General features: G+C 73.7%; 505 protein-coding genes, 1 tRNA gene, 7 pseudogenes and 3 riboswitches (1 of these 516 only partly in view). Of the genes and pseudogenes, 270 read left to right on the forward strand and 243 right to left on the reverse strand.

The window, feature by feature from the left end; all coding sequences use genetic code 11:
- Window positions 1-344 carry the 5' portion of an FAD-dependent oxidoreductase gene (locus ACFPCY_RS07920; RefSeq protein WP_378252980.1) on the reverse strand. Its footprint begins 814 nt before the window's first position, so the window shows 344 of its 1,158 coding nt (coding positions 1-344); the start codon lies at window positions 342-344; its stop codon lies off the left edge, out of view.
- Between the two features lie 62 nt (window positions 345-406).
- Between ACFPCY_RS07920 and ACFPCY_RS07925 the strand changes: the two genes are divergently transcribed.
- Together ACFPCY_RS07925 and ACFPCY_RS07930 are read left to right on the forward strand one after the other, a co-directional pair.
- Window positions 407-859 carry a MarR family winged helix-turn-helix transcriptional regulator gene (locus ACFPCY_RS07925; protein ID WP_378252981.1) on the forward strand — a complete coding sequence of 151 codons (453 nt, stop codon included), beginning with the start codon at window positions 407-409 and terminating at the stop codon, window positions 857-859.
- 21 nt (window positions 860-880) lie between these two features.
- Window positions 881-1,906 (forward strand): WD40 repeat domain-containing protein, encoded by a 1,026-nt coding sequence (locus ACFPCY_RS07930; protein WP_378252982.1) that lies wholly within the window; start codon window positions 881-883, stop codon window positions 1,904-1,906.
- A gap of 16 nt (window positions 1,907-1,922) precedes the next feature.
- On the opposite strand, the gene ACFPCY_RS07935 is transcribed toward ACFPCY_RS07930, so the two are convergent.
- Entirely contained in the window at window positions 1,923-2,117 is a 195-nt protein-coding gene (locus ACFPCY_RS07935; protein ID WP_378252983.1) for a hypothetical protein, read from the reverse strand.
- A gap of 256 nt (window positions 2,118-2,373) precedes the next feature.
- Here ACFPCY_RS07935 and ACFPCY_RS07940 point away from each other — a divergent pair.
- Window positions 2,374-2,418, forward strand: a pseudogene (locus ACFPCY_RS07940) (hypothetical protein); the annotation flags it as partial.
- A gap of 85 nt (window positions 2,419-2,503) precedes the next feature.
- Entirely contained in the window at window positions 2,504-2,893 is a 390-nt protein-coding gene (locus ACFPCY_RS07945) for a nuclear transport factor 2 family protein (RefSeq protein WP_378252984.1), read from the forward strand.
- 52 nt (window positions 2,894-2,945) lie between these two features.
- Here the strand turns inward: ACFPCY_RS07945 and ACFPCY_RS07950 are convergent, their stop codons facing one another.
- The 3 genes from ACFPCY_RS07950 to ACFPCY_RS07960 form a co-directional block, all read right to left on the reverse strand.
- Window positions 2,946-4,277, reverse strand: coding sequence for an MFS transporter (locus ACFPCY_RS07950; protein ID WP_378252985.1), 1,332 nt, complete (start codon window positions 4,275-4,277; stop codon window positions 2,946-2,948).
- Between the two features lie 56 nt (window positions 4,278-4,333).
- Window positions 4,334-4,813: an RrF2 family transcriptional regulator gene (locus ACFPCY_RS07955; protein ID WP_378252986.1), complete on the reverse strand. Its 480-nt coding sequence runs from the start codon at window positions 4,811-4,813 to the stop codon at window positions 4,334-4,336.
- A gap of 63 nt (window positions 4,814-4,876) precedes the next feature.
- Window positions 4,877-5,485: a TetR/AcrR family transcriptional regulator gene (locus ACFPCY_RS07960; RefSeq protein ID WP_378252987.1), complete on the reverse strand. Its 609-nt coding sequence runs from the start codon at window positions 5,483-5,485 to the stop codon at window positions 4,877-4,879.
- Window positions 5,486-5,602: 117 nt separating this feature from the next.
- On the opposite strand from ACFPCY_RS07960, the gene ACFPCY_RS07965 reads away from it, so the two are divergent.
- Window positions 5,603-6,595, forward strand: a complete 993-nt coding sequence (locus ACFPCY_RS07965; RefSeq protein WP_378252988.1) for an aldo/keto reductase — start codon at window positions 5,603-5,605, stop codon at window positions 6,593-6,595.
- 55 nt (window positions 6,596-6,650) lie between these two features.
- Entirely contained in the window at window positions 6,651-7,709 is a 1,059-nt protein-coding gene (gene selD, locus ACFPCY_RS07970) for a selenide, water dikinase SelD (RefSeq protein ID WP_378252989.1), read from the forward strand.
- A gap of 11 nt (window positions 7,710-7,720) precedes the next feature.
- Here selD and ACFPCY_RS07975 read toward each other — a convergent pair whose 3' ends face one another.
- Together ACFPCY_RS07975 and ACFPCY_RS07980 are read right to left on the reverse strand one after the other, a co-directional pair.
- Window positions 7,721-8,347 (reverse strand): LuxR C-terminal-related transcriptional regulator, encoded by a 627-nt coding sequence (locus ACFPCY_RS07975; RefSeq protein ID WP_378253769.1) that lies wholly within the window; start codon window positions 8,345-8,347, stop codon window positions 7,721-7,723.
- 17 nt (window positions 8,348-8,364) lie between these two features.
- A complete protein-coding gene (locus tag ACFPCY_RS07980) occupies window positions 8,365-9,654 on the reverse strand; it encodes a sensor histidine kinase (protein WP_378252990.1) in 1,290 nt (429 codons plus the stop codon).
- Between the two features lie 127 nt (window positions 9,655-9,781).
- On the opposite strand from ACFPCY_RS07980, the gene ACFPCY_RS07985 reads away from it, so the two are divergent.
- Both ACFPCY_RS07985 and ACFPCY_RS07990 read left to right on the forward strand, forming a co-directional pair.
- Window positions 9,782-10,516, forward strand: a complete 735-nt coding sequence (locus ACFPCY_RS07985; protein WP_378252991.1) for an ABC transporter ATP-binding protein — start codon at window positions 9,782-9,784, stop codon at window positions 10,514-10,516.
- Window positions 10,510-13,011 (forward strand): ABC transporter permease, encoded by a 2,502-nt coding sequence (locus tag ACFPCY_RS07990; protein WP_378252992.1) that lies wholly within the window; start codon window positions 10,510-10,512, stop codon window positions 13,009-13,011. Before ACFPCY_RS07985 ends, ACFPCY_RS07990 begins: the two co-directional genes overlap by 7 nt.
- Here ACFPCY_RS07990 and ACFPCY_RS07995 read toward each other — a convergent pair.
- From ACFPCY_RS07995 to ACFPCY_RS08005, 3 genes are all read right to left on the reverse strand, one after another.
- Window positions 12,962-13,459, reverse strand: a complete 498-nt coding sequence (locus tag ACFPCY_RS07995) for a hypothetical protein (RefSeq protein ID WP_378252993.1) — start codon at window positions 13,457-13,459, stop codon at window positions 12,962-12,964. The two genes, ACFPCY_RS07990 and ACFPCY_RS07995, sit on opposite strands and share 50 nt — an antisense overlap.
- A 97-nt stretch (window positions 13,460-13,556) precedes the next feature.
- Entirely contained in the window at window positions 13,557-14,333 is a 777-nt protein-coding gene (locus ACFPCY_RS08000) for a hypothetical protein (protein ID WP_378252994.1), read from the reverse strand.
- Window positions 14,330-14,629 (reverse strand): PadR family transcriptional regulator, encoded by a 300-nt coding sequence (locus ACFPCY_RS08005; protein ID WP_378252995.1) that lies wholly within the window; start codon window positions 14,627-14,629, stop codon window positions 14,330-14,332. Before ACFPCY_RS08005 ends, ACFPCY_RS08000 begins: the two co-directional genes overlap by 4 nt.
- A gap of 105 nt (window positions 14,630-14,734) precedes the next feature.
- Between ACFPCY_RS08005 and ACFPCY_RS08010 the strand changes: the two genes are divergently transcribed.
- Entirely contained in the window at window positions 14,735-15,679 is a 945-nt protein-coding gene (locus ACFPCY_RS08010) for a hypothetical protein (protein ID WP_378252996.1), read from the forward strand.
- An 84-nt stretch (window positions 15,680-15,763) separates the two neighbouring features.
- Entirely contained in the window at window positions 15,764-16,273 is a 510-nt protein-coding gene (locus ACFPCY_RS08015; RefSeq protein WP_378252997.1) for a hypothetical protein, read from the forward strand.
- Between the two features lie 60 nt (window positions 16,274-16,333).
- Here the strand turns inward: ACFPCY_RS08015 and ACFPCY_RS08020 are convergent, their stop codons facing one another.
- From ACFPCY_RS08020 to ACFPCY_RS08030, 3 genes are all read right to left on the reverse strand, one after another.
- On the reverse strand, window positions 16,334-17,509 hold the full coding sequence (locus ACFPCY_RS08020) for a cytochrome P450 (protein WP_378252998.1): 1,176 nt from the start codon (window positions 17,507-17,509) through the stop codon (window positions 16,334-16,336).
- Window positions 17,510-17,595: 86 nt separating this feature from the next.
- Complete coding sequence (locus tag ACFPCY_RS08025) at window positions 17,596-18,165, reverse strand: NADPH-dependent FMN reductase (protein ID WP_378252999.1); 570 nt, start codon at window positions 18,163-18,165, stop codon at window positions 17,596-17,598.
- Between the two features lie 58 nt (window positions 18,166-18,223).
- The gene (locus ACFPCY_RS08030; protein ID WP_378253000.1) at window positions 18,224-19,498 is read right to left on the reverse strand and encodes a PucR family transcriptional regulator; all 1,275 of its coding nucleotides are present in this window, start codon (window positions 19,496-19,498) and stop codon (window positions 18,224-18,226) included.
- 87 nt (window positions 19,499-19,585) lie between these two features.
- On the opposite strand from ACFPCY_RS08030, the gene ACFPCY_RS08035 reads away from it, so the two are divergent.
- The 4 genes from ACFPCY_RS08035 to ACFPCY_RS08050 are packed head-to-tail and all read left to right on the forward strand — an operon-like array spanning window position 19,586 to window position 24,508.
- Window positions 19,586-20,500, forward strand: coding sequence for an SGNH/GDSL hydrolase family protein (locus ACFPCY_RS08035; protein WP_378253001.1), 915 nt, complete (start codon window positions 19,586-19,588; stop codon window positions 20,498-20,500).
- Window positions 20,497-22,530 carry a hypothetical protein gene (locus ACFPCY_RS08040; RefSeq protein ID WP_378253002.1) on the forward strand — a complete coding sequence of 678 codons (2,034 nt, stop codon included), beginning with the start codon at window positions 20,497-20,499 and terminating at the stop codon, window positions 22,528-22,530. Before ACFPCY_RS08035 ends, ACFPCY_RS08040 begins: the two co-directional genes overlap by 4 nt.
- Before the next feature lie 23 nt (window positions 22,531-22,553).
- Entirely contained in the window at window positions 22,554-23,675 is a 1,122-nt protein-coding gene (locus ACFPCY_RS08045) for a tyrosine-protein phosphatase (protein WP_378253003.1), read from the forward strand.
- Between the two features lie 38 nt (window positions 23,676-23,713).
- Entirely contained in the window at window positions 23,714-24,508 is a 795-nt protein-coding gene (locus ACFPCY_RS08050; protein ID WP_378253004.1) for a hypothetical protein, read from the forward strand.
- On the opposite strand, the gene ACFPCY_RS08055 is transcribed toward ACFPCY_RS08050, so the two are convergent.
- Together ACFPCY_RS08055 and ACFPCY_RS08060 are read right to left on the reverse strand one after the other, a co-directional pair.
- Complete coding sequence (locus tag ACFPCY_RS08055; RefSeq protein ID WP_378253005.1) at window positions 24,496-25,203, reverse strand: hypothetical protein; 708 nt, start codon at window positions 25,201-25,203, stop codon at window positions 24,496-24,498. The two genes, ACFPCY_RS08050 and ACFPCY_RS08055, sit on opposite strands and share 13 nt — an antisense overlap.
- Before the next feature lie 73 nt (window positions 25,204-25,276).
- A complete protein-coding gene (locus tag ACFPCY_RS08060) occupies window positions 25,277-26,713 on the reverse strand; it encodes an MFS transporter (protein WP_378253006.1) in 1,437 nt (478 codons plus the stop codon).
- 95 nt (window positions 26,714-26,808) lie between these two features.
- Between ACFPCY_RS08060 and ACFPCY_RS08065 the strand changes: the two genes are divergently transcribed.
- A complete protein-coding gene (locus ACFPCY_RS08065) occupies window positions 26,809-27,720 on the forward strand; it encodes a LysR family transcriptional regulator (RefSeq protein ID WP_378253007.1) in 912 nt (303 codons plus the stop codon).
- Window positions 27,721-27,766: 46 nt separating this feature from the next.
- Here the strand turns inward: ACFPCY_RS08065 and ACFPCY_RS08070 are convergent, their stop codons facing one another.
- Both ACFPCY_RS08070 and ACFPCY_RS08075 read right to left on the reverse strand, forming a co-directional pair.
- Complete coding sequence (locus ACFPCY_RS08070) at window positions 27,767-28,651, reverse strand: trypsin-like peptidase domain-containing protein (RefSeq protein WP_378253008.1); 885 nt, start codon at window positions 28,649-28,651, stop codon at window positions 27,767-27,769.
- A 172-nt stretch (window positions 28,652-28,823) separates the two neighbouring features.
- Entirely contained in the window at window positions 28,824-30,578 is a 1,755-nt protein-coding gene (locus ACFPCY_RS08075; protein ID WP_378253009.1) for a glycoside hydrolase family 3 protein, read from the reverse strand.
- 169 nt (window positions 30,579-30,747) lie between these two features.
- Between ACFPCY_RS08075 and ACFPCY_RS08080 the strand changes: the two genes are divergently transcribed.
- The 4 genes from ACFPCY_RS08080 (at window position 30,748) to ACFPCY_RS08095 (ending at window position 34,351) form a co-directional block, all read left to right on the forward strand.
- Window positions 30,748-31,569 carry an IclR family transcriptional regulator gene (locus ACFPCY_RS08080; protein ID WP_378253010.1) on the forward strand — a complete coding sequence of 274 codons (822 nt, stop codon included), beginning with the start codon at window positions 30,748-30,750 and terminating at the stop codon, window positions 31,567-31,569.
- 10 nt (window positions 31,570-31,579) lie between these two features.
- Entirely contained in the window at window positions 31,580-32,242 is a 663-nt protein-coding gene (gene lexA / locus ACFPCY_RS08085) for a transcriptional repressor LexA (protein ID WP_378253011.1), read from the forward strand.
- Between the two features lie 26 nt (window positions 32,243-32,268).
- Window positions 32,269-33,480, forward strand: a complete 1,212-nt coding sequence (locus ACFPCY_RS08090) for a hypothetical protein (RefSeq protein WP_378253012.1) — start codon at window positions 32,269-32,271, stop codon at window positions 33,478-33,480.
- A 91-nt stretch (window positions 33,481-33,571) separates the two neighbouring features.
- Window positions 33,572-34,351: an isocitrate lyase/PEP mutase family protein gene (locus ACFPCY_RS08095; RefSeq protein ID WP_378253013.1), complete on the forward strand. Its 780-nt coding sequence runs from the start codon at window positions 33,572-33,574 to the stop codon at window positions 34,349-34,351.
- A 57-nt stretch (window positions 34,352-34,408) separates the two neighbouring features.
- Here ACFPCY_RS08095 and ACFPCY_RS08100 read toward each other — a convergent pair whose 3' ends face one another.
- Together ACFPCY_RS08100 and ACFPCY_RS08105 are read right to left on the reverse strand one after the other, a co-directional pair.
- Entirely contained in the window at window positions 34,409-36,151 is a 1,743-nt protein-coding gene (locus ACFPCY_RS08100) for a M64 family metallopeptidase (protein WP_378253014.1), read from the reverse strand.
- Between the two features lie 107 nt (window positions 36,152-36,258).
- Window positions 36,259-37,188, reverse strand: a complete 930-nt coding sequence (locus ACFPCY_RS08105; protein ID WP_378253015.1) for a LysR family transcriptional regulator — start codon at window positions 37,186-37,188, stop codon at window positions 36,259-36,261.
- Window positions 37,189-37,313: 125 nt separating this feature from the next.
- Between ACFPCY_RS08105 and ACFPCY_RS08110 the strand changes: the two genes are divergently transcribed.
- Window positions 37,314-38,756, forward strand: coding sequence for a nitroreductase/quinone reductase family protein (locus ACFPCY_RS08110; protein ID WP_378253016.1), 1,443 nt, complete (start codon window positions 37,314-37,316; stop codon window positions 38,754-38,756).
- 126 nt (window positions 38,757-38,882) lie between these two features.
- Here the strand turns inward: ACFPCY_RS08110 and thiC are convergent, their stop codons facing one another.
- Complete coding sequence (thiC, locus tag ACFPCY_RS08115; protein ID WP_378253017.1) at window positions 38,883-40,634, reverse strand: phosphomethylpyrimidine synthase ThiC; 1,752 nt, start codon at window positions 40,632-40,634, stop codon at window positions 38,883-38,885.
- A riboswitch (TPP riboswitch) is annotated at window positions 40,630-40,743 on the reverse strand. Its footprint overlaps the gene before it by 5 nt.
- Before the next feature lie 233 nt (window positions 40,744-40,976).
- Between thiC and ACFPCY_RS08120 the strand changes: the two genes are divergently transcribed.
- Together ACFPCY_RS08120 and ACFPCY_RS08125 are read left to right on the forward strand one after the other, a co-directional pair.
- Window positions 40,977-41,705 carry a CDP-alcohol phosphatidyltransferase family protein gene (locus ACFPCY_RS08120; RefSeq protein ID WP_378253018.1) on the forward strand — a complete coding sequence of 243 codons (729 nt, stop codon included), beginning with the start codon at window positions 40,977-40,979 and terminating at the stop codon, window positions 41,703-41,705.
- 44 nt (window positions 41,706-41,749) lie between these two features.
- Window positions 41,750-44,248, forward strand: a complete 2,499-nt coding sequence (locus ACFPCY_RS08125) for a sugar phosphate nucleotidyltransferase (protein WP_378253019.1) — start codon at window positions 41,750-41,752, stop codon at window positions 44,246-44,248.
- Here the strand turns inward: ACFPCY_RS08125 and ACFPCY_RS08130 are convergent.
- Window positions 44,245-45,600 carry an aminotransferase-like domain-containing protein gene (locus tag ACFPCY_RS08130; RefSeq protein ID WP_378253020.1) on the reverse strand — a complete coding sequence of 452 codons (1,356 nt, stop codon included), beginning with the start codon at window positions 45,598-45,600 and terminating at the stop codon, window positions 44,245-44,247. The genes ACFPCY_RS08125 and ACFPCY_RS08130 overlap by 4 nt on opposite strands.
- A gap of 81 nt (window positions 45,601-45,681) precedes the next feature.
- Here ACFPCY_RS08130 and ACFPCY_RS08135 point away from each other — a divergent pair, with 81 nt between their 5' ends.
- The 8 genes from ACFPCY_RS08135 (at window position 45,682) to ACFPCY_RS08170 (ending at window position 52,173) form a co-directional block, all read left to right on the forward strand.
- The gene (locus ACFPCY_RS08135; protein ID WP_378253021.1) at window positions 45,682-46,326 is read left to right on the forward strand and encodes a LysE family translocator; all 645 of its coding nucleotides are present in this window, start codon (window positions 45,682-45,684) and stop codon (window positions 46,324-46,326) included.
- A gap of 36 nt (window positions 46,327-46,362) precedes the next feature.
- Window positions 46,363-47,256 (forward strand): DUF881 domain-containing protein, encoded by an 894-nt coding sequence (locus ACFPCY_RS08140; protein ID WP_378253022.1) that lies wholly within the window; start codon window positions 46,363-46,365, stop codon window positions 47,254-47,256.
- Between the two features lie 36 nt (window positions 47,257-47,292).
- A complete protein-coding gene (locus ACFPCY_RS08145; protein WP_378253023.1) occupies window positions 47,293-47,625 on the forward strand; it encodes a small basic family protein in 333 nt (110 codons plus the stop codon).
- The gene (locus ACFPCY_RS08150; protein ID WP_378253024.1) at window positions 47,622-48,449 is read left to right on the forward strand and encodes a DUF881 domain-containing protein; all 828 of its coding nucleotides are present in this window, start codon (window positions 47,622-47,624) and stop codon (window positions 48,447-48,449) included. Before ACFPCY_RS08145 ends, ACFPCY_RS08150 begins: the two co-directional genes overlap by 4 nt.
- A 393-nt stretch (window positions 48,450-48,842) precedes the next feature.
- Window positions 48,843-49,379, forward strand: coding sequence for an FHA domain-containing protein (locus tag ACFPCY_RS08155; protein WP_378253025.1), 537 nt, complete (start codon window positions 48,843-48,845; stop codon window positions 49,377-49,379).
- A 128-nt stretch (window positions 49,380-49,507) separates the two neighbouring features.
- Complete coding sequence (gene ftsR, locus ACFPCY_RS08160; RefSeq protein ID WP_378253026.1) at window positions 49,508-50,431, forward strand: transcriptional regulator FtsR; 924 nt, start codon at window positions 49,508-49,510, stop codon at window positions 50,429-50,431.
- 181 nt (window positions 50,432-50,612) lie between these two features.
- Window positions 50,613-51,083 (forward strand): bifunctional nuclease family protein, encoded by a 471-nt coding sequence (locus tag ACFPCY_RS08165; protein ID WP_026416580.1) that lies wholly within the window; start codon window positions 50,613-50,615, stop codon window positions 51,081-51,083.
- A gap of 487 nt (window positions 51,084-51,570) precedes the next feature.
- The gene (locus ACFPCY_RS08170) at window positions 51,571-52,173 is read left to right on the forward strand and encodes a MerR family transcriptional regulator (protein ID WP_378253027.1); all 603 of its coding nucleotides are present in this window, start codon (window positions 51,571-51,573) and stop codon (window positions 52,171-52,173) included.
- 176 nt (window positions 52,174-52,349) lie between these two features.
- On the opposite strand, the gene ACFPCY_RS08175 is transcribed toward ACFPCY_RS08170, so the two are convergent.
- Window positions 52,350-55,157, reverse strand: a complete 2,808-nt coding sequence (locus ACFPCY_RS08175; protein WP_378253028.1) for a flippase-like domain-containing protein — start codon at window positions 55,155-55,157, stop codon at window positions 52,350-52,352.
- Window positions 55,158-55,402: 245 nt separating this feature from the next.
- Window positions 55,403-55,498, forward strand: a riboswitch (glycine riboswitch).
- Window positions 55,499-55,617: riboswitch (glycine riboswitch) on the forward strand.
- A 67-nt stretch (window positions 55,618-55,684) separates the two neighbouring features.
- Here ACFPCY_RS08175 and gcvP point away from each other — a divergent pair.
- From gcvP to ACFPCY_RS08190, 3 genes are all read left to right on the forward strand, one after another.
- Window positions 55,685-58,561 carry an aminomethyl-transferring glycine dehydrogenase gene (gene gcvP, locus ACFPCY_RS08180; protein ID WP_378253029.1) on the forward strand — a complete coding sequence of 959 codons (2,877 nt, stop codon included), beginning with the start codon at window positions 55,685-55,687 and terminating at the stop codon, window positions 58,559-58,561.
- 194 nt (window positions 58,562-58,755) lie between these two features.
- Window positions 58,756-59,961, forward strand: coding sequence for a tetratricopeptide repeat protein (locus ACFPCY_RS08185; protein WP_378253030.1), 1,206 nt, complete (start codon window positions 58,756-58,758; stop codon window positions 59,959-59,961).
- A 493-nt stretch (window positions 59,962-60,454) separates the two neighbouring features.
- Entirely contained in the window at window positions 60,455-61,066 is a 612-nt protein-coding gene (locus ACFPCY_RS08190; protein ID WP_378253031.1) for an alpha/beta hydrolase family protein, read from the forward strand.
- A 272-nt stretch (window positions 61,067-61,338) separates the two neighbouring features.
- Here the strand turns inward: ACFPCY_RS08190 and ACFPCY_RS08195 are convergent, their stop codons facing one another.
- Window positions 61,339-61,542 carry a DUF5999 family protein gene (locus ACFPCY_RS08195; RefSeq protein WP_378253032.1) on the reverse strand — a complete coding sequence of 68 codons (204 nt, stop codon included), beginning with the start codon at window positions 61,540-61,542 and terminating at the stop codon, window positions 61,339-61,341.
- A 366-nt stretch (window positions 61,543-61,908) separates the two neighbouring features.
- On the opposite strand from ACFPCY_RS08195, the gene ACFPCY_RS08200 reads away from it, so the two are divergent.
- The 3 genes from ACFPCY_RS08200 to ACFPCY_RS08210 are packed head-to-tail and all read left to right on the forward strand — an operon-like array spanning window position 61,909 to window position 64,678.
- Window positions 61,909-62,640, forward strand: a complete 732-nt coding sequence (locus ACFPCY_RS08200; RefSeq protein WP_378253033.1) for a (Fe-S)-binding protein — start codon at window positions 61,909-61,911, stop codon at window positions 62,638-62,640.
- A complete protein-coding gene (locus ACFPCY_RS08205; RefSeq protein WP_378253034.1) occupies window positions 62,637-64,052 on the forward strand; it encodes an LUD domain-containing protein in 1,416 nt (471 codons plus the stop codon). Before ACFPCY_RS08200 ends, ACFPCY_RS08205 begins: the two co-directional genes overlap by 4 nt.
- A complete protein-coding gene (locus ACFPCY_RS08210) occupies window positions 64,049-64,678 on the forward strand; it encodes a LutC/YkgG family protein (RefSeq protein ID WP_378253035.1) in 630 nt (209 codons plus the stop codon). The genes ACFPCY_RS08205 and ACFPCY_RS08210 overlap by 4 nt, the downstream gene beginning before the upstream one ends.
- A gap of 355 nt (window positions 64,679-65,033) precedes the next feature.
- Here ACFPCY_RS08210 and ACFPCY_RS08215 read toward each other — a convergent pair whose 3' ends face one another.
- Entirely contained in the window at window positions 65,034-65,618 is a 585-nt protein-coding gene (locus ACFPCY_RS08215; protein WP_378253036.1) for a TetR/AcrR family transcriptional regulator, read from the reverse strand.
- A 194-nt stretch (window positions 65,619-65,812) separates the two neighbouring features.
- Here ACFPCY_RS08215 and ACFPCY_RS08220 point away from each other — a divergent pair, with 194 nt between their 5' ends.
- Together ACFPCY_RS08220 and ACFPCY_RS08225 are read left to right on the forward strand one after the other, a co-directional pair.
- Window positions 65,813-66,229, forward strand: a complete 417-nt coding sequence (locus ACFPCY_RS08220) for a plectin (RefSeq protein WP_378253037.1) — start codon at window positions 65,813-65,815, stop codon at window positions 66,227-66,229.
- A gap of 639 nt (window positions 66,230-66,868) precedes the next feature.
- Window positions 66,869-67,654, forward strand: coding sequence for a maleylpyruvate isomerase N-terminal domain-containing protein (locus tag ACFPCY_RS08225; protein ID WP_378253038.1), 786 nt, complete (start codon window positions 66,869-66,871; stop codon window positions 67,652-67,654).
- Here ACFPCY_RS08225 and ACFPCY_RS08230 read toward each other — a convergent pair.
- Window positions 67,588-68,538, reverse strand: a complete 951-nt coding sequence (locus ACFPCY_RS08230; protein ID WP_378253039.1) for a helix-turn-helix domain-containing protein — start codon at window positions 68,536-68,538, stop codon at window positions 67,588-67,590. The two genes, ACFPCY_RS08225 and ACFPCY_RS08230, sit on opposite strands and share 67 nt — an antisense overlap.
- Window positions 68,539-68,666: 128 nt before the next feature.
- Between ACFPCY_RS08230 and ACFPCY_RS08235 the strand changes: the two genes are divergently transcribed.
- Together ACFPCY_RS08235 and ACFPCY_RS08240 are read left to right on the forward strand one after the other, a co-directional pair.
- Window positions 68,667-69,476, forward strand: coding sequence for an aminotransferase class IV family protein (locus ACFPCY_RS08235; protein WP_378253040.1), 810 nt, complete (start codon window positions 68,667-68,669; stop codon window positions 69,474-69,476).
- A 251-nt stretch (window positions 69,477-69,727) separates the two neighbouring features.
- Window positions 69,728-71,089, forward strand: coding sequence for an MFS transporter (locus ACFPCY_RS08240; protein WP_378253041.1), 1,362 nt, complete (start codon window positions 69,728-69,730; stop codon window positions 71,087-71,089).
- 71 nt (window positions 71,090-71,160) lie between these two features.
- Here the strand turns inward: ACFPCY_RS08240 and ACFPCY_RS08245 are convergent, their stop codons facing one another.
- Window positions 71,161-71,520, reverse strand: coding sequence for an ArsR/SmtB family transcription factor (locus ACFPCY_RS08245; RefSeq protein ID WP_378253042.1), 360 nt, complete (start codon window positions 71,518-71,520; stop codon window positions 71,161-71,163).
- Between the two features lie 52 nt (window positions 71,521-71,572).
- Between ACFPCY_RS08245 and ACFPCY_RS08250 the strand changes: the two genes are divergently transcribed.
- Window positions 71,573-72,808 carry an MFS transporter gene (locus tag ACFPCY_RS08250; RefSeq protein ID WP_378253043.1) on the forward strand — a complete coding sequence of 412 codons (1,236 nt, stop codon included), beginning with the start codon at window positions 71,573-71,575 and terminating at the stop codon, window positions 72,806-72,808.
- A 73-nt stretch (window positions 72,809-72,881) separates the two neighbouring features.
- On the forward strand, window positions 72,882-73,142 hold the full coding sequence (locus tag ACFPCY_RS08255; protein WP_378253044.1) for a hypothetical protein: 261 nt from the start codon (window positions 72,882-72,884) through the stop codon (window positions 73,140-73,142).
- Window positions 73,143-73,254: 112 nt separating this feature from the next.
- Here ACFPCY_RS08255 and ACFPCY_RS08260 read toward each other — a convergent pair whose 3' ends face one another.
- Window positions 73,255-73,752, reverse strand: a complete 498-nt coding sequence (locus tag ACFPCY_RS08260; protein WP_378253045.1) for an NUDIX domain-containing protein — start codon at window positions 73,750-73,752, stop codon at window positions 73,255-73,257.
- A gap of 282 nt (window positions 73,753-74,034) precedes the next feature.
- Between ACFPCY_RS08260 and ACFPCY_RS08265 the strand changes: the two genes are divergently transcribed.
- The 7 genes from ACFPCY_RS08265 (at window position 74,035) to ACFPCY_RS08295 (ending at window position 84,427) form a co-directional block, all read left to right on the forward strand.
- The gene (locus ACFPCY_RS08265) at window positions 74,035-76,149 is read left to right on the forward strand and encodes a molybdopterin oxidoreductase family protein (RefSeq protein ID WP_378253046.1); all 2,115 of its coding nucleotides are present in this window, start codon (window positions 74,035-74,037) and stop codon (window positions 76,147-76,149) included.
- Window positions 76,146-77,603: an FAD-dependent oxidoreductase gene (locus ACFPCY_RS08270; RefSeq protein ID WP_378253047.1), complete on the forward strand. Its 1,458-nt coding sequence runs from the start codon at window positions 76,146-76,148 to the stop codon at window positions 77,601-77,603. The genes ACFPCY_RS08265 and ACFPCY_RS08270 overlap by 4 nt, the downstream gene beginning before the upstream one ends.
- A gap of 228 nt (window positions 77,604-77,831) precedes the next feature.
- Window positions 77,832-80,375: a nitrite reductase large subunit NirB gene (gene nirB / locus ACFPCY_RS08275; protein ID WP_378253048.1), complete on the forward strand. Its 2,544-nt coding sequence runs from the start codon at window positions 77,832-77,834 to the stop codon at window positions 80,373-80,375.
- Window positions 80,372-81,052, forward strand: coding sequence for a nitrite reductase small subunit NirD (gene nirD / locus ACFPCY_RS08280; RefSeq protein ID WP_378253049.1), 681 nt, complete (start codon window positions 80,372-80,374; stop codon window positions 81,050-81,052). Before nirB ends, nirD begins: the two co-directional genes overlap by 4 nt.
- A complete protein-coding gene (locus tag ACFPCY_RS08285) occupies window positions 81,015-82,220 on the forward strand; it encodes a uroporphyrinogen-III synthase (protein ID WP_378253050.1) in 1,206 nt (401 codons plus the stop codon). The genes nirD and ACFPCY_RS08285 overlap by 38 nt, the downstream gene beginning before the upstream one ends.
- Before the next feature lie 191 nt (window positions 82,221-82,411).
- The gene (locus ACFPCY_RS08290) at window positions 82,412-83,428 is read left to right on the forward strand and encodes an ATP-binding cassette domain-containing protein (RefSeq protein ID WP_378253051.1); all 1,017 of its coding nucleotides are present in this window, start codon (window positions 82,412-82,414) and stop codon (window positions 83,426-83,428) included.
- Window positions 83,429-83,530: 102 nt separating this feature from the next.
- Window positions 83,531-84,427, forward strand: a complete 897-nt coding sequence (locus ACFPCY_RS08295) for an ABC transporter permease (RefSeq protein ID WP_378253052.1) — start codon at window positions 83,531-83,533, stop codon at window positions 84,425-84,427.
- 143 nt (window positions 84,428-84,570) lie between these two features.
- Here ACFPCY_RS08295 and ACFPCY_RS08300 read toward each other — a convergent pair whose 3' ends face one another.
- From ACFPCY_RS08300 to ACFPCY_RS08310, 3 genes are all read right to left on the reverse strand, one after another.
- Window positions 84,571-86,094 carry an RNA polymerase sigma factor gene (locus ACFPCY_RS08300; protein ID WP_378253053.1) on the reverse strand — a complete coding sequence of 508 codons (1,524 nt, stop codon included), beginning with the start codon at window positions 86,092-86,094 and terminating at the stop codon, window positions 84,571-84,573.
- A gap of 255 nt (window positions 86,095-86,349) precedes the next feature.
- Window positions 86,350-87,537 (reverse strand): cation diffusion facilitator family transporter, encoded by a 1,188-nt coding sequence (locus ACFPCY_RS08305; protein WP_378253054.1) that lies wholly within the window; start codon window positions 87,535-87,537, stop codon window positions 86,350-86,352.
- A 155-nt stretch (window positions 87,538-87,692) separates the two neighbouring features.
- Window positions 87,693-88,850, reverse strand: a complete 1,158-nt coding sequence (locus tag ACFPCY_RS08310; RefSeq protein WP_378253055.1) for an AMP-binding protein — start codon at window positions 88,848-88,850, stop codon at window positions 87,693-87,695.
- A gap of 104 nt (window positions 88,851-88,954) precedes the next feature.
- Here ACFPCY_RS08310 and ACFPCY_RS08315 point away from each other — a divergent pair, with 104 nt between their 5' ends.
- From ACFPCY_RS08315 to menD, 3 genes are read left to right on the forward strand one after another with little or no spacing between them, the layout of a single operon-like run.
- A complete protein-coding gene (locus ACFPCY_RS08315) occupies window positions 88,955-89,854 on the forward strand; it encodes a 1,4-dihydroxy-2-naphthoyl-CoA synthase (RefSeq protein ID WP_378253056.1) in 900 nt (299 codons plus the stop codon).
- Window positions 89,855-89,884: 30 nt separating this feature from the next.
- Entirely contained in the window at window positions 89,885-90,961 is a 1,077-nt protein-coding gene (locus ACFPCY_RS08320) for an o-succinylbenzoate synthase (RefSeq protein ID WP_378253057.1), read from the forward strand.
- Window positions 90,958-92,625, forward strand: coding sequence for a 2-succinyl-5-enolpyruvyl-6-hydroxy-3-cyclohexene-1-carboxylic-acid synthase (menD, locus tag ACFPCY_RS08325; protein ID WP_378253058.1), 1,668 nt, complete (start codon window positions 90,958-90,960; stop codon window positions 92,623-92,625). Before ACFPCY_RS08320 ends, menD begins: the two co-directional genes overlap by 4 nt.
- 119 nt (window positions 92,626-92,744) lie before the next feature.
- On the opposite strand, the gene ACFPCY_RS08330 is transcribed toward menD, so the two are convergent.
- The gene (locus ACFPCY_RS08330) at window positions 92,745-93,641 is read right to left on the reverse strand and encodes a tyrosine-protein phosphatase (RefSeq protein WP_378253059.1); all 897 of its coding nucleotides are present in this window, start codon (window positions 93,639-93,641) and stop codon (window positions 92,745-92,747) included.
- A gap of 294 nt (window positions 93,642-93,935) precedes the next feature.
- Between ACFPCY_RS08330 and ACFPCY_RS08335 the strand changes: the two genes are divergently transcribed.
- Both ACFPCY_RS08335 and ACFPCY_RS08340 read left to right on the forward strand, forming a co-directional pair.
- The gene (locus ACFPCY_RS08335; RefSeq protein WP_378253060.1) at window positions 93,936-95,033 is read left to right on the forward strand and encodes an acyl-CoA desaturase; all 1,098 of its coding nucleotides are present in this window, start codon (window positions 93,936-93,938) and stop codon (window positions 95,031-95,033) included.
- Window positions 95,034-95,178: 145 nt separating this feature from the next.
- Entirely contained in the window at window positions 95,179-95,991 is an 813-nt protein-coding gene (locus tag ACFPCY_RS08340) for an Fpg/Nei family DNA glycosylase (RefSeq protein WP_378253061.1), read from the forward strand.
- Between the two features lie 45 nt (window positions 95,992-96,036).
- Here ACFPCY_RS08340 and ACFPCY_RS08345 read toward each other — a convergent pair whose 3' ends face one another.
- The 4 genes from ACFPCY_RS08345 to ACFPCY_RS08360 all read right to left on the reverse strand — a co-directional run bounded on the left by ACFPCY_RS08345 (window position 96,037) and on the right by ACFPCY_RS08360 (window position 100,273).
- Window positions 96,037-96,924: a hypothetical protein gene (locus tag ACFPCY_RS08345; RefSeq protein ID WP_378253062.1), complete on the reverse strand. Its 888-nt coding sequence runs from the start codon at window positions 96,922-96,924 to the stop codon at window positions 96,037-96,039.
- Between the two features lie 370 nt (window positions 96,925-97,294).
- Complete coding sequence (locus ACFPCY_RS08350; protein ID WP_378253063.1) at window positions 97,295-98,557, reverse strand: isochorismate synthase; 1,263 nt, start codon at window positions 98,555-98,557, stop codon at window positions 97,295-97,297.
- Window positions 98,558-98,815: 258 nt separating this feature from the next.
- Window positions 98,816-99,409, reverse strand: coding sequence for a biotin transporter BioY (locus tag ACFPCY_RS08355; protein WP_378253064.1), 594 nt, complete (start codon window positions 99,407-99,409; stop codon window positions 98,816-98,818).
- A gap of 192 nt (window positions 99,410-99,601) precedes the next feature.
- Window positions 99,602-100,273, reverse strand: coding sequence for a spermidine synthase family protein (locus ACFPCY_RS08360; RefSeq protein WP_378253065.1), 672 nt, complete (start codon window positions 100,271-100,273; stop codon window positions 99,602-99,604).
- Window positions 100,274-100,465: 192 nt separating this feature from the next.
- Between ACFPCY_RS08360 and ACFPCY_RS08365 the strand changes: the two genes are divergently transcribed.
- From ACFPCY_RS08365 to ACFPCY_RS08390, 6 genes are all read left to right on the forward strand, one after another.
- Window positions 100,466-102,169 (forward strand): NAD-dependent malic enzyme, encoded by a 1,704-nt coding sequence (locus ACFPCY_RS08365; protein ID WP_378253066.1) that lies wholly within the window; start codon window positions 100,466-100,468, stop codon window positions 102,167-102,169.
- A gap of 156 nt (window positions 102,170-102,325) precedes the next feature.
- The gene (locus tag ACFPCY_RS08370; RefSeq protein ID WP_378253067.1) at window positions 102,326-103,153 is read left to right on the forward strand and encodes an SDR family NAD(P)-dependent oxidoreductase; all 828 of its coding nucleotides are present in this window, start codon (window positions 102,326-102,328) and stop codon (window positions 103,151-103,153) included.
- Window positions 103,154-103,232: 79 nt separating this feature from the next.
- Complete coding sequence (locus ACFPCY_RS08375; protein WP_378253068.1) at window positions 103,233-104,264, forward strand: S1C family serine protease; 1,032 nt, start codon at window positions 103,233-103,235, stop codon at window positions 104,262-104,264.
- A 243-nt stretch (window positions 104,265-104,507) separates the two neighbouring features.
- Window positions 104,508-106,337, forward strand: a complete 1,830-nt coding sequence (locus ACFPCY_RS08380; protein WP_378253069.1) for a glycoside hydrolase family 10-like protein — start codon at window positions 104,508-104,510, stop codon at window positions 106,335-106,337.
- Window positions 106,338-106,395: 58 nt separating this feature from the next.
- A complete protein-coding gene (locus ACFPCY_RS08385; RefSeq protein WP_378253070.1) occupies window positions 106,396-106,596 on the forward strand; it encodes a DUF3040 domain-containing protein in 201 nt (66 codons plus the stop codon).
- Window positions 106,597-107,264: 668 nt separating this feature from the next.
- Entirely contained in the window at window positions 107,265-108,062 is a 798-nt protein-coding gene (locus ACFPCY_RS08390) for an ATP-binding protein (protein WP_378253071.1), read from the forward strand.
- 18 nt (window positions 108,063-108,080) lie between these two features.
- Here the strand turns inward: ACFPCY_RS08390 and ACFPCY_RS08395 are convergent, their stop codons facing one another.
- On the reverse strand, window positions 108,081-109,310 hold the full coding sequence (locus tag ACFPCY_RS08395) for a helix-turn-helix transcriptional regulator (protein WP_378253072.1): 1,230 nt from the start codon (window positions 109,308-109,310) through the stop codon (window positions 108,081-108,083).
- A 375-nt stretch (window positions 109,311-109,685) separates the two neighbouring features.
- Window positions 109,686-113,411 (reverse strand): hypothetical protein, encoded by a 3,726-nt coding sequence (locus tag ACFPCY_RS08400; RefSeq protein WP_378253073.1) that lies wholly within the window; start codon window positions 113,409-113,411, stop codon window positions 109,686-109,688.
- Window positions 113,412-113,520: 109 nt separating this feature from the next.
- Between ACFPCY_RS08400 and ACFPCY_RS08405 the strand changes: the two genes are divergently transcribed.
- Window positions 113,521-114,531, forward strand: coding sequence for an EamA family transporter (locus ACFPCY_RS08405; protein WP_378253074.1), 1,011 nt, complete (start codon window positions 113,521-113,523; stop codon window positions 114,529-114,531).
- 153 nt (window positions 114,532-114,684) lie between these two features.
- Here ACFPCY_RS08405 and ACFPCY_RS08410 read toward each other — a convergent pair whose 3' ends face one another.
- Both ACFPCY_RS08410 and ACFPCY_RS08415 read right to left on the reverse strand, forming a co-directional pair.
- Window positions 114,685-115,488, reverse strand: coding sequence for an ABC transporter permease (locus ACFPCY_RS08410; protein WP_378253075.1), 804 nt, complete (start codon window positions 115,486-115,488; stop codon window positions 114,685-114,687).
- 263 nt (window positions 115,489-115,751) lie between these two features.
- Window positions 115,752-116,720, reverse strand: coding sequence for an ATP-binding cassette domain-containing protein (locus tag ACFPCY_RS08415; RefSeq protein ID WP_378253076.1), 969 nt, complete (start codon window positions 116,718-116,720; stop codon window positions 115,752-115,754).
- A 121-nt stretch (window positions 116,721-116,841) separates the two neighbouring features.
- Between ACFPCY_RS08415 and ACFPCY_RS08420 the strand changes: the two genes are divergently transcribed.
- The 3 genes from ACFPCY_RS08420 (at window position 116,842) to ACFPCY_RS08430 (ending at window position 121,174) form a co-directional block, all read left to right on the forward strand.
- Window positions 116,842-117,669, forward strand: a complete 828-nt coding sequence (locus ACFPCY_RS08420; protein WP_378253077.1) for a TetR/AcrR family transcriptional regulator — start codon at window positions 116,842-116,844, stop codon at window positions 117,667-117,669.
- Between the two features lie 130 nt (window positions 117,670-117,799).
- The gene (locus ACFPCY_RS08425; RefSeq protein WP_378253078.1) at window positions 117,800-119,071 is read left to right on the forward strand and encodes an AI-2E family transporter; all 1,272 of its coding nucleotides are present in this window, start codon (window positions 117,800-117,802) and stop codon (window positions 119,069-119,071) included.
- Window positions 119,072-119,224: 153 nt separating this feature from the next.
- Window positions 119,225-121,174, forward strand: coding sequence for a glycoside hydrolase family 3 protein (locus ACFPCY_RS08430; RefSeq protein WP_378253079.1), 1,950 nt, complete (start codon window positions 119,225-119,227; stop codon window positions 121,172-121,174).
- Window positions 121,175-121,265: 91 nt separating this feature from the next.
- On the opposite strand, the gene ACFPCY_RS08435 is transcribed toward ACFPCY_RS08430, so the two are convergent.
- The gene (locus tag ACFPCY_RS08435) at window positions 121,266-122,354 is read right to left on the reverse strand and encodes an alpha/beta hydrolase (protein ID WP_378253080.1); all 1,089 of its coding nucleotides are present in this window, start codon (window positions 122,352-122,354) and stop codon (window positions 121,266-121,268) included.
- A 220-nt stretch (window positions 122,355-122,574) separates the two neighbouring features.
- On the opposite strand from ACFPCY_RS08435, the gene ACFPCY_RS08440 reads away from it, so the two are divergent.
- Window positions 122,575-123,273 (forward strand): phosphatase PAP2 family protein, encoded by a 699-nt coding sequence (locus tag ACFPCY_RS08440; protein ID WP_378253081.1) that lies wholly within the window; start codon window positions 122,575-122,577, stop codon window positions 123,271-123,273.
- Here ACFPCY_RS08440 and ACFPCY_RS08445 read toward each other — a convergent pair.
- From ACFPCY_RS08445 to ACFPCY_RS08470, 6 genes are all read right to left on the reverse strand, one after another.
- On the reverse strand, window positions 123,228-123,794 hold the full coding sequence (locus ACFPCY_RS08445; protein WP_378253082.1) for a GNAT family N-acetyltransferase: 567 nt from the start codon (window positions 123,792-123,794) through the stop codon (window positions 123,228-123,230). The genes ACFPCY_RS08440 and ACFPCY_RS08445 overlap by 46 nt on opposite strands.
- Before the next feature lie 107 nt (window positions 123,795-123,901).
- Complete coding sequence (locus ACFPCY_RS08450; RefSeq protein ID WP_378253083.1) at window positions 123,902-124,705, reverse strand: SDR family oxidoreductase; 804 nt, start codon at window positions 124,703-124,705, stop codon at window positions 123,902-123,904.
- 82 nt (window positions 124,706-124,787) lie between these two features.
- Window positions 124,788-125,912 (reverse strand): AAA family ATPase, encoded by a 1,125-nt coding sequence (locus ACFPCY_RS08455; protein WP_378253084.1) that lies wholly within the window; start codon window positions 125,910-125,912, stop codon window positions 124,788-124,790.
- The gene (locus tag ACFPCY_RS08460; RefSeq protein WP_378253085.1) at window positions 125,896-126,684 is read right to left on the reverse strand and encodes an RNA ligase family protein; all 789 of its coding nucleotides are present in this window, start codon (window positions 126,682-126,684) and stop codon (window positions 125,896-125,898) included. The genes ACFPCY_RS08455 and ACFPCY_RS08460 overlap by 17 nt, the downstream gene beginning before the upstream one ends.
- 110 nt (window positions 126,685-126,794) lie before the next feature.
- The gene (locus ACFPCY_RS08465) at window positions 126,795-128,189 is read right to left on the reverse strand and encodes an MFS transporter (RefSeq protein WP_378253086.1); all 1,395 of its coding nucleotides are present in this window, start codon (window positions 128,187-128,189) and stop codon (window positions 126,795-126,797) included.
- A 157-nt stretch (window positions 128,190-128,346) separates the two neighbouring features.
- A complete protein-coding gene (locus tag ACFPCY_RS08470; protein WP_378253087.1) occupies window positions 128,347-130,683 on the reverse strand; it encodes a cytochrome P450 in 2,337 nt (778 codons plus the stop codon).
- A 582-nt stretch (window positions 130,684-131,265) separates the two neighbouring features.
- On the opposite strand from ACFPCY_RS08470, the gene ACFPCY_RS08475 reads away from it, so the two are divergent.
- Window positions 131,266-132,411, forward strand: coding sequence for a sodium:calcium antiporter (locus ACFPCY_RS08475; protein ID WP_378253088.1), 1,146 nt, complete (start codon window positions 131,266-131,268; stop codon window positions 132,409-132,411).
- A gap of 98 nt (window positions 132,412-132,509) precedes the next feature.
- Entirely contained in the window at window positions 132,510-133,136 is a 627-nt protein-coding gene (locus ACFPCY_RS08480; RefSeq protein WP_378253089.1) for a hypothetical protein, read from the forward strand.
- A gap of 52 nt (window positions 133,137-133,188) precedes the next feature.
- On the opposite strand, the gene ACFPCY_RS08485 is transcribed toward ACFPCY_RS08480, so the two are convergent.
- The 4 genes from ACFPCY_RS08485 to ACFPCY_RS08500 form a co-directional block, all read right to left on the reverse strand.
- Window positions 133,189-133,797 (reverse strand): response regulator transcription factor, encoded by a 609-nt coding sequence (locus ACFPCY_RS08485; protein WP_378253090.1) that lies wholly within the window; start codon window positions 133,795-133,797, stop codon window positions 133,189-133,191.
- Window positions 133,794-134,966 (reverse strand): sensor histidine kinase, encoded by a 1,173-nt coding sequence (locus ACFPCY_RS08490; protein ID WP_378253091.1) that lies wholly within the window; start codon window positions 134,964-134,966, stop codon window positions 133,794-133,796. Before ACFPCY_RS08490 ends, ACFPCY_RS08485 begins: the two co-directional genes overlap by 4 nt.
- 48 nt (window positions 134,967-135,014) lie before the next feature.
- Window positions 135,015-135,440, reverse strand: coding sequence for a hypothetical protein (locus ACFPCY_RS08495; RefSeq protein WP_378253092.1), 426 nt, complete (start codon window positions 135,438-135,440; stop codon window positions 135,015-135,017).
- A 145-nt stretch (window positions 135,441-135,585) separates the two neighbouring features.
- Window positions 135,586-136,083, reverse strand: a complete 498-nt coding sequence (locus ACFPCY_RS08500; RefSeq protein WP_378253093.1) for a DUF6194 family protein — start codon at window positions 136,081-136,083, stop codon at window positions 135,586-135,588.
- 86 nt (window positions 136,084-136,169) lie between these two features.
- Here ACFPCY_RS08500 and ACFPCY_RS08505 point away from each other — a divergent pair, with 86 nt between their 5' ends.
- From ACFPCY_RS08505 to ACFPCY_RS08515, 3 genes are read left to right on the forward strand one after another with little or no spacing between them, the layout of a single operon-like run.
- On the forward strand, window positions 136,170-136,886 hold the full coding sequence (locus ACFPCY_RS08505; RefSeq protein ID WP_378253094.1) for a MerR family transcriptional regulator: 717 nt from the start codon (window positions 136,170-136,172) through the stop codon (window positions 136,884-136,886).
- Window positions 136,887-136,926: 40 nt separating this feature from the next.
- Window positions 136,927-137,415, forward strand: a complete 489-nt coding sequence (locus ACFPCY_RS08510) for a nuclear transport factor 2 family protein (protein ID WP_378253095.1) — start codon at window positions 136,927-136,929, stop codon at window positions 137,413-137,415.
- A complete protein-coding gene (locus tag ACFPCY_RS08515; protein ID WP_378253096.1) occupies window positions 137,412-138,263 on the forward strand; it encodes an NmrA family NAD(P)-binding protein in 852 nt (283 codons plus the stop codon). The genes ACFPCY_RS08510 and ACFPCY_RS08515 overlap by 4 nt, the downstream gene beginning before the upstream one ends.
- A 7-nt stretch (window positions 138,264-138,270) precedes the next feature.
- Here the strand turns inward: ACFPCY_RS08515 and ACFPCY_RS08520 are convergent, their stop codons facing one another.
- Window positions 138,271-139,506 carry a coiled-coil domain-containing protein gene (locus ACFPCY_RS08520; protein WP_378253097.1) on the reverse strand — a complete coding sequence of 412 codons (1,236 nt, stop codon included), beginning with the start codon at window positions 139,504-139,506 and terminating at the stop codon, window positions 138,271-138,273.
- 156 nt (window positions 139,507-139,662) lie between these two features.
- On the reverse strand, window positions 139,663-140,013 hold the full coding sequence (locus ACFPCY_RS08525) for a hypothetical protein (RefSeq protein WP_378253098.1): 351 nt from the start codon (window positions 140,011-140,013) through the stop codon (window positions 139,663-139,665).
- 325 nt (window positions 140,014-140,338) lie between these two features.
- Here ACFPCY_RS08525 and ACFPCY_RS08530 point away from each other — a divergent pair, with 325 nt between their 5' ends.
- Entirely contained in the window at window positions 140,339-140,980 is a 642-nt protein-coding gene (locus ACFPCY_RS08530) for a carbonic anhydrase (protein WP_378253099.1), read from the forward strand.
- Window positions 140,981-141,165: 185 nt separating this feature from the next.
- On the opposite strand, the gene ACFPCY_RS08535 is transcribed toward ACFPCY_RS08530, so the two are convergent.
- The 3 genes from ACFPCY_RS08535 to ACFPCY_RS08545 all read right to left on the reverse strand — a co-directional run bounded on the left by ACFPCY_RS08535 (window position 141,166) and on the right by ACFPCY_RS08545 (window position 143,510).
- On the reverse strand, window positions 141,166-141,720 hold the full coding sequence (locus ACFPCY_RS08535) for a hypothetical protein (protein ID WP_378253100.1): 555 nt from the start codon (window positions 141,718-141,720) through the stop codon (window positions 141,166-141,168).
- A gap of 114 nt (window positions 141,721-141,834) precedes the next feature.
- Window positions 141,835-142,908 carry a DMT family transporter gene (locus ACFPCY_RS08540; protein WP_378253101.1) on the reverse strand — a complete coding sequence of 358 codons (1,074 nt, stop codon included), beginning with the start codon at window positions 142,906-142,908 and terminating at the stop codon, window positions 141,835-141,837.
- Between the two features lie 131 nt (window positions 142,909-143,039).
- Window positions 143,040-143,510, reverse strand: a complete 471-nt coding sequence (locus ACFPCY_RS08545; RefSeq protein WP_378253102.1) for an Lrp/AsnC family transcriptional regulator — start codon at window positions 143,508-143,510, stop codon at window positions 143,040-143,042.
- Window positions 143,511-143,788: 278 nt separating this feature from the next.
- On the opposite strand from ACFPCY_RS08545, the gene ACFPCY_RS08550 reads away from it, so the two are divergent.
- Window positions 143,789-144,946 carry a serine hydrolase domain-containing protein gene (locus ACFPCY_RS08550; RefSeq protein WP_378253103.1) on the forward strand — a complete coding sequence of 386 codons (1,158 nt, stop codon included), beginning with the start codon at window positions 143,789-143,791 and terminating at the stop codon, window positions 144,944-144,946.
- A 108-nt stretch (window positions 144,947-145,054) separates the two neighbouring features.
- On the opposite strand, the gene ACFPCY_RS08555 is transcribed toward ACFPCY_RS08550, so the two are convergent.
- Complete coding sequence (locus tag ACFPCY_RS08555) at window positions 145,055-145,546, reverse strand: MarR family winged helix-turn-helix transcriptional regulator (RefSeq protein WP_378253104.1); 492 nt, start codon at window positions 145,544-145,546, stop codon at window positions 145,055-145,057.
- Window positions 145,547-145,669: 123 nt separating this feature from the next.
- Between ACFPCY_RS08555 and ACFPCY_RS08560 the strand changes: the two genes are divergently transcribed.
- Window positions 145,670-146,242, forward strand: coding sequence for an NADPH-dependent F420 reductase (locus tag ACFPCY_RS08560; protein WP_378253105.1), 573 nt, complete (start codon window positions 145,670-145,672; stop codon window positions 146,240-146,242).
- Window positions 146,243-146,433: 191 nt separating this feature from the next.
- On the opposite strand, the gene ACFPCY_RS08565 is transcribed toward ACFPCY_RS08560, so the two are convergent.
- Window positions 146,434-147,003 carry a TetR/AcrR family transcriptional regulator gene (locus ACFPCY_RS08565; protein ID WP_378253106.1) on the reverse strand — a complete coding sequence of 190 codons (570 nt, stop codon included), beginning with the start codon at window positions 147,001-147,003 and terminating at the stop codon, window positions 146,434-146,436.
- Between the two features lie 87 nt (window positions 147,004-147,090).
- On the opposite strand from ACFPCY_RS08565, the gene ACFPCY_RS08570 reads away from it, so the two are divergent.
- Together ACFPCY_RS08570 and ACFPCY_RS08575 are read left to right on the forward strand one after the other, a co-directional pair.
- Window positions 147,091-147,552 (forward strand): nuclear transport factor 2 family protein, encoded by a 462-nt coding sequence (locus tag ACFPCY_RS08570; protein ID WP_378253107.1) that lies wholly within the window; start codon window positions 147,091-147,093, stop codon window positions 147,550-147,552.
- A 65-nt stretch (window positions 147,553-147,617) separates the two neighbouring features.
- Window positions 147,618-148,496 carry an alpha/beta fold hydrolase gene (locus tag ACFPCY_RS08575; RefSeq protein WP_378253108.1) on the forward strand — a complete coding sequence of 293 codons (879 nt, stop codon included), beginning with the start codon at window positions 147,618-147,620 and terminating at the stop codon, window positions 148,494-148,496.
- Between the two features lie 106 nt (window positions 148,497-148,602).
- Here the strand turns inward: ACFPCY_RS08575 and ACFPCY_RS08580 are convergent, their stop codons facing one another.
- The 4 genes from ACFPCY_RS08580 to ACFPCY_RS08595 all read right to left on the reverse strand — a co-directional run bounded on the left by ACFPCY_RS08580 (window position 148,603) and on the right by ACFPCY_RS08595 (window position 153,494).
- Window positions 148,603-150,702 carry a M28 family peptidase gene (locus tag ACFPCY_RS08580; RefSeq protein WP_378253109.1) on the reverse strand — a complete coding sequence of 700 codons (2,100 nt, stop codon included), beginning with the start codon at window positions 150,700-150,702 and terminating at the stop codon, window positions 148,603-148,605.
- A 266-nt stretch (window positions 150,703-150,968) separates the two neighbouring features.
- Entirely contained in the window at window positions 150,969-151,373 is a 405-nt protein-coding gene (locus tag ACFPCY_RS08585; protein WP_378253110.1) for a RidA family protein, read from the reverse strand.
- A 690-nt stretch (window positions 151,374-152,063) separates the two neighbouring features.
- Window positions 152,064-152,477: a tyrosine-type recombinase/integrase gene (locus ACFPCY_RS08590; protein ID WP_378253111.1), complete on the reverse strand. Its 414-nt coding sequence runs from the start codon at window positions 152,475-152,477 to the stop codon at window positions 152,064-152,066.
- A gap of 426 nt (window positions 152,478-152,903) precedes the next feature.
- Entirely contained in the window at window positions 152,904-153,494 is a 591-nt protein-coding gene (locus tag ACFPCY_RS08595) for a TetR family transcriptional regulator (protein ID WP_378253112.1), read from the reverse strand.
- A gap of 121 nt (window positions 153,495-153,615) precedes the next feature.
- Here ACFPCY_RS08595 and ACFPCY_RS08600 point away from each other — a divergent pair, with 121 nt between their 5' ends.
- The 3 genes from ACFPCY_RS08600 (at window position 153,616) to ACFPCY_RS08610 (ending at window position 156,840) form a co-directional block, all read left to right on the forward strand.
- The gene (locus ACFPCY_RS08600) at window positions 153,616-154,569 is read left to right on the forward strand and encodes an SDR family oxidoreductase (RefSeq protein ID WP_378253113.1); all 954 of its coding nucleotides are present in this window, start codon (window positions 153,616-153,618) and stop codon (window positions 154,567-154,569) included.
- A gap of 603 nt (window positions 154,570-155,172) precedes the next feature.
- Complete coding sequence (locus ACFPCY_RS08605) at window positions 155,173-155,742, forward strand: HEAT repeat domain-containing protein (RefSeq protein ID WP_378253114.1); 570 nt, start codon at window positions 155,173-155,175, stop codon at window positions 155,740-155,742.
- A gap of 213 nt (window positions 155,743-155,955) precedes the next feature.
- The gene (locus tag ACFPCY_RS08610) at window positions 155,956-156,840 is read left to right on the forward strand and encodes a recombinase family protein (RefSeq protein WP_378253115.1); all 885 of its coding nucleotides are present in this window, start codon (window positions 155,956-155,958) and stop codon (window positions 156,838-156,840) included.
- Between the two features lie 143 nt (window positions 156,841-156,983).
- Here ACFPCY_RS08610 and ACFPCY_RS08615 read toward each other — a convergent pair whose 3' ends face one another.
- Genes ACFPCY_RS08615 through ACFPCY_RS08625 form a run of 3 tightly spaced genes read right to left on the reverse strand, consistent with a single transcriptional unit; the run spans window position 156,984 to window position 160,408 of the window.
- Window positions 156,984-158,129, reverse strand: coding sequence for a GDSL-type esterase/lipase family protein (locus ACFPCY_RS08615; RefSeq protein ID WP_378253116.1), 1,146 nt, complete (start codon window positions 158,127-158,129; stop codon window positions 156,984-156,986).
- A gap of 24 nt (window positions 158,130-158,153) precedes the next feature.
- Window positions 158,154-158,963, reverse strand: coding sequence for an SDR family NAD(P)-dependent oxidoreductase (locus tag ACFPCY_RS08620; RefSeq protein ID WP_378253117.1), 810 nt, complete (start codon window positions 158,961-158,963; stop codon window positions 158,154-158,156).
- Window positions 158,960-160,408 (reverse strand): DHA2 family efflux MFS transporter permease subunit, encoded by a 1,449-nt coding sequence (locus ACFPCY_RS08625; RefSeq protein ID WP_378253118.1) that lies wholly within the window; start codon window positions 160,406-160,408, stop codon window positions 158,960-158,962. Before ACFPCY_RS08625 ends, ACFPCY_RS08620 begins: the two co-directional genes overlap by 4 nt.
- A 78-nt stretch (window positions 160,409-160,486) precedes the next feature.
- Here ACFPCY_RS08625 and ACFPCY_RS08630 point away from each other — a divergent pair, with 78 nt between their 5' ends.
- From ACFPCY_RS08630 to ACFPCY_RS08640, 3 genes are all read left to right on the forward strand, one after another.
- On the forward strand, window positions 160,487-161,179 hold the full coding sequence (locus ACFPCY_RS08630; protein WP_371944114.1) for a TetR/AcrR family transcriptional regulator: 693 nt from the start codon (window positions 160,487-160,489) through the stop codon (window positions 161,177-161,179).
- 891 nt (window positions 161,180-162,070) lie between these two features.
- Window positions 162,071-162,430 carry a hypothetical protein gene (locus tag ACFPCY_RS08635; RefSeq protein ID WP_378253119.1) on the forward strand — a complete coding sequence of 120 codons (360 nt, stop codon included), beginning with the start codon at window positions 162,071-162,073 and terminating at the stop codon, window positions 162,428-162,430.
- 113 nt (window positions 162,431-162,543) lie between these two features.
- Window positions 162,544-163,665 carry an epoxide hydrolase family protein gene (locus ACFPCY_RS08640; protein WP_378253120.1) on the forward strand — a complete coding sequence of 374 codons (1,122 nt, stop codon included), beginning with the start codon at window positions 162,544-162,546 and terminating at the stop codon, window positions 163,663-163,665.
- Between the two features lie 205 nt (window positions 163,666-163,870).
- Here the strand turns inward: ACFPCY_RS08640 and ACFPCY_RS08645 are convergent, their stop codons facing one another.
- Complete coding sequence (locus ACFPCY_RS08645) at window positions 163,871-164,479, reverse strand: TetR family transcriptional regulator (RefSeq protein ID WP_378253121.1); 609 nt, start codon at window positions 164,477-164,479, stop codon at window positions 163,871-163,873.
- Window positions 164,480-164,572: 93 nt separating this feature from the next.
- Here ACFPCY_RS08645 and ACFPCY_RS08650 point away from each other — a divergent pair, with 93 nt between their 5' ends.
- Window positions 164,573-165,379 (forward strand): SDR family NAD(P)-dependent oxidoreductase, encoded by an 807-nt coding sequence (locus ACFPCY_RS08650; protein ID WP_378253122.1) that lies wholly within the window; start codon window positions 164,573-164,575, stop codon window positions 165,377-165,379.
- A gap of 67 nt (window positions 165,380-165,446) precedes the next feature.
- On the opposite strand, the gene ACFPCY_RS08655 is transcribed toward ACFPCY_RS08650, so the two are convergent.
- Entirely contained in the window at window positions 165,447-166,055 is a 609-nt protein-coding gene (locus tag ACFPCY_RS08655) for a TetR/AcrR family transcriptional regulator (RefSeq protein ID WP_378253123.1), read from the reverse strand.
- 47 nt (window positions 166,056-166,102) lie between these two features.
- On the opposite strand from ACFPCY_RS08655, the gene ACFPCY_RS08660 reads away from it, so the two are divergent.
- Together ACFPCY_RS08660 and ACFPCY_RS08665 are read left to right on the forward strand one after the other, a co-directional pair.
- Window positions 166,103-166,858, forward strand: a complete 756-nt coding sequence (locus ACFPCY_RS08660; RefSeq protein ID WP_378253124.1) for an SDR family NAD(P)-dependent oxidoreductase — start codon at window positions 166,103-166,105, stop codon at window positions 166,856-166,858.
- A complete protein-coding gene (locus ACFPCY_RS08665; protein WP_378253125.1) occupies window positions 166,846-167,574 on the forward strand; it encodes an SDR family NAD(P)-dependent oxidoreductase in 729 nt (242 codons plus the stop codon). The genes ACFPCY_RS08660 and ACFPCY_RS08665 overlap by 13 nt, the downstream gene beginning before the upstream one ends.
- 57 nt (window positions 167,575-167,631) lie before the next feature.
- Here ACFPCY_RS08665 and ACFPCY_RS08670 read toward each other — a convergent pair whose 3' ends face one another.
- Window positions 167,632-168,126 carry a hypothetical protein gene (locus ACFPCY_RS08670; protein ID WP_378253126.1) on the reverse strand — a complete coding sequence of 165 codons (495 nt, stop codon included), beginning with the start codon at window positions 168,124-168,126 and terminating at the stop codon, window positions 167,632-167,634.
- Between the two features lie 534 nt (window positions 168,127-168,660).
- Between ACFPCY_RS08670 and ACFPCY_RS08675 the strand changes: the two genes are divergently transcribed.
- Window positions 168,661-169,239 (forward strand): hypothetical protein, encoded by a 579-nt coding sequence (locus ACFPCY_RS08675; protein WP_378253127.1) that lies wholly within the window; start codon window positions 168,661-168,663, stop codon window positions 169,237-169,239.
- A gap of 544 nt (window positions 169,240-169,783) precedes the next feature.
- On the opposite strand, the gene ACFPCY_RS08680 is transcribed toward ACFPCY_RS08675, so the two are convergent.
- From ACFPCY_RS08680 to ACFPCY_RS08690, 3 genes are all read right to left on the reverse strand, one after another.
- A complete protein-coding gene (locus tag ACFPCY_RS08680) occupies window positions 169,784-170,608 on the reverse strand; it encodes an SDR family NAD(P)-dependent oxidoreductase (RefSeq protein ID WP_378253128.1) in 825 nt (274 codons plus the stop codon).
- A 56-nt stretch (window positions 170,609-170,664) separates the two neighbouring features.
- Entirely contained in the window at window positions 170,665-171,423 is a 759-nt protein-coding gene (locus ACFPCY_RS08685; protein ID WP_378253129.1) for an SDR family NAD(P)-dependent oxidoreductase, read from the reverse strand.
- A gap of 98 nt (window positions 171,424-171,521) precedes the next feature.
- On the reverse strand, window positions 171,522-171,782 hold the full coding sequence (locus ACFPCY_RS08690; RefSeq protein ID WP_378253130.1) for an Atu4866 domain-containing protein: 261 nt from the start codon (window positions 171,780-171,782) through the stop codon (window positions 171,522-171,524).
- Between the two features lie 143 nt (window positions 171,783-171,925).
- Between ACFPCY_RS08690 and ACFPCY_RS08695 the strand changes: the two genes are divergently transcribed.
- Window positions 171,926-172,768: a helix-turn-helix transcriptional regulator gene (locus ACFPCY_RS08695; protein ID WP_378253131.1), complete on the forward strand. Its 843-nt coding sequence runs from the start codon at window positions 171,926-171,928 to the stop codon at window positions 172,766-172,768.
- Window positions 172,769-173,064: 296 nt separating this feature from the next.
- Here the strand turns inward: ACFPCY_RS08695 and ACFPCY_RS08700 are convergent, their stop codons facing one another.
- The 3 genes from ACFPCY_RS08700 to ACFPCY_RS08710 all read right to left on the reverse strand — a co-directional run bounded on the left by ACFPCY_RS08700 (window position 173,065) and on the right by ACFPCY_RS08710 (window position 175,408).
- On the reverse strand, window positions 173,065-174,189 hold the full coding sequence (locus ACFPCY_RS08700) for an FAD-dependent oxidoreductase (RefSeq protein ID WP_378253132.1): 1,125 nt from the start codon (window positions 174,187-174,189) through the stop codon (window positions 173,065-173,067).
- A 94-nt stretch (window positions 174,190-174,283) separates the two neighbouring features.
- On the reverse strand, window positions 174,284-174,730 hold the full coding sequence (locus tag ACFPCY_RS08705) for a MarR family winged helix-turn-helix transcriptional regulator (protein ID WP_378253133.1): 447 nt from the start codon (window positions 174,728-174,730) through the stop codon (window positions 174,284-174,286).
- 288 nt (window positions 174,731-175,018) lie between these two features.
- Entirely contained in the window at window positions 175,019-175,408 is a 390-nt protein-coding gene (locus ACFPCY_RS08710) for a DUF1330 domain-containing protein (RefSeq protein ID WP_378253134.1), read from the reverse strand.
- 91 nt (window positions 175,409-175,499) lie between these two features.
- On the opposite strand from ACFPCY_RS08710, the gene ACFPCY_RS08715 reads away from it, so the two are divergent.
- On the forward strand, window positions 175,500-176,402 hold the full coding sequence (locus ACFPCY_RS08715; protein WP_378253135.1) for a LysR family transcriptional regulator: 903 nt from the start codon (window positions 175,500-175,502) through the stop codon (window positions 176,400-176,402).
- A gap of 128 nt (window positions 176,403-176,530) precedes the next feature.
- Here ACFPCY_RS08715 and ACFPCY_RS08720 read toward each other — a convergent pair whose 3' ends face one another.
- The 5 genes from ACFPCY_RS08720 to ACFPCY_RS08740 form a co-directional block, all read right to left on the reverse strand.
- The gene (locus ACFPCY_RS08720) at window positions 176,531-177,388 is read right to left on the reverse strand and encodes a sugar phosphate isomerase/epimerase family protein (protein ID WP_378253136.1); all 858 of its coding nucleotides are present in this window, start codon (window positions 177,386-177,388) and stop codon (window positions 176,531-176,533) included.
- On the reverse strand, window positions 177,385-178,209 hold the full coding sequence (locus tag ACFPCY_RS08725; protein WP_378253137.1) for an alpha/beta fold hydrolase: 825 nt from the start codon (window positions 178,207-178,209) through the stop codon (window positions 177,385-177,387). The genes ACFPCY_RS08720 and ACFPCY_RS08725 overlap by 4 nt, the downstream gene beginning before the upstream one ends.
- Before the next feature lie 29 nt (window positions 178,210-178,238).
- Entirely contained in the window at window positions 178,239-179,336 is a 1,098-nt protein-coding gene (locus ACFPCY_RS08730) for a class I mannose-6-phosphate isomerase (protein ID WP_378253138.1), read from the reverse strand.
- Complete coding sequence (locus ACFPCY_RS08735) at window positions 179,333-180,172, reverse strand: SDR family oxidoreductase (protein ID WP_378253139.1); 840 nt, start codon at window positions 180,170-180,172, stop codon at window positions 179,333-179,335. The genes ACFPCY_RS08730 and ACFPCY_RS08735 overlap by 4 nt, the downstream gene beginning before the upstream one ends.
- 165 nt (window positions 180,173-180,337) lie before the next feature.
- Window positions 180,338-180,931 carry a TetR/AcrR family transcriptional regulator gene (locus ACFPCY_RS08740; protein WP_378253140.1) on the reverse strand — a complete coding sequence of 198 codons (594 nt, stop codon included), beginning with the start codon at window positions 180,929-180,931 and terminating at the stop codon, window positions 180,338-180,340.
- Window positions 180,932-181,015: 84 nt separating this feature from the next.
- Here ACFPCY_RS08740 and ACFPCY_RS08745 point away from each other — a divergent pair, with 84 nt between their 5' ends.
- A complete protein-coding gene (locus ACFPCY_RS08745; protein ID WP_378253141.1) occupies window positions 181,016-181,897 on the forward strand; it encodes an SDR family oxidoreductase in 882 nt (293 codons plus the stop codon).
- A 39-nt stretch (window positions 181,898-181,936) separates the two neighbouring features.
- Here the strand turns inward: ACFPCY_RS08745 and ACFPCY_RS08750 are convergent, their stop codons facing one another.
- Window positions 181,937-182,530 carry a TetR/AcrR family transcriptional regulator gene (locus ACFPCY_RS08750; RefSeq protein ID WP_378253142.1) on the reverse strand — a complete coding sequence of 198 codons (594 nt, stop codon included), beginning with the start codon at window positions 182,528-182,530 and terminating at the stop codon, window positions 181,937-181,939.
- Between the two features lie 195 nt (window positions 182,531-182,725).
- Here ACFPCY_RS08750 and ACFPCY_RS08755 point away from each other — a divergent pair, with 195 nt between their 5' ends.
- Window positions 182,726-183,709, forward strand: coding sequence for an alpha/beta fold hydrolase (locus ACFPCY_RS08755; protein WP_378253143.1), 984 nt, complete (start codon window positions 182,726-182,728; stop codon window positions 183,707-183,709).
- 36 nt (window positions 183,710-183,745) lie between these two features.
- Here ACFPCY_RS08755 and ACFPCY_RS08760 read toward each other — a convergent pair whose 3' ends face one another.
- Window positions 183,746-184,495 (reverse strand): SDR family oxidoreductase, encoded by a 750-nt coding sequence (locus ACFPCY_RS08760; protein ID WP_378253144.1) that lies wholly within the window; start codon window positions 184,493-184,495, stop codon window positions 183,746-183,748.
- 158 nt (window positions 184,496-184,653) lie between these two features.
- Window positions 184,654-185,400 (reverse strand): SDR family NAD(P)-dependent oxidoreductase, encoded by a 747-nt coding sequence (locus tag ACFPCY_RS08765; protein ID WP_378253145.1) that lies wholly within the window; start codon window positions 185,398-185,400, stop codon window positions 184,654-184,656.
- 125 nt (window positions 185,401-185,525) lie between these two features.
- Here ACFPCY_RS08765 and ACFPCY_RS08770 point away from each other — a divergent pair, with 125 nt between their 5' ends.
- On the forward strand, window positions 185,526-186,128 hold the full coding sequence (locus ACFPCY_RS08770) for a TetR/AcrR family transcriptional regulator (protein ID WP_378253146.1): 603 nt from the start codon (window positions 185,526-185,528) through the stop codon (window positions 186,126-186,128).
- An 83-nt stretch (window positions 186,129-186,211) separates the two neighbouring features.
- A complete protein-coding gene (locus tag ACFPCY_RS08775) occupies window positions 186,212-186,460 on the forward strand; it encodes a hypothetical protein (protein ID WP_378253147.1) in 249 nt (82 codons plus the stop codon).
- Between the two features lie 4 nt (window positions 186,461-186,464).
- On the opposite strand, the gene ACFPCY_RS08780 is transcribed toward ACFPCY_RS08775, so the two are convergent.
- Window positions 186,465-187,073: a TetR/AcrR family transcriptional regulator gene (locus tag ACFPCY_RS08780; protein WP_378253148.1), complete on the reverse strand. Its 609-nt coding sequence runs from the start codon at window positions 187,071-187,073 to the stop codon at window positions 186,465-186,467.
- A 92-nt stretch (window positions 187,074-187,165) separates the two neighbouring features.
- Here ACFPCY_RS08780 and ACFPCY_RS08785 point away from each other — a divergent pair, with 92 nt between their 5' ends.
- Complete coding sequence (locus ACFPCY_RS08785) at window positions 187,166-188,827, forward strand: FAD-dependent monooxygenase (protein ID WP_378253149.1); 1,662 nt, start codon at window positions 187,166-187,168, stop codon at window positions 188,825-188,827.
- A 40-nt stretch (window positions 188,828-188,867) separates the two neighbouring features.
- Here ACFPCY_RS08785 and ACFPCY_RS08790 read toward each other — a convergent pair whose 3' ends face one another.
- A complete protein-coding gene (locus tag ACFPCY_RS08790; RefSeq protein WP_378253150.1) occupies window positions 188,868-189,536 on the reverse strand; it encodes a hypothetical protein in 669 nt (222 codons plus the stop codon).
- 105 nt (window positions 189,537-189,641) lie between these two features.
- Here ACFPCY_RS08790 and ACFPCY_RS08795 point away from each other — a divergent pair, with 105 nt between their 5' ends.
- Together ACFPCY_RS08795 and ACFPCY_RS08800 are read left to right on the forward strand one after the other, a co-directional pair.
- Window positions 189,642-190,673 carry an alcohol dehydrogenase catalytic domain-containing protein gene (locus tag ACFPCY_RS08795; protein ID WP_378253151.1) on the forward strand — a complete coding sequence of 344 codons (1,032 nt, stop codon included), beginning with the start codon at window positions 189,642-189,644 and terminating at the stop codon, window positions 190,671-190,673.
- 91 nt (window positions 190,674-190,764) lie between these two features.
- Window positions 190,765-191,361, forward strand: coding sequence for a cadmium resistance transporter (locus ACFPCY_RS08800; protein WP_378253152.1), 597 nt, complete (start codon window positions 190,765-190,767; stop codon window positions 191,359-191,361).
- A gap of 54 nt (window positions 191,362-191,415) precedes the next feature.
- Here the strand turns inward: ACFPCY_RS08800 and ACFPCY_RS08805 are convergent, their stop codons facing one another.
- Window positions 191,416-191,910 (reverse strand): MarR family winged helix-turn-helix transcriptional regulator, encoded by a 495-nt coding sequence (locus tag ACFPCY_RS08805; RefSeq protein ID WP_378253153.1) that lies wholly within the window; start codon window positions 191,908-191,910, stop codon window positions 191,416-191,418.
- A gap of 141 nt (window positions 191,911-192,051) precedes the next feature.
- On the opposite strand from ACFPCY_RS08805, the gene ACFPCY_RS08810 reads away from it, so the two are divergent.
- The 9 genes from ACFPCY_RS08810 to ACFPCY_RS08850 all read left to right on the forward strand — a co-directional run bounded on the left by ACFPCY_RS08810 (window position 192,052) and on the right by ACFPCY_RS08850 (window position 200,340).
- Window positions 192,052-193,257: an FAD-dependent monooxygenase gene (locus tag ACFPCY_RS08810; RefSeq protein ID WP_378253154.1), complete on the forward strand. Its 1,206-nt coding sequence runs from the start codon at window positions 192,052-192,054 to the stop codon at window positions 193,255-193,257.
- 275 nt (window positions 193,258-193,532) lie between these two features.
- The gene (locus tag ACFPCY_RS08815) at window positions 193,533-194,264 is read left to right on the forward strand and encodes a dienelactone hydrolase family protein (RefSeq protein ID WP_378253156.1); all 732 of its coding nucleotides are present in this window, start codon (window positions 193,533-193,535) and stop codon (window positions 194,262-194,264) included.
- Window positions 194,265-194,404: 140 nt separating this feature from the next.
- Window positions 194,405-194,905, forward strand: coding sequence for a pyridoxamine 5'-phosphate oxidase family protein (locus ACFPCY_RS08820; RefSeq protein ID WP_378253158.1), 501 nt, complete (start codon window positions 194,405-194,407; stop codon window positions 194,903-194,905).
- Window positions 194,906-194,937: 32 nt separating this feature from the next.
- Complete coding sequence (locus ACFPCY_RS08825; protein WP_378253160.1) at window positions 194,938-195,351, forward strand: YciI family protein; 414 nt, start codon at window positions 194,938-194,940, stop codon at window positions 195,349-195,351.
- Window positions 195,348-196,493 (forward strand): RNA polymerase sigma factor, encoded by a 1,146-nt coding sequence (locus ACFPCY_RS08830; protein ID WP_378253161.1) that lies wholly within the window; start codon window positions 195,348-195,350, stop codon window positions 196,491-196,493. The genes ACFPCY_RS08825 and ACFPCY_RS08830 overlap by 4 nt, the downstream gene beginning before the upstream one ends.
- Before the next feature lie 388 nt (window positions 196,494-196,881).
- On the forward strand, window positions 196,882-197,505 hold the full coding sequence (locus tag ACFPCY_RS08835; protein WP_378253163.1) for a hypothetical protein: 624 nt from the start codon (window positions 196,882-196,884) through the stop codon (window positions 197,503-197,505).
- 238 nt (window positions 197,506-197,743) lie between these two features.
- Window positions 197,744-197,941, forward strand: coding sequence for a hypothetical protein (locus ACFPCY_RS08840; protein WP_378253165.1), 198 nt, complete (start codon window positions 197,744-197,746; stop codon window positions 197,939-197,941).
- Window positions 197,942-198,125: 184 nt separating this feature from the next.
- Window positions 198,126-199,583 (forward strand): rifampin monooxygenase, encoded by a 1,458-nt coding sequence (gene rox / locus ACFPCY_RS08845; RefSeq protein WP_378253167.1) that lies wholly within the window; start codon window positions 198,126-198,128, stop codon window positions 199,581-199,583.
- 217 nt (window positions 199,584-199,800) lie between these two features.
- Window positions 199,801-200,340 carry a DUF1062 domain-containing protein gene (locus ACFPCY_RS08850; protein WP_378253169.1) on the forward strand — a complete coding sequence of 180 codons (540 nt, stop codon included), beginning with the start codon at window positions 199,801-199,803 and terminating at the stop codon, window positions 200,338-200,340.
- Between the two features lie 59 nt (window positions 200,341-200,399).
- On the opposite strand, the gene ACFPCY_RS08855 is transcribed toward ACFPCY_RS08850, so the two are convergent.
- Window positions 200,400-200,975 (reverse strand): TetR/AcrR family transcriptional regulator, encoded by a 576-nt coding sequence (locus ACFPCY_RS08855; RefSeq protein ID WP_378253171.1) that lies wholly within the window; start codon window positions 200,973-200,975, stop codon window positions 200,400-200,402.
- A gap of 155 nt (window positions 200,976-201,130) precedes the next feature.
- Between ACFPCY_RS08855 and ACFPCY_RS08860 the strand changes: the two genes are divergently transcribed.
- Window positions 201,131-202,030: an alpha/beta hydrolase family protein gene (locus ACFPCY_RS08860; RefSeq protein ID WP_378253173.1), complete on the forward strand. Its 900-nt coding sequence runs from the start codon at window positions 201,131-201,133 to the stop codon at window positions 202,028-202,030.
- Between the two features lie 11 nt (window positions 202,031-202,041).
- Here ACFPCY_RS08860 and ACFPCY_RS08865 read toward each other — a convergent pair whose 3' ends face one another.
- Window positions 202,042-202,902 (reverse strand): SDR family oxidoreductase, encoded by an 861-nt coding sequence (locus tag ACFPCY_RS08865; RefSeq protein ID WP_378253175.1) that lies wholly within the window; start codon window positions 202,900-202,902, stop codon window positions 202,042-202,044.
- Window positions 202,903-202,916: 14 nt separating this feature from the next.
- A complete protein-coding gene (locus ACFPCY_RS08870) occupies window positions 202,917-204,143 on the reverse strand; it encodes an MFS transporter (protein WP_378253177.1) in 1,227 nt (408 codons plus the stop codon).
- An 80-nt stretch (window positions 204,144-204,223) separates the two neighbouring features.
- Between ACFPCY_RS08870 and ACFPCY_RS08875 the strand changes: the two genes are divergently transcribed.
- A complete protein-coding gene (locus ACFPCY_RS08875) occupies window positions 204,224-205,144 on the forward strand; it encodes a LysR family transcriptional regulator (protein WP_378253179.1) in 921 nt (306 codons plus the stop codon).
- Here the strand turns inward: ACFPCY_RS08875 and ACFPCY_RS08880 are convergent.
- Window positions 205,141-205,899, reverse strand: a complete 759-nt coding sequence (locus ACFPCY_RS08880; RefSeq protein WP_378253181.1) for a TetR/AcrR family transcriptional regulator — start codon at window positions 205,897-205,899, stop codon at window positions 205,141-205,143. The two genes, ACFPCY_RS08875 and ACFPCY_RS08880, sit on opposite strands and share 4 nt — an antisense overlap.
- A gap of 143 nt (window positions 205,900-206,042) precedes the next feature.
- On the opposite strand from ACFPCY_RS08880, the gene ACFPCY_RS08885 reads away from it, so the two are divergent.
- Window positions 206,043-207,431: a serine hydrolase domain-containing protein gene (locus ACFPCY_RS08885; RefSeq protein WP_378253183.1), complete on the forward strand. Its 1,389-nt coding sequence runs from the start codon at window positions 206,043-206,045 to the stop codon at window positions 207,429-207,431.
- Window positions 207,432-207,443: 12 nt separating this feature from the next.
- On the opposite strand, the gene ACFPCY_RS08890 is transcribed toward ACFPCY_RS08885, so the two are convergent.
- Window positions 207,444-208,628, reverse strand: coding sequence for an erythromycin esterase family protein (locus ACFPCY_RS08890; protein ID WP_378253185.1), 1,185 nt, complete (start codon window positions 208,626-208,628; stop codon window positions 207,444-207,446).
- Window positions 208,629-208,705: 77 nt separating this feature from the next.
- On the opposite strand from ACFPCY_RS08890, the gene ACFPCY_RS08895 reads away from it, so the two are divergent.
- Window positions 208,706-209,410 carry a TioE family transcriptional regulator gene (locus tag ACFPCY_RS08895; protein WP_378253187.1) on the forward strand — a complete coding sequence of 235 codons (705 nt, stop codon included), beginning with the start codon at window positions 208,706-208,708 and terminating at the stop codon, window positions 209,408-209,410.
- Here the strand turns inward: ACFPCY_RS08895 and ACFPCY_RS08900 are convergent.
- Window positions 209,395-210,630 carry an ROK family transcriptional regulator gene (locus ACFPCY_RS08900; protein ID WP_378253189.1) on the reverse strand — a complete coding sequence of 412 codons (1,236 nt, stop codon included), beginning with the start codon at window positions 210,628-210,630 and terminating at the stop codon, window positions 209,395-209,397. The two genes, ACFPCY_RS08895 and ACFPCY_RS08900, sit on opposite strands and share 16 nt — an antisense overlap.
- A 487-nt stretch (window positions 210,631-211,117) precedes the next feature.
- Here ACFPCY_RS08900 and ACFPCY_RS08905 point away from each other — a divergent pair, with 487 nt between their 5' ends.
- The 5 genes from ACFPCY_RS08905 to ACFPCY_RS08925 all read left to right on the forward strand — a co-directional run bounded on the left by ACFPCY_RS08905 (window position 211,118) and on the right by ACFPCY_RS08925 (window position 215,949).
- Window positions 211,118-211,669 (forward strand): NUDIX domain-containing protein, encoded by a 552-nt coding sequence (locus ACFPCY_RS08905; RefSeq protein ID WP_378253191.1) that lies wholly within the window; start codon window positions 211,118-211,120, stop codon window positions 211,667-211,669.
- 26 nt (window positions 211,670-211,695) lie between these two features.
- Window positions 211,696-212,961, forward strand: a complete 1,266-nt coding sequence (locus tag ACFPCY_RS08910; RefSeq protein ID WP_378253194.1) for a class I SAM-dependent methyltransferase — start codon at window positions 211,696-211,698, stop codon at window positions 212,959-212,961.
- A 65-nt stretch (window positions 212,962-213,026) separates the two neighbouring features.
- A complete protein-coding gene (locus tag ACFPCY_RS08915; RefSeq protein ID WP_378253196.1) occupies window positions 213,027-214,064 on the forward strand; it encodes a GDP-mannose 4,6-dehydratase in 1,038 nt (345 codons plus the stop codon).
- On the forward strand, window positions 214,052-214,888 hold the full coding sequence (locus ACFPCY_RS08920) for an aldo/keto reductase (protein WP_378253198.1): 837 nt from the start codon (window positions 214,052-214,054) through the stop codon (window positions 214,886-214,888). Before ACFPCY_RS08915 ends, ACFPCY_RS08920 begins: the two co-directional genes overlap by 13 nt.
- Before the next feature lie 20 nt (window positions 214,889-214,908).
- On the forward strand, window positions 214,909-215,949 hold the full coding sequence (locus ACFPCY_RS08925; protein WP_378253200.1) for a tyrosine-type recombinase/integrase: 1,041 nt from the start codon (window positions 214,909-214,911) through the stop codon (window positions 215,947-215,949).
- Between the two features lie 6 nt (window positions 215,950-215,955).
- Here ACFPCY_RS08925 and ACFPCY_RS08930 read toward each other — a convergent pair whose 3' ends face one another.
- The 3 genes from ACFPCY_RS08930 to ACFPCY_RS08940 form a co-directional block, all read right to left on the reverse strand.
- Entirely contained in the window at window positions 215,956-216,141 is a 186-nt protein-coding gene (locus ACFPCY_RS08930; RefSeq protein ID WP_378253202.1) for a DUF397 domain-containing protein, read from the reverse strand.
- 120 nt (window positions 216,142-216,261) lie between these two features.
- Window positions 216,262-216,447 carry a DUF397 domain-containing protein gene (locus ACFPCY_RS08935; RefSeq protein ID WP_378253204.1) on the reverse strand — a complete coding sequence of 62 codons (186 nt, stop codon included), beginning with the start codon at window positions 216,445-216,447 and terminating at the stop codon, window positions 216,262-216,264.
- Window positions 216,444-217,262 carry a helix-turn-helix domain-containing protein gene (locus ACFPCY_RS08940; protein WP_378253206.1) on the reverse strand — a complete coding sequence of 273 codons (819 nt, stop codon included), beginning with the start codon at window positions 217,260-217,262 and terminating at the stop codon, window positions 216,444-216,446. The genes ACFPCY_RS08935 and ACFPCY_RS08940 overlap by 4 nt, the downstream gene beginning before the upstream one ends.
- A gap of 143 nt (window positions 217,263-217,405) precedes the next feature.
- Between ACFPCY_RS08940 and ACFPCY_RS08945 the strand changes: the two genes are divergently transcribed.
- Window positions 217,406-217,915 carry an ATP-binding protein gene (locus ACFPCY_RS08945; protein WP_378253208.1) on the forward strand — a complete coding sequence of 170 codons (510 nt, stop codon included), beginning with the start codon at window positions 217,406-217,408 and terminating at the stop codon, window positions 217,913-217,915.
- Between the two features lie 30 nt (window positions 217,916-217,945).
- Here ACFPCY_RS08945 and ACFPCY_RS08950 read toward each other — a convergent pair whose 3' ends face one another.
- The 3 genes from ACFPCY_RS08950 to ACFPCY_RS08960 all read right to left on the reverse strand — a co-directional run bounded on the left by ACFPCY_RS08950 (window position 217,946) and on the right by ACFPCY_RS08960 (window position 222,281).
- The gene (locus tag ACFPCY_RS08950; protein WP_378253210.1) at window positions 217,946-218,473 is read right to left on the reverse strand and encodes a hypothetical protein; all 528 of its coding nucleotides are present in this window, start codon (window positions 218,471-218,473) and stop codon (window positions 217,946-217,948) included.
- Between the two features lie 176 nt (window positions 218,474-218,649).
- Window positions 218,650-221,100, reverse strand: coding sequence for an ATP-binding cassette domain-containing protein (locus ACFPCY_RS08955; RefSeq protein WP_378253212.1), 2,451 nt, complete (start codon window positions 221,098-221,100; stop codon window positions 218,650-218,652).
- Between the two features lie 197 nt (window positions 221,101-221,297).
- Window positions 221,298-222,281, reverse strand: a complete 984-nt coding sequence (locus ACFPCY_RS08960) for an NAD(P)/FAD-dependent oxidoreductase (protein ID WP_378253214.1) — start codon at window positions 222,279-222,281, stop codon at window positions 221,298-221,300.
- 91 nt (window positions 222,282-222,372) lie between these two features.
- Here ACFPCY_RS08960 and ACFPCY_RS08965 point away from each other — a divergent pair, with 91 nt between their 5' ends.
- On the forward strand, window positions 222,373-222,999 hold the full coding sequence (locus tag ACFPCY_RS08965; RefSeq protein ID WP_378253216.1) for a helix-turn-helix domain-containing protein: 627 nt from the start codon (window positions 222,373-222,375) through the stop codon (window positions 222,997-222,999).
- An 85-nt stretch (window positions 223,000-223,084) separates the two neighbouring features.
- Here the strand turns inward: ACFPCY_RS08965 and ACFPCY_RS08970 are convergent, their stop codons facing one another.
- The 5 genes from ACFPCY_RS08970 to ACFPCY_RS08990 form a co-directional block, all read right to left on the reverse strand.
- Window positions 223,085-223,528, reverse strand: a complete 444-nt coding sequence (locus ACFPCY_RS08970; RefSeq protein ID WP_378253219.1) for a DUF6221 family protein — start codon at window positions 223,526-223,528, stop codon at window positions 223,085-223,087.
- A 46-nt stretch (window positions 223,529-223,574) separates the two neighbouring features.
- Window positions 223,575-225,140: a murein biosynthesis integral membrane protein MurJ gene (gene murJ, locus ACFPCY_RS08975; protein ID WP_378253771.1), complete on the reverse strand. Its 1,566-nt coding sequence runs from the start codon at window positions 225,138-225,140 to the stop codon at window positions 223,575-223,577.
- A 91-nt stretch (window positions 225,141-225,231) separates the two neighbouring features.
- Window positions 225,232-226,053, reverse strand: a complete 822-nt coding sequence (locus ACFPCY_RS08980) for an ABC transporter permease (protein ID WP_378253221.1) — start codon at window positions 226,051-226,053, stop codon at window positions 225,232-225,234.
- The gene (locus tag ACFPCY_RS08985; RefSeq protein WP_378253223.1) at window positions 226,050-227,171 is read right to left on the reverse strand and encodes an ABC transporter ATP-binding protein; all 1,122 of its coding nucleotides are present in this window, start codon (window positions 227,169-227,171) and stop codon (window positions 226,050-226,052) included. Before ACFPCY_RS08985 ends, ACFPCY_RS08980 begins: the two co-directional genes overlap by 4 nt.
- Window positions 227,172-227,346: 175 nt before the next feature.
- The gene (locus ACFPCY_RS08990; RefSeq protein ID WP_378253225.1) at window positions 227,347-228,018 is read right to left on the reverse strand and encodes a PadR family transcriptional regulator; all 672 of its coding nucleotides are present in this window, start codon (window positions 228,016-228,018) and stop codon (window positions 227,347-227,349) included.
- 430 nt (window positions 228,019-228,448) lie between these two features.
- Here ACFPCY_RS08990 and ACFPCY_RS08995 point away from each other — a divergent pair, with 430 nt between their 5' ends.
- From ACFPCY_RS08995 to ACFPCY_RS09045, 11 genes are all read left to right on the forward strand, one after another.
- Window positions 228,449-228,808, forward strand: a complete 360-nt coding sequence (locus ACFPCY_RS08995; protein WP_378253228.1) for a roadblock/LC7 domain-containing protein — start codon at window positions 228,449-228,451, stop codon at window positions 228,806-228,808.
- Entirely contained in the window at window positions 228,798-229,817 is a 1,020-nt protein-coding gene (locus tag ACFPCY_RS09000) for a hypothetical protein (RefSeq protein ID WP_378253230.1), read from the forward strand. Before ACFPCY_RS08995 ends, ACFPCY_RS09000 begins: the two co-directional genes overlap by 11 nt.
- The gene (locus ACFPCY_RS09005) at window positions 229,814-230,341 is read left to right on the forward strand and encodes a roadblock/LC7 domain-containing protein (protein ID WP_378253232.1); all 528 of its coding nucleotides are present in this window, start codon (window positions 229,814-229,816) and stop codon (window positions 230,339-230,341) included. The genes ACFPCY_RS09000 and ACFPCY_RS09005 overlap by 4 nt, the downstream gene beginning before the upstream one ends.
- Before the next feature lie 38 nt (window positions 230,342-230,379).
- Window positions 230,380-230,742 carry a hypothetical protein gene (locus ACFPCY_RS09010; RefSeq protein ID WP_378253773.1) on the forward strand — a complete coding sequence of 121 codons (363 nt, stop codon included), beginning with the start codon at window positions 230,380-230,382 and terminating at the stop codon, window positions 230,740-230,742.
- Window positions 230,743-230,939: 197 nt separating this feature from the next.
- A complete protein-coding gene (locus ACFPCY_RS09015; RefSeq protein ID WP_378253234.1) occupies window positions 230,940-232,775 on the forward strand; it encodes a hypothetical protein in 1,836 nt (611 codons plus the stop codon).
- A 79-nt stretch (window positions 232,776-232,854) separates the two neighbouring features.
- On the forward strand, window positions 232,855-233,568 hold the full coding sequence (locus ACFPCY_RS09020) for a response regulator transcription factor (protein WP_378253236.1): 714 nt from the start codon (window positions 232,855-232,857) through the stop codon (window positions 233,566-233,568).
- A gap of 166 nt (window positions 233,569-233,734) precedes the next feature.
- Window positions 233,735-235,210 (forward strand): sensor histidine kinase, encoded by a 1,476-nt coding sequence (locus tag ACFPCY_RS09025; RefSeq protein ID WP_378253238.1) that lies wholly within the window; start codon window positions 233,735-233,737, stop codon window positions 235,208-235,210.
- A gap of 77 nt (window positions 235,211-235,287) precedes the next feature.
- Window positions 235,288-236,763, forward strand: coding sequence for a bifunctional glycosyltransferase family 2/GtrA family protein (locus ACFPCY_RS09030; protein ID WP_378253240.1), 1,476 nt, complete (start codon window positions 235,288-235,290; stop codon window positions 236,761-236,763).
- On the forward strand, window positions 236,760-239,060 hold the full coding sequence (locus tag ACFPCY_RS09035; protein WP_378253242.1) for a glycosyltransferase family 39 protein: 2,301 nt from the start codon (window positions 236,760-236,762) through the stop codon (window positions 239,058-239,060). The genes ACFPCY_RS09030 and ACFPCY_RS09035 overlap by 4 nt, the downstream gene beginning before the upstream one ends.
- A gap of 136 nt (window positions 239,061-239,196) precedes the next feature.
- Window positions 239,197-241,383, forward strand: a complete 2,187-nt coding sequence (locus ACFPCY_RS09040; RefSeq protein WP_378253244.1) for an ArnT family glycosyltransferase — start codon at window positions 239,197-239,199, stop codon at window positions 241,381-241,383.
- Window positions 241,384-241,481: 98 nt separating this feature from the next.
- The gene (locus ACFPCY_RS09045; RefSeq protein WP_378253246.1) at window positions 241,482-241,787 is read left to right on the forward strand and encodes a 4a-hydroxytetrahydrobiopterin dehydratase; all 306 of its coding nucleotides are present in this window, start codon (window positions 241,482-241,484) and stop codon (window positions 241,785-241,787) included.
- Between the two features lie 33 nt (window positions 241,788-241,820).
- Here the strand turns inward: ACFPCY_RS09045 and ACFPCY_RS09050 are convergent, their stop codons facing one another.
- Genes ACFPCY_RS09050 through ACFPCY_RS09060 form a run of 3 tightly spaced genes read right to left on the reverse strand, consistent with a single transcriptional unit; the run spans window position 241,821 to window position 244,957 of the window.
- Window positions 241,821-242,618 carry an SDR family NAD(P)-dependent oxidoreductase gene (locus ACFPCY_RS09050; RefSeq protein WP_378253248.1) on the reverse strand — a complete coding sequence of 266 codons (798 nt, stop codon included), beginning with the start codon at window positions 242,616-242,618 and terminating at the stop codon, window positions 241,821-241,823.
- Window positions 242,619-242,630: 12 nt separating this feature from the next.
- Window positions 242,631-242,924: a hypothetical protein gene (locus ACFPCY_RS09055; RefSeq protein ID WP_378253250.1), complete on the reverse strand. Its 294-nt coding sequence runs from the start codon at window positions 242,922-242,924 to the stop codon at window positions 242,631-242,633.
- Complete coding sequence (locus ACFPCY_RS09060) at window positions 242,921-244,957, reverse strand: hypothetical protein (RefSeq protein WP_378253252.1); 2,037 nt, start codon at window positions 244,955-244,957, stop codon at window positions 242,921-242,923. Before ACFPCY_RS09060 ends, ACFPCY_RS09055 begins: the two co-directional genes overlap by 4 nt.
- Window positions 244,958-245,137: 180 nt before the next feature.
- Here ACFPCY_RS09060 and ACFPCY_RS09065 point away from each other — a divergent pair, with 180 nt between their 5' ends.
- Together ACFPCY_RS09065 and ACFPCY_RS09070 are read left to right on the forward strand one after the other, a co-directional pair.
- Window positions 245,138-245,596 (forward strand): cupredoxin domain-containing protein, encoded by a 459-nt coding sequence (locus tag ACFPCY_RS09065; RefSeq protein WP_378253254.1) that lies wholly within the window; start codon window positions 245,138-245,140, stop codon window positions 245,594-245,596.
- Between the two features lie 3 nt (window positions 245,597-245,599).
- Window positions 245,600-246,982, forward strand: a complete 1,383-nt coding sequence (locus tag ACFPCY_RS09070; RefSeq protein WP_378253256.1) for a hypothetical protein — start codon at window positions 245,600-245,602, stop codon at window positions 246,980-246,982.
- On the opposite strand, the gene ACFPCY_RS09075 is transcribed toward ACFPCY_RS09070, so the two are convergent.
- A complete protein-coding gene (locus ACFPCY_RS09075) occupies window positions 246,972-249,506 on the reverse strand; it encodes an ATP-binding cassette domain-containing protein (protein WP_378253258.1) in 2,535 nt (844 codons plus the stop codon). The two genes, ACFPCY_RS09070 and ACFPCY_RS09075, sit on opposite strands and share 11 nt — an antisense overlap.
- Window positions 249,507-249,568: 62 nt before the next feature.
- Between ACFPCY_RS09075 and ACFPCY_RS09080 the strand changes: the two are divergent.
- Together ACFPCY_RS09080 and ACFPCY_RS09085 are read left to right on the forward strand one after the other, a co-directional pair.
- A pseudogene (locus tag ACFPCY_RS09080) lies at window positions 249,569-250,255 on the forward strand (helix-turn-helix transcriptional regulator); the annotation flags it as partial.
- 354 nt (window positions 250,256-250,609) lie between these two features.
- Window positions 250,610-250,885: pseudogene (locus ACFPCY_RS09085) on the forward strand (WCX domain-containing protein); the annotation flags it as partial.
- A gap of 348 nt (window positions 250,886-251,233) precedes the next feature.
- On the opposite strand, the gene ACFPCY_RS09090 reads toward ACFPCY_RS09085, so the two are convergent.
- Complete coding sequence (locus ACFPCY_RS09090; protein WP_378253260.1) at window positions 251,234-252,259, reverse strand: 3-oxoacyl-ACP synthase III family protein; 1,026 nt, start codon at window positions 252,257-252,259, stop codon at window positions 251,234-251,236.
- Between the two features lie 280 nt (window positions 252,260-252,539).
- Here ACFPCY_RS09090 and ACFPCY_RS09095 point away from each other — a divergent pair, with 280 nt between their 5' ends.
- Together ACFPCY_RS09095 and ACFPCY_RS09100 are read left to right on the forward strand one after the other, a co-directional pair.
- Window positions 252,540-253,934: an ACP S-malonyltransferase gene (locus ACFPCY_RS09095; RefSeq protein ID WP_378253262.1), complete on the forward strand. Its 1,395-nt coding sequence runs from the start codon at window positions 252,540-252,542 to the stop codon at window positions 253,932-253,934.
- 163 nt (window positions 253,935-254,097) lie between these two features.
- Window positions 254,098-256,020: an acyl-CoA dehydrogenase family protein gene (locus ACFPCY_RS09100; RefSeq protein ID WP_378253264.1), complete on the forward strand. Its 1,923-nt coding sequence runs from the start codon at window positions 254,098-254,100 to the stop codon at window positions 256,018-256,020.
- Between the two features lie 91 nt (window positions 256,021-256,111).
- On the opposite strand, the gene ACFPCY_RS09105 is transcribed toward ACFPCY_RS09100, so the two are convergent.
- Window positions 256,112-256,540 (reverse strand): RidA family protein, encoded by a 429-nt coding sequence (locus ACFPCY_RS09105; protein ID WP_378253266.1) that lies wholly within the window; start codon window positions 256,538-256,540, stop codon window positions 256,112-256,114.
- A gap of 109 nt (window positions 256,541-256,649) precedes the next feature.
- On the opposite strand from ACFPCY_RS09105, the gene ACFPCY_RS09110 reads away from it, so the two are divergent.
- The gene (locus tag ACFPCY_RS09110) at window positions 256,650-257,486 is read left to right on the forward strand and encodes an HAD-IIA family hydrolase (protein WP_378253268.1); all 837 of its coding nucleotides are present in this window, start codon (window positions 256,650-256,652) and stop codon (window positions 257,484-257,486) included.
- Window positions 257,487-257,516: 30 nt separating this feature from the next.
- Complete coding sequence (locus ACFPCY_RS09115) at window positions 257,517-258,146, forward strand: IMPACT family protein (RefSeq protein ID WP_378253270.1); 630 nt, start codon at window positions 257,517-257,519, stop codon at window positions 258,144-258,146.
- Between the two features lie 33 nt (window positions 258,147-258,179).
- Here the strand turns inward: ACFPCY_RS09115 and ACFPCY_RS09120 are convergent, their stop codons facing one another.
- The gene (locus tag ACFPCY_RS09120) at window positions 258,180-259,064 is read right to left on the reverse strand and encodes a phosphatase PAP2 family protein (RefSeq protein ID WP_378253272.1); all 885 of its coding nucleotides are present in this window, start codon (window positions 259,062-259,064) and stop codon (window positions 258,180-258,182) included.
- Window positions 259,065-259,452: 388 nt separating this feature from the next.
- On the opposite strand from ACFPCY_RS09120, the gene ACFPCY_RS09125 reads away from it, so the two are divergent.
- From ACFPCY_RS09125 to ACFPCY_RS09150, 6 genes are all read left to right on the forward strand, one after another.
- The gene (locus ACFPCY_RS09125; protein WP_378253274.1) at window positions 259,453-260,481 is read left to right on the forward strand and encodes a MerR family transcriptional regulator; all 1,029 of its coding nucleotides are present in this window, start codon (window positions 259,453-259,455) and stop codon (window positions 260,479-260,481) included.
- 189 nt (window positions 260,482-260,670) lie between these two features.
- Entirely contained in the window at window positions 260,671-261,327 is a 657-nt protein-coding gene (locus ACFPCY_RS09130) for a TetR/AcrR family transcriptional regulator (protein ID WP_378253276.1), read from the forward strand.
- Window positions 261,328-261,329: 2 nt separating this feature from the next.
- Window positions 261,330-261,890 carry a carboxymuconolactone decarboxylase family protein gene (locus ACFPCY_RS09135; RefSeq protein WP_378253278.1) on the forward strand — a complete coding sequence of 187 codons (561 nt, stop codon included), beginning with the start codon at window positions 261,330-261,332 and terminating at the stop codon, window positions 261,888-261,890.
- A 210-nt stretch (window positions 261,891-262,100) separates the two neighbouring features.
- Window positions 262,101-262,550: a DUF1707 SHOCT-like domain-containing protein gene (locus ACFPCY_RS09140; protein WP_378253280.1), complete on the forward strand. Its 450-nt coding sequence runs from the start codon at window positions 262,101-262,103 to the stop codon at window positions 262,548-262,550.
- A gap of 169 nt (window positions 262,551-262,719) precedes the next feature.
- Window positions 262,720-263,376: an HAD family hydrolase gene (locus ACFPCY_RS09145; RefSeq protein WP_378253282.1), complete on the forward strand. Its 657-nt coding sequence runs from the start codon at window positions 262,720-262,722 to the stop codon at window positions 263,374-263,376.
- Window positions 263,377-263,534: 158 nt separating this feature from the next.
- Window positions 263,535-264,359: a pentapeptide repeat-containing protein gene (locus ACFPCY_RS09150; protein ID WP_378253284.1), complete on the forward strand. Its 825-nt coding sequence runs from the start codon at window positions 263,535-263,537 to the stop codon at window positions 264,357-264,359.
- 137 nt (window positions 264,360-264,496) lie between these two features.
- On the opposite strand, the gene ACFPCY_RS09155 is transcribed toward ACFPCY_RS09150, so the two are convergent.
- The 3 genes from ACFPCY_RS09155 to ACFPCY_RS09165 all read right to left on the reverse strand — a co-directional run bounded on the left by ACFPCY_RS09155 (window position 264,497) and on the right by ACFPCY_RS09165 (window position 267,387).
- Window positions 264,497-265,561, reverse strand: coding sequence for a tyrosine-type recombinase/integrase (locus ACFPCY_RS09155; RefSeq protein WP_378253286.1), 1,065 nt, complete (start codon window positions 265,559-265,561; stop codon window positions 264,497-264,499).
- 254 nt (window positions 265,562-265,815) lie between these two features.
- Entirely contained in the window at window positions 265,816-266,550 is a 735-nt protein-coding gene (locus ACFPCY_RS09160) for a tyrosine-protein phosphatase (RefSeq protein ID WP_378253287.1), read from the reverse strand.
- A 348-nt stretch (window positions 266,551-266,898) separates the two neighbouring features.
- Window positions 266,899-267,387 carry an NUDIX domain-containing protein gene (locus tag ACFPCY_RS09165; RefSeq protein WP_378253289.1) on the reverse strand — a complete coding sequence of 163 codons (489 nt, stop codon included), beginning with the start codon at window positions 267,385-267,387 and terminating at the stop codon, window positions 266,899-266,901.
- A 387-nt stretch (window positions 267,388-267,774) separates the two neighbouring features.
- On the opposite strand from ACFPCY_RS09165, the gene ACFPCY_RS09170 reads away from it, so the two are divergent.
- Window positions 267,775-268,449 (forward strand): alpha-ketoglutarate-dependent dioxygenase AlkB family protein, encoded by a 675-nt coding sequence (locus ACFPCY_RS09170; protein WP_378253291.1) that lies wholly within the window; start codon window positions 267,775-267,777, stop codon window positions 268,447-268,449.
- A gap of 77 nt (window positions 268,450-268,526) precedes the next feature.
- Here the strand turns inward: ACFPCY_RS09170 and ACFPCY_RS09175 are convergent, their stop codons facing one another.
- The 3 genes from ACFPCY_RS09175 to ACFPCY_RS09185 form a co-directional block, all read right to left on the reverse strand.
- Complete coding sequence (locus tag ACFPCY_RS09175; protein ID WP_378253293.1) at window positions 268,527-270,197, reverse strand: DUF885 domain-containing protein; 1,671 nt, start codon at window positions 270,195-270,197, stop codon at window positions 268,527-268,529.
- Between the two features lie 78 nt (window positions 270,198-270,275).
- Entirely contained in the window at window positions 270,276-270,965 is a 690-nt protein-coding gene (locus ACFPCY_RS09180) for a LysE family translocator (RefSeq protein ID WP_378253295.1), read from the reverse strand.
- Window positions 270,966-271,030: 65 nt separating this feature from the next.
- Window positions 271,031-271,960, reverse strand: a complete 930-nt coding sequence (locus ACFPCY_RS09185; RefSeq protein WP_378253296.1) for a hypothetical protein — start codon at window positions 271,958-271,960, stop codon at window positions 271,031-271,033.
- Between the two features lie 388 nt (window positions 271,961-272,348).
- On the opposite strand from ACFPCY_RS09185, the gene ACFPCY_RS09190 reads away from it, so the two are divergent.
- From ACFPCY_RS09190 to ACFPCY_RS09200, 3 genes are all read left to right on the forward strand, one after another.
- Window positions 272,349-273,368 carry an AAA family ATPase gene (locus ACFPCY_RS09190; protein WP_378253298.1) on the forward strand — a complete coding sequence of 340 codons (1,020 nt, stop codon included), beginning with the start codon at window positions 272,349-272,351 and terminating at the stop codon, window positions 273,366-273,368.
- 98 nt (window positions 273,369-273,466) lie between these two features.
- A complete protein-coding gene (locus tag ACFPCY_RS09195) occupies window positions 273,467-274,654 on the forward strand; it encodes a DUF58 domain-containing protein (protein ID WP_378253300.1) in 1,188 nt (395 codons plus the stop codon).
- Window positions 274,651-275,598 carry a VWA domain-containing protein gene (locus ACFPCY_RS09200; RefSeq protein WP_378253302.1) on the forward strand — a complete coding sequence of 316 codons (948 nt, stop codon included), beginning with the start codon at window positions 274,651-274,653 and terminating at the stop codon, window positions 275,596-275,598. Before ACFPCY_RS09195 ends, ACFPCY_RS09200 begins: the two co-directional genes overlap by 4 nt.
- 101 nt (window positions 275,599-275,699) lie before the next feature.
- Here the strand turns inward: ACFPCY_RS09200 and ACFPCY_RS09205 are convergent, their stop codons facing one another.
- Complete coding sequence (locus tag ACFPCY_RS09205; protein WP_378253303.1) at window positions 275,700-276,563, reverse strand: rhomboid-like protein; 864 nt, start codon at window positions 276,561-276,563, stop codon at window positions 275,700-275,702.
- Window positions 276,564-276,789: 226 nt separating this feature from the next.
- On the opposite strand from ACFPCY_RS09205, the gene ACFPCY_RS09210 reads away from it, so the two are divergent.
- Together ACFPCY_RS09210 and ACFPCY_RS09215 are read left to right on the forward strand one after the other, a co-directional pair.
- On the forward strand, window positions 276,790-277,407 hold the full coding sequence (locus ACFPCY_RS09210) for a class I SAM-dependent methyltransferase (protein WP_378253305.1): 618 nt from the start codon (window positions 276,790-276,792) through the stop codon (window positions 277,405-277,407).
- Window positions 277,404-277,985 (forward strand): TrmH family RNA methyltransferase, encoded by a 582-nt coding sequence (locus tag ACFPCY_RS09215; RefSeq protein ID WP_378253307.1) that lies wholly within the window; start codon window positions 277,404-277,406, stop codon window positions 277,983-277,985. The genes ACFPCY_RS09210 and ACFPCY_RS09215 overlap by 4 nt, the downstream gene beginning before the upstream one ends.
- An 18-nt stretch (window positions 277,986-278,003) precedes the next feature.
- Here ACFPCY_RS09215 and ACFPCY_RS09220 read toward each other — a convergent pair whose 3' ends face one another.
- Complete coding sequence (locus tag ACFPCY_RS09220) at window positions 278,004-278,222, reverse strand: EF-hand domain-containing protein (protein ID WP_378253309.1); 219 nt, start codon at window positions 278,220-278,222, stop codon at window positions 278,004-278,006.
- Window positions 278,223-278,350: 128 nt separating this feature from the next.
- On the opposite strand from ACFPCY_RS09220, the gene ACFPCY_RS09225 reads away from it, so the two are divergent.
- Window positions 278,351-279,355: a metallophosphoesterase family protein gene (locus tag ACFPCY_RS09225; RefSeq protein ID WP_378253312.1), complete on the forward strand. Its 1,005-nt coding sequence runs from the start codon at window positions 278,351-278,353 to the stop codon at window positions 279,353-279,355.
- A 126-nt stretch (window positions 279,356-279,481) separates the two neighbouring features.
- On the opposite strand, the gene ACFPCY_RS09230 is transcribed toward ACFPCY_RS09225, so the two are convergent.
- Window positions 279,482-280,435: an RNA polymerase sigma-70 factor gene (locus ACFPCY_RS09230; protein ID WP_378253314.1), complete on the reverse strand. Its 954-nt coding sequence runs from the start codon at window positions 280,433-280,435 to the stop codon at window positions 279,482-279,484.
- 214 nt (window positions 280,436-280,649) lie between these two features.
- On the opposite strand from ACFPCY_RS09230, the gene ACFPCY_RS09235 reads away from it, so the two are divergent.
- Window positions 280,650-281,480 carry a TrmH family RNA methyltransferase gene (locus ACFPCY_RS09235; RefSeq protein ID WP_378253316.1) on the forward strand — a complete coding sequence of 277 codons (831 nt, stop codon included), beginning with the start codon at window positions 280,650-280,652 and terminating at the stop codon, window positions 281,478-281,480.
- Between the two features lie 63 nt (window positions 281,481-281,543).
- On the opposite strand, the gene ACFPCY_RS09240 is transcribed toward ACFPCY_RS09235, so the two are convergent.
- Entirely contained in the window at window positions 281,544-282,500 is a 957-nt protein-coding gene (locus tag ACFPCY_RS09240) for a quinone oxidoreductase family protein (protein ID WP_378253317.1), read from the reverse strand.
- A 110-nt stretch (window positions 282,501-282,610) separates the two neighbouring features.
- On the opposite strand from ACFPCY_RS09240, the gene ACFPCY_RS09245 reads away from it, so the two are divergent.
- Entirely contained in the window at window positions 282,611-283,078 is a 468-nt protein-coding gene (locus ACFPCY_RS09245) for a MarR family winged helix-turn-helix transcriptional regulator (RefSeq protein ID WP_378253319.1), read from the forward strand.
- A gap of 7 nt (window positions 283,079-283,085) precedes the next feature.
- On the opposite strand, the gene ACFPCY_RS09250 is transcribed toward ACFPCY_RS09245, so the two are convergent.
- A complete protein-coding gene (locus ACFPCY_RS09250) occupies window positions 283,086-283,808 on the reverse strand; it encodes a TetR/AcrR family transcriptional regulator (protein ID WP_378253321.1) in 723 nt (240 codons plus the stop codon).
- A 53-nt stretch (window positions 283,809-283,861) separates the two neighbouring features.
- On the opposite strand from ACFPCY_RS09250, the gene ACFPCY_RS09255 reads away from it, so the two are divergent.
- From ACFPCY_RS09255 to ACFPCY_RS09265, 3 genes are all read left to right on the forward strand, one after another.
- Window positions 283,862-284,983, forward strand: coding sequence for an FAD-dependent oxidoreductase (locus ACFPCY_RS09255; RefSeq protein WP_378253322.1), 1,122 nt, complete (start codon window positions 283,862-283,864; stop codon window positions 284,981-284,983).
- A gap of 93 nt (window positions 284,984-285,076) precedes the next feature.
- Window positions 285,077-285,874 (forward strand): glycerophosphodiester phosphodiesterase, encoded by a 798-nt coding sequence (locus ACFPCY_RS09260; protein ID WP_378253323.1) that lies wholly within the window; start codon window positions 285,077-285,079, stop codon window positions 285,872-285,874.
- A gap of 258 nt (window positions 285,875-286,132) precedes the next feature.
- Window positions 286,133-286,915, forward strand: coding sequence for a type II toxin-antitoxin system prevent-host-death family antitoxin (locus ACFPCY_RS09265; protein ID WP_378253325.1), 783 nt, complete (start codon window positions 286,133-286,135; stop codon window positions 286,913-286,915).
- Window positions 286,916-286,943: 28 nt separating this feature from the next.
- Here the strand turns inward: ACFPCY_RS09265 and ACFPCY_RS09270 are convergent.
- A pseudogene (locus ACFPCY_RS09270) lies at window positions 286,944-287,093 on the reverse strand (type II toxin-antitoxin system Phd/YefM family antitoxin); the annotation flags it as partial.
- A 95-nt stretch (window positions 287,094-287,188) separates the two neighbouring features.
- Here ACFPCY_RS09270 and ACFPCY_RS09275 point away from each other — a divergent pair.
- The 3 genes from ACFPCY_RS09275 to ACFPCY_RS09285 all read left to right on the forward strand — a co-directional run bounded on the left by ACFPCY_RS09275 (window position 287,189) and on the right by ACFPCY_RS09285 (window position 288,916).
- Entirely contained in the window at window positions 287,189-287,830 is a 642-nt protein-coding gene (locus ACFPCY_RS09275; protein WP_378253327.1) for a ClpP family protease, read from the forward strand.
- Window positions 287,827-288,441 (forward strand): ATP-dependent Clp protease proteolytic subunit, encoded by a 615-nt coding sequence (locus ACFPCY_RS09280; RefSeq protein WP_465251216.1) that lies wholly within the window; start codon window positions 287,827-287,829, stop codon window positions 288,439-288,441. Before ACFPCY_RS09275 ends, ACFPCY_RS09280 begins: the two co-directional genes overlap by 4 nt.
- Before the next feature lie 130 nt (window positions 288,442-288,571).
- Window positions 288,572-288,916, forward strand: coding sequence for an RNA polymerase-binding protein RbpA (locus tag ACFPCY_RS09285; RefSeq protein WP_253883020.1), 345 nt, complete (start codon window positions 288,572-288,574; stop codon window positions 288,914-288,916).
- Between the two features lie 187 nt (window positions 288,917-289,103).
- Here ACFPCY_RS09285 and ACFPCY_RS09290 read toward each other — a convergent pair whose 3' ends face one another.
- The 6 genes from ACFPCY_RS09290 to kamD all read right to left on the reverse strand — a co-directional run bounded on the left by ACFPCY_RS09290 (window position 289,104) and on the right by kamD (window position 295,827).
- Window positions 289,104-289,646 carry an FxsA family protein gene (locus tag ACFPCY_RS09290; protein WP_378253329.1) on the reverse strand — a complete coding sequence of 181 codons (543 nt, stop codon included), beginning with the start codon at window positions 289,644-289,646 and terminating at the stop codon, window positions 289,104-289,106.
- A gap of 94 nt (window positions 289,647-289,740) precedes the next feature.
- Window positions 289,741-290,487 carry a polyprenol monophosphomannose synthase gene (locus ACFPCY_RS09295; protein ID WP_378253331.1) on the reverse strand — a complete coding sequence of 249 codons (747 nt, stop codon included), beginning with the start codon at window positions 290,485-290,487 and terminating at the stop codon, window positions 289,741-289,743.
- Window positions 290,488-290,492: 5 nt separating this feature from the next.
- Window positions 290,493-292,358, reverse strand: a complete 1,866-nt coding sequence (gene lnt / locus ACFPCY_RS09300; RefSeq protein WP_378253333.1) for an apolipoprotein N-acyltransferase — start codon at window positions 292,356-292,358, stop codon at window positions 290,493-290,495.
- A 594-nt stretch (window positions 292,359-292,952) separates the two neighbouring features.
- The gene (gene kal, locus ACFPCY_RS09305; protein WP_378253335.1) at window positions 292,953-293,393 is read right to left on the reverse strand and encodes a 3-aminobutyryl-CoA ammonia lyase; all 441 of its coding nucleotides are present in this window, start codon (window positions 293,391-293,393) and stop codon (window positions 292,953-292,955) included.
- On the reverse strand, window positions 293,390-294,223 hold the full coding sequence (gene kamE, locus ACFPCY_RS09310; protein ID WP_378253337.1) for a lysine 5,6-aminomutase subunit beta: 834 nt from the start codon (window positions 294,221-294,223) through the stop codon (window positions 293,390-293,392). The genes kal and kamE overlap by 4 nt, the downstream gene beginning before the upstream one ends.
- The gene (gene kamD / locus ACFPCY_RS09315; protein WP_378253338.1) at window positions 294,220-295,827 is read right to left on the reverse strand and encodes a lysine 5,6-aminomutase subunit alpha; all 1,608 of its coding nucleotides are present in this window, start codon (window positions 295,825-295,827) and stop codon (window positions 294,220-294,222) included. The genes kamE and kamD overlap by 4 nt, the downstream gene beginning before the upstream one ends.
- 378 nt (window positions 295,828-296,205) lie before the next feature.
- Here kamD and asnB point away from each other — a divergent pair, with 378 nt between their 5' ends.
- From asnB to ACFPCY_RS09330, 3 genes are all read left to right on the forward strand, one after another.
- Complete coding sequence (asnB, locus tag ACFPCY_RS09320; RefSeq protein WP_378253340.1) at window positions 296,206-298,146, forward strand: asparagine synthase (glutamine-hydrolyzing); 1,941 nt, start codon at window positions 296,206-296,208, stop codon at window positions 298,144-298,146.
- A 290-nt stretch (window positions 298,147-298,436) separates the two neighbouring features.
- Window positions 298,437-299,210, forward strand: a complete 774-nt coding sequence (locus ACFPCY_RS09325; protein ID WP_378253342.1) for a bestrophin-like domain — start codon at window positions 298,437-298,439, stop codon at window positions 299,208-299,210.
- Window positions 299,211-299,988: 778 nt separating this feature from the next.
- Entirely contained in the window at window positions 299,989-300,165 is a 177-nt protein-coding gene (locus tag ACFPCY_RS09330; protein WP_378253344.1) for a hypothetical protein, read from the forward strand.
- A gap of 69 nt (window positions 300,166-300,234) precedes the next feature.
- Here ACFPCY_RS09330 and ACFPCY_RS09335 read toward each other — a convergent pair whose 3' ends face one another.
- Both ACFPCY_RS09335 and kdd read right to left on the reverse strand, forming a co-directional pair.
- Window positions 300,235-300,765 (reverse strand): NUDIX hydrolase, encoded by a 531-nt coding sequence (locus tag ACFPCY_RS09335; RefSeq protein ID WP_378253346.1) that lies wholly within the window; start codon window positions 300,763-300,765, stop codon window positions 300,235-300,237.
- A gap of 72 nt (window positions 300,766-300,837) precedes the next feature.
- Entirely contained in the window at window positions 300,838-301,839 is a 1,002-nt protein-coding gene (kdd, locus tag ACFPCY_RS09340; RefSeq protein ID WP_378253348.1) for an L-erythro-3,5-diaminohexanoate dehydrogenase, read from the reverse strand.
- A 264-nt stretch (window positions 301,840-302,103) separates the two neighbouring features.
- Between kdd and ACFPCY_RS09345 the strand changes: the two genes are divergently transcribed.
- The gene (locus ACFPCY_RS09345) at window positions 302,104-303,513 is read left to right on the forward strand and encodes a KamA family radical SAM protein (protein ID WP_378253350.1); all 1,410 of its coding nucleotides are present in this window, start codon (window positions 302,104-302,106) and stop codon (window positions 303,511-303,513) included.
- Window positions 303,514-303,622: 109 nt separating this feature from the next.
- Here ACFPCY_RS09345 and ACFPCY_RS09350 read toward each other — a convergent pair whose 3' ends face one another.
- On the reverse strand, window positions 303,623-306,490 hold the full coding sequence (locus ACFPCY_RS09350) for a helix-turn-helix transcriptional regulator (protein ID WP_378253352.1): 2,868 nt from the start codon (window positions 306,488-306,490) through the stop codon (window positions 303,623-303,625).
- Between the two features lie 893 nt (window positions 306,491-307,383).
- Between ACFPCY_RS09350 and ACFPCY_RS09355 the strand changes: the two genes are divergently transcribed.
- Window positions 307,384-308,805, forward strand: a complete 1,422-nt coding sequence (locus ACFPCY_RS09355; protein ID WP_378253353.1) for an NAD(P)/FAD-dependent oxidoreductase — start codon at window positions 307,384-307,386, stop codon at window positions 308,803-308,805.
- A 101-nt stretch (window positions 308,806-308,906) separates the two neighbouring features.
- On the opposite strand, the gene ACFPCY_RS09360 is transcribed toward ACFPCY_RS09355, so the two are convergent.
- Genes ACFPCY_RS09360 through ACFPCY_RS09375 form a run of 4 tightly spaced genes read right to left on the reverse strand, consistent with a single transcriptional unit; the run spans window position 308,907 to window position 344,903 of the window.
- A complete protein-coding gene (locus tag ACFPCY_RS09360) occupies window positions 308,907-320,339 on the reverse strand; it encodes an SDR family NAD(P)-dependent oxidoreductase (RefSeq protein WP_378253355.1) in 11,433 nt (3,810 codons plus the stop codon).
- On the reverse strand, window positions 320,339-331,876 hold the full coding sequence (locus tag ACFPCY_RS09365) for an SDR family NAD(P)-dependent oxidoreductase (RefSeq protein WP_378253356.1): 11,538 nt from the start codon (window positions 331,874-331,876) through the stop codon (window positions 320,339-320,341). Before ACFPCY_RS09365 ends, ACFPCY_RS09360 begins: the two co-directional genes overlap by 1 nt.
- 6 nt (window positions 331,877-331,882) lie before the next feature.
- Window positions 331,883-338,221 carry an SDR family NAD(P)-dependent oxidoreductase gene (locus ACFPCY_RS09370; RefSeq protein ID WP_378253358.1) on the reverse strand — a complete coding sequence of 2,113 codons (6,339 nt, stop codon included), beginning with the start codon at window positions 338,219-338,221 and terminating at the stop codon, window positions 331,883-331,885.
- 13 nt (window positions 338,222-338,234) lie between these two features.
- Window positions 338,235-344,903 carry a type I polyketide synthase gene (locus tag ACFPCY_RS09375; protein WP_378253359.1) on the reverse strand — a complete coding sequence of 2,223 codons (6,669 nt, stop codon included), beginning with the start codon at window positions 344,901-344,903 and terminating at the stop codon, window positions 338,235-338,237.
- 338 nt (window positions 344,904-345,241) lie between these two features.
- Between ACFPCY_RS09375 and ACFPCY_RS09380 the strand changes: the two genes are divergently transcribed.
- Complete coding sequence (locus ACFPCY_RS09380) at window positions 345,242-346,282, forward strand: alpha/beta hydrolase (protein ID WP_378253361.1); 1,041 nt, start codon at window positions 345,242-345,244, stop codon at window positions 346,280-346,282.
- A gap of 98 nt (window positions 346,283-346,380) precedes the next feature.
- Here ACFPCY_RS09380 and ACFPCY_RS09385 read toward each other — a convergent pair whose 3' ends face one another.
- Window positions 346,381-347,130: a TetR/AcrR family transcriptional regulator gene (locus ACFPCY_RS09385; protein WP_378253363.1), complete on the reverse strand. Its 750-nt coding sequence runs from the start codon at window positions 347,128-347,130 to the stop codon at window positions 346,381-346,383.
- A 111-nt stretch (window positions 347,131-347,241) separates the two neighbouring features.
- Here ACFPCY_RS09385 and ACFPCY_RS09390 point away from each other — a divergent pair, with 111 nt between their 5' ends.
- From ACFPCY_RS09390 to ACFPCY_RS09405, 4 genes are all read left to right on the forward strand, one after another.
- Window positions 347,242-348,777 carry an MFS transporter gene (locus ACFPCY_RS09390; RefSeq protein WP_378253365.1) on the forward strand — a complete coding sequence of 512 codons (1,536 nt, stop codon included), beginning with the start codon at window positions 347,242-347,244 and terminating at the stop codon, window positions 348,775-348,777.
- A 173-nt stretch (window positions 348,778-348,950) separates the two neighbouring features.
- On the forward strand, window positions 348,951-349,187 hold the full coding sequence (locus ACFPCY_RS09395) for a DUF5988 family protein (RefSeq protein ID WP_378253367.1): 237 nt from the start codon (window positions 348,951-348,953) through the stop codon (window positions 349,185-349,187).
- Between the two features lie 3 nt (window positions 349,188-349,190).
- Window positions 349,191-350,102, forward strand: coding sequence for a glucose-1-phosphate thymidylyltransferase RfbA (rfbA, locus tag ACFPCY_RS09400; protein WP_378253369.1), 912 nt, complete (start codon window positions 349,191-349,193; stop codon window positions 350,100-350,102).
- The gene (locus ACFPCY_RS09405) at window positions 350,099-351,139 is read left to right on the forward strand and encodes a Gfo/Idh/MocA family protein (RefSeq protein ID WP_378253371.1); all 1,041 of its coding nucleotides are present in this window, start codon (window positions 350,099-350,101) and stop codon (window positions 351,137-351,139) included. The genes rfbA and ACFPCY_RS09405 overlap by 4 nt, the downstream gene beginning before the upstream one ends.
- A gap of 129 nt (window positions 351,140-351,268) precedes the next feature.
- On the opposite strand, the gene ACFPCY_RS09410 is transcribed toward ACFPCY_RS09405, so the two are convergent.
- The 4 genes from ACFPCY_RS09410 to ACFPCY_RS09425 are packed head-to-tail and all read right to left on the reverse strand — an operon-like array spanning window position 351,269 to window position 355,938.
- On the reverse strand, window positions 351,269-352,672 hold the full coding sequence (locus ACFPCY_RS09410) for an NDP-hexose 2,3-dehydratase family protein (protein WP_378253373.1): 1,404 nt from the start codon (window positions 352,670-352,672) through the stop codon (window positions 351,269-351,271).
- A complete protein-coding gene (gene rfbH / locus ACFPCY_RS09415) occupies window positions 352,669-353,997 on the reverse strand; it encodes a lipopolysaccharide biosynthesis protein RfbH (protein WP_378253375.1) in 1,329 nt (442 codons plus the stop codon). The genes ACFPCY_RS09410 and rfbH overlap by 4 nt, the downstream gene beginning before the upstream one ends.
- Window positions 353,994-355,025, reverse strand: a complete 1,032-nt coding sequence (locus ACFPCY_RS09420; RefSeq protein ID WP_378253377.1) for an NAD-dependent epimerase/dehydratase family protein — start codon at window positions 355,023-355,025, stop codon at window positions 353,994-353,996. The genes rfbH and ACFPCY_RS09420 overlap by 4 nt, the downstream gene beginning before the upstream one ends.
- Before the next feature lie 4 nt (window positions 355,026-355,029).
- On the reverse strand, window positions 355,030-355,938 hold the full coding sequence (locus tag ACFPCY_RS09425) for a putative sugar O-methyltransferase (protein WP_378253379.1): 909 nt from the start codon (window positions 355,936-355,938) through the stop codon (window positions 355,030-355,032).
- Between the two features lie 168 nt (window positions 355,939-356,106).
- Here ACFPCY_RS09425 and ACFPCY_RS09430 point away from each other — a divergent pair, with 168 nt between their 5' ends.
- On the forward strand, window positions 356,107-357,402 hold the full coding sequence (locus tag ACFPCY_RS09430) for an activator-dependent family glycosyltransferase (RefSeq protein WP_378253381.1): 1,296 nt from the start codon (window positions 356,107-356,109) through the stop codon (window positions 357,400-357,402).
- Between the two features lie 78 nt (window positions 357,403-357,480).
- On the opposite strand, the gene ACFPCY_RS09435 is transcribed toward ACFPCY_RS09430, so the two are convergent.
- Genes ACFPCY_RS09435 through ACFPCY_RS09445 form a run of 3 tightly spaced genes read right to left on the reverse strand, consistent with a single transcriptional unit; the run spans window position 357,481 to window position 361,777 of the window.
- Window positions 357,481-357,798: an acyl carrier protein gene (locus tag ACFPCY_RS09435; protein ID WP_378253383.1), complete on the reverse strand. Its 318-nt coding sequence runs from the start codon at window positions 357,796-357,798 to the stop codon at window positions 357,481-357,483.
- Between the two features lie 8 nt (window positions 357,799-357,806).
- Window positions 357,807-360,332, reverse strand: coding sequence for a type I polyketide synthase (locus tag ACFPCY_RS09440; RefSeq protein ID WP_378253384.1), 2,526 nt, complete (start codon window positions 360,330-360,332; stop codon window positions 357,807-357,809).
- 14 nt (window positions 360,333-360,346) lie between these two features.
- Entirely contained in the window at window positions 360,347-361,777 is a 1,431-nt protein-coding gene (locus ACFPCY_RS09445) for an NAD(P)/FAD-dependent oxidoreductase (protein ID WP_378253386.1), read from the reverse strand.
- A 189-nt stretch (window positions 361,778-361,966) separates the two neighbouring features.
- Here ACFPCY_RS09445 and ACFPCY_RS09450 point away from each other — a divergent pair, with 189 nt between their 5' ends.
- On the forward strand, window positions 361,967-362,833 hold the full coding sequence (locus tag ACFPCY_RS09450) for a methyltransferase domain-containing protein (protein ID WP_378253388.1): 867 nt from the start codon (window positions 361,967-361,969) through the stop codon (window positions 362,831-362,833).
- Between the two features lie 10 nt (window positions 362,834-362,843).
- Complete coding sequence (locus ACFPCY_RS09455) at window positions 362,844-363,719, forward strand: alpha/beta fold hydrolase (RefSeq protein ID WP_378253389.1); 876 nt, start codon at window positions 362,844-362,846, stop codon at window positions 363,717-363,719.
- Between the two features lie 65 nt (window positions 363,720-363,784).
- Here ACFPCY_RS09455 and ACFPCY_RS09460 read toward each other — a convergent pair whose 3' ends face one another.
- The gene (locus tag ACFPCY_RS09460; RefSeq protein ID WP_378253390.1) at window positions 363,785-365,503 is read right to left on the reverse strand and encodes a cytochrome P450; all 1,719 of its coding nucleotides are present in this window, start codon (window positions 365,501-365,503) and stop codon (window positions 363,785-363,787) included.
- 22 nt (window positions 365,504-365,525) lie between these two features.
- On the reverse strand, window positions 365,526-366,734 hold the full coding sequence (locus ACFPCY_RS09465; RefSeq protein WP_378253391.1) for a cytochrome P450: 1,209 nt from the start codon (window positions 366,732-366,734) through the stop codon (window positions 365,526-365,528).
- A 239-nt stretch (window positions 366,735-366,973) separates the two neighbouring features.
- Between ACFPCY_RS09465 and ACFPCY_RS09470 the strand changes: the two genes are divergently transcribed.
- The 4 genes from ACFPCY_RS09470 to ACFPCY_RS09485 all read left to right on the forward strand — a co-directional run bounded on the left by ACFPCY_RS09470 (window position 366,974) and on the right by ACFPCY_RS09485 (window position 383,263).
- A complete protein-coding gene (locus ACFPCY_RS09470) occupies window positions 366,974-371,818 on the forward strand; it encodes a type I polyketide synthase (RefSeq protein ID WP_378253392.1) in 4,845 nt (1,614 codons plus the stop codon).
- A gap of 83 nt (window positions 371,819-371,901) precedes the next feature.
- Window positions 371,902-382,377 carry a type I polyketide synthase gene (locus ACFPCY_RS09475; RefSeq protein WP_378253393.1) on the forward strand — a complete coding sequence of 3,492 codons (10,476 nt, stop codon included), beginning with the start codon at window positions 371,902-371,904 and terminating at the stop codon, window positions 382,375-382,377.
- Window positions 382,355-382,804, forward strand: coding sequence for a nuclear transport factor 2 family protein (locus ACFPCY_RS09480; protein WP_378253394.1), 450 nt, complete (start codon window positions 382,355-382,357; stop codon window positions 382,802-382,804). Before ACFPCY_RS09475 ends, ACFPCY_RS09480 begins: the two co-directional genes overlap by 23 nt.
- Before the next feature lie 45 nt (window positions 382,805-382,849).
- On the forward strand, window positions 382,850-383,263 hold the full coding sequence (locus ACFPCY_RS09485; protein WP_378253395.1) for a nuclear transport factor 2 family protein: 414 nt from the start codon (window positions 382,850-382,852) through the stop codon (window positions 383,261-383,263).
- Between the two features lie 100 nt (window positions 383,264-383,363).
- Here ACFPCY_RS09485 and ACFPCY_RS09490 read toward each other — a convergent pair whose 3' ends face one another.
- Both ACFPCY_RS09490 and ACFPCY_RS09495 read right to left on the reverse strand, forming a co-directional pair.
- Window positions 383,364-388,256: a type I polyketide synthase gene (locus ACFPCY_RS09490; protein ID WP_378253396.1), complete on the reverse strand. Its 4,893-nt coding sequence runs from the start codon at window positions 388,254-388,256 to the stop codon at window positions 383,364-383,366.
- Window positions 388,256-399,670 carry an SDR family NAD(P)-dependent oxidoreductase gene (locus tag ACFPCY_RS09495; protein WP_378253397.1) on the reverse strand — a complete coding sequence of 3,805 codons (11,415 nt, stop codon included), beginning with the start codon at window positions 399,668-399,670 and terminating at the stop codon, window positions 388,256-388,258. The genes ACFPCY_RS09490 and ACFPCY_RS09495 overlap by 1 nt, the downstream gene beginning before the upstream one ends.
- 565 nt (window positions 399,671-400,235) lie before the next feature.
- On the opposite strand from ACFPCY_RS09495, the gene ACFPCY_RS09500 reads away from it, so the two are divergent.
- The 6 genes from ACFPCY_RS09500 to ACFPCY_RS09525 all read left to right on the forward strand — a co-directional run bounded on the left by ACFPCY_RS09500 (window position 400,236) and on the right by ACFPCY_RS09525 (window position 406,157).
- The gene (locus ACFPCY_RS09500) at window positions 400,236-401,006 is read left to right on the forward strand and encodes an AfsR/SARP family transcriptional regulator (RefSeq protein WP_378253399.1); all 771 of its coding nucleotides are present in this window, start codon (window positions 400,236-400,238) and stop codon (window positions 401,004-401,006) included.
- Between the two features lie 112 nt (window positions 401,007-401,118).
- Window positions 401,119-401,194: transfer RNA gene (locus tag ACFPCY_RS09505), tRNA-Leu, on the forward strand.
- 216 nt (window positions 401,195-401,410) lie between these two features.
- Window positions 401,411-402,217: a class I SAM-dependent methyltransferase gene (locus ACFPCY_RS09510; RefSeq protein WP_378253401.1), complete on the forward strand. Its 807-nt coding sequence runs from the start codon at window positions 401,411-401,413 to the stop codon at window positions 402,215-402,217.
- A gap of 43 nt (window positions 402,218-402,260) precedes the next feature.
- Window positions 402,261-403,328: a DUF3616 domain-containing protein gene (locus tag ACFPCY_RS09515; protein WP_378253402.1), complete on the forward strand. Its 1,068-nt coding sequence runs from the start codon at window positions 402,261-402,263 to the stop codon at window positions 403,326-403,328.
- A gap of 134 nt (window positions 403,329-403,462) precedes the next feature.
- The gene (locus ACFPCY_RS09520) at window positions 403,463-404,776 is read left to right on the forward strand and encodes a glycosyl hydrolase family 8 (protein ID WP_378253403.1); all 1,314 of its coding nucleotides are present in this window, start codon (window positions 403,463-403,465) and stop codon (window positions 404,774-404,776) included.
- Between the two features lie 97 nt (window positions 404,777-404,873).
- Window positions 404,874-406,157 (forward strand): acyl-CoA dehydrogenase family protein, encoded by a 1,284-nt coding sequence (locus ACFPCY_RS09525; RefSeq protein WP_378253405.1) that lies wholly within the window; start codon window positions 404,874-404,876, stop codon window positions 406,155-406,157.
- 10 nt (window positions 406,158-406,167) lie between these two features.
- Here ACFPCY_RS09525 and ACFPCY_RS09530 read toward each other — a convergent pair whose 3' ends face one another.
- A complete protein-coding gene (locus tag ACFPCY_RS09530) occupies window positions 406,168-407,055 on the reverse strand; it encodes a LysR family transcriptional regulator (RefSeq protein WP_378253406.1) in 888 nt (295 codons plus the stop codon).
- A 115-nt stretch (window positions 407,056-407,170) separates the two neighbouring features.
- On the opposite strand from ACFPCY_RS09530, the gene ACFPCY_RS09535 reads away from it, so the two are divergent.
- A complete protein-coding gene (locus tag ACFPCY_RS09535) occupies window positions 407,171-408,229 on the forward strand; it encodes a nitrilase family protein (protein WP_378253407.1) in 1,059 nt (352 codons plus the stop codon).
- On the opposite strand, the gene ACFPCY_RS09540 is transcribed toward ACFPCY_RS09535, so the two are convergent.
- Together ACFPCY_RS09540 and ACFPCY_RS09545 are read right to left on the reverse strand one after the other, a co-directional pair.
- Window positions 408,226-408,675, reverse strand: a complete 450-nt coding sequence (locus tag ACFPCY_RS09540; protein ID WP_378253409.1) for a MarR family winged helix-turn-helix transcriptional regulator — start codon at window positions 408,673-408,675, stop codon at window positions 408,226-408,228. The two genes, ACFPCY_RS09535 and ACFPCY_RS09540, sit on opposite strands and share 4 nt — an antisense overlap.
- Entirely contained in the window at window positions 408,662-409,297 is a 636-nt protein-coding gene (locus ACFPCY_RS09545; RefSeq protein WP_378253411.1) for a DJ-1/PfpI family protein, read from the reverse strand. Before ACFPCY_RS09545 ends, ACFPCY_RS09540 begins: the two co-directional genes overlap by 14 nt.
- A 250-nt stretch (window positions 409,298-409,547) precedes the next feature.
- Here ACFPCY_RS09545 and ACFPCY_RS09550 point away from each other — a divergent pair, with 250 nt between their 5' ends.
- The 8 genes from ACFPCY_RS09550 to ACFPCY_RS09585 all read left to right on the forward strand — a co-directional run bounded on the left by ACFPCY_RS09550 (window position 409,548) and on the right by ACFPCY_RS09585 (window position 419,026).
- The gene (locus ACFPCY_RS09550; protein ID WP_378253413.1) at window positions 409,548-411,140 is read left to right on the forward strand and encodes a S8/S53 family peptidase; all 1,593 of its coding nucleotides are present in this window, start codon (window positions 409,548-409,550) and stop codon (window positions 411,138-411,140) included.
- Window positions 411,141-411,406: 266 nt separating this feature from the next.
- Window positions 411,407-412,642 carry an ROK family transcriptional regulator gene (locus ACFPCY_RS09555; RefSeq protein WP_378253415.1) on the forward strand — a complete coding sequence of 412 codons (1,236 nt, stop codon included), beginning with the start codon at window positions 411,407-411,409 and terminating at the stop codon, window positions 412,640-412,642.
- Window positions 412,643-412,741: 99 nt separating this feature from the next.
- Window positions 412,742-414,079, forward strand: coding sequence for an ABC transporter substrate-binding protein (locus tag ACFPCY_RS09560; protein WP_378253417.1), 1,338 nt, complete (start codon window positions 412,742-412,744; stop codon window positions 414,077-414,079).
- A 2-nt stretch (window positions 414,080-414,081) separates the two neighbouring features.
- A complete protein-coding gene (locus ACFPCY_RS09565) occupies window positions 414,082-415,044 on the forward strand; it encodes a carbohydrate ABC transporter permease (RefSeq protein WP_378253419.1) in 963 nt (320 codons plus the stop codon).
- The gene (locus ACFPCY_RS09570; protein WP_378253421.1) at window positions 415,041-415,931 is read left to right on the forward strand and encodes a carbohydrate ABC transporter permease; all 891 of its coding nucleotides are present in this window, start codon (window positions 415,041-415,043) and stop codon (window positions 415,929-415,931) included. The genes ACFPCY_RS09565 and ACFPCY_RS09570 overlap by 4 nt, the downstream gene beginning before the upstream one ends.
- Window positions 415,932-415,973: 42 nt before the next feature.
- A complete protein-coding gene (locus ACFPCY_RS09575; RefSeq protein WP_378253423.1) occupies window positions 415,974-417,269 on the forward strand; it encodes a family 4 glycosyl hydrolase in 1,296 nt (431 codons plus the stop codon).
- Complete coding sequence (locus ACFPCY_RS09580) at window positions 417,266-418,351, forward strand: N-acetylglucosamine kinase (RefSeq protein WP_378253424.1); 1,086 nt, start codon at window positions 417,266-417,268, stop codon at window positions 418,349-418,351. The genes ACFPCY_RS09575 and ACFPCY_RS09580 overlap by 4 nt, the downstream gene beginning before the upstream one ends.
- A 135-nt stretch (window positions 418,352-418,486) precedes the next feature.
- Window positions 418,487-419,026 carry a DUF1707 domain-containing protein gene (locus tag ACFPCY_RS09585; RefSeq protein WP_378253426.1) on the forward strand — a complete coding sequence of 180 codons (540 nt, stop codon included), beginning with the start codon at window positions 418,487-418,489 and terminating at the stop codon, window positions 419,024-419,026.
- Between the two features lie 57 nt (window positions 419,027-419,083).
- Here ACFPCY_RS09585 and trhA read toward each other — a convergent pair whose 3' ends face one another.
- Window positions 419,084-419,752, reverse strand: coding sequence for a PAQR family membrane homeostasis protein TrhA (gene trhA, locus ACFPCY_RS09590; protein WP_378253428.1), 669 nt, complete (start codon window positions 419,750-419,752; stop codon window positions 419,084-419,086).
- A 325-nt stretch (window positions 419,753-420,077) separates the two neighbouring features.
- Here trhA and ACFPCY_RS09595 point away from each other — a divergent pair, with 325 nt between their 5' ends.
- Window positions 420,078-420,992 carry a TIGR03619 family F420-dependent LLM class oxidoreductase gene (locus ACFPCY_RS09595; protein WP_378253429.1) on the forward strand — a complete coding sequence of 305 codons (915 nt, stop codon included), beginning with the start codon at window positions 420,078-420,080 and terminating at the stop codon, window positions 420,990-420,992.
- An 18-nt stretch (window positions 420,993-421,010) separates the two neighbouring features.
- Here the strand turns inward: ACFPCY_RS09595 and ACFPCY_RS09600 are convergent, their stop codons facing one another.
- The 4 genes from ACFPCY_RS09600 to ACFPCY_RS09615 all read right to left on the reverse strand — a co-directional run bounded on the left by ACFPCY_RS09600 (window position 421,011) and on the right by ACFPCY_RS09615 (window position 424,634).
- On the reverse strand, window positions 421,011-421,868 hold the full coding sequence (locus ACFPCY_RS09600) for an RNA polymerase sigma-70 factor (protein WP_378253431.1): 858 nt from the start codon (window positions 421,866-421,868) through the stop codon (window positions 421,011-421,013).
- A gap of 44 nt (window positions 421,869-421,912) precedes the next feature.
- Window positions 421,913-422,863, reverse strand: coding sequence for an NAD-dependent epimerase/dehydratase family protein (locus ACFPCY_RS09605; RefSeq protein WP_378253432.1), 951 nt, complete (start codon window positions 422,861-422,863; stop codon window positions 421,913-421,915).
- A 116-nt stretch (window positions 422,864-422,979) separates the two neighbouring features.
- Window positions 422,980-423,420, reverse strand: coding sequence for an Lrp/AsnC family transcriptional regulator (locus ACFPCY_RS09610; protein WP_378253434.1), 441 nt, complete (start codon window positions 423,418-423,420; stop codon window positions 422,980-422,982).
- 101 nt (window positions 423,421-423,521) lie between these two features.
- On the reverse strand, window positions 423,522-424,634 hold the full coding sequence (locus ACFPCY_RS09615; RefSeq protein ID WP_378253435.1) for a LacI family DNA-binding transcriptional regulator: 1,113 nt from the start codon (window positions 424,632-424,634) through the stop codon (window positions 423,522-423,524).
- Between the two features lie 154 nt (window positions 424,635-424,788).
- Here ACFPCY_RS09615 and ACFPCY_RS09620 point away from each other — a divergent pair, with 154 nt between their 5' ends.
- The gene (locus ACFPCY_RS09620) at window positions 424,789-426,039 is read left to right on the forward strand and encodes an ABC transporter ATP-binding protein (RefSeq protein ID WP_378253437.1); all 1,251 of its coding nucleotides are present in this window, start codon (window positions 424,789-424,791) and stop codon (window positions 426,037-426,039) included.
- Window positions 426,040-426,104: 65 nt separating this feature from the next.
- On the opposite strand, the gene ACFPCY_RS09625 is transcribed toward ACFPCY_RS09620, so the two are convergent.
- The gene (locus ACFPCY_RS09625) at window positions 426,105-429,446 is read right to left on the reverse strand and encodes a glucodextranase DOMON-like domain-containing protein (protein WP_378253438.1); all 3,342 of its coding nucleotides are present in this window, start codon (window positions 429,444-429,446) and stop codon (window positions 426,105-426,107) included.
- Between the two features lie 189 nt (window positions 429,447-429,635).
- On the opposite strand from ACFPCY_RS09625, the gene ACFPCY_RS09630 reads away from it, so the two are divergent.
- The 3 genes from ACFPCY_RS09630 to ACFPCY_RS09640 all read left to right on the forward strand — a co-directional run bounded on the left by ACFPCY_RS09630 (window position 429,636) and on the right by ACFPCY_RS09640 (window position 434,415).
- Window positions 429,636-430,469: a metallophosphoesterase family protein gene (locus ACFPCY_RS09630; RefSeq protein WP_378253440.1), complete on the forward strand. Its 834-nt coding sequence runs from the start codon at window positions 429,636-429,638 to the stop codon at window positions 430,467-430,469.
- Window positions 430,470-430,479: 10 nt separating this feature from the next.
- On the forward strand, window positions 430,480-431,136 hold the full coding sequence (locus ACFPCY_RS09635; RefSeq protein WP_378253442.1) for a 4'-phosphopantetheinyl transferase family protein: 657 nt from the start codon (window positions 430,480-430,482) through the stop codon (window positions 431,134-431,136).
- A 483-nt stretch (window positions 431,137-431,619) separates the two neighbouring features.
- Window positions 431,620-434,415 carry a helix-turn-helix transcriptional regulator gene (locus ACFPCY_RS09640; RefSeq protein ID WP_378253778.1) on the forward strand — a complete coding sequence of 932 codons (2,796 nt, stop codon included), beginning with the start codon at window positions 431,620-431,622 and terminating at the stop codon, window positions 434,413-434,415.
- A 79-nt stretch (window positions 434,416-434,494) separates the two neighbouring features.
- On the opposite strand, the gene ACFPCY_RS09645 is transcribed toward ACFPCY_RS09640, so the two are convergent.
- From ACFPCY_RS09645 to ACFPCY_RS09655, 3 genes are read right to left on the reverse strand one after another with little or no spacing between them, the layout of a single operon-like run.
- Window positions 434,495-435,340: a thioesterase II family protein gene (locus tag ACFPCY_RS09645; protein ID WP_378253443.1), complete on the reverse strand. Its 846-nt coding sequence runs from the start codon at window positions 435,338-435,340 to the stop codon at window positions 434,495-434,497.
- Window positions 435,341-435,354: 14 nt separating this feature from the next.
- Window positions 435,355-435,612, reverse strand: a complete 258-nt coding sequence (locus tag ACFPCY_RS09650) for an acyl-CoA carboxylase subunit epsilon (RefSeq protein WP_378253445.1) — start codon at window positions 435,610-435,612, stop codon at window positions 435,355-435,357.
- Window positions 435,609-437,153, reverse strand: a complete 1,545-nt coding sequence (locus ACFPCY_RS09655) for an acyl-CoA carboxylase subunit beta (protein WP_378253780.1) — start codon at window positions 437,151-437,153, stop codon at window positions 435,609-435,611. The genes ACFPCY_RS09650 and ACFPCY_RS09655 overlap by 4 nt, the downstream gene beginning before the upstream one ends.
- Window positions 437,154-437,692: 539 nt before the next feature.
- Here ACFPCY_RS09655 and ACFPCY_RS09660 point away from each other — a divergent pair.
- Complete coding sequence (locus ACFPCY_RS09660) at window positions 437,693-448,666, forward strand: SDR family NAD(P)-dependent oxidoreductase (protein WP_378253447.1); 10,974 nt, start codon at window positions 437,693-437,695, stop codon at window positions 448,664-448,666.
- 73 nt (window positions 448,667-448,739) lie between these two features.
- Here ACFPCY_RS09660 and ACFPCY_RS09665 read toward each other — a convergent pair whose 3' ends face one another.
- Window positions 448,740-449,888, reverse strand: a complete 1,149-nt coding sequence (locus ACFPCY_RS09665) for a methyltransferase domain-containing protein (protein ID WP_378253449.1) — start codon at window positions 449,886-449,888, stop codon at window positions 448,740-448,742.
- A 284-nt stretch (window positions 449,889-450,172) separates the two neighbouring features.
- Here ACFPCY_RS09665 and ACFPCY_RS09670 point away from each other — a divergent pair, with 284 nt between their 5' ends.
- A complete protein-coding gene (locus ACFPCY_RS09670; RefSeq protein WP_378253451.1) occupies window positions 450,173-451,600 on the forward strand; it encodes a protein kinase domain-containing protein in 1,428 nt (475 codons plus the stop codon).
- On the opposite strand, the gene ACFPCY_RS09675 is transcribed toward ACFPCY_RS09670, so the two are convergent.
- Complete coding sequence (locus ACFPCY_RS09675; protein WP_378253453.1) at window positions 451,558-452,994, reverse strand: FAD-dependent oxidoreductase; 1,437 nt, start codon at window positions 452,992-452,994, stop codon at window positions 451,558-451,560. The genes ACFPCY_RS09670 and ACFPCY_RS09675 overlap by 43 nt on opposite strands.
- A gap of 88 nt (window positions 452,995-453,082) precedes the next feature.
- Window positions 453,083-454,051, reverse strand: a complete 969-nt coding sequence (locus ACFPCY_RS09680; protein ID WP_378253455.1) for an AurF N-oxygenase family protein — start codon at window positions 454,049-454,051, stop codon at window positions 453,083-453,085.
- Between the two features lie 138 nt (window positions 454,052-454,189).
- Between ACFPCY_RS09680 and ACFPCY_RS09685 the strand changes: the two genes are divergently transcribed.
- The 3 genes from ACFPCY_RS09685 (at window position 454,190) to katG (ending at window position 457,552) form a co-directional block, all read left to right on the forward strand.
- Window positions 454,190-454,789, forward strand: coding sequence for a TetR/AcrR family transcriptional regulator (locus ACFPCY_RS09685; protein WP_378253457.1), 600 nt, complete (start codon window positions 454,190-454,192; stop codon window positions 454,787-454,789).
- Between the two features lie 96 nt (window positions 454,790-454,885).
- Window positions 454,886-455,332, forward strand: coding sequence for a Fur family transcriptional regulator (locus tag ACFPCY_RS09690; protein ID WP_378253459.1), 447 nt, complete (start codon window positions 454,886-454,888; stop codon window positions 455,330-455,332).
- A gap of 18 nt (window positions 455,333-455,350) precedes the next feature.
- Entirely contained in the window at window positions 455,351-457,552 is a 2,202-nt protein-coding gene (gene katG / locus ACFPCY_RS09695) for a catalase/peroxidase HPI (protein WP_378253461.1), read from the forward strand.
- Window positions 457,553-457,643: 91 nt separating this feature from the next.
- Here katG and thiO read toward each other — a convergent pair whose 3' ends face one another.
- Genes thiO through ACFPCY_RS09720 form a run of 5 tightly spaced genes read right to left on the reverse strand, consistent with a single transcriptional unit; the run spans window position 457,644 to window position 473,703 of the window.
- The gene (gene thiO / locus ACFPCY_RS09700; RefSeq protein WP_378253463.1) at window positions 457,644-458,738 is read right to left on the reverse strand and encodes a glycine oxidase ThiO; all 1,095 of its coding nucleotides are present in this window, start codon (window positions 458,736-458,738) and stop codon (window positions 457,644-457,646) included.
- 13 nt (window positions 458,739-458,751) lie between these two features.
- Window positions 458,752-460,845 (reverse strand): type I polyketide synthase, encoded by a 2,094-nt coding sequence (locus ACFPCY_RS09705; RefSeq protein ID WP_378253465.1) that lies wholly within the window; start codon window positions 460,843-460,845, stop codon window positions 458,752-458,754.
- A gap of 15 nt (window positions 460,846-460,860) precedes the next feature.
- Window positions 460,861-461,424 (reverse strand): FcoT family thioesterase, encoded by a 564-nt coding sequence (locus ACFPCY_RS09710; RefSeq protein ID WP_378253467.1) that lies wholly within the window; start codon window positions 461,422-461,424, stop codon window positions 460,861-460,863.
- Entirely contained in the window at window positions 461,421-472,052 is a 10,632-nt protein-coding gene (locus tag ACFPCY_RS09715; RefSeq protein WP_378253469.1) for an SDR family NAD(P)-dependent oxidoreductase, read from the reverse strand. The genes ACFPCY_RS09710 and ACFPCY_RS09715 overlap by 4 nt, the downstream gene beginning before the upstream one ends.
- Before the next feature lie 31 nt (window positions 472,053-472,083).
- The gene (locus ACFPCY_RS09720) at window positions 472,084-473,703 is read right to left on the reverse strand and encodes an AMP-binding protein (protein ID WP_378253471.1); all 1,620 of its coding nucleotides are present in this window, start codon (window positions 473,701-473,703) and stop codon (window positions 472,084-472,086) included.
- A gap of 197 nt (window positions 473,704-473,900) precedes the next feature.
- Between ACFPCY_RS09720 and ACFPCY_RS09725 the strand changes: the two genes are divergently transcribed.
- On the forward strand, window positions 473,901-474,842 hold the full coding sequence (locus ACFPCY_RS09725) for an ACP S-malonyltransferase (protein ID WP_378253472.1): 942 nt from the start codon (window positions 473,901-473,903) through the stop codon (window positions 474,840-474,842).
- Between the two features lie 22 nt (window positions 474,843-474,864).
- Here ACFPCY_RS09725 and ACFPCY_RS09730 read toward each other — a convergent pair whose 3' ends face one another.
- Window positions 474,865-475,101 (reverse strand): acyl carrier protein, encoded by a 237-nt coding sequence (locus ACFPCY_RS09730; RefSeq protein WP_378253474.1) that lies wholly within the window; start codon window positions 475,099-475,101, stop codon window positions 474,865-474,867.
- A 115-nt stretch (window positions 475,102-475,216) separates the two neighbouring features.
- On the opposite strand from ACFPCY_RS09730, the gene ACFPCY_RS09735 reads away from it, so the two are divergent.
- On the forward strand, window positions 475,217-476,755 hold the full coding sequence (locus ACFPCY_RS09735; protein WP_378253476.1) for an AMP-binding protein: 1,539 nt from the start codon (window positions 475,217-475,219) through the stop codon (window positions 476,753-476,755).
- A 10-nt stretch (window positions 476,756-476,765) separates the two neighbouring features.
- On the opposite strand, the gene ACFPCY_RS09740 is transcribed toward ACFPCY_RS09735, so the two are convergent.
- Window positions 476,766-477,443: a TetR/AcrR family transcriptional regulator gene (locus ACFPCY_RS09740; RefSeq protein WP_378253478.1), complete on the reverse strand. Its 678-nt coding sequence runs from the start codon at window positions 477,441-477,443 to the stop codon at window positions 476,766-476,768.
- A 100-nt stretch (window positions 477,444-477,543) separates the two neighbouring features.
- Here ACFPCY_RS09740 and ACFPCY_RS09745 point away from each other — a divergent pair, with 100 nt between their 5' ends.
- From ACFPCY_RS09745 to ACFPCY_RS09765, 5 genes are all read left to right on the forward strand, one after another.
- Window positions 477,544-479,112 (forward strand): MFS transporter, encoded by a 1,569-nt coding sequence (locus tag ACFPCY_RS09745; RefSeq protein WP_378253480.1) that lies wholly within the window; start codon window positions 477,544-477,546, stop codon window positions 479,110-479,112.
- 36 nt (window positions 479,113-479,148) lie between these two features.
- On the forward strand, window positions 479,149-479,523 hold the full coding sequence (locus tag ACFPCY_RS09750; RefSeq protein ID WP_378253482.1) for a VOC family protein: 375 nt from the start codon (window positions 479,149-479,151) through the stop codon (window positions 479,521-479,523).
- A 90-nt stretch (window positions 479,524-479,613) separates the two neighbouring features.
- Window positions 479,614-480,888 (forward strand): cytochrome P450, encoded by a 1,275-nt coding sequence (locus ACFPCY_RS09755; protein WP_378253484.1) that lies wholly within the window; start codon window positions 479,614-479,616, stop codon window positions 480,886-480,888.
- Window positions 480,889-481,155: 267 nt separating this feature from the next.
- On the forward strand, window positions 481,156-481,551 hold the full coding sequence (locus ACFPCY_RS09760; protein WP_378253486.1) for a hypothetical protein: 396 nt from the start codon (window positions 481,156-481,158) through the stop codon (window positions 481,549-481,551).
- 22 nt (window positions 481,552-481,573) lie between these two features.
- Entirely contained in the window at window positions 481,574-482,017 is a 444-nt protein-coding gene (locus ACFPCY_RS09765) for a hypothetical protein (protein WP_378253488.1), read from the forward strand.
- Window positions 482,018-482,098: 81 nt separating this feature from the next.
- On the opposite strand, the gene ACFPCY_RS09770 is transcribed toward ACFPCY_RS09765, so the two are convergent.
- The 7 genes from ACFPCY_RS09770 to ACFPCY_RS09800 all read right to left on the reverse strand — a co-directional run bounded on the left by ACFPCY_RS09770 (window position 482,099) and on the right by ACFPCY_RS09800 (window position 525,911).
- Window positions 482,099-482,758, reverse strand: a complete 660-nt coding sequence (locus ACFPCY_RS09770) for a YdcF family protein (protein ID WP_378253490.1) — start codon at window positions 482,756-482,758, stop codon at window positions 482,099-482,101.
- A gap of 103 nt (window positions 482,759-482,861) precedes the next feature.
- Window positions 482,862-484,094, reverse strand: a complete 1,233-nt coding sequence (locus tag ACFPCY_RS09775) for a cytochrome P450 (protein WP_378253781.1) — start codon at window positions 484,092-484,094, stop codon at window positions 482,862-482,864.
- Between the two features lie 73 nt (window positions 484,095-484,167).
- Complete coding sequence (locus ACFPCY_RS09780) at window positions 484,168-499,086, reverse strand: SDR family NAD(P)-dependent oxidoreductase (RefSeq protein ID WP_378253491.1); 14,919 nt, start codon at window positions 499,084-499,086, stop codon at window positions 484,168-484,170.
- Window positions 499,087-499,092: 6 nt separating this feature from the next.
- On the reverse strand, window positions 499,093-500,073 hold the full coding sequence (locus tag ACFPCY_RS09785) for a proline iminopeptidase-family hydrolase (protein WP_378253493.1): 981 nt from the start codon (window positions 500,071-500,073) through the stop codon (window positions 499,093-499,095).
- Window positions 500,074-500,273: 200 nt separating this feature from the next.
- Entirely contained in the window at window positions 500,274-506,204 is a 5,931-nt protein-coding gene (locus ACFPCY_RS09790) for a type I polyketide synthase (RefSeq protein ID WP_378253495.1), read from the reverse strand.
- Window positions 506,205-506,209: 5 nt separating this feature from the next.
- A complete protein-coding gene (locus tag ACFPCY_RS09795; protein WP_378253497.1) occupies window positions 506,210-520,996 on the reverse strand; it encodes an SDR family NAD(P)-dependent oxidoreductase in 14,787 nt (4,928 codons plus the stop codon).
- A 43-nt stretch (window positions 520,997-521,039) separates the two neighbouring features.
- A complete protein-coding gene (locus tag ACFPCY_RS09800) occupies window positions 521,040-525,911 on the reverse strand; it encodes a type I polyketide synthase (protein ID WP_378253500.1) in 4,872 nt (1,623 codons plus the stop codon).
- A gap of 597 nt (window positions 525,912-526,508) precedes the next feature.
- Between ACFPCY_RS09800 and ACFPCY_RS09805 the strand changes: the two genes are divergently transcribed.
- Window positions 526,509-527,528 (forward strand): trypsin-like serine peptidase, encoded by a 1,020-nt coding sequence (locus ACFPCY_RS09805; RefSeq protein WP_378253502.1) that lies wholly within the window; start codon window positions 526,509-526,511, stop codon window positions 527,526-527,528.
- Window positions 527,529-527,675: 147 nt separating this feature from the next.
- Complete coding sequence (locus tag ACFPCY_RS09810; RefSeq protein ID WP_378253504.1) at window positions 527,676-528,062, forward strand: hypothetical protein; 387 nt, start codon at window positions 527,676-527,678, stop codon at window positions 528,060-528,062.
- A gap of 45 nt (window positions 528,063-528,107) precedes the next feature.
- Here ACFPCY_RS09810 and ACFPCY_RS09815 read toward each other — a convergent pair whose 3' ends face one another.
- From ACFPCY_RS09815 to ACFPCY_RS09825, 3 genes are all read right to left on the reverse strand, one after another.
- Window positions 528,108-529,187, reverse strand: a complete 1,080-nt coding sequence (locus ACFPCY_RS09815) for a DUF6461 domain-containing protein (protein ID WP_378253506.1) — start codon at window positions 529,185-529,187, stop codon at window positions 528,108-528,110.
- Between the two features lie 432 nt (window positions 529,188-529,619).
- Window positions 529,620-529,967: a hypothetical protein gene (locus ACFPCY_RS09820; protein WP_378253508.1), complete on the reverse strand. Its 348-nt coding sequence runs from the start codon at window positions 529,965-529,967 to the stop codon at window positions 529,620-529,622.
- Window positions 529,964-530,407: an ATP-binding protein gene (locus ACFPCY_RS09825; RefSeq protein WP_378253510.1), complete on the reverse strand. Its 444-nt coding sequence runs from the start codon at window positions 530,405-530,407 to the stop codon at window positions 529,964-529,966. The genes ACFPCY_RS09820 and ACFPCY_RS09825 overlap by 4 nt, the downstream gene beginning before the upstream one ends.
- A gap of 331 nt (window positions 530,408-530,738) precedes the next feature.
- Between ACFPCY_RS09825 and ACFPCY_RS09830 the strand changes: the two genes are divergently transcribed.
- From ACFPCY_RS09830 to ACFPCY_RS09840, 3 genes are all read left to right on the forward strand, one after another.
- Window positions 530,739-531,620, forward strand: a complete 882-nt coding sequence (locus ACFPCY_RS09830; RefSeq protein WP_378253512.1) for a helix-turn-helix domain-containing protein — start codon at window positions 530,739-530,741, stop codon at window positions 531,618-531,620.
- Window positions 531,617-531,805 carry a DUF397 domain-containing protein gene (locus tag ACFPCY_RS09835; RefSeq protein ID WP_378253515.1) on the forward strand — a complete coding sequence of 63 codons (189 nt, stop codon included), beginning with the start codon at window positions 531,617-531,619 and terminating at the stop codon, window positions 531,803-531,805. The genes ACFPCY_RS09830 and ACFPCY_RS09835 overlap by 4 nt, the downstream gene beginning before the upstream one ends.
- A gap of 246 nt (window positions 531,806-532,051) precedes the next feature.
- Window positions 532,052-532,240: a DUF397 domain-containing protein gene (locus ACFPCY_RS09840; RefSeq protein WP_378253517.1), complete on the forward strand. Its 189-nt coding sequence runs from the start codon at window positions 532,052-532,054 to the stop codon at window positions 532,238-532,240.
- A 136-nt stretch (window positions 532,241-532,376) separates the two neighbouring features.
- On the opposite strand, the gene ACFPCY_RS09845 is transcribed toward ACFPCY_RS09840, so the two are convergent.
- Window positions 532,377-535,205 carry a helix-turn-helix transcriptional regulator gene (locus ACFPCY_RS09845; protein ID WP_378253518.1) on the reverse strand — a complete coding sequence of 943 codons (2,829 nt, stop codon included), beginning with the start codon at window positions 535,203-535,205 and terminating at the stop codon, window positions 532,377-532,379.
- A gap of 710 nt (window positions 535,206-535,915) precedes the next feature.
- Here ACFPCY_RS09845 and ACFPCY_RS09850 point away from each other — a divergent pair.
- Window positions 535,916-536,707, forward strand: a complete 792-nt coding sequence (locus ACFPCY_RS09850; protein ID WP_378253520.1) for a thioesterase II family protein — start codon at window positions 535,916-535,918, stop codon at window positions 536,705-536,707.
- Between the two features lie 274 nt (window positions 536,708-536,981).
- On the opposite strand, the gene ACFPCY_RS09855 is transcribed toward ACFPCY_RS09850, so the two are convergent.
- The 5 genes from ACFPCY_RS09855 to ACFPCY_RS09875 form a co-directional block, all read right to left on the reverse strand.
- Window positions 536,982-537,956 (reverse strand): carbohydrate ABC transporter permease, encoded by a 975-nt coding sequence (locus ACFPCY_RS09855; RefSeq protein WP_378253522.1) that lies wholly within the window; start codon window positions 537,954-537,956, stop codon window positions 536,982-536,984.
- A complete protein-coding gene (locus tag ACFPCY_RS09860; protein WP_378253782.1) occupies window positions 537,953-539,215 on the reverse strand; it encodes a carbohydrate ABC transporter permease in 1,263 nt (420 codons plus the stop codon). The genes ACFPCY_RS09855 and ACFPCY_RS09860 overlap by 4 nt, the downstream gene beginning before the upstream one ends.
- Before the next feature lie 468 nt (window positions 539,216-539,683).
- Window positions 539,684-541,006: an ABC transporter substrate-binding protein gene (locus tag ACFPCY_RS09865; RefSeq protein ID WP_378253525.1), complete on the reverse strand. Its 1,323-nt coding sequence runs from the start codon at window positions 541,004-541,006 to the stop codon at window positions 539,684-539,686.
- Window positions 541,003-542,229, reverse strand: a complete 1,227-nt coding sequence (locus ACFPCY_RS09870) for an ABC transporter ATP-binding protein (RefSeq protein ID WP_378253527.1) — start codon at window positions 542,227-542,229, stop codon at window positions 541,003-541,005. The genes ACFPCY_RS09865 and ACFPCY_RS09870 overlap by 4 nt, the downstream gene beginning before the upstream one ends.
- A 216-nt stretch (window positions 542,230-542,445) precedes the next feature.
- The gene (locus ACFPCY_RS09875; protein ID WP_378253529.1) at window positions 542,446-543,567 is read right to left on the reverse strand and encodes a M24 family metallopeptidase; all 1,122 of its coding nucleotides are present in this window, start codon (window positions 543,565-543,567) and stop codon (window positions 542,446-542,448) included.
- Between the two features lie 1,310 nt (window positions 543,568-544,877).
- Here ACFPCY_RS09875 and ACFPCY_RS09880 point away from each other — a divergent pair.
- The 7 genes and pseudogenes from ACFPCY_RS09880 to ACFPCY_RS09910 all read left to right on the forward strand — a co-directional run.
- Window positions 544,878-545,120, forward strand: a pseudogene (locus tag ACFPCY_RS09880) (ANTAR domain-containing protein); the annotation flags it as partial.
- A 1,149-nt stretch (window positions 545,121-546,269) separates the two neighbouring features.
- Window positions 546,270-548,282 carry a GAF domain-containing SpoIIE family protein phosphatase gene (locus ACFPCY_RS09885; protein ID WP_378253783.1) on the forward strand — a complete coding sequence of 671 codons (2,013 nt, stop codon included), beginning with the start codon at window positions 546,270-546,272 and terminating at the stop codon, window positions 548,280-548,282.
- A 31-nt stretch (window positions 548,283-548,313) separates the two neighbouring features.
- Window positions 548,314-549,237, forward strand: a complete 924-nt coding sequence (locus ACFPCY_RS09890; protein ID WP_378253531.1) for a 5'-3' exonuclease — start codon at window positions 548,314-548,316, stop codon at window positions 549,235-549,237.
- Between the two features lie 655 nt (window positions 549,238-549,892).
- Complete coding sequence (locus tag ACFPCY_RS09895) at window positions 549,893-550,414, forward strand: helix-turn-helix domain-containing protein (RefSeq protein ID WP_378253534.1); 522 nt, start codon at window positions 549,893-549,895, stop codon at window positions 550,412-550,414.
- 218 nt (window positions 550,415-550,632) lie between these two features.
- Window positions 550,633-551,406 (forward strand): ABC transporter ATP-binding protein, encoded by a 774-nt coding sequence (locus ACFPCY_RS09900; protein WP_378253536.1) that lies wholly within the window; start codon window positions 550,633-550,635, stop codon window positions 551,404-551,406.
- 292 nt (window positions 551,407-551,698) lie between these two features.
- A complete protein-coding gene (locus ACFPCY_RS09905) occupies window positions 551,699-552,463 on the forward strand; it encodes an ABC transporter permease (protein ID WP_378253538.1) in 765 nt (254 codons plus the stop codon).
- Window positions 552,464-552,499: 36 nt separating this feature from the next.
- Window positions 552,500-553,702 carry a hypothetical protein gene (locus tag ACFPCY_RS09910; RefSeq protein ID WP_378253540.1) on the forward strand — a complete coding sequence of 401 codons (1,203 nt, stop codon included), beginning with the start codon at window positions 552,500-552,502 and terminating at the stop codon, window positions 553,700-553,702.
- A 320-nt stretch (window positions 553,703-554,022) separates the two neighbouring features.
- On the opposite strand, the gene ACFPCY_RS09915 is transcribed toward ACFPCY_RS09910, so the two are convergent.
- On the reverse strand, window positions 554,023-554,547 hold the full coding sequence (locus ACFPCY_RS09915; RefSeq protein ID WP_378253542.1) for an acyl-CoA thioesterase: 525 nt from the start codon (window positions 554,545-554,547) through the stop codon (window positions 554,023-554,025).
- Between the two features lie 140 nt (window positions 554,548-554,687).
- Here ACFPCY_RS09915 and ACFPCY_RS09920 point away from each other — a divergent pair, with 140 nt between their 5' ends.
- A complete protein-coding gene (locus tag ACFPCY_RS09920) occupies window positions 554,688-555,398 on the forward strand; it encodes an RNA polymerase sigma factor (protein WP_378253544.1) in 711 nt (236 codons plus the stop codon).
- 96 nt (window positions 555,399-555,494) lie between these two features.
- Here the strand turns inward: ACFPCY_RS09920 and ACFPCY_RS09925 are convergent, their stop codons facing one another.
- Window positions 555,495-556,913: an MFS transporter gene (locus ACFPCY_RS09925; protein ID WP_378253546.1), complete on the reverse strand. Its 1,419-nt coding sequence runs from the start codon at window positions 556,911-556,913 to the stop codon at window positions 555,495-555,497.
- Window positions 556,910-557,530, reverse strand: a complete 621-nt coding sequence (locus ACFPCY_RS09930) for an HAD family hydrolase (RefSeq protein ID WP_378253548.1) — start codon at window positions 557,528-557,530, stop codon at window positions 556,910-556,912. Before ACFPCY_RS09930 ends, ACFPCY_RS09925 begins: the two co-directional genes overlap by 4 nt.
- A gap of 69 nt (window positions 557,531-557,599) precedes the next feature.
- On the opposite strand from ACFPCY_RS09930, the gene ACFPCY_RS09935 reads away from it, so the two are divergent.
- The gene (locus tag ACFPCY_RS09935; protein WP_378253550.1) at window positions 557,600-558,358 is read left to right on the forward strand and encodes a DeoR/GlpR family DNA-binding transcription regulator; all 759 of its coding nucleotides are present in this window, start codon (window positions 557,600-557,602) and stop codon (window positions 558,356-558,358) included.
- Between the two features lie 54 nt (window positions 558,359-558,412).
- Here ACFPCY_RS09935 and ACFPCY_RS09940 read toward each other — a convergent pair whose 3' ends face one another.
- A complete protein-coding gene (locus ACFPCY_RS09940) occupies window positions 558,413-559,060 on the reverse strand; it encodes a DUF6518 family protein (RefSeq protein WP_378253552.1) in 648 nt (215 codons plus the stop codon).
- Window positions 559,061-559,225: 165 nt separating this feature from the next.
- On the opposite strand from ACFPCY_RS09940, the gene ACFPCY_RS09945 reads away from it, so the two are divergent.
- Entirely contained in the window at window positions 559,226-559,504 is a 279-nt protein-coding gene (locus ACFPCY_RS09945) for a sulfurtransferase TusA family protein (RefSeq protein ID WP_378253554.1), read from the forward strand.
- A 77-nt stretch (window positions 559,505-559,581) separates the two neighbouring features.
- Window positions 559,582-559,917 carry a PASTA domain-containing protein gene (locus ACFPCY_RS09950; protein WP_378253555.1) on the forward strand — a complete coding sequence of 112 codons (336 nt, stop codon included), beginning with the start codon at window positions 559,582-559,584 and terminating at the stop codon, window positions 559,915-559,917.
- A gap of 87 nt (window positions 559,918-560,004) precedes the next feature.
- Here the strand turns inward: ACFPCY_RS09950 and ACFPCY_RS09955 are convergent, their stop codons facing one another.
- Window positions 560,005-560,736, reverse strand: a complete 732-nt coding sequence (locus ACFPCY_RS09955; protein WP_378253557.1) for an SDR family oxidoreductase — start codon at window positions 560,734-560,736, stop codon at window positions 560,005-560,007.
- Window positions 560,737-560,832: 96 nt separating this feature from the next.
- Between ACFPCY_RS09955 and ACFPCY_RS09960 the strand changes: the two genes are divergently transcribed.
- On the forward strand, window positions 560,833-561,702 hold the full coding sequence (locus ACFPCY_RS09960; protein ID WP_378253559.1) for a LysR family transcriptional regulator: 870 nt from the start codon (window positions 560,833-560,835) through the stop codon (window positions 561,700-561,702).
- Between the two features lie 45 nt (window positions 561,703-561,747).
- On the opposite strand, the gene ACFPCY_RS09965 is transcribed toward ACFPCY_RS09960, so the two are convergent.
- The 3 genes from ACFPCY_RS09965 to ACFPCY_RS09975 all read right to left on the reverse strand — a co-directional run bounded on the left by ACFPCY_RS09965 (window position 561,748) and on the right by ACFPCY_RS09975 (window position 565,218).
- A complete protein-coding gene (locus ACFPCY_RS09965) occupies window positions 561,748-562,230 on the reverse strand; it encodes a hypothetical protein (protein ID WP_378253561.1) in 483 nt (160 codons plus the stop codon).
- The gene (locus tag ACFPCY_RS09970) at window positions 562,227-564,689 is read right to left on the reverse strand and encodes a molybdopterin oxidoreductase family protein (RefSeq protein ID WP_378253563.1); all 2,463 of its coding nucleotides are present in this window, start codon (window positions 564,687-564,689) and stop codon (window positions 562,227-562,229) included. The genes ACFPCY_RS09965 and ACFPCY_RS09970 overlap by 4 nt, the downstream gene beginning before the upstream one ends.
- A gap of 112 nt (window positions 564,690-564,801) precedes the next feature.
- Window positions 564,802-565,218, reverse strand: a complete 417-nt coding sequence (locus ACFPCY_RS09975) for a CBS domain-containing protein (RefSeq protein ID WP_378253565.1) — start codon at window positions 565,216-565,218, stop codon at window positions 564,802-564,804.
- 217 nt (window positions 565,219-565,435) lie between these two features.
- Between ACFPCY_RS09975 and ACFPCY_RS09980 the strand changes: the two genes are divergently transcribed.
- Together ACFPCY_RS09980 and ACFPCY_RS09985 are read left to right on the forward strand one after the other, a co-directional pair.
- Window positions 565,436-566,026, forward strand: a complete 591-nt coding sequence (locus tag ACFPCY_RS09980) for a TetR/AcrR family transcriptional regulator (RefSeq protein ID WP_378253567.1) — start codon at window positions 565,436-565,438, stop codon at window positions 566,024-566,026.
- A 40-nt stretch (window positions 566,027-566,066) separates the two neighbouring features.
- A complete protein-coding gene (locus ACFPCY_RS09985) occupies window positions 566,067-566,864 on the forward strand; it encodes an endonuclease/exonuclease/phosphatase family protein (RefSeq protein WP_378253569.1) in 798 nt (265 codons plus the stop codon).
- 6 nt (window positions 566,865-566,870) lie between these two features.
- Here the strand turns inward: ACFPCY_RS09985 and ACFPCY_RS09990 are convergent, their stop codons facing one another.
- Complete coding sequence (locus ACFPCY_RS09990) at window positions 566,871-567,350, reverse strand: hypothetical protein (RefSeq protein ID WP_378253571.1); 480 nt, start codon at window positions 567,348-567,350, stop codon at window positions 566,871-566,873.
- 149 nt (window positions 567,351-567,499) lie between these two features.
- Here ACFPCY_RS09990 and ACFPCY_RS09995 point away from each other — a divergent pair, with 149 nt between their 5' ends.
- Complete coding sequence (locus ACFPCY_RS09995) at window positions 567,500-567,955, forward strand: SRPBCC family protein (protein ID WP_378253573.1); 456 nt, start codon at window positions 567,500-567,502, stop codon at window positions 567,953-567,955.
- Window positions 567,956-567,969: 14 nt separating this feature from the next.
- Here ACFPCY_RS09995 and ACFPCY_RS10000 read toward each other — a convergent pair whose 3' ends face one another.
- The 3 genes from ACFPCY_RS10000 to ACFPCY_RS10010 form a co-directional block, all read right to left on the reverse strand.
- The gene (locus ACFPCY_RS10000) at window positions 567,970-568,605 is read right to left on the reverse strand and encodes a hypothetical protein (protein WP_378253575.1); all 636 of its coding nucleotides are present in this window, start codon (window positions 568,603-568,605) and stop codon (window positions 567,970-567,972) included.
- A 123-nt stretch (window positions 568,606-568,728) separates the two neighbouring features.
- Window positions 568,729-569,652, reverse strand: a complete 924-nt coding sequence (locus ACFPCY_RS10005) for a hypothetical protein (RefSeq protein WP_378253576.1) — start codon at window positions 569,650-569,652, stop codon at window positions 568,729-568,731.
- Window positions 569,649-570,467 carry an RNA polymerase sigma factor gene (locus ACFPCY_RS10010; RefSeq protein WP_378253578.1) on the reverse strand — a complete coding sequence of 273 codons (819 nt, stop codon included), beginning with the start codon at window positions 570,465-570,467 and terminating at the stop codon, window positions 569,649-569,651. The genes ACFPCY_RS10005 and ACFPCY_RS10010 overlap by 4 nt, the downstream gene beginning before the upstream one ends.
- 344 nt (window positions 570,468-570,811) lie before the next feature.
- On the opposite strand from ACFPCY_RS10010, the gene ACFPCY_RS10015 reads away from it, so the two are divergent.
- Window positions 570,812-571,600, forward strand: coding sequence for an SAM-dependent methyltransferase (locus ACFPCY_RS10015; protein WP_378253580.1), 789 nt, complete (start codon window positions 570,812-570,814; stop codon window positions 571,598-571,600).
- 30 nt (window positions 571,601-571,630) lie between these two features.
- On the opposite strand, the gene ACFPCY_RS10020 is transcribed toward ACFPCY_RS10015, so the two are convergent.
- Complete coding sequence (locus ACFPCY_RS10020) at window positions 571,631-572,701, reverse strand: AI-2E family transporter (RefSeq protein ID WP_378253582.1); 1,071 nt, start codon at window positions 572,699-572,701, stop codon at window positions 571,631-571,633.
- Between the two features lie 270 nt (window positions 572,702-572,971).
- On the opposite strand from ACFPCY_RS10020, the gene ACFPCY_RS10025 reads away from it, so the two are divergent.
- Together ACFPCY_RS10025 and ACFPCY_RS10030 are read left to right on the forward strand one after the other, a co-directional pair.
- Entirely contained in the window at window positions 572,972-573,778 is an 807-nt protein-coding gene (locus ACFPCY_RS10025) for an alpha/beta fold hydrolase (RefSeq protein WP_378253584.1), read from the forward strand.
- Window positions 573,779-573,918: 140 nt separating this feature from the next.
- The gene (locus ACFPCY_RS10030) at window positions 573,919-574,890 is read left to right on the forward strand and encodes an esterase/lipase family protein (RefSeq protein WP_378253586.1); all 972 of its coding nucleotides are present in this window, start codon (window positions 573,919-573,921) and stop codon (window positions 574,888-574,890) included.
- A 6-nt stretch (window positions 574,891-574,896) separates the two neighbouring features.
- On the opposite strand, the gene ACFPCY_RS10035 is transcribed toward ACFPCY_RS10030, so the two are convergent.
- The 3 genes from ACFPCY_RS10035 to ACFPCY_RS10045 form a co-directional block, all read right to left on the reverse strand.
- Entirely contained in the window at window positions 574,897-575,181 is a 285-nt protein-coding gene (locus ACFPCY_RS10035) for a hypothetical protein (RefSeq protein ID WP_378253588.1), read from the reverse strand.
- 282 nt (window positions 575,182-575,463) lie between these two features.
- On the reverse strand, window positions 575,464-576,561 hold the full coding sequence (gene rsgA, locus ACFPCY_RS10040) for a ribosome small subunit-dependent GTPase A (protein WP_378253590.1): 1,098 nt from the start codon (window positions 576,559-576,561) through the stop codon (window positions 575,464-575,466).
- 205 nt (window positions 576,562-576,766) lie between these two features.
- The gene (locus tag ACFPCY_RS10045) at window positions 576,767-577,255 is read right to left on the reverse strand and encodes an RrF2 family transcriptional regulator (protein ID WP_378253592.1); all 489 of its coding nucleotides are present in this window, start codon (window positions 577,253-577,255) and stop codon (window positions 576,767-576,769) included.
- A 135-nt stretch (window positions 577,256-577,390) separates the two neighbouring features.
- Between ACFPCY_RS10045 and ACFPCY_RS10050 the strand changes: the two genes are divergently transcribed.
- Complete coding sequence (locus ACFPCY_RS10050; protein WP_378253594.1) at window positions 577,391-578,134, forward strand: SDR family oxidoreductase; 744 nt, start codon at window positions 577,391-577,393, stop codon at window positions 578,132-578,134.
- Between the two features lie 9 nt (window positions 578,135-578,143).
- Here ACFPCY_RS10050 and ACFPCY_RS10055 read toward each other — a convergent pair whose 3' ends face one another.
- Both ACFPCY_RS10055 and ACFPCY_RS10060 read right to left on the reverse strand, forming a co-directional pair.
- On the reverse strand, window positions 578,144-578,470 hold the full coding sequence (locus ACFPCY_RS10055; protein WP_378253596.1) for an alpha/beta hydrolase: 327 nt from the start codon (window positions 578,468-578,470) through the stop codon (window positions 578,144-578,146).
- On the reverse strand, window positions 578,449-578,667 hold the full coding sequence (locus ACFPCY_RS10060; protein WP_378253598.1) for a hypothetical protein: 219 nt from the start codon (window positions 578,665-578,667) through the stop codon (window positions 578,449-578,451). Before ACFPCY_RS10060 ends, ACFPCY_RS10055 begins: the two co-directional genes overlap by 22 nt.
- A 172-nt stretch (window positions 578,668-578,839) precedes the next feature.
- Here ACFPCY_RS10060 and ACFPCY_RS10065 point away from each other — a divergent pair, with 172 nt between their 5' ends.
- Complete coding sequence (locus ACFPCY_RS10065) at window positions 578,840-580,246, forward strand: MFS transporter (RefSeq protein ID WP_378253600.1); 1,407 nt, start codon at window positions 578,840-578,842, stop codon at window positions 580,244-580,246.
- 71 nt (window positions 580,247-580,317) lie between these two features.
- Here ACFPCY_RS10065 and ACFPCY_RS10070 read toward each other — a convergent pair whose 3' ends face one another.
- On the reverse strand, window positions 580,318-580,638 hold the full coding sequence (locus ACFPCY_RS10070) for a putative quinol monooxygenase (protein WP_378253602.1): 321 nt from the start codon (window positions 580,636-580,638) through the stop codon (window positions 580,318-580,320).
- A gap of 63 nt (window positions 580,639-580,701) precedes the next feature.
- Between ACFPCY_RS10070 and ACFPCY_RS10075 the strand changes: the two genes are divergently transcribed.
- From ACFPCY_RS10075 to ACFPCY_RS43105, 6 genes and pseudogenes are all read left to right on the forward strand, one after another.
- Window positions 580,702-581,061: a MerR family transcriptional regulator gene (locus ACFPCY_RS10075; RefSeq protein WP_378253605.1), complete on the forward strand. Its 360-nt coding sequence runs from the start codon at window positions 580,702-580,704 to the stop codon at window positions 581,059-581,061.
- Between the two features lie 42 nt (window positions 581,062-581,103).
- Window positions 581,104-581,574: an LLM class flavin-dependent oxidoreductase gene (locus tag ACFPCY_RS10080; RefSeq protein WP_378253607.1), complete on the forward strand. Its 471-nt coding sequence runs from the start codon at window positions 581,104-581,106 to the stop codon at window positions 581,572-581,574.
- 477 nt (window positions 581,575-582,051) lie between these two features.
- Window positions 582,052-583,488, forward strand: a complete 1,437-nt coding sequence (locus ACFPCY_RS10085; RefSeq protein WP_378253609.1) for a nitroreductase/quinone reductase family protein — start codon at window positions 582,052-582,054, stop codon at window positions 583,486-583,488.
- 349 nt (window positions 583,489-583,837) lie between these two features.
- Window positions 583,838-584,158, forward strand: coding sequence for an STAS domain-containing protein (locus ACFPCY_RS10090; RefSeq protein WP_378253611.1), 321 nt, complete (start codon window positions 583,838-583,840; stop codon window positions 584,156-584,158).
- Window positions 584,159-584,275: 117 nt separating this feature from the next.
- The gene (locus ACFPCY_RS10095) at window positions 584,276-585,199 is read left to right on the forward strand and encodes an NAD(P)/FAD-dependent oxidoreductase (RefSeq protein ID WP_378253613.1); all 924 of its coding nucleotides are present in this window, start codon (window positions 584,276-584,278) and stop codon (window positions 585,197-585,199) included.
- 40 nt (window positions 585,200-585,239) lie between these two features.
- Window positions 585,240-585,329, forward strand: a pseudogene (locus ACFPCY_RS43105) (zinc-binding dehydrogenase); the annotation flags it as partial.
- A 30-nt stretch (window positions 585,330-585,359) separates the two neighbouring features.
- Here ACFPCY_RS43105 and ACFPCY_RS10100 read toward each other — a convergent pair.
- A complete protein-coding gene (locus ACFPCY_RS10100) occupies window positions 585,360-586,811 on the reverse strand; it encodes a sialidase family protein (RefSeq protein WP_378253615.1) in 1,452 nt (483 codons plus the stop codon).
- Between the two features lie 189 nt (window positions 586,812-587,000).
- Between ACFPCY_RS10100 and ACFPCY_RS10105 the strand changes: the two genes are divergently transcribed.
- The 3 genes from ACFPCY_RS10105 to ACFPCY_RS10115 all read left to right on the forward strand — a co-directional run bounded on the left by ACFPCY_RS10105 (window position 587,001) and on the right by ACFPCY_RS10115 (window position 588,883).
- Window positions 587,001-587,417, forward strand: coding sequence for a BlaI/MecI/CopY family transcriptional regulator (locus tag ACFPCY_RS10105; protein WP_378253617.1), 417 nt, complete (start codon window positions 587,001-587,003; stop codon window positions 587,415-587,417).
- A complete protein-coding gene (locus tag ACFPCY_RS10110) occupies window positions 587,414-588,301 on the forward strand; it encodes a M56 family metallopeptidase (protein WP_378253619.1) in 888 nt (295 codons plus the stop codon). The genes ACFPCY_RS10105 and ACFPCY_RS10110 overlap by 4 nt, the downstream gene beginning before the upstream one ends.
- Window positions 588,302-588,388: 87 nt before the next feature.
- Window positions 588,389-588,883 carry a hypothetical protein gene (locus ACFPCY_RS10115; protein ID WP_378253621.1) on the forward strand — a complete coding sequence of 165 codons (495 nt, stop codon included), beginning with the start codon at window positions 588,389-588,391 and terminating at the stop codon, window positions 588,881-588,883.
- 79 nt (window positions 588,884-588,962) lie between these two features.
- Here ACFPCY_RS10115 and ACFPCY_RS10120 read toward each other — a convergent pair whose 3' ends face one another.
- Window positions 588,963-590,135: a glycine C-acetyltransferase gene (locus ACFPCY_RS10120; RefSeq protein ID WP_378253623.1), complete on the reverse strand. Its 1,173-nt coding sequence runs from the start codon at window positions 590,133-590,135 to the stop codon at window positions 588,963-588,965.
- Between the two features lie 8 nt (window positions 590,136-590,143).
- A complete protein-coding gene (tdh, locus tag ACFPCY_RS10125; protein WP_378253625.1) occupies window positions 590,144-591,181 on the reverse strand; it encodes an L-threonine 3-dehydrogenase in 1,038 nt (345 codons plus the stop codon).
- 91 nt (window positions 591,182-591,272) lie between these two features.
- Here tdh and ACFPCY_RS10130 point away from each other — a divergent pair, with 91 nt between their 5' ends.
- Complete coding sequence (locus ACFPCY_RS10130; protein ID WP_378253627.1) at window positions 591,273-592,187, forward strand: LysR family transcriptional regulator; 915 nt, start codon at window positions 591,273-591,275, stop codon at window positions 592,185-592,187.
- 56 nt (window positions 592,188-592,243) lie between these two features.
- On the opposite strand, the gene ACFPCY_RS10135 is transcribed toward ACFPCY_RS10130, so the two are convergent.
- Entirely contained in the window at window positions 592,244-592,630 is a 387-nt protein-coding gene (locus ACFPCY_RS10135) for a winged helix-turn-helix transcriptional regulator (RefSeq protein WP_378253629.1), read from the reverse strand.
- Window positions 592,631-592,731: 101 nt separating this feature from the next.
- Between ACFPCY_RS10135 and ACFPCY_RS10140 the strand changes: the two genes are divergently transcribed.
- Window positions 592,732-593,550: an alpha/beta fold hydrolase gene (locus ACFPCY_RS10140; protein WP_378253630.1), complete on the forward strand. Its 819-nt coding sequence runs from the start codon at window positions 592,732-592,734 to the stop codon at window positions 593,548-593,550.
- 103 nt (window positions 593,551-593,653) lie between these two features.
- Here the strand turns inward: ACFPCY_RS10140 and ACFPCY_RS10145 are convergent, their stop codons facing one another.
- Entirely contained in the window at window positions 593,654-593,890 is a 237-nt protein-coding gene (locus tag ACFPCY_RS10145; protein ID WP_378253632.1) for an EF-hand domain-containing protein, read from the reverse strand.
- 99 nt (window positions 593,891-593,989) lie between these two features.
- On the opposite strand from ACFPCY_RS10145, the gene ACFPCY_RS10150 reads away from it, so the two are divergent.
- Together ACFPCY_RS10150 and ACFPCY_RS10155 are read left to right on the forward strand one after the other, a co-directional pair.
- The gene (locus ACFPCY_RS10150; protein ID WP_378253634.1) at window positions 593,990-594,985 is read left to right on the forward strand and encodes a TY-Chap domain-containing protein; all 996 of its coding nucleotides are present in this window, start codon (window positions 593,990-593,992) and stop codon (window positions 594,983-594,985) included.
- Between the two features lie 73 nt (window positions 594,986-595,058).
- A complete protein-coding gene (locus ACFPCY_RS10155) occupies window positions 595,059-595,493 on the forward strand; it encodes a hypothetical protein (protein WP_378253636.1) in 435 nt (144 codons plus the stop codon).
- 38 nt (window positions 595,494-595,531) lie between these two features.
- On the opposite strand, the gene ACFPCY_RS10160 is transcribed toward ACFPCY_RS10155, so the two are convergent.
- The 7 genes from ACFPCY_RS10160 to ACFPCY_RS10190 form a co-directional block, all read right to left on the reverse strand.
- Window positions 595,532-596,026, reverse strand: coding sequence for a S26 family signal peptidase (locus ACFPCY_RS10160; RefSeq protein WP_378253638.1), 495 nt, complete (start codon window positions 596,024-596,026; stop codon window positions 595,532-595,534).
- Window positions 596,023-597,954 (reverse strand): ABC transporter ATP-binding protein, encoded by a 1,932-nt coding sequence (locus ACFPCY_RS10165; protein ID WP_378253640.1) that lies wholly within the window; start codon window positions 597,952-597,954, stop codon window positions 596,023-596,025. Before ACFPCY_RS10165 ends, ACFPCY_RS10160 begins: the two co-directional genes overlap by 4 nt.
- A complete protein-coding gene (locus ACFPCY_RS10170) occupies window positions 597,951-598,709 on the reverse strand; it encodes a peroxiredoxin family protein (protein ID WP_378253642.1) in 759 nt (252 codons plus the stop codon). The genes ACFPCY_RS10165 and ACFPCY_RS10170 overlap by 4 nt, the downstream gene beginning before the upstream one ends.
- Before the next feature lie 25 nt (window positions 598,710-598,734).
- Window positions 598,735-599,277 (reverse strand): MauE/DoxX family redox-associated membrane protein, encoded by a 543-nt coding sequence (locus ACFPCY_RS10175; RefSeq protein ID WP_378253645.1) that lies wholly within the window; start codon window positions 599,275-599,277, stop codon window positions 598,735-598,737.
- 117 nt (window positions 599,278-599,394) lie between these two features.
- Window positions 599,395-599,601: a hypothetical protein gene (locus ACFPCY_RS10180; RefSeq protein ID WP_378253647.1), complete on the reverse strand. Its 207-nt coding sequence runs from the start codon at window positions 599,599-599,601 to the stop codon at window positions 599,395-599,397.
- Between the two features lie 264 nt (window positions 599,602-599,865).
- Complete coding sequence (locus tag ACFPCY_RS10185) at window positions 599,866-600,405, reverse strand: TlpA disulfide reductase family protein (protein WP_378253649.1); 540 nt, start codon at window positions 600,403-600,405, stop codon at window positions 599,866-599,868.
- A gap of 290 nt (window positions 600,406-600,695) precedes the next feature.
- Complete coding sequence (locus tag ACFPCY_RS10190; RefSeq protein ID WP_378253651.1) at window positions 600,696-601,556, reverse strand: helix-turn-helix transcriptional regulator; 861 nt, start codon at window positions 601,554-601,556, stop codon at window positions 600,696-600,698.
- 119 nt (window positions 601,557-601,675) lie between these two features.
- Between ACFPCY_RS10190 and ACFPCY_RS10195 the strand changes: the two genes are divergently transcribed.
- From ACFPCY_RS10195 to ACFPCY_RS10210, 4 genes are all read left to right on the forward strand, one after another.
- On the forward strand, window positions 601,676-602,404 hold the full coding sequence (locus ACFPCY_RS10195) for a dienelactone hydrolase family protein (RefSeq protein WP_378253652.1): 729 nt from the start codon (window positions 601,676-601,678) through the stop codon (window positions 602,402-602,404).
- On the forward strand, window positions 602,401-602,829 hold the full coding sequence (locus tag ACFPCY_RS10200) for a carboxymuconolactone decarboxylase family protein (RefSeq protein ID WP_378253654.1): 429 nt from the start codon (window positions 602,401-602,403) through the stop codon (window positions 602,827-602,829). The genes ACFPCY_RS10195 and ACFPCY_RS10200 overlap by 4 nt, the downstream gene beginning before the upstream one ends.
- A gap of 84 nt (window positions 602,830-602,913) precedes the next feature.
- The gene (locus tag ACFPCY_RS10205; protein ID WP_378253656.1) at window positions 602,914-603,327 is read left to right on the forward strand and encodes an ArsR/SmtB family transcription factor; all 414 of its coding nucleotides are present in this window, start codon (window positions 602,914-602,916) and stop codon (window positions 603,325-603,327) included.
- A 49-nt stretch (window positions 603,328-603,376) separates the two neighbouring features.
- Window positions 603,377-604,429: a cation diffusion facilitator family transporter gene (locus ACFPCY_RS10210; RefSeq protein WP_378253658.1), complete on the forward strand. Its 1,053-nt coding sequence runs from the start codon at window positions 603,377-603,379 to the stop codon at window positions 604,427-604,429.
- 120 nt (window positions 604,430-604,549) lie between these two features.
- On the opposite strand, the gene ACFPCY_RS10215 is transcribed toward ACFPCY_RS10210, so the two are convergent.
- Both ACFPCY_RS10215 and ACFPCY_RS10220 read right to left on the reverse strand, forming a co-directional pair.
- Window positions 604,550-605,782, reverse strand: a complete 1,233-nt coding sequence (locus ACFPCY_RS10215) for a hypothetical protein (RefSeq protein WP_378253660.1) — start codon at window positions 605,780-605,782, stop codon at window positions 604,550-604,552.
- 158 nt (window positions 605,783-605,940) lie between these two features.
- On the reverse strand, window positions 605,941-606,522 hold the full coding sequence (locus ACFPCY_RS10220) for a hypothetical protein (RefSeq protein ID WP_378253662.1): 582 nt from the start codon (window positions 606,520-606,522) through the stop codon (window positions 605,941-605,943).
- A 134-nt stretch (window positions 606,523-606,656) separates the two neighbouring features.
- Here ACFPCY_RS10220 and ACFPCY_RS10225 point away from each other — a divergent pair, with 134 nt between their 5' ends.
- The 3 genes from ACFPCY_RS10225 (at window position 606,657) to ACFPCY_RS10235 (ending at window position 609,804) form a co-directional block, all read left to right on the forward strand.
- A complete protein-coding gene (locus tag ACFPCY_RS10225; RefSeq protein WP_378253664.1) occupies window positions 606,657-607,880 on the forward strand; it encodes a hypothetical protein in 1,224 nt (407 codons plus the stop codon).
- The gene (locus ACFPCY_RS10230) at window positions 607,864-608,628 is read left to right on the forward strand and encodes a hypothetical protein (protein ID WP_378253666.1); all 765 of its coding nucleotides are present in this window, start codon (window positions 607,864-607,866) and stop codon (window positions 608,626-608,628) included. Before ACFPCY_RS10225 ends, ACFPCY_RS10230 begins: the two co-directional genes overlap by 17 nt.
- Window positions 608,629-608,718: 90 nt before the next feature.
- Window positions 608,719-609,804: a barstar family protein gene (locus ACFPCY_RS10235; protein ID WP_378253668.1), complete on the forward strand. Its 1,086-nt coding sequence runs from the start codon at window positions 608,719-608,721 to the stop codon at window positions 609,802-609,804.
- A gap of 44 nt (window positions 609,805-609,848) precedes the next feature.
- Here ACFPCY_RS10235 and ACFPCY_RS10240 read toward each other — a convergent pair whose 3' ends face one another.
- Both ACFPCY_RS10240 and ACFPCY_RS10245 read right to left on the reverse strand, forming a co-directional pair.
- Window positions 609,849-610,265: a nuclear transport factor 2 family protein gene (locus tag ACFPCY_RS10240; protein ID WP_378253670.1), complete on the reverse strand. Its 417-nt coding sequence runs from the start codon at window positions 610,263-610,265 to the stop codon at window positions 609,849-609,851.
- Between the two features lie 127 nt (window positions 610,266-610,392).
- The gene (locus tag ACFPCY_RS10245) at window positions 610,393-610,824 is read right to left on the reverse strand and encodes an Rrf2 family transcriptional regulator (RefSeq protein WP_378253673.1); all 432 of its coding nucleotides are present in this window, start codon (window positions 610,822-610,824) and stop codon (window positions 610,393-610,395) included.
- Window positions 610,825-611,029: 205 nt separating this feature from the next.
- Here ACFPCY_RS10245 and ACFPCY_RS10250 point away from each other — a divergent pair, with 205 nt between their 5' ends.
- Together ACFPCY_RS10250 and ACFPCY_RS10255 are read left to right on the forward strand one after the other, a co-directional pair.
- The gene (locus ACFPCY_RS10250) at window positions 611,030-612,091 is read left to right on the forward strand and encodes a tetratricopeptide repeat protein (protein ID WP_378253675.1); all 1,062 of its coding nucleotides are present in this window, start codon (window positions 611,030-611,032) and stop codon (window positions 612,089-612,091) included.
- Window positions 612,092-612,157: 66 nt separating this feature from the next.
- Window positions 612,158-614,215, forward strand: coding sequence for a HEAT repeat domain-containing protein (locus ACFPCY_RS10255; protein ID WP_378253677.1), 2,058 nt, complete (start codon window positions 612,158-612,160; stop codon window positions 614,213-614,215).
- Between the two features lie 65 nt (window positions 614,216-614,280).
- Here the strand turns inward: ACFPCY_RS10255 and xylB are convergent, their stop codons facing one another.
- Window positions 614,281-615,714, reverse strand: coding sequence for a xylulokinase (gene xylB / locus ACFPCY_RS10260; protein ID WP_378253679.1), 1,434 nt, complete (start codon window positions 615,712-615,714; stop codon window positions 614,281-614,283).
- Window positions 615,711-616,895 carry a xylose isomerase gene (gene xylA / locus ACFPCY_RS10265; protein ID WP_378253681.1) on the reverse strand — a complete coding sequence of 395 codons (1,185 nt, stop codon included), beginning with the start codon at window positions 616,893-616,895 and terminating at the stop codon, window positions 615,711-615,713. Before xylA ends, xylB begins: the two co-directional genes overlap by 4 nt.
- A 64-nt stretch (window positions 616,896-616,959) precedes the next feature.
- Here xylA and ACFPCY_RS10270 point away from each other — a divergent pair, with 64 nt between their 5' ends.
- Window positions 616,960-618,213 (forward strand): ROK family protein, encoded by a 1,254-nt coding sequence (locus ACFPCY_RS10270; protein WP_378253683.1) that lies wholly within the window; start codon window positions 616,960-616,962, stop codon window positions 618,211-618,213.
- Between the two features lie 115 nt (window positions 618,214-618,328).
- Window positions 618,329-619,852, forward strand: coding sequence for a family 20 glycosylhydrolase (locus ACFPCY_RS10275; protein WP_378253685.1), 1,524 nt, complete (start codon window positions 618,329-618,331; stop codon window positions 619,850-619,852).
- Here ACFPCY_RS10275 and ACFPCY_RS10280 read toward each other — a convergent pair.
- From ACFPCY_RS10280 to ACFPCY_RS10295, 4 genes are all read right to left on the reverse strand, one after another.
- A complete protein-coding gene (locus tag ACFPCY_RS10280) occupies window positions 619,825-620,682 on the reverse strand; it encodes an ATP-binding cassette domain-containing protein (RefSeq protein WP_378253686.1) in 858 nt (285 codons plus the stop codon). The two genes, ACFPCY_RS10275 and ACFPCY_RS10280, sit on opposite strands and share 28 nt — an antisense overlap.
- On the reverse strand, window positions 620,679-622,562 hold the full coding sequence (locus ACFPCY_RS10285) for a dipeptide/oligopeptide/nickel ABC transporter permease/ATP-binding protein (RefSeq protein ID WP_378253687.1): 1,884 nt from the start codon (window positions 622,560-622,562) through the stop codon (window positions 620,679-620,681). The genes ACFPCY_RS10280 and ACFPCY_RS10285 overlap by 4 nt, the downstream gene beginning before the upstream one ends.
- Window positions 622,559-623,497, reverse strand: a complete 939-nt coding sequence (locus ACFPCY_RS10290; protein WP_378253689.1) for an ABC transporter permease — start codon at window positions 623,495-623,497, stop codon at window positions 622,559-622,561. The genes ACFPCY_RS10285 and ACFPCY_RS10290 overlap by 4 nt, the downstream gene beginning before the upstream one ends.
- A gap of 141 nt (window positions 623,498-623,638) precedes the next feature.
- Window positions 623,639-625,162: an ABC transporter substrate-binding protein gene (locus ACFPCY_RS10295; protein ID WP_378253691.1), complete on the reverse strand. Its 1,524-nt coding sequence runs from the start codon at window positions 625,160-625,162 to the stop codon at window positions 623,639-623,641.
- A gap of 211 nt (window positions 625,163-625,373) precedes the next feature.
- Between ACFPCY_RS10295 and ACFPCY_RS10300 the strand changes: the two genes are divergently transcribed.
- The 4 genes from ACFPCY_RS10300 (at window position 625,374) to ACFPCY_RS10315 (ending at window position 630,118) form a co-directional block, all read left to right on the forward strand.
- The gene (locus ACFPCY_RS10300) at window positions 625,374-626,078 is read left to right on the forward strand and encodes a TetR/AcrR family transcriptional regulator (protein ID WP_378253692.1); all 705 of its coding nucleotides are present in this window, start codon (window positions 625,374-625,376) and stop codon (window positions 626,076-626,078) included.
- Entirely contained in the window at window positions 626,078-628,396 is a 2,319-nt protein-coding gene (locus ACFPCY_RS10305; protein WP_378253694.1) for a glycoside hydrolase family 3 C-terminal domain-containing protein, read from the forward strand. The genes ACFPCY_RS10300 and ACFPCY_RS10305 overlap by 1 nt, the downstream gene beginning before the upstream one ends.
- A gap of 65 nt (window positions 628,397-628,461) precedes the next feature.
- Window positions 628,462-629,637: a glycoside hydrolase family 1 protein gene (locus ACFPCY_RS10310; RefSeq protein WP_378253696.1), complete on the forward strand. Its 1,176-nt coding sequence runs from the start codon at window positions 628,462-628,464 to the stop codon at window positions 629,635-629,637.
- A gap of 325 nt (window positions 629,638-629,962) precedes the next feature.
- On the forward strand, window positions 629,963-630,118 hold the full coding sequence (locus ACFPCY_RS10315; RefSeq protein WP_378253698.1) for a hypothetical protein: 156 nt from the start codon (window positions 629,963-629,965) through the stop codon (window positions 630,116-630,118).
- A gap of 83 nt (window positions 630,119-630,201) precedes the next feature.
- Here the strand turns inward: ACFPCY_RS10315 and ACFPCY_RS10320 are convergent, their stop codons facing one another.
- Window positions 630,202-631,329 carry a hypothetical protein gene (locus ACFPCY_RS10320; protein ID WP_378253700.1) on the reverse strand — a complete coding sequence of 376 codons (1,128 nt, stop codon included), beginning with the start codon at window positions 631,327-631,329 and terminating at the stop codon, window positions 630,202-630,204.
- A gap of 135 nt (window positions 631,330-631,464) precedes the next feature.
- On the opposite strand from ACFPCY_RS10320, the gene ACFPCY_RS10325 reads away from it, so the two are divergent.
- Complete coding sequence (locus ACFPCY_RS10325; protein ID WP_378253702.1) at window positions 631,465-632,151, forward strand: response regulator transcription factor; 687 nt, start codon at window positions 631,465-631,467, stop codon at window positions 632,149-632,151.
- A complete protein-coding gene (locus ACFPCY_RS10330; RefSeq protein WP_378253704.1) occupies window positions 632,148-633,587 on the forward strand; it encodes a sensor histidine kinase in 1,440 nt (479 codons plus the stop codon). The genes ACFPCY_RS10325 and ACFPCY_RS10330 overlap by 4 nt, the downstream gene beginning before the upstream one ends.
- Window positions 633,588-633,680: 93 nt before the next feature.
- Here ACFPCY_RS10330 and ACFPCY_RS10335 read toward each other — a convergent pair whose 3' ends face one another.
- A complete protein-coding gene (locus ACFPCY_RS10335) occupies window positions 633,681-635,642 on the reverse strand; it encodes a glycoside hydrolase (protein ID WP_378253706.1) in 1,962 nt (653 codons plus the stop codon).
- Between the two features lie 108 nt (window positions 635,643-635,750).
- On the reverse strand, window positions 635,751-637,370 hold the full coding sequence (locus tag ACFPCY_RS10340) for a hypothetical protein (RefSeq protein WP_378253708.1): 1,620 nt from the start codon (window positions 637,368-637,370) through the stop codon (window positions 635,751-635,753).
- A gap of 504 nt (window positions 637,371-637,874) precedes the next feature.
- Between ACFPCY_RS10340 and ACFPCY_RS10345 the strand changes: the two genes are divergently transcribed.
- Entirely contained in the window at window positions 637,875-638,372 is a 498-nt protein-coding gene (locus tag ACFPCY_RS10345) for a hypothetical protein (protein ID WP_378253710.1), read from the forward strand.
- A 252-nt stretch (window positions 638,373-638,624) separates the two neighbouring features.
- Here the strand turns inward: ACFPCY_RS10345 and ACFPCY_RS10350 are convergent, their stop codons facing one another.
- The 3 genes from ACFPCY_RS10350 to ACFPCY_RS10360 are packed head-to-tail and all read right to left on the reverse strand — an operon-like array spanning window position 638,625 to window position 639,734.
- On the reverse strand, window positions 638,625-639,179 hold the full coding sequence (locus ACFPCY_RS10350; protein ID WP_378253712.1) for a hypothetical protein: 555 nt from the start codon (window positions 639,177-639,179) through the stop codon (window positions 638,625-638,627).
- Window positions 639,176-639,577 carry an NUDIX hydrolase gene (locus ACFPCY_RS10355; protein ID WP_378253713.1) on the reverse strand — a complete coding sequence of 134 codons (402 nt, stop codon included), beginning with the start codon at window positions 639,575-639,577 and terminating at the stop codon, window positions 639,176-639,178. Before ACFPCY_RS10355 ends, ACFPCY_RS10350 begins: the two co-directional genes overlap by 4 nt.
- Window positions 639,570-639,734 (reverse strand): hypothetical protein, encoded by a 165-nt coding sequence (locus ACFPCY_RS10360; protein WP_378253789.1) that lies wholly within the window; start codon window positions 639,732-639,734, stop codon window positions 639,570-639,572. The genes ACFPCY_RS10355 and ACFPCY_RS10360 overlap by 8 nt, the downstream gene beginning before the upstream one ends.
- 18 nt (window positions 639,735-639,752) lie before the next feature.
- On the opposite strand from ACFPCY_RS10360, the pseudogene ACFPCY_RS10365 reads away from it, so the two are divergent.
- A pseudogene (locus tag ACFPCY_RS10365) lies at window positions 639,753-640,097 on the forward strand (TetR/AcrR family transcriptional regulator); the annotation flags it as partial.
- A 96-nt stretch (window positions 640,098-640,193) separates the two neighbouring features.
- Here the strand turns inward: ACFPCY_RS10365 and ACFPCY_RS10370 are convergent.
- Entirely contained in the window at window positions 640,194-641,228 is a 1,035-nt protein-coding gene (locus tag ACFPCY_RS10370) for an SDR family oxidoreductase (protein ID WP_378253714.1), read from the reverse strand.
- A 30-nt stretch (window positions 641,229-641,258) separates the two neighbouring features.
- On the reverse strand, window positions 641,259-641,792 hold the full coding sequence (locus tag ACFPCY_RS10375; RefSeq protein ID WP_378253715.1) for a TetR/AcrR family transcriptional regulator: 534 nt from the start codon (window positions 641,790-641,792) through the stop codon (window positions 641,259-641,261).
- A gap of 232 nt (window positions 641,793-642,024) precedes the next feature.
- Here ACFPCY_RS10375 and ACFPCY_RS10380 point away from each other — a divergent pair, with 232 nt between their 5' ends.
- Together ACFPCY_RS10380 and ACFPCY_RS10385 are read left to right on the forward strand one after the other, a co-directional pair.
- On the forward strand, window positions 642,025-644,061 hold the full coding sequence (locus ACFPCY_RS10380) for a WD40 repeat domain-containing serine/threonine protein kinase (RefSeq protein ID WP_378253717.1): 2,037 nt from the start codon (window positions 642,025-642,027) through the stop codon (window positions 644,059-644,061).
- Between the two features lie 5 nt (window positions 644,062-644,066).
- Window positions 644,067-646,031 carry a WD40 repeat domain-containing serine/threonine protein kinase gene (locus ACFPCY_RS10385; protein WP_378253718.1) on the forward strand — a complete coding sequence of 655 codons (1,965 nt, stop codon included), beginning with the start codon at window positions 644,067-644,069 and terminating at the stop codon, window positions 646,029-646,031.
- 454 nt (window positions 646,032-646,485) lie between these two features.
- Here ACFPCY_RS10385 and ACFPCY_RS10390 read toward each other — a convergent pair whose 3' ends face one another.
- Complete coding sequence (locus ACFPCY_RS10390; protein WP_378253720.1) at window positions 646,486-646,836, reverse strand: ArsR/SmtB family transcription factor; 351 nt, start codon at window positions 646,834-646,836, stop codon at window positions 646,486-646,488.
- 130 nt (window positions 646,837-646,966) lie between these two features.
- On the opposite strand from ACFPCY_RS10390, the gene ACFPCY_RS10395 reads away from it, so the two are divergent.
- Entirely contained in the window at window positions 646,967-648,157 is a 1,191-nt protein-coding gene (locus tag ACFPCY_RS10395; protein ID WP_378253722.1) for an MFS transporter, read from the forward strand.
- A gap of 102 nt (window positions 648,158-648,259) precedes the next feature.
- On the opposite strand, the gene ACFPCY_RS10400 is transcribed toward ACFPCY_RS10395, so the two are convergent.
- Window positions 648,260-649,246: a WD40 repeat domain-containing protein gene (locus tag ACFPCY_RS10400; RefSeq protein ID WP_378253724.1), complete on the reverse strand. Its 987-nt coding sequence runs from the start codon at window positions 649,244-649,246 to the stop codon at window positions 648,260-648,262.
- A 229-nt stretch (window positions 649,247-649,475) separates the two neighbouring features.
- A complete protein-coding gene (locus ACFPCY_RS10405) occupies window positions 649,476-650,258 on the reverse strand; it encodes a class I SAM-dependent methyltransferase (RefSeq protein ID WP_378253726.1) in 783 nt (260 codons plus the stop codon).
- 43 nt (window positions 650,259-650,301) lie between these two features.
- Between ACFPCY_RS10405 and ACFPCY_RS10410 the strand changes: the two genes are divergently transcribed.
- On the forward strand, window positions 650,302-650,706 hold the full coding sequence (locus ACFPCY_RS10410) for a hypothetical protein (protein ID WP_378253728.1): 405 nt from the start codon (window positions 650,302-650,304) through the stop codon (window positions 650,704-650,706).
- 14 nt (window positions 650,707-650,720) lie between these two features.
- Here the strand turns inward: ACFPCY_RS10410 and ACFPCY_RS10415 are convergent, their stop codons facing one another.
- Window positions 650,721-651,203 carry a hypothetical protein gene (locus ACFPCY_RS10415; RefSeq protein WP_378253729.1) on the reverse strand — a complete coding sequence of 161 codons (483 nt, stop codon included), beginning with the start codon at window positions 651,201-651,203 and terminating at the stop codon, window positions 650,721-650,723.
- A 699-nt stretch (window positions 651,204-651,902) separates the two neighbouring features.
- On the opposite strand from ACFPCY_RS10415, the gene ACFPCY_RS10420 reads away from it, so the two are divergent.
- Window positions 651,903-652,487, forward strand: coding sequence for a hypothetical protein (locus tag ACFPCY_RS10420; RefSeq protein ID WP_378253731.1), 585 nt, complete (start codon window positions 651,903-651,905; stop codon window positions 652,485-652,487).
- 846 nt (window positions 652,488-653,333) lie between these two features.
- Here the strand turns inward: ACFPCY_RS10420 and ACFPCY_RS10425 are convergent.
- Window positions 653,334-654,008: a hypothetical protein gene (locus ACFPCY_RS10425; RefSeq protein WP_378253732.1), complete on the reverse strand. Its 675-nt coding sequence runs from the start codon at window positions 654,006-654,008 to the stop codon at window positions 653,334-653,336.
- An 837-nt stretch (window positions 654,009-654,845) separates the two neighbouring features.
- Between ACFPCY_RS10425 and ACFPCY_RS10430 the strand changes: the two genes are divergently transcribed.
- A complete protein-coding gene (locus ACFPCY_RS10430; RefSeq protein WP_378253734.1) occupies window positions 654,846-655,772 on the forward strand; it encodes a LysR family transcriptional regulator in 927 nt (308 codons plus the stop codon).
- A gap of 368 nt (window positions 655,773-656,140) precedes the next feature.
- Here ACFPCY_RS10430 and ACFPCY_RS10435 read toward each other — a convergent pair whose 3' ends face one another.
- From ACFPCY_RS10435 to ACFPCY_RS10450, 4 genes are all read right to left on the reverse strand, one after another.
- Window positions 656,141-656,416, reverse strand: coding sequence for a hypothetical protein (locus ACFPCY_RS10435; protein ID WP_378253735.1), 276 nt, complete (start codon window positions 656,414-656,416; stop codon window positions 656,141-656,143).
- Window positions 656,417-656,501: 85 nt separating this feature from the next.
- Window positions 656,502-656,714 (reverse strand): hypothetical protein, encoded by a 213-nt coding sequence (locus ACFPCY_RS10440; RefSeq protein ID WP_378253737.1) that lies wholly within the window; start codon window positions 656,712-656,714, stop codon window positions 656,502-656,504.
- Window positions 656,715-656,910: 196 nt separating this feature from the next.
- Window positions 656,911-657,096 (reverse strand): superinfection immunity protein, encoded by a 186-nt coding sequence (locus ACFPCY_RS10445; RefSeq protein WP_378253785.1) that lies wholly within the window; start codon window positions 657,094-657,096, stop codon window positions 656,911-656,913.
- A 141-nt stretch (window positions 657,097-657,237) separates the two neighbouring features.
- Window positions 657,238-657,540: a hypothetical protein gene (locus ACFPCY_RS10450; protein ID WP_378253739.1), complete on the reverse strand. Its 303-nt coding sequence runs from the start codon at window positions 657,538-657,540 to the stop codon at window positions 657,238-657,240.
- A 466-nt stretch (window positions 657,541-658,006) separates the two neighbouring features.
- Here ACFPCY_RS10450 and ACFPCY_RS10455 point away from each other — a divergent pair, with 466 nt between their 5' ends.
- Complete coding sequence (locus tag ACFPCY_RS10455) at window positions 658,007-658,138, forward strand: hypothetical protein (protein ID WP_378253741.1); 132 nt, start codon at window positions 658,007-658,009, stop codon at window positions 658,136-658,138.
- Window positions 658,139-658,644: 506 nt separating this feature from the next.
- Here ACFPCY_RS10455 and ACFPCY_RS10460 read toward each other — a convergent pair.
- Both ACFPCY_RS10460 and ACFPCY_RS10465 read right to left on the reverse strand, forming a co-directional pair.
- Entirely contained in the window at window positions 658,645-659,244 is a 600-nt protein-coding gene (locus ACFPCY_RS10460; RefSeq protein WP_378253743.1) for a GNAT family N-acetyltransferase, read from the reverse strand.
- 385 nt (window positions 659,245-659,629) lie between these two features.
- The gene (locus tag ACFPCY_RS10465; RefSeq protein ID WP_378253745.1) at window positions 659,630-660,487 is read right to left on the reverse strand and encodes a helix-turn-helix transcriptional regulator; all 858 of its coding nucleotides are present in this window, start codon (window positions 660,485-660,487) and stop codon (window positions 659,630-659,632) included.
- A gap of 103 nt (window positions 660,488-660,590) precedes the next feature.
- Between ACFPCY_RS10465 and ACFPCY_RS10470 the strand changes: the two genes are divergently transcribed.
- Both ACFPCY_RS10470 and ACFPCY_RS10475 read left to right on the forward strand, forming a co-directional pair.
- Entirely contained in the window at window positions 660,591-661,478 is an 888-nt protein-coding gene (locus tag ACFPCY_RS10470; RefSeq protein WP_378253748.1) for an NmrA/HSCARG family protein, read from the forward strand.
- Between the two features lie 45 nt (window positions 661,479-661,523).
- A complete protein-coding gene (locus ACFPCY_RS10475) occupies window positions 661,524-662,048 on the forward strand; it encodes a cupin domain-containing protein (protein WP_378253750.1) in 525 nt (174 codons plus the stop codon).
- Window positions 662,049-662,569 lie beyond the last annotated feature (521 nt).

Genomic DNA, 662,569 nt, shown 5'->3' on the forward strand with positions numbered 1-662,569 from the left:
AGGCCGTCCGGGAGGCCGTCGGACAGCAGGTCCACGATCTGGCGGCGCGAGATCGAGCGGGTGGGGAAACCGTAGGTCTCGGCCGCGTGGGCGAGGTTCATGGTGGTGCGCGGCCGGCCGTCCGCGGTGCGCGCGTCGATCCGGTCGATGAGCCCGCCGACGCCGTCCAGGCTGATGCCGAGGTCGCTCAGCACGGCCGCGCCGTTGCCGAAGATGGTGAGCGCGGCGCCGCCCGTCCGGGGGACGGCGGCCCGCTCGAAGACCCGCACCCGGTGCCCGTCCGCCAGCAGCCGCCGGGCCGCGGCCAGCCCGCCCACGCCCGCGCCGATCACGATGACGTCCATAATCTTCTCCCATCGGAGTATCTCCACTTCGAAGATACATCGGAAAGCAGTAGAGTGGAACGGTGCCCGACAACAATCCGGCGGCGGACCTGTACCGCGAGTTCGTGATCTCGTTCATGCTGCACAACCAGGCGGTCGCCGACCGGCTCGGCCTCCAGACCGTGGACGTCGCCGCGCTGATCCTGATGGAGATGCGCGGGCCGCTCCCGGTCGGCGCGATCTCCGCCGGGCTCGACCTGCCGTCGGCGTCGGCGACCCGGCTCGTCGACCGGCTGGAGCGGGGCGGCTACGTCCGCCGGACGCGCAGCCCCCACGACCGGCGCGCGGTCATCGTCGAACCGGTCGAGGAGGGGATGGCGGGCTACTACGCCGCCGCCGCGACGTCCCAGCGCCACCTGGAGAAGGTGGCGGAGCGCTTCGGGTCCGAGCAGGCCGCGCTGATGCTGGAGATGTTCACCCACGTCGCCGCCGCCTACCGCGACGCGACGCAGGAACTGCGGGAGAAACCGGCCTGAGCCGGCGGCATACTGCTCGAAGTGACCTTCTCGGGTGAGGTGCTGCTCCGGCGCGACTGGCCGGTGCTCCAGGTGGCGTTCAACACGGCCGGCCGGGCGCTGGCGATCGTCCCCGCGCGGGGAAACGCGCAGTTGTGGGACGCGGCGAAGCGCGAACCCGTCGCCGGCGCCTCGCAACGGCATGTCAGCCGGCGGAAACGTCGCCAGAAGCGCCGCGGCCGGAGCCCGCTCGACGCCCGCCACGTCGAGATCGCCGAGTGCGCCGCCTTCAGCCCCGACGGCCGTACGCTCGCGGTCGGCGGCTACTACGCCAACAGCATCGGCGATCCGTTCCCGCCGGTCTGGGTCGTCAGCCTCCGCGACGCCCGAACCGGCGCGTTCGTCGGCGAGCCCTTCGTGGACGAGATCCCCATGCCCATGTCCGCGGGCCACACCGAGGAGCTCACCTGCATCGCGTTCTCGCCGGACGGAGAGGTCGTCGCCACCGCGAGCCTCGACGGAACCGTGCGGCTCTGGGACGTCGCGACCGGTCGTCCCGGCGGGCGGCTCCACGTCGGAGGCGAGGAGGCGTACGCGTGCGCGTTCAGCCCGGACGGACGGCTGCTCGCCACGGCGACCCGCGCCTACGCCGAAGGACGCGTCGAGTTCTGGACGCCGGACGCGCGCTCGGAGCGCGGCGAACCCCTCGAAGAGCTGAGCGAGGCCGTTTATGGCCTCGCCTTCAGCCCCGACGGCCGCGTGCTGGCCACCGCCGACGACGACGGCGTCCGGCTCTGGGACGTCGCCGCTCGCGAACCGCTCGGCGGCCCGCTGACCGGTTCGTCCGCCCGCGGCCTGGCGTTCAGCCCGGACGGCCGCACTCTTGCCGCCGCCGGCGCGGACGGCACGATCCGCCTCTGGGACGCGTCCGACCGTCGCCCGCTCGGCGACCCCCTGAGCGGGCACGTCGGCCCGGTCAACAGCGTCTCCTTCAGCGCGGACGGCCTCCTGCTCGCCTCCGCCGGCGACGACGGCACCGCGCGCCTCTGGGACGCGCCCGCCTTCTAGCCGGCCGCCCAGGGCCTCAGGCAAGGCGGACGGCGGTCACCTCGATCTCCAGGTCCACCGCCGAGCGGACGAAGAGCCTGGACAGGGCGTTCTGGTTCGCGCCCCACTCATGCCGGTCGATCGTCTTGCGGGCCTCGGCCGATCCGCGTGCACCCGGCGTCCGGGGGACGTAGTCGCCGGTCAGGTCGCCGAGCCTGGTCAGGGTGGTCATGCTGGGTCACTCCCGAGATCGTGGGGTCGTTCGCCGGTACGACGGCGCGGCCCGGCGGAACGTGAGGCGGCGCCTCGACGTGCTCGGCTCGGCGCGGGTGCGGCGCGAGAGCTATGTCGGCGAGTGGCTGCCCGAGCCGGTGCCGGGGCGCTCGGCGTGGCTGGACGACCGGCCGGGGGACGGCACCGCCGACCCGGCCGACCGCGTCACCCTGGACGAGTCGATCACCATGGCGTTCCTGGTCGTCCTGGAGGCGATGACCCCGGCCGAGCGGGTGGCGTTCGTCCTGCACGACGTCTTCCGCTACCCGTTCGCCGAGGTCGCGGACATCGTCGGCCGGAGCCCGGCGGCGTGCCGCCGGCTCGCGGGCCTCCGCGCGCCGCCGCGTGGACGCCTCGCGCGCCCCGGCGGTCCCGGCGGCGGCGAGCGCGGGGATCGTCCGCGAGTTCCGGCGGGCGTGGGAGGCCAAGGACATCGACGCGCTCCTGGCCGTCCTCGCCCCGGACGCGGTGGCGGTCGGCGACGGCGGCGGCGTCGTCACCGCCCTGCCGGAGCCCGTCGCGGGCGCCGGGCCGATCGCGCGCTTCCTGGTGGACCTGATCAGCCGGGCGCCCGGGATGGAACTGGTCGAGGAGACGGTCAACGCGCAGCCCGGCCTGGTCGTCCGGTACGAGGGCGGCATCGCCGCGGTGTTCGCGTTCGCCTTCGAGGACGGCCGCGTCAAGCGCTTCTGGGGCGTCCGGAATCCGGAGAAGCTCCGCCCCTGGACGGACTGACCGCCGCGGGGCCCTGCCCGGCTGCGGGGGCGTGCCCGGCCGCAGGGCCGTGTCAGGTCGCGCGGCCGTGCCGCCGGGTGGCGTGCAGGTACGGCAGGCACAGCAGGGCCAGGACGGCGCAGACCGCGAGCGCCGGGGCCGCGCCGATCGGCAGCAGCAGCCCGCCGAGCGCGGTGCCCAGGGCGATCCCGCCGTACAGGGCGGCGGCGTTCAGCCCGATGACGACGGCGGTCTCCTGCGGAGCGGCGTTGATCAGGCGGACCTGCTGGGCCGGGGTCTGGAACCAGGTGGCGGCGCCCCACGCGACCATCAGGACGGCCGTCAGCGGTGTCCAGTGGACGCCCGCGTAGGCGGCGAAGGCGAACGCGGCCATGGTGACGGTGAGCCCGGTGAAGCCGACGGCCTGGACGCGGACGGCCCCGTGCCGGTCGACCTTCGCGCCGGACAGCAGGTTCCCGGCCACCGCGCCGACGCCGTACAGGAACAGCAGCCACGCCTCCTCACCGGGGCCGGTGCCCAGCGCCCGCAGGACAGGCACCGCGAACGCGTAGAGCCCGTATCCGGCGGCGATGCCCGCGACGGTCAGCGGCAGGATCGCGAGGACTCCGGGCTCCCGCAGCGCGCCGACGCGCCGGCGCAGCGGGATGGGCGGGGCGCCGGGCAGGGCGGGCATGACCGCGAGGACGCCCACCGCCGCGACCGCGCACAGCGCGGCGACCGAGCCGAGCGTCGCGCGCCAGTCCAGGGCGCGTTCGGCGAGGTTGCCGAGCGGGACGCCGAGGGCCGTGGCCATCGTCAGGCCGCCGATCACCACGGCCAGCGCGCGGGCCCGCTGGGCGGCCGTGACCAGCGACGACGCGACCGCGCCCGCGTTCGGGGTGAACGCCGCGGCGCCGGCGGCGGCGAGCACGCGGGTGGCCATCAGCGTCGCGAAGTCCGGCGCGAGCGCCGAGCCCAGGTTGGCCACCGCGAGGACGCCGAGCGCGCCGACCAGCAGTGCCCGGCGCGGCACCCGCGCCAGCAGCGTGGCGAGGATCGGGGACAGCACCGCGTAGGTGATCGCGAAGACCGTCGCCGACTGGCCGGCGGCCGACTCCGAGACGTGGAGCGAGCGGGCCATCGCGGGCAGGAATCCGGCCACGACGTAGGCGTCCGTCCCGACCGCGAACGTGCCGAGCGCGAGGATCGCCGTCGCGCCGAGTCCGCGCGGCGCGACCTGGCCCGCGTCCGCCGAAGACGTGCCCTGCGGCGGGCCTCCCGGAGACGTGCTTTGCGCCGCGCCTGCCGAAGGCGGGCCCGACGCCGCGGCGGCCCGAGACGCGGCCTTTGCCGCGCCTGCCGCGTGCGTGGTCGCTCGGGGACGAGCTATCGGGATATTCGACATCCCTGTTCCTTCCGAAAGCGAGGGACCCGGCTCGCGGGTCCGGGGGACGGGGCGGGTCAGCCGGTCATGCGGAGGTAGTTGCGACGGGTGCGTTCGGCGCCCTGCGGGCTCCGCTCCATCAGGTCGGCGACGGTGTGGGAGGCGAGTTCGCGCCGCCAGGCGAGCTCGGCGCGCCGCATCACCGACGAGATGCCGCAGGGCTTCGCGAACTCCGACGGCGCGGCGCCCTCACCGCCCGCGCCCTTCTGCCGCACCTCGGTGCAGCAGAACAGGTCGAGGCCGTCCTCCAAGGCGGCGACGACCTCCATCACGGTGATCTTCTCAGGCGGCCGGGCCAGCGACCAGCCGCCGCGCACGCCGGGCGCGGAGGTGAGGATCCCCGCCCGGGCCAGCGCCTGGAGGCGCTTCTTCAGATACTCCTGCGGAAGGTCGAACCAGAGCGCCAGCCGCCTGATCGAGACCGGGGCCCGGTCGTCCAGCCAGCCCAGGGTCACGCAGCAGTGCAGGCCCCACTCGACGCCCTCGCTCATCCGCATAACCGGGACTATACACGTCCCGGTTCGCGCGGGGAAGCCGCGACGGGTGGGATCCGTCGCGGCTCAGAGGTGGTCGGGAGTGGGCGTGCCGGTGCCGCGGAGGAGCGTGTCGACGACGAGAGTGGCCATGGCGTCGGTGCCGTCGGCGTCCGTCCGGTGCAGGTCGGCCTGGTGGATGAGGGCGTAGTAGACGCGTCGGGCCCACGCGATGTCCACGTCGGCGCGGAGCACGCCCGCGTCCCGGGCGCGGCGGAGCATCCGCTCGCAGGTCTCGCGGATCTCGGCGTGCACGCGCGCCACCTCGGGATCGGACGAGGACGCCCGGCTCATCGCGAAGCCCCAGCCGATCTTCACGCCGAGCACGTTCACGGTGGTCTGGTAGAGCGCGACCAGCGGCGGCGCGGTGTCCGGACGCGCGGCCTCGACGGCGTCGGCGAAGCGCCGGGTCGCCCACAGCGCGAGCGCGTCGATGAGCGCCTCGCGGGTCGCGAACCGCCGGTGGACGGTGGTGCGGGCCACCCCGGCGGCCTCGGCGATCTGCTCCATCGTGGCGGACGGGTCGGCGCCGAGCGTGCGCTCGGCCGCCTCCAGGATCGCGGTCACCGTCCGCTCGGCGTCCGCGCGGAGCGGACGTCCGCCCGCGCCCTTGCTCGCCTGCCGCTGCGTCGTCATGGCCAAAGTATACGGATGAGTCGTGGTTCACGCTCTACTTGCAACACTCATGTTGCAAGTTGTAGCTTCATCGCGTCGCCGCTGATGCGGCTCATGACCTCTCGAAAGGTGGAAACGATGGAGTACACGCGTCTCGGCCGCAGCGGCCTCTCGGTGTCCCGGCTCGTCCTCGGCACCATGAACTTCGGCGCGGAGGCGTCCGAGGAGGACAGCCGGGCGATCATGGACGCCGCGCACGAGCACGGGATCAACTTCTTCGACACCGCGAACGTGTACGGCCGCGCGCTCGGCGAGGGCGTCACCGAGCAGATCATCGGACGCTGGTTCGCGCAGGGCGGCGGACGGCGCGAGAGGACCGTCCTCGCGACCAAGGTGTTCATGGAGATGGGGAAGGGCCCGAACGAGAGCGGCCTGTCGGCGCTGCACATCCGGCGCGCGGTCGAGGGCTCCCTGAAGCGGCTGCAGACCGACTACATCGACCTGTACCAGATGCACCACATCGACCGGACGACTCCGTGGGAGGAGATCTGGGAGGCGTTCTCCGTCCTGCGCCAGCAGGGCAAGGTGCTGTACTTCGGGTCGTCCAACTTCGCCGGCTGGAACATCGCGCAGGCGCAGGAGGCCGCCCGGACGCGGCACTTCCTCGGCCTGGTCAGCGAGCAGTCGATCTACAACCTGATGACGCGCTGGATCGAGCTGGAGGTGCTGCCCGCCGCGCGGCACTACGGGCTGGGCGTGATCCCGTGGTCGCCGCTGCACGGCGGCCTGCTCAGCGGCGTGCTGCGCAAGCAGCGCGAGGGCGTCGCCGCGCGCAGCGGCAAGGGCGTGTGGGCCGAGACGCTCGCCGACCACCGCGACACCATCGCCGCCTACGAGAAGCTGTGCGCCGGCCTCGGCGAGGACCCTGCGCACGTCGGCCTGGCGTGGCTCCTCGCGCAGGACGGCGTCACCGGCCCGATCATCGGCCCCCGGACGACCGCGCAGCTCGACGGCTCGCTGCGCGCCCTCGACCTCACCCTCGACGCCGGCACACTCGCCGAGCTCGACGGGCTGTTCCCGCCGCCCGCGCCGAACGGGGCCAAGCCCGCGCCCGAGGCGTACGCGTGGTAGCGAGGTAGCGTCGTGGGGCAGGGCTCCACCGGGCAAAAGTTGCGGAGGAAGACGCATGGGCGCACCCGCCGAGCAGACCGTCCGGCTCACCGCGCTGTCGCCGGGCGCGGGGTGCGCCTGCAAGCTCCCGGCCGCGAAGCTGGAGGGGCTGTTCGCGGCGCTCGGCCCGGCCGTCGCGCCGGCGTCCGGCGATCTGCTCGTGGGCGCGGCCGAGGGCGACGACGCGGCCGTGCTGCGGCTGGACGACGAGCGCGCGCTCGTCCTGACCACCGACTTCTTCACCCCGATCGTGGACGACCCGTACGACTGGGGACGCGTCGCCGCGACCAACGCGCTCTCCGACGTGTACGCGATGGGCGGCCGTCCGCTGATCGCGGTGAACCTCGCCGCCTGGCCGGGCGACGACCTTCCCGTGGAGCTGCTCGGGGAGGTGCTGCGCGGTGGCGCGGACGCGGCGGCGGCCGGGGGCTGCGTCGTCGTCGGCGGCCACACCATCAGCGACCCGGTGCCGAAGTACGGCATGGCGGTGGTCGGCATGGCCGATCCCGGCCGCCTGTTCGCGATCGACCGGGTGGCCGCCGGGGACCACCTCGTCCTCACCAAGGCGGTCGGGACGGGCGTGGTCTCGACGGCCGTCAAGCGCGGCGCGGCGTCGCCCGAGGTCGTCGCGGCGGCGGTGGCGTCGATGACCACGCTCAACGCGTCCGCCTCGGAGGCCGCGCTCGCCGCCGGGGTCCGCGCGGCGACCGACGTCACCGGCTTCGGGCTGCTCGGCCACCTGCACCGCATGGCCCGCGCGGGCGGCCTGGCCGCCGAGATCGACGCGTCCGCCGTGCCGCTGCTGCCCGGCGCCCTGGACCTGGCCGCCGCCGGTCTCGTCCCGGGCGGGACGCGCGCTAACACGAGCCATCTCGCCGGCGCCGTCACCGTCGCGGACACCGTTCCGCCCGAGCTGGCCGTCCTGCTGCACGACGCGCAGACTTCGGGCGGTCTGCTGCTCGCCGTCCCGGACGATCCCGCCGACCTCGTGAGCGCACTCCGGGCGCACGGCCTCCCCGCGGCCGTCGTCGGCCGGGCGATCGAGGGCGAACCCGGCCACATCGCCGTCCGCTGACGGACGGAGCCCTACGCGTGTCGCCCGGAGCGGAGATAGGCCAGGACGGCGTGGACGCGGCGGTGGACGTCCTCGTCCGGGGGCAGGTCCAGCTTGGCGAGGATGCCGCGGATGTGCTTGGCCACCGACGCGTCGCTGACGGTCAGGGCGCGGGCGATCGCGGCGTTCGAGCGGCCCTCGGCCATCAGGCCGAGGACCTCGCGCTCGCGGGCGGTCAGCGCGTTGAGCGGGTCGCGGCGGTGCAGCAGGAGGCGGCGGACGACCTCCGGGTCCACGGCGGTGCCGCCCGCCGCGACCCGCGCGACCGCCTCGGCGAACTCCTCGACGTCGCCGAGGCGGTCCTTGAGCAGGTAGCCGACGCCCGCGCCGCCGTGCGACGCCAGCAGCTCGGCGGCCGAGTCGCGCTCGACGTACTGGCTGAGCACGAGCACCGGCAGTTCGGGCCGCGACGCGCGCAGCTCCAGCGCCGCCTTCAGCCCCTCGTTCGAGAACCCCGGCGGCATCCGGACGTCGGTGACCACCAGGTCGGGGTCGTGCTCGGCGACGGCCCGGATCAGCGCGGGGGCGTCGTCCACCGCCGCGACCGTGCGGTGCCCGAAACGCCGGAACAGTCCGGGAAGGCCCTCGCGCAGGAGCATGCCGTCCTCGGCGAGGACTATCCGGAGTGGTCGGTCGGCGCACACGGAAGCTCCACGCGAAGCACGGTCGGTCCCCCTGGAGGGCTGGACAGCGACAGCCTCCCATCGACGGCGGCGACGCGCGCGGCGAGGCCCGCCAGGCCGGTCCCGTCCGCCGGATCGGCCCCGCCGACGCCGTCGTCGCGGATCTCCAGCTCCAGGACGTCCGCCACGACGCCGCCCCGGACGGTCGCCGCGCCGGCCTCGCTGTGCTTGGCGACGTTGGCGAGCGCCTCGCTGACCACGAAGTACGCGGTGCCCTCCACGGCGGGCGGGAGGCGTCCGGGCAGGTCCAAATCCACGCGGACGGGCACGGGCGAGCAGTCGGCCGCGTCCTCGACGGCGGCGAGCAGCCCGCGGTCGCTGAGCACGCCGGGATGGACGCCCCGGATCAGCCGCCGCAGCTCGTCCAGCACCAGCTTGGACTCCCGGTGCGCCTGTTCGACCAGCGCGGACGCCTCGTCGCCACCGCTGATCCGCGCCAGCCCGAGCGTCATGGTCAGCGCGACGAGCCGCTGCTGCGCGCCGTCGTGCAGGTCGCGCTCGATGCGCCGCCGCTCGACCTCGAAGGCGTCCACCAGGTCCGACCTCGACCGCGCGACGCGCGCGAGCTCCCGTCCCAGCTCGTTCTCGCGCGTCGCCAGCAGCGCCCGCGCGACCGTCCCGCGCGCGGCGGCCACCACCGTCAGGACGTATCCGGCGACCGGCAGCAGGAGCACGCCCACCGGCACCAGCGCCCACGCCTGCGCGGCCCCGGTCACCGGGACGAGCTTCAAGACCACGATCCGGTCGTCGCCGGGATCGGCGAACGACCACGCGTACGGCGCGGAGAGGCACGCGCACGGCATGAGCAGCGCCAGTCCCAGCACCGCCAGGTCGAACGGCCACAGGACGGTCGTCAGAAGCAACGCGTAAGCGAGTTCCCGCCACGTCGCCTGCTCCTGGTACCGGAACGTCACCCACGCGCGCACGCCCGGACGCGGCGGGCGCGCGTGCCCGCCCCGAGCCGGTCGCGGGTCCACGAGCCGCAGCCGCCTCCGTTCCAGCGCGGCCAGCGGAACGCCGCACAGGCCCAGCGCCACGAGAACTGGGATGCCCACGACGACGACCGAACCGACCGTCCCGAGCACGAACAGCGGCAGCAGGACGAGCAGCGCCGCGAACCCGAGGGCCGCGCCGCCGGCCAGGTACGCCGCCGACCGCCACGGCACGCCCGTCAGCAGGAGACGCCGCCCGGTCAGTGCCCGCCAGGCCGTCGCGCTCGCCATGCGGTCACCGTACGGCAGACCGGCGAACGGACCGAACGGACGCCCCGGAAGGTAGCGCCTGCGCTACCACGAAAGGTGGCACTGGCGGCGATGTGCCGCACCCCCGCCGCCCGGTTGACTCCAGCGCATGGATGAGGTGGTGCAACTCCGGTCGGTCCGCCGGGTCTTCGGATCCGGGTCCGGCGCCGTCACGGCTCTCGACGGCGTGACCGCGGCGTTCCCGGCGGGCTCCTTCACGGCGGTCATGGGGCCGTCCGGTTCGGGCAAGTCGACGTTCCTGCAATGCGCGGCGGGCCTGGACCGTCCGACCGAGGGCGAGGTGGTGGTCGCGGGCGTGGAGCTGGGCCGGCTGTCCGAGACCGCGCTGACCCGGCTGCGCCGCGACCGGATCGGGTTCGTGTTCCAGGCGTTCAACCTGGTGTCGTCGCTCACCGCCGAGCAGAACGTCGGGCTGCCGCTGCGGCTGGCGGGCCGCAGGCCGAAGGCGGACGAGGTCCGGGCCGTCCTGGCCGGGGTGGGGCTCGCCGACCGGGCGCGGCACCGGCCGGGGGAGCTGTCCGGGGGCCAGCAGCAGCGGGTGGCGATCGCCCGCGCGCTGGTCACCCGTCCCGCCGTCCTGTTCGCCGACGAGCCGACCGGCGCGCTCGACACGGCGACCTCGCGGGACGTGCTGCGGATGCTGCGGGGCCTCGCCGACGAGCGCCGCCAGACGATCATCATGGTCACGCACGACCCGGTTGCCGCGTCCTACGCGGACCGTGTCGTGTTCCTCGCGGACGGACGGCTCGCCGGAGAGCTCGCGGGCGCGACGCCCGAGCAGGTGTCGGCGCACGTCACCGGACTGGAGGCGCGCGCGTGCTGAGCATCGCGTTCTCCACGCTGCGCAGGCGCCGGCACGCGCTCGCCGGGACGTTCGTCGCACTCTCGCTCGGCGTGGCGATGACCGCCGCGATGGGCCTGGCGCTCGCCGCGACGCTCTCCCCGGCGCACCAGCCGGAGCCGCAACGGTTCGCGGACGCCCGGGCGGTGATCCTCCCCGAGCGGTTGCCGTCCGTGGGACCGCTTCGTCGTCCGCTCGAGGCGTCACGGGGGTTGCCGCCGGACGTGGCGGCGCGGGTGCGTGCGGCGGTGCCCGCCGTCGCGGACCGGACCTTCCCGGCGCACGTGGTCGGCGACGGACCGAGCAGCGTCGGACACCCGTGGTCGGTGGCGCGGTTCGGCGGCTACCGGCTCACCGCCGGGACCGCTCCGCGCGGCTCCGGCGAGATCGTTCTCGCGGGTGGGGGCGCCCGTCCCGGCGACCGCGTCCGCGTCGTGACCGCGACGGCCGAGCGGGCGTACACCGTCTCCGGGCTCACCGGACCGGTCGGCTACGAGCACGCGGTGTTCTTCGCGGACGCCGAGGCCGCCCGCCTGTCCCCGCGCGTGGACGCCCTCGCGGTCACGGGTTCTCCGGACGCGGCACGGCAGGCCGCCGGGACCTCCGCCCGGGTGCTGACCGGTGACGCGCGGCACGACGCCGACCCCGATCCGGACCGCGAGCGGCGCGCGCTCGACGACACCGGCGTGCTGCTCGGCGTCGCGGCGGGCATCACCGGATTCGTCGCGGTGTTCGTCGTGGCGTCCACGTTCGCGCTCGCGGTCGCGCAGCGGCGGCGCGAGCTGGCGCTCCTGCGCGTCATCGGCGCGACGCCGCGCCAGGTCCGCCGGATGCTGACGGCCGAGTCGCTGCTGCTCGGCGTCCTCGCCTCGGTCACCGGCTGCGCGCTCGCGCCGCTCTGCGCCCGGTTCCTCGGACGCCGGCTGGTGGACCACCGGCTCGCCCCGTCCGGGTTCACCGTGCCGCTGTCGGCCTGGCCCCTCGCGATCGCGTTCCTGACCGGACCGGCCGTGGCGCTGCTCGGAGTCGTCGCCGCGTCGCGGCGGGCCGGCCGGGTGCGTCCGGCGGAGGCGCTGCGCGAGTCGTCCGTCGAGAGCCGCGTCATGACGCCCGTCCGCTGGCTGCTGGGGGCGGCGGCGCTCGGGTCGGGCCTCGCCACGATGGCCGCGACGGCGATCGGCGATCCGGCTTCGGCCGCCAACCGCAAGGGCTACACGCCCGCGGTGATGCTGCTGATCACCGGGGCGGCACTCCTCGCGCCGGTGCTCGTGCCCTGGCTGGCGCGGCTGCTCACCTGGCCGCTCTCGCGCTCCGCCGGCGCGACCGGGATGCTCGTCAGGGAGAACGCCCTCGCCGCCGCCCGGCGGACGGCGTCGGTCGCCGCGCCCGTCCTGGTCACGGTCGGCCTGGCCGGTTCGCTGCTCGGCACCAGCTACAGCGTGGACGCCACGAAGGCCGCCGAGGCGCGGCAGAGCGTCCGATCCGACTTCGTGGTGCGGCCGACCGCCGGGGACGCCGTGAGCGACGTGGTGCTGGAGCGCGTCAGGGCCGTCCCCGGAGTGGACGCGGTTCCGTCGCAGCGGACGGCGCTGTACGCGATCGGCGACGGCGGACGGCTGCGGCGGTACGAGGCCGAGATCGTCCGGGGGAGCGACCTCGGCAGGGCCGCACGGCTGGACCTCCGCGCCGGTTCGATCGCCGGGCTCGGCGAGAACGCGCTGGTGGTGGACGAGGAATGGGGCAGGAGACCCGGTGACGTCGTGCACTTCCGGCTCGCCGACGGCACCCGCGCGGACGCCCGCGTCGCGGCGGTCATGAAGAGCGGCCTGGACGACGGCCGCGCCTACCTGACAAGCGGGTCCCTGACGGGCGGGTCCCTGACAGGCGGCTATCTGGCGGGCGGGACGTCGCGAGTCGGACGGATCGACGTGATCGTCCGGCCGGGAACAGATCGGGCGGTCGTGGCTCGGGATCTGCGCGCGACCACGCAGGGGCTCGGCGTCGAGATCGTTCCCGCCCGTGACGCCGCCGGCGGAGCGGACGGCACAGGCAGAACGGGCGGGACGGGGCGCAGCAGCTGGCTCGGCATTCTCGTGACGCTCGGCATCGCGCTCGCGTACTGCGGGATCTCGATCGCGAGCACGCTGGCGATGGCGGCGGCCGATCGTTCGCGTGACCAGGCCGTCCTGCGGTTGTCGGGTGCGACGCCTGTTCAGGTCGTGTGCGCGGCTCTGGGCGAAGCGGTCCTGGCGGTCTGCGTGGGCGTGGTGCCGGCGCTGGGCGTGTCCGCCGTGAGCCTCGCCGGGTTCTGGGTGGCGCTGAGCCGGGTGACCGGCGCGACGTCGCTCGTCGTGCCCTGGCTGCCGCTCGCCGCCGCGGCGGCCGCCTGCGCGCTGGTCGCCCTGCCGGCCACCCTCGTCCCGACCGTCAGCTCCCTGCGTTCCAGACCCGGAGCCGGCGCCGGCCTGCGCGGCTGACGTTCGCGACCCGCGAACCCGCCCGTTCGGACGGCGCGGCGACGACCACCCGCCGGGCACGGACGGCCGCCTCGGCGATCCAGAACCGGCCCCCGAGCACCCGCACCTCGGCGGGGAGGTCGACGCGCCGTCCGGTGAACGACACCTGGACCGGCCCTCCGTCCGGGGGGAGCTGTCCCCAGGCCAGCGCCCATCCCGGCCCCTGCACCGCACCGCGCAGCAGCGAGCGGGTGAAGCCGTCCGCCACCGTCACGTCGTAGAGCCCGCCGTCCACGTGGATCTCCAGCGCGGCGCGGCCACCGGTGCCGCGGGCGAGGCGCGCCCGGTAGCCGGCGGCGCGGACACCCTCCACCGCTGCCGTGTCCTCCGCCGCTGCCGTGTCCTCCGCCGCTGCCGCGTCCCGCGCCGCGGCCCTGTGCTCCACCGATCCCGATGCCATGACCGTCATCCCCGAACCTCGCTCACGTCCGACTGTGCTTCCAGCATCGGGCGAGCGGGGCGGGGATGTCGGTAGCGTCCGGTTCCGAGCGGGGGTGGTGCTGGCGTTACCTCGCCGGCCCGGCCGCGGACGGCGGCCGGCAGTCGCGCAGCACCGGGACGAACGCGGCGAGCAGCACGAGGATCGTCGCGGCGACGGCGAAGCCGGGCGGGTCGGGGCGCGAGCCGAGGAGCGCGGCGGCCTCGGTCGCCGCGCCCGCCATGAGCACGCGGGCGCCGAGCCCGAGCCGTCCGGGACGGGCCGGCACCAGGACCCGCGCGCCGAGCTCGGCGACGATCAGGCCGGCGCGCGCCGCGCCGAGCGCCACCGCCGTCCACCAGGCGGCCAGCAGGACGCCCCGCGCGAGCGGCGGCGGATGCGCGAGCGGCGCGAACCGGACGGTCGCGACGACCGCCGCCGCGAGCGCGGCCGGGAGGGCGAACCGCGCGACGGCCGTCCGGAGCAGCACGCGCAGCGCAGCGGCCTCCGGTCTCGGCAGCGGGGCGATGAGGGCGAGCCCGGCCAGCATGATCGCGACCCCGGCGGTCAGGAGCGGCGAGTGCCCGGCGCGGCGGGACAGCGCGTCGTCGGTCTCGACGCCGACGTGGGCGACGAACCAGCACAGCGCGGTGATCGAGGTGGCGAGCGCGGTCGTCCGCAGCCGCCGCTGCGCGCGCGAACGGGCGGGCCAGAGACCGGGGTGGAGCCACAGGTCGGCGGCGCCGAGCAGGGTGTTCCACCAGGACCGCCACCCCGCCGCCGCGATCTCGGCCTCCAGGTCGGGCCCCCACTGCTCGCGGACCGCCGCCGGGTACAGCCGCGCCAGGACGCGCGCGGCGGTCATGCCGGGGACGCCCCGAGGTTGCGCAGCCCCACGGCCGCGACGTGCGCCATGGTGCGCAGCTCCGCCTCCAGCGCCGCGCGCCCCTCGGCGGTGAGCCGCACCGGCCGCTGCCGCCCCTCGCCCGCCAGGTGCTCGACGAACCCCTTCGCCTCCAGCCGGGTCAGCGCCCCGTACAGGCTGCCCGGCCCGAGCCGCTCGCCGGTGAGCCGCTCGATCGCGCCGTTGATGGCGTAGCCGTGCTTCGGGCCGTCCGCGAGCACGCACAGGACGAGCGTCTGCGAGTCGTTGACCTGCACGGTCCTCCCTCGTCGGCCATTACTACGCGGCAAGTATCACGCATTCGGTGCGCGGATCGCCAGTTGATACGCGCCGTGTACTACGAGGCGCGTACTATCGAAGGCGTGACAGTCTCCGAGAAGAACGCGTCGACCTTCGCGATCCGGACGTCTCTCGGCGCGGCGGCCCTGTTCGAGGCGCTGACGGTGCTCGCCACGCAGGACAAGCCGGTCCGGGCCGTCAGCCCCTGGCAGGACGACCCGTACGACGCCGCGGTGTCGCTGGCGATGTTCGCCGTGCCGATGCTCGCGGCGGTCGTCCTCCTGCGGTTGCCCGTGTGGCGGGCGCCCGGCGGTCCCGACCGCGCGCAGCAGACCGCCCGCGCGGCGGGCGCGATGCTGGCCCTGGTCGCGCTCACCCTCGTCGCCGAGTGGGCCGCCGTCGTCGCCGGTGCCGGCCACCCGCGCTGGGACGCCAGGACGGCGGCACTCATCGGCGGCCTGATCGTGAACTCGCTGGTCACGGGCGGCGCGGCGGCGCTGCTCTGGCGAGGGCGGGCGCCGCGCGGATCGGCCGCGCGCTGGCGGCACGACTGGCTCGGCGATGTCCTCCTGCTCGCCGAACGGGTTCCGGTGCTGCGGCGCTGGGCCCGTCCGGAAGCCGCCGGATGGGTGCGGCGGCACGCGCTGACCGTGTTCAGCGCGGCGAGCGCGGTCGCCGCCCTCGCCATCACCGGATCGCAGGCCCTCGGCGAGCACTGGACGGACCCGCTGCTCATCGCGTTCATGCTCGCCGTGGAGTTCACCGCCTACCTGACGTTCTGCCTGCTCACCAACGCGGTCGCCGGGTTCGTCGCCCGCCCGCCGCGGTCCCGCCCGCGCCGCGCGGCCGAGACGTCCCTGATCGCCGGCGCCCTCGCCACCCACCTGGCGATCGCGTTCCGGAACGCCCTGTGGCCCGGGCCGGAACCGCTCACGTCCGTCCCGGCCGTCATGGCCTTCACCTTCGGAGCCGGCCTGGCCGCCGCCCTCGCCACCGTCCTGCTCCCCGGAGGCCGTCCGCGCCGATGACCTGGATCACCCCGGTAAACCGGACGGCGCCCTCAGGGGTCACAGAGAGCGTTCGTGATCGTTTTTTCGGGACGGGGAAGTCTCATGCTCAGAACTGGCCTGGTCGGCGGCGTCGTGCTGGCGGCGGGAATCGCGCTGGCCGCTCCGGCGGCGGCCGACGCCGGACGGCGCGTCGGGGGTCCGTCCTCCGACCGCGGGGACGCGGTCGCGGCCGCCGGGAACGGCGGCGTGCACCGGATCGGCAAGATTCACGAGTTCCGGGCGCAGAGCGTCCGGGGCGCCTCGGTGTGGGGCAGCTGGTACTGGGCGAAGGACGCCAAGGGCTCCTTCGTCTGGATGGTCATCAAGGTCAAGGACACGCGGGGCGACGGCAAGAGCGCCGGGTTCTGCTACGACCTGACCGGCCCCAAGGTGCACTACCGCAACCTGTGCAAGGTCAACACGCTCGGCGCGGGCAAGACCTACACGACGGGCTGGACGATGGGCTACTGGAACCAGGACCGGATGCGCATCCGCGCGGCGGTCGGCAGGCTCGACCGCAAGCACCACACGTTCTACACCAGCTCCGAGGGCGCCTGGCTGCGCCTGCGCTGACCCGGACTGCACGTGAAGGCTCTCCACCGGGGAACCGGGGGAGAGCCTTCTCCGCGGGCGCTACGCGGGACGCGGTGTGACGCGGATCGGCAGGTAGGTGAAGTCGCGGAACTGGGCGGCGCCCGCTCGTTGCGCCTGCGCTCCGTCGATCTCGTAGTCCGCGACGCGGCGGCTGAACTCCCGCAGCGCGACGCGGGCCTCCAGCCGGGCGAGCTGCGCTCCGACGCAGTGGTGGTGGCCGCTGCCGAAGGTGACCTTCGCGCTGGTGTCGCGGGTCGGATCGAACCGGTCCGGGTCGTCGAAGACCTCGCCGTCGCGGTTGGCGGACGCGAGCAGCAGCAGGACGCGTTCCCCTTCGGGGATCTCCACGCCGTGCAGGGTGAGATCGCGGGTGAGCGTGCGCCCGGCGAACTGGAACGGCGGCTCGAAGCGCAGCGTCTCCTCGACCCAGCCGTCGATGCCGGCGTAGGCGGCGTCCCTGGCCTCGGGGAAGCGCCACACGGCGTCCACCGCGTTGGCGATCAGGCCGGAGGTCGTCTCGCCGCCCGCCAGCACGAGGACGAGCAGGAGGGCCAGCACCTCCGACTCGGTGACCGTCCCGTCGGCGTCCGCCGCGGCGACCACCTCCGACGCCAGGTCGTCGCGGGGGTTCCGCCGCCGCTCCACGACCAGGTCGGCGAAGTACCGCGTGAGGACGGCCATCGACCGGGCGCGTTCGGCGGCGGCCGCGTCCGTCTCGTCCTCCCGGTCGACGAGCGTGCACTCCAGCCGCCAGATCTCGGCCCGGTCGGCCGCCGGGACGCCGATCAGCTCGCCGATCACGTCCACCGGCAGCCGCGAGGTGAACTCGGCGACCAGGTCGAACTCGCCGCCGTCCAGCGCGCGGTCCAGGTGCCCGTTCGCGATCTCGGCGATCCGCGGTTCCAGCCGCGCCAGCCGCGCCCGCGTGAACGCCCGGGAGACCAGTCCCCGGACGAGCGTGTGCCGGGGCGGGTCGATCGCCGAGATGGACGCGAACGCCGCCGCGTCCGGCCCCCACAGCAGCGGGTCGAGCATGTTGCCGTTCCGGCTGGAGAACGTCTCCGCGTCGCGGAAGGCGACGCTCACGTCCGCGTGCCGCGACAGCGCCCAGAAGTCGCACTCGTCGTCGCGGTACACCGGCGCCTTCTCGCGGAGGCGGGCGTACGCCCGGTAGGGGTCGGGCCGGAAGAGGGGGACGTCGAGCGCAGTAGCCATCACGGCCTCCGTTGTGGATGCCGCTCCATGCTCACCCCGCGCGCGCCGTCCCGCCCCCGGACTGCCGAAACCGGCCAACCAGCCCCTTACCGGACGTCAGTCCACTCGTCCCGGTGCTCATCAGCCGCAGCGGCGAGCGCCGCGAGCGAGCGCGCGATCGCCTCCCGCGCCGCCGGATCGCCGACCAGTCCGTCCTCGCCCACGTCCTGCCGGGAGAGCGGGATCCGCGCGCACGCGTCCTCGGCGATCGAGGTTCCGGCGTACCCGAGGACGGTCCGCAGCGAGTCGTGCGCCCCGGCGCCCCCGGTCGGCGCGGCGGCGGACGACACGTTGAGCCAGGCCACCGGCTTCCCGTACATCTCCCCGCCGCCGATCGTCCAGTCCAGCAGGTTCTTGAACGATCCGGGCAGCGCCCCGGCGTACTCGGGCGTGCAGAACAGCACCGCGTCCGCCGCGCCGATCGCCTCCCGCAGCGCGGCCACGGCCTCCGGCAGCGGCTCGCGATCGTCGTCCGGACTGAAGTGCGGCAGCGCCGCGAGCCCTCCGAACTCCCGCACCGTCACGCCCTCGGGCGCGACGGCCGCCGCCGTCCGCAACACGGCCGAATTGGTGGATCCGTCCCGGAGACTCCCGGACACGGCAAGCACACTCGTCATGATCGTCCCCAACCCCGCCCTCACTCCTCGCATTCCGCCCCGGGGCGCCCTTCGAGGGTCAGGTGGGGCGGGGCGGGGTGAAGTCGTGGGCGACGAGCGCGGCGCGCAGCTGCGGGAGATCGCCGGGGCACGTCGGGTCCAGGCCGGTGAGGACGGCGATGCGGCGCAGCCGGTAGTCGACGGTGTTCGGGTGGACGTGCAGGAGCGGCGCGGCCCGCCGGCGGTTGAACTCGCTGACGACGTAGGCGCGCAGCGTGTCCAGCAGCACCGGGTGGGCGTCCAGGACGGCCAGCAGCTCCGCCAGGTGCGTGCGCGCCGGACCGGGACGCGACAGCTGGTAGTCGAGCAGCACGTCGGTGATGCGGTAGGCGCCGGGCGGCCGTCCGGTGATCCGGACGATCTCCAGGATGTCGGCCGACTCGCGGGCGGCCTCGGCGACCGACGCGGCGTCGGTGGCGGCCACCCCGGCGTGGACGGCGGTGCCCGCGCGGTCGGCGATGCGGGCGACCAGCCCGGTCAGCCGGTCCCAGCTGCCGGCCAGCGCCGCGCCGGGGTCGTCCACCGGCAGCAGGGCCGTCCCGCCGTGCGCGTTGAGCGCGTGCAGCGCCTGGTCGCGGCCGTGGTGGTCGATCTCCGCCTGGATGCGGCGCAGCTTGCGGCGCGCCGCGACGCTGCTGGACACGCCCGAGTCGGTCTCGTCCGGATGGACGCCGAGGGCGAGGGTGAGCACCGCGTAGGCGGGGGCCGGGCGGACGCCCGCGCGCCGGGCGGCGTCCTTCGGGTCCTGGCCGTCCAGCAGCGCGGACAGCACCTCGTGCCGGGCCGCCTGGTCCTGGCCGCGCAGCGCCTGGTGCTCCTCGACGTAGGCGTCCGCGACGGCCGCCGACACGCGCTGCAGGACGTCGAGCAGGATCCGCTCGACCTCGATGACGGCGTCCAGGTCCGCCGGGCCGGCGCGGGCGACCAGCGCGTCCAGGCCCATCCGCCAGCCGAGGTGGTAGGCCGACAGCACCGCGCCCAGCGGGACGCCCTCCTCCGCGCGGCGGGCCGCGGACCGGGCCATCTCCAGGAGGTCGTCGGGGGAGGGCGGCCGTCCGGTGCGGAGGGTGCGGACGAACGCCCGCAGGTTGTGCTCGACGACGCGGGTGATGTCCCCGGCGAGCTCCTCGCGGGGCAGCGCCGAATACGTCGGGAACCTGTCGGCGAACGTCGCCACCATCCGCCGGGCGAGCGCGGGGACCTGCGCGCCGAGCAGGGAGTCCGCCGGGACACCGCCGATCGCCGGGGCCCGGCTGGACGGCGCGCGGTTACCGGACGGTTTGGTCTCGGTCACAGGATCCTCCGCCCATCTCTGGATATTTCCCTGACGGTCATCGGGTCCGGCGGGCTGAGTATTGCATCGCCACCCAAGGAGGACCCCGTGCCGCTCACCACCCACCCCCGGCTCCGCCGTCCCCTCACCGCCCGTCCCCTGCTCCGCCGCTCCGTCGCCGCCCTCGTCCCCGCCGCGCTGGCGGCGCTGGCCCTCGCGGCGCCGGCCCGCGCGGCCGCGCCCGCGTACGTCGCGCTCGGCGACTCGATGGCGTCCGGACCGCTCATCCCCGACATCACCGGGCCGGTGGCCTGCGGCCGGTCCACGCACAACTACGCGCACGAGCTCGCGTCCCGGCTCGGCGTGGCCGGGCTGACCGACGTGACGTGCAGCGGCGCGGCCACCAAGCACATGACCGAGCCGCAGAGCCTCAGCCTCGCCGGGCAGCCCGCCGGCACCGCGCCGCCGCAGTTCGACGCGCTCACCGCCGACACGAAGCTGGTCACGCTCACGATCGGCGGCAACGACACCGGCCTGGTCGGCGTCGCGCAGAACTGCGTCAACCTGCTGCCGACCGGGACGCCCTGCAAGACGAAGTACACCCAGGGCGGCGTCGACCAGGTCGCCCAGCGCATCGACGCGTTCGAGCCGAAGCTCTCGACCGTGCTGGACGGCATCAGGCAGCGGGCGCCGGAGGCGCGCGTCGTCGTCACCGGATACGGCCTCTACATCAAGCCGGGCGGCTGCTGGCCCGCCGTGCCCGTCCTGCCGGTGGACGCCGACTGGCTCCAGGGCAGCGTCAACCGGATGAACGCCGCGATCGCGCGCCAGGCCGCCGCGCACGGCATGACCTACATCGACCTGGTCACGCCGAGCGCGGGCCACGACGCGTGCCAGGCGCCGTCCGCCAAGTGGCTGGAGGGCTACGTCCCGACCTCGGCCGCCGCGCCGCTGCACCCGAACCGGACGGGCGAGGAGAACTACGCGCGCATCATCGCCGGGCAGCTCCAGGCGGTGCGATGAGGGTCCGCGCCGTCCTGGCCGCGCTGCTCACCGCGGCCGCCTCGGCCTCGGCGGTGGCGCCCGCCGGGGCCGAGGCCGCGGCGGGGACGACCGTGACGGGGACGACGGGGACGGGGACGGCGGCGGCGGGGACGGCGGCGGCGCACGTGTGCGATCCCGCCGACACGGCGGCGTGCATGCTGCCGTTCCCCAACGACTGGTTCACCGTGCCCGACCGCACCACCGCGACCGGACGGCGCGTGAACCTGTCGCCGCTCGCCACGCCGCGCGCCGGGGGAGTCGTCCCGGCCGATCCGGCGCAGTGGAACCGCGGCGACGGGTTCTCCCCGGGCTCGGCGATGCTGACCCGGATCCCGGGCCTGGACCTCGCCCGGACCGGCGCGGCCCCGATCACCGACATGGCCCGCTCGCTCGACCCGGACGCGCCGATCGTCCTGATGGACGCCCGCACCGGCGAGCGCCGGCCCTACTTCGCGGAACTCGACGTCAACGCGCCCGAGTCACGGCGGTTGCTCCTGGTGCGTCCGGCGCGCAACTTCCGCGAAGGGCACCGCTACCTGGTGCTGCTCCGCGACCTCAAGGACAAGGACGGGCACGCGCTCCAGCCGACGCCCGCCGTCCGGCGCATGCTGTCGGGCCGTCCGCTCGGCGGCACCGAGAGGGAGCGCGGCATCGCGCTCCGCCGGACGGTGCGCGAGCTGAACGCGCACCACGTGTCCACGTCGGGGCTCTACCTGGCGTGGGACTTCACCGTCGCGTCCACCCGGAACCTCACCGAACGGGCCGTCCACATGCGGGACGACGCGTTCCGCAAGCTCGGCTCGCGCGCCCCGGCGTTCACGGTCGGCAAGGTCACCGACTTCACCACCGGCCAGGACCCCTACCTCGCGCGGCGGGTCGAGGGCACCGTGGACGTCCCCAGCTACCTGGACCTGCCCGGCGGCCCGCCCGGATCGTCGCTGCACTTCGGACGCGACGGCCTGCCCGAGCAGATCCCCGGCAACGTCCAGAAGGCGAACTTCCGCTGCAACATCCCGCGAAGCGCGCTCGACGAGCCCGCCCAGCCGGTGCTCTACGGGCACGGGCTCATGGGCAGCGCGTCCGAGATCGACAGCGAGAAGCTGCGCCGCGCCTCGCAGCAGCACGACCTGATGCTCTGCGCGACCGACTGGATCGGGATGTCGCAGGGTGACATCGCGAACGTCGCCAGCGTCCTGCTGAACGTCTCGCGCTTCAACACCGTTCCGGACCGGCAGCAGCAGAGCTACCTGGACTTCCTCTTCCTCGGGCGCGACCTCGTCCAGCCGAAGGGCTTCACCGCCGACGCCGCGTTCCGCGCACCGGACGGCCGCCCGCTCATCGGCGGCGGGCTGGCTTACGCGGGCGCGAGCCAGGGCGGCATCCAGGGGACGGCCCTGACCGCGCTGGCCACCGACTTCCGGCGCGCCGCGCTGATCGTCCCCGGCATCAACTACAGCACGATGCTGAACCGCAGCGTCGACTTCGCCCAGTACGAGACGCTGCTCAACGTCAGCTATCCCGACAAGCTGGAGCAGCAGCTCGTCCTCAACCTGATCCAGATGCTCTGGGACCGCGGCGAAGGCGACGGCTACGCCGCGCACGTCACCCGCGACCCGCTGCCGGGCACGCCCGTCCACCGCGTCCTGGTCCACGAGGCGTTCGGCGACCACCAGGTGGCCAACATCGCCACCGAGGTCATGGCCCGGACGCTCGGGGACGTCCCGGTGCGGCAGCCCGCGCTCGCGCCCGGCCGCAAGCCCGACGTCACGCCGTTCTGGGCCCTACCCTCGCTCACCCGCTTCCCGCACGCGGGCTCCGGCCTGGTGATCTGGGACAGCGGGACGCCCGCGCCGCCGACCACCGACACGCCCAACACCGCCGGGCACGACCCGCACGGCGACACGCGCGGCTCGGCGGAGGCCATGGCCCAGCTCGCCGGGTTCCTGCGCACCGGCCTGATCGCCGACACCTGCGCCGGACGCCCCTGCACCATCCCCCCGCAAGGCTGAGACCGTCCCAAGGAGCGGCCCCCATGCGCACGACCATCGCCCTGACGACCGCGTTGACCCTCCTGGCCCCCGCGTCCCCTGCGCTCGCCTCCCCTGCACTCGCGTCTCCCGCGCTCGCGTCTCCCGCGCTCGCGTCTCCCGCGCTCGCGCTTCACAGGCAGGCGGCTCCCGCCCGCGCGGCGGTGACGGCCGGTTCGGTGTTCACCTCCGCCGCCGTCACCCAAGGCGCGGACGGCACGTACACGATCAGCTGGCAGGCCCCGGACGCCGGGAACGTCACGGTCACCGCGACCACCGACGCGTCCGGCGGCGGGACCCCGCGGCCCGTCGGATCCGGCGGCGCGACCGGCACGCTCACCGCGAGCGGCCTGCCGTCCGCCGCGCGCTGGTACTTCCGGCTCGTCCCGGCGAACGGCGTCCCGCTGGTCGTCGCGGACCGCTCGCTGCACCTGCCGCACGCCCGCAACCTCCGCGACGTCGGCGGCTACCGGACGGCCGACGGCCACTGGGTCCGCATGGGCGTCCTCTACCGCTCGAACAAGCTGAGCGACCTCGACCAGAACGACCTCACCACGCTCGCCGCCGACCGGATCAGGCTCGTGGTGGACCTGCGGAACGGCCAGGAGCGCAGGGACGCGCCGGACAAGCTGCCCGCCGGGGCGTCCTACCAGGTCGCGGACCTGATCGACCTCAGCAAGGGCCTGCCGACCGCGCCCGACCTCACGCTCGCCCTGCTGCTCGCGCTGCCGCGCCTGCTCTCCTCGTCCGAGGACGCCGAGCAGAACCTCGGCTACCGGCTCATGGTGAACGCCCCGAGCGCGCAGGCCGCCTACCACGACCTGCTCACCTCGCTCGCCGCCCAGCCCGACCCGGCCCTGTTCCACTGCACCGCGGGCAAGGACCGCACCGGCTGGGGCGCCGCCGTCCTGCTGACCCTCCTCGGCGTCGACCGGGCCACGGTCTACAGCGACTACCTGGCCAGCAACACCTACTACGGCGCCGACAGCGTCCGCGCCAACTGGCTGGACGCGGCGTTCGCCGAGGTGGACCGCTCGTTCGGGTCGTTCGACGACTACGTCCGCAAGGGCCTCGGCCTCTCGGACGCCACCATCGCCACCCTCAAGTCGCGCCTGCTGACGTCCTGACAGGAGAGCCCTTCGATGAAGCCCGACGGGAGCCCTCGATGAAGCGCCGCCTTCCGACCGTCCTGGCCGCCGCCGCGTCCCTGGCCCTGGCCCTCGCCGCCCCGGCGTCCGCCGCCACCTGGCAGCAGGTCTCCAGCGACACCTTCTACCTGACCGACGCCCTCCAGCGCTCCCAGGGCGTCACCACCGACGGCAGCGCCTGGTACTTCTCCTGGCAGTACGGCCTGAGCCGCGTCTCCCTGGACGGCAGGACCCAGGCGTCGAACACGCTGGCCATCCCGTCCGCGCTGGCGCTGCAAGGCGACAACCACATCGGCGGCATCGACTACTACAACGGCAAGATCTACGCGCCGATCGAGGACGGCAGCAAGTACCAGCATCCCTACATCGCCGTCTACGACGCCTCGTCGCTCTCCTACACCGGCACCGCGTTCTCGCTGCCCCAGGACATCCAGCGCGACGGCGTCCCCTGGACGGCGGTCGGCGGCGGCTACCTGCTGTCCTCGGAGTACGACGCCACGGCGATCAACTGCTACAGCCTGGCGGACGGCCACCTCGTGAAGCGCGTCCCGCTGAGCCAGCCCGTCCCGCACCTGCAAGGCGCGAAGTACTACGAGAACCGCCTGTACGCCTCGTCCGACGGCGCGACCAAGGCCGTCTACGAGATCGACCTCGACACCGGCGCGGTCGCCCGGGTGCTCACCCCGGACCTTCCGTCCGGCACCGAGGTCGAGGCCCTCACCTTCCTGCCCCGCCCGGACGGCTCGATGATGCACGTCCTGGACGTGGCGCCGAACCGCCTCTCAGTGAACTTCCGCCACTACCGCCCCTGACCGCCTGCGACCCGGACCCAGGCGTCCGGATATTCCAGGAAATCCAGCGAGTCCGGCCGGAGCCCGGCATACAGCAGGCAGTGGGCGATCGCGCTTCCGCCGGACGCGACCGCCGCCAGCACCTCCCGCCCGCCGACGTCGCCGTAAGAGCGGTGACCAGGGTGCAGGTCGCCCCGGACGATCTCACCGTCCTCGGCGATGCGGCCCTGGTCACCGCTCTTGGGGTTGGCGTACATCCCGTAGCCGAACGTCCCGGCCGTCACCGAGCGCAGAACGGAATCCGCCTCGTCACCCCACGGCTGCGCGATCACGCACCCGCCCGGCACGTCCGTGATGCCGAGGACGTCCTCGTCCCCGCCGAAGTCCAGCTCGTACCAGGGCGTCTGCTCGTCGGTGACGATGACCTCGGTCACCGTCCACAGGGACAGCACCTCCACGGCCCGCCGGTCCGCGACGCAGGCCAGCGAGAACCCGTCATGGGCGATGCCGGCGCACAGCTCGGCCAGCTCCGGCCCGTCCTCGATCATCGCCCGCTCGCCCGGTGCGAGCAGCCGCGCCTCGGGAACCCGCGACGGCTCGGCCGACGAACGCGACAGCGCGCCGAGATAGCGCCGGACGTTCTCCGGGAGGTCGAGGCCGTCCAGGTCGTCGAGGTCGGGGTCGGGGTCGGGGTCGATCCAGTCGATGCCGCTCATCACTGCCCTTCGTTCCAGGCGGGGTTCGGATCCCTCGCCTGGAACCTAGAGGCCGCCTCCGACAGTGCGGGCGTCAGCGGAGCCGGCCGAGGACGGCGGTGAGGACGGCGGTGAGCGCGGCCAGGCACAGGACGGCGGCGGTCGTGAGCGCGGTCGCGTGGACGTAGGCGGAGAACGGGACGCCGGGCCGGCCGGGAGCCGCGCCGAGGGTCCGGGCGAACAGGCCGCCGACGAGGGCCACACCGGCGGCGTTCGCGATCTGGGTGGCGGTGAGCAGGACGCCGCTGGCGGCCCCGGCGTCGGCCGGGTCCACTCCCTCCAGGACCTTCCCGATGAGGGGCGCGGCGACGAGGCCCTGGCCCGCGCCGCAGAGGGTCAGGGCGGGCAGGAGCCAGGCGACCTGGGAGTGCTGCGGGACGGTGAGGACGACCGCCGGCACGGCGGAGAGACCGGCGCCCGCCAGGACGGCCCCGCTCGTCAGGGCGGCGAAGCGGCGGCCCGCCAGGCTCGTCACGGCGAACCCGACGCCGAGGGGCGCGAAGATCAGCCCGCTCTGCAGGGGAGTGCGGCCCAGCCCGGCCTGGAGGTGGTAGGCGAGCAGGAGGAAGAAGCCCGCGTTGCCCGCGTAGAAGGCCAGGACGGTCAGCAGGCCGCGGACGATCCGGCGCTGGGCGAGCAGCCGCGGGGGCACCAGCGGGTCGGACTGCCGCCGCTCGATCCGGACGAAGACGGCGAGCAGGACCGCGCCGAGCGCGAGTCCGGCGGCGAGAACGGCCCGACTCGCCTCCAGGACGGGCGGCAGCAGCAGCGCGACGAGCGCGAGGGCGAGGACGGCCGCGCCGATCAGGTCGGTGCGGGCGCGGGCGCCGTGGCTCTCCCGGACGGTCCGGCCCGCGACGAGCAGGGCGACGGCGCCGAACGGGACGTTCACGAGGAAGGCCGAGCGCCAGCCGAGGTCGAGCGGGTTCCAGGCGAGCAGCGCGCCGCCGACGATCTGACCGGCGATGGACGCCAGCCCGATGGTCGCGCCGTAGGCGCCGAGGGCGGTCGCGCGGGCCGGGCCGGTGAAGGCGTCCTGGATGATCGAGAGGACCTGCGGGAGCATCACCGCCGCCGCGAGGCCCTGCACGACGCGCGCGGCGATGAGGAACAGCACGCTCGGCGCGGCGGCGCACGCCACCGAGGCGAGCACGAACAGCGCGACCCCGGTCAGGAACGTCCGGCGGCGGCCGTGCCGGTCGCCGAGCCGTCCGCCGGTGACGAGCTCGACCGCGTAGGCCAGGGTGTATCCGGCGGCGACGAACTGCACCTCGCCGAACGTGGCGTGCAGGTCGTGCTGGACGGACGGGATGGCGACGGTCACGATGTTGACGTCCAGCAGTCCCATGAAGGTGGCGAGCAGGATCCCGGCGAGCGCGATCCAGCGCCGCGCCGCGGCCGGCGCGTGAGAGGCCCGAGGGCCGTGCGGGGCATGAGGGGCATGAGGACGGATGGCTGTCGTTTCGGTCATGGCACCATTCGGCCACCGGCGGCGCGGTCGCGTCCAAGTCGGAGTCGTTGGCCTGTGATAAGCGCCGGTTATCACCGCCGGATAAGCTGCCGGGCATGGAACTGCGGCATCTGAGGTACTTCGTCGCGGTCGCCGAGGACCTGCACTACGGCCGCGCCGCGGCGCGGCTGCACCTGACCCAGCCCGCGCTGAGCCAGCAGATCAAGGTGTTCGAGCGGGAGCTGGGCGTCGAGCTGTTCGCCCGCGACCGGCGCGGCGTGGCGCTGACCGGCGCCGGGACGGCGCTGCTGCCCGCCGCGAAAGACGTCCTGGCCCGCGCCGACGCCGCGGTCGAGCTGGCCCGCCGGCACGGGACCGGCGAGGCGGGACGGCTGGTGGTCAGCCTGACCCGGTCCGCGCCGCGCGAGGTCGTCACCGAGTTCGTGGAGCCGTTCCGCGCCGTCCACCCGGCCGTGGACGTGCGGGTGACCAGCGGGTTCACCGCGCGCGACGAGGAGCGGCTGCGCGAGCGGTCCCTCGACGCCGCGTTCGTGCGGATGCTGGACGACCCGCGCGACGACCTGGACTCCCTCACCGTCGGCGACGAGCCCGTCGTGGCGGCGGTCCCCACCGGCGACCCGCTGGCCCGCAAGCGCCGCCTGAGGCGCGCCGACGTGACGGGCCGTCCGCTGGTGTGGTGGCCGCGCGAGCACGGCCCGCGCATGTGGGACCGGATGCTGGACGAGGTGTTCGGCGAGGGCGTGCGCCCGGAGATCGCCCACTCCGAGCCCGAGGAGGAGCACATGCTGTACGCCGTCGCGCAGGGGCGGGGCATCAGCTTCGTCACGGAGGGCAAGGCCGCGACGCTGCACGTCCCCGGCGTCGCCGTCCGGCGGTTCGCCGACCCGGTGCCGACCGTCCCGATCACGCTCGCCTGGTCGCGCGACAACCCGAACCCCGCGCTGCGCCGCTTCGTGGCGCACATCTCGGACCGGGTCGGGCTCCCCGCGGCGTCGTCTGGCGCATGACACGGCCCGGGCGCGGCGCGGGCGCCCGGGCCGTGGTGGTTCCGGGTCAGGGACGGGGGAGCCGGCAGTTCGGGTTGGTCAGGTCGATGTCGCTGTGCGTGGTGAGGCACTGGGTGAGCAGGTAGGTCTCCTGGCCGTACCCGATCCCCTGGCGGACGGTGACGTTGCCGTTCTGGTCCACCTCGCACGGGTTGTCGAGCGTGCACTGCTCGCCGTCCTCGTTGCCGGTGTTGTTCACGCCGACGACCAGGCCGGAGGTGTTGCTGATGACCGGCGAGCCGGACGTCCCGCCGATCGTGTTGCAGGACGCGGTGTAGCGCAGCGAGTCCTTCCACACCCAGTCGGCCTCGTGCAGCTGGTAGACGAACCCGTCGATACCGCAGTTGTAGGTCTTGCGCCAGTAGCCGGACACGACGCTGATCGGCGTCCCGGCCGTGGGGTGGTCGGGCGACAGTTGCAGCGCGGACGTGCCGTACTGCGCCTTGATCTGGCCGTAGGTCAGGCGGAGCTTGTACAGCGTGACGTCCGTGTCGGTCATCGTGCTGTACTCGATCTGCGAGGCGCGCAGCGTGCCGAGCGAGCCGGTCCCGCTGCTGTTGAGCAGGGTGAACGAGCGCGAGGACGAGTGGTCGGTGACGACCTCGCCCGGCCCCGGCATGCCGAGCTCGCTGCAGTGGCCGTTGGTGAGGACGAGCGCGGGGTCGCTGTCCACGGACTTCGGTCCGCGCACGACCGAGCCCGAGCAGTTGCTCAGCGCGACGATCGCGTGGTAGTCGGTGGCGCGGACCGGCGCGAGCGGCGCGGTCGGGGCCGGACGGGCGGGCAGCGGGGCGGTCGGGCCGGGGTCGGCGCTCGCGGCGACGGCGGGTCCGGCCAGCAGGGCGCCGGCGGTGAGGGCGGCGGCGGCCGCCTCGATGAGGCGTCGGGTCATGTCGATCGGGTCCTCTCGGGCGGGGGACGACGGTCTCCGCCGCGCGCGCGGCGGGATTGTCAGAACTCGGGACCAAGCGATGTCAGCGCGATGCTAGATCACCTGTACCACGCCCGGAAGATCCGAAATCTGCCAGTAAAGAACCCGCCGTTACGACAGATAACGCCAGCGTTCACCTTCCGTACCGTAGACCGTGGCCGAACGGGTAGAGACCGGTGATCGTCACCGGGAGCCGCCCGCCGGGCCGCGCGCCGAACAGGACGTCCGCCGTCGCGCGGTAGGCCGACATGTCGATCCGCTGCGCCCGCGCGGTGACCGCGTAGGACGCGACGTAGGCCCGCACCGACGGGTAGGACGCGATGTCGTACGGCAGTCCCGCCGCCACCGCGGCGACCGGCTTCCCGGTCTCCTGGAGCGCGCGCACGAGCCTCGCCTGCCCGGACGGCAGCGGCCCGGCCGAGTAGGTCGCGACGACCACCCGGTCCGCGCCGCGCGCGAGCCGCACCGCCTCGGCGATCTCGGCGTCGGACGGATCGGTCGTGGCGGGCTGCCACCGCGTCACCGGCCCGGCGCTCACCGCGTCCACGGCCTGCGCGAGCTGCTCGGACTGGACGGCCGCCGCGACCAGCGTCCGCTGCTTCGAGCGCGGGTCGAACGGCAGCACGTTCCCGTCGTTCCGGACGAGCGTGACCCCCGCCCGCGCGATGCGGCGGGCCTCCGCGAGGAACGCCGGATTGCCCGCCAGCCGCTCGGCGCGCGCCGGATCGGTGAACCGGTTCCGGAACACGCCGTAACCGCACTTGAGCGCGAGCACCCGCCGCACCGACTCGTCGATGCGCGTCCGGGGCAGCTCACCGGACCGGACGGCGTCCGACAGCGCCTCGACGGCGTCCACCTGCGTCCGGTACTCGCCGCTCGCCATCACGACGTCCGCGCCGGCCTTCACCGCCATCACCGTGGCCTGGCGCGCACCCCAGTGGCCGGCGATCGCGCCCATGTCCATCGCGTCGGTGACGATCAGCCCGCGGAACCCGAGCTCCCCGCGCAGCAGCCCGGTGAGGACCTTCGGCGAGAGCGTCGCGGGCAGGTCCGGGTCGACGGCCTTGAGCACGACGTGCGCCGTCATGATCGCCGGCGCGCCCGCCGCGATCGCCGCGCGGAACGGGGGCAGGTGGACGCGTTCCAGCGTCGCCCGGTCGTAGCCGACCGACGGCAGCCCGAGATGGCTGTCGGTCTTGGTGTCCCCGTGGCCGGGGAAGTGCTTGGGCGTGGCGATCACCCCGGCGGCGCGGTAGGCGCGCACCTGCGCGCCCGCCAGGCGCGACACCAGGTCGGTCCGCTCGCCGAACGACCGGACGCCGATGATCGGGTTGTCCGGATTGGTGTTCACGTCGGCGTCGGGCGCGAAGTTCCACTGGAAGCCCATCGCGCGCGCCTCGTCCGCCGTGATCCGCGCGGACTCGGCGGCCAGGCGCGGGTCGCGCGCCGCGCCGAGGCCCATCGCGTTCGGCAGCGGCGTCGTCCCCTCGCGGACGTTGTGCGTGGTGCCGAACTCGAAGTCGCCCGACTGGAGCAGCGGCAGCCCGAGCCGCGTGCCCTCGGCCCACTGCTGGAGCCGGTTGTTGTACCGCGCTGCGAGACCGGGCGTGCGCGGCTCCGAGGTGATGGTCGAGCCGATCTCCAGGTCCTGGACGGCCCGCCGGGTGTCGTCGTCGGGCATCCCGTCCGGGCCGTCGTGCGCCATGGCCATCACCATCTGCCCGACCTTCTCCCGGTCGGTCATCCGGGCGAGGTAGGCGTCCGGGTCGCACCGCGGCGGGGCCCCGGCGGTCCCGGCGGCTCCGGCGAAGGCGGCCGGTGCGGCGGGGGCCAGGACGGTTCCGGCGGCGGTGACGGCGGCCAGAGCGAAACGGGCGGATCTGAACATCGCGCAACACACCTCGCAGCTGAGAGTCGGCGGGTCGGAGGCCACCGTGCGCCGCCGCCCGCCCCGGCCGGAAGATCGCGGCGCGAACGTTGTGCACTGCACAACGCGGTGTTGCGAACGTGGCGCGGCGCGGAGACGGTTCCTAAGGTGCGGGGGCAGAGGGAGGGGAATGAGCGACGAACGGAACCGGTCGGCGTCCCTGCGCCGGGCGCTGGCCGTCCTGGACCACGTCCGGGCGCGCGCCGCGGACGGCCGCGGCGTGTCCCTGACCGAGGCCGCGGACGCGCTGGGGCTGAGCAAGAGCACCGTCCTGCGGCTCACCACGCCGCTGGTCGAGGCGGACCTGCTGACCCGCGACCGGGACACCGGGCGCTTCCGCCTCGGGCCCGGCACGCTGCGGCTCGGCCAGGCCTACCTCGCGTCGCTGGACCTGCGCACGGTCGCGTCCGAACCGCTCCGGCGGCTCCAGCGCGAGCTCGCCGAGACCTGCCACCTCGTCGTCCCGGACCTGCCGGACGTCGTCTACATCGACAAGGTCGAGGACGAGCACCACGTCCGGATGGCGTCCCGGGTCGGCAGCCGCATGCCCGCCTACCGCACCGCGGTCGGCAAGGCCGTGCTGGCCTGGCTGGACGAGGCGGCGCTGCGCCGCGTCGCCGCCGCCGGGATGCCCCGCGTCACCGCCCGGACGATCACCGACCCCGACCGGCTGCGCGCCGAGCTGGAACGCGTCCGGCTGCTCGGCTACGCCGTGGACGACCGCGAGAACGAGCCGCAGGTCCGCTGCGTCGCCGCGCCGATCTTCGACCACTCCGGCACGGTCGCGGGCGCGCTCAGCGTGTCCGGGCTGACCTCCCGCATGACGCCGTCCCGGGTGCGCCGGGTGGGGCCGCTCGTGGCCGCCGCCTGCGCCGACATCTCCCGCGTGCTCGGGTCCGGCCGGCGCCCCCCGCGTGTCCGCGACGCCGCGTCCGGGCCCTCGGACCTCTAGACTCGCGCGGGTGACCGGCTATGACGATCTCGACGGGTTCGGCGGACTCGACCCCTCGGCCCTGACCCAGCGCCAGCAGCGGATCCTCGCCGCCATCCGGGACTGGGTGGTCCGGCACGGCTACCCGCCGAGCGCCCGCGAGCTCGGCGACGCGGTCGGGCTGCGCTCCGCCTCGTCGGTCTCCCGGCACCTGCGGACGCTGGAGGAGCTCGGGTTCCTCACCCGGTCGGCGTCGGTGACGCGGCCGATCGACGTGCGGACGTTCCTGCGCGGGCAGGACGGCCCGGCCCCCGCCGAGGCGCCGGTGAGCGTGCCGGTCGTCGGGCGCATCGCCGCCGGGACGCCCATCTCCGCCGAGGAGCACCTCGACGACACGCTGGCGCTCCCGCGCGAGCTGACCGGTCGAGGCACGGTGTTCGCGCTGCGCGTGCGCGGCGACTCGATGGTCGACGCCGCGATCTGCGACGGCGACCTCGTGGTCGTCCGGCAGCAGCCCGAGGCGCACTCGGGCCAGATCGTCGCCGCGATGATCGACGACGAGGCGACGGTGAAGGTCTACCGCCGCCGGAACGGCCACGTGCTGCTGGAGCCCCGCAATCCCGCGTACGACGTGATCGACGGGGACCGGGCCGTCGTGCTCGGCGTGGTCGTCTCCGTCCTCCGCAACGTCTGAACGCCGTCCAGAGCCCGCCGGACGAAGTGCTCGCCGACATCATCCGCGCGGTCGCCGAGGGCGACCCCGCCAGGGCGCGCGACCTTGCCGCGCTCTACAGCCGCGCCCGCGGAGGCCCTCTGGACGGCGGCGCGGCCGTCCACGACCGGAACCCGGCCACCGACGCGATGGCGCGGCTGGGGATGCTCGGTCCCGAGCACGCGGTCGAGGCGCGCGCGCCGGGCACGCCGCCGGACGCGACCGAACCCGTTGACGAACCGGCGGCGCCCGGCCTGGCGGCGGGAGCCGCGCTGGATCGTGCCAGGCGGCTCGCGGCGACCGTCCGGGGCCCGGCCGCGCGCCGGGACGCGCTGGTCCGCCTCGCGCGGCACGCGCTCGCCGCGGGCCACGTCGAGGAGGCGCGGGCCGTCGCCGCGCTGATCGCCGACCCGGGGAGCGAGGCCGAGTTCCGGCACGAGATCATCGTCACCCTCGCGGCGCGCGGCGACCTCGGCCGCGCCCGCTCGATCGCCTCGGAGATCGGCTCGGTCCGGTACCGGGACCTGGCGTTCGCCGACATCGCCAGGATCGCCGACGCCGCGGGCGCGCTCGACGAGGCGGACGCCGACGCGGCGCGCATCGAGGACCCGAACGTCCGCTCGCTCGTCCAGAACGAGCTGCTGCGCGGAGCGGTGACCCGGCGGGACTTCGACCGCGCCGAGGCGGTCGCCCGCTCCGCCGCCGAGCCGCACGTCCGGACGGGCCTGCTCCTGACGGTGATCTGCGCCCTCGCCGACGCCGGACGCCGCGACGCCGCGCTCGCGCTGGCCGGGGAGCTGCGGGACGCCGCCGCCCGCCTCGGCGACCCGCTCGACCGGGACTGGGCGAACCTGGACGTCGTCACCGCGATCGTCGGCGCCGGCGACCCGGACGGGGCGCTTCGGACGGCCGAGGCGATCGGCGACCCGGTCGTCCGGGTCGGCGCGCTGGCCGAGATCGCGAAGGCCCCGGCCACCGGCCCGCCGCTCGTCGCGCGGCTGCTGGACCGGGCCGCCGCGCTCGCCGAGTCGCTGCCGGGACGCGCCGACCGCGAGGCCGCGCTCCAGAGCGTCATCCGCGCGCTGTTCGACATCGCCGCCGCGGCGATCAGAGCCGGGGACGTCCCGCGCGCCGAGGCCCACGTCCGCGCCGTCGCGGACCTGCGGGCGCGGGGCGGCGCGCTCCACCTGCCGGCCGAGACGACCGGGGAGCCTTCCTAAGCGAGCGTCCCGGCGCGCCGCTGGTCGTCGTTTCGACGGCTGTGGAAACGTTCCGGCCCTACGGTCGGGGCGTGGACAGGGAGGGCCCGCGATGAACTTCCGCGAACTGCACTACGCCGACCGGCCGTTGCTGCTGCCGAACGCCTGGGACGTCGCGTCCGGCGCGGCGCTCGCCGAGGCGGGCTTCGCCGCCGTCGGAACGACCAGCCTGGGTGTCGCCGCAGCCGCGGGCGAGGACGACGCCGCCGGCGCGACCCGCGAGCAGACCGTCGGGCTGGCGCGCCGCCTGGCCGCGCTGCCGGTCCCCGTCACGGTCGACATCGAGGCGGGGTTCTCCGACCGTCCCGACGACGTGGCCGCGCTGGTCGCCGAACTGGCGTCCTTCGGCGTCGCCGGGATCAACATCGAGGACGGCCGCCGGAACGAAGCGCCGGCTCCGGTGAAAGCCCAGGCCGAACTGATCGAAGCGATCAAGGCCGCCGCCCCCGACGTCTTCGTCAACGCCCGCACCGACTGCTACTGGCTGGCGGACCGGGACGGGCCGCGGCTCCAAGAGACCCTGACGCGCCTGCACGCCTACGCCGGAGCGGGCGCGGACGGCGTGTTCGTCCCGGGCATCGCCGCCGACGCCGACATCTCCGCCGTCGTCGCCGAGATCCCGCTGCCCCTGAACGTCCTGCACCTTCCGGGCCGGACCGCTCCCGCGCGGCTCGCCGACCTGGGCGTCCGCCGGATCAGCTGCGGGTCGCTCCTCTACCGCACGGCCCTGCACGCCGCCGTGTCCACCGCGCTGGAGCTGGCCGGACGCCCGGACGACCGCCCCGTCCCGTCGTACGCCGACGTCGTCCGCCTGACGCCCCCTACCGCCTGACGCGGCGGCGGGCCGCGGCGGTGCGTGCATCGCCGCGGCCCGTCTCGGTCCGGGAGGTCAGCGCAGTGTCATGGTGAAGCTGCGCGGCTTGCTGTAGTTCCCGGCGGCGTCGATGGCGCGGTACTCGATCGTGTGCCGGCCGGCGGACAGCTTGCCGTAGATCAGATCGTCGATGTCGGTCCCCGTCTTGGTGAACAGGAACGGGCTGTTCGAGTCGGTCGGCCAGCCGTAGTAGTTGTACCAACCGTCGCCGTCCACCCGGAACTCCGCGACGACGTATCCGGGCCGGTCGTCGGTGGGGGAGAGCTTGAGGCTGAGCCGGTCCCCGGCGGGCGGCTGCTGGGTCTGCGCGGTCACGGTCGGCGCGGTCGCGTCGACCGTCCACGTCCTGGTGGACGTCCCGACCGTCGCGGTCACCCGGTGCGTCCCCGGACGGAGCGGCGGCAGCCGAAGGTCACGGTCGGCATGGACGCGCCGTCCGTCCAGGCGCCACTCGATGCGCGGCGCGGACTTCGCCGGGTGCGTCGTCTCGGCCGCGATGACGCTGCGCGCCCCCACCGGACGGTCGGTCGGCGTCGTCGTGGTGAACGCGGGCGCCGTGGCGTCGGGCGGGGTGCGCAGGGACGTGTCGACCGTCCAAGCGCGGGTCTGCGCGAACGACGCGCGGATCGCGGGGTCGCGGATGAAGTCCGTCGGGTCGTCCACCCGGACGCCGACCTTGTGCGTGCCGCGCCGCAGGTGGAGCCTGCGCAGGTCCAGGTCGTGGCCGCCGCGCACGGGACGGCCGTCCACGGTCCAGGCCACGCGCAGGGCGTGGTCCACGGGGTGCAGCGTCTCCAGCGACAGCACCCGGTCCGCGCCGACGGTCCCCTCGGGCGTGCCGCCCTGGATGAGGTCGACCTTCTTGGAGATCGCCTGCGTCATGCGCTCGCGGCTGACCTGGTCGTAGTAGTAGCCGAGCGTCTTCATGATCGAGTGCCGGCTCGGCCGCCAGATGCCCTTGCTGTAGTACATGCCGCCCTCGTAGCGGCCGATCGTCCCGCCGGCCTCGCTGGGCTCGCCCAGCCAGCGCCACCACTTCTTGTGCTGCTGCCGCATCTGCGCCTCGGTGAGCAGCGTGTGGTGGATCGAGTCGGGCTCGCCGCCGGTGTAGGTGCCGCCGGGAACGCCCCGGTAGTAGTAGTCGTACTCGTCCTCCAGCCCGCCGACCGAGTGGCCGAGCTCGTGCGGGGAGATGAGCGCGGACATGGCGTTGCCGCCCGAGGCGGTCGCGTAGGTGCCGCCCGCGCCGCCGTAGGTGTCGCTGTTGGCCAGCGCGAGGATCTGCCGGTTCGCCGCCGGGACGTCCTTCACCAGCCCGGCGTACTGGTTCGCGGCGTCGTCGTTCATGACGAGCAGGCGCTGGATGCCGTCCGTGCGGCAGCCGCTCCAGAACGCCATCCCGAGCGGCGTGTCGCGCTTGGCGTCCGACACGCCGGGATCGCAGCTGACGCCGGAGACCTTGGACGGTATTTCCACCCGGTACACGTTGATGTAGCTGCGGTACGACTTGTACGGCTCGATGCTCCAAAGCACGTTCAGGTGCTTGTCGACGTTCGCCCGGAACTTCGGCATGTCGGCGGGCGTGTAGCCGTCGCCGAGCACCACGAGGTTGAACCGCTCGGCGGGGTCGCCGGTGACCTGGACGGGCACCACCGCGGCGGCCGGTTCGCCGGCGCGGGCGGGGACCGCGGCCAGGGCCGTGACCAGGGACAGGGGGGTGATGGCCGCCGTGACGACGGCGGCCGCGCGGATGAGCATGGCTGACCTCCTGCGCCGATCATGGTGGAGGCGGCCGGGCCCGGCCCATCCCAGAGGGCGATAACCGCCGGGTTATGGCGGCCGGCGCGGACGGACCGGCCGGGACGTCAGGAGCGGGCGAGCCAGGACGCCAGCACCGGATCGTCGGCGACCGCCGCCGCGTGCGCCTCGGCGGCGAGGGCGGCCAGCTCGCCCGCGCGGGCGGCGACGGGCGTGCCGTGCCGCCAGGCCAGCAGGTGCCGCAGCCACAGCGCGGGCCCGGTCAGCGGCCGGACGACCACGCCGGGCCCGGTCCGCAGCAGCGCCTGGCAGGGCGCGACGGCGCGGCCCTCGGCGACCAGCGCGCGGATCATGTCGTGCTCGGTCATCATGTGCCGGACGCGCGGGGTGAACCCGGCCTCCTGGCAGGCGGTGTAGAAGTACTCCGGCCAGCCGGCGCCGTCGGGCGGGGTGACCAGCCAGTCCTCCCCGGCGAGCTCGGCGAGCGGCACCTCGGCGAGCCCGGCGAGCCGGTGCCCGGCGGGCAGCGCGACCGACACCGGCTCGGTCGCGACCGTCCGCGTCCCGACCGCCGGGACGGGCGGCAGCTCGTGGCCGGGGTAGTCGACCAGGATCGCGACGTCCAGCCGGCGCGAGGCCAGCAGGTCGAGCAGCAGCCGCGGCGAGTACTCGGTGCGCACGGTGATGGACGCGCCGGGCGTCTCGAACAGCCGGTGGACGAGCCCGGCCAGCACCGGCGTGGCGTAGCCGCCGATCCGCAGCGTGGGGTCGACCGGCTCGCTGTCCGGACCGGTGAGCAGCTCGTCCACGGTGACCAGCGCCGACCGCGCCCGGGTGAGGACGAACAGCCCGAACGGCGTGGGGCTCACCCCGAGCCGTCCGCGCCGGAACACCTGCCCGCCGAGCGCGGCCTCGATCCGGTGCAGCTGCCCGGTCAGCGCGGGCTGCGAGACGCCGAGCGTCCCGGCCGCCCGGCTGAGGCTGCCGGCGTCGGCGATCGCGCACAGCGTCCGCAGATGGCGTAGCTCAAGCTGCACGATCGCCCCGCCTTCCTCTCATGCCCCCCGAAACTACCGGTAGCGGACGGGACGAACGCCCCTACCGGCGGCCCCGGCCGCGCGGGACCGTGGGCGCGGGACCAGGTCCGCAGAGGGAGCCGAACATGAGCACGCCACGACGCATGTCCTTGCAGAACCACGTCCTCAACCCGGTGGTGGGGCGGGTGCTCCGCTCGCCGCTGCACCGCCTGCTGAGCGGCGGCGTCGCCCTGATCACCGTCACCGGCCGACGGACCGGCCGGTCCTACACGCTGCCGGTCATGTACGCGCGGGGCGAGGACGGCCTTCACGTGCTCGTCGGGCGGCACGCCCGCAAGACGTGGTGGCACAACGTCCGCACGCCCGCGCCCGTCCGGCTGCTCATCGGCCGGCAGGAGGTGGAGGGAACGGCCGAGTTGCTGGACGGCCCGCAAGCGGTCGCCGCACGGCGGAACTACCTCGCCCGCTTCCCGCAGGCCGCGCGGGAGGTCGGTGAGGACACGCCCGTGATCCGGATCAGGCCGCGCCCCGAGCCGCGCTCCGACGCGCCGCCGTACCAGCACGTCGTCGTTTCCCGTTTCGGCGGGCCGGAGGTCCTGGAGCTCGCCGAGGCGCCGCGTCCGGAGCCGGGACCGGGCGAGGCGCGGATCAAGGTCGTCGCGGCCGGGGTGAGCTTCACCGACGTCCTGATGCGCGAGGGCGCCTACCCGGGCGGCCCCCGGCCGCCCTTCACCCCGGGATACGACGTCGTCGGGACCGTGGACGCGCTGGGTCCGGAGACCGGCGGCGCGGTGCCGGGCGACCTCGTCGCCGCGCTCACGGTGCACGGCGGCTACGCCGAGTACGTGTGCGTTCCCGTCAGCGGGCTCGTGCCGGTTCCGGCGGGGGTGGACCCGGCGGAGGCGGTCTGCCTGCCGCTGACCTACGTCACCGCCTACCAGCTGCTGCGCCGGGTCGCCCGCGTCCGGCCGGGAGAGCGGGTGCTGGTCCACGGCGCGGCCGGGGCGGTCGGCATCGCGCTGCTCCAGCTGGGCCGCGCCGCCGGGCTCGAGATGTACGGGACGGCGACCGCCGACCAGGCCGGCCTGGTCGCCGAGCTGGAGGCCACGCCGATCGACTACCGGGCCGGGGACGTCGTCGCGCGCGTCCGCAGCGCGACCGGAGGCGGCGTCGACGCCGTCCTGGACGGCATCGGCGGAGCGGTCGCCCTGCGCTCCTACCGCGCCCTGCGGCGCGGCGGACGCCTCGTCCTCTTCGGGCATTACGCCGCGCTCCGGGACGGACGCCGCGATTTGCGCCGCACCGCCGGGTTCTACGCGGCCGGGGCGGCCGTGCTCGCCGCCTCGCTGCTGCCCGGCGGCCGGCGCGTCCGGACCTACCGGATCGCGCGGCTGCGGGACCGCCGCCCCGACCTGTACCGGCACGACCTGGAGCACCTCTTCGCGCTGCTGGTCCAGGGCCGGATCTCCCCGCGCGTCGCCGCGCGCCTCCCGCTGAAGGAGGCGCGCGGCGCGCACGAGCGCATCGGCCGCGAGGCGGTGACCGGCCGGCAGGTCCTCATGCCGTGACCGGGCGGCCAGGTCCTCATGCCGTGACCGGGCGGGCAGGTCCTCGAGCCTTGACCTGGCCGCCCGGTCCGGGGAGCGTGACCCGTCCGCGCCGTCCGCGCCGTCCGGCTCAGGGCCGGTGCCCGGTCAGGAGTCGGACGGCGCGACCGGCAGGTAGATGCGGTTGCCGGATGCCTGGAACTCGGCGGCCTTCTCCTCCATCCCCGCCGCGAGCGCGCGCGAGGCGTCCAGCTCGCGGTCCTCGGCGTAGCGCCGCACGTCCTGGGTGATCTTCATCGAGCAGAAGTGCGGCCCGCACATCGAGCAGAAGTGCGCGGTCTTGGCGGGCGCGGCCGGGAGCGTCTCGTCGTGGAACGAGCGGGCCGTGTCCGGGTCCAGGGAGAGGTTGAACTGGTCCTCCCAGCGGAACTCGAACCGGGCGTCCGACAGGGCGTCGTCCCACGCCTGCGCGCCGGGGTGGCCCTTGGCGAGGTCGGCGGCGTGCGCGGCGATCTTGTAGGCGATCACGCCCGCCTTCACGTCGTCCCGGTCGGGCAGGCCGAGGTGCTCCTTCGGCGTGACGTAGCAGAGCATCGCGGTGCCGTACCAGCCGATCATCGCCGCGCCGATCGCGGAGGTGATGTGGTCGTAGCCGGGCGCGATGTCGGTGGTGAGCGGGCCGAGCGTGTAGAACGGGGCCTCGTCGCACCACTCCTGCTGGCGCTCGACGTTCTCCTTGATCTTGTGCATCGGGATGTGGCCCGGGCCCTCGTTCATGACCTGGTTGCCGAACTCGGCCGCGATCTTCGTCAGCTCGCCCTGCGTGCGCAGCTCGGCGAACTGGGCCTCGTCGTTGGCGTCGTGGATCGAGCCGGGGCGCAGGCCGTCGCCGAGCGACCAGGTGACGTCGTAGGCGGCGAAGATCTCGCACAGCTCCCGGAAGTGCGTGTAGAGGAAGTTCTCCTTGTGGTGGGCCAGGCACCACGCCGCCATGATCGACCCGCCGCGGGAGACGATCCCGGTCTTGCGGCGGGCCGTCAGCGGGACGTGGGACAGCAGCACGCCCGCGTGCACCGTCATGTAGTCCACGCCCTGCTCGGCCTGCTCGATCACGGTGTCCCGGAAGATCTCGAACGTGAGGTCCGCCGGGTTCCCGCCGACCTTCTCGACCGCCTGGTACAGCGGGACGGTCCCGACCGGCACCGGCGAGTTGCGCAGGATCCACTCGCGGGTGGTGTGGATGTCCCGCCCGGTGGACAGGTCCATGATCGTGTCGGCGCCCCAGCGGGTCGCCCAGGTCATCTTCTCCACCTCGTCCTCGATGGACGAGGCGACCGCCGAGTTCCCGATGTTGGCGTTCACCTTCACCAGGAAGTTCCTGCCGATCACCATCGGCTCGATCTCGGGATGGTTGACGTTGGCGGGCAGCACGGCCCGGCCCGCCGCCAGCTCCGCCCGGACGAACTCCGGCTCGACGCCCTCGCGCAGCGCCGCGAACTCCATCTCCGGCGTGATCTCCCCGCGCCGCGCGGAGGCGCGCTGCGTCACGCCGCCCCCCTTCCCGCCGGACCGGGCGCGGCGCGGCGGGCGGGACGGGAAGTCCGCCGCCTCCCGCAGCGGATCGCCGGACCGGCGGCCGTCGTCCTCCGGCCGGACGGTCCGTCCCTCGTACTCCTCGGTGTCGCCCCGCTCGGCGATCCAGGCGGCGCGCAGCGCGGGAAGCCCCCGCCGCACGTCGGTCTCGAACGCCGGGTCGGTGTACGGGCCGGAGGTGTCGTACAGCACCACCCGGTCCCCGGTGGTCAGGGCCACCTCCCGCATCGGCACCCGCAGGTCCGGACGGGATCCCTGCAGGTAGGTCTTGTGGGCGTGCGTGACTGCGGACGTGTTGTCGCTCATGACGACTCGATCTCTCCCTACGCCGGCATTACCCGGTCAGGTTCCAGCGGTCGGCGGCCGTCCCAGCCGCGATCTCAGCCCGGTTCGCCGGGCCCCCGCGATCTGTCTCGGGCCGACCGTAACCCGGCCCACCCCCGTTGCCGCAACCCCGGTCCACGGTGTACTGACGGAACAGTGACGTCGCCGATGGGATGATCTCCGTCACCCCGGCGGCGTCCGCGCAGGCCGCGCCGCCCGCCTGCGGCGTCCCCGCGGGCGCCCGGCGGCCGGACGCCCGCGGGGGCTTTCGCATCCTTACCGATAGGGTCAGGATCATTGGGGGACAGGGAGGCGAGCACGTCGGTGGATGCTGAGACCGGAACGGGACCGGTGACCGGCCGGATCTGGACGGTGCCGAACCTGCTGAGCTTCGCGCGGCTGCTGGGCGTGCCCCTGTTCCTGTGGCTGGTGCTGTCCGGCCGGGACTGGTGGGCGCTCGGCGTGCTGGTGTTCGCCGGCCTGTCGGACTGGCTCGACGGCAAGCTGGCCCGCGCCCTGAACCAGACGAGCCGGCTCGGCACGGTGCTCGACCCGGCCGCCGACCGGCTCTACATCCTCGCGACGCTCGTCGGGCTGACCGCCCGGGACGTGATCCCGCTGTGGCTGGTGATCGTGCTGGTCGCCCGCGAGGTCGCGATCACCCCGATCGTCCCGATCATGCGGCGCCTCGGGTACGGCGGCACCCTGCCCGTCCACTTCGTCGGCAAGGCGGGCACGATGTGCCTGCTGTACGCCTTCCCGCTGCTGCTCGTCGGCGACCACCACGGCTGGTGGGCCACCGGCGCCCGCGTCGCCGGCTGGGCCTTCGCGATCTGGGGCGTCGCCCTCTACTGGTGGGCCGCCGCCCTCTACTGGACCCAGACGGTCCAGCTCGTCCGGGCGGACCGCGCCACCCACCCCGCCACCCCGCCGGAGACCCCGTCCGTCCGGGCGCCGGCCCCGGACCGGGCCCCGGCCTCGGACCGGGCCCCGGACCCGGCCACCGACCACGACCCGGCCGGCGACCAGAAGGGAGCCGAGACCCACCGGTGACCTCGACCCCCGGATGCCGTCGGTTCTACCCCTGAGGAGAACAGATGAAGGCCGTCGTGATGGCGGGCGGCGAGGGGACGCGGCTGCGTCCGATGACCGCCAACCAGCCCAAGCCCCTGCTGCCGCTCGTGAACCGGCCGATCATGGAGCACGTGCTGCGGCTGCTGAAGCGGCACGGGTTCGACGAGACCGTGGTGACGGTGCAGTTCCTCGCCGCGCTGATCCGCAACTACTTCGGGGACGGCGAGGAGCTCGGGATGAGCCTCAGCTACGCCACCGAGGAGGTGCCGCTCGGCACCGCGGGCAGCGTGAAGAACGCCGCCGAGGCGCTGCGCGACGACCGGTTCCTGGTGATATCCGGGGACGCGCTGACCGACATCGACCTGACCGACATGGTGCGCTTCCACGAGGAGAACGGCGCGCTGGTCACCATCGGGCTCAAGCGGGTGCCGAACCCGCTGGAGTTCGGGATCATCATCGTGGACGAGCGGGGCCGCATCCAGCGCTTCCTGGAGAAGCCGACCTGGGGCCAGGTGTTCTCCGACACCGTCAACACCGGCATCTACGTGATGGAGCCCGAGGTCCTGGACCGCGTCGCGGCGGGCGAGTCGGTCGACTGGTCCAGTGACGTGTTCCCCAAGCTCCTCGCCGAGGGCGCGCCGCTGTTCGGCTACGTCGCCGACTGCTACTGGGAGGACGTCGGCACGCACGAGTCCTACCTGAAGGCGCAGGCCGACATGCTGTCGGGCCTGGTGGACATGCCCGTCGGCGGGTTCGAGGTGTCGCCGGGCGTGTGGGTCGCGGAGGGCGCCGAGGTGGACGCCGAGGCCGTCCTCAAGGGGCCGCTGTACATCGGCGACTACGCCAAGGTCGAGGCCGGGGTGGAGCTGCGCGAGTTCACCGTCCTCGGCAGCAACGTGGTCGTGAAGGAGGGCGCGTTCCTGCACCGGGCCGTCGTGCACGACAACGTGTTCGTCGGGCCGTCCACGAACCTGCGCGGCTGCGTGGTCGGGAAGAACACCGACATCATGGCGGGCGCGCGCGTCGAGGAGGGCGCGGTCGTCGGCGACGAGTGCGTCATCGAGGCCGAGGCGTACCTGTCCAGCGAGGTCAAGGTCTACCCGTTCAAGACCATCGAGGCCGGGGCGGTCGTCAACACCAGCGTGATCTGGGAGTCGCGCGGGCAGCGCAACCTGTTCGGGCCGCGCGGGGTGTCCGGCCTGGTCAACGTCGAGATCACGCCGGAGCTGGCGGTCCGGCTGGCCAGCGCGTACGCGACCACGCTGAAGAAGGGCACCACGGTCGTCACCGGCCGGGACGCCTCCCGCGCCGCCCGCACCCTGAAGCGCGCGGTGATCAGCGCGCTGACCGCGTCCGCGATCGACGTGCAGGACCTGGAGGCGTGCGCGCTGCCGATGGCGCGGTTCGAGACCGCCCGCGAGGACTGCGGCGGCGGCATCTACATCCGCACCACGGCGGGCGACCCGCAGGGCGTGGACATCCTGTTCCTGGACGAGGGCGGCGCGAACCTCTCCCAGGCCGCCCAGCGCAAGCTGGACCGCGTGTTCGGGCGGCAGGAGTTCCGGCGCGCGTTCCCCGGCGAGATCGCCGAGCTGAGCTATCCGGCGCGGGTCGTGGAGACCTACACCCGCGACCTGCTGCGCCGGGTGGACATGGGCGGCGTCCGCGAGGCCGGGCTGAAGCTCGTGCTGGACTGCGCGGGCGGCACCGCGTCGCTCGCGCTGCCGACCCTGCTCGGCAAGGTCGGCGTGGACGTGCTGACCCGCAACGCGAAGCTCGACGAGGCGAACCCGACCGAGACGGTCGCCGAGCGGATGCGCGACCTCCAGCGGCTGGGCGAGCTGGTGTCGTCCTCGCGGGCCGCGTTCGGCGCCCGGTTCGACCCGGTCGGCGAGCGCATCTCGCTGGTGGACGAGAACGGCGAGCTGATCAGCGACGACCGGGCGCTGCTGGTGATGCTCGACCTGGTCGCCGCCGAGCGCCGCACCGGCCGGGTCGCGCTGCCGGTCACCACGACGCGGGTCGCCGAGCAGGTCTGCCGGTACCACGGCGTCCAGGTGCAGTGGGTGTCCACCTCGCAGGACGAGCTGACCCGCGCCGCCGCCGAACCCGACGTCATCTTCGCCGCGGACGGCCGGGGCGGCTTCCTGATGCCCGAGTTCTCCACGACCGTGGACGGGATCGCGGCGTTCGTCCGGCTCGTGGGACTGGTCGCGCGGACCCGGCTGACGCTCTCGCAGATCGACCGCCGCATCCCCGAGGCGCACCTGCTGCGCCGCTCGGTGCCGACGCCGTGGGCGGCCAAGGGCAGTGTGATGCGGACGGTCGTGGAGGCGGCCGGCGGGCGCGCCCTCGACACCACCGACGGCGTCCGGGTGGTCGAGGACGACGGCCGCTGGGTGCTGGTGCTGCCCGACACGTCCGAGGCCGTCACCCACCTGTGGGCCGAGGGCCCGGACGCCGACGCCGCCCAGGAGCTTCTGGAGGAGTGGGCCGCCGTCGTCGAACGCGCCGGCTCCTAGCCCCCGCGGTCGTCGGGGGCGGCCGGATCGCCGGGGCCGCGGCGGGCCAGGCCGGCGAGGACGTCCAAGGCGCGGGCGAGTTCGGCGGGCGGCGGAGAGGCCAGCCCGAGCCGGACGGCCGCGGGCGTCGCGTCGGGCGCGGTGGCGAACGCCGCGCCCGGCGTGACCGTGATGCCGAGCCCGGCCGCCGCGCCCGCGAACGCCTCGGCGCGCCACGGCCCCGGCAGTTCCCACCAGCAGAAGAAGCTGCGCGGGGCGGCCGAGACGGTGAAGCCCCGGAGGCGGTCGAGGGCGAGGGCGCGGCGGTCGGCGGCGTCCCGGCGCTTGGCCTCGCTGAGGGCGGCGACGGTGCCGTCCGCGAGCCAGCCCGTCGCGGCCTCCAGCGCGTAGCCGGTGGGAAGCCACCCGCCTCCGCGCAGCGCCGTCGCCACGCGCTCCCTCAGCGGCGCCGGGACCGCCAGCAACCCGATCGTGAGGCCGGGGGAGAGGCGCTTGGACAGGCTGTCCACGACGATCGTCCGGTCCGGGAGGAGGTCGGCCAGCGGCGGCTCGTCGGCCAGGAACGCCCAGATCCGGTCCTCGACCACGGGAAGGCCCAGGGCCGTGACGGCCCCGGCGAGCGCTGAGCGCCGTTCTGGCGGGATGATCACCCCGGTCGGGTTGTGGAGGGCCGGCTGGAGGTACAGGGCGCTGAGAGGCGCACGGCGGTGCGCCTCGGCGAGCGCGTCCGGACGCGGGCCGTGCTCGTCGGCCGCGATCGGGACGGCCGCGACCCCGATCCGCGCGAGCAGCCCCTTGACGACGGGATAGGTGAACGGCTCGACGCCGAGCCGCCCGCCCGGAGGGACCAGCGCCGCGACCGCCCCCGCGATGGCCTGGCGGCCGTTCGCGGCGAACAGCACGCCTTCGGGGTCGCCGGTTGCGAGCAGCGCGGCGCCCTCCCGGCGCGCCGCGGCCGTCCCGCGCGGCCCGACCGGCCGCAGCGCGGCGGCCAGGACGTCCGGACGGCACAACCGTGCCAGCCCGGCCGCGAGCCGCTCGGTCTGGCCGTCCGCCTCCGGATACGTCAGCTCCAGGTCGACCGGCGCGCCGGACGGCTCCAGCAGCGCCGGACCCGCGCCGGACGGCGGCCCCGACCGCACGAACGTGCCCCGGCCGACCTCCCCGGCGACCAGGCCGCGCAGCGCCAGCTCCCGGTAGACGCGCGCGGCCGTGGACGCCGCGATGCCGTGCTCGCGGGCGAACCGGCGCTGCGGCGGCAGCCGGTCGCCGGGCCGCAGCCGCCCGGACGCGATCCGCGCCGCGACCGTGTCCGCCACCCGCCGGAAGTCGTCCACCGCGTTCCCCCACATTGCACCGAGTTCAATCCCGAGTATTGCACCGAGATCATCGCGTTTCCTAGGGTTGGCGCAGTCTTCCCGAAAAGAGGTGCGATGGTCTCCCTGACCGCCGTCGCGGGCATCGCCGTCGTGGCGTTCGGCATGGTCCTGCTGCCCGGCCCGAACATGATGTACCTGGTCTCCCGGACCATCACCCAGGGCCGCCGCGCCGGCTACGTCTCCCTCGGCGGCGTCGCCGCCGGGTTCGCCGTCTACGCGCTCGCCGCGACCGCCGGCCTCACCGCCGTCTTCGAGGTCGTCCCGGTGCTCTACACGGTGATCAAGCTCGCCGGGGTCGGCTACCTGCTCTGGCTCGCCTGGCAGGCCGTCCGGCCCGGCGGGACGACCCCGTTTGCGCCGCGCGAGCTGCCCGTCGACTCGCCGCGCAGGCTGTTCACCATGGGCCTGGTCACCAACCTGCTCAACCCCAAGATCGCGATCCTGTACGTGTCGATCCTTCCGCAGTTCGCCGACCCGGCGCGCGGCCACCTTTGGGCTCAGACGCTCGCGCTCGCCGCCGTCCAGATCGCCGTCGCGCTCGCCGTGAACGGGATCTGGGTGCTCTGCGCGGGCGCGGTGTCGTCGTTCCTGACCAGCAGGCCCGCCTGGCAGCGCGTCCAGCGCTACCTGATGGGCTCGGTGCTCGCCGGGGCGGCCGTCATGCTCGGCCTCGAACGCACCCGCAGCGCCGTCGCCTGACCGCGCCGATTTGGCGGGCCTTGCCATGATGGGGCCGTGAGCGGGCGGGACGAGCGCGACCAGCGGGGCACGGCCGGTCCACCGGGACGGTGGCGGCGCCCCGACGCGTCCATGTCCCTGCTCGCCGACCTCTTCGAGGGCAGGCTCGCCGACCCCGGCTACGCCGAGGCCGCAGCCCGCCGCCGCGCCGCCGGGAACGCTCCCGCGCCGCGCCGCCTCCGGGCGCTCGTCGCGCTGTCGCTGCTGCTGGTCGGCGTGCTGCTCGCCGTCGCGGGCGCGCAGGTGCGGCGCGGCGAGCCCGTCGCGGCCCGGCAGCGCGCCCGGCTGGTGGACGAGATCCACACCCGCACCGCCGAGACGGACGGCCTCGCCCGCCGCCTGGACCGGCTGCGCGGCGAGACCGCGCGGCTCCGCGCCGCCGCGCTCGCCCGCAGCGCCGCCGGACGCCGCGCCGACCGCGACCTCGCCGCCGCCGAGACCGCCGCGGCGGCCCGTCCCGCCGCCGGACCGGCCCTGGTCGTCACCCTGGACGACGCGCACCGCGCGGGCGGCGGCGGCGCGGGCGACGAGGACGGCCGGGTCTATGATCAGGATCTTCAGATCCTGGTCAACGGGCTCTGGGCGGCCGGCGCCACCGCCGTCGCGATCAACGGGCTGCGGCTGACCCCCACCAGCGCCATCCGGACGGCGGGCGAGGCCGTCCTGGTGGACTACCGTCCGCTGACCGGCCCGTACGCGGTCACCGCGCTCGGCGACCCCGGCCGCCTGCGCGCCGCGTTCACCGGCTCGGCGGCCGACCAGCGCCTCGCGGCCCTGCGGGACCGGTACGGCCTGCGGTACGGGGTGGCGGCCGCGGGCTCGGTCCGGCTGCCCGCCGCCGCGCCGTCCGCGCCGCGCTACGCCCGGCCGGCGGGGGAGAAGAGGAAATGACAGTGGTGAAGGTGACGCGGTGGTGAAGGTGGTGCGGTGGTCGCGCTGATCGGGCTGGTCGCCGGGGTCGCGCTCGGCCTGTTCTTCCAGCCGGACGTGCCGCTGTGGCTCCAGCCCTACCTTCCGATCGCCATCGTCGCGGCCCTGGACGCGATGTTCGGCGGTGTCCGCGCCCGGCTGGAGGGCGTGTTCGACGAGAAGACGTTCGTGGTCTCCTTCGTCGGCAACACGATCATCGCGGCGCTCATCGTCTTCCTCGGCGACCAGCTCGGCGTCGGCTCCCAGCTGTCCACCGGCGTGGTCGTCGTCCTCGGCGTCCGGATCTTCTCCAACGCCGCCGCCATCCGCCGGAAGCTCTTCGGCGCATGACCGGGCCGGAGAAGTCCCCCGAGACGCCCCCGTCCCCCGGCCCGGCCGCCGAGGAGGCGGTGGAGGCCGCGGGCGGCGGGAAGGCGGCGGAGTCCGCAGGCGGCGGGAAGGCGGGGGCGCCCGCGGGCGGCGGAGAGGCGGAGCGCGGGCCGTTGCGGCTGCTCGCCGACATGCTGCGGCCGCGGCTCACGCGCGGGCAGGTCGCGGGCGCGCTGCTCTGCCTGGTGCTCGGGTTCGCCGTCGTCACGCAGGTGCGGGCCAACGGCCGCGACACCAAGTTCGCCACCGCCCGCCAGGACGAGCTGGTCGGCATCCTGTCCGACCTCACGCAGCGTTCCGAGCGGCTGCGCGCCGACCTGCGCGACCTGGAGAACACCAAGGCGGGCCTGGAACGCGACGCGCGCGGCCAGACCGCCCTGGAGGAGGCGCGCCGCCGCGCCGAGGACTACGGGCTGCTCGCCGGGACCGTCCCCGCGGAGGGGCCCGGCGTGGAGATCACCGTGACCGACCCGCGCCGCGCCGTCCGGGCCGCCGACCTCCTGGACGCCCTGGAGGAGCTGCGCGACGCCGGGGCCGAGGTCGTCCAGGTCGGGGACGTGCGCGCCGGGGTGGACACCTACTTCGTCGACCGGCCCGAGGGCGTCCTCGCCGACGGCCGGTTCCTGCCCCCGCCCTACCGGATCCTGGCGATCGGCGACCCGCACACCATGGCGACCGCGCTCGGCATCCCGGGCGGCGTCGTGCGAACGCTCCGTGGTCTCGGAGCGGGGGTGACGGTCACCCCGCGTGCGCGAATGACCGTCAGCGCGGTACGGTCGGGGTAGGGGATCACGGGGGAACGGACCGCGAACGCGCGGCCGCGCCGCCCTGCGCGCACGTCCCCGCGGGGCGGAACCGGCCCGCCGCCGGTCACCGGAAGGTGACGGGAGGGTGTCCGGCAGCCGTCCGCGCGGCGGCGTAGACCTGCGATCATTGTCGAAGGTAGCGTGGAGGCGACCGGCTGACCGTTCCGGTTGACCCCTCGGGCCTCACCCGCGTAAGTTGCGGCGACCGTCGCGATGGCGGGTGGTCGGGCCGGTGCGCCGAGCACCGGGCGCGAGCACCCGGGGTCGGGACGGTCACCCGGGCGCGGGTTGGACGAAGGATGCGCGGGGCGCGGGCGGCAGCCGGACGGGGGCCGCGGGCGCCGCGCCGGAGGTAGGAGGCCGAGCCGATCGATGCCGAGCGTCTACTGCACGCAGTGCGGTCACGCCAACCCGGATGATGCCCGCTTCTGCTCGAACTGCGGCACTCCGCTGACCCGGAGCGGCCAGCAGCCCCCGCCTCCCCGGGAGTCCCCGGGCGAGTCGACCTCGACGATCTCCATCGGCGGGTTCGAGGCGCTCGACTCCGACGGCGCCGAACCGGGGCCGCCCGCCGCGTCCCAGGTCGCGGTGGAGGCGCTGCCTCCCGGCACCGCGCTGCTGGTCGTCGAGCGCGGACCCAACGCCGGCAGCCGCTTCCTGCTCGACAAGGACCGCACCTCCGCCGGTCGCCACCCGGAGAGCGACATCTTCCTCGACGACATCACCGTGTCCCGCCAGCACGCCGAGTTCGCCCGGCACGGCGGTGGTTTCTCGGTGCGCGACGTGGGCAGCCTGAACGGCACCTATGTCAACAGGCAGCGGATCGACCAGGCCGGCCTGTCCGGCGGCGACGAGGTGCAGATCGGCAAGTTCCGGCTGGTGTTCCTGACCAACCCGCAGCACGGCTGAGCGCTCCGGCGCGGACGGCGGTCCGCGCCGGGACGCCGGGGGAGCCGGCGCGTCCCGCCCGGACGGCGGGCGGCGCGCGGCGCGGGTACGGGCAACGGCAGGCGGGAGGCGGCGACGATGGGAGGGCGATGAGCGCGCAGGCCGCCCGGGCCCTGATGACGATCGGGGACGTTCTCGGGCTGCTCCGGGCCGAGTTCCCGGACATCACGATCTCCAAGATCCGCTTCCTGGAGGCGGAGGGGCTGGTCGAACCGCAGCGCAGCCCGTCGGGTTACCGCAAGTTCGGTGACGCCGACGTGGCGCGGCTGCGGTTCGTGCTGACCGCCCAGCGCGACCACTACCTCCCGCTGCGGGTCATCCGGCAGCACCTGGAGGCGCTGGACCGCGGCGAGTCGCCACCGCCCCTGGGCACCCGCCACCCGGCGGCCCCGGAGCCGCGCGCGGGCGACGCGTCCGACGGACGGCCCTCTCCGGACGGCCGCGCCGTCACCGGACGCCCCCAGGACGGCCGCTCCGCGGACGCCCGGCACGCGGACGCCCGCGCCAACGACGGCCGGTCCCTGGACGGACGATTCCTGGACGGGCGGTCGCCGGACGGGCGGTCCGCCGAAGGGCGCGCCGCGGACGGTGCGCGCCGTCCCCGCACGCTGGTCGCGGCCGACGCGGGCGCGGGGTCCGCCGCCGAGGTCCGGCTCACCCGCCGCCAGCTGATCGACGGGGCGTCGATCACCGAGGCGCTGCTGGCCCAGCTGGAGGAGTACGGGCTCGTCCGCCGGTCCGGGACGCACTACGACGGCGACGCGCTGGCCGTCGCGCGGGCCGCCGCCGCGCTCGGCGCGTTCGGGTTCGAGGCCCGCAACCTGCGCGCGGTCAAGGCCGCGGCCGACCGCCAGGTCGGGCTGATCGAGCAACTCGTCGCGCCGCAACTGCGCCGGCGCAGCCCCGGCGCGCACGAGGAGGCCGCCGCCACGGCGCGCCAGATCGCCGAGCTGTCGATCCGGCTGCACGCCGCCCTGGTGTCGGCCGGTGTGCGGGAGAGCCTGGATCCGTGACCACGGCCGCGCCCCGGGGGAACGCCGTCCGATACGGGCGGCGAGCCGGGTGTGGCGTGATTTGCCCGCCCGTCGCCCGGCCACGTCGGCGCGGGCCGGGTGTACGTTGGCTACAGGGGTCGGCGGGCAGCCGGTCCGGACGAGACCAGACCGAGGCCGCGAGGACCAGCAGGGAGCCGCAGTGAAGCAGATGGAGGTCGTCGGCGTCCGGGTCGAGATGCCCTCCAATCAGCCGATCGTCCTGTTGAAGGAGACCGAGGGCGATCGGTACCTGCCCATCTGGATCGGGGCGGTCGAAGCGACCGCGATCGCCTTCGCCCAGCAGGGGGTGCTGCCGGCGCGCCCGCTCACCCACGACCTGTTCCGGGACGTCCTGGACGCGCTGAGCGTGCAGCTGCGGACGGTGAACATCACCGCCCTGCGCGACGGGATCTTCTTCGCCGACCTCGTCTTCTCCAACGGGGTCGAGGTCAGCGCCCGCCCGTCGGACTCGATCGCGCTCGCGCTGCGCACCGGCGCGACGATCTTCGCCGCCGAGGACATCCTCGAGGAGGCGGGTGTCGCGATCCCGGACGAGCAGGAGGACGAGGTCGAGAAGTTCCGCGAGTTCCTCGACACGATCACCCCCGAGGACTTCGGCCGCGCCGGCTGACCGCCCCACGGCCCGCCGCCGCCCGCCCGTCGAGGCGCCCGCCCCCTGCGCCGTCCGGTCACTGCGCCGTCCGGTATTCGAGCTTTGCGGCGCGGGGCCGCGGGTTTTGACACGCCCGTCCGCTCGCGTTCTCCGGAGAAATCTTCGGCGTGGCGCGCGGCGGGCACGGAACGTGACGAAAGTGATCATCGGGGCGGGGACGAAACGGTCACGCCGGGTGACGTGCGAGGTCATGCGGCTGCCCGGATGTTCTCGCACCGGCCGGACCTGCCCGTTTCCGCACCGGGGGGACGTGGGTAGGAGTGCGGTGAGAGCGGAGGTGCGCAGTTTGCCCACGTGAAGCCGGTTCATCCGGGTAGGCGACGCGCCGACGACGAACGTTGACCACACCCTGACCGGCACCTACCGTGCTGGTGGAACACCCGTGGTGTCATTCGTCAAACCCCCTTGACGAAACCCCGCGGGCTGACAGAAGCCGGAGGTCCGCGTGGCGGTGAGCAGCGGCGAGGGCAAGGCGACCCCTGACAGGCGCGTGGCGTCCCAGCGCGCCGGAGAGCAGGGCCTGCTCTTCGAGACCAGGGTCTCGGCCCCGCCGGAGGACGTCGGCTACCGGGGCCCCACGGCGTGCGCCGCCGCGGGGATCACCTACCGTCAGCTCGACTACTGGGCGCGCACCGGCCTGGTCACTCCGAGCGTGCGCGCGGCGCAGGGCTCGGGCAGCCAGCGGCTGTACGGGTTCCGCGACATCCTGGTGCTGAAGGTCGTCAAACGCCTCCTCGACACCGGGGTCTCGCTCCAGCAGATCCGCACGGCGGTGACCCACCTGCGCGACCGCGGCGTCGAGGACCTCGCCCAGATCACCCTCATGAGCGACGGTGTGAGCGTCTACGAGTGCACCTCGGCCGACGAGGTCGTCGACCTGCTCCAGGGCGGGCAGGGCGTCTTCGGCATCGCGCTCGGCCGGGTGTGGCAGGAGGTGGAGGGCAGCCTGGCGGAGCTGCCCGCCGAACGCGCGGACACCGGCGAGGACGACGACGCGCACCCCCACGACGAACTCGCCCACCGCCGCCGCGCCCGCCGCACCGGCTGACCCCCGATCGTCCTTCCCGGGCCGCCCCGGCGCCCGACGTCCGACCCCCGAGCGGTCACCCCCGACCCCCTCTCGCAGACTTCGCAGGACCTCTCAGGGCCTCTCGCAGCCCTTGGTCGCAGTTGCCCTTCGCAGTTGCCCCTCGCAGGCTTCGCGGACGCCGTGAGGGGCGCCGCTCAGATCGCCTCCTTGCGCTGGAGGTAGGCGAAGGCCGCCCAGCCGGGCAGCACCGGCAGCCAGAACGTCAGCAGGCGGAACAGCAGCACCGCCGAGGTCGCGGTCTCGGCGGGCAGCCCGGAGATCGTAAGCGCCAGCGTCAGCGCCCCCTCGACCGCGCCCAGGCCGCCGGGCGTCGGCGCGGCCGAGCCGAGCGCGTTGCCGGTCAGGAACACCACGACCACGGCCGTCCAGGGCAGGTCGCCGCCGAACGCGCGGATGGAGGCGTCCAGGCAGACCACGAACCCGGCGGTCAGCAGCAGCGTGCCGCCGAGGCTCGTGGCGAGCTTGCGCGGCGACTGGAGGACGTCGACCAGCCGCGGCAGCACCCCCGAGAACATCGACCGCAGCCGCGCGGTCACGAACCGCCGCACGCGCGGGATGGCGAGGGCCACCGCGACCGGGATCGCGAGCATCAGCAGCACGATGACGATCGTCCGGGACGGCGCGAGGTCGCGGGTGGCGGTCTGCGTGGAGCCGGAGATGAACCCGAAGACCACCAGCATCAGGATGTGGACGACCATGCCCATCAGCTGGGACGCGCCGACGCTGGCCACCGCCGGGCCCGAGCGGATCCCGGCCTTCTGCAGGTAGCGCGTGTTGAGCGCGACGCCGGTGACGGCGGCGGGCGCGACGAGCTTCACGAAGGACGCGGCGACCTGCACCAGGATCGTCCGCCACAGCCGCAGCCGCTCCGGGACGAACCCGATGAGCATCAGCGCCGCCGCGACGTAGGTGACCGCGGAGGCGAGCGCGCCGAGCGCCGCCCACCAGACGTTCGCCCGCTCGCCGATCTGGTCCAGGTTCACGCTGGTGAGCTGCGGGATGACGATGTAGGCGGCGAACGTCAGCGCGACGATGCTGACGATGGTCCGGGGACGGAAGCGCTCCAGCCGGACGGGTTCGGTCTCGGCCTCGGGCTCCAGCTTCAGGATCTGCTCGCGGATGCGGGTGAGCAGGTGCTTGTCGTGCCGGAGCGCGGTGCGGGTGGCCCGGGTCAGCGCGACCCGCTGGAGGAGCGGGACGGCGGCGGCGAGCGCGCCCTCGCCCAGCACGGGCGCGGCGGTCGCGACGGCCCGCTCCGCGCCGACCCGCAGCGCGAGGGTCGTGAGGAGCTGGGCACGGTCCAGGCGCAGCGCCAGGTCGCCCGCGGCGATCTCGCCTACGCCCAAGTCCACGATGTGCGCGAGGCGCCCTTCGGGACCGTCCTGCCCGGCCTCGGGCGCGGTCTCAGGTCCGTGACCCGCCTCGCCGTCCGCGCCGCCGTCCCGGCCGCCGTCCCGGCCACCGTCCGCGCCGCCGTCCGCGCCGCCGTCCGCGCTGCCGTCCGCGTCGGCGCCGTTCGCGCCACCGCCGTTCGTGCCGCCGCCCGCCGTGAGGTCGGCGCTCACGCCCGAGCGACCGCCCGCCCCGGCCTCGGCGTCCGCGCCGCCGGCCGGTCCGGCCGGTCCGGCCGGTCCGGACGGTTCGGAGATGCTGACGAGGATCGCGTGGCCCTCCAGGAGGCGGTGCGCGAGCCGGGCGGCCTGGAGGCGGGCGAACTGGTGCCAGACGTCGGTGAGGAGCGCGTCGTCGATCTCCTCGTCGGTCAGCTCGTCGAGCCGCCGTCCGGGGACGTGCTCGTAGGCGAGCAGCGCCGCCTCGGTGCCGACCTCGCAGGCGCCGGTGAGGCGCGGGGTGCGGACGTCCGCCGCGGACGCCGCGTAGGCCATCAGCGACTCCTGCTCCAGGGCGCGGCGCAGGGAGCGCAGCGGGCGGCGGCCGCTGCCCGCGCGCAGCCGCACCAGCCGCCACAGCCGGTACACGAGCCCGGCCGTCTGCTGGTCGCGGTCGAGCACGTTCACCTGGAGCTGCCAGCGACCGCGGGGGAGCGGGCGGCCCGCGCCGTCGCGCGGCGCGCCGTCCGGGCCGGGGGCGATCTCCACCGCGTACCGGCGCGGCTCGTCGGCGGCCGTGACGAGCCGCCGGGCGCCGACCGGACGCAGCCCGAGCCGGGTGAGCGCCGCCACCACCGCCGTGCCGGGCGGGCGCGGGTTCGGCGTGCCGACCGCGTACAGCGTGCCGTGGCCGATCGCCTCGCCGAGGAAGTAGGTGGCCGCGAGCGCCGACACCGAGGCGTAGGACGCGGTGAGGCCGGTGAGCGCGGCCAGGACGATCATGGTCCAGGCGGTGAGCTGCCAGCGGGAGCGTCCGGCCATCCCGACCGCCGCGACGAACGCGATCACCGGCGCGATGTCGGTGTGCACCACGGCGGTGCCGGAGCTGCCCCAGATCAGCGCGTCCAGCAGGCCGCTCGGCGCGGCGGGGACGACCCAGTCGTCCACCGCCACGGTCAGCCCGAAGGTGATCATCGCGGCGAGCACCGCGATCGCCACCCGCGACCCGTCCCGGTGGAACAGCCGTTCGACCGCGAACGCGACCGGGACGGCCAGCACCCCGAAGCTGGACGCCAGCGTCGCCAGCGACAGCAGCCACCGCGGCGCGTGCGCGGTGCCCTCGACGATGTCGGTCTGGAGGCCGTGCGTGGTCTGCTGGGCGATGGTCACCAGCAGCATGACGGCGGCGAGGCCGGCGACCGAGGTGAGGAAGCGGATCGCGTCGCCGGACCGGCGGATCCGGCCGGGCCACGGCGGTTCCTCGACCGGGATCGCCGGTGCCGCGGCGGGCTCCGGGTCACCGGGGACGGCGGGACGCGGCGCGGTCGCGGCCGGGACGTGCCCGGCCTGGGCACGGCCGGTCCGCGCCGCGCCGTCCTGGGTCCGCGTCACGCCGCACCGCCGTTCCGTCGTCGCCCCGCGCCCCCGCGGTTTCCGGGTCCCCTGACCGTGAGCTGCGAATATCGTACTTTCTCCGGCGGCCGCGGCGGGGGAGGGGTCGCTTCCGCCACGCCGGGCGGCCCCGCGGGCCGGCCGGGCGGGCCGCCGCGCGCCGCCGGGGCTCCGGGCCGGTGACGGTGGGACCGCCGCGTTCGATCGTGCCCGGTGTTGGATAGAGTTCCCAAAGGAAACGCCGCTGACCCTGTGCGGGAGAGATTCCACGCCGCCAGCGTGGGACGCCGAAGGGGCAACCCTCCCCGGAACCTCTCAGGCAAAAGGACCGCTCAGACGAGGCACCTCTGGAAAGCAGGCGCGCGCGTCCCCGGAAACGGAGGCGGGCCGCCTCACCGAAGGGGAAATCCCGCGCGCCCGCGCGGGGGAAGCTCTCAGGTGCCACGACAGAGGGGGAGACCGTGTCACCGGCCGACGGCCGGGGACGCCCTGAGCGACCGCTTTCGCAGCCCAGGAGGCTCTCCCCAATGACCGCCCAGTACTTCGCTCCCGTGGCCTCGCCACAGACCCCGCGGTCGGCGTTCGCCGACCGGCACATCGGCCCGGCCGGCGACGAGCGGTCCCGGATGCTCGCGGCGATCGGCTACTCCGGCGCCGACGCCCTGATCGACGAGGCGGTCCCGGCGGGGATCCGCACGTCCCGCCCGCTGGCGCTGCCGCCCGCGCTGTCGGAGCCCGCGGCGCTGGCCCGGCTGCGCGAGCTGGCGGACAAGAACACCGTGCTGACGTCCATGATCGGGCTGGGCTACCACGGCACCCACACGCCGGGCGTGATCCTGCGCAACGTGCTGGAGAACCCGGGCTGGTACACCGCCTACACGCCGTACCAGCCGGAGATCTCGCAGGGCCGGCTCGAGGCGCTGCTCAACTTCCAGACCGTGGTCGGCGACCTGACCGGGCTGCCGGTCGCGAACGCCTCCATGCTGGACGAGGGCACCGCCGCCGCCGAGGCGATGGCGCTGGCGCACCGGGTGGGCCGGCGCAAGGAGCCGGGCGCGTTCCTCGTGGACGCCGACGCGCTGCCGCAGACGATCGAGGTGATCCGCACCCGGGCCGTCCCGCTGGGGATCGAGGTCGTCACCGCCGACCTGTCGGGCGGGCTGCCCGAGGGCGACTTCTTCGGCGTGCTGGTGCAGTACCCGGGCGCGTCCGGGGCCGTCCGCGACCTGACGCCGCTGGTGGACGCCGCGCACGCCCGCGACATGCAGGCCGTCGTCGCCGCCGACCTGCTCGCGCTGACCCTGCTGCGCCCGCCGGGGGAGAGCGGCGCGGACATCGTGGTCGGCTCGGCGCAGCGGTTCGGCGTCCCGTTCGGCTTCGGCGGCCCGCACGCGGGGTACATGGCCGTCCGCGAGGGCATCCAGCGGCAGCTTCCGGGCCGCCTGGTCGGCGTGTCGGTGGACGTCGACGGCAGGCCCGCCTACCGGCTGGCGCTCCAGACCCGCGAGCAGCACATCCGGCGCGAGAAGGCCACCAGCAACATCTGCACCGCGCAGGTGCTCCTCGCGGTGATGGCGAGCATGTACGCGGTCTACCACGGCCCGGAGGGGCTCGCCGCGATCGCGCAGCGCGCGCACGGGCACGCGGTGCGGCTGGCGGCCGGGCTGCGCGCGGGCGGCGTCGAGGTCGTCCACGAGCACTTCTTCGACACCGTGTTCGCGCGCGTGCCGGGCCGCGCCGCCGAGGTCGTCGCGGCCGCGCGGGCGCAGGGCGTGAACCTGCGGCTCGCCGACGCCGACCACGTCGGGATCGCCTGCGACGAGACCACCACCGGCGAGCACGTCGCGGCGGTGTGGCGCGCGTTCGGCGTCGAGGGCGTCGAGGGCGTTCCGGCCGGGGACGCGCTGGAGTTCGTCCGCCGCGAGAGCCCGTACCTGACGCACCCGGTGTTCCACGCGCACCGCTCCGAGACCGCGATGCTGCGCTACCTGCGCCGCCTCCAGGACAAGGACATCGCGCTCGACCGGTCCATGATCCCGCTCGGCTCCTGCACGATGAAGCTGAACGCGACGACCGAGATGGAGCCGATTACCTGGCCGGAGTTCGCGAACATCCACCCGTTCGCGCCGATCGACCAGGCCGCCGGATACGTGGAGCTGATCGGAGAGCTGGAGGGCTGGCTGGCCGAGATCACCGGGTACGCCCGGGTGTCGGTGCAGCCGAACGCCGGTTCGCAGGGCGAGCTGGCCGGGCTGCTGGCGATCCGCGGCTACCACGCCTCGCGCGGCGAGGCCCACCGGAACGTCTGCCTGATCCCGTCCTCGGCGCACGGCACCAACGCCGCGTCCGCGGTGATGGCCGGGATGAAGGTCGTGGTCGTCAAGTGCGACGACGGCGGCAACATCGACGTGGACGACCTGCACGCCAAGATCGACAAGCACGGCGACGCGCTCGCCGCGATCATGGTGACCTACCCGTCCACGCACGGCGTCTTCGAGGAGACGATCACCGATGTCTGCAAGGCCGTGCACGACGCGGGCGGCCAGGTCTACGTGGACGGCGCGAACCTGAACGCGCTGGTCGGCCTGGCCCGGCCCGGCGAGTTCGGCTCGGACGTGTCGCACCTGAACCTGCACAAGACCTTCTGCATCCCGCACGGCGGCGGCGGTCCGGGCGTCGGTCCGGTCGGCGTCCGCGAGCACCTGGCGCCGTTCTTGCCGTCCCACCCGCTGCGCGCCGAGGCCGGGCCGCAGGAGACGGGCGTCGGGCCGATCTCGGCGGCGCCGTGGGGTTCGGCGGGCATCCTGCCGATCTCCTGGGCCTACATCGCCATGATGGGCCCGGACGGCCTGCGCGCGGCGACCGAGGGCGCGATCATCGCCGCGAACTACCTGGCGGCCAAGCTCGCCCCGCACTTCCCGATCCTCTACACCGGCCGGGACGGCCTGGTCGCGCACGAGTGCATCGCCGACCTCCGCAAGATCACCAAGGAGACCGGGATCACCGCCGAGGACGTCGCCAAGCGGCTGATCGACTACGGCTTCCACGCGCCGACGCTGGCGTTCCCGGTCGCCGGGACGCTGATGATCGAGCCGACCGAGAGCGAGGACCTCGCCGAGCTCGACCGGTTCGTGGACGCGATGGTCGAGATCCGCCGCGAGATCCAGGCCGTCGCGGACGGCACGCTCGACGCGGAGGACAACCCGCTGAAGAACGCGCCGCACACCGCCGACTGCCTCGTCACCGAGGACTGGAAGCACGCCTACCCGCGCGAGCGGGCCGCCTACCCGCTGCCGTCGCTGCGCGAGGGCAAGTACTGGCCGCCCGTCCGCCGCATCGACCAGGCGTACGGCGACCGGAACCTGGTCTGCTCCTGCCCGCCGCCGGAGGCGTTCGAGGACTGACCCGCCCGGCACGCGAGGGGCCCGTCCCGGGACGCTCCGGGGCGGGCCCCTTCCCGTCTCCGTTGGTGATCTACAATGTAAAGGCGGTCGCCGCGGTACATGATCAGATTCGGGTGTGTCGGGGTGGGACGCCGGGCGGCCGGATCGCTAGGCTCGGCACGCCGAACCCCCATCCCCAGAGGGCATAGACGATCATGAGCGACACGCCCGGACAGCCGGTCGAGGCAGCGTCGGCCGGAGGGCCGGCCGGAGAGCCGGCCGCGGATCCCGCCGGGGCCGCGGCCGCGCGGGCGGCCGAGTTGTGCGAGCGGGCCCGGCGGCTCGCGGAGGACGGCGAGTCCGACCGCGCGGCGGCGCTGTTCGGGGAGGTGCTGGCGCTCGGCGACACCCCGCTGCGGGCCCGCGCCGCGCTCGGCCTCGCGGTCGTCCTGGACGACTCGGGCGACGTCGCGGGGGCGCGCGAGGCCGACCGCGCCGCGATCGCCACCGGCGACGCCGAGTACGGCGCGCGCGCCGCCTACCACCTCGCGCTCACGCACGAGCGCGCGGGCGAGCGCGACGAGGCCGAACCCGCCTGGCGGATCGTGGTCGACTTCGGGAACCCGGCCTACCTCCCGCCCGCGCACCTGGCGCTCGCCCGCCTCGCCGACGACGCGGGCGACTTCGACCGCGCCCGCGAGCACTGGGAGGAGACCGTCGCGACCGGCGACCGCGAGTACGGGCCGCTCGCCGCGCACGACCTCGCGCAGCGGCTGCTGGAGCGCGGCGAACCGGCCCGCGCGCAGCGGATCCTGACCGCCGGGCTGAAGCTCATCGACCGGGCGTCCGCGCCGCACGCGCACTCGCGGCTCGCCGTCGCGCTCGGCATCGCCTGCCTCGACCAGGCCATCGGCGCGTTCGGCGCGGCGCTGGGCGTCGCGGGGGAGCACGCCGACGCCGAGGTGGGCCCGCTCGCCACCGAGCTGCTCGCCCGGACGCTGCCGCTGCGCGGCCGGGACGGCGAGGCCCGCGACGCCTGGCGCCGCGGGCTCACGGACTCGGCGATCGCCCCGCAGGTGCGGGCGCGGCTGCGGCGCGAGTTCGCCTCCGACGAGGGCGACGACCCGGCCGAGCTGTGGTGGGAGCCGCTGCTGGAGCAGTCCGTCGCCGAGGGCACGCTCCCCGCGCTCGCGGGCGAGGCGTTCGGCGCGCTGGACCACATGTACGCGCTGCTGGCCGTCCGGTACGCCGCCGAGCCCGCCGACCGGCGGCCCGGCGAGTCGCACGAGGTGATCGGCCGCGCGGTGCGCGTCCCGTCGGACTACGCCTGGGGCCCGCTGCTGCACGAGAGCTTCGCCGAGCGCCTGCGCCTGGCGATGGGCCCCACCGCGGCCCTCCCACCCGGCTGGCCCGACGCATAGCCCCCGACGCCTGCACCTAAGGGGCCTCACGCCTGCGGCGCAACGCCTGAACGCCGAGGAGCCGACGCCTGCGCGCGACGCGTGAACGCCTGGGACGCGGCACCTGTACGCCGAGGAGCCGACGCCTGTACGCCGAGGGGCCGAAACGCCTGCGCGCGGCGCGTGGACGCCTGCGGCGCAACGCCTGAACGCCGAGGAGCCGACGCCTGCGCGCGACGCGTGAACGCCTGGGACGCGGCACCTGTACGCCGAGGAGCCGACGCCTGTACGCCGAGGGGCCGAAACGCCTGCGCGCGGCGCGTGGACGCCTGCGGCGCGGCGCCTGAACGCCGAGAGTCCGACGCCTGGGACGCGGCGCCTGAACGCTGCGGCGCGGCGCTGACCGCCTGGGTGTGGCGCCTGCGGCCGGTATCTCGACGGCTGGAGGCGGCCGGCAGGGTGGCGCCGGGACCCGGGGGCGCGCCGGCGTGGGCGTACCACTACGGTGAGCGACATGGAGATCGTGACGGCGCACGGACCCGCCGAGGTGACGGTGGACGAGCCGGACCCGGGGGAGGGGGCGGCGTTCCTGCTGGTGCTGACGCACGGCTCGAACGGCGGGGTGGACGCGCCGGACCTGCTGGCCGTCCGGGAGGCGGCGCTCGGGCTCGGCGGGGCGGTGGCGCGGGTGCTCCAGCCGTTCCGCAAGGCCGGACGGCGCGCGCCCGGCTCGGCGGTGAAGCAGGACGAGGCGTGGCTGGAGATCGTCAAGCTGCTGCGCGACCGGTTCGGGGACGTGCCGCTCGTCCAGGGCGGGCGCAGCAACGGCGCGCGGGTCGCCTGCCGGACGGCCCGGGACGCGGGGGCGGCCGGCGTGGTGGCGCTGGCGTTCCCGCTGCATCCGCCCGGCAAGCCGGAGAAGTCGCGGGTCGAGGAGCTGCGCGGCGCCGGGGTGCCGGTGCTGGTCGTGAACGGCGACCGCGATCCGTTCGGCGTCCCGGACGCCGAGGACGCCGCCGAGGTGGTCGTCCTGCCGGGGGAGCGGCACGACCTGAACCGGAATCCCGGCGCGGTGGGCGCGGCGGTCGGGCCGTGGCTGCGCCGCTGGGCGGACGTGCCGCGCTGACGCGTGTGGCCGGGCTGGGCGGACGCGCCGCGCTGACGCGTGCGGCCGGGCTGGGCGGACGCGCCGCACTGACTCGTGCGGCCAGGCGGGGCGGACGCGCCGCGTGACGCGGCGCGCTGACGCGTGCGGGCCCGGACATCAGGGAGCCCCGGCGGATCGGCCGGGGCTCGTGCTTCGTCGTGCGGGCTCCGGGCGGGGCCCGGAGCGTCCGGTGGGTCACCGACCCCCCGAGGAAGATCACCCGTTCGGACTAGTCCCCCGTGCGAGACCGGTCAGGCGACCGCGTCGAGACCGAGGTCGGTCGGGCGGTGCGGGGCGACGACCTCGCCGTCGGGGAGCAGTTCACCGGTGTCCTCGAAGACCACGACGCCGTTGCACAGCAGGCTCCACCCCTGTTCGGGGTGGGTGGCCACGGTCCGCGCGGCGTCGCGGTCGGGTCCGTCGGAGGTGGGACAGTGCGGCTGGTGTGGGCACATCGGCGTGCCTCCGGTCTCAGGTACTCGATGGGCGTGCTCGTTCATTACGACGCATCCGAGTGTGGAACGGTTCGACCCCGGGCTGCCATAGCCCGAAGGGACGATTGTCCGGTGGTACTTCCGTACCGTCCGGGTGTGATCGCCCTCACTCCCGGGTGCAGGTGATCAGCGTGCCCGCGCCGAGGTCACGGGGAAAGTACGACACGCCGTCCGATGCATAAAGTTCCTCCCGGTTCGTCCGAGCGCTGTCCGGGACCGGCCGCGGGCCCGTCTCCGCGATGCGATCGTTTCGCCCCGGCGCGCGGGGGCCGGAGCCCTACGATTGCCTCTTGTGGCAGGGACCGACCCCTGGGGAGGTGAGGCCCGATGCGCGTGGCGCTGTTCGTCGCCTGCGTCGACGACACGATGTTCCCGGGCACCGGCCGAGCGGTGACGTCCCTGCTGGAGCGGCTGGGCCACGAGGTGGTGTTCCCGCCGGGGCAGACGTGCTGCGGCCAGCTGCACTGGACGACCGGCTACCGGCGCGAGGCGGCGGGTCTCGCGCGGCGGTTCGCCGAGGTCTTCTCCGGAGCGGGGACGGTCGTGACGCCGTCGGCGTCCTGCGCGGCGGCGGTCCGCTCGTCCTACCGGAGCATCGCGCGCGCCGCGGGGGACGCCGGGCTGGAGCGCGCGGCAGCGGGGCTGGAGGTCCACGAGCTGACCGAGTTCCTGGTGGACGTCCTGGGCGTCACCGACGTCGGCGCGCGGTTCCCGCACCGGGTGACCTACCAGCCGACCTGCCACTCGGTCCGCGCGCTCGGCGTGGGGGACCGGCCGTTGCGCCTGCTGCGCGCGGTCAAGGACCTGGAGCTGGTCGAGCTCCCCGCCGCGGACGAGTGCTGCGGGTTCGGCGGCGCGTTCGCGGTCAAGAACGCCGACGTGTCGGTCGCGATGGTGGCCGACAAGGTCCGGCATGTGCGCGACACGGGCGCGGACGTCGTCTGCGCCCTGGACAACGCCTGCCTCGCCCACGTCGGAGGGGCCTTGTCGCGGCTGCGCGCGGGCGTGCGCGTGGCGCATCTGGCGGAGATCCTGGCGTCCACGGGGGAGGCCCGATGACATCCGGCGGGGACGGACCGGATCCCGGCCCGGGGCCGCGGGGCCCCGAAGGGTTCGGCCTCGGGACGCTGCTGGGGCTGGTCAACGGCCAGCAGCGAGGCGCGGCCAAGCGCCGGCGGACGGACGGGGCACCGGCCGTGCCGAGATTCGCGGACGCCGCGCGGGAGGCGCTGGCGGACGCGGGCGCGCGCCACGACCTCGCCGAGTCGGCCGCGGCCACGCGGAAGCGGACGGCGGCCGCGATCGCCGAGGCGTCCGACTGGGAGCGGCTGCGGGAGGCGGGCGCGGCGATCCGCGACCGGGCGCTCCTCGACCTCGGCGCCCATCTGGAGACGTTCGAGCGGGCCGTCGCGGACGCGGGCGGCACCGTGCACTGGGCGCGCGACGCGTCCGCCGCGCGCCGGATCGCCGCCTCGCTCGTCCGGGACGCGGGGGACGGCGAGGTCGCGGTCGCGGACGGGAGCGTCCTGCGCGAGATCGGGCTGGACCGCGCGCTCGCGGCGCGGGGCGTCGTCGCGCACGACGCGTCCGGGCCGGAGGGGCGCGACCGGGTGCGGGCGGCGCGCGTCGCCGTCGCGCCCGCCGACTTCCTGGTCGCCGAGACCGGGACCGTCCTGCTGCTGGAGTCGGGCGGCGCGGCCCGCGCGTGCCTGACGCTGCCGGAGACGCTCGTCTGCGTCGCGGGGCTGGACCGGCTCGTCCCGGCGTGGGAGGACATGGAGGTGCTCCTCCAGCTCCTGCCGCGCGCGTCCCGCGGCGACCGGCTCAGCCCGCAGGTGTCGGCGTGGACGGGCGCGGTCCCGGCGGACGGCCCGGGCGAGGTCCACGTGGTGCTGGTCGACAACGGCCGGACCCGCATCCTCGGCGACGAGGTCGGCCGCGAGGCGCTGCGCTGCATCGGCTGCGGCGCCTGCTCGGCGGTGTGCCCGGTGTACGAGCGGGTGGGGGACCGGCCGTTCGATCCCCGCGGGACGGGCGTGCCGGGGCCCATCGGCGCGATCTGGACGCCGCTGGCGCGCGGCGTGGAGCGGGCTCCCGAGGCGTCGCTGCCGTTCGCGTCCACGCTGTGCGGGGCCTGCGCGGACGTGTGCCCGGTGAAGATCGACCTGCCGGGGCTGCTGGTGCACCTGCGCGGCGAGGTCGTGGACGCGCGCCGCCACCGGCCGGTGCCGACGCCGGAGCTGGCCGTGATGCGCGGCGTCGCCTGGACGATGGCCGACGCGCGCCGGTTCGAGGCGGCGGCCGGCCGCGGGGCGCGGTGGGCGCGGCTCCTGTCGCGCGGCGGCCGGATCCGGCGGCTGCCCGGCCTGCTCGGCCGCTGGACCGAGGCGCGCGACCTGGCCGCGCCGCCCGCCGAGAGCTTCCGGGCATGGTGGCGGCGGCGGGAGGCGGCCCGGCGGAGGACCGGATGAGCGCGCGCGACGAGGTGCTGCGGCGGGTGCGCGGCGCGCTCGGCCCGCCCCGCCGGACGCCGGTGCCCGTGCCGCGCGGCTACCTCACCCGCCTGACCGGCCCGGAGGCTGCCTCGCGCGCGGACGTCGTCGCGCTGTTCACCGAGCGTGTCGCGGCGCTCGGCGTGGCCGTCCGGCACGTGGGCGGGGACGAGCTGGCGACGGCGGTGGCGGCGGTCCTGTGGGGCTGGGAGGCCAAGCGGATCGTCGTCCCGGCCGACCTGCCGTACGGCTGGCTCGCCGAGCTGGACGGGGTGCGGGCGCTGGCCGACTCGGCGGTCCTGGACGTCCCGGCGCTGGCGGGCGTGGACGGCGTGGTGACCGGCTGCGCGGTCGCGGTGGCCCGCACCGGGACGGTCGTCCTGGACGGCGGGCGCGCGCAGGGCCGCCGGGCGCTGACGCTCGTCCCGGACCGGCACCTGTGCGTCGTGCACGCCGACCAGATCGTGGGCGCGGTGCCGGAGGCGGTGCGGCGGCTCGACCCGGCGGTGCCGCAGACGTGGCTCAGCGGACCGCCCGTCGCGCCGTCCGAGGACGTCCCGCCGCACGGCCCGCGCACCCTGGAGATGCTGGTCGTAGAGGACTGACGCAACACCACCCTCAAGCAAGGACAACGCACCCGATCCCTGACACGAGCGAGCCGCGTGCCTGGCGCGAGCAGGAGCGCGCGCCCGGCCGGTGCGGTCGCGGGGACGCGTGCCCGGGCGCGCGCGGGGACGCGTGCGTGGGTGCGTGCGGGGGTGCGTGCGGGGGTGCGATGCGCGCGGGGGTGCGTGCGGGGGGCGGGTGCCTGGGCGCATGCGGGGCGCAAGCGCGTGCCCGGGCGCGAGCGCGGCGCGTGCCTGGGCGCGTGCGAGGGCCGCGTGCCCGGGCAGGTGCGGGGGCGGGGGTGTGTGCGCGGGTGGTCAGTGGCGGTGCGGGTGCGGTTGCGCGCGGGGCGGGTCAGCCGGGGTTGACCCCGGCGAGGACGAGGGTCAGGCCCGCGGCGAAGCGGGCGTCCCAGTCCACGGGCGGTTCGCCCGGTTCGGCGCGGACGTCCCCGCGGGTGTCGCGGACCTCCAGCGCGACGTGCCCGATGACGTAGGCGAGCAGGCTGTGCGCGGCGACCGCCGCGGTCTGCTCGGGGACGCCGCCGAGCCGCAGATGCTCGCGCAGCGAGGCGATCGTGCCCGCGAGCGCGGCCGGGTTGCGGTGGGTGACCAGCAGCGGCAGGACGCCCGCGTGGTCGAGCAGCCGGGCCCGGTAGCCGCGCGCCCAGGCGGTGAGGCTCTCCCGCCAGCCCGCGCCGCCGGGGTCGGGCGCGGGCATCGCCCCGACGTGCGCGACGAGGTGGTCGAGCAGCTGCTCCTTGCCGCGGGGGAGGTGGTGGTAGATCGCCATGGCCTCCACCTCCAGCGCGTCGCCGAGGCGGCGCATGGTGAGCCGGGCCAGGCCCTGGCCGTCCACGATGCGCAGCGCGGACTCGATGATCCGGTCGGTGGTGAGCGGCGGGCGGTTCTGCGCGTTGATGCTCGGCTGCCGGACCATGGACGGTCCCTCCTGATCACGGGGGCTGGACGGCGACGGGGCTCACCTTACTGCGTAAAGGCGGGAATCCGGGTGTCCGGGGTCACAACCGGCGTGTTCCGAGCGTACGCTGGCCCCGGACCGGTCACGAAGATCGCCGCAGGACCGGACGAGCACGACGCACACGCACGAGCACGAGGTTCGAGGAGCACCACATGCCGCTGGGTCGCCGGATCAGCAAGGACGTCGCCGCCCGGATGGAGGCCGACCGCGGCCTGGCCGGCTCCTACCGGGACCGGCTCGCCGCCGCGCGGGCCGCCGAGGCCGAACTGCGCGCCGCCCAGGGCGAGGGCCGTCCGGCGGACGAGGTGAAGGCGCTGGAGATCGCGTTCGACCGCGCCCTGACCGCCGCGATCGAGGCCGCGCAGGCCGCCGAGCGGGTCGAGATGGGCCCGAAGACCTACGCCCCCGAGGGGGACGGCGCCGCCCGCCGCGCCGCCGAGATCGCCGCCCGCAAGGCCCGCGCCCGGTGGAGCGTCCGCCCGTGGACCGACGAGATCGACCGCCTCCGCACCGCCCGCGAGGCGCACCGGCTGAGCTACCGCGCGGGCCGCGGCGTAGCCGTCTCCTAACGCCCGCGCCCACACGCGCCCAACGCTCCACCCGCCGCCTGACCAACGCGCCGCAACCACGTATCCCTGCCGCCACAACCACACGCGTCCGGCACGCTCGGCAACCACGCGCAGCCGGCACGCTCGGCAACGAGACGCGGGCGGCACGTCGCCAGGCGCGCGTACAGCGCTCCGCGATGATGCGCGGGCGCGGGCGGCGCTCTGCAACCACGCGTGAACAGCGCGACGCAACCACGCGCCGGCGGCGCGCTCGGCAACCACGCGCCGGCGGCGCTCGGCAACCACGCGCCGGCGGCGCGCCGCATCCGACGTGCGGACAGCGCGCCGGGACGGTGCGGGGGCGGCGCGCCGGGGAGGCGGGGTGGAAGGCGGGGGGCGCGTCCGGGACGTACGCTCGTTCTCGGCCGTTGGCTTTTCCCTGCCCGCTCGGTCGGGCGGGCAGGGACGCCGGCGGGGAGGTGAGCTTTTGACGCGCACTAAGCCGACGACACAGCGAAGCGGAGTGGCACCGGAGAGCGAACTTTGAAATCCTCCCCTCTCGGGGAGCGCCGGGTGGCTTCGCCGGGGGGCGGGCCCGTCCGGCCGGAACGGGCAGCCACCGGAGCACGGGGGGCTTTCGCGAACGCGGGGGGAATGCAGGTGGAGCGCACGCCGCCGGACCGGGAACGGGTCCTGGAGTGCTATCAGGACGGCGTCCGGGCGATCCGCGACCTGGCGGCGCGGGTGACCGACTGGTCGGCGCCGACCCCCTGCACCGAGTGGCAGGCGCTGGACCTGGCCGGCCATCTGCGCTGCGTGGCCGAGAGCTACCTGGAGTACCTGCAGGACGCGCCGGACAGCCGGCTGGCGAAGCTCTTCGCGCAGGACGCGGCGGCCGCGGTGCTGATCCGGCAGCAGGCGCGGCAGAACGCGGCCGAGCTGGCGGTGCTGCCTCCGGAGCCGGGGCCGGGACGGATCACGTCGTTCACGGTGTCGGCGGGCGCGTACGCCGACCTGATGCCCGACATGTGGGACCGAACGCACCTGGTGTACCGGGGTACCAAGTACACGGTCGGCGACCACGTGGGCGCGGCCTGCGTGGAGTGGCATCTGCACGCGTGGGATCTGGCCCGCGCGATGGGGGCGGACTACCGTCCGAAAGATCCCGGGCTGCTGGTGTCGGCGTGGCACTGGGGGGTGCCGCATCTGCCGCTGGCGGCCGTCCGGGATGGCGCGCGCGGAGAAGCCCGCGGGGACGCGGGCCGAGGGGACGCGGGGCGCGAGGACGCGTGGGAGGCGGTGCTGCGCTCGTCGGGGCGTTCGCCGGTGTGGCCGGAGCCCGACCCGTCGCCGCGTCCGCAGGCGAGGCGGCGGGTGCGTCAGCCGCGCCGGTCGCCCGAGGGGACGCCTTCGCCGGATCCGTCCCACGCGGCGTCGTCGCGCTGACCGTTCGCCGGCCGCGAGGCAGGGCCGGGGGCGAGCACTCGCAGGACGTCCGGGGCGTCCGGCGGGGTGTGGAAGGTGGTCAGGCACTGGTCGGAGTCGTCGGCGAGCCGGAACGACTCGAACGCGAGGACCAGGTCGCCCGCCACGGGGTGGCGCAGCCGACGGGTGCCGTGGCTCTGCTCCTTGACGTCGTGGCGGGCCCACAGGACGCGGAATTCCGGGCTTGCGGCGGAGAGGTCGGCGACGAGTCCGGTCAGGCGCGGATGGTCGGGGAAGCAGCCCGCGTCCAGGCGCAGCGCGCCGACGGTGTCGGCGGCGAGGGTGCCGAGGTCGGTGAAGAGCCGGCGGTGGCCGGGGCTGAGGAAGACCAGCCGCGCGATGTTCCGCTCGCGGGGCGGGAGCCGCGACCAGTCGCCGAAGACGGCGGTCGCCATCGGGTTCCAGGCCAGCAGGTCGAGGAAGGGGCCGGTGACGTAGGCGGGGACGGTCTCCATCGCGTCGAGCAGTTGCCGTAGCGCGTCGCGGACGCCCGTACCGAACGTGTCGGACGTGCCGTCAGCGCCGAGCCCCGCCGACACGCCCGCGCCGGCGTACGGGCGGTTGCGGGCCAGCCGCCGCAGGTGGGCGTGCTCGTTCGCGGTGAGCCGCAGCGCCCGGGCGATCGCGTCGAGGACCTCGGCGGACACGTTGGGGCCGCGGCCCTGCTCCAGCCGGGTGAGGTAGGCGACCGACACGCCGGCGAGCTGGGCGAGCTCCTCGCGGCGCAGGCCGGGGACGCGCCGGTGCCGTCCGGTGTCGGGGAGGCCGACGTCGCGGGGGGTGAGGCGGGCGCGGCGGCTGCGCAGGAACGCGCCGAGGGCGCTGCCGGTGCGTTCGTCCTCCATGGCGTCCATTATCCGAGGACGGGACGGTGATCCTGACACTGCCGGGCGTAGGCAGGGCAGGGGGCTGGGTGCGGGCCGCGGGGCGCGGCAGGCTGGTGGTCCTGCCGGAGAGACTGGGGGAGAGACCGATGAGTGCCGCCACCGCCGAATTCGTCGTGCACCGGGACGGGCGTCCCGCGACCGTCGCCGATCTGGGGCCGCTGGCCTTCGCCGGTTACGCGCATTTCACCGCCATGCAGGTGCGCGGGGGCGGGCTCCGGGGCCTGGACCTGCATCTGGCGCGGTTGCGGACCGCGTCGCTGGAGCTCTTCGGACGGACCCTGCCCGACGAGCGCGTCCGCGAGCTGCTGCGCGCGGGCATCGAGGCCGGGCCGGACGACCTGTCGTTGACGGCGACCGTGTACTCGCCGTCCGGTGAGTTCACCGACGCGTCGCACGGGCTGGCGGTGCTGGTGCGGACCGGTCCGCCGTCGGACGGCCCGGACGGCCCGCTCGCGTTCGGCACGGTCGAGCACGAGCGCGACCTGCCGGCGCTCAAGCACGTCGGCGAGGTCGGGAAGACGTACCACCGGCGGCGGGCGGTCGCGGACGGCTTCGACGACGCGGCGTTCGTGGACCGCCGGGGCCGCCTGTCCGAGGCGACGATCTGGAACCTGGCGTTCTGGGACGGCGAGACGGTGGTGTGGCCCGACGCGCCGATGCTGGTCGGGACGACGATGGGCGTCGTGCGGCGCCAGCTGGACCGGATGGGCGTCCCGCAGGCCGTCCGGGAGGTGACGCCCGGCAGCGTGCGGGACCTGTCCGGGGCGGTGGTGATGAACTCCTGGACGCCGGGTGTGGAGGTGCGCCGGCTCGGGGACGTCACGCTGCCGGACGCGCGCGAGTTCGTCGGCCTCCTGCACGAGGCGTTCCGCGCGGAGCCGCTCACCGCGCCGTAGGCCCCACGTAGGTCGCGCCGTAGGTCCCACCGTAGGCCGCGGCGTGGGGCTCACGGTAGGTCGCGGCGTGGGGCTCGCGGCGGTCGCGGCAGTCGCGGCGTAGGTCGCTCCGTTGGTCGGGGCGCGGGCTCACAACGGTGTGTGACGTGTGTGCGCACGTTGTAGCAACCGGGGTACACGGTGCGTGCCGTCGCGTAACGCGGCGCTCCTAGCTTCGCGGTGTCGCATCGAGGACACCGTGAGGAGACGTCATGACGGCGCTGATCGACGAGGCCCCGGCCGTGCGCCGCCGGGGCCGCTGGATCGAGGACTGGAACCCGGACGACCCGGCGTTCTGGGCGGCCACCGGACGGCGCGTGGCGGCCCGGAACCTGGCCGTGTCGATCGTCACCGAGCACCTCGGGTTCTGCGTGTGGCTGCTGTGGAGCATCGCCGTGCTGAACCTGAAGTCGGCCGGGTTCGCGCTGTCGGTCGGGCAGACGCTGTGGCTGACGACGCTGCCGAACCTGGTCGGCGCGGCGATGCGGGTGCCCTACACCTTCGCCCCGGCCCGGTTCGGCGGGCGGAACTGGACGGTGGCCAGCGCGCTGCTCCTGCTCGTCCCGTGCGGGCTGTTCGTGTACGCGGTGCACCATCCGGACCTGCCGTTCTGGGCGCTGCTGCTGGTCGCGGCGGCGACGGGCCTCGGCGGCGGGAACTTCGCCTCGTCGATGGCGAACATCACGCACTTCTACCCGGCGGACCGCCAGGGCCTGCCGCTCGGGCTGAACGCGGCGGGCGGCAACCTCGGGACGTCGGTGACGCAGCTGGCGATGCCGCCGCTGATCGTGGCGGCGGGGCTGGCGGCGGTCGGCTGGGTGTGGATGCCGCTGGTGCTGCTCGCGGCCGTGGCCGCCTACCTCCTGATGAACAACCTGGCGCACGCGACCTCGTCGTACACGCCGCGCGAGATGGCGGCGTCGGCGCGGGACCCGCAGACGGTCGTGATGTCGGTGCTGTACGTCGGGACGTTCGGGTCGTTCATCGGGTACAGCTTCACGTTCGGCGTGCTGATCAAGAGCCAGTTCCCGCACGTGAACGGCGCGCACGTGATCTGGCTCGGGGCGCTCGCGGGGTCGCTGGCGCGGCCGCTCGGCGGCTGGCTCGCCGACCGGTTCGGCGGCGCGCGCGTCACGGTGGTGACGTTCCTGCTGATGGGGGCGGGGGTCGCGGCGGTGGCGCAGGCGGCGAAGGCGGGGTCGTGGCCGCTGTTCCTGACCGCGTTCCTGTTCGTGTTCGTGGCGACGGGGCTCGGGAACGGCTCGACCTACAAGATGATCCCCGCGATCTTCCGCGCGCGCGAGCTGGCGGACGGCCCGCCGGACCGGGCCGCCGCGCTGGCCCGGGCCCGCCGGACGGCCGCCGCCGCGATCGGCATCATCTCGGCGGTGGGCGCGGCGGGCGGCGTCCTGATCCAGCAGGCGTTCCGGATCTCCATCGAGCGGACCGGCGGGATCACTCCCGCGCTGCTGATCCTGGCCGCGTTCTATGTCGCCTGCACCGTCCTGACGTGGGCGGTGTACCTGCGCCGTGCGGGAGAGTCGCGCCGCAGCCTCGCCGAGGCGGGAGTCTGACGCGCGAGATCTGATGCGCGAGATCTGACGCGCGAGATCTGAAGCGCCGGGTCTGGCGGGCGGGCCGCGGCTCAGGGGGTTCGGGCGAGTTCGGGTTCGAGGACGGCTTTCAGGAGGCCCGGGAACCGGGCCTCCATGTCGTCCCGGCGGACGCGAATGATGCGCTTGCGCCCCTCGGCGACGGTGCGGGTGAGCCCGGCCTCGCGCAGCACGCGGTAGTGGTGCGAGATGGTCGGGTTGCTGAGGCCGAGGTCCAGCCGCTCGTTGAGCAGGGCGCAGTCGATGGGCTCGGGGCCGTCGTAGAGCGCGGCCATCAGGGCGCGGCGGGCCGGGTCGGCGAGCGCGCTCAGGACGACGGTGAGGTCGATCGAGTCGACCGTCGGCTCGGGCAGCGTGCGCGGCATCGGTTCCCCCCATTCTTTGACGCTCATCGAATCGTAGTCTACGGTCCGTCATGTGATTATTCGACAAGCATCAAACGAATTGCCGGGCGCCCGGCTGTCCGTGCTGGCCCTCGGGACGTTCGTCCTCGGCGTGGACGGGTTCGTCCTGCCGGGGCTGCTCCACGACGTCGCCGGGGACCTGTCGGTGAGCGTCGCCACGGCCGGCCAGTTGACCACCGCGTTCTCCGTCGCCTACGCGGTCGGGTCGCCGATCATCGCCACCGTGACGGGACGGGCCGACCGGCGCGCCGTCATCGGCGCGGGCATGGCCGTCTTCCTGGTCGGCATGGTGCTCCAGGCGCTGGGACCGACCTATCCCGCCGTCCTCGCCGGACGCGTCGTCGCGGCGCTCGGCGCGGCGGCGTTCCAGGCCAACGCGTTCGCGGTCGCCGGAGTCCTGTCGCGGCCCGAGCGCCGCGCCCGGGCGTTCGCGGTGATCGGCGCCGGCTCCAGCCTCGCCACCGTCCTCGGCGTCCCGTTCGGGCTGCTGCTCGGGCAGTGGTGGGGGTGGCGCGGCGTGATGTGGGTGATCGCCGGGCTCGCCGCCGCGGCCATGGTGCTCACCACCGTCTCGCTGCCGTCGGTCACCCTTCCCCGGACGTCCCTGCGCGACCGGCTCAGGGTGCTGACGACGCCGCGCCTCCTCGTGCTGCTCGGCGTGAGCGCGCTCGTGCTCGCGCCGCTCAACCTGGTGACGGCGTACTCGGCGGCGCTCGTCGGGGTGAGCGCCTCGTCCGACGGGGCCGTCCTCGCCGCGCTGCTCGTGTTCGGCGCGGGCTTCTTCCTGGGGAACCGGGCGCTCGGACGGCTCGCCGACCGGTTCACCTCGCTCACGCTGCTGTCCGGCGCCCTGACCGGGCTGATCGCCGTCATGGCGGCGCTGGCCGGCGTCCAGCACCGGTTCGGGCCGACGCTGGTCGCGCTGTTCGTCCTCGGACTCCTCGGGACGTGCCTGTTCGTCCCGCAGCAGGACCGGGTCTTCGGCGCCGCCGGGGACGCCGCGCCGGTCGCGCTCGGGCTGAACGGCTCGATGATCTACGTCGGGACCGCGCTGGGCGCGGCCCTCGGCGGGACGGTCCTGTCCGGCGCGGGCGCCGTCTGGCTGGCTCCGTCGTCCGCCGTCCTGGGCGCCGCCGTGCTCGCCCTCGTCCGCCTGACCGCCCGAGACCGCCGCACCCCGGCCCCCTCCCCGACTGCCGCTCCCGCGCCGGCCCCCACCGCCGCGCCCGCGCCGGCCGCGGAGGGCGCGCCGGCTTGCGCGGGGCAGTGCGGCTGAGCCGGGCTTGGGTCGTCGCCGACCTGGGTAGGTCCAGGTCGGCGACGGGGGGACAACGGGGGAGAGCTGCGGCATGGCCACGTGCGAGGTCTGCGGGAACGACTACGCCATGAGTTTCGAGGTGCACGCGCAGGGCGCGGTGCACGTCTTCGACTCGTTCGAGTGCGCGATCACCCGGATGGCGCCGATCTGCGAGCAGTGCGGATGCCGGGTCGTCGGGCACGGGGTGTCGGTCGACCGGCACTGGTACTGCTCGGCGCACTGCGCGCGGGCCGCCGAGCCGGAGCGCGGCGCGCAGGTGCGCGGCAGCGTCCCGGCGGGCACCGGCGCCTGACCCCGCGCCCGGCGGCGGACGGCTGCGGCGGACGGCTGCGGCGGACGGCCGCCGGGAACGGGCGCGGCGAGCGGCTGTCGGGGGCGTAGGGCGCGGGGCGGCGGCGGACGGTTCAGACGGCGGCAGCCTGGTCGGGGAGGCCGGGGTCGCGGCCGTCCTCCAGGTAGACGGCGCGGCGCTCGGCCATGCCGCGCAGCGCGGGTTCCATGCGGCGGGCGATGTGGCCCGGCGCGAACTCGGCGACCTTTTCGGGCGCGACCATCATGTGGTCGGACAGCTCGTCCGGCGGGAGCCGGACGGCGGCGATCTCGGCGGCCGTGATGCGGCCCGCGAACACGAACACGTTGACCGCGTCCACGCCGCCGCGCGGCGGGCCCCAGTCGACGCAGACCAGGCCGGACAGCCGGGGCGCGAGCCCGAGCTCCTCGCGGCACTCGCGCTCGCAGGCGGTCAGCGGCGACTCGCCCTCCTCGATGACGCCGCCGGGCAGGTACCAGCCCTCCTTGTAGGTGGGTTTCACCAGCATGACGCGGCCGAGGTCGTCCAGCAGCAGGGCCGCGGCGGCGCCGCGGGTGCGGGGGAGCGAGGCGATGTAGGCGAGATCGGGCATGGGTCCGAGGGTAGACGGGCGGGCCCCGGCGGCGCGGCGGCGCGTCCGGCCGGAGCACGGCGGACGCCCCGGACGGCCGTCGATTTGTCCGCTTCGTCGCCGGGTCGCCGCCGAATGCGCCCTGACCGCGGCCGACAACGCTTGACATGTGTCCGGTCAGGGCCGTCAGGATGTTCCGGCGGGCCGCCTGACCTCGGCCCGCGCGGCGCGGTGAGGCGGTTTTAACGCCGGGGTCACGGACGGGAATCGCGCCCGAAACGGCGCGTCCGCAGGCTTCGCGGCATGACCGGAACCCCGACGCACTGCCCGTACTGCGCGCTGCAGTGCGGGATGACGCTGACCCCCGGGGACGGCCCGCCCGCGGTGGCGGCGCGCGAGGACGTGCCCGCGAACCGGGGCGGGCTGTGCCAGAAGGGCTGGACGGCCGCCGACCTGCTCGGCGTCCCGGACCGGTTGACGACGCCGCTGGCGCGCCCGCGCCGGGACGCGCCGCTGGAGCCCTGCACCTGGGACGAGGCGCTCGACCGTGTCGCGGCCGGGGTGTCGCGCCTGCGCGCGGCGCACGGCCCGGACGCGGTGGCGGTGTTCGGCGGGGGCGGCCTGACCAACGAGAAGGCCTACCAGCTCGGCAAGTTCGCGCGGATCGGCCTCGGCACCTCGCAGATCGACTACAACGGCCGGTTCTGCATGTCGTCGGCCGCCGCCGCGTCGCTGCGCGCGTTCGGGATGGACCGGGGCCTGCCGGGCCCGATCACCGACCTGGGCCGGTCGGACGCGGTGCTGCTGGTCGGCGGGAACCCGGCCGAGACGATGCCGCCGTTCATGCGGCACCTGGCCGACCTGCGCGGGCGCGGCGGCGCGCTGATCGTGGTGGATCCGCGCCGGACCGCGACCGCGCGGGCGGCGGACCTGCACCTGCGTCCGCTGCCGGGCACCGACCTGGCGCTGGCGAACGGCCTGCTGCACCTGGCGATCGCCGAGGGGCTGGTGGACGAGGCGTACGTCGCGTCCCGCACGACCGGGTTCGAGGCCGTCCGGACGGTGGTGAACGCCTACTGGCCGGGCCGGGTGGAGCGGATCACGGGCGTGCCCGAGCCGCAGCTGCGGGAGGCCGTCCGGCTGCTGGCGGGCGGGGAGCGCGCGCACATCCTGACCGGACGCGGCGGGGAGCAGCACGCCAAGGGCGTCGACACGGTGTCGGCGTTCGTGAACCTGGCGCTCGCGCTGGGCCTGCCGGGCCGGGAGGGCTCGGGCTACGGGTGCGTGACCGGGCAGGGCAACGGGCAGGGCGGGCGCGAGCACGGGCAGAAGGCCGACCAGCTCCCCGGCTACCGCCGCATCGACGATCCGGCGGCGCGCGCGCACGTCGCCGCCGTGTGGGGCGTGGACCCGGACGTCCTGCCCGGCCCCGGACGGTCCGCCTACGAGCTGCTGTCGGCGCTCGGCACGCCGGACGGCCCGAAGGCGCTGCTGCTGTTCGGGTCGAACCCGGTGGTGTCCGCGCCGCGCGCCGCCGCCGTCGCCGACCGGCTGGACGCCCTGGACCTGCTGGTCGTCGCCGACTTCGTCCCGTCGGAGACCGCGCGGCGCGCCGACGTGGTGCTGCCGACCGCGCAGTGGGCCGAGGAGTCGGGCACGATGACGAACCTGGAGGGCCGGGTGCTGCGGCGCCGCCGGGCCGTCCCGCCGCCGGACGGCGTCCGCACCGACCTGGAGATCGTCGCCGGGCTCGCCGGTAGGCTCGGCGCGCCCGGCAAGTGGAGCACCGACCCCGCCGAGGTGTTCGAGGAACTGCGCGCGGCGAGCGCCGGCGGCCCCGCCGACTACGCCGGCATCAGCTACGAGCGGATCGAGCGCGAGGGCGGCGTGTTCTGGCCGTGCCCGGACGAGGACCACCCCGGCACGCCGCGTCCGTACCTGGACCGGTTCCCCACCCCCGACGGCCGGGCCCGGTTCGTCCCGGTGGAGCACCGCGGCCCGGCCGAGGACGTGGACGGCCGCTACCCGGTGTACCTGACGACCGGGCGCGTCCTGGCGCAGTACCAGAGCGGCGCGCAGACCCGCCGGATCCCGGCGCTGGCCGACGCCGCGCCGGGGCCGTTCGTGGAGCTGCACCCCGACCTCGCCGGCCGACTCGGCATCGAGGACGGCGCGGACGTGCGGCTGAGCACCCGCCGGGGGAGCGCGACCGTGCGGGCGCGGCTCACCGGCGACATCCGGGACGACACGGTGTTCGTGCCGTTCCACTGGCCGGGGGAGGGCAGCGCGAACCTGCTGACCAACCCGGCGCTCGATCCGGTCTCGCGGATGCCGGAGTTCAAGGTGTGCGCCGTCCGGCTGGAACCGGCCGGGACGTCGGAGGCACGGGCGGGCGAATGCGGAGAGGACGCGTCGTGAGGAACGGGATCGTCGTCGTCGGGAACGGCATGGCCGGGTCGCGGCTGGTCACCGGCATCCGGAGCAGGGACCGGGACGTGCCGGTCACGGTGTTCGGCGCGGAGGCCGAGCAGCCCTACAACCGGGTGCTGCTGTCGAACGTGCTCGCCGGGGCCGCCGAGCCCGGGAGCATCGGCCTGGTCGACCCGGCCTGGTACGGGGCGAACGGCGTGGACGCCAGGCTCGGCGTCGAGGTCGCGCGGATCGACCGGGACCGGAAGGTCGTGGTGGCCGCCGACGGGAGCGAGACCGAGTACGGGACGCTCGTCCTCGCGACGGGCAGCACGGCAGTCGTCCCGCCCGTCCCCGGCACGCGCGACGGCGCGGACGGCGGCCTGCCGGACGGCGCGGTCGCGTTCCGCACGCTCGACGACTGCCGGACGATCGTCGCCGCCGCCGAGGGGGCGCGGACGGCGGTCGTGGTCGGCGGCGGCCTGCTCGGCATCGAGGCGGCGCGCGGGCTCGTCGGGCGCGGACTGGACGTCACGGTCGTGCACATGGCCGGGCACCTGATGGAGCGGCAGCTCGACCCCGGCGCGGGCCGGGTGCTGGCGCGGACGCTGCGCCGCCTCGGCATCCGCGCCGAGCTCGACGCGACCGTCACCGCGCTGGACGTCGCGGGCGGCCGGGTGCGCGGCGTCCGGCTGGCCGAGGGCGCGCTGCCCGCCGACGTGGTGGTGCTGGCGTGCGGGGTCCGTCCGGACACGGCGCTGGCGCGGGACGCCGGTCTCGCGGTGGAGCGGGGCGTGGTCGTGGACGCGACGCTGACGTCGGTCACCGACCCGGACGTGCGGGCGCTCGGCGAGTGCTCCCAGCACGACGGGACGGTGTACGGGCTGGTCGCGCCCGCGTGGGAGCAGGCCGAGATCCTCGCCGACCTGCTGACCGGCGCGGACCCGGACGCGCGCTTCACCGGCGCGCGGCAGGTCACCCGCCTCAAGGCGACCGGGGTGGACCTGGTCGCGATGGGGGAGACGCACCACGGCGACGACGACCCGGACGTGGAGGTCGTCCGCTTCACCGACGCGGGACGCGGCACCTACAAGAAGGTGGCGATCCGGGACGGCCGGGTCGTCGGCGCGATCCTGCTGGGCGAGACCGGCACCGCCGGGACGCTCACGATGCTGTACGACCGGTCCGCGCCGCTGCCGAGCGACCGGCTCGGGCTGCTGTTCCCCGGCGTGGGCGGCGCGACGGAGGCGGACTCGCCGGTGCGGATGCCGGACGCGGCGACCGTGTGCCAGTGCAACAACGTGTCCAAGGGCCGGATCCGCGCGTGCTGGGAGGACGGCGCGCGCACGGCCGAGGAGGTCGTGGCGCGGACGCGCGCGAGCACCGGCTGCGGCGGCTGCCGGGACGCGGTGGAGGGCATCGTCGGCTGGCTCGCCGAACAGGACACCGTCCCCGCCGGGTGATCCTCCTTCCACCCGCGCGGCGGACCCGCCGGGAGCGACCCGCTCCCGGCGGGTTCTGCATTTCGGTGCGGCTTTCGCTTTTCTCAGTGAGGGTTTCGCCCTCCCGGCCGGCATTCCCGGCGCCGGGAGCGCGGTATGACGACGCCCGTATTTCGGGGTGAGGCCCTTTTAACACGGCGGTGACAAAGGAGACGCAGCCGCGAAACGGCCCCTGCTGAAGATCGTGTCATGAACGGTGACCGAGAGGGTTCGCTTCGGGTGGTGGTCGTCGGGCACGGCCCGGCGGGACATCGGCTGGTGGAGGCGCTGCGGGCGCGGGACACGGCCGGGGCCTGCCGGGTGACCGTCCTGGGGGAGGAGCCGCGGGCCGCCTACGACCGGGTGGCGCTGACGTCCTACCTGACCGAGGACGCCGACCTGGCCCTGCCCGGGCACGACGACGCCGTGGACGTGGCGGTGGGGGACCCGGTGACGCGAATCGACCGCGCGGCGCGGACCGTGGCGACCGCGTCCGGGCGGGTGGTGGAGTACGACGCGCTGGTGCTGGCGACCGGGTCCGCGCCGTTCGTCCCGCCGGTGCCCGGACGCGACCTGCCCGGCGTGTTCGTGTACCGGACGATCGACGACCTGGACGCGCTCCGTGAGCACTGCGCTGACCTTACTTTGTCAAGGCCGGAGGCTGGAGGCGTCGTCGTCGGCGGCGGGCTCCTCGGCCTCGAAGCCGCCCGCGCCGTCCAGGGCCTGGGCGTCGACACGCACGTGGTCGAGGTCGCGCCGTGGCTGATGCCGCGCCAGCTCGACGAGGGCGGCGGCGCGATGCTGCGCCGGCACGTCGAGGCGCTGGGCATGACCGTCCACGCGGGCACGCCGATGGAGCGGCTGGAGGCGGGGGAGGACGGCGCGGTCGCGTCGGTCGCGCTCGCGGACGGCTCCTCGCTGGACGCGGGTGTCGTGGTGTTCTCCGCGGGCGTCCGGCCGCGGGACGGCCTGGCGCGCGACTGCGGCCTGGCGGTCGGCGAGCGCGGCGGGATCGTGGTGGACGAGGCCTGCCGGACGTCCGACCCGGCGGTGTTCGCGATCGGCGAGTGCGCGCTGGTGGACGGCCAGGTGTACGGCCTGGTCGCGCCGTGTTTCAGCATGGCCGAGGTGGTCGCCGACCGGCTGCTGGCCGCCGCGTCCGGAACGGACTGCGCGGCGCGGTTCGAGGGCGCGGACCTGTCGACGAAGCTGAAGCTGATGGGGGTGGACGTCGCGAGCTTCGGCGACCCGTTCCGCGCCGACGGCCTGGACGTGACCTACACCGACCCGGTCGCGGGGATCTACAAGCGCCTGGTGGTCAGCGACGACGCGCGGACGCTGCTCGGCGGCGTGCTGGTCGGCGACGCGTCGGGGTATCCGGCGCTGCGGGCGCAGGTCGGGACGGAGCTGCCGGGGTCGCCGGAGCAGGTGCTGTTCGGCGGGACGGAGGCGGCGGGCGGTGACCTGCCGGGCGCGACGGTGATCTGCTCGTGCAACAACGTGTCGGCGGAGGTGATCCGGTCGGAGATCCGGGACGGGTCGCTGACCGAGCTGGGGCAGGTGAAGGCGTGCACGCGGGCGGGCACGACGTGCGGGAGCTGCGTGCCGCTGGTGAAGCGGATCCTGGACGCGGAGCTGACGGCGGCGGGGGTGGAGGTCAGCCGGGCGCTGTGCGAGCACTTCGCGCACAGCCGGGCCGAGCTGTTCGACATCGTGCGGGTCACGGGGATCACGACGTTCACGCGGTTGATCGCCGAGCACGGGCGGGGGCGCGGCTGCGACATCTGCAAGCCGGTGGTGGCGTCGATCCTGGCGTCGCTGGGGAACGGGTACGTCCTGGACGGCGAGCAGGCGGCGCTGCAGGACACCAACGACCACCATCTGGCGAACCTGCAGAAGAACGGGACGTACTCGGTGGTGCCGCGGATCCCGGGCGGTGAGATCACGCCGGAGCGGCTGATCGTGATCGGTGAGGTGGCGCGGGACTTCGGCCTCTACACCAAGATCACCGGCGGGCAGCGGATCGACCTGTTCGGTGCGCGGGTGGAGCAGCTGCCGCTGATCTGGAAGCGGCTGGTGGACGCGGGGTTCGAGTCGGGGCACGCGTACGGCAAGGCGCTGCGGACGGTGAAGTCGTGCGTGGGGTCCACGTGGTGCCGGTACGGGGTGCAGGACTCGGTGGGGATGGCGATCGCCCTGGAGCTGCGGTACCGGGGGCTGCGCGCGCCGCACAAGATCAAGGCGGCGGTGTCGGGGTGCGCGCGGGAGTGCGCGGAGGCGCGCGGCAAGGACTTCGGGATCATCGCGACCGAGGGCGGCTGGAACCTGTACCTGGGCGGGAACGGGGGGATGCGGCCGCGGCACGCGGACCTGTTCGCGACGGACCTGTCGGACGAGGAGCTGGTGCGGTACGTGGACCGGTTCCTGATGTTCTACATCCGGACGGCGGACCGGTTGCAGCGGACGGCGGGGTGGCTGGAGGCGCTGGACGGGGGCCTCGCGTACCTGCGCGAGGTGATCGTGGAGGACCGGCTGGGGATCTGCGCCGAGCTGGACGCGGCGATGGCGCGGCATGTCGGGTCCTATTCCGACGAGTGGGCGGACACGTTGGGTGATCCGGAGCGGATGAGGCGGTTCGTGTCGTTCGTGAACGCGCCCGACGTGCCCGATCCGAGTATCGCGTTCGAGACCGAGCGGGATCAGATCAAGCCGGTCCTGGTGGCCGGTCCGGAGCTGGAGGTGGCCGTCCGATGACCGTGGTGCGGGAGTACGCCGTTTCGTCCGGGGAGTCCGGGGAGTCCGGGGACGCCGGGGAGTCCCGGGTGTCGGGATGGCACCGGGTGTGCCGGTGGGACGACCTGCTGCCGGAGCGGGGCGTGGCCGCGCTGGTGGCGGGGGTGCAGGTGGCGCTGTTCCGGACGTTCGACGGCGGGTTGCACGCGGTGGGGAACCTGGATCCGTTCAGCGGGGCGCAGGTGATGTCGCGCGGGCTGCTGGGGTGCCGGGACGGGGTGCCGGTGGTGGCGTCGCCGATGTTCAAGCAGGTGTTCGATCTGGAGACCGGGGCGTGCGTGTCGGAGCCGGGGCCGGGGTTGCCGGTGTTCGGGGCGCGGGTGCGGGACGGTCTGGTCGAGGTGTCGCTGGAGGCCGGGTCATCACGCGAGCGCGGGTCTGCGCGGGAACGTGGGTCTGCGCGGGAACGTGGGTCTGCGCGGGAGCGCGGGTCTGCGCGGGAGCGCGGGTCTGCGCGGGAGCGCGGGTCTGCGCGGGAGCGCGGGTCTGCGCGGGAGCGCGGGTCTGCGCGGGAGCGCGGGTCTGCGCGGGAGCGCGGGTCTGCGCGCGAGTCCGGAAGGTCGGCGGTGTCCGGGTCTTCGCCGGGGGCGGTGGCGCCGGATGCGGCGGTGCGGGCGGCGGTGTCCGGTGAACGGTGAGGGCGGGCCGCTGGCGGGGTTCGCGGTGGGGGTGACGGCGGCGCGGCGGCGCGAGGAGCTGGCGGTGCTGCTGGAGCGGCGGGGGGCGCGGGTGGTGCACGCGCCGGCGATCCGGCTGGTTCCGCTGGCGGACGACGCGGAGCTGCTGGCGGCGACGCGGGCGTGCCTGGAGCGTCCGCTGGACCATGCGGTGGTGACGACGGGCATCGGGTTCCGGGCGTGGCTGGAGGCGGCGGACGGGTGGGGTCTGCGTGAGGCGCTGGTGTCGCGGCTGGGCGGGACCGACGTGGTGGCGCGCGGGCCGAAGGCGCGGGGGGCGTTGCGGTCGGCGGGGCTGACGGAGCGGTGGTCGCCGGAGTCGGAGTCGTGCGCGGAGGTGCTGGCGCATCTGCTGGAGAAGGACCTGGCGGGGGCGCGGGTGGCGGTGCAGCTGTACGGGGAGCAGCTGGAGGACGTGTCGGGGCCGCTGCGGGCGGCGGGCGCGGAGGTGATCGAGGTCCCGGTGTACCGGTGGGCGCGGGTGGAGGACGCGACGCCGTTGCGGCGGCTGGTGGGGCAGGCGGTGGCGGGGACGGTGGACGCGATCGCGTTCACCAGCGCGCCGGCGGTGGCGGCGACGCTGGCGGTGGCGGCGGAGGACGGGCTGGAGGAGCTGCTGCTGGAGGCTCTGCGGGACGGTGTGGTGGCGGCGTGCGTGGGGCCGGTGACCGCGCGGGCGCTGACCGCGCGGGGCGTGCCGACGGTGCAGCCGGAGCGGGCGCGGATCGGGGCGCTGGTGCGGGCGCTGGCGGCGGATCTGCCGCGGCGGCGGGCGCGGCGGTTGCAGGTGCGGGGGACGCTGCTGGAGCTGCGGGGGCACGCGGTGGTGCTGGACGGGCAGTTGCGTCCGATCGCGCCGGCGCCGATGGCGATCCTGCGGGCGCTGGCGCGGCGTCCGGGGCATGTGGTGTCGCGGGCGGAGCTGTGCGGGGTGCTGCCGGGGCGTCCGCTGCTGGGCGGGTCGGGGTGGGGGCGCGAGGCGCGTCCGCAGGCCGACGAGCACGCGGTGGAGATGGCGGTGGCGCGGTTGCGGCGCGGGCTGGGGCGGTCGGGGATCGTGGAGACGGTGGTGAAGCGGGGGTACCGGCTGGCGTGCGATCCGCGGGCGCCGGGGGCGGGCTTCGCCTGACGGGCCCTCCTGACGCGTTCGCCTGACCGGTTCGCCTGACCGGTTCGCCTGACGGTTCGTCCGGTCTGGTGGCGTTGTCCGGGGGTGCGAAAGTTGGCGGAAAAGGCATGGAGTGCGGGGGTGCGGGCGCGTAGGGTACGGCGGTGGCGCGCCGGGGAGGTCCGGCGTCGCCGACCCTTGAGGAGGCGCGAATGCCGGGGGACGGGGTGCCCGCCGCGGAGCCGGCGGCCGCTGCCGGGGCGCCCGCCGTGGAGGTGTCCGGGCTGGTGCGCCGGTTCGGGGACGTCGAGGCGGTGCGGGGGATCGAGTTCGCCGTCCGGCCGGGGGAGATCTTCGGTTTCCTCGGCCCGAACGGGGCGGGCAAGTCCACGACGATCAACATGCTGTGCACGCTGCTGCGTCCGTCGGAGGGGACGGCGCGGGTCGCCGGGTTCGACGTGGTGCGGCAGCGGGACGAGGTGCGCCGCAACATCGGCCTGGTGTTCCAGGATCCGACGCTGGACGGGTACCTGACGGGCGAGCAGAACCTGCGGTTCCACGCGGAGCTGTACGGGGTGCCGCGGGCGGCGCTGCCGGAGCGGATGCGGCAGGTGCTGGAGATGGTCCGGCTGTGGGACAAGCGCGGTGACCGGGTGCAGACGTACTCGGGCGGGATGAAGCGGCGGCTGGAGATCGCGCGCGGGCTGCTGCACTCGCCGCGGGTGCTGTTCCTGGACGAGCCGACGGTGGGCCTGGACCCGCAGACGCGGGCGTCGATCTGGGAGTACATCCGGGAGCTGCGCGCCGCCGAGCAGATCACGATCTTCATGACGACGCACTACATGGACGAGGCGGAGTACTGCGACCGGATCGCGATCATGGATTCGGGGCGGATCGTGGCGCTGGACACGCCGGAGGCGCTGAAGGCGGGCGTGGGCCGGGACCGGGTGCAGATCCGCACCGACGACGACCCGGCGGCGATCGAGGCGCTGGCGGAGCGGTTCGGGCTGGCGGCGACGGTGGCGGAGGGCGCGGTGACGTTCTCGGTGGAGTCGGGGGAGGCGTTCGTGCCGCGGCTGTTCGCGGAGCTGGGGATGCCGATCCGGTCGGTGAGCGTGTCGCGGCCGTCGCTGGACGATGTGTTCATGTCGTTCACCGGGACCACGATCCGGGACGCCGAGGGCTCGGCCAGCGACTGGATGCGCATGGCCATGCGCGGACGCCGGTGAGGGCCGCGACGGCGACCCGGAGTGACGGTGACGCGGTGACGGCGACCGGGGTGACGGCGACCGGGGTGACGGCGACCGGGGCGACGTGATGGAGGGCGTGCGGTGACGGCGACCGAGACGGGCGGGGCGCGGGCTCCGCGGGTGACGCGGGTGGCGGTGCCGGAGCGCAGCCTCGCGCACGACCTGCGCGCGGTGAAGATCGTCCTGCACCGGGAGCTGATCCGCTACGGGCGGGACCGGATGCGGATGGTGTCGGGCCTGGTCCAGCCGGTGCTGTGGCTGCTGGTGATGGGCACGGGCCTGTCGAACCTGATGACGGCGGGACGGGGCGGTCCGGGCGGGGCGCACGTGGACCTGAAGACGTTCATCTTCCCGGGCGTGTGCGCGATGACGGTGATGTTCACCGCGATGTTCTCGGCCGGGTCGATCGTGTGGGACCGGGAGTTCGGGTTCCTGCGGGAGATGCTGGTCGCGCCGGTGTCGCGGTCGGCGATCGTGGTCGGCAAGTGCGTGGGCGGCGCGACGGTCGCGACGCTGCAGGGCGCGGTGATCCTGGCGCTGGCGGGGCTGGCGGGCGTCCCCTACGACCCGGTGCTGCTGCTGGAGCTGCTGGCGCTGATGTTCGTCGGGGCGTTCGCGATGACCGGGTTCGGCGTCATGACGGCCGCGCGGATCAAGAGCATGCAGTCGTTCTTCGGGCTGATGCAGATGGCGATGATGCCGATGATGTTCCTGTCGGGGGCGCTGTACCCGCTGGCGGGGCTGCCGGTGTGGCTGGCGGTGCTGACCCGGTTCAACCCGCTGACCTACGCGGTCGATCCGCTGCGGCAGGCGGTGTTCTCGCACCTGTCGCTGACGCCGCAGCTGCGGCGGACGTTCGATCCGGGCGTGACGTGGGGCGGCTGGCGGGTGCCGGTCGGCCTGGAGATCGTCCTGGTGGTGCTGATGGGGCTGGGGCTGATGGCCGTGGCGATCGCGGAGTTCCGCCGCTCGGAGTAGCGCCCCGTCCGGGACGGGCGGCGCCCCGCCCGGGGGGACGGTGCAGGCGGAACGCGGCGAGGCCCGCCCCTCCGGTGTGGAGGGACGGGCCTCGGTGCGCGCGGACCGGAGCGGACCGCGTACGGCCTGGAACCGGGCCGGGGTCAGACGGCGAAATCCAGGAGCGGCTGGGCGTTGCTGGGGTGCCGCAGCTTGGACAGCGACTCCTTCTCCAGCTGCCGGATCCGCTCGCGGGTCAGGCCGAGGGCCTTGCCGATCTCGTCGAGGGTGCGGGGCGTCCCGTCGTACAGCCCGAACCGCATCGCCATGATCTTGGCTTCGCGCGGGTTCAGGATGTCCAGGGTGCGGCGCAGCTGGTCGGCCATGAGCTGCCGGTCGACCAGTTCGGACGCCTCGGGGCTGTCGGTGTCCTCGATGAGGTCGCCGATGCGGGTCTCGCCGTCCTCGCCGATGGTGGAGTCGAGGCTGATCGGCTGGCGGCTGGTGCGCAGCAGCTCGCGGACCTGCTCGGGGCTCTTGTCGAGCTCGAGCGCCAGCTCCTCGGGGGTGGGTTCGCGGCCGAGGCGCTGGTGCATGTCGCGCTCGACGCGACTGAGCTTGCTCAGCATCTCCAGGACGTGGACGGGCAGCCGGATCGTGCGGGCCGAGTCGGCGAAGCCGCGCTGGATGGCCTGGCGGATCCACCACATGGCGTAGGTGGAGAACTTGTAGCCCTTGGAGTAGTCGAACTTCTCCACGGCGCGGATGAGGCCGAGGTTGCCCTCCTGGACGACGTCCAGCAGGGACAGGCCGCGGTCGGAATACTTCTTGGCGACCGACACGACCAGCCGCAGGTTCGCCTCCAGCATGTGCGCCTTGGCGCGGCGGCCGTCGGCGGCGACCCACTCCAGCTCGATCCGGTACCGGTCGGACAGCGTGTCGCTGCTCTCCAGCAGGTGCTCGGCGTAGAGCCCGGCCTCGATGCGCTTGGCGAGGTCGACCTCCTGCTCGGCGGTGAGCAGCTGCCGGCGGCCGATCGCCTTGAGGTAGGTGTGGACCGAGTCGCCCATGGTGGTGGACTGGTCGTCCAGGTCGGCGGCCGTGACCTCGGCGTCGGCGGCCTCGACCTCGGTGAGCTCGAAGGTGCCGTCGTCGGGCTCGTCCTCGTCGGCGGGGGAGTCGGGCTCGGGGGCGGCCTTCACGGCGCCCTTGGCGGTGCTCCGGGTGGTGCTCTTGGCGCCGGCGGTCTTGGTGGTGGCGCGCTTGCGGGCGGGCGCCTTACCGGCGGTCTTCCCGGCGGGCTTGTCGGCGGAGGCCGGGGTGTCGGGGGCCTCGTCACCGGCGGGCTCGCCGTCCTCGTCCGCGCGCGCCGCCCGGGCGCTGCCGGCCTTGTCGTCGGCCTTGTCGCTCTTGGTCGCCCTGCCGGCGGTGGTCGGCTTCTTGGCCGTGCGGGTGCTCCGCGCGGTCTTCTTGGCGGCGGTGTCGTCCTCGCTGGCCAGGCTGATCCCGGCCTCGGAGAGCTCCCGCAGGATCGAGCGGCCCTGGCCGGGGCTGATCCCGGCGGCCTCGAACGCCCGGCGCACCTCGTCCAGCGAGAGGCGCCCTTGGGCCCGGCCGCGCTCGAGGAGGTCCTCGAGGGCGGGGCTCGGCGACTCCGTGAGCGGGCTCTCGGCGGCGGTTCGCGGCATGGGGACACCCCCCTCCCTTCCGTGTGGTGGCGGCGCGGAGGCTTGCTCTCTGATGCTCGCCCTCTGGTGACGCGCGCATTATTCGGAACGTCATGAGAGGGCCCGGTTGTTCCCGGCGTCCGGTCTTCCAGCGTGCCACAGGCCGCCGGTGCCTCGGGGCCAGGACGCCCGATCCGCGCAGGTCAAAGGCCCATACCGTACCTTACTGCGTAAAGGCGACGGTCGGGAAAGTTTTTCCCAACTACGTTCACTACGTCACATCTCCGACAGCGGAGGAGCGTCCCTGGACGGTGTCTGCGGCAGGGTGCGACCGTACCGGGCGATGACGCGTTCGCGCAGGTCGGGGTCGTCGCGCGGGACGGGTTCCAGGAACACCTCGTCGATCTCGTCGTGGGCCTCGTGCAGCTCGCGGGACAGCCGGACGCAGGCGCGCTCGACGTCGGCGGCGGTCAGGGCGTCCCGGAAGTCCAGGCGGGCGCAGACGAGGATCTGGTCGGCGCCGAAGGTGAGGGTGACGATGTCGACGACCCAGTCGATCTCGGGCGCGGCGGCCAGGCGGGCGCGGACGTCGGCGACGATGCGCGGGTCGGCCTGGTTGCCGACGAGCAGGTTGAGGTTGATCCGGCCGAGGACGAGGGCGACGGCGGTGAGCAGGACGCCGATGAGGACCGATCCGGCGCCGTCCCAGGCGGAGCTGCCGGTGAGCTGGTGCATGCCGAGGCCGGCGAACGCGATGATCAGGCCGACGAGGGCGGCGGAGTCCTCCAGCAGGACGCTGAGGGAGGTCGGGTCGTCGGTGCGGCGGATGTGGGCGAGCAGGCGGAGGCCCTCGCCGTGGGCGGCGGCGCGGGTCTGGGAGAGGGCCTGCCGCCAGGAGATCGCCTCGAGGACGAAGGAGACGCCGAGGACGAGGTAGCCGGCGAGGGGGTCGGCCTCGGTGGGGTGGCCGAGGAAGGTCTGGACGCCCTGGTAGAAGGCGAACAGGGCGCCCATGCCGAAGATCGCGACGGCGACGAGGAGGGTCCAGATGTAGCGCTCCTTGCCGTAGCCGAGGGGGTGGCGGCGGTCGGCGGGGCGGCCGGACCGGCGCAGGCCGATCATGAGGAGGATCTCGTTGAAGGTGTCGGCGAAGGAGTGCGCGGCCTCGGCGGCCATGGAGGCGGAGCCGGTGGCGACGGCGGCGACGGTCTTGGCGATGGCGATGCCGAGGTTGGCGGCCAGGGCGAGGACGACGGTGAGGGTGCTCTCGTGGTCCTCGCCTTCGCCGGACCCGGGGGCCGCGTCGTCCCCGGTGGCCGTGGCGTTCCCGCGGGCCGCGGCTTCGGCGGGGGCTTCGGCGGGGGCTTCGGCGGGGGCTTCGGCGGGTGGCGCGGCGGCGTCGGCGGGCGGGCTCGCCGGGGTGTCGTCCGGGGCGTCGTGCTCGCCGGGGTGGTGCTGGGTCATGCGGGTCCCCTCCTCGCGCACCGGGATGATCATCGGGCGGCGTCGGGGGGTGCCTACCCGGTGTCGGTGCTCGCAAGCGCGGCGCGGCGGCGGGGTGATCTTCGGGGTCCGGCGGGTCGGCCGGGTGGCCGCGGAGGTCAGGGGGGTCGCGGAGGTCAGGGGGCGCGGTGGCGGAGGGCGGCGCGGTCGGGTTTTCCGGAGGGGAGGAGGGGGAGGGCGGCGCGGAGGTCGAGCTCACGGGGGGCGGCGTGGGCGGGGCGGGTCTCGCGGGTCCAGGCGCGGAGGTCGTCGAGGGTGGGGGCGGGGCCGTCGGGGACGATGACGGCGGTGACGCGTTCGCCCCATTCGGGGTCGGGTCGTCCGACGACGACGACGTCGGCGACGCGGGGGTGGCGGGCGAGGCGTTCGGCGACGTCGCCGGCGACGACCTTCTCGCCGCCGGTGTTGATGACGTCGTCGATGCGGCCGCGGATGCGGAGGCGTCCGTCGTGGAGGGTGCCGAGGTCCTGGGTGAGGTACCAGCGGCCGTCGCGGGTGGCGGCGGTGAGGTCGGGGGCGAGGCGGTAGCCGGTGAACAGGACGGGTCCGGCGATGCGGACGCGCCCGTCGGGGTCGAGGTCGAGGGTGACGCCGTCGAGGGGGAGACCGTCGTAGGCGCAGCCGCCGCAGGTCTCGCTCATGCCGTAGGTGGTGTGGACGGTGGCGCCGGCGGTGCGGGCGCGGTCGAGGAGGTCGGGGTGTGCGGGGGCGCCGCCGAGGAGGATGGCGCGGTAGCGGGTGAGGTCGGTTCCGGCGTCGAGGAGGCGGCGGAGCTGGGTGGGGACGAGGGAGATGAGCGCGGCGTCGGCGGCGGTGATGCGGGCGGGGTCGAAGCGGGGGTGGATGTGGGGGGTGGTGCCGGCGAGGAGGGCGCGGACGAGGACCTGGATGCCGGCGATGTGGCTGGTGGGGAGGCAGCAGAGCCAGCGGTCGGTGGGGTCGGCGCCGATGCGGTGGTGGGTGGCGGTGGCGGAGGCGCGCAGGGTGGCGGCGGTGAGTTCGACGATCTTGGGGGTGCCGGTGGAGCCGGAGGTGGCGATGAGGACGGCGGTGTCGGGGTGGACGGGGATGCCGCCGGGGCGTGGGGTGGTGCCGGTGGTGGTCTCGACGGCGTGGGGGCGGAGGGTGTCGAGGGTGGCGGCGAGGGCGGGCGGGGGTGTGTCGGGGGAGAGGGGGCAGATGGCGGGTCCGGTGCCGTCGAGGGCGGCGTGGAGGGCCTGGAGGAGGCGGGGTCCGGGGGGGAGGACGAGGGCGTGCAGGCGGCGGTCTTCCATGGCGCGGTCAGTTTAGGCGACCCTGTTGAACGCGTTCACATCGGTGGGGCGGTTGAATGGGGGTGGCCGTCCGGCCGTACCGGGTTCTGGGTGAAGAGGGGCACATGGTTTCGGAGTTGTTCGACGCGTCGGCGTGGAAGCTGGTGGAGGGGTTCGACTTCACCGACATCACGTATCACCGGGCGGTGGATCAGGGGACGGTGCGGATCGCGTTCGACCGTCCGGAGGTGCGGAACGCGTTCCGTCCGCACACGGTGGACGAGCTGTACCGGGCGCTGGATCACGCGCGGATGTCGTCGGATGTGGGGTGTGTGCTGCTGACGGGGAACGGGCCGTCGCCGCGGGACGGGGGGTGGGCGTTCTGTTCGGGTGGTGATCAGCGGATCCGGGGGCGGGACGGGTACCGGTACGCGGAGGGGGAGACGGCGGAGTCGATCGATCCGGCGCGGGCGGGGCGGTTGCACATCCTGGAGGTGCAGCGGCTGATCCGGTTCATGGGGAAGGTGGTGATCTGCGTCGTTCCGGGGTGGGCAGCGGGGGGCGGTCACAGCCTGCACGTGGTGTCGGATCTGACGTTGGCGAGCCGGGAGCACGCGCGGTTCAAGCAGACCGACGCGGATGTGGCGAGTTTCGACGGGGGGTACGGGTCGGCGTACCTGGCGCGGCAGGTGGGGCAGAAGTTCGCGCGGGAGATCTTCTTTCTGGGGGAGACGTACTCGGCGGAGGACGCGCACCGGATGGGGATGGTGAACGCGGTGGTGCCGCACGCGGATCTGGAGCGGGTGGCGCTGGAGTGGGCGGCGAAGGTGAACGGGAAGTCGCCGACGGCGCAGCGGATGCTGAAGTTCGCGTTCAACGCGGTGGACGACGGTCTGGTGGGTCAGCAGGTGTTCGCGGGGGAGGCGACGCGGCTGGCGTACGGGACGGAGGAGGCGGCGGAGGGGCGGGACGCGTTCCTGGAGAAGCGTGACCCCGATTGGTCGCGTTTCCCGTGGTACTACTAATTGTTCTGTTCTGTGTTGGGAGGTCGGCGGGTGCGGGTCTTCTCCATCCCGATGCGTACGCGGTTCCGCGGGGTGACGCGGCGGGAGGGTGTGCTGCTGCGGGGTCCGGCGGGGTGGGGGGAGTTCTCCCCGTTCGCCGAGTACGGTCCGCAGGAGTCGGCCCGCTGGCTGGCGGCGGCGCGGGAGGCGGCGTTCGCGGGGTGGCCGGCGCCGGTGCGGGACCGGGTGCCGGTGAACGTGACGGTTCCGGCGGTGGGTCCGGAGCGGGCGTTCGAGCTGGTGCGGGCGTCGGGGTGCCGGACGGCGAAGGTGAAGGTCGCCGAGCGGGGCCAGGACGACGGTGACGATCTCGCGCGGGTGGAGGCGGTGCGGGACGCGCTGGGTCCGGACGGCCGGTTGCGGGTGGATGTGAACGGCGGCTGGGACGTGGCGCACGCGGTGCGGATGGTGCGGGCGCTGGACCGGTTCGACCTGGAATACGTGGAGCAGCCGTGCGGGTCGCTGGAGGAGCTGGCGGCGGTGCGGTCGCGGGTGGACGTGCCGGTGGCGGCGGACGAGTCGATCCGGCGCGCGGAGGATCCGCTGCGGGTGCGGGCTGCGGGCGCGGCCGATGTGGCGGTGCTGAAGGTGCAGCCGCTCGGCGGGGTGCGGGCGGCGCTGCGGGTGGCGGAGGCGGCGGGGCTGCCGGTGGTGGTGTCGTCGGCGGTGGAGACGTCGGTGGGGCTGGCCGCGGGGGTGGCGCTGGCGGCGGCGCTGCCGGAGCTGCCGTTCGCGTGCGGGCTGGGGACGCTGTCGTTGCTGTCGGGTGATGTGACGGGTGATCCGCTGGCGCCGGTGGACGGGGAGATCGTCGTGCGGCGTCCGGTGGTGGACGAGGCGGCGCTGGCCGCGCTGGAGGCCGGGCCGGAGGTGGCGGCGGGCTGGCGGGAGCGGCTCGGTGACGCGGCGAAGGTGCTGGACGCGGCGTCGGGGGACGGCTCGGCGGGATACCTGGGTTCGTTGGGCGCCGCGGCCGGCCCGTCCGGCGCGGCCGGCCCGGTTGGCCCGGTTGGCGCGGCCGGTGGGTTCGGTGCGTCCGGTGCGGCGGGGGAAGGGGACGTCCGATGAATCCGGCGACGGCGCTGGCGACGGTGCTGGTCGATGAGCTGCTGCGGTGCGGGATGACCGACGCGGTCCTGGCGCCGGGGTCGCGGTCGGCTCCGCTGGCGCTGGCGCTGCACGCGGCGGAGGTCGAGGGCCGCGTCCGGCTGCACGTGCGGATCGACGAGCGGTCGGCGTCGTTCCTCGGGCTCGGGCTGGCGAAGCGGTCGGGCCGTCCGGTGGCGCTGGTGTGCACGTCGGGGACGGCGGCGGCGAACTTCCATCCGGCGGTGATCGAGGCGCACGAGTCGGGGGTGCCGCTGGTGGTGCTGACGGCGGACCGCCCGCCGGAGCTGCGGGACACCGGCGCGAACCAGACCGTCGACCAGATCAAGCTGTACGGGACGGCCGCGCGGTGGTCGACCGAGGTGGGGGTGCCGGAGAACCGCCCGGGGATGGTGGCGTACTGGCGGTCGCTGGTGTCGCGGGCGTGGGGGCTGGCGCAGGCGCCGATCCCGGGGCCGGTGCACCTGAACGTGGCGTTCCGCGAGCCGCTGATCCCCGACGGCGACGACTCGTGGTGCGAGCCGCTGGACGGGGACGCGACGGGCGCGTGGACGCGGGTGCGGGCGGCGACGCCGGGGTCGGTGCTGCACGTGCCGCCGACGCGGCGGGGCGTGCTGGTCGTCGGGGACGGCGCGACGAACGTGAAGCGGTACGTGGCGGCGGCGTCGATGGCGGGCTGGCCGGTGCTGGCGGAGCCGAACGGCAACGCCCGCTACGGCGACCACGCGCTGTCGTCGCACCATTTCCTGCTGGGCGTGCCGGAGTTCGTGGAGCGGCACCGTCCGGAGGTGGTGGTGACGCTCGGGAAGCCGGGGCTGTCGCGTCCGCTGCTGGCGCTGCTGCGGCGGGCCGAGGAGCACATCGTCCTGTCGCCGGACCTGTCGCGGTGGCCGGACCCGGTGCGGTCGGCGACGCAGGTGGCGCAGGACGTGGAGATCCCGGTCGTGTCGGGCGACGACGCGTGGCTGAAGTCGTGGCGCGCGGCGGACACGGTCGCGGCGGCGGCGGTGGACCGCGTGCTGGACGCGGTGCCGGAGGTGACCGAGCCGCGGCTGGCGCGGGACCTGGTCGCGGCGCTGCCGGGCGGGTCGCTGCTGTTCTCGGCGGCGTCCATGCCCATCCGCGACCTGGACCAGGTGATGCGCCCGCGGCGCGGGATCCGGATCATGGCGAGCCGGGGCGCGTCGGGGATCGACGGGCTGGTGTCGACCGCGATGGGCGCGGCGCTGGCGCATTCGGGCCGCTCGTACGCGCTGCTCGGCGACCTGGCGTTCCTGCACGACCAGAACGGGCTGGTGCTGGGGCCGCAGGAGCGGCGCCCGGACCTGGCGATCGTGGTCGTGAACAACCGCGGCGGCGGGATCTTCTCGCTGCTGCCGCAGGCGGCGCTGCGCGGCCCGTTCGAGCGGGTGTTCGGCACGCCGCAGGACGTGGACCTGGAGGGCCTGGTCCGGGCGCACGGTGTCCCGTACCGGCGCCTGGACGCGGCGGCCGACCTGCCGAAGGCGATCGCGGGCGAGGGCCTGCGCGTCATCGAGGCCCGGACGGACCGGGACGCCAACGCGGTGCTGCACGCGGAGATGCGCAAGGCCGCGCACGTCGCCGTCCGCGACCTGTTCCTCTGACGCTTTCCGGGACGGCGCGACCTGTTCCCCCGGACGCTTCCGGGGCCGGTGCGACCTCGTTCCCCTGACGCTTACGGGCGCAAGGGCGCGAAGGCGGGGGCGGGGGCTGGGGGCGCGGGTCAGTCGAGGAGGCGGGCGCGGAGGGCCTCGGTGTCCTCATCGGTCCAGCCGTGCCCGGCGAGCCAGGCGGCGGTGCCGCCGAGCTCCTCGTCCACCCGCGCCAGGAACTTCTCCATGATCACCGCGTGCGGGTGGTGGCTGTCGGCCGGCCGGGAGTCGATGTCGGCGGCGTAGGTGTCGCTGGCGCGCAGCCGCGCCAGGATCGCCTCGATCCGCTCGCCCGAGGCGGCGTAGTCGGCGACGATCGCCTCCCGCGTCGTCCCGGCGACCTCCAGCGCCAGCGCGCACACCACGCCCGTGCGGTCCTTGCCCGCCGCGCAGTGCACCAGCGCCGACCCGTCGGTGCGGGCCATCACCCGCAGCGCCGCGACGATCGAGTCCGCGCGGTCCCGCAGGTAGCCGAGGTAGAAGCCGATGGAGCGGTCCTCGTGCTGCCCGCCGCCGGGCCGTGACTGCCACGGCAGCACCTTGTCGATGTCGACACCCGGCGCCGACGCGGCGGGCCGGGCCGACGGGTCGGGCTGGGCCGACGGGTCGGGCTGGGCGGACGGGGCAGACGGATCGGATGCGGGCGGCGGGGGCTGGTCGGCGGCGGCGTCGGTGTGCCGGCCGCCCTCGGCGAACAGCGACAGGTGGTGCAGCCGCACCGACGGGACGCGCGCGAGCGGCCCCGGCCCCTCCAGCCGCACCTCGGCGTCGCTGCGCAGGTCGATGACGTTCTTCAGGTCGTAGTCGTCGAGCAGGACGCGGACGTCGGTGACGGTCAGGCCCTGGAGGTTGTCGGCGCGCAGGACCCGTCCCCGGCGGATGACGCGCCCGTCCACGGTGGGCAGGCCGCCCAGGTCACGGGCGTTGACCGCCCCCTCCAACGGGATCCACCGCGTGCGTTCGCTCATGACTTGTCACCCTATAGGGCCGCTTTGGGGTGCTCTTGGGGTGGGGCTGGCACGAGGGCGCGGCCGGGGTCCAGCACCACCCCCGGTCCGGGACGCAGCCCTCCTGTGCGGCGGGTCCGCGGCCAGCAGGCTGGAGGGCACGGGGCCGGCGGTCGGTCCCCGGGGTGAGGGACGCGCGCCGGATGCGACCAGCGGGGGACACCGGGGTTGGCTCTTCCGGGGGGCGACCGTCCGACCTGCGGATTCGTAGCGTTCCCGGTAGTGGATCGCCGTGGTGAGGAGAACGTTGTGACGATGACCGAACCGGCCCTGGGCGCACGCCCCGCAGAGCTCGGTCAGGGGGCCGGGCGGGTCCCCGTCCGGGACCGGGCGGGGCAGCGGGAGGCGGGCCGGGAGGGCCGCGTCGCCAGCGACTTCGGGCCGCTGGCGCGCCGCGTCCGGGACGCGGGGCTGCTGGCGCGGCGCCGCGGCTACTACCTGCGGGCGATCGCCCTGAACCTCGCCGCGACCGCCGCGCTCTGGACGGCCGTCGCGTGGTGGGGGGCGTCCTGGTGGGCGGTGGCGCTGGCGGTGCCGCTCGCGCTGGCCTCCACCCGGCGGGCGTTCCTCGGGCACGACGCCGGGCACCGGCAGATCGCCGCGTCGCCCCGCGCGAACCGGTGGCTGGGGCTGCTGCTGGGCAACCTCGGTCTCGGCCTCGGCTACGGCTGGTGGAACGACAAGCACAACCGGCACCACGCCAACCCCAACCACGTCGGGAAGGACCCCGACGTCGGCGAGGGCGTCCTGGCGTGGACGCGCGAGCAGGCGGCGCGGCGCCGCGGCCCCGCCGCGTGGATCATCGCCCACCAGGCGTGGCTGTTCTTCCCGCTGCTGCTGCTGGAGGGGCTGAACCTCCAGGTGAACAGCGCCCTGTACCTGCGGGGGAAGGCGCGCCGCGACCAGGCCGTCGAGGGGCTGCTGCTCGCCGCGCACCTGGCCGCCTACCTCGGGCTGGCGTTCACGCTGCTGACGCCGGGCAAGGCGCTGGTGTTCCTGGCCGTCCACCAGGGCCTGTTCGGGCTGCACCTGGGGTCGGCGTTCGCGCACAACCACAAGGGGATGGCGATGCCCGGCCCCGGCGAACGCTGGGACCACCTGCGGCGGCAGGTCCTCACCTCCCGCAACGTCCGCGGCGGGCCCGTCGCCGACTACCTGCTCGGCGGCCTCAACTACCAGATCGAGCACCACCTGTTCCCCAGCGTCGCCCGCCCGAACCTGCGGCGCGTCCAGCCGCTGGTCCGCGAGCACTGCGCGCGCGTCGGGCTGCCCTACACCGAGACCGGCGCGTTCGACTCCTACCGGCAGGCCCTCGCCCACATGAACGACGTCGGCGACCCCCTCCGCGACTGACCCTCCCGCCCCGCTCCGGGACGCCCCCCGGCCCCGCCCCCGGGACGACGTCCGGGCCTTCCCCCGGGACGACGCCGGGCCTGCTCCGGGGCGGCTCCCCGGCCCGCATCGGGGCGGCGCCGGGGCCCCTATCCTGGGCGGTGACATGCCTGAAGGACACACCATCCACCGCCTCGCCGCCGAACACCAGCGCGTGTTCGGCGGCCGCGCCGTCACCGCCGCCAGCCCTCAGGGCCGCTTCGCCGACGGCGCCCGCCTCATCGACGGCCGCGCCCTGGCCACCGCCGACGCCCACGGCAAGCACCTGCTCCTGCGGTTCGACGGCGACCTCACCGTCCACGTCCACCTCGGGATCTACGGCAAGTACACCTTCGGGGACGGGCCCGCGCCCGCGCCCGTCGGCGCCGTCCGGCTCCGCCTCGCCGGCGGCGCCGGCTACGCCGACCTGCGCGGCCCCAACGCCTGCGAGGTCCTCGACCCCGGCGCCGTCGACCGGCTCCGCGACCGCCTCGGCCCCGACCCGCTGCGCCCCGACGCCGACCCCGACCGCGCCTGGCGCCGCATCCACGCCAGCCGCGCCCCCGTCGGGCAGCTCCTCATGGACCAGGCCGTCATCGCCGGACCCGGCAACATCTACCGCGCCGAAGTGCTGTTCCGGCAGGGCGTCCACCCCCGCCTGCCCGGCCGCGACCTGCCCCGCGACCGCTGGGACGCCCTCTGGGCCGACCTGCGGCACCTCATGGCGGCCGGCGTCCGCGACGGACGCATCGACACCGTCCGCCCCGAGCACACCCCCGAGGCGATGGGCCGCCCGCCCCGCGTCGACGACCACGGCGGCGAGGTGTACGTGTACCGCCGCGCCGGGCAGCCGTGCCTGCTGTGCGGCACCGAGGTCCGCACCGAGGTCATGGCCGGACGCAACCTGTTCTGGTGCGACACCTGCCAGCCCGCCGCCTGAACCGCCGCCTGAACCGCCGGTGGACGGCGTCCGGCGCGTGCGGGGTCAGCTCGCCGGACGCGCCGGTTCGGAACGGTCCCGGCCCTGCTCGGGCACCGGCCCGTGCCCGGACGGCGCGGGCTCCCCGAACCGCGCCAGCGCCAGCGTCGCCGCCACCGCCACCACGAACCCCACCACCGCCATCGGCGCCAGCCCCCGCCGGGTGTGATCACCCAGCAGGACGATCCCGACCGCGGCCGGGACGACCGTCTCGGCCACCACCATCGCCGCCGTCGTGCTCGTCACCGACCCCCGCTGCAACGCCGTCGCGTAGAACAGCAGCGCCGCGGCGCCCGCCGCCGCCAGCGCGTACGACGCCGGATCGGTCAGCAGGTCCAGCGGGTTCAGGCTCGTCAGGACCCGCGCGGCGAGCGCGACCACCCCGAACCCCAGGCCCGCGACCAGCCCGAGCGCCACCGACCGCGCCGTCCCCGGCAGCCGTCCCGCCGCCGCACCCACCACCAGCAGCGCCACCGACGCCCCCAGCAGCGTCCAGTGGAACCCGGCCCCGATGTGCGCGGGCCCCTCCCGCCCGGCCGACGACCCGAGCAGCGCCAGCCCGGCGCACACCGCCAGCACCGCCGCCCACTCCCGCGCCCGCAGCCGCACCTTCAGCACCGGACCCGCCACGACCGCCGTCACCGCCAGCGCCGCCGCGATGATCGCCTGCACCACGAACAGCGGCAGCGACCGCAACGCCGCCAGCTCCAGCAGGAACCCCACCAGGTCCAGGGCGATGCCCGTCACGAACGGCACGTTCGCCGCCAGCCGCACCAGCAGCCGCGGATCCACCCCCTCACTGGGCGCGGTCGTCCGCGCCGCGACCGCCTCCAGCACCGTGGCGACGCCGAAACAGCACGCGGCCGCCAAAGCGCCCAGCAGACTCCAGACCATCCGCCCACCCTACGCGCCGCGCCCCTCCCCACCGACCGGACCGGTCCCGACCCGTCAGCGCCCCCCCGGACGAGCGCAAGCGGTCAGCGACCCACGACACGCCACACGCACCGATCGACGCGCCACCGAACAGCGGGCAGCGGGCAGCGCACGGAACGTAGCGAGCGACGAGCGAACGCAGCGGGCAGCGTGCAGCGGGCGAAGGCGAGACCGGCGAACGCGACGGGCGGGTACGGCGGGCAGACCCGGCGGGCAGCGGGCGAAGGTGACGGGCGGACACGGCAGGCGGACGCGGCGGGGAGGGGGTCCGGCCACGGTCGGACCGGCTGATCAGTCGGGGAACCGGGCGAGCCGCGGACGGCGCGGCGGGTCAGCCTTCGAGGGCGTACTGCATCGCGCGGAACTTGTTCTGCGCCTCCGCCAGCTCCGCCGCCGGATCGGAGTCGGCGACGATCCCGCAGCCCGCGAACAGCCGCGCGCGCGTCCCGTCGAGCTCGGCGCAGCGCAGCGCGATGCCCCACTCGCCGTCGCCGCGCGCGTCGACCCAGCCGACCGGGCCCGCGTACCGGCCGCGGTCCATGCCCTCCAGCTCCCGGATCAGCTCCAGCGCCCGGTCGGTCGGGGTGCCCGCGACCGCCGGCGTCGGGTGCAGCGCCGCCAGCACGTCCAGGACGGTCCGGTGCGCGGCCAGGCGCCCGTGCACCGGCGACGCCAGGTGCGTGACGTTCGGCAGCCGCAGCAGCTCGGGTTCGTCCGGGACGTCCAGGTCGGTGCACAGCGGCGCGAGCGCGTCGCGGACCATGTCGACGGCGTAGGAGTGCTCCTCGCGGTCCTTCCCGGACCGGAACAGCGTGCGGGCGCGGGCGTCGTCGTCGGCGGGCGCGGTGCCGCGCGCGGTCGTCCCGGCCAGCACCAGCGAGTCCACGCGGTCGCCGCTGCGGCGGATCAGCAGCTCCGGCGTCGCGCCGACCAGGCCCGCGACGGCGAAGGTGTAGCAGGTGGGGTAGCGGCCCGCGAGCCGCTCCAGCAGGGCCCGCGCGTCGATCGGACGGGCCGCGTGCGCGATCAGGTCCCTGGCGAGGACGACCTTGCCGAGGTGCCCCGAACGGATCCGGGACGTGGCGGTCGCGACCGCCTGCTCCCAGGACGGGGCGCTGCGGGCCCCGTCGCTCCAGGTGAGCCGTCCCGGCGCGGCGGGCGCGGCGGCGACGGGCGGCAGCCCCGCGAGGGGCGGGAAGGGGCCGTCCTCGGCCGGGTCGCCGATCGTGGTGACCCAGGCGCGGCCGTCGCGGCGGCCGAGGACGTACCGCGGGACGATCAGCACCGAGTCGGCCGACTTCGGGTCGAAACCGAAACTGCCGAACGCGACGGGACCGGTGCCGGGCAGCCGCAGCGGGTCGTCCACCTCGGCCGGGTCGAACATCTCCCGCAGCCAGGCGTCGGCGGCGGCGAACCGGTCGTGCCCGCCGGGCAGCTCCAGCCGGGCGGTCTCGCCCCAGCCGACCAGCCCGTCACCGTGCCGGACCCACGCCAGCGCGGTGGGGTGGGGGAGCCGTGAGAGCAGGTCGCCGGGGTCGGCGACCGGAGTGGTGCGGACGACGAGGCGGCCGGGTGCGTGCACGGCGAGCTTCACGAACGCCACTCTACGGGACTTTTGAACCCGTTCAAACCGGCGGGGTGAAAGCGCGCGCTGAGGCATCCGCCACAGCACCGCGCTGTGGCGCGAACCACGGCGCGAACCACGGCGCGAACCACGGCGCGAACCACGGCGGGTGCCGTGGGGGCGCGGCCGGCCCGCCGGTGGGGGACCGCCCTCGTCCGCGGCCGGTCCCGGTCGGCCCGCGACCGGCCGGGACCATACGGGCCGGCCGGGACCGTCGGGGACCGGTGGTCAGCGGCGGCGGCCCGCCAGCCGCCATGCGACCGGAAGGAGCCCGGCCGCCAGCAGCACCTTCAACACGTCCCCCGCCAGGAACGGCGTGACACCCAGGTGCAGCGCCTTGTCGAGACCGACGTGCAGCGACGCCATCAGGTACGGCACGCCCACCAGGTAGATCAGGACGGTCCCGAACGTCATCGTCGCGACCGTCCGCAGCGGGGTGCGGTCACCGCCGCGCTCGGCCAGCCGGCCGACGACCGCCGCGGCGAGCACGAACCCCAGCACGTACCCCAGCGACGGCATGGACATTCCGGACGAGTGCTCGGCGAACCACGGCACCCCCGCGACCCCCGCCGCCAGGTACAACAGCATGCCGAGCGCCGCGCGGGTGCGGCCGAGCGCCGCGCCCGCCAGCAGGACGGCGAACGTCTGGCCCGAGACCGGCACGGGGGTGCCGGGCAGCGGGATCGAGATCTGCGCGGCGACCCCGACCAGCGCGGCCGACCCCGCCACCAGCGCGGCGTCGCGGGCGAGCGCGCCCGGCAGCAGGTCGGACAGGACGGCGGCGGGACGCCGGGACGCCGGGGCGGCGTGAGCGGTGGACACAGCAACCTCCACAAAACGTGCGTGTTGGGACGAAACTAGCGAACGGCCCGACACGGCGGGATCACCCGCCCTACAGAATCTCCCCGCCCCGCTTTGTCGCCCCACCCCGACCGGCCACGACACCCCCTCCCGCACCCCCTGCCCCACGCCGGGACGCATCCGCCGGCGGCGGGGCGGGCTAGGCGCGGCGGGCTAGGCGGGACGGGCCAGGTAGACGACGTCGGGCTCGCCGCGCGGGACGGGCACCGGCAGCACCTCCACCCGCCCGAACCGGTCGCGCAGCAGCCGCTCGAACGCCGGAGCCGCGCCCGCGCTCCACACCGCCAGCACGCCCCGGCCGGTCAGCCGCGCGGCGATCAGGTCCAGGCCGTCCGGACCGTAGAGGCGGGCGTTGCCGGGCGTGACCGTCCAGTCCGGGCCGTTGTCGACGTCCAGGCACAACAGGTCATACCGGGCGTCCCCGGCGGTCAGGTGATCGACCAGATCGGCCGTGACGACCCGGACGCGCGGATCGTCCAGCGCGCCCCGCGAGAACGGCCGCAGCGGCGCGTCCGGCCCGGAGTGCCAGCCGACCACCGCCGGTTCCCGCTCGACCACCGTCACCGCCCCGACCCGCGGCAGCCGCACCGCCTCGGCCAGGCTGAACCCCACGCCCAGCCCGCCGACCAGCACGCTCACATCCTCACCGTCGACGGCGGCGACGGCCGAGGACACCAGCAGCCGCTCGGACTCCCCGTTGCGGGTGTCCATCAGGAACATCCCGTTGCTGATGATCTCGTAATGCTCCCCGGCGCGGCGCAGCACCAGCTCGCCGCCGACCCCCGCCGCCCGCTCCACCACGTCCGCCTCGACCCCGGTCTCCATGCGGACGACCCTAATGCTCCAGCGGAATCCCGTTGCGTTCGAGACGTTCAACGGTTGCCTACTCGGTTGACCCGAATATGGCTTTCGGGGGGAGCTCCAATGACGCGATCCGTGCCATCGTCGGATTCGAATGTGTCGGCAGGTCGGCGGTCATGGGGACGTGGACGCGGTGCAGCGGCGGGGGGAGAGACGATGGCCAGGCATACCGCGCGGACGCCGGCCACTCCAGGCGTCCTGACCGATCCACTCAGGAACCGGGGAGTGGGTTTCACGCAGGCGGAGCGGGACGAGCTGGGGCTGACCGGGCGCCTGCCGTCCGCGGTGCTGACGCTGGAGCAGCAGGCGCAGCGCGCCTACCAGCAGTTGCAGGCCCAAGGCGGCGACCTGGCCAAGAACGTGTACCTGGAGCAGCTCCACGACCGCAACGAGACCCTGTACTACAAGGTGCTCACCGATCACCTCGTGGAATTGCTGCCGGTGGTGTACGACCCCACGGTCGGCGAGGCGATCGAGAAGTACTCCCACGAGTACCGCAGCCCGCGCGGCGTCTTTCTGTCCATCGACCGGCCCGAGGACGTCGAGAAGGCCTTCGCCACGGTTCGACTCGGGCCCGAGGACGTGGATTTGATCGTGTGCAGCGACGCGGAGCAGATCCTCGGCATCGGCGACTGGGGCGTGGGCGGCATCCAGATCGCGGTCGGCAAGCTGGCGGTCTACTCGGCGGCGGCCGGTATCGACCCGGCCCGCACCCTGCCGGTGTCCCTGGACGTGGGAACCGACCGCGAGGCCTTGCTGAAGGACCCGCTGTACCTGGGTAACCGGCATCCCAGAGTGCGGGGCGCCGCCTACGACGCGTTCATCGAGACCTACCTGCGGACGGCCTCGGCGATGTTCCCGCGCGCGCTGCTGCATTTCGAGGACTTCGGCCCCGGCAACGCCCGGCGGATCCTGGAGACCTACGGCGGCTACCGCATCTTCAACGACGACATGCAGGGCACCGGTGCGATCACTCTGGCCGCGGTCCTGTCGGCCATCAAGATCAGCGATGTGCCGCTGCGTGAGCAGAAGGTGGTGGTCTTCGGCGCGGGCACCGCCGGAGTCGGCATCGCCGACCAACTGCGCGACGCCATGGCCCGTGACGGCGGCGGTGACGGCGGCGGCGGTGGCGACCGGCGGCAGGCCACGGCCCGGGTCTGGCTGATCGACAAGCCGGGCCTGCTCACCCGCGACACCCCTGACCTGCGCGACTTCCAGCAGCCCTACGCGCGCGATCCGTCGGAGGTCGCCGACTGGACCAGGGACGACGGCGCGATCTCCCTGCTGGAGACCGTGAAGCGGGTCAAACCGACGATCCTGGTGGGCACCTCCGCCGTCCACGGCGCGTTCACCCGCGAGGTCGTCGAGGCCATGGCCGAGGGCACCGAACGCCCGGTCATCCTCCCGCTGTCCAACCCGGCCTCGCGCATCGAGGCCATGCCGGCCGACATCATCGCCTGGTCCGAAGGCAAGGCCCTGGTCGCCACCGGCATCCCCGTCCCACCCGTCGAGCACGACGGGGTGACCCACCAGATCGCGCAGGCCAACAACGCACTGCTGTATCCCGGGCTGGGCCTGGGCACGATCGTCTCCGGCGCGTCGAAGGTGACCGACCGGATGCTGTCCGCGGCCGCCCGGGCGGTGGCCGACCAGGTCGACGTCGGCGCACCGGGCGCCTCCCTGCTGCCGCCGGTGGAGGACCTGCGCGAATCGTCGGCGATTACCGCGACGGCGGTGGTCGAAGCGGCGGTCGGCGACGGCGTCGCCACCGGCAGACCGTCCGACCCCGGGCGAGCCGTCCGCCAGGCCATGTGGGAACCGGTCTACGGCCCCGTCCACGGCGACGGAGCGACGGCCTGACCGCGACTTCGACCGCATCGCCGACCCAGCCGCGATGGCCCACCCCGCCTCGTCGGCCAGGCCGTAGCGCCGGGACTTCGAGCACCGCGCCGACCGCTGGCCGGCGGTCGGTCGGGGGCTGTCGCGGGCGCGGGCGGGGTGGTTAGGGTGCGGGCCATGCCGACCCTCACCCCCCATGATCCGGCGTCCCCGTTCCCGCCCGGCGCGCTGCTCGCCGGACGGCGCGTCCTGGTCGTCGGAGCCGGGACCAGCCCCAGCGACGACCCCGACGCCCCCATCGGCAACGGACGCGCCATCGCCCTCGCCGCCGCGCGGGAGGGCGCCGCCGTCGCCTGCGCCGACCTGGACGCCGGCGCCGCCCGCCGCACCGCCGACATGATCACCGAGGACGGCGGCACCGCGCACGCCCTGCCCGCCGCCGACGCCGCCGACCCCGGCGCCGCCGCGAGCACCGTCGAGGCCGCCGCCGCCGCGCTCGGCGGCCTGGACGGCCTGGTCCACAACGCCGGAATCGGCATCGGCCACGGCCTCGCCGGCACCGACCCCGCCGACTGGGACCGCGTCCTCGCGGTGAACCTGCGCGCGCCGTTCCTGTCCGCGCGGGCCGCGCTGCCGCTGCTCGGACCGGGCGCGGCGATCGTGCTGATCGGATCGCTCGCCGGCACCAAACCCGGATCCCGGTCCCCGTCCTACGACGCGTCCAAGGCCGGCCTCACCGGACTGCTGCGGCACATCGCCGCCGAGGCCGCCCCGCGCGGCGTCCGCGCCAACCTCCTCGCGCCCGGACTGATCGACACCGTCATGGGACGCGCCGCCTCCGCCGCCGACACCGACCGCGACCGCACCGCCCGCCTCATCCCCCTCGGACGCCAGGGCACCGCCCACGAGGTCGCCGCGACCGCCGCCTTCCTGCTGTCGGACCGCGCGTCCTACATCACCGGCCAGGTCCTGCACGTCGACGGCGGGCTGTCCACCCTGCGCTGACCTGCGGCGCCGTCCGCACGGGAAGAGCCCTTCACTCTCGGATGTTCGCGTGTAAGCATGTAATCATCCGGGAGGTGCGATGTCCCCCAACCCACCCCTCAACGACCCCCGCCCCGACGACCCCGACCGCCCAGAACCTGACTCCGGCCGCGAAGGCGACCGCGAGGGCGCGGGCGAGGGCGGTGGCGCGCTGGACGCCTACTCTCGCGTCGTGTCCCACGTCGCCCGCGAGCTGACGCCCAGCGTCGCCGGACTGCGCGTCCGGCACCACGGCCGCGAAGGCGCGGGATCGGCCGTGGCGTTCACCGGCGACGGGTTCCTGCTGACCAACGCGCACGTCGTCGGCCGCGCCACCGGCGGGCAGGCCGCGTTCGCCGACGGCACCACCGCCGCGTTCACCGTCGTCGGCGCCGACCCCCTGTCGGACCTGGCCGTCGTCCGCGCCGACGGGCCCGCGCCCGCCCCCGCCGAGCTCGGCGACAGCGACGCCCTCGTCGTCGGGCAGCTCGTCGTCGCCGTCGGCAACCCCCTCGGCCTCGCCGGATCGGTCACCGCCGGGGTCGTGTCCGCGCTCGGCCGGTCCCTGCCGACCCGCAGCGGCAGCGCCGTGCGGATCGTCGAGGACGTCATCCAGACCGACGCCGCGCTCAACCCCGGCAACTCCGGCGGCGCGCTCGCCGACTGGCGCGGACGCGTCGTCGGCGTCAACACCGCCGTCGCCGGGATCGGCGTCGGGCTCGCCGTCCCCGTCAACGCCACCACCCGCCGCATCATCGCCGCGCTCATGGCCGACGGCCGCGTCCGCCGCGCCTACCTCGGCGTCGTCGCCGCGCCCGTCCCCGTCCCGGCGCACCTGCGCGACCGGACCGGGCAGCGGGACGCGCTGCGCGTCGCCGAGGTCGTCCCCGGCAGCCCCGCCGACCGCGCCGGGCTCCGCCGCGGCGATCTCGTGCTCGCCGCCGCCGGAGCGCCGGTGTCCCAGGCGCAGTCGCTGCAGAAGCTGATGTTCGCCGACGCCATCGGACGGCCCCTCCCGATCACCGTGCTCCGCAACGGCGCGATGGTCGACGTGATCGCCGAACCCGTCGAACTCACCGCCGAGAACGCCTGACCCCGAACCCCGCGAAACGCTGGCCGCCGTCCGCCCCGGAATGTTTGGCGCCGTCCAGGGGCCGTCCGGCGGCGGGCGGCCCGGGGCGGGCTCTGGCGCTCACCTGCGAAAACACCTGAACCGCCGCACGAGACGCCCACGGCGAGGACACTGGAACGCGGCGCCCCGGAGCCCGGCGCGCAACACGCGGGCGCCGTCGTTCCGGCGATACCACGGCAACGAGTGCGTAACAATGGCTCGGCTATGGCATCGCGATCGCGGAACCCCCAGGCAAACCGTCCGGCGACTCCCGCCCCCCACGACGGCACCGGCGCGCACCCCGCGCACGCGCACCCCGCGCTGCGCCCCCGCCCCGGCGTCCCGTGGCGATCGGGCAAGGGAGCGGGAGGCGGAGCGGGCGGGGGAGCGGCGCGGACGCGCCGGACGGCGGCGGCCGTCACCGGCGCCGTCCTCGCCCTGTCCACCGCCACCGGCTGCATCTCCGCGTTCGGCGGCACCCGCAAGGACGACGCCGCCGCGCGGTCCCTGCCCGCCGAGTGCGCCGCGATCGCCGCGCCCGGCGACTCCCGCTCCCGGCAGCTGCGCGGCATGTGGATCGCGACCGTCGGCGGCACCGACTGGCCGACCGACCCGTCCCGGCCCGCCGCCGAACAGCGCGCCCGGTTCGTGAAGCTCCTCGACACCGCCCGTGCGATGAACCTCAACGCCGTCGTCGTGCAGATCCGGCCCGACGCCGACGCGTTCTACCGCTCCCCGTACGAGCCGTGGTCGGCCGTCCTCACCGGCACCCCCGGCAAGGACCCCGGCTACGACGTCCTCGCGTTCATGGTGAAGGAGGCCCACGCGCGGAACCTGGAGTTCCACGCCTGGTTCAACCCCTACCGCGTCGCGCAGGACACCGACCGGTCCAAGCTCGCCGCGAACAGCCCCGCCCGGCGCCACCCCGACTGGGTCCGCACCTACGGCGACCAGCTCTGGTACGACCCCGGGCTGCCGCAGGTCCGCGACCTTGCCACCAAGGCCGTCATGGACGTCGTCCACAAGTACGACATCGACGCCGTCCACTTCGACGACTACTTCTACCCCTACCCCGAGTCCGGCGACTTCCCCGACGCCGCCACCTACCGCGCCTACGGCCACGGCATGAAGAAGGCCGACTGGCGGCGCCGCAACGTCGACACCCTCATCCAGACCCTCTCCACTCAGATCCACCAGGCCAAACCCTGGGTCAGGTTCGGGATCAGCCCGTTCGGGGTGTGGCGCAACAAGACCACCGACCCCGACGGCTCCGCCACCAGCGCCCTGCAGTCCTACGACGACATCTACGCCGACACCCGCGGCTGGATCCGCAAACGCTGGATCGACTACATCACCCCGCAGCTGTACTGGCCCATCGGCGACCACGCCGCCGACTACCGCACCCTGGTCGCCTGGTGGAGCCGCCAGGTCGCCGGCACCGGCGTCCAGCTCACCATCGGCCAGGCCGGATACCGCGTCGGGGAGGACGCCGCCTGGCGCCGCCCCGACGAACTGTCCCGCCACCTCACCCTCAACCGCCGCTACCCCGACGTCCGCGGCGACATCTTCTTCTCCGCCACCGACCTGGCCGCCAACCGCCGCGGGTTCGCCGCCCGCGTCCGCACCGACCACTACACCCGCCCCGCGATCCCCCCGGCCGCCACCCCCGCCGGCGGGAAGACCGCCACGCCCGCGCCCGTCCGCGACGTCCGCGCCACCACCGACGGACACGGCGTGCAGATCTCCTGGACGCCCCCGTCCGGCCCCGGCACCGGACCCGGCAACGGCCCCGGCGCCGGCGACGCGTCCGGCCGCGCCACCGCCTACGCCGTCTACCGCCGCGACGGACGCGGCGGAGGCTGCGCCGCCGTCGACCCCGCCGCGCTCATCGGCACCGCCCGCGACCCCGGCACCCCCGCCGGCGGACGCCTCACCCTCACCGACACCTCCGCCCGCCCCGGACACGACTACACCTACACCGTCACCGCCCTGGACCGGCTCCACCGCGAAAGCCCGCCCGCCCGTGCCGCAACGGTGACCGTGAACCGCGGGTAAAGCGTCGCCCGGCGGGGGACAAACACTGCAGCCGAACCACCCCCCGGAGGTATGAAGCATGGCGCTGTCGACGGAGGAGCAGCGGATCCTCGCCGAGATCGAGACCCGGCTGGCCGAGAACGACCCCCGGCTGGCCCGACGCCTGACCGCACTCGGCGACGCGCCCCGCCGCCGCGTCCGCCTCATCGCCGCCGTGGTGATCGCCGCGGTCGGCGTGGTCACCGCGCTGGTCTCGGCGATCCTCACCGCCTTCTCCTGACCCGCACCCGGGGGAGCGCCCGCAGCCCCGCACGCCCCCTGCCACCTCACACCCGCACCCCGCAGCGCACCGGAAAGCACCGCGCACCGCAAAGCACCGCGCACCGCCAGGTACCCGCCCGGAGGGGACGGCCGACGCCACCCGGCCCGTCCCGGACGGGGCGCACGAAAAAGCCGCCGGGCTCGGACGGAAACGGTTCCGTCCGAGCCCGGCGGCTCTTCACGTCAAGGTCGGTGTGGCGGTCGCCTCACGGCGAAAGGCACAACGCGGCTCCAGCCGGACGGTATTCCGCGAAGGCGTTATTTTGAGCCCGGGGGACACAATCCACACCGACCGCACCCACTCTAACGGCTGCCGGGCCGTGCCTCCGCCCACCCGGCCGCGTGTCCCCGGTCACCTCACCCCGAAGTGACGGTTCCGTGCGGGCGTGCACCCGGCCCGCACGCGCCGCGTCAACCACACAGAGGCACGCTCCACGACGCGTCCGCCGCCCGCCCCGCACGGCCGGACGCGACACCGGCCACGACCGGCGCGGCCACGGCGACCTTCCGCCGCGGCCACAAACCGGCCACCGGCCGCCATCACCCCGGCCCGCCCGGGGAACAGGTCGAACGACACCGCCGACCGCGCCGCAACCACAGCGTCACCAGCACGAAGGAGTCGGGGAAGTGGGCACCAAAGGGCTCGGAATCGACCACGACCGCACCGAAGACCGGCACCACGCCGAAGACCCGGACGCCGACGGGGAACCGACCGGCGGACCCGACGGCGACCCGCCCGACGGCCCGCTCACCGCACCCTCCCCCACCCCCGCCGCCGCCACGGCCGCCACGGCCACGCCAGCGCCCCTCACACCGTCCGCCGTCCCTTCCGCCCCGCCGCTGACCGCCCCCGGACCCGCGCGGCTCACCGCACCGGCCACAACAACACCGGCCACAACTCCGGCCCCCGCACCAGCCGCCCGGCCGGTCACCGCACCGACCGCGGCACCGACCGCGGCACCGGTCACCGCATCGGCGGCCGTCCCGGCCGAGGAGTGGGTCCTCGCCGCCGACCCGCGCGCCGCCGCCCACGCCCGCACCCTCACCACCCGCACCCTGCGCGACTGGACGCGCCGCGGACACCTCGCCGCCGACCCCTGCGCCCTCGACGACGTCATCCTCATCGTCGACGAACTCATCACCAACGCCGTCGTCCACGGCCGCGGAACCGTCCGCCTGCGCCTCACCCTCGACGGCGCCCCCGCCACCCCCGTCCTGCTCGGCGAGATCACCGACGACCACCCCGGCCTGCCCGCGTCGGTGAGAGCCGGGCGGCCCGCCCCGCCGCCCGTCCTGGACTGGTCCGAGGACGGCCGCGGACTCCTCCTCGTCGACGCCCTCGCCACCGACTACGGCGCCTACGCGCGGCCCCCCGGCAAGACCGTCTGGTTCACCCGCTCCCTCGAACCGGCCACCCGGCCCTGAACCCGGCCTCCGGGCAGGTCAGGGACGAAGCGGACAGCGGTCCACGACCCACAGCTCCTCCTCGTCCCCCTCACCGCCCGGAGCCGGCGGAGGCTCCTCGGTCAACCGGTCCAGATGCCACTCGACGTGCGCGAGCGGCCCGCCCCACCCCGCCACCAGATCCGCCAGCGGACGCACCGGACCCGGCGCGCCGAACCGGCGCGGCTCCGGCGCCTCCCGCCGCCACACCGCGTCGTCGGCGTCGGCGATCCAGCGGGCCAGATCGTCCAGCACCTGCGACAGGTCCCGCGCGAGGTCGCCCAGCGACCGCACCGCCATCGCGTCCTGCACCATCGACTCCCACGCGTCGAACGACGCGACCCGCGCGAACCCCTCCGGATACTCCGGCGGGCTCCCCGCCTCCACCGGCGGCTCCCCGGTCACCGCCGACCGCACCGCCGCGACCTGCCAGCGCGTCCACTCCGCCAGATGCCCCAGCACCCCCCGCAACGCCGCCGCCCCACCCGCCGCCGGACGGCCGCCGGGCGGACGGGCGGCGGCGACCGCCTCCCGCAGGCGCGACCGGGTGAACTCCACCCGGTCCAGCGTCCACGCCCGGGCCCGCGCCGCGCCCGCCGCGTCCCGCGCCACCGGTCCCCGCGGCGCCGGCTCGGCGGGCGGACGCGGAACCGGCACCCGCAACGCCGCGAGCAGCGCGTCCAGATCCCGCACCCCCACACCCCGCGCCGACAGGTACGCCGCGCCGATCCGCTCCACCCGGAACAGCCGCGGCCCCTCCCGCGTCCGGCACCAGCCGACCAGGTACTCGGCGTACGGGGCGGTCACCAGCCCGTGCGCCTCCACGTCTCGCACCGTCCGCGCGCCCTGCTGGTCGGTGTAGACCAGCCGCACCACGCGCCGCGTCCGGACCGCCTCGGCGAGCGTGTCCCGCACCGGCCCCACCAGCGACGCCGCCTCGCTCAACGGCTCGCGCGGCGGCTCCGGCTCCAGCGCGTACCCGCGTCCGCGCTCATGCCGCACCGGCAGCCCGCCGTGCTCCAGCAACTCCATGTCCCGCCGGACGGTCCGGGCGCTCACCCCCAGCCGTCCCGCCAGCTCACCCGCCTCCAGCGCCCCGGGCGACGCCCTCCGCAGCTCGGTCACCAGCAGCAGCAGGCGGTCGACCCGATCGAGATCGGACGCGCGGTCCGCGTCGCCGGCGGCGGCGCGGCGGGGAAGCCCCTCGCGAACTCCTCGCTCGTCTCCCATCAGCCCATCGTGACCCCCGGCACCGACACTATGCCGCCCGGTAACCCCCATGTCCCGCCCCGGCCACCCTCACGCCCCGACCACGACTGCGGCGAAGCAGCCGACCTGGATCGTCTCGATGGTCCCTGACGGCTCCTGGGTCTGCAGCGGAGGCGAGCACGACGGTTCGCCCGTCGCCCCATCCGCTTACTAGGCGGCACCTGGCACGACGGCTCCAGCGGCCGACCGCTTCGGGCGCCGGGCAGCGAGCGCGGGGCGGGACAAGACGGGCGGGGCGGGCGCGGGGCAGGCGAGCGGGACGGGCGAGCGGGACGGGCGAGCGGGGCGGCCGGATTGTCACGGTGGTCGCGGCGGGCGCTCGGCGCGGGCGCGGTGTCAGGGGTTGGTCAGGGCGTCGGCCACTCCCTCGAAATCGGCCGCCGTGAGCGTCAGCGCACCGGAGTCGCTGATCGCCTGCGTCGCCGCCGCCCGGCCCAGATGGCGCGTCGCCGCGCGGTCCAGGTACGCCTCGACCAGCCGCGCGCCGCTCACCCGGCCGCGGCCCCGCATCGACGCCAGGTCGCGGCGCACCACCGGCCACGCGTCGTCGCCGACCCGCAGCCGCCGCTCCTCGGCGAGCAGCCGCAGCAGCGCCTCCCTCTCGCGCGGCTGCGACAGGTCCGGCAGCCGGACGGCACGAAGGTCGGTCACCAGCTCCGGCGCCGCCGCCGACAGCTCACCCACGCGCGCGGGCGCGCACGTCCCGACCAGCGCCGTGTCGCTCACACCCTCGAGCCGGGCGCGCGCCAGCGCCGCCGAGAAACCCGCACCGCGCGGCTCGTCCAGGACGAGCACGTCCAGACCGTCCAGGAGCAGGACGTGACCGGCGTGGCCGGCCAGCAGCTCCGCCAGCCCCTCGGGACCGTTCGCCGCGACCTCCTCCGCACGGACCGTCCGGACCTCGCCGCTTCCGGCCTCGACCTCCGCCAGCGCCCGCGCCGCCATCCGCGCCAGCCGCCGCTGCCCGCTCGACGGCTCGCCGATCAGCAGCAGCCCCGGCGCGGACGCGCTCGACACCTCCTGCCCGCGCAGCCGCTTGGCCCACTTGCCGCGCCGCCGCACCTCGGTCACCACGCGCTCGATGTCGTCCGCCCCGCACAGGAACCGGATCCCGTAAGCCTCGGCGATCTGCGGCCCGTGGGGCGGAGCGGGAGCCTGCGGCACCGGCGGGATCGGCTCCGACACCGGCGGCGGAGGCGGCGGCAGCACCGGCTGCGCCGGAGCGTCCGCGGTCGTCGCGTCCGAAGCCCACGCCGGTCCCGCGGACGGCGCGGGCGACGCGGCATCGGGCGCCCACCCGGCGCGTGGGGCGGACGGCTCCGGCGTCCACGCGCCGCCCGCGGGCTGACCCGCCCGCGGCGCGTCCGAAGCCCATGAACCGCCTGCGGACGACGGGGGAGACGACGCATCGCCCGGTGAGGACGCCGCGCCGGGCCTCGACGCGTCCGCCGTGGTCGCGTCGGCGGTCGTCGCGTCGGACGGACGTCCGCTGCCGGAACTCCCCTCCGCGCCCGGCGAGCGACGGGATCCCGGATCGAGCTGCGTCGCCTCGGGATCAGCCGAACGATCCAGCCAAGCCGGGCCCCCGCCAGCGGGCGGCGGGCCCGGCGGAGGAGCCGGGGGACCGGCGGGCGGCATCCGGTAGGACGGATCCGCCGTCGTCACACCCTGCTGAAAACCCTGACCCGAACCGCCTGTGCCGCCGTGCGGATCCGAGGGCCCCGCACCGAACCCGCCCGCGCCCTCGCCCTGCCCGGACGCGGAACCACCGCCCGAACCCGGCGCGGCAGGCGACGGCCCTCCACTGGGCGAAGCCCACCCGCCGCCGGCACCGGGCACACCGCCGGCTTCCGGATTCAGCACCGTGGGAGGCGCCCCGCCGGAAACTCCGCCCGACGCGCCTCCGCCCTCCGGCCCGCCGGCGGACGGCGCGGGAGCGAACGGCGGAACGCCGGGCCCGCCGGCACCGGAACCCGCGTTCTGACCAGCGCCGGGTCCGTGTCCCGGCCCGGAACCCGAACCCGGCCCACCGCCGGGCCCACCGCCTTGACCCGGCGGCGGCACGGGCGCGGAACCCGGACCGGAAGCAGCACCGACCGAGCCGGACGCGGCAGCGCCGGGCACCCCGCCCGGATGGCTCACGGGCCCGCCGCCTCCGGGTCCCCGAGGCCCCGGAACGGGCGGCGGCGGAAAACCGGCGTCCGCCCCCGAACCCGACGCCCCCGCCGCAGGCGACGCCGCGCCCGCCGACGAAGACCCGGCCGGAGGAGGGGCAACGTTCGGCCCCGCGCCGGACGCGCCCGGCGCCGGAGGCCCGGACGGCATGGCGGCAGGGCCCGCGTTGGGACCGGCGCCGGGCGCGCCCGGCGCCGGGGATGCGGACGGCATGGCCGGAGGAGCGCCGGGGTCCGGGTTCGCGCCGGGCGTGCCCGGCGGGGCGGAGCCGGGCGGGATGGGCGGAGGTGGGCCGCCCGCGACCGGGCCCGCCGGAGGATCGGGGGTGCCGGACGGCGACTGGGACGGCTCGCGTTGCGCGGCCAGGTGCGCGCGGGCGGCCTTGATGATGTCCCAGGCGCTCAGCTCGTCGGTGGACGGCGGGGTGTGCATCGCCGGGGACATCAGCTCCGCCGCGACGGCCTGCGGCAGCGCGAAACCCGTCGCGGGCGGGGTGACCTGCGCCAGCCGGCACCAGGTCAGGCCGAGGCTGTAGGTGGTGACCAGCAGCGAGGCGAGCGTGCCCGAGTCGCCGCGCAGGACGTCGGGCAGGCGGCCCTCGCGCGGCCACAACGCCCGCAGCGGATGCCCCGGATCGGCCAGCACCGCCTGGAGCGTGCGGGCGCTGTCGGGGTCGAGCCAGCGGTGCAGCGCGGGCAGGACGTTCGGCGCGGCCTGCAGGTCGGCGGCCAGGACGGCGACGCCCGCGCGGCGGACCGCGTCGTGGCGGCGGCCCGCCGCGGACGTTCCGGCGGTCATGCCGGGCGGGCCCGCGCCCTGCGTGGCTCCCGGCCCGCCGAGCAGGCCGCCCGCGCCGGGGAGCTCCTCGCCCGCCAGGTCGGCGACGATCTGCTGCAGGTCGTACAGGGTGAGGCGCAGGTGCTCGCCGGGCGCGGCGTCGCGCATCATCGGGATCGCGTGCTCGGCCGGGCAGCGCCGCCGCCACTCCGCCAGCACCGCCTGCTGCCCGTACCGGGCGGTCGCCAGGTCCTGCGGGACCAGGCGCAGCGACGCGGCCGTCACCGCGGCGAGGGCGTCGGCGCCGGGGCGGAACCGCTCGTCGCCCGCCAGGCCCGCCGCGACCTCGTACATCACGCGGGCGACGTGCGCGGCGCCCGCGCCGTCCCCCATCACCAGCCGGGAGGCGTAGTAGCCCGCGAGGGTGGAGAAGTCCGGCGGCATCATCCAGTGCAGCCGGTCGGCGGGCGTGGTCAGGAACGGGACGAACGACTCGATCAGCGGATGCTCGGTCAGCGCGACCGGCGCGCCCGCGCACCACAGCAGCGCGCCCCACGCCGCCGCGACCGTCGAGGGGGTGCCGGGCTGGAACATCGGGTCGTGCTGCTGGAACTGCGCCGGGTCGACCGCGAGCGCCGTGGTCAGCGCCTGCGAGATCCGCGCGACGACGGCGGTGTCGGGGACGGGCCCGAGGAAGCCCGCCGACACCATGCGCCCGGCGGCCAGGTCCGGGCCGGTCGGGAACAGCTGCGGCGGGACGGGCGGGTTGCCCGCGCCGCGCGGCGCGGGCATCGCGGCGTTGCGCGAGGCCGGGTCGGACGGCGGCGGGCAGGGATGCCAGGTGCCGTCCAGGCCGCACCGGTACCAGCGGCCCCACGCCCCGTACAGCCACCACTCGCCCGCGCCCCACAGCATCCGCGCGACGATCTGCTCGGCGCGCTGTTGCGGCGGCGCCGACGCCCACCAGGGTGAGGCGACCAGTTCCCGGACGTTGCCCTCCACGGCGGTGAAGAGGTCGGCCCGCTCGCCCGGCTGACCACCCGCCTGCCCGCCCGCTTGGGCGCCGCCGCCGTGCCCGCCCGGTCCGGTCCCCGCTGCCTGCCAGTTCACCCGGCGAATAGTAGTCCTCCGGCGACGGGCCGGGAGGAAGACGACCATCGACATGTAAGGAGTGATATGCCACTATGCTCCTGAAACCGGAGGGTGGGAGGGTACCGAAGTGGCACACCTCGACACCGGCGCGGGACGGACCCGCGCCGGCGGACTGGCATTGATCATCCTGTCGTCGGTCTGCTTCGGCGGATCCGGACCGTTCGGCAAGGCCCTCATCGAGGCCGGGCTCAGCCCCCTGCAGGCGGTGTGGGTACGCATCGCCGGCGCCGCGCTGGTCTTCACCGCCCTCGCCGCCACCGTGCGCGGACGCCGCGCCTGGACCACCGCCCGCGCCCACCTCGCCCCGCTCCTCGGCTACGGCGTCGGCGCCATCGCCGGATGCCAGGGCCTGTACTTCCTCGCCGCATCCCGCCTGCCCGTCGGCATCGCGATCCTCCTGGAGTTCTGCGGCCCGGTGCTGGTGCTGCTGTGGCTGCGGCTGGTGCGCCGCGTCCAGGTCCAGCGCACCGCCGCGCACGGCGTCGCCGTCGCCATGGTCGGCCTCGCGCTGGTCGTGCAGGTGTGGGACGGCCTGCGGCTGGACGCCCTCGGCCTGGCCGCCGGACTCGGCGCCGCCGCCTGCCAGGCCGCCTACTTCCTTCTGCTCGACCGCATGGGCGACGGCGCCGACCCCCTGGTCACCAACGCCGCCGGTGGCATCATCGCCGCCGTCGTCCTCACCCCGATCGCCCTGCCCTGGTCGGTGCCCTGGCACATCCTCGCCGGCCCCGTCCCGATCGCCGGGCACACCGCCCCCGGCTGGGCCCTGGTCGCCTGGATCATCGCGATCAGCACCGTCCTCGCCTACCTCACCGGCAACGCCGCCGTGCACCGCCTGTCCGCGCAGGTCGCCGGGGCCCTCTCCTACACCGAGGCCGTCGCCGCCACCCTCATCGCCTGGGTCGTCCTCGGCGAACACCTCAACCCCGTCCAGCTCCTCGGCGGCGCCGTCGTCCTCACCGGCGCCTACCTCGCCCAACGCTCCGTGACCACCACCTCCACCACGTCCGTGCCGCTGAGCGTGGCCGAACCGCTCCCCACACCCGAACTCCTCGACACCTCCAAGACCCCGCACTAGCACCGCCACCCCCGCCACCCCCGCAACCTCCGTCACCCCCGTCGGCCTCTGCTTCCGAGGAGACCGGAGGACGGCCCGCCCCGAGGAGACCGGAGAAGGAGCCCGCCCCGAGGAGGCGGGAGAAGGGGCCGTCCCCCGAAGACCGGGGGACGGTCAGGCGTTCTCCTTCCGGAAGCGGTGGGCGCCGAGCGCCACCGACACCACCACCAGCGCCGCGGTCACGGCCGCGCCCTCCAGCACGGACGGGGAGGAGAAGTCCCCGCGGAACGCCGCCCGCGCCGCGTCCACCACGTACCGGAACGGCGTGAACCGCGACACCGTGTCGAGCCACGCCGGGGCCATGCTCATCGGCAGGATGATCCCCGACAGCAGCATCAGCGGCAGCGTCACCGTCGACAGCAGCGGCGCGAACGAGTCCTCGACGCGGGTCGCCATCGCCAGCACGTACGACAGCGACGCGATGCTCAACGCCAGCGCCGCCACGAACACCACGCCCGTCGCGATGCCCCACAGCGGCGCCCGCAGCCCCAGCACCACACCCGCCGCCAGCAGCATCACCGCTTGGACGACCAGCAGCAGCGTGTCGCACAGCACCCGCCCGAGCAGCAGCGCCAGCCGGGACACCGGCGTCACCCGCAGGCGCTCCACCACTCCCGACCGCAGGTCGGCGATCAGCCCGAACCCGACGAACCCCGCGCCGAACAGCGCAAGCTGGACCAGGATGCCCGGCACGAACGCCCGCCAGGTGTTGCCGCCGCCCGCGCCCTGCACCCCGCCGACCCGGCTCAGCAGCGGCCCGAACAGCACCAGGTACAGCAGCGGCTGCGTCAACCCGAACACCACGCTCACCTTGTTGCGCAACCGCTGCCGCGCATACCGCAGAAAGATCAGCCGCGTGTCACGCACCGCACGCCCCAGCGCGAACCCCTCCGCCGCGAAGGCCGCACCACGACCCATCCCGCCGCGAACCTTCCCATCGCGACCACCACCGCGACCGCCGGCATCGCGACCGCCGGCATCGCGACCGCCGGCATCGCGACCGCCGGCATCGCGACCGCCGGCATCGTCCGCGCGCCCGCTGACGGCCGCCCGCCCGTCACGCTCACGCCCGTCACGCTCGGGCCCGCCGTCACGCTCACACCCGCCGCTGCTTCCGCCGCCGTCCTCGCCGGGTCCGGTGGCCGTCTCGGTTCCCTTCGTCGCCATGGTTCTCCTCGCCTTCACGCCGCGTCCCGCAGGGAGCGGCCCGTCACCGTCAGGAACACGTCGTCCAAGGTGGGCCGCGCCATCCGCAGCCCGGCCAGCTCCACGCCCGCCTCGTCCAGGGCGCGGATCAGGCCCATCAGCGTCCGCTCGCCGTCGTCGACGGTCAGCCGCAGCGAACCGTCCAGCACCGTCGCCTCACGCACCGCCGGATGATCGGCCAGCGCCGCGCGCGCCCTGCCCGCGACCTGCTCGGGCGGCACGCCGGACGCCGCCAGTTCGAGCGTGACCACGTCGCCGGAGACCCGCCGTTTCAGCTCGGCGGGGGAGCCCTCGGCGACGATCAGCCCCCGGTCGATGATCAGGATCCGGTCGCACAGCGCGTCGGCCTCGTCCAGGTAGTGCGTGGTCAGGAACACCGTGGTGCCGTCGCGGTCGCGCATGCGCCGGATGTGCTCCCACAGGTTGCCGCGGCTCTGCGGATCCAGGCCCGTGGTCGGCTCGTCGAGGAACACCAGCGGCGGACGGTGCACCAGCCCGAGCGCGACGTCCAGCCGGCGCCGCTGCCCGCCCGACATCGCCCCCGACGGACGCTCCAGCAGGCCCTTCCCGTCCAGCTCCAGCCGCCGCGCGAGCTCGGCGATCCGCCCCGCCGGATCGGCCACCCCGTACAGGCGCGCCTGGAGCTCCAGCTCCTCGCCCGCCGGCACGGACGGGTCGGTGCCGCCGCCCTGCGCCACGTATCCGATGTGCCGCCGCACCCCCGCCGGATCGGACCGCAGGTCACGCCCCGCGACCGTCGCCGACCCGGCGGTCGGCGCGAGCAGCGTGGTCAGCATCCGCAGCGTGGTGGTCTTGCCCGCGCCATTCGGGCCGAGGAACCCCACGATCTCCCCGGACGCGACCGACAGGTCCACCCCGCGCACGGCCTCCACGGCGCCGCGCCCGCCGCCGAACGTGCGGGCCAGCCCCCACGCCTCGATCATCCCAGCCTCCCACCGAGCGGAAGATCCACGCCGCGGCGGTCACCGCGACCCCGATAGAGTAACCCCAAATTTGCAGTCACACCAACTTTTCATCGACACCAGTTCGCCTAGAATCGGTCCCATGGGCAAGCAGACCGCGCCGGACGCCTCGCGAGACGACGCCGAACCCCGCCTCGGCCTGCGGGAACGCAAGAAGCTCGAGACCCGGCGGAAGATCTCCGACATCGCCACCGGGCTGTTCATGACGCGCGGATTCGAGAACGTCACCATCGCCGACGTCGCCCGCAACGCGGACGTGTCGGTCAACACGGTCTTCAACTACTTCCACACCAAGGAGGACCTGTTCTTCGACCGGCAGGACGAGATGATCCAGGAGGCCGCCGTCGCGTTCCGCGGCCGCCGTCCCGGCGAGTCCGCCGTCGCGTTCTACCGGCGCACCTTCCTCGAGGGCCTGAAGGAGGGCTCCTTCCGGACCGGCTTCCACGAGGGCGCCGAGGTCTGGGTCCGCACCGTCCGCGACAGCCCGGCGCTGACGGCCCGCCAGCGCGAGATCGGCCAACTCGCGCAGGACAACCTCGCCCGCATCCTCGCCGACGAGACCGGCGCCGACCCCGACGACATCACTCCCCGCGTCGTCGCCGCGATGATCAGCGCCGCGCAGTGGCACCTGGTCAACGAGATCACCGAGCGCAAGCTCGCCGGCGAGACCCTGGAGGAGATGCGCGACGGCGTCCACGCCGCCGCCGAACGCGTCTACGACCTCCTCGAGAACGGCATCGGCGACTACGCCGCCAAGCCCCGCCTCACCGCCCTCCCCGACGCGGCACCCGACGACACGGCCGACACAGCCAACGCGCCCGACGCGTCGCACGAGGCATCCGGCGAATCCGGTGAACCCGCCGCGTCCCTCGGCGACCGCATGAGCCGCACCGCCTCCGCCGAGGACTGACCGCCGCGCCGCAGCCTCACCCCACCGCCACGGTGCCGGGCGGTAAAGGGGTGCGAAGCGGGGGCAAAGGCTCGGCTTGCGCGTGCGGCGTCCCGGCGGACGGGCCCGGACGCGCCGTTAGCGTCGTCGCATGGCGCAGACCCCCGCCGCCGGAGCCGACGACGGCGGCTCCGCAGGCGACCCCACGGACAGCGCCGCACCGCCCCCGCACCCCGCGTCCGCTCCACCCACCCCAGCGGCCCAGAATCCCACGCCCGGCGCGCCTACCACCGCGGCCCCGGACGCCCGGCCGCAGTCCACGTCCGCCCCGGACGCGCGGCGGATGCCGCCGTGGCTGCCGCGCGCGTTCGTGCTCGCCGCCGCGACCGTGCTCGCGTTCGGCGCCGGCCTGTGGCTGCTGGAACGACTCCGCGGCCTGATCATCCTCCTGCTGATCTCGCTGTTCCTGGCGTTCGCGATCGAACCGGCCGTGAACCGGCTCGCCGACCGGGGCTGGCGGCGCGGCGTCGCCACCGGCGCGATGTTCCTGGTCCTCGCCGCGCTCGGCGCCGGGTTCGTCAGCGTCCTCGGCTCGCTGCTGCTGAACCAGACCACCACCCTGGTCCAGAGCGCGCCCCGGTACGCCGACCAGATCATCGACTGGGCGAACCACGCGTTCGGCGCGAAACTGTCCAAGCACACCCTGGTCAGCAAGATCCCCGTCGTCGGCGGCGAGCTGTCGAGGAACCTGTCGGCGCTGGCGGGCAACGTGTGGGGGATCGGCGCGACCGCGGCCGGCGTGCTGTTCCAGGGCCTCGGCGTGGTGCTGTTCACCTTCTACCTGTCCGCGGAGGGCCCCCAGTTCCGCCGGACGATCTGCTCCCTGCTCCCGCCCCACCGGCAACGGCAGGTGCTGCGCGCCTGGACGATCGCCATCGACAAGACCGGCGGCTACATCTACTCCCGCGCGCTGCTCGCCGCGGTCTCCGCCGTGTTCCACTACGCCGCGCTGACCCTGCTGGACGTCCCGTACGCGCTCACCCTCGCGCTGTGGGTCGGCGTCGTGTCCCAGTTCATCCCGACCGTCGGGACCTACCTCGCCGGGGCCGCGCCCGTCCTGATCGCCCTCACCCGCGCCCCCTCGACCGCGCTGTGGACGCTGCTGTTCATCGTCGCCTACCAGCAGTTCGAGAACTACGTGCTCCAGCCCCGCATCACCGCCCGCACCCTGGACATGCACCCCGCCGTCGCGTTCGGCGTCGTCCTCGCCGGGACGGCGATCATCGGACCGGTCGGGGCCGTCCTCGGCCTGCCCGTCGCCGCGAGCCTCCAGGCGTTCCTGGACGCCTACGTCCGCCGCTACGACGTCGAGGAACACCCCCTCACCAGCGCCCCGGCGCCCCACCGCGACCACCGCCCCTGACCGCCCCGAACGCATGACCGCCACCACGTGCGACCAGCCGTCACGCGCGACCGCAGCCCGCCTCGTCGAGTTCTGCCATGGACGGCCCGTCCCCGCACCGCTACCGTGCGGACCACACACAAGATCGTTCTCGGGGGCGGAAGGGAACGTTCCATGGCCGCACGCATGCCCCGACCCGGGCGCGCCCCGCACCTCCCGGCCCGAAACGAGGCCCGGGGCCAACGCCGAAGCCGGACGCGAAGCCGCGTCCGCCGCGGCCCCCGGCGGACGGCCCCGGTCACGGCCGCGCTGACCGCCGCCGTGCTCGCCGCCGCCCCGCTCGCCGTCGCCACGTCCGCCCGCGCCGACGCGCCCGCGCGCACGAGCGCCTCCCACGGACGCGACCCCCGCCTGATGCGGCTCATCGGCTCCATGACGCTGCGGCAGAAGGTCGCGCAGCTGTTCGTCGTGCAGATCTACGGCACGTCCGCCGACACCACCAACCCGGCGGACGTCGCCGCCAACCGCTCCCTCTACGGCGTGGACAACGCCGCGCAGCTCATCGCCCGCGACCAGCCCGGCGGCATCATCTACTACGGCAACAACGTCACCGACCCGCACCAGCTCGCCGCGTTCTCCAACGGCATCCAGCGCGCCGCCCGCGCCGCCGGGCACGGCATCCCCGCGACCGTCGCGATCGACCAGGAGGGCGGCATCGTCGCCCGCGTCGGTCCGCCCGCCACCCAGCAGCCCGGCGCGATGGCCCTGGCCGCCGGACGCCGCACCGCCGACGCGCGCGCCCTCGCCCGCATCACCGGCGCCGAACTGCGCGCCATCGGCGTCAACCAGGACTACGCGCCCGACGCCGACGTGAACGTCAACCCCGTCAACCCGGTCATCGGCGTCCGCTCCTTCGGCTCCGACCCCGCGCTGGTGTCCCGCATGGTCACCGCGCAGCTCGCCGGGTACCGCGCGGCGAACGTCACCGCGACGCCCAAGCACTTTCCCGGCCACGGCGACGCCGACACCGACAGCCACACCGGCGTCCCGGTGATCAAGCACACGCGTGCCCAGTGGGAGGCCGTGGACCTGCCGCCGTTCCGCGCCGCGATCGCCGCCGGCGCCGACTCGATCATGACCGGGCACCTGGTGGTGCCGTCCCTGGACCCCTCCGGCGACCCCGCCACGCTGTCCCGGCCGATCGTCACCGGCATCCTGCGCGACCGGCTGCACTACCGCGGCGTCGTCATCACCGACGCGCTCGACATGCAGGGCGTCCGGGACAAGTACGGCGACGACCGGGTGCCCGTCCTCGCCCTCGAGGCGGGCGTGGACACCCTGCTGAAGCCGCCCGCCGGGAAGTTCGCCACCCAGCTCGACGCCGTCGTCAACGCGGTGCGGAGCGGTGAGCTGACCGAGGACCGCATCGACCAGTCGGTCTACCGCGTCCTGGAGCTCAAGCAGCGCCGCGGCCTGTTCCGCGACCCCTTCGCCGACGAGTCGCGCGTGGACCGCGTCGTCGGGACGCCCCAGCACCTCGCCACCGCGCGCCGCGCGACCGACCGCACCACCACCCTGGTCAAGAACGACCCGCAGCCCGGCGGCGACCGCCTCCCGCTGCGCCCCGGCCCGCGCAGCGTCTACGTCACCGGCTGGGGGACGGCCACGACCGCGACCCTCGCCACCGAGATCGGACGGTACGGCGCGACCGCCGAGGCCCACGACACCGGCCTCAGCCCGAGCCCCGCGACGATCGCCGCGGCCGTCGCCGCCGCCCGCACCCACGACCTCACCGTCGTCACCACCAACAAGGCCTGGGACACCTCCACCGAACCCGGACACAACGGCCCCGGGCAGGCCGATCTCGTCAAGGCGCTGATCGCCACCGGCAAGCCCGTCGTCGTCCTGGCCGTCCGGGACGCCTACGACATCAACGCCTTCCCCGCGGCCCCCGCCTACCTGGCGACCTACTCCTACACCGCCGACGCGCTCCGCGCCGCCGCGGCGACCCTGTTCGGCGCGAACCGCCCGCAGGGACGACTCCCCGTCGACATCCCCGCCGCCGACCACCCCGACCGGATCCTCTACCCGTTCGGCCACGGCCTCGCCTACCCGCGCCACTGACACGAGCAAGCGCGACGAACAGCGAGACGAACGGCGGCACAAGCGAGGGCCCGGCGCGGACGCACCGCGCCGGGCCCTCCGCCGTCCCGCCTCAGCTCCGGGACGCGCCGATCGACTGCATCAGCGTCGGCCAGATGAACTGCGCCTCGCGCCGCCACGCGGGCCAGTTGTGCCGCCCGTCCCCGTAGATGTGCGCGGTGTAGGGGATGTTCAGCTTGTCCAGGTGCTGCTGGAAGTCTTTGTTGTCCGCGCCGACGGCGATCTCCGACAGCAGGCCGATGTCCCACGGCGCGACGTCCGGATCGCCCGGTCCCGGACGTCCCGTCGTCCCCGACGAGAAGAACAGCCCCACCCCGCGCAGCTTGTCCGCCAGCGCCGCCGGGTCGTGCGCCGCCCAGTTCGCGTCGTCGAGGATCGGCACGCCCCAGATCGCGTTCGGGTCCTGGAACGACGACGCGTTCGTCAGCATCAGCATCGCCGGGATCCCCGCGTACCGCAGCGACAGGATCCCGCTCAGCGACGCCGCGTACCGGAACAGCCCCGGATGCCGCGCCGCGTAGGCGAACCCGCCGCCCCCGCCCGAGGAGTTCCCGATCACCGCGCGCGCGTCGCCGGCGTGGAAGTTCTCCTCCAGCAGCTGCCGGACCTCCTCGGTGTGGAAGGTCTCCCAGCGCGGCGTCCCGCCCCGGCCGTAGTTGTACCAGTCGGTGTAGGAGCCGTTCGTGCCGCCTTCCGGCATCACCACCAGCGCGTCGTAGGGCGCGGCCCACGCGGCGATGTCGGTGTTCTTCGTCCAGGACGTGTAGTCGTCGTTCCCGCCGTGCAGCGCGTACAGCACCGGCCAGGTGCGCGTGGCGTCCGCGCTCCAGCCCGCCGGCACCAGCACCCGCACCTTCACCGACTTGCCGAGGGCGGGGGAGTCGACCGTGAGATCCACCTCCCGGTCCGCCAGCCACGTCGTCGCCGTGATCCGCGCCCCGTCGGACGCCTTCAGCCCCACCGCCGCCGCGGACGGACGCGACGGCGAACCGTCCGCCGGACGAGCCGACGCCGCCGGGGCCGCCAATCCCAGCGTGACGGCGCACGCGGCCGCCGCCGCGCCGGTGACCAGCAGCCGCGTCCCGGCCGCGCGCGGGGCGGGGGAGCGGCGGGCCTTCCCGCGCTCCGGCACCCGGGACACGCGACGCTCCGCCAGGTGATCATCCGGCAACGGCATGGGCTCCTCCAGACGCACGCGGCGCGGCCCTCCCCCGGCCGCGCGACTGCCGCCGACTGTGTCGCCCCGGCCGCCGGCGATCTACGGCGCACGGTGACAAGAATCATGTTCGATCTTGTCGGGGAACGCGCATCCGCGCCCCCGGCGGGCGGTCGCACTCCGGCCGATGGGGCAGGATCGAGGCATGCAGGTGCTCCGATCGGGGGGCGGGCGCCTTCCCGGCCGCACGCCGTGGCGGCCCCTGGCACTGCCGCTCCTGGCCGCGCTGGTCGCCCTCGCCACCACGCTCGACGTGCTGGCCGGCGGCCTGCTCCGCCATGCCGACGACCGGATCTTCGCGGGCGGGCCGCCGCCGCGCACCGGCGCCTGGCACTGGTTCTGGCGCACCGTCGTCAACGGCGGTCAGTACTGGCTGGTCGGGACGCTCGTCACCGTCCTCGCGCTGCTCACCGCCTGGCGCCGCCGCAGCCTCTGGACGGCCGTCCGCGCCGGGATCTGGCTGCTCGGCACCGAGGCCGCCATCCGCGCCGCCCAGCTCGCCTTCGCCCGCACCCCGCCTCGCACCGGTGCCGACCACCTGTTCACCGGCGGCTACCTGTCGTTCCCGTCCGGGCACGCCGCCAACTCCGCCGCCTGCCTCACCGTGGCCGCCGCGCTCCTGCACGCCACCCGCCGCTGGCGGATCGCCGTGCACGCCCTGATCGCCGCCGTCGCCGTCGCCGTCGTCGCGCTCGGCTACCACTGGCCCACCGACGCCCTCGCCGGCTGGGGCCTCGGCGTCGTCCTCGGCGCGATCGGCCGCGCCGTCATCGGCCCCGACCCGGACCCGCCCCCCGGTCAGGCGCGGTTCCGGGCGTCCCACTCGCGGCGCAGCATCGCGTAGACCAGCTCGCTCGCCCACTCGCCCTTGACGAACTCGTTCTCCAGCAGCAGCGCCTCGCGCCGCATCCCCAGCCGCTCCAGCACCCGCGCGGACGCGTCGTTGCGCGCGTCCAGGCGCCCGACCACGCGGTGCAGGCCCGCCTCCTCGAACGCCAGCCGCAGCACCGCCCGCGCCGCCTCGGTCGCGAACCCCTTGCCGTGGTAGGCCGGGTTGAAGATGTAGCCGAGCTCACCGGTGCGGTCCCTGCGGCTGCTCCACTGCAGGTTGACCTCGCCGATCACCTCGCCGCGCTCGCGCCACTCCACCGCCAGCGCCAGCCAGTCGCCCTCCCGGTCCCAGCCGGTCGCCGCCTGCTTGTCCCGCAGGAACGACCGCGACTCCTCCAGCGACCGCGGCTCCCAGTACAGGAACCGGGCCACCTCCGGCAGCGACTGGTAGGCGTACAGCGCGTCGAGGTCCTCGTCGCGGAACGGCCGCAGATCCAGACGGTCCGTCCGGATCGGGTACACGGGCTTGAACATCCGCCGATCCTACGGTCGCCGCCCGCGGGACGCGACAGGGAATCCCCGATCATGATCCCTACCGCGCCGCCCGGGCCGCACCCGAAGCGCCACAGGGGCCGCAGCCGTCACCCGCGTCCCACGAACGACGGCATCGCCGTCGCCAGAACCGACATGAACTGGACATTGGCCTCGGCCGGCAGCTCCGCCATGAACAGCACCGCCTCCACCACGTTCCGCACGTCCATCACCGGCTCGGCCCGCACCGACCCGTCCGCCTGCAGGACGCCCCGCCCGAACGACGCGGTCATGTCCGTCGCCGCGTTCCCCACGTCGATCTGACCGCACGCGATCCCGAACTCCCGGCCCTCCAGCGACAGCGACTTCGTCAGCCCCGTCACCGCGTGCTTGGCCGCGGTGTAGGCGACCGACAGCGGACGCGGCGTGTGCGCCGACACCGACCCGTTGTTGATGATCCGCCCGCCCCGCGGGTCCTGGTCGCGCATCATCCTGAACGCGGCCTGCGCGCACAGGAACGCCCCGGTGACGTTGGTGTCCAGGACGCTCCGCCACGCCTCGAACGGCACGTCGGCGATCCCGGCGGGCGCGCCGAACACCCCGGCGTTGTTGAACAGCAGATCCAGCCGCCCCCAGCGCGCGGCGACCGCCCCGAACAGCGCGTCCACCGACTCCGGGACGGTCACGTCCGCCCGAACCACCAACGCCTCGCCCCGCGCGCCACCGCCCGCGCTCTCCCCGGCCACGCCAGCGCCGCCGCGCGCCTCGCGGGCCGTTCGTTCCAGCGTCTCGGGGTGCCGTCCGGCCAGCGCGACACGCCAGCCGCGCGCCAGCAGCGCCACCGCCACCGCCGCGCCGATCCCCGACCCCGCGCCGGTCACCAGCGCCACCCGGCCGTCCGCCGCGTCCGTCATGATCTCGTCCCTCCTCCGAGGGAAACCCTCTCATCCGGCGGCCGCGGTCCGGCGGCACGGGGGCGTGATCCCGCCCGCGGGGTCAGCCCGTCGCGATCCAGTCCACCCGGTGGCCCTCGGTCGGGTCCGGCGTCTCCCACCGCCGGACGAGCCGGTCGATCACCGCGTCCGGCACCGGCGCGGACCGCGCCCGGTTCCGCGCCCGCAGCACGCCCGGCGCGGCCTCCAGCGCCGCGACCTCCACCCGCCCCCGGTAGTCGGCGACCAGCCCGATCGCCTGCCCGCGCAGCTGCCGCGACACGTTCGTCGCGTTCCACACGAACGACTCGCCCGCGCGCAGGTGCGCCCGCGCCCGCTCGTGCGCGGCCGCCGCCACCGGACGCTGGTCACCGGTCGGCGCGACGCCCATCTCGGCGCGCAGCGCGTCCAGGCTCACCACCGGCAGCCCCGGACGGTGCGCCGCGATCCAGTGGTCCTTCCCCACACCCGGCAGGCCCGACAGGACGGTCACCGTGCAGCGCGTGTCGTCGTAGGCGTCCCAGTCCGGATCGCGGTCCGGACGGCGGAAGAACCAGAACCGGGCGTGGTCGGACGGGAACGCGCGCGGCCCGTCCAGGCACCCCTGCTCGGCGCAGTACTCGCGGTACAGCGCGATGTTCTCCAGCACCTCGCCGACGTCACCGCAGATCCGGCCGAGGATGTCGGCGGTCGCCAGCAGCGCCAGGTCGTCGTTGCGCGCCAGCAGGCTCACCCGGAACGCGATCTGCCGCAGGTCCGGACGCTCCAGCGCCCAGAACGGCACCTGGTGGTGCCGCACCAGCGCCGCCACGTGCTCCCGCCACGCCACCGGCGCGCCGAGCTCCCACAGGATCCGCCGCACCATCAGGTCACCACGCCGCGAATGGCCGTGCGCGGTGATCGACCCGTCGTCCTCGTGCCGCGTGCAGTCCGGCTTGGCGACGTCGTGCATCAGGACCGCCGCGAACAGCCGCGCGCGCTCGTCCGCCGGACGCGCCCGCCACTCCGCCGACGCCGCGAGCGCCTCGCACGCCATCCGCGTATGCGTCGCGACGTCGCCCTCGGCGTGGTGCACCGCGTCCTGCGGGACGCCCGCCAGCCGCCTCACCCACGCGAACGCCTCGACGATCTCGTCCCACGGGACCGTCCAGTGCGGCGGGGCCGGGCACAGCTCATCCCACACCCGCATACAGCACCTCCGGATCGGCCAGGCCGTTGGCGACGATCGGACGGTCCTGCCAGTGCGTCCCCGCGTCGAGGATCGCGGTGAGGAAACTCGCCCGCACCCACTTGTAGCGGCCGACCGTCCGCCCGTCCTCCTCCACCTTCAGGTAGAGGCCCTCCATCTCGTCGGACGGGTCGGTCTCGGCCGCCACCCGCTCCGGATCGGCACCCGCCGCGACCGCCGCGTCCCGCAGCGCCTCGCGCCAGCGCGGCGTCCGGCAGGTGGACGGCCCGACCAGCGCCGTCAGCTCCTTCAGATCGGCGACCTCGCCCGTCCGCAGCACCGGGACCGACACGACCGGCGCGCCGTCCAGCAGCTCGCGCCGCTTCTCCGTCGACAGGAACGTCCCGTCCCGCTGGTCGAGGACGTCGAACTCGCAGAAATAGTGGGGGAGCGCGTCGTAGAAGACGGTGTGCTTGGCGTACAGCCACTCCCCGTACATCACGTACCGGTCCTTAAGCCGCGGCCACAACGCGTGCTGGACGGACGCCGCCCACGCCTTCAGCGGCGCGAACTGCCGCTCCCGGGGACCGCCCGCCAGGAAGTGCCCGCGGCTCTGCAGGCGCAGCTCACCCGACGAGGAGAAGCTGATCCCGGCGTTCGCGCCGTCCAGCTTCTCCTCGACCACCAGGTACCGTCCCGCCACCTCACCGAACGGCGCCGCCGACAGGTCGTGGTCGCCCGGTTGGAGCCGGGACCCCCGAAGATGCCGGGTCCGCGGGTACTTGTACAACATGCCCCCGGTTGTACCGGCGCCGTCTCCTCCCGGCCAACCACTTTTCCCGCCTGGGCCCCCGGTCGAGGGCCGCGGTCGAGGGCCGCGCGCCCGGACGAACCGCCGGGCCGTCAGAGCCGGATCAGGGCGGTCCCCGCGAGCCCCGCCAGCCACAGCGCCGCGCTCACCCACGCCAGGACGTGCAGCCCGCTCGCGAACGCCGTCCCGTCCAGCGGCGAACCGGCGACCGAGCCGAAGATCGCCGCGCCGAGCGCCGTGCCGACCTGCCGCGCGGTGTTGTTGAACCCGCCCGCCAGGCCCGCCAGCCCGGACGGCGCGGTGCGCATCGCCGCCGACACCGCCGACGCCGTGATCAGCCCGTCCCCGATCCCGATCAGCAGCAGCGTCGGCACCAGCACCGCGTAGGACGCGTGCGGACCGGTCAGCAGCAGCGCCGGAGCCCCGCACAGCGCGATCACGATCCCGGTCCGCACCGGCAGCCGCGGCCCGAACCGCGCGTTGAGCCTGCCGCTCAACGGCGCCAGCAGCACCAGCGGCACCGCCATCGGCAGCAGCATCACCCCCGCGACCAGCGCCGACCTGCCCTGGACCTGCTGCAACTGCAACGTCACCACGAACAGCGTCCCGTTGGTGACCAGGTTCATCACCAGCGACGCCCCGTTCGCGCCGAGGAACGCCGGAGCCCGCACCAGCCCGGACGGGAACAGCGGATCGGCCGCCCGGCGCTCCGCGACCACCAGCGCCACCGCCCCTGCCACGGCCGCGCCCGCCGCGGCCAGCGCCCCGGACCGGTCGCCGTGCCCGATCTGGATCACCGCCCACACCAGCGCGCCGAGCGTGACCGGAGCGAGCACCAGCCCCGCCACGTCCAGCCGCCGGCGCTCGCGCGCACCGGACGGATCGGGCGACACCAGCAGCAGCACGCCCGCGACCGCCGCCGCGACGATCGGCACGTTCAGCAGGAAGATCCACCGCCAGCCGGGGCCGTCCACCAGCACCCCGCCCAGCAGCGGACCGGCGGGCAGCGCCGTGGACGACACCGCCGCCCACGCGCCGAGGGCCCGCGCCTGCTCACCCGGCTCGGGGAACATCCGCGTCACCGCCGCCAGGCTGCCCGGCAGCAGCATCGCCGCGCCCGCGCCCTGCACCGCCCGCGCCGCGATCAGCGGACCCGGCCCGGACGCCAGCCCGCACGCCAGCGACGCCACGCCGAACAGCACCAGCCCGGCCACCAGCATCCGCCGGTGCCCGAGCCGGTCGCCGAGCGCGCCGCCGCCCAGCAGCAGGCCCGCGATCGCCACCGCGTACCCGTCGACCACGCCCTGCATCCCGGCGAGGCCCGTCCCGAGGGACCTCCCGATGCCGGGCAGCGTGACGTTGACGATCGTGACGTCCAGCAGCACCAGGAACATCCCGGCGCACACCACGCCCAACGCCGCCCGCCGCCGCGCGTTCCCGCCGCCGGTCGTCCTGGACTCCGTTCTGATCTCAGTGGGGGAGCTCATGCCCCCAGGGTTGCCGAGGGACGTTTCGCCGAACCTCGAAACGTCCCCGCACCGCCGCCCCGCGGACCGCCCGTGGACCGGCCCCGGACCGCCTGCGGACCGGCCGTGGACCGCCCGTGGAACGGCCGTGGAGCGCCCGCGTAGCGGCGGGGGCGCGTCAGCGCAGGGAGATGAGCAGCTCCTCCGGCGCGCGGGTGAGCAGGCCGCCGAACCGCGGCCGGAAACCGTCCGCCCAGCGCAGCCGCGGCAGCGCCGCCAGCAGCGTCCGGACGCCGATCTCGGCCTCGGCGCGCGCGAGCTGCGACCCCAGGCAGAAGTGGCGGCCCGCGCCGAACGACAGGTGCCCCGCCGCCGCCGTGAACTGGCGGTCCGGCTCGTCCGCCAGCCGGGACGCGTCGAACCGGTCGGGGTCGGCGAACCGGTCCGGGTCCCGGCCCGCCGCGCCGACCAGGCACGCCACCGTCGCCCCGCCCGGCACCCGCCCGGACGGCAGGTCCACCGCCTCCCCGGTCTGCCGCAGCACCACCTGCACCGGCGGGTCCCGGCGGAGCGTCTCCACCCACGCCCCCGCCAGCCCGCCCGGGTCCGCGCGCACCGCGGCGAGCGCCTCGGGATGGTCCAGCAGGTTCGCCAGCAGCGACCGCAGCCCCTTGTCGGTCGTCTCGCCCCCCGCGCCCAGCAGCATCCCGCAGAAGCCCATCACCATGTCGTCCGGCAGCGGCGCGCCGTCCACCTCGGCCGTGCAGAGCACCGACAGCAGGTCGCGGCCCGGCGCGACCCGCCGCCGCGCGACGTAAGGCGCGAGGTAGGCGTACAGCTCGTCCCGGGACGACAGGCCCCGCTCCAGCAGCGCCGGATCCTGCCGGTAGTTGCTCAGGTACGAGAACCCCGCCTCGTACCACTCCTGAAACAGCGGCGCGTCCGCCACCGGCAGCCCCAGCGCCGTCACCACGACCGCGATCGGCAGCCGGTGGCAGAAGCCGTCCACCAGGTCCACCACGCCGCCGCCGCGCCGCGCCCGGGCCGCCAGGTCCGCCACCAGGTCGGCGGCCGTCCGCTCGATCGCCGCCCGTAGCCACGTCAGCGCCCGCCCCCGGAACGCCGGGGTCAGGAACGACCGGTGCGCCGCGTGCTCGCGGCCCTCCATCTGCAGCACCGTCCGGCCGAACATCGGCGCGAGCTGCCAGCCGTAGTTGCGCGAGGTGAAGCGCGGATCCGACAGCGCCGCCCGGACGTCGACGTACCGGCTGACCAGCCAGGCGTCCAGCGGCTCGTCCCGGACGACCGGGAACTCCTCGCGCAGCCGCCGGTACAGCGGGTACGGATCGCGCTCGAACTCCGGCCACAGCAGGCTCGGCGGCGTCAGCGACGGATCGACCTCCTCCGACCCGCCCGCGCCGCGTCCCGCACCCGCGGCACCACCCGCCCCCACGACACGGAAACCCCCGGACGCGGCGCCCGGCACGACCGGCGACGCTCCTGCTGCGAAGGCCGAGGCCGGCGCGGAGGCCGACACCATCGCCGAGGCCGCCTCGGCCGCCGCAGCCGACGCGGCCGTGCGCGGACGGTACCGGGGCACCGACCGGTGCCAGTCCAGCGACGCCCGCATCGCCCGGCGCAGCCGGTCGGCGAGCCGGTTCTCGTCGCGCGCCCCGCGCGGCAGGGCCCGGCGGAGGATCTGGAAGTCGGCGGCGCGCGCCGCGATCAGCGACCGGGCCGCGTCCACCGCGTCCTGGAGCGTCCTGACGTGGCGTTCCCGCAGCAGCAGCACCAGATTGGCACGTTCCCCGAACGCCATGTCCTTCTCCACCGAGAACAGGTCGTTCGTCCAGGAGATGACGTCGGCCGCCGCCGCCCGCAACGCCGCCGTCACCGGCGCGTCCGGCGGCGCGATCCCGTCCACGGCCTCGAACAGGTCGAAGAACACGTCCGCGCCGAACAGGTCGCGCCGCAGCCCGACGTAGTCCGGCAACCGGGGCGGCCGCCCGCTCGCGCGCCGCTCCACCAGCGCGCACTGCGCCCTCAGGTGCCGCGCCACGTGCCCGGCGAACCGCTCCCGCCACGCCGGGCCCGCCAGCAGGGCCGTGCGCGGCCACAGGTCGTCGGCCAGCACCGCCAGCATCGGGTCGGTCACGGCGTCCCGCCCGGCCTCCCCGCGCAGGACCGCCAGCGCGGACGCCGAGAACCCCGCCAGCACCCCGCCGTCCGCCCACGGCCCGTCGTCGACCCGGTCGTCCAGCAGCAGCACCCACAGGAACCACGCCAGCAGCACCGCCGCGTCGTCCGGCCCGGCCCGGCCGGTCAGCGCGATCCCGAGGTCTAGCAGCCGGGAGGTCTCCAGCCGCGCCCGGCCCCGCGGCCCGACCAGCCCCCGCTCCTCGGCCCACCCGCACACCCCGGCCCGCAGGAGATCGGCGTCGCCGCGCCGCACCGGGCCGGGGAAGGGCAGGGAGATCTCCGGGATCCGGAATCCGGTCACCGTGTCCGTCGTCATCCGCCGCCCCCGTACCTTCGCCGTTTCGGTCGTGCCCCGCGCCGCGGCCCCGCGCCCGGCGGGCCCGCGTCGCGGTGCCCCGGCCGGGCCGGGCTGCGGCGCGGAGTCCCGGCGGCATCGGTCGCCGGGCCCGCACGCATCGTGACCGGATCCTGCCGAACGTCCGTTGCCGGGACATGCGGGTTGACCGGGATTTGCCGTACCGATTCCGGCCTCCACACCAAGCCCGGCGTCCCGCATATGGACCGCCCGTAACCGTCCCGGCTCAGAGACCGAAACAGGTTCACGTTCGCCTCGCGCCGGCCCGCGTCCGCCGGGCGCCGCGACGGCCGGGTCGGCGGTGATCCGGCCGCCATGCGGTAGAGTCGCAGTCGCGAAGGGGAGTAGCCCTGCGAACCGGTCGTCGACACACTGGAGCCACCGCTCCCGGTGACCGGGTCCGCCACCGGCGGACGGGCGAGACCTTCGATCCCTTTGTCGATGACCAGACGCGTCACCGGCCGGGATCGAGGTCTCCGCGGACGCCCCCGAGCGGCCCCCCGGCCTCGGCCCCCGGCGACGCGGGAGGAGCGGGTACCGGACGTGTGGCATTTCGTCCTGCTGATCGCCTGTGCGGTGGCGATCTATCTGTCGTGCGAGTGGTTCGTCAACGCCGTCGAATGGCTCGGCCGCCGGCTGAACGTCGGGAAGATGGCGGTCGGGACCGTCCTGGCGGCCTTCGGCACCGCGCTCCCCGAATCGGTCGTCACCCTCGTCGCCGTCACCACCGGTGACGGCGAACGGGGCAAGGACATCGGCGTCGGCGCCGCCATGGGCGGCCCCCTGGCCCTCGCGACCGTCGCCTACGCCGTCACCGGCGCGACCCTGCTGTGGACGCGCCGCACGCGCGCCCGCGCGCAGCTCGCCGCAGTGACCGCGACCGCGGGTTCCACGGGTAGCACCGGTTCCGCCGGCTCCGCGGCCTCCGGGACGGGCGCTCCGCTCGCGGACGGCCCCGACCGGAATCCCGGACGGCCCGGAGCCGCCGCGAACGAGGTCCTCACCGACCCCGCCGAGGCCGCGCGCCTGGCCAAGGACCAGCGCTGGTTCCTCGCGGTGTTCGTGTTCAAGGTCGCCCTCGGCCTGGTCGCCTTCGCCGTCAAGCCCTGGCTGGGCCTGCTGTTCTTCGCCGTCTACGCCGTCTACTTCTGGCGCGAGATGACCGGCGGCGACCGCGACGGCGACGGCGACGCCGTCGAGGACGACCTGGAACCGCTCAAGCTGCAACCCGGCCGCGAGTCCCCGGCCGCGTGGGCCGTCGCGGCGCAGACCCTCGCCACCCTCACCGTGATCTTCTTCGCCTCCCAGCTGTTCGTGCACCAGCTCGACGCGATCGGCCCCATGATCGGGCTGCCCGCCGCGGTCACCGCGCTGCTGCTGTCCCCGGTCGCGACCGAGCTGCCCGAGATCATGAACGCGGTGATCTGGGTCCGGCAGGGCAAGACCAGCCTCGCGCTGGCCAACATCTCGGGCGCGATGATGATCCAGGCGACCGTCCCGTCCGGGCTCGGCCTGCTGTTCACGCCGTGGAAGTTCGACCACGCCCTGATGTGGTCGGGCGCGATGACCATGGTCGCGATCGTCTACCTGCTCGCGACCCTGCGCGCCCACCGCCTCACCCCCGCCCGCCTGGCCTGGACGGGCGTGCTCTACCTGGTGTTCGCCGCCGGGCTCGTCGTCATCCTCTGACCGGCTGACGTCACTGACGCCACCCGCCCGCCGGTTTCCCCTCCCGTCCGCGCGAGCCGAGTTGGCGGCGGTGACGTCACGGGGCCCATGATGGCGTCATGGACCTCACCCCGTACGTCGACCGTCTCCGCCGCGAACTCGCGGTCGCCGCGGAGGCGGGCGGCCCCGACGCCCGCGCCCTCGCCGAGCGCCTCACCGCCCCGCTGGACGCCACCGCCCGGCTGGTGCTGCTGGAGGCGCTCGCCGGAGCCGCCGGAGAGATCACCGCCGACCTCGCTCCCGGCTCGGTCGAGGTCCGCCTGCGCGGCCGCGACCCCGACTTCGTCGTCGTGGCCCCGCCACCCGACCAACCCGCCGCCGATCCTGCCCCCGGCTACGGACCGCCGCTGGACGCGGCGACCGGGCGCGGCGCGTCCGCCGGGGTCGCGGGGGCGCAGGCCGCATCGGCTGGAGTCGCGGGCGGGCACGGGTCGTCCGGCGAGGTCCCGCCCGAGCCGCGCTCGGACGCCGAGGAGGGCGGCACCGCCCGCATCACCCTCCGCGTCCCCGAGCACCTCAAGCCGCGCATCGAGAACGCGGCCGGGGAGGCCGGGCTGTCGGTCAACGCCTGGCTCGTCCGCGCCGTCGCCGCCGCCCTCGACCAGGCCCAGAGCCCCGCCCGCCCGGACCCCGGACGCCCTGCCACCCCCACCGTCGGCGCGCACTTCCGGGGCTGGGTCCGCTGAGATCGGAACCGGCCGCGAGATCAGTCGGCCACGAGGTCAGCCGGCCACAAGGTCAGAGCCAGCCGCGGTCGTCGGCGACGCGGAGCGCCTCCATCCGGTTCTGGGTTCCGGTCTTGGCGATCGCCGCTGACAGGTAATTCCGGACGGTCCCTTCCGACAGGAAGAGCTTGCCCGCAATCTCGGCGACGCTGGCGCCCGACCGGGACGCGTTCAGAACGTCCCGCTCCCGCGCCGTCAGCGGGGACGCGCCCGCGGCCAGCGTCGCGGCGGCCAGCGCCGGATCCACGACCCGCTCGCCCCGCGCCACCCGCCGGATCGCGTCGGCGAGCGCCTCGGCCGGGGCGTCCTTCACCACGAACCCGACCGCGCCCGCCTCCATCGCCCGGCGCAGATATCCCGCGCGGCCGAACGTGGTGAGGATGACGACCCGGCAGTCCGGCACGCGCCCGGCCAGCACCGCCGCCGCGGCCAGCCCGTCCAGGCCCGGCATCTCCACATCCAGCAGCGCCACGTCCGGACGCTCGCGCTCGGCCGCCGCCACGACCTCGTCCCCGCGCCCGACCTGCGCGACGACCTCGAAGTCGGGCTCCAGATCCAGCAGCGCCGCCAGCGCGGTGCGGATCAACTCCTGGTCATCGGCGAGCAGCAGCCGCACGGTCATGACGCCGCACCCGAACCCGCAGCACCCGAACCCGCCGCACCTGAATCCGCGCTGGCGGGTACCGTCACGCGCAGCCGCCAGCCGTGAGGGCCCGCAGGGCCGGACTCCACCTCGCCGCCCGCCGCCGCGACGCGCTCGCGCAGCCCGGTCAGGCCGTTGCCCGGCCCGGACGCGCCGCCCACACCGTCGTCCACGATCTCCACCTCCGCCGCCGACAGGGTGACCGTACAGCGGGTGGCGCGCGCGTGCCGCACCACGTTGGTCAGTCCCTCCCGGACGACCCAGCCGAACAGCTCGCGGTTCGCCGGCGCCACCACGTCCACCGCGGACGGCAGGTCCGCGGCGACCCCGGCCGCGCGCAGCATCTCCCGGCCCCGCGCCAGCTCGCCCGGCAGCGTCACCTCGCGGTAGCCGGACACCGCGGCGCGCACCTCGCCGAGCGCCTGCCGCGACAGCCGCTCCACGGCGGTGATCTCCTCGACCGCGCGCTCCGCGCCGCCCTCGGCGAGCCGGCGCGCCAGGTTGCTCTTCACCGTGATCGCGGTGAGCGAGTGCCCGAGCAGGTCGTGCAGGTCCCGCGCGATGCGGTTGCGCTCCGCCTCCGACGCGAGCCGCGCCACCTCCGCCCGCGCCTCCAGCAGCGCCCGGTTCGCGCCCGCCAGCTCGGCGTAGCCGCGCACGACCAGCACCGTGAACAGCACCATCGCGGCCTGCAGCCAGCCCGGCCCGGTGTGCCAGGGACGCACCGCCCACGGCAGCAGCAGCGTCAGCGCGACCGCCCCGCCGAGGAACAGGGGCAGGCGGCGCGGCTGCATCATCGCCAGGAACGACACGATGACCGAGAGGAGGTAGAAGCCGAACGTGCGGGCGAACGGGAGCTCGGCGGCGAACAGGACGGTCATCAGCCCGAGCAGCACCCACAACCGCCGCCGGAAATGCTGGACGAACGCGACCGCCGCCATCGCGTAAGCGACGCAGAAAGCGAGGGCGACCGCGTATCCGGCGAACGCCGCCGCGCCTTTCGAATACTGCGTCACGCCGACCATCGAGACGAGCGGATAAACGAACATTCCGGCGGAGAGCAGCGCCCGCCGCCAGCCGAGGGCCCAGCGGAGCGGATCGCCCCCGGGCGACCCGCCTCCCGCCGTCACTTCCGCGGCCCGTTCCATGGCCCGCACGCTAACACCACCACCGCTCCGCCGGGCCGGCCCGTCCGATCATCGGGCGAACCCGGCGCGCAGCCGGCGGCCGTTCGAGATCGCGACCACGCCCAGCAGGAACACCCCGCAGACGCCCTGCTCGATCCGCATCCACACCGGGAACGTGCCAGGCAGCGACACGATCACCACGATCGCGGCCAGCATGACCGTCGACAGGATCCGCACCCGCCGGAACGCTCCCCGCGACCCGCGGGAGGCGCGCAGGGTGAGCGCGAAGAGGATCAGCGAGCTGACCGCCACGATGCTGATGCGAACCCATACCGGCTGCGTCACCGACGAGGAGTCGCGGTAGGCGACCAGTCCGGCGAAGGTGAGGACGCTGACGGCGGTGTAGAGACCGACGAGTGCCTTCAACCGGCGAAAGGCCGTCACGTGGTTCGGGTCCTGGATTCCGTTCGCGTTTCCCGCGGCTTTGTTCGTCATGGCTCAATGGTGCTTCCGGCGTTTCCGGCGGCCCAGTGAGTTCGTCCACCGCCCGCCCATGACATTTGTCATGGGCGGGTGCGACGCAAATGCTCGCTACCGCTCGCGAGCACCGCTCGGCAGCACCGCTCGCGAGCACTGCTCGTCAGCACTGCTCGTCAGCCGCTGCGCGAGCTTCGGTGCGCGCCCGCCGCTCGTACCGGGCGCGGGCGAGGCCGTGCGCGAGCCGCAGCAGGTCCCGGACGTCCGCCTCGGTGTTCGCACCGGGGTTGACCACGGCCAGCCAGCCCTGCGACGCGTAGACCGGGTGCGCGATGAGCGTGTCGGACGCGCCGAGGTCCGTCCCCTCGGGCGCCGGTTCGCGTGGGTCGTGTCCCGTCCGGCGGACGAACTCGTCCCGGCCCACGGCGATGTTCACACGGAAGGCGCCCGGACGGTCCAGCCGGGACGACTCGTCCCCGGGATAGTTCTTCGTCACGACCGTCGCGAAGGGCTGGGTCGTCGTCGGGACCACGCCGTCGGGGGAGTAGTAGAAGAACGCGTCGCCCCAGGCGATCTCCGGCGTCCCGTCCCCGGGACCCGGCCGGAGCGTCAGGACGCCGTCGAGGCCGGCCACGAACGCGATGATGTCGTCGATGCTCATGCCTTCAAGCGTTACATTGAAGTGCTTATGGAGACTTGACAGGGAAACCGGGAGCCAGCAGCGTGCCAAGTCTCAACTCGCCGGCGATGCGCACCAGCGCCGTCGCGGAACGGGCGGGCTACTCCGTCCAGCAGATCCGCAACCTCGAACGCGACGGCGTGCTGCCCCCGGCGGCGCGCACGCCCTCCGGCTACCGGTGCTACGGCGAGATCCACGTGCGATCCGCGCTGGCGTACCGCGCGCTCGCCGCCGCCGTCGGGCCGGTCGAGGCCAAGGAGATCGTCCGGGCCGTCCACCTCCCGACGCCGGACCGGATGCTGGCCCTGCTGGACGCCGCGCACGCGCAACTCGACGCCGAGCGCGCCGCCCTGCGCGAGGCCGAGGCCGCCGTCCGGGCGATCTCCGGCGAACCGATCGCGGACGTCCGCCCTTCGGACGCGATGAGCGTGTCCGAACTGGCCGCCGCGCTCGGCGTCCGCCCCTCGACCCTGCGGCACTGGGACGCCGAGGGCCTGGTCGTCCCCGACCGTGCCACCGCGCGCGGCGCCCGCCGGTACAGCCCGTCCCAGGTCCGGGACGCGCGGATCGTGCGGCAACTGCGCGCCGCCGGATACCGCGTCGGCCCGCTCCGCGACCTGATGCCCGAGTTGCGCCGCGGCCGCCGCCTGGCGGACGTCGCATCCGCCCTCGCCGCCCGGAACACGGACGTTACGGACCGCGCGAGGGCCCTGCTGGACGGCGCCGCCGCCCTCAGCGCCGTCCTCGCCGCGCAGGACGTTGATCGGGGCGGCCCGTCCCGGTAGAAGTGCAGACCGAGCACCGTCACCAGACAAGGACGCGATCGTGACCCCGACAGCCGACAGACTGGACGTCGCCGACATCTGCACCCGGATGGGCTGGCACGCCGACCGCCGCGAATGGGACCTGCTGCAAGGTCTGTTCGCCGACCGCGTCATCCTCGACTACACGAGTCTCAACGGCGGCGAACCGGCCGACCTCACCCCGGCGCAGATCGTCGGCGGCTGGCGCGGCGTCCTCGGCGGCTTCGACGCGACGCAGCACCTGATCGCGGGCCACCTGGTCACCGTGGAAGGCGACACCGCCGTCTGCACCGCCAACTTCCAGGCCGTCCACCGGCTGGCGAACCCGCACGGCTCCCCGCTGTGGACGCTCGGCGGCACCTACCGCTTCGGCCTCGTCCGGACCGCGGACGGCTGGCGGATCAACGCCCTCACCATGACCGCGACCTGGGCGGACGGCAACCAGCACCTCATGTCCCTCGCCGCCGAGGCCGCGGCGAAGACGAAGGAAACGGCGGGGGCGGGCGCATGATCCTGGTGACGGGCGCGACCGGGAACGTCGGCGGCGAGGTCGCCAGGGCGCTGTCCGCGGCGGGCGCGAGAGTCCGCGCCCTGGTCCGGGACACGTCCGACACGCCGGACATCCCGAACGTCCTCCCCGCGGACGTCGAATGCGTGACCGGCGACCTGGACGACCCCACGTGCTTCGCGACCGTGCTCCGGCAGGCGAACGGCCTGTTCCTGCTGCCCGGCTTCGGCCACACGGCCGAGCTGCTGGCCGAGGCCGCCGTCGCCGGAGTCGAACGCGTCGTGCTCCTGTCGGGACCGTCCGCCGGATCGGGCGACCTGACGAACGCCGTGACCCGCTCCATGGTCGAGTCCGAGACCCTCGTGCGCGCGTCCGGGCTGGAGTGGACGATCCTGCGCCCGAGCGGCTTCATGTCCAACGCGCTGGAGTGGGTCCCGCAACTGGCCGCCGGCGACGTCGTCCGCGCGCCGTTCGCGGACGTGGCGGTCGCGTGCGTCGACCCGTCCGACATCGCGGCCGTCGCGACGCTCGCCCTGCTGGAGGACGGCCAGGGAGGGCTCGTCCACCGCCTGACCGGCCCGGAGGCCCTGCGGCCCGCCGACCGGCTGCGCATCCTGGCGCAGGTCCTCGGCCGCGACCTGCGCTTCGAGCCCCAGCCGGACGACGAGGCCCGCGCCGAGATGGCGCAGGAGATGCCGGCCGAGTACGTCGACGCGTTCTTCGACTTCTACGCCGCCGGGGCGCTGGACGACTCCCACATCAACAACACCATCCGCAACCTCACCGGCCGCGCACCGCGCAGCTTCGAGCAGTGGGCGACGGCCCACGCCGAAGCGTTCCCGCACCCCTGATCGCGCCTCACTCCGGCACGGCCTCGACCTGCGGCCCGTCCACGCGCCCGGCCCGCGGACCGTCCACGCCGCCGACCCGCGGACCGTCCACGCTTCCGGCCTGCGGACCGTCCACGCTTCCGGCCTGCGGACCGTCCAGTTGCTCCTGCAAGTTCTGGGCGCGGATCTCCGCGGCCACCGCGCGTTCGCGCAGCCGGTCGGCGTCGGCGCGCGCGGCGTCTCGCTCGGCGCCGAGCACCTCCAGCCGAGCCTGGAGCCGATGCAGTTGCTGCCGCACCTCGTCGGCCGTCTCCTGCTGGACGGCGAGGCGCTCCCGCAACCGCTCGGCGTCCCGTTCCGCCCGCTCGGCCCGGCCGGATTCGACCGCCGTGGCCCGTTCGGCCGCCGCCACCAGCTCACCGGCCCGCTGCTCGGCCGCCGCGACCAGCCGCGCCGCCTGCTGCTCCGCGCGGGCGACCCGTTCGGCCGCGTCCCGTCCGACCCGCTCGGCGGTGTCCGCGGCGGCCTTCGCCTCGGCGCGCACGGTGGCCAGTTCGGCCTGGCCGGCGGTGAGCTCGGCCTGAAGCCGCTGCCGCGCCGCCCGCTCCTCGTCCAGCTGCGCGCTGGCGGCTTCGAGCCGCTCGGCCAGTGACGCTTCGGCCTGCTTGGCCAACTGCGCCGTCCGCTCCGCGGCGTCCCGCGCCTGCTGGTGGGCCGCGACGGTCTCCGCCGCCTGCCGCCGCTCCTGCGCCGCCTGCTCCCGCGCGCCGCGCGCCTCGTCTTCCGCGGCCCGCCGCGCGGCATCCGCCTCAGTGGCACGCGCCTCCGCCCGGACGGCCCGCTCCTCGGCCTCGGCGGCCTGCTCCTCGGCGGCGGCCACCCGCCGTCCCGCCTCGGCCACCTCCTCGCGCGCGCCGAGCACCTCCTGCCGGGCGTGCCGCTCGATGCTCCCCAGCGCCTCCAGCACCGCGTTGAGGCTGGTGGCGAGCTCGCTCATCGCCGGAGCGGACTCCTCGGCGACCGCGACCACCAGAGCCAGCGGATCGGCGATCGCGGAGGCGAGCCGCGTCTCCCGCTCCGCCGCGGCCTGCTCCTTGCAGGTGGCGGGCGGGGGACAGTACAGCCGCCGCCGTCCGCCCTTGCCCTTGCCGTCACTGCGCCGCGCGGGCTCCGGCAACGGCCGCCGGCAGACCCTGCACCGTCCGTGCGGTGCCTCGCCCTCCGCCGGACTCTCAAGGACCACGCCGTCCCGCGCCTCACCCATGCCAGAACCGTAGCCCAACGAAACTCGGAACGAGTTTCGCCGCTCCCGAAACACCGGACGCCGTCGCAGTGCCACATGGAAGAGCGAGGCGTCCAACCTGGTTCACGCCACGAACCGCAACCAGCACCGACCTGCGACTACGTCCGTGACGGTCGGCTAGGAGGCCGTCAGAGGGCTCGGCCGCCCGGTCTCCAGCCACGACAGCGCGGACGGGAGATCGGGATGGAGCAGGAGGTCCGCGCTCGCCTGTGACGGCAGGGACATGTGGCCGGGCAGGCGCAGGCCGGTCGCCAGCAGCGGCAGCGCGCCCTGGTGGGCCTCTTGGACCAGGCACGTGAACGCGTACAGCCCGCTGATGTCGCGGAAGGTGGCGTTCTCCATGTTGAGGATCAGTGCCGCGTCCGTCAGCGCCAGCGCCTCCGGAAGCCGGGTCAGCAGAGCCTCGCGGCTGTCGAGCTCCACCGTGCCCTCGACGCTGATGACGGCATAGGCCAGCAACTGATCCACCCGGATCCGAATCGGTACCGCTGACGAGCTCACAGTTCCTCCCGGTCGAGCAACGACTCGCCTCTTGGCCGATCTGGTGAACCGCGCCTGTTCCTACCCGGAGTAGCACACGCGGCGGGCCGCGCCCAAATGTGACCGGTCTGCGGGCCGACCATCGGCGGCCCTCGGTGCGGCCCCTTTCCCCGCCGGGCGGACGGCCGGGGCCGCCACCGCGTGTCCTCGGCCTGGCTCATCAGGCCGACGTCCCTATCCGAACACGAACCCTCTGGTGTCCCGGCGGCGGCCCGGGCTGCGCCTTCGCGGCGTCCGGCCGTACTGTTCGGGCATGACCACTGATCTGCGTCCCAGTCCCGACGAAGCCTTCGAGTTGCTGCTGGCGGGGAACCAGCGGTTCGTGGACGGCTCCCCCGAGCACCCCAACCAGGACGCCACGCGCCGGACCGCGGTCGCGCCGGGCCAGAGCCCCTTCGCGGTCCTGTTCGGCTGCTCCGACTCCCGCCTCGCCGCCGAGATCATCTTCGACCGCGGGCTGGGGGACCTGTTCGTCGTGCGCACCGCCGGGCACGTGTTCGGCACCGAGGTGCTCGGCAGCATCGAGTACGGAGTGAGCGTGCTGGACTGCCCGCTGGTCGTCGTCCTCGGGCACGACTCCTGTGGAGCCGTCGCCGCCGCGCGCGAGGTCGTCGACGGCGGCAGCACTCCGGTCGGCTTCGTCCGGGACATCGTCGAACGCGTCACGCCCAGCGTGCTGGCGGCGCGCGCGGCCGGACGGCACCAGCCCGAAGAGATCCTCCACCACCACATCCGCACCACCGTCGACCTCCTGCTGGACCGCTCCCACGTCCTGGCCGACCAGGTCGCCGCGGGCCGCGTGGCCGTGGTCGGCCTGGCCTACCGCCTGTCCGACGGCACCGCCCAACTGGTCGCCGCCCGCGGCCTGACCAGAACCCCCACCCCCGCCCTCTGACCCCCGGCGCCCCTGTGCTCCTCCGCACCACCGCCGAGGAGCACGGGGGCGTCCCCGCACGCCCGCAAACTCCCGATAACCACACCGACGCGCCGTCTCGACACCTTGGCAGACGGTAAGCAGGGCCAGGCGCTTGTATCAGACATCCCCTGGTGACAGCGCCTCGGCCGAGGGCTCAGCCTCGATCACCGTCGGCGACGCCTGGGCAAGCGCAGCCGCACCGCCTGAACAGCGTCCTCGCTCCGGAGGGAACGCACCCGGTTCAGGACGGCCCGGCTCACCCGCGCGATCAGTAGGACGATCCCGCCTACGACCAGGAAGGGCGCCAGCAGGCCGGCGAGGACGCCCGTGGCGACGGGGCCGGAGCGGGCTGAGGCGGAGCGGCAGATCTTCACCGACCGTCCCGAGGCGATGATGCTTCCGCCTTCCAGGCCGGCCAGCAGCACCGTAGTGGGAACGACGGCTCGCAGCGCCGCGTAGACGGCGATTCCGAGCAGCGCCGAGCCCACCACGGCGGCCAGCGCCCGCTCGCCGCTGATCGGCGGCCGTTCTCCCGCGCTCGCTCTGGTGTCGGCGAACCAGCACAGCAGAGCGGTGGCCATGGCCGCGCTCGCGGCGACGGCTCCCGGGACGGCCAGCCAGGCTCCAACGCCGGGTCGCTGGACGGCCACCGCCAGCACAGCGGCGAGGACGAGCACGGAGCCGGGGACCGTGAAGACCGCGACCGTGCGCGACGTCATCGATCCGCGTCCTCTCGGCGGTCGGAGGCGTCGGGCCGCCGGTCAAGCGCCTGGTAGAGCGTGCTGCCGACGAAAATGACCGCGGCGATGACGGGCAGGGTCACGTACCAGGGATCACCGTGGCGGAATCCGTACAGTGCCACCTGCGGCGGGACGAGACAGACCAGGCCGAGCACGATCTTCTGGACGATCGCCCGCGCCCGGCCGCGGCGGCCACCGGCGGCGGTGGGGGAGGGGGAGGGGGAGGCCATCCGAGGTCACCTCCTGAACCGCGACGGACTCATCCCGGCACCTGGCGGTCAGAAGATGATAGGCCCGGACGGGGCGCAGCGAGGTGATGGCCAGGCCCGCGGCGAGCAGAGCGCATCCGGCCAGGGCGGTGACGCTCAGGCGCTCGTGGAGCAGCCCGACCGCCAGGACGGCGGCGACCAGGGGTTCGGCGAGGCTGAGCGTGCCCGCGGTGGCCGCGCTCACGGTGCGCAGGCCCCCTACGAACAGCATGTACGCCAGCGCCGTGGTCACAGGGCCGAGCCAGGCGACCGTCATCAGGGCGCGTCCGGTGAACAGGCCGGGCCCGGCCACGGCCAGCCACGGCGTCAGGAACAGTCCGCCGACGAACAGCGTGACCGCCACGGCCGTCACCATGTTCTCGCCGCTGTCGGTGAGCCGCTTGGCCGCGACGGTGTAGACGGCGTAGCAGACGCCGGCGACGACCGACAGGACGACTCCCAGCGCGTCGGCGCCGCCGTCCGTCCGGTCCGGTGCGAGCAGCAGGCCGCACCCGGCGACGGCGCAGAGCGTCCCGGCCGCCCAGCCGAGCTTCAGGGGGGACCGGTCGATCAGGCGCGAGCACAGACCGGTCGCGATCGGGGCCAGGCCGAACACGATCGCGGTCGCCAGCGCCGCTCCGGTCCGCGACACCGCTGTGAAGTAGGCCGCCTGGAACGCCCCGGTCGCTCCGGCCGCCGCGAGCAGCGGCCATGCCGCACCCTGCGGGAGCATCCCTCGCCAGGACCTGCGCCGCGCCGCCGTCCAGGCCAGCAGCACCAGGCCCCCGGTCAGGATCCGCACCGCGCCGACGGCTGCGGGCGCCACCCGCAGATCCGCCATCACCTGCACCGGCCCGGTGGTGCCCCACAGCGCTGCGGCGCCCAGCACCTGCAACGTCCCGAATCGTCGTTGTCCCATGGCCGAGGACGCTAGGCATTTCTACGGACGGATTCCCGCCCAGCCGTCATTCGTTCGCCCCGAGCGCGTCCGCCCGTCGAAACTTCGGACGCCACCACCACAGGCCGTCCGGGAACGAAGGATATTCGGCGTCAAGCCCGAGGATGCTTCGGAAGTTCGGACTGCTCGACCGGCCTGAGATGCTCGTAGACGACCGTCGTCCGCACGTCCACGATCTCCTTGCGCCGCGCCAGGTGATCGAGCACGAAGTCGCGCAGGTACGGGGTGTCGGGCACGGCCAGGTGGATGAGGATGTCCTCGTTGCCGGTCACGACGAACACGCCCAGCGTCTCGGGCATCCGGGCCACGCTGTCGCGCACCGACTCGATGGTCTCCCGCGACTGCGGCCTGATCCGTATCCCCACCAGCGCCTGCACGCTCCGTCCCAGCGCCGCCGGATCCACCGCCGCGTGCACGCCGGTGATCACGCCCCGCGCCCGCAGCGCCCGCGTGCGCTCCAGCGCGGTCGAGGGCGCGATCCCCACCGCCTCGGCCAGGTCGCGGTTGGTCTGCCGCCCGTCCTGCTGCAGGCGCCGCAGGATCGCCTGGTCCACCGCGTCCACGACTCCACCCTCTTCCCACCCGACGACGACGAACGTTTCGCAGCTTATCCGGCCACAGCCCGCCTTTCGCCGAACATTCTTCGACTCCTGGTTCGACGTCCTCGTTTCTCGTCGGCCGGGTCGGATCGCCCCGCTCATCGCCGGGCTGGGGCAGGGTGACTGGCCGGCGTCACGGAATGTTTGCGATCTTTGGCCTGGGATGTCTGTTTCCTTATCCCGACTTCGGTTCATCACCTGTGGGGTTGATGGTTCGGATCGGAATGAGGGGACTGGTGCCGATGTCGGCCACCGAGATCGGCGGTCGGTGTGACGAGCGGTTCACCGAGGTCCGGGACGCGTTCGAGGCGGTGGTGGCCGGGGATGCCGGCGGGGCGTCGGCGGCGGTGTTCCTGGACGGGGAGCCGGTCGTGGACCTCTGGGGTGGGTACGCCGACCAGGCGCAGGACCGGGCCTGGGAGCGCGACACCCTCACCAATGTCTGGTCGATCAGTAAGACCATGACCAATCTGTGCGCGATCATCCTCGCCGACCAGGGCGAACTGGACCTCCATGCGCCTGTGGCCAGGTACTGGCCGCAGTTCGCCGCGGCCGGCAAGGACGCGGTGGAGGTGCGGCATCTGCTGTCGCATACCGCCGGGCTGCCGGGCTGGGACGAACCGCTGAAGTCTCCCGGGGACCTGTACGACTGGGACCGATGCACCGGCCCGCTGGCCGCGCAGCGGCCGTGGTGGGAACCGGGCAGCGTGTCGGGCTACCACGCCCTCACCCAGGGCTACCTGGTGGGTGAGGTGGTCCGGCGGATCACCGGGCAGAGCCCGGGGTCCTTCTTCGCCGAGCGGGTGGCCGGCCCGCTGGGCGCCGACTTCCATATCGGGCTGCCCGCCGCCGACGATGACCGGGTGGCCGACGTCTTCAACCTCGAGGGCCTGGCGGTGCCGCCCGAGTTGCAGGAGATGTCGGACAAGGTTTTCGGCAAGCCGAACGTGCTGGCCGATCCGTCGCGGACGGTGTCCACCCGGGCCTGGCGGGCGGCGGAGATCCCGGCGGGTAACGGCCATGGCAACGCCCGCTCGGTCGCCACCGTCCAATCGGTGATCGCCTGCGGTGGTGAGGTAGGCGGCGTGAGGCTGCTGTCGGAGAAGGGGGTTCAGGCGATCTTCGATCAGCAGATCGATGGCGTCGACCTGCTCCTGCGGACACCGGTGAAGTTCGGCATGGGCTGGGCGCTGGGCTACGGAGGCTCCCCGTTCACCGGCGCCCGGACGTGCTACTGGGGCGGCGCCGGCGGTCACATGGTCACCGCCGACTGCGACAACCGTCTGGTGGTGGCGTACATGATGAGCCACATGAAGTTCGGCGGCCGGTTCAAGACCACGGGGGACGAGCGTTTCGGCGCCATCGTCAAGGCGGCTTACCACGCCCTCAACCGCGGGTAGCCGCAACCGATCAGCACCCGTCGCCAAGAGGTGATCTCTGCGCCCAAGTAACCGACCTGGTGCTGGGCGCACCGGCGGCGACGATGAGACCGGGCGTCGGCGTGCTGCTCAGGTGATCCTCTTGCGGGAGGCGGTCGGCAGGACGCGCGGACGCAGCCGGGTGCGCACGCTGTCCATCATGTCGGCGAGCTGGGCGATCTGCTCGTCGGTCAGGAGGTCGATCAGGCCGTCGCGGACGGCCTCCACGTGTCCGGGCGCGGTCTTCTCCAGGAGCCGCCGGCCGTCCTCGGTGATGACGACCATGGCCCTGCGTTCGTCGCTCGTGTCGGTCTCGCGGCGGAGCAGCCCGGCCTTCTCCAGCTGGGCCACCTGGTAGCTCAGGCCGCTGCGCGAGGTGATCATCAGGTCGGCCAGCTCGGTGATGCACCGGCGCTCGGGGGCGCGCTCGTTGGCCCAGTGCAGGATCTCGTACTGGATCAGGGTGAGCCCGGCGTCCTCGCGGAGCTGCCGTTCCACGTGCCGCTGGATCAGGCCGGACGTTTCCAGGAAGCCGGTCCAGGCGCGCATCTGGGTCTCGTTCAGCCACCGCGGTTCGCTCATGGGGCAAGCCTACCGGGAGTTGCGTCGAATTCGACGCAAACGTACGATCACCCCCGTCGGCCGGATGCGTCGAATTCGACGCATCTCTCGTACGGCCGCCTCACCTCCCGGAAAGGGCCATCCATGAAGATCAGCATCATCGGCGAGGGCAACGTCGGCTCCGCGCTGGCGCGCCGTCTGACCGCGGCCGGCCACGCGGTCACCACCGCCAACTCGTCCACCGCCGCAGGACAGGTCGCGGCGCAGGTCGCCGACGCCGAGGTCGCCGTCCTGGCCGTGCCGTTCCCCGCCGTCGCCCGGTTGGACGCCGAGGTCAGGACCGCCCTGCGGGACAAGGTCGTCATCGACGCGACCAACCCGCTGGCGGCCGACTTCATGTCGCTGACGATCGGGCACACCACCTCGGCGGGGGAGCAGGTCGCCGCCGCCCTGCCCGGCGCCCGGGTGGTCAAGGCCTTCAACACCGTGTTCGCCGCCATCCTGGACACCCCCGGCCTGTTCCTGCCGGTCGCCTCCGACGACGAGGACGCCAAGAAGACCGTCCTGGAGCTGGGCGCCCAGCTCGGCTTCGACGCCGTGGACGCCGGCCCGCTGGCCAACGCCCGCTACCTGGAGCCGACCGTGGAACTGCTGATCCAGCTCGCCTACGGCAAGGGAATGGGGGCGGGCATCGGCCTCACGCTGACGCGGGCCTGACGATCCGATCTGCACGGCGAGATCCCGTCCGGCGGTCATTGGGCCGCGCGACCGGATCTCGCCGCAGGCGTTCAGGGTCCGGCGCCGGTGGACGCCGGAACTCCGGACCTCACCAAGGTCGTCCGCGCGTCGTTGAAGTCCTGAGTGCTCGCCGAGCGCGATGCCCTAGCGGCCGTCGCCGGGACCGCAGGTCACGATGATGATGCGAGGAGGCTCGCGACGGCCGTGCGCGCGTGGCGGGCGGGGGCGGGGTCGCCGGTGATGCCCGCGGTCACGATGGCTCCTTCGGCGAGCAGGCAGACCGGTTCGGCCGCCGCCGATCCGGCGTCCCGGACCCAGGCGGCGATCTGGTCGTGGAAGGCCTGCTTGTGCGACCGGACCTCGGCGAGGACCGCAGGGGACGACGGACCGAGTTCGCCGTGGGCGTTGATCCAGGCGCAGCCGCGGAATCCCGGCTCGGCGAACCAGGCCGCGAGCCAGTCGAAGACCGCCAGGACCCGCTCGCGCGGATCGGCGACCTGCTCCACGTGGGCGGACAGGCTCGCCCTCCAGCGCCGGTCGCGCCGCCTGAGCACCGCGATGACGAGGTCCTCCTTGGCGGCGAAGATCCGGTAGATCCGCTTGAGCGGCAGGCCGGAGGCCGCGCGGACGTCGTCCATGCCGACGGCCTGGATCCCCCGCTCGTAGAAGAGCCTCTCCGCGGCGTCGAGCAGGGCCTCGCGGTCCGCCCGGGTCTGCTCCTCGGTGATCGGAGCGGGCATCCGCGCCTCCTTGACAGTGAGAACGGTGGTTCTCTAGCGTAGCGACCCGCCGGTAGAGAACGTACGTTCTCAACGTGAGGAGCCGCCATGCCCGCAGATCGCCCGCCGTACCCGCCGTTCACCCCGGAGACGGCTCGGCAGAAGGTCCAGGCGGCCGAGGACGCCTGGAACACCCGTGACCCCCGACGCGTCGCATCGGCCTACACGCCGGACTCGCGATGGCGGAACCGGGACACCTTCGTCAACGGCCGCGAAGAGATCGTCGCTTTCCTGACGCGCAAATGGGAGCGCGAACTGGATTACGCGCTGCGTAAGAGCCTGTGGGCCTTCCACGAGAACCGGATCGCCGTCCCGTTCCAGTACGAGTGGCACGACGCCGATGGGCAGTGGTGGCGCAGCTACGGCAACGAGCTCTGGGAATTCGACGAACACGGCCTGATGAGTCGCCGCGAGGCGAGCATCAACGACGTCGCCATCACCGAAGCCGAACGGCGCATCCGCGGGGCCCGGCCCGAGGACGAACACGGGATCGACATCCCGCTCAGGTAGCGCACGCCGGCAAGACGCCCCGAAAACCCGGGCCGCTCATTTCCATCATTGACAGGAGAAGTCGAATGTCCGTCCAGCCGATTCGCCACGCCACCGTGGAGATCCAGGGACTGTCCGTGTTCTACCGGGAGGCCGGTGACCCGGCCAATCCCACGCTCGTCCTCCTGCACGGCTTCCCCAGCAGCTCGGCCATGTACCGGGACCTCATCGCCGACCTGGCCGACACCTACCACCTGATCGCACCCGACCACATCGGCTTCGGCCAATCGGCGATGCCGTCGGTCGAAGAATTCGACTACAGCTTCGAAAAGCTCACCGAGATCACCCTGGAACTGCTCGACACCCTTGGCCTCGACCGGTTCGCGCTCTACATCCAGGACTACGGCGCCCCGATCGGACTGCGCATCGCGTCCCGGAATCCCGACCGGGTCACCGCCGTCGTCAGCCAGAGCGGCAACGCCTACATGGAGGGCTTCACCCCGTTCTGGAACGTGCTGTTCGCCCACGCCAAGGACCGCGCCGCGCACGAACCGGCCGTCCGCGAACTGCTGACCGCCGAGGCGACGCGCTGGCAGCACACCCACGGCGTGCCCGCCGACCTGCTCGAACGCGTCAACCCCGACGCCTGGGTTCTGGACCAGGCCTACCTGGACCGTCCGGGCAACGCCGAGATCCAGCTCCAGCTTTTCTGGGACTACCAGTTCAACCTCGACGGCTACCCCGCCTTCCAGGAGTACTTCCGCACCCACCGGCCGCCCGTCCTGGTCGCCTGGGGCCGGAACGACGAGATCTTCGGTCCGGACGGCGCCAAGGCGTTCGCCCGCGACCTGCCCGGCGCCGAGATCCACCTGCTGGACGCCGGCCACTTCGCCCTCGCCACCCACGGCGCCGAGATCGCCGCCCTCATCCGCGACTTCCTCGCCCGCAACGTCCCCACCGCCTGAGCACCGGCCTCCGCACCGGAGACCGACCACCGCCGCCGTTAAAGACGGGCTCATGAGCCTTCTCGGGAGGGCCCGCTTTCAGACCCTCCCGAGAAGGCGGACGGCGTCAGGGAGTCAAGGTGCGGGTGGCGGCTTGCAGGCTGCTGAACAGCAGGGCCTCGTACCGCCCGGCGGTTCGGGGATCGCTGTTCAGGAACAGCGCGTCGTTGAGGCCGGGAAGCGCCTGGGGGCCGTAGCCGGTGTCCATCGCGGGCGCGTAGATCTGGTGGCGGTGCCAGGGACGGCCGGGCAGTCCGGCGGACGTCAGCAGGTCCCGTTCGGCCTGCATGATCTTGGTGTTGAGCTGCCGGAACGCGGCGTGGTCACCGCGCTGGAGGGCCTGCTCAGCGCGGTCGGCCAGGGACTGCGCCGCACGCTGCCATGCCTGCGCCTGCACGACGTCCCGTTGGACGTCGACGACGACCTTGCCCAGGACGTCCCGTTGCCGCTTGGTGAAGTCGTCGAGGTAACCGGCGACCTGCGCGGCGTACGGACGGTATTCGAGCGGGATGACGTCCGCGTTGGCCAGCCGCAGCGCGAGGATGCCGGACAGCTGCGTCATGGCCACGTGGTACTGCCAGGTGGGGTCGCCGAACTTCGACATCCAGTAGTGGTCGTCGCAGGTGCAGTGGTAGTTGGCGTTGTGCGCGGGGGAGGCCGCGCTCAAATTCATCACGGGGACGCCGTAGTGGTGGAAGAACGCCTGGTAGTCCGAGCCGCCGCCGACCCGCAGGAACGGCGTGGTCCCGTTGTTCTGCCGCTTCCACGCCTCGTACAGCGAGCCGCCGGTGCCCGGCCAGGTCACCTCCTTCGCGGCGTCCACGATCAGCTGGTCCGTCGCGGGCGGCGCCACCGGCACGAAGTACTGGCCGGCGGAGACGTCCATGTTGATGTAGGCGACCGCGTTGCGGAGCCGCGCGGCGCGCTCCTCGGCGTACTCGGTGGAGCCGTAGAGGCCGTACTCCTCGCCGTCCCAGGTGGCGAGCACGATGGTGCGGTCCGGCCGCCAGCCCTTCCGCAGCATCTGCGCCAGCCCGCGCCCGATCTGCAGCACGTTCTCGGTGCCGGTGAGGTTGTCGTCGCTGCCGTACGTCCACGAGTCGTGGTGTCCGCCGACGATGACCTCCTGCTCCGGATGCCTGCTCCCGGGGATGCGCACCACCACGTCATAGACCGGTTTGACCGAGTACTTGATGTCCAGGTCGAGATGCGCCTCGGTGCCGCCCGGGCCGAACCGGTAGGTGAAGGGCAGTCCGCCCTGCCACTCCTTGGGGACGGGCTTGCCGGTCAGGTTCCGCAGCAGCGGCTCGGCCGCGCCGTAGGAGATCGGTGTCGTCGGTGGTCCCTTGGGCAGTTCCGCCGCCTGCGACGGCGGCAGCCGCTTGGCGTTCCTGGTGGCGGGCCGGCCCGGCGTGAGCGGGTCCCCGCTGTAGAACATGATCTGCCCGACGCTGCCGCGCTGGATGCCGTCGGGCGCGCGCCAGGGGCCCTCGGGATAGACCTTGCCCAGGCTGAACCCGTCGTCGGCGGGGTCGGAGTAGATGAGCAGGCCCTTCGCGCCGTGCAGGTACGCCTGCCGGGTCTTGACGCCGCGGAACACCCCGCCGTACCGGACGAGCACGATCTTGCCCTTGACCGAGACGCCGTTCGCGGCGAGGACCTTGTAGTCCTCGTCCCGGCCGTAGTTGGCGTACACGACGGGCGCGGTCACCCGCCCGGCCGGGGACAGCGCGCTGTAGCCGACGACGACCTCGTCGAAGTTCCGCTGCCAGGGCTGCGGCCGCTCCTTGACCGGCAGCGTCCGGTGCTCGGGCGCCGTCATCTCCACCTGCACGCTCTTGGGCTCGGACATGTACTCGTAGTAGGTCTTCACCTCGGGCCGCAGCCCGTACGACCGCAGGTACCGGACGATCTTCTCCGTCCGGCGGCGGAGGCCGTCGGTCCCGACCAGCGCCGGTTCGGCCGACAGGTCGGCGTCCAGCCCCTTCGCGACGGCACCCGACGGCGTGGCCCCGAACAGCCGCTCGTAGCGCTGCTGCCACTTCGAGTGCGCTGCGGTGAAGCCGGGGATCGCGCCGCCGGGTGCGGGCGCCGCGGCCCCCGGAGCCGCGGTGGTCACCGCGACCGCGGCGACCGCCGGCAGGACGAGTAATCGAGAACGGAGCACAGCACTACCTCCAGGGACTCATGACGCGAGTGCGTCTGGATAGGTGTGCGCTACCTGAAAGACCTCTATGCGCGTTTCGCCGCTTCTGGCCAGAAGGCGGCCATCGGTAAGCATGAGGTCCCCGATGCGTCCGCCGCGCCGCGACCGGCGCCGTCCTGGGAACCTATGCCTTACATGTCGCCCGAGCAGGTTCGCGGGTCATTCGTCCCCCCGACGGCCTCGCCACCAGGTTCGATGCCGCACATGGCCGTGCGGGGGGCCGAATCTCAAAGGGCCACGGTGAGGTCGATCTCGATGAGCTGATCCGCGAACCCCAGCTGCGCGACTCCCAGCAGGGTGCTCGCGGTGGTGAACGCCTCCTTCAAGGGCGAATCGGCCAACCTGGCCCAGGCTTGGCCCAACATCTTCTGCTCGTTCGACACCACATAGATCACCGACCGGATGACATCCTCCGGCCCGGCCCCCACGGCACCGAGGGCCGTCATCGAGTTGGCCACCACCTGGTCGATCTGCGCGTCGAGGTCTCCGGCACCTACCACGTCACCATTCGGATCGATCGGACACTGCCCTGCCAGATGCGCAGTACGCCCCGCCTCCACGACGGTGATGTGGTGGTAACCGGGAGTCTCATGGAGCCCCTTGGGATTGATACGAGTGATCTTCTCCGTCATGCGGCGAGTCTGGCAGGCCCGTCCCAGCAGACGGCAACTCAATTTCCGTGACCCGCGACCTGGCCGGCGACGACTCGGCTCCCCATGCCCGACCGGTTCTGCGAGACCGGCGAAGGCACGCGTTATCCCAGGTCGCGTGCGAGGCGATGGCGCCGTACCGCGCGGTTCACCCTGGACCCGGCATCGCGAGAGCCGCTGAAGGCCCCGCCCCCAGCCGGGCGGTTCCCAGGGCGGCCGAGGCCGGCGCACCTGGTCGCGCTGCGCCCGGCCAGGTGCAGCCGGATCTTCTCCGAGCCGTACCGGCCTCGCGAGGTTCGTCCGGCCACGCAAGCACGTCCACCGGCTGCTCCAGGCCCAGCACGTCCAACGACTTCAGAGGAACTCGCCCGCGGGCCGGGGCGCGCCGCTCGGCGCTCGGCCTCGGAAACGTAGGGCCGGACACCGGCGCCGCAGTGGCAGGCCGTCCTCGAAGCCGCCCTCACCCAGCTAGAGGAAGAGGAAGGCCGGCCGCAGTGATCTCCCGCGGTCGCATCCAGCACCGCCGGGCGGGGGCCGAGGTCGTGCAGCAGCGCGGCGAGCGCGTGGGGGGTGTCGCGCCGAGGCCGTCCCGGTCTCCCGGATCGCCGCACCGTCCTCGAGCGCGCCCACCGTCGTCGACGTCGCGTCCTTCCCGGCGGCAGATTGACGATGTCAGGTCAGTAGGTCACTGAGGCGGTGCGCGGTGTGATCGTCCAGGTCGACGTCGGAGCGGTCGTAGCGTTTGGTGGTGGCGGCGACGGCGTGCCCGACCAGGTCCTGGATCTGTTCCCAGGGCACTCCTGCGGTGCGGAGGGCGGTGACGGCGGTGGCGCGGATGACGTGCGAGGTCAGTTTCGTGGGATCGACGCCGGCGGCGCGGGCGGCGCGGCGCAGTACCGCGGCGGCCGAGGCGTGCGGCGGAGGCGCGGTCGTGGGCTGGCCGGGCCGAAGCATCGCCGTGGGCTCCAGTACCGCCTGCTCGTCGTCCCGCCCGCCGACCTCAACGTCGTCAGCCTCACGGGCCGAGCCGCTGAGCGGGCCGGGGCGGGGATCGGGCTGGCCTGCGGTCGGTGTCGGGATGGTCATGAGAGGCGTGATTGGGACGCGGTCACGGTGTCCGATGATGCCGCATCCTCGGCGTCCGGCGCGGCACGGCCGGGGGCGCGCTGTGCGTGGGTGTGCCGCCGGCGTGGTGGGTGGTGGTGCGGTGCAGCTCGGCGATGACGCACCGACGGGTCCCGCTGGGGCAGGACACGCCGGGTCTGGGCCAGTGTGGCGGTCGGCCTTTCACTCGGGAATGACCAGGTCACAGGGGGTGGCGAGCCGTGCTGTAGGTGAGAGCGGATCTTACGGGTCAGCGGGCGCGGACCGACTGACCGATCGGGTTTCCCAGCAGAGAGCGGCTGGACCCGCCCGCCGCTCATCGCCTCCGCCCCGAAGAGCGGCCGGCTCCGCACTCACCCCCGGCTGCTCACCACCGGCGGTCCGGCCTGGACACTGGGTGGGTCCGGGTCAGCTTTCAGGGCACGTGATGACCGGTCGTGTGGCCGCGGACAGAGTGTGCAGGTCGTCGAAGGCCTGGTCCAGGTGCTCCTGCAGGCTGTGCGACGGGTCCTCGATCCACGCCTCGGCCGCCGCTTGAAAGGTCGCCCAACCGGTTTGGGCGGCCAGGGCCGCCAGCCGGTGCCTCTGGCCGCGCCGGCGCAGCGCTTGTGTCAGGGCCTCGATGATCGAGGCGTGCTTGGCCAGCTCGCGTTCGCGCAGGGCCGGGGTCGCGGCGATGATCTGCAGACGCGGTTCGGAGAAAGGACGGTTGTCCTCAAGGATCCGGGCGGCCTTGTGGAACGCCGTCCGCAGCACCTCGAACGGCGCCAGGCCCCCGGGCGCCTCGACCACCTCCCGCACCAGCGCGGCGCGCAAGTCGGCCTCGCCGTCGAAGAGCACCTCGCGTTTGTCGGCGTAGTGCCGGAAGAACGTGCGCGGGTTCAGTCCGGCTCGCGCGGCGATCTGCGCCGCGGTGGTCTTGTCGAATCCGTGTTCCCGGTACAGCTCCAGAGCCGCCTGCTGAAGGCGGCGGCGCGCGTCCTCTCCGGTGCGTGGCACCTTGCGATCTTATCGCGCCGGATCCGTGATCCACCTCGGTTGCGCCAGTGACTGGCACTACCTTAGTGTCACTGACTGGCGCTAAGTAGCGCCAGTCACTGGCACTAAAGGGGAGTTTTCCATGCACGTCTTCCTGACCGGCGGTTCCGGGCAGACCGGCCCCGCCGTCGTCGCCGAGCTCATCGCGGCCGGCCACACCGTCACCGGCCTCGCCCGCTCCGAGGCCGCCGCCGCCCGGCTCTCCGCACTCGGCGCCAGACCGCATCACGGCTCCCTGGACGATCTCGCGAGCCTGCACGACGGCGCGGCGGCCGCCGACGGCGTGGTGCACCTGGCCTTCGGCGGGAACTTCGCCGACACCGACGAGCTCATCCGCCGCGACTGCGCCGCGATCGACGCCCTCGGCCAGGCACTGGCCGGAACGGGCAAGCCGTTGGTGAGCACCTCCGGCACCCTGGTGATCAAGCCCGGCCGCCTCAGCACCGAGCAGGACGCCCCGGACCCCGACTCGGTCGCCGCCTTCCGCATCCCCGGCGAGCAGACCTGCCTGGCCTTCGCCGACCACGGCGTCCGCGCTGGCGTCGTACGCCTGGCCCCGACCGTGCACGGCCCGGGCGACCACGGGTTCATCCCGGCCCTGATCGCGGCCGCACGCCGGGCGGGCATCTCGGCCTACATCGGCGACGGCACCAACCGCTGGCCCGCCGTCCACCGCCTCGACGCCGCACGCCTGTTCCGGCTCGCGCTCGAGAACGCCCCGGCCGGCAGCGTGCTGCACGGGGCGGGCGAAAGCGCCGTAACGATCAGAGCCATCGCAGAGCAGATCGGACGCACCCTTCAGATCCCCACCAGGTCACTGACCCTCCCACAGGCCGCCGAGCACCTCGGCAACCCGTTCCTGGCCACCTTCTTCTCCCTCGACGTCCCCGTCTCCAGCGACCACACCCGAGCACTCCTCGGCTGGAGCCCGCAGCACCCCACCCTGCTCGAGGACCTCGCGACCGGCGACTATTTCACCCCGCAGGCCAGCGCACGCGCCGAGCAGATCTGGGCCCCGCACCACGTCCGCAGCTGACGCTGTGGGCGCGGGCGAGTGCGGCGATCGAGGCGCCGTGTTCTGTGTAGGCCGACCGGACGGCTTCCCGTTGGGAGCCAGTGAGGGCAGGCGGAGGAGTAGCGGCCTTGGGGCTCGGCGGCGGCGATGCCCTCGGCGGTGAGCTCGTTTTGGACGTCGCGTTGGAATTGGCCGACGGTGGTGATGCTTGGTGAGCCCCCGGGGTACTGCGTTCGTCGGTCACCGGGGACCGCGGGCGAGAGATGGCCGGCCACCTGGCCTTCACCGCCGAGACCGCCATGCCGGTCCACTTCTGCCAGAGCCGAAGTCCTCGGCAGCGAGGTCTGAACGAGAACGCCGACTAATGCGATGATCACCTGGACGGCGGCGGCTGGCCCCGCTGCGCCCGCAGGAGTCGGACCTGCCGTGGACGTGACCACCCGGTGGACCCACCGGTACGACGGACTCAGAACGGGGGCACGCCGAGGTCGAGGCCGCGATCGAGCGCCGCAGCCAGCGTGGCCAACGTGCCCGCCCTGTTCGATCCCGGGGAGCCTGACCGTGATCAAGGATCAGGGCAACGTGGACCGTGCATTCTTCGGATTCAATAAGGACTGAGAAAAGATGGCTGTAAATCGGAACCGGTTCGTCCTCAAGCGCGAGTTCAGCCGCTCGGACGTGAAGTTCGTGGCCTGGGAGCGGAACTGGCGGCTCGTTGATCTTGAGCGCGAGAATAATGGCTGCTATGTGGACATCTGGACGACTCAGGATGAGCAGACAGAGATCCATCTTGTAGATGATCGGCCGATCGGTATGCGCTATCTCACGGTGTGGGGCAGGGATGTCGGCGCTGTCGAGCGAGAGATCCGCGAGGACTGCAAACTCTGGTCCCTGCCGGAGGCGCTGGAGTCCCTGCGTCAGGCGAACGACCGAAATGAGAAACTCATTTCGGTCTATGCTGCAGCGCTCACTGCGCCGTTTGAGGAGAGCCAGGAGCTCCTCGAAGCGTTCCGTGCGGTGGCTCACGATGATGACGCCGGCGTACGTCAGGCTGTCGTTATCGCCATCGGGCACCTTCCGCTTCCTGGCCTTGTGGAAATTGTGCGGGAACGGAGCGAGAACGACCCTGTGGCGCATGTAAGGGAGAACGCGAAAACCTTGCTGGAGGGAATCCGCCTCTACGGTGATGAGTGACGCCAGCGGCACGAATGAATTCCCGTGGGAGTTCGGGGTTGAGGGACCTGCGGACAGCCGATAGCACTGAGAATGATCTTGGGGTGGTGTTCCGTTTGGGGATCCCCCACCGGAACACCCACCGGCCGGGACGGCGCCCCAGGTCGGGGTGTTCTGTAAGAGTGTTCCGCGAACTGTCCCGGTGAAGGGTCCCTATCCGGAACACTTGAGGGCGTGAACGCTACGGCTCCCGGTGCCGTCCGGGTCGGGTACGCCCGCTGTTCCACCGATGAGCAGGACGTCGTGGTCCAGACCGAGCAGCTGCTCGCGCTCGGCGTCCCGGCCGGTCGGATCCACATCGACCGGGGCTTCTCCGGAACCACCCGCCGCAACCGCGCCGGTCTGGACCAGGCCCTGGCTGCGCTGTGGCCGGCAAGCGCGTTCACCGTCACCAAGTTCGACCGGTTCGCCCGCAACATGGCCGAGGCCAACCAGATCCTCACCGACCTGTCCGACCGCGGTGTGCTGTTCGGGCGGGGCGGATCGGTCTACGACTGGAACGACCCGTACGGCCGGCTGTTCCTGCAGACCCTGGCGATGGTTGCCGAATTCGAGGCGAACCTGGGGCACCTGCGCACCCGTGAGGGCATGGCGCCGGCCCGCAGGAACGGCAAGCTTAAAGGCAAGCAGCCCAAACTGCCCGAGTCCGCGCGCCGCTCCATCCGCCGCCGCCACACCGAGGGTGAGGTGTCGCTGGCGGACCTGGCGACTGAGTACAGCGTCGGCCGTTCCACCGTCCACCGCATCGTCCATGGGCCGCCCACCGGGCAGAGTCGAGGCTCGACGCGCGGCTCGACCGTTGCGGGAGGGCGTCGACCCGGTGGGAGCGACACGAGAGCACATCGCCGGTCACGTCCCCGGGAGCCCTCCCACAAGGCCGAGCCGCGACGGCGCCAGTGTCGTGTCGATCGACTCGGGGTCAGGCCTGTCGAATGCCACGATCCGGCAGCGGCTGGTGCATCGAGGATGGTCTGCGCGAGTCCGATCCGGTCGGGCGGGGCCGTTGCACGCCGGGCTGTCTCTTCGATGGCCACCAGCGCGGCCCGGTCCCGCGGCTGACCAGGCTTCCGTGGATCCGCATCGAGGCTCAGCGGAAGGCGATCCCGCAGGTCGCCGCGGAAGAGCCGATCCACACCACCAGCGCGCTGTCGGCCGGGGCGCCGCCGGCCGAGTGGACGGCGGCGCCGGTTCGGGGGCGGTGATCAGGCAGGGAGTGCGTCGGCGACGGTTTCGGCGATGGCCTGTGCTCCGGCGTCGTTGGGGTGGATGTGGTCGCCGCTGTCGTAGTCGGGGTGCAGGGCGGCGGGTGCGGTGGGATCGCGGAGTGCCTGGTCGAGGTCGGCGACCGCCTCGTAGGCGTCGTTGGTGCGGATCCACTGGTTGAGTTGCCGGCGTGTGTGCTGGGCTTGGGGGGTGTCGAACCCGGGGCCGGCCGCGGCGGCGCCGGCGAACGGGGTGACGGTCGCGATGATGGGCCTGATCTCGTGCCGGCGGGCGCGGGTGGCGAGTGCGGACAGTCCGGCGATGAGGTCGGCGGCCCGGAGCGGGGGCTGGTCCAGCATGCCGGGCAGGCCGATGTCGTTGAGGCCGAGTTGGACGACGACGTGGGTCACCCCGGGGGCGGTGAGCACGTCGCGGTCGAACCGGGTGGTGCCGCGTTCGCCGAAGACGTCGCTGAGCAGCCGGTTGCCGGCGATGCCGAGGTTGAGCACGGCGGCTCCGACCGGGTGGAGGCGGCGGGCGAGCAGGTCGGGATAGCGGCGGTGGGTCCCGGGCGTGGTGCCCACCCCGTCGGTGATGGAGTCGCCGAAGGCGGCCACCACCGGCCGGTCGGCCGGGCCGAGGACGTCGATGCCGGTGAGGAAGAACCGTGACTCCACCGGCTCGGGCTCGGGCAGGTCGGGGTGAGAGACGGCGTCGCCGGGGCCGAGGTAGCCGGTCTGCAGGGCGAACGGGTGGTAGTCGGCCGGTCCGGTGGCGGCGGCGTGGTAGCTGCTGAGGACCAGGTCGGTGTCGGGTGTCGTGGTGAGGTCGACCGGGTCGCTGATCGCTTCTTGGCCGGGCGGGATCGTTACCCGGTGTGCGCCGCCGAAGGTGACCGCGGTGTCGGTGCCGGGCACGATCGCCGCTGCGCTGCGGTGTGCCGCCACCCGGATGCGGGCGATGGTGAGGGGGTCCTTGCCGTAGAGGTTGCCGAGCCGGACCCGCAGCCGGGCCCCTGTGCCGCTGAGGCGGACGACCTGGCGGAGGGTCTGGTCGTGGAAGCCGCGTGGTGGGTGGATGAGGGGCATCGGTTCGTGGGGGCTGACGGGGGCGGAGCGGAACGCCGCCGTCCAGTGGGAGGTCATGGGGTCAGTTGGGAGGTCATGGGGTCAGTTCTCCAGTCGGCGCAGCAGGTGGCGGGTGAGGTCGTGGAGGCGGTGGGCGGCGTCGGGGTCGAAGGAGGGGTGGTCGAGGCTGATCGGGTCGAAGCGCACGAAGGCGCTGAGCGGTGCCGTGGGCGGGGTGTCGATGCGGGCGGCGATCGGCTTGATGCCGTCCTGGACGGGTCGGCCGTTGCGTTTGAGGGCGGCGACGTGGGCCGCGGTGGCCGCGTCGTACTGGCCGGCGAAGCCGGTCGCGACCGGGCCGGGGTTGATGAGCACGTACCGGGTGCGCGTGGTGGCGTGGCGGGCGGCGTAGGCGACGCCGAGCAGGTCGTTGGCCCGGCCGGCCTGCATCTGCGCGTTGACCCCGTCGTAGTGGTGTTCGAGCATGAGGTCGTCCCAGTGGACGCGGCCCATCGGCACGCCGGGGCCGGACACGTTGACGATGACGCCGGGCTCGCTGAGTCCGTGGCTGAGCAGGAACCGGCTCAGGTACTCCAGCGCGAAGGTCCCCTCGAACCCTTCGGTGGTGACGAAGCGCTCCGAGCGGAAGTAGCGGGCGCACAGCACCAGGGCGTCCACGGCCGGGTGCCGGGTGTTGATCTGCTCCAGGACCCGGAGGTTCTCGCTGACCAGGCTCAGGTCCGCCGCGATGAACTCGGCGCCGGGGAGGGCGGCGGCCTTGGCGGCGTCGCGTCCGACGACGATGACGGTGTCGCCTCGGTCCAGGTGGGTGCGGGCGAGTGCGCGGCCCATCCCGTCGGTGCCGCCGGTGATCACGATCGTCTTGGGTGAGGTGTTCGTGGAGTGGTTCATCGGGTCGTCCTTTCGGACATGGCGGGCCGGTGGTGGGCGGCGGCGGGCACGGCCGGGCGCCCGGGCAGCAGCGCAACGGCGGCCAGGATGGCCGCGAGCACGCCGGCGGTGAGCCAGAAGACGCCGTGCACCCCGGTGACCGGGTCGGCGGAGGTCTGCAGGATGAGGGTGACCACGGCGACGCCGAGCGCCGCGCCGAGCTGGTTGAGCATGTAGAGGACCGAGCTGCCCTGGGCGACCATCGGACCGGGCAGGCTGCGGTACAGCGACCCCATCGTGGGGGCGCTGAACAGCCCCATCCCCAGGCCGAGCGCGAGCGCGGTCGCCACCGGCCACCCTTCTGCCGTACCGGCGCCGACGCGGGTGAAGGCCAGCGCGGCGGCCAGGGCCAGTGCCGCGCCGGCGGCGGCAAGGCCGCGGGGGCCGATCCGGTCCGACAGCCGTCCGGCCAGCGGCATCGAGATCGCGCCGCCGAGCCCGACCGGCGCCATCAGCAGCGCGGCGGCGAGCACGCCGTGCCCGTGAGCCTGCTGGTAGTACAGCGGCAGGACGAACAGCGCGGCGAAGTTGGCCAGCCCGCCGAGCCCCATGATCGCCACGCTGGCGGTGAAGCCGCGGCTGGTGAACAACCGCAGGTCGATCAGAGGTGGGACGGTTCCGGCCCGCCGCGCGTGCGCGGTGTAGCAGGCCAGCAGCACGGCGCCGGCGACCAGCGGGAGCAGCGCCTGCCAGGCGGTGAAGGCCGACTGCTCGGCCGACTGCTCGGCCGACTGCGACAGCGCCAGGACGACGGCGGCGAATCCGGGGGCGAGCAGGGCCAGGCCGAGCACGTCCAGCCGGACCCGCGGCCCATCGGCCGCGGATTCGGCGGGCAGGACGCGCATCGCGAGCACGAGGGCGGCGAGGCCGACGGGCACGCTGAGCAGGAACATCCAGCGCCAGGAAAGGCCGTCGAGGAGGGCGCCGCCGGCGATCGGGCCGAGCACCGGGCCGAGCGAGAGCACCACGCCCATCAGCCCCATCACGCGTCCGGCCCGCGCGGGACCGGCGGCGCGGGCGAGCAGGATCAGCACCAGCGGATCCAGGAGGCCGGCGCCGACGCCCTGCAGCGTGCGGAAGGCGATCAGACTGCCGACATTCCAGGCCAGGCCCGCGGTCAGGGCACCGGCCGCGAACACCGTCAGGCCCAGCAGCCACAGCCGCCGGCCGCCGAACCGGTCGACCGCCCAGGTGGTGAACGGGATCGTGGCGGTGACCGCGAGCAGGAATCCGGTCGAGGCCCAGCCGACCGTGCTGAGCGAGGCGTCGAGCTCGGCGGCCAGGGTGCCGGTCGCCACAGCGGCCATGGAGCTGTTCAGGATGCCCAGCAGCCCGCCGAGCAGGACCACGCCGATCGTGGCCAGCAGCCGGGCGTCCAGCCGGTCATCCGCATTGATTGGACTCATGGGTTCAAGTTAATGGTCTAATGAGTTCATTCACAACCCGTGAGTCCATGGAGCTGAACCCGTGGGTACAATCCAGGCATGGCGACCACACGCGGAGGCGGCGACCGGCGGCAGGCGATCCTCGAGGGTGCGTTCACCGTGTTCGCCCGCCGCGGCTATGCCCAGGCATGCGTCAAGGAGGTGGCCGCCGAGGCGGGCGTGGCCAAGCCCACCGTCTACAACCACCTCAACGACAAGGCGACCCTCTTCCGGCACGCGATGCAGGCAGCGGCGCAGAACGTCCTGGACGAGCGGCTCGCCGCCCTCGACCCGCTCAAAGACGCGGACGGCGACCTGCCCGCCACCCTGCACGACGTCGGGCACCGGCTGTTGCGGCTGCACACCGACGAGCGCGCCTGCGCGCTGCGGCGCCTGCTCTACTCGGAGATCACCCACTTCCCCGACATCCTGGAGATCGTCACCGAGAGCGGGCCGCACCGCCTCACCCAGGCGCTGGCCGACCGGCTCGCCCGCCTCGCACTCGCCGGCCGGCTCCGCATCACCGACCCCGACCTAGCCGCCGAGCAGTTCCTCTCCCTGCTCACCGGCCCGCTCGAAGCGCGCACCCGGATGGGCACCCGCCCGATCGACGACACCACACTCAGCGACCTGGCCCGCACCGCCGTCAACGCCTTCCTGCAGATCTTCGGTCCGCAGGTAACCACCGAAGCGGGAACCGACATGCGCAAAGTGGCCAATCCGGACGGCCACCCCCTCACCGTCGAGGAGTAGGGCATGCCGGGTACGCCGTCACGGCCTGTGCGTGGACCCGTCGGACTCGGGCCGGTCGAACGCGATCAACGGCTCCCGGTGAACAAGTGGTCGAGATGACGGCCAGCCGTGCCCATCAAGCTGCCGTGGTGACTACAGGCCTAATCCGGTCCGATCCTCCTCGCGGGTCGGCATGTGCGTGTCTGTGAGGCGCGCCCCGAGCGCCCGGTCGTTTGAGCTGCCCTACATCTTCTTCTCGTCCCCCCGGTCACCGAGGTCGGGGACGGCGGGATGTCTCCGAGCTCGCGCAGCCCTTCGCTGAAACCCGAACGGGAAGGGGACGCCTGACAGTCGGGCACGGCCCGGCAGTGCCGGCACCACGCTCGCTGAAGCGCAACACCCGCTTAGGGATCTTCGAGATCGGTGGCCTATGGACGTTGGTTCACGGCCCCCCGAGTTCTGCGCCCTACCCCTCCTCCGCGCGGCCAGACCCGTGCAGGGCGAGGCATGGCAGCTGAGTGAATGATAAGGGTCATTCTCATTCTCACGAGATGGAGCGCAGGCTAGCGTTCCGCTTAAGTGAAAACTAGTTTCGAGAATCGCGAAACGTTTGGTTCACGACGGAGTGGTGGTGCGCCAACCAGCGGTGGTCGGCGGGCTACAACCGCCCCAGGTGCCTGCGGCCTGGGGTGGCCAGGGTGCTGGTGGAGGCTTTCGCGACACCGCGGCTATGGGGCGACGGCGTTGAGCAGGTCGGCGACACCTTGAAAGCGCTGCCGGTGGCGTACCACTTGATGTGGCGAAAGCTGCTGCTTGCTGACCGGTCGTCGCCGTTGGGACACCGCACCGCGGTTCCCACAGCGGAAGATGCTCGGCCTGCGTTGTCGCGGCTGGCCGGGGACGGTGAGCGCGATGCTCGAGCGTCCGAACGTGCTGCGAGTGAACGGGCCGACATCGCAGGCCACGGGCGAGGGCTCTCTGGAAGCGGGCGTGCTCGTGGTCGCGATCTTCACCGGGCCGGTCCGGGTTGTCGCCGGGACGGCGTTGACCGTGTGCGGGTTCGCCGGCGCCCAAGCGGTACTGGTGGGCCTCGTGCCAAACCTGGTCGCCGCGGACGAACGCGACACCGCACAGGGCATGCTCAACTTCATGAACTCTCTGGGTGGCGGATCGGTCCGGTCGCTGTCGCGGGTCTGTCCGGCATCGTGCCGGTGCCGGTGGCCCTCGCCGTGCTCGCGGCGCTGCACCTGTCAGGACTCGTCCTCAGCCTGACCCGGCGCCCTACCGCCGGCCGCCGCCCCGGACCCGGTGGCACGTGGGGGAGCCCGCATGGCGGTCCGCCTGCATCTGATCCGATAGAGCCTCGACCAGTAAGGAGCCTTGCCATGTCCGCCGAGCCGTTCAAGGTCAGCATCACCGAAGCCGAGATCGCGGACCTGCGTGAACGATTGCGGCGGACACGGTGGCCCGAGCGCGAGCCGGTGGACGACTGGTCACAGGGCTTGCCGCTGGCGTACGCGCAGGAGCTGTGCCGCAGCTGGGCCGAGGACTACGACTTCGGGTTCGCCGACCGGCTGAACGTGTTCCCGCAGTACCGCGACACGATCGACGGGCTGGGCATCCACTTCCTGCACGTCCGCTCGCCGGAGCCGGACGCGTTCCCGCTCGTGCTCACGCACGGGTGGCCGGGTTCGGTGCTCGAGTTCCTGGAAGTCCTCGGCCCCCTGACCGACCCGCGCGCGCACGGCGGTGACCCCGCGGACGCGTTCCACGTGGTCGCGCCGTCGCTGCCCGGGTACGGCTGGAGTGACAAGCCGTCGACGACCGGGTGGGGCGTCACTCGCATCGCGCGTGCTTGGGACACGTTGATGGTCTCGCTGGGTTACGACCGGTACGGCGCGCAGGGCGGTGACTGGGGTTCGGCGGTGTCCGGGAAGCTGGGGGAGGTGGCGCCCGAGCGGGTCGTCGGCGTGCACCTGAACCTGGGATCGGTGGCGGCGGGCACGTTCGACGACCCGACGCCCGCGGAGCTGGCGAATCTCGAGGCCGAGAAGGAGATGCAGCGCACCGGCCGGGGGTACTCGGCGATCCAGGCGACGCGGCCGCAGACGCTCGGCTACGGCCTCACCGACTCCCCGGCGGGGCAGGCCGCCTGGATCGCCGAGAAGTTCTGGGCGTGGACGGACAACGACGGCCATCCCGAGGACGCGTTGTCGCGGCAGACGATCCTCGACGAGATCTCGGTCTATTGGTTCACCGCGTCGGCCACGTCGTCGGCGCGCCTGTACTGGGAGAGCTTCGCCAACTTCCGGGACAAGGTGACCGCGCCGTCCGGGCTGTCGGTCTACCCGCGCGACATAGCCCGTCCGTCGAGACGGGAGGCGGAGCTGCGGTTCACCGACCTGCGCTGGTTCGAGGAGCTGCCGCATGGTGGCCACTTCGCCGCGCTGGAGCAGCCCGAGTCGCTGGTCAAGCAGGTGCGCGGGTTCTTCCGCCTGGTCCGCTGATCACCTCGTCCTCCAGGCCCCAGCCCCGGTCATCGCCCGCAGGCACGGCCACACCGGCCAACAGACCATCCGATCACCGGGCGTTACCGGGGCTGGAGGCCGAGCTCGCGGGATGAGCTCCGCCAGGGCGGCGAAGGCTTGGGAGGCCGGCCGGCCGCGGACGCAAGGCGCGGTCCTCGTCCTCGGGAGTCGAGAGTGCGGGCGTTCAGGTGCCCGGCGTGCTCTGGCGTACCGCCGTGATAGCCGCCATGACCAGTTCTTCCAGAGGCTTGGCGCCCTCGTTCCGGGTCCATTCCTGACCGGCGATGTCCAGGCAGGTGAGCGCGCAGGCGACGATCGCGTTGGCGCGCAGGTCGTGGTCGTCGCCGGGTGCTGCGCCCAGGCGGCGACGGATCTCGGGAGTGAGCAGTGTCTGCCAGTGCAAGTGCTTCTCGATGCTGCGGGCGCGCAGTGACGGTGTCCCGTAGAGCATCTTGGAGATCTTCAGCGTGGTCGCCTCGTCCCGGGCGGGGCGAGGGGTGTCGCGCAGCGCGTTGAGCAGGGCGGTCCAGGCGTCCTCGTCGTCGGGCCGGGCCTGCAGCCGTTCACGGATCTGTTCACCCTGGGCGGCCAGGTCGCCCAGCACGATGTCCTCCTTGGTGCCGAAGTAGCGGAAGAAGGAGCGGCGGGAGATGCCGGCCGCGGCGGCGATGTCGTCGATGGTCGTCGCCTCGAAGCCGCGCTCCAGGAACAACTCCATCGCGACGCGGGCGACTTCGGCGCGGACGGCCTGGCGGGTGCGCGCCCACAGCCTGGGCTCTCGGGGATCCGGCATCCCCACATCCTAAACCCAAGTGACTGTTTGACACTCAGTGCCAGGCAGGCCTACGGTGCCACTACTTCCCGCATCTCACCGCTCGGAGGAGCCATGACACCGGTCGACTACCGCGGCCAGACCACGCTCATCACCGGCGCCAGCTCGGGCCTCGGAGCCGAGTTCGCCCGCAGGCTCGCCGCCCGCGGCTCGGACGTCGTGCTCGCGGCCCGGCGCCTGGACCGGCTGCAGAGCCTCGCCGGCGAGCTCGCGACGGCGCACGGCGTCACCGCCACCCCGATCGCCGTGGACCTGGCCGTGCCCGGCGCCGCGGCCGAACTCGACGCCGCGCTGACCGCACAGGGCATCGCGGTGACCAGCCTGGTGAACAACGCCGGGTTCGCCACCAACATCGCGTTCCACCGGACCGACCCGCAGCGGCTGGCCGCCGAGATCGCCGTCAACGTCACCAGCCTGACCGAGCTCAGCCGCGTGTTCATCGAACGGCTGCGGGCCCGCCCCGGCGGCGTGCTCGTCAACGTCGCCAGCATGGCCGCCTACCAGGCCACCCCGACCATGGCCGTCTACGGGGCGGCCAAGGCATTCGTGCTGAGCTTCACCGAGGCGCTGTGGTACGAGTCGCGCGGCAGCGGGCTGCGCGTCATGGCGCTGTCGCCCGGCGCGACCGAAACCGAGTTCTTCGACGTCGCCGGGGCCGCGGCCGACGGCGGCACCGGACGGATGCGCCCGGAGCAGGTCGTTGAGATCGCCCTGCGGGCTCTGGACCGGCGCAACCCGCCCCCCAGCGTGATCACCGGCAGGCGGAACCGGCTGATGGCGCACGCAGGACGGCTGGCCGGCCGCCGACGGATGACCATGACCATCGGCTCCATGATGGAGCGCACCGCAGCGGGACACTGAAGACGCCGCCCCGCACCCGCCGCAGGAGACATGCCTTTGATGACCCGCGACTCAGTCCTCAGCGTAGTTACCTGTCGGTAGAGTCCCGGGACACCTCCCCGGGAAGCTCGGGGCCGCCGGTATCCGCGGTCCCGGCAAGAAGGACGGCGAGCACCCGGTCCCGCTGCGCGGCGCCGGCGCGGAGGTCCAGGCAGTTCTCTGTCATCCCCGCCGCCGCGGCGGCGAGGAAGGGCACGTCCGTCCACGACAGGTCCGGACGCACGGCGCCGGCCCGCTGCGCCCGTTCGGTCGCCCGGCGGATGAGATCGCGCAACCGTTCGCGCGCCTCGTCGGCCTCGGGACTTCCGCCCTGCGCGGCCAGTGCGTCCGACAGCCCCTTGTTCTCCACCTGGGACGATGTGAACGCCCGCAGCAGCTCGGCGAATCCCCGGCCCGGATCGGGATTTTCGAGTGCCGCCCGCGCCTTGTCCTCGAGTTCGCCGATGACTTCCAGCAAGATCGTCTCGAGCAGCGCCTGGCGCGACGGGAAGCGCCGGTAGAACGTCCCCGGTCCGACACCGGCCCGCTTGACGATCTCGTTGGTCGACACCTCGAGCCCGACTTCCGCGACGGCCTCCCGCGCCGCCGCGACCAGCGCCGCCTCGCTTCGCCGGGCGTCCGCCCGCAGCTTCCCCATGCCCTCGATGCTAGACGGAGAACCCTTCTCCGTCTAGCATCGAGGGCATGGGAAGACGAATCTGGCTGATCACTGGCGCGTCCGGTGGCCTCGGCACGGCGCTGGCGCGAGCGGTCTCGGCGACCGGGGACGAAGTGGTCGCCATCAGCCGGAAATCCGTGGACATCACCGATCCCGCGCAGGTTCGGCGGGCCGTCAGCGAGGCCGTCGCCGCCTTCGGCCGGATCGACGTCGTGGTGAACAACGCCGGCTATGCGGCACCCGGCGCCTTCGAGGAGCTCTCCGACTCGGAGATGCGCGAACAGTTCGAGGTCAACTTCTTCGCGGCAGCCGACGTCGTGCGTGCGACGCTGCCGTATCTGCGGGCCGCTCGCTCGGGCCACATCGTGCAGATCAGCTCGCTCGCAGGCCAGATCGGCGCCCCCGGCATGAGCGCGTACACGGCGAGCAAACACGCGCTCGAGGGGTTGTCGGTGTCACTCGCCGAGGAACTGGCCCCGTTCGGCATCCGCGTGAGCATCGTCGAACCGGGCTCCATCAGCACGGGCTTTCGCCAAAGCTGGGCAGGACGCGAGCGCCCAGGGGCGATCGCCGATTACGACGACCTCGCCGTCCGGCTGGACCGCTTGGGACGCGACGCTCGTTTGCCGACCGAGCCGGAGGAGGTGGCGGCCGCGATCATCGCGTTGACCGACTTGCCTGAACCGCCATTGCGGCTCGTCGTCGGCGAGGACGCCGCGGCCGGAATCCGCGCCGCTCGTACCCGCCAGCTGGCAGATTTGGAGACCCGATGGATCGCCTGACCGGAAAGACCGCGTTGATTACGGGCGGCAGCGAGGGGATCGGCCTTGCCATCGCCACGGCGTTCGCTCGGGAAGGGGCGAACCTCGTGCTTCTCGCCCGTGACAAACGGAAGCTCGACGCCCTGACTTTGACGAACACGCGCACCGTTGCCGTCGACCTCAACGACGAGGATGCACTCGTCGCCGCCGTCGAATCCTTGGACGTCGACGTGCTCGTGAACAACGTCGGCCTCTCGCACATGCCGCCGCTGGCCGAACTCACCAAGGCCCAGTTCGATGCGATGGTGCACCTCAACCTGCGCGTGCCGGTCCTGCTGACCCAACTGCTGTGCGATCGGCTGACCGCGGTCGTGAACATCTCCAGCTACTGGGCGGACAAGATGGTCGCGGGCCGCCCGTCCTCGGTCTATTCGGCCACCCGCGGCGCGCTCAACTCGCTCACCAAAGCGCTGGCCAACGAGCTCGGCCCGCGCGTACGGGTCAACGCCATCGCACCCGGCTCCATCCACACTCCGACATTCGAACGCGTGTATTTGGGGCAGATGACCGCGGACCAGCGCGCGGATTACGAGCACTACGTCCACAGCGCCTATCCGGCACAGCGGATCGGCGAACCCGGGGACGTGGCCGAAGCCGCCGTTTATCTCGCCTCGGACGACGCCCGCTGGGTGACCGGCACAGTGCTGCAGGTCGACGGCGGATTGACGGTGAGATAGTACTCAGCCCATCGCCGGCATCAGAACGAAAAGGCACGCCGACGTCAGCCCGGACGCTCACCTAACGCGACGGGCGCGGAGGCCGACCAAGGGGTGAGGTCGAGTTCCGGATAGCGCAAGGCCATGCCGGCGAGCGTCTGCGGCGTCCAGTAGGGATGTCCTGGCGGCGCGCGAGAGCAGGTGCGGCGGTCCGAGTTCTTCGGGGACGTCGGTCAGGAACACGAACATCTCCACCTGCGAACAGCCTGGCGTGGCACTGGGGACCAGCAGGATGTGGTTGAGGTAGTCCCGGTGCAGGTCCTGGTCGTAGTCGCAGGCGCCGGTGTACTTCGCCCAGGCCTCGGCCGCATAGAGATGGACGTCGCCGTCGTCCAGCAGCGCTTGGGCGAGCGCCAGGAGGCGGGGATGCACCGCCAGCAGACTGATCTCGGTGCTGGCGAACGGGAAGGTGTCGATCCCGGCGAACTCGTCGCCGATGAAACGTCCGCGACGCGGGTCGGTGCCGTCATGAAAGCCCTCGGCAGAGGGGAACAGCAGGCCCAGCTCGCTCACCGCCACCGTGCGAGCGGGAAGGCGCTCATGATCAGGACGAATCCCGGGACCGCGTCCGGCAGGGTGACCGGCGACCTGGACGCGGCCACTCCGGTGGGCGAGGTCGCGGACGGCCACCGGCGACACGACATCCCTTTTGTCGCTTATATCCCGCGGACATGATTTTCCGACAAAGATCGCGAGAAAACATTTTCAAATAACACTTCGCCATCATTGACCCGACATTTCTACTGACGTAGAAATGCATCACCAGAAGTCGAGGCAATCACAGGAAAGAGCATCATGCACGCGCGCTACTTCGCTTCGCCACGCCGGTCGCCGTCTGTGCCGCGCCCGCCACCGCGGCTGACCACGCCAGCGGCACCTTCTACAACACCGACCCCCAGCTGCCCGCTCTCGGCAACCCCGTCTCGCAAGGCAGGCCCATCACCTTCGTCTTCGCGTCAATTCGCTTCATCACGTCCTGCCCCCTTACCGGGCCGCTCGTCTCCGCCCGGCCGCCACCGGGCACCGAGATCAAAGGAGATCAATTCCATGCGCATCCGCACCCCCCGTCTTATCCGCGGTCGGCTCTCCCCACGCGCCGCCGCCGGAGCCCTGACCCTCCTGGCCGGGGGCCTGACCGCCGCCGGGCTGGCGACGGCGGGACCCGCATCCGCCGCGCCGGTGGACATCGACTGCCCCGTGGGCACGATCACCTCGACGTTCAGCCCGCCGCTGACGAACACCACTCGTCCGGTGACCACCAGCATCTCCGAGCACTTCGACTGCACCTCGGTGCTCGGCGACATCAGCAGCGGCACCCGCACCAGCAGTCACACCACGAACACCAGTTGCCTGCTGGCGGCACAACCGCCCACCACCCCCGAAGTCAACACCTACACGTGGAACACCGGTCAGACCAGCACGATGACCTACGTCTCCGACACGGCCGTGCGGGCCGCCGACGGCACGGTCACCGTCACCAAGGTCGGCTCGGTGACCAGCGGCCTGGGCGCCGGGGAGGCGGCCACGGCGGTCATCGAGCAGCCCTCCCTCAGCCTCACCGCCTGCGCGACCACGGGCGTCTCCTCGCAGACCGGCACCTCCACCCTGGAGATCGCCCCGGCCTGATTCCCCCCCTCTCGGGTTCCGCCGCCGCCCGCACCCCGACCCGGTGCACCACCTGGCCGGGGTGCGGGCCTGACCGCGCCCCCTCGCCCGACCCGGCGCTCACCTCACGAGAGCAGGGAGACCGAGACGATGGCGCCGTCGTTGCTCGTCGGAGGCGCCGCCGCCGATCCGTCGCGACGCCTGCGGGCGCAGGCGGGAGACGGCCGTCCGGATCCGTTGAGCGGGCTCTCCGTCCCGGCGTGCGGGCGTTTCGGTCGCGCGGTGCGGCCGTTTCGGTTCCGGGGTGCGGGCGGTTTCGGTCCCGGCCCGACGCAGGTCATGAGCCGGGACGCGCGCGAACGCCGTTGGTGCCGGGCTGACCGACCGCACCGATCACCGCGTCCGCGCGATCCGTCCGCCCGTCTGCAGCCGGATCGGACGTAAGGGCCGATGGTCTCGCCGGGTAGCCCGGGTGCAGCGATGCGCCAGGGCTACCCGGCGAGCGGAGCACCGTGGGGGAGTCCCGCGTCGTCCACGAAGTGTGGGCGTCGGTGCTGACCGGTTCTCAGATTGCGGTGAAGCCGCCGTCGGCGGCGACCACGGCACCGGTGACGAAGCTGGCGCGCGGTGAGGCGAGGAAGCAGAGCACCTCGGCGATCTCCTCGGGCTGGGCCACCCGCCCGAGCGGCTGGGCATCGGCGAAGGAGGCCAGGTAGGCGCGACTGTCGGGGCGGAAGGTGTCGAGGAAGTCGGTCTCGATGACGCCTGCGGCCACGAGGTTGGCGCGGATGCCCAGCGGGCCGCCCTCGACGGCGAGGACCTTGGTGAGCTGGGCCAAGGCGCCCTTGGACGCGGCGTAGGCGACGCCGTCGGGCATGCCGACGGTGCAGACGTAGGAGCCGGTGCTCACGATGGCGCCGCCGCCGCGCTCCCGCATCACGCGGAACGCTTCGCGGGCGAAGAAGAATGAGCCACGTGCGTTGACCGCCATCAGCGCGTCCCAGTCCTGCGCCGTCGTGTCCGTGACCGGCTTGTTCAAAGTGCGGCCCGCGTTGTTGACCAGGATGTCCAGAGCGCCGAACAGCTCGACGGCCTCCCGTACGGCCCGCTCGGCCACCGCCTCGTCTGTGACGTCCCCGATCGAAGGATGCACGCCGGGGAACTCCGCAGGCAGCTCCGCCACCTCCTGGCGCTGATCGAGGGCGACGATCCGGGCGCCGCGCCGGTGCAGCAGCCGGACGGTCTCCCTGCCCACGCCGCGCGCGGCCCCTGTGACGAGGGCCACCTTTCCGGCGAATTCGGTGGACTCTGCGGTCTCGGTGGACGCATGCGCGGATGTCATCATCCTTTTCCTTCCTGCCTCGGCGTCGGCCAGGCGCCGCAGGCGCAATCGGCCGGTTCGCGCGACGACTCGCCGGCGGCCCTGTCCGTTCGGTGTTCGACCGCTCAGTGAGCGGTGAGCCCGCCGTCGATCACGAACTCCGCGCCGGTGACGAAGGACGAGTCGTCGCAGGCGAGGAAGAGGTAGGCGGGTGCGATCTCCTCGGCGCGCCCGGCCCGGCGCATCGGGGTGCGCTGGATGTCCGGCTGCTGGTCGCCCTGCTCGTCCAGGAGTTCCTGGATCATCGGCGTGGCGACGACGCCGGGGTGCACGGAGTTGACCCGCACGCCCTGGCGCGCGTACTCGACCGCGGCGGTCTTGCTCAGCAGCCGCACCGCGCCCTTGGACGCCTGGTAGGCCGCGGCCGAGCCGCTGCCGACGAGCCCGAGCACCGACGAGGTGTTGATCACCGAGGCGTTGCCGCTCGCGCGCAGGAGCGGCAACGCGGCCTTCATGCCGAGCCAGGTGCCTTTCTGGTTGACGTCGATGACCCGGTCCCAGGCCTCCTCCGCCGTGCCCTCGATGCCCGGCCAGTCCACGATGCCGGCCAGGTTCACCAGCACGTTCAGCGTGCCGAAGCGCTCGCGCACGGCGCCGATCGCCTCCTCCCAGTCCCGCGCTGAGGAAACGTCGAGGCGGACGGCGGCGACGTCCGCGCCGAGGGCCTCGACCCTGGCTGCCAGCTCCCGTAGGGGCCTCTCGGCGACATCGGTGAGCATCAGCCGTGCGCCCTCGCGGGCGAAGAGTTCGGCGGTCGCCGCGCCGATGCCGCCGGTCGCGCCGGTGATCAGCGCGACCTTGCCGGCGAGTCGTTGTCCTCCCATGGGAACTCCTTCGGATCTCTCGTTGATGTGGTCTGTGCGGTCAGGTCGTGCCTCGTTGGGGGCGCCGGTGACGGGGCGAGTTGATCCGGTGGTCCCGGTCATGACGGCCGCTCCTGCCGGTACAGCACGAGGTGCTCGTGGTAGAGCACGCCGTCCCGCACGTCGCCGGTGGCGGTGAAGCCCAGGTCGTCGTGGTAGTCGAGGTGGGTGCCCGTGACGGTGTAGCGGCCGGTGTAGGCGCGTTTGCGACCGTCGCGTTCCTCCTCATAGCGGCCGTTGGCGAGCAGTTCCTGGCGGATTCGTCCGTCGGCGGTGACCCACATGCCGACGTACGGGTGAGGGGCGCGAGTGGCGTTCAAGGGCTTCCTCGGTGGGTGAGAGTTCGGTGGCGGATGCGGTGCTCCAACGAGTCTGCGCAGGTCAATGGGCGTCTACCAGGACGTCTGCTGCCTGGGTGCGGCACACCCGGGCAGCACGTCCTGCGCCCGCATAACCTGGCCGCATGGACGGCAACCACCTGGGAGAGTTCCTGCGCGCGCGCCGCGCTCGCCTGCGGCCGGAGGACGTCGGCATGGCGAGCTACGGGACCCGCAGAGTCGCCGGATTGCGCCGTGAGGAAGTCGCCGTCCTGGCCGGTGTGAACGCCGATTACTACACCCGCCTGGAACAAGGCCGCGAGCGCAACCCCTCAGGTCAGGTGCTCGACGCCCTCGGCCGCGCGCTGCGTCTCGACGCCGACGCCCGGGCGCACCTGTTCCGGCTGGCCGGGACCGTCCCTGACGACCGGCCCTTCAGGCAGGCCGCCGAGCAGGTCAGCCCGGCGCTACGCCAGTTGATGGACGGCTACCCTCACACTCCGGCGTTCGTCATGAACCGGACCCTGGACATCCTGGCCACCAACGCCCTGGCCGACGCCCTCTACCGCCCCTTCGATCCGGCGGACAACCTGGCCCGCATGACCTTCCTCGACCCCGCCGGCCGGCGCTTCTACACCGACTGGGACCGCGCGGCCCAGGCCACCGTCGCCAACCTGCGCCAGGCGGCCGGTTTCGACCCGGACGACCCGCGCCTGGCCGAGCTCGTCCGCGACCTCACCGAGCGGAGCGCCGACTTCGCCCGCCTCTGGAACGCGCACGCCGTACGGGGCAAGACCCGGGACGCCAAGCGACTCCTGCACCCGGACGTCGGCCCGCTTACGCTCAGCTACCAGGCCTTCGACGTACGCGACGCCCCCGGCCAACAGCTCGTGATCTACCACGCCGAGCCGGGCGGCGACAGCGCCCAGGCCCTCAGTCTCCTCGGCTCCGTCCACGCCACCCGACGCCAGAGCGAACCACGCAGGTAAGTGCCGGCTCATGCCGGTCGGCGTTCACCGATAGATGGGGAAGGACGCGGTGGTCGCGGGGGGGCTGGCAGCTCGGGCTCCGCGTGCGCGGCGAAGTGCCCGCCCCAGGCAGTGATCAACCCTTCTGGCCGACCGACTGGGGCTCAGGTTCGCCTCGAATCCCGCCGCCGTCGCCAGCGTTTGCAGAAATAGCCGACCGAACGGGTCGTTCCAGTCGTAGACCGAGGCGCCCAGCCCGAGGAGCTGCTCAGTCTGGACGACGACGTCCTGCTCCTCGGTGGAGCAGCGGCTCGCGGTCAGTCGTTCTCGGTGAACGCCTTGATCAGGCCCTCGGCCGCGTTGTCGCCGTCGAGCTCGTGGAGTTCCGCGCCGATGGAGCCGAACTCGACGCTGCGGGGGAACATGGCCGTCTCGTATTCGGTGAGGGCGGCTTCGACGTCGTCGGGGTGCGCGGCGAGCGCCTTGCCGAGTTCGGCGCCGTCGTACATGGCCATGTTGGCGCCTTCGCCGTTGGGGGCCAGGAGGTGGGCGGCGTCGCCGAGCAGGGTCACCCCGGGCACCCGGTCCCACTTGTGTCCGAGCGGCAGAGCGAAGATGGGACGCAGGATCGGGGGGACGTCACCGTCGGTGATCAGCGCGGTCAGTTCCGGTGCCCAGCCGTCGAACTCCTGCGCGATCCGGGCCGCCGCGGCGGGGCCGTCGGTGAAATCGATGGCGGCGAACCATTCCTGCGGCTCGCTGAGCACCACGTAGGTGTGGATGGTCTCGCCCTTTTCACGATGGGCCTGGATCCCCTTGCCGCCCGCCGCGGGGGCCGCCATGGAACCTCCGCCGACCGCTTCCGCGGCGGCACGGTGCCGAGTCTCGACATCGAACAGGTAGGTCTCGATGTAGGACATGCCGACGTATTCGGGCGTGGCGTCGGACAGCAGCGGCCGGACGCGCGACCAGGCGCCGTCCGCGCCGACCAGCAGGCTGGTGCCGACCGTGCTGCCGTCGGCGAAGGTCACCTCATGGCGGCCCTGCCCGAGGGAGCGGACGCTGGTGACCTTGTGGCCCCATCGGACGGTGCCGGCCGGGAGCGAGTCGAGCAGGATCTGGCGCAGCTCACCGCGCTGCACCTCGGGGCGTCCACCCGCGCCGTCGTCGGTCTTGTCGAGCAGGACGGCCCCGTCCGGGGCGAGAATCCGCATGGCCTGGCGGCCTTGGAGGACGATGCCGCGGAACTCCTCCATCAGTCCGGCCGCCTCGATGGCGAGCTGCCCGTTGTAGTCGTGGATGTCGAGCATCCCTCCCTGCGTACGAGCGGTCGGGGACGCCTCGGCCTCATAGACCGTGACCGGAATGCCATGGACGTGCAGGACGCGGGCGAGCGTGAGCCCGCCGAGGCCGGCGCCGATGATCGTGACGTGGGTGTTCATGGAGACTCCTTGACTCGTCGGTTTTGGCGCGCGCCGGTGAGGGACGCCGGCGTGGCGAGGAGATGTCGTGGATGCGCGGGAGGCCGCTTCGTGGTCACGACCCGGCCGGTCGCGGCAGTTCCGCGGCGATCTTCGCCAGCAGGGAGTGCAGGGCGGCCTTCTCGTCCTGGTCCAGCGGGGCCAGGATCGTCTCCTCGATGGCGGTCATCGCGGCGTCGAAGCCGGCGATGAGCTCGCTTCCGGTCGGCGTCGCGTACACGCGTTTGCTGCGCTCGTCGCCGCGCTCGATGCGGCGCTCGACGAGGCCGCGCCGCTCCAGTCCACCCAGAAGGCTCGACACGCTCGCCGCGCTCGTGCGGCTCATCTGCGCGATGTCCCGCTGGATCGCGCCCGGGTTGCGAACCAGATAGACCAGCACGGAACTCTGCTCATGGCTGAGCTTCCGTTCCCGGATCCAGTCTTCGCCGGCCTTGCGCTGAGCCCAGACGATCCAGCGCATGAGCTCAAGGCTGCCGGTGGGTGTGCTCTCCAACGCGTCCATAGTTAGAACTCTAACAGTTAGAGCCTTAACTGTACAACGTCCGGCCGACGAAGATCCCCCGCTCCTGCTGCTGGGGAAGCTCCGTCGCGCCGTCGAGGGCGGGCTACGGGCGGCACGGCAGCGGGGGTGGGGCCGGTGCCGCTGGTGTGGCTGCCGCGGGGCAGCCGGGTCGTGGCCGAGCTGCCGCCGCAAGGGCCAAAACGCGCACCCGCGACCCCACCACGCCAGCAGCCGCACCAGCGAAAACTAAGACGGCGGCTCTTCGGTGAAGATCCCACTGGGACTCGGTCAGTCGATGCCTTCGATAATGCGGAAGTCGCGCTCGTAACCGACAGGGAGGGCCGCCAGCGCCTTCTGGTATGCCTCGCTCTCGTATGCCGCGACGGCCTGTTCAAAGCTGTCGAATTCGATCAGGACGACGCGTTCCGTGATTCCGGCCTCATGAGCGACGACTCGACTGCCCCGGGACAGGACGCGCCCGCCCCCGGCCTGGACGGCCGGACGGGCCAACTCGTTGTAGGGCGTCAGCCTCTCAACGTCGGAAATGGCGGGGTAGACACTGACCCAATAGCCCTTGGCCATGGAAACCTCCTGTGTTCGGCGGACGCGTCCGACTTCGAATTGACGTCCAGATCGATCGATCCCGGTGATGGGTACGGCGGCCGACTGAATCGTCATATGCGCAGGTTAGGGCTTGATGTGCGGGCGAGGGAAAGACCGGTACGAGATAGAGTCAAAACGGATCGTTCTCAATCGGCAGGGAGGGCGCGTGGCGCCGGATACGGTGAGCCTGCGGTACTTCCTGGTGCTGGCACAGGAGTTGAACTTCACCCGCGCGGCCGCACGGATCGGTATCGCACAGCCCGCCCTCAGCGCCCGGATGCGCCGCTTGGAGGCGGAACTCGGTACGCCCCTGCTGGTCCGCAACACGCGTAGCGTCGTCTTGACCGCGGCCGGCGCGGCTCTGGCGGAGTCCGCGCCGTCCGCGCTGGCGGCGCTGGACCGGGCATGGGACACCGCCCGGAGCGCGGCGGCCGGTGAACTGGGCACCCTGCGCATCGGATACAGCCTCAGCGCCGGGTCCGAGACGGCACCGGCCCTGGTGGACAGGCTGATCCGCGACAACAGCGGACTCCAGGTCAACGCGGTCCCGATGGCGACACCGGAGATCTCCCCTGCGGTCGCCGACGGCCGCATCGACGCCGGGATCACCCGCGGTGAACAGCCGGGCCGTGACGTCCGCCGGTTCCTGCTGCGGCGCGCGCGCATCGGTGTCCAGCTGGCGCAGCACCATCCGCTGGCCGAACACCCGGAGATCGAGATCGCCGACGCGGCCGCGTATCCGCTGCGGCTCCCGGACCGTGCGGCCAATCCCGTGATCCACGATCAGATGTCCGCGCTGTTCCGAGACGCCCGTCCACACCCTCGATTCCACACGTCCCCGGTCTCCTTCGACATGTCCCAGCGCGACCTGCGCGACGGCATCACCATCGCACCGGCCGGAGAAGCCGCGGCCACAGGGCAACCGGCGGATCTCACCTGGCGACCGCTGCGGGGCGCGCCCAGCCTGACGATCCACCTGGTCCTCCCACGCGAGCAGTCGCCGCTACACCGCCGCATCCGTGCCGTCGCCAGCACCTTGGCGCACGAGCTGCACTGGCTGCCGGACTGACGCGCTAGAGCTCAAGCGAAACGGACGTCCCGCGATGCGAACCCTGGTTCGACGCGGTTCGAATTCACCCCGACGGGTGAGGAGATCGCCTGGTCGGGGGAGTGGGCCCGGATGCTCCGGGGCCTTGGTCAGCCGGTTGACCAGGCGTGCTCCAGGGCGGTGCGGTTGTCGCGCAGGAGTTCGTCCAGGTCGGTGTCGTAGAGGGAGTCGGGCACGTTCTCGGAGAAGATCTCCAGGATGCACGGGCCGCGGTAGCCGGCGTCGTAGACGGCGTGCAGCAGCGTCCCGGTCGGGATCTGGCCGGTGCCCACGCTGCGGCGGTCGGCCCCGGAACGAGGTGTGCGCCAGTCGCTGACCTGGAGCAGGAAGATGCGGTCGCCGGCGGACGCGATGTCGTCGAGCAGATCGCCGTCCTGCCACAGGTTCCAGGTGTCCAGGCAGATGCCGACGTTGTCGCGGTCGATCTGGTCGACCAGGTGCAGGGCCTGCCGGAGGGTCCAAATCGCCGTTTCCTGGTTCAGCCTGATCGGGTTGAGCGGTTCGAGGCCGATGCGCACGTTGTGCGCGGCGGCCATGGCGGAGAGTTCGCGGTGGTCGATGACCGTCTGCCGCAGGGCCTCGGCCATGTCGCCGTCCGGGGCCGGACCGGTGTTGGTGACGAACACGGCCCCGGGCGCGTGCGGGGCGACCTGCTCCACGCAGCTGTTGAAGGAGGCGAGGCGTTCCTCGCGTCCTCGCGGGTGGGGCTGCCCCTCGCTGGGAACCATCGCGCGCACCGACGGCTGCACCGAGCTGATCGTGAGGCCCGCCCGCGCGACCTTCTCCACCTGCGCCGCGGCGCCCGCCGGGTCCAGCTTGTCCTGGCAGACCTCGATGACCGCGATCCCGGCGCCGGCGTAGTGCTCCACGTCCTCCTCGAAGGACCACGGCAGGGTGGTGTACTCGTTGATCCCGTACGGGAAGGGCAGCATGGACGGACGGCTCATGCCTCGCTCCGATCGTCGGCGTGGAATCCGGCCACGACGCGGTTGAACTTCTCCGGCTCGTCCAGGAAGAGCGCATGGCCGCTCCGCTCGAAGAACACCGTCCGCGCCGCGGGGACGCGGTCGCCGACCCAGGCGGGTCCGCGCCAGTCGAAGACCCGGTCCTTGCGGGCGACCAGGACGAGGACGGGCAGGTCGAAGGTGGGCAGGACGTCGCGCCAGTCGGCCCGGGTGTGCTCGGCCATGACCGCGTTCCGCACCCGCGGCGGGCATTTCGCCATCTCGGCGAGCAGTGCGTCCCGCTCGCCGGGGCCGGGTCCGGTCTCGGTGATCATTGACAGCTGCTGGCGGTCCTGGCCGCTCGGATCGGCGCTGACCTGGGCCTGGAGCGCGGCCAGCGCGGCGTCGTCGAAGCACGTCGAATGCGCGTACGTCCAGTCCACCGCGTAGTACTGGCGCGGCGTCTGCTCGACGAACACCGCCCGGTCCACCCGGTCGGTGCCGAACAGCTCCAGGTAGCTCCAGAGCACCGGGCAGCCGAGCGACCAGCCCAGGAGCGTGGCCTCGCGCAGGTCGAGGGCTTCCAGGAGGTCCCGCAGGTCCTTGGCGAGGCGGGCGATGCGATAGCCGTGGTCTGGTTTGTCCGAGTCGCCGTGGCCGCGCAGATCGACGGTGAGGACGCGGGCGTGCTCGGCGAGCGCGGCGGCGCTGCGTTCGAAGAACCGTCCGCTGAACGTCCAGCCGTGGACCATGACCAGCGGCCGTCCCGCGCCGGATTCCCGGTAGTGCAGCCGGATCCCGTCGCTCGTCCTGACGTGTCCCATCGTGTCCTCTTTCCGGGCGGCCCGGCGGGTCAGGCACCGGGTGCCGCGGTCGCGGGGACGTGGCCCAGTCCGCCGATCGCCTCGGCGGTGTAGCCGGCCTCGGTGAGCGGGGCGACGACGTCGCGGCGCAGGTCGGGCAGGTAGCCGAACAGGACGTCGGCCGGGCCGACGATCTCGACCTCGCCGAGCGCGGCGGGCAGCAGGAGCGTCTCGGCCCGTCCCAGGCGTTCTTCGAGACCGCCGACGCGCACCCGCACCGGCGCCCCGACGTTGGACAGGATCTGGGCGGTGGCGAAGGAGTGCCGGAGGGGTTCCGCCGTCCCGGCGTGCCAGCGTTCCAAGGCGAAGTAGGGGCTCGCGCACAGGAACGTCCGGCCCGTCCCGTCGCCGGTCGCGACGGGGAGGCCGGGGACGAAGCGGGGGCGCGGTTCCAGCTTCACCTCCCGCATGAACGCGGAGATGTTGGCGGCGAACTGCTCGTCGTCCACGGGGGAGCCGTCCTCCATCTGCCAGCGCATCGCGTGCTGCTGGATGTCGGAGGTCTGCTCGATCTCGTAGACCAGCGTCCGCGGGCCGAAACTGTGCGGCGTGCCGCCGGGCACGTAGATCGTCTCTCCGGCTCGCACCGGCAGGCGGCGCAGGACGCGGTCGAAGTCCTGCATCTCCAGCGCGGCGCGGAGTTCGTCCGCGGTCACGCCGCCCTTGACGCCGCACAAGGCCGTGGCGCCCGGCGCGGCGTCCAGGATGTGCCAGGCTTCGGTCTTGCCGTTGCGCTGGCCCTCCCACCGGCGGGCGGCCTCGTCGTCGGCGTGCAGGTGCACCGGCAGCGTGCCCGAGGCGTCGATGAACTTGGTCAGCACCGGGAAGAAGTCCCCGGACCAGCCCGCGCCCATCAGCTCCTCGGGATGGTCGGTGACCAGGCGGCGCAGCGGGCGGCCGGCCAGCGGGCCGTTGGTCACCGTCGCGCCGGAGCCGTCGACGTCGCTGCACTCCCAGGTCTCCGCGACGCACCAGTCCGGGATGCCGGTCTTGCCCAGGTGGCGGGCGATGGCGTGGCCGCCGAACACCAGGGGTCTCGCCGTGGCGGACAGCCGCAGCGGATACAGGCCCTTCGCGCCGCCGGTCACAGGATCGGCTGGCCGCCGGTGACCGCGATCCGGGCGCCGGAGACGTAGCTGGCCTCGTCCGAGGCGAGCATCACGTAGACCGGCGCCAGCTCGGCCGGCTGCCCCGGCCTCTTGAGCGGGACCTGCTGGCCGAAGCTCTTCACCTGTTCCCGCGGCATGGTCGACGGGATCAGCGGCGTCCAGATCGGGCCGGGCGCGACGCTGTTCGCGCGGATGCCCTTCCCGGCGAGCATCTGGGCCAGCGTGCCGACCATGTTGGCGATACCGGCCTTGGTCACGTTGTAGGGGAGCAGCGTCGGCGGCGGCGAGTCGGAGTTCACCGACGTGGACCCGATGATGGACGAGCCGGGCGGCATGTGCGGGACCGCGGCCTTGGTCAGGTGGAAGAAGGCGCTGATGTTGACCGCGAGCGTGCGGTCCCACTCCTCGTCGGGGATGTCCTCGATGTCGTCCCGCGTCATCTGGAACGCGGCGTTGTTGACCAGCACGTCCACCCGGCCGAACTCCTGCACGGCCCGGTCGATGACCGCTCGGCAGTGCGACGGATCGGACAGGTCGCCGGCCACCAGCACGCATTTGCGGCCGGCCTCCTCGACCCATCGCCGGGTCTCCGCCGCGTCATCGTGCTCGTCGAGGTACGAGACGAGGACGTCGGCGCCCTCCCGGGCGAAGGCGATCGCCACCGCGCGGCCGATGCCGCTGTCCGCGCCGGTGATGACCGCCGCCTTCCCGGCGAGCCGGCCGGAGCCGCGGTAGGACTCCTCGCCGTGGTCGGGCCGGGGATCCATCTCGCTGGTGACGCCGGGAGGCGTCTGCTGCTGGGACGGCAGGGACATCGTTCTCCTAGAGGCGGTGCTCGGTTCGGACACAGGTGATGGCTCGGTGCCGGTACCTGATGCCCGCCGCCGCGGAGGACGCAAACGGCGCCTAACGGGATTAGGGCGCCCATATAGCCCAACGTTTACCCGGGTCGAGCGGCGTTCGTCGACGCGGGCGAGATCTCAGCCGGACGGCCGGCTGGACAGCATCGAGGTCGCGCCGTGCAGGTCGTCCAGGGCGGCCAGCGCATGGTGCGCGAGCCCTTCCGCGCCGTCGCCCTCGCTTTCGGACCACCGGGCGTAGCCCCGCTTGAACGCGAGGACGCCCAGTTCGGCGGCGAGGTGGGCGACCGGGTCCGGAACGCCGCGATCGACGAGCGCGGTCGTCATCGCGGCCGCGAGACCGACGCTCTTGAGGGCGTCCCGCTCCTGGAGTTCGGCGCTGGCCGCGACGGCCGCCTTGATCCGGGGGCCGAGCTCCCGGTTGGCCGACCCCATGGCGCTGGAGGCGCGCTCCAGGCCGGCCGCGACCGCCTCCAGCGGGCTGGCGTCCGCGGGCGCGCCGGCGATGCCCTCGGCGAGCAGGCTGCTCAGCGTCTCCTGGCCGGCGACCAGGACCTCCCGCTTGTCGGTGAAGTGGCGGAAGAACGTGCTCCGCGTGACCCCGGCACGCGCCGCGATCTGCGCCACCGTCGTGGCGTCGTACCCCTGCTCGGTGAACAGATCGACGGCGGCCACCACCAGCCGCTGCCGTGCCCCCGGTTCCCATCGCGCCATGCCGCCATCCTAAGTGATGCGACACATGTCCCGTCACCGTGTACGGTGATGCGACACAAGTCCCATCACTTGGGGAGGAACGCCATGCACGTCTTCGTCACCGGTGGCACCGGCACGATCGGCTCCGCCGTCGTCGCCGAGCTGCTCGGCAACGGCCACACCGTCCTCGCGCTCGCCCGCTCGGACGCGTCGGAGCAGGCCCTGAAGGACGCCGGCGCCGAAGTGCTCCGCGGCAGCCTGGCCGACCTCGACGTCCTGCGCGCGGGCGCGTCCCGGACCGACGGTGTGATCAGCCTGGCGTTCGGCCGCGACTACGGCGGTCCGGAGGCCCTCGCGGCGTCCATCGCCGAGGAGGGCGCCGCGATGGCCGCCCTGGGCGAGGAACTGATCGGCACCGACCGTCCCCTCGTCACCGTCTCCGGAACGCCGTGGGTGCCCGGCCGCGCCTCCACCGAGGCCGACCCGGCGCCGACCGACGGACCGGTGGGGGGACGGGGCCGTTCGGTGAACGCCCTGCTGTCCCTGGCCTCACGCGGTGTGCGCGCCACGGCCGTCCGGATGCCCCGCACCGTCCACAATCGCGGCCAGGGCGGCTTCGCCGGCATCCTGGCCCGGACCGCCCGCACCACGGGGATCGCCGGCTACCCCGGCGACGGCGGCCAGCGCTGGCCGGCCGTGCACGCCCTGGACGCGGCGGTCCTGTTCCGCCTCGCCCTGGAGTCCGCGCCGGCCGGGACGGTGTGGCATGCGGTCGCCGACGAGGGCGACGCGGTGCTGGACATCGCGCGGGTCATCGGCCGGCGGCTCGGCCTGCCCGTCCAGCAGGTGCCCGAAGAGACCTTCGGCCCGTTCGGCCCGATCTTCGCCATGGACCAGCCGGCGTCCAGCGCCCGCACCCGTGACGTCCTGGGGTGGCGGCCGACGCACCCCAGCCTCCTCGACGACCTGGAGAACCTCCGGCCCTGAGCCTCATTCGCGGCTGCGGACGCGGTCGCCGACGGCGCACTACGATGTCGCGCGGGCGAGGGTGTCCGCCACTGTCCGGCAGGCGAGCCGCGCGACGCCGCGTAGTTCGGTGTCCGGGGTGCTGGCGCGGCTGAGCACGGCTAGCGACTGGTTCACGGCGATGACGAACGTGGCCAGTTCGTCGAGCACGTCGGGGTCGGCGGAGGAACCTTCCAGTGCCGCGCGCACTCGCCGGCGCTGCTTGTCGAGCAGGACGCGCACGTGGGCGCCGTTGTCTCCCTTGAGCATCGGCGCCTGCGCGGCGGACTGGGCGATGAGGCATCCTGCGGGGACCGACGGGTCGGCGATGCGCGCGAGGACGACGTCGAAGAACGCCTCGACCGCGCGTACCGGATCGCCGGGGTGCGCCGCGAGCGCCTGATCGAACCGGGGTCCGTACGTCGAGACGTAGCGGTCGAGGCATCGGCGGAACAGGGCGTCCTTGCTGCCGAAGGTGCCGTAGAGGGAGCCGCGGCCGAGGCCGGTGGCGGCTCCCAGGGCGTCCAGCGAGGCCTCCGCGTACCCGCGCTGCCAGAACACGCGCATGGCCTGATCCAGGGCCGTGTCGACGTCGAACTGCTTGCGGCCTGACATGTCGCACCTCCCGCACCACGACGGCATCGCGATGCTACCCATGTGTTGGACCGTTCGGTCCAGCTATCTTTGACTGATCAGTCCAGGATGGCCTAGCGTGGCGGCGCTCGCGGTCGCGGGGACGGCATCGCCGTGATCGCCGGCCTGGAGTTCCGCGAGCCCACCAGCCCGTGACCCCCGGCCAGAGGAACGATCATGAGTTCAGCCGCCAGCCGTCCGCCCGCACCCGACGGTCCCGGCTCCGTCCTCCGGGCGCCGAACCTTCCGGCCGGATTCGCCGACACGTTCACCAGCCGGTACGTCGACACGGGGCAACTGCGCCTGCACGCGGTCACCGGCGGCGAAGGGCCCGCCCTGCTGCTGGTGGCCGGCTGGCCCCAGACCTGGTACGCCTGGCGCCTGCTCATGCCCGCGCTCGCCCGGGACTTCCACGTCGTCGCGGTCGACCCGCGCGGTGTCGGGCTGTCCGAGAAACCTTCGGACGGGTACGACACCGGCACGCTCGCCGGCGACATGGCGGCGCTGATGACCGCGCTCGGCCACGACCGGTTCGCCATGGTCGGCCACGACATCGGGATGTGGACCGGCTACGCCCTGGCCGCGGACCACCCCGACCGGCTCGACCGGCTGGCCGTCGCCGAGGCCGCGATCCCGGGCCTGTCCCCGTCGCCGCCGCTCTTCGGTGACGCCCGGTCCAACGACCGGCTCTGGCACTTCGCCTTCAACCGCCTCGGCGGGCTGAACGAACAGCTCGTCAGGGGACGGGAGCACCTCTACTTCGCCCACCAGTTCGCCACGAAGGCCGCGAGGAAGCTCCCCGACCACGCCGTCGAGCACTACGTCGAGATCCTCGCGTCGGACCCGGACGCCCTGCGTGCCAGCTTCGCGTTCTACCGCGCCCTCGACACGACCGTCGCGCAGAACCGGAAGCGTAAGGAGCGACGGCTCACCCTTCCCGTCCTGACGATCGCGGGAGCGGAGAACTCGGGCGAACTCGTCGGCGACACCATGAGGCTCGCCGCGGACGACGTGCAGAGCGTGATCATTCCCGACTGCGGCCACTACCCGCCGGAAGAGGCGCCCGAGGCGATGCTGGCCGCCCTGGTCCCGTTCCTGGCTCCGTACCGGGATCACCCGGACGGACGGACCGCGGCGTCCACGCCACGCGACGCCGCATAGGGCCCGCCGGTCCGGGACCGGATCGCCTGGAGGCGGTCAGTACGCGAGCTCTCCGATGCCGCCGTCCACCCGCAGCACGGTGCCGGCGGTGTAGGCGGACTCGTCCGAGGCGAGGTAGACGGCCGCCTTCGCCAGCTCGGTGGGGGTGCCGAGGCGATGGAGGGGCACCGTCCGCCGGAGCTCTTCGTAGATGGCGGCCTGCCGCTCGGGGCCGAGCGGTTTGAACGTGTCGGTGACGGTCGGCCCCGGGCTCAGCCCGTTGACCCGGATGCCCCGGTCCTTCAGCTCATGAGTCAGCCCGCGGGAGAAGGAGAGCAGGCCCGCCTTGGCGGCGCCGTAGACCGCCGCGTTCTCGTGCCCGACGAACGCGGAGACCGACCCGACGAGGATCACCGAGGCTTGCCGGGAGAAGAGCGGCAGTAGGGCCTTGACCAGGAAGAACGGCGCCTTGAGGTTGGTGGCGACGAGCCGGTCGAACGCCTCTTCGGTCCATGCCTCGATCGGCAGGTGGGTGACGTCGGCGGCGTTGCTCATCAGGATGTCGAGCCGCGGCCACTCCTCTTGCAGCCGCGCCGCGAGCGCCGCCTGACCGGGCACGTCTCCGGCGTCGCTGAGCAGGGGCAGCAGCGGGCCGTCCAGGCGGCGTGCGGCCTCGTCCAGCCGTTCCTGCGAGCGGCCGGTGATCGCGACCGTCGCCCCCTCGGCGAGGAACTCGCGGGCGGTCTCGAACCCGATGCCGCTCGTTCCGCCCGTGATCAGTGCGTGCTTTCCCTCGAGACGACCCATTGAACTCGTTCTCCTCATTCAGGTTCCTGGTTGCGGTGGTTCTGGTGGCGATGACGGGCCCTTCCCGCCATTTCGGAGGAACGCCCGGCGGCCCTTGCCTGGCCGGCGGCCTTCGCCTGGCCGGCGGTCGGCGCGTCCGGCGGCCGGTGCGTCTTCGGTCAGATGGCGGTCCGGCCTCCGTCGGCGGCCACGACGGCACCGGTCATGTAGCTGGCGTCGTCGTCGGCGACGAAGGCGATCACCCGGGCGACCTCGGCCGGATCGGCGGTGCGCTTCAGCGCGGTCGTCAGGCCCATGCCGCCGAGGTCGGGCCCCATGGCCGCCACCACCTTGGCCGTCGTCATCGGGCCGGGCGACACGGCGTTGACGCGCACGTTCGACGCGGCGAACTCGGCCGCCCAGGTGCGGGTCAGGGACTCGAGCGCCGCCTTGGTGGCCCCGTAGGCCGCCATCAGCGGCATGCCCAGGCCGGCCGCGGTGGAGCTGACGTTGACGATGCTGCCGCCCCCGCGGGCGGCCATCCTCGGCGCCAGCCGGGCGACCAGGACGAACGGCGCGCGCACGTTGACGGCGAAGGCGGCGTCGAAGTCGGCGATGTCCTGTTCGGTGGTCGCGCCGAACGGGACGACTCCCGCGTTGTTGACGAGGACGTCCACCTTTCCCGCGTCGTCGGCGAGCTGCTGCACTGCGCGCGGGTCGGCCAGGTCGGCGGCGACGAAGCGCACGGTGGCGGCGGAACCGGCCACGCTCTGCACGTCGTCGACGACTTGGGCGCCGCGGTCCGGGTCGGTGCCGGTGATGATCACGTTCGCGCCGCCGGCCGCGAGGGTCCTCGCGGTCGCGTGCCCGAGCCCGCCGATCGCGCCCGACCCGGTGACCAGCGCCGTCCTGCCGGTGAAGTCCATGTGGTGCCGCCTCTCGTCCGCCGTGGCGCTCGCGCGCCCGACTTCTGTGCCATCGTTCAAAAAGTGCCTCGGGCATCACCGTACGGTCTTTTGTGCGCCCGGTCAAAAAGTCGTAACCTGGGCCCATGGCACGGACGGGGCGCCCTCGCGCGTTCGACAAGGAGCAGGCCCTGGAGCGCGCGCTCATGCTGTTCTGGTCCCGGGGCTACGGAGCGACCTCCGTGCAGGACCTGGTCGAGGCGCTGGCCCTGGAGCGGGGCAGCCTGTACGGCGCCTTCGGCGACAAGCGGAGCTTCTACCTGGCGGCGGTCCAGCTGTACTGGGACGCCTACGAGCGCCGGCTGCTCGCGGCGCTGGAGTCCGGGCCGGTGCTGCCGGCGCTGCGCGAGGTGCTCGCCACCCCGGCCCGGGCCGCCGCCGAGTACGCCTCGGACGTCGGCGTCCCGCAGGGGTGCATGATCGGCAACACCACCGCCGAACTCGTTCCCCAGGACGCCGAGGCCCGCGAGATCGTCGTCCGCGCGCACGCCCGCTTCACCCGGATCGTCGCCGACGCCCTGCGGCGTGGACAGGCCAGCGGCGAGGTCACTGGGGACGCCGCCCCCGAAGCCCAGGCTCAGTTGCTGCTGTTCACCGTCCAGGGCCTTTCCCTGGTCTCCCGCACCGGACTCGACACGACCGCCGCACTCGCCGCCGTAGACGCCCTGATCGACGCCCTCCGCGCTTAGTTCGCGGACTCTTCAGGGGGACGGATCCGGGGCTAGCGCGGCTATGACCAGTGGGCGTCCGAGAGATCGCCGAGGAAGCGGACGTGTCGGTGTCGACGCTGTTCAACTTCTTCCCCGACGGCAAGGAGGCCTTGGTCTTCGACGAGGACACGAGCAACGAGGCCGCCCTCGTCAGCGCGGTCACCGACCGCCCGGCGGGCCGGACCGTCCACACCCGCGCCCCGCGCTTCGCCGACTCCCAGCCCGACCCGATCGCCGCCATCGACCAGGCGTTCACCCTCCTGGAACAGTGCTGGAACGCCGCCACCGCGGTGGATTCCCCGGAGGCGTGAGCGCTCAGGCCGGCGCCGCCCCCGCGCCTTCCAGGACGAGGTCGATGATCTGACGGCTGGTCCGCTCCGGATCGAGCCGGTCGGTACTGCCCGATGCCATGCGGGCGAGGAGCGGTGAGACGAGGAGTTCGGCGATCAGGTCCGGATCGACGTCGGGACGGATCTCGCCTCGTTCCACGCCGCGCCGGAGGACGTCGTTCATGGCCTCCCGGCGGGGGGCGACGATCTCCTCGAAGTAGCGGCCGTGCAGCCGGGGGAAGGTCGCGGCCTCGGCGTTGAGGGCTCGCAGCATGCTGCTGGCCCGCTGGTCGACGACGCGTTCGGCAAGGCCCCGCAGCAGGACGGCCAGGTCCTCGCGGGTGCCGGCGCCGGTCGGCGCGGGCCGGGGCCGGTTGATCGTCTCCAGGACGTCGAGGTAGAGCTCGTCCTTGGTCTTCCAGCGCCGGTAGACGCTGTTGCGCGAGACCCCGGCCTGCTTGGCGATGGCGACCAGCGACAGGCCGGTGAGGGTGGCGCCGGCGGCGACCATGTCGAGGACGGCGTCGATGACGGCCGAGTCGGTGGCCGGGTCGCGCCGCCGTCCGCCGCGCCGGACCGGGAGTTCCGCGTTCACCCGGCTAACGATACAAGGCTGTTTCGTTTGCGGTGCCGCGTGAGGTACTAATGGAACAGGGCTGTTCTGATTCGTTTGGAAGGGAGACCAGCATGTCCGACTCGAGCGCCGCGGCGGACGGCGCGGACGGCGAGCTCGCTCCGGTCACCACCGGCCCGCCGCAGGCGCGCGTTCCCGTCCTGATCGTGGGCGGCAGCATCGTGGGGGCTTCGGCCGCCCTGTTCCTCGCGGCCCGCGGCATCACGCCCGTCCTGGTCGAGAAGCACCCCGCGGTCTCGACCAGGCTGCGCGCCAAGCTGTTCTATCCGCGCACGATGGAGGCGTACCGTTCCGTCGGGGCCGACCAGGACGTCTATGCCGTCCAGCGCCGTCTCCCGCAGGCCGACCACGCCGCGGTCGTCGACTCGCTCGCCGGACCCGAACTGCGCCGCTGGCCGCTGCCCGCCGCCGCGGACTTCAGCGCCGTCTCGCCCTGCCAGAGCGCCTTCGTCAAACAGGCCGACTTGGAGGAGGTCGTCCGCGCGCACGCCCGAGCCGCCGGGGCCGACCTGCGCTTCGGCCACCGCCTTCTCGACCTGCGCCGGCACGAGGACGAGGTCGTGGCGCGGATACGCGGCGCCGACGGCGGCACGTACACCGTGGCGGCCGACTACCTGCTGGCCGCGGACGGAAACGGTAGCGCCGTCCGCGAGGGCCTGGGCATCGGCCGCAGCGGAATCCCGGTGGCCGCGCACGTCATGGAGGTCGGGTTCGAGGCCGACCTGCGCCGGGTGCTCGACGGCCGTCCGCTCGCGCTGGCCTACACCGGCCCGCCCGACCATGCGTTCCTGGCCTGGGACCCCGCCCACGACCGCGGGACGGTGTCGGTGATGTTCGACCCCGCGGTCACCGACCCTTCGGCGTTCGGCGACCGGTGGCGTCGCGACTTCGTCTCACGCGCGCTCGGACTGCCGCCGTCGCGCTTCACGCTCACCGAAAGCCGCGTCTGGCAGATGGGCGCGTGGGCGGCCGACTCCTACCGCGCCGGACGGATCTTCCTGCTCGGCGACGCGGTGCACGTCACCCCGCCGGCCGGCGGCTTCGGCGCCAACACCGGCATCCAGGACGCCTGGAACCTCACGGCCAAGCTGGTCTCGGTCCTGCGCGGCCACGCCGACCCGCGGCTGCTGGACGGCTACGAGCCCGAACGCCGTCCGGTGGGCCGCCTCACGGTGGAGCAGGCACTGCTGCGGTTCCGCGGCCGGGCGCCGATCCCGATCGAGGACCGTCCGCTGCTCAGTGAGGCGGCGGTGGCGGTCGGCTACCGCTATCCCGTCCGTGGTGACGATGAGGCCGCCACCGATCTGCCCTTGGTGGACGAACCGGATCGCTGGCGCGGCGAGCCCGGCACACGGCTGCCGCACCTGCCCCTCAGCGGTGCGGACCGGTCCCGCTCGACGCTCGACCTGGTCCGTGACGGCCGCTACCTGCTTCTCGCCGGGCCCGAAGGCCAACCGTGGGTGCACGCCGCACGCCAGTTGGATCCCCACGGCGCCTTCCTCGACACCGCGGTTCTGCCCCGGCAGATTCCCTCAGCGAAGACACGGCCTGCTGAGAGGTGCGGCATCAGCGACGAGGGCGCCCTGCTCGTCCGCCCCGACCATGTGATCGCCTGGCGCGCCTCCCGGGCCGTCCCGGAGCACGTCACCGTCCTCACCACCGCCGTACGGCGAGCGCTGGGAGCAGTGGACGAAGCAGTTGCCGAGCACTCGTGAGATCCGGGCGTGACGGGCGGACGTCCGCCCGTCACGCCGGTCAGTGGGCCGGGTGCGGCGAGGCCGCCGAACTGGGAGTCGCCGAGCCGGAGGCCGCCGAGCCCGAAGAAAGGATCGCCAGCCGGAACACGGTTCGTTCCTGGACCAGGCGGACGAACTCCTTGACGGCGAAGGCCCAAATGGCCGCGCACACCACCGCCGCCATCCACACGGTCGGGCCGGGAGGAGCGCCGTGGTGGACGTTCGCCCCGATGTACAGAGAGAGCAGCACCGGCGTGGCCCCGCCGAAGAGGACGGTGGCGTACCAATCGGCCGACTGCGCCGGTCGAATGCGCCGGGTGCGGGTCACCTGGGAATTCCTGAACAATGCCAGGTCGGCGCGATCGCCGCCCGCGCAGACGTTGCGGAAGAAGCTTTCCCAGGTCAGGACGTCGGCATCACGGGCGTTCAGGGAAGGGGCCAGCACGACGGCGATGTAGGCCGCGATCCGGTGGATCGACAGGGAATTGTCCGTCCAGTAGAGCCACAGCAGCGCGGAGACTCCGGAGAGCGCCGCCAAGACGTGCGACGATCGGTTCGCCACCGAGAATCCCGTGCCGAACGCCGCCAGCCCGAGCCCCAGGATGGTGTAGGAGATCGTGAGCCTGTTGGTGATCTCCTGGCGCAGCGCCTGGAACTCGCCCAGCTTGATCGCCTCGTCGTCGCACATCGCCCGACCGCCCTCTGCGCCCTTGAGGTTGGAGAAAAGCGTGACAGCATGTTCTGGCCTGCTTTGTTCGTACCGGAGAACCGCAATCGGGGCAAGGGAGGACAGGTGCGCGCGTTGAGGGTGTACACCGCTGGTGCGGGCCGCGGCCCGGAACTCGCCGACGTGCCCGAACCCTCGGCCGACGGCGACGACCTGCTGGTGGAGACGCTCGTCCTGGGCGTCTGCGGAACCGACCGCGAAATCGTCGAGCAGGGACTGCCGGCCGCGCCGTCCGGCCGCGACTGGGCCGTGCTGGGGCACGAGTCGCTGGGACGCGTGCTGCGGGCGCCCACGGACTCCGGGTTCGAGACCGGGGACCTGGTCGTCGGCATGGTCCGGCGTCCCGACCCGGTGCCCTGCCGCTTCTGCGCCGCCCAGCGTCCCGACCTGTGCGAGAACGGCCGGTTCACCGAGCGGGGCATCAAGGGCCTGGACGGCTTCGGAGCCGAGCGCTTCACCCTCGACCCCCGGTACGCCGTGCGCGTCGCCGCGGGCCTGGAACGGACGGCGGTCCTGGTCGAGCCCACCAGCGTCGCCGTCAAGGCGTGGGAACAGGCCGACCGCGCGGCCGGACGCCCCGCCGAGCGCGTCCTGGTCCTCGGCGCGGGCCCGATCGGCCTGCTGTGCGCCCTGCTGGGCGTCCAGCGCGGCCTGGAGGTGCACGTGGTGGACCGGATCGAGGCCGGACCGAAACCGGAACAGACCAAGGCGCTCGGCGCCGCCTACCACACCCACGTCCGGGACCTGGCGGGCGCTTTCGACCGCGTCCTGGAGTGCACCGGCATCCTGATCGAGGAGGCCATCGCCCTCACGGCCCCCGCCGGCGCCGCCTGCCTGGTCGGCGGCGGCGATCCGCGCTCGTCCGCCGCTCTGAACGCGGGCGCGTTGAGCCACGACCTGCTCGCCTGGAACAAGGCGCTGGTCGGCACCGTCAACGCGGGCCGCAGCCACTTCGAGGCGGCCCACGGCCACCTGTGCGCAGCCGACCGCCCCTGGCTGGAGTCCCTGCTCACCGACTCCGTGCCGATCGAGGCATGGCCGACCGCGCTCCATCCGTCCCCGGAGGCCATCAAGTCGGTCGTCCACTTCCACGACTGACGCCCTGGCGGGCAGCCAGGATGTCCACGAGCCATTCGCCGGGGTCGGTAGGCTCGCCGGGGATCTTTGGGGGAAGGGCGGCCGCCGCACTGTGGACCTGGGCATCGTCGGGCAGGCGGCCGGGCTGTTCGCCGTCACCAACATCGACGACCTCTTGATTCTGGCCCTGTTCTTCGCGCAGGGTGCCGGGCACCGCGGCGCTACGCGCAGCATCGCGGTCGGTCAGTATCTGGGGTTCGCGGCGATTCTGGCCGTCGCTGGGGCAGCCGCGTTCGGCGCCACGTTCCTGCCCGAGGACGCCATTCCCTACCTGGGCCTGCTGCCGCTCGCGCTCGGCGTCAAGGCCGCGGTGCAGGCGTGGCGGCATCGCCACGACAGCGAGCAGGAGCGGCCGGCCGCCGAGGGGGGTCCCCGGCCGTTGGAGCTGGCCGCCGTCACCTTCGCCAACGGTGGCGACAACATCGGGGTCTACGTCCCGGTCTTCGCCACCGCGGGCGTCGGCGGCATGAGCGTCTATGCGGTGGTGTTCCTGATCCTGGTGGCGGTGTGGGTCGCGGCCGGGCGGTACTTCGCCACCCGTCCCGCCGTCGCCAAGGCGCTGAGCCGCTGGGGACACGTCCTGCTGCCCGTCGTGCTCATCGGCATCGGGCTGCTCATCCTCATCGAGGGCGGCGCCTTCGGCCTGTAGCGCCTTGCGCGGGCGTCTTCCTTGCAGGTCTCCGGCAGGGGGGTGCCGGACGGGTCAGCTGTCTTCGAGGGTGGCCAGGTGGGTCGTGACGTCGTCGGCGAAGCGGGCCAGCAGGCGGCCGAGAGCCGCGCGGTCGGGTTCGGACCAGTGGGCGATGGCGCCGGTGAACCAGCTGATGAGCGTGCGCGCGTAGCGGTCGGCGGCCGTCCTGCCCGCGTCGGTCGGCTCGATGATGCTGACCCGGCGATCGTTCGGGTCGCCGGTGCGGCGCACCAGGCCGTGGCGTTCCAGCGTCTGGACCTGCCGCGTGACGTGCGGCTGGACGAGCTGCATCTGCTCGGCGATCTCGCTGATGCGCAGCGGTCTGCCGGCCATGTGCACCGAGACCAGGACGGAGAAGGCCGGACGGTCCACCTCGACTCCGGCGGCCTTCATGGCGTGCTCGGTCAGCCGGCCGCGGCTGATGGCGTTGCCCAGCTGCGCGATGCGGGGCATCACGGCCAGCACGTCGTCGTCCTCGCCGAGGGGACTTCCGTGTCCGGCGTTCATCCGATCTCCAGTTGCATACTTAAAGAATGTATATATATGGTCGGGGGAGCGGGGCGCCCACGGGCGCAGTCCGCTCACCAGAAGTATACCTAAAACATGCATGTATCTGGGTGCGTGCCTGACCAGGAAGGACTCGGGAAGATGAACTCCCCCACCGCTCGCAGAATCTTGATCTCCGGAGCCAGCATCGCCGGCCCGGCCCTCGCCTACTGGCTCGTCCGGTACGGCTTCGAGGTCACCGTCGTGGAGAAGGCCGCCCAGCTGCGCGGGGGAGGGTACGCGATCGACATCCGCGGCACGGCCCGCGACGTCGCCGGACGCATGGGCCTGCTGCCGCGCCTCCAGCGGCTCCACGTGGACACTCGCCAGATCACCTTCCTCCATCCCGACGGCAGTGTCCTGACCCGGCTGCGCCCGGAGGCCCTCACCGGCGGCGCCGAGGGTCTCGACCTCGAAGTGCGCCGGGGCGACCTCGCCGACTGCCTCTACGAACTGGTCGAGGACGAGGTGGAGTTCCTGTTCAACGACTCGATCGCGGTCCTCGACGATCGCGGCGACCGGGTCGAGGTCACCTTCGGCAGCGGCGTCCGCCGGACGTTCGACCTGGTGATCGGCGCGGACGGGCTCCACTCCAACACCCGCGGCCTGGCCTTCGGGCCCGAAGAGCGCTACCACCGCTACCTCGGCTTCTGCTTCGCCGGCTTCACCCTGCCCGACGACCTCGGGCTCCGCCACGAGGGAGTGCTGTGGAACGAACCCGGCAGAGCCGCCGCCCTCTACGCGCACGACCCCGGCGAGCCGATCCACGGCTTCCTCGTCTTCGCCCGGGACGAACCGCCGTTCGCGGCCTTCCGCAGCCCGCGGGCGCAGCGCGACTTGGTGGCCTCGGCCTTCCCCGACACCCGGTGGGAGATCCCTCGGCTGGTGGCGGCGATGCGCGCGGCCGACGATCTGTTCTTCGACGTCGTCAGCCAGATCCACATGCCCGCCTGGTCGACCGGCCGCGTCGCGCTCGTCGGTGACGCCGCGCACGCCACCTCGTTCATGTCCGGTCAGGGATCGAGTGTTTCCCTGGTGGCCGCCTACGTCCTGGCCGGCGAACTGGCCACTCACACCGATCACGCCGCCGCCTTCGCCGCCTATGAGAAGACCGTCCGCCCCTTCGCCGAGCAGAACCAGGCCCTGGCCACCGAAGGCGGCGGCGTGGTCGCTCCGCGCACCCGCCGGCAACTCGACGCACGCAACGCCTTGCTGCGCACCCAGACCACGCTCCCGTCCAGCGCCGAAGGCGGCGCCGCCACCACCGCGCTGACCCTCCCCGGCTACGAACACGCCCTCACGCGCTGACTCGCCGGCTCGCGCCGCAGCCGAACGGCGGCCGGCCAACCACGCTCAGGCAGGCCACGCAGGCCACGCAAGCCACGCAGGCCGGGGCAGGCCGGGACGGCGGGAAAAGCGGTTGGGCGGATGGGAGGTGCGGTGGTACCTTGCCTGCGGCCGTGCAGGAGAACGAGGAGGTGGTACCCGTGAACGTATCGACATGGGTGCTCCCCTCAGGGGCCACGGTCGGGCGGTAGGTCGTCCGGGAGCGCCGTTCCAGAGCACTCCCGAAAGGCACGACCATGCGTTTCCCTTCTGAAGGACGCCTCGACGACGGCGTTCTCGAACGCGAGTTCACTCTCGGCGACGTCCCCGGCATCCTGTGGACGCCGGAACCGGTCTCGGCGCCGGTGCCGCTGATCCTCCTGGGCCACCCCGGCGGGCTCCGCAAGATGTATCCGCGGCTGGCGGCACGGGCCCGGCGCTGCGCGGCGGACGGCTTCGCCGCGGTCACCATCGAGCTTCCCGGAAGCGGCGACCGGCCCCGCCTGGCCGGCGCCGAGCAGGCGCGCGCCGACCTGCGCCGGACGCTGCAGGCCGGAGAGCCGGTCGGCGCGGACCTCATCGACCGGCTCATCCTTCCGCTGGTCGACACGGCCGTCCCGGAATGGCGGGCCGTCCTGGACTCCGCCCTCGCCCTGCCCGGGATCGGCGGGCCGGTCGGGTACTCGGGAGGAGTGATCTCCATCGGCGTGCGGCTGGCGGTGGTCGAACCGCGCATCACGGCCGCCGTCCTGTTCGCGGGAAGCTTCGTGCCCCGCGCCATTCTCGAAGAGGCACGGCAGGTCACCATCCCGCTGCACGTCCTGCTCCAGTGGGACGACGAGGGTAACGACCGGCAGGCGGCCCTGGACCTGTTCGACGCCTTCGGCTCCGAGGAGAAGTCGCTGAACGCCAACATGGGCGGACACACCGGCGTCCCGCAGCACGCGGGGGAGAGCGCCTCCGGGTTCTTCACCCGGCATCTGGGCTAGTACGGCTAGTCGCGCCGTGGGCGGGCCAGAACGAGATTTTTTGAAATTGGTCCGCCCACGGTGTCGAGAACGCGGCGCGGGCTCCGTCCCAGGGGCATGAGTGGCCAGGACGGGCCACCTGAGCAACGAGGAGACCGACCATGACGCCGGACGAGATCGCCGAAGTCCTGAACCGTCCGCTCAGCCGGGAGCTGCTGGACCGCGACCTGACGCGCCTGGCCTACGTCGCCAAGGACGGGACGCCGCGGGCGATCCCGATCGCGTTCGCCTGGAACGGCTCGGAGATCATCCTGTGCACGACGAAGAACTCCGCGAAGCTGGGCGCGCTGCGCGACCACCCGGCGGTCGCCCTGACGATCGACACCGAGTCGCACCCGCCGAAGATCCTGCTGATCCGCGGCCGGGCGGAGCTGGACCCGGTCGACGGCATCCCGGACGAGTACCTCCAGATCAACGGCAGCTACGAGATGACGCCCGAGCAGCGGGTCGAGTGGGAGGCCGAGGTCCGCTCCCTCTACCACGACGGAATGGTCCGGATTGTGGTCACACCGACCTGGGCGAAGCTGATTGACTTCGAGACCACCCTTCCCAGCGCGGTCGAGGAGCTCGCCCGGCGGCGGGCCGAGCGCCTGAACGGCTGACCGGGGTGCGAGACGAGAGAGGGAGAACGTCCGTGAAGTACCTGATCCTGAAGCACTACCGCGGTGGCCCGGCGCCCGTCGTCGACTACGGGACGATGGACCAGTGGACGCCCGAGGAGGTCGACGCGCACGTCCAGTACATGCGCGACTTCGAGGCCCGCCTGCGGGAGACCGGCGAGTGGGTGGACACGCAGGTGCTGGCGGCCGACGGAGCGTTCGTGCGGTCCGACGGCGAGGGGCGTCCGCCGGTGACCGACGGCCCGTTCGCCGAGACCAAGGACCTCATCGCGGGCTGGTACATCATCGACGTCGAGTCGTGGGACCGCGCCGTCGAGGTGGCCGGGGAACTGTCGGCGGCTCCCGGCCCCGGCGGGAAGCCGATCCACGAGTGGCTGGAGCTCCGGCCGTTCTACGACATGTCGGCCACGGCCACGGGCACGGTGTGAACGAGCCGCTGCTGCGGGAGCTCGTGCCCGCGGTGATCGGCGTCCTCGTCCGGCGCGGAGCCGACTTCGCCTCGGCCGAGGACGCCGTCCAGGAGGCCCTGATCCGGGCGCTGGACACCTGGCCGGACGACCCGCCGCGCGACCCGAAGGCGTGGCTCGTCGCCGCCGCGTGGCGCAAGTTCCTCGACTCGGCCCGCGCCGAGGCGTCGCGGCGCGGGCGGGAGCTCACCGTGCAGGTCGAGCCGCCCGCCGGTCCGGCGCCCGCCAGGGACGACACGCTGCGGCTCTACTTCCTGTGCGCGCATCCCTCCCTGCCGCCCGCCTCGGCCGTCGCCCTGACGCTGCGCGCGGTCGGCGGGCTGACGACCCGGCAGATCGCCGCCGCCCACCTCGTCCCCGAGGCGACGATGGCACAGCGGATCAGCCGGGCCAAGCGGCGCATCACGGGCCTTCCGCTCGACCAGCCGGGCGACCTCGGGACGGTGCTGCGCGTCCTCTACCTCGTCTTCAACGAGGGGTACGGCGGAGACGTCGATCTCGCGGCCGAGGCGATCCGCCTCACCCGCCAGCTCGTCGCCCTGACCGGCGAGCCCGAGGTCGCCGGCCTGCTGGCGCTCATGCTGCTGCACCACGCGCGCCGCGCGTCCCGCACCGGCCCGGGAGGGCGCCTCGTACCGCTCGCTCGGCAGGACCGGACGCGCTGGGACACCGGCCTGATCACCGAGGGGGTGGCGATCCTCCAGGACGCGCTGGCCCGCGACCGGCTCGGCGAGTACCAGGCCCAGGCCGCGATCGCCGCCCTGCACGCCGACGCCCCGACCGCCGCCGAAACGGACTGGGTGCAGATCGTCGAGTGGTACGACGAGCTGCTGCGCCTCACCGGCAGCCCGGTGGTGCGGCTCAACCGGGCGGTGGCGGTCGGTGAGGCGGACGGGCCGCAGGCGGGCCTGGCGGCGCTGGCCGACGTGAGCCCCGACCTGCCCCGGTACACCGCGGTGCTGGCCTACCTGCGCGAACGCTCCGGAGACCTCGAGCAGGCCGCCGACCTGTACGCCGAAGCCGCCCGCACCGCCGACAGCGTGCCGGAGCGCGACCACCTCACCCGCGAGGCCGCCCGCGTACGCCAACTACCGCGCCCGTGAGGACGGGGAACTTCCGGCGTCAGGTGGTGCCCTTGACCGGGAACCCGTAGAGGACGCCGTCCAGCGGAACGTCTCCGCGGTCAGGGCTCCCCGATCGACTCGCCCCCGGCGGGAGCGGGCGGACCTGGATCATCTGCGCCGGGCCGCGCGGACGCGATCGCTCTGGCCGGTTTCGGACGCGGGTGACGACTCCGTTTCCCGACCGGAACCCGGCGGGCACGCCGGGGCGCGGGGCGCGCGGCGCGGGGCGCGTCCTAGCGCGGGGGTGGGAGGTGGGATGGGGAACTTCCCTCGCGCGGGTGAGGGGGTTCGGACCCGCGGGTGATCACCGGGACGGGGGCGGCGGACGACGATTCGGGGACTGGAAACGAGAGATCGGGAGATTCCGATGCAGTCCCTTCGCAAGACCGCGGCCCTGGCCGTCGCCGGTGCCGCCGCCGTCTCGCTCAGTGCCGGGGCGGCCGTGGCCCGTGCCGACCAGCGGAGCAGGCCCGCGAACGCCGGCGTCACCGGACGCGCCGACTTCGTGCTTCCCTACGTCAAGGACAGCGACGTGCGGTCGTTCGAGTTCGACGTGCACGGCGCGCCGTGGACCAAGCCCCGGCCCTACCCGCACATGGAGCGCGGGCTGCCGACCGACGCGCGGGGCACGGTGACCGTGCGGCATTACTCGGCGTCCCGGAAGCACACCTACTGGGCGGTCGGCGAGGTCGACTGCCTCGTGACCGGCCCGCGCACGGCGAGCGTGACCGCGCTGATGCGGCGGGTCGACCCGGCGATGCCGGACGGGCAGAAGATGATCGGCAAGCGGGTCGGGTTCAGCGTGTACGACGGCGGGAAGCGCGGCGACCGCGTCGGGCTGTCCTGGGACCTCATGAACTTCTGGGACGACAAGCCCGGCACGATGGGCGAGAACCCGGTGGGCACGTGCATGGCGCCCACGCCGTTCGCGCCCGTGACCAGGGGCGGCTACTCCGTCCGGCACGCCGAGTTGCAGCCGTTCGACTTCTGAGAAGCGCGGTCTGACGAGCGGCGGCGCTGAGAAGTGGCCGGTGCTGAGATGCGGCCGGTGCTGAGATGCGGCCGGGGAGGCGGGTGCGTGTAACCCTCGCGCATATCTCCCTGTTGACGGTGCCCCGGAGCGGAGGAGGATCGCGATGAGGACGCGCATTCGGGTAGCGACGGGATCGGCGGGTGCGCTTCCCGCGGCGGCCGAGCAGGTCGCCGTCCGCCGAGCATCGAGGAGTTCCATGAGAAGCAGGATCCGGTTCCTCGCCCCGGTCGCGGCACTGGCGGGGCTGCTCGCCTTCGCCACGGCGATCGAGTACGCGACCGTTCAGGCCGCGCCGCAGCATCGGGCGGCGCTCGCCTCGGACGGCACGGCCATCGGCCACAACTCCGCCACCACCGACGGCGACGGCAGCGCGGCGGGGGTCGGCAAGACCTGAGAGGAACGCGGCGGGACTCCCCGCCACTACCAAGCTATAGCGCGCCCCGGGGCTTGCCACAAGCCCCGGGGCCTGCCGCAGAATCTTCCGCTGGAAGCCGGTGCCTGCGGAATGCGCGCGTCATCGCGCGCTCGCGTCCGCAGGGATGTGCCGGCCATGTCCGGTCTCGGAAAGCGGGGGGTTCATGTTCGACGTGATCATTGCCGGGGGCGGGCCGACCGGCCTGATGCTGGCCGGCGAGCTGCGGCTGCACGGGGTGCGCGTCCTCGTCCTGGAGAGGGAGCCGGAACCGGCCCCGTTCGTCCGCGCGCTGGGACTGCACGCGCGCAGCATCGAGATCCTGGACCAGCGCGGGCTGCTCGACCGGTTCCTCGAACTGGGCAAGCCGTATCCGCTGGGCGGTTTCTTCGCCGCGATCGCCAAGCCGTCGCCCGAACGGCTGGACACCGCGCACGGGTACGCGCTCGGCATCCCGCAGCCGCTCACCGAGCGCCTGCTGGCCGAGCACGCCGTCGAGGCCGGCGCGGAGATCCTGCGGGGCCGGGAGCTGGTCGGGCTCGGCCAGGACGAACAGGGCGTCACGGCCGAGCTGGCCGACGGCACGCGGCTGCGTTCGCGCTATCTCGTCGGGTGCGACGGTGGCCGCAGCACGGTGCGCAAGCTGCTCGGCGTCGGGTTTCCGGGGGAGCCGTCCAAGGTGGAGACGCTGCTGGGCGAGATGAAGGTGACCGCCGACCTCGCCACGATCTCCGCCGTCATCGCGGAGGGCCGCAAGACCGAGCTGTTCCTGGGCGCGATGCCGTTGCCGGACGGCATGTTCCGTCTGGTCGTCCCCGCCGCGGGCGTGGCGGACGACCGCACGGTCCCGCCGACGCTGGAGGAGTTCCGGGGACGGCTGAGAACGGTCGTCGGCACCGACTTCGGCGCGCACTCGCCGCGCTGGCTCTCGCGGTTCGGCGATGCGACCCGGCTGGCCGAGCGGTTCCGGGTCGGCCGGGTGCTGCTGGCCGGGGACGCGGCGCACGTCCATCCGCCGCTGGGCGGGCAGGGCCTCAACCTCGGCGTCCAGGACGCGTTCAACCTCGGCTGGAAGCTGGCGGCCGAGCTCGGCGGCCGGGCCCCGGACGGCCTGCTCGACACCTACGAGTCGGAACGGCGTCCGGTGGCCGCGGCCGTCCTGGACAACACGAGGGCGCAGGGCGTCCTGATGTCGCCGGAGGCGGGTGCGCGGTCGGTGCGGCGCCTGGTGGCCGAGCTGATGGACTTCGAGGAGGTGAACCGGTACCTCATCGAGAAGCTGATCGGCATCGACGTCCGCTATGACCTCGGGGACGGTCCCGACCTGCTCGGCCGGCGGATGCGCGACCTGCCGCTGGGGCGGGGCCGCCTGTACGAGCTGATGCGCACCGGTCGCGGCCTGCTCCTCGACCGGACCGGTGCCCTCTCGGCCGGGGGTTGGGCCGATCGGGTCGATCACGTCACGGGCGCCGGCGCGGAGCTCGACGTCCCGGCCGTGCTGCTCCGTCCGGACGGCCACGTGGCCTGGGTGGGTGACGACCAGGAGGACCTGCTCGTCCACCTGGCCCGATGGTTCGGCGCCTCCGCCGAAAACCCGTTGAGCGAGCCGCGCGTGCTCCACTAGCTTGCCGTGCAGCCACGTCGTAGTGAGGACAGAGGACGTACCGCGTGACCCCGCCTGCTCTTTAGACCTGACACCTTCTTCCGCTTCTCGGTAAGCCGGCGCATCGCCGCCGGCTCCGCCGGGCTGCCCTCGCGCGCCCGGTCGCCCAGCGTTCGAGGCCGCGCGTAATCGGCCTCGTGTCAGGTCTAGAGAGATCATGTCTTCACAACCTCATATCGTGCTGCCCTGGGTCGTCCGGCGGACCAGGCTGCCGCTGCTGTCGCTGCGGTGCCTGGACTGCGGGGCGGGGACGGCGACCACCGGCGAGGGCCGGTTCCGCGTCAACGCCAACGGCAAGGCGCTGGACGTGTGGCTGCTGGTGCACTGCGCGTCCTGCGGCCGGACCGGCAAGCTCGCCGTGCACGAGCGGGCACCGGTCCGCTCCCTGGACCCGGCCGAGCTCGACGGCTACCTGGCCAACGACCGGGATCTGGTGGCGTCCCTGCTGGAAGATCCGCTGCTGGCCCGGCGCAACCGCTTCACCCTGGACTGGACGGGGGCCTGGCGGCTGGACGTCCCCTCACCATGGCGTGAGGAGGCGTGGCCGGTCCGGGTCGAGGTCGTCTTCGAGGACCCGGTTCCGGTGCGTCCGGACCGGCTCATCGCGCGGGAACTCGGCCTCAGCAGGAACCAGGCGCTGCGCCGGATCAAGTGCGAGATCCCGCTGCGCCGCCCGCGCACCACCGGGTTCACCTTCACCGTGCTGCCCGAGGAATAGCCGTGATCCCGTCCGGCGGTGGCTCCGAGCCGCCGCCGGACGGCGCGGTGAACGGCTTCCTACGGCTGCGAGCGCAGGCCCGCGGTGACGAATTCGATCATGCGGCGGGCGTCGTAGTCGGGGCTGCCGGCGCCGATGCACAGGTTGCCGATGCCGCGCATCAGCATGAGGGCGCCGACGTTCGGGACGATCTCGCCGGCGTCCGCCGCCGCGGCGAGCAGCTCGGCGCACACGGGCAGGAGGCGGTCCAGGAAGTAGGCGTGCAGGCTCTGGAAGCCGGCGTCGTCGGACTGCATCGCCTCGGCCAGCCCGTGCTTGGTGATCAGGAAGTCGGCGAACAGGTCGATCCAGCGCGTCAGCGCCTCGTAGGGGGAGTCGTGCGCGGCGAGCAGCGCGGGACCGGCCGCCGCGCACTCCTCCACCTGGTGCCGGTAGACGGCGACGATGAGGTCGGCGCGGGTGGGGAAGTGGCGGTAGATCGTGCCGACGCCGACGCCCGCCCTGGCCGCGATGTCGCGCACGGGCGCGTCCACGCCGGACGCGACGAACGCCGCGGCCGCCGCCTTCAGCAACGCCTCCTCGTTCCGCCGGGCGTCCACCCGCCGCCGGCGCGGCGCGCCCGCCGTGTCCGCCATCGAACCCTCCGTCACGTTGAAAAGCGGAACCATGTTCCGTATATTTACCGGAACAAGGTTCCGTATCCATCAGGATGCCGGAACGGCTCCCCGCATGCCAAGTCGCGGCCCCCGGGCCGCGCGATGACGCCTGCGGGAATCACGGAGGAACGATCATGCACGCGATGCCATCCCCCGCACCCGTCGTCTCGGTGCACCCCCTCACGCTGCCCGCCCCCGGACGGGGCGACGACCTGCGAGTACGGGTCTCCGCCCCCGTCACCGGGAACGACCTGCCGGTCGTCGTCTTCTCGCACGGGTTCAGCCAGTCCGCGACCGCCTACGAGCCGCTCGCCGCGTTCTGGGCCGCCCACGGGTTCGTGGTCGTCCAGCCCACCCACCTCGACTCCGCGGAGCTCGGCGTCCCGGCGGACGATCCCCGAACCCCGCTGATCTGGCGGTTCCGCATCGAGGACCTCGAGCGCTGCCTCGACGGGCTGGAGCGGCTGGAGGCGTCCGTGCCCGGCCTCGCCGGACGCGTCGACCGGTCCCGCATCGCCGTGGCCGGGCACTCCTGGGGCGCGCAGACGGCGAGCACGCTGCTGGGCGCGCGAGTGCTGGACGCCGACGGCGTCCCCGGCGAGGACATGTCGGACCCGCGCGTCAAGGCGGGCGTCCTGCTGGCCGTCACCGGCACCGGCGGGACCGACCTGTCCCCGTTCGCGGCCGAGCACTTCCCCTTCATGAGCCCGGACTTCGAGAAGCTGACCACCCCGGCCCTCGTCGTCGCGGGCGACAAGGACGACTCCCCGCTGTCCGTCCGGGGCCCGGACTGGTTCACCGACGCCTTCCGCCTCAGCCCGGGCGCCACGGACCTGCTCACCCTGTTCGGCGCGGAGCACTCGCTGGGCGGCATCGTCGGTCTCGGCCACAAGGAGAACACGGACGAGAGCCCCGAACGAGTCGCCCTGATCCAGCGCCTCACCTGCGCCTACCTCCGCCACGCCCTCGGCCTCGCGGACGCCGCCTGGCCGGTGCCCGTGGAGAGCACCCTGGGCGTCCTCGAATCGAAGTAGCGGTTCCGAGGTCAGCGCTGGAAGGCGGGGGCGTGGTCGCGGACGAAGTCGGCGACGTCCCGCGGGGGACGGCCGAGGAGTTCGGCGACCGTGCCGGTGGTGAAGTCGCCCCAGCCTGAGACGTACGCCTGCGCGTACTCCTCCAGCATGTCGACGATCCAGGGCGGGACGCCGTGGCCGAGCAGCGCCTCGCGCTTGGCGCCGTCGCTGACCGGCCGGTAGCCGACGCGGCGGCCGAGCGCGTCGCAGAGACAGCCGGCGACCTCGTGGAAGGTGACGGCTCGCGGGCCGGTGAGGGTGTAGGTGCGGCCGTGGTGGCGGCCCGGCGCGTCCAGCAGGACGCGGGCGGCGCACTCGGCGATGTCCCGGGCGTCGATCATCCCGAGCCGCGCCGAGCCCATGTTCAGCGCGAACGCGCCGGTCGCCGCGACGTCGCCCGCCTCGTTCAGCAGGTTCTGCATGAACCAGTGCGGGCGCAGGATCGTCCAGCGCAGGCCGGAGTGCTCCAGTTCGCGGTCGGACAGCGCGTGCAGCCGGGCGCTGCGGCTCGGCGCGTCGTGCGCCGCGCCGACGACCGAGAGGCGCACGACGCGTTCGACGCCGGCCCGGCGCGCCGCCCACAGCGCGTTCATGCCGTGCTCCGGCGTGCGCGGGCCGTTCGGGACGAGCAGCCACAGGTCGTCCACGCCCTCGAAGGCGGGCGGCAGCGAGCGCGGGTCGCCGAGGTCGCCGACGGCCGCGTCCGGGAAGTCGCCGGCCCGGGACGGGTCGCGCACGAGCGCGCGGACCTTGAGGTCGGTGCCTTCCAGGGCCTTCATCAGCGCGGTGGAGACGGTTCCGGTGGCGCCGGTGACGAGGACGGTGCGTGCCATGGTCGCTTTCTCCTTCAGTGGGTGGAGGGGGCGGGCGTGACGTTCGCCGCCCGCGCGGTGGTGAGGCGTTCCAGGAGCCAGAGGACGACCGTCCCGGCCGAGAAGGCGGCCCCGAGGACGCAGACGGCGTTCCAGCCGCCGTGCGCCCAGACCGCCGAGGTCAGCGCGGAGCCCACCGCGCCGCCCAGGAACAGCGAGGTCATGAAGGCGGAGTTGATGCGGTTGCGGGCCTCGGGCCGCAGCGCGTAGAGGACGTTCTGGGTGCTGTTCAGCACCGCCTGATGCGCGAGGTCGAGGACGACGACGCCGGTGAGCAGCCAGAACAGCGACCCTCCTCCGGCGGCCGACGCCGCCCAGGACGCCACCAGCAGCACCGTCCCGGCCCCGGACACGACCTGCACGAGCCCGCGGTCGGCGAGGCGTCCGGCGAACGTCGCGGTGAGCGCGCCCACGACGCCGAGCAGCCCGACCGACCCGATGGACGATTCGGACCACCCGTAACCGGGCCCGGACAGCAGGAAGGTCAGCGCCGTCCACAGGACGCTGAACGAGGCCAGGCTCAGCGCGCCGATGCCCGCCCGCCAGCGCAGCAGCGGCTCGTCCCGGAACATGGACAGGGTCGTGCGCAGCAGACCGGGATAGGTGAGCCCGCTGTCAGCGCTGCCGAGGCGCGGCAGGAAGGCGCGCAGCAGGACGGCCATGGCGGCCATGAGCGCGGCGTCCACCCAGTAGACCGTCCGCCATCCGCCGAGGTCGGCCAGGGCGCCGGACGCGGTGCGCGCCACCAGCAGGCCGAGCATCAGCCCGGTCATGACCGTGCCGACGACCTTGCCGCGTTCCGCCGGGGCGGCGAGCGCCGCCGCGAACGGCACGACCACCTGCGCGCCGACCGAGGCGAGCCCGGTGAGGGCCGTCCCGACGAGCAGCACGGCGCCGTTGACGGCGGTGGCCGACACCAGCAGGAACACCGCCGTCGCCGCGTACAGCAGGACGGCCAGCCGCCGCCGCTCCATCAGGTCGCCGAGCGGGACCAGCAGCATCAGCCCCAGCGCGTAGCCGGCCTGCGCGGCCGTGACGATCAGTCCGGCGAGTTCCGGGCCGACGTCCAGCTCGCGGCTGATCAGGTCGAGGAGCGGCTGGGCGAAGTAGTTGCCCGCGACCGCCAGCCCGGTCGCCGCCGACATGAGCATCAGCAGGCCGCGGGACAGACCGCCGCCCTCCGGTTGGGATCTCGTCGTCATGCGCCCAGCCTCGGGCCGGAACGATCAATGAGTCCAACACATGTTCGTCATCGACAACGATCGTGATGCACGATTGTTCCGTGGAACTCCAGCAGATGCGTTACGTCGTCGCCGTCGCCGAGACGGGCAACTTCACCCGCGCCGCCGAGCAGTGCCTGGTCGTGCAGTCCGCGCTCAGCCACCAGATCGCCCGGCTCGAACGCGAGCTCGGGGCACGGCTGTTCGACCGGACCAGCCGACGCGTCCGGCTGACCCCGGCGGGGGAGGCGTTCCTGCCCGCCGCGCGGCAGTCCCTGGACGCGGCCGAACGCGCCCGGGCCGAGGTCGCCGCCGCGTCCGGCGAGATCCGCGGTCAGCTCGTCATCGGCGCGATCCCGACCGTCACGGCGATCGACCTGCCGGGCGTGCTGGAACGCTTCCACGCGCGGCATCCGCGCGTCCGGATCAGCCTGCGGTCGGGGGCGAGCGAGAAGCTGGTCGAGCGGGTGCGGCTCGGCACGCTGGACGTCGCGTTCCTGGGCATTCCGGTCAACCAGCGTCCGAAGGGCGTGCACGGCCGCGCGCTGGCGCGCGGCGAGCTGGTCGCCGTGACCGCGGCGGGCCATCCGCTCGCCGATCGCGAGCGGGTGAGCCTGCGCGACCTGTCGGACGAGCTGTTCGTCGACTTCCCGCCGGGATCGGCCGCGCGGGCGCAGACGGACGAGGCGTTCGCGGCGGCGGGCGTCCGGCGCGAGGTCGCGTTCGAGATCTCGACCGTGGACTTCATGATCCGGCTCATCCGGCAGGGGCTGGGCATCGGGCTGATGCCCGCGTCGTTCGTGTCCGAGCTCGCCGACGTGGCCGTCCTGCCGATCCGGGACGCGCCCTCGCGGATGGAGCACCTCGTCTGGAGCCGGTTCCCGCCGTCGCCCGCCACGGCGGCGTTCCTGGCGGAGCTGGGCATCGCACCCGCCGACGTACCCGCCGACGCGTCCGCCGAGGCGTCCGGGGCGGAGGATTAGGCGAGACGTTGGGCGATGCCCTGGAGGACGCACTCCAGGCCGATTTCGAAGTCGTCGTCCCGGACGGTACGGGTGACATCCGCACTCTGCGCCGCGTAGATCTTGTGGAGGCGCGGGTAGCCGCGCGTCGCCTCCTCGGCGGCGGGCAGCAGGCCCTCGGCCCATTCCTCGGGGGAGTGGCCGCTGCGCGCCAGCGTCCTCAGCGTCGCGGACTCGCTGGTCGCGACGCCGACGACGTAAGCGACCACGGTGTGCACGGCCTTCTCCGCCGCCGCGAGGTCAAGGCCGCCGTCCTCCAGGACGGTCAGCAGCGACTCCATCAGCCGCAGGACGTTCGGGCCGAGGTAGGCGAAACCCGTCTCACCCAGCACGGACACGGCCCACGGGTGACGCAGGAACGCCGCACGGAGGCCGCGCGCGCAACGCGCGACGGCCGCCTGCCAATCCTCCGAGCCACTTGAGCCGAGTGAGCCGTCCGAGTCGCCGGGCGGCGTGGGGAGTTCGATCTCGCCGTAGACCTCGTCCACGACCAGTTCGAGCAGCTCGTCCTTGTTCGCGACGTGCGTGTACATCGACGTGGCGCCCGCGTTCAGGCGGGTGCCGAGCCTGCGCATGCTCAGCGCGTCGAGGCCCTCGGCGTCCAGCAGTTCCAGCGCCGCGGCGACGATCTGCTCGCGGCTCAGCGCGGGCTGCTCCCGCCGGCGCGGGCGCGGGCGCGTCCACACCGACGGGATCGGCTGCCTCTCGGTCGGCATGCGGCGCTCCGTTCCCTCGCTCGACGTCTCCTCGCCCGGACGTCCGTCCGGACAGTGTACGGGTTGCGCACGCCGTACGCTGAACGTACGGTGTGCGGAATTCCGCACGGTGTGCGGACGAGGCTGCGACGAAGGGATCACGCATGTCGTTCGACATCGACCGCTGGCAAGCCAGGCTCGGCGAGCTGCGCGCCGAGCACCATGTGCCGGGCGCGACGCTGGCCGTGCTGACCGGCGGTTCCGTCCACGAGCTGGCCAGCGGGCTGCTGCACCGCGGGACGGGCGTCGAAGCGGCCCCCGGGCCGGTCTTCCTGGCCGGATCGCTCGCCAAGGTCTACACCGCGACGCTGGTCATGCAGCTCGCCGACGCAGACCTGATCGACCTGGACGAGCCCGTGACGAGCGTCCTCCCTGAGTTCGCCACGCCCGACCCGGACGCCACGAAGCGGATCACCTTCCGGCGGCTGCTGTCCCACACCGGCGGGATGACCAACGACTTCACCCACGACACCGGACGCGGCGACGACTGCCTGGCCAGGTACGTCGAGGCGTTGCGGCGGGTGCCGCTGGACTGCCCGCCGGGGACGGCGCTGTCCTATGGCAGCTCGGGGTACGTCGTGCTGGGCCGCGCCGTCGAGGTGCTGACCGGCCGGACCTGGGACCAGGCGTTGCGGGAGCGCGTGTTCGCGCCGCTCGGCCTCGAACGGTCGATGACGCTGCCCGAGGAGGCGCTGCGCTTCCGCACCGCGATGGGGCACCTGGGCGAACCGGGGACCGAACCCGTCCCGGCGCCGGTCTGGGACGTCATGCCGCGCTCGGCCGGTCCGTACGGGCGGGTCATCGTGTCGGCGGGTGATGTGGCGCGGTTCGCCCGGATGCATCTGGCGGGCGGTCTCGCCCCCGACGGAACGCGGGTGCTGTCGTCCGAGGCGGTCGCGGCCATGCGCGGACGCGTGGCCGACAGCCCGGACAAGTGGTCCATGTCGGCGGACGCGTGGGGGCTGGGCTGGGCCCTCTACGACTGGGACGGCGTCCCCGGTTTCGGCCATGACGGCAACGCCGCCACGCAGCAGTCGTACCTGCGGGTCGTCCCGGACGCCGAGGTCGCGGTGGTGCTGCTGACCAACGGCGGCGACTTCGCCCGCCTGTACGAGGATCTGTTCGCCGAACTGCTGGACGAGCTGGCGGGCGTGCGCATGCCGCCTCCGTTCGCGCCTCCGGCGAACCCGCCCGCGGTGGACCTGACGCCCTGGCTGGGCACCTACGCGCGCGAGGGCGTCGTGACGACCATCAGCCGGGGCGCGGGCCGGGCGCGCATCGCGTACGAGTTCGTCGGAGGCATGAGGGAGGTCGTCGAGTCGATGGGCGGGTTCTCGCCGCGCGTCGAGGGCGATCTGACGCCGGTCACCTCCACGGTGTTCGCGGCGAGCGGCCTCTTCGGGCACGACTACATGCCGGTGGTGTTCTCCCACCTCACCGACGGGACGCCGTGCGTGTACGTCAGCATGCGCGCCGCGCCCAAGGTCTCCTGAGGCCGCGCCGGATCAGATCTCCTTGATGAAGACGATGGCGTCGGTCTGGTCGATGGCGGACGGGTCGAGCGCGGCATAGGTGTAGTCCGCCGGCACTCGCGGAGCCGGCTTCTTGTCGAGGGCCTCGATCAGGCGCGCGGGGTCGATGACGGAACGGGCGTCCGGCAGGCTCGACAGGATGCCTTCGAGGGTGTCGGGGCCGGGGACGTCGGCGCCGCGTCCGCCGAAGCTGGTGGTGACGAACGCGTACCGGTCGCCCAGGTGGCAGGACACGATGGCGCCGGCGCTCCACCACTCGCTGCGCCGGCCGCCCATGCGCATGCTGCTGCGGTCGCGCTTGAGGTGGCTGTTGTGCGCGAACACCAGGGTGGGGCCACGCCGCTCCTCGCGCCGGACGATCGCGTCGAGGTTGTCCGCCATGATCGTGTCGCGCAGGGCCAGCATCGTGTCCATGCGGGTGGGCGCCGGACCGGCCATGCCGGCGTGGTAGCGCAGGAGCCCGGCGAGCGTGCGGGCGCGCAGCTCGGCGCGCCACCACTCGCCGGAGGACGTGGCGGCCGTCAGGAGCGGGACGTTCGCGGTGAGCAGCGCGCGCAGATCGTCGACGATCAGCCGCAGCTCCTCGGCCTCCGGTGTGCGGCCGACCGAGTGGGCGGGGTCCATCATGGCGGCCGGGTTGGTCCAGAGCTCGTCCTTGCCGAGCAGCTCGTCCAGGTCGGCGCGAGTCCACGGCAGGTCGAGGTGCGGGGCGAGGTAGTCGTGGAGGGCTGTCAGGGCGGGACGCGGGCTCGCGCCGTGGCTGATCTCCAACGGGCCGTCCATGCCGTAGAAGCGGAGCCGATCGTCCGCCGGACGGCCTTCGTTGTAGGTGCGCATCCAGGCGATGAGGTCGCGGTTGGCGGCGATCGTGCCCCACTCGTGGCTGAAGCCGCGGGCCATCGCCTCGTCCAGGGTGCCTGCGCCGCCGGTGACGTAGGCGTCGGCGACCAGGGCGGCCAGGCAGTCGATCTCCAGGGCGATCGAGCGGTAGCCCTCGTGCTCGACGAGGTGGCGGAACAGCTCGTTGCGCAGGTCGGGGAAGGCTTCGACGCGGTGCGTGGGCTCGCCCAGCCCGAGCAGGCGGAGGCCGGGCGGCAGGAGCGCGGTGAGGGACTCGCCGGTGAAGGGACGCGCGGCGTCCCGGATCGGTGCCGTCATGCCTTCAACGGTATCGTTGAACCTTCGGTGTAAACTTTTCCGCTTCGTGCAGCTCAGACGAGGGGTGAAGTCTCAAAATGAGGTTGCGGCCCGTCGATCTGGCGCGGGAGCACGGGCTGTCCACGCAGGCGGTGCGCAACTACGAGGAGGCGGGCATCCTGCCCGCTTCGGAGCGCTCGCCGCACGGCTACCGCGTCTACGGCCCGCGCCACGCGGCGGCGCTGCGGGCGTTCCTGGCGCTCGTCCCGGCGCACGGCCACGCGACGGCGACGGAGATCATGCGCGCGGTGAACGGCGGCGCGGTCGAGGAGGCGCTGCGGCTGATCGACGAGAGCCACGGGGAGCTGGCGGACGACCGGCACACGCTGGCCGCCGTCGAACGGGCCCTGCACGACCTGACCGCACCCGACTCCCCTTCGGCGGGAGGATCCGGGGCGTCCGCGAAGGGGACGTTCATCGGGCCGCTCGCGCGCAGGCTCGGCATCCGCCCGGCGACGCTGCGCAAGTGGGAGCGGGCGGGACTGGTCGTGCCCGCGCGCGACCCGCACACGGGCTACCGCGTTTACAGCGACGCCGACGTGCGCGACGTCCTGATGGCGCACCAGCTGCGGCGAGGCGGCCACGGGCTGGAGCAGATCGCGCAGGTGCTGGAGCACATGCGGACGGCGGGCGGCCCCGAGCCGCTCCGCGCGACGATGCGCGAGTGGCACGACCGCCTGACCGCGCGCGGCCGCGCGATGCTCGCCGCCGCCGCCGTCCTCGACGCCTACCTGACCTCCTGACCCGCGCGGCGTCCCCCTTCGGCGGCGGCCGGGGCGAGGACGTCCAAGGGGTCGGTCAGGACGCGGGAGAAGGCGAGCTCGGCCGCGCCGACCAGGGTGGCGTCGTCGCCCAGCGCGGAGACGGCGAGCCGGACGCGCTCGCGCGAGACGGCCAGGACGTTGGCCGCGACGCGGGCGGAGACCTGCGCGGACGCGGCGGGGTACAGCTCGCGCAGCATCCCGCCGAAGATCACGACGCCCGGGTTGAACAGGTTGATCAGGTTGGCCACGCCCACGCCGAGCCAGTCGCCCGCGCGCCGCACGGCGCGGCGCGCCGCGGGATCGCCGCGCGCGGCCGCGGTCACGACCGCGCGGACGCCCTCGCGTCCGGCCGGGCCGCGCCGTCCGGCGGCCTCCAGCAGCGCGGCCTCGCCGACCTCGGCCTCCAGGCAGCCGCGCGAGCCGCAGTTGCAGGGCCGCCCGCCGTGCGGGTTCACGACCATGTGCCCGGCCTCGGCGCCGTAGCCGCCGTCGCCGTCCAGCAGCCGGCCGCCGACGATGACGCCACCGCCGATCCCGACGTCACCGTGCAGGTAGACGACGTTGCGATGGCCGGCGCCCGCGCCGCGCACGTGCTCGGCGAGCGCGCCCAGATGCGCCTCGTTGCCGACCGGCACCGGCGCGGACAGGCCCAGCCGCCGGCCGAGTTCCACACCGAACGCCTGGTCGGCCCAGCCCATGTTCGGCGCGAGCCGCACCATGCCGTCGCGCGGGCGGATCATGCCGCAGAACGCCGCGCCCGCGCCGACCCGGACGGTGCCGGGCGGCGCGGCGGCGTCCAGCTCGCGGGCGAACCCGGCCAGGACGGTGACGACGTCGTCCAGGTCGGGGTACTTGCGGCGGCGGACGGTCCACCGGCGGTCCAGGACGACGCCGCCGAGGCCGACCCGCGCCGCCGCCAGCCAGTCCACCCCGACGTCGAAGGCGAGCACGTGCGCCCGGTCGGCCGCCGGGCTGACCAGCAGGGACGGTCTTCCGGCGCGTCCGGTGCCGCGGGTCGGCTCCTCGACGACCAGGCCCCCCGCGGCGAGCTCCCGGGTCAGCGCCATGATCGTGCTGCGGTTCAGGCCGAGCCGGGCGGCGAGCGCCGCGCGCGACACCGGGCCGGACAGGTGCACCTCGCGCAGCACCGCGCCGAGATGGCGCCTGCGGAGCGCCTCCTGAGGGGTTCCACCGCTCATCCGCGCGCCGTCCGGCTCGTCATCAGGGGGCGTCCTCCCGCCGGTTCCGGGATTCGGTCGAGCGCCGGGACGGCGGTTCGCGCCGTGCCCCGCACCGTCAATGGTGCCACATGACGAGTTCTCCGCCGAGAACGGCGGTATCTTCCTCCACCCGGTCGCGCGGCGGACGATTCGAGCAGTTCTCTCGCGCTAAGTCGGCGGCGAAACAAGGCGCCGTTCCCGTCGAGTGGAGAATGGATGACGCTCGGTAGGCGGAGGCGTCACATCCGGTCCGTCCGAGGCTCGCTGCGGTCGGTGACCGGCCCGCGCACTCGACGGTTAACTTAGGTTAAATTCCGCCAATTCAGGGGTGACCGGGGATTGCGGGCGGCGGTTGCTCCTGCGATGCTGGACGAGCGACCGGGTGATGCGGACGGGATGTTCTGCGAATTTTTCCGTCGCGGGTCACCGGCATTTCCGTTGGATTCTCGAATCATCAGGAGGGCCGTTGGACGCCACCGTGCACGAACTCGCGGAGGACCATTTCACCCCGCGGGACGTTCCCGACTTCGGGCTGCCGGAGGCCGTCTACGGGCAGGCCCTGGACAACCTGGTGCAGGCGAACGTGGACGTGATCGTCCACACCGGCGGCGACCGGATCCTCCTCGGCTACCGCAAGGACCTGCCCTTGCGGGACATGTTCTGGGTGTTCGGCGGCCGGATGAAGGTGGGGGAGACGATCGCCGACGCCGGGGCCCGCGCGGTGCGCCGCGAACTCGGCCTCGCCGCCGAACGCGACCGGCTGCGGTTCGCGAACGTCTACAACGTGATGTGGGGGCGGCGCAGCGCGCCGCCGGAGACCAACGGGTTCCAGACCCTGCTCACCCTCATGACCTACGAGTGCACCGCCGAAGAGGCCGAGGCCGTCACCGCCGCCGACGACACCCACCAGTCGGTGCGCTGGTACCCGGTCGCGGAAATCCGGGAACTCCACACTTCCGGATCGGCGCTGATCCATCCTTTCCTACCCACCGTCCTGAAGAACGCCGGACTTTACTGACCGGACCCGTACTTCTGGAGTGCAGCGTGAACTGTCGTTCCTGCCATGCCGCCGACCCGACCGAAGTACTCGATCTCGGAAACCAGTATCTGAGCGATTTCCGGGAGGACGCGAGCCGTCCGCCCCAATGGCCGCTGACGCTGATGCTGTGCCGTTCGTGCGGGCTGCTGCAACTGCGCGACACCACGCCCCGCGAACTGATGTACCACGACCGGTACGGATTCCGGTCGGGGGTCAACGAGGCGATCCGCGCCGACCTGCGCTCGCTCGTGGAGCACGCCCTGGCGGCCCGTCCGGACGCGCGGCGGTGGCTGGACATCGCCTGCAACGACGGGACGCTGCTGTCGTTCGTCCCCAAGGAGATCCACCGTGTCGGCGTCGATCCGGTGGCGACGTTCGAGCCGGAGTCGCGGCGGCACGCCGACCGGATAGTGGTGGACTTCTTCGACCCGCGCTGGTTCACCGGCGACGGCCCAGGCGACGGCCCAGGCGACGGCCCAGGCGACGGCCCGGGGGAGGGCCCGGGCCACGACCCGGACGGCGGGCCGTTCGACGTCGTCACGTGCAGCTCGATGTTCTACGACCTGGACGACCCGAACGGTTTCGTCGCGGGCGTCTCGCAAGTGCTCGCACCGGACGGCGTGTGGGCGATCCAGCAGAACTACGCGCTGACCATGCTGGAGCTCGGCGCGGTCGACAACGTGTGCCACGAGCACATCACCTACTGGTCGCTGGCCGCGCTGGAGCACCTGCTGGACCGGCACGGCCTGGAGGTCAACGACGTCCTGCTGACGGACGTGAACGGCGGCTCGTTCCGGACGCTGGTGTCGCGGCGCGGGACGCGGCCGGTCGAGCCGTCGGTCGCCGTCCAGCGGGAGCGGGAGGCGCGGGCGCGGCTGGACGACCCGGAGACCTGGCGCCGGTTCGCCGAGCGCGTGCGGACCGCGTTCGACGACCTGCACCGGCTCATCGACGAGATCAACGCGTCCGGGCAGCGCTGCTACCTCTACGGCGCGAGCACGCGCGGCGGGACGATCCTTCAGGGGGCCGGGCTGACCGTCCGGGACCTGCCGTTCGCGGTGGAGCGGCAGGCCGCCAAGATCGGCCGCACCATCGCGTCGGTCGGCGTGCCGATCATCTCCGAGGAGCGGGCGCGCGCCGACCGCCCGGAGTACATGCTGGTCGCGCCGTGGTTCTTCCGGGAGGTGTTCATCGAGCGGGAGCGGGAGTACCTGCGCGGCGGCGGCAAGCTGATCTTCCCGCTGCCCGACCTGGAGATCGTGAGCGGCTGAGGCCGGGCGGGAGGACCTGTCCCCGCCGGCGCGCAGCACCGGGGAGTTCGGACCGAGGAGTCGCAGTGCCACGTGCGTTGATCACGGGGATCACCGGCCAGGACGGCCGGTACCTCGCCGAGTTCCTCGCCGCGAAGGGCTACGAGGTGTTCGGCCTGGTCCGGGGGCAGAACAACCCCCGGGCCCGGCCCGTGCTGGAGGCCGTCCCGTCGGTCCGGCTGCTCAGCGGCGACCTGCGGGACCTGCCGAGCCTGGTCGGGGCGCTGGACGCCGCCCGTCCCGACGAGGTGTACAACCTGGCCGCGATCAGCTTCGTCGGGATGTCCTGGCGGCAGGCGGAGCTGACCAGCGAGATCACCGGGCTGGGCGTGCTGCGGATGCTGGAGGCGCTGCGCATCCACACCCGCGACGACCTCGCGCGGGTGCGGTTCTACCAGGCATCCAGCTCGGAGATGTTCGGCAAGGTCCGCGAGGTGCCGCAGAACGAGACGACGCCGTTCCATCCCCGCTCGCCGTACGGGGTGGCGAAGACGTTCGGGCACTACATCACCGTGAACTACCGCGAGTCCTACGGCGCGTACGCGTGCTCGGGCATCCTGTTCAACCACGAGAGCCCGCGCCGCGGCCACGAGTTCGTGACCCGCAAGGTCACGCGGGGCGCGGCGCGCATCGCGCTCGGCCTCCAGGACACCATCGCGCTCGGCAACGTCGACGCGCGCCGCGACTGGGGCTTCGCGGGCGACTACGTCGAGGCGATGTGGCTGATGCTCCAGCAGGACGAGCCGCACGACTACGTGATCGCGACGGGGGAGACGCACACCGTCCGCGACCTGCTCGACATCGCCTTCCGGCGCGTCGGCATCGACGACTGGGAGCCGCACGTCCGGCGGGAGCCGCGGCTGATCCGCCCGGCCGAGGTGGACCTGCTGGTCGGCGACTCCACGCTCGCGCGCGAACGGCTCGGCTGGAAACCGCGCGGCGGCTTCCCCGACCTGATCGAGATGATGGTCGACGCCGACCTGGCCGACCTGACCCGCCCGGCCCACGACCCCGCCGGGACGGACCGCCCGGCGGACCTGGAGGACCCACGATGGACGCGGTGACCGTCCCCACCACCACGCTGACCGGCGGCGTCGAGATGCCGCGCCTCGGCCTCGGCACCTGGACGATGTCCGACGCGGACGCCGCGTCCGCCGTCCCGCAGGCCGCGCGGCTCGGCTACCGCATGATCGACACCGCCGCGCTGTACCGGAACGAGACGGGGGTGGGGGAGGGGATCCGCCGTTCGGACGTCCCGCGCGAGGAGTTCTTCGTCATCTCCAAGCTGCGCGGTCGCGACCACGGCTACGACGCGGCGCTCAAGGCGTTCGACGGCACCCTCGCCCGGCTCGGCCTGGACTACCTCGATCTCTACCTCATCCACTGGCCGATGCCCCGGCGCGGCCTGTACGTCGAGACCTGGCGCGCCTTCGACCGCCTCCGCGCGGACGGACGCGTCCGGGCCATCGGCGTCTCCAACTTCACGCCCGCGCACATCGACCGCATCACCGCCGAGGTGGGGACGCCGCCCGCGGTGAACCAGATCCAGCTCAACCCGAGGATCGGGCAGCGCGCGTCCCGCGCCTACGCCGAGGACCATGGGATCGCCGTGCAGTCGTGGCAGCCGTTGAACATCGACGGCGGGCTGCTGGACGAGCCGGTGGTGCGCGACCTCGCCGTCCGGCACGGGCGGACGCCCGCCCAGATCGTCCTGCGCTGGCACCTGGAACTCGGTCTCGTCCCGCTGCCGAAGTCGCTGAAACCCGAACGCCTGGCCTCCAACATCGACGTGTTCGGCTTCCGCCTCGCCCCGGAGGAGGTCGAGGCGCTCTCCGGGCTGGACGGCACGGCCGAACCGGACGACCCGGAGACGACGGAGATCGACTGATCGCGTTCTAAGCTTCGACCGTGGCAGCGACGCAAGGCACGGAACTGGCCGTCGAGCAGGAAACGGCCCTCGAAGTCCGTCCGGATACCGGACCCGCCCTGCGCGGCACGCCTCCCGCCCGCGCCGCCGGCGAACTCGCCAGCCTCATGCGCGCGGGCGGGATGGACGAGCCGGCGCTGCGCGCCACCGGCGTGTGGCTGGTGTCGGGACGGCGCTCGTCCGCGCACACCCAGGCCGCCTACCTGCGGGACGTCGGCTGGTGGGTGTGGTGGTGCACGGCGCGCGCGGCGAAGGCGCAGGACCCCACACCCCGCGACGCCGACCTGTACGTGGCCGATCTGGTCGCCTCGGGCTTGTCCCGCGCCACCGTGAACCGGCGCGTGGCGGCCGTGTCGTCCTGGTACCGGTACCTCGTGCGAGAGGGCTGTGTGGCGGCCAACCCGTTCGAGGGCGCGGAGCGTCCGCGCATGGACACCCGCCACTCGCGCACGCGCGGCCTGACCAAGCAGCAGGTCGCCGACGTCCTCGCCCACGCCGCCGAGCACGAGTCGGCGCGCACGTACGCCCTGCTCTGGCTGATGTTCGCCACCGCCGGACGCATCGGCTCACTGCTGTCCGCGCGCGTCGAAGACCTCAGCGAGGACAGCGGCCACCGCGTGCTGGACGTGACGGTCAAGGGCGGGCAGAGCAAGCGCTTCGCGCTGCCGCCGCCCGCCGTCGCCGCGCTGGACCGCTACCTCGCCGAACGCGGCCGTCCCGGCTCGGGCCCGATCTTCGTCACCCGGACGGGCCGCCCGCTCGTCCAGTCGTACGTGTGGAAGCTGGTCAACCGGATCGCGACCGAGTGCGGCGTCCCGTTCACGATCAGCCCGCACTCCTTCCGCCACTCGGCGATCACGATCGCCCTCGGCGAGGGCCGCCCTTTGCACGTCGTCCAGGACTTCGCGGGCCACGCCGACCCCCGCACCACCCGCCGCTACGACCGCGACCGCGACGCCCTGGACCGCTCCCCGGCCTACCAACTGGCGGCCCTGGTAGCCCCCTCCACCCGCCCCGGCTAACGCGCCTCAGCCGCGCTTGATGATCTCGGCGACGGCGGCGAAATCCTCCCGCGTCACGCCCAGGCACGGCCCCTCGGGATCTTTACTGTCCCGCACGCCCACGCCGGTCATGAAGTCCGCAACTTCGATGCAAGCACCGCCGTTCTCACCGCTGTAGCTGCTCTTCCGCCACACGGGCATGTCGGTCTTCATAGCGCCTCGATCTCTTCTGCATCAGTACTACTGAGCAGTACTCCTGCCGCGCGGAGCGGCAAGGTCGCCGGAGTTGCGCCGCCTGTGGTGCTGGAGGCAATGGTCCGCAGTGACGTCGCCTCAGCCGCGCTTGATGACCTCGGTGACGGCGGCGAAATCTGCCCGCGTCACGCCCAGGCACGGCCCCTCGGGATCTTTACTGTCCCGCACGCCGACAACGGTGGCGAGGTCGGCGAGTTCGATGCAGTCCCCGCCGTTCTCGCCGCTGTAGCTGCTCTTCCGCCACTTCGAGGCTTGCGGCTTCATGCTAGTTCTTCACGCGCCTTTCTGATGGCCTCGACCGACATGGCTTCTGGGAGAGCCTTCGCCTGAAGATGCCTCAGTGCCTCTGACAAGCCACTGAGGTCTTCGCGGAGCTCGGTCGTAATGCCGCGGACCGCAGTTTCCAAATATGCTACCTCGGACCGGTCTGGCATGGTCGCGACCACGAACGCCCCTCCGGTCCCCGCCGGACGGCCGCCTACGGTCGTGACCTGAATGGACACGTTAGGGCGCTCCGCCATGGCCACCAGGTGATCGAGCTGGTCGCACATGACCTCCCGCGTCCCTACGGAGTAGGTGAGAACGGCCGGGCTGAGGAGGGCGACGAGCGAGGCGGGGGCGGGCTCCTCCCGGGTCAGGACCTGCTGGCGGCCGAGGCGCTTCGCGACCGCCTCCTCCGTCGCGAGGAACTCACGCGCGTACGCCTCCGTCTGAAGGAGCCCCGGAAGGATCGTGGGCTGCCACGTGATCAGTGACGCGGCCTCGGACTCCACGACCTCCCAGTCGGCGAACCATGCGGGGATGGCGCTGCCACCCCCGCAGTAGAGGTTGTCCCAGAGTTCGAGGAGGGCGCCGTCCGCGTGGCAGAGTTCGTCCACGATGGCGGCGAACTCTCGTTTGCACGCTTTCTTCCCCGTTTCGATCTGCGAGACGAACGAGGTGGTGACGTGCGTATGTGCGGCTATGGTGTCTTGGACGATATTCGCCCGGATTCGGTACCGTTTCATCTGCGAGCCGAAGGCCTTGTAGGGCTCTCTGCTGGCGGCTGACCTGCTGCGCTGTCCTCGCGGGGCCATCATCACTCGCCTTCGCCGGATGAACCACAGCCCGCCCGGGATTTGTAGTAATTAACAAATCGAGCGGGTTAATGGTCAGTCTAGCCAATCGAGCGCTATCACCGTGAGTACACGGACGAAAACGCGCGACGAAAGGAGGGCGACCGGTGACTGCCCAGATCCCGCCGTCCAGCCCGGCCCCGCAATGGAAGATCGAACGTTCGGACGAAAGGGGGCTGAAGGACGCGCGGCGGATCCTGGGCGACGTCCTGGGGGTGCTGGGGATCAGCGACCCGGATCTCGTCCATCTGGCGAAGACGATCATGAGTGAGTTGGTCGCGAACGCGCTGGAGCACACGCGGACCGCGTGCGTGCCCGTTCGGGTGCTCGTGGAGGAGGACGGTCGTCCGGTGATCGAGGTCGAGGACGAGAGCGACGCGCGTCCGACGCTCCGGCCGATCGTCGAGGTCGAGGACGGTGTGCTTCCCGAGCATTTCGACTCCGGACGCGGCCTGGCGATGGTCGAGATCATGGCCGCGTACTGGGGTTACTCGTTCCTGGCGCGGGGCGGCAAGGTGGTCTGGGCCGCACTGCCCATCGTGCTGGACGCCACGGCGACGCGCGCGTCTCCCTCGGTCACCTCGGTTCCCCGCGTCATTTCAGGTCGGCGTTGGTGAAGACGGTGGCGCCGGTGACGGTGATTCCGGTCAAGCGTCGTTGATCGCTTTTTGTGCCGCGGCTATGAAGCCCTCGGAACATTGGTGGAACCTGTTCCGGGCGTCGGTGAAGCGGTCGCGGGCGCCGTCGGTGTCGTTTCGCGCGAGGTGAAACAGCGACCGATTCGTCTCGTACACGGCCTCCAGTAGCGCCTGCGCTTGTTCCGCGACAGCGGGCGGGCCTTCGAGTTCGGCCACACGGACGCAGCGCATCAGCGGGTCGTAGGCGCTGCGAAGCTCGTCCCGGAGTCGTTCGAGCTCGGCGGCGTACCGCTCGCTCTCGGGAGCGGTGATCCGCAGGCCGTGGACCTCGAAGTAGCGCTGTCCAGTGCCGTGGGCATGGTCGATGACCTCGAGATAGGCGGTTCGCCTGGCCTCCCGGCGTTGGGTGAGCAGCTGGACTCGTTGCGAAGCCTCGGCCTGCACCTTGGCGGCCCTGGCGTTTCCCTGGCTCGTCACCCAACCGGTGATCGCCGCGGTGCCTCCGGTGACCACGGCGACCCACAAGCTCGCATCCATCGCGTCTCCGCTCGGGCCGGCATCCCATCCGATACTTGGACGCATGTGAGCGTCGTCCGGATCGGCCGGGGTGCCACGCTCGACCGTGGCCTGGCGGGCGTCCGCGTGCCGAATGGCCGGCCGCGCCGGTGCGCCGGTGGAAGCGGCCTTCCCTGCCGCGGACGCCCCGGCCGCGGTCAGGCTCTTACGTATTCCGCTAGGTGTTGGGCGGTGAGGGTGGTGCGGGCGGCCACCAGGTCGGCGGGGGTGCCTTCGAAGACGACGCGGCCGCCGTCGTGGCCGGCGCCGGGGCCGAGGTCGATGATCCAGTCGGCGTGGGCCATGACGGCCTGGTGGTGTTCGATGACGATGACGGACTTGCCGGCGTCGACGAGGCGGTCGAGCAGGGCGAGGAGCTGCTCGACGTCGGCGAGGTGCAGGCCGGTGGTGGGCTCGTCCAGGACGTAGATGCCGCCCTTGTCGGCCATGTGGGTGGCGAGCTTGAGGCGCTGCCGCTCGCCGCCGGACAGGGTGGTGAGCGGCTGGCCGATGGTGAGGTAGCCGAGGCCGACGTCGGCGAGCCGGTCGAGGATGGCGTGCGCGGCGGGGACGCGGGCGTCGCCGGAGCCGAAGAACTCCTCGGCCTCGGTCACCGACATCGCCAGGACCTCGCTGATGTCGCGTCCGCCGAGGTGGTACTCCAGCACCGACGCCTGGAACCGCTTGCCCTCGCACTCCTCGCAGACGGTCGCGACGCCCGCCATCATCGCGAGGTCGGTGTAGACGACGCCCGCGCCGTTGCAGGTGGGGCAGGCGCCTTCGGAGTTGGCGGAGAACAGGGCGGGCTTGACGCCGTTGGCCTTGGCGAACGCCTTGCGGATCGGTTCGAGCAGGCCGGTGTAGGTGGCGGGGTTGCTGCGGCGGGAGCCGCGGATGGCGGTCTGGTCGACCGCGATCACGCCCGCGTCGGCCGGGATCGAGCCGTGCACGAGGGAGCTCTTGCCCGAGCCCGCGACGCCGGTGATGACGGTCAGCACGCCGAGGGGGATGTCGACGTCGACGTCCCTGAGGTTGTGGGCGTTCGCGCCGCGGATCTCCAGCGTGCCGGACGGTGCGCGGACGGTGTCCTTGAGGGCGGCCCGGTCGTCCAGGTGGCGGCCGGTGACGGTGCCGCTGGCGCGCAGGCCCTCGACGGTGCCCTCGAAGCAGACGGCGCCGCCCGCCGTGCCCGCGCCGGGGCCGAGGTCGACGACGTGGTCGGCGATCGCGATCGCCTCGGGCTTGTGCTCGACGACCAGGACGGTGTTGCCCTTGTCGCGCAGCCGCAGGAGCAGCTCGTTCATCCGCTGGATGTCGTGCGGGTGCAGCCCGATGGTCGGCTCGTCGAAGACGTAGGTGACGTCGGTGAGGGAGGAGCCGAGGTGGCGGATCATCTTGACGCGCTGCGCCTCGCCGCCCGACAGGGTGCCCGCCGGACGGTCCAGGGAGAGGTAGCCGAGGCCGATCTCCACGAACGAGTCGAGGGTCTGCCGGAGCGAGGCGAGCAGCGGCGCGACCGACGGCTCGTCCAGCTTGCGGACCCATTCGGCGAGGTCGCTGATCTGCATGGCGCACGCGTCGGCGATGCTGATCCCGGCGATCGTGGACGAGCGGGCGGGCGCGGCCAGGCGGGTGCCGTCGCAGTCGGGGCAGGTGGTGAAGGTGACGGCGCGGTCGACGAACTCGCGGATGTGCGGCTGCATGCCCTCCCTGTCCTTGGCGAGCATCGACTTCTGGATGCGCGGCACCAGACCCTCGTAGGTCATGTTGATGCCCTCGATCTTCATCCGCGTCGGCTCGCGGTAGAGGAAGTCGTCCAGCTCCTTCTTGGTGAACTTCCGGATGGGCTTGTCCGGGTCGAAGAAGCCGGACGAGGCGTAGAGCCGGTAGTTCCACCCGCCCGCCTTGTAGCCGGGGACGGTCAGCGCGCCTTCGGACAGCGACTTGGAGTCGTCGAACAGCTGGGCGAGGTCGAGGTCGGTGACGGTGCCGCGGCCCTCGCAGCGCGGGCACATGCCGCCGGTGACGCTGAAGCTGCGCTTCTCCTTGACCTGCTTGCCGCCGCGCTCGACGGTGACCGCGCCCGCGCCGCTGATCGACGGGACGTTGAAGGAGAACGCCTGCGGGGAGCCGATGTGGGGCCGCCCGAGCCGGCTGAACAGGATGCGCAGCATCGCGTTGGCGTCGGTGGCGGTGCCGACGGTGGAGCGCGGGTCGGCGCCCATCCGCTGCTGGTCGACGATGATCGCGGTGGTGAGGCCCTCCAGGACGTCCACGTCGGGACGGGCGAGGGTGGGCATGAAGCCCTGCACGAACGCGCTGTAGGTCTCGTTGATCAGGCGCTGCGACTCGGCCGCGATCGTGCTGAACACCAGGGAGCTCTTGCCGGAGCCGGACACGCCGGTGAACACGGTGAGCCGGCGCTTGGGCAGCTCGACGCTGACGTCCTTGAGGTTGTTCTCGCGCGCGCCGACCACGCGGATCAGCTCGTGGCTGTCGGCGGCGTGCGGCGCGGACGCCCGCGGGCCCGGCGCGTGGGGGCCCGGTGCGTGGGGGCCCGGTGCGTGCGGGTCCGGTGCCTGCGGGTCCGGCCCGGTGGCCTTGCTCATCGGTGTCTCCGTTTCGGTCGGCGTGGGTCGGCGGCGGTGCCCGGAGGCTGCCCGGCCCGGTCGGCGGGGCCGCGACGATCACTGTCTACCCGATCGGCGGGCGCGGCCCGGGGAGAACCTCGCTCCCCGGGCCGCGCCGGCGCCGTCCGACGGCCTCCGCCGCCGGTCTCCGCGAGACCGGGGCCGTCCGCCGGACGCTACCGGACGGCTCCGACAGTCGCGCCGTCAGTCGCGCCGAGGGCCGCGGCGACGTCCTCCTCCACCAGGTCGGCGTTGAGCGCCATGGCCGCCGCCGAACCCTGCGCCGCCGCCATGATCACCTGGACGTGAGCGTCGGCGACGTTGCCCGCGGCCGACACGCCCGGCACGGTGGTGCGGCCCATCGCGTCGGTGCGCAGGCGGCCCTGCTCGTCGCGTTCCCAGCCGAGCGCGGCGAACGGGCCGTCGTTGGGGATCATGGTGGACGGGACGAACAGCGCGGCGCGCTCCACGACGCGTCCGTCGGCCATCTCCACCCCGCGCAGGCGGCCGTCGTCGGCGACGACGCGCTTGACCTCGCCTTCGACGACGTCGATGCCGCGTGCGGCGAGGCGCTCGCGGTCCTCGGGCGAGAAGTCCTGCTCGTGGGTGAAGAGGGCGACGTCCGGGGACCACTGCCGGACGAGCAGCGCCTGGTGGACGGCCAGCGGGTGGGTCGCCAGCACGCCGATCGGCTCGTCGCGGACCTCGTAGCCGTGGCAGTAGGGGCAGTGCAGGACGTCCTTGCCCCACCCTTCGCGCAAACCGGGAATGTCGGGCAGCTCGTCCCGCAGGCCGGTCGCCGCCAGGACGCGCCGGGCGCGCAGCGACGCGCCTCCGGCGAGCCGCACGGTGAAGGCCGGGGCGTCACCGTCACCGGACTCGCGGGTGATCTCGTCCACGCGGGCGGCGATGGGCTCGACGCCGTAGCCGGCGAGCTCGGCACGGCCCGCCTCCAGCAGCGCCGCCGGGGGCATGCCGTCGCGGGACAGGAAGCCGTGCATGTGCTCGGCGGGGGCGTTGCGGGGGGCGCCGCCGTCCAGGATCGCGATGCGGCGGCGGGCGCGCGCCAGGACCAGTCCGGCGTTGAGCCCGGCCGCCCCCGCACCCGCGATCACCACGTCGTAAAGGTCGTTGTCGTAGCCGTTGAGCTTGTCGTTCATTCGGGTCACCTCCGCCCTCAGACTGCGACCGCGGACGTGAATCCGGCAACGTTTGTTGCCATTTCCGGGACGGGTCGGGTCCAATGGAGGCATGGAGCACCAGCACGACACCCTCCCGGGCGACCCGTCCTCGGCGATCGACCGGGCGCTCACCGAGGTCGGTCCCCGCCTGCGCAAGCTGCGCGCCGAGCGCGGCATCACCCTCGGCGCGCTCGCCGAAACCACCGGGATCTCCAAGAGCACCCTGTCCCGGCTGGAGTCGGGCCAGCGCCGGCCCAGCCTGGAGCTGCTGCTGCCGCTCGCGCAGGTCTACCAGGTGCCGCTGGACGAGATGGTCGGCGCGCCCGAGGTCGGCGACCCGCGCGTCCGGCTGACCCCGCGCGACGGCGGCGACCGGACGGTGATCCCGCTGACCAGGCATCCGGGGCCGCTGCAGGCGTGGAAGACGATCCTGCCGGGCGGGTCGCGCGGCGAGCCGAACCCGGTGACGCACGAGGGCTACGAGTGGCTGTACGTGCTGGCCGGACGGCTCCGGCTGGTCGTCGGGGACCACGACCTGGAGCTGTCGCCCGGCGAGGCGGCCGAGTTCGACACGCGCCTGCCGCACTGGTTCGGACCCGCCGGCGAGCAGCCGGTGGAGCTGCTCAGCCTGTTCGGCCGGCAGGGCGAGCGCTTCCACCTGCGGGCCGCGCCGAAGTCGCGCCGTCCGGGGCGCTGACGCGCCCCACGCTCAGGGCGACCGTTCCCGGATCGTTCAGGGCGGCCGTTTCGGATCGTTCAGGGCGGCCGTTCCCGGATCTGTTTCAGGCCGACCATTCGGGCCGGTAGGCGGGGCGATCGGCGTAGGCGGACGCCAGGGCCCGCAGCGTCGCGATCCTGACTTCCTGAGCGGCCTCGGCGGCCTCGCTGCGGTGGCCGGTGGACAGCAGCCACGCGGCCTTGGCGTACTCGTCGAGGATGAGCCGCTTGGCGGCCACCTCGCGCAGGACGCGGGCAGGGCTGTGGCGGGCGATGTGCTCGGCGTAGCTCTCGTTCTCGGCCTCGGCGACGAAGCCGGGGCGTCCGGAGGCCTGCGGTCCGAAACCGCGGGCGGCCTCGTCGGACGGGCCGTCGATGCTGACCGAGCCCGGCGGGGACGGTTTCCACGCGGTGCCCGGGCCGGAGCCGGAACCGGCGCCCGAGCCGGCGCGTGCGATCTGCTCGTCCTTGGCGATCCGGGCGCGTAGGAACTCCACCAGCTCGTCCACCCGGCCATTGTGCAGTCCCGGCGCGGCGTCCCGCACCCCGTGCGGGTCAGCCGGGACGGAGCGCCGAGGTCAGCACGCGCAGCTCCGCCACGCCGAGGAGCCGCGCGGCCAGCGCGTAGAGGGCGCCGCCGGCGGCCGACGCGGCGACGATCACCACGGCGGCGCTGGACGGGCCCGCGCCGAACGGGGCGTCCACGGCGCGGGCGACGGCGGCGGCGACCAGCCCGGCGGCGGTCGCGGCGGCCAGGGTGCGCAGGTGGGTGTCCAGGAGGCGGCGGCCGTCCACCCGGCCGAGCCGGTGCCGCAGCACCAGCGCGCTGACGGTCAGCCCGGTGGTGTAGGCGACCGCGGTGCAGCCCGCGAGCGCGATCAGCAGCCGCGCGCCGCCGGTGAGCTGCGCCGCGACCAGGACGAGCCCGACCGTGACGGCCGAGACGCCGACGCTGATCAGCGCCGGGGTGCGGGTGTCGCCGAGGGCGTAGAAGGCGCGCAGCATGATCTGGTACCCGGCGAACGGGACGAGCGCGAGGCCGTAGACCGCGAGGGTCTGCCCGGTGAGGCGGGCGGCCGACGGCGAGGTGCTGCCGTGCGCGAACATCAGGGTCGTCAGGGCCGGTCCGAGGACGACCAGCGCCGCGGAGACCGGGGCGAGGGCGACGCCGGTGAGCCGCAGCGAGCGGGACAGGTCGGCGGTGACGCCCGCGAGGTCGCGGCGTCCGGCGGCGCGGCTCATCCGGGGCAGCACGCCGGTGATCACGGTGACGGCGATGACCGCGTACGGAAGCTGGAAGATCGTGGACGCGTTGCTGTAGACCGCGAGCATGCCCGTCCCGGCGTGCGAGGCGAGCCGGGTGGACACGACGAACACGCCCTGCGCGGCGGCGACGGACCCGACCGTCCAGCCCGCCATGGCCGCGATGCGCCGGACGCCGATGCCGCGCGGGTCGGCGTGCAGCCGGAGCCGGAACCCGGCGCGGCGTCCGGCGAACGCGAGCACGGCCATCTGCGCGGCGACGCCGGCGCTGGTGCCGACCGACAGCAGCAGCGTCTGCGCGGTGCCCGGGGACGCGGCGTGCCCGGTGCCGCCGACCAGCACGAACGCCAGCCCGGTGGCGATCACGACGAGGTTGTTGGCGACCGGCGCCCACAGCGGCGCGGCGAGCCGTCCGCGCGCGTTCAGCACGGCCGCCAGGGTCGCGCTGACGCCGTAGAACAGGATCTGCGGCATGAAGAACCGGGTGAACAGCACCGCCAGGTGCCGCTCGGACGGCGCGAACCCGGCGGCCGTGGCGTCCACGATCAGCGGGGCGGCGAGCACGGTGGCGATCACGACCGCGCCGAGGCCGTAGACCACCAGCGACAGCAGCCGCTGGGCGAACAGGTCGGCGTCCGGCCGGGACGCCTGCCGGACCAGCAGCGGCACGACGACGCTGGCGAGCGCGCCGCCCATGACCAGCTCGTAGATCGTGTTCGGGGTGACGTTGGCGACGGTGTAGGCGTCCAGCAGGCGGGTGCCGAGGCCGAGCGCGGTGACCAGCACCAGCGTGCGGACGAACCCGGTGACGCGCGACACGACGGTCGCGACCGCCATGGCGCGTCCCGCCCTGACCATTTCGCTCAACGTCCGCCCCTTCCGTCCCTGCCAGGTTAGACGGCGCGGCGGCCCGGACCGTTCGGCCCGGGCCGCCGCGCCGCCGACTCCGTCAGACGGACTTCTGGTAGGAGCGGAAGGTCGCCACCGAGATCCCGACGCAGACCACGGCGAGGGTGAGCAGCCCGCCGCCGCGCGCGGCGATCGACGCCCAGTCGGGGTCGGTGCCGAGCGCCGACCGGCCCGCGCGGACGGCCCAGTCGAGCGGGTTGCAGGCGGTGATGATCCGCATCCAGTGCGGCATCAGCGCGGTCGGCATGAACGCCGAGGACAGGAACGTCAGCGGCAGCATCAGCAGCACGTTGAACCCGATGATCGCCTCGCGCTGCTTCAGCGTCATGCCCATCGCGTTGGACAGCCCGCCGAACACCGTGCCGAGCAGCACGCCCGCGACGACGACCACGGCGCACCCGGCGGCGCCGCCGGGGTAGTGCGCGCCGCCGAGCAGCCCGAGCAGCAGGATCGCGACGGACTGGAGGGCGGTGGTGACGGCCTGGTCGGCGACGCCGGAGGTCATCAGCGCGACCCGGCTGACCGGGGAGGTCAGGAACCGGTTCAGGGTGCCCCGGTCGATCTCCTCGATCATCCCGACCCCGGCCCACATGCTGGCGTTCATCGCGTTCATGGCGATCACGCCGGGCACCAGGTACCCCAGGTAGGAGCCGTGGCCGAAGCCGGGGATCTCCACCACGCGGCGGAACAGCGAGCCGAACAGGAACAGCCAGATCGCGGGCTGGACGAGGTTGCCGACGATGACGGCGGGCTGGCGCGCGAGGGCGTGCAGGCGGCGTCCGGTCAGGAACCAGGTGTGGGTGATCAGGCGCGGCGCGGTCACGGAGCGGGACGCGGGCGCGGTGAGGGGTGCGGTGGTCATTTCGCGGCCTCCTGCCGGGCGGGCGTGCCGGTGGACGCTTCGGGGGCGGGGGACGCCGTGCCGGGCGGTGCGGCGCCCGGCGCGTCGTCGCGGTGGCCGTCGCGGTGGTCGTCGCGGCGGTCATCGTGACGGTCGTCGCGGCCGTCGTCGGGGGCGTAGCGGCGGCCGGTGTAGCGCAGGAACACGTCGTCCAGGGACGGGCGGGCGACGGTGACGGCGGCGGCGGGCATCCCGGCGCGCTCCAGCGCGGCGAGGACGGCCGGGACGGCGGCGGCGCCGTTGTCGCTGCGGGCGCTGACGCCGCGTCCGGCGATCCGGACCTCCCGGACGCTCGGCAGCGCCTCCAGCACCGCGCGGACCTCGCCGGGGACCGTCCCGGACGGCAGTTCGAGGTGGACGGCGTCGCCGCGCAGCTCGCCCTTCAGCTCGTCGGGGGTGCCGCCCGCGACGACGTGCCCGTGGTCGACGATCGCGAGCCGCTGGGCGAGCCGGTCGGCCTCCTCCAGGTAGTGGGTGGTGAGCACGACGGTCAGGCCGTCGTCGCCGGCGAGGCGCTGGATCTCGGCCCACATCGCGGTGCGGGCCTCGGGGTCCAGGCCGGTGGTGGGCTCGTCCAGGAACAGCACCGACGGGCGGTGGACCAGGCCGAGCGCGACGTCCAGGCGGCGCTGGGTGCCGCCGGAGTAGGTCTTGACGAGCCGGTCGGCGACCTCGGCGAGGTCGAACCGGTCGAGCAGCTCGGCGGCGCGGGCGCGGGCGGCGCGCCCGCCCATGCCGTACAGGCGGGCCTGGAGGATCAGGTTCTCGCGTCCGGTGGCGCGCGGGTCGCTGCCCGAGCGCTGCGCGACGACGCCGATGAGGCGGCGGACGCGGTCGGGGTGGCGGAGCACGTCCACGCCCTCGATCTCCGCGGTGCCCCGGTCGGGGCGGGTGAGGGTGGTGAGGACCTTGATGGCGGTGGACTTGCCCGCCCCGTTGGGGCCGAGCAGGCCGAACACGATGCCGCGCTGGACGGCGACGTCCAGGCCGGACAGGGCGCGGACGCCGCCCTTGACGCCGCGGACGGAGTAGGTCTTGCCGAGGTCGTGCGCGCGCACGGCGCACGGGTCGGTGGTCATGGGACTCTCCCGGTTCGTGGATCGGTGGTGGGGCGATCCGGCGGCGGCGTGAGTCCGGCTAACCTTGTGGTGTCACCCAGGTCGCTGGCTCCGTTGCCGCGGATCGGCGTTCTGGTCTCGGGGCCCCGGCCCGGTGTTGCCGCACCGGCCGGGGCCTTTCACGTGGGGGGCGTCGTCAGTCGGCCTCCTCTGGTGACGGCTCGGCGCGGGCGCGTTCCTGCTCGTGGAGCCAGTCGATCTCCTGGGGGACCTCGCCGGTCTCGTGGAAGCGGGCCCAGTCGGCGAGGCCGGCCATGGTGCCGTCCTCCAGGCGGGCCAGCAGGGCGCGGACCCAGTCGACCTCCGCGCTGCTGAGGGCGCGGTGGTAGTCGGCCTCGATCAGCAGCAGCTCGGGCAGCCAGGCGCGGTGCTCGGCGAGCTGCCGGTCCTGCTCGGCGAGGTCGGCCTCCAGCGCCTCCAGGCGGCGGCGCAGCAGGACGGTGAACTCGCGCGGGTGCAGGGTGGCGATGTCGGCGAGCGCGGCCTGGAAGCGCGGGTACTCGCGTTCGGGGACCTCGACCAGCTCGCGCAGCCAGTCGGCGAGCTCGGCGCGGCCCTCGGGGGTGATCGCGTAGACGGTGCGGTCCGGCTGGTTGCCCTGCCGGACGGTCCCGGTCGCCTTGATCAGCCCGTGCTTCTCCAGGTTCCGCACGACCGTGTAGAACGACCCCCAGTTGATCTTCACGCTGGCGTCCTTGCCGCGACGGCGCAGCGTGGAGGCGATCTCGTAGGGGTACATCGGACGCTCGCTGAGCGTGCTCAGCACCGGCAGGGCCAGCAGGTTCGCGACCTTCCGCCGCTTCGCCACCGGAACCGCCTCCCGTCCGCTCCGTCCGCTGTCCGCTGATCGCTACTCGTCAGCGAGTACTCGTGGACGAGTACTTGGCAACGAATATACGCCTGCGCGGCGACTTGTCCAGCCCCTCCGCGGGCCCGGTCGGGACTCGCCGGGTTCCGGTCGGCCGGGATCGGGCTCGCCGTCCGTCCGCTTCCCGGGGCCGGATTTGCCCATTTGTGCGGTCGCCGCCCGCTCCCCGAGTCTTTCTGTCGCTTATACCGCACGGTATATCCCCTCTTTGCAGCGCTCCAGCGGGCATGGATATCGCTTTTTTGAATGACATAGGTAATTGCTCCCCGATATCGCGTTATCCGGGTCGCGCGCGGCGTAGGTTCTAAGCTCCGGAACGCAGTCGCACGAGGGGGCGCGGGTGGGCATCAACGGCTGCATGGAGCAGATCATGACGATCCCCGGGGCACGCGGAGTGACCCTGGTCGACTGCTCCACCGGCCTGGCGGTGGCCTCCTCCGGCGGCAGCGGGACGCTCGACCAGCACGAGGACGCGGCGGGCACCACCGACGTCGTCCGGGTGGTGCTGGCCAGTCCCGCGATGAGCGCGTCCCCGACCGGCGACGACATTCAGGAGATCATCGTCTCCGGGTCGTCCGGATATCACTTGATGGTCTGCGTCGGCCGCACTTTCGACTCCCAGTTGTTCCTGCACGTGGTCCTCGACCGGGACGCGGGAAACCTGGCGCTGGCGCGGCTGCGGGTGCGCGAAGTGGTCGAGCTGCTGACGGAGGGCCGCGATGACGCCTGAGTTCTCCGCCGCGCCGATGAGGACGCGCCATTCCCCTTCCGCTCCCGCCGAAAGCGCGGTCCGGGACGGTCTCGGCGCGGCCGTCCGGACCGGGCGGGCCGGGGGCCCGTCCGAAGGGACCGGGCTGGAGGATCTGCTGCTGCGGCTGGAGCGCGAGCGCCGCACGGGCGAGGTGAGCTGCGGCCTGGAGGGACGCGTCCTGCTGTCCGAAGGGCTGGTGTGCCGCGCCGAGTCGCGCCGGGCCACGCCGCTGACCGCGCTGCGGACCGCGGACGGCCCGATCGAGGAGCAGCCGTGGTGGCCCGAGCGGGGCGGCCGGTCCGCCGCGACGGGCGCCGGAGGCGACGACGCGCCGAGCCCGCTGGGGATCTACGTCCTGGCGGCGACGTTCGACGCGCTGGCCCTCCTGCTGGACTCCGTCCGTTCCGCCGCCCGGCCGGGAGGGGCGGACGGCGGAACGGACGGCCTCGACAGTCCCGGCGGCGGCGGCCCGCCCAGGAACCAGGCGGAGGGAACGGCGGAGGGAGCAGGGGAGGGTTCGGGCGCGCCAGGCGGGGGGCCGGTGTTCGCGGCGGGCCGGCTCGGGCGCCGCACGATGCGCTGCACCGGCGTGCCGCCGGGCGTGCTGCTGCACGAGTGCGCGCGCCGGGCCGGGCCCGTGGACGGCTGGCCGCTCGCGCTCGCCGACGTCGCGCCGGTCGTCGCGGCCCGCCGGACGCGCCGCCAGCGGGTGATGCTGACGGCGGTGCAGGTCGAGGTGGCGCTCGCCGCCGACGGGCGCCGCACGCCCGCCGCCGTGGCCGCCGAGCTGGGCCGTCCGGTGGTGGTGTGCCTGGAGGCGGTGCGCGCCCTGACCGCGCTGGGGCTGGTCGAGCGGCCGGCGCCGGCGGACGCCGCCTCGCCGCGGCGCCGGAGGCGGGCGGGGGTCCGCGCCGTCCGGCCGAGCCAGGAACCGCCGGTGGACCTGGAGACCCTGCTGAGGCTGCGAGCCGCCCTGGAGCAGGTGTGAACGCCGGCAGGCGGCGGCTCGGCACCCTGGTCGAGCGGTGGGCCCGCGCCGCCGCGGGGACCGAGCCCGGACGGGAGTTCGACGCCGTCCCGGACGGTCCCCCGTTCGAGCCCGACCCGGAGGTGGTGGCGGAGCTCAAGCGGCTGCGTTCCCGGCTGGACCGGGTGGTCGGGAGCCTGGTCGCCGCGTCCGACGGGCGGCTGGTCGCGCACGACCTGCCGCCGTCGGTGGAGCCCGCCGGGATGGCCGTGCTGACCGTCACGCATCTGGCGCTGTCGCACCGGCTCGCCGCCACCGCGCACGGCGGCGGCTTCCACGAGGTCGTCGTGCACGGCACCGGCGGCTTCGTGGCGATCTACGCGGCGGGGTGGCACGCCTCGCTGACCGTTCTGGCCGGTCCCGACGTGAACGTCGGGCGGCTGCATCTGGAGTCGCGGCCGGCGGCGCGGGCGATCGCCCGGCGGCTGGCCGCGTCCGCGCCGCAGGAACCGGCGGCCGGGAGGGAGACCGGCGGCCGCGAGTGAGAAGGCACACCCGAGTGAGAGGAGACCACGTGTCGAACATGGACCTGTCCCTGAAGGACATGATGGCGATCGACGGCGCGGTCGGCGCGGCCGTCGTCGACTACAGCAGCGGCATGGCCCTGGGCATGCTGGGCAGTTCCAAGGGCCTGGACCTCCAGGTCGCCGCCGCGGGCAACACCGAGGTCGTGCGGGCCAAGATGCGCACGATGGAGCAGCTCGGCCTCAAGGACGAGATCGAGGACATCCTGATCACGCTCAGCGGCCAGTACCACATCATCCGGCCGGTGACCGGCCGCAAGGGCAAGGGCCTGTTCCTGTACCTGGCGCTCGACCGGGGCCGCGCCAACCTGGCCCTGTCCCGGCACCACCTGAAGGCGATCGAGGAGAACCTGGAGGTCTGACGGGAGGTCTGATCCGCACCGCCCGCGCGAGGGCCCGGACGCCGCCGTCCGGGCCCTCTCCGGCGTCCGGGCGGCGGCGTCCGGGCCCTTCCCAGTGTCCGGACGGGCGCGGTCGCCGCCGCCCCCGCGCGGGAACGAAACGGCAGGACGATCGTTACTCTGGAAGGCAGGACGTGGGCGGGTTTGGGGGCACGGACATGACCGACCGGACCGGGAGCGACGCGATCGGCAGCGGCTCCACCGGCGACGAGGCGTACCCGCCGGCGCCCGCAGAGCCCCGTCCCGAAAGGGAACCCGAGGCCGAAGCGCGGCCCGCGTCCGACGGGAGCGAGGCGAAACCCGCCACGATCACCGAACCGCAGCGTGCTGCGGAGCTCGTCGTGAAGGCGGAAGCCGAGACCGAGCCGGGGACCGGGCGGCCGATGGAGACCGGGCGGCAGGGGGAGGCCGAGCCTCTGTCCGGCGTGGTCGCGCGTTTGGATCGTGCCGCTGCGGGCGGTGTGGCCGGGCTCGCGCCGGTGGCCGAGAGGGCGGCGCGGCACGCGTCGGCCGCCGCGGAACCGGTCCGGGTGGTCGCGCGGCGGGCCGCCGACCGTGCCGCGGCGCAGGTCGTGGAGCGGCTGGCGCGCACGTCGGCGATGGAGGCGGTGGAGCGCGCCGCGCGGGACGCGGCGGTGAAGGTCGCCTCGGCCGCGGCCGAGAAGGCGGTGCGGGAGGCGGTTTTGGAGGCCAAGTCCGTCGCGCGGACGGTGGCCGGCTCCAACCCGCTCGCCGGGACGGCGCTCGACGTCACCACGGCCCTGACCGGCACGGCCGTGAACCTGGCCGAGCAGGCGGCGCAGCATCCGATGGCGGCCGCCGCGCGGCGGCTGGCGGCGCGCAGCCCGCTCGCGCGGGCCGCGACGGCGACGGCGCTGGACGTGGCGGGCCGGACGGCGTCGGCGCCGGTGGTGCAGGCCGCGACGCGCGCGGTCGTCGACACGGCGCTGGACGCGGTCGTCGACGTCGCCGTGGACGTCGCGCTCGACGTGGGCCGCGAGGTGATCGCGGACGTGGTCCGGACGGTCGCGCGCGAGGCCGCGAAGGAGGCGGCGCGCGAGCTGGCGTCCGGGGTGCGCGCGCAGGGCCGCCGGGTCGCCGAGGCGAGCCCGGTGGCGGCGGCGAGCGCCGACCTGGCGTCCTCGTTCGTCCTGGACGTGGCGCGCGACCTGGGGACCGGCGAGGCGGCGCAGGCGGCGAGCGGCCTCTGGCGGGCCGCCGCGGGCAGCGCGCTGGCCCGCTCCGCGTTCGGGCTGGCCGGGCAGGTCGCCGACCGCGCGCTCGTGCTGGCGGTCGAGACGATCATGCGCGAGCTCATGCGCGAGGCGCTGAAGGCCGCGCTGCGCGACACGCTGCGCGGGCTGATGATCGACGTGACCCGCGAGGTGGTGGTCGAGTCCGTCCGGACGGGCTGGACGACGGCCTTCCGCCCCGACCCCAACGCCCCCGACGCCCCCGGTGCCGCGGACGGCGGGCCTGCGCAGCCGGGCGGAACGGCCTCCGGTAGCGCGGCTTCCGGTAGCGCGGATGCCAGCCGTGCGGGTGCTGGTCGTGCGAGTGCTGGGAGCCGAGCGGGCGGGAGTTCGGGTGGCTCGCTTTCGGGGTTCGCGGGAAGTGACAGAGCGCTCGGCGACCTCGTGGGGCGGGTGGCGCGGGCCACGTTCGACGCGGTGATGACGCATCCGGCGACGGGTTCGCTGGTCGGGTCGGCGACCGGGAGGGCGGTGCGGATCACGGCCCGGACGGCGCCGCGCGTGGTGCCGAGAGCCGCGGTGAGCACGCTGCGCGGCGCTTCCCGTTACCGGGTGGGCGTGCGGCGGGCCGATCTTCCGGAGCGTCCGGTGGCGCAGGCGTCGCCGGTGGCGATCCTGACGGTGGCGTCCCGGACGGCCGGGGACGCGTCGGCGCCCACGATCCGCATGGTGGTGCGTCCGGGGCGGCCTGGGAGCGGCGGGCCGGAGTCCGGTGGCGCGGCACCGGAGCGGGCCTCGTGACCGTCGGGGTTTTCTGAAAGATCTATGAGAATCCGCTGGTCACAGCGGTGGGCGCGGGGCGGGCGGTTACCGTGAACGCATGGAGTCTGGTGCTGCGCGGGGGCGGATCCTGGTCGTGGACGACGAGCCCGCGGTGCGGGAGTCGCTGACCAGCAGCCTGGAGTTCGAGGGGTACGAGGTCGGCACGGCCGCCGACGGCGTGCTCGCGCTGGACGCGGTCGAGGCGCGGCGTCCCGACCTGGTGGTGCTGGACGTGCTGATGCCGCGGATGGACGGCCTGACCGCGTGCCGGCGGATGCGGGCGCGCGGCGCGACGATGCCGGTGCTGATGCTGACGGCGCGGGACATGGTCGGCGACCGGGTGACCGGGCTGGACGCGGGCGCCGACGACTACCTGGTGAAGCCGTTCGAGCTGGACGAGCTGCTCGCGCGGGTGCGGGCGCTGCTGCGGCGGGCGGTGGACTACGGCACCTCGGCGCGTCCGGACGGTGAGGCGCTGGCGTTCGAGGACCTGCGGATGGATCCGCGCACGCGCGAGGTGGAGCGGGCGGGGCGTCCGCTGGAGCTGACGCGCACGGAGTTCATGCTGCTGGAGCTGTTCCTGCGGCATCCCCGTCAGGTGCTGACGCGCGAGCAGATCCTGGAGACGGTGTGGGGGTTCGACTTCGAGCCGGCCTCCAATTCGCTGGACGTGTACGTGATGTACCTGCGGCGCAAGACCGAGGCGGCGGGCATGCCGCGGCTGATCCACACGGTGCGCGGTGTCGGGTACGTCCTGCGGGGCTCGTCGTGACCGCCGCCGACGCCGTCCGAGCCGCACACCCCGGACGCGCCGCGCAGCCCAGGCGGCCTGGACAAGCCGGACGCGCCGGACGGAGCGGGGTGCAGAGCCGTAGCGGGGTGCAGAGCCGTGGCGGGGTGCGGAGGCGCGTCCGGGAACGTGGATTGGTGGCGGGGTCGTGCGGCGGCTGATGTCGCGGTTGCCGCTGCGGGGGCGGCTGGCGTTGCTGACGGCGCTGGCGGTCGCGGTGGCGGTGGCGGCGTGCGCGACGGTGAGCTGGTTCCTGGTGCGCGGGCAGCTGTACCGGGAGCTGGACCGGCGGCTGCGGGCGATGAGCGGCGCCCCCGCGCCCGGCGGGCCAGGGGCGCCGCCGAACGGCCCGTCCCTCCCGCCGCGGGAGCGGCCGATGATCTGGGAAGCGCTGCGGAGTTGCGATCCCGCGCCGGTCAGCGAGACCGGGAACCACTACTCCGGGCCGTACATGATCCAGCAGGTGCTCGTCGCGAGCGGGCGGGCGTGCGCGATCCCCGACCACGGCGCGCTGACGGTGACCGACGCCGACAGGGCGGTCGCGGCCGGGACGGAGCAGACCGCGCAGCACGAGGGCAGGGGCGTGGACGCGCAGGGCGACGACGTGCGGGTGCTGGTGCGGACGGTCGGCTACGACGTCGCCGGGGCGGACGGCACCCCCGTCCGGTTCGCGATCTCGACGGCGATCCCGCTGGACGAGGTGCAGGGCCCGCTGGACAACCTGGCGCTGCTGCTGGTCGCGGTGTCGGCGGCGGGGGTGCTGCTGTCGGCGGGCGCGGGACTGATGATCGCGCGGGCGTCGCTGCGTCCGGTGGACCGGCTGACGGGCGTGGTCGAGCACATCGCGCGGACCGAGGACTTGGACACCCGCATCCCCGAGGACGGGCACGACGAGATCGCGCGGCTGAGCCGGGCGTTCAACACGATGACGGGGGCGCTGGCGGCGTCCCGGGACCGGCAGCAGCAGCTGATCGCCGACGCCGGGCACGAGCTGCGCACGCCGCTGACGTCGCTGCGGACCAACATCGACCTGCTGATGCGGTCGCAGGACAGCGGCCGGGAGCTGCCGCCCGACACGCGGCGGCGGCTGCTGGCGAGCGTGAAGGCGCAGATGGTGGAGCTGTCGAGCCTGGTCGGGGACCTGCTGGAGCTGGCGCGTCCGGCCGAGGGGGAGCCGGCGCGGGAGACGGTGGCGCTGCACGAGGTGGTCGAGCGGGCCGTGGCGCGGGCGCGGCTGCGCGGTCCGGGCCTGGTGGTGGAGGCGGCGGCGTCGCCGTGGTTCGTGCAGGGCGACCCGGGGCAGCTGGAGCGGGCCGTGGTGAACCTGCTGGACAACGCGGTGAAGTTCAGCCCGCCGGGCGGGCGGGTGCGGGTGCGGCTGGACGGCGGGGAGCTGACCGTCCGGGACGAGGGGCCGGGGATCGCGCCGGAGGACCTGCCGCACGTGTTCGAGCGGTTCTGGCGGTCGCCGTCGGCGCGGAGCCTGCCCGGTTCGGGGCTGGGCCTGTCGATCGTGGCGCGGGTCGTCGGCGAGGGCGGCGGCCGGGTGAGCCTGGAACCGGCCGAGGGCGGCGGCACGCTGGTGCGGGTGGTGCTGCCGGGCGCCCCGGTCCGCCCGGACTGACCCGTTCGGACGGGTTTCTCATGGCGTGTTAAGGAAGGGCTCAGCGGCCTCCCACGCCGGTTGCCGACGGTGGTCGCATGAGTCACCTGGTCACCACGCGGAGCACGGCCGGCCAGGCCGCGGCACCGTCCGGTCCGGGGCGTCCCGAGGGGGAGCCGGGCGGGCGGGGGCGGCTGGTCGAGGTCGTGATCCCCGTCTACAACGAGGAGCGCGTGCTCGCCGCCAGCGTGCGGCGGCTGCACGCCTACCTGAGCGCCACCTTCCCCTACGCGTGGCGGATCACCGTCGCCGACAACGCCAGCACCGACGGGACGTGGCGCGTCGCCGGGGAGCTGATGGGCGAGCTGCCGAACGTGCGGGCGGTGCACCTGGACACCAAGGGCCGGGGCCGCGCGCTGCGGCGGGTCTGGTCGGCGTCGGACGCCGACGTGGTCGCCTACATGGACGTCGACCTGTCGACGGACCTGGACGCGTTCCTGCCGCTGGTCGCGCCGCTGATCTCCGGGCACAGCGACCTGGCGATCGGGTCGCGGCTGTCGCGCGGGTCGGCGGTGGTGCGCGGGCCGCGCCGGGAGGTGATCTCGCGCTGCTACAACCTGCTGCTGCGGGCGACGCTGGCGGCGCGGTTCTCCGACGCGCAGTGCGGGTTCAAGGCGGGGCGGACCGAGATCGTCCAGGCGCTGCTGCCGGTGGTGGAGGACCAGGAGTGGTTCTTCGACACCGAGCTGCTGCTGCTGGCCGAGCGGACCGGGCTGCGGATCCACGAGGTCCCGGTGGACTGGGTGGACGATCCGGACAGCCGGGTGGACGTGCTGCGCACGGCGCTGGACGACGTGAAGGGAATGGCGCGGGTGGGACGTCGGATGCTGACCGGCGGTTTCGGAGCCCCGGTGTCGGGCCGGTCCGGCGCGCGGACGCGCGGGCAGGACGGTCCGGGCGGGGGCGAGGGCGATGGGTTGCCGTCCGGGATGCGGCGGCAGCTTCCGGTGTTCGCGGTGATCGGCGCGGTGAGCACGGTGGCGCAGCTGGCGCTGTTCGTGCTGCTGCGGCTGGTGATGGGGCCGCTGACGGCGAACGCGCTGTCGCTGGTGGTCACCACGGTCGGCAACACCGCGGCGAACCGCCGGTTCACCTTCGGGGTGACCGGGTCGCACCGGGCGGTGCGGCACCAGGTCGAGGGCGGGCTGACGTTCCTGCTCGGGCTGGGGCTGAGCACCGGCGGGCTGGCGCTGCTGCACGCGACGGCGGCGCATCCGGCCCGGTGGGTGGAGGTCGCGGCGATGGTCGCGGCGAACGCGGTCGCGACGCTGGTGCGGTTCCTGCTGATGCGGGCGTGGATCTTCCATCCCCGCCGGTTGAGCCGTCCGGACGCTGCGGGTCGTGCGGAGGCGGCAGGACATGCCGACGCTACGGGACATGCCGGCGCTGCGGGTCGTGCGGAGGCGAAGGGACGTGTGGACGCGGCGTCCGCGAGCACCGGCGGGGTGGCGGACGCCGCCACGGGCGCGGGCGCTGGTGCGGAGGTCGCGGCGGCTGAGGAGGCTGGGCGATGAGCGCGACGATGACGACCGGCGCGTCGGAGGGCGCTTCCCGCGCTGCCGGGGCGCGCCGAGGACGGCTGGGGCGGTTGCTGCTCGGGCCGGAGGGCGATCCGGTGTGGGTGCGGCCCGGTCTGTGGGCGATCCTGGCGCTGGCGGCCGTCCTGTACGGGTGGGGGCTGTCGAAGAGCGGGGACGCGAACGCGTACTACTCGGCGGCGGTGAAGAGCGGGACGCAGAGCTGGAAGGCGTTCTTCTTCGGGTCGCTGGACGCCGGTTCGTTCATCACGGTCGACAAGCCGCCGATGGCGTTCTGGGTGATGGGGCTGTTCGCGCGGGTGATCGGCTTCAGTTCGTGGAGCCTGCTGCTGCCGCAGGTGGTCGAGGGCGTGGCGGCGGTGGCGCTGCTGCACGTGACGGTGCGGCGGGCGTTCGGTCCGGCGGCGGGGCTGCTCGCGGCCGGGGTGCTGGCGCTGACGCCGATCACGGTGGCGATCAACCGGGACGACAACCCGGACACGCTGCTGACGCTGCTGCTGGTGGCGGCGGCGTGGGCGACGGTGCGCGCCGTCCAGGACGGGCGGCTGCGGTGGCTGCTGGCGGCGGCGTTCTTCGTCGGCTGCGGGTTCAACACCAAGATGCTCCAGGCGTTCATCGCGCTGCCGGCGCTCGCGGTGGCCTACCTGCTGTTCGGGCCTCCGGCGCTGGGACGGCGGGTGCTGCACCTGCTGGCGGCGGGTGCGGTGCTGCTGGTGTCGGCGGGCTGGTGGATGGTCGTGGTCGATCTGATCCCGGCGTCCCGGCGTCCCTACATCGGGGGCAGCACCGACGGCACGGTGTGGGACCTGGTGATCGGCTACAACGGTCTCGGCCGGGTGTTCGGCCAGGAGCGGGGCGGGCGCGGCGGGTTCGGCGGTGCCGGTGCGGACGCCTTCCGGGAGTTCGCGCAGCGCGCCGGGGACGCGGCGCAGAACCGTCCGCGGGGCGGGTTCGGCGGCGGGTTCGGCGGTCGGGCCGGCATCGGCCGCCTGTTCGGCGCGGAGATCGGCGGCCAGATCTCGTGGCTGCTGCCGTTCGCGGCGATCGCGCTGGTCGCGGGGCTGGTGCTGGTGTGGCGGCGTCCGCGCACGGACGTGGCGCGGGCGGCGCTGGTGCTGTGGGGCGCGTGGCTGGCGGTGCATTTCGTGGTGTTCAGCTTCTCGGAGGGCACGTTCCACCCGTACTACACGACGGCGATGGCTCCGGCGGTCGCCGCGCTGACCGGCGGCGGCACGGTGCTGCTGGCGGGCGCGTACCGGCGGTCGGCGCGGTGGTCGTGGGTGCCGGCGGCGGCGGTCGCGGTGACGGGCGGCTGGGCGTTCGCGCTGCTGGGCCGGACGCCGCACTGGCATCCGGCGCTGCGCTGGCTGGTGCTGGCGGTGACGGTCCTGGCGGTGGCGAACCTGGTCGCGGGACGGCTGGTGCGCCGGGCCGGGCTGCCGTTCACCCTCGCGGGACTGGCGCTCGCGCTGGTGGCGGGGCTGGCGGGTCCGGGCGCGTACGCGGCGTCGGCGGCGTCCTCGCCGGTGAACGGGACGAACCCGCTGGCCGGTCCGGACACCGGGCGGGGTTTCGGTCCGGGCGGCCGGATGGGCGGCCGGGACGGTTTCCCGCGCGGCTTCGGCGGCATGCCGCCGGGCGCGATGCCCGGGCAGAGCGGTCGCGCTGGTCAGGAAGAGTCCGGTGGCCAGGGCGGTGAAGGTGGCCCGGGTGGTCAAGGTGGCCAGGGCGGGCAGCCGGGTCAGCCGGGACCGAGTGGGTTCCCCGGGTTCGGGCAGCCGCCGGGCGGGTCGTCCACGGGTGGCCGCGCGCCGATGGGCGGACGCCGCGGGTTCGGCGGTCCGGGCGGTGAGGTCAGCGAGCAGATGGTCGCCTACCTGCAGAAGCACCGGGACGGCGCGCGGTGGCTCGTCGCGGTCGGCAACGCGCAGGCGGCGGCGTCGATCATCCTGCGGACGGGGCGTCCGGCGATCGCGATGGGCGGGTTCACCGGGACCGACGACGCGATGACGGTGGACAAGCTCCAGTCGTACGTCCGGCAGGGGAAGTTGCACTACATCGTGCTCTCCGAGGGCGGGATGGGCCTGGGTGGGCGCGGGACGTCCGAGGCGGTCGCGGCGTGGGTGCGGCAGCACGGCACGCTCGTCCGGCCGAGCGAGTACGGCGGGTCCTCGACGTCCGGATCATCCGGAGCGTCCGGATCGTCGGGTGTGTCGGCTGCGGCCGGGGCGCCGATGGGTGGCGGGACGACGCAGTTGTACCGGCTCGGCTGAGCGGGCGCCGCTGGTCGGAGCGCGGGGATCGGTCCCGTCCGGCGCCGGTGGATGCGTCGCGGCGGGGCCGGTTCGGCGCGGTCGGTTCGGCGGGGCTGGTTCGGCGCGGTCGGTTCGTGAAGGGGGGATGAGAGTGATGACGTCGATGGTGGTGGACGGGAGACCGGCGGTGCGTCCGGAGGACGGGCGCGGGCCGTGGGCGCGGCGGCTGCTGCTGGGCGGCCGGGACGATCCGCGGTGGGCGCGTCCGGGGCTGTGGGCGCTGCTGGCGGTGACGGCCGTCCTGTACCTGTGGGGTCTGGGGGCCTCGGGGTGGGCGAACGCGTTCTACGCGGCGGCGGCGCAGGCCGGGTCGGTGAGCTGGAAGGCGATGTTCTTCGGCGCGTCGGACGCGGCGGGCGCGATCACGGTGGACAAGACGCCGCTGGCGCTGTGGCCGATGGCGCTGTCGGCGCGGGTGTTCGGGGTGAACTCCTGGAGCCTGCTGGCGCCGCAGGCGCTGATGGGCGTCGGGACGGTCGCGGTGGTGCACGCGGCGGTGCGGCGGGCGCTGGCCGGTGATGCCGGGCGCGCGGTCGCGTCCGGTGCGGGGTTGCTGGCGGGCGCGGTGCTGGCGGTGACGCCGGTGGCGGTGCTGATGTTCCGGTTCGACAATCCGGACGCGCTGCTGGTGCTGCTGCTGAGCGTCGGCGCGTACGCGCTGGTGCGGGCGCAGGAGCGGGCCTCGACGGGATGGCTGCTGGTCGCGGCGGCGGCCGTCGGGTCGGGTTTCCTGGCGAAGATGTTGCAGGCGTTCCTGGTGCTGCCGGTGTTCGCGCTGGTGTACCTGGTGGCCGCGCCGGCGCCGCTGCGGCGGCGGATGTGGCAGCTGGCGGCGTCCGGCGGGGTGCTGCTGGTGGCGGCGGGCTGGTGGGTCGCGGTGGTGGCGCTGGTTCCGGCGGCGGCGCGTCCGTACATCGGCGGGTCGCAGCACGACAGCGTCCTGGAGCTGGCGCTCGGCTACAACGGGCTGGGCCGGTTGAACGGGAACGAGACGGGCGGTCTGGGCAACACCGACGCGGACGCGGGCTGGCTGCGGATGTTCGGGACGTCGGTCGGCGGGCAGATCGCGTGGCTGCTTCCGGCGGCGCTGCTGCTGCTCGCGGCGGGCCTGTGGGCGGTGCGGCGGACGCCGCGGACGGGCCGGGCGCGGGCGTCGCTGCTGCTGTGGGGCGGCTGGCTGCTGGTGACGGGCCTGGTGTTCAGCCTTATGCGCGGGATTTTCCACGAGTACTACACGGTGGCGCTGGCCCCCGCGGTCGCGGCGCTGGTAGGGCTCGGCGCGGGCCTCGTGTGGCGGCGCCGCCGGGTTCCGGCGTGGGCGGCGGTGCTCGCCGGGACGGTCGCGGTGTCGGCGGTGTGGGCGTGCGTGCTCCTGCACCGGACGCCGCAGTGGCATTCGTGGCTGACGGCCGTGGTGGTCGTCGCGGCGCTCGCGGCGCTGGCGCTGATCGCGGTCTCGGCCACGGACCCGCGCGAGATCTCCTCGGGTGCGGCGGGGGTCGAGCGTGGCGGGCGGGGTGGTCGTGGGGGGCGGGTGCTCGCCGGGGCGACGGTGGCGGTGTCGGCGGTGACCGTGTTCGCGGGGCCGGTGGCGTATGCGCTGGACACCGCGTCCACGCCGCATGAGGGCGCGATCGTGACGGCGGGGCCGTCCACGGGACACGGGCCGGGCGGGTTCGGCGGTCGCATGCGGATGATGCGCGGCGGTCAGGGTCCGTGGGCGCGTGGCGGTGTGCCGAACGGGACGCCGCCGGGCGGGGCTTTCAGCGGCTTCGGCGCGAACGGCAACGCGCCGCGCACTGGCACTGGTACTGGTACTGGCGTCGGCAACGGTCAGCCGCCGGGCGGTCGGCAGGGCGGCGGGTTCCCCGGCGGGACGGGTCGCGGGATGCGCGGTGGCCCGGGTGGGTTGCTCGGTGCGGCCGAGCCCGCGTCGGCCTTGGTGGCGGCGTTGAAGCAGGACGCGTCGTCCTACTCGTGGGTCGCCGCGGCGGTCGGGGCGAACAACGCGGCCGGGTACCAGCTGGCGACGGGCCGTCCGGTGATGGCGGTCGGCGGGTTCAACGGGACCGATCCGGCGCCGACGCTGGCGCGGTTCCAGCGGCTGGTGGCCGCCAAGAAGATCCACTACTTCCTCGGCGGGTCGATGCCGGGGATGCGCGGCGGCGGTTCGTCCGGCGGGAGCGACGAGGCGCAGCGGATCGCGGCGTGGGTGCAGGAGAACTTCACCGCGCGGACGATCGGCGGCGTCACGGTGTACGACCTCGGCACGGGACGGTGAGGGAAGGCGGTGACGAGGGGCGGCAGGAGGGTCGGTGATGTACTGGGCGTGAGGGCGGCCGTCGCGAGGGACGGCCGCGCGCCCGCGAAGGGGGAGCGATGCCGGACCGCGGCAGGCTGGACGAGGACGCGATCGCCGAGCGGCTCGAGGAGCTGCCGGGCTGGAGCCGGGAGGGCGAGGAGATCCGGCGGGAGTTCGAGGCGCCGTCGTTCGCGGCGGGGATCGAGCTGGTGGTGGCGGTGGCCGCGGCCGCCGAGGAGGCCGACCACCACCCCGACATCGACGTCCGCTGGAGGACGGTGCGGTTCGCGCTCAGCACGCACAGCGAGGGCGGGCTGACGGGGCTGGACTTCGCGATGGCGCGCCGGATCGACGGGCTGGCCGCCGAGCACGGCGCGCGCTGAGCGGGGTTTCCTCAGTGGCTGAACGGGGCCTCGTCAGTGGGTGGAGAAGCCGCCGTCGACGAACAGCGCCTGCCCGGTGACGTAGGCGGACGCGGCGGAGGCGAGGAACACCGCGGCTCCGGCGAAGTCCTCGGCGAGTCCGTTGCGTCCGGCGAAGGTGCGGGCGGCGAGCGACTCGACCATCGCGGGATCGGAGCGGAGGCGCTCGTTCAGCGGGGTCATCACGAAGCCGGGCACGAGGGTGTTGGCGGTGACGCCGCGGGGTGACCAGGCTTCGGCCTGGGAGCGGGCGAGGGCGGCGAGCCCGGCCTTGGACACGCCGTAGGCGCCGCTGGAGACGAACGCGCGGTAGGCCTGCTGCGAGGTGATGTGGATGAGGCGTCCGTAGCCGCGTTCGGCCATGCCGGGGCCGAAACGCTGACCGAGCAGGTAGGGCGCGTCGAGGTTGACGGCCATGGTGGTGTCCCACACGTCGGGGCCGAGGTCGTCCATCGGCGGCCGCAGGTTGATCCCGGCGGCGTTGACGAGGATGTCGGGTTCCCCGAACGGCCGGGCGGCCTGGTCGGCGGCCGCGGCCAGCGCGTCGCGGTCGGCGAGGTCGACGCTGACGCGGGCGGCGCGGCAGCCGAGGGCGGTGAGGTCGGCGACGGTGGCGTCGAGTTCGCTCTCGCGGCGGGCGAGGACGACGACGGAGGCTCCGGCGCGGGCGAGCGCCTCGGCGATGGCGCGTCCGATGCCGGAGCTTCCGCCGGTGACGACGGCGACCCGGCCGTCCAGGGAGAACAGGCTGGTCAGGTAGGCCGCGGGGCCGCCGGATGAGGGTTGGTCCATGGAACGGCCACCCTACGGGAGGCGATGCCGGTCCCGGCCGCCGCCCTCCCCGGAACGATCTTCGTCCGGTCCGCCGCTGCCGGTGTCGCCGACGCGCCCGGTGTCCCCGCCGGTGCCGCTGTGGGTGTCGCCGCCGGCGTCGTCGCCGTCCTCGTCGGGGGTGCGGCGGTCGCGCCAGATGATGACGGCGATGACGGCCACGACGACGAAGGTCGGGATGAAGAAGGGGATGGCGGTGACGGCCGAGTGCGTGGCGAGCGGCTCGGCCGCGGCCGCGAGCGGGGCGGTGAGCGGGGCGGCGGTCATGTGCCGACCTTCTCGGGTGCGCGGGCGGGCCGCGCGGGTTCGGGCAGGACGCGGGCGATGCGGGCGACGCCCCAGCCGAGGGCGATGAGCAGGGTGAGGGTGCAGGCGAGGACGACGGCCGAGCACGCGGCCCACAGCCAGGGCGGCAGGCCGGTCTTCAGCTCGCGCTGCAGGACGTGCCGCTCGCCGGTGACGGGCCGGGTGACGTGCGGCTGGGCGGGCATCTCGGGGGCGTTGATCGCCTTGTCGTGCGGGAGGTAGACGGGCACTCCGGCGAGTTCGCGGCCGTCGTGGATCCGGATGAGGGTCTTCCACTGCCCGCCGATGGGCGCGGGGACGCGGGTGTGGTAGACGCCGGGCGCGTCCCGGACGAGCTGCTCGACGTGCAGGCCCTCGCCCTGCCAGGCGGTGACGGCGACCCAGGACGGGTGGTCGATGCCGCCGCGGGGGGTGAGCTCGACGCGGACGTCGGCGGTGCGGCCGGCGCCGGTCCCGTGCACGCCGGTGAGGGTGAGGGTGGCGGTGTGTCCGTGCGGGACGGTGAAGACCTGGCAGTTGGCCAGGGCGGCGGCGAACGCGGCGAGGCTCGCGGCGAACAGCGCGCGGGCGAGGTTGGGCGTCCCGCGCCGACGGCCGCCGTCCGCGCGCGTCCCGTCCGTGCGGGTGCCGCTCGCGCGGCTCGTGCTCGCGCGGGTCGTGTTCGTGCGGCCGGGGAGGCGGCCCTGGAGTCCTTCGGCGAGCAGCGCGCCGCAGACGCCTCCGGCGATGCCGCCGACGACGGCCATGGCGGTGCCCTCGACGGCGATGTCTCCGGTCCAGGGCAGGCGGAAAGCCACGTGCGTCCAGGCGAACTCGGCGGCGAACCCGGCGGTGCCGATGAGCAGGCCGGACACCGCGCCGAGGGCGAGGGGGCGGCGGGCGAGGACGAGCCCGGCGAGCTCGACGCAGAGGGCCTCGGCGAGGTAGAGCGGGACGGCGGCCCACAGTTCGCCGATGACGCCGGCGACGACGAGGGACACGCCGCCGCGCACGAGCATGTAGAACGCGACGGCGAACAGCGCTCCGCCGCGTCCGACCCAGAGGCGGGCGCAGACCAGGGCGCATCCGGCGGCGACGGCGATGAGCAGCGGCTGGTGGACGAGCCGGAACTGCGGGACGCCGAAGTCGTATTCGGCCTGGTACACCGACAGGCCGATGAGCAGGCCGCCGGACATCATGCCCCGGCGCATCCACTTGGCCCAGGCGGGCGCGTCCGGCGCGTCCGGCGCGTCCGGGGCGGATGCGGCGGCTTCTCCGGCGCGGCGGCCTTCGCGTTCGAGGATCATCATGGCGACCAGGGAGAGTCCCGCGCCGCCGATGAGCATGAGGTGGGTGGGGCCCCAGAGGGTGACGTCCTGGCCGAAGATGCGGTGCCAGACGTCGTCGAGGGGGAAGCCGAGCAGGGCGTAGAAGCCGGTTCCGGCGAGCAGGACGCCGCCGGCGGGCGCGTACCAGGTGCGGGTGATCCGGACGGCGGCGGTGCCGGGGCGTTCGCCGGGCAGCGGGAGGACGACGGCGAGCACGCCGGCGGTGAAGATCCCGAACAGGCCGAACAGGATCGGGTAGTGGGCGATGTTGGCGAGGGGGCCGACGTCGCGTCCGTGCGAGATGTGCAGGGAGATGTCCCAGTACATGCCGAGCAGGGCGGTGAGCAGGGACGCCAGCGCGACGACGCTGGGGAGGGCGGCCCATCCGGGCAGGCCGCGGCCGGGGCCGCGGGTGGCGAGGGCGGCGGCGCGGGTGAGCCAGGTGAGGCGTCCGCTGCGGTGGCCCCAGCCGAGCAGCAGGAGCACGGCGGTGAGGACGGCGGCGGCGCCGGAGGCGATGAACACCTGGTCGAGCGCCGCGCCGCCGGCGGGCTTGTCCTGCTGGGCGAGCAGCGGGCTCGCGAGGAGGGGGCGTGCCAGGTGCGCGGCGGCCGGGTGCGCGATGGCCGGGTGGCCGAGCATGCGCGCGGTGGCGGGTGCCCCGCCGTCGGTGAGTTGGTCCAGCACGGTCGCTCCCTTGACTGCTTCCGGGGGTGGGTGCGGGGGTGTGATTCCACCCACGGGCCGGAGTATGCCAGCCTGGAATGTGTCATTGTCTAGTGTCACATCGTGTGGCGTGCGGCACCCGGCCGGTCACCGGCCGGAGGCCGCGCGGTTGGCGTCCCGTCCGGTGGGAGGTTCGGCGTCGTGCGTGGGTTGAGGGGTCCGGTGGCGGTGGTGGCGCTGGTGCTGCTGGTGGCGGCGGGGTGCGGGAAGCCCGCACCCCGCCCGGACGGCGGTGGCGGTGGCGTCTCTCCGGGCGCGCCGTCGGGGGCGTCGTCGGGTGCGTCGGGTGCGTCGTCCGGTGCGGGGGCCGGGGGTCCGTCGGCGCCGGGCGGGGCCGGGGTGACCGAGGTGCGGGTGTCGGTGGCCAAGGGGCGGGTCGTGACGGCGTCCCGGACGGTGAAGGTCCACCGGGGCGCGACGGTCGTGATCACGGTGACCAGCGACGTAGCCGAGGAGTTCCACCTGCACGGCTACGACCGGGAGCTGGAGCTGGCTCCGGGGCGTCCGGGGACGCTGCGGCTGGTGGCGTCGGTGCCGGGGGTGTTCGAGGCGGAGCTGCACCACTCGGGCGCGCGGGCGTTCGAGCTCCAGGTGGGCTGAGCGGTGGGTGTTCTGGCCGGGGCAGCCGTCCGGCTCGCGGGCTTCGGGCTGGGCGGCGGTCCGGTGGCGCAGCGGGTCGGCGGCGGGGTGCTGGCGCACGGGCTCGGCGGCCGGACGGACCTGCCGATGGACGGCGTGACGGCGATCGCGGGCGGCGGCGCGGCGGTCGCGGCGTCGTTCCTGGCGCTGACGGTGGCGTGGACGCGGCCGCGGCTGCGTCCGGACGGGGGCCGTCCGCTGTCGGCGCGCGCGGCCCGGTTCCTGGACGCTCCGTGGTTGACGTGGACGGCCCGGTGGGCGGCGCTGGCGTTGACGGCCGCGGTGGTGGCGGTGGCGTTCGCGGGGCCGTCCTCGGACGCGCGGAACCTCGCGCCGTGGGCGCTGTTCGTGACGTTCTGGGTGGGTCTGGTGCCGGTCAGCGTGGTGTGCGGGCCGGTGTGGCGGCGGGTGAACCCGCTGCGGACGGTGCACGCGGTGGTGTGCCGGGTGCTGCGCGTGGACCCGTCGGGGGTGCGGGCGCTGCCGAAGCGGCTGGGATGGTGGCCGGCGGCGGGGTGGCTGCTGGGGTTCGTGTGGCTGGAGCTGGTCGCGCCGCATCGCAGCGATCCGCGGCTGGTGGGGTGGCTGATCGTCGGGTACGCGGCGGTGAACACGGGGCTGGGGGTGTGGTTCGGCCGGGACTGGTTCGCGCGCGGTGACGGGTTCGAGGCGTACTCGTCGCTGATGGCGCGGATGTGCCCGGTGGGGCGGCGTCCGGACGGGGCGCTGGTGTGGCGGACGCCGCTGACGGGCCTGGTCGGCGGGGGCGGCGAGGCGGGGCTGGCGGCGACGGCGTGCGTGCTGATCGGGTCGACGGGCTTCGACGGGGTGACGCGGACGACGTACTGGCGCGACAACGTGGACCCGTCCGACATCCCGGCGGGGACGGCGGGGCTGCTGCTGTCGGTGGCCGTGGTCGCCGCGCTGTACCGGGCCGCGATGGGGTGGGGGGCGCGGCTGTCGGGTCAGGATCCGAGGGAGTGGCCGGGGCGGTTCGCGGGGTCGCTGCTGCCGATCGCGCTGGGCTACACGGTGGCGCACTACTTCTCGTTCTTCCTGCTGGAGGGGCAGACGACGGTGATCCTGGCGAGCGATCCGCTGGGGCGGGGCTGGAACCTGCTGGGGTCGACGGGGCACGTCGTGGACTACGGGCTGCTGACGCCGTCGATCATCGCGCTGGTGCAGGTGAACGCGATCGTGCTGGGGCACATGGCCGGGACGGCCGCCGCGCACGATCTGGCGCTGCGGACCGTCCCGGCGGAGCGGCGGCTGGCGGGTCAGGCGCCGCTGGCGGTGGTGATGGTGTGCCTGACGTGCGCGGGCCTGTTCGCCCTGCTCAGCGGCTGACGTCCGCGGCGTGGTCGGCGTGGTCGGCGTGGTCGGGGCGGCGGGTGGCGGCGCGCAGGTGCGGGGCGGTCGGCGAATGCGGGTCGTCCAGCAGGGCGGCGGGCGGGCCGGTGAAGGTGACGCGTCCGCCGCGGGTGCCGCCGCCGGGGCCGAGCTCGACGATGTGGTCGGCGTGGGCGATGACGTCGAGGTCGTGCTCGACGGCGATGACGGTGGCGCCGTCGTCGACGATCCGGTCGAGCAGGGTGATGAGGGCGGTGACGTCGTCGCGGTGGAGTCCGGCGGTCGGCTCGTCCAGGACGTACAGCCCGCCGCCTTCGCCCGCGCCGTCCCCGGCCCCGCCGCCGCGGCCGTTGCGGCGGCCGTTGCCGTTGCCGTTGGCGCGGGGGTTCGTGGTGGTGCGGTGGAGGTGGTCGGCGAGTTTCAGGCGCTGGCGCTCGCCGCCGGACAGGGTGGTGAGGGGTTGGCCGAGGGTGAGGTAGCCGAGGCCGACGCGGGTGAGGGCGGCGAGCCGGGCGTGCACGGCGGGTTCGGGGAAGATCTCGACGGCGCGGTCGGCGGTCATGGCCATGACCTGCGCGATGGTGTGGCCGCGTAGCGGGTACCGGTCGGTCTCGGGGCGGTAGCGGGTGCCGTGGCAGGTGCGGCAGACGGTGGTGACGGGGTCGAGGTAGGCCAGGTCGGTGGTGACGGTCCCGGCGCCGTCGCAGTCGGGGCAGGCGCCGGTGGAGTTGTGGCTGAACCAGCCGGGGTCGACGTCGTGGGCGGCGGCGAACAGGCGGCGCAGCGGGTCCAGCAGGCCGAGGTGGGTGGCGGGGCTGGACCGGCGGGAGGCGTTGATCGGGGACTGGTCGACGACGACGGCGCCGGGGTGGGCGGCGGGCAGCATCCGGGCGGCGAGGGTCGACTTGCCGGCTCCGGCGACGCCGGTGACGCAGGTGAGGACGCCGGTGGGGAACCGGACGGCCGCCGGGTGCAGGGTGTGCGGGATCGGGCCGTCCGGGCCGGTGAGGTCGGCGGTGGTGTCGACGGTGAGCCAGCCGGTGGGGCGGCGGGGGCGGGTGGTGAGGCGGGCGGGGCGGGTGAGGGCGCGGGCGGTGGGGGTCGCGGCGGCGCGCAGGGCGTCCCGGCCGCCGGTGAACAGCAGGCGTCCGCCGCGGTCGCCGGCGCCGGGGCCGAGCTCGACGACGTGGTCGGCGGCGGCGATGACGGCGGGGTCGTGGTCGACGACGATGACGGTGTTGCCGCGGTCGCGGAGCCGGTGCAGCAGCCGGGTGAGGCGGTCGACGTCGGCGGGGTGCAGGCCGACGCTGGGCTCGTCGAACAGGTAGGTCAGGCCGGTGAGGGTGGAGCCGAGGTAGCGGACGACCTTGAGGCGGCGGGCCTCGCCTCCCGACAGGCTGCGGGTGGGGCGGCCGAGGGTGAGGTAGCCGAGTCCGGCCTCGGCGAGGCGGTGCAGGCGGGTGAGGGCGTGCTCGGTGATCGCGGCGGCGACCGGTCCGGCGGTCGCGGCGATGCCGGTGAGGACGCCGGTGAGGTCGGTGATCTCCAGGCGGGTGAGCTCGGGCAGGGTGTGCCCGGCGAGGGTGGCGGCGCGGGCGGCGGGGTTGAGCCGGTCGCCGCCGCAGTCGGGGCAGGTGCCGCGGGTGGTGACGGCGGCGACGGCGCGGCGGTGCGAGGCGGGCCGGTCGGCGGTGTCGCGGCGCAGGAACATGCGGTCGAAGCGGTCGGCGAGGCCCTCGTAGGTGTTGCCGCGGTCGCCGCCGACGCCGCCGTCCCTGGACACCTTGAAGCCCTTGCCGTGCAGGAGGGTGTGCCACTGCTCGGGGGTGTAGTCGCGCAGCGGCAGGTCGGGGTCGAACAGTCCGGAGCGGGCGTGGGTCTGCCAGACCCAGCTGCCGACGCCCCAGGGCTCGAAGCGGATCGCGCCGTCGTTGAGGGAGCGGGCGGTGTCGAGGAAGGCGTCCAGGTCCAGGCGGGTGACGGCGCCGAGGCCGTGGCAGGTGGGGCACATGCCGTCGGGGTCGTTGAAGGAGAACGCGGAGGCCTCCCGGACGGTCCTCCCGCCGGCCTCGCTGGCGGGTTCGCCTGCGGTCTCGCCGGCGGCGGGTTCGGCGCAGCGGGAGTACAGGACGCGCAGCACCGGCAGGATGTCGGCGGCGGTGCCGACGACCGAGCGGGCGCCGCCGCGCGGGGGCCGGTGGTCGACGACGACGGCGGGGGTGAGGCCGTCGATGAGGTCGGCGTCGGGGCGCGGGTGCCGGGGCATGCGGTCGCGGACGAACCAGGGCAGCGTCTCGGCGAGCTGCCGGTTCGACTCGACGGCGAGGGTGTCGAACGCCAGCGACGACTTGCCCGATCCGGACACGCCGGTGATCGCGACGAGCCGGTGCTTGGGCAGCGCGACGGTGAGGTCGCGCAGGTTGTGCTCGCGGGCCCCGGTGATCGTGATGGCGTCGAGGGCGGCGCTTCCGTTGCTCTCGGTGCGGTCGGTGCGGTTCCGGTGGTCGTTGTTCTGGCGCATACCGGTCACGCTAGGCGGCGATGAGGTCAGGTTTTGTCCTCGTTGTCGGGCATGCTGGTGCCATGGACGCTGAGCTGGGCACGGGGCCGGACGCGGGGGTCGCGGACGCCGCGTCGGGGACGGCGGCGCGGCTGCTGCGGCTGCTGGGGTTGCTGCAGGCGCGGCGGGAGTGGAGCGGGCCGGAGCTGGCGCGGCGGCTGGGGGTGTCGGTGCGGACCGTCCGGCGGGACGTGGACCGGCTGCGGGCGCTGGACTATCCGGTGCGGGCGACGGCGGGTCCGGTCGGCGGGTACCGGCTGGAGGCGGGCGCGGCGGTCGCGCCGCTGCTGCTGGACGACGCGGAGGCGGTCGCGGTCGCGGTGGGCCTGGTCGCGGCGGCGTCCGGCGGAGCGGCGGCGGGCGCGGCGGGCGCACTCGCCGGTGCCGGCCCGGATGGCGCGGGCGGCGCGGACGGTGAGGCGGCGTTGCGGGCGCTGGCGAAGATGGAGCAGGTGCTTCCGGCGCGGTTGCGGCGGCGGGTGGCGGCGGTGGCGCACGCGACGGTGCCGGTGGACGGCCCGGACGCGGGCCCGCGCGTGGAGCCCGGCGTCCTGGCGGCGCTGGCGGCGGCGTGCCGGGACGGCGAGCGGGTGCGGTTCGCCTACCGGGACCGTGAGGGGCGGGCGACGCGGCGGCTGGTCGAGCCGTCCGCGCTGGTGGCGGCGAGCCGCCGCTGGTATCTGGTCGCCTTCGACCTCACCGCCCGCGACGTCCCGGCCGCAGGCCCCGCGCGGGACGTCCCGGCCGCAGGCCCCGCGCGGGACGTCCCGTCCGCAGAGGCTGCGCGGGACGCCGCGCCCGAGGATCCCGCGCGGGACGTTCCGTCCGGACGGGCTGAAGAGCGGGCGCGTGGCGCTTCTTCCGTGCGAGGCGCGGGGCGCGGCGACGAGGTTGACGGCGGTGGGACGGCGGGCGCGACGGGGGCTTGGCGGACGTTCCGGTTGGATCGGATGGACGAGTTGTTCCCGACCGGTGTGCGCGGGGAGCCGCGGGAGGTGCCGGGCGGGGATCCGGCGGCGTTCGCGCGGCGGTCGCTGGCGGGTGGCGGGCCGGTCGTCCGGGCGGTGCTGCGGGTAAAGGCTCCAGCGGAGGTGCTGGCGGACCGGTTGCGGGTCGGCCGCGACGAGGTCGAACCGCTCGATGACGGAACGTGCCTGCTGCGGACGGTGCCGGGTTCACTGGAGTGGGTCGCGATGCGGCTGGCGCATTTGGAGCTGGAGTTCACGGTGCTGGAGCCGCCGGAGCTGGCGGCGCGGCTGCGGGAGGTGGGTGCGCGGCTGCTGCGCGCCGCCGGGCCGGGCCCGCGAGAGAACGACCGGTCGGAACTGGCTGAAGAGTGACCCGCCGGACGGCCCGCTGAACAGTGGCCCGCCGGAGAGCGGCCCGCTGAAGAACGGCCCCGCCGGACAGCGACGCGCGGGGGAGCGATGCGCCAAAGAGCGATGCGCCGGGGAGTGGCGTGCTGGGGAGTGGCGTGCTGGGGAGCGGCGTGCTGGAGAGCGGTCGGCCCGCCGGAGGCCGGAGCCCCCTCGCAGGGCGGGGGCTAGGGCCTCACGGGCGGCTGTCGGCGCGGGGTCGCGCCTCCTTCAGAGGTTGCGCCGTCTTCCGGGCGGGGCGTCCTTCCGGGGGCGGGCCTTCCTCCGGGGGCGGGTGTCCGTCCGGGGCGGACGTCGTTGCGCGGTCGGGGGTCAGTCGAACGGGGGCCAGGTGATGAGGGTGTGGGCCCAGGTGAGCCCGGCGCCGAATCCGGCGAGCAGGACCTGGTCGCCGGGGCGGGCGCGGTGTTCGCCGAGGGCGCGGTGCAGCGCGTAGGGGAGGCTGGCCGCGCCGATGTTGCCGACGTCGGCTCCGGCGATGGCGAGCTGGCCGGGGTCGAGTCCGGCGGCGGGGGCGAGGGCGGCGACGAGCCGCGGGTTGGGCTGGTGCGGGACGACCAGGGCGAGGTCGGCGGGTTTGGTCCCGGCGGCCTCGGTGGCGTCCTGCACCAGGCGGGGCAGGATGTCGGTGATGAAGGACCGGACGGCCGAGCCGTCCATGTGGATGGTGTGGTCGAGGGCGGCGAGGGTGCGGGCGGTGGCGGGCAGGCGGCTGCCGCCCGCGGGGATCAGGACGTCCCCGGCGCGGGTGCCGTCGGCGCCCATGCCCATCGCGGTGATGCCGTAGGGGGCGGGGACGGGCCCGAGGACGGCGGCGGCGGCGCCGTCGCCGAACAGGGCGCTGGTGGCGCGGTCCCCGGGGTCGAGGAACCGCGAGTAGACCTCGACGCCGACGACCAGCGCGTACGGCCCGCCGAAGCGGGTCCGGCGGGGGCCGGCGGCGGGCGCGGCGGCGAGCAGCGCGACGGCGGTCTGGAGGCCGTGGACGAAGCCGGTGCAGGCGGCGGCGACGTCGAAGGCGGCGGCGCGGTGGGCGCCGATCAGGGCCTGCACGCGGCAGGCGGTGGCGGGGCCGAGTTCGTCGGGGGTGGAGGTGCCGAGCACGATGAGGTCGAGGTCGGCGGGTTCGAGCCCGGCGGCGTCGAGCGCGCGGCGGGCGGCGTGGGCGGCGAGGTCGGAGGCGGCCTGGTCGGGCGCGGCGCGGTGCCGGGCGCGGATGCCGGTGCGGTTCTCGATCCAGCCGGGGTCGAGGCCGAGGCCGGTGGACAGTTCGGTGCTGGTGATCCGCTGGTCGGGCAGGTACGCGCCGGTGCCGCGGATGGCATACGGGATCGTCACGTCGTTGTTCTCCCCCCATCCGGCCGGGGGCGGCCGGATCCTGGTGGTCGGTGCGCGGCGCGGCATTTGTTGGCTTTTGTGTTGTTTTGTCCCTTCAGTTCGTGTGACCGGGGAGTGGGTGTGTGGTGGCCCGCGGGTCGGGTGAACGGTGAACCGCTTGTCGCCGCCCCGATTCCATGAGTGAATAATCCCATTTCGCGACCCACGTTCCATATCTACTTGTTGTGTGGCGTTTGGCTGTCGAGAAGTGGAAGTGTGCCTTCCCGGTTAGGAGTGCGGAGTGACCCCCACCCCGCCCCCGCGGGCCTCCCGGCTCGATCACGACGAGGTCTGCGCGTTCCTGTTCCCCGGTACCGGCGCCGCGGGCGCGCCCGACCTGCGCGCCCTGGCGGCGACCGGGCCGGCCGCGGCGCGGGCGGTCGACGACGTCCTGGACGCCGTCGCCGCCGCCCTGCCGCCGCCGGCCGAACCGTCCGCCGAGCCGTCCGCCGACCCCCTCGGCGGTCCGCTCGCCGGACGGCTCGCCGACACGTCCGGCAAGGCGTCCGGCGGGACGCTCGGCGACGCGGCCGGCAAGGCGTCCGGAGAAGCCCTCGGCGGGACGGCCAGCGGGGCGGCCGGCGGGACGGGAGCCGGGACGTCCGGACGGGAAGGGATGACCGGGGGATGGCCGTCGATGCGGCGGATCCTGCTGGACGAGCCCGACGCCTACCGGGCGGCGGCCCGCATCCCGGGCGTCGCGCAGCTCGCCGCCTACACGGCGTCGGTCGCGGTCGACCGCGTGCAGCGTGCCGCCGGGACCGTTCCCACGTTCGCCGTCGGGCAGAGCTTCGGCGAGATCGCCGCGCTGGTGTGCGCGGGCGCGTTCTCGGTCGGCGACGGCGCGCGGATGGCGTTCTCGCTGGTGGACGTGCTGACACGGCGCGGCGCGGGCGGCGGGATGGGCCTGCTGGAGGCGTCCGAGGACGACACCCTCGCGATCATCGCCGAGACCGCGCGGCAGGCCCGCGCCGCCAGGGACGCGCGGCCCGCGCGCGAGGCGCACCGGGTCCGTCCGGGCGGACGGCTCGCGGCGCGCTCGGCGGCGTCGGGCGAGGTGGTGGTCGCGTGCCTGAACGCGCCGTCCGCCACGGTCGTGTCCGGCCCGGACGCCGAGCTGGAGGCGGTGCTCGCGCAGGCCCGCGCCCGCGGTGTCCGCGCGGTCCGGCTCGCCGTCCCCTACCTGTCGCACCATCCGGCGATGGTGGGCGCCGACCACGAGTGGTACGACATGATCCGCCGGTTCCCGCAGCGTCCGCTGCGGGCGCGGGTGTACTCGCCGGTGCGGGGCCGCGCCTACCGGGACACCGACGACCTGCACCGCGCGCTGGCGGACTGCATCGTGCGGCCCGTCCGGCTCCCCGCCACCCTGCGGGAGGTCGCGGAGGCGGGGGCGACGCTGTTCGTGGAGGCGGGCGCGGGTGACGCGCTGTGCCGGTGCGCGCGGCTGACCGTCCCGGACGTGGCGACGCTCGCGCCGCTGCGCGAGCGTCCGCGGCCGGGGTCGGGGTCGGTGCCGCCGGTCGGCAAGTCGGCGCCCGGCGTCGTCCTGCCGGACGAGGTGACGGTCCGCCTGCCCGCGCGTCCCCGCGCGACGCCCCTCCCGGAAACCTCTGGGGAGGCCCCCGACCGCTGACCGGCCCGGTCTGTTCGGCAGCTCGGTCCGCTCGTCAGCGTTCTGTTCGGTTCCGTGTCGCGACAGGAGCATCGCCATGACCCGCCCGCCCGGCCCCTCCGATCCCTCCGATCCGTCTGTCCCGTCCGGCTCGCCTAATCGGTCCGATCCGTCCGGTGTGCCGGTGGTGGGGTTCGAGCCGGACGCGGCGCCGGTGGAGCTGCCGGGCGACGCGTCGGCGCTGCGGGGGTGGATGCGCGGCACCGTCCCGGAGGGCCGGCTCGAGGCCAAGGAGCGGCTGATGATCGCCGAGGCGGTTCCGGCGGCGTTCTTCGGCTATCCCGACGGGTTGACGCTGCGGGAGCGGCAGGGCCTGACCTACGAGCGGATGCGGGCGGCGGGCCTGGCCGCGCCGCCCGCGGCGGAGCTGCTGGACGATCCGCCGCTGCTGTGCGGGCTGCTGGAGCGCTGCGCGGTGGCCGACCCGGCGCTGTTCCACGTCCTGATGCTGCATTACACGCTCGCGCTCGGCCCGATCGTGCGGTTCACGCCGCCGGACGGTCCGGGGCCGCGGGCGGACCGGGAGGCGCTGGAGTCGATGGCGGCGGCGGGGACGCTGCTGATGACGGAGATCGGCCGCAGCAACAGCCACCTGTCGCCGCGGACGCTGGCCCGGCACGATCCGGAGACCGGCGGGTTCGTGCTGACCACCCCGGACGCGGCGGCGGCGAAGTTCCCCACCAACACCGCGCATCCGGACGTGCCGAAGGTCGCGGCGGTGTACGCGACGCTGGTGCACGGCGGCGCCGAGCGCGGCGTGTTCGTGTTCACCGTCCCGCTGCGCGCCCCGGACGGCTCGACCCCGCCGGGGGTGCGGATCACGCCCGCGCCCGACACGTTCGGCCTGATGGTGGACTACGGCGCGGTCACGCTCACCGGGGTGCGGGTGCCGTTCGAGTCGTGGCTCGCCGACGGCGCGCGGCTCGACCCGGACGGCGGGTTCCACGATCCGGTGGGCGGGCCGGGCGAGCGGCTGGTGCGGTCTATGGGGATCGCTCCGGCGGTGTGGCGGTCGGTGGTGTCGGTGTGCGCGGCGCTGGTGCGCGCGTCGGCGGTGACGCTGGTCGCGCACACCGCCGGGCGGGCGACGCTGGGGCGGCTGGCTCCGCGCCGTCCGCTGGGGGACTACCGCAACCAGCAGGAGGCGATGCTGGGGGCGCTGGCGGCGGCGTACGCGCTGACGCTGGTCGCCGACCGGGTGAAGGGGCCGCGTCCGCTCGGCCGCGCGCCGGCGGCGACGGCGGCGACAGCGGGCCGGGGCGGCGGCGCGGCGTGGGCGCCGTGGTCGGCGGTGGACCGGGATCTGGCGCTGCTGAAGGCGGGGGTGACCGCGCTGACCCAGGACGTGGTGGGCGCGTGCCGGGTGCACGCGGGCGCGCCGGGGTTCGCCGCGTCCCACCGGCTGAACGGGTACCGGGGGCTGGCGCACGCCTACCAGAGCGCGGGCGGCGACAACGAGCTGATCCTCTTCGACACGGCCCGCGCGCTGGCCGCGGACCCGCCCCCCGCGGACCCGCCTCCCGCCGATCCGCCTCGCGCCGATCCGGCGTCCGCGCCCGGGCGGGTGCCGGTGCCGGACGGGGCGGGCGGTCTCGGGTCGCCGGCGATGTGCCGGGACCTGGCGGGTGCGCTGGAGCGCGCGCTGACCGTCCGGCTCGCCGACCGCACCGCGACCGGGGACGCCGCGGACGAGCCGGCGGTGTTCACCGCGTGGAACGACAACCTGGCGCTGGCCGCCGCGACCTCGCGGGTCGCCGCCGACGGGATCGTCCTGCGGCTGGTGGACGAGGCGTCCCGGGCGGTCCCGGCGGCGGCCGGGCCGCTGCTGGAGCCGCTGCTCCGCCTGTTCGGGCTGGACTGGATCGAGCGGCGCGCGGCGCTGCTGCTGGAGCACGGCGTCGCCGGGCCGGGCCTGCTGGAGCGGGTGTGGGCCGAGCGCCGCGGGGTGTGCGACGTGCTGGCGGGCCGCGTGGGCGACCTGGCCGCCGCGCTCGACACTCCCGCTGCGGTCGCCGCGCCGACGACCCCGCGCGAGCCGACCTCCTGAGCCCCGTCCCGCCGGTCGGTCCCGTCGATTCGGGCGGCCCCGGTCCGGGCGGCGCCCGTTCGGGTGGTGGCCCCCGTTCGGGTGGGGCGGGTCAGCGGATCGGGACGACCGCCATCGCGTCGATCTCGACGAGGAACTCCTCGCGGACCAGGCGGGACACCTCGACGAGAGTCGCGGCGGGCGTGACGTGCGCGGGGACGAACTCGGCGCGGACCTCGCGGACGACGCCGACGCCGGACGCGTCGCGCAGGTAGTAGCCGAGCTTCACCACGTGGTCCCAGCCGGCGCCCGCGTCGGCGAGGACGGCCTGGATGTTGCGGAACACCTGCCGGGTCTGGGCGGCGAGGTCGCCGGGTCCGACGAGTCCGCCGTTCGCGTCGACGGGGACCTGTCCGCTGACCAGGACGAGCCGTCCGGGGACCTCGACGGACACGCCGTGGCTGTAGCCAGGTCCGGCGGGGAGTCCGGCCGGGTCGATCTGGCGGATGTCGGTCCCGGCGCGCAGTTCATGATCGCTCACGTGGTCACCGTAACGCCGTCCGCGCCGTCCCCCGTCCACCGGGCCTGCGGTGTGCCGGGCGGGGCGGGTCGCGGCGCGGAGCGGTCCGGTGGGCTGCGACAATGATCGTATGAGTGAGCGCAGGCCGATCGAGTCGTGGCTGACGGACATGGACGGGGTCCTGGTGCACGAGGGGCATCCGATCCCCGGCGCGGCCGAGTTCCTGCGGCGGCTGGCGGCGTCCGGCAAGCGGTACCTGGTGCTGACCAACAACTCCATCTACACCCGGCGGGACCTGTCGGCGCGGCTGCACGCGCTGGGGCTGCCGGTGGCCGAGGAGGCGATCTGGACGTCGGCGCTGGCGACCGCGCGGTTCCTGGCCGACCAGCGTCCGGACGGGTCGGCGTACGTGATCGGCGAGGCGGGCCTGACGACGGCGCTGCACGAGGCCGGGTACGTGCTGACGGACCTGAACCCCGACTACGTGGTGCTGGGGGAGACCCGCACCTACAGCTTCTCCTCGATCACGCGGGCGATCCGGCTGATCGAGCGGGGCGCGCGGTTCATCGCGACCAATCCCGACCCGATCGGGCCGTCCACCGAGGGGTCGCTGCCGGCGACGGGCGCGGTCGCGGCGATGATCACGCGTGCGACGGGGGTGGAGCCGTACTTCGTCGGCAAGCCGAACCCGCTGATGATGCGGACGGCGCTGAACCGGGTCGGCGGGCACAGCGAGTCGACGGTGATGATCGGCGACCGGATGGACACCGACGTGCGGGCCGGGGTGGAGGCGGGCCTGGAGACGATCCTGGTGCTGTCGGGGGTGACCCGGAAGGACGAGGTGGAGCGGTTCCCGTTCCGTCCGTCGCATGTGGTGAGCTCCATCGCCGACGTGGTGGACATGGTCGCGGCGGCGTCCGGCCCGGGTACCGCCTCCGCCGGGCCCGAGGGCTCGGGCGGGTCCTGACCGGGCGCCCCGTCCCCCCCTGGCTCCGCCATGCGCATGATCGCCGCGTCCGGCTCCCGCGAGCTGGAGGTCCGCCGTTCGCGGTTCCTGTGCGCGCTGGCGCGGGTGGCCGACGAGGAGGAGGCGGCGGCGTTCGTCGCCGCGCGGCGCCGCGCGCACCGGGACGCCACGCACAACTGCTCGGCGTACGTGGTGGGCGAGCACGGTGAGCTGACCAGGAGCAGCGACGACGGGGAGCCGGCCGGGACGGCGGGGATCCCGATGCTGGAGGTGCTGGTCCGGCGGGGCCTGACCGGGACGGCGGCGGTCGTGACGCGGTATTTCGGGGGTGTGAAGCTCGGCGCGGGCGGGCTGGTGCGGGCGTACTCGCAGGCGGTGTCGGAGGCGGTCGACGCGGTCGGTGTCGTGGAGCTGCGTCCGGTGGTGCGCGTGGAGGTGACGGTCGAGCACGCGCTGGCGGGCCGGTTCCTGGGTGATCTGCACGCGCGGGGGCCGCAGCCGTCTGGTGTCCGGTACGGCGACGCGGTGCAGGCGGAGGTGGCGGTTCCCGCGGACGGCCTGGGCGAGTTCACCGCGTGGGCGGCCGAGGTGACGGCGGGCCGGGCGGTGCTGCGGACGGTCGGCACCGGACACGTGGAAGTCCCCGTCACCACCTCCTAGCCGGGGCGGCGACGGGGACTTCGGCTGATCGCGTCAGGTGCGCCGGTGCCGTCCGCCCGTCCCGGGAGCACCGTACGGGCCACCGGTCCCGGGCGTCCCCGCAGGGCCCGGCGCGGCGGGCGTGTTCGGCACGGGACGGCCGTGGGCGTCCAGGACGGGCAGGTCGGGAACGGTGACGGCCGCGTCCGCGGGCATCGGCGGGCCGGGGCGCCGGGCGGCGGCCCGCCCGTACCCCGCCACCGGAACGTCCGCGCCTCCGCCGTAGCCGTAGCCGCCGTGGCCGTCGTGGCCGTCGGCGAGCGCGGGACCGGCCGAGGGGGATGCGCCGAGGACGAGCGGTCCCAGCGGCCCCCAGCCGCGGAGGCGTTCGACCCACGGGGTGAGGAGTTTCGCGGCGAGGAGGGAGACGGTCGTGGCGACGGTGACGCCGACGAGGAACCCGGCGGCGACGTCGTGCGGGTAGTGGACGCCGACGAACACGCGGGAGAACGCCATCAGCGCGGCGAGCGACAGCACCCAGGGCGCGAGGGCGCGCCAGGCGACCAGGAGCGCGGCGGCCGATCCGGCGGCGATGGTGGCGTGGTTGCTGGGGAAGGACCAGTCGCCGGGCGCGGGGCAGGGCGCGATGTTCATGGCGTGGGGGACGGCGCGGCAGGGGCGTTCCTCCTGCAGGACGTCCTTGGCGTTGGAGCTGACCAGGTAGGCGCAGACCATCGCGGCGGGCGCGAGGACGGCCAGGGCCATCGACCGTCCGTCGCGGGTGCGGGCGCGCCACCAGCCCGCGGCGAACAGCGCCACGAACGCCAGCAGGCCCGCGTCGGTGCCGATCTCGGCGCCGGTGTGGACCCAGCCGGGTGTCCCGTGCGCGAACTCGGTGACCGTCCGGTACCAGTCGGCGCTGAATCCCGGTGCTCGCATGCTCCCCCTTCTCGTCCGGCCGCCGCCCCGCGCGGTCGCGGGGACGGCGTGGTCCCGCGCCCGGCGCGGAACCTTCCTGATCATCTACCAGACGGCGAGGGTTCACGCCGCGTTCACCACAACGCGACCTAAGTCACCGACGCCCCGTTATGAACCCCCATCGCGACGAACCGGTGCCTGAGCATGGTGCGCGCCTGCCGGGTGGTGCCGACCCGCGCCCACGGCCAGCCCGCCTTCGGCCTGCACCTGGCCGACCCCCGCGCCGCCCCCCCGCGCTGGCCTGCACCGCGCCTACGCCCTGCTGGTCGTCACCACCGCCGGCGTCCTGCCGGTCGCGGCTTGACCTTACCCTCGGGGGCAAGGTTTAGCGTTGGCCGAGGTGAGAGGTATGCGGATCGGTGAGCTGGCCCGCCGTGCGGGCGTGACGACCAAGGCAGTGCGTTACTACGAGAGCCTGGGACTGCTGGAGCCCCGGCGGCTGGCCAACGGCTACCGGGACTACGACGAGCACGACGTGCGAGTCGCGCGGGAGATCCGGGCGCTCGGGAGCCTGGGCATCGCCGTGGAGCGCACCCGGCCGTTCCTGGAGTGCCTCGCGGCGGGCCATCGGCACGCCGACGACTGCCCGGCGTCGCTGGTCGGGTACCGGGACGCGATCGACGAGCTCACGCAGCGGATCGACGGGCTCACCGCCCGCCGGGCGGTGCTGATCGCGCACCTGCGGGAGGCCGCGCACCGCGGCAGCCGCGTCTCACCGGCCGACGAAGGAGAGGACCTGATGACCGACCACACGAGCCCGACCGGCTCCACGGGCCTGCCCGGCTCCGGAAGCCTCACCGGCTTCGCGAGCCTCACCGACTACACGAGGCTGCCCGCCGATCTGCCCGTCCCCGAGGACGACGGCGCGGCCGCCCATCTGCCCGGCACCCGAGTGCCCCACCTGCGGTTCCCGGACACCGGCGGCGGGACGGTCGGCATCGGCGACCTCGGCCCGGGACGGACGGTGATCTACGTCTACCCGCTCACCGGCCGTCCCGGCACCGACCTGCCCGACGGCTGGGACGCGATCCCCGGCGCGCGCGGCTGCACCCCCGAGGCGTGCGGCTTCCGCGACCACCACCGGGACCTGCTCGCCGCCGGCGCGTCCGGGGTGTTCGGCCTGTCGAGCCAGGACACCGGCTACCAGCGCGAGGTCGTCGACCGGCTGCACCTGCCGTTCGCGATGCTCTCCGACCCCGCGCTGAGCCTGGCCCGGACGCTGAACCTGCCGACCTTCGAGGCCGGCGGGCTGACGCTGTACAAGCGGCTGACGCTGATCGTCCGCGACGGGGTGATCGAGCACGTCTTCTATCCGATCTTCCCGCCGGGCGAACACGCCGGTCAGGTCCTGGCCTGGCTGCGCGACAACCCCCTGTAGAGGCCGGCACCCGGCACCCGCGCCCGGCACCGGCGAGCCGCGACGGTCGGGCCGCGACGGCCGGACGACCGTCCCGCCCCGCCCGCCGTCCCCTGCCCCCCTTCCTGAATCCCGCACGTGCGCGAGGGTTGCGGCCGTGGCGCTCCTCTCCCTATCTTGGAACGGTCGTTCCGAGATAGGGGGAGGGCCGTGCCCGACGTCAAGCACTTCGATCCCGAGCGGGTGCTGGACCAGGTGGTGGAGCTGTTCTGGCGGCGCGGGGCGGCCTCGACCGGGATCGGCGAGGTCGTGGCGACGACCGGCCTCAGCCGTTCCAGCCTGTACGCCACCTTCGGCGGGAAGCACGAGCTGTACCTGGCGGCGCTGCGCCGCTACGTCGAGCGGCGGTCCGGGCCGGTGCTGGACGCGCTGGCCGGCGACGACCGGGGCCTGCCCGCGATCGCCGCGTTCTTCGACCGGCTGATCCGCGCGCGGTGCGACGGCCCGTACGCCCGCTGGGGCTGCATGGTCTCCAACGCCCACGCCGGACTGCCCGCCGTCCACAATCCCGACCGGGAGGACGGGGACGAGGGGAAGAACGGGCAGGACGCGGGGGTGCGCCGGGTGCTGGAGCAGCATCACGCGCGGCTGCGGAAGGCCATGGCCGCGGCGCTCGAGGCCGCCCGGTCGCGGTCGCAGCTGCGTCCCGGCGTGGACGTCGAGGGCACCGCCGACGCGCTCGCGCTGCTGGCCTACGGGGTGAACCTGCGGTCGCGGGCCGGAGCGCCGGCGGCCGATCTGAGAGCGACCGTGACGGCGGCGCTGGCGGCGCTGTCCGCGCCGGACCCTGGTGTGAAGGAGAGATGACGATGGCCGAGTCCACCGTGTTCACCGTCCACGACGAGACGACCGCGCCCGAAGCGGCCCGCCCCCAGCTGGAGGCGGCCCGCGAGCGCATGGGTTTCGTCACCACCCTCAACGGGGTGATGGCCGAGTCGCCCGAGCTGCTGGCCGGCTACAACGCGCTGGCCGACCTGTTCGGCAGGTCCTCGCTGCCCGCGCGGACCAAGCACGTGGTGCTGCTCACCATCAGCGTGGAGAACGGCTGCGAGTACTGCGTCGCCGCGCACTCCACCATGGCGCTGCGCTCCAAGGTGGCGCCCGAGGTGGTCGAGGCGCTGCGGGACGGCAAGCCGCTGCCGGACCCCGCCCTGGAGGCGGCGCGCCGCTTCACCCGGCTGATGGTCGCCAACCGCGGCTGGGTCCCCGACGAGGAGGTGCAGGCGTTCCTGGACGCCGGCTACACCCGCCGCCACGTCATGGACGTCGTGCTGGGCGTCGGCATGAAGACGCTGTCCAACTACACCAACCACATCGCCCACACCCCGCTGGACCCCGCCTGGGCCGCCCAGCGCTGGACCCGCCCCTGACCCGCCCCTGACCCGCCTGGGAACCGTCCGCTGCCCCGTCCGCCCTGACCCGTCCGTCTCTCGGCCGGGTCGGGGAGCCGCGAGGCGGGCGGTCGGCGGGGCGGGGGAGGGGCGGTACATCGAAAGGCGGACGGCGGTTCGTCTTCGCCGACGATGATCGGCGCGCGCGGCGGCCGGGACACTGGGAGGAGCCGTCCACGCGGGAGAGAGATGACCACGCCACCCTTCCAGCCGCCCGCCCGTCCGGGGGTGCGCGCGAGCGACCTGGACCGCGACGCCGCCGCCGAACGTCTCGCGGACGCGCTCGCCGACGGCGCGCTGACCGCCGCCGAGCACCGGGCGCGCCTGGAGCGGGCGCTGGCCGCCACCACCCGCGACGAGCTCGACGCCCTCACGGCGGACCTGCCGGCGTCGGGGAGCGCCGCCGCCCGGGCGGCCGAGCGTGCCGCGTCCGCACGGCGCGTCGCCGACCGGCTGCGGTGGCGCAAGGAGATCGGCTACTGGGTCGGCGGGGCGGTCATCATGAACGTCCTGTGGGTGGCCGGTTCGCTCAGCTCGGGGCGCCTGGAGGACTACTGGCCGGCCTGGCCGCTGGGCGTCTGGGCAGCGATCCTGCTGTCGTACGTGTTCTGGCCCGCGCGGAACGGCAAGGAGCGGTAAGCAGCGGTGCGGTGAGACGCGGTGAGGGCCGGCCGCTGACGGCGGCGGTAACGGCGGCGGTGGTGGTGACGGCGGTGGTGGCGGTCACGTCCGCGGCCGGTCCGCCCGGCCGCCCGCCGCGATAAACGCTTCGCGCCGTGCGGGACGCCCCTGCGACAATGATCGTTTTGTGGGAATCCTGCACATCTTCGACATGGACGGCACGCTGCTGACCGGCTCGACCGCCAGCCTCCAGATCGCCCGCCACACCGGAACCGAGGCCGAACTCCGCGAGCTGGAGGCGCGCTTCGCCGCCGGAGACATCGACACGACCGCGTTCTCGATCGCGCTGTACGGCATCTGGCGGGACGGACTGACCGCCGCGACCGTCGCGTCCGCGTACGCCGGAAGCCCCTGGCTACGGGGGATCGGGGAGGTGTGCGCCGACATCCGGGCGCGCGGCGAACGGTCGCTGGTCATCACCATGTCGCCGGACTTCTTCGCGCGGCACCTGCTGGACCTGGGGTTCGACGAGGTCGTCGCGTCGCGGTTCCCGCCGCTGCCGCTGGCCGGTCCGCCCGAGCCCGGCGACATCCTCACCCCCGCCGACAAGGTCGCCATCACCGACCGCGTCCGCACCGAACACGGCCTGGACGTGCAGCAGTGCGTCGCCTACGGGGACTCCATGTCGGACGCGCCGCTCTTCCGGCACCTGCCGCACACGGTCGCGGTCAACGCCGACCACCACCTGGCCCACATCGCGGCGCTGGACTACCGGGGCGACGACCTCGTCCACGCCTACCGGCTCGGCCGTACCCTGCTCACCCGCGACCACCGGGCACAATGAACGAGGCGGACGGTCACGCCACCGCCGCCTCCACCGTTTCCACCGTCCGCCGCGTCCGCTGTCGCCTTCCGCCTGTCCCGTCCCGTCCGTGCTCTGATCATCGTCTCGTCCGTCCCCGGCCGGGGTTCGCCCCGGCCTCCTGCCAGAACGGCCCGCCCGTGCCCGCCACACCCCGCCTCCCGCTCGACGACCTGCGCGCCGACTGCGGCAGCTGCTTCGGCCTGTGCTGCGTCGCGCTGCCCTTCACCCGCTCCAGCGACTTCGCCCTGACCAAACCGGCCGGACGCCCCTGCCTGCACCTCGCCGCCGACCACCGCTGCGGAATCCACGCGAACCTGCGGGACAAGGGCTTCACCGGCTGCACCGTCTACGAATGCCTCGGCGCCGGACAGAAACTGTCCCGGCACACCTTCGGCGGACGCGACTGGCGCACCCATCCCGACCTGCTGCCGGCGATGACGGCCGTCTACCCCCGGATGCGGCACCTGCACGAGCTCCTCTGGCACCTCCACCACGCGGCGCGGCTCCCCGACGCCGCCCCCGTCCACGCCGAGATCACCGAGACGATCACCGCGCTCGACGACCTCACCCGCCAGGACGCCGACACCCTCCTGGACGCCGACCTGCCCGCCCTCCACGCGTCCGCCGCCGACCTGCTCCGCACCGCCAGCCGCCTCACCCGCCGCCGCCACGCCACCCGACCGCGCGACCACGCCCACGCCGACCTCACCGGACGCGACCTGCGCCGCACCGACCTCCGCGCCGCCGACCTGCGCGGCGCGCTCCTCATCGCCGCCGACCTCACCGGCGCCGACCTGAGCCACGCCGACCTCCTCGGCGCCGACCTCCGCGCCACCCTCCTGGACGGCGCGGACCTGTCCACCGCCCTGTTCCTCACCCAGCCGCAGCTCAACGCGGCCCGGGCCGACGCCGCCACCCGCCTCCCCGGCACCCTCACCCGCCCCCCGCACTGGACGGCCTGACCCCCCCCACGACCACCCCCGCCACGACCACCCCGCGCCGCCCCGACCACCCCGCGCCGCCCCGCCACGACCACCCCGCGCCGCCCCGCGAACGGACCGCCCCGCCGCCCCCGGCCGCGGATCGCCCCGGTCCGGCGTCACTCGGCGGTCTGGACGCGGCCGAGGAGCGGATGCACGCGCATCGCCGCCTCCAGCTCCCCGGGAAGCTCGTCCCGGTACCGGCCCAGAGTCGACAGGTCGGCATGGCCGAGGACGCGCCGGACGGCGTCCATGTCGGTCGCCGCGGCCAGCAGGTGCGTGGCGGTGGTGTGCCGGAGCCCATGCGGGGTGACCGTCCGCCGATGCTCGGGATCCACGCGCGCCTGCACCCGGTCGATGACGGCCTGCACGTCCCCGCGCGCCAGCCGCCGCCCACGCCACGACAGCAGCAGCGCCTTCGGCTCGCGACCCCGGTCCAGCAGCGGCCGACCGTCGGCGAGGTAGGCGTCCAGCACCTCGGCGACGGGCCGGGGGAGCGGCACGTCCCGCGTCCGCCCGCCCTTGCCGAAGATCCGCCAGTAGCGGACCCCGCCGTTGACGAAGAAGTCCTCGGCGTTCGCGCGCGTCAACTCCGACACGCGCGGCCCCACGGCCGCCAGCAACAGCACCACCAGCGCGTCGCGCAACTCGGTCCGCTGGTCGGCCCGCCCGCCGTCCCTCCCGGCCCCCACCGGACGCTCGGCCAGCTCACGCGCCGCACCGACCAGCCCACCCGCCTGCTCGGCCGTCAACGCCCGCCGCTCGGCCCGCAGCCCACCGCGGTGCCGGGGCCGCACCGTCGCCGCCGCCATCGGGTTCAACTGCACCCACCCGGCGACCACCGCATGCCGGAACAGCGCCGACACCGACCTGCGGAACCGCGCCTGCGACGCGGCGCTCTGCACCGCCCCGTCCCCCCGCGACCCCGGACGCGCCGCGCCGCCCGAGCGCCGCCCGTCCGGTTTGCGCGCGAACCGCAGCAGCACCTCGTCCACGTCCTCACCGGTCAGGTCGTCCAGGACGCGGCCCGGCCCCGCCAGCTCGGCGAAGGTGTGCACGTCACGCGCGTACACCTCCGCGGTCGCGGGCGCCAGCGCCCCCGTCGAGCACTTGGCCCGCACCATCTCGGCGTAGCGGTCCACCGCCTCCGCCACCGTCAGCCGCTGAACATCCGTGGGTCGCACCCACCGGACGCTACCCTCCGCCACCGACAAACCGCCGCCCACAACGAAAAGGCCCCTCCCACCGCGGGGGAGAGGCCCTTCCGGCACCGCTCGTCAGCTCCACTGCAACCAGTCAGGCACCCACATGGCCACGACCGCCTCTCCACGCCTCAACGTCCGACGACGACCATCCTGACCGGACGCCCCCGACCACCGCATCGTGGCGCACACCGACACCCCCCGCGACCTCGGCGACCCGGCCCCCGGCCGTACCCTCACGGCTCAAGCAGCCCGTCCCGCAGCCGAGCGACCACCTCGTCCCCGACACCGAGGCGACCACCGACATAACCGCGCACCGACCCGTACCGCGCGGCGAGATCGTCCAGGAAATGCCGCATCACCTCGGCGGGCGCCCGCCCGTACCCGGGCCACCGCAGCTCACGGCCCGGATTCTCGGCGCGCCAGTCGGCCACGAACCGCTCGGTGGCCAGCTCGGTCAGCGCGAAGTCCGCGAGGACGTCCGCCTCGCCCACCCCCACCAGCGACAGCACCAGCGCCGCGACCATCCCCGTGCGGTCCTTCCCCGACGCGCAGTGGAACACGACCGGCCCGCCCGCCGCCGCGATCACCTCCAGGACCGTCCGCAGCTCCTTCACCCCGTCCTCGGCGACCTCCGCGAACCGGTCCGCCAGGTACCGCCACGGATCCACCTCCGGGTCGATCTCCGCCTGGTCGTAGGGCCGGTGCTCGATGCTGAGGTTGTGGTACTCCAGCCCGTCGGACTCCGGCACCCGCCCCCGCCGCTCGATCTCCCACGGATACCGCAGGTCGATCACCGTCCGCACGCCCAGCCCCGCGAACCGCTCCCAGTCCGCGCTCCCGGGCCGCAGCTTCCCGAGCGAGTCCGACCGGTACAGCCGCCCCCACCGCACCGTCCGCCCGTCCAGCCCCCGGTACCCGCCCAGATCCCGAAAGTTGTAAAGCCGCTCAAAGGCGATATGTCTCCTCACCCGCGCCACCCTAGTGCGCCGTCCCGTCCCACCCCTCCCGAAAACCTCGCCCACCAGCCGCTCACGGGGAAGCCGGAAGCCGGGGGAGAGGCGGGTACCGGTGCCGGCCGGCGAGTGGCCCGAGACCCGGATCGCGTCCGGTGACACGGCGGAGGAGATCGCCAAGCTCATGGCCGAGCCGGGCGGCGAAGAGCACGGCCTTCCCGTCGGGGCCCCTGGAGCTGGTGTACGCGCGGCTGTACGCGCCGGCGGACCGTTGCCCCCCGGCCGGACGGACTCGTTTAACCGAACAGAATCCCCCTTCTGTCCGGTTTGGCATTCTTTGCCCAGTTCGTCCTGAATGGTGGCTCAAGGGAGGGACGTGCGGGACGCGGCCCAGGCGCGCACGACGGCGGCGGTCTCGGGCGTCACGCCGGAACCGTCCAACTCGGCGGGCTCCAGCCAGCGGGAACCCACGTGCTCGTCGCTCAGCGTGACGACGTGCGCGCCGCGCGGCAGGCCGAAGGTGTACTGGCGGGCGCGTCGCCTCGAGCCGCTCAGGTAGTCGAACGACGCGACGAACCCGGCGTCCAGCTCGAGGGGACCGCGCCAGCCGATCTCTTCGGCGAGCTCCCGTGCGAGCGCGCCCGCGAGGTCCTCGCCGTCGTCGACGCCGCCGGAGGGGAGTTCCTCGATGCCGGGCAGGAAAGCGTCGTGCGGAGACCGGCGCAGGATCAGCACCTTGCCGCCGTCGTGCACCACCGCGCCGACGACGAGTTTCTCGACGCCGTCCCGGACGGCCTCGGCGGCGATGCGCGGAAGATCGAGCCCTGGCGCGTTCACGGACGGGACGCTCATCCGCCCGAGCGTAACGACAAGACGCTCGTCCCGCGCGCACCTTTGATGTCGGCGCGTGATGTCGGCGCGCGCCTCGAGCCGGCCGACCCAACCCGCCGATGTGCGGACACGGACGCAGCGAAGGGACGCGGACGCGTCCGTTTCACCCCTCCTTCCGGCACTCTCGTCGTTGGTCGATAATGCACATTATGTTAAGTAGGCTCGATCCGCCCCTCCTGTCCCCGTCCTCGCCGGGCCTGAGCCTGTTCTGATCCCCCTCGGCGCGTCCGCCCGTCGTCACGCGTCGCACGAACGTGGCGCGCAGTGGCGTGCCCGTAGGCTTGACCGGGATCTTCGCTACGCATCGGAGGTAGCGACCGCTCTGTTGCTGCGTTTGGAGAGGCGCGCGTGGACGCGTTGATTCCCCGGCCGAGTCGTGAGGTGGCGCCGGGTGTGGTGCATGTGCCGGGGTGGCTTGACGAGGCGGCGCAGGCGCGGCTGGTCGAGGCGTGCCGCGGGTGGGCGCGTCCTCCGGCGGGGATGCGGCGGGTGCGGTTGCCGGGCGGTGGTGTGATGTCGGTCCGGACGGTGTGTCTGGGGTGGCATTGGGAGCCGTACCGGTATGTGCGTCAGGTGGACGGTGTGCCGGTGAAGGCGTTCCCGGAGTGGCTGGCGGAATGGGGCCGGCGGGCGTTGCGGGACGCGGTGGCCCTCTCCCCCGTGCTGGCGTCCGATGCGGAGTCGGACGCGGAGGCGTACGAGCCGGATGTGGCGTTGGTGAATTTCTATGACGCCGAGGCGCGTATGGGCCTGCATCAGGACAGGGACGAGCGGAGTCGCGCGCCGGTGGTGTCGTTCAGTGTGGGTGACACGGGGGTTTTCCGGTTGGGCAATCCGGAGTCGCGGGGGCGTCCGTGGCGGGACGTGCCGTTGGAGTCGGGTGATCTGCTGGTGTTCGGTGGGCCGAACCGGCTGGCGTTCCATGGGGTGACGCGGATCGTGCCGGGGACGGCGCCGTCCGGGATCGGGTTGGTGGACGGAGGGCGGTTGAACGTCACTCTGCGGGTCACGGGCCTGTCCTGACCGTGCCCACTCCCCTGCCCCGGGGCAGGGGACGTCCCAGGGGCAGGGGGCGGTCGGGGCGGGCGGGCGGTGGTGGGTCAGGGGGTGGGGCGGGTGAGTTCGGCGCGGAGGCGGTCCAGGCCCATGGGGCCGAGGTCCAGGGCGTGCTGGTGGAAGGCCTTGAGGTCGAAGGCGGCGCCGTCGCGGCGGCGGGCGGTGTCGCGGGCGTCGAGCCAGATCCGCTCCCCCAGTTTGTAGGCGATGGCCTGGCCGGGGCGGCCGAGGTAGCGGTCGATCTCGAAGGCGATCTCGGCGGGGGTCATGGCGCCGCCGTGGCGGGTGAGGAACTCGCGGCCGAGGTCGGCGGTCCAGCGTTCGCCTTCGTGGAAGCCGGTTCCGGCGGGGATGGGCAGTTGGAGGTGCAGGCCGATGTCGAGGACGACGCGGGCGGCGCGGAGTTGCTGGCCGCCGGCGAGCATGCCGAGGCGGTGGGCGGGGTCGCGGTAGTAGCCGAGTTCGTCCATCAGCCGTTCGGCGTACAGGCCCCAGCCTTCGCAGTGTCCGGGGTGGAGTTCGCTGGCGGTGCGCTGGAAGCGGTTGAGGGTGGTGGTGTTGAGGGTGGTGGCGCCGAGTTGGAGGTGGTGGCCGGGGACGCCCTCGTGGTACATGGTCGCCGGGACGGTCCAGGTGATCGTTTCGGTGTCGGGGGTGGGGACGGTCCACCAGACGGTGCCGGGCCGGGAGAGGTCTTCGGCGGGTGCGAGGTAGTAGATGCCGGAGGGGACGGGCGGGATGCGGCAGTCGATGGTGCGGAGGGGTTCGGGGATGGTGAAGTGGGTGCCGTCGAGGTCGGCGATGGCGCGGTCGGCGAGGTCCTGGATGTGGCGGCGGAAGGCGTCGGCGCCGGTGATGCGGTGGGCGGGGTCGGCGTCGAGTGCGGCGATCACTTCGGGGACGGGGGCGCCGGGGCGGATGCGGGCGGCCTCGTCGGCCATGGCGGTCTCGATGCGGGCGAGTTCGGTCCAGCCCCAGGCGTAGGTGTCCTCGAGGTCGAGGGTGGTGCCGAGGTTGTCGCGGACGCCGAGGGCGTAGCGGTCGCGGCCGAGGGCGTCGCGGGTGGGTGCGTGGGGGGCGAGGTCGGTTTCGAGGTGGTGGGCGAAGTCGTGGAGGGCGGCGGCGGCGTCGCGGGCGGCGGTGGTGAGGTGGTCGGCGAGGGGTCCGCCGCCGTGGCGGGTGTAGCGGTCGGCGAGGTCGGTGAGGTAGGCGGGGGCGGTGTGGCAGACCTGGATGTTGCGGCGGATCTGGCGGAGTGCGGCGACGCGGCCGCGGTCGCGGGCGGCGGTGAGGGAGGTGCGGAGTCCGGCGAGGGCGGTGGGGAGGGCGGTGAGGCGGGCGAGGACGGGTTCCCAGCGGGTGGCGGGTCCCTGGTCGAGGAGTTCGATGGCCTGGCGGAGGCGTTGGACGGGTCCGTCGGTGGTGTCGAGGGCTTCGTCGCGGACGCCGGCGTCGTGGAGGGCGATCTCGGTTTCGAGGCGGTCGCGGAGGACGGCGGCGGCGACGCGTTCGCGGTCCGAGCCGTCGGTGGGGGTCTTGTCGAGGGCGGCGAGGGTGGTGCGGGCGAGGTCGGCGCGGGCGGCGTCGCCTTCGGGGCTGTAGTCGGTGAGGCGGTCGTCCTGCCCGGCGATGCCCATCATCGCGGCCAGGCAGGGGTCGAGCGCGGCCATCTGGTCGACGTAGCGGTCGGCGAGTTCGTCCAGGGATGAGGTCATCCGCTCAGCGTAGAACTCGTGCCGATGGTTCCCGTCGGTGAGGTGGCGGGGCGTGCGGGGCGGGTGGGGTTGCGGGGGTCAGTTGGTGTCGGTGGCGAGGCGGAGTCCGAAGCCGAGCAGGACGATGCCGGAGAGGCGTTCGAGGGTGCGGCGGACGCGGGGTCGGCGCAGGACGCGTCCGGCGCCGCCGGCGAGCCAGACGATCGGGGTGTACCAGGCGAGGTCGATCAGGGCCCAGAGGACCGAGAGGGCGGCGAGGGTGAGGGGGACGGGCGCGCCGTGCGGGACGAACTGGGGCAGGAAGGAGACGGCGAACACGCCGGCCTTGGGGTTGGCGAAGCTGGTGACGAGGCCGTGCCGGTAGCAGCGTCCGGCGCCGGCCGGTTCGGCCTCTCCCCCGGTTCCGGCGGCCGCGTTTTCCGCGGGCGCGTTTTCCGCGGGCGCGTTTTCCGCGGTTTCGGCGTGTGGGGTGGTGGTCCTGCGGCGTCGGGTCTGCCACAGTGCGCGGAGTCCGAACCAGACCAGGACGGCGGCGCCGGCGATCCTGAGGGTGTCGTAGGCGACGCGGGAGGCGATCAGCAGCGCGGACAGGCCGAGTGCGGCGGCGAGTCCCCAGGCGAGGACGCCGGTCTCGTTGCCGAGGACGGTCGCGAGTCCGGCGCGTCGTCCGTTCCGCGCGGCGCGCTGGACGATCACGACGGTGCTGGGGCCGGGGACCATCGCGATGAGGGTCGCGGCGCCGAGGAACGCCGCCAGTTCGTTCACCACGGACCCATCCTCACCCGTGATGTTCCCCGGCGACAAGCCCGCGGGTCGTGGCGGGTGGGCCGGGGTCAGACGGGTTCGCCGCTGTCGCCGGGCGGGCCGGTCGGGTTGGGGGTGGGGTTGCCCGGCTTCGGGAGGGGCGACGGGCTCGCGGGGGTGGTGGGGGCCGGGGTGTCGGACGGCGGCTGGAGGGTCGGTTCGGGGGGCTGCGGCGGCGGGGTCTTCACGGTCGGTTCGCACGCGAACAGGACGATGAGGAGGACCGCGAGGACGGTCAGGACGCCGGCGAGGGTGATGATCGCGGCGACGAGGCCGCGTTCGGGTGGGCGTTCGGCGGGTGGTGCCGGGGTGGTGACGGGGGTTCCGGGGCGGGGTGCGAGGGCGGGTTCGCCGGTGCCGCCGGCCCAGTAGGGCTGGAAGAGGGGGCTGCGGCGGCGCATGCCGGACCAGCGGCCGCGGAGCGCGCCGTGCGGGACGACGGGTTCGAGGAAGCGTTCGGCGCCGGTGGAGGTTCCGTCGTAGGCGGTGGCGACCCAGGGGGTGGGGCCGTCGGGCTGCGCGGCGAGGACCTGGGCCACTCCCCCGGGCGCGTCGGTGGTGGACACGGACGCGGGCGCCGGTGGGGCGGTGTCGGGTGCGGCGAACTGCGGGCGTCCCTGTCCGGCTCCGCCGCCCGTCCCGCCGGGGGCGGCCGTCGTGGTCGCGGCGTCCGTGGTGGTGGCCGGTGTGCCGGGAGTGTGCGGTGTGCCGGGAGTGTGCGGGCCGGTGGGGGCCGGGACGGGTCCGGGGGTGGGGAGTCCGGCGAGGATCGCGGCGCGGAACCGGTCGCGGGCGGCGGCGTCCTCGGCGGCGTCGCGGGACAGGACGGCGACGCTGGCGCGGCGTCCGTCGTCGTCGACGGCGAGGTAGACGATCCCGGCCGCGTTCTCGGTGAGCCGGGCCGTCAGCCGGAACGGTCCCAGGCGGACAGGGTCCCCGGAGGGCAGCGGCCGCGACATGCCCGCCAGCCTAACAACACGGCCCCTCCCCCGGACGCCATCCGGCGCCGCGCCGCGCGGTCTTCCTCGCCGCTCCTCGCCGCTCCTCGCCGCTCCTCGCCGCTTCTCGCGCCGCTTTGCGCCGCCGGTTCGCGCGCCGTCGGCGGGGTGGGGGTTCGGGGGCGGCTTCCCGGGCAGGTTGAGTTGGGGGTGTTCCGGGGGACGTGACGGGGGTGGGGTGTTCCGCGCCACACCCTTCGGAGTGATCGCGTAAGGTCGGGAAAAGGGGGACGCGCCGGTCGCGGGGCTTCCTCCGGTTCGTCCGCGGGGTCGTGCGGGCGGGGCCCGTTCCGGGCCGCCGCCGGTGGTCCCGCCGTCCGTCGTCGTCCATCCAGTGAGGTATCCGCAGATGACCGTCGCCGCCCACGACGTCGACCAGGCCGCCGCGCTGCTCCAGCGGACGGTCGCGGAGGTCAAGAAGGTCATCGTGGGGCAGGAGCACATGGTCGAGCGGATGGTGGTGGCGCTGCTGGCGCGGGGCCACTGCCTGATCGAGGGTGTGCCGGGGGTGGCGAAGACGCTGGCGGTGGGGACGCTCGCGCGGGTGGTCGGGGGGACGTTCGCGCGGTTGCAGTTCACTCCGGACCTGGTGCCGTCCGACATCGTCGGGACGCGGATCTACCATCCGTCGACCGAGCAGTTCGACGTGGAGCTCGGGCCGGTGTTCGTGAACTTCGTGCTGGCCGACGAGATCAACCGGGCGCCGGCGAAGGTGCAGTCGGCGCTGCTGGAGGTGATGGCCGAGCGGCAGGTGTCGCTGGGCGGGCACACCTACCGGCTGCCGGCGCCGTTCATCGTGCTGGCGACGCAGAACCCGATCGAGTCGGAGGGTGTGTACCCGTTGCCGGAGGCGCAGCGGGACCGGTTCCTGATGAAGATCGACGTGCGGTATCCGGGGGCGCACGAGGAGCTGCAGATCCTGCGGCGGATGAGCGTGGACCCGCCGGAGGCCGATGCGGTGCTGACGCCGGAGCGGCTGATCGGGCTGCAGCGGGCGGCGGAGGAGGTGTCGGTGCACGAGCTGGTCGCCGACTACATCGTGCGGCTGGTGATGGCGACGCGTGAGCCGGACCAGTACCGGCTGCCGGAGCTGCGGCCGGTGATCGAGATCGGGGCGAGCCCGCGGGCGACGCTGGGGCTGGTCGGCGCGGCGCGGGCGCTGGCGCTGCTGAACGGGCGGGACTACGTGCTGCCCGACGATGTGCGGGCGGTCGCGCGGGATGTGATGTCGCACCGGATCGTGCTGTCGTTCGACGCGCTCGCCGACGGGGTGGACACCGGTGAGGTGGTGGAGCAGGTCCTCGCGGCGGTGCCGCCGCCGCGGGTGGTGTGGAACCAGGGCACGGGCGCGGGTCAGGTGACCGCCTGATGACGGCCGGCGGCGGGGGGCCGCGGCCGGAGTTCGCGCCGCCGCCCGCGGCGGTCCCGGTGCGGCGGGGGCCACGGGATTCGCGGCTGGCGGAGCTGGTGCCCGAGCGGACGCTGCGGCGGTTGGAGCTGTCGGTGACGCGGCGGCTGGACGGCCTGCTGAACGGTGAGCATCTGGGGTTGCTGCCGGGTCCGGGGACCGAGGTGGCCGAGGCGCGGCTGTACCAGCCGGGTGAGGACGACGTCCGGCACATGGACTGGGCGGTGACCGCGCGGACGACCACGCCGCACGTGCGGGACCTGATCGCCGACCATGAGCTGGAGGTGTGGGCGCTGGCGGACCTGACGCCGAGCATGGGGTTCGGGACGGGCCGGATGGTGAAGCGGGACCTGGCGGTCGCGGCGCTGGCGGCGGTGGGGTTCCTGACGGTGCGGCTCGGTGACCGGGTGGGGGCGTACCTGCTGGACCGGGACCGGTTGCGGCGCCGTCCGGCGCGGACGGGGAAGGCGGCGCTGTACGCGCTGCTGCAGGATGTGCTGGACACCGATCCGCACCGTCCGCAGGAGGCGCGGTCCGGGGGGATCGTGCCGGCGGTGCCGGGTGCGGCGGGGGTGCGTCCGGATCTGGCGGCGGGGATCGGGGCGCTGCACCGGGGGCAGACGCGGCGGGGGCTGCGGGTGGTGATCTCCGACTTCCTGCCGGACGCCTCGACGCTCCCCCGGCACGGCGGGCGCCGCGGCGGGCCGGCGGTGGGGGCGGCGCTGGAGGCGCCGCCGTGGGAGCGGCCGTTGCGGCGGCTCGCGGCCCGGCACCAGGTCCTCGCCGTGGAGATCATCGATCCGCGGGAGCTGGACCTGCCCGACATCGGCCCGGTGGAGATGACCGATCCGGAGACGGGCGCGACGACCGAGGTGGTGCTGTCGCGGAAGGTCCGCGAGCGGTACGCCGAGGCGGCGCGGGCGCAGCGGGAGGCGACCCGCGCGGCGCTGCGCCGCGCGGGCGCGCACCATCTGGTGCTGCGCACCGACCAGGACTGGATCACCGACATCGCCCGGTTCGCGCTGCGCCGCCGCCGCGCGGCCGGGCGCGCCGCGGGTCCGGTGGGCGGCGCGTCCACCGCCGCCCGCCCCGGCCCCGGCCCCGGCCCCGGCCATGGTTCTGCTCCTGGTTCCGGTCCGGCCGCCGGTTCCGGTTCCGGTTTCGGTGCCGGGTCGGGTGCCGGTGGTTTCGCCGGGAGCCCTGTCAGCCCTTCGACGAGCGGCGGAGCCGCGGGAGCGCACGCATGACCCTCCTGTCCCCCGGACGGCTCTGGCTGCTGTTGCTGCTTCCGGTGCTGGTGGCGGTGTACGTGCTGCTGCAGCGCCGCCGCCGCAACTACACCGTCCGGTTCACGAACCTGGCGCTGCTGCAGCAGGTCGCGCCGCGCCATCCGGGGTGGCGGCGGCACGTCGCGGCGGGGCTGTTCCTCACCATGCTCGCGATCATGGTGGTGGGGTTCGCGCGTCCGGCCGGGACGGTGAAGATCCCCCGCGACCGGGCGACGATCATGGTGGCGGTGGACGTGTCGCTGTCGATGATGGCCAAGGACGTCCCGCCGAGCCGGGTCGAGGCCGCCAAGGCGGCGGCGAAGAAGTTCATCAGCGAGCTCCCCTCGCGGTTCAACGTCGGGGTGGTGTCGTTCGCGGGCAGCGCGAACCTGATCGCCGCGCCGTCGGCCGACCGGCAGACCGCGCTCGCGTCGATCGACCAGCTCGTGCTCGCCAAGCGCACCGCGATCGGCGAGGCGGTGTTCACCTGCCTGCAGGCGATCCGCACCTTCGACTCCCAGGCCAGCCAGGACCCGCCGCCCTCGCACATCGTCCTGCTGTCGGACGGCGACAACACCACGGGACGGTCGGTGCAGGAGGCGGTGGACGCCAGCCGCGCCGCGCACGTCCCCGTCTCGACGATCGCGTTCGGCACCCCGTACGGCACCGTCGACATCGAGGGTGAGACGACGGGCGTGTCGGTGAACAAGGAGACGCTGCGGACGCTCGCCGAGTCCACCGACGGGAAGGCCTACGAGGCGGCGTCGCTGGGGCAGCTCACCGACGTGTACAGCCACATCGGCAGCTCGCTCGGGTTCAAGACCGAGCACCGTGACATCTCGGCGCGGTTCCTCGGCATCGCGCTGCTGTTCGCGCTCGCCGCCGCGGGCACGTCCCTGGCCTGGTTCTCCCGCCTCCCCTGACACCCGCGCCCCGCGCCATGCGCCATGCGCCATGCGCGCCTTGACCGCCCGCCCAGACCGACCGTCCCTCCGCCCAGGGTGCGCCGGTCAGAGCGCAGCGGTCAGGGTGAGGCGGCTCCGGGGCCGTCCTGCGTCGCCCCGGCCGATGTCGCGGTGCCGGGACGGCCGTCCGGGTCGTCCTCGGGTGGGGTGGCGGGGGTGCGGCCCCACAGCGGCGCCGGGCGCGGGAGGCAGGGCCCCAGGTTCGGCGGGGTGCGGGGCGGGGCGATCTGCAGCAGCGCCCACGCGGCGGCCAGGCCGCACAGGGTCGCGAACAGGTGCCCGAGGTCCCACAGGGAGTGGTGCCACACCACCGGGCCGGCCACGCCGAACGCGAGCCCGCCGACGCCCGCGACCAGCCACGGGCCGCGCATCAGCAGCACGGCGGCGGCGCATCCCGACACCATGATGTAGCTGACGCCGACGTCGGTGGTGACGGCGAGCCGCGCGGGCGCGCGCTGGGTCTCCAGCGCGCGGGTCTCCACCAGCGCGGTCAGCAGCGACCCGAGGACGTGCCCGCACAGCCACACCAGAAGGATCCGCGGCGTCCCGTAGCGGCGTTCGGCCCAGGCGACGACGCTGACGAACAGCGCGACGTACAGGGTGAGGCCCTGGCCCTGGTCGGCGACCCACAGGGCGCTGTCGATGAGCGCCTTCAGCGGCGCGCGGTGCAGGTTGCGCAGGTTGGTGCTCTGCAGGGTGGTGAGCAGGTCGATGAGCTTGGGCGGCGCGGAGTACTGGACGAGGGTGGACGCGGTGAAGATCGCGACGTAGCAGAACGTCGCGGGCGCCGACAGCACCCAGGCGTGCGCGCGGCGCGTCCACGGCTCGCACCGCCCGACGAGCCGTCCGGCGGGCGGCCACACCAGTCCGAGCGCGCGCAGCACGTACCAGCCGATCACCACCACCACGAACGTGCCGAGCATCCCCTGCCCCTGACCTCGCCCCGCCGGTCCTGACCTCTCCACTCTCCCCTACGGGCGCGCGGCAGGTCCCCCGACCCGCCGAGGTGACGCCCCGGCCGCCCCGGCCGCCCCGGCCGTACCCGCACGAGCCGCCCACGAGCCGCGGAAGTCGTGTGGGAGTCGTGTGGGACGGCCGCGGCGGGCGGGTGGCGCGAGTGCGGGCGCGGCACTGATACGGTCGGCGGACGTGGGGGAACACTACTTCGCGGCCAATCCGGACACGCCCAGCCGCCCGCGCTCGGTCGATCTCGTCCTGCCCGACCTGCACCTGCGGTTGCGGACCGACTCGGGCATGTTCTCCCCCGACCGGCTCGACGCCGGCACGCGGATCCTGCTGGAGACCGTCCCGCCGCCGCCCGCCCACGGCACCCTCCTGGACGTCGGCTGCGGCTACGGGCCGATCGCCCTCACCCTCGCCAAGCGCGCGCCCGCCGCGTCCGTGATCGGCGTGGACGTGAACGAGCGGGCGCTGGAGCTGGCGCGGGAGAACGCGGCGACCGCCGGCGTCACCAACGCGCGGTTCCTGACCCCCGGCGCGGTCGACCCCGACGTCCGGTTCACCGCGCTGTGGTCCAACCCGCCGATCCGGATCGGGAAGGCCGCCCTGCACGACCTGCTGCTCACCTGGCTGCCGCGCCTCACCCCCGGCGGGGAGGCGCACCTGGTCGTCCAGAAGCACCTCGGGTCGGACTCCCTGCAACGCTGGCTCGACCAGCAGGGGTTCCCGACCCGCCGCATCGCCTCACGCTCCGCCTACCGGGTCCTGCACGTCGCGGCCCGCCCGCAGGAAGGTCACCCTCGATGAGCACCGCACGCGACACCGCCGACCGGGCCGACGGCCGTCCCGGACGCAGGCAGCTGCGGCCCACCGACGTCAAGCGGCTGAACCGGGACTGGCGGCGCCGCACCGACGGGCGGCTCGGCCTGCTGGTGGAGTCGGTCACCCAGCCGTTCAACATGGGGTCGATCATCCGCAGCGCCGCCGTGTTCGGCGTCGAGCACCTGTGGCTCGCGGGCAACGCGATCTCCCCCGACCACCGCAACGTCGCCAAGACCGCCCTCGGCACCGAACGCCTCGTCCCTTGGGACCACGCCGGGACCGCGGCGGACGCGGCCGCCGCCGTCCACGCCGAGGGCCTGCGACTCGTCGCGGTGGAGCTGACCGGCGACGCGCTGCCCCTGCACGAGGCGCCGCTCGACGGCGACGTGTGCCTGGCCGTCGGCGGCGAGGACCACGGCTGCTCCCCCGCCCTGCTCGCCGCCGCCGACGCGGTCGCCTACATCCCCCAGATCGGACGCGTCGGCTCGCTGAACGTGGCCGTCGCGACGGCCGTGGCGCTCGCCGAGGCCCGCCGCCGCGAATGGGCCGCCCCCGCCGACTGACCCGGTCGCGGGGGCCGTTCAGGCGGTGAAGCGCTCCATCAGCGCGGCGAACTCCGGCAGGGAGATCCGCCCGTCACGGTCCCCGTCGGCCTCCACGACGACCTCGACCGCGCGCGTCTCGCTGATGTCCCGGCCGAGCGCGCGCATCAGGTTCTTCAGCTCCGCGGGCGAGATCTGCCCGTCCCCGTCGACGTCCACCAGCTCGAACGTCGCGCGGTACTCCTCCGGATCGGCCATCGGCCCTCCCTGCTGTCGGATGCGAATCGGCAAGCGACCGTAGCACCCGCCCCACCGGGCCGGACGCGCCGCCTGGCGCGCCGTAAACCCTTTGACCGTCCGGCCAGGGCGTTCCTAGGCTCGCCCGCATGGGGCGGACGATCATCATCGGCGACGTTCACGGCTGCTTCGACGAACTGGTCGAACTGCTCGACCGCGTGGACCTCCGGCCCGACGACCTGCTGGTCGGCGCCGGTGACCTCGTCGACCGCGGCCCGGCGCCCGGCGCCGTGGTGGACCTGTTCCGCGACCGCCCGAACTCGGTCGCGGTCATGGGCAACCACGAGCGCAAGCACGTCCGCGGGATCTTCTCCTACGCGCAGGAGGTCACGCGCCTGCAACTCGGCGACCGGTACGCCGGCACGGTCGAGTGGATGCGGACGCTGCCGTACTACTTCGAGAACGACCACGTCCGGGTCGTCCACGCCGCGATGGTCCCCGGGATCCCGCTGCCCGAGCAGCGGGAGGAGATCCTCTGCGGGTCGACGCGAGGGGAACGGGAACTCGCCGCCCTGTTCCCCGGCGGCCCTTGGCACGACCACTACACCGACGCCAAACCGGTCGTGTTCGGCCACCACGTGACCGGCCGCGAACCGCTGGTCCGCGACGGCCGCGTCTTCGGCCTGGACACCGGCGCCTGCCACGGCGGCCGCCTGACCGCCCTGTGCCTCCCGGACCTCACGATCCACTCGGTGGAGGCGCGCGCCGACCACTGGGCGGCCGTCCGACACCGGTGGCAGCTGCCCGTCCTGAAGACCCGGCCCTGGCGCGACTCCCCCTGGCCGGAGCTGGCGGACGCGGCGGACCGGTTCTCCTCGACCCGTGACCCGGCGGTACGGGAGTGGCTGGAGGCGCTCCGGGAGTGGGCCGCGGAGCTGCGGGCGGCCGTCCCCGCCCTCGTCTCCACCGCGCACCGGATCGCCGCGGATCTTCCCCCGGAGGAGCTGCGCCGGCATCCCGCCGCGAAGGTCCTCTTCCAGGCCCGCAACGGCCGCCTCGACGAGACCGCCCTGGCCCGGCAGTGCCCGACACCGGGCAGGACCATCGCCCTGGCGGCCGCGCTGGGCCTGACACTGCCCGAACCGCCCGGCTGAACAGGACACCGGGCGAGACACCCACCAGAGTGGCGGGCAGGGCAGCGGGCAGGACGCAGCGAGCGCCGCGTCCTGCCCGGCGGGGGCGCGGGTCACGAGGCGCGCCCCGCGCCCCCCCGGCCGGGGTCAGTGGCGGGACACGGGGGTCTCGGAGGTCACGCGCGTGAGCTTGGCCGGGTTGCGGACGTAGTACAGGCCCGTGATCCGGCCGTCCTCCACGCGGACCGCCATGACGCCGTCCAGCTCACCGTCCAGGCGCACCGCCAGCGCCGGGTTCCCGTTGACGACGGCCGGCTCGACCGACACCGACACCTTCGCCCTGGCGATCCCGCCGGCGATGTACCGGCCGACCTTGCCGGCGCCGACCATCGGACGCGGCACCGCGTGCTTCACCCCGCCGCCGTCGCCGATCAGGACGATCTCGGGCGCCAGCACGTCCAGCAGCCCCTGCAGGTCGCCCGACTCCAGCGCCCGCCGGAACGAGTCGAGCACCGTGCGCGTCTCGGCCGCGGACACCGCCCGCCGCGGACGGCGCGCGTCCACGTGCCGCCGCGCCCGGTAGGCGATCTGCCGCACCGCCGCCGGGCTCTTCCCGACCGCCTCGGCGATGTCGTCGTAGTCCACCTCGAACGCCTCGCGCAGCACGAACACCGCCCGCTCGGTCGGCGACAGCGTCTCCAGCACCAGCATCAGCGCCATCGACATGCTCTCGGCGAGCTCCACGTCCTCGGCGACGTCCGGCGCGGTCAGCACCGGCTCGGGCAGCCACGGCCCCACGTAGGACTCCTTCCGGCGCGTCAGCGTCCGCAGCCGGTTCAGCGCCTGCCGCGTGACGATCCGGATCAGGTAGGCGCGCGCGTCCCGCACCTCCCCCGGATCGACCTTCACCCACCGCAGCCACGCCTCCTGGAGGACGTCCTCGGCGTCGGCCGCCGACCCGAGCATCTCGTAGGCGACGGTGAACAGCAGGTTGCGGTACGCGACGAACACCCCGGTCGCCCCGTCCGCCCCCGCCCCGTCCGCCCCGGCCTGGTCCGTCCCGGTCTCGTCCGCCCGGGCCTGGTCGTGCTGGTCGCTCATTCGGTGGTCCTTCGTCGTCCCGGGGCCGCGGCGCGGCGCGCCGTCCGGCCGGATGATCGACCTTAAGACACCCCGCGGCCGTCCGGCGTCACACCATGTGACGCACCTCACCCGGACGCCGCGGCGCACCCCCGCGACGTGCGCGGACGGCGATCACCTGTGGGAGACTGGCCCGCCGGACCAAGGCCGCAACACCCCGGGGGACCGCACGACCATGGGCGTAGTACGCATCACGCGACCCAACGCGCGCTACCAGCAGTGGGAGGCACTGCTGCGCAACCAGAACAAGCGGCAGCGCGCCGGGGAGTTCCTCGTCCAGGGCGTCCGCCCGATCACCCTGGCCGTCGAGCACGGCTGGCCCTTCCGCGCCGTCCTCTACGACGCCGACCGGCCCCTGTCCCGCTGGGCGCAGGACGTCCTGGACCGCGCCGGCGGCGACCGCGTCGCGATGTCCCCCGACCTGCTGCTCCAGCTCAGCGGCAAGGAGCAGCAGACCCCCGAGCTCGTCGCCGTCGTCGAACTCCCGCCCGACGACCTCACCCGCATCCCCGTCGGCCCCGGCTTCCTCGGCGCCGTGTTCGACCGCCCCACCGGCCCCGGCAACATCGGCACGATCGTCCGGTCCCTGGACGCGTTCGGCGGCGCCGGCCTGATCGTCACCGGCCACTCCGCCGACCCCTACGACCCCAAGGCCGTCCGCGCCTCCACCGGCTCCCTGCTCGCGCTCCCGGTCGTCCGCGCCCGCTCCCACCGCGAGGTCCTCGACTGGACCGCCGACCTGCACGCCACCGGACGGCCCGTCCAGATCGTCGGCACCGACGAGCACGGCACCGCCGAACTCGCCGACGTCGACCTCACCCGCCCCACGCTCCTGGTCATCGGCAACGAGACCGCCGGCCTCAGCGCCGGCTGGCGCGACAACTGCGACCTCATGGCCCGCATCCCCATCGGCGGCTCCGCCAGCTCCCTCAACGCCGCCAACGCCGCCACCGTCGCCCTCTACGAAGCCACCCGCCAACGCACCCGCCCCCACCGCCCCACCTGACCCCTTCACCCACCTGACCCCCTTCACCCCGCCGGCCCCCGGCGCCCGGCCCCGCCGGCCCGCTCAAGGCACCAGCACGACGCGGCGATCACCGCCCGGCCGCCTCCACACCCGCTCCACCTCCGCCAGCGGAACCGCCTCGACCTCAAAGGGCATCTCCCCCGCGGCCGCCTGCCGGAGCAACCCGGCGTAGGCGACCGCGGCGTCGGCGAGCGGAGCCCGCCCACCGGCCCCCGCCCCCGCACCGACCAACCGGACCGGCGCCTTGCGCAGCGCCATGACGGGCAGCGCCGCCACCTCCCCGGCGGACATCCCCACCGCGACATAGCGGATCGCCGCACCGCCGGGACGCCCCCCGACGCGCATCAGCGCCGCGAACACCGCCTCCGCCGGCGCACCCCACAGGTAGTCCACGACCAGGTCGAACGGCCCCTCGGCCGCGATGGCGGCGGCCAGCTCCCCCTGCGGCCGGTCGACCCGGACCGCGGCGCCGGCCCCGTCCGCCACCAGCCGGTCCAGAACCCGCCGATCGCGCCCGCCGACGACGACGCGCGCACCAAGCCCCACGGCCAGCCTGGTGGCGATCCGCCCGGACGCGCCGGTCGCACCCAGCACGAGAACCGTCTCCCCGGCGGCGACCCCGCCTTCGACCACGACCGCCTTCCACGCCGCCATGCCGGGATTGAGGACCGCCGCGGCGGTCACGTCATCGACGCCGTCGGGCACCGGCAGCCACCCGCCGCGCCGCACCAGCGTCCGCTCCGCCATCCCCCCGTACGGCGGCACGGGGCCGAAGAACGCCACCCGCGACCCGTCCTCCAGGCGCCCCACACCGTCCAAGCCGACCACATGCGGCAACACCGCCGGAGCGTAGTGAACCCCGTCCGCCATCAAACGGTCCGACGGCTTGAACGCCGCCGCCGTCACCCTCACCACCGCCTCACCGTCACCCGCCACAGGCTCCGGAAACGCCCCATAGCCAGGGACCCGTCCGACGCCGTGCAGGACGGCGGCGCGCATGTACCGCGTGCTCGGCATGATCCCCCCTCGCCCCGGCCCGCCCCAGCACAGGCCAGATCCGTTCAAAGTGAACGGAAACGCTAGCAACGAACCCGTGCATAATGAACGGAATGGCCGGAAGTGACCACGACGACTACTACGAGGCATGGCTCGACGTCCTCGGACGGGTCTCACGCCCCCGCTTCGTCGCCCTGATCCTCGACCGCGCCGGCGTGACCCTGGACGCGGACCTGTGCCGCTACCTCATCCACATCGACCTGCGCGGACCGATCGGCGTCCTCGAACTGGCCGAACTCGCCGAGCACAACCACCCCAAGGCCAGCCGCTCACTCGCCCGGCTCGAACGGCTCGGCCTCATCACCCGATCCCCCGCCCCGCACGACCGGCGCGTCAAGACCGCCTCGACCACCCCCGAAGGCCGCCGCATCGTCGAGGCGATCAACCAAGGACGACGCCGGATCCTCCAGGAGGCGTTCGAAGGCTGGAGCGAACACGACCGCGCCGAACTGGCACGCCTCACCCGCCGCTTCACCGACGCCATCGTCACCCTGATGGAGACCGCCGACCCCGAGACGTGACCCAGGACTACGACGCCCCCGGCGACACTCCCCCGCCCGGACGGCCCGGACCGGCGAGGCGGGCGGCGACACCGTCCAGCACCCACTCCAGGCCCGTCTCGAACGACGTCTCCGCGTCCACCTCGGCGCCCTCGCGCACCGCCCTCGCCAGCGCCGGGAAACGACCCGTCGCCAGCATCCTCGACACGTGCGGGCCCCGCGCGCGCTGCCACTCCCGCTTCGACAGGCCCGTCACCCGCTCCGCCCGCACGTTCGCGACCTCACGCCTCACCGCCCCGGTGACATACGCCGCGACGGTCTCCACCGCACGCATCACCGTGTCCACGTCGGCCACCCCGTCCAGCGCCGACAGCATCGCCTCCGACACCGCCATGGCGTTCGGCCCCATCGCCGGACGGCCACCCAGCAGATCCGCCAGCCACTCGTGCCGCAGCGCCGCCTCCCTCGTCCGCCGGGCGTGACCCCGCAGCGCCTCCCGCCAGTCACCGGCCCCCTCCCCCGGCAGAAGCTCCGCGTACACCTCGTCCACCATGAGGTCGAGCAGCTCCTCCTTGGTGGCGATGAACCCGTACAGCCGCATCGGACCGGCCCCCAGCCGGCCCGCGACCTTCCGCAGCGACACCGCCTCCAGGCCGCCCTCGTCCGCCAGCGCCACGGCCGCCGCGACGATCCGCTCCCGATCCAGCGGCACGGGCCGAGGCGGCGGCTCCGGCCGATCCCACACGGTCATGATCACATCATCCCATTGCGGCGCCACCACCCACCGCAATACGGTGTATCGCCATGAGACACCGTATCGCCGTCGTCGGCGCCGGCCCCGCCGGACTCACCTTCGCCCGCGTCCTCCACCGCCACGCCCACCCCGTCACCGTCCTCGAACGCGACCCCGCCCCCGACGCCCGGCCCCCCGGCGGCACCCTCGACCTCCAGCAGGGACTCGGCCAGCTCGCCCTGCGCAAAGCGGGCCTCCACGCCGACTTCCGGGCACTGTCCCGCCCCGAAGGACAGGCCATGCGCATCCTCGACCCGGACGGCACCGTCCTGCGCGACTGGAAACCCCGCCCCGACGACCACGCCCACCCCGAGATCGACCGCGGCCAACTCCGCGACCTGCTCCTCGGCCCCCTCGACGTCCACTGGGGCCGCAGCGTCACGAGAGTCGTCCCGACCCCCGGCGACGGCACCACCGTCCACTTCACCGACGGACGGCACCAGACCTACGACCTGGTGATCGGCGCGGACGGCGCCTGGTCCCGCGTCCGCCCCGCACTCTCCCCCGAGACACCGCACTACACCGGCGTCACCGCCGTCGAGACCTCCCTCCCCGACCTGGACACCCGCCACCCCGACCTCGCCCGCCTCGTCGGCGACGGATCGATGGCCGTGTTCGGCCGCAACCGCGCCCTCGTCGCCCAGCGCGGCAGCGGCGGCCACGTCAAGGCCTACGCCCAGTTCCGCGCCCCGCTGGACTGGCACACCGACCTCGACCCGGACGACGCCGACGCCGTCCGGTCACGCCTGCTCGCCCTCTACGACGGCTGGACGGCCCCCGTCCTCGACCTCCTGCGCCACGGCACCACGTTCACCCACCGCCCCATCCACGCCCTGCCCGTCGCCCACACCTGGACGCACGTCCCCGGCGTGACCCTGCTCGGCGACGCCGCCCACCTGATGCCCCCGCTCGGCGCCGGCGCGAACCTCGCGATGCTCGAAGGCGCCGAACTCGCCGAATCCATCGCCGCCTCCGCCCCCGGCGACCTGGACGACGCCGTCCGCGCCTTCGAGGAACGCATGTGGGCCCGCGCCGGCAGATGGGCGCAGCACACGACCGCCGGCCTGGAACGCCTCGTCGGCCCCGACCCCAGCGAGGCGCTCGCTCTCTTCGATGAGGTTCACATGAGCTGACCTGCTGTGGTTACATCCCGGCTAGCACCTTTACATAGTAAGGTATGTCCTGGTGGACCGAGCCACCGTTCCGGACCCGCCATAATCTGAGGAGTGCGGCCAAGCAGCTCCTACGCCTTCCTCGACCACCCCGGCCCGATCCCCTTCGCCCACCGGGGCGGGGCGGGCGGACGCCCCGAGAACTCCCTCGCGGCCTTCCAGCGCGCCGTCGACCTCGGCTACCGCTACCTGGAGACCGACGCCCACGCCACCGCCGACGGCGTCGTCGTCGCCTTCCACGACCGCACCCTCGACCGCGTCACCGACCGTGCGGGCGCCCTCGCCGCCCTCCCCTACGCCGAGGTCGCCCGCGCCCGGATCCACGGCACCGAACCCATCCCCAAACTCGAGGACCTCCTCGGCTCCTTCCCCGAGGCGCGCTTCAACATCGACCTGAAGGAGGCCTCGGTCATCGGCCCCCTCGCCCGCGTCCTGCACCGCACCAAGGCCTGGGACCGCATCTGCCTGACCTCCTTCTCCACCCGCCGCCTCATGCAGATGCGCGCCCGCCTGCCCCTGTTCACCGACCAGGACGTCTGCACCGCCCTCGGCCCCCGCGGCCTGATGGCCCTGCGCGCCAAGTCCTACGGCGGCCCCACCGCCAAACTCGTCCGCCTCGCCGCGACCGGCGTCGCCTGCGCCCAGGTCCCCTACGGCCTCGGCCCGGTCCCGTTCGTCACCGAGGCGTTCATCGCCAAGGCCCACGAACTCGGCCTGAAGGTCCACGCCTGGACCGTCAACGACCCCGCCGTCATGGAACGCCTCCTGGACATCGGCATCGACGGCATCATGACCGACGACCTGGTCGCCCTCCGCCACGTCCTCTCCGCCCGCGGCCTCTGGCGCCACTGACCCCCTCCCCCACCCACCCGATCCATCCCGCAGCCCCCTCGCACAAGGCCCGAGAGCGCCCGCCCACCGACGACGCGCTCACCTGACCGGTCCGCCGATCACGGCGTTGGGCGCGCGAAGCGGTTCGACGCGGGTTCTCGAATGGGCACCGGGCCATGTTCGATACCCACAGTTCGCATGTTCTCGCCAAATGATCATCACTCAGCGCTAGCATCGATAAACGTAAAGTCAGTGAAGCCTGGCGGCAGGAGGATCTCGATGCGCCGGATCGACCCGACCACGCGACCGTGCAACCTCGCCTTACCGGAGGAGATTCGCCCAGAGGACGGGCTCTCCCACGTCCTCTACCGCTTCTTCGCCGAGGGTGGCGACCTGCTGTACGTGGGCATCACGGACGGCGATCCGAGCGTTCGGTGGTCGTCCCACCAACGCCACGCCGGCTGGTGGAAGGACGTCGCCTTCGTGCACGTGGAGCACTTCCCGGACCTGGCCTCGGTGCGGACGGCGGAACTCGCGGCGATCCGGGCCGAGGCCCCGCGCCACAACATCGCCGACACACCCCGGGTCGAGGAGCGCGCCTCGGCCTCTTCCAGCAAGAAGGCCGTGCGGCGCGGCAGCCAGTCGCTTCCGCCCAATCCCTCGGTCTCCGCCACCGAGGCGCGGATCATCATCAAGGAACTGGTCAGCCGCGTGGTCTACAGCGGCGAGACCGTCACCATCACTCGTCACGGGCGGCCGGTGGCCCATCTGGTCAGCATGGACGACTGGGAACTGCTTCAGCAGGCCAAACGAGGGCTCACCGGCCCGTCAGCCCCCGACACCGGCACAGCGCCGCCGTCCGGCAGTGAGGCCGAAACCCCTCAGGCGCCCCCTGCGCCGAGCTACCTCTCCGAAGCCGGCGAGACGGTCAACGGCCGAAACCCGGACGGTGACCGTGCGGGCCACCGGGGCGGTACTCCGCGGCGATCCGCAGCGGCCCCCCAGGACGCTGGCTTTCACCTTGCTGATCGGGGCCCGGCGGGATGGGCCCCGCCTGCGTGAGGTCGTAACGCCGCTCCCGCATGCTCCGCAGGAGCTCCAGGTCTTCCGGAGACACCAGAGCCGCCATCGCGCGTCCGCGACGGGTGAGGACCACGGGCTCGCCGGTGTAGGCGACTTTGTTGACCAGGTCGGCGAACTGGGCTCGAGCTTCCGTTACCGGCACATCCACGAGATTCATCGTATAGCGAAAACCCCGCCTCCCTCTGGTGACGCGATCCCGCGCGTCCTACGCTCCTGAACTGTACCTACCGTACAGTTGATCAAGGGGCATCGATGCGGATAGCGCAATGGAACGACGAGGGGCGTGCGGAGACGTTCGTGGGGCGGTCGCGGACGGCGGTGGAGGCGCCGGAGGCTGCGCTGGGGACCGAGGCGCTGTTCCAGCGGCTGCTGGGGCAGCGGATCGTGTTCCTGGGCGAGGAGGTCGACGACCGCGTCGCCAACCGGGTGTGCGCGCAGCTGCTGCTGCTCGCGGCGCAGGACGCCGAGCGGGACATCACGCTGTACGTCAACTCCCCCGGCGGGGTCGTGGACGCCGGCATGGCGATCTACGACATGATGCAGTTCGTCCCGAACGACGTGTCGACCGTGGCGCTCGGGATGGCGGCGTCGATGGGGCAGATGCTGCTGTGCGCGGGCGCGCCCGGTAAGCGGTACGCGCTGCGGCACGCGCGGATCATGATGCACCAGCCGCACGGCGGGATCGGCGGGACGGCGTCCGACATCAGGATCCAGGCCGAGCAGTCGGTGTACCTGAAGCGGACCCTGTTCGAGCTGATCTCCCATCACACCGGGCAGCCGCTGGAGCGGGTCGTGGAGGACGGCGACCGGGACCGGTGGTTCACCGCCGAGCAGGCCCGCGAGTACGGGTTCGTCGACCACGTCGTCGACTCGACCGACCGGGTCGGGTCGTGACCGGGCCGCGCGCCGAGGGGCGCTACGTGATGCCGTCGTACGTCGAGCGGACGTCGTACGGGGTGAAGGAGAGCAATCCCTACAACAAGCTGTTCGAGGAGCGGATCGTGTTCCTCGGGTCGCAGGTGGACGACACGGCCGCCAACGACGTCACCGCGCAGCTGCTGGCGCTGGAGGGGATGGACCCGGACCGTCCGATCAACCTGTACATCAACTCGCCCGGCGGGTCCCTGACGGCGATGCTGGCGATCTACGACACGATGCAGTACGTCCGGCCGGTGGTCGAGACGACGTGCGTGGGGCAGGCGGTGTCGGCGGCGGCGGTCCTGCTGGCGGGCGGCGCGAAGGGCAGGCGGCAGGCGCTCGCGGGGGCGCGGATCCTGCTGCAGGAGCCGGCGGTGGACGTGACGCGCGGGTCGTCCAGCGACATGGAGATCCAGGCGGCGGAGATCCTGCGGCTGCGGGACCAGACCGAGCGGATCGTGGCGGAGGCGACCGGCCGCGACGCCGAGACCGTCCGGCGGGACCTGGACCGGGCGCGGTTCTTCACCGCGGCCGAGGCGCTGGAGTACGGGCTGGTCGATCATGTGCTGACGTCCCGCAAAGGGTGAACGGTGCGTCACGGGCCGGTGGCGAATACGGAAAAGTACCAGGGTTGGAACACGGTCCGACTGGGAATCTTGCGGAGGTACTCAGCGTTGGTCTGGACAAGACCGCAAGCCGTCTGGGAGGCACGTGACGATGGCGGAGCGCGCACTTCGCGGCACTCGACTCGGAGCGACCAGCTACGAGAACGATCGCAACACCGATCTGGCCCCACGCCAGGAGGTCGACTACACCTGCGGCAAGGGGCACCGGTTCACCGTGACGCTCGCTGCCGAGGCCGAGGTGCCCATGACCTGGGAGTGCCGCAGCTGCGGCGCGACCGCACTGCGGGTGGACGGCGAGCTGCCCCAAGCCAAGAAGGGTAAGCCGCCGCGGACCCACTGGGACATGCTCATGGAACGGCGGACGCTGGAGGATCTGGAGGAGGTGCTGGCCGAACGCCTGGAGATCCTGCGTTCGGGCCGGCGCAGGACCGCCTGACAGCCCGAACGGCGCCTGCCCCGACAACCGCCGGGCCGCCCCCGTCTTCGCGACGGGGGCGGCCCGGCGGTTTTTTCTCGTCCCGGGGCGCGTCCGCGGGCCCGGTCGGGCGTCCGGTGGGGCGTCCGCTGTCAGTTCACGTCCGGGCGCGTCTGCGGGGGTCCCGGTCGGGCGGTGGTCGTCGGGTTCAGGGGCGGTCGTCGTCGTGGATGACCTCGCCCTGGACGACCGTTCCGCGCGGCGCCGCGCCGGTCTCGCCCGCCGGGCCGGACGGCGGGCCGAACGGGCCGGTGCCGGTGCCGGTGCCGAATCCGCCGGGGCCGGTCATGCCGGGCGGGAAGGCGCCCGTGCGGGCCTGGACGGCGGCCAGGCGGCGCGCGGCGACCCGGCCGAGCAGCCGCCGCACCGGGGGCCGGGTGAACGGCAGGACGAACGCGAGCCCGAGCAGGTCGGTGAGGAAGCCGGGGATCATCAGCAGGACGCCGCCGGCCATCACCAGGGCCGCGTCGCCGAGCTCGCGTTCGGGCGGTTCGCCGCGGGTGAGGGCGGCGTTGAGGGCGCGCCAGGCGCGGCGGCCCTCGCGGCGGACGAGCCAGCCGCCCAGCAGCAGCCCGGCGACGAGCAGCGCCGCCGTCGGCCAGCCGCCGAGGGCCTGTCCGACCTGGACGATCAGCATGATCTCCAGCACGGGCAGCAGCAGGAACGACAGGACCAGGACGAGCGGCAGCATGGCTCCATCTTCGCTTCGGGTGGACGGACCGTCACCCATCACAACGCCGCGCCCGGCCCGAACGTTTCCCCCGGCCGTCCCGCGTCCGGCGGGGTCAGTGGCGGCCGCGTAGACGGGCGACGCGGTCGGCGACGCCCCACTGGGTCACGCGGAGCATCGCCTCGATCATGATGTCGCGGCTCATCTTGCTGGTGCCGTGGACGCGCTCGACGAAGGTGATCGGGACCTCGACGACCCGCAGGCCCTGCTTGAGGGAGCGGCGGGCCAGGTCGATCTGGAAGCAGTAGCCGCGGGAGTCGACGCCGTCCAGGCCGATCTTCTGCAGGGTCGCGGCGCGGAACGCGCGGTAGCCGCCGGTGGCGTCGCGCAGCGGCAGCCCGAGCATCATCCGGACGAACACGTTGCCGCCGCGGGAGATGAACTGGCGCGACAGGGGCCAGTTCTCGATGCGCCCGCCGGGGATGTAGCGGGCGCCGAGGACCAGGTCGGCGTCCTGCAGGGCGGTGAGCAGGCGGGGCAGTTCCTCGGGCTGGTGGGAGCCGTCGGCGTCCATCTCGACCATGACGTCGTAGCCGTGCTCGGCGGCCCAGCGGAACCCGGCGATGTAGGCGGCGCCGAGGCCCTCCTTGCCCTGGCGGTGCAGGACCTTGACGTGGTCGTCGCCGGCGGACAGCTCGTCGGCGAGCTTGCCGGTGCCGTCGGGGCTGTTGTCGTCGGCGACGAGGACGTCCACCTCGGGCACGGCCGCGCGGACGCGGCCCACGATGCGCTCGATGTTGTCCCGCTCGTTGTAGGTCGGGATGATCACAAGGACCCGGCCCAGGTCGGCTGGGATGTCCATCGGCGTCAGTTCTCCTCGTCGTCGGTGCGTGCTTCCCCCACAGTGTCCCGCACGGGCGGGGGCTCCGCGTCCCGGCCGGCGGGGCGCTGCGGGAGCGGCTCGGCGCGGCGGCGGCGCGCCGAGCCGAGGCCGGCGGCGACCGCCCCGAGGGCCGCGAGGGTGAGGGCCCATTCGGGGAGCGCGCCCAGGCGGTCCGCCATGGTACGCGAGGTCCGCGCGGGGACCGTGGCGACCTGGAGGGCCGGGACGAACTCCTTCGACCGGGCGATCATACGGCCGTCGGGGGCGACGATGGCGCTGATGCCGCTCGTCGCCGCCACCAGGATCGTACGGCCGTGCTCGACCGCGCGCAGCCGCGACATGGCGATCTGCTGCGGGGGCAGGCTGGTCTCGCCGTAGGTGGCGTTGTTGGTCTGGACGACCATGACGTCGCCGGGTGCGGAGTCGCGGGTCTCCTTGTCGTAGGCGACCTCGAAGCAGATGACGTCGCCGATCGTGATCGGCCCCAGCTTCATCACCCCGGAGCGGTTCCCCTTGACGAAGTCGCGGGGGACGCGCTGGAAGCGGGTGATGAGCTTGGTGAGGATGTCGCGGAACGGGAGGTACTCGCCGAACGGGACGGGGTGCCGCTTCACGTAGTAGTTCCCGGGGCCGCTTTTGGGGTCCCAGACGATGCCGCGGTTCTCGATCTTCTTGCCGTCGGGGGTGTCGACCAGCGCGCCGACCAGGACGGGCACGCCGATGTCGCGGACGGCGCCGTCGATGGCCTGGTAGGCGTCGGGTTCGGTGAACGGGTCGAGGTCGCTGGCGTTCTCGGGCCAGATGACCAGCTGCGGGCGCGGCACCCGTCCGGCGCGGATCTCGGCGGCGAGCTTACGGGTCTCGCGGACGTGGTTGTCCAGGACGGCGCGGCGCTGCCCGAGGAAGTCCAGGCCGAGCCGGGGCACGTTCCCCTGGACGACCGCGACGGTGACGGGCCGTCCGCCGGTGGGTGTGGGGATCGCCAGGCCGCCGGCGACGACCAGCGCGGCCAGGACGACGGCGGCGCCGGCGCCGGCCACGGGCCCGCGCCACCCGCCGCCCCCGGCCCGCTCAGTGCCCTTGGCCCGCTCAGTGCCCTCGGCCGGCTCAATGCCCTTCGCTGGCTCGGCGTCATCGGCTCGCTCGGCACCGCCGGGAGCCTCGGCGAGGGCGGGGCGGGCGGGGCGGAGGCGCCAGGCGGTGGCGGCGGCGTAGGCGAGCAGGCCGCCGACGAGCGCGGTCAGGAAGGTGACCAGGGGCGCGCCGCCGAGGGAGGCGTAGGGGGTGAAGGGCGTGGCGGTCTGGCTGAACGCCAGCCGCGCCCAGGGGAACCCGCCGAACGGCTGGCGTCCGCGCAGGGCCTCCTCGGCGACCCATCCGGCGGCGGTCCACAGCGGCCAGGCGGGCAGGCGGGTGACCACGGCGGTCCCGGCGGCGAGCGGGATGAAGTAGAGCGCCTGGACGAGGCTGAGCAGCACCCAGCCGTCCCAGCCGACCTTGTGGATGCCCTCCAGGACGGGCAGGAAGAACACCGCGCCGCCGACGAACCCGAGCCAGGCGGCGGTGCGGGCGGGCACGCCGCGCCAGGCGAGGGTGAGCAGCGCGACCGCGGGCGGCCCGAGGTAGGGCAGGTCGACGGGCGGGAACGCCAGCCACAGCAGCAGCCCGGCGGCGACGGTGACGGCGTGCCGGGGCCATCCGGCGCGTCCGCCGCGCCGGATCCGCGCCCAGCGGCTCTCCGCGGCCTCGCCGGACGGCTCGGGGGCCGGGAGCCGGTCGGGGGCCGGTTCGGCGCCCGCCTCGTCCGGGCGGGGGCCCGGCTGCCGTTCCGGGAGGGTGTCGTGCGCCACCGCGGCTCCTTGTCCGATGGGTCGGCGTCCGTTGTGGACCGGCCGAACGCTACCGGTTCGGCGGCACTGGCACGACCGGGCGGGCGTGGACCGGCGCGCGGCGTCCGCCTGCCGGAGGTTGTACCCCGTCCGGCCGGCGGCCACGACGCGCGGCGAGCCGCGGGGCACGCGGCGGGCCGGGACGCGCGGCGGGACGGCCTGTGGCGAGGCGGCCGGGGCGGGGTGGGGCGGGGGCACGGAAGAGGGCCCCTGGCATCCGTCGGGCCGGCGCCGTCCCCACAGGCGGTGGGAGCGGTGCACCGTTTTCTACTGGATGTCGGGGCCCTTCCCGGGTCCAACCCCCGCGCGATCGGGCGGCTCCGCTCCGGACGGCGCCGTGCGCCGAGCCTGGTGAGGACGGGGCGGGGGTGGTGGCCCGCGGCCCGCCGTGGCGCGGTGGCCGGTGCGCGCCGGGGCGGCCGATCGGTGAGTCCCGTGCTGGACTGGAGCAAAACTACCCAGTTCCGCGACCTTGTCAACCGCCTCCGGCGGGCCCGCCGGCGCGGTGCCCGGCGCGGGCCGGACACGCGCTGGTCACGTGCCGTTCAGGCGGGTTCAGGGCACCACGACGGTTCCGGTGGCGGTGACGACGGTGACCGGTTCGGCGAGGACCTCGGCGGCGGACTCGCCCTTGTCGGGGCGGCCGCGGCAGATCACGCGGGCGGTGAGGTCGAGGGTGCGGCTGCGGCGTCCGACGCGGGTGACGACGGCGGTGGCCTCCACGACGTCCCCGGCGCGCAGGGGGGCGCGGAACTGGACGTCGGAGTAGGACGCGAACAGGCCCTCGTCGCCGTCGGTGCGGATGCACACCTCGGTCGCGACGTCGCCGAACAGGCCGAGGACGTAGGCGCCGTCCACCAGGTTCCCGGCGTAGTGGGCATGGGAGTAGGGGACGTAGCGGCGGTGGGTGACGGTCAGCCCGGTCCGGGGGTCGGCCTGCCCGGCGTCGGCCTGCCCGGCGTCGGCCTGCTCGGGGGCGGGCGCGGGGTCGGTCATGCGTTCTCCTCGGGGCCGGTCGACGCGGCGGGCAGCAGGGCGTGGACGAGGTAGGAGGCGACCTCCGACGGGGTGGTGCCCTTGCCGAAGATGCGGTCCACGCCCAGGTCGGACGGGGTGACGGTGTCGAAGCGGGGGCCGCCGACCACCAGCAGGGGGCGGCCGATGCCGGCGGCGACGGCGGTGGGGTACTCGGCGTGGAACGCGGCGGCCATCTGCTTGGTGTTGTGCAGGTGGGCGTTGCGCTGGGTGACGACCTGGGAGACCAGGACGGCGTCGGCGTCCTCGGCCTTGGCGCGGTCGACGAGCTCCTCGACGGTGACCTGGGCGCCCATGTTCACCACCTGGATCTCGCGGTAGTACTCCAGGCCCTTCTCCCCCGCGAAGCCCTTGACGTTGAGGATCGCGTCGATGCCGACGGTGTGGGCGTCGGTGCCGATGCAGGCGCCGACGACGACCAGGCGGCGGCCGAGCGTCCCGCGGATCGCCTGGTTGATCTCCGGCGCGGACAGCAGCGGGTACTCGCGGCCCTCGGGGACGGGGATGGAGGCGTAGTCGATGAGGTGGCCGGTGCGGCCGTAGACGATGAAGAAGGTGAAGTCGGGGCCCATGGGCTTGGCGTGCACGACGCTGGCGGGGTCCAGGCCCATCTTGGCGGCGAGCTGGAGCGCGGCGGCGTCGGCGCGGGGCCCGGCGGGGACGGGCAGGGTGAACGACATCTGGACCAGGCCGTCGCCGGTGGTGTCGCCGTAGGGGCGGATGACCTGCCGGGTGTCGGCGGGCTGGGCGGGGGCCTGCGTCCCGGTTCCGGTGAGCGGGTCGGCGGTCATGCGGGCACCTCCTGCGGGGCGGTCGCGGCGTGCGGGTCCTCGGCGTCGAGGATCTCGATGGCGGGGTTGACGTAGCCGTCGGCGCGTTCGACGACGCCGTCCAGGCCCTTGCCGGCGTCCGGGGGGCGGCGGGTGACGCCGAAGGTGCCCTCGGCGATGGCGGTGAGCAGGCCGTCCCTCTCGACGCGCTCCAGCAGGTCGACCGACTCCGCCAGGACGCGGCGGGCGCGTTCGGCGACGAAGCCGTCCGGGCGGGGGACGAAGTCCTCGGCGAGGCCGCCGCAGGCGTCGCGGACGTAGCGGACGTTCTCCAGCGCCAGGTCGCGGTCCGACAGCCAGGGGGTGTGGATGCCCTCGGTCATCATCCCGATGAGGATGATCGACTGGCCGGTCATGACGCCGGCGAGGTTGAAGAAGGCGTCCAGCAGGTAGCCGGCGAAGATGTTGCCGGTCATGTGCTTGGTCGGCGGCATGTACTTCAGCGGCGCGTCGGGGAACAGTTCGCGGACGAGCTGGGCGTGCGCGAGTTCCAGCCGGAACGACTCGGGGATCCTCGGGTTGATCTCGAAGGCGTGGCCGAGGCCGAGCTGGGCGTCGGCGAGGCCGGCCTCGTGCCCGAACCGCTCGTTGAGCAGCTGCGACACGATGACGGTGTGCGCGGCGTCGACGGCGTCGGCGGTGGTGAGGTAGTTGTCCTCGCCGGTGTTGACGACGATCCCGGCGCGGGCGTGGATCTGCCGGGAGAACCGCTGGTCGATAAAGGTCCGGCGGGGGTTGATGTCGCGGAAGATGATGCCGTACATGCAGTCGTTCAGCATCATGTCGAGGCGTTCGAGCCCGGCGAGGGTGGCGATCTCGGGCATGCACAGCCCGGAGGCGTAGTTGGTGAGCCGGACGTAGCGGCCGAGCTCGCGCGACACCTCGTCCAGGGCGGCGCGCATGAGCCGGAAGTTCTCCTGGGTGGCGTAGGTGCCGGCGTAGCCCTCGCGGGTGGCGCCCTCGGGGACGAAGTCCAGCAGCGACTGCCCGGTGGAGCGGATGACGGCGACGACGTCGGCGCCCTCGCGGGCGGCGGCCTGCGCCTGCGGGATGTCCTCGTAGATGTCGCCGGTGGCGACGATGAGGTAGATCCACGGCTGGGCGGGGTCGCCGACGCCCGCGAGCATCCGGTCGCGTTCGGCGCGGCGGCGGTCGATGCGGGTGATGCCGCCGCGCGCGGCGCGGCGGGCGGCGTCGTGGGCGGTGCGGGCGTCGCCGCCGGTGGGCAGGCGGAAGCTCGCGCGTCCGGCGGCGGCGGCGCGGGCGAGGTCGGCCAGGGAGCTGTGGCCGCCCTGCAGGAGGGCGTCCCAGACGGGCAGGGCGACGCCGTGCTCCAGGCCGACCTGCGCCCGGACGGCGTCGACGAGGTGGTTGGCCCAGGGGCGGCCCTCGGCGTCGGCGCCCGACAGCCCGGCCAGGCGGAGCAGGGCGCGCTCGACCGAGACGGTGGTGTGGGTGCGGGCCATCCGGATGACGGGTTCGGCGGCGCGGGCGGCGAGGTCGCGGGCCCTGCGGACGACCTGGGGGTCCAGGTCGAGCTTGCCCCGCGTGTTCGGGCCGGTCACCGGGGTGCCCCCCGCGACGGGTCAGTGCGCAGGTCGGTCGGCATCGCCGTTCCCTTCTCCGCCGCGGTTCCCTTCCGCGCCGGCTTCGGGCACGCCGGACGGGCCGCGACGAACAATCGTCCTCATTGACGCGTTCTCTACGGAAGATCTTCCGGTATGTACCACGTCACGCGCAAGAACCTCTTTGCAGTCCGTCCGCAAAGAGCGTTCCGGTCGTCCGACTCCGGCCTGACCGGCATGAAAACAAGTTTGTTCGGCTAAGTAAGTGGAGGCGGACGCGCCGCCCCGCCGCGCGCCCGCCACCCCGGCGACACGCGCTCCCACGCGCACGACAGGCGCACGACAAGCGCACGACACGCACCGAGGAGAACCAGCGCAATGTGCGGAATCACCGGATGGGTGGACTTCGGCCGCGACCTCACCGCGGGCGCGGCCACCGCGGACACCGCCCGCACCGCGGCCGAGATGGTCGCCACCATGGCCTGCCGCGGCCCCGACGACCAGGGCGTGTGGACCTCCCCCCACGCCGTCCTCGGCCACCGCCGCCTCGCCGTCATCGACATCGAGGGCGGACGCCAGCCCATGGCCGCCCCCGCCGACCCCGCCACCCCCGGCCGCCCCGACCCCGCCGCCGGCCCGGGCACCACGCCCGCCGCCGGGCCGGGCGCCGGCCCGGCGGCCGTGCTCACCTACAGCGGCGAGGTCTACAACTTCACCGAGCTGCGCGCCGAGCTCACCGCCCTCGGCCACCGCTTCCGCACCCGCTCCGACACCGAGGTCGTCCTGCACGCCTACCTCCAGTGGGGCGAGCACCTCGCCGAACGCCTCAACGGCATGTACGCCTTCGCCGTCTGGGACGCCCGCACCGAGGAGCTGCTGCTGGTCCGCGACCGCCTCGGCGTCAAACCCCTCTACTGGCGGCGGCTGCCCGGCGGGCTGGCGTTCGGGTCCGAACCCAAGGCGATCCTCGCCCACCCCGGCGCCGACGCCGTCCTCGACGCCGACGGCCTGCGCGGCATCCTCGGCTTCTTCAAGGATGTCGGCCGCTCCCCCTACCGCGACATCCAGGAACTACGGCCCGGGCACGTCCTGCGGATCCGCCGCTCCGGGCTGACCGTCCGCCGCTACTGGCGGCCGCCGTCCGACCCGCACACCGACGACCTGCCCACCAGCGTCGCCCGCGTCCGCGAACTGCTGGAGGACATCGTCACCCGCCAGCTCGTCTCCGACGTCCCGCTGTGCACGCTGCTGTCGGGCGGCCTCGACTCCAGCATCGTCACCGCCCTCGCCGCCGCGCGCGGCCCCGTCCGCTCCTTCGCCGTCGACTTCACCGGCCAGGCCGAGAAGTTCGTCCCCGACCTCATGCGCGACACCCCCGACACCCCGTTCGTCCACGAACTCGCCGAGCACGCCGGGACCGAGCACGCCGACATCGTCGTGGACGCCGCCCGCCTCGCCGACCCCGAACTGCGCGCCACCGTCGTGCGCGCCTTCGACGCCCCCGCCGTCAACGGCGACATGAACTCCTCCCTGTACCTGCTGTTCCGCGCCATCCGCGAGAAGTCCACCGTCGCGCTGTCGGGTGAGTCGGCCGACGAGGTGTTCGGCGGCTACCTGTGGTTCCACGACGCGGGCGCCGTCCGCGCCGACACCTTCCCCTGGGTCGCGATGGCGCTGCGGCCGGGCGTCTCCGCACGGTTCGGCGCCGACCAGTCCGGCCCCTTCGACCGCGGCCTGCTCCAGACCCTCGACATGCCCGCCTACCTCGCCGACGAGTACGCCAAGGCCGTCGCCGACGTCCCCGACGTGCCCGGCGACGACGAGCACGAGCGGCGCATGCGGCGCGTCTGCCACCTGCACCTCACCCACTTCCTGCCGATGCTCCTGGACCGCAAGGACCGCGCCAGCATGGCCGTCGGCCTGGAGGTCCGCGTCCCGTTCTGCGACCACCGGCTCGTCGAGTACGTCTACCGCACACCCTGGGCCATGAAGACCCACGACGGCCGCGAGAAGAGCCTGCTGCGCAGCGCCGGCCGGCACCTGCTGCCCGAGTCCATCGCCCAGCGCCGCAAGAGCCCCTACCCCGCCATCCAGGACCCCGCCTACGAGCTGGCGCTGCGCGACCAGGTCCGCGACCTGCTCGCCGACTCCACCGCCCCCGTCACCCCCCTGCTCGACCGCGGCGCCGTCAAGCGGATGGCCGACCGGCCCATGGACGAGGCCGTCACCACCGGCTTCGGCGGACGCCGCAGCGCGTTCGAACTCGTCCTCAGCCTCGACGCCTGGCTCCGCGAACAGAACGTCCGCCTCGACCTGTGACCGGCCCGCTCCGACCGGCCGCCTGACCTCCGGCGCCTGCCGCCTGATCCCTGACGCCGGGCGCCTGACGTCTGGCGCCCGGCGTCCTGCGCGGTGGAACCGGCCCGGGTCGCACCCCGGGCCGGCCGCGCACCTCTTCTCCGCTCCCCCCGATCCCGGGTACCCGCCGGGGATCGCTCTCGGTACCGGTCCGGTCACGCTCACGCACAAAGCGCCATCCGAGCACGCAAGGTGAAGCTAAAATCACCAGCCGTCACCAACGGTGCTCGACCGGAAATCGGAAGTGGGCCATGCCTGTCTATCTGCTCGCGGCGGCGTGCGCGGTCGCCGTCGTGGTCATCGCGAGCCGGCTGCTGCGCCGCCTCGGCCGCGGCTCCGACGACGACTCCCCCGACGGCCCCACCACCAACCACGCCGGCGCGATGCTGTCGGCGCTGTTCCTGCTCGCCTTCGCCATCGCGATCGTCGTGCCCTGGACCAACGCCGACTCCGCCCGCTCCAACACCTCCACCGAGGCGCAGGCCCTGGTCGAGACCTACTGGTCCGCCGGACGCCTCGACCCCGCCGACGCCGCCCGCACCCGCGCCGAACTCGCCGACTACGCCACCTTCGTCCACCGCACCGAATGGCCCCTCATGCGCGACCACGGCAGGCTCAGCCCCGACGGCTGGGCCCGCCTGGACCGGCTCCGCCGCGAGACCATCGCCGTCCCCTTCAAGGACGGCGACGACTCCCAGGACGCCCGCACCGCCGTCCTGGACCACCTGTCGGAGATCTCCGCCGCCCGCCACCAGCGCGCCATGGACGCCCGCGCCCACCCGCCCGCCGGGCTCCTCGCCATCACCCTGCTCACCGGTCTCCTCGTCATCGTCCTGCCGCTCCTCGGCGGCGCCCGCCCGCGCGGCGCCGCGCTGGTCCCGCTCGGCCTGATGGGCGCGCTCCTCGCCGTGGGCATCTACCTCGCCCTCGACATCTCCCACGTCTTCTCCGGCGCCCTCGCCGTCCACCCCGACGCGTTCACCGCCGTATCCGGGGAGTTCGGACGCATCGCGCAGGGAGGCTGACGTGCGCCGCGCGCTCGCCCTCCCCGCGCTGCTGCTGCTCACCGCGGCCGCGAGCGGCATGGCCCCCCTCCTCACCGCCCCCACGGCCGCCGAGTCGCCCCCGTCACCGGCTCCGTCCACGTCCGCGGCGGCGCCCCCTTCCGCGTCACCACCCGTGTCCCCGGCCGCGGCTCCGTCCCCGGCCGCGGCCCCGTTCGCGGACGGCGCGAGCACCGCGACACCGCGGCCTCGGCACACCCCGACGTTCACCGCGTCGCCCGCGCACACGCCACGCACCGCCCGAACCTCCTCGCCGGACGCGACGCCCAGCGCTTCCCCGGCCCCGGCCCCGGCCTCGCCCTCGGCCGACCCCACGCCGACGCCGACGCCCACGTCCACGTCCACGTCCACATCAGCTTCGGCCTCGGTCTCGGTGTCGGTGCTCGACCCCGACCCCACACCGACCTCACCGGGGACGGTCCTGAGCGTGTGCATCCACGCGGGTGGACTCGTGCAGGTCTCGATCGGCGTCGGCGTCTTCGGACCGGCGTGCGGGGGACCCCAGCCCCCGCCGCCACCGCCTCCCCCGCCGCCGACCACGCCGCCGCCTCCGACGACCCCGCCCCCGGTGACGATTCCTCCGGTCGCGCCGCCGCCTCCGCCGCCTCCGCCGGCCGCGTCGCCCAAACCGCCGCCGGTGGCGTTGCCGCCCGTGCCGCATCCGCGGCCCGCCGCGCCTCCCGTCCAGCCACCGCCGCCACAGCCACCGCCTCCGCCGCCACCGGCCCGGGCCGCGGTCGTGCCGCAGCCGGCGAAGCCCGCGCCGAAACTCTCGGCGCGCAAGCCGAGACGCGAGCCGCACCACCCGATCGCGTTCGCCCATCCGAAACGGCGCACCGGGCTCGCCGCGCCGCTGGTGACCGTCGTCCTCGCCGTCGTGATCAGCGCGGGCGTCGCCACCCTCTTCGCGCACTGACCGGAGAACCGGCGGGAGAGCCGAGGCCGCCGCACCCGCACTCAGCGGGCGCGGCGGCCTCACGTCGTCTCAGCGGCCGAGCAGGTGCCGGTGGAGCGGCAGCCACGACGCGCCCGCGCAGCGCGCCGCGACCTCGTCCGGCGGCAGCCACGCCGCCTCGGCGCACTCACTGCCGTCCGCCGGACGCGTCGCCGGACCCGGCCCGTCCAGCCGCGCGGTGAAGAACGCCATGAACGTCTCCGGCGGATACCCGTAACCGTCCGGCGGCGCGGCCTCCAGCGTGACCGCCTGCCCGCCGAACAGGCGCAGCCTCCCCGCCGGGACGGCCAGCCCCGTCTCCTCCGCCAGCTCCCGCGCCGCCGCGTCCGCCGGGGACTCGCCCGGCTCCACGTGCCCGCCGGGCACCTCCCAGCCCCGCCCCGGACGGTCCACCCGCGTCAGCAGCGTCCGCCCGCCCGAGTCCAGGACCAGCGCGAACGCCGTCGTCACCACCCGGCCGCCGGCCGGGACCTCCCGCGTCAGCAGCAGGTCCATCCGATGCGCGACCGGGATCCACGGGACCGTCACCGTCTCCACCACCATGCCTGCCATGCCCGCCATGATCGCCATGATCGCCCATCCGGCCGGGCCGCGCCGCACCGCTCAGGGACACACCGCTCACAGGCGCACCGCTCAGAGGCGGCCCTCGAACAGCGCCCGCACCCCCGGCTCGGACCGCAGCAGGTTCAGCGCAGTCTCCGCGTGCCCCGGCACGTACCCGTTCCCGATCAGCATCGTCACGTCCGCGGCCAGCCCCTCCGCGCCGAGCGCCGCCGCCGGGAACGACGTCGCCATCGAGAAGAACACCACCGTCCCGCCCGGCGCGGTCGCCAGCACCGCGCCGTGCTCGCAGCCCGGCACGTCCACGCACACGACCGTCACGTCCACCGGGTCGCCGAGCGCCGCCGCGACCGCGACCGGGTCCCGCGCGTCCGCCAGCACCACCCGGTCCGCCAGCCCGGACGCCTCCAGCCGCCGCCGCTCGTCCTCCGACGGCACCAGCCCGACCGTCGCCGCCGCGCCCGCCCGCCGCGCCGCCGCCAGCGCCAGCGAACCGCTCTTGCCCGCCGCGCCCAGCACCGCCACCGTCGGCGGCGCGGCGAACCCCGACACCACCCGGTGCGTCAGCGCGGGCGCTCCGCACACGTCCATCACCGCCAGCGCCAGCGGGACGGGCAGGTCGTCCGGCAGCACCGCCGCGATCGACCGCGCGAACAGGATCGCGTGCCCCTCGGCCGGGACCTGCTCCGACAGCCCGTCCCAGCGGGCCAGCCCGTCGGTGATCGCCAGCGGCGTCAGCGTCAGCGACACCAGCGTCGCGACCCGGTCGCCCGGCCTCAGCCCCAGCGGCGACTCCGGGCCGACCTCCTCGACCGTCCCGACCAGCATCCCGCCCGACCCGGTCACCGGGTTGTGCATCTTGCCGCGCTCGCGGACGATCCGCAGCACCTCGTCGCGGATCGCCGCGCCGTCCCCGCCGTGCGCGGTGTGCAGCTGCCGGTAGGACGCCGCGTCCAGGTTCAGCCGCTCCACCGCGATCCGCACCTCGTCCGGCCCGATCGCCGGATCGGCGTCCAGCCGGTGCGCGGCCTGCGGCAGCACCCCCGGCGGCTCCAGCACCCGGCGCAGCCCCACGGCCCTCCCGACCGCTCCGCCCGCAGGGGCACCCGCAGCCCCCGGAGCCCCGCCACGGGCCTCCGCGAGCACCTCGGCTCCCCCCGCCGCCTCGGACGTTCCACCGGTCCCGGCGTCCCGCACGCGCCACCTCCCACCCGACCCCGGAAGAGTCCTGAAAGATATCCGGGGTATCACTACTTCACGCGGAAGTCTTCCCGTATCGCTGGACTTATACAAGACTTTCACGCGATCACATCGCATCGCGAGGAGAGAGGGTCAACGATGACCACCGCCCTGCGTCCCGACACCGCCGGCCGCCCACCGGCCGAACCCGCCGGTCAGCCCTACGTCTACCGGCGCAGGCCCCTCACCGAACCCGACTGGCGCCGCTTCCCCGGATGGCGCGACGTCACCACCGCCGACTGGGAGTCCGCGCAGTGGCAGCGCGCCCACTGCGTCAAGAACGTCCGCCAGCTCCGCGCCGTCATGGGCGACCTGCTCGACGAGGGGTTCTACGCCGACCTCGAACGCGACCAGCGCGAACGCGCCACCATGTCCATGCTGGTCCCCCCGCAGATGCTCAACACCATGGACACCGCCTCCACCGAGGCGTTCTACGCCGACCCCGTGCGCCGCTACATGATCCCGGTCCACTCCGACCGCCGCACCGACTGGCCGTCCCACCCCTACGCCACCCGCGACTCCCTCCACGAGGCCGAGATGTGGGCCGTCGAGGGCCTCACCCACCGCTACCCCACCAAGGTCCTCGCCGAACTGCTCCCCACCTGCCCGCAGTACTGCGGCCACTGCACCCGCATGGACCTGGTCGGCAACTCCACCCCGACCGTCGACAAGCACCGCTTCACCATCAAGCCCCCGGACCGGCACGCCGCCATGCTCGACTACCTGCGCCGCACCCCCGGCGTCCGGGACGTCGTCGTCTCCGGCGGCGACGTCGCCAACCTCCCCTGGCCCCGCCTGGAGTCCTTCGTCGACGCCCTGCTCGACATCGACAACATCCGCGACATCCGCCTGGCCAGCAAGGCCCTCATGGGCCTGCCCCAGCACTGGCTCCAGGACGAGGTCCGCGCCGGCATGGAACGCCTCGCCGGCAAGGCCAACCGGCGCGGCGTCCAGATCGCGATCCACACCCACGTCAACGCCGCCCGCTCGGTCACCCCGCTGGTCGCCCGCGCCGCCCGCGCCATGCTCGACACCGGCGTCCGCGACGTCCGCAACCAGGGCGTCCTGCTCCGCGGCGTCAACGACACCCCCGAGGAACTCCTCGACCTGTCGTTCGCGCTCCTCGACGAGGCCGCGATCATGCCCTACTACCTGTACATGTGCGACATGATCCCCGGCTCGGAGCACTGGCGGCTCGCCGTCTGGGAGGCGCAGCGGCTCCAGCACGCGATCATGGGCTACCTGCCGGGCTTCGCCACCCCGCGGATCGTCTGCGACGTCCCCTACGTCGGCAAGCGCTGGGTGCACCAGCTCGCCGAGTACGACCGCGAGCGCGGCATCTCCTACTGGACGAAGAACTACCGCACCGGCATCGAGCTCGCCGACCCCGAGGCCCTCAACCGCCGCTACGAGTACTACGACCCGATCCACACCCTGCCCGAGTCCGGGCGCGCCTGGTGGCGCGACCTGCCCGACCTGCAGGCCGACCCGACCGCCACTCGCGACTGACCGGCCGCTTGTCCCGGCCGTCCGCTCTACCGGGGCGAGCGGACAGTCGGCGAACGCCGCCCGCCTTTACAAAGTAGATCACTAAGGCCGGAGCCGGGCCGGCGGGCGCTCAGCGCGAAGAGCAGGACGACTCGTCCGGCTCCGGCTCCGCCTCGTCCAGCGCCGTCCTCAGGTCGAACCGCTTCACGTTCAGCTTCCGGTACACGTTGGTGAGGTGCTGCTCCACCGTGCTGATGGTGATGTACAGCTTCTTGGAGATCTCCCGGTTGGTGTAGCCGTCGGCGGCCAGCGTCGCCACCCGGTGCTCCCGCTCGCTCAGCCGCGCGGACGACGGCTCCTCGACCGGCTCGGGACGCTCGGCGTCACGCGCGCGCGGGGGCTCCTTCGGCACCAGGCCGCGGCACTCCCGCAGGAGCGCGTCCGCCTCGTCCGCCAGCTCGCGGGCGCGGGCGGCGTCGCCGAGCTTCCGGTACGCGGCCCCGAGGTCGGCGAGGGCGTAGGACAGCTCCAGGCGGTCCCCCGCGGTCGCCAGGCACTCCACCGCCTCGCCGAGCAGCGCCGCCCCCTCCCGCGGGTCGGGGACCGTCGCGGCCCGCACCCGCATCGCCATCCCCCGCGTGCGCGCGTGCCGGGGCTGGGAGATCTCGAGCTGCTCGTCCAGCAGCCGCCGGGCGCCGCGCGGGTCGCCGAGCCGCAGCAGGGCCTCCGCCGCACCGACCCGCCACGGCTCGATCGCCGACAGGGCCTCGTTGCGGTCGCACTCCCGGAAGTCGTAGAGCGCCGCGCGGTACCGGCCCGCCGCCAGGTGGTGCCGCCCCCGCGCGTACAGGTAGTGGAGCCAGATCGAGGTCCGCGGCATCTCCACGGGCGTCCCGACCGCCAGCGCGTCCGCCGCGCGGTCCAGCCGGTCCAGCGCCGTCCGGGCCAGGACGAGGCAGGCCAGCGGCAGACCCACCGCGATCCCCCAGCTCTTCAGCGGGATCATGTCCAGCGCGGCGCGGGCGCCGCGCTCCGCCTCCACCAGCCGGCCCTGCCGGAAGTGGATCAGGGCGCGCTGGGCCGTCAGCAGCGCCTCCCACGTCGGGCTGCGCCGCGCGGCGGCCTGCTCGACGAGCGCGTCGGCGTAGCGCGCCGCCCGGCCGAGGTCGTCGTTGTAGAACAGGCCGCCCAGGCCGATCGACAGGCGGGTGAAGCTGTGCGGGCCGAGCGGGCTGCGCTCCAGCACCGCCTCGATCGCGCCGAGGTCGCAGTCCTTCCAGTTGAGCAGCTCCGCCGCCAGCGTGGTGGCGACCTCGGTGGAGGTGACCAGCTCGGCCAGGCGGGCCTCGCCGTACCTGGCGTCCCCGTGCACCGAGCCCTGCTGGAGCAGCTCCGGGTACAGGTAGTACAGCCACACCTGCGGCGAGTCGGCGTCCTCCGGCGCCGGGGCGTCTCCCTCACCGGCCGCCGCCTCGCCGCCCGACGCCCCCGACGCACCCGGCCCGCCCGACGCACCCGGCCCGCCCGACGCGCCGCGCCCGGCGACCGCCTTGCGGAGCATCTCCATCGCCTCGGGCGCGCGGCCGTGCCACATCAGCACCGCCACCGGCGTCACGACCCCGGACGGCTCCAGCCGCCCCTCGTCCTGCGCCCTGCGGAACTCGGGCAGGTGGCGCAGGACGGCGCCGGGGTCCACCTGCCACTCGGCGTCGGCGAGCCGCCGCGCGACCGCGAGCCGCCGGTCGTCGTCGCACATCTGGTAGGCGGTCTTCAGGTAGCGGATCGCCGCGGTCGGGTTCCCCGCCGACAGCGCCTGCTCGGCCGCCTCCTGGAGGATCGGGGTCACCCACGGCGCCCTGGCGGTGTTGGAGGCGATGACGTGGTCGGCGACCACGGTGGCGCGGGCGCCCTCGGCGTGCAGCAGCGCGGCCGCCCGGTCGTGCAGCGCGCGGCTCTCGTTGGTGGGGACGCGGTTCAGCACCGCCGCCTTCAGCGCGGCGTGCCGGAAGGCGGTGCCGGTCAGCACGTTCGCCGCCGTCAGGGCGTTGACGGCCTGCTCGACCGAGGCGATGTCGAGCCCCAGCAGCCTGCTGATGAACGACAGCGGCTGCGGCTCCCGCAGGATCGCGATCGCGCGCGCGACGTCCGGCACGGGGAACTCGTGCCGCTGCAGGAAACCGAGGATCGCCCTGCTGTAGGTCTCCCCCGCCACCAGCTCCGGCTCGTCCGCCACGGTCCCGGGCCGCTCCGCGCGCGGCGCGGCGAGCAGGTCCTCGATGAGCGCGGCCACCAGGGACGGCAGCCCGGCGCTCGCCCGGTGGATGCCGGGGGCCAGCCGCGCCGCCGTCCCGCCGTCCAGGTGGTGGGCGAGCATCGCGCCGACGCCCGCCTCCGAGAGCGGCCCCAGCGTGATCCGGACGGACTGGGGTTCGCTGTACAGCTCGCTGTGCATCGGGGCGGGCACGGCGCGCGAGGTCGGGCACTCGGTGAGGACGGCCAGCAGCCGCGCCGACCTCAGCCTGCGGAGCAGGTACAGCAGGATCCGCAGCGAGGTCTCGTCGGCGTAGTGCATGTCGTCGACGCCGATGACCACGGGCCGCTGCTCGGTCAGGTCGCGGACGATCTCCCACAGCTCCCGGAACACCGGGACGAGCTCGCCGGTCGCGTCCGGCCCGGCCTCGGGAGTGTGCAGCAGGGACGTCATCGCGTTGGCGTCCAGCCACCGCGCCGCGCGTTCCGAACTCGTCTCCGGAAGTTCGGGGTTCCGCAGCAGCTGCTCCAGCACGCCGCAGGACAGCTCTTTCTCAACGCTCGAAGAATTAGCCCCGAGGAATACCGCGCCGGACTCTCCGGCCTGCTCGGCGAAGGCGCGCAACAAAGCCGTCTTACCGGTGGCGAAACCGCCACCGACGATCACCACCCGACTTCGCCCCTCCAGGCAGTCGGCGAACAACCCGCGCAGGGTTTCGCGTTCATTGTCCCGCTCTACCAGATACAAAGAATCCACCGTCCGGTCGATGCCTCACTGTCGGTGACGCTCGGCTTTCCGCGCGCCGCGGCCTGGCATTGTCCTGCCGTATTCCCCCTGCCTTCATGATCAGAACGGACGGATTCCGAGTCGTCGCGGGAGCGGAGGCGCGCTTCCGCGCGGTGGCCGCCGCGGGACGGCGCCGCGGGGCGGGCGCCCGTGGCCGGCGGCCGGGCGCGGCGGCGCCGCGCGCGGAGCGCCTGCCGGCGCCGCGGCGGCGGTGGGCGGAGGTCCGGGGTGGTGGACGTCCGGACGGGAGCTAGGCGGGCGGGAAGCCCGGCGCGCTCGGCGAGCGGCGCGGCGCGGGGCGTCCGGGGCGGGGTCGGCGGGGTGGCGGGGCGAGAGCGGCGGGCGGTGAGAACGCTCCAAGTCGGGAGGGGCAGTGTCCCATACGAACATTGAAAGGCTTTCAAACGCCGTAATCAAGGCGGTCAAGGCCGGTTTCGGGCCGCGTCACGGCGGTCGGCGCGCGGCACGCCGCCCCGCAATTCGGCGACCGCGGCAACAATCCCGTGGGCGCCCGCCGCCATCCCCCGTCCGCCACCTGGCGAAGTCACCGCGCGTCGCGGCCGGCGCGCCGCGAGTTCCGCAGAAAGTGCCAATCCCGCAGCAGCGGATTGGCACTTTCCGTGAACGCGGGAGTTCACCGCGCGACGCTTACCGTGCGTTGATGTGATCGGCATCACATCGCCGCCGGACCGCGTTCCCGGGACGCCACTCGGCGGATTTCCCCGCGGACAAGCCCCGCTTAAGCGACGGCGGTGACCATGGCCCTGGCGCCGTGCCGCCCCGCACCCGCGCATCGCGCACGCCGCGCCCGCCACGAACCAGGACCGGACGCCGACGGCGAAGGGACGGACACCGTGACCACACCTCAACACGCGGTCGTGCTCGGAGCGAGCTGGGCGGGGATGCTCGCCGCCCACGTGCTGGCCCGCCACGCGCGGTCGGTCACGATCGTGGAGCGCGACGTCCTCCCCGACCGCCCCGCGCAGCGCCGGGGGCTCCCCCAGGCCCGGCACGTGCACGTGCTGTGGTCGGGCGGCGCGCGGATCGTCGAGGAGCTGCTGCCCGGCGCGATCGACCGGGTGCTGGCGGCGGGCGCGCGCCGGGTCGCCTTCCACGAGGACGTGGTGACGCTGATGTCGCACGGCTGGCAGCACCGCTTCCCGGCACGGCAGTACGTGATCATGGGCGGGCGTCCGCTGCTCGACTGGGCCGTCCGCGAGCAGGTCCTCGCCTCCGACCGGATCCGGCTGCGGGAGCGCGCCGAGGCCGTCTCCCTCACCGGGGACGCCCGCCGCGTCGCGGGCGTCGAGGTGCGGAGCGTCGGGGACGGCGCGCGCGAGGTCCTCGACGCCGACCTCGTCGTGGACGCGACCGGACGCGGCTCCGGCCTGCGCCGGTGGCTGTCCGGCCTCGGCGTCCCGCCGCTGGAGGAGGACGTCGTCGACGCGGGCATCGCCTACTCCACCCGGGAGTTCGTCGCCCCGCCCGGCGCGACGTCCGGCTTCCCCGCGGTGAACGTCGCCGCCGACCACCGCGTCCGCGTGCCGGGCCGCTTCGGCGTCGTCTTCCCGCAGGAGGGCGGACGCTGGATGGTCACCCTGTCGTGCACGCGCGGCGGCGGCCTGCCGACCCGCGAGGAGGACTTCCTGCCCTACGCCCGCTCGCTGCGCGACCCGCTCGTCGCCGACCTGATCGCCCCGGCCGAACCGATCACCCCGGTGTTCGTCTCGCACATCGGCGCCAACCGCCGCCTGTACCCCGAGCGCCTCGACCGCTGGCCGGACGGCCTGCTCGTGCTCGGCGACTCGCTCGCTGCGTTCAACCCGATCCACGGCCACGGGATGAGCGCCGCCGCCCGCGCCGCCGCCGTCCTGGACCGGCGGCTCGCCGCGGACGGCCTCGGCCCCGGCGGCGCGCACGCCGCCCAGCGCGAGATCAGCGAGGCCGTGGACGACCCGTGGATCATGGCCGCGTCCAAGGACCTGGAGTACGTGAACTGCCGCAACCGCTCCACCGACCCGCGCCTCAACGACACCTCCGGCGTGACGCGCCAGTTCATGGACCTCATCGCCGCCAAGTCCATGTGCTCGCGCGCCGTCTCCGACGTGGTGACCGACGTGATCAGCATGAGCAGCCCGCAGGCGGAGCTCGGTTCCAGCGACTTCCTGGCCCTGATGCAGCGGGACGAGGCCGTCCCCGAGCTCACCGGGCCGCCGCTGAGCCGCGAGGAACTCGCGATCGTGAATCTCCGGCCCCGCTCGGCGGCGCTGCGCTGACCCGCTCGGCGGCGCTGCGCTGACCCGCTCGTTCACACCAGCGCCGACACCGCTCGTCCAGGTGGGCCCGCGTCCGGCAGGACGCGGGCCCACGCGTTCGTTCACGACATTCCGAGCTCGTTGGTGATGAAGTCCAGCACCTGGTCGGTGTCCGCCGACTCCAGGCGCCGCGCGGCGCCGGCGGGCGCGTCGGGCCGCTCGCGCGCCGCCTTCCACGTCCCGAGCAGCGCCTCCAGCCGCGCGGTGACCGCGCTCGGGTCCGGGCCGTCGCCGGGGAGCGCGGCGAGGACGGCCTCCAGCCGGGCCACCTCGTCGAGCGCCCGGTCGAGGGCCGCCGTCCCGGACACCGCCGCCTCCTCGGGGACGAGCCGTCCGCGCAGGTACTCCGCCAGGGCCGCCGGGTCGGGATAGTCGAACACCAGCGCCGGCGGCAGGCGCAGGCCCGTCGCGGCGGCGAGCCGGTTGCGCAGCTCGACGGCGGTGAGGGAGTCGAACCCGAGGTCCTTGAAGTTGGTCTTCGGATGCACCGACCCGGCGTCGGCATGGCCGAGCGCCGAGGCCGCCTCCGTCCGGACGAGCGAGAGGAGCACCTCGTGTCGCTCGTCGGGGGGAAGGCCGGTGAGCTGTGCGGCGAGCTGCCCCGTCCCGGCCCGGGCTCCCGCCGCGGACGGCCGGTGCGCGGGCCGGACGGTGAGTTCGCGCAGCATCTCGGGGACGTCCTCGGCCGCCGCGAGCGCGGCGGCGTCGAGGTCGAACGCCGCGAGGTGCGGACGCCCGTCCCGCGTCGCCTCGTCCAGCAGCGCGAGCGCGTGGTCGGTCGCCAGCGGTCGCAGCCCGCCGCGTCGCATGCGGGCGAGGTCGGCTTCACTGAGATGGCCGGTCATTCCGCTGGCCTGCTCCCACAGACCCCAGGCGATCGACTGGCCGGGCAGACCGGCGGCGCGGCGACAGGCCATGAGCGCGTCGCAGTAGGCGTTGGCGGCGGCGTAGTTCGCCTGCCCTGGGCTGCCCAACGTCGCGGCGGCCGACGAGAACACCGTGAACAAACTCAACCGCATGTGCTCGGTTGCGGCGTGGAGATTGGCCAGGCCGAGCGCCTTCGGAGCCCAGACCTGGCGCAGACGGTCGGTGTCGAGATCGGTCACCAGGCCGTCATCGACGGTCCCCGCCGCGTGGATCACCCCGGTCAGCGGATGCGCCGGATCGATCTCCTTGACCAGGCGTTTCACGGCGTCGCCGTCCGCGATGTCGGCCGCGGCGACTCTCACGTCCACGTCCAGGCGCTTCACCAGCTCGCCCACGCCGGGCGCGTCGTGGCCACGGCGGCTCACCAGGACCAGATGCCGCGCGCCCCACTCGCGGACGACGTGTTCGGCGACGAGCGCGCCGAGCGTCCCGGTCCCACCGGTGATCAGGACCGTGCCGTCCGGATCGAACGCCGGCGGGACGTCCAGCACGATCTTGCCGGTGTGTTTGGCCTGGCTCATGAACCGGAACGCTTCTCGCGCCTGGCCGAGCGGCCACCCCTGCGTGGGCAGCGGCTCCAGCCGTCCCGCCTGGAACAGGTCCCGCAGTTCGGCCAGCATCGCGGCGATGCGTTCCGGAGGCACATCGGTGGCCAGATCGAACGCCCGGTACCAGACGCCGGGGTCATCCCGGATGTCGGTCTTGCCGAGCTCCACGAACCGTCCGTCCTCGGCAAGGAGGCGCAGGGACGCGTCGGTGAACTCACCGGCCAGGCTGTTCAACACGACATCCACGCCCCGGCCACCGGCCGCCGCGCGGAACCTCTCCTCGAAGCCCAGGTCACGGGACGACGCGCGATGCTGCTCGTCGATGCCCAGGTCGGCGAGCAGGCCTTGCTTGGCGGGGCCGGCCGTCGCGAAGATCTCCGCGCCGAGATGCCGCGCGATCTGCACCGCGGCCCGCCCGACACCGCCCGTGGCAGCGTGGATCAGCACCGACTGGCCCGGCTGGAGCGCGGCCAGGTCAACCAGGCCATACCAGGCGCTCAGGAAGGCCACCGCGACGCCCGCCGCGTCCTGCCATCCCCAGCCGTCCGGGACGTGGACCAGCGAGCGCGCGTCGGCCACCGCGATAGGGCCGAACGCGCCCGGGAACAACCCCAGCACCCGATCACCGACAGCGAAGCCCGTGACACCCGGGCCGATCCCCGTCACCACACCGGCACCCTCACCGCCGATGCCACCGAAGCCCGGAACCATACCGAGCGCGATCAAGACATCCCGGAAGTTCACCCCGGCCGCATGCACCTCCACCCGAACCTGACCGTCCGCCAGGGGTTCCAAGACCTCCGGGCAGCCGACGACCGACACGTCGTCCAGGGTCGTCGCGCCCTCGGCGGTCAGACGCCAGGCGCGTTCACCTGCACGGGCGGCCAGTTCCTCGGGCGCGCCGCACCGCGCCAGACGCGGCACCAGGACGTCGCCGTCCCGCACCGCGACCTGCGATTCGCCGGCGCGCAGCGCCGTTTCGACGGCGGCTTCCCGATCCAGGTCCGCCAGGACGAAGCGTCCGGGGTGTTCGGACTGCGCGCTCCGCACCAAGCCCCACACCGCCGCCGCGTCCGGGTCGGGACCGTCGCCCACGGCTCCGCGCGTGACCACCGCGAGCCGCCGATCCTCCGAGCCCGGCCCGGCCAACCAGTTCTTGACCTGCGACAACGCCTCCTCGACCGTCGCCGGTTCGATCACGTCGAGGTCCGGCGGGACGGCGGCGTCCCGCTCGGGCGCGGGTCGCCATTCGAGGGAGAACAGGCCGCGCACGCCGCGCTCGAACCGCCCCGGATCGGCCGGACGCATGAGGACGGACTCCGCGGTGAGGACGGGCGAGCCGGCGGTGTCGGTCACGACGAGGCGCACCTCCTCGCCGGCGCGGGACAGCCGCACGCGGACCGCGTCCGCGTCGACGGCGTGCAGCGTCACCCCGCTCCAGGCGAAGGGCAGCCAGGTCTCGCCGCCGCTCATCCGGTCGGCCAGCAGCGGATGCAGGGCCGAATCCAGCAGGGCGGGATGCAGGCCGTAACCGGGCGCATCGCCCGCGCCCTCAGGAAGGACGACCTCGGCCAGCAGGTCGTCGCCGTGCTTCCACGCCGCGCTCAGCCCGTGGAACGACGTCCCGTACTCGTAGCCCGCCGCCAGCGCCTCCGCGTAGAAGCCCGTGACGTCCAGGGGCTCCGCGCCGGACGGCGGCCACTGACCGGTCACCGGCCCGGCCATGTCCGCGCCGGGGCCGGGCTCGGGGCTCAGAGTGCCGGACGCGTGGCAGACCCACTCGCCGTCCTGCCGCGAGTAGATCTCCACGTCGCGCCGGCCGCCCTCCCGGGCCACCCCGACCGTCACCTGGACGCTCACCCGCTCGTCGCCCGCCAGGACGAGCGGGGACCGCAAGGTCAGCTCCTCCACGCCCGAGCAGCCCGACTCGTCCGCCGCGCGGAGCGCCCACGCGAGCAGGGCGGTGCCGGGCAGCAGGGTCGTCCCGCCGATGACGTGCTCGGACGGCCAGCCGTCCTGCGCCGCGGAGATCTCCCCGCTGAGGACGTGACCGCCGTCGGCGCGCTCCAGCACGGTCTCCGGTCCCTGCCGCTCGCGCCCGCCCAGCCAGAACCGCTCGCGCTGGAAGGCGTAGGTGGGCAGGTCGATCACCCGCGGACGGCTCTCGGCGGGGAACCACGGCGTCCAGTCGACGCCGACGCCGCCGGAGTGCAGCCGTCCCAGCGCCCGCCCGAAGGCGACGGCGTCCGGACGCGTCCGATCGAGGACGGAGACGGAGACCGCCTCATCCGCGACATGCTGAGCGGCGGTGGCCAGCACGGGATCCGGTCCGAGTTCCAGGAACGCGCCCGCTCGGTCGGCGACGCGCACGACGGCCGAGTGGAACCGGACCGGCTCGCGGACCTGCCGCACCCAGTAGTCGGGCGTTGTGATCTGTTCGTCGGCCGCTTCGCCGGTGAGCGTGCTGATCAGGGAGATCGACGGGTCGGTGAACGGCAGATCGTCGATCGCCGCCGCGAAATCGGCCAGCATCGGATCCATCAGCGCCGAGTGGAAGGCGTGACTCACGCTCAGCCGCTTCGTCTTGCGACCACGCTCAGACCATTCGGCCTCCACCTCGGCCACCAGATCGGAAGGACCGGAGACGACCGTGCTGTCGGAGGTGTTGATCGTCGCGATGCTCACACCGTCCGGCAGCGTCCCATCGAGTTCCGCTTCGGACGCCTGGACGGCGACCATCGCGCCACCGGCGGGCAGCCGTCCCATCAGCGTCGCCCGCGCCGCGACCAACCGGCACGCATCCTCAAGGCCAAGGACTCCAGCGACATGCGCGGCAGCGACCTCACCGATCGAATGACCGATCACCGCATCCGGAACCACACCCATCGAGTTCAGCAAGCGAGCCGTCGCGACCTGCACCGCGAACAACCCCGCCTGCGCGAACGTCGTGTGATCCAGCACGTCCCGCTCGCCCGAGAACACCACCGACGCCAGATCGCGCTCCACACTCGGGTTCAGCAGCGCGCACACCTCATCGAAAGCCCCCGCGAACACCGGGAACCGTTCGTACAGGCCCACGCCCATCCCCACACGCTGACTGCCCTGACCACTGAACAGCCAGACCAGCCCGCCGTCCGCCCTCGCGGGCAGCCCGCCGGTGCGAAGGCCCGCGAGGAGTTCGTCGCGCGTTTCGCCCACCGCGACCACGCGGTGCTCGAACAGCGCGCGTGACCGCAACAGCGACCAGCCGACATCGAGCGGCGACGGGTCGTCCGCGCTCACGAAGTCCTTGAGCTGCCGGACCTGCGCGTCCAGCGCCTCCGGCGTCCGCGCCGACACCACCCACGGCACCACACCCGGCGACACGGCCGGAACGCCCTCGACCGGCTCGGCGACGGCCTCCTCGATGATCACATGCGCGTTCGTCCCCGACGCCCCGAACGACGACACACCCGCCCGGCGCGGACGGCCCGGACGCGTCCACTCCCTCGCCCCGGTCAGCAGCCGGACGGTGCCGTCCGACCAGTCCACGTGCGGCGACGGCTCGTCGATGTGCAGGGACGCGGGCAGCGTCCCGTGCCGCATCGCCATCACCATCTTGATCACGCCCGCCACCCCCGCGGCGGCCTGGGCGTGCCCGATGTTCGACTTGATCGACCCGAGCCACAGCGGGCGGTCCGCGGCGCGGCCCTCCCCGTACGTCGCCAGCACCGCCTGCGCCTCGATCGGGTCGCCGAGGGGCGTGCCGGTGCCGTGCGCCTCCACCGCGTCCACGTCCGAGGCCGACAGCCCGGCCGCGGCCAGCGCCGCGCCGATCACCCGCTCCTGGGACGGCCCGTTCGGCGCGGTGAGCCCGTTGCTCGCGCCGTCCTGGTTCACCGCCGAGCCCCGGATCACGGCGAGGACGCGATGGCCGTTGCGCCGCGCGTCCGAGAGCTTCTCCAGCAGGACCAGGCCGAGGCCCTCCGAAAGGCCCGTGCCGTCGGCGGACGCCGCGAACGCCTTGCAGCGTCCGTCCCGCGCCAGGCCGCGCTGCCGGGCGAAATCGACGAACTGGTCGGGCGTCGCCATCACGGTCACGCCGCCCGCCAGCGCGAGGTCGCACTCGCCCTGGCGGAGGGCCTGGCAGGCGAGGTGCATCGCCACCAGCGACGACGAGCACGCCGTGTCCACGGTCACCGCCGGTCCTTCGAGGCCGAGGGTGTAGGAGACCCGGCCGGACAGGACGCTGCCCGAACCGGCCAGCCATCCGTAGCCCTCCAGCCGCGCGTCGCGCGTGGCGGCCCCGCTGCCGTAGTCGTGGTACATCACGCCCGTGTAGACGCCCGTCGGCGTGCCCTTCAGGGAGTCCGGCGCGATGCCCGCCCGTTCGAACGTCTCCCAGGCCGCCTCCAGCAGCAGCCGCTGCTGCGGGTCGGCGGCGAGGGCCTCGCGCGGGTTCACGCCGAAGAACTCGGCGTCGAAGCCCATCGGGTCGTCGAGGAACCCGCCGTGCCGGGCGTAGGTGGTGCCGGGACGGCCGGAGTCCGGGTGGTGCAGCGCGCCGAGGTCCCAGCCGCGGTCGGCGGGGAACGGCCCGAGCGCGTCCCGCCCCTGCGCGACCAGCCGCCACAGGTCCTCCGGGGTGCTGACGCCGCCGGGATACCGGCACGCCATCGAGACGATCGCGACCGGCTCGTCCGAGCGGACGGCGGCCCGGGCGCGGGCGCGGGCGGTCGCCGTCCGGCCCGGCGCGAACCGGGCGGCGAGGTGCTCGCCCAGCGCGCGCGGCGTCGGATGGTCGAAGACGAGCGTCGCGGGCAGCCGCAGGCCGGTCGCGGCCGCCAGGCCGTTGCGCAGCTCCACCGCCGTCAGCGAGTCCAGGCCGAGGTCCTTGAACCGGACGTCGGGATCGACCGCGTCCGGGGAGGCGTGCCCGAGGACGACCGCCGCGCGCTCCAGGACGAGCCTGGTCAGCGCGTCGCGCCGCTGCTCCGGATCCAGGCGCGCGATCTCGTCGGCCGCCGCGGCGACCGCGTCCGCTCCCGCCGCGCGCCGGCGTGGACGTCCGGCCAGTTCCCGCAGGACGACCGGCACGTCGTCGGGGCGGATCGCGCGCGGGTCCAGGTCGGCCGCCACCACGTTCGGCCGACCCGAACGCAGCGCCGCGTCGAACAGGGCGAGCGCCCGGTCGGCGGGCAGCGGACCGATCCCGCCGCGCCGCATGCGCGCCAGGTCGGCCTCGGTGAGGCCGCCCGTCAGGCCGCTGGAGTCGGCCCACAGGCCCCACGCGACCGACAGACCGGCGAGTCCCCGGGCGCGGCGGCGCTGGGCGAGGGCGTCGCAGAACGCGTTCGCCGCGGCGTAGTTGGCCTGCCCCGGACTGCCGAGAAGCGCCGCCGCGGACGAGAACGTCACGAACATCCCCAGCGGCAGATGCTCGGTCGCGGCGTGCAGGTTGGCCGCGCCCGCCGCCTTCGCCGCCCAGACGCGGGCCAGGCTCTCGGGAGTCTGGGACGTGAGCACGGCGTCGTCGAGAAGCCCGGCCGCGTGGACGACCCCGGTCAGCGGATGCGCGGGATCGATCCCTTCGACCAGCACGCTCACCGCCGCCGGGTCGGCGACGTCCAGCGCGATGATCTCGACGTCCGCGCCGAGACCCGCCAGCCGCTCCGCGAGTTCCGCCGCGCCGGGCGCGTCCGGGCCGCGCCGTCCGGCGAGGAGCAGGCGGGCCGTGCGACCCGAGCGGACGAGATGCTCGGCGACCAGCCCGCCGAGGACGCCCGTCCCGCCGGCGATGAGCACGGTCCCGCCGGGATCGAGCGTGCCTGCTTCGTCCGTCGCGGCGTCCATCGCGGCGTCCATCGCGGCGTCCGTCGCCGCGTCCGTCGCGGCGTCCGTCGGGGCGTCCGTCGCGGCGTTCGCGCGAGCGCGCGTGAGCCGGGGCACGAGCGGAGCCCCGGCGCGGATCGCCATCTGCGGTTCGGCGGGATCCAGGAGTTCCGCGACGGTCGCATGATCGGTGTCGGTATCGGGGTCGATGTCCACGAGCGCGAACCGGCCGGGGTGTTCGGCCTGGGCGCTGCGGACCAGCCCCCACACCGCCGCGCCCACCGGATCCGGGTCGTCGGCCGCTACGGCTCCCCGCGTGACCAGCGCCAACAGGCTGCTGTCCGCGTTCGGATCGTCCAGCCATCGGCGCAGCAGAGCGAGGACGCGTTCGACCGCGCCGATCCCGCCTTCCGTGGTGTCGACGGGAGCGATCACGGTCGCAGGCGCGGACGTGCCGGGTTCCAGGCCGTCCAGTTCTCGCCACGTTCCGGCGGCGGGACGACGCGGTGTCCGGGAAGGCGTCCAGTCCAGGACGAACAGGCCGCGCATGTCGAGATCGGCGGCGGCCTCGACGCCCTGGAGATCGGCGGGACGCACGGCCATCGCGTCCACGTCGAAGACGGGCGCGCCCGCCGGATCGGTCGCCGACAGCCGGAACGCCTGCCCGCCCTCCAGCGGCGTCACCGTCACCCTGATCGACGTCGCCGACGCGGCGTGCAGCGCCACACCGCTCCAGCTGAACGGCAACGAGAACGTCCCGTCGCCGTCGCCGTCACCATCGCCGGACGACGCCAAGGGCAGCAGCGGATGCAGCGCGGCGTCCAGCAGCGCCGGATGAACGCCGAACCCGTCTGCCGCGCCCGCCTCCTCGGGCAGGCGTATTTCCGCGAACAACTCGTCGCCGCGGCGCCAAACCGCGCGGACGCCCTGGAACGCCGGTCCGTAGTCGTAGCCTCGGATGGCGGCCTGCTCGTAGAGCCCTTCGGTATCGACGGGTTCCGCGCCCGGCGGAGGCCACGCCTCTTCGGCGTCCGTCGCCGGCCGGTCGGCGGGCACGTCGCCGAGGAAGCCGCTCGCGTTGCGCACCCAGGCGTCGTCCTCGGCAGGCCGGGAGTACACGCCGACCGCGCGCCGCCCGTCGTCCTCGGGTTCGCCGACCGCCACCTGGACGGTCAGCTCCCCCGACGCGGGAAGCACCGTGGGCGCGTGCAGGACGAGTTCCTCGATCCCGGCGCAGCCGGCCTCGTCGGCCGCGCGCAGGGCCCACTCCACCAGCGCCGCGCCCGGCACCAGCGGACGCCCCGACACCTCGTGGTCCGCCAGCCAGGGCAGGGCCCGCCGCGACACCCGGCCGGTCAGCAGCCGCTCACCCGTCCCGGCCGGCTCGACGGCCGCGCCGAGGACGGGATGCCCGACCGCCGCGAGCCCGAGCCCGGCCGGGTCACCGGCGCAGGCCCCGCCGCGCCCCAGCCGGAACCGCGTCCGCTCGAAGGCGTAGGTGGGAAGGTCGACGAGCCGGAGTCCGGGGCCGGCCGGGAAGAGGGCGGTCCAGTCGACGCCGGCTCCGGCGGTGAACGCCTCGGCCAGCGCCCTGACCACCTGAGCCGGTCCGCCCTGGTCGCGGCGGATCGTCGGCAACGCCGCCACCCGGACGCCCGCCGGCTCGGCGCATTCCTCGATCCCGGGCGTCAGGACGGGATGCGGGCTGCACTCGATGAGGACCCGGAAGTCGTCCGCCGCCAACGCCTCGACCGCGTCCGCGAACCGGACGGGCCGGCGCAGGTTGGTGATCCAGTACTCGGCGTCGAGAGCGGAGGTGTCGATCCGCTCGCCGGTCACGGTCGAGTAGAACGGCACCTCGGCGGCGGTCGCGGTGATTCCCGCGAGCGCTTCGCGCAGTTCGCCGGTGATCTCGTCCACCTGGGGGCCGTGGGAGGCGTAGTCCACGTCGATCAGCCGCGCCCGCAGCTCCCGGCTCCGGAAGGCGGCCACGGCCTCGCGGACCTGGTCCGGCGGGCCGGAGACGACCGTCGAGGAGGGGCTGTTCACCGCGGCGACCGTGACGTCTCGGACGTTCGGGACGTCCGCCAGCAGTTCGGCCGCCCGTTCGCGTCCGACGCCGAGCGACGCCATCGCGCCGCCGCCCGCCAACCGGCGCAGCGCCTTGCTGCGCAGCGCGACCACCCGCGCGGCGTCTTCGAGCGACAACGCTCCCGCGACGCACGCGGCGGCGATCTCGCCCTGACTGTGCCCGATCACCGCCGCAGGTCTCACGCCGTGATCGGCCCAGACGGCCGCCAGCGACACCATCACCGCCCAAAGGACGGGCTGGACGACGTCCACCCGCGAAAGCTCGGCACCGTCGCCGCGAATCACCTCGGTCAGCGACCAGTCCACGTGCGGAGCGAGAGCCTGCTCGCATTCGGCCATGCGCGCGGCGAACACCGGCGACTCGTCCAGCAGCTCGGCGCCCATGCCGACCCACTGCGAACCCTGGCCCGGGAAGAGCAGCACCGGGCCCGGGCCGACAGGCTCGGCGAGACCGGTCACCACGTCGGGATGCGGCGCGCCTTCGGCGAGCGCCGCCAAACCGGCCGCCTGGTCGTCCCCCAGCACCACCGCTCGGTGCTCGAACACCGAACGCGACTTGATCAGCGACCATCCGACGTCTGCCGAAGACAGCGCCGGGTCGCTGGCGGCGACATGCTCGGCCAGCCGCGCGGCCTGGGCGCGCAGCGCCTCCGGCGACCTCGCCGACACCACCCAGGGCAGCGGCCCCGGGGCTTCGGCGTCCGGGACCGGTTCCGAAGCCCGGTCGGGGTCCGGATCGGGTGCCTGCTCGACGATCAGGTGGGCGTTGGTGCCGGACATCCCGAACGCCGAGACCCCGGCCCGGCGCGGGCGGCCCTCCCGCGGCCACTCGACGGGCCCGGTCAGCAGCCGGACGGCGCCGGACGACCAGTCCACGTGCGGGGACGGCTCGTCCACGTGCAGCGTCGCGGGCAGCACGCCGTGCCGCACCGCCATCACCATCTTGATCACACCGGCGACGCCCGCCGCGCCCTGCGTGTGCCCGAGGTTCGACTTGACCGACCCGAGCCACAGCGGACGGTCGTCCGGACGGCCCTGCCCGTAGGTCGCCAGGACCGCGTCGGCCTCGATCGGGTCACCGAGCGTCGTGCCCGTCCCGTGCGCCTCGACCGCGTCCACCTCGGCGGCGGACAGGTCGGCGGACGCCAGCGCCGCGCGGATCACCCGCCGCTGGGACGGCCCGTTCGGCGCGGTCAGGCCGTTGCTCGCCCCGTCCTGGTTGACGGCCGAGCCCCGGATGACCGCGAGGACGCGGTGCCCGTTGCGCCGCGCGTCCGACAGCCGTTCGAGCAGCAGCACCCCGGCGCCCTCGGCGAAGCCGGTGCCGTCGGCCGCCGCCGCGAAGGACTTGCAGCGTCCGTCGGGCGACAGGCCGCGCTGCCGGGAGAACTCGGTGAAGCCGCCGGGCGTGGTCAGCACGGTCACGCCGCCCGCGAGCGCCAGCGAGCACTCCTCCTGCCGCAGCGACCGGCAGGCGAGGTGGATCGCCACCAGCGACGACGAGCACGCCGTGTCCACCGTCACCGCCGGGCCCTCCAGCCCGAGCGTGTAGGAGACCCGGCCGGACAGGACGCTCAGGGCGTTGCCGGTCAGCTGGTAGCCCTCGTCCTGCTCGTCGGTGTGCGGGGTGCCGAATCCGGGCAGGCCCGCGCCGACGAACACGCCGGTCGGCGTGGAGCGCAGCGCGCGCGGGTCGATGCCCGCCCGTTCGAGCGTCTCCCAGGCGGTCTCCAGCAGGACGCGCTGCTGCGGCTCCATCGCCGCCGCCTCGCGCGGGCTGATCCCGAAGAACGCCGCGTCGAACGCGTCGGCGTCGTCCAGGAAGCCGCCCCGGCGCGTGTAGCAGGTGCCGGGGTGGTCGGGGTCCGGGTGGTAGAGCGCGTCCAGGTCCCAGCCCCGGTCGGGCGGGAAGTCCCCGATGGCGTCGCGGCCCGCGGACACCAGGTCCCACAGGTCCTCGGGCGAGCGGACGCCGCCGGGGTAGCGGCAGGCCATGCCGACGACGGCGACGGGCTCGCGCTGCCGCTCCTCCACCTCCCGGAGGCGCTCCCGCGTCCGCCCCAGATCGACCGTGACCCGCTTGAGGTACTCCCGCAGCCTGTCTTCCGTAGCCGACATCAGTCTCCGTCTCCGGACGATCGCAGTTGCTGGTCGATGAGGGCGAACATCTCCTCGTCGGAGGCGTCCTCGACGGCGGCGGCCGTCGCGGGCGCGGCCGGTCCGCCGTCCACGCTCGCGAGCAGCGCGCGCAGCCGCCGGGCGACCCGCTCGCGCGCCGCCCGGTCCAGGGTCCGCGCGGCGAGGACGCCCTCGATCCGGCCCAGGTCGCCGAGGAGCGGCTCCACGTCGTCCTCGGGCGGCGGCGACGCCGCGCCGTCGGGCGCGAGCCGCTCCAGGAGGTGGTCGGCGAGCCGGGCCGCGTGCGGGTAGTCGAAGGCGAGCGCGGCGGGCAGCCGCAGGCCGGTCGCGGCCGACAGCCGGTTGCGCAGCTCGACGGCGCTGAGGGAGTCGAAGCCGAGCTCCTTGAACGACGCGTCCGCGCGGACGGCGCCCGCCTCCCGGTGGCCGAGGACCGCCGCGGCGTGCGCGCGCACCAAGCTCAGCAGGGTGGCGCGCCGCTCGGAGTCGGGCATTCCGGCGAGCCGTGACTTCAGATCGGCGGACGGCCCACCGGAGGCCGCAGCGGACGCCGACGCGGACGCGGAAGCCGCCGGTCGCGCCCGAGCGGTCGCGGTGGTGGCGACCAGCGATCGCAGGAGGGCCGGCACCGCTTCGGGTCCCTGCCCGGCCAGGGCGCGCGGGTCGAGGTTCAGCGCCACGACGTGCGCGCCGCCCTCGGCGCAGGCGAGGTCGAACAGGGCGGCGCCCTGCTCGTCGGTGATCGGTGCGAAGCCGCCGCGTCGCATACGGGCCAGGTCGGCCTCGCCGAGATGGCCGGTCATGCCGCTGACCTGCTCCCACAGACCCCACGCGATCGACTGGCCGGGCAGCCCGGCGGCGCGACGACAGGCAATGAGCGCATCGCAGTACGCGTTCGCGGCGGCGTAGTTCGCCTGCCCTGGACTGCCCAACGTCGCGGCGGCCGACGAGAACACCGTGAAGAAACTCAACCGCACGTGCTCGGTCGCGGCGTGAAGATTCGCCAGACCGAGGGCCTTCGGAGACCAGACCCGACGCAGACGATCGGCGTCCATGTCGGTCACCACGCCGTCGTCGATGTCCCCGGCCGCGTGGATGACCCCGGTCAGCGGACGCGCCGGGTCGATGCCTGCGATCAGGTTCCGGACCGCCTCCGGGTCGGCGATGTCGGCGGCGGCGAAGGTGACCTGCGCGGGAAGCAACCGCTCCGCCAGATCCGTTGCGCCGGGCGCGTCGGCTCCGCGACGGCTGACCAGGAGCAGGTGCTTCGCTCCCCACTCCCGGACGAGATGCCCGGCGACCAGCGCGCCCAGCGTTCCGGTCCCGCCGGTGATCAGGACGGTGCCGCCCGGGTCGAACGCCGGCGGGACGTCCAGCACGATCTTGCCGGTGTGCCGGGCCTGGCTCATGAACCGGAGCGCCTCACGCGCCCGGCCGAGCGGCCAGTTCCGCACGGGCGGCGGTTCCAGCGTTCCCTCCTCGAACAGGTGCCGCAGGTCGTCCAGCATGTCCTGGATCAGTTCCGGACCCGCGTCCGGGACGAGGTCGAACGCCCGGTAGCGCACGCCCGTGTCCGAGCGGATGTCGGTCTTGCCCATCTCCACGAACCGACCGTCCTCGGCGAGCAGCCGCAGGGACGCGTCGGTGAACTCACCGGCCAGGCTGTTCAGCACCACGTCCACGCCACGGCCCCCGGTGGCGGCGCGGAACTTCTCCTCGAAATCCAGGTCACGGGACGACGCGCGATGGTCCTCGTCAATGCCCATCTGCGCCAGGAGATCCTGCTTGGCCGGGCTTGCCGTCGCGTACACCTCCGCGCCGAGATGCCGCGCGATCTGCACCGCCGCCACCCCGACACCGCCCGTCGCCGCATGGACCAGGACCGTCTCGCCCGGCTTCAGCGCGGCCAGTTCCACGAGCCCGTACCAGGCCGTCAGGAACGCCACGGGGACGCTCGCCGCGGCGTCGAAGCCCCAGCCGTCCGGGATCCGCGTCACCATCCGCGCGTCCGCGACCGCGACCGGGCCGAACGCGCCGCCGACGATGCCCGTCACCCGGTCGCCCACCGCGATGCCGGTCACGCCCGGGCCGGCCTCGACCACGGTCCCGGCGCCCTCGGTGCCGTAGAAGACCCCGTCCGCGTCGGGATACATGCCGAGGGCGATCAGCACGTCGCGGAAGTTCACGCCCGCGGCGCGGACCTCGATCCGGACCTGGCCCTCCGCGAGCGGCGCCAGCGCCTCCGGGCTCTCGACGGCCGCGATCTCGTCCAGCGTCGCCGGGCCGGACATGCCGAGCCGCCACGCCCGCGCGCCGGGCGGGCCGGTCAGCTCGCGCGGCGCTCCGCACCGGACCAGGCGCGGCACGAGAACCTCCCCGCCGCGCACCGCCACCTGCGGTTCGCCGGTCCGCAAGGCTGTTCCCACGTCGGCTCCCTCGTCCAGGTCGGCGAGGACGAGCCGTCCGGGATGCTCCGCCTGGACGCTCCGGACCAGGCCCCACACGGCCGCGGCGTCCGGATCGGGCCGCTCCCCCACGGCTCCGCGCGTGACGACCACGAGCCGCTTCTCGTCCGCGTCGGACGGCTCGGACGGCTCGGACGGCGTCGCCGCGAGCCAGCCCTTGACCTGCGACAACGCCTCCTCCGCGGTCGCCGCCTCGACCACCTGGCAGTCGTCCGGCGCGGGCTCGGCCGCGTCCGTCGCGGCGGGCACCCACTCGACGGCGAAGACGTCGCCGGTGCCGCGCGGTCCGGCCGCCCGCAGCCGCCGGTCGTCCGCCTCGCGGAGCGCGACCGACGCCACGTCCAGGACCGGACCGCCCGCCGTGTCGGTGACGCTCACCCGGACGCCCTGGTCGAGCCCCTCGCCGAGCGGCGACAGGCGGACGCGGACGGCCGTCGCGCCCGCGGCGTGCAGCGCGACTCCGCTCCAGGTGAACGGCAGCCACACCCGTCCTCGCGTGAAGTCGCCGATCAGCAGGAGCGGGTGGAGCGCGGCGTCCAGGAGGGCGGGGTGGACGCCGAACCCGTCCGCGTCGCGCACGAGGTCGGGAAGCCGGAGCTCGGCGAGCACGTCGGGGCCGTCGCGCCACACCGCTTGCACGCCTTGGAACGCGGGTCCGTAGCCATAGCCGACGACCGCCGTGTCGGCGTAGAAGTCGGCGGTCTCGACCGGCTCGGCGCCGGGCGGCGGCCATGCTTCCCCTGCCGGGTCCGGGACGATCGGATCCGGCGCGATCGTGCCGGTGGCGTGGCGGGTCCACTCGGCGTCGTGGTCGGCGCGCGAGTACACGCTCACCTCGCGGCGTCCGTCGTCCTCGGTGGCCGCACCGACCACGACCTGGACGTTCAGACCGTCCTCGGGCACGGCGAGCGGCGTGGACAGGACGAGCTCGTCCACGCGGGCGCAGCCGGCCTCGTCGGCGGCCCGCAGCACCCATTCCAGCTGGGCCGCGCCCGGCACGAGCACCGCGCCGCCGATGACGTGGTCGGCCAGCCACGGCTGCCCGTGCCGGGACACCCGCCCGGTCAGCACCCGGCCGCCGCCGCCGGCGAGGTCCATCGCCGCCCCGAGGATCGGATGGCCGGTCGAGCCGAGGCCGAGGTCCGCGGCGTCGGCGGCGCCGCGTCCGGCGGTGAGCCAGTACCGCTCGCGCTGGAAGGTGTAGGTGGGCAGATCGATCACGGCGGGCGCGGGGTCGGTGGGGAACCGCCGCGTCCAGTCGATCCCGACTCCGGCGGCGAACGCCCCGGCCAGCGCGCGGACGATCTGCGCGTCCCCGCCCCGGTCGCGCCGGATCGTGGGCAGCGCGGCGGCACGCGTCTCCGCGCGGTCGGCGCACTCTTCGATCCCCGGCGTCAGGACGGGGTGGGGGCCAGCCTCGATGAAGACGCGATGCCCGTCCTTCAGGAGCTCGCCGACCGTGTCCGCGAACCGGACGGGCCGACGCAGGTTGGTGATCCAGTACTCGGTGTCGAGGGAGGCGGTGTCGTGCGGCGCGGCGGTGACGGTCGAGTAGAACGGCACGCCGGCGGCGGTGCCGGTGATCCCGGCGAGCGACGCGCGCAGCTCCTCGGCGATCTCGTCTACCTGGGGGCCGTGGGAGGCGTAGTCCACGTCGATCAGCCGCGCCCGCAAGCCCTGCTCCTGCGCGGACGCCACCACCGACGCCACCCGGTCCGGCGGACCGGACACGACCGTCGCGGACGGGCTGTTCACCGCCGCGACCACCACGCCGTCCGCCAGGAGCGCGTCCGCCTCTTCGGCGCCGACGCCGAGCGAGGCCATCGCGCCGCCGCCCGCCAGCCTGCGCAGAGCCTTGCTGCGCAGCGCCACGACGCGAGCGGCGTCTTCGAGCGACAGCGCGCCCGCGACGCACGCGGCGGCGATCTCGCCTTGGCTGTGGCCGATGACCGCGGCTGGCTTGACGCCGTAATCCGCCCAGACGGCCGCCAGCGACACCATCACGGCCCACAGGACGGGTTGCACGACGTCCACGCGGGAGAGTTCCGAGCCGTCACCGCGGATCACTTTCGTCAGCGACCACTCGACGTGCGGAGCGAGAGCCTGCTCGCATTCGGCCATGCGCGCGGCGAACACCGGCGACTCGTCCAGCAGCTCGGCGCCCATGCCGACCCACTGCGAACCCTGGCCCGGGAACACCAGCACCGGACCTCGATCGACCGGCTCGGCGACACCGGTCACCACGTCCGGATGCGCTTCTCCGCGTGCCAGCGCCGCCAGCGCCGAAGGCTGATCCTCACCGAGGACGACGGCCCGGTGCTCGAAGACCGAACGCGTCCGGATCAGTGACCAGCCCACCTCCACGGACGGCAGTTCCGAGCGCGCGGCCAGCGCCTCCGCCTGCCCGGCCAGCGCCTCCTCACTTCGGGCCGAGAGCACCCAAGGCGCGGTGCCCTCAACTGGACGGGACGCGGAATCGGCCTCGGGCGGCTCTTCGAGGATGAGGTGGGCGTTGGTGCCGGAGAAACCGAACGAGGAGACACCGGCGCGGCGCGGATGCCCGTTGCGGGGCCAGTCGACCGGCTCGGTCAGCAGCCGGACGCCACCCGAGGACCAGTCCACGTGCGGGGACGGCTCGTCCACGTGGAGCGTCGCGGGAAGTCGTCCGTGCCGCATCGCCATGACGGTTTTGATCACTCCGGCCACGCCTGCGGCTGCCTGAGTGTGCCCGATGTTCGACTTCACCGTCCCGAGCCACAGCGGGCGGTCCTTGGAACGGTTTCTGCCGTAGGTGGCCAGCAGCGCGTTCGCCTCGATCGGGTCGCCCAGACTGGTGCCGGTCCCGTGCGCCTCGACCGCATCGATGTCGGCTGTCGTCAATCCCGCGTTGGCCAGCGCCTGACCGATCACCCGCTCTTGGGACGGCCCGTTCGGCGCGGTCAGACCGTTACTCGCGCCGTCCTGATTGATCGCCGAGCCCCGCACCACCGCCAACACCCGATGACCATTGCGTCGCGCGTCTGACAGGCGCTCCAGCACCACCAGGCCCACTCCCTCGGCCCAGCCGGTGCCGTCCGCCGCAGCCGAGAACGCCTTGCAACGACCGTCCACCGACAGGCCACGCTGCCGCGAGAACTCCACGAAGGTGTTCGGTGTGGACATCACCGTCGCGCCACCGGCCAGGGCGAGGGAGCATTCGCCTTGGCGCAGCGATTGGGCGGCCAGGTGCATCGCGACCAGCGACGACGAGCACGCCGTGTCCACCGTGACCGCCGGGCCTTCGAGACCGAAGGTGTAGGAGACCCGCCCGGACGCGACGCTCGGCAGGCTGCCGGGCATCAGGCGGCCCTCGACGTCGGGCGGTATCCGGCCCAGGAAGCGGCTTCCGTAGTCGTCGTACATGATGCCGACGACCACGCCGGTCCGGCTGCCGCGGAGGGCGGCCGGGTCCAGCCCGGCGCGCTCGAACGCCTGCCACGCGGTCTCCAGCAGCAACCGCTGCTGCGGATCCATCGCCAACGCCTCACGCGGACTGATCCCGAAAAACCCCGCATCGAACAGATCCGCGTCGTGAAGGAAACCACCCGAACGGGTGTAGCTGTGTCCGGTCCGCGCCGGGTCGTCGTCGAAGAGGCGATCGAGGTCCCAGGAGCGATTGCCGGGGAACTCGCCGATCGCGTCCACACCGCCCGAGACCAGTTCCCACAGAGCCTCCGGGGAGTCGACTCCTCCGGGGAAACGGCACGCCATCCCGACGATCGCCACGGGTTCGTCGGGACTGGCGGACGACGAGGGCGCGGGCAGGAAACGGCCCTCCGCCGCGCCGAGAAGTTCCGTGCGGAGGTACCGGACGAGCGCTTCGGGGGTCGGGTGGTCGAAGACGGCCGTGGCGGGCAGCGTGAGGCCGGTGGCCGCGCCGAGTCCGGTCCGGAGTTCGAGCGCGGTGAGGGAGTCGAAGCCGAGGTCCTGGAAGGGCCGGCCGAGGTCGAGGGTGGCGGGGTCCGGGTGCGCGAGGACGGCGGCGACCCGGTCTCGGACGATCTCGCGGAGCGCGCGGTCCCGATCGGCCTCCGGCAGCGCCGCGACGCGCTCGGCCCAGGACGTCGTGGCCGTGCGGGTCGCGGGCGTCCGGACCAACCCTTGCAGGACGGGCGGCAGCGTGCCGGACGCGGCCTGCCCGCGCAGCGCGGCATGGTCGAACCGGACGGGCACGAGCACCGGGTCGGACCCGGCAAGGGCCCGGTCGAGAAGTGCGAGGGCGCGGTCGGGAGCCATCGGGACGAGGCCTGAACGGCTGACGCGCGCCGCGTCGGCTCCGTCGAGCGCCGCGGCCATGCCGCCGTCCGTCGCCCAGGGGCCCCAGGCGAGCGAAACCGCGGGCAGCCCCTCGGCGCGGCGGTGTTCGGCCAGGGCGTCGAGGAACGCGTTCGCCGCCGCGTAGTTGCCCTGCCCCGCGTTGCCGAGGACGCCGGCGGCCGAGGAGAACAGGACGAACGCCGCGAGGTCGCGCTCGCGGGTCAGCCGGTGCAGGTTCCACGCGCCGTCCACCTTGGGCGCGAGGACGGCGTCGAGGCGCGGCCCGGTCAGGGACGTGACCACGCCGTCGTCCACGATCCCGGCGGCGTGCACGACCGCGGTGAGCGGGCGATCCGCCGGGATCGACGCGAGCAGCGCGGAGAGCGCGTCCGGGTCGGCGACGTCGCAGGCGGCCACGCGGACGTCCGCGTCCAGGTCGGCGAGGGCCTCCGCCGCGCCGGTCGCGTCGCCGCGGCGGCCGGCCAGCAGCAGGTGCCGCGCGCCGTGCGCGGTCGCGAGGTGCCGGGCGACGAGGAGGCCGAGCGCGCCGGTGCCGCCGGTGACGAGGACGGTGCCGTCCGGGTCGATCGGACGCGCCGTCCCGGCCTGGTCGGGGGCCTTGGCCAGGCGCGGGACCAGGACCGTCCCGGCTCGGACGGCCACCTGCGGCTCGGCGGCGCCGATGGCCGCCCGGAGGGCGTCGGGCCCGCTCGTCCCGTCGTGGTCGAGGACGGTGATCCGTCCCGGGTGCTCGGCCTGCGCCGCGCGCACCAGGCCCCGGACCGGCGCGTTCACGAGGTCGGCGGCGACGGCGTTCCGCGTCACGACCACCAGGCGGGACGCCGCGAACCGCTCGTCGGCCAGCCATTCCCGAAGTCCGGCGAGCACCCGTCCCACGCGGCTGCGGACGTGGGCGGGCACGTCGTCCTCGTCCGGCTCGTCCTGGAAGGTCAGCAGAACGAGGTCGGGAGCGGGTTCCCCGGCGTCCAGCGAGGCCCGGAGGGCGTCGAGATCGGCGTGCGAAGCACCGTCCAGGCCGAGACGGTCAGGCCCGACCACCGCCCAGACCCCAGATGGGACGGCAGGTGGGGCGTCCGGAGCCTGCCAGGTCAGCCGATACGGCACGTCGCTCGTCCCGGCCTGCGCGGCGCGCCAGCGTTCGGCGGAGACCGCTCGCAACTCCAGCGCCTCGATGCCGATCGCCGGAGCGTCGTCCGGGCCGGTGACGTCCAGGCTGAAGGTGTCGTCGTCGAAAGGCGTGATCCGGACGCGCAGCCGCGACGGTCCGGGGTGGTGCACGCGGACGCCTCGGAACGAGTACGGCAGCCGCACCGTCCCGTCGTCCTCCCGGAAGAGCTCGTCGATCGCGTGGAACGCGCCGTCGAGCAGCGCCGGATGGACGGCGTAGGAGCGCGGGTCGCCATGGTCGTCCGAAGAGGACGCCGCCTCGGCGAGCAGTTCGTCGCCGGAGCGCCACGCGGCCTGGACGTTCCGGAAGGCCGGGCCGTACCGGTAGCCGCGCTCGGCGAGGCGGTCGTACAGCTCCTCGACGTCGATCGGCACGGCCCCGGCGGGCGGCCATGCCCGCGGTTCGGCGGCCGAGGGCGCGGTGTCGTCCGCGGGAGAGCACGTTCCGGCGGCGTGCCGGGTCCACGATTCGTCGCCGTCGCGGCGCGAGTAGATCGCGACCGCGCGGTGCCCGTGCTCGTCCGGAGCGGCGATCGCGGCCTGGACATCGACGCTTCCGGACGGCGGCAGCAGGAGCGGGGCCTCCAGCGCGAGCTCGTCGATGAGGTCGCATCCGGCGCGGGCGGCCGTGGCCAGGGCGAGTTCGAGGAGGGCGGTGGCGGGCAGCGGCACGGTACCGGCGATCTCGTGGTCGGCGAGCCACCCGTGGGTGCGCGTGGACAGGCGTCCGGTGGCGAGCATCTCCCCGGTGGCCGACTCGACCACGGTCCCGAGGAGGGGGTGCCCGGCCGGGTGGACGCCTCCGGCCTCGGCCACCGCCGCGTCCGGGATCGGACGCCAGTACCGGCGCCGCTGGAACGGGTAGCTCGGCAGCGGGACCGCGCGCGCACCGGCCGGGAGCGCGGCGGCGAGGTCGGCGTCCGCGCCGTCCACGTGCAGCTCGGCGAGCGCGGTGAGGAACGTTCCGGCCTCGGGACGGTCCTTGCGCAGGGCCGCGGCGAACACGCCGGGCTCCTCGTCCGCGAGGCACTCCCGCGCCATGGCGGTGAGGACGGGGGCCGGGCCGAGTTCGAGGAACCGGACGACGCCCTCGGCGCGAAGGGTGCGCAGCCCGTCGCCGAACCGGACCGGCTCGCGGACGTGCCGCACCCAGTATTCGGGGTCGGTGAGGAGGTCGGCACCGGCGATCCCGCCGGTCACGTTCGAGATGACCGGGATGCGCGGAGCCGCGTAGGCGAGGCCGCGCGCGACCTCGCGGAAGCCGTCGAGCATCGGGTCCATCAGCGGCGAGTGGAACGCGTGGCTCACCCGCAGCCGGCGCGTCTTGCGGCCCGCGTCCCGGAGGCGGGCGGCGATCTCCTCGACGGAGTCCTCGGCGCCGGAGACGACGACCGCGTCCGGGCCGTTGACGGCGGCGAGCGACACGCGGTCCTCGCGTCCGGCGAGCAGCGGGAGCACCTCGGACTCGGCCGCCCGCACGGCGACCATCGCGCCGCCCGGCGGGAGCGCCTGCATCAGTCCGCCGCGGGCGGCGACGAGCGCGCAGGCGTCCGGCAGGGACAGCACGCCCGCGACGTGCGCGGCGGCGATCTCGCCGACCGAGTGGCCGGTCAGGTATCCGGGCACGACGCCGTACGACTCGGCGAGCCGGAACAGCGCGACTTCGAGCGCGAACAGGGCCGCCTGGGTGAATTCCGTGCGGTCCAGATCGGCAGGGTCCCGCGGGGCGAACACCAGGTCGCGGAGCGGGCGGCCGAGTAGCGGGTCCAGGTGGGTGCAGACGGAGTCGAAGGCGTCGGCGAAGGCGGGGTGCTCGCGGTGCAGTTCGCGGCCCATGCCCGGACGCTGGCTGCCCTGCCCGGTGAAAAGGAACGCCGTGTCGCCGTCGCGCACCGGCCCGGACGCGCCGACCAGACCGGCTGCGGGACGGCCCTCGGCGAGGGCGGTCAGCCCGGCGCGCAGCTCGTCGCGGCCGGTCCCGAGGAGCACGGCACGCCGCTCGAACGAGGTGCGCGTCCGGGCCAGCGACCGGCTCAGGTCGGAAGCGGAGAACTCGGGGTGCGCGGCGACGTGCTCGGCGAGCGACCGCGCCTGTTCGGTCAACGCCTGCGGAGTGCGCGCCGACAGCGGCCACGCCACGACGGAGGGCGCCGTTTCGGGTCCCGCCTCTTCCGCCGCCGGCTCCGGGAGCGGCGCTTCTTCGAGGATCAGGTGCGCGTTCGTGCCGGAGATGCCGAACGACGACACCCCGGCCCGGCGCGGGCGCTCGCCGCGCGGCCACGGCACCGGCTCGGTGAGCAGCCGGACGCCGCCCGCGTCCCAGTCCACCTCCGGGGTGGGACGGTCGAGGTGGATCGTGGCGGGCAGCCGCTCGTGCCGCAACGCCATGATCATCTTCAGCACGCCCGCGACGCCCGCCGCGCCCTGCGTGTGGCCGAGGTTCGACTTCACCGCGCCGAGCCACAGCGGACGGCCGGCCTCGCGCTCCCGCCCGTAGGCGTCCAGCAGCGCCCGCGCCTCGATCGGGTCGCCGAGGCGGGTGCCGGTGCCGTGCGCCTCCACGGCGTCCACCTCGGACGGTTCCAGCCGGGCGTCCTTCAGGGCCGCGCGGATCACCCGCCGCTGGGACGGCCCGTTCGGCGCGGTCAGGCCGTTGCTCGCGCCGTCCTGGTTGATCGCCGAGCCGCGGATCACGGCGAGCACCTCGTGGCCGTCGCGCCGCGCGTCCGACAGCCGCTCCAGCAGGACGAGCCCGGCGCCCTCGGCGAAGCCGGTGCCGTCGGCCGCCGCCGCGAACGGCTTGCAGCGGCCGTCCGGCGCGAGGCCGCGCTGCCGCGAGAACTCGGTGAACACGTTCGGCAGGGACATCACGGTGACGCCGCCCGCCAGCGCCAGCGCGCACTCGTCCCGCCGGAGCGCGTTGCAGGCGAGGTGGATCGCGACCAGCGAGGACGAGCAGGCCGTGTCCACCGTCACCGCCGGGCCCTCCAGCCCGAAGGTGTAGGCGATCCGCCCGGACAGGACGCTCGGGGCGTTCCCGGTGATCAGGTGGCCCTCGGCGTCCCGGTCCACGTGCGGGGTGCCGAAGCCGGGCAGCGCCGTCCCGATGTAGACGCCGGTGCGGCTGCCCTTCAGCGCGGACGCGTCGATGCCCGCCCGCTCGAGCAGCTCCGACGACACCTCCAGCAGCTTGCGCTGCTGCGGGTCGAGGGTCAGGGCCTCGCGCGGGCTGATCCCGAAGAACTCCGCGTCGAACAGGGCCGCGTCGTCGAGGAACCCGCCGACGCGCGCGACGCTCGTGCCGGGGCGGCCCGGGTCGGCGTCGAACAGCCGGTCGAGGTCCCAGCCGCGGTCGGCCGGGAACTCTCCGGCCACGTCGCGTCCGGCGGCGAGCAGGTCCCAGAGCCGTTCGGGCGAGGTCGCGCCGCCGGGGAAGCGGCACGCCGCCGACACGACGGCGATCGGCTCGGCGTCCCGCTCCTCGGCCTCGCGCAGCCGCCGCCGGGTGTCGTGCAGGTCGGCGGTGACGCGCCGCAGGTAGTCGACGAGCTTCTCTTCGCTGACCATTCCGGATCACACGCCCAGCTCGTTGTCGATGAAGTCGAGGATCTGCCCGGCGTCGGCCGTCCGCAGGCGCTCGGCCGCCGCGTCGTCGCCGGGACCGCGGCTCTTCAGCCGGGACAGCAGCGCCTCCAGGCGGGTCGTGACCGCGCCGGTGTCCAGGGCGGACGCCGCGGACGCCGAGGTCAGCGCCCGTTCCAGCCGGTCCAGCTCGGCGAGCGCCGGGTCGGGCGCTTCCGGGGCTCGGGGCGTTTCGCCCGAAGCGTCCGGGGCGAGCCGTTCCAGCAGGTGGTCGGCGAGCACGGTGGCCTCCGGGTAGTCGAAGACGAGCGCGGAGTGCAGCCGCAGGCCCGTCGCGGCGGCGAGCCGGTTGCGCAGCTCGACGGCGGTGAGGGAGTCGAACCCGAGGGACTTGAACGAGGCGTCCGCCGGCACCGCCGCGCGGTCGGTGTGGCCGAGCACGGTCGCCGCCTGCGCCCGGACGAGCCCGACGAGCGCCTTGCGCCGTTCCGGCGGGGACATGCCGCGCAGCCGCGCGGACCAGTCGTCCGGAGGTGCGGCGGACGCCGCCGCGCGGCGCGGCCGGACGGCGGGCACGGCGAGGTCGCGCAGCGGCGCGGGCAGCTCGGCGGCGGGACGGCCGGCCAGGGCGCGCGCGTCGAACCCGAGCGCGACGAGTGCGGGCCGTCCGTCGCGGCGGGCCGCGTCGAACAGGGCCAGGCCGTCGCCGGTCGGCATGGCCTTGATGCCGAACCGGCCGAACCGGGCCCGATCGGCCTCGGTGAGCCCGGCGGTCAGCCCGCTGGCCTCCTCCCACAGGCCCCACGCGATGGACACTCCGGCGAGTCCGGCGGCGCGGCGGTGCGCGGCCAGCGCGTCGAGGTAGGCGTTGGCCGCCGCGTAGTTCGCCTGCGCGAGCGTGCCGAGCGTCCCTGCGAAGGAGGAGAAGAGGACGAACATGCCGAGCGGCAGGTGCGCGGTGGCCTCGTGCAGGTGGCGCGCGCCGTCCGCCTTGGCCGCCCAGACCCGCCGGACGTGCTCGGGGGTCAGGGAGCGGACCATCGCGTCGTCCAGCGCCCCGGCGGCGTGGACGACCCCGGTCAGCGGACGCTCCGGCCCGACGCTCGCGACCAGCTCATCGACCGCCTCCCGGTCGGCGACGTCGGCCGCGACGGCGCGCGCCTCGACGCCCAGGCCGTCCAGGCGCGCGAGCAGTTCGGGAGCGCCGGGCGCGTCCGGTCCCTGGCGGCTGACCAGCAGGATCCGTCCTGCCTGGCGGGTGCGCGCGAGGTGCTCGGCCACCGCCGCGCCGATCATGCCGGTGCCGCCGGTGATGAGGACCGTGCCGCCGGGGTCGGGCGCGGGCGGGACGTCCAGCACCAGCTTGCCCGTGTGCCGCGCCTGGCTCATGAACCGGAACGCCTCTCGGGCCCGGCCGAGCGGCCAGGTCCGCAGGGGCAGCGGCCGGAGCGTCCCGGCGGCGAACAGGCCGGTGAGCGTGCGGAGCATCGCGCCGATCCGCTCCGGTCCGGCGTGGTCGAGCAGTTGGAACGCGGTGTAGGAGATGTCCGGATGGTCGTCTGGGTCGCGTATGTCGGTCTTGCCCATCTCCACGAACCGGCCGCCGCGGCGCAGCAGGCGCAGCGAGGCGTCGGTGAGCTCGCCGGTCAGGCTGTTCAGGACCACGTCGAGGCCCTCGCCGCCGGTCGCTTGGCGGAAGGCGTCCTCGAAGGCCGCGTCGCGGGAGGACGCGCGGTGCGCCGCGTCGATCCCCATTTCCGCGAGGATCGGCTCCTTGCCGGGACCGGCCGTCGCGAACACCTCCGCGCCGAGATGCCGCGCGATCTGGACGGCCGCCGTCCCCACCCCGCCGGTCGCCGCGTGGATCAGCACGCGCTCCCCCGGACGCAGCCCCGCCAGGTCCACCAGGCCGTACCAGGCGGTCAGGAACGCGACGGGCGTCGCCGCGGCCCGCCGGAAGTCCCAGCCGTCCGGGATGGGGGCCAGGGTCCGGGCGTCGGCCACCGCGTAGGGGCCGAACGCCCCGCCGAACAGGCCCATCACGCGGTCACCCGGCGCGAGGCCCGTCACGCCGGGACCGACGTCCAGCACCACGCCCGCGCCCTCGCTGCCGAGACCGCTGTCGGGGTCCATGCCGAGCGCGATCAGGACGTCCTTGAAGTTGATCCCGGCGGCGCGCACGCCCACGCGGACCCGGCCGGGTCCGAGCGGCTCCAGCACGTCGGGGCACGGCACCATCGCCACGCCGTCGAGGGTCGCGTCCGCCGCCTCGGCGAGCCGCCAGGCGCGCTCGCCCGCCGGGGGCGCGAGTTCGACCGGCTCCGTCGCCGGAACCATGCGCGGCACGAGAAAGCGCCCGCCGCGCACCGCGACCTGCGGTTCGCCGGTCGCGACCGCCCACCGGACGGCCCGCTCGACGCCCTCGTCGTCCTCGTCGTCCTCGACGTCGGCCAGGACGAACCGGCCGGGGTTCTCCGACTGCGCGCTCCGCACCAGCCCCCATACCGCCGCACCGCCTGGGTCGGGATCGTCGGCGGCGACCGCTCCCCGCGTCACCAGGACCAGCCGCGAACCGGACGTCCGGGACGCTTCCAGCCACTCCTGGATCACCGCGAGCGCCCGCTCGACGGCCGCACGGCCGCCCGTGGTGTCCAGGTGCTCCACGGTGACCGTTTCCAGGTCGGTTTCATCGGGCCGGACGGACGGTTCCGGCAGCGGCGTCCACTCCACCGCGAACAGGCCGTCGGGGACGCGCCGCAACCGCTCCGCGCTCGTCGGCCGCAGCACGAGCGACTCCACGGTCAGCACCGGAGCGCCCGCCGGATCGACGACGCCGATCCGCACGCCGTCCTCGGGACGCTCGCCGCGCGGCGAGATCCGGACGCGGACCGCCGTCGCGCCGACCGAGCGCAGCGCGACACCGGACCAGGCGAACGGCAGCGGCATCCGGCCGGCGCCGAGCGGTCCGTCGAGCAGGCCGTCGAGCAGGAGCGGCTGGATCGCCGCGTCCAGCAGAGCAGGATGGACGCCGAACCCTCCGGCCTCACCGACGGCCTCCGGCAGGCTCACCTCGGCCAGCAGGTCGCGGCCCTGCCGCCACACCGCGCGAAGGCCGCGGAACGCCGCTCCGTAGTCGTAGCCCGCAGCCGCCACCCGGTCGTAGAAGTCACCGATCGGGACCGGATCGGCGTCGGCGGGCGGCCACTGCGTCACTTCCCCGCCTTGTTCGCGCGGCTCCGGGGCTAGGACGGCGGTGGCGTGATGGGTCCAGTCCGCGTCGTCGCGGCCCGAGTACACGCGCGCCTCGCGGCGGCCGTCCTCGCCGGGCGGATCGACGAGCACCTGAAGGTTCAGCTTGCGCGTCCCTGCGGGGAACACCGGTTCGTGCAGGGTCAGCTCGTCCACGGACGCGCAACCCACCTCGTCGGCGGCTCGCAAAACCCACTCCACCAGCGCCGTGCCCGGCATCAGCGCGGCGCCCGCGACCTGGTGCTGCGCCGCCCAACCTCCCCCGGACGTCGAGAGCCCGCCGCTCAGCATCCGTCCGCCGTCCGCGAGCGCGACCGAAACCGGCAGATGCGGATGGCCGGACGCGGTGCCCGCCTGCACCGCCGAGCGGTCGCCGAGCCAGAAGCGCGTGCGCTGGAACGCATAGGTCGGCACGTCCACGACGCGGGGCGGCGGGTCACTCGGGAACCAGGCCGACCAGTCCACCGGGGCCCCGGCGGCGAACGCCTCGCCGAGCGAGCGGACGATCCGGGCGGCCCCGCCCTCGTCGCGGCGCAGCGTCGGCACGGCGGCGGCGGTGATCTCGGCGTCCTCGAACGTCTCCTCCATCCCGACCGTCAGGACGGGATGCGGGCCGGCCTCGATGAACACGCGGTATCCGTCGCCGAGCAGGGCCCGCACGGCGTCGGCGAACCGGACCGGCCGGCGCAGGTTCGCGACCCAGTACGCGGCGTCGAGCGACGCGCCACCGGTCCGCGCGCCGGTCACGGTCGAGTAGAAGCCGACCTCGGACGCGCCGGGCGCGATATTCGCGAGCGCCTCGGTCAGCTCGTCCGCGATCTGATCGACGTGCGGGCCGTGCGAGGCGTAGTCCACGTCGATCAGCCGCGCCCGCAGGCCCTGCCGCTGCGCCGCTTCCACGGCGGCGGCCACCTCCGCGGGGCCGCCCGAAATGACGGTCGAGCGCGGTCCGTTGGCGGCGGCGATCGAGACGTTCCCGGCCTCGTCCAGCAGTTCGGCGACCGCTCCGGCCGACGCGCCGACCGACGCCATCGCGCCCGAGCCCGCGAGCCGCCGCAGCGCCTTCGCCCGGACGGCCACGACTCTCGCCGCGTCGTCGAGGGAGAGGATGCCGGCGACGCAGGCCGCCGCGATCTCGCCCTGGCTGTGCCCCACGACCGCCACCGGACGGACGCCGTGGTGCTCCCACACGGCGGCGAGCGACACCATGACCGCCCACAACGCCGGCTGCACCACGTCCACGCGGTCGAGGCCGGGCCCGCCGCCGCGCAGCACCTCGGTCAGCGACCAGTCCACGTGCTCGGCCAACGCCCGCTCGCACTCCGCGACGCGCGCGGCGAAGACGGGCGACTCGTCCAGCAGGTCCGCGCCCATGCCGACCCACTGCGAGCCCTGACCGGGGAAGACCAGCACCGGTTCGGAACCCGCGACGCGTCCGGACACCACGTCCGGGTGCGCCTCACCGGCCGCGAGCGCCTCCAGGGCCGCCTGCTTGTCGTCCCCGACGAGGACGGCGCGGTGCTCGAACGCTGCACGCGTCGTCGCGAGCGTGTAGCCGATCTCCGCCGCCGTGGCGTCCGCCGGGTGGAAGTCCGCCAGGCGCCGGGCCTGCGCCCGCAGCGCCGCCGCGGTCCGGCCCGACACCACCCAGGGCACGACGGCGGGCTCCGTCCGGTCCGGCCGGGGCGCGGGCTCGTCAGGGGCCTCTTCGAGGATGACGTGCGCGTTCGTCCCGGAGATCGCGAACGACGACACGGCCGCCCGGCGAGGACGGCCGCCGCGTTCCCACGGCACGGTCTCGGTGAGCAGCCGGACGCCGCCCGCGTCCCAGTCGACGTACGGGGACGGCTCGTCGGCGTGCAGCGACGCGGGCAGCGTGCCCGCGCGCATCGCCATCACCATGTTGATCACACCGGCCGCGCCCGCCGCCGCGACCGTGTGCCCGATGTTCGCCTTGACCGACCGGATCCAGAGCGGACGGTCCTCCGGGCGGTCCGCGCCGTAGGTCGCGAGGAGCGCCTGCGCTTCGATCGGGTCGCCGAGGCGGGTGCCGGTGCCGTGCGCCTCCACCGCGTCCACGTCGGCGGCCGTCAGGCCCGCGTCGGCGAGCGCGCGGCGGATCACCTCTTCCTGCGCGAGGTCGTTCGGTGCGGTCAGCCCGTTGCTGGCGCCGTCCTGGTTGACCGCCGAGCCCCGGATCACCGCCAGGATGCGGCGTCCGTTCCGGCGGGCGTCCGACAAGCGCTCCAGCAGGAGCAGGCCCGCGCCCTCGGCGAAGACCGTCCCGTCCGCCGCGGCGGCGAACGGCTTGCACCGCCCGTCGGACGCCAGCCCCCGCTGCCGGGAGAACTCGGTGAACAGCGCCGGCGTGGACAGCACCAGCACCCCGCCCGCCAGCGCCAGCGAGCAGTCGTCCGCCCGCAGCGCCCGGCACGCCAGATGGATCGCCACCAGGGACGCCGAGCACGCGGTGTCGACCGTCATCGCGGGCCCTTCCAGCCCGAACGCGTAGGCCACCCGCCCGGAGATCACGGCCGTGCTGCGGCCGGTCGTCGCGTGCCCCTCCAGCTCTTCCGGGACGCGCGGCAGCCCCGACAGGTAGTCCTCGCCGGACATGCCCGCGTACACGCCCGTCCGCGTGCCGCGCAGCGTCGCCGGGTCGATCCCGGCCCGCTCGAACAGCTCCCAGGACGTCTCCAGCATCACCCGCTGCTGCGGGTCCATCGCGAGCGCCTCGCGCGGGCTGATCCCGAAGAACTCGGCGTCGAACCGGTCGGCGTCCCGGACGAACCCGCCGCGCCGCAGGTAGCTCGTCCCCGGATGGTCGGGATCGGAGTGGAACAGGCCGTCCAGGTCCCAGCCGCGGTCGGCGGGGAACCCGGTGAGCGCGTCCGTGCCGCCCGCGACCAGCCGCCACAGCGCCTCCGGCGAGTCGGCCCCGCCCGGGAACCGGCAGGCCATCCCCACGACGGCGATCGGTTCGGCGGACCGCTCCTCGACCTGCCGCAGGCGGCGGCGGGTCTCGTGCAGCTCGGCCGCGACCCGCTTGAGGTAGTCGACCAGCCGATCCTCATTCGCCATGGCGCATCACCATTCAGGAGACTCCGAGCTCGTTGTCGATGAAGTCCAGGACCTGCTCGGCGGACGCGGACATCAGCCGGTCCACGGCGCCGTCGTCCTCCTCGGCCGCGTCCTCCTCGGCCGTGTCCTCCTCGGCCGCGTCCGCGTCGCCGCTTCCCGGCGGGCCGGCGGCGCCGCGTTCCGGAGCCGGCTCGGCGGGGGCGAGCCGCCGCAGCAGCTCACCGGCGACCGCCTCCGGCGTCGGATGCCCGAAGACCAGGCCGGTCGGGAGCGTCAGTCCCGTGGCCGAGGCGAGGCGGTCGCGCAGCTCGACGGCCATCACCGAGCCGAGGCCGAGCTCGGTGAACGTGGCGTCGGGCCGCACGCCGTCCGCGTCCGCGAAGCCGAGCACGGCGGCCGAATGCCCGCGCACGAGGTCGAGCAGCGTGCGGCGGCGCTCGGCGGCGGTCAGCGTCGCGAGCCGCTCCGCCAGACCCGGCCGCCGTCCAGTGTCGGCTTTGCCGGACGCAGCGGACGTTGCGGACGCCGCGGACGGTCGCCGAACCGCATCGGTGCTGCCGGACCGTCCGTTCCCGGCGCGCTCGGCCGCCTCGCGGAGCCACTGATCGTCGGCGCGGCGCAGCAGGACCTCGGCGTCGAGCACCGGCCCGCCCGCCGGGTCGGTCAGGTTCACCCGGACGCCCTGGTCGAGCCCGTCGCCCAGCGGCGAGAGCCGCACGCGGACGGTCTCGGCGCCCACGGCATGCAGCGTCACGTCGTTCCAGACGAACGGCAGCCAGACCCCGCCGCCACCGCTCTCTTCGCCGATGCGGCCGAGCAGGAGGGGGTGCAGCGCGGCGTCCAGCAGCGCCGGATGGACGCCGAAGCCGCCGCGGTCGTGGACGTCCTTCGGCAGGTCGATCTCGGCGTACAGGTCGGCGCCGTCCCGCCAGACCGCCCGCATTCCCTGGAAACCCGGCCCGTACCCGTAGCCCGCGAGGGCCGCCTGGTCGTAGAAGCCGGCGAGCTCGACGGGTTCGCCCTCGCCGGGCGGCCATGCCTTCGGCGGTTCGCCAGGGGCGGCGGGGCCGGAGCGCAGCACGCCGGACGCGTGGCGGACCCATCCGTCGGCCGCGCGCGAGTACACGCCCACCTCGCGGCGTCCGTCCTCGCCGGTCGCGCCGACCACGACCTGCACGTTCAGCCCGTCCGCCGCGGGAACGGCGAGCGGCGTGCGGAGGACGAGCTCCTCGACTCCCGCGCAGCCGACCTCGTCGGCCGCCCGCAGCACCCATTCGAGCTGGGCCGCGCCCGGCACGAGCATCGCGCCGCCGATGACGTGGTCGGCCAGCCACGGCTGCCGCCGCCGCGACACGCGCCCGGTGAGGACGCGGCCGTCCCCCTCGACCGGTTCCACGGCGGCCCGCAGCACCGGATGGCCGGTCGAGCCGAGGCCGAGGTCCGCCGCGTCCACGGCACCGCGCTCGGGCGCGTGCCAGTACCGCTCGCGCTGGAAGGCGTAGGTGGGGAGATCGACCACGGCGGGCGCGGGATCCGCGGGGAAGCAGGAGGTCCAGTCCACGTCCGCCCCGGCGGTGAACGCGCCCGCCAGCGCGCGGAGCACCTGGTCCGAGCCGCCCTGGTCGCGGCGGATCGTCGGCAGCGCGACGGCCCGCACCTCCGCCCGCTCGGCGCACTCCTCGATCCCGACGGTCAGGACGGGGTTCGGGCTGGATTCGACGAACACCCGGAACCCGTCCGCCAGCAGCGCCCCGATCGCGTCCGCGAACCGGACGGGCCGGCGCAGGTTGGTGACCCAGTAGCCGGCGTCCAGGCGCGCGGTGTCGATCCGCTCGCCGGTCACCGTCGAATAGAACGGCACGGACGCGGCGTTCGCCGTGATTCCGGCGAGCGCCTCGGTCAGCTCGCCGGTGATCCGATCGACCTGCGGTCCGTGCGAGGCGTAGTCCACGTCGATCATCCGCGCGCGGAGCCCCTGCTCGCGCGCGGACTCCACCACGGCCGCCACCGGCTCGGGCGGACCCGAGACCACCGTGGACGCCGGCCCGTTCACCGCCGCCACCGTCACGCCGCCGGTCAGCAGCGTCTCGGCCCGCTCGACGCCGACACCGAGCGACGCCATCGCGCCGCCGCCCGCCAGCCGCCGCAGCACCCGGCTCCGCACCGCGACGACGCGAGCGGCGTCCTCGATCGACAGCGCGCCCGCGACGCACGCGGCGGCGATCTCACCCTGACTGTGGCCGATCACCGCCGCCGGCTTCACGCCGTGCTCGGCCCAGACGGCGGCCAGCGACACCATCACCGCCCAAAGGACGGGCTGGACGACGTCCACGCGGGAGAGTTCCGAGCCGTCGCCCCGGACGACCTCGGTCAGCGACCAGTCCGCATGCGCGCCCAGCGCCCGTTCGCACTCGGCCATGCGCGCGGCGAACGTCGGCGACTCGTCCAGCAGCTGAGCGCCCATGCCGGCCCACTGGGACCCCTGGCCGGGGAAGACCAGCACGGGCCCGGGACCCGCCGCGCTCGCGACGCCGGTCACCACGTCGGCGGTGGGCCGGTCGTCCGCCAGCGCGGCCAGGCCCGCGAGCAGCCGGTGCCGGTCCCCGCCGAGCACCACCGCACGGTGCTCGAAGGCGGCCCGAGTCCTGATCAGCGACCAGCCGACGTCGCCGGGAGCGAGTTCGGGACGGGCCGTCAGGTGGTCGGCGAGCCGCTCGGCTTGGGCGCGCAGCGCCTCGCGCGACTTCGCCGACACCACCCACGGCCCGCCCGGCGGCTCGCTCGCGGCGAGATCCGGCGCGGCTTCGAGCACGAGATGCGCGTTCGTGCCGGAGATCCCGAACGAGGAGACGCCCGCTCGGCGCGGATGCCCGTTGCGGGGCCAGTCGGTCGGCTCGGTCAGCAGCCGGACGCCACCCGACGACCAGTCCACGTGCGGGGACGGCTCGTCCACATGCAAGGTCGCGGGCAGCACGCCGTGCCGCATCGCCATGACCATCTTGATCACACCGGCCACGCCTGCGGCTGCCTGCGTGTGCCCGATGTTCGACTTCACCGTCCCGAGCCAGACCGGACTGTCTTCGGGACGGTCTCTGCCGTAGGTGGCCAGCAGCGCGTTCGCCTCGATCGGATCACCCAGGCTCGTCCCGGTCCCATGGGCTTCGACCGCATCGATGTCGGCCGTTGTCAGGCCCGCGTTGGCCAGCGCCTGACCGATCACCCGCTCTTGGGACGGCCCGTTCGGCGCGGTCAGACCGTTACTCGCACCGTCCTGATTGATCGCCGAACCACGCACCACCGCCAACACCCGATGACCATTGCGCCGGGCATCCGACAAACGCTCCAACACCACCAGACCGACGCCCTCGGCCCAACCGGTACCGTCCGCCGCAGCCGAGAACGCCTTGCAACGACCGTCCACCGACAGGCCACGCTGACGCGAGAACTCCACGAACATGCCGGGCGTGGCCATCACCGTCACCCCGCCCGCCAACGCCAGGGAGCATTCGCCCTGGCGAAGCGACTGGCTCGCCAGGTGCATCGCCACCAGCGACGACGAGCAGGCCGTGTCCACGGTCATCGCCGGGCCTTCGAGACCGAACGTGAAGGCGACGCGTCCCGCCATCACGCTGGGCGTGGTGCCGGTGAGGAGCTGGCCGTCGAGATCCTGCGACGGCTCGTGCATGCGCGGGCCGTAGTCCTGGGTGGTCGCGCCGACGAACACGCCGGTCGGGCTGCTGCGCAGCGAGCCGGCGTCGATGCCCGCGCGTTCGAACGCCTGCCACGCGGTTTCCAGCAGCAACCGCTGCTGCGGATCCATCGCCAACGCCTCACGCGGACTGATCCCGAAGAACCCCGCATCGAACAGATCCGCGTCATGGAGAAAACCACCCGAACGGGTGTAGCTGCGGCCCGAACGCGCGGCGTCCTCGTCGAAGAGGCCACCGAGATCCCAGGAGCGGTTGCCCGGGAACTCGCCGATCGCGTCCACACCGTCCCTGACCAGCTTCCAGAGTTCTTCCGGGGACTCGACACCGCCGGGGAAACGGCACGCCATCCCGACGATCGCCACCGGGTCGCCGGACACGGCGTGCCCGTCCTGGACGGACGGGGCGGCCGGTGCGTGCAGCGCACGCTCGCGCACGTGCGCGGCGACGGCCTTCGGGGTCGGGTGATCGAAGGTGAGGGTCGTCGCCAGCGGCAGGCCGGTCGCCGTCGCGAGCCGCTTGGCGAATTCGGTGCCCGCGATCGAGTCGAAGCCGAGCTGCTTGAAGGTCAGGCCGGGATCGACGGCATCGGGCGTGGCGTGGCCGAGGACGTTCGCGACCTCCGTCAGGACGGTTTCCAGGAGCAGCCGGTCGCGGTCCGGGCCGTCCAGACCGGCAAGGCGGCGCGCGAACGGCGAGTCCGGCGAAGGCGAAGGCGTCGGCTCGGCGATTCGCGGCACCTCGCGCATCGGTTCGGGCGCGGCCTGCGGCCAGTACCGGCGGCGCTGGAAGGCGTAGGTCGGCAGGGCGACGCGTCGGCGGCTCCGGCCCGCGAACACCTTCTCCCAGTCCAGGTCGGTGCCGCGGACGAAGAGTTCCGCCATCGCGGCGGCGAACGCGACGCCCCCCGGCTGATCGCTCCGAAGCGCCTGGACCACGACCGGTGCGGGACGGCCCGCCCGCTCCGCCAAATGCTCGCGGACGGCCGCGGCGAGCGATTCGCCCGCACCGAGGACGAGGACGGCGCCGACATCCGGAAGGGAAGCCAGCGTGGCATCGAGCGGCTCCGGCGCCTCATGCGAGAAGGCCACAACGCGTGCGCATGCGTCCGCGAGCGAGAGAGCGCCCGTGACGTAAGCGGCCGCGACCTCGCCGGCCCGATGCCCCAGCACGTGATCGGCGCTCAGCCCCCATGACTCGGCGAGGCGGTACAGCGCCACGTCGAACGCGAACGCGGCGGCCTCCGCGTAGGGCGACTCGTCCGGCACGTCTTCGCCGAGCGGACGGTCGAGATGCTGGTCGAGCGCGGCCCGCACGTCGTCCAGCGCTTCGGCGAACCGGGGATGCGTCGCGTGAAGGGAACGGCCGGTGCCGCCTGTCCCACCGAGGAGGACGGCCACGCCGCCGTCGTTCGTGCGGCCCCGGACCAGCCCGGCGGCGTCCTCGCCCGCTTCCAGCGCGGCCAGCCGTTCGAGGCGCTCTCCGATGTTCGTACCGAAGACGACCGCCCGGTGGCTGAACACCGAACGCGTCGTCCCGAGCGAGTAGCCGACGTCCGCGACCGAGTCCGCGGGACGCTCCGCCAGGTGCCGGCGCAGGCGTCCGGCCTGCGCCGACAGGGCCTCCCGGCTCGTCGCCGACAGCGCCCAGGGAATGTCGTCCTCGGCCGTCCTCGAAGAAGCAGACTCGTCTTCGACCGGTTCGGGCGCTCCGGCGAGGACGACGTGGCAGTTCGTCCCGCCCATGCCGAACGAGCTGACCCCGGCGAGCAGCGGACGGTCCGGACTCGGCCAGCCGGTCAGCCGGTCCTGGACCCGCAACCCGAGCCGGTCCAGCGGGATGCGCGGGTTCGGCGTGCGGAAGTTCAGGCTCGGCGGCAGCTCCCCGTGCTCCAGGCTCAGGGCGGTCTTGATCAGGCCCGCCATGCCGCCCGCGCCCTCCAGGTGCCCGATGTTCGTCTTGACCGAGCCGACCGGCAGCGGCGCGCCGGCGGGCCGGTCCGCGCCGAGGACCGCGCCGAGCGCCGCCGCCTCCACCGGGTCGCCCACCGGGGTGCCGCTGCCGTGCAGCTCGACGTACTGGACGTCCGAGACCGGCACGTCCGCGGCCCGGTAGGCCTCCCGGAGCACGCGTTCCTGCGCGGCCGGGCTCGGCACGGTCAGCGCGTCGGTGTTGCCGTCGTTGTTCACCGCGCCGCCGAGGATCACGCAGTACACCCGGTCGCCGTCGCGCAGCGCGTCGGCGAGCGGCTTCAGCACCACCGCTCCCCCGCCCTCGCCGCGGACGAAGCCGTTCGCGCGGGCGTCGAAGGTGTGGCACAGGCCGTCCGGGGAGAGGCCGCCGAACCGTTCGGCCATCTCCATGCTGTCCTCGGCGAGGATCAGGTTGACGCCGCCGGCCAGCGCGACCGAGCACTCCCCGCGCCGCAGGCTCTCGGCGGCGGTGTGCACCGCGACCAGCGACGAGGACTGCGCGGTGTCGATGTGCAGGCTCGGGCCGCGCAGGTCGTACTTGTGGGAGACGCGGTTGGCAATGATGCTGCGGTGCACGCCGGTCATGGCGTGCCGGGCGCTCCCGTCCAGGTCGGACCGGCGCAGCACCGCGGCGTAGTCGGTCCAGATCGCGCTGACGAACACGCCGGTGTCGCTCCCGGCCAGGGACGGCGGGCGGATGCCGGCGTCCTCCAGCGCCTCCCAGGTCAGCTCCAGCATGAGGCGCTGCTGCGGGTCCATCGCCACCGCCTCGCGCGGGGAGATGCCGAAGAACTCCGCGTCGAACGAGGCGACGTCGTCCAGGAAGCCCCCGGGCCAGGCCCGCCCCTCGCCGGCGGAGCCGGGCGCCCGGGCGCGGTCGGACGGCATGGTGGTGATCGCGCTCTCGCCCCGGCGCAGCAGCCGCCAGAACGCGGCGGGGTCGGGGGCGTGCGGCAGCCGGCAGGCGAGGCCGACGACCGCGACCGGCGCGGCGCTACCCATCGCGCCAGGTGCGGAGGTCGGCCGGCGCGCGGTCCTGGAGGTCGGGCGGCACGTGGTCCTGAGCGGTCATGGAGAGTACCCCCGGCGTGGACGTCGCTCTCGTCTCGGTGCCCGGTCATCATTCGACGCCCCGCTAAAGGCCCGCCAAACGTCCCGAGCCGGGGCAGGCGCGCGCGGGGTCTCGCGGGGGTGAGGCGGGAGAGCGGGCCGCGGCGGGACGCCGGGACGGGGTGGGCCGCGCGGGAGTAGGGGTGGTCCGGAGCAGGGGGTGACTACGGGTACCGCCCCGGACGGACGAAGCACATCATCGGGCTGCGAACCCTAGGAAAGGTGCTTCGATGACGACACCGGCGAGAGCACCCCGTCTCGTCCGCCCGGTCCTCGCGTTCGCGATCGCCTGCGGGATGCTGGCCGCCCTCCTCCCGCCCGCCTCCGCCCGCCCCGCGCGGGCCACGGCCGGGCCCTCCTGCACCGTTCACCGGCTGCACGTCCGCATCGCCGATCCGGGGCCGGCGGACCAGACGCTCTGGGGGCAGCTGTGCTACCCGGGCGCCGCCCGCCCGTCCAAGGTCCAGCTGCTGGTGCACGGCTCCACCTACGACCACCTCTACTGGGACTTCCCGGCCGGGAACGGCCTGTACTCCTACCTGCGCGCGGCGGTGGGCGCCGGGTACGCGACCTTCAACGTCGACCGGATCGGCAACGGCGCCAGCTCGCATCCGCCGAGCTCGCAGCTCGACCTGGTCGCGGGCGCCGTCGCGATGCACGACGTCGTGACCGCGCTCCGCTCCGGCGCGCTGGACGGCCACGCGTTCACCCGCGTCGCGTGGGTGGGCCACTCCTACGGCTCGTTCACCGGCATGTACGAGATGTCGCGTTACCGGGACGTGGACGCCGCGGTGCTGACCGGCGCGCTGCACGGCATCAACCCCGACGGCGGAACGACGATCTATCCCGCCGTGCAGGATCCGAAGTTCGCCGACTCCGGCCTCGACAGCGGGTACGTCACAACCAAGCCCGGTATACGTGACTTCTTCTACTACCCCGCGACGACCGACCCGCAGGTGCTGGCGACCGACGAGGAGACCAAGGACGTCGCGCCGCTGGCGGCCAGCCCGCCGCTGCCCGCGCCGATGGACTTCACCGTCCCGGTCCTGCTGGTCTCCGGGATGCGGGACAAGGGACAGTGCGTCAACGTCACCCTGTACGACTGCACCGATCCGGCCAGCGTCAAAGCCTCGGAGTCGCAGTACTACCGCCCCGAGACGCACCTCACCGTCCGGATGGTCCCGGAGACCGGGCACAGCCTCGCACTGGCGACGACCGCGCCGGTCACCGACGCGATCATGCTCGGCTGGCTCCAGCAGAACCTGAACTGACGACGCCACGACGGGATGCACGACGCCACGAAGGAACGACACCACGAAGGGATGACGGCACGAAGGGACGACGGGCGCCGGCGGGCCCGGTGACGGCGCTAGGCGGAGCCGTCCGCGCCGATCCGGGCCCGCCACGCCTCCAGGCCGTCGAGCAGGCGGGCCAGGCCGAAGTCGAAGCCGTGCTCCTGGAGCTTCTCCACGTCCATGCCCTTGTTGTCGGACCACAGGCCGACGTAGCTGTGGAAGTCCGACTCGTGGCGCCGGACGTAGGGCTCCAGCTCGGCCATCAGCTCGTGCGGGCTCTTGCCCGACCGGCCCGAGACGTTCCGCATCGCCACCTCGCTCATCGACGAGCCGACGGTGTAGGACGACAGCATCGAGCTCGCGAAGACGAGGTCGGCGCCGCGGAACCCGGCGGCGGCCAGGGCGGCGACCATCCGGTCGCCCATCCGCAGCGCGTTGGGGCCGATCGCGGGCAGCACGCCGAGCAGGCCGATCATCCACGGGTGGCGCAGGATCGCGGCGCGGTACTGGTTCGCGCAGGCCGCCGCCGCCTCCCGCCAGCCGACCTCGGCCGGGTCGGGGATCTCGACCTCGCCCATGACCTCGTCCATGGCGAGTTCGAGCAGCTCGTCCTTGTTGGCGACGTACCAGTAGGCGGACGTGGCGCCGGCGCCGAGCCGGGTGCCGAGGCGGCGCATGCTCATGCCGTCCAGCCCGTCGGCGTCGAGCAGCTCGATCGCCGCGGCGACGATCTGCTCGCGGCTCAGCGTGGGCGCGTCGCGGCGCGGCTTCGGCGGCGGGCGCATCCAGACCGAGGCGGCGATCGGATCGGTGTTCGGCGACATCCCCGTCCTCACTCAGGTCAGCGGTGTTCCCCCAGGGTAGAGCATATCGCATGGCGTACGATCCTGGTACAGTGTTCGATAACTTAACAGCGTACGAGCGGAAGGGCTGCCATGTCGTCCCCTCAAGCCGAAACAGCGGCCGCGCCGGCCCCCGATCCACGGCGCTGGTGGATCCTCGGCGTGCTGTGCCTGGGCCTGTTCGTGGTCGTCATCGACAACGCGGTGCTGACGGTCGCGATCCCCTCGCTGATCCGCGACCTGCACACGACGATCGCCGACGTGCAGTGGGTCCTGGACGCCTACATCGTGGTGTTCGCCGGCCTCCTGCTCGCCGCGGGCGCCCTGTCCGACCGCTACGGGCGGCGGCTCTGCCTCGTCATCGGGCTGGTGCTGTTCGGCGGCGCCTCGATCCCGACCGCCTACGCGTCGACCACCGGCCAGCTCATCGCCTCCCGCGCGCTCATGGGCGCGGGCGCGGCGTTCCTCATGCCGGGGACGCTGTCCATCCTCACCACCGTCTTCGACGAGGAGGAGCGCAAGAAGGCCATCGCGATCTGGAGCGCGGTGCTCATGGTCGGGGCGCTCGGCGCGCCGCTGCTCGCGGGCGTCATGCTCCAGCACTTCTGGTGGGGGTCGGTGTTCCTGCTGAACATCCCGGTCGCCGCGCTCGGCGTCATCGCCGCGCTGCTGATCATCCCCGAGACGCGGGGCCCGGCCACCCGTCCCGACCTCGGCGGCGCCGCGCTGTCCACGCTCGGCATGGCCGCGCTGGTCTGGAGCATCATCTCCGCCCAGCAGCACGGCTGGTCCGCCGCCCGGACGGTCGCGGGGTTCGCGGTCGCGGTCGTGGCGCTGGCCGCGTTCGCGTTCTGGCAGCACGTCGCCAAGGACCCGATGCTCCCGCTGAAGCTGTTCCGCAACCGGGACTTCGGCGGCGCGAGCCTCGCCCTGGTGCTGGTGGCGTTCTCCTCCGGCGGGCTGCTGCTCGCGCTCACCCAGTTCATGCAGTTCGTGCTCGGCTACAGCCCGCTGAAGACCGGGGCGGCGTTCATCCCCCTGATCGTCAGCGCGATCGCCTTCAACGGGCTCGGCGTGCTGATCAACAAGAAGTTCGGCGCGCGGGCGGCCATCGTCACCGGGCTGGTGCTGCTGGCCGCCGGCTTCGGGCTGCTGGCCCTCATGAACCCCGGTGACGGGTACCCCAAGCTGGTCCTGTCGCTGATCGTGATCGGCGCGGGCAGCGGCACCGTGGGGCCGGCCGCGTACGGGACGCTGCTGGGCGCGCTGCCGCCCGAGCGCGTCGGCGTCGGCTCGGCGGTCAACGACACGGTCTCGCAGACCGGGCAGGCGCTCAGCGTGGCCGTCCTCGGGTCGGTGCTGACCGCGTTCTACGCGTCCAAGCTGCCCGACGGCGTGACCGGCAAGGCCCGCGACTCGATCGGCGAGGCGCTGACCGCGGCGGCCGTCCGGCACGACGCGGGGCTGGCGCACACCGCGCAGAACGCCTTCGTGGACGCGATGGCGGCCACCGCGATCGTCGGCGCGGCCGGCATGCTCGTCGCGGCGGTCGTGGCGTTGACGATGCTGCACGGGCACCCCGCCCAGCCCGCTCCCGCCGCCGAGGAGAAGGTGGACACCTCGGCGTGACCCCGCCGGGAGGGCGCGAGGAGGGGCCGGCGCCGGCGGGCGCCGGCCCCTCGTCACCCCTACGGCCCGCCGGGTCCCCGCGCCGCCCCGGAACAGGGGCGGCGTTAGGGGTATCGCGGTCCGGCGGAAGGCGGCCACCATCGAGGTATCCGACCCCCGAGGGGAGCGCTTCGATGATGAAGCCCAGCCAGGACGCCACCCAGCGGCCCGCGACGGACGCCGTCCTCGTCGGCGGCCCCGACGACCTGCCGGAGGTGGCGCGGCACGCCTCCGCCGGCGACGAGACGACGATCAAGGTCTTACACCGCGGCGGCTACGAGCACTTCGAGCGCGAGGAGGGGCCCGGCGGCCGGGAGGCGGCCGGACCGCCGGTGTACCGGTGGACGATGCGCACGCGGATCGCCGAGTAAGCGATGCGGGGCATCGTTCTCGCCGGCGGCAACGGCACCCGATTACAACCCCTGTCCTTCGTCGGGTCCAAGCAGCTGGCCCCGTGCTACGACAAGCCGATCATCTACTACCCGCTGTCCATGCTGATGCTCGCCGGGATCTCCGAGGTCCTGATCATCTCCCGGCCGGACGACCTGCCCCAGTTCCGCAGGCTGTTCGGCGACGGCTCCGACCTCGGCATGTCCATCGCCTACACCGCCCAGGACGAGCCGCGCGGCATCGCCGACGCGTTCCTCGTCGGAGCCGACCACATCCGGGGCGAGGACAACGCGCTGATCCTCGGCGACAACCTCTTCCACGGCGCGAACCTGCCGTCCCTGCTGCGGCGCAGCGCCGCGAAGCTCAACGGCTGCGTGCTGTTCGGCCACCACGTCGCCGACCCCGAGCGGTTCGGCGTCGCCGAGGTGGACGACGAGGGACGGCTCGTCGCGATCGAGGAGAAACCGGACCGGCCCCGGTCCAACCTCGCCATCCCCGGCCTGTACTTCTTCGACGGCGGCGTCGTGGACGTCGCCAAGCGCCTGACGCCCTCCGCGCGCGGCGAGCTGGAGATCACCGACGTGCTGCGCGCCTACCTCGCCGAGGGCCGGGCCGACCTGGCCTGGCTCGGCCGGGGCGTCACATGGCTGGACACCGGCACGCACGAGTCGCTCCTGGAGGCGGCGCTGTTCGTGCGGGACGTGCAGCGCCGCCAGGGCACCCGGATCGGCTGCGTCGAGGAGATCGCCATGCACATGGGGTTCATCACCCCCGACGACTGCTACCGGCTGGGCGAGCGCATGGCGTCGTCGCCGTACGGGCGGTACGTGATGGACTGCGCCCGTTCCTACGAGAAGGTCCCGGCGTCCGCGCGAGCCGCGGCGGGCTGGACGTGACCGGGCCCGATCCCGGCCGGCCCGTCCGGTTCGGGGTGCTGGGCTGCGCGGACTTCGCCCGGCGGCGGATGCTGCCGGTCCTGGTCGCGGCGGACGGCGTCCGGGTGGTCGCCGTCGCCAGCCGCGACCGGGCGAGGGCCGCCGAGTTCGCCGGCCGGTTCGGCTGCGCGGCCGTGCTCGGCTACGACTCGCTGCTGGCGTCCGCCGAGATCGACGCGGTGTACGTGCCGCTCCCGGCGATGCTGCACGCCGGCTGGATCGAGCAGGCGCTGCTCGCCGGGAAGCACGTCCTGGCGGAGAAGCCGATGACGGGCGACCACGCCACGACCGAGCGCCTGCTGCGGCTCGCGCGGACGCGGGGCCTCGTGCTGAGGGAGAACGTCGGTTTCCCGTTCCATGCCCAGCACACGGTCCTGCCGAAGCTGCTCGCCGACGGGACGATCGGCGAGCTGCGCGACTTCGCCGCCGCGTTCACCGTCCCGCCGCTGCCGAGCACCGACATCCGCAACCGACCCGACGTGGGCGGCGGCGCGCTGCTGGACATCGGCGTCTATCCGATCCGGGCCGCCCTGCACTACCTCGGTCCGGACCTGGAGGTCACGGGCGCCGTGCTGCGGACGGACGCGAGGACGGGAGCGGTGGCCGCCGGACGCGTCCTGGTGCACACGCCGCAGGGTGTGACGGCCGACCTGCACTTCGGCATGGCGCATTCCTACCGGACGACCTGCGAGTTCTCCGGGAGCCAGGGCCGGCTGTCGATCGACCGGGCGTTCACGCCGCCGCCCGCGTTCCGGCCGGTCGTCCGCGTGGAGCGCCAGGACCACTCCGAGGAGATCACCCTGCGCGCGGACGACCAGTTCGCGAACCTCGTCGGCTCCTTCGTTCGCGCGGTGCGGACGGGCGAGCCGGGAGGGTCGGGCGCGGCGAGCGGAGCGGGCTGGGCGGGCTGCGTCGGCGGCGCGCACACCGAGGCCAGCCTGCACCAGGCGCGGCTGGTCTCGGCGGTCGAGGAGAAGGCCGTCCGATTCGTCCTGTGACGGGGCAGAGGGAGAAGGCCCGGACGTTCGCGTCCGGGCCTTGCTGGTGCCGCCGGGGCCGACGGCTCAGGCCGGGGCCGGCGCGGCTCAGGCCGAGGGCGGCGCGGCTGAGGCCGGGGCCGGCGGGGCTCAGGCCGGGGCCGTCGCCCAGAGGGCGTTGAGGCAGGCGAGCAGGGTGCGCAGGTGCACGTTGACGTAGTGCCCGTGGCGTCCCATCACGGCGAGCTGGCCGTGCGACACCCAGCGGAAGCCGAACGGCGGGTCCAGCGGCGCGGTCGCCTCGTCGGCGTCGATCACCATGTAGCGGCTGACGGCGTTGAGGAACCGGCCGCCCTCCTCCGAATGGAGCGCCGAGTAGCGGATCCGTCCGGGGTCGGCGGCCAGGACCGCGTCCAGGAAGGGCGGGTGCTCGGCGGACGGCAGGTGCGCGTAGTTCGCGGGCGTGCACTGGACGGTCGGCCCGAGCTCCACGGTGTCGAGGAACCCCGGCTCGACCCGGGCGCGGACGAGCACGTGCGGCACGCCCTCGATCCGGCGGGTGAGGACGGCCACCACGCCCTCGCCGCGCGGCTCGAACAGCGGCTGCGTCCACTGGGAGACCTCGCGGTTGCCCGCCCGCACCGCCACCGCGACGACGCGGAAGTACCGGCCGTCCTCGTGGTCGATCGACGCCTCGTTCCGCGTCCAGCCGGACACCTCGGCCAGCGGGCCGCACTCGGCGCGGACGATGTGGGCCGACCGCATCAGCGCCAGCCACGACAGCAGGTCGGTGTCGGAGTGCAGGGCCCGGCGCGTGACGTCGGCGGGCAGCCCGGCGAGCACCGACCGCGAGTCCATGTTGACGAGGTTGTCATGGCGCATCAGCTCGGCGATCTGGCCGAGGGTGAGCCAGCGGAAGTCCTCGTGCGGCGGGATCTCGCCGGGCACCTCGACGATCATGTTGCGGTTGCGCTTGCGGTAGAACCACGAGCCGTGCTCGGACTGGAGGCCGTCCGACAGGATCGCCGCGCCCTCGGCGCGGGAGAGGTCGGGACCGGTGAAGTACTCCAGGTACCGGACGGCCGCGCCCCGATGGACGCCGGTGTAGTTGCTGCGCGTGGCCTGCACGGTCGGCGAGAGCTGCAGGACGTTCGGGTTGCCCGGCTCCATCTTCGCCTGCATGAGGAAGTGCAGGACGCCGTCGAACTCCTTGGCCGCGATGCCGAGGATGCCGACCTCCGGCTGCCGGATGATCGGCTGCTGCCAGCGGGCGGTGACCGGGTCGCCGACGCTCGCGGTGAGGCCCTCGACGGTGAAGAACCGGCCGCTGCGGTGCGCGAGGTCGCCCGTGCCGTCCTGGAAGTACCAGCCGTCGAGCTCGTCGAACCGGATGCGGTCCACCGCGAACCGGCCCGCCGCGCGCCGGGCGGCAAACCAGGCGTGGAAGTCGCGCACGTCCCCGGACACGCCGTCCCGCGCGGCGGCCGAGCGCGCGACGCGGTCGGGAAGCGTGCCGTCGTCGCGCTGCCGGGTCAGCGCCGTCCGCGGCATCATCGGCGCGCCGCCGCGGACCGGCGGACGAACCCGCCGACGAACTCGGTCACCGACGCGGCCACGTAGTCGATCATGTCGTCGGTCAGCCCCGGGTAGACGCCGACCCAGAACGTCTGCTCGGTGATGAGGTCGCTGTTGGCGAGGCCGCCCGCGACGCGGTTGCCGCGGCCGGCGTAGGCGGGGTGCCGGGTCAGGTTCCCCGCGAACAGCTGGCGGGTGCCGATGCGCCGCGACTCCAGGAAGCGGACGAGGTCGGCGCGCCCGAACGGGGCGTCCGGGTCGACGGTGATGACGAACCCGAACCAGCTCGGATCGCTGCGCGGCGTGGCCTCGGGCAGGATCAGCCAGGGCAGGCCGTCCAGGGCCGCGCGCAGCCGCCGCCAGTTGTGCCGCCGCGCCGCGCAGAACATGTCCAGCTTGGCGAGCTGGCTCAGGCCGAGCGCCGCCTGCAGGTCGGTGGACTTCAGGTTGTAGCCGACGTGGGAGAAGATGTACTTGTGGTCGTAGCCCTCGGGCAGCGTCCCCATCTGGTAGCCGAAGCGCTTGTGGCAGGTGTCGTTCTCGCCCGGCTCGCACCAGCAGTCCCGGCCCCAGTCGCGCATCGACTCCACGACCCGCGCGAGGACGAGGTTGGACGTCAGCACGCAGCCGCCCTCCCCCATCGTCAGGTGGTGCGCGGGGTAGAAGCTGACGGTCGCGAGGTCGCCGAACGTGCCGGTGAGCCGCCCGTCGTAGGTGGAGCCGATCGCGTCGCAGTCGTCCTCGATGAGCAGCAGGTCGTGCTCGTCGGCCAGCCGCGCGACCTCCGTCGCCTCGAACGGGTTGCCGAGCGTGTGCGCCATGATGACGGCGCGGGTGCGCGGGCCGATCGCCGCCGCGACCCGCTCGGCGGTGGTGTTGTAGGTGCGCAGCTCCACGTCCACGAACACCGGCACGAGGCCGTTCTGGAGGATCGGGTTCACCGTCGTCGGGAAGCCCGCCGCGACGGTGACCACCTCGTCGCCGGGGCGGAGCCGCCGGTCCTGGAGCAGCGGCGAGGTCAGCGCCGACACCGCCAGCAGGTTCGCCGACGACCCGGAGTTGGTCAGGTGCGCCTTGCGCCGTCCGAGGCGCCGGGCGAAGTCGCGCTCGAAGCGGCGCGACAGGGTGCCCGCGGCGATCCGCAGGTCCAGCGCGGCCTCGACGAGCGCGACGCGGTCGTCCTCGTCCAGCACGGCGCCGGAGGGCCAGATCTCGGTGACGCCGGGGACGAAGCCCCGCGCGTCCTGGGCGTCCTGGTGGTGCTTGCGGACCTCGTCGAGGATGTGCTCGCGGCGGTCGTTCATCTCCGGTCCCTTCCAGCGGCGGCCCGTGCCGCGGGCGGACGGCCCGTGACCGGCGCCCCCTCGGCCAGGAGCAGGTCGCGCATCGATTCGGCCAGGGTGCGGCGCGGGGCCCAGCCGAGCGTCCGGCGGGCCCGGCCGGTGTCGAGGCACTGCCAGTGCACGCCGGAGCGGGCGGTCCGGCCGGTCGCGTCCGCGCCGTCCGGCGGCGGGCCCGCGTCCTCGACGACGCGGACCGGGACGCCGCTCAGCGCGATCATCAGGTCGACCAGCGCGCGCACGGGCACGGCCGAGCCGCCACCGATGTTGATCACAGCCCCGGCCGGATCGCCGGGCACGGCCAGGCCGTCGGGCGCGGCCATGGGGCGGCGCGGCGGGCCGGCGGGGCTCCGGGGCCTGTCCACGGCCGCCAGGACGGCGTCGGCGACGTCCCGGACGTCGATCAGGTCGCGGTGGGCGCGCAGCGGGGCGAGCCGCAGTTCGCCGCCGCCCGCGGCGAGGTGCGCGGCGACCCGTCCGGGCAGGCTGACCCTCGGCGCGCCGGGTCCGCACGCCACCGAGACGCGCAGGACCACCGCGTCCAGGCCGCCGTCCTCGACGGCCCGGACGACCGCCCGCGTCCCGTCCAGTTTGGTGCGCCCGTACACGCTCTCCGGGTCGGGCGGCCAGTCCTCGGCGACCGGCACGCCCAGCGGTGTCGGCCCGTACTCGTAGGCGCTGCCCAACTGGACGAACCGGGGCGGCCTCGGGAGCCCGGTGAGGACGTCCACGAGCCTGCCCACCAGGTCGGCGTTCAGCTCGGCCATCTCGCGCCCGGTGCCGCCCCAGACCGCGCCGGCGGCGTTCACCACCGCGTCCGCGCCCGCGCACAGCCGGGCCAGCTCGTCCCGCCCGGCCCGGACGAGGTCGATCCCGTCCGGGCCGCGCCGCGACACGGGCGTGACCCGGTCCCCCGCGGCGGTGAGGGCGGCGCGGACGTGCCGTCCGAGGAAGCCCGAGGCGCCCAGCACCACGATCGAGCGCGCGGTCATCGCGTCACCCGCGGCCGTTCTCGTAGAGCGCCTGCCAGAAGTAGCTCCACGGCAGGGCCCGGTCGTGCGCGACGCAGCCCCAGCCGTCGCCCGGCCGGTAGGCGGCGACGAACTCGGGGACGGCCGAGGCGACGGCCTCCTCGTCGAAGATGTCCAGCACCCGCCGCAGCGGCCCGGTGCGCAGCGCCTCCTCGACGGCCTCGCGCCCCTTGAAATGGCCGTCCAGCTTCGGGTCGAGGAACTTGCCGACCGGGTTCTTGACGTAGAACGCGGCGCACTTGCCGTCGATGAGGTCCAGGTACTCCCGGACGGTCTCGGGCGTCATCTCGGCGAAGGAGTGGATGTTGACGCACAGGTCGAAGCGCTCGGCTCCGACCACCTCGTCGATGTCGCGGACGTCCACGAACCGGACCTTGGCGAACTCGGCGTCGTCCAGGACGGTCCGCAGGTACTCCCGGCTGATCCGCATCGTGTTGGTCAGGTCCACGATCCAGTACTCGGCGAGGTCGTGGTTGGACAGCATCGCGTGGCACGTCCGCCCGTACCCGGCGCCGATCTCCAGCACGCGGGCGCGGTCGAGCCCGATCCGGCGCCGCACGAACCCCAGCTCCAGCACGGCCTGCACGTAGTCGAGGCAGACCGGCTCGCCGCCCACCCGGACGGTCAGGGGGTCGCCGAACTCGCGGTTGCGGATGTTGCGCAGCCGCGCCCAGTCGGCCTCGCCGAGGCCCGTCGCGAGCTGGTAGACGAGCGTCTTGAGATACCGGACCCCGTTCGCCTCGGGGCTCCACAGGGAAATGTTGAAGTTCCGGTCGTCCGACTTGAAGCCCGTCAGATCGGCGGACGCATCCTCGGTGACCCAGCCCCGCTGGATTCGCTCCCACTGGGGGCTGGCCTGAAGATTGCGAGCCATCTCGTTCCTCTCCGCCCGGATCGCCGCGACGCCGGCCAGGACCGCCGACCACGACAGCATCCGGCACGGCGCTAAAAGCGCCCTAAAACCCCTATGCGGAATGGAATGCGAAAGGAGCGGCCGGAATAGGGGTATGCCCTCACGCGGCGCCACCGTAATCTCGGCGGCATGCGAGTATTATTCACTTCCTTCCCCGGGAACACGCATTTCTTCAACAGCGTGCCGCTGGCCTGGGCGCTGGGCGCCGCGGGACACGAGGTGCGCGTGGCGAGCAGCCCCGAGCTGGTGGACACCATCACCCGGGCGGGGCTCACCGCCGTCCCGGTGGGGTCCGCCGAGACCCTCAAGGAGAAGACCCGGCGCGCCATGGCGGAGCGGGACCACGGGTCGGTCGAGCAGTGGCAGCGGAAGGCGGGCGGCCCGGCGCACCAGCAGGCCGCGAGCCGGGGGCGGCTGCTCGGCTGGGACGACCTCTTCCGCCTCTACGAGGTCGCCATCGCGCCCGCGGCCGGGCTGATGAACGACTCGATGGTGGACGACCTGGTCGCGTTCGCCCGCCGCTGGCAGCCCGACCTCGTCCTCTGGGACGCCGCCAGCTACGCCGGCGCGATCGCCGCCGCCGCGACCGGTGCGGCCAGCGGGCGGGTGCTGTACTCCCACGACACCGACGCCTCGATGCGCGCGCGCTTCGTCCGGCTGAAGGAGGGGCGCCCGCCCGGCGACCGCCGCGACCCGATGCGCGAGTGGATCACCGGCTGGACGGACAAGTACGAGCTGGAGTTCGCCGAGACCCTGTTCACCGGCCACTTCACGATCGACCAGCTGCCCGCCTCGTTCCGGGTGGACACCGGCCTCAACTACATCTCCACCCGGTACGTCCCCTACAACGGCCCGGCCGTCCACCCCCAGTGGCTGTGGGAGGCCCCGGCCGCGCCGCGCGTCCTGATGACGTTCGGGCTGTCGGTCCGCGAGTGGGGCCACCAGCAGATCATGTCGGTCGAGCAGATCCAGGACACCCTGGACGCCGTGGCGGGCCTCGGGATCGAGCTCGTGGTGACGCTGCCGGACGAGCAGCGCGAGCGGCTGCCGCGCGTCCCGGCCAACACCCGGATCGTGGACTTCGTCCCGCTCCAGTGCGTCGTGCCGTCCTGCTCGGCGGTGATCCACCAGGGCAGCCCCGGTGGGTTCAACATCTGCCTGCTGTACGGGGTGCCGCAGCTGGTCGTCAGCATCGCCCCGGACGCGCACCTGAAGAGCAGGCACCTCGCCGACACCGGGGCGGGCCTGTCGATCGAGCCCGGCGAGGTGACCGGCGCGAAGGTCGGCGCGGCCCTGGCGCGGCTGCTGGACGACCCGTCGTTCCAGACCGGCGCCCGCCGGGTGCGGCAGGAGCTGATCGGGCAGCCGAGCCCGGCCGAACTGGTCCCCGAGCTGGAGCGGCTGGCGGCGCGGCACCGCCGCTGAACGGCGGACCCCGGCCGACGTCGCCGGGGATGCGGAAAGGGCCGGCGCGGAAGCGCCGGCCCTTCGCGTCGCCGCGGGCTAGTTCGGGACGCCCTCGCCGGAGCGCGTGTACTCCGCGGCGAGGTGGCTCGCGAGCTGCGCCGGGGTGGGGTGGTCCACGATCGTCACCAGCGGGATCTCCAGCCCGGTGATCGTCATCAGGTTCTTGGTCAGCTCCAGGGCGGACAGCGAGTTCAGGCCGAGGTCCAGGAAGTTGCCGTCGTCCTCGACCGAGGGCAGCGACAGCAGTGCCGCCACATGCGTCCGGATCGTCTCCCGGAGCAGCCGCGCCCGCTCCGCCTCGTCGCCGCTCACCAGGGAGCGCTGCAGTTCTGCCACGTCCATGCCGGTGTTCACCGTCTCCTTCAGTTCTCGACAACCGTTTCGCGGTCCCTTGCGTGGGTGCCGTCCGTCCTCGCCGCAGCCTCCCTTCCCGTCTCCGCGCCCGGGGCCTCCGGCACGGCGTCGTACAGCCAGTACCGCTCGCGCTGGAACGCGTAGGTGGGCAGCGGGACCGTGCGAGGCGCCGGCTCCCGGTCCATGAGTCCGGCCCAGCCGACCGCCGCGCCGCGGGCGTCCAGCCTGGCCAGGGCGCCGAACAGCGCCCGCGCCTCGGCTCCCTCGCCACCGAGCACCGCCGGCGTCTCGGGGAGTCCGGCGGTGTCCGCGATCGCGGGGCGGGGGCCGAGTTCGAGCAGCACGTCAACGTCGCCGGTGCCGGTGGCTACGGCGGTGCCGGTGGCGGTGGCGGGCTCCCCGGGGGCGTGGGGGCGCCCGGCCCAGAAGCCGGGGTCGGTGATCCGCCCGTCCGCGCGCTCGCCGCCGAGGACGACCGGGACGCGCGGCGCGCGGGGCTCCGGCTCGGCGCCGCCGGAGCCGGAGAGCAGCAGGCAGGCATCGGCCAGGTCGAGCACCCCGGCCGCGTGCGCGGCGGCGAGCTCGCCGGCCGCGTGCCCGATCACCAGGTCGGGCCGCAGCCCGGCCGACTCCAGCAGCCGGACCAGCCCGACCTGCACCGCGAACAGGGCCACGGGCGGCTCGTCCGGTCCGGGGCGCGGCGCGAGGAGGACCTCCTTCGCCGGACGGCCCGTCCCGCCGCCGAGCAGGGCGCACACCTCGTCCACGGCGGCGGCGAAAACCGGGAACCGGCCGTACAGCTCCAGGCCCGTGCCCGGCGCGGGGCTGTCCCCGCCGAACACCCAGCCCGTCCGGCCGCCGCTCGCGACCGCGTCGCCGTCCGCCGGGGCCGGGACGCCGCCCGCCGCGACCGCGCGCAGGGCCGCCGCGAGTTCCCGCGTGTCCTCGCCGACGACGACCACGCGGTGCTCGAACGCCGACCGCGTCGTCAGCAGCGACCAGGCGACGTCCGCCGCCGAACCCTCCGGACGCTCCGACACGTGCGCCGCCAGCGCCGCGGCCTGGGCGCGCAGGGCCCGCTCGCTCCGGGCGGAGACGACCCAGGGAACGGCGCGGACGGGCGCGTCCGCGCTGTCCGGTTCCTCCGGCTCGGGCGCTGCTTCGAGGATCAGGTGCGCGTTGGTACCGGAGACGCCGAACGACGACACCCCGGCCCGGCGCGGACCGTCGCGTTCCGGCCAGTCCGCGGGCTCGGCGAGCAGCCGCGCCTCCCCCGCCGACCAGTCGACGAACGGGTTGGGCCGGTCGATGTGCAGCGTGGCGGGCAGCGTCCCGTGCCGCATGGCGAGCACCGCCTTGACGACCGAGGCCATCCCGGACGCCGCCTGCGTGTGCCCGATGTTCGACTTGACCGAGCCCAGCAGCACCGGACGGCCGGACGGCCGGTCCCGGCCGTAGGTGGCGAGCAGCGCCTGCGCCTCGATCAGGTCGCCCATGGCGGTGCCCGTGCCGTGCGCCTCCACGGCGTCCACGTCGGCGGGGGCCAGGCCGGCGTCGGCGAGCGCGGCGCGGATGAGGCGCTGCTGCGCCGGGCCGTGCGGGGCGGTGAACCCGCCGCTGCCGCCGTCCTGGTTGACGGCCGAGCCGCGGACCACGGCCAGCACCGGATGCCCGGCCCGGCGGGCGTCCGACAGCCGTTCCAGCAGGACCAGGCCCGCGCCCTCGCCCCACACCATGCCGTTCGCGCCCGCCGCGAACGGCCGGCAGCGTCCGTCGTCGGACAGCATCCCCGGCTGCGCCGCGTACTCCAGGTACAGGCCGGGGGTCGCGAGGACGGTCGCGCCGCCCGCGAGCGCGAGCGAGCACTCGCCGCGCCGCAGCGCCTGCCCGGCCAGGTGCATCGCCACCAGCGCCGAGGAGCAGGCCGTGTCGACCGTCACCGCCGGGCCCTCCAGGCCGAGCGCCCGCGACACCCGGCCGGACGCGAGCGCGCCGGAGATGCCGGAGCCGAGGTGGCCGAGCACGCCGTCCGCGGCCGGGCCCAGCTCGGGCAGCCGGGTGATGTAGTCGTGGGTGGTCAGGCCGGTGAAGACGCCCGTGCGGGTGCCGCGCAGGCCGTGCGGGTCGAGGCCCGCGCGCTCGACGGCCTCCCAGGCGAGTTCGAGCAGGATCCGCTGCTGCGGCTCGGTCGCCAGCGCCTCGCTCCGGCCCATGCCGAAGAACTCCGCGTCGAAGTCCAGGGCGTCGTAGACGAAGCCGCCCGCCCGGGCGCGCGGGGAGCCGTCCGGGGCGCGCAGGCCGTCGAGGTCCCAGCCGCGGTCGGCGGGGAAGCCGCCGATCGCGTCCCGGCCCTCGGCGACCAGCCGCCACAGGTCCTCCGGCGAGCGCGCTCCGCCGGGGAAGCGGCAGGCCATCGCCACGATCGCGATCGGCTCGCGGTCGCGCTCCTCGCGCTCGCGCAGCCGCCGCCGGGCCTCGTGCAGTTCGGCGGTGGTCCATCTCAGGTAGTCGACGAGCTCTGCTTCGGTCGCCATGCTGGCTCTCCCGGCTAGGCGGACGGGACGCGCCGGTAGGCGGGCAGCCGCACGAGGTCGAGCTCCTCGGGACTCAGCGGCGGGCCGTCCGGCTTGGGCAGGGAGGTCTCCCGGTGCATCAGGGAGAGGAAGCGGCTGGAGCCCAGCTCCGCCTGGCCCGCCGACAGGCTGATCACCCCGGTCACCGTGGCGCACACCTGCGGGGCGACCAGCGACTTGTCGATGATGGCGTCGGCGAACCGGCGCTGCTGCGCGGTGTGCTCGCCGACCAGCCGCGGGTCGGTCGCGTCGACCCGGCAGCCGGCGTACCCGGCGTCCTTGGACGCCGCCAGGATCCACGGGTCGTCCACGGCCGCGCCGATCGCCGCCTGGATCCGGCGGGTGCCGCCGGACGCCGGATCGGCGCCGGCCGCCAGCTCCCGGTCGAGCGCGGCGGCGCAGCGCGCGGCGGCGCTCATCCCGTGGCCGTAGACGGGGTTGAACGCGGTGAGCGAGTCGCCGACGACGAGCAGGCCGTCCGGCCAGCCGCCGTGGCGCTCGGGGTACAGGCGCCGGTTCGCGCCGGAGCGGGAGTGGAACACCGGGGTCAGCGGCTCGACCGAGCCGATGAGGTCGGCGACCAGCGGGTGGCCGAGTCGGGTCCGGGCGAACGCCTCGAAGTCGTCCTCGTGCGCGGGCAGCGTCCCGCCCCTGGTGCACGACAGCGTGACGATCCAGCGGTCGTCCTCGACCGGGTAGACCACGCCGAAGTGCGCCGGTTCGTCCGGGCGGTGCGGCGCGCCGACGTTGACGGCGGGGAACGCGGCGGTCGCGCCGGGCGGCGCGGCGAACAGGCGGGTGGCGTACCCGATGCCCGCGTCGACCACGTCCTTCTCGGGCGGCCGGACGTCCAGCGCCGCCAGCCAGTGCCGCAGGCCGGAGGCCCGCCCGGTGGCGTCCACGACGAGATCCGCCTCGACCGCGCCCTCCCGGCCGTCGCCGTCGCGGACGCCGACGCCGGTGATCCGGCCGTGCGCGCCGCGCAGCTCCACGGCCTCCACGCCCTGCCGCAGGTGGACGCGACCCGTCCGGAGGACCTGGTCGCGGACGATCCAGTCGAGCAGCGGGCGGGTGCACAGGATCGCGAACTGGGTCGGCTCGAAGCGGTGCTGCCAGCCGCGGACCGTCAGCGTCACCTGGTCGCCCTGGAAGCCGATGCGGCGCGCGCCCGCGGCGAGCAGCCGGTCGGTCGTGCCGGGCAGCAGCCCGTCGATGACGCGCGCCCCGTTGGACCAGAGCAGGTGGGCGTGCCGCGCCTGCGGGACGCCGCGCCGGTGCCCGGGCCCTTCGGGCAGGACGTCGCGTTCCAGGACGGTCACCGCGTCCGCGTGCCGGGCCAGCGCGTGCGCCGCCAGCGTGCCGGCCAGGCCGCCGCCGAGGACGACCGCGTGCGAGGGTCGGCTCATGCCACAGATCCCCTCCGTGCTGATTCCCCCTGTGCCATACCGCCTCTTTTCCACTGCACACTCCTGCGCGCCAATGTCTCTCGGGCCGCTAAAGCGCGGCTAATTCAAAAATGGCGGGCCGGGCGAATAGGGGTGCGGTAGGGGTGGTCAGGGGTGGCCGCCCCGCGAGCCGTTGGGGACCATGCAAGCATGGCGACAGAAGACGACACGAAACTGCGTTCCATCGTCATTGCCGAGGAGAAACGACCGCCGGACACCCGCACGATCGGGTACTACTACGATCACGGCATTTTCGACGTGATGGCGGAACTCTGGGACGGCAATCTGCATTACGGCCTGTGGCGCGACGAGAACGACGACCGGAGTTTCGACGAGGCCGCCGTGGAGATGACCGCCGAGATGATCCGGCGGCTCGACCCGAAGCCCGGCGACCGCGTCCTCGACGTCGGCTGCGGGAACGGCACGCCCGCGCTCCAGCTCGCCCGGGCGCGCGAGGTGGAGATCGTCGGGATCTCCGTCAGCGAGCGCCAGGTCGCGCGCGCCAACGAGCGCGCCCGGGCCGAGGGCGTCGCCGACCGCGTCTCGTTCCAGGTGGTCAACGCGATGGACCTGCCCTACGAGGCGGCGTCGTTCGACGGCGCGTGGGCGCTGGAGTCCATGCTGCACATGCCGGACAAGGTCCAGGTGCTGTCGGAGGTGGCGCGCGTCGTGCGGCCCGGCGGCCGGATCCCGATCGCGGACATGGTCTACAAGGAGCCCGAGGACCGCAGCAGGGACGTCGGCGCGCAGTACAGCACGGTGTACGCGTCGCTCACCCCGCTGGACGACTACGCGGGCGTGCTGGAGCAGGCCGGCCTCGTGCCGGAGGACATCCGGGACGTCACCGTCGAGACGTTCCCGACGAACGCCGCGTTCGCCGCGGGCCTGCGGTCCCGCCGCGACCAGTTCGTCACGATCCTCGGCACCGAGGGCTACGAGCTCCTGATCGGCAACCAGGAGAAGATCGCCCGGATGCCGGAGCTCGGGTACGTGCTGATCACGGCGCGCCGCCCCTGAGGGCGCGCCGATGACGGCCGGTCACCAGGACCTGCGCGTCCCGGTCGCGGCGGGCGTGCGGCTGCGCGTCCGGCACCGGCCGGGCGCCCGGCGCCCGGCGTTCCTCCTGCTCCACGGCCTGGCGTCGAACGCCCTGCTGTGGGACGAGGTCGCCGGGCTGCTCGCCGCGGACGGGCACCCGTCGTACGCCGTCGACCTGCGCGGGCACGGCGAGTCCGACAGCCCCGGCGACGGGTACGACACCGCCACCGCGTGCGCCGACGTCGCGGCCGTCGCCGCCGCCCTGGACCTGCGGCCCGCCGTGGTGGCGGGCCACTCCTGGGGCGGCGGCGTCGCGCTGCGGCTGGCCGCCGAGCGCCCGGACCTCGTCGGCGGGCTCGCGCTCGTGGACGGCGGCTGGGTGGACGTGGCGGCGCGGATGCCCGGACGCATGGGACGCTGGCGCGACGTGGTGTCGCAGCGGCTGGCGGCCCGCGGCGGCGACACGCCCGACGACACGCGCGCCAAGCTCCGCAAGGCCCATCCCGGGTGGTCCGAGACGGCGATCGAGGCGCACCTGGCCGATCTGCGTCCCGGCCCGGACGGGATCCTCGTCCCGCGCCTGCCCGACGCGCACTTCATGTCGATCCTGGAATGCGTGTGGAACGAGCGTCCGCACCGCTGGTACCCGCGGGTCTCCGCCCCGGTCATGCTGATGCCGGCCCTCCAGAACGCGGGATCGGTCGCGGGCGGGGGGCTGACGCGCGAATGGGTGGAAGGCGCCGAGGCCGCGCTCTCCCGCGCGACCGTGCGCTGGTACGAGGGAGCCGACCACTACCTGCCGAGCGAGCACCCCGACCGGGTCGCGAAGGACCTCCTCGATCTCGCCCGCGAAGCCACCCCGTAATCCGAGTCACCCTGTAAACCGAAGTCAGCCTGTGGCCCCCGGCATCGGCGCTCCCTTCGCGGACGTCAGTGCCGGGGGTTCTCGGTGCCGAGGCGGACGGGGAGTTCGAGGAACTTCCAGAGATGCTCGCGGCCGTGCCGGAGCTCCCCGGGCTCGACGGCCAGGGCGAGATCGGGGAACCGCCGGAACAGTCCGTCGAACGCCACGGCGGCCTCCTGGCGGGCCAGCGCCGCGCCGAGGCAGAAGTGCACGCCGTGCCCGAACCCGAGATGGCTCTGGTCACGCCGGCCCTCGCGGGCGAGGTCGAGCCGGTGCGGGTCGTCGAACACGCGCGGGTCGTAGTCGGCCCCGGTGATGATCGGCATCACCGCCTCGCCCTTGGCCACGGTCTCGCCGCCGATCTCGACGTCCTCGGTCGCGTAGCGGAAGTGGCCGCCCAGCACCGGGTCGCACCAGCGCAGCAGCTCCTCGACCGCGCGGGGCATCAGGTCGGGGTCGTCCCGCAGGCGGGCGAGCTGGGCAGGATGGGTGAGCAGGGCGACGATCCCGTTGGAGATGAAGTGCATGGTGGTCTCGTAGCCGGCCACCACCAGCGTCAGGATCGTCCAGACCAGCTCGGAGTCGGTCAGCCGCGCCCCGTCCTCGTCGTGGACCCGGATCAGCGCCGAGGCCAGGTCGTCCTCCGGGCGGACGCGGCGGCGCCCGATCAGGCCGCGGACGTAGTCGAACGCCGTCTCGCGGCGCGCCCCGTCCCGGGCGGGCCCGGCGGGCGCGGCGCCGGCCATCCACTCCCAGACCGCGACGCGGAACCGGTCGCGCTCGTCCTCCGGGACGCCGACCAGCTCGCAGATCACGGTCAGCGGCAGCGGTGTCGCGAAGTGCCGCAGCAGGTCGACGACGCCGTCCTCGGCGAGCCGCGGCAGGCGGTCCAGCAGGCGCGCGGTGATCTCCTCGACGCGCGGCCGGAGCCGGGCGACGCGGCGCGGGGTGAACGCCCTGGACACCAGGCCGCGCAGCCGGTGGTGGTCGGCGCCGTCCAGGCTCGGCAGGTTGGCCCGGGAGAAGGCCACGTGCTCGGGCGAGATGCCGTTGGCGAGCTGGTACTGCTCGATCCGGTTGGCGGTCTCGGCCTTCCCGGGCACGTTCGCCGAGTTCACCACGAAGCGCGGGTCGCTCAGCACGAGCTTGGCGTCGTCGTAGCGGGTCACCATCCAGAACGGCTCGACGCCGGGCATGTTCGCCCGGACGAGCCGGGTCCGCTCCCGGATCTCGGAGTAGGCGGTGAACGGGTCCGCGACCAGCGCCGGGCACTGCGGATCGACGGGCCGGGTCGCCGTCGCGATCACCACCTCGGTGCGCGCGACGAGATCGGCCGTGTCGCCGAGCGCCTCGCCGGTTCCGTCCCGGCGGCTCAGGCGGCGTTCGAGGAGGTCGAGCGGAAGGGGGTCGCCGGTGACGTCCAGGAGTTCGATGTCGACGAAACCGGCCGCGCGCAGCGCCGCGGTGTAGCCGTCCCGGTCGTGCCAGTCGTCGGCGGACGCGACGCTCCGCCAGCCGTCCAGCTCGCGGACCGGCTCCTCGCGCGGGCCGTCCGGCAGGACGAGATCGACGACCGCGATCCGCTCGCCCGGACGCAGCACGCGGTACGCCTCGGCGAAGGCGTCCCGGCGGCCCCCGAGGGGGAAGACCGACTCCAGCGCGATCCCGGCGGCGCCGCCCGGGGCGCGGTCGAGCATGCCCGCGAGCGGGCCGGGTGCCTGGTCGAGCGTCGCCTGCTCTGCCATCGTTCGCCTCCTCAGCGGATGGTCACCACTCGACCGGCAGCCGGTGGACGCCGTAGGCCATCGCGTTCTGCTTGGTGGGCACCCGCTCGGGCGGCACCGCCAGGCGCAGGCCCGGGAACCGGTCGAGCAGCGCCGGGTAGGCGATCCGCATCACGACGCGGGCGAGCTGCTGGCCGAGGCAGCCGTGCACGCCGTGCCCGAACGCGACGTGGCCGCCGGCGGACCGGGTGATGTCGAGCGTCTCGGGGTCGTCGAAGTGGCCGGGATCGCGGTTGGCGGCGGGCAGCGACATCATGACCGCCTGGCCCTTGCGGATCAGCACGCCCTCGATCTCGACGTCCTCGGTCGCGGCGCGCTGCGGCCCGATGTGCCCGATCGTCAGGTACCGCAGCAGCTCCTCCACGGCGTTGCCGACGAGGCCGGGGTCGCGGCGCAGCGCCTCCTTCTGCTCGGGGTGCTCCAGCAGCGCGAAGGTGCCCAGCGCCAGCATGTTCGCCGTCGTCTCGAAGCCGCCGGCGAACAGGATGTAGCCGACCGTCGCGAGCTCCTCGTCGGTCATCCCGCCGCTCGCGACCAGCCTGCTCATCAGGTCGTCGCCGGGGTGCTCGCGACGCTGCCGGATCAGCGGCGGGAAGAACCCGAGCACGGTGTCCAGGGCGTCGCGGGTCTCCTCGACGCCGCTCTCCCAGCGCGACAGCGTGGCCACCGCCCAGCGGAAGCCCTCCCGGTCGTCCCGGTCGATGCCGAGCAGCTCGCAGGTCACCAGGGACGGGACGGGGAAGGCGAAGTCCTCCACCAGGTCGGCGGGCGGCCCCGACCTGGCCATGCCGTCCAGGCAGTCCCGGGTGATCGCGGTGATCGTCGGTTCGAGCCGCCGCATCCGCTGGACGGTGAACTCGGCGGCCAGCGCGCGCCGGTAGCGGGTGTGCTCGGGCGGGTCCTGGAGGTGGAACATGCCGGACACGCTCAGCGTCAGCCGGCCCGCGAACGCGGTGGCCATGGGCAGCTCGACGACCAGGTGGTGGCGCTCGGGCCGGGCGCTGAAGCGGGGGTCGCTGAGGATGGCCCGGACGGCCGTGTAGCCGGTCGCGAACCAGCCGACGTGGCCGTCCGCGAACCGCATCGGCACCAGCGGGGCCCGCTCCCGCAGCTCGCGCAGGACCTCCGGCGGGTCGAACGGTCCCGGACGGGCGTCCCGGGGGAAGGTGATCGGCGGATCCGTCGCCGTCACCGCGCCCCTCCTGTCGTCGCTGCTCTCCATGCGGCCAACACTCCGATCGCCACGGGTCGGGGCGGCGCGCCGCCGACCCGGTGCGGTCGGCCGCCGCTCGCGTCCTCCGGCGCCAGCGTCGCGGCCGCGGCTAACGCCGCCCTTGCCGGACGCTAAAGCCGCCGCGGTTCAGGGGCGCTTTAGCGCCGTCGGTGAGGCTCCGATCAGGGACGTCGTGCGAGAGGAGCGGTCAGCTTCCGATGGCCGACAGGGAAGACAAACTCCTGGACTACCTGAAGCGGGTCACCGCCGACCTGCGGCAGACCCAGCGCCGCCTCAAGGACGCCGAGTCGGCCGCGCGGGAGCCGGTCGCGGTCGTGGGCATGGCCTGCCGCCTGCCCGGCGGCGTCGCGACGCCCGAGGACCTGTGGGACCTGGTCGCCGAGGGCCGGGACGCGATCACCGGGCCGCCCGCCGACCGCGGCTGGGACCTGGACGGGCTCTACCATCCCGACCCCGAGCATCCCGGCACGTCCTACGTCCGCGAGGGCGGGTTCGTCCACGACGCCGCCGAGTTCGACGCCGCGTTCTTCGGCATCGGCCCGGCCGAGGCGCTCGGCATGGCCCCGCAGCAGCGGCTCGCCCTCGAACTGTCCTGGGAGGCGGTCGAGCGCGCGGGCATCGACCCGCGCTCGCTGCGCTCCGAGCCGGTGGGGATGTTCCTCGGCTGCGACGGGTTCGACTACTGCCTGAGCGCGGACCAGGTGCCGGAGGGCTCCGAGGGCTACTTCACCATCGGGAACTCCGCGAGCGTCACGTCCGGCCGCGTCTCCTACGTCCTCGGCCTGGAGGGCCCGGCGCTGACGGTCGCGACGGCGTGCTCGTCCTCGCTGGTCGCCGTCCACCTGGCCTGCGGGTCGCTCCGGCGGGGCGAGTCGACGCTGGCGCTGGCGGGCGGCGCGCACGTCATGGCGTCGCCCGCGCCGCTGATCGGCTTCAGCGAGATGCGCGCGCTCGCGCCCGACGGCCGCTCCAAGCCGTTCTCCGCGAAGGCCGACGGCATGACGCTCGCCGAGGGCGCGGCCGTGCTGCTGCTGGAGCGGCTGGCGGACGCGCGCCGCAACGGGCACCGGGTGCTGGCGGTGATCCGGGGTTCGGCGGTGAACCAGGACGGCGCGAGCAACGGCCTCACCGCGCCCAACGGCCCCTCGCAGGAGCGCGTGATCCGGCAGGCGCTGGCGGACGCCCGCCTTCCCGCGTCCGAGGTGGACGCCGTGGAGGCGCACGGCACCGGCACGCCCCTCGGCGACCCGATCGAGGCCGGGGCGCTCCTCGCCACCTACGGCGCGGACCGTCCGGCCGGCGGGTCGCCGCTGTGGCTCGGCTCGGTCAAGTCCAACATCGGGCACACCCAGATGACCGCGGGCGTCGCGGGCGTGATCAAGATGGTGATGGCGCTGCGGCACGGCGTCCTGCCCGCGACCCTGCACCTGGACGAGCCGTCCGCGTACGTCGACTGGGACGCCGGCGGGCTGCGCCTGCTGACCGAGTCCCGGCCGTGGACGCGCACGAACCGTCCGCGCCGGGCCGGCGTCTCGTCCTTCGGGTTCTCCGGCACGAACGCGCACCTCATTCTGGAAGAAGCTCCGGACGTGGAGCCCGAGGCCGCTCCGGAGGGCGGCGGCGTCCTGCCGTGGGTGCTGTCGGCGCGGAGCGCTCCGGCCCTGCGCGCTCAGGCCGCCCGGCTGCGTGATCTGGTCGCGGACGATCCTGGCTTGTCGCCGGTGGAGGTCGGCTGGTCGCTGTTGAAGTCGCGTTCGCTGTTCGAGCATCGCGCGGTCGTGGTGGGTGAGGATCGCGGCGCGGCGCTGTCGGCGCTGGCCGGGGGGATGCCGCATCCGCACCTGGTCACGGGCGTCGCCGGTCCGGTTGGTCCGGGTCCGGTGTTGGTGTTCCCGGGTCAGGGTTCGCAGTGGGCTCGCATGGGTGCGGAGTTGCTGGATGGGTCGCCGGTGTTCGCGGCGCGGATGGCCGAGTGTGAGCAGGCTTTGGCTCCGCATGTGGACTGGTCGTTGAGCGAGGTCATCTGTGGTGACGGTGCGGAGTTGTCGCGGGTGGATGTGGTTCAGCCGGTGTTGTGGGCGGTGATGGTGTCGCTGGCCGCGGTCTGGGCCGACCACGGCGTGAAACCGGCCGCGGTGGTCGGGCACAGCCAGGGTGAGATCGCGGCGGCGTGTGTCGCCGGGGCCTTGTCGCTGCAGGACGCCGCGCGCGTGGTCGCGTTGCGGAGCAAGGCGCTGCGCAGGCTGGCCGGTGGTGGCGCGATGGCGTCGCTGGGCGTCAGCGCTGAACAGGCCGAGGCCCTTGTGACCGGTGAGGTTGGGATCGCGGCGGTCAACAGCCCGTCCTCCACCGTCGTCTCCGGGCCGCCCGATCAGGTGGCCACTGTGGTGGCGAACGCGCAGAGCCGCGGGTTGCGGGCGCGGATGATCGAGGTGGACTACGCCTCCCACGGACCTCAAGTTGACCAGATCACCGACGAACTACGCCAGACACTCGCCGGGATCACCGGGACGGCCGGAGTGCCGTTCTATTCGACCGTCACCGGGTCCCGCATCGACACCGCGTCCCTGGACACCGAGTACTGGATCACCAATCTCCGGCAGCCCGTCCGGTTCGCCGAGGCCGTCCGCGCGTTGCTGAACGACGGGCACCGCGTCTTCATCGAGGCCAGCGCCCATCCCGTCCTGACGACCGCGCTGGAGGAGAGCTTCGGCGAGGGCGAGAACGACGGCGCCACGGCCGTTCCGACGCTGCGTCGTGAGCACGGCGACCTGACGCAGCTCGCGCTGGCGCTCGCGCGGGCGTTCGGCGTCGGGGCGCCGGTCGACTGGACGCGCTGGTACCCGGCCGATCCCGCGCCGCGCGTCGTGGACCTGCCGACCTATCCGTTCCAGCGCCGGCGGTACTGGGTGGAGCCGCCCGCGACCGTCCTCGCGGGCGGTGGCCATGACGCGGACGAGGCGCGGTTGTGGCAGGCGATCGAGGACGGCGACACCGCCGCGCTGGCCGCGACGCTCGGCCTGGACGGCTCGGCTCTCGGCCCGGTCCTGCCCGCGCTGTCGGAGTGGCGGCGCGCGCATCGCGAGCGGCAGGCCCTGAACGCCTGCCGGTACCGGATCGGCTGGAAGAACGTCCGGGTCCCGGCGGCCGCGGGCCTGGCGGGGACCTGGCTGGTGCTGGTCCCGGCGGCCCACCGCGACGGCCCGGAGGCCGAGGTCGCGCTCCGGGCGCTCGACGGGCACGGCGCGAAGACCGTCGTCCGGGTCGTGGACGCCCCGCACGCCACCAAGGAGCAGCTCGCCGCGCACCTCGCCGAGGTGGACGCGCCGGGCGGCGTCCTCAGCCTCCTCGGGCTCGACGAGTCGCCGCACGGGCGGGTCGAGGCGGTGCCGTCGGGGCTGTCGGCCACGATCTTCCTCGTGCAGGCGATGGCGGACGCCGCGCCGGCCGTCCCGCTGTGGTGCCTGACGCGGGACGCGGTGGCGACGGCGGCGTCCGAGCCGCTCGGGCATCCGGCGCGGGCGCAGGTCTGGGGCCTGGGACGCGTCGCCGCGCTCGAACATCCGGGCCTGTGGGGCGGTCTGGTCGACCTGCCCGCCGTGCTCGACGGGCGGGTGGCGGACCGGCTGGCGTCCGTCCTGGCGCCCGGGCAGCCCGAAGACCAGGTCGCCGTGCGCGCCTCGGGAACCTGGGCGCGGCGCCTGGAGCACGCGCCGCCCGCCGAGGACGCCCCGGACGCCTGGAAACCCACCGGGACGACGCTGATCACCGGCGGTACCGGCGGCATCGGCGCGCACCTGGCGCGCCGGCTCGCCGCCCTGGGCGCGCCTCATCTGATTCTCGCCAGCAGGCGCGGGCCGGACGCGCCCGGCGCGGCCGACCTCTCCGAGGAGCTCACCGCGCTCGGCGCGACCGTCGAGATCACCGCGTGCGACGCCGCCGACCGCGCCCAGCTGGAGGAGACGTTGCTGAAGGTCCCGGCGGACCGGCCGCTGACGACCGTCCTGCACGCGGCGGGGATCCTGAACCACGTCCCGATCGCCGAGCTGACCGCCGAGACCGCCGGCGAGGTGCTCGGGCCCAAGTCGCACGCCGCCGCGCACCTGCACGAACTCCTCCAGGACCATCCCGTCTCGACGTTCCTGATGTTCTCGTCCGGCGCGGGCACCTGGGGAAGCGGGCAGCAGGGCGCGTACGCCGCCGCCAACCACTACCTGGACGCGCTCGCGCAGCACCGCCGGGCGAGCGGGGCGGCGGGGACGTCCCTGGCCTGGGGGCTGTGGGGGGACGTCGGCATGGTCGCCGACGAGGCGTCCACGGCGTTCCTCGCGCGCTTCGGCGTCCGGCCCCTCGCCCCGGACCTGGCGACCCGGGCCGTCGAGGAGGCGATCGGCACGGGCGCCACCGCGCTCGCGATCGCCGACATCGACTGGGACCGGTTCCTCCCCACGTTCACCATCGGACGCCCCGCTCCCCTGCTCGCCGACCTCCCGGAGAACCTGCGGCCCGCCGCCGCGCCCGACTCCGCCGCGACGCCGCTGGCCGAAGAGCTCGCCGAGACCCCGGCGGGTCAGCGCGAGCCGCTGCTGCTGCGGCACGTGCAGGCGCAGACCGCCGCCACGCTCGGGCTGGCTTCGGGCGACGACATCCCGCCGGACAAGCCGTTCCAGGAGTTCGGGTTCGACTCGCTCACGGCCGTCCAGCTGCGCAACCAGCTCAACGCCAGCACCGGGCTCCGGCTCGCCGCGACCCTGGTGTTCGACCGGCCCACGCCGCGCGAACTGGCGGCGCACCTGCACGGGCTGCTCGTGGACGGGGACGCGCCGACCGAGGGTTCGATCCTCGCCGACCTCGACCGGTGGGAGGCCGCGGCCTCCTCGGGCGAGGTGGACGCCGCCGCGCGGCGGCGGATCGCGGTGCGGATGCGGTCGCTGGCCGCGTCCTGGTCCGGCGGCCCGGCCGCCGCGTCCCGCGACGACCTGGAGTCGGCGACGGCGGACGAGATGCTCGCGCTCATCTCCGAAGAGTTCGGCAAGTCCTGACCCCGGACCTCCCGGCACGACCTCGTACCTCCGAGAACAACCGCACACCTCCCGGAACAACCGCGTTGAAGGAGCCCGACCGCATGTCGACCGAGCAGGAGCTTCTCGACAACCTCAAGTGGGTCACCGCGGAGCTGCGGACGGCGCGCGAGCGCCTGGACCGGCTGGAGTCGGCCCGGCCCGAACCGATCGCGATCATCGGCACGGCGTGCCGGTTCCCCGGCGGCGTCCGGTCCGCCGGCGACCTGTGGCGGCTGGTGGCCGGGGGCGGGGACGCCGTGTCGGCGTTCCCCACCGACCGCGGCTGGGACTTGGAGGCCCTGTACGACCCGGATCCGGAGAACCCCGGCACCAGCTACGTCCGCGAGGGCGGGTTCCTGTACGACGCCGGGGACTTCGACGCGGAGTTCTTCGGGATCAGCCCGCGCGAGGCGGTCGCGATGGACCCGCAGCAGCGGCTGCTGCTGGAGACCGCGTGGGAAGCGGCGGAGACCGCGGGACTGACCCGCGAGGCGCTCGCGGGCAGCGACACCGGCGTGTTCACCGGGGTCAGCGCGCACGACTACCTGATGCTCGTCCCCGAGACGTCCAGCGAGGTCGAGGGGTACATCGGCACCGGCAACCTCGGCAGCGTCGCGTCCGGGCGGATCGCGTACGCGTTCGGGCTGGAGGGCCCGGCGACGACGATCGACACGGCCTGCTCGTCGTCGCTGGTGGCGATCCACATGGCCTGCCAGGCGCTGCGGGACGGCGACTGCTCGCTCGCGTTCGCCGGGGGCGCGACCGTGATGGCGACGCCGGGCGCGTTCACCGAGTTCTCGCGGCAGCGCGGCGCGGCCCCCGACGGCCGGTGCAAGGCGTTCGCGGACGCGGCCGACGGCGCGGGCTGGGCGGAGGGCGCCGGGCTGGTCATGCTGGAGCGGCTGTCGGACGCCCGGCGCGACGGCCGCCGCGTCCTCGCGGTGATCCGCGGCTCGGCCGTGAACCAGGACGGCGCGAGCAACGGCCTGACCGCGCCCAACGGCCCCTCGCAGGAACGCGTGATCCGGCAGGCGCTCGCCAACGCGGGCCTGTCCCCCACCGAACTGGACGCCGTCGAGGCGCACGGCACGGGCACGGCGCTCGGCGACCCCATCGAGGCTCAGGCGCTCCTCGCCGCCTACGGGCGGAACCGTCCCGGTGACCGGCCGGTGTGGCTCGGGTCGGTGAAGTCCAACATCGGGCACACGCAGGCGGCGGCGGGAGTCGCCGGGGTCATCAAGATGGTCATGGCGGTGCGGAACGGCCTGCTTCCGGCCACCCTGCACGTCGACCGGCCGACGCGGCACGTCGACTGGGACTCCGGGGCCGTCCGGCTGCTGACGGAGGCCGTCCCGTGGCCCGAGACCGGTCGTCCGCGGCGGGCGGGGATCTCCGCGTTCGGGATCTCCGGGACGAACGCGCATCTCATCCTCGAACAGGCCTCGGACGAGCCGGAGCCGGCATCGCCGCCCGCGGACGGGAGACTCGCGCCGCTGGTCGTCTCCGGGCACACCGCCGAGGCGCTGCGCGCGCAGGCCGGCCGCCTGGCCGACCACCTCGCCGCCCACCCCGACCTGTCCCCGGTCGATGCGGCCTGGTCGCTCGTCCGGACGCGGTCGGCGCTCGAGCACCGCGCGGTGATCGTCGGCGCGGAGCCGGGCGCGGGCCTGGCGGCGCTGGCCCGTGGCGAGGCGCATCCGGACGTGGTGAAAGGCCAGGTGGGGCTGCGCGGCCCCGGCCCGGTGCTGGTGTTCCCGGGGCAGGGATCGCAGTGGGCCGGGATGGGCGCCGAGCTGCTGGACGAGTCGCCGGTCTTCGCGGCGCGCATGGCCGAATGCGAACAGGCTCTCGCCGCCCACGTCGATTGGTCGCTGACCGAGGTGATCCGGGGCGACGGCTCGGAACTCTCCCGCGTGGACGTCGTCCAGCCCGTCCTTTGGGCGGTGATGGTGTCGCTGGCCGCCGTCTGGGCCGACTTCGGCGTGAAACCGGCCGCCGTGGTCGGGCACAGTCAGGGCGAGATCGCCGCGGCGTGCGTCGCCGGGGCCCTGTCGCTGGAGGACGCGGCGAAGGTCGTGGCGTTGCGGAGCAGGGCGCTGCGGCGTCTGGCGGGCGGCGGGGCGATGGCCTCGCTCGGTGTCGGCGAGGAGGAGGCGACGGGCCTGCTGTGGGCCACGCCGGACGTGGCGGTCGCGGCGGTGAACGGGCCGTCCTCCACGGTCGTGTCCGGCCCGCCGGACCAGGTCGCGGCGGCGGTGTCGGCGGCGCGGGACCAGGGCCTGCGCGCCCGGATGATCGACGTGGACTACGCCTCGCACGGCCCCCAGGTGGACGAGATCACCGGCGAGCTGGCGGAGTCGCTCGCGGGCGTCGCGCCGGTGAGCGCCGGGATCGCGTTCCACTCCACGCTCACCGGGACGCCGATCGACACCGCCGCGCTCGACACCGCGTACTGGATCGAGAACCTGCGCCGTCCGGTGCGGTTCGCCGACGCGATCGACACCCTCGTCACCGCGGGATACCGGCTGTTCATCGAGGCGAGCCCGCATCCCGTCCTGACGCCCGCGGTCGAGGAGTGCGCCGAGCAGGCGTCCGGCCGGGTCGTCGCGGTGCCCACGCTGCGCCGCGACCAGGGCGGCGCAGCGCGGCTGGCGCGGGCGCTCGGCCACGCGTTCACCGCCGGGGCCCCGGTCGACTGGACGCGCTGGTTCCCCGCCGATCCCGCGCCGCGTGTCGTGGACCTGCCGACCTACGCGTTCCAGCGCCGCCGGTACTGGCTGGAGCCGCCGGCGGCCGACCGCGACCGGCCCGTCACGGGCGGGACCGATCCGGTCGAGGCGAAGGTGTGGCAGGCGATCGAGGCCAACGACGTGGACGCGCTCGCCCGGACGCTGCGGCTGGACGACGAGGAGAGCGTCGCCGCGCTCGGCCCGGCGCTGCCCGCCCTGGCGGAGTGGCGGCGCGGGCACCGCGAGCGGCGGACGATCGACTCCTGGCGCTACGAGATCGGCTGGACGCACGTGCCCGACCTCGCCGCGCCCGCGCTCGGCGGCACCTGGCTGCTGATCGTCCCGGACGGCTTCTCGGACCATCCCGCCGTCCGGCTGGCGGTGCGCGCGGTCGAGACCCACGGGGCCACCGCCGCCGTCCACACCCTCGCGGCGCGCGATCTCGACCGCGAGGCGCTGACCGCGCGGCTGGCGGAACTCGCCGCAGGCACCGATCCGGCGGGCGTGCTCAGCCTGCTCGCGCTGGACGAGTCGCCGCACGAACGCTCCGCGGCGGTGCCGTCCGGGCTGGCGGCGACGGTCACGCTGGTCCAGGCGCTCGCGGACGCCGACGTCGCCGCCCCGCTGTGGTGCCTGACGCAGGACGCGGTGGCCACGAGCGGAGCCGATCCGCTCGGCAGCCCCGTCCAGGCGCAGGTCTGGGGCCTCGGACGCGTCGCCGCGCTCGAACATCCGAAGCTGTGGGGCGGTCTCGCCGACCTGCCCGCCTCCCCCGACCAGCGCACCGCGGCGCGGCTGGCGTCGGTGCTGGCGCCGGGGCGGCCGGAGGACCAGGTGGCGATCCGCCCGACCGGCGTGCTCGCGCGCCGGATGCGGCACGCGCCGCCCAGCCCGGCCCTCGCCACCGGCTGGAAGCCCACCGGGACGACGCTGATCACCGGCGGCACCGGCGGCATCGGCGCGCACCTGGCGCGCTGGCTCGCCGCGAACGGCGCGCCCCGCCTGCATCTCCTCAGCCGCCGCGGCCCGGACGCGCCCGGCGCGGCCGACCTCGCCGCCGAGCTCACCGCGCTCGGCGCGGCCGTCGAGATCACCGCCTGCGACGTCGCGGACCGCGCGCGGCTGGAGGACGTCCTGCGGGACGTCCCGGCCGACCGGCCCCTGACGTCGATCTTCCACGTGGCGGGCGTCCCGAACTACATCCCCATCACCGACCTCACGCTCGACGACCTCGACCACGTCCTCGCGCCGAAGTCGCACGCCGCCGCGCACCTGCACGAGCTGGCCGGGCGGCATCCGGTCACGACGTTCCTGATGTTCTCCTCGGGCGCGGGGGCGTGGGGCAGCGGGCAGCAGGGCGCGTACGCCGCCGCCAACCACTACCTCGACGCCCTGGCCCAGCACCGCCGCGCGCTCGGGCAGCCCGCCACGTCGCTGGCCTGGGGGCCGTGGAGCCAGGCGGGGATCGCCGCCGACCAGACCACGCTGGCGTTCTTCTCCCGGTTCGGCCTCGACCCGATCCACCCGGACCCGGCGACCAAGGCCCTGCACCACGCGCTCAGCACCGGCACGACCGCGCTCACCATCGCCAACATCGACTGGGCGCGGTTCACCCCGACGTTCACCTCGGCCCGTCCCGCGCCGCTGCTGAGCGACCTGCCGGAGAACCGGCAGCCCGTCGCCGTCAGCGCACCGGCCGCCGCTTCCGGTGGCGCGGCAGGCACGCCGCTCGCGCGGCAGCTCCGGGACGCTCCCCCGGCGCGCCGGCAGCAGCTCCTGCTCAACCACGTCCGGACGGAGGCGGCGGCGACGCTCGGCCACGCGGGCGCGGACGCGATCCCGGCGGACAAGCCGTTCCAGGAGCTGGGGTTCGACTCGCTCACCGCCGTCCAGCTGCGCAACCAGCTGAGCCAGGCGACCGGCCTGGACCTGCCGGTCACGATGCTCTTCGACCATCCGACGCCGCAGGAGCTCGCCGCGTTCGTCGGCGGCGAGCTGTTCGGCGAACGGCCCGAGGCGGTCCGCCCGGCCGCGGTGGCGCGCGCGGCGGGCCCGGCGGGCACGGCGGGCACGGAGGACGAGCCGATCGCGATCATCGGCATGGCGTGCCGGTACCCCGGCGGCGTCCGGTCGCCGGAGGACCTGTGGGAGCTGGTCGCCGAGGGCCGCGACGCGATCGGCGCCTTCCCCACCGACCGGGGCTGGGACCTGGAGAACCTGTTCCATCCCGACCCCGACCATCCCGGCACCAGCTACGTCCGGGAGGGCGGGTTCGTCTACGACGCGGACCGGTTCGACGCGGCGTTCTTCGGGATCAGCCCGCGCGAGGCCGTCGCGATGGACCCGCAGCAGCGGCTCCTGCTGGAGACCGCGTGGGACGCCATCGAGAGCGCCGGGCTCAACCGCGCGGCGCTGGACGGCAGCGACACCGGCGTGTTCACCGGGCTGACCCTCTTCGACTACCTGACGCACATCGGGAGGCGGAGCCAGGACGTCGAGGGCTACATCGGCACCGGCAACCTCGGCTGCGTGGCGTCCGGGCGGATCTCCTACATCCTCGGCCTGGTCGGCCCGGCGGTGACGGTGGACACCGGCTGCTCGGCGTCGCTGGTCTCGATGCACCTGGCCGCGCGGGCGCTGCGGCAGGGCGAGTGCTCGCTCGCCCTCGCCGGGGGCGCGACGGTGATGACCACGCCCGCGTCGTTCGTGGAGTTCTCGCGGCAGCGCGGCATCGCCCCCGACGGCCGCTGCAAGCCGTTCGCCGACGCCGCCGACGGGACGAGCTGGAGCGAGGGCGTCGGGCTCGTCATGCTGGAGCGGCTGTCGGACGCGCGCCGCAACGGCCACCGGATCCTCGCGGTCATCCGCGGGTCCGCGATCAACCAGGACGGCACCAGCAACGGCCTGACCGCGCCGAACGGGCCGTCCCAGGAGCGCGTGATCAGGCAGGCCCTCGCCAACGCCGGCCTCTCCCCGGACGACCTGGACGCGGTGGAGGCGCACGGCACCGGCACGACGCTCGGCGACCCGATCGAGGCGGGGGCGCTGCTCGCCACCTACGGCGCGGGACGTCCGGCGGAGCGTCCGCTGTGGCTGGGCTCGGTCAAGTCGAACCTCGGGCACACGCAGGCCGCGGCGGGCGTCGCGGGCGTCATCAAGATGGTGCTGGCCCTGCGCCACGGGCTGCTGCCCCGCTCGCTGCACATCGACGCGCCGACCCGGCACGTCGACTGGGACGCCGGCGCCGTCCGGCTGCTCACCGAGCCCACGCCGTGGCCGGACGCCGGACGGCCGCGCCGGGCGGCCGTCTCCGCGTTCGGGATCTCCGGCACCAACGCGCACCTCATCCTCGAACAGGCCCCGGACGAGCCGGAACCCGCCTCGCCGCCCGAGCCCGTGCCGCCCGTCGGGGACCGCCTCGTGCCGTGGGTGGTGTCCGGGCACGACGCCGGGGCCCTCCGCGCGCAGGCCGGGCGGCTCGCCGACCACGTCGCGGCCGACCCCGCCCTGTCGCCCGCCGATGTGGGCTGGTCGCTGGTCGAGACCCGGTCGCCGTTCGGCCACCGCGCCGTCGTGATCGGCGAGGACCGCGAACGGCTGCTCGCCTCCCTGCGCGCGCTCGCGGACGGTGAGCCGGACGCCGGCGTCGTGACGGGCGTCGCGGACACGACCGGCGCGGGTCCCGTCCTGGTCTTCCCGGGCCAGGGCTCGCAGTGGGCCGGGATGGGCGCCGAGCTGCTGGACGAGTCGCCGGTGTTCGCCGCGCGCATGGCCGAATGCGAGCAGGCTCTCGCGCCGCACGTGGACTGGTCGCTGACCGAGGTGATTCGCGGCGACGGTTCTGCACTGACGCGCGTGGACGTCGTCCAGCCCGTCCTTTGGGCGGTGATGGTGTCGCTGGCGGCCGTCTGGGGGGATTACGGCGTCAAGCCCGCCGCAGTCGTCGGGCACAGTCAGGGCGAGATCGCCGCCGCGTGCGTCGCGGGCGCGCTTTCGCTCGAAGACGCCGCGCGGGTGGTCGCGCTGCGCAGCAAGGCTCTGCGGCAACTGGCGGGCGGCGGCGCGATGGCCTCCCTCGGCGTGGGCCGCGAGCGCGCGGCCGAACTGTTCACCGACGCGCCGGACGTCACGGTCGCGGCGGTCAACAGCCCGTCCTCCACGGTCGTCTCCGGACCGCCCGAGCAGGTCGCCGCCATCGTGGCGAAGGCCCACGCCGAGGGGCTGCGCGCCCGGATGATCGACGTGGACTACGCCTCGCACGGGCCGCAGATCGACCGGATCACCGACGAGCTGCGCGGAACGCTCGACGGCGTGACGCCGCTCGACGCGTCCGTGACCTTCTACTCCACGGTCACCGCCGCGCCGCACGACACCGCCTCCCTCGACACCGAGTACTGGATCACCAATCTCCGGCAGCCCGTCCGCTTCGCCGACACCGTCACCGCCCTCCTGGAGGATGGGCATCGCGTGTTCATCGAGGCCGGCCCGCATCCCGTCCTGACGCCGGGCATCGAGGAGTGTGTGGACGCGGCCCGTGCGGAGGCGTCCGTCCTGGCGACGCTGCGCCGGGACCGCGGCGGCGCCGGGCAGCTCCTGCGCGCGCTCGGGGAGGCGTTCGCCGCCGGGGTCGAGGTGGACTGGACGACGCGCTTCCCCGCCGACCCGCCGCCGCGCAGGGTCCCGCTGCCCACCTACGCCTTCCAGCGGCGGCGGTTCTGGCTCGACGCGCCGCCGCACGCGCCCGGCGACGCGGCGGGCCTCGGCCTCGTCCCGGCCGGACACCCCCTGCTCGGCGCGGCCGTCGAACCGGCCGGCGCGGACACGCTCCTGTTCACCGGGCGCGTCTCCCAGCAGGGACACGCGTGGCTGGCCGAGCACCGGGTGATGGGCAGCGTCCTGCTGCCCGGATCGGCGCTCGTCGAGCTGGCCCTGCACGCCGCCGCGCGGGCGGGCTGCGACCACCTGGCCGAACTCACCCTGGAGAGCCCGCTGGTCGTGCCCGACGACGCGCCGGTGGACCTCCAGGTCGCGGTCGGGCCTCCGGACGAGGCGGGACTGCGGCCCGTCGGCGTCCACTCCCGGCCGTCCTCGGATGGCGAGGACGAGGCCGCCTGGACGCGGCACGCGACCGGGCTGCTCTCGCCCGAAGCGCCGCCCGACGCCCCCGCGGGGCTGGACGGCGCGTGGCCGCCGCCCGGAGCCGAACCGGTCACCACCGGCGATCCCTACGACGAGCTCGCCGCGCACGGCCACGAGTACGGCCCGGCGTCGCAGGCGCTGGTCGCCGCGTGGCGGCTCGGCGACGACGTGTACGCCGAGGTCGCGCTGCCCGAGAGCGAGCGGGCCGGCGCCGCCGGTTTCGGCGTCCATCCGGTCCTGCTGGACGCCACCTTGCACGCGCTGCTGCTCGACGCGGGTCCGGACGCCGATGCCGGCGCCTCCGACGAGATCCTGCTGCCGTTCTCCTGGACGGGCCTGCACCTGCACGCCACCGCCGCGACCACCCTCCGCGTGCGGATCACCCGCGAGGCGGGCGACCGCTTGGCCGTCACGGCCGCCGACCCGACCGGCGCGCCGGTGCTCACCCTGGAGTCGCTGACCCTGCGGCCCGTCCCGGCCGGACGGATCGCGCGGGCGCGCGGCGACGACACGCTGTTCCGTCTCGACTGGACGCCCCTGACGGGAATTCGCGACGCGGGCCCGGCCCGATACGCGGTGATCGCCGCCGATGGTGATCCGCTGGCCGGCGCCCTGCCCGGGGCCGCGGTGCACCGCACGCTGGACGACCTGCGCTCGGCCGCCGGCGGCGGCGCGCCCGTGCCGGACGAGGTCGTCGTCGCCGTCCCCGGCCCACGGGACGGCGACGACCCGGCCGGACGGCTCCGGCGCGTCGGCGGCGAGGCGCTGGCGCTGCTCCAGGACTGGCTCGGTGACGCCCGGTTCGACGGGGCGCGGCTCGTCCTCGCCACGCGCGGGGCGGTCGCGACGCGTCCGGGCGAGGACGTCGGCGACCTGGCCGCCGCGTCGCTGTGGGGGCTGGTGCGCAGCGCGCAGATCGAGTTCCCCGGACGGCTGGCCCTGCTCGACCTGGATCCCGCGGAACTCGACCCGGACCCCCCGGAGCTCGACCTGGACCCCGCGGAGCTCGACCTGGACCCCGCGGACGGCTCGTACCCGGCCGTCCGCGCCGCCCTCGCGTCGGGCGAACCGCAGCTGGCGCTGCGCGGGGGCGAGGCGTTCGCGCCGCGCCTGGTCCGGCACGACCGCGGCGCGGAGCCCGCGGCGTCCGCGCCGCTGGACCCGGACGGCACCGTCCTGATCACGGGCGGGACCGGAGCGCTCGGCGCGCAGATCGCCCGCCACCTGGTCACCGCGCACGGCGTCCGCCGGCTGCTGCTGGTCGGCAGCCGCGGCCCGGACGCGCCCGGCGCGGCCGACCTGGCCGACGAGCTGGCCGGCCTCGGCGCGGACGGCGTCACCGTCGCCGCCTGCGACGTCGGCGACCGGGCCGCGCTCGCCGCGCTGCTGGCGTCGGTTCCGGGCGACCGTCCGCTCACCGCCGTGGTGCACGCCGCCGGGATCGTCGCGGACGCCACCGTCCAGTCGATGACACCCGACCGGCTCGACGCCGTCCTGCGCGTCAAGGCCGACGGCGCGCTGCACCTGCACGAGCTGACCCGCGACCGGGACCTGGCGGCGTTCGTGCTGTTCTCCTCGGTCGCCGGGCTGGTCGGCGGCGCCGGGCAGGGGTCCTACACGGCCGCGAACGCCTTCGTCGACGCGCTCGCCCAGCACCGGCGCGCGCTCGGCCTGCCGGGCACGTCGCTGGCCTGGGGCCTGTGGCGGCAGGACACGGGCATGTGGGGACGCCTGTCGGAGGTGGACCGCGCCCGGCACACCCGCACGGGCGTCACCGGGTTGGACGTCGAGGAGGCCCTCGCCGCGTTCGACACCGCCCTCACCGGCGAGCACGCGCTGCTCGCGCCCGTCCGGCTGGACCTGGCGCGCATCCGCGGGCACGCGCGGACGCACGAGGCGCCCGCCGTGCTGCGGCACCTGCTGCGCGGCGCGGCCCCGCGCGCGGGCGGCACCGCCGCGGCGGCCCCGGCCGACCTCGCCCGGCGCCTGTCCGGACTGCCGGACGAGGAGCGCGAGCGGGCCGTGCTGGACCTGGTCCGCGCCAACGTCGCGACCGTCCTCGGCCACGACGGCGCGGGCACCGTCGAACCCGCGCAGCGGTTCCAGGACCTCGGGTTCGACTCGCTGACCGCGATCGAGCTGCGCAACCGGCTGGCCGCCGCGACCGGGCTGCGGCTGCCCGCCACGCTGATCTTCGACCATTCCGGTCCGGCGGCGCTGGCCCGCCACCTGCTCGCCGAGCTGGACCCGCCGGAGGCCGACCCGCTCCCGCCCGTCCTCGGCGAGCTGGAACGGCTGGAGCGGTCGCTGCTGACCGTCGCCGCCGCGAGCGAGGCCGCGCAGAGCGCGCTGGCGGACCGGTTGCGGGACACCCTGCTGCGCCTGGAACGCCCGGACGGCGCGTCCGGACGCAACGGGTCCGCGCGGGACGGGGCCGGACGGAACGGGTCCGCGCAGGGCGGGTCCGCGCAGGACGGGTCCGCGCAGGACGGGTCCGCGCAGGACGGGGCCGGGCAGGACGGGGCCGGGCTGGAGGCGTCCGGGCTGGACGCGTCGGCCGCGGCACGGCTGGAGACCGCGGGCGTCGACGAGCTCCTCGACTTCATCGATCGCGACCTCGGACGAGGCACGAGCAACGGAGGGACAGTTGGGCACAGGGCTGACCGGTGAGCGCGACCGCAAGGAGCTGGCACTGGAGCACTGCCGCCGGATGAACGCCGGGGACGTGGACGCGCTGCTGGAGCTGTACGGCGAGGATGTCGCGTTCGCCGACCCGGTCGGCTGGGAGGAGCGGAGCGGCGCCGCCGCGCTGCGCGCCCACTACGAGGAGGCGTTCGCGGCGGGCCTGCGGGTCGTCCCGGGCGAGCCGGTCGCGGCGCAGGACGGCGCGCACGCCTTCATCCCGCTCACCTGCGAGACCGACTACGTCCCCTTCGGGCCGCGCTACGCCGAGCGCGGCTGGCTCGTCCCCCCGGACGACCCGTCCGGAAAGCGGATCCGGCGCACCTGCATGCTCCTGCTGCGGGTGGACGGGACCGGCCTCATCCGCGAGGCGCGGACCTTCTGGGGCCGGTCCGACCTGGAAGTCGTCGGCTGAGCCGATCGTCGACGGAGAAGTGACCGACCGAAACCGGAGGTGCCCATGCCGGACGAGGCGTTCCGCAAGGAGATGGCGCTGGAGTACGCGCGGCGGCTGAACGAGCGCGACGTGGAGGGCGCGCTCGCCCTGTTCACCGACGACGTCGTCTTCGAGGACCCGGTGGGACGGCCGCCGACGATCGGCAAGGAGGCGCTCCGCCGGCACCTGGTGATGTCCGTGGAGAACCAGGTCCACGAGTCGCCGGAGGTGTCGGTGACCTCGATGTGCGGGCGGTTCGTCGCCACCAGCACCCGGGTGGTCCTGCGCACCCCGGCGGTGCTGAAGTTCCACATCATCGGCATCGTGGAGTTCGACGAGGACGGCCTGGGCCGGCACGTCCGGGCCTTCTGGGGCATGACCGACATGACCGTCGGGGACGGCACCCCGGCCGGGGCCGCCCCGGCGGCGGGTCCCTAGCGTCCGCGCCCCGGCGAACAGCGTCATCGTCGAGGGGCGTCGAGCGGCATGGGCGGGCCCGCCCGGCGGAGGGGACGGCCGCCGGGCGGGCCCGTCCGGTTCAGGCCCCCAGCTCCCGGTCGATCAGCGCGAACATCTCGTCGGCCGTCGCCGCCGCCAGGTCCCCGCCGTCCCCGTCAGCCGCGGCGTCCGCGCCGGCGGGGTCGGTGTAGCGCCACAGCAGCGTCTGCAGCCGGTCGGCCAGGCCGCTGCGCCGGACGTCCTCCGGCGGCAGCAGGGCCAGCGCCGCTTCCAAGTCGTCCAGGCGGCCGAACGCCGGGAGCGCCGCGCCCGCGCCCGCGGGCAGGAGCCGCTCCAGCAGCCACCCGGCCAGCGCGTCCGGGGTCGGACGGTCGAACACCAGCGTCGCGGGCAGCCGCAGCCCGGTGGCGGTCCGCAGCCGGTTCCGCAGCTCGACCGCCGCGAGCGAGTCGAACCCCAGTTCCTTGAACGGACGCTGCGGATCCACCTCGTCCGCGCCGCCGTACCGGAGCACCGTCGCGACGTGCGTGCGCACGAGCGACGCCAGCGCCTCCCGCCGCCGCGGCTCGTCCGGGAGAGCGGCGAGCTCGCGGCGGAGCGCCTCGGTCACCTCGGCCGCCTCCCCGTCGCCGTCCCGCGCGGCCCGGACGGTCTCCGCCGCCTCGGGCACCTCGTCGAACAGCCGCGTCCGGCGCTCGGCGACGATCAGCGACGCGAACCGGCGCCACTCGACGTCGGCCACGACGGCGGACGGATCGTCGCGGTCGAGGATCCGGCGCAGCGCGGCGAGCGCCGAACCGGCGTCCAGGGGTTCCAGGCCCTGCCTGCGGGCGAGTTCGAGATGCGGCCGGACCGCACCGGCCCGCGCGTCCTGGCCGTCCTCACCGTCCGTGACGTTCGCGTCATCCGTGACGTCCCACAGGCTCCATGCCACGAACGCGGCGTGCCCGCCTCCGGCCCGCCGCTCGCGCGCGAGGGCCTCCAGGTGGGCGTGCGCGGCGGCGAACGCGCCGTGGTCGCGGGCGCCCCACGCCGCCGCGACCGAGGAGAAGTAGACGACGGTGTCCGGTGCGCAGCTCTCCTCGACCTGGCGGACGGCCTCCACGTGCGCGCGCACGGCCCGGTCCACGGCGGCCGGGTCGGACGTGGCGAGCGGCGCGAGCTCACCGGGAGCCGGGACGTGCACGAGCGTCCCGACCTCTGCGGGGACCTCTTCGACGTGGACCACCCCTGGCGGAGGCGGCGTGCCGTTCTCCGCAGCGCCGCCGGGAGGCACGAGCAGGTACACCGGGTCCGCGCCCAGCTCGGCCAGCCACGTCGCGACCTGCCCGGCCGGGGCGTCCGGGCCTCCGGTGACCAGCGCCGGCCCCTGCGGACGCCATCGAGGTTCCTTCTGGCCGGTTCCGACCGGGTCTCGGACCAGGCGGCGTCCGAACGTCCCGCTCGGACGGACGGCCAGCTCGTCCTCGCCGTCCGCGCGGGTGAGGGCCTCGCGGAGGCGTTCGGGCGCGAGGTCGTCCGGTGCGGGCGGGAGATCCACCAGGCCGCCCCAGACGGCCGGGTGTTCGAGGGCCGCCACCCGTCCCAGCCCCCAGACCTCGGCCTGGTCGGGCCGCTCCGGACCTTCGGTGTCGCCGTCGCCGTCGCCGTCACCGTCGCCGGCGAGAACCGCGCCGCGCGTGAGGGTCCACAGGCGGGCGTCCAGCCCGGAGTCGAGGAGGGCTTGCAGGAGCGTGAGCACGCCCGCGACTCCCGTGCCGCCGTTCTCATCGAGGGGAAGCAGTGACAGGACGCGCGTGGGCGGCGTGCCCGTCGCGGCGGCGGCTGCGCGAAGCAGCGCGGCCAGCTCGGCGCGGTCCACGTCGGGTTCGACGTCGAGCCGCCCGACCCGGCCCGCCCCGGATTCCAGCGCCGCGACGCACGTCTCCGACCACTCGTCGGCGACGCCCTTCGGCCGGACGACCAGCCACGCTTCGTCCGCCGCGCCGGAAGGACCGTCCGGCAGCCGACGCCACTCGACGCGATACCGCCAGGAGTCGATCGCGGACCGGCGGCGCCGGTCGCGCCGCCACCGGGACAGCGCCGGAAGGACCGCGTCGAGTGACGCCCGCTCGCCGGCGTCGCGGATGCCGACCGTCTCCGCGAGCTCGTCGCCGTTCCCGTGCTCCAGGGTCGTCCAGAACCGCGTCTCCTCCTCGTCCGCCGGTCCTGCCGCCGTCGCGGGCCGAGCGACGTCGGGCAGCCAGAACCGCTGGTGCTGGAACGGGTAGGTCGGCAGATCGACGAGGCGGGGCGGCGGGTCGGCGGGACGGTCGCGGGTCCAGTCGACCTGGACGCCGGCGGCGTGCGCGTGGGCGAGCGAGCGGAGCACCTGGTCGCGGTCGCCATGGTCGCGGCGCAGGGTCGGGATCGCGACGGCCGGGACGGCCGCCGCGTCGAAGATCTCCTCCAGCGCGGTCGTCAGGACGGGATGGGCGCTGGCCTCGATGAAGACGCGGTGCCCGTCGTCCAGCAACGCGCGGACGGCCTCGGCGAACCGGACGGGCTGCCGCAGGTTGGTGATCCAGTACTCGGTGTCCAGGGACGCGGTGTCGTGCGGCGCGGCGGTCACGGCGGAGTAGAACTTCACCCGCGCGGCGAGCGGCGTCACGCCGGCGAGTGTCTGGCGTAGTTCGTCGGTGATCTGGTCGACCTGGGGTCCGTGGGAGGCGTAGTCCACCTCGATCATCCGCGCCCGCAACCCACGGCTCTGCGCGTTGGCCACCACACTGGCCACCTGATCGGGCGGCCCGGAGACGACGGTGGAGGACGGGCTGTTGACCGCGGCGATCCCAACCTCACCGGTCACAAGGGCCTCGGCCTGCTCAGCGCTGACCCCCAGCGACGCCATCGCGCCACCACCGGCCAGCCTGCGCAGCGCCTTGCTCCGCAATGCGACCACGCGCGCGGCGTCCTGCAGCGACAAGGCCCCGGCGACACACGCCGCCGCGATCTCCCCCTGGCTGTGCCCGACCACCGCGGCCGGTTTCACGCCGTGGTCGGCCCAGACCGCCGCCAGCGACACCATCACCGCCCACAACACCGGCTGAACCACATCCACCCGCGACAACTCAGCACCGTCACCACAGATGACCTCGCTCAACGACCAGTCCACATGCGGGTCAAGGGCCTGCTCACACTCGGCCATCCTCGCCGCGAACACCGGCGACTCGTCCAGAAGCTCGGCGCCCATCCCGGCCCACTGCGAACCCTGACCCGGGAACACCAACACCGGACCCGGACCGACCGAACCGGCGACGCCCGTGATCAGGTCGGGAGATGTCTCGCCCTCGGCCAGGGCCGCAAGGGTGGCGATTCGGTCCCGGCCCAAAACGACCGCGCGATGTTCGAACAGCGAACGCGACTTCAGCAGCGACCAGCCGACCTCCACCGGCGACAAGCCAGGATCGTCCGCGACCAGATCACGCAGCCGGGCGGCTTGGGCGCGCAGGGCCGGAGCGCTCCGCGCCGACAGCACCCACGGGATCGTGCTCGGGGCCTCCGCGGGGGCGAGTTCGGGTTCGGGTTCGGGGTCGGCGGACGTGTCGGGGGCCTGTTCGAGGATGAGGTGCGCGTTCGTGCCGGAGATCCCGAAGGACGAGACGCCGGCCCGGCGCGGACGCTCCCCGGCCGGCCAGGGCCTGGGCTCGGTGAGCAGGCGCAGGCCGCTCGTCTCCCAGTCCACGTACGCGGACGGCTCGTCGATGTGCAGTGAGGCGGGCAGGACGCCGTGCCGCATCGCCATCACCATCTTGATCAGTCCGGCCACGCCCGCGGCGGCCTGGGTGTGGCCGAGGTTGGACTTGACCGAGCCGAGCCACAGCGGCGACCCGCCGGCCGGACGGTCCGCGCCGTAGGTCGCCACGAGCGCCTGCGCCTCGATGGGGTCGCCGAGCGTGGTGCCGGTGCCGTGCGCCTCCACGGCGTCCACCTCGGACGGTTTGAGCCGGGCGTCCTCCAGGGCCCGCCGGATGACGCGCTCCTGGGCGGCGTCGTTGGGGGCGGTGAGGCCGTTGCTCGCGCCGTCCTGGTTCACCGCCGAACCCCGGATCACCGCCAGCACCCGGTGCCCGTTGCGGCGCGCGTCCGACAGCCGCTCCAGCAGGACGAGGGCGACGCCCTCGGAGAAGCCGGTGCCGTCCGCCGACGCCGCGAACGCCTTGCAACGGCCGTCCGGGGCGAGTCCCCGCTGCCGTGAGAACTCGACGTACGCGGTCGGGGTCGCCAGGACGGTGACGCCGCCGGCGATGGCGAGGTCGCATTCGCCCCGGCGCAGTGCCGTGCCCGCCAGGTGGACGGCGACCAGCGACGAGGAGCAGGCCGTGTCGATCGTCACGGCCGGGCCTTCCAGGCCGAGCGTGTAGGCGACCCGGCCCGACACGACGCTGGCGAGGCTGCCGGTGGCGATGTAGCCCTCGACCTCGTCCGGCGCGCCGAGGCCGGTGTGGTAGTCCTGGCTGGAGATCCCGGCGAACACGCCCACTCCGGCTCCGCGCAGCGAGCGCGGGTCGAAACCGGCCCCTTCGAGCAGTTCCCAGGTGGTCTCCAGCAGGACGCGCTGCTGCGGTTCCATGGCGAGGGCCTCGCGCGGGCTGATCCCGAAGAACGCGGCGTCGAACCCGTCGGCGTCGGTGAGGAACCCGCCGTGCCGGACGTAGCTGGTGCCGGGGTGGTCGGGGTCGGGGTGGTAGAGCGCGTCGAGGTCCCAGCCGCGGTCGGTCGGGAACCCGCCGATGGCGTCGCGGCCCGCGGACACCAGGTCCCACAGGTCGGCGGCGGACCGGACTCCGCCGGGCAGGCGGCAGGCCGTGCCCACGACCGCGAGCGGCTCGCGGGCCTGCTCCTCCACCTCGCGCAGGCGGCGGCGGGTCCGGTTGAGGTCGACGGTGACGCGCTTCAGGTACTGGCGGAGCTTGTCCTCGGCGGCGGACATCAGTCCTCACCTCCCGTGACGGAGCCGAGTTCGCGGTCGATGAGCCGGAACATCTCGTCGTCGGACGCGGCGTCCAGCGCGTCGCCGTCCACGGCGTCCGCGCCGGACGCGTCGCCGCCCGCGCCGTCCAGCCGCCACAGCAGGGCCTCGAACCGCCGGGCGAGGCGCCCGCGCGCGTCGCCGTCCGGGGCGAGCCGGTCGATCACCTCCTCCAGCCGGTCCACGTCGCCGAGGACCCGGGCCAGCGGGTCCGCCTCGGCGGGGACGAGCCGGTCGCGCAGGTGCGCGGCGATGGCGGCCGGGGTCGGGTAGGTGAAGGCGAGCGCGGCGGGCAGCCGGAGCCCGGTGGCCGAGGACAGCCGGTTGCGCAGCTCCACGGCGGTCAGCGAGTCGAACCCGAGGTCCTTGAGCTGGGTGTCGTCCTGGAGGGCGCCGGCCTCGGCGTGCCCGAGGACGGCCGCCGCGTGCGTCCGGACGAGGCCGAGCAGCAGCGCGAGCCGCTCGTCGGGTGAGAGGCCGGCGAGCTGCGCGGCCCAGTCGATCCGGCGGGGACCGCCCGCGGTACCGCCGCCACCGCCGCTGCCGGCGCCGAGCGCGCGCAGCAGGGGCGGGAGCGTGTCGGCGGGGCGTCCGGCGACGTCGAGGCCGGCCGCGACCAGGTGGGGTCTCCCGTGCTCGAACGCGCGGTCCAGCAGGGCCAGGGCCTCCTCGTCGCCGAGCGGGACGATCCCGCTGGTCCGCATGCGCCGCAGGTCGGCCTCGGTGAGGTCGCCGGTGATGCCGCTGGCCGACTCCCACAGCCCCCAGCCGATCGACTGGCCGGGCAGCCCGGCGGCGCGGCGGCGGGCCATGAGGGCGTCGCAGTAGGCGTTGGCCGCGGCGTAGTTCGCCTGCCCCGGACTGCCGGAGGTCGCGGCGGCCGACGAGAACACCGTGAAGAAGCCCAGCCGCAGGCCGGACGTCGCGGCGTCCAGGTTGGCGGCCCCGCCCGCCTTGACGCGCCAGACCGAAGCCATCCGGTCCGGGGTCAGCGAGGGGACCGTCCCGTCGTCGACGACGCCCGCCGCGTGGATCACCCCGGTCAGCGGACGCGCCGGGTCGATCCCCGTGACCAGATCGCGGACCGCCTCCGGATCGGCGACGTCGGCCGCGACGAAGGTGACCTCCGCGTCCGCCGTCAGGCGCTCGGCGAGTTCGGCCGCGCCGGGCGCGCCGGCTCCGCGACGGCTGACCAGGACGAGGTGCCGTGCGCCCCACTCGCGGACGAGGTGTTCGGCGAGGAGGGCGCCGAGCGTCCCGGTGCCGCCGGTGATGAGGACCGTGCCGTCCGGGTCGAACGCCGGCGGGACGTCCAGGACGATCTTGCCGGTGTGTTTGGCCTGACTCATGAACCGGAACGCCTCGCGCGCCTGGCCGAGCGGCCACGCCTGCGTGGGCAGCGGCTCCAGCCGTCCCGCCTGGAACAGGTCCCGCAGTTCGGCCAGCATCGCCGCGATGCGTTCCGGAGGCACGTCGCCGGCCAGATCGAACGCCCGGTACCAGACCCCGGGATCATCCCGGATGTCGGTCTTGCCCAGCTCGACGAACCGTCCGTTCTCGGCCAGCAGCCGCAGGGACGCGTCGGTGAACTCACCGGCCAGGCTGTTCAACACGACATCCATGCCCCGGCCACCGGTCGCCGCGCGGAACTTCTCCTCGAAACCGAGATCACGGGACGACGCGCGATGTTCGTCGCCAATGCCCAGATCGGCGAGTACTTCCTGCTTGGCCGGACTCGCGGTGGCGAAGACTTCCGCGCCGAGATGCCGTGCGATCTGCACCGCCGCCTGGCCGACACCGCCCGTGGCCGCGTGGATCAGCACCGACTGGCCCGGCTGGAGCGCGGCCAGGTCAACCAGTCCGTACCAGGCGCTCAGGAACGCGACCGCGATACCTGCGGCGTCGCGGGCGTCCCAGCCGTCCGGGATGAGCACCAGCGAGCGCGCGTCGGCGACCGCGACGGGCCCGAACGCGCCTGGGAACAGCCCCATCACCCGATCACCGACGGCGAAGCCGGTGACACCCGGGCCGATCCCCGTCACCACACCGGCACCCTCACCGCCGATGCCGCCGAAGCCCGGAACCATACCGAGCGCGATCAAGACGTCCCGGAAGTTCACCCCGGCCGCATGCACCTCCACCCGGACCTGACCGTCCCGGAGTGATTCGAGGACATCCGGGCAGCTCTCCACCGACACCTCGTCCAGCGTCGAGGCGCCCTCGGCGGTCACCCGCCACGCGCGCGTCCCCGCCGGAGGGGTCAGTTCCGGCGGGGCACCGCACCGGACCAAGCGCGGGACCAGGGGTTTCCCATCGCGGACGGCCACCTGCGGCTCGTCGGCGGCGAGCGCCGTGCCGACGTCCGCGCCGACGTCCGTGCCGACGTCCGCGCCGTCCTCCAGATCGACCAGGACGAAGCGTTCGGGGTTCTCCAGTTGCGCGCAACGCACCAGGCCCCACACGGCCGCCGCGTCCGGGTCGGGGTTCTGCCCCGCGGCACCGCGCGTGACGACCACCAGCCGCCGCTCGTCGTCGGGACGAGTGTCGGCCAGCCAGCCCTGGACGTGTGCCAGTGCCTCGTCCGCGGTCGCCGCTTCCGCGACCGCGAACCCGCCGTCCGGGACGGCGACCGCCTCCTGAACGGGCATCCACTCGACCTCGAACAGGCCGTCCGCACCGCGGGTGCGGAACTGCGCCGGATCGGCCGGACGCAGCACGAGCCGCTCGACGCCGAGCACCGGCGAACCGGCGGCGTCCGCGACGGTCACCCTGACGGCGTCCTCGCCGGACGGGGACAGCCTGACCCGCAGGCTCGTGGCCTCCCGCGTCCAGAGCGACACCCCGCTCCACACGAACGGGAGCCGGGCGCCTCCACCGTCCGGCCCGCCGTCCGCCCCGGTGGCCAGCAGCGCGGGATGCAACGCCGCGTCGAGCAGCGCCGGATGCAGCCCGAACCCGGTCGCCTCCCCCGCCGCCTCGGGCAGGACGATCTCGGCGAACACGTCCCGACCGTCCTGCCAGGCCGCGCGCATGCCCTGGAACGCGGGACCGTACTCGTATCCGAGCGCCGCGACGTGCTCGTAGAAGCCGTCCACGGTCAGCGGCCGAGCACCCGCCGGGGGCCACTGGCCGCCCAGCGCTTCGGCCGTGCCGGGCGGCTCGGCGGTCAGCAGGCCCTCCGCATGGCACACCCAGTCGTTCTCGGGACGGGAATAGATCCGCAACTCCCGGTGGCCGTCCGGTTCCGCCGGACTCACCACGATCTGCACCGGCAGGCCGCCCGACGCGGGGAGGAGGAGAGGCGCCCGCAGGGTCAGCTCCTCCACGCCGGAACAGCCCGCTTCGTCGGCCGCCCGCAACGCCCACTCGACCAGGGCGGCCCCGGGAAGCAGGACGGTGCCGAGGACTCGGTGCTCCCCCAGCCAGCTTCCGGAGTCGGCGGCGGGCAGCCGTCCGGTCAGGACGCGCGTGTCCGCGTCCGCGAGCCGCACTGCCGCGCCGAGCAGCGGATGGCGGGCCGGGTCCAGGCCGAGGCCGGAGGCGTCCCCGGTCTTCCCGCGCGCCGCGGCCAGCCAGTAGTTCCGCCGCTGGAAGGGATAGGTCGGCAGGTCGATGACGCGCGGTTCCGGGTCGGTGGGGAACCAGGGGGTCCAGTCCACGTCGGTGCCGCCGGCGTGCAGGTGGGCGAGCGCGCGTCCGAACGCCACGGCGTCCGGGTGACGGCGATCGAGGACGGCCACGGCGTCGGCGCCGTCCACGGCGTGCTGAGCGGCGGTGGTCAGCACGGGGTCCGGTCCGAGTTCCAGGAACGTCCCGGCCCGCTCGGCGAGCCGCGCTGCCGCGGCATGGAACCGGACCGGCTCGCGGACCTGCCGCACCCAGTAACCGGGCGTCGTGATCTGTTGGTCAGCGGGCTCGCCGGTGAGCGTGCTGATCAGCGGGAGGGTCGGTGCGGTGAACGACAGCCCGTCGATCGCGTTGGCGAAGTCACTCAGCATCGGGTCCATCAGCGCCGAGTGGAAGGCGTGACTGACGCTGAGCTGCTTGGTCTTGCGACCCCGCTCAGACCACGCCGCCTGCACTTGCGCGACCGCCTCGGCGGGGCCGGACACGACCGTGCTGTCAGGGGTATTGATCGTCGCGATGCTCACCCCGTCCGGGAGCGTCCCGTCGAGTTCGGCCTCCGACGCCTGGACGGCGACCATCGCTCCACCGGCGGGCAACCGCCCCATCAGCGTCGCCCGCGCCGCGACCAACCCGCACGCATCCTCAAGCCCAAGGACTCCAGCGACATGCGCGGCAGCGACCTCACCGATCGAGTGACCGATCACCGCATCCGGAACCACACCCATGGACTTCAACAGCCGGGCCGTCGCGACCTGGACGGCGAACAGGCCCGCTTGGGCGAACGTCGTATGATCCAGCACGTCCCGCTCACCCGAGAACACCACCGACGCCAGATCGCGCTCCAGGCTCGGGTTCAGCAGAGCGCACACCTCATCGAAAGTCTCCGCGAAAACCGGGAAGCGTTCGTACAGGCCCACGCCCATCCCCACACGCTGGCTGCCCTGACCGCTGAACAGCCAGATCGATTCACCGCTCACCGGTTCGCCGGGAGCATCGGCGTCCAGCGCGGCCAGCAGTTCCTCGGCCGTCTCCCCTGTCGCGACGCGCCGGTGCTCGAAGAGGGAGCGGGAGCACAGCAGTGACCAGCCCACCTCGGCCGGGGACGCGTCCCCGGCGGTCACGAAGTCCTTGAGCTGCCGGATCTGGGCGTCCAGCGCCTCCGGCGTCCGCGCCGACACCACCCACGGCACCACACCCGGCGACACGGCCCGAGCGTCCTCGACCGGCTCGGCGACGGCCTCCTCGACGATCACATGCGCGTTCGTCCCCGACGCCCCGAACGACGACACACCCGCGCGCCGCGGTCCGGCGGTGCCGGACCAGGGCACGGACTCGGTCAGCAGCCGCACCCCGCCCGACGACCAGTCCACGTGCGGGGACGGCTCGTCGATGTGCAGGGACGCGGGCAGCGTCCCGTGCCGCATCGCCATCACCATCTTGATCACACCGGCGGCGCCGGCGGCGGCCTGGGTGTGCCCGATGTTCGACTTGACCGACCCGAGCCACACCGGACGGTCGTCCGGGCGGTCGCGCCCGTAGGTGGCGAGGACGGCCTGGGCCTCGATCGGGTCGCCGAGGACGGTTCCGGTGCCGTGCGCCTCCACGGCGTCCACGTCCGCGGTCGTCAGCCCGGCCGCGGCCAGCGCGGCACCGATCACGCGTTCCTGGGACGGTCCGTTGGGGGCGGTGAAGCCGTTGCTCGCGCCGTCCTGGTTGACCGCCGAGCCGCGGATCAGTCCGAGCACCCGGTGGCCGTTGCGTCGCGCGTCCGACAACCGCTCCAACAACAGCAGCCCGACGCCCTCACCCCACCCCGTGCCGTCCGCCGCGGCCGAGAACGACTTGCACCGGCCGTCCGGCGCGAGGCCCCGCTGGCGGGAGAAACCGGGGAAGAGCCCCGGTGTCGCCATCACGGTCACGCCGCCCGCCAGCGCGAGATCGCATTCGCCCTGCCGCAGCGCCGTGGACGCCATGTGCATCGCGACGAGCGACGACGAGCAGGCGGTGTCGACCGTCACCGCCGGGCCTTCCAGGCCGAGGGTGTAGGAGACGCGCCCGGCGACCGCGCTGCCCACGCCGGGCATGACGTAGCCCTCCAGCCTGGCGTCCTCGTCGGCCGCGCCGTCGGCGTAGTCGTGGTACATGACGCCCGTGTAGACGCCGGCCCGCGCGCCCCGCAGCGACGTCGGGGCGATTCCCGCGCGCTCGAACGTCTCCCACGCGACCTCCAGCAGGAGCCGCTGCTGCGGGTCGGCGGCGAGGGCCTCGCGCGGGCTGATGCCGAAGAACTCCGCGTCGAACTCGCCCGCCTCGTAGAGGAACCCGCCCTCGCGGGTGGCGCTGCTGCCGGGCCGGCCGGGTTCGGGCGCGAACAGCCGTTCCAGGTCCCAGCCGCGGTTCGCGGGGAACTCGCCGATGGCGTCCCGTGCCGAGGACACCAGGTCCCACAGGTCCTCCGGCGACCGGACGCCGCCCGGGTACCGGCACGCCATGGACACGATCGCGATCGGCTCGTCCGTCCGGACGTCCGTCCGCGCGGGGACGGCCGCGGCCTGCCGTCCCTCCAGCCGCGTGGTCAGGTACAGGGCGAGCGCGCGGGGCGTCGGGTGGTCGAAGGCGAGCGTGGCGGGCAGGCGCAGCCCGGTCGCGGCGGCGAGCCGGTTGCGGAGTTCCATGACGGTCAGCGAGTCGAACCCGAGCCCCTCGAAGTTGGCGTCCGCGCGCACCTCCTTCGGCGAGGCGTGGCCGAGGACGGTCGCGACCGTCCGCCGGACGAGCTCCTCGATCGCCTCGGCGCGGGCGTGGGCGGGAAGGGCCGCCAGGCGAGCGGCCGGCGCGGACCCGCCGCCGTCCGCCGCCGCACGCCGGCGGGTCCGCCCGGCGAGCCCGCGCAGGACGGGCGGCAGCTCGTCGGCGGGGACGCCGGAGACCGCCAGGTCGGCGGCCACCACGACGGGCTCGCCGAGCCGCCGGGCGGCGTCGAGGAGGGCGAGCCCCCGGTCGGCGGGCAGCGGGCGCACGCCGCGGAGCCGGGCCAGGTCGGCGGCGGTCAGCCCGCCCGCCATGCCGCCCGCGTCCGCCCACGGGCCCCAGGCGACGGACAGGCCGGGCAGGCCGGCGGCGCGGCGGTGGGCCACCAGCGCGTCGCAGAACGCGTTGGCCGCCGCGTAGCCCGCCTGCCCGGCGTTGCCGACGGTCCCGGCCGCCGAGGAGAAGATCCAGAACGCGTCCAGGGGCAGGTCGCGGGTCACCGCGTGTAGGTTCCAGGCCCCTCGGGCCTTCGGCCCCCACACCCGGTCCAGGCGTTCGGGGGTGTGCGAGGCGAGGAGCGCGTCGTCGAGCACCCCGGCCGCGTGGACGACGGCCGTCACCGGATGCTCGGCCGGGACGGACGCGAGCGCCCTCGCCAGCGCCTCCCGGTCGGTCACGTCGACCGCGACGGCCTCGACGTGGCCGCCCAGCGCGGCGATCCGTTCGCCGAGCCCGGCCGCGCCCGCCGCCCGCGGGCCCTGCCGCGACAGCAGGAGCAGCCGCCGGACACCGTGCTCCCGGACGAGGTGTTCGGCCACCCGTCCGCCGAGCACGCCGGTGCCGCCGGTGATGACGACCGTCCCGTCCCCGGCCGGCAGCGCGGCGTCCTGCCCGGCGTCCTGGCCAGCGTCCTGGTCGCCGCCCCGTCCGGTGTCCTGGTCGGCGTCCTGGCCGGGCTTCGCTCGGACGAGCCGGGGCACGAGGACGCGGCCCTCGCGCACACGCACCTGGTCCTCGCCCGCGTGGAGGGCCTGCCGGACGGCGTCGGCGGGGTCGGCGTCACCGGCGACGTCCACGTGCAGGAAACGGCCCGGATGCTCGGCCAGGGCACTGCGGACCAGCCCCCGGACCCCCGCCTCGGAGAGCTGTCCGCGCGTGACGAAGGCCAGCGGGACGTCCGCGAGGCGCGGTTCCTCCAACCATGCCCTGGCGACGTCGAGGACGCGCCCGACCACCTCGCGCCCGGTCTCGGCCGCGTCGCCGTCCTCGGGACCCGCGACCTCGGCCAGCATCACCGAGGACGGCGAAGGCCCGGCCTCCAGCGCCGTCTCCACCAGCCCCGGCCGCAGCGGCTCGGGACCGAGGACGACGACCGGCGCGCCCTCACCCTCGGGCCGGATGATCGGCGTCCAGTCCAGGACGAACAGGCCGTCCGCCACGCCGCGCACCGCCGCCTTGAACCGGCCGCCGTCGACCGGGCGCATCCGCAGGGCCTCGACGCGCAACACCGTCCGACCGGCGGGATCGGCGACCAGCAGGCGCAGCATCCGGCCGTCGCCGTCCTCGCCCGGGGACAGCCTCACCCGGACCGCCCTGGCCCCGACCTCGTGCAGGGACACGCCGTTCCAGAGGAACGGGACCCAGACCTTGCCGCCGTCCGCGGGTTCGGTGAGCAGCGCCGGATGCAGCGCGGCGTCGAGAAGCGCCGGGTGGATGCCGAACCCGTCCTCGTCCCCGGCCTCCTCGGGCAGCTCCACCTCCGCGAGCAGATCGTTCCCGTGCCGCCAGACCGCGCGCACCCCCTGGAAGGCGGGACCGTACTCGTACCCGGCCTCGGCGGCCCGCTCGTACAGGCCATCGACGTCAACCGGCTCCGCGCCGGGCGGCGGCCACGCCTCGGCCATCGCGCCGTCCGGCGGGGTCTGCGGGAGGAGCGTCCCCGAGGCGTGGCACTCCCAGGCTTCGCCGACCTCCTCGTCGTCGGGCCGCGAGTAGACGGACACTTCGCGGCGGCCGTCCTCGTCCGGGACGCCGACCACGACCTGAACCTGTGCCCCGCCCGAGTCCGGCAGCAGGAGCGGCGCTCGCAGGGTCAGCTCGTCGAGCGTTCCGCAGCCGACGGCGTCGGCGGCGCGCAGTGCCCATTCGACGAGGACCGCACCGGCGACCACGCGCGTCCCGGAGACGGCATGGTCGTGCAGCCACGATCCGCTTCCGCCTCCGAGGCGTCCGGTGAGCAGGAGCGCGCCGCCGTCGGCGAGCTCGACGACGGCCCCGAGCAGCGGATGTCCCGCCGAGCCGAGGCCCAGTCCCCTCGCGTCCTGGCCCGCCTGCCAGCTCGACGGCCAGAACCGCCGCCCCTGGAACGGATAGGTGGGCAGGTCGATGACGCGCGGTTCCGGGTCGGTGGGGAACCAGGGTGTCCAGTCCACGTCGGTGCCGCCGGCGTGCAGGTGGGCGAGCGCTCGTCCGAACGCCACGGCGTCGGGCCGGCGGGCGTCCAGGACGGCCAGCGCATCGGTGTCCTCGGCGCAGCGCTGCGCGGCAGTGGCCAGCACAGGGTCCGGTCCGAGTTCCACGAACGTCCCGGTTCGCTCCGCAACGGCCGCGACCGCCGAGTGGAACCGAACCGGCTCGCGGACCTGCCGCACCCAGTAACCGGGCGTCGTGATCTGTTCGTCGGCCGCTTCGCCGGTGAGCGTGCTGATCAGCGGAAGGGTCGGTGCGGTGAACGACAGCCCGCCGATCGCGTCGGCGAAGTCGGTCAGCATCGGGTCCATCAGCGCCGAGTGGAAGGCGTGACTGACGCTGAGCCGCTTGGTCTTGCGGCCCCGCTCAGACCACGCCGCCTGGACCTGCGCGACCGCCTCGGCGGGACCGGACACGACCGTGCTGTCAGGGGTGTTGATCGTCGCGATGCTCACACCGTCGGGGAGTGTTCCGTCGAGTTCGGTTTCGGACGCCTGGACGGCGACCATCGCGCCACCGGCGGGCAGCCGTCCCATCAGCGTCGCCCGCGCCGCGACCAACCGGCACGCATCCTCAAGGCCAAGGACGCCAGCGACATGCGCGGCAGCGACCTCACCGATCGAATGACCGATCACCGCATCCGGCACCACACCCATCGAGTTCAACAAGCGAGCCGTCGCGACCTGCACCGCGAACAACCCCGCCTGCGCGAACGTCGTGTGATCCAGAACCGCCCGCTCACCCGAGAACACCACCGACGCCAGATCGCGCTCCAAGCTCGGGTTCAGCAGCCCGCACACCTCATCGAAAGCCTCCGCGAACACCGGGAAGCGTTCGTACAGGCCCACGCCCATCCCCACACGCTGACTGCCCTGACCACTGAACAGCCAGACCAGGTCGCCGTCCGTGGCGGTAGAGAAAACGTCACGGTTCAGGTCTTCGAGCAGTTCCTCCGCGGTCTCCCCGAGGGCCACCACGCGGTGCTCGAACGACGAGCGGGACCGCAGCAGCGACCAGCCGACGTCCACCGGCGAGGCGTCCCGGACGGCGGCCGAGTCCGCCAGTCGCCGGACCTGCGCGTCCAGCGCCTCCGGCGTCCGCGCCGACACCACCCACGGGACCGCGCCGACCGGCGCGGTCGGCTCGGGCTCGGGCTGCGGCGCGGCCTCCTCGACGATCACGTGGGCGTTGGTGCCGGAGATGCCGAAGGACGACACGCCCGCCCGGCGCGGACGGCCCGTCCGCGGCCAGTTCCGGGCCTCGGTCAGCAGCCGCACCCCGCCCGACGACCAGTCCACGTGCGGCGTCGGCTCGGCGACGTGGAGGGTGGGCGGGAGGCCGCCGCGCCGCAACGCCATGATCATCTTGATCAGCCCGGCGACGCCCGCCGCGCCCTGGGTGTGGCCGATGTTCGACTTGACCGAGCCGAGCCACAGCGGACGGTCCGGCGCGCGGTCGCGGCCGTAGGTCGCCAGCAGCGCGTCGGCCTCGATCGGGTCGCCCAGCGGGGTGCCGGTGCCGTGCGCCTCCACCGCGTCCACCTCGGACGGGGACAGCCGCGCGTTCGCCAGCGCCTGCCGGATCACCCGCTGCTGCGAGGGGCCGTTGGGGGCGGTCAGCCCGTTGCTCGCGCCGTCCTGGTTGACCGCCGAGCCTCGGATCAGTCCGAGCACCCGGTGGCCGTTGCGTCGCGCGTCCGACAACCGCTCCAGCAGCAGCAGCCCGACGCCCTCACCCCACCCCGTGCCGTCCGCCGCGGCCGAGAACGACTTGCACCGGCCGTCCGGCGCGAGGCCCCGCTGCCGCGAGAAGCCGGTGAAGACCTCCGGCGTCGCCATCACGGTCACGCCCCCGGCGAGCGCGAGCGAGCACTCGCCCTGCCGGAGCGCCTGGGTCGCCAGGTGCGCGGCGACGAGCGAGGACGAGCACGCCGTCTCGACGGTCACCGCCGGGCCTTCGAGGCCGAGGGTGTAGGCGATCCGGCCGGACAGGACGCTCGGGGCGTTGCCCGCGTATCCCTCGGTCGCGCCGTCCCCGCGGGCGCCGTTGCCGGTGGTGGCCGTCCCGACGTACACGCCGGTCGCGCTCCCCTTCAGCGACGCCGGATCGACGCCCGCCCGCTCCAGCACCTCCCACGCCGTCTCCAGCAGCAGCCGCTGCTGGGGGTTGGCGTCGAGCGCCTCGCGCGGGCTGATGCCGAAGAACGCCGCGTCGAACCGGTCCGCGTCGTACAGGAACCCGCCCTCCCGGACGTAGCAGGTGCCGGGGTGGTCGGGGTCGGGGTCGTAGAGGCCGTCCAGGTCCCAGCCGCGGTTCGCCGGGAACCCGCCGATCGCGTCGCGGCCCGCGGACACCAGCTCCCACAGGTCCTCCGGCGACCGGACGCCGCCGGGGAACCGGCACGCCATGCCGACCACGGCCACCGGCTCGGTCCGCCGCCCCTCCACCTCCCGCAGCCGCTCCCGCGTGTCGTGCAGGTCGGCCGCGACCCGCTTGAGATAGCCGACCAGCTCTTGTTCAGTCGCCATTCGAGGTCACCCAGCCCAGTGCGCGGTTCAGGACGGCCGCGGCTCCTCCCGGGGAGAACGCGCGGCCGGCGGGCCGGGGCCGGAGATCCGGTGCGGAATCCAAAGGTGCGGAATCCAAGGAACACGACCCTCTCGGCGTCGGCGAGCGCATCGGTCCGGAGCGGCCGCCCGGCTGCACCCAGCGTTCGCGACGGCGCTAAAGCAGGACTGAAGACGCCGGGCGCGGCGCGCGCCTAGGGGTGGCGCCGCGGCGGTCCGCGCGCGGCCCGGCGGCCGGCGACAGCGCACGCCCGCGACCTTGACGTTTCTGGTCGGACCGGCCCCTGTACGGCACCCCGCGGGCACCCCCTGAAGGGCCGCTGAAATCGGCCGCGGACGACGTATTCGATGCGCCTGCGAAACCGTGTAGGGGTGCCCGTCCCGACTGGGGTGCCCGCGCCGGGACTGGGGTACTGGGGACCGGGGCCCGTTGCTAGCGTTGGGCGGGCGGTGACCGGGAATGACCGCACCGGAAAACCGCCGCCACTTCCCATCGACGGATTATGCCCAGGGAAAGGGATGAGCCGTGCAATACGAGATCATGGGGTCGTTGCGGGTCGTCGACGAGAAGGGGAAATACGCCATCCGGGCCCGGAAGGTCTCGACCCTGCTCACCGTGCTGCTGGTCCGCGCCGACCAGGTCGTGTCGATCGACCAGCTGATGACCGAGATCTGGGGGGACGAGCCGCCGCGCCGGGCGATCGCCGGGCTGCACGTCTACGTCTCCCAGGTGCGCAAGTTCCTCGACCGCCCGGGACGCCCCGAGAGCCCGGTCGTCACCCGCCCGCCGGGCTACCTGCTCCACCTCGGCGGGGACGAGCTCGACGTCCAGACCTTCGAGCGGCTGGTCGCCCGCGGACGCGAGCACGCCCGCCACGGCCTGCACGAACGCGCGGCGGCCGAGTTCGAGCAGGCCCTGGCGCTGTCCTGCGAGCCGCTCTGGGACGAGGTCTGCAAGGGGCCCATCCTGGAGGGCTTCCAGACCTGGCTCCAGGAGACCCGCCTCGAATGCGTCGAGATGCTCATGGAGTCGCGGCTGGCGCTCGGCCGCCACCGCGAACTCGTGAGCGACCTCTACCAGCTCACCACCGAACACCCCTTGCGGGAGGCGCTGCACCGGCAGCTCATGCTCGCGCTCTACCGGTGCGGACGGCGCGGCGACGCCCTCGCCGCCTACCAGGCCGCACGCCGGACGCTACGCAGGGAACTCGGCCTCGAACCCTGCCCCGCCCTCCAGCAGCTGCAACGGTCCATCCTCACCACCGACCACCGCCTGGACCTCGCCATACCCGCCTGAGTCCCCATCTGAGTCCCCGCCTGAGAGCCCCCGCCCGAGCCTCCCCGCTCCCGACCGATCTCCCACCCCGGAACCCCGGGCCGGGCCGATGACCGCCGGCCCGCCCGCCCTCACCCCGGTAGCCCAATTGGCAGATAGGCAGCGGACTTAAAATCCGCGATGTGTGGGTTCAAGTCCCACCCGGGGTACCGAACGAACGTTCCCCCACCCACCCTCCCTGCTCCGCACGAATTACCCGAACACCGCATATTTCACCTTTCACCGAGCGCTCAGCGAATTCTCGTGCGATCGGCGTCGTCTTCCTCACACGTCCGGCCGTCATGCCATAGCGTCCGCATGCCAGGGTAGGACCGGCCGGGAGCCCCGAACCCGGGGGCCGCCCGCCGCGGCGAGTGGAGCGCGAGATGACGACCGACAGAATTGATTTCACTTCCCTTTCCGACGAAGGCGTGACCTGGACGCTCCTCGGCACCCTCTACCTGCGGGCGTGGGAGAGCCGCCGGCCGAACCCCATCCTCGGCGACCACTACGCCGCCGAGGCCGTCGACCGCATCGACTACGACTTCGCCAAGCTCAGACGCCGCGTCCTGCCCGGCGCCAACCAGTACCTCGTCGCCCTGCGGGCCAAGCAGCTCGACGACTGGTGCGCCGCCTTCCTCACCCGCCACCCCGACGCCACCGTCCTGCAGCTCGGCTGCGGCCTCGACAGCCGGATGCTCCGGCTCGACCCGCGCGGCGAGCGGAACTGGTTCGACCTCGACGTCCCGGGCGTGATCGACCTGCGCCGGCGGCTCTACCCCGAGCGCGGCCGGTACCGGATGATCCCCGCCTCGGTCACCGACGACGCCTGGCTCCCCAAGGTCCCCGCCGACCGGCCCGTCCTGATCGTCGCCGAGGGCCTGTTCCCCTACCTGACCGAGGCCGAGGTCGGGCGCCTGCTGCACCGGCTCACCGACCGCTTCGCCACCGGCGAGCTGCTCTTCGACGGCCTCGCCCCCTGGGCCGTCCGCATGAACGGGCTCTTCAGGTGGCCGGTGCGCGACGGGCACCAGATCGAGCGGATGAACCCCGCCCTCACCCTCGCCGGAGAGGTCCCCATCACCGCGCACGGCGACCTGATCCCCGCCCGCCCCGTCCGGCTCGTCTACAAGCTCATGCACGCCGTCCCGGCACTGCGGAACTCGCTCGTCGACTACCGCTTCACGTTCTGACACGGCACATTCGGAACGTCCGGATTGTGGCAGCATCGGCGCCATGCAGCTCCAGCGCCGGATCCCGCTCCACTTCTCGCAGGCCAGCCGCGAGGCGGCCACGCACACCAACCTGTCGGCCGTCCGCCGCGACGGCCCCTGCCTGTGGGTCGCGGGCGACGAGACCGCCACGATCGAGCGGCTCACCGCCGTCGCCGGCGACGACGGCCGCGTCACCGCCTACGGCGCCGAACGCTCCGTGCGGCTCGCCGACCTGGTCGACCTGCCCGCCGGACCGGACGACGAGGCCGACATCGAGGGCCTCTCCCGCGCGGACGGCTGGCTCTGGGCGATCGGCTCGCACAGCCTCAAGCGCAAGAAGCCCAAGCCCGGCCAGTCCCCCGCCAAGGCGCGCAAGCGGCTGGCGAGCGTCGTGCGCGAGGAGAACCGCTACATCCTCGCGCGCCTGCCCCTGGTGACCGGCGACGACGGGCTCCCCGAGGTCGTCCGCACGGACGGCGACCGCACCGCCGCCGTGCTCGGCGGACGCGAGGCCTCCCTCGCCGACCTGCTCGCGGACGACCCGCACCTGGCGCCGTTCCTGTCCATCCCCAGCAAGGACAACGGCCTGGACGTCGAGGGCGTGGCCGTCGTGGACGACCGCGTCTTCGTCGGCCTGCGCGGACCGGTGCTGCGCGGCTGGGCCGTCCTGGTCGAGATCTCCCCCGAGCCGCACCCCCGCGACCCGGCCCGCCTGCGCGCCCGCCCGCTGGACGGCGGCGACGGCCCCCGCCACCGCACGCACTTCCTGGACCTCGGCGGCCTCGGCGTCCGCGACCTGTGCCCGCACGGCGACGACCTGCTGATCCTGACCGGGCCGAGCATGGATCTGGACGGGCCCGTCCGGCTGGTCCGCTGGCCCGGCGCACGCCGCGCCGCACCGTCCGGCCTGGTGACCGCCGACGAGCTGCGGCCTGTCGGCGACCTCCCCTACGGCGACGGCGACAACCACGCCGAGGGCGTCGCGGTGCTGTCGGACACCGAGTTGCTCGTCGTCTACGACAGCCCGGCCCCCGACCGCCTCACGCTGGACGGCGCCGTTCTCGCCGACGTCATGAGGTTCTCCGTCTGACTAGCGGGGGAAGCGTCCCAGCCGCGCGCCTTTACTAAGTAGATCAATGATTTGGGCCTTGACGGACCGTGACCGCGATGATTGCCTGCGTGGCGTTAGGAAACCTTCCTAACTTCCAGCGGAAGGGGTGACGCGTGCTCCGGCGAATCGGACGGGGAACGGTGGCGGGCGCGGCGGTCTGCATAGGGGCCTGCACGGCGGTCGCGGGACTGGCGGCATGCGCGGGACGGGCGTCGGACGCCCGTCCCGTCTCGGCGGACGCGGCCGACGCAGTGAGCGCGGGCAAGTCGGCGAGTGGCCCGGCGCGGCCCTTCGGGGCGCACGCCTTCGAGTACGCGGCCGGGACGATCCGTCCGTCCGGCTCGAAGGCGGCCGTCGACAAGGCGGTGCTCGCGGTCTACCAGCAGTGGAAGAAGAGCTTCGTCCAGAACAGGTGCGGCAACGGCTGGTACCAGGTCCACTCCCCCGACGCCGACCACCCCTATGTCGCCGAGGCCCAGGGCTACGGCATGGTGATCACCGCGCTGATGGCGGGCGCGGACGCCGACGCCAAGAAGATCTTCGACGGGCTCGTCAAGTACGTGCTGGCGCATCCCTCGGCGAACAACCGCGACCTCCTCGCCGCCGAGCAGGATGCGAACTGCAAGAGCGTGGACGGCTCGGACTCGGCGACCGACGGCGACATGGACGTCGCCTACGGCCTCCTGCTCGCCGACCGCCAGTGGGGCAGTTCGGGCGCCTACGACTACAAGCAGCTCGCCGTGAAGCACATCAACGCCATCAAGAAGAGCGAGACCAACCCGGCGACGCACCTGCTGCTGCTCGGCGACTGGAGCGATGCGAGCGAGTCGCACTACTGGACGAGCCGGTCCTCGGACTGGATGCCCGACCACTTCCGGGCGTTCCGGAAGGCGACGGGCGACGCGTCCTGGGACACGATCCGCGCCGCCCACCAGAAGGTCGTCGCCGACCTCCAGAACAGGTACGCGAGCAGGACGGGGCTGCTGCCCGACTTCGTGGTGGACACGAAGACCGCCCCCAAGCCCGCGAGCGGCGAGGTGCTGGAGGGCCCGCACGACGGCGACTACAGCTGGAACGCCTGCCGGGACCCCTGGCGCCTCGGCACCGACGCCCTGACCAGCGGCGACGCCGCGTCCCTCGCCTCGGCGCGGAAGCTGAACTCCTGGATCAGGACGGCGACCGGGGACGACCCGGAGAAGGTCTACACCGGCTACAAGCTGTCCGGGTCGGCGTTCGACAAGGGCCACGACATGGCGTTCACCGCGCCGTTCGCGGTCGCCGCGGCCACCGACCCCGGGTCCCGGGCGTGGCTCGACGCGCTGTGGAAGAAGCTCGCCGGCACGCCGGTGGACCCCGGGCTCTACTACGGCGCGAGCGTCCAGCTCCAGTCGATGATCGTGGTGTCGGGCAACTACTGGACGCCCTGACTCCCCCGCCCCGCGACCTCCCCACAATAAGCGCTTACTTTCGTCATCTGCCAGGATGGACCGGAGACGAACCGGTCCGACGAAGGCGGGACGAAGCATGATCGATTGGTCCGACGAGGACGTGATGATCCGCGACGCGGTGCGGAACTGGGTCGAGGAGAAGGCGCGTCCCCACATGGACGCGCTGGACGCCGGCGACCTGCCGCCCTACGACCTGATCCGCGACCTGTTCCGGACGTTCGGCATGGACGAGATGGCGCGCTCCTCCTTCCACGCCCGGCTGGACAAGGAGGAGCGCGCCGCCGCGCGGAGCGCCGCGTCCGGCGGTGAACCGGCCGCGGCCGAGGCGGCGGCCGAGGCGGTCGCCGACGACGACACGGCGTCCGAGGTCGGTGGCGGGGGCGCCAACGCGTCGCTGAGCATCCTGCCGATCGTCGAGCTGTGCAAGGTGTCGCCGGGCCTGGTCACCGCGATGGGCGTCAGCCTCGGCCTCGCCGCCGGGACGATCATGAAGCGCGGCAGCGCCGAGCAGAAGCGGCGCTGGGGCCTGGACCTGCTCACCATGGACAAGGTCGGCGCGTGGGCGATCACCGAGCCGAACTCCGGCTCGGACGCGTTCGGCGGGATGCAGGCCACCGCCCGGCGCGACGGCGACGAGTACGTCATCAACGGCTCCAAGACGTTCATCACCAACGGCCCCTACGCCGACACGATCGTCTTCTACTGCAAGCTCGACGACGGCCGGGACCCGCGCGACCGCGAGATCCTGACCTTCGTCCTCGACCGGGGCATGCCGGGCCTGGAGCAGAGCAAGCCGCTGCGCAAGATGGGCCTGCACTCCTCCCCCACCGGCGAGCTGTTCCTGAACGACGTGCGCGCGGGCGCGGACCGGCTGCTGACCGGCGGCGGCGCCGGGGCGCAGAGCGGCAGGGAGTCGGCCAGGCAGAACTTCGTCACCGAGCGCGCGGGCGTCGCGGCGATGGCGCTCGGCGTCATCGAGGAGTGCCTGCGGCTGTCGGTGGACTACGCCAAGAAGCGCGAGCTGTGGGGGAAGCCGATCGGCGACTTCCAGCTGATCCAGCTCAAGCTGGCGAAGATGGAGGTGGCGCGGCTCAACGTGCAGAACCTGGTGTTCCGGCACGTGGAGATGCAGCGCGCGGGCCGCACGCCGACGCTCGCCGAGGCGTCGGCGATGAAGCTCTATGCCGCGCAGGCCGCCGCCGAGGTCACCCAGGAGGCGGTGCAGCTGTTCGGCGGCAACGGCTACATGAGCGAGTACCGCGTCGAGCAGCTCGCGCGCGACGCCAAGTCCTTCCAGATCTACGCGGGGACGGACGAGATCCAGGTGACGCACATCGCCCGGGACCTGCTGTCCCGCTGACCTCCGGCGGTCAGGGGCCGAGGCCGCGGACGACGTCGAGGAAGTTCCCGGTGAGGGGCCGCAGCCGTCCCGGATGCCACACCGCCCCGATCCGCCACTCGGCCGCCGGATGGACGATCGGCTTCAGCTCGACCGGCGGCGGCGCGATGTCGGCGGCGCTCGCCGGGACGAACGCGACGCCCGCCCCGGCGGCCACCAGGGCCAGGACGGTCTGGAGGTCGGTGGTCTCCTGCGCCGGGGTCGGCGCCGCGCCGAGCGCCGAGCACAGGCGCTCGATCTGCTGGTACAGCCCCGGCCCGCGCGACCGGACGAGCCCGACGAGATCCCGCCCCGCGATCCACTCGGCCAGCAGGCCCGGATCGTCGGGCGGGACGCCGGGCGGGGTGTGGTCGCGGGTGAAGGCGATCGCGAGCCGGTCGGTGCGCAGGACGTGCCGCCCCCAGCGCGCGTCCACCGGCAGCCGGACGAACCCGACGTCGAGCTCGCCCCGATCGAGCCGTTCGAGCTGCTGGAGCGAGGGCAGGTCGTCGAGCGTGACGTCCACGCCCGGGTGCAGGCGGCGGAAGGCGGCCACCGCGCGCGGGGCGAGCTGGAGGCTGGACAGGCCGAACCCGACCGCCAGCCGCCCGGTGTGACCGGCGGCGAGCCGGACCATCCGGCGATGCAGGGCGTCGGCGCGTTCGACCAGGTCCTGCGCCTCGGGCAGGAGCGCCGCGCCGAGTTCGGTGAGGGCCGCGCCGTGCCGGCCCCGGTCGAACAGCCGGCCGCCGAGCCGCCGCTCCAGCGTCTGGATCTGCTTGGTGAGGGTCGGCTGGGTCACCGCCAGGGCGCGGGCGGCCCGCCCGTAGTGGCGGTGACCGGCGACCGCGAGGAACGCCCGGAGCAACCCCAGTTCCATTCGTTCACTCTATCTTTCTCCTCACAACATTGATTGGACGCATCGAACCGCGCCGGGCTTCACTGGGTCCGCGACGGCGCCCGCCGGGGCACCGACCAGCAGGGAGAGACCTCAGGTGAGCCAGAACCAGCCGGACCAGAACCAGCCGGACCACAACCAGCCGGACCAGAAGCAGCCGGACCGCGAGCTGCGGTGCGCCGGCGTCCAGTTCGAGCCGAGGCCGGACGACAAGGCCCACAACCTGGGCCGGATCGAGCACTTCGCGCGCCGCGCCGCCGCCGACGGGGTGCAGGTGGTGGTGTTCCCCGAGATGTGCCTGCTGGGGTACTGGCACCTGCGCAGGCATCCGGCCGAGCGGCTGCACGCCCTCGCCGAGCCGCTCGACGGGCCGTCGGTGATGACCGTCCGCGACCTGGCGGTCGAGCAGGGGCTGGCGATCGGGGTCGGGTTCCTGGAGGCCGGCGAGCGGGGCGAGCTGTTCAACAGCTACGCCGTCTGCATGCCGGACGGGCGCGTCCACCGGCATCGCAAGCTGCACGCGTTCGAGCATCCCGCCATCTCCAGCGGACGGGACTACACGGTCTTCCAGACGCCGTGGGGCGTGCTGTTCGGCGTGCTGATCTGCTGGGACAACAACCTGGTCGAGAACGTCCGCGCCACCGCGCTGCTGGGGGCCTCGGTCCTGCTGGCCCCGCACCAGACCGGCGGGACGCGCTCGCGCAGCCCGCACGGGATGCGTCCCGTCCCGGCCGAGCTGTGGCACCGGCGGGACGCCGACCCGGCCGCGATCGAGGAGGCCTTCCGCGGCCCCGACGGGCGCGGGTGGCTGATGCGCTGGCTGCCGTCCCGCGCCCACGACAACGGGATGTTCGTCGTGTTCAGCAACGGGGTGGGGGTGGACGACGACGAGATCCGCACCGGCAACGCGATGATCCTCGACCCGTACGGCCGCGTCCTCACCGAGACGTGGGCCGCCGCCGACGCGATGGTCACCGCGGACCTGGACCTGTCGCTGCTGCCGCTGTCCACCGGTCGGCGCTGGATCCAGGGCCGCCGTCCGGAGCTGTACGGCATCCTCACCGAGAAGTTCGGCGACGAACGCGACCCGCGCAGCGCGCGGTTCACGTCCGACCCCGTGCCGCTGGTCCGCTCCCCGAACCCCGTGCCGGACTAGCCGTCCGCGAGATCGCTCATGGCGGTCGAGAGGTCGGTGAGGGCGTCGAGGATCTCGGCGAACCGGTCCGGGCCGAGCCGCGCGGCCAGCCGGTCGGCGAGGTCCTGATGGGCCGGGTCGATGCGGGCCACCGCCGCCCGTCCGGCCTCGGTCGGGACGAGCAGCTTGGCGCGCGCGTGCGCGGGGTTGGGACGGTACTCGGCGAGCCCCTTGGCGACGAGCAGGTCGGCGATCCGCTGGACGCTCTGCCGGGTGATGCCCATCGCGCGGGCGATCCCGGCGACCGGCAGCGGTTCGTAGAGGACCGCGCCGAGCACCTGCCACCAGGCCGCCGTCAGCCCGGCCGGACGGGCCATCGCCTCCGCGACGTCGAGGAACTGGCCGTTCAGCCGGAAGACCGCGAGCGCCGTCCCGGACAGCAGCTCGCCGGAGTCAGCCCTCGGCACCGGCGGCCGCCATCAGCACCGGGTACGCCGACGCGTCGGAGTGCGCGAACAGCCGGAACCAGGCGTCGAGCACCTCGGGGGTGTAGAGGCCGAGCTCTGCGAAGATCTCGCGCGCGAAGGCCGTCTGCGCGCTCGTCCCGGCGGTGATGACGCCGCCGCCGTTGACCGCGTCGGCCTCGACGTAGCGCCCGCCGCCCGCGTAGCCGGACGCGGCCAGGTACTCGGCGGCGCTGCTGGTGTGGTCGCGGTCGTCCAGCAGCCCGGCGGCGGCGAGCCCGAACGTCGCGCCGCAGATGGCCGCGACGGGCGTCCCCGCCGCGACGAACCGGCGCGCGGCCTCGGCGAACGCGCTGTTGCCGCCCGCGTCCCAGGTGGCGGCGCCGGGGAGGATCAGCATGGCCGAGTCGGCGGGGTCGAGCTCGTCCAGCGCGATGTCGGGCAGCACGCGCATGCCGCCCATCGTGGTGACGGGTTCGCGGGTGGCGCCGACGGTCACCACCGCGTACTCGTTCGGCGCCGCCCGGAAGTGCCCGTTGGCGATGTGCGCGATCGCGTGCCCGGCCTCCCAGTCGGCGAGGGTGTCGTAGACGGCCAGGTGCACGTTCTTCGTTCCGTTGCTCATGACAGTATTCTGTCATATTGACAGCATGTTGTCGAGCGTGGAGAGAGACGAGATGGCGCGGCTCCGGGTCAACGCCTCCCTAACATGCCGCTTACCTGGCGTTTTAGTGCGATGTGACCGCTGCTGTCCACGTTCGGACGGACTACTGGGGAGATGGGAGAAGCGTCTTGTGCGCTCCGTGACCGCGCCCGCAGCATGGGCGGTCGGGTGATCACCTCGCCCTCCGACCGATCCGCTCCAAAGGAGGAGCATGAGAAGAGCACAGCGCCCGGTCGCCGCCTCGGCGGCGGCGACCCTCCTCGGCGCGTCCCTGTTCGCCGCGGCTCCCGCCCGCGCCGACGCGCCGCCTCCCCCGCACCGGACGAAGGTGCTCCTGGCGGCCCTCGCGAACATGCGGGCGAACTACGCCCGGTTCGCGCACGACACGCCGGGACCGCAGGACGTCTTCGACTACCGCGTCGATCAGCTGTGGAAGCGCGGCATCGACGGCACCGGGACGTCCATCGGCCTCCTCGAAGGCTGGGAGGACCCGAACATCGGCAAGGTCGTCCACGACTTCGACGCGAAGTACGGCCTGCCCGACCCGCAGATCAAGACCGTCTACCCGGCCGGGAGGCTGCCCGCGCAGTGCCCGCCCGGCATGGTGAAGCTCGGCAGCTACGGCTCCTGCGACGCCTGGCAGGGCGAACTGGAGCTGGACGTGCTCGCCGCGCACCTCATGGCGCCGTACGCGCGGATCGTCATCTCGGCGACGCCCGCCGACACCGAGATCGAGGACGACGACGCCAGCCAGGTCGCGATGCCGGAGATCATCAAGGCGGCCGGATATCTGAGCGGCCACCACCTCGCCGACGTCATGTCGGTCAGCGACGGCAACGGCGAGAGCAGCTACAGCCACGGCGTCCGGGAGATCCGGGCGCAGGACCCGGGCGAGCTGCGGGCGGCGGCGGCCGGCGTGCCGCTCCTCGGCGCGACCGGCGACTGCGGCGTGGTGCAGAACCTGCCGGTCGCCGCCGCGCAGTGCGGGAACACCTCCACCACGCCCGACTCGGCGACCTGGGACGACTCGCCCTGGGTCACCGCCGTCGGCGGCTCGGTGCCGAACATGGACGCGACCGGGAGGAAGGCCGGACCCGACCCGGTCTGGAACGTCAAGGGCTACACCGAGGGCGCGGGCTTCTCCAAGGTCTACAAGCGTCCCGCCTTCCAGGACGCGGTCGCGTCGGCCACCAGGAGCCCGATGCGGTGGATCCCCGACCTCACCATGGACGGCCAGCACGGCACCTCCGAGTCGGCCCCGACGCTCGCGGGCGTGCTCGCCCTGGCCACCCAGCTCAACCACGGTCCGCTCGGCCCGATCAACCCGGCGCTGTACGCGCTCGGGCGGAGCGGCGCGAAGGCCGGGATCGCCGACGTCGTCACGGGCGACAACACCCTGCACGCCAAGAACGGCACGGTGATCCCCGGGTTCAGCGCCGCGCCGGGCTTCGACCGCGCCAGCGGCTGGGGCACCCTCGACGCGGCGACGTTCGTCCCGAGTCTCGTCCGGCGCGTCCGCCAGGGCGCGGAGACCCGCGACGCGCGACGCCAGGCGCGGCGCGAGCTGACGGCGCTGGAGCGGGCGGTCCGCTTCACCCGCCACGGGACCAAGGTCACGCTCACCGCGACCGGGTTCCTTCCCGGGCACCCGGTCGCCCTCACGATCGACCGTCGCGCGGCGGGCAGGCTCACCGCTGACGGCAACGGCGACGTCACCACGACGATCGACGCGGGCAGGCTCCGCCCGGGCCGGCACTCGGTGGACCTGACGAGCATGCTCATCACGGTCAGCGGACGCTTCTGACGCACGAGGCACGGGGCGTCCGCCGCACCGCGCGCCCCACCGCCTCCCCCGGCCCGCCGCCTTCCGTCTTCTCAGCCCCGCACCTGCCGCTCAGCCCTGCCACCTGCCGCCTCCCCTCTCGGCGGTGGGCGCCGGCGGGGCTTTTCGCTTGGTGCGGGACGAAAGCCGGGCAACGAATCGGTGTCGGGGGGTTGACGGGTTCGGTAGGAGTCCTTACTTTCATGGCCACGTTAGGAAAGTTTCCTAACTCAGAGAGGGCCGGGGCAATGTCCGTTCCGTCCGACGCGTCCGCACCCACGCCGGGGACTCCGAGCCTGCTGCGCGCCATCAACGACCGCGCGGCGCTGGAGGCGCTCATGGCGCACGGCTCGCTCACCCGTCCCGAGCTCTCCCGGCTCACCGGGATCTCCAAGCCGACCGCGTCGCAGCTGCTCGCCCGGCTGGAGGAGACCGGCCTGGTCATGCGGGACGGCGTGCGCGAGGGCGCCCCCGGCCGCACCGCCGAGCTGTACCGGATCGTCCCGTCCGCCGCGCACGTCGTCGGGCTGGACGTCACGCCCCGCCGGATCGTCGCCGCCGTCGCCGACCTCACCGGCGCGGTCGTCGGCGAGCACGTGCTGGCGACGCCCGGCCGCGCGAACGTGGACGCCGCCGCCCGCGCCGCCGCCGCCGTGGACGGCGCCGCCGAGGCGGCGGGCCTCACCCGCGACCGGCTGAACCGGGTCGTCGTCGGCATCCCCGGCGCGGTGAACCCCGCGACCGGGCGCGTCGGCTACGCCGCGCACCTGCCCGGCTGGCACGTCCCCGGCATCACCGGGCACCTGGCCGCCGGGCTCGGCCTGCCGGTGGAGATCGAGAACGACGTGAACCTCGGCGCGCTCGCCGAGATGACGTCCGGGCAGGCCGCCGACGTCCGCGACTTCGCGCTGCTGTGGGTCGGCGACGGCGTCGGCATGGCCGTGGTCCTGGACGGCCGTCCGCACCGCGGCGCGACCGGCGGCGCCGGCGAGATCGGCTACATGCCCGCCGTCGGCGCGCCGCTGGTGCGCGGCGCGCGGCTGGCGCACACCGGCGGCGTCCAGACCCGGATCGGCAGCTCCGCCGTCCTGGCGCTGCTGCGCCGCCACGGCTTCCAGGGCCGCGACCTGCGCACCGCCCTCACCCGCGCCACCGGCGCCCTCGAAGCCGACCACCCCTCCGACCGCCGGGAGGCGGCCGCGGCGGCGCTCGGAGAGCTCGCGGAACGGCTCGCGGCGACCCTGGCGAACGTGGTCGGCATCCTCGACCCCGAGCTGATCGTGCTGACCGGCGAGGTGCCGCGCGCGGGGGGCGAGGTGCTCCGCGAGCTGGTCGAACGGGAGCTGCACAGCATGACCATCCCGCGCCCGCCGGTCCGCCTCAGCGCGATCGCGGGCAACGTCGTCCTCGCCGGGGCGCTGGAGCAGGCGCTGCGCGGTTGCCGGGAGGAGGTGTTCTTCCGCATCCGGTCCGCGGCCGGCTGACCCGCGGCCGTCCTCCCGTCCTCCCGGGCCGCGCGCCCGGGCCACTCCTCCCCCACCCCCCGGCGGCCGTCCGGCCGTCCTCCCCGAAGGAGATCAGGAGTGTTCCTCACCCCCCGGCGCGCCCGGCGCCTGTCCGCGGCGGGACTCGCCGCATCCGGGCTGCTGCTCGCCTCCGCCTGCACCGCCGGGAGCTCCGGCGGCGCCGACTCCGGCCCGAAGGCCGACGCCAGGCAGACCATCGAGGTGTGGCACGGCTGGTCGGCCGACCACGAGGTGAAGGCGTTCGACGACGCCGTCGCCGGGTTCCGCAAGCTGCACCCGAACATCACCGTCAAGCTCGTCAAGGACCAGACCGACGACCGCATCACCAACGCGATCCGCGGCGGGAACCCGCCGGACGTGGTGTCGTCGTTCTCCACCGACTCGGTCGGCTCGTGGTGCAACTCCGGCGCGTGGCAGGACCTCACGCCCTACCTCACCAAGTCCAAGGTCGACCTGAACATGTTCCCGCAGGCCGTCCGGCAGTACACCGAGTACAAGGGACGGCGCTGCGCGATGCCGCTGCTCGCCGACGCCTACGGCCTGTACTACAACAAGGCGCTGATGAAGGGGAACCAGCCCCCGAAGACGATCGGCGAGCTGACCGCCCTGGCCAAGAAGCTGACCGTCCGCGACCCGGACGGGACGATCAAGGTCGCCGGGTTCATGCCGTCCGCGCAGTACTACGAGCACCAGGTGCAGCACCTGGCGACCGAGTTCGGCGCCAAGTGGCTCACCCCGGACGGGAGGTCGAACTTCGCCGCCGACCCCGCCTTCAAGGCCTACCTCCAGTGGAACAAGAGCCTCATCGACTGGTACGGCTACGCGAACGTGAAGAAGTTCCTGAAGTCGCTCGGGCAGGAGTTCGAGACGTCCAACCCGTTCGAGCAGGGACGGGTCGCCATGGCGGTCGACGGCGAGTGGCGCACCAAGTTCCTGCAGGACGAGGCGCCCAAGGTCGACTACGGCACCGCGCCCGCGCCCGTCCCCGACGACCAGACCGCCCGCTACGGCGGCGGGTTCGTCACCGGCACCGTCATCGGGATCCCGCGCGGCGCCAAGCACCCGCAGGCCGCCTGGGAGTTCGTGAAGTACCTGACCACCGACACGCACGCGCTGGTCACCTTCGCCAACGGCCTCGGCAACGTCCCGAGCACGCTGCCCGCGCTCGCGTCGCCCGAGCTGAAGATGCCGCCGCAGTTCCAGACGTTCCTGGACGTGTTCAAGAACCCCAACAGCGCGACCACGCCGCCGACGCCCAACGGCAACGACTACGTGGTGAAGTTCCAGGCGTTCACCCAGGACCAGTGGGAGCCGGGACGGGTCCCCGACCTCGACAGGGCGCTGAAGGACCTGGACACGCGGGTGGACCAGGCGATCAAGCTGAACGGCGGCTGAGCATGACCGCGCTCACCGCGCCGAGGGCCGCCCCGGGGACGGGGTCGCGGGCGCGCCGCCGCAACCGGCTGCGCGTGCTGGCGTTCCTGTCCCCCTGGCTGGTCGGCCTCGGACTGTTCTTCGGCTACCCGCTCGCCGCGACCGTCTACTTCTCCTTCACCCGCTACGACCTGTTCACCCTGAAGTACGTCGGGTTCGACAACTACCGGTTCCTGCTGCACGACTCCGACGCCTGGCGCGCGATGAGGAACACGCTGTGGCTCGTCGCCGTGATGGTGCCGCTGCGGCTGCTGTTCGGCCTCGGCATCGCGCTGCTGCTCACCCAGGTCAAGCGAGGCGGGAGCGTGCTGCGGTCGGTGTTCTACCTGCCGTACCTGATCCCGCCGGTGTCGGCGACGGTCGCGTTCGTGTTCGTCACCAACCCGGGCACCGGGCCGTTCCCCGCGATCGCCCGGCACCTGGGGTTCTCGCTGCCGGACTTCTTCAACGACCCGTCCTGGTCGCGTCCGGGGCTGACGCTCATGGGGCTGTGGGCGGTCGGCGACCTGATGATCCTGCTGCTGGCCGCGCTGCTGGACGTCCCGCGCTCGCTGTACGAGGCGGCCGTGCTGGACGGCGCGAACGCCTGGCAGCGGTTCCGGTACGTGACCCTGCCGTCGATCTCGCCCGTGCTCGCGTTCTGCGCCGTCACCGGCGTCATCCAGACGCTCCAGTACTTCACGCAGGCGCTGGTCGCGGCGAAGGTCGCGTCCGGGCAGGCCGACACCGCCGGGACGCAGTTCGCGCCCGGCTACCCGGACGGGTCCACGCTGACCTTCCCCCAATGGCTCTACGACGAGGGCTTCCGGCAGTTCAACATGGGATACGCGTGCGTGCTCGCGCTGGTGATGTTCGCCGTCGGGATGCTGTTCACGCTGTTCCTGCTGCGCCGGTTCCGCGCCTTCGCCAGCGAGGAGGCCCGGTGACCACCGCCACCGCACCCGCCGCCGGGACGCGCCCCGCGCCCCGCCGCGACCAGCGGCGCGTCCGCGCGAACCGCACCCGCCGGACGCTGTACTGGATCGCCGTCCACTCGCTGGCGATCGCGCTCGCCGTGATGTTCCTCGCGCCGCTGGCGTTCATGCTGCTCACCGCGGTGATGACGGACGAGCAGGCGCTCACCAGCTCGTTCTGGCCGCACACCTGGCACTGGGCCAACTTCCGGCGCGCGTTCAGCGGCGACATGGTCCGCTGGACGCTCAACAGCGTCCTGTACGCGGGGCTGTCCACCGCGTTCGTGCTGGCGTCCAGCATCCCGGTCGCCTACGCGCTCGCCCGGTTCCGGTTCCGGGGCCGCTCGGCCGCGCTCGTCATCGTCATCGCGACGATGATGCTGCCGCCGCAGGTGACGATGGTCCCGCTGTACATCGTCTGGTCCCGGTTCCACCTCACCGGGACGCTGTGGCCGCTGATGCTGCCGAACCTGTTCGGCGACGCGTTCTCCATCTTCCTGCTCCGGCAGTTCCTGGTGTCCATCCCCGCCGAGTACGCCGACGCGGCCCGCGTGGACGGCTGCGGCGAGCTGCGGACGATGCTGCGCGTCGTGCTGCCGATGGCGCGGCCCGCGATCGCCGCCGTCGCGCTGTTCCAGTTCTTCTACTGCTGGAACGACTACTTCGGGCCCCTGGTGTACGCCAACCCGAGCCACTGGACGCTGGCGGTCGGCGTCGCCTCGTTCCGCGCCGCGCACCACGTGGAGTGGAACCTGACGATGGCGGCGACGCTGCTGACCATCCTGCCGGTGCTCATCGTGTTCTTCCTCGCCCAGCGGGTGTTCGTGCAGGGCGTGACCCTGACGGGAGTCAAGGGTTGAGACTGACGGGAGTCAAGGGTTGAGACTGACGGGAGTGAAGGGTTGAAACTGACGGTCATCGGGGGCGGCTCCACCTACACCCCCGAACTGGTGGACGGGCTGGCCCGGCTGCGCGGCGCGCTGCCGGTCACCGAGCTCGTCCTGGTCGACCCGGACGGGGACCGGCTCGTCCCGGTCGGCGCGATGTCCCGCCGGATGCTGGCCCGCGCCGGGCACCCCGCCCGCGTCGTCACCACCGCCGACACGGCCGCCGGGGTCGCGGGCGCGGACGCGGTGGTGGTGCAGCTGCGGATCGGCGGGCAGGCCGCCCGCCGGGTGGACGAGACGCTCCCGCTCGCCTGCGGCTGCGTCGGGCAGGAGACGACCGGCGTGGGCGGGCTCGCCAAGGCGCTGCGCACCGTCCCGGTCGTCCTGGACCTCGCCGACACCATCGCCAAGCACGCCCCGGACGCCTGGATCGTGGACTTCACCAACCCGGTCGGGATCGTCACCCGCGCGCTGCTGGACGCCGGGCACCGCGCGGTCGGGCTGTGCAACGTCGCCATCCACGTCCAGCGGCGGCTCGCCGCCCTGCTGGACGTCCGGCCGGACGAGGTGGACCTCGGCCACGCCGGGCTGAACCACCTCACCTGGGTCCGGTCCGCGCGCGTGCGGGGCGTCGACCGCCTGCCCGGGCTGCTGGCGGACCACCTGCCCGCGCTGGAGGAGATCAGCAACCTGCCCGGCGGGCTGCTGCGCCACCTGGGCACCCTGCCGTCCTACTACCTCGGCTACTACTACGAGCACGACCGGATCGTGGAGCGGCAGCGCACCGGCACGCCGCGCGCCGAGCAGGTCGCCGCCGTCGAGCGCGAGCTGCTCGACCTGTACGCCGACCCGGCCAACGACACGCGGCCCGCGCAGCTGTCCGAGCGCGGCGGCGCGTTCTACTCCGAAGCCGCCGTGTACCTGCTCGCCGCGCTGCTCGGCAGGCCGGGAACCGCCCAAGGCGATGCCGGGGACGCCGGCGTTCCGGCCGTCCAGGTGGCGAACGTCCGCAACAACGGGACGTTTCCGTTTCTGCCGGACCGGTCCGTCATCGAAGTTCCGGCGCGCATCACCTCGAAGGGGCCGCTGCCGCTGCCCGTCCCGCCCCTCGAGCCCCTTTACGCCGGGCTCGTCGCGCACGTGTCCGCGTACGAGGAACTCGCGCTGGACGCGGCTCTGCACGGCGGCGTCGACCGCGTCCGGACGGCCCTGCTCGCCCACCCGCTCGTGGGGCAGCACGCCTTGGCCGAGCGCCTCGCGGACGACCTGGTCGCCGCCAACCGCGACCACCTTCCGTGGGCGGCCCGGTGAGCCGCACCCTCGTCGCGGTGGACGGCGGCAACAGCAAGACCGACGTGCTCGTCGCGAGCGGCGCCGGCTCGATCCTGGCCCACGTGCGCGGTCCCGGCTACCGGCCCCACGAAAGCGGTTTCGACCATGCGGTGGACACCGTAGCCGCCCTCGTGGACCGGGCGCTCGCCGACGCGGGCGGCCCCCCGGTCGCGCTCATGTCGGCGTACATGGCCAACGTGGACCTCCCCGACGAGGAGCGCGCCCTCGTCAAGGCGCTCCGCACCCGCGGCTGGACCGACCGCGTCACCGTCGGCAACGACACCTTCGCGCTGCTCCACACCGGCGCGCGGCGCGGCTGGGGCGTCGCGGTCGTGTGCGGCGCCGGCATCAACTGCGTCGGCGTCGGCCCGGACGGCGCGCGCGTCAGCTTCCCGTCCCTCGGCGCGCACACCGGCGACTGGGGCGGCGGCGGGACGCTCGGCGAGGCCGCCCTCTGGCACGCCGTCCGGGCCGAGGACGGGCGCGGCCCGGAGACCGCGCTCACCGCCGCCGTCGCGGCGCACTTCGGCGCGGCCAGCGCCATGGACGTCGGGATCGCGCTGCACGTCGGCGACATCCACCGCGACCGGCTCCTGTCCCTCACCCCGGTGCTGATGGACGTCGCCGAGGCGGGCGACCCGGTCGCGCTGTCGGTGGTGGACCGGCAGGCCGAGGAGGTCGCGCTGCTCGGCACCGTCGCGCTGCGCCGCCTCGGCCTCCTGGACCGGCCGACCGAGGTGGTGCTCGGCGGCGGCGTCCTCAGCGCCCGCCGCCCGCCGCTCATGGCGGGCGTCGAGCGGCGCTTCGCCGAGGCCGCGCCCCGCGCCGAGCTGATCGTCGCGGACGCGCCGCCCGTCCTCGGCGCGGCGCTGCTCGGCCTCGCCGACCTGGCCGTCCTCGACGCGGACGAGCCCTCGACCGCCTCCTCCGGCCCGGTGGAGGACGCCCGCGAGCGCCTGAGGGCGGAATGCGCGGCGCGCTGGCCCGCCGCGCGGCCCGCGGCGCACTCCCCCGCGAGATCCCCCGTTCCGGACGGGAGCGGGACGCCGGAAAAAAGTTGATCACCGTCCGAACCCCGCGCCGTCCGGCGGCGTCACAACGGTCACCGGAGGCGGCGCGGGGCGCGGACGGGGACGCATCGGGGGTGCCCCGCCCGCTTCTGGACAGTCGAGGAAAGGACCTGGATACTCACAGCCATGGACGGTCAGCCCTCGTATCCGGTGCGGGCGTCCGACACGGACCGCGACCAGGTCCTGCGCGCCCTCGGCGAGCGGCTGGCCGAGGGGCGGCTGTCCCAGGACACCTTCGAGCGCCGCGTCGAGCAGGTGCTCCAGGCCCGCAGCCGCACCGAGCTGGACGACGCCGTGCGCGACCTGCCGCCCACCAGCCGCGTGGTGGGCCGGCTCACCGGCCTGGTCTCCACCGTGTCGCAGGTGACCGCGCGGATCGAGGCGGCCTGGCGGGCGCCGCGGCTGCCGCGCTTCACCCTTCCGGGCGCCGACCTCAGCCGCATCGTGATCGGCCGCGCGCCCGGCTGCCAGTTCGTCCTGACCGACCTCACGGTGTCCCGGTTCCACGCCGAGCTGTACCGCGCCGGGGACGAGTGGATGGTGTCCGACCTCGGCTCGATGAACGGCACCCGGGTCAACGGCTGGCGGCTCACCGGGCCCGCGCGCGTCCGTCCCGGCGACGAGCTGGGCTTCGGCAACCTGAACTTCATCGTCGCCGTTTCCTGACCCCCGCAGCCCGCGCCGTGGCGCGGGCTGCGGACTTCCGGACGCGAACCCGGAGGTTCAGACCGTCCCGGCGCGGTAGACGACGAACGAGACCGCGATGTACTGCAGCACGTAGGCGGCCACGGTGAAGGCGTGGAAGACCTCGTGGAACCCGAACCAGCGCGGCGACGGGTCCGGACGGCGCAGCCCGTAGACGAGCCCGCCGACGCTGTAGAGCACGCCGCCGAGCGCCACCAGGACCGCCACCACCACGCCGGTGCCCTCGATGAACTGCGGCACGAAGAACGCGGCGACCCAGCCGAGGCCGATGTAGAGCGCGGTGTAGAGCCAGCGCGGGGCGCGCACCCAGAGCACCCGGAACAGCACGCCCGCCAGCGCCCCGGCCCACACGACCGACAGCACCAGCGCGCGGACCGCGCCGTGCAGGATCAGGTAGGCGAACGGCGTGTAGGTGCCCGCGATGATCAGGTAGATGTTCGCGTGGTCGAACCGGCGCAGCACGTCCTGCACGCGGGTGGACCAGCGGCCCCGGTGGTAGGCGGCGGACACGCCGAACAGCAGCGTCGAGGTCAGCGTGTAGACGGCCGCGCACACTCGGGCCGGCAGCGTGGGACCGAGCGCCACCAGCGCGATCCCCGCCAGCAGGGCCAGCGGAAACGTTCCCGCGTGCAGCCATCCGCGCAGTTTCGGCTTGACCGCCTCGGCGATCTCGGCCGCTCGACGCATCGCACCCTCCCCCTCGGCGTCCGGGCCGCGCGCCGGAAGGCCCGGCGGGCGTGCCCGCGTTCTCGTCACGGCACCCTGGTTACGGCACCGTAGGTTCACAACTTACGCCACCGTAGGTTTCCCTCGCAGGACGTCTACGAGTGAATCGTGGCACATCGGAATGAATCTCGGGTAAGGCTCGCGCGACGTTCGGGGTGGGCGCGCGCGGGTTAGGGGTGCCGACTCCCCGCCACGAGGATGCGGGCTCCGCGCCGCGCGCCTTGACGTTGTAAGGTTCGGTCCGGGACGGCCGTCCGGGGCCGTCCGGAACGAGGAGGAGAACGCCATGCGGATCGGGTTCGCGATACCGATTTCCGGAGCGTGGGCCACCCCCGCCAACCAGGCGGAGGTCGCGCGCCGCGCCGAGGAGCTCGGCTACCACTCGATCTGGACGCTCCAGCGGCTGCTCAACCCCGCCGATTCCCCCGACCTCACCTACCGCAACGTCCCCGACCCGCTGATCACGCTCTCCTACCTGGCCGCGCTGACGCGGCGGATCCGGCTCGGCGTCGCGATCGTCAACATGCCGTTCGTCGCCCCGGCCGTGCTCGCCAAGCAGGCCACCACCCTCGACCACGTCTCCGGTGGACGCCTCGACCTCGGCCTCGGCACCGGCTGGATGCCCGCCGAGTTCGCCGCCGCCGGAACCTCCATGGCCCGGCGCGGCGCCCGCGCCGAGGAGTACCTCGCGGCGCTGCGCGCCCTCTGGCGGGACGAGGTCAGCGAGTTCCACGGCGAGTTCTACGACTTCCCGCCGGTCGTCATGGAGCCCAAGCCCGTCCAGTCGCCCGAGCCGCCGATCCTGCTCGGCGGCACCGCCGAGCCCGCGCTGCGCCGCGCCGGACGGCTCGCCGCGGGCTGGGTCAGCTCCAGCCGCGCCGACCTCGCCGCGCTCGGCCGGTCGGTCGGGATCGTCCGCGAGGCCGCCGAGAAGGCCGGCCGCGACCCCGGCGAGCTGCGGTTCGTGTGCCGGGGCGCGGTGCGCATCCGCCCGGACGGCGCGGCGGACCCGGACCGTCCGCCGCTCACCGGCACGCTCGCCCAGGTCCTGGACGACGTCGGTTCGCTCGCCGCGCAGGGCGTCACCGAGCTGTTCGTCGATCTCAACTTCGACGCCGAGCTGACCGGCCCGGACGCCGACCCGGACGCGTCCATGGACCGGGCGCGCGAGGCCCTGGAGGCGTTCGCGCCCGGCGCCTGACCGGCCCGGGCCGCCGGGTCACGCGGCGATCCGGGTGAGCTTGTCGGGGTTGAGCACGGCGTAGATCCCGTGGATGCGGCCCCCGCGGACGTCGAACGCGACGACCTGGCGCTGCCCGCCCATCGTCGCCGCGATCGCGGGGCCGCCGTTGACCTCGATCGGCCGCACGTCGTCGAACGGGTACCGGGACAGCAGCCCGCCGACGAAGGCCAGCACGGCGTCGCGGCCGGTGACGGGCCGCAGCGCGGCGCGGACCTTGCCGCCGCCGTCGTTCCACGCCGTGACGTCCTCGGCCAGCAGGTCCCCCAGCGTGGCCAGGTCGCCGCCGCGGGCCGCGTCGAGGAAGCGGCCGACCAGCGCGGCGTGGTCGGCGCCGGACGGCTCGAACCGGTCGCTGCCGTCCGCCAGCCGGGCCCGCGCGCGGCGGTGGTGCTGGCGGCAGGACGCCGCCGGCACGCCGATGATCCGCGCGATGTCGCCGTACGGCAGCTCGAACGCCTCGCGCAGGACGAACACGGCCCGCTCGGGCGGGCTCAGCCGCTCCATCATGTGCAGGGTGGCGTAGGACAGGGTGTCGCGGAGCTCGGCGGTGTCGAGCGGGCCGAGGTCGGCCGCCGCGACCGGCTCGGGCAGCCAGGGGCCGACGTAGGCCTCGCGCGTGACGCGGGCCGACTTGAGCTGGTCGAGCGCGAGCCGCGACACGACGGTGATGAGCCACGCCCGCGGCTCCTCGACACCCGCGGTGTCGGCGCCCGTCCAGCGCAGGTACGCCTCCTGCACGGCGTCCTCGGCGTCCCACATGCTGCCCAGCAGGCGGTAGGCGAGCCCGATGAGCAGCGGGCGGTACCGCTCGAACACCTCGGTCTCGTCCGGCATGCGCGTGTCCCCTTCCCGGATCGTCGCGAGTGTAGAGGGCGGCGTCACGCGGCCGGGGACGCGGGTCCGGCCAGCTCGGCGGCGAGGCCGTCGCGCCAGGACGGGTGCCGGGGGCGCCAGTTCAGCCGCAGGCGGGCGCGCGCGTTGTCGGCGCCGCGCAGCCGGGTCATGTAGGCGACGCCCCAGCCGCCCACGGCGAGCCTCGCCAGCGCCGCCGGAGCGCGCTTCGGCTCGGGCGCGCCCAGGATCCGGGCGACCTCGGGCAGCCACTCGCGGACCGGCGCGGGGTCGTCGTCCACGATGTTCAGCACGCCGCTGACGTCCCGGTCGAGGGACGCCGCGACCGCCGCCGCCACGTCGTCGGCGTGGGTGAAGGAGAACACGGCCGTCCCGCCGCCGACGACCGGCAGCTTGCCCGCCCGCACCTGCCGGACGAGGGAGCCGTCCGGGGCGAAGGCCGAACCCGGACCGTACAGGTGGCCCAGGCGCAGGACGAGCCCGCCCGCGTCCAGGGTGGTGCGCTCCAGCTCGCGCAGCGCGCCGAGCACCGGCGCGAACTGGCGGGGCGTGTGGTCTTCCCAGAGCGGCGCGTCCTCGTCGGCCGCTCCCTCGCCGGGCTGGTAGGCGTAGGCGAGGCCCTGCGCGACGAGGCGGTCCGCCCCGGCGGCGCGGGCGGCGTCGGCGAGGTTGCGGGCGCCCTCGGTGCGCAGCCGGTTGGTCAGCGCGAAGTCGGCGGCCAGCCGGCGGGGGTTCAGCTCGGCGGGGATCGCGGTGAGCATGTTCACCACGGCGTCGGGACGCGCGTCCCGGACGGCCCGGATCAGGCCGTCGCGGTCGAGGGCGTCCGCCAGGGCGACCTCCGCGCCCGCGTCCCGCAGCGGACGGGCGCTCCCGGCGGAGCGGGCCAGCCCGATGACGTCGTGTCCGGCGGCGTCCAGCATCGGGACCAGCCGGTTGCCGATGACTCCGGTGGCTCCGGCGACCAGAACTCGCATGATGGCTCCTGTTGCGTCCGCCCCGGCCTCGGGCCGGGGCGATGGGCGATGACGGCAACAGGACGAGCGACCCCGACCCGATGTGACAGCGACGGGCGTGACGCGCGTCACACCGTTCAGAGAGCGGGGTGGCGGCCCTCCCAGGGGGTGCTGAGCACGACGGTCGTCCGGGTCGCGACGTTCGCGGCGGCGCGGATCTTCTGGAGGAGGTCCTCCAGCTCGTTCGGCGAGGCCACCCGCACCTTGAGGATGTAGCTCTCGTCGCCCGCCACCGAGTGGCACGCCTCGATCGCGGTCAGGTGGGACAGCCGCTCGGGCGCGTCGTCCGGGGCCGAGGGGTCGATCGGCTTGATGGAGACGAACGCGGTCATCGGCAGCCCGGCCTGCTCGTGGTCGAGCTGGACGGTGAACCTCCGGATGGCTCCGCGGCGCTGCAGCCGGCGCACCCGCTGGTGCACCGCCGACACCGAGAGCCCGGTCTCCTTGGCCAGGTCGGTGAAGCTCATCCGGCCGTCGCCGGCCAGCAGCCCGAGGATCTGGCGATCGATCTCCTCCACCTGAAGAATCTAGCGCGCCCGCGCCCCCCGCGCGATCCGGAACCCCCAGCGTGGTGCCCCGCCGACCTCTCGGAACGTTCCACGCCGGGGCCCGCGCCCCGTCAGTGGCGGGCGCGCTCGCGGCGGGACGGGATCGGCGCGCAGGAGCCCCGGACGATCAGGTCGGTCGGCAGCAGCACCGGGCCGGACGGGGCGCGGCGGCCGGTGTCGCGGGCGGCCAGCTCGCAGGCGCGGTACCCGATGTCGCGGCCGGGGCGGGCGACGGCGGTCAGCGGCGGGTCGCACAGCTCGGCCCAGGCGACGTCGTCCACCATCGCGATGGACAGGTCGGCCGGGACGCGCAGGTCCAGCTCGCGCGCGACCAGCACGGCGGCCTCCCCCGACAGGTTGCCGGAGGCGAGCACGGCGGTCAGGTCGGAGCGGCGCTGGAGCAGCCCGGCCGCCGCCGCGTAGGCGCTGTCGCGGGTCGGCCGGGCGCGCGCGACGAGGTCCTCCTCGACCGGGACGCCGAGGGCGGCGAGCGCGGCGCGGAAGGCGTCCTCGCGGGCGTCCGGCGGCGCTCCGGGCGCGGGCGCGCCGAGGAACCCGATCCGGCGGTGGCCCAGGCCGACGAGGTACTCGGCGGCCGACCGGATCCCGGCCGCGTCGTCGGCCAGCACGGCGGGCACCTCCCCCGGCACCGCACCGGACGCTGCGCCGGACGCTGCGCCGGACAGTGCGCCGGACGCCGCGCCGCCGGTTCCGCTCCGGCGGCGTCCCGACCGCGCGGACGGCGGGCGTCCGACGTAGACGAGCGGCACGCCGGTCCGGACGAACCCGGCCCACGGGTCGCCGGTGCCGGACGGCAGCGCGATCACGCCGTCCACGCGCTGCTCGGCGAACCGGTCGGCGATCTCGGCCTCGCGGGCGGGGTCGCCGCGCGTGGCGTCGAGCAGGACGTGCTGGCCGAGCGTGCGGGCGCAGTCGAGGACGCCGGCGACGAGCTCGGCGCAGAACGGGTCCGTCACGTCCGGGACGGCCAGGCCGAGGCCGCCGGTGCGGCGGGTCTTGAGGCTGCGGCCGACCGCGCTCGGCCGGTAGTCGAGGTCGCGCGCGGCGGCCAGCACGCGCTCGCGGGTGGCCGCGCTCACCGCGCCCGCGCCGGAGAAGACGCGCGAGACGGTCGCGATGCCCACCCCGGCCGCCGCCGCCACGTCCTTGATCGTCGCCGCCACCGCGCCCCCTTCGCCGCCCGCTCGCCCGGCTCGCCCCATGCTGCCATGAACGACCCTTTTCTGGAAACGTTTCCATGATGTTGAATCCCGTTTCACCAATGAAACCGCAGGTGGCCACGGGTCACTGGAAACGTTTCCAACGAAGGGGGCCGGGATGGCCGGGATCGCGCTGGAGCGCGTCGACAAGGTGTACGCCGGCGGCGTCAAGGCCGTCGACGGGCTCGACCTGGAGATCGCCGACGGCGAGTTCATGGTGCTGGTCGGGCCGTCCGGCTGCGGGAAGTCCACCGCGCTGCGCATGATCGCGGGCCTGGAGGAGATCAGCGCCGGGACGGTCTCCATCGGCGACCGCGTGGTCAACGACCTCGCGCCGAAGGACCGCGACATCGCGATGGTCTTCCAGAACTACGCCCTCTACCCGCACATGACGGTCGAGCAGAACCTCGCGTTCGGCCTGAAGCTGCGCGGCGTGTCCAAGGAGGAGCGGCGCAAGAAGGTGCACGAGGCCGCCAAGATGCTCGGCCTGGAGCAGTTCCTCGACCGCAAGCCCGCCGCCCTCTCCGGCGGCCAGCGGCAGCGCGTCGCGATGGGCCGCGCGATCGTCCGGCAGCCGCAGGCGTTCCTCATGGACGAGCCGCTGTCGAACCTCGACGCCAAGCTGCGCGTGTCCATGCGCGCCTCGCTGAGCCAGCTCCACGCGAGCCTCGGCGTGACCACCGTGTACGTCACCCACGACCAGGTCGAGGCCATGACCCTCGGCACCCGCGTGTGCGTGCTGCGCGAGGGCAAGCTGCAGCAGGTCGACACGCCGCAGCGCCTGTTCGACCACCCGGTGAACCTGTTCGTCGCCGGGTTCATCGGCTCCCCCGCGATGAACTTCGTCGAGGCCGAGCTGGTCCGCGGCGACGGCGGCGCGCAGGTGAAGTTCGCCGGGTTCACCCTGCCGGTGCCGGACGGCCTGCTGTCCGGCCGCGCGGGCCTGGACGACTACCTCGGCAAGAAGATCATCCTCGGCATCCGCCCGTCGGACTTCGAGGACGCCGGGCACGCCAAGGACGACTGGGCCCCGATCACCGTCACCAGCACCGTCACCGAGGAGCTGGGCAGCGAGATCAACGTCATCTTCGCCATCGACGCCCCGCCGGTCGAGCACAAGGACACCGCCGACCTGGCCGAGGACGCCGCCGAGGGCGAGGGCGACGGCGCGATCCCGCTCACCGACAACAAGGCGCTGTGGACGGCCCGCGTGAACTCCCGCTCGCACGTCCGCCCCGGCCAGACGGTCGAGCTGGCGATCGACACGACCCGCCTGCACTTCTTCGACCCGGCGAGCGGCCTCGCCATCGGGCACGAGGACGCCCGGTCCGTCGCGACGGCCGACGAGACCGACGACGTCCCGGCCTGACCCTCCGCACGACGACCGCCCGCCTCCTCCGGGAGGCGGGCGGTCTCTTTTTTCGTGGGGTCTTCCTACGGCACCGCGATCGCGTGGACGGCGACCGGGCCGCGCGTCGGGTCCAGCTCGTCGGACTGGGACACGCCCGCCGGAGTGAGGACGTCCAGGGCCTTCGGGACGGTGTCCGGGTCGCGCGAGCAGATCGGCGCGGCGCCTCCCGGCGCGCACACCCCGAACCGGTACGGCTGCGGCGTCGCGGCGAACCCGCGGGCGCGGTCGGCGCTGTAGCCGTCCTGGCCGGTGAGCACGACGGCGAACTTCCAGCCCTTGCCCGGCGTGCCGAAGGCCGCCCTGGGCAGCGCGATCGTGATCGTCCGCGTGGTACCGGACGAGCGGACCGCGATGCCCTGCCGGGCGGTGCCGTCCGCCGCCGTCCAGACGGGCGAGGCGAAACCCTCGACCTCGACGCGCTGGGTCCAGGCGTCGGCGGCGGCGATCCCGTAGTTCCGCTGCGGGAACGCGGCGTCGGTGGACCGGGTCGTGACGGACGGGTCCTGCACGTAGACGTCCAGGAGCTGCGCGCCGATCTGGTTGCCGAAGGTCGCGGTGAGGTCCCGCAGGGTCGTCCGCAGGTAGACGGTGTTCGCGTCGGTGATGACCTGGAAGCGCCGCAGGTCGAACGCGCCCGGACGGAAGTCGGCGGCGGTCGGGTACCGGTAGGTGCCCGGGCCATTGTCGTCGGCGTCCGGGTCGGTGACGTCCAGCACGGACGTCCCGCCGGCGATCTCGCCGGTGACCGTGCGGTGCGCGTAGGCGGTGCGTCCGTCCGCGGCGGTCGCCGTGGCGGTCAGCGAGACCTCGCCGAACGCGACCGGCGCGGCGGCCTGGAACGAGCCGTCCGCACCCGCCGTGACGGACACCGTCTGCGTCGCACCGCCCGTGTCCACGGGCGTCGCGGCGATGTCGACGCGCGCGCTCGGTGCGGTCGTCCCGCGCACGGTGACGGTCGTGCCGTTGACGCTGGAGCCGTCGTCCGGGGCGGTGAGCGTGAGCGGCGCCGCCTTCGGCGTCCCGTGGTCGGCGTACCGCGCGCGCACGATGTCGGGCTGCTCGACCGGACGTCCCGTGCCGAGCGCGAGGGTGAGCCGCGCCTGCTGCGCCTGCGCCCAGGTCAGCGGCGACGCCGAACCCGCCGGGCCACCGTTGCGGAAGCCGACCGATGCGGTCGCCGGGTCGGTTCCGTACGGGGACGCGGCGACGTCCGGGTCCTCCCACGCCTGCTCGGGCACCAGCCCGGTCCCGGACGCCATGCCGCGCATCGCGTCCAGCAGGTCGCGCGCGGCGCCGCTGTCGCCCGTCTGCAGCGCCTGCTCGGCGCGCTCGCCCGCGAGCACCGGCCAGAGGTGTCCGGAGCCGGTGTTGGACGGCGGCCACGGACGGCCCGTCGGCTCGCAGGCGGTCGGGTCGGGTTCGTAGCAGTCGCCGTAGCCGTCCTCGGTCCCGGCGGTGTCGGTGCCGTACCGGTACCAGCCCGCGCCCGTGGGCGTCGTCCGCTTGAGCGCCTTGTCCACGGCGCCGAGCGAGGCGAGCACGTCGGGGTCGCGGGCGGGCAGGACGCCGAGCCGGGTCAGTTCGAGGAACCCGGCGTCCACGACGCGCCGCTGGTCCTCGGTCGGCCCGCCGTTGCCGAGGTTGTAGGAGACGGCCGCGTTCGGGTCGCCGTTGCGGGACAGCCGGAGGAAGTAGCGCGGCGCGTAGGGCCCGGTCGTGGTGACCGTCCAGCCCTTGACCGAGCGGGCGAAGTGGTCGGCGGTCGCGCGGTACAGGCGGGCGCGCGCGGCGTCGCCGTGCCGGTCGGCGATGTTCCCGGCGGCGACGAGGCCCGCGATCTCGGCCGCGATCGTGGACGGCGAGTACCCCGACTGCTCCTCCCAGCGCTCGACGCCGAAGGACGGCCCGTGCGCGACCACGAAGTCCGCCGCGGCCCGGACGCGCGGCCACAGCGAGGCGTCCCCGGCCAGCCCCGCCTGGTACGCCATCAGGATCGGGTAGGCGGTCTCGTCGAGCTGGTCGCCGCCGGTGTCGGGCGCGGTCCTGCCGTTCAGGAGCGAGTTGCGCGGCATCCGCCCGTCCGGTTGCTGCTGGCGTTCGAGCAGGAAGCGGGCGCTGGCCCGTGCGGTCGTCACGTCGCCTGCGGCGAGCAACCCGGTGAACGCCTCGTACAGGTCGCGCGAGAACACCTCGCGGTACGAGCCGAAGTAGACGGCCTTGCCGCCGGGCGCGTCCCCCGCCGGCACGGCCTGCCCCCACGGGCTGGCCAGGGAGGCGACGACCGCGCCGGGAAACGTCTTGTCCTCGCTGGCCTTCAGCACGTTCACCGACAGCCGGTAGGCGTCGCGCAGCTTGGGATCGAGCCCGGCGGGCGGTCGCCGCAACCGGGCGTCGTAGGCGCGCCAGTCCGCCTGGTAGCGGCCGAAGGTGGAGGCGAACGGACGGGACGCCGCCGCACCCGCCGTGCCGAGCGCGGCCGAGGCGGACCGTCCGAACCCGAGCGCGTAGGTGACCTGGCCGTTCCTGTCGAGGGGCAGGCGCGCGGTGGCGACGACGTTGCCGTTCGGCGCGGACGTGTAGGCGGGAGTCAGAGCGTGCTTGGCGTCCAGCTGGGCCGCGCCGTCGCTGTCCGTCCCGGCGTAACCGACGCTCGCCTCGGGCAGGGCCCGCTGGGCGCGCAGAGCGAGATGCGTCGGGACGGCGTAGTCCCGATTGGCGGCGTTCGTGACGGTGTTCGGGTCGGAGACGACGGGCGCGTGCGTCGAGGCGTCCACGACACCACCGTCCGCCCCGCCGTTGGTCGCGCCGCCACCGCCGTTCCCGTTGACGTTGGTGTCCAGCCGCACGTAGAGCCGCAGGCCCGCGGGTTGGAGGCGGGTGCTCATCACCACCGCGTCGCGGTCGGGGTCGGTGACGTACGTCGTGGTGATCCGGTAGCGGCCGTTCCTGCCGGACGCCGTGACCGTGCACGCCATCCCGGACGGGTCGGTCGCGACCGTGTAGGTCATGTCGCGGGCCTGGAGATCGGTGAAGGTCCGCCCGTCGGTGACGGCGTACTGCATCGTCTCGACGTTCGTGTTGTCCACGGTCGGCTCGTAGACGTCCGACAGCATCCCGCCCGCGACCGTGTACCAGACCTTGGACGTTCCGTTGCGGGCCGTCCCCACGCAGTCCTTGCGAGCAAGGTCGAAGTGGGACGCAGCCCCCGGTGCGCCCGGCGCGGTCCCCGGACCGCTCGGCGCGGACCGGGCGTCCGCCCGCGCCGCCGGAGCGCCCAGCGCTCCGGACGGGACGGCGGGCAGGACCGCCGACAGGGCCGCGACCAGCGCCAACCCGCGAAGAAGCCGTCCAGTGGGAACCGTCATCGCGCCTCCTCCGGCGTCCGGGGCCGCCGTCCGGACGGTCCGTCCGGACGTCCCGACATCATGGGCACGGTCCACCCCGATGTCACCCCCTAGCCGCCCCGCCTCCCGCGCGCGGCTCTTGCGCGGGCCGCGGCTTCGACCAAGGATGGAGGGGTTGATCACCCCGGCGTCCGGACAGGAAGGCGGCCCGTGCCCGGCACCCTGCTAGCGATCAGTGACCTGCACATCGGCTACGCCGAGAACCGCGAGCACCTGGCGGCGCTCACCCCGGACGACCCCGAGGACTGGCTCATCGTCGCCGGTGACGTCGCCGAGCGCGCGGCCGACGTCGAGTGGGCGCTGACCACCCTGGCCGAGCGGTTCGCGACCGTGGTGTGGGTCCCCGGCAACCACGAGCTGTGGACGCCGCGCGACGATCCCGACCAGCGGCGCGGCGAGGAGCGCTACCGGCACCAGGTCGAGCTCTGCCGACGCCTGGGCGTCCACACGCCCGAGGACCCGTACCCGGTGTGGCGCGGTCCGGGCGGCCCGGCGCAGCTCGTGCCGCTGTTCCTGCTGTACGACTACAGCTTCCGGCCGGACGGCGCGTCCAACAAGCAGGAGGCGCTCGCGATCGCGCACGAGTCCGGGATCGTGTGCACCGACGAGTACCTGCTGCACCCCGACCCGTACCCGACGCGCGACGAGTGGTGCCGGGCCCGGATCGCCTACTCCGAGCGCCGCCTCGCGACCCGCGACACCGACCTGCCGACCGTCCTGATCAACCACTGGCCGCTCGTCCGGGAGCCCACCCGCGTGCTGCGCTACCCCGAGTTCGCGCAGTGGTGCGGGACGGACCTGTCGGCCGGCTGGCACCTGAAGTACGACGCGGCGGCCGTCGTGTACGGGCACCTGCACATCCCGCGGACGACCGTGTACGACGGCGTCCGGTTCGAGGAGGTGTCGGTGGGCTACCCGCGCGAGTGGAAGCACCGCGGCGGGCCCGCCCGGCCGCGTCCGGTGTTCCCCGGCGCGCGGGCCTGAGGCGGCCGGGATGATCGAGAAGCTGCTGCCGGACGCGGTGGCGGTCGCCGAGGAGTTCGGCCCGCCGTCGCCCGCGCCGCTGCTGCCCGGGGAGGAGGCGGCGGTCGCGCGGGCGGTGGCCAAGCGGCGGCTGGAGTACGCGTCGGTCCGCGCGTGCGCGCGGCGGGCGCTGGCCGACATCGGCCGTCCTCCGGTGGCGCTGCCGCCGGGCGAGCGCGGCGCGCCGGCCTGGCCCGCGGGCGTGGTGGGCAGCATGACGCACTGCGACGGCTACCGGGCGGCGGCGGTCGCGCCCGCCGCGTCCGTCGCGGCGGTCGGGATCGACGCCGAGCCGCACGCCCCGCTGCCCGACGGCGTGTTCGAGGCGATCGCCCTGCCGTCCGAGACGTTCCGGCACGCCGCGCTGGCGCGCACCGCTCCCGGCGTCCACTGGGACCGGCTGCTGTTCAGCGCCAAGGAGGCCGTCTACAAGGCGTGGTTCCCGGTGACGCGGCTCTGGCTGGACTTCGAGGGGGCCGACATCACCCTCGGTCCGGACGGCACGTTCGCCGTCCGGGTCCTGCGGGCGCCCGGGCCGGGCGAGGGGCCGCTGCCGGCCGCCTACTCCGGCCGCTGGCTGGTCGCGGACGGCCTGGTCGCGACGGCCGTCGCCGAACCGGCCCGCTGACCGCCGCCGCCCTCGCCGGGGGAACCCGCGCTGACGCGCCATAAATTGCGAAAGTTGTTCACATCAGCGTGGCGAACTTCACATTCGGGCGCCTTACAAAGAGCCCACTCCTGTTTCTGTCGAGTAATATCGGGGGCCGGTCGGCGCCTTTACCCGCATTCACGTGCGCATGATCACCGACCGTGGCGCGACCGGTACGCGACCGCCCGTTCCACGCCGTGTCCGCAGCAGTTCGGAATGGTCCGGCCGGTTAATCACCGCGGCTGTCAGCGCTTTTGACAACCGCCCGGAAAGGGGCTCGTAGGGGTGGGGCACCGCCCCCTAGGGGTACCCGGAGAGCGGCGCCGCGAATAATCTGCTCCGGGAGCGACAAAAGAATGGCCGCGTCCTTCAAGAAATGACAGGTTTTCGTGTCCGATTCCGGCCACCCACGGAATTCGGCTCCCGGCTCGCGATCCGACAAGGGGTAGCTCAGCGGTGTTGGTGGAGCGCACAGGCATTCTCGAACGACTCGACGAGCTGGTCGACCGGTCCGCGGGCGGGCGCGGGGGGCTCGCCACGGTGACCGGCGCAACCGCGATGGGAAAGACGGCCCTGCTGCACGCGCTCGCCGAGCGCGCCGGCGCGGCGGGCCGGACGGTGCTCAGCGCGGCGGGCTCGCCGCACGAGGCGGGCGTCCCGCACGGCGTGCTCTTCCAGCTCCTGCACACGGTGGACGCCCCGGTTCCCGGCGTCGCCCCCTCCTCCCCCGCCACCGCCGAGGACGAACTGGCCGTCGCGCGGCGCACGCACCGGATCGTCGCCGGGCTGGCCGCCGAGCGGCCCGTTCTGATCGCGGTGGACGACGTCCAGCACGTCGACCCGGCCTCGCTGCTCTGCCTGCTGCACCTGGCGCAGCGCCTCCCCCGGCTGCGGCTCGCGCTGGTCCTCACGCGCGGCGTGGCCGTGGACGAGCAGGCGCCGCGCGTCCTGCACGACCTGCTGTCGCGGCCGAACGCGCAGCGCTTCCACCTGGAGCCGCTGTCGCGGGCGGGCGTGCGCGACCTGGTCGCCGAGCGGGTCTCCGGCGTCCCCGCCGACCGGTACGTGGCCGAGGTGCACCGGCTGAGCGGCGGCAACCCGCTGCTCGCCCGGACGCTCGTGGAAGAGGAGCAGCCCCCGGCGGGCGCCGCGGCGTCGGCCGAGTTCGAGCTGCCGACCGGGCACGTCTTCCACCAGACGATCCTGGCGTGCCTGCACCGGCTCGGCCCGGGCGCCCTGCGCGTGGCGCGCGGCGCCGCCCTGCTGGACGGCGCGGCGCGTCCCGCCCTGATCGCGCGGCTGAGCGGGCTCGACCCGGTGCCGGCGGGACGGTTCCTGCGGCTGCTGACCGGCGTCGGCGTCCTGGACGGCACGCGGTTCCGCAGTCCGGGCGTCCGGCAGGCGGTGCTCGCCGAGACCCCGCACGAGGAGATGACGGTGCTGCGGCACCGCGCGGCCCGGCTGCTGCACGACGACGGCGCCGCCACTCCGGCGATCGCCGAGCACCTGTTGCAGGCGGGGCCGCTGCTGGAGGAGTGGGTGCCGGGCGCGCTGCGGGACGCCGCCGGACGCGCCCTCGCCGAAGGCGACGTCGCGCGCGGGATCCGCTGCCTCGACCTCGCCGAGGAGTGCTGCTCGCTGGACGAGCAGCGGGCGTCGGTGCGCGCGCAGAAGACGGCCGTGCGGTGGCAGTCGCGGCCCGCCGAGTCGGCCCGGCACTTCCTGTCCCTCAAGCGGTCCGTCACGGCCGGGCTGCTGACCGGGCCGGAGGCGCTGCTGGTCGCCGAGGGCCTGCTGTTCCACCTGGACTTCGACGACGCGATGGAGGTCGTCGCCCGGATCGAGACCGGCTCCGGGGAAGCGGGCGAGTCCGGCGCGGCGGACGCCGAGCTGGCCGAGACGCTCGACAACACCCGCCAGCTCCTCGCCTCCGACTTCCCGGGCGTGAACGAGCGGGCCGGACGGTCCCAGCGGTCCGTGCCGCCGCTGGTGACGGCCGCCTCGTCCGCGCGCGCCCGCAACGCGCTCAACCTCGTGCTGGAGCGCGGGGCCGACGAGTACGCGATCGCGGTCGCCGTCCGCGCGCTGCAGGACAGCCGGACCCGGCCGACCTGGACGCCGCGCGGCTTCCCCTCGGCGCTGCTGGCCCTCTGCTACGCCGAGCGCATCGAGGACGCCGCCGAGTGGAGCGAGCGCTTCCGCGCCGACATGGAACGGCGCGACGCGCCCGCCTGGCGGGCCGTCCTGGACTGCATCGGCGCGCTGATCGCCCTGCGGCGCGGACGGCTCGCCGACGCCGTCCGGCAGGCCGAGGCGGCGCACGCCCGCCTGGCCGGGCCGCGCTGGAACCTCGGCGCCGCCGCCGCGCTCGCCGTCCTGGTCGAGGCGCACACCGCGATCGGCGACCACCGGGCCGCCGCGCGGCGGCTGGCCGTCGAACCGCCGCCCGAGCTGTTCCTGACCCGCACGGGCCTGCACTACCTGTACGCGCGCGGACGCCACCACCTCGCGACCGGCGACGCCACCATGGCCCTGTCGGACTTCCTGGAGTGCGGCGCGCTGATGCGGCGCTGGAACCTCGACACGCCCGCGGTCGCGCCCTGGCGGCTCGGCGGGGCCGAGGCGTGGCTGGCCCTCGGCGACCGGCACCAGGCGGCCCGGCTGGTGGAGGAGCAGCTCGCCGAGCCCGACACCGGGCTCGTCCGCTCGCGCGGGATGGCGCTGCACTCGCTGGCGTCCGTCCGGCCGGCCGCCGAGCGGCCCGCCCTGCTCCAGGAGGCGCTGCGGCTGCTGGAGGCCGCCGGGGCGCGCTACGAGGCCGCCTCCGTCCTGGCCGACCTGAGCCGCGCCTACCAGCGGCTCGGCGAGAAGGGACGCGCCCGGACCACCGCGCGGCGCGCGTGGCGGATCGCCAAGAGCTGCCACGCCGAGGAGATGTGCCAGGCGCTGCTGCCGTCGTCCTCGCCGCGCAGCGTCGGCGCCGGGCGGACGGCGGCCGGGACGCGCTCCTCGGGCGGCCCGCGCGGCTCGGCTCCCGCGCGGGCCGAGCAGAGCGCGTTCGCCAAGCTCAGCGACTCCGAGCGGCGGGTCGCGGTGCTCGCCGCGCAGGGCTACACCAACCGGGAGATCGCCGACCGGCTGTTCATCACGGTCAGCACCGTCGAGCAGCACCTCACCCGCGTGTACCGCAAGATGGGCATCCGGAACCGGGAGCAGCTCCTCGAAGGGGCGCACGCCGACAGCTCCGAGGCGGTGTGAACGGTCCCGGCGCGAGCGGCTCACCGGCGTGAACGGCTCCGCGGCGAGCGGCTCACCGGCGTGAACGGCCTCGCGGCCGCTAGGCGAGCGGTTCGGGTTCCGGGCCGCCGAGGTCGACGACGTCCCCGACGATCACCGGGAGCAGGAAGTCGGTCACCGCGTTCGCCACGTGCGGCAGGTGCCCCTGCAGGATGCGCGGCCCGCCGGGGAGGATCCGGGACTCGAACGGGCCGGTGGTCTGCTCGCGCCACGCGAGGACGTCGGCGACGCGCGTCCTCGGGTCGCGGGCCGCGCCGAACGCGAGGACGCCCGCGCGGATCCTCGCGTCCGCGCCGCAGGTGTAGGGATCGGCGGGCGGACGCGGCGGGGCGGCCTCGTGGTGGCATTCGGCGCCCGAGAAGCGGCTTCGGCGACCGCGTGCGCGCAGGGGCAGGACGTCCGCCAGCGGCCCCGTGGAGGACGACTCGTCGCCGGCTGGGCCGAGGTCACCGAGGGCGGGGCCGTGGACGGAATCGCCGCCGCCGTCCGGGCGGAAGCGGCAGGGCGCGCGGCACGCCGCGGCGAACAGCGCCACCGGCCCGGTGACGCGCTCGCGCTCCAGGCGGCGGGCCGTCTCGAACGCGAGGATCGCGCCCGTCCCGTGCCCGAACAGCGCGAGCGGACGGGCGCGCTCCCGGTGTTCGCGCAGCGCGGCGACGGCGCGGTCCGCGCGCTCGGCGGTGCCCGCCATCGGCGGATCGCCGATGCGGTGGTCCGCGAACGGCTCCTCCACGGCGACCACGTCGATCGACGGCGCGAGCATCTCGGCGAGCGCGCTCAGCCGTCCGCCGCACAGGTCGCGGTCGGGCAGGCACACCATGAGGACCTTGGCGCGCGGGTCGCGGCGGATCTCGCGGACGGTGGAGGCGGGGACGTTCGGGGGCATCGGACGGGGGTCCTTCACATGCGCGGGGTGGGGGCGGCCCGTGTGCTCGGCGAGCCCCAGGCCCCGGGCGGACGGTACGTCCGGGGCCGCACCCAGCCGGGGACCGGCGGGCGCGCCGCGTCACCGCCCTCCCCGGCCGTGCTCCGCGACCGGACGACGGCGAGCACGGCCACGGTCAGCGCGGCCAGCTCCTCGTCGGTCGGCGCGCCGCGCACCACCCGCAGCAGCGGCTCGTCCGCACCGGACGCCGGTGCCGTCACGGCCGCGCTCACAGCGGGAGGTTGCCGTGCTTGCGCGACGGCAGCGGCGCGTCCTTCGCGCGCAGCATCGCCAGCGACCGGACCAGCACCCTGCGGGTGTCGGCGGGGTCGATGACGTCGTCCACCAGGCCGCGTTCGGCGGCGTAGTAGGAGTGCATCAGCTCCTGCCGGTACTCCTTGATGCGCTGCGCGCGGGCCTCGTCCGGGTCGGGCGCGGCGGCGATCTCCCGGCGGAACACCACGTTCGCCGCGCCCTCCGCGCCCATGACCGCGATCTCGTTGGTCGGCCACGCGAACGACAGGTCGCAGCCGATGGACCGGGAGTCCATCACGATGTACGCCCCGCCGTACGCCTTGCGCAGGATCACCTGGACGCGCGGGACGGTGGCGTTGCAGTAGGCGTACAGCAGCTTCGCGCCGTGCCGGATGATGCCGCCGTACTCCTGGTCCTTGCCGGGCAGGAAGCCCGGGACGTCCACGAGGGTGACCAGCGGGATGCTGAACGCGTCGCAGAACTGGACGAACCGCGCGCCCTTCTCGCTGGCCGGGATGTCGAGCACCCCGGCCGACACCGACGGCTGGTTCGCGACGACGCCGACGACGTGGCCGTCCAGGCGGGTGAGGGCGCAGACCAGGTTGGTGGCCCAGCGCGCGTGCACCTCGAACACCTCGCCGTCGTCCACGATCTCGCGGATGACGTCCCGCACGTCGTAGGACTGCCGGGGGTTGGGCGGCACCAGGTCCAGCAGGGCGTCGCAGCTCCGGTCGGCCGGGTCGGCGGTGAACGCGACGGGCGCCAGCTCGCGGTTGTTGGACGGCAGCATCGACAGCAGGTACCGGACCTCGGCGAGGCACTCGGCCTCGTCGTCGCAGACGATCGCCGCGACCCCGGACACCGCGCCGTGCATCTCCGCGCCGCCGAGCTCCTCGTGCGTGACGCTCTCGCCGGTGACCGCGCCGACCACGTCCGGGCCGGTGATGTACATCTGCGCGGTCCCGCGGACCATGAACACGAAGTCGGTCAGCGCCGGGGAGTAGGTCGCGCCGCCCGCGCACGGCCCGAGGACCACGCTGATCTGCGGGATCACCCCGGACGCCCGGACGCTGCGGCGGAAGATCCCGCCGTAGCCGGCGAGCGCGGTGACGCCCTCCTGGATCCGCGCGCCCGCGCCGTCGTTCAGCCCGACCAGCGGCGCGCCCGCGGCCTCGGCCAGGTCCATCAGCTTGTGGATCTTGGCCGCGTGGGCCTCGCCGAGCGAGCCGCCGAACACCCGGAAGTCGTGCGCGTAGGCGAACACCGTCCGGCCGTCCACCCGGCCCCAGCCGGTGACCACGCCGTCGGTGGCGGGACGGCGGTCCTCCAGCCCGAACCCGCTCGCGCGGTGCCGCCGGAGCTGCTCGACCTCCTGGAAGGTGCCGGGGTCGAACAGCAGCTCCAGCCGCTCGCGGACGGTCAGCTTCCCCTTGGCGTGCTGCCGCCGGGTCGCCTCGGGCGACGGGCCGCGCTCGGCCTCGGCCTTCAGCTCGCGCAGCTCGGCGACGCTCGACCGCATGTCGGCCGGACTCTCCACCTCGGCGGCGGCCTCGGTGGTGGCCTCGGTGGCGGCCTCGGCCGCCGCCGCGGCGCCGGCCTTCGTCGCGGCGGCCTCCGCGGCGTCCGCGCCAGCGACCATCGTCATGCGGCTCCTCCTCACGTGGCGTGACCGGATCCCGGACGGCGTCGGCCGGGATCGCTCGATCGGGATCCACCGTCGCCGCGCCTCCCGCGCCGCACAACCCCACTGAGCACGGGTTAGGGGAGGCTAGGGGTCGCCGGCACCGGCTCCCGGAGCGGCGCGGCGGGCGCGCCGGGGCGCGCCGCCGCGCCTAGGGGGTGCTACGGGTAGCGACCGGCGCGCGGCGGGGCCGACGATCGGCCTTCAGGCGCCCGTCGCCGCACCCGCTGTTTCCCCGCTGCTCGTCCGTTCCGCTCTTCGCCCGTCCCGCTCTTCGCCTGTTCTGCTCTTCGTCTGTTCTGTTCTTCGCCCGTTCCGCGCCCTCGGGGCGCGTTCCCGTTCCGGTCACCATCCGCGCGAGGGAGGCGCTCGCCGCCATGTCGAGTGATCTTGTCCACGGCTCCGGGCCCGTCCCCGGCGCCCGGCCCGCCCACGGGGCCATCGCGATCGTCGGGGTCGCGTGCCGGCTGCCCCGGGCGGCGGACGCCGCCGCGTTCTGGGAGCTGCTGCGCGCCGGCCGGAGCGCGGTCACCGAGGTGCCGCCCGGCCGCTGGGACCCGGACGCGGTGCTGCCGGACGCGCCGGAGCGGCACCGCGCCGGGCTGCGGTACGGCGGCTTCCTCGACCGGGTGGACGGCTTCGACGCGGCGTTCTTCGGGATGTCCCCGCGCGAGGCCGTAGCGACCGACCCGCAGCAGCGGCTGTTCGCCGAGCTGGCCTGGGAGGCGCTGGAGGACGCCGGGATCGTCCCGGCCACGCTGCGCGACTCCGCGACGGGCGTGTTCGCGGGCGCGATCGCCGCGGACTACGCGGCCCTGGCGCGGCGCGGCGGCGCGATCACCCACCACTCGCTGCCGGGCCTCAACCGCGGCGTCATCGCCAACCGCGTCTCCTACGCGCTGGGCCTGCGCGGGCCGAGCCTCGCGGTCGACTCGGCGCAGTCGTCGTCGCTGGTCGCGGTGCACCTGGCCGCCGAGAGCCTGCGCCGGGGTGAGACGGCGCTCGCGCTCGCGGGCGGCGTCGCGCTGAACCTCGCGCCCGAGGGCGCGGAGATCGCCGGACGGTTCGGCGGCCTGTCCCCCGACGGCCGCTGCCACACCTTCGACGCCCGCGCCAACGGCTACGTGCGCGGCGAGGGCGGCGGCGTGGTCGTGCTGAAGCCGCTGGCCGCCGCGCTCGCCGACGGCGACCCGGTGTACGGCGTGATCCTCGGCAGCGCGGTCAACAACGACGGCGCGACGGACGGGCTGACGGTCCCGAGCGCGGAGGCTCAGGCCGCGGTGCTGCGGGCGGCGTGCGCGGACGCGGGCGTGGACCCGGCGCACGTCCCCTACGTCGAGCTGCACGGCACGGGGACGCCGACCGGCGATCCGCTGGAGGCCGCCGGGGTCGGCGCCGTGTACGGCGCGGCGCGTCCGGACGGGTCGCCGGTGCTGGTCGGCTCGGCGAAGACGAACGTCGGGCACCTGGAGGGCGCGGCGGGCATCGTCGGCCTGATCAAGACCGCGCTGAGCGTCCGGCACCGGGAGATCCCGGCGAGCCTGAACCACGAGACGCCGAACCCGCGCATCGATCCGGAGGGGCTGAACCTGCGGGTCCGGACCGAGCACGGTCCCTGGCCGGACGGCGCGCCGGTGCTGGCCGGGGTCAGCTCGTTCGGCGTCGGCGGGACGAACTGCCACGTCGTCCTCAGTGAAGGCCCTGACATCGCGACTCCGGCGCCGTCCGGGGAGGCTCCGCGCGTCCCGTGGACGGTCTCCGGCCGCACTCCGGCCGCGCTGCGCGAGCAGGCGTCCCGGCTCGCCGAGGCCGCCGCGCGGCACGACGCCTACGACACCGCCTGGTCGCTGGCCACGACGCGCACGCACTTCGAGCGGCGGGCGGTCGTGCTCGGCCCCGACCACGCCGCGCAACTGGCCGCCCTCCGCGCCGGCGACGAGGTGCCCGGCCTGGTCACCGGCGTCGTCCGGGACCGCGGCAAGACCGTGTTCGTCTTTCCCGGCCAGGGCTCGCAGTGGCCGGAGATGGCGCGCGAGCTGCTGGCCACCTCGCCGGTCTTCCGCGCGTCGGTCGAGGCGTGCGACGCCGCGCTCGTCCCGCACACCGGCTGGTCGCTGACCGCGCTGCTCGAAGGCGGCCCGGACGCACCGTCGCCGGACCGCGCGGACGTCGTCCAGCCCGCGCTGTTCGCGATGATGGTGTCGCTGGCGCGGGTCTGGGAGTCGCTGGGCGTCCGCCCGGACGCGGTGGTCGGGCACTCGCAGGGCGAGATCGCCGCCGCGCACGTCGCGGGCGCGCTCGGCCTGGCGGACGCGGCGCGCATCGTCGCGCTCCGCAGCCGGACGATCATGGCGCTGGCGGGGACCGGCGCGATGGCCTCGGTGCCGCTGCCCGCCGGCCGGGTGGCGGAGCTGATCGCGCCGCACGGCGAGCGGCTGAGCGTCGCGGCCGTCAACGGCCCGGCCACGACCGTCGTCGCCGGGACGCCCGAGGCGATCGCCGCGCTCGTCGCCGCGTGTGAGGCGGACGGCGTCCGCGCCAAGGCCGTCCCGGCCGTGGACTTCGCGTCGCACTCGCCCGCCGTCGAGGCCGTCCGGGACGAGCTGATCGACCGGCTCGCCGGCGTCACGCCGCTGCCGTCCGAGGTGGCGTTCTACTCGACGGTCACCGGCACGGCCGTGGACACGACGACCCTGGACGCCGGGTACTGGTACGCCAACCTGCGCGAACCGGTGCTGTTCGAGCCGACCGTCCGGGCGCTCGCGGACGCGGGGTTCGGCACGTTCGTGGAGTCGAGCCCGCATCCGGTGCTCGCCCTCGGACTCGGCCAGACCCTGCCGGACGCGCTGGTCGTCGGTTCGCTGCGGCGGCGCGAGGAGTCCTGGCCCGCGCTGCACACCGCCCTCGCGCACCTGCACGTCAACGGCGTGGACGTGGACTGGACGGGGCTGTTCACGGCCCGTCCGCCGCGCCGGGTGCCGCTGCCGACGTACGCGTTCCAGCGCGAGAGCTACTGGCCGGACGTGTCGTCCGAGTACGAGTCCGTCGCTCCGCGCGTCGAGGTCGGGACCGTCCAGGAGACCGTCTCGGACGGCGGCCTCTCGGACAGCGGCCTCACTTGGGCCGAACGGATCGCGGCGCTTCCGGAGGACGAGCGGCGGCGCGGGGCGCGTGAGCTGGTGCGGCTGCGGACGGCGATCGTCCTCGGCCACCTCAGCGCCGACACCGTGGACGCCGACCGGGCGTTCCGCGACCTCGGCATGGACTCGTCGATGGCCGTCCAGCTACGCGACCGCCTCGCCGACGCGACCGGCCTCCACCTGCCCGACACGCTCGTCTACGACCACCCGAGCCCCGAGGCGCTGGCCCTCCGGCTGTGCGAGCTTGCCGTGTCGTCCGGTCCGAGCGCCACCACCGCCGTCTCCCCCGTCGCGGACGCGTCCGATCCGATCGTCATCGTCGGCATGGCGTGCCGCTATCCCGGCGGCGCGCGCTCGCCGGAGGACCTGTGGCGGCTCGTCGCCGACGGCGCGGACGTCGTCGGCGGCTTCCCCGAGGACCGCGGCTGGGACCTGGACGCCCTCTACTCGCCCGAGCCCGGCGTCCCCGGCCGCACCTACACGCGCCGCGGCGGCTTCCTGGACGGCGCCGCCGACTTCGACGCGGAGTTCTTCGGCCTGAACCCGCGCGAGGCGGCGGCCATGGACCCGCAGCAGCGGATGCTGCTGACAGTCGCGTGGGAGGCGTTCGAGCGCGCCGGGATCGACCCGTCCGGCCTGCGCGGCAGCGCCACCGGCGTGTTCGTCGGCGCGATGGCGCAGGAGTACGGGCCGCGCCTGTCCGACGGCGGCGACGGCCTCGGCGGCTACCTGCTCACGGGCAACACCGTCAGCGTCGCGTCCGGGCGGATCTCGTACGCGTTCGGGCTGGAGGGCCCGGCCGTCACGATCGACACCGCCTGCTCGTCGTCGCTGGTGGCGCTGCACCAGGCGGCGCAGGCGCTGCGGAGCGGCGAGTGCTCGCTGGCACTGGCGGGCGGTGTGACCGTGATGTCCACGCCGGGCATGTTCGTGGAGTTCGCCCAGCAGCGCGGGCTGTCGCCGGACGGCCGCTGCAAGTCGTTCTCCGCCTCGGCGGACGGCACCGGCTGGTCCGAGGGCGCGGGCCTGCTGCTGCTCGAACGCCTCTCGGACGCGCAGCGCAACGGCCACCGCGTGCTCGCGGTCGTGCGCGGCTCCGCGATCAACCAGGACGGGGCCTCCAACGGGCTGACCGCGCCGAACGGGCCGTCCCAGGAACGCGTCATCCGCCAGGCCCTCGCCAACGCCGGCCTTTCGGGGACGGACGTCGATGCGGTCGAGGCGCACGGCACGGGCACGACGCTCGGCGACCCGATCGAGGCGCAGGCGCTGCTCGCCACCTACGGGCAGGAGCGCTCCGAGCCGCTGCGGCTCGGCTCGATCAAGTCCAACATCGGGCACACGCAGGCCGCGGCAGGCGTCGCGGGGATCATCAAGATGGTCGAGGCGATGCGGCACGGCGTCCTGCCGCGCACCCTGCACCTCGACGAGCCGTCGCCGCGCGTGGACTGGACGTCCGGGCACGTCACGCTCCTCGCCGAGGCCGAGCCCTGGCCGGAGACGGAAACGGGGACGGGGACGGACCGTCCGCGCCGGGCGGCCGTCTCGTCCTTCGGGATCTCGGGGACGAACGCGCACGTCATCATCGAGGAATCCGCCCAGCCGGTCACGCCTGATGAGCCGCGGTGGGACGGGCCCGTCCCGTGGACGCTCTCCGCGAAGACGCCCGACGCGCTGCGCGATCAGGCGCGGCGGCTCGTCGATCACGTGAAGTCGCGGCCTGGGCTGCACGCGGCGGACGTGGCGCATTCTCTGGACGTGTCGCGCGCCTCCTTCGAGCACCGCGCGACGGTGGTGGGCGCGTCCCGTGAAGAGCTGCTCGACGGCCTCGCGGCGCTGGCCCAGGACGTGCCGTCCCCGGCGGTCGTGCGCGGGAGCTCGTCCGGCGATGTCGCCTTCGTCTACACCGGCCAGGGATCGCAGCGGTCCGGCATGGGACGCGAGCTGTACGAGGCGTTCCCCGCGTTCGCCGCCGCGCTGGACGAGGTGTGCGAGCACATCGACCTGCCCGTCAAGCAGATCATGTTCGCCCCGGACGACGCGCGGATCAACGACACCCTCTACACGCAGACCACGCTGTTCGCGCTCCAGACCGCGCTGACCCGGCTGCTGGCCGGCTTCGGCGTCACGCCGACGCACCTGATCGGGCACTCGATCGGCGAGATCGCCGCCGCGCACGCCGCCGGGATCCTGACGCTGCCGGACGCGGCGCGGCTGATCACGGCACGCGCGTCGCTCATGCAGGAGCTGCCGTCCGGCGGAGCGATGATCGCCGTCCGGGCGTCCGAGGCGGAGGTCGCGCCGCGGCTGACCGCGCGGGTCTCGATCGCGGCGGTCAACGGCCCGGACTCGGTCGTCCTGTCGGGTGCGGAGGACGAGGTCACCGCGATCGCGGACTCGTTCGCGGCCGAGGGACGGCGCGTCCGCCGCCTGACGGTCTCGCACGCGTTCCACTCGCCGCTGATGGACCCGATGCTGGACGCCTTCCGCTCGCGGATCGAGGACCTCGACTACCGCGCGCCCGGCATCCCGCTCGTCTCGACGCTCGTTGAGGACGGGGCGTTCGACGCGGCCTACTGGACGGACCACGTCCGCGGCACGGTCCGGTTCCACGACGGCCTGGCGGCGCTCGGCGAGCTCGGCGTCACCTCGTTCATCGAGATCGGACCGGACGCGGTCCTGACCGCGCTCGTGCGGACGGCGCTGCCCGAGGTGGACGCCGTGTCCGTGCTGCGCCGCGACCGTTCGGAGCGGCTCGCCCTGGTCGGCGCGCTCGCGCACCGGGCCGAGGCCGACTGGACGCCGCTCCTCTCGGACGCGCGCGTCGTCGACCTGCCGACCTACGCGTTCCAGACGCGGCGCTTCTGGCTGGACACGCCGTCGTCGGCGGCGTCGGCGGCGGGCCTGGGCCTGGACGCCGCCGGGCATCCGCTGCTCGCGGCCGTCAACGACCTCCCGGACGGCGGGCGCCTGTTCACCGGCCGTCTGGCCGCGTCCACGCACGGCTGGCTGGGCGATCACGTCGTCCTCGGGAAGGCCCTGCTGCCCGGGACCGCGTTCGTGGAGCTCGCACTCCACGCGGCGGGCGCGGACGGCGAGGTGTCCGAGCTGACGCTCCACGCGCCGCTGCCGATCCCGGCGCGTGGCGGCGTCCGGGTGCAGGTCGCGGTCGGTGCGGAGGAGTCGGGCCGTCGCGAGCTGACCGTCCACTCCCGTCCGGACGGCTCGGAAGAGGGCTGGACGCACCACGCGACCGGCACGTTGGTCCGCCGACGGACGGTCTCCGGCGAGTCGCTCGGCGTGTGGCCTCCGGCCGACGCCGTCGAGGTCGATCTGGCCGACGCCTACGAACTGCTCGCCGATCGCGGTTACGAGTACGGGCCGGTGTTCCGGGGCCTGCGGGCCTTGTGGCGACGCGGCGACGAGCTGTTCGCCGAAGCGCACGGATCGCAGGCGGACGGCGCGTTCGGGCTCCACCCGGCGCTGCTCGACGCCGCGCTGCACGCGCTCCTCCTGGACGAGGAGCCGGACGCGCCCGTGCGCGTCCCGTTCTCCTGGCGGGACGTCCGTTTGGAGACGTCCGGGGCGACGGTGCTGCGGGCGCGGCTCACCCGGACCGGCCCCGATTCCGTGGCCCTTCGCGCTTTCGACGCGTCCGGCACGCCCGTGATGTCGATCGGGTCGCTGACGATGCTGCCCGTCGCGTCCGAGCAGCAGCCGGACGCGTTGTTCGAGGTCACCTGGCCCGAGGTCGAGATCGAGAGCGGCGCGCCCGAGGCGATGGTCCTGACGCCGACCTCGCTGCACGACGCGCTGACCTCCGTGCAGACCTGGCTGGCGGACGACCGGTTCGCCGACCGCCGCCTGGCCGTCGTCACGCACCGGGCGGTCGCCGTCTCCGGCGACGACGACATCGACACCGGCCTCGCGCCGGTCTGGGGACTGCTGCGCTCGGCGCAGTCGGAGAACCCGGACCGGATCGTCCTGATCGACGTGGACGGCACCGACGCTTCGGCCGAGGCGCTGCCGGCCGTCCTGGCCGGGAACGAGCCGCAACTGGCGCTGCGCGACGGCCGCGTCCACGCACCGCGCCTGGCGCGCGTCGAGGCGTCGCCGACTCGGCGCACGCTCGACGGCACCGTCCTGATCACCGGTGGGACGGGAGCGCTGGGCGCGCTCGTCGCGCGGCATCTGGTGGAGACCCGCGGCGTCCGGAACCTGCTGCTCGTCAGCCGCCGCGGCCCGGCCGCCGCCGGCGCGGCCGAGCTGGAAGCCGGCCTGACCGCGCTCGGCGCGTCCGTCCGGATCGCCGCCTGCGACGCCGCCGACCGGCCCGCGCTCGCCGCGCTGCTCGCGTCGGTTCCGGCGGCGCATCCGCTGACCGCCGTCGTGCACACGGCCGGGATCCTGGACGACGGTCTGCTCGCGTTCCTCACGCCCGAGCGGCTGGACGCGGTCCTGCGGGCCAAGGCCGACGCCGCGCTCAACCTGCACGAACTGACCCGCGACCTGTCGGCGTTCGTCCTGTTCTCCTCGATCGCCGGGATCGTCGGGAGCCCGGGCCAGGCGAACTACGCCGCCGCGAACGTCGCGCTCGACGCGCTCGCGGCACGGCGGCGCGCGGAAGGACTGCCCGCCACGTCCATCGCCTGGGGCCTGTGGGACGAGGTCGGCGGCATGGCCGCCGGTCTCACCGACGCCGAACGCGCCCGCTGGGCCCGCGCGGGCATCCTGCCGATCTCCGCCGAGCTGGGCCTGTCGCTGCTGGACGCCGCGCTGGCGGACGACCGTCCGTGCGTCGTCGCGACGCGCCTGGACGTGGCCGCGCTGCGCGCCGAGGCCCGCGCCGGGACGATGCCGCCGCTGTTCCGCGGCCTCGTGCGCGTCCCGACCGGGAAGGCCGCGGCCGACACCGCGGACGTACCCGGGCTGGTGCGGTCGGCGGTCGCGGCCGTCCTCGGCCACGGTTCGCCGGACGGCCTGGACGTCGCCCGTTCGTTCCGCGATCTCGGCTTCGACTCGCTGACGGCCGTCGAGCTGCGCAACCACCTCAACGGCGCGACCGGCCTCCGCCTCCCCACGACGTTGATCTTCGACTACCCGAACCCGGCGGCGCTGGCCTCGCACATCGAGTCCGAACTGTCCGGGACACGGCAGCCGACGGCCGACGCCGTCGTCGCGCACCGCGCCGCCGGGGACGACGACCCGATCGTGATCGTCGGAATGGCGTGCCGCTACCCCGGCGGCGCGCGGTCCCCGGAGGACCTGTGGCGCCTCGTCGCGGACGGCACGGACGCGATCTCCGGCTTCCCCGCCGACCGGGGCTGGAACGTCGAGGAACTGTACGACCCCGACCCGGAACGCACCGGAACCTCGTACGCGCGCGAAGGCGGCTTCCTGCACGACGCCGCCGGCTTCGACCCGGCGTTCTTCGGCATCTCGCCCCGCGAGGCCCTCACGATCGACCCGCAGCAGCGACTGCTGCTCGAAGTCGCCTGGGAGGCGTTCGAGCGCGCCGGGATCGACCCGTCCGGCCTGCGCGGCAGCCGCACGGGCGTGTTCACCGGGATCATGTACGACGACTACGGCGCGCGGCTCCGCCCGAACGCCCCGACCGGCTTCGAGGGGTATGTCGGGAACGGAAGCATGCCGAGCATCGCGTCCGGGCGCGTCTCCTACACGTTCGGGCTGGAAGGCCCCGCGGTCACGATCGACACGGCGTGCTCGTCGTCCCTGGTCGCGCTGCACCTGGCGTCCCAGGCGCTGCGCAACGGCGAGTGCACGCTCGCGCTCGCGGGCGGCGCGACGGTGATGGCGACCCCGGCCACGTTCGTCGAGTTCTCGCGCCAGCGGGGCCTGTCGCCGGACGGCCGCTGCAAGTCGTTCTCCTCTGCGGCCGACGGGACCGGCTGGTCCGAGGGAACCGGGCTGCTGCTGCTCGAACGCCTCTCGGACGCGCGCCGCAACGGGCACCGCGTGCTCGCGGTCGTGCGCGGCTCCGCGATCAACCAGGACGGCGCGTCCAACGGCCTGACCGCACCGAACGGGCCGTCCCAGGAACGCGTCATCCGCCAGGCCCTGGCGAACGCGGGCCTGTCCCCGTCGGACGTCGATGCCGTCGAGGCCCACGGCACCGGCACCACCCTCGGCGACCCGATCGAGGCCCACGCCCTGCTCGCCACCTACGGCCAGGACCGCTCCGAGCCGCTGCGGCTCGGCTCGATCAAGTCCAACATCGGGCACACGCAGGCCGCCGCCGGAGTCGCCGGGATCATCAAGATGGTCCAGTCGATGCGGCACGGCCTGCTCCCCCGGACGCTGCACGTGGACGAGCCGTCCCCGCACATCGACTGGGACGCGGGCCGCGTCGAACTCCTCCGCGACCCGGCGCCGTGGCCCGCGACCGGCCGTCCGCGCCGGGCCGCCGTCTCGTCCTTCGGAATCAGCGGCACCAACGCCCACGTCATCATCGAACAGCCCCCGACACTGGACGCCGCGCCGTCCGCCGAGCCCAGCGGCCCCATCCCGTGGGTTCTCTCAGGCCAGTCGGACGAGGCACTCCAGGACCAGGCCCGCCGCCTGCTCGACCACGTGACCGAACACCCGGACCTGAACCCGGCCGACATCGCCCACTCCCTCGCCACGACCCGCGCGAAGTTCGACCACCGCGCCGCCGTCGTCGGCGCCGACCGGGACGTCCTGCTGGCCGGGCTGGCCGCCCTGTCGCAAGGCGCGACGTCACCCGCCGCCGTCCGGGGCGAGGCGTCCTCGGACGGCAAGGTCGCGTTCCTCTACACGGGCCAGGGCTCGCAGCGGCCCGGCATGGGCCGTGAACTGTACGAGACGTTCCCGGTCTTCGCCGAGGCGCTGGACGAGATCTGCGAGCACTTCGACCTGCCCGTCAAGCAGGTCATGTTCGACACCGCCGGCACGGAGATCAACGACACCCTCTACACGCAGACGACCCTGTTCGCCTTCCAGGCGGCGCTGACCCGCCTGCTCGCGTCCTTCGGGATCACGCCGACGCATCTCATCGGCCACTCGATCGGCGAGATCGCCGCCGCCCACACCGCGGGAGCCCTCTCCCTCCCGGACGCCGCGCGCCTGGTCGCCGCTCGCGCGCGGCTCATGCAGGACCTCCCGTCCGGCGGCGCGATGATCGCCGTCCAGGCCGCGCCAGAAGCCGTCGTCCCGCAGCTCCTCCCCCGCGTCTCCATCGCCGCGGTCAACGGCGCGACCTCGACCGTCATCTCCGGCGACGCCGCCGAAGCCGAGCAGATAGCCCGCCACTTCGCCGACCAGGGCGTCAAGACCCGACGCCTGACCGTGAGCCACGCCTTCCACTCCCCGCTGATGGACCCGATCCTGGAGCCGTTCCGGGAGCAGGCGTCCACCCTCGCCTACCGCCCCGCCGAGATCCCGCTGATCTCGAACCTCACCGGCCTTCCGCAGACCGAGCCCATGAGCGCCGGCTACTGGACGGACCACATCCGAGGCACCGTCCGCTTCCACGAGGGCATCGGCGCCCTGGCCGCCGAGGGCGTCACCACGTTCATCGAGATCGGCCCGGACGCCATCCTCACGTCCCTCACGCAATCGGCCCTCCCCGAAGCGGCCGTCATCCCGACCCAACGCCGCGACCGCCCCGAGCGCCTGACCCTCATCAGATCCGTCGCCCAAGCCGAAACGCACGGCGCCACCGCCACCTGGACGCCGCTCCTTGGCGACGCCCAGACCATCGACCTTCCGACCTACGCGTTCCAGCGCCGCCGCTACTGGCTGGACGCCCCGGACGCGTCGGGCAGCCCGTCCGGGCTGGGCCTGGAACCCGCCGCCCACCCGATGCTGTCCACGGCGACGGAACTCCCCGACGGCACCCACCTGTTCACCGGCCGCCTGACCCAGACCGCCCACCCCTGGCTGAACGACCACGTGGTCATGGGCACGGTCATCCTCCCCGCAACGGCCCTGGTGGAACTCGCCCTCCATGCCGCCCAAACGGTAGCCCTCGACGAACTGGCGGAGCTGGTCCTGAACGCCCCCGTGACCTTCGGCTCGGAAGGCGCCGCCCTCCTCCAACTCGTCATCACCCCGGAGGACGAGACCGGAGCCCGCACCCTCACGATCCGCTCCCGCTCCACCGAAGACCACTCCTGGACCGAGAACGCCACCGGCACCCTGACCCGCTCCCCAACCCCCACCCTCGTCTAAGCGCGCACGACAAGGGACGCCCCGCCGCACGAACCGGCGGGGCGCCCCGCGACGTCCGTCGCTCGCGCTTGGTCTAGGCGTCGATGCGATGGTCCTCGGTGTCCAGCCAGACGTACTGGCCCTCGCCGGTGACGGTCAGGCCCCATCGGTCCGCGGTGGGACGATCGAGCCGGTCCCACCATCGGCAGGCGTCCTCAACTTCCTGCCACAAGTCGCGCTCGCCCGACTGGCGGACCGGAAACTTCTCCGCGCCCGGTTCCACGTCCAGGGCGGCCCACGAACCCGACCAGGGATCGACCAGCCAGGCCGTGTAGGCCCTGTCGTCGTGGAACTCGACGACCAACTTGCAGTGCGGCACCCTCAGCCCGATCGCGAGGGACGCGTCGTACTCCCCGAGCACCGGCGAGGGGTGCGTCCGGGTGAACGAGTGCCGCGCCCCGTCCGCCTCACGCACATCGCGGACCAGTGAGGCGCGTTTCCCGCGCTGGTCCCGCAGCCGCATGAACGCCACGTTGTCCACGATCCGGCCCCGCATGACCGCGTCCCGTCCCACCGTTAACGACACCAGCGCCCCGTTGTGGAAGTCGGTGGCCCACGGCACCAGCACCCGGCCGCCCGGCCGCGTCTGCTCCGCCCACGCGTGCGGGACCCGGCCGGCCGCCACCGTGGCGATCACCCGGTCGAACGGCGCGCGGTCCGGGTGCCCCGACGCGCCGTCCCCGACATCGACCGTGACGCGATACCCCTCCCGCCGCAGCACGCGACGGGCGCGCTCGCCCAGCGCCGGGTCGATCTCCACCGAGGTCACCCTGTCCGGCCCCAGCCGTTCGGCCAGCAGCGCGGCGTTCCAACCGGTGCCCGTGCCGATCTCCAGGACGTCCATGCCCGGCTCGACCTCCAACGCCACGAGCATCCGAGCCACCACCCCGGGCTGACTGGCCGAGCTGGTGACCTGGTGACCGGCCCGTCCCGGCCCGGCCGGGACACCGTCGTCCACCTGCGTGATCACCGCCTCGTCGCCGTAGCACAACGCCAGCCACGCGGCTTCGTCGTCGGCCCGGTCCACCGGCTCCAGCAGGTCGCCGTCCTCCACCCACACGGTGTCGGGGATGAACCGATGCCGAGGCACCGCCTCGAACACCGCACGCCACTCCGGGGTGAGCACTCCCGATGCGGTGAGCTCGGCGACCAGCCGCGCCGACAACCCCTCGGGATCGGTCACCTACTTGCTCTTTTCATGCCGACCACCACCAGGAGGATCCTTGGGCTCCTTGGGCGGCACCGGCCTGTCCCACTGCCCGTCCTTCTCCTTCTCGTCATCATGCTTGCCCACGGCGAGCTCCCTTTCTGCCGTCCACGCGGCGCGCGCTCCGGTTGCGACGGTAACGTTCAGCGCTCCTTCCGACACGCTAGGTTCGCAGCGCCCTCAAACTCCAGCGTTGTGGCGAAGTGTGGCGAGCAGGTTCGCTCGGCACGTCGATCGCGCGAGCGATCAGGGTCGGACGGATGCCTTATAGACGGGGTTATTTTTCGGAGGCCGTCGCCCGGCTCGGGACGCTACCGGAGCCCGCGCTGCGAGTTCTGGGCGCTGGGCTCGCCGAGGCGTTGCAGGCCGTCCACGCGGTGGGGCTGGTGCATGGCGACCTCAAGCCGGCGAACATCCTGCCGGCCGAGGACGGTCCGAAGGTCATCGACTTCGGGATCACCAAGGCGCTCGACGCGTCGCGGCTGACCGGCACCGGGGGCGTGGTCGGGACGCCGGCGTTCATGGCGCCCGAGCAGATCAGCGGCGGGACGGTGGGGACGGCGGCCGACGTGTTCGCGCTGGGCGGCGTCCTCGTCCACGCGGCCACCGGGTTCGGACCGTTCAGCAAGGGGGATTCGGCGTCCCTGCTGTACCGGGTGATGTACGAGGAGCCTCAGCTGGAGGGCGTGCCGGCGTCGCTGCGGGCGCTCGTGGCCGCCTGCCTGGACAAGGATCCGGCGAAGCGGCCCGGTCTGGCGGTGGTCCTGGAGTCGCTCGCGCCGGGTGATCCGGCGGCGCTGGTGTCGGCGGCGCTGGTGTCGGCGGCGCTCCGGCGCGAGGTCGCGGCGCGGGAGCAGGAGGCCACGGCTCTGGCCAGCATGCCGGTGACCCCGCCGACACCGAACTGCAGGGCGTCCGGGGCGGCGGCCTCATCGCCCTCGCCGACCGCGACGACGCCACGACCCACTACGCCACCGCTTACGCCCTCGACATCCACCGCCTACGCCCTCGACATCGCGACCGGCGCGGTCCGCTGGAGCCGTCCCTACGTCACCGCGGACCTCAGCCTGCACGGCGGCGACATCGCCCTGGCCGGACGCCCCGGCAACGGGATCGAGGCGCTGTCCGTCACCACCGGCAAGACGCTCTGGGGAGCCGAAGTGCCGGACGACTACAGCACCGGCGCCCCCTGGGTCACCGTGGCGAACGGCACGGTCTACCTGGCCGGGACGAGGCTCGACGCCTGGGACGCCACCACCGGCGAGCACCGGTGGTCCTTCACGCCGTCCGCGTCCCGGAACCGCGACCGCACCCTCATCGTGAACGGCAGGCGCGCCTACACCCTGGACAACCGCAAGCTCGTCGCGCTCGACGCCCGCACCGGACGCCGCCTCTGGACGGCCGACACCCCCGCCGCGGACAACGCGCCGCTGCTGGCCCTCAACGGCCTGGTCTGCACCGCCGTCTCGGGAACGGCCGACCCCGGCCTCTACTGCTGGGACGAGCGGACCGGGAAGCTGCTCTGGAGCCACCCACTGGCCTCGTCCTCCGGCGACGACCAGTGGCTCCTCACGAACGCCGGAACGTTCCTGGTGCCCTGTCGGGCCCCACTCTCGCCGCCTTCCACGTCCCGCGCCGCTGACGCCTACCTGGCGAGGGCGGGGAGCTTCAGGCGGCCGGTGTTGTAGTCGGCGACGAGTTCCCGGACGGTCTCGCGGGCGCAGGTCTTGTTGGTGCCGATGAAGCCGGTCGGGCCGCGCTTGATCCAGCCGGTGACGTAGGCGCCGGGCACGGGTTCGCCGGTGGCGTCCAGGACTCGGCCGCGGTCGTTGGGGACTACGGCGCGGTCGGCGTCGAAAGGCAGGTCCGGCAGCGGGCGGGCCCGGTAGCCGATGGACGACAGGATCAGGCCCGCCTTCAGGTGCTCGGTCTCGCCGGTGGGGACGGTGCGGCCGGTCTCCGGGTCGAGGGCGTTGCGGGTGAAGGTGACACCCGTGTCGGTGATCTCGCTCGGGGCGAGGAGGTAGCGGAGGATGACGCGCCTTCCGGCCGTGGGTTCGGACGGCAGGGCGCGGATCGTGCGGTGCTTCAGGGACGACTCGTCCAGGCCCACGAGGTCGGCGGGCGGGACGACGACATCAGCGGCGGCGGTCAGGCCGACGAGTTCGGCCAGGGTGAAGGCCGAGTGGGCGGGGCCGCGGCGGCCGACCACGACGACCTCCTCGATCGCGCTCGTCCGGAGCGCTTCGAGGGCCGTGCGGGAGATCGTCGTGGACGCCAGCGAGTCCGGCGGGGACGTGAGGATGCGCGCCACGTCGAGGGCCACGTTGCCGTTGCCGATGATCACGGCGCGGGGGTGGGAGAGGTCGTACTCGTGGTGGGCGTGGTCGGGATGGCCGTTGTACCAGGCCACGAACTCGGTCGCCGTGGCGGTGCCGGACGCGCCCGGCACGTCCAGGCGGCGGTCGGACGAGGCGCCCGTCGCGTAGAGGACGGCGTGGTGGTCGCGCAGGAGGTCGGCGTGCGTGACGTCCTTGCCGATCTCGACGCCGAGATGGAGGTGGAAGCCGTCCTGGCGGGAGATGCGGTCGAAGACGTCGGTGACCCGGCGGGTCTCGGCGTGGTCGGGGGCGACGCCCGTCCGGGCCAGGCCGTAGGGCGTGGTCAGCCGCTCGTAGACGTCCACGCGCGCGCCCGGAATGGTCAGCAGCTCGTCCGCCGCGTACATCGCGGACGGCCCGGAGCCCACGATCGCCACGCGCAGGGACTCGCGGGACGCGACCTGGAGCGGCTTCTCGTGCGGCGCGAGGATCGTGCGGCGCCGCCGCCCGTCCTTGTAGAAGTCGGCGTTGATCTCCAGGAACGGGAGCTGGGCGTCGCCGAGCGCCCCCGCCGGCTTGATCGCGCCGACCGGGCACGCGTTCACGCAGGCCCCGCAGTCCACGCAGGCCGCGGGGTCGATGTAGAGCATCTCCGCGGTGCCGAAGTCGGGCTCGTCCGGGGTGGGGTGGATGCAGTTCACCGGGCACGCGTGGACGCACGAGGCGTCGTTGCAGCAGGACTGCGTGACGACGTGGGGCATGGGGGATCTTTCCGGGTCGGGCGGCGCCGGGGCGTCAGGCGGCGGTGGGGCGTCAGGCGGCGGTGGGGCGTCAGGCGGCGGTGGGGCGTCAGGCGGCGGTGGTGCGGGCGGGGCGGTGCGGCTCGCCGCGGTGGCGGGACGGGCGGCCGTCGATCTTCAGCGCCCGCCAGAGCCGGGTGGAGACCGGGTTCATCAGGCCGAGCTCCTCGGCCAGCATCCGGACGTCGCCGAAGTAGCTCCGCATGATGGCGCGGGAGGCGGGGCTGTCCCAGAACGCCTCCTTCATCACCGAGGCCGGGATGTCGAACCGGTACTGCAGGTCGCGCGGCGGCGTCATGATCGCGCCGGCGAGCCAGCGCATGATGATCGGGTAGGCGAGGGAGGTCGCGCCCCGGCCGAGCCTGCCCTGCCGCTTCACCTTGTCGTGCAGGAAGCGGTGCGCGAAGGAGATGTGCCGCGCCTCCTCGGCGATGTGGATCTCCATGGTGCGCAGCAGCGCCGGGGGCCGGTTCTCGCCGTCCCGGATCACCTCCTTCTGGAAGTGGTCGATCGGCTCCTCCCCGGCCAGGATGCCGATGAAGAAGATGATCGGCAGGTAGGCGCCGAGGTGCCAGAAGTGCGAGGTCGCGCGGTAGTCGCTGCGCATCCCGGGGACGGCCAGGCCGGTCCGGTTGACCAGCTCCTGGAACATCTGGATGTGGTTGCACTCCTCGGTCATCTCGTGGAGGCAGTAGCGGAACTCGGGCGTCCCGTTCGGCAGCCGCATCGCGTACTGCATCATGCCGCGGACGAGGACGCTCTCGAACTGGAGCCCGACCTTCTGGATGTTGGCGACGCGCCACATCCCGATCTCGATCCTCCGCTTCTCCGGCTGCGCCTTGTACCAGGGGTGCGCGCCGAGCGGGTCGCAGTCGGGCAGGATCCAGCGCGGGTCCTCGGGGTCGATCTGGAACTCGGGCGAGTCCCAGTCGATGTCGAGGTAGGGGTCGAAGCGCCGCGCCACCGAGCCCTCCGAGAGGACGCGCAGCGTGTCCCGGTAGTCCTGGTCGATCTTCACGACCGCCTCCGCCCACGAGTTCGTTTACAGTTCGTGGGTCGACTGTAAGTACCTGATCACTTGCAGGTCAAGGCCGGACGATCGCCCGGCCACGGTGATGTGGGACACTCGCCCCAGCGAGACGATGGGGAGGTCGGGGTGGTGGGCGGGCCGCGCGGCGACGCGTCCGGGGGGATGCGGCAGCGGATCTTGGACGCCGCGGCCGAGTGCCTGATCGAGGGCGGCTTCGCCTCCGGACGGATCCTGTCGGCGATCGCCCGCAAGGCGGGCATCTCGCGGCCGACGCTGTACAAGTACGGCGGGACGGTCGAGGACATCCGCCACGCGCTGGTCGAGCGCGAGCTCACCCGGTTCCTGGAGGCGCTCGCGCCGCGCCTGGAGGGCATGTCCTGGACGGCCGACTACGCCACCGACCTGCTGGTGTTCGTGGTCGGCTACGCGCGCGGGCACGCCCTGCTGAACGCGGCGCTGCGGGACGTCCCCGAGATCGTCCTGCCGGAGTTCACCCTCAACGCCGACGGCCCGATCCGGCGGATCTCCGAGCTGGCGGCCCCGATCGTCCAGCGGCACATCGACGCCGGGCGGATCCCGCCCGTGGACGTCGAGATGTTGACCGACGCGCTGTTCCGTATCACGCTGTCGATCGTGCTGATCCGCGGCCCCTACGACTTCGACGACCCCGAGGTGCTGCGCCGGTACCTGCGCAACGCCCTCGGCATGGTCGCGGAGCTGGCCTGATCCGCATCACACGGCTCTGACCTGCGAGAACACCGACTTGAATTGGTCGGTTCAGTCTCTTGAACCGTTCATGTTTGAGGGCGTAGGTTGGGCGGCATGAGCGCACCGCAGCCCCTGACCATCGCCGAGGAGCTGCGCGGTGCCGGCCTCCGGGTCACGGCCGCACGCGTCGCGCTGCTCGAGACCGTCCGCGCCGGTGACCACCTCGGCGTCGAGGCCCTCGCCGCCGGGGTCCGGGACCGGGTGGGCCACATCTCCCTGCAAGCCGTCTACGAGGCGCTGCACGCGCTGACCGCCGCCGGCCTGGTCCGGCGGATCGAGCCCGCGGGCAGCCCGGCGCGGTTCGAGGGCCGCGTCGGCGACAACCACCACCACATCGTCTGCCGCTCCTGCGGCGCGGTCGCCGACGTCGACTGCGCCGTCGGCGCCGCCCCCTGCCTGACCGCCTCCGACGACCACGGCTTCACCATCGACGAGGCCGAGGTCACCTTCTGGGGCCTGTGCCCCGACTGCTCAGCCGCTCAGAGTTCCTCATCGGTCTAGACCCCGAAGGGTTCCCCCATGTCTGAGAACCAGAACACCAGCGGAGAATGCCCCGTGGCGCACACCCGCGCCCCCCATCCGACCCAGGGCGGCGGCAACCGCCAGTGGTGGCCGGAGCGGCTCAACCTGAAGATCCTCGCCAAGGACCCGGCGGTCGCCAACCCGCTCGGCGCGGACTTCGACTACGCGGCCGCGTTCCAGACGCTCGACCTGCCCGCGGTGAAGCGCGACATCGCCGAGGTGCTGACCACCTCCAAGGACTGGTGGCCCGCCGACTTCGGGCACTACGGCCCGTTCATGATCCGGATGGCCTGGCACAGCGCGGGCACCTACCGCATCCACGACGGGCGCGGCGGCGCCGGCTCGGGCCAGCAGCGGTTCGCCCCCCTCAACAGCTGGCCCGACAACGGCAACCTCGACAAGGCGCGGCGGCTGCTGTGGCCGGTGAAGAAGAAGTACGGCGCCGCGCTGTCCTGGGCCGACCTGCTCATCCTCACCGGGAACGTCGCGCTGGAGACGATGGGCTTCCCGACGTTCGGCTTCGGCGGCGGCCGCGTGGACGCCTGGGAGGCCGACGAGGACGTCTACTGGGGCCCCGAGACCACCTGGCTCGGCGACGAGCGCTACACCGGCGACCGCGAGCTGGAGAGCCCGCTCGGCGCCGTCCAGATGGGTCTGATCTACGTCAACCCCGAGGGCCCGAACGGCACGCCCGACCCGCTCGCCGCGGCCCGCGACATCCGCGAGACGTTCCGCCGGATGGCGATGAACGACGAGGAGACCGTCGCGCTGATCGTCGGCGGCCACACCTTCGGCAAGACGCACGGCGCGGGCCCGGCCGAGAGCGTCGGCCCGGCCCCCGAGGCCGCGCCGATCGAGCAGCAGGGCCTCGGCTGGAAGAGCAGCCACGGCACCGGCAAGGGCGGCGACGCGATCACCAGCGGCCTGGAGGGCATCTGGACGACCACGCCGACGCGGTGGGACAACTCCTTCCTGGAGATCCTCTACGGGTACGAGTGGGAGCTGTTCCAGAGCCCGGCGGGCGCGCACCAGTGGCGGCCGAAGGACGGCGCGGGCGAGGGCACCGTGCCCGACCCGTTCGATCCGGAGAAGAAGCACGCGCCGACGATGCTCACCACCGACCTCGCGCTGCGCGTGGACCCGGTGTACGAGCAGATCACCCGGCGCTTCCTGGAGCACCCGGAGGAGCTGACCGAGGCGTTCGCGCGCGCCTGGTTCAAGCTCACCCACCGCGACATGGGCCCGGTCGTCCGCTACCTCGGCCCGGAGGTGCCGTCCGAGGTGCTGATCTGGCAGGACCCGCTGCCCGAGCGCACCCACGAGCTGATCGACGACGCGGACGTGGCCGACCTGAAGGCGCGCGTCCTCGGCTCCGGCCTGACCGTGTCGCAGCTGGTGTCCACGGCGTGGGCGGCGGCGTCGTCCTTCCGCGGCAGCGACAAGCGCGGCGGCGCGAACGGCGCCCGCATCCGGCTCCAGCCGCAGATCGGCTGGGAGGTCAACGAGCCCGACAGGATCGCGGCGGTGCTGCGGACGCTGGAGGGCGTCCAGGAGGCGTTCAACTCCGGCCGGACGGACGGCAAGCGCGTCTCGCTGGCCGACCTGATCGTCCTGGCGGGCGCGGCGGGCGTGGAGAAGGCCGCCCGGGACGCCGGCGTCGAGATCACCGTGCCGTTCACGCCGGGCCGCGTGGACGCCTCGCAGGAGCAGACCGACGTCGAGTCGTTCGAGGCGCTGGAGCCCGCCGCCGACGGCTTCCGCAACTACCTCGGCAAGGGCCTGCGGCTCCCCGCCGAGTACCTGCTGCTGGACCGCGCGAACCTGCTCACGCTCAGCGCCCCGGAGATGACCGTGCTGGTCGGCGGCCTGCGGGTGCTGGGCGCGAACTTCCAGGACTCGCCGGTCGGCGTGTTCACCGGCACGCCCGGGAAGCTGACCAACGACTTCTTCGTCAACCTGCTCGACCTCGACACCGAGTGGCGGGCGACCGGCGACGACAACCTCTTCGAGGGCGTCGACGCCGCGACCGGCAAGGTCCGCTGGACCGGCAGCCGCGTCGACCTCGTGTTCGGCGCGAACGCCGAGCTGCGGGCGGTCGCCGAGGTGTACGCGACCGACGGCGCGCAGGAGAAGTTCGTGGCCGACTTCGTCAAGGCGTGGGCCAAGGTCATGGACCTCGACCGGTTCGACGTCCGCTGACCTCGGCGGGCAGGGCGTAGAGACGTAGAGACGGAGAACGGCGTCCGGGGCACCCCGCTCCCGGACGCCGTCCGCCTGTGCGGCGGTCCCGTCAGCCGCCGAACCGCAGCGGCGAGAACGGGACGGCCGGGTCGGGCACGGCCGTCCCGGTCAGGTGGGCGGCCATGGCCTCGGCGGTGACCGGGCTGAGCTGCACGCCCATCCGGAAGTGCCCGGACGCCAGGTACACGTCGGGGACGGCGGTCGGGCCGATGACGGGCAGGTCGTCCGGCGAGCCGGGCCGCAGGCTCGCGCTGATCTCGGCGAACCGCAGGTCGCCGGCGCCCGGCAGGACGGCGGCGGCCCGCGTGAGCAGCTCGTTCGTCCCGGCGGCGGTGACGGTCTCGTCGTAGCCGCGCTCCTCGTAGGTCGCGCCAACGACGAGCTCGCCGTCCAGGCGCGGGACCAGGTACAGCGACGAGCCTCCCGACAGGGCGCGCGCGGTCAGGTTCAGCAGCGGCGGGTCGGAGTGCAGCCGCAGGATCTGGCCCTTGACCGGCCGGATCTCGGGGATCGCGCCCTTGGGCAGGCCCTCGATGCGGTGCGTCCAGCAGCCCGCCGCCAGCACCAGCCGGTCGAACGGGACGACGCCGCCGTCTCCCAGCAGGACGGTGTGGCCGTCCACGCGGATCACGCGCTCGTGCACGACCGTCCCGCCGAGCTTCTTCAGCGCGGTCTGCAATGCCGCCGTCATGACGCGCGGGTCGATCGCGCCGTCGTCCGGCGACAGCAGGCCGCCGAGCGCCGGGGCGAACGCCGGCTGCAACCGCGCGCACTCCTCGGCGGAGACGCGCTCGACGGCGATGCCGAGCGACTTCTGGAACGCGTGCTGGTGGTCCAGGGTGTGCAGGGCGTCGTCGTCGAACGCGGCGTCGAGGACGCCGTCGCGGCGGTACCCGGACGGCGCGAACTCCTCCAGCTCCGCCGCGAACGACGGGTACAGGTCGCGGGACGCCAGGTACAGCGCGAGCAGTTCCGGCTGGTCGTAGAGCTGCTCGTTGCCGGGCGGCAGCATCCCGGCCGACACGTGGGACGCCTTGCTCGCGGGCGCGGGGTCGATCACGGTGACCGACAGGCCGCGCTGCTGGGCGCGCCAGGCGGTCGCGAGGCCGATCACGCCGCCCCCGGCGATGACGATGTCCATCATGCTCCGTCCCGGTTCATCGTGATCCGTCCTGGAGGAGTCGCCGCAGGTGGCGGGCCAGTCCCGCGGGCGTCGGGTGGTCGAAGGTCAGGGTCGCCGGGAGCCGCAGCCCGGTCGCGGCGGACAGCCGGCGGCTGAGTTCGAGGTTGCCGAGCGAGTCGAGACCGGCCGCGCCGAACTCCCGGTCGGGCGCGACGTCGTCCAGGCCGTCGTGGCCGAGGACGGCGGCGGCCTCGGCGCGGACGAACTCCAGCGCGGCCAGGTCGCGCTCGGCCTCGGGCAGGTCGGCCAGGCGGCGGCGCAGCGCGTCGGTGGCGGTCGCGGTGCGGTGCTCGGCGCGGGCGGGCGCGAGATCGGCGAGCACCGCCGGGACGCCGTCCCCGGCGAGCGCCGCCTCGTCCAGCCGGACCGGCGCGAGGACGGCCTCGTCGCGCGCGAGCGCCGCGTCGAACAGCGCGAGGCCCTGCTCGTGGGCGAGCGGCGCGAGGCCGGAGCGGCGCACGCGGTTCAGGTCGGCGGCCGAGAGGGCCGAGCCCATGCCGCCGTCGTCGGCCCACAGGCCCCAGGCGAGCGAGACGCCGTGCAGGCCGAGCGCGCGGCGGCGGTGCGCGAGCGCGTCCAGGACGACGTTGGCGGCGGCGTAGTTCGCCTGCCCCGAGTTGCCGATCTGCCCGGCGACCGAGGAGAACAGCACGAACGCGCAGTCCGGGTCGCCGATCAGCTCGTGCAGGTTGAGCGCCGCGTCCACCTTGGGCCGCAGCACGCGGTCCAGGCCGCGCGGGCCGAGCGCGCCGACGGTGGCGTCCGCGACGACCCCGGCCGAGTGGATCACGGCGGACGGCGCGGGGATCCCCGCCAGGACGCGTTCCAGCGCGGCCCGGTCGGCGGCGTCGCACGCGATCACCTCGGCGCGGGTGCCGAGCGCGTCCAGCTCGGCGACCAGCTCGGCCGCGCCGGGCGCGGCGGGACCGCGGCGGCTGAGCAGCACCAGGTGCCGCACGTCGTGCCGGGTCGCCAGGTGGCGCGCGAAGACGCGGCCGAGCGCGCCGGTGCCGCCGGTCAGCAGGACCGTCCCGGACAGGGTCGTCCGCTTCGGGGCGGGCGGGCAGCGGACGAGCCGGGGCCGCGACAGCGCGCCCTGCCGGACGGCGAGCTGCGGTTCGCCGGTCGCGGCGGCGGCGACCAGCGCGCGGCCGGAGTCCTCCGGGTCGTCCACGTCCACCAGGACGAACCGTCCGGGATGCTCGGACTGCGCCGTCCTCAGCAGGCCCCAGACGGCCGCGCCGGGCAGGTCGGACAGGTCCTCCTCGGGACGGGTCGCGACCCCGCCGCTGGTGACCAGCAGCAGCCGCGCCCCGGCGAGCCGGTCGTCGGCGAGCCAGTCCTGGACGAGCCCGAGCGCGCGCTGCGCCGCCGACCGGACCGGCGCGTCCTCGTCGGTGCACGACACGACGACGATCTCCGGCACCGGGCGCCCGTCGCGCAGCGCGGCGTCGAGCGCCCGCAGCGAGGAGTAGGCGTCGAAGGGGCGCCGGGCCGCCTTCAGCCCGCCGGTCACGCCGAGGTGGTCGGTGCCGAGGAAGGCCCAGGCGCGCCGCTCGGCGGCCGGTCCCGGCTGCGGGACGGCCTGCCAGGCGGGCCGCAGCAGCCGCGTGCCCTGCGCGGCGGCGTCGAGCTGCCCGGCGGTGACCGGCCGCAGGACCAGGCCGTCCACGCTGGCGACGGGCTCGCCGTCCGGGCCGGTGAGGGTCAGCGCCGCGCCGCCCTCGCCGGGGACGGTCCGCACCCGCACCGCCCGCGCCCCCGCCTTGTGCACCCGGACGCCGCGCAGCGCGAACGGCAGGACCGTGCCGCCGTCGCCGTCCAGGCCGGGGACCAGGGCGGTCTGCAACGCGGCGTCGAACAGCGCCGGGTGCAGCAGGTAGCCGTCACCGCCGTCCCCGCCGCCGTCGAGGCGCGCGTCGGCGTGCACCTCCGTGCCGTCCGTCCAGACCGAGCGCAGGCCGCGGAAAGCGGGCCCGTAGCGCAGCCCGCGGTCCGCGAGGCGCCCGTACAGGCCCTCGACGTCGATCTCGCCGGCCCCCTGCGGAGGCCCTGCTGCCGTGCTCATGTGGCGTCCTCCGGATCAGACGGCGGGCGGGTTGGTGATGGCGGCGGCGACCTCGCCGTGGCTGTCGCCGCCGTGCTCGTCCCAGTAGCGGCACTTGGTGCGCAGGATGACGAGCGGGTCGCGCAGGTCCGTGCCGTCCCACTCGGCGATGTCGGCGACCTCGATCTCGCCGTGGAAGAACCGCCCGCGCATGGACGCGCGGAACGCGCTCTTGAAGTCGGTGATGAACACGTCGCCGAGCTGGCGGGTCCAGAACTCCTCCAGCGTCCAGCGCGAGAACGGCTCGATCATCGACTCCTTCACCGCCTTGGCCATCAGGTAGTAGGCCATCTGGTTGAAGCAGATGTTGAACTCGACCGAGTTGAAGTGCCCGGTGTCGTCGATGTAGCAGGACTCGGGGATCTCGAACGTGCAGGCCCCGACGAGCCGGCCGCCGTCGAGCGGGTCCCCGGTGAGGGTGATCTCGATCGAGGTCAGGTACTCGCAGCGCTTGGACCGGTAGGGGGTCAGCACGCGGCGCAGCAGCTCGTCGTCGGTGGGGTAGACGCGCTGTCCGGTGTGGTCGAGCAGCTCGGTCATGCGGTCTCTCCTGATCGTTGCGCGGCGCGCAGCAGGTCGGCCACGCTCATGGTCTGGAACTCTTCGGTCGGGTCGGGCTCGGGGTCCGCGCCGGGCGGCGCGGCCTCCGGAACCTCGGGGAACAGCTCGTCCAGGAGGTGGCGGGTCAGGGCGAGGGCCGTCGGGTGGTCGAAGACGAGGGTCGCGGGGAGGCGCTCGCCGACGGTCTCGCCGAGGCCGTTGCGGAACTGGACGGCGGCGAGCGAGTCGAAGCCCATGTCGCGGAAGGACCGCTCGGGATCGACCTCGTCCGGGCCGCCGTAGCCGAGGGTGGCGGCGGCCCGGGCGCGGACGGCGTCCAGTAGCGCCTGCTCGCGGCGGGCCGGGGCCATCGCGGCGAGCCGGTCGCGCCAGCCGTCCGCGGGTTCGGCGGGCGCGGCGGCGTCGAGGACGCGCCGGGCCGGGCCGCGCACCAGGTCCCGCAGCGGATACGGAACGTCAGCACGCGACATTCCGGTCAGGTCCAGCCGGACGGGCGCGAGGAACGCGTGGTCGAGGGCTCCGGCGGCGTCCAGGAGGGCCAGGCCGTCGCCGGACGCGATGGGCAGGACGCCGTCGCGCTTCATCCGGGCGAGGTCGGCGTCGTCCAGGGCTCCGGTCATGCCGCTGGCCTCGGCCCAGAGGCCCCAGGCGAGGGACTGCGCGGGCAGGCCGTTCGCGCGGCGGTGCGCGGCGAGTCCGTCGAGGAAGGCGTTGGCGGCGGCGTAGTTGGCCTGGCCCGCGCCTCCGGTGACGCCCGCCGCCGAGGAGAACAGGACGAACGCGGTCAGATCCTGGTCGGCGGTGAGGTCGTGCAGGTGGAGCGCGGCGTCCACCTTGGGCCGCAGGACGGCCGCCAGGCGGTCGGGCGTCAGCGAGGCGAGGACGCCGTCGTCCAGGACGCCCGCGGTGTGCACGACGCCGGTGAGCGTGCGGCCCTTGAGCAGGGTCGCGAGGGCGTCGCGGTCGGCGGCGTCGCAGGCGGCGATCTCGACGCGCGCGCCCAGGACGGTGAGCGTGGCGGCCAGCTCGGACGCGCCGGGCGCGTCCGAGCCCCGGCGGCTGGTCAGCAGCAGGTCGGTGACGCCGTGCCGGGTGACCAGGTGCCGGGCGACGAGCGCGCCGAGCGTGCCGGTGCCGCCGGTGATCAGGACCGTCCCGTCGCCGAAGGCGGTCGCGGGCTTGCCGCTCCGCCCGCCGGTGACGCGGGTCAGGCGCGGACGGTACGGAACGCCGGAGCGGATCGCGATCTGCGGTTCGCCGGTCGCGAGCGCCGCGTCGATGTCGGCCTGCTCGTCACTGGAGCCGGTGTCGATGAGGACGATCCGGCCGGGGTTCTCGGTCTGCGCGCTGCGGACGAGGCCCCAGACGGCGGCTCCGGCGAGGTCGGTGACGTCCTCGTCGCGGACCTGGACCGCGCCGCGCGTGACGACGGCGAGAACCGCGTCGTCCCGGTCGCCGGCAAGCCATGCCTGGACGGTCTCCAGCGCGGAGACGGTCTCCGCGTGGACGGCCTCGGCCGCCGTCCCGGCGTTGGTGCGGTGGACGACCGAGGCGGGCGCGGAGCCGCTTCGCTCGGCGGGTGTCCAGGTGAGTTCGAACAGCGCGTCGTGCGTGGTGTCGGTTGCGGCGGACGCGGCCGGTCGCAGGACGAGCGACTCGACCGACGCGACGACGCGGCCCAAGGTGTCGGTGAGGCGCAGCGCGACCTCGTCCTCGGCGAGCCGGGTCATGCGCAGGCGGAGCGCGGCGGCTCCGGCGGCGTGCAGGTCGATGCCCGTCCAGGCGAACGGGAGGGTGACCCGGCCGGGGTCGTCGGCGAGCAGGGCGGTGGCGTGCAGCGCGGCGTCCAGCAGCGCGGGATGCAGGCCGAACCCGCTCGGGTCGGCGTCGAGGACGAGGTCGGCGAACACCTCGTCCCCGCGCCGCCACGCCGAGCGCATCCCCTGGAACGCGGGGCCGTAGGCGAGGCCGTCCGTCCCCTCGTAGAAGCCGGTCAGGTCGATCTGCTCGGCGTTCTCGGGCGGCCACGCCTCGGCCCCGGCGGGCGGTTCGGGCAGCGCGCCGGCGAGGCGGCCGACGGCGTGCCGGGTCCAGGGACGGTCCGCGGGCGCGTCCTCGGGGCGGGAGTGGATCGTGACGGTGCGCAGGTCGGCGTCCACGGCGACCTGGATCGCGACGCCGCCGCGCTCGGGCAGGACGAGCGGGGCCTCCAGGGTCAGGTCGGCGATCCGGCCGCGTCCTGCCTCATCGCCCGCGCGGACGGCCAGCTCGACGAAACCGGTGCCGGGGAACATCGCGGCTCCGCCGACGACGTGGTCGGCGAGCCAGGGCTGCGCGGCGAGCGAGAGGCGGCCGGTGAGCAGCACTCCCCCGGTTCCGGCGACCGGGACGGCCGCGCCGAGCAGCGGGTGCCCGGCCGCGACCTGCCCCACGCCGGACGCGTCGCCGGTCCGCGCCGGGACGTCCAGCCAGTAGCGTCTGCGCTGGAAGGGATAGGTGGGGAGATCGACGCGTCGGGCGCCGGTCCCGGCGAACACCGTCTCCCAGTCGACCGTCGCGCCGCGCACGTACGCTTCGGCGAGCGCGGTGGTGAAGCGGCGCGGTCCGCCCTCGTCCCGGCGGAGGGTGCCGACGAGCGCGGCGCCGGCCCCGGCGTCGTCGGCGGTCTGCTCCAGGCCGAGCAGGAGGCCCGGGTGCGGGCTGGCCTCGACGAAGATCTCGAAGCCGTCCGCGAGCAGCGCGCGCGTGGTCTCCTCGAACCGGACGGTCCGCCGCAGGTTCGTGTACCAGTACTCGGCGTCCAGGGCCGCGGTGTCGAGCGGCGCGGCGGTGACGGTCGAGTAGAACGGCACGGACGCCGTCGCCGGCGCCAGGCCGTCCAGCTCGGTGAGGATGCTGTCGCGGATCCGCTCCACGAACGCCGAGTGCGAGGCGTAGTCGACGGGGATGCGCCGCACGCGGACGTCCTCGGCTTCGAGGCGGGTCCGCAGATCGTCCAGGGCATCGGGGTCGCCCGCGACGACGGCCGAACCGGGGCCGTTGACGACGGCGAGCTGGAGGCGTCCGCCGAAATCGGCGAGGTGCTCGGCGACGCGGCCGGCGGGCAGCGCGACCGACATCATGCCGCCGCTCCCGGCCAGCTCTCGGCGGATGATCCGGCTGCGCAGGGCCACGACGCGCGCGCCGTCCGCCAGGGACAGGCCCCCGGCGACGCACGCGGCGGCGATCTCGCCCTGCGAGTGCCCGACGACGGCGGACGGCTCCACCCCGGCCGCGCGCCACGCCTCGGCCAGCGACACCATCACCGCCCACAGGACGGGCTGGACGACGTCCACGGCGTCGAGCGAGGGGGCGCCGTCCGCGCCGCGCAGCACGTCGAGCAGGTCCCATTCGACGTACGGTTCGAGGGCCTTGGCGCATTCGGCGAGGCGGGCGGCGAAGGCGGGCGAGTGCTCCAGGAGCTCGACGCCCATGCCCTGCCACTGCGAGCCCTGGCCGGGGAAGACGAACACGGCCCGGTCGTCGCCGCGCGGCGTGCCCCGGACGACGCGGTCGGACGCGTCGCCCGCCGCGAGCGCGTCGAGCCCGGCGAGCAGGCCGTCCCGGCCGGCGTCCACGATCACGGCGCGGTGCTCCAGCGCCGCGCGGCCCCGGACGAGCGACGCGGCGACGTCCACCTCGTCCATCCCGTTGCCGTCCGCGCCGTCGCCGTCCGCGCCGTCGCCGTCCGCGCCGTCGCGGAGGAGCGTCGCGATGCGGGCGGCCTGGGCGCGCAGCGCGTCCGGCGAGGCGGCCGAGAGGTTCAGCGGCACGACCGGCGGACGGGTGCCGCGCGGCTCGGGCGCGCCCGCGGGCGGGGCCTCCTCCAGGACGACGTGTGCGTTGGTGCCGCTCACGCCGAACGACGAGACGCCGGCGCGGCGCGGACGGCCCAGCGCGGGCCAGGGGCGGGCCTCGGTCAGCGTCTCGACCGCGCCCTCGGTCCAGTCGATGTGCGGGGACGGGTCGTCGGCGTAGAGCGTGCGCGGCAGCGTGCCGTGCCGCATCGCCTCGACCATCTTGATCACGCCCGCGACGCCGGCGGCGGCCTGCGTGTGCCCGATGTTCGACTTGACCGAGCCGAGCCACAGCGGGTCGCCCGCGCGGTCCTGCCCGTAGGTGGCCATGAGCGCCTGCGCCTCGATCGGGTCGCCGAGGGTGGTGCCGGTGCCGTGGCCCTCGACGGCGTCCACGTCGGCGGGCGCGAGGCCCCCGGCCGCGAGCGCCTGCCTGATCACGCGCTGCTGGGACGGCCCGTTCGGCGCGGTCAGCCCGTTGGACGCGCCGTCCTGGTTGACCGCGCTGCCCCGCACGACCGCGAGGATCGGACGGCCGTTGCGGCGCGCGTCCGACAGCCGCTCCAGCAGCAGCATGCCCGCGCCCTCGCCCCAGCCGGTGCCGTCGGCGGCGGCCCCGAACGCCTTGCAGCGTCCGTCGGCGGCCAGGCCGCTCTGAAGGCTCATGTCGACGAACGTCTCGGGTGTCGCCATGACGGTCACGCCGCCCGCGAGCGCAAGGCCGCACTCCCCCGCGCGCAGCGCCTGGATCGCCCAGTGCAGCGCGACCAGCGACGACGAGCACGCGGTGTCAACGGTGACGGCCGGGCCTTCGAGGCCGAGCGTGTAGGCGACGCGTCCGGACGCGACGCTGCCCGCGCTGCCGTTGCCGATGAAGCCCGCGACGTCCTCGGGGATGCTCCCGAGGCGCAGCGCCCAGTCGTGGTACATCACCCCGGCGAACACGCCGGTCGCGCTGCCGCGCAGGCTGCTCGGGTCGATCCCCGCGCGTTCGAGGGCCTCCCAGCCGATCTCCAGCAGCAGCCGCTGCTGCGGGTCCATGGCCAGGGCCTCCTTCGGGCTGACGCCGAAGAAGCCGGGGTCGAAGTCGGCGGCGTCGTGCAGGAACCCGCCCTCGCGGACGTAGGTGGTGCCGAACCGGCCGGGCTCCGGGTCGTAGATCTCGTCCAGGTTCCAGCCGCGGTCGCCGGGGAACTCGGTGATGGCGTCGGCGCCGTCCGCGACGAGCCGCCACAGCTCCTCGGGGGACGTGACGCCGCCCGGGTAGCGGCAGGCCATCCCGACGATCGCGATCGGCTCGTCCGCGATGGGTCGTGCGGGCCGCTCGGTCCGCGCCGGCGCGCTCGCTCCCCGGACCTTCTCCAGCAGGTGGTCGGCCAGGGCGCGCGGCGTCGGGTGGTCGAAGATCAGGGTCGAGGTGAGCCGGAGGCCGGTCGCGGTGCCGAGCGCGTTGCGCAGCTCGACGGCGGCGAGCGAGTCGAAGCCGAGGTCGCTGAACGCGCGGCGCGGGTCGATCGCGGACGCGCCGTCGTGGCCGAGGACGGCGGCGACCCGTCCGCGCACGAGGTCCAGGACGATCCGGTCGCGGTCGGCCTCGGCGACGCCGCTCAGCCGGTCGGCGAGCGTCCCGCCGCCGGTGTCCCGAGCGGCGGCGGCCGTCGCGCGGCGCGCGGGTGCGCGGACCAGGCCGCGCAGCATCGGCGGCACCCCGTCCGGACGCGCCCGGAGCGCGGCGGCGTCGTAGCGCAGCGGGACGAGCGCGGGCACGCCGGTTCGGAGCGCCTCGTCGAACAGCGCCAGGTTCTCTTCCGGGCTGAGCGCGGGCAGCCCCGAACGCTCGGCGCGACGGAGGGTGACCTCATCCAGGAGCGCGCCCATGCCGACGTCGCCCGCCCACAGGTTCCAGGCGAGGGACGTCGCGGGCAGACCCTCTTGCGCGCGGTGCGCGGCGAGGGCGTCGAGGAAGGCGTTGGCGGCGGCGTAGTTGCCCTGGCCGGCCGACTCCAGGGTTCCGGCGGCGGAGGAGAACAACACGAACGCCGTCAGCGGCAGGTCGCGGGTCAGCTCGTGCAGGTGCCACGCGCCGTCCGCCTTGCCGTGGAAGACCGTTTCGACCTGCTCGCGGGTGAGCGAAGCGGTCAGGCCGTCCGCGACGACCCCGGCGGTGTGCACGACGCCGGTCAGCGGGTGCTCGGCGGGGATCGCGCCGATCAGCGCGGCGAGGGCGTCGCGGTCGGCGACGTCGCACGCGGCGATCGTCACGGCCGCGCCGAGCGCGGTGAGCTCGGCGGCGAGTTCGGACGCGCCGGGGGCGTCGGGTCCGCGGCGTCCGGTGAGGAGCAGGTGCCGGACGCCGTGTTCCGCGGCCAGGTGCCGGGCGACCAGTCCGCCGAGTCCGCCCGTCCCGCCGGTGATGAGGACGGTGCCGTCCGGGCTCCACGGGGACGGGCCGTCCGCGGCGGGCGTCCGGGCCAGGCGCGGAACGCGCACGGTGCCGTCCCGGTGGGCGAGCTGGGGCTCCCCGGAGGCGAGGGAGGCCCGCAGCTCGTGCTCGGGAACGTCGCGGTCGGTGTCGACCAGGACGAACCGGTCGGGGTTCTCCGCCTGCGCCGCGCGGACGAGCCCCCACACCGGCGCGAGCGTCATGCCGCCGAACGCGTTCCGGGTGACGACCGCGAGCCGCGTCTCATCGCGCAACGCACTCTGAAGCAGGTCGAGGACGTGCAGCGTCGCCGCCTGCGCGGCTTCGGCGGGCGTGCCGTCGAACCGCTCGGGCACGTACGCGATCTCGAAGTCGTCGGCTTCGGCCGCTTCGCGGACGCGCGCGTCGGCCCACTCGACGCGCAGCAGCGAGCCGCCGCGCCGTTCCGAGGACCGGAGCCCGTCCGCATCGACAGGCCGTTGCACCAGCGACCGGACCGTGGCGACCGGCGCGCCCGTGTCGTCGGCGAGATCGACCGAGACGGCGTACGGCCCGGCGGGCGCGACGCGGACGCGCACGGACGACGCGCCGGACGCGTGCAGCTCCACGCCCACCCACGCGAACGGCAGCCGCACCCGGCCGTCGTCGGGGCCCTCGGCGGCGTGCAGCGACGCGTCCAGCAGCGCCGGGTGCAGGCCGAAGCGGTCGGCCTCGCCGTTGAGGACGACTTCGGCGAACACCTCGTCCCCGCGCCGCCACGCGGCCCGGACGTTCTGGAACGCGGGCCCGTAGGCGTAGCCCTGCTCGGCCTGCCGTTCGTACAGGCCGTCCACGTCGAGCGGCTCGGCGCCGGCGGGCGGCCACTGGGTGAGCGGGACCGGAACCGACTCCGACTGCTCGGCGAGCAGGCCGGACGCGTGCCGCGTCCACGACCCGTCGCCGCCGGACGGACGCGAGAAGATCTCGACCGGGCGGCGGTCGGTCGCGTCCGGCGCGCCGACGACCACCTGGATCTCGGTGGTCGCGTCGGCGGCGAGCGGCAGCGGCGTCTCCAGGGTCAGCTCGTCCAGGACGGGATGGCCCGCCTCGTCCCCGGCGCGGATCGCCAGCTCGACGAACGCGGTGCCGGGCAGCACGAGCGACCCGCCGATGACGTGGTCGGCGAGCCAGCCCTGCGAGCGCGGCGACAGGCGGCCGGTCAGGACGAGCCCGTCGCTGCCCGCGAGGCTCACGGCCGTGTCGAGCAGCGGGTGCCCGACCGCGCCGGGACGGTCCCCGGCGTCCAGCCAGTACCGGCGGCGCTGGAAGGCGTAGGTGGGCAGGGCGACGCGGCGCGCGCCGCGTCCGGCGAAGAAGGCCTCCCAGTCGACGGAGACACCGCGCGCGTGCGCGAGGCCGAGCGCCGTGACGGCCTGCCGCTCCTCGCCGTGCCCGTCGCGCAGGAGGGCGGCGAAGGCGGCGTCGCCGTCGATGCAGTCGCGGCCGAGCGCGGACAGGACGGCGTCCGGCCCGAGTTCGAGGTAGGTGGTGACGCCCGCCTCGTCCAGGCGGCGCATCCCGTCGGCGAACCGGACGGCCTCGCGGACGTGCCGCACCCAGTACTCCGCGTCGAACGCCTCGACCGGCTCACCGGTCAGGTTCGACACGACCGGGATGCGCGGCGGCGCGTGGTCGAGGGTCTCGGCGATGCTCCGGAAGGTGTCGAGCATCGGGTCCATCAGGACGGAGTGGAAGGCGTGCGAGACGCGCAGGCGGCGCGTCTTGCGGCCCTGCTCGGTGAAGCGCCGGCCGGCGGCGAGCACGAGGTCCTCGTCGCCCGAGAGCACGACCGACGTCGGGCCGTTCACGGCCGCTATGCCGATCCGGTCGGTCAGGTAGGGGGCGACCTCGTCCTCGGTGACCTGGACGGCGACCATCGCCCCGCCGGACGGGAGCTCCTGCATGAGCTGCCCGCGCGCGCCCACGAGGAGCGCCGCGTCCGCGAGGCTCAGCGCTCCGGCGCAGTGCGCGGCGGCGATCTCGCCGATCGAGTGGCCGAGCAGGTGGTCGGGCGTGACGCCCCACGACTCCAGCAGCCGGAACAGCGCGACCTCGATCGCGAACAGCGCGGCCTGCGCGTACCGGGTCTGGTCGAGCAGCCCGGCGTGCGGCGTGCCGGGCTCGGCGAACAGCACGTCGCCGAGCGGCTCGTCCAGGTGGACGTCCAGGTGGTCGGCGGCGTCCTGCAGCGCCTTCGCGAACGCCGGGAACGCGCGGACCAGCTCGCGGCCCATGCCGGGCCGCTGGCTGCCCTGGCCGGTGAACAGGAACGCGGTCCGGCCCCGGTCGGCGAGCGTCGAGCCGGTGACCAGGCCCGGCGCGGTCCCGCCGGCGGCGAGCGCGGTGAGCGCGCGGCGCAGCTCCTCCCGGTCGGCGGCGGTGATCGTCGCGCGGTCGCGGAGCGCGGCGCGCGTGGTCGCGGCCGAGTACGCCAGGTCTCGCGGGGACGTGTCGTCCAGGACGGTCAGGAGACGTTCGGCCTGACCGCGCAGCGCGTCCTCGCCCTGGGCCGAGACGACGACCGGGACGATGCGGCCGTCGTCTCCCTGCGCGGGCGCGTCCTGCGCGGACGCGACCTGCGCGGACGGCTCCTGCGCGGGCGCGTCCTGCGCGGACGGCTCCTGCGCGGACGGTTCCTGCGCGGGCGGTTCCTCGATGATGACGTGCGCGTTCGTGCCGCTCGCGCCGAACGACGAGACGCCCGCGCGGCGCGGCGCGTCCCCGGGCTCCCACGCGGCGGGTTCGGTGAGCAGCCGGACGGTCCCGGCCGACCAGTCGACGTGCGGGGTCGGCTCGTCCACGTGCAGGGTCCGGGGCAGGCGGCCGTGCCGCATCGCCTGGACCATCTTGATCACACCGGCGGCCCCGGCGGCGGCGCCGGTGTGCCCGATGTTGGTCTTCACCGAGCCGAGCCACAGCGGCGCGTCCGGCGTGTGGGCGCGCCCGTAGACGTTGACGATCGCGCGGCCCTCGATGGGGTCGCCGAGCGTGGTGCCGGTGCCGTGCGCCTCGACCGCGTCCACCTCGCCGGGGGTGAGTCCGGCGTCGGCGAGCGCGGAGCGGATGACGCGCTGCTGGGCGAGGCCGTTGGGCGCGGTGAGGCCGTTGCTCGCGCCGTCCTGGTTGATCGCGGTGCCGCGGACGACGGCGAGCACCGGACGCCCCTCGCGGACCGCGTCCGAGAGCCGGGCCAGCACGAACACCCCGGCGCCCTCGGCGAAGCAGGTCCCGTCGGCGGACGCGGCGAACGCCTTGATCCGGCCGTCCGGCGCCAGCCCGCGCTGGCGGCTGAACGTGGTGAACGTCCCCGGGCTGGAGATCACGGTCACGCCGCCCGCGAGCGCCAGGCCGCACTCGCCGCGCCGCAGCGACTGGACGGCCAGGTGCAGCGCGGTCAGCGAGCCCGAGCACGCGGTGTCCACGGTGAGCGTCGGGCCTTCGAGGCCGAGCGTGTAGGCGACGCGTCCGGACACGACGCTGGGCAGGTTGCCCGCCATGACGTAGCCGTCGATGCCGTCCGGGGCCTCGTGCGCGCGCGGGCCGTACTCGTGCGGCTCGACGCCGATGAACACGCCGGACGGCGTGCCGCGCAGGCGGCCCGGATCGATCCCGGCCCGCTCCAGCGCCTCCCAGCAGGTCTCCAGCAGAAGCCGCTGCTGCGGGTCCATGGCCAGCGCCTCTTTGGGGCTGATCTGGAAGAACCCGGCGTCGAAGTCGGCGGCGTCCGGCATGAACCCGCCGCGCCGCACGTAGCTCTTCCCGGTCGCGGACGGGTCGGGGTCGTAGAGTCGGTCGAGGTCCCAGCCGCGGTCGGCGGGGAAGTCGGTGAGCACGTGCGTGCCGTCGTCGAGCAGCCGCCACAGCTCGTCCGGGCCGGTGACGCCGCCGGGGAAGCGGCAGCCGATCCCGACGATCGCGATCGGCTCGTCGTCGCGGACGGACCGTGCCGCGACCGGCCGCGCCGCGGCGGCCTCGTCGGGCGCGTCCGCGGTCCCGCCGAGGACGGCGGCCAGGTGCCGGGCCAGCGCGGCGGGCGTCGGATGGTCGAACGCGATCGTGACGGGCAGCTCGGCGTCGAGGCGTCCGGCCAGCTCCGCGCCGAGCCGCCGGTGCAGCTGCACGAGGCCCAGCGAGTCCAGGCCCGCTTCGAGGAAGGGGCGGTCGGCGGCCACGGCCGCCTCGCGGTCGGCGGCGGGAGCGCCCTCGGCGGCCCCGCGGCCGTCGTGGGCGCCCGGATCGGCGTCGCGCAGCACGGCGGCGGCCTGTGCCAGCACGAGGTCCAGCAGCGCGGCGGTCCCCGGCTCGGTCATGTGTGAACTCCGCAGGTCAGAGGTGATCGGGTCAGGACGCCGCGAGGGCGGTCAGGGCGGCGCGGTCGACCTTGCCGTTGGTGGTCAGCGGGAACTCGGGGACGACGTGCACCCCCTGCGGGATCATGTAGCCGGGCAGCGCGGCGCGGCAGAACGTCACCAGCTCCCTGGTCTCGGGGGCGGCGTCCGGTCCGTGCGTGACGAAGGCGTGCAGGCGGGGGTCGTCGCCCGGGCGCGGCACGAGCAGCACCACGGCCCCGGTGACGCCGGGGAACTCGCCGATGCGGCGCTCGATCTCGCCGAGTTCGACGCGGTTGCCGCGGATCTGCACCTGCGAGTCGGCGCGTCCGCGGAAGTACAGCTCGCCGTCCGGGCCGCGCGAGGCGAGGTCCCCGGACTTGAAGACGAGCCGTCCCGACCCGGGGTCGAGCGGGTCGGGGACCACGGCCCGGCGGGTGGCGTCGGGGTCGTCCCAGTAGCCGGAGAACAGCGACGGCGTGTGCAGGTGGATCTCGCCGACCTCGCCGGGCTCGTCCACGGGTCCGCCGTCGGCGCCGACGAGCGTCATCTCGGCGCCGGCGAAGGCGTGGCCGATCGACAGGCGGTCGACGCCGGCGGGCAGCGGGTTCGGGACGCGGGTGAACGACGCGGCCATGGTCTCGGTCGCGCCGTAGGCGTTGGTGAAGCGGACCTCGGGGAGCAGCTTCTGGAGGCCGCGCAGCTCGTCCAGCGGGAAGTCCTCGCCGGAGAACAGGATGCCGCGCAGCCCGTTCCCGCCCAGCTCGGCCAGCACGCCCGGATCGTGCCTGAGCACCGGCCGCCAGATGGACGGCACGCCGTTGACCTGCGTCGCTCCCGTCTCGCGCAGGTACGCGGCGAAGCGGCGCGGCCAGTTCAGCCGGTCGCGCGGGACGGGGACGAGCGCCGCGCCGTGGCTCAGCGCGAACCCGATGTCGAACAGCGCGAAGTCGAACTGGAGCGGCGAGGTGCTCGCCACCCGGTCGCCGGCGGTGATCAGCCCCTCGGCCTCGGCGCCGCGCAGGAACGCGATGACGCCGCGGTGGCTCATCACCACGCCCTTGGGACGGCCCGTCGTGCCCGAGGTGAAGATGATGTACGCGGTGTCGACCGGCGTCACGACGCGGCGCCGGCGCACCCGCGGGGCGGGCGCGCGCTCGACGGTCAGGCCGGACGCGTCGAACCGGGCGGTTCCGACGGAGCCGGGGACGCCGGTGCGTTCGCCGTCCGCCGCCTGGAGGTGCAGCGCGGGCCGGGCGGACTCGATGATCGTCTGGAGCCGCTCGTCGGGGGTCTCGGGGCTCGCCGGAATGAACGCCACGCCCACGGTCGCGCAGGCGAGCAGCGCCGCGACGGCGTCCGCGCCGTTGTCGGCCTCCAGGATCACCCGGTCGCCGACGTCCAGGCCGAGCGCGTCGAGATCCGCGGCGAGCAGGTCGGCGCGGCGCTCCAGCTCGCCGTAGGTGACGGTCTCGACGCCGCCTCCCGGCGCCGGCTGGACCACGGCCGGACGCTCCGGGGCCGTCCGGGCGGCGGCCAGCAGATGGCTCCGCAGGTTGTCCACCGCGGCGTGCGCCCGAGCCGGACGCGTGCCGGCATGCGCCCGGGCCGGACGCGCTCCATTCGGGCTCATGCCCACCCTCCGATTCGGCCTTCGCATCGAATACGGGAGTTTTTCTAACAGGGCTGTTCGCGGCCCCACAACCACCCCTGACGGCGGGCGCCCGGGGTTAGGGGGCACTAGGGGTTATCGGCCGCTCGGAGGCGCGGCGAGACTGACCGCCAACAATGGACTTCCGGATGCTACGCAACGAAAAGGGAATTGCAAACATGTCGGCGATCGTCTTTCCCGGAATCGGTCCCGCGCGGTTCGCCGACGCGGCCCGCTTCCTGGCCGCCAGCCCCTTCGCCCGGCCGCTCGTCGCCGAGGCCGACAAGGTGCTCGGCTACCCGCTGCCGGCCCGCCACCGGGAGGCCGAGGCGAGCGGCGAGCAGGGCGCCTACCCCGAGCCGGCGCGGATCTCCTTCCTGGTCGCCTGCCTGGCGCTGGCCGACTGGGCCGTCGCCGAGCACGGCCTGGAGCCGGTCGCCTGCGCCGGCGCCAGCTTCGGCGGGACGGCCGCCGCCGTCCACGCCGGCGCGGTGCCGTTCGCCGACGCCGTGGCCATGACCGCCGAGTGGGGCCGCCGCGTGGACGCCTACTTCGAGCGCGAGCACCGCGACGTCGCGACCCAGTCGTTCGCCCGCGTCGGTCCCGACCACCTCGCCGAGATCCGCGCCGAGCTGGACGCGGAGGGCGAGTGGAACGAGGTCGCCTGCCACGTCGACGACGACTTCCACATGCTGTCGGTGCGCGAGGACGCGTTGGACTGGCTGCAAGCACGGATTCGCTCGGCGGGCGGCCTGCCCCTGTACGTGATGCGTCCGCCGATGCACTCCACCGCGTTCGCCGCGCTGCGCGAGGAGATCGCGGCTGAGGTGCTCGCGGACGTCCCGTTCGCCGACCCGGTGATCCCGATCGTGTCCGACCACGACGGCTCGCTGGTCCGGACGGCCGAGGGCGTGCGGACGCTGCTGCTGGACGCGGTCGTCCGGACCGTCCGCTGGCCGGACGTCGTGGCGACGCTGCGCGGCCTCGGCGTCTCGCGCGTGGTCGTCGCGGGCCAGGACGCGCTGTGGGGCCGCGTGGACGTCATGACCAGGTCGTTCGAGATCGTCGCGGCGAAGCCGGAGACGGCGATGCGACCGCGCCGGCGCAGCGCGATCGCATAGTCCGTGCGTTCCCCGACGCGGGTCAGCGCAGGGCGGTCAGGGTCTTCCAGAGCGTCGCGGGGGTGGCGAAGTTGGTGACGTCGAGGGCGTCGTCCACGAACCGGACCGAATACGTCTCCTCCAGTCCGGAGAGCAGCGCGACCATGCCCATGGAATCGAGTCCGAAATCGCGCAGGCTGAGGTCGGCGGAGAATTCATCGTCCGGCCCCAGCAGCGGAATGTGTGTGCGGAGCAACTGCTCGAAAGGCTCGTCCCACATGCGGGCTCCCCTGGTTTTCCCGGCGTTCACCGAATGGTCTGCGACGACCACAACCTAGGTGTCGCCGTTCGGCGGCCGACACCCCTTAGACACCCCTTTTCTCGGAGGAGGAACAATGACCCGGACACCCGTAGCGGGGATCGGGCTGCACGACCGGTTCGCGCGCGGGCTGGCGCTCGCGCCGGACCGCACCGCGATCCGCGCGGACGACGGGAGCCTCAGCTACGAGGCCCTGCACGAGGCCGCGCTGCGCCGCGCGGGCGCGATCGTCGCGCACGGCGAGCCGCGCGCGGTGGCCGTCCTCGCGGACAAGAACCTCACCGCGTACGCCGGGCTGCTCGCGGCGCTGTACGCGGGCGCGACGGTCGTCCCGCTGAACCCGCGTTTCCCGGCCGAGCGCACCCGCTCCATGCTGGAGGCGTCGGGGGCGTCGCTGGTGATCGCCGACGACACGGGGCGCGCGGCGCTGGCCGGTACCGGCCTCGACCTGCCCGTTCTCGCCGACTCCAACTCCGGCTCCGGCTCCGGCTCCGATTCCGGCTCCGGCTCCGGCTCCGGCGCCCCGCCGCTGTCCGCGCCGCGGCGGGTCGAGGCGTCCGATGTCGCGTACATCCTGTTCACGTCCGGTTCGACGGGCCGTCCGAAGGGCGTGCCGATCACGCACGGCGCGAACGCGCACTACTTCGCGCTGATGGACGAGCGCTACGACTTCGGCCCGTCCGACGTGTTCTCCCAGACCGTGGACCTGAACTTCGACTGCGCGATGTTCGAGCTGTTCTGCGCCTGGGGCAGCGGCGCGTCCGCGCACGCGATCCCCGCCGCCGCCTACCGGGACATGCCCGCGTTCCTCGCCTCCCGGCGGATGACGGTCTGGTTCTCGACGCCGAGCGGCATCGCGTTCGTCCGGAGGATGGGCGGCCTGGCGCCGGGCGCCATGCCCACGCTGCGCTGGAGCTTCTTCGCGGGCGAGGCGCTGCTGTGCGCGGACGCCGCCGACTGGCAGGCCGCCGCGCCGAACGCGCGGATCGAGAACCTGTACGGGCCGACCGAGCTGACGATCACGGTCACGGGCCACCGCTGGTCCCCCGGCGAGTCGCCGCGGCGCGCGGTGAACGGCGTGGTGCCGATCGGGGCCGTCCACCCGGGGCACGAGCACCTGCTCCTGGACGGCGACGAACCGGACGAGGGCGAACTCTGCATCGCCGGGCCGCAGCTGACGCCGGGCTACCTCGACCCGTCCGACGACGAGGGCCGCTTCCTGGAGCGCGACGGCCGCCGCTGGTACCGGACGGGCGACCGCGTGCGCCGCCTCCCGGACGGCGAGTTCCTCTACCTCGGCCGCCTGGACGCGCAGGTGCAGGTGCACGGCTGGCGCGTCGAGCTGGCCGAGGTCGACCACGCCGTCCGGCAGTGCGCCGGCGTGCGCAACGCGGTCACCGTCACCCGCCCGGACGCGGACGGCGGCCTCGAACTCGTCGTCTACTACACCGGCGAGCCCGTCGCCCCCGTCACGCTGCGCCGGGAGCTGGCCGCGCACCTCCCCGAGGGGATGCTGCCGCGCGTCTTCCGGCACGTCACCGAGTTCCCGCTGAACTCCAACCGGAAGGTGGACCGTGGACGCCTCGCCCGCCGGGCCGCGTCCGACGCGAGCTGACCGTCCGAGGTCACCGGGCGAGCGCCGAGCCGCCGGCCGCGGCCCCGGACGCCCGGTCGGGAGTGCCGGACGACCGGTCAGGGCTGCCGGACGACCCGCCGGGAGCGCTGGACGACCGGCCGACGCTCTCCACGACGGCCCGGAGCGCCTCGGCGAGCGAGGCGCCGGTGGGCGCGTGCTCGGGGTCGATGAGCCACTGCGTCATCGCCCCGCTGAGCAGCGCGTGGTAGAACTGCCCGACCGCCGCCTCGGTGTGCTCGGGCAGCTCCGCGCCGTCCATGAGCAGCACGACCAGGCCGCGCTGCGCGCGCTGCTGCGCCTCGGCGAAGAACCGTCGCACCTCCGGGACGTGGTCGAGCTGGGTGATCGCGTCGAACTGCGCGCTCCACAGCGGGCGGTGCCGCTCGAACAGCTCGATCACGCGGGTCCAGGTGCGCTCGAAGCGTCCGATCGGGTCGGCGGGCAGGTCCCCGACGTCGGCGAGCGCGGCCTCCAGCTCGTGCCCCCACTCCTCCGCGGCGGCCATGATCGCCGCGTTGAGCAGCGCCTCCTTGGAGCCGTAGTGGTAGCCGATGGACGCCAGGTTCGCGCCCGACGCCTCCACGATGTCCCGCGCGGTGGTGCGGGCGTAGCCCTTCTCGAACAGGCAGCGCTTCGCCCCGGCCAGCAGGTCCTCCCGGTGTCCCATGGCGGGATTCTAGCCGTCCGGTCATAGATCTGTCTTAGACGGACGTCCTATACATAATCTGTCATAGACAAATCTATAAGACAGATCTAGAGTCGGCGTCATGACCGGTACGCAAGCGCGAGCGGGGCGCAGGGAGTGGATCGGCCTGGCCGTCCTCGTCCTCCCGGTCCTGCTGATCTCGATGGACATGACGGTGCTGTACTTCGCGGTGCCGTTCCTCAGCGCCGCCCTGGAGCCGAGCGCCACCCAGCAGCTCTGGATCGTGGACGTCTACGCGTTCCTGCTCGCGGGCCTGCTCATCACCATGGGCACCCTCGGCGACCGCATCGGACGCCGCCTGCTCCTGCTCGCCGGTGCCGTCGCGTTCAGCGCCGCCTCCCTCGCCGCCGCCTACGCGAGCAACGCGGAACTGCTCATCACCGCCCGCGCGGTCATGGGCGTCGCGGGGGCGGTGCTGGCGCCGTCCACGCTGGCGCTGATCCGCAACATGTTCCGCGACCCGGGCCAGCGCCGCACGGCCATCGCCGTCTGGACGGCCGGCTTCTCCGGCGGCGCGGCCGTGGGCCCGATCGTCTCCGGGCTGCTGCTGCAGAAGTTCTGGTGGGGCTCGGTTTTCCTGGTCAACCTGCCGGTCATGGCCGTCCTGCTGATCCTCGGACCGATCCTGCTCCCCGAGTACAAGGACCCGAGACCGCGCCGTTTCGACCTGCTCGGCGCGCTGCTCTCCCTCGCGGCCGTCCTGCCGATCATCTACGGGATGAAGAAGCTGGCCACGGACGGCTTCTCATGGCCCCCCACCGCGATCCTCGTCGCCGGGGCGGTCGCGGCCGTCCTCTTCGTCGTCCGGCAGCGGACGGCCCGGGACCCGCTCATCGACCTGTCCCTGTTCCGCAACCGCGGCTTCAGCGCGTCCCTCCTGGTGAACCTGTTCACGCTGTTCGCGATGGTCGGGTTCGCGCTCTTCTCGACGCAGTGGCTCCAGCTCGTCAACGGCCTGAGCCCGCTGAAGGCCGCCCTCTGGTCCCTCCCCGCGCCCGTCTCGGTCGGCGTCGCGACCTCGCTCGCCGCCGCCCTCGCGAAGAAGATCCGCGCCGCCTACATCATCGGCGGCGGCCTGGTCATCGCCGCCGCGGGCTTCGCCATCATGACCCAGACGAAGGCCGACTCCAGCCTCGCGCTCGTCGTGACCGGCGCGACCGTCCTCGCCGCCGGAGCGGGCGTGGCGCTCACCCTCACCGCCGACATGATCGTCTCCGCCGCGCCCCCGGAGCGCGCCGGCGCCGCCTCCGCCCTCTCCGAGACCAGCAACCAGCTCGGCGGCGCGCTGGGCGTGGCGATCCTCGGCAGCATCGGCACCGCCATCTACACGCGGGACGTCGCGAACGCCGCGTCCGGCCTGCCCCCCGAAGCCCGCCACGCCGCGAAGGGCACCCTCGGCGGAGCCAAGGAGGTCGCCGCCCACCTGCCCGCCGCCGAAGGCGGCCACCTCCTGTCCACCGCCGAGGACGCCTTCACCCACGGCATGGCCGTCAACGCCTGGGCGGGCGGCGCGCTCATGCTCGCCGGCGCTCTGGCCGCCGTCCTGTTCCTCCGCACGGTCAAGCCCCCGGCCGCCGAACCCGGCGCCCCGGAACCCGCCCCCGAGCCGGAGCCCGTCCCCCGCCCATGACCACGAGGTGTCATCGCGACCTGACAAGATGGCCCCATGGAACGTGTGCTCGGAATCGGCGGCTACTTCCTGCGCGCCGCCGACCCTGCGGCCCTGAGCGCCTGGTACCGCGACCACCTGGGCCTGGACACCGCCGAACAGGGCCTCTGGCACCAGGCCCCCGGCCCGACGGTCTTCGCGACCTTCGAGCCCGACACCGACTACTTCGGCTCCCCCACCCAGCAGGCCATGCTCAACTTCCGCGTCCGCGACCTGGACGCGATGCTCGCCCAGCTCCGGGCGAAGGGCGCCGCCGTCTCCCCCGAGGTCCAGGAGATGCCGGGCGTCGGCCGCTTCGGCTGGGTCACCGACCCCGAAGGCAACCGCATAGAACTCTGGCAACCCGACGCCACCCGCACACCCCCCGGCTGAAACGGGAGCATTGACAGGCCCTCCCGCCGCGTGTGATCGTCGGCGCCGGTAGCGGAGGGTCCCTGTCGCCGTTCATCCGGGAGGCGTTCTGTGACGACCAGTACCACCTCGGCCGTGTGTCCCTTCGCGTTTCCCTTTCCGCCCGACGATGACCCGACCGCGCCACCCGCGGTCCCGACGTCCGGCGAGAGTTCCCGCGTCGTCCCGATCGCCCTGCCCGACCGGCCTGACGGACGGCCCGCCGACCTCGTCGGCTCGTCCTCGGCGGCGTGGTACGTCACCGGGTACGAGCTCGTGCGCCGCGTCCTGCGGGAAACGGAGACGTTCTCGCGCGAACACGGCGATGACGTCCACCCCTATCTGCGCCTCAGCCCGCTCATCATGGGCTGGGACGGAGAACACCACCGGGCGCTGCGCTCGCTGGTCGCGCGCGAGTTCACCCCGCGCCGGATCGCCCTGCAGCGCCCCGTCCTCGAAGCGCTGACGGACCGGCTCCTGGACGCGATGGCCGCTTCCGGCGAACCCGCCGACCTCGTCGAGGCGCTGGCGATGCCGCTGTCGCTCCACGCCGTCGGAGAAGTCCTCCAGACCCCTGAAGAGGACCGGGGCCGGTTCCGGCAGTGGGGCGACATGTTCATCTCCACCGGCCCCGATCGCGCTCGGGAGGCCGAGACCGCCCTGCGCGAGATGACCGCCTACGTCGCGCGGCGCATGGAACGGCTCGGCGACCGCGACGACAGCGCCCTGGCCCGCACGTTGCAGGCGGCCGACGAGCGAGGCATCGACCACGCCGAGGCCGCACTGCTCGTCAGCAGCATGGTGACCGCCGCGTGGGAGACCACCGCCGGAGCCCTCTCCTGCCTGCTCTACAAGCTGCTCACCACCACCTGGGACGGAACGCTTCTCTACCGCCACCTGTGCCTGACCCCGGACGCCATTCCCGGCACCATTCACGAAACGCTCCGTACCGTTCCCAACGGCACCCTCGAAACGGCACAGCCGCGGCGGGCCATGCGCGACGTCGAACTGGACGGCGTCCAGGTCCGAGCGGGGGACATCGTCGTCCCGGCGATCGACCAGGCCGACCGCGACCCGGACGTGTGGGACGACCCCGACCGCTACGACATCACCCGCACCCCGCGTCCGCTTCTCACCTTCGGCCACGGACCTCACGTCTGCCTGGGCGAACACCTCGCGGTTCTGGAACTCAACGTCGCGGTCGAGCGCCTGACCACGCGCTTCCCGGCGCTGCGCCTGGCCGCCCCTCCGACCGAGATCACCTGGAACGCGGCAACGACCGTCCGCCGCCCGCTGGCCCTCCCGGTCACCTGGTCCTCCCCCGCCACCTCGCAGAAAACCCGCTGACGACCACCTCTTTGGGCAACGGCACGTGCGTCGGCTGGGTCTTCGCCGCGCCGGAACTCGGACGCACCGCCCCCGCGGCGGACCCGGACGCCGAGACCGTCCATCAGATCTGACCGCTTCCGTTACGAAGGCCTTGCGCGTCCCCGCGCAGGGCCTTTGTACGTTCCTACGCCGAACGGCGTATGCGGCAAGCCTCCCGCCGTACGACGACGACGGCGGTGACGGCCTCCGACGATGATGCGACGCCATCACGAGGAGGACAGCCCTGTGACAACGCGGACGACCCCTGCCAGCACGCCCCGGACCGCCATCGGAGGCGCCCGGGGCCGCCACCGGACGCTCCTGATCGCCACCTGCCTCGCGCTGGTCCTGGTCGCCGCAAGCGACGAGGCCACCGGCTACGACGGGCCGGGCCCGTTCATCGACCTGGCGTTCGCCGCGCTGACCGCGCTGGTCCGATGGCGGTTCACGCCGCTGCTCGTCGTCCCCATGAGCGTCTTCCTGCTCGTCGGAGGGCTCGCCTCGTCCGAGTTCGCGTCCCGGCTGGCCGAGCCGCGGCACGTCCTGGAATTCACCGCCGGCTGGCTCCAGATGCTCGGCCTCCTCGCCGCCGCCGTCCTGGCGGCGGCCTGCGTCGCGCACGCCCGGCGCACCTCCCGCTGACCCATCGAGAAGGGATCCGCACGTGTTCCGCACATCTCAACTGAACCGCAACACCCTCGCCATGTTCGCCGGCCTCCTCGTCGGCATCGTGGGCCTGGTCGTGCAGTGGATCGCCGACCCGGCCAAGTTCTCCGAAGCCGTCCCGCCGCTCGGCAAGGCCTTCCCGCCCGGCATCGCCTTCATCGTCGGGGCCGCGCTGCTGACGCTGCTCACCGCCCGCTGGTGGTGGCACGCCGTCTTCGGGGCGTTCATCGGGTTCTGGATCGTCGGCGTCGGCACCATCGCCGGACAGCTGACCCCGAACCTGACCTCGCACAACGCCGGCACCGTGGCAGGCAACGCCATCATGGCCGTCGGCCTCGCCTCGGCGGTCGTCACCGGCGTCCTCAGCATGGTCACCGCCCGACGCGCCCGCCGGACCGTCCGCACCGCCCCGGCCCCGGCCCGCCAACGCCAGAACGGATGACTCAGGCGCGGAAGCAACCCGGCGCCCCCTGGGCAGGACGGCGGGCGCGGGCCACGCTCTCGAAGATCACTGACCGGCTGCTCACCGAAGGAGGCGGTCGGTGAAGCCTGCGTCCACGAGACGGCGGTAGGCACCTTCTACTCGGGCGGGGACTTCCTGCGGGATCGCGAAGCCTCGCTCCGGGTAGAGCATGATGCGTTGCGTGTCGCCAACCAGCATGTTGATGACGCGGTTCGCGTCGCCGATCGACTCGATGTAGTCGTCCAGGGGCAGCGGACGGGACGCGCAGACGACGTCCAGGTCGGGCCAGAGCTTCTTCGCCGTGGAGTAGGCGCGGCGCTGCTGGTAGGGGCGCGAAATCAGGATCGCAGAGCGGACTCCGATCCCCTTGTCCGCGAGGAGCTTCCCGGTCAGCTCGATGTTCTGCCCGGTGTTGGTGGCCGCGGGTTCGACCAGGATCGCTTCGGCCGGAACTCCCAGGTCGATGGCGTGTTCGCGGTAGTGGACCGCTTCTCCGCGCGGGAAGCGGTCCACGGTCGTCGGCGCGTTGGCCCCCGTGAAGACGATGCGGGGGAACATGCCCCGCCGGTACAGCTCGGCGGCGAAGGTGGCCACGCCGAGGTCGTGGCTGCCGAGACCGATGCCCACGTCACACGGCCGCAGCACGTACCGCATGTCGTGATAGTCCCACAGAGTCTCGACGTCCTCGCGGAGGTGCGGGGGCAGCGACGCGTCCTGCACGGTGCTCCTTGGTCGGGGACCTCGACGGTATCCGACCGGAGAGAACGCCGGCGGGAAGGACGGAGGCCCTGCGCGTGGCTGGGCGGGGCCTCCGTCGCGGGGGTCAGTGTTCGAGGGTTACGGGGAGGGTGGCGAAGCCGGTCAGGCCCATGGTGTCGCGGCGTTCGGGGGTGCCGGCGATCTCGATGTGGGAGAAGGTGTCGATGAGGGCGGGGAAGAGCTCGGCGCCTTCGATGCGGGCCAGGTTGCCGCCCATGCAGTAGTGGGCGCCGGCGCTGAGGCTGAGGTTGGGGCCGTCGTCGCGGGTCAGGTCGAGGCGGTGGGGGTCGGGGTACTTGCGGGGGTCGCGGTTGGCGGCGCCGAGGAGGGCGAGGACGTGGGCGCCCTCGGGGATCTCGGTGCCGCCCAGCTCGACGGGGCGGGTCGTGATGCGGCTCGTGGCGGCGGTGTGGGCGGTGTGGCGGAGGAGCTCGTCGACGGCGGACGCGGTGATGGACTTGTCCTCGCGCCAGCGCCTCAGCTCGTCCGGGTGCTCGATGAGGGCGACGACGCCGGTCGCGATGAGGTTGGTGGTGGCGGCGAAACCGGCGGTGAACAGGAACGCCGCCAGTGCCATCAGCTCGTCCTCGTCGAGGCGGCCCTCGTCGGCGCCCTGGACGATGGACGTCATGAGGTCGTCGCGGGGTTCGGCGCGGCGGGCGTCGATGGTCTCCTGGAGCCTGGCGGTGAGCTCCTCGACGGCGGCGTCGGCGCGGACGAGGTCCTCCTCGGGGTAGAGGCCGGACCAGACGCGGGACCAGTCGTCGGCGAGCTCCTGGAAGCGCTTGCCGTCGGCGTGCGGGAGGCCGAGCATCTCGCTGATGACGGCGACGGGGAACGGCTCGGCGAGGACGGCGACGAGGTCCACGGGCTCGCCGCCCGCGGCCTGCTCCTCGATCTGCGCGAGGTAGCCCTTCATCAGCCGCTCGACGGCCGGTCGCATCTTCTTGATCTTGTTCGGGGTGAAGACCTTGCCGGCCACGCCGCGGATGCGGCCGTGGTCGGGGTTGTCGAGGGTGACCATGGAGTTGAGGTAGAGGCGCAGGGACGGGTGGTCCGCCCAGTCCTCGCGCAGGACGGTCGCGGCGCGCGGGCCGCTGTTGGTGTCGGGCATGCGCAGGAACGCCGTCACCTCGTCGTAGCCGGACAGGGCCCACAGGCCGAGCGCGGCGCTGTGGTGGACGCGGTTCGCCGATTGGAGCGTCTCGTAGAGCGGGAAAGGATCGGCGGGCTGCGGAGGCGTGAACAACGTGATGAGGGCGTCGTCTGCCTGCCGCGCAGTGGTGTTCGTTTCCACGGACAACGTGGGCTCCCGTCGTAGGGTCTCGTCGTCCGGGCGCGCGCCCGGTGCGCGCGCCCGGTTCGTGCGCCTACCGCGCCGAGCGCGTGTCCAGCTCCTCGTCGAGGATGTCGAACAGCTCCGCGGCCGACGCCGACTCCAGGTCGGCCTCGTCGGCCGCGGCCGGGCGGTGCGTTTCGGTCCATGCGGTGGTGAGGGCGCGCAGCCGTTCGGCCACGCGGTCGTAGTCGCCGGCTGCGGGGTGCGCCGACGTGAGGGCCGCTTCCAGGCGGGCCAGTTCCGTTTCCAGGACGGACGGCCCGGAGGCGGTCTCGCCGAGCTGTTCGTGCAGTTCGGCGGCTATGGCGGCCGGGGTCGGGTGGTCGAAGACCAGGGTCGCGGGCAGTTTCAGGCCGGTCGCGGCGCGCAGCGCGTTGCGGAGTTCGACGGCGGTGAGCGAGTCGAAGCCGAGCTCTTGGAACGGACGGTCCGGACGGATCGCGTCCGGGCTGTCGTGTCCGAGGACGGACGCGACGTGCGTGCGCACGAGGTCGCGCAGGATCCGGTCGCGTTCGGCCGGATCCGCGGTTTCGGTCAGCTTCCGGCGCAGTTCCGCTCCGCCGTCCCCGCTCGCGGCCGTCGCGGTCGCGCGGCGGCGGGGCATGCGGATCAGGCCGCGGAGCAGCGCGGGGAGGCCGTCTTCGGCTGAGGCTCGGGCGCGCAGGGCGGCGGCGTCCAGCCGGAACGGCGCGAGGGACGGTTCGTCGGTGCGAAGCGCGTCGTCCAGCAGGAGAAGGCCCTCGTCTCGCGCGAGCGCGGGGAGGCCGAGGCGGCGCATCCGTTCCAGGTCGGCGTCGCCCAGCTCGCCGAGGCCGGTGTCGGCGGCCCACAGTCCGAACGCCAGCGACGTCACGGGCAGGCCGAGGCCGTGCCGGTGCGCGGCGAGGCCGTCCAGGAAGACGTTCGCCGCCGCGTAGTTGCCCTGCCCGGCGGCGAGGACGAGCCCGCCGACCGAGGAGAACAGGACGAAGGCGCGCAGTTCGCGGTCGGCGGTGAGCTCGTGCAGGTTCCACGCGCCGTCCACCTTGGGCCGCAGGACGCGGTCCACACTGCCGGGCGTCAGGCCGCCGACCAGGGCGTTGTCCACGACGCCGGCCGCGTGGACGACCGTGTCGACCGGGTGGCGGGCCAGGACGGCGGCCAGCGCGGACCGGTCGGCGACGTCGCACGCCTCGACCGCGACGTCCGCGCCGTGCTCGGTGAGCTCGGCGCGCAGGTCGGCCGCGCCCGGGGCGTCCGGGCCGCGGCGGCTGGTGAGGACGAGCCGCCGCACGCCGTGGACGGTGACCAGGTGGCGGGCGACGATCGCGCCGAGGCCGCTCGTGCCGCCGGTGATCAGGACGGTCGCGTCCGGATGCCAGGGCGTCCGCTCCGCGACCACGGCGGAGGCCGGGACGCGGGTGAGGCGCGGAAGGTACGGCTCGCCCTCGCGGACGGCGATCTCCGGCTCGCCCGCCAGGACGACCGGTTCGGCGCCGGCGGTGTCCAGGTCGACGAGCGCGAACCGGCCGGGGTTCTCGGCCTCGGCCGCCCGGACCAGGCCCCAGATCGGCGCGTGCGCGAGATCGACGTCCTCGCCGCCGACCGAGACGGCGCGGCGCGTGACGACCGCGAGCCGCCCGTCGCCGTCCTCGGCGAGCCAGTCCTGGAGCTTCGCCAGGACGCGTGCCGTCAGCGCCCGGACGGCCTCCGGCGTCCCGCCCTCGGCCTGCGGGACGACGTACAGCTCGGGTTCGCGGTGCGGTTCGCCGGATGCCGCCGTCCATGTGACGCTGAACAGCGATTCGCGGTGCTCGGCGTCCTCCGGCTGGAGCTGCGCAGGCGACACCGGACGCGACACGAGCGTCCCCACGGACAGGACGGGCGCGCCCGTCTCGTCCGCGACGGACAGCTCCACGCCTTCACCGTCCACCCGCGCCATGCGGACGCGCAACGCGCCCGCGCCCGGCCGGTGCAGCGTGACGCCGTTCCAGGAGAAGGGGAGGTGCGGCGCTTCGCCGTCCTCCTCGATCAGGCCGCCGTGCATCGCGGCGTCGAGGAGCGCCGGGTGGACGCCGTACCGCTCGGGCTCGGCCCCTTCGGGCAGCGCGACCTCGGCGAACACCTCGCCGCCGCGCCGCCACGCCGCCCGCAGGCCCCGGAACACCGGGCCGTAGTCGTAACCGCGCGCGAGCAGCCGGTCGTACGCGCCGTCCACGGGCAGCGGCGTCGCGCCCTGCGGCGGCCACGCCGTCAGATCGGACGCGACGGCCGGTCCGCCCTGCTCGGCGAGGCTTCCGGTCGCGTTGCGGACCCAGGCGTCGTCGTCGGCGCTGGAGTAAATCTCGATCGTGCGGGCCCCGGACTCGTCCGGGCCGCCGACGACGACCCGGACGGCGACCGCGCCACCCGCTTCGGGGACGACGAGGGGCGCTTCGAGGGTCAGTTCGTCCACGGCGTCGCAGCCGACCTGCCGGGCGGCCCGCAGCGCCAGCTCGACCAGCCCTGTCCCGGGCAGCAGGACCGTGCCGAGGACGTCGTGGTCGGCCAGCCACGGCTGCGCGTCGAGCGAGAGGCGTCCGGTGAAGACGGCACCGCCCGTGTCCGGAAGCTGGACCATCGCGCCGAGCAGCGGATGCTCGACCGCGTCCAGCCCGGCGGAGCCGAGGCTCTCGGGGCCGGTCGTCCAGTACCGCCTGTGCTCGAACGGGTAGGTCGGCAGCAGGACGCGCCGCGCGCCGCGTCCGGCGAACACCGCGTCCCAGTCGACGGGAACGCCCGCGGTGAAGAGGCGTCCGATGCCGGTGAACAGGCTCGCGGTCTCCAGGCGGTCGCGGCGGAGCGTCGCCGCCAGGGTGCCCTCGACCGTCTGCTGCGCCATGGCGGTCAGGACGCCGTCCGGTCCGATCTCCAGGAAGTGGGTGACGCCCTGGTCGGCGACGTGCCGCACGTCGTCGGCGAAGCGCACGGCCTCCCGGACGTGCCGCACCCAGTACTCGGGCGTCCCCACATCCTTGGCGAGCCGGATCTTCGGCTCGTTGTAGGTGACCGACTCGGCGACGGCCCGGAAATCGTCCAGCATCGGATCCATCAGCGGCGAATGGAACGCGTGCGAAACGGTCAACCGAGTCTGCTTCCGGTCGGCGAACCGCTCCGCGATTTCGGCCACTGCGTTCTCGGCCCCACTGATGACCAGCGACGACGGGCTGTTGACGGCCGCGATCCCCACCTTGCCGGTGAGCAACGGGGTTACCTCGTCTTCGGTCGCCTGGATCGCGACCATCGCTCCCCCGGCCGGAAGCGCCTGCATCAAACGGCCCCGCGCGGTGATCAGCCGAGCCGCGTCTTCGAGACTCAGAACTCCCGCGACATGCGCAGCGGCCAGCTCACCGATCGAATGCCCGACCAAAAAGTCCGGACGAACACCCCACGACTCCACCAGGCGGAACAACGCCACTTCGAGAGCGAAGATCGCAGGCTGGGTGAACTCCGTCTGGTTCAGGCGTGCTTCGTCGCCCCAGATGACGTCCTTCAACGGCAGATCGAGAGCGCCGCAGACCTCGTCGAACGCGGACGCGAACACCGGAAAGACCTCGTACAGTTCGCGGCCCATCCCGACCCGCTGGCTGCCCTGGCCCGTGAACAGGAAGGCGAGCCGGCCGGGCCGGGCGACGCCGGTGACGGTCTCGCCGTCGACCATGACGGCGCGGTGTTCCAGGACGGCCCGTCCGGTGGCGGCGGAGTAGGCGACGTCGAGCGCGTCCCCGTCGCGCGCCGCCTCCGCGAAGCGCTCGATCTGGCGATCGAGGGCCTCGGCCGACGCGGCGGACGTCACCAGCGGGACGGCCGGAAGCTCGTGCCGTTCCGGAGCCGGAACCGGCTCCGGCTCCGGCGCCTCCTCGATGATCACGTGCGCGTTGGTGCCGCTGATGCCGAAGGACGAGACGCCCGCGCGGCGCGGACGGTCCGCGCGCGGCCATTCGCGGGCTTCCGTCAGCAGCTCGACGTGTCCCGCGTCCCAATCGACCTGCGGGGACGGCTCGTCCACGTGCAAAGTCTTCGGCAGGACGTCATGCCGCATCGCCTCGATGACCTTGATGATCCCCGCGACTCCGGCCGCGGCTTGGGTGTGGCCGATGTTCGACTTGATCGACCCGAGCCACAGCGGCTCGCCGCGGTCGCGATCGTTGCCGTATGTCGCCAGCAACGCCTGCGCCTCGATCGGGTCGCCGAGCGTCGTCCCCGTGCCGTGCGCCTCGACGGCGTCCACGTCCGAGGTGCGGAGGCCCGCGTTGGCCAGCGCCTGGAGAATGACACGCTGCTGGGACGGCCCGTTCGGCGCGGTCAACCCGTTGGACGCGCCGTCCTGGTTGATCGCCGACCCGCGCACGACCGCGAGCACGGGATGGCCGAGGCGACGCGCATCCGTCAGGCGCTCGACCACGAGCATCCCGACGCCCTCGCCCCAGCCCGTCCCGTCCGCGGACGCGGCGAACGACTTGCAGCGCCCGTCTGCGGCGAGCCCCCGCTGACGCGTGAACTCGATGAACGTTTCGGGCGTCGCCATCACGGTCACGCCTCCGGCCAGCGCCAACGTGCACTCGCCCGACCGCAGCGCCTGGATCGCCCAGTGCAGCGCGACCAGCGACGACGAGCACGCCGTGTCCACCGAGACGGCCGGGCCTTCCAGGCCGAGCGTGTAGGCGACGCGTCCGGAGACGATGCTGCCGTTACTGCCGCCGCCGTAGTCGTGGTACATCACTCCGGCGAACACGCCGGTCTGACTGCCCTTCAGGGTGTGCGGGTCGATGCCCGCGCGCTCCAGCGCCTCCCAGGACGCCTCCAGCAGCAGGCGCTGCTGCGGGTCCATGTCGCGGGCCTCGCGCGGGCTGATCCCGAAGAACGCGGCGTCGAACCCGGCCGCGTCATACAGGAATCCGCCCTGGTCGGTGAGGCTCGCGCCCGGCTCGACCTCCCAGCCGCGGCCGGTCGGGAAGCCGGCGATCCCGTCCGAACCGGACGCGACGAGCCGCCACAGGTCCTCGGGTGAGGTGACGCCGCCCGGGTAGCGGCAGGCCGTCGCGACGATCGCGATGGGCTCGTCGTCGTCCGGCCGCGCCGAGGCGGTGACGCGCGTCCGGGCGACCGATCCGGCGAGGGTGTCGCGGAGGTGGTCGGCGACGGCCCGCGCGGTCGGGAAGTCGAAGACGAGCGTGGCGGGCAGCTTGAGCCCCGTGTCGGCGTTCAGCGCGTTCCGCAGCTCGACGGCGGTGAGCGAGTCGAAGCCGAGGTCCTTGAAGGCGCGGTCGGGCTCGACGGCGTCCGCGGAGTCGTGGCCGAGCACGCTCGCGACCTGCGCGCGGACGAGGTCGAGCAGCGCCCGGTCCCGTCCGGCCGGGTCGAGGTCGGCGAGCCGGTCGAGCAGCGCCGACCCGCCGCCGCCGCCGTCGCGCCGGGCCGGGACGCGGACCAGCCCGCGCAACATCGCCGGGACGACCCCGGACGCGACCGCCTGCGCACGCAGCGCCGCCAGGTCGAGCCGGAGCGGGAGCAGCACCGGGCCTTCCGTCCGGACGGACGCGTCGAACGCGGCGAGCCCCTCCGGCACGGTCAGCGGCGGCGTGCCCGCGCGCGTGAGACGGCGGATTTCGGTCTCGTCCAGCCGATCGGCCATGCCGCCCGCGTCCGACCACGCGCCCCACGCCAGCGACCGGACGGGCAGTCCGAGCGCGCGCCGGTGCTCGGCGAGCGCGTCGAGCCAGGCGTTGGCGGCGGCGTAGTTGGCCTGTCCGGCCGAGCCGACCGTCCCGGCGAGCGAGGAGAACAGGACGAAAGCGCGCAGGCCGCGTCCGGCGGTGAGCTCGTGCAGGTTCCACGCCGCGTCCACCTTGGGGCGGAACACGGTGTCGAGCCGGTCCGCGGTGAGGGACGCGAGGACGCCGTCGTCCAGCACGCCGGCCGCGTGCACCACGGAGTCGATCTCGTACCGGTCGAGGAGCGCGGCGAGCGCGTCCCGGTCGGCGGCGTCGCAGGCCTCGATGACCACGTCCGCGCCGAGGGCGGTCAGGTCGGCGCGCAGCTCGTCGGCGCCGGGGGCGTCCGCGCCCCGCCGGCTGGTCAGGACCAGCCGGCGGACGCCGTGCTCCCCGGCCAGGTGCCGGGCCGTCAGCGCGCCCAGGCCGCTGAGACCGCCCGTGACGAGGACGGTCGTCCCCCACTCCGGAGCCGCGTCGCCGACCTCGGCGCGCGCCAGCCTCGGCACCCGGATCTCGCCGTCCCGGACGGCGATCTCGGGTTCGCCGGACGGCAGCTCGGCCGGAAGCCCCGCGTCGGCGTCCACGAGGACGAATCGGCCGGGACTCTCCGCCTCGGCGGCCCTGACCAGGCCCCAGACGGCGGCGTGGGCGAGGTTCGTGCCGTCGAGCGCGCCGTTCGTGACGACGATGAGCCTCTCGTCGTCGGGCACGTTCTGGACGGCGGCGAGGACTTCACCGGTGACCGCGCGTGCGGCGTCCGGGACGTTCCCCTCGTGGGACGGGACGTGCAGGACGGTCGTCCCATCGAGGGAGGCGAGGTCTGCGGTCGTCGGCGTCCACTCCGCGCGGAACAGCTGCGCGTCGGCGTCGCGGAGCTGAGCGGACGACACCGGCCGCGACACCAGGCCACCGACCTGCAACACCGGCTGACCGGTCTCGTCCGCGAGCCAGAGCCCGGTTCCCTCGCCGCTTCCGGGAGCGATCCGGACCCGCGCCCGGGACACGCCGGGCCGGTGAAGCACGACGTCGCTCCACGCGAACGGCAGATGCGTTTCGCCGTCATCGGGCTCGGCATCGAGCGCGTCATCGGGCTCGGCATCGAGCAGACCCGCGTGCATGGCGGCGTCCAGCAGCGCCGGATGCACGCCGAACCCGCCCGCGTCCGTTCCCTCGGGCAGGACGACCTCGGCGAACGTCTCGTCGCCGCGCCGCCAGGCGGCCCGGAGCCCCTGGAACACCGGCCCGTAGCCGTAGCCGCGTTCGATCAGCGACTCGTAGGCGCCGTCCACGTCGATCGGGGACGCGCCGGGCGGCGGCCAGGCGGCGAGGTCGAACGCGGGTGCGTCGGCGTGGGCGGCGAAGCGTCCGGTGGCGTTGCGTGTCCAGGGCTCGTCCGGGGTGCTCTCGTCGCGCGAGTAGACGGTGAACGTCCAGTCGGCCGTGTCGAGGACGACCTGGACGGCGACACCGCCGCGGTCGGGCAGGACGAGCGGGGCCTGAAGGGTCAGCTCGTCCAGCGCGGTGGCCCCGACCTGCTCCGCCGCGCGCAACGCGACTTCGACCAGGCCGGTGCCCGGCAGCAGGACCGTCCCGAGGACGTCGTGATCGGCGAGCCACGGATGCGAGTCGAGCCCGAGCCGTCCGGTGAGGACGAGCCCGTCCGAGTCCGGGAGCGCCACGACGGCCTTCAACAGCGGATGATCGACGCTCTGCTGCCCGGCCCCGGACACGTCCGCCGCGCCCTTCGGCTCCGTCCAGAACCGGCGCCGCTGGAAGGGATAGGTGGGCAGCTCGACGCGCTGGGCGCCCCGCCCCTCGAACACGGCATTCCAGTCAACGGCAACGCCTGCGGCGAAGAGCCGGCCGATGCCGACGAAAAGGCTCGCGGTCTCGTCGCGGTCGCGGCGCATCGTCGCGGCCATCGTGCCCTCGACCGTCTGCTGCGCCATCGCAGCCAGCACACCGTCCGGCCCGATCTCCAGGAAGCAGGTGACGCCTTCGTCAGCCAGGCGCTGCACGTCATCCGCGAACCGGACGGCCTCCCGGACATGCCGCACCCAGTACTCGGCCGATGCCACGTCCTTGACCAGGCGAACCTTCGGCTCGTGGTAGGTGACCGACTCGGCGACGGCCCGGAACTCGTCCAGCATCGGATCCATCAGCGGCGAATGGAACGCATGCGAAACGGTCAACCGCGTCTGCTTCCGGTCGGCGAACCGCCCGGCGATCGCGGCAACCGCGGCTTCGCCACCGCTGATGACCAGCGAGGACGAGCTGTTCACCGCCGCAATCCCCACCTGGTCATCAAGCAGCGACGCGACCTCATCCTCCGTCGCCTGAATCGCGACCATCGCGCCCCCGGCCAGAAGCGCCTGCATCAGCCGGCCCCGCGCCACGATCAACCGCGCCGCGTCCTCAAGGCTCAGAACACCGGCAACGTGCGCCGCAGCCAGCTCACCGATCGAATGCCCGACCAGGAAGTCCGGGCGGACACCCCACGACTCGACCAGGCGGAACAACGCCACTTCGAGCGCGAAGATCGCAGGCTGAGTGAACTCCGTCTGGTTCAAGCGGGTCTCGTCGCTCCAGATCACGTCCTTCAGAGGCAGGCCGAGCGCACCGCAGACCTCATCGAACGCGGACGCGAACACCGGGAACGTCTCGTACAGCTCCCGGCCCATCCCGACGCGCTGGCTGCCCTGGCCCGTGAACAGGAACGCCAGGCGACCTTCCTCGACCGAACCGGTCACCGTCTCCGGTCCCACGCGCACGGCGCGGTGTTCCAGTGCGGCGCGGCCGGTCGCGGCCGAGTACGCCACGTCGAGAGGGTCGCCGGTCAGGTCGGAAAGGCGAGCCAGTTGGACGTCCAGCGCTTCGCGCGTCTTCGCCGACGCCACCAGCGGGACGACCGGCAGTTCGCGGCGCGCGTCGGCGACGGGTTCGGAAGCCCGCGGCGGCTGCTCAAGGATCACGTGCGCGTTGGTGCCGCTGATCCCGAAGGACGACACGGCGGCCCGGCGCGGAGCCTCGCGCTCCGGCCAGTCCCGCGGCTCGGTCAGCAGCCGGACGTCACCGGCGTCCCAGTCGACCTGCGGCGTCGGCTCGTCCACGTGCAGGGTGCGGGGCAGGACGCCGTGCCGCATCGCCTCGACCATCTTGATCACACCGGCGACGCCGGCGGCGGCCTGCGTGTGGCCGAAGTTCGACTTGATCGAGCCGAGCCACAGCGGCTCGGCGCGGTCGCGGTCCCGCCCGTACGTGGCCAGCAGCGCCTGCGCTTCGATCGGGTCGCCGAGCGTCGTGCCCGTCCCGTGCGCCTCGACGGCGTCCACGTCCGACGCGGAGAGACCGGCGTTCGCGAGCGCGTGCCGGATGACGCGTTGCTGGGACGGCCCGTTCGGCGCGGTCAGACCGTTGGACGCACCGTCCTGGTTGATCGCCGACCCGCGGACGACAGCCAGCACCGGATGCCCGTTGCGGCGCGCGTCCGACAGGCGCTCGACCACGAGCATGCCCGCGCCCTCGCCCCAGCCGGTGCCGTCCGTCGAGGACGAGAACGACTTGCACCGGCCGTCCGGCGACAGGCCGCGCTGTTCGCTGAAGTCGATGAACGTGTCGGGGGTGGCCATGACGGTCACGCCGCCGACGAGCGCGAGCGAGCACTCGCCCGTCCGCAGCGCCTGCATGGCCCAGTGCAGCGCGACCAGGGACGACGAGCAGGCCGTGTCCACGGTGACCGCCGGGCCTTCGAGGCCGAGGGTGTAGGCGACGCGGCCCGAGACGATGCTTCCGGCCGCGTTCCCGCCGCCGTAGTCGTGGTACATGACTCCCGCGAACACGCCGGTCGGGCTGCCCTTGAGCGCGTGCGGATCGACTCCGGCGCGCTCCAGGGCCTCCCAGGAGACCTCCAGCAGGATGCGCTGCTGCGGGTCCATGTCGCGGGCCTCGCGCGGGCTGATGCCGAAGAAGTGCGCGTCGAACTCGGCGGCGTCGTGCAGGAAACCACCCGTCCGGACGTAGCTCTTGCCGGGTTTGCCGGGTTCGGGGTCGTAGATGCCCGCGATGTCCCAGCCCCGGTCGGACGGGAAGCCGGAGACCGCGTCCACGCCGTCGGCGACGAGCCGCCACAGCTCCTCCGGCGAGCGCGCACCGCCGGGGAACCGGCACGCCATCCCGACGATCACGATCGGGTCGGCGGCGTGGGCGTCGGCGACCGGAACCGCGGGCGCGACGGCCGGCACGACGTCCGTGCCGGACAGCTCGTCCAGCAGGTATCCGGCGAGGTCGTGGGCGGTCGGGTAGTCGAAGACGAGGGTGGCGGGCAGGCGCAGCCCGGTGGCGGCGCCGAGCAGGTTGCGCAGCTCGATCGCGGTGAGCGAGTCGAAGCCGAGGTCGCGGAAGGCGCGGTCGGGCCCGACGGACTCGGGTCCGGCGTGCCGCAGCACGGTCGCGGCCTGGGCGCGGACGAGGTCCAGCAGTTCGCCCGCACGTTCCTCGTCGGTCAGGCCCGCGAGGCGCCGCCGCAGGGCTCCGGTCGCGGACGCGGAAGCCGCGTCGACCGCGCGCCGCGAGCGTCCCTTGATCAGCCCGCGCAGCATCGGCGGCGGCGCGTCGAAGGACGCCGGGTCGAGCCGGACGGGGACGGGCGCGGGATCACCGGCGCGCGCCGCCGCGTCGAGCAGGGCGAGGCCGTCGTCTCGGGACAGGGCGCGCATGCCGGTCTGGGCGAGGCCGTCCGCCATGCCGTCCCCGGCCCACGGGCCCCACGCCGGCGAGAGCGCGGGCAGCCCGGAGGCGTGCCGGTGCAGGGCGAGCGCGTCGAGGAAGGCGTTCGCCGCCGCGTAGTTGCCCTGGCCGGGCGCGTTCAGGACGCCCGCGACCGACGAGAACGTCACGAACGCCGTCAGGTCGTGGTCGCGGGTGAGGTCGTGCAGGTGCCAGGCGGCGTCCACCTTCGGGCGGAAAACGGTGGCCAGGCGCGAGGGCGTGAGGGCGGTGACGACGCCGTCGTCCAGGACGCCCGCCGCGTGCACGACGCCGCCGAGGGAGCGGCCGTCGAGCAGCTGGGCGAGGGCGTCGCGGTCGGCGATGTCGCAGGCGACGACCTCGACGTCCGCGCCGAGCCGGGTCAGGTCCTCGACCAGCTCGACCGCGCCGGGCGCGGCCGTGCCCCGGCGGCCGGCGAGCAGCAGCCGCCAGACGCCGTGCTCGGTGACGAGGTGGCGCGCGACGGCCGCGCCGAGCGCGCCCGTCCCGCCGGTGATCAGGACGGTCCGGGACGCGTCCCACACGGGTGCGCCGTCCGAACCCGCGACCGCCCGGACGAGCCTCGGAACTTCCGCGGCTCCCCCGCGAATCCGCAGCTCGGGAGCGCCGTACCGGAGGACGTCGGCGACCGTTACGGACGCATCGGTGTCCGCCAGAACGAATCGTCCGGGATGTTCGCCCTCGGCGGCGCGCACCAGACCCCACACCGCCGCGTGGCCGAGGTCGGAACCGTCGGTCGCGCCGTCGGTGACGACGATCAGCCTGGTCTCGCGCTCCAGCGCGTCCCGGACGGCGGCCAGCGCGGCCTCGACGACCTCCCGAACGGCCGCCGGTCCCTCACCGGACGGTGCGCAGCGGTGAACGAGCACCTCGTCGTCCGAATCCGAGGAATCGGCCGCAGCCGGAACCCATTCGACGCGGAAAAGAGCGTCGAGATCGCGGTTCAGCGCGTCCGCCGTGACCGGACGCAGCGTCAGCGCCCCCACGGACGCGACGGGTCGCCCGGCGGCGTCGGCGAGCTCCAGCGAAACGGTGTCCTCGCCACGCATCCGCAGCCGTACTCGCGCGGCCGTCGCGCCCGAGGCGTGCAGAACCACGTCCGACCAGGTGAACGGCAGGACGGAGGCGTCCTCGTGCAGCAGGTCGAGGGCGTGCAGGGCGGCGTCCAGCAGGGCCGGGTGCAGGCCGAACCCCGCCGCCTCGACGCCCTCCGGAAGGGCGATCTCGGTGAACAGTTCCTCGCCGCGCTGCCATGCGGCGCGCAGCCCGTGGAACGAGGGGCCGTAGGAGAGACGGTCGTACAAGCCGTCCACGGGAAGGGGCGTCGCGTCACGCGGCGGCCATGCCTCCAGCGCAGCTCCGGCAGACGCGGGCTCGGGCGTCAGGACGCCTTCGGCGTGCAGGACCCACTCGCGGTCCAGCGGCGCGTCGTCGGCACGGGAGTAGATCGTCACGGCCCGGCGGCCGGACGCGTCGGCCCCGCCCACCGCGGCCTGCACCTGGACGCCGCCGTGCTCGGGCAGGACGAGCGGCGCGTGCAGCGTCAGCTCCTCGACGCCGCTGTAGCCGACCTCGTCGGCCGCGCGCACCGCGAGTTCCACGTACGCCGTCCCGGGCAGCAGCACAGAGCCCAGCACCACATGATCGGCGAGCCAGGCGTGCGCGCCCGCCGACAGCCGTCCGGTGAACACCACGCCGTCCGAGCCGGGCAGCGGGACCATCGCGCCCAGCAGCGGGTGGTCCGGCCGGTCCAGCCCGGCGGCGGACACGTCGCCGGAGCCGCCGCGCTTGTCCAGCCAGTAGCGGGCGCGCTGGAAGGGATAGGTGGGCAGATCGACGCGGCGCGCGCCGCGCCCGTCGAACACGCCGTCCCAGTCCACGGGCAGGCCCGCGGTGTGCAGGCGGCCGAGCGCGGTGAGCGCCGCGACGGGCTCGTCCTCGCGGCGGCGCAGCACCGGCACGAGGACGGCGGTGTCGGCCGTCGTGGTCAGGCATTGGCGGGCCATCGCGGTGAGCACGCCGTCCGGGCCGACCTCGACGTAGCGGGTGGCGCCTTCGCGTTCCAGCCGCGCCACGGCGTCGGCGAACCGGACCGTGCCGCGCACGTGGCGGACCCAGTGCTCGGGGTCGGTGACGTCACCGTCCGCGATCACCGGGACGGACGGCGCGGCGTAGGAGACGGACGCGGCGACGCGGCGGAAGTCCGCCAGCATCGGGTCCATGAGCGGCGAGTGGAAGGCGTGCGACACCGTGAGACGGTTCGTCCGGCGGTCGGCGAACCGCGCGACGACGGCCTCGACCGCGTCGTCCTCGCCGGACAGGACGACCGAGGTCGGGCCGTTGACGGCGGCGAGGTCCACGCCGTAGCCGAGCAGCGGGCGGACCTCGTCCTCGCGCGCCTCCACCGCGACCATCGCGCCGCCGGGCGGCAGCGCGCCCATGAGGCGGCCGCGCGCCGCGACGAGCCGGGCCGCGTCGTCCAGCGAGAACACTCCGGCGACATGCGCGGCGGCGAGCTCGCCGATCGAGTGCCCGGCGACCAGGTCCGGGCGGACGCCCCACGAGTCCAGCAGCCGGAACAGCGCGACCTCCAGCGCGAAGATCGCGGGCTGGGTGGTCTCGGTGCGGTTCAGCGCGTCCTCGCCGGCCCACATCGCGTCCCGGACGGACGCGCCGCCCGGCCCACTCACCTCGTCGAACCGCGCGCAGACCTCGTCGAAGGCGCGGGCGAACGCGGGGAACGCGGCGTGCAGGGCGCGGCCCATGCCGAGCCGCTGGCTGCCCTGGCCGGTGAACAGGAACGCGGTCAGGCCGGTCGCCCGGGCGGGGGCGTCCAGCGGCGCGCCGTCCGCGAGGGCGGTCAGGCCGTGGAGCAGTGCGGCGCGGTCGCGTCCGACGACGGCGGCGCGGTGGTCGAGCGCGGCGCGTCCCGTGGCGAGGGAGTACGCGACGTCCACCGGGTCGAGGTCCGGGTCGGCGCCCAGGCGGTCGGCGACGCGCCGGGCCTGGGCTCGCACCGCCGCCTCGGTGCGGGCGCCGAGCGGCAGCAGAACGGGCGCATCGGACACGACACGAGGCGCCACCGGCTCGCCGGTCTCCTCGGCGGCCTGCTCGATGATGACGTGCGCGTTGGTGCCGCTGACGCCGAAGGACGACACGGCGGCCCGGCGCGGACGGTCCACGGCGGGCCAGGCGCGGGCCTCGGTGAGCAACCGGACGTTCCCGGCGTCCCAGTCCACGGCCGAGGACGGCTCGTCCACGTGCAGGGTCGGCGGGAGCGAGCCGTGCCGGATCGCCTCGACCATCTTGATGATGCCCGCGACCCCGGCCGCGGCCTGCGTGTGCCCGATGTTCGACTTGACCGAGCCGAGCCACAGCGGCTCCTCGCGGTCCTTGCCGTAGGTGGCGAGCAGCGCCTGGACCTCGATCGGGTCGCCGAGGGTCGTGCCGGTGCCGTGGCCTTCGACGGCGTCCACGTCGGCGGGCGTCAGCCCGGCCGAGGCGAGGGCCTGGCCGATGACGCGGCGCTGGGACGGCCCGTTCGGCGCGGTCAGCCCGTTGGACGCGCCGTCCTGGTTGACCGCCGATCCGCGCACGACCGCGAGCACGCGGTGGCCGTTGCGGCGCGCGTCCGACAGCTTCTCCAGCAGCAGGACGCCCGCGCCCTCGCCCCAGCCGGTGCCGTCGGCGGACGCGGCGAACGAGCGGCAGCGGCCGTCCGGGGACAGTCCGCGCTGCTCGCTGAACTCGATGAACGTCTCGGGGGTCGCCATGACGCTGACGCCGCCCGCGAGCGCGAGGCCGCACTCCCCCGCGCGCAGCGCCTGGATCGCCCAGTGCAGCGCGACCAGCGACGACGAGCACGCGGTGTCAACGGTGACGGCCGGACCTTCGAGCCCGAGCGTGTAGGCGACACGACCCGAGACCAGGCTGCCGTCGCTGCTGGTCACGCCGTAGTCGTGGTACATCGCGCCCGCGAACACGCCGGTGCGGGAGCCGCGCAGCGCGACAGGATCGACGCCCGCGCGCTCCATCGCCTCCCAGACGACCTCCAGCATCAGGCGCTGCTGCGGGTCCATCGTGAGCGCCTCGCGCGGGCTGATCCCGAACGCGCCGGGGTCGAAGTCCCCCGCCTCGTACAGGAAGCCGCCGTCGCGGACGTAGCTCTTGCCGGGCCTGCCCGGCTCCGGGTCGTACAGCGCGGACAGGTCCCAGCCGCGGTCGGCGGGGAACGGGCCGATCGCGTCCCGGCCGCCCGCGACGAGCGACCAGAGGTCCTCGGGGGACGCGACGCCGCCGGGCAGCCGGCAGGCCGTCCCGATGATCGCGACGGGCTCGGCGGCCGCGTCGGCGGCGGCGCGCAGGCCCTCGTTGGTCCGGCGCAGCCGCTCGTTCTCCGCGAGGGAGCCGCGCAGCGCCTCGACGATCTCCTCGACCTTCGGTTCCACCGTCGCTCAGCCTCCGCTCACCGTCGTCGCCGTCGCGGACGCCGCGCCCGCCGCGTCCGTGCCTGCGCCCGCGTCCGCTTCCGCGCCCGCGCGGATCTCGTCGAGGAAGCCGCCGAGCACCTCGGTGAACCGCGCGGGCTCCTCCAGGTGCGGGACGTGGCTGGACTCCTCGAAGACCTCCCAGCGGGCGCCGGGGATCAGGTCGCGGAACGGCCGGACGGCGGCGGGCGTCGCCTCGTCGTGCCGTCCGGACAGCACCAGCGTCGGGACGGCGATGTCCGGCAGCAGGTCCACGACCGACCAATCGCGCAGCGTTCCGATCACGTGGAATTCGCTCGGCCCGTTCATCGTCCGGTAAACGGTCGGATCGCTGTGCGTTTCCATGAAAGTGGCCATGTATTCGCCGGGCCACGGGTCGAGGCGGCAGACGTGCCGTTTGTAGAAGACCATCATCGCGTCGATGTACTCTTCACTTCCGGTCGTCCCGGCCGCCTCGTGGCGGCGCAGCGTCTCGTCCACGCCGGGCGGGAGGGCGGCGCGCAGCACGGCCATCTCGTCCAGCCACAGCCGGTAGGAGGCGGGGGCGTTCGCGACGACGAGGCCGCGCAGCCCGGCGGGCCGGGCCGCGGCGTGCGCGGCGGCGAGCATCCCGCCCCAGGACTGGCCGAACAGCGCGTAGTCGCCGGCGACGCCGAGCCGGTTCAGCAGGTTGTCCAGCTCGTCCAGGAACAGCTCGGGCGTCCAGAAGCCGGCGCCGCGGTCGGGCAGGTGCGTGGACCCGCCGTTGCCGAGCTGGTCGTAGTGGACGACCTGCCAGCCGCGCTCGGCGAACGCGGTGAGCCCGAGCAGGTAGTCGTGGGTGGCCCCGGGGCCGCCGTGCACGACGACGAGCGCGGGGCGGTCCGGCTCCGGCCGGCCGGTCACCCGGTACCAGGTCCGGTGCCCCCGGAACGGGACGGTCCCTTTTGCCGTGGACGTCGGCGACATTCTCTCAACCACCTCAAGGTCGCTTATTGCGGCCGGTTATCCCGCGGCCGGACAGCGGCGCTTTCGCGCGCGTGAATCGACGGTCTCCGGGAAGATTCCGACGATCGCGACGCTAGTTCCGGGGATGGTGCGCCGGACACCCTTAATCCGGCGCGCCACCCCCTAACCCGCGTTCCTGGTCCCTTTGCCGGAGCCGGTTCTCAGGCCAGGGATCCCAGCCAGCCCTCGATGGCGCGGGCGGTGTCGGGCGCGTGCTCCTGGCCGAGCGTGAAGTGGTTCCCGGGAACCGTCCGCAGGACGTGCGCGGGGTCCCAGGGCCGGGCCAGCATCGCGCCCGCGTCCGCGCCTTCGGGCGGCTCGACGAACGGCTCGGACGCCTGAACGAACAGCGTCGGCACGTCCAGCCCTGACGGGTCGAACCCGGCCAGCACGTCGAAGTAGTGCGTCATCGCCGACAGCCGCGCCGAGTCGTAGCTCCCATAGGTGGACTCCATGCCCAGCAGGGCGCCCATGAGCTGGTCGAACCCGACGTTCATCGCCTCGTCGTCCACGCGGAAGGTGTCGACGAGGACGAGCCCGGCGGGCGGCGCCTGCCGGTGCCGGGCGAGGTGCCGGGCGAGGACGTGCGCGATGATCCCGCCGGACGAGTAGCCGAGCAGCGCGAACGGTTCGCCGTCCGCCGCGTCCAGCACGGCGTCGCCGAGGACGTGCGCGAGCGCGCGGGCGGAGCCGGGCAGCGGCTCGCCGCGTCCGAAGCCGGGCAGCGGCAGCGCCGCGACCGTCCGAACGTCGCGGAACTCCGCGCCGAGGCGGGCGTGCTGGTGGACGCCGCCGCCCGCCATGGGCGTCGCGAGGCAGATCAGGCGGAGCCGGCCGGGGCCGTCGGCGAGCCGCACGGCGCGCGGGGGCGCGACCGGATCGCCGGGCGCGAACCGGGGCCGCAGCGCCGCGACCGCGCCCATCAGCGCGATCGCGCCGGACGTGTCGCCCGCCTGGACGGCCTTCCGGAACAGGTCGGTCACGGTGTCGTCGGCCGCGTCCTGCTCCTCCGCCGCCGGGACGGCCCCTGTCCCGGCGAGTTCGGGCGCGAGTTCGGCGGCGACGAGCCGGGCGAGCCCGGCCGGGGTCTTGCTGTCGAAGACCGCCATCGCGGGCAGTTTCAGGCCGGTCGCGGCGTTGAGCGCGGTTCGCAGCTCCATCGCGGCGAGCGAGTCGAACCCCGATTCCAGGAAGTCGCGTTCGGGGTCGATGTGGTCGGGCCCGTCGTGGCCGAGCAGGACGGCCGCGATGGTCCGGACGAGCGTTCCCAGCTCGTCCACGCGCCGCTCGGGCGGGAGGGCCGCCAGCTCGCGGCGCAGCGCGGCCGGGTCGAGGTCGCCGCCGCCGGACGCCGCGTGCCGCTTGGACGCGGGGATCAGGCCGCGGAGCAGCGCGGGCGGTTCCCCGCCGCCCGTCCCCGAGCGCAGTGCGCGCACGTCGAGCGCGAGCGGCACGAGGACGGGTTCGGAGCGCGCGGACGCGAGGTCGAACAAGGCGAGGCCGTCCTCGTCGGGCAGCGCGGGCATCCCCTGGCGGCGCAGGCGGCGCAGGTCGGTCTCGGTCAGGCCGCCGGCCATGCCGCCGCTGTCCGCCCACAGGCCCCAGCCGAGCGACTGCGCGGGCAGGCCTTCGGCGCGGCGGTGCTCGGCGAGCGCGTCGAGGAAGGTGTTGGCGGCGGCGTAGTTGCCCTGCCCGGGCGAGCCGAACACGCCGGCCGCCGAGGAGAACAGGACGAAGGCCGCGAGGTCGTGATCGCGCGTGAGGTCGTGCAGGTTGATCGCGCCGTCCACCTTCGGGCGCAGGACGCGGGCCAGGTCGTCGGCGGTGAGGTTCGCGATCATGCCGTCCGCGAGGACGCCCGCCGTGTGCACGACGGCGCCGAGCGTCCGGCCGTCGAGCAGGGACCTCAGCGCGTCGCGGTCGGCGATGTCGCAGGCCGCTACCTCCACCGTCGCGCCGAGCGCGGTGAGCTCGTCCCTGAGCCCGGCCGCTCCGGGCGCGTCGAGGCCGCGGCGACTGGTCAGGAGCAGGTCGCGGACGCCGTGCGCGGTCACGAGGTGACGGGCGACGAGCGCGCCGAGGCCGCCCGTCCCGCCGGTGATGAGGACGGTGCCCGGCTTGTCCCAGGGCGTCGTGTTCTCGGGGGCGGTGTCGGCTCGGACCAGGCGCGGGACGAGCAGACGGCCGTCGCGGAGACGCGCCTCCGGCTCGTCGGCCGGGAGCGCGGGTATCGCGGTCGGGTCGTCGGTGTCGAGGAGCGCGAAGCGGTCCTGGTCCTCGGCCCCGGCGGCTCGGACCAGACCGGTCACGGCCGCGTGCGCGAGCTCGCCCGCGCGGGTGACCACGATCAGCCGCGACGCCGCGTACTGCTCGCCGGTCAGCCACTCCTGCACGGTCCGCAACACGCTCGCCGTGACGGCATGGACGTCCGCGGCCAGCTCGCCGGTGGTTTCGGGCAGCGTCAGCGCGACGGTCGCGGGCACGACTTCGGGCAGCTCGGCGAGGGCGCTGACCACGGTGTCAGCGGCCGTGACCGCCCCTTGGACCGGCGTCCACTCGACGCGGAAGAGGTTGTCACCGGGGCCGCTCGCGGTCGCGAGCTGCTCGGCGGCGATCTCCCGCACGACCAGCGAGTCGACGGACGCGACAGGCCGTCCCTGCGCGTCGGCGACGCGGATCTCCAGGCCGCCATCGCCCTTCCGGGTCAGGCGCACGCGCGCCGCGCTCGCCCCGGACGCATGGACCCGCACGCCGTTCCAGACGAACGGCAGGCGCGCGGCGTCGTCGTCGCTCGCGCCGAGCATCAGCGCGTGCAGCGCCGAGTCGAGCAGCGCCGGATGCAGGACGAAGCGGTCGGCGGCGGCGGTCTCGTCCAGCGCGATTTCGGCGAAGGTGTCGTCTCCGTCCTGCCAGGCTGCGCGGAGGCCCTGGAACACCGGTCCGTAGGCGAAGCCGAGTGCGCCGAGATGCTCGTAGGCGTCGCCGGTGTCCAGCGGGGTCGCGCCCGAGGGCGGCCAAGCGAACGGCTCGGACGGCGCTTCGCTGCCCGAGGCCAGGACGCCTTCGGCGTGGAGCGTCCAGTCGGTGCCGTCGTCGGGCTGGGAGTGGACGGTCAACGTTCGGCGGCCTGTGTCGTCCATGGGCTCGCCGATGGTCAGCCGCAGCCGCGCGCCGCCGTCCTCGGGAAGGATCAGCGGGGCGCGCAGGGCCAGCTCCTCGACGGTCCCGCAGCCGACACGGTCGCCCGCCCGGACTGCCATCTCCACGAACGCCGTGCCGGGCAGGATCGTCGCGCCGAACACCGCGTGGTCGGCGAGCCAGGGATGCGTGTCCAGGGCGAGCCGCCCGGTGAACACGGTCGTCGCCGCGCCGGGCACGGCGATCTCGGCGGTCAGCAGCGGATGGTCGAGCGCGGTCAAACCCATGGCCGCCGCGTCGCCGCTTGCTCCCCCGGTGAACGGCTCGCTGAGCCAGAACGGCCTGCGCTGGAACGGGTAGGTCGGCAGATCGACGCGCCGGGCGCCGCGCCCGTCGAAGAACGCCGTCCAGTCGGGTGAGGCACCGCTGACGTGCAGGTTCGCGAGCGCGGCGAGCAGCGTGGCGGGTTCGGGCCGGTCACGGCGGACGGCGGCGACGGCCGTGGCGTCGGGGGCGGTCTGCCGCGCGAGGGCGGTGAGGATCCCGTCCGGGCCGATCTCCAGGAACCGCGTGACGCCCGCGCCTTCCAGCAGCGCGATGTCGTCGGCGAACCGCACCGCGTCCCGGACGTGGCGGACCCAGTACTCGGGCGTCGTGACGTCCTTCGGCAGCCTGAGAGTGGGCCGGTTGTAGGAGACGCTCTCGGCGATCTTCCGGAAGTCGGCGAGCATCGGATCCATCAGCGGCGAGTGGAACGCGTGCGAAACGGCCAGCCGCGTCCGCTTGCGGTCCCCGAACCGGTCGGCGATGGCCAGCACGACCGCCTCCTCGCCGGACACGACCACCGAGGACGGGCCGTTGACGGCCGCGATCCCCACCTCGTCGGTGAGCAGCGGGACGATCTCGTCCTCGGCCGCCTGGATCGCGACCATCGCGCCGCCTTCGGGGAGCGTCTGCATGAGGCGTCCGCGCGCGGCGACGAGCCGCGCGGCGTCCTCCAGCGATAGGACGCCGGCGACGTGCGCGGCGGCGATCTCGCCGATCGAGTGCCCGGCCAGGTGGTCGGGGCGGACGCCCCACGACTCCAGCAGCCGGAACAGCGCGACCTCGAACGCGAAGACCGCGGGCTGGGTGAACTCCGTCCGGTTCAGCCGGGCCTCGTCGCCCCACGCGACGTCCTTGAGCGGGAGGCCGACCGCCTCGCAGACCTCGTCGAACGCCGCCGCGAACGCCGGGTACGCCTCGTAGAGTTCGCGTCCCATGCCGACGCGCTGGCTGCCCTGGCCGGTGAACAGGAACGCGGTCTTGCCCTCGCGCGTGCGGCCGGTCACGGTGGACGGCCCGGACGCTCCCTCGGCGAGCGCGGCCAGGCCCGCGAGCAGGCCGGGACGGTCGTCGGCGACGATCGCGGCGCGGTGTTCGAGCGCGGCGCGTCCGGTCGCGAGGCTGAAGGCGACGTCGGACGCGTCCAGCTCGGAATGCGCGTTCAGGTGGGTGAGCAGGCGGTCGGCCTGAGCGCGCAAGGCCGTCGTGCTGCGCGCCGAAAGGTTCCACAGGACGGGTCCGCCGACGGTCCGCTCCGGCCGCTCCGGCTGCTCCGGCTGCTCGGCTTCCTCGCGCGGGGCTTCCTCGATGATGACGTGCGCGTTGGTGCCGCTGATCCCGAAGGACGACACGGCGGCCCGGCGCGGGTGCTCGCCGCGCGGCCAGTCGCGCGGCTCGGTGAGCAGCCGGACGTTCCCCGCGTCCCAGTCCACGGCCGACGACGGCTCGTCCACGTGCAGGGTCTTCGGCATCCGGCCGTTGCGGATCGCCTGGACGACCTTGATGATCCCCGCGACCCCGGCCGCGGCCTGCGTGTGGCCGATGTTCGACTTGATCGACCCGAGCCACAGCGGCTGCTCGCGGTCCTTGCCGTAGGTCGCGAGGAGCGCCTGCGCCTCGATCGGGTCGCCGAGCGTCGTGCCGGTGCCGTGCCCCTCGACCATGTCGATCTGGTCGGACGAGACGCGCGCGTTGGCGAGCGCCTGCGCGATCACGCGGCGCTGCGACGGGCCGTTCGGCGCGGTCAGGCCGTTCGACGCGCCGTCCTGGTTGATCGCCGAGCCCCGCACGACCGCGAGCACGGGATGCCCGTTGCGGCGCGCGTCGGCGAGGCGTTCCACGAGCAGCATCCCGACGCCCTCGCCCCAGCCGGTGCCGTTCGCGGCGTCCGCGTAGGACTTGCAGCGGCCGTCCGGCGACAGCCCGCGCTGGCGGCTGAACTCGATGAACGTCTCGGGCGTCGCCATCACGGTCACGCCGCCGACCAGGGCGAGCGAGCACTCGCGCGTCCGGAGCGCCTGGATCGCCCAGTGCAGCGCGACCAGCGACGACGAGCACGCGGTATCGACCGTCACGGCCGGCCCTTCCAGGCCGAGCGTGTAGGAGACGCGGCCGGACGCGATCGCGCCCGTGCTGTTGTTGTAGGTGTAGTCGTGGTACATCATCCCGGCGAACACGCCGGTCGGACTGCCCTTGAGGGACGTCGGATCGATGCCCGCCCGTTCGAGGACCTCCCAGGACGCTTCGAGCAGCAACCGCTGCTGCGGGTCCATCGTGAGCGCCTCGTTCGGGCCGACGCCGAAGAACTCGGGATCGAACTCGGCGGCGTCGTGCAGGAAGCCGCCCTCGCGCGAGTACGTCTTCCCGGGCCGTCCGGGTTCGGGGTCGTAGATTCCCGCCTCGTCCCAGCCGCGCCCGGACGGGAACCCCGACACCGCGTCCACGCCGTCCGCGACCAGCCGCCACAGCGCCTCGGGCGAGTCCGCGCCCGGATAGCGGCACGCCATCGCGACGATCGCGACCGGCTCGCGGGACGCGGCCTCCAGGGCGCGGTTCCGCGCGCGCAGCTTCTCGGTCTCCTTGAGCGACGCGCGGAGCGCCGCCACGATCCTGCCGTCGGTGTCCGCCATCGTCCTCACGCTTCCCAGGTCGCATCGCCGGCGTCGGGGCCGGCGTCGGCGCCGTCCAGCGCCAGGCTGATCAGGCTGTCGGTGTCCAGGTCGTCGATCGCGCCGGCACTCGCGCCCGCCGCGCCGCCGTCCGCCGCCGCGGCGGCCGGGGCCGCGACGCCGGCCAGTTCGAGCAGGGCGTCCATGAGGCCCGCGTCGCGGAGGCGGGTGAGCGGGATCGCGGCGAGCACGCGCCGGACGGCGTCCTCGTCTCCGGGGTCGGCGCCGTCCTCCGGGACGATCTCGGCCGCGAGGTGCGCGGCGAGGACGCGCGCGTTCGGGTGGTCGAACACCAGCGTCGGCGGCAGCCGCAACCCGATCGCCGCGCCGAGGCCCGTCCGGAACTCGACGGCCGCGAGCGAGTCGAAGCCCAGATCGCCGAACGCCCGGTCCGGCTCGATCGCCTCGGGCCCCGCGTGCCCGAGGACGGTCGCCGCGTGCTCCCGGACGATCCGCAGCAGCTCGTCGTCGCGCTCGTCGGCGGGCAGCGCGGCGAGCCTGCGCAGCTCGGCGGCCCCGCCCGCGCCGTTCGCGACGGCCCGCCGCGTCCCGCTCCCGCGCGCCAGGCCGCGCAGCATCGCGGGGACCTCCGCCGGGTCGAGCGCCTTCGTGTCCAGGCTCATCGGGACGAGCACGGGCGCGGGCAGCGTCCCGGCGAGGTCGAACAGCTCCAGCCCTTCGGCGACCGGCAGCGCCGCCGCTCCGCCGCGCGAGAGGCGCCCGGCGTCGGCGGTGGCGGCCATGCCGTCCGCGCTCTCCCAGAGTCCCCAGGCGAGCGATTGCGCCGGGAGCCCGTTCGCGCGGCGATGCGCGGCCAGAGCGTCGAGGTAGGCGTTAGCTGCCGCATAGTTGCCCTGACCGGGAGCGCCGAGCACACCCGCCGCCGAGGAGAACAGCACGAACGCCGACAAGTTCATCTCGCTCGTCAGCTCATGCAAATGCCGCGCAGCCACGGCCTTCGGCGCGAACACACGATCAAGCCGCTCGGAAGTGAGCGATTCGATCACGCCGTCGTCCAGGACACCCGCCGCGTGGACGACACCCGTGAGGTTCCGCCCCTTCAGGAGGTCGGCCACGGCGTCGCGGTCGGACGTGTCGCAGGCGGCGAACTCGACGTCCGCGCCGAGTCCGACCAGCTCGCGGCGGAGTTCCTCCGCGCCCGGAGCTTCCGGACCGCGGCGGCTGGCCAGCAGCAGGCTTCTGACCTGGTGGTTTGCGACCAGGTGGCGGGCGATGAGGGTGCCCAGCGCGCCGGTCGCGCCGGTGATCAGGACCGTCCCGCTGCCGAACGAGGCTTCGGTCGTCTCGTCGGTGGCGGCGCGGACGAGCCTCGGCGCGTACGCCCTGCCGTCCCGGACGGCCACCTGCGGTTCGCCGGTCGCGAGGGCCAGCGCGATCTCGGCGTCGTCACGCGCATCGACGATGACGACGCGTTCCGGATCTTCGGACTGGGCGCTTCGGACCAGGCCCCAGACCGCGGCTCCCGCCAGGTCGGTGACGTCCTCGCCGTCCACGGACACGGCGTCCCGGGTCACGATGACCAGTCCGGGCGTCCCGCTTTGGAGCGCTGCGAGGACTTCGTGCAGCGCGTTTTTCGGGTCCTTGTCCTGGATGTGCAGGATCTCGGCGTTCTCGGGGATGGGACGCGGGTTGGCGGTGACGGGCGTCCAGGCGATCTCGAACAGCGACCGGTGACCGCTCCGCGCGCCGGTGAACGCGTCGGCGGCGAACGGCCGCAGCGCGAGCCCGCCGATCGACGCGAAGGGCGCGCCCGACTCGTCGGCGGCGTCGATCCGCACCGCGCCGTCCTCGTCCCGGACGATCCGGACCCGCAGGGCCCGCGCGCCCGTCGCGTGTAGCTCCACGCCCGACCAGGAGAACGGAAGCGAAGGCTCGCCACCGGTGAGCGCGATCGCGTGCAGCGCGGCGTCCAGCAACGCTGGATGGATCCCGAACCGATCCGGATCGCCGTTCAGGACGATCTCGGCGAACACCTCGTTCTCGTTACCGCGCCATGCGGCACGCAACCCCTGGAAGATCGGGCCGTAGGTCAGCCCGGCTTTGGCCATCTCGTCATAGAAACCGTCGAGATCGACGGGCTCGGCGGCGGGTGGCCACTGCTGTCCGAACGGCTCCGTGGTCGCGGACGGTGCCGCCAGGACGCCTTCCGCGTGCCGGATCCAGTCCTCGCCGTCGTGTGAATGGACGCTCACGGGACGCCGCCCGTCGCCGTCCGCCGCGCCGGCCGTCACCCTGATCCGGACGCCGCCGCTCTCGGGCAGGACGAGCGGTGCCTCGACGGTCAGGTCGTCGAGGCGCCCGCAGCCGACCTCGTCCCCGGCCCGGATCGCCAGCTCGACCAGGCCCGTGCCGGGGAAGACGAGGGCGTCGCCGATGGCGTGATCGGCCAGCCAGGGATGCGCGTCCGCCGACAACCGGCCGGTGAACACGACCCCGCCGTCGTCGGGGAGTTCGACCATGGAGGCGAGCAGCGGGCTGCCGGTGTCGTCACCGGACGCCTCCGGCGCCTCGGCCCAGAACCGCTGCCGCTGGAAGGGATAGGTGGGCAGCTCGACACGGCGGGCTCCGCGTCCGTCGAACACGGCGTTCCAGTCGATGGCGACGCCTGCGGCGAAGAGCCGTCCAATGCCGACGAAGAGGCTCGCGGTCTCGTCTCGGTCGCGGCGCATCGTCGCGGCCATCGTGCCCTCGACCGTCTGCTGCGCCATCGCAGCCAGCACGGCATCCGGCCCGATCTCCAGGAAGCGGGTGACTCCTTCGTCAGCGAGATACCGCACGTCGTCCGCGAACCGGACAGTTTCGCGGACGTGCTGGACCCAGTAGTCGGGCGTCCCCACGTCCTTGACCAGGCGAATCGTCGGCTCGTGGTAGGTGACCGACTCGGCGACGGCCCGGAACTCGTCCAGCATCGGATCCATCAGCGGCGAGTGGAACGCGTGCGAAACGGTCAACCGGGTCTGCTTGCGGTCCTTGAACTGCTCGGCAATCTCGGCCACTGCATTCTCGGCCCCGCTGATGACCAGCGAGGACGGGCTGTTCACCGCCGCGATACTCACCTCAGCGTTGAGCAGAGGCGTGATCTCGCCTTCGGTCGCCTGGATCGCCACCATCGCTCCCCCGGCTGGGAGCGCCTGCATCAAACGGCCCCGCGCGGTGATCAACCGAGCCGCGTCTTCGAGACTCAGCACTCCCGCGACGTGCGCGGCGGCCAGCTCACCGATCGAGTGACCGACCAGGAAGTCCGGACGGACACCCCACGACTCGACCAGGCGGAACAACGCCACTTCGAGCGCAAAGATCGCAGGCTGGGTGAACTCCGTCTGGTTCAGGCGTGCTTCGTCGCCCCAGATGACGTCCTGCAACGGCAGATCGAGAGCACCGCAGACCTCGTCGAACGCGGACGCGAACACCGGGAACGTCTCGTACAGCTCCCGGCCCATCCCGACGCGCTGGCTGCCCTGGCCCGTGAACAGGAAGGCCAGGCGCCCCTCGGACGCGACGTCCGAGACCGTCTCGTCGCCGACGATCACCGCGCGGTGTTCCAGCGACGCGCGGCCCGTCGCGGCGGAGAACGCCACGTCCAGGTCGTCGCGGTCGAAGGACGCGAAGCGGTCGAGCTGGACGTGCAGCGCCTCGGCGGTCTTCGCCGTCACCACCAGCGGGACGGCCGGCAGGTCGCGCCGTTCGGCCGGGTCCGAGGCCGGGGCATCCGGTTCCGGGGCCTGCTCGATGATGACGTGCGCGTTGGTGCCGCTGATCCCGAAGGACGACACGGCGGCCCGGCGCGGAGCCTCGCGCTCCGGCCAGTCCCGCGGCTCGGTCAGCAGCCGGACGTCACCGGCGTCCCAGTCCACCTGCGGCGTCGGCTCGTCCACGTGCAGGGTCTTCGGCATCCGGCCGTTGCGGATCGCCTGGACGACCTTGATGATCCCCGCGACCCCCGCAGCGGCCTGCGTGTGCCCGATGTTCGACTTGATCGACCCGAGCCACAGCGGCTCTTCGCGATCCTTGCCGTAGGTCGCCAGCAACGCCTGCGCCTCGATCGGGTCGCCGAGCGTCGTGCCCGTCCCGTGGGCTTCGACCAGGTCGATCTCGGACGGGGTCAGTCCCGCGACGGCGAGGGCGTGGGCGATGACGCGGCGCTGCGACGGCCCGTTCGGCGCGGTCAGCCCGTTGGACGCGCCGTCCTGGTTGATGGCCGTGCCGCGCACGACCGCCAGGACCGGGTGTCCGTGGCGGCGCGCGTCCGACAGGCGCTCGACCAGCAGCATCCCGACGCCCTCACCCCAGCCCGTGCCGTCCGTCGAGGAAGAGAACGACTTGCAGCGCCCGTCGGACGCCATGCCGCGCTGGCGGCTGAACTCGATGAACGTCTGCGGCGTCGCCATGACGGTCACGCCGCCGGCCAGCGCCAACGTGCACTCGCCCGACCGCAGCGCCTGGATCGCCCAGTGCAGCGCGACCAGCGACGACGAGCACGCGGTATCGACCGTCACGGCCGGCCCTTCCAGGCCGAGCGTGTACGCGACCCGTCCCGAGGCGATCGAGCCCGTGCTGCTGTTGTAGGTGTAGTCGTGGTACATCATCCCGGCGAACACGCCGGTCGGACTGCCCTTGAGCGCCGTCGGGTCGATGCCCGCGCGTTCGAGCGCCTCCCAGGACGCCTCCAGCAGCAACCGCTGCTGCGGGTCCATCGTGAGCGCCTCGTTCGGGCTGATCCCGAAGAACGCCGGGTCGAACTCGGCCGCGTCGTACAGGAATCCGCCCTGGTCGACGTAGCTGGTCTCGGGCCGGGTGCGGGTCGGGTCGTAGACGCGTTCGATGTCCCAGCCGCGGTCGGTCGGGAAGCCGGAGATCGCGTCCACGCCGTCCGCGACGAGCCGCCACAGGTCGTCCGGCGAGGTGACGCCGCCCGGGTACCGGCAGGACATTCCGATGATCGCGATCGGGTCGTCGTCGGGCGCGGCGGCGCTGGCACGCGCGAGAGGGGCCGGGACGTCCGCGACGGTTCCGGACAGCTCGTCCAGCAGGTGCCGGGCCAGGACGGCGGGTGTCGGATAGTCGAACACCAGCGTCGCGGCCAACCGGAGGCCCGTCGCCTCGCCGAGCCCGTTACGCAGTTCGACGGCCGCGAGCGAATCGAAGCCGAGGTCCTTGAAAGCGCGGTCGGGCGCGACGGCCTCGGGACCGGAGTGGCCGACGATCGCGGCGGTCTGCCGCCGGACGAGGTCCAGCACGAACCCTTCACGCTCGGCCGCCGGGACCCGCCCGAGGCGTTCCTGGAACGCGGAGGCCTCGCCGCGCACGACCCGGCGTCCCTGCCCGCGGACGAGTCCGCGCAGCAGGTACGGGACGTCCCCGGTGGTGAGCGACTTCGGGTCGAGCTTCATCGGCACCAGCAGGGACGGCGCGAGAGTGCCCGCGCTGTCGAGGAGCCCGAGGCCCTGTTCGGCGGAGAGGCCGGTCACGCCGGACCGGTCGATGCGCTGCCGGTCGCGGTCGTCCAGCACGGCCGCCATGCCCGCGTCGCTCTCCCAGAGTCCCCAGGCGAGCGACTGCGCCGGGAGCCCGTTCGCGCGGCGATGCGCGGCCAGAGCGTCGAGGTAGGCGTTAGCTGCCGCATAGTTGCCCTGACCGGGAGCGCCGAGCACACCCGCCGCCGAGGAGAACAGCACGAACGCCGACAAGTTCATCTCGCTCGTCAGCTCATGCAGATGCTGCGCAGCCACAGCCTTCGGCGCGAACACATGGTCAAGCCGTTCAGGAGTGAGCGATCCGATCACGCCGTCGTCCAGGACACCTGCCGCGTGGACGACGCCGGTCAGGTCCCGGCCGTCCAGGAGCGCGGCGAGGGCGTCGCGGTCGGCGACGTCGCAGGCGGCGACCTCGACGTCCGCGCCGAGCCGCGCCAGCTCCTCCACCAGGTCGGACGCGCCGGGCGCGGCCAGGCCGCGGCGGCTGGTCAGCAGCAGCCTCCGGACGCCGTGCTCGGTCACCAGATGCCGCGCGACCAGCCCGCCGAGCGCGCCGAGCGCGCCCGTGACCAGCACCGATCCGCCGAAGACGGTCGAAGGTTCGGGTGCGGGCGTCGCGGCGGCCGGGATCAGCCTCGGCGCGTACGCCCTCCCGTCCCGGACGGCGACCTGCGGTTCACCGGTCGCGAGCGCGAGCGCGACCTCCGCGTCGTCCGCCGCGTCGATGAGAAGGAACCGTCCCGGGTCCTCGGACTGGGCGCTGCGCACGAGCCCCCACGCGGCGGCGCCGGACAGGTCGGGCGTGTCCTCGCCGTCCACCGAGACCGCGCCGCGCGTGACGACCGCGAGCGCACCGGTTGCGGTCTGGAGGGCTTCGAGGACGCGGTGCAGAGCGGTCCGGGAGTCGTCGCCACCGAGGTCCAGCACGGTCACGTCCGCGGGCGCGTCGCCGGTGGCCTCGACCGGAACCCACTTCACCTGGAACAGCGAGTCGACGCGGGTCGCGCGCTGCTCGGCGAGGGGCCGCAGGGCGAGCGAGCCCACGGAGATGACGGGTTCACCCGCGCCGTCCACGGCCTCCAGGGTCACCTGGTCGTGGCCACGCGAGGCGATCCGGACGCGCAGCATCTCGGCGCCGGACGCGTGCAGCTCGACGCCGGACCAGGCGAAGGGCAACACCACCCGGTCGTCGGTCGAGAGCAGCGGGATCGCGTGCAGCGCGGCGTCCAGGAGCGCGGGATGCAGCGCGAAGCGGCCGGGGTCGCCGTTCAGGACGACCTCTGCGAACACCTCGTTCTCGTCCCCGGACCCGCGCCATGCGGCGCGAAGGCCTTGGAAGAGCGGACCGTACTCCAGCCCGGCCTCCGTGAGGTCGGCGTACAGCCGGTCGATGGCGACGGGCTCGGCGCCGGCGGGCGGCCACTGGGTGATGCCCGCGGCCGGGGCCTTCGTGCTGGCCGCGGCGAGGGCGCCTTCGGCGTGCCGCGTCCAGGGGCGGAGCACTTCGTCCTCGTCGCGCGAGTAGATCTCGACGGTTCGCCGCCCGGTCTCGTCCGGCGAACCGACGACGACCTGGACGGCGACCGTTCCGCGCGCGGGCAGGACCAGCGGAGCCTCGATGGTCAGGTCTTCGACGCGTCCGCACCCGACCTCGTCGCCCGCGCGGACCGCCAGCTCCACGAACCCGGTCCCCGGGAAGATCGTCATGCCGCCGACCGCGTGCTCGGCCAGCCACGCCTGCGACGCGGGCGACAACCGCCCGGTCAGGACGGCCTGATCCACCCCGGCGACGGACACCGCCGCGTCGAGCAGCGGATGGTCGGACGCGTCCAGCCCGCGGCCCTGCTCGATCCAGAAGAACTGCCGCTGGAAGGGGTAGGTGGGCAGCTCGACGCGCTGCGCGCCGCGTCCCTCGAACACGGCGTTCCAGTCGATGGCGACGCCTGCGGCGAAGAGCCGTCCAATGCCGACGAAAAGGCTCGCGGTTTCGTTTCGGTCGCGGCGCATCGTCGCGGCCATCGTGCCCTCGACCGTCTGCTGCGCCATCGCAGCCAGCACGGCATCCGGCCCGATCTCCAGGAAGCGGGTGACACCCTCGTCGGCGAGGCGCTGCACGTCATCCGCGAACCGGACGGCTTCACGGACATGCCGCACCCAGTAGTCCGGCGTCGTGACGTCCTTGGTCAGTTTGATCTTCGGCTCGTGGTAGGTGACCGACTCGGCGACTTTCCGGAAGTCATCCAGCATCGGATCCATCAGCGGCGAATGAAACGCGTGCGAGACGGTCAACCGCGTCTGTTTCCGATCGGCGAACCGCTCGGCAATCGCTGCAACCGCGGCTTCGTCACCGCTGATGACCAGCGAGGACGGGCTATTCACCGCCGCAATCCCCAGCTGGTCATCGAGCAGCGGCGCGACCTCATCCTCCGTCGCCTGAATCGCAACCATCGCACCCCCGGCCGGAAGCGCCTGCATCAGGCGACCTCGCGCCACGATCAGCCGCGCCGCGTCCTCAAGGCTGAGGACGCCCGCAACGTGCGCGGCGGCCAGCTCGCCGATCGAGTGACCGACCAGGAAGTCCGGGCGGATGTCCCACGACTCGACCAACCGGAACAGTGCCACTTCGAGCGCGAAAATCGCAGGCTGCGTGAACTCGGTCTGGTTCAGGTGGGTCTCGTCAGCCCAGATCACGTCCTTCAGAGGCAGGCCGAGCGCACCGCAGACCTCGTCGAACGCAGCGGCGAACACCGGGAAGACTTCATACAGCTCCCGGCCCATCCCGACGCGCTGGCTGCCCTGGCCCGTGAACAGGAACGCCAGGCGTCCCTCGGACGCGACGCCCGAGACCGTCTCGTCGCCGACGATCACCGCGCGGTGTTCCAGCGCCGCGCGGCCCGTCGCGGCGGAGAACGCCACGTCCAGTTCGTTGCGGTCCTGGGCGAACTCGGTGAGGCTTTGGATCTGGGCTTCCAGGGCTTCGGCGGTCTTCGCGGACGCGACGAGCGGCACCGCCGGCAGGTCGCGGCGGTCCTCCGGGACGGCCTCGGGCTCCGGCTCCGGCGCCTCCTCGATGATCACGTGCGCGTTGGTGCCGCTGATGCCGAACGAGGAGACGCCCGCCCGGCGCGGACGGTCCGCACGCGGCCATTCGCGCGCCTCCGTCAGCAGCTCGACCCGACCCGCGTCCCAATCGACCTGCGGGGACGGCTCGTCCACGTGCAAAGTCTTCGGCAGGACGCCGTGCCGCATCGCCTCGATCATCTTGATGATCCCCGCGACTCCGGCGGCGGCCTGCGTGTGCCCGATGTTCGACTTGATCGAACCCAGCCAGAGCGGACGATCACGATCGCGGCCGTACGTCGCCAGCAACGCCTGCGCCTCGATCGGGTCGCCGAGCGTCGTGCCCGTCCCGTGCGCCTCGACGGCGTCCACGTCCGAGGTGGTCAGCCCGGCGTTGGCGAGGGCCTGCCGGATCACCCGGCGCTGGGACGGCCCGTTCGGCGCGGTCAACCCGTTCGACGCGCCGTCCTGGTTGAGCGCCGACCCGCGGACGAGCGCCAGCACCGGATGCCCGTTGCGGCGCGCGTCCGAGAGGCGCTCGACGAGCAGCATCCCGACGCCTTCGGCCCAGATCGTGCCGTCCGCCGCCGCGGCGAAGGACTTGCAGCGGGCGTCCCGGGAGAGGCCGCGCTGCTCGCTGAACTCCACGAACGTCTCGGGCGTCGCCATGACGGCGACGCCGCCGACGAGCGCGAGCGAGCATTCACCGGTCCGCAGCGCCTGCGCGGCCATGTGCAGGGCGACCAGCGAAGACGAGCAGGCCGTGTCCACCGTGACGGCCGGTCCTTCGAGACCGAGCGTGTAGGAGACGCGTCCCGAGGCGATCGCGCCCGTGCTGCTGTTGTAGGTGTAGTCGTGGTACATCATCCCGGCGAACACGCCGGTCGGGCTGCCCTTCAGCGTCGTCGGGTCGATCCCGGCGCGCTCCAGGACCTCCCAGGACGCCTCCAGCAGGAGCCGCTGCTGTGGGTCGATGACCAGCGCCTCGTTCGGGCTGATGCCGAAGAAGTCGGCGTCGAAGCGCGGCGCGTCGTGCAGGAAGCCGCCCTGGTCGACGTAGCTGGTCTGGGGACGGGCGCCGTCCGGGTCGTGGATCCGGCCGATGTCCCAGCCGCGGTCGGTCGGGAACGCGGAGATCGCGTCCACGCCGTCCGCGACGAGCCGCCACAGGTCGTCCGGCGAGGTGACGCCGCCGGGATACCGGCAGCTCATCGCGACGATCGCGATCGGATCGTCCGCGTCGGGCGAGGCCGTGGTCGTGGCCGGGCGAAGGACCGCCTCGTCGGACGTGCCGGACAGCTCGTCCAGCAGGTGCCGGGCCAGGACGGCGGGCGTCGGATAGTCGAACACCAGCGTCGCCGCCAGCCTCAGCCCCGTCGCCTCGGCGAGCCCGTTACGCAGTTCGACGGCCGCGAGGGAGTCCACGCCGAGGTCGCGGAAGGCGCGGTCCGGGTCCACGGCGTCCGGGCCGGAGTAGCCGAGCGCCGCGGCGGACCGGGCGCGGACGAGCGTCAGCAGCACGTCGAGGCGTTCGTCGTCGGTGCGGCCTGCGAGGCTGCGGTGCAGGCCGTCCGCGTCGGCTCGGGCGCCAGCGGTGCCGCGCGAGACGACGGGGACGAGTCCGCGCAGCAGCTCCGGCACCGTCCCGCTCGCGCGGACGGCCGCCAGGTCGAGCCTCATCGGGAGCGCGGCGGGTTCGTCCGCGCGAAGGGCGTTGTCGAAAAGGGCGAGCCCGTCGTCGGGCGAGATCGGCACGACGCCGCCGCGCGACATCCGCGACCGGTCGGCATCGGCGAGGGTTCCGGCCATGCCGCCGACCTGGCTCCACGGCCCCCACGCGAGCGACTGCGCCGCGAGGCCGCGCGAGCGGCGGTGCGCGGCGAGCGCGTCGAGGACGGCGTTGGCGGCGGCGTAGTTGCCCTGGCCGGGAGCGCCGATCACCCCGGCGGCCGAGGAGAACAGCACGAACGCGGACAGGTCCATGTCGCGCGTCAGCTCGTGCAGGTGCAGGGCGGCGTCCACCTTCGGCCGCAGGACGCGGTCGATCCGCTCGGGCGTCAGGGACGAGATCACGCCGTCGTCCAGGACACCCGCCGCGTGGACGACGCCCGTCAGCGTCCGGCCTTCGAGGAGGGCGGCGAGCGCGGCGCGGTCGGCGACATCGCACGCGACGGTCTCCACCGTCGCGCCGAGCCCGGTCAGTTCGGCGGCGAGTTCGGCCGCGCCGGGCGCGTCCGGGCCGCGGCGGCTCGTCAGCAGCAGGTTCCGGACGCCGTGCTCGGTCACGAGATGCTTGGCGAACAGCCCGCCCAGCGCACCGGACGCCCCGGTGATCAGCACCGCGTCGCCGAAGGACGCGGGCTCGGGCTCGTCGCCTTCGGCGGCCGTCAGGCGGACCAGGCGCGGCGCGTAGGCTTCGCCCGCGCGGAGCGCCGCCTGCGGTTCCGCGCTGGTCAGGGCAGGTGTGAGATCGGCGGTGCCGTCGCCGTCCACGTCGATCAGGACGAACCGTCCGGGGTCTTCGGACTGGGCGCTGCGCACCAGGCCCCACACGGCGGCACCGGCGAGGTCGGTCACGTCCTCGCCGTCCACCGAGACCGCGCCGCGCGTCACGACCGCCAGTCGCCCGGAGGCCGACTGGAGGGCTTCGAGGGTCTCGCTGAGCGCGGCGCGCACGTCCGTGGTGGTGATCCGGAGGACTCCGATGTCGTCGGGGATGTCGCCGCCGGACGCGATCGGCGTCCACGCCACCCGGTACAGGGAGTCGGCGCGGGCGGCGGTCTGGACGGCGGCGAGCGGACGCAACGCCAGCGACTCGACGCCGGCCACCGGGTCGCCCGCGGCGTCCGCGATGGCAAGTGCCACCTGACCGTCGCGGACACGCGTGACGCGCACCCGGAGCGCGGACGCCCCGGACGCGTGCAATTCCACGCCCGACCAGGAGAACGGCAGCGCCGCCTCCCCACCTTCGACGGCGCCGGACAGCGCGATTGCGTGCAGCGCCGCGTCCAGTACGGCCGGATGCAGCCCGAAAGCGCCCGCCTCGGCGCCACTCGGCGCCTCGACCTCGGCGAACACCTCGTCGCCGCGCCGCCAGACGGCCTTCAGCCCCTGGAACGCCGGGCCGTAGGAGAGCCCGGCGTCGGCGAGTTCGGCGTAGAAGCCGTCCAGGTCGAGCGGCTCGGCGTCCGGTGGCCACTGCGCCAGTTCCGTCCCGCGCGTCGGCTCGGACGCGCGCGCTGCCGTGGCCTCGGCCAGGACGCCGGTCGCGTGCTGCGTCCAGGGAAGGTCGATCGCGTCCTCGTCGCGCGAGAAGACCCGGAAGGCCCGGCGGTTCGACGCGTCCGCCTGGCCGACGACCACCTGGACCGCGACGCCGCCGCGCTCCGGCAGGACGAGCGGTGCTTCGATGACGAGGTCGTCGATGCGTCCGCAGCCGACCTCATCGCCCGCGCGGACGGCCAACTCCACGAACCCGGTCCCGGGGAACAGCACGGCGTCGCCCACAACGTGGTCGGCGAGCCACGGCTGCGCCCCGACCGACAGCCGTCCGGTGAAGACGAACTCGTCCGACCCGGCGACCATCACGGTCGCGCCGAGCAGCGGGTGCCGCGCCGCGCCCAACCCCAGCGACGTGGGATCGCCGTTCGCGGCGTCATCGATATGCCAGTACCGCTCCCGCTGGAAGGGATAGGTGGGCAGCTCGACGCGGCGGGCTCCACGTCCGTCGAACACGGCGTTCCAGTCGATGGGGACGCCTGCTGCGAAGAGCCGTCCGACGCCGGTGAACAGGCTTGCTGTCTCGTCACGGTCGCGGCGCATCGTCGCGGCCACCGTGCCTTCGACCGTCTGCTGCGCCATCGCGGTCAGCACGGCGTCCGGCCCGATCTCCAGGAACCGTGTGACGCCTTCTTCAGCGAGATACCGCACGTCATCGGCGAACCGGACAGTTTCGCGGACGTGCTGGACCCAGTAGTCGGGCGTCCCCACGTCCTTGACCAGGCGAATCGTCGGCTCGTTGTAGGTGACCGACTCGGCGACGGCCCGGAACTCGTCCAGCATCGGATCCATCAGCGGCGAATGGAACGCGTGCGAGACGGTCAACCGGGTCTGCTTGCGGTCCTTGAACTGCTCGGCGATCTCGGCGACCGCCGCTTCATCGCCGCTGATGACCAGCGAGGACGGGCTGTTCACCGCCGCGATGCTCACGGCCGCGTTGAGCAGAGGCGTGATCTCGCCTTCGGTCGCCTGGATCGCGACCATCGCTCCCCCGGCTGGAAGCGCCTGCATCAGGCGACCGCGTGCGGTGATCAAGCGACCCGCGTCCTCCAGGCTCAGGATGTCGGCGACATGCGCAGCGGCCAGCTCACCGATCGAATGCCCGACCAGCAAGTCCGGACGGACACCCCACGACTCGACCAGGCGGAACAACGCCACTTCAAGCGCGAAAATCGCGGGCTGAGTGAACTCGGTCTGGTTCAGTTTCGTTTCGTCGGCCCAGATGACGTCCTTGAGCGGAAGATCGATCGCCTCGCAGACCTCGTCGAACGCGGACGCGAACACCGGGAACGTCTCGTACAGCTCCCGGCCCATCCCGACGCGCTGGCTGCCCTGCCCGGTGAACAGCAACGCGGTCAGGCCGTCGCGAACGACGTCGGTGACGGTTTCCGCGCCGACCTTCACGGCTCGGTGTTCCAGCGCCGCGCGGCCCGTCGCGGCGGAGAACGCCACGTCCAGGGCGTCGTCCTCGACGGCGGTCAGGCGGTCGAGCTGGATCTCCAGTGCCTCGCGGGAACGGGCGGACACGATGAGCGGCGTCGCGGGAAGCTCGTGCCGTTCGTCCGCGACCGGCTCCGGTGCCGGGGGCGCTTCCAGGACGACATGGGCGTTGGTGCCGCTGATCCCGAAGGACGACACCGCGCCCCGGCGCAGTCCCCCGGACGGCGTGTCCCATTCTCGGGACTCGGTGAGCAGCCGGACGTTCCCCACCGACCAGTCGACCTGCGGCGTCGGCTCGTCCACGTGGAGGGTCTTCGGCAGGACGCCGTGCCGCATCGCCTCGATGACCTTGATGACGCCGGCGACGCCCGCCGCGGCCTGCGTGTGCCCGATGTTCGACTTGATCGAGCCCAGCCACAGCGGACGGTCGCGGTCGCGGCCGTAGGTGGCGAGGAGGGCTTGGGCCTCGATCGGGTCGCCGAGCGTCGTGCCCGTCCCGTGGGCTTCCAGGAGGTCGATCTCGGACGGCTCCAGCCCGGCGGACGCCAAGGCCTGCGCGATCACGCGTCGCTGGGACGGCCCGTTCGGCGCGGTCAGCCCGTTCGACGCGCCGTCCTGGTTGATCGCGGAACCGCGCACGACCGCGAGCACCGGATGGCCGAGGCGCTGCGCGTCCGAGAGGCGCTCGACGACGAGCATCCCGACGCCTTCGCCCCAGCCCGTGCCGTCGGCGGACGCGGCGAACGCCTTGCAGCGGCCGTCGGCGGCGAGGCCGCGCTGGCGGCTGAACTCCACGAACGTCTGGGGCGTCGCCATCACGGTGACGCCGCCGGCCAAGGCGAGGGAGCACTCGCCCGCGCGCAGCGCGCGCATCGCCCAGTGCAGCGCGACCAGCGACGACGAGCACGCCGTGTCGATCGTGACCGCGGGGCCTTCCAACCCGAGCGTGTACGCGACGCGGCCGGAGACGAGCGCGCCCATCATGCTGCTCGCCGGATAGTCGTGGTAGACGAGCCCGGCGAACACTCCGGTCGCGCTGCCCTTCAGCGTCGTCGGGTCGATCCCGGCGCGCTCGACGGCCTCCCAGGACGTCTCCAGAAGGAGCCGCTGCTGCGGGTCCATCTGGAGCGCCTCGTTCGGGCTGATGCCGAAGAACGCCGGGTCGAAGTCGCCCGCGTCGTGCAGGAACCCGCCGACATTGACGTAGCTGGCGTCCTCGCGGACGCCGTCCGGGTCGTAGAGGCGGCCGAGGTCCCAGCCCCGGTCGGCCGGGAACGCGGTGACGGCGTCGCCGCCGTCCGCGACCAGCCGCCACAGGCCGTCCGGGGAGGTGACGCCGCCGGGGAAGCGGCAGGCCATCCCGACGACCGCGATCGGCTCGCGGTCCCGGTCCTCGACCTCGCGGAGCCGCTGCCGGGTCTGCTGCAGCTCGGCGGCGGCCCGGCGCAGGTAGTCGCGCAGGCGGTCGTCGTTCGACATCGACATCAACCCATCCGGTGAGGTGCGAAGATCGGGGCGGGGATCAGGAGATCCCGAGTTCCTTGTCCAGGGCGTCGAACAGCTCGCTGTCGGACGCGGCCGTGAAGTCGGTGGCGGCCTCGGCGCCCGGTGTCGCGGCGTCGCGGGTCCGGCGCAGCACCGCCTCGAGCCGCGCGGTCACCCGGACGCGCGCGTCGTCGCCGGCGTCGAGACCGGTCAGGACGGCCTCCAGGCGGTCCAGCTCGGCCAGCAGCGGCGCGGCCGGGTCGGTCTCGGCGGGCCGCAGCTCGGCGTTCAGGTGGACGGCGACGGCCCGCGCGGACGGATGGTCGAACACCAGCGTCGCGGGCAGCTTCAGGCCGGTCTCGGCGTTCAGCGCGTTCCGCAGTTCGACGGCGGCGAGCGAGGTGAAGCCCATCTCGTTGAACGCGCGGTCGGGCTCCACGGCGGCGAGGCCGTCGTGTCCGAGGATCCGCGCGACCCGGTCGCGGACGGTCTCCAGCAGCAGCCGTTCCCGTTCCGGCTCGGTCAGGCCGTCCAGGCGGCGCGTCCAGGACGCCGCGCCGGACGGTCCGCCGTCCGCGCGGACCCGCACGAGCCCGCCGAGCATCGCCGGCAGCATCCCGAGTTCGGCCTGGTCACGCAGGGCGGCCGGGTCGAATCGGGCGGGGACGGTCGCGGCCGGGCGGCCTCGCTGCGCCGCCGCGTCCAGGAGGGCCAGGCCGTCCTCGGGGGTCAGCGGGGGCATGCCGGAGCGGGCGAGCCGCCGGACCTCCGCGTCGTCCATGCGGTCGGCCATGCCGCCGACCCGCGTCCACGGGCCCCAGCCGAGGGACAGCGCGGGCAGGCCGCGCGCCGCGCGGTCGCGGGCGAGGGCGTCCAGGTAGGCGTTCGCGGCGGCGTAGTTGCCTTGCCCCGCGCCGCCGAGCGTCCCGGCGATGGACGAGAACAGCACGAACGCGGACAGGTTCTGGTCGCGGGTCAGGTCGTCCAGGTGTCGCGCGGCGTCCAGCTTGGGGCGAAGGACGTCGTCGAGCCGCTGCGGAGTGAGCGCGCCGATGAGCGCGTCGTCCAGGACGCCTGCCGAGTGGACGACCCCGGTGAGCGTCCGGTTCTCAAGGAGGGCGGCGAGCGCGGCGCGGTCGGCGACGTCGCAGGCGACGATCTCCACCGACGCGCCGAGGCCGGTGAGTTCGGCGGCGAGTTCGCGCGCGCCGGGCGCGTCCGGGCCGCGACGGCTCGTCAGCAGGAGGCTTCTGACTCCCTGGGCGGTGACGAGGTGCCGGGCGACGAGCGCGCCGAGGCCGCTCGTCCCGCCGGTGACGAGAACCGTGCCGTCGGTGCTCCAGATCGAGGACGCCGCCTCCGTGGCGGGGACGCGGGCCAGGCGCGGCACGCGGATCTCGCCGTCGCGGACGGCCATCTCGGGATCGTCCCGTCGCGTCGCCTCGTCGGGCAGCGGCGCGTCGGCGTCCAGGTCGAGGAGGGTGAACCGGCCCGGGTGCTCCGCCTCGGCGGCGCGGACCAGTCCCCAGACGGCCGCGTGCCCGAGCCCCGAACCATCGGTCGCGCCGCGCGTGACGACGACGAGCCTGGCGTTTCCGGGCTGGTCGTTACTCAGCCACGCCTGGATCGTAGCGAGGACGTCTCGGACGATCGCGCGCGCCGCTTCCGGCGAGTCATCGCTCGGTTCCGGGCACTCGTAGATCTCGCGTGGTCCGGGATTCCCGCTGGTCGGCGGGGCCGTGATCCACTCCACGTGGAAGAGGGACTCGCGTCCGCCGGTCGCGGCGCGCAGCTCGTCAGGCGTGATCGGACGGGTCTCGGCCGACTCGATGGACAGCGCCGGACGGCCGTCCGCGTCGGCGCGCAGTCCGACGCCCTGCCAGGCATGCGCGAGGGTCTGCGTGTCGTGCGAGCCGAGGCCGGCGGCCTGGAGCAGCGCGGCGTAGGTTTCGTCGTCGCGGCTGAACGCGGTCGTGATGGCTTCGCCGGTCAGGACGGCTTCGGCGTGCCTGTTCCACGGCGCGTCCTCGTTCCGGCGGGAGTGGACGCTGAGCGCGCCGTCCACGCCGACCACGGCCCGAAGGACCGGCGTCTCGTCGTCCGCGATCACGAGCGGCGCGCTGACCTGGAGCTTCTCGACGCGGCTGCGTCCGGTGCGCTCGGCGGCGAACAGGGCGAGTTCGAGGAACGCTTCGCCCGGCACGACGACCGCGCCGAACGCGTCGTGCGCGGCGAGCCAGGGTTGGGTGTCGAGCGAGACGCGTCCGGTGAGGACCGCTCCCCCGTCGTCGGGGAGGTCCACGAGCGCGCTGAGCAGCGGATGTTCGACCGAGTCGGCACCGGCGGCGGCCTTCGGCTGTTCGAGCAGCCAGTACCGCTTGCGCTGGAACGGGTACGTCGGCAGCTGGACGCGGCGTGCGCCGCGGCCGTCGAAAACCGCGTTCCAGTCGACCGGAACGCCCGCGGCCCAGAGCCGTCCGACGCCGACGAAAAGGCTCGCCGTTTCAGGCTTATCGCGCCGAAGGGACGCGGCCATCGTGCCGTCGGCCGTCTGCTGCGCCATCGCGGCGAGCACCCCGTCAGGCCCGATCTCCAGGAACCGCGTGACGCCCTCATCGGCGAGTTTCCGCACGTCGTCGGCGAACCGCACGGCCTCCCGGACGTGCCGCACCCAGTAGTCGGCGGACGTCACATCCTTGACCAGGCGGATCTTCGGCTCGTGATACGTGACCGACTCGGCGACGGCCCGGAATTCCTCCAGCATCGGATCCATCAGCGGCGAATGGAACGCGTGCGAAACGATCAGCCGCGTCTGCTTCCGGTCGCCGAACTGCTCAGCGATCTTGCTGACGGCAGCGTCCTCGCCACTGATGACCAGCGAGGAAGGGCTGTTGACGGCCGCGATGCTCACGTCGCCGCCGAGCAGCGGGACGACCTCGTCCTCGGTCGCCTGGATCGCGACCATCGCTCCGCCGGGCGGAAGGGACTGCATCAGGCTTCCGCGCGCGGTGACGAGCCGCGCCGCGTCGTCCAGGCCGAAGACTCCCGCGACGTGCGCGGCGGCGATCTCGCCGATCGAGTGGCCGACCAGGAAGTCCGGCCGGATCCCCCACGACTCGACCAGCCGGAACAGCGCGACTTCCAGGGCGAAGATCGCGGGCTGAGTGAACCGTGTCTGGCTCAGCCGCTTCTCGTCGTCCCAGGCGATGTCCTTCAGGGGCAGGTCGAGCGCAGCGCAGATCTCGTCGAAAGCAGCGGCGAACGCAGGGAACGTCTCATACAGCTCGCGCCCCATCCCGACACGCTGGCTGCCCTGGCCCGTGAACAGGAAGGCGAGCTTGCCCTCGGCCGCGACGCCCGTGGCGGTCTCGTCGCCGACGATGACGGCCCGGTGCTCCAGCGCGGCGCGTCCGGTCGCGGCGGAGAACGCGATGTCCAGCGCGTCTCCCTCGACGGCGGTCAGCCGATCGATCTGATCGCGGACAGCCTCGGGCGAATGAGCGGACGCGACGAGCGGCACGATCGGCAGCTCCCGCCGTTCAACCTCGTCCGCCTCGGTCTCGGGCGCCTCCTCAATGATCACGTGCGCGTTGGTGCCGCTGATCCCGAAGGACGAGACGCCCGCCCGCCGCGGACGCTCCGCACGCGGCCACTCACGCGCTTCCGTCAGCAGCTCGACCTGACCAGCGTCCCAATCGACCTGCGGGGACGGCTCGTCCGCGTACAACGACTTGGGCAGGACGCCATGCCGCAGCGACTCGACGACCTTGATGATCCCCGCGACACCGGCCGCCGCCTGCGTGTGCCCCATGTTCGACTTGATCGACCCGAGCCACAGCGGCCTGTCTCGTTCTTTGCCGTACGTCGCCAGCAACGCCTGCGCCTCGATCGGATCGCCCAGCGTCGTGCCCGTCCCGTGCGCCTCGACGGCGTCCACGTCCGCAGTGGTCAGCCCGGCATTCGCCAGCGCTTGCCGAATCACGCGCCGCTGCGCGGGACCGTTCGGCGCGGTCAGCCCGTTCGACGCGCCGTCCTGATTCAACGCCGAACCGCGAATGACGGCGAGCACCGGATGGCCATTCCGCTGCGCATCCGAAAGACGCTCAAGCAACAGCACGCCCGCACCTTCCGAGCAGCCCACGCCATCCGCCGAAGCAGAGAAAGATTTGCAGCGGCCGTCCGCCGCGAGCCCACGCTGTTCGCTGAAATACACGAACATGTCAGGCGTCGTCATCACCGTGACACCGCCCGCCAATGCGAGCGTGCACTCGCCGTTCCGAAGCGCGTTCATGGCCATGTGCACGGCGACGAGCGAGGACGAACACGCGGTGTCCACCGACACCGCCGGGCCCTCCAGTCCGAGCGTGTAAGCCACGCGCCCGGAAACGATACTGCCCGCATTGCTGCCGTTGGCGTAGTCGTGGTACATCACGCCGGCGAAAACACCGGTCGGCGTTCCCTTCAGCGACAGCGGGTCGATCCCGGCACGCTCGGCGGCCTCCCAGGACGTCTCCAGCAGAAGCCGCTGCTGGGGGTCGGTCTCGACCGCCTCTCGCGGGCTGATCCCGAAGAACCCCGTATCGAAGTCGGCAGCGTCGTACAGGAAGCCGCCTTCCCGTGCCGCGCTCTTGCCGGGCTTACCGGGCTCCGGGTCATAAACGCCGTCCACCTCCCAGCCCCGATCGGCCGGGAACTCGGAAACGGCGTCCACCCCGTCGGCGACCAGCCGCCACAGATCCTCCGGCGAGGCGACGCCACCCGGGTAGCGGCACGCCATCGAGACGATCGCGATGGGCTCGCGTTCGCGCTCCTCCATTTCGGCGATGCGCTTGCGGGCGGCGCGCAGATCCATGGTCGCGCGCTTGAGGTAATCGAGAAGCTTTTCCTCGTTGCGGTCCTCGTTGCCCACCAAAGCCACCCTGGTCTGAAGAAATCGCCGATCGCGACACGGCGCCGTGTCCGGGGTTCACGCTACGAAGACCGACAAAGCCCCCCAAGCCCCTAGCCGCCCCTAACGTCCCCCACCCGCCCGGAGCTGCAGACCTTGACGGCGCGGCTCGGGACGGCGCTCGGCGAAGCGTCGGCCGGAGGCGCTCCCACTGACGAGGTGGACGCTGTCCGGCAGGTGGCGGATGGGTGCAGCGCCGCCTCGGCAGCAGAGAGCAACCGGTCGTGGCGCGAACCCGCGGTCGACCCTCGCCGCACCCGAACGTGAATCCGGCTCAGTGATGACCAAAGCCGGTCGTGCGCAACTCCCGATGCCGTGCATCGCTGCGATGCACACGAGGACACCGGCGTGATAGCCGACCACTCGAATCCGCTACACCCCGTGATCACTTTCGATCTTTGGAACGCGCGAAGCCACCGAACGTAGTCCGGCCGCCCAAAAACAACGACAAATGTCGCTCATTTAATCATCAACTCATGATTGCCGCGCAGTGCCCCGGCATTTAGGTTGTGATCGTCCGCGCCCCGCTATCACTCCCCGCCTTCTCAAGGAGTCGACATGCGTCTTGCCCTCCGGCACCGGGCGGCGTTCGCCGGCGTCGCCATCGGTCTTACCGTTGGCGCGCTATCACCGGCAGCCAGTGCGTCTCCCTCTCCGGCGCCAGTGCCGGGCCTTCCGGGCGTGGTCCGCCTTCCGGTAAGTGACGCGGAAAGCGATGCCGCCCTGAAGTACTGGACTCAGGCCCGCATGGATTCGGCCGTCCCGGCCGACCTTCCCGAGCAGACCTCCACGCCCGCGACCGGGCGGATGAAGCAAGGCGGAGGGCCGTCGACGCGCACGAACGTGAGGACGTCCGCCCCGCCCGCGGCCCCGACGGCGATCACGGCGAAGGAACGCTCCTGGCCGACCAACGGGATACCCACGGTGGGCGCGCTGTTCTTCAACGTCGGGCCGATCCACCAGCGCTGCACCGGGACGGTCGTCAACACGCCGAAGGGGAACATCATCGCCACGGCCGCGCACTGCATCTGGCGCAAGGACGTGGGAATCCCGCATCCGAACCCGAATCCGGTGTTCGTACCCGGCTACTATTCCGGCCACAGCCCTTACGGCAAGTGGGCCGTGAAATCCCGGTACATCACCACCGAGTGGCACAATCATTTCAACCCCGACCACGACTTCGGCTTCATGGTCATGAAGCCGAACCACGGCAAGAATCTGCAGCCACTCCTGGGCGCCAATGGCTGGAAGACCAGCGACCAGTACTACCAGAACTATGTCGAGATCACCGGCTACCCCGGCAACCGGAACCGGCCTTACCAGTGCTACACCCACACCCGTCAGGCCAAGAACTACATCTGGCAGCTGGTGTTCGGCTGCGACAACTACCACGAGGGTGTGAGTGGCAGCCTGCTCATGCTCGACTTCCACACCACCGGACCGCTGCGGAACCTCGGCACGGCCATGGCGTCGCTGGGGGGCTACAAGGAAGGCGGAACCAGCGACAACACGTCCTACGCCGTCATCTGGAACCACGCCACGGCGGTTCTCCTCGACGCCGCCGTTCGTAAGCAGTAGTTCCGCACGCTTGTTACCGTCGAGGACGAGTGGTCGACCGTGATCGCCGCCGTCCGGCCGACCCGGACGGCGGCGCTCTCACCAGCCCCCTGCGGCATCGACGAGCAGTCGCTTCTCCTACCTCCCGGTGGATCGCAAGGACACGTCATGAGCACACGGCAGACGACAGACTCTCCCCGAACCGCCGGGCGTTGGTGGGTGTGGCCGCTCGGGACGACCGTGACCTATCTCGCCGCTGCGGTCGCCACGGTGGTCACGCTGCTCGTGCGGTCCACCTCGGGTCACGACCCCTGGGGCAAGGGCCTGGGCGAGATGTTCGCCATCCTCGGAATCAGCGCGCTCCTCGGAATCGGGCTGTTCCCCTTGCTCCTCGGATGGGCTCTTTTCCGGAGCCGGACCAAGCCGAAGTCAGGCATCATCGCCCTGGCCGCGAGCATCTTCCTCGCCTTGCTCGCCCTGCTCACGGCCCTGACCAGCGGAGTCTCGACCCCGACCCCAGAAACCGCCCCGCCGCCCATGGGCACCGTCCGTTAGAAGGGCACTGGCGCAGCGCACCTGGCCCTTTCCCCAACGGACGGATCATCTCGACTCGGTGCCGTCACGCAGAAGAGCCAGGACGGCGGTTTCCCGGGCCGGGTCCCGCAGAAGGGGCGGCCCCTGCGTGAGGGGATAAAGAACGGCGCGGGCGGCGGCGCGCGGGTCGGGCCAAAGCGCAGCGTGCAGCGCGTCCGTGAACCAGCCCAGCATGTAGCCGAGGTTCCGCTCGTCGTCGCTCATCCTGCTGGGTGCCTCGTTCAGCGACCGCGACGCCTGGCGGGCCCGCCGGTTCCAGGACCGGACGTGGCGGCCGAGTTCGGAGTCGGGCACGACGTCGGCCGGCTCGCCGCGCTCGGCTGCGGCGACGGCTTCGGCCAGGCCCGGCGTGCCTTCCAGCCCCAGGACGGACGCCAGGCGCATCGCCTCGCCGGCGGCGACGGCGCGCAGCAGGTGCGGCGGGGCGCTCTCGATGGCCGCGATCATGGCGGGGTCGGTGGGCCCGTGCCCGAGTGAGGGCGGAGCAGCGCTGAACCAGGAGTCGATCTCGGCGGACAGCAGCTCTCCGGTCAGAGCCTCCGGCGTCGGGACGGTCCCGGTGATCAGCCCCGCCAGCAGCAGTGCCGGAACGTAGGCTTCCGACAGGTAGTCGTCCTCATCCGGCACCAGACCTGCCACGCGCATCTGCTCCAGCAGCCGGTCGGGGTCGCTTCCCCAGCGCTGATCAGGCCAGGTGGGCTCGAATCCGGTGACGAGGATGCCGTCGACCGCGTATCGGAAGGCGTGGTCGGCGTAGTCGTGCCGCTGCACCACGACCGCCTCGGTGCCCCGGGAGAGGGCCGTCAGCGGTTCGGTGAGGGAGCCCTGAAAGCCGTCGGGTTCGATCAGGACCGTCCAGGCGCCCAGCCTCAGCGCGAACGCGAACTCCGGGTAACCCGCGTCGTAGGAGAGGTACGCCTCGCTCGCCTCCTCCAAGGTGCGCGGACGCAGCGTGTCGGGAAGACCGCCCAGGCGCGACAGCGCCTCAGTCTCGTCGACGTCCTTGATGAAGGTGAGGCAGAAGATCTCGCCGAGCGGCTCACCATCGTCGATCCACAGGACATCGTCGAGCGTCACCTCGGGCACGGCTTCTCCAGGAGAATCGGGGGCGTGTCCGAGGATCATGGCAGCGCCCACCGACACTCTTCAGGGACGTGCCCCAGGGCATGGACGGTGACGGCACTGTGACGGCCGGGCGCGTCGGTTACGCCATGAACCGCACGGGCTCTCCAAAGTGGTGCGCGCGCCCTCGGAATCGGGCGGTCGTCAGTACCACCAGGTGGCCCGGCCAGTCCTCTTCGAGGTGCCGGGTCACCTGGTCCGAAGCGTCCAGTGGCGAGACGAGGAGAAGGAGCTCGGCGGTGGAATGCTCGGTCACGTCATCCGGCAGCTGATCTCCGCTGTCGAGCGGTGCCTGTTGATCGAGGAGGGCTTCGGCGCGCAGAGCCGCGACCCGCCCCCGCGCGGGTCCCCGAGGAGACCCGCAGGGTCACGGACTTCGGGCTCTCTGCCAAGTCATCACTCGCGTGACCTGATTCTTGCTTCCGTGCGGTCGAGCTGGACCGGACTCACCTGGTAGGCGGCGAGCGCCTCGCCCACGGCGCGGACGGTCCGGCAGTCCGGGATGCCGCAGCCGAGGCAGAGGTCATCACCGTACGGGCCTCGGCCGCGCAGGACGGTGGTCAGCGCGGCTGCGAGCGCCAGGACGAGCACCCTCGCCTCGCGGACGAAGTCGGTTTCGGGTCGGTCGAGGCCGCCGCAGCTCAGCAGCCCGGCGTTGAGCCGGTCGGGGTCGGCGCGCATCGCGGCGACCATCGCTGAACGGACGCGTTCGGCCGTCTGGCGATGGACGGCACCCGGGGTCACGCCGCCTCCGGCCAGTGGGCCGTCGCCTCGTCGAAGAACGCGGCCACGGTGCGGGACCGGTCGTTGCCGAACCAGCCCCAGCGGGCGGCGAGAGCGGAGACCGTGCGCAGGCCGCGTCCGGACTCGGCGAACTCGTCGGCCTCGGTGGCGGCCGGTTCGGTCGGGCCGCCCTGGTCGCGGACGGCCACGGCGACGGTTCCGGCCTCGCGGCGCAACTCGACGGTGAACGTGCCGCCGAGACGGCCGGACTTGGTGTGCCGGAGCGCGTTGACGACCAGTTCGTCCACCGAGAGCAGCACGTCATCGAGGACGGCACAGCCGTCCAGGAGCATGGCGACGAAGCGGCGGACGGCCGCCGCCTGCGCGGCCTCCCCGGGGAACGCGCGGCACCAGCGCAGCGCCTCTGACGGTTCGGCGGACGGGAACAGCTCCAGGGACATCGAACACCTCGCGAAAGCCTGCGGAAGCGGATGACGTGCGGCTTTACCGCTCGTCCGCCGCCCATCGTCACGTGCTGTCGCCACCCGCGCACGCTTTTCGTCTCCCGGGCCGGAGATTGGCACGTTCACTTCCGCACGTGCGGCTTCCGCACGTGCGGAAGTGAACGTGCGGCAACCGCACGTGCGAATTCGCCTTCGTGATCATGGCCTCTACCTGCAATTTCCTCGGGACGGCGACGTGAAGTCGTTTTGAGCACCGAACGCGGACGATCGCAGAGCGTTAATGTTCTGCACGTTGCGTAGCATCGGCCCGTCCAAGGGAGAACCGGCCATGCCGAGCCCGTACATCCGCCGCCGAAGGCTGGCCGCGGAGCTCCGCAAGATCCGCGAGGAACGCGACCTGACCGCCGACGAGGTCGGCCGTCTCGTCTACGCCTCCCGAACGAAGATCACCCGTCTCGAGAACGGCCAGGTCCGTCCGGACCTCGGCGAAGTCATGAACATTCTCGACTTGCTGCATGTCGAGGGCGCCAGGTACGACCGGCTCGTCAAGCTCGCCCGCGAGGCCGGAGAGCGCGGCTGGTGGGACCGCTATGGCGACGCCATGGGTCCCCGGCAGAAAATCTACGCGGACCTGGAGGACTCAGCCGGCAGCATCCGCTCGTACAACCAGACCGGCATGCCCGCTGCCCTGCAGACTCCAGAGTTCATCCAGGCGATGGTCGAGCTGGACGCGATGCAGGGGCCGCTCAAGTACAAGCCAGAGCGGATGACCGAGGCTCGCACCCGGCGCCAGGAGCATCTCCTCAGCTCCTCAGGCCCTACCTACGACGGCGTCCTCGACGAGATCATGATCCGGCGCCTGGGCATTCCGCTGGACGTGATGGCCGCCCAGCTCCGCCACCTCGTGGCCGTCGTCTCGGCCACGGACCGCATCACCATCCGGGTTCTGCGGTGGAATGCCCGCCTACCCGGCGGATTCCTGCCGAAGGCGACCTACTCGCTCTACACGTTCGCCGAACCCGGCGACCCACCGCTCGTCGTCGTGGACACCGTCACCACCGACCTCGTCCACAGCAAGCGGGGAGAGGTCGCCCGGTATACCGGGATATACGACCGCCTATGCGAGGTGGCGCTGCCTCCCGACGACAGCCTCACCTTCCTCAACGAGGTGGCCGATCAGCTGTCCGAGCAGACAGGATCGGAACCATGACCGAGTACTACACCGGCTGGCGCAAGTCGAGCCACAGCGAACCCAACGGCAACTGCGTCGAGGCCGGTCGTGCTTCGGACGGCACGATCGGCGTCCGCGACACCAGAGCCCGACTCACCGCACCCCCGCTGGCGTTCACCCCAGCAGAATGGCGAACCATCCTCACCGAACTTCGCGCAAGGTAGCAACGCACGGCGTTTCGGCTCCACGTCCGAGGAGTGGCACGTTCACTCCGCAGCGGAACCGGGCGACCCGCCACTCGTTGCCGTCGAAACCGGCACCACCGACCTCGTCCACAGCAAGCGGAGGGAGGCCGTCGTGTATGCCGCGATATACGACTGCCCGTGCGAGGTGGCGCTGCCTCCCGACGACAACCTCACCTTCCTCGACGAGGTGGCCGATCAGCTGTCCGAGCAGACAGGATCGGAGGCATGACCGAGAACTACACGGGCTGGCGCAAGTCGAGTCACAGCGAACCCAACGGCGACTGCGTGGAAGCAGGCCGGACGTCGGACGGCACGATCGGCGTCCGCGACACCATGGCTTCATCTGTCGCTCCGCCGCTGGAGTTCACTCCAAGCGGCTGGCGAATCGTTCTCGCGGAACTTCGCTCGCGGTAGCGACGAACGGCGTCCGGTCTTCACTGGTGAGGCCGGACGCCGCACCTCCGGGACAAGCGGGGCGGCGGGCATGGCGAAGCCCCTGGCCCGGCGGAGTGGGCGGGCAGGGGCTCGGCGGGGCTGGGCCGAGATCGGGTCAGACGGCTTCGACGCCGTCCATGCGGAGGACGGTCGGGAGTTCTTCGCGGTTGCGGACGTTCATCTTGCGGTAGACGCGGGTGAGGTGCTGCTCGACGGTGCTGACCGTGATGAACAGCTTCCCGGCGATCTCGCGGTTGGTGAGGCCCTGGACGGCCAGCAGGGCGACGCGGCGTTCGGAGTCGCTCAGGTTGCCGTAGGCGTCGCTGTACTGCATCGGGATCACGCTGCCGGCCGGTGGACGCGTCGCGGGGCTGTACAGGGCGGGCGACTCCTCGTAGAGGTCGTGGGCGTTGCAGTTCTTCGCCAGGCGGCGGGCGCGGCGGGTCGCGGTCTGCGCCCGGTTGCGGTCGCCGAGCCGGTGGTGGGCCTCGCCGAGGTCGGTGAGGACGCGGGCCAGCTCGTAGCGGGCGCCGCTGCGTTCCAGGAGTTTCTGCGAGCGGGCGAGGATCGGCGGACGCTTCTCGGGCGCGCTGACGGCGGCGAGGACGCGGAGCGTCATGCCGAACGAGCGCGGCAGGTCGGTGCGGAACTGGCCGAGCTGCTCGGTGACCAGGTCGGCGGCGCGGTCCCGGTCGCCGATGCGCAGCCACGCCTCGGCGGCGGCGACGCGCCAGGGCGCGAGCGCGGGGGTGTCGATGTTCCAGTGCAGCATGTGCTCGCCGCAGGCCATGAAGTCGGCGAGCGCCGCGTGCTCGCGTTCGGTGGCGAGGTGGTGGCGTCCGCGCGCGTACAGGTAGTGCAGGCCGACGCTGGTCTTGAACACCTCGGCCGGGACCGGGTCGGCGAACAGCTCGGCCGCCGCGGCGTGGTCGCCGAGGGCCGTGAGCGCCTCGGCGGCGGTCGCGAGCGCGAGGACCGAGGTGGCGTTCCAGCCGTTGCGTCCGATCTGGTCCAGGACGCGCCGGGCGCGTTCCACGGCACTGTCGAGGTGGCCGGTGCGGAGCGCGACGAGGGCGCTGTAGCCGGTGAGGAACGCCCGCCACGCGCCGGTCTTGCCGTCCGAGCCGTCCTCGGCGCCGGTGTCGGCGAGGAACCGGTCGCACCAGGCGGCGGCCGATTCGAGCCGGTCGGTGTAGACGAGGCTGAGCACGGCGGGGCCGATCGCCATCAGCGCGCCGACGCTGGACCGGCTGCCCTGGAGCACCTGCTCGGCCTGCGCGATGGTGTGGTCGTCCGCCGACTGCCGCAGGACGGCCGAGAGGATCTCCAGGGCCCGCAGCTCGGGGACGACCATCGACGGCGGACGGTCCGGTGAGGGGCGGCCGGTGCGCAGCCTCGGCAGGACGCCGGGGAACATCGTGTCGAGGCTGAGGCGCGTGACCTGGTACGCCTCCGCCGCCGCGCCGAGTCCCCCGGAATCGCCGTCGGCGTCGGCGGCGACGCGCTCGATCGCCTCGGCCGCCTCGTTGAACCGCAGGAACCAGAGCATCGCCTGCGCGACGTCCAGAGCGCACTCGGGACGGACCTTCCCCGCCGCGATCGGCACCCGCAGCGCCGCGAAGGACGAGGCGGACGCGGCCGGGCGCACCAGCCACCGGATCGTGGCGAGCCGCGCCTTGGTCGAGTACCGCTCGGTCTCCGAGGTGCAGGACTCGCTGGCGATCTGCAGGCAGCGGATCGCGCGCGCGACGTCGTTCCCGGCGAGCGCCGTCCCCGCGGCCTCGGTCAGGACGGGCGGCACCCAGTCCTCCCGGACCGGCCCGGCGACCAGCAGGTGCCGCGCGATCAGCGGCGCGGGCGCGCCCTCGTCGTGCAGCAGGCACGCGGCGCGGCGGCGCAGCTCGGCCTCCTGCCCGGCGGGCAGTCCGTCAAGGACGGCCTGCCGTGCCGCCGGATGCCGGAACCGCGTCCCGTCGAGGACGCCGACGTCGGTGAGGTACTGCAGCGCGCGGCGCACCATGCCGCCGCCGACGCCGCTGAGCCGGCCGAGCAGGTGCGGGTCCACCGGGTCGTCCAGCAGCGCCAGGTCGCGCGCGACCCGGGTGACGAGCGGGCCCATCCGGTGCAGGCAGACCAGCAGGGCCTGCGCGTACGCGGGCCCGGCGACCACCGTTCCCTTGAGGTCCCTGCCGTTCTCGAGGTCCGCGGGTTCCGAGGCCGGTGTTCGGTCGGCGGTCGCGGCGAGTCCGGCGGGACGGCCCGTCAAAGGCTCGTCGTCGGCGAGACGGGTCCTCAGAGGCTGGTTGTCGGTGAGCAGGGCCGTGGCGAGCAGCGGGTTGCCGCCGGTCAGGGCGTGGTAGACGGCGGCCTCGGCGTCCGCGCCGGCGCGGCCGTGCAGCTCGGTGACCAGGCGGCGGGTGCCGTCCGGCGACAGCGGACGCAGGTGCAGCCAGCGGACGTTCGGCCGGTAGATCAGCTCCCGCAGGGTCGGCGACTGGTCCTGGCCGAGCTGCTGCTCCCAGGACAGGACGATGGCGACGCGTTCGGCGGCGAGCCGGTGCGTCAGGTAGCGCAGGCAGCGCAGCGACTCCTCGTCGGCGTGCTGGAGGTCGTCGACGATCAGCAGCACCGGGGACCGGGTCGCGAGGTCGGCGACGGCGGCGTGCAGCCGCCGCGCGGGCTCGGCGGCCCCCGCCGCCGCGCCGTCCGGGTCGAGCAGCTGGCCGGCCGTGCTCAGCGGGCGCAGGCGCTCGCCGCCCGCCGCGGTGGCCTTCAGCACCGCCGCGCCCGCCCCGGCCGCGCGCTCGGCCAGCTCCCTGAGCAGCGCGGTCTTCCCCGTGGCCGTCGGCCCGCCGAGCACGGCGACGACGGCCTCCCCACGAGCGGCCTCGGCTAGCAGGCCGTCCAGGCGATCCTGCACGCTCTCGCGCTCGATCAATGACACCGTGACTTCCCCCGTTCGCATGTGGGGTTCCGGTCGGCCAATGCCGGGCAGCGTCCCACCGCGCCCACTGGTGGCCGGATTCGGCCATTCCCGTACCCCATAGGGAGATGGCCCTTCGCTATGGCCGATCACTTCGCGCGCCCCCGCCGAAGTGCCTCAGCCCCAGAGAAGATATGCACAAACACCACATCACGGTCAAGTCACATCTTCGATCGGCCGCCGGGACGCCTCGCCGCCCGCCGCGGCGCCGTCCCGGCTGACCTGCGCGGACGGAGGCCTCGCGGGCCGGAGTGAGAATTTCCCCGAGAAACCGCGATCACGGAGAGTTTCCGTTAACACGGCCGCCACGCGGTCGGCATCGCGCGCGTGGAGAAACTCCCTCAGTCGGGAGAAGCGCGAATCCGAGCGCGAGCGGACCGGACGAACGGGCCGCGAAGGTAATTCCGACAACGTCCGGACATTGATCCGTCAGACCGTCGGATTTTCCCCTCCGGTCACCCTGGCATTCACCTGTCCGCAGGGAAATTACAGTCCGCGCCGCATCGAACACATCACCGGCCGTCGCCTCGCCTCCCACGGCCCGTCATCAGCGTCGTGTGAGCGCCACCACACCCGTACCTAGGGGCGTTTAGGGGTTGGGAACGCACGGGCACCGTCAGCAGGATGGCCGGGAACACGGCTGGGCCACGACGCGGAAGGGGCCGACCGCCATGACGGAGACGATCGCGACCGGTCGGGATCCCGAGAACGACACCTGGATCCGCCGCTTCCACCGGGTCCCGGAGGCCGGGCTGCGGCTGGTCTGCTTCCCGCACGCCGGCGGCTCGGCCAGCTTCTACTTCCCCGTGTCGAACGCGCTGCGCCGCTCGGCCTCGCTCGCCGGACGCGTCGAGGTGCTGGCCGTCCAGTACCCGGGACGGCAGGACCGGCGCAACGACCCGCCCATCACCGACCTGGGCGAGCTGGCCGACCGGGTCACCGAGGCGCTCGGCCCGTACGCCGACCGCCCGCTGGCGTTCTTCGGGCACAGCATGGGCGCGACGATCGCGTTCGAGACGGCGCGGCGGCTGGAGGCGAAGGGCTCCGGGCCGGTCGCGGTCGTCGCGTCCGGACGGCGCGCCCCGTCCCGCCACCGCGCCGAGTCGGTGCACCGGCGCGACGACGCGGGCGTGATCGCCGAGCTGCGCGCGCTCAGCGGCACCGACGCGAGCCTCCTGGAGGACGAGGAACTCCTGCGCATGTTCCTGCCGGCCGTCCGCGCCGACTACACCGCGATCGAGACCTACCGGGGCGAGCCCGGCGCGACGCTCGCCTGCCCGATCACGGTGTTCACCGGCGACGCCGACCCGCACGTCACGCTGGACGAGGCGGAGGCCTGGCGCGCGCACACCACCGGCGCGTTCGAGCTGCGCGTGTTCGAGGGCGGCCACTTCTACCTCACGTCCTCGCCCGCGCTCACGATCGAACGGCTCGGCGAGGTGCTGGCGCAGCACGCACCCTGACATCGCTGGCGCAGCAAGCGTTTTGATGTCGCTAGCGCAGCACGCCCTGGCGTGCGGCAGCGCGCGCCCTGACGTCCGGCCGCTCGCCCTGACGTCTTGACAGCTTTCGCCCTGACGTCCCGAAAGGGCGCCCGGAACGGAAGCGGACTTCAGCCGGAAAGGGCGCCCTGAGCGGGAGCGGAACCCGTCCGGGAACGGAACCTGAACGGAAGGGAAACGCCCGCCGCGAAGCCCCGGAGAACCGGGGCCGCGGCGGGCGTTCCGCCTTTCCGCGCTATTTCACCGACCCCGCGAGGACGCCCTGCACGAAGTACCGCTGGAAGGCGAAGAACACCGCCAGCGGCACGATCAGCGACAGGAACGCGCCCGGCGCGAGGATGTCGATGTTGCCGGTGAACTGCCGCATCTGCGACTGGAGCCACTTGGTCATCGGCTGGCTCCCGGTGTCGGCGAACACCAGCGCCACCAGCAGGTCGTTCCACACCCACAGGAACTGGAAGATCGCCAGCGACGCGATCGCCGGTCCGCCCAGCGGGAAGATGACCCGCCGGAAGATGGTCCACTCCGAGCCGCCGTCCATCCGCGCCGCCTCCAGCAGGTCCCTCGGGATGCCCGCGAAGAAGTTGCGCAGCAGGAAGATCGCGAACGGCAGGCCGAACGCGACGTGGAACAGCACCACGCCCGCGATCGAGCCGAACAGGTGGAAGCTCCCGATCCGCACCGTCCCGTACAGCTTGGCGACCGGCAGCAGCGCCACCTGGACGGGCACCACGAGCAGCCCCACCACGACCAGGAACAGCCAGTCCCGGCCGGGGAACTCCATCCACGCGAACGCGTACGCGGCCAGCGACGCGATCACCACCACCAGCACCGTCGCCGGGACGGCGATCAGCACCGTGTTCCAGAACGAGTCGACGAAGTCGCCCTTGCCGAGCAGGTCGGAGTAGGCCGAGAACGTCAGCTGGCTCGGCTTGGAGAACACCTTCCACCAGCCGGACGCGCCGTTGTCGGCGGTCGACCGCAGCGACGCGACCAGCAGCCCGAACGTCGGGACGAGCCACACCAGCGCGACCACGATCAGCAGGAACTGCGCGACGCCGCCGCCGATCCGGCCCACGATCCGCGCGGCCACGCTCCGGCGCGGCGCGCCCGCGCCGTTGCCGCCGGACCCGTCGCCGCCGCCCGCACCCTTGCCGCCACCGGTGCCGGTGCCGTTCGCCGCCGCCGTCCCGGTTTCGGTCGTGCTCATGCCCGCTCCTGCCGCAGCCGCCGGATGTTGAACAGCATGGCCGGGACGACCAGCAGGAACAGCAGCACCGCGATCGCGCTGCCCTTCCCCGGATCGTTCCCGCCGCCGAACGACTCGACCCACATCTGCAGCGCGAGCACGCTGGCGTGCGGGTCGCCGCCGCCGATGATGAAGACCAGGTCGAAGACCTTCAGCACGTTGATGACCATCGTGACCAGCACGACCGTGAGGACCGGCGCGAGCAGCGGGATCGTCACCCGCCGGAACACCTGCCACTCGGTCGCGCCGTCCACCCGCGCCGCCTCCAGCGCGTCCCGGGGGATCGCGGCGAGCCCGGCCGCGATGAGCACCATCGCGAAGCCCGACCACACCCACAGGTACGACCCGATGATCGCCGGGGTGATGAGCGTGTTGCCCAGCCACTGCGCGCCGCCGTAGGACGCGGTGAAGTTCGACTTCGGCAGCCGCAGCGTGACCGGCCCGTCGCCCTTCACCTTCTTCATCGTGAAGGTGCCGTCGTCGCGGGTGGTGGCCGAGCCGACCACCTTCCCGCCGCGGACGGCCTCGACCTTCACGCGCGGCAGGCCCGACTCGCCCGCGTTCGGCTGGTTCGGCGTCCCGCCGCCGCCCTTGGTGAAGTCGAACCAGACCGCGCCGGTGAGCTGGCCCGGCTTCGCCGCGGGCGGCTGGACGGCCTGGACGGGCTTGTCCGGCAGGTCCTCCGGCTTGATCCGCAGCAGCGGCACCAGGGCCGTCTGACCCGGCGCGTACTGCCTGGTGCTGACGATCGAACCGTCGCCCTGCTGGGTGCCCAGGGCGTCCTTGCCGGTGCGCGGCCCGGCGCCCGGGTAGCCCGCGCCGGGCTCGAACGTGTCGTGCACCGCGACCATCGCCGCGTTCGCCACACCCATCTTCGGGTCCTGCTCGTACACCAGCCGGAAGATGACGCCGGACGCCAGGAACGACACCGCCATCGGCATGAACACGACCAGCTTGAACGCGGTGGACCAGCGGATCCGCTCGGTGAGCACCGCGAAGATCAGCCCGATCGCGGTGACCAGCGTCGGCGCGACCACCACCCAGATCGCGGTGTTCCGGACGGTCACCAGGTTGTCGTGACCCTTGAAGATGCCGGTGTAGTTGTCCACCCCGGCGAACGAGTGGCCGTCCGCGCCGAAGAAGCTGCGCACGATCGAGAAGACGATCGGGTACACCACGAGGAACCCGAGCAGCAGCAGCGCGGGCAGCAGGAACCCCATCGCCAGCCACGACGGCGGCGCCAGCCCCCGCCCGCCCTTCGCGGGCGCCACCCCCGCCTTAGCGGGCGCCGCCCCTGCCGCGGTCGGGTCCCCCGCTGCGGAGGCGTCCCCCGGCGCGGAGGCGTCCCCGGATGCGAGAGCGTCCTTCGGGGCGGACGCGTCGTTCGGGGCGGAGGCCGCCGTCTCGGCTTCGGCGGGGACGGCGGCCGCGCCGCCCGCGGCCACCGCGATGTCCGCGGCGGCCTCGGGCGACGGCTGCGGCCCGTGCGACGTCCCGTCCCCGGGCGGCGTCCCCTCTCCGGACCGGTTCGCGTCCTCGGGCGGCGTCCCGTTTCCGGGCGGGATCGCCTCCTCGGGCGGCGTCGCGTCCTCGGGCGGGGTCGCGTCTCCGGGCGGCGTCCCCTTTCCCGGCGGCGTCCCGTCGTCGCCGGACGCCGTGTCCTTCGGAGCCGTCATGCGGGAACCGTCCTAGCTCTTGAAGGCCTTCGCGGCCTCGGACTCCAGCTTGTCCTGGGCGCCCTTGACGTCGGACGGCTTCTGCAGGAAGCCGCGCAGCGCCTCCCACTCGCCGGAGCCGGGCGTGCCGCCGAACGCGGCCGGGGCCAGGTCGGACATGTCGTAGCGGGCCGAGTCGCCCGCCTTCTGCATGGCCTCGATCAGCTGCTTGGCGACCGGGTCGGTGTAGGCGTCCGGGCCGACGTTCTTGTTCGGCGACAGGTAGCCGCCGATCTTCGCCCAGGTCTTGCCCGCCTCCGGGGACGCCAGGAACTTCATGAACTCCATCGCGCCCTTGCTGTCCTTCAGCGCGACCGCGACGTCACCGCCGAGGACGGCCGGAGCGGTGTTGCCCGCCTGCGGGAAGGGGAACACCTGCGCGTCGGTGCCGACCTTCGCCTTGGTGGTGGTGATGTTCGCCGCCGCGAAGTCGCCGCCGTAGACCATGGCGGCCTTCTGCTGGCCGAACACCTGCGTCACCGACTCGTCGAACTTGGTCTTGGTCGCGGTGGCCAGGCCGCCCGCCATCCACTCCGGCTTGCCCCAGATCTTGCCGAGGGTCTGCAGCGCCGTCGCGACGGTCGGGTCCGTCCACTTGATCTCGTGCTTGGCGAGCTTGTCGTAGTTGTCCGGGCCGGCCTGCGACAGGTAGACGTTCTCGAACCAGTCGGTCAGTGTCCAGGAGTCGGACGAGGCGCCCGCGATCGTGAACGGGGTCTGGCCCGCGTCCTGGAGCGTCCCGGCGGCCTTGACCAGCTCGTCGAAGGTCTTCGGCGGGTTCACGCCCGCGTCCTGCAGCACCTTCGGCCGGTACCAGATGATCGACTTGTAGGCGGCCTTGGCGAGCACGCCGTAGGTCTGGCCCTTCGCCGAGGCGAGGTTCTTCCAGTACGGCGAGAAGTTCGCGTCGATCTCGCTGACGACGTCCGGCGTCAGCGGCTTGAGCTGGCCCTTGGCCGCGTACTGCTGGAGCAGTCCCGGCTGCGGCAGGATCGCCACGTCCGGCGGGTTCTTGGCCGCGATGCGCGGGCCGAGGTAGGCGTCGGTGTTCTCACCGGTGGACGCGTAGGTCACCGTCGCGCCGGTCTTCTGCTCGAACGCCTTCAGGACCTGCCGGAAGTTCTGCTCCTCCGTGCCCGTCCACTTGGCCGCGACCTCGATCTTCACGCCCTTGAGCGCGGTGCCCTGCGAGGAGCCGCCGTCGTCCTTCTTCTTGTCGCTGCCGCCGCACGCGGCCGCCGAGAGCGCCAGCCCCACGGCGACGGCGGCGCCGATGACGCGCCTGCCAGTCCTCATTCCTCATCCTCCCTGGACGAACCGGCGTCCCCGCCCCAGATCGCGGAGCCGGACTCGATATCGAAGAAGTGCAGGCGTCCGGTGTCGACGTGGACCGTCACCGGGTCGCCGGCCTTGACCGTGGTGCGCGGGCTGAACCGCGCGACGAGGTCGGTGTGCGCCCCCTCCAGCGCGCCGAGCACGTCGGTGCCCGCGTCGCGCGCCAGCTCCCGCGTGTCGTCGGTGACCACCTGGGCCGCCTGGACGTTGAAGTGGACGAGCACGTCGGAGCCCATCGCCTCCACCAGGTCCGCGGTGGAGGTCAGCGTGCCGCCGCCGTCGGCCGCGGCGAGGTCGGCGTCCTCCATGTCCTCGGGACGGATCCCGACCACGAGGTCCTTGCCGAAGTACCCGCGCAGCGCCGGACGGTCGGCCAGCACCGACGCGGGGAGTTCGAGGGTCTGCCCGCCGACCGTCAGCCGCGCGGCGCCCTCGTCGCCCGCCAGCGAACCCTGGAGCAGGTTCATCGCCGGCGAGCCGATGAACCCCGCCACGAACAGGTTCGCGGGCCGGTCGTACAGCTCCTGCGGCGGCGCGACCTGCTGGAGCACGCCCTTCTTCATCACCGCGACCCGGTCGCCGAGCGTCATGGCCTCGGTCTGGTCGTGGGTGACGTAGACGGTCGTGACGCCCAGGTCGCGCTGGATGCGGGCGATCTCCGCGCGCATCTGGACGCGCAGCTTGGCGTCGAGGTTCGACAGCGGCTCGTCCATCAGGAACGCCTGCGGCTGCCGGACGATCGCGCGTCCCATCGCCACCCGCTGCCGCTGCCCGCCGGACAGGTTGCGCGGCTTCTTGTCGAGGTACTCGGTCAGCCCGAGGATCTCCGCGGCGCGGTCCACCTCGCGCCGGATCTCCGCCTTCGGCACCTTGCGCAGCGAGAGCCCGAAACCGATGTTGTCGCGCACCGACAGGTGCGGGTAGAGCGCGTAGCTCTGGAACACCATCGCCACGTCGCGGTCGCGGGCGGGCACCCGGTTGACGACGCGCTCGCCGATCGCGATCTCGCCCTCGGAGATCTCCTCCAGGCCCGCGAGCATCCGCAGCGCGGTCGTCTTGCCGCAGCCGGACGGCCCGACCAGCACCAGGAACTCGCCGTCGGCGATGTCGAGGTTCAGGTCGGTCACCGCACGGGTCCCGTCCGGATAGACCTTCCCGACCCCGCGCAGGGCGACCTCTGCCACGGTCTCTCCTCCCTCTGCGGGCCGGACACGGCCCGGCGTTTCGTGTTACTCCGCTGTAAACCCCGCCGGATGCTCCAGAGAGGTACATGGGGACGCCACGGCAGCGCAACACTCGGGCGGCACGCGTTCCGCTTTGGTATGGAGATCGTTATAAGGCTTTTAACCGACAAGGGCGGGTCCGCGACGCGGACCCGCCCTTGCTCGACCGGAAGTGCGTCAGCCGACGACGACCAGCCCGTGGTCGGTGTTGTTCATCGACACATGACCGTCCTCGGTGCACACGACGATGTCCTCGATGCGCGCGCCGTGCGCGCCCGGGTAGATGCCCGGCTCGACCGAGAACGCCATGCCCGGCTCCAGCGGCTCGGTGTTGCCCGCCACGATGTACGGCTCCTCGTGCGTCTCCAGGCCGATGCCGTGCCCGGTGCGGTGCACGAAGTACTCGCCGTACCCGGCGGCGGCGATCCGGTCGCGCGCCGCGGCGTCCACGGCCTCGGGCGTCACGCCCGGACGGACCGCCTCGCACGCCGCGCGCTGCGCCTCCTCCAGCACCCCGTAGTACGCGCGGAACTCCGCGGGCGCCTCGCCGATGCAGTACACCCGCGTCGAGTCGGAGCAGTACCCGCTCGGCATCTGCCCGCCGATGTCCACCACGACCGGCTCCCCCGCCGAGATGACCCGGTCGGACAGCTCGGCGTGCGGGTTCGCGCCGTTCGGGCCGGACCCGACGATGATGAAGTCGACCGTCGCGTGCCCCTCCGCCAGGATCGCGTCGTGGATGTCGCGGCCGACCTCCCGCTCGGTGCGTCCCGGCCGCAGGAACTCCGGCACCCTGCGGTGGACGCGGTCGATCGCCTCGCCCGCCTCGCGCAGCGCGGCGATCTCGGCGGCGCTCTTGCGCATCCGCAGCTCGCGCAGGACCGTTCCGGCGAGGACCTGCTCCACGCCCGGCATCGCCTCGCGGAACCGCAGCGTCATCATCGCCCACATCCGGTCCGCCAGCCCGACCCTGCCGCCGGACGCGCCGAGCCGCCGCGCGACCAGCGCGTACGGGTCGTCGGTCTCGTCCCACGGCACCAGCTCCACGCCGAGGTCCCCCGCCGGGGACTCCTGCGCGGCGGGCAGCTCGAGCCGCGGCACCACCAGGAAGGGCTCGCCCTGCGCCGGCACCGCCAGGCAGGTGAGCCGCTCCAGCGGCAGGGCGTCGTAGCCGCTCACGTACCGCAGGTCCGGCCCGGGCGTCAGCAGCAGCGCCGCCAGGCCCGCCTTGGCGGTCGCCTCCTGCACCGCCCCGACACGCTCGCGCGGATACAACGCCCTTGTCACATCCGTGTTCATGCTGGTAGCGGGCTCTCGTGCGCGCGCGATGGCGGCACGTAAAACCCGCTTCCTCCCTCCCGCTAAACCGGCCCCTGTTACATTCTGTACATGCTCCGACACAGGCATGCCTTGTCCGGATACCGCTCCAGGATCGCAGGGATCCCGGCGCGCCGTCCCGCCGGGCTGCCCTCGCCGCACCCGCGCCGCGGGGCCTGACCGCGACGGGAGACCCGGTGACGCCCGAACCTCGACGCGCGGACCCACCCGAGCCGCCCCGCCCCACCCCACCCGCGCCAACCGCGCCCGCCGCAGCCGCGTCCACCCGACCCGCGCCCGCCCCACCCGCGCCTGCAACAAACGCGCTCGAAACGAACACACCTGAACCTCTCGCCTCGCAAGCGAACCCACTCGACCCCGCCACGCCGCAAACGAACACGTCCGAGCGCCTCCCACTCCACGCGAACACAGGCGAGCCCGCCCCACTCAAGCCGAACACAACCGAACCCGCCACACCCGAAACGAACGGGCACGAGCTCGACGCGTCCGAAACGGACGTGCACGAGCCTGACGCGCTCGATACGAACACGACCGAACTCGCTCCGACCGATACGGACGTGAGCGAGCCTGCCCCATCCCGAGCGAACGGGATCGGACCGACCGCGGTGGAAACGAACACCTTCGAACCCACCCCGCTGCGAACGAACGCACACGAGCCGACCGTGGCCGTAACGGCCACGAACGAAGTCGCTACGTCCGAGGCGAACGGGTGTGCGCCCCAAGCGCTCAACGCCAACGAGCGTGCCTCGCACGAAGCGAACGCGGACGAAGCTGCTGTGGCCGAAGCGAACACGTATGAGCCCGGCGTGCTCGATGCCAGCACACACGAACTTCCCGTGGTCGAAACGAACTCCAACGAGCCTGGGGCGCTCGATGCGAACACGAACGCGCTTACAACAGCCGAAACGAGCGAGCGCGGACCTGTTCCGATCAAAACGAGCACGGACGTGCCTGCCGTGCCCGAAGCGAACACGTTCGAACGCGATGAGGCTGAGACGAATAGGCGCGAACCCACCGCGGTTGGCACGAACGAGCGCGAGCCCGCCGCGGACGGAACGAACGTGCGCGGGCCTGCCGTGGCTGGAACGAACGTGCAGGAGCTCGGCGCCTCCGATGCGGACGTGTGCCACGCGGACCTGGACGTCCCCGCCGGGGCCGAAGCGCACGTTTCCGAAGTTGCTGTGACCGAGAACGGCGGGAGTCGGTTGGCCGGGAGTGGGGCGTCCGGGGATTTCGAGTTTCGGGCGGGGGTGTTCGGGCCGGTGTCCGAGATGGATGGGGCTGATTTGAGGGGGTTCGCAGAAGTGGCGGGAGAGGGTGGGGTGTCGGGGGCGGAGCTCATCGTCGTCGTCGAGCGGTTGCGGGCGGAGTTGGATGCGCAACGGCGCGAGCAGCGGGCTCGGACGGTCATCGAGCAAGCGAAGGGGCTGTTGGCGGAGCGGCTCGGTTGCGGGGTGGAGGTCGCCTACGAGCGGTTGCTGCGGTTGGCGGCCGAAAGCGGAGTCGAGCCGCCGGTGGCCGCCGCGTTGCTGCTCGGCACGGATGTTGACATGCCCACCGAGGAACCGGACCGTCCGGCGGCGGCGGTCTTCGACCCAGTGACTTACCTCGCGCGGCCCGCTGAGGGACCGGTCCTCGCGGACGACCAGGCGGCTACAGCCATGGCACCCGCGCCGCGCCAGCCGGACATCACATCCGGCCAGGCCACCGTGCCGCGCCAACCGGGCGCCACGTTCGGACCAGACGCCGCCTCCCAGCAGCACGCCGTTTCACACCAGGACGCCCCCTCCGAGCCAGGTGCCGCGCTCGGGCCAAATGCCACGCGCGGGCCGGACCCCGTGCCGCGCCGTCCGAGCGCCGCCTCCCGACCCGACGCCACCTCCGAGCCATATGCGTCCGGGCCGGACGTGCCCGGGGTAGATGCCGCGCTCGGCCCGGACGAGTTCGGGCCGGACACCATCTCTGGGCCGGACGCCGTGTCCGGGCCAGATGTCGTGTCCCGGGTGGACTTCGCGGCACGAACGGATACCGGGCCTTGGATGGACGGCGGCCGCCGTGAGGACGCCGAGCCTCGGACGGATCCCGGCGCACAGACAGATGCCGGAGCACGGACGGACGCCGCGCCCAGGACGAGCGCCGGGACACGGACGGAGGGCGCGTCCGGGACGGGCACCGAAGCTGGGACGGATGCCGGGGAGCCGGCGGACGCCGCGGCCCAAACGAGCGCTCGGGCCCGGACGGAGACCGCGCCCGGAACGGGCGCTAGCGCTCGGGCGGACGCCAAGACGCGGGCGGGCGCTGGGGCTCGGGCGGACGCTGGGGCACGGACGGAGGCCGCGGCTCGGGCGGACACTGGGGCTCGGGCGGACGCCGTGGCTCGGGCGGACGCTGGGGCACGGACGGAGGCCGCGGCTCGGGCGGACACTGGGGCTCGGGCGGACGCCGTGGCTCGGGCGGACGCTGGGGCGCGGGCGGACGCCGGGGAGCCGGCGGGCGCCGAGGTTGGGGCGGGCGCTGCGGGCGGGACGGGCGCTGGGGTTGGGACGGATGGCGGGGCGCGGGCGGGGGCCGCGGACGGAGTGGGCGATGGAGTTCGGGCGGATCGTGCGGACGGGGTTGGGGGTGGTGAAGGGACGGAGGATCGGGCGGCTGCTGCGGAGTTGTTGCCGGCGCCGCTGGCGGCGGCGCGGCATCTGGCGGCGGCGGCGTTCGCGGAGGCGCGCACCGGGGACGAGCTGGCGCGGCGGCTGGCCGAGGAGGCGCTCGGCTGGCTGGGCGCTGAAGCGGCGCTGCTCACCTGCCTGGAGCCGGACGGCGCGTTGCGCGTGGCCGGGGCGCACGACCTGCCGCCGCACGTGGTGAGCGAGTGGGCGCGGATCCCGCCGCACGGCAATGTCGGCCTGGTGCGGGCCGTCCGCGGCGGGGTGCCGTTGTGGGCGGCCGATCCGGCGCTGATCGCGCTGGTCGGTGCGGCGGCGCACCTGCCCGGTCCGCATTCGTGTCTGCCGCTGTCGGTGGGCGGACGCGTCGTCGGCGCGGCCGAGGTCGCCTGGACGCCGGGGACAGCCCTGGACGACGGCGCGCGCCGGTACGTCCGGTCGGTGCTGGCGGCGTGCGCGCGGCGGCTGGCCGAGCTGGCGCCGCAGTCGGGTGCCGCGGCCGCGGCGCCGTGGCTGCGGGCGGTGCTGGACGCGATCCAGACGCCGTCCGCGCTGATGTCGCCGGTGCGGGACGGGTCCGGCCGGGTGGTGGACTTCCAGGTGGACGCGGTGAACTCGGAGGCGACCGACCTGCCCGGCCGCCGTCCGGCGGAGATCGTCGGGTCGCGGTTGCTGGAGACGTATCCGGGACTGGCCGTGGCAGGGCTTTTCGCCGACTATGTCCGGGTTCTGGAGAGCGGGGTGCCGCTGCGCGTCGGGCCGCGTCCGTACACGGCGTTGAACGGCGGCGGACGGCGGGTGCCGACGACGCTGACGGTGCGGGCGTGCCGGGTCGGCGGCGGGGTGCTGGCGTCCTGGCAGTTCCACGGCGACTCGACCGATCTGGTCGGGCAGCTCGCGCAGGCGCAGCGGCTGGGCAACCTCGGCTGGTCGCGGTGGGACCTGACGACCGGCGAGGTGACCTGGTCGGACCAGCTGTACACGATCTTCGGACGGTCCCGGACGGCCGGTCCGCTGCCGCCCGCGCGGCTCGCCGAGTACGTCGTCCCGGAGGACCTGCCGCGCGCCGAGCATCTGATGCGCACGCTGCTGGGCCGCCGCGAACCCGCCGACGTGGAGCTGCGGGTGCGGGTCGGCGCGGACGTCCGGCACCTGCGGGTGATGGCCGAGCCGCTGCTGGACCCGCTCGGCGGCCCGGTCGCGCTGCACACGGTCTTCCAGGACGTGTCGCAGCGCCGCCGCTCGGACGAGATGCTCGCGGCGACGCGGCAGCAGTTGCAGCGCGAGCGGCAGCGGATCGCCGAAGAGCGGCACATCGCGGTCGAGTTGCAGCGGGCGATCCTGCCGCTGCCGCGCGGCCCGCGCACGCTGCCGGGCCTGCGGGTGGCCGTCCGGTACCTGCCCGCGCAGTCGCAGACGCGGGTCGGCGGCGACTGGTACGAGGCGACGGCGCTGTCGGACGAGGAGGTGTTCCTCGCGGTCGGGGACGTGTCGGGGCACGGGCTGGCTGCCGCCGCGGCGATGGCGCGGCTGCGGAACGCGCTGTCCGGGCTGGCCTGCACCGGAGCCCCGCCGGACGAGCTGCTGACCTGGCTGAACCGGCTGGTGATGCACCGCCGCCGGTCGCTGACGGCGAGCGTGATCGCGGGCCGGTTCCGGCCGGAGACGCGGGAGCTGGAGTGGGCGCGGGCCGGGCATCCGCCGCCGGTGCTGCTGCGCGGCGGCAACGCCGAGCTGCTGGACGGCCCGGACGGCGTGCTGCTCGGCGCGCTGGAGGATCCGCCGCTGGAGCTGGCGACGCTGAAGCTTGAGCGCGGCGACCTGCTGCTCTTCTACACCGACGGGCTGGTGGAGCGCCGCGACCGGGACCTGTCGGAGGGGTTCGCCCTGCTGCGGGACGCCGTCGCGGAGCGTCCGGACGCGGGCCCGGACGAGCTGATCGAGCACGTCCTGACGGCGCTCGGCGCGGCCAACCCGAACGACGACACCTGCGTGCTCGCGATGCGGGTCACCTGAACCGTCCGACCGGCGTGGCACGATGGCGGGCATGAGCGGGCTGATGCTGCTGGACACACCGTCGTTGTACTTCCGCGCCTTCTTCGGCGTGCCGGAGAGCGTGAAGGCGCCGGACGGCACCCCCGTGAACGCGGTGCGCGGCCTCATCGACATGATCGCCACGCTCGTCCGGGACCGGTCGCCCGAGCGGCTGGTGTGCACGTTCGATGCCGACTGGCGGCCGGAGTTCCGGGTCGCGGCGCTGCCGTCCTACAAGGCGCACCGCGTGTCCGAGGACGGCGGCGACCAGGTGCCGGACGCGCTGTCCGCGCAGCTTCCGATCATCGACGCGGTGCTCGACGCGGTCGGGCTGGCGCGCGCCGGGGTGCCCGGCTACGAGGCGGACGACGTGATCGGCACGCTGGCCGTGCGCGGCGCGAAGGACGGCCCGGTCGACATCGTCACCGGCGACCGCGACCTGTTCCAGCTCGTGGACGACCGCGCGCCGGTCGAGGTGCTGTACACCGCGCGCGGCATCCGCAACCTCCAGGTGATGGACGAGGCGGCGGTGGCGGCGAAGTACGGCATCCCGGGCCGCGGCTACGGCGAGTACGCGACCCTGCGCGGCGACCCGAGCGACGGGCTGCCGGGCGTGCCGGGCGTCGGCGACAAGACGGCCGCCGCGCTGGTCACCCGGTTCGGTTCGGTGGACGGCATCCTCGCCGCGCTCGACTCCGGCTCCGAGGAGGGCTTCCCGGCCGGATCGCGGCGCAGGCTGGAGGCCGCGCGCGAGTACCTGGCCGCCGCGCCGGCGGTGGTTCGGGTCGTCACCGACATCGACTCGCCCGTCCTGACGAAGCTGGACGACCGCCTGCCCGCGGCGGCGCGCGACCCCGAAGCGCTGCTGGAGCTCTCGGACACCTGGAACCTGGCGAGCCCGGTGAACCGCCTCCTCAACGCGCTGGCCGCGTCCTGACGCAAGCCCGGCCCCGCCCCCGGGCCGGACACGCAGGCGACCGAAGACGCCCTCCGAGCGCGCCCGCCCGCAGACCGGACGCGCCGACCGCCGCCCCGCCACCGCAGACCGGACGCGCTGGCCGCTGTCCCCTGACGGCGGACCGGAGGCACTGACCGGCGCCCGCTAATCGCCAACCGAACGCGCCGACCGCCGCCCCGCTAACCGGAACCTGACGCGCTGGCCGCTGTCTCCTGACGGCAGCGGATGCGCTGACCGGCGCTCGGCAACCGCGGACCGGGCGCGCTGACCGGCGCCCGCTAATCGCCGACCGAACGCGCCGACGGCAGACCGGGCGTGCCGACCGAGAAGGCCGGTGCGCCCGGTCCGTCGTTTCCGGTCCGCGAGCGCCGCCAAAGCGACGGCGGCGACCGTGTGACCCGGTTGACAGAATCGTCAAAATGGCAGCGCCGCCGTGTCATGGCCACGTGATCCACATCACATCTGGACGCGCCTTGCGAGCTACGCGATCATGGGTTTCCATAACGACTGGTCACTGTGATCGCTGTTCAGGGAGGGAGGTCGGCGCGGACCAGTGCTCCCTCCGCCACGCTCGCCCCCGAGAGAATCGGCCCTTTACTCCCTGACCGCTCGCTCCCCCCGGTGACAGTTGAAAATGCAGCAGTTCTCTCTGAAACGCGATGTCAACATTCTGCGCTGGCCCGCCGAGTCGGATCGGCGCGAACTGTGCCGGGCGCACGGGCTGCTGCGGCTGCTCGTCGTCGAGCGCGACCACGAACCGCCGATCTGCGCCGACATCCGGGAGGACTGGATCCGGATGCCCGCCACGAACCGGGACTTCCAGGCCCGGATCGCGGCGCTGCGGGCGCGCGGCGGGTCCGGGACGCGTCCGCAGCTCGACCAGGACGGCATCCTGCGGCACGGCCGCCGCAGCGTGGCGGTGTCCCCCAGCGAAGCGCGCCTGCTGCAACTGCTGATCAAACGCTTCGGCCGCATCGCGGCACGCGAGGAGCTGCGCGCGTACCTGTCGGAGGACGGCCGCGAAGCCAGCCGCAACGCCCTCGACCTGCACATCAAGCGCATCCGGCGACGTCTGCGCCCCCTGGGCCTCACCATCCGCACCGCCTGGGGACGCGGCTACGTCCTGGACGTGGACGACCGCGACCCCGCCCACTGACCTCCGCGCCGCACTCTCACTTCGTCCGGCCCGCTTCCTTCGCTCCATCCGGCCCGCGCCTTTCACCTCGTCCGGACTGGCGCCCTTCGCTCCGTCCCGGCTCGCGGAGTTCGTGGGGGGACGGTCGCGGAGACGGTGGGGAACGGCCTCGGAGAGGACGGGCCCGGACGAGGCGGTACGCTCCCACCTGTGCAGCGGTTCCTCCCCTACGTCCAGATATGACCGAACGAAGCGCGCCGACCGGAAGCGGCGGGCCGCGGCTCGAACTGACCGGCGTGACCAAGGTGTACGGCGACGGCACCGAGGCGCTCGCCGGGGTCGGCGTCGATGTCGGGGACGGGGAGCTGGTCGGGATCGTGGGGCCGTCCGGGTGCGGCAAGAGCACGCTGCTGCGGATCGCGGCCGGGCTCGACTCGCCGTCGTCCGGGACCGTCCGGAACACGGCCGGACGCGTCGGCTACGTCTTCCAGGACGCCGCGCTGCTGCCGTGGCGGAGCGTCCGCGCCAACGTCGAGCTGCTCATGGAGCTTCGCGGCGTCCCGCGCGCCGAGCGCCGGGAGCGGGCCGAGCGGGCACTGGACCTCGTCGGGCTGACCGCGTTCGCACGGCACCGTCCCGGCGCGCTGTCGGGCGGGATGCGGATGCGCGTGTCGCTCGCGCGCACGCTCGCCGACGACCCCGACGCGCTGCTGCTGGACGAGCCGTTCGGCGCCCTGGACGAGATCACCCGGGCCGGGCTCGGGGACGAGCTGGCCGCGCTGCTCGCCGCCCGGCCGCGGCCGGCGGTGCTGGTGACGCACTCGGTGGCCGAGGCGGTCTTCCTGTCGTCCACGGTGCTGGTGATGTCGGCGCGTCCGGGCCGCGTGGTCGCCCGCGTCGAGGTCCCGTTTCCGTACCCGCGCGAACGATCGCTGCGCGCGACCCCGGAGTTCGCCGAACTCGTCGCCGACGTGACCGGACGCCTGTACCGCGGCATGGCGGAGGCCGCCTGACATGCCGCTCCCCCAGGACGAACAGCCGGCTGCCAACGCGACCTCTTCTCGCGATCGCCCTGCCGTCAATTCTCCGAACGTCCCCGACGCGCCGTCCCGGAGCCAGCGTGGAGAGGGCCGAAAAGACCTTTCGGGCGCCGTGTCCCGAGAGCGGCGCGACGCGGGCGCTCATGACCGTGGCGGCGCGCTGTCGCCAGGCCGCGGTGATGCGGCTTCGCGGAGCCGGAGCCGGAGCGGGGGCCGGAGCGGGAGCGGGACGCGTCGTTGGGGGCGGGTTCTCGGGCGCGGGTGGGTGCCGCCGCTGGTCGTGTTCGTGGTGGCGATCGGCGCGTGGTACGGCGTGAGTGACCGGTTGCTCAGCCCGCAGCGGAGGTTCCTGTTGCCGCCGCCGAACGCAGTAGTCCGCATCGGGTTCCTCGACGGGACCAACCGCGCGGAGCTGTTCGCGGCGCTGGGCCGCACGGCGGAGGTCGCCGGGCTCGGGCTGCTGCTGGCGACGGTGATCGGGGTCGGGCTCGCCGTCCTGATGAGCCAGGCGCGCTGGATCGAGCGGTCGCTGTACCCGTACGCGGTGGTGCTGCAGACCGTCCCGGTGCTGGCGCTGGTGCCGCTGCTCGGGTTCTGGTTCGGGTTCGGCATGGCCAGCCGCGTGCTGGTGTGCGTGCTGGTCGCGGTCTTCCCGATCATCGCGAACACGCTGTTCGGGCTGCGCTCGACGGACGGGACGCTGGAGGACGTGTTCCGCCTCGCCCGCGCCGGACGGCTGCGGCGGCTGCTGAAGCTGCGGCTGCCCGCCGCCGTCCCGGCGATGCTGACCGAGCTGCGCGTCTCGGCCGGGCTGAGCGTGGTCGGGGCGGTCGTCGGCGACTACTTCTACCAGCAGGGGCAGCCGGGGCTCGGCATCCTCATCAACGTCTACCGGGCGCGGCTGGAGTCGGAGCGGATGTTCGCGGCCGTGCTGCTCGCGAGCCTGCTCGGGCTGGCCGTCTTCTGGATTTTCGGGCTGCTGGAGCACTGGGCGGCCCGCCTGCACGGCAGGAACGGGGACCGCCGGTGAGGACGGCGGAGGCCGAGGACGAACGAGGTGGGGGACATGCGAACTGAGCGACCGACGCGGCGGACGCGACGGCGGCGGCCGCTGACCGGGCCGGTCGCGGCGGGACTGGCGGCCGTGCTGCTGGCCGCGCTCGCGGCGTGCTCGGACGGCACCGACGGCGGCAGGGCGGTGAAGTCGCTGCCTTCGGCGACCGGACGGGACGACCTGCGCGGCGTGTGCCCGTCGACGATCACGCTCCAGATGAACTGGTATCCGCAGGCCGAGCACGGCGGGCTGTACCACCTGCTCGGGTCGTCGCCGAAGGTGGACGCGAACCGCAAGACGCTCACCGCGCCGCTCACGGTGGACGGACATGACGCGGGCGTGCGGTTCCAGATCCGGTCGGGCGGACCGGTCACGGGGTTCCAGCCGGTCTCGACGCTGATGGCGTCCGACCCGTCCCTCACGCTGGGCGTGGTCGCCACGGACGAGCAGGTCGCGCAGGCGGGGACGCAGCGCCTGCGCGCCGTCTTCGCGCCCATGGACGTCAACCCGCAGATCATCATGTGGTCGCCGCAGGCGCACCCGGAGTGGAAGACGATCGCCGACATCGGACGCAGCGGCGCGACCGTCCTGTACGCGAACGGCGTGCCGTTCATGGACTACCTGACCAGCACGGGCCAGCTGAAGAAGTCCCAGCTGGACGGCTCGTACGACGGTTCGCCCGCGCGGTTCGCGGCGTCCGGCGGCAAGATCGCCCAGCAGGGGTACGTCACCAACGAGCCGTACAGCTACGAGCACGAGGTGACGGCCTGGCGCAGACCCGTCGCGTTCCAGCTCATCAACGACACCGGGTACGCCGTGTACCCGGAAGCGGTCGCGATCCGGCCCGGCGACCAGACCAGGCTCGCGCCGTGCCTGAAGCGGCTGGTGCCGATCTTCCAGCGCGCGACGGCCGAGTACATGCACGACCCGGCCGCGACGAACAAGGTGATCGTGGACGCGGTCAGGCGGTTCAACACGACCGCCGCCTACACCGCCGAGCACGCGAAGTTCGCGCACGACCAACTGGTCAAGTACGGGATCGTCCGGGACGGCGCGAACGGCGTGCTCGGCTCGTTCGACCCGTCCCGCGTGGCGAAGGTGATCGGGCTGCTGCGCCCGATCCAGGCCCGCGCCGGCAAGCCCGTCCCGGCCGGACTGAACGCGAACGACCTGGTCACCAACGAATTCCTGGACCCGTCGATCCATCTGTCCTGAGATATTGCGGCCCCGGCGGCCGACCTCGCCCGGAGTGCTCGGCCCGGACAAACCGCCCCCGCGGACACGTCGGGCCGGGCGAAGCACGCCCGCGGACACGTCGGGCCGGGCGGAGCACGCCCACGGGCACGTCGAGGCGGGCGGGCCGCGCCTGCGGGCACGCCGGTACCGGACGGACCGCGTTCGCGGGCACATCGGGCTGGGCGGGGCGGTTTTTTCCTGAGCGATGCTCACCGCCCTGTACTTGCGCTCCCGGCCTCTCCCGCGCCGTGATCGTGCGGGAGGCGCCGGGAAGAGCTTGGCCAGACCGGCCGCGGGGGTCAGGGGGCCGCCTTCTCCGGACGGAGCGGACGCACCTCCCCCAGCGCCTTCACGAGGCGTTCCGGCAGGGGTGTGGTGCCCGAACCGTCCGCGGCGACCGTCACGTAGACCGCGCAGCCGGTCGCGATGACCTCGCCGTCCCGCCGGAAGGCGAAGTCGAGCGTGAAGCTCTTGCCGCCGATGCGCGAGGGGCTGATCAGCACCTCGGGACGGTCGGTGTAGCGGACCGACGCCTTCCAGTCGATCTCGGCGTGCGCCACGTGCGCGTAGGCGCCGAGCAGTTCGTGCCAGTCGGCGTGCGGCAGGCCGCGAGCCTCGAAGAAGCCGTCGACCGCCGCGTCGACGTAGCCCAGGTACCACATGTTGAACATGACGCCCTGGCCGTCGATCTCGTAGAAGCGCGGCACGAAGGTCTGCGCGTAGACCCCGTGCAGCGCGTCGGCCGATGGTGCGCCCGGCGTCTCGGCCGGCGCCGTGCCCGGCGTCTCGGCGGATGCGGACGCCGGGGGTTCGGTCTCTGTCATATCGGTTCGCCTCCCGATCGAACGTTCAATGGTGATCATGCCGACCGTATCGGACGGGTCTGACAGAGCGGAGGGTCTCGGATGCTCACCGTGGTGAGGTGATGTAGCGTTCGCATCGGTCGAAAACGGAAGGAGGACCGGTGGCTCCCACATCCGACCGGTCTTCGGACAACGCGCTCGAACTGGCCCGCGCCGGTGACGAGGCCTCGTTCCTGCTGCTGGTGGACACCTTCGGTGGCCGCCTGTCCCGGCTCGCCCGGGAGATCGTCGACTCCGCGCCGGGCCGCGCCGAGACGCTGGCGCGCGAGGCGCTGCTCGGCGTGGTGCGGGACGCTCCGCCGCCGGGCCGCCCGTCCGCCCGCCTGTGGCTGCTCCGCCTGGTGATCGAGGCGGCCCGGACGCGCTGGCCGCTGGAGGTGGCCGTCCGGCCGGAGGACGCCGCGGCGACGGAGGACGTCCCGCCCGTCCCGCTGGACGGCCCCGCACAGGACGTGCTGCGGGACGCGCTGTCGGCGCTGCCGCTGCGACATCGGCTTCCGGTGCTGCTCAGCGACGGCGAGGGCTGCACCGAAGCCGAGGCCGCGTGGCTGCTGGACATCACCCCGGAGGAGCAGCGGGTCCTGCTGCGCTGGGGACGCGCGTCGCTGCACCACGCTCTCCGGGCGCGCTACGGCTCGGTTCCGCCGCCGGGCGGGCCGCTCGGGCAACTGCGCGCGGACGGTATCTCCGAACGCTCGCGCAACCGCTTGCTGCTCGCGTTCCGCGGCTCCATCCGCGTCCCGTCCCGCTCCGCCGCCCCGGCCCCTCATCGCGCGCCGCTGACCTCCGTCCCCCGCCTCCCCAGCCGCTGACCACGTCCTCCGCCAACGGCTTCCGGACACTGCCGCGTTCAGCGGCGGGCCGCTCGCTGCGCACCGGGTTCCCGCGCGCGGCCGTCAGACGGACGTTCATTGCGCGCTTTGGTGATCGTCCGCGCGGCGGTCGTTCGTGCGGCGGTCGTCCGTGCGGCGGTCGTCCGTGCGGCGGTGGTCGGCGTCGATCGGCGCCTTGCTGCGGGCGGTCGCGGGGAGGGCTCGGATGGCCAGGGCGGTCGCGAGTGCTCCGGCGGCCATGAGGGCGAGAGCGGTGGGGATCGCGGTCGTCCCCCACCGCTCGGCCGCGGCGCCGATGGCGCTCGGCAGGACGCCGCCGAGCATGGACGCCGCGATCACGTAGGACGTGACGCCGCCGACGCCCGGCATCTTCTCGGTCAGCCAGACCAGGCCGGTCGGGAACAGCGGCCCGACGCCGAGCCCGGCCAGGAAGTACCCGGCCGGCGCGACCGGTCCGACATGCGCCAGCAGCAGCCCGGCCAGCATGGCCACGAGGCAGGCGAGCAGGAGCCGCTGGGCGGTGAAGTGCCGCGCGACCGGGCTGATCGCGAACCGGACGCCGGTCATCGCCAGCCAGAACGTGGACGTCGCCATCGCCGCGGGGCCGTGCGTCCACCCGAGGCCGGTCAGGTGCGAGGTCTCCCAGCCGCCGATGCCCGACTCGACGCCGACGTGCAGCACGAAGGCCACCATGAACAGCGCGGTCAGGCGTCCGGCGGCGGCCCACCGCACCCCCTCGGACGGCACGTGGACCGGCCCGCCCGCCACGCCCTTCACGGTGCCGAGGACCGCGAGCGACAGCGCGGCGCAGGCAGCGAACGCCCACGGGTACATCCGTCCGGGCAGGGCGCCGACCAGCAGCGGCGCGAGGACGGCCCCGACGCCGAAGTTGCCGTGCAGAAGGTTCAGCATGCCGGTGCTGTTCCGTCCGCCGGTGCCGTAATACTCGATGAACAGCTCGTTCACGCCGACGTCGATCCAGCCGAACCCGACCCCGGCGACGAACGCCGCGACGAGCGCGGTGGGCCAGGTGGGGGCGAGCGCGAACCCGGAGCAGCCGACCGCGATCGTGGTCAGGGCCGTCCCGAGGAAGAGGCGGTTGCCGGCGCGGCGGAGGCGCGGGGTGCACAGCACGCCGAGCAGCCCGCCGACGAAGTGCACCGACAGCGCGAGCCCGACCGCCCCGGACGAGATGCCGAAGCGTTCGCGCATCGCCGGGGCCGCCGGACCGTACAGCGCCTGGAGCACCCCGATGACCGTGAACGACACGCACATGCCCGCGACGGCCGTCCGGTCCAGCCTGGTCGGCCCGAGGTCCCGCACCCGTCCGCCGAGGCCGCGCGTCCGGCCGCCGGAGTCGCGCGTCCGGCCATCGGAGCCGCGCGTCCGGCCTTCGAGGTCGCGCGTCCGGCCGCCAGAGTCGCGCGTCCGGCCGCCAGAGTCGCGGGTCCGAGCGGCGGAGTCGCGGGCTCGTCCGCGGGGGAACCCGGTCATCCGGCCTCGACCAGCGACGCGGGAAGCAGGAAGGCCAGGTCGGACCAGAGTTTCGCGGCGTTCTGGAACAGCAGCGCCCGGATGCCGACGGCCTCGGCGGCGTCCACGTTCTCCTGCCGGTCGTCGATGAACAGGACCCGGTCGGGCGTGGTGCCGAGAATCGCACACATCTCGTGGTAGATCCGCGGGTCGGGTTTGGCCAGCCGCAGGTCGGCGCTGAAGAGCCGGTGCGCGAACGCCCCCGACCAGCCCTCCCCGTCGATGAGCCGGGCCATCTCCACGGGTGCGTTCGACAGCAGCGCGAGGCGCGCGCCGCGCGTGGCCAGCATGTCGACGATCCGCAGTGTCTCCTCGTTCATGTCCAGCCAGGCGCCGAGGTCGAGCGCGACGAGCCGCTCGACGTCCGGCTCGCGGGAACCGCTTCCGAGCTGGGCGTACACGTCCCGCCAGTAGGCGGCGGCGTCCACCGCGCCGAGGTCGTAGTCCACGCGGCGCCGCCAGAAGGCGGGCCAGAACTCGGCGGGCCCGACGCCCGCCTCGGCCGCCAGCCGCGCCGCGGCGGCGGGGGACGGCGGTCCGCAGAGCACACCCGCGTAGTCGAAGACGATCCAGTCCACCGTGTCTCCCGCTCTCCACTCGCGTGTCGGAACTTGACTAACAAACACGTATCACGTTCGATTGAACATATGGAAGGTTTGAACCGGCATCTTGAGATCATCGAGCGGTTGCGGACGAGCGAGCACGTGACCGTGGCGGAGCTGGCCGCCGAGACCGGCTGCTCGGAGATGACGATCCGCCGCGACCTGGACCAGCTCGCCGATCAGGGCGTCCTGCGGCGGGTCCGGGGCGGCGCGGTGAGCCTGCTGCTGCGCGGTGAGAACCCTCCGTTCGCGCTGCGCGAGCACGAGGCCGTGGACGCCAAGCGCGCCATCGCCGAGAAGCTCGACGCGATGATCGCCGACGGCGAGTCGGTCATCCTCGACAGCGGCACGACGACGCTCGCCGTCGCGCGCGTCCTGGCGTCCCGCCGCGTCACCGCGGTCCCGCTGGACCTCTACTCGCTCAACGCGCTCAGCACCGCGCCGGACGTCCGGCTGCTCGTCCCCGGCGGCCAGATGATCCCCGGCACCTGGTGCCTGGCGGGCCACCTGACCGAGGCGTCCCTGGCGGCGCTGCGCGTGGACACCGCGGTCATCGCCGTCTGCGGGCTGTCCGCCGAGCACGGGCTGACCGCGCACGACCTGGCCGAGGTCCCGGTGAAGCGCGCCGCGCTCGCCGCCGCCCAGCGCAAGATCGCGGTGTGCGACGGCTCCAAGTTCGGCCGCACCGGCCTGGGCTTCGTCTGCCCCGTCACCGACCTGGACGCCGTGGTCACCGACGCCTCCGCCCCCCGCGACGAGCTGGACAGGCTGGAAGCCGCGGGCGTGGCCGTCATCCAGGTCTGAAACAACTCGGGGTCGCGGCGGTGCGCGTGCCGGGCGAACGCGCCGGGGGGAATCTCAACCGAGCGGGACGTGCTTCGTCCAAAGGATCAGGACGGCGAGCGCGATCGCGAGGGCGAACCCGGCCACCCGAGTGCGCGGCGAGTGGTTCAGGGCGAACGGAAGGACCGCGCCGAACAGCAGGACGCCCACCGCGACCGCGAGCCCGGACCCGCTGTCGGTCACGTCGTCGAGCAGCGTACGGCTGCCGTCCGCGAGCCAGGGCGCGGCAAGGAAGCCTGAAGCCGGCACACGAGCCCCGTGACGCGGCCCGCGCACGAGCGCACCGGACGCGCCGTAGAGCGCCCCGGCGACCAGCCCGACCGCCGTGTGGACGGAAAGGTCCGTGGAGACCGTTCCCAGCGCGACCGATTCGATCGTGTAGTACCCGGCGACGAGGCCGAGCTGGGTGATGGCTCCGGCGACGGCCGCCGCGCGCCAGCGTCCCGCGAAGGCCGCCCCGGCGAGCGCCGCGGCCACGCCCCAAGGGGCCACGCCGTGCCAGAAGCCCAGCCAGGGCGGAGCGTCGTCCAGGCGTTTCATCCCGAAGGTGAAGACGCCGGCGGCCATTCCCACGAGCGCGGCGGCCAGGAAGGCCGGGGCCGTCCGGCGGCGCGCGGAACGGGCACGGTCGTCGCCTTCGGTGGCCGGGTCGCACGCGAGCATGGCCGCCAGCGTAGGAGCGTCCGCGATCACCGGACGTCACCCCGCAGGATGATCGAGAAGCCCGCGCCCCCACTCCCGGGGACTACGAGCGCCCCGTTGGCCCGGACGGCCGCGACGCGATAGTAAGGAGCGTCCCTGCCCCGTCACGAAAGCGGTCCTGTGACCATGGAAGAACCGGTCGTCATCGACGGCGGCGACAAGGCCTGCGTGCGGCTCCTGCTCGAACTGCGCGCCCACCTGGCCGACCTGCCGCCGGGCACGCTGGTGCACCTGCTGGCGTCCGACCCGGCCGCGCCGATCGACCTCCCCGCCTGGTGCCACCTGACCGGCCACCACTACCTGGGGCCCCTCCCCCGGGACGGCGCCTACGCGCTGCGAGTCGCCGCCGACGCGCGTCCGACCAGGGCGGACTCGCCGTGGCGTCCGGCCTCGGCGGAAAACTGACCGCGCGCGGAACCCGGGACCGCCCTGTCGCGTCACAGATCCCGTCCCGATCCCCCGATCGCCTTCCGGAGAAAGCGTTGTCCTCTCGCCTGCTCGTCGCCCCCATCGCCCTCGCCACGGCCGTCGCGGTCGCGGGATGCGGAACCCATGTCGGACGCCGCCACCACACCACCTACCGGCGCGCCTCCCACACGGTCACGGTGCCGAACGTCGTGGGGATGAACCACCAGAAGGCCCAGAACCTCCTGCAGTCCACCGGCCTGCGCAACCTCGCCGAACGCGACGCCACCGGCCGCGGCCGAAAGCTCCTGTTCGACCGGAACTGGGTCGTCGTCCGCCAGTCCCCCATGGCCGGCACCCGCGTCTCCACCTCCTCGACGATCACCCTGTACAGCAAGAAGTACACCGACTGACCCCGTCCTGACAGGCGGAGGGTCTCCCGGCGCCGCTGCGGCGTGGCACCGCGAACGGCGCCGGGGACGGTGCCGGGAAGGCGCTCGTCAGACCAGGACGGAGCCTCCGTCGAGCATCAGGACGGTGCCGGTCGCGTGCCGCTGCGTCATGTAGAACAGGTAGGCGTCCGCGATGTCCTCGACCTCGCCGACGCGCTTCAGCGGGGCCGCAGCGGCGGTGGCCTCGTAGAGCTGCTCGCGCGCCTCGCCGGGCAGCGGCGCCCACAGGTTCGACCGCACGACGCCGGGCATCACCGCGTTCACCCGGATCGGCGCGAGCTCGACGGCGAGCGCCCGCGTCAGCCCCTCCATCGCCGTGCAGAGGCTGGAGGTCACCGCCGTCCCCGGCATGGGACGCGCGCCGGCCGTCCCCGACGTCAGCGTGATCGACCCGCCGGCGCGCAGCTTCGGCACGGCCGCCTGGACGGCCGCGAGCGCGCCGAAGTAGCGCACGGCGAAGAAGTCGCGGGCCGCCGCGAGGTCGATCTCGGCCACCGGCGCGAGCAGGAGCGGGTCGCCCGCCGTGTACACCAGGTGGTCGATCTCGCCGAGCCGGTCGAACAGCTCCCGCACGTTGGCCGCGTCCGTCAGGTCGGCGACCTGGCCGTCCGCACCGGCGGGCAGCCGGTCCAGCGCCCGCTCGACGTTCTCCTTCCGGCTGGACGCCACGGTCACGGCCGCGCCCGCGCCGGCGGCGGCTTCCGCGACCGCGAGCCCGATCCCGGACGTCCCGCCGAGCACCGCGACGCGCTGGCCCACGAGGTCGTTAGAGGAGGTCATGCCGTTTCCTTCCGATCAGTGACCCCTCCACGATGCGGCCGGCGGACGGTCGGCGTCCAAGACCCTTCGCCGCCGCTGTAATACCCTCAGGGCATCATGGACGACGTCGACCTGCGCAAGCTGCGGTACTTCGTCGCGGTCGCCGAGCAGCTCCACTTCGGCCGGGCCGCGCAGAAGCTGCACATCGCCCAGCCCGTGCTGTCCCGGCAGATCCGGGCGCTGGAGGACGAGCTGAAGGTGACCCTGTTCGACCGGGACCGCCGCTCGACCTCCCTCACCCCCGCCGGACGGCAGCTGCTCGCCGACGCGCCGGCGCTGCTGTCGAACGCCGAGGCGCTGCGCCGCCGCGTCCGGCGCGCCGCGCGCGGCCCGCGCACCTTCACCATCGGGTTCATGCCCGGCCTGATCGTCACCGCCGCCGTGCGCGCCCTGACCGCGCGGCATCCCGAGCTGACCGTCGAACTCGTCCGGACGAGCTGGGACGACCAGGCCGACGTCGTCCGCGACGGCCGCGTGGACGTCAGCTACATCCGCCCGCCGGTGGACCAGACGGGCCTGACGATCCGTCCGCTGTTCGCCGAGCCGCGCGTCGCGGTCGTCCCGTCCGATCACCGGCTCGCGGGCAAGGGGAGCGTGGCCCTCGCCGATCTCGCGCACGAGCATCTGATCCAGGACCCGGACGCCGTGCCCGAATGGCGTGACATCGCCGTCGAGATGCGCGCGCGGACGCGTCCGCCGACGCCGGTCTTCCGCAGCGTCGAGGAGAAGCTCGAACACGTCGCCGCGGGTCACGGCCTGATCGTGCTGCCGCTGTCGGTCGCGACGTTCTACACGCGTCCGGACATCACCTACCTCGCCGTCGAGGACCTCGCGCCGTCACCGGTGCAGCTCGCCTGGGACTCCGCGCGCCGCAACCCGCTGCTCGCGGAGTTCGCCGAGATAGCGCTGTCGGCCTCATCCGGCTGAAGCCGCGCTGGCGATCCCGCCGAGTTGAGGGCGCGCGGTCGTCGCTCAGGAGGTGAAGATCTGCGGGCTCGTCTCCTTGACCTTGGCGTTGGCCCAGCGCATCTGGCGGAGCGTGTCGGGGTGGCAGTGGCTCACGAGGTCGAGCAGGTCGCCGTCCCTGGTCGCCTGGGCGATCTGCCCGGCGGTCTCCCAGTCCAGGGAGAGTCCGGCGGCGTCCACGTAGACCTTGCGCAGGTCGTGCAGTAGGGCCAGGGACGCCTCGCTCCGGCGGCCGAGCAGTTCGCCGGTCTTCTCCAGCAGCCGCTGCGTGACGGCGGTGTCGGAGTCCGGTTCGGGATCGAGTTCGACCTCGTACCGCTTGGCGATCTCGGCGAGGCTCCTCACGTGCGCCTGCGACCAGGTGGCCAGGTCGCGGGCGAGGTGGTGGATCTCGTGGTCGGCGGCGTTCCGTTCGGCGATGCGGAGCAGGTGGCGCGCCATCTCGTTCTCGCGGTCGTGCAGGTCGTGCAGCAGAATGCCAAGCTTCATCCACGCTCTCCGGGGGGCTGGTCGGTGGGAGGGCCGGGGCGCTGGTCGGCGAGGGCGGACGCGCCGCCCTCGGTGGGCGCGACGTCGGCGTCGAGAGGAGCCGAGGCGGTGGTGGTCGGCGCGGGGGCGGGGGTGTCCTCGGACCGGACGAGCGTGACCCGCGCGGCGGCCGTCTTGAAGATCGGCTGCTTGGACGCCGGGTCCCAGTCGGTGATCGTCAGCTCGTTCGCCGCCCGCCGGTGCGTGCCGTCGTCCTCGTCCCAGTAGCCGTAGTGGAACGGCAGGAACGCCACGCCGTCGCGGATCTCCGTGACGCGGGCCTTCGCGCGGACCTTCCCGCGCGGGGTGGCCACCTCGACGAGGTCGCCCTCGGACGCGCCGATCTCCGCCGCGTCGGCCGCCGACAGCTCGACCCAGACGTCGGGCGCGGCCCGCTGGAGCTGCGGCGCGCGGCCCGTCCTGGTGCGGGTGTGGAAGTGGTAGAGCGTCCGGCCGGTGATGAGGTGGAGCGGGTGGTCCTCGCTGGTCTGCTCGTGCGGCGTGAGGTAGGCCGCCGCCTTGATGATCGCCTTCCCGGCCGGGTTCATCGCGCGGTACTCGACCGGTTCGACGGGGGCGCCGGTGACCAGGTCGCGGCCGTAGCTCTCGCAGTAGCCGGGGTCGGCGAAGAACTCGCCGCCCGCGTAGAGGCGCTCGGTGCCGTCCGGCCGCCGGTCGTCGCAGGGCCACTGGATCCCGCCGCGTTCCCGCAGCTTGGCGTAGGTGATCCCGGAGTAGTCGCAGGGACGGCCGCGGCTGCACTCCTTCCACGCCTCGAAGGCCGACTCGGGGTCGGTCCAGTGCACCAGCGGGCCGCCGTCCTTGTCCTTCAGCTCCATGCGGGCCGCGAAGTCCAGGAAGATGTCCAGGTCGGAGCGCGCCTCGCCGGGCGGCTCGACGGCCTGCTCGCACAGGTGGACGGTCCGGTCGGCGTTGGTGCACGTTCCGGTCTTCTCACCCCACGCCGCGGCGGGCAGCACGACGTCGGCGAGCTGCGCCGTCTCGGTCAGGAACAGGTCCTGGACGACCACGAACAGGCCCTCGCGGGCCAGGATCGACCGGATCCGCGCCAGCTCGGGCAGCGACACCGCCGGATTGGTGCCGCTGATCCAGAGCATCCGGATCGAGCCCTGCTCGGCGTACCGGAAGATCTGCATCGCGTGCGTCGGCGGCGCGTAGTGCGGGATGCGGTCCGGCTCGATGTTCCAGATCCTCGCCAGTTCGGCGATGTGCTCGTCGTTGGCCCAGTTGCGGAAGGCGGGCAGGTCGCCGTCCGCGCCGCACTCGCGCGTGTTCTGCGCGGTGGGCTGGCCGTTCATCTGGAGCACGCCGCAGCCCGGCCGGCCGAGCATCCCGCGCACCAGGTGCAGGTTGTTGACCTGGACGGCCGCCGCCGTCGCCTGGTGCGACTGGTAGAAGCCCTGCAGCACCGTCGAGGTCAGCCGCTCGGCCGTGCCGAGCAGGCGCGCCGCCTCCCGGATCCGCTCGGCGGGGACGCCGCAGATCTCGGCCGCGCGTTCCGGCGGGTACTCCTTGACGCGCTTCTCCAGCTCGTCGAACCCGACCGTGTGCGCGTCGATGTACCCGCGGTCGATGTGCCCGGCGGAGATGATCTCGTGCAGCAGGCCGTTCATGAGCGCCACGTTCGTGCCCGGACGCGGTGCCAGGTGCAGCGTGGCGGCGCGGGCGACGGGGCTGGGACGCGGGTCCACGCACAGCAGCGCGGGCGGGTTCGGCCCGGCGAGCCGGTCGAGGACCCGCGTCCACAGCACCGCCTGCGTCTCGGCCATGTTGTGGCCGAACAGCGCGATCACGTCGGCGTGGTCGAGATCGGCGTAGGAACCCGGCTGGCCGTCGCTGGCGAACGACTCCTTCAGCGCCGCCGCGGCGGTCGCCGTGCACATCCGGGTGTTGCCGTCCAGGTGGTTGGTGCTGAGGCCGCCGTGGGCGATCACGGCGAGCGTGTAGTACTCCTCGAGCATGAGCTGGCCGGTCGTGTAGAAGCCGAGGGCCGAGGGGCCCTGCTCGTCGAGGAGCTCGCGGGTCCGGCCGGCGATCCGGGACATCGCGGTGTCCCAGTCGGTCTCCACCAGCTCGCCGTTCACCCGCACCAGCGGGCGGGTGAGCCGGTCGTCGGCCGCGCCCGCCTGCCAGCCGAACAGGTCTTTCGGGTCGAGCCGTCCCCGGTTCACCCGGTCGTCGGCCCTGCCCCGCACGCCCACGACGCGCCCGTCGCGGACGGCGATGTCCATCGCGTCGCCGTTGGAGTGCAGCAGCGACACCGCGCGCACCCACCGCTCCACGTCGCGCTCCCCGACGCCGTCCGCCAGACGCGAGTCGACGCGGACCGGCCACTGCTCCCCCGGGCCGTAGGGCGTGCGCGCACCCCACGGGTCGGCGATGGCGTCCCTGCGTTCCACCTGGTCCTCTCCTCGATCAGGCCGCCCGTGTGATCCGTCGGGCGCCGGCGCGGTCCGCCCCGCCGGCGCGGTTCCCGGCGCCGGCGGCGTTCCCGTCGCCGGCGCGGCCGGGTCAGCTCGGCGCGGACGCGCTGATCTGCCCGAGGACCGAGTCCTCGTCCCGCTCGGCGGCCAGGTCGCCGAGGGAGACCACGCCCACGGGCCTGCCGTCCTGGACGACCGGCAGCCGGCGGATCTTCTTCTCGCTCATCAGCCGGATCGCGGCCGACGCGTCGTCGTCCGGGCCCACGCAGACCGGGTCGGCGCTGCAGATCTCCTTGACCGGCAGGGTCTCGGGGTGGCCGGTGCGGCTCAGCCCGCGCACCACCAGGTCGCGGTCGGTGACCAGGCCGATCGTCCCGCCGCCGGAGGTGACCAGCACGCTGCCGATCGCCTGGTCCCGCATGAGCCGGGCGACGGTGCCGAGGTCGGTGTCCGGGGCGACCGTGGTCGCGGGGCCCGTCATGAGGTCGCGCACCTTCTGCGTCATGGTTCCTTCCTCTCCTCTCGGCGTCCCGGTTGGACGCCTCGTCGGCCGTGGCCCTACCCGTGGCCGGGATTTCAACCGTCTTGGCACGATTCGTTCTTCAGTTTTCCGTCAGCTTCCGGAACGAGGGCGGGGACGCCGCGATCACCGGCGGCGACGTCGGCGGGCGACGCGGCGCGGCTCGTTCCCACCGCGGCGCCGATCTGCGTTACTTGGAGTCATGGTGGAGCAGCCCAGCGCGAGCGCGAGCCGAGAACAGATCCGTGAGACCGCCGCCCGGCTGTTCGCCGACCTCGGCTACGACGCCGTCGACCTCAAGCTGATCGCAGACGCCGCCGGCCTCCCGGCCGCCGAGCTGGTCGAGCTGGTGGGCGACAAGACCTCCCTCTACCTCGACGTCTTCACCTGGCTGCACCAGTTGCAGCAGCGCGACCTGGCGGGCGCGCTCCAGGACTTCACCCCCGACACGGCCGGGATCCAGGGCATCTCCGACGCCTTCCTCGACTACTGCCTGAACCACCCCGCGTTCGTCGGGATGTGGATGCACCGCTGGCAGGGCGACGCCGCCGACCTGGACGTCGAGACGCCGTTCGCCAAGCCGATCCTGGCGGCGATGTACGAGGTCATGGCCCCGGCCGTGCAGCCGGGCGTCGATCTGGAGGTGGCGATCTGGAACATGATCTGGAGCGTCCACGGCTTCGTCCAGGTCGGTCTCATCGACCGGGAGGGCCACGTCCACGGCACCGCCGACCCGGCCACCGTGGCCCGCTTCCGCGCCTACCTGCACGACCTGATCGCCCGGTTCACCTGACCGGCGCGCGGGGCCGCGGCGAGACCCTAGATTCGGGTCCGTGCGGATCATCTCTCTGAACGCCTGGGGCGGCGCGATGTTCGACGACCTCGCGCCCTGGCTCGCGGACCGCGGCGCGGACGTCCTCTGCCTCCAGGAAGTGACCCATACCGCGGCCCTCGGCGGGTGGACGCGGTTCGACGACGCCGAGCGGTCCCTGCCGCAGCGGGCCGACCTGCTCGCCGACGTCCGCGCCCTGCTGCCCCGCCACCACGCGCTGTTCACCGCCAGCGACGCGGGACCCGTCCGCGCCGACGGCGGCGCCTCCCACCAGCAGGACTTCGGGCTGGCGACCTTCGTCGGCGAGACGCTGCCGATCGTCGGCCTGCGGACGGCCTTCGTGCACGGCGAGTACGTCGAGTACCGCGACGAATGGCCTCCCGGCGACCGTCCGCGCGCGGCCCAGGCGGTGCGCCTGTTCGACCGCGGATCCGGGCGGTTCGTCACGGTCGTCCAGGTGCACGGGCTCCGCGACCCGAGCGGCAAGGGCGACACCCCGGCCCGCCGGGCGCAGGCGAAGCGGCTCGCCGACCTGGTCACCGGCGCTCGGGAGGACGGCGACCTGACCGTCGTCTGCGGCGACCTCAACCTGCTGCCCGACAGCGAGACGTTCGACATCCTCGCGGGGATCGGCCTGGTCGACCTCGTCCGCGACGCCGACACCAGGACGTCCCGCTACCCCAAGCCGCTGCGCCACGCCAGTTATCTGCTGGTCTCCGACCCGTCCGCGGTCCGGCGGTTCGAGGTCCTCGCCGAGCCGGAGGTGTCCGACCACCGCGCGCTGCTGCTCGAAGTCTGACCGCGCTCAGCCGAGCAGGACGGCCCGCAGCGTCGAACCGGGCGCGATGGCCGTGCTGGCGAGCGGCGCGGTGAAGATCTCGGGATCGTGGTAGACCGGCTGCCCGCCGGGCCTGCGCGTGTAGGCCACGATCCCGAAGTCGAGCCCGTCGGACGCGTCGAAGGCCGTCCAGACGATCGCCTCCTGCTCCCCGTCCCGGAGCGGACGGTTCGACACGGGCCGTCCCCGCAGCGACGCGCCGGGCCCCATGTCGATGATCATGGGCACCGCGATGACCCACCGCCGGGCGCGGATCCGCTCCGCCTGCGCCGCGGCCCGCCGCTCGAACGCCTCGGCCGCCGCGTCGTCCCGCAGGTACCCGTGGTCCGACAGGGTGAGCCGCCGCTCCCCCTCCAGCCCGCAGATCGCCGGGCACCGCCGCGCGGTGACGTTGCGTTCGAGGCGCCCGACGACGTCCAGCAGCAACCCGAGCGTCGCCTCGTTCATCCGCCACCTCTCACACCCCGGACCGTCCCATTCGATCTTGCCGTCTCCGCCGCCTCCGCTCGCCCACCGACACACGCCCGGGTGCGCGGTAAGAGTTGCGCGGTAAGAGTGGTAAGAGTTTCGTCGGACCCGGTCGGTAGGGTCGGCGCATGCACTCCACGCGGATCTCCCGGCGGGTGAAGGCGCCGCGCGCGGTCGTGTACCGCGCGCTTCTGGACGCCGAAGCGGTCGCCAGGTGGCGGGTGCCGGCGGGCATGAGCGCCCGCGTCCACCGCTTCGAGCCGCGCGAGGGCGGCGAGTTCCGCGTCTCGCTCACCTACGACGCGCCGGGCGTTGCGGGCAAGTCCTCCTCGCGGACGGACACCTACCACGGCCGTTTCGCCGAGCTCGTCCCGGACGAGCGCGTCGTCGAGGTGCTGGAGTTCGAGACCGACGACCCGGCGCTGCGCGGGGCGATGACGATGACCACCACGCTGTCCGACGTGGACGGCGGCACCGAGGTCGTCATCGTCCACGAGGGAGTTCCGGACGCGGTCTCCCCCGCCGACAACAAAACCGGCACGCGCATGGCCCTGGACAACCTCGCCGCGCTGGTCGAGTCCTGACCGGAGCCGCCGGTTCACGGCACGATGCGGCCGGCGGTCGTCCAGTCGGTGGTGATGGCGTGCTGCGCGGCGGCGAGGGTGATCTGTCCTGCGCAGAGCGCTTTGTACAGCTTGAACTCGACGGCGTCCTTCGGGTTGGGTGACGCGCCTCGCTCGGGCCACAGGTTCTTGGGGTCGCGGGGCGCGCCGCCGAGGCTCAGCGGAATGAAGTGGTCCTCCTCGTAGGCGGACGGCCTGGTATCGCGGTAGCCGTACTCGACGATCTGCCTCCTCTTCAGCGCGCTGGTGTAACTCGCAGGTGGACGGATCTTCTTCGTGTAGCCCGCTTTGCAGACCGTCGTACGGACGTCGGCCTGGGTGACACCCGGATTGACCGCGCCCGGCGTGCAGTGCGGGTCGGGGCGCGTCGTCGCGGGATCGAGGCTGGACGCGTGGCACTTGCCCCGCTTCGGTGCGACGACGGAGGCGCCGTCCGTGCCGGCCCGGGCCGGCACGGACGAGGTCGATGCGGTTGAAGCCGGGGCGGTTGAAGCCGAGGCGATTGAAGCCGAGGCGGCCTGGACCGAGGCGGCCTGGACCGGTGCGGTCCAGGCCGTCGCGATGAGCGTCGCCGCGCCGAGCGCGGTCAGGACCCTGAAGGTGTGCGGCACGTGAGCCTTCCCGATGGACGAGCCGCCGACCCTCGCGCGGCGGCTGGAACGATCGAGAGCCTCCCCGCCTCCGGGTCACAGGAAGCTGTGCGACGCGTTAAGAGCCGCCTGCGGCGACGCGGGTCAGCGCTTGGGGCATCCCTCGCTGAGGTGCCGGTGGTAGGCCGCCGACTCGCCGTCCTGCGGGCCCGGCGCGTCCGGCTGCACCCAGAGCATGACCTGCCCGGGCGCCCACGGGTCGGCGGTGGTGACGTACCAGGTGCCGGGGATCCGGCCGCGGTCCGCCGTCGTCAGGCCGTAGTCGGTTCCCGCGCGCTTCTCCGTGTAGTGCCATTGGCCGACGTTCACGCCGAACCGCCGCAGGACGGGCATGGCCTGGTCGACGGTGAGCCCGCGGATGTTCGCGCAGTGCAGGGCCTCACCGGGCGCGAAGACGCTGGCGGTGCTCGAATAGCGCTCGCCGGGACGCGCCGCTCGTCCGAACACGATCGCCCCCGTCCCGTGGAAGTCCACGGGGATCCGCATCCCGACCGGGCACGCGCCGCCGCCGCTGTAGCACTTGCCTTTCGCCGCGATGGCCTTGACGCTCGCCGGCATGTCGTCCGACACCACCGTGCCGACCATGGTCGGGGACGCCGGGACCAGCCTCAGCTTGATGTCCATGCCGCGCGCGGCGAACTCCCTGGCGTACCGGGCGGGGTCGGCGAGCGGGTCCTTGACCCGGACGACCAGGTACCGGCCCTCGGTGGAGAACGACAGCGCGGCCGGCTGGGCGCGGGACGAGTCCAGCGGCGCGGGCGTGCCGGATCCGCCCGACGTCCCGGAGAGCGCGAGCGCGGTCACTGCGGCGCCTGCCGTCGCGACCGCGAGGGGAAGGCCGCCGAAAAGCAGCGTCCGGCGGCGCCGGGGACGTCGGGCCGGGGCGTCCGCGACGGCGGTCGCCGTGATGCGGTCGGCGAGGTCCGCCCTGGTCTGCGGACTCACCATGCGGCCCGCCTGCTCGTCGGTCACCGGCGCGAGCCGCTCGATCAGCTCGTCATGGTTCATGCGTGCTCTTCCTTAGTGATCGGCGTCCGGCCCGGGGCCGTCCTCGTGCGGGCATCCCGAACCTCGCGGGCGTCTCGAACCCCGCGGACGTCTCGGACCTCGCGGGCGTCCCGGACCTCGTGGGCGTCCCGGATCTCGCGGGCGTCCCTGACCCCGCGGGCGTCCCTGACCCCGCGGGCGTCCCTGACCCCGCGGGCGTCCCTGACCCCGCGGGCGTCCCTGACCCCGCGGGCGTCCCTGACCCCGCGGGCGTCCCTGACCTCGCGGGGGTCACGGACCTCGCGGGGGTCACGGACCTCGCGGGGGTCACGGATCTCGCGGGCCTGCAGTTCGCGGGCGAACCGTTTGCGCGCGCGGTGGAGCCGGAGCCGCGCGGCGTTGCGGGAGCAGCCGAGGACGACGGCGATCTGCCCGGCGTCCAGCCCCTCCCAGCCGACGAGGGCCAGCAGCTCCCGGTCGTCGTCGGACAGCGCGCGGAACGCGTCCGCGACGGCCCCGTCCTCCCGGTGCGGGTCGGGCGGCGCGACGGCCGCGCGCAGCTCGGCGCGCAGCCGGTCGCCGAGCGCCGTGCGCCGCCGCTCGCCGCGGTGGTGGTTGGCCAGCACCCGCCTCGCCACCCCGTACAGCCAGGGCCGCGCCCGGTCGCCCGGCGGCACCTCGTCCAGCCGCCGCCAGGCGACCAGGAACGTCTCGGCGAGGACGTCGGCGGCGTCATGGCCGTCGCCCGTCCGGCGCAGGACGTACCCGAGCACCGGATCGTGGCAGGCGGCGTAGATCTCCTCGAACCGCCGTCTTCTGTCGTCAGGGGGCCGCAAGCCCTCTCCTCCCGGTCGTTCGCCCGGCGGGCGCGCGTCGCGCCGGCCGGGCGTGTCCGCCCTTGTCCCCCTGAACGTGTCCGGACGGCGCGTGGCATTTCACCGGAGGACGAGCTTGCGGCCGCGGCCGGGAGCGGCACTATCCGGGCAGGTGTCCCGTGTAGGTCGTGGACCAGCGCAGACCGGCTGTCAGAGGCGCATGCGGACCGACCCTAGTGATCATCACCGACGGCGGACGGACATCGCGGGCCTGACCGAAAATGCCGACCGGGCGGAACGATTACGGCATGGTCGGCGTTGGAGATCTTGGTTCCAGCACGCCCTCGACCGTTGAAGGACGGCCCATGCCGGAGCAGGCACCCCCGGGGATCGACACCAGCGTCGCCACGGCCGCGCGGATGTACGACTACTACCTGGGCGGCAAGGACAACTTCGCCGTGGACCGGGAGGCCGCCGAGCGCGTCCTGGCCGCCGCGCCCGAGGTGCGGCCGATCGCCGTGGAGAACCGGCGGTTCCTGCAGCGCGGCGTCCGTTACCTGGCCGAGCAGGGCGTCACGCAGTTCCTCGACATCGGCACCGGGCTGCCCACGCAGGGCAACGTGCACCAGATCGCGCAGGAGCACGACCCGACGGCGCGTGTCGTCTATGTGGACAACGATCCGATCGTCCTCGTGCACGCGCGGGCGCTGCTGAGCACCGACTCGGCGACCCGGGTCGTCACCGCCGACCTGCGCGACCCGGACGAGGTGCTGGACGCGGCGGCCGGGCTGCTCGACCTGTCGCGCCCGTTCGCGCTGCTGATGGCGGCCGTCCTGCACTTCGTCCCGGACGAGGACCGCCCGCACGAGCTCGTCGCCCGCTACCGCGACGTGCTGCCCTCCGGCAGCCATCTGCTCCTCTCGCACGTCACCGGCGACACGCGGCCGCAGTCGTCGGCGGGAGCCGCCGCCGCGTACCGGAACACCCGCAATCCGGCGACGCTCCGCACGGTCGAGCAGATCGCCGCCTTCTTCGGCGACTTCGCGCTGGTCGAGCCGGGTCTGGTGCCCGTCCCGGAGTGGCGTCCCGACACGCCCGCGCCGTCCGAGCACGAGAACATCTGGATGTACGGCGGGGTGGGACGCAAGCCCTGACGCCCCGGGTCCGGGGGCGACGCCGACCGGTCAGTCGGTCGCGGGACGGTACGTGCGCAGCAGGTACGTCGCCACGACCTTGAGCGCAGCCGTGAGCGGCAGCGCGATGACCGCGCCGACGAAGCCCCCGACGCTGACGCCGAACAGGGCGCTGACGAACACCGCGACCGGGGACAGCTCGACCGCCTTCGAGAACACCCTCGGCGCGATCAGGTAGTTCTCCACGTGCTGGTAGACGAGGAAGAACACCAGCGTGGCGACCGCGACGCCGAGCGACTCGCCCAGCGCGGTCAGCGTGCAGATCACCGCGCCGAGCGTCGCCCCGATCTGCGGGATGAAGTCGCAGATCCCGACCACGACCGCCAGCAGGGACGGGTACGGCACTCCGGCGATCTTGAGGAAGGCGTAGGCGGCGGCCCCGGCGAGGATCGAGATGCACGCCTGCCCGGTGACGTAGCCGCCGACCTTCCCCAGCGACTCGTGCGCGACCGCGATCCGCTCGGGGTCGCGCAGGGCGCGTTCCAGCCGGGCGAGCATTCGCGGCCAGGCCAGCAGGAAATAGATCATCAGGATGAACGTCGTCGCCGTCATCGCCGCCGCGGACGCGACCCCCTTGACGATCCCGAACACGGCCTTCGCCGAGCCGCCGATCACCTTCGGCAGCTCCTTCACGGCGTCCTGGAGGTGCTGGCGCAGCTCCCTCTGGTCGAGGGCGGAACCGAGCGGGCCGCCCTTGGCGGAGATCCGGTCGAACAGGCCGGGCAGCTCGCCCGCGAGCTGGCGGAGCTCGGTCACGGCGGGACGCAGCACGATGGCCAGCAGCAACGCCAGCACGACGAGCAGCGCCGTCACCAGCAGGAGCACGGCGAGGCCGCGTCGCGGCACGACCCGCTGGATCCGGCGCACGACCGGATCGAGCCCGGCGGCGAGGAACAGGCCGAGGAAGACGGTGACGCAGACCGTCCGCGCCGTCCAGAGCAGGGCGAGGACGGCGAACAGCGCGAGGATCGCCCCGGTCACCTTCACGTAGTGCAGGACGGGCGGACCGATCACCCGGACGGCGACCGGCTCGCCGCCGCGGTGTTCGTCGTCGTTCCGCATCCGAAGCCCGCTCCCCCGTCCGCCCGTCAAGACCGGCGCTCGCGCCGATCCCGCACCCACGGCACGCAGCATCTCCCCTGCGGCCCGGCGGACGCCCCGCGGAACCGCGGCCTTTACGTTCTCCCCGCCGCCCGCCGTCACTTCTTTTGCCGCCGCCGTCCGCCGCCGTCCGCCGCCGTCCGCCGGTGCGCCCGGCCGCGGCCTCCGCGGGACGGACGCGGTGGAACATTCGTTCAATCCTTTGGTCCGCCGCGGCGGGACAGTCGGTGCATGAGTCCTTCCGACAGCAAGCCGCACCTGGACGGTGACGGCCTCCACGTGCGCCAGGACGGTCCGCGCGAAGCGCCCGTCCTGCTGCTCATCCACGGCTCCGCGTCCTCGGTCCGCTCGTGGGACGCGCTGGTCCCGCTGCTGGCCGCGTCCTACCGCGTCATCCGGGTCGATCTGCTCGGCCACGGACGGTCCCCGAAACCCGACGACCTGAGTTACGCGGTTCCGGAACAGGCGCGCCGCGTCGGCGAGACGCTCGACCGGCTCGGAGTCCGGAGCGCGGTCGTGGTGGGCCACTCCAGCGGCGGCGCGACCGCCACAGCGCTGGCCGAAAGGCGTCCCGACCTGGTCAGGGCGCTCGTGCTCGTCAACAGCGGGCCCGGCCTGCACGCCTACATCGCGCCGCCGATGGCCATCGAGCCGTCGCAGTGGCCTGATCTGACCGACGAGCAGCTTCGTGAGTTCGCGAGCTCCGCGTTCAGCCGCGCGGGGTACACGATCCCTCGCGAGCTGCTCGACGAGGTCCGCGAAATGACCTTCCATTCGCTCGTGAGCACGATGCAGGGGACGAGCGAGTACCTGACCGAGAAGGCGCTTCCGGATCGCTTGGCGTGCCTTGGCAAGCCGCTGCTCGTCATCTTCGGCGAGGACGATCGGCGGTGGCGTCCGTCGTCCGCCGCCGAGTACGGGATCGTTCCGGACGCCAGAATCGTGATGCTGCCGGGCATCGGACATTCGCCGATGCTGGAGGACCCACCGAGCACCGCCGCGCAGATCTCGTCCTTCGTCGAGGACGTCGTGCGATGAGCTGACATACGGCGGCGGAATTTGTCATCCGCTGCGCGAGCTCCGGCCCGGGCCTGGTTCCGGATCTCATATAGACATTAGCGTCTGCATGAGACTCGCCCGAGCGGACGGGCCGGGCTCCGCAGCGGAAGGTGAACCAGATGAGCGCACGAGCACGCGTCACCCGGACCTCGTCGAAGCGCCGGCTTCGCCGACTCGCCGTCGCCGCCGCGACGGCCTGCGCGGCGGTGCTCGCCGTCCAGGGGCATGCGGGGCCGGCGGCGGCGGAGGACGACTACCCGGTGGGCGACCTGTCCACGGCGGTCAGCAACTTCTTCCTCAGCCCGGACACCGTCCCCGGCGCGAACATCTGGACCTGCAAACCGTCCGCCGCCCATCCGTACCCGGTCGTGATCGTGCACGGGACGACGTCCAACTTCGGCTCGTCCGGCGCGATGCTGGGCCCGGCCCTCGCCAACGCCGGGTACTGCGTCTACGGCTTCAACTACGGCGCGAACGCCTTCACGCTCGGCCACCTGTACGGGCTCGGCGACGTCGCGCAGTCGGCGCGGACGATGAGCGCGTTCGTCGAGCGGGTGCTCGCCTCGACCGGCGCGTCCAAGGTGGACGTGATCGGCGGCTCGCAGGGCGGCATGATGCCGAACTACTACATCAAGCGGCTCGGCGGCGCGGCGAGGGTCCGCACGATGATCGGGCTGTCGCCGACCAACCACGGCACGACCATGCAGGGCCTGGTCAACCTCGGCCGCACCCTGCACGTCCTCGGGCTGGTCAACGACTTCTACGAGCTCGTCGACTCGCCCGCCTACGTCCAGCAGGAGGACGGCTCGGACTTCCAGCAGGCGCTGTTCGCCGATGGCGACACCGTTCCGGGCGTCCGTTACCTGACCCTGGCGACCACGCACGACACGACCGTCACTCCGATGGCGAACTCGTTCCTCTACGGCGGCGACACGGCCAACATCACCGTCCAGGACCTCTGCCCGGACGATCCGGCGGGCCACACCGGCATGTCGTTCGACGGCCCGGTCAAGCAGATCATCCTCAACGCCCTGGGACCGAACACTCCGGGCTTCACGCCCGCCTGCACCGGCTACGGTCCCAACCTCTGACGGCGCTCAGCCCTGGACCACCCCGCACGCGGAGTCCGCGTCCGGACGCCGGCGGAATGGCTCTTCCACGACCTCGGAGCGCCGCGCCTCGCTCGCCACCTCGTGCACCGGCTCGTGCACCGGCTCGTGCACCGGCTCGCTCGTCCGCCGAGCGTGCTCCCGCTCGGTCGAATCCCCGGTCGGACGCCCGCTCCGCTCCTTGTCTCGTTCTTCGCTCCGCTGCTCGCGCAGCGCGTGGAGCAGCACGAGCGAGTACTGCTTCATGAAGCCCATCGCGGCCCCCCCTGTCATGACTCTGTCCATCCACGACGGCAAGGGGCCGCCATCATGTATCGGCCGCACCCTGGTCACCCGTTCACGCCCGCGCCGCCTCGCGCCCCCGCCCCTATTCGATCATGAAAACGCGCGGTCCCGTTCCGCGGTTCCCCGCGCGGCCGCGACCGGCTCGGTCGTGTCATGGTCTCGTGGAACGGGCCGTAGGGCGCCGGTGCCTATGGGACGCACACCGGGAAGCGCGTCCAGCCGGACCCGCCCGCACGGCGAACTCCGTGCGGGCGGGTCGGCGCTGACCGGTCAGCGCTCCTTGCGGCCCTTCAGCCGGTACGCCTGGCGCTGCGCGCGGGTGATCGCCTTCCAGCGGCCGGCCCGTTCGGCGCGGAGCCGGGCGTCGGTGCGGGCGGCGATCCAGTCGTTCTCGCGCAGCAGCTTGCGGTAGCTGTCGAGGCGGCGGCGCGGCAGGTCGCCGGCGCCGATCGCCTCCTGGACGGCGCAGCCGGGTTCGGTGTCGTGGGCGCAGTCGGCGAACCGGCACCGGGCGGCGAGCTCCTCGACGTCGGCGAAGGTCCGCTCGACGCCGCGTCCGGCGTCGAACAGGCCGATGCCGCGCAGGCCGGGAGTGTCGATCAGCACGCCGCCGCCGGGCAGCGGCAGCAGTTCGCGCCGGACGGTGGTGTGCCGCCCCTTGCCGTCGACCGCCCGGACGGCGCCGGTGGCGAGCCGTTCCTCGCCGAGCAGGGCGTTGCCGAGCGTGGACTTGCCCGCGCCGGACGGCCCGACCAGGACGACCGTCCCGGCGAGTTCGGCGGTCGCGGCGTCCACGCCGGTGCCGTCGGCCGCGCTGACGGCCAGCACCGTCGCGCCGGGCGCGGCCGAGGCGACCTCGGCGCGCAGCCGTTCGGGGTCGTCCACGAGGTCGGCCTTGGTGAGGACGACCACGGGCACCGCGCCGCTGTCCCAGGCGAGGGCGAGGAGCCGCTCGACGCGGGCGAGGTCGGGGCCGCCGGTCAGCGGGCACACGACGGCCACGGTGTCGACGTTCGCGGCGAGCACCTGCCCGCGCGAGTCGCCCGACGCCGAGGCCCGGACGATCGCCGTGCGGCGCGGCAGCAGCTCCGCCACGACCGGCGGCTCACCGGGCCGGACGGCCGCCCAGTCACCGGTCACCGGCGCCATGGCGGACCTGTCGGACCCGGCGGGCCCGGCGTCCGGACGGGAGAGGGAACGGACGTCGGCGCGCAGCACGCCGTCGCCGGTCGCCACGTCGGCGAGACCGCGGTCGACGGCGATGACGCGTCCGGGGACGAGGCCCGCTTCGCGGTGCGGCGCGAACGCGGCGTCGAGACGGTCGTCCCAGCCGTAGGCGGACAGGGACGTGAAAGATCCAGAGGACACTGGAGGAAACCCTTGTCGTCAGGGGCCCGCCGCCGGTGCTCCGGTCCGTTCGGACGAGGTCAGCGGCGGGTCGGGGGAAGGTGAGAGGCCGAGGTGCCGCGCGCGGCGGCGACCGAGCTGACGGCCATACGGCTCACCTCCCGTGGGTTCCTGCCGCGAGACTAGCCCGCCGGGACGTCGCGCCTCGACTGGTTTTCCGGGACGGTCATCCGCGCGCGGGCCCGGCCGTGCCGAGGAGGCGGTTCCGCGTGCGGGCGGGTGCCGTCGCGGGAAGGGTGGCGAGGATGTCGGCGAGCGAGCTGGCGGCGAGGGTCTCGCGCCACGCCCGGTGCGCCTCGGCCATCTTCGCGGCGAGCACGCAGGTGTCCCGGCAGTCCTCGGGAGGCAGCGCCCCCTCCCCCTGCCGGCGGATCTCGCGGCACTCGTAGGGCGGGGCGGCGCCGTCCACGGCCTCGACGATCTGGAGGAGGGTGATCTCGGCGGCCGGACGGCCCAGCCGGAACCCGCCGCGCGGACCGGTCGTCGCGGCCAGCACACCCGCCCTGACCAGGGACTGGAGCTGCTTGGCGAGGTAGGGCGCGGGCAGGTCGAAGTACCGCGCGAGCTGCGCGGCCGAGGCCGTCTCGCCCGGTTCGAGCTGCGCCAGGGACGCGGCGCAGTGCAACAGCCATTCGGTGCTCGCGGGCAGCTTCATGGAGCGTGAGCTTACCCGGACCGGTCCGGTCCTGGATATTGCAGATCCATTTAGTCCGAGATACGGTCGGACGGCAGCACCACACGATCGCAGCACCACAACGATCGCAGCACCGCACGAGCAAGGAGAGCCATCATGCGCATCGCCGTCGCCGGGGCGACCGGGAACATCGGAGCACTGACCGTCGCGCTCCTCCAGAAGGACGGGCACGACGTCGTCTCCATCAGCCGCTCCCTCGGCGTGGACCTCTCGACGGGCGAGGGCCTCGACGCCGCGCTCGCCGGTGTCGAGGCCGTCGTCGACGCCACCAACCTGACCGCGACCGACCGGGACGAGGCGGTGGCGTCCTTCGGCGCCGCGACCCGGAACCTGCTGGCCGCCGAGGAGCGCGCGGGCGTCCGGCACCACGTGCTGCTGTCGATCGCGGGCGTCGGCCGCGTCGACGGCAACGCCCACTACGCCGGGAAGCGCGAGCAGGAGCGGCTGGTCTCCGCCGGGACCGTGCCGTGGACGATCGTCCCGGCCACCCAGTTCCACGACTTCGCCGCGATGGTCGCCGCCTGGACCGAGCAGGACGGCGTCGCGACGATCGCGCCGCTGCTGGTCCAGCCGATCGCGCCCGCCGACGTCGCCGCCGTCCTCGCCGAGGTCGCGACCGGCGCGCCGCAGGGCCGGCACCGCGACATCGCCGGCCCCGACCCGCAGGACCTCGTGGACATGGCCCGCCGCACCCACCGGGCTCTGGGGCGGGACGTCAAGCTCGTCCCGACGTGGTCCGGGCTGTTCGGCCCGGAGATGGCCGGCAACGTCCTGCTCCCCGGCGACGACGCCCGGATCATGCCGACCACCTTCGAAGCCTGGCTCGCCGAACAGCGCTGAGCCGGACGGTCAGCGGCGCCCGACGAGCCACTCCAGGGCGTCCGGCGCCGCGTTGAGGACCGAGATGTGCCCGTCGCGCGCGGACGACCGCAGTTCCGCGCCCGGGCACCGCTCGGCCAGCCAGCGGGCGTGGGAGCAGGGGACCACGCGGTCCTCCTCCCCGTGCAGAAGAAGCACGGGAGCGGCGATGCGGGCCACGTCGAAGCCCCACGGTGCGACGTAGGCCAGGTCGTCGTCGACCAGCCCGCCCGGGCCGCCGGCGACGGCCGGGCCGACGACCTCCTCGAACCAGGACCAGGCACCGGCGAGCGCGGTCAGGTCGGCGGCGGTGAACATCTCCGGGTCTTCCGGCGCGTTCGCCTCGGCCCCAGCCTGGCCGCGTCCGCGAACAGGGGACGCGGCGGCGCGCCGATGTTCGGGGTACCGTGGAACCAGAAGAGCACCGGGCTTCCGGTCCGCTCGTCCTTCCCCGTGTCATAGACGCGCAGGCGCCGACCGCCGTCCACGGTCAGCGCGAACACCTCGACTCTCACGGGCCCGACCGTAACGGCCGGCAACGACAGAACGCCCTGAACGCCGGCGCGTGCTGTCTCGGCGCCCTGGTGATCACGCTCCTCCCCCGCCCCCGCAACGTCGGGCGCGAGGTCGGTTTTCTGCCAGCTCACCGTGGGGGCGGACGGCCAGGGTGGACGCATGGTCGTTTCGATGAGAGCGGAGAACGCGGCGAGGACGGGGCGGACGCTCGGGCTGGTGCTCGTCCTGTCGGCGCAGTTCATGATCATGCTGGACGGATCGATCGTCACGGTCGCGCTGCCGAGCGTGCAGCGGGAGCTGGGGTTCTCGCCGTCCGGGGTGCAGGCGGTCGTCACCGCGTACAACACCGCGCTCGGCGGCGGGCTGATCCTCGGCGGACGGATCGGCGATCTGTGCGGCAGGCGGCGCGTGCTGCTCGTCGGAATGGCCGGGTTCGCGGCGGCCTCGCTGCTGTGCGGGCTGGCGCAGAGCGCGGTCCTGCTCGTCGGCGGGCGGGTCCTCCAGGGGCTCTGCGCCGCGCTGATCGCGCCGACCGCGCTCGCGCTGCTCACCACGTCCTTTCCGGAAGGGCCGGAACGGGCGCGGGCGATGAGCCGGTTCGGCATCGCCACCGTGCTGGGGTTCGTCGGCGGGCTCGTCGCGAGCGGACCGCTGCTGGAGGCGTTCGGGTGGCGGGGCGTCTTCTTCGTGACCGTCCCGGTCGGGGCGGCGATGGCGGTGCTCACGCCGCGCCTGGTCGCGTCCTCGCCGCGCAAGGCGCGGCGGCTGGACGTTCCGGGCGCGCTGCTCATCACGCTGGGCGTCGCGGCCCTGGTCGTCGCGCCCGCGCAGGGCGGTGCCGCCGGGTGGACTTCGGCGCGGTGCCTGGTGCCGATCGCGGTGGGAATCGTCCTTTTGGTGGCGTTTCTGCTCGTCGAACGCAGGCATCCGGAGCCGCTGGTGCGGCTGGGCCTGTTCCGGTCGCGGACGCTGCGGGCCGCCAACGCGGTGTCGTTCGCGTCCGGGATGATGTCCGGAGCCGCATACCTGCTGGTCACCCTCTACCTGCAGGAGGTCAGGAACCTCGGGCCGGTGCGCGCGGGGCTGGTGGTCGCGCCGGTCGGGCTGCTGAACCTGGCGCTCGGGACCGTCCTCGGGCGGACGGTCACGCGCCTCGGCCTGCGAGCGGCGGTGAGCGGCGCGACGGCCTGCGCGGGCGCGCTGCTCGCGCTCGTCGCCTCGCAGATGACGCCCGGACGGAACGTCCTGCTGTTCGGGCTCGTCCTGCTGCCGTTCGGGATGGCGATGCTCGCGACCACGGTCACCTCCACGCTGGCGGCCACGTCCGGGGTCGCGCCGGACGAGCAGGGGCTCGCCGGCGGCGTCCGGCAGACCTCGTTCCAGCTCGGCATCGCGATCGGCGTCGCCGCGCTGGTCTCGCTGGCCGCCGGACGCGCCGCCGCGCTGCACGGCCCCCGCGCGGCGGCGCTGGCCGACGGCTACCGGACGGCCCTCTACGTCCTGGCGGGCCTGGTCATCGCGGCGAGCGCGCTCGCCCTCGCGATGATCCGCGACGCCCGGCGCCCGCCCCGCGACTGAGCGATCGCCAGGCCGGGAACACCCACCGCGACTTCCGACCTGCTGGAACACGGCCTGGCCGGGAGCTTCGGTCAGGCGGGGTAGGGGCTCTTCATCTCGCCGGAGTACGCCTCGGGAGCGCCTTCCAGGTGCTCGGGCACCTCGGCCATGAAGTCGGCGAGCAGAGCGGTCGCGTTGTGCCGGTCGAGGTCCTCGCGCGAGCGCCAGACCTCGTAGAGGAAGAACCGTCCGTCCTCCTGTTCGTGCAGGTGATACTGCAGGTTGCCGTCGTGCCCGCGGGACGGTTCGACCAGATCGAGGAGCATCTCCCTGAGCCGGTCGGCGTGCCCGGGCCTGGGGGTGAGGAATCCGTAGAGGGAAACGGGCGCTTGAACGTTCGGTGTCGTCGTCATGCGGCCAAGCTAGAAGGTGACACCGATGTGAGATTCAAGTGGCGCGGTCATGAGGTGGATCACATGAAGATCGGGGAGCTGTCGCGCGAGACCGGCGTGGCCGTCCGCCTGCTCCGCTACTACGAGGACCAGGGGCTGCTCGTCTCCCACCGCAGCGAGGGCGGCCACCGGCACTACGACGCCGACGCCCCGCTCGTCGTCGCCCGCATCCGGACGCTGCTCGCCGCCGGGCTGCCCACGCGGGTCATCCGCGACCTCATGCCCTGCTTCGTCGGCGAGGGCGTCGAACTCCAGGACTGCGTGTTCGACCACCTGACAGCCCAGCTGGCCGAGCTCGACACCCGCATCGCCGACCTCACCCGCGCGCGGACGACGCTGGGCGGCATCCTCGACGCCTCCCGCCGCGCCCGCATCGACGCCTGACACCCCCGCCCGCCTCGACACCTGACGCTCGGGCTGACCCTCGTGCAGCGGTACTGGACCGGCGAGCCGGTGACCTTCCATGGCCGCCACTTCCACGCGGAGGGCGCGGCGCTGCTCCCGGCGACCGTGCAGCGGCCCCGGCCGCCGGTCTGGGTCGCCGGGTTCTGGCCGCGGCGTCCGCCCATGCGGCGCGCGGCGCGGTTCGACGGCGCCGTCCCGCTGTTCGTCTCCGCCTCGCACGGCGTGGCGCCGCCGGTCGGCGAGGTGCGCGACCTGGTCGGGTACGTGCGCGAGCAGCGGGCGGGCCTGCCGGACGGCCTCGCCGGCCGTCCGTTCGAGATCGTCGTCGGCGGCGCCTCCCCCGCCGATCCCGGCCGCGCGTCCGATCTGCTCGGGCCGCTGCGGGACGCGGGCGCCACCTGGTGGGACGAGCGGCAGCCCATGGACGGCGACGGCCTCGACCGGCTCGCGCCCGTCCTGGCCCGCATCGAGCAGGGACCGCCGACCGCCTGACCTCACGGCCTCCATGAAACCGGTCGCAGCCCGAAAATCCGCTTTGGCTTACGGAACTTACTGCAACGGCTTTGGCGGGCGAAGCACTTGACGAATGGCGGCGATCTTCAGTTGAATGGGCGCCGGTGCCGCGTGGCGTGCGCAGAGGAGCCCCGACCGAGGACGGTGGGCCAGGCCGCGTACGAGTGGGCGAGCACCGCGATAGCCCGAAGGGGATGATGCAGGTGGCCGCCTACCGCATGGATCTCGCGTAGCCGCACCGCGCCGACGCCGTTCGCGGCGCCGCGGGCCGGTCCGCCCGCGCGCGGCGCTCTCGCATGAGCGCCCTTTCCAGACGCCCGTGAACTGACCGCGTCGTATCACTCATACCCGTCGCCTCCGGAGGCGTCCGTCTTTTGACGTGCCCTATCAAGGCGCGCGGGCACACCATTCGTCATTCCTTCTCTCCGCCATGCGGAAAAATCGTTGAGGAGCGTTTTGTCCAACCCGTTCGTGGATTTCCAACAGCAGGTCATCGCGGAGTTCCGCGCCCATTGCGGGCGCGTCGGCGGCATGTTCGAGGGAGCCCGGCTGGTCCTGCTCACGACGGCGGGCGCGCGCACGGGCCGTCCGCACACGGTTCCGGTCGGCTTCCTGCCCGATTCCGGACGGCTGCTGGTCATCGCGTCGGCGGGCGGCGCGGACCGGCACCCGGCCTGGTTCCACAACCTGGTGGCGCACCCGCGCGTCACCGTCGAGACCGGTCCGGTCACGCTGGAGGCCGAGGCGTCAGTGCTGGACGGCGACGAGCGCGCCGAGATCTGGGCGCGGGCCGTCGAGTCCGATCCCGGCTGGGCCGACTACCAGCGCAAGACCTCGCGGGTGATCCCGGTCGTCGCGCTGCGGCCGGTGCGGATCGTCCACGCCGACCCGCCCGAAAGCGACCTGTTCGCGTACCTGCGCGCCCACCGACCCGATCTGGTGTCCGTCCTCGACGGGTATGAGTCGCGAGCTGCCGTCGCGTCCGGCGGCGGAGATCCGGAGGTTCACTTGACGACCCATCGCATCGCGAGTCCCGACACGTACGAGACCGTGCAGGCCTCGGTGGTCGGCATGTTCGAGAAAATGCCCCCACTGCCGGAGGACGCCGACACGACCGAGCTGTTCAGCCTCCCCGCACCCGGCCGGTGGGTGGACGCGTCCAAGTGCCGGCCGCGGGAGGCGGGCGTCGTCCTCTACGTGCACGGCGGCGGTTTCGAGCAGAGCCACGCCGAGATGGAGCAGCGGATGGCGTACCGGTTGTCCAGGGCGGCCGGCCGTCCGGCCTTCAACCTGGACTACTCGCTCGCTCCCGCGCATCCCTTCCCGGCCGCGCACGACGAGGTCGTCGCCACCTACCGCGCGCTGCTCGACCAGGGCGTCCCCGCCGAGCGGACGGTCCTGTTCGGCGAGTCGGCCGGGGCGACGATCATCCTGGAGGTCCTGCACACGCTGCGCGCGGAGGGCGTGCCGCTCCCGGGCGCGGTGGTGCCGGTCTCCGCGATCACCGACTTCACGCTGGCGAGCCCTTCGATCGACTCCCCGGCGGGGCGCGACCCGGTCACCCGTCCGATGCTCGACCACATCCTGGGCCAGTACCTGAACGGGCTGCCGAACGACCGGGCTCCGCAGTCGCCCCTCCACGGCGACCTGTCGGGGCTGCCGCGCATGCTGATGATGGCCGGCGGCGACGAGGCTCTGCTGGACGACTCCCGGCGCTACGCGGAGGCGGCGGCCAAGGCGGGCGTCGACGTCACGCTGGACGTGTACGAGGGCATGCCGCACGCCTTCCACCTGACCGCCATCGCGGACCCGCGGCCCCCGGTCAGCGACACGTTCCTCCAGCGGCTGTCCTCCTGGCTGTCCGCGGACGGCCCGCAGGACCGGAGCGCCTGACGTCGCCGGGGGCCGGGCGCGAGCCGATCGCCTGACATCGCCGGGGGGCCGGGCGCGAGCCGATCGCCTGACATCACCGGCGCCGGGCACGAGCGGATCGCCTGACATCGGGGACGGCGCGTCGAGCGACGGCATATGCCGGATGATCTCCGTCCGTGGTCGTTAAACTACGGAACGCAGCATCCTGGACCCCGTTCCAGACCATGGCGACCTCCGCGTCGCGGGGGCCGCCATGGCCGTTCCGCGACCCCGGCGGCACGTGCCCGGCGGCGCGTGTCCGGCCCACCCGGTACCCGCCCGCGCCCTCGTGGCGAACGGCTCGCCTCCTGCCCGCGCCGGAAGGGAACGCATGGAGCAGCTTCGCCTGGACGTCAGGCGGCAGCGGGACGGCCACCTCGTCACCGTCGCCGGGGAGCTCGACCTCGCCACGGCGCCGGTCCTGCGCGAGTGCCTCCAGCACATCGTGGCGACGCCGGGCGGGCACCTCACGCTGGACCTGTCGGAGATCGAGTTCATCGACGGCAGCGGCCTGGCCGTCCTGCTGTACGCCGACCACCTGACCCGCGTCCACCGGCGGAACCTCCTGCTCCTCACCCCGGCGCCGCGCGTCCAGCGCCTGCTCCACATGACCCGGACGAAGCGCCGCTTCCTCATCTACCCGTGTCCGTGAGTGGCGGCGGACAGGGCGTGTCCTCCGGCCCGGCCGAAGGGAGGAGGCTAGATTACGGCGCGTGACGGATCCAGCGCCGATCGTGATCGCCGGTGGCGGTCTCGCCGCGGCCACGACGTGCTCTGCTACGACCGGCTGCTGCTCGCCACCGGTTCCTCGGCGCGCCGCCTGCCCGTCCCCGGCGCGGACGGCGGCAACGTGCACACCCTGCGGACGGTCGAGGACAGCGACCGGCTGCGCGCCGCGTTCGCCGCGGCCGAGCGGGTCGCGGTCGTCGGCGCGGGCTGGATCGGGCCGGAGACCGCGGCCGCCGCCCGGAACGCGGGCGCGCAGGTCGCGGTGATCGAGTCGCGGGCGGCGCCGCTGGAGGCCGCCCTCGGGTCGCCGGTCTCCGAGGTCTTCACCGCGCTGCACCGCGAGCACGGCGTCGAGTTCACCTTCAACGCGCGCGTGGACGCGATCACCGAGGGCGGCGTCCTGTTCGACGACGGCGTCCACGTCCGCGCGGACGCGGTCGTCGTCGGGATCGGCGCCACCCCGAACGTGGACCTGGCCAGGGACGCGGGCCTGGCCGTGAAGGACGGCGTCACCGTCGGCGCGGACCTGCGCACCTCCGATCCCCGCATCTTCGCCGTCGGCGACATCGCCAACGCCTTCCACCCGGTGCTGGGACGCCACGTCCGGGTGGAGCACTGGGCCAACGCGCTCAACCAGCCCGCGGTGGCCGCCCGCGCGATGCTCGGCCGCCCCGCCGCCTACGACGACCTGCCGTACTTCTTCACCGACCAGTACGACCTGGGCATGGAGTACGTCGGTCTGCCCCATCCGGCGCGCGACACGCGGGTGGTCGTCCGGGGCGACCTGGGGGCGCGCGAGTTCATCGCGTTCTGGGTGCAGGACGACCTGGTCACCGCGGCGATGAACGTCGACATCTGGGACGTCGCCGACCACACGCGGGCCATCATCCGCGCCCAGCGGCCCTTCGCCGACGCGGATCTCGCCGATCCGAACGTCCCGCTGGCGGAACTCGCGATGGCCTGAGCCCGGCGCGGGCCGGCTACGGCCGGTCGGCGGCCGTGTCCCCGGCCGGGTCTTCGACCTGACGCTGCCGCTGGAGCAGGCGGCCGGGGACTACCGGGCCTTGGACGAGCGCCGCGCGGTCAGGGCGCTCTCACGCCCTGACCGCGACCTGCGGCCCGTCCTAGCGGCGGGTGGTGACGGTGGTCGGGGGCTGGTGGCCGCTGGTGACCAGTGGGGTGACGGCGGAGGCGCGGGCCCCGCCGGTGACGGCCAGGCCGCCCGCCGGGACGTACATCGCCTCGTCGAAGGTGCCGCCGGCGGGCGCGTTGGCGACGGCGATGACCGGCCAGGCGCGTCCGCCCGCGATGGACGTGGAGATGTAGTCGCCGACCATCACGCCCTGGCTCGTGTTGGCGAGCCACGACAGCGTCATCGGCCCGGCGAGCTGGGTCGGCGCGCTCCAGGACGAGCCGCCGTTGACCGAGGACGTGTAGCCGACGGTCAGCTGGCAGGTGGACGCCGTGCAGCTCGCGGCCGGATACCGGTAGTAGGTGACCGCGAGCCGGGCCGAGCCGCCCGAGGACGCCGGGTCGACGCCGATGCCGGGGATGAAGTGGTCGCCCCCGTCGGCGGTCACGCGGGTGACCGGCCCCCAGGTCGTCTCGCTGGTGGACTTGCTCATCACGATGTCGTTGGCGGCGCAGCCGGACTGGAAGCGGCAGTCCTGCCAGACGACGTAGGCCGTCCCCGCGGAGTCGATCTCGGCGGACGGCAGCGGGCTGGTGCGCAGGTTCCCCGCCACGGTGTGCGACTGGATCGCGGAGACGAGGACGGACGACCGCCAGGTCGCGCCGCCGTCGGTGGAGCGGAACGACCGGATCTGCCCGTTGTTGCTCTGGTAGGGCACGAGGACCGTCCCGTTCGGCCGCACGACCGGCTGGCCGCCGAGGCCGGTGGAGCTCGTGGTGGCGTTCGTCCAGGTCAGGCCGCCATCGGTGGAGGTCGCCATGTGGATGCGGTTGCCGGCGCCGTTGTCGTCGTACTCGGTGTAGCAGTGTCCGTAGGACGGGCTGGACGCCGTGTTGTCGCAGACGATCCAGTTCTTGTCCAGGTTGGCCGAGCCGGTCGCGTTGGCGGTGACCACGGGATTGGCCCAGGTGTGGCCGCCGTCGGTGGAGCGGCTGGTGACCACGGCCTTGCCCAGCACGCCACCGCTGTCGGTGATGGCCAGGCCGGAGATCAGCCAGGCGCCGTGCCGGGCGTCGTAGCCGACCGCCGCGTCGCTGACGCGGTCGTAGGGGCCGCCGCCCAGGAACTTGGTGACGCCGGGCAGGCAGCCGTTCGTCCAGGTGGAGCCGCTGTCGGACGACGTCGCGAAGCAGATGTCGGACGAACCGCCGTCGAAGAACCGGCCGGTCTGGAACGCCGACACGATCGTCGTCCCGTAGGTGAAGGTGTCGGGCTCGACCTGGGTGCGGTGCTGGCTGGTGGTGTTGGTGAACGGGTCGCTGCTCACCTGGGTGAGGGCCACGTTGGCCAGGACCGGACCGCCGCCCAGCACCAGCGCCGCCGCACTGGCGAGTGCGGCGGCGGGCAGGGGCAGGAGACGGCGGGCGGGGAATCGCAGGGACATGAGAATCTCCCATCACGGACAAAACAGGCCAAACGTGCGCCCCTTCGGCCGGACCGTCAATGGAGGCCGCATGTCCGCTTGCGGCCTGTTGCCGCTCGCCGACCGACACACCACGGCACACGCCGCCGCCGCAGCGCGGGCCGCCGTCGTGGGCTGAAGGGGGTGGGAACGTTCTAGGCTTGGGTACGGGTGATCATCGAGCGCTGGGGGTGGGGCGTGGGGCGACGTCCGCTGGGACGGCTGGAGGCGGAGGTGCTGGCCGTGCTGGCGTCCGCCGAGGCCTCGATCAGCACCGCCGACCTGCGGGAACGGCTGAGCGGGACGCCGCCCGCGCACACGACGCTGAACACGATCCTGACCCGGCTGCACCGCAAGGGCATGGTGCGGCGGGAGCGGGCCGGACGGCAGTACGAGTACCGCCTCGCGGTGGACGAGGCCGAGGTCGTCGCCGGACGCATGCACGAGCACCTGCGGTTCGCCAGCGACCAGCGGCACGCGCTGAGCCGCTTCGTCGAGACGCTGAACAGCGAGCAGACCGACATGCTCCGCGCCGTCCTGGAGGGTCACGCCGCCGCCGGGCCCGACGCGGGCGGGGAACCGTCGTGAACCCGTTCACGTTCCTGCCGGTGGCGGCGACGCTGCCGCTGGCGTTCGCGCTCGGCCGGGCGCGCCTGCCGCTGCATCCGGCGTGGACGGCGCGGATCCTCGCGACGGTCGCCGCGACCGCCACCGTCTCGGCCGTCGGGACGGCCCTGTTCGTCGCGGTCAACTACGCCGCGACGCTCGCGCCGGACGCGGCGGACCGGCTGCCCGAGTGGATGCTGTTCGGCGACGACGAGCCCGTCCCGGCCGTGGCGGGCGTCCCGGCGCTGCTGGCGTTCGGCTATGCCTGCGCCGCCGCGTCGTGGGTCGTCCTGCGGAGCGCCGTCACCACGCGGCGGGCGCGGCGTCTCAGCCGGGGCGTGCTCGACAGCGACGTGCCGGTGGCGTTCGCCGTCCCCGGACGGCGCGACGGCGGCGTCCTGGTGTCGCGCGGTCTGCTCGGGCTGCTGGACGGCCGCGAGCTGGCGGTCGTCTTCCGGCACGAGGAGTCCCACCTCCGGCACGCCCATCACCGGTACCTGCTGGTCGGAGCCCTGATCGGCGGGATCGTCCCGCCGCTGCGCCCGCTCGGCGCGCGGCTGCGCCTGGCGCTGGAGCGCTGGGCGGACGAGGACACCGCCACGGCCACCGGCGACCGCGTCCTGGTCGCGCGGACGATCGCGAAGGTGGCGCTGGCGTCCGCTCCGGGCGGCGGACGCGGTCCGGGCGTCCTGCCGGGGTTCACCGAGTCGCAGACCGTCGAGCGGGTACGGGCGCTGCTCGGCGCGCCGCCTCCGGCGACCGCGGTGACCGGTCCGGTCGCGTTGCTGGGCAGCGGCCTCACGACCGGTCCGCTCGCCGCGGCGGCCCTCCAACTCGACCAGGCGCTGGGGCTGCCGTTCCTCTGACCCGGCCGGCGCTCTCCCGGCCGACTTGATCAACTCCCGACGATCTACGACACTTGTCGTAGTTGACCTCGGAACGGGAGTCCTGCGATGACGTGTTTCTTCGACGCCGCCCACGGCCCGGGCGTCCAGACCATCCTGTGGACGCCGCAGTGGGGCGCGGCGCGCACCGTGACGGCCTGCCCGGCCTGCGCGCAGCAGTGGGCCGTCCACCAGCAGCAGATGGCCTCCGGACAGCCCGGCCACCCGGTCGCGCAGCCCGGCTACCCCGCCACGCAGCCCGGCTATCCCGCCGTGCAGCCCGGCTACCCCGCCGCCGGACACCCGCAACCGGGTCACGGCCAGCCGGTCCACGACGACCACCACCATCACCCCGAGCGGCAGCGGCGCGGTCCGGGCTGGGGCGGCGTCGCGGCGGCGGGCGCGGCCGGGCTCGTCGGCGGCGCGCTGATCAACGAGATGCTGGACGACGACGAGCCGCAGCAGGTCGTCTACGAGATCACCAACAACGAGTACGTGACCAACAACGACTTCTCCGACGCGGACGGCGGCGACGGCGGCGACGGCGGCGACGAGGGCTGGTAGACGACCGGGTCCGCCGTCCCGTCCGAACGACGCGAGACAGCGGACCCCGGATTGGAAACGGCCGGAAGCGGAGCGACCGTCAGGCGTCGCGGACGGCCCGGAAGGCCTCCACCGCCCGGTGGATGTCCTCGGTGGAGTGCGCCGCCGAAAGCTGGACGCGGATGCGGGCCTTGCCCTTCGGCACGACCGGGTAGGAGAACGCGATCACGTAGATCCCGCGCTCCAGCAGCGCGGCGGCCATCTCCCCGGCCTTCGCCGCGTCCCCGATCATGACCGGGGTGATGGGGTGCTCGCCGGGCAGGATGTCGAACCCGGCGGCGGTCATCTCGGCGCGGAACAGCGCGGTGTTCGCCGCCAGGCGCTCGCGGCGATCGCCCGAGGCCTCCAGGAGCTCCAGCACCCGCAGGGACGCGCCGACGATGGACGGCGCCAGCGAGTTCGAGAACAGGTAGGGCCGCGAGCGCTGGCGGAGGATCTCCACGATCTCGGCGCGGCCGGAGACGTAGCCGCCGCTCGCGCCGCCCAGCGCCTTGCCGAGGGTGCCGGTGACGACGTCCACCCGGTCGGTGACGCCGAACAGCTCGGGCGTGCCGCGTCCGGTCGGGCCGGTGAAGCCGACCGCGTGGGAGTCGTCCACCATGACCAGCGCGCCGTGCTCGTCGGCCAGGTCGCAGATGCGGTCGAGCGGGGCGATGTAGCCGTCCATCGAGAACACGCCGTCGGTGACGATCAGCTTGTGCCGGGCCCCGGCGGCCTCCTTGAGGCAGCGCTCCAGGTCGTCCATGTCGCGGTTGCGGTAGCGGTACCGGGCCGCCTTGGACAGCCGGATCCCGTCGATGATGCTGGCGTGGTTCAGCTCGTCGGAGATCACCGCGTCGGCGTCGGTGAGCAGGGTCTCGAAGACCCCGCCGTTGGCGTCGAAGCACGAGCTGTAGAGGATCGTGTCGTCGGTGCCGAGGAACGCGCTGAGCTTGGCCTCCAGCTCCTTGTGCGGCTCCTGGGTGCCGCAGATGAAGCGGACCGACGCCATGCCGAAGCCCCAGTCGTCCAGGGCCTTCTTGGCGGCGGCGATGACCTCGGGGTGGTCGGCGAGGTCGAGGTAGTTGTTGGCGCAGAAGTTCACGACCTCGCCGGACGCGACGCCGATCGCGGCCGACTGCGGGGTGGTGAGGACGCGTTCGGACTTGTACAGCCCGGCCTCTCGGATCTCGGCCAGGCGACCGCGCAGGTCGTCGCGCAGGGTGTCGTACACGGGGTCTCCTAGAGGGTCTCGCGGGTCCAGTCGATGACGACCTTGCCGCAGCGCCCGGAGCGGGCGGTGGCGAAGGCCTCGGCGTGCTCGCCGTAGCCGAAGCGGTGGGTGATCACCGGGCTGATGTCCAGGCCGCCCTGCAGCAGCACCGACATGGCGTACCAGGTCTCGAACATCTCGCGGCCGTAGATGCCGCGCAGGGTGAGCATGCGGGTGACGACGGTGGCCATGTCCACCGGGACGTCCCCGGCGGGCAGGCCGAGGACGGCGATCCGGCCGCCGGGGCTCATCGTGGCCACCATGTCCTGGAGGGCGTCCGGGCGGCCGGACATCTCCATCCCGACGTCGAAGCCCTCGGTCATGGCGAGCTCGGGCAGCACGTCGGCGATCTTCGACTCGGCGACGTCGAGCGCGACGGTCGCGCCGAGCTTGCGGGCCAGCTCCAGGCGCGGCTCGCTGACGTCGGTGATCACCACGTTGCGGGCGCCCGCGTGCGCGGCGATCGCGGCGGCCATCATGCCGATCGGGCCGGCGCCGGTGATCAACACGTCCTCGCCCAGGACCGGGAAGGCCAGCGCGGTGTGCACGGCGTTGCCGAACGGGTCGAAGATCGCGGCCACGTCGAGGTCGACCTCGTGCCGGTGCACCCAGACGTTCGCCTCGGGCAGCGCGACGTACTCGGCGAACGCCCCGTCGGTGTGGACGCCGAGGCCGACGGTGCGGATGCACAGGTGGCGGCGGCCCGCCATGCAGTTGCGGCAGGTGCCGCACACCAGGTGGCCCTCGCCGCTGACCAGGTCGCCGACCTTGACCGTGCTGACGTCGGGGCCGACCGCGGCGACCTCGCCGGCGAACTCGTGGCCGAGCACGAGCGGCGGCCGGACGACGCGGGCGGCCCAGTCGTCCCAGGCCTCGATGTGCAGGTCGGTGCCGCACACGCCGGTGCGCAGCACCCGGATCAGGACCCGGTCGCCGTCGGCCGCGGGGACCGGCACGTCGACGAGTTCGAGACCGGGCGCGGAGGTGGTCTTCGCCAGCGCTCTCATGACCCTCACTGTGCTGGGCCGAAGCTTGTGAAGTCCATCGGTATTATCCGTGGATCGTTGTGAAGAACTTCTTCAAAGCCGAGGTCCGAGCATGATCGATCCGCGCAGGCTGCGGGTGCTGCGGGCGCTGGCCGAGCACGGGACGGTGACGGCCGCGGCGCGGGCGCTCTACCTGTCCCCGTCGGCGGTGTCGCAGCAGCTGGCCGCGCTGGAGGCGGAGGTCGGGCACGCGCTGCTGGAGCGGCGCGGCCGGGCGGTGCGGCTGACGGCCCCCGGCGTCGTGCTGGCCGAGCACGCCGGCCGGATCGCGATCCAGCTCGAGCAGGCCGAGGCCGACCTGGCGGCGGTGTCGGCGGGCGTCGCCGGGGAGGTCGCCATCGCGGCGTTCTCCACCGCGATCACCGAGGTCGTCGCGCCGCTGGTGGCCGACTCGCCGCCGCGGGTGCGGATCAGCGTCAAGGACGCCGAGGGCCGCGCCGCGCTCGGCCTGCTCCTGGACGGCGAGGTCGACGTGACCGTGGCCGTCGCCAACCGCGACACCCTCGGCTCGGGCGAGGACTCCCTGCTCAGGGAGCCGCTCTACACCGAGCCGTTCGACGCCGTCCTGCCCCCGGGGCACCCGCTCGGCACGGGCCACGAGGGCGTGAAGCTGGCGGCGCTCGCGTCCGCGCGGTGGATCACGCCGTGGCCGGGCAACCCGGTGCGCGAGGTGGTGCTGCGGGCGTGCGAGAGCGCCGGCTTCCAGCCGCGCGTCCAGTGCGTCTCGGACGACTTCCGCGCGGTGTGCGCGCTGGTGGAGGTGGGCGCGGGCGTCGCGCTCGTCCCCCGGTCGGCCCTCTCCGGGATCGGACGGACCAGGGCGATCGTCCGGCCGGTCCTGGACGCCCCGACGCGTCCGGTCTTCACGGCGATCCGGCGCGGCAGCCAGGACCATCCGCTGCTGAAGTTCGTCCTGGACGGCCTGCGCAGCAAGGCCCGCCAGCTCACCCCCGCCCCCGACGCCTGACCGTCCGCCGCGCCGTCCGCCGCTCCCCCGGCGGGGCCGGCCGCCGTCCTGACGCCTCAGGCCTCCGCGTCGTGCCGCGCGTTGGCGCGGTCCACCTCGGCCATGTGCGCCTCGGCCCACGCGCGGACGGCCGCGAGCGGGACTTCGAGCGACCGCCCGAGGTCGGTGAGCCGGTAGTGGACGCGCGGCGGGACGGTCGGCTCGACGCGCCGCGCGACGAGGCCGTCCCGCACCAGGCTCTGGAGGGTCGTGGACAGCATCTTCTGTGAGATTCCCGGCATCCGCCGGCGCAGGTCGGCGAACCGCACCTCCTGCGGGGACGCCTCGGCCAGCACCTTGACGGCCATCGACGTCCACTTGGTGCCGATGCGGTCCAGCAGCCGCCGGGTCGGGCACGCCGGGTCGAACAGGTCGCCTTTGGACTGGGGCCTCGGGGAGGTCACCTGGAGCTCACCACCTGTCGGGAAAGTGCCGTCTTGGCGCGGCCGTCGCGGTTACCTAAGGTTCTGTGGTCACCAATGGTAACCACATTTGAGGAAGCATGATGTCGGACATCACCCTGCGCACGGTCGCGACCAACGGCATCGAGGCCAACGTCGCCATCGCCGGGCACGGCCCCGCCGTGCTGCTGCTCCACGGCTTCCCGCACACCTGGCGGGTGTGGAGCGAGGTCATCCCCCACCTCGCCGCGCGCCACCGCGTCATCGCCCCCGACCTGCGCGGACTCGGCGGAACGACCCGCGCCGAGACCGGTTACGACGCGGCGAACCTCGCGCTCGACGCGGAAGGAGTCCTCGACGCGCTCGGCGAGCCGTCCGCGACGGTCGTCGGCATCGACGCCGGGGCCCCGCCCGCCTTCCTGCTGGCCATGCGGCGGCCCGAACGCGTCCGGCGGCTCGTCCTCATGGAGGCGGTTCTCGGCGACCTGCCCGGCGCGGAGGACTTCACGGCGGGCGGGCAGCGCTGGTGGTTCGGGTTCCACGCCGTCCCGGGCCTCGCCGAGACGGTGCTGCTCGGGAACGAGGCGCCGTACGTCGACTGGTTCCTGGACGGGGGCACGCTCGGCCGGGGCGTCCCGCCCGAGATCCGGGACGCCTTCGTCGCCGCCTACACCGGACGCGACTCGCTACGCTGCGCGTTCTCCCACTACCGGGCGATGCCCACGAGCGCGCGGCAGATCCGGGAGGCGGTCGCGTCCGCCCGGCTCACCGTGCCGACCACGGCCATCGGCGCGTACCCGGTGGGCGACGCGCTCGAACGGCAGCTCCGCCCGCACGCCGACGACCTCACCGGCCATCTGATCGAGGACTGCGGCCACATCGTTCCGCTGGACCGTCCGCGGGCGCTCCTCGACCACCTCTGACGGGCGGCCTGTGGGCGGCGGGCTCTGGCGGGCGGCCTGTGACCGGCGGGCTCTGGACGGCGGGCTCTGGACGGCGGGCGCTGGACGGCGGCGCGGCCGGTCGTCAGCCGGCGCCCAGTTCGGGCAGGTTCTCGGCCAGCGGGACGAACTCGGCGACCGAGAGCAGGCCGTTCCGGTCGGTGTCGTACTCGGCGAACAGCGCCCCGACCAGGCCGGACAGGTCGTTCACCTCGGCGGCCGGGAACATCCCGGCGATCGCGGCGGTCACCTCGTCCACCGTGAGCTGCCCGTCCCCGTCGGTGTCGTACTGGGCGAACACCGTCTCAAACTGCTCGGACATGATTCCCTTCCGCACCGGGCGACAATGGCCCCCGATCGTACTGCCCCCGTCCCGGAGTCCGGGCCCCGGACGGGGCTGATCACCTTATGATCTCCGGTCATGGCCCCCACCAGTGACCAGCTTCCCGAACTCGCCCGGCGCTTCGCCGCCCTCGACATGACCGGATGGGACGACGCCGCGTTCGACCGTGCCGTGACGCATCTCGGCTGGCGGCGGACGCAGGACGGTTCCGAGGGCGGGACGCCGCTCCGGACCGACCGCGAGGAGTACGAGACCGGCCTCGGCACCGGTCCGGGCCTCCTCGCCCGGCACGGCTCCGACGACGAGCGGACCGGGATCTCCGTGCGCGTCGGCGAGGCCGGCGAGTTCTTCCCCCGCCTGCGCGCCGCGCTGGAGGACGCGCTCGGCGCTCCGTCGATCATGCGGGGGCCCGGGCCGCTGCTGCGCTGGCGCGGCCCCGTCCGCCTGCTGGAACTCGAGCGGCTCGGGGACGACGCGTACCTGCGGATCGTCCCGACCGAGGCCGTCGAGAACGACGAGTACCGGACGGCGAAGTGGGCCGAGCCCGAGGACGGCCTCGAGCAGCTCGGCTACTGGCAGATCGTCGGCCGGGGCCCGGAACTCGCGGGCCTGTTCCTTCCGGGCGGCTACTACGCCGAGGACTGGGCGGAGTTCGAGAACCGGCTCGCGACGACGTTCTCGTCGATCCTCAACGATTTCTCACTGCTGGAAAAGCGCGACGACTTCACCGTCGTCGTGCGCACACCCGGCGAACACGGATTCGTGCAGTGGACCACCGACCGGGACTGGGGACTGCACATCGAGGCGGCCATTCCCCCCGACCACGATCCCGCGTGGCGGGAGACGATGACCGGACTCGGCTGGCCGCTGGACGACACGCCCGAGGGCGAGTTCTGCGTGGCCGACGATTTCTCCGAGCCCGGCACGGACGAGGCGAACATCGCCGCGCGGATGCTGGTGGGCGCGCTCAAGTCCTACGGCTTCCCCTTCGAGGACCTCTGGTACGAACGCATCTCCCGCGACCCGGATCTGCTCGGAATCGGCCTTCCCACCCGCCACGGCGACCGTTTCTGATCCGGCGCCGGAACCGCGCCGCCATTCCCTCCGGGGAATCGCGTCTTCGCGCGCCGGGCCGGAGACTACCGGCATGAGCGATCACCTCGACGCCCGGAAGTGGGCGGACCGATACGTGGCCATGTGGAACGAATCCGACCCGGCGCGCCGGAAGGCGCTCATCGGCGAACTGTGGGCGGACGACGCCGTCCAGGTTCTCGTCGATCCCCCGCAGGAGATCCGCGACGCGGCGCGCGCACTCGACTTCGCCGTGCCGACGCTGGAGGTGCGCGGCCACCAGGCGCTCGTCGCGCGAGTGAACCGCGCCTACGAGATGTTCATCGAGCCGGGCGAGCACGTCTTCGCGCTGGCCGCCGAACCGTCCGTGCTGCTGCCGGGGGTTCTCGGCGTCCGGTGGTCGATGGTGGAGAAGAGCACGGGGAAGGCCGTCGCCGGAGGGCTGGACGTCCTCGCCCTGGACGCCGACGGCCGCATCCGCAGCGACCACCAGTACATCGACATGAGCTGACACCGCCCTTGCGCACGCAGGTCCCGGGTCGCCGCCGATCAGGCCGCGCGCAGCCGGACGAGCACGACTCCGTACATCCGTTCCGCCGGGCACAGGCCCCACTGCTTGGAATCCTCCGAACCCGGGTGGTCGCCGCGCAGGGCCAGCATGCCCGGCGGGACGCGGTCGGGCCGCTCCCCCGCCACCCAGGACGGCACGGGATCGCCGGGCGCGGCGGCGACCCGCTTGACGTACCACCCGGCTCTTCCGGACAGGTCGAGCGGGTTCGTCCAGCCCAGCTCGCGGTCCGGCCGCTGGACGACCACGATCCGTCCGGCGCGCACCCGGCGGCGATGGCGCAGCACGAGCAGGCGGGGGTGGCGGAGCACGAGCAGGCGGGGATGGCGGAGCACGAGGAGTACGTCACCGTCGTTCAGCGTCGGGGTCATGCTGCCGCCCCGGACGGTGACGGTCGCCAGAAGGGACCGGGCCACGACCGCGAGCCCGGCCGGCAGCGCCACCGCCGCCGCGCCGGCCATCAGGACCCGGTTCACTCGGCGGCCACCGCCTCGCGCTCCTCCTGGTACCCCTCCGCCTGGCTGCGGAACAGCTCGGCGTAGACGCCGTCCGGAACCGCCATGAGGGACGCGTGGTCGCCGCTCTCCAGGATCCGGCCGTCCTGCACGACGACGATGCGGTCGGCGCGGCGGACGGCGCTGAGCCGGTGCGACACCAGGATGCTGGTGGAGCCCGCGCGCAGTTTCCGGAGCCGGTCGTGGACGGCGGCCTCGGCCATCGCGTCGAGGCCGGAGCTCGGCTCGTCCAGGATCATCAGGTCGCGGCCCTGGCGCATCAGCCCGCGGGCGAGCGCGAGGCGCTGCCACTGGCCGCCGGACAGGTGGACGCCGCTCGTCCGGGCGGCCTCCTCCTCGTCCTCGTCCTCGTCACCGGCGTGGAAGACGCGGCTGAGCATCGTCCGGTACCCGGCGGGGAGCCGCTCGATGGTCTCGTGGATGCCGGCGCGTTCGGCGGCGGTCCGGATCCGGTCCCGGTCGGCGATCGCGTCGAGGTCGCCGAGGCCGATGTTCTCGGCGGCGGTGAGGTCGTAGTCCATGTAGTCCTGGAACACCGCGCCGATGCGCTGCCGCAGGTCGGCGACAGGGATGTCGCGGATGTCCACGCCGTCCCACAGGACGGCCCCGCGCTGCGGGTCGTAGAACCGGCACAGCAGCTTGACCAGCGTGCTCTTGCCCGCTCCGTTCAGCCCGACGACCGCGAGGCTCGTGCCGTGCGGGATGGTCAGGTCCAGGCCGCGCAGCACCCACGGGGCGTCCTCGCCGTAGCGGAACCACACGTCGCGCAGCTCGATCCCGCGCGCCAGCGGCGCGATCGCCTTCGGCTCCGCCGGCTCGGCGAGATCGTCCTGCGCGCCGACCACCGTCAGGTAGTGGTGGAAGACCAGCGCGTTCTGGTGGCCCATCGCGATGCCCTGCACCAGCGAGGTGAGGCCGGTCTGGACGCCGGCGAGCGCGCCGATGAACACCGACACGTCGCCGATGCTGATCGACCTCTGCGCGGCGGCGTGCACGGCCCACAGCAGCCCGCCGCCCGCGAGCAGCGCGCCGAGCGCGGCGAGCAGCACCTGGACGCGGACGACGCCGCGCTCCAGCCGGTCCTCGGCGGCGTTCGACGCGCGCAGCTCGGTGAGCATCCGGTCGTGCAGGAAGCCGCCCAGCCCGAACAGCCGGACCTCCTTGGACGCCTGGAGGTCGGTCAGCAGCATCTGGTAGAAGAGCTTGCGCCGCAGGAGCGGGCTCGTCCGCCACAGCAGCCCGGCCCGCCTGCGGCCGAGCGTCAGGTGGGCGACCAGCGCGGGCGCGGCGGCGGCCAGCGCGAGCCCGGCCATGACCGGGCTGATCGCCACCAGCGTGCCCAGGAAACCGGCGATGCCGAGCGTCCCCTGCAAGGTGGACAGGCCCATCTGGACGAGCTGGTCCGGGGCGTGCTCGGCGGACTGCTGCGCCAACCGCAGGCGGTCGTGGAACTGCGGCTGCTCCAGGCGCGCGAGGCCGCTCATCCGGTTGACGGCGGTGAAGAGCCTGTCCTGGGAGAGCAGGCCGACCGCGCGGCGGGCGCGTCCCTGCGCGTAGGTGGTGACGGCCGAGGTGGCGGCCATCACGACGCCGAGGAGGCCGATCCCGGCCGCCATCCCCGTGAGCGAGCCCATGCCGGGGTGGGCGGCGGTGAGCTCGTCCAGCGCGCCCTTGGTCAGCCATGCGGTCGCGACGGGCGCGACCCCGCCGGTCACCGCCATGGCGACCTGGAGGACGAGCATCCCCGGACACGCCTGCCAGGCGAGCGCGTAGGCGGCGCGCATCCCGCGCAGGACGGAGACGCGCGGTTCTTCGGGCGTTTCGGCTTCCGGAGCCGGAGCGTCCGGCTGCGGGGAGGTGCCGGAATCGGTCACGTCGTCGCTGCTCACGGCACCATCGGACGGGCGGGCTCGGCGGGTTCCGCGGGCTCGGCGGGTTCCGCGGAGTCGGCGGGTTCCGCGGGCTCGGCAGGCGCGCCGGGCTCGGCGAGTTCGGCGAGGTCGGGCGATTCGGGGAGGTCGGCGAGGTCGAGGACGGCGGCGGTGGCGACGCCGTCCGGCCCGTACTGGACGAAGCCGGGATAGAGCCGGACGCCGAACGCCGACCCGAAGGGCGCGTCGAGGAACTCCGGCACCACGAAGTCCGCGATGCCGGCGAGGCGGGCGGCCATCTCGCTCTCGGCGGCGTCCACGCCGACGACCGTGGCGAGGACGCGTCCTCCCGCGTCCCGCATCCGGCGCGCGTGCTCGGCGAACGCCGGGACGGCCTCGTCGCAGCTCTCGCAGTCCAGCGACAGGAAACCGATCAGGACGGGGCGTCCGGCCAGGTCGTCCCGGGTGAGCGTCGCGCCGCCGGCGGTGGTCGCGGTGAACTCGGGCATCCGGTGCCCGGCCGCGACTCCCAGGTCGGCCGCCTGGACGTGGTCGCCCGGAGCGTGGTCGCCCGGAGCGTGGTCGCCCGGAGCGTGGTCGCCCGGGGCGTGGTCGCCCGGAGCGTGGTCGTGATGATCTCCGCCGCCGTGGCGCGCGGCGCCCGGCAAGGCGTTCACGCGGGCGCGCCAGCGGCGCGTCACGGCCGCGGTCAGCGCCAGGTTCAGCGCGGTGACCAGCGCGGCCAGCACGATCCCTGCGACGAGGTATTCCACGGATGTCCTTTCCGGCCCCGGCGGCTCACCGGCCCGAGCCCCCGGCCGCGACCGGGGAGCGGAAGAGCGCGGCGATGTCGTCGACGAAGACGGTCAATGTGGTGAGGAGGCCCGCCGCGACCACGGCCAGCGCGATCCCCGGAACCTCGCCGGGGATCCCGTCACCGACCGCGAACGCCACGGCCGAGCCGAGGACGGCCGCGGCCAGCAGCACGGCGTTGCGGGCGATGTGCCATCCGCCCATGGGCGCCTTCGCGGCGCCGAAGCAGGCGCACGTCACGGTCGTCCCGCGCGCCACGACCAGGGCCGGGACGGCCGTCAGGCCGCAGCAGAACAGCGCGGCGGCGACGAGACCGGCGGTGACGGTGGCGGGCACGGCCAGCAGCAGCACGATGAGCAGCTCGGCGGCCGGGACGCCGAAGGCCAGCGGACGGCGCAGCCGCTCCGGGACGAAGCCGAAGCCTTCCAGCGAGGCGGCGAAGGCGCCGGGCGACCGCAGCTTGGCGACCGCCGCCAGCGTCATCACCGCCGCCAGGGTGAGGCGGCAGGCGAGCAGTACGAACAGCACGGAAGCTCCTGGAGGACGGGATGTGCGCAGCGCGCAGCGCGCGGCGCGTTGCCGGAACCCGCGGCCGGGCCGGGTGCGGCCGTCCTCGCGGAGGACGGCCGCACCGGCTTCACGCGGTCAGGAGCAGTAGTTGCTGCTGTAGCTGTACCAGGTTCCGCAGTGCGTGGTGCAGCTGCCGCTGACGGTGCAGGTCCGGCCGAAGCAGACACCGTTGATGTACTTGTACTGCATGTAGGAGTCCGGCGGGCAGCCGGCGTCGGCGGTGGTCTTGGGAAGCAGCACCTCGACGGCGCGGGTGACGCGCCGGGTCACGCTCTGGAGCATGGTTCCTCCTTGGGGTGGGGGGTGAACTGGTTCCACGCACGGGCCGGACGCCGACGCGCAAGGGTCGAGCGCGGCGGACGGAGCCCGTGGGGCTCGGGGGGGGCGGCGCGGTCACGTTCTGCGGACGCGACGGCACCTTGCGGGCAGGACGAAGCCTTGCAAGAAGCACAGGGCCTTGCGGAAAGGCAGCGCCTTGGCGCCTTGCGGGTCGACCGGCGCCCGTTCGGCGGCGACCGGAAGGTGGTAAGGGGATGCGGGAGGTCGTCAGGTGGGGACGAGTTCGGTGCGCAGGGCCGCGACCCCGACTCCGGCCGAGGTGACGGTCCCGGTCGCGTCGTACCAGGCGTAGGTCGGGTAGTGCTTGGCGCCGAAGCGCTGGGAGAGCTCGGCCTTCGCGTCTTCGGCGATCACGATGTCCATCGCGTCGCGGAGCTTCGCGGCCAGATCCGTCTTGGCCGCGCCGTCCCCGTGGACGATCGCGAGGGAGGTCCCGCCGGTGGCGCGCAGCCGCTCGGCGTGCTCGGCGAAGACCGGGACGGCCGTGACGCACGCCTTGCAGGTCAGCGAGAAGAACCCGACGAGGCTCTCCCTGCCGAGCAGGGACCGCTCCGTCACCGTGCCGCCGTCGAGGGCCGGCGCGGAGAAGCTGGGGATCCGGTCGATGATCCGGACGCCGGCGGCTCCGGCGGACGGGAGTTCCGCGCCCTCCAGCTCCCGCCACCGGCGGAGCATGACCAGAAGGAGTGCCAGGTTCAGCACGCCGACGACGCCGACCAGGACCAGGGCCACCACAGCGAAGATCATGACAGGGTCCTCTCCCGAGCCCGGGGCACCGGTGCCGCGGACGCGCGTCCATGATCACCCAAAGGCCCCCCGGCCGCAATGGATCGGCGACGTTTTAGTGATCAACTACCCCGTCCGGGCGACGGACCGGCCGCGTTTCCCCAGATCAATGGTCGCTTTGTGCGCCTCGTGACAGCCGGACAGGCCATGCGTCAGAGCGTCCGCCGCCGATAGGAAGCGGATGTGCCACTGATCGGAAGCGGATGTGCCGCTGATCGGAAGCAGAGGTGCCGCCGCTTGTCGGCGAGCGCTCAGCGACTTCGGAGGGAGCCTTCGGGACGCGCCGGGGCGCGGTCGCCGTCCGCCCAGGAGGCGAGGAGGTGCAGCGCCGCCTCGGTCGGGCCGTCCGGGACCGGGGTGAGGACGACGAGGCGCTGCCGGTGCTCGCCCGCGGGCTGGAGGTTCTCGTAGCTGAACGTCAGGACGCCGAGGGCCGGGTGCCGCAGGTTCTTGGCGCCGTGCGTGCGGACGTCCACGTCGCCCGCGGCCCAGAGGCGGGCGAACTCGGCGCTGCCGCCCGCCAGCTCGGCGACCAGCCGGGCCAGCCGCGCGTCGCCGGGATGGCGCGCCGCGACGACGCGCAACTGCCCCACCGTGGACGCGGCGACCTCGTCCCAGTCCACGTAGAAGGCGCGCCCGGCCGGGTCCAGGAACAGGAAGCGGGCGAGGTTGCCGCCTTCGAGCGCGCCGACGAACAGCCGCCGCGCGATCGGGTTGTAGGCGAGCACGTCGAACCGGTCGTTGATCACCATGCCGGGCGTGGGCAGCAGGTCCAGCATCCGGCGCAGCTCGGGGCGGGCGCGCTCCGGGCCGTCCTCGACGGCCGCGCCGGGACTCCGGCGCCGGACCAGCGTGCGCAGGTGGTCGCGCTCCACGTCCGACAGGTCGAGGACGCGGGCGAGGGCGTCGAGGACCTCGTCCGACGGGCGGCCCGTCCGGCCCTGCTCCAGCCGCTGGTAGTACTCGACGCTGATGCCCGCGAGCTGGGCGAGCTCCTCGCGCCGCAGGCCGGGGACCCGCCGCCGCGTCCCGGCGGGGAGGCCGACGCTCTCGGGGGCGATCCGCGCCCGCCGCGTCTGGAGGAAGACACCCAGGTCGTGATGGTCGCGCATGCGGCCAGTATGCCGGGCTCGTCCGGGTCGAGGCTGGCCCTGCGAGTACCCGTATACGCGGAGGCCTGGGTAACCGATGCGCGCCGTCCCAGGCTGTGGGGCGAGCGAAAGGAAATCCCATGTGCCACAGCACCGACAGCCGTCCGCCCGCGTCCCCGACCGTCACCGGCGAGGTCGCCGGGCACGGTCCCCTGGAGATCACCGCCGCGGACGGCAACCGGTTCTCCGCCTTCCGGGCCACGCCGTCCGTCCCGAACGGGCGTGCCGTCCTGCTCCTGCCGGACGTGCGCGGCCTGCACCCCTTCTACCGCGAACTGGCGCTGCGGTTCGCCGAGGCCGGCTTCCACACGCTGGTCATGGACTACTACGGCCGGTCGGCGGGGACGGGACCGCGCGACGACGACTTCGACGGCCTCGCCCACCTGGACCTGCTCGAACCCGCGCACGTCGAGACCGACGCCGCCGCCGCGCTGGACGCCCTGCGCGACGCCGGCCCGGTGTACTCGGTGGGGTTCTGCCTGGGCGGCGGCTACTCCTGGCGGCTGGCCGGGGCCGGGCTCAGGCTGGCCGGATCCGTCGGCTTCTACGGCTCGCCGGTCTTCGTCGGCGACCGCACCGCCGACATCAGCTCCCCCATCCTCATGCTGCTCGCCGGGGACGACGTGGCGACGCCGCAACGCGACTTCGACGCCTTCGCCGCCACCCTGGACGAGGCGGGCAAGGACGTCCGGATGCACGTGTACGAGGGCGCGCCGCACAGCTTCTTCGACCGCGCCTTCGCCGAATGGCAGGACGCCTGCACCGACGCCTGGCACCGCCTCCTGGCCTTCACCGGAGCCGAGTCATGACGTCCGCGCCCGGCTTGAGCCGTTACGAACGCGGGCTCGCGCGGCAGGCGGAGTTGAGCGATCCCCACGGGCCGCGGGACCGGGCCTATCGTTCGATCTCCGATCTCGCGCCCGATCTCCCCCGCCTGGCGGTCGAGTTCGCCTACGGCGACATCCACGCGCGTCCGGGCCTGGACGCCGCGCGCCGGGAGCTGGTCATCCTGGGCGTGCTCATCGCGCAGGGCGGCGTCGAGCCGCAGTTGGAGGCGCATCTCGGGGCGGCGCTGGCCGCCGGGCTCACCCCGGACGAGCTGGTCGAAGCGATCATGCAGGCCGTCCCGTACGCGGGCTTTCCCCGCGTCTTCGGCGCCATGGCCGTCGCGCGCCGCGCCTTCGAGGCGCGCGGCCTGCTCCGGAAGGACGCCGGGGTCTCGCCGTCGCCCTGAGCCTCCGGAACCGCGGGCCCGGCGCGGCGCGTCCGAGGCGCCGGGGTCGCGAGTGATCGGGGAGGGTGGGTATCGTCTCGTCATATGAGCAGTGGTTCAGATGCACAGGCCGTCGGGATGGACGGCTGCGCGGTCCGGGTCGTGGACGCCGAGCGGGTCGCGGTCGTGTGCGAGGCGATGCCCGCCCCGCAGGACGTGGCGGAGCTGGCGGACGTGTTCGGCCTGCTGGCCGACCCGGGGCGCCTGAAGGTGCTGGTCGCGCTGCTCGAGGGCGAGATGTGCGTGTGCGATCTCGCCGCGGTGGCGGGGGCGAGCGAGTCGGCGGTGTCGCATCACCTGCGGCTGCTGCGCGCCCACCGGGTGGTGCAGGCCCGCCGGGCCGGGCGCATGGCCTACTACCGGCTCGCGGACGCGCACGTCCGGATGCTCCTGGACGTCGCGCTCACCCACATCGGGCACGCGCCCGCCACCGCCCACCCCGAGCACGCCCCGCACTAGGCACGGCCGGAGGCGGCGTGAAGTACCACTCCCTGACGCGCGGAGAACCATGAGCAGCGAGCACCGGCACGAGAACGAGCACGGCGAGCACGCGGACCACGAACACGAACACGATCACGACGACGGGCCCGGCGGCGGGCACGGGCACGGCCATGGGCACGGGCACGGCCACGGGGTGAGCGCGGACGCCGACACCCGCTGGCTGTCGGGCGCGCTGGCCCTGATCACGCTGTTCATGGCCGGCGAGGTGGTCGTCGGCGTGCTGGCGGGCTCGCTGGCGCTGATCTCGGACGCGGCGCACATGCTCACCGACGCCGCGTCCATCGTGCTGGCGCTGGTCGCGATGCGGCTGGCCGCCAAGCCGCCGGCGGGCGGCTACACCTACGGGCTGAAGCGGGCGGAGATCCTGTCCGCGCAGGCCAACGGCCTGACGCTGCTGCTGCTGTCGGTGTGGCTGGGCTACGAGGCGGTCCGCCGGCTGTTCGAGCCGCCGGCGGTCACCGGCGGGCTGGTGCTGGGCACCGCCCTGGTCGGCGTCGTGGTCAACATCGGCGCGTCCTGGATGATCTCGAAGGCGAACCGGTCCAGCCTCAACGTCGAGGGCGCATTCCAGCACATCCTCACCGACCTGTACGCCTTCATCGCCACCGCGGTCGCCGGGGCCGTGATGGTGTTCACCGGGTTCGCCCGCGCGGACGCGATCGCCTCGCTGATCGTGGTCGCCCTCATGCTGCGCGCCGGGTACGGGCTCGTCCGCGAGTCCGGGCGGATCTTCCTGGAGGCGGCCCCGGCCGGGATCTCCCCCGCCCGGGTCGGCCGGACGCTGGCGGCCCGCCCGCACGTCGCCGAGGTGCACGACCTGCACGTCTGGCAGATCACCTCGGGCATGCCCGCGGCGTCCGCGCACGTGCTGGTCAGCGCGGGCGAGGACTGCCACGCCGTCCGCGCCGACCTGGAGAAGGTGCTGGCCGCCGACTTCGGCATCAGCCACACCACGCTCCAGGTCGACCACGCGCCCGATCCGCTGCTCCAGATCAGCAGCCGTCCCGAGGCGCACTGCGACGACCCGCACGGGCCGGTCCACCGCCCCGACCCGGAGTAGGCCCGACCACCCCGCGGGCCCTTGCCAACGGAACCGCCGACCGCGCCGCCGGCCCTTGCAACGGAACCGCCGACCGGCCTCGCGGCCCGGTCGGCGGTTCCGTTCCCGGTGACCCTCGGATCAGCCCTCGTGCTCGCCGTCCGGGTCGCAGTACTGGATCTCGTCGGTGGGCGAGAAGTTGCCGACGACCAGGCGGCGGACGAACTTCCCGCCGCCGGGCACCTCGTCCGCGTCGACCTCGTAGGTGAACTGCTGGCCGGGACGGAGCCGCCGGTGGTCGATCGTCACCGGCCTCCGCACGACGTACACCGCGCCCCACGGGCAGCAGTAGTAGCTGCCGAGCGGCTCTCCCCGGCCGTCCTTGGCGTAGTCGATCGCGCCCTGCTGCTTGGCGGCGTCGATCTGCGCCTGGATGCGCAGCGTCGCCTCGGGCGCCGGGTCGAACTCCCACAGCTCCTTGATGGACTGCTGCGCCCGCGGGTCCCGGCGCCACTTCGCCCGCTCGCGGGGCGAGGTCAGGCACCACGGGTCGAACGCGGACGAGCCGGGCGCGGCGAGCTTCCCGACGCTCCCGCCGAGATCGCCGGACTGGTACTCGGCGATCAGCGTCGGCATCGCGATGAGCTGGCCGAGGTGGTAGTAGATCTCCAGCGCGCGCTGGAGGCGCTGCTCGATGGCCTCGTGCAGCGCGGCGTCGGGGACGGCCTCCAGCAGCCCCTCGGCGTAGTCGGACGCGGTGGCCGCCTCGGCGGCGAGCTGGCGCAGCCGCTGGAGGTCGGCGTCGTGCCCGTGCCCGTCCCGGACGGTCTCCTCGAAGACGCCGAGGGCGACCTCGGCGTGCTGCCGGATCGCGCGCGACGCGGCGAGCATGCCGTGCAGGTGCGGCAGCGGGCAGGGGTCGGCCTCCGCCCATTCGGGCAGGTCGGCGGGCACCCGGACGGCCTCGGCGACCGCGTAGGACCCGTTCCCCGCGGCCTGCCGGGCCCGCGACGTCCACGCCTCGACCTGGTCGAAGCAGGCCGTCACCTGCGTGTGGGTGACGGGCGGCACGAACCCGACCGTGCGCGGGTCGGCGGCGTAGTCGGCGTCCAGCAGGTGCTCGCCGATCGACTGGAGCACGAACGCGTTCCACGCGCACAGCAGCTGCGACGAGACGCCGGGGTCCACGTGCCACAGGTTCGCGCCGTCGGCGGCGAGCTTGCGGCGCAGGGTCTCGGCGTTCTGTACCTCCGCGTAGGCGACCCCGCCCGCACGACGGAACGACTCCAGCGTGTCCGCGCGCACCTCACCCTTCAGCTTGGCCGTCATCCTGACCAGAAGCGTGGGCGTGCCGGTCCCGCCGTCCGATCCCATCGTGTCTCCTCATCGGTAGCCGTTCGGTGTCGCAGCTTAGACACGCGTGATCGTCGGCGCGTTTCATCTTTCCGACCGCGACCGCACCCGGCAGCGCGTCACTCCCGTCCCTTCCGGAACGTGGCCGCTTTGGGGGCGGGCGACGGCGAGCGGGTTGATCAGCGGTTTTCGACGAGGCCGGACGCGTCGCCGGCGAAGTGCTCTCGCAGGACGAAGCCGAGCGAGCCCGCGAGCAGGACGAGGCCCGAACCGACTCCGCTCACGGCCGGAATCCAGTTTTCGGACGACGCCGCGGCCAGCGCGAACCCGGTGATGCCGAGCAGGGTGAGCCCGGCACCGGGGATCAGGATGGTCGACTCACTCCACACGCGCGCCAGGACCAGGAAGTGCACGCCGACGACGATCGCGATCCAAGCGACGTTGGCCTCGGTGGGCGCGCCCAGTTGCCGCAGCACCGGAAAGCCTCCGAACAGGGCGACCGCTTCGGCTAGCACCACCCACCGGTACCGCGGCCCGAACATGCCCTCGCCGGGACGCCGATCCGCCGCACCGGCCGATTCCGTCTTGCGGCTGACCACGACGCCGAGCAGGATGACCGCGCCCAGCGCGACGACGGCCGCGATCCGCAGCGCGATCCCCGCGGCGGGGGCCAGTGGCGCGTGCGCGTTCACGAGGACGAAGACCGTCCCGAACACCGCACCGATCAACGCCCCGACCACGGGCCCAGGAAACCTTCGCATTCGCCGCATCCTAGGCCACACGGCGCGTCCCGGCGCAGGTCGCGGCGGCCGTGCCGGTCCGGGAACCGGATGCTAATCTTGCGTCCTCTCCGTCCGAGAGTTCATGGAATGGGCCGAATAGCAGGTACGGATTGATGCGCACACCAGAGCTGACAGAGGCCCGCCTTCAGGACGCGAACAACCTTCTGGTCGCATCTTCCTCGTCGCGAGACCACGACCTCATCAGGGATTTCTTCGGGTCCGTGATCTCGCCGGAGGACCTCGCTTCCAGCTCGCTCGACCTCGCGCAGAAGACCGTCTACCTGTGTGGCGATGTGTCCGAGATCAGCCGCCGCACGCTGCGAGAAGCGGCCCGCGTGTCCGTCGTCCGCGAGCTGTCCCGGGGGTACCGGGAGGACGCCGGCAAGCCGTGGACTCTCGTCGGTCTCGGTCAGGTTCCCGTTCGCGTGCACGGCGCCGGCGTGTACTACCGCCGCTTTTTCGACCCCGGCGCCGATCACTTCGACCGGATTCGCGCGGAGCACGAGTTCCAGTCCTTGACGGAGTCGACCAAGCCTGGAACGGCCCATCGCAGCGGGATCTATCTGACGCCCGTCACGCGAGAGGGCGATGAGCTGCATTTCCGCCTGCTCCGGTGCTCGACGAACCTTTCGGGGCCGACCGAGGGTTTCGGGCCGACCGACACGGAGATCGTCGAGGCGCTGAACCGCGAGGCCGCGGCCGTCTTTGAGGGCCATGCGCCGCTGAATCACGTCCTCGCGCAGACCTACCACAACACGCTGGCCACGGCCGAGCGCAAGCAGTCCAAGGCCAAGATCTCGGCCCATGCCGACAAGACCAAGGACATGCCCGTCAACGGTGTCATGGCCTTCTGCACCTTCTACGACGGTCTCGGCAAGCTGCGTCCGTTGGCCGAAGACGCCTTCGACTACGGGGTGAGGAAGGTCAGCGGGCTGACCAGACTCCGCTTCCGCCACAAAGACCCGGCCGAGGAAGGCGCCGGACTGCCTCCGCAGTTCACCATCACGCTCTATCCGGGCTCGGTGTTCTTCATGCCGCTGTCCACCAACCGGCTGTACACGCACGAGATCCGCCCTTCGATGCTGGACGCCGAACAGCTCCCGACCCGCCTGGGATATGTGGTGCGCTGTTCGAACGCCGAAGCCGTCCACAAGGACGGCCAGACCTTTCTCAAGCTCGACGGCGGTCTGGTGAAGCTGGAGCCGCCCACCCCGGCGGGCATGGACGAACTGCGCAGGCTCTACGCCGAGGAGAACAGGACCTCATCTTTCATCGACTACGGTGACGAGTTCCTTTTCAGCATGAACGCCGGAGACTACCTTGCCCCCCGAGCCTAGAATCTCGGACCAGATTCTCTCCTACACCCTGCCAACCGAGGAGAACCTGTTCGCAGAACTCTCCGACTCGGTCAACTGGGAAGACGTGGGGAAAGGCCGGCGCGGCGGCGTCCTGACCAGGGTCGACGAGTCGGGCGGCGTGCCTCTCGTGCGTACCACGACCCGATACGCCAATCCGGCACAGCGTTTCCGGCCCGTCCACGAACGGCTCGCTCAACAGATCCAAGAACGCGCAGCGCTCCCGGTCGGCTTCAACAACGCCCTCATCGAGAACTACACGAACGCCTACAGAAAGATGGGCGCCCACTCCGACCAGGCCCTGGACCTGGCCGACGGTTCGTTCATCGCGGTCTTCTCCTGCTACCTGCGTCCCGAAGCGGACCCGCCCCGAAAACTGATCGTCGAATCGAAGACGTCCGCCGACGACGAGTTCGAGGTCCCCCTCACCCACCACAGCGCGGTCGTGTTCTCCGTCGACTCGAACCGGCGTCTCAAGCACAGGATCGTGCTGGACGCGCCCGACGCGGACAACCAGTGGCTCGGCGTGACCTTCCGAACGTCGAAGACCGTCGTCCGATTCCGCGATGGAGCGCCGTACCTCCCGCAAGGCGCTCCCCTCACACCGGCCACCGACGAGCAGCAACGCGAGTTCTACCAACTACGGCGCCGCGAGAACAACGACCCGGACTTCACCTACCCGCCGCTGACCTACACCATCAGCGAAAGCGACCTACTCCCACCCCTCTGAGCAGCTTCCGGGCGCACCGCCGCGGCGCTCGCCCTATCCGGGACGGACATGGCGCAGATGCCAGCGCCTCGAACCAGGCATGATGCGTCCATGGCGGAGAACGGAAACCATCCAGGGCGCGCGCGATACGCGCTCCGGGAGACGGATCAGTATCGTCTTTGGGGCGAGTGCGCGGTGGTGGACGGCTTCTTCGGGGAGCCTCAGCACGAGATGTACGAGCTTTTCGGCTGGGTGCCGGAAGGCGCTGAGGTACGGGATTGGGTAGGCAGCCGGGTATGGCTCGTCCCGGACGGCGAAGAACTTGGTCCCTGGCTTCTCGAGGACGTGGACAGCCCGAAACTTCGCCCGGGAGCGGAAAGCCTGGTGCTCACTGCCCGGGATGACTACCAGGGTCCGCCTGAGGGGTACCGAGACCGCGTCCGAGTCCATGATGGGCGGCAATGGCTGGGCTCTTGCCAGGAATTCGCCCGCATCCAGCCGGCCGAACGAGCGGTGCCTCCGATCGTCCTGAAAGGGCTCGCCCCGAGCGACCGACTGCAGGCGGCACTGGCCAAGGGCACCCGACGTGCGCTGAACCTGGAAGAGGCCGTTCTCGAGATACGCGACGACCGGGGCGAGCCGGTTGCCGAAAGATTGTTGTGGGCCACGGTCCTTTCCTGGCGCGCCTCTGACCATGGGACGGGCCTGATCGACCTGAAACTCGACGCAGCGGGCTTCAGGCCCGTCCCTGACTACGCCCGGCCCGTTTGGGGGAAATGGCTGACCGGTTCCCCGGACACCGTGGGCGCCTGGGCCGACCTGGACACTCGGCGCCGCGGAGTCTGGCTCGATCTCGTCCGGGAGCGGGCCTGCCGCCGCGCTCACCACGACCGGCCGGCCGGCCACGCCTATGAACTCGACGGTCGTCACATCACCGACGAACCAAGCCTGTACCTGGCGCTCGGCGAAGCGGTGAACGGGCCCGGCGGCTACTTCGGCAGCAACCTGGACGCGGTCGACGACTGCCTGGGCGGCACGTTCGGCTACACCCGTCCCGCGACGCTGCTCTGGCGAGACGCCGCAACCGCACGCCAGAACCTGTCCCACATGCTCACACCGGACGGCCGGCCCTACGATCTCTTCACCGAACTCCTCAACGTCCTGACCGAGGGCGGCATGTGCACCGACCTGGCGTAGGCGTTCAGCCAGGTGCTGCCATGGAGAACACGAGGACTCGTCACTCAGGCGGGGCTGAATGCTTTTTCGACGGTCAGCGTGTCCTCGTACAGGTGCATGCGGACGATCCGGCCGTCCTCGACCTTCAGGTGAATGGCCGCCGGGGTGGTGAACTCCTTTCCGGTGGCCGCGACGGTGTGCGTCCAGACCGCCAGCAGCACCACGTCACCGCCGTCCACGATGATGCGCTCCAGCGCGACCTTGCTCCTGCCGGGCGCGAAGTGCGGCCACATCGTGGTGAAGTACGGCGCGACGTCCTCCCGGCGGGTACGGCGGCCGGTCCAGGGCAGCGCGTCACTTCCGGGGACATACCAGTCGATCTCGTCGGCGAACAGCTCCTGGATGCCGTCCGGGTCCTGCTTGCCGAGGCGCTCCACGAACTTCTCGGCCAGGGTCCGCGAAGTCTGAGCATCTGTTGCCATCGTCCTTGTCCTTTGTCTTGTCGTTCACGTGTGCCGGTCCGGTCTCCGCTGATGTAACAAACTTGGTTACATTGGTGACATGTGAGGAGGCGGTCCTTTTCCATCGGGGAACTCGACGGTTCGAGGGTCAGGCGGCCTTGAGGACGTCCCTCAGAACGTCCTCAAGCGTGGTCTTGGCCAGTTCCCTGCGCAGGGCGGCCTCCACCTGGTCATACACGGCGGTCATCGCCGGCCCGATGCCGTGGCCCACCACGCACTCGGGGTCCGGTGGCGCGGGATGCAGGGCGAAGACCGGTCCCGGCTCGATCGCCTGGTAGACGTCGAGCAGGGTGATCGCCGCCAGGTCCCGCGCGAGCATCCAACCCGCCCCCGCCCCGCGCCGCGATTCGGCCAGGCCGGCCTCGCGCAGCTTGGCCAGCAGGCGGCGGATCACCACCGGGTTGGTGTTGACGCTCGTCGCGATCTGCTCGGACGTGGCGACCTCGTGACCGCGCCGCTGGTACAGCCCGATCCATGTCAGGGCGTGCGCCGCGATGGTCAACCTGCTGTTGGCGCTCACGCCGGACTCCACCTCACCCGTCCCTCGATCCTGATCGTAACGATAATTGTTACGACCGCCTGTGACAACTCTGCGGGCTGCTCGCTGCGACGGCTGCTAGAAAGATCATGATCACGGTCGAGGACTGAGGAGCTGGGAAGCAGTGGTGCCACGCAGTGTCAGTAGGGTTCCCACGTCCAGCGCGGACAGCGGGCTCTTCCCGTTCATGCTCACCCTCGCGGCCGGCAGGCCGGAGACCCGGGAGAACACCGAGATCATCGCCACGTACGCCGACGAGATGTTCGCCGCGGGCGACGTCGCGGAGGCCGTCGACTGGTACTCGCGGATCGTCGAGGGCGGTGCGCCGGAGTCCGGCCCGCACGCGGCGCTGCAGATCGGCGTGGCGCTGGTGGACGACGACATCGAGGCGTCCCTGACGGCGATGCGCTACGCGGCCGAGCACGGCACGGGCCAGGTGGCGGAGACGGCGTCACGCAACCTCCGGGTGCTGGCCGAGCGCGGCGTCGCCTCCCGGACGGCGTCCGCCACCGTGGAGGAGGTCGTCGGGCTCGCGGCGCTCGGGCGGGGCAAGCTGTGGACGGCGGCGAACGATCTGCGGGAGGCCGTCGTGGCGTTCGAGTTCGCGGCCGGGTCGCCGGTCGCCGACGTCGCCGCCGAGGGCCTGGCGCTTCTGGGCTCGGCGCTGATGATGGGCGGCGACCGGGACGCGGCCGTGGAGGTGCTCGAACGGGCCGCGGCGTCCGGGCACCGCAGGTTCGGTGCGATGGCGGCGGTCGATCTGGCCATGATCCTCGCCGAACGCGGAGAGCGTGACCGTACTGCCGCCCTGCTCGGCCGGGCGCGGGACGGTGACCTGGCCGGAACGATGGCGGCGGTGAACCTCGGGATCGTGCTCGCGCGGTTCCTCGGCGACCTGGACGGCGGTGTCGCCGCGCTGCGCGCCGCGGCGCGGGACGACGCCCCGCTGATCGCCGCGGGTGGGCTGTTCAACCTGGCGACGCTTCTGGAGGAGAACGGGGACCGGGCCGGAGCCGAGCAGGCGTACCGGGACGCGGCGGAACTGCGCCAGCCGATGTTCAGCGGCAAGGCCGCGGTGAACCTCGCGCTGCTGCTGAGCAGGCGGATGGACACCGAAGGCGAGCGCGCCGCCTACCGGCTCGCCGCCGAGGTCGGCGACCCCGACGACCGGGAGCAGGCCCGCCGGATGCTCGCCCTCTTGGGCGGTTTGACCGAGGCGATGAGGTCACCCGGGCTTGGCCGGCACTAACGCCCGGTCAGTGCGCTGCAGGCCCGGACGGCCGGGAAAGTGATCTTCGGCGTCTAGGATGTCCCGATGCTGGCGGAGATCGACGACATTGACTGGGCGTCCCGGACCGGCGCCTACGGCCCGGCGGTGGAGGCGCCCGACATCCTGCGGGCGATGGCCTCCAAGGACGAGGAGACCGCGGCCGAGGGGCGTGACGGCTTCTACTCCTCGCTGTGGCACCAGGGAAGCGTCTACCCGGCGACCACGGCGGCGGTGCCGTTCCTCGTCGAGCTGGCCGTCGCCCCGGACGTGCACGAACGCGCCGAACTGCTCTTCGTCCTGGGCGCGTTGTGCGATCCCGCGCACAGTTACGGCGCGGAGCACGCGGCGGTGCGGGCGGCGGTCGCGGCGCGCAGCGACGCGCTTGTCCCGCTGCTGGCCGACCCGGACCCGCTGGTGCGTGAACACGCCGCTTACACGGTCGCCCACTGCGGCCCGCACACCCGTCCGGCGCTGCGCCGACGTTGGGACGTCGAGCGCGAACCGCAAGTGCGCACGTCGCTGGTGCTCGGGCTGGCCCTGCACGAGCCCGACGCCGAATTCCTGCACGCCGCGGTGTCGGAAGCGTTCCCGGTCCCGGTGGCGGCGGCGCTCGCGCTGGCGCGCGCCCGCCAGCCGTTCCCTCCGGAGATCCTCCCCTCGGTCGCGGCGGCCCTCGTCCGCGACGACGTGCCGCAGGGGCCCTGGTGGGGAGGGTCGAGAGCGGTACTTCCGGAAGTGCTCGACCACCTCGACGGTCCCACCGCCCGCGCGCTGACGGCGGCGGCGACCGCAGGGCGGCCGGACGCGACCGCCTCGCACGCCAAGGACCGCGCTCGCGTCGCCGACGCGCTGGTGACGCGGTTCCTGCACCGCAGATCGGCCCCTCTGGAGGCCATGCCGCTGCTCCGCGAGCTGCTGAACGACCCCGATCCCGAAGCTCGGGAGGCGGCGGTGCGCGCGGCGGCGCACGCCGGGCGCCCGGCCGCGGCCGTCGCCGACGAGCTGACCCGCATCGCCCTCGGCGACCCCGACTCCCGGACGACCGGGACGGCGCTGGCCACCCTCATGCGGCTCGACGATCCGCGCTGGCACCAACCCGTGCTGAGGGAGTGGGCCGCGGGCCGGGACGTGGCGGAGCTCCGGCTGCTGTACACCTACCCGCCGGCGTTCGACGCCGGCCTGCTCGCCGCGGCGCGGCGCCGCCTGGCCGCGCAGCTCGCCGAGGGCCTGTCCGGGAATCCGGTGATCGCCGTGGTGAACCTGCTGGGCGCCTGGGGACCCGCGGCCGCCGGCGCCGTCCCCGAACTGGTGGACGCGCTGGAGGCGGCGCCCTGGGCGGTGCCCGCGGTGCTGGGCGGGATGGGTCCCGCGGCGCGTCCGGCGCTGGACGCCCTGCGCCGGACCGCGGACGCCGGAAGCGTCCGGGCCGCTCATGCGGTCTGGCGGATCTCCCGTGATCCCGAACCGCTGGTCGCCGCGGCCACCCGGCCGTCCTTCTGGTCGAAACGGGGCCTGGACTGGGACCTGAACCTGGTCGCCGACGCCGGACCGGCCACCGCCCCGCTCGCCCCCCGGGCCCTGCCCCTGCTGACCGGCGCGGCGGCGGAGACTTACCCCGACCGCGGAGCGCAGATCAGCGCCGCCCGCCTGGTGTGGCTGGCCACCGCGGACCCTGACCCGGTACTGCCGACGGTCGCGGCGGTGCTCGACGCCGGGGACGTTCCGGCCCGCGCCGCCGCCGCGCTGGCGGCCGAGATGGGCCCGGCCGCAAGCCCCCTGGTCCCCGCCCTGCGCCGGACGCTCGACGACGAAGGGTGCCGCGTCGAGGCCGCGCGCGCCCTGGGGCGGCTCGGCGCCGACCCCGCCGACGTGATCGCCCCGCTGCTCGCCGCCGCCGCCGACCCGACGGGTGGCCGCGGCGCCGACGCCGTGGCCGCGCTGGTGGAGATGCGCGCCGTCGCCGCCGCGCCGGGCCTCGCGGAGCTGGCCGACCGCGACGAGCGCATCGTCACGGCGGGCGGCTACGACGACCTGGTCTGGCAGGACGACCGGCTGCGCCACCTCCTGCGCCGGGCGGTCACCGACCTCACGTCCACGACGTGACCCGCCCCACCCCGGTGACGATCGGGGTGGGCGAACGCCGACCTTGCCCAGCTTCGGACGGCGGGCTAGACCGATGCGGCGGCGTGGCGGGCGGCCTTACGGTAGGCGGCGAGGACTTCGGGGGTCGGTGGGGCCGTGTAGGTGCGGCTCTCGCCGATGTCCCACGCAGGCGGCTCGGACGCGCCGGACAGCACCCAGGCCGCCTGGCGGGCCGCGCCGTCCGCCACGTACTCGCCCGGCGTGGGGACCTCCACCGGGACGCCGAGCAGAGCCGGCGCGACGCGCCGGACGGCCTCGGACCGCGCCGCGCCGCCCACCAGCGTGATCCGCTCGACCGCGATGCCCTGGTCCCGGACCGTGCGCGTCGCCTCGGCCATCAGGCACAGCAGGCCCTCGACCGCCGCCCGCGCGAGGTTCTCGCGGGTGAGGGAGGCGAGCGTCATGCCGTGCAGGGAGCCGGTCGCGCCGGGCAGGTTCGGCGTCCGCTCGCCCTCCAGGTAGGGGACGTGCACGAGCCCGCCCGCTCCAGGCTCGGCGCGCATCGCGAGGGCGCTCAGCTCGTCCGGGCCGACGCCGAGCAGGCGGGCCGCGGCGTCCAGGACGCGCGCGGCGTTCAGCGTGCAGGCGAGCGGGAGGTGCCGTCCGGTCGCGTCGGCGAACCCGGCGACCAGTCCGGACGGGTCGGCCGTCGGCCGGTCGGCGACCGCCGCGACGACCCCGGACGTCCCGAGCGACAGGAACACCTGCCCGGTCCGCAGCCCGAGCCCGAGCGCCGCGCCGGCGTTGTCGCCGCAGCCCGGTCCGAGCACCAGTCCCGAGGGCGAGGTGCCCGCCCGCTCGGCGGGCGCGAGGACGCGCGGCAGCCGCAGGGACTCAGCCCGCGCCTCGTCGCGCAGCGCGAGGGCGAGCAGGTCCCGCCGGTACTCGCCGGTGGACGCCTGGAGGTAGCCGGTGCCGGAGGCGTCCGAACGGTCGGTCACCAGGGCGTCCAGGCCGGTGGCGCCCGCGAGCCGCCAGGTCAGCCAGTCGTGCGGCAGCGCGACGGCGGCGACCCGCGCCGCCGCGTCCGGCTCGTGGTCGGCGAGCCAGCGCAGCTTGGTGACGGTGAACGAGGCGACCGGGACCGAGCCGACCGCGTCCGCCCAGCGCCGCGCGCCCGCGTCCCGGTCGCCGTCGCCCAGCTCGGCGAGCAGGTCCTCGGCGGCGCGGGCCGAGCGGGTGTCGTTCCACAGCAGCGCCGGACGGACGACCCGTCCGGACGCGTCCAGGCAGACCATGCCGTGCTGCTGCCCGGCGACCGAGAGGGCGGCGACGTCGTGCAGGCCGCCCGCCCGCCCGATCGCGGTCTGGAGGGCCGTCCACCAGTGCTCGGGGTCGATCTCGGTGCCGGGCGGGTGCGGGGCCTCGCCGTGCCGGACGAGCCGCCCCGTTTCAGCGTCCCGCACCACGACCTTGCACGACTGCGTGGACGAGTCGACGCCCGCGACCAGCACGCTCATCCGAGGCCGATCAGGTGCTCGAGGGCGAGCTGCTGGAGCCGGACGAAGCCGGGGTGGCGGGTCGCGGCGCGGTCCAGGTCGAAGCCGTCGTCGCCCGCGAGCAGGTCGGCCGCGGTCTCGCCCTCGTCCAGCGTCGGCTTCGCCAGCTCGGTCACCCCGGCGCGGTCCATCGCCTCCTGGACGCGCGGGTCGGCGCGGAAGGCGCGGGCCTTTTCGGCGAGCATGAGGTAGGAGGCCATGCACGCCTCGGCCGACTCCCACACGCCGTCCATGTGCTCGGTGCGGGACGGCTTGTAGTCGAAGTGGCGCGCGCCGGTGTAGCGCGGGCCGTCGGGGTAGCCGGGGAAGCCGTTCTCCAGCAGGTCGACGGTGAAGAACGCGGACATGAGGTCGCCGTGGCCGAAGACCAGGTCCTGGTCGTACTTCGGGCCGCGCTGGCCGTTCAGGTCGATGTGGAACAGCTTGCCGCTCCACAGCGCCTGGCCGAGCGCGTGGGTGTAGTTGAGCCCGGCCATCTGCTCGTGCCCGGTCTCGGGGTTGAGGCCCACGATGTCGCCGTGCTCCAGCTCGGCGATCAGCGCGAGGGCGTGCCCGACCGTCGGCAGGAAGATGTCGCCGCGCGGCTCGTTCGGCTTGGGCTCCAGGGCGATGCGCAGGTCGTAGCCCTGGTCCTTGATGTAGCCCGCGACGGTGTCCAGGCCCTCCCGGTAGCGCTCCATCGCGGCGTGGACGTCCTTGGAGCCGTCGTACTCGCTGCCCTCGCGTCCGCCCCACATCACGAACGTGGACGCGCCCATCGCCGCGGCGAGGTCCACGTTGCGCAGCACCTTGCGCAGCGCGAACCGGCGGACGGAGCGGTCGTTGGCGGTGAGCGCGCCGTCCTTGAACACCGGGTGGGTGAAGGTGTTGGTGGTCACCATCTCGATCACCAGCCCGGCCTTGTCGGCGGCCCGCTTCAGCCGGGTGACGCGCTCGTCCTTCACGGCCTCGGGCGCGTCGAGGGGGAACACGTCGTCGTCGTGGAAGGTGATCCCCCAGGCGCCCAGTTCGGCCAGCCGCCCGGCGTACTCCCAGGGGTCGAGCGCGGGCCGGGTGGCCGTGCCGAACGGGTCGACGCCGAGCCAGCCGACCGTCCACAGGCCGAAGGAGAACCGGTCGCCGGGGGTGGGCCGTCGGATCATCGCGAGCACCTCCTGATTTTGTTTCATGGATGAACTTAATTCGGGAGCCGGTTAGAGTCAACGGATGATCCAGCCGCCCGCGCCCGCCGCCCGTCCCGCGCCGCACACGCCCGCGACCGGCGCGCGCCAGTCGTCGCTGCGCGAGGCGAACCTCGCACTGGTCGTCCGGACGGTGCTGGCCGCGCCGGCGCCGCCGACCCGCGCGGCCGTCGCGGCGGCGACCGGGATGACCCGCGCGACCGCCGCCCGGCTGGTGGACGAGCTGGTCGAGGGCGGCGTGCTGGACGAGCGCGACCCGCCCGAGGCCGCCGGCCGGGGCCGTCCGGCCCGCCCGCTCGCCGGCGGACGCCGCATCGCCGCGCTCGGCCTCCAGGTGAACGTGACCTTCCTCGCCGGGCGCGTGCTCGACCTCTCCGGCGGCGTGCTCGCCGAGTTCCGCGAGCCGGGCGACTTCCGGGCGAGCGACCCGGCCGCCGTGCTGGCGCGCCTCGGCGACCTCGCCCGGAGCCTCGTCGCGAGCCTGCCGGACGGCACCCGCCTGGTCGGGACGGGCGTCGCCCTGCCCGGAATCGTCTCCGCCGACACCGGGACGCTGCTGGTCGCACCGAACCTGGGCTGGTCGGACGTCCGCCCCGCCGACCACCTCGGCCCGCCCGGCGACCACCCCGGCGTGCCCGGCGGGCACCTCGGTGTGCCCGGCGCGCACGTCGGCAACGAGGCCGAGATGGCGGCCCGCTCCGCCGCCGAGAGCGCCCCCGGACGCCCCGGCCCGGTCCGCGACTTCCTCTACCTGTCCGGCGAGATCGGGCTCGGCGGAGCGACGGTGCTCGGCGGAGCGGTCGTCCCCGGACGGCACGGGTGGGCGGGCGAGATCGGGCACGTCTGCGTGGACCCGGACGGTCCGCCCTGCCCCTGCGGCTCCACCGGCTGCCTGGAACGGTACGCGGGCCGCGACGCCCTGCTCGGCACCGCCGGACTCCCCCTCGACGCGCCCCTGTCCGCCCTGGCCGACCGGGTGCGCGCAGGTGATCCCGCGGCGCGGCGTGCCGTGGACGCGGCCGTCCGGGCGCTGGGCGTGGCTTTGTCCGGCGCGATCAACCTGCTGGACGTCCCGGTCGTGCTGCTCGGCGGGCATCTGGCGGAGATCGCCGAGCTGATCGTCCCGCGGCTGCGTCCGGTGCTGGAACGCCGCGTGCTGTCCGCGCGCTGGGTGACCCCGCGCGTCGAGGCGCACGCCGGCGGTCCGGCCCCCGGAGCGACGGGTGCGGCTCTCCTCCGTCTCGCCGACGTCGTGCAGTACCCCTCCCGCTGGCTCTAGCCCTGGCCCCGAGCCACCGGGCCCGGCCGTCTCGACCGGATTACTTACCACGTGGTAGAAAATCCGGAATGGAGCGTGGCGCCGGTTCTGCGCTCTCCGGGCTTCGGAGGTTCTCGTGGTCGTTGCTGTCGTTCCGCTTCCGGAGTCGGTGCGTCCGGGCTCGGGCGAGGCGCTGCGCGTGACCGGGGCGTTGCGGGTGGCGGGCGGACCTGCCGAGACCGTGGCCGCCCTGGTGGGCCGGTTGCATGCGCCGGGGGCCGTCGCGGTCGATCGCGGCGCCCATCTGGCGCTGGAGCTGGGTGATCCGGAGGTGGAGCCGACCCCGGTCGAGGGGATCGACCCGCTGGGACGGAGCGAGGGCGGGCTTGAGGCCTATCGGCTCGTCGTCCGGGACGGTCGTGCCACGGTGACCGCTCGGTCCGAGGAGGGGCTGTTCCGCGGGGCGACGACGTTCGCGCAGCTCATCGACGCCGACGGCGTGGTCGCGCCGGTGGAGGTCACCGATTCGCCCGGCTTCGCCTGGCGGGGGCTGTCGATGGACGTGGCGCGCCGCTTCTTCACGGTGGACGAGTTGGAGCGGCTCATCGACCTGCTGGCGCTCTACAAGTTCAACGTCCTCCACCTGCATCTGTCGGACTCCCAGGCGTGGCGGCTGCCGATCACCGGCTGGCCGGGGCTGACCGCCGAAGAGTTCTACAGCCACGAGGACTTCGAACACCTCGTGGCCTACGCCGCCGCCCGGTTCGTCACCGTGGTGCCCGAGCTGGACATGCCCGGCCATGTCCTTGCCGCGGTACGGGCTTATCCGGAGTTGCAGGGCGCGGACGCCCCGGCGCATCGGTGGCTGGCCTATCTCGATCCGCGAGCGGCGGAGGCGCGGCGCTTCACCGCCGACGTCCTGGCCGAGTTGGCCCGGCTGTCCCCCGGGCCGTTCCTGCATCTGGGCGGGGACGAGGCGTTCGGCATGCCCGGCGAGCTGTACGCGCGTTTCGTCGACGAGGCGCTGCGAGTGCTGCGCGCCACCGGGAAGCGGGCGGTGGCCTGGCAGGAGGTCACGCGTTCGGGCGCGGTCGAACCTGACGACGTGGTGCAGGCCTGGACGGGCATCGGCGACGAGTTCGATCTGGAGAAGGCCCGCAAGGACACTCCGGAGGAACATCACCCGCTGCTGGAGACCGTCGCGGCGGCCTTCGCCGAGGCGGGCGGCGACGCCGCGCGGGCGGTCCGGGCGGGCGCGGCCGTCCTGGTCTCTCCGTCCAGCGTCCTGTATTTGGACCGGCCCTATGCCGAGGAGTCGCTGCGAGCCGAGCAGTCCGCGCGGCGCGGCGAGGTCGGTTTCGCCTCTTATTCGGCGCGCACCTGCCGGGAACAGTTCGACTGGACGCCGCACAGCCTGCCGGAGATCCCGCGGGACGCGCGGTTGGCGGGGATCGAGGCGGCGATCTGGTGCGAGACCGTCTCCGGCTTCGAGGACCTGGCCTTCCTGCTGCTCCCCCGCCTGCCCGGCGTGGCGGAGAAGGCGTGGACGCGGCAGGCGACCGGGTGGGAGGACCACCGCGGTCGCCTGGCGTCCCATGCCGTCTGGTGGGAGCGGCTCGGGTGGGGCGGCTACTACCGTTCGGCCGAGGTCTTCGGCTGAGGCGTCCGGGAGCGGCGGTCGGCCTCGAACGCCGTCCGCCGCTCCCGCTGCCGCCGGACGTCGGCGACGGGGGCCGCGAGCAGCAGGCTGCGCGTGTAGGGATGGGACGGTTCGGCGGTGACCGCGGCGGCGTCGCCGGTCTCCACGATGCGGCCGTCGCGCAGCACCGCGATCCGGTGGCAGGTGTACCGGACGACCGACAGGTCGTGGGTGATGAACAGGTAGGCGACGCCCGTCCGCTCCTGGATCTCCAGCAGGAGGTCCAGGACGGTCTTGCGCGTGGTGAGGTCGAGCGCGGAGACCGCCTCGTCGCAGACGACCAGCGCCGGTTCCAGGGCCAGGGCGCGGGCGATCGCGACGCGCTGGCGCTGCCCGCCGGAGAACTCGCGCGGCAGGCGGTGGGCCGCGTCGGCCGGCAGTCCGACGCCGTCCAGCAGCTCGCCGACCCGGCGGCGCGCGGCGCGCGCGTCGGTCCCGCCGGCCAGGAGCGGTTCGGTGAGGGTGTCGCCGATCGTCCGGGCGGGGTTGAGCGAACTGTAGGGGTCCTGGAACACGACCTGGAGGTCGGCGCCGAGCCTGCGGCGGCGGCGCCGGGAGGCGTTGTCGATGCGCTCCCCCGCGAACACGATCCGCCCGGACTCGACCGGGACGAGCCCCAGGACGGCGCGCCCGAGCGTCGTCTTGCCCGACCCGGACTCGCCGACCAGGCCGAGCGTCTCGCCCCGGCGCACGGTCAGCGAGATCTCCCGCAGGACCGGGACGGGCCTGGCCCGCAGTCCCCTGACCGGATAGGAGACCCGCAGGTCGTCGATGGTGAGCAGGTCGGTCATGCGGGCCTCGTCTCGGAGGTCGGGCGGGGCGTCCAGGGCGGGCGGGGCGGCGCGTCGTCCAGCACCGCGTCCAGCAGGGTGCGGGTGTAGGGGTCGCTCGGGTCGGTGAGCGTGCGCGCGGTGTCGCCGGTCTCGACGATCCGTCCGCTCCGCATGACCGCGACCCGGTCGCACAGGTCGGCGACGACGCCGAGGTCGTGCGTGACCAGCAGGACGCCGAGCCCGCGCTCGTCCCGCAGCCGCCGCAGCAGGCCGAGCACCTCGGCCTGGACGCGGACGTCCAGCGCGGTGGTCGGTTCGTCGGCGATGAGCAGCACGGGGTCGCAGGCCATCGCGCCCGCGATGAGGACCCGCTGCGCCATTCCGCCGGAGATCTCGTGCGGGTGGGAGCGGTAGACGCGCTCGGGATCGGCGATCTCGACCTGCCGCAGCAGGTCCAGCGCCTTGGCCCGGGCCTCGGCGCGCGACAGTCCCAGCACGTGCCGCATCGGCTCGGTCAGCTGGGCGCCGATGGTGACGGCCGGGTCGAGGTTGCTCATCGGCTCCTGCGGGACGTAGGCGACGCGCCCGCCGCGCAGCGCGCGGTGCTCCCGCTCGGGGAGCCCGACGGTCTCGACGGACGAGACGATGACGCTGCCCGCGGCGACGCGTCCGCCCTCGGGCAGCAGTCCGAGGATCGCGAACGCGGTCTGGGTCTTGCCCGAGCCGGATTCGCCGACCAGCCCGACGATCTCCCCGGGGCGCACGTCGAGGTCGACGTGGTGGACGACCGTCCGGACCCCGCCGCCGGCGAGGTCGTAGGCGACCGCCAGGCCGCGCACCGACAGGAGATCGGCCCGGTCCTCGCCGTCCGCGGCGTCCCTGGAATCTGCGGCACCTGCGGCGTCCGCGGCGGAGATGCCGGTGCGGGCCGCAGGGCGGGCGGCGGTGCGGCGCCTGCGCACCGGGGAGGCGCTGCGGTCCTCCAGGGCGTCGCGCAGGGCGGCGGCGAACAGGACGAGCGCGCCGTTGGTGAGGCCGAGGGCCAGGCCCGGCCAGACCAGCAGCATCGGCGCGGTCTGGATGTTGGTGAAGGCCTCGTTCAGCATCGCGCCCCAGGTCGGGGCGTCGCCGCTGCCGATGCCGAGGAACTCCAGGCCCGCCTGGAGGCCGATGGCGAGCCCGGCGACCAGCGCGGTCTGGATGATGATGGGCGCCCGCACGACGATGAGGACGTGCCGGGCGATGATGCGGGCGTCGCTCAGCCCGGACACCTTCGCGGCGTCCACGTACAGCTCGCCGCCGACGCCGACGACGATGCCCCGCACCAGCCGGAAGAACACCGGCGCGACGAGCACCCCGAGGACGATCATGAGCGTCCACACGGTGGAGCCGAGGATGGCGCGCGAGGCGAGCAGCACGACCATCGCGGGCAGCGCCATGACCAGGTCGGCGACGCGTCCGGCGACGGCGTCCGGGAGGCCCCGCCGGTATCCGGCGACGAGCCCGGCGGGGACGCCCAGCAGCAGCGCGACGGCCAGCGAGAGCGCGGCGCCGGCGAGGGTGGCGCGTCCGCCGTACAGCAGCCGGGACAGGATGTCCCGCCCGGCGGAGTCGAACCCGAGCGGGTGCCCCGCGGACGGTCCGCCGAACGCCTCCCGCAGGCTGGCGGCGCCCGGGCTCTGGGGGGCGAGCAGCGGCGCGAGCAGCACCGCCGCCACGATGACCAGCAGCACGACCGCCGCGCCGAGTCCGAGCGGGTCGCGGGCGAGCCTGCGCAGCACGCCCCGGCGCGGGCCGTCCGCGTCCACGGGGACGGCGACGGGCGAGGCGACCGGCGCGGCGCTCGGTGCGGCGCTCGGTGCGGCGCCGGGCGGGGTGGGTGCACCGGGGGTGCTCATGCCGTCCTCGCCTTCGGGTCGAGCCAGCCGATGAGCAGGTCGACCAGCAGGTTGACGATGACGACGCCGGTCACGCTGAACAGCACCAGCGCCATGATGACCGGGATGTCGCCGCGGGTGGTGTAGGTGACGGTCATGCTGCCGATGCCCGGCAGCCCGAAGATCTGCTCGACGATGACCGCTCCGCCGAGCAGCCCGACGAACTGGGTGCCGAGCACCGACACGGCGGGCGCCGCCGCGTTGCGCAGCACGTGCCGGGCCACGACGTGCCCGGGCAGGCCGCGGGCGCGCAGGGTGCGGACGTAGTCGCGGCGCAGCTGGTCGATGACCGAGCCGCGCACCTGCTGGGCGACCCCGGCGATCGCGCCGACCGACAGCGACAGCACCGGCAGGGTGATGGTCGACAGCCACCCGGACGGCGACTCGGTGAACGGCGTGTAGCCGATCGCGGGGAACCAGCCGAGCCGCACCGCGAACACCAGGACGATCACCAGGGTGACCAGGAACCCGGGCAGGGCGTACCCGAGCACGGCGAGGATCTGGACGGCCTTGTCGACCGGTCCGCGCCGCAGCCCGGCCCAGGCGCCGAGCAGGAAGGACACCACCGCGGTGACGGCGGTGACCCCGAGCAGCAGGCTGACGGTGACGGGCAGCCGGTTGGCGACGGCCCGGCCGACGTCCTCGCCGGTGAACCACGAGGTGCCGAGGTCGCCGCGGAGCAGGTGGCCGAGCCAGTCCAGGTACTGGACCAGGACGGGCCGGTCGAGGCCGAGGGCGGCGTTCTTGGCGTCGACGAGCCGCTGGTCGGCACTCTGGCCGAGCAGCTGGCGTCCGACGTCGGTGCCGGCCGCCGACAGCAGCAGGTAGGTGAGCAGGGAGATGACCAGCAGGAGCAGCACTCCCGCGGCGGCCCTGCGCAGAAGGAGGCGCAGCATCGTTTCCGGCTTTCGGTAGGCCGCGGGGCCGAGGCGGCCGGACGGGCGGGCGGTTCGCCCCGGCGGGCGGTTCGCCCCGGCAGGCGGCCCATCCGGCGGGCGGCTCGTCCCGGCGGGCGGTTCGCCCCGGCCCCGCGGGTCTCACTTCGCGGGCGCGTATCCGTAGATGGAGGGGACGGCCATGCCGGTCTGCGGCGTGATCTTCACGGTGCCGTCCGAGACGTGCAGGTAGGTCATCCGGTAGAAGGGGACGAACCAGGCGTCCTTGACCAGGTGGTCGTTGAGCGCGCGGAGGTCGGCCTTGGCGTCGGCCGCCGACCTGGGCTCGATCTTCGCCAGCAGGCCCTTGACGGTGTCGTCGGTGGTCCCGAACAGGTTGAAGGTGCCGGGCAGCACGAGATCCTTGATCGTCAGCCAGTCCTCGGCGGGCTGGCCGATGTTCATCACCATGCCGGAGTAGGCCCGGTCGGTGAAGATCTTCCGCACCGCCGAGGCGTCCACCTGGTCCCACTGGAGGGTGATGCCGACGGCCTTGAGGTCGGTCTGCAGCGAGGTGGCGAGGGCGTCGGAGACGATCGCGGGGATGCGCGGCAGCTTCAGGGTGAACCCGCCGCCGTAGCCCGCCTGGGCCAGCAGCGTCCGGGCCTTGGCCTGGTCGAAGGGGTAGGCCCGGTCGAGGCTCGGGTCATAGGCGGCCGAGGCGGTGCCGAAGACCTGGTCGGTGATCTCGCCGCGGTCGTGGCGGATCTGCTTGAGCATGGTCGGCCGGTCGATGGCGTAGTTGATCGCCTGCCGGACCCGGACGTCCTTCAGCGCGGGCGTGATGACGCCGCCCCGGTCGAACAGCAGGATGCCCTGGAAGTCGAAGCGCTGCGGCGTGGTCTTCAGCCGGCGGTCGGCCTCGGCGCTGATCTGCTGGCCGGCGTCCTGGAGGAGGGCGGCGTTGATCTGCCCGGTCTTGAGGCCGTTGACGATGGCGGTCTCGTTGTCGAAGTAGCTGATGGTGATGGTGTCGTAGGGCAGGTGCTCGCCCCAGTAGTGCTTGGCGCGGGTGAAGACCCAGCGGGTGCCGATCGCGCTGCGCGCCTGGTCGAGCTCGTAGGGACCGGTGCCGTCCGGCCGGGTCTTCAGCGCGTCGCCCTTGGCGAAGGCGGCCGGGTCGGCCATCAGTCCCGCCGAGTCGCTCAGGTAGAAGATCATCGCCGGGTCCGGCCGGGTCAGGGTGAGCTTCACGTGCGTGGGGTCGACGACGGTGACGGACTTCAGCGCGGCGAGGGTCTTGGCGTCGGCGCCGCCGCCCTTCTGGAAGCGCTCCAGGTTGGCCTTGACCGCTTTCGCGTCGAACGGCGTCCCGCCGTCGAACGTGACGCCCTGGCGCAGGGTCAGCGTCAGCTGCGTCCGGGTGGCGTCGTAGGTCCACGCGGTGGCGAGCATCGGCGCGTAGGAGCCGTCGGCGTTGCGCTTGATGAGCGTGTCGTAGACGGCCTGGAAGTACGGCAGGGCGCTGCCGACCGCGGCCACCGGGTCGAGGCTCTGCGGGAGCGTCATCGTCGCGATGTCGAGCGACGCGTCCTTGGCCGTCCCGGAGCCCTTGCCGCCGGTGCAGCCGGTGAGCAGGGTCGCCGCCGCGATCAGGGCCGCGGCGGCGCGGAGGGGGTGCTTCATGATCGCCACTTCCGATGGGGGTGAGGACCGTCCCGGACGGGAGGTGACGGTGAGCATAACCACAAAATTTACCAGGTGGTAGGTTTTGTGGCCGGAAAACTGACCACGTGGTAGGTTCGCTGCGCTGCGGGGCCGCCCCGCGTGCTCATACGGTTCTCCCAGCACCGTCCGAGCGGTGGAGCCGCAAGCACCCGAGGCACAGGAGACAGACGTGACGTCGCCCAAGCAGGACCGGATCCCCAAAGGCGAGCGCACCCGCTCGCGCATCCTGGAGGCGGCGACCGAGCTGTTCTCCCAGTCGGGCTTCCGGGTGGTGTCGCTGCGCGACATCGCCGCGCACGCGGGTCTCACCCACGCGGGCCTGCTGCACCACTTCAGCGGCAAGGAGGACCTGCTGCTGCAGATCCTCAGCCACCGCGACGCCGTGGACGCCAGGCTGCTGTTCGCCGAGGACCCCGACGGCGGAGCCGCGTCCCTCCTCCAGGTCATCGTCGGGTTCGTCGAGCGCAACACCGGGACGCCGGCGATGGTCGCGCTGTACGTGAAGGTCTCGGCCGAGGCCACCGACCCCGAGCATCCCGCGCACGCCTACTTCACCAAGCGGTACCGGGTGATCCGCAAACGCATCACCGAGATCCTCGCCGCGCTGGCCGCCGAGGCGGGCCTGCCGCTGGCCGCCGACTCCGCCGCGCGCCAGCTCATCGCCCTGATGGACGGCCTGCAGACCCAGTGGCTGCTCGATCCCGACTCGGTCGACATGCGGGCCGAGGTGATCTCCTTCCTCGACCGCCTCGGCCTCGACACCACCGCGGCCCGCACCGCCGCTCCGCCCCTCTCTTCGCCCACGTCTTCGCCCACGTCTTCGCCCTCGTCTTCACCCTCGTCTTCGCCCTCGACCGATCCTGAGGTGACCTGATGGACCAGTCCCCCGCCGCCGACGCGTCCGCAGCCGAGGCGATCTCCCCCGGCGCGTCCGCCGCCGGGCTCTCACTGCCCGAGCGCGCGTCCCTGACGTCCGGGAGCGGGACCTGGACGACCACGGCCGTGCCCAGCGCGGTCCGCGAGATCACCGTCTCCGACGGGCCGCACGGCATCCGCCGCCAGGACGCCGCGAGCGGGGACGCCCTCGGGCTGCTGCACAGCCTCCCGGCGACCTGCTTCCCGCCCGCGGTCACGCTCGGGTCGTCCTGGGACCCGGACCTGGCCCGCCGGATCGGCGCGGCGCTGGCCGCCGAGGCGGCGTCCCTCGGCGTGGACGTCGTGCTCGGGCCGGGGGTGAACATCAAGCGCTCCCCGCTGTGCGGCCGCAACTTCGAGTACTTCTCCGAGGACCCGCACCTGACGGGCGTCATGGGCGCCGCGCTGGTGGAGGGCGTCCAGTCGGGGGGCGTCGGCGCCTGCGTGAAGCACTTCGCGGTCAACAACCAGGAGACCGACCGCATGCGCGTGAACGCCGAGGTCGACGAGCGGACGCTGCGCGAGATCTACCTCGCCGCGTTCGAGCACATCGTGCGGACGGCGCGGCCGTGGACGGTGATGACGTCCTACAACCGGATCAACGGGGTGTACGCGAGCGAGAACCGGTGGCTGCTCACCGACCTGCTGCGCGGCGAGTGGGGCTTCGACGGGCTGGTGATGTCGGACTGGGGCGCGGTCAACGACCGGGTCGCCGCCGTGGCCGCCGGCCTGGACCTGGAGATGCCGCCGACCGGCACCGACGACCAGATCGTCGCGGCCGTCGCCGACGGGCGGCTCGCCGAGGACGCCGTCACCGCCGCCGCCCAGCGCGTCCTCGACCTGGCCCGCCGGACCGAGCGCACCGCGCCGCCTCCCCCGTGGAGCCCCGACGAGCACCACGCCCTCGCCCGGGAGGCCGCGGCCGCCTCGGCCGTGCTGCTGAAGAACGACGGCGTCCTGCCTCTGGCGCCCGGCGTCCGGGTGGCCGTCCTCGGGGAGCTGGCGCGGACCCCGCGGTACCAGGGGCACGGCAGCTCGCACGTCGTGCCGACGCGGTTGGACGACGCGTGGAGCGTCCTCGCCGAGCGGCTTGGCGGACGAGCCGCCTTCGCCGCCGGGTACCGCCTCGACGGCACCGACGATCCCGGACTCCTGCGGGAGGCCGTGGACGCCGCGGCCGGCGCCGACGTCGCGCTGCTCTTCCTGGGGCTGCCCGCCGAGGAGGAGTCGGAGGGGTTCGACCGCACCCACCTCGACCTGCCCGCCGTCCAGCTCGGGCTGCTCGACGCCGTCGCCGCGACCGGGACGCCCGTGGTCGTCGTGCTGGCCAACGGCGGCGTCGTGTCCGTCGCGCCGTGGCGGGACGGGGTCGCGGCGATCCTGGAGACCTGGCTGCCCGGGCAGGCCGGCGGCTCGGCGACCGCGGACCTGCTGCTCGGCGTGACGAGCCCGTCCGGGCGGCTCACCGAGACGATCCCGCTCCGGCTCGCCGACACCCCGTCCTACCTGCACTTCCCCGGCTCGGACGGCCGCGTGGTGTACGGCGAGGGCCGCTACGTCGGCTACCGGTACCACCAGACGCTCGACGTGCCCGTCGCCTACCCGTTCGGGCACGGCCTCACCTACAGCCGCTTCGGCCACAGCGCCCTCGACGCCGTCCGCGCGGGCGACGGCTGGGAGGTCGGCGTCACCGTCACCAACGAGGGCGACCGGTTCGCGCACGAGGTCGTCCAGCTTTACGTCGGGCCGGACGGCCCGCACGCCGACCGGCCGCGCCGCGAGCTGCGCGGCTTCCGCAAGGTGGGGCTGGAGCCGGGGGCGTCCGCGCGGGTGACCTTCGAGCTCCGGCCGCGGGACTTCGCGGAATGGTCGGTGTCCCGCGGCCGGTGGAGCGTTCCCGCCGGGACGTTCCGCGTCGAGATCGGCGCCTCGGCCGCCGACGTCCGGCTCGCCACGACCGTGACCTGCGACGGCGACGGGCACGTGGACGAGCTCGGCCCGATGTCCACGCTGCGCGAATGGCTCGACCATCCCGTCGGCTCGAAGCTGCTGCGCGACGCCCTCAGCACCTCCCCCACTCCCCGGCTCGGGCAGGGCGACTCGGCGCTGGTGCGGCTCGCGCTCGGCATCCCGCTGAAGAAGTTCCAGACCTTCGGCATCGGTCTCAGCACCGACGTCGTGGACCGGCTCGTCGCCGCCGTCCGCGACCACTCCGCGCGCGAAGAGCAGCCAGCATGCGGAAAGCAGTCGGCGCGCGAAGAGCAGGACGCCCGGTGAACGACCGGGACTCGCCGTCGCCGTCCCGACCCGGACCTGCTGGAAAAGTGGAAGAGGAGAAGCGCATGTTCCCCGAAGGATTCCTCTGGGGCGCGGCCGGATCGCCCCACCAGACCGAGGGCAACAACCTCGCCAGCGACCTCTGGGAGCTGGAGAACCGGCCCGGCGGTTTCCTGCCCGAGCGCAGCGGCGACGCCTGCGACTCCTACCACCGCTGGCCCGAGGACCTCGACATCGTGCGCGGGCTCGGCCTCGACGCCTACCGGTTCGGCATCGAATGGGCGCGGATCGAACCCGTCCGGGGCCGGATCTCCCGCGCGGCGCTGGCCCACTACCGGCGGATCATCGAAGGCTGCCTGGAGCGCGGGCTCACCCCCGTCGTCACCCTGCACCACTTCACCAGCCCGCTGTGGTTCCAGGCCGCCGGAGGCTGGACGGCCCCCGACGCGATCGCGTCCTTCCGGAGCTACGTGCGGGCCGTCCTGCCGATCCTGGACGGCGTCACCTGGGTCTGCACCGTCAACGAGCCGAACATGCTCGCCATGATGGCCAGCATGATCCGGAAGGAGAAGCGCAGCGAGAACGTCGCCGGCGCGATGCCCCCGCCGGACCAGGCCGTCGCCGAGGCGCTCATGGCCGCCCACCGCGCCGCCCGCGAGGAGCTGTCCGCGCTCCCCGGCGTCCGGTCGGGCTGGACGGTCGCCAACCAGAACTTCGAACCGGTCGACGGGGCCGACGCCGAATGCGACCGCTGGGCCTGGACGCGCGAGGACCAGTTCCTCGACGCCGCCGACGGCGACGACTTCATCGGCGTCCAGGCGTACACGCGCGTGCGGATCGGCCGCGACGGCGCCCTGCCCGTCCCCGAGGGGGCCCGGACGACGCTCACCGGCTGGGAGTACTATCCGGCCGCGCTCGGCAACGCCGTCCGCCACACCGCCGCCCGGCTCCCCGGCACCCCGATCCTGGTCACCGAGAACGGCATCGCCACCAGCGACGACACCGAGCGCATCGCCTACACCAGGGACGCGCTCACAGGCCTCGCCGACGCGATCGCCTCCGGCATCGACGTCCGCGGCTACCTGCACTGGTCGCTGCTCGACAACTACGAGTGGGGCAGCTACCACGCGACCTTCGGCCTGGTCGCCGTCGACCGCACCACCTTCGCCCGCACTCCCAAACCCAGCGCGAGCTGGCTGGGCGCCTTCGCGACGTCCCAGAAGCAGCGAGCCGTTTCCTGAGAGCCGGCCGGCAAGCGTCCGGCCCGGCGACGCCGGGCCGGACGATGCCTAGAGGTCGCACGCACCCTCCTCATCCCCGGTTCTCGACTTCACGCCATCGACGACCTGCGGCACCCCTGGTCCCTTCGCGCTGGACGGTCCGGCGAAGCCGTGTCGGCAACTCGTACCGAGCGCAGCGATGACTTTCGCGGGGAGTCCGCCTCTGTATAGGTATGAGCTCATCCGGTACACGGGCAGCCCTGAGAGTCGTTGAGCCGGAAGGAGACCTCCGCCGCGGGTGGTGCGGCCGAGACCGCCGTGGTGGATGCCCGCCGCGCACGGTGGCATGGACCGGTGGAATCGGATCCACACGATGTACGCGCGCGACCACGACGGCGCACTCCACCCACATGCGCTGCACGTGCTGACATTCACCACCGAGGGCGTCTGCCGGATCGTCGCGTTCCACGGCTCAGATCTGTTCCCGCTGTTCGGGCTCTGACATGGCCGACGGCATGTCCGAATCAGAAAACACCACCCGGGACGACGAGGAGCTTCACGCACAGCTGAGGAGCACGATTTCGCTCAGCCCAGTTCCTCTCCGGCGAGGTGGACCAGGACGTTGATCAGGCGCGCATCGAGGGGCAGATCCTCGGCGAGGTGATCCGGGGTCCGGACGTCCCAGGTAGTGCTCTGGAGGGTGATGTCCTGAGCGCGGGGCTCGTCCTGGGTGATGAGCGCCAGGGCGAGGTCCAGAGTGGGGCTCGGCCCGTCCAAGGTGGCTCGGAAATCGGTGAACTGCCTGAGGTAGGGCGTGGCTGCCGACGGATTGAGCGCGGCCAGAACGATTAGCCAGGCTTTGTGGGCTTGCGGCGATGGCCGCCACAACGCCAGCAGGTCGGGGACGGCATCGGCGACGGCCCGGGTCGTCAGAGCCTCCGGGCTGTCGCCATCGGGCTCGCAGAGTGCCCAGGCGTTCTGAGCGGCGATATGGAGCAGGTGCCAAAGGAGTTCGAGACGGCGTTCGGAAAGAATCCTCGGCGCGATTGCGATCTGCACCAGGAACGGAATGGTGCGCGCCGTCGCCGAATACACGGTGCCCTGGTGCACGATGGCACTGAAGTACTCGTGCAGGGCGTCTGACCAGCCCTCGTCGTTGGCCGCCAGCGCTCGAAGGAGGTCGGGCGTGTCGTCCGCAGAGCCGTATGCGTGGTCGAGGGAGGACCAGTCGACGTCGTCCAGTCCGGTGAGCGCGATCGGTCCTCCCTCGCCTGACAGCGATGAAGGTCCGTGGTCCAGCCGCCGCGGGACCACGGCGCTCGGGGCGCGGGGCGGGGTGTGAGCGAAGGACGCCAGACGAAGTTCCCGCACGTCCTCCACCGTCCGGTCGACGAGCAGCCCGTCGAGGGAGCCGAGTTGCGGCGGACTCGGATGGCGGACGCCATAGGCGTCCTTCAGTCGCGCGACGAACCGGCGCTCCTCGGCCGTCCACCACTCGATGTCGTCGTCGGGATAGGGCCCGTCGTCCCACGCCAGGACACGCCAGCCCGGTTCGTCACCCCACCGACCGCGGTACGTGCAAGGGGTGAGCGAGACCTGGGTGTAGCCCCGCTCGATGAAGACCTCCGCGATTCGCCGAGCCGTCATCTCGTCCGCCACCGCGACATCAGCGGCTTCGCTCCACCGCTCGAGAACCTCCGCGAATCCGGTCACGCTGCGGCATTCTAGGCAAGTCCGGCCCAGGCACAGCCCAGACGGCATTCCATACTTGGCGCCCGAACTGATCCCGGGGGTCGAGGCCGGGTGCGTCTTGGCTGGTGGGCGCGGCCGGATGGATAGGTTCGGGGCGTGGAAGACGATGTTCGTGTGCTGGTGGTCGACGACGAGCCGGCGGTGCGCGAGTCCGTGGGCGACACGCTCGGGCTGGACGGCTACGAGATCCGGTCGGCGCCGGACGGGGAGTCGGCCCTGCGCGAGGCCGCCGCGGCGGCACCGGACGCGATCGTCCTGGACGTCATGATGCCGGGCCTGGACGGCCTGGCCGTCTGCCGGTCCCTGCGGGAGAAGGGCGATCGCACGCCGATCCTGATGCTGACGGCGCGGGACGCGGTGAGCGACCGGGTCGACGGCCTGGACGCGGGCGCCGACGACTACCTCGTCAAGCCGTTCGCGCCGGAGGAGCTGCGGGCGCGGGTGCGGGCGCTGCTGCGCCGCATCCGGGCGGTGCCGTCCGGCGAGCCCCTCGGGTACGGCGACCTCAGCTTGTATCCGGAGGCGCGGCAGGGACGACTGGGCGACCGGCTCGTCCAGTTCAGCGAGACCGAGTTCGCGCTGCTGGAGCTGCTGGTCCGCAACGCCGGGCAGGTCCTCCCCCGCGAGGTGATCATGGACCGGGTGTGGGGCTACGACTTCGGGCCGGAGTCCAACTCGCTGGGCGTCTATGTCGGCTACCTGCGACGCAAGCTGGAGGCCGGCGGCGAACCGCGGCTCGTGCACACCGTCCGGGGCGTCGGCTACGTCCTGAGGGCGGGATGAGCGGCCGGGTGGACGACGAGCGGGTGCCGTGGTGGCGGCGGGTGCCGCTGCGCACCCGGATGGCGGTGCTGGCCGCGCTCGCCATGGCGGTCGCGGTGGCGGGCGCGGCGGTCGTCGCCTACGCCGCGGTCCGGCAGGCGCTGCACGTCGAGTTGGACCGCTCGCTGGAGCGGCAGTCCGCGCAGGTGGCGCGCGACGTGCGGGCGCGCGGCTGGACGACGCGGACCGGGACGTGCGCGTGGATGACGACGCCGTGCGCGCAGATCGTCCGCGGCGACGGCACCACCGAGCCGGACGAGGCGAACCTGCCGGTGACACCGCGCGTCGTGCGGGTCGCGAACGGCTTGAGCAGGCCGTACTTCTCCGACGCCGCGGCGCGCGGCCTGCCGGTGCGCGTCTACACCGCGGCGATCGAATCGGACGGTTCGCACCGCGCGCTGCAGGTCGGGGCCCGCACGGACAACATGAGCCGCACTCTGGAGCGGGTGCGGCTGGCGTTGCTCGCCACCGTCGCCGCCGGCGTGGCCGGGGCGGGGTTGCTGGGTTACCTGGTCGCGGGCGGGGCGCTGCGTCCGGTGTCGCGGCTGACGAGCGCAGCCGAGCGGATCGCGGCGACCGGCGATCCGGGCCTGCGGATCACCCCGGGCGGATCGGACGAGCTGGGGCGGCTGGCCGCCAGCTTCAACGCCATGCTCGCCGCGCTGGAGGAGTCGGTCACCGCGCAGCGGCGGCTGGTCGCGGACGCCTCGCACGAGCTGCGCACGCCGCTGACCAGCCTGCGCGCCGACATCGAGCTGCTGGACGCGCTGCCGCCGCCGCGCCGCGAGCGGGTCCGGGAGCGGCTGCGGGCGCAGCTCGCGGGGCTCGGCGACCTGGTCGGCGACCTCATCGAGCTGGCGCGCGGCGACGAACCCGCCGGGGAGAGGGAGGACGTCCGGCTGGACCACCTCGTCGAGCACTGCGCCACCCAGGCGCGGACGCGGTGGCCGGAGACGGAGTTCACCGTGGACGCCCGGCCCGCGCTGGTCGCCGGCGACCCGCGGCGGCTGGCCCGCGCGCTGGCGAACCTGCTGGACAACGCCGCCAAGTTCGGAGGCGGACGGCCCGTGGAGGTCACCGTCCGGCCTGCGGACGGCATCAGGCCGCCCGGCACGGCTGTGAAGGACCGTGCCGAGCGGCCTGGTGGCGCACCGCAGGTGGAGGGAGAACAGGGAACGGGCGGCGAGGTCGCCGTGCGCGATCACGGACCGGGCATCGACCCCGCCGACCTCCCCCACGTGTTCGACCGCTTCTACCGGGCGTCCACCGCTCGCGGCCTGCCCGGCTCCGGTCTCGGCCTGGCGATCGTCGCCCAGGTCGCCCGCGAACACGGCGCGCGGGTGGCGGCGGAGCCCGCTCCCGGAGGCGGCACGCTCATCCGCTTCACCTTCGGCTGAAGCCTCCGGACGGCAGCAGGCGTTGCGCGTCCGGGCGTCCGGTCGCCCCCGCAACGGGCGAACTCACCTGACCGATCCCGTCGGGGATAGGGGTCACGGGCAGAGGGTCCGCGGCGCCTGGCCGTGCACGGTCGCCTGCACGCAGCCGGGCTTGAGCCCCTGGTAGGGCTTCGTCCCGAAGTTGGCGGTCATGGTGAGGGCGCCGTCGCCGAACACCGTCCGCTGGACCTGGTGGTCGGACGTCAGCCACCGGAAGTCCGTCATGGGCTTCGTGGCGGCGACCTGGTGCAGCGGTTGGAAGAAGTGCTGCAGGTTCGCCATCTCCTTGCCGTGCTCGTCCAGCGTCGTGGCGTCGACCGTGAAGTTCAGCGGGATGTTGTAGAGCATGCTCATCAGGATCCGCGTCGTCTTGACGTTGGGCAGCTTGTACAGCGACATCTCCCACCGGTCCAGGTTGACGACCGAGTCGTGCAGCACCGTCTCGTAGAGCGGCAGCCGGTAGGCCGGGTCGTACATGCTCTTGACGGCGTCGGCGGGCAGGTCGACCGGCTTGAAGAAGAATTTCGGGTCGTCGGCCGGGTAGTAGCCGCCCCACGTCGCCTTGTCCTTCTGCAGGGGCCACAGGACGTTGAGCCCGTCGGCGGCGGCGCCGTGGTCGAAGGCGATGGCCTGGTTCGCCCAGCCCGCCGCGTTCTCCGACCCCAGCACCAGCTTGTCGCCGCCGGACAGCCGCTGCATCCGGTCGATGCGGTTGGCGCGGTCCTGCGCCTGCGTCATCGGGTGGGACGGGCTGTGGTCGTCGTACAACTCACCGGCGGCGTCCACGTCCAGGAAGTAGCTGTCCGCGCCGTTCGCGGTCATCTGCTTGGTCCGCTGCGCCATGTAGTGCTTGGACGGTTCCTGCTGCTTGAGGTACTGGGAGCTGAGGTAGCAGCCCCGACCGCCGAACCCGGTCTCGGGCTTCCCCTGCGCGTCGCGCACGCACCCGTCCGGGTACACGCCGCCGGGCCACTTGGAGGACGGGTTGTCGGCGGTCTTCGGATCCTGGGCGTTGGCGAACGAGTCGTACGGCCCGACCAGGTAGCCGTCCTTCTTCGCGGCGTCCACGGCGTCGCGCTTCATGGGGTCGGCGCCGGAGTCGTAGCCGAGCCACATGCGGTCCAGCCCCAGCCGCTTCATCTTCTGGACGGACGCGGCCGACCGCGCCGGACCCCACAGGTAGGCGTGGTAGGCGCCGACCAGCTTGCCGGCGGCCGGGTTGCGGGCGATCTTCTCGCGCAGCGAGCCGAGCCGGTGGTGCTGGGCGAGCCACGCCCGGTAGTCCTGCGCGGACGCCACCGGCGAGGCGCCGCCGAGCGAGAACTCCACGTCGTAGTCCTTGGCCTCGCCGAAGCCGTGCGTCGTCTCGCCGTGCAGGCGCCCGCCGGAGGAGACGAACTTCAGCGAGGTGCCGATGTCGGTCGGGACGATGTAGTTCGCGGAGTGCGCGCCGTCCTGGAATCCCCAGAACGGCATGGTCATACCGCCCGCCATCGCGATGTCGGAGCCGGCGAACCTCGCCTTCGCCGAGTTCCAGAACGGGTCGTCCACCGGAATGCCCAGGCCCTCGCCCGTCGGCACCGACAGCCGCGCCGTCGAGCGGTCCGTGCCCGTCAGCGGCCAGCGGAGATCACCGGCCCGGTCGGAGTGCAGACGCATCACCAGCCGTCCGGCGTGTGCCTTAGCGGTGACGGTGATGCCGCGCGACGGGTACGACCAGCTCGCGGCGCCGCCCTTGTGCGTGATCCTGCCCGGTGCGCCGAGCCCCTGCGCAGGCGCGGACAGCGTCAACCGCGCACCGTCGGCGGTTCTCGCCGTCACGCCCAGGTTCGCGGCGTCCACCCGCGCCGAGCCGCCCTGGATCGGGACGACGACCTGCCCGCCCTCGACCTTGACCGGCGCCGACGCAGCCGCCGGCACCGCCGCGACGGGCGCGCCACAGGCGGTAACCGCCGCAACCGCCCCCACGGTGATCGCACCGAGGCCGAACATCGTTGTCTTGGTTGTCTTGGCCATGCCCCACAAGGTGCCGCCCCGGCATAAGAGCTTTTTAAGCGCGCCCGCTCGCAGCGTGTCGACGTGTCCGAATGCCGTACGTCAGTGGTGGGTTGGCCGGGTCCCTCGTCAGGGGTTGAGGGTGATGGTTCGGGTGAGGGTGCTTGCGTTCCAGGAGGCGGTGACGGTCACCTGGATGGGCGAGGTGATCGGCCCGGTCGTGGTGCCGGTGAAGGTCACGTACTCATAGCCCTTCGAGATGGTCACGGTGGCGGGAACCACCAGGTGCGGGTCGCTGCTGGTCAGCGTGACGACCGAGTCCCGGCTCACCTCCGCGACCGGCCGAATCTCACCGGTGAACCCCTGGCCCGCGGTCACCTGGTCGGGAACGGTGAACGACGACAACCCCTCGGGGCCGACGCGGAACAGTCCTCGAACGCTGTCGCCGTCGAGCGAGGCGGTCACCCAGACCCGCTTTCCCGTCGCGAGTGTGCCGACCTTCAGGACGAAGGGCGCGGAGGTCTTCCCGGCGGGGACGATGACCCGGTCCGGGACCGTCACGTCGGGGTCGTCGCTGGCCAGGGCGACGACCGAGTCGTGGTCCACCGGATCGGTGAGCGACACGGTCTCGGTGACCGACGTCCCGTTGGGCAGCTGCTCGCGGGTGCCGGACAGCGCGTCGAGGTTGCCGGGCCCCCGCACCTGGAGAATGCTCTGGCTGACCACGTCCGGAATCGAGGCGGTGATCACGAACTGGCGCGGGGCGGCCTGGGCGGCCGCGATCGCCTGGAACGTCCCCGAGGTGGCCCCGGCGGGGATGGTCAGAGACGTGGTGCTGAGGGTGACCTCGCGGTCATTGCTCCCCAGCGAGACGACGGTGCCGCCCGCCGGCGCCGCCCGCGAGAGGACGACGGTGCCGGTCAGCGGGTGGCCCGGCCGCACGTAGCCGCGGTTGGTGGTCACGGTGAAGCCCATCCGGGACTGCACCGTCAAGCTGACCGGTCCCAGCTTCCGCCCGTCGGAGGTGGACGCGGAAATGCCCACCACAACGTCGGACGCCTGCACGTTCTTGGCCCTGACGCCGAGCGGTTTCACCACGCTGGTGGCGATCGTGAACTCAGCCGAGGTGCGGTGCGCCGCAACCGTGATCTGGGACGGCACCCGGGCCAGGGCGGGATTGCCGCTGACCAGATGGACCGGCAGCCCCGCGCTGGGAGCGGCACCGGTCAGCGTGACGGTCCCGGTGGCGCTGTTGCCGCCTTCCACCGGGTTGGGAGCGATGGTGAGGGCCGACAGCCGCACCGGCGCCGGAGGCTTGGCGGCGGGCAGCACCCGCAGCGTGGTCCGCGCGTGCAGGCGGCCCGAGCCGACCTGAAGCCAGCGGGACTCCGCCTTGCGCACCCCGGGAGTGGTGACCTTGAAGGTCGCCCAGTGGGCGCGGCGCGGTACCCGGATCGAGCGCGGTGTGCCCAACCCGGCCGACGACACCTTCAGCGCCAGGCCATGGACGCCGGCCGCGCACTTCAGGTGGACCTTCGCAGTCGCCTTCGCCCCACCGACGACCGGATTCGGCGAAACCACCACACCCACCGCCTGACGGCAGGCCGAGGCGTCGGCACTCTCCGCCAGGCCCACCACCGCTGAAGCCGCCCCCACCAAGCAAGCGGTAAGCCCCACCAACACCCGTCGCACGGTTCCTCCAAGATCAGCCAGCGAGGCATTCCACCACAAGCCGCGCACTACCGTCACCGACCTTGACGTGCCGACCACTTCCGGACGAGCACCATCCCACGATGATGAGCGGCCGCAATCAGAAAAGGGGCCGCAGTAGCACCGCTCCACTGCTGGGTCGATCTTCGCGAGGGCGAGATGAGCTGACCGCTGCCCGGCGGGCTGCCGACCCCCCAAGGTGTTGCTGTGCGCGGCATCGGCGCCAGGTGTGATCGGCCGGGCCAGTGAGGTTGGCGAGAATCCGTTGGAAAGTGTCGATCCAGCCAATGGCCCGCGTCGGCCGCGCCCCCTACCGTCAGTACGCGGCGAGACCATTCACCGAGCGGGTGAGCGTCGAGCTGTCGCGGGCGACGGCCTGCCGATGGCCGGGCTCATCGACGGCCGCAATTCCGTCGCCCATCACGAGTGCTTCGAGGCTGTTCGAACGTGAGTGCCGCGGCGTCGCCTGCTGCGACCTCGGGCTTGCCCCGGGTGAACGCCTGACCTATCCCCTGTCCCTGCGACGAAAGCGCACAACCGGTTATGGCCAAGATTTTCCTCATTCTCCACGTCCTCGCGGCGGTCATCGCCGTAGGCCCGGTCACGGTGGCGGGCAGCATGTTCCCCGCTGCGGCCCGCAAAGCCGCAGCGGGCCCCGACCGGCCCGATTCGGTCGCCGCCGTGCGGTTGCTGCACCGGATCTGCCAGGTCTACGCCTTCGTCGGCCTGGCCGTACCCGTCCTCGGGTTCGCGACCGCGAGCAGTATGGGCGTCCTGGGCAGCCCCTGGTTGATCGTCTCCATCGCGTTGACCGGCGCCGCCGCGCTCGTGCTCGCGCTGCTCGTCCTTCCTGGCCAGGCGGCCGCCATCGCCGACCTGAACGGCAGCGCCACCGACGATGGCGATGCCACGACGGGCGCGGCGGGTCTCGAGGCCGCCCAGATCCGGCGGCTGGCCATGCTGACCGGCATCTTCAACCTGCTGTGGGCCACAGTCACCATCCTGATGATCGTCCGCCCCGGTTCCTCCACGGGAGCGTGACCCCATTCCCGTGACCACCGCACTTCCGGCGACGCCGAGCACGTCGGCCGATCCCTACCACTGCGCCTGCGGGTGACGGCCCGCTCCTCGGGCGTTCTCCTCTCTCCGGCCGGTGCGAACGATCAACGGGGATGGACGCTGCGCTTTGTCGCCGCCGTCCTGTCCAGCGCGGGCCTGGGCCCAGGGCTTCGGGGTGGGCGGGGACAGCCGTGTCGTCCGCTGATGCCGTCCTAACGGAGGGTGCCGGTCAGCTTAGGCAGGTGGGCGCCGGGCCGTGAAGTACCGGTTGGACCGCCTCAGGAAGACCAACGGGATGAATGCGGCCATCGCGAGCAGGTCCAGGGTGCTGCGCGCGTAGTCCAGGACGAGGTACGAGCTCGGGACCTCGAAGAAGGGGGGTACGTTCGCGGTCGTGAAGCCCTGGGTGTCGCCCTGGATCAGCGCGACGAGGCTGGTCAGGGCCCACACGGAGGCGAGCACGGTCAGGGTGATCCGGGCCCAGTGCCGACCGTTGCGCATCTTGAGGCCGAGCAGGATCCACAAGCCGCTCAGGAGCAGGTAGAAGGCCGTGAAAAAGACGAACAGGCCGAGCAGGAGCCCGTTCACCTTGTCATGGAGTTCATGCATCGACGCCTGAACGTCCCCGCCGGTCGTGCCGAACACGTCGTCCACGGCCCGCTTCACGACCACGAAGGCGGCCACGTTAAGCACGGTCGCAAGCGGCGGCACCATGACCGCGATCCAGAACGCGATCTCGACCGCGGCCGGTCGCCTGCCGCTGAAACCGTACGAGTGCGGCGAAGTCATGCGACAGAACTGTAGGCCTGCGCGAAGGCCGAGTGCAGACAGACGCACTCCCGGCGCGCGGTCTCCACCGGGTCGGCGTCCGGCTCGATCAGGCCGCCCGGTATTTCGAGAGTCCACCCGTCCGCGGCCGTGCGGTCGTCCGCGGCCCGGTGGCCGTCCGCGGCGCCCGCGAGGTACTTGCCCGCCCGGAACTGGCGGCACAGCGCGACGCGGCGCGAGCTCCAGTCCACCGGCAGGACGTAGGCGCTGTCGCCGCGATGGAGGACGTGCCGCACCAGGCGGCGGCCACGGCCGTCGGGCGAGGTGACGACGAATCCGTGCTCGCGGTACTCGTACCGGCCGGAGCCCAGCAGCCGGCCGCGCGCGTGCTCCACCGGCGGCACGGCGGGTTCAGGCACGGCGGCCACGGGCGGCGCGGTCGATCCTCCGGGTCACCTGCGCGCACAGCACGTCGAGCTTCTCGCGCAGTTGTCCCGGGGTGAACATCACGTTGGCGAACGCCTTCCCCTCGACGGGGTAGGTGGTGTTGAAGACGTTCGCGTACGAACGCACCACCAACGGCTCCTCCAGGTAGCCTCGGCCCTGGTCACCCGTGACGGGACCCGGGTGTCCCTGGAGAAGATCGCCCGCCAGGCCGAGGTCGGCTCTGCGACCCTGCACCGGCATTTCCCCTCCCGGCGCGCCCTGCTCCAGGAGGTCTTCCAGGACATCGTCGAGCGCCTTCGCCGGCGAGCCGGCGAGCTGGCCGACGGCGACCCCCGAACCTGCCTCGACACATGGCTGGAAGAGCTGACCGTGTGCGCCGCCGAAACCCGCGGCCTGGGCGCATGGCTGGCCGCCGAAGCAGACGGCGAACCGGACGATCCAACGACCGCCCGCCGCCTGCTCCGGCCGGCCCTCGACGGCGTGCGCCCCTGACCACGGGGCCCGGAGCCCGGACGAAGACGCGCTCTACGACCCGGTAGATCGAGCCGGGACGCGTCGCCGGCAGGCCGACCGGGCCGGGCGGCGCGGTCAGGCCCGTCCGGCCGCGCGGAGTTCGATCAGGCTGCGGGCGCTGGCGACGATCGATTCTTCGGTGGTTCTGGGATGCCAGCCGAGCACGCGACGCGCCTTCTCGGCGCTGGTCCGATAGACGATGCCCAGGTCGGGGGTGAACGCCCGCAGTGTCGGATCCGCGCGCGATGCCAGGCGCACCAGCAGGTTCGGCAGTTGGCGGGTGGGAACCCGGGCGCCGGCGGGGCCGAGGCGGTCCTTGAGCACGCGCGCGACCTGCGCGGCCCACATCGGCGCGCCCGCCGCGGCGATGAAGCGCTGTCCGGGGGCGGCGGGGTCGGTCATCGCGCGGACGTGGAGGTCGGCCACGTCGCGCACGTCGACGAGGTTGAAGCACAGGCGGGGCAACGCCGGCATGCCGCGGTCCAGCAGGCGCTGGATGAGGATGAGGGAGGTCGAAAGGTCGGGCCCGAGGACCGGTCCGAGCAGGCCCACGGGGTTGACGACCGCGAGTTCGGGAGAGCCGCCGCGGTCGGCGAAGTCCCACGCCGCGCGCTCGGCGAGCACCTTGGACTTGGCGTAGGGGCTCACGTCGGGCCCGTCGAGGTCGGTCCAGTCCTGTTCGGTGAACGTCCGGTCGAGGCCGGTGTGGCCATGGCCGATCGCCGCGAAGGAGGAGGTCAGGACGACCCGTCGGACGCCCGCTGCGCGCGCCGCCCGCAGCACCCGCAGGGTTCCCTCGCGGGCCGGGACGATGAGTTCGTCCTCGTGGTCGGGCAGGGTGGCGGGGAAGGGCGAGGCGACGTGCAGCACGTAATCGCAGCCGGAGACCGCGTCCGCCCACCCCGCGTCGGCGGTGAGGTCGGCGGTGGCGAACGAGAGCGCGTCCATCGCGTCGATCCCGCCGCGCCGCAGCATCTCGCGGACCTCGCTCGCGCGGCTCGGCGTGCGGACGGTGGTGCGTACCCGGTAGCCGCGCTCCAGCAGCGTCAGGACGCAGTGCGCGCCGAGGAACCCCGACCCGCCGGTCACCAGCACTTGTTCAGTGTTCATTTCAGCTCCCGATTGGCTTGTCCGGCTGGATCAGGTGACGGCGCGCCACAGCGCCTCGAAGCCGGTGGCGCGGTGCCGGTCGGCTCCCCGCGGGTCCTGGATCATGAAGGCGATCGTGGTGTCCGCGAGGGCCTCGACGGTTCGCACGACGAAGGCCATGGGCGCGTCGCGCAGCGCGCCGGTGGCCCGCGCCCGGTCGAGGAGTGCCGCCACCTCGGCCATGGACCCGTAGGCGGCGGCGTGACTGTCCGGGGTGACGTCCCGGGAGACGCTCAACTGAGCGAGCGCGCGCTTCTTGCGCGGATCGGACGTGCCCCACGCCGTCCACCGGCACCAGACATGCCACCCCTGTTCGCGCAGGTCGGCGTCTGCGGGCAGGTCGGCCGTGACAGTGGCACCCAGCTCCGACTTGAGATCCACGAAAAGGTGGTTGATCAGGTCGGTCTTGGTCGGGAAGACGTTGAACAGCGTGCCGTTGGACACGCCCGCCTCCTTGGCGATCGCCGCCGTCGGCGCGCTGAGCCCTTGCTCGGCGATGACGCGGACGGCCGCCGCCATGATCATGGCTCGCTTCTCCGGAACCCGTGGCCTGGCCACCGGCATCCCCCCTCGGCTTCAATTTGACTGACTAGTCACTCTAGCAGAAGGGAAGTTGGACGGCATTCCTTCCGATCGTCCCCTCGGTTGCAGGCTTTTCCGGTGGCGGGGCGACCGGGCGTGGTGCCGCCGCCCGGACCGCGTGTTGCCGAGCACCTCTCTCTAAGACAAGATTGTTCCTTTGAGGAGAGGGGTGTGCGTGAAACCTCTGGAGGCATCCGATCCCCGGCAGGTCGGCCCCTACCGGACGCTGGCCGAGCTCGGCAGGGGCGGGATGGGCCGGGTGCTGCTGGCCGGCGGTCCGGACGGGCGGCTGGTCGCGGTCAAGCTCGTGGACGAGCAGTTCGTCGAGGACGACGGCTTCCGCGCGCGGTTCCGCCGCGAGGTGCGGGCGTCGCGGCAGGTCGCCGGGGCCTACACGGCGGCGGTGATCGACGCCGATCCGGAGGCGCCGACTCCCTGGCTGGCCTCGGTGTACGTGCCCGGTCCCGCGCTGCAGACCGCCGTCGCCCGGACGGGAGTCCTGGACGGCGAGGCGGCGTCGCGGCTGGCCGCGGGACTGGCCGCCGCGCTGGTGGAGGTGCATCGGTCGGGCCTGGTGCACCGCGACCTCAAGCCCTCCAACGTGCTGCTCACCGGCGACGGCCTGCGCGTCATCGACTTCGGCATCGCCCGGGCCGCCGAAGGCGACGGCACCCGCGTCACCCGGACCGGGATGCTCGTCGGCACCGCGAGCTACATGTCCCCCGAGCAGGCCCGCGGCGAGTCGCCCGGGCAGGCGAGCGACGTGTTCTCGCTCGGCTCGGTGCTGGTGTACGCCTGCACCGGCCAGGGCCCGTTCACGGCCGGCAGCGTGCCGCAGGTCCTGCACAACGTCCTCACCGCCGCGCCCGCGCTGGACGGCCTGCCCGCACGGGTCCGGGAGCTGGCGGAGGCGTGCCTGGCCAAGAACCCCGCCGACCGGCCGACACCCGAGCAGCTGCTGGGCCGGATCGGCGGCGTGGTGCCGGCCGCCCGCCCCTGGCCCCCGGCGGTGCACGCCCTGATCGCCGCGCAGCAGGACGAGGTCGACCGGCTGCTGCACGCTCACTCGCCGGCCGGTCCGCCGTTCTACCCTCCGGCTCCGGTTCCGGCTCCGACCGCGGTGGACCCGGCGGCGCCGTCCGGCGGGCCCAGCCGCCGCCGGTTCCTGGTCGCGGGCGGGGCGGCCCTCGGCGTCGCGGCGGTGGGGGCCGGCGCGTGGGCGTCGGTGAGCGGCGGCGGTTCCACCAAGCGGCACCCCACCGGCGGCAAGCGGGCCGGGACCGCGGCACAGCGTCCGGTGGCCACGCTGACCAGCGACGTACCGCTGGACAGGCTCGCGTTCAGCCCGGACGGTTCGCTCCTGGCGGCGATCGGCGGCGACGCCACGCTGCGGTTCTTCGATGTCGCCTCGCGCCAGCCGTCCGGGGACCCGATCAAGGGCGGGACCGGCGACAGGGCCAGGATCGCCGCCTTCTCCTTCGACCGGACCGGCGACACGCTGGCCACGGCGGGCGACGGCGTCAAGCTCTGGGACGTCCGGACCCGCCGGCAGCTCGCCGCCCTGACCGTCCCGCTGATGGCGAGCATGGACGCCCCCGGCCCGGCGCACGACGTCGGTTACAGCCCCGACGGCCGGCTGCTGGGCGGCGCGGGCATGGAGCTCGTCCAGATCTGGGACGCCCACTCGCGCGCGCCGGTCGGCAAGGTCGAGTTCGGCCACGCCGACATCATGTCCAAGGTGGCCTTCAGCGGCGACGGCAAGCTCCTGGCCGTCCCGGACGAGTCGGCGGTGAAGGTCTACGACGTCGCTTCGGGCAAGCAGTCCGGGCAGTCGCTCCTCGGCCACACCGCGGCCGTCATCGCCGCGCAGGTCAGCCCGGACGGCCACACCCTCGCGACGGCGGCCTACGACTCCACCGTCCGGTTCTGGGACCTGCAGACCGGCCGCGCGGTCGGCGCGCCCATCACGGTCGGCTCGGAGGTGATGGTCGAGTTCATCGACTTCAGCCCCGACGGCCGCATCCTCGCCGGCGGCACCCAGGACGGGACCGTGCGCCTGTGGGACGTGGCGTCCCAGCGGGCGATCGGCAAGCCCATCGGCCTCGGCGGCGAGGTCACCGGTGTCGCGTTCGGCGGCGAGGGACGCACGCTGGCCACCGTGAGCAAGCGGACGATCCAGCTGTGGGATCTCACCGCCCTCACCCGGGCATGACCGCGATGCGTCCCCTGTCCCCCGCCGATCCTCCGGTGATCGGGCCGTACCGGCCGCTGGCCGAGCTCGGGCGCGGCGGGATGGGCCGGGTGCTGCTCTGCTCGGGCCCGGACGGCCGGCTCGTCGCGGTCAAGCTCGTGCACGCGCGGCTCCTCGGCGCCCCCGGCTACCGGGACCGGTTCCGCGCCGAGGTGGCGGCGACCAGGGCCGTGTCGGGCGCCTACACGGCGCCGGTGATCGGCGCCGACCCGGACGCGCCGATGCCGTGGCTCGCGTCGGTCTACGTCCCGGCGCCGTCGCTGGGCGAGGCGGTGAGCGCCACCGGTCCCCTGCCCGAGGCCGCCGTCCGGCGGCTGGCCGCGGGGCTGGCCGCGGCGCTGCGCGACATCCACCGCGCCGGGCTGGCACATCGCGACCTCACGCCGCGGAACGTGCTGCTGGCCGCGGACGGCCCGAAGGTCATCGACTTCGGGATCGCCTCGGCCGGCGGCTCGTCCGCCGAGGCGACCGGCACGCCCGCCTTCATGGCGCCCGAGCAGGCCGAGGGCGGCCCGCCGACCGCGGCCGGCGACGTCTTCGCGCTCGGGTCGGTGCTGGTGCTGGCCTGCACGGGCCACGGCCCGTTCGACGGGCCGGGCGCCATGCAGACGCTCTACAACGTCGTCCACGCCGAGCCGAGACTGGACGGGGTGCCGGCCGCGCTCCGTCCGATCGTCACCGCGTGCCTGGCCAAGGAGCCGGGCGACCGGCCGTCGCCGGACCGTCTGCTGGCGCTGATCGGCCAGGTCACCGCCACCGCCAGGCCCTGGTCGCCCGCCGTCCACCGGCTGATCGACGACCGGCAGGCCGACCTCGCCCGGCTGCTCTCGGGCACCCGGCCCACCGTGGTCGAGCCGGCGCGGGCACCGCGGCGCCGCCGGCTCCCGGCCGCCGGTGCGGCGCTGACCGCGGCGGCGCTCCTCGGGCTGGCGGTGTGGGCGCCCTGGCCGGGGCAGGCGCGCACGTCCACGCCGAAACCCGCCGCCTCCGCCGCCTCCGCCACGCCGTCCCCGCCGCCCAGCTGGACGCTGCGCGGGCACACCTCCTGGGTGATGGCGGTGGCGTTCAGCCCGGACGGCAAGACCCTGGTCACCGCGAGCGACGACGCGACGGCCCGCCGATGGGACGTGGCCACCCACTCCCAGATCGGCGCGCCGGACCGGCACCCCGACGGCGTCGCCTCGCTGGCGATCTCCCGCGACGGCACCGCGCTGTTCACCGGCGGCGACGACGGCTATCTGCGCATCTTCCCGATGTCCGGCAAGGGGGAATCCAGCGGCCTGAACCTCGACAACGGCTCGGTCGGGGCGATGGCGCTCGCGCCCAAGCACGGCAACCTGCTGGCCATGGAGACCGGCGGCAGGCTCCAGCTCTTCCCGCTCGCCGGCAAGGACAAGCCGCCCGAGGCCGCGCGGGTCCCGTCGGGCAACGTCACCGAGCTGGCCTTCAGCCCGGACAGCCGAATCCTGGCCGTCGGCACCACCGGCACCGACAGGGACCTCGACAGCGGCAACACCAAGGGCGTGGTCGAACTGTGGGACCTGGTCGCGAAACGGCACGTGACCCCGGACCTCACCGGCTACAACGGCTGGATCGAGGGCGTGGCGTTCAGCCCCGACGGCCACCTGCTCGCCGCCGTCGGCGGTGACATGGTGCGGCTGTGGGACGTGACCGGCCACCAGCCGGTCGGCGCTCCGATCCGCTGCCGGGCGTCCTGCCGGTCGGTCGCCTTCAGCCCGGACGGCAAGCGGCTCGCCTACTCCGACGGCCCGGACGCCCGCCTGCTGACCACGGCGGACCGGAAGCAGTCCGGCCCCACCCTCACCGGCCACACCGGCGGCATCACCAGCCTGGCCTTCAGCCCCGACGGCACGCTCCTCGCCACCGGCTCCTACGACGACACCGCCCGCATCTGGCAACTCACCCCGTGACCCGCCGCCGTCCCCGTTCCCACGCCACTGCCCGACCACCACCCAGGCGAACGCGACCTCGAAACGCACCAGCACCATGGCGATCAACAGGCAGCCGCGCGCACGCTCGCCGAGACGATCGCCGGACGCAAGCCAGCGGAGCGGGCCTCCACAGCGATCTGAGGTTCGAGGTGACGCCGGGGTCCGCCAAGGAGAACATGCCTACCGTGCTCGAACACCTGAACAGGCGGCGAGGGGGCCAGCCACTGTCAGGCGGCGCGTTGCCTCACCATCGATGAACCTGACCACATGGGCAGGCCCGGCAACGTGAAGCCGTGACAGCGCGAACGAGCCAAGCGTTCCAACCGAAGCAGAGAGTCAGCACTCGGCGCGGCTTGAGCCGCTCGCGGACCGGACGCGGTCACCCGAGCTGAACGCCTTCAATGTCGAGTGCCGAGTACCGGCGAGCCCGCGCCTACGGCGCCTTGGCAGTGCTGGGGGTTCCGGCGTCGAGGGTTCGGCGGTGCGCATTCAGTACCGAGTCGAGCAGGCCCGGGAACAGTGCGTCGAGGTCCTCTCGGCGCAGCCGTACCAGCCGGGATCGGCCTTGCACCGTCGTCCACGTCACGCCGGCCTCGCGCAGCACCCGGTAGTGGTGCGACAGCGTCGTCTGGTGCACGTCGATCTCGGCGCCGATCGCGTTGCAGGAATCCTCGCCCATCCGGTCGAGCCGCCGGACGAGGTCCAGCCGCACCGGATCGGCCAGAGCCCGCAGCACCTCCACCAGCCGGATGGCCTCGGTCGCCGGCTGCGACACCTCACGCATCGCCGTCCCCTGTGATCCGCACACCCCCATGCTACCAATCCATGGATATATGGACAAGCATCCATGTATTGCTTAGGGTTCCGATCGACACGTCCGAGAGGTTCCTCTGGAAAGGCGGCACCACCCAGTGTTGAAACGACTTCTTCCGCTGGCCCTGGCGACCTTCGCCGTCGGCACCGACAGCTACGTCATCGCCGGCCTGCTCCCGGCCATCGCCACCGACCTGCGGGTCTCCACGCCCGCCGCCGGACAGCTCGTGACGGTGTTCGCCTTGGTGATGGCCCTGTCGGCACCCGTCATGGGCGCGCTCACCAGCGGGCTGGACCGGCGGTCCGCGCTGCTGATCGCGTTGAGCATCTTCGTGGCCGGCAACGCCGTCACCGCCCTGGGCACCGGCTACGAGGCAGTGATGATCGCTCGCGTCGTCACCGCGGCCGGGGCCGGAATGATCAACTCCGCCGCCTCCAGCACCGCGGGGGCCATCGCACCCCCGGAACGCCGAGGCACGGCCCTGGCCTTCGTGTTGGGCGGCCTCACGTTGGCGACGGCGTTGGGCCTCCCCCTCGGCACGCTGATCGGCCGTACCGACTGGCACCTCACCCTGTGGGCCGTCGCCGGGATCGGCCTGGCCGCACTCGTGGGCATCGCCGCCGGCCTGCCCGAGGTGACGCTCCCCGCCGCCTCCCTGGGCGACCGGCTGCGTCCGCTCAAGCAGGGCCGCGTCCTCGCGCTGCTGGCCGTCACCACACTGGTCTTCCTCGGCGCCTACACCCTCTACACCTACATCGGCCCGGCCCTCCAGGACGCGACCGGCGGCTCCCCCTCGCGGCTCACCGTCATCCTGCTGGCCTGGGGAACCGGCGTCCTGACCGGAAACCTCATCGCCGGACGGCTGATCGACCGACACGACCCCGCCCACGTGCTGACCGGCCCACTCATCATCGCCGCCATCGCCCTGGCCCTCACTTCGGTGGCGACCGCCACGCTCGTGTCCACCCTGGCCTGGGCCGCGATCTGGGGCGTCGCCCTCGGCGCCGTCGTCGTGCCCCAACAGCACCGGCTCATCGCCCTCAGCCCAGCCGCCGCACCGGTTCTCCTCGGCCTCAACTCCTCGGCCATCTACGTCGGGATCGCCCTAGGCGGTGGCCTGGGCGGACTCGCCCAGGAGTGGCTTGCCCCGGGCCCCGCCGCGCTGGGCCTGCCGGCCGCCACTGTCACAACCCTGGCACTGCTCTACCACCTGACGACCACACGCCACCGCTCGCCCACCACCCCCCAACCGACCCCCTCCACCACAAAGGCCCCCACCGCCGGTACATGATGACAGCGAAGCGCGGCCGGTGAACAGCTCACCGCCAACGCGTGCTCTGGGCTGCCCACGGCGGCCGGGTGACGGTGGCGGTGACCGGCCCCTTCACGTCCGTCAGCCGAGGAACCACGCCTCGACCACGCCGTCGCTCATCCCCGAGGTGACCAGCGTGCGGCCGTCCGGGGTGAAAGACGCCGCGACCGGCCCCGCCGTGGACGTCCACCTGATCCGGCCGTCGGACGCGTCGAACAGCACGGCCAACTCGTCGTCGGCCACGAACACCAGCGGCCCGCGTTCCGTCCAGGACGCCTTGGCCGAGTACGTCGCGACCGGGGCCGTGGCGTCCATCGTGAGCGCGGAGTCGGCGACCGGGACCAGCGAAGCGCCCGTCACCTTCCCTGCCCGCACCGTCATCACGCATGCGGTCGGACGATCGTCCCCCGCCGCCACCAGCCCGGACGCACCAGGCGCGAACGCCAGCGTATTGACGCTGGTCAGCCCCGTCTCCCACGTGGACAGCAGCGCACCGGAACCGACATCGCGCAACGCGACGCGCCCCTCCGGACAGGCATGGGCGAGCAACTCGCCGGCGTCGTCCAGCGCGACCGCTCCGGCCGCTCCCTCGGCGCGCAGCACCGCATCACCAGTGGACGCCTCGGCCACCAGCACCGACCCGGTCTCGGTGTTGCCGCAGGCGAGGAGCCGTCCGTCGGCGCTGTGACCGACCCGTCCGAAGCCGATGTCGTCGGCGACCTCACCGGCGGCGTCCAGATCGAGCGCGTACCGGAGCGCACCGTCCGCGCCATAGACGACCGGGCCGACACCTTCCCCCAGGTCAGCGAAGCCGACGGCCACCTGCGAGCCGTCCGGGCCGAACATCGCGTCAACGGCCGTGGCGTCAGTGGCCAGGGTCGCGATCAGCAGATCGCTCTCGGGGTCGGGCGCGTCAGGGCCGGGCCTGAGCAGCAGCACCTGCCCGAGGTCATTGTTGCCAGTCGCTCCCGACCCGGCCAACACCACCCCAAGGTCGTCGGGGCACGCCACGGCACTGACATAGAAGTACTCGCCGAGCCGGCAAAGCGTGCGGTGCTCCAGTCCCATGAACGATCATGCTTCCACGCACGTCCGGCCAAGGCGCCCGAATCCCCTTGACGCCCACCCGCTACAGCGCGGCCGACACGGCGAAGACAGCGACGGTGGCCCTGCCGATGAGACGGAGGATGACCTCCCGGGAAACCGCGGAAAACTCACGTCCGGCTACTTACGGCAGCCGAGGTCACTCATCGGACGCCAGGTGACCAGGGGGCCTGGACCGTGCCGGTAGGGGTATTCAGGAGCCGGCCGGTTTGCGGGCGGTGAGCAGGCGGGTCGGAACCCACGGACTGCCCCACCACGCACGCCAGCCGAGGTTGCGCACGCTGATGTCCTGGGCGTTCAGCCGCGCCAGCACCGCAGCGTACTGGCGGGGAGTCCGCGCCAGGTCGGCGATCAACAGCCGGCCACCCGGCCGCAGGACCCGATACGCCTCGGCGATCGCTTGAGCGCGGGCGTCCGCGCCGAAGATGGTGTGCACCGTCAGGCTGGACACGACCAGGTCGAAGCTCGCCTCCGCGTACGGCAGTCTGCGCAGATCACCCCCGTGCACGTGGACGCGATCGGCGACGCCTTCGGCACGGGCATTGCGCAGGGTCGCCGCCGGGGTGTTGCCGGACTGGTCCCGTCCGCGCCACAGATCCACACCGACCGCCTGGCCCTGCGGGAGGCGCTGTGCGGCGGCCAACAGGACGGCGCCGCGTCCGCAGCCGAGGTCGAGCAGCCGTTCGTCGCCACGCAGCTCCAGCTCGTCCAGCACGTCCCGCCACACCAGGAACTTGCCGCGCAGCGTGGCGTGCAGGCTCAAGGCCAGGCACCCCGCCAGCAGAGTGCCGGAGACCAGCGCCGGCAGCGCGGCGGCCACATCGGCGGTAACCGCCATCACCAGCCCGGTCACCCAGAACCCCAACACGACCAAGCCCACGAAGCCGAACCCGTAGGGCGCATCCATCCCATACCGCGCGCCACGCATCCCGCCACTCTGCCACGAACCGGCCGCCCGCGGGGCGGCTCCGATCATGCGCTGACCATTATCTGAACTGCTGGTCTGTCGAAGTGAAGGTGTGTGGAGCGACGTCGCCGAGCCAACCTTGCTGGTGTGCTTCGTCGATGCGGGCGAGGAGCTCGTCACGGATGGTGGTGAGACGGGGCAGTTGAGCGGGGTCCGGGCGCAGGAAGGGGCAGCGGACGCAGGCGTGCTCATGGATGCAGCCGGTGCCGTAGGCGCGGCCGCAGGTGCCCAGGAAGACCTTGCGATGTCCGAAGTTGCCGAAGAAGTCTTCCCACTCCTCGTTTCGGTGGGGGCTCGGTACTCGGTCGAGGACCGTTCGTCGCGGCGGCGGGCCAGGAACGCGCGGTGCCCGTTGATGGCTTCTTCGGAGTGGACGGCTGACGGCACAGTCGGATATCAGAATTCTCTCAATGCCTTGCCTTGCCGTGCTGTGGAGGGCGTGAAATCACTGACCTGATCGAGATGTGCGGGTCAGAGCGGATCGGCTTGGTCGGGCCAGGACTGGATCAGATACTGTTCTTCGCCCGGTGCGGTTTCCAGGCCGCGGGCCCAGTCGCGGCCTCGGGATCGACAGCGCACGCGGTGAGGCCCGAGCGACGGTGGCCAGAAGCCGGTCCAGCACTTGTGATCGGAATCTGTCGGAGAGGCGATGAGGATCTGGTCGCCGTCGAAGTTCGTGGTGGCGATCGCGTCGTGCTGGCAGGTGTCCCAGCCCGGTGGGTCGGCATTGGGCGGGGCGTCCCAGAACTGCACCGTCATCAGGACGTCCACCTCCCCTTCACTGACGGTGTTGATGAACACGTAGTGGCCCGGCTCCGGGAACTGGAAAACCACGTCCCGGTCGGCGGCCACCTGGCTGTAGTCCGGGCCGCCGCTGCCCGCAGGCGCGATTACCAGGTGAGCGCAATCAGGGGCGATCAAGAGTTCCAGGTGTGCGATTCGCATGGCTCGCATGGCGGACGATGATAACGAGCCGGCGTAAACCGCTCAGCGCACCCACAGGGCATGACCTCACGGCTTGAAACAGGATTCGGAGCCGGTGACGTGCTCGGTACGGGCGCAAGCGGCCTGATCGTAAGTGGTCAGCAATGGGGCTCCGAGTGGTCGTCAAGGTTGGGATGGTGTCGGCGGCTGAGGTCGGCAGCGTAAGTCACCCAGTCGCCGGAGGAGGCGCGTGGCCACTGGACGGCGACGCTGATGTGAATGCCGACTGTGCGGGCGAGGCGATGCGGGCGTTGCGGATCTCGGTGGCGTTGGGGCGGGGTGAGTCGGCGGCCAGGGTCGAGGTCTGCGCGGCAGGCTCAAGCGGCTGAGGCAGCGCAGATGGCTGACCGAGTTCTGGCCTGCGCAGCCGACCTAGTTCGGGGCCGGTGACATCGACCCGAAGCCCTGGGCCACACATGAGGCCGGTTTCGCCGCCGCGCGCAGGCCGCGCCCGACCAGCGCAAAGGCCGGCCGTTGATGTTTCGGGATCGGCGTCCAAGGTCGGTGCCGCGGATCCGAGCGGGCAATGCGAACCGCATGAACGCGGACTGGTCAACTTCCGATGGAGGTGCTTTGATCGGAGCGATGTAGGGTTCCAGCGGTCCCGAAATGAGACAGGGGCGCGGTGTGAGTGCTTTGGCATGCCCTCGTTGCGCTCAGATCGACCAAGTGCAGAGCGTGCAGAGCGTCTATGGCGCTCAGAGCGGTACCACGCATTCCCAGGGGATGGCGTTCGGCGCGGTCATCGGTGCGGGACCAATGGCCATGAGTACGTCATCCCACGGGGTTCATGCCAGCAATCTGGCTTTGCGTCTGGCTCCGCCGCCGCAGCCCGTGCGTCAATCGCCCTGGAACTGCGGCATCTTCGCACTACTCGCCTCCATCGTCGGCTTCAGCCTCATCCCTCTGCTCGGCTGGCTGGTCGAGCATGACCCCATGGCTCTGGCCGTCTTCGTCGCGGTCCTGTGCGCCGTACCGGTCGTCGTCCTTCTGGTCCTGGTTCGGGGGCAGAGGCTCAAACAACGCCATCAGGTCTATGCCGCCCGCTGGCCGGCGATGATGCGCATATGGCAGAGCGCCATGATCTGCCTTCGCTGCCACGGGACCTACTTTCCCCCCGATGCGCTTCCGGCTGGGCTGCGCCCCAGCCAGCTGCTTCCTGTCGACCTCTTCCAGGCCACCGTCGCCGATCTCGGCGCCCGCTTCGCGCTGGCCGCGGCGTCCCCCTCGAGTCCCCTCCAGCCAGGCGAGTAGAGGAGGACCCGCGCCGCGCAGAGAGCGCGGAACACGACGTGGGTGGCGTCGGCGGTGCCGAGCATGAGGAACCCTGGCCCGCCGAGGAGTGCGAGGTTGCGGGTGCCCAGCAGCCGCCCCGCGTAGGCCGGGACAACAGAACTGTAGAGGCCGCCGACCGACCAGGCGGCGAACACCGTCAGTCCCGCTCGGGCGAACCGGCGGTGCGTCCCGGGCGGCGCGTCCCGGGCGGCGCGCCCCCGGCGGCGCGCCCCCGGCGGCACCGCCGGCCATTGCGGCCGCCGGCGCGCTCCCGCAGCAAAGGCCGGACGAGTCTTCGGGACGGCCGCCATTGTCACGGCCAGCACGGTGAGCAGACCGGCCTCGACCAGGTAGCTGAGTCGCAGCGGAGCGGGTGCGTACTGGGCGAGCAGCCCGGCCAGCAGCGGACCGAACGAGCGCGAGCGCGTACACGGCGAAGACCAGCGTGAGCATCCAGGTGGAGAACCCGAGGCGCTCCCGGTAGCCGACGTACAGCGGCGTGGCACCTCGGTCCCCGCGACGCACACCAGGATCACCGCGCCGACCCCGGCGACCCGCTCCCGCCGAGTGGCAGGTCTGCGCTACTTCAAGCCAGACCCCGACGCGGCGAAGAGACGGGCGGCGTCGGAGCGCGCTGGACGCATCCGCCATCTCGCTTGGCGGAATCGACTGAGCGGCGTTTGTCTCCATGGAAGGCGCCGCGACGTCGGCCGGCCTAGGACGACATCGTGCCGCCCGGGTGGCCTCGGACGCCGCGGTAGCCGCAAGCCTGCCGTCCACCGTCAGCTCACAGGCCCGGCGCGAGCAGGAGCCACACCCGTCCCATCAGGTGGTGGTGCGGGTGATGGTGACGGCTGGGTCCAGCTTGAAGTCGCCGGTGAGGGTGAGGGTGTCGCCGGCCTTCACGGTGCCTCCGAAGCAGCCGGCGGTGACGCTGGAGACGGTGCCGCTGGTGAGCTTGAGGGTGTGGGAGCTGTTGGTGTAGGTCGCGGCGAGCTTGTTGAGGTTGATCTGGCAGCCGGGGGTGCTGAACGCCACTGTGATCGGAATGCCGTCGGTGTTGGCGGCGGTGAGGGCGGTGGTGCCGGTGGTGGCGTTGTAGCCGGTCGCGGTGTAGCCGATGGTCCCGAAAGCGGGCGTGCCGCCGAAGAAGCTGCTCCGCGTGCCTTGGGAGTCCGCGCATGTGCCGACCACGTTGTTGGTCTTGACGACGACCGGGGTGGCGGCGGTGGACGTCAGGGCGGGAACCCAGCCGTACTGCCCCGCCCCGGCACAGGTGAACAAGGTCGTGCCGGCTGCCGTGCGCAGCGCCACGTCGGCGGTGGTCTTGAAGGCGGTGTCGGCGGTGGTGGTGACGTGCCACGTGCTCGTGGCGGCGTACGCGGCCGGTGCGGCCAGCGCCAGGGGCACGGTGGCCGCGGCGACGACGACCGGCAGGGCGCGGCGCGCGAGGAAGCGGCGCGGGGACGTGGCACCCGAGGGCGAGGAAGCGAAAAGCATGGGGGTGAGGCCTCCTTCGTTCTGCTCGGCGCCTCCGAACATTTCGAAGACCAACGAGCGGATCGGATCACGGTGAGACGTTCATGGGTCAGAGATCAATAGCCGGAGCCCGGCATCGTGCGCCGCGTCGCCGGGCACCTCGAGCGCGGCAACCCGCCGAAACTCGGTGAGATCACCTCATCGAGGGTTCTCATGTCCGACTAGGGCTTCATCGGTGCACGGGCGCTGGCCCCTGTTGGAGGCGCCACGCCCCGACACCGCACAGCAGATGATCAGTCGCCGCCCGAACTCGCTCGGGCGGTCGGCATTCCAGGTCAGCAGTGGTCGTCGGTCCCGTGCAGGTAGCACGAGTCGGTCTGCGACCCCATATCCGGGGAGTAGGCGTAGCCGATCGAGACCCCGCCCACAGAGAGCCGAGTTCGAGGTGGTACCAGGTGTTGCCGAACTACTTGCTGCAGTAGAAGTTCGAGGCGTAGTGCTGACCGTATTCGAGCTGCCAGATCTTGGTGGCCGTCCCGTAAGGACGCGCCTTGGACCTTTTCTCCTCTCCCGCGTGAGTACCGACGACCTCCAGCGGTACGAAGTGGGATCACCACTCGGCGCTGGCGCGGAGGTTGGTCACGACCGGCGCGCCGGCCGACGTACCGGAGGCCGCATTGGCGCGGACCGCCGATCGCGCGAGCGCAGAGGCGATGACCGGTGCAGCCGCTGTCGTGGCGAGAAGCGGTCTCCTCATGCGAAACCTTCCTTCCCGTTCGTAGCCCCACAGGGCCGGACTAGTCGAGGATGACAAGATTCATCCAGTTCATCGACAGCTGCTGACTTTATGATCGTCAAATGTCGCTTGTTGAAGTCGGGGAGCTGGAGACGTTCCTGGTCCTGGCCGACGAGCTGCACTTCGGGCGGACGGCTCAGCGCCGTCACGTCACGCCGCAGCGGATCAGCCAGCTCATCCGGACGCTCGAACGGCGCCTCGGGGGTGCGCTGATCGAACGCAGCAGCCGCCGAGTCGAGCTCACCGATCTCGGCAGGCAGTTGTACGCCGACCAACAGCCGCACTACCAGGGGGTCCGCGACGCGCTCCAACGTGCTGCCGCCACCGCACGCGGTCTCAGCGGTGCGCTACGAGCGGGCTATGTCAACGCGTTGTGGGGGCGGCTCTTCGTCGAGGCCGCAGACGCACTGCACACGACGCAGCCCGGCGTCCGGATCGTCGTGGTGGAGCTCAGGGGCGGGGACGCGCTGCAGCCGCTGCACAGCGGCGATGTCGACGTCATGTGCGCGAGTTACCCTGCCCACGAACCAGGCGTCACTGCGGGACCGGTCCTGCTGCGGGAGGATCCGATGCTGGTCACCAGCGTCGACCACCCGTTCGCCGCCCGCGCCAGCATCTCGCTGGCGGATCTGGCGACCGTCCCGCTGCTGAGCACGCCCACCATGCCGGCCGACTGGACGCTGTCCCGCTGCCCCAGCACCACCCCGAGCGGCGACCCGATTCCGAGAGGGCCGGCAGTGACCTCGGTGCATCAGGCACTCGCTGTCATCTCCCTCGGCCACGGGGCCTTCATCTTCGGCGACCGAACCATGTCCTATCACCGCCATCCCACGCTCGCGACCACGCCGGTGAGCGACTGCCCGCCACTGGAGTGGGGCTTGGTCCATCGGGACGGCACTCGAACACCACTACTCGACGCTTTCGCTGAGGTAGTGGGCAGTCTGGCGCACGATCCAATTCAAGGCGCCGCAATCGACCAGTTGTCTTGAAGCGCGAAGGCCACGCGTTCAGCGGCGCCACCGACAGGCCGCTGACCGCGCCCGGCTTCCGGTGGCCGATGACAACACCCGCCAGAAGTGCGGACCGGGCGCCTCGGCCGTTTCTTGTTCGGGTGTAGTTCCTGCTGAGCGACACTGTCGCCTGCGCGGACATGCGGCTTCGCGGAGAGGGCGTCACGTACCCGCGCACGCGCGCCTGGTAAGCACCCAGCTCACCCAATCCCTCAAAAGGAGCTATCCCCTTCTCGGAAACTCGGTCTGCGGCGCCAGGGGCCATCACAGCTCTTCGCCGGTCGGTCCCTCGGCGTCCTCCGCATCGCCTGCATCAACAACTGGCTGACCTGCCTTCGAAATACGCCCTAGCCGCGCCTGTCGTCTACTGCCGCCCAGCAGTCCAGCGCGAGGACGACCAGTTCCCACTGGTTTTGGTTCAGGGTCATCGTCGACACCTGGCCGGGCGCCGGCCGGGTGTCGAATCCCTTCACCTCATGCGGCCAGCCGGGGTTCTGGACCCAGCCCGCCTGCCGAATGCCGGAGCCGAGCTCGACCACGTTTCGGGGGTCGCCTCTGCTGGCCTCCACGCTGACCCCGTTGTCCAGGGGGGCGTCGATGACCAGCCATTGGCGAGTCTGCATCCGTACCCGATAGCTGGGTTTGTCGGAGGGGGCTCAAGAGAGCCCGCCCCGCCGATCGTGGAATACTGCGCTCCCCGGGCTGCTGTCAAGAGAGCGCAGAGAAGACGTTGATCGTGAGCAGTGCTGCCGGGACGGCGAGCACGACCGGGAGCGCGACCTTGTAGGCCGTCCTCCACGGGTCGTCCTGGGCAAGGAAAGCGGTGCTCAGGGCGCTGATGCCCCAGCCCGCGAGAGCCGCGAGGAAGACCTCGAGCAGGTGGTAGAACCCGGACAGGCCGTGTTCATTCACGTGCGGCATTACCTGGATGAACGCGCAGAACTCGGCGATTCAGATTAGAAGCGCCGCAAGGTGCCACAGAGCCCAGCCCCTGCTTGACCGTATCATACCGTCGCCCGCATTTCATTGCCCTCACGGCTGTCGCGGCACGATGGGCGACAGGGATGAGCGTACGGGCAGGTGACGCAAACGCCACTCCAAACCCCAGAGTCATCTCTCACCGAAACGTCGCGCCACCGGTACTCCGCCTTCTCCCGGCGCCAGGATTTCTGAAGGCCAGGAACATTGCTATCATCCAGCCGATGAATGTGGCACCGAAGAACAAGGTGAGCGGAAGAACGACCCAGCGCAGCTCAGCCCGACGATAGAATGCGATGACAGGAGGCAGTAGATAGATCGGCACCAGAATAAAAGCAAGAATCAACAAATCGAGAGAACTCGGGGTTCCCAAATCCGAATACCGTCTTTCTGGTTCCAGGGCCAGGGCCTATCGGTAGCGCCGGGCCGGGGGCAAGGTTTCGAGCGATCGGGCTTCAGCTGCCGACTACACCACCGTGAGCATCATGACCACCGAGGTCATGGTCGGGAGCGCACATGTTAACGCGGCCCAGTGGAAGGTGCGCCGGTGCGCGAGCATGCGAAATATCGAGAAACCGGCGAAAGCGATCAAAAACGACCATCCGTAACCAAGCCACGTGTAGCCGCTTTTGAGGCGGTCGATGCCCGTCTCATCCTCTCCCACGAACATGGTCGGCAGGACCGCCACATAGAGGGAAAAGAAGAACGCAGCGACAAGAGCGATGGTTCGTCCCATCGCCAGCAGAATCTTTTTACTTGCGCCCAACATCTGTCTCCTCTTGCATGACGATGAGCGCGCAAGGCTCGAAGCCAGGCCTACTCTCACGGAAGAGATATGAGATTAAGGGGGAAGATCCGTTCCGTCTACAGTCGAGGGTAGGCGGCCACCGCACGTGGGCAGCCGAACGGCTATGCTGCCACAAATGTAGTAGCGCCTGCAATAGGCGCTCTCGGGAGACCCATATCACCACCTCGAAGCCTTGCCCGCCCCTTGGACAACCCTTATTGACGCTTCCCCGCCGCCACAATCCGGGCCCAGATCTCCAGCCCCCCGTGCCCGGACCACCGCGACAACCCACAGGCGGCGCCACGCTCCGACCTTCCGCCCTTGACGTACCTGCACCTCCACAAGCCGCGACGTGGTGCTCAGAGACTGTGCCGATCCCTTGACCCGAGCTGCTTCAGGCGCAGAATCGTTAAGGTCGGCACGGCATCGCGGTGACAGGAGACAGCAGATGAAGAAGCTCGCCATCCGGACGGCCCTGGCCTTGGGAATCGGCCTGGCGTCCCTCACCGGATTCGCCGGAACCGCGACCGCTGCACCTGCCGGCCCCAACGGAGGCCCCGCCTGCATCGGCTGCTGGTAGCTCCCGACGCAGCTTCAGGACGAGAGGCCGCCTGCGACGCGTCCACCGGACCCTCTGACGATGCATGGGACGCACGTTTGCCGCCCTGACTCCCCTACGGCAGCTACGGACTCCGCGTCACAGGCGCTCCGGCGACGTCCCAACCCAGACGTCGACCACTTGCGGGACGCCGGGCACGAACAGGAGCCGTGCGCGGTGTGGACGGCGTTGGCCACGGCGGCGTTCGACGCGCTCGGACTCGGCCGTCACCGCGACACCGGCAGCCGGCATCGCCCCCGAACTGATCAACATCAAACCGGCACATTCACACCGAGCTCCCGCAGCCTCGCCACCGCCGCGGAAAGGCACAGCTCAGCGGTTGCACCGTCGGCACGCATGCCCGTCTCCAGCGGCACACCGCTGGCTGCGAAAGTTCAAGCCGCCGCTCCGCCAGCCGTTCCGCATCAAGCCTGAGCATGCCGCTCACGCCCTGCTCAGCGAGCCATTCCGGAGGTCAAAGGACCCGCTCACGGCAGGTCGAGCATCATGTCGAGCGACCGGGTGCCGTCCTGGCCGGTGAACGAGCCGACGTGACGGAAGCCGACTTTCTCATAGAAGCCGATGGCGCGGGTGTTGTCGGCCAGGACACCGCCCCAAAGGATGAGTCGGCTGCGGCCGAGCAGCCGCACGACCTCGGCAACGAAGGGGAACGCCCGCGTTGCTGCGCCGCGGTTTTGGTAGGCGTCGGCGAGGGTGGGGCCGAAGCGGCAGTCGGTCGCCTCGGTGAGGTGGACGCCGGCCGCGCGATAGCGCGCCATGTCCTCTGGGGTGATGGCCAGGCTCAGCTCGAACAGGCCGACGATCACGCCCGAGGACGGCTTTTGGAGAACCAGGCGGAGCTTGTCGTAGCGGGCGATCGCCTCGCACAGCTGCCGGGCCGTCGCCAGGTCGTACCCGTCGAACGTGCTGAACCGACGCGACCGGCTCGACAGCCCACCCAGGAAACCGGCCAGCGACTCGGCGTCGGCGTGGGTGAGCGGTCGCAGGACCAAATTGGCACCATCGCGCAAGTGCACCCGGTAGGTCAGGACGTGCGGTTCCTCCGCGATCTGCGTCAGTGTGAGCATCGTTCCCGCTGCCAGCTCCGGTGCCCCGTCGAAGAAGCCAAAATCACCTGATCGGCCTTCAGGTTAATGACCCGCCGCCTCATCTGCCGTCCGGCATCCAAGCCGCGGCGGCTACAGGAGGAACCCTTGCGCCTTGGGACGCCTTGAATCACCAGCAGGAACAGAAACTGCTCGCCATGTCGGCGCGCGACCAGGCAGTAAGGCGGATGAGCAACGCAGGGCGGCCTTCGACGGGCGTGTTCGTCGCCATTCCGGAGGCTGCTCCTCCCCCGCAAATCAGGAGGCTGCCTTCCCGCAGCCCGGACGGCGAAAGGCCGAGCCCGCCAAGGCTGCATCGAACACATCCTTGGCGGGCTCGGCTTTCGTTCTCGGATGACGCCGGAGTTCAGGTGGAGGTGGGCGGAGGTGGGAGGGAGATGAGGTGGGCGATGCGGGTGGCGGTGGTTTGGGTGGCGGGGGCTTGGAGGACCAGGGTGCAGCCGGGGAGGTCGGTCGGGGCGAGCTGGAACAGTTCGAGGTCGAGGCGTCCGGCGGCGGGGTGGTCGAGGGTGATGGTGGCGGGGCGGAATCGGCGGACGGGGTACTCGGCCCACCAGGCGCGGAACTGTGGGCTGGCCGCGGTGAGCGCCGTGATGAGCTCGGTGGCGCGGGGGTCGGCCGGACGGTCGGCGATGGCGGCGCGGAACTGGCTGAGGACCGCCCGGGCGGCTGCCTCCCAGCGGGTCATCATCGCCCGGTTCCCGAGGTCGGTGAACATCATCCACAGCAGGTTCCTGCGGTCGGTGGGGAGAGTGGCGGGGTCGGTGCGGACCCGGGCGTAAGGGAGGTTCCAGGCGAGGTAGTAGAAGTAGCGGTCGTACAGGGCGGCGAGGCTGGGCGCGGCGAGATCGACCAGCCGCTGGGCGCGGGCGCAGCGGCCGGCGTCCTCGGGCGGATCGGGCAGGGCGAGCCCGGCGAGCCGGCGCAGGTGGCGGTGCTGGTCGGGGTCGAGCAGCAGCGCCCGGGCGAGCGCGTCGATGACCTGCGAGGTCGCGGTGATGTTGCGGCCCTGCTCCAGCCAGGAGTACCAGGTGAGGCCGACCCCGGACAGTTCGGCGACCTCCTCGCGCCGCAGGCCCGGGGTGCGGCGCCGGCCGGAGGCGTTCCCGGTGACCAGGCCGACGTCGGCGGGACGCAGCCGGGCTCGTCTGGTGCGCAGGAAGGCCGCGAGTTCCGACCGCCGTGCAGCTTGCTGATCGCTCATCGGGCCCCCGACGCTGGTCGGCTGGGTGTCATCACCACTACCACCCACGATCCTCGCATTCTTCCTAGCCTTTCGATCGAGGGCTCGGATGAAGGAGGAGCGCATGGACACCGACGCCGTCCTGGTGATCGGCGCGACCGGGCAGCAAGGTGGCGCAGTGGCTCGCGCGCTGCTCGCCCGAGGGGTGAGGGTGCACGCGTTCGTCCGTGATCCCGCCGGTGCCCCGGCGCTGGCGCTGCAGGACGCCGGAGCGGTCCTGGTGCCCGGTGACCTGGACGATCGGCAGTCGCTGGAATCGGCGCTGGCCGGGGTCCGCCGGGTGTTCATGGCGCTGACCATGATGACCGGACCGGTCATCACCGCCGAGGGCATCGCGCTGGAGGAACGCCGCGGCAAGGCCGTCGCCGACCTCGCCGCGCGCGCGGGCATCGACCACCTGGTCTACAGCTCGCTGTCCGGAGCCGGCCAGGGCACCGGCATCCCCTACATCGAGGGCAAGGAGCGCATCGAACGGCACCTGCACGCGCGGAACCTGCCCGCGACCGTGCTGCGGCCGGTGTCGTTCATGGAGAACTTCCTCTCCTACAACCGGCCGGCCCTCATCGACGGCGAACTCACCGTCAGCCTGGCGATCGGCCCGACCACTCCGCTCGCGCTGATCGCGGTCGCCGACATCGGGCAGGCCGCCGCCCTCGCGTTCGCCCACCCCGGTGACTTGGTGGGACGGCACCTGCACATCAGCGGGGACCTTCGCACCGGTCCGCAGATCGCCGAGGTGTTCGGCCGCGCCGCCGGACGTCCGGCGCGTTTCTCCACGCTTCCGCTGGAACGCCTGCGCGCCTTCGACCCGCAGGTGGCGGCGATGTTCGCCTGGTTTGAGCAACGCCCCGCCCCCGAACCCGACCCGGCCCTGAAGGCTCACCGCTTCGAGCCGATGACCCTGGAACGGTGGGTGCGCTCGATCGACTGGCGACCGCCGACCTCCCCATGAGCCGACCCTCCCTCGAGCCGTCCTCTCCTTGAAAGGTGGCACGACATGACCGATGGACTGATCCTCGCCCCGGGCGCGGGCCGCGCCGTCCGCAACTCCGGCATGACGTTGAAGATCGGCGAAGGGACGTCGACCACCTGGTCGATCTTCGAGGCGGTCGTACCTGCGGGCTTCGACGTCGGCGCCCACCTCCACCACCAGGCCGAGGAGTTCTTCTACATCCTGGAAGGCGAACTCGACCTGCTCGCCTTCCAGCCCCACACCCCTTCACCCGACTGGCTCACCTGGACCTCGGCCGACGGCGCCCGGGTGACCCGGGGCGGTCCCGGCAGCTGCATGCACGTCCCCGCCCGCTGCCCCCACGCCTTCCACAACCCCGGTCCCGCCCCCGTCCGGATGCTGTTCCAGGTCTCCCCACCCGGCCACGAGCACTACCTCGACGAACTCGCCGACCTCCTCACCACCTCCCCATCCCCGGAAACCATCGCCGAACTCCGCACCCGCCACGACATCCACCAACTCACCCCGCTGATCCCCGACCGGCGCCAAAGCCGACCTCCCGTTCAGTGACGAGTTCCGACACCGCCACCGCACGGCAGACCCACCCGCACTCCGCGCCCACCTTCACCTTCGCGTGCCGTCCTCGGGGTCCGATCGTCGGCTGGACGCGGCGGGCGACGGCGAGCACCGTCGGCGCCGCGGGGCCGACGCAGAAACGCGTCGGCGCCCGTGGTCACAAACGAGCGGAAACCGGATTTCGAACACAAGGACCACCACGTCCGGCTGTCCCGTACGGCTCGTCCAGCCCGACGGGCCGCCTACGCCGTCCGGTGGATGGCGGAGGTGCGGTGGAGAGCGCGTTCACGTGTTGCCCCAATCGCAGGAGGGCCACCTTGAGGAGCGCTTGGCCGGGCAGCCAACGCGCTCGTTCGGAGCGGCCCCCGGTACCGCCGCTTCGGTTCGACGGAGCTTGGCTGAGGATCTACGAAAATCTGTTGTGATCAAGGTAGATTTTCGCGGGGAGGCCGGGTAGAGTTCCTGCCATCGACGACGAACAAGTCCATGAGAGCGGGCAGAGGACGAACTGCCCG

The organism is Actinomadura gamaensis (genome assembly GCF_042652125.1).
In the GTDB taxonomy this organism is placed as follows: Bacteria; Actinomycetota; Actinomycetes; order Streptosporangiales; family Streptosporangiaceae; genus Spirillospora; species Spirillospora gamaensis.

Coding starts and splice junctions, on each gene's coding strand:
- ACFPCY_RS10350 (WP_378253712.1), bottom strand. CDS start 639,179: ATGACTTCGCCGCACTCGTACGGTTTCAGCGGCAGGCGACCGGCCGCG.
- ACFPCY_RS09215 (WP_378253307.1), top strand. CDS start 277,404: ATGAGCACCGCACGCGACACCGCCGACCGGGCCGACGGCCGTCCCGGA.
- ACFPCY_RS10100 (WP_378253615.1), bottom strand. CDS start 586,811: ATGTCCCTGCGATTCCCCGCCCGCCGTCTCCTGCCCCTGCCCGCCGCC.
- ACFPCY_RS08570 (WP_378253107.1), top strand. CDS start 147,091: ATGCCCGCAGATCGCCCGCCGTACCCGCCGTTCACCCCGGAGACGGCT.
- ACFPCY_RS08315 (WP_378253056.1), top strand. CDS start 88,955: ATGGTTTCGGAGTTGTTCGACGCGTCGGCGTGGAAGCTGGTGGAGGGG.
- ACFPCY_RS08020 (WP_378252998.1), bottom strand. CDS start 17,509: ATGGCTACTGCGCTCGACGTCCCCCTCTTCCGGCCCGACCCCTACCGG.
- ACFPCY_RS09895 (WP_378253534.1), top strand. CDS start 549,893: ATGCAGCAGTTCTCTCTGAAACGCGATGTCAACATTCTGCGCTGGCCC.
- ACFPCY_RS10195 (WP_378253652.1), top strand. CDS start 601,676: ATGTGCCACAGCACCGACAGCCGTCCGCCCGCGTCCCCGACCGTCACC.
- ACFPCY_RS08755 (WP_378253143.1), top strand. CDS start 182,726: ATGAGTTCAGCCGCCAGCCGTCCGCCCGCACCCGACGGTCCCGGCTCC.
- ACFPCY_RS08515 (WP_378253096.1), top strand. CDS start 137,412: ATGATCCTGGTGACGGGCGCGACCGGGAACGTCGGCGGCGAGGTCGCC.
- ACFPCY_RS08255 (WP_378253044.1), top strand. CDS start 72,882: ATGGCCACGTGCGAGGTCTGCGGGAACGACTACGCCATGAGTTTCGAG.
- ACFPCY_RS10215 (WP_378253660.1), bottom strand. CDS start 605,782: ATGGGATCGGACGGCGGGACCGGCACGCCCACGCTTCTGGTCAGGATG.
- ACFPCY_RS10400 (WP_378253724.1), bottom strand. CDS start 649,246: ATGGGACTGGAGCACCGCACGCTTTGCCGGCTCGGCGAGTACTTCTAT.
- ACFPCY_RS08305 (WP_378253054.1), bottom strand. CDS start 87,537: ATGACCCAGCACCACCCCGGCGAGCACGACGCCCCGGACGACACCCCG.
- ACFPCY_RS09710 (WP_378253467.1), bottom strand. CDS start 461,424: ATGACCGAGCTGCTCGACCACACCGGACAGCGCGTCTACCCCACCGAC.
- ACFPCY_RS08365 (WP_378253066.1), top strand. CDS start 100,466: ATGGCCAGGCATACCGCGCGGACGCCGGCCACTCCAGGCGTCCTGACC.
- ACFPCY_RS08505 (WP_378253094.1), top strand. CDS start 136,170: ATGCGCACCAGCGCCGTCGCGGAACGGGCGGGCTACTCCGTCCAGCAG.
- ACFPCY_RS08530 (WP_378253099.1), top strand. CDS start 140,339: ATGACCACTGATCTGCGTCCCAGTCCCGACGAAGCCTTCGAGTTGCTG.
- ACFPCY_RS08215 (WP_378253036.1), bottom strand. CDS start 65,618: ATGGTCCGGCAGCCGAGCATCAACGCGCAGAACCGCCCGCCGCTCACC.
- ACFPCY_RS10190 (WP_378253651.1), bottom strand. CDS start 601,556: ATGCGCGACCATCACGACCTGGGTGTCTTCCTCCAGACGCGGCGGGCG.
- ACFPCY_RS10270 (WP_378253683.1), top strand. CDS start 616,960: ATGATCCAGCCGCCCGCGCCCGCCGCCCGTCCCGCGCCGCACACGCCC.
- ACFPCY_RS10430 (WP_378253734.1), top strand. CDS start 654,846: ATGTCGCTTGTTGAAGTCGGGGAGCTGGAGACGTTCCTGGTCCTGGCC.
- ACFPCY_RS09245 (WP_378253319.1), top strand. CDS start 282,611: ATGGCCGGAAGTGACCACGACGACTACTACGAGGCATGGCTCGACGTC.
- ACFPCY_RS08040 (WP_378253002.1), top strand. CDS start 20,497: ATGAGGGTCCGCGCCGTCCTGGCCGCGCTGCTCACCGCGGCCGCCTCG.
- xylA (WP_378253681.1), bottom strand. CDS start 616,895: ATGATCCGACGGCCCACCCCCGGCGACCGGTTCTCCTTCGGCCTGTGG.
- ACFPCY_RS08495 (WP_378253092.1), bottom strand. CDS start 135,440: ATGACGAACAAAGCCGCGGGAAACGCGAACGGAATCCAGGACCCGAAC.
- ACFPCY_RS08860 (WP_378253173.1), top strand. CDS start 201,131: ATGCACGCGATGCCATCCCCCGCACCCGTCGTCTCGGTGCACCCCCTC.
- ACFPCY_RS08130 (WP_378253020.1), bottom strand. CDS start 45,600: ATGTGGGGGAACGCGGTGGACGACTTCCGGCGGGTGGCGGACACGGTC.
- ACFPCY_RS08285 (WP_378253050.1), top strand. CDS start 81,015: ATGCGGCGGTGCGGGCGGCGGTGTCCGGTGAACGGTGAGGGCGGGCCG.
- ACFPCY_RS09205 (WP_378253303.1), bottom strand. CDS start 276,563: ATGCTCGGCACGTTCGTGGTGGTGGTGATCGGCTGGTACGTGCTGCGC.
- ACFPCY_RS09440 (WP_378253384.1), bottom strand. CDS start 360,332: ATGGCGACCGAAGCAGAGCTCGTCGACTACCTGAGATGGACCACCGCC.
- ACFPCY_RS09835 (WP_378253515.1), top strand. CDS start 531,617: ATGACCGAGTACTACACCGGCTGGCGCAAGTCGAGCCACAGCGAACCC.
- ACFPCY_RS10115 (WP_378253621.1), top strand. CDS start 588,389: ATGACGTGTTTCTTCGACGCCGCCCACGGCCCGGGCGTCCAGACCATC.
- ACFPCY_RS10315 (WP_378253698.1), top strand. CDS start 629,963: ATGGACCGGTGGAATCGGATCCACACGATGTACGCGCGCGACCACGAC.
- ACFPCY_RS09030 (WP_378253240.1), top strand. CDS start 235,288: ATGAGTCACCTGGTCACCACGCGGAGCACGGCCGGCCAGGCCGCGGCA.
- ACFPCY_RS08725 (WP_378253137.1), bottom strand. CDS start 178,209: ATGGGACACGTCAGGACGAGCGACGGGATCCGGCTGCACTACCGGGAA.
- ACFPCY_RS08785 (WP_378253149.1), top strand. CDS start 187,166: ATGTCCGACTCGAGCGCCGCGGCGGACGGCGCGGACGGCGAGCTCGCT.
- ACFPCY_RS08550 (WP_378253103.1), top strand. CDS start 143,789: ATGTCGGCCACCGAGATCGGCGGTCGGTGTGACGAGCGGTTCACCGAG.
- ACFPCY_RS10005 (WP_378253576.1), bottom strand. CDS start 569,652: ATGAACCATGACGAGCTGATCGAGCGGCTCGCGCCGGTGACCGACGAG.
- ACFPCY_RS08150 (WP_378253024.1), top strand. CDS start 47,622: ATGACCGGGCCGGAGAAGTCCCCCGAGACGCCCCCGTCCCCCGGCCCG.
- trhA (WP_378253428.1), bottom strand. CDS start 419,752: ATGCGTCGAGCGGCCGAGATCGCCGAGGCGGTCAAGCCGAAACTGCGC.
- ACFPCY_RS08300 (WP_378253053.1), bottom strand. CDS start 86,094: ATGCCGCGAACCGCCGCCGAGAGCCCGCTCACGGAGTCGCCGAGCCCC.
- ACFPCY_RS08630 (WP_371944114.1), top strand. CDS start 160,487: ATGGCGACCACACGCGGAGGCGGCGACCGGCGGCAGGCGATCCTCGAG.
- ACFPCY_RS09745 (WP_378253480.1), top strand. CDS start 477,544: ATGACCGGTACGCAAGCGCGAGCGGGGCGCAGGGAGTGGATCGGCCTG.
- ACFPCY_RS10205 (WP_378253656.1), top strand. CDS start 602,914: ATGAGCAGTGGTTCAGATGCACAGGCCGTCGGGATGGACGGCTGCGCG.
- ACFPCY_RS08640 (WP_378253120.1), top strand. CDS start 162,544: ATGTCCGCCGAGCCGTTCAAGGTCAGCATCACCGAAGCCGAGATCGCG.
- ACFPCY_RS08200 (WP_378253033.1), top strand. CDS start 61,909: ATGCGCGTGGCGCTGTTCGTCGCCTGCGTCGACGACACGATGTTCCCG.
- ACFPCY_RS09140 (WP_378253280.1), top strand. CDS start 262,101: ATGACCACGCCACCCTTCCAGCCGCCCGCCCGTCCGGGGGTGCGCGCG.
- ACFPCY_RS10390 (WP_378253720.1), bottom strand. CDS start 646,836: ATGCGTGAGGTGTCGCAGCCGGCGACCGAGGCCATCCGGCTGGTGGAG.
- ACFPCY_RS10025 (WP_378253584.1), top strand. CDS start 572,972: ATGAGTCCTTCCGACAGCAAGCCGCACCTGGACGGTGACGGCCTCCAC.
- ACFPCY_RS08700 (WP_378253132.1), bottom strand. CDS start 174,189: ATGAACACCCACGTCACGATCATCGGCGCCGGCCTCGGCGGGCTCACG.
- ACFPCY_RS08650 (WP_378253122.1), top strand. CDS start 164,573: ATGACACCGGTCGACTACCGCGGCCAGACCACGCTCATCACCGGCGCC.
- ACFPCY_RS10330 (WP_378253704.1), top strand. CDS start 632,148: ATGAGCGGCCGGGTGGACGACGAGCGGGTGCCGTGGTGGCGGCGGGTG.
- ACFPCY_RS10180 (WP_378253647.1), bottom strand. CDS start 599,601: ATGCTCCAGAGCGTGACCCGGCGCGTCACCCGCGCCGTCGAGGTGCTG.
- ACFPCY_RS10290 (WP_378253689.1), bottom strand. CDS start 623,497: ATGCTGCGCCTCCTTCTGCGCAGGGCCGCCGCGGGAGTGCTGCTCCTG.
- ACFPCY_RS08540 (WP_378253101.1), bottom strand. CDS start 142,908: ATGGGACAACGACGATTCGGGACGTTGCAGGTGCTGGGCGCCGCAGCG.
- ACFPCY_RS08560 (WP_378253105.1), top strand. CDS start 145,670: ATGAAGATCAGCATCATCGGCGAGGGCAACGTCGGCTCCGCGCTGGCG.
- ACFPCY_RS09750 (WP_378253482.1), top strand. CDS start 479,149: ATGGAACGTGTGCTCGGAATCGGCGGCTACTTCCTGCGCGCCGCCGAC.
- ACFPCY_RS08050 (WP_378253004.1), top strand. CDS start 23,714: ATGAAGCGCCGCCTTCCGACCGTCCTGGCCGCCGCCGCGTCCCTGGCC.
- ACFPCY_RS10035 (WP_378253588.1), bottom strand. CDS start 575,181: ATGACAGGGGGGGCCGCGATGGGCTTCATGAAGCAGTACTCGCTCGTG.
- ACFPCY_RS08620 (WP_378253117.1), bottom strand. CDS start 158,963: ATGAACCACTCCACGAACACCTCACCCAAGACGATCGTGATCACCGGC.
- ACFPCY_RS10045 (WP_378253592.1), bottom strand. CDS start 577,255: ATGAAGCTGCCCGCGAGCACCGAATGGCTGTTGCACTGCGCCGCGTCC.
- ACFPCY_RS08665 (WP_378253125.1), top strand. CDS start 166,846: ATGGATCGCCTGACCGGAAAGACCGCGTTGATTACGGGCGGCAGCGAG.
- ACFPCY_RS08985 (WP_378253223.1), bottom strand. CDS start 227,171: ATGACCACCGACCCGTGCGCCGTGCGCGCGCACGACCTCGGCAAGACC.
- ACFPCY_RS09045 (WP_378253246.1), top strand. CDS start 241,482: ATGCCGGACCGCGGCAGGCTGGACGAGGACGCGATCGCCGAGCGGCTC.
- ACFPCY_RS09010 (WP_378253773.1), top strand. CDS start 230,380: ATGGACCTGTCCCTGAAGGACATGATGGCGATCGACGGCGCGGTCGGC.
- ACFPCY_RS09125 (WP_378253274.1), top strand. CDS start 259,453: ATGCGGATCGGTGAGCTGGCCCGCCGTGCGGGCGTGACGACCAAGGCA.
- ACFPCY_RS08195 (WP_378253032.1), bottom strand. CDS start 61,542: ATGTGCCCACACCAGCCGCACTGTCCCACCTCCGACGGACCCGACCGC.
- ACFPCY_RS08710 (WP_378253134.1), bottom strand. CDS start 175,408: ATGACGATTCAGTCGGCCGCCGTACCCATCACCGGGATCGATCGATCT.
- ACFPCY_RS10305 (WP_378253694.1), top strand. CDS start 626,078: ATGGACCAGTCCCCCGCCGCCGACGCGTCCGCAGCCGAGGCGATCTCC.
- ACFPCY_RS08820 (WP_378253158.1), top strand. CDS start 194,405: ATGACGCCGGACGAGATCGCCGAAGTCCTGAACCGTCCGCTCAGCCGG.
- ACFPCY_RS08465 (WP_378253086.1), bottom strand. CDS start 128,189: ATGAGCTCCCCCACTGAGATCAGAACGGAGTCCAGGACGACCGGCGGC.
- ACFPCY_RS08865 (WP_378253175.1), bottom strand. CDS start 202,902: ATGGCACGCACCGTCCTCGTCACCGGCGCCACCGGAACCGTCTCCACC.
- murJ (WP_378253771.1), bottom strand. CDS start 225,140: ATGGTCAGGGCGGGACGCGCCATGGCGGTCGCGACCGTCGTGTCGCGC.
- ACFPCY_RS10415 (WP_378253729.1), bottom strand. CDS start 651,203: ATGCGAGCCATGCGAATCGCACACCTGGAACTCTTGATCGCCCCTGAT.
- ACFPCY_RS09975 (WP_378253565.1), bottom strand. CDS start 565,218: ATGACGCAGAAGGTGCGCGACCTCATGACGGGCCCCGCGACCACGGTC.
- ACFPCY_RS08480 (WP_378253089.1), top strand. CDS start 132,510: ATGGACCTCACCCCGTACGTCGACCGTCTCCGCCGCGAACTCGCGGTC.
- ACFPCY_RS10370 (WP_378253714.1), bottom strand. CDS start 641,228: ATGAACACTGAACAAGTGCTGGTGACCGGCGGGTCGGGGTTCCTCGGC.
- ACFPCY_RS08490 (WP_378253091.1), bottom strand. CDS start 134,966: ATGGAACGGGCCGCGGAAGTGACGGCGGGAGGCGGGTCGCCCGGGGGC.
- ACFPCY_RS10140 (WP_378253630.1), top strand. CDS start 592,732: ATGTCGGACATCACCCTGCGCACGGTCGCGACCAACGGCATCGAGGCC.
- ACFPCY_RS08205 (WP_378253034.1), top strand. CDS start 62,637: ATGACATCCGGCGGGGACGGACCGGATCCCGGCCCGGGGCCGCGGGGC.
- ACFPCY_RS09670 (WP_378253451.1), top strand. CDS start 450,173: ATGCCTTATAGACGGGGTTATTTTTCGGAGGCCGTCGCCCGGCTCGGG.
- ACFPCY_RS10255 (WP_378253677.1), top strand. CDS start 612,158: ATGCTGGCGGAGATCGACGACATTGACTGGGCGTCCCGGACCGGCGCC.
- ACFPCY_RS09365 (WP_378253356.1), bottom strand. CDS start 331,876: ATGGTCAGCGAAGAGAAGCTCGTCGACTACCTGCGGCGCGTCACCGCC.
- ACFPCY_RS08080 (WP_378253010.1), top strand. CDS start 30,748: ATGAGCGACGAACGGAACCGGTCGGCGTCCCTGCGCCGGGCGCTGGCC.
- ACFPCY_RS09225 (WP_378253312.1), top strand. CDS start 278,351: ATGGGGCGGACGATCATCATCGGCGACGTTCACGGCTGCTTCGACGAA.
- ACFPCY_RS10225 (WP_378253664.1), top strand. CDS start 606,657: ATGCGCACACCAGAGCTGACAGAGGCCCGCCTTCAGGACGCGAACAAC.
- ACFPCY_RS08600 (WP_378253113.1), top strand. CDS start 153,616: ATGCACGTCTTCCTGACCGGCGGTTCCGGGCAGACCGGCCCCGCCGTC.
- ACFPCY_RS08590 (WP_378253111.1), bottom strand. CDS start 152,477: ATGACCATCCCGACACCGACCGCAGGCCAGCCCGATCCCCGCCCCGGC.
- ACFPCY_RS10450 (WP_378253739.1), bottom strand. CDS start 657,540: ATGTTGGGCGCAAGTAAAAAGATTCTGCTGGCGATGGGACGAACCATC.
- ACFPCY_RS09940 (WP_378253552.1), bottom strand. CDS start 559,060: ATGCTCGCGTGCGACCCGGCCACCGAAGGCGACGACCGTGCCCGTTCC.
- ACFPCY_RS09175 (WP_378253293.1), bottom strand. CDS start 270,197: ATGACCTCATCCCTGGACGAACTCGCCGACCGCTACGTCGACCAGATG.
- ACFPCY_RS08815 (WP_378253156.1), top strand. CDS start 193,533: ATGCGTTTCCCTTCTGAAGGACGCCTCGACGACGGCGTTCTCGAACGC.
- ACFPCY_RS08950 (WP_378253210.1), bottom strand. CDS start 218,473: ATGGATGCGAGCTTGTGGGTCGCCGTGGTCACCGGAGGCACCGCGGCG.
- ACFPCY_RS10185 (WP_378253649.1), bottom strand. CDS start 600,405: ATGATCTTCGCTGTGGTGGCCCTGGTCCTGGTCGGCGTCGTCGGCGTG.
- ACFPCY_RS08965 (WP_378253216.1), top strand. CDS start 222,373: ATGGAGCACCAGCACGACACCCTCCCGGGCGACCCGTCCTCGGCGATC.
- ACFPCY_RS08470 (WP_378253087.1), bottom strand. CDS start 130,683: ATGACGACGGACACGGTGACCGGATTCCGGATCCCGGAGATCTCCCTG.
- ACFPCY_RS09110 (WP_378253268.1), top strand. CDS start 256,650: ATGAGTGAGCGCAGGCCGATCGAGTCGTGGCTGACGGACATGGACGGG.
- ACFPCY_RS09370 (WP_378253358.1), bottom strand. CDS start 338,221: ATGGCGAATGAGGATCGGCTGGTCGACTACCTCAAGCGGGTCGCGGCC.
- ACFPCY_RS08190 (WP_378253031.1), top strand. CDS start 60,455: ATGGAGATCGTGACGGCGCACGGACCCGCCGAGGTGACGGTGGACGAG.
- ACFPCY_RS09430 (WP_378253381.1), top strand. CDS start 356,107: ATGCGAGTATTATTCACTTCCTTCCCCGGGAACACGCATTTCTTCAAC.
- ACFPCY_RS10250 (WP_378253675.1), top strand. CDS start 611,030: ATGCTCACCCTCGCGGCCGGCAGGCCGGAGACCCGGGAGAACACCGAG.
- ACFPCY_RS09715 (WP_378253469.1), bottom strand. CDS start 472,052: ATGACCGAGCCGGGGACCGCCGCGCTGCTGGACCTCGTGCTGGCACAG.
- ACFPCY_RS10235 (WP_378253668.1), top strand. CDS start 608,719: ATGGCGGAGAACGGAAACCATCCAGGGCGCGCGCGATACGCGCTCCGG.
- ACFPCY_RS07950 (WP_378252985.1), bottom strand. CDS start 4,277: ATGTCGAATATCCCGATAGCTCGTCCCCGAGCGACCACGCACGCGGCA.
- ACFPCY_RS09020 (WP_378253236.1), top strand. CDS start 232,855: ATGGAGTCTGGTGCTGCGCGGGGGCGGATCCTGGTCGTGGACGACGAG.
- ACFPCY_RS09960 (WP_378253559.1), top strand. CDS start 560,833: ATGGACGACGTCGACCTGCGCAAGCTGCGGTACTTCGTCGCGGTCGCC.
- ACFPCY_RS09050 (WP_378253248.1), bottom strand. CDS start 242,618: ATGGACCAACCCTCATCCGGCGGCCCCGCGGCCTACCTGACCAGCCTG.
- ACFPCY_RS09075 (WP_378253258.1), bottom strand. CDS start 249,506: ATGCGCCAGAACAACGACCACCGGAACCGCACCGACCGCACCGAGAGC.
- menD (WP_378253058.1), top strand. CDS start 90,958: ATGAATCCGGCGACGGCGCTGGCGACGGTGCTGGTCGATGAGCTGCTG.
- ACFPCY_RS08900 (WP_378253189.1), bottom strand. CDS start 210,630: ATGAGCGGTGGAACCCCTCAGGAGGCGCTCCGCAGGCGCCATCTCGGC.
- ACFPCY_RS09990 (WP_378253571.1), bottom strand. CDS start 567,350: ATGAACGAGGCGACGCTCGGGTTGCTGCTGGACGTCGTCGGGCGCCTC.
- ACFPCY_RS09840 (WP_378253517.1), top strand. CDS start 532,052: ATGACCGAGAACTACACGGGCTGGCGCAAGTCGAGTCACAGCGAACCC.
- ACFPCY_RS09255 (WP_378253322.1), top strand. CDS start 283,862: ATGAGACACCGTATCGCCGTCGTCGGCGCCGGCCCCGCCGGACTCACC.
- ACFPCY_RS09995 (WP_378253573.1), top strand. CDS start 567,500: ATGCACTCCACGCGGATCTCCCGGCGGGTGAAGGCGCCGCGCGCGGTC.
- ACFPCY_RS09635 (WP_378253442.1), top strand. CDS start 430,480: ATGATCGAGAAGCTGCTGCCGGACGCGGTGGCGGTCGCCGAGGAGTTC.
- ACFPCY_RS10200 (WP_378253654.1), top strand. CDS start 602,401: ATGACGTCCGCGCCCGGCTTGAGCCGTTACGAACGCGGGCTCGCGCGG.
- ACFPCY_RS08060 (WP_378253006.1), bottom strand. CDS start 26,713: ATGACCGAAACGACAGCCATCCGTCCTCATGCCCCTCATGCCCCGCAC.
- ACFPCY_RS08575 (WP_378253108.1), top strand. CDS start 147,618: ATGTCCGTCCAGCCGATTCGCCACGCCACCGTGGAGATCCAGGGACTG.
- ACFPCY_RS08840 (WP_378253165.1), top strand. CDS start 197,744: ATGAGAAGCAGGATCCGGTTCCTCGCCCCGGTCGCGGCACTGGCGGGG.
- ACFPCY_RS09805 (WP_378253502.1), top strand. CDS start 526,509: ATGCGTCTTGCCCTCCGGCACCGGGCGGCGTTCGCCGGCGTCGCCATC.
- ACFPCY_RS09390 (WP_378253365.1), top strand. CDS start 347,242: ATGTCGTCCCCTCAAGCCGAAACAGCGGCCGCGCCGGCCCCCGATCCA.
- ACFPCY_RS07995 (WP_378252993.1), bottom strand. CDS start 13,459: ATGACGGTCATGGCATCGGGATCGGTGGAGCACAGGGCCGCGGCGCGG.
- ACFPCY_RS09980 (WP_378253567.1), top strand. CDS start 565,436: ATGGTGGAGCAGCCCAGCGCGAGCGCGAGCCGAGAACAGATCCGTGAG.
- ACFPCY_RS08565 (WP_378253106.1), bottom strand. CDS start 147,003: ATGCCCGCTCCGATCACCGAGGAGCAGACCCGGGCGGACCGCGAGGCC.
- ACFPCY_RS08645 (WP_378253121.1), bottom strand. CDS start 164,479: ATGCCGGATCCCCGAGAGCCCAGGCTGTGGGCGCGCACCCGCCAGGCC.
- ACFPCY_RS10220 (WP_378253662.1), bottom strand. CDS start 606,522: ATGCGAAGGTTTCCTGGGCCCGTGGTCGGGGCGTTGATCGGTGCGGTG.
- ACFPCY_RS09040 (WP_378253244.1), top strand. CDS start 239,197: ATGACGTCGATGGTGGTGGACGGGAGACCGGCGGTGCGTCCGGAGGAC.
- ACFPCY_RS09425 (WP_378253379.1), bottom strand. CDS start 355,938: ATGGCTCGCAATCTTCAGGCCAGCCCCCAGTGGGAGCGAATCCAGCGG.
- ACFPCY_RS08555 (WP_378253104.1), bottom strand. CDS start 145,546: ATGAGCGAACCGCGGTGGCTGAACGAGACCCAGATGCGCGCCTGGACC.
- ACFPCY_RS08070 (WP_378253008.1), bottom strand. CDS start 28,651: ATGACCCGACGCCTCATCGAGGCGGCCGCCGCCGCCCTCACCGCCGGC.
- ACFPCY_RS08380 (WP_378253069.1), top strand. CDS start 104,508: ATGGCATCGCGATCGCGGAACCCCCAGGCAAACCGTCCGGCGACTCCC.
- ACFPCY_RS08520 (WP_378253097.1), bottom strand. CDS start 139,506: ATGGGTGAGGCGCGGGACGGCGTGGTCCTTGAGAGTCCGGCGGAGGGC.
- ACFPCY_RS08960 (WP_378253214.1), bottom strand. CDS start 222,281: ATGAACGACAAGCTCAACGGCTACGACAACGACCTTTACGACGTGGTG.
- ACFPCY_RS09165 (WP_378253289.1), bottom strand. CDS start 267,387: ATGAGCGTCCCGTCCGTGAACGCGCCAGGGCTCGATCTTCCGCGCATC.
- ACFPCY_RS08735 (WP_378253139.1), bottom strand. CDS start 180,172: ATGTCCCTGCCGTCCCAGCAGCAGACGCCTCCCGGCGTCACCAGCGAG.
- ACFPCY_RS08265 (WP_378253046.1), top strand. CDS start 74,035: ATGACCGGAACCCCGACGCACTGCCCGTACTGCGCGCTGCAGTGCGGG.
- ACFPCY_RS09625 (WP_378253438.1), bottom strand. CDS start 429,446: ATGACGGTTCCCACTGGACGGCTTCTTCGCGGGTTGGCGCTGGTCGCG.
- ACFPCY_RS10455 (WP_378253741.1), top strand. CDS start 658,007: ATGAAGAAGCTCGCCATCCGGACGGCCCTGGCCTTGGGAATCGGCCTG.
- ACFPCY_RS08500 (WP_378253093.1), bottom strand. CDS start 136,083: ATGAGCATCGACGACATCATCGCGTTCGTGGCCGGCCTCGACGGCGTC.
- ACFPCY_RS10065 (WP_378253600.1), top strand. CDS start 578,840: ATGAGAGCGGAGAACGCGGCGAGGACGGGGCGGACGCTCGGGCTGGTG.
- ACFPCY_RS08895 (WP_378253187.1), top strand. CDS start 208,706: ATGAGGTTGCGGCCCGTCGATCTGGCGCGGGAGCACGGGCTGTCCACG.
- rfbA (WP_378253369.1), top strand. CDS start 349,191: ATGCGGGGCATCGTTCTCGCCGGCGGCAACGGCACCCGATTACAACCC.
- ACFPCY_RS08410 (WP_378253075.1), bottom strand. CDS start 115,488: ATGGGTCGTGGTGCGGCCTTCGCGGCGGAGGGGTTCGCGCTGGGGCGT.
- ACFPCY_RS08675 (WP_378253127.1), top strand. CDS start 168,661: ATGCGCATCCGCACCCCCCGTCTTATCCGCGGTCGGCTCTCCCCACGC.
- ACFPCY_RS09875 (WP_378253529.1), bottom strand. CDS start 543,567: ATGAACACGGATGTGACAAGGGCGTTGTATCCGCGCGAGCGTGTCGGG.
- nirB (WP_378253048.1), top strand. CDS start 77,832: ATGAACGGTGACCGAGAGGGTTCGCTTCGGGTGGTGGTCGTCGGGCAC.
- ACFPCY_RS09120 (WP_378253272.1), bottom strand. CDS start 259,064: ATGCGAGCACCGGGATTCAGCGCCGACTGGTACCGGACGGTCACCGAG.
- ACFPCY_RS08230 (WP_378253039.1), bottom strand. CDS start 68,538: ATGGAGGACGAACGCACCGGCAGCGCCCTCGGCGCGTTCCTGCGCAGC.
- ACFPCY_RS08455 (WP_378253084.1), bottom strand. CDS start 125,912: ATGCGGGTGTGGGATGAGCTGTGCCCGGCCCCGCCGCACTGGACGGTC.
- ACFPCY_RS09420 (WP_378253377.1), bottom strand. CDS start 355,025: ATGACCGCGCGCTCGATCGTGGTGCTGGGCGCCTCGGGCTTCCTCGGA.
- ACFPCY_RS09915 (WP_378253542.1), bottom strand. CDS start 554,547: ATGACAGAGACCGAACCCCCGGCGTCCGCATCCGCCGAGACGCCGGGC.
- ACFPCY_RS08855 (WP_378253171.1), bottom strand. CDS start 200,975: ATGGCGGACACGGCGGGCGCGCCGCGCCGGCGGCGGGTGGACGCCCGG.
- ACFPCY_RS09550 (WP_378253413.1), top strand. CDS start 409,548: ATGAGAAGAGCACAGCGCCCGGTCGCCGCCTCGGCGGCGGCGACCCTC.
- ACFPCY_RS08760 (WP_378253144.1), bottom strand. CDS start 184,495: ATGGGTCGTCTCGAGGGAAAGCACGCACTGATCACGGGCGGAACGAGC.
- ACFPCY_RS10020 (WP_378253582.1), bottom strand. CDS start 572,701: ATGCGGAACGACGACGAACACCGCGGCGGCGAGCCGGTCGCCGTCCGG.
- ACFPCY_RS08685 (WP_378253129.1), bottom strand. CDS start 171,423: ATGGGAGGACAACGACTCGCCGGCAAGGTCGCGCTGATCACCGGCGCG.
- ACFPCY_RS09375 (WP_378253359.1), bottom strand. CDS start 344,903: ATGGGTAGCGCCGCGCCGGTCGCGGTCGTCGGCCTCGCCTGCCGGCTG.
- ACFPCY_RS08100 (WP_378253014.1), bottom strand. CDS start 36,151: ATGCTCATCCGCGCGGCCGCCGTCGTCACGGCGGCCATCACCCCCCTG.
- ACFPCY_RS09735 (WP_378253476.1), top strand. CDS start 475,217: ATGACCCGGACACCCGTAGCGGGGATCGGGCTGCACGACCGGTTCGCG.
- ACFPCY_RS08880 (WP_378253181.1), bottom strand. CDS start 205,899: ATGCCGACCGAGAGGCAGCCGATCCCGTCGGTGTGGACGCGCCCGCGC.
- ACFPCY_RS08485 (WP_378253090.1), bottom strand. CDS start 133,797: ATGACCGTGCGGCTGCTGCTCGCCGATGACCAGGAGTTGATCCGCACC.
- ACFPCY_RS10375 (WP_378253715.1), bottom strand. CDS start 641,792: ATGATCATGGCGGCGGCCGTCCGCGTCATCGCCGAGCAAGGGCTCAGC.
- ACFPCY_RS10240 (WP_378253670.1), bottom strand. CDS start 610,265: ATGGCAACAGATGCTCAGACTTCGCGGACCCTGGCCGAGAAGTTCGTG.
- ACFPCY_RS08110 (WP_378253016.1), top strand. CDS start 37,314: ATGAGCACGCCACGACGCATGTCCTTGCAGAACCACGTCCTCAACCCG.
- ACFPCY_RS08440 (WP_378253081.1), top strand. CDS start 122,575: ATGCAGGTGCTCCGATCGGGGGGCGGGCGCCTTCCCGGCCGCACGCCG.
- ACFPCY_RS08585 (WP_378253110.1), bottom strand. CDS start 151,373: ATGACGGAGAAGATCACTCGTATCAATCCCAAGGGGCTCCATGAGACT.
- ACFPCY_RS09850 (WP_378253520.1), top strand. CDS start 535,916: ATGACGGAGACGATCGCGACCGGTCGGGATCCCGAGAACGACACCTGG.
- ACFPCY_RS07965 (WP_378252988.1), top strand. CDS start 5,603: ATGGAGTACACGCGTCTCGGCCGCAGCGGCCTCTCGGTGTCCCGGCTC.
- ACFPCY_RS08420 (WP_378253077.1), top strand. CDS start 116,842: ATGGGCAAGCAGACCGCGCCGGACGCCTCGCGAGACGACGCCGAACCC.
- ACFPCY_RS09000 (WP_378253230.1), top strand. CDS start 228,798: ATGACGCCTGAGTTCTCCGCCGCGCCGATGAGGACGCGCCATTCCCCT.
- ACFPCY_RS08395 (WP_378253072.1), bottom strand. CDS start 109,310: ATGGGAGACGAGCGAGGAGTTCGCGAGGGGCTTCCCCGCCGCGCCGCC.
- ACFPCY_RS08920 (WP_378253198.1), top strand. CDS start 214,052: ATGGACGCGGTGACCGTCCCCACCACCACGCTGACCGGCGGCGTCGAG.
- ACFPCY_RS09135 (WP_378253278.1), top strand. CDS start 261,330: ATGGCCGAGTCCACCGTGTTCACCGTCCACGACGAGACGACCGCGCCC.
- ACFPCY_RS09655 (WP_378253780.1), bottom strand. CDS start 437,153: ATGCGGTCGAGCGTCGCCGAGCTGCGCGAGCTGAAGGCCGAGGCCGAG.
- ACFPCY_RS08835 (WP_378253163.1), top strand. CDS start 196,882: ATGCAGTCCCTTCGCAAGACCGCGGCCCTGGCCGTCGCCGGTGCCGCC.
- ACFPCY_RS08770 (WP_378253146.1), top strand. CDS start 185,526: ATGGCACGGACGGGGCGCCCTCGCGCGTTCGACAAGGAGCAGGCCCTG.
- ACFPCY_RS09890 (WP_378253531.1), top strand. CDS start 548,314: ATGAGCGGGCTGATGCTGCTGGACACACCGTCGTTGTACTTCCGCGCC.
- ACFPCY_RS08655 (WP_378253123.1), bottom strand. CDS start 166,055: ATGGGGAAGCTGCGGGCGGACGCCCGGCGAAGCGAGGCGGCGCTGGTC.
- ACFPCY_RS08370 (WP_378253067.1), top strand. CDS start 102,326: ATGCCGACCCTCACCCCCCATGATCCGGCGTCCCCGTTCCCGCCCGGC.
- ACFPCY_RS09705 (WP_378253465.1), bottom strand. CDS start 460,845: ATGAGCACGGCAGCAGGGCCTCCGCAGGGGGCCGGCGAGATCGACGTC.
- ACFPCY_RS10460 (WP_378253743.1), bottom strand. CDS start 659,244: ATGCTCACACTGACGCAGATCGCGGAGGAACCGCACGTCCTGACCTAC.
- ACFPCY_RS08015 (WP_378252997.1), top strand. CDS start 15,764: ATGCTCAGAACTGGCCTGGTCGGCGGCGTCGTGCTGGCGGCGGGAATC.
- ACFPCY_RS08260 (WP_378253045.1), bottom strand. CDS start 73,752: ATGCCCGATCTCGCCTACATCGCCTCGCTCCCCCGCACCCGCGGCGCC.
- ACFPCY_RS09495 (WP_378253397.1), bottom strand. CDS start 399,670: ATGGCGACTGAACAAGAGCTGGTCGGCTATCTCAAGCGGGTCGCGGCC.
- ACFPCY_RS09855 (WP_378253522.1), bottom strand. CDS start 537,956: ATGAGCACGACCGAAACCGGGACGGCGGCGGCGAACGGCACCGGCACC.
- ACFPCY_RS09335 (WP_378253346.1), bottom strand. CDS start 300,765: ATGGCGGGCATGGCAGGCATGGTGGTGGAGACGGTGACGGTCCCGTGG.
- ACFPCY_RS08345 (WP_378253062.1), bottom strand. CDS start 96,924: ATGGTCTGGAGTCTGCTGGGCGCTTTGGCGGCCGCGTGCTGTTTCGGC.
- ACFPCY_RS10075 (WP_378253605.1), top strand. CDS start 580,702: ATGAAGATCGGGGAGCTGTCGCGCGAGACCGGCGTGGCCGTCCGCCTG.
- kal (WP_378253335.1), bottom strand. CDS start 293,393: ATGACCGACCCCGCGCCCGCCCCCGAGCAGGCCGACGCCGGGCAGGCC.
- ACFPCY_RS10015 (WP_378253580.1), top strand. CDS start 570,812: ATGCCGGAGCAGGCACCCCCGGGGATCGACACCAGCGTCGCCACGGCC.
- ACFPCY_RS10145 (WP_378253632.1), bottom strand. CDS start 593,890: ATGTCCGAGCAGTTTGAGACGGTGTTCGCCCAGTACGACACCGACGGG.
- ACFPCY_RS08235 (WP_378253040.1), top strand. CDS start 68,667: ATGAGTGCCGCCACCGCCGAATTCGTCGTGCACCGGGACGGGCGTCCC.
- ACFPCY_RS07975 (WP_378253769.1), bottom strand. CDS start 8,347: ATGCTCCTGCGCGAGGGCCTTCCCGGACTGTTCCGGCGTTTCGGGCAC.
- ACFPCY_RS08870 (WP_378253177.1), bottom strand. CDS start 204,143: ATGACGACGAGATCCCAACCGGAGGGCGGCGGTCTGTCCCGCGGCCTG.
- selD (WP_378252989.1), top strand. CDS start 6,651: ATGGGCGCACCCGCCGAGCAGACCGTCCGGCTCACCGCGCTGTCGCCG.
- ACFPCY_RS09380 (WP_378253361.1), top strand. CDS start 345,242: ATGACGACACCGGCGAGAGCACCCCGTCTCGTCCGCCCGGTCCTCGCG.
- ACFPCY_RS10405 (WP_378253726.1), bottom strand. CDS start 650,258: ATGATCGGAGCCGCCCCGCGGGCGGCCGGTTCGTGGCAGAGTGGCGGG.
- ACFPCY_RS09955 (WP_378253557.1), bottom strand. CDS start 560,736: ATGACCTCCTCTAACGACCTCGTGGGCCAGCGCGTCGCGGTGCTCGGC.
- ACFPCY_RS08155 (WP_378253025.1), top strand. CDS start 48,843: ATGCCGAGCGTCTACTGCACGCAGTGCGGTCACGCCAACCCGGATGAT.
- ACFPCY_RS08995 (WP_378253228.1), top strand. CDS start 228,449: ATGACGATCCCCGGGGCACGCGGAGTGACCCTGGTCGACTGCTCCACC.
- ACFPCY_RS08065 (WP_378253007.1), top strand. CDS start 26,809: ATGGAACTGCGGCATCTGAGGTACTTCGTCGCGGTCGCCGAGGACCTG.
- ACFPCY_RS09690 (WP_378253459.1), top strand. CDS start 454,886: ATGAGCGCACCGCAGCCCCTGACCATCGCCGAGGAGCTGCGCGGTGCC.
- ACFPCY_RS09220 (WP_378253309.1), bottom strand. CDS start 278,222: ATGGCCGATCCGGAGGAGTACCGCGCGACGTTCGAGCTGGTGGACGTC.
- rfbH (WP_378253375.1), bottom strand. CDS start 353,997: ATGAACGACCGCCGCGAGCACATCCTCGACGAGGTCCGCAAGCACCAC.
- ACFPCY_RS09385 (WP_378253363.1), bottom strand. CDS start 347,130: ATGTCGCCGAACACCGATCCGATCGCCGCCTCGGTCTGGATGCGCCCG.
- ACFPCY_RS10435 (WP_378253735.1), bottom strand. CDS start 656,416: ATGCAGACTCGCCAATGGCTGGTCATCGACGCCCCCCTGGACAACGGG.
- ACFPCY_RS09900 (WP_378253536.1), top strand. CDS start 550,633: ATGACCGAACGAAGCGCGCCGACCGGAAGCGGCGGGCCGCGGCTCGAA.
- ACFPCY_RS08810 (WP_378253154.1), top strand. CDS start 192,052: ATGAACTCCCCCACCGCTCGCAGAATCTTGATCTCCGGAGCCAGCATC.
- ftsR (WP_378253026.1), top strand. CDS start 49,508: ATGAGCGCGCAGGCCGCCCGGGCCCTGATGACGATCGGGGACGTTCTC.
- ACFPCY_RS09460 (WP_378253390.1), bottom strand. CDS start 365,503: ATGGCAGAGCAGGCGACGCTCGACCAGGCACCCGGCCCGCTCGCGGGC.
- ACFPCY_RS08430 (WP_378253079.1), top strand. CDS start 119,225: ATGGCCGCACGCATGCCCCGACCCGGGCGCGCCCCGCACCTCCCGGCC.
- ACFPCY_RS09910 (WP_378253540.1), top strand. CDS start 552,500: ATGCGAACTGAGCGACCGACGCGGCGGACGCGACGGCGGCGGCCGCTG.
- ACFPCY_RS09055 (WP_378253250.1), bottom strand. CDS start 242,924: ATGACCGCCGCCCCGCTCACCGCCCCGCTCGCGGCCGCGGCCGAGCCG.
- ACFPCY_RS09290 (WP_378253329.1), bottom strand. CDS start 289,646: ATGCTGCCGCTCGTCCTGGTCCTGTCGTTCCTGCTGCTGCCCGTGCTG.
- ACFPCY_RS08535 (WP_378253100.1), bottom strand. CDS start 141,720: ATGACGTCGCGCACGGTCGCGGTCTTCACGGTCCCCGGCTCCGTGCTC.
- ACFPCY_RS08885 (WP_378253183.1), top strand. CDS start 206,043: ATGTCGTTCGACATCGACCGCTGGCAAGCCAGGCTCGGCGAGCTGCGC.
- ACFPCY_RS09785 (WP_378253493.1), bottom strand. CDS start 500,073: ATGTCGCCGACGTCCACGGCAAAAGGGACCGTCCCGTTCCGGGGGCAC.
- ACFPCY_RS09345 (WP_378253350.1), top strand. CDS start 302,104: ATGACCACCGCCCTGCGTCCCGACACCGCCGGCCGCCCACCGGCCGAA.
- ACFPCY_RS09515 (WP_378253402.1), top strand. CDS start 402,261: ATGCAGCTCCAGCGCCGGATCCCGCTCCACTTCTCGCAGGCCAGCCGC.
- ACFPCY_RS08245 (WP_378253042.1), bottom strand. CDS start 71,520: ATGAGCGTCAAAGAATGGGGGGAACCGATGCCGCGCACGCTGCCCGAG.
- ACFPCY_RS08625 (WP_378253118.1), bottom strand. CDS start 160,408: ATGAGTCCAATCAATGCGGATGACCGGCTGGACGCCCGGCTGCTGGCC.
- ACFPCY_RS10310 (WP_378253696.1), top strand. CDS start 628,462: ATGTTCCCCGAAGGATTCCTCTGGGGCGCGGCCGGATCGCCCCACCAG.
- ACFPCY_RS09455 (WP_378253389.1), top strand. CDS start 362,844: ATGACGGCCGGTCACCAGGACCTGCGCGTCCCGGTCGCGGCGGGCGTG.
- ACFPCY_RS08745 (WP_378253141.1), top strand. CDS start 181,016: ATGCACGTCTTCGTCACCGGTGGCACCGGCACGATCGGCTCCGCCGTC.
- ACFPCY_RS08185 (WP_378253030.1), top strand. CDS start 58,756: ATGAGCGACACGCCCGGACAGCCGGTCGAGGCAGCGTCGGCCGGAGGG.
- ACFPCY_RS09605 (WP_378253432.1), bottom strand. CDS start 422,863: ATGCGAGTTCTGGTCGCCGGAGCCACCGGAGTCATCGGCAACCGGCTG.
- gcvP (WP_378253029.1), top strand. CDS start 55,685: ATGACCGCCCAGTACTTCGCTCCCGTGGCCTCGCCACAGACCCCGCGG.
- ACFPCY_RS08605 (WP_378253114.1), top strand. CDS start 155,173: ATGGCTGTAAATCGGAACCGGTTCGTCCTCAAGCGCGAGTTCAGCCGC.
- ACFPCY_RS09660 (WP_378253447.1), top strand. CDS start 437,693: ATGTCGAGTGATCTTGTCCACGGCTCCGGGCCCGTCCCCGGCGCCCGG.
- ACFPCY_RS08095 (WP_378253013.1), top strand. CDS start 33,572: ATGAACTTCCGCGAACTGCACTACGCCGACCGGCCGTTGCTGCTGCCG.
- ACFPCY_RS08790 (WP_378253150.1), bottom strand. CDS start 189,536: ATGTGCGACGACGAGGCGATCAAGCTGGGCGAGTTCCAGGCGCTGCGC.
- ACFPCY_RS09620 (WP_378253437.1), top strand. CDS start 424,789: ATGGCCGGGATCGCGCTGGAGCGCGTCGACAAGGTGTACGCCGGCGGC.
- ACFPCY_RS08955 (WP_378253212.1), bottom strand. CDS start 221,100: ATGAGCAAGGCCACCGGGCCGGACCCGCAGGCACCGGACCCGCACGCA.
- ACFPCY_RS10465 (WP_378253745.1), bottom strand. CDS start 660,487: ATGAGCGATCAGCAAGCTGCACGGCGGTCGGAACTCGCGGCCTTCCTG.
- ACFPCY_RS09675 (WP_378253453.1), bottom strand. CDS start 452,994: ATGCCCCACGTCGTCACGCAGTCCTGCTGCAACGACGCCTCGTGCGTC.
- ACFPCY_RS09545 (WP_378253411.1), bottom strand. CDS start 409,297: ATGAGCAACGGAACGAAGAACGTGCACCTGGCCGTCTACGACACCCTC.
- ACFPCY_RS09115 (WP_378253270.1), top strand. CDS start 257,517: ATGCGCATGATCGCCGCGTCCGGCTCCCGCGAGCTGGAGGTCCGCCGT.
- ACFPCY_RS08615 (WP_378253116.1), bottom strand. CDS start 158,129: ATGACCTCCCACTGGACGGCGGCGTTCCGCTCCGCCCCCGTCAGCCCC.
- ACFPCY_RS08695 (WP_378253131.1), top strand. CDS start 171,926: ATGGACGGCAACCACCTGGGAGAGTTCCTGCGCGCGCGCCGCGCTCGC.
- ACFPCY_RS08210 (WP_378253035.1), top strand. CDS start 64,049: ATGAGCGCGCGCGACGAGGTGCTGCGGCGGGTGCGCGGCGCGCTCGGC.
- ACFPCY_RS09490 (WP_378253396.1), bottom strand. CDS start 388,256: ATGTCCGCCGCCGAGGACAAGCTCCGCCAGTACCTGAAGCGCGTCACC.
- ACFPCY_RS08240 (WP_378253041.1), top strand. CDS start 69,728: ATGACGGCGCTGATCGACGAGGCCCCGGCCGTGCGCCGCCGGGGCCGC.
- ACFPCY_RS10090 (WP_378253611.1), top strand. CDS start 583,838: ATGGAGCAGCTTCGCCTGGACGTCAGGCGGCAGCGGGACGGCCACCTC.
- ACFPCY_RS09450 (WP_378253388.1), top strand. CDS start 361,967: ATGGCGACAGAAGACGACACGAAACTGCGTTCCATCGTCATTGCCGAG.
- ACFPCY_RS09860 (WP_378253782.1), bottom strand. CDS start 539,215: ATGGGGTTCCTGCTGCCCGCGCTGCTGCTGCTCGGGTTCCTCGTGGTG.
- ACFPCY_RS09275 (WP_378253327.1), top strand. CDS start 287,189: ATGCGGATAGCGCAATGGAACGACGAGGGGCGTGCGGAGACGTTCGTG.
- ACFPCY_RS09810 (WP_378253504.1), top strand. CDS start 527,676: ATGAGCACACGGCAGACGACAGACTCTCCCCGAACCGCCGGGCGTTGG.
- ACFPCY_RS08045 (WP_378253003.1), top strand. CDS start 22,554: ATGCGCACGACCATCGCCCTGACGACCGCGTTGACCCTCCTGGCCCCC.
- ACFPCY_RS09295 (WP_378253331.1), bottom strand. CDS start 290,487: ATGGACATCCCAGCCGACCTGGGCCGGGTCCTTGTGATCATCCCGACC.
- ACFPCY_RS09935 (WP_378253550.1), top strand. CDS start 557,600: ATGGAAGGTTTGAACCGGCATCTTGAGATCATCGAGCGGTTGCGGACG.
- ACFPCY_RS09325 (WP_378253342.1), top strand. CDS start 298,437: ATGCCTGTCTATCTGCTCGCGGCGGCGTGCGCGGTCGCCGTCGTGGTC.
- ACFPCY_RS09530 (WP_378253406.1), bottom strand. CDS start 407,055: ATGGAACTGGGGTTGCTCCGGGCGTTCCTCGCGGTCGCCGGTCACCGC.
- ACFPCY_RS09725 (WP_378253472.1), top strand. CDS start 473,901: ATGTCGGCGATCGTCTTTCCCGGAATCGGTCCCGCGCGGTTCGCCGAC.
- ACFPCY_RS09235 (WP_378253316.1), top strand. CDS start 280,650: ATGGGCGTAGTACGCATCACGCGACCCAACGCGCGCTACCAGCAGTGG.
- ACFPCY_RS09265 (WP_378253325.1), top strand. CDS start 286,133: ATGCGCCGGATCGACCCGACCACGCGACCGTGCAACCTCGCCTTACCG.
- ACFPCY_RS09790 (WP_378253495.1), bottom strand. CDS start 506,204: ATGGCGGACACCGACGGCAGGATCGTGGCGGCGCTCCGCGCGTCGCTC.
- ACFPCY_RS08025 (WP_378252999.1), bottom strand. CDS start 18,165: ATGACGAGTGTGCTTGCCGTGTCCGGGAGTCTCCGGGACGGATCCACC.
- ACFPCY_RS08375 (WP_378253068.1), top strand. CDS start 103,233: ATGTCCCCCAACCCACCCCTCAACGACCCCCGCCCCGACGACCCCGAC.
- ACFPCY_RS09830 (WP_378253512.1), top strand. CDS start 530,739: ATGCCGAGCCCGTACATCCGCCGCCGAAGGCTGGCCGCGGAGCTCCGC.
- ACFPCY_RS08930 (WP_378253202.1), bottom strand. CDS start 216,141: ATGAAGACCGACATGCCCGTGTGGCGGAAGAGCAGCTACAGCGGTGAG.
- ACFPCY_RS09730 (WP_378253474.1), bottom strand. CDS start 475,101: ATGTGGGACGAGCCTTTCGAGCAGTTGCTCCGCACACACATTCCGCTG.
- ACFPCY_RS08445 (WP_378253082.1), bottom strand. CDS start 123,794: ATGTTCAAGCCCGTGTACCCGATCCGGACGGACCGTCTGGATCTGCGG.
- katG (WP_378253461.1), top strand. CDS start 455,351: ATGTCTGAGAACCAGAACACCAGCGGAGAATGCCCCGTGGCGCACACC.
- ACFPCY_RS10050 (WP_378253594.1), top strand. CDS start 577,391: ATGCGCATCGCCGTCGCCGGGGCGACCGGGAACATCGGAGCACTGACC.
- ACFPCY_RS09410 (WP_378253373.1), bottom strand. CDS start 352,672: ATGATGCCGCGGACGGCGCTGACCCGGCAGCGCGACGACGGCACGCTT.
- ACFPCY_RS09510 (WP_378253401.1), top strand. CDS start 401,411: ATGACGACCGACAGAATTGATTTCACTTCCCTTTCCGACGAAGGCGTG.
- ACFPCY_RS10210 (WP_378253658.1), top strand. CDS start 603,377: ATGAGCAGCGAGCACCGGCACGAGAACGAGCACGGCGAGCACGCGGAC.
- ACFPCY_RS08460 (WP_378253085.1), bottom strand. CDS start 126,684: ATGTTGTACAAGTACCCGCGGACCCGGCATCTTCGGGGGTCCCGGCTC.
- nirD (WP_378253049.1), top strand. CDS start 80,372: ATGACCGTGGTGCGGGAGTACGCCGTTTCGTCCGGGGAGTCCGGGGAG.
- ACFPCY_RS08385 (WP_378253070.1), top strand. CDS start 106,396: ATGGCGCTGTCGACGGAGGAGCAGCGGATCCTCGCCGAGATCGAGACC.
- ACFPCY_RS09555 (WP_378253415.1), top strand. CDS start 411,407: ATGTCCGTTCCGTCCGACGCGTCCGCACCCACGCCGGGGACTCCGAGC.
- ACFPCY_RS10070 (WP_378253602.1), bottom strand. CDS start 580,638: ATGACGACGACACCGAACGTTCAAGCGCCCGTTTCCCTCTACGGATTC.
- ACFPCY_RS08940 (WP_378253206.1), bottom strand. CDS start 217,262: ATGATGGCCCCGCGAGGACAGCGCAGCAGGTCAGCCGCCAGCAGAGAG.
- ACFPCY_RS09035 (WP_378253242.1), top strand. CDS start 236,760: ATGAGCGCGACGATGACGACCGGCGCGTCGGAGGGCGCTTCCCGCGCT.
- ACFPCY_RS10335 (WP_378253706.1), bottom strand. CDS start 635,642: ATGGCCAAGACAACCAAGACAACGATGTTCGGCCTCGGTGCGATCACC.
- ACFPCY_RS08220 (WP_378253037.1), top strand. CDS start 65,813: ATGCCGCTGGGTCGCCGGATCAGCAAGGACGTCGCCGCCCGGATGGAG.
- ACFPCY_RS08290 (WP_378253051.1), top strand. CDS start 82,412: ATGCCGGGGGACGGGGTGCCCGCCGCGGAGCCGGCGGCCGCTGCCGGG.
- ACFPCY_RS07980 (WP_378252990.1), bottom strand. CDS start 9,654: ATGGCGAGCGCGACGGCCTGGCGGGCACTGACCGGGCGGCGTCTCCTG.
- ACFPCY_RS07955 (WP_378252986.1), bottom strand. CDS start 4,813: ATGCGGATGAGCGAGGGCGTCGAGTGGGGCCTGCACTGCTGCGTGACC.
- ACFPCY_RS09585 (WP_378253426.1), top strand. CDS start 418,487: ATGGACGGTCAGCCCTCGTATCCGGTGCGGGCGTCCGACACGGACCGC.
- ACFPCY_RS09525 (WP_378253405.1), top strand. CDS start 404,874: ATGATCGATTGGTCCGACGAGGACGTGATGATCCGCGACGCGGTGCGG.
- ACFPCY_RS09445 (WP_378253386.1), bottom strand. CDS start 361,777: ATGAGCCGACCCTCGCACGCGGTCGTCCTCGGCGGCGGCCTGGCCGGC.
- ACFPCY_RS10385 (WP_378253718.1), top strand. CDS start 644,067: ATGCGTCCCCTGTCCCCCGCCGATCCTCCGGTGATCGGGCCGTACCGG.
- ACFPCY_RS10295 (WP_378253691.1), bottom strand. CDS start 625,162: ATGAAGCACCCCCTCCGCGCCGCCGCGGCCCTGATCGCGGCGGCGACC.
- ACFPCY_RS09015 (WP_378253234.1), top strand. CDS start 230,940: ATGACCGACCGGACCGGGAGCGACGCGATCGGCAGCGGCTCCACCGGC.
- ACFPCY_RS08935 (WP_378253204.1), bottom strand. CDS start 216,447: ATGAAGCCGCAAGCCTCGAAGTGGCGGAAGAGCAGCTACAGCGGCGAG.
- ACFPCY_RS08335 (WP_378253060.1), top strand. CDS start 93,936: ATGACCGAACCGGCCCTGGGCGCACGCCCCGCAGAGCTCGGTCAGGGG.
- ACFPCY_RS10280 (WP_378253686.1), bottom strand. CDS start 620,682: ATGACCGACCTGCTCACCATCGACGACCTGCGGGTCTCCTATCCGGTC.
- ACFPCY_RS08360 (WP_378253065.1), bottom strand. CDS start 100,273: ATGGAGACCGGGGTCGAGGCGGACGTGGTGGAGCGGGCGGCGGGGGTC.
- ACFPCY_RS08330 (WP_378253059.1), bottom strand. CDS start 93,641: ATGAGCGAACGCACGCGGTGGATCCCGTTGGAGGGGGCGGTCAACGCC.
- ACFPCY_RS08765 (WP_378253145.1), bottom strand. CDS start 185,400: ATGGACTTCACCGGCAGGACGGCGCTGGTCACCGGGTCGGGCGCGATC.
- ACFPCY_RS08450 (WP_378253083.1), bottom strand. CDS start 124,705: ATGACGGACGCGGCGGACGGCCGGGTGGCGCTGGTGACCGGCGCGGGG.
- ACFPCY_RS09250 (WP_378253321.1), bottom strand. CDS start 283,808: ATGACCGTGTGGGATCGGCCGGAGCCGCCGCCTCGGCCCGTGCCGCTG.
- ACFPCY_RS09230 (WP_378253314.1), bottom strand. CDS start 280,435: ATGAGCGACCAGCACGACCAGGCCCGGGCGGACGAGACCGGGACGGAC.
- ACFPCY_RS08415 (WP_378253076.1), bottom strand. CDS start 116,720: ATGATCGAGGCGTGGGGGCTGGCCCGCACGTTCGGCGGCGGGCGCGGC.
- xylB (WP_378253679.1), bottom strand. CDS start 615,714: ATGAGCGTGCTGGTCGCGGGCGTCGACTCGTCCACGCAGTCGTGCAAG.
- ACFPCY_RS10155 (WP_378253636.1), top strand. CDS start 595,059: ATGAGCGATCACCTCGACGCCCGGAAGTGGGCGGACCGATACGTGGCC.
- ACFPCY_RS09475 (WP_378253393.1), top strand. CDS start 371,902: ATGTCGACCGAGCAGGAGCTTCTCGACAACCTCAAGTGGGTCACCGCG.
- ACFPCY_RS09720 (WP_378253471.1), bottom strand. CDS start 473,703: ATGAGCCCGAATGGAGCGCGTCCGGCCCGGGCGCATGCCGGCACGCGT.
- ACFPCY_RS10030 (WP_378253586.1), top strand. CDS start 573,919: ATGAGCGCACGAGCACGCGTCACCCGGACCTCGTCGAAGCGCCGGCTT.
- ACFPCY_RS08980 (WP_378253221.1), bottom strand. CDS start 226,053: ATGACCACCGCACCCCTCACCGCGCCCGCGTCCCGCTCCGTGACCGCG.
- ACFPCY_RS09925 (WP_378253546.1), bottom strand. CDS start 556,913: ATGACCGGGTTCCCCCGCGGACGAGCCCGCGACTCCGCCGCTCGGACC.
- ACFPCY_RS08075 (WP_378253009.1), bottom strand. CDS start 30,578: ATGTTCAGATCCGCCCGTTTCGCTCTGGCCGCCGTCACCGCCGCCGGA.
- thiC (WP_378253017.1), bottom strand. CDS start 40,634: ATGAGCGACAACACGTCCGCAGTCACGCACGCCCACAAGACCTACCTG.
- ACFPCY_RS09595 (WP_378253429.1), top strand. CDS start 420,078: ATGCGGATCGGGTTCGCGATACCGATTTCCGGAGCGTGGGCCACCCCC.
- ACFPCY_RS07960 (WP_378252987.1), bottom strand. CDS start 5,485: ATGACGACGCAGCGGCAGGCGAGCAAGGGCGCGGGCGGACGTCCGCTC.
- ACFPCY_RS09190 (WP_378253298.1), top strand. CDS start 272,349: ATGACCGTCGCCGCCCACGACGTCGACCAGGCCGCCGCGCTGCTCCAG.
- ACFPCY_RS10440 (WP_378253737.1), bottom strand. CDS start 656,714: ATGCCGCACGTGAATGAACACGGCCTGTCCGGGTTCTACCACCTGCTC.
- ACFPCY_RS10130 (WP_378253627.1), top strand. CDS start 591,273: ATGATCGATCCGCGCAGGCTGCGGGTGCTGCGGGCGCTGGCCGAGCAC.
- ACFPCY_RS10150 (WP_378253634.1), top strand. CDS start 593,990: ATGGCCCCCACCAGTGACCAGCTTCCCGAACTCGCCCGGCGCTTCGCC.
- ACFPCY_RS09645 (WP_378253443.1), bottom strand. CDS start 435,340: ATGCCCCCGAACGTCCCCGCCTCCACCGTCCGCGAGATCCGCCGCGAC.
- ACFPCY_RS09945 (WP_378253554.1), top strand. CDS start 559,226: ATGGAAGAACCGGTCGTCATCGACGGCGGCGACAAGGCCTGCGTGCGG.
- kamE (WP_378253337.1), bottom strand. CDS start 294,223: ATGACCGCCGACCCGCTCACCGGAACCGGGACGCAGGCCCCCGCCCAG.
- ACFPCY_RS09865 (WP_378253525.1), bottom strand. CDS start 541,006: ATGAGGACTGGCAGGCGCGTCATCGGCGCCGCCGTCGCCGTGGGGCTG.
- ACFPCY_RS09600 (WP_378253431.1), bottom strand. CDS start 421,868: ATGCCGGACGAGACCGAGGTGTTCGAGCGGTACCGCCCGCTGCTCATC.
- ACFPCY_RS10285 (WP_378253687.1), bottom strand. CDS start 622,562: ATGAGCACCCCCGGTGCACCCACCCCGCCCGGCGCCGCACCGAGCGCC.
- ACFPCY_RS08740 (WP_378253140.1), bottom strand. CDS start 180,931: ATGGCGCGATGGGAACCGGGGGCACGGCAGCGGCTGGTGGTGGCCGCC.
- ACFPCY_RS10470 (WP_378253748.1), top strand. CDS start 660,591: ATGGACACCGACGCCGTCCTGGTGATCGGCGCGACCGGGCAGCAAGGT.
- ACFPCY_RS09825 (WP_378253510.1), bottom strand. CDS start 530,407: ATGTCCCTGGAGCTGTTCCCGTCCGCCGAACCGTCAGAGGCGCTGCGC.
- ACFPCY_RS09795 (WP_378253497.1), bottom strand. CDS start 520,996: ATGTCGAACGACGACCGCCTGCGCGACTACCTGCGCCGGGCCGCCGCC.
- ACFPCY_RS09240 (WP_378253317.1), bottom strand. CDS start 282,500: ATGCGCGCCGCCGTCCTGCACGGCGTCGGACGGGTCCCTGGCTATGGG.
- ACFPCY_RS08660 (WP_378253124.1), top strand. CDS start 166,103: ATGGGAAGACGAATCTGGCTGATCACTGGCGCGTCCGGTGGCCTCGGC.
- ACFPCY_RS09200 (WP_378253302.1), top strand. CDS start 274,651: ATGACCCTCCTGTCCCCCGGACGGCTCTGGCTGCTGTTGCTGCTTCCG.
- thiO (WP_378253463.1), bottom strand. CDS start 458,738: ATGATGGACATCGTCATCGCCGGGGGCGGCGTGATCGGCCTCGCGACC.
- ACFPCY_RS08720 (WP_378253136.1), bottom strand. CDS start 177,388: ATGAGCCGTCCGTCCATGCTGCCCTTCCCGTACGGGATCAACGAGTAC.
- ACFPCY_RS09740 (WP_378253478.1), bottom strand. CDS start 477,443: ATGGGACACCGGGAGGACCTGCTGGCCGGGGCGAAGCGCTGCCTGTTC.
- rox (WP_378253167.1), top strand. CDS start 198,126: ATGTTCGACGTGATCATTGCCGGGGGCGGGCCGACCGGCCTGATGCTG.
- ACFPCY_RS08000 (WP_378252994.1), bottom strand. CDS start 14,333: ATGACCGCCGCGCGCGTCCTGGCGCGGCTGTACCCGGCGGCGGTCCGC.
- ACFPCY_RS07935 (WP_378252983.1), bottom strand. CDS start 2,117: ATGACCACCCTGACCAGGCTCGGCGACCTGACCGGCGACTACGTCCCC.
- ACFPCY_RS10475 (WP_378253750.1), top strand. CDS start 661,524: ATGACCGATGGACTGATCCTCGCCCCGGGCGCGGGCCGCGCCGTCCGC.
- asnB (WP_378253340.1), top strand. CDS start 296,206: ATGTGCGGAATCACCGGATGGGTGGACTTCGGCCGCGACCTCACCGCG.
- ACFPCY_RS08055 (WP_378253005.1), bottom strand. CDS start 25,203: ATGAGCGGCATCGACTGGATCGACCCCGACCCCGACCCCGACCTCGAC.
- ACFPCY_RS08635 (WP_378253119.1), top strand. CDS start 162,071: ATGCTCGAGCGTCCGAACGTGCTGCGAGTGAACGGGCCGACATCGCAG.
- ACFPCY_RS10345 (WP_378253710.1), top strand. CDS start 637,875: ATGGCCAAGATTTTCCTCATTCTCCACGTCCTCGCGGCGGTCATCGCC.
- ACFPCY_RS09470 (WP_378253392.1), top strand. CDS start 366,974: ATGGCCGACAGGGAAGACAAACTCCTGGACTACCTGAAGCGGGTCACC.
- ACFPCY_RS07985 (WP_378252991.1), top strand. CDS start 9,782: ATGGATGAGGTGGTGCAACTCCGGTCGGTCCGCCGGGTCTTCGGATCC.
- ACFPCY_RS09360 (WP_378253355.1), bottom strand. CDS start 320,339: ATGTCGGCTACGGAAGACAGGCTGCGGGAGTACCTCAAGCGGGTCACG.
- ACFPCY_RS08340 (WP_378253061.1), top strand. CDS start 95,179: ATGCCTGAAGGACACACCATCCACCGCCTCGCCGCCGAACACCAGCGC.
- ACFPCY_RS09565 (WP_378253419.1), top strand. CDS start 414,082: ATGACCGCGCTCACCGCGCCGAGGGCCGCCCCGGGGACGGGGTCGCGG.
- ACFPCY_RS09965 (WP_378253561.1), bottom strand. CDS start 562,230: ATGAAGCTTGGCATTCTGCTGCACGACCTGCACGACCGCGAGAACGAG.
- ACFPCY_RS10425 (WP_378253732.1), bottom strand. CDS start 654,008: ATGCTTTTCGCTTCCTCGCCCTCGGGTGCCACGTCCCCGCGCCGCTTC.
- ACFPCY_RS09185 (WP_378253296.1), bottom strand. CDS start 271,960: ATGTCGCGGCCGCTGCCCTCCGGGGACCCTGTCCGCCTGGGACCGTTC.
- ACFPCY_RS08890 (WP_378253185.1), bottom strand. CDS start 208,628: ATGACGGCACCGATCCGGGACGCCGCGCGTCCCTTCACCGGCGAGTCC.
- ACFPCY_RS08310 (WP_378253055.1), bottom strand. CDS start 88,850: ATGGAAGACCGCCGCCTGCACGCCCTCGTCCTCCCCCCCGGACCCCGC.
- ACFPCY_RS08805 (WP_378253153.1), bottom strand. CDS start 191,910: ATGAACGCCGGACACGGAAGTCCCCTCGGCGAGGACGACGACGTGCTG.
- tdh (WP_378253625.1), bottom strand. CDS start 591,181: ATGAGAGCGCTGGCGAAGACCACCTCCGCGCCCGGTCTCGAACTCGTC.
- ACFPCY_RS08750 (WP_378253142.1), bottom strand. CDS start 182,530: ATGTCAGGCCGCAAGCAGTTCGACGTCGACACGGCCCTGGATCAGGCC.
- ACFPCY_RS09485 (WP_378253395.1), top strand. CDS start 382,850: ATGCCGGACGAGGCGTTCCGCAAGGAGATGGCGCTGGAGTACGCGCGG.
- ACFPCY_RS08135 (WP_378253021.1), top strand. CDS start 45,682: ATGGTCTCCCTGACCGCCGTCGCGGGCATCGCCGTCGTGGCGTTCGGC.
- ACFPCY_RS08705 (WP_378253133.1), bottom strand. CDS start 174,730: ATGGACGCGTTGGAGAGCACACCCACCGGCAGCCTTGAGCTCATGCGC.
- ACFPCY_RS10055 (WP_378253596.1), bottom strand. CDS start 578,470: ATGTTCACCGCCGCCGACCTGACCGCGCTCGCCGGTGCCTGGTCCTGG.
- ACFPCY_RS09395 (WP_378253367.1), top strand. CDS start 348,951: ATGATGAAGCCCAGCCAGGACGCCACCCAGCGGCCCGCGACGGACGCC.
- ACFPCY_RS08125 (WP_378253019.1), top strand. CDS start 41,750: ATGAAGGCCGTCGTGATGGCGGGCGGCGAGGGGACGCGGCTGCGTCCG.
- ACFPCY_RS08425 (WP_378253078.1), top strand. CDS start 117,800: ATGGCGCAGACCCCCGCCGCCGGAGCCGACGACGGCGGCTCCGCAGGC.
- ACFPCY_RS09285 (WP_253883020.1), top strand. CDS start 288,572: ATGGCGGAGCGCGCACTTCGCGGCACTCGACTCGGAGCGACCAGCTAC.